Raw genomic sequence first — 922,746 nt, forward strand, 5'->3', positions numbered from 1 at the left:
GAAGCCGAGGCCTTTTCCCAGAACGCGCCGCAGTTCATCTCCGTCAAGCCACTCGGCAGCGAGCCCGTGCGCAATCAGCTTATCCATCAGCAGCGAAGCGATGGTTGACTTCCCGGAACCGGACAAGCCTGTGAGCCAAATCGTCATGCTGCTGCCCGCAATAATCTCCGCATCCGCACGATCCGCTTTAGTCCCGTCATCCATCAGACTCTCCGCATCCGCACGATCCGCTTTAGTCCCTTCATCCGCCAGACTCTCCGCATCCGCACAATCCGCTTTAGTCCCATGATCCGCCACACTCCCCGCATCCGCGCGAGCCACCTCGGTTCCATCGCAACCTGTGCTCATCGCGTCACCCCCTGTACTTGTACTCCATAAGGTATCCGCTCCAGCAGGCCCGGGCCGTAAATCTGCTCCAGCTGCAGTTCGGGCATATGGATATATCCGATATAGCAGTCACAGACCTTCATGCGGCAGCTTCGCTCGGCAGCGAGGCCTTCAAGACCGTCACGGTAAAGATTGCCGATGACACCTCTGTCTTTGTAGCAGCGTTTTACTGTACCTGCCCCCTGCACGTAGAATACATTTTGGCCGGCGTTGCAGCGTTTGCCCAGGCTGTCATAGTCGGCGGCGTTGATATGAAAATGCGGATCTATTTTGCGCAAAAATGCCAGATCCTCCGGTGTATAATAATCCGGTTTATCCTTGTAGGCATTTACCCACAAATAGACCTCATCAGGCAGGGAGGCCCGCAGCGAAGCGATGGCCGGAAAAGCACTGCGAACCCCCACGCTGCCCACACTAAGCGGAATGCCCTGCCGGTAGACACTCATGCACTGGTCCAGAAATTTCTCCTCACTGACCTGCCCCGGGTGATAAGTAGCCCAGAAGGCGGCGGTGGCAGGATTCAGCTCCCGCAAAAAAGCAAGGCTGGCCGACAGGTTGGTCTGAATAGCCACTTTGTCTACATGGGGGAGATGGGAGAGGGTGATCAGCGCTTCCTTATACCAGCGGTGAATCAGCCCTTCGCCGTAGGGATTGAAGAAAACCGACAGCCGGTGGCCCGCTGCACCCTGCTCCGCAGCCCACCGGACAAAGGTTTCGACGCCTTCGCGGTCCTTGACCAGTGTCACCGCGCTGTCTCTGGTTTTGCCAAAAGGACAGTAAGGACAATCATAGTTGCAGGAGGTCAGGGAACCCCGGTAGTAGAGGACGGCCTTCATGGCAGAATAAATCCTTCCATGCGCTCCCTGATGTCGCCCGAGATGAACCAGTCTCCGATGGAGTCCGAGTAGCCCAACCCCTCAGAGGTTAAGCGCAGGACTTCATCCTGATCCTCGCCCAAGCCGCCAGGGCCCTCATAATAAATCTCACCGAGGCCGCTCTCAAGCAGCAGTGTAAGCTCGGGATAATCATCCCACAGCGAAGCAGAGAAGCGCCCGCTGTAGTCGGCCAGCCTCAGTCCCTCGCTGTGCAGGATTGCCTTCAGGATGAACCTGCGTTTCTGCTCCGCAAGGCTCAGCACAATGCCGTAATCGGCGGTGTCATAACGCTCCGCTGACACATAATCGGCAATGATGCTCTCCGTTGCCTTGCGGCTGACCCCGTACCGGGAGGCGTAATGCACCTCCCGGGTATAAGAGCGGGCTCCGCAGCCGAGGCCGACCATCCCTTCCTCCTGGCAGCTGTAGCCGAGGATGTCTTTGCCGGTACCGGCGTCCTCCTTGGCGAAACGGCGCATCGAATATTGCCGGTAGCCGTGCTCTGCGAGATCCCGGCAGGCGGCAGTATAGCATTCGTGCCGCAAATCCTGCTGGTACAGCAGATCCCCAGGCTTCACAATCGTATGCTCGCGGGTGTAGAGCGGATAAATAAAGATCTCCTGGGGATCATGCAGCAGTGCCTGCTTAAGCGAGTACAGCCAGGAATCGACGGTCTGGCCCGGTAATCCGTAGATCAGGTCCAGATTCAGGATAGGGAACTGGTACTGTGCCAGCAGCTCCAGTGCCTGGTATACAACCTCTGGATTTTGCGGACGGTAGATCGCGGCCGACTCGGCTGCCACAAAGCTCTGAATGCCCATGCTGACCCGGTCGACAGTGTTCTCTTTGAGGATGGACAGCTTCTCCTCTGTAATCGTCTCCGGCGAGGTTTCTACCGAAATCGATGCGCGCGAAGTGTCCAGCCCCATAATTTCCCGGGCAATCCGGAACAGCCGGCTTAGCTGCGGTGCAGCGAGCAGGGTCGGTGTACCGCCGCCGACTGCAAAGCGGGCAAAAGGCTTATGGCCGGTAAAAGCCGACCACTGCCGGGCCTGCCGCTCCAGTGCATCGACATAACGTTCATGAACATCTGCGCGTTTGTCCGGCAGCGTGAACAGGTTGCAGAAGCCGCAGCGCGCGCCGCAGAACGGAATATGCATATAGAGAAAAAAGGTCTCCGCAGGCTCATCCAGCCACAGCCGTTCTAATGACACCGGCGGCTGGAATTCACGGTAAGCCGTTTTATGCGGATAAGAATAGAGATAATTGCGGTAAGGCTGAGCGGTAATCTGCTCTTTCCACTGCCTGACCTCCTCCGAAGAAAGAGTCGGTCTTACGTCGTTGTTGGTAGATTGCTGCTGGAAGTTGCCGATAGACGTCATACGTTTCTCCTTTCATCCGGATGAATTAGATATGCCAAGCTAAGCTACAGTATAAATTCCCGGTAAGGGACATTCCATACCGTCTCATGCGCCAGGCGGTGTCCCTCATAGCCGTCTTCCCCGTAGGCGGTACCATGGTCCGAAAAAGCCAGACAAAAGACCGGATTCCCCCGCTCCCGGAAACGTGCGAACAGCCGTCCCAGCTCACCGTCGGCATAACGCAGCGCAGCCCGCTGGCTGTCCACGGAATCCTTGCGGGCACCGGGCAGGAACATATGGTTAGGCCCATGAATAGCCGACACATTCAGAAACAGAAACAGCCGCTGATCGAGCGGCGTATTGCCCAGCACCTTCAAGGCATGATTGACCTGATGCTCCGTGGAGCGCGGATTGGTGACGCCAAAGGTCATCCGCCAGTAGCTTTGCTGGAAATAGCCAGGGAGGATCCGTGCAAGCGGAACCTTTTTGGTGAAAAAAATAACGCCGCCGATGCACACCGTACGGTATCCCTCGCCGGCAAGCCCGGAGACAAGGTCCGGCGTGTCGAACAGCCAGGTATGCGGATGTGTCTTCATGCCGGTGTTTTTGGAATGAAACAGACGCACATGTGAAGCTTTGTCCGTATTGGCCGGAGTCGGCAGGAATCCGCCGAAGAAGGCATGGTGTGCGGCGTAGGTGAAGCTGCCGGGGGTATGCCTTTTCTCCCAGGAGCCGGTTCCGCACAGATTGGGGCAGTTGGCTTCCTCCAGAACAGCGGCATCATAGCGCAGCGTATCCAGTGTAATCATCAGAATATCGTGGGTACCGACAATCGTATTCATATCTGTCATAAGCGTGATCAGTGACCTTTCATAAAATTCAGCTGCTTCATTTCCCATTCATAGGTACCGCAGCCTTCATATTCAACACCGTACAGCAGGTCGCCAAAAGGATTCACGTCAGCCACATAGGTGCGACGTGAATTACCTGAGGAGATTAGAACATCAATTCCGGCGACGTCCGAACGGGGAAAAGCGGCGAGTGCCTGCACGGCAGTATGCTGCACCCTTTCCTGTTCTTCAGCGGTGAGTCCGGCCTCGACCGGAGACATCCGCCTGCTGCGCAGATGCAGGTTCGTAATGGGCGTCCTGCTCACCCGGGCAACCGAATGGCAGGCTTCGTCCCCGACAACCAGCTGGCGGATGTCGAATGAGACTCCGGCCGCCCCGGCCTTGGGAATCCACTGCTCGGCATAAGCACCATGGCTGTAGAGCCAGTCGATGATTTCGGACAAGACTGAGGAGTCATTATAGCGGCGCAGCTTCCCTGAATTATAGTATATGGGCGGACGGGTGATGAACTGCTCGGTCCCGATGGTGGTGACGGCCAGTTCGGCACCCGTGGCCGGATGGATCTGATAGGCGATCACGCCGGAAGCGGCAGAGCCGCAAGCCAGCTTGATGAATACCCGGTGCATCCGCTCCTTAAGCATCATCTCCCGGAGGGATTCATAATTCTCCGGCGGATGACTGCAGCCAAGCGGCCGGGGAACAGGAACACCGGCCGCTGCCAGAATCTGCTGCGTCCGGCGTTTGTCGGTCATCGCGGCAATATCGCCGGGATGGTTCTGCCACCGGGAAGCCGGCAGCAGCTCACCAGCCTCCCGCTGAACTCTGGCCAGCAGCCGGCAGTAGCCGCGGAACCACTGGGACGGATGGTGCAGCACACCGGGCATATCCTTCAGCCGCCCGGCCGCTTGGACACTCAGCCGGTAGGGATCGCGCTGTTGCCCGTACGGGTGAAGCGAGTCATCCTGCTCCCCGGCATCCGGTGCCCCCAGGGCAATAAGCGCCTGCTCCATGTCGAAGCTGCCGCCGGGTGATTCCAGCCGCAGGAGCGGCGGAGCAGCTGCGGAATGATCTTGGAGTTCGGCCAGCCGGCCAGCCGGCAGCTGCCGCTCCAGCAGTCCGGCAAGCGTTGCTCCCCGCAGCAGGTCCATGTACGGTATAAGCAGGGCGGGCGGCATCCCCAGCCGGCTCCGCGCCTGCTGGATACCGCCCGAACGCTTGTCGCCGGGACTGCAGAGCAGAATCAGGGGCCGGGCTCCCTGAATCATTCGGTGATGGAAGGATAACGCCAGTCTTCGTCGTCATCGCTTTGCTGCTGGTCGCTGACATCAACCGGCAGGCCGCTGGCCTTCCAGCGGGAGATCATGGTATCCGACATATAGTGATAGCTCAGATTCAGCGCCTGCAGGCCTTTGATCCGCTCACTGGCCAGCAGCGCTTCCGCACCCTCGTCACTGAGCGTTCCAAGCGAAAGATCCAGCGTATGCAGCTGGTCGAGAATCGGCGCATCAGCAAGTGCTTTTGCAATCTCATCCTGAATCTCGCTGTTTTTCAGGCCCAGATAGGTCAGCTTCGGGAACTTCTCCGGCTGGATCAGCGGCAGCAGATCTTCAAGGCTTCCGTCAAACCCATAGTTATCGACACCCAGGTACAGCTCCAGCTTGCGCAGATTCGGCAAATGTCCTGCCGCGATCTCTGACAGTACTTTTTTGCTGAGCCCGCCCGTGATGATAATCAGTTCCTCCAGCTTGTCATGCTGCAGGTTGCTGAGGCTGAGGTCTGTGCCGCCTTGAATGGTTAGTGACTGCAGTTCAGGATAAGCAGCGAGCAGAGGGGAGAGGTCAGATTGCGTAATCCAGGAAATCTCACATTCCTCATAGCCCATTTCCCCGATAAACAGCTTGCGCAGAGCCGGAAAGCTTCCGCTGTGCTTCACAAGAGCTTCCACAACTTCCTCCGAGCTGTTCTCGTAGGCCTGTCCCCAATCGCCAATGATGAGGCTGTTCAGCTGCGCAGCTTCCGGGCTTGCGCTGAGGCGTTCAATCTCCGTATCCATCCGCTGTCCGTCTTCATATTCATCGTATCCGATAGCAAGCTTTACTTCCGTCATCAGTATTCCCTCCCGGAAAATTATGGCTTCAATGTCACCCTAACATCTGCGGCGGTGGGAGTCAAATGGCTGTAAAAAATGATGGCGGAAGCGGAATTGAAGCCTGTTATACATATCAGCTGCCGAACTGAAGTGTGCGTCCGGTTTCCACCAGTGTTTTGATGTTGCTTAGAATATGCCACCAGGCGCTGTTGCTTGGGCCATGGGAGGGATCGTCCGGGTGCCATTCATCGTGAATCAGTGTCAGCCTGGTGCATCCGCCTTCCTGCTTCAGCAGCCAGGAGATGCGGGATTCATAATCGGCGCCGTCCTTGAGATAGGAGGGACCCACCCTGTGCGTGAAGCGGAGCGTCTGTCCGGGGATGTACTCCAGCAGTGTGCCGTGCACATGAATGGTCTCCTCGCCGTCCGCTCCCGGACCCGCGTATTCCAGCCGTTCCCCCACAATGAAACTGGAACGGATTACGCTGCCATAATAGATCTGCCTGACTTTGTCAGGGGAGACCAGAGCATCCCATACCTGCTCCGGTGTACCGCCAATGTAAAATTCATATTTCAGCTCATTCATCAATATCTCCTCCTGTCCTTGGTACGTTCACTATACAAAAAAATCACTGACAGCTGCGGTCAGTGATTTACATGAATTTTAAATTTCAGCCTGTTACCGGGATGTTTCATCTCTATAGTAACCGGCAAGCTCGGCAGCTATAGCCGAGAGCTTCTGCCGCAAGCTGGCCGGCTCCACAATGGTTAAGGCTTTGCCGTAAGGGAGCAGGAAATACGGCGCGAAGCTGTACAGAGAGGCTTCGTCCAGCAGGAAGAGGGCCTGCCCCGGTGCACGCTCCTTCAAGGTATGCCCGAAGAGCCAGTGGCTGCACAGGTCATTTAAGACGGCCTCAGCGGATTGAATCACTACAGTGACCAGCTGTTTATCCTGACCCTGGCCGGGCAGCAGGCTGCCCAGCAGAAATTCCCGTGCAGAGAATCCGGCCGGACGAATGAAGCGGGACTCTGTCCGCTCCACGCCGGCGATCCGGTCTACCCGGAAGCTGCGGATTTCACCTCGCTGGTGGCAGAAGCCGGTCATGTACCACTGGCCTTTCCACAGCACCAGACCGTAAGGATCAATGGAACGCCGGGAAGGCACTCCGCCATTTCCCTTGCGGTATTCCATCCGCAGGGTAAGGCTGTCCGCCGTACATGCTTCAAGTTCAGCGAGGATCTCCGTTACTGGTGCGGCAGGTGAATGCAGCATCTCCATGCCGCTCTCATGCCGCTCCATCCGGGCGAGCTGCGAATCATTGCTGTAGCGTTTGAGCTTGGCAATGGCCCTCTCCAGCGCCTGCTCATAGGGATATCCGCTGCCTTTGGCGAAGGCGGCAGCCTGCACAAGCGCCCGCTGTTCACCGGCATCGAAGAACAGGGGGGCCTCGGTATAGTGCTCCGGCAGCTGAAAGCCTCCGCCCGGACCCGAATCGGCATAGACGGGTACTCCGCTTGCGCAGAGTGCATCGATATAGCGGTAGATGGAGCGGACGCTCAGCTCCAGCTCCTCCGCCAGCTCTGCAGCCGTGCGTTTCCGCTGTGTCAGCATCCGCAGAATGGATAACATATGGTCAGCTTTGGACATATATGCGGTATCCTCCGTTTCTTTTGGTCATGCTGCACCGGCAGGAATTACCGGGTTTGAACTACCAGAGCGTTGCTGATGAGCCGGCCGGGGGTGGTCAGATATTTGCCGTTGTAATACAGGCCGCTGGAGGCCCCGCCATCCAGGTTCATTGCCTGATAGGCTCCGGCCTGCTTCATGATTTCGGCCAGCTGGCGGATGGTTGCCCCGCCAGAGGTCAGCAGAATCAGTTTATGGTCGCGTGTAATCCCGAGTGCGCTGCGGGCCCCGCCGCCAGTCTGAATCTTTGGATCCTTGAAGCCCTCAGCGGTCACATTCAGTGCTACAGCGCCATTCACCAGCAGCCGGGGGCCGGCCTGAAGCGCTCCTTCAACAGTGCCTGCCTTAAAGCGGGCCATGAACTCATTTCCCGGAATCAGCTCTGTTAACAGATTGCGGTCATAGGCGAATACGGTCCGCCGGTCTCCCGGACTGTTCTTGAGCATGGTTCCGCCGCTGACCAGATATCCGTAGGGGGCTTTGTATGCTCCGTCGGTATAGGCATCGAAAAAGGTTCCGTTGATCGCAACGGCTGCATTGCTGCGTTTGGCGATGCTGCCGAGCGCTTCTGTCTTCCCGGCCTGGTTACCGGCCAGAACGACGTCCAGCTTGACCGAGGGATGGAGGAGCGACACGGTTACGGTCTGCACTTTGAACGATTTGGAGCCGACCTTGTAGGTGCGCGAAGCGCTGGATACAGCTGGCCCCCCGGAGCCTGGGAGCACACCGCTGAGTACAGGGAGAGTGATAGAGTCTTCACCGGCAGTAAGTGTAATTGAACCGGCAGTCTTGTTCCACTGGATGGATACGCCAAGGGTTGAACTGATCAGGGACAGCGGGACATACATAATTCCGCCTGCAGTGAACGGCCGCCCGTCTAAAGTGCGGGATTTGCCGTTCACGGCTGCGGACGCCTGTCCGGCAGTCAGCAGAATGGAGGAGCTTCCCTTTGTAATTTCAATAGATCCGGATGATTTGAGGACGGAAGTCATCCCGGAGAAATCATTTAATGCGCGCAGCGGAATGAAGGACCGGTTATCCTTATCCACATAAACGGCGAGTTTGGGCGCTGCCAAGGCAGCTGCCGTGGTGGACACGGCTGGCAGAACACAGAACGGCAGCAGGACTGCAAGAAGGACGGCTAACAGTTTTTTCAGCATGTTACAATAAATCTCCTTTGGTTCATGGCAATTTTGATTCTCATTTAGGGGATGAAGAATATGGAACGGGCCCCAGAAAGAAGAACCGGGTCTTATTATCATATAACAGCGCAATTTTCGTCAATCGCTTAATCCGGCCCCGGCACCGGGCAGCAGCTTAGATGCTTTTGGGCATGCAAGCCCCTGGCCATTCGATTATAATAAAATTATGGATTTCAATATGACAAAGGCGGTACTACAATGACGGTTATAGGCTTGATTCGGCACGGCAGCACAGCATGGAATAAGGAAGGCCGGATTCAGGGCCATACGGATAATCCGCTGGATGAGGAAGGGCTGCTCCAGGCAGCGGCAATTGCGGAGCGGCTTAGCGGAGAAGAATGGGATTATATTTATTCCAGTGACCTGCTGCGGGCAAGGCAGACGGCGGAAGTGATAGCTGCAAAGCTGGGAATTCCGGTGGCCGGGCTCCTTCAGGGAATCCGGGAGATGGACGGGGGACAACTTGAAGGTACGACAGAACAGGAACGGGTGGCCCGGTGGGGCAAAGACTGGAGAAGCATGGAGCTGGGACTGGAGAGCAGCGAGTCCGGGAAGCTGCGGGGAGCACGGACGATCGAAGAGATTGCTCTTCGTCATCCCGGGAAGCGGGTCCTGATCGTCAGTCACGGGGCGATTCTGCGGAGCAGCCTGTCGGGACTGGTTCCGGGGCTGGATGTAAGCCAGCTGCTCAAGAACACCTCCATCACCCGGATTGTTAAAGACAAGGATACTTGGACCTGTGAACTGTACAATTGTGTACAGCATATGGACAGCTGAACCAGGCCCGCCGTATGGCGGGTTTTTTAATTCGTACAAGTGTCTGATTCCACCCTTCAGGCCTGTAACCCAAAAGATTCCATCGCGGAAAGCACACTCTCAACCGATAATGAAGATATAGCCTGATTTGCGTTTCTGGCATCTGGCAATGCCAGTTGTTCAGATTATGTTTAGGATTAACCTGTAAGCTGTGCCTTGGACGCATGAGTCTTATTTTTTTCCACTTAAAAGGGAGTGTGCAGCATGGAGGAATCACGGAATTATATATTGGCTGTGTGCTCTTTTGCAGTAGCAGCATTAACTGTCTATGGCATTCTCCGGTTGACCCGTTATTTTGCCGGCAAAGATCAAAAAGCCCGTGCGGTTTGTACGAGCCTCGTTATATTGATGGCCAGCGGCGGAATGTATGGAATGCATCTGTTCGGCAAGAGCTCATTATCCGGACTGCGGCAGGCCGGGGGAAGTCTCTTTATCTCTCTGGCTCTGTATGCGCTGACTTTACTTGCGCTGCTGTATCTGTTCACCTGGGGCCGGCAGATCCTGGCGGAAAGAGAACAGCTGAAGGAGCTGGCTTACAGAGACAGCCTGACCGGCTTGCTGAACAAGAACGGCTTGGACCACTTTTGGCAGCATTGCAAACCTAATGAGCAGGTCGCGCTGTTCTATCTCGATCTTAACCGCTTCAAGTCGATTAATGACAATCTGGGTCATCATACAGGTGATTTGCTGCTCCAGGCTGTCGGCGGCCGCCTGAGGCAGTTCTCCTGCAAGGGCAAGCGCCATATCTTCCGCATCGGCGGCGATGAGTTTGTAATGATCGCCAAACGCTGCAGCAGTAAAGAGGCTGAAAAGCTTGCCCTGCAGATTCTGGAGAATACTACCCGGAACTACAGTCTGGACCGGCATGAGTTGTTTGTATCGGCCAGTATCGGCATTACGACCAGCCAAGGCAGACTCGATCCGGCCCGCCTGCTGAAGGAGGCTGACTCAGCCATGTACAGTGCCAAGCAGCTGGGCAGCGGGCGCTACGCTGTCTACAAGCAGGGTAACACTGTGAATTCTGTAAAATGGGTCGGAAGTTCAAGAACCAATTAGGGTGCGGGCCGCATGGCCTGCACCCTAATTTCCGTTATCCCTTTTTAGCGGCAAGCAGCCCGGCCAGCACGTCGGGATGGTCCGTTATAATTCCCGACACCTGCATATCGATCAGGGCCTGCATCTGTGCCGGATCATTGACGGTCCAAGGATGATAAGCGATGCCGTTCTGCGCTGCTTCGCTGACGAACCCGGGACGCACTGTAGGAAGGTAAGCATGCAGCGCGTCGGCCGTCAGGCTTTTGGCATAATCCCACGGGCGGTACAGGCCATCCCCATACAGGATTCCTGTGCGGATTTCCGGTGCCAGCGTTTTGCAGTGGGCAAGCGAGTAATGGTTGAAGCTTGACAGGATTACACGGTCACTCATGCCGTATTTACGCACGGCTGCAATAACCTTTTCCTCCATGCCAGGGTACATAAAGACACCGTTCTTCAGTTCGATATTAAGCACGGTATCGCGGTCTTTTAACAGATCGAGCAATTCCTCCAGCGTCGGGAAGGGCTCAACTTTGAATTCCGGGCCAAACCAGGAGCCGGCATCAAGCTGCCGTACCTCAGCAAGCGTCTGATCCTTAAGATATCCTTTACCGTTGGAAGTCCGGTCGACTTTCTCATCATGGATGAGTACCAGTCCTCCGTCACGGGTCATTTGTACATCCGTTTCAATGCCTGTTGCGCCCAGCTCAAGACTTTTGCGGAATGCTGCCATCGTATTCTCCGGGCAGACTGCAGATGCGCCGCGGTGTGCAAAGTTAATAATGCTGTTCATGTAAGTAAATCCCTCCGCTTTGTTATTTGCTTACGCCTGCCGGAACAGGCTGTCTAGTTCATATTCCACATCCATCCTGGAAACCCTGTCCAGCCGATAGTCTTCTCCAAAATTTCATCATCCGGAGTTAACCAATAGGGAGATATCGGGGAAGCCCGACGCTGACCTCCCCAATAGGCTTAAGCAGAGACAATTCCGCGTATAGCTTCATGTACCTGCCGGGCTGCAAGGTATGCCCGGGAATAATCCTCATCCGATTTTTTGGCCGGCTGGCGGCCGGGCAAGAACGGGATGGCCAGAACCGGCGTATCGGTGCTGCTGAGGTATATTTTGAGCGTAAGTTCATTAATTTCCTCCTCTGCTTCACGGCTTCCGTCCGGCCTGTCCCAAAGCTCCTCCCGCAGCCTGACAGGCCCGCGTTTGACCGGACTGCTGGTAATGAGACTTGTTTTGCCGACCTTGCTCAGTGTGAGAGCGTTCTCAATAATTTCGGCGCCCAGGATCGAATCAAAAGTGTACAGCTTAGCCGCCCCTTGCTGTTCTTTGTCCGGATGATACATGCCGATAGCCAGCTGTTTGCCTGTGTCATCCAGAGCGATAATATGGGAATTGTCAGGGGTAATGAACTGTTTGGAAAATGCAACGTCCAAGGCTGCCAAGGTGCAGGACAGCTGTTTCAAACCCGACGGGGGACAGGACAGCCTGAACCGCAGCACAACCGCTGCCAGCAGCAGGGCAACCCCCAGTGCCGCGAACAGATACACGAGTATAAGCATGATACCATCTCCTTAAAGTTTTTGTGAGCTTAAACATCAAAGAATTACATCGGACAAAAACTCGCTTCGGAAGCATAAGCTTAGTTTTTGTGAGCTTAACCTTCATGAATTGCATCGGACAAAAACTCGCTCCGGAAGCATAGGCTTAAGCTTCTATTCATAGATATGCCTGGCAGGCGTGATTCAATGCATAGCCGCTTGGCGTGGGGAACGTATATGATTTGTCTATTCCGGAAGGTAGGAACAAACAGAGAATACGGGAGGACACAGGGATGATTATTGATACGCTTGCCCATATGCTGGAGAACGAAGCTGCTTACGGGGCGGAAATTCAGAAGGGGCTGCAGTTTCTGCGGGATACGGATTTTTCCAAGCAGGCTGCAGGCCGACATGATGTGAACGAAGATATGTTCTATTTTATCAACGAATATGAAACAAAGGATGCAGGCGGCTGCTTCTGGGAAGCGCACCGAGTGAATCTTGACCTGCATTATATTCTTGAAGGCACAGAACGGATCGGTTACGCCGCCATTGAGCAGCTTACAGTGAGGGATGAATACAGTGCGGAGAAGGACGCGGTATTCTTTACCGGGCCGGTGGAGTCAGCAGTGACTGCAGGTCCGGGGGCACTTGTTGTCTGTTATCCGCAGGATGGTCATATGACAGGGATTGAAGCTGGTAGCAGACAGGCAGTGCGCAAGGTTGTGCTGAAAATCAGAATTGCCGGTTAAGCTCCACGATAGCCCAAACGACAGACCGCAGCTGTTTAACCAGCGTTGATAAACAATATGCCCAATTAAAAAGGAGCCCCGGGGGCTCCTTGCTTCATTTATTCAGCGGGAAGGCAAAGATCTAACCGTTTGTCTTTCTACAATGGAATGAGGAACAGTCATGCTGCTTACGTCCTCCTCGGTTTCAATCATCGTGATCAGCTTCCCGGATGCAATCATGCCGATATCATGCAGCGGCTGGCGTACTGTTGTGAGCGGAGGGTTGACCATTTGGGCGAGCTGAAGATCGTCATAGCCCATAATCGAAAAATCTTCCGGCACATTCAGGCCGTGCTTGGCTGCGACGGACAGCGCACCGATAGCCATTTCATCACTGGCGGCAAATACGGCGGTAGCACCTGTTGTCCGGAGCAGAAGCTCCTCCATAGCCGTGCATCCGCTGCTGAACGAAAAGTCGCCATATACAATATTACCGTTGTCAAAGGAAATTCCATGGTCTTCCAAAGCCTTCCGGTAACCCGCAATTCTGGGCGTGCCGGCGTTGGGGTCACCTTCAGTTCCGCTGATCATGGCAATGTTCCGGTGCCCCTTGGCAATCAAATAGCTGATGGCGTCATAGACAGCCTGATAATCATCGACCTTCACATAAGGCACCTTGGCAAAATCCGTCTTCGAGGAGACAAGCACCACCGGGATCCCCATGCTCTCCAGCACTTCATAATATTCCTTCTTGAGTACTTCACTGGAAAAAATAATCCCGTCAACCTGCTTCTCACGGAGCAGCTGCAGATACTTCAGGGTGCGGCTCCCTTTCTTGTCGGTGTTGCAGACGACTACACTGTAGTTGCGGTCATGGGCAAATTCATCTATTCCCTGCAGCAGCGCAGAGGAGAAGGAACTGGACACATCGGGGAACAAGACGCCGATGGTCTGTGTGCGTTTATTGATCAGACCGCGGGCAATTGCATTTGGCTGATAACCAAGCTCTTTGATACTCTGATTGACTTTTTGTCTGGTTTTATCCGAGTACCCGCCGAGATTGTTGAGCACCCGGGAGACAGTGGCAATGGACACATTGGCTTTCTGGGCGACATCCTTAATCGTAGGATTCATGGATCAATTCCTTAATTTGACTCGGGGCTGCACGTTTACTGATCCCCTTTAAGCCAAAATAATTGATGTTTCGTAAACGCTTACTTGAAAATATAAATGTAACATATAATTTTGTCAACGTCAAAACTCCGGGGAGAATTTTTTACCTGAAAAAATCAGTAACCAGTATTAGAGAGGCTTCAGTTATGCATCAGCTTCCAGCCGTCCAGCAGGGCTCTGTGCCCAAATTAATCCCTTCATTGACAAACAAAAATGCAGGCTCTACAGTTGGAGTAAACGTTTACTTTTTAGGAGCTGCGCTATGAGCATATATCTGGAAATTCCTGATGTGGACAAGCATTTTCCCTTCCGCAGTCTGATCTGCGGCGGTGATGAGCTGTGTTATCCGCACTGGCATAAAGAAATAGAGATCATCTATGTAACCAAAGGAAGCCTGAACCTGGGGATTAATGATACACCCATCCGCATGGAGCAGGGGGAGGTTCAATTCATCAGCGGCGGTGATGTGCACTATTTCCTGGCTTCTCCCGAGAGCGAACGGGTTGTGATCCAGTTTGACCTCAGCCTGTTTCAGGAGCTGGCTGCACTTAGCGGAAATGAATCCCCGCTGCGCGATATTTTTACGGGAATGGAGCATTCCAGCTCAAGCTGGCCGGAGGAGGCTGCTTCCAAGGTCATCGGGCTGATTGAGAGTATTTATGAGGAGGATACGCAGCGGCGCGAAGGGTATGCCTATTTGATCAAAGCACGGCTGCTTGAGCTGCTGACCGTTATTATGCGTGAAGTGCCCAGGAATAGCTCAGGGAAGCAGCCCAAGTTCTCGGAGGATACGCTGCTGCAGTCCCGTGAAACGCTGGAGCGGCTGGAACGCATTTTTATGTATGTCGAGCAGCATTACCGGGAGGCAATTACGCTTGGCGAGGTTGCGCGTTACATGGGCTTCAGCCCGCATTATTTCGCCAAGCTGTTCAAGAAGAATACGGGCATGACCTTTGTGGCTTTTCTTAATGAGTACCGGCTGAACAAAGCAAAATGGATTCTGCTGAATGAGGACCTGCCGATGTCTGAGGTGGCTGAAGCGGCCGGGTTTGGGAGCGTGAAGACCTTTCATCATTTTTTTAAAGAAGCGACAGGGATATCCCCGCTCAAATACCACAAGACAATATTCGGGAATAATAGGACAAGAATGAAGGAAGAAAGCCCTTCACCGGATTTGTATGATAAAGATACATCAGCTGCGCATTAACGGAGGGGCTTACGGGGAAGCTTTTGAGAATTCCGGCTCACTCTACATTTCTGCTTTATTAGCCGATATAGATAGCAGCGGGAGTTTTTCCGTGTGGAGTGGACTGTTAATGATCTGCTAAAAAAACGGAAGCTTCGCTGCCGAAGCGTCCGGAGCGTTATATATAAGATTAGGAGCGTGCCCAAATTGATCAGAGTAACTGTATGGAATGAATACCGTCATGAGCTTAAGGAAGAAAGAATCCGCCAGGTGTACCCGCAAGGCATTCACGGCCAATTGGCCTCATTCCTGGAGGAAGCGGGGTTTGACACTGCAACGGCAACACTGGACGAGCCGGAGCACGGCTTGACGGAAGAAGTGCTGGAGAACACGGATGTGCTGGTATGGTGGGGCCATATCGCCCATCAGGAAGTAAGCGATGAGGTCGTGAACCGCGTATATAACCGTGTGCTGAAGGGAATGGGGCTGCTTGTCCTGCATTCCGGGCATATGTCCAAAATCTTCATGAAGCTGATGGGCACCAGCTGCGACCTGAAATGGCGTGAAGCGGAAGAGAAGGAGCGCCTCTGGGTCATGGACCCGAGCCATCCGATTGCCGAGGGCATCGGCGAATATATCGATCTGGAGCAGGAAGAAATGTATGGGGCACACTTTGATGTGCCGGCACCGGAGAGCCTTGTATTTGTGGGCTGGTTCGAAGGCGGCAACGTTTTCCCGAGCGGATCGACCTACCGCCGGGGCAGCGGCAAAATCTTTTATTTTCAGCCAGGACATGAATCTTACCCGACCTACTACAACAAGGATATTCAAAAGGTTATCATTAACGGCGTGAACTGGTGCGCTCCGACCAAACGGGATTACCCTGTATACGGTCATTCAGCAGCATTGGAGCCGATCAGACAGAAGGTTGGCGTCTAGATCAGGCCCGGCACGACAAAAGCCTCAGTCTCTACACAGTGGAGCTTGAGGCTCAGGCTGTCGAGAAAGTCTCGGCAGCCTTTTTTATGTAACTTTGATTTCACACGGCACCGCGTTAAGAATTGCCGGCTCCAACTCACCAACTCACGCGCACCAGAACCTATTATGATTTGGAAGTGCTAAAATGCTAATGCTAACGGACCCCAGATCCGTTATTTTGAGCTAGAGATGTATTTTGGTATCCTAACGGTCCCCAGATCCGTTATTTCATCCGAAAGGGCTTAATTTGCCCATCATTTAGCAAAATAGAGGAACTACGGTCCGTTAGGGATGGAATCGGGGCGATTTTCGGTAAATAACGGACGCAGTGTCCGTTAGCGTGCGAAAGAATACGAGGCCTCTAACGGATGCAGCGTCCGCAGACATGGAAACATTGCAAAGAAACCCAGTACCATTAAAAGACCCGGGTTTCTCAACACTCTGAGCCTCAGCCTCTAACATAATAGGGACTGAGGCTTTTTTTGCCTTACAAGTCTTCCGACGGCTGGAAATGTTTATAATAAATCACTGTGGCATCCATATTGCCATTGGCGGAGAGGCAGAATCCGGGAATTTTGCCCGCCTCAATATATCCCCGTGACTGGTAAAGCAGGTTGGATGGATCACCTTCACGGGTATCCAAGACAATCAGCGTTCTGCTAAGCTCGGCTGCCGCCTTTTCTGCGGTTTCGATAAGCAGTCCCGCGATACCTTTGCGGCGGTGCTGCGGATGAACCATCAGCTTGGCAAGCTCTGCGCGGTGCGGCGCGTTCGGTTTGAGCACCAGATGCAGCTGTACCGTACCTGCGAGAGTCTCTCCGGCAAAAGCCCCCCAAAGCAGAACTCCCGGGCCGTGAACTCCTTGCCAGTAAGCCGATGCGTCATCCGCGGCAAGCGGGGGAAGGAAACCGATGGAGGCACCGTCCTGCACAACATCGATCAGCAGTGTACTCAGCTCATGCGCTACAGCAGGCTGAAGGGATTCCAGTAATTGAACAGTAATAACTTCGTTCATGCGGATGAGGCCTCCTTTAAAGAAAGATAATTAATAATTTTAAGTATTATACTTGAGTTTGAAAGGTGTGCAAACTAAATTCGCTGCCTTACGCAAATCCTGATGTGCCTCCACTAAGGCGAACGAGCCAAATGTATGCGAAAAACCGGGTACAATGTGGTGCTAACGGTACGAACGAGCCGAATATACGCGAAAAACCGGGTACAATGTGCCGCTGACAGGACGAACGAGTTGAATATACGTGAAAAACCGGATACAATGTGCTGCTGTGGAGGTATAAGCTGCCGGTCTAATACTGCCGCATCTGGTGGATAAAGAAACTTCGCCCGCTGGCAACAGGGGCATCTAGCGTTAAATTTCCTGCCCATCCAGCACCCTGGGCAGCAGGGTCAGCAGCCGCTCGCGGGTCAAGGCATCGCTAAGGTTCCACTTGCTGCCCTCCAGCAGATAGGCATGTCCTTGGCGGACGGCCGGAAGGCGCTGCCACAGCGGGCTCCGGATCAGCCGCTCCATGGCTGCCCGTGAATCTTCCCGCTCCGGGATGAGCATGAAGATGCGGTCTCCTGCGTAAGCCTCCAGCCGCAGCGGGTCTACCTCGCCGAAACCGAGCCCGGCGTCCAGCATATCTCTGATCTCAGCAGTAGGCTGCAAGCCGCCGGAGGCATACAGTGCCGCCGACAATCCGGACATTCCCATGGCATACAGATGTTCACCATGGTCGAAGAACAGTGCGGAGGCAGTCTCGCCGGACTGCAGAGTACCCTCATCATAAAGCTGCTGCCACATGGCCGCGTTCTTAGCCGCGTAGGCGGCAAGCCAGGCTTCAGCTTCCCGCTCTTTGCCCAGCCAGCTCCCCAGCGTGCGCATACGGCTGTCCAGCGGAGCGAAGGAATCAAAGGTGACGGTAGGCGCGATTTCTGCAACCCGTTGATACTTCTGTTCGTCTGCACTCGCCAGGATAATAAGATCGGGATGCAGGGAGGCCGTAAGCCGGGGCTCCAGCGGAAACCCGACGTTGGCCAGTTTGCGGAGCCGGTGCTTGTAGACGCTGTTGCGCGTAAACTCCTCATCTCCTCCGACCGGCTTCACGCCGAGCGCCAGCAGATCGCCCATCGTCTCCCCGTGATAGACGATGCGTCTGGGCCGCTCGGGAATGTCCACCGTATGTCCGGTCCAATCCTTGACCGTGAGCTTTCCGCGCTGCATTTGCGCATAGTGGCCGGGCGTGACTCCGGTCTTCTGGCGGAATCTGCGGCTGAAGTAATACTCGTCAGAGAAGCCGGACAGCCGGGCAATTTCCCGCAGCGGTTCCGCCGACTCCAGGAGGTACTGCTTCGAAATGCTGATCCGCAGCTCGGTCAGATAATCAAGCGGCTTCCTGCCGGTAAGCTTTTGAAAGAGCGGCGTATACTGCCAGAGCGAGATTCCGGCCAGCTCAGCCAGCTGCTTCACAGTAATGCTCTCCATGTAATGCTCCTGCATGAACTTGATCGTACCTTCTACAGATTGTGCAGGACTCGGCGCATCACTTGAGGGATAATTATGCTCGAACAGCAGAAGCAGAAGCTCCTGGAACTTCAGCTGCTGCCTGTACAGCTGCACATCGCTGCTGCTGCCGCTGCTGTCCGGAAGCTCTTCCGCCAGACGGATGACGCGGGTGAACGGATGAACGATGAATTCACGCCTGCCCGGCAGAAGCTCCTGCACATACGGGACAAGCTGGCCGGCATCATGATAGGCAGTGAAGATAATCTTGTAATAATACAGCGTCATTTCAGGATGATCGGTACTATAGGAAGTTCCCGGAGGCAGGAGATAGCATTTGTCCGCAGCCAGTGGAACAGAATCTTCATCAATATGCAGCTGACCGCTGCCGCCGGTAAAAATAAGCAGGGTCTGTCCGTGTGTCATCTGCGGCATGGAGCAAGAACCGGCAGGCTGGATCATCAGCCCGGCACTCTCCAGCCGGAACAGCAGGGAGCGGAGAGGAACAGGCGGCAAGGTTGTTGGTAACAATTGCAAACCTCCCTTGAAGAGTGAGAATGATTATCAATAAGAGAATTGTATATAAAATAAAGAAGCTTATCAACAGGCGTTGATAAGCTTCTTTGCGTCCAGCAGAGCCAATGTCCCGTTTGAAACTGACATCAATAGCCGGAGAGCATTAATTATTGTGCATTCATCAGCCGCGGAAGCTCCTGCAGCAGCCATTCCCTGGTCGTAGCATCAGAGGATGTCTTCATAATGTCCTGCGTGTAGACATAACCGTTTTTGACTGCAGGCAGGCTCTTCCAGATTTCGCTCTGCAGCATGGATTCTGTGGATTGCTTGGCTTCATCGGCTACCGGAGTCAGAACAAATATCCGGTCACCCGCGTACTGCTCAAGGACTTCCAGCGAAATTTCCTCAAAGCCTGTGCCTTCGTCCAGCAGCTTTTGCACAGGAGGTGTTGCCTTAAAGCCGTTCTCGCCGTACAGCACCTGTGAAAGTCCGGTTGCCGCCATAATGAACAGCCGGTCTCCAGGATAGTAAGTGAAGACAGAAGCGGTCTCGCCCGGCTTCATTCCTGCAGCTTTCAGCTGCTCCCACATGGCCGCTTCATCTGCTTTATACCGTGCCAGCCAGGCTGCGGCTTCTTCCGTTTTGCCCAGTATTCCGCCGATTTCCGTCATCCGCTCCTCCAGCGGGGCAAAAGTGTTAAAAATCACTGTAGGCGCGATTTTGGATAAAGCCTCGAAATCGGACTCCTCTGTTCCGGCATAGATAATGAGATCAGGCTGAAGCTCAAGCGTTTTTTCAAGATTAATAGGAAAACCTACATCTTCAACCCCCTGCAGCTGCTCCTCAAAAACCTGGCCTTCACCCATAGACAAAGGATATCCGGCTGCCTTGACTCCCAGTGCCACCAGATCCCCGTAGGTTTCCCCGGAATACACAATACGCTGAGGATGGACCGGAATCTCTACAGTGTGGCCTTTGTAATCTGTGTAAGAGCGTGCAGCGGATTCAGCCTCAGCCTCTGCGCCATTGTCTGTGCCTTCCGTAGAAGGCGCCGCACCCGCCGCTGTATTGCCCCCGGCATTAACCGCCCCCGCATTGCCTGCAGCTGGCTCCTCTGTATTACCGCATGCGAGCAGCAGCACACTCATCAAAAAGAGTATACCCAGCATCGAAAAAGCTTGTCTTGCCTTGTTCATATAACGTGCCTCCCCAATATAACGATTACCTTCGTTGATAATCATTCTCATTTAATTGGAATCTATCATAATTCATCGCTCATTGATACTCAATGGACAAAACTTAAGACAAGAATTGTTTTTGTGCAAAAGCGGCGTTCGGCATGAACAGGAATTTATTTGCGGAAAAATGATAATAACATATTGATAATAACAAGGAAAAGTGATAAGGTGTTGTTAATAACAAAATGTTAATATCAAAAAAATAAAACAACGGGAGGTTTTGTCCATGTTCGGTTTCAGATTCGTGAAGTTCCAGCCCAGTGATTATGTCCTCAAAGTGAGAAACGGCAAGGTTGTCCGTGAAGGTGTCGGCCTTTCTTTCTACTATTACGCGCCTACTACTTCGGTAATTGTTGTTCCGGTATCCTCGATTGATGTTCCTTTCATGTTCGAGGAGATCACGAATGATTATCAGACGGTAACGGTGCAGGGCCAGCTGACCTACAGGATCGTCGATTACCGCAAAACGACGCAAATCCTCAACTACACCTACAATTTGAAAAAGAATACCTATCTTTCCGACGATCCGGGCAAGCTGGCCCAGCGGGTCATTAATATTGCAAAGGTGCTGACCAAAAAACAGCTGGAGCAGCTGCCGCTCCGCGAAGCCATCCAGTCGAGTGAACGTCTGGCCAAGGTTATTACCCAGGAAATCGGCAGAGCGGAGGAGATTGAGAAGCTTGGGATCGAGCTGATGGGCTTGTCAATTCTGGCTATCGTTCCGAATAAGGAAACGCTGCGCGCTCTGGAAGCACAGGCCAGGGAAGAGATTCTCCGCAGCGCCGACGATGCGCTCTATGCGCGCCGGAATGCATCCATCGAGCAGGAGCGCCGAGTGAAAGAGAATGAGCTGAGTACGGAAATCGCTGTGGAGACGAAAAAGAAGCAGATCCGCGAGACCCAGCTCGATGCCGAACGGTCAGTGAAGCAGAGGCAGAATGCTATGAAGGAGGAGCAGCTCACCTTCGATACGGCGCTTGAGGAGAAGAAGCAGGAGCTCATTGAGCTGACAGTGGCGAACCAGAAAGCCGAAGCCGATGCCAAAGCCTACGAGCTGTCGGCAGTCATGAATTCGCTGCAGGGGGTCTCGCCGAATGTGCTGCAGGCACTGACGAATGTCGGCATGAAGCCGGATAAGCTGATTGCGATTGCCTTTCAGGAGCTGGCGGAGAATGCCGGGAAGATTGGCCAGCTGAATATTACACCGGACCTGCTGCAGGGGATTATGAATGGTGCACAGGGAAGTAGCACCGGAGCAGCGAGAGGAGCAGGAGGACGATGAGCAGCCGGATATCGGAGAATAAAATTGTGCTGATCAAGCGCAAGACCCGGCTTGAAGAGCTGGTCGTCCGCTACAATACGATCCAGCAGGCACAGTTCTATATTGAGCGGCTGGGTGCCGATTTCAGCGATTATGTCAGCGAGGATTACACTTACCGCAAAGCCGTGGAGACAGCGGTGATCGAGCTGGGGGCACTGGGCAGGGTGCAGCTGCTGGAACGCCAGCATGTGCCGAATTTCATCTTTGGGGATGAGGATACAGTAGTCGTGCTGGGGCAGGACGGTCTTGTGGCCAACACGCTCAAGTATTTGCGGGAGCAGCCGCTGATCGGGGTCAATCCGGATCCGCAGCGCTGGGACGGGGTGCTGCTGCCGTTCACTGTCCGTGATCTGCGCCAGCTTCTGCCTGAGGTGTTCCGCGGACAGCGTAAGGTACGCGAGGTGACGCTGGCCAAGGCAGAGCTGAACGACGGACAGAGCCTGTACGGCGTCAACGATCTGTTCATCGGCCGCAGAACCCATGTATCCGCACGTTACCAGCTGGAGCTTGCCGGAGTCAGCGAACAGCAGTCTTCGAGCGGGATTATTATTTCCACCGGAATGGGTTCTACGGGCTGGTTCAAAAGCGTCCTCGCCGGAGCAGCGGGTATTGTCCGCAGTGCGGCCGGTATGCAGGGGGCCGGCACAGAGGCGGATTCCCGCGGCCTTGCTGAAGGGGGAATGAACACGCCGCTCGCCTGGGATCACCCGGAGCTGTATTTCACGGTGAGGGAGCCTTTTCCAAGCCGCACAACTTCCGCAGGGGTGGTGTTTGGCCGGATCAGCGGAAGCCATCCGCTGCAGATTACCTCGCAGATGCCGGAGGACGGGGTTATTTTCAGCGACGGTGTTGAAAGTGATTTTCTGGAGTTCAACTCCGGTGTCAAGGCAACGATCGGCCTTGCGGAACGGAAGGGAAGGCTGGTTGAATAAGTGATGAAGACTGAAAAACTGCAAAAAGACTGTTACCGGGCAGAAATGAAAAATCACATTTCTGCGGTAACAGCCTTATTTTTACTCTGCTGGAGAAAGCCTGTTATTGAAAGCTGCGGCCCTGGTTCACTGGGGAACCAAACGCAGAGCCGGTAGAGGAACCAAAGGATTGGCCTGCCGGGAAGGTTCTGTTTATGGATGGTGTGTTGAAGGAAGTGTTGAAGGACGGGTTAAAGGCAGGGTTGAAGCTTTGCGCTCCGGTATTGTAGCCAGCCGTCACCGAGCTTTGCTCAATTTGTCTCAGAGACTGGGTAACCTGCTGCAGCTGCTGAATAGCAGTGTGATGTCCTTGCAGGGCACTTTGAATGATTTGAGTGGCTTTATGTTCACGCTGCGCCAGCTCTTCCAGTCTGACAGCATTTTGCTGCTCCTGCTGAAGCATTTGCTGATAAGCCTGGCTTGCCTGCTGGGTTTGGTTTACCAGCTGTTGGATGATCTGCTCACATTGGTTGATCTGACTGGAGATGTTAGAGTTCAAAGGGTTGTGCCTCCTTGGCAGGTTTATTTTGTAATCCGAAGTTTATTATCTCTGGTGCCCGTGCGGAATATTCATTAATACTGTCCCGGGCGGAGTATTTTCCTGCATGTTACAAGGGCTGAAATATGATGGACCAGCCCTATAGAATAGGTACAGGCTGCCCTGCAACTAATGCCGCTGAACTACGTCTATGTAGAAAAGAAGTTCCAGAATCACCCATAACCTGGAGGTGGGGCAACATGAATCTGCATGAGACGAATGGCCTGGTCAAGGCCTGGATGCCGCGGGGCATCAAGCTGGTACTTGTGTTTCTGGTTATGTTCACGGCCTGTTATGCAGGGAATGCGTCGGCAGCAGGATCAGCTTCTGCGGATCTGATTGTCGTGAACAAAAAGAGCAACAAGCTCGGCTATTTCACTAACGGCAAGCTGGAAAAGATATTTCCGGTGGCCACCGGCAAGACCCGGAGTCTGACGCCTGAAGGTACCTTCAAAATCGTAGTCAAGATCAAAAACAGACCGTACTACAAAGAGAAAATACCCGGCGGCGATCCTGCCAATCCGCTCGGTGACCGGTGGCTGGGACTTGAGGTGAACGGCACCATGGGGACCACCTACGCCATTCACGGCAATAATAATGAATCTTCTATCGGCAAATATGTCAGCGCAGGCTGCATCCGGATGCACAATGATGATATTCATTGGTTATATCCGCGGATCGCCAAGAATACCAAAGTCGTTATTACGTCCTCCAATTTGGATATGGAGAGCATTGCAGGCAAAGCCGGGTATAAACTCGGTAAAACCATGTTCGCCGGAACCTTTATTATTGACGGCAATCCGGTGAAGCTTAAGGACTCCCTGCTGCTGGAGAACTCGCGTGTGTTCATTCCGCTGCGGGAATCGGTGGCTGTCCTTGGAGGAACCCTGAAGCAGGAACCCGGTACCGGAGCGCTGATCATCACCATCGGAAATCATTCGGTCACCCATAAGCCGCAGACGGATCAGGCTGCAGTTAACGGGAAAAGTGTTACCATACCGGCTTCGCGGAATGTTGACAACAAGCTGATGATTCCGCTGTCCAGCCTGCCGGGATTGTTCGGGCTTCAATTCACTTATGATGCGCAGACTAAAACGGTGACATTCTTATAAAATCTGAAGGCCTGCTTCAAATTTTAAGCTGTATTGGCCGCCACGCAGGAATCATTATAATTATTCTTTACCTTGTTTGCAGGCTGGTATTTATTTATACTGTAAGCATCAATCAAAACGGACAATTACGGAGGGCGCCCGACCAATGAATAACTAACACGTTTCCTGATGAAGACCAATGAACTTGTGATGTGCATGTGTGCACAGTCCACGGGACACCCGCCCAGGGTGTACGGTCAGGGATACGTGTGTTTGTCGGGACCCTTATGAGCAATACAAGAGCAGTTTTGTACGGGCGGCTTGACTTAGCGTGTATTTGATTATATGCTGCGCTGCCCGGAGGCTGGTTTGTTATTGTCTCAGGTCCTCATACGTTACCTGTAAACCGCAGCCCGCTGGCTGCGGTTTTTCTGATGGGTTTGTGCATCGCCCAAGGAAACGGAGGAATCAATATGACCCTTATTAAAGTGAAAGATATAAAAAAAGAATGGAACGGCACCCCTTTGTTTGAAGGCGTGTCCTTTGAAATCGCTGCAGGAGAACGGCTGCTGTTATTCGGGCGCAATGGAATCGGCAAAACAACGCTGCTGCAGGGACTGCTTGGCCGGCTGGCCTTTGAAGAAGGCAGTGTCAGCAGCACCCAGCCGCCGGAAGAGTGGGGGGTGCTGGATCAGCAGCTGAACATTCCGCCGGAAGTCACCGTGCTTAAGTTCGTCTATTCCGGCTTGGCAGAAGTGGCCGAGCTGGGGCACCGAATGGAGCAGCTGGCGCACATATTGGAGGAGAGTGACGGTGCTGATGCAGCTGCAGTTGCTGAATACGGGGAAGTCTATGAGCACTATCTGCAGCTGGACGGTTACAGCTGGGAAGCCAGAGTTGAGAAAAGCCTGCGTCAGCTGAAGCTTGGGCCTGAGCTGTGGAATCAGCCATACCGCCTGCTGAGCGGCGGACAGAAGACAAGAGTACAGCTCGCGGCGCTGCTTGCCCGGCAGCCCAAGCTGCTTCTGCTGGATGAACCGACGAACCATTTGGATGAAGTAACGATGGAGTGGCTGGAAGAATGGGTGCGGAGTTACCCCGGTACCGTGTTCTACGTCTCGCATGACCGCACCTTTATTGACCGTACGGCAACTGCGGTGCTGGAGCTGGGCCCGGCGGGCTGCCGCCGTTATCCCGGAGCGTATACGCAGTACAGGGAGCAGAAGGAAGTGGAGGCGCGGACATTGGAGGGGCAATACCGGAAACAGGAGCTGGAGAAAGAAAAGCTGCTGGAGAGCATCCGGAGGTATGCCGAATGGTTCCGGCAGGCGCACCGTGCAGCGGGGCAGAATGATTTCCGGCGCTCCCAGGCGAAGAAGAATGTGTCCCGCCTCCACGCCAAGGAATCCGCGCTCGCCCGCATGGAGCAGAACCGTGTAGAGCGGCCGAAGAACGCGCCGAAGCTGAATATGAAGCTGGATAGCGGAGCTTTTGAAGGCGATGCCCTGCTGAAGCTGGAGGATGTCACCCTGGCCTACGGCGGCGGTCCGGCGCTGCTGGAACATTTCAATCTTTCTTTACGGCGGGGAGACCGGCTTGCTGTTCTGGGGCCGAACGGTGCGGGGAAATCGTCACTGCTGAAGCTGATTGCAGGAATCACGAAGCCTGCCGGAGGAGAAATACGTGTTCATCCGTGTACCCGGATCGGATATTTCGCACAGGAGCTGGACCATCTGAATCCGGAATTGACCATCCTGGACAGCCTGCTTGAGCTGCCGGGAATGACGCAGAGTGAGGCACGCACGATTCTGGGGTGCTTTTTATTTTCACGGGAGGATGTATTCAAGATGATCGGTGATCTCAGCCTGGGCGAGAAATGCCGGGTGGCTTTTCTGAAATTGTATTTTGGTAAAAGCAATCTTCTGGTCCTTGATGAACCGACCAACTATCTGGATATTGATACGCGTGAACGGGTGGAAGAAGCACTCGCGGCTTATCCCGGCGGGCTGGTCATTGTCTCGCATGACCGGTATCTGCATGCCAAGGTGGCGAACCGTCTGGTCCGTCTGGATCACGGGTGCAAGCCGCAATTCTTTCCGGGAACCTATGAGGAGTACACTTCCAAACAGCGGGACCGGGTGCTTACACCTGAAGAACAAGCCCGGGAAGGAGAGCTCCAGCTGCTGAGCATGCGCCTCGCTGATCTTATGCGCAGCAGGCTTGCTGAGACCGAAGAAGAAAACCGGGAGCTGATGCGGGAAATCGTACGTTTGCGGGATGAATTCAAGTGACGGAGGCCTCTTTTTACTTTATAATTTAAAGTATTAATTATAAAGTAAGTTTCGGGGAGCTGTTTATGAGCAGAGAAGCAATAACGCTAAATTCATTGACCAGCGTCACAGACGGTGGACATATCCTGTATTTGTTCGAGGATATCAACCGTTATGTTGATAATGCTCTATCCTATATTACTGCGGGGCTTGATCAAGGCCATCATATACTGCTGATTGAGCGGGAAGATGTGTATCATGAGATCTTGAACAAGCTCAGCGGCAGCGTTCCTTCGGGCCAGCTTCCATCTCTTCATTATGCAAATAACATAGAGTACTATGGCTCCCGTGGCGACTTCGACTTCCAGCACATTCTTAGCCACTTTGAAGAGATTATGGGGGAAGTTCAGGCACAGAATTTGCCTATCCGCACCTGGGCCAACGTAATGACCTGGGGCGACCATAACGAAAGACATATACATGGCAATCTGAAGGCGTACGAGCGGCAGACCACCTGTGTTGTCCGGGACTTCGGAATGGTTTCTGTCTGCGCCTATAATGCGGCAGAGATCTCTTCGTCCTTACAGAATGAATTGATGAAAGAACATGAATATGTCATGACGGACATGGAGTTTTTTCAATCACCTCTCTACCGGTACCACAACAAGGAAGAAATTATTTTTCCGTCTTTATCAGTGCAAAGACAGCTGCTTAACGAACAGAAGCATCTTTTGATTGAGAAGGAAGCCGTGGAGATGGCCAACCAGGCCAAAAATGAATTCATCGCGACAATGAATCATGAGATTAGAACACCGATGAACGGTGTGCTGGCCATGGCCGATCTGTTGGCTGCAACCGGGCTTGATCACAAGCAGAAGCAGTATGTCACCACCATTCAAAAAAGCGGAAAGTCACTGTTGCGGATCGTGAACGATATTTTGGATTACAGTAAGCTGGAATCAGGTTTCGGATTGTTGAATGAAGCCTTTAATGTCCGGGATTCCATAGATGAGACGCTGGATCTCCTGAATACATCTATAAGTAACAAAAGGCTTATGGTAAACGTCTCGGTGGAGAGCGAGGTTCCGCAGATTATAGTGGGTGATGACGGGCGGTTGAGGCAGGTGCTGCTTAATCTGCTGGGGAACGCGGTCAAGTTCACGGAGGAAGGCAGTATTTCCATTGCAGTGCAGCTACTTTCATCCGATCCTGCTACAGCCCGGCTTCAATTCACTATAGAGGATACCGGTATTGGAATCCCTGCGGAGAAGCGCAAGCAGCTGTTTCTGCCTTTCTACCGGGTCGATAACGGCATAACCAGGCGGACAGAAGGTACCGGTCTGGGGCTGGCGATCAGCAAGCGGATCATCGGGTTGATGAACGGGGAAATTAATGTGGAAGATGCGGACAAGTGTTCAGCAGGTACGGTCATCCGGTTCACAGCCACCTTCGATAATTATTAACTAAAAAGCGGCAGTCCGGACGTTGTAATATAGTCCGCGGCTGCCGCTTTTTTATAGATGCTTCCAGCACAGCGGAATTTTTATTTTCTGCAAATAAATAAGACATAAGATGACATATTTAAGATTTATAATAGGGGTAACTTATTGAAGGGAGCAAAATCATGATACGAAAAATTATTTTGGACTTGGCCGTTACGCTGGATGGTTTTATTGAAGGGAAAAACGGGGAAATTGACTGGTGCATCATGGATCCTGAGATGGAATTCGATGCATTTTTGAACCAAATCGATACTATTTTGTATGGAAGAAAAAGCTATGATCTATGGAGTCAATACGCTCAGGAAACTGAACATACCGAGGCTGATAAAGAACTTTGGGAATCGGTTCACAGCAAAGAAAAATACGTGTTTTCAAGGACGCAAAAAGGGACGGATGATAACGTAATTTTCTTGAACGGCAGTATACTGGAAGAAGTAAACCAGTTAAAGAGTAAACCCGGCAAAGACATGTGGCTGTATGGCGGAGCGAATCTTACGACAACCTTTGTTAATCTGGGACTGGTCGATGAGTTCAGATTGTCTGTTCATCCGGTAATTTTGGGAGAAGGCAAACCGCTGTTTATTGATATTACACAGAGAGTGAACTTAAAGCTGGTCCGTGCCAAAACATACTCTTCCGGCGTTGTACAGCTGATCTACCATTTGAATGGGGAGAGTCCAAGAGGGGATATTTGAATAGCAGATAGAGGATAGCGGTAAACGTGCATTATGGACCAGGCTGGCACGGTGGAGCATATTCCTGTATTTTCCCCCGGGGACTTCATTAATAATATAAAGGGCTGATATAATCTATCCATGGATTTACAATGTGGAAAAGAGGATCAGCAATGCATCTGGAATTAGACGCAAGTCAATATAAAGTCATCTGCGGCGGAGTCACGCTTGAGCTGCTGCCCAAGGAATTTGCCCTCCTTCAGTTTCTGTATCTCAACAGGGGGCGCACATTCAGCCGGGAGCAGCTCCTTGATAAAGTGTGGCCCATGGAATACCCGGTAGAACGCACAGTGGACGACCATATTTACCGGCTGCGCAAAAAGCTGCGCGGCATCGGCGGACTGAGTATCACAACCGTCCGCGGCTTTGGCTATAGTCTGAGCCTGACAGGTCCAGCTGCAGGGCTGGCGGTGACTCCGGCGGCGAAGGACCCTGAACTGCGGGAGACAATGAATGACGTGTTCTCCAAGTTCCATGTCTACGGGCAGGGCAGATCTATGGTCACCCTGGCGAGCCAGCAGGATATTCTCGGCTACGGGATGGACCCGCTGTACTCCATGGTGGTTCATTTTGTCCAGGGGGATTTGGAGTGGCTGATCCATACGGAAGAGCTTCCGCTCCAGGACCGGCTGTTTTATCTGCTCGTGTTCTATATTTTTACCGGCGATCCCAGGGAGAGGCTGAGCTTTTGCGAGCAGGTCATCGAGCGGCAGGTGATGCATCCGGAACACCAGCTGGAGGTGGAAATCCTCACTATGCTGGATTTGTTCACGATGGCAGGAGAGCCTGAAAGGGCACTGGAACGTCTGACAAAGTCTCATCAAGTCATTGCAGAACTCGGCTATGATAACTTTATTCCGGTCACGCTGATTACGGAGCTGTTTACACATCTGGTTGCGGGTACCGGAAATGAGGAGCTTGCGCGGATGGATCAAGCGGTCGGGGAGGTTTTGCAGCAAAAACCCTTCTTGCGGGAAATCGGCAGCTACAAAATTGTACAAGGGCTTTGGCATGTACGGAACTCGCAGTGGCGCCAGGCGGAAACGCTGCTGGATGAAGGCCTTCAGGTGCTGGAGATGTCCGGGTTCGTTCCATTGCAGCTTTACGGGCTGTACCGGATTACTCACTTTTTCCGGATGTTCCCGGCTACCGCAGCCATGCAGCGTAAGTACGGGAGCAGATTCAGGGCTGCGCTGGAGGATTCCGGGCTGATCCGGCTGGAGCAGCCTTTGGAGGAACTTTTGCAGAAGCTGCTGCAGCCCCTCTGATAATTCTCTGACAATTCTCCTTTACAGTAAGGTCATACAAGAATTGATTCTTAATGTGACCTGGAGGAATGTCAGATGGAAGCAACATCCAAGCAGAGCACAAGCCTGCTGCATAACAAAACATACATGCGCGTGTACAGCGCCTACGCCACAGCAACCTTTGGCGACTGGTTCGATACGCTGGCCATCCAGGTGATGGTGGGCTACCGCTGGCAGGCCGGACCTTTGGCGCTGGCGCTGATTCCGGTCGCCATTGCGCTGCCGAGCATTCTGCTCGGCTCCGTAGCAGGCGTAGCCGCTGACCGGCTCAACAAGCTGAAGCTGATGCGAATCTGCGATCTGCTGACTGCGGTTCTGACCGTCCTGGTGTTATTCGCGCCAAGCATGGTATGGCTGCTGCCTGTTCTCGCACTGCGTTCCGCTATTTCAACAGTGAATGTGCCTGCGCAGCAGTCCCTGACCCGCAGCATTGTCAGAGAGGACCAGCTGCTGCAGGCTTCTTCGCTTAACGGAATCGTGAACCAGGGCTCCAAAATTGCCGGCCCGCTGCTGGGCGGAGTCGCTCTGTCGCTGCTTACCCCGCAGTGGTGCATTTTATTGAATGCGGTGCTGCGTGTGGGCTCCTATCTGCTGCTGCTCTCCGTAAAAAACATCCACACAGAGGAACAGCCTCTGCTGCCGGAGACTCCTTCCGAAAAGATTCCGCTCCGCATGCTGTGGAAAGAAGGCTGGAGCTTCATGCTCCGCAGCCGGGTGCTGCTGAATACGATGCTGTTCGGGTTTGCCGGATCGCTCGTCATCCAGGTCATCGATTTTCAGTTTACGAGCCTGTTCCGTGCCTATTCACCGACCAATGAGTCACTGCTGGGCTGGATGATTGCCGCATCCGGAGCGGGTGCCGTGCTGGTCATTCTTCTTCTGAGTAAAATAGGGCAGAAGCTGGCGTACGGCTGGCGGATTGGCGGGGGGTATACTCTGATCGGCCTTTCCGTGGCCGGCCTTGGGCTGCTTCAGCCCGGTTCCCCCGAGCTCTGGGTGCTGCTGCTCGGATTCCTGCTGGGGACCGGGAACGGGATGGTGATTGTAGCTTTTAACTACTGCCTGCAAAAAGAAACCCCTCCGCATATGACCGGCCGCATCTTCGGGATCCAGAATACCGTGCTCAGCGCGGTGATGATCGCTGCCCCGCTGCTTGGCGGGCTGCTGGTTGAGCTTGCCGGAGCGGGGCGTATCTTCATCAATTTTGGTATCCTGCAGATGATTCTTGGCCTGGCTGGCCTGCTGTTCGGGCGGCTGCTCTGGCCGGTACAGCCTGCTGCAGCAGAGGATGCCGCTGTGCACCCGGCTCAGGGCAGGGCGGAGCAGCAGGGTTAAGCTGTAATTGTAATGGGGTGAGCCTCTGTGCGGTTTGGTAATTGTAATTGTATCTGCCTGCAGAGGCTGCCACCGCGGAATAAGTGTATTTCCTGCAGTTAAATGACTGCGAAAAACCAGGTTTTGGAGTTTAACTGCATTCTGTACAACTAAAAACGGCGTAATTTCCCCTTATGCGGAAAGTGAGCAGTTTTAACTGCAGAGAATGCAATTAAAGTTCGTTCTGCGCACAAATAAATCATTTTAGTTGTATGAAATACATTTAAAGCAGAGGTGCCGGCCTTTGTTATGGCGGAGGGATATCATTCCGGCTACACTGGTGCGAATGATTGGAGGGAATGCAGATGACAACTTACATTTACATGGTGCGGCACAGCGAGTCGGACAAGTCGGATGGGACAGAATGGCAGCGCGGATTGACGCCCCGGGGGAAGCAGGATGCGCACAAAGTGGCTGAGCGGCTGCGGAATGAAGGCATTACTGCGCTGTATAGCAGCCCTTATGCACGTGCGGTCGATACCATCAGCGTATTGGCAGCAGAGCTGGGCCGGGAAATACATACCCTGGAGGATCTTAAGGAGCGGGACTGGCACGGCTCTGACCGGCAGCTGACAGACGAGGAGGTTGATTTGTACCTGGAGCGGATGTTTGCGGAGCCGGATTTTGCCCTCCCTGGAGGTGAATCCAATGCAGCCTGCCAGGCAAGGGCGGTGGCGGCGCTGAAGAATATTCTGCATAACCATCAGGGGGAGCGGATTGTAATCGGCACGCACGGTATGGTGATGGCGCTGATGATGGGCTATTACGCCGATGAATACGGGCCGGAATTTCTGGACAGTCTCACCAAACCGGATATTTACAAAATGCAATTTGAAGGCGGGACGCTGGCTGGCGTGGAGAGGCTGACGGTATGAGTGGACCTGGAGTGGACCTGCCCTGCTATAATCCGTAAAAACACAGTGTATTTGCCGTCAGCAAATCCGCCGCCTGAGCGGGGGAATAACCGTGCAGCGAGCCCCACACAGCGGCCACCTCATGAATCATAGCCGGATGCGTGGATTTTCCGGTGAAAGGACCTTCGAACGGCCAGGGCCCGTCCGTTTCGGCCATGACCAGCTGCGGCGGATACATGCGCGCCAGCTCCTGGATCTCCGGCTCGTAGACAATATCCGGAGTGAAGGAGATATAATAGCCGCGTTCAATCATGAGCTCTACAGCTTTCCGGGGACCCTTGAACCAGTGAAAATGCGCCTTGGTTATGCCATGCTTCTCCAGCAGGGCACAGGCTGTCAGCGCATCTTCATAGACGGCATGCAGTACAGCCGGCTTGTTCAGCCGGGCTGCAGCCTCAAGCAGGATATCAAGCAGCCGGATGTAAGGCTCCATGTCAAAGTCTTCACCCCGGGCCAGGGCTTCAGCCCTGCTGTAATACGGCAGGCCGACCTCGCCTACAGCAACCATCTCTTCACCATGCTGATTTATCCACTCCAGCAGCGCAGCAAGCTCAGTTCCGGACGGCAGCGGCTGCTCGGGATGAAAGCCGTAGGCCGGCTTCACAAGCTGCGGATGCAGCGCGGCGATTTGCCGAGTACGCCGGCAGGATTCCAGGTTCATCGAGACGGCAATGAGCTTATCGATTCCTTGACCCGGCAGCACCTGCAGCATGGAATCCAGTGCTTCAGGAGATTGTCCCTCAAGATATTGTTCCAGATGAATATGGGCATCAATCATCGGTTAGATAGACTCCTTTTTTTGGAGAGGAGGTTCCTGCTGCTCCACAAATTCCATCAGGGTATCATGGGCCTCAAAGGTAATGGTATCCAGTACCATTCCGCCTTTCCCCGCTTTATAATCCAGCATCAGAGTTCCCATACTCTCCAGCATCCCCACGGTGACATTGGTTTCGGCCTTCAGCCTGCCGTTCTCCACCCGGTAATAAGTCACTGCACCAATTCCGGCCTTGTCTCCGAAATACTTCAGTCCGCCATCTTCTGCACGGTCCGGCAGCCTCATGGTTACCTTCGACGGTGAAGAGCCAGCGAGTTCAAGCTTCAGCAGCACATCCTTCCGGTCCAGGGAGATGACAGAGGATACGGCAGCCGCCGCTGCTTCTTCTGCAGGAGGAACGTCAAGCTCCTTCCATTGCTCAGGTTTAACCACATGAACCTCCTGGGCCATCATTCCGGTTCCATGCCCCATATAGAGAACGACCGTTGCTTCCGGTTTACCGTCACTGTCTATGTCAGCGTAATATAACTCTGGAGGACGCGTAGTATCCCGGGGAGCTTTCCAGTCGAAGCTGTGCTTCTTGCCGTTCACTTCAAGAATAAAACCCTTATAGGTATCCCCGTCTTTGAGCGCAGCATACAGTTTGACACTGCTGTTGGTTGAAGCTACGGCCAGCGGCTCTTCGGGAACCCGTACGGACGTGCTGAGACTGCCGGACACAACGGTTACTCTGCGGCCGGACGCGTCGAGCTCAACTTCGGCTCCGGTAAGAAGGGGGAGCGTGTCTGCGGGAACATAGTTATGTCCTGCCTTAAGGAGAACAGGAGCCTCCAGCTTCTCTTCGTAACCGCCTTCGGTCTGTGTATACTGGATCTGCATGGAAGAACTGCCGGGCGAAAGAGTAGTGACGGAGTAGCTGGTTGTGATCATCAGCTTTTTGCGGAGATTGTCCCATTTCAGTTCAGCAGGATAATATTCAAGCAGAGTTCTGGCAGGCACATACAAAATCCCTGCAGATTCAAAAGGCTCAAGATTGGCGAGGGCAGGCTGTCCGTCCACAATAAGTGAGAGCTTGGGTGCTGCATGTGCAGTATTGCTATATGTAGCCGCCAGACCGCCGAGAAGAGCGAGGGCGACCGAGGAAGCGGCAATTATTTTTTTCATAGGATAACCTCCGGAGTCTAATAATTCCAAAACCTATTCTATTATAGAATAAAATAGCCGTGTCCGGGTCACGATCTGTTAACAAAGCTGCAACAAGCCTGTTACGATTGCAAAAAAAGAATAAAACAATGACCCGCCGGAGAAGAACTATTGAAAGTTCCTTCCAGCGGGTCAGATGGGAGTACAGGCAGATTTTCATTTAGACAGTACGTTTCATAGCAGATGCGGGCATTACAGGGCGTACGGCCGCTGCAGTATCTTTTTTGTGGAACAGTCTGCGCAGGTAAGGCATAACCCAATAATCGAATCCGATCTTGCCGGCATTAGCTGCCGATACAATGATGATCACTTCCATGAGCAGCAGCTGCACATTGGTGCTGACTGTACCCGAGAGCAGGTAAGCGGCATTCATCACGAGGCCCATCAGCGCTGCAAAAGTAGTGAAGGTACCGAGAATCAGGCCCAGTCCGACGAGAACCTCACCCACCGGAACAAGGAAATTAAAGAAGTTCACACCGGGAAGTGCCGCATGCTCGAGGAAGCTGCCCCACCAGGCCTGCACGGTCGCGCCTTCTCCGGCACTTTTGGCGATGGCCCCTTGGAGGAAACCCGAGGCATCGAATCCGCCGGTCAGCTTGTGCCATCCGGCTTCAAGCCACTGGTAACCAACATATATACGCACTAGCGTAAGCAACAGCATAGCCACTTTATTATTACGGAACCAATGATTAAACATATTCTCCACTCCTGATTTTGTATTTTAGGCATTTGCACCGGATGTATTTCCATCGTTCCGGTTAACTTATACAGGCCTAAGATTTATTTTTTGTAAGTGTTAGTGGATGATCATCTCTTGTCTTTATATTAAGTGATTTTTTTCACAATAGGTGTGATAAAAGTCACAAATTCAAAAATAATTTTTATATCAAACTAAATTTTTAAATATTATTCATGGTCATGTGCCTGGAACTGGTATTGTGCTCTTAATTTTGGGATCAGATAGAGGGTTGACAGGAATTTTGTGTAAATCTAACATTGAACTATGAATGAAAATAATATATTAGCGGCAATCAGCCGCATTCACCGGCATGGTAACCGATTTATTGAACGTGAACTCAAAAAACATAATCTGCAGGGCATTGCCCCTTCCCATGGTGATATTCTGTACCAGCTGTTTGCCCGGGAGAATATGACGATGAATCAGCTGTCTGCTGCGATTGATAAAGACAAGTCTACGATTACGGCTCTGGTGGATAAACTGGTGCGATTGGAGTATGTAAAAAGGGAGCAGGATGAGAAAGACGGCCGGATTTTCCGGCTGTCGCTTACAGAGAAGGGCAGGGAGCTTCAGCCTGTTTTTGAAGACGTGTCGGAAGCGCTGCTGGAAGCCGTCTATGAGCGGTTTGATCCGGAAGAGAAGCAGCAGCTGATTCATTTGCTCGGCAAAATTAATCTGTGAAGCGCGGCAGTGTGGCGCGGAGGCGGTACAGGGGAGAACTGTACCGCCAGGCTGTCGAGAAAGTGCCGAAAGCCTTCTTAAGGTGGCGTTAATCATTGCCGGCTCAACCCCATCCCTTACCCGCACCAGAACCTATTAATTCCTTGGAAATGCTGAAATGCTAATGCTAACGGACCCCAGATCCGTTATTTTGCGCTAGAGGTGTGTTTTGAAATCCTAACAGACCCTGGATCCGTTATTTCATCCGAAAGGGCTTCATTTACCTATCATTTAGCAGCATAAAGGAACGACGGTCCGTTAGCGATAGAAACGGAGCGATATTAGGCAAATAACGGACGCTGGGTCCGTTAGCGTGCGAAAAAGGATGAGGCAGCTGGGTCCGTTAGCGTGCGAAAGAGGATGAGGCAGTTAACGGATGCCGCATCCGCAGACATGGAAATACGGCAAAGAAACCCAAGACCATTAAAAGAGCTGGGTTTCTCACCACACTGGCGGGTCAGGAGAGACCTGTACCGCTTTGTTTTTTTAGAGGAGTCTTATTACCAAGCGGGTTATAAAAAACGAAAGATTTTTACCAATAACCTTGCAGTTTCATGGTTTTTTATTCATAATGCAATGCCGCTGACATCCTATAATTTGACATATCCCTCTAGAATGTCTAAGGGAGGTAATGTCATGAAGGAGCTTACGGCCATTCACCGGCAGATCGAACGTGAACGGGCCAAACTAAATCAAATGGAGCAGCAGTACGGGTTAAATCATGCAAGCGTAATCAGACAATCCGTGAAGCTGGATGAGCTGATTAATACATATAACAGGCTGGACATGAGCACCAAGGACCGCCAGTAGCGCCTTATCAGATGACTTTGAGAAATGCATAAATACATAAGCGTATATTCTATCTTTCCTCATACAAACCTCACATAGCCCCGCACAGTTTCTGCATTATTTTTTCGCCTGAGCACGTACCTGACATGGGCAGCGGCTCAGGCCTTCCTCTTTTCACAAGCACAATTTACACCTGCCCGGATGCTGATCCTCCCCCCTATTTCATCGACTTTTTCGCGATTTTCACCCCTCCCTGTAATGAAACCGACGAAACAGCGTATTAGCTGTAGTAACTAACTTACTTGGCCAAGTAAAGAGTGTGGAAAGGAGAACTGAAAGGTGCAGGAGCGCGCATGGATACAACCTTTGTTACTGGAGAGCGAACAGGATTTTGCAGATACAGACGAACTGTTCACAACGGTATTTGATACTTACTATAAAAGGATTTTTAACTATATTGCCTACCGGGTCAGCTGCCGCTATATGGCGGAGGATTTGACGAGTCTGGTGTTTGAAAAGACATTGTCCAGGCTGCCGGGCTATTCCCGGAAAAAGGCGCCGTTTGAGGTGTGGCTGTTCGCCATCGCGAGGAATGTAGTGAATGATTATTACAGAAGCCTGAAGCGTCAGAAGTTTTTCTCGCTGGAGTCTATCCGGGAGCTGGTCTCAGGCAAAAAGGCTCCTGAAGAGCAGCTGCTGGAGGAAGAGCGGAGCGGGAGGCTGAAGCATGCACTGGACACACTTGGTGTGAAGGAGCGGAATATCGTAGCGCTTAAATTCGGAGCCGGTCTGAAAAACAAAGAGATTGCCCTGGTCACAGGGATGTCCGAGAGCAATGTGGGCGTCACCCTCTACCGCAGCATGAAAAAATTAAAATCTGAAATCGGGAGTGTGGATGAACTGTGAATCCTAAAGAGAAAAATACAATACAAAACTTCGCACATGATATCGACAACAGCCGCTACACAGACGTTACCGGAAACAGGAAGAAGTCTCCGGAGTACGAGGAGCTGCTGAAGCTGGGACAAGCACTGGCGGAGCATGATTTCAGCCGGGATTCCAGCCGCTCCACCGTGTTGGTTAAGGCTCGAAACGGCTTTTCGCGTGATCACGCTAACCGGGGAATGCAACTGACCCGGAGATTGAAACGACCGGCCATGATCCTGGCTTCGCTGCTGATTGCAGGCATAGTCAGTGCCGGCTTCGTTAAGCCGTCCTTTGCCCAGGAGATGCTGCAGAAGATTAATCTCGGCCATATTATCGCCAGTGTAATGGATTACACCCGTAATGCTCCGGAGTTTCCGGAGGAGCTGAGGGGGAAGATTTTTGACCGGTACGGCAACCCGGTGGAATCCTACCTGACTCCGGCCGGTGCGCTCTTCACAGCTTCAGGTGAACCGATCGCAAATATAACATGGGACAACCAAATTATTACCAAGAAGGAACAGGAGGCGCTGGACAAGGAGCTGGAAGCAAAAAAGTTCAATGTAAAGTCCCTTGCAGAGATGAAGCAGTATGCATTATTTGATGTGAAGCTTCCCCAGTACCTGCCGGAAGGCTTCGTCTTTGACCGTGGAGAGTTCTATAAGGGCGAAGAGGGTGTGAACGGAAACTATCTCAATTTGTACTTCAGCAGTGAGAAAAAGGGCAAGAGAATTAGCATATTCCTGGCTTACGCCAATGAGGACAATGCCTATGAGATGTCGACCAGCGGGAAAATGGAGCAGGTGAAGGTGAACGGCACCGATGCGGTGATGATGAATGAGCGGAGCTTGGATTGGGAAGCAGACGGCGTCCTCTACGGGCTTAGCACCCGCGGATTGGACCGTGACGAGGTTCTACGGATTGCTGAGTCAATCCGCTGAGCAGAGAATATCTAACCGCCGATAGTATAGCGGAGGATGAGCCCGGGGAATCCCGGGCTTTTTGACGTAAGCATGAGTCTCATCAGGAACTTATAAACCGCAGGCAGCGCTGCAGGCAGCGTCTGGTGTATTTAAAGGACAGGAATAGAATGAATGCAAGCATCATGCCTGCCGGAAGGCTGGCAATACGCGGCAGCGGATAGCCCGGTGAGATGTTCATGGCAATGCCGTTCCAGCCGAAAGTTCCGAGCACAGCCGCAATCAGGGAAATACAGGCACAAACGATACTGCCCGCCGTCCACACGCTTAGAATAGGGATACCGAAGAGGAGGATCAAGCCTTTGCCGATGAATTTTAGCACAGCTGTACCCATATGGCTCTGGCTGTTCATAGCGCTGGTCCTTCCGGCTCTAACGTGAAAATTGCCGCTCCAACTTTGGCGTTACCGTCCACCTTCAGGCTGGCGCTGTAACGGATCTCCTGAATCTCACAGCCGGGTCCGATCACGATGTCCTTCCCGCTGACCAGCCGGGCTGCCGTGTGCTCCAGATCAACCATGTCTCCATGAATATAGCGGCAGTTTAATTTCCGCAGAGGCCCCATCAGGGCATTAAATATCCGGGAAGCGCGCTTTACGGTAAGGGTTCCATTGGACTGCAGCTGATCTGCTGTGCAGGAGGAACTCAGACGGATTTCGAGCGATTCGGCTGAGAAAAGACTGTGTACCCGTACGGCACCCTCCGCGAAAAAGGTCAGGGTATGAATAGCTTCTGCAGCGGACAAATATCCGGCGGACTTGATGTGCTCTGCCTGAAGGCTGCGGACGCGCAGGCTTCCCAGATTCTCGGTTCTTGCGGCAGTGCAGCGGCCTGCGATACGGCATTCGCCCGACACCTTGAGCTCAGCAGCCGTTACATTTCCCCGGGCATTCAAATGGCCTATAACATGTACAGCAGAAGCAGTGATGTCATCCCGGCGGAGCAGTGAGCCTCTTACTTTGAGCGGAGGCTGTTCTGCGGTCAGCTTAGAGACAGGGAAAGGTTTATTCATAAGCACGCACCTTCATTTGATTATTTTTGTTATTAAAATATATATTTATAATAATATATGTTGGTTGAAATAAAAAGCTGCTGCACAAAAAAACACCGCCCCGTTTCCGGGACAGTGCAGATGAATGTGTTATTCGGTTAGATCGTCCATCATTGTATGTATCTGCTGCAGCGTTGCGGCGATGGACTCCAGCTCTGCGGCTTCAAAACCGCTGAAGAGCTGCAGAATCCGCTGATCACCTTCACTGGTGAGCTTTATCCGGACGACTCTGCGGTCTTCCTTGTTGCGGACCCGTTCAATAAGGCCGGCGTTCTCCAGCTTATCACACATCGAAGACGCGGCTCCGGGTGTAATGATGAACCGTTCCGAGATATCTGTAATCTTCAGGGTTCCGGTAAGCCGCAGCTGGAACAGCAGCATAATCTGGTTATTGCTCAGCGACTCCTTTTTGGTGATCCGCTCCATAAAAGCCTGGGATTTCTGCTGAACACCTGCCATTGTGTCCATCACTCTATCAATAGCCTGGGACTTCTTGTCATCTATGCTCATAGGTTGGCTCCAATTTGTTATAGTTTCTAAAATATATAGAAGCTATAACTTTCTTGTCAAGCGCAGTCCGTGAGTTTCCATATTGTCCTCATCAGCGGAGACCGATATCGTGGAAGCGGTTGGCGATAGGTTCGCGCAGCAGCCCGCGGATGGCCCGGACCGCAGCAGTCTCCGCTTCCCCGGCAGCCCGGAATAATCCGGTTAAATCGTCCACAGGCGTGGAAGGGAGCGGATTTTGCATGAATTTAGTTTCCAGTATCTTTTCATATATTAAAGAGAGGCGGCTGTACTGTGCGGCAACCTCCTGTAAGGAGGGCCAGTAAGACACGGCGTGCTGCGTATAGGCTGCGGCATCCTTTTTGGCAGAAGCATAGACCAGGAAGGTTTCATAAGCTCCATCAGCATGAAAGCGGCCGGATTGCAGTGCCTCCAGTATAGCGTCATAAGCAGCGAGCCCGCAGGCATAATCCTCTTCGGGAAGCATAACATCGGGAGTTTCTGCCCTAAAGACAGCCTGTATGCAGGATTCTTTGATGATCTGCAGGAGATCTGTCTCTATCTGTGTTTCGTAGATCTGGTAGTAGGCGTAAGGCGAGACGTTCAGGCCGAACCCGGCAAAAGGCAGCTCCTGCGCAGATTCCGTAAGGCCGTCCAAATAGTAAAACACCTGACTTTGTTCGTTATATCCGTTCACGATGACAAAACCGTCTTTCCAGACGACGGCTCCTGTTCCGCTGTCAATGGCACGTTTAATATCCAGCACAGCCTGCTCCTGGTACAGGGGAAAGGTCGGGGTGAAATGAAAGCCGCCCCACTGTGAAGTAGTAATGCCGATGAGATCGCAGGCGACAAAATGTTCAGCCATCCAGTTATAGGCTGTGGCCGAGTCCGGATGAAGCTCTCTGTGAACAGAGAACCGGAAGCAGGCGCCTGTCATGCCGGCCAGCATATATTTTGGCAGCGTAAACCAGCCTTTGCTTTCCAGAACGCCATAAAGCGCATCGGTAAACGAGCGGGATTCCCGGCGCAACCGGAGCGGATGAAGCAACGTTTTATTCATGAATGAATTCCTGCTTTCTGCATGTCGTGACTCAGCCTTCTGCCGTAAGCTATCTTGCTGTATGTGCTCCCCATCTGGGTACGAGGGTGCGTTTGCGGTCAGGGTAACGTTCGGAGATCAGGCGGCATAAAGCCATTGCCCGTTCTTCCAAAGCCTGCGCCTGAACCAGCGCGGTACATAAGGAAGTAAGCTTGGACTCCTCAGGCTGTCTGTTTCCATAAAGAGATGGGAGCACAGCCGTTATTTCTCCGCTCATTCGATCCGAAAGCTCCTGATACAGCTGCTGGACTTCAGCCAGTCCGGGGAGCAGCGTCTTTACCTCCTGCAGGTAATCACTGATCTCCCTGCGCGAATGCATGTAAGTATCCAAAGAATAGCCGGCGCCCCAAGGCTCATACTCTCTTTTGACCAGAGCATCATGTAAATAACGGTAGGCAAGCCGGCCGGAGGCGATGTCCTTGTCGGGGAGTGTTTTATAAGGAGTGTTCCAGTCCTGCAGCGCCAGCCTCAGCGATTCCAGTACGGCATCTGCCGGAGGAATATTCACCTGCTTCCCGAAGATCCGGCAGTACCAGTAGGGGGTAATGTTCATTCCGAAATTGTCATACAGGAGCATTTGAGGCGCATGGTTGCGGCCGTCCTGCATATAAAAGACCTCGGCTTCATCATCATAGCCGTAAATAACGCCAAACTCGGGAATCCAGTAAATCACGCCAAGACCGGAATCTATGCTCTGCTTCGTCCAGAGAATGGCATCCTGCTGATAGCTTCCGGAGGAAGCGTGTCTTGAGCGGCCGCCGTCGTATACGGTATGGATGCCCAGATTATCTATCGCGGGTGAATGCTCCGTCCCCCATTGGCCGTAGGCTGTGACAGAGAAAGGGAGGAGTCTGCGGTGCACCGAAAATTTGAAGGCCATGCCGCTGAGACCTGAGAGCATAAATTTCGGGCCCTCAAAACGGTCAGCCGCAGTCAGTATGGCATAAGCGGCATCCGTGAACGATTTGGATTCCCGGGTCATCCGGATGTGGTTAAGAATCATAGTGGCTCAGCCTCCGGGTTCAGCAAATGCAGCAGAGCGCTGCACTTATCTGTGATTTTCTGTTTCAGCCATGCCGGGCCCAGAAGCTCCAGCCACTCTGCTGTAAGCAGATGCCGGACAAACTGTTCTTGATCATAAAACTCCGCTTCATAAATATCCCCAGTGGTGTGACGGACCGGAAATCCGTACCAGTGCGTTGTCTCCGGAGAAATACCGAGGCGTAGTTGGGCGTGAAAAGGCTTCAGCCTGCGTTCAGTCCCCTGCCTTTGCGCGCGCCTGTCATCGTCTGCAAAATGCTGTGTTGTCAGCTGCAAATCGAGGATCGAGGACAGGCGGAAGTATTCGGGATGGTTGCGGCCGGTTACCCTTGCAATAACATGGTCATCCTCATAATGATTTTCCAGTTTAAGCGGGCAAATCTCCAGTTCACCTTCTCTGCCGTCATAGGTGATTTTGACAATGAACCGGTGTTTCACGGCATATTGAAGCAGTTCAAAATACTGCAGTACTTGCGCATTTACCGCGAATATCGGCAGCCTGGCTTCCTCCGCCGGCTCCTCCTGATCGGTAATCCGGTTCAGCAGATTCCCGATCCGCCTCACTTCAGGAGCATTCTCGTAATTATAATGGCTGTAGCGGTAGGCCAGATATTGCAGAATCCGTTTCTCCTGATCCGTCAGATACAGGTAAGGAAGCGTGAAGCTGTCATCTTCATAGCAGTATCCGCGCTGCCTGGCCACATATTGCAGCGGGGCGCGCAGTGACGATGCCATATATTCGATATCCCGCTGCGCCTGGCGTTTGGAGATTTCGAACTGCTCGGCGAGACGGCTGCTGTTCGGGTACCGCCCCGCCCTGACCTGCTGGTCGAACCATTGTATACGGTGCGTATGACTCAAGGATAATGCTCCTTTGCATGATGGGTACGGAATCAGAACCGATGTTTCTTATAGTATAGGCAGGCTGCCGGAATGTAACAAGGATGGAGGTCTCACTCTACGGACATCCATCCCTGTTATGTTGGGCTATGCTTAGCTTAGGCTGTACCTGATGATTAGTCTGATATCGCGTCTACTTTAATCTGCGGCGCTTTGCTGCACCGTTTGCATACCTTTATTCCGGTACCATCGCTTTTTACTTTTGGATAGAGCAGCTTGATGCGTGTGCTTTGACAGATCGGGCATGTCCCGCGGCCCCGGGATTGCAGGCTCCAGAGGACGCGTCCGCGTTTTGTTTTGGGCATTAGTGTGAACCTCGTTTCAGTGATTTGAGTGTTACTCCTGGAGTATAAAGCCCGTGGTACGACATAAAATGTCGCTCTGAAATTAAAAGGTGAAAATTGGGGGGGGATTTTGCGGACGGGAGAAATATTGACTATGGTATAATGTGGAAATGTTGAAATTAAAAGCTGTGTAGTTAAAATGTAAAGTGAAGAAGATGTAAGGTAATGGCTGGAAAGTTAGTAGCTGTGAAGTTAAGGCTGTATGGCTCAAGCTGTGAAGTAGAAGATGTGAAGTTAAGGCTGTGAAGTTAAGGCTGTGAAGTAAAAGCTGTGAAGCTCAAGCTGTGAAGTTAAAGCTGTAAAGTTAAAAGCTGTAAAGCTCAAAACTAAATAGGAAGTTTTAATTTACAAAGTTGAAATCTAAAAAAACTAAAAATCAATTTTAAAGATCTAAAGATCAAATCTAAAGATTAAGTCTAAAGATTAAGTCTAAAGATCAAATCTAAAAGAGTTCAAAATAAGTTATGCCGCAATTCAAATGGATCTGCTGTGGGAGGGGAAAGCTATTTATACCATTTTGGAGAGCCTGCCGGCCAGACGTACCGGACTTTAATAGAGGTTGGGCTGGAGGTCTGCGATACATTTATTCTGGTGAAACGTGATCAGATGGAACTGGGGTCCGAGGGTCTTGAACTTCTGGAACGTCTGCAGCCTTATCGCTTGGAAACTAAAAAGGAAGATCATTGGCCGGGACAAATGTTATTGGGACACTACGCTGATGTCCATTTTTTCCGATGCTCACCGGAAGTTGCTGATATCCTTCTGGAATATACCGACAGGCTATACGGCTGGGTACAGCCGAGATTGCCGGATGATCTCTGTTTTTTGAGAGAGGGGAAACCTTGGCTCATCAATACCGCACATGAGCATTCAAGCGGCCTAGATACAGAGGCCGAGGAAGAACTGACCCGTCTGGAAAAGAGCGGCCTGCTGATCCGCGATCTGTCCCAGTTCAACTGGTCTTGGTCGGCGCATACATAGACCGGAAGGTAAGCTGGTGTTGAGCGCAGGCCCGGAGAGTAGATTAACGGGAAAAGTCCCGTTGATTGCGCAGGTTTCTGGCCGATGGGGACGATTAACGGGAAAAGTCCCGTAGATTGCGAAGATTTCGGACCGATGGGGGAGATTAACGGGAAAAGTCCCGTTGATTATGCACATTCCGGCCTGAGGGGATAGATTAACGGGAAAAGTCCCGTTGATTTCACACAGCCGCTCCTTAATTCTGCCTCAATTGGCTGAATGGCGGAAATGAAGAGCAGAAATACCCTTGATTCCGCCTCAATTGGCTGAAGGGCAGAAATGAAGGGCACAAATACCTTGATCCCACCGTAATCAGCTGAACGGTGGAAATGAAGAGTACAAGTACCCCTGATTACGCCCCGAACGGCTAAACCTCCGAAATGAAAGGTAGAAATACCTTTGATTCCGCCATAAATGGCTAAATCGCTGAAATGAAGAGCACAAATACCCTTGATTCCCCTGATTAAGCAAGCTGACCGATATTTCTTAGCCCCACCAACCCACCAACCCCACCATTCTTTAGCACACCCCAGCCCCTGCGATAAACCTTCCAGCTTGTCATGCCCGTCTGCATAATGCGGCCAAGTCCCACATAGACATGTACTAATCAACGCATTCAAAACAGGTTAAGGGGATGATGTCATGCGCCGGTTAACATGGGTACTCGCGGTCATTATGAGCGTGGCCCTGGTGCTCGCGGGTTGCGGTAAGAAGGATGCCACTTCCGTGGTGAGGGATTTAAATGATGTGTCTGACAAGCTGGAGAGCAAGCAGGGGGCCTATCAGGGATCGGGCACGATGACCCTGTATACCGGTGAGCAGCCGCAGGATTACAAGGTGGAGGTCTGGTACAAGAATCCTTCCTACTACCGGATCAGCCTGTCCAATGTTCAAAAGGATGTAACGCAAATCGTGCTGCGCAACGATGAGGGCGTATTCGTGCTGACCCCAAGCCTTGGCAAAAGCTTCCGTTTCCAAAGCGACTGGCCGGACAATCAGGGTCAGGTGTATTTGTACCAGACGCTGGTCCGCGGGATTGTCTCCGACAACAACCGCCAGTTCACGGAAGAAGGGAACAATTATGTATTTGAGGTAGCGGCGAACTACCAGAGCAGCGCACTGGTACGCCAAAAGATATGGCTGGACAAAAAAACCTATGAACCCAAACAGGTTCAGGTTTCCGATTCCGAGGCCAAGGTAGTGGTCGATGTCAAGTTTGACAGCTTCAAGTTCGATCCGCAATTCACGAAGGAATCTTTTGATATGCAAAAGAATATGACCTCCGGAGCCCCTTCCGAAAGCACGATAGCCGAGGTCGATGAGAACGGCAACCCGGTAACGGCAGCGGAGAACGGTGAAGAGGCCGAGCAGCCGGTTGCAGCAGAGCTTGGCAGCTTCGGTATTATTGAACCGGGTTACATCCCGGCCGGTGTGGAATTCAAAGACAGCCATCAGATTGAGAACAGCAAGGACCATGCCGTGCTCATCCGTTACGATGGCGTGTATCAATACACGATTATGGAAGCCCGTCCGCTGGACCGAGCCGTATCGCTCGTACCGCAGACTGTGGTGGATCTCGGGTTCACAATCGGGGCCCTGAGCGGGGATGAACAGCAGACATTAACCTGGATGAGCGACGGTGTAGAGTTCCGGATTACAAGTTCGAATCTTCCGGTGAGCGAAATGATGCAAATTGCCGCTTCTATGGAGGCACAATCGGGTAAGTAATATCCGTAGCGGATACTGTGTATGTGGGAAGTATTTCCTCTACAGCTGTATCCGCTTTTTGTTAATTTCTTCCGCAAGCGATTTCCTTTGAAGATTCGGCCTTAAGATCGCTGCACTTACATTGACAGCCGCCTTCCATTAGCATTACCATTGGCAGTAAGACTTCAAGTCCTATGCGGTTTCCGCCGGGACGTTTTACTACAATGTAAGAAGGTGACTTTGAAGTGCAAGCAAGCTATCGACCTACAGTAGCCGAAATAAATCTGGATGATTTGCGTGCCAATTATGAGGCTTTTCGTGCGGTTCTGCCCGCAGAAACCAAATTTATGGGATGCGTCAAAGGAAATGCGTACGGCCATGGAGCAGTGGAAGTGACACGGGAGCTCGAACGGCTGGGAGCGGATTATGTTAGCGTTGCCTTTTTGGATGAGGCATTGGAGCTGCGTCAGGCGGGAATACTACTTCCTATCCTGGTGCTTGGCTACACCTCTCCTGAAGGAATAGCCGTTGCCTGGAAGAACAATATAACCGTGACGCTTTTCACACCGGAAGTACTGGAGGCGATAAGAGAGCTTCCCATAGATCCGGAGCACCGGCTGAAGGTGCATATCAAGATTGACAGCGGGATGGGACGGCTGGGACTTTTGCCGGCTGACGCGCCCGATTTCATCGCTGAAGTGCATTCTGTAGCGCAAGCGGAGCTGGAGGGTATGTTTACCCATTTTGCCAAAGCAGACGAAGCAGACAAAAACTATACACTGGTGCAGTACCGGCGGTTTATGAGCGTGGCGGAAACGCTTCGGGACAGAGACATTACCATCCCGATCATACATACGGGCAATAGCGCTACGGCCATTGATACACCTCTTCTATCCAGTAACATGGTGCGTGTAGGCATAAGCCTGTACGGATTCTACCCCTCAACCGAGGTGAACCGTACACTGGTGGCTTTACACCCGGTAATGACGCTGAAGACGCAGGCTGTTTATGTCAAAACCCTGCCGCCCGATTGGGGCATCAGCTACGGCACCCGTTACTTCACAGACAGCAAAGAGCGGATTGCGACGCTGCCTGTGGGGTACGCAGACGGATATTCCCGCATGCTGACAGGCAAAGCGGAGGTGCTAATACGCGGACGCCGCGTTCCGATCGTCGGAACCATCTGCATGGACCAGTGTATGGTAACGCTCAAATCTTTCGCTGAAGAAGCGGAACAAATCAAAGCTGGCGAAGAGGTTGTTCTCATCGGCCGACAGGCTGGCGTGACCATCACGGCAGATGAACTGGCTCTCCATCTTGGAACGATTCACTACGAGGTAATCTGTATGCTGGCCCACCGGGTACCCCGGGTATATATACGCGAAGGTACCCCTCCTAACCTGGTGAACCCCCTGCTGCAGACCTGATGTTCTGACCTTTAGATATACAGGAGTTACGTACAAGGAAGCAATTTGTAGAGACAGGTGTGACTTATGCTCTATACGAACCGCCATTTCTAGTTTATAATGGGATGCAGCATACTTGATATACTGGCGGCATATATTCCTTGTATAAAATTCCTTGTATATTGTAACACTGGAACACAAGGGCAGAAGGTTTGTGGGGGTGGAAGAGAAGTTGGCCAATTTGCAGAACACCAAAAGAATAATGATCAGTTTGCCCGATCATCTCTTGCAGGAAGTAGATGGAATCGCTCAATTGGAGAACTCCAACCGGAGTGAATTGATTAGGCAGGCCATGAAGCTGTATTTAAGCGAACGGAGGAAACGTATGATCCGGGAGTCGATGCAGCGGGGATACATGGAGATGGCCAAAATCAATTTGACCATGGCATGCGAGGCTTTTCTCGCTGAGGAAGATGCAGACAGTACTCTTGGCCGCTTAGTAAGCGGGGTGTAGATATTGATTGTTAAACGCGGCGACGTTTTTTTTGCCGACCTTTCACCTGTGGTAGGTTCAGAGCAAGGCGGGGTAAGGCCGGTACTGGTCATACAGAACGACATCGGCAATCGCTTCAGCCCGACGGTTATTGTGGCAGCCATTACTGCCCAGATCCAGAAGGCCAAATTGCCGACGCATGTGGAGATTGATGCGGCATCCCACGGCTTTGACCGGGATTCAGTCATTCTCCTGGAGCAGGTTCGGACAATTGACAAACAACGCTTAACCGATAAGATCACCCATCTTGACGATGATACAATGAAAAAGGTGGATGAATCGCTGCAAATCAGTCTCGGCCTGATTGATTTTTAAGGATGGCCGGATGCAAATTATCAAATGTATGTGTAGTGGAAGACACACCGGGACAAATCCCGGTGTGTCTTTTTGGATTTTGCCCTCAGCTCTTCACTTCAATATATAATCATGTTACAATTGGACCGGTTGGTCGGTCTAAAGGGGGTATTCGTAATTAAAGGACGTTCGGACGGAGAAGAAACGAAAAAGCGGATTGTACAAAAGGCGGTCCAGCTGTTTGTGCAGAAGGGCTATGGAGCCGTAACGATGAATGAAGTCTGTGCAGCTGCAAATGTCAGCAAAGGCAGTCTGTATCATCATTTTCCGAGCAAGGATGAGCTGTTTCTGCATGTGGCTGAACAGGATACGGAGCAGTGGCTGGCCGAATGGGACAGCAAGAAGAGCGGAATTAACGGCACAGAAGCACGGCTGTATGCGCTTGGCGAGCATTATGCGAATGACTTCCAAAACCCGCTGATCCGGGCGATTGAGGACTATGCCAGAATCCGGAGCCACTCCGATGAGATTAATCAGCGCCTGTCGCAAATTTATGAATCCGCCTCAAGAGCCTGCCGCGAGCTGCTGCAGGAAGGGATGGATTCGGGATTTCTCGTTCAGGGTGATCTGGAGAAGTACGTAGTTATTGTAAGCGGGCTGCTGGAGGGAATCTGCAGAGTCAGCGAGATTACTGCCCTTGCCAAAGCGCCTGAGGATATCATGAAGTATTACCGGGAAGCTATACATCTCCTGCTGCAGGGAATGCGTACCCGATCGGGCGGCTGATAAGCGGCTCTATCGAATAAGAAGGTTGCCAAAGAGGAAAGTTTAAAATTTGCAGCACAGGGCTGCAAAGCTTTTTTTGCCGCTAATTAGACCGGATGGTCGGTCTTTAAAGCTGATGTATGCTGATGCCGCAGGTGCGGATACTGAATTTCAAGCGGATGTGAACACCGGCACAGACAGCCGGGTACAGAAATATGGAGGGAAACACAATGACGTTACTGTTAAGAAACCGGGGCGCGATGCTGCTCTTAATGATGAATATTTTTCTGGCGTTTACAGGGATCGGCCTCGTGGTCCCGATTATGCCTACTTATATGAATGAGCTGCATATCGGCGGCAGTGTGGTCGGATTGCTGGTAGCCGCCTTTTCGTTGACACAGCTGCTGGTCTCACCGTTTGCCGGAAGATTATCTGACAAGATGGGCCGTAAAAAAATTATTGTCGGCGGTCTGATTGTTTTCGCGTTCTCGGAGCTGCTGTTCGGCCTGGCGAGCGCACCCTGGGTGCTGTTCGTATCCAGAATGCTCGGCGGTGTCGGTGCAGCCATGATCATGCCTGCAGTTATGGCTTATGTGGCAGACACCACATCCTCGGAGGAACGGGCCAAAGGCATGGGATTTATTAATGCGGCGATTACTACCGGCTTTATTATCGGTCCGGGGATCGGCGGCTATCTGGCCGAGCTTGGCATCCGGGTTCCATTCTTCGTCGCTGCGGGTGCCGCCGCGATCGTTGCTGTCATTACACTAATCGTCCTGCCGGAATCGCGTTCAGCGGAGCTTCGTGAGGAAGCGAAAACCATGAAAGGGAATAAAGATAGTCTCATTCTCCAGCTCGGACGCTCATACCGCGAGCCTTACTTTTTCGGACTTATTATTGTATTCGTGCTGTCCTTCGGGCTGGCGAACTATGAAACGGTATTCGGATTGTTTGTGGATCACAAGTTCGGGTTCACACCGAAGGATATTGCCTTTGTTCTGACCTTCGGCTCCATCGCCGGGGCTGTCATTCAGGTGACGGCATTCAGCTGGATTTTGAACCGTTTTGGCGAAAACCGGGTGATCTCGGTGACCCTGCTCAGTTCGGGTGTATTCATTCTGCTGACGCTCTTGGTACATGGATACTGGGCGATCGTTACGGTGACGTTCATCGTGTTCCTTTCCATGGACATTCTGCGTCCTGCAGTCGGCACACAGCTCTCCCGGCTGGCGGACGAATCGCAGCAGGGATTTGTGATGGGAATGAACTCGGCCTATACGAGCCTTGGCAACATCGCCGGTCCGATCGTGGCCGGATTCCTGTTCGACCTCGACATTAATCTGCCGTATGGAGCCGCGTCGCTTGTGCTGGTGCTGTGCTTCGTGCTCTCGCTGAGCTTCGGCAAGCGGATGAAGCGCGGTCTTGGCGCTCAGTAATATTTTTGGCTTATGACGTATATTGATGATAGCAGCGGTGCTCTCTGTGGGAGGCCGCTGTTTTTTTGCTTCAATCCGCTAAACTTTGGAAGAAGGACAGATTGTGATACTATTTGAGGTATGGTCTTCAGAAAATGAGCAGAACGTGTACGGAAAGAGGGATATCCATTGTCAGCAGAACATATAAATGCCGGTACGATACCGGAAGAGGAAGCAAAGCGTAAGGAACAGGAAACAATCAATGCAGCGATTGCCAAAGAGCTGGGCATCAGCCTGAAGCAGGTGCGGACGACTGTCGGCCTGCTGGATGAGGGGAACACGATTCCTTTTATTGCCCGGTACCGCAAGGAAATGACCGGGGAGCTTGATGAGAATGCACTGCGTGATATTGAGGAGCGGCTGGGTTATCTTCGTAATCTGGGCGACCGCAAGAAAGATGTCATCCGCAGCATTGAAGAGCAGGGCAAGCTGACTCCGGAGCTGCAGGAGCAGATTCTGAAGGCTGTGAAGCTGCAGGAAGTGGAGGACTTGTACCGTCCGTTCCGGCAAAAGCGCAAGACGCGGGCAAGTGCCGCCAAGGAGAAAGGGCTGGAGCCGCTCGCTGAATGGGTGCTGGAGCAGCGCCGCCAGGGCGCTCCGCTTGAGGAAGCCGCCAAATATATCGATGCCGAAAAAGGCGTGGAAAGTGCCGAGCAGGCGCTGCAGGGTGCAATGGACATTATCGCCGAGAATATCGCCGACGACCCTGCGATCCGCTCCTGGGTCCGCCAGTATACTGCAAGCCAGGGGATATTGGTCTCTGAGGCCAAGGATGCGGAGCAGGAGAGCGTGTACGAGAATTACTACAGCTACCGCGAGCCGGTTCACAAAATGCCGCCGCACCGGATTCTCGCGATCAACCGCGGGGAGCGGGAGAATGTACTGAAAGTCGGGATCGAGGTGGTTACCGACAAGATCCATGCTTTTATTGCCCGGAAGCTGATCAAAGGGCCGTCCCCGGTCAAGGAGCTGCTGGAAGCGGTGACCGAGGATGCCTACAAGCGGCTGATTGCTCCGTCCGTGGAGCGCGAGGTGCGCGGGGAAATGACGGAGAAGGGGGAGACCCAGGCGATTTCCATTTTCTCGGGAAATCTGCGCAGCCTGCTGCTGCAGCCGCCGGTTAAGGGCCGTAACGTGCTCGGCGTAGACCCGGCCTACCGCACCGGCTGCAAGCTGGCCGTAGTGGATGATACCGGCAAGCTGCTGGAGGTAGCGGTCACTTACCCGACGCCGCCGAACAACAAGAAGAAGGAGGCGGCGGTGAAGTTCAAGGAGCTGATTGCCAAATACGGCATCAAGCTCATCGTAATCGGCAACGGCACCGGCTCACGGGAGACGGAGCAGTTCACCGCCGAGGTCATCGCCGAGATCGGTGATCCGGAGCTGGCGTACCTGATTGTCAATGAAGCAGGAGCCAGCGTCTATTCCGCCTCCAAGCTGGCGCAGGAGGAGTTCCCGGACCTTGATGTGGCCGAGCGCAGCGCCGCATCGATTGCCCGCCGCGTGCAGGACCCGCTGGCGGAGCTGGTGAAGATCGACCCGAAGGCGATCGGTGTCGGGCAGTATCAGCACGATGTCTCGCAGAAGCATCTGGAGGAGAGCCTCAAGGCCGTCGTGGAATCGGCCGTTAACCATGTCGGCGTCGACGTGAACACGGCGTCACCGTCGCTGCTCTCGTATGTCGCGGGCGTCAACGCGACGATCGCGAAGAACATCGTGAAGTTCCGCGAGGAGAACGGCAAGTTCACGACCCGCAAGGCACTGCAGAAGGTGCCGCGCCTCGGCGCGAAGTCCTATGAGCAGTGCATCGGCTTCATGCGTATTCCCGGAGGGGAGAATACGCTTGACCGGACGCCGATCCATCCGGAGTCCTATCCGGTCGTCGACCGCCTGTTCCGTGAGCTGGGCCTGGATGTGGCCAAGCTCGGCAGCAAGGAGGTCGCAGCACAGCTCGCTGCGCAGGATGCGGAAGAGCTGGCCGTGAAGCTGAATGTCGGCGTGCCTACGCTGCGCGACATTCTGGAGAGCCTGCAGCGCCCGGGCCGCGATCCGCGCGAGGAGCTGCCGCTGCCGATCTTCCGCACCGATGTGCTGAAGATCGAGGACCTGGTTCCCGGCATGGAGATGCAGGGAACCGTCCGCAACGTCATCGACTTCGGCGCCTTCGTCGATATCGGCATCAAGAATGACGGGCTGGTGCATATCTCCCAGCTCAGCGGCAGCTTCGTGAAGCATCCGATGGACGTCGTCTCCGTCGGTGACAACGTCACGGTCTGGGTCATGGGTGTTGATCTCAAGAAGGGCCGGGTCAGCCTGACCATGCGCCCGCCGCGCAGTGATGCGGGAAGCGCGAAGTAAGGAAAGGGTATAGTCCAAAGGGCAAGCTCGTAAGGTATACGCTCCTAAGCGCCTGAACAGCTGAAGTTCTAAGCGCCAAAACGCCGAAATGCCGAACGCTGAAACACCGAACGCCAAAACGCCGAAAGCTGAAACGCCGAACGCCTCATGGTAAACTGTCCTGTAACCTGTAATCAGAGCGTTGGCCTGAAGCAGCCATCCAGCCTAACGGACCGAGGTTCCCTTATTTTCGCCAAAAGTAAGCTTTTCAGCAGCTAACGGACACCAGATCCCTTATTCAGGGGAATTCCCTCTGAAAAAGCCTGTCTGAGAGGAAATAACGCCCCTACGGTCCGTTAGCCTGGTGAACTGTGTAAAATAGGCAAAATAACGCCCCTACGGTCCGTTAGCCTGGTGAACTGTGTAAAATAGGCAAAATAACGCCCCTACGGTCCGTTAGCCTGGTGAACTGTGCAAAATAGGCAAAATAACGCCTCTACGGTCCGTTAGCCCGGCGAAAGGTGCATATTGGGGAATACAAAATAACGCCCCTACGGTCCGTTAGCCCGGCGAAAGGTGCATAATGGGGAATACAATATAACGCCCCTACGGTCCGTTAGCGGTGGCAGACGGATTGTGTGGCAGCATAGCTGTTCTGTTCCCGGCGTATATCACGTCGGGCATCAGGTTTCGCCCCAGTCACATGGTTTTAACGTTCTGCCGTACAAAGTACAGCTGCTTTAGTGCTTCGTCCTTTACGCAGATATCGGCTGCGTCATGTGAAATAGAGCATGCACCAAAACGCAGGCTGGTTTAATCCGGTTACGCAGGTGTATACGCAGTGACAGCTTATGCGTTATAGCATCAATGGTTTGTAAATAGGGCTGTGCCATTCCTTAAACCAAAAGGATGGCACAGCTTTTTTGCATGAAAAAAAGCTGCTTAAACGATTATAATCTCTTATAAGTTCCGCGGGTGCTGCCCATGCTGTAAGGGAATCAGCCGTTTTTGCATGCCCGACCAGCCGCAAGTTTTGTTGGTCAACTGCACAATGCATTTCGTCCGTTCATCAATATTTTTACGGGCGCTTACAGTTTATACTGAAAGCGTGTTCAACAAAGCAAACAAACATTAGTAAGTAGGGGGCATACAAAATGGAAGGGTTAACAATTGGCTGGTATGGTGCCTTGGCTGGTCTGGCAATTGCCATTATTCTGATACTAAGAAAGCTCAATCCGGTATATGCACTGTTCTTGGGAGCGATCGCCGGATCGCTGATCGGGGGAGCTAATCTTGAGCAGACTGTAAGCGTTCTCGTTGGCGGTACACAAAGTGTAATCGGAACCGTTCTGCGTGTACTTGCCGCAGGTGTGCTGGCCGGGGTAATGATGGAGTCGGGTGCGGCTGAAACCATTGCCCAGGCTATCGTCAAAAAATTCGGCGGCAGCAAAGCCATCCTCGCACTGGCGCTGGCCACGATGATCATTACTACAGTGGGTGTATTTATCCCGGTAGCGGTACTGATTGTGGCTCCAATTGCTTTGTCGGTAGGTAACAAGATGGGTATTTCAAAGGTAGCGCTGCTGCTGGCACTGTCCGGCGGTGGTAAAGCGGGTAACATTATTTCTCCCAATCCCAATACGATTGCGGCGGCCCGCGGTTTTGATCTCGACCTCAGCAATGTCATGCTCGCAGGATTAATTCCGGCAATATGCGGTCTGATTGTAACAGTCATTGTTGCTTCTCTGCTGAAGAAAAAAGGCGTGATGGTCACGGATGAAGAGGCTGCGAACGGTGATGTGGATACATCCAAATATCCGCCGCTCGGCAAAGCCATTGTTGCACCGCTTGTGGCGATTATTCTGCTGATGATCAATCCGATCGGCTCGCTGTCAGGCATTGAAGCGCTGTCGAATTTCAAAGTGGATGCGCTTTACATCCTGCCAATCGCCGGGATTATCGGAATGCTGGCCATGGGTCAGGGGAACAAAATTCTGCAGTACACTTCCTCCGGTCTGAATAAAATGACAGCAACCGTACTGATTCTGATCGGTGCAGGCGGTATTGCCGGTCTGATCTCCGCATCGGATCTGTCCACACAGGTTGTTCAATTGATCGAAACCGCAGGCATTTCAGGTACCTTCCTGGCACCGATTTCCGGTATTCTGATGGCTGCGGCGACAGCTTCAACTTCGACAGGTGTAATTCTGGCTACAGGTTCATTTGGACAAGCCATTCTCGATATGGGTACAGCTCCGCTGGCGGCAGCCGTTATGGTGCACACCGGGGCGACGGTCATCGACTCGCTTCCGCAGGGGAACTACTTCCATGTAACAGCGGACAGTATGAAAATGACAATCAAACAGCGGATGGGGCTGGTGCCTTATGAAGCGATTGTCGGCGGAACGATGACGATTGTGGCTACGCTGATTTACGGATTTTTGTTCTAAAATCTAACATGGGGTGAGGAAATGAGTCAGAAAACCTTTGTATTGGCACCGGATTCTTTTAAAGAGAGCATGACGGCTAAGGAAGTTTGTATTGCAATGGAGCAGGGGCTGCGGAAAGTCTATCCGGATGCTGAATATATACACGTTCCGATGGCGGACGGGGGAGAAGGCACGGTGCAGTCGCTGGTCGATGCATCCGGCGGACAAATCTATACCAAACAAGTCATGGGACCGCTTGGACAGCCTGTTACAGCACAATACGGAATTCTCGGCGACGGCGTTACAGCAGCGATTGAGATGGCTTCGGCGAGCGGCATACAGCTGGTGGACAAGGCGGACCGGAACCCGCTGATTACGACCACCTACGGAACAGGTGAGCTGATTAAGGAGTGTCTGGACCGCGGCATCCGCAGCATCATTATCGGGATCGGCGGCAGTGCAACCAATGACGGAGGCACCGGAATGGCTGAAGCGCTGGGCGCTAAATTCCTGGATGAAGCAGGGGAACAGCTCCCGAGAGGGGGAGGCAGTCTGGACAGGCTGGCCCGCATTGATATCTCCGCCCTGGATGAGCGGCTGCAGCAGGTGCAGCTGATTGTCGCCTGTGATGTTACGAACCCGCTGTGCGGCGAACGGGGTGCATCTGTAGTATTCGGTCCGCAAAAAGGCGCGACTCCGGAACGGGTTAAGCAGCTTGACGCGAACCTTGCCCATTATGCGGATATCGTACAGCAGCAGCTTGGCAAGGACGTCCGTGATCTGCCGGGTGCCGGAGCAGCCGGGGGACTGGGCGCAGGGCTGATGATCTTTACTCAGGCTGCGCTGCAGCGGGGTATCGAGATCGTGATCGAGTACACCGGACTTACAGCTAAGATTAAGGATGCCGACATGGTGTTCACCGGTGAGGGAGGCATTGATTTCCAGACCAAATTTGGTAAAACACCATACGGAGTAGCTCGCACCGCCAAAGCAAGCGGCAAAAAGGTCATTGCCCTGGCCGGTTATATCGGCGAAGGCATTGATACACTGTATGCGGAAGGGATCGATGCCGTCTTCGGTATCGTACCGGGTTCTGCTGAGCTGGACAAGCTGTTGAAAGAAGGCCCTGCGAATGTGGAGCGGACCTGTGAAAATATCGCGAGAGTATTAAAGCTGAGCGAATAAGTAAGCGTACGAACGGGTATAGGATGCGCAAAAAAAGGAAGGCTGTCCCCAAGCAGATTTATGAACTGCACCCCGTCAAGTAGACAGCGTAAATAATAAAAGAGTTTTAAGCGGCCTTGGTCCTGAATTCTATAGGACTGAGGCCGTTTAGTTTTGCCTGTAACCGTTCATTATTGTAAAAGTGAATGTAGTTCTCGACATCCTTTTGGAGGTCTTCAAAAGTCCGGTAGGTATGTAGGTAGTACTTCTCACATTTTAGAGTCCCCCAGAAAGATTCCATCGGTCCATTATCAATACAGCAGCCTACACGGGACATACTTTGCTTCATTTCAGCTTTATCTACCATTTCCTTGAACTTCAAGGAAGTATACTGAAACCCGCGGTCGCTATGGAGCAGGGGATGACTTTGGGGGGCAGCTTGTACCGCTAGCTCAAACGTCTCAAAGACCAGTGCGTTGTTATTAGAATGCCCTAGCACATAAGAAATAATGGACTTGTCGTGCAGGTCTAATATAGCGCTCAAATAAGCCTTCTTTCCGCTCCCATATTTGAATTCGGTGACATCTGTGACCCATTTTTGGTTCGGCGCTTCAGCATGGAACTCACGGTTCAGCAAATTCTCTGCAACCTGCTGAGGGGTAGAACCCGCGTACGTCTTTCGCTTTCTGCGAATGACCGACTGAATGCCCTGGAGCTTCATGAGACGGTATACTCGTTTCGCATTAATCGGTTGGTTCATCTGCCTTCGTAAATGAAGTGCCAGTCGGCGGTATCCATAGATCCGTTCTACTTGTTCATACAAGAGAAGCATCTCCTGCATTAGCTTCTCATTGTCTCTCTCTTGGCGACTCGGTGTGCGGCTTAGCCACTTGTAATAACTTGACCGTGCAATGCCTGCAAGCTCGCACAGTAGCTGAATGGAGCCGTATCCCTCTTGTTGAACGGCCTGAACAGCCAGATAGATGTTCTCTTGCCGAACGGAACTTAAAGTCGCCTCCTTTCGATTTCGTCTAACTTTTTTAACAAAGCGTTCTCCGCACGGAGCCGCTCATTCTCGTACTCCAGCTTCTTCATGGCAAGCTTGTAGCGATCCGCCTCCGTTAGCTCTTCCGGCGCCTTGGTGCGTCCTCTACCATCCCTTAAAGCGTCATCTCCGCCGCTCTGGTACTTCTTCACCCAACTGTAGACTTGCGGGTAAGACACCTTAAATTGACTTGCCGTCTTTGTGTAATCGAGTTGATGTGCAAGGCAGTACTGCACAATGTCGATCCGCTCCTGCCATGTCGTCAAACGCCCCTTGGTCATCGCTTTCGTTCCTCCCGAATTTGCGGTTAAGCTTTTGCTATGACCATTATACTTCTTAATCCAGTTCGCGAGTTGGGTTTGACTTGCAATTTGATATTTGTAAATGACTTGGGTTTGAGACAAGCCTCCTTCGAGAACATCCTTCACGGCCTTTCGTTTAAGTTCTGCGGAATAGGTCCGGTTATGGGTACGGGTTTCCAACCCTGGGTAGCCGTACGCCTTGTACCGCCGTCTCCATTCTTGGATGGAACTCTTCGACACACCAAACTTACCGACTGCCGCATTTAATCCGATAACTCCCTCTTTAATTTCCTGAAGAATCGCTAATTTCTCAGCTGCTGCAATGTTTTTTCGCTCCATAAAAATGCTCCCCATACAGTAACAGGTTTTTATTATTTCACCTGTCTACTATATGGGGAGCATATCATTTATCTGCGGGAGGGGCAGCCTTTTTTCGTATATCTTACTTATACAACGCCAGCAGACTGTAGGTAAGCTCGTAGAGCTCCAGCAGATTCCGCGGATCTTTGCCGGTGAGGGTATGGATTCTTTTGAGCCGGTACTGGAGTGTATTGCGGTGAATGTTCAGGGCATCCGAGGTATGCGAGACGCTGCAGTTATGGTTAATGAACACTCTGAGCGTCTCCAGCAGATCGGCGGTATCCTCCAGCTTCACGGCAGCATTCTGGTCCTTGGTCAGATCCGCCTGGCTCAGTTTTACGAGAAATTCGTTCTCTGCAAAATAAATGGTCTGCACCGGCGGCCTCAGCGCCAGCAGAATCCCCATGGCGGATTTGGCCTGACGGTAGCTTTCCGCAATGCTTGCCTCATGTTTGCCTGCGGCGACCCGTACATCCGGCTGGTGCTGCAGAATCTGCTGGATGAGCGGCCCGCAGTCGTCCGGATTTTGCACAACCAGGAGCCACGTGTTATCCTCCAGCCGGAAGGAGGGGTACTGCAGCAGAATTTTGGCCTGAGCCTCTGCCGGTGTGAAATTCCTGAGGTACAGAATGGTTGTCTTCAGAGCCAGGTCAATGTGATAAGCGGCTGCTTCCTTCTTCAGCTTCTGCGTATAGGCCCCGTGATGATCCAGCAGCATTTCCAGGAACGCCTTTTTGCGGTTCACTTCACTTGCGATATCCTCCAGAGTATTCCTCTGTTCAATGAGCAGGGAGACAGTCGTTCTTACAATATTGCAAAAAGGGCGCACTTCATCCGGATTACCGGAAATTCCGATGACGCCCACACGGGTATCGCCTATGACAATCGGTTCGTTGGTGCCTTTCTTTTCATAACGCCCGTCCTTCCAGACCTCAACCATTTTACCGATGGACAGCGCCTTGACCGCCCCCTGGTGTATGGTGCCGACCCGCTCTTTGGTCCCGCTGCCTATAATGATGCCTTTTTCATTCATAATATTGATATTGTACGGAATATCCATCATCATTTTATCTACAATTTCCTGTGCCTGTCTTTCGGAAAGCTGAAACAACGCTGATAATCCTCCTTTTCCAAGCCGGTAGTGCCGCAGCAACAACATTTGGAGTTCTCCTGTGCATTTGAACAAATTATAATGGAAATTTAATTAAAATAAAATGTCACCTTTTTCGGTTTAGTTACGTCTAACAATTACCGGAAATATACCAAGGAGGGATTCTATGTACACTGTAAAAGGATTTATACATTTGGCACTGGCCGCTGCAATACTGCTGCTCCCGGCCTGCAGTTCAGCACAGGATGCAGCACCTGATGCTACAGCGGCACCTGCCGGAGCCACAGATATGCCGCAAACCGCTCCGCCAGCAAGCCCGGAAGTTAGCGCTCCCCGGGAGAGCCAGCCGCCGGCAGCCGCTGAACCCACTGCACAGGCTGAGCCGGATGCACCTGAAGAGCCCGTCGAAGGGCAGCCGCCAACAGCGCTGGAATCTGCATCGACCGTGCTGAACGCACTGGCGAACAGCAATATGGACACACTGTCGTCCTGGGTCCATCCGGACAAGGGCGTACGTTTTTCACCGTATGCCTATGTTGATCCGCAAAAGGATCTCGTATTCACCAGGGAGGAGATCCAGGGATTGATGAAGGACAATACGAAGCGGGTATGGCGGGAGTATGCCGGCTCGGGTGATCTGATTGAGCTGACCTTTGCGGAATATTTCAAAAAGTTTGTCTATGACGCCGACTTTGCAGGCCAGGCTGAGGTTGCTCTTAACAAAGGGCTGGGACAGGGGACGACCGTGAACAATATTAATGAAGTGTATCCTGTGGAGACCCATGACTTCGTAGAGTATCATATTGCCGGGATTGATCCGGCAGTGGAGGGCATGGACTGGCGCAGCCTGCGGCTTGTATTCGAGAAAATCGGCCAGGATCACGCCCTTGTAGGCATTGTTCACGATCAGTGGACGCCATAACGGACGTAAAGAAACGAAGGGAAGACAGAAGCCCCGATGTTCCGAGGAGCTTTTGTCTTTCTTTATTATTTTAGAAGGAAAATTATGTATGTTTGTTGAATATAGATCATGTATACATTTGTGTACAAAATATTTATTAGGAGGTGTACCATGGAGGACTTTCGCAAAAAGAACTTCCGGGGTGCAAAAATTGAAGACATGATTCTGGAGCTGGAGAAGCTAAGCTCATTATGTGAAGAAAAAGCAAACAGTAGTGACCAGTTGGAACGGCAGCGTTTCTATGAAGGTATGGCTACCGCCTATACAACGATTACAGTAAAGCTGAAAGGCGATTTTGATTATATCGAGCCGAAGGTCATAGATGAGCTTTACAGCTCTGTAGAAAAGGTTTCCCCGGATCATGCAAGCTCAGCACAGCATCTTGAATCCTGTTCATTTTGCCGCAAAAGTAAAGAAGAAGTTGGAGCATTAGCTATGGGACCAGGAGTATCTATATGCAGCGAATGCTTGGAGTTTGGTGCAGAGGTCATTAAAGTACATTCCACTATATAGATTAACAACAAGACCGCCCCCCAATGATAAAGGTGCGGTCTTGTTTGTGGTTCATCCGGTTTTTGTGTCCGGCTGATTATTGAAGCTTAATGGAAGCATTTGAAGAAGCAGCTTCAGTCAAAGACTGCGCGGTTGCAGTATATCCGTCAGGCAGATAGGTCACTGCGGTAGCGTCAGAAATGACCTGCGGATACATCATGCCCGGATCAGGTTTTGTTACACTGAAGTAGATAACTGCCGTTTTGTCCTTGCCGAATTCAATCCGGTCGATAGACAGGCCATAACCCGGGTTAGGCAGGTTGCTGACAGTCAGCGTAGCTTTGTTAACGCCGTCTGCAGCTTTTTCCAGCTTCACGGCAGCTTCATAATGATAGCCTGTCTCAGTGTTGTTATTGTCGTCTTCTGGGGTAATCACCCTCTTGGCAAAATCAGCTGCATCATAGATCCATACGGCGGCTTCAGCACGGGTAACCGCTTCTGTCGGGCGGAATTTTCCGTCCTTTTCCAGCGTTACAATCCGGGTGTTGAACAGGATCTGCAGGCTGTTCATTTCGTCATTGGACATTTTGTCGCCGTCCGTAACGTTAGCATACATCAGGGTTACCGGGAAATTCCCCTTGCTCTGAAGGGCCTGGGTCAGCAGATGTGCGAACTGGGCACGGGTCATCGTTCCGTTCGGATCAACGGTTTTGTCCAGGGACAGGCCGCTTTCTTTTGCAGTCACAAACGCTTTGGCATACCAGGCATTATCTTTCACTTTGTCAAAATAATCACTCGCCTTGCCGCCGGAGCCTTCCGGGGAAAGCTTCAGCCCGCTGACGATAAACTGGACGCCCTGGGCAAAGGTTACCTTGGATTTCGGTGCGAATTTGTCGCTGGTTACTCCATTTACGATACCGTCTTTATGAAGCGAGTTGATCTTCGATTCTGCTGCATGGCCTTTCATATCCGAGAATGCAGAAGCCGATACTCCAAAAGACAGGCTTGCCGCCAGAATGCCGCACGCTAGGGTCATTTTTTTCGCGCTCATCTGGATGGTTAGTTTCTTCTTCATTGTGCCTCACCTCTTGTACTCTTAGATGGAGCTAAGCGGCAAAATGTTGCAGGCATCTCCAAAATAAAATGATATTGCTCACTTTATCCGCGGAGCAGCGATTCAGCGCCGTCTACAAAAATCTCTGTGCCCGTCACATGGAAGGACTCGTCAGAGGCGAGGAACAGCACCAGATTGGCTACCTGCTCCGGCTTGCCCGGCGCTCTCTCCAGCGGATGGCTGACCTCCGGAAGCTCCACGGGAATTCTTATTTCCTCAACTTCTTCACTCTCAAATGTATTATTGCCAATATTCGTATCAATAGCACCCGGACATACAGCATTTACACGGATGGCATACCGGGCCAGTTCCAGTGCAGCCATTTTCATAAAAGCGACCTGCCCTGCTTTGGAAGAGGAATAAGCCGCTGCGCCAAAGTTGGCGAATGTCCGGTTGCCGTTGATGGAGCTGGTGATGATGATGCTGCCGCCCTGTTCCTTCATAAAAGGAATACTGTATTTGACCGTTGCGAACGTGCTGCGCAGATTGGTGTCCAGCGTCTGGTCCCAGTCCTCAATTTCCAGCGTCTCAATGGGAGCGATCGCCCCGTTAATTCCGGCATTGGCAAAAATAACATCGATCCGTCCAGCCTCATTACCGACCTGCGCGATGGCTTGTTCCACCTGCTCCGCACGGGAGACGTCACACTCAATAACGGCAGCTGCTCCGCCGATCGATTCAATTTCCTGCTTGGTCTGGGCTGCTTCCTCCGGTGTGCGGTCGATCAGATATACCTTGGCCCCATGCTGGGCAAAACGGATGGCTGTCGCCTTGCCGATCCCCGAAGCTCCTCCGGTTACTACTGCAATTTTGTCTTTCAAACGCTGTTCTGCCATGATGAATTCCTCCTTGGGATTAGAGTTCTCTTTTCTGGCTGCTGTGTCAGTAACTACATACCCGCTGGGTCAGGGGTGAACCATAAGGCGCTGTAGCTTTCTCCAATTGAACAAAAGCGCTGTTTCGCAGTAAACTTAGGGATGATAGCGCTATGATCATACATTCAGCCCATGACAGGAGAACAACCATGATACAGCAGGAGATGCAGCGGATTAATGTCGGGATTTTTGCCCACGTAGATGCCGGAAAGACGACTACGACGGAGCATATATTATATGAGAGCGGACGTATCCGCGAAGTTGGCAGTGTGGACAGCGGGACGGCTGTGACGGATTCCATGGAGGTGGAGCGGCAGCGGGGAATATCGGTCCGGGCAGCCTTGGCTTCTTTTGCCTGGAAAGGCGTGCAGATCAATCTGGTGGATACGCCGGGCCACGTCGATTTTCTGTCCGAGGTGGAGCGTTCGCTGCGCGTGATGGACTGCGCGGTGCTGATCCTGTCCGCCGTTGAAGGCGTGCAGGCACAGAGCGAGATGATCTGGAATGCGCTGCGCAAGCTGGGTATTCCGACGATTGTTTTTGTGAACAAAATGGACCGCGTCGGAGCGGACCCGGAAGCCGTGCTGGCCCAGGCGCGCACTTATCTGTCCGGGGACATTATTCCGGTGCAGCAGCCGTTGGGCAGGGAGCAGGACTATACCGGTGCTGCAGATTTGTGGAGCGAGGAAGCGGCGCCGGAAGCACGGACAGAGCTGCTGGAGGCGCTGGCCGAGAGGGATGAGGAGCTGCTGGATGTATACATGTCAGGCCGTCCGCCGGAACCTGCGGTATGGAAACCATATCTGAAGGAGCGGTCAGCCCGCGGGCAAATGTTCCCGATGGTCTACGGCGCAGCTGCCAGGGGTCTTGGGATCACGGAGCTGCTGGACGCCATGACCGACTACTTCCCCCGGGCCGGAGGAGATGCGGAGCAGCCGGTCTCAGGCATTGTCTACAACATTCAGCGTGACAAAAATATGGGCCGCATGGCCTTTGTCCGCCTCTACGAAGGGAGAATCCGCAACCGTGATACAGTAACGAACTACTCCCAGGATGTGCAGGTCAAAGTGACGCAGATCCGTAAAGTGGAAGGCGGACGTACGGAGGATGTCGGCGAGCTTACTGCCGGAGATATCGCTGTCGTGTATGGCCTGTCCGGCGTGCGGATCGGCGATGTGCTGGGCCGGCCCGATGCCGTGCCGCAGGAAGCGAAGCTGGCCGTGCCGCTGCTGACCGTGCGCGTGTTCTGGGATGCGGACACCGACGACCACCAGGTGATCGGTGCGCTGCAGGAGCTGGCGGACGAAGATCCGCAGCTGGGGGCGGAGTGGCTGCCGGAGGAGCGCGAGCTGCACATCAAGGTGATGGGCCCGATCCAGCTGGAGGTGCTGGACAGCGTGCTGCAGAGCCGCTACGGCCTGAAGGTTACCTTCGGCCAGCCGTCGGTGATCTATAAGGAAACGCCGCGCACTGCGGGCGAAGGCTACATCGCCTACCTGATGCCGAAGCCGTGCTGGGCGATTCTGCGGTTCAGGATTGAACCGGGGCCGCCGGACAGCGGCCTGGTCTATGAATCGGTCGTGCGCAGCTCCGATCTGCTGCCGCAGTACCAGAACGAGACGGCCCGCCGCGTACCGGAAGCGCTGCAGCAGGGACTTTACGGCTGGGAGGTCACCGACCTGAAGGTGACTTTGGTGGAGGGGAACCATCATGTGTGGCATACCCATCCGCTGGATTTTGCCGTCGCTACGCCGATGGGCATCATGGACGGGCTGAGCCGGACCGGCACCAAGCTGCTGGAGCCGGTCCTGGCTGTGCGCATCGTCGTGCCCGAGGAGAACGGCGGCCGCGTGATGAACGACCTCGTGCAGATGCGCGGCAGCTTCGAGCCGCCGGCGCTGCAGGGCGGGCGGATGATCATCGAGGGAAGGCTGCCGCTGGCTACCTCACTCGATTATCCGGTGACGCTGAGCTCCTATACGAAGGGGCGGAGCACGTTCACTTCCTTTTTTGCCGGCTACGAGGAATGCCCGCCGGACGTTACCGCCGAGCGCACGCGCCGGGGCGTGAACCCGCTGGATCAGGCGAAGTATATTTTGAGTGTGCGGAAGGCTTTGCAGGGGTGAGCGTGATGGGCGCAGTGCTGAGCGTGAAGGGGCACGGTGCCGAGCGTGAAGGGGCACGGTGCTGAGCGTGAAGGGGCACCGTACTGAGCATGAAGAGGCACGGTGCTGAGCGTGAAGGGGCACCGTACTGAGCATGAAGGGGCGCCGTGCTGAGCGTGAAGGGGCGCCGTGCTGAGCGTGAAGGGGCACCGTACTGAGCATGAAGGGGCACGGTGCCGAGCGTTTAGTTGTATTTTGTGCATTTATATCGCCGGAAAATAGCATGTTCTTTGAGTTAGTTGTAGTTCATACACTTATAATCAGCGGAAATCCGGGATTCACACAAATGATGCCTTTTTAAATGTACAGAATGCAATTAAGCTGCTGCCGGCGCCAAATTAGCGGAGTTTAGCTGTAGAAAGTGCAGTTAGCGCCAGGGGACAAACTAAGGATCAAAACTCCCAGCCACTTCCAGACGCTTCCAGCGCCAAAGATTTCTCTAACCAATGAGGAGATTGAAGCAGAGCTGGAGAACGAAATAGGGCTGAAGCCGGACGGGGGAGCAAGTTAAAGTAGGGGGAGACGCACAATAGGCTCACATGGTCATTACTATCACACCGGATGAGGAGGCAGCACAGTGGGAACAATCCTGTATTTGATCCGTCATGCGGAATCTGTATATGTAGAGGGGAAAGAGCGGTCGCGGGGATTGTCCCGGCAGGGGCAGAATGACGCGCTTAGGATTAAACACGTCATGCAGGATGCTCCAATCGACATTTTTGTTTCCAGCCCTTATGAAAGGGCTACCGCAACGATCAAGCCTCTGGCTGATGAAAGGCATAAGGAAATTGTAACGATAGAGGATTTAAGAGAAAGAGCAATTGGAGATATTAAAGATATAAGCTTCCGGGAAGCCAAGCAGCGGGTATATGAGGACTTTCATTTTGCTTTTGCAGACGGGGAATCAAGTGCTGAGGCGCAGGACAGAGGTATCCAGGAACTTTTGGGGCTGCTGCAAGAACATGAAGGAAAGTCCCTCGCGATTGGTACGCATGGCGACATTATGACGCTGCTCATGAATTACTTTGATCCGCAGTATGATTTTGTGTTCTGGCAGTCCACATCAATGCCCGATATTTATAGACTGGAGTTTGATGGCGGGCGGTTATGTTCAGTGACGAGGTTGTGGGACACGGATAGATAAAGGAGGAGAACGTATTTTGGCAGCAATGAATCCTGAACCGGTTGTGAGGGCAGAGATGCTGATCCGCAAGCCGGTTGAAGAGGTGTTTGAAGCTTTTATTGACCCGGCCATTACTACGAAATTCTGGTTCACGAAGAGCAGCGGAAAACTGGCAGCGGGGAAGCACGTCCGGTGGGAGTGGGAAATGTATGGGGCTGCTGATAATATTTTTGTAGAACAAATAGAACCAAATAAGCGAATTGTCATCCTATCCTCGGACGGCACAAAAGTTGAGTGGATGTTTACGTCACGGAGTGCCGCTGAAACCTTTGTTACGATTACTAACTCGGGATTCACAGGCAGTAATGATGACATTGTCAATCTGGCGATCGATTCCATGGGGGGATATACCATGGTGTTGTGCGGATTAAAGGCGCTGCTTGAGCATAACATCATGCTTAATCTGGTAGCTGACAAGGCTCCCGATGCGCATGTCAGCTGATACGCAGACTAATCCGCAAATATTCAGCAGAAAGTGGAACACAGGGACTTTATCCCCCGCCATTCCCCTCACGCAAACTATACCACTCATTCGCTTCCTGCAGCACTTCAGTTCCGCCGGCCGCCATGAACTCCTTGACGAAATCACCGAATGCCTCTAACGGCTGATCGCCAGTAATGAAGGCGATATAGGCTTTATTCCTCAGCTTTATCAGCTCTGGCCCCTTCTGGATCAAGGAGGGCGTCGCCACTTCCATCGCGTTGTAGATCCCGTATTGATCAAGACCCAGAGTCGAAGCCCATTGTTCTCTCCGTTCTGTGGGCATCAGCGGCACAGTCATACCCAGGCCGGCCCCGATCTTGTTCTGGTAGCTGAAGATTTTGTCGTAGGGGGGCAGAACAATGACATCCTCCTTAGAGGCTTCCGCCCAGGTCCAGTGCGTACCCTGTATCCCGTATTTCACTGCAGCAGCTTCATCCGGGTCGGGATTTGCGCTGACGTAGTCGAGGATCTGAAGAATTGCGGCAAGCTTTCCCGGTTCTTTGGCGGCATCTGCCCCGATGGCCGTGAAGCTCATGAGCATGTCGTAGGCTTTGGACCCCCGCTTGCCCTCCGGCCCGGTAAAAGGGGGACCGAACACAATACGGGCCTCGGGGTTTTTGGCGTTTAATTCCTTCATGTTAAAGGTAGCCTCTACTGGAGACTCTGTGCTGTTCATATGCTCATCCCAATTCCAGGTCAGGTAGTCGCCGTCCTGAATCCAGTGATAATAATTGCCCATGGAGGTCATGCCGATCCTCCCGCTGATAAAAGCATGGGAGAGATGCTTGTAGCCGCCCTTATTCTCCCCGGTAATGAATTCCGGATCAATGACTCCGTCACGGTACCATTTACGGAGATATTGTAGGGCCTCCTTCAATTCCGGCTCTAATGCGCCGATCACCAGCTTCTGCTCTTTCACCCCGAAGTAAAGCTGGTCCGCAAAAACAACCTGCCCGAATGCCCCGAAAAGTACATTCATCCCTTCTCTGGATAAGCCATAGGTATCCTTGATACCGTTGCCGTCCGGGTCATCATTGGTGAAGGCATAGATCACCTTTTCAAAGTCAGCCAGTGTCTCAGGCACAGCCAGTCCAAGCTTGTCCAGCCAGTCCTGTCTATAGACTACAGGAATGCGGTAAATGTTCGTAGGATTGACGACAGGAATGCCGTAATATTTTCCGCCGATTTTGCCGTAATCCTGATAAGCAGGGGCGTGCTCTCTGATAGCTTTCATAATATTAGGCGCGTATTCGTTCAGCAGCTCTTCAGGAATTTCGGCCAGCAGGCCCTGCTGCTGATATTTCAGCAGATCCTGTGTCTGCCTGATTCTGAAGAGGTCAGGGACAGCGCCCTGTGCCAGCTTCATGTCCAGCAGCGACTCGTATTTATTGTTCGCCAGATTCCATACATCCAGGTCTACGTTGAACTTCTCCTCCACGTACCGCACCATCTCTGCATTCTCCGCCACAGGCAGATTCTGATGCATTGTCCAGGAAATCTGGTACCGGGGTGTCCCGGAAGCCGGTTCCTCCGGCGCATTTTCTGCAGCAGACCGGCTGCCGGACTTAAGCTCACAGCCGCTGATCAGGAGTGACAGCAGCACTGTAGACAGCACCGCTGCAGACAGCGGGAAGGTGCGTAATCTGTTCATTTTCATACCGGAACCATCCTTAATTATGATAGGGCACTTTCCTGCCTGCCGAAGCCGCTATACCTGCTTAATCATACTCCGCAAGTAATTCCCCGGTGTGCACCCGTACATTTCCTTGAATTTTTTAATGAAATAAGCCGCAGTCCCGTACCCGACCATCCCGGCAATTTGTTCGACCGTCATGTTGTTGTTCTCAATCAGTACTTTGGCCTGTTCCATCCGCCGGCAGGTGACATAATCGGTGTAGGTGACTCCCAGCTCCTCCTTGAAAAGCTTGCTTAAATACTTGGGACTGATAAATACCTGTGAAGAAACCGCTTCCAGAGACAAATCACCGGACAGATGATTTTCTATATATTGTTTGGCCAGCTCAATCGTCGAGAGGGCTCTTTCGCTGTTGCGCTTCTCCGTCTCTGTAATAAAACAGGTTACCGATTCCACCAGCCAGTCCCGGAAAGCGCCGATATTGCAGATCTCAAGATACTGGTGATACAGATCGAGATGCCCTTTGGCAGGAGGCTTATAACGTACATTTTTTAAATAATCCGAGTAGACAAATACGGTGTTCGCCAGAATGAAATGGCAGTAATCCGCAGGGTATTTACCCTCCCGCATGGCAGCTGCCAACTGCTCGACAGCCGTAACCGTCTCCTGGAGCTGACGGGCATGCAGCTTGTCCTTGAACTTTGTAAGCAGGGACTGCGGCAGCTCCTCAAGGCTGTTCTCACGTTCCAGCAGACTGCGGTCGTTCAGAACCGGACATTCCGGCAGGAAATAAGCATATTTCATTAAAGCTTCGGCCTCTGTATAACTAACGCGGAGCTCAGTCATCTCCTGCACCCGGGAACCCCATGAGAGCTGGATATCCAGCTGGAACTGCTGCCTGCCCTCCGATAAGATCAGAGCGGACAGCTCTTCCAAAAGCCCGCCGATATCGTTATTAGTGCATAAAATGACCACGATCTTCTTGTCCGGCAGCTCTTCGGCAATCAGGCGGCTGTCCGGCAGGCGGACTGTTTCCAGCTGATGAATCATCCGGTGCATGACTTCCTGCATATGGCTTGAGCTTAGTCCGGCAAAGGCTTCCCCCGTGTTCAGCAGAAGGCAGCTGTAAGAATTGTAAGTTTGGGAGAACCCTATAAACCGCAGCTCTTCAGCTAATTCTTCACGGGTATAGCGGCTCTGGAGCAGGTTAAGGACAAGATTGCGCTTAATCACCGGGCTGTTGGCCTGAAGTGTCTCTTCCAGATTGATGACTTTATCATTCAGCCTGATGAAGGCGGTATCAATCAGCCGGTATTCGTTAGCTGCCGGGTCAAGGGTGTGTCCGGTGAGATCCCTGATTTTCCCGGCCAGCCGTTTGATCGGCTTGTAGCTGGCTTTTGCCCATATGCCTGATAACACAAGACCGAGCAGGACCGCAAAAAGGCAGATCCCGAGGATCAGCTTCTGTACCACAACCGATTGTTCGTAGAAAAAGCTGGCGGGCATTGCGCTGTAGATTTTCCAGCCGGTGGACGGAAGGGTATGGTAGGACACTACATAAGAGGTGTAGCCCATCTTCTCGTTAAAGCTCCCGGACGAAGTATCCGAACCCAGCACTTCAGTGATGCTGGATGCATATAAATCCGGCATTCTGAAGTTTCCGCCTTCCGGGCCTTTGATCAAATTGCCTGAAGGATCCAGAATAAATGTGCTCCCGGATTGTGTCGGCAGCATATTTTCAATAACCCCGCGAATCGCGCTTTCCTTTACATCTATTGCAACGATCAGATCACTGTCTTGTCCGGCAGACTGAAAAGGATAGCTGTGTGCATAAGTAATCAGTGCATTGGCATTTCCGCCCGGTACACTGGAGTAGATATCTTCAGGAATGACCCGGGTTTTGGTCCAAAGGTAGTTCAGCTGATTGCTGCGCATTCCGTCCATCCAGTCTGCAAAGTAGCCCGCTTGTTCCCCTTGATCAGCCTTGAACCTCAGCCCGTAGAGTGATGACAGCATAATGTTGTGCCCGGGTGCATACAGGTGTACAGCCTGTACAAGGTCCGAGTGGCTGGCAGCCTCCGATTTCAGCGCCTCCTGAAGCTCCATCATGCTGGCGGTATTGGAAAGCAGAGAGGGGTCGGCAAATAAACGGAGATTCCCGTTTTTGTCGAGCGAAAGGTCCAGATAGATCTGCTGAACGCTCTGAAGGATGGAAGTTTCAATTGTACGTGCGGTATTCTCAAGAATCAGCTGATTTTTATTCCGGAGCTCTTCCTTGTAATGCTCCGAGAAATAGATATAGAACACAGAGCAGACCATGAGAATAATGACGAGTACTATGGATACATATGAAATGGCCAGGCTGGCAAATGCTGAGTTCCATTTTTTCAAGGCATACTCTCCTCCCCCGCCGCGATTATACAGCATACACTGACACTTTAATTCATTAAGTATGTTAAGTGAATGTTAAATTACGAATTTGTTTAAAAATGATCCGAAATTACTACAAAGGAGAAATTGTCTTATTGAAGAAAAACGCGGCGTGATGCTACATTGAGACCGAATCGAAACCAAATTTATCATGATGGGAGCATTGACGTTGAAAACAAAATCCGCGAAAAAATGGTTATCTGCAGCTGCAGGGATAGTGCTTGTCTCGAATACGGTTGTTCTGTATCCTGCAACGGCAGCACCGTCTGCACCGCCATCTGTAACAGGAACTGAGCTGCCGGAAGCTCCGGCATGGGGGCATTTTGTTGATACTTACAAGAATAACAGCTCCGTGAACAGTGCCGTCTATTCCAATCCGACCATCGGCATCTTGTCCGGCTTTCTGGAGCTGTGGAAGCCCGGCTCTTCCTGGGATAACGGAACCAAGCTGAACAGCAGTGTGCTGGATTACAACATTCAATATGTAGTGGACCTGGCCAAAACCCGGACACCGGAAGATGAGATCATGGCCTATTATGTTGACCGGAGAAACCAGTCTTACGGGGCTACGGAAGGTCTTGGCTCACTGGCGGATGTGTACCGCTCCCTGTCAGGAACCTACACAACGATTAACAGCATTCCTGAGGATGCCACCTCTGTGAAATACAATGACGGTAATGGTGAAAATAAAGCCGGTGACTCGAACTCCGAGCTCGGCAGCATGGTGGATCTGATCGGAAAGCTGCGCGGCAACTATGCCTCCACTACACCCGCCAAGAACTTCTACAGCTATATGCGCCCCTTCCGCTGGGCAGATCCTTCGGTTATAGTCCCTACGCTCCGGCCTGCAATGAGCACCACTCCGGCTACGGACGGCGGATTCCCGAGCGGTCATACCAATGCTTCATATCTGGCCTCACTGGCCTTGGCCTATGCTGTACCGGAACGCTTCCAGGAGCAGCTGACCCGGGCTTCAGAGATGGGGAACAGCCGGATTGTAGCCGGGATGCATTCCCCTTTTGATGTCATGGGCGGGCGTGTTATGGCGACAGCCCTGGCGGCGGCAGCTCTGGCTGACCCGGATAATGCCGGGCTTAAGCAGGCGGCTTATGACGAAGCGCATGAGATTCTGTTGAAGCAGACCGGTACAGCAGAAGACCGTTTCGGCGATTACCAGAAAAATAAAGCGGAATATATGGAACGGCTCACCTACGGCTTTCCGCAGATTCATTCCACAACCAAGCCTATGATTGTTCCTAAAGGCGCTGAGGTGTTGCTGGAAACCCGCCTGCCTTATTTGAGCGGAGAAGAGCGCCGCGCGGTGCTGGCTACTACAGGCCTGCCTTCCGGCTATCCGGTGCTGGATGATCCGGAAGGCTGGGGACGCCTGAATCTGTTTGCCGCTGCTGACGGCTATGGAGCATTTAACAGCGATGTGACAGTGACGATGGATGCCGCGAAAGGCGGTTTCCACGCAGCGGACCGCTGGCGCAATGACATCTCCGGCACAGGCAAGTTGACCAAAGAGGGAAGCGGTACCCTGAGCCTGACGGGAAACAATACGTACACTGGCGGCACGCTGGTTAACAGAGGTACCCTCGAAGCTGTTTCAGCTGGAGCCTTCGGCACCGGGGATGTCGCGGTTACAAACGGCGCTGTCACTGAGAATGTATACGGAAAAGTGACGATTGGCGGAAAGCTGACTGCAGCTGCTGATAGTATTCTTGAGCTTAATCTGACAGGTGCGGATGATATCCTTGAAGTTAAAGGTGCTGTAAATGCGGGCGGCAAGCTGCAGGTGAACTTCACCAATAATTATGTACCCGGCAGCGGCGTAATAACACTTATTACCCATGGCGATAATCAGCGGAGCGGTGAATTCACTTCCGTCGAGGTTGAGGGGCTGCCAGGCAACTATAATGCCCAGGTCATCTATCAGGGCAATCAGATTGCCCTTGCAATTAGTGATACAGCAAATAGCGGTAATAACGGGAACGGCGGTAGTAATCCAGGCAGCACCCCTGGTTCTGCAGGCGGAACAACAGCGGGCAGCACGGCTCCAGTGACTCCGGAAGCTACAGCAGCGCCGACTCCGGCTCCTCAAGCTCCGGCAGCATCAATCAGTCCGTTCAAATCCGGCGTAGTCAGCCGGGAAACCGTTCTGAAGGCGGTCAGTGATTCTATCGCAGCTACTCAGAGCGAGAACAGAACGTTCAATGATACAGCAAGCCATTGGGGGGCAAGTGCGATCACAGCAGCAGTGAAGCTGCGCATTGTCGACGGTTATGGGGATGGTTCCTTCCGTCCCAACGCACCGGTAACCAGAGCTGAATTTGCGGCCATGATTGCCCGGGCCTTTGGACTCGGCTCAAGCACTGCTCCGGTTACGTTCCAGGATACCGTATCTACCTGGGCGGCTGGTTACATCGGCACGCTCGCAGAAAAGGGGATTGTAACCGGATATGAGGACGGCAGCTTCAAACCGGATGCAAGAATCACCCGTGCCGAGATGGTGACTATCATCTCGCGTGTGCTGGATCTCCAGGTGCTTGCGGCCGGTACACAGGCTGATTTTGCCGATGTAAGAAATGATCACTGGGCTGCGGATGTAATCCGCCAGGCATCGTCGGCTAATCTGGTTCAAGGGATATCATCCTCTGCATTTGCTCCTGCGAGTCATACTACCCGCGCCGAAGCCGTGACCATCATTATCCGTGCTTTGGCGAGCGACAGCTCGGTCAAGGCATTGATTGAAGGACTGTAACATTCAATAAAAAAGGCGAAAGATCCGTAATTCTGCGGATTTTTCGCCTTTTATTCTATTCACTGTACGGTTTCCCGCCCTTCCTCCGCGCCCGGAACCGGCGCACCTTCATCAGGTTGCCGCACAGCTTGTCGTCGCAATAGCGCTTGGAGCGGTTGCGGGTATCGTCGTAATAGACCCAGAGACAGTCCGGGTTGTCGCAGATCCGGAAGCGCGAGTGTTCCTTCTCCAGCAGCGCAGCGGCATAAGAGGCTGCGATTTCGGCCATTACCTGCGCCCATCCGGCGCCAAGCGGCTGCAGGACAAGCTCTGCTTCCCCGCCGGCCTTCCATGTGACCTGTCTTAAGGCAGGCCCTTTTTGCATATATCTGTTCAGCTGCAGCAGCAGCGGTTGCTCCGGTTCATGTCCTTGCACCAGCAGCTGCACAGAGTCCCAGAGCAAGCTGCGGAGCTGCTGCAGCTGCCCAAGCTCCTCCGGACTTGGCGGCGTATCCGCCTGCAGGGCATGCTGGTCCAGCCACTTGGCCAGCCATTCCGCATCCTCAAGCCTGTCCTTGTCCTTGCTCCGGTCGCCAGTCCGCCAATCCCGCCAGTAGCTGTTAATGAAATCTTCCCACAACACGGTCCATCCATCCTTTCGGGCATACACCTTCTCCTTGATTGTAACAGTTAAAAAATAGTTACGCTAGTTACTTGCTGATCACTTTCAAATATGCTACATTTTTATTGTAACTATTATTACGGAATTTAACTCGTTACGAGGAGGCAGGGAAATGCAGAATAAGATCAGCGAGGTATTGCTCGAGAATTGGGATTATGCTATGGATGTGGAGGACTGGTCTCCGCCGCTGGGTGCGGCACTGGAGGGAGTAGACAGTGCGCAGGCGGTCTGGAGACCGGAAGGGGCAGCCGGCAATTCGATTTGGGAGACAGTGAACCACCTGACCTACTACAAGGAACGTCTGCTGCGCAAGCTTAAGGGCCTGCCGAAGCTGCCGGATCTGGAGAACAATGACGCTACGTTTACGGTAACGGAGAGCGGGGAGGAAGCCTGGGCGGCGGCGATAGCCAAGCTGAAATCGGTCCATGCCTCCCTGCGGGAAGTGATTGAAGCGCTTGAGGAAGGTGCCTACGACTGGGGCGGCTCCGGACATGCTCCGGGCGAAGAAGTGATGAGCCTGATCCTGCATGATGCCTACCACACCGGACAGATCGTACTGATCCGTAAGCTGCAGGGCTCGTGGCCGTCGAACCGGAGTTTTAACTAGGGGCTGCCAAGCTTTAACCGGGCCCTCATTTTTCACGGACAAAAGTTAATTTATGACTATTGCACAAGCCGTACTATCACTGCCCTTGTTCGCCGGGGGAGGAGGGAGTGCGGCTGTATGCTGTTTCAACAGGGAAAAGCGGGGGTTATTGAATGCTATACTACTTAAGCGTTGAGAGGAGAGATTGACAATGGAACCGAACTACAAGGACAGAAGTGTTGAAGTGGAACGCACGGAGGTGCATAAGAAATCGGATTCCAGCCTTGTCGCATCAACCTTTATCAAATACGCGGCGTATATCATTATTATCTTCGGAATTCTCTTTTTCCTGGTGAGATATGTCTTCCCGATGTTCTAAAACAAGGCGGCATTAAAATACCTGCACACAGCACAAAAGCCACGCTGTCCTTTCTAGGGCAATGTGGCTTTTGCATGTTATACATATGTTTCTTCCTATACTTCTCTGTGGAGAAAATCACGGGATTCGGCGGAATTGCGGTAAAAAAACCAGCATTCGTTCAGGAGCTTGATCTGACGGCGGTCTTTTTTGTAATAAGCCTTCATGAGCTGATTGCAGAGCCACTGCGGCAAGGGTACCCCTCCTCTGGCATGCTTCCTATGTACCCACAGCATATGGGCAAAAGCGCTCAAAGGTGCCGGAACAATACACAATCTAACCTGAAATAACGGTGTCCGAATGGAGGACATTGTTATGGAAGCCTCGAATTTGGCGAAGTCAAATTGAGGGCCTTCTTGCAATTCCATCGTCTCAAGTTCCGCGAAAGGAGCGGCATGAATGTCTAAAGCCGTTATCCCTTAATCCCCAAATCTTCCTCTATAAAAAGCTTACCGTACGTTCTCTTCTTCCTCTTCGTACCATTGCTCCAGCTGGGCCTGCAGTGCGCGGATTTCCGTCAGAAGCGAGATCAGCGGATAGTTCTGCTCCTGGATGGAAGCAAAGGCGCTTTCCAGCCGGTTAATGTAGCCAAGCCCCGATTCCAGGACATGCTCCTCGCGGAGCAGCTCCAGGGAATCACATTCCGCAATGGCGAGCGGCAGATCCGGTACATTCTCGGCAGTCAGCTTGTCAATCTCCTTGTTAAGGCGAAGATTGAGCGCACTCAGCTGGTACGCATACTCCTCCGGCATTTCCACAAACTGCAGCTTCTGGTTTTGCTGCAAAATCACATACCGCATGGTCGGCATAAGTCAGTTCCCCCTCCGTACTTGTCTTCCTTCTTGACAGTGTAGCCTATGCGCAAGTTACAATTCAAGTAGAGATCTTTTTTCTATAGAAAGGAATTGGGTAGAACATCATGACCAGTATGGGCAACGAAGAGCTGCAGGCATGGATTGAACAGGTGTCACTGGAGAGCTTTGGCGTGCCGTTCCGGCATAAGGCCAGCTTTAACAGCCGGCTTACGACGACGGGCGGACGTTACTTTGTTAAAAGCCATAATATAGAGATCAACCCGCAGCAGCTGGCGATGTTCGGGCGGGAGGAGACCGAGAAGATCATTAAGCATGAGCTGTGCCACTACCATCTGCATCTCGCCAAGCGGGGGTATATGCACCGTGATGCTGACTTCAAGCAGCTGCTGGCCCAGGTGGGCGGAAGCCGGTTCTGCCAGACGCTGCCCGGAGCCAAGGCACGCAGAACACTGCCGTACCGTTATAAGCTGGTATGTAAGGACTGCGGGATGGAGTATCCGCGCAAACGCAGACCCGATCCTTCGCGTTACCGCTGCGGCAGATGCTCCGGCAAGCTGAAGCTGGCTGCTTTTGAAGAGGGGAAGGGTACTGCCGAGTGAGGCTTATTTAATCACCAGACCGAGCATTCCCACAAAAGTAGCAGCCTGTCCGGCAGAAATCATGCAGCCCGGGAGGTCCTGAATATCCACCTTTAAGCTGCTGAATTCACAGTCGCTGAGGTCGATGCCATTCAGCTTGCAGCCTTCCAGCATTGCCCCGTCGATATTGCACGCTGAGAACAACACCCCGTCCAGGCTGGCCTGATAATAGTCGGAGCTGGCAAGCAAGCTGTGCTTAAAAGCCACCTGCTTAAGATTTCCGAACCGGAAGCTGGCGAGCTCCCCGACACAATCTGTGATCCGCACATTTTTAAACCGTCCCCGTGTGAAATCCGTCCCGATCAGCTTGCAGTGCCTGAACTCCGTCCGGTGAATGAAGGCCTCACTGAAATCCATATTCGAGAGATCGCAGTTTTCAAAAATCACATCCGTAAGCTCAATGGCACGCAGGCTGGATTCGGTAAACGTAACATTTTTAAACATAACCTTCTCAAACGATACTCTTTCAGCCTCCTGGTATTCGATCAGACAGTCGCTGATGAGGCAGCTGCTGATTTCATCCTTGGACGCCAGGGAACCGATCTGCAGGGCGGCAAGCGGAGTCAGCTCGTTCATTTTGGGCGGGTCTATTTTATTCTTCATCTAATACCTCCGGAGCGGAAATGATCAGTCCTGGACCTTTTGGATTTTCGCCGGGTTATTGATTTTGTATGCTACAGGGTGCTTGGTCAGCTTCTTTTTAATGATTTTGGCCTCAAAAGTCAGCCGGTCGCCCACCTCAAGCTCCTGTTTTTTTAGCGTTGCACTGTAGCTGGACCAGACCTCACCTACGGTGATTTCGGGATCGGCGTCCGTAATTGCTGCGGCTTCATACACCACAATCTCATCATCGTTATCCGAAAAATGGTTGGGTACCGTGGTAAATTCTTTTACTGTAGCGGTCATTTTGACTTTGCCTTCCGGCAGCTCGAATTTCGGGGTTTTGGCTTTGGTTGCTTTCGGCTTCGCCGGCTCCTTGACGCTGACTTCCTGTACAGGGCTCTCAATATCCTGCGCAGCTTCCGGGGCGGCAGACTCCTGTGCTTCCTGCGGATCTTCGGCTGCTTCTTTTACAGTATCATCTTCCGGGACCTCTGTCCCTTGAGCAGCGGTATTCTTCACAGCGTAACCGGAAGCCTGCATTTCCTTCAAATAAGAAGGGTGGATGCAGTGCTTCTGGCCGTTATCCAGCCCGATCACTGCCGTCATATCATCGGCGTATCCCAGAATGCTGCAGGGGATGTTCATGCCGTTGCCTTTATAATAAAAGGTCTTGCTCCGGGTAGCCTTCTCTGACAGCAGGCCCCACTCCTTGCAGCGCTCGATCATCTCATCCTCACTGTCGAAGGCCGTATAATACTGTGGTTCAATGGCAAAAGGGTATTCCACTTCGGTTCCGCCTCTCTTGTTCATCTTAAGTTACGCAGTATCAACAGTTTAGCATAAAAGCTTTTATTTCTTTATCCTGCCCGCTACTTCAGCTGTCCCAATCCCAGGTTCACCCGGTAATTACCGAATTTCAGCAGCTCATCGAGAAAAGCGTTCAGCTCTTCCTGGTCCGCAGCCCTGACGCGCATCCAGTAACAGCCTTCTCCGCTAACCCGGTGCAGCTCGGCTACACTGTTATGGTGCAGTGCGAACTTTTGGAACAGGGCATGGGCGCTTCCGGAACTCAAAAACACAGTGATAAAGGCATGGATGCTCTGCCCGATTTTGAGCGGATTCCAGCGGATCGTGTAGCCTTCGATAATTTCCAGCTCCCGCATTCTGCGGATCCTTGCACCGACTGCCTGTCCGGTCATATGTACATGTTCGCCAATTTCCTTATGGCTTAACGTAGAGTCTTCTATAAGATACTGGAGGATGCGGTAATCCGTATCGTCAATGAAGGGGGTCGTCATCATCGTTCATTCCTTTCCGGGTGAAAACAGAACCGTCACATCTCTTTCACGGCACAATGTATCCTGCGCGCAGTTCTCTCTATAATGAATTGTAGCAGAAGACAGCTTAAAGGAAGAGGTGTTCATGATGAAAATACAATTGATCCGCAACGCGTCCCTGTGGCTGGAATACGGCGGTGTGACATTTCTGATCGATCCGATGTTCAGCGGACAGGGAGTGAATCCGCCGATTGTAAATACGGCTAACGGGCGGAGGAATCCGCTGGTTCCCCTGCCGGAACCGGCCGGCCGGTGGCTGGCGCCGGATGCTGTGGTGTTGACACATCTGCATCAGGATCACTGGGACCAGGCTGCCGCTGAGCTGCTGCCGCAGGATCTCCCCTTACTATGCCAGGAAGGGGATCAAAATCATATTGCGGGCCAAGGATTTCAGAATATTACTGAAGTTAAGGATGGCGCGGCATTAACGTTCCGGGGCGTAACCCTGACGCGGACCGGCGGCCGGCACGGGTCTGGAGAAATCGGGGAGCTGATGGGCAAAGTGTCCGGTTTTGTGTTCCGTGCCGAAGGCGAGCCGGTATTGTATTTGGCCGGGGACACCATCTGGTGCGGGGAGGTCCGAGAGGCCTTGGATGAGCATCAGCCGGACATTGTTATTGTAAATGCCGGGGGGGCGGAGTTCCTGACCGGGGGTCCTATTACCATGAACGAGCAGGATGTTGTTGATGTTTGCCGTTATGCCCCTGAGGCTTCCGTCATCGCCGTACACATGGAGGCCATTAACCATTGTCTGGTCACACGTGGGCAGCTTAAAGCCCGGCTGGAGCGGGAAGGGCTGGGTAGCCGCGTGGCCCTGCCGCTGGACGGGGAATGGCTGGAATTACTGTAAACACACATTGAGGAATGCCGGTTCCGGCTGCCGGATGTAACCGATCACAAAAATATATTCCGGCAGCTTGACGGAACTCTAAATTCATGATAAATTATTTCTTGTTCACGTCAATGTTCCCTGATAGCTCAGTTGGTAGAGCACTCGACTGTTAATCGAGTTGTCACAGGTTCGAGTCCTGTTCGGGGAGCCATTTTCTTGGAGAGATACCCAAGTGGCTATAAGGGGACCCTCTGCTAAGGGGTTAGACTGCGTAAGCGGTGCGAGGGTTCGAATCCCTCTCTCTCCGTTTGAAATTACTTCGTTGATTGGGATGAGAACCCTAAGTGGTTCGTTGGAGCATAAGCTTCGGTAGCGATACATCGCAATCTCTCGCATAGCGAGAGTATCCCTCTCTCTCCGTTCCGAATAAAGTTTAGAATGCGAAGAGCTCCTTTCGGGGCTCTTTTTTTATGTGTTTAGCCAGTGGGGTACGTGAAAAGATGGCAGACGACAACGATAGTCCCAATCGCGCGGAGTAGTGGGCAAATCGCTCAGGTGCGCCTTAAGAGGGCGACGTCCAAATGAAGGGGGGGGGCACCTGCCCCGGAAACTACTGTAAACGCAGTAGTTCTCTCCTCAGAGGTGGTCTGATGTACTCGGTTTTTCGAGTACAATAGGCGCGTTTGCCCGCGCGGAGGCTCAATGTACTCGGTTTTTCGAGTACAAAGGGCCCGTTTGCCTGCGCGGAGTCTCAATGTACTCGGTTTTTCGAGTACAAAGGGCCCGTTTTCCGTCACTCGACAGGCAGTCTGCCGATGCACCCCGTTAAGACTTTAATAAATTGAAGGGATGATGCTGTAAAGAGACAAATGTTATATTAATTACGCGAAAATAAAGTATTGTATTAGAAAAGGAAAGAAATTCAAAAACATCTGATCTCGCAAAACCTCCGGTTTCCTCCGTTTATCTTCGAATTCATCCAATAAAACCTTAAACACTATCACATACATATCATATCACGTAACATTACCTAACCCATAATTTCGAAAATTATATTAAAACCCCTAAATCTTAGTGACGGAAATAAGGCCCTGTGTTAATATAAATAACATCTTAAGGGTAAAACCAGAATGTAAGGCAGAGAAAGGGGACTTTAAAATTTTATGGAAAAAAGGGGATGGCGATGGAGTACTTCATTCAGCAGTTAATTAACGGAATTTCCGTAGGCAGCATTTATGCTCTGATCGCCCTTGGTTACACCATGGTTTATGGAATTATCAAGCTGATCAATTTTGCGCATGGCGATGTGTTCATGGTCGGATCATTCATCGGGCTGTACAGCGCCAGATACTTGGCGAATGCAGGATTGCCGCCGGTTGTCGTGCTGCTGTTGTCGCTGGTGATTTCCATGACGGTCAGTGCGCTGCTTGGCATCTCGATTGAACGACTGGCTTACAAGCCGCTGCGCAAAGCATCACGTATCGCCGTATTGATTACTGCAATAGGGGTATCTTTTCTGCTGGAATACACAGGCGTGGCCATTGTCGGACCACAGGCCAAAGGTTTTCCGGAGATTCTTAATAAGCAGCAGTACAACTTGTTCGGAACTTCGATTCAGGTCGATTCCAATCAGATTATGATTCTGGGTACCACTGTAGTTCTGATGATTATTCTGCAGTACATAGTCCACCGCACCAAGATCGGTAAAGCGATGCGCGCCGTATCCTATGATATGGAAGCAGCGCGTCTGATGGGAGTTAACGTGGACCGCACCATCTCGGCGACATTTGCCATCGGTTCTGCGCTGGCAGCAGCGGCAGGTGTGATTTTCGGGATGACCTACAATTCTGTAGATCCGATGATGGGCGTGCTTCCAGGACTCAAAGCCTTCGTGGCGGCGGTGCTTGGCGGAATCGGAAGTATCCCGGGGGCGCTGGTCGGCGGATTGCTGCTCGGTACGGTGGAAACTGAAGTTTCCTCACTCGGCTATTCTTCATGGCGTGACGGAGTGGCTTTTGCCGTGCTGATCCTGATTCTTATCTTCAAACCATCCGGACTGTTCGGTAAAAATGTCCGCGAGAAAGTGTAGGTGGGGGCAGCTATGAAGAAGCTGAACAAGTCGTTTTGGATCGGCATTGTACTTGCTCTGGTGTTGTACGGCATTATTCAAGTTCTTCTAACAACGGGAATCTTTGATGATGTTATGCAGTCTACCCTGTTTTTGATTTGTATCAATATTATGCTGGCGGTCTCACTGAATCTGATTAACGGGATCACCGGGCAATTCTCGATCGGGCATGCCGGATTTATGTCTGTAGGCGCTTATGTCTCGGCCATTCTGACCTTGAATTTTGATGTTCCGTTCATTCTGGCGCTGATCATTGCGGGGGTTGTGGCTGCGTGCTTCGGGATTTTGATCGGGATTCCGACGCTGAGGCTGAATGGTGACTATCTGGCGATTGCTACACTCGGCTTCGGTGAAATTATCCGTATCGTCATGCTGAATACAGAGTATGTCGGCGGCGCTTCCGGGCTGAGCGGCATTCCTAACAAAACAACCTGGACGATCGTGTTCCTGTTTACGCTGGTGACGATTGTGGTCATTACGAACTTTATCCGCTCGACGCATGGCCGGGCCTGCATTGCCATCCGTGAGAACGAGATTGCAGCAGAAGCCATGGGGATCAACACCACTCTGTACAAAGTTATTGCCTTTTCACTCGGGGCTTTGTTTGCCGGCATGGCCGGGGGATTGTCTGCCCACACCTTCTATGTCATTAATCCCGGCAGCTTTAACTTCCTGAAGTCCTTCGAAATTCTGGTTATGGTGGTCCTCGGGGGATTGGGAAGTACTGCGGGTGCTGTAGTGGGAGCTATCGTCCTGACGGTATTGTTTACTGTGCTGCAGGATTACCCTGAAATGCGGATGATTCTATACTCTGTAATCCTCATTTTGATGATGATTTTCCGTCCGAAGGGACTGCTCGGAACCGGGATCTCATTCAAGAAATTTGCCAAAAAGGGGGCGCAATCCGATGGCAGCATCAGCAAAGGCAGTGCTTCTTGATGTCAAGCAGGCCAGCCGGTCCTTTGGCGGACTCAAGGCGCTTAGTGAAGTATCTCTGCATATTGACAAAGGCGAGCTCATTGGCCTGATCGGACCGAACGGTGCCGGCAAAACTACTTTGTTCAACCTGCTGACCGGTGTGTATCCTCCTTCAAGCGGGACCATCATGCTGAACAATCAGTCCGTTGGTGGACTTAAGCCCTTCCGGATTAACCGGATGGGGGCGGCGCGGACGTTCCAGAATATCCGGCTGTTCACAGCCATGAGCGTGCTGGATAACGTCAAAATTGCCTATCACCAGCATGCTAAGCATTCGATACTTTCATCCATGGTCCGGCTCCCGAAGCATTTCAGCGGGGAGGACGAAATCACCTCCAAGGCGATGGATATTCTCAAAATCTTTAATTTGGCTGACCAGGCAGATGAGCTGGCCGGCAACATGAGCTACGGCAACCAGCGGCGTCTGGAGATTGCCCGGGCGCTTGCGGCAGGACCCAAGCTGCTGCTGCTGGATGAACCGGCGGCGGGGATGAATCCGAATGAAACGCGTGATCTGATGAATCTCATATCCTGGATCCGCCAGGAGTTTGATCTGACTATTCTGCTTATCGAGCATGACATGTCACTTGTTATGGGGGTATGCGACCGGATTTATGTTCTGGACCGCGGGATGCTGATCGCTGACGGCACGCCTGTTGAAATACGGAATAACCCCAAGGTCATCGAAGCATATCTGGGACAGGAGGCGTAGCGCCTATGCTATCAGTAGAAGGAATTAACGTATATTACGGGGCGATCCACGCCCTGAAGGATTTGAGCATTCATGTCAATGAAGGCGAAATCGTTACTCTGATCGGAGCGAACGGCGCCGGCAAGTCAACGCTGCTCAAGACATTATCGGGGCTGCTCAAGCCGAAGACGGGTGCTATTCAATTTTTGGGCAAACCGATTACGAATCAAAGCGTGCAGGCGATTGTAAAAGAGGGCCTTATTCATTGTCCCGAAGGCCGGCGCGTGTTCGCCAATATGTCGGTAGAGGAGAACCTTGAGCTGGGGGCGTATCTGCAGAATTCCGGCAGTCTCGCTGCTGATTTTGAGAAGATCTACACTACCTTCCCGCGTCTCTTGGAACGGAAAAAACAGCTGGCCGGAACCTTGTCCGGCGGTGAACAGCAGATGCTGGCCATGGGCCGGGCCATGATGGGCCACCCTAAGCTGCTGCTGCTGGATGAGCCGTCCATGGGCCTTGCGCCGCTGCTGGTACAGGATATTTTCCGGATCATCCAGGAGGTTAATGCTGCCGGAACAACGGTGCTGCTTGTCGAGCAGAATGCCCATCAGGCACTGAAGATTGCCCACCGTGCCTATGTGCTGGAGACAGGCAGAGTGGTTCTTGAAGGAGACGCCCAGGAGCTGGCTGACTCTGAAGATATCAAGGTCGCTTACCTAGGCGGTCATTAAACAGGTCTTTTTAGCGCCACTTACATTGCGGCATCACTGAAATACCATATAAACATATTATTTTTAGGAGGCTGGAAGAGGATGAAGAAAATCGGGGCCATTATTTTGACTACGGTGCTTGCTGCGTCAATGCTGGCAGGCTGTGGTAACAACACAGAGAGCAACACTGCTGCGAGCGGCGGCAACGCTGCCGGAGACACCATCAAGATTGGTGCAAATCTTGAGCTTACAGGCGGTCAGGCATCTTTCGGCGACTCCGCGCTTAAGGGAGCTCAACTTGCAGTCAAAGAAATCAATGATGCAGGCGGTTTGCTGGGCGGCAAGAAGCTGGAGCTGATTGAAGCGGACAATGCTTCCAAATCTGAAGAAGCGACCCGTGCAGCCCAAAAGCTGATCACAACCAACAAGGTTGTGGCGATCATCGGTTCTACTACATCCACGAATACGCTCGGTATTGTACCGGTTGCGCAGGAAAAGGGGATTCCGCTGATCAGCTCCTCGGCAACCAACCCTAAAGTGACCGTTGACGAGCGTTCAGGCGAATTAAATGAATGGGTATTCCGCGCTTCCTTTATCGATCCTTTCCAAGGCGAGGTAATGGCCAATTTTGCCAAAGATACGCTGGGTGCCAAGACCGCAGTAATCTATACCGATACGTCCAGTGACTACTCCAAAGGCCTGCAAACCTTTTTCAAAGAAACCTTCACCAAGAACGGCGGAACCATCCTGAGCGAAGAGTCTTATCAGCAAAAGGATTCCGACTTCAAAGCCGTATTGACACGGATCAAGGAAGCTAATCCTGATGTCATCTACCTGCCTGGTTATTATGAAGAGGTAGGTAAAATTCTGAAGCAAGCCAGGGAAATGGGCATTACGGTTCCATTTATGGGCGGCGACGGCTGGGATTCCCCGCAGCTGGCTGAAATTGCCGGCGCTGCAGCGCTCGACAATACGTACATGTCCAACCACTATTCACCTGAAGACAGCGCGCCTGAAGTGAAGACCTTTGTAGATGCGTTCAAAGCTGCCAACGGAGACGTTGTACCGGACGGTATGGCTGCACTCGGTTATGATGCCGTGAAGCTGCTGGCAGATGCCATCACACGTGCGGATTCCACAGAGCCGGCCAAATTGAAGGATGCACTGGCTTCCACGAAGGACCTGCAGCTTGCTACAGGTAAAATTACGATGAATGAAACGCATGACCCTGTAAAATCAGCGGCTGTGCTGAAATTCGTAGACGGCAAACAAGCCTTCGAAACAAAAGTTAATCCATAAGCGAAGTTTTGGCATACTATAATGCGTGGCAAGATGTAAGGACCGCGATCATGAATTGTTTATAAAAGGGGGCTTCTATGCTCCCTTTGTTCCTTGACTGTGACAAGAAAGGCTCCCTGCGGGCCTTTCTTTTGTCATATCACTCACTAATTTGAGGAGGGAGAGCCAAATGATTATCGGCATACCTAAAGAAATCAAAAACAACGAGAACCGGGTGGCGGTCACACCTGCTGGGGTTGAAGTATTTTGCAGAGCAGGGCATACAGTAGTGATAGAGCAGTCTGCCGGTGCAGGCAGCGGTTTTGGTGACGGCGAGTACCTGGACAGGGGTGCACAAATTGCGGATACGGCAGCTGATGTATGGGAAAAGGCAGAAATGATTATGAAGGTGAAAGAGCCGCTGCCGGAAGAATACGGTTATTTTCGCAAAGGGCTTATTCTGTTCACATATCTGCACCTCGCCCCTGAAGCTGCATTAACAAAGGCGCTTGCAGATACCGGGGTTATTGCGGTCGGCTATGAAACGATCCAACTTGAGGACGGCTCGCTGCCGCTGCTGATTCCAATGAGTGAGGTCGCAGGCCGTATGGCTGTGCAGATCGGTGCCGGTCTGCTGGAGAAGTCCCGCGGCGGCAAAGGTGTTCTGCTTGGCGGTGTTCCGGGAGTACAGCCGGGTGAGGTGGTTATTGTGGGCGGCGGCATCGTCGGCATGAACGCGGCAAAAATTGCCCTGGGGATGGGGGCCAGAGTGACTGTTCTGGATTTGAATGCGAACCGGCTTCGTGAGCTGGATGATTTGTTCGGCGGACGCCTGGTCACCATCATGTCGGATACTTATCAGATCGAACAAGCGGTTCGCAAAGCGGATCTGCTGATCGGAGCGGTGCTCATCCCGGGTGCCCGTGCGCCGAAGCTGGTGAAGGAGTATATGGTGCAGCAGATGGCTGAAGGCTCTGTTATTGTGGACGTGGCCATTGATCAGGGCGGTTCTATCGAGACGATTGACCGGATTACTACACATGAGAATCCGGCCTATGTGAAGCATGGTGTCGTCCATTATGCGGTCGCCAATATGCCCGGTGCTGTTCCCCGCACATCAACACTTGCGCTTACCAATGTGACAATGCCTTATGCGCTGTTAATGGCGAACCGGGGGATTCACGAAGCGGCGTTAAATAATGCGGCTCTGGCCAAGGGAGTGAATGTGGCTGGCGGCTATGTGACGAATAAGGCGGTGGCACAAAGTCTCGGGTACGAGGCTGCTGACGCTCTTCAGAGCTTGAAAGCCTATGAAGGATAGAAGGATTTCCGGTACGGATTTTATCCTCAGCTGGAGGGCGGAAGGGTAGCGGGGGACGGCTTATTTGTTGGTATGCCGCTCCCCGGAATATTTTTTTGAAAAATGCTTGTCAAATATTCCGAGGCTATGATATACTCATTTTTGTTGTGACAAAGAAATAAATTAACAGCATGGCCCGTTGGTCAAGGGGTTAAGACACCTCCCTTTCACGGAGGTAACAGGGGTTCGAATCCCCTACGGGTCATATATGCGGTAGTGGTGGAATGGCAGACACGCTATCTTGAGGGGGTAGTGGGTGTATACCCGTGGAGGTTCGAGTCCTCTCTACCGCATACTAACTACAGAGCGGCAAATCCTTGAATGACTAAGGATTTGCCGCTCTTTTTATTTTTTTTAAGTACCTGCTGCTGGCTCCAGCCCGATTTTTCATTGAAATTCTGACAATAATAACGCTTCTTTGGTATAATTTCTCTTAAGGTTATAAGGTGCTTTTAATAAGAATAGTACATCGACGAGGGATGATCATGTATAAATTATTAATTGTTGATGATGAGCTGCTTATGAGAGTTGGAATTCGTTCTATGATTGATTGGGAAGAACATGGATTCCGGGTTGTCGGAGAAGCCGGGAATGGAAAGGAAGGCCTGGAATTAGCGCTGGCAACCTCACCTGACCTAATTATTACTGACATCAAGATGCCGGTGATGGATGGACTGCAATTGATCCGCGAAATTTCCGGGGAATTAAAGGCCTGCAAATATGTTATTCTAAGCAATTTCGATGAACTGAATTATGTGAAAGAAGCACTGAAGTTAGGCGCGACAGATTACCTGATTAAGAGCGAGATTGCACCCGGATCCTTAATAGAATTGCTTACGGCTATTCGAAGCAAGCTGCAGGCTGAGTTCAGCAGCCAGGGCAATATTCAACGCATGCCATACAATGTCACAAGGAGTCTGGGCCATCTCAAGGAGGATCTTTTCAAGGACCTTATTAATGGATTTATAAGTGAACAGGATGCGGATACAAGAGCGAATGAGCTGGATATAAAGGTTAAATCAGACCATCTGGCTGTCCTCATATTCAAAGTGAACGATTTCGATGTAGTCAAAAAGAAGTATATAGAAAAGGATGAGAAGCTGCTCAGGTTTTCCATTCTGAATATTGTAGAAGAAGTTGTCCCTTCCAAATGGAGCAGAGAAATTATTATTGGGAATTCATCGGAATATTTGGTCTTTGTGAATACTTTAGCCGGCAGCAGTTCTCAGCGCAGCGAGATTGAAAAGCTGTGCAGGAAGATTATTGCCTCCATAAAAGATTTTATGAACCTCGATTTAAGCGCCGGCGTCAGCACTGTTGTTCCAGGCTTCAAATATATAAAAGCAGCGTACGAGGAAGCTGAACTTGCCTTAAGTAACCGGTTCTTCGACAGCACCCGTAATATTTTGTTTTATGAGGATATGGCTAAACTGCCTCTTCGTGCAGCGATTACACCATTGCTCAGCGCGGAGGAAGAACATGATTTTGTAACCGTCTGGGAAAGTAAGGATGAGGCCAAGGCTGCGGAATTGTTAGCCGGAATCCGTACTGAACTAGCTGCACTGCAGGCGGATGAGTCCAGTATTCGTGAGAAGTATATATTGCTTATGGAAAAATTGCACTCCCATTTTCCTGCGGCTGCCAAACGGCAGCGCCCTTCTCATGTGGAAAGGTCACCTTATGAAACTATATTAAAAGGCGAGAACTGGGAGGGGATACATCAGAGTGTGCTGGATTATATTTGTTATTGTTTTGAAGTTGAATCCAGCATTATACGTGAGCGTTCGTATACAGAAATGGCGGTTGAGATCATAAACAAATATTATGGTGAGGATATTTCTTTACAAAGCGTGGCGGGTCAAATCAATGTTAATCCTTCGTATCTGAGCCGTATATTCAAACAGGAGCGGGGAGAGAATTTCATTTCTTATTTAACCCGCGTCCGGATTGAAAGAGCAAAGGCTTACTTACGCGGAGGCAAGCTGAAAGTTTATGAAATCGCTGACAAGGTTGGTTATCACAATCACACCTATTTTAGTAAAATATTCAAGAAAATTGTAGGGATGTCTCCTGAGGAGTATAGGGAATAAAAGTTCTGCTATTATGTATACCGGAGAGGTGCACCATGCGGGGAAGGCATCCTGTTCGTATAAAGACGAAAATTATGGTTATTTGCCTGACGGTAATTATCCTTCCTGTATTTGTGATGACCATAAATTCCTACCGGTCTTCTGAAGAATTGCTGGAGCATAACTACAGGGGGCTCATGAAGGATTTAGCCAAGCAAACCAATATACGCATTGACGAGTTTTTGAAAGAAATTGAGAAGATCTCTTTATTGGCCAGTAACGGGCTCAGCAGTACTTTATCCGCCACCTTGGAGGGCAGTTATCCTATTCAGGATTATCTGCGGATTGGAGGGGTGCAAAACGAGAATGCTGCCTACAATAATCTAATGAACTACATCATGATGAAAGACCGTGTCTTCTCCATATACCTGTATAACTTGAACGGCGGCGCCGACCTGTTTGTCAGTCCCAATCAACCGATCAACTACGAATATAAAGCCGCGAATGAGCTGTGGTTCAAAAAATTCATGCATACAAAGGATAGAACCATTACATTAACAACCCGTATTGATGAGCAGCTAAAAAATAAAATACTCGCTGTCTCACACGCAAGAAAAATATACGATGTGACAACCGGACGGCTCCTGGGCGTAATTGTTGTCAGCATTGATATCAAGTTTATTGAGATTGTAAACAGCAACCTGCAGGAGGCGCTCCGCTCCAGGTTTATGATTGTCGACGCTGAGGATAAAATTGTCTATAACGTGGATGACCGTTTGATCGGCACATTGTTCAGAGATAATGTCCGTCCGGATGAAACTAAGAACATTGTGGTCACTAACCCGTTAAGCCAGCAGGAATGGACCACCTATTTGTATATGCCGATGGATCAATTGACTGACGAGGGCGAGCTGTTGGGCCGTAATCTGATTACGCTGGCCCTTGTGATGTCCCTTTTTGCGATTATTATCTCGATCTTTCTGTCCAATGTAATTACCCGCCCCATCAAGAAGCTGATGAATAATATCAGATTGGTCGAAAAAGGGCTATTCGAAAAGGTGCAGCCTGTTGGCTCGAAAGATGAATTCGGGCACTTGTCTAACCGGTTCATTAAGATGTCCTATGAATTAAAGCAGCTTATTGAGCGGATGCAGAAGGAGGAGAGCGAGAAGGCGGCTGCAGAGATAAGGGCACTGCATTCCCAGATCAATCCTCATTTTTTGTATAATACATTAGGTTCTGTGAAGTGGATGGCTTCTATGCAAAAAGCGGACAAAATTGTGGACATGACCGAAGCGCTAATTTCGATGCTCCGTTATGCCTCAAGATTTGACGGGACCCTGGTGACGATCCGTGAAGAATTGGACAACATCGTCAATTACGTTACCATTCAGAACGTCAGATACTATAATTCTATTCAGACCCGGTATGATATTGAGGCCGCATTGCTGGATAACCGCATACCTAAAATGATATTGCAGCCCATTATCGAAAATGCGATTTTTCATGGCTTTGCGGAGCTTGAAGAAGAGGGGATAATTACAATCCGGATTCAATCCAAAGGCAGTGATATTGTTATTGAAATCTGTGATAACGGCATTGGCATGGATGAAGAAGCCATCCGGGTTATGACCGGGAATTGGGCGGATTCCGAAGGCGGGACCAAAGGGATCGGGCTGCAGAATGTCCAGCGGCGGATCCAACTTCATTTCGGCCCTTCCTATGGAATCAGGGTGGACAGCAGTGCAGGTGAAGGCACCACATTTACTATTTTGTTACCGGGTATTGTTGAGAATATAAAATAACTAGAGGAGCAGTTCTCCCATAGACGGAGAACTGCTCCTCTAATGTTAGAGCCGTAGAAAATGATGCTTCGATAGTCATCCGGGCGCTTACCCTTTGACACTGCCAAGTACCAGGCCTTTAGTAAAATACTTTTGCAGGAACGGATATACCAGCAAAATAGGAATGGCACCCAAAAACATCTGTGCAGCCCGTCCGGTTCTTGCGTTCATCATAGACAACAACTGGGTATAGTCGGTTCCCGATTTAAGCATGATCTGTTCAAAGCTCTGCAGTAATGTTTGCAGATAGCTTTGAAGCGGATAGTTGGCAGGATTATTCATATAAATGATTCCGTCGAACCATGAGTTCCAGTGACCGACGATACTGAACAAGCCTACAGTTGCAAGGGCCGGCTTCAAGAGGGGGAGAAGGATCCGGGTCAGAATTTGCACGGGCCCTGCTCCGTCAATAATTGCAGATTCTTCGATTTCCTCCGGTAAACCGCGGATGAAATTCATAAGAATAATCATGCTGAATACAGGAAGTGCGCCAGGCAGAATCAGTGACCAGATCGAGTTAATCAGCCCTGTCTTTACCACTACAAGATAAGTCGGAATTAATCCGCCGTTAAACAGGATCGTCACGATAAAGAAACCCATGTAGAGATTGCGGCCCATCAGCTTTTGCCTGGACTTGGAAAGCGGGTAGGCGGTAAGCACCATTAGAATAAGATTGATAAGGGTACCTATAATGACCCGTTTCAGCGACACCCACAGAGAGGTAAAGAAAGCGCCTCCGGTCAATGCAAATTCATAGGCTTTGGTTGTGAAGTCCACGGGCCAGAATGCCACGTTGCCGGCCGAGACGGCAGCGCTGCTGCTGAAAGATACGGCTAACAAATTGATAAAAGGCAGAATGCAAAGTAATGAAGTTATGATTAAAATCGTGTAATTCAGGATATGGAACAGGCGTCTTCCCAGGCTTTTGTCTTGGATCATAAGGGGCCTCCTTAAAAAATGCGGTAGTTGGCTACTTTGTAGGCCAGAATATAGGACACTCCCACGAGAATACACGATATTACTGACTTGAACAGGCCTACGGCTGCGCTGATGGAATACTGTGCCTGTTGAATTCCAAGACGGTAGACATAGGTATCAATGATATCTCCGGTCTGATAGACGACTGGTGAATACAGGTTGAAGATTTGGTCGAATCCTGCATTGAGCACACTGCCAAGCGATAAAACAGACATCAGGACAATGGTTGGCATAAGCAGCGGCAAGGTGATATAGAGCGTCTGTTTCCATCTTTTGGCCCCATCAATGACCGCGGCTTCATACAGACCCGGGTCGATGCTGGTTAAAGCAGCGAGGTATACGACTGTACCGAAGCCGAAGCCCTTCCAGATATCACTGACAATCATAGTCCATGGAAAAATAGAAGGGCTGCCCAGGAAGGCGACAGGCTTTAATCCAAAGATGCTTAAGAAGTTATTGATAATGCCGTCTGCACTAAGGATATCCAGCAGAATGCCCGCCATGATTACCCATGACAGGAAGTTCGGGATGTAGACAAGGGTCTGAAAGGTACGTTTAATACCGCTTCTGGCAACCTCATTCAGCATCAGGGCGAACATTACCGGTATGATGATACCGCCAATGATTTTAAAAGCAGACATGTAAAGAGTATTCCAGATGGTCCGTACAAAGTTAGGCTGATTAAAGACATGATGGAAATTGTCCCAGCCTACCCAGGGTGAATTGAAGCCCAGGCCGGGATTATATTTCTGGAATGCTATAACGAGTCCATAGAAGGGAACATAGCTAAAGATGAAGACCAGCACAAGGCTTGGAATCAGCATTAAATGGTACGGGCTTTGCTGTTTTAATTTCTTTATCATTTACAGCTCCTCCATTTCAGTGTTAAGTTAGGCGCATCAAGCACAGGGGCGAGATGACTCGTCCCCTGTGTACTGGAGAAATTTATTTCCCGTATGCTGCGTTAACTGCCTCAGTGGCTGCATCTCCACCCGCTGTCCGCCAGTTCTGGACAATGGTATCGAAGTAGTCGATGCTCTCGGAGCCCATTATAATTTTGGTGAATCCTTCGGTTAAAATGTCATCCAGAGTGGTTCCATAGCTTGCGAGGGCTTCCGGACTGGCTCCCCATAGCGCTGTCTTGATGTAATTTCCGCTATCAAGTATCTTTTTGGCCTGGCTGTAGGCGGCCTTTGGAGCGCCCTGCTGCAGATAGTCACCTACTGCACCTGGTGTGGCGTTGGTTATGAATTCGACACTGTTATTATATTTCTGCCACATCCCCGAGGTCGTTAAACCGCTGGTGTCTTTAGACTCCAGGGCGGCCGATACAGCCTCGAACTGCTCGTAATCCGAGTTTGGGTTAAGGACGCGGAAGGCGCCTACCACGTGTGCCACATCGTTATCCAGCAGGGCAGACAGGGTTTCGTTGGATTCCTTGCCAACGCCTTCGTCAACAATATAGGCATAGTCGTTAAGGAGTTTAATGGCAGCCTCCGGATGCTTAAATCCTTTTTTGATCACAATGTAGTTGCCGTTGGCGAAGAAAACAGATTGTTTCGCTTCCTTGCCATCAGTTGTCGGGATCAGATAAGGATAAAAAATAGCTTCCTTGCCCAGATTGGATATGGTATCTACACCGGGATTATATCCCCACCATTGATAGTAAGGCTGAATTCCCACCTTGCCTGCAACAATATCAGCATTCATGGCACTGAAATCTTTAATTGCGAATTCCGGATCTAGAATCCCTGCTTTGTACCATTCTGCCCATTCCGTAAGCGCAGCCTTCATTTCCGGCTGAGTGGAGCCGTACACAATCTTGCCGTCCGCATCTTCAATCCACATATCCGGATGAGCGTTCCATGCAACTGCGAGCAAGTTAAGGTAATCCAGAGTCTGATCGACAGCTATGCCGTAACCGCCGTGTTTTTCCATGAATTTAAGGGCTGTGTCTTTGATATCTGCAACGGATACAGGGTCTTTGATTCCAAGTTCTTCTTTCCAATCATTACGGATCCATACAAAATCCGGCTGGTCGATTAATCCCCAGTGCAGCTGCGGAATACCATAGAGCTTCCCGTCTTTTTTGCCCGACTCATAGCTGTCAGCATCGGCCTCCATATAACCCTTAAGGCGTTCTGATGCATAACCGTCAAATACCTCTGTAAGATCCATAATCATATCGGCTTCCATCAGCTGCTGCAGTTGGGAAGCATTTACCCTGAATACATCGGGAAGATCATTTGAAGAAATAGCCAGATTAAGCTTGGTGTCATATTCATCACTGACCCAGTCTGTGACAACATCAATGTTATATTTTTCTTTATAGCGTTTGATCCAGACATTGTTAGTGATGTCATCACCCGGCGGATATTTTGCGGAGGAGTATTCGGAAGTTACGGTGTGAATCGTTACGGGTTCTTTAAATGCACTGAACGCCGGATCAGAAGGATCGACTTCATTAGCACTTGTCCCGTTACCGCCGGGAAGCTCACCCGCTGAGGCGTTGCCTTCATTGCTGTTACCGCTGCATGCTGCCAGCAGTAAGATCATGCATAGTGTAAGCATTACATTCACAGTTTTTTTGAACATGCTTCTACCCCCGTTAATCTCATAGTTATGGGACCGCTTGCATAACTAATTCTAATCGAGAGGGAAGCGGAGTGTAATAAATAATATTTACAGGATTGCGCTACTTTTTTGACTTGCTAAAATAGAATAGGATACAGTTGCACTTATTTTACTTTATTCTTTTCATTTCTTGTTTTTTAAATCACCTGTTCAGAGCACCGGCGTATTTGGGATATAATTGACGGATACATTCGGGACAAATATCATGAGTGAACTGCAGAGAAAGCTGCTGCTTCAAAAAGCGTTCAATCGTAATCCATTCCTCCTTGCTGTTACGGATGGATTTGCAGGAAGCGCAGATCGGTACAAGGGGCTCGGATTTATGGCGTAAGCGCAGAGCACGGCTGCCGTGAATGGAGTGAAGCTGATGATGATTAAGTACCGGTCCTGCATGCTGCAGGCACAGAACGGTTAGCCGTTCCGCAGCGGAATCTCCGGTGATTAAAGGGAAGGACTCCGCACGGAACATCCTTGGGATTTTACCGGGGGGCTGCAGTATGATTTCCAGGCTAACGGTCAGGCGTTCACCCTGAAGTATTTCCTGTAAAGCGTCACCCAGCGTAATTAACTGCACAGGGTTAACTGCAAGATCTTCAAACAGACTTAGATAATGATTGCCGGTCCGGTCAAGGGCGGAATACAGCTCACAACACCGGCAGCATTCCTTCCAGCTGTCGCTGACGAACAGGATGGAGCCGCAGCTGTCAATAACCAGCGCATTGTGCGGCAGCGCATTTAGAGCGTGAACAAGGGAAGAAGATATGCTTAACGGCAAAAGTTATCGCTCCTCAGATGATGCAGAATAATTGCTAGGACGGGGGCAGGTTCAGCAACTCCGCAATCTGGCGGCGGTACCGTTCTGCCCTGCGGGTGCCATGAATCAGATTGGACAGGCGATAAGGCGGGATTCCGTGTAATTCGCAGAACTTTTTCTGGTCCAGCTGCATTTCCGTCAGACGCTGTTTGATTGCCCAGCCATAGGGTGTAACAGGACGTTTACTGTTCATCAGGCTTCACCTCTTATCGACCATCCAGCCGTTATGATATAATGGACAGGAATAATAATAGTTAATTATATACTTTTTTACGTCATTTTACAATAAAAAATACGTTTTTAAGTCATATCAATGAATGTGGAAGGCGGTTGTCACATGCAGTCCATTTATGAGCGGATTGAATATATGATCAAACAAAAGGGGATAACCAAAAAATCCTTTTGCGAGCAGCTGAATATCAGCACAGGCAACATGGGGGACTGGAAGCGGGGCAAATCGACTCCGGGGACGCATAAGCTGATTGAGATCGGCGCTTTTTTTCATGTCAGTCTGGATTGGCTGATTCTGGGCAAAACGGCTGCCGAAACGGTGCGTGAAAACGGGGAAGGGTATTCGTCTGCCCAAATACGGCAACTGAATTGCCAAATTGGAGAACTGGAGCCGCAGGAGAAGGCATTCATTGAAGAGTATATGGAATTCCTGCAGTACCGTAAGCAGAAAAATAAGGACGAAAATTCCTGAGTACATACCTTTACTTTTAGGAGCAATACGTTTATAATATTGAATGTTGACCTCAGACGTTGTTGTAATGGTTAACACACCGCGCGGTAGTGGTGGAATGGCAGACACGCTATCTTGAGGGGGTAGTGGGTGTATACCCGTGGAGGTTCGAGTCCTCTCTACCGCATACTAAGAAACCTGAAGTTCCTTAACGGAATTTCAGGTTTTTTTGTTTTGTATATTGTCCGCTAAATTAATATGGATATCAAAAAAAGACACTCTTCGCACTTGGCATCAGGCCGGGAGTGAAGAGTATCTTTTTGAACGTAATAGCAGAAATAGATTTAGTCCAGAAGCTTGCTGATATCGGCCTCAATCTGATCCGGTGTAGTCTGCGGAGCGAACCGCTTGAGCACACGGCCTTCCTGGTCAACCAGGAATTTGGTGAAATTCCATTTGACACTCTTTGAACCGAGTACGCCCGGAGCTTCCTTGGATAAATATTTGAAGAGGGGATGGGCTTCGTCACCCTTAACGTCAACTTTTTCATACATCGGAAAGGTTACCCCGTAGTTAATCTCGCAAAACTCTGCTATATCATCGCTGTCACCCGGCTCCTGTCCGGCAAACTGGTTGCTCGGAAAGCCCAGCACCTCAAAGCCGCGGTCTTTGAATTTATCGTACACTTCCTGGAGACCCTTTAATTGAGGGGTGAACCCACATTTGCTGGCTGTATTCACGACGAGCAGCACTTTGCCTTTGTACTTGGACAGCGACTCCTCATTACCCCGCAGGGTGGTGGCTTCAAAATCATAAACGCTCATGAATCATGCCTCCCGGTCCTTTGATTTATAACAATTTAATTGTACACCATTTATAGCAGGATGCAAACGTCAAGGATGTGACAGCTGCCTGTCTGTTCGTTTCAAAAAATATGAATGGTTTAAAGTTAGGGTGTGAAGGTATAACTTAAATTTGAAAAAGGAGAGGATTAGGATGAAAGCATTGTATACAGCATCAGCGACGGTTCACGGCGGACGGGAAGGCTCGGTGGAATCCTCGGATGGAGTTCTGAAGCATGACCTGAAAATGCCGAAGGAGCTTGGCGGTCCGGGAGGACAGGGTACAAATCCTGAGCAGCTGTTCGCAGCAGGATATGGAGCCTGCTATGAAAGTGCCCTGGCGAATATTGCCCGCAAAGAAGGCGTAAAGCTGCAGGATGTGGAGGTAGTCTCCAACGTATCCATCGGAAAAGATGACAGCGACGGCGGCTTCAGACTGGCGGTGCGGCTCGATGTGAAGCTGCCGGGCATTGAACGCGCGCAGGCTCAGGAGCTGGCTGAAAAAGCGCATGCTTTTTGCCCATACTCCAAGGCGACCCGCGGCAATATTGATGTAGAGTTAAATGTCATATAATAGCGTTATAAATGCCTGATTGCGGGAATAATGGCTAAATAGAGACAGGAACACCAGGATGGGCAATAAATAGCGGCCGGGAGCGTGCGCGTTGGTTGACATCACCCCCAAAATTCTTTAATATGTCTAAGTATCTGTTAAAGTCGCGTGTGCTCTAAACTTTCCAAAAATTTAAATAATGGGTGATGAAGATGTCTTATAGACCGAAAATTACGAGTGTGACCAAAGCCAGCAGCAACGATAAAGACGGATTGTACGAATTCATTATTAAGACTGCTGACGGAACGCAGTGCCGCGCGTTCTACAATCGGTTTCCGGAATGGAAAATGACAAACATCAGCCGACTGCTTAAGGCGCCGTGTCCGGTTTGCCGCAAGGATTTCATCTGCAAATGTATGGAAAACTTCACTGCCGAGTTCGAAGATCAGATGATCGGCGACCAGTGGATCGATAAGGCGATTGCTGAATAACTTCATGAACGGACGATAATGCGCGGGAGCAATCCCGCGTTTTTGCTATATTTACGGGAATAATATGTTATGGATGGAAAATAGAAAGGGGAAGAGCGGATGGAGGACCAGAAGCTGCATACAAAAGAACATTCAGTAGTGCTGATCGATGGTGTCTGTCATCTGTGCCAGGGGCTTGTCCGGTTTATTATTCCGCGTGATCCAAAAGCCAGATTAAGGTTTGCACCCCTGCAAAGCGAAACCGGGCTCCGGCTGCAGCAGTCATACGGGCTTGATTCCGGGCAGCTTAGCACAGTGGTGCTGCTGGAGAACGGTACTGTCTATACGGAGTCAGCTGCAGTACTACGGATTGCCCGCCGACTGCGTTTTCCCTGGCCGCTCGCATATCTGTTTATTCTTGTACCGGGGCCGCTTAGAGATGCCGTATACCGTTATGTAGCGAAGAACCGGTACCGCTGGTTCGGGCGGGATGAACAGTGCCTAATGCCGACACCGGATATCCGGCGCAGATTTCTGTAGGGTGCGTGCGCAGCAGATGCCTTTGAACACAAAAGCAGCGGGAGTGGTTGGCTCCCGCTGCTTTTTTTTGCCGGAAACAGTGGTTAAGAAACGGGCTTACTGCTTCAATGTTTCAGTGCCCAGATTATAGGTCTGCACAAGCTTCCACTTGCCGTCTGCTGATTTCTTAACGGTAGAAACGGTATAGGAACGGGTATCCTGAAACTGCGGGCCTTGTAGTTTCTTGGTGGTTTGCACCGCATAGATAGCGGCTTCAGTGCCTGTGTAATCAATGATTCTGGAAGATTCAATGGCAGCCTCCAAATCATAGACACGGAAAACCTGGGCGAGAATCTGTCTGGTCTGCTCCAGTGCAGGCGAGGACTCATCAATGGTGCTTATGGCTCCTTCCAGATCTTCTTGGTTAGAGTAATCGATATTGGCCTGGAGAACTGCTTTGATGGCATCTTCATCCGCTTGTGGAACGGATTCTGCTGCGGTCATCTCTTCCTCCGGCAGGTAATATTGAATGGCCTGTACTTGAAGGCTGCTGATTGTCCAATCTGCGCTGGTGCTGCTTCTGGTCAGCGAATAGATGTATTCCGCTTTGCTGTCCGGCATGAAGGAACCGCTGATGATGTCCGTAGTTTCGATCGTGCGTACGGTGGCTTCCTTATCTGTCGCATCAAGGACATCCAGCTGAAGAATGGATGTGGCCGTATCGTATTTCTTCGCCTGTTCTTTCAGTGACGGCTCAATCTGTATAAGCGGCGACCGCGGATCGATCAGGCTCATGAAGCCTTCTGTATCCTCGCCATTGGAGTAATCAATATATTTCTCAAACAGTGCATTGATGCCTTCCATATCTACAGTTTGTTTTTGAACACTTGTGATTTGGACTGTCTTTGCTTTGGCATCCCAGCTGACAGCATTGCCTGTCGCTTCACTCACAAAACGCAGCGGAACATAAGTAACATTGCTGATCATCTTAGGAGCGGCAGCCAGCTGCTTCACCGTTCCATTAATAGTCGCTTTTTTGCTGCCGATCTGGAGCTTGATTGTGAGACCTTCTTTGGCGGCTGTGATGGAACTTGTCTTCGCGTCCCAAGTCAGATCCAGGCCAAGCTTCTCAAAAACAGGCCGCATAGGAACGAGGATGGAATTGTTCTCCTGCAGTGGAGCGCTGTTCGTCAGGTTGAGCTTCTGCTGGTCGATGAATACCGTAACAGGCTGCTCTGCAGCGGCAGCCGTCAGGCTGATGGTACCGGACAAAGCAAGGACGGCTAAGAAACCGGGAATGACTTTCATGGCGGATTATCTCCTTTAGTATATGTACTTGGTCGCATCGGCAGATGGACTTAACCATTATAAAAGCTAAGGAAGGATCGGGAAATATCCTGTATGGGATATGTAAATGCGTTGTTTACGTAATAAATATCAGGGTGAGTGATAAATTAGTTATTGATACGGGCACTTATATATGCTACTATAGCTGTAAATTATAGGAATTGTGACGGAAGCACCGTTCATTGACCGTATTTCACGGTTTTTGACGGTGCTTTTTTGCTGTCTGCAGTTCTGAATATGAAGCTGAAGGGAGTGGATGGTATGGCGGCAAGGATCGTGCTTGCAGTGCGGGAGAGTCAATATATAGGACCCTTACTGCATTACGTGCATCACAGCAATTATGGGGCACTGCTGCGGGTGACGGCTTTTAGCCGGCTGGATACGTTCATGGAATTTATGAAAGGCGAAGAAGTGCCGGATGCGGTTGTAGGCGATCCCGCTTTCATAGAGGCATGGCTGCTGGAAGGGAAGAATGCAGCTCCGTGGGCGCTCCTGAATGAAGACGGGAAATATTCAGGCAGAATTACCGGCAGCCTGGCCGGAGGTACAGTGATTGACAAATATCAGGCGCTGCCGTCACTTCTGGAGTCGATCCTTCAGCTGTGTGATGTGAAACGGAGTAAGACCTCTATCGCAGCCAAGGAAGCGACGCTACTGCTGGGAGTGGTCTCTGCGAACGGCAGCAGCGGTAAAACAACAGTCGCGCTTAATCTGGCTAAACAGCTGGGGGGCATGGGTTTATCTGTGTTTTATCTCAACCTGGAAAGTGTGGACAGCAGCGGGCTGTACCTGAGGCTGCCGTCCGGTGGTGCCCATGGACTGGAGCGCTTGCTGTACGAACTCAAAGCTCAAAGGGAGGAGGAGGGGAAAGACAATGCGCAGAAGCTGCAGCCGGGGAGGTATTGTGTCCGGAACGACAGTGTTCGCAGCGATGTATTCAGGCCGGTAGAGAACCTGAAGGAAATGCTGCAGATGACCCAGCAGGATGCAGCGGATTTGCTGGAGCTGCTGGGCAATGATGAACGCTATGATGCTGTCATCGTGGATACAGGCAGTCTTGAAGAAGAGCGGGCAAAGGCCGTGCTGCAGCACTGCGGCATGGTGTTATGGGTGCTGAGAAATGATGAGACAAGCATGGTTAAGACATCCAGGTGGCTTGAATACTTTGGCAGTCCGCATTCCGGGCTTCAGGAGGATATAGGGGGCAAGAGCCGGTTTGTGCTTAATTTTGCAGAGGAGCCGGCTATGAATCATAAGCCTGTTCCCCAAGGAATACGCCTGGATGGAATGCTTCCTTTTATCCCTTCCTGGGGACTCCACCATGGGGAGCTTTGCCTGAACTCACCGCAATTTCTGGAAGGTATACAGCAGCTCTGCAGGGGAATTATTGAGCCGGCCCTGCCGCGGGTATTTACCGGCAGCCTGTATGAATGAGGAGATGTTCAGGAAGCTGCGCAGTGAGATCCGGGCCGGACTGGATGTAACTTCCGCAGTCGGGAACCGGGAGCTTGCTTCCTATATTGAACGCGTGATTCTGGAAATGGACAGTCTGCGGTATTTGACGGCCCAGGAGAAGCACGCACTGATCAAAAAGCTGTTCGATTCCTTCCGGGGGCTGGACGTGCTGCAGCCGCTGGTGGATAACCCGAACATCACAGAGATTATGATCAACAGCCATGAGGAGATTTTTGTGGAAGAAGACGGGGCGATCCGCCGTCTTCCGCTGGCCTTTGAGTCCCGAAGCAGGCTGGAGGATATCATTCAGACGGTGGTGTCCGGGGTGAACCGGGTGGTGAATGATTCCACGCCGATTGTGGATGCGCGGCTCAGGGACGGCTCACGTGTCAATATTGTGCTCCCGCCGGTTGCGCTTAAGGGACCGGCGATGACAATCCGCAAATTTCCGGAGACGCCGATGACCATGAGCGAGCTGGTGAGGCGGGAGGCTATAAGCGGGGAGGCGGCTGAGCTGCTGAAGATTCTGGTGGCCGCCAAGTATAACATTTTTATCAGCGGAGGTACCGGTTCAGGCAAGACTACCTTCCTCAATGCCCTGTCGCAGTTTATTCCGCCGCAGGAACGGGTGATTACAGTAGAGGATTCAGCGGAGCTGCAGATCGTCACCGTGCCGAATCTGGTCTCGCTGGAGACCAGAAATGCGAACACGGAAGGCCGGGGCGAGATCAGCATCCGTGATCTGATCCGGTCATCGCTGCGGATGCGCCCGAACCGGATTGTGGTCGGTGAGGTCCGGGGAGCGGAATGTCTGGACATGCTCCAGGCGATGAATACAGGCCATGACGGTTCGCTTAGTTCAGGCCATTCAAACAGCGCACAGGATATGCTCAGCCGCCTGGAGACGATGGTGCTCAGCGCAGCCGAGCTGCCGGTAGCAGTGGTCCGCCAGCAGATCGGCTCAGCGATAGACATCTTCGTGCATTTGTCCCGGCTGAGGGACCGTTCACGCCGGGTGATGGAGATCAGCGAGGTTGCCGGGCTGCGGGACGGGGAGGTTGTACTGAATCCTTTATATGAGTTCCGGGAAACGGGAGAGTACGAAGGAAAGGTGCAGGGGGGACTTGTTCCGTGCGGAAATCCTCTGCTGCACAGCGGGAAGCTGAAGATGGCCGGATTAACGGACTATCCGCTGGCCTGCTACAGCGGCAGACCCGGGCAGAAGGAGGCGGTGTTCTGATTCAGCTGTTGAAGAAAGCCGGGATGCGAAAGAAGTTACCGGCAGACAAAAGACGGTCAGAAGGAGAGGCGGGATATTCAGGCCAGGCACAGCTGCCGGACTATACGGTGTACTTACTGGCGCCACTATCCAAAATGCTGGCCAGGCTGGCAGGCGGGGCAGTACTGCTGGGAATCGGATATCTTTTTTATCATAATCTGCTGCTGTCCCTGCTGCTTGTACCAGGGGGAGCTTATGCCCCGCGGCTGCTTCGTGACTATCTGCTGCAGCGCCGCCGCTCTGCGCTCAACCTTCAGTTCAAGCAGACCTTGTTCTCCCTGTCTTCCTCGCTGTCCGCCGGAAGATCAGTGGAGAATGCGTTCCGCGAGGCAGTAGAGGATCTGCGGATGCTCGACCCGGAGGGCGGGAGCGATATGATCTTTGAGCTGAATATCATCTGTGCGCGCATGGAATACGGCCAGCCGGTGGAGGAAGCGCTGCATGATTTCAGCAGGCGGGCAGGCATGGAGGATGTGGAGCGGTTCGCGGATGTGTTCTCGGTCTGCAAACGGACAGGGGGTGACCTTGTAGAAGTGGTGCGGCGCACCTCTGCTGTTATTGGCGAGAAGCTAGACATCCAGCAGGATATTGCCGTCAGCATCGCCCAGAAGAAATTTGAGGCCAAGGCGTTGCTTGTGTCCCCGCTGGGAATGGTGCTGTTCATGAGTCTGGCGGCAGGGGACTACATGGCGCCAATGTATACCGGCGCTGGAATGGTAATTTCCACTCTGGCACTGGCGGGATTGTTTCTCTGTTATCTCTGGACTGTGAAGATTATGGACATTCCGCTGTAAAGGAGGTGAGAAGGTGCGGTGGTTATGCATATCCGTGCTCGTGGCATGTACATCCTGCTGGGTGCTGCTATATTTCAAAAGCGGCAGCCGTTATGCAGGTCTGCGGCGGCTGCCAATGGAAGGGCTGCGGCTGCGCAGACTTGGTGAACCCTTCTTACTGGCCATCGAGAAAGGGAAGCTCAGCGTTTATATCCCCGCCGTCATGTTCAGGATTCAGCGGTCGCTGCAGCACAGGTACGGGATGCGGCATAGTGCAGAACGGACGCTGCTGTTCATAGGGGAGCTGTTCAGCTACAGCTGGCTGTCCGCAGCCGGCGGAAGCGTGCTGACACTGCTCAGCGGGGAGAGGGCCGGTGTTTTCCTGGGCGGATTTATGGCTGCGGTGCTTCCGGTTGCGCTCGTGAGAGACCTGCATCAAAAAGTGAAGCTGCGGGAGCAGAGCATTCTGCTGGAGCTCCCGGAGCTGCTGAACAGCATTGTCCTGCTCGTAGGCGCCGGTGAGAATGTGCAGCGGGCGATTATCCGCTGTATTGACAGCCGCAAGGGAGATTTCAGCCATCCGCTGTACAAAGAGCTGTCCCTGATGACGGGGGAATGGGACAGCGGTTACTCATTCCAGCAGGCATTCGAGAATTTCAGCAAGCGCTGTGCAGTGCAGGAGGTGTCGCTGTTTACGACTACGGTGCTGCTTAATTACCGCAGGGGAGGAAATGATTTTGTCTTGTCGCTGCGGGATCTTTCGCGGATGCTCTGGGAGAAGCGGAAGGCGATCAGCCGTACACGCGGAGAGCAGGCTTCATCCAAATTAGTGTTTCCGATGGTGGTAATCTTTTTAATTGTAATCGTTCTGGTTGGGTCACCGGCGTTGATGATGCTGAAAATGTAGGAGGAGGAAGAACATGATAACAGTGCTGACTGAAGGCGCAAAGAGCTTGTGGAAGGAAGAAGAGGGCCTGGGTACGCTGGAGATGATCATGATTATTGCGGTGCTGATTGCTGTGGTGCTGCTGTTTAAAGACAAGATTCAGGATGTGGTTGAAGCGCTGATCAAAACAGCCGGTGAAAAAAGCCAGGAAGTATTTGAGTGATAAGACTCGGGGACGACGAAGGCAGCTTTACTGTAGAAGCATCCATGCTGCTGCCCGTCATTGTGGGGATTACGATGCTACTGCTCTTTTTCTGCCTCTACAGTTATCAGAAGTCCATGCTGCTGCAGATCGCTTCAGTATCAACGGAGCGGGCCGCGTTCAACTGGGACAACAGCCGTAAATCAGCAGATGGTTCCTTTGCTGCAGGTGAATATGACTCACTGTATTGGCGGATCGGGGAGGACAACCTGCTGTCTTCCTTATTTGGGGGAGGCACAGGGGCCGGTGCCGTCACATTAGAACTTCCTGGGGAAGCTAAAGCCGGGGGAGCACTGCCTGTAATAAAGCTGCAGCAGTCTGCCGCGGTTGTTCCGGCTAACCTGACGGGGGAGATGCAGTATGCTTATGCACTTGCCGGACGGAAAGTAAGCGCCGAACTTAAGCATGTTCTCAATCTTCCGGTGCTGGATGGTCTGTTGGAGGATGGGGCCGATCCGAAAGTCACAGCCCGCTCTGTGGTGACTGAACCAGCCGAGTTCATAAGAACGGTGGACCTGATGCGTTATTACGGAGCCAAGTTCAAGGAAGCCGGGAACAGCAAATCCGGTACAGCCATGGATAAGCAAGACGCGTCCGCCATGATGTCTAAGCTGCGTTGAATCCTATGAAGATACGGTTAAGTCCGGGGAAGGGAGGTGCATATGAGGAAGAGTAGGGCTGGCGTTAATTCCTATAGATGGAAGCTGCAGATACTGAGGCGGAACGCTGGAACGGAAGGATCCGTCTCCATATTTCTGATTATGGTCCTGGCATTTGTATTTCTGTTTACCTCCGTACTGATTGATTATGCGCGGATTGCTGCAGCAAATGTGCAGGAGGAACGTCTGGCAAGAGCCGCAGTCCGCTCGGTAATGTCTTCTTATGATGTAGAGCTGCGCGAGAATTACGGTCTGTTCGCTTTTGGAGGTAAAGACGGCACCCAGCTGTTGTCGGTAGTGCTGAACGATAATTTCTATGAGAGCGGGCGGGGGGATGCCTTCAATCTATTACCGCTAAAGCTGGATTCCTCTGCCTTGAACCTCAGCAGGCCGCTTGGGAGTTACGAGGTTTTCCGCAGGGGGATTATGGAGGAGATGAAGTATAAGGCGCCTATTGATTTTGCGCTGGAGCTGGCCGGCAAGTTTAAGCCGTTGTCTGCGGCAATGGGGGAAGCCTCACGTTCGACCAAAGTGCTGGGCAAGCTGCAGCCCTTGTATGACGAACGGGAAGCAGCGCTTGATCAGATGATGCAGAAGCGGAAGGAAGCGGCGGAGAGCGGCAGGGAACTGCAGAAGCTGATTATGAATCCTCCGGGAAATTTAATAGCTTCAACTGCGCTGGGCGGCATTTCCTCTGCTGCTGATATTGCAGCAATGTACAGCGACTATGTCGGGAAATATTATGCCGATCTGTACCGGGACAAGAAGAAGGAATATGCAAGATATACTACTGAAATCAACCGTTATCTCAATCAGACGGGAGAACTGATTCCCAAGATTCCCAGGGCATTGTCTGAATTCCTTGCGAAGCATGCGAAGCTTATGGCGGAAGCCGGATCAGCGCTGCGGAAGGCAGCAGAACTGAATGAGCAGATGGGAACCATTCTGGAGCAGTCCCGGAGTAGCGGGGCTGAGAATGCACAGTATGCGGCCCAAGATTGGGATATCCCGGGAAGCGGTGGAGAGCTTAGTGCAGAGGCGCTTAGAAGGCTGCGTGAACAGGAAGAAGCCTTGATTATTGGAGCAGCGGAATTCAGTACCATGGAGAGTAATATTTCTGCACAGGAGTTATCTTTCCGCTCAGTGGAGCCTGCAGTGTCGGGATTGCCGGGCGTGCTGAATCAGGCGGGAGGACTGAATGCAGATACAACCCTTCTGAACACCTCGGTTCTGACAGCTTCACAGGCGGTAAACGGCTATCTGCTTAATTACGGGAATGGCGGCGGCATGACTTCTGCCCAGACCGCGCAGATTGAAAATCACCGTACTTCGGATGCAGAGCGCAAGGGGATGGAACAGCAGGCCAAAACCAGGCTGGGGGATGCCATGAGGCTGCTGGACCAGCTTCGTACACTGGGGAACAGCGCCTCCGCGGCCACGGAACGCTATGGGCTGCTCCGCCAATACAGCAGTGAAATCAGCAGCTTCAATAACGGAATGGATGACGGGATGCCTGTTAATGGAGGGAGTACAACAGATCCCTATAGTGCCGGAAGCTTATCGATGGATAAGGTCGATGGATTATACAGGGCAATCGGCAGCATTCTGGAGGGAGCGAGGGACAGGCTGTATCAGACCGAATATTCGGCACAATATTTTCCGCATTTTGAGGTTTCGCAGCTGACTCCGCTGGTAACCGGCCCGGTTAGTGATTATGCCGAAGCTCTTGCAGCCTCGCTTGATCCGCATGCCCAGGAGCTCGAATATGTCCTGTACGGTTTTCATAACTCTGGAGGAAATTTGGCTGCGGCATATGGCGAGATCTTTGCGCTGAGGCTGGCTGTCCGCACCATGGAGGGGCTGACCGAGAGCGCCCGCTACAGCAATCCGCTGGCGGTTCTGGCAGCTGCACTGCTGTACGGTGTCCGGAATGCTGTTCAGGATATGCTGCAACTATGTAAAACAGGAGAGATTCCGCTATCCAAATATCTGGATGTGAATTTGAGCTACCGTGATTATCTGCGGCTCTTCATGCTGCTGCATGGAGCAGGGGAGGGGCAGCTGTCCCGCATGCTAGCCTTGATCCGGCTCAACACAGGAATTAATCCGCTGGAGAAGTATACCTATGCCTCATCCGAAATCCGGATGGGCTTGCGGCTCTGGTTTCTGCCGGGAGTAGTCAAGCTGCTGGATTATACTGCCGGTCTCCCCGGCGATGTACAGGATAAGGTGTATTACAGAACGGTGAAAGCAGATTATTCCTATTAGCGGAGGTGGGAGATGAAGCGCTGTGCTGACATGCCAAGAGGCCATAGGGAAGAAGGCAGCATGGTTGTAGAGGCGGCTATGGTTCTCCCGGTGTATCTGCTGTTTGTCCTGTTTCTGATCTTTATGGTCCAGATGACCTTGTACTCAACAGCCTTGCAGAGCACCGCTTCTGACACGGTAAAGGTCATCTCGGCCCATATGTATCCTGCGGCTTTGGCTGCACAGCAGTGGGGTGGGGGCAGTATGGCGGAGGCGCCACCAGGCGGTAATGGGGCCGGGACCGGAACGGCTAAGGAGGGCGGGGCTAATCATAGCCCGGATACGCCTTCAGGGATCTGGACTATTCCGAGGCTGTCGCTGGAGGAGTGGAGCACCAGCTATGTGAAGGATCTTCCGGAGCCTGTCGGGGAATGGGTCAAAGCAGCGGAGCAGAAGGGAGAAGGGCCGCTGCAAAAGCTTCAGGCCGGGACATCAGAGGCTGTGCTGGATCTTGCCCTTAAACCTCTTATGAGGCCTTACCTGTCCTCAGACTGGCTTGATTTTGAGCGTATCCATGTCTCCAATGTGACAATACCTGAAATGAAGAAAGGGACCAGGCCGTATTTTGGAATCGTAGTCAGCTACGAGCTGCCGATGAAGGTTCCCTTTCTGAATCAGGCTATTGTACTGGAGGCTGCTGCAGTAGAACGGTTATGGATTGGGGATACCGGTGAAGAAGGGAAGGATAACGCTGATGGAGGTGAGGCGGAACAGAGCTCTATCATCATCCTGGAAAAGCCTGATCCCGGGGTGGCCAACCGGCAGGGAAAGGTAAGGATCAAGGTTCCGCCGAATGCATCTGCGAATCTGGCGGTCTTCTACAAAACAGGACAGAGTACAGCTAAATACTTGGGCTGGAAGCAGGCGGATGGCAGCGGTTATATTGAGTGGGAATGGAAGATCGGCGTAAATACCACGCCCGGATCATGGCCTCTGGTTATTCAGCTTGCGGATGGAACTACGCTGGAAGCTACGTTTACGGTAGTAAAACGATGATGAGGAAGAGGCGGTACGTATGGCGGATTGGGCCTTTTGGGGATGTTCGCTATTCCTGTTGATGGCTTTGATTACAGATACCCGGCGGATGAAGATACCGAACATGATCACACTTCCGGCACTGGTTTCAGGAATACTTGTACAGATAATGATCAAGGGGCTGGACGGGCTGATATTTGCTGCCTGCGGAGCAGGGACGGGCTTCATATTATTGTTGATTATGTATGTGATAGGAGCAGTCGGCGCGGGAGATGTTAAGCTGTTCGCCGGAATCGGAGCCTGGATGGGGTTCATATTCACTTTGCAGGCCATTATGTATTCTATACTGTTCGGTGCAGTGATCGGTTGGATCATTGTGCTTGGCAAAGGGGAAGCCGGAAACAGACTGCGAAGTATCGCCGGCAGGACCGGAGGATTTCTGCTGCTCCGCAAGTTCAGTCTGCAGAAGGGGAATAGCGGGACCGGCCTCCTTAGGTTTCCTTTTATGCTGGCTGTTGTGCCCGGATTTATCTGTACATATTTATATTTGTAGATGGGGAGGGAAGCAATGGTGTTCGGACTGAGCCGTGATTTTATCCAGCAGGACGGCATTTCCATGCTGCTGGGCAAACCGGATGGCCTGCCGGCAGAGGAGCTTAATATGGTGCAGGCCCGCATGCTGATGAACAGCGGCATTCCGTATCATGTACGGCTGCTGCTCAGGGAAATAGATCTGGATGTGACGCTGGAGTATGCTGTGTCCCGCCGCAGGATGCTCAGCCATCTTCTGAAAAGTGAAAGGCTGACGATGAATGATTTCTTCGGCCTGCTGCTGCAGATTGTTCAGGGGATGGAAGAAGGCAGGCTGTATATGCTGCGTCCGGAGCGGTATGCGCTGCATGAGGATTATATTTTTGTTGAAGGGCCGCTCAGCAGCTGCAAGGTGTATCTGACCTACATTCCGCTGGATTCCGTACCGTCTGAATCAGCAGCCGGGGCAAACATGCGGTTTCTGATTATGGTGCTTATGGCCTCGGTAACAGAGCTTTCCGGCAACGGGATACAGCGGCTGCTGCAATACTGCGGTAAGGAGGATTTTACTCCGGGAGGATTAAAGGAGCTGCTCTCTGAACTGTTGACCGGAGGAGACGGCATCAGAAGAAGTATGGGATCCGGCGATTCCCGCATGGCTGCACCGTTGATTCAAGCAGCACCTCCGGGCACGGGGACAACAGTGCAAGACCAGGACAGCCCAAGGCTGGTACCGGGACCGCAGGCTCCGCCCCGGGAGCCGCTGCACCGGGAAATCCTCCAGAATGAAATCCCGTGGACAAGGTCCTACCCGAAGCTGAGGCTAAGGGATGAAGAAGCCCAAAAGGAGCAGAGCAGCACGGCTGATGCAGATGAAGCTGATTCACCGTCTTCTGCCTATCGAACTTATGTAATGCTGGGAGGTGTTCTGGCAGATGCCTTGCTCTGGAAGTTTCTTTATCTGGATCGTCCGACAACGTTATGGCTGGCAGTCTGTGCGGCAGTGACCTTGATACTGGCAGTGCTGTGCTTGCTGATCTGGACCGGAAAAATAACTACCGGAAGGGATGGTGAGGAGGAAGAGGCGGATATGGAGGCGGCTATACAGGAGAAGAGAGTAAAACCGCGCCGTGAGCTGGAATGGGACTTTGGAAAACATGCAATCCAACCGGTCCGGCCGTCTGCAGCGCAAAAAACAGATCAAGTTCCGTCAGCGCCTGCAGTACCGGGGTTCAGCAATAACCGGGAGCAGCGCTTTCCGGGAGAGAATGGACAAGAGCTGCGTCATACTAACCAGCCGCTGGCTGATGCGGCAACAACGCTGCTCCCCCGCGAGGATACATCCGGAATAGAACGGGACGGCCGGCAGGCAGCACGAACAGCGCCGTATCTTGAAAGATGCCAGGATGACGGAAGCGGTGCAGCTGAGAAAATAGAACTGAACCGTCCCAGCTTCATTATCGGCCGCTCCCCGGAGGTTGCCCAGTATGTAGAGCCGTCTGAAGGAGCATCCAGAGTACATGCGGAAATTTCCAAAAGCCATGTCGGTTATATTCTGAAAGATCTGGATTCGAGAAACGGTACCCTGTATGAGGGGGAAGCGATGGTTCCCTACAAGGAATATCCGCTTACTGAAGGGGCTGTATTCACGATTGTAAAAGGGTGTTATACCTTCCGCTCCGCCTGAAGGAGAACGAATGACGGATTGATACAGGCCGCCTGCTCACTCTGATTTCAGCTGTTCCAGAGCAGGCTGCAAAGTCGGGTAAGTGAAGGTAAAGCCTTCATTTACTGCTTTGGACGGAAGGACACGCTGGCCCTGCAGCAAAATCTCGGACAGCTCTCCTACTGCCGCTTTCAGCAGAACTCCCGGAAGCGGGAACCAGTGCGGCCGATGGTATACTTTGCCGATCATCCTGCCGAACTGTTCATTGGTAACGGGATTTGGAGCTGTTGCATTGACCGGGCCTTCGACAGCCGGATTCTGCACACAGAAATCAATCAGCCGGACAATGTCGGACAGGTGAATCCATGACAGCCACTGCTTGCCGCTCCCGATTTTGCCGCCGACTCCGAGGGAATATGGCAGCTTCATCTTAGGAAAAGCACCGCTGTCATTTCCCAGAACCACGCCGGTACGCAGCTTGACCAGTCTTACATTGCGGTATGACTCATCAGCAGTCGATTCCCATACTTTAACCACTTCTGACGGGAAATCAACGACCCTGGCAGGTGAGGCTTCGTCAAAGGTATCCTTCAACGAAGTGCCGTAAATCGCAACAGCGGAGGCCTGAATGATCACAGCAGGCTTATGGTGCAGGTCATCTGCCAGCTTAGCGGCAGCAGCGACGGTTTGGAGCCGGGATTCCATAATTGCCTTCTTGCCTGCGGAAGTCCAGCGCTGGCTCAGCGAGGCTCCGGCGAGGTTGACCAGTGCATCCGCACCTTCAGCTGCTGCGGGATTGGCAGCCAGATTGTCCCAGGTAAAGTAAGAGAGTCCGGGATGATCCTGCTTGTCTTCGGGAATTTTGCGGCCGACGACGATGATCTGGTGGCCGGCAGCCAGCCAGTATTCTGTAAGCTCACGGCCGATAAAGCCGCTGCCGCCGCAGATAATATATTTCATAAAGCCACTCCTGTCGGTTCAGGCGATTATTTGATTAAATGACGATATGGTGAGTAGTCGATGCCGTTTTTCTCCAGAAAAGAAACAAGAAACCGGTTATCGCGGCGCGGGGTTGCTACAATATAGCCCTCGATGCAGTGCTCGCGTGTCACCGCTGATGCGTTGCTTTCCACGGCGATTTTGCCGATCTCGGCCGCAATGGAATGCTTGGCAATATCACGAAAAGGGCCGGGGACAGGCTGTACAAGCTGGTCCAGAAAAGCTTTGGATTCATCAGTCCATAAGGGCCGGCTGCGTTCCACCCAGTAGTTTTGCCAATCCAGCTTGGATTTCCCGTCAGCCTTGGGCAGAACCTTGAGGAACTTGCGGAACATAAAAAAGCCGCCGATGCACATGCAGCCAAGCAGCAAAAAAGTCCAGAATGCGATGGTGTTCATGAACCAGCTGCTAGGTCCTGCCGATAACAGGCTAAACTCTGATCTAAAAAACATGCATTACACCGCCTTTGACAATGATGATTGTCACATACTTTCTGTTCATCTAAAGTATATCCGATTTGCAGCCTTTTGCGAAGCCGGAGGGTATATCCTCGGCTTGCCTAGATTTATTTTCCCGATCACGGTAGAATAGTGGTTAATTCGTGAATGAAAAGAGGGAAAAGCATGCTGAAAATAGGTTCACATGTGTCTTGCGCGGACAAGGGTCTTCTAAGCGCGGCCAATGAAGCAAATGAGTATGGTTCCAGCTCATTTATGATATATACAGGAGCACCTCAGAATACACGCCGCAAGCCGATTGAATCGATGTTCCCCGAAGAAGGGAAACTGGCGATGAAGACGAACGGAGTGGAGGAAATTGTTGTACATGCTCCGTACATTATCAATCTGGGTTCTTATAAGGACAACACTTATCAATTGGCGGTTGATTTTCTCCAGGAGGAAATCCGCCGTACCCACGCGCTGGGAGTTAAGCATATTGTGCTTCATCCGGGTGCATATACAGATAAGGATGCGGAATACGGTATCCAGCGGATTGCCGACGGATTAAATGAAGTGCTTGGCGGCACAAATGAGACGGAGGTACACATCGCACTGGAAACTATGGCCGGCAAAGGTACCGAAATCGGCCGCAGCTTTGAGGAGATTGCTTCGATCATTGATAAGGTTGTACATAATGAGCGCTTATCCATTTGTCTGGATACCTGCCACATTCATGATGCCGGATATGATATCGTTGGCGATCTGGACGGCGTGCTGCGCAAGTTCGATGAGGTCATCGGCCTGAAGCGTCTGGGTGTTATACACATCAATGACAGCAAAAACCCGCGCGGCGCAGGCAAAGACCGTCATACTCCCATCGGGACTGGCTGGATCGGGTTCGATACAATCAACAAAGTGGTCCATCATGAGCTGCTTGCAGACCTGCCGTTTATTCTGGAGACACCTTGGATCGGCAAGGATGCAAAGAAGGTGCGCCCGATGTATGAAGTGGAGATCGCACTGCTGCGCGGTAATGTAGCTGAACGGTTCGGTGCAGAATTCCTTAATGATGTAGAGGAGCTTCATACCTTCTTTGCCAAGCAGGATATCGCAGATTCCCGCAAGTATGTTCTTGATGTATGGGAGCTGCTGAAGAATGATGCCAAAGCCAAAAAAGCAGACCCGCGTGAACCGATGGAACGTCTCTACGACAGTGTTCTTGAAGCCAATTTGTTCCCGCAGCTTAGCGAAGAAGCCGTAAATCAGCGTCTGATCGCCATGCTGGCAGGCAAAGAGGCACTCGTTAAAGCCTAGGCTACACTACAGATTGCGCAAGCAGATGAGAGGATGGACGAAGGAAAATGGAAGTACATGTGAAAAGAGATCATTCATCAGGCGGTCAATACCCGAACCGGGCACGGATGCTCATTTCTTGTCCGGATGGACCGGGCATTGTCGCAGCTGTTTCAGATTTTCTGTATCAGCACGGCGCCAACATTGTGCAATCGGATCAATATACAATGGACCCCGAGGGCGGCATGTTTTTTATGAGAGTGGAGTTTGACCTGCCGAAGCTGGATGAGCGGCTGGAGGAGGTTCGCACTGTTTTCGGCGGAGTAGCCGAGCGGTTTAAGATGGACTGGCAAATCTTCAATGTGAGCCATAAGAAGAGACTGGCGATATTTGTTTCCAAGGAGGACCATTGCCTTGTCGAGCTGCTCTGGCAGTGGCAGGCGGGCGATCTGGATGCGGATATTGCGCTCGTAGTCAGCAACCATACGGATATGCAGGCCTATGTCGAGTCCTTCGGCATTCCGTTCCATCATATTCCGGTCACTGCCGATACCAAGCCGGAAGCCGAAAAACGCCAGCTTGAAGTCATCGGTGACGATATCGATGTCATTATTCTGGCGCGGTACATGCAGATTATCTCACCGTCGTTCATTGAGCACTACCGTCACCGGATTATCAACATTCACCACTCATTCCTTCCAGCCTTTGTCGGCGGTAAGCCTTATGCCCAGGCCTATCAGCGCGGGGTGAAGATTATCGGCGCAACTGCCCATTATGTTACTGAAGAGCTGGATGGAGGCCCTATTATTGAGCAGGACGTGCAGCGGGTCAGCCACAGCGATGATGTGAACGAACTGAAGCGCATCGGACGTACCATTGAGCGGGTTGTACTCGCCCGTGCAGTGAAATGGCATATCGAGGACAGAATTCTCGTACACCATAACAAAACAGTAGTTTTTAATTAATATCCTTCCTGTGGAGGCCGGCAGCTTTTTCCCTTTAATGGAGCATGCCTGCCGGTTTCTGCCGGAAACCTTCTTCCGCCGGGAGTCCCGTTCCCGCAGTAACCTCAAGATGTATCCCTCACTTTCCAATTCCATATTTTTGTTTAATCAGGTGAAAAAGCATTTTACCAGCATTTTGGCTACGTCTGCCAAAGTGCATTTTGTCATGCGCAAAACACCTTATTTAAAGGAGGTAAAAAGCTTGGCTTCACAAAGGGGAAATCTGCTTAAGCGCAATTATATCTTCGCTTTTCTTATTTTGCTAACCGGCTTCGGCGGACTGCTGGGCTATGATCTGTATTTCAAACCGTATGTCCTGTCACAGACTGTGGTCAAAATCAAAGCAGCTGACGGAAGCTTTCTGCCCAAAAATTATGAACTTAAGCCGGGTGACCTTTATCTGGATTCGGTTCAGACAAAGGATGTGCCCTCAGGCGTAATTACAGCCATAAGCCAGGTCGAGCGCAAAATTACGAATGTTAATCTGATGGACGGCAGTATTTTGACAGAATCGCTGGTGGATGTCAGTGACCTGGAGCCTCAGCAGGATGAGGGGATTTTTCCGATACCCAAAGAAGCAATCTACGCTATTAACGGTTCACTCCGCAGCCGGGATAAGGTGGATATTTATCTGGTGGAAGGTGAAGAGCAGAATGACGGCAGAACAAGCGGCAAATTTGCAGCTGAACCTGGCGTTGATGGCAGTGGTGCCGGTGCAACTGTTTCTTCTCCGGCAGACACTGCGCCTGATGAAATCCAGCCAGCCGGGCCTGCCCGCAAAGTATTTCTGACCGGCGTTACCGTAAATTATGTGCGGACAGAAGACAACAATGATGTGCTGGATTCCGAGCATGGCAATACCAATAACCGGTTCACTTCCACAGGCAAGGTTGCGGCTCCTGAACTGAAGCTGAAGAAAAGCGAAGGAGAGCTGCTGGGCGAGGTTCTGGAGCAGGGCAAAAAGCTGTGGATCGTACGGGTGGAATAGAGAGGAGGGATAACGCCAATGAAGATTTTCAGCCTTGGAATGGACCAACTGACAATCAATGAGATTAAGCTGGCCGGATATACAGTGGTTACACAGAATGTTTTGCCGGAACCCGGGCATGCCGATGGCCATATACTGATGGTTACGAGCGAGCAGGTACCTGTTATCACCCTGAACGAGCTCAGGCACACGTACCCGGACTCCATAATCCTGTATATCTATCTGCAAAAAGGAGTGCGCGGCTATCAGGCTGTACATATGCTGTGTGAGAACCTGGGAATATATTTTATCCCGCCCCGTTCAACGTCTTCGGCAATCATAGAGAAACTGCGCTATGTTCTGGAGGAAGAATATGAGGAGCGCAGCAATGTCGTCGGCTTTTTCGGCTCAGGCCCGGGCATCGGCTGCACCAGTGTAGCCAAGCTGTTCGCACGGAGAATCGCGGCTGCAGGACTGCGGGTGATCGTTCTGGGACTGGATTTGTATGATCCCGGCTGCGACCGCAAAACAACCGTAAGTCTGGACACGCTGCGGCCGCGCTTAACCGGAAAAATGCTTCATCCCGGGGATTTCGCAAGCTTTCTCCAGCAGGAAGGTTACTTCTATCTGCCGGGAAATTACGATTACCTGAGTGTTCAGGATTATCAGGAGGAGGAAATCGAATATCTGCTTGCCGAGGCCGGGAAAAATAGCGATGTCGTTATTGCGGATTTCGGTTCGATCCCGGAGAGTGCCGCCTGGTATGTGGGGATGCAAAAGTCAGCCCTCCGCATGATCGTGACTCATCCAAGGCATGAATACCGGCTTCAGGCGCTGCTGGAGCTTGCCGGTCATATGGATCTGCATCCTCCGGACTTTCAGTGGATCATTAACCGCAGCAATGCGGAGGAAATGACTTCTCCCAAAAATCTGGCGCTGCGCTTCGGAAGCGAGATTCTGCTGGAGCTCCCTTACTATCAGCCTTTTCAGGAGAGCCTGCCGCTCGGCAAAAAGGAACTGCACAGTGTAGATGACAAGGTTCACGCACTATTGGTGTCACTCGGTATCGTACAGGAAATCCGCAAGAGGGGGATCTTTCAATGACGCTGATCGATTGCCGCCGGCCTTTTTCGCTCAAAGAGAGTATCCTGCGCACCAGCAAGCCGGGAAAGGAAGATTTCTATGCCTTTTTGCAAAAAATGAAAAGCGATATGAATGCCGGACTGGAGCGTGAAGAAGAAAGCTACTTCGGGCTGAATGCCAAAGCATTGGTTGGCGATCCGCAGGCAGTAAGCTTTTTTATGAACGAAATCGAGAAATATTTGCGCAAAACACCCTTCACCGGCAAGGTGCCGGAGGCCTACCGGACAGCTGCAGAGGCCCTTTTTCACGAATGGAAAGGATTTGGACCGGCTTACCGCTGGTTCACCGACCGTGCGTACAGCGAGTCTACGGGGCTGCAAATGATCGGCAAACAGATTTTTTATAACCACCGCGGCAAATTTGTCGCCTATCCTTATGAGATGCCCTCGCTGGACCGGGTCGAGCAGCTGAAACGCTCCCTCCTCAAAAGCGATCCCAACAAAAAGCTGAACAAGGACAATCCTTCCGTAGAGTTCAAAATGGATGATCCGCTGTGGCCCGGCCGCTTTATCCGGCTTGCAATCTGGGTGTCGCCGCGGGTGTGGGACGGCTTTACCACGATATCCATGCGGCGGCAGGTGGTGGAGTTTCTGGATCTGGAGGATCAGGCCGGTACGGAGTGTATCCCTGCTGAAGCGATTGAGCTGATCCGCGCCCTCGCAGGCACGTTCCGCAATACGATCATTGCCGGGGCAGTGGGCTCTGGCAAAACCACCTTTGCCAACACGATTGTAGGCGAGCAGCTGCTTGGTTCGTCCTCCTGCATGGGTGTAGTGATGATTGAGAAGCATCCGGAGTCGATTTTGCCGTACCAGATCAAGGGGCACAGGATCATACCGATTCAGGCCGCGAATGAAGAGCTGATGGAGGTAGGCGTGGAATCGCTGCGTCATGACCCGAACATTCTCTACATGACAGAGATGAGATACAACGAATGGGAATTTTATCTCTGGAGCGGAGAGAAGGGCTATGACGGGATTACCGGCACCTTTCACACTGTTGATTCAGAGGATATTCCATACCAGGGCGCTTTTGCGGTATCTACCCGGATCGGCGGCAGTCTTAAAGGGCATCTAATCTCTGCGCTGAAGTCATGCGAGCTGGTATTTATTCTGGAAAGTGTGGCTGACGGCAAAAAACGGCTGGCACGGATTTCCGAGGTTTTTTATGAAGAAAGCAGCAATTCGGTATTCGCCAATGATCTGATGCGCTGGGAGAATGAACAGTCTTCGTGGAGTTATAACGACAAGCTGACACCGGCACTGATGACAAAAATGCGCAAGAAAAATGCCCCGGCGGCGCGTACCCTCCTGCAGGAGCTCGGTCATCTGGCTGCACTGAAACCGATGGCAGAGCCGCTGAAGGAAAGCCTGAAGTCGAAAATTGTACTGAACGAATGAGGAGGCGGGAGGTTTGGAGCTAGTCTTTTATATCATCCGCCTTGGCCTTCATTTATTGGTTGTGCTGGGACTCTGGCTGATGACAAAACCGCTGATCGAGACGCATCTCCGGCATTTGGGGCAAAAGATTGATTTTCGGATGAAGCTCAGAAAAAGTATTGTCGGCCAGCGGGTCAGTAGGATCCAAAAAAAGATGTGGCTGTACCGGCATCTGGATGACCTGCTTTATTTTGCACAACGGAACTATGAGCCCGGAATCAGTGTCATGCGCTTTGCAATGCGATCAGGATTTCTGTTGCTGGCAGTATTCCTCTCCAGTCTGCTGACACTGAAAGAGCTGCCGGGGCAGCTGAGCTTTGAAAATCCTTTTCTGGAGGGGATCAGCTTTAGCGGGCGGGAGAATGTAGAGGGGGCCTGGCGGCTTCCGCTGTTTCTGGCGGTGATCGCGGCAAGCATTCCTTATCTGCGGATGAGATACGTCTACGCACAGCGCAAGGTACGCGGGAGCTATGACCTGCTTGATGTAATCAAAATCGCGGCCAAATTCACACATCTGTCGGTGGATGCTGTTTTGTCCAGAACGACAGACTTCCTGACAGAAGATAATGTGCTGAAAGCTCCCCTCAGACTGCTCGGCGCGGCGTTTGCCAATTACAGCAATGAAATGGAACTGAATGAGGAGGCGGAAAGATTTACGGCGGCGATCGGAACTACCTTTGCGGTGGAATTTGTAGCGGATTTGCTGTACTGCGAGAAGGAAGGCACCAGATATCTCAAAAGCTCTCTGCTGACACTGAACCGCTCCATGGAGCAGCAGCGCGAGACGATTATGACGGTAAAAGCGGGCAGCAGGGATGCGATCAGCCTTGGCCTGTATGGGAATTTAGTCGTATTAGTCTCCTCTGTCGGGACATTTATGTTCATGCTGAAGCCGGATGTCTATTTTAAACTGCAGTTTGAGACCCCTGTCGGATTGGCTTTTTTCATGGTAATTATATTCGGGCTATTTGTTTCTTTTATAATCAGTACGATTCTGGCCAGGCCCAAACTGGACTACCACTAAGGTGATGACTATGGAGAGAGTATTGCTGCTGATTGCAGTAGCTGGAGTTGTGTATCTTTCGTTATTGGTTTTTGTGAGCACCAGCAGCAGGCAGGAACGTTATTTCGCCAGGCTCGGGGTAAAATGGCGTCAGCTCGGCGAGCGTGTCCAGAATGAGCGGCTGCAGCAGCTTTTAAATCAAAGCGGTCTTTCGGTAGCAGCAGGCAAAATCACCTTGTTCCGCTACTCGGCTGCAGGGATTTATCTGGCGGTTCAGGTCACCGGTAATTTTATCCGGGCGGCACCTTTTTCCATTTTTGATCTCCTGATTACCGTGCTGATTCTCTTGCTGACAAGCCCGCAGCGTTATCTTCCCTTTGGCTGGCTGCTGGCCTGGCTGCATCAAAAGACGCTGATCCAAAAAGACGGCGAGCTGATCTCCTTTATCCGTCTCTATGAGAATAACCGGCTGCGTAAGCGGGGATATGTTCAATTCGGTGCCTTTTGTGCCGGGACAGCCAGCCATTTTCAGTATATCCGTCAGGATCTGTATGAGCTGTCCGAGCGGGCTGTTGATGAGGGGACGGAGCGGGCGATTGAATGGTTTTGCGGTAAGTTTCCGGCGGGACATGCTTTTATTAACGACATCCGTTCAATTCTGCTGGCAACCGAAGGGATGGATGATGATACCGAAGCGGCGAATTATTTGCGTGAGCAGGGGAAGATCATCACCAAGATATCCAGCGATCAATATTTAAAAAAATGGTCCTTCATCGGTGACATATCGACCATTATCAACGTCATTCCGTCCATCGCAACCTTCCTGATGATTGTCTCGCTGGCAATGCAGTACATCATGCTGATCAAAGGGAACTTTAACGGGGTGGGGATGTTTCAGTGAAACTTTTTATATATTCAAACATCCATTAAAAATATAGAATTAAAAGGGAGATATTGACAATGAAAAAAGACGCTATTTCTACAGGCCTGTTTATCGCTATCGGCTTTCTCTGTGTAGCTATTGTAATTGCTATTCTCGTTCCTGTCGTCCGTGATGTAATCAACGATGCAGATGATAACAGACCTCTGATCCCCAGTGTAAGTGAGGCACGGTTATTAGCACCGGTGGATGTTGAGGGCGTTCATGCTCCTTTTAACTCTTTGGTGTAAGCCGGTATGAAAAAAGACTCCATCTCAGTCGCCATGTTTCTGGCCATCGGCTTTGTCATTGCCGGGATATTTATCGCCTCAGCAACGGACATGATCGGCAGCAGCCAGGATGACATCATCACACATACCAAGCAAGTTGAGCAGTACTAAAAGGGGGCGGCGGCCATGAAGGAAACCGTCCTCCGGGCATTATTTATGTGGCTTGTCCTGTTCATTCTCCTGCAGCCTATTTTTACTTACATAGATTATTTACTGGACTTGCAGGTCAAAGCCAACACGTCATATATCACGCAAAAAGCGGCAACAGAGGGGATGGTTACGGCATCCATGAGGGATGAGGTCGTTGCAAATTTGCAGGCTGTCGGGTTTCCCGAAGCTTCCATTCAAATTACAAGCAGTACGTCAGCAATAGTGGAGCGTAAAGAGCGGCTTGATGTGTATATCACCGCGCCGAGACTTAACCTGTTCCCGTACAACTTTTCCGGCATGTCTGGGCCTGCGCATTATTACGGACACGGCTCCATTATGAGCGAATATCTCGACTGACTGAGGGATGAAGCAAATCTATGGATTATATTATTAAGCTGGCTTTTGTGCTGCTGATCTTTATATATTCCTGGTTTTTTCAGATCCAGAATCAGGAATGGGATGTGCAGCGCAGCATGCTGAAGGATGCCAATAACCTGGCGGTCCATGACGCCTCGCAGGAGCTTAACGAAACCGCACGGGCTGAGGGACGTCTGGTTATTGATCCCGTTGAAGCTTATGCCGCTTTCCGGCAGTCGCTTCAGCATAATCTGGGACTGGATGACAGCCTCTCCCCTCTTGCGGGGAGCAGGCTCCAGGCACAGGTGAGGATTGTTAAATTCGATATTGTCGATGAGTCCGAGGGGGTTTCTTTTCCACTTTTGTATGAAGACAGCACTTATGGCATCACCAAATACATACAGGGTCCATCCGTGATCGCCGTCATTGAGACGCAGCACCCGCTGCTCATCTCCAGAACTAAAGTGCAGGAAGCCATCCGGGTGCCGGCCGTCCAGGAGTATAAGATGAACAATTAATTTTTTTATAAAGGGAGAGCTGCAGATGATGAAGAGAATGGGAAAGACAGTACTAGCGACTGCGATGTTGTTCGGGGGAGTGTTGGGGCAGGTAGGGGCAGCGGAAAATGGGAGTCCGGCAGCGAATAAGCCCGCAGCTACAGCAAAGCCTTCAGCTACAGCAAAGCCTACGGCGGCGCCTGTGATGACGGATAATTTGGCAAAGTACGGACTGAAGAAGGAAATAGATCTGCCTGTGACGTTAACCTCGGAGGGATTCAGTTATACGCTTCATAAAATTATGATTTATGATTTTAAGTCAGCGGAGGTAAAGAAGCTGCAGGGGTTGTATGGGTTTCAGGATTCTACTGGAATTATTGATAGACCAAAGTATTTTATATGGACGAAAGTAACTTTGGAGAATAAAACTAAGAAAACTATGCATGGAGGTGGTGGTGATCTTCAAGGTCTTGTACGGTTAAATTTTAAAATAGGGCAAATTTTAGATGCAATGTGGCCGGAAAAGCTAGCCTCAAAAACTAACAGTAAAGAAGCCCTTTGGACCTATACACTTAAACCAGGCGAAAAATTAACATCTTATGTTGCATACGCTTATGATAGTGAATTTGATTATTTTGTTGCCCGTATGTTTTACGGGAAAGACTTCGTTGAAAAGTACGTGGTTTCTGAATGAATAAAATAATCACCTGTATAATCATAATTACGTTGGTTGCTGCCTCTTTATTTGGAGATAAAGAAGCAGTAGCCGCAGAAGTTAAGACGGCTACTATTTCCATACCTGCAAATACAGGATTGATTGGAGATGATAATGCCGCCAAATCATACAGCCTAGATCTACCAAATGGAGTAGATGCTGCTTCAATCAACACAGGGAGTTTCAAATATAGCGGAAATAATCAAGTGAATGGCAGTATTAAACTTGAAAATGGAAAAATAAATATAAAACTTAACGGCATTACAAATACTAAATTAATATCTAATGTTAAAGGGTTTCAAGCATCATACGAATCATATTTCTATACTAATCCTAGTAACTCTATTTGGAGATATTCTGATGGAAGGCGTTGGCAGATTAATGAGTATGATGAAGCAATAAATGGGAGTAAAACATATGATAAGCCTGCGGAGGATGATTATACACCTTCAGCATATCCACCCAGAACCGTTGTGTCAGCTGGGCCTCCTCAAGATACGTCTTATCTTAAATGGTACGATGGATCACAAAATAATGTTATAGATTCAAAATATATTAACACAAGCACTATTATCCCGCATTTTTATTCAAACAAGTCTTCAACTTATATTAAGGAATTTCCTAAATTTAAAAATGGCAGAATAATTGTAAATTATGCTATTCCTTTTTATGTGAACTCAAATGGAGAAACAGTGAAGCAGCCTTATACAAACCAAGCTGCGGACGCATCACACCCTCTTATAGGACATGCCGAAGGAAGAAAATATGAGGTCATAGCTTATTACTACTACACAGCCGATGCCAAAGTCCCAACCTACAGCTACAGCGGCAGCGTATCCTTTAGCTACACGCCAGTAACCGAACCTACCCTGGACGGCAGCGTGAGCATCCTCAAGCCTTCCCCGAATCCCGCCAAGTTTGAGGGGAAGGACACTCCTGTAAGCCTGAAGGTGAAAGGTGAACTTCTGGCTTACAATAATTCCTCTAACATCGAAGAATGGGTGTTTTATGCGAAGGAGACCGGAGCGGGTGACGCGAAGCAAAAGAAGGATTACAGCAAGGTGCTCACCAGCTCGCAAACCTTTGATAACTTTGTCATTCCTGCAAGTAAGGGCAAGAATGTGGAACAAGAGTACACGCTTACCGTCACGGTGCGGTTTGCAAAACCGGTGGTCACCGGAAATGGTTCAGTTTCCTCCTTGTCCAAGACGATGAAAGCGACTGTTGGAGTTTCGGATAATCCTGTTCCGACTGCGCCGCCGGCAGCTAGTAATAAGCCGCCCGTTGCTATCCTTGATGTTTCGGAGGAAGTAAAGGCTGGGGAGGAATTTTTGGTGTACGGTAAGGGATCTTACGATCCGGACGGAAAGATTGTGGATTATCAGTATAGTACACCCGGAGCGATGGAGCCGGTTAGTGGAGAGTTCGGTTTTACATGGTATCCGCTCAGTGCACTGGGGCAGCATTCAGTGAGGCTGACGGTAACGGACAATGGCGGATTGAGCGGATCAACCAGTGCTAAAGTAAATGTTATCCAGCCGACCCCTGTTGCCGCTATTTCCGTAAAAGGTACCAAAAAGCAAAACCGGAAGGTTACTCTGCTTAGCAGCAGCCGGAGTCCGGAGCATTATCCGATTGATGAGACGAAGACGCAGTGGACGATTTCTCCGGTCTCCGGCGGAACAGCCGCAGATATTAAATATCTGGGATCACTCTCTGGAATGAACTCCAAAGATGTGCTGTTCAAGAAACCGGGGACCTACAAGGCTACCCTCACTGTAACCAACACTGCCGGCTTTAGTGACTCCGCGAGTACAACCTTTGAGATTGTGCCGGATGAAGCGCCGGTTGTATATATTTCTGTGCCCAATAAGATCTACCGCGATCCCGGTCAAGGAAATATGGCCAGTGCTGCGCTGACAGATATGTCATTTTCCCCGGATTATGACTTCCTGGACCGGCGTATCTGGGAATACCGGTATGACTCCAATAACGACGGTAATTTCACCGGCGAAGCCTGGGTGATTTTCAGCAATGAGAACAAAAGCGCATTTAATCTGCAGCTGGGAAAAGTCGGGAGGTATGAAATCAGACTTACTGTGATCGAAGAGTTTGATCAGCCGACAATACCGGAACTGGTGACTGAAGCCGACCGGAAATCGGCCGATTCGTACAGCAGTCAACCAGAGCAGCCACTAAATGAACGTGTGATTGAAGTGTATAACCGTGCGCCGGAAGTAGACTGGTCATGGTAGAAGAGGGGAAGGTAACCTGCATGAAAAGCGGGATGAAGCGGTTCATTGTAATAGTTCTTATCACTGCACTCCTTCCCTGGCTGCCTTGGGTGGGATCCGAGACGGAACGTGCGGCGGCGGCGGGAGAACTTCTGGAGTTTAACGATGTTCATATTCCGGCAGTCCAGTTAAATGCAACACGGCCCCGGTCATACGAAGGCGACGTTAACTGGTATGAGGGGTCGATGAAAATCGATTTGCCTGCAGTAGACCTGACAGGTATGACTTACAATAAGGTGACCGGGGAACTGCATATTAACATGAGCAATCTTTATACCCCAACTTCATGGATCGCCATGCGGGAGCCCCTGCCTTTTTATCCTAAGAGCCCAGACAGGGGCTCCAGGTGGACACATGGCTATATTACCGGATATGCCGGAAAGCTTGTGATTACCTTTACGGATGGGACTCAAGAACAAATAGGAAGTGTGGGAGGCGGATCGTTCATCGACAGTGGAAACAATCCTACCTATTTTGATTCCACACGGTTTGCTCCCACAGTTTTTATTCCAAAACGGGTATATTTCGCTCCCCCACACGATGATCAGTATTACACTGACTATGTGTATCTAACGCCTGCTTTTTCGACATATTTGACTGTAGGTAAGACACCTAAATCCATTCAATTTTTACAGTCATTTTCGGACGAATATTGGACAGGAGATGTATGGCAGAACTCAGGCTCTTACCAATGGCACCATGCATACACCGTTAATGATGAGCGGGTATGGCCCTTATCTACGAATAAGAAGCCCAATCTTACCCTGACCTCGCATGCCGGACAAAATATAATTAATGATGCAGGCTTGAGTACTTTTAACGTGGAAGGGTACGTACAGGATCCGGATAACGATACAGTGGATGTCATTGCTGAAATCCCGAATGTATTTTACAAAAAAATTACTTTGGCTAATACGGGTTCGCCCAAAAATTTCTCAATTCCCATTGATGTCTTGTCAGAAGGAATACCGCCAGGACAATATACGGTTACCGTTAAGGTTGTTGATCCATTTAGTATGAAGGCAGAGGCAACCACATCCTTTTCCGTGACGAACCGGCTGAGGAATAAGGCCTTTTTCTTAATTAATACACCGATAGATATTGGCACATCCTATGCCGATTATGAAAATGATCCGAAGTCTGCGGACCGCTACCGTTACGATCAAGATCCGGGCATCTTCGATAATGTCATGGGGCTGATTCCCGATTCCGGGCTGTGGCGCAGCAGCAAGTATACATCCTTTCCGTACTCCGGAGCTTATACAGCTGTCCATCAGGCGAGGGATAATCCGGATTACGATGACCGGTTCGATCATTACCGCCTGTGGAGCCGGGATAACCTGTCCAGTATGACTTTTATGGTCCACCGGAAGCCGGTTGCTCTCTTTACAGCCAAACTGGTTAATGACAGACTGCAGCTTACGGACAGCTCCTATGATCTGGATCATGCGTCCAGCCCCACAAAGGGGCTGGTAACCTGGCAGTGGCAGTACCGTATAAGCGGGGCAGAAACATGGATTGAAGGGCAACCCCCTGCGCAGCTGCCTACGAATGACGCGTATGAAATCCGCCTGCGGGTAAGAGACATGGATGGTCCGTCCGGATTAGGAGTATGGTCTGATTGGCTTCAGCAAACAGTAGGCAGTCCAAGCAATCTTCCGCCGGTTGCCTTGTTTACGGTGGATCACAACACTGTATCGTATCGTAAATCGACCGTTATCACGGACAGATCATACGATCCGGATAATGATCCGCTTGATATCTACAGCTGGGCTGTCATAAAAGACGGCTGGAATACCGTTTGGTCCAGCTATGGAGGTGCAGCCGTACCGCCTAATATTGCCGCCTTTGGGGTGGGCAGCTACCAAATCAACCTGCAGGTTCATGATAACCGGGGCTTGTGGTCGGGTATCTACACGCAATATGTGCAGGTTATGAACCAGCCTCCGGTTGCGAATTTTACAATGCCGAATGAGGTGTACCGTGACACCCTTGTAACGATGAACAATATGACTCCTGATCCGGATGAAGACGGGGATAATCTGACATACTCCTGGAACAGCCGGCTGAATACAGGGCCCTACTACTGGACAGGCGGTAACCGGAACCAGACTGTAAAAATCAAAGATTTGCTGGCACAAAGCGGAATAACGGATAAAGCGGCTATATCGGATGGCTGGGAAATGCGCCTGACCGCGTCTGACGGGAAGCTCAGTTCAAATGCAACACAGATGTTCTCTGTCAAAAACCATATCCCGGCAGCTGCCATATCCGGTGATGCTGCAGCCTATCAATATGATACCAGGACCTTCAGGTCTGCAGATTATGATGAGGATACATCCGATCAATCCAGCCTGAAGTATTACTGGAGAGTAACGGATAGCCGCAGTGGGATCTCTTTGTACCAGACCAAGGACGTGGATATCACTTTTGAAGAATCCGGTGTCTATACGCTGGAACATTGGGCAGTGGATCAAATCGGAGATAAATCGAACATTGCGGCGTTAAAAGTGAACGTTACCCAAAATCTCGCACCATCTATAACACTGACCTCTCCCAAGGGGACAGCAGCAGCGCCTGCGGTCATTGATGCAGAACAGCAGGGAGATCCGCTTATACAGTGGACCTACAATGATCCCGAGAAAGATCCGCAGGAAAAATACCGTTTAGAGTTTTATGACAAGGACGGCCTGTTGGCGAAAGCAGTAGAAAATACCGATCCAGACGGATTGCTCCGGCAGTATCAGCTCCCTAATTTTACGTTTGAACGGTTCAAGTATTATACGGTTTACGGCCGGGCCTATTCCAAACTGTCCTGGTCGGAAATCTCGAATGAGCGGACGTTCATCATCGACAATCCGCCGCAGCCGGGATTTAGCTTAGTGACAGACACGGGCCGCAATGCTGCCCAGGTGCCGGTTTACCGTACAGATACTCTGAACATCAAAGGAACGGGGACGGACGAGGATATCGTGAACGGAGACTCCATTACCTACAAGTACTATCTGAAGCCGGCAGGTGGTACAGAAGGGTTGGCCAGCTCGCAGAGTGACTTCACCAAGCAATTCAGCACCAACGGAATCTTTACACTGCGGCAGGTAGTGACAGACTCGCTTGGCCTGTCCCGGGAGCTCACACGCACGATTACCGTTGCCAACCGTATTCCGGCAGTTAACGTTACCTATCCAGCCAGCAGCAGCTCCGCCAGCCCAACGGTGGTCAGCACACTTACGCCTGTGATGAAGTGGGATTATCAGGATGAGGACGGGGATTTGCAGCAGCGGTTCAAGGTGAGAATCATTAACCTGGTGACAGGAGCGGTTACGGTTCAATCCGGAGAACAGTTATCCGGCGCCAGCCAGTGGCAGGTACCTGCTAATACTTTAGCCGAAAACGAGAAATATGCAGTTGAGGTGGAAGCCTACGACGGCTACAGCTGGAGCAGCGTCTCTCCGCGCAAATATTTCATGGTCAATCTGCTCAGTGTCAAAGGCGGAGTGCAGCATACCGTCGAATGGAATAAAAACCGGCAGGCCTATAATCTCGCCAAAAGCGGAAATGCAGAGAGTCCCCGGGGAATTCATGTGTTCTGGGCGGGGGAGAAGTTTGTGCTGCAGGCGGATGCCACAGGGCTGCCGGATACCATTGAAGTGACGATGGGCGGAGGATACAAGACTGAACTTAGTCCAACCGACAGCAATAGAACCTTATGGACAGGGGAGCTGTACGATCCTGCTTTTGAGAAGCTGCCGGATGGTCCGGTTACCTTTACATTTACAGCGAGGAATGCGTACAACACGAAGACAGATAACGTTACGGTATCCATTATGGGGGATTGGAGCGAATATTATCAGCATCACCGGATAAAATAAAAAGCTGCAGCTGCTGAAATGAAGCGGTACGGAGTAATAGGGTAGGGCAAATTCATAAAAGGTATGCTTAGGCTAACCGAACGGGCTGAGGGCGGATCGTTAGACGATTCCCTCGGTCCGTTCTTCGGTTACTCTCATGATTCGCGCAGCCAGCGCTGCAGTGGTTCCGGACGATCCTTTATGTATGACAGAAGCTGCGTAGGCCGGTCTTTGCACTCTTTGCAAATAATAGGACAGCTTGCCGCTAAAAATTTTATGGGCACACAGTGATGCTGCGAAATCTTCCGGCGTAACGAAGCAGGAGGGCTTAGCCACTGGCCGTAATGCGGTCTCTTCAAATAAGGAAGCTACAAAATGGGAGCAGAAGTAAGCATCCGCCCGGTCGAATTTGACATTCAGCAGCACTCCGATCAGGCCGAGCAGATGATATTTGTAGCGGTCCTGATGCTGCATCATGCTCATCACGTGGTTGTGCATCGTCTCATATTCTTCATCAGTTACTCTGAGCTGATAGATGGCACAGTCCGCATTGTTATAAAAAGGATGGATGAAGTTCTCGCGGATCAGTCCGGCATTAAAAGGATTGTGCACATTTTTACGCCCAAAGCTGTAGACTTCCTGAAGCTCACTGTCAAAGGCAATCGAAGCATGATTCAGCTCAGCTTTTGTGAACCACTTGATTAATCCGCTAAAGGCGGTACCCGTTCCGGTCAGCACAATAAAAATATCTCTTTTTGAAGTCATGTTCTGAATCCCTTCTTTGTTAATATTCGGTGACAATGCCGAATGAAGTACCTCCATCTTACTGTATAATCCAGCTTTGTAAAACAAACTTTAGTCTTAAACCCGACCTGGACTAAAGGCTAAGTCGGAGCAGGCAGCCTGCCTCCATAAGATAGCATGTTTACGCCAAAGCTTCTTCTAAAAAGAATTGGTAAAGCTTCTGCATTAGTGTTACAATAATAGTCAAAATGACATTCTTGATTTCAGAGGAGGATTAATTTTAATGACTGAGCAGGAAAAAGCACAAGCGATCCACAAAGATGAGAATTCCACGGTGGACAACCTGGCGATTACTACGATCCGTACACTGGCTATCGATGCGATTGAAAAAGCAAATTCCGGACACCCTGGTATGCCGATGGGTTCAGCTCCAATGGGCTATCAATTGTTCGCCAAAACAATGAATCATAACCCGGATCACCCGACTTGGGTCAACCGTGACCGTTTTGTGCTGTCTGCAGGACATGGTTCCATGCTGCTGTACAGCTTGCTGCACCTTAGCGGATATGATCTGCCAATGGAAGAATTGAAGCAGTTCCGTCAATGGGGAAGCCTGACTCCGGGTCACCCTGAGTTCGGACACACTGCCGGTGTTGATGCGACTACCGGTCCGCTTGGACAAGGTATCGGTATGGCTGTAGGTATGGCCATGGCTGAAGCCCAGCTGGCAGCAACCTACAATAAAGAAGGACATAATGTCATTGACCACTATACGTATGCTATTTGCGGCGACGGCGATCTGATGGAAGGTATTTCTTCGGAATCCGCTTCCCTGGCCGGACACCTCAAGCTAGGCAAATTGATTGTAATGTACGATTCCAACGATATCTCTCTCGACGGCAAGCTGAACCTTGCTTTCTCCGAGAATGTTGCACAGCGTTTTGAAGCTTACGGCTGGCAGGTACTGCGCGTTGAGGACGGTAATGATCTTCCGGCTCTGGGCCAGGCGATTGCAGATGCACAAGCTGACAGCAGCAAGCCTACCCTGATCGAAGTGAAAACTGTCATCGGATACGGCAGCCCGAACAAACAAGGTAAAGGCGGCCACGGCGGTACTCACGGTTCCCCGCTGGGTGCTGACGAAGCGAAGCTGACCAAGGACTTCTACAAATGGGTATACGAAGAAGACTTCTATGTACCTGATGAAGTGCGTGCACGTTTTGCAGAAGTGAAGGAAAAAGGTATTGCCGCCAACAAAGCATGGGACGAGAAATTTGCAGCTTACAAACAGGCTTATCCTGAGCTTGCAGCACAGTTCGAAACAGCAATCAGCGGCGAGCTTCCAGAGGGCTGGGATGCACAGCTTCCGTTCTTTACAGCTGAAGACAAAGCCGTATCGACCCGCGTGGCTTCCGGTAATGCGCTGAACGGTCTTGCAGCAGGCATTCCGCAGCTCGTAGGCGGTTCTGCTGACCTTGAGAGCTCTACAATGACTCACCTGAAAGGCTTGACCCAATTCACCTCCGAATCCTACGACGGCCGCAACATCTACTTCGGCGTACGTGAATTCGGTATGGCTGCAGCCATGAACGGTATCGCCCTGCACAGCGGTCTAAAAGTATTCGGCGGAACCTTCTTCGTATTCACCGACTACCTGCGTCCGGCTGTACGTCTGGCTTCGATCATGAAGCTGCCTGTAACTTATGTGCTGACTCATGACAGTATTGCTGTCGGTGAAGACGGTCCTACGCATGAGCCGATTGAACAACTGGCTTCCCTGCGCATTATTCCAGGTCTTACTGTGATTCGTCCGGCTGATGCCAACGAAACTTCCGCTGCCTGGGCTTACGCTGTAGAGAACACTTCCAATCCGGTGGCACTGGTGCTTACCCGCCAAAACCTGCCGATTCTTGCAGGCACTGTAGACGGCGTGCGCGAGAACATCAAACGCGGCGGTTATGTTGTATCCGACGCCAAGAACGGCACACCACAAGCACAAATCATTGCTACAGGTTCCGAAGTACAGCTGGCAGTAAAAGCTCAAGCGGCGCTGCTTGAAGAGGGCATCGATGTGCGTGTCATCAGCCTGCCGAGCTGGGATCTGTTCGAGAAACAGGATAAGGCTTACCGCGATTCCGTTATCCTGCCTGAAGTCAAAGCCCGTCTGGCTGTGGAAATGGCCCAAACCTTCGGTTGGGAACGTTACACAGGCGATCAAGGCGATATTCTCGGCATTACGACCTTCGGCGCTTCCGCACCTGGGGATATCGTAATGAAAGAATACGGCTTTACTGTAGAAAATGTAGTCAGCCGCGTTAAAGCGCTGCTATAATACAGTAGTAGTTAAAGACAAGGGGGAGAATAAGCACATGAGTCAGTTCACCAACGCGACAATTCAAAAGGCAGCCAATATTTATTACGACGGTAAAGTTACCAGCCGTACAGTTAATTTGCAGGACGGAACCAAGGTGACGCTCGGCATCATGCTGCCCGGCAAATATGAATTTGGTACAGATGGACCGGAAACTATGGAAATTCTGTCCGGCGATCTGAAGGTACTGCTTCCCGGCACAGACATTTGGAAAGAAATCAAAGGCGCCGAAACGTTCCACGTTCCCGGCAACTCCAAGTTTGCTCTGGAAGTATTCGCATTAACTGATTACTGCTGTTCTTACCCGGTTTTGTAATGCAGAAATAGAAAGATAAAATGCCCCGGACGGCTTCGACTGCCCGGGGCGTTTTTTTTGAGCTCAACAGCTTATTATTGACGGTAGAGCGACATTCTCATATACTTCCAACTAGTTACTAGAGAAGATAGAATTCTCAACTAGAATAAGCGGGAGGCAGGAGAATGGGACGATCATGGATTTACAAAAAAGTACATAAGATTCTGCTGAGTTTGCTGAGCGGTGTGCTGCTGGCAGTTCTGCTTACATCGGCAGGAACTGCTCAGGCAGCAGCCAACATTGTGAATCCTGGCCAGGTATATTCCTATACCATTATGCAGAGAGATATTGAAAGGCTAGTGAAAGAATACCCGGACCTTGTGTCTATGGAATCACTGGGGCAGAGCCCCTATGGCCGGCAGCTGTGGGCAGTAAAGCTGGGGAGAGGAGAATCCGTGCTGTTTCTTAACGGTTCCCATCATGCCAGAGAGTGGATGACGAGCACCGTGCTGATGAAAATGATTGATACATACGCCCAGGCCTACACGGGCAATACAACAATTGCCGGTTATAATGTACGCCAGCTTCTGGATGAAGTCAGCATCTGGCTGGTTCCGATGGTTAATCCCGACGGGGTGACTTTATCCCAGCAGGGCACGGCAGGACTAACGGCAGAACTGGCCCGGACGCTGCGCCGTTATAATGGCAACAGTACGAATTTTACCCGCTGGAAGGCTAATATGCAGGGCATTGACCTTAACCGGCAGTATCCGGCAAAGTGGGACACGATTAAAAATGCGGGCGCCTATCCCTGGTATCAAAACTATAAAGGCCAGAGACCCGCACAAGCGCCGGAAGTGCAGCTCATGATGGATTTTACACGCAAAGTAGATCCTGAGGTGACGTTATCCTATCATAGCTCCGGTGAAATTATCTTCTGGCATTTTAATACACTCCGCACGAACCTGTCCCGTGATCAGGCGATGGCCCGCGAGCTTAGCCGTCTTACCGGATATTCGCTTGTGGCCCCGGAGAAAAATCCTTCGGGAGGCGGGTACAAGGACTGGTTCATTCAGGAGTTCGGACGTCCCGGGTTTACGGTTGAAATCGCTCCCTATGCAGGAGAAAGCAATGTGCCGCTAAAGCAGTTCGGGCGGGTCTGGAATGATAACAAAAATGTCGGGCTCTATTCAGCCGCACAGTCTTATTCGCTATGGCTGGCAAAGCAGCAGGTCCAGTATCTCCAGCAGTCTATGGATTTGTTAGCCGGCACAGAACTGTATGCCAAAATCGGAAGCACAAACGGCGGTGTTCCTGCAGGGCCGCAAAGCCTTCAGGTTATTGCCAGGAAGGGTGACTGGTATCAGGTGCAGGCGGACGAAGGCCTGGGCTGGATACACCCGTCACCGGGGAAGCTGGCGGCAGTTGAAGGAATTACAGCATCTGCCGAATTAAAAGAAAAAGTACCGGTATTTAAATATCCTGATGCGTTCGCCCCCAAAGTAACTTTCCTGGAACCGCAAACGGTGCAGGTAACAGGCCGGTGGGGGAACTGGCTGCTGGCCTCTACCGGAAGCGGAAGCTGGTGGATCGACGGAAGAACGGCAGAGCTCAAATGGCCTGTAGAAGAAGCTCAGGAACCTGCGGTAAATGAAGCGGAGGGTTCTCTGCTTCCGGAGGCAGAGAGTGTGGTTATGCCATAATCTGTTTGCTTTCATTCAGGGAAAATAAGCTCGTATTCATAAAAGGCATCACCGCTGGCAGAGTCAGTAATCTCACGGGTCTGTACAAACCCGAGTTTCTTGTAAAAGTATTGATTTCTGGCTGCCCAGGAGGGGGTGTCCAGCCCCCACTTCCTTGCGGTAGGGTAGCCCGTGAACAGAAAGCGGAAGACTTCCTGGCCATACCCGCGGTTCTGAAAAAGCGGATCAATAAATATCCGGCCAACATAACCTTCTCTCTTGTCGGCGGACAGAAAGACAATCACACCCCCGATAAGGATGCCGTCAGCCATTAGCTTATAATAATGGCTTTTTTGCATCATCTCAGTCTGCCAGTCAATGGAATCATAACCCGGAGGGCCATTTTCTGCCTTGTTTTGCAATTGCCGTGCATCCTCGTCGAATGTTTTTTTCTTGGTTCGGATACGTAGTCCTGCTTTGGCAAAATCGATTCGGGCAATCAAAGGGTAGCTTATAAAAAAAGGCGCAGCTGAAGGTTCAGCTGCGCCTGCCATCAATAATGAATTTGTCCTGTCTAATCCTGCTTGGAATGCTCCCCGATCTTCCGCCCGATCCATTCTTCATACGATTTGATGACTGCCGACAGATCCTCTTCGCCGTAGCCCTTGTTAAAGCCTGCCTGGAACATGCTCTTGGCTGCCCCAAGCATAGGAGAAGGGACGCCGGTTGCATCGCTGAGCGAGGAGGCCAGCTTGAGATCCTTCAGCATCAGCGCCAGGGAGAACTGGTTGCTGAAATCATTATCGATAATCTTTTGTCCCTTAAGCTCGGCTTGCTTGCTGCCTGCCGATCCGTTCTTCACCAGCTCCAGGAATTTGTCTGCGGGAACCCCTGACTTCACGGCGATGGAGAAGCCTTCCGCGAGTGCCACATTATGAATGCCGACCATGGCGTTGTGGGCAAGCTTGGCTACGGCACCGCTGCCGTTATCGCCCATATGCAGCAGGAGTCTGCCCATGGAGTCAAAAATATCACGGTGCTGCTCAATAACCTCTGCGCTGCCGCCGACCATAAATACCAGCGTGCCTTCGATAGCTGCAGGCTTGCTGCCTGTTACCGGCGCATCCAGGAAGCTTCCGCCCCGTTCTTCCACAGCTGCGGCGATTTCCTTCGCAAGGCCGGGAGAAATGGTGCTTGAATCCACAACGGTTGTTCCCGGTTTGAGCACGGCCAGAATTCCGGAGCCGCCGTAGAATACCTCACGGATGGAATCGTCGTTGCTGATCATGGTAATAATAACATCCTTGCCTTCAGCCGCCGCCTGCACAGTGTCAGCGGTCTTTGCGCCTTCCTGCTTAAGCGGTTCGGCCTTAGCCGCCGTGCGGTTGTATACCGTAACCTCAAAGCCGCTGCGCAGCAGGTTGGACGCCATTGGCGCTCCCATCGTACCCAGTCCGATAAAGCCGATTTGTTTCATTTCTTTTCCACCTTTGCCCTAGAGATCATAGTACTGAAGCTGACTTTGTCTACATTCTATCAGAAGGTTCCGGCAGGTTCCACAGAACAGTATTTCATTTTCGCAGGGTAAACGCTTCCATGAAACTTCCGAAAACAGGGTCCCCCAGGCCGGGATGTGCCCTAAGACCTTGCCAGTCAAGGAAAATTAAAGTATCCTATTATAAAGTTGTAACAAACGGTGTCAAATCTAAAGAGATACTCAGGAGGTAACCATTACCGATGTCCAAGAAGATTAATTTTGACTACAGCAAAGCTCTGTCGTTCTTCAGCCAGCATGAAATTGACTACTTTGCCGCTCCGATCAAACTGGCCCATGAGCAGCTGCACAACAAGACTGGAGCAGGATCCGACTATCTTGGCTGGATTGATCTCCCTACATCCTATGACAAGGAAGAGTTCGCCCGCATTCAGGAAGCTGCCAAGAAGATCCAGAATGATTCCGATGTGCTGATCGTTATCGGTATCGGCGGTTCTTATCTGGGAGCGCGCGCAGCGATTGAAGCTCTTACGCATTCCTTCTACAATAACCTGCCTAAGGATCAGCGCAAGACTCCGGAAGTTTATTTCGCAGGGAACAACATCAGCTCTACATACATCACGCATCTTCTGGATCTCGTGGAAGGCAAAGACTTCTCCGTGAACGTCATTTCCAAATCCGGAACAACTACTGAGCCGGCAATTGCTTTCCGTATCTTCCGCGCTGCACTGGAGAAGAAATACGGCAAGGAAGAAGCACGCAAGCGGATTTACGCTACAACCGACAAAGAAAAAGGCGCCCTCAAGAAGCTGGCTACGGAAGAAGGTTATGAATCCTTCATCATTCCGGATGATGTCGGCGGACGTTACTCCGTGCTGACACCTGTAGGCCTTCTGCCGATCGCTGTTGCCGGAATCAACATTGAAGAAATGATGCAGGGTGCGGCAGCTGCAGCCGACGAGTTCAACAATCCGGATGTAGCGACCAACCAAAGCTATCAATATGCCGCAGTGCGCAATGCATTGTACCGCAAAGGCAAGACTACGGAAATCCTCGTGAACTATGAGCCTTCCCTGCACTTTGTATCCGAATGGTGGAAACAGCTGTACGGCGAAAGTGAAGGCAAGGATTTCAAAGGAATCTATCCTTCCTCCGTTGATTTCTCGACAGACCTGCACTCCATGGGACAATTCATCCAGGAGGGTAACCGTAACATTTTTGAAACGGTCATCCAGGTTGAAGAGGTACGGCACCACATTACACTGGAGAGCGATGCGGACGATCTGGACGGCTTGAACTTCCTTGCTGGCCAAACTGTTGACTTTGTGAACAAAAAGGCTTTCCAGGGTACGCTGCTGGCACACACGGACGGCCAAGTACCGAACCTGGTAGTTACCATTCCGGATCAGACGCCATATACCTTCGGTTATCTGGTGTACTTCTTTGAAAAAGCCTGCGGTATCAGCGGATACCTGCTGGGCGTTAACCCGTTCGACCAGCCGGGCGTAGAAGCATACAAGAAGAACATGTTCGCGCTGCTGGGCAAACCGGGCTACGAGAAAGAAAAAGCCGAACTGGAATCCAGACTTACAGAATAGGCAGCTTTTTTAACCGCCGCAGATCATTCATAATCATCGAAGCAACCAGGGAGCAGTCCATAGGTATCAATTACCGGGGCTGCTCCTACTATATATCAAGTAATCATACGTAGATTAAGGACTGGAATAATCATGCTGGAACAATATCGGACGGTGCGCGCTTCCGGTTCACAGGAAGTCGTCATCCGCAAATCACGCTTTATCGGTCATGTGATGCCGGTGGAGAATGAAGAGGAAGCCATACAATTTATCGAGAGCATCAAGAAGCAGCATTGGAATGCCACCCATAACTGCTCTGCTTATACAATTGGCGAGAGAGACGAGATTCAGAGGCAGTCGGATGACGGAGAACCGAGTGGAACGGCAGGTAAACCAATTTTGGAGGTAATCCGCAACCAACAGGTTAAAAATGTCGCAATTGTTGTTACCCGTTATTTCGGAGGCATTATGCTGGGGGCAGGCGGGCTGATCCGGGCTTATACAGATGGCGCAGTATTAGCACTGGAAGCCGGAGAAGTGATCACCCGTGTGCTGAGAAGGGAAGTATTCGTAGAAATCGAATATACCTGGCTGGGCAAGGTGGAGAATGAGCTTAGGAACAGAGGCTTCAAGACAGGTGAAACTTCGTTCACAGATAAGGTCACACTGACATGTCTTCCCCGAAATGATGAAGGCGACGCATTTATGGCATGGATAACGGATCTTACCGAGGGCCAGGCCTCGGTGACAGAAGGGCGGCGGCTTTACTACAACGAAGGGGAATAGATATGGCAAGAAGAGCAGTGGAGCGGGAGTTGTCGAGGGAAAGAATATTGGAGGCGGCCAGGCATCTGTTTATAACCAAGGGGTACCGGGCCATCTCAATGCGCAGTATCGGCCAGCATCTGGGTTACAGCCACGGCTCCCTCTATTATCATTTTAAAGAAAAAGCAGAGTTATTCTATGCCATTGTGGTGGAAGATTTCAACCATGTGGCGACGCTGCTGAACCAGGTAATGAATAACCCGCCTGAACAGGGAATGACCCGTGTAGAACAGCTTGTGATGGAATTTATCCGTTTTGGACTGGATCATCCGTACCAGTACGAGATCATGTTCATGATCCGCGATGAAGAGCTGCTGGCTTATTGCAGAGCGGAACAGGGACGATGTTTTGAGTTATTCGCAAGTATAGTCCGCCGCCACATGAAGGAAGAAGGTTACGTGTCAGAGGATTGGCAGAGCGTGCCGCTGACTCTTTTCTTATCCGCACACGGATTTATTTCTTATTATATTCAGGACAAGGTCTCATTCGATGATGTGAAGCAGGCTGCGTTAACACATATCAAAGTATTAAGCCGCAGTTTATAATCTGCTGTTTTTTTAACACCTCACACTTTAGAGCGTTGCATTGGTATAACTTTGCATGGTGAAAGTGTTATAGGAGCTATCTATTCTTCAGGAGGCGGCTGCGCTGTGAATTGGCGGAGCCGCCATTATGCTGGACAACTGACAATCCCTTATCCCTCGACAATTTTCAGATAACACTGGCGCCGCCGCGGTCCGTCAAATTCGCAGAAATAAATACCCTGCCAGCGCCCGAGCAGCAGTTCCCCTCCGTTAATGATAATGCTCTGTGAAGGGCCTGCGGTAATGGACTTCAGATGGGAGGCAGTGTTGCCTTCGCCGTGGCGGTATTTCGGATGTTCCCAAGGGTATACCTCATCCAGCCGCATGAGCACATCATGTTTGACGTCCGGGTCGGCATTTTCGTTAATGGCAATTCCTGCGGTAGTATGCGGACAGTAGACAACCAGAATACCATTTTGTACACCGCTTTTTTTGACAAAAGATACAACCTCACGAGTAATATCCCGCAGTTCGTCCCGTTTGCTGGTGCTGATCTCCATCGTATGAAGCATTGTCAGATCCCCTTTCTGTGGTCAAACGCAATAATAATATATTTTACCCAAAAAGTCTGTGAAAGTAATTGACGGCCCCAAAGGCATTTGATAAAGTAGTGATAATATTAAACCAAGTATATTAATAGGAATAATTACAACCGTAAAGGCAAGTAAACCGACCGGTAAGCCGGAGGTGGGAGGGCATAAACATTTGAATTCGCTGCTTAGACACAAGGGCTGGACCTGGGGATTCCGCACAACGATACTGCTTTATTTTGTGGTGCTGATCGTTCTCCCGATACTGGGCGTTTATTACAATTCATTTTCATTAGGCTTCGGCAATTTTGCCGAGAGCATCAGCGATCCGATTGCCTGGAAGTCGGTGCTGCTGACCCTTAAACTGGCTGTTATAGCGACTGTAATTAATGTGCTGCTCGGCACAATGATTGCCTGGGTGCTTATAAGATACCAGTTTCCCGGCAAGGCCGTACTGAACAGTCTGGTAGATCTGCCCTTTGCACTGCCGACGGCGGTCGGAGGCCTGATGATTCTGCTGCTGCTCGGTCCGGGAAGCCTGATTGGCGGAATGGCGGAGAAGCTGGGGTTTGAAATTGTGTTTCATCAGCCGGCTATTGTTATTGCTATGGTGTTCGTTACGTTTCCTTTTGTAATCCGTGCGGTGCAGCCGCTGCTGGAAGAGCTGGATCCTTCCGAAGAAGAAGCGGCGTATACGATGGGAGCGAAGCGGAGCACGGTATTCCGGCAGGTTATTCTGCCCTCTATGGCTCCGGGAATGATCAGCGGCGGTATGCTGGCCTTTTCGCGGGCGCTGGCCGAATTTGGGGCGGTAGTGCTGGTAGCAGGCAATATTCCGGGACGTACGCTTGTCTCTTCGGTGTTTATTTTTGGAGAGGTGGAAAGTGACAATCCGGTGGGGGCTGCGGCGGTCTCCATCATTCTGCTGACCTTGTCCTTTGTAATTCTATGGCTGATTAATATGCTGCAGATGCGGGGGAGAAGAGCATGAGAAGATTATGGATTGTCCTCACCTACCTTGTATTCTTTCTGCTGATTGCTGCCCCTCTGGGGAGAATGACGATTGGTGCCTTCAGTGAAGGCTTAGGCGGCTTCTGGGCTGCCCTGTCAAGGCCTGAGGCGCTTCATGCGCTGATGATGACCGGTTTTGTGGTAGTGGTAGTTACGCTGCTGAACACGCTGTTCGGCATTATGATGGCCCTGTACCTTGTCCGTGCGGACTGGCTCAGCAAGCGGGTCAGAGGGTTTTTGAACAGTATTGTCGATTTGCCTTACGCTGTATCGCCGGTTATCGGCGGTCTGATGATTGTCCTGCTGCTGGGTCCGGATAGTGCAGCCGGCGCGCTTTTTGAACAAATCGGAGTGAAGATTGTGTATGCTTTTCCGGGAATGGTGATTGCTACGCTCTTCGTTACGTTCCCACTAATGGTGCGTGAGGTCATGCCGGTGCTTCAGGAGATCGGTTCACAGCAGGAAGAGGCGGCTTCTACGCTTGGAGCCTATGGCTGGACAACGTTCTGGAAGGTCACCTGGCCTTCAATCCGCTGGGCTGTAATCTATGGCGTTATCCTGACGGTAGCCCGCTCGCTGGGTGAATTCGGGGCTGTGCTGGTCGTTTCCGGCAATATTATGAACAAGACTCAGACGGCAACCACGCTGGTCTACCAGGATGTCGAGAATTTCAATGTAACGGCTGCGGGCGGGATCGCTCTGGTGCTTGCCGCATTCTCCGCAGGTCTGCTGCTGCTTATGGAATGGAGTAAGAGGAGAAAGGAAGTGCATTAATATGCATGTGGAAGTGCGGGGCCTGGATAAGCATTTTGGAGATTTTCATGCGGTTAAGGACGTCAACTTCGGTATTACCAAAGGCCATCTGATCGGACTGCTCGGTCCAAGCGGCGGCGGCAAAACCTCGATTCTGCGGATGCTGGCGGGTCTGGAGAACCCGGACAGCGGGGAGATTATTTTTCACGGCAAAACCGTAAATAATCTTCCGCCGCAGGAGCGCGAGATCGGGTTCGTGTTCCAGAACTATGCCCTGTTCAAGCATATGACTGTGTATGACAACATTGCCTTTGGTCTTAAGGTGAAAAAAGCGAACAAAAACGTGATCCGTGACCGTGTTATGGAACTGGTGGAGCTGACCGGCCTGAAAGGCTTCGAGAAACGTTATCCGCACCAGCTCTCCGGCGGGCAGCGGCAGCGGGTGGCTTTTGCCCGGGCGCTTGCGCCTGAGCCGCAATTGCTGCTGCTGGATGAACCGTTTGCCGCAATTGATGCCAAGATCCGTCAGGAGCTGCGCTCCTGGCTGCGCGAGCTGATCGAACGTGTGGGGATCACCTCCATTTTTGTTACGCATGACCAGGATGAAGCGATTGAAGTGGCGGATGAGATTATGATCATTAACCAGGGGCGTCTGGAGCAGAAAGGGACACCTTGGGATATTTATAAAGAGCCTAAGACACCGTTTGTAGCAACTTTTATTGGAGAATCAACGCTGATCGAAAGTGCTTCGGAGCTGAAGGGGTTCAAGAATGCAGGCGGAGGCAAGCCGACCAAAGCGCTGATCCGTCCGGAGTATATCGAGGTAGGCCACCGGCATGAATTCAAAATGGCTTCCGCAACGGAGCAAGGCATCGTAAAGCATCTGCATTTCCGCGGCAGCGAATGGCTGGTTGAGGTGGAAGTGAACGGACACAAGCTGGTCACCTACCGCTCACTGGAGAAGGAGACGCTGCAGCCTGGCCAGGAGATTGCGGTGCTGGTCCACCGTGCGTATCTGTTCAATGACGAGCGGAGCTGGATACAGGAGAACGGACTGAAGGAAGATCCGATGCCTGTATTTATTTAATAAAAGGAGTGTCGCCGGTATGATGCTTTTCAAAAGGAGCAGACAACTGCACGGATGGCTGGCTGCCGTAATGCTGGCAATACTACTTACACTCACCGGCTGCAGCAGCGGACAGGAAGATGCAGCAGAGGATGCTGGCGCTAAGCCACAAGGGGACCTTACACTGGTCGTAGGCGCCTACAGTGTGGTGAAGGATGCGATGGGTGAGATCCTGCCGCTGTTCGCGGAGAAATGGGAAGCGGAGACGGGGCAGCATATCGTATTCCAGGAGTCCTATGAAGCTTCGGGAACACAGGCCCGGGCGATTGTCGGCGGGTTCGAGGCGGATGTGACGCTGCTGGCACTGGAAGGGGATATCGATAAGCTGGTGAAGGCCGGCCTTGTAGAGAAAAACTGGAAGGAACGCGGCGAGAACGGAATGGTTACCCGCTCGGTTGTGGCACTCGGTACACGGGAGGGCAACCCGAAGGGGATAGAGAGCTTCGCCGATCTGGCCAAACCGGGTGTGAAAGTGCTGTATCCCAACCCAAAGACCTCCGGGGGAGCACAGTGGGACATCAACGCGATCTATGGGGCCGGTCTGAAGCAGTCAGAGAAGCAGACGGGAAGTAAGGATCCTGCTGCTGCCAAAGCCTTTTTGGAGAGCGTACACGCCAACATCGAGTCTCTGGACAAAAGCGGACGTGCTTCCATGGCTGCCTTTGAATACGGGGTGGGTGATGTGATCGTCACTTATGAGAATGAGCTGCTGGCGCGGATTGCCCAGGGGGTAAAATATGAAGTCGTAATCCCCGACGATACGATTCTGATCGAGAATCCCGCCGCCGTGCTGGACAAATATGTGGATGAGCGCGGTACCCGCCAGGCGGCGGAAGCGCTGGTTGATTATCTGGCCACTCCGGAAGCCCAGGAGGTCTTCGCCAAATACGGCTTCCGTCCGGTGAACGAGCAGGTGTACGCGAAGAATGCGGACCGTTACCCGGTACCGGCCGGACTGTTCGACATTCAGTATCTGGGCGGCTGGGATGAAGTGCGGGCGACGCTGTACTCCAAGCGGGGAGTATGGTATCAGGTGCTTGCGGGAATCTGAGGCTGGCGCTGGGCTGGATTTGGACCTGGGGCTGAACTCGAAGCAGAACCTATGCCTGAACCTGGAGCTGAGGATGAACCTGAACTGGAAGCACGCTGAGGCCGAAGCTGAAGCTGAAGCCTTAACCTGGAGCTGGGGCTGAACCTGAATTGGGAGCAGAAACGCTCTAACCACCGTCCGCAGGATAAGTAACTGGACATAGAAGACCATTTCTCCGTATGGAGGGATGGTCTTCTTTTTTTCGGGGGCGGGCACTGATATGAATCAGGACCACCCTCTGGGCGAGTGGTTTGCTTATGGGGGAGAACTCCTGTTGAACGGGGGGCATAATTTTGCTCTAGTTGCGGCTCAATAGATCCTCGTACTCCCGTACAACCCGCTTGTCCATAGCCGGGTCATGAGCAAATGTACACGAAAAACCGAGTACATTGGGCCACTGCGAGGGGAAAACAGCTCATTGTACACGAAAAACCGAGTACATTGGGCCACTGCGAGGGGAATGCAGCTCATTGTACACGAAAAACCGAGTACATTGGGCCACTGCGAAGGGAAAGCAGCTCATTGTACGCGAAAAACCGAGTACATTGGGCCACTGCGAGGGGAAAGCAGATCATTGTACGCGAAAAACCGAGTACATTGGGCCACTGCGAAGGGAAAGCAGCCCATTGTACGCGAAAAACCGAGTACATTGGGCCACTGCGAAGGAAAAGCAGATCATTGTACGCGAAAAACCGAGTACATTGGGCCACTGCGAAGGGAAAACAGCTCATTGTACACGAAAAACCGAGTACATTGGGCCACTGTGAAGGAAAAGCAGCTCATTGTACACGAAAAACCGAGTACATTAGGCCACTGCGAAGGAAAAGCAGCTCATTGTACGCGAAAAACCGAGTACATCTGGATATGCCAAGGTAATTAAATTACTGGGCTTACAGTATTTTTGAGGAGTTTGTCGTTTATATCAAGGATCATCTTATAATTGAATGACTGGCACATAAATAAATAACTCCCGGAATGTATTCTATTGTGCTGCAGCTGGCAAATTTATTGGCCCGGCTTGTATAATTGAGAAATATTCATTCACCCAGAACAAAAGAGACGGATTCCCGGCTGACCTTCTTCAAGGCAGAACAGGGAACGAAAAGGAGAGTAATCATGGATACATTGGTGTTCTTAGGTACAGGCGACGCGATGGGCGTTCCGAGAGTGTACTGTTCTTGCGATACCTGCATGGAGGCGAGAGAGGGCGGAGTCAATGCCCGTTTCCGCTCATCCGTGCTTATAGATAACGGCAGCGGTTTTTTGGCGATCGATTGCGGTCCGGACTGGCGGCGGCAGATGGAGATGCTCGGACACCGCGGGATGCAGAGGCTGCTCGTGACACATGCCCATTTTGACCATATCGGAGGGCTGCCGGAGTGGGCGGATGCCTGCCGCTGGATGGGGCACAAAGGGGAGCTGTACACACCTGCCGAGGTCATCCCAATCATACTTAGGCAGTACCCTTGGCTGGGAAGCCATATTAATATGATTCCCTGTGATGACGGGATGGAGCTGGACGGCTGGCGTATCGATACCTGGAAAGTGAACCATGGCAAGAACGGATACTCCTATGCATTCCGCTTTGAAAAAGCAGGCTTCAAATGGGTCTACTGTCCGGATTCGATCTCGCTTACGCCTGCAGAAACCAATCCGATGCATGGAGCCGATCTGCTGGTGCTGGGAACCAGTTTTTATTATGAGGCGGCAGAGCTGTCCACCCGTTCGGTGTACGATATGACGGAAGCCGCAGAGCTGCTGGAGACTGTGAAGCCGCACCGTGCGGTATACACGCATATGTCCCATGATGTGGATCTGAGAAAAGACTACATTTTGCCGGAGCGTGTTACGCTGGCCGTTACAGGGATGAGGGTACCGCTGGTTAAAGAGTAAGCATCATTGGAATGAAAAGCCCTGGGGTGGACACTGCCGCAGACGCTACTGTGGGTACGGATGCAGAGCTGCTGCAAATGCCACTGCAGACGCTGCCCAGACGATGCAACAGATGATGCCGCCGACAATTACCGCTGACGCTGCTGCAGATGATGCCGCAAACTTGTGTAGACGATGTTGAGATGTTGCCGCAAACGCCCCCCAGACGCCCCGCAAACGCCGCCGCAGAATCTAACGGACCGTACGGGCGTTATTTTCAATAAAAGGGGCATTTCCCGGGGCTAACGGACCGGCCTTCCCTTATTCCCTCAGCAGCAGGGCTTTCCCGGACGAAATCCTACGAATAAGGGATCTGTTGTCCGTTAGCCGATGAAACTGTTGGTTTTGGCAGAAATAAGGGATCGTCGGTCCGTTAGAAGAGGTATACCTGCTCCGGGCCAATGCTCCCTCTGAACACATAGTCCAAAAGGAGGCTATCCACCCTATGAGTAAAACCGTTCATCCGATCATGCTCGATTTTCCTGAAAGTCTGGAAACCGGACGTCTGCTGATGCGTGCGGCGTTGTGGGGAGACGGGGCTGCAATGAATGAAGCAATCGCCGAAAGTCTTAGTGAACTGCAGCCGTGGATGATTTTTGCGCAAAAGATGCCGGCACCCGAGGAATCCGAGCAATTTGTAAGGGAAGCACGGCTGAATTACCTCAAACGTTCCTCCCTGCATATGAACATTTATGATAAAGCAAGCGGGAGGTTCATCGGCTGCAGCGGCTTACATCATGTGGATTGGGACAGCCGCAATTTTGAGATCGGATACTGGATCAGAAGTTCTTGCACAGGCAAAGGTTATATGACCGAGGCGGTTAACGGGATTACCGATTTCGCAATTCATGAGCTTAAGGCGAACCGGATCGAGATCCGCTGCAGCACCCGCAATACCCGAAGCGCCGCAGTTGCCGAGCGTGCAGGGTTCATACTGGACGGCGTACTGCGCAGAGGTATGAAAGGCTTCGACGGGGAAATGCATGACTGCAGGGTGTATGCGAAGGTGCGCGGGGCAGAATTTTAGGAGCAGGGGGAGCAAGATCATTTAATCCGGTTGGTTGAAAATGAACAGAAATGAAATGATCAACTATGTCAGATGCTCCATTAAAAGTCCTGCATGCTAAAGGAAGGCAGCCCATCCCAACGTGATCGGCTGCCTTTGTTCAAGGGGGAAGAATATGAAAAGTGTTCTTTTAAGAAGCGTAATGGTTGCGGTATTAGTATCCTTAGCAGGTTGTCAGCAAAATACAACGCAATCAGAAAAGCGAATTTTCAAAGCAGAAACGGAAGGTTTTGCAGAGCCGGAATCATCGGATTGGGTCAAATATATAACACCCCTGAGAGAGTACATGTATTATAGAACACAAGCGGTGGTTAACAAGGATACAACTATTTTGTGGGGGAGATACCCGGATCTGAAAGATAATATTAACCTTAAACAAGGAGTCAATGCCGAGGGGAACGAGGTTGAATCCTTAAATCAGAGTTTTGACTTAATAGATGCCAATTATAATATTGAAAGCTACGAACGAATTAAAGTAAAAAGGATAAACGATAGTGAAGCTGCAGTTCTTATGCATGGAAGTATAATTTATTTGGGCAATGACTTTGATGAGACCGGAGGGGAATATGTAATAGAAGTCTTCCTGGAACACCGGGACAACCATTGGACGGTCGTAAAAACAGACGAATACACTTTACCGGAATACAAAGAATGGATGAATGGCCAGGAATAGATGTATTCAATGAACTAAAAGAATACTGGAACTTTAATTAACAAAAAAGAGCAAAGGAGGGAACCACTGCATGGCAACCGTATTCGATGCCCATCTGCATATCATTGACCCGCGGTTTCCATTAATAGAGAACCAGGGGTTTTTGCCTGAGCCGTTTACCTGTGAAGATTATTTAGATAGAGTCCAGCCGTTAAAAGTTACAGGAGGCGCCGTTGTATCAGGATCATTTCAAGGTTACGATCAGACCTACTTAACCGATTCCCTGCAAAAGCTCGGCGGGAATTTTGTCGGGGTCACCCAATTGCCTCATGATACATCAGATGAAGAGATTTTAAGGCTGCATGACTGCGGCGTGAAAGCTATCCGCTTTAATGTCCGGCGGGGAGGCTCGGAAGACATCTCACGGTTGGACTACTTCGCCAGGAGAGTTCATGAGCTGGCAGGATGGCATGCGGAATTATATATCGACTCTGCAGCTTTGCCCGAAATTGCCGACACATTAGTTAACCTTCCTGCTGTATCAATAGATCATTTGGGACTATCCCAAGAGGGGCTCCCTAAACTTCTGTCTCTAGTCGATAAAGGAGTGAGAGTCAAAGCAACCGGATTTGGCAGGGTAGAGCTTGATCCGGCACAGGCTATCCGTTCCATTTATTCGGTGAATCCGGATGCCCTGATGTTTGGGACGGACCTGCCGTCAACGAGAGCAAAGAGACCTTACGATCATTCCGATCTAGAGCTGATTTACAATACGCTTGAGGAGGATCAGGCGGAGAAGGTTGTATATAAGAATGCAATGAAATGGTATTTGAATATGTAAAAAAGGTGCCCGTCTCCCGGTTCAGCGAACCGGATGACAGGCACCTTCTTTCTCTTCACACTTAAGCTTAGACAGTCTTAAGGATGAACTTATCGATGACATGCTTCACGCCGTCTTCATTGTTGCTGAGGGTGATGAAATCAGCAATTTCTTTCAGTGCCGGAATGGCATTGGCCATAGCTACACCAAGACCTGCAGCTTCAAGCATTTCATGGTCATTCCAGGAATCGCCTACGGCAATGGTCTCGGACAGCTCACAGCCGAAGTGCTTCGCAAGGAACTCAAGGGCCAGGCCTTTGGTGCCTTCATGATGCATAATTTCCAGGAAATAAGGCTTGGACTTCGTAATGTGGACCGAATCGCCGAGCAGCTCGCGCAGAATAGGAGCCAGCTCATCCAGGAAATCAGGGTCGTCAACGATGAGCATTTTTGGTGTTTTTTGCGGAACCAGCTTCTCCCAGTCGGGTTCAACGAAATACTGCGTTTTGTTCAGGGCGGAGTAGTCGATCAGCTTCTGGTTTTCTTCACGGGCATACAGCTTGTCGTCGATGTAAGTCTGCAGGTGCAGGTTATGCTCGACACAATAACTGAACAGTTTGCGTACCGCGTCCTGCGGTACATAACGCTCATAGAGCACCTTTTCATCGAGCAGATTCTTAACCAGTGCGCCCTGATAAGTGATGATCGGCACGTTCAATCCGGTCTGGCGGGCAATGGCCTGTGCAGAAGCATAGGCGCGGCCGGTTGCGAGGGTTACAACTACGCCTGCGGCAACAGCCTGCTCCAGCGCGGATTGGGTGGCAGGGGTAACTTCCTTGTCATCATTAATGAGGGTGTCGTCGATATCGATGGCGATCAATTTGTACATGTGTTTCTCTCCTTTTTTGGAAGCATACGTTTTTTCTCTAATTAATCTTTGCCGCAAAAAAAATCCCTACCCGGAAGGCTTCGGGGCAGGCTGGGGACTCAGCTCGGCGATCAGCATGGCCGCTAAGATACAGATACAGCCCAGTGCTGCGGACAGGCCGAGTGTTTCACCGCCGAAGATGAGGCCGGTAAAGGCGGCGAATACAGGCTCCATCGCATAAATAATAGCTACCCGTGACGGTGTGGTGTACTTCTGGCAGGCTGTCTGGATCCAGAATGCGAAAGCGCTGGTCGGGCCGATGGAGACAAGCAGCGCCCACAGGACATCCGGCTCGGCAATTAATTCCCCGCTGCGGGACAGCGGACCCGGTCCGTCAATCAGCAGTGAGGCTGCAATGCTCAGCAGCCCGACAAAAGCGAGCTGAAGCGTAACCAGCGGCAGCGCCGGATAACGCGGGGCATACACGCCTGTGTAGGCAACCTGCAGCGCAAAAGCAGCGGCACAGAGCAGCACCAGGCCATCGCCGGTATTCAAGGACAGACCCGGACCCGTGAACGTCAGCAGGTACAGTCCTGCTACCGCGATAGCTGCACTGATCCAGGTGTAGCGCGAAATGGCATGCTTCAGCAGCACCAGTGACAGAAACGGGACAATAACCACGGACAGGCCGGTAATAAACCCTGTATTGGAAGTGGTCGTGTACAGCAGGCCCATTGTCTGGAGGGCATAGCCCATAAACAGAAAAAGGCCCAGCAGCAGAGAGTGCAGGAGCATTCTCCAGCTTAATTTTTTCCATTCATGGCGGTAAAAAAGGGCGGTAATCAGCGCCAGCAGCACTGCGGCACCGGTAAAGCGGATGCTGTTAAAGGCGAGTGGCGGAAGTACCCTGACTGCATGCTGCACAATCAGAAAGGTACAGCCCCACATCATCGCTACCAGGAGCAGACTGAGATCGGCGATTCGGGAGCGATTCACAGGGGTCATCCTTTCAGAAAATAAAGAAAACGTTCAAGTTGTCCAAATTGTATCCTAAAACAGGGGGCACGACAAGCTGTTACGAGGCAAAACCCCGGCAATAAAGCGAAAAAAAGCCCAAAACCGGCACCAAATACTGGACAAAAAAGGCTGCTCTTGGTATACTTCGGGAACCGCACACTTGTTCCTATTTTGACAGCTGAGAAAGGGGCGGCTTTACCATGATGGGCAAATCCCATTTTGTGATCAGTACCGGGGTTACCCTATCGGCCATGAGCCTGCTGGGCTACGAGATTACGATCCCGGCTATAGCTGTAGCCGCGGTCAGTTCTCTGCTGCCCGACATTGATGAGCCGAATTCGCTGCTGGTGCGCACAGCCCTGCCCGAATCGCTGCTGCGCCTGCTGCAGGTGGCTCTAATCGGCGCAGGTATTTATCTGTATTTCGCCGGAATCGCAGAACCGCCATGGAACATCGCCCTGGCACTGCTGGTCGGCAGCGTGTCTTTCCTGCCGGGAAGAAGGCTGCGGCATCTCTTCATGCTGCTGATTGCCCTGGCCTTGTTCGCCTTCGCAGAGGCGTACGATCCCTGGAACTACATTGCGGCCTGCATGCTGGTTGTAGCCAGCGTAGTCCCGCACCGCGGGCTGACGCACACGCTGTACGCGGTGGCGGGATGGGGAGCGCTGCTCTACTTTGTCTCCCTGGAGATGGAGAGCGGCGACAGCCTGTGGATTGCCGGCGGCGTATCCTATGCGCTGCATCTGCTGGCTGATTCGCTGACCCAGCGCGGAATTACACCGCTGCCGCCGCTGCCGTTCAAGATCCGGATGAAGCTGATGAGCACCGGCTCCAAGAAGGGCAGCGCCGTGGAGAATGTATTCATGCTGCTGACGCTGGCACTGGTTGTATACGTATTTATTCTTCGTCCTCAGACCATGTAACATGGGCAGCAAAAGAGCCTCACTACCGTTTGCGCAGGCTGCGCGAACGTATAGTGAGGCTCTTTTTAACAGAAGGCTGCTGTAAATCTACTCTTCCAGGAAGATCAGACCGATAAAGTCCTCCGGCTCAATCCGTCCGAAGTAATGACCAAGATCCAGCTCCGCCAGCGCCTGACGGACCTCTACCATCTCGTAACGTTTACCTCGCAGCGCATTCTCGACATCGGCCACATCGCCTACACCGAAGAAATCGCCGTAGATTTTGATATCCTTAATGTAGGAATCCTCAATATCCATGCGGATATCGACCAGACCGGCCGGGAATTTGCGGGTGTGCTTCACATTGCTCTTCGGAGACAGGCCATAGTTCCAGTCCCAGTTCTGATAATGCTCCTTGGAGATTGCATTGATCCGCACCCAGTCGTCCATGGTCAGCTTATATTGGGGAACCTCGGAAGGCTCCATCCCGAAGATGGAACGCAGCAGTCCGTCGCGGAACTCTTCAATCGTCATGTCGGTACCCAGCAGGTCTTTGATATTGGCGACGCGGCTGCGGACGGATTTGGTGCTCTTGGATTTAAATTTCTCCGGATTCACGTTCAGGGAAGCCTGCACATCGTCGAGGTTCAGGTCGAACATCAGGGTGCCGTGGCTGAACATGCGTCCGCGTGTGGAGAACTGGGCGTTTCCGGAGATTTTTTGCTCACCGACCTGCAGATCATTCCGTCCGCTAAGCTCGGCGTTCACACCCATGCTCCGCAAATAGTCGATAACCGGCTGGGTAAATTTGAGGAAGTTATGGAACGACTGGCCGTCATCCTTGGTGATGAAGCTGAAGTTAAGATTGCCGAGATCGTGATAGACGGCACCCCCGCCGGACAAGCGGCGCACCACCTGAATGTTGTTGTCTTTTACATACTCCTGGTTGATCTCTTCAATTGTATTCTGGTGCTTGCCGATGATAATGGACGGGCTGTTGATATAAAAGAGCAGGTAGCTCTCGTCCATGGGCAGGTTTTTGAGCGCAAATTCCTCAATGGCCAGATTGACCGAGGCATCTGTAATCCCTGTGTTATCGATAAACAGCATACTGAATTCCTCCGCTTAAGCATGATTAAGTACTGAATATATTTTAAACTAAAAGCTTACTTTTCACAAAATAGAAAGCTTCATAGCCGCACGCGGCGGATGGAGGGTTATGCAGACGTTGACCCGTTCAGGCAAAAGGGCAATAATGGGGGAACCACAGCCGGCCGAAAATGGCGGGGTTGTGGTTCTTTTGTTACGGTCAAGATTATGCCATGATAGCTATGGGGGCGAACGAAACCATGTTCAAGGATTTCAGACTCATTGCCGGACGTCCGGTATATATACAGGTCAAAGATTATATGAAGCATCTAATCATCAAAGGCGCCCTCCAGGGCGGCCAGAAGCTGCCGTCTACCCGGGAGCTCAGCACGCTGCTTGCAGTCAGCCGCAATTCGGTCATTGCCGCTTACGCGGGTCTGGAGGATGACGGCTTTGCTTATACGGTCCAGGGACAGGGCAGTTATGTGTCATCTGCAGCCGTATCAGACAGCGCGGAGGCTTCCGCCTGGACTGTTGACTGGAAAGAGCGTTTGAACCCCCGGGCGCTGCTGGCCGAAGAGCTGGATATCATGAAACGCGGAATCCGCGCGGAGAAGGGTACAATTTCTTTTACCAGCATTGCACCTGATGAAAGCCTGTTTGACCTCGATAATGTAAAAAGAGCTTTTCTGGAACGCATGTCCGTCGAAGGCAATGTTCTGCTGAACTACGGCTATGCCAAAGGGTATAAGCCTTTAATAGACTATTTGAAGCAATATATGGAGCACAAGGGCGTTAACCTGCGGGGCAAGGATATGCTGATCACCAATGGTTTTACCGAAGGCTTCGATCTCGTCCTGTCAGCGCTGGGCCAGAAGCATGGATCTATACTCTGCGAGAACCCGACCCATCACACGGCAATCAAAAATATGCGGCTGAACGGTTTTGACATCACGGGTGTGGCCATGGAGCGTGACGGCATTCATCTCGGAGAACTGAAGCGGGCGCTTGAGGAGCAGGAATACGACTGTGCCTACTTCGTCCCTTCCTATCACAATCCTACCGGTATCGTCATGTCCCCTGAGAAAAGGCAGGGCGTAATGAAGCTGATGGCCGACTATAAGGTGCCGGTGATTGAGGACGGTTTTAACGAGGAGCTGCGGTATTCGGGGTCACATGTAGCTCCGCTGACCGCGGCGGCGGGCGGCGGCAACAGTGTCGTGTATCTCGGGAGCTTTTCCAAAGTGCTGTTTCCGGGGCTGCGGGTCGGCTGGGTGCTGGGAGATGAGGAGCTGATCTATTACCTGGAAAGTGTCAAAAGAGCACGCAGCATTCACACCTCGACTCTGGACCAGTCCATTCTGTATCAATATCTGCTGGGCGGCAATCTGGAGAAATATTTGAAACGGGCCAGAACAGAGTACAAACGCAAATACGAGCTGACTCTTACATGCTGCAGGGAATACCTTCCGTACACCTCGTTGTCAGGGGATGGGGGGCTGCATCTGTTTGTAACCTTTGAAGAGAGCTTCAGCACAAGAGAGCTGCTGGCAGCCTGCCGGGAGCAGGGGGTTATTTTTACAGCGGGAGACATCTTCCATACGGACGGAACAGGGCAAAACACGCTGCGGCTGGGATTCTCCAGGGTAGCTGACGGCGATATACTCAAGGGCATTGAAATCATCGGCAGGGCAGCACGGCAACTAATGGGATAGGGGAGCATGGATATGATAAAAGTGGGCGTAATTATGGGCGGGGTATCCTCCGAATCCGAGGTTTCCATGAACACCGGCAGAGAGATGCTGAAGCATCTGGACCGGAGCAAATATGAGGCAGTTCCGGTTGTTATCACTGAACGGGGACAGTTAATTGACGGGGTTAAGGGGATAGATTTTGCGCTGCTGGCGCTTCATGGGACTTATGGAGAGGACGGAACAGTGCAGGGGACACTGGAGACACTGGGTATTCCTTATTCCGGAAGCGGCGTACTGTCGAGCAGCCTGTGCATGGATAAAAATCTGTCCAAAACCATTCTCCGCAGCAAAGGTGTGCTAACTCCCGATTGGCTGTGCTGGGACAGCATGGAAGAGGTTGTGCCGGAAGCTGTGGAGCGTCTCGGTTACCCGGTCATGGTTAAGCCGAATTCCGGCGGGTCCAGCATCGGCATGACCAAAGTGAACCATTCAGGGGAGCTGCTGGCTGCGGTGGAGAAAGCTTTTGCCGCTGACCGCTCGATTCTGGTCGAGGCCTTCACGGAAGGACAGGAGATTACATGCGCTATTCTCGGCGGAGAAATGCTGCCTGTGATCGGCATTCAATCGCTTGGAGCGGACTGGTTCGACTACAGCGCCAAGTATGAGCAGGGCGGTGCTGATGAGCGTGTGATCCAATTGTCACTGGGGACCCATGAACGGGTGCGTACGGCGGCTATTTCTTGTTATAAGGCGCTGAAATGCTCGGTCTATGCCCGGGTGGATATGCTGCTGGCCAAAGGCGTTCCTTATGTGCTGGAGGTGAACACGCTGCCGGGGATGACCGAAACCAGCCTGCTGCCCAAAAGCGCACTGGCCGCCGGCTGCACTTTCAGCGGACTGCTGGATGCTATAATATCCAAATCCATGGAGGAATGGCGGGTAAAGCAGGGACAGACGGAGGTGGAGAGCCATGCTTAACCGGAACCGGGTCCTGGACCCGCAGGAGTGGATTGCAGAGCGTGTGCGGGAGATTGCGCCTTCGGGCATCCGCGCTTTTTTTGACCTCGCTGCCGGTAACAACGAAATTATATCACTTGGCGTCGGAGAACCGGATTTCGCTACGCCTGAGCATGTAAGGGCAGCCTGTATCCGTGCGCTGGAACGGGGAGAAACGACGTACACTCCAAACGCCGGACTGCCTGAGCTCAGGGAGGAGATATCCCTTTATTTGCGGAATGGCTTTGGACTGGAGTATCATCCTGCGGATGAAGTGATTGTAACTGTAGGCAGCAGTGAAGCGCTGGATCTGGCCCTTCGCGCTTTTACCGCACCGGGCGATGAAATCATCATTCCTTCGCCGAGCTACATCGCCTATTCGCCGATTGCCCATTTGAACGGAGGTTCACTGGTTGAGGTCGAAACGCGGGCGGACCAGGGCTTCAAGCTGACGGCTGAAGCGCTGGAAAAGGTGATTACACCGCGCTCCAAGCTGCTGATGCTTAATTTCCCGAGCAATCCCACCGGGGCGGTAATGTCTTATGAAGACTGGCTGCCGGTCGCAGAGCTTGTGAAGCGGCATAATCTGCTCGTGCTCTCGGATGAAATCTATGCCGAGCTGACCTATGACAGCAGGCATGCCAGCATTGCCGCGCTTCCCGGCATGAAGGAGCGGACCATTGTCATCAGCGGCTTCTCCAAAGCCTTTGCCATGACCGGCTGGCGGGTCGGTTATGCCTGCGGCAGCAGCGGGCTGCTGGCGGCCATGCTGAAGATTCACCAGTACACTGCAATGTGCGCACCGGTGCTGGGGCAGATTGCCGCCATTGAGTCCCTCCGCAGCGGGCTTCACGATAAGGACAGGATGAAGGAGTGCTTCAGACGGCGCAGAACCCTGTTTGTGGAGGGACTTAGAACAATCGGGCTGGACTGCCATGAGCCGCAGGGGGCTTTTTATGCCTTCCCGTCGATTGCCCGGACGGGGCTGAAGTCCGAGGAATTCGCCCTGCGGCTGCTGAAGGAAGCAGGCGTTGCCGCCGTTCCCGGGCAAGTGTTCGGAACCGGCGGGGAGGGGCATATCCGCTGTTCCTATGCAACATCGGAGGCCAGGCTGAACGAAGCGCTGGAGCGGATGGAAGGGTTCATGAGGAAGGAGAGAGCCTTGGGAAAGAAGCAGAGATATGCAGTGAAGTAACCTATGCAGTGAAGTAAATATCCGGCCGGGAGAGTGTAGCGGCTGGATTCCCATTCACGCAGCAATGCCCCTTCTTCATTCCCATGAAAAAGGGGCTTTTTGCTGTGAGCTTAAGATTATTCTTGTATAATGATTGCAGAGCTGAAGCCCAAATGATTAATGGAGACAGGCTCAGGTGTTAACTGTATTTCGTGCAGCTATAATAAACTATTTTTGTACCTCAGGAGCTTTAATTGTATTCTCTGCAGTTAAAAATCGCCATATTCCATATAAGAAGGATTCTGGCCGTTTTTAGTTGTACAGATTACATTTAAACTTCCGAATCGTCTCTTTTGTAGTCTTTTAACTGCAGGAAATACAACTAACTGTTATGCATACCACTGGTTTCAATAGATGGATGGAGCGAACCTTCAGTAATGTTCGCTTTTGGGAATAAGGGGTGATAACTAATGACAATGGCAATTCTGCTGTTTATCGTGGCCGGTCTCGCCGAGATCGGCGGCGGATATCTGGTCTGGCTCTGGCTGCGGGAATCGCGGCCGCTCTGGTACGGCCTGATCGGGTCGCTGATCCTGATTTCGTATGGCATCATTCCTACTCTGCAAAAGTTTCCTTCCTTCGGCCGGGTATACGCTGCCTATGGCGGTGTGTTCATCGTGCTGGCTGTACTGTGGGGCTGGCTGGTGGACAAAAAAACACCGGATCTGTATGACTGGATCGGGGCAGGCATCTGTATCATCGGCGTGTCGGTCATTCTATGGGCACCCAGGCACTAGCCAAAGTACATAATTTGCAGAGAACATCAAAAAGGCAGCTCCGGGCCGGTAAGACCCTGGAACTGCCTTTTGTGTCTGAGCGTTAAATTTTGAACTGTCGCACTGCTTCCTGCAGCTTGACCGCCTGCTCATGAAGGTGCTGGGCCGTCACAGCATGGCCTTCAAGCTCTTCCTGCTGGCGTGAAGAGTTCCCGGCAAGCGTATCAGCACTGGCCCGGGACATCGCCGTAATCTGCGAGGTCTCTTCCACCGAGGCGCTGACTTCCTCCGTTCCGGCCGAAATTTGCTGGGTGGCAGCGGATACGGACTGGACACTCTGGTTAATGCTCTGAATCAGAATCAGCAGCTGATTGAAGGCATTGCCGGCTTCGGCAACCTTGCCTACGCCAGAGGCAACCTCCTGGTTAACAAGATTCATCTCGGCTACGGAGTGGTTCATATCCTCCTGCAGGCTCAGCAGGAATTCACGGATCTGTTCGTTGGATTCCTTGGACTGCTCGGACAGCTTGCGGACTTCTCCGGCCACCACGGCAAACCCGCGGCCGTGTTCCCCGGCACGTGCAGCTTCTATGGACGCATTCAGCGAGAGCATTTGAATTTGCTTCGTAATTTCGGTGATTCCCTGAACCACCCCGCCGATCATCTGCGAGCGTTCATTCATCAGCCGGAACTGCTCCAGCGACTTCACCGACGCCTGTTCAACCTGGCGCATCTGCTGTACAGCAGTCTGGGCAATCTCATTGCCGCCTATAGCTTCCGCAGAGGCTTCACTGATCTGTTCGGTGACTTCACCGGCCGCGGAGGCGATGTGCTGGATGCCGATATTAATCTCATCCATGGCTCTGGAGTTCTCCATCGTGACGCTGGCAATGGTTGTGCTGCCTTTGCTGATTTCGTTAACGGACACGGCAGAGCGGGCGGCCATGTCATTAAGCACTTCCAAGCGTGTCTTCATATCGTTGGCGTCCTGTACTACATTGCTGGAAGTATCCAGGACCTGGCCGATCATGTCCTTGAGCTTATGGCTCATGCTTCTGAAGCTTTCGGACAGCTGGCTGACTTCATCATTGCCCTTAATCACAAGCTCCTGGGTGAAGTCGCCGCCGGCCATTTTGTTGCTGTAGGCTGCGAGCCGGGAGAGCGGGCGGGTGATTCTTTTGCTCATGAAGTATGCAGCAGTAACCCCTAGGATAAGAGCCAGCAGGGTAATCCATACACTGGTCCAGATCACACTGTTGATTTTTTCATCTACGAAGGCTACATCCGAGCTGACACCGATCACCATCGTGCTTCCGGGAACGCCTTTATACGCTGTTTTATGTATACCGTGACTGTCACTATAGATTTCACTAAGACCCGTTTTACCTTTGGAGGCCTGCTCCATAGCCGGTGTTACTGCAATGTTCTCATCCGCCTGCAGTGTTGAAGCTTTGTCCGCGGTGATAACCGTGGCTTTTCCTTCCTTCAGATTAGCGAGAAAAATGGTCTCGACCCCATGCTGCTTTACTTTTTCCTGTAAATAAAACTGTACGTTTGTTGTCGCCTGTGCACCTTTATTGAGCGCCTGCTGGGCGTGGGTGGAATTCAGGCCTTTGTATACATCCTCGGATGCAACGCCCAGCAGCTTGTCGATTTGCGGAAGTACATAGCTGTTGATCGTATTCATGGATATAAAATAAAAGCTGATACTTAAGACTAACGACGTTAGCAATAGAACGACAAACAACAACATAGTGAACTTACGGCTGATGGAATTCTTAAAGCGTAACATATCATTCTCTCCTTTTTCTGATAGATACATCTGTTTTCTTATGTTCTGCAAGCAGGCCTTGGAAGGTAATATATTCCATATGTATAGGTCATATATCATGCCTGGAAGGTTATTGATAACTATTCTATAGAATTAACCCCTGGTTGAATAGTGAAAAGTTTGGATTTAGGCTTATATTTTCTGAAAAATCTGAATAATTATCGAATCATTTATGAATTTTCCGAAAAACAGTGAATTTAGTCCTACTTTTGCGAAAATAAGTTTTCATAGCATGTTAGCTTACAATGTGATAGAGTAGTAATGTTTTGTTCAAAGCAAAACACCGCGGTTCGTAACCATCCCGCGTAAACAAAACTAGGAGGAAATACAGAAGTCATGTTTAATTTGTTGTGGAGTATTTTGTTCGTTATTGTGAACTTTGCTTTTTTTCTGCTCTGTTTCCGTCTGTTCGGTAAAAAGGGCTTGTACGCCTGGGTCGGCATCGCCACGGTGATCGCCAACATCCAGGTGGCCAAAACGATTGCCATGCCGTTCGATATTGTGATGACGCTGGGCAATACGATGTATGTCACTTTGTATCTGACCAGTGATTTGCTGAATGAGAAATACGGCCGGAGGGAAGCGAGAAATGCGGTATGGTTCGGGTTCTTCACTTTGCTGATGACAACCGTGCTGATGCAGATGGTGCTCGTATTCAAGCCGGAGGGAGACCCAGTCTTCCAGACTTCTCTGGAAACGATCTTTGGTCTGATGCCGCGTCTTGCGCTGGGCAGTCTTGCCGCTTATTTTGTCAGCCAGTTCCTTGATGTCCATCTCTATGCCTGGATCCGCAAGTTCTACGGCTCATCGCGCCAATTGTGGATTCGTTCGAACGGAAGTACGATGATCAGTTCTTTTGTAGATACGCTGATTTTTTGTACGATTGCTTTTGCCGGCAGATTCGAGTTCGAGATTTGGGTAGAAATACTGCTGACTACGTATGTCGCAAAATTCCTGCTGACAGGCGCAGGTACGCCGGTTCTGTATCTTGCCCGTTCCTTCAAGTTCGCCGAAGATGAGCAGCCGGTCCGCAAGGATTGAGAATAAGGTTGTATATAGAAAAGCAGCAGATCCAACCGGTAGCGGTGTGATCTGCTGCTTTTTTGTGTGAGTGGGCTTGCACCGCTCGGGTATAGCAGGCATCCCTTACAAATGAAGTATGGTCAGCTCTTTCGGGAAAGAGGTTAAGGTCTGCGGACCCTCCGGAGTGACGAGCACATCATCTTCGATCCGTACGCCGGCCAGATTCGGAACATAGATGCCCGGCTCAACCGTAAATACGTTCCCGTTCTCAATAATATCCTCATTCAGGCCATGAAGGGAAGGATATTCATGGGTGTCCATTCCCAGGCCGTGGCCTACACGGTGCATGAAATACTCACCGTATCCGGCAGCTTCGATGACTTCGCGGGCTGCGCGGTCAACGGAGCCGAATGTAGCGCCCGCTCTGGAAGCGGCGAGGCCGGCTGCATTGGCGGCCAGCACAGTGTTGTAGATTTCGGTCAGCTTGCTGTCAGCTTCTTCAACAGCAAAGGTGCGGGTAATATCCGATGCATAACCAGCGGCATACACGCCGAGGTCGAACATCAGGAAATCACCCGGCTGGATGACCCTGCTGCCCGGTACGCCGTGCGGGAGCGCCGTGTTCGGGCCGGAGAGCACCATAGTGTCGAAGGAGGGGCCGGAGGCGCCTACCTTTTTCATCAGATACTCCAGCTCGGCAACCAGCTCGATCTCGGTCACCCCTGCCTTAACATGCTTAAGCCCCTGGCGGAGAACCTCCTCCACCAGCTCGGCCGCATGCTTCATCCGGCTGACTTCCTCCGGTGTCTTGATGGCGCGCATGGACCGCAGCATAGGGCCGATGTCGCTGAAGCTTGCGGCATTCACAGCTTCGGAGAGCCTCTCGAAGCGGCTTACAGTGAAGTGCTCCTTTTCAATGCCGACTTTATCCGGGCGTGTCCCGCCAAACCGGGACTTCAGCAGCTCGTACGGATTATCCGTATCGCTATGCGTCAGAATGGTTGTGACCTTAGATGCGGCATGCGCGGCTTCGGCATCCAGTGCCGGAACGATCAGAACGGGCTCCTCCCCGCGGATCAGCAGCAGGCCGAGAAACCGCTCATGCGGATTGCTGGCAAAGCCGGTCAGATAGTAGACATGCTTGGGATCGGTGACGAGCAGCGCCTGGAGTCCGGCGCCGGACATTTGCTGCTCCAGGCTGTTCAGAGCATGATTCATTAGTAATTGTTCCCCTTTCGTCTTCACGCTGGAAAAAAGCAATATTCTAATTATAGATCATAACCCTGCGGGGCGCACGCCAAGGCTTAATATCGCATAACAAGGGTTTAACCTGTGGGACCAGCGGGTAATAGTTGCCAAATTATAAGCAGCCGGGTAACTTGCTCCATTTAGTATACGCAACCCATAGTTTGTCTAATGGCCCGAGGTAGTATATGCAACTATAGTTAGGGTTAACGGATCGAGGTTGGATATGCAATTAGTTAGGGTTAACGGATCGAGGTTGGATATGCAATTATAGTTAGGGTTAACGGATCGAGGTTGGATATGCAATTATAGTTAGGGTTAACGGACACAAGTTGAAAGACCTGACCCGTATTTTGGCTAACGGACCGAGGATCCCTTATTTATCCATATAACGGGAAACGGCAGGGCTAACGGACCCCAGGGGCCTTATTTGCTGACATTAGCCCCAAATCTGCTGTAAGTATAGGCAATAAGGGAACTAGGGTCCGTTAGCCCGCCAAAAATGCTGAATATCCAAAAATAACGGAACTACGGTCCGTTAGAGTTATGGGCAAGCGGCGAACGTATCGCCGTCCTGAAGTATTCCCGACAAGATCATGTATTATCTGCTCCAAAACCCAGTGAAGAAGGTGATAACTATGATCCGTGATAGAAAATATACCCGTTCAGCACTATTCCGCTGGACCTCCCTGATCCTGCTGGCCGGAGCATTAACCGCCTGCTCTGAGACAGGCGGGGTGGATGGTCAGCTGGAAAGCGAAGGGCCGCGGTTGGGAGCAGAAACACCTGCTGGCAGCAGGCCGTCTGCTGTACCGGCTCCTGCAGAGAACAGCATGAATATGAATACAGAGCAGCCGGCTGAAGAAGCTGAAGCGCCGCCTTCATCAGAGCAGGCAAAATCCGCGGAGTCCTTTCCCTACACAGCCGAGACGCTGGTGAGCGGGCTGAATGTTCCGTGGGAGATAGCTTTTGCGCCGGATGGGCGGATATTTATTACCGAACGGCCCGGAACGCTGCGCGTCATTGAGAACGGCAAGCTGAGAGAAGCGCCGCTGCTGGAGCTGTATGCACCGTTTGTCAGCACGGGCGAGGGCGGACTGCTCGGGTTAGCGCTGGATCCGGCGTTTGCCGATAACGGATATGCCTATGTCTATCACTCTTACCGCGAGGGGGACGGTATACAAAACCGGGTGCTGCGGATCATTATAGACAGCAGTGCGGCGGAAATCGACAAGGTGCTGCTGGACGGCATACCGGGGGACACCAACCATAACGGAGGACGGATCAAATTCGGTCCGGACGGATATCTGTATGTTACAACCGGGGAACGTTATGAGCCGGAGCTGGCGCAGGATAAGGAGAGCCTAGGCGGTAAAATATTGCGGATTGCCCCGGACGGCTCCATCCCGGAGGATAACCCGTGGCCGGATTCACCTGTGTACAGCTGGGGTCACCGCAATGCGCAGGGACTCTCCTGGCAGCCTGGTACAGGCGTGCTGTACAGTTCTGAGCATGGCCAGTCCAGCCATGACGAGATCAACATTATTGAGCCCGGAGCCAATTACGGCTGGCCGCTCATTGAAGGCGGTCAAGCCGGCGAGGAAGGCGGCATCAGCCTGAAGAGCCCGCTGCTGCACAGCGGAGACGAGACCTGGGCGCCGTCAGGAACGGCCTTCATTACGCAGGGTCCCTGGAAAGGTGAACTGCTGGTTGCCAGTCTGGCAGGAGAGCAGCTGCTGTGGGTCTCACCTTCCGGCAGCAATGGTGAACCTGCTGCTACCGCCTTATTCGAAGAGGAATGGGGCAGGCTGCGCAATGTTGCCGAAGGACCGGACGGCACCCTGTATGTACTGACGAACAACCGGGATGGCCGGGGTGATCCGGGGGAAGGGGATGACCGGCTGATTGCACTGAGGCCGGATTGAAAATAACAGCCCAGAAACGGACGAAAGGCTGTTCCGCGAGTAGACACATTCTACAAGCGGAACAGCCTTATTGGTCTTTACAGCGCAGCTTCAAGAACGGAATTACAGCGATCCCGCCAGTTCGTCAATAAGCGCCTGCGGGCTGCCTTCGTACAGTCCGCCGTGATAACAGAGGACGGTCTGAATCTGCCGGCCTTCAAGCTTGCGCAGACTGCGGAGTGCCAGCGGCATATCGGGTGTCGCTGATTCCGCAGGTCCGGCGAGCTGGCCGTCTACTACACGCAGTTCGTCAGCAGCGAGCAGCAGCTTTTGCTCCGGCACGTAGAGACAGATGTGCCCCGGAGTATGGCCGGGCGTGTGGATGATCTCGATTCCGCCGCCCCAGGGGAGCTGCTCTCTATCCTGCAGCTCCGTCATGTCCAGCTCTTTCAGCTCATCCAGAAACCGGCTGAACTGTTCCTGAAAGGCTTCCGGCATTTGCGATACCCGCTGCGGGTTCATCTTGATCATCGGTGCGCTTGCAGTGCCAGCCGGCAGATCCTCCGGGTGGACAAACAGCCGGACACCGGGCAGCTCACGGGCCAGTACGGCCAGATTACCGATATGATCGATATCCTGATGGGTGATGATAATCCGTTTGATATCAGAGAGCTGCTCGCCTGCATCACGGATTGCCTGGACGAGAGCTTCGTACTGTCCGAACATGCCGGTGTCGATCAGAGTCAGACCATCCGCATCCTTAAGCAGCACCGGGAAAATCTCAGTCGGGCCGAATACCGGGGAGAGCATAGGTACGGTCAGAACGATAACTTTTGGTGACTTATTCAGCATTTATTTCCGGGAATCTCCTCCCGGTTCACCTCCTGCTTTTCTTAACTCCTGATATGATGTAACATAATTCTAAAACATCTGTCTAAAAATGGCCAGGCCAGGGCTTAGGCCGGCAGATCCGTGCAGGAAAGGGGATTCGCCATGAAAGGGAAGACCGTGCTTGTCACCGGAGGCAACTCCGGAATGGGACTGGCGACGACGATTGAAATGGCCCGCAGAGGGGCACAGGTCATCATGGCCTGCCGCAGCCGGCAGCGCGGGGAAGAAGCGCTCGCTGAAGCTAAGCGGCAAAGCGGGTCTCCTGATATTGCGCTGATGCTCTGCGATCTGGCTTCCTTTGACAGCATCCGCAGCTTTGCGGAGGAATTTAGCTCTAAGTATCCTGTGCTCGATGTGCTGATTAATAACGCCGGCGTTGTCACGATCCGCAGGGAGCTTACCTCTGACGGATACGAGATGGATTTCGGCGTAAATCATCTGGGACATTTTCTGCTCAGCAATCTGCTGCTGGATTCCTTGAAATCAGCTGAACAGGGACGGATTGTAGTGGTTGCTTCCGGTGCCTACAAGATCGGAAAGCTGCATCTGGATGACCATACGCTGTCCCGGGGCTTCAATCCGGCCAAGGCTTATGCCCGGTCCAAGCTGGCCAATATCCTGTTCACCAGGGAGCTGGCCGCCCGGCTGCAGCATACCGCAGTCACAGTGAATGCTGTTCATCCGGGGGCGGTGGGGACAAGCATTGGCGTCAACCGGGAGACAGGCTTTGGCCGTCCGCTGCTGAAGCTGCTGTCGTATTTCTTCCTCACGCCTGAACAGGGTGCGGATACGGCCATCTACCTGGCAACTGCTCCTGAGCTGTGCGGTGTGACAGGCCAATATTATTACCGCCGTGCCATCCAGGAGCTGTCGCCAAGAGCTGCGGACAGTGCAGCAGCTGCGCGCCTGTGGGAATGGAGCCTGGAGCAGACAGGGCTTAAATAAAGAGGTACAGCTGCATGGCAACAATATTAGGAGGAATGGAAAGCATGGCTTGGCAAAATTACAGCATTGAAGATGCATCGATTGAGGATTTGGGAGCTATTGTAGATATTTATAACTCGACGGTAGCCGGGCGGGTCGTTACGGCCGACCTGGAGCCGGTGACCGTGGAGGACCGGCTGAAATGGTTCCATGAGCATAACAGCCATCATCGCCCGCTGTGGGTACTGAGACAGGACGGGGAGATTGCTGCCTGGTTCAGCTTCCAGTCCTTCTATGGCCGTCCGGCCTATAACGGCACTGCCGAGATCAGCGTATATGTAAACGAGAAATTCCGCGGTACGGGTGCCGGAAGCCTCCTGCTGACCAAAGCGCTGGAGGAATGTCCGCGCCTTGGCCTCCAGAACCTGGTCGGCTTTGTATTCGGCCATAACGGCCCAAGCCTTGCCCTGCTGCGCAAATTTGGCTTTGAGCAGTGGGGGCTGCTGCCCGGTGTTGCCGAGCTGGACGGCATTCTGCGGGATCTGGTCATTATCGGCCGCAAGCTGTAAACTGTAAATTGTAAGTTGTAAATTGCAGGGTAAGCTGGAGGTATACCGGCAGGGGCTACTGCGAAGGAGATTGTTCGCTTTGGCAGCTGTCCGCACTGATCCATGCTTCCGACCACTGCTCCAGATCGCGGATGACCGGTTCCAGGGCACGGCCTTTATCTGTCAGGGAATATTGTATTCTTACAGGTGTCTCGGGAAATACCTCGCGCAGGACAATGCCTTCCTGTTCCAGCTCCTTGAGCCGTTCCGACAGGAGCCTGCCGCTGACCGGCAGTGACGCTTCAATCGTGCTGAAGCGCTGGGGGCCCTGGAGCAGCTGGAAGATGATTAAGCCCGTCCAGCGTCTGCCGATAATATCCATGCTTTTTTGTAACCGTGGACACAAATCTGTAGATTTCATAAGGCTCACCTCTTACTGTACATTATAAACGTAAAGCACCATAGCTAAAACAAATTTGAACGACAGGCAATACCTGAAAGGATGATTTTGATGGCCAAGAAAAAGAAAGTAACCCATTCCCCGCGGCCTGCCGCGGGCGATGCGCCTGCTACACTGAAGGATCTGCTGAGCAGTGATGTCCTGGATAAGCTGAAGGCACAGTCCGATGCGCTTAAGGCAGAGGAAAATGACAAGAAAGAGGCGGCCCGCAAAGCGGCGGAGGATCAGCGCAAGGCCGAGCAGAAACGGCTGGAGAACGATTTCGCCCACCTGCTGGAGAACAGCAATCAGGACTGGCACAAATTCAAATAAACCGATGGTATACAGGAAGAGGGCGCCAAGTGTGGTGCCCTTTTTATAATGTCTTCCAATATTAGGGTTGACAATGTGCAGCTGAGGCCTTTATTATTGGGTTTATCATTTAGAGAAGGGAGGCCGATGGGTCATGATTGGAACTATGTTACTTGGAATGTCGTCCTGTCATATTACAACCGCATATGTACGATCTGATCTCATCGCCTTCGTCCGGAAGACATGATGGGCTGCGGTTCATTTGTCACATGTATCTGCATGGGCGTGCTTTGAATTGCTCATGTCCTTTATAATCACTACCAGCATACCGGGAGCCGCAGATCAGAACGCTGATCTGCGGCTCTTTTTGCGTACCCGATAACGATAACGAACATTACTAATGCAACCCGAGAGGAATTGAAAATAATTTATGAATACCAATCAAATGCACAGCGGAACAGATATTTATCTCCCCCGCTACAAACATGAGGTGGCCCTTCCAGGCGGTGACCTGAACGTCTATGCCAGCGAGCAATTATTCGGCTCACTGGATTATAAAGTCCTGGAGATGGCGAACAACAACCTGCAAATTCCGAATATTGAATATATGAGCTATACGCCGGACGTGCATGTAGGCGTCGGAACCTGCATCGGCACAACGGCGGTGTGGGATGCTGCAGACGGTTATGTGTCCCCTTCGATTGTAGGCAGCGACATCGGCTGCGGCATGCGCGTGCATCTTACCAGCCTGCACAAAGACGATCTGCGCGAGGTGAAGCTGCGCCGGAAGCTGGTCCGCGCGATTGAAAAATACCTGCCGATGGAGGCCCAGCAGCGCGGCCATTACAGTGACATCCGGCTGGAGCACATTGTCCGCAAGGGGCTGAACGGGCTGCCGAACAAATATGTGCCGGACAGCTACACGCCGAAGAAATCAAGCAGCCTGTCACATGTGGAGATCAGCAGACTTGCATTTGATGAAGAGATTCTGAACGAGCTTCCCGATATGGCCTGGCACCGGGGACACCGCCAGCTTGGTACGCTCGGCGGCGGCAACCACTTTGTGGAGATTCAGTCCATCGAAATTGCCGAAGAGCAGCGGGAAACGGCTGAAGCCTGGGGCCTTAAAGACGGGCAGATTGCCGTGATGATCCATTCCGGCTCCCGGGCCTGGGGAGGGCTGATTAACCAGTTCTGCTCCCCGGCCTTCGCCAAGGCCATGGGCCAGCTCGGGCTCGGCAGTGCCGATCCGCGCCTGATCTTTGCCCCGCTGGCTCATCCGGCGGCACAGCGGTATGTTAATCTGATGTATTCTGCCCTGAATTACGCTGTCGTGAACCGGCATCTGATCGCATACGGTGTACGGGAAGGCTTCCGCGATGTGTTTGGCCCGAAATGCGAAATGAACACATTGTACGATCTTATGCATAACTATGCCTGGAAAGAGGACACCGCCTCCGGAACCAAGTTTGTCCACCGCAAAGGGGCAACACGCGCCCTGCCGGCAGGACATCCGGACAATCCCAAGCCTTATGCGGCAACCGGACATCCGGCGCTGATTCCCGGTTCGATGGGGACCTCCTCCTATATCATGGTCGGGCAGCCCGCCGGGGAAGAGAACTACTATTCAATCTGCCACGGCGCAGGACGCATCCGTTCCCGCACTGCAACCAAACGTCTGGTGTCCGTGAAGGAATTCTCCCGTTCCCTTAAGGTCGGTGAGGAGGATGAGATTGTCGTGAACCAGCATTCCCTGGAATCTATCCTTGACGAATCTCCCCAGGCTTATAAGAATGTAGATGAGATCATAGAAAGCGTTACGGGTGCAGGCCTGGCGGCCGTTGTCGCCAAGTGCAGACCGCTCGCCGCGATAAAGGGGACGAAATAATGGAGCAGGAGTGCAGAAACCAGGCTGTAATCTATCAGTACAATGAAAGCACTAACGGATTGATCAAAGGCTATGATGCCTATGCCCGGCTCGTTGACGGCATCCTTGATGCCCTGTATAGGCGTTATGGCGTCCGCTACGAGCTGTATGCCAGCGATGACCCGAACAGCGAATACTGGAAGCTGCTCCAGACCGATGTGCAGTCCGGCAGCCCTGAGGTAGAGCATGTAGCGCGGATTTTTGACCGGCTGGAGGACCGGACCTTCATTTACGATGATGAGAAGGAGCAGCCCGAGTACAATATCCATTTATCCATCCGGAATAACGTCCTGGCATATCCGGCTATGGGGGTGGCGTTCGCACGGGTGCCGGTGTTCCAGGAGAACGGGATCAACTTTCAGGATTTTGTTTTTGCCGCCTCTGATGAGCAGCTGCAGCAGTTTCTTGGCAATGTGCGCAAGCGGGAGCGCCAGCAGAATATCGACAAGGTTACCGTATTTACGGACCGCCGCAACGGGATCCACCGCGAAGATGAGCCGATTACCCGCTCCATTAGCCGGGAAGAGGTGGTGCTGGATGCTGTAATCAAAAAGGAGATCTACCGCTCGCTGGACCAGTTTTTTGACGCGGACCGCAGCTTTTATATTAAATACGAGATCCCCTACAAACGGGGCATTCTGCTCTACGGCCACCCGGGCAACGGTAAAACCACGCTCGTCAAATCGATTGCCGGCAGTGTGCCGGGACCTGTGATCTACTGGCAGATTACCGAGTATACAAGCAGCGAGTCCGTTAATGAGGTGTTCGAGGCCGCTTCCCGGCTGGCGCCGATGGTGCTGGTGATTGAGGATATCGATTCCATGCCGCAGGAGGTCAGATCCTTTTTCCTCAATACGCTTGACGGGGCAACCTCCAAGGAAGGGATTTTTCTGATCGGTACAACCAATTATCCGGATAAAATAGATCCCGGTCTCATGAACCGTGCCGGGCGCTTCGACCGTGCCTATGAGATTAAGATGCCAAACGAGGAGCTGCGGCTGGAGTATTTGCGGCTGCGCGGCTTCTCGGCCTTCGCAGGTGAGGAAGGCGTGGCGACCGCTGCGCGCCTGACAGCGGATTTCTCGCTGACCCAGCTCGGCGAGCTGTATGTCAGTGCGGCGCTGGAGTGGCATGAGAACGGCAGAGCCGATGTAGAAGCGCTTGTCCGCGGCATGCGCGGTGAGCTGGACAAAGGGCGCAAACGGGAATGGATGAAGGACAGCTCTTCTACAATCGGGTTTTATTAGGACGCCCGTTATAAGCTTACAGCCATGTCAGCTGCTGGACATTCAGCGGATGGCATGGCTGTTTTATTTTACATAAACTTTAGAAAATTCTGTAACCTTCCGGCAGCTGCTGCGTGGTTAGAGTAAGGGGGGAGGGAATGAAGCCGAATTCGCTGGATGATCATTACCAGAGCTATGTTCACGACATTTACCGTTATTTATATGCCCTCAGCCGCGATCATCATCTTGCCGAAGACCTGATGCAGGAGACCTTCTACCGTGCATATCTGTACCTTGAGGATTGCCGGGAAGACAGGATCAAGCCCTGGCTGTTCCGGGTTGCCTATAACGCTTTTATTGATTACACACGGAAGGCAAGCCGCAGCATTACTACAGAAGCGGGGTTCTTCAATACCCTGCCCCACCCGGAGACGACTGAATCTGTATATATGAGACGGGAACGGATGGAGGCGCTGGCTGCATCTGTCGGTGAGCTGCCGGAGGCCCAGCGGCATGCGCTGCTGCTGCATGATTTTCACGGGATGTCTTATAAGGACGCAGCGGCAATTATGGACGTGAGCCTGCCAAAATATAAAATACTGGTCTTCCGGGCGAGACAGCGGCTGCGGGAAGAGGAGCGGAGGAGGAATGGGCATGAGTGAGGAATTTAAGGAAAAGCTGCGCAAATACGGACAGGGTAGCCTGCCGGAGGATGAGCGGGAAGAAGTCGAACAGGAGCTGGAGAAGCTGGAGGCTTACCAGCTTTACTTAGACGAGCTTGTAGAGCAGGAGGATCAGCAGACTTCACAGCGTATTGCTGAAAAACCGGCTCTGATGGAGAAGAAGGAAAAACGGATTATCCGCCGGGGCAAATGGAAAGCCCGCTTTTCGAATACAATGACAGTGCTGTCAGCCTTTCTGGCTCTTACAGTTATTAGTTCAATCATCACAGCCGTTTACTACTCGACCGGAGACCGGGGGTCACGATATGGGGAGGTTCTGTCTTCGGCCATTGCCGTGTCCCGTCCTAACACAATTGTACATCTGAACTCCGATGCCAAGATCTTCTTCAAAAATGAGTATTCCGGCAGGCTCTTGAAGCAGGTCGGCAGTGAAGAAGTGGATGCGGGCAGCTACTCCACCGAGCTTCTGTTCGGGCTTGGAGGTGTAGGCCATTATAATTGGACGGATGAGCGGACCTCCATGCAGCAATATTTTTTCTATCCGCAGGACGGACAGTCCCCAGGCGTGGATGACAGCCAGGAATGGAAACGGCTGGATAAGCTCCCGGAAGGCACAGTGGCTGAAGCTTTTTTATCCCTGGACCGGCTGTATGGTACAGATGAACTCCTGAAAAAGCTGGAGCCGCTGAATCTGCTGCCCGTGTGGTTTGCTGTGGATGACGGAGAGCACACCAATGAGTTTACAGTAACTTCTCCGCTGGGTTTTCCATACCGGACGATCTGGCTTGCGGAGGAGATGACGGTTCAGCAGGTTTCTACCGAAAAAACCGGCTGGTTCAGCAGCGTTACTTCAAAATCTTCGATCTCTCCTTCGGTTGAAGAATACGGCAGCGGCAAAGTGCGGGAGGAGAATTTCCTCCGGAAGCTGAGGTTGATGCAGGAGTATAAGATGATTTCTTCAAATGCGGCCCCTTTTATAAAAGTGGATCAATCGTTAGATTACGTGGAGGAGCATGGTATTCAACTGTACGGAGCTGTTATTACGGGACCGGTTAAGGAGCTGCTGAAGCTGAAGGAAACGCCATGGATCAGCAATATCCGAATCGGGGAAGTGCGGCTGTGGAATTGGAGAGGGTAAATCTTTTCAGGCCAAAAAAGACCGCTATCCCTTACCGGATAACGGTCTTAATATTAGTTGCGGATCAGATAATCAAATGCGCCCAGGGCCGCAGTGGCACCCGATCCCATGGAAATGATAATTTGCTTGTACGGGCTGTTCGTGCAGTCACCTGCAGCGAACACTCCAGGAAGGTTTGTAGCACCGTGTTTGTCGACAACAATCTCACCCATGCGGGTGCGTTCAACCGTGTCGCCTAACCAGTCAGTGTTCGGCACAAGTCCGATTTGGACAAATACGCCTTCCAGTTCAACATGCTGAACGGTTCCTGTATCGCGTTCAATGTAGGAGATACCGTTGACTTTGTCCGTACCGGTGATTTCCTTGGTTTGAACATTCTTGTGAACAGTTACGTTAGGCAGGCTGTACAGGCGTTTTTGCAGCACGGCATCAGCCTTCAGCTCCGGCATGAATTCAAGCACGGTAACATGCTTTACAATACCAGCAAGATCAATCGCCGCTTCAATACCGGAATTACCGCCACCGATAACAGCTACATGCTTGCCTGCAAATAAAGGACCATCGCAATGAGGGCAGTAAGCTACACCTTTGTTCTTGAACTCGGCTTCGCCGGGAACACCCACATTACGCCAGCGGGCACCTGTGGAGAGGATCACCGTCTTGCTCTTCAGCACAGCACCGTTCTCCAGTTCCACTTCAATGAGGTCTTTCTTCTGCAGCTGCTTGGCAACCTGCAGTTTCATGACATCAATGCCGTATTCTTTGACATGCTCTTCCAGGCTGGCTACGAGCTTAGGACCTTCAGTATATTTCACGCTGATAAAGTTCTCAATACCAACGGTATCCATAACCTGGCCGCCGAAACGTTCAGCAACGATCCCTGTGCGGATGCCTTTGCGTGCCGCATAAATCGCTGCACTGGCACCAGCCGGGCCGCCTCCGACAACAAGCACATCATAAGGCTCCTTGTCGGCAAAAGCAGAAGCATCCGGAGCCGGACCGAGCTTGGAGAGAATTTCTTCAAGGGACATACGGCCGCTGCCAAAGGATTCACCGTTCAGGAACACCGTAGGCACAGCCATGATATTCTTGCTTTCGACTTCTTCCTTGAAAGCTGCACCGTCAATCATGGTATGGGTGATACCAGGATTAAGGATACTCATCAGATTCAGCGCCTGCACAACGTCAGGACAGTTGTGGCAGCTCAGACTGATATAAGAATCAAAGTGATATTCACCGCTGATGCTCTTGATCTGGTCAATGACATCCTGCTCCACCTTCGGTGCTCTTCCGCTGACCTGCAGCAGAACGAGCACGAGGGAAGTGAATTCGTGGCCCAGAGGAATGCCGGCAAAAGTTACTCCGGTATCCTCGTTCACACGGTTCACGCTGAAGCTTGGCGTTTTGGGCAGCTGTGTTTTTTCAACTTTAATTCTGGAGGACATAGTAGCCAATTCATCCACCAAGGACAGCATATCGGCAGATACCTCATCTGTCCCCGCGCTGACTTTAAGCAGCACGTCACCTTCCATAAGCTGAAGGTATTGGTTTAATTGTGATTTTATATCTGCATCCAGTATCATCGTCGGTTAACCTCTTAGATCTTTCCTACAAGATCAAGGCTTGGCTTAAGTGTTTCGGAACCTTCCTGCCATTTAGCCGGGCAAACTTCACCTGGGTTGTTGCGCACATATTGTGCCGCTTTGATCTTGTTAACGAGTGTGCTTGCATCACGGCCGATACCGCCGGCATTGATTTCAACAGTCTGGATCACGCCGTCCGGATCGATGATGAATGTACCGCGGTCTGCAAGACCGTCTTCTTCAATCAGTACATCGAAGTTACGGGAGATTGTGTGGGAAGGATCGCCGATCATGATGTAAGTAATTTTGCCGATAGCTTCCGAGCTGTCATGCCATGCTTTATGTGTAAAGTGGGTATCTGTGGAAACAGAATACACCTCAACTCCGAGTCCTTTAAGAGTCTCGTATTGGTTCTGAAGATCTTCAAGCTCTGTAGGGCAAACGAATGTGAAGTCTGCAGGATAGAAACATACTACGCTCCACTTTCCTTTGAAATCAGCTTCAGATACATCGATGAACTTACCATTTTGATATGCGGATGCTTTGAACGGCAGTACTTCTTTTCCAATTAGAGACATAATTATTTCCTCCTAGAATGTGGTTTTGTAATTGTAATAGAATTATATAATATTGCCTTGCGACAATTAATTATAATAATTCTAATTAGATATTGATTATTATTATCAGCTACTTTTGGGCTTTTGTCAAGAAGAGTCCACCCCTGAAAGTGTTAAGACTTTATGACATTGTCAGTCCCGGTTATCGTTTACTGATTGCCCTAAAAATATTCTATATGATCGGCCTGCCAGAGTCCAATTCAGCCATTAGAAATCAGGGGACGAAAGAGGACGCTTACTTGCTTCCGCCCCTTCTAAAATCGTACAATTAGCTGAAAATTACTAATGTCCATAGCTGCTTGTGTTCTTTCTCAAATAGATTAACCAGAATAGGAGCTGAAGCTTTATGAAGATCGGCGTAGTATCAGATACACATATGTCCGGCAGTGCCAAATCCCTGCCAAAGGCGCTTGTTGAGGAATTCCGGAACGTAGACCTGATTCTGCATCTGGGCGACTGGGTTGCCATGGAGATTTGTGAAATGCTGTCACAGCTGGCCCCTGTAGAGGGAATTGCCGGAAATAATGACGGGGCCGAAATCATCCGGCGCTTCGGTGAGCGCAAGCTGCTCACACTGGAGGGAGTGCGCATCGGGATGATCCATGGGCATGCCCCGTATTCGCGCAAAGGAACGGACGGCAACGCACTGCTCGCTTTTGAGGGCGAGGAAGTGGACTGCATCCTGTTCGGCCATTCGCATCAGCCGCTGATGCGCAGGGAGAACGGCATCCTGCTGTTCAATCCCGGCTCGCCCACCGACAAGCGGCGGGAGAAGCAGTATTCCTTCGGGCTGCTGGAGATCGAGGACGGAAAGGTCAGCGGCCGGCATGTCTTTTACGATTCCAAGGAGTAAGCAGATCTCCGCGAATGTATGTACAAATTATGGGTGATTCTCTCCATGGTCAGGAAGCGGCTGTTGATCTAGACTAATGGTAATATAGCCGAGGCTGAAAGGCGGAGAAGAAATGTCATACTATCGTTTGGAACGGGCAACGCTTCAGGATCTAGAGCTGATTGCCCCTTTATTTGATGAATACCGGGTGTTTTACGGTCAAGAGCCGGATTTGGAGGCTGCAGATCAGTTTTTGCGGGACCGGCTTGCTTCAGGAGAGTCTGCTGTGTTTATGGCGGTGACGGGCGAAGGAGAAGGAAGGCGTGCCGGAGGTTTTGCCCAGCTGTACCCGTCCTTCTCCTCGGTAACGGTTCAGCGGCTCTGGATATTGAATGATCTTTATGTATGCTCCGGAGAACGCCGGCAGGGATTGGGCAGATTGCTGCTGGAAGGTGCCGGGGAATTTGCAAGGTTCACCGGGGCCAAAGGAGTGACGCTGACTACAGCGGCCGGCAATACGGAAGCACAGCGCCTGTATGAATCGCAAGGATACGTCCGTGACGATACCTTTTATACGTATGATTTATTTTTTGGACAGTAAGCAGAGTTAGGAGTGTTGAAGTGGATACAAGCGGTAAGCTGGCGATATTTTTTGATCTGGATGATACGTTATACGATCACCTGGTGCCTTTCCGGGAAGCGGTGCACGAAGTGCTGGCGCTGGACGGGAGTACGCTGAATTATGCGGATTTATTCTATACGGTCAGGCATCACAGCGATTTGCTGTGGCCGAAATATTTGAACGGGGAGCTTGAGCTGGAGGAGACACGGGTGCTGCGGCTGGAGCGGGCTTTTGCCGAATATGGAATTCCCCTCAGCCGTGAGCAGGCCTCCCGGGTGCAGGCTGCCTATATTGGAAGGCAGTATACAATAGAAATGATTGAGGGTGTAGAGGAGCAGCTCCGGCGTTTTATCTCGCTTGGCCACAAGGTCGGCATCATTACCAACGGGCCAAAGGACCATCAGATGAACAAGCTGCGCGGGCTCGGCATTGACAAGCTGATTCCCGGGGAGATGATTTTTATCTCTGATGCGGTCGGTTTGGCGAAGCCGGATCCGGCTATTTTTGCCCATGTCAACAAGGTGACAGGCACGTTGCCGGAGCATTCGCTCTATATCGGCGATACCTGGGATAATGATGTGGTTGGTGCTCTTTCAGCAGGATGGAAGGTATGCTGGTATAATCCCCGCGGCAGAGAGCCGGGGAAGGATCATGTTCCGGACTATACTTTTGCAAATTACAAGGAATTCAGCGGGCTTCCTCTTATTTAGGAAGGTATTATCATAGTATAAAATAAAAGCGGCGGAGCTCAGGCCCTGCCGCTTTTATGTGTAACAACAGACTATTCAGCAAAGGAATAGGTAGGGTCAGTCAGCTGAAGTCTCTCTTTAATGCCGGAGGTGGCATGGATTTTGTTGTCATCGGTGATGAAGAAGGCTTCCACCTGCTCAGGCAGGGACTCCAGATACTTCATGCCTTCCTCAACTCCCATCAGGAAGACGCCTGTGGAGAGCGCATCCGCATCTGTAGCGTTCGGGCTCATGATCGTAAGGCTCTTCAGCCCGTTCTGGGAAGGAAAGCCGGTACGCGGATCAAGAATATGGTGGTACCGGACGCCATCCTGCATGAAGTAACGTTCATACACGCCGGAAGCATCAATGACTTCATCCGTAATCTTGATCGTACCGAGCTGGGTGCCCCGGTTCTTGTCAGGGTCCTGCAGGCCGATGTTCCAGGGGGATCCGTTCGGTTTATTGCCGAGCGCTATGATGCTGCTGCCGCCGAGGTTAATCATTGCGCTGTCCAGGCCCTGCTCCTTCAGGTAATCGGCAATCCGGTCAGCAGCGTAGCCTTTGCCGATCCCGCCCATGTCGAGTATCATGCCTTCTTTGGCCAGCTTTACGGACTTGGCGGCATCGTCAATAATGATATCCTTATAATTCGTCAGGCTCTTGGCTGCGTCGATGGCTCCCTGATCCGGAACCTGCTCACCGCCATTGCCAATGTTCCACAGATCGACCAGCGGTCCGATCGTCGGTTCATACAGCCCGTTCATATCCTCCGCATATTTGATCGACAGCTTGATGATATCAAGCGTTTCGTCCGAGACAACCACAGCCTCTTTGCCGGCTGCCTGGTTCACTGCGTAAATCTCGCCGTTTTCTTTGGTGCGGCTGAATTGAACGTCCATACGTTCCAGCATAGCCTGAATGTCATCCATATTCTTTTGCTCGGCGTTGTTGCCGAATACCTTGATAGTGACGACCGTATCATAAATGTAGAAGGTCTGTTCCAGGGATTTCGTTCCGTCTGTCTCCGATACTTTTGCTCCGCCGGGAGTCTCAGTGGTTGTGGTGCCTGCTTCTCCGCTGCCGCTGCTGGTCAGCTTCCAGACGCCGGCGACTGCCAGAGCAATTACGATGATAACAGCGGCCAGAATGAGCAGCATTTTTTTGTTTTTGAACATGTTCCACCATCCATAAAGTAGTTTCTTGTAATCACATACTCCCTATCATACCCCAGATAGAATGGCAATGGATACTAATTGTTATACGATTTGGTTACACCTCAGCACAAAAACCCCAGACCCGCTGTGGGCGGAGTCTGAGGTCATTGGATATATGTTTTTCTGCTGTGTGCCTGCTCTATTCCGGAACGCCTTGAGTCATTCCGTGAACATAGGTCTGCCAAGGCGTATCGAGGGCTCCTTGTCCCGGGTTATAAGTGAAAGAATATTCCACTGTATCTCCCTGCTGCAGGTTATTGACGGCATACGTGAAATTGCCGCTTCCCGAAGGAGTCATAGCGACGTTAAGCTGACCGCCGCCATTGATCTTGTAGTGCAGATCAGCGAAGGTTGCTCCGTTAACGTAGAACAGCAGATTGTTGCCGGTTTTCTTCAGGCCGCGCACGTTATCCCCGATGACTACGGTGACAGGCGGAGGCTGGATGACTGTAATTGTGCTGACGGCTGTCTTGCCGCCGTCAGCCGTCGTTGCCGTCACAGTAACTGTTCCCGTTGACAGGCCGGTTACACTGCCGTTAGAGCTGACAGAAGCAACACCGGAGTTGGACACGGACCAGCTGACCTGCTTGTTGGTGGCATTGGCGGGCGCTACGCTGGCGGTTAACTGAATGCTTTTGCCCACCTCGACCTGGGAAGCGGATGGAGAGACGGTGACGCTGCTAACCGCAACGTTTCCCGGATTGCCGGGATTTTCGCCGCCGCCGCTGCCCTCCTTATACACACGCACATAATCCACCTGCATAGTAGCCGGAATGTCGGAAGGGGCCGGGGTGAGGCCGCCGTCGAAATGGCCGCCGACAGCAAGGTTCATAATCAGGTAGAACGGCTGGTCAAACGGAGCATTCGGATTGTTAGGCGCGGCCACGGAATACCATTGCTCACGGCTGACTTTAAAGAAAAATTTGCCGTCAACATACCATTTGATATTGTCATCTTCCCAGATCATGGAGTACACGTGGTAATCGTTCGCGAATGTCTGGCCTTGCGGGAAGTGATACTCGCCGGCGATGTAGCGGTTCACCGGCCATTGGCCGCCGAAGTGGACGGCGCCGCTGGTTGTGCCGGGGAGCCGGCCTTTGGCCTCCATAATGTCGATTTCACCGGATGCGGCCCATGCGCCATAGACGGAATCTTCCGGCAGCATCCACAGGGCCGGCCAGATGCCGTTACCTGTAGGCAGCTTGGCGCGGATGTCCACCCGTCCATATTGGAGAGACATGTGATCCTTGGTATTGATTTTGCCGGAGGAATACTCTGCGTACCGGTTCGGGTCCTGCGGGAACGAGCGGTGATCGTTCAAAGCCCGGATGTTCAGCTTCCCGTCGGTTACAAATACATTCTGCGTGCTGTTCGTATAATGCTGCAGCTCCGCATTGCCCCAGCCCCAGCTGTTCGGGTCATTGCTGATATAATAGCCGGTTTCATAATTCCATTTGCTTGTATCAAGCGCGGTGCCGCTGAATTCATCCTGCCAGATGAGATTCATGCCTGAGATAGCTGGGTCAGCAGGTGTTCCAATTGTAATATCCTCCTGGTCGGATTCATCAGGACGCGGGGCATTAGGATTGCCGATAAAGGTGTAATTAACATAATTGCTGCCGACATTTCCGCCTGCCTGCCCGTTCAGCGGGTAGCCGATGCGGATTTCCATATTCTCCTGGATCGGCTGGAACCACAGTCCGTAGATGTAATCGGACCAGTAGCCCCACTGGTTGGCCGCGGACATATTGTTATAGCCGTTGCCGGAGTAGAGGAAGCCGCTCTGGGCGGAATTGCTCAGATCCACCCACTGGCCGTTCTTTTTAATCTGATACACAAACTTGCCAAGTTCGCTGCCGATCGCTGCGCTTCCGTCAATCTTGGGCAGCGGGAAGCCGATTGCGCCGCTGTTGTCCGCGGTGTAGGTGGTGTTGCTGTCATAAGCTGAGAGGACATATGAATTCCGCACAGGCTGATTAAAAGTGATGGTATAGATCAGGCTGGCGGAGGAGGTTTTGGATTCCAGCTTCACGTTGATGGACTCAGTAACGGTAAACCAGTAACCTCCGCCGCCTTCCGTGAACTGGCCGAAATTGCTGTCGTAGATCCAGCCGCTGGCCGCATTGTTGTCGATGTCGATCCATTGGCTGCTGTTGACCGGTTTGACGTAGACTTTCAAATCATGGGCCACAGCATCATAAATCAGGGCCGGATCGTTGTTGAAAATGGGGTAAGTAAAGCCTGCGCCGCCGGTAAAACCGGCTGTAAGCTGCGGCCCTTGCGTGGGTGTCATGGAGGTGATGGAGGCTGTGTTGACGTTCTGGAACACGAGGCTGTAATCCAGTGTTACACCGCTGTTCGCTTTGGAGTAGAGCCGGATGTCAGTGGTAGCGGAGAGCGTGAACCAGTAGCCGTTCGCACCGCCGTCACTCCAATGTCCCCAGTTCTGGTTATAGACATAGCCGCCGGCACTGTCAATGTCTACCCAGTTGCCATTCTTCTTCACCTGGACGCCGACGTCACCGGAAACATCATTCCAAGACGCGGCTCCCCCGTTAAAAACAGGCATAACAAAACCGTAGCTTGCCTGCCCCACCCCGGATTTGGTGATCACCGGACCGTCAGCTGCCGAGAAATAAGCCATTGAAGTAACGGTGGTACCTGCCGCCTGAGCCGTGGATGCAGGCAGCAGGCCGATCCCGGCCAGCAGCGCTACCGCGAGAAACAGACTCCATACCTTACGCCCAAATTCCATCTCCGCTTTGTGAAATCGCTTCATACTTGCCCTCCTTATAAAATAGTGTGGCACATAAGAAACCGCTTACAATGAAGTACAACTCTATTCTAGCGAATGGAAGAAAAGGGTGAAAGGTACAGTATTTTGTATAATGGTTCAATATTTTGGTTTTCATTTCAAATGGGATGCATGATTGCGGGATTCACCCTCCCGGACCTCTTTGTGGCGCATCATCTGCCTGTATTCTGTAGGCTGCATGCCCATAACTTCGCGGAAAGCGCGCGTGAAGCTTTTGTAGCTTTCATATCCGACCATGGCGGTTACTTCGACTACTTTGTATTCGGTGTCGGCCAGCAGCCGCCGGGCTTTGTCCAGCCGTACATCGCGCAGGTACTCGGCAAAGCCTTTGCCGACATTTTTTTTGAACAGGTTAGAGAAATACGCATAGTTCAGCGATACATGGTTGGAGACCATGGCGAGATCGAGCGGCTTATGGTAATTTTCGTGAATGTAACGAATGGCTTCGTTCAGGTCCTGCGAATTACGGTAGCTGCATTTGAACTCGTAGTAGAACTGGTTCAGACGCAGCAGCTGATGCTGCAGAGCCTGGATATAGTCGCGTATGCCCGGATAATCAAACAAATTGCGCAGTGATTCAATATCCAGCGCCTCTTCGCCCATGTAGGGGGAGATCACACGCTCGTATTCTTCCAGCATCTGCACTATGGCGCCGCACAGCCGCTCGGTATAACGGATAGAGTAACGCTGCAGAACGTCCTTATGAAAAAGCTCAGAAATGCCCTCTATGATTATGCCGCTGTTGCTGGTCCCGATCTGCCGGAACAATGCGTACAGCTCCTCATGGGGAAGCTGCCACTGCTGCTCCAGCCCTTCGATATGCATCGGCAGAACACAGCGGATGTCCGGAAAAAGATAGCTGCTCTTGTACAGCTCCTGTGCCTCCATATAGGCGTGGGGCAGTGCTTTCAGCCCCTGCTGCGGACCGGTCAGGACGGCTGTGGCAGGAATTTGCCCGGCCTTGAGCGCAGCGGGCAAAGCCTCCGGATCAGCGCCGGCCGGAACGGCGAGAATCAGGTGGGGACGGGACTGGAGGCGGAGACATTCCTGTCTGCCGAATATCCGGTAAGCGATGGATTCCATCGTGTGGGCGCTGCTGGCGCCGGGCAGGTTAATCCGCCGTTCCTCGCGCAGCAGGCACAGCCGGTAGCTGCTCCACAGCTCTGTGTTCCGGTGCTCGGTTTCGCCGAGCCATACCTCATCACCGGCAGCACCCTGCATATACATGGACAGCTCCTTGCGGTCCGTCTCTCTGGCGAGCAGGGATAACTGCTCAATATTGTGCGACAGCGCCTGCCGCGTCCTGATTTCCTGCCAGACATGCTCAACCGAGGTCTGCAGATCCTCACGCTTTACGGGCTTGAGCAAGTAGCCTTTGGCTCCCAGCTCAATGGCCTTCTGGGCATAAGCGAAATCCCCATATCCGCTTATAATGAGGTAATCCACAGTGAGCTGCTCTTCCCGGGTCCGGGCCATCAGGGTCAGGCCGTCCATATCCGGCATCCGGATATCAGTTATGACAAGCTGGATGCTGTGTTCGCGCAGCAGCTGCAGAGCCTCCACGCCGTTAGCCGCGGAATAAATATGCTCCGGCTGGAGCGGAAATTGGCGCAGCATGGCCTGCAGGCCGTCGCGGATGTTCTTTTGGTCGTCTACGATCAGCAGGCTGATCATGACTTACCACCCCCCAAGATTGTTTTGTTCCCATGGCAAATGTATGGTTACACAGGTAAAAGCGCCCTGTACGCTGTGAATGGTAAGCCCGCTGCCCAATCCGTAATGGAGCCGGAGCCGCTTATGGACATTTTCCAGGCCAAGCCCGTTCCTGCCCGCAGTAATCATCTTGTCGGATTCATCCGCCAGCGCCTCCTGCAGGCTGTGCAATACCGCGGGTTCAATGCCGGCTCCATCATCGCGGATGGTAATCATCAGGCTGCCGTGCTCAACCGCCACCGAAATTTGAATATGGACACTGCCGCCTGGAGGGGCCCCGTGATGTACGGCATTCTCCACAACCGGCTGCATGCACATTTTGGGAATGGGATAACGCAGAACCTCCGGCGGAAGATCCGCCGTAAGTTCACAGTCTGTGCCTTCCATAAAGTTAATGAACCCGATATAGCTCCGGATGTTATCCAGCTCCTCGCCGAGATCAACGGTATCGCTGCGCCACTGCATGCTGTACCGCAGCAGCGATCCGAGTGACACCAGTGCACCGGCAATGGCCGGCTGCTGCTGAACCTCCGCGCGCATCCGGATGGACTCCAGAGCGTTGTACAGAAAGTGGGAATTGATCTGTGAATGCAGGGAGTGCAGCTGCGCGTTTTTGGCAATGAGCTGCTTATCCACGACCTGGGTCATCAGGCGCTGGATTTCATCGAGCATATTATTGTAGCTGACGGCTACATAGTCAATTTCATCGCCGGGTTCATTTTCGCCGAGGCCCGTATCAATTTTCGCGTCCAGTTGTCCTCTGCGCACCTTGCGCATGGAGACCAGCACCATCTCCAGACGGCGGAAGATCCGCCGGGTCATATGCGACATGAGCAGCAGCATCATCAGCAGGACGCAGGAGGTAACGGTGATAACAATCAGGTACCAGCTGCGCGGCCCCTTCATCAGATCCTGGCGGGAGGTAATATCTACGATATAGGCATCCAGCGGAGCGATATAACGGTACAATGCGTAGTAGGTCTGATCGCCGGCCTCGATTTTGACGGGACTGTTCGGATGCAGTACCTCTAGCCGGCTGTGAACGCGGCTCAGGATCGTATCCAGCCCGTCCCCGGCATTCACGGCAAAGCCATGTGCGGCATTGTATACACTGCGGGAAGGATCGGTTCCGTCCATCACGACCGAGAAGAAGTCCTGCTCATGATCCTCCAGCAGATTGCTGAAAAAGACGCTGTGCCGCGCCCGGATCTCCATAATGGTCGGAAGCTTCTGCTGCTGCCCCTGAAGCCGGACCAGCCGGTAATAGGACAAAGTCTGCTCACCATCCTGAAGAGCAAATAACGAAAAGGCGGCGCCGCCTTCGTCACGCAGTGCCCTCCAGTAATCCTGCGGCCAAAACCGGCTGTAATGGTAGATCTCCGGCCAGATTTCATGCAGATTGGGATTATCGACATAAAAGCTCAGCTCGCTGATCATTTCATGGCTTTCTATAATGTTATGCATCTGCTCATACTGGTTCTGCCTGAATTTGACGAGCCGCAGGCCGTCTGACACCATATTGGAGTGGATAAAATCCACGAAGGCCTTCTGGGTCAAAGCTGTAGAGGAAGCGTTCTCAAGAATGTTCATCCGGCTGCGCAGCTGCTCGTCAAGGCGCGAGACATGGCTGCCGGCAGCGGCCATGGCATCCTTGTACAGCTGGGCTTCCTGCGTTCGGATGAAGAGGAAGGATACGACAATGGCAGGGATGGCGATCATCAGGCTGAAGGCCAGAAACAGCTTTTGCGATATACGCGAATTGCGGTAAACCTTCCGTATCCTGGTCAGCACATAGTTCATTACGCTACCCTCCCCACCCTGTAATATACCATATATTTCAAACCGGCAGGCAGGTAATCAGGCGGCAGGCCCGATCTGCTGAAATCTCTGCAAAAGCAGGGAATACCGGCCGCCGTCAAGGCAGCCGGCAATGGTTGTGCCAGTAGCGTGGTTACTCCGCCATTTTTGCTTTCCGCACATCCAGCTCAGCCTGTCGGAATTCCATCACCTGCTGGAAGCCGTAGCTGTCGCGGCGGTCGAGGAAGCTCTCAAAGATTTTGTCAAAGGCGGCTTCGTCCTTGGCCGTAACCAGCTCCGGCAGCACTTCTTCCCAGTTCTGCGAGATCCGCGCCCACGCCACAGCCGCCTCGGAATCGCCGAGCGGGTCCAGACCCTTGTAAATCCCGCTGTCAATATCCGCTTGAGCATTAGCGAAATCTTCCATTTGTTTGATAACCGGCGCTTTCTCCGGTCTCCACTGGTTGACGATAACCGGGTTGCGCATCATCCAGTACGTATCCAGGATGCCGTATTCCTTCTCCAGTCTCTCAATATCGGTACCCAGCATATCTGCGAATTCAGCCTTCAGCTGAGGCTTGCCGTCTGCCATCTCCCAGGTTTCGCCTTCCTTGCCGAGGAACAGATCGCGCTGTCCTTCTTCGCTGGCGAGGTAGGTCAGGAAGCGGATGGCCCGTTCCGGATTTTTGGTTGATTTGCTGATCATCGTTACCATCCAGCCGTCCATGTTGCCGGGGAACAGCTTCGCGCTGTCGCCTTTGCTGTTCTGGGGTCCGTCAACGGCGATATAGTAGGAATCAGGGTTGGCGCCAGATGCCAGCATCGGATTCACGGCCGTCATGCCGGTCCATTCGCGGACCATCATGAAATACCGGGCGTTATTGGTTTTCTCCTCCACCTGAGTATCGGAATCCACCAGGAAGTCGACATTAATCAGGCCGCGCTCATAAGCGGTGCGGAAGGTTTTGAGCCAGGTGAGATAATCCGGATCGGTCACGCGGTCATATACCTTGCCGTCTTTCTCATGCGGTACAGCCAGCAGGTTCTGCAGGTATTCAGTCATCCCGTACGGTACATTGCCCTGGGCGAAGAAGGGACTGATAGGCTGGCCTTTGTATTCAGGATATTTATCCTTCAGCAGCTGCAGGGCCCCGAGGAAGCCCTCCGGAGTGCTGAGATCCGGGCTGCCCATTTCCTCATACAGGTCCTTGCGGACAAGGAAAGTCTGGTTAGCCGCCGTCATCCCAGTCTCATGCATCAGGTTCGGGCTGTAGGAATCGTTCGGAACACCATAGGTATTGCCGTTCTCCTGCCGGTACCATTTGAGCGTGCCGTCGCCCGCCACTTTATAGAAGTAAGGATCATACTGGTCGGCCAGTTCGTTCAAGGCATAGACATGGTCGCCTTCCCACAGCTTTTTGACAGCGGTTTCCCACGAGCCCATCGTAATAAGGTCCGGCAGCTGGCCGGAGGTCATCATCAGCGTAATATGCTCGTTCGCCTCACCGGACGGAACCTCGAGCTTGACGTTCACGCCTGTTTTCTCCGTAATATACTTGGAATTGAGGCTTTCACCCCAGGAGTGGGCATACCAGTTGGCCCCGACGAACCAGGTCAGATCAACCGGGCTCGTATCCAGCGCCCATGCCGGCTCTTCAGGATTGAGTGCGGCTTCCTTCGGCGGCTCTTGAGCAGCCTCTGTCGGCTGTGCGCTCGGCGGGCTTGCGTTATTCCCCGGATTACCGTTACCGCTGCATGCGGCCAGGGCCACTGACAGAACCAGGAGCAGCAGAAGGGTCATGCTTTTTTTGACAGGTTGACGTTTCATGACTTGATCATCCTTTCTTGTGTGCTTGCAAATGAAATTGCTCTCAACCCTTAATGGCACCGATCATGACGCCCTTGACCAGATAACGCTGGATAAAAGGATACACCACCAGAATCGGCAGTGTCGCCACCATCATGGAGGCGAACTTGATCGAATTGCCGGGAAGCCTTGCGCCAAACTGCGCCATCGCCTGCTGCTGCATGAAGGACATGGAGTTTTCCGCGATAATTTTGTACAGCATGGTCTGCAGGGGCAGAATGTCCTGGGAGCGGATATAAATGACGCCCTGGTAATAATCGTTCCAGTGATACACGGCTGAAAACAGCGAAATCGTAGCTATAACAGCCATACTGTTAGGCAGTACAATCCGGAACAGCACCCCGTAATCCGATGCGCCGTCGACCTTGGCCGATTCCTCCAGACTGTCGGGGATGGTGCGGAAGAAGCTCATGAAGATCACCATATTAAAAAAGCTGTACATGCCGGGAATGACGAATACCCAAAAGTTATCATACAGCCCCAGCTTGGTCATCAGAATAAATGTCGGGATCAGCCCGCCTGAGAAGAGCATTGTGATCAGGGCTATTTTCATATATACCTTGCGTCCGATCAGTGTGGTTTTGCTGAGGCCGTAAGCGACTATAGCGGTAAACAGCACATGCGCCGCTGAACCGATCACCGTCCGCAGGGTGGTAATGTAGAACCCGTTCATCAGTGATTTGTCGTTAAAAACAACGCTGTAGCTGTCCATAGACATCTGCTGCGGAAACCAGTTTACCGTGCCCAGTACCGCCTGCTCCGGCGCGTTCAGCGAGTTGATCAGCACAAACCAGATCGGGTACAGCGTGATGAAGCATACCGCCAGCATCAGCAGAGTATTGCAGACCTCGAACACTCCAATGCCCCGCAGCCTTCGTCGTTGTTCCATCCGTTTCCTCCTCCTTTAAAAGATGCTGTCGCCGGTCAGTTTTTTGGATGTGTAGTTTGCCATGAGCAGCAGCCCCAGCGCTACAATCGAGCGGGCGAACAGGACCGCCGTTGAGAAGGAATGCCGTCCGGACACAAGCCCCATGTTGTAAATGTACAAATCGAGGCTTTCCGCCATCTTCATGTTCATGTTGTTTTTCAGCATAAAGATCTGCTCAAAGTTACTGCCCAGCATGCCGCTGACCGCAAGAATAAACAGGATGGCAATCGTGGGCCGGATACTCTGCACGGTAATATGCCACATGCGCTGCCAGCGCCCGGCTCCGTCCAGTTCTGCCGCTTCATACAGCCCCGGGTCAATGCCGGAAATCGCCGCGATATAGATGATGGCGCTCCAGCCTGTTTCCTTCAGCGTATCGGTAAAATAGGTGATCCACCAAAAGTATTTGGGGTCGCTGATAAACAGAATTTCCCGGTCCTGCAGCCCCAAAGTCATCATCAGCTGGTTGATTACACCGCCTTCGCCGAGCCAGTTAAGCGCAATCCCGCCAAAAATCGTCCAGGCGATAAAATGCGGCAGATAGGAGATCGTCTGAACCGTACGCTTGAAGCGGAGGCTGCGGATTTCATTAAGCAGCAGGGCGAACAGAATTGGAATGGGAAAGCCCAGCAGCAGCTTGATACTGCTCATCCCGAGTGTATTGCGGATGGAACGCCAGAACCGGTCGTCTGTAACAAAATCCTGAAAGTGCTTCAGACCGACGAACGGTGACTGCAGCACGGGCTTGGCGATACTGTAGTCCATAAAGCCGATAATGAGCCACAGCATCGGGAGATAACAAAAGATACACATCCAGATGATGCCGGGGATGACCATGCTCTGCAGCTGCCACTGCCTGAGAAGCGCTTTCATTTGTTCCGTTCTGAATTGGAACATGTGTGTTGCCCCCTTTCCATTTCATCGTAAGAAAAAAGGCTTCGGAAAAAAAGAGGCATGATTTTTGACGCTATCCCATTTTTTTGGATTCATTTGACCATGGGCTGAAAAGCATTATGCTGTGATTAAATGGAAAGGAGTGTGTCAGGGATGAGCAAGCTTGTATGGGAGCAGGATTTCGTGAACGGCGGGGGAGATCTGGGACTCTGGAATATCCGCAAAGGCAATGATCTGCTTGATCATAATGGCCGGCCCGTATATCCCGGCTGGGGGAACGGGGAGCAGCAGTTCTATACGGATAAGGAACATAACCTGTATTTCGACGGTCACGGCTTAAATCTGCGCGCCTGCCGTGAAACCGTGGTGCAGGACGGGCGGAGCTTTGCTTACACTTCGGCCCGCCTCGACACCAGGAATCATTTCTCGTTCTGCTACGGAAGGCTTGAGGTGCGTGCCAAACTCCCTGCAGGGCAGGGCCTGTGGCCCGCCGTCTGGCTGATGCCGCAGGATCAGGCCTACGGGCCTTGGCCGGCCTCGGGGGAGATCGACATGCTGGAAGCCAAAGGCCGGCTGCCCCGCAGAATCGCCGGAACACTGCACTACGGCAAGGATTTTGACAGCAAGGTAGTGGAAGAATTCACCCATGAGCTTGAGGAAGGAACCATTAACGAATTCCGTGAGTATGCCCTGGAATGGGAGCCGGGCTCTATCCGCTGGCTGGTAGACGGATACTGCTTCGCCGAACGCCGGCTGGAGAAGGGCGTCATGCCCTTTGACCAGCCCTTTTATGTGATCCTCAATCTTGCCGTCGGAGGATGGTATGACCATACGGAAATCGATGATTCTGCGCTGCCCGGAGTCATGACGGTATCGGATATCCGGCTGTACCGGTGAAGAAGTCAGTCAGCCGCCGGTAGGGCCGGAGGTGCCTGCCGATGCCGCGGACTGAAAGGACCGTAGGCCGAGCAGGCCGACAATCAGCGCCAGCAGGGTTAGGCCTGCCGCGAGCAGATACAGATTGACGATGCCGATTTGTTCAGCAAGTCCGGCCATGACCAGCAGTGAGATGCAGAACACGAGATGGAGCAGGGAGGCCTGGGCGGACAGCACCTTGGGCAGCATATCTTTGGTTACGCTGCGCTGAATCAGGGTGCGCCGGTTAATGATCGACAGCTCGGCGAACGGCCCCATCAGCAGCACAAGGATGAGTGCCAGGAAGGGCTGGGTGTTAAGCGCGTAAAGGGCGGTCAGAATGCCGTAACCGGCCATCCCGGTCAGCATGGCCGCCAGGTAGCGGCTTCCGATGGTCCGTACCAGGGCGAGCACCAGCAGTCCGCCGCTGACCGTCCCGGCAAAGTAAGCGGCATTAATAAAGCCCCACCATTCCTCGCCCTGTCCAAGCGCAGCCTGGACAAAGGCGAGTGTGAAAGCGCCGACCCATACCGACCCGCCGAGCATGTCGATCATGTCCATGAACGTAAGCAGCCGCAGGCGCGGCATCCGCCAGATCATCGTCCAGCCTTCGGTCAGGGTGTGCCAATTGGAAGGTGCCGGATTTGCCTGTTCTTGCGGCTGTGCTTCTGTCTGCTGCCGGAGGGCATGATCCTCCGGATCTGCCGGTTCCCTGACGCCCAGCGTAAAAGCCGCGGCCAGCCCGTAAATGACGGCTGTCAGCAGCAGGGTGGGACCCGCGCCCATTACAGCGACAACCATACCGCTCAGTCCCCAGCCCGCAAACTGGACGACCTGATCGCTGACGCTGATCAGGCCGTTGGCCTTGAGCAGACCCTGCTCCTGCGTGACAAGCCGCGGAATGAGCGCATTGCGCGCAGGAACCGTCCATCCGTCGAGAAAGGACATGATGAACACGAGCGTAAAAACAATAACAAGCGAAGCATCGCTTCCGTTAAGCTGGAGGTATATTGCAAGAGCTGTAAACAGCAGGAACTGGCCCGTCTGCGACAAGAGCAGCAGGAAAGTCAGCTTATAGCGGTTGATCAGCAGCGGGGCGATCAGGCCGCTCAGCATCTGCGCGCCGCTGCGCATCAGCGGCATCAGCGCTGCCGATACAAGCGAATCGGTCCGGTCCAGCACCAGCACCGTAAGGGCCATTATATAGAGGACATCCGCTGCATTCGCCGCAGTCTGGGTGGTCCACAGATAGTAGAAGGGCCGGGTTAATATTGAGGATTTCATAGGTGTTGTAATCTCCGTTTCCTGGGGCGTAAGGCGAAATATGTACATCCAATAAGAATAAGGGATGTTGGCAGGTTTTACAATTGGCGGATTCCTTATCCCTAATAGTCTATGAAAACGCATCTAATTTTCCGGGTAGCCGCCGGAGGGAAACTTAGATAGAATGACGGCAGAGGGAACCGAATAAGGAGGCTTATCATGTCTGAAACAAGCAACTATCCATTCCGCAATACTTCTCTTCCGCTGGAAGAACGGGTGAACGATCTGGTCTCCCGCTTCACACTGGAGGAAAAGGTAGGACTAATGATCCAATACCAGACGGCAGTAGACCGCCTTGGTGTGAAAGCGTATAAACATGGTACAGAAGCTGCACACGGGATGGCCTGGCTGGGTGAAGCTACGGGATATCCGCAGCCGATCGGTCTGGGATGCACCTGGGATACCGAACTTTTGCGGCGAATTGGTAGCGCTATCGGAGACGAAGCGAGAGGATTCTATAAACGCAATCCGGAGATTAATGGACTGACTTTGTGGGCGCCAACCGTCGATATGGAGCGCGATCCGCGCTGGGGACGGACCGAGGAAGCCTACGGTGAAGACCCTGTTCTTGCCGGCAAACTGGCGGCATCGTTAGTTCAGGGTATCCAGGGTGACCATCCGAAGTATTTGAAAGCGGTTGCCACGCTGAAGCATTTTATTGCAAACAATAATGAGGTCGGCCGCGGCGATCAGTCGGTCAGCATTGACCCGCGCAATATGCGCGAATACTACCTGAAGGCCTTTGAAATTCCGTTCAAAGAAGGCGGCGCCCAGTCCATGATGACGGCATACAATGCCGTTAACGGCGTGCCGGCCAACCTGATGCCGGAAGTCAATGAGATCGTCAAGCAGGAGTGGGGAATGGACGGCTTTGTGGTCAGCGATGCTTTTGACGTATCGGGTACGGTACGCGATCACGGCTATCTGGAGACACACAAGGAAGCTGTTGCCCGCTCGGTAAAAGAAGGCGGTATCGACAGCATTACAGACGACGGGGAGCTGATCAAACAGGCGCTGCGCGAAGCGCTTGACGAAGGGCTGCTGGCAGAAAGTGACCTGGATGCCGCGCTGCAGAATACATTCCGCGTACGCTTCCGTCTCGGCGAATTCGATCCGGAGGAAGATAACCCTTATGCGGCTATCGACGAGTCGGCGATCCTGGCTCCTGAGCATACCAAGCTTGCGCGTGAAGCGGCAGGCAAGTCGGTCGTGCTCTTGAAGAACAAAGGCGGCATGCTGCCGCTGCAGGCAGAGAAGCTGAACAAGGTAGCGGTAATCGGGCCGCTTGGCGGCACCGTGTACCGTGACTGGTACAGCGGTTCCATGCCGTATACAATCTCACCGCTGCAGGGAATTCAGGAAAAGCTGGAGCAGCACGGCGGACAAGCAACCTTCACCGGCGGTACAGACCGCATCAAGCTGAAGGCGAAGCGCAGCGGACGTTACGTACAGGTGCAAGAGGGCGAAGACGCTGCTCTTGCGGCAACCGGCGAAGCTGCAGATCAGGCAGCAGTATTTGAAGTGACCGATTGGGGCTGGGACAGCCATACCCTGATCTCGGAGCAGAACGGCCGTTACCTGACGACAGATGACCGGATTGTGAAGGCATCTGCCGATCAGATCTGGGAATGGTTCACGAAGGAAGTATTCCTTGTGCGTCCTGCGGAAGAAGGAACAGGTAATGTATCGTTCTCAACCTGGAACGACATCCCGGTAACGGTGAAGGCTGAAACCGGCGAACTGCTGGTCGGCAGCGGAAGTGCAGCAGAAACCGCCAACGAGATCAATGTGGCCGGTGCTGCATCTGTAGAAAGCGGCGAAGAAGAGAAGATTACCGCCGATGTCTTTGAAGTAGAGACCGTAACGGACAAATTCCAGGCTGCGAAGGAAGCGGCCGGAGCTGCGGAGCTGGCCGTTGTATTTGTCGGCAACCATCCGCTGATTAACGGCAAGGAGACGGTTGACCGTCCGGACATCACACTGCCGGAATCACAGGAGCAGCTGATCAAGGAAGTGCTGTCTGTGAACCCGAACACGATCGTAGTCGTGGTCGGCAGCTACCCTTATGCCTTGAACTGGGCAGAAGAAAATGTGCCGGCTATCGTATACACTACGCATGTCGGACAGGAGCTTGGACACGCAGTAGCGGATGTTCTTTTCGGCGATGTGAATCCGGCAGGACGCCTCAATATGACCTGGTATAAATCCGTTGACCAGCTGCCTGAATTTATGGATTATGACGTCATTAAGGGCGGCAGAACGTACCGTTATTTCGAAGGCGAAGCGCTGTATCCGTTCGGGCACGGCTTGTCTTACAGCACGTTCCGTTATGACGGGCTGAGCATGAACCGCGGGCAGGTTGTGGCCGGTGAGGACCGTGAAATCAGTCTGACGGTTACCGTGACCAATACCGGTGAGCTTGCCGGTGAAGAAGTGGTGCAGCTGTACGGGCATGCGGAGCAGTCCCGTGTGAAACGGCCGCTGAAGCAGCTGCTGGCTTTCCGGCGGGTACTGCTGCAGCCGGGCGAAACAGCCGAGGTAAGCTTTACGCTGCCGCTGTCCGAGCTGGCAATCTGGGATGTGACGCGTGAGCGCTTCTGCATCGAGAACGGCACGTTTACTTTTATGGCCGGTCCTTCATCGGCCAGCCTGCCGGTGAGCGCAGGGCTTGAGGTGCAGGGCGAAACGATCCCGCCGCGCGACCTCGCGCAGCCTGTCAAGGCGATGAACTATGACGCTTATGAAGGCGTGCTGATCGGCGAATGCCATGAAGGCGGCAGTGCCGTCCAGGTGAAGGAGCAGAGCGGCTGGATCGCCTTTGCAGACTGCGATTTCGGCGCAGGGGCAGGCACGGTGAAGCTCCGTGCAGCCAGCACTGCAGCGGCATCGGCTGAAATCCGGCTGCAAAGCCCGGACGGTCCGGTAGCGGGCAGCCTTGAGCTTGCAGCAGGCGGCGCACAGGAATGGCGCGATTATACCGCTACACTTAGCGGCGTCAGCGGACGCCAGGATGTGTACATCGTCCTGAACGGCCCGGCATCGCTGAGCACGGTTCAATTTGGATAAACAAAGAGCATGAAGAACCAGGTCCGGCCTCCTTTTAGGAGGTGCGGGCCTGGCTTTTTTTTGTGTGATGTGCGTTGCAGATATGTGAGGCATGAAGCAGACGTTCCATAATCTGTGAAATAAGATGTATAAGAAAAGAGCACTACTGTAGATTAAATAGGGGGCATGAGAAGGCAGCAGGCCCCTTGACTGCGCCCTTAGGGAACGCATTAAGATGCATTTAGAGGTGAGAACAGTGGGGTACACAATCGGACAGTTTGCCGGATTGCATCAAGTATCCAAAAAAACACTAAGATACTACAAGGACATCGGACTTTTGGAGCCGGCGGGTATTGACCCTGATAATGGTTATGCCTTCTATGAAGAAGTACAGCGTGAACGCATGGAGCAGATTCAGTACCTCCGGAGACTCCGCTTTTCGCTTGAGGAAATCCGTATGCTTCTGGACGTACAGCCTGAGTTGTGGAACGGTCCCGTTCAAGCACGTCTGGCAGTGATTCGATCGGAAGGATACCTCCTGTCCGTCATCGAGCAGGAGCTTCTGGCGCTCCAAAAAAGAATCTGCAGCGGAAATAATCTTTTTAAACCGGCAGGAATTTTGACAGAATATACCGTGGACACTTTTGAAATCAGCAACCCGCTCTACGTTGTCGGCTGTGCTGCTCGCGTACCCTACAACCGGTACGAGGAGAAGCAGCGAATCATCGGGCAGGTGATCAGCCGTTTTTTCGGCAACGATGAGCCCGAAAGAATTCCCTATCAAGCAGTGCCTGCCAAGTATTTTGGAATGGTATGTGAATGCGAAAAGGAAATGAGCGAGGGCACCTACCTGATGGGAATGCTGGTTACCAGCCTGAATGAAATTCCTGAAGGCCTGCGCAGCTTCACTCTTCCGGCCGGAAGGTATGCGCGGGTTGCCTTCCGGGCGAATGACCGGGAGACACTCACCAACTCAGCATTGGAGGGGGCGTATGACCATCTATACAACAAATGGCTGCCGGAATCGGAATATACCATTTCAGATATGCTGGCAGCAGAGATTTATGCAGATGAGCGTATGGAAGTTCCGGTTCATCCTGAAATGGAGCTTTGGCAGCTGGTAATGCGCAAATGAGAGGATGGTCTTTATGATTTCAGATCAATACTATTTCAAAAGTGAACGCCTGCTGTACCGCCCCTTTCAGATGGAAGATCTGCAAACGTATGTAGACATGTGCAATGAAGAATCACGCAGGCGATGGTTTTATTTTCAGGAGCCCGACTGTTTACTGACAGATTTTTGGGCAAAAGAATTTGAAAATAATATAGCAAACTGGTCAAAAAAGGTGGATCTGCTGCATTCCTGTGCAGGCTATGACTTGGCTGTTGTCCTTAAAGAGACAGGGGATTTGATTGGAAATGTGGGATTAACCAAATTTCATGGACCGGCGGATGAACTGAAGGATATAGAAATCGGGTATCAAATCGGAGAAGCTTATCAAGGTAAAGGATACGGGACTGAGGCAGCGAAAGCTGCGGTCAAATGGGGTTTTACAGAATTGCGCAAGATTGGGGCTGAACTCAAAATTGTAGGGAAAGCGGAGCATGACAACTGGCCCTCACGCCGGGTGCTTGAAAAAGCCGGGTTTATTTTTGTTACGGCTGAACAGTATGTGAGCATCTATGAAATCATAAAATCATGAAGATAGGATAGCCTGCCTGAAATCTGGGAGGCTATCTTCCTGCTTTGGCTATAACTAATATCTATAACCCGCTATATCTCATTGGTAGAACGTGATAACAGGCCCTGTATGTTATATTATTTTTAAATATATGACACGAGGAGAACACCTACCTATGAGCACTCACACAGAACCCAAGCAACGGACCGTTACCCCATTCCGCTACGATATTGTCGGCAGCTTTCTTCGCCCGCAGGCGCTTAAGGATGCCAGACTGAAATTCAAGAACGGTGAGCTTTCTGCGGAGCAGCTGAAGGAAGCTGAGAACGCTGAGATCATTAAGCTTGTGCAAAAACAAAAAGAAGTAGGCCTTCAAGCGGTAACTGACGGTGAATTCCGCCGTTCCTGGTGGCATCTGGACTTCTTCTGGGGTTTTGACGGTATTGAGCAGACAATTATCGATCAGGGCTACCAGTTCAACGGTGCGCAGTCAAGACCGGAAACGGCCCGTCTGAGCGGCAAAGTAAGCTACAGCGGTCATCCTTTTGTTGCGCACTATACTTTCCTGAAAGGAATTGCCGGCGATGACGTGGTTGCCCGTCAATCCGTTCCTGCGGCTGCACAGCTGCTGTTCGAGCTCGACCGGTCCGAAAATAAAGAAAGCACAAACGCGATCTATCCAAACCGGGATGAGCTGCTGGCGGATGTTGCCAAGGCATACAAGGCTGCTGTTCTTGATCTGTATGAAGCAGGCTGCCGCAGCATCCAGTTCGATGATTGCACATGGGGCGCACTTTGTGACGAACAGTTCATTGCCATTATGGAGCAGGTTGGTGTGAACGTAGCCGACTATGCGAACGAGCTGGCAAAATTGAACGCTGAGGTTGTCTCCGGCCTGCCGGAGGATCTCGTGGTAACGACACATGTATGCCGCGGCAACTATGTATCGACTTATGCCGGTGTAGGCGGAGGCTATGAGCCTGTTGTGCAGACACTTCTCGGCATTGATAACTACTCCGGCTACTACCTGGAGTTCGATACCGAACGGGCCGGCGATTTTAAGCCGCTCCGTTTCCTGAAGGACAATCAGCAGGTGGTGCTTGGCCTGTTCTCCTCCAAGTTCGGTGAGCTGGAGAACAAGGAAGATATTCTGAAGCGGATCGAAGAAGCGAAGCAATACGTCGATCTGGACCGGATCTGCCTGAGCCCGCAATGCGGCTTTGCATCCACTGAAGAGGGCAACCACCTGACCGAAGAGCAGCAGTGGAACAAGCTGGCTTATATTAAGGAAATTGCTGAAGAGCTCTGGAAGTAACAGAGTAATTGTAAAAGCCGTACGGATGATTATCCGTACGGCTTTTGGTTTCTGTACTATTGTGGATTTCATCCGCCGGAAAATTCACTCTTGATCCGGCTGACGCTTGGCCGATGCTTGTTTCTATTGCCGGCACACTTTCTGCCAAGCTCAACAAAGCTCTAACGGACCGTAGTTCCGCTAAATGCGCCATACAGCGCCTTTTGCCATGCTAACGGACCGTAGTTCCGTTATTACCTTACATCGGTGGCTAAATCGGCCAAATGACATCAAATAACGCCACCTGGGTCCGTTAGCGCGCCAAAGCACACTATTCCGTGCAAATAACGGAACCTCGGTCCGTTAGGGTGGGAAGCTTGTCATGACCGGGCATCATGAAACAGATGTCATTCGGGGCAGTACGATACAATAGTGCCGTTAGGTTCTAACGGACCGTAGTTCCGCTAAATGCGCCATACAGCGCCTTTTGCCAGGCTAACGGACCGTAGTTCCGTTATTAACTTACATCGGTGGCTAAATCGGCCAAATGACCGCAAATAACGCCTCCTGGGTCCGTTAGCACGCCAAAACACACTATTCCGTGCAAATAACGGAACCTCGGTCCGTTAGGGTGGGGAGCTTGAATATAATCGAGTAGCATGTTACGTATGTCATCAGGATCGGCAGCGTATATGTAAAGAGTACCATGCCCGACCGCTACACGCTATTAACCATATGGCCGGTGGTTTGCTAACGGACCGTAGTTCCGCTAAATGCGCCATACAGCGCCTTTTGCCAGGCTAACGGACCGTAGTTCCGTTATTACCTTACATCGGTGGCTAAATCGGCCAAATGACCACAAATAACGCCTCCTGGGTCCGTTAGCACGTCAAAACACATTATTCCGCACCAATAACGGAACCTCGGTCCGTTAGGTTGGGGAGCTTGTCATGACCGAACAGGAGGTTACGTGTGCCATCAGCATAAGTGGGACAATAGCGTCCGTTAGCGGCCAAACAGGTTGCTTTCAGCAGCAATAACGCCTCCCTCAGTCCATTACATTTTCGCTAGATTTGGATCACCCAACAGTGGCCCACAGGTTACATAAAACTCCGCATATTATCTGCAGATTAGTCCCGACTTAACGAAAATTAGCCCTTTTACTCCAACTCCCGGACCGTCTCCCCTTCAACCAGAACAGGCTGGTAGTAGGTGGTATCCTTCAGATCCTTTTTCCCCTGCAGCTTCTTGATAATCCAGTCTGCGGCGTCGCGGCCCATTTGCTCCTGTGGGTGGGTTAGTGTGGTCAGCTTGATGTTCGCATTTTTGGCGATATAGGAGTTGTCCTGTCCGATAATGGACAGATCGTCCGGTACGGAGAGCTCCAGCTGTCTGCACACATTTACGGCTTCAAGCCCGACTTCATCGTTATAGCAGACAATGGCGGTGAGCGTGTCCCGGTTGTCGGTCAGATATTTTTTCAGGCTGATGGACAGGTCCTGCTTCGTCTCGGTATCAAAAGACAGCACCTGCTCCGGATGGAACCGCAGTTTGGCTTCCCCCAGTGCTTTGATGTAGCCCTTCATGCGGTATTTGCCCTGCAGATCATCCATTTTGGCGATAATTCCGATTTCGGTATGACCTTTAGAAATTAACTCCCGGGTCGCCAGATAGCTGGACTGGACATCATCGAGACAGAAGAAGGGGACCTCCAGCTCTTCATAATAAGCATTGATCATTGTAAAAGGAACATCCTGCTCCTTGAACGACAGGTAATAAGCAATGTTGGCGTTGTAGAGGTTGCTTTTGGTCGGCTCCACAATCAGACCGTCCACGCCGTAGGAGAGCATCATCTCCAGAGCCTTCTTTTCCTGGGCCACATCATTGTTGGTACTGGCGAGTAATAAGGAATAATTGTCCTCATTCAGCCGGCTTTCGATCCCGCGGATAATGGAGGGGAAAATGTAATCTGAGATGTACGTTGTGATCACGCCGATCGTCCGGTTGTTGCTGTTCCCGCCCGCTTTGGCGCGGTATTGGTTGCTTACGTAGGTGCCTGAGCCTTTTTCGCTTCGGAGAAAGCCCTCGTTGGACAGCTCCAAAATCGCTTTGCGGACGGTCTGCCGGCTAACCTTATATTTGTCCTGCAGTGCCAATTCCGTAGGGATTTGTTCGCCCACGCTGTAAGCCCCCGACAGAATGCCGCTTTTGAGATCCTCGAGGATAACCTGGTATTTGGGTTTCATCTATATTCACTTCTTTCGTAGTTGTCCTGATACTAACCTGCTGAAAAACAAAAGTTGTATGTACAAATTCCATATGAGTATGAACCCTATTATTATCCATCGCTCCGCAGATTACAAGGGAGGTGCAAATTTTCTTTACCCTATGCTTGTAAATACATTTATGTATTTGTATTGACAAATGTACGAACAAAAAATATACTAGGGCTGTTAATAAGGGAAAGCGCCTTCTTATATAATTTTATGTGAAAACAGTTGCCACAGAGGGGAGTAACGTGAGCATGGATCAGAACATCAAGCAGGCGATTACCAAGGGAGAAACTGCACTTGGGATCGAATTTGGATCCACACGTATCAAAGCGGTGCTGATCGACCGCCGTTTCGAAACTATTGCATCCGGAAGCTATGAATGGGAGAATCTGCTGGCAGACGGATACTGGACGTACAACCTGACGGATATTATCACGGGTCTGCAGACGGCCTACAGTGAGCTTAAGCTGGAAGTTGAACAGAAATACGGAGTGAAGCTGCAGACGGTCGGATCTATCGGATTTTCAGCAATGATGCACGGATATATGGCGTTTGACAGTGCGGGAGAGCTGCTGGTTCCTTTCCGGACCTGGCGCAATGCTACAACCGGTGCTGCGGCCAAAGCCTTGACGGACTTATTTCAATTTAATATCCCCGAACGCTGGAGCATCGCCCATCTGTATCAGGCCATTCTTAACGAAGAGCAGCATGTGCCTCAGGTTGATTATGTTACGACCCTTGCCGGATATATCCACTGGCTGCTGACCGGCAGCAAGGCGCTGGGAATCGGAGACGCTTCGGGCATGTTCCCGATTGATGAAGCCGCGCAGGATTACAATGCTTCGATGATACAGCAGTTTGATGAACTCGTTGCAGCCAAAGGTTATCCCTGGAAGCTGAACGATATTCTGCCGAAGGTCTGCAACGCAGGCGAACATGCCGGGGCATTGACCGCAGCAGGCGCCGCGATTCTCGACCCGTCGGGAGATTTGCAGGCAGGCATTCCGCTGTGTCCTCCTGAAGGAGACGCCGGAACCGGGATGGTTGCCACCAACAGTGTGCGTAAACGGACGGGGAACATTTCTGTGGGTACCTCGGTATTTGCCATGATCGTTCTGGAAAAAGACCTCTCCACCGTCTACCCGGAAATCGATATGGTGACTACGCCTGACGGCAGCCCGGTCGGAATGGTCCATGCCAACAACTGCTCAAGCGACATTAACGCCTGGCTGAGCTTGTTCCGTGAGTTCTATGAAGCCATGGGACAGAAGGCGGATGCCGGCCAATTGTTCAGTGTCATGTTCAACAAAGCACTGGAAGCTGACCCTGATGGCGGAGGATTGCTCAGTTACGGATATTTTTCGGGCGAAAATATTACCGGAATCGAGAAGGGGCGGCCGCTGTTCGTCCGTTCGCCGGAGAGCCGGTTCAATCTGGCTAACTTTATGCGGACCCATCTGTTTACCGCTTTTGCAGCATTAAGAGTGGGCATGGATATTTTGACGCAAAAAGAAAATGTGAATATCGACAGCATCCTGGCTCACGGCGGTCTGTTCAAGACTCCGGTTGTCGGCCAAAAAATGGTTGCCGCTGCCCTTAACGTGCCGGTTTCTGTAATGTCGACTGCCGGAGAAGGCGGGGCATGGGGGATGGCGCTTCTGGCTGCCTACCTGACAGACAAAGAGGAGCAGGAGCAACTGGATGACTACCTTGCGAACAAGGTGTTCAAGAATGCTGAAGGACAAGAGATCAAACCGGATGCTTCCGATGTTCAAGGCTTCGGGCTGTTCATGGAACGGTATATGAAGGGGCTGGCCATCGAGCAGGCTGCAGTAGATCATCTGGTAGAGAACTGGAGGGAATAGCATGTTAGAAAGACTGAAAGAAGAGGTCTATGAGGCCAATCTGGACCTGCCGAAGCATGGGCTTGTGAAATATACCTGGGGCAATGTCAGCGCGGTGGACCGCGAGAGCGGCCTGTTCGTCATCAAACCGAGCGGAGTCAGCTATGACAAAATGAAGCCGGGCGACATGGTCGTAGTCGATTTTGACGGCAATGTGGTAGAGGGCGAGCTCAGACCTTCCTCGGATACACCGACTCACGCGGTGCTGTATAAGCATTACACGCAAATCGGCGGCATCGTGCATACGCACTCGACCTGGGCGACCATTTGGGCGCAGGCCGGACTTGATGTGCCTGTTATGGGGACTACGCATGCTGATACGTTCTATGGTTCTGTACCGTGTGCCCGGTTCCTGACCCAGGGAGAGATTGACCGCGGCTATGAGGCGGAGACGGGACGGGTGATTATTGAGACTTTTGAACAGCGCGGGCTGGATGTGATGGCCGTACCCGGTGTTCTGCTAAAAGGTCATGCGCCGTTTACTTGGGGAAAAGATGCCCATTCCGCAGTTATGAACGCCGTTGTGCTGGAGGAAGTCTCCAAGATGAATCTGTTCGCGCGCGAGCTGAATCATTTTGCCGAAGAGCTGCCGCAGCGGATTCTGGATAAGCACTATCTGCGCAAGCACGGGAAAGATGCATATTACGGGCAAAAATAATTTGGTTGTATGACTTGAATACTGAGTACACAGAGACGAAAGCAATGGAGGGGAAGTTTGGAACTGTAGGAGCGGTAGCGTCCGGCTGAAAGCTTTCCGCAGGAAAGCTCGCTTCGAAAGCATATGCTGGTTGGATTTCTACCGCAATCAGCGAATAGAATCAGGAAATCCAAACATAACAGCGGCCGGAAGTCCAAACATTCCACGCAATTGCGTTTTTCGCCAGGAGGGTATTATCTGAATTCAAGTCTATACAACTTACCAAACCAAAGAAAAGAGGATGAACATCATGTCAACAGCAATTGCCAAGGAATTCTGGTTCGTCGTAGGTTCGCAGCATCTTTACGGGGAAGAGGCGCTGGGGGAAGTTAAAGCCCATGCCCAGGAAATGACCGATGCCCTCAACAAAAGCGGCGTGCTGCCTTATCCGCTAGTATTGCAGGATTTGGCTGTCAGTGCGGACAAAATCACTTCGATTATGAAAGAAGTCAACTACCGTGATGAGGTCGCCGGCGTAATCACCTGGATGCATACCTTCTCCCCGGCCAAAATGTGGATCCGCGGCACCAAGCTGCTGCAGAAGCCTCTGCTGCATCTGGCGACCCAATACAATGAGAGCATTCCTTGGGCAACGATTGACATGGACTTCATGAACCTGAATCAGGCTGCCCATGGCGACCGTGAATATGGTTTCATCAATGCCCGTCTCAAAAAGCAAAATAAAGTCGTTGTCGGCTACTGGGAGCGCCCTGAAGTACAGAAGCAAATTGCTGAGTGGATGGACGTAGCGGTTGCTTATAACGAAAGCTTCAATATCAAAGTTGCCCGCTTTGGCGATAACATGCGGAACGTCGGCGTTACAGAAGGCGATAAGGTCGAAGCCCAAATTCAATTCGGCTGGACCGTTGATTACTTCGGTATCGGCGACCTTGTGGAAGTTGTGAATGCAGTTACAGCAGAAGAGATTGATGCGCTGTTTGCGGAATACGCCGAGCTTTATGACTTCGATTACGGTAATTACAGCAAGGAAGATTGGGAAGCCAGCGTCAAAGTACAGGCCAGCTATGAAATTGCCCTGAAACGTTTCCTGGATAACGGTGGCTACAATGCCTTCACTTCCAACTTCGAAGATCTGCACGGCATGAAGCAGCTTCCGGGTCTTGCGGTACAGCGTCTGATGGCACAAGGCTACGGCTTTGCCGGCGAAGGGGACTGGAAGACTGCAGCACTCGACCGCCTGCTGAAAGTAATGAGCCACAACCAGAACACCGGATTTATGGAAGATTACACCTACGAGATGGCTGCCGGCCAGGAAGCTATTCTCCAGTCGCATATGCTTGAGGTAGATCCGAGTCTGGCAGGCAATAAACCAAAGGTTCTAGTATCCCCGCTCGGCATTGGCGACCGCGAAGATCCGGCCCGTCTCGTATTCGACGGCAAAGCAGGAGAAGGTGTGGTTGTATCGATGGCCGACTTCGGCACCCACTACAAGCTGCTGATCAATGAAGTGGAAGCCTTCGAACCGGAGGTAGCCGCTCCTAATCTGCCGGTAGCCCGCGTATTGTGGAAAGTGAAGCCTAACTTCCAGGATGGGGTTAAGGCCTGGATTGAGAACGGCGGAGGCCACCATACCGTAGTTTCCTTGAACCTGACGACAGACCAGATTGTAGCTTACGCAAAACTGGTAAATCTGGAGTATGTAATCATTAAGTAGTTATTTGAGTATTTATCGGGTAAGCAATTATTAGTATATTTAAAGAGCGAGCAGGCAATTGGCTGTTCGCTCTTTTTGTGCTGATTGGGAGCTGTTGCAGCGTTTGAATGGTGCTGTAAGTGCTGATTTGGCAATGTTTCTGTCACCTTAGTTGGATTTCCTCCAGCTAATCTTATACATTCTCGCCATTTATGAGCTTTAGTTGGAAATGCTCCAGTTATTCGGGCGGATAATGGCCTTTGGAGCCAGATCCAGCCTATTTAAGTGGAGTTTTTCCCATTAGTGTAGTGAAAGAAGTATATTTGGGGGGATTAGATGGAGAATTTCCACTTAGGATGCTCTGAACACCCGCCTGTAACTAACAAACTTAGCAAACATAACGCGGCTAACCCAATGATCGCACTTTGTACAACAGTTTGCTTCATCATCGGAGAAAAATCTCTTTCTAATGTACTTCGTGCAGCAGAATTCGCTCTTATGGAGTAAAAAAGCATCCGCTGCCGGACGCTTAATCTAGAGCGTCCAGTCAGCGGATGCCGACAAAAGATAGGATAGTTTCTTTACATTACTTCTGGCTCGCCAGCAGGAAGTTGTAGAGCAGGACTGCAGCCTCGGCGCGGTCTGCCTGTGTCTTCGGCCCGTAGCTTCCGTTCACGGCTGTGTCCAGGATTCCCGCCTGCTTCAGTGCTTCCACAGGCTGCTGTGCATAGGCGGCGATGTCATCCTGGTCCGCGAAGGAGGAGACAGCTGCTGCATTTTGCTGCAGTGTATAGCCGCTGGCGGTGATGGCACGGTGAAGAAGAACGGCCATATCCTGGCGGGTCAGAAGATCATGGGTGCCGAAGGTGACACTGTTCCGGCCCTGTACAATGCCGAGCTTCTCGGCTGACGCCACGGCGCTGTAATACCAGGAGCCTTTCTTGACGTCAGTAAATCTGCTTACTGCATCAGGATCGGCAAGATCCAGGAATTTCACCAGCATTTGTGTAAATTCGGCTCTGGTTAATTTCCCGTCCGGATCATATTGTCCGGCACCTTTGCCGACAACAACACCCCGGGCGGCAATGGCACGGATGGCGTCACCTTTTGCCGCCGGCAGAGCTTGAATATCAATGAAGTTCACGCTTGCATGAACCACAGCATATTTGCTGAAATGCTCCGGCTGGAACACCAGCTGTCCTGCCTGTGCATCATACAAGCCGTTCATGGCAATTTCCAGTCCGTTGTCCACATTGTAGGCTACAACCTGGCTGGCTTGTTCGCCGGCTTGCAGCTTGTACGGGAGCTTCACCGTCACCGGCAGTCCTGACCATCTTACAGCAGCGTTGTCTACTGTCAGATTCAGATCATAGACAGGAGTGCTTCCCAGCACGGCACGGATTCCGGCGGACAGCCCTTCAGCGGTAGTAACGGCCACACCGACAGACAGCTTCTGCGCGCCTTTGCCGAACAGCTCCTTCAGCAGCGACTGATCCAGTTCAACCGTGGTGCCAAGCACCTCCAGCGACACGGACTGGACAGCTGCGGCATCCAAAGTCCGGATCCAGTCCCCGGACAGCTCTACAGCAACGTTTTGGCGGCCGGCCGGTACATCGACCGGAATGGTGATTTTACCGTCCGACACCTTGCTGGCAGCCGCATTTAGAGCTTCCTGCGTCAGAGGAACTGTTACTGCAGCCGCATTGGAACCGGAAATGACTCCGGCAGTGCCTGTCCCGGAACCTGGCAGCGAAGAACCGGGCTGCGTTCCGGGATTTGTACCAGGATTAGTTCCCGGATTCGTGCCAGGGTCTGTTCCAGGATCCGGCGTATCTCCGCCGTCACGCACTTCAACCGGATACTTCGCTGCAATTCTGCCATCAATGGACTGTACGCTGATCTCGGTCTGGCCTGCTTTTACCGCCGTTACATCGAATTCAGTCCTTCCGGTTTCCGCAGAGTAAGTGACATTGCTGACGGTAGCAATGCTTTCGTCAGCAGAAGCAACCTGGAGTTTTTTGAAGGATGCGTTATCCGGTTTAACCACTGCAGTTACCTTGTCCGTCTGGCCAACCGACAGCTTTCCATCAGTGCTGCCTGACAGCTGAATGCTTTCGGAGAAGGTTTGATGCTGCACATTGGACAGCAAAGCCGTCAAATAAGTCAGCGGCGAATTGTAATTCAGCGCCTGCTCATTGCTCTCCCAGTCTACGGTAGCCTGGTTGTAGGCTTTGGCAGAGAAGTTGAACTTGCCGTTATTGTTCGGGCCTCCAGGCATATAACCGTTAGGCATCTCTGTAATAAAGTCTCGCATGTAAATCTCATGGTGGGTAATGCGCACGCGGTTTTCGCCATGTCCCGTAATAAAGCTCAGCTGCATCGGGTTAATGCCGAGCAGGTAGTTCAGGTTGCCGCTTGCCACCTGGATGCTGCGTTCGTCATATTCGCCGATAATACGGCTGCCGATATCGAGACTGACCGGTACACTCGCCACGTTGGAATTGGCGCCCCAGTAGAATCCTTTGTCAGTAGAGTTGCGCCATACCGCCCCCTCAGTGGCTGTTTCAATGACTTTGTTTTGCCATTCCTTATATTTAGGCACAAACCATGCCTTAACCTCTTCACTCGGAGCAGCGCTGCTCAGATAGTGATAGAAGGCGATCAGCTCCATACTTCCGATCCCGTGGGAGAAATCAGCCGTTTCGAATTTGGATTCAAAGGACTCGTAATTCGCTGTTACAAAATCATTATACTGTGCCCCGCCTGTAGCTCTGTACAAGGCTGCCGCCGCATAGAAACGGTCATTCAGATCCTCGTTGTCATTGTAAGGGCCGTCCGGCTGGGCGATGAATTCAGGATGTGCCGCCAGATAGTCCCAGCCTCTGACTGCAGAAGCAAGCAGGGTATCCGCATAATCCGCCAGTCCAGGCACATCTTTGAATACATTATAGGCATGTGCCAGTGCACCGACCGTGGTAGCGGTTTGTGAAGTCGGAATCACGCTTGTCTCTCCCGTGCCGTCCATGATGAAGCGTTTAGGCTGAGGCTCGCGGATGACGTAGGCGTAGAATCCGCCAGTCGCCTCGTCCTGCATCTTCAGGAAGAAATCGGTTTCAACCTTGATTTCGTCGATCAGATCGGGAATGCCGTTGCCGCTCTCCGGAATATTCAGCTGACCGTCGGAGAACTCTTGCGGGAAAGTCTCATAAGCCCAGAGCAAATCCGATACGGCCGTTGCCGCAGCGGTTACATATTTACCGGTATCTCCGGCATCCCACCAGCCGCCGGAAACATCCTTCGTCCGCGCGGGATCAGACTGGAAAGGGAGATCGGCGTCAATTTTATGAAGCCCTGTACGGGCAAATTCTCCGGCGTGCTCAGGGAGCAGATCGTCGTTGGCTCTCTGATAATAGAAGAACCTTTGAACGTCTGTCAGCAGGCTGTCATAGACATCCGCTCCGATTTCAAACGGCACGGAAGGCTCATCTACTCCGTCAACAGTAATATAATATTCACCGTTTTCGTTCAGTGCGGAGAAGTCGGCCTTCAGCACCTTTTCGCCGGACAGCTCATCATAAGCGGCCACAAGCGAGAGCGTGCCGGAATAAGCGATACTGCCATCCGAAGTACGCTTAACCTGGAAAGGAGTGCCGGCAACAGCGGACAGCTCGTTGTAATAACCGCTCACATGGGCATATTTCTCGCCGTAGTTCAGATATCCGACCTGATTGACTTTGACCGGAGCGTAGCTTCTTTCCGTATCCGGCGAGGTGACTTTGATGTTGCTGATCCAGAACGTGATAGGCGTATCGTTACCGGAAATTTTCAGTAATTGTATTTTACTTTCATCAAACAGCGGGTCACTGGCGAAAATATCCTTTAGTGGAATCGATACATGCTGCCACTCGGTCGTTACTTCCGTGTAAGCGCCAACATTAACTTGTGCATCAATATTGGTTTCTTCCGGAACATCTTTGTCTGTGAAAAAGCCGCCGTTACCGTCGGGTCTTTCATGAACAACGTCGCGGAATCCGATTTGAAAATTCTCTCCGCCCTGTGCACCGAGTACGTCAAATTCCAGCGTTCCGCCTTCATAGGCACTGAAATCAAAAGACTGCCAGCCATTGACAACCAGTTGATCCGCCCACCAGCCGCTGGTGGTTATTTTGCGGGCCTGCTTCTCCTGATACACTTCCTCAGTCACTGTTGTGCCGAAACCCCAGCCGTTATCCTTGATTTCGATATCCCGGAGCTTGTTCCAGTGTTCCCCTCCCGGAGGAAGGTAATTGACTTCAGAAATCTGTTCGGCCGAAGCCAGTGATGCCGGTACTGCCATCGAAAAAGCGGTTGCAAAACTTAAAAGAACTACAGATGCTTTTTTGGTACGAGTAATTTTCTTTGTCCGCAAAATTGTAACCCCTTTCATCGTTTTGTATAATGCTACCAAGTTCATTCTGGAAAAAATACATCCAAAATTAGCTATCTTTTCATATGATTTTTTTACCTTTTGACCGGAATGAAATGGAAAGAGACTTTTTTCACAGATAGATACTCACACCGCAGGTAATATGTTAGAATATCTGAACAGCATTACAGCTTCACTAATTACATAATTCACAGGCTATGATTGCTATGGATCACACTATAGCAGGAGCAGCTTCTGGAGAGACTGCGGATTTTTCGCGGCGCCGAAGGGTTCACAATCTCAGGCAAAAGGACAGAAGAGTACAGAATAAAGATTTGTCATGCTGATCACAGTCAGCGGGGCAGGTTTATTATTTTGTATTCTTTGGTACCGGGAGATTGGATGATATCCAATCTCTTTTTTTTATGTTTTTTAGGCAGTGTACTTATTAAGGGGGAACTTAAGCATGGCACAGACAGAGTTAAAAAGAGAGCTGGCTAACCGGCATGTCCAGCTGATTGCAATCGGCGGCACCATCGGTACGGGATTATTCCTGGGATCGGGAAAAGCGATTCAGCAGGCCGGACCCTCCATCATGTTCACGTATCTGATCGTGGGGATCGCCGTATTTTTTGTAATGAGGGCACTGGGTGAGCTTCTGCTCTCCAAAGCGGGCTATCAGTCCTTTACGGATATCGCCGAGGATTATCTCGGTCCCCGGGCTGCGTTCATTACCGGCTGGACGTACTGGTTCTGCTGGATTATGACGGCGATGGCCGATGTGATTGCGGTTGGCGTGTATGTGCAGTACTGGTTTGATATTCCGCATTGGGTACCGGCCGTGATCTGCCTGATTATTTTACTCGGGCTTAATCTACTGACCGTCAAAAATTTCGGGGAGCTTGAATTCTGGTTTGCGCTGATCAAGGTGGTCACGATTCTTGCGCTGATCGGCATAGGGGTTGTTTTGCTGATTATAGGGTTCAAGACAGATGCAGGCTCGGTGACGGTCCGCAATTTATGGGAGCATGGAGGGATTTTCCCGAACGGTGTGACAGGCTTTTTATTTTCCTTCCAGATGGTCGTATTCGCTTATGTCGGGGTGGAGTTAGTTGGGGTATCGGCAGCTGAAACTGCAGACCCGGAGAAAAATATCCCTTCGGCGATCAACAAAATTCCGTTGCGGATTCTGTTCTTCTACGTCGGCGCGCTGTTCGTCCTGCTGTGCATTAATCCGTGGACCCAGCTCAGTCCGGCCGAAAGCCCGTTTGTACGGACCTTCAGTCTGGTAGGGATTCCGCTTGCTGCGGGGATTATTAACTTTGTCGTCTTGACCTCGGCGGCTTCGGCCTGCAACAGCGGAATGTTCTCGACGAGCCGGATACTGTATAATCTGAGCCGGAAGGATCAGGCGTCTGCACATTTTGCCAAGCTGAATAAAAACCATGTACCCGGCAACTCGCTGTTCATCTCTACGCTGGTTATTTCCGCCGGTGCGCTTTTGAGCAAGCTTATTCCGGAGCAGGCTTTTGGCATCGTAACCACCATCAGTGCAATTTGCTTCATATGGGTGTGGGGCGTCGTCCTCGTGTGCCATATCAAATATAAGAAAACCCGCCCGGATTTGCAGGCCAAATCCAAGTTCAAGGCACCTTTTACACCTGCAGTAAATTATATCGTACTTGCACTGTTCGCAGCGATTCTCGTAATTATGCTGATTGCTGAAGATACGCGTCCGGCGTTGTTGTTTACCCCGTTATGGTTTATCCTTTTATTTGTCCTGTATCCTCTGAATAAAAAGAAAAAGGACAGCGACAATAAAATTAACCATACCGAATCTTCCTTCCGTTAGGGACAGGACAACAAGCAGCAGGAGGGACAGTAGAATGGCTAAAACAATCGTAGAGAAGTTAAACCTGCATAAATTCAATAAGGCTGCTGTATTGTACACGCCCGAGGGTGAGGATAGTTTAGCGGAATTGACGGACTATGACACCGGGTTAACGGATGGTCCTTATGATCTCATTTTTGCGTATGTGCTTACTATGGAATCGCTCCAGGAGCTTGTGCAGACAGTGATTGAGCAGGGCTATCTTAATAAGGGAGGCTATTTGTACGCGGCTTATCCCAAAAAGGGCAACAAGGTGTATCCCGGCTATATTCACAGGGACAGCCTGTTTGCCGGAGTAGGAGCAGGTGAGGACGGCTATATCGGAACAAGCAGCCTGAAGTTTGCCCGGATGGTCGGCCTGAACGATGTGTTTACCGTTGTCGGATTCAAAGAGGAAGCCCGGAAGAACACTGCTGCATCATCCAGGCCAAGCCAGCGTGTAGATGATTATACGGCGAAGATCCCTGATGTAGAAAATGATCTGCAGGACAGCCCGGAGGCACTGGCCCTGTACCAGTCGCTTACTCCCGGCTATAAGAAGGACTGGGCCCGTTACGTGTACAGCGCCGTGCAGGAGGAAACCAGGGAGAAGCGGCGGGCAGAGATGAAGAGCATTCTGGGTCAAGGCTACAAAACCATGAATATCTATAGAAGAGAAAATCCTTAAGGTCCGGGAGAATCCTCCGCTGGGAAGGAGCAGCGGGCCGCTGTCACAAGTGCCCGCTGCAGTCTCCGGCAGCAGGAATGCTCAAGGTAACCTTTGCACCGCCTGAGGGTCCCGCATTCTCCAAGGTCAGCGTTCCGCCATGGTGCTGTGCAGCGGATTCGGCAATATACAGGCCCATTCCGTGATGGCTGCCGGAGCTCCGGCTCTGGTCACCCATGTAGAACTGGACTGCAGCTTCTTTCAGCTCGGCAGGAGAGAAGCCGCGGCCCGTATCCGTAACTGTGAAATGAACATAGTCTGCATCCCTCCGTATAAGTAAGGTTACGCTTCCCTGCGGGGGCGTATGCTCTACACCATTTGCCAATATATTTATAATTCCCCGCTGCAGCAGCTCCTTGTCCATCCGTATCCATTCCGGAATATCTTCATCTCCGCGGACCCCGGTACTCAGCTCTTTGCCGGTGGAAAGCGCCCTCAGCTGATGCTCCAATTCTCCTGCGAAATTTTTAAGGTTAACCGGCGATTGCTGCCGCACTGCGGATGACTGCAGGCTGGACAGATCAATAACCTCCTGTACGAAGGCTTCGATATCCTCTGCGCTTTTGAGAATGAACCCGTTATACTCCCGCTGGGTCTCATCCTGGCTTGTCTCCTGCAGCAGCTCTGCATTCCCTCTGATGATCGTAAGCGGAGTTTTGATATCATGGGCCAATGCAGAAATCTGCTCTCTGCGGGAGCGTTCCAGCTCCCACTGCTGCTTCAGCGAAGTCTGCAGGGCATCCTTCATCTGTTCCAGCGAGGCCAGCACATCATCGATCTCCCGGATACCGCTTGGTTCAACGGTGAACTCGAGATTTTCCCGCCGGATATTCCCGGTAGCCTCCTGGAGACCGGCCAGTTTCCCGGTGAGTTTACGGCCGAACCGGGCAGCAAGCAGCGCTGCCTGAAGCAGAATGCCAATAATGAAGAGCAGCACGCCCAGCAGCTGCGGATTCGGCAGAATGCTGCGCAGCAGGGGGGAGGCATATTGCGGCGTTAAGGTATACCGGAAGATCCAGAGCTCCTCTCCGTGCTGAGCGGCGGTATAGAAGTCAGAGTCCCGGTTCTTTCCCTGCGCTATAAGCTCCCGGGCATGAAGGGCCTCGGCCGTGGACAGATTGCCGTAGAGCAGTCTGCCGTCCTGGCTGAACACGGCATTATCCGGCAGTTTTGGAATGCTGTCCGGTGTAATTGGGCTGCCGGAGGCAAGTTTGTCCTTAAAGGCTTCAATCTCATTCTCCGCATAGTTGGCAGGCAGTACAATATTGGCCGAAAAAGCCAGCGTAAACAAACCCAGGAATGCTACCACCAGCACAATCGTACCCATGCTCAGGAACAGGAGATATTGCAGGAAAAAGGTGCGCAGACGTACAGTTTTGCTTTGTTTTACAGCTTCCACTTGTATCCAATCCCCCAGATCGTCTCAATAGCTTCTATGTCCCATTTGTTCAGCTTGGCGCGGATGTTTTTGATATGCTCTGTAATAGCGCTGGCGTCACTGTCCCCCTCCAGTCCAAAGACCCTTTCATAAATCTGCTCCTTGGAAAACACCTGCCCCCGGCTGCGCGCCAGAAACTCACAAATTTCATATTCGCTTTTGGTCAGCGGTATTTTGTTGTCATGGACATGGAGCTCTTTGCCCGAAAGGTTGAAGACCACATTGTCCAGGTACAGGACATTCCGCCGTTCCCTTGCTTCACGTCTGAGATGGGCGCCGATCCGGGCCCGCAGGGCACCGATGCCGAACGGCTTTAGAATATAATCGTCTGCGCCCAGTCCCAGGCCGTACATAAGATCGCTCTCCAGCGTTTTGGCCGTCAAAAAAAGAATCGGGCAATCCACCGAAGCGCGGATCTCCCGGCACAGTGTAAAGCCGTCGATGACCGGCATCATGACATCGAGCAGAATAAGGTCATAGCTGCCTAGATCCATCTGCTGTACTTTGGCTGAATCCGCCAGCGTTGTCACCAGATGCCGGTCTGTGCTGAGCGCATTCCGGATCAGCGACAGAATCGCGGGTTCATCGTCGACCACCAGTATTTTTGCCATATGCATTCCCTCTATTATAAGTAGTCTTTCTAATTATCGGCAGATCCGCCTTCCCAGCGCAGAAACCAGAAGCAGGAGAGGACCGCAGCCAGAAGCGTTCCTGCTGCACAAGCTGCAATTCCTGCATCCAGTCCTGATACTGAAGAGGATAGTGTAACACCTGAAGTATAAACAGACCAGAGTGAAGAAAAACGGGCCCCCCAGGCAAAAGGCACGAACGGCCAGATTCCATCGCCCAGTCCGGTAAGCAGCAGAGCTGCAACAAGGCTCCCCACGATCCCTGTCCCGATGGAGAGTCCCTTTCCATAACGCAGGCTGAGAAAACTGTGCAGCAAATAGAGAAATATACTGCTTCCGGACAAAATCAGCGCACTGTTCCCATAGAACAGCAGACCGGGGCCGTCCTGGCGCAGCACTTGATGAAAGCCCGCTCCAAACAGGAGGCAGGCCAGCAGGAGGCTGCCAAGGCCGAACAGCAGCAGGAGCAGCAGCTTGCTTATATAAACGGCAAGTTTGCGGCCGGGCAGCGCCAGCATTCCCTGGAACCTCCCGGCTGATGCCTCCTGCTCAGCAGCCATAGCGCAGGCCAGTCCAATCAGTGTAGGGAGAGCGCAGGCCAGCACCTGTAAAAAGGCAAGAATCTTGCTGCTGGAACTCCATGGGGAGTAGGAATAATACGCCAGGAATAATCCCGCTGCAGTGAGCGGGGCCAGCAGGTGGATCAGCAGAAACGGAGTGCGCCTGGTCTTAAGCAGGTCAGCGCTTAGAAGCTTCGTTATAGAGGCCATGTTACTTCGCCTCCTGCCTGCGGAACTTGTGCGCCGTAAGGAAGAACAGCAATCCGAACCATGCCAGGGAAACCAGGACATCCGCAAGAATGTTCCCCGTATCCCGCAGCGGACTGTCCGCCGGTACGGGCAGTCCGTTCGGCAGGATGAAGAGCACCGGGCACATCAGCCGGAACGTAAGGGTATAAGGCATGAAATCCCACAGTCCGCCAATATCGAAGGTAACGACACCCAGAACATTGCCGAACATATTAAGCAGTACAGCAGCGAAAAGTCCGAAGCGTGAAGCCAGGAACAGGCATAACGGAATCTGCCACAGAAACGTGATGAAGATCAGGAGGCTGCCGGCCATACTGTTCTGAAGCGGAATGGTGCCGCCGAACAGCATCCCTCCGGCGGTAATGCCCAGGAAGAATACCGATAGGATGCATAGGAGCCATCCGGCGCACGCGGCGGTTTTGCCGGCCCAGATCATCCGCAGATCCACCGGCAGCGCCAGTATTCCGCGGTACTTCATCCGGGCATCCTTTTGTACAGCCAGGGAACAGGCCAGCGTCAGCGCCCCGGGGAGCAGCATGGTATACCACCAGTTATAAGCCCCGCTCTGAAAAAAACGTCCGCCCATAAGAAAGGCGCAGAGAAGCAGGGTGAACACCGGTGCAAGCCAAAGCATAACAGGAATGAACGTACGCCTCCAGGTTAAACGTTCAGCCCTTATGTAGTTAAGCATGCCCGTCACCCGCCCTCCGGTTCCCGGCAGCGACCTGCATGAACAATGCCTCAAGTTCTTCGCCGTGCGGAACTTCTCCCTGATAGCCCAAAGCCCCGCCGGCAATAATGCCGATCTGGTCCACTACCTGCTCGACTTCAGAGAGAATGTGACTCGACAGAATTACAGTAATGCCCTGCCGGGGGAACGAACGGATCAGCTCCCGCAGCTCCTGAATGCCAATGGGGTCGAGCCCGTTAGTCGGTTCGTCCAGAATCAGCAGCTTCGGATGGTTCAGCAGTGCAATGGCAATGCCCAGCCGCTGCTTCATGCCCATGGAGAACTGTCCGGCGCGTTTTTTGCCGGTATGCGCCAGATCAACGATAGCGAGCGTTTCATCGATCCGTGACTCCGGCAATCCGAGCGCCAGGGTACGCACCTTGAGATTCTCTCTGGCTGTCAGATTCTCATACAGCGGCGGCGACTCAATGAGGGTGCCAATTCCGCCCAGGTCCTTCCGGGTCCAGGCATGGCCGTCAAAGAGGATGCTCCCGGAGCCGGGGCGCAGCATGCCGCAGACCATTTTAAGGGTTGTTGATTTGCCTGCGCCGTTCGGGCCGAGCAGGCCGTACACCGAGTTCCGGGGAACGGCTAGCGATACCTTGTCCACGGCCGGCTGTTGTTTGAAGCTTTTACAGAGGTCTTTCGTTTCCAAAATTAAATCCTGCATATTTTATCATCCTTTCCTATCCACATTCATAGTGTAAGGAACGATTCTAAGGATTTTATAAGGAAAGCTCAGGCTGCGGCAAAATAGGCCCGGGGACATTTTCAGCTATGCGGACATGTTACTATAATAACAGGCTATTAGCCGTCAAAGTCGCACAAATACAGGGGGCAACGCAAGGTTGCGCCTTGATGCACCTACAATTAGCTTTACTGCAGCCGCATATTCCGTTAATACTGTAATCGTCAGAAAGGCGTTGAGACACATGATTTTTAGTGAACGGCTGAAAAAGGAAAGAGAGAAGAAAGGCTGGTCCCAGGCGGAGCTCGCGGAAAAAATTCACGTCAGCCGGCAGTCTGTCTCCAAATGGGAGACCGGCAAAAACTATCCGAGTATCGAGGTCATCATTGATCTGAGCGACCTATTCGGGGTGACGATCGACGAACTGCTGAGGAGTGATGCAGAGTTGAAGGAGAAGGTTATACAGGACAGCAGGCAGCTGGCACATCCAAAATGGAAGATGCTGTTTGACAGTGTGTTTTTATTAGGCGTTTTTTTGCTGGTCATCAAGATTGTGATCATCGCTCTGAATTATTTTGCCGGGACAAATATTCTCATACTCGAAGGACTGCCGAAGGCGGTGGCCAACTTTCTGCCGCTCGTTCTGATGGTAGTGGGCGGAGTGGGGAGTGACCAGCTGAAGGATAAGTATGTGACCTCGTAGCTCTAATTTTTCAATGATTGACACCGGCCTGCACCTATGATAATTTCGGAGTAAGAAAACAAAGGCAATGTAACCTTAGGGTTCAACCTCGCTGAAAAGTGGGTTGGGCCCTTTTTGCATTTTCCCATTCAAAAGGAGGATTCTTGATGTTGAGAACAGAATTGCTGCTGCAGCGGCTGAAGGAAATTGGCGGGTCGCTTGAGCGCAAAGGCGGAGCCCTGTTATTGTTAGGCGTGGGTTCGGTAGGCGTTGAGCTTAACCGTATGGATGAGTATTCGGATTTGGATTTTTTTGTGATCGTGAAGCCCGGACTCAAAGACAGATACATTGACCGCCTGGATTGGCTCGAAGATGTTCACCCTTTGGCTTATGCGTTTAAAAATTCAGATGTTGGCTGCAAGATTTTGTTCGGGGACGGGGTTTACGGGGAATATGCGGTGTTTGAGGAAAAAGAACTGGCGGATGCTTCGTACACTGAAGGCCGGGTGGTCTGGAAGGATCCTTTGTATAAACATCCGGGAATTGAGAAACCGGCCAAGCCGGTTCAGAGCAAGAGAAATGACTCCCTCGATTATCCCCTGAATGAGGCTTTGACTAATTTGTATGTGGGGCTAGGCAGATATGCCCGGGGAGAATGTCTGTCTGCGGCACGGTTCGTTCAAAGCTATGCGGTGGACAGTATTCTGTCTGTGCTGCACCTGCTGGAGCCGGAGGTGGATTATTATCCTGACCCTTTTGGCAATGAGAGACGGCTGGAGAAGAGATTCCCGTATTTTGCCGAGAAAATAGGACAGATGATCCAGGGCTACGACCGGGTGCCGGAATCCGCACTCTGCATATTGAACTTCCTGGAAGGAGTGTATCCCGTCAATCCTGTGTTAAGCGAGGAAATACGGCGTTTGGCTAAGGAGATTAGGAGCGGACAGTATATGTAGAGAGCAATTATACGTACTGGTATTGCCCGGAAAATTTCGATGAAATTACTGATTTTACTAAAGAAAACTGGTTAAACTACAGATGTGCCGTCATGAAAAGAGTAGGTGATAAGGTGGAGATACGCTTTAAACTGGAAACCTTCGAGCATTATGAATATGACGGAAGGGAAACCAGGGCATTAATCATTGAAGAGACAGAGGATGAGGATTACATCCGCAATATAGTACCCGTCATCCAAGAGGTTATCCGGCAGCACAGTATCGGACTCACCAATTCTTAAAAAATATAGCAGGCAGAGCGGCAGTCCAGGGCAATTTCTCCCCTCCCCGGCTGCCGCTTTTATATTAGACTGGTGCGCACACGGACTTCATGTAGAGGATGTAACCCATACTTGGAGGCTAACGGACCGAGGTTCCCTTATTTGCAAAATAACCGGGGATCGGCCAGGCTAACGGACACCAGGGGCGTTATTCCCTCGGATTGTCCCCAAATCTGCTGCAAATAGTAAAAATAACGCCCCTACGGTCCGTTAGCCTGCCGAAAAAGCTAAATATCGGGAAATAACGGATGTACGGTCCGTTAGCGTCACAGGTGGGAGCAGGCTGGCTACGGGAAAAATGGTTTGTACACACATCCAGACGAGTGAATTAAATGAAATTTAAATTAAAGCATTGTTTTCTTCCTCAGAACATGTTAAATTGTTAATTGACTGATTGACCAAAAATAAAATTTAGTCATTCATCCACCGATCCGGAGATTATAAAGGAAGGGAGTCTTGACATGGCTATCGACCGTAAAGCGCTGATTCTGCAGGCGGCAACGAAGTCTTTTGTGCAGTTCGGCTATAAAGCGACAACGATGGAGCAGGTATCCAAAATTGCGAATGTCGGAAAAGGGACGATTTATACCTTTTTTAAAACCAAAGATGAGCTGTTCGCAGAAATTCTGGACAAGGCCTCCCAGGAGCTGATTTCGGTAATGAACCGGGTGGCAGCGGAAAATAACAAGTTTATTGACAAGCTGTTCAATTTGCTCGATTCGATCTTAGAATTCCGTTCCGATCATGAATTATTCGTCAAGCTGGCGCAGGAGGTACGCGATATCGGTACGGTTCAGGCGATGGAAGGTGTGAAGCAGATGGAGGCTTATGCACTGGATTTTCTGAGACAGCAGATTGATCTGGCCATCGAACAGAAAGAAGTGAAGTCTTGTGATTCCAGCGTAGCGGCATTTATGATCCTCAGGCTGTATCTGGCGCTCACCACAGAATGGAACAGGGCGCATGAACCGCTGAATGAGACGCTCATTAAGGAGCATATGATGCTGTTCATCTCTAACGGGATTTTGAAGTAGCAGTGATAGTCCTCGCCTACAGGGAAGGGGCTATTTTTTTCGGACGAAATGATGTTTGTTGAAAGTTTTCATTACATTTACAAGGGAAGATTGGAGGAATAGCTGTGAAAGCTTTACATGTGTTTTGGAAGGATCTGCAGATCCTGGTGAAGAAGCCGATGCTTCTGCTCACTTTACTTGGCGTGGCAATACTGCCGACGCTCTACAGCAGCTTTCTGGTGGAGGGGTCCTGGGATCCTTACGGCAATACCTCGAAGCTTCCGGTCGCAGTAGTCAACCTGGATACAGGGGCGCAGTATGAGGGCAAGTCCATGGAGGTCGGTAAAGATTTTGTGGATGAGCTGAAAACGAACAGTGATTTTAACTGGAAATTTGTTGATGCAGCCGAGGCCGAAGACGGCATGGCGCACAACCGCTATTATATGACCATTACGATTCCGGCTGATTTCTCAGCCAATGCTACGACTTTGACGCAGGAGCATCCGGTGCAGTCGGAGATTGTGTTTGAACCGAACAGCGATTACAACTTTGTCGCCGGCCAGATCGGCAGCAGCGCGATGAAGGAGCTGAAATCCAAGCTCTCTGCACAGATTACGGAAGCTTATACCCGCAGTATGTACGAACAGGTAGATACGATTTCTGCCGGACTGGGTGACGCAGGCAGCGGGGCAAGTGAGCTGCAGGAAGGTGCGGGGAAATTAACGGACGGCTTGTCGACGCTGAAGACTAATCTTAGCAAGCTGGCCAGCGGAACGACTGAGCTGAAAAGCGGCTTGAAGCTGGTGTTTGATGGAGCGCACAGTCTGAGTGACGGTACAGGAACCCTTACACAGGGGACAGCAGACCTGGCCAGCGGCCTCGGCGAACTGAATAAGGCGGAACAGCAGCTGCAGCAAGGTGCGAAGAAGTCGCAGAGCGGCGCCGTCCAATTGCAGCAGGGGCTGGAATCCTCTGCTGCAGGCAGCAGCGAGCTTAAGGACGGCTTGACCGCTTCCGAAGCGGCGAGCAGCCAGCTGGCAGCCGGAGCGGAGCAAGTGGCAGGCGGGCTGGAACAGCTGCTTGCCGCATCCCCTGAGCTGCAGGAGAATGAGCAGCTCAAGCAGCTGCTTGCCGCAAGCAAGCAGGTGGCGGAAGGCAGCAAGCAGCTGCACACCGGCCAGGAGCAGCTGCTTGCAGGCAGCACCAAGCTCGCAGACGGCGAGCAGCAGCTGTATCAGGGCGCTTCGCAGCTGGCAGACGGCGGATCACAGCTTACCGCAGGGCTGAGCACCTTCGGCGAGAAGCTGAATGAAGCAACGGCAGGCAGCAGCAAGCTGGCCACAGGCGCAGCAGCCTTGAACAAAGGCGCTGCCCAGCTGGAGCAGGGCCTGACCAAGCTGGCCGGCGGTGTAGACGGCTTGTCGGACGGCGCCGGCCAGCTGACAAGCGGAGCCGTCCAGCTGAAGGATGGCGCCGGCAAGCTTGCCGACGGCAGCAGTGAACTGGCTCAGAAATTGAACGATGCCGCAGCCGAAACCTCGGATGTGAATTCCAGTGACGATACCGTAACGATGTTCGCGGAACCGGTGAAGCTGGTAGAGAAGACGGATTACAAGCTGGATCATTACGGTCTCGGGATTGCACCTTATTTCCTGTCACTGGCTTTGTTTATGGGCGCGCTGGTGTTCACCACAGTCTTTTCCTTACGCGAATCGAATGTGCCCGGAGCAACGCCAATGGGTAAATTCGCCAGCCGTACGCTGATTTTTGTGCTGGTCAGTGTGATCCAGTCCCTTCTGGCTGACGTGGTGTTATTGAATGTATTGAAGCTTGAGGTGCACAGCGTACCGCTGTTTTATCTCTTCACCCTTATTGTCAGCTTCACCTTTACAATGATTGTCCAGGCACTGGTTACCTGGTTCGATAATCCGGGGCGCTTCCTGGCGATCGTGCTGATGATCTTCCAGTTAACCTCAAGTGCGGGAACCTTCCCGCTGGAGCTGCTGCCGCAGTGGATGCAGAAGATCAATCCTTGGCTTCCGATGACCCACGGCATTGTCGGCTACAAAGCGATTATCGCCAGCGGCGATTATACAGTACTGAGAGAACAGATGGTCTATCTGCTAAGCTATGCCGTCGTCTTCCTCTTCCTGACCTTCCTGTACTTCCTGCGCCAGCAAATGAGACGCAAGGATGTACCCGCAGCCGGACAACCGGCGTAACCGGCATGGCAAAAACTCCCGCCTCCCTATAAGGGTCAGGCGGGAGTTTTTTTGTTTGCAGCTGAGGGGAGGGGATTACGGGGAGTTAGTCCAGCATAAATTCCCTATATTTGTTCTTGCGTGGATTCAGTACAAAGAGAATACCGCTTGCGTAGCCTGAGACGGCATTGAAATTCCGCTTAAGCGTAGCTTTGACTGCCAGATAGGACAATGTCCACAGCAGGGCGGCATAATTTGTCACCGGGGCTTTACGCAGATTTAGCAGATAATAATGGTTAACTGCGGTGGCCCTGGCGACCCGGCCCGCCTTATCACGGGAGCTCGGGGATTCGTGATGGGTAATTTTCAGATCGGGGTTGATTACGAGCTTGCCATATTTGCTGGCGAGATGGCACATATAAATATCATCAGCTACGGCATAACTTGTCATCCACGGATAAGGCTTCATATCCTTCAAAGACGTCCGCCGGAACGACATATTGCAGCCATGGAAAAAATCTGTCTCAAAGGTGTCCTGCGTCTTCTCCCAGAGCATGAGAGAGCCTGCCAGTGTACTGGCCGACAGTCTGCCGGGCGAGGAGGACATCTGGCAGGTGAGCATACCGAGCAGTTTGCCGGATCTGCTGCTGGAGAGGCCTTTGGCAATGCCGCCTACGCCGACAATCGTGGGGTCTGATTCGTATGTATCCAGCATCCGGCGGATGTACAGCGGATCATCCAGCTCCGCGTCGTCATCAAAGCTCAGCAGGATTTCTCCGTCGATCAGTCCGAGCGCTTCGTAACGGGAGAGCCATACGCCCGGCTGCTTCTTGCGGTAATAACGCAGCTCCGCATTAGGCATCTGTGCAAGCACTTTGCGGAAATAGTCGAGAGTGGCCTCATCAATATCGCCATCATCGACAATCAGCAGCTCAATCGAGACGTCTTCCAGCTCTGTCTGCCTGCCGATGGATTCGATACACAAGGTGAGGTCTTTGATCCTGTTGCGTGTAGGGATGACTATAGATACATCATGCATGCGCTGGCTCCTTTCGGGACGCCTAAACCGTCCGCTAGCATTTATACAAGCTTCCGAAAAGCACGTGTTGCTCTAATTTTACCCTGCCACCCGGAATGTCGTATATACCACTTTCGTTTACTTTTATAGCGCAGCTTGTCATTTTAAGTTTTTAACTATATAATTGTAAGTGACGTATGAATAGTTAATGTCCTGGTCTATACAGGATATAACTTTAGGAGGAATTTAATGTGAGAATTGATATATGGTCTGATTACGCCTGCCCGTTCTGTTATATCGGCAAAAGACGGCTTGAGCATGCGCTGAGCCAATTCGAGGCCCGTGATCAGGTAGAGGTGGTCTTCCGCAGCTTCCAGCTGGATCCGAACGCCCGTGTGGATTTGACGAGAGATATTCATGATCAGCTGGCGGTCAAATACGGCATGACCCGTGAGAAAGCCAAGGAAATGAACAACCAGCTGGCTGAACAGGCCAGAGGCGTCGGCCTTGAGTTTAATTTTGATACGGTGGTGCATACGAATACGTTTGACAGCCACCGCCTGAGCCATTTCGCTGCATCCAAAGGAAAAGCCAAAGAGATGACCGAACGCCTGCTGCAGGCCTATTTCACTGATACGGTGAACATTGGTGACCGCGAAGTACTTGCCGGGCTCGCCGCAGAGGTAGGATTGGACGCGGCCGAAACAGCAGCCGTACTAGACAGCGATGCTTATGGTGACGAAGTGAACAACGACATCGCCGCAGCGCAGCAGCTGAACATCACCGGCGTGCCGTTCTTTGTGTTCAACAACAAATATGCGGTGTCCGGCGCACAGCCGGGTCCGGTATTTACCGAGGTGCTGGATACCGTGTGGGCTGAAGAGCAGAACACGCCTGCGCTGCAGGTCATCGGCAAACCACAGTCCCAGGCGCCTGATGCCGAAGGCTGCGACGACGGTTCCTGCAATATTTAATTTGTGTCCCCGGCCCTGTTGATTTTCTGTGATGATATGGAAAATGGCCTCAGGGAGTGTGTACAGCTCAAGCTAAGTGGAAATTCTCCATCTATCTCACTGATAAACGCCGGTTTCCCGATACTTGTTGGAAAAACTCCACTTAAATGTACCGGACAAGCCTCTAAAATCCTCTATCCGCCGTATTAGCTGGAGAATTTCCAACTAAAGGTCATAAATGACCAAAAAGTACCGAATTTGATGGAGGAAATCCAACTAAACTCTGCAGCGAGCACTCGAACTGGAGCAGACTGATTCTGGCGGATTACCAGACTGTAGAAAACTCTAAAAAGTACCCATACCACAAGCTCCATGTACAGCAAAAACCCTCCCTTTGAGCAATCAAAAGGGAGGGTTTTTGCTATATCTATCTGAAAGAAGTCACCAGCCCGGACAGCAGCGTCCGCACATCGTACTGGTACTGCTTGATCGGCTCTACCGGACGGTTGATGCCAAGCAGGGTATAGACGGCGATTCTGGCCGCTCTGACCGAATATTCCTCGGTGAAGACGACGTCGTCAGGAATTTCGCAGAACTGGCTGATGAACGCGAGGTTCGTGGAGCCTTCCGGTACAACCTTCGGCCGGTCGCTGCTGAGCCGCGGCATGAACTGGGAGGTGATGTACGGCATCATGCAGGGGATACAGTTGGCCGTAGCCATGATCTCCTCCTTATGCGCTTCAAAATGCAGATGGCCGATCAGCTCCTCCATAATTTCCTCACCGGTACAGTCGCACATTCTTTTGTGGACATAATTCCCAATCTTGTCCGGATACAGGCCATAACCCCAGAACACCTTGACATGCTCAGGCTGACCCCGGAAATGCGGCTGGAATGCCAGGACTACAGACATGAACCAGCTGGAATCCTTGAAGGTGACCAGTGCGCCGGTACCGGCCCGGTTGCGGGTGAATTTCTCCATCAGATCAAAGAAGACGGAATCCTTGAACGTAACGGTGAACGACTCCCATTTGGATTCATCTACGTAGTCGGCAAAAGGAGACGGATTGCCGAGTCCCGGCTTTTTGGCCGCAATGTTCTCCCACAGCTTCCACGAGCTGCCTTTGCCGTTCAGACGCGGGGCTGAGGTCATCGAGCCGAGGCTTGAGCCTTCGGTCATCGAGCCGTTTGTGACAATGACGAGATCGCCCTCTTTTACCTCGATAACATCTTCAATACCCTGGCGCGATACATTCATCCCGGTCACGGTAATGCCGTCGCCTTCTGCAAACTGCAGATCCGTTACCGTACATTTCAGGGAGAAGTCTACACCAAAAGGGGCCAAATACTGCTGCAGCGGCAAAATAATCGAGTCATACTGGTTGTAAGGCGTCCGCGTCACCCCTTCAAGGGTCTGAATACGCGGGAACTCATGCATGAAGCGCAGCATATACCGTTTGAATTCCACCGCACTGTGCCAGGGTTGGAAGGCGAATGTTGTGGCCCACATATACCAGAAATTTGTGGTGAAAAAATGCGGTCCGAACCAGTCGTTAATCCGCGCTTTGCCCATCGCCTCTTCCGGTGTGATCAGCAGCTTGCCCAGCGCCAGCCGGTCCCCCATATCAAAGCCCATCGACAGCACATCCTCAACCTCACCTTTACTGTTCACCAGTCTGGCATTGGAGTGGGTAGGGTTGGCGTCGTCAAATTCGGTGATTTCCTCGCGGACCGATTTACCCGGATGGTCGATCGAAGGAATGGTGCTGAGCAGCTCCCACAAGTTCTCATACGCTTCATCGTTCAGCATCCGTCCGCCGCGGATCACATATCCGTGCTCTTCGCTGCCTGCGCCGTCATTGCTGCCGCCGAGAATGTGCATTTCTTCAATAATATGAATGTTCTTGCCCGGAAAATCACAATCCCTGACCAGATAAGCCGCACCCGCAAGGGATGCAATTCCCCCGCCCACAAAATACACCTGCCGGTTACCATACTCTTTTTTCACTGAGCTCGCCTCCATAGGGTTCCTGATTGCTGGTACTGACCCTAAATGTAAACCAAGGCTTCTGCTGCAGGTATCATCAAAAGTGCCGGAGTGTACGGATTCTGGTCACTTGGTGCAAAGTGTATAGATTTATGACAAAAAAAGCCGCACCCCTAACGGAGCGACGGCTTCTGATCGTATTTCTGCAGCGCCTTGAGAAAATTGCCCTCAATCAGCACACTGAGCTGCTCAATCATATACTTGGGCTGGTCCTTCATGCCGTCACGCATCCACTGGATAATGAGGCCGGTGAAGGCGAGGGTGTAGAAGTTGGCAATGAAGCTTTTGTCTTCTGAAGAGACCTCGAGTCCCTCTGCCAGCTCATGGATGACGCCCATAACCAGGTCATGGGTCACCTCGTACAGATAGGCATCCAGATGGGTCCGGCCCAGCGAGTCCAGCGTGTTGTAGCAGAAGGCCCTGTTATTTTCGATATAGCAAAAGATTCTGTAAAAGCCGTCCGTCCAGGTACTGTAGCTGCGGTATCCCGCAAGGCTCTCGACAGCCTCTGTCTTATAAATCCAGCCCAGCAGGTCAAAAATATCCTGAAAATGATAATAAAAGGTCTGGCGGTTCACCCCGCAATGGCTGACCAGATGCCTGACAGAGATTTTATTCAGCGGGGTATGCTCCATCAGCTGCTTGAGCGAATGGGCGAGCGCTTTTTTGGTGAGGAGGGCAGTGGACATGGGATGATCACCTCATCTAAGGAATAGCCTTAGTTTTTCCGCAAATGCAGGACCAGCAGCAGGACACCTTCGACGACCAGACCGAGGGCGAATCCGCCCAGCAGCATCATGGCAAAAGACAAAAAGCCCGCAAGATCCTCCCACCCGGACATATCTTTATATGCAGAGCTGTAGAGCAGAGCCAGGCCAACCATTATCCCCAGCGTTGTAAACCACCAGATCAGCCGGGCACCCAGCCAGCCCAAAAGATGCAGGATACCGGACACGGCAAAGGCAAGAATGGCAAACCGCAGCGCAATCAGCGTATCAAAATTCTCATCCAGTAAAAAAATACGGTGCATAATCAGCAGCAGCCACAGGATAAAGCCGTAAGCGGCCATCCAGTAAAGCCAGCGGGTGCTTTTGGCAGGCGGCAAAAAGTTCATGGTCCGGTTCACTCCAATCAGCGGTTAGATTTTTTCCAGTTCCTCCGCGCTTTGCAGCAGAAACTTCAGCAGATCCGGGAGGTCTTCCATTTGCTCTTCATTGATCTGTCTGTTGAACTGCAGTTCAATAATGTTACTGTACACGCTGTCTTCAGCGCCGTAGATAAAGCTTAAGGTCTGGACTGGCGTCAGGTCGGACCCCCAAATGGCAGACAGAACATTCTTCACAGCCTTACACTGCTCTGAGGGTTCGGTGATATCCAGATAGAAACGCAGCAGCAGACTGCAGCCCGGGTTACTGCCCGGTGTTTCCAGGATTTCGTCACCGAGATCCTTCACCGAGGAGCGCAGCACAAGCTCAGAGGTGACTTTTGCCGCACCGTACAGCTGAAACGAAAGGCCGAATTCACGGGACATCAGCGCCAGATCCAGCCTGTCGTACCGGTCGGTAACGGTGAGCAGGCCATCCAGGTTATCATAGTCGTAAATCTGGTTCTCGAGCGAAACTTTAATATTCTCAAAAACAGTAGGGTGGAACAAATCGGCACCTTCTCGCAGATTCTTATATTTTTTCTACATTGTATCATGATCAGCGTGTGATCTCATGTTCTCATGTATATGCAAAAAGGGCCGCTCATACAGCAGACAGGCTGTAGGGCGACCCTTGGAGCTGCAGCAAAGGCTGCGGCGAGTGGATTAGTTGGCCGGGGCAGGTGCAGTGTATTTCAGGAATGTCTTCGGCACCGGACTCTCAAAGGTCAGCAGCTCCCCGCTGGTTGGATGCACAAAGGAAAGCAGCCGTGCATGCAGTCCCAGCCGGCCCACGGCCTTCGTCTCCGCACCGTATTTCTTGTCCCCGGCGATGGGGTGGCCGATATCTGCCATATGCACGCGGATCTGGTTTTTGCGTCCGGTCTCCAGCTTCACCTCAAGCAGGGAGAAATGGCGGTTTGCCTGAATCAGCTTATAGTGGGTCACGGCATGCAGCCCGTCGCCTTCATGGTGGCTGGAGTACATCTTCAGCGTAGAGGTTTCCTTCAGCCAGGAGCTGATGGTGCCTTCCGGTTTTTTGACTGCGCCTTCCACAAGGGCTACGTAAGAGCGCTCCTTGACGGTATCCTTCCACGAATTCTGCAGCGCCTGCTGGATCCGTTCGCTTTTGGCAAACATCATCACACCGGAGGTATCGCGGTCCAGCCGGTGTACCACATATACGCGGTTACGCGGATTGGCTAGACGGACATGCTCCATGAGCTGGCGGTAAGCCGTCAGCTCATTGTCTTCTCCGGTAGCGATGGACAGCAGTCCCGCATCCTTCTGAATAACAATGATATCATCGTCTTCATGGACGATCGTGAGTCCGGTCAGTTCTTTGGCCGGTGCCGGCTTTTCCTGATCAATGGCTACAACCTGTCCCGGCTGGAGCGGGAAATTATGCTTGGTGACAGATTGGCCGTTCACCGAGACTTGTCCGCGGGAGAGCAGCGATTTGACTGCATTGCGTCCACGGTTCGTAATATGCTCCAGCAGGAAGGGCAGAAGCTCTGCCGGTTCTTTTACCGTATAGGTTTTAACAGGTGCCGGTGTCTTCATGGATGCTCCCGGTTTACCGTTTGCTGTATGGGTATGGTTTCTTGAACTCCGCTGATGCTGGGATTTGGGGCCTTGTCCCGGTTTGGCACCGCGCCCCGCAGCTGCTTTCGGATTTCTTCTGGTATTCATGCGGCATTCTCCGTCCTCTTAATAGGATACTCCTCAATATACCACGGGCAGTAAAGAAACGCTACGGATGGGACTTATACATACAGCAGCACTCCAATAATCAGCTGTTTTTATGTAATTTTCGTGAAAAAGACCTGCCGGCTTTCGGATTCCCGAGGTTGCCCAATGCCCCGTTGCCCGGTAAACTAAAGAGAGAAAGTTCTAAGGAGTTATGAATGTTATGAGTATGCAAGCACCTACTATGGAACAGGCGCAGGCTGAACTGCAAAAATATTATGGTTATCCCGATTTCAGGGAGGGCCAAAAGAAGATTGTCCGGAATCTGCTGGAAGGTCAGGATACGCTGGGCATCCTGCCTACCGGAGGCGGAAAGTCGATCTGTTATCAGGTGCCGGCGCTGCTGATGCCCGGACTGACCCTGGTCATTTCACCGCTGATCTCATTAATGAAGGATCAGGTGGATGCACTGACAACCGCAGGCATTCCGGCTGCCTATATCAACAGCACCTTAAGCGGCAAGGAAGTCAACGAACGGATCCGCGCCGCCCGCCGCGGGGAGCTGAAGCTGCTGTATGTCGCACCGGAGCGCCTGGAGCTGGACTGGTTCCGTCTGGAGATGGCCGGGCTGTCCATTTCCTGCGTAGCTGTGGATGAGGCGCACTGTGTATCACAATGGGGACATGATTTCCGGACCAGCTACCTTGCGGTTGCCCCTTTTGTGGCCGAGCTGCCGCAGCGGCCGATTCTGGCGGCATTTACGGCAACGGCGACGCCGGAGGTTATGGAGGATATGGTCCGGCTGCTGAGGCTGCGCGAGCCGGGCGTTTTTATGACCGGCCTTGGACGGGACAACCTGGCGATGTCGGTGCTGCGCGGGGAGAACAAACGCGAATTCGTGCTGGATTACACTGCTTCGCATTCCCATCAGCCGGGCATCGTGTATGCGGCTACCCGTAAGGATGTCGATGATCTGTACCAGAGACTGCAGGCTACAGGAATTGCCGCCGGGCGTTACCATGCCGGGATGAATGATCAGGAGCGTGCAGAAAGCCAGGAGGGCTTCCTATATGACGACATCCGGGTAATGGTGGCAACGAATGCCTTCGGGATGGGAATCGACAAATCTAATGTACGCTACGTAATCCATTACAATATGCCGAAGAATATGGAGGCGTATGTTCAGGAAGCAGGACGTGCCGGACGGGACGGTGAGCCAAGCGAGTGTATCCTGCTGTTCAGCGCGCAGGATATCATGACCCAGAAGTTCCTGATCGAGCAGAATCCCCAGGACCCGGAACGCAAAGCGAATGAATACCGCAAGCTGCAGCAGATGATCGACTACTGCTACACCACCCGCTGCCTGCGCAGCGCGCAGCTGGATTATTTCGGGGAAGCGCATGAGGACAAGCTCTGCGGCATCTGCAGCTCCTGCACGGATGAGCGCGAGCTGGTTGACATGACGGTGGACGCGCAGAAGATCTTCTCCTGCATTCACCGGATGCGTGAGCGTTTCGGTGTGGCGCTGGTCGCCTCCGTGCTCAAGGGCTCGCGCAACCAGAAGGTGCTGCAGTACGGCTTTGAGCAGCTGCCGACCCATGGCGCGATGTCCGGCAGGACGGAGAAGGAGATTACCGAGAGCATCAATGTGCTGATCTCGGAAGGGTATCTGGCTTTGTCTGAAGGCCAGTATCCGGTAGTGCGGCTGCAGCCGCTGGCAGCCGAGGTGCTGCGCGGACAGCGCGAGGTGCATCAGCGCGTGGCCCGGCCGCTGCGCACGAGCGGGGCCTCCGGCTCGCGTGACCGCAGACGCGGATACGACACTTCGCCGTCAGCTGTCAACGAGACGGTCTTCGAGCAGCTGCGCCTGATCCGCCGCGAGCTGGCGGGGCGTGAGCATGTGCCGTCCTATATTATTTTTAATGATGCGACCCTGCGTGAGATGAGCGTGGTTTGCCCGCAGACGGAAGCGGAAATGCTGAGGGTGAAGGGTGTCGGGGAAGTGAAATACCGGAAGTACGGCAGGCCCTTCCTGGAGTTTTTTCAAAATGAAATGTAAAGAAGGTTATAAGGCATGAGAATCGTCCTGGCTACATTAAACGCCAAGTATATCCACACATCGCTGGCTATCCGCCTGCTGAAGGCTTACAGCGAGCATGAGTTCAAGGATATCCTTCTGGCGGAGTACACTATCAAAGATCCCGTGATGAATATCGTGTCAGATCTGTTCCAGAAGAAGCCGGATGTAATCGGATTCTCCTGTTATATATGGAATATAGAGGAAACCATCAAGGTCATTGGCATCCTCAAGCAGGTAATGCCGGAGGTTACCATCGTGCTTGGCGGGCCGGAGGTTTCTTATGAGCCGCTCTATTGGATGAAGCGGGAGGCAGGCATTGATTTTATTGTCAACGGCGACGGGGAGGAGACTTTCCACCATCTGCTGCAGGAACTGCGGGATGACCGCAAGTTCCACTTTGTCTACGGTGCCGCTTACCGCAAGGGCGAGGAGCTGATCGTCAATCCGCCGCGTCCCAAAAGCGACCTCAACACGCTGCCCACACCGCACCGGTTCGCCGAAGACTTGCCGGATCTCAGCAAGCGGATTGTTTATTTTGAGACAAGCCGGGGCTGTCCGTTCAACTGCCAGTTCTGCCTGTCCAGCATCGAGGTGGGCGTGAGGTATTACGATATTGAGCGGGTGAAGTCCGATCTGCTCTATTTGATTAATAACGGGGCCAAGGTAATCAAATTCCTCGACCGGACCTTTAATATCAACCGTAATTACGCGATGGAGATGTTCCAGTTTCTGATCGACAACCATCAGGGCTGTGTCTTCCAGTTCGAAATTACGGCGGATATCATGCGGCCTGAGGTGCTTGATTTTCTGGCAGAGAATGCCCCTCCGGGTATCTTCCGGTTCGAGATCGGAGTCCAGTCAACCAATGACGAGACGAATGAGCTGGTCAAGCGCCGCCAGAATTTCAAGAAGCTGTCCCGTACAGTGATGAAAATCAAAGCGAGCGGCAATATCGATCAGCATCTGGATCTTATAGCCGGCCTGCCGCAGGAGGATTATGCCACCTTCCGCAAAACGTTCAACGACGTCTTTGTTATGGAGCCGGAGGAGCTGCAGCTCGGATTCCTCAAAATGCTGCGCGGTACCGGACTGCGTGCCCAGGCGGCCAAATATGACTATACTTACATGGAGCATGCGCCTTATGAAATACTGAGCAGCCATGTCATGCCGTTCCCGGATATTATCCGGCTGAAGCGGCTGGAGGATGTGCTGGAGAAGTACTGGAACAGCCACCGGCTGGATCATTCGGTCAAATACCTGATCCGGCATGTGTTCGAGTCGCCGTTTGACTTCTTCCAGGAGTTCGGCGATTACTGGGAGGCGCGGGGCTGGCAGAAGATCGGCCATCAGCTGGAGGATCTCTTTATCCGGCTGCAGTCCTTCCTGGTGGACCGGGGAACGCACTCCATGGACATCATTACCGGACTGATGAAGCTCGACTACTTCCTTGGACATAAGTACAAGCCGCGCAAAATCTGGTGGGACTCTGTACTCGATAAGAGCGACTGGTCCATATACTTCAAGGAAATCGCCGCCCATCCGGAACGTATTACCGGAAATGCTGGGCAGGCCGCGTTCAGCGAGCGTGAGCTGCAAAAGTTAACCGTGCTGGAAGTGCTGCCGTTCCGGCTTGAGCCGGTGCTGGAGTCGGTCAGCGGACTGCGTGCTGAAGCGGCAGCAATGATTGAGCCGGGGGCAGCAACTGCTGGAACCGGGGCTGCGCAGGACGCCGGGTTGAATGAGGCGGAAGCGGGTGCGGCGGATGCCGGATTGAATGCGGCCGGAGCAGCTGCAGTTGCAGAAGCCGGGGTGGCGGATGCCGCCGGACTGCCGGCAGAAGGCAGCCATCAGGCAGGCCTGACTGCTGCTGCAGAAGCGGCAGCCGTTGCCGTGGCACCGGCCGGAACGGAAGGAAGCACACTGCTGATCGTAATGTACCAGCAGGATGACAGCCAGCGGGCGCAGTATTATACTTTGCCGCTATAGGCACGGATTATTGGGGACTGCATGCAGTCCTGTTGATAGCGGGGATGCAGGGCATTGTTTCACGGAGCGTGTACAAGTTAGGCTTAGCAGGTAAGGAGTAAGGAGTAAGGAGTAAGTAGTAAGTAGTAAGCAGGTAAGCAGGTAAGCGGATAAGCAGTAAGCAGGGTAAGTGGTAAGTGGAATTTCTCCATCTAATTCTCCGGTTAATGCCAATATTTCAATCCTAGTTGGAAAAACTCCACTTAAATGTACCGGATGAGTCTCCAAAGGCATATTTCCCCTGAAATAGCTGGAGAAATTCCAACTAAAGCTCATAAATGAGGTAAAAGGACAGAATTAGGTGGAGGAAATCCAATTAAGCTCAGCAGCACACCCGTCTCGCTGAAGCAGATTTCGCATAATCCTTGAAATTCCAGAGACAGATGTAGTTAATCAACAGACTGGACTACGCACAGCTTATATAAAGGCACTGTTTCACGGAGCGTGTACAAGTCAGGCTTAGCAGGTAAGCAGTAAGCAGTAAGCAGTAAGCAGTAAGCAGAAAGCATTAAGCAGTAAGCAGAAAGCATTAAGCAGTAAGCAGTAAGTGGATAGGCGGATAAGCAGGTAAGCAGGCTAAATGGTAAGTGGAATTTCTCCATCTAATTCTCCGGTTAATGCCAATATTTCAATCCTAGTTGGAAAAACTCCACTTAAATGTACCGGATGAGTCTCCAAAGGCATATTTCCCCTGAAATAGCTGGAGAAATTCCAACTAAAGCTCATAAATGAGGTAAAAGGACAGAATTAGGTGGAGGAAATCCAATTAAGCTCAGCAGCACGCCCGTCTCGATGAAGCAGATTTCGTAAAATCCTTGCAATTCCAGAGACAGATGTAGTTAATCAACAGACCTGGACTGCGCACAGCTTATCTAAAACAAGCTCTCTTGTTATTCAACAAGGGAGCTTGTTTTTATTAGTGCAAAAGTGCAGTCTTACAGTCCGGCAGCAATTTACACATGCTTCCGGGCAAACCAATAAGGCCTTCCGGACAGTCAGCGTATGACTGTCCGGAAGGCCTTCTAATATAAGCTTTAATTTGCCGCAGGCTGCACAAAAAGGGATTCTGCAGGGAGGTGGCGTACCAGCCAATCCAGTATATCGGCTGTGACCTCGCTGCGGTTGACCTCGTTAAGCATCTCATGTCTGCCGTCCGGGTACAGTTTGCATTCCACGTCCGTTAATCCGCGTTCCCTGTACATCTGTGCCAGCCGCAATACCCCTTGGCCGTTCATGCCTACAGGATCTTTGGCGCCTGAGAACAGGTATACCGGCTTATCCCTGCATAAGGTAAGCAGGGTCTCCTGGCAGTGCAGCTCCCGCAGCAGATGGAAAAAATCGCGGAAGAACCGGGTAGTGCAGATTGCGCCGCAGTATGGGTCCGCAATAAAACGGTCCACTTCCTCCGGGTCGCTGCTCAGCCAGTCAAAGGCTGTCCGTATCGGCGAGAAGGCACGGTTATAAGGACCAAATACAATACCGTTAAGCAGCACGCTCCGGTGGCGCTCGCCCTGTATTCTAAGCTGCATGGCAGCCAGCGATTCCCCGAATCCCACCAGCGGACGGGGGCCGTTGGTACCGCTGAGAATGAAACCGGCGTAGACCTCATGCCCGTCCTCGCACATCAGCTTCTGGGCCAGAAACGAGCCCATGCTGTGGGCAAGCAGGAAGATCGGCACGCCCTCATGCCGGGAACGGGCAATTCCGGCAAGCTGCAGCATATCCCGGCGCATCCAGTAGAAGCCGTCTTCGCCGGCATCGCCGAGCAGGTTCACCTTGCCTGCGGTTTTGCCGTGGCCGCGGTGGTCATTGGCATACACTGCATAACCCGCTCTGGTCAGGTCTTCGGCAAAACGCGTATAACGCGCAGCTGTTTCGCACATGCCGTGAGCAATCTGCACAATCCCCCGGACCGGAGCTTCTATATCCGGCAGCCACTCATACACATGGATACTGACACCGAGCGGATCGGTCATCCTAAAGCTGTTCTCCTTCATCGCCCGTCCTCCCGAAAGCTTGATTTAGATTCTTTATGATATTACTTTTTGGAGGTTTTGATACAGTACTGAATTAAGGCAAATAAGAACGGAGCACGGTGGAGTGCCCTTCAATGGCGTATTCTCCAAGGCTGGAAGGAAGCAGGTAGCATTCACCTGCGGCATAAGGCTGGGAACCGCCTTCCCAAGTGAGATGTCCGCTGCCTTCGCAGACCACGAGAATCGTGAAGCTGTCCGGAGTTGTGGAGAGCTTCCATTCACCGTTCACAACGCCTTTTTCCACGATAAAATACGGGGAGGAGGCGATTTGCAGCCATTGTCCCGGAACCGCGCCGTCTGTTTTCATGGAAGTGGCTCCCGCGCCTTCATAGGCGGTAACATTCAAGGAGTCCTCGATATGCAGCTCGCGGGGTTTGCCGTCCAGGCCGGGACGGTCATAGTCATAAATACGGTATGTAGTATCTGAATTCTGCTGGATTTCCGCAACCACAACGCCTGCACAAAGTGCATGGACGGTACCTGCAGGGATGTAGAAGGAATCGCCGGCAGATACGGTTACTTCCTGCATGCTGTCCATTACCGTACCGTTCTCCAGCGCTTCGCGCAGGCTCTCGCGGGTTACGCCGTCCTTCAGGCCGTAGATGATTTTGGCGCCTGGTTTGGCATCCAGCACGTACCACATTTCTGTTTTGCCCAGCTCGCCCTCCGGAAGCCCTTCATAATCGTCGGTCGGATGCACCTGAACGGACAGATTGTCATTGCAGTCCAGCAGCTTGATCAGGAGCGGGAATCTTCCGCCTGCTTCGGAAATTCCTTTACTGCCGAACCACTCAAGGCCGAACTGCTCGCGGATCTGATCCAGGCCTTGTCCGGCCAGTTCGCCGTTCACTACGGAGGAGGTGCCGTTCGGATGATCGGCAATCATCCAGCCTTCTCCGATATGGCCCTCAGGCAGATCCAGGCCGAATTTCTCCAGTGCGCGGCCGCCCCATACACGTTCTTTAAACTCCGGTTGAAATTTCAAAGGATATGGCTTAGTCATCATTGCTACTTCCTTCCCGATTATAAAGTATGGTCCTTCCAGCTTACCCGCCGTTTGGCGCGGCGTCTTTTTTCTTCTCGACAGCAATCACATACGGGGCTGAGGCCCGCTGCAGCTGGCGGTACACAATGCTTTGGGCATCCTGCTGGGCAAGCCCTGCCGCCCAAGATTCCACGGCGGCAGCTTCGCGGTCGCCGCCGTCGTGGCCCGGGTACAGCACCGCCGTGACGATGCCGCCAGGGCGGAGCAGGGTTAACGCTGCCGCAAGCGCGGCAAGCGTGCTCTCCGGCTCGGTGATGATGGTCTTGTCGGCATCGCCTGATGGCAGATAGCCGAGATTGAACATCACCGCCGAGACCGTTCCGCGCCAACCGGGCGGAACGGCTTCCGCCATTGCAGCGTGGCTCCGCTGCAGCAGCGTCACGGGAGACAGCGCCGCCGGCGCTTCCTCCCGGGCCAGCCGCAGGCGCTCTTCCGCAAGCTCCAGCGCCGCAGGCTGAATGTCAAAGCCGTACACCCCGCCTCGCGGCCCCGCCGCCTTGGCGAGGAACAGCGTATCGGCACCGGTTCCCACGGTGGCGTCGATTGCCAGGCCTCCGGCGCTCAGCCGCTCGGCCGTCAATTTATGGGCAAAGCTGAGGACGGACATGAAGCCCATCAGCCTTTCCTCCAGTATTTACCCTGCCAGGTGTCGCGTGCAACGAGCTCATCGTCAATCGCGTTCAGCACTTCCCATTTCTTGAGGCTCCACATCGGCCCGATGAGGAGATCACGGGGCGCGTCGCCGGTAAGGCGGTGGACAATCATTTCCGGCGGCAGAATTTCCAGTGAATCGGCAATCAGCTTGACGTATTCATCCTGCTCCAGAAAACGCAGCAGACCGGCTTCATACTGCTTGACCATCGGCGTTTTGCGCATGAGGTGCAGAAGGTGGATCTTGATGCCCTGCACATCCATTTTGGATACGGCCGAGACGGTTTCCAGCATCATCTCATGTGTCTCCTGCGGAAGCCCGTGAATGATATGGGTGCAGACGCGGATACCGTGGCGGCGCAGCTTCTCGACGGCTTCGATATAGCACTCTGTGTCATGCGCCCGGTTAATCAGCCTGGAAGTGGACTCATGGATTGTCTGCAGCCCCATCTCTACCCACAGGTAGGTGCGCTGGTTAAGCTCTGCAAGATATTCGACCACATCATCCGGCAGGCAGTCGGGGCGGGTGGCAATGGATAAGCCGACAACCCCCGGCTGCTGAAGGATCACTTCATAATATTCTCTAAGCTCCTCAACTGGGGCATAGGTATTGGTGTAAGCCTGGAAGTAGCCGATGTACTTGGCGTTCGGCCATTTCTTGTGCTGTCTGTCGCGTATGTTGTTGAATTGTGTGACGAGGTCGTCGCGGCGGCTTCCGGCGAAATCGCCGGAGCCTCTGGCGCTGCAGAAGGTGCAGCCTCCCTTGGCAATAGAACCGTCCCGGTTCGGACAGGTAAATCCGGCATCGAGCATGACCTTGAACACCTTGGTGTCCATTTGCTCGCGCATTTCGTAATTCCAGGTATGAAAACGTTTATCCCCCCACAGCTGTGGAGGACTGGTGTGTAACAGACTCATCTGGTGCAGCTCCTTTACGGTGAATATACGCCTAAGCGGTATTTCAGCCTTATATTAATCGAAGTAACGGTTACCTCAGGCAGAGTGAGGGTGAGCCGCTCTGTTTGGCGGGTTAAATTTATAAATTTTCCCTGAAACATCCTCTTGTACAGTTAATCCTCCGGAAGCTCCGGGTAAAAATGTATTGACGGATTTAACCGAACCCATCCATTGTACCAAAAAACAACGTTCAACGTAACAGGTGCACCCGTTAAAACCTTTTAAAAATAGGCCGCGGGAAGGGGGTTTTGACTTGAAAATACTTACACATTATGTTATATTTAAATTGTGAAAAATCAATAAATCAACCCTATTCTTAACCACATTGAATTCATACTATTGTGTCGCCAAGTCCATACTAAACCCAAGAGGTGATGACAATGAATTCTCAGACATTATATGCAGAAGGAAAAGGTTCTATCGAAGTTCAGCTGACTCCTGATGAGGCACTTGCACTGACAGGCGTAGAGTTTAACGGCAACCATAAGATCAAGACAGAAGCGCAGCGCAAGATCCGCAATGCGTTCGAGAAAAAATTTGATTTTAATGCAGCAGAGCGGTAAACTATGAACTGTTGAACAAGTGGACCCCAATTCCAAATACAACATAAAGGGAATTCTCCGGCGGCGGTGAACTGCTGCAGGGGGATTCCCTTTTCCTATTATTTACCATCCCTACTCAGAAAAGTACGGTTATTATCGCGAAATCCCTTTACATTTAGGGATAAGTTCGGCACAATATTTCAGTAACAGTTACGTATAAGAGACAAGCGGAGGATAACCTATGCGTTTACGCGGAAGAAAAGGAATACGGGAAAGCCTGGAGGAGCAAACCGACATGGTGATCCTCGACCCACGCAGCCTCAAGGGGCGGTGGTCGGAAGTGTTCGGCAATGACCATCCGATTCATGTGGAATTCGGAATGGGCAAAGGACAGTTCATCAGCCAAATGAGCTTCAAATATCCTGATATTAATTTTATCGGTGTTGATATGTACGATGAATTGATCCGCCGTGCAGCAGAGAAGGCGAGAGCAGTCTGGGAGCCGGCGGGGCATGACACGCCGCCTAACCTCAGAGTTGCGCTGGCGAATATTAACTATGCGGAGGAAGTGTTTGCACCGGGCGAACTGGAGCGCATTTATCTGAACTTCAGCGATCCCTGGCCCAAAGCTAAGCATGCGCGCCGCCGTCTGACCCATCCGCGTTTTCTGGACAAGTACCGCGGATTGCTCAGCCCGCTTGGGGAGATTCATCTGAAGACCGATTCACGGAGCCTGTTTGAATTTTCGCTCAATGCCTTCGCCGATTACGGCCTGCAGATGAAGAACATCTCGCTGGATCTGCATCCGGACGGCGTGGTTAACGAAGAGCATGTCATGACAGAGTATGAGACGAAGTTCTTCGGGCGCGGCGTTAATATCCAGCGCTGCGAGGTTATTGTCGGTGAAGAGGCTCTGGCACAATACCAGGCTTCCCGCATGGACAAGTACCGGATGTAATGAGGTAAATGCAGCAACAGTCATTATGACAAAAAAAGCAGTGCGGGGTTTCCCTGCACTGCTTTTTTGACGTGTGCGCCCGGCATGGGCGATAACTTGGTGGTGAAAGTCCACTACAGGCTTGGCAGTAGGAACTGTTAGCCAAAGGCAAGGGTGTCCGCTGCGAGGCGGAATCTGAAGGAAGCCGGAGGCAAACCCTCGGTCTGACGAACAGAAATCACATACAAGGCATACTGGGGCGGACGAGCTTGCACGCCAAAGCAAAGTCCAATACTGCCCGAATCCCAGCATGTAAATGTGACAGATAGATGAGGGGAAGGTTATCGCTCTTACCCGGGGAGGTCTCACAGACGTCCGGTAGGAAAAAAAATCCGAAAGACGGAGTAAAGCTTGCTGTGAGAAGTCAGCAGAGGCCATAGTACCGGGAAGTTTTTTTTTCGGGAAGGGCCGAACAATCGTAAGTCTCGAGTACAGACTGGAAGGAGAGTCGGCACGATGAAAGCAGAATACCGAAAGGGCTACCGGCAAAGGGATAGCGTGGAACGCGAAGAGTATGCGGGAGCGCGGAGTGCTGGCATTCGGGAACGTAGAGAAAGAGGCGGTGCAACGGACTTGCTTGAGCAGATTCTGGACAGAGACAATCTGAACAAAGCCTACAAGCAGGTCAAACGCAACCATGGAGCGCCTGGAATCGACGGAATGACCGTCGAAGAGGCGCTGCCCTGGCTGCAGGAACATAAGGACGAGCTTTTGCAAAGCATTCAGGAAGGCCGATACAAGCCTAGCCCGGTACGGCGCAAAGAAATTCCCAAACCAGATGGAAGCGGAGTGCGAAAGCTTGGCATCCCTACGGTCATTGACCGGGTGATTCAACAAGCGATCTCCCAGCAGCTACAGCCCTTGTTTGAACTGCTCTTCGCAGACGGAAGCTACGGCTACCGCAGATGACATTGTAGTGCTAGCCAAAAGCAAACGGGCGGCCATACGGCTTCTGGAATCCTGCCGGAAATACCTGGAGAACAAACTAAGACTCCAGATGAACACGCAGAAGAGTAAGGTCGTGAGCGTAGTAGCCCGGAAGCATTTCAAGTTTCTTGGTTTTGCCCTGGGTAAGAACGGAAATGGAGTACATATCCGCGCCCATGGTCAATCCCTCGCCAAAGCGAAGAAGAAGCTGAAAGAATTAACGAGCCGCAGTCAGGGCAGGAATGTTCGTCAAGTGATGGAGAAAGTGAAAATCTACATTCGCGGCTGGTTGGGCTACTTCTACGTAGCCGATATAAAGCGAATCTTGCAAAGCTGGAACGAATGGCTGCGTAGAAGGCTGCGAATGTATATCTGGAAACAGTGGAAGGAGCCGAAAACAAAGGTACAGAACCTACGGAAACTAGGAATACCGGAGTGGCAGGCCTACCAATGGGGGAACTCCCGCCTGGGTTACTGGCGAGTAGCCGGAAGCCCGGTGCTGTCCCGTTCGATAACAAATAAAAAGCTCGTACAGGCAGGGTATTATGACTTCCCCGCACAGTACGAGCATTTACGTAAATTGCACTTATGCGGTTGAACCGCCGTATACCGAACGGTACGTACGGTGGTGTGAGAGGTCGGCTACTCAGTTAATGGGTAGTCTCCTACTCGATTATTTGGGCTCCTGCTTCTGCAGGAGAATTCTGTTCACGCTGTTCTGTGAATAGTCATTCCAGCATATCAATAATGCTCTGGGCGCTCTGCAGCGGATGATACCGGGCAATTTCCTCCAGATGGCGCTTGCGCTTGGCCTGCATGTCCCCGTAGTTGTGCAGCAGCCGGTTCATCCATTTGTCGACGACTTCCAGCGAGGAGATAAGCTCTCCCAGTCCTGCGGCTGTAAAATACCGGCAGTTTTCCTCCTCCTGCCCGGGCAGAGGATGGTGAAAGAGCATCGGAATGCCTTTGGCCAGTCCTTCGCTGCAGGTCATGCCGCCGGGCTTCGTAACAAGCAGATCGGAAATCTCCATCAGCCTGTCAATCTCACGGGTGAAGCCGATCAGCGAAATGTGCGGATGGCTGTAGCGGGGGTCCTCCTGCATCTCGCGGAGCAGCCGGTCATTTTTGCCGAGGCAGAATACGATCTGCACCTGCTCCCGCCAGCCGGCCAGTGCTTCGTTAATGACTTCATCATTCATCATGCCCCAGCCCCCGCCCATCACAAGGACCGTAGGGAGATCCTTGAGGCTGAACTGCTCCAGAATCTCTTCCTTGCCGGGATGCTCCCAGAAGTTCGGGTGGACCGGCATCCCTGTAACCTTTATTTTGGCTGCAGCGACGCTCCGGCGGCGCAGCTTTGCGGCGACCTCCTGTGTGGATACCAGATAACGGTCCACCTGGGGGCTGATCCAGGTGGCATGGGCGTCATAGTCGGTAATTACAGTCACAAGCGGTGCTTTGAAGGAGGTGTCCAGCCTTTTCAGGCGGGATACCACCGCGCTTGGTATAAAGTGGGTGCAAACGATGATATCCGGCCGCAGCTGCCTCACAATATTTTGCGTCCGTGTATAAAATAAGCGGTGCAGGGCAAGTGTGGTAAGACGGTTAAAAGATTTCTGGTGACGGTACACATAGCCCATAATCCGGGGCTGGGTCGTTACCGTTTTGCGGTAAGCCGATACAATGATAGGGGCCATCTTGGGATTCAAAAAGTTTCCGAGCTCCAGCACCTTGGTCTGTACCCGGGGCGACAGCCTGCGCAAGCTGCTGGACAGCGCGTAAGCTGCCTGCGTATGCCCTGCGCCAAACCCTTCTGACAGCAGCAATATTCTCTTTTTGCGCAATGTTTGATTCACCTGTTCCCGAATGTTTTGGCCGCACGGGCCTCTAAGGCAGGCATCATGCCCATAAGCCGACTGTGCCTAATGCAACACCGGTGCCGATTAAAGCGCCTGCGATGACATCTGACGGATAATGCAGCCCGAGATAGATCCGGGAGAAGCCGACGATGCAGGCCAGCGGCAGCAGAATAACGGTCAGGGCAGGATAAGCCACCATATAAGGAACCGTAGAGGCGAAAATAGCAGTGGTATGGCCCGAAGGAAAAGAGTGATCCTTGAGCGGATTGTGAAACGTGTTCGTTCCCGGCAGTGCCAGATAAGGCCTCATGCGCGGGTACAGCCTTTTGGCTATGGCTACAGGCACATGGCTGACGGCCAGGGCGATCATCGCCTGCAGGCCTGTTGTCTTCAAAGGCTGGGGCGCAAAAGCCCAGATCAGCACGTTGATACTGATGGCAGCTGTAGCTCCGCCCAGATGGGTGAAGTAGAACAGCCAGAAGTTCAAAAACCGGTTATGCAGCCGTCCGTTAATTAACTGAAAAAGGCGCCGCTCCCAGAGAAGCAGTTTCATGATTATATGTCGCATATCTTCTCCCTCCGTTAGTCCGGCTGAGGATAATAATTGTTGCTTCAGCAGTTCCGGTATATGCCCATAAGCTGTCTTTATCATACGTTTTTAAGGCCGTCCATTTCAAGGAAAAGCTCGGCTGAATGCCGGAAACACCATTTTTGACTTAACATGCCCTTACACCTTACAATGATTCAAGCAGGCGGAACACGTTTAAAAGGTAACAGAGAAATGAAGGAATCGCAAAGCCGGTTACCATCGTACAATATCTTTTAAACGGGATATATATAAATTGAAGCCTGCAACTAAAAGGGGAAACTCTTGGGTCTATGGTAAGGCATGCAACAAAAGGGTCGCAAGGCACGTTTGTAGCCACAGAGAGAGAAAAGCAGAATACCAAGAGTGGAAAAGGGGGCATCAAAAGGTCATGACAGACGCACTGTTTGTTACGCTCCAAGTGATCTTGGCGGCAATCGCAGTCTACCAGTTCGCATTTTCGCTGTTCGGACTGCGGAGGAAAAAGAAAAAAGCTCAGTTTGCACCGGAAAAGTCATTTGCAGTACTTGTCGCCGCGCATAATGAGGAAGAAGTTGTCGGCGCATTAATGGAGAACCTGAAAAAGCTTAATTATCCCCGGGAACTGTACGATGTATTTGTCATTTGTGATAACTGCACGGACAGGACGGCTGAGATCGTACGCGAGCACGGAATGAATGCATGTGTGCGCACCAATGCCAATCTGCGGGGGAAAGGCTATGCAATTGAATGGATGCTGAAGGAACTGTGGGCGATGCCGCGGCAGTATGATGCGGTTGTTATGTTCGATGCCGACAACCTGGCGCATACCGAATTCCTGATGGAGATGAACAATGATCTCTGCTCAGGCGGACGGGTCATCCAAGGGTATATTGATACCAAAAATCCGGAGGATTCCTGGATTACCGCCGCTTACGGCGTATCGTACTGGTACATCAACCGCCTGTGGCAGCTGTCCCGTCATAACCTGAATATGGCGAACTTCCTTGGCGGAACCGGAATGTGCTTTGAGACCAACCTGCTTAAAGAGATGGGCTGGGGAGCTACAAGCCTTGTTGAGGATTTGGAGTTCACCATGCGCAGCGCCTCCAAGGGCGTATATCCGAGATTCAACTATGATGCCAAAGTGTATGATGAGAAGCCGCTGACCTTCAAGGCTTCTTCCAGACAGCGACTGCGCTGGATGCAGGGGCACTTTACAGTAGCCCGCCGTTATTTCTTCCCTCTGCTGTGGCAGGGGATCAAAGAACGCAGCCTGACCAAGTTTGATCTGGCGCTTTACGGTGCGAATGTATATATTGTACTGCTGACGTTCCTGATGACCGCAGTGATGTTTATAGACAACACGGTGTTTGACGGACCGCATATTGCCAACATCTACGGATACCTTCCAATGTGGCTCAGCTTCTTTGCAGTGGGGGCCAATGTCCTGACCTTCCTGCTGTCTATGGCGCTGGAGAAGGTGAAGTTCAAGAAGGTATATCTGTACCTGCTGGTCTTCCCGATCTATCTGCTGTCCTGGTATCCCATTACGTTCTATGCGTTCTTCACACAGAACAACAAGCAGTGGAGCCATACCAAGCATACGCGTGTCGTAAGGCTGGAAGAAGTGCAGAGCAAACAGGTATAATCTGATCCGGTGATACTTTTGAAAAATATACGCTGAATGTATTGACACTCCTTGCGGAGTAGTGTATATTATTCAAGTATGCAAAACATAGGGATTGCAAGCAGAAGCACCGGCTTCTCACCTGACTGGCATTCGGCCAGCTGGTTTTGATCTCAATGCTTTATGAATGTATTTGTTCATGAACGTTGATCAAACACGGGGTGTCGGGAGTTTAACCGGCACCCCTTTTTTATGGAGAACCGTAATAAATCGCTTAACAAGATCCGGAGGTGGAGAGTTATCAGTAAGGAACATATGATCAATGATGAAATTCGGGCTAAAGAGGTCCGTTTGGTTGGAGCGGAAGGCGAACAAATCGGAATTAAGCCGATCCGCGAGGCGTTGCAGATGGCGATTGATCTGAATTTGGATTTAGTCAACGTAGCTCCGCAGGCGAAACCGCCGGTATGCCGCATCATGGATTACGGCAAGTTCCGTTATGAAATGCAGAAGAAAGAGAAGGAAGCGCGCAAGAACCAGAAGATCGTTGATCTTAAGGAAGTCTGGTTCCGTGCCAACATTGAAGAACATGATTACCAGACCAAGTTCCGCAATGTTGTCAAATTCCTGGGCGAAGGCGATAAAGTGAAGTGCTCGGTCCGTTTCCGCGGACGTGAGATTACCCACGCTAATATCGGCCAGAAAATCCTGGAACGCGTGAAGAACGAAGTGGCTGATATATCTGTTGTTGAGCGCCAGCCTAAGCTGGAAGGCCGCAGCATGATTATGATTTTGGCTCCTAAAGCCCAATAAATTTGGAGTCACTTGCTCAGCAATTTGGCGCCGCATAATATTCAAGGAGGAAACACCATGCCTAAAATGAAAACACACAGCAGCCTGAAAGGCCGCTTTAAGATCACTGGATCCGGTAAAGTTCTGCGTTACAAAGCCCACAAGAACCACTTGCTGTCCCACAAGTCCAAACGCGCTAAGCGCGTACTGAACGGCAATCCGGTTATGGCTGCCGGTGACGTAAGACGTTTGAAACAAGGACTTGCTAACTTGAAATAGTTTGATTACACATTTTTGGGAGGTTTATTAATATGGCAAGAGTTAAAGGCGGCTTTGTAGTACGTCGCAGACATAAAAAAGTATTGAAACTGGCAAGAGGTTACTTCGGTTCCAAGCACCGCATTTTCAAAACAGCTAAAGAGCAAGTGATGAAATCGATGGTTTACGCATACCGTGACCGTCGTCAGACTAAACGTAACTTCCGCAGACTGTGGATCGTTCGTATCAATGCTGCAGCTCGCTTGAATGGCCTGTCCTACAGCAAACTTGTACACGGCCTGAAACTGGCTGGCGTAGAAGTGAACCGCAAAATGCTGGCTGACCTGGCAGTAAATGATCTTAACGCATTCAACTCCCTGGCTGTTGTAGCCAAAGAGAAGATCAACGCGTAAGAACGGTAATAAACCGAAAAGCACCGCCTGCGGATTTCCGCGTGACGGTGCTTTTTTGCGCGCTGCACTGTAGAAGGACTGCTGCCGGACTGTTGCGGCTGTTTTATTCCCAGTACTTGGTGGTACTCAATTGGGAGGCGAGCTTTTTGCTGCTTGCCCGGCGGATTTTGCGGAGCTCGGAGCGTTCTTCGGCAGAAGCGCTGATCAGCTTCTCTTCGTCCGTTTCAGGGATGATCGCCGGAACGGGAGCCGGAGTGCCGTTATCCTCGACCGCGACAAAGGTCAGAAATGAAGTGGCGGCAACCGCGCGCTCACCTGTGTAGAGATTTTCGGAAATGACCTTGACGAACACTTCAATACTTGTGCGGCCGGTCCAGGACACGAAGGACTCGAAGCAGACGGAGTCTGTAGGCCGGATCGGCAGCAGAAAGTCCACGGAATCCGTTGAGGCGGTAACTACATTTTTGCGGCAGTGGCGCATGGCGGAGATGGAGGCGACCTCATCGATGGTGCTCATCAGCTTGCCGCCGAATAAAGTTTTGTGGTTGTTGACGTCATTGGGAAAGACGCGTCCGGTTTTGAATACCCGTGATTCACGGCTGTATTTGAAGGCGAGTGCGCCCTGCGGCTGGTTTTGTTCATCCATGGTTTTCAAGACTCCCTTTTCATGCAATATATAAGCATACATGATAATAGAAAATGAAACTCTGTGCAATAATAGTAGTGCTTCGACACGGAGCAGCGGAGATATTTCGAGTTTTTCTAACGCGCACCGGACATCGACGTGACAAGTCATGTCAGAGAAAGCGTTTTCTTGTAGAAAAATGCAAATAATTATTGACCTGAGGTCATTTATAGACTGGATTTTAAGGGTTTTAACAGGTATAATTTGATCTAATGGTATGTCCAAGCAGAAGACAGAAGACATCCAATTTTTAAGGGGGATCACACTCGATGAAAAAGGTTTTGAAATCTTCACTCGTTATGTTGACGGCTTGCACAGTAATTCTGGCAGGATGCGGAAACAACAACAGCGCGAACTCAGGAAATGCGGCTAACGGAGAAGCTAACACCAATGCTGGAACGGCAACTAATGCACCGGCAGAAGCTCCTAAATCCGATCTGAAATTCGGCCTTGTTACAGACGTCGGCGGTGTTAACGATAAATCGTTTAACCAATCCGCTTGGGAAGCTCTTGAAGCTCTGAACAAAGAATCCGGAGTTGAAATTAAATACCTGCAAAGTAATTCCAGTGCTGACTACGAGCCGAACCTTAACCAGTTTGTTAAAGGCGGTTATGCTCTGACTTGGGGTATCGGTTTTGACCTTGGAGATGCTTTGCTGAAGGTTGCGAACGAAAATCCGGATGCCAACCTGGCAATCATCGACAGCGTAGTGGACGCTCCTAACGTTGAGTCCGTTACTTTTGCTGAGAACGAAGGATCCTTCCTGGTGGGTGTAGTTGCAGGTATGACTACCAAAACTGACAAAGTTGCGTTCATCGGCGGTATGGAAAGCCCTGTTATCAAACGTTTCGAAGTGGGCTTCAAAGCCGGCGTAGAAGCGGTTAACCCTGATGCAACAGTAACAATCACTTATGCCGGTGCCTATGACAAGCCTGATACCGGTAAATCCCTTGCTGCTACACTGTACAACGACGGCAACGACATCATCTTCCCGGCTGCAGGCGCAACTGGTAACGGTGTATTTAACGAAGCTAAATCCCGCAACGATGCAGGCGGCGACAAAGTATGGGTTATCGGCGTAGACAAAGACCAATCCCTGGAATTTGGCGATGATGTAACCCTGACTTCCATGATCAAACGCGTTGACGAAGCGGTTAAGAGAGTTTCCCAGCAAGTGGTTGACGGAACTTTCGCAGGCGGTACTACAACTGTACTGACGCTGAAAGACAACGGTGTAGGCCTTCCTGAGACATCCAAGGCTAACGTTTCCGAAGAGATCCTGGCTAAAGTTGAAGAGTACAAGCAACAAATCATCGACGGAACGATCACTGTTCCAAGCGAGTAATACTTGTCTGAATTCTTCATGCGCTACCATATATAACTAAGGAAACAAGGCCGGTTCTCAAGCTGGCCTTGTTCCCTGTCAACACAACGGTTTATGTCAGACACAGGCCAGCCGCCCCTCCGGGGCGGTTAACCTTGTCTCTAAAGTAATTATATATTCTGTGATGAGGGTGATTCCATGAGTGCTGCGGCTCCTGTCGTAGAGTTGAAGCAAATCACAAAACGCTTTCCCGGTATTATCGCGAACGACTCCATTAGTCTGACGCTGAACAAAGGGGAGATTCATGCACTGCTTGGTGAGAACGGGGCAGGCAAATCAACCTTGATGAATATCGTATTCGGACTATACCAGCCCGATGAAGGCAGCATCGAAATCGACGGGAAACCGGTTATTATCGATAGCCCTAATAAAGCTATTGAGCTTGGTATTGGTATGGTTCACCAGCATTTCAAGCTCGTAGATCCTTTTACGGTAACCGAGAATATTGTTCTTGGGATGGAGCCTAAGAAGGGACTTAAAATCGACTATAAATCTGCAGCGGAAGAGGTTCGTAAGCTATCAGAGCAGTATGGCCTTCAAGTGGATCCGAATGCCAGGATTCATGATATTTCGGTCGGCATGCAGCAACGGGTAGAAATTATGAAAACCCTGTACCGCGGGGCGGATATTCTTATATTCGACGAGCCTACCGCTGTATTAACGCCGCAGGAAATTACTGAATTGATGGCGATTATGAAGCGGCTCGTTGCCGAAGGCAAGTCCATTATTTTGATCACGCACAAACTTAAAGAAATCATGCATATCTCTGACCGTGTAACCATTATCCGCCGGGGAAAGGTCATCGATACGGTTAATACTTCCGAGACGAACCCGAATGAGCTGGCCGAGAAGATGGTTGGACGCGGAGTTACCTTCAAGGTGGACAAGCAGGCTCCGCATGTCGGATCAAGCGTGCTCAAACTGACCAATGTCAGCAGCAAGAGCAAGGATGGTGTGCCTGTCCTGAACGGTCTCAGCTTTGATGTGAAGGCTGGCGAAATTCTCGGAATCGCAGGCGTTGACGGCAATGGACAAAGTGAGCTGATTCAGGCGATTACAGGCCTGCGCAAGATTGATTCAGGCTCCATTACCGTGTCGGGCAAGGAAATTGCCAACCTTTCTCCGCGCAAAATTTCCGAGATGAATGTGTCCCATATTCCGGAGGACCGCCACAAACACGGGCTGGTGCTGGATTTCAGCGTGAGCGAGAATATGGTGCTCGAAACCTACTATAAGAGCCCTTATAATCAAAATGGGTTTCTGAAGATGGATGTCATCGACCGTCATGCCGAGGATTTGATCAAGCAGTTTGATGTACGTACACCTTCGATTGAGACCAAAGCCCGCTCCTTATCAGGGGGGAATCAGCAAAAAGCGATTATTGCGCGGGAAATAGACAAAAATCCGACATTGCTTATTGCCGCACAGCCTACACGCGGTCTTGATGTCGGTGCCATTGAATTTGTACAAAAGCAGCTGATTGCCCAGCGTGACCAAGGGAAAGCCGTATTGCTGATTTCCTTTGAGCTGGATGAAATCATGAATGTATCCGACAGAATTGCTGTTATTTATGAAGGTCAAATTGTCGGTGAAGTGTTCCCGCAGGATACAAATGACCAGGAATTGGGTCTGATGATGGCGGGCAGCCTGAAGCGGGGAGGAAATGCAGGTGCATAGATTGAAAAAAATCTTCGCAACAGACAGCTACATTGTACCTCTGGTTGCGATTGTAATGGGCTTCCTGGTCGGAGCCGTTGTCATGCTGATTGGCGGATACGACCCGATAGCTGCATACTCCGCGCTGTTCAAGCGTGTATTCGGGAGTCCATATGACTTCGGTGAAGCTGTCCGTGAAATGACGCCGCTGATGTTCACTGGTCTTGCTGTAGCCTTTGCTTTCCGCTCAGGGATGTTTAACATCGGTGCGGACGGCCAGGTGCTGATCGGCATGACTGCTGCCACATTGGTCGGTATCAAGCTGTCCGGGCTTCCGGCATTCCTGCTGGTTCCGCTTGCGGTGATCGCTGCAGGGCTGGCCGGGGGGATGTGGGCCGGTATTGCCGGTTACCTCAAGGCTAAGCGCGGAATCAATGAAGTTATTACTACGATCATGCTGAACTGGATTGCGCTCTATCTGTCGAATTATATTATCAGAAACTTCCTGCTCCTCCAAGGGCAGAACCGTTCGCAGGACATACCGGCTTCGCTGTCCATGCCTTTCCTGAATGATATTTTCGATAATGCCCGTATACACTGGGGGACGGCGATTGCGCTTTGTGCAGCACTGTTCTTCTATGTCTACCTGTGGAAAACCAAACAGGGGTACGAGATGCGTGCTGTCGGCCTGAATCCGAATGCCGCTGAATATGCCGGGATGAATGTCGGCCGTAATGTTGTCAAAGCCATGTTCATCAGTGGTGCTTTTGCCGGTCTGGCAGGAGCAGGCGAAGTGCTGGGCGTATTCCACTACCAGTCTATATTTGCCGCATCACCTGGTTACGGCTTTAACGGTATTGCCGTAGCTTTGCTTGGTCTGACTCATCCGCTGGGGGTTATCCTGGCAGCCATTCTGTATGGTATGCTGACTTACGGTGCTGCAGGTATGAGCTTTGGCGCAGACGTTCCGCCGGAGCTGATCCGGATCGTAATCGGTTCAATTATATTCTTTATTGCGGCACAAGGAATTGTCCGCTGGGTGCTTAAACCGTTCTACCTTAAGCGCAAGAAAGAGAAGGTGTTATAGATGGATCTGCAGACGTTAGGACAGTTGCTCAATACAACGCTTGTTTTTTCCACGGCGCTCATTTTCGCTGCACTTGGCGGCATCTTCTCTGAACGCTCCGGCGTTGTCAACATCGGTCTTGAAGGTTTGATGATGTTTGGTGCTTTTGCTGCTGCAGTGGGCGGTTATTATGCCCAGGATGCAGGAATGGGTGCGTGGGCTCCCTGGGTGGGTGTACTCTGTGCCATGGCTGTCGGAGTGATCGGCTCACTGATTCATGCCGTCGCCTCGATTACCTTCAAAGCGGATCAGACCATCAGCGGTACGGTCATCAACTTCCTGGCGGCAGGAAGCACGCTGTATATGGTTAAGCTGTTTTTTGAAGGGGCAGGCGAGACTCCGCTGATTGAGGGGTTCAGAAAGGTATCCATTCCGTGGCTTTCTGACATTCCGGTTATCGGCAACGGGATTTTTAATTCCTATCCGACTACTTACCTGGCGATTATTCTCGTCATTGTTATTTATTTTGTGCTTTTCAAGACACCGTTCGGTCTCCGTTTGCGTGCTGTCGGAGAACATCCGAGTGCTGCGGACACCTTGGGTGTCAACGTCAAACGGATGAGATACATCGGCGTTATGCTGAGCGGTCTGCTGGCGGGTATCGGCGGAGCGACCATCACTTTGACAACAACAGGTACTTTTGCCCACAATACGATTTCCGGCCAAGGGTTTATTGCGATTGCCGCAATGATCTTCGGGAAGTGGAATCCGGTGGGCGCCTTCGGAGCAGCTGTATTCTTCGGGTTCTCCCAGGCAATCCGCAACTATGTGCAGCTGTTTGAATGGTCGAGAAGTATTCCGCAGGAATTTATCTTCATGATTCCTTACGTCCTCACCATCATCGTTTTGGTCAGTGCTGTCGGCCGGTCTTCGGCTCCAAAAGCATTGGGGGAACCGTACGACCCCAGCAAGCGCTAAAGCATACAGATTGTACTATACACGTAATCCAAAGACGCATTTCCGGCAAGTCCGGAGATGCGTTTTTTTTTTGCTGCATTAACCCGGAGGCAGTCCTGGTGAGGGCATGTGTACAGGCGAGTAGAGGGAGTGATGAATACACTGTCTTGAAACTTGAGCGAATGACTTTAGGAGGGATATTATGACACAGCCGGTAACGAAGAAGCAGGTCATGAAGCTGGTGGGCAAAAATATTGTGGCAGTGAAGAAGGACGGTACCAAGGTAACAGGCAAGCTGATCCGCATCTCCGGAAATCAGCTGATTATGCAGCGGGTCAATGGTAAAAAAGTGCAAACTAAAGCTTTAATTCCGCTGGTGCTGTTTGACCTTTTGGCAGTGGGTACGGCTCCTTATGCCTATGGTCCGAAATACGGTCCCGGATATGGTGGATATGGCGGCCCTGTATCTCCTTACGGCTACGGATACGGTCCTTATGGTCCTGGCGGTTACGGGGGCAAGCCATATCCTCCCATCGGCTTTTTTTAAGCCCGGAAATGGATTGGGTCCTTATTTGAACTGTTTCTCGAATTCATAACAATAGTTTTGCGGCTGATACCGGGTTACGCTGTAACCTAATTTTTGATAAAAAGAAATGCCGGCCGTATTCCCTGCGTCCACGGATACCTTAGCCCTTTGGCATCCGCGTGATAATGCAAACCGCTCCGCACGGTCCATCAGCATGTTGCCCCAGTGCCTGCGGCGTGCTGCAGGGGCTACGGCCAGCATGTCAATGTAGAGCAAATCACCATGCAGCATAAAGTGGACAAACCCCAGCGGATCGCTCTCATAGTCTGGACAGGCTACCAGGGTTACCCCCTGCCCCAAGCGGCGCGGCAGGTCTTTTCTGACCTGGTTAATTACAGGCTGCGGAAGATGTGATAATGGTACAAGCTGTTTTTCAATTAAATCCAGAATGACGCTGTCGTCCTGCTTGGGTCTGCGATAACGTATCATGGAGCGCCCCCCCTTTCCACATATTGTCGTACATCATATGCCTTCCGGGGTGTGGGCGTTACGGAAAGAACATGACAACAATTTGTGTCAATTCTGAAAATATGGGTATTGACTATCCGTGTGAGGAATCATATAATGTGTCTAAACATTTTATCGAACATACATGCATCGGCAATGATGAGGACGAAGTTTTAAGGGCTCTTTTGCTCAGAGAGTGAGAGGATATGCTGCAACCTCCACCGAAATCCCTTATATACGAGCTCACCTCGGAGCTGTTTCCCTGAAAGGTCCACCGGCAGAAGTGGTGGAATTATTAGGGGGAATCGTATAGTCCGCGTTACGGACTTCAGGTACAGAGATTAGGGCCCTGCCTACATCGATGGATCTTTGTTACCTGATAAGGCGTTGCATCGCGAGATGTAATGCAAACATGGGTGGTACCACGGAAGATCAACCTTTCGTCCCTCACGCGCTTTTATTTGGCGCGTGGGAGGCGGAAGGTTTTTTTGTTGACACAGAAGTTCTGGATCCATTATCCAGACTGGTGAACAATTCTTCCGGTTGAGTTAACCGGCCCTTATTGCCAATAACCAAGACGGTCTGTCATTTGCATAAGCGTGTTAAATATCGAGGGGAGGAATACTGATGAGTGCGCAATTACCGGAAGTGCGGTCTACAGAGCAGTTACGTGAGAAATGGAAGAATCCGGAGGTCATCACTGGTTCCGAAATCCTGCTGCGCAGTCTGGTTCTGGAGGATGTAGACACTGTCTTCGGATACCCCGGCGGAGCCGTACTGTACATCTATGATGCGCTTCACGGATTTGAGGATTTCAAGCATATTCTTACGCGTCATGAACAAGGCGCCATTCACGCCGCTGACGGTTATGCCAGAGCAAGCGGCAAACCCGGTGTATGTATCGCTACCTCGGGACCGGGAGCAACCAATCTCGTAACCGGCATAGCGACAGCCTTTATGGATTCAGTGCCGCTCGTGGTAATCACCGGTAATGTATTCTCCAGCCTGATCGGCACAGATGCTTTTCAGGAAGCGGACATTACGGGCATCACGATGCCGATTACGAAGCACAGTTACCTGGTACGCGATGTAGAAGACCTTCCGCGGATTATTCATGAAGCGTTCCATATTGCGAACACTGGCCGCAAAGGTCCGGTACTGATTGACATCCCTAAGGATGTATCGGCAGCGAAGACCCTGTTCACGCCGGTGCAGCAGCAGGGAGTGAACCTCCGCGGTTACAACCCGCGCACTGTACCGAACAAGCTTCAGCTGGATAAGCTGGTGCGCGCCATATCTGCCGCAGAACGTCCGATTATTATTGCAGGCGGCGGCGTGATCTACTCCGGTGCACATGAAGCGATGTACGAATTCGCGAAGAAGACAGAAATTCCGATTACGACTACACTGCTTGGACTCGGCGGTTTCCCGAGCGGAGATGACCTGTGGATGGGCATGCCGGGTATGCATGGTACCTACACTGCGAATAATGCGATTCAGCAATGTGACCTGCTCATTAATATCGGTGCCCGGTTTGATGACCGTGTAACAGGCAAGCTGGACGGCTTCGCACCAAAGGCCAAGATTGTGCATATCGACATTGATCCGGCGGAAATCGGCAAGAATGTAACCCCTGATATTCCAATCGTCGGCGATGTGAAGACAGTGCTGGAAATGCTGATTCCTGATGTAAGCCGTGCAGCTAATGCGGATGCATGGAGAACGCAGATTGCCCAGTGGAAGCTGGATAAGCCGCTTCGCTACAACGATTCGGATACAGAGCTCAAGCCGCAGTGGGTCATCGAAATGATCAATGAAACCACTAAGGGTGAGGCTATCGTTACTACAGACGTAGGACAGCACCAGATGTGGGCTGCACAGTATTACAAATTCAATCATCCGCGCTCATGGATTACTTCCGGCGGTCTGGGGACGATGGGCTTCGGATTCCCGTCAGCCATCGGTGCGCAAATGGCGCAGCCGGAACGGCTGGTAGTATCGATCAATGGCGACGGCGGAATGCAGATGTGTTCGCAGGAGCTGGCCATCTGTGCCATCAATAATATACCGGTCAAAATCGTAGTCATTAACAATCAGGTCCTTGGAATGGTCCGGCAGTGGCAGAATCTCATTTATGAGAAACGCTACAGCTATACCGACCTCGCCGGCAGCCCGGATTTTGTAAAGCTGGCTGAAGCTTACGGTGTAAAGGGACTGCGGGCAACGAACAAGGAAGAGGCTGGCGCAGTGTGGAAGGAAGCTCTGGAAACGCCTGGACCCGTTCTGGTAGAATTCGTTGTTCCAAAAGACGAAAATGTCTACCCGATGGTAACTCAAGGGTCAACCATCGATCAAATGCTGATGGGGGATGAATGACAGTGATGAAACATACGCTTGCTGTACTTGTAAATGACCAGCCGGGTGTGCTGCAGCGGGTATCAGGTTTGTTTGGCCGCCGGGGCTTTAATATTGAGAGTATCACCGTCGGCCAGTCCGAAGAGGTGGGCTTGTCACGGATGGTCATCGTAACCCTTGGAGACCAGCATACCCTTGAACAGATTGAGAAACAGCTTTATAAGCTGATCGATGTGATCAAGGTTGTCGATCTGGGCTCCAAACCGATGGTTGCCCGTGAGCTTGCGCTGATTAAAGTCAAGGCGGAGCCGTCCGAACGTCCCGAAATTATGGGCGTAGTCGAAACCTTCCGTGCTTCCGTTGTCGATATCGGCACGAACAGCCTCTTGGTACAGGTAGTGGGAGACACGCAGAAGATTGACGCGATGATCGAACTGCTGAAGCCATACGGTATCAAAGAGCTGTCCCGCACGGGAGTAACGGCGATGATCCGCGGCAATGCCTGATAAGTATAATTTACGGCTTTAACGGATTACTGCTTGTTTGCATTAATTTGATAATAACACGATGAATTCCCTGCTAAAGAGCGGGGACTTGAAGAGAAGCCGACAGCAGGCTGCTCTGCTCAGGCTCTCTTGAAGTACCCGCTCTTTACGATGGGTCCCAAATTAAAGGAGGATATTGACAATGGCAGTGACAACGTACTATGAACAGGATGCAGAACTGAGTGTATTAAAAGGGAAGACAATTGCGGTAATCGGGTACGGCAGCCAAGGGCATGCCCAGGCTCAGAACCTGCGTGACAGCGGTCTTCAGGTTGTCATCGGCCTGCGCGAAGGCAAATCCTTCGAAACCGCCAAAAATGACGGCTTTGAAGTATTGTCGGTAGCAGAAGCAGTATCCCGTGCAGATGTAGTGCAAATTCTTATGCCGGACGAAACACAGGCTTCCGTATATAAAAATGATATCGAACCGAACCTCAAAAACGGTGCGGCTCTGATGTTCTCCCACGGCTTCAACGTACATTTCGGACAAATCGTTGCTCCTAAGGATGCGGATGTACTCCTGGTAGCTCCTAAATCCCCGGGCCACATGGTCCGCCGTACTTATGTTGAAGGCTTCGGTGTTCCAGGCCTGATCGCTATCGAGCAGGATGCAACCGGAAACGCTAAGGCAATCGGACTTGCTTATGCCAAAGGTATCGGCTGTACCCGTGCCGGAGTCATCGAAACCTCCTTCCGTGAAGAGACCGAAACCGATCTGTTCGGTGAGCAGGCTGTACTGTGCGGCGGTGTATCCGCACTGATCAAAGCAGGCTTCGAAACACTGACCGAAGCCGGATATGCTCCTGAAATGGCATACTTCGAATGTCTGCATGAGCTGAAGCTGATCGTTGACCTCGTGTATGAAGGCGGACTTGCTACTATGCGCGACTCCATCTCCAACACTGCTGAATACGGCGACTATGTAACCGGACCGCGTATCGTTACAGACGAAACCAAAAAAGCAATGAAAGCCGTGCTGACGGATATTCAACAAGGTAAATTTGCCCGCGACTTTATCCTTGAGAACCAGTCCGGCCGTGCATTCCTGACCGCTACCCGGCGTAATGAGGCCGCTCATCCGGTTGAAGTAGTAGGCAGCCAATTGCGTGAAATGATGCACTGGATTAAGAAATAGGATCATATACTTAAAATTATACCCACTATAGTATACCCTCAGATGCGGCCGTGATTTTGCGGGCCGCATTTGAGGGTTTAAGCACAATGATCAGGAGGTGCTCAGCATGCGGAAAATTTATGTGTTCGACACGACACTGCGTGACGGGGAGCAGTCGCCGGGTGTGAACCTCAACACAAGAGAAAAAGTGGAAATCGCCCACCAGCTCGAAAAGCTGGGCATTGACCGGATGGAAGCGGGATTTCCCGCCGCTTCACCGGGAGATCTGGCCTCGGTAAATGCGGTGGCAAGAGCGGTGAAGAACGTTACCCTGATCGGGCTCTCGAGATCCAGAGAGAGTGATATTGATGCGGTCAAAGAAGCGCTTAAGGGTGCACAGGATCCATGCATTCATCTGTTCCTGGCTACATCACCTATACACCGGCAGCATAAGCTGCGCATGGATAAAGCTCAGGTACTGGAAACTGCGCAGTCCGCTATCCGCTATGCGAAGAAGTACTTCCCCAAGCTGGAGTTTTCTCTGGAGGATGCGGGCCGTACCGAGCGCGATTTCATGGCTGAAATGGTAGCGATGGCGATTCGCGAAGGTGCAAATGTGGTGAACATACCCGATACGGTCGGCTATTTGAATCCTTCCGAATACGGGGCCATCTTCAAATTCCTGAAGGAAAATGTGCCGGATATCGAACGTGTTCAGCTCAGCGCCCATTGTCATAATGACCTGGGAATGGCTACGGCTAACACACTGGCGGCCATCCAAAACGGTGCGGATCAGATCGAAGGTACGATTAATGGTATCGGCGAACGCGCGGGGAATACAGCGATTGAAGAGGTTGCGCTGGCACTGGAGACACGGAGTGAATTTTTTAATGCCAAAACTTCACTGGTGCTGTCCGAAATCTCCCGTACCAGCCGGCTGGTCAGCAAGCTTACCGGTATGGTTGTTCCCGGCAACAAAGCGATTGTCGGCGCTAACGCCTTTGCTCATGAATCGGGAATTCACCAGGACGGCATGCTGAAGGAGAAGACGACCTACGAGATCATGACGCCAGAGACTATCGGTCTTAAGGAGAGCAAGCTGGTGCTCGGCAAACACTCCGGGCGCCATGCCTTCCGTGATAAGCTGAGTGATTTGGGCTATGAGGTTTCCGAAGAAGAGCTGAACGCGGCTTTTGGCAGATTCAAAGAGCTGGCGGATAAAAAGAAGGAAGTATCGGACGAAGACATTCTGGCACTGCTGGATGAAAGACTTCTCGATACACCGGAAGTTTACAGCCTGCAGACGATCTATGTTACTTACGGTAATGAGGCTACACCAACAGCGAAGGTTATTCTTGACGGCCAGGATCCGGAGCCGATTGTAGCTGTGGCTGAGGGCAACGGTTCTGTCGATGCGATTTACAACGCGATTGATCAGGCTACCGGAGAGGAAGTAACGCTCGGAGACTATTCGATCAAGGCAGTCAGCCGGGGCAAGGATGCCCAAGGTGAGGTCCACGTGGTCCTGTCACAGGGTGAAGTTGCGGCACAAGGGCGCGGACTCAGCACCGATATCCTGGAAGCCAGTGCACGGGCTTATCTGGATGCGCTGAACAAGCTGATCGAGAAGCGCAAAACGTATACCAAGCGTGATCATGCGCAGCTGTAGCACCTATTCATAAACCTATACTTAGTTTGAAGAGAGCCATCTGGTTAAGCAGGTATTCCTGATAACCGGATGGCTTTTTTTACATGTTCAGACGGCTGTTCAGAAATTGTTCATATGGGGGGATTACAGTTGCGGTACGGAATCATTCATTAGAGAAAGAGAGGTTAGTAAACTTATGAAGAGAAAGGCTTTAGGTGCATGGATGACCCTGGTGCTGCTGCTGACACAGTTTGCCAACGGGTTCGGCTTTGCTTCACAGGCCCATGCGGAAGGGACGGCTATTCAGGAAAATATCGTCACAAGTGTAACCATGGCAGTATACGAGAACGGCACGCAGGTCACGGATAGTGTGTATAAGCTTGACTCTGAAGTTCAAGTAAGCCTGAGTTTCAAGCTTCCTGAGCTTCCTGATCAGGGCGGGCAAAAGTACCGCGGAGGGGATACCTTTACATATGCGCTTCCTCAGCAGCTGGCCATCGATCAAACCTATTCCGGAAATCTGGTCTACGACGGTGTGGATTCGGGAAGCATCGGGACCTTCAAGGTAAGCACCGACAATAAAGTCGTGCTCACGTTTTCCAGCGAAATCGAAGGTTTATTCGATGTAGGCGGTACTTTTAATGTGAAATCGAAGCTGAGCTCCACCAGAATGACCGGCACTACCACACAGGAGCTTTACTTTCCGGTAGCGGGCAATGACTCCAATACGATTGTTATACAGGTCCATCCCAAGGGCGGAACCAGTCTGAAGAAGGAAGGGGCACCCCAGCCGCAAAAATATAATCCGTCGGGTATCGGCTGGACGCTGGATGTGAATACCTCACTGGACAACATCAAGGGTGCGGTGATTACGGATAACATTCCGGCAGGACTGGAACTGGATCCAGGTTCAATTGAGGTTTATCAGCTTGAAGTAGATATTCAGGGAAATGTGTCCGAGAAAACGAAGCTGGGTTCCGGTCAATATGATACGTCAGACAGCAGCGGAAGACTGCTGAACCTGAAGTTCGGAAGTTCCATCAACGAGGCTTACCGGATTAAATTTTCCACCAAAATTACGGATGCCTCTGTATCCCGGTTCACTAATACGGCTTCACTTACGGGAGAGGGAGTGTCCCGTGAGGCCTCCAAGGCTGTAGACATTGTACGCGGAAAGCCTTTGGAGAAAATTGCAGGCAGCTTTGATGCTGCGACGGAAACGATTCCTTGGGAAATCAGATTTAACTATAACGAACAGACGATTGCCTCAGAGGATGCTGTCCTGCTGGATTATTTTAATAAGTCACAGGTACTGGTGGAGGAGTCTGTGATTGTATACAAAATCAAGCTGGATCAGGACGGGAAGGCAAGCGAAGACGGTACTCTGGCTAAGGGAGCAGACTATACGGTTGTGCCGCTGACTGACAAGGCTGACAAGAACGGCTTTAAGCTGCAATTTAACCATACCATTCATTCACCGTATAAAATTGTCTACAAAACAAAGGTGGCAGACCGTGTATATAAACAGGAAACCATTAAAAATGTGGTTACCTATGTCACTTATTCGGATGATGCTTCCCGCGAGCTGAACCAGCGGATCGTGGAGAAGAAGGCTGGAGATATTGACTACCTGAACAAGACTGTAAAATGGACCATCAGCGTGAACAAAGATGCTAAAGAGATGAAGGAGCTAATCCTGACCGATACGTTTGACCATGCAGGATTAAAGCTAATCGGGCTGCCGGTTATTACTTCTACTCCAAGCATAGATAGTGCAGATTATACGATTACCCCGAATGGAAGCACTTATGGCAAAAATGACGGTTTCACGGTCAAATTTACTAAGCCGGTCAGCCAGCCGTTCACAGTAACTTACACTACTAATTTTGACTATTATAAATTGCAGAATGCATCTAACTTCAAGAATACAGCACTGCTTAACTGGAAAGATTCCAGCGGAAAAGCGCATGAAATCAGCGGCTCTGCCACCTTTAATCCGCGTAATGAAGTGAAAAACAACGGTTTGAAGACAGGCACCTATGATGCTGTGACAAAACAAATTACCTGGGCTGTGGGGGCGAACTACAACAAACGGATTTTGGCGCCGGGTGCTACACTTGTGGATACCCTTCCTGCCGGCCAGGAAATTGGCAGTGTAACAGCAGCAGTCTATCAGCTTCAGTATGAGGCAAACGGCGATCCCAAGCAGGGGGTGCAAATAGACGCGTCCAAGTACAAAGTAACGGTAACGGACAAAAAGCAGCTGGAAGTGAAATTCATTGACCAGGTTGATTATGCCTTCTATGTTGTGTTCACCACGGAGTTTACAGGCGGGGACATCAATCAGGCAAGTGTTACCAATACAGCGGTGTTGAATGACAAGGACGGCAAGCCGGTATCGGAACCTTTGACAGGAACAGTAACCATACCAAGAGGCGGCGAATATGTCACCAAAGGTGTGAAGCAGGATAAGGATGACCAGACGCTTCTGAACTGGAGTGCAGTAATCAATGCCAACCAGTCTAATGTTAAAAATGTAAAAATCACAGACACTCCGAGTGCGAATCAGGTGCTGCTGCCATCCAGCTTCCAGCTTTTCAAGACGGCGGTGGCCTCAAATGGTACAGTAACCAAAACTGCAGATAAGCTGATCCTGGACACGGACTACACGCTGGCCTTCAAGACGGGGGCTGACAGCAAGGAAAGCTTTGAACTGACCTTCTTGAACCCGATTGATGAGCCCTATATCCTGGAATATCAGGCTGTTGTGACAGATGTCGGCAATGTGCAGCTGACCAATGCCATCTCGTTCAGCGGAGACAGTGTGCAGAAGATTGAGAAGCCTTATTCCACCAAAAACGATGTCTTCATCGTGGAAACCTCGGGGACGGGAAGCGGTGTTAAAGGGTCGCTGGAAGTAACCAAAACCAACGAAGCCGGGACCGAACAATTGCCTGGCGCCGAATTTGCGCTGTTCCGGATTGTCGGCACGCAGCAGACTGACAAAAAAGTGGAAACCGCCGATCAGAACGGCAAATTAAAGTTCACGAATCTGAAGGCCGGCAAGTATGTATTAAAGGAAACCAAGGCTCCTGCCGGGTATGCCCTGGACGGGAAAGAGCATAAAGTGACAATCAATTCTTCAACACCGGTAGAAATAACAATTAAGAATGATTTTCACGGTTCCCTCAAGCTGATCAAAACAGCTTTGGGTGATGCAGGCCATAAGCTTGAAGGAGCAGAGTTCGAGCTCTATGACGCAAAAGGGGTTAAGGTGAATTCCGGAGTGACCGATGCAAACGGTGAGCTGAAGTTCACCAAGTTAAAGGGTGGAACCTATACACTGAAAGAAAAGACCGCTCCTGAAGGTTACATCCTGGATACCCAGTCCGTCCCTGTAATCATCGATCCCTCACAGGAGAAAGTAGTAACTGTTGCCAATGCTCCAGTGCCTGTAGAGGTTCTGGGTTCGCTTAGAGTAACTAAAGTAGCACAGGAGAATCCGGACAAGAAGCTGGAAGGCGCAGAGTTTGGATTGTATGATTCCGGCAGTAAACTGGTTAAAAGCGGTAAAACGGATGTTAACGGGCTACTTGAATTCAATGGACTGAAGCTGGGGGCTTACGTGCTGAAGGAAATTAAGGCTCCGGCAGGGTATGTCCTGGACACTACAGAACATCCTGTAACGATTGGTTCAGCAGCTCAGACGGTGCTGGCGCCTATTACAAACCAAAAGACGCCAACGCCGACACCAGTGCCGACAGCGACGCCAACACCGACACCAGTGCCGACAGCAACGCCAACGCCGACACCAGTGCCGACAGCAACGCCAACGCCGACACCAGTGCCGACAGCGACACCAGTGCCGACAGCGACGCCAACGCCGACACCAGTGCCGACAGCAACGCCAACGCCTGCGCCGACAACAGATCCAACATCTGTGCCGACAACGGAGCCGGGAGGAACAGTGACACCGTCACCAACTCCTGGAACACCGGGAGTTATTGTTACAGAAGCGCCAGCAACGCCATCTGCTTCTCCAGCAGCTTCTGCAACGCCTTCACCAGTACCGGCAGTAACGCCAACAGTAACGCCGGCAGTAACGCCGTCAGTAACACCGGGGCAGCCTGCGGCAAGCAGTACTCCGCCGGCTCCGCAAGCCACAGAGGCAACTACCATTGTTGATATGCCGGTGGAAGGTGAAATTCCTTTAGGCGGTATTCCATCGGTAGGTGATGAGCCCAAGAATGGCACAGTTACGGTTACGCCGGACGGAAAATGGATATATACACCGGATCCCGGATATAAAGGCAAAGATAAGTTCACGATCATTGTTACCGATGAGGACGGCAATGAAGAAGAACTCATCATTGAGATCGGTGTCGACGATGTGCCGCTGGGTACAGTTACCGATTCTAATGATCCGGGGGGCAGACCCGGTAAGCCTGCCCAGCTCCCGCAGACCGGAGAGAACAGCCCGCTTCCGCTCTATATGACAGGCGGAATATTAATTGTACTGGGCGCGGTATTAGCCAGAAGATTCAAGACACATACTAAATAAGCCAGCTCAGCCTTGCCTACAGTAAGGCCGCAGGAACACAGCAAAACACCCGGCAGCGGTTTTCAGCTCCGGGTGTTTTGCTGTTCTCATTTATCGGCAGCAGCTGTATGTAAAAGACTCCGGCATGGGAAGGTTACACGCTGAGATTTTGATGTTTCCATTCATTGTACCAGTTAATGATATGGGGGGGCGGCTCAATGCCCAGTTCCCTGACCAGCATGCCGTAGAGGGTATTGTACTGCTCCTCCACGGCTGTCCGCTCACCCATGCTGTCATAAATTTTCATAAGGCCCAAATGAGCCTGTTCGAAATATGGCTGAAGCTGGACAATACGCTGGTAGGTGGTGACAGCTTCCGGAATTCTGCCGGTCCCGATATAGAATTCAGCCATTAAGGCGGCGTGGTGCAGCCAGATGGTCCGCAGGCGCTGACGCTCACCTTCCGCCCATATATAGGTATAATCGCCCAGATAATCACCGGAATAGAGATCGAACAGGCGCTGATGTTCCATATAATTCTTATCGCTAATTGCAGGAAGGGACTGGATGCCGTTTTCCCATTCTGCAATGTCGATCTGCAGGCCTCCCGTTTCCAGTATGTAGCCTTCGCTGGCACTGTTAATTTGCAGCGGGATTCCAGCCTGCTTCAGGCACTGCCGTACCTGATAGATCGTGGTGTACATCAGAGTAGAGGCTTTCTTGTAATTAAATTCAGGCCAAAGCCATTCAATCAGATAATCCTTACTGGTGTAACGGTCACGGTTATGCACCAGATAAGCGAACAGTTCCTGGGCCTTTAATGTCCGCCAGCGGATATTCTGCAGCGGCTGGCCCCCGCGCTCAAATCTGATGGACTGCAGGCAGCGGAGCATTAATTGTCCGCCAGGCTTCTCCTGCGGGGCCTGTGCTTTAGCGAATTCCAGACGCTGAACTGTCTTCTGCAGACGGCCAGGATGTATCGGCTTTAGTACATAATCAAGTGCATTCAGCTCAAAAGCATCGACTGCATAGTCATTATAGGCGGTTACGAACACGATGCTTGCCCCGGGACAGAGATTCTGCATCTGCTCAGCCACCTGCATGCCGTTCATTTCCGGCATCTCAATATCAAGAAAAATTACATCAGGGTCCAGACCGGGTGCAGCCTGAAGAGCTTCTGCGGAATCTGTGAAGGTCCCGGCAACCTTGACGGTTTTAAGTTCTTCCAGCATCAGCTGCAGCTTCATAAGCGCCAGCCGTTCATCGTCCACCAGCAGGGCTTGAATCATAACTTAGCTCACCACTTTTCAAGTTTTCTTTGGTTCGAAGGGAATCAGAAATTGGACGGAAGTCCCCTCGTGAACAGTACTTTGGATCGTCAGGCCGCTGCCGTACAGACGCATAAGCCGTTTGTGGGTGTTCAGAATCCCGATCCCCCGCTCCGGGTCCGGAGATCCGGCAAGCAGTTCCGGCAAAAGCTCTCCGCTTATCCCTTTTCCGTTATCAGAAATGATAATTTGAGTTCCCTCTTTCTGCTGCCTGACGGAGATTTCAACATGGCCGCCTTTGGCCCGGTTCATAATGCCGTGGCGGACCGCATTCTCCACGAGCGGCTGAATGGTCAGCGGAGGAAGCATCACATGACCAACGTGTTCCAGCGACCAGATGATTTCAAGACGCTCTTCGAAGCGCTCTTTTTCAATATACAGATACGCCCTGACCAGCTCCAGTTCACGTTCAAGGGGCACCAGAGGCTCGGCATTTAGAAAGTTGAAGCTTAACCGCAGGTAGGAGCTGAAGGCATCAATCAGGCCGCTCATTCTTGCGGTATCAAAAGAGGCCAGGGCAGAGATGGAGTTCAACGTATTGAACAAGAAATGCGGCTGGATCTGTGCCTGCAGATAAGCGGCCTCCAGGCGGAGCTGCCGGGTGACGGATTGCTTCATGTCTGTTAAAGAGCGCGCCCGCATCCGCAATTCCATAGCGTTCACCGGCTTAGTCACATAGTCATTGGCTTCTGAGAGAAAGCCGGCATAAATATCATCCGGCTGGTTACGGGCTGTGAGAAGCAGCACCGGGAGCTCTGTGACCGTGAACCGTTCGCGGATCCGCCGGGTAAGCTCATAGCCCGACATAACCGGCATCATAACATCCGAAATAACCAGATCCCAAGAGTCCGCATCCAGAAGCTGCAGCGCTTCATATCCGCCGGACACCGCTGTAATCTCGAAGTGATCTGCGGATAGAAGGCTGTGCAGCACTTTCAGGTTCACAGGATCATCATCCACGGCGAGAACTTTGGGCTTCAATGAGGAAGCCGGTTGGAATGCAGATTCATCCCGGTTCCGCTCATAGGAGTCCAAAGCCGGAACCGGAACCGCGGAAGCCTGGGTTACAGATTCTTCAGCCGCAGCTGTCTGTCCCTTAGCCAGCTGCAGCGTAAAGGTGAATATGGAACCTTGGCCCGGACTGGAAGACACGCTTAAGCTTCCGCCGTGCAGGTGTACGAGCCCTTTGCTGATACTGAGGCCGAGGCCGATGCCCCCTCCCATGGCAGTCATGCCGGAATCGCCCTGCTCATAAGGCTCAAACACCCGGATCTGTGTTTCTTTGTCCATACCGATTCCGGTATCCATAATATGTATCCGGGCAGTCTGCCGCTGAACCTCTGCATATACACTGACAGTACCCTTTTCTGTATATTTAACGGCATTCTGCAGCAGATTGAACAGAATTTGAATCACTCTTTGTTCATCACCGGTTACCTCAGGAAAGTTATCCGGTATATCCATCCTGAGCTCAATATCTTTGCCGCCAGTCATAAAGCGCAGCATATCCAGTACTCCGGAAGCCAGGGATTGTATACGCAGACTGGTCATTTTCAATTGGATATTGCTCTCACGCAGCTGTGATAAATCCAGCAGATCATTCAGCAGCAGGGACATCCGGCGTCCTACAGTGATGAGCAGCCGCAGGTCCTCGGCATTTTTGGCCTGTAAATTGTCTTTTTCGCTGGTTAGTACAGCTTCTGCAATATTCATAATGCCGTGCAGCGGATTCTTAAGCTCATGTGAGGTGTTGGCCAGAAAATCATCCTTTTGTTTAATACTGCGCTGGAGACTTTCAGCCAGCCGGGCCGTCTGCTCTGCATTCCAGAAATAACGCCTGAACCAGTAAGTGGCAAAGCCCAAAAAAGCTATGATCAGATCTAAAGGATAGAAGCTGAATCCTGCAGTGCTGTTATTTTTGATGACTCCCCAGGAGATGCTGCTGAAAATACTGGTGATTGCCAGGAGCAAAAAGATGGTGCCGTCCTCATAGCTCATAAAGGATTTATAGATGATAACGAAGATACCGAGAGCTACTGCGATCAGCAGAATACCGTACAGATGGCTCAGTAGTGCAAAGACGGCGCTGCTGCTGGGGACTGCAAGCAGTGAACCGGCGAATATTGCAGACATCAAGTTGAGAATCCGCAGCCATTTGAAGCGTACCCGCGGGTAAAGCAGGGATCTGGCAAGATGCAGCATGAAGAAAAAGGTGCCGATATAAGCCAGACGCAGGAGTTTTAGCGACCAGCCGTTGTCGAGCGGCAGCCAGACCATCAGCAGTCTGTCGTCATCCGATAAAATGCTGAGTATAGCACAGAGCACCATCAGAGTGAAATACAGCAGTGCCTTTTGCCGCGGGCTGATCAGGTACAAAATGATGGCATATGCAGCGTGGAGCACCAGCACAATGCAGACTATAAGCTGCATCCCGGTGGAGAAGAGGCGCTCCTTATGTATCGCCTGCGCGCTTCCGAACAAAACCGGTCTTAGAATGCCTCCCGAGCCGGTGTCAAAATCGGCAATCAGAAGAACAAGCTCGGCCTCCCCTTTATCTGCGGTGAAGGATACCGAATAAGGCACAGCCCTCGCTGTGTAGCCTTGCGGCGTTTCGGCAGGGTTCCCCGAACGGCCCTTTTCCAGGCCGTTAACATACAGGATGGAGGAAGAATTGATCCTGGGCATGATGATGCCGAAGGACTCATTCGGCTGGTCTGTCAGAATCCGCAGACGGTAGGTAGCATAGCTGTAAGATTTGCTGTCTTGCTGCTGTGCTTCGTTCCAGCTGCCCGGCACGTTGATATAGCTGCCGTTTGCTGCCGGAGAGAGATCGTCAAGGGAAGAACCGTCTGGAGCAAGCAGAGTACCGGGATGAAATTCCCATTGACCCTTTAAGGTGTAGATTCTATTCTCTGAGAACGGGCTGCCGCGTAAATCCAATACGCCTTGCGAGGCTTGAAGCGGAATCGGGAGCGGATGGATGTGGAACCACAGCATACGGAGACCTGTTAGGCCTACTAGAAAGAGTATGATTAATCCAATAAGTTTTTTTTTAGTCATAATGATCAATTAGTTCGACAGCGACTGATGGTTTACCTCCAAAACTGGAGTATTCTTATGGTTAGACTGCATAAAAGCGATATAAAATCAGGAAATCAAAAATAATTAAAAATGTTTGCAGGGGATGCCGGACTGCCGGCGTCTAACCTTATGAAGTGAAGGAGGGGAGTACAGTTTGGAAGAGACGGAATGGATTTCTGCCGTGCTGAGCGGTCAGCACCAGGCTTTCGGGCATCTGGTTGACCGGTATCAGGGCATGGTGTACAGAGTATGCATCAAAATTACGGGAGAAGCCGAGTCGGCCAAGGATATGACCCAGGAAGTCTTTATCAAAGCTTACAAGGCACTCCCCTCCTTCAGAGGGCAATCCTCATTCTCCACCTGGCTCTACCGTATTGCTTACAGGACATGTCTGGACTGGAAACGGGCGAACGACAGGGAATGGCGGCACCGCAGTACAGCGGACTACACGGAGAATGATCTGGTAACCACGCTTACCCCGGAGCAGGAAGCGCTGCGTAAGGAAGCGACACAGGAGTTGGGCGATAATCTGAACAGTCTCACGGAACCGTACCGGTCGGTCGTGCAGCTGTATTATTTTCAGCGCCAGTCCTACCAGGAAATTGCCGAACAAAAAGGAATATCAGTCAAGACAGTCGAATCGCAGCTCTACAGAGCCAGACAGATGATGCGCAAAAGCGGGGAGGAATGGCGATGAACTGTGCAACAGTAAAGGAATGGATGCCGCATTATATTGATGGACTGCTGTCTCCTGACATGGAGTTTAATATCCGTCTGCACATCGAAGCTTGTCCTGATTGCGCATTATGGCTGGAAGAAGCGAGAGAGCTCGCACAGCTGTGGAATGACATGGAGAGTGGACAAGAACCTATAGAGATGTGCGAAATACCGGATATTTCCGTACATGTGATGTCTCAAATTGAACAGCTCGAAGCCGGGCGCAGAGAGCGGGCCGTTCCGGAGACAGCGGCAAGACGCCGCACCGCTCCGCGAACTTCTTGGATGCATTACGGCCTTGCGGTTTGCCTGACTTTCATCCTGCTGCAGCTGGGGGTCTTTGAGAATCTGGCCTACGGCATCAGCGAAATCAACGGACAGATGTCGACCTCCGTCTCCGGATGGTTTGGTCCGCAGGGGGAGCAATAAATAGAAGTCAATTTTAAAGGAGGGTATTTGATGATTAAGAAGAAACGCTGGCTTACTTTTTTCCTGGCGATGGTTCCGGGGCTTGGACATTTATATTTGGGATTCAAAAAACTGGGGTTACAGTATATGATTGGAGCATCAGTGTTCATTATATTGATTCCTTCCATGGCCAACGTCTTCTCGTTCGCATTGGCAGCACTCTGGTTCTATCAATTATTCGATGCACTGCAAAAGGCGGCGTGGATGAAGATGGCTTTTGCGGAGCATGAGCGGATGATGTACCATCCTGACAGCTTTGGAGCACCTTGGACGATGGGGCTGCCGCCGGCGCCGGAGTATATGCAGGAGGATATCAACCCGGTCTGGATAGGAATCGGCAGTGTTGCAGTAGGCTTCATGCTGCTCTTGATCACTGTATTTCCGGGACTCTGGCGTCTGCTCACCGATATGAATATCGGGGCGATTCTGCTGGCGCTAGGACTGATCGGATACGGCTTCAGAATGCTGAAGAACAATTCAAAAGTATAGCGGAATGGGGAAGTGAATGATGGGGAGATGGAAGATCGGCAGCTTTACTGCAGCGATAGGCTGCATCGTACTCGGGGTAGTTATAGTCCTGGCCCAGTATGATGTCGTTACTTATGATGCTCTGGGCTATGTTTGGCCTGCGCTGCTCATTTTGTTCGGTCTCGAAATGCTGCTCAGGCTGTTCATCAAGTCGGAAGTCAAAAGCCGTGTCAGCGGCTGGGCAATTGTGCTGATTATCGTGCTGGTTGCTGCCAGCGGAGCCCAGACGGTAGTTTCGGGGGGAGCGCTCGGCAGTATTTTCGGCAAGACACATCTTGTTCCGGTTGAAGCTGCTGTGGAAGTAAAGCCGGAGATCAAGAATGTCAAGGTGTCTTTGCCTAACGGAAAAATCAGAGTTGAAGGAACCGAAGGTGCTGTGCTTGAATATCAGGGGGAGCTGGAGCTTCCCGGCAGCACGGAGAGCGATGCAGTACAGGCGCTGGAACAAAAGTGGAAGGTGTCGGCAGATGGCGATACGCTGCTGCTTGAGCTGAACGGCGAGTCCCAATGGTGGGAGAATATTCACATTGGGATCAATATGAAAGATCCGTATTTAAACCTTAGCATCCCGCGCAATCTGGCAGTAGAAATTGACACGGGGAACGGTTCGGTGGAAGCCTCTTCCCTGGATGCAGGGATTGAGATTGATACAAGCAACGGTACGATGGATATCCATGATATTGCCGGCGGTGTAGATGCGCATACCAGCAACGGTACACTGGCTGTACGGAATGTGCAGGGGGAAGTAGAGCTGGTCAGCTCTAACGGTGCTATGACACTGGAGAATATCGACGGACCGCTGGAGGCCAAGAGCAGCAACGGCAAAATTACAGTGAACTCGCCGGTTACAGGTGAATGGGATGTTAAATCCAGTAATGGCAAGATTACGGTCAGCCTGCCGGCAGCGACAGATGCCACAATCACTGCCGAGACCAGCAACGGCTCGCTGAAGGGCAATGTAGCCTGGAACCGTGACGGCGATAACGACGGAACCGCGGTGCTCGGCAGCGGAACTCATGATGTATCTTTATCTACCAGCAATGGTGCTGTAACAGTGGATACAGCCGAATAAGGAAAGGAGCTGTCCCCGGCAGTGCTTCAGCCGGGTGAACAGCTCCTTTTGTTGTATAGTGAACTTTAGCCGGGTCTCCAGAGCTTACCAGGCGTAAGCTTTAGGTGCAGCACCGCCGGGGCCGGGAAAGATTTCATCCAGACGGGCCAGCACCGACTCGTCCAGAACTACGTCAAGGCAGCGCAGCGCGCTTTCGAACTGCTCCAGTGTACGCGGCCCGATAATCGGCGCAGTGACAGCCGGATTCGCAATCAGCCAGGCAAGAGCGATATTATCCTGCGGCTCACCGAGCTCACGGCTTAGATCAGCAAAGGCCTCAAGCTGGCTCTTGTACTGCTCAACACGCTCAGCGTTGCCGCCGCTGCGGCTGCCTTCGATTTTTTTAAGCGCATTGCGGCCAAGCAGTCCGCCGTCGAGCGGGCTCCAGGGAATGACGCCGAGGCCGAGATTCTGCGAAGCAGGAAGCACTTCCAGCTCCGGCAGCCGGCAGGTCAGGCTGTATTTATGCTGCTCGGATACAAGACCCAGGAATCCGCGGGCTTTCGCTTCCTGCTGGGCCACGGCAATATCCCAGCCGGCGAAGTTGCTGGAGCCGACATAACCGATCTTGCCCTGATTCACAGCAAGCTCGAATGCGCCCCACAGCTCGTCCCAGGATACGCTGCGGTCAATATGGTGCATCTGGTACAGCTCGATGTGATCCGTTTGCAGGCGCTGCAGCGAGCCTTCAAGATGGCGGCGGATAATGTAGGAGGAGAGACCGCCTTCATCATTGGGACCATCGAGTTTATCGCTCATGGCGCCGTAGACTTTGGTCGCAAGCACGACCTTTTCCCGGCGGCCCCCGCCCTGCTTGAACCAGCGGCCGATAATTGTCTCCGTCAGCCCTGAGTTTTCGCCCCACCCGTAAACGTTAGCGGTGTCAAAAAAATTAACTCCGGCATCCAGGGCCGCATCCATAATGCGGAAGGCCTCTTTTTCATCGGTAATCGGTCCAAAATTCATCGTTCCCAGACACAGCCGGCTCACCTTAAGTCCGGACTTTCCAAGCTTCGTGTATTGCACTTTACACTCACTCCTTCTCTGGATTCAAGTAGCGGATAAATAATACGATTACATGTTAATTGTAAACAACTGAATAATGAAGAGCAAATGACGGCACTGATGCCGGTATTCTGCTTATAGGCTCTATCTATGAACGTAATAGAATCTATATCTTTGTCCTTTGCACCCCGGTATGATACAACAATATACAGAAGAACTATGTCTGCGAGCAGCAGAACTATCTAAGGAGTGACTGGAATGAGCGAGGTTAAGAAGATTGCAGTAATCGCCGGAGACGGAATCGGACCTGAAGTTGTAGCAGAAGCGGAAAAAGTACTGAGAAAAGCGGAAGAGCTGTTCGGATACACTTTTGAAACAGAACATGCACTGTTCGGCGGAATCGCAATCGACGAGCGCGGTACACCGCTGCCTGAGGATACGCTGGAGATCTGCCGCAGTGCGGATGCGGTTCTGCTGGGAGCCGTCGGCGGTCCGAAGTGGGACAACAACCCGAAGGAGCTGAGACCGGAGACAGGGCTGCTGGGGATCCGCAAAGCACTGGGGCTGTTCTCCAATCTGCGTCCGGCTGTAGTGTTTGACTGCCTGAAGGATGCCTCCACGCTGAAACCGGAAGTGCTGGAAGGCACTGACCTTATGGTAGTACGGGAATTGACAGGCGGTATTTATTTCGGAGACAAGCTGCGCCGCCAAGGTGAGCAGGGAGAAGAAGCAGTCGACACCTGCGTATACAATGTAACTGAAGTTGAGCGTATTGTACGCCAGGCTTTTGAAATTGCCGGCAAACGCCGCAACAAGCTGGCCAGCGTTGACAAAGCCAATGTTCTGGAAACTTCCCGCCTGTGGCGTGAGGTAGTGAACAGAATTGCTCCGGAATATCCGCAGGTAGAGCTGGAGCATGTGCTGGTCGATAACTGCGCCATGCAGCTGCTGCGCCGTCCTTCCAGCTTTGATGTTATTGTTACCGAGAACATGTTCGGTGATATCCTGAGTGATGAAGCGGCTATGCTGACTGGCTCCATCGGGATGCTGGCATCCGCTTCGCTTGGCGAAGGCAGCTACGGCCTGTACGAGCCGGTGCACGGTTCTGCACCTGATATTGCCGGACAGGGCCTGGCCAATCCTATTGCTACGATCCTCTCCCTTGCGCTGATGTTCCGCATGACCTTCGGATACGAGGATGCTGCAGCTGCAATTGAGGCTGCTGTGGCTGAAGTACTGGATGCCGGTCACCGCACCAGCGATATTGCTGTTGATAAGAGCAAAGCGATCAGCACGACTGAAATGGGCGATCTGATTGTAGCAGCGATCCGCAAAGCGTAATTTGTACGACAACCGTCCTCCTTTGACGCAATATTGACTTTGATTTTGTACGATGATACCATTTGGTCTATAGCAGCAAGAAAGTAACCAAGCCATCCTATTATGTACAGGCATATTGCGGCGGTTTCCGGCTGAAGTTGTTATGAAAGCTGTTTTTCGTACATATTCAAAGGAGGATTTAAGCAATGGCAGAACGCCTGGTAGGTAAACAAGCTCCTGATTTTATTATGGAAACAGTGTCCGGCGACGGCAAGGAATTCGGCAGGGCAAGCCTGACGGATTACCGCGGTAAATGGCTTGTATTATTCTTTTATCCGCTTGATTTCACATTTGTATGCCCTACGGAAATTACGGCTTTGAGCGAGGCTGCGGCTGATTTTGCGGCACTCGACACTGAAATACTCGGGGTGAGCGTGGATTCAGTCCACAGCCACAAGGCATGGATTAATACACCGCGGGATATGAACGGTCTTGGCCGGATCAACTTTCCTTTAGCTTCGGATATCACCAAGAAAGCGGCTGGTGATTACGGCGTGCTGATTGAAGAAGAGGGCGTAGCGCTGCGCGGGTTGTTCATTATCGATCCCGACGGCGAATTGAAGTATGAAGTTGTCAATCATAACGATGTAGGCCGCAGCGTAGAAGAAACGCTTCGTGTGCTGCAAGCCCTGCAATCGGGCGGACTGTGCGCAATGAACTGGAAACCGGGTGACAAGAACCTGTAAGCCCCTGTCCATCACAGAGCACAATGATCTTTGATATATCTATGAGGGCCTCCTTGCGGGTGGATTTTCCGGCAAGGGGGTTTTTTGCTCCAAGCTGCCCATTCGCTGAAGAAATGCCGTTTGAAAATGGGCGCTGAGGTTAATATATAGCCTGTAGGAGAGGAATCTATTACAGCATGCCGTAATAGAATAATACACAACTAACGTAAATTACCAAGGAGGGTGAACAAGAATGAGCTTTTGCTGTGGAGCGAGTATGGTTGGAACCAAGGGAACCCTAAAGCATTATCGCACGCAAGTCCATAATGTTCCCCTGCTTTTTTGTCCGGTATGCCACCGGGTAGAGGTCCATTACAAGGTTGAAAACGAATATGAGATCCTCGCGGAATATGCTCACGGCGACGGGGTGGCCGATGTGGATTTTCAGGACTATGTGATGGAAGACGAGGAAGCGATTTTTGAGAATGTCATTAACATGGAGAGTGAAGACCCTCTCGCCATTGTCCGCAGCCAGATCGACATGGCCCTTGACCTGCTGGCCATAGCCAAGCAGATTGAGGATACGAAATGGGAACGGGAGCTGAAGAAGCGCCTGGCTGTGATGAGCCAGCGCCGCCACCGTTTGCAGCAGAAAGCCTAGCGGCATCTTAGATCAGCAGAGCTGTCCATAGTTCCCGGAACACTGCCCAAGGAGCCCCCGCAATTGCGGGGGCTCCTTTTTCGGGTCCCGACACAAGAGAGCACAGGATTACACTTGACAACAAAAATTACTGTGTCTTAAGAATCATTTTAATAATTTTTTTGCCATTCGACAGATTCTCTGATTGCGTTGTCTTCTTCGCTTGGATATGATTGGAATATAGTTGAAACGGTTGGATAATATAATACGATTTCCGAATGTTCTGGCGGCTTCGTCATATACTCAAATACATAGTAAATTGATGTCGCTTATGCTCTTCGTCAAAAGCAGTAAAAGGGGGAACTTCGTATCGTGATAAGCCAATATCAGGAAAGCCTGCTGTTGCCGGCAAGAACGTTTCAATCCGCCTCCATGGACACAACATATGAGGATGTACTGGAACATATTGACAGCGGTATATTGCTTTTTGATGAAGAGGGAGTTCTTACTTTTGTAAATAAGCAGATGTATGGCATGCTGGAACTTGGCCGCCATTCTCTGCTGGGATGCACGGTGGCTCACTTGCTGTCACATATTCAGCTTAACCGATTCAAGCGGAAGCAGGTGCTGCGCAGCTACCGTGAGTTGGTCCAGAAGGGAAAGTCCAGCTATGAATTTGTAGATGAATACGGCCGGTATTGGCGTGTTTCCTTAAGCTGCGGGGAGCAGATGAAGGGAAACTATCTGGTTACTCTCAAAGAGATCTCCGATTATAAGCTGATTGAGCAGACGGCTTATCAGAATGACAGTCTGGCCATGCTCGGCAAGCTGTCCGCTTCCATCGCTCACGAGATTCGTAATCCGCTCACTGCAATCCGCGGTTTTATCCAGCTGCTGAATCCCCATCTGCATCAGCTCGGCAAGGAAGAGTACGGCAAGATTATACTGGCTGAAATAGACCGTGCCAATGACATTATTCATGAATTTCTGACTTCCTCCAAACCTTCGGTTCCCCAGGTCGGCATGATTCCGGTTTCGGCTCTGCTTAAGGAAGTTGTCCTGCTTACAGAGAGCGAGGCCCTGATGAAGGGCTGCCAAATTAATCTTCATCCGCTTCAAGGGGATATGATTATTTCAGGCGACATCAAGCAGATGAAACAGGTCGTCCTGAATATGATAAGAAATGCGATGGAAGCGATTACAGAGAGGTCCGACGATTTGACCGGCCGAATTGAGGTGGGGGCGCGCAGGGAAGGCGCAGAGGTCCGCATCTTTATATCTGACAACGGCAAAGGAATGGATATTTGCACACTGGACAGGTTGTTCAATCCCTTCTTTACCACCAAGGAGAACGGCACAGGTCTTGGACTCTCTGTCAGCGACCGGATCATCAAGAATCATGGCGGCTGCATCTCGGTCAGCAGCAGAGTAAATGAGGGGACACGCTTTGTCATCTCCCTGCCGCTGATCCAGTAGCTGCGCAAGAATTCGAAATGTTCAATCATTATGGTATATAATCAAGAATACAAAGAGGCTGATTCCTGCAGGGCACCTATCTTGTGCAGGGAATCAGCCTTATCTGTGTTGTTATACAGAAAAGCCGGAGGTGCATGGAGTGAATATAGAGTGGAGCAGCGGCAGCCCGGCTGCCGGTTTGACAGGCGATGCCTTATGTATTATTGTTTCCGAAAAAGAATTGGAGGACGGCAGTCTCCCGGATAGCTTGAAGAAGCAGATAGAGCCCCTGAAGCATAGCGGGCTTTTTGCAGGCAAGCTGAATCAGATATATACACTGCCTGGCGGGAGCCTGTCCCGGATTCCGGTATGGATTGTTGCCGGAAGCGGCAGCGGTGCTGTGGGCAGTGAAGAGCTTAGAGTACTTGCAGCTCAAGTGGCCCGGACTGCACTGCGGCTGAAAGCCGCCAGGCTGGTGCTGCAGGTGCCGGATCAATTACTGGCCGCAGATGAAGGGACGGCTGCCCAGGCGCTCGCAGAAGGGCTGGTGCTGGGCGCTTACCGCCGCAAGCAGTATAAGCTGGAGCAGCCTTCTTCTCCAGAGATGGCTTCGGTTGTGTTCCTCACGGAGACCCAGGCTGAAGCTGCAGTGGAGACGGCCTGGTCCCGGGGGATCAAGCGGGGCATTGCCTTTGGTGAGGCCACGAACCTGGCGCGGGAATTAACCAATCTGCCCGGCAATCTGCTTACTCCCTCTGAGCTGGCCAAAGCGGCCATAGAGGTTGCTGAACGTCACGGGATGCCTGCCGAAGTACTGGACGAACGTGAGATTGAGCTCAAGGGAATGGGCGGCCTGCTGGCGGTCGGCAAGGGCAGCATCCATCCGCCGCGGATGATCGTTATCCGCTATCAGGGAGCCCAGGAATGGGAGAAGGTTACCGGGATTATCGGTAAAGGGATTACTTTTGACACCGGCGGCATTTCTCTCAAACGAGCGCCCGGCATGGAGGACATGATCAGTGATATGGGCGGTGCGGCGGCTGTGCTCGGCGTTATGGAGGCGCTGGGCAGATTGCGTCCGGAGATTAATGTGGTGATGGTGATCCCTTCAGCAGAGAATATGCCCTCAGCGAATGCTTTCAAGCCGGGTGATGTTGTTACTTCACTGAGCGGCCGAACGATTGAAATACTGAATACAGATGCTGAAGGAAGAGTTGTTCTTGGAGATGCGCTCACCTATGCCGGAGAATGGGGGGCAGAGCGGCTGATTGATGTAGCTACGCTTACAGGTGCTGTAGTGTCCATTCTGGGGGATGCGGCAACGGGGGCGGTAACAAATGACGAGCCGTTCATGCAGGAGCTTATGGCGGCTTCTGAATTGTCAGGTGAGAAAATTTGGCAGCTTCCGGTTTTCCCTGAATACCGCGAGATGCTGAAAAGCGAGGTTGCTGATATCCGCAATGCAGCGGGAAGATTTGCCGGGGCTACAACCGCCGGATTATTTATCGGTGAGTTCGCCGAAGGCAGGCCTTGGATTCATCTGGACATTGCCGGAACGGCGTTTCTTTCCAAGGAGCGCGGTGTGAACCCGCGGGGAGCATCCGGTGTCATGGTCCGCACATTGCTTGAATATTTGCTGCGTATTCCTGATCATAAATGAGCACAAACCAAAAAAAGTAAGTCCCCGTTACCGGGAACTTACTTTTTTTGTTGCTATTTCATTTGGTAACCTATCCAGGGTACGGTCTAGTACGTTCCGCCGGATTTTTTGGACTTCGTGAAGGACTGGATGCCATTCATGAGCTTGTCACGCGTATTTTTGTTTTTCAGTAAATAGGCTGCTCCCAGTGCTACCGTCGTAAATAACGTTTTTTTAGTATTCATTGTTATTCCTCCTTGGGTATTTTGTCTGGCTGCAGTTGCTTATAACAAACATACCCGGTTGTCAAGAGTTCTAAACCAAAAATTTATGAGTTGCTTTGCCCAAAATATGGTTAAACCTTGCTGTCCGCGGATCCTCTGCATGAGGAAAACGGAGAATCCATCGACGCAGCAGCACAGGTTTTGCTTTTGTCACAGCCTGCACAGGCGCCCTCCTTGCCCTTCTGGACATGACGGTAAATCATCCAGCCGGAATACCCGAACACTGCCGAGACAATCAGAATATTTATGATCATTTCCGGGCCTCGCTTTCTTGTGAAAGTTAAAAATCGGGGAATACAGTAGTACTACGACCACCCAAGCAGACGTCCGCCCTGAAAAATAACCAGTGAGACGATGTAAGCCAGCGCCAGGGAATATCCCATGGAGAAGAAGGTCCATTTCCAGGAATCTGTTTCCTTCCGGATTACGCCCACGGTAGCCAGACATGGGATATACAGCAGGATAAAAGCCATGAAGCTGATTGAGCTGAGCGGCGTAAAAACTTGTGAAATTTGGCTCTCCAGTCCGGCGGCATCCGGGGCATGATAAATGATGTTCATGGTTGATACAACGACCTCCTTGGCTAGGAAGCCCGGAACCAGCGTCGAGCCGGCCTGCCAGGTTCCAAAGCCGAGCGGGGCCAGAAGGGGGGCGATCAGCCCGCCAAATTTGGCGAGGAAGCTGTGGTCCATCTCTACATTTAATCCCGAGGGGCCGGCGTAAGACATCAGCCAGATGATGACAGAACCGGCAAGAATAATAGTTCCTGCCTTGCGCAGGAAGCCTTTGCCTTTCTCCCAGGTACTGCGTCCAAGGGTCTTGAACTGCGGCATCCGGTAAGGCGGAAGCTCAATAATAAAGACTGAGGAATCGTTCTTGAACAGATATCTGGAGAACAATTTACACAGAATAAGTGCGAACACGACCCCCATAACATACATCGCCAGCACTGCTGCGGCCTGCCGGGCCGGAAAGAACACGGCCGCAAACAGCAGATATACCGGCAGACGTGCGGAACAGGACATCAGCGGCATCAAGAGCGTCGTCAGCATCCGGTCTTTGGGCTGTTCGATGCTGCGGGCAGCCATAATTGCCGGAACATTACAGCCAAAGCCTATAATAAATGGAATAAACGCTTTGCCGTTCAATCCCATGCGCTCCATGGTGCTGTCCATCAGCAGGCAGACACGCGCCATATAACCGGAATCCTCCAGAAAGGAAATCATCAGGAATAAAATAAAGATCTGGGGTACGAAAACCAGGACGCCGCCCACACCGCCGATAATCCCGTCTATAATCAGGGCGTGAGTGAAACCGGAGGCCCCGATACTCTGCAGCAGCGAGTTCGCGCCTTCGCTGACCGGCCCTGAAATCCAGCCGTCAAGAATATCCGATAAAGGTCCGCCTATCCAGTCAAAAGTTGTTTTGAACATGGCGTACATAAAGACAATAAAGAGAGGCAGTCCCAAAAATCTGTGGGTCAAAATGGAATCGAGCCGTTCCGTCAGATTATGCGGCTTCTGCGCGGTGGTATCCATGGCAGCCTGGCATAAGCTGCGGATGTAATCCATCCGTACCGAACGAATCCATTGCGGAAGGGTAAGGGCAAGCTTTGTGAGCTGCAGCTCACGTTGACAGTCTTCACATATGGCCATCAGGCTGCTGGTATCCATCATCTTCTTCAGGAGTTCGAGAATAACCGGGTTCTGCTCCATCAATTGCAGGGCTACCCAGCGGCGGTTGGGCAATCCGGAGATTTGCTGCAGCTCCTTCTCTATAGAGGCTATGGCTGCTTCAGCCCGGACACCGTAGTCCAGTTTAAAGCTCACCGCCGGGATTGCCGACGATTTCTCCAGCATGCTGAGGACCTGTCCGCTGCCTTTGCCGGTTCGCGCGATCAGCGGCAGTACTGGAACACCAAGACGCGACTGCAGGATTTCGGGATTTACCTGTATGCCGCGCGCTTTGGCGACGTCGATCATATTGAGTCCGAGCACCGCAGGTTTGCCGTATTCCAGCAATTGCAGGGTCAGCAGCAGATTCCGCTCCAGCTGGGAAGCATCGACAATGTTGATCAGAGCTTCGGGTGATTCTTCAATCAGGTATTGGGCGGCAACTCTTTCGTCACGGGAGAGGGGATGAAGGGAGTAGATGCCGGGCAGATCGATCAGCTTGCCTGCACCATTCTTGAGGCTGCCGACTTTTTTCTCCACCGTTACGCCAGCCCAGTTGCCGACATATTCATAAGACGAGGTAAGTGTATTGAAAAGAGAGGTTTTACCGGTATTGGGATTACCCAGGAGGGCTATGGAGCTCATGATACCTTCACCTCGATCCGGGAAGCTTCCTTCCGCCGGATGGCGAACAGCTGGCCGTTGCATTCCAGGGTTACAGGCCCCCAGAAAGGTCCCTTTCCCTTCAATGTGATGATCACACCTTCAGACACCCCGAGATCCGCAAGACGGCGCTGCAGTATGGGGTTCATGCCTTCAATTTTATCAATGGAACCCGTTGAGCCAGGCTGTAGGCGCAGTAAGGAGCAGGATGCAGAAGCCATTATTTATCCCTCCAAAAGAGACTGATAATCAATCTCACTGATTTTCTTGTAATGTAGCATTTCTGTAAAAAATTAACCGTGATCTATATCATTGTCCCTGGGTTGCGAAACAGTTATGGAAGATATCTGAAATTATCTTTACAACATATTCTTCACTAAAGTATGATTGTACGATAGTGATCGCATAGTAGGTCCATACTGGTGGTTATAATGAAGGAAATGCTGAAGGGAGAGCATATTGTGAAGAGTAATCAGAGTAAAATTGTGGATTGCACCATCCGTGACGGAGGACTGGTGAACAACTGGGATTTCAGTGTTGAATTTGTCCAGAATTTATATGCCGGACTGAATGAAGCCGGTGTTGATTATATGGAAATCGGATATAAGAATTCTCCCAAGCTCCTTAAAGGAGCAGAAGGCGCAGGTCCTTGGCGCTTCCTGGATGATGATTTCCTGCGCAAGGTGATCCCGCAGAAGGGAAATACCAAGCTCTCGGCCCTGGTGGATATCGGCCGCGTGGATGTGAATGATATTCTGCCGCGCAGCGAAAGCATGCTCGACCTGATCCGCGTAGCCTGCTACAGCAAAGATGTGGACAAGGCTCTTGAACTGGTGCAGACTTTCCATGACCTGGGCTATGAGACTACCATCAATATTATGGCCTTGTCGAATGTAATGGAGAATGAGCTGCTTGAAGCTTTTGAACAAATCCGGGAAAGCGTTGTTGATGTGGTATATATCGTTGACTCGTACGGCAGCCTGGATCATAACGACATTCATTACCTGGTGGAGAAATTCAAAACTCATCTGCCAAACAAACGCCTGGGTGTACATACCCACAATAATCTTCAGCTGGCATTCTCCAACACGCTTGTGGCCTCCGAAAAAGGAGTAGAGCTGCTCGATGCCTCCTGTTACGGAATGGGACGGGCGGCAGGCAACTGTCCAACCGAGCTGCTGGTGACCCATTTGAAGAATACCAAATATAATCTGCGTCCGGTTCTTGATATTGTTGAGCGTCTGATGATTCCCCTGCGTGAAAAGGAAGAGTGGGGTTACATCATTCCGTACATGATTACCGGAACCCTTGATGAGCATCCCCGTTCGGCAATGGCCCTGCGTTCTTCAGAAGACAAAGACAAGGCAGTTGATTTCTACGATAAGCTTACTACACCTGAAGTTACTTTCGGAGATAAATAGCCTGCTCCAAGCAGAAGCACTGACCTCTAACCACGGGGGAAGTGCTTTTTTTTCTGCTTTAGGGGATGCTGCCTGGTAAAGATACAGGATTATAAGCGAGCAATGTAACTTTACAGAGCTGTCAGACCGATATTTATACATAGGACCTAATAGATGCTTTTATTTAATCATAGATAACATTTTCAGACGCGAGGGAATTATGAGACAAGAAGAAAGAAAGACCATACATGCGGCAGTATGGGGAGCCGCGCTGTTCCTTCTGATCCAGCTTTTCCGGACACCGCTTGGTCATATTGAAGACAGGAATGTATTATCCGCGCTTTATCTTATTATCGGCTGCTGCAACATTGCTTTCGGTTTCGCTATTTTCGCCCAGGGCTGGCTGTTTTTCTCCGATAAATTGTCCAAGGCCAGGCTGTATACCTCAGCGGTGTTTTTGGGTGTTTGCATCTTTGACTTTCTGCACACGATAAGCTTTGCGGGTATCCCGGTGATATCTGCCCATATCAATTCCGAACAATCCTTGTGGATGCTTACCATCTCGCGCCTTGCCAGTGCATTTGGCATTCTGTATATCTTCAGCAGAGAGGACCGGCCGGTATCTGTCAAAAGCAAGAAGAAAGTGTTTGGGGTCTCTCTTTTATTAATTGCGTTATGCCTGGAAATATTAATCTTCAGCCACTTCCTTGTTCCTGCACAGCCGGGGGATGCCTGGCCGGGTGCAGTGAAGCATCTGGTCGATATGGCAGTGCTGTTTATGTATCTCCTTGCTGTCGGGATCATCGTCTATCCCGGTAAAGTAGAGAAATCAGCCTCGCTGCTGATTATTATCCGTGCCCTCATTTTTTTCGCCCTGGGCCAGCTGTTTTTTATGAACCTGTTCAGCGTCGGAGAGATGGATTATCTCTTTGGAATGCTCAGCAGCGCACTGGCCTATTACCTCTTGCTTACGGGGATTTACCGTTTGACCATCGAAGAGCCTTTCCATGAGAACCAGCAGGCGGAAGCGCGGATTAATTATTTGGCATACAACGATGAATTAACCGGACTTCCGAACAGACGCCGGCTGATGCAGCGCATGGCAGAAGTCATTGCTGCAGGTGAGAAGGACAAAAGCCGGGGCTTTTCGGCACTGGTAATTATGAATATCAATCATTTTAAGAATATTAATGATTCCCTTGGCCACTATGCAGGTGATATGCTGCTGCAGCTGGTTTCACAGCGGATTAATGATGAGGTAAAGCCAGGCGAAGAGCTGTACAGCATGGGCGCCGATGAGTTTGCCTTTCTGATGACAGACCGGACAGGAGTGGAGGGCTGCCTGGTTCGCGCCTCTGAGCTGCTCAAGCTGTTCGAAACACCGGTAATTCTGGAATCGGGAGAATACCATATCTCCCTCAGCATGGGGATGAGCATCCACCCCGGAGACGGGGATACCGCAGAGCAGCTGATCCAGAATGCCGATACAGCCGTTCATAATGCAAAGGATCACAATGTTGAGATCCGCCGCTACATACCGGCTATGCAAATGAAGGCCAAAGAAAGGCTGAAGCTCGAGAATGATCTGCGCAGAGCACTTGAACGCGAAGAACTCTACCTTGTGTATCAGCCGCAGGTGAAGCTGGAGACGGAAGAGATTGTCGGAATGGAGGCACTGCTGCGCTGGAATCATCCCAAACGGGGGCTGGTCTCTCCGGAGGATTTCATTCCTATTGCTGAAGAGAGCGGACTGATTGTACCGATCGGCGAATGGGTGTTAAGAACGGCATGTCTTCAGAACAAGGATTGGCAAAAGGCCGGTTACCAGCCGATTTGCGTCTCCATCAACTTGTCCATGCGGCAGTTCCTGCAGCCGAACCTGGCCGGGAAGATCGGCACCATTCTTGCCGAAATCGGGCTGGACCCTTGTTATGTCGATCTGGAAATCACGGAGAGCATGACACTGGATCAGGAGACTACCTTCGATCAGCTGAACCGCTTGAAACGCCTGGGCGTATGTATCAGCATTGATGATTTCGGGACAGGCTACAGTTCGCTGCATTATTTGAAGCATATGCCGATTGACCGGCTGAAGATCGACCGTTCCTTTGTCTCTGAAGTCATGGAAGACAGCAACAACGCGGCAATCGTCTCCACAATCACCTCCATGGCTCATCACCTGAAGCTTAAGGTAACTGCAGAAGGGGTCGAGAACAAGGAGCAGCTGCAGTTCCTGCGCCAGCAGCATTGCCATGAGGCTCAAGGGTACCTGTTCAGCAAGCCGATCAGTGCGCCGGAATTTGAGCGTGTTTTTCTTAAGCCGATGGTTGGACTCACCTCTTAAGCGGGTTTCAGGAAATAGGCTTGCAATTTGTCCGCTCAAATGATACAATACTTTTTGTATTCACACACGTTGCATTTTATGATGCATCCATATTGCGGGTGTAGTTCAATGGTAGAACTTCAGCCTTCCAAGCTGATAGCGTGGGTTCGATTCCCATCACCCGCTCCATACTTAAACTTCGAAATCCTTGTGCTGCAAGGGTTTTTTTATTGCGTTTGAACACTATGTGCATCTGTTTCTGCTCTTTAAAGGATCGTAGGGGCGTTATTCTTGCTCTTAACAGCCTTCTATCTGGCTAACGGACCGTAGTTCTCTTATTTCCTCATAACAGTTATTTTCAGCGTGAATTTCCCTGAATAACGGAACGTGTTTCTGCTAGCTGCACATAATACAAGTTTTAGGCTAAAAGAATACACGATGCTGACAGCCGGCCTGTCTTGCCGCATTCCCCGCAAAAAAGCCAGCTCCCGGAATACCCGGGACCTGGCTTTTTAAGTCTGCCGCTGCTTATTTTACACCGTCTTCAGGAACTCAACGATCGTAAGCAGGCCTTTATCAAAGTTCTCGAGATTGAAATGCTCGTCCGGCGCATGCAGGTTCTCGTCATCGAGACCGAAGCCCATCAGGACCACCGGTGCCTCAAGAATGCGGGAGAAGCTCTCCATGATCGGAATCGACCCGCCGTCTTTGGTGAAGAGGGCACGGGTGCCGTAGACTTTGCCGTAAGCGTCAGCTGCGGTCTGCAGGATCGGGTGGGACGGATCGATGTTGAACGCCCGGGCTTTTTCCATCTGCTTCACATGGACCTTCGCTCCGCTCTGGATATTGGCCTTCAGGTGAGCTTCCACGGCATCCAGAATGTGCTGCGGATCCTGGTCGCCGACAAGGCGGCAGGTGATCTTCGCTTGTGCTTCCTTCGGGATAACGGTCTTGCTGCCTTCGCCCTGGAATCCGCCGTAGACACCGTTAAGCTCAAGCGTCGGACGTGCACCGACACGCTCCACAAAGGTATAGCCTTCTTCGCCGTACAGCGCTTCAAGCCCCAGGCCTTCCCTGATCTTGTCTTCATTGACACCCTGCTTGGCGAATTCCTCGCGCAGCAGAGGGGACAGCTCAGGTACACCCTGGTAGAAGCCTTCCACCGCAATACGGCCTTTGTCGTCATGAAGCGAGCTGAGCAGGGAGACAAGCGCATGCAGTGCATTGGGTACTCCGCCGCCGTACGAACCGGAGTGCAGATCCGTCTGGGCGGTGTTCACGGTAACTTCCATGGAGCAGAGTCCGCGGAGTCCCGTGCAGATTGCCGGACGGCCGCGTTCCAGAAGGGAGGTGTCGGAGACAAGTACGGCGTCTGCGGCCAGCTTGTCTTTGCTGGCTTCGAGGAATGCCGGCAGATTAACGCTGCCGATTTCTTCTTCACCTTCAATGCACAGCTTGATGTTGACCGGCAGGGTGCCTTCCTGCTTGATAATCGCTTCAATGGCTTTGATATGCATGAAGACCTGGCCCTTATCGTCGGTCGCTCCGCGCGCATACAGCTTGCCGTCACGGATTTCCGGCTCGAACGGCGGGGTGGTCCATAAATTCAGCGGATCTACCGGCTGCACATCATAGTGCCCGTATACAAGGATCGTCGGCTTGCCTGGTGCGTGAAGATAATCTGCGTATATGACAGGATGGCCGGCGGTCGGGTAGATTTCAATGTTCTCCAGCCCGGCGCGTTTCAGCGTGTCCATCAGCCAGTGCGCGGCAGCATTGACATCCTCTTTGTGCGCGGACAGGGCGGAAATGCTGGGGATGGCCAGCCATTCTTTGAGTTCGGCGAGCTGAGCTTCACGCTCAGTCTTAAAATAAGCTTCGTAAGACATAGTAAATATGTACCTCCTTGGAGTTTCACTGCACAGCAACGGATGTTAGCCTGCAGGCTGGGTCTGAGAATGACGGAGCAGCAGCACCATCTTATCCTGGCAGGGTAATGCATTCATTATACTGGAGAACACCCCGGGGATCAAAAGCGGATGCTATATCCTTCCGGAAGGCGTAAGAGTGAAAAGCACCATTCCGGTTATTGCTTACGCTTGGCAGCCATGATAGACTTATTGGGTTTAACGGCATGGATGCGCTGTTGACAGCACGTTAAGCCGGTTAACAATTGAATCATCAGTACCGCCGAGGCGGAGCGATTGGAGCGAATAAGAGTGTCAACGAACAGAGATTCAAGTAAAAATGCAGAAACAGTTCTTCCTAATGAAGAGAACCCTGCTTATATCTATACTTATGCCTGCTCGGACGATGAAGCATCCCTGTGCGCCATGGAGCTGCGCTGCCTGTTCAGCCGGGAGATTCCGCCGGTTAATTTTGGCAGTAACGTTGCCGTGGAGGCCAGCCGCAGCCCTTTTATCAAAGAGCGGATTGATGTTATGTACAGCGGAGACAGCCTGGAGGAAATTTATAAGCAGACAGAACAGGTGGAGCTTGGGGGCAGGACGTTCAAGGTCATTTTTGTGAAAATGAATGATTTGGCCCCTGAGAATAAAATAGAGTATGATGAACGCAGAAACATTGAGCGGGAAATCGGCCTGCGCATTGAGGGAGAAGCGGATGTGAATCATCCGGAGCTGGTCTACGGGATTGTAACGATGGGCGGCCGCTGGTACTTCGGAACTTACCACAAGAACAAGGCAACCTGGTTCCGGCAGATGAAAAAACCGCGCAGCTACTCCATTGCACTCAGCACACGCGTGGCCCGGGCGGCAGTCAATATGGCTGTACCTGATCCGCATGGCGTCAGAGCCATTGATCCCTGCTGCGGCATCGGCACCGTAATGGTTGAAGCACTGTCCATGGGCATCAATATTGTCGGGCGCGACATCAATCCATTTATTGCTGCGGGGGCGCGGACCAACATTGCCCATTTCGGCTTTGAGAGCGAGGTCACACTCGGGGATATTGCGGACATTGAAGAGCACTATGATGCGGCAGTCGTGGACATGCCCTACAATCTGTACTCCAGCATCACGCCGGAAGAGCAGTTTGCCATTCTTGTAAATGCGCGCAGGATTGCTGACCGGGTGGTTATAGTCGCCATTGAAGCGATGGATGAGATGATCCATGCTGCCGGTTTCGAAATTGTGGACCGCTGTGTGGCCAAAAAAGGCGCATTCTCCCGTCATTTGATGCTGTGCCTGTAAACCCGTGAAGATGTGGAAACTCTAGAGGAGGCGGTTAGCTGTGGAAGCAAAGTGGTTAACATGGGCCAAAGAGATTCAGGCCATTGCCCAGACGGGCCTTACATACGCCAAGGATGTATACGACATTGAACGTTATGAAGCACTGCGCAATCTCAGTGTGGATATGATGGAGAATCATACGTTTGAGAGCAGGGAACGGATCGCGCTGTCTTTTGCCAGTGATGAGGGATACTGCACGCCAAAAGTTGATATACGCGGAGTTGTGTTTCAGGACGGGAAGATTCTGCTGGTCCGTGAAAAGCTGGACGGCTGCTGGGCGCTGCCGGGAGGCTGGGGAGATATCGGCCTGTCCCCGAAAGAGGTGGCAGTCAAGGAAATCGCCGAAGAATCCGGCTTTCAGACGGAAGCGGTCCGCCTGCTGGCCGTACTGGATAAGAAATTTCACAATCATCCGCCGGAGCCTTACCATGTATACAAAATGTTTATCCAGTGCCGGATTACCGGCGGTGAAGCAATGGATGGCCTGGAGACGAGTGAGGTAGCCTTTTTTGCCGAGGATGAACTGCCTGAATTGTCACAGGAACGGAATACAGAAGCGCAGATCCGTACCATGTTCAATTTTCTCAAAAATCCGGAAAATCCGGTTATATTGGACTAATGAATTGCATATACTGTATAACGAATATTTAAATAAGTTTTAAATGAGTAAAAAACTGGTTAATTATAATTATGAAAGCCTTTGCAAGGGTAAACCGCTAAGCCTTTGTATCTAAAAAATTTTAAAAAACGCAGCTTTTTGGGTCAAGCGGTCTACATTTTTTCCTCTACTGTGTCGATAAGAAATCTAGGAGGGGATCGCATGGAACAAGAAGAATTAAGACTTCCGCTGAAACAAGAGAATGTAACGCGTCCTGCAGAAGGCAATATTGCCAATGGGCTGGTATGGGGCGTTCTGATCAGCATTCCTTTGTGGATCTCGGTGTTTGGCTGGATCATGGGCATTTGGCGCTAAGCTTAATCCGGGAGAGCTGCAACTTACACTAATGACTACTATACAATGAAGGCTGTCTCTTCGTAATGAAGAAACAGCCTTTTTGAATTGTTATAACGGTTGGTTACTGACGCTCATTAATATGCACAACCCGGAAGGTCTCGCACACCACTTTCATTGCAGGGTCGAAGGGCCTTCCCAAGCTTTCACATTCCCTTTTAAAATACACTTCATGCTCATGGCGCCACGATTCCAGGGAACGGTCATCCTCACCTTCGGAATAGGCAAATTCTGCAGTCACCTCATCAAAAGGCACAATCTCAACGTTTACCGTCTCCATGATCGCCCGAGGCTCGCCTTGTCCGTCCAGCAGAACGCAATGTCCTCCTTCAAAAGGCAGCCGCTGCCCGCGTACTTCATACAGCGCATAATTTGAAGCGGTGCCTGTTTTGATTCCTTTCAGTACCAGCTCAAGCAGTTCATCCGCCAGCCGGGGATTATCGCCGAACGCCCAGGCGCTGTCGTATAAATCCGCCGCACCGGGATGCTCCTCCACATAAGCCTTCCAATATTCTGTAACCGCCGCGCTCTCTGTCATTTCATTCACCAGTGCCTCTCTTATGGATTAAAGTTCTACTCTTAGCAGGATTGTTTATTCATTCTCAGCATCGCTCATCCAGCCAGCATACAATTCATCCAGCTTCTCCTGTGCCGCATTCCGTGAGAGCTGAAGCTCGGCGAGCTTTGCTGCATCACTGGCGATGGCGGGGTCCAGCATTTCGGCATCAATTCCGCTTAACTGTGTTTCAGCCGCTGCGATTTCCTGCTCCCAGGCGACCGCTTTGGTGTACGGCTTACGGGAGGAGGAGCTCCGCCTGGAATCACTCTCCTGCTGCTTGTTGGAGGATGAAGCGGAATGAACTGCAAATGCTGTATGGGCTGCAGCCTTAAGTGAAGCTTCCGGCTGAGCCGGTGCTGTGATCCGTATGCCGCTGCTACCGGCAGGTGTCCCTGCAGCTGTTTTTTCTGCCTGTTTTTCCTTGTAATATTCGTAGTTTCCGGAAAAAGCCGAGAACTGCCCGCCCTCGATCGCCCACACCTTGCCGAAGCAGCGGTTGATGAAATAACGGTCATGGGATACCGCCAGCACCGTGCCGGGGAATTCCTCCAACGCTTCTTCCAGTGCTTCGCGGGAATCGATATCCAGGTGGTTCGTCGGTTCATCGAGAATGAGCAGGTTCGGACGGCGGTGCATCAGCACCGCAAAGCGCAGCCGTGTCCATTCTCCGCCGGACAGGTTAGCGATCGTTTTGAACACATCGCTGCCATAGAACAGGAAGCGGGCCAGCTGTCCGCGGGCTTCGCCTTCTTCCATGCCGGCCTCTTCGCGGAAATAGCGCAGCACTGACAGCTTCCCGTCTTCCGGCACGGCTTCCTGCGCCAGATAACCGACGGCTGCCCTTGATCCGAGGGTAATGCTGCCGCTGTCCGGTGTCTCCTGGCCGAGGATCATCCGCAGCAGCGTGCTTTTGCCGGCTCCGTTGCCGCCGATCAGGGCGGTTGTTTCGCCGTACCGCAGAATATCACTCGCTTCACTGAACAATGTACGTCCGCTGTAAGACTTGCTGATCCGGTCCAGAATCACGGCCTGATTGCCGGTCCGGTCCTCCTGCTGCAGCTGAAGGTCCATTGCTTTACGCTCCAGAATGGGGCGTTTGATCTTCACCATACGGTCCAGCGCTTTCTGCATCGAAGCGGCCCGGCGGTGGAAGGACGGGTTAGGCGGATTGGAGCGGTTGCCCCACTCGATCAGCCGTTTGATGCTTTCCTGCATCTGTTTGATTTTTTTCTGCTGCTCCTGGTAGTCGGCAAATTGTTGAAGCAGCCTGGCTTCCTTCTCGGCCTGGTATCCGCTGTAGTTGGTATGGTACGTAAAGGCTTCTCCGTCCTCAATTTCAACGACCTTTTTCACCACCGCATCCAGGAAATAGCGATCATGGGAAATCGCCAGCACCGTGCCGTCATAGGACTGGAGGAACTGCTCCAGCCATTCGATGGCTTCCATATCGAGATGGTTGGTCGGCTCATCGAGCAGCAGGATATCAGGGCGGCAGAGCAGCAGCCCTGCCAGGCCGACCTTGGTTTTCTCACCGCCGGAGAGCGAAGCAAACTGCCGGTCATACTGCGCCGGAGGGATGCCCAGCCCGGAAGCTACACGCTGGATAGTGGCTTCAATCTCGTAGCCGCCGGCAGCTTCAAATTTATCCTGCAGGCTTCCGTATTCCTGCAGCAGCCTGTTCCAGGCCTGTTCGCTGGAGGCTGCATTCAGGCCGGCCATTTCCTGCTCCAGCTCACGCAGGCGTGCCTGCCACTGCAGAGGCTCCGCGAAGCTGCGCTGGAGTACGGAATAGACCGTTTCCTCGGCATCAGCCTCCTGGATCTGGGAGAGCACCCCGGCGGTGCTGCCGCGGCGGATCGAGATTTGTCCCTGATCGGGACGTTCCTGGCCGCTCAGCAGGGTGAACAGGGTGGTTTTGCCGCAGCCGTTGCGGCCGATCAGGCCGATTTTTTCGCCCTGGCGGATATCAAAGGTAATGTCGCTCAGCACAAGCTGGGCACCGTGGTATTTCTGGACATTTTGGCATGAGATAATCATAGGTATTCTCCTTTATAAGAATGCCCTGCCGCCGGTTTCAGGCCGTATCGTATACCTGTTAATGAATACAAAAAAACCGCAGGGAAATATCCCCGCGGCCTGATGATTCTAAGAGTTTTACGTCCGTTGAAGTGTAGGCAGGAAAGGCATTTCACAATTGTGTAGTGTTATTAAGTTCTTGTAAATGGACAGACTTCTCCCGTTGTCGGCAAATACATGAACGATGCCAGACATGATATTAATCAGCCGGCTGTTAACACTGTTGGTCACATTGTGATCCATTCCTATACACCTCCTTCACACAAATTTACAAACAGTTTAACTAATTTCCGCCAAATAAGCAATAGGCAAAATGGCGGGCAGACGCCAGCATAAATCCGTATTCTCCCAATAGGATGTTATATGGCGTGGGTCGCTGTGCCAAATGGACGAAGGAAAAGAGGGGTAACAGTGGCGATTTTTAACGGATTGCTCGGCAATGCCACCCAGGTGGATCTTGCAGAGGTGCAGCGGGAATATGCGCGGATTCTGGCTTCAGGCGAGAAGATTGAACGGGCCTACAGGCTGATCAGGGATATGTTCATTTTTACTGACAAGCGGCTGGTTCTGGTCGATAAGCAGGGTGTAACAGGCAAAAAAACACAATACCATTCGATTCCGTACAAAAGCATTTCGCATTACTCCGTGGAGACGGCGGGACATTTTGACCTGGATGCCGAGCTGTGCCTGTATGTGTCCGGAAGCAGCCTGCCGCTCAAAAAGACCTTTAATAAATCGGTAAATATCTATGAGGTGCAGAGCGTGCTGTCACAGTACATATTGAAGTAGCGCTCATCCGGGTCGTCAGCAGGCTAGAGCGTATAAGGAAGCAGAAATCCCCCGTAAGCAAAAGCGGCCAGAATGACCAGTGCAGGATGCAGCTTCAGCCATTTCATTGCTCCGAAGGCTGCCGCGGCAATAAACAGTGTCTGCCAGATTCCGATTGACTCCGCCGGAGTCATAGCCATCCTGACCGTGAGTGCAGCCATCATAATGGCGATTACCGGCTGGACCAGCAGGGTCATCCCTTTGACGACAGGAGACTGCCTGTATTTCTGCATGACATTCAGCAGGATGATCAGCGCAGCGGCAGAGGGCAGGACAGTAGCGGTCAGAGCGGCGGCAAAGCCGGCCCAGCCGTAGACATCGTAGCCGACATAAGCGGCGATTTTGGTCGCAATCGGTCCGGGCAGGGCATTGCCGAGCGCCAGCATGTTGGAAAACTCCTCGTCATTCAGCCAGCCGTAATGGGGGACGATCTCTTCGTACATGAGCGGGATCGAGGAAGGGCCGCCGCCGTAACCGAGCAGGTTAGCCATGAAAAAGCCAAAAATCAGCTGCAGCCATTCCATCAGGCAGTCCCCCCTTTATTTTTCTTCGCAAGTATCCGGTAATGTACCGTCCCGTATCCCAGAAACAGCACAATTACAACCGCAGGATGCAGGTGAAGCACCTCAAGCAGCACCAGTGCCAGCAGCAGAAAGGCTGTCCCGGCCAGCTTTCCCAGCCCTTTAAAAGCTTTTTGCGCGAATTCATAACCCATCATCCCCAGCATGACCGCAATCACAGGGGAGACAGCGAATATCATTCCCGCCACGGCCTTGGACCCGCTCAAATAATCTACTGCCGACAGCAGCAGGATCATGGCCATGCAGCTTGGCAGGATATGGGCGAGTATGGACAGGATGGCGCCTTTTACTCCTTTAAGCCTGTAGCCGAGGTAAGCGGCCATTTTGGTGGCGATCGGTCCCGGCAGGGCATTGGCGATGGCAAGCGTCTCCGCAAACTCATCATCGGTCAGCCAGGCATAACGGGTCACCGCATCATGGCGGATCAGCGGAATGACAGAGGGACCTCCGCCGTAGCCGAGAATCCCCGATCTGCCCATGGCTGCTGCTATTTGTATGTATGGATTATCCGTGTTTCGCACCGCGACCCCTCCAGTTGTTTTAGAGCTCATTTTATACAATTCGTATGAACGCAACTATGGGATTGACCTGCTGCTGTCCGAAATTTGTGCACCGCTCACAAAAAACAGTGCCGTTCATTTTCGTTTCTGCCGAACCGGTTGACACCGGTTTTTGCTGTGCTGTTAAATGACACTAACTTGCAGCAGGGAATGGAGGCGTAGGGTGTGACAAAGGGAGCGGTGATGGGTGCGGAAGCAAGAGCGCCGGGCAGTGAATCGATGGCAAGGTCATGACAAAGGGAACGGTGATCGGCACAGGATGAGTGGTGGTCAGCGGTGAAAGGAGGCGCGGGTGATGGGTGCGTAAACAAGAGCGCTGGGCAGTGAATCGATGGCAAGGTAATGACAAAGGGAACGGTGATCGGCACAGGATGAGTGGTGGTCAGCAGTGAAAGGAGGCGCGGGTGATGGGTGCGCAAACAAGAGCGCTGGGCAGTGAATCGATGGCAAGGTAATGACAAAGGGAACGTGATCAGCACAGGATGAGTGGTGGTCAGCAGTGAAAGGAGGCGCGGATATGAGAAGAGGACCGGTGATGGGTGCGGAAACAATGGTGGTGAGCCCGCACTATCTGGCGTCGGCTGCCGGGGCGCGCATCCTGGAGCGCGGGGGAATGCCTTTGACGCGGCAGTCGCGGTCAGCGCAGCGCTTGCTGTGGTGTATCCGCACATGACAGGACTGGGCGGCGATGCCTTTTGGCTGGCCTACAGCCCGGGCGAAGGGCGCGTTAGGGCCTACAACGGCAGCGGACGGTCCGGCTACGCCGTCCGCCGGGACTGCTATGCCGGGGAAAGTGCCATTCCCCGGCGGGGGATCCGCAGCGCCATTACGGTGCCCGGAATGGCGGACAGCTGGGCGGCCGTGCTGCAGGGCAGAGGCCGCCTGTCTCTGGCGGAGGTGCTGGAGCCGGCCATCGGCTACGCATCCGCGGGGTTTCCGCTGTCGCCGGACCAGCACGGCAACAGCATCCTGGCGGGAGCCGCGCTGACGCAGGAAGCGGCGGCGATTTACCTGCCGGGCGACGCGGTTCCCGCGGCCGGGGGCAGGTTTGTGCAGCGGCAGCTGGCGGCCACGCTGCGGACGCTGGCTGCAGGAGGCCGGGAGGCCTTTTACAAAGGCGGAATCGCGAAAGAGATCAGCCGCTATATGCAGGCCTCCGGCGGGTACCTCACCCTGGATGATTTTGCGGATCATCAGGGGGAATGGGTAGATCCGGTTTCGACGGAATACCATGGTCATACGGTCTACCAGGCACCTCCCAACTCGCAGGGATTCACGGCGCTGATGGTGCTGAACATGCTGGAGCACTATGATTTTGGCCTAATCGAACATGGCTCCTACGAGTATTATCATCTGCTGGCAGAAGCGCTGAAGCTAAGTTTCCGTGACCGAGATGCTTTCCTCACCGATCCAACCTTCAGTCCTGTTCCGCTGGAACGGCTGCTGGACAGGGGGTATGCGGCTGAGCTGGCATCTTCGATTTCATTCCAAAAGGCGGTAGTGCTGGATAGCGAGCCAGTAGGAAGAGACACCGCTTATGCGGCGGTGGTAGACGGTGAAGGGAATGCTGTGTCCTTCATTCAGAGTCTGTATTTTGAATTCGGATCGGGCGCAGTGGCCGGAGATACCGGAATATTGCTGCAAAACAGAGGGTCGTTTTTCTCCCTCGACCCCCGGCATGTCAATACGCTGGAGCCCCATAAGCGAACATTCCATACCCTTATGCCGGCGATGGTCTGCAGGGACGGCAAGCCTGTCTATCTCTATGGCACTCAGGGTGGAGAGGGGCAGCCGCAGACGCAAAGTCTGCTGCTTACCAGGATGCTGCATTACGGAATGAATCCGCAGGCTGCAGTGGATGCACCGCGGTTTGTTTGGGGCAGAACCTGGGGAGAACCAACCCGGGAGCTGAAGGTCGAGAAGCGTGTGGCACAGCCAGTGCTCGATCAATTGGCGGAAGCCGGACATCTGGTACGTCCGGTGGAAGACTATGACGGCATTATGGGGCATGCCCACGCCATCGCGATCGATGACAACGGCTACCGCAGCGGGGGCACGGATCCGCGCTGTGACGGTGCCGCCATCGGCTGGTAAGCAGATAAGATGAAATCTAATACAGCTTCCTGGAGTAACCGGGAGAAGGAGGGAAGAGATGGTTCTCAATAATTCATTCGGCGCCTTTATTGCTCCCGAGCTTACAGTGCCCTTCTGTGTAGAGGGTGTTTTATCCGGCAGGAGCTTTGCGGTCAAGGATGTGTTCGCAGTAGCCGGGCACCGCTCTTCCGCTGGCAACCCGGACTGGCTAAGCAGCCATGAGCCGTCAGCGGAACATTCGGCAGCGGTGCACAGGCTCCTTCACGCCGGGGCTGACCTGCGCGGAGCCGCACATACGGACGAGCTCATGTATAGCTTGGGCGGGGAAAATTACCATTACGGCACACCGGTTAACCCGCGTGCTGCGGGCAGGATTCCCGGTGGCTCTTCCAGCGGTTCAGCCGTGGCGGTAGCCTCTGGCAGTGTGGATTTTGCCCTCGGCACGGATACTGGTGGTTCAGTCCGTGTTCCTTCAGCCTACTGCGGGATATACGGGTTTCGTCCGACGCATGGGGCCGTGGATATGAGCGGGGTTATTCCGCTCGCCCTGAGTTTTGATACAGTCGGCTGGATGGCTGACAGTGCAGAGCTGCTGCTGCGGGTTGGGGAAGTTCTGCTTAAGGGAGCTTTCGGCCGTAATTCTGTTGCGGTACCTGTCCAACCGACTAATTTAGCAGCTAATTATAGCGCCGTTCAAACGTCTCTTACGGGAACTGAAAAAGATACCTCCCGAATGATAAGCCAAGGTGAAATCCGGCAGAAGCGGGCGGGATGGGGCTCAGCCCAAGGCATCGCACATCAAAATAACGGGATGGCGAGGCTTTTTACCGCAACTGATTGCTGGACTTTGGCCGGACCGGAAAGTGCGGCATACTTGAAAGGAGGCCTGTCACGGCTGCAGGCGGGTGCAGAGAGGATTGTGGAGACCGTGATCTCAGCGGAAGGCTTGAAAAGCTGGATGGATGCTTTCCGGGAGCTTCAGGGCGCAGAAATCTGGGCGACGCACGGTGCCTGGATTGAGAATCGGCAGCCGGTCTTCGGGCCTGACATTGCTGCCCGTTTTGCCTGGGCGGCGGGTCTGGCGGGCGGGGATCACAGGCACGCGCAGTCTCTGCGTGAGGAAGTGGCGGCGAGACTCACGCATCTGCTAGGCGAAGACGGCTGCCTGGTCATCCCTACTGTTCCGGGCCCTGCGCCGCTGCGCGGCGGCGACCTCAAGCAGCTGGAGCTGAACCGCAGCGGGGCAATGATGCTCAGCTGCATTGCCGGACTGGCCGGATTGCCGCAGGTAACGCTGCCTGTAACAGGCCCCGGCGGCCTGCCTTTGGGCCTATCCGTAATCGGCGGGCATGGGCAGGATCACCGGCTGCTCTCCTGGGTAAGCCACATTTGGCAACCGGCATCCGGCTGACAGACTCTTGGCTCTGCTCTGCAGTACCAGTGGAGTTCGGAAGTTTTATACAGGTTTAGAAAGCTAGGGCTGTTTTGAGTGTGTGGAGGAGTGCAGCCGCTGCCGGACTCGCTGAAATGAACGGTAAAAGTCTCGTTGAATTCGGCGAAACCGGGTGGCGGGCTGAAATGAACGGTAAAAGTCCCGTTGAATTCGCCGAAACCGGGTGGCGGACTGAAATGAACGGTAAAAGTCCCGTTGAACTCGGCGAAACCGGGTGGCGGGCCGGAATGAACGGTAAAAGTCCCGTTGAATTCGGCGAAACCGGGTGGCGGGCTGAAATGAACGGTAAAAGTCCCGTTGAATCCGGCGAAACCGGGTGGCGGGCCGGAATGAACGGTAAAAGTTCTTTGGCTATATTGAGCTTAAGTTAGTTTGTGGTTAGTTAGAACAGCGCCCCTGTAGAGGAAATCCGTACCTGGTAATGAGGTCGAAGTGGTTGTGGCGAATAATTTCAAATGTGGATAAAAACGCGGCACTTCCAAACTCCCAATGATCCCAACAGTTGCACGCGAAGGCCGGAATTAAAGGTATAAGTACCTCTGATTTCAGCGATTTGCCTGCGAAGGCCGGAATCAAAGGTATAAGTACCTCTGATTTCAGCGATTTGCCTGCGAAGGCCGGAATCAAAGGTATAAGTACCTCTGATTCCGGCGATTTACCTGCGAAAGCCGAAATCAAAGGTATAAGTACCTCTGATTCCGGCGATTTGCCTGTGAAGGCCGAAATCAAAGGTATACGTACCTCTGATTCCAGCGATTTGCCTACGAAGGCCGGAATCAAAGGTATAAGTACCTCTGATTCCAACGATTTGCCTGCGAAAGCCAAAATCAAAGGTATAAGTACCTCTGATTCCAGCGATTTGCCTGCGAAGGCCGAAATCAAAGGTATAAGTACCTCTGATTCCGGCGATTTGCCTGCGAAGGCCGGAATCAAAGGTATAAGTACCTCTGATTCCAGGGATTTGCCTACGAAGGCCGGTATCAAAGGTATAAGTACCTCTGATTTCAGCGATTTGCCTGCGAAAGCCGAAATCAAGGGTATAAGTACCTCTGATTCCAGCGATTTACGCGCATAAGCTGGAATCAAAGGTATAAGTACCTCTGATTCCAGCGATTTGCCTGCGAAGGCCGAAATCAAAGGTATAAGTACCTCTGATTCCAGCGATTTACGCGCATAAGCCGAAATCATAGGTACAAGTACCTTTGATTCTTGTAACTCCTAAGCGGTCCTCAAGCGGTATCAAGAATCCACTCTATCCGCCTTCCGGGAGTCGCTCGTGGATACAGGCATCCGCTCCAGCGGCCCGGCCCCCCAACTCTCAATCCCCTCTCCCCAAAGCTAAAAAGCTACTGCCCCATAAACCACTCAAAGCCCTCAAAAGCTCAAAAGCTCAAAAGCTCAAAAGCTCAAAAGCTCAAAAGCTCAAAAGCCCTCAAAGCCCTCAAAAGCCCTCAAAAGCCTTCAAAAGGCACCCAAAAGGTACTCGAAAACTCAAAAAACACTCAAAAAACACTCAAAAAACACTCCCGCTAACCACCCATCCAGCCGTATTGCTAAAAATCATCGCAAGAAAGCTGCACAAATCAGAAGTAATGCTCCACAAACACTATGTAGGTATTATGTCAATAAAAATAACACAAACAAAGAATATTTTTACTTTTCTCTTTTCATAACCGTTCATTTTATCTATAATGTTACATAAAGTAACATATGAAGCGAATAAGTGGTAAGCGAATTTAAAGGAGGAGGGGTGGCATGCATCTTACCGTGGAAGAAGCGTTGTCCATTTATCCTTTATCTGAAGCCCGGCTTATCGCCGGCTCCAGGGGGAAGAACCGGATTGTCAAGTCGATTAATGTGATGGATGCGCCTGATATCTCCGACTGGATCAAAGAAGGGGAGATGCTGCTCACGACAGCCTATTTGATCAAGGACAACCTTGAGGATGCCTCGGCCCTGCTGCAGACGCTCCACCGGCGGGGTTCTGCCGGACTCGGGATCAAGCTGGGAAGGTTCTGGGATGCTGTTCCGGAACAGCTGGTTGCTGAAGCGGAGCTGCTGGATTTTCCGTTAATCGAGCTGCCGTTCCAGTTTACCTTCTCTGATCAGATGAATGGCTTGTTCCGTGCAGAGCTTTCGCGCAGCACTAGCGTGCTGCAGGGCATCATGGAGAAGCAGCGCAAGCTGATGCGCTATGCGCTCCGTTCCGGGCACAGCCGTCCGCTGTTCGAGTCCGTGTCTGAGGTGATCGGATACCCTCTTGCAGTAGTCAGCAGCCGCGGCGAGACTGTCTACAATAATTCCGGATATACCAGTGCAGAGCTGATTGAAGGGTGGCCTTGGCAGAACCGCAATCAGCGCCTTCGCATCGGCGGCAAAAGTGGACTGCGCATACCGCTGCTGCAGGGATCCAAGTGCTCAGGCTATCTTTTATACTGTTGTATCGATCCGCTGCTGCTGCCCGTGGAAGAGAGTTTATTTGTACAGGGAGCGGAGCTGATCTCTTATCATATCCATGCCGGGCTGGAAGATTATTTCGAGCATGAGGGGCACCGGGAGTTCAGCGGGCTGATCCGCCGCTGCCTGGGCGGAGGGCTGTCCTGCAGTGAGCTGGCGCAGGCGGCAGAGAGGCTGGAGCTCCCGCTGCTGCAGGCGCCGTTCCAGCTGCTGCTGACAGATACAGTCGGTGCCGGGGAAGCCCGGCAGGGAGAGCTGCTGCGTCTCAAAGAAGAGCTGATCGGGCATCCGCTGCTGGACGGGCTGAATGCCGTGCATGTCCTGATGGATGAAGGTCTGCTGTCGCTTTATCCCGCAGGTCCGCACACCCCGGAACAGTTCCGGGCTCTGATAAACGATTGTTTTCAAAAGCTCAAGTTTGATAAAGGGTATTTTCCAAGAGCGGCCATCAGCTGTACGAAGGTGAAACCTGAAGGGCTGAAAGAGGCTTTTGCCGAGGTCAAGGAATGCATGGGAATGATGCAGCAGTGGGGTGCACACGGAAATGTGGTGCATTACCGCCAGCTTGAGCTCAATCTTCTGCTGGGGCAGATTCCGGCGGAGATGATGGAGAAGTACTGTAACGGCAGCCTGCGGGGGCTGCTGAGCCGGGAACCGGAGTATGTCAAGGAAATGCTGCACACGCTGGAGGTCTATCTCGATAATGACGGGCATGTGAACGAAACGGCCAAAAAACTGTTCATTCACCGCAATACTGCGACTTACCGGATTGAGAAGCTGAGTGAACTGCTGGATATCGACTTCAAAAAAATCAATGATTTGATGAGGCTGAAGCTGGTGTTTACTTTCCGGAAAATGCTGGAGCGCGAATAGAGTTTAACCTGCGGAAGAGGAGGGGGCTTCATGAGTATCCATGAGATTGTACAGCACATTTACAGACACGATGCTCCCGCCGTACTTGCGACTCTGATTGAAGTGGAGGGACATTCTTACCGTAAACCCGGAGCAGCCATGCTGTTCCATGAAGGCGGGACGATCGGCAGCCTTAGCCCGGGTTGTCTGGAAAGCGATTTGGAGCTGCGGACAGAAGCTGTATGGGAAAAGGGGATTCCCGAACGTGTTGAATATAACATGCTGTCACCGGATGATTTCTCCTGGGGGGAGGCTGTCGGCTGCGGCGGCAGGATCACCGTGGTGCTTGAACCGGTGCGTGGAGAACTGCGCCGTGTAGTTATAGAGAGTTACAGACGAATGGAGTCGGGAGAAAATCTCATGCTGCTGCGTGAACCGGCCGCTCCCGGATACCGCTACAGTATGCAGGTTTACACAGGTAAGCATCAGCCTCCGGTCCGCCAAAAGAATACGGGGCCGCAGCAGTTGAGCTTATGCCCTGTACCTGCCTCTGCACCGGTTCTCACATTTGCAGAGTCCCCGGTTCCCTTTTATACACTGCTCCAGCCGAAGCCGCGGCTGGTGATCTTCGGCGGCGGCCAGGACTCCCTGCCGGTCGCTGATCTGGCAGGGAGGAGCGGCTTCCGGATCGCTGTCGCCGACTGGCGGGAAGGCAGCCTCCGGCATGCCTTTCCGGGTGCGGAGCGTGTGATTTGTCCGCCGGATGAAGCCGTGTCCCGTCTTAGAATCGGTCCGCAGGACTATGTACTGATCTGCAGTCATCAGACCGGGAGGGACCGGAGATTTCTGGAGTGCCTGCTTCCTGCGGCTCCGCGTTACATCGGTATCCTCGGGTCCAGGGCGCGGGTAGGCCTTTTGCTGGATGGTATTGAACCCCCTGCCTCAATGCATGCCCCGGTAGGCCTGGCCATAGGTGCCGAAGGCCCGGAAGAGATTGCCGTCAGTATTGTCGCAGAGATGATCCAAATCAGAAGGGCGGCCATGCGTATGCTGCCAAAAGGAGTGGAGAGCGATGAAAGTAGCCGGTATTTATCTGGCGGCAGGCCAGAGCAGACGGATGGGAGCTTCCAAAATGTCACTGAAGCTGTCGCAGGAGGTTACCCTGGGGAGCGCCGCGCTCAGTGAGCTGGACCGCTGCGGCCTTTCGCCGCTGGTGGTTGTCGTCCGCGCCGATGATAATCTGGAATGGCTGCCGCCTGCTGCAGAGCAGGGTGACAGGCGGACAGAGACCTGTCTGACCGCACATCTGGGCCTGTCCTTTTCCCTGCGCTGCGGGTTAAATGCCATTATGCCCGGACAGCCGGATGCCGCTGTTGTGGCACTGGCGGATCAGCCGTTTATTACTGCGGCTCTTGTGAACCGGCTGATTGAGACATTTGAGCGTAATCCGGAGCTGGATTATGTGGCCAGCGCGAATGATGGGCTGGCGATGCCGCCGGCGCTTTTTTCCAGAAGGATGTTTACAGTGCTTCAAGGTCTGGATGGTGATAAGGGGGCTGCAGCCATTCTGCGTTCACCGGATTACAAAGGGGAGATTCTGCAGGCAGAGTCCTCCCGTTACTTCATGGATGCTGACACACAGGCTGAGTTCGGAGAGATCCGTAAAGAATGGAGCATGCGGGGCAACAGCTGATATTATTTAAATTTTTTAAGGATCAACGTCATGTAATATCACATATTTTAGAGAGAATCCTCCTCCCACCGTGCGCTAAGCACAAAAACAGCTCTGTATCTTATCAAAAGGCACAAACGTATGTTAACTAAATTTACGTCATGACCCCGGCTAAGTATAGTAGAGATACATTGATGGCTGTAGCCATTATGAGAGATTTCCTGGAGGAGGAGAAATATGAAAAAAAGGGGTCAGGGATTTACTTTCAGTCTGATGTTAGTGCTTATGCTCGCGGTCGTGCTGGCAGGCTGCGGCAGCAGCAACAATGCTGCTTCCGGGACAAATGCACGTAACAGCGGAGCGGAGGCGACGGCAGCAGCCAATGCGGGGACAGAGAGCGGAGCCGCAGAAACAGCAGAGCCTGCTGCAGAGAAGCCGACGGTTGCATTTGTGTACATCGGGCCTCCGGGTGACGGGGGATATACTTATCAGCATGATCAAGGCCGTCTTTATATGGAGAAAGAACTCGGCATTAAAGCGGATTTCGTAGAAAATGTTCCGGAAAGCGCCGATGCTGAACGCGTCATTACAGAACTTGCACAGAACCATGACATCGTATTTACTACAAGCTTCGGATATATGGATTTCACGCTGAATGTTGCGGGCAAATTCCCCAATGTGAAATTCCTCCACGCCTCCGGTTACAAGACTGCTGAGAACATGGGGACTTATTTCGGCAAAAACTATCAGGCCAGCTATCTGTCCGGTATTGCGGCAGGTAAAATGACGAAGAAAAATCATCTGGGGTATGTAGGGGCCTTCCCGATCAGTGAAGTCATCTATAACCTGAATGCTTTTACTCTGGGAGCGCAAAGCGTCAACCCGGATATTAAAGTAGATGTTGTCTGGGCGAATACCTGGTATGATCCGGCCACTGAACGCCAGGCGGCAATCAGCCTGCTGGATAAGGGGGCCGATGTGCTGCTGGCTTATCAGGATTCACCGGCTACACTGACAGCAGCAGCAGAGCGCGGTGCTTTTGCAGGGGGAAATAACTCCGATATGAGCAAGTTCGCACCGGACAATTACCTGACCAACCCTGTATGGAACTGGGGCCCTTATTACGTGAAGGCTGTTCAATCAGTTATGGACGGCACGTGGAAGAGCGAGCAGTACTCCGGGGATATGGCTGACGGCATGGTGGAGCTTGCGCCATTCGGCAGTAAAGTTCCGGATGAGGTAAAACAGCTGGTTGAAGAGGCCAAAGCGAAAATCATCAGCGGCGAGCTTGAGGTGTTCACAGGTCCGATCGCAGATAACCAGGGCAGCGAGAAAGTGGCGGAAGGCCAGACGCTGACCCTTGAGGAAATCCTGTCGATGGATTGGCTTGCCGAAGGGGTAGTGGGCACAATCCCGCAATAAACGGTGTGATTTCAATTGCATACGCAAGGCCTTTATGGGTGGGGCGGGTTCCGGCGAAGCGGAACCTTCCCCACCCGTACTACAACTATAAGGAAAGGAGCGGCTCGCAATGCAGCATCATTCGGTTGAAATGCGCGGGATTGTGAAGAGGTTCGGTACGGTGACGGCGAGTGACCAGGTTGATTTTTCGGCAAATGCGGGTGAAATCCATGCGCTGCTGGGCGAAAACGGGGCAGGGAAGAGCACAGTCATGAGCATGCTGTCAGGCGTGTACAGGGCGGATGAAGGAGAAATCCTGATTCACGGGCAGCCGGTCAAAATCCGCTCGCCCAAAGATGCGGCACTCCTGGGCGTAGGCATGGTGTTTCAGAACTTCAGGCTGGTGCAGAGCCTCACGGCAGCGGAGAATATCGTGCTTGGCGAAAAGTCGTCTTTCTGGCGGGGAAGCAGGTGGATGAAAAACAAGCATGAAGAGATTGCAGAGCTTGCAGAGCGCTTCGGGCTGACCTTTGCGGTGGACCGTCCGATCTGGCAGCTGTCCGTCGGAGAGCAGCAGCGTGTCGAAATCGTCAAGACGCTGTACCGCGGCGCTGACATCATCATTCTTGATGAGCCGACTTCTGTGCTTACACCGGGTGAAGCAGAGCAGCTGTTCCAGACGCTGAAGGTCATGAAGCAGGCGGGCAAGACGGTCATTATGACCACGCACAAAATGAAAGAAGTAATGGCTTCTTCCGACCGCATTTCTGTCATGCGCAAGGGGAGGATGATTGCAACGCTTGCCACAGCGGAAACGGATGAAATGGAGCTGGCCCGCCTGATGGTGGGCAAAGAGGTGGCGATTACCCGCCAGGAGCGGGATGCTGTGCAGGGTAAACCGCTGCTGATTGTCAGCGATTTGGATGTCACGGCAGACCACGGACGCAAGGCGCTGGACCGGTTATCCCTGAAGGTGCATGAAGGGGAGATTGTCGGTGTCGCAGGGGTTGCCGGCAATGGCCAGAAGGAGCTGGCGGAAGTGCTGACAGGGCTGCGTGCCTGGAAAAGCGGCGAGATTATTTTTGACGGCACTCCGGTTAAAACAGCATCGGTACGGGGAGCCATTGATTCGGGCATCTCCCATGTACCGGAGAACCGGATGAAGAGCGGCCTGGCCGGCCGGCTCGGTTCGGTGGATAATCTGCTGTTCAAATCGTACCGGAGCAGCGAGCATTCCAATTTAGGTATTCTGAAGGCGGCAAAAAACCGGTCCTGGTCACAGGAGCTTGTCCGGCGCTTTAATGTCAAAACGCCCGAGCTGGATACTCCGGTGCAGCAGCTGTCAGGCGGGAACCAGCAGAAGCTGCTGTTCGCCCGTGAAGTCAGCCAGAAGCCGAAGCTGATGGTTGCAGTGCATCCGACGCAGGGCCTTGATGTCGGTGCGGCGGCGGGGGTTCATGAATTGCTGATGGAGCTGCGCGCCTCAGGCAGCGGTGTGCTGCTGATCTCGGAGGATCTGGATGAGCTGCTGCAGTTGTCCGACCGGATTCTGGTCATATATAACGGCTCGATTATTGGAGAAAGCGACCATGAACATGCGGACAGGGAGAGCATCGGTCTTAGGATGGCCGGGGTCAGGGAAAGAGAGGGAAATGCGGTATGAATATGAAAAACGGAAGCCAGGCCGCAGTGCTAGAACCCTCCCCGGTAAAATCCGGCAAAAGATTCTCCATGCGTCTCGAATACGATGCAAGCCGCACCCGCTCCCCGTGGTGGTCGCCGTTCCTGTCCGTCGTTCTTGCCCTGCTGCTGTGCGCGGTATTTATAGCTGCCAACGGCATGAGTCCGGTTACGGTATATGAAAAAATGTTCCGCGGGGCCTTCGGCACCTCCTATGGTATTACTGAAACCATGGTCAAAGCGATTCCTTTGCTGCTCTGCGGACTGGGAATTGCTGTAGCCTACCGGATTTCTGTCTGGAATATCGGAGCAGAAGGCCAGTTGACGGTCGGGGCGATGGCTGCTACGGCAGTTACGATTTATTTTCCCGGTCTGCCGGCGTTCTGGTCCATCTCACTGATGCTGCTGTTCGGAACTGCCGCCGGAGCGTTGTGGGGACTGATGACTGCGATTCCGCGGACACACTTTGGAGTCAATGAACTGATTACTTCCCTGATGCTGAACTATGTGGCACTGCTGGCGCTCGATTATGTAGTGTTCGGCCCCTGGAAAGACCCGGCCGGGTTTAACTTTCCCGGTTCACCGATGTTCACGGCTGCCCAGTCGCTGCCGGTGCTGGGGTCCACGAGGCTGCATATCGGACTTATTTTTGGTCTTATTGCCGTAGTGATCTATTATCTGATGATCAAATTTACCCGCTGGGGTTATGAGCTGCGCCTGATCGGCGCCAATCCTACAGCCGCCCGTTACGCGGGCATCCCTATTAAACGCCATATCATTATCGTGATGCTGATCAGCGGCGGCCTGGCAGGCATTGCCGGTATGGCCGAGGTATCGGGGGTTACGCACAAGCTGATGCAGGGAATCTCGCCGGGGTACGGGTATACGGCCATCATTGTCGCCTGGCTCGCCAAACTGAATCCGCTGGGCCTTATCGTCACCTCCGTCCTGTTCGGCGGCCTGATTGTCGGCGGCTACAGTGTGCAGACGATCGGACTGCCTTCGTCCATCTCGGAGATGCTGCAGGGTTCGATCCTGTTCTTCCTGATTGCCGGCGATATGATTCACCGTTTCCGCATCCGGCGGAGCGTATAGCAGCTTCTTGTTATAAGAAGGGAGTAAACTCATGGATTTCACTACACAGTTATTAATCGCTGCCATATCTGCCGGAACACCGCTGCTGCTCGCTACCCTGGGAGGCATTCTGACGGAACGTGCGGGAATAATCCAGCTGGGCGCGGAGGGGCTGATGCTGATGGGGGCGGTCACAACCTGTATCGTCTACATCCGCAGCGGCAATCTGATGCTGGCCCTGCTCGCTGCTGTGGCTGTCACTGCTGTGCTCGGCATGGTGCATTCCTTCCTCTGCGTGACGCTTAGGGCGAACCAGACGATGTCCGGTCTGGCGATGACGCTGTTCGGCAGCGGACTCAGCGCCTATCTCGGCAAATCCATCAGCGGACTGCCGCTGCCGGGATTTCTGCCGAGGCTGGATCTTGGATTGATCAAGTCCATCCCGGTGATAGGTGATATCTTCGGCAGGCTTGATGTTCTGACCTGGTTCAGCCTGCTGCTGGTTCTTGCGCTGCATCTGCTGATTCATTACACCTCCTGGGGGCTGCATCTGCGGGCGGTGGGCGACAGCCCGGCTACTGCAGATGTAATGGGGATCCGCGTACAGCTGATCCGTTACAGCTACATTACCGCCGGGGCCATGCTGATCGGCCTTGCCGGCGCCGATATGGTCCTGGCCTATGCGCCGACCTGGAATGAAGGGCTGACTGCCGGCCGCGGCTGGATTGCTGTGGGACTTGTCATTTTTGCCAGATGGAATCCGCTTCGCGCCCTCTTTTGCGCTTATTTCTTCGGTGCGCTTGATTCGCTCGGATTCCGCATTCAGCTGCTCGGCAGCAGTATACCGTCATATTTCCTGAAGATGATCCCTTACATTGTCACGATCCTGGTGCTCATGTACCTGGGTTACCGCAACCGCAACAAGCCGTCAGGCACGCCGGAATCACTGGGCACACCTTATATCCGGGAGCAGAGATTCTGATAAGGCTGGCAGAATAAATTACAGGCAGACTGATGCCGGTCCTGAAGGGGGCGAAGACATGGAGTCACTGCAGATTAATAAGCTGTCTGCGCCGCGGGTGCACCGTCCCCGCAGCCTGCAGGAGGCCTGGGAGTTGAAAAGCGAACTAGGAGACAAGGCTGTGTATGTATCCGGCGGTACGCTGCTGAGGACACAGTGGGAAGCGGGGACTGTGCCTTTTCCCCGGCAGATGATTGACCTGCGGAATATAAGGGGCATGGATGAGCTGGCAGCGGCAGCGGATTACCTGACGCTGGGGTCGCTTGTTACTCTGGCGGTATGCCGCAGGAGCGGGCAATTGCTGGAGACTGCCCCGGCTGTGCAGGAAGCCGCACGCAATATTGCTGCACCGTCCGTGCGTAATCTGGCCACACTGGGCGGAAATATCGCTTCCGGCTATGGAGATATTCTGCCTGCACTGCTGGTCCATGATGCTGAAATCGCCGTATTTAACGGCAGGTTTCTTGCAGTGCAGTTAGTGGAGCATTGGCTGGGCAGCCGCTGGAGCGCAGTGGAGCCGTCCGCCGATATTCTGGCCGGCGTCCGTCTCCCGGCAGCTGCCGGAGGGCAGGATGGCGGTGGACCCGGCAGAATCAGTGTCTTCCGCAAGGCGGGACGGCGTGAAGCCTTCACCGCTTCGCTTGTTACCGTTGCGCTTGCGGCAACGGTGGATGACGCCAGCCGGAGCCTGCGCGATGTGCGCATTGCGGCCGGCGGAGGTTCGGGAAGGCCTCAGCGCCTGAAGGAAGCTGAAAGGCTGCTGGAAGGCGCGGTCTGTGAAGACAGACTGCTGGCCGGATTGTATCAGGCCGTGGAGGAAGGCTTCTCAACCTACAATGATCCCTTTGCAACAGTGGCGTATAAGAAGAAAACGGCAGGCAATCTCATAGTCTCCGAGCTGTGGAAGGCGTTGAACACGTAACAAACATCCATTTAACTATAACAAATTGTGTTGACGGGGGTGGAGGACAATGCTGCTGAACAAGGAATCCAGCGGGAGCCGCTGGCGCACAAGGCCGGACGGTCAGGGGAAAGTATCCGGCAAGCTGCAGTATCTAACCGACATGAGCGCTGAGGGGATGCTGACCGGACGCGTGCTGCGCAGTCATCAGGCCCATGCCCGCATCCTGTCCATCCGCACGGGAAAAGCGCAGGAGGTCCCCGGGGTGCATGCGGTTATTACGCATGAGGATGTTCCCGGCCTGAACGGCTTCGGCATTGCCCTGCCGCATCAGCCGGTCTTTTGCAGCGACCGTGTCCGCTACACCGGTGATGCCATTGCTGCGGTTGCGGCAGACAGCGATGAGATCGCCGAATATGCCTTATCGCTGATCGAAGTTGATTATGAGCTGCTGCCGCTGCTGGAGGATGCAGAAGAGGCCATGCAGCCCGAAGCCATCCTGCTGCATGAAGAAGGCAATGTGCTGCATCGCACGGAATACCGCAAGGGCGATCCGGAAGCGGCTTTTGCGGGCTGTGCATATGTCGTGGAGGAGACCTACTGGACACCGCGTCAAATGCATACGTATATGGAGACCGAAGGAGGGCTCTTTATCCCGGAATCTAACGGGCGGCTCACCGTATACTCGGCAACCCAGCACGGTCTGATGGACCGCAAGCAGCTGTCGCGTATTCTGGCCATTCCCGAGGCTGATATCCGGGTCATCTCCAGTCCCATTGGCGGCTCCTTCGGCGGCAAGGATGAGCTGAATGTCCAGCCGTACGGAGCACTGCTGGCACTGCGGACCCGGCGTCCGGTACGGCTGCACAATTCACGTGCCGAATCTGTCCGCGCCGGCCTGAAGCGGCATCCGATGAAGATCTCCATGAAGACCGGCTGCAACAGTGAAGGAATTATTACCGCCCACAAGGTTCGGATCATTTCCGATACCGGAGCATATGCGACACTGGGCGCAGAGGTACTGAATTTTGCCACAGAGCATGTAGTGGGGCCCTATCAGATCGGGCATGTGGAGGTCGAGGGGTTTGCTGTGTATACCAACAACGGCGTATCCGGTGAATTCCGCGGGTTTGGCGGCAATCAGGCGATTTTTGCCCTGGAGGGCCAGGTTGACCGGCTGGCAGAGCAGCTGCAGCTGGATCCCTGGGAGCTGCGCCGCCGCAATATGCGGCGTTACGGCGATCCGGGGCCGCTGGGGCAGGAAATTGCCCAGACCCACGGTGCCATGCAGGTGTGGGAAGCGCTGGCTGCCTCGCCGCTGATGAAGGAAGCCGCAGGCCTTAGGGCTGATGCGGGAGAAGAGACTGCTGGGGCAGAGGCTTGCGGTGTTCCTGCCGCAAAGCCGGCTGAACCCTGGATCGTCACCGGCACCGGTGCGGCCATGGCTATGCATGGCGCAGGCCTCGGGTACGGAATACCCGATCCGGCCGGCGGGCGGCTGGTGCTGGCGCTGGACGGCAGGATCGAAGCTGTTTTCGGCTACGAAGAATTCGGGCAGGGCCTGATCGCCACGCTGGAGCAGATGCTGATTGAGCAGTTCGGGTTTGCCGCTTCTGATCTGCGGATAATTATCGGCGATACGGATGTGGTGCCTGACAGCGGATCGAGTACGGCCTCACGTTCCACGAGCATGATGTGGATGGCGCTCCGGCGGCTGCATCCCGGGTTCACGGCGCAGCTGCTGGAGGCTGCAGCTGCAGCTTCAGGCATACCGGCGGAGGGGCTAAAGCTTGGACCCGGGGGCATCTGGCCGGAAGAGGGTGGGATGCTGCTGTCCTATAAGGAGCTGGCACAAGGAATGGCTGAGCCGATGGTCTGCGAGACCGTCTTTAATTATCCGACCACTTCGCTGGAGAGAGTCGGGGCGCACTTCCTGTATACCTACTCTGCGATTGCCGTCAAAGTGGAAATCAATCTGCTGACCGGGCGGGTCCGGGTAACCGACCAGTATCATGCGGTAGCAGCCGGACCTGTCGCCAATCCTCAAGGGTATCTGGGACAGATCGAGGGCGGCAGCAGCATGGCTGTCGGTTTTACGCTATCTGAAGATGCAGTAATGGCAGGCGGCAGTTATGTTACGAAGAATATGGATACCTATCTGGTACCTACGATTGCTGATATGAACGGCAGCATCCAGGTGCAGGCTATCGAAGATTTGCCGGATCATGATACGTTCGGCCCCCGCGGCATCGGGGAGGTCGGATCGGTTAATCTGGCCCCTGCCGTCGCATCCGCCGTATTCCAGGCGGTACGAAAGCGGGTCAACCGGCTGCCGATTGAACCCGAATGGCTGCAGGATACACCTTTTATTCCGCAAAAGGCGGTGAAGACCTATGTCAGATAACTATGAGCCTGGCATGAACGATACATTAACGGAAACAGCAGCAGCGGTTGATACCGGGACTGCGTTCCGGCTGAACTGCACGGTTAACGGCCGTCCGGTATCGGCCGAAGTTGCACCGGCACGCCGCCTGCTGAACATCTTGCGGGAGGACCTGGAGCTGACCGGAACGAAGCGTTCCTGCGAGATCGGCCGCTGCGGCGCCTGCATGGTGCTGATTGACGGCAAGCCGGTCAATTCCTGTCTGACGATGGCGTACCAATGCAGCGATGCGCAGATTACAACAATAGAAGGCCTGAGTGAAGCAGGACTGCATCCGGTGCAGCAGGCTTTTCTGGAAGAAGGCGGGTTTCAGTGCGGTTACTGTACACCGGGAATGGTGATTTCGGTTGTCGGACTGCTGGATGAGAATCCGCGGCCCTCTCAGGAGGATATAGAAGAAGCTCTATCAGGCAATATCTGCCGCTGTACCGGCTACGGCGGGATTCTGCGGGCAGTGAACAAAGCAATAGAAGGCGGGGTGCAGGGATGACAGGGCAGAAAGAGCTTTTAACGCTGGATGAGATTAACCGGATGAATAAGACGGAGTTTGTTGCTGCACTGGGCGGTATCTTTGAACACTCCCCCTGGGTTGCCGAGGGAGCCTACGGGCAGATTCCCTTTCATTCTGTGGAACAGCTTCACGGGGCGATGCTTGAAACCGCCAGAGAGGCTGGAGAGGAGCAGATTGCCGGGCTGCTGAGAGCCCACCCTGATCTGGCGACAAGGCTTAAAGTAACTCCGCTGTCGGCGGCAGAGCAGCAGGGAGCGGGCCTGGACCGGCTGACCCCCGAGGAATTCCGGCAGTTGACGGATTTGAATGCAGCGTACACGGAGAAATTCCGGTTTCCGTTCATTCTGGCTGTACGCGGCAAAAACAAGGATGACATTATCGCGGCGATCACGGAACGGGTTCAGCGTCCGCATCAAGAGGAATGGGAGCAGGCGCTTGCTGAAATCGGCAAAATCACCTTCTTCCGGCTGAACGATCTGGTTACCGGACCGCGGGAGGCTTCTGTATGAGCGGCCGGGTGACCACTCATGTGCTGGATCTGTCGCAGGGCACACCCGCTGCCGGAATTGCGCTCCAGCTGTGGAGGCTCGAGGATTCAGGCGGCAGGCAGCTGCTGCGGGAGGCCTTAACGAACAGCGACGGACGGCTGGATGCCCCGCTGCTGGAAGGTACGGAGCTTGATCCAGGCTGCTATGAGCTGCTATTTATGGCCGGGCAATATTTCCGTAAGGGCAGTTCAGGGTATAGCGGAAACGGAGAAACGGCAGGCGGCCACGACAGCTTTTTTCTCGAAGAAATACCGGTCCGGTTCAACATAGCTGATTCTTCAGTCCACTATCATGTTCCGCTGCTGGTTGCGCCTGGGGGATACAGTACGTACCGGGGAAGCTGATGGACGGCCGGGCCGGATGAGACAGGATAACAGATAAGAATGACGGGATTTGATTTGCTGGGATGAGATGACCGGAGGTGAGGGCTTCATGAAAGAGTCCTATGAGCTTGTGATCAGGAATGGCGATGTAGTGCTGCCCGGTGAAGTGCTTAAGCTGGATATCGGGATAAAGGGCGGGAAGATTGCCGCCCTGGGTGAAGATCTATCTGTCAGCGGGGATACCAGGGTCATTGATGCACAAGGTCAATATGTGCTTCCCGGCATGGTCGATATGCATGTACACTTTAATGAACCTGCACTGGGCCACTGGGAAGGGTTCCGCAGCGGTTCGGCTGCACTTGCGGCAGGCGGCTGCACCTGCTACGCCGATATGCCGCTGAACGGCAATCCGCCTACCGTCAACAAGGCTGCGCTGCAGCTCAAGGCGGAGGCCGCTGCCGGAAATTCTGCGGTTGATTATGTGCTGTGGGGCGGGCTTGTTCCCGGCAATCTGGAGGATCTGGAGGAGCTGGCAGCCGCCGGAGTTACCGGCTTCAAGGCTTTTATCTCCAACCCCGGAGGCGAAGGGGAAGGCCGGTTCCGGGAAGTGGACGATGACACGCTGTATCAGGGCATGAAGAGAATCGCCGCCCTGGGCGGGATTCTGGCCCTGCATGCGGAGAGTGAGGAAATGACATCAGCGCTCGCCGCTGATGCTGTGCGCAGCGGGAAGACCGGGGCGCACGACTTCGCCGCCAGCCGGCCGCCCGAGGCCGAATTGGAAGCTGTAGCCCGGGCGCTGCTGTACAGTGAGCGGACCGGCTGCCGGCTGCATTTTGTCCATATCAGTACTGCGGCGGCAATCGAGATGATTCACGCAGCGAGGCTGCGCGGTCTGGATGTGACTGCAGAGACGTGTCCGCATTATCTGGTGCTGGAGGAGAAGGACATGGAGGCACTCGGGCCGGTGGCCAAATGCGCACCTCCGCTGCGCAGCAGCGAAGAACGGGAGAAGCTGTGGAAGGTCCTGGCTGAAGGCAAAATTGACCTTATTGCGTCCGATCATTCCCCTTGTCCCACGGAGCTGAAGACTGCGACGGGCCTGACGTTTTTTGAAGCCTGGGGCGGAATTTCCGGAGCCCAGAGCAGTCTGGAGCTGATGTTCCATGAAGGTGTACAGGTGCGCGGATTGCCGGTTACACAGATTTCGGCGCTGCTGTCGGAGCGGCCTGCACGCCGTTTCGGGCTGGAGCAGCGCAAGGGCTCCATCAGGCAGGGGCTGGATGCCGATCTGGTGCTGCTTGATCCCCAGGCTTCCTACACGCTTGCGGCAGAAGATTTGTTCTACCGTCATCAGCACAGCCCTTATACAGGTATGAACTTATCCTGTAAGGTCACTGCAACAATCTGCCGCGGCACGGTTGTGTACACCGCCGAAGCCGGTGTGATTGCCGCAGGCGGCGGGGAATGGCTGCGCAGTTCCGAAGGGCAGCCGGTCTTATGAATGCGCGGAGTGCAGAAGCGCCGGCACCCGGGATGATGGAACTACTGGAGGCGCTGTCGGCATTCAGCGCTCCCGGACCGGGAATTACCCGGCTGCTGTATACGCCGGAGTGGTGCTCCGCGCAGCATTTCCTCCGCCAAAGGATGGCGGAAGCGGGGCTGGAAGTCACAACAGACCGGGTGGGCAACGTTTTTGGAAGGCTTAGCGGTTCTGACCCGGAAGGCAAAGTGATTCTGACCGGTTCGCATATCGATACGGTGCGCAGCGGCGGCAAATATGACGGGGCTTACGGAGTGGCGGCTGCCGTGACGGCACTGAAGGTTCTGCGTGAGCGTTACGGCCAGCCCCTGCGGAGCCTTGCGGCTGTATCCTTCTGCGAGGAAGAGGGCAGCCGTTTCCCGCTGACCTTCTGGGGCTCGGGCCATGTTACCGGTCTCTATGACGGCAGTGAGGCGCAGGCTTGTGCCGATACCGATGGAGTAACCATACAAACGGCAATGGCGGCATGCGGGCTGGGCGGCGGGCCTGATGTAAGCACTGCTCTCCGGGAGGACATCGGAGGTTATGTGGAGCTGCATATTGAACAGGGGATTGTCCTGGAGCAGTCCGGACAGCAGATCGGGGTTGTGCAGGCTATAGCGGGTCAGAGACGCATGACCGTGAAGGTCGGCGGCACTGCCAATCATGCCGGGACAACGCCGATGCCGCTGCGCCGGGACGCGCTTGCCGGTGCCGCAGAAATGCTGGTTGAACTGGAGCGCTCGGCTGTCCTTGCAGGAGATCCGCTTGTAGCTACATCGGGCAGGCTGGAGACCTTCCCCGGAACGCCGAATGTCATTCCGGGCGAAGTCCGCTTTACGCTGGATATCCGCCACAGTGAGGCGGAAACGCTGGACAGCTTTTGCGCCGGAGTATGCAGGGCATTTAAAAGTATCGCTGATAAGCGCGGACTGGCACTTGAAATGGCGACTTCGTTATCGACTGCTCCCGCACCGATGGATCTGGAAATGTGCAGGACGCTGGAGCACATCTGCCGGAAGCAAGGCCGGAGTTACCGCACGATGATCAGCGGTGCGGGCCATGATGCCCAGCTGTTCGTGCCCCGCTGCCCGACTGCGATGATATTTGTGCCCAGCCGGGCCGGAATCAGCCATTCCCCGGAGGAGTTCAGCTCTCCGGAAGAGCTGGCGGCCGGGCTGGAAGTGTTAATAGCTATGTTATATGAAATGGCCTATAAAGAGAGCTGAACAAGCCTGAGGGAGAGATCATCATGAAGCGGTACGAAGATTTGGCGCCGTCCTTGCGGTGTATTATGACCCCGGGACCGGTGGAGGTCGATCCGCGAGTGCTGCGGGCGATGTCGTTTCCGGTGCTGGGCCAGTTCGATCCTGAATTCACCGATATTATGAATGAAACAATGGAGATGCTGCGCCAGCTGTTCAATACACGGAACAAGTGGGCTTACCCCGTCAACGGCACCTCCCGCTCCGGAATTGAAGCGGTTATGGTCAGCCTGATTGCTCCGGGGGACCGGGTGCTGATTCCGGTATTTGGCCGTTTCGGCCACCTGCTGCATGAGATTGCCGAACGCTGCGGAGCAGAGGTGTTCACGGTCGAGACTTCCTGGGGCAGTGTTTTCGCTCCGCAGGAAGTAATATCTGCTATCGAAAAATTCAAACCTGATGTAGTGGCTGTCGTACACGGTGAAACCTCGACCGGACGTGTTCAGCCGCTTGCAGAGATCGGGCAGGCCTGCCGCAGGCATGACGCCCTGCTGATTGTCGATGCCGTGGCAACGATCGGCGGTGTGCCGGTCGAGACGGATGCCTGGATGCTGGATGCCGTGGTCGGCGGTACCCAAAAATGCCTGTCCGTCCCCTCCGGTATGGCACCGGTCACGTATAATGATCGCGCCGAAGCGAAGCTGCTGAAACGCAAGCAGATCGAACGCGGATTGCGGGCGGCAGATGTCCGGAGGAGTGAACTGCCTGTTGTGCGCAGCAACTATCTCGATCTTGGCATGCTGCAGGACTACTGGGGTCCGCAGCGGCTCAATCACCATACCGAGATGACCTCCATGCTGTATGCGCTGCGGGAAGGGCTGCGGCTGGTGCTGGAGGAGGGGCTTGAGGCCCGCCATGCCAGACATATTCTCCATGAGCAGGCGCTGGTAGCGGGACTGGCAGCAATGGGGCTGCAGCTGTATGGAGATCCGGATTGCAAATTGACTGTAGTCACTTGTGTGATCATCCCTGAAGGAGTGGACGGGGAATCGGTGCAGAGCATGCTGCTCGGCCGCTTCGGGATTGAAATCGCCAGCTCCTTTGGGCCGCTCAAGGGACAGATCTGGCGCATCGGCACAATGGGATTCAGCTGCCGCGGGAATAATGTGCTACGCCTGCTCGGTGCACTGGAGGCTGTGCTTTTGCGGCATGGTTATGATCTTCCCTGCGGGCTTGGCGTACAGGCGGCACTTGACGTATATGAGGCAAAAGTAAGATAATCGGTGGAATACGTCAGCCGGTACATCTGCTGATAAGTTGTCCGGAGCAGCCGGACGGCATTGCATTACCTGCGAAACGGCTATCGTCCTGTAAGGGCGGTGAGGCCGTTTTTCTTGAATCCAGAAGCAGGATCTCGGAGGGGGAGTGGAAGTCATGACTTTTAAAAGAAAACCATTGGCGGATTGTGTGCCCGAGCTTGTTGCTACCGCACGGGGGGATCGGCCGGCATCGCTTGTGATCACAGGGGGAAAGCTGGTCAACGTTATTTCGGGCGAAATTCTGGAGGGGATGTCAGTCGCCGTGCAGGGCGGGCGTATCGCCTATGTCGGCAAAGATGTCTCCCATACCATTGGCGAGAGCACACAAATTGTTGATGCGGCAGGCAGATACATCGCTCCGGGATTGCTTGACGGGCACTGCCATATTGAGAGCACACAGCTCACTGTGACTGAATTTGCCCGTGCGGTGCTGCCGCTGGGAACAACCGGCGGCTTCTTCGATGCGCATGAAATCGCCAATGTATTCGGGCTGAAGGGCATCCGGCTGATGCTGGATGAGATGCGCGGCACGCCACTAGCTGCTTATATGCAGGTGGCTTCCTGTGTTCCGTCGGCAGGGCCGGAGTTCGAGACAACCGGCGCTTCCATCGGTCCTGAGGAAGTCGCAGAGGCTTATACGTGGGGAGAAGACGTTATTGCTCTTGGAGAAGTGATGAACTTTCCCGGAGTGGTCTACGGCGACGACAAAATGCTTGGAGAAATCCAGGCCACACTGCGTGCAGGCAGACATGTAGATGGTCATTTCACCTGGCCGGCCAGTGACTGGAGGCTTCCCGTCTATGCGGCCGCAGGCGTTACCGGGGACCACGAATGTGTAACCGCCGAGGATGTCATTGAACGCGTCCGTCTGGGCATGTATGCCAAAATGCGCCGCGGCTCCGCCTGGCATGATGTCGCCAAGACCATCACGGCGCATACAGAGCACGGGCTGGATACGCGGCGGATGATGCTGGTGACCGATGACCGCAGCTCGGAATCGCTGCGCGATGAAGGGCATATGGACTTTGTGGTCCGCCATGCGATCTCCCAGGGCGTGAAGCCGGTTACGGCCTTCCAGATGGCGACGATCAACACCGCCGAGCGCTTCGGGGTTGCCCGTGATATCGGTGCCATTATTCCCGGCTCGTGTGCCGATATCATTTTGCTGGACGGAAATCTGGCAGATGTAAATGTGGTGATGACCATTGCCGCAGGTGTGGTGGTAGCCGAGAACGGGATCATGACCGCAGAGCTTCCGGCTTATAAATATCCCGATGAAGTGCTCGCTTCTGTACACTTGCCGCAGATGCCGGTTGCGGAAGACTTTGTAATCCATGCTCCGGTCCAGTCAGGCAGCCTTTCTACCCGGGTGATTAAGGTGATCGAGAACCATGTGGAGACGGCGGAGCTGATTCTGCAGCTTCCTGTGGCTGACGGCAGGCTGCAGGTCGGGAACGGCCTCTGCAAAATTGCCGTATTGGAACGCCATAAGGGAACGGGCAATAAATCGGTAGGTGTGGTTGAAGGGATCGGCTTTCATGAGCCGGCTGCCATAGCGATGACTGTTGCCCATGACAGCCACAATGTGCTGATCATCGGCAACGACGACGAGCTTATGGCCAAAGCGGCCACTGCAGTAGCCGAGGCGCAAGGCGGAGTCGCCGTAATCACCGCTGACAGCAGGGTGCTGTTCCCGCTTGCGATTGCCGGCCTGATGTCTGCTGAGCCTTTTGAAATAGCTGCCGCCCAGTCTGCTGCCATCAGCAAGGCGCTGTATGATGCAGGCTGCACGCTGAATTACGCATTTATGACGCTGTCCCTGCTCGCGCTCGCGGTGATCCCGACGCTGCGGATTTCCGATAAAGGGCTGGTGCGGATTTCTCCGGAAGAGGGGATTCAGCTTGTTCCGCTGTTTTGCTAGATTAAGGTTGTTTGAATAGACAATTATTCCTATAACAGGGTGTATCTCAACGATTTGGTTGAGTGCATCCTGTTTTTGTTGTGTAAAAGAGATATATTTAACCAATTCATCACATTTTGAATCAAAATCTAATAAAATTTTAATGAAAAACGTTAACAAATGACTCATAATAGTCGATAATAATTTTAAATTAGTTCATTCCACTGGCAAGCCGACAATTAGCTGACAAGTAAACGGAAGACCAAATATGAGGAACGGGGTGTAAGTGATGATCAGATTAGACACGAAGGACATCGTGAATATCACCAAAAAACAAATTGCCGCTATTTTTAAAATGGAGCCGGTCGAGCTGAGATTTGTTAACGATTTTCAGGGTGAGCAGTATCTCCTGACAAATGACAAGCTGCATCTCAGCAACAAGCAGTACTGGGCAAAGGTAATGGATTGTGTCTTTGACAATCATGTCAGACCGGTCCTGATGTGCGAGGTGCTCTACTTCCTGCGCAATGAATTTTTGGAGAGCGACATTAAGCTGTGCTTCTCTTATGATTTTGCAGAAGGAGCTAACGGAGCCGCTACGGCAACCGCTGAAGTCAGCTTCAATGATTCCCCGGACCTTGCGCCTGAAGAAATTGAAGAGCTGATTGATTTTGCATTGGCCCTGCAGGACAAGCAATGGTTCGAGGAACTGACCTCCAAATACAAACAATTGACCGCGTAAATTTCAGATACAGTAACAGCAACCGTAGGAATGTAATAAGCCGCTCTGTCCGCAGAATAATCTGTGTGCAGGCGGCTTTTTTGGTTTAGTTAACCCAGCCTGCCGCATGTTTGCACACGGTCTGTGCGAGGAACTCTATCCATTGTTCACCGTCGTTTAAGCAGGGGATAGCGGTGAATTGCTCCGGCTGCCCTCCGCCGGCTGCGAATTGCTCCCGGCCCTCCACGGCCAGCTCATGCAGTGTCTCCAGGCAGTCTGTTACAAGTCCCGGTGAAAAAATTGCCGGCCTGCAGATCCCGCGTCCGCTGAGCTCCTGCAGCACTTCAGCCGTGGAAGGGCCAAGCCATTCCTCACGGCCAAAGCGGGACTGGAAGGAAGTCTGCCAGCTTCCTGATTCCCAGTTCATGGCTTCCGCGAGCAGGCGTGCCGTCTCCTTGCACTGTCCGGGATAGGGGTCGCCGGTCGCAGCATATCTGCTGGGGATTCCGTGAAAGGTCAGTAGGAAGTAATCCGGACTTGAACCGGTAAGCGCCAGCTGATCCAGCAGATGCTGCTTCATGGCGGCGATATACCCCGGTTCGTTATAGTAGGCATCTATAAAACGCAGTGCAGGAACATGCCGTTTGGATACCGGTCCGTTAGCACTGCGCCGTCCAAGCGCGGCAAAGCTTGCAGCATCATAGACAGAAGCGGTTGTAGTCGAAGAGTATTGCGGAAACAGCGGAAGAATGATGATTCTGCTGGCTCCCGAGGCTTCCAGCCTGGCCACCGCCTGTTCCATACCCGGTTCACTGTAGGCCAGGCCAAGCTCTACCTGAAAACGGCTGCCGAGCTGCTGCTGCAGACTTTTACGCTGGGCAAGGGAATGAACCAGCAGCGGAGAACCTTCCTTCAGCCATATTTCGGAGTAGAGCCTGGCCGAACGGCCGGGGCGCACACGCAGAATAATTCCTCTCAGCAGCGGCTGCCACAGCAGTGGCGGGTAATCGATGATCCGGCGGTCTGAGAGGAATTTTTTGAGATAAGGACGTACTGCCTTGGGACTGGGAGCTTCAGGTGTTCCGATTTGTGCAAGAATAACTCCGATAGGGGGCTGACTCATCGTAAGGAAAGCTCCTTTACATAACATGACATCGCTCTAAAATATCATATGATCCGCAGAAAACGCAGTGTGTGACATCACACTTTTGTCTTAACAGGCAGTATACGGGAGGATTTGAAAGGAAAAATAAATGTGTTTTTAGCGTTATTTGGTAATAGTGATTTTTTTAATACGGTGTGTGATTTTGTATACAGAGAAGACAAGCTTCAGTTTGATACCATCAATCCAGAAATTGCCGCCGGGCAGTTTTTATAGAATTATGTGAATTTATTCACCCTTTATGTGAAATGTTTCACCTTATTCATCTACATAATGAACAGACATCCGGGATAGGCCTGCAGATACGGGAAAGGGGGGATGGCCTCTTATGAAGAGCCGCGGTGCTCTTTGTAAGAAGGGAGAAGTAACGGCCAAGGGAAAGACCGTTGTGAAGAGCTACATACTACTGGGGATATGGTAAAGGAGAATACGCATTGAAAAAACTAATTTCTTTGACTGTCAGCGCAGCAATATTGCTTGCACCTTTTGCTTACAGCATTAATGCACCGGCTTTGAATCTGCAGGTGGATGCCGTGTCAGCAGCTTCGGAAGAAACACCGGCAGCTACGGCTAAGCCTGCTGCCAAACCTAAAGCTACGCCAAAAGCGACAGCTAAACCAAAGGCAACAGCTAAACCAAAGGCAACACCAAAGCCCAAAGCGACACCAAAGCCGACAGCCAAACCTGCTGCTACCCCAAAGGCAACAGCGAAGCCGGCAGCAACGCCAAAAGCGACAGTGAAGCCTGCAGCAACAGCGAAGCCTGCAGCAACGGCTAAGCCGGCAACAGCAGCACCAGCTGCAACGGCGAAACCTGCAGCTACAGCTGAGCCCGTTGCAACTGCGGAGCCTGTAACGGTTGAACAGAACGTGTATCAAGACGGAGTATACTCAGCTTACGGTGACGCTTATTCCAAAGGTACCGAAGGCGCTAAAATAACGATCGAGGACGGAAAAATCACGGATATCGAGCTGATGAGAACCAGTCCGAAGCTGATCGACCGCAATGCCCGCGAGAATTACAGCGGCGTGTGGGATGCTTACAGACTGATGAAAGACAGACTCCTGGGCAAAACGAGAGACGGTGCAGCCGCAGTAGATGCCGTATCCGGTGCCACCCGTACCAGCAACGGCTGGAAGCTGTCGGTTGACAGAGCGTTTGAAAGAGCGCTGACTGAGAAGCCGGAAGACGCCACTTACTTTGAAGGCGATCACATGGGGATTGATCCGGAAGGCAAATATGCCGTATTCGCAAGCTATGATGCCAATGAGCTTACAGCTGTAAAGCTGTATCCGCTGACGGCTAACGGCGATATTGTCGATGAGAAGGCTTTTACACCTGAACAGGCGGCAGCTGTAGCAGCCATTACTCCTGCACTGCTGGCTGATGGTTCTAATGCTAAGCCTGTAGCCGGTTACGAAGCAGACACCAAATATGCTGTGAACGCATTCTGGGATGCCGAGCAGAACGCGACTATCGATAATGCTCCTACTTACATCGACGGGTACTATTCTTCCTACGGCACTGCAAGAAGTGTAGGCGTAGAGAAGGCCGATATCCTTATCCGCAACGGCAAGCTGGTAGATGTGAAGCTGTACAGACTGGGCAACAACCTGCTGGACAGAGGTGCTACAGCTTATGCCGACGTAGTCAAAGCCAACGCTCCGATGACAGCGAAGTTCCTGGCTAACGGTTCTTATTTTGCTGACTATGATGATAAAGTAGACGGTATTTCCGGTGCTACCGAAAGCAGCCACGGCTGGAATCAGGCGGTGGAAAGAGCATTCGAGAAAGCGCTGGTAGAACCGGCTGAAGGACAATACTTTGACGGCAAATTCGCCGGTGTAGATAACCAGTCCAAGGTAATGCTGCTGGTTGATGTTGAAGCAGATGAAGTAACAGGGATCAAGCTCAGCCTGTTCGGAACAGACGGCAAGCTGATTGCTGATGACAAACGGACAGCCGACCAAAAGGCGCTGGCTGAACAGCTGACAGCCGGTCTGCTTGATCAGGGTGTGGAGCTGGCTGACATTGCCGGCCAGGAAGCCCTGTCGGCAGCTGCGAGAGCGGCACTGGAAGACGCTTTGACCAATGCTTCCAAAGTACAAGGGGAGTATAAAGACGGAACTTTCACCGCTTTCGGTGATGCTTATGATAAAGGTACGAACAGAGCGGACGTTACGCTGCGTAACGGCAAGATTGTGAATATTGCCCTGTTCCGCGTGGGGATGAATCTTGTAGATCTTGGTAAAGCCGCTTATGCGGAGGTTCAAAAAGCGATTCCGCAGCTGACTGCGGACTTCATGGCTGCCGGCACAAGAGAAGCTGCACAGGAAGTGGATGCGGTGTCCGGTGCAACAAGCAGCAGTGTCGCGTTGAAAGCGGCTGTGGACAGAGCTTACGGCAAAGCCGAGGTTGCAGAGGGCAACAAAGCCGCCTTCTTCGACGGAATTTTCATCGGTGCCAGCGCTGACAAATCTGTCAATGTAATGGTCACAGTCAAGAACCACATTCCGGTAAAAATGATCGTGTATTATCTCGACACAGCCGGCAAAGTAAAAGCAAACACTAAGCTGACTCCGGCCGAGCTTGCTGTGAAAAGTGAGATTGAAACAACTTCATCCGGCTATGGCCTGCACAAGTACGGTTACCGCGCTGCGGCATTCGGAAGCAATGATGAAGAAAAGGCGCTCTCCGCCAAAGTTGTGGAAGCTATCAAATCTGCTTTGGAAGCAGCAGGTCAATAATATCTTTGTAAGTAACAAAGAGGTTGTCCCCAGCCATGCCAATGGTGAGGGATGACCTCTTTTTATGCCCGGGACATAATATTGAATCGCAATCGTATAGTAATTTAGAGGGATTTCGGAGGTGAATGTCTAAAGTTTAATATATACAGCAGGTGAATGCCTGCTAGTAATGGGAGGCTCCAACATGACACTTATTAAACAGCTATCTCCGCAGGATGAGTTTACCGGGTTCTATCTCTTACGCGAACTTGCGGTTAAACAGACTAACGGTACTCCTCCAAAGGATTATTTTGATATTGTACTCGGCGACTCAAGCGGCCAAATTTCGGCCAAGTATTGGGACGTCAGCGTGACGGATAAAGAAACCTTTTTCCCCATGGCATTGGTAAAAGTGCGCGGGATGGCTCACACCTACCGTGAGAAGCTTCAAGTGAAAGTCACCAAAATCAGACTGGCGAATGAGGCGGACGGCGTGTCCTTGACTGATTTCATCCGTTCTGCGCCCATCCGGCCGGTGGATCTTGTCTATACAATCAAAAATGCTATGGCGAGCATTGCAGATCCGGAAATCTCCACGATCGTCTCTTTCTGCGTCGGCAAAGTGGAGGAGAAGCTGTCCCATTATCCGGCGGCCAAAACCCATCATCATGCTTATTTTGCCGGACTTGCCTATCATATGGTGCGGATGCTGGAAATCGGTGAGTTTCTCTGCAGGCAGCGTCCGTTCCTGAATCCCGATCTTATGAAAGCCGGCATTATTCTGCATGATATTGCGAAGCCGGAGGAGATGATTTCACAGTTCGGGATCGTGTCGGATTACAGCATTAAGGGCAAGCTGATCGGCCATATTTCAATGGCATCGAATTGGATTACAGAGGCAGCCATCCGCTCCGGAATTGATCTCGAATCCGAGAAAGTGCTCGCGCTGCAGCATCTTGTATTGTCACATCACAATCTTGGGGAGTGGGGCAGCCCTGTCCAGCCGCAGACGGCGGAAGCTGTGGCTCTGCATCATATAGACACGATGGACGCCAAGCTGCAAATGGTTGAGGATGCGCTGGATACAACGCCGGAGACTGAGGAATGGACGCCGTTCATCCGGGGGCTGGAGAATAAGGCGGTGTACCGGACGAAGCTGTAGGGTAAAATAAATAAGCAGGTCTTCCCGTAACGGATGAAGACCTGCTTTTTGTTGTGGTGGTTAAGCTCGCGTGCGGTGGATTGAATTTGCCTGGATGCGGCGAATCATTCAAATCAACGGTATTTATACCTTTGATTCTGCCAAAATGCGGCAAATGAGCGAAATCAACGGTATTTATACCCTTGAATTCGCCCAAATACAGCGAACCGCCCAAATCAACGGTATTTATACCCTTGAATTCGCCCAAATGCGGCAAACCATCCAAATCAACGGTATTTATACCTTTGATTCTGCCCAAATGCGGCAAACCATCCAAATCAACGGTATTTATACCTTTGATTCTGCTCAAATGTGGCAAACCACCCAAATCAACGGTACTTATACCTTTGATTTCGCTCAAATGCGGCAAACCGTCCAAATCAACGGTATTTATACCTTTGATTTCGCTCAAATGCGGCAAACCATCCAAATCTGGACGTCCGTCAAGAAAGTAGACATGACTTAATAAGAATTAAGCTGTCTCTTGCTTAAATTTCGCTGCAAATTGAACCGGTGAAAGATAGCCCAGCGCACCATGGATTCGTTTGCGGTTATAAAAAAACTCGATGTACTGGTAGATCGCTTCATAGGCTTGTTTCTTTGTTTTGAATCGGGTGCAGTACACAAACTCTTTCTTAAGTAAGCTGTGGAAAGATTCAATGCAGGCATTGTCGTAACAGTTGCCTTTACGGCTCATACTGGCCTTCATCTGGTACTTTTTAAACGCTCACGGTAATCCTTAGAGGCATATTGTGAGCCGCGATCTGAATGGTGGGTAAGGCCTTTCTTTGGGCGTTTTTGCTTGTGAGCGTCGTCCAGGGCGTCTAGCACAAGGTCAGTAGTCATCCGGTCGCCCAGCCGCCAGCCTACGATTTCCCGGGTGCATAGGTCCAGCACACTGGCCAGGTACATCCGTCCTTCAAGGCAAGGGATGTAGGTGATGTCCGCAACCCAAATCTTATTGGGTTTTTCCGTTTTAAATTGCTGATTCAGCAGGTTCGGTGCAATCGGTAAATCGTGATTGGAGTCGGTCGTATTCACACGAAACTTCTTGGCAACACAGGAGCGCAGGCCCAGTTCTCTCATGTATTTTCCAACGGTGCGTTCGCTGACCCTATGCCCTTCACGCTGCAGGAGAATGGTGATTTTCGGGCTTCCATAGCGGCCATGGGTATCGTGAAAATGATAAGTAATCCGCTGACATAACAACACTTTTCGGTTGGCTTGCGGACCTGGCTTGGCCGTTCTCCATTTGTAATAACCGCTCCGTGACACTTGAAGTACGCCGCACATCCTCTCCACACAGAACCGGGAGCGATGATCCTCGATGAACTGGAATCTCAGTTCTTTGGGTTGCTGAAGATGTGCATAGCTTTTTTTAAGATTTCCATCTCTTCTGCCATTCTAGCAATGGTTTGATCTTTCTCCTCCAGTTGCCGTTTGAGCTCATTCGTTTGCTCAGGGCTGGACACGGGCTCATTCTGGAACTGCCGATATTTCCCTAACCATTGATGTATGGTTTTTGCAGGAATATCTAGCTCCTGGGCTAATTCCACCACCGTCTTGGTCTGCTCCTGGATATACTTTACCGTCTGTCGTTTAAATTCTTCGTTGTAGCTTCTTCGTGTTCCACTCATGTGGACACCTCCTCGTTAATTGTATTTTCTCTCATTCTCTTAACGAGTGTCCACTACCTTATACTAACAGCATCAACGGTATTTATACCTTTGATTCTGGATAAATGCGGCAAACCATCCAAATCAACGGTATTTATACCTTTGATTCTGTCCAAATGCGGCAAACCATCCAAATCAACGGTATTTATACCTTTGATTCTGCCCAAATGCGGCCAGATACCGCAACCAATCACCAGCTCTAACTCTGGCTAATTCAGAAATACTGCCCCATACTCCCCCCGGGTGCTGCAGAAGTCCGTTTCTTCGCGGGCTTCTTTGCCGCCTTTTTGGGCTGGGCTTTGAAAGGAGTGTAGCCGCCGGCATACAGCGTTCCGGCTGTGTAACCCTGGCTTCCGGCCAGCAGGAGAGGGTCATGATGCTGCTCCTTTTCCATGAGCTTCAGCAGAATACCGGCAGATGCCCTGGCATCGTCAAGCGCATCGTGATGCTTCAGGGTGATGCCGAAGTGCTGCGAGACTACGTTCAGTTTATGGGAGGGCAGGTCCTGGAGTATCTTTTTGCTCAGCAGGTAACTGCACATATATTGAAAAGCGGGATAGCTGTTCCCGGATGCATCCAGACAGTAACGCAGCACGCTCATATCGAAGGCAGCATTATGTGCAACGACGATCTCGTCCTGCAGCAGCGGCACCAGCGTTGGCCACAATTCGCCGAATGTAGGCTGGCCCTGAACCATCGACGGGGTGATCCCGTGAATGGCGATATTCATGCCGTCAAAACGCTGCCGCGGATCAATCAGCCACACATGCTCGGCGGTGATCACTCCGTCTCTTATTTGTACAAGACCGAGAGAGCAGGCGCTGGAGCGGCTGGAGTTGGCTGTCTCAAAGTCTATTGCCGTAAAATTCATTGTAAAGCCCCTTATCTATCAAGTATCTCTTTCATCTTATAGGAGTCTAGCGGCAATTACAATCGAACCATTTTACAAAGTCTTGTTAATATGTTATTTCTTAATCTGTGAAGAGCCAGAACTAGACTGTGAAAATAAGGAGATGAATCTGTGCAGCTGCTTAAGGGTCAGAAAGTGGATATTACGAAGGGGAATAACATCAGTGACATCACGTTTTCCTTCGGCTGGACAACAACAAATGCCCAAATGGGAATAGATGCTGCTGCTTTTCTATTGTCGGAGCGGGGCATTTGTGAGCGGGACGAGGACTTTATTTTTTACGGCAACCCGGTATCACAGGACGGAGCTGTCACACATGCAGCCGCAGCACAGGGAGATAAGGAGAGTCTCACGGTATTCCTGTCCCGTCTTCCGCAGCAGATTGCCCGGATTGCCCTGACACTGACGATTTATGAAGGGGAGCAGCTGAATCACCGCATGAAGGATGTAAGCGGCCCCTATGTAAGGCTTCAAAACCGGCAGGGCGGCGAAGAGCTGTACCGCTTCGATTATGGTTCTGATTTAACAGAGGAGACAGCAATAGTAGTCGGGGAATTGTACCGTCATAACGGGGAATGGAAATTCAGCGCAGTAGGCAGCGGCTTTAACGGCGGACTGGCGGCACTGTGCGTGCATTACGGGCTGGAAGTGGAAGGGACAGGCTCTGCCGAGGTCGCTGCGGCTGCAGAAGCTGCTGTGCCGGCGGAACCGCAGCAAGCTGCGGCAACAGATCTGCCAGCCGTGCCGCCTGTTGAGGCAGAACCTGCGAAGAATGTTCTATCCTCGATTGATCTGCGCAAAAGAATAGTCCAGTTCACCCTCGAAAAGAAGCAATTGACCGGTGTGAGGGCCAGAGTCGGGATTGTGCTGGATATCAGCGGCTCGATGAGAAACTTGTATGCTGCCGGTGTCGTGCAGGAAGTTGTGGAGCGGATTCTGGCCGTGGCCGCCAAGTTTGACGATAACGGCTCACTGGATGTATGGGTGTATGATAATGAATTCAGCCGGCTCCCTTCGGTTACGGAACGTGATTTTGGGCAGTATGTCAAAACGCAAATTTTAAATAACCGCAGCATTCATAAATTTGGCCGGAATAATGAACCTCCTGTAATGGAGGATGTAATCCGCAAATATACCAAGGAAGATCAGGAAGATACTCCTGTATTTATTATCTTTATTAATGACGGCGGCGTGCTGAAATTAACCCGAAAAGTGATTATGAAAGCCGCTGTTCAGCCGATCTTCTGGCAGTTCGTCGGGATTGGATATTCGGATTTTGAAGTACTTGAAGGGCTGGACAACATGAGCGGGAGGATCGTGGATAATGCGGACTTTGTACATCTGGACCGGATCGAGCAGGTGAGCGACGAGGAGCTGTATGACAAGCTGCTGAATGAGTTCCCGCACTGGCTGAAGGCCGCCAAGGAGAAGGGGATTATCCGTGCATAAAAAAGACTACCGCTCCCTTACCGGTGCGGTAGTCTTTTCAGTATACAAGCTTATTTCTTTGAATCGCTGTCCTTCCGGCTGCGGAGCCGCTCCAGCTCGGCCTCTACCGCGCTGTTGAACACCGGGTCGGCTGCTGCCCCGGAATAATGGGCGGATTGCTCAGCCTGTGCTTCAAGCTCATTGATCTTGTCTTCCATCCGTTCGAACCCGCGGGCTGCCGCGCCGGCGTTGATCACCTGTCCAGGGTAGCCGGTATAAGCAGTTGGATTGTTCTGTGCAGCACGTCTGGTTACTTCTGCCGCTTTGCGGGCACGCTCGGTCAGTTCAGCTCTCTTAGCTTTCAGGCGTGTGTGCTCTTCTTTGGCGTTTTCCAGACTGACTTCCAGTGCAGCCAGGGCATTGCGGGTTTCTTCCAGACGTGCTGTACTTTCCTGTTCGCTCTCGGCATAACGCAATTTGGTGAGCAGTGCAGTTCTTGCAGCCGCCTCATTTCCCTCGGCCATGGCCTTGACTGCATCAGCTTCGCTGCGCTCCGCCAGAACTTTGTATTCCGCAATGCGGCGCTCCAGTACACTTACTGTGGCTTTAAGTTCGCGCTGTTTGCTTTCGGCGCTGCCGATTTTATCATCCAGGTCCCGCAAATATTGTCCGGTCAACAGTACCGGGTCTTCCAGTTTGTTCAAACCTTCGTGGAGTGCTGCCTTAGTAAGGGTCGTAATTCTTTGGAATATGCTGTTCATGTTCATTTCTCCTTTGATTGTAATTTAGGGATTCAGTATTAGTAATAGTCGTAGTGATCGTTGAAGCTGCTAAAAGTCTCTTTCGGAACCAGAATGCTGGCTACGATGTAGATTAGGGCAACAGTACCAAAGCTGAAGAATGCGGCCACAACAGCGATCAGCCGGATCAGCGTCGTATCAACATTCAAGTACTGGGCCAAACCTCCGCACAAGCCGGTAACCTTTTTGTCTCTTTCGGAACGGAATAGTTTTTTCATAATTATAAATCTTCCTCTCTTGTAATGGGTAAGCCCGAAGGCTGTTCGTCTTAGCCGTTATTTATGTCTTAATTGTAAAGGGATATGGGGCATGGCAAAACGGCCTGAGGACTGTTTTTGAATCCAGACCTAAGGCGGGGACGGTTCCCGCAGGAAGACGGGGGAATGTGCAGCTCTCTTTTAACATAAGGCAGCAGTTCATTGAATCCCGGCTTAACACTGGCGCACTATACTGTATCTATCTATTTCCTCCAATAGCCTGCAAGATTGATGAACATCCGGAGTATACAATGAAGATAAGGGAGGACCTTTCGTGGGAATTCATAAATATTTTCGCTCATTAAATGAACTGGAGCGGATTATCCGCTGCCCGGGTAAATTCAAATTCGAGGAGCACAGCGTCGCGGCCCATTCCTGGAAGGTTGTACAATATGCCAAGACGCTGGCCGATATCGAGGAAAAGCATGGTGCGGTGATCGACTGGAAGAAGCTGTACGAGATTACGAGCAGCCATGATTACGGGGAGATTTTTATCGGAGACATTAAAACCCCGGTGAAGCATTCCTCGCTGCAGCTGCGCTCGCTGATTCAGCAGGTTGAGGAGGGAATGGTCCACAACTTCATCGAAGAGCATATCCCGGAGGAGTTCAAGGCGATTTTCTTCCAGCAGCTGCGTGAAGGCAAAGATGAGTCGGTGGAGGGCCTGATCCTGGAGGTTGCCGACAAAATGGACCAGGTGTATGAGGCTTTTGCTGAAATGCAAAGGGGAAACACGGAGAAGGAATTTGTGGTCATGTACCGCAATGCGCTGATCAAGATCAAGAACATTGACCTGAAGTGTGTGGACTATTTCCTGGCAGAGATTCTGCCGGACATGGTAAATGAGGAGACTTTGTCTCCGGTGGATATCAGAAGGATTACGGAAGAGGCACTGGCTCTGTAGTGAGCGGGTGCTCTTTTTTTTGTGGGGGGAATTAACGTTGATTCTGTCATATAGAAAATGATGTATAATTCACTTGGGAGATGATCAGCAATTATGTACAATAAAAGTGCTTTTGCAAATTCTATAGACCCATATCTCAGCTACACCCAAATGCCCTGGGGCAGGTTGTTTTATGGAACAGCTTGGCATCAAATTGATCAGTTTCTGACCGGCGGGAAGCAAAAAATACTGGATATCGGCTGCGGCTTTGGCATCTCAAGCAATGAATATAATAGAAAAGGACATGACGTTACCGGCGTTGAACCGGCACAGGAAATGCTGGACATTGCGGTAAAAGACGGGCAGAGCGTGCGCTACATCAATGATACTTTGAGCAGGCTGCTGGTGGTCTGGGGATGTACGGCTGGATCTTTTGCCACAACATTCTGGAGTACAGTGAAGATCCGGTAACCTTTCTTAATCTTCTGGCAGGCTGTCAGCAAGAAGGCGGCTATCTCTCATTGATTGCACATAATCCGGCAGCGAAAGTGATGAAAAAGGCCATCCTCGGCAAAGACCCTGAAAGTGCGCTTGCCAGCCTCGGCAGCAGCAGGGATTACAGCTCGGTTATTGGAACGGATATTATCATCTACACGTATGAGCAGCTAACAGGATGGCTTCATCAGGCAGGCTATGAAATGGCCGGGTATTACGGGATACATAATGTCTACGGTTATATAACGGACAATGAACTCAAGCAGTCGGAAGAATGGCACCATAAAGCGGCGGCAATGGAGCTTGCGCTTGGCAGTGTCAGCCCGTACAGAGACATAGCCCAATTCACACATATTATAGCTAAAAAAGTACAAGACAGGGCGGAGGCGTAACAGGTGGGTAAAGGAAGTATCATTCTGCTGAACGGAGTTTCAAGCTCCGGCAAAAGCACGCTGGCCAAGGCGCTGATTAAAAGGCTGCCGGATTATTTTCACTACAGTATCGATGATTTTGACCTGGTGATCGAGCGGATGGAAGACCGGGATCACGGCCGGTTAATTCCTGTGCCGACAGAGTATTTTTATCACCGGACGATTGCCATGTTTGCGGACAAGGGTGTTAACCTGATTGCGGATCATGTCATCCATGACCCTTTCACCAGAACAGACTGGTTAGAGAGCCTTGCCGGATACGATGTGCTGCGGGTGGGCGTCCATTGTCCGCCGGAGGAGCTTGAACGCAGGGAGCGCGAACGGGGAGACCGGAGAATCGGGCAGGCGCTGGAGCAGCTGGATTTTGTACATAAGGACGAAGTGTATGATTTAGAGGTGGACACCTGTGTAAATAGTCTGGAGGAATGTGTAAACAAAATCCTGGGAAGGGTTTCATAACACGGGGGATACATTTTGAAGCGAAATTGAGTGAGCGGGGATTCGAAAAAAACTGTCTCACAGGCGCTTAACACCTGCGGGACAGTCCCTCATGGTAAGCTTATGTATTGGCAAAATGAAACCTGCGGCAATACTCTTCCAATTTGGCAAAGGATAAAGAATAGAAAGTCAGGTGCTGATCGCCGCTGACGCCGGTACTCTTGACGGAGCAGGGCCAGGCTGCAAACCGTGCACATAATTTCTCCAGCTGCTGCTGGCTTGCGGGTACCCAGAACTGCACCCTGCTTACCCCGGGATTGCCTGCCTTCATTTCAGCGAGAAGACCATTGAGCATGCGCATGAACAGCGGTGTGCTGCGGTATTCTTCCTGTATGTAAGCTATCTCTACGTGACAAACATGCCTGTCCTCGTAATCATGGGCTCCGGTACCGTAGACAAATCCGGCTGCACCGACGATACCATAAGGCTCGTCCTCGAACATCAGAAGCGCTCTGCCCATGGTGATCGGACTGCTGAAGAAGCTCAGCTTGGCTGCAAAAGAATAAGGCAGATTCAAGCTTGCATGATGCGTAATCAAATACTGGATGTAGGCTGTAGTATCCATCTCCAGATTACAGGGGCGGATAAAAAACGGCATTATTTAACCAGTACTCTGAGCGAATCATTAACTCTGACAATTTTTCCGAAGCCGCTGCCTTTTTTGATTTCTTTTACACTTGGTGGAATGGGTACCATGTCTGTGTCCTCCTTTTTCCATTAATTTCTTCGTTATTTCAAATTTAATCTATCAAATTTTTGAAGTCTTGTCCATAAGGAATCCAGGTCCGAGCAAAATATAATTTCCTCCCCAATCTCGCCTTGTCTGGTATAGCTCGAAGTGTTAAATTTGGCATACAAATTGCAGACATACACATTATCAGCGAAGGCGGCCATACGGATCTCCTGAACTTCCGGATGTGCTGCGCGAATGGCCTCAACCAGATACTTCAGCCCCTTCAAAAAGAGCCTCGTCCCGCGGACCGCCTGGTCAAACACGGTAAAATCAACAAGCACGGTCCCTTTATCCAAAAAGTTATGCTCGGGAGTTCCGTGATAATAGGCGCCTGCTGCCAGCACATCACCCTCGTCATTGGTAATCTGAAGCAGATGACCCTCCGTAATATAGTTGTATAGAAGCGTCACCATATCCATGGTCATATAGGAAAGATGCAGATCATGTCTGCGTTCAATCAGGAAAGAACTAACCTTCGCATAATCCTCGTCGGTGGTGCAGCGCGCACAGGTGGTGGTCATGACCGTATCCCCTTTATATTCATATTTAGTTTATGTTTGTTGACCAAATGTCTGCCCAAGCGAAATCCATGCTGCTTCTCCCATAAACCGCTGTATATCCCATCCAGGCGCAGCAGCTCGGCATGTGTTCCCGACTCGGCGATCCGTCCTTCATGGAACACATAAATCCTGTCTGCATTCACGGTGGAGGCGAGCCGGTGAGTAACCGAGATAATCGTCATCTGTCCGCGCAGACCCAGCAGCAGCCGGCTGATGTCTGCTTCGGTAGCGGCATCCAGCGCAGAAGTGATTTCATCCAGCAGCAGCACCTGCGGACTTCTCAGTAAAGCTCTTGCCAGCGCCAGCCGCTGGCGCTGGCCGCCGGACAGGGGGCCGCCTTCACCGGGCAGCAGGGTGTCGTACCCTTCGGGCAAAGCCATGATCGTCTCATGAATCCGGGCAGCACGGGCGGCCTCATGCATGATTTCCTCGGATACGGCGCTGTGGTCCAGCAGCAGATTCTCGCGGATGCTGGCCTGGAAGAGGAATGTATCCTGGGTTACGAGTGTCAATTCCTTACGCAGTGAAGCTTCGCTGACTTCACGAAGATCTGTTCCGCCAATCCGGACTGTGCCTGTCTGCGGATCATGGAAGCGGGCCAGCAGCCGAAGCGCCGTGGTCTTGCCTGAGCCGCTTAGTCCTACCAGGGCGACGTAGCTGCCGGAAGGAACGGACAGGCTGACTTCCTGCAATATCGCCGGGCCTTCCCCATATCCAAACGTTACCCCGTCCATCTCCACCGTCAACCCTGCAGAAGGCAACACAACCGGGCGAACGGCCTCCGGCACCTCCGGCTTGAGATTCATAATATCTCTGATCCGGGTGAAGCTGACCGTAGAATCAATCAGGTTAGGAATCAGAAATGATAGATTATTTGCGGCTTGGCCTACACTCATAAACAGGGTAAAGAAGGCCATGAAACCCCCGATGGTCATGTCGCCCCGGAAGATGAAATATCCCCCTAAGCTGATCATGATACCGTTCAGCAGAAGCAAGGATGCCTGCGGCAGCCGCTCCATAAGCGAATTTATTCTATGTAATCCCGTTCCGGTCCGGAACAGTTCACCGATATACAGGTCTGCTCTTGTGCCTATCCTGTCCTGCTGGTGGAGACTGCGGATCGTCCGCTGGCCCCTGACCGCTTCATCTATGATATTGGAGAAGCGTTCCTGTGCTTCCTTATAGCTCCGGTTGGCCTTTTCGGCTTGTCCCAGCAGCAGTCTGGGTGCAATGAACATGAGCGATGCTCCGGCCAATACGGCAAGTGTAAGCTTCCATTCAATAGAGAAAAGAAGCACGAGGCCTAGAAGCGTGCTGCCGGTTTCGCGCAGCAGCAGAGGACAGGAGACACGGATCACCTGTTCCATCGACGACATGTCCCCGATAAAACGGCTGATTAAATCACCAGTACGGTAGCGCTCATAGAAGGGGGAGGATTGCCGCTGCAGCTGACCGAATAATTCAGCCCGCATCTGCCGGATCACACCGCCCGCCAGTCTGCTGAGTGAATAATCCCCGGCCTGAGCCGCCGCAAGATTCAGCAGGCCGCCTGCAAGCAGGACCATAAGGATCACAATGAAGGACTGCAAATCTTTCGGGACAAAGGCGTCATCCACAAGGTACTGCAAGCTCAGCGGAGCAGCCGCTGCATAAATAATTTCGATAACACTGCTGATCAGAAATACGGCAAATAACAGACGATGCCCGGCAAATCCCCGGATAATCGTCTTGACAAAAATGAGCATCTAACCCCTCCCATGCCCAATATCGTACAGGATATCCCGGGGACTGTAAACGGTCGGGAGGCATTGTTCACAAAGAGAGTTATCCGGGATATAACTGGTTAACCCAAACCGCAATATTCACAAGAAAAAGCCCAATATAAACAAAGTTCTTTGCAGAACTCTGTCCTATAATGAACTTGCTGTTATACATATCACCTATATAAAGGAGTTTGTATTCCATGAAAGACTATAAGGCGCCGGATCGTACGCTGAAGCTGTTCAGCAGCGGTCAAACGGTATTCATTTATGCGGCAGAGAACGAGAACAATGCGGTACAGATTGCAGCGGATAACTTGGTGCGGGATATTGGGCGGGTAAGCGGGGGGAAGGCTGTTCTTTCGCAGGAGCTGGAGAAATGCAGTGTCGTTATCGGAACGTTAGGGACAGATGCACAGCTTGCGGTGACGTTAAAAGATAAAAAAGTATCCTTAGAGAAGCTTAAGCTGGAGGACGGTACTTGCCGCTGGGAAGCCTATCTTCAGGAAGTGGCAGACGGCGTGCTGTATATTATCGGGACCGACAGACGTGGTACGGTCTACGGAATTTATGACCTCTGTGAGGAGATGGGGATATCGCCTTGGCATTTCTGGGGGGATGTGCCTGTCAAAGCCAAAAGCGTGGTTGAGCTTGCCCTTCCTTACAGCAAGGCGGACTGGCCGTCTGTGAAGTACCGGGGGATTTTTATTAATGATGAAGAAGAGCTGCACGACTGGGCGAAGCTCCATACGCCGGATGACACCATCGGACCCGATACCTACAAGCATATATTTGAGCTGCTGCTGCGCCTGAAAGCGAATTATATTTGGCCGGCGATGCATGTGAACTATTTTAACGGAAATCCGGAAAACGGGGCGCTGGCCGAGCAGATGGGGATCGTCGTCGGAACCTCGCACTGTGATATGCTGCTGCGCAGCAACCAGAATGAATGGGAGCCGTGGATTAGGAGCAAGGGGTACACGGATGCCGTCTATGACTATTCCATTGAGGGCAGAAACCGCGAGATTCTGCAGGAATATTGGCGGGAAAGCGTGGAGCTGAACCGGAATTACGAAGTCAGCTTTACAATGGGCATGCGCGGTATCCACGATTCCGGGTTCCATACCCGCTCGATAGATGAAGACGCTTCCTTGAACGAGGAAGAGAAGATGCAGGCCAAAGTCCGTCTCCTTGGTCAGGTCATCAAAGATCAGAGACAGATCCTGATAGAGGTGCTGGGCGAAGAAAAGGGGCGTGAGGCTCTACAAACCTTTGTGCCTTACAAAGAGGTGCTGACACTGTACGACCGCGGGCTTGAGCTGCCGGATGATCTGACGCTGATCTGGGCGAATGACAATTTTGGCCATGTGCGGCGTTATCCTACTCAAGCTGAGCGCGCGCGCAGCGGGGGGAACGGACTGTATTATCATGCTTCTTACTGGGCGCATCCCGGTACGGCGATGAGTTATCTTTTTATTAATTCCACGCCGCTCGCCCACATGGGCAATGAACTGAAGAAGTCCTATGAATCCGGTATTCAAAAAACATGGGTGCTGAATATAGGCGGACTGAAGCCTGTGGAGCAGGATATGGAGTATTTCCTCCGCTATGGCTGGGAAGCCGGCAAGGAAACAGGCTGGACCAAGAATACACTTGCGTTCAATGAGCATTGGATCAACTCCAACTTCTCCGGCAGCCATGGAGCGGAAGCCGCGCAGCTGTATGAGATTTTTGCCCAGGTGACCAATGTACGCAAAATCGAGCATATGAACTCCAAAGTGTTCCCGCAAAATGTATACGGAGATGAGGCCGGGCGCAGACTGATGCTGCTCGAGGATATTTTCCGGCGCGGTAATGCCATTCTGAAAAGTCTGCCGGCAGAAGAGCAGGCCGCATTCTTCCAGCTGTTCCTGATGAAGATCCACGCGTCCTACTACACTAATCATGAGTACTATTATGCTGACCGCAGTGTGCTGTCCTATGAACGCGGCAATATGCAGGCGGCCGACAGCTATGTGGAATATGCCAAAGCCATGCTGGACAACAAGCGGAGCATGCTGCATTTCTACAACAAGAAGATGAGCGGGGGAAAATGGGACGGAATTCTCACACCCGAGAGCTTTCCGCCGCCGCCGACAGCGATGTATCCGGTCAGAATGCCTGCGCTGAGCATTGCCGGGAGCGGCATTAAGGTGAGTCTTTGGAATGAGGGGGAAACACTTAGCTTTCCGGCGTATGGTCAAAGCCAAAAGTGGCTCGAAATCGGCAATCAGGGGGCTGGCAGTGTTCCGGTTACTCTAGAGATCGGGGAGGGGTCAGAGTGGCTGAACCTGTCGGAAACAGAAGTGACTGTGCAGACGGAAAAAAGAATTCTGGTCACCGTAACCGCTCCTCTGGCGCATGCGGGCAGTCAGGGACTGATTACTGTCCATAACCGGTTAGACGGAAGCAAGACTCCGGTAAAAGTGCAGGTGGAGGCAGCCGGACCGCTTCCGGAAGGCTTTATTGGTTATGTCGAAGGTGACGGGTATGTGTCCATGCCTGCTGCCGGAGATGATGGAAGCTTCCGCAGCGTGAACAGGGATGCGTCTTCCGGCAGTGCCGGGTGGATCACGGTTCCGGGAATCGGAAGGCATGAAGGGCCGGCCGTTATGGCCTGGAATCCGGAGCTGCGTCCGCTGGGCGGGGAGCTTATGGATCATCCATGTCTGGAGTACAGCTTTTATGTACACGGGGACGGGACGCCTTTGCTGGAGATCTACCGGTTCCTTACGCTGAACTCTACGGGCAGAATCCGTTTTGGAATAGGTGTCGACAGTGAAGAACCGGTGATGGTGGAGTCCGTTACCCGGGATGAGCTGCTGGGGAACTGGCAGGAAGCGGTGTTCAACAACGGGGAAAAAATGACGCTTGCGCTCCCGTTCCTGTCCGCAGGCAGCCATATCCTGAAGCTGTACATGGTCGATCAATATGTGACTATCAGCAAGCTGGTGCTGTATACGAAGGAGCGGAAGGGTTCCAATCTGGGGCCTGTGACCAGCTGGCATACGGATACTCCGGCTGCTGAATACGGGTTGGAGAGTCCGTCTGCCGATTGGGAGGCTATTGAAGAGCTGAGCAAGGCATTTTATCTGACGGCAGCTGAAGAGGTTCCGCCGCTTAATCTGCTGTATACGGGCAAAGCATTTTTTGAGAGCCGGAATAATGTATTTCTGAAATGCCATCAATTGCCGCAGGAGACCCTGGGGGAAAAACGGTATGCGGGCTTGTATGATAATGTCAGCGGCGTGAAGGACCTGCTGGGTGAATTTGGTTCCGGTGTGTTCAAGGAAGTGGGCGGCGTGGTGGCCATCGAGGCTGAATATGCGCTGGAGAATTCGGAGAATGCATACCTTACGCCAAGCACAGATGGTTCCGGATTGTCATGGAGCCATTTAGAGGCGGAGACGAACGGCAGAACCGGTCTGGCTATGCATGTTGAGGGGCGGGGGCTTTTGTGGCAGGAACCGGAGGCAGCACCCGGAATGCATTATCGGATGAATATTCAGACTCCGGGCAAGTATCTGGTCTGGATGCTGATCAGGCATTACACCAATAAATCCGACTCCTGCAACCTGGCGGTGGACGGCAAGGTGATCCCGCTGTCCGAACAGTTCGGACGGGGGGAGCTGCATACCTACAACACTTCCTACGTGTATTACTGGAGTGTTATCGCTGAGATTGAACTGTCTGCGGGTGAGCATACGTTCTCCATCCTGGCCAGAAAGTCCGAGTTCAGAGTGGACCGGATTTATCTGACCACCGGTGATGAGCTTCCGCCTGTGGATGCAGCGTGGAAGGATTCGGCCAGGGGCGGGGAGTAGGGAACTAATTTTAAAAATCATAGGCCGTTAGGCAAGATAAATTTAACTAGAATTATTCTTTAACTGATCGTTTTCCAAACGAAGGAAAAAACGATCAATAATGGTCTGACTATCGAGTACAATGTTTTGAATAAACGCAGCAACTTTCTTGTGGATCTCTGAGACGTTATGGAAAAACACGTTGTCTTAATAACATCCGAATTCAACCATGAAGGGACTAAGCGAACTCGCGCTTAATATATTCGCCAATGAGATAGAGCGCTCAGCTATATTTACTTTCAAAGCCTACTTCGTGTGGAACCGAGGATACGATCGTCGCTTGTAGTTTGTACTCTTTATCCGTAGCAGGTGATCCAGCAAAGAGATCCGGTATCATTGGCTAAAGCCAGAGGAGTAAAGACAGCTGATGTTTTATGGGAAGCGCGAAAGAAAAGTTCAGAGTTAATCGTAGTAAGAGCGCATATGCAGGAATATATCAATACATCAATGTATAAATGCAGAGTGTTGAGATAATTGAATCGTTCACTGCCTTAGTTGAACCTTACTCTATAGATGAGATGTTTTGTGAATTCACCGGATCGATGCATTTGTCTGCAAACAGTGCTTACGATTTAGATGAAACAAATACAGACCAAAATTTATAGTGAAACAGGCATCTATGCTCGTGCTGGAATTGGAGAGAGTACAAAAATAATACATCGTCAAAAAACGTAATTGCTTACATAAACATCGTTAATGGACGATGTATTTTATTTGAAAACAGAAAATAGAATTTACTTAGCAAAATTAATGTTTATGGTTGCATCATTTGCTGTTTTATCCCACGTAACACTTGCACCCAATGCCTCAGAAATAAATCGTAAATTCACATAGAATATATTGCTTGTCGGTTCAAGTGATGGTGCTTGGTTAAGAACCACCTTCTCCCCGTTTAAAAATGCATCATAAGAATTATTGGTTAAGACTATAAGTTTGTTATCTTTTGAAGCCGTCACTGTTTTTGTACTGTTATCCCATTCAATTGCCATACCATACTTTTCAAATATTGGACGCATGGGGACAAGCGTAGTTCCAAGATAAGTGACATTCGCATAAATATCTAACTTTTCTCCATTGATGTAAATGTTCGGATTGCTTCGTGAAGCAAAGACGCTTGTCCCCCCCATCATTAATGTTATAACAGTAGCGAACGCAAATGCTTTACTTAAAGCCTTCATATGCTTCCTCCTAAAAATTGAGTGGACAATAGATGTTTAGATCTATTGTCCACTATTTTAATTGTATATGTCACTATTTACAACAATTGTAATTACATTATTTCCACTTACAGTCACATTTGAATGATCGTTTAGTGGTCCCGATAAGACGCTGCTAGAAATAGGTGTTCCATCTACTTTAATATTTGAAAATGTCGTTTTGTTCTTTCCTGTGTCATTTAATGACCAAACTGTTGACAGCAGTTTCCATCTACTTATTGAAGCGATATTCCAGCTTGCATTTGATTCCATTATCGTAATATTCGGTGTGTCTTTAAGTGTATAGCCACCAAGTGTCGGGCAAATCGATGTCCCGTCAATTTTAATTCTTACTTTTCCGTTGTAATTGTACCAAAAATACATTAAAGGAGCTGTACCAGGCTTGTATCCATTTTTAGATTGCACTTCTTTATAATTTGGATCAAATGTCGCACTTTGATATTGATCCCAACCAGTATTTGTCTCGCTAACGTATGGTCTATTCTTTTTCTTAAGAATAATTACTGGCTTCCACCCGTAAGATGTAGAACTCGGGCCTAAATTATTATATAGTTCTACTCCCATGTCCGCTGCCCAAGAACCAATACCATCAGCAACAGTAGTGGTATATTCAAATCCGCCATAATTGAAAGCAATGTGGTTCGGTCTGTCCAGACTCACTATACTACTGTCTGCTAACGGTAGTTGCATAAGTGCCATAAGATAGCTACCAGTAGCATTAACATTCATTCGGCCACCTACACCATCTCCAATAAAGCCTGCCCTAAGTGCAACATCGCCACTTTTGGCTTGATCAAACTCTTCAACATTACTAGTCAGAAAACTTTCTACATTGCTATCTTTTTTATCGACCACCAAAAGTTGGGGTTCAGCACTTGCGGATTCTTCATAAAAATAAGTGTAGTTTTCATCAAAAGTAATGTAATCATAAGTAGTTGGGTCAGAACTTTTTGCAAATGCTGTATTGCTTATGGCTTTACTATTTCTTTCTTCTCTAACAGCGTTTTGTGCAATTTGCAGTATTGTCGATAGTTGATTGTCTGCAACTTTTTGAGTCTCTTGATGCACTACCTTGATTTCTTCTAACTCAAGGTTTGAAAGTGTTAGTTCACCTTCTTCAGCATTTACAGATAAAGGGGATAAAGCAAAGCTTGAAACGAGAAACAGTGATAATATTTTTTTACTGTAATTCATATAATTACCTCCTTGTTGGAAAAAAGTAATTATATGGTTAATATAGAGAAGAAAATAGTATTTTTGTTATTGTTAGTATTTGTTAATATGACTATAATATTTCGTTTCTATCGATACTATTTAAATCTTGAAATATTATATAACAACTGCTACGCAGTTTATAAGTAGATTCTTTAGACGAACAAACGGAGAAGTCAATACTACATATCTTTGACAGATTACATCAACAAGGAATGACACTAATTATTGTTACTCATGACAATGCCTTCTCAAGTCATTGTCAACATGTGTACGAACTGACTTATAAAGCTCTACATTATAAAAACTAAAAGAATAAGTGTTACTTCATCCAAAATAAAATTTATATACCATATTTGATGTATTACTTTGGGCAGCGATTCTTCAAATGAGAAACGCTGCTTTTTTGCTGTTAATGCTTAGCCGCCTCCTTCAGCTTCATATCCCTGAATTTCTTGGGCGTAAAGCCCGTAACTTTACGGAATTCCGTGATGAAGTTGGTATAGTTCTGGAATCCGGACTGGAAGCAGGCTTCGGTGACGTTTTTGCCTTCGGCCAGCAGGATGCGGGAGAGGGAGATGCGTTTCAGCAGAATGTAGCGGAAGATCGTCGTGCCGGTCTCTGCTTTGAAAATATGACAGAGATGGTATTTGTTCAGGGCCAATGCAGCCGCAATCTGGTCGAGGGTCAGCGCTTCGAGAATATGCTCATCCACATAAGTGATAATCTCCCTGACGTTAGGCGGATAATGGGCGGCGGCGCTGTCCCTCAGGTCCTCCTGCTGGAACAGAGTGTTCACCATCACGAGAATCTGCAGCAGACGGGAGTGGATCAGCAGATCATTGCCGAACCCGCCGGAATCGCGCGCCTCATGCATCTCCTTTACCAGCCTCGTGAACAGCATGACCTGCTCCGGTTCCAGCCGGATGGCATTTCTCGTCCCGATCTCCCGTCTGACAAAGCAGGTGGTCAAATCGGTCTGTTCCGTTGAATACTGGTGGAGAAAGGTGGGAGGGATGTGGATATATATTCTTTTATAATATTCGTTCGTTAAAAGTACGGCCTTGTGCATCTCGAGATCATTGCAGATCATCAAGGTGCCGGGCTGGATCGGGTAACAGGAGTCGTGCACGTAAAAGTTAAGGTCACCTTCCAGCAAAAGATACAGCTCATAATGCTCATGAATATGAAAATCGCGGTTAAAGGGCTTCCGGGTAACCAGTGTTTCAAAATCCAATTCGCCTGAGACCAAAATGTCCATATCAAAGTACCCCTGTTATAAAATATCGATGCGGCTATACATACAACCATAATAACTTTTGGCGGCCTAATTATCAAAAAAAGCCTTTCCCCGCAACCGGTACGGCGCTGAGAAAGGCTTCAAGGTCACACAAGGTGCAGAGCAGTCTGCAGATGCAGACCTGAATCAGGCTTCCGCTACCGGGAACTGGAAATACTCCTTGGCATTGCGGTAGCAGATGTCCTGAACGATGCCTCCCAGGAACTCAAGGTCCCCCGGAGCTTCGCCGCTCACCACCCAGCCTCCGATCAGATTGCAGAGAATCCGGCGGAAATACTCATGGCGCGTATAGGACAGGAAGGATCTGGAGTCGGTCAGCATACCCACAAAGCAGCTCAGCAGTCCCAGGTTCGACAAGGAGGTCATTTGCTTGATCATGCCGTCCTTCTGGTCGTTGTACCACCATCCGGAGCCGAACTGGATTTTTCCTTTAATTCCGCTTCCCTGAAAAGAGCCGGCCATCGCCGCCAGCACATCATTATGTCCTGCGTTCAGATTGTACAGAATCGTTCTAGGAAGCTCATTCGTCCGGTCCAGCCCGTCCAGCAATTTGTACAGGCTATCAGCGAAGCTGCCGTCTCCGATCGTGTCAAAGCCCGTATCCGGACCCAGCGCGCTGAACATGCGCGTATTGGGATTGCGGATTGCTCCAATATGCAGCTGCATAGCCCAGCCGTGGGCGGCATATTTGCGGCCCATGGCCAGGAATAACGCAGTAGTGTACTGGTCGCTTTCCAGCCGGGTTAAGGCTTCGCCCTTCAGGCGTTTGCTGAAGATGGTCTCCAGGACGGACGCCGTTGCTTCCGCAAAGGGAAGATGCGAGAACGCATGGTCAGAGATTTTGCAGCCATGGGCGTCAAAGTATTCAATCCGTTCCAGCAAAGCACGTTCCATAGCGGCATAAGAAGTGATCTCATAGCCAACCGCCTGCTCCAGGCTGTGGACATAATCCGCGAAGGTGTCCAGATCGATCTGCAGGGCTTTGTCCGGCCGGAAGGTCGGTGTGACCCCGGTTTTGAACGCCTGCTGTCCGGCAATCTGCCCATGATAGCGGAGGTCGTCGATGGGATCATCGGTCGTGCAGATCCACTGCACATTGGAGCGGGTAATCAGCCCCTGGGCTGAGAAGCTGTCCGTGGCAATAAGTGCATTACAATGATCGTAAATGCGCTGCCAGTTCTGCGGGGTAAGCGGCTCCTCTACGCCGAAGTAGGCCTTCAGCTCCAGTGCAGACCAATGGTACAGCGGATTGCCGACCGTAAAGGGCAGCACCCCGCTCCACTTGGCAAACTTTTCGGCATCAGATGCATCGCCGGTAATATATTTTTCTTCCACACCGAACGTTCTGAGCGCGCGTCATTTATAATGATCTCCGCCCAGCCAGACCTCTGTAATACTGCCAAAGCGTTTGTTCTCTGCAATGGCTTTCGGGTCCAGATGGCAATGGTAGTCGATAATGGGGAGGTGTTTGGCATACTCATGGTACAGTATCCGGGCTTCCTCAGACTGCAGCAGAAAATCCTCTTGAATGAGTCCCTTCATCTCTCATGCTCCCTTACCTTTTATTTCAGATACTTCTCCAGTGTGCTTCTTACCGCTCCGGGACCGGCCAGCATTTCCAGGAACATGCCTTCGATCTTGCCGCCGAGGCCGATCCCGTACAAATGAACACCAAAAAGCTGCTCATCCTCCAGAATCGCCCGGATGTTCGCGCTCTTGTCCCCGAGAGACACGCCCTGCAAATGACCCTGCAGCGATTCCAGCAGCGGATCTGGACTGAGTGTAAAAGCTTCGCCTTCGTCATTTACGCCAAGCAGGTAGCGGCACCAGGTGGCGATAGCCAGCGGAACCGCGGTCAGTGAAGCCGGATCAAGGTCTTCTCTGCGGACATAGGATTTGATGGTTTCGCCGAAGCGGATGCCTACCTTTTGGGAGGTATCTGTAGCAATGCGCTGCGGGGTATCCGGAATAAACGGGTTGGCAAAACGCTCGGTCAGTACTTCATCGAGGAACTGCTTCGGACTTAAGATGCCCGGGTCCACGACAACCGGCAGACCTTCCCTGTAACCGATAATTTCAACGAATTTGCGCAGTGTATCATCCTTCATCTCATCGGCAATCAGAGTGTAACCGAGCAGGCATCCCGATACGGCAAGGGCTGTATGTAATGGATTCAGACAGGTGGTCACCTTCATGGTTTCCACCTTATTTACCGTATCACGGTCGGTAAAAATAATACCCGCTTCCTCAAGGGCCGGGCGGCCGTTCGTGAACTTGTCTTCAATGACCAGGTATTCGCTGATCTCTGCGTTGACGAAAGGCGCAGTATATGTGTTCTTGGAGGTCACGATAATGTCCATTTCACCGATACCCTGTTCCAGCAGCGCAGCCTGAACCGTCTCTGACGGGCGGGGTGTAATTTTGTCGATCATGGACAGAGGGAAGGTGATCAGCTGCTCATTCTCCAGATAGCTGACAAAGCCGTCTTCCACCAGTCCTTTGGCTGCCCATTCCTTGGCGATGGTGACCATGCCGTTCTTCAGCTTATCGCCGTTGTGGGAGCAGTTGTCCATGCTGACAAAGGTCATCGGATAGGCCCCCTTCAGATACCTCTTGTATGCAAGAGAAGAGACAATGCTCATGGCATGCAACGGCTGTTCCGGACCGCCTTCAATGTCCTTCTTAACAATGCCCAGATATTGCCCGTCAGGGCCTGTCAGCGAGTACCCTTTCTCTGTGATCGTAAAGCTGGCCATCTGCAGACTGGGATTTTCGAAGATCTCTTTCAGCCGGCGGTCATCTTCTTCACGGTTCTTATCCGCTGCAATGCCTTCGGTGATGCTGCTGATGATTTTCTTCTGGAAACCGCCCTTCGCGTTCATCAGCACGAGCAGGGTCAGGTTGTCATAAGGTTTATAGACCTTATCGATCATCTCAAAATCAAAGGTCTCTGCAGCGATGATGCCGGTATCCGCCCTGCCGTTATCCAGCAGCTTCTGGTGGGCATTCGCAACGAATCCGCGGAAAATATTGCCTGCGCCGAAATGTATCCATTCCGGGCGCAGCTCAGTATTCTTGGCTACCTGTTCAAGATTGAATTGCGGAAGCTCAACTCCCGCGGCAGTCCAGGCTTCTTGTTCTTCCCGGATGCTGTCTCTGGTGAGGCGCAGCATTTATTGGGCCTCCTTAACATTCTCCAGACTGTCCCAGACGCCGAGCAGATACATGATGCCCATCGCTCTGTCGTACAGGCCATACCCCGGACGGCAGTTCTTTTCTTCGCCCCACAGATGGCGGCCGTGGTCCGGACGGACGTAACCGGTATAACCGCTCTCATGATAGGCTTTGACCACTTCAGGCACATCGACGCTGCCGTCGCGGCCGCGGTGGGATACCTCAATAAAGTCCCCGTTATCGAATACCTTCACATTGCGGATATGGGCAAAATAAATGCGGTCATGGAACTCGCGGATCATGGCCGGCAGATCGTTCTGCGGGTTGGTACCGAGCGAGCCGGTACAGAAGGTCAGGCCGTTATACGGGCTTGGAACCATATCCAGGAACCGGCGGATAGTGTCGCGGCTGCGGATAATGCGCGGCAGGCCAAAGATCGGCCAGGCCGGATCGTCAGGGTGGATGGCCATTTTGATGTCCATCTCTTCACATACCGGAATAATCCGCTCCAGGAAGTACTTGAGGTTGTCGAACAGGATATCTTCAGTCACACCCGCATAAGCGGCGAACAGCTCATCAAGCCTGGCCAGACGCTCCGGCTCCCAGCCCGGCATGGTGAACTCTCCGGCGCCTTTCAGAATCCGGTCGACCATTTCGCGCGGGTTATCGGTAATGGCAGCCTTTTCATAAAAGAGTGCGTTCGATCCGTCCGGCAGCTCCTTGTACAGCTCAGTGCGCGTCCAGTCAAAGACAGGCATGAAATTATAGCAGATCACCTTAACGCCGACCTTGGCCAGCTTGCGGATCGTATCTATATAAATATCGATATATTTATCACGGGACGGCAGGCCGATTTTGATATCATCATGAACGTTGACGCTTTCAACTACAGCAGTGCTGAACCCCTTGCTGGTGATCTGATCCGCCACTTCCTGGATCCGTTCCATTTCCCACACTTCTCCGGCCACCTTCTCGTGCAGGGACCAGACAATACCCATTACGCCCGGAATTTGCCGGACATGGTCAAGTGTAATATTGTCGTTGCCTTCGCCATACCATCTCCACGTCATGTTCATTGATAAAAGACCTCCTGTGAGCTTCGATTGAGTAATCTTGTATACAAGATTTTCTTGATCATAAAATAAGCATGGTGCTTTGTCAACATAATTAAATCAAGGCACTCAGCGGGGGGACGGCGCATATATTCTGTTTTTTTATGGATAATTTTATTTGTGATAAATTTTATGTATACTAGTTGTATCTGTTATTAATTGTGGAAAGCAGGAGAAGCAATGTCGATCAAAGCTGAAATTCTGAGTACGCTAAAACATGAGATCCTCACCCTGAACCTGAAGCCCGGCACCATCCTGAGTGAGACTTCACTTTCCGAGCAGTATCAGATTTCCCGGACACCGCTGCGCGATGTGCTCAAACAGCTTGCGCTGGAATCCTATACCGACATTTATCCGAAAAAAGGGAACATTGTCTCTTTTATCGATCTGGAGTCTGTTGAACAAATAACGTATCTGCGCAGCACACTGGAGAAGGAGATCCTCAAGGATTTGTCTGCCACCCTTACGTTGACCGGAGTGCATGAGCTTAGGGATATTCTGGAGAAGCAGAAGGAAACCATTGCGGGGGAGAGTGATATGGACGCTTTTCTCGCGTTGGACGACTCTTTCCACCGGGCCTTGTACAGGCTTGCCGGACGCGAATTTTTATGGAATCTGATCCAGCAGTCGAATGTGCACTATCTCAGGTACCGCCGGCTGCACATGCTGGAGAAGCAAAAGCTTGAGGGAATCTGGAAGGAGCACCAATCCATACTGGAGCTGCTGGTACACAAGGATACGGAGCGGATCGGCCCCCTGATTCATCATCATCTCCGTGAGGATATCCATTCGCTGGATTTTCAGCACAATTACTCGGAGTATCTTAAAAGATAGGCCGGCATACGATGCATACTGCAGGTTTTTACACAGAGCAGCTGCTCTTCCGTCAAGCGGAGGGCGGCTGCTTTTTTGTGGAGCGCGTATGGATGAAGCTGAGTGGAATTTCTCCCTCTAATTCTCTGAAAAATACTGGTATTACAATACTTGTTGGAAAAACTCCGCTTATATGAATTAAATGACTCCCTTACTGCTTTTATCCGCCTGATTAGCTGGAGAAATTCCGACTAATGCTCATAAATGGTGAAAAAGGAGAGAAGTAGGTGGAGGAAATCCCGCTAAGCTCTACAAGCGCTCTCACTAAGATTGCACAATGTGTAATCAACTGCGGAGTTGACACAGGTACAAGCGACAGCTATATTATTTTAATAGTAATTATTACGATTAAACTTCGGGAAGCGAACAAAGGAGCTTGTACCTATGAATAAAAATCACACCAGCCAGCGTCTGCCGCGCGCCAAAGGGATCGATATGGGGACTTACTATACGTCCAAGGAATGCGCCCGCAAAGTAAAACATCTCGTCCTGCCGGACAAAAACCGTAAAATTGTAGAGGAGTTTATCACGATCCTCGGGATGCGGGACGAGTTCGAAGCGCATGGAGTGCCGATTCCCAACAAGGTGGTCATGTACGGCCCGCCGGGGACGGGGAAGACACTGACGGCATTTCACATGGCCCGGATGCTGGACCTGCCGCTTATCCTGGTCCGTCTGGATGCGGTTATTCACAGCCATTTGGGGGAGACGGGAAGCAATATCCGCAAAATTTTTGAGTATGCCAAAGCTGTGCCCTGTGTGCTGTTCCTGGATGAGTTCGATGCCATTGCCAGAACCCGGGAGAGCAGCGACGAGGTCAAGGAGATTGCCAGGGCGGTGAACAGCCTGCTGCAGTGTCTTGATGATTTCGGGGACAGCAGCATTTTTGTCGCGGCGACCAATCTGGAGAATGAGCTGGACCGGGCGATCTGGAGAAGATTTGATACGAAAATGACCTACTCGCTTCCTGACGAAGCCAGCAGACGGCATTATATCGAACTGTTGATCGGCGGATTTGCTGAGGAAAAAGGACTGTCCGAAGAAGCCTGCGGGCGGCTGGCCGGCTGCAGCTTTGCCGACATCGAACAAATTATTCTCAAGGCGAAACGAAAGGCGATCATTGAGCGCTGTCCGCTTAAGCATGAGCATATTGCGCTGTCGTATGAAGAATATCATCCCTCTGCCGTGTTATGATGCTACCGCCCCAGGCGCTGAAGCTCCCTCCCCGTACACCGGCGGACCTCTGAAACGCGTTTCTGATGCAGCTCTAAGCCAAATTTAATGTTATGACTTCTGAGGCTCTGTACCCAGAAGAGACCATCCCGTAATTTGCAGTCTGTTAAGATCTTGGCCAAGCCCTTGGCTAAGGTCTTTTTGGCATGATTAACCATGCCGGTGAGTGGGCTCAGAAGGCGACTTTGGTCCTGAAAATATGGGGGGATATCCAGAAAATATGTTGAAAATTGTGGAAAAATCTTTATTAAAATAATTCTAAAGTATCATGATTCGTTCACATTATTACGGTTTAATATACAGATATGAAAATTATAAACTTCCAGTATTTCTCAGGATGTACGGCCTAATTGTCCGTCTCCGGCTGGATACATAAGCAATAGAAGCGGACTCTCCCGCCACTATCTGTACCTGATACCTAAGGAGGACCCCGTGAGACTATTATTAATCGCAGGCGGATACGGAACCGTCGCACGCCAGTACATAGACAGCATGACCGAAGTGATAAATGATACGGAGCTTACGCTTGAAGAGGCCGTCCGGTATATCGCGGATACGGCTCCGGAGCCGGACAGCATCGTGATTACAGATGAAGCATTAAGCCTGCATCCAGACAGGGACAGACGTAATCTGGAAGCCCTGCTGAATAGTCCTTCTGCCCCCCAGAAGGTTCCGGTAATTCTGATTACCACGGACAGCTGGAAAAGCAAAGAATGGGAGAGTGTAAGTTCCAGGCACCCCCGTTTTGAAATGATGTTCAGTGAATACATAAGAGTAACACCAGAGCTGTTCGTGCAGTCTATCAGCCGGGCGAGAGCTGCTCCCGGTCTCCATACCCAGAAAAGCACACGTGCGGCTGATGGCGGGCCGCAGGCTGAACGGGATAAGGGAAGCAGACGGGACATTGAACCTGCACGCAAATCGTTTCTTGACCGTTTCCGCCCCAAGCCCAAAGAGCGGACTGAAGCGGAACCGACAGACGCCCTGACACGGGAGCTGGAACGGATCAGCCGGGGGATCAGCAGGGTTGTAGCGGTGACGGGGCACAGGGGCAGCGGGGTGACAAGCACCGCCGTCAATCTGGCCAGTGAAGCAGGACGCAGGGGCCTAAGCGCGCTGATTGTCGATCTGGATATTGATTACCGGAGCACGAATATGTATTTTGGCGGATTCCATGAACGGACCAAACGGGATGAAGAGATCAATGCTTCCCTGATCCGCACGCTGGCGCGTCCCCAGGACTATGCGGCTACGGCTTATCCGATCCGGGATAACGTCTGGCTGACAGGACTCGGATATGATTTTGACGACCCGAGGCTGATCGGGCAGTTTGTAACGGAAGCGCGGCTGACAGGACTATTGTCCCTGCTCCGGAACCGGTTCAACCTGATCGTGCTTGATCTTCCGCTGGATCTCCTGCGGGAGTACCAGGAAATTATGATACATATCGACAGCTTTGGGCTTTGCGTACCCAATGACCTGTATTCCGTATTAAGCACACTTAGGAATGTGGAGAACAGTCTGCCCAAGGAGCAGGCGGTCTACCTCAATGCAAAATCCAAGCTTGTAGTCACCAAATATAATGACAGATCCCGGTTCCAGGGAGAGAATTTCACACCGGAAGCCGTCAGCCGCGTGCTGACCTCGGGACTTATGGAAGGCTTCACCTATGAAATGAAAGTGGCGGGACATGTTCCTTACAGCAGCGACTTCGACTCGCAGATTGAGTCTGACGTGCCGCTTGTACACAGCAGTACCCACTACGAACGCGCATACGGAAACATACTTCTCAGATTACTGGAGGGAACGGGATAAATGGATTTGAGCAGTCTTAAAAATGCGGCTCCGAACAGACAGCTGTTCAAGCGGGGGGCGGCTCTGCTCTTCAGCATCCTCATTATTGTGGCTTCATATCTCTTCATCACCAAGGCAAGCCAGGATGCGAACGATGTCGTGGAAGTGCTGCGGGTCAAGCCTAATGAAGGCATTCCCGCCTTTGTCGCGGTCAATGACAAGCTGATTGAGAGATACGACATCATTAAGAAGGAATACACCGAGGATATGGTGCTTGCAGAGGATATGGAAGAGGTGGAAGGAAAGCTGACTGCCAACTTCCTGAGAAAGAACAGCGTGCTGTTCAAGGATCAGCTGATTGATGAGAAGCCGCAGAAGAACGAGTGGCTGTATCAGGTGGAAGAGAAGAATGAAGTGCTGACCCTGCCTTACAATTTCCTTGAGGTTGGTGGCGATATCCTGATGCCTGGGGACAGAGTCCGCATCCGGGTGACTTATGAGGTGGATCAGGCAGTCACAAACGGCGGTAATCCGAATGCGGTGTATTCGCAGTCGCCGAACAAGGTCAAGAAGACGGAAATTCTGTTTGACAGCATCATTGTCAAAGACATGCTGAATGCAAACAGCCATTCCATTTACGAAGTATATAAAGAGGTCCAGAAGCTGGAGGAGAATAAGAAGCAGGAAGTGATGAAGAGCAAGGACTTCCTGAAGAATATTCAGCCGCGGGCGCTGCTGCTGGAGGGAACTACGGAGCAGATCAATAATTTTGCCAGATTCAAGGGCCTCGACGGCAACTCATTCCTGATTACGATTCTAAGCCGGAAGGACAGCAATGTGATTGTAGACCAGCTGCCCACCTTGGAGAAAGAGGTGGAATCATGGATCGGAAGCGACGAATAGGCCTGGACAGCATTTTTCAAAAGATATCATCCAAGGATCTGGTCGGTGCAGAGCTTCAGGATACCAGTCTGATCTACAGTGTAGTCGGCTTTATTCCGGCGACTGATTTTACCGATAACGCGCTGCTGATCAGCAATCTGGCCTACCTGATTTCACAAAAGGGCCTCAATACATGCGTGGTCGATCTGAAGGTGTTCTACCCCAGCCTGTATCAGCATTTCGATGCAGCTCCGCCCAAAAAAGGCAGCGGCCTGATCAAAGTGCTGAAGAGCGACAAGGTGGATTTCCGGGAAGAGCTTACCAAGACGAAATACGAGCGGCTGTATCTGCTGTCTCCAAGCCCCCAGGATTTGATGGAGGAATATTTCGACTTCGAGTTCAGCCATCTGGAGCGCGTCATTGATACATTGAAGAATATGTTCGATATCGTGCTGATTGATATCCCGAACAACCCGCCGCTGGAGTTCTGCCTGGGAGCGATGAAATACTGCCATATCGGGTATTTCACAGCTGCCGAACGGATGGAAGCCGCCGTCAACATGGTGAAGCTGCTCGATTTTGCCCAGTCTGTCGGGATCAGCACCGCCAAATTTATGAGCGTTATTATGATGAACCTGCAGAATATCGAATTTGATTACAAGGTCATGCGAGAGACGGGCTTCCATATTGCCGCCGCCCTGCCGCTTGTAAAAGATGCCGTGACCTGCGCCCATGAAGGCAAGCTGTATATCAAGGACAGCCCGATCGTAAACAAATACTTCAAGAAGGATATTCAGAAACTGGCCGACCGCTTGGCGGACCAATAAAGGGAGAGAGAGCCTTGCTGACACGCGGAAAAATCAGCGACATGCAGCAAAAGGTGCTGCATCAGGTCCACCACCCCAAAGAAAACCTGGAGGAGCTGGCCAGCAAATATACGACCATCAGCTTCGAGGAAGCCCTTGAGCTGTGCCAAAAATATATCACCAAAATTACAACCCATGCCTACCGGCGCGAGACCGACCCGGCCCGCAAACGGGAGATGACCAAGGCGTACATTAATGAATTTGTGGATTCACAGATGCCTTCGGTTGAAGGCTATCATGATCTGCCGCAGCTGAAGAGCGCGTTGATCAATGAAATTACACATTACGGCCCGATCACCGAGGCGATGGAAAATCCGCTCATTGATGAAATCCGCGCCAACGGCCCCGATCAGATTTTCGTCGAAAGCGGAGGGAAATCGATTCCGTGGGATCAGCATTTTACCGACCGTGAGCATATGGAGCGGATCATCGCCAAGCTGATCGGTGTCTCCAAAATGCGGCTGATTCCGAAGATTCCGATGGTTAACGCCAGAACGATTGAAGGCTACCGCGTAAATGCGACGCATGCGGAGATATCGCCCTACGGGCAGCCGGCTTTTGTCATCCGCAAATTCAGCAAAAAAAGCATCAACCCCAAGATGCTCGTCGAGAACGAATCGTTCTCCTCCAACATGTACAAGCTGCTGTCGCTCATTCCCAAATCCGATCTGTCGTGGATTACGGTAGGGCCGACCGGGAGCGGGAAGACAACGCTGAACGAGATTCTGGTCAAGGAAATTAATCCGATGCAGCGCATCATCACGATTGAGAATCCTTCAGAGATGAGGCTGATCCAGCGGGAACAAGGCAGTGAACACGGGCGTGTGCTGAACGATGTGCTGCAGTATGAGTCGGTGCCGGAGGATGACGATGCAAGTCCCGCAACGATGGAGAATCTGCTCATCAATGCGATGCGTCAGTCCCCGCATTGGATCGGTCCGGGGGAGCTGAGAACACCGGGTGAATTCGCAACAGCACTGCGGGCGGCCCAGACCGGGCATTACTTTTTCTCGACACTGCACGCTGAGGGGGATAAAGAGGCGATTTACCGTTTCCTGACCGCTTACCTTATGGCCTCCAATGAACCGGCCGAGCTTGCGCTCCGCAACATCTGCAGTGCCGTGAAGTTTGTTATTTTCCAGGAAAAGCTTGCTGACGGCACCCGTAAAGTGACTTCAATCTCGGAAATTCTCGGCTCGGACGGCCTGAATCCATTGATCAACCAGATTTACCGTTACGAATACGACGATGTCATTGAAGAATGGGATGGAACCCGGAAGATCATCCGGATCGCCGGGCGTCACCGCCGGGTCGGTAAGCTGTCCGAAAAGGTGCAGCAGCAGATGATCAAGGCCGGAATCAAGCGCAGCCGCTTCGAGCTGTTTACGCAGGACCCTGCCGGTGATGAGACGGAGGTGTACCAGTTCCATGAATACGCCTTTAGTCACTAGCCTCATGCTTGGCCTGGCCGGATTTATCCTGTTCAATGCCATCTTCGGGGTCAAATTCTTTCAGGGGCTTGGCGGCTATCTGCTGGAGCAGGTGGACATCCTCGCGGAGCATCTGGGCCGTTATAATACCAAACGTTATGTCGACCGCGTGAAGCGGGAGCGTATTGTAAGGCGCAAGGAAAATGTGTATGCCAAATACAACCGGATGGTTGAAGGGCTGATTCTTGATTTCAACATGCCGTTCACCCTGGAGAGTTTTACCTCGATGCTGTGCATCTGTTTTGCCATCGTGGCGCTGCTGGTCATTCTGTTCATGAAAAGCGTGACGCTGTCGGTGCTGATCACCATCTCGATTTTTATCGGCCTGCTGACTTTTTTCGTAATGCAGTCCAGAGCCATCCAGGCTGAACGGCTGGAAAACATTATGGATGCCGAGGATGTGATCTGTCCGCTGGCCCGTGAAGGTGTGCTGGTGGCCATCAAGAAGGTGATGGACAACGATGAATATATCAACCCGGCCCTGCGGCCATACTTCCAGCAATTCATCGATAACTGTGAGAATAACGGCTATTCCTTCAAGCAGGCGATCCAGCTGCTGAACCGGCAGCTCGGACCCAAGTTCGACAGTTTCGCCAAAAAAGCGATTATTTTCGAATATAACGAGCGCAAAGGGATGGCGGACATTTTTCTTGATATTGTCGATGAGAATGCGGTGCTGCGGGAGATCAACCTGAAGAAGGAAACGATTTTCCGCAAGATGAACCGGAACTTCCTCATGAAGACGGCTGTCATTGTCCTGTTCTTCCTGTACGCCCTGACGGTCGAGGACTTCCGCATGTTCATGCTCTATACCGATGCCGGCAAAATGATCAACACAGTCATGATCAGTGTCGTCTGCCTGAGCTTCGCCAGAAGCCAGGTGCTTCAGGGCAATATGGGCGGCGGAGGCGATAAGAAATGATTCTGCTTGCCAAGCTGGCCACGATGCTGTCCATTCTGTACCTGGTCAAAACGTTGCTATATCCAATGATGCGGTCTGTCAGCCGGAATCAGAAAAAGCGGGCCCGCCAGTACGTCAAGCAGCGGAAGAACGAGAAGTTCAAGCAGAAGCTGAGGCGCTACAAGCTGCGGCTTGCGCAAAGGTACGGCGGGGCACTGCTCAGCAGCACGGAGAAACTGAGATTCAAAAAGATGATCAGCCGGCTGGATCTCGGCAAAAGTCCCGAGGAAATCCGGATCGAGCAGATTCTGTATCTGCTGGGCGCAGTCCTGTTTACACTGCTGATGATAAAGGTCAATACGATCATCGGTTATCTGTCTGCAGTCCTGATCATTCTCGGCTGGCTGTATCCGGTCTCGGAGCTGGAGAAATTGATCGAACGCAAGAACAAGAATATCGCGCTTGATTTTCCGTCATTCTACAGCATGGTGTATTACCAGTACATCAAATCGGTTAACATCCATCTGGCTGATGTGCTGAGGGACTATATTCCGAATGCCAACCCCGATATCGGTGAGGAATTGGGTGTCATGCTCGACAACACGGAATACGGTGAGGAGTTTGCGCTGAAGCAGCTGAAGAAGCGAGTGCCGCTGCATTATGTCATCAAGTTCTGCGACATTATGGAGACGCGCCTGAAGGGGTACGACAACATTTCCCAGATGGCATACCTCAAGAATGAGCTGGACAGCTTCCGCGTGCGGGCACTGGAGGAAGAGCTGGAGAAGAGGGAGCGCAGCGGTGCCCGGATTCAGCTGGCGCTGATCGTGGTGCTGGCGGCATATATCCTGATTTATTATCTGTTTACAATTCTGGATTCGATCAAAATGTTTCAATAGTGGCTCAGTGGTGGCTCATTTGCGGAGGAGGAGAAAAGGAATGAAGGGATGGTTGAAGATGAATAACGGATTGGAAAAAGATGAAGCAGCAGGTGCGAAGCTTTCGGCAGCAGGACGTCTGCGCCGGATGCTGGCTGATGAGCGCGGTGCGGTAGGGGTGAAGGAGATCGCCATTACGGTGGCTGCCATTGTCATTATAGGCGCGGTGGTTTCACTGGTAACCGGCTCTTTGCTGGGGGACTGGATTGATGAGATATGGACCCTGTTTATGAATCAGATTGAAAAAATGACGTCCTGACCGGGAGGTTAATGTATGCGCGGTGTTGCGAAGGCGGTGCTCGGCGTTATTTTATCATCGGTCGCGATTCTGCTGCTGCTGAATTTAGCCTTTTTCTTCCCGTGGTATTTGACGCTGATCACCGAAACGTATAACGTCTCCCAGATTGTAGCGGGGGACAATTATATGAAGGAAACCTATTACGAAGATGCACTGGAGCGGCTGCAGGAGCGTCCGATTTTCCGGGATAAAGAGGACAAGATTGAAATCCTGGTTACGAATGCGGACGGCCGCAGCGCCATCGGTGACGATGATGAGACCATCTACTATGACAGTGCTGAAATTGACAAGCCTTACCTGCAAAGAGGGGAAGAGCTCGAAGTGGAGATCAGGGCAGTGTACCCTTTTACCGTTACGTTATGGGGGGAGAAGCTGGAACGCGAGCTGCCTGTTTCGTTCAGCATGTCGACTACAGGCCTGAAGCATTACAAGGACCTGGACTACTACACCGACTGACAGGAAGGGATTCTTTTGTGAGAAATATAGCACTTGCCATTCTGGCCGTTGTCATGGCTTCCATTGTCATTCAACCGCTTGTGGAGCTGGCCAATCTGTTCAGGGAGAAGGTAACTGTGAGTTCAGCGGTATCCAATGCCCTGCGCGCTGCCAGGGACCGGAGTCTGGAATATGAGCTGCTCCGGGGCCTGGACGCGAGGGTGGACGCAGAGGTCTTTAAGGACTATTTTGCCGATGCGTTCGAGGATACGCTGAATCTTACCCAATCGGGTAATTCCGGTGATACCGTAACGTTCAGCTCCAATGACGGGAAATTCAATGATTTTACGGTGAGCTTCGGGTTTGCGGAGAATACGGATCTGAACGGGCGGGTGGTCACACAGGTGGATGTTGAGGCAAGAGCGGATTACAAATTCAAGACGAAGGCCCTGCAGCTGGCAGAGCAAGCGGGAAGCTCCGGGGAGGTTGAACTCATCAGCGGGCGGACTTATGTGCTCTCTGTCAGAAACTAAAGAGAAGGGAGGGGCTTAAGTGGAGTATATAATGGTTACTTTGCAGACCGAAGGCGGCCGTCAGGCTGATCTGAAGATTCCGGCATTTGTCCCGGTAAGCGATCTGCTGGATATGCTGGCCGAAGCGCTTCATCTGGACAAGGGGCCGGAGACCCGCCTGCAGGCTGAGCCTCTCGGCAGAATTCTGCAGAGCGCCAAAACACTGGAAGAGCAAGGGGTGTGCCACGGCGCACTGCTGACAGTCATTTAAGAAGGAAAAGGAGTGATACCATGAACGGAAATCTGCAAAGCGGAGGCCTGATCCACCGGAACGGGGATTCGCTGCTCGTCACCGACATCAAGGGATACTCCGGCACTTATCTCATACATAACGATACCAGCTTCGACATCTTTACAGACAGCCTGATGTGGTTCATGAACACCGGGGAACAGGGGATTCTGTACAGCGACCAGCGCAGGGGCAACCGGCTGTTCCTGTCCGCGCCGGCCCTGCGGGAAGACAAGCTGGTGCTTGACAAGCCTTGCGGACAGCCGGTTCTCCGCGGAGAGAGGGTCTATTATATGGACGAACAGGACGGCAGCCTGCATTGCTGCACTGCTGAAGGCCGGCATGACCGCCGGCTGACTGAAGAGAAGGTGGCCGGCTTTCTCCTGCTGGAGGACGAAACCGTAATATACGCCTGCAGCCAGGGTATCCGGATGACCGGAGCGAACGGGCGGAAGGCGGAGACCCTTACCCCAGGATCTGCAGGAAGGATGATCCGGATAGGCGGCCGGCTGGCTTACGCCGACCGCAGCAGGGATCTGGAGCTTACGCTGCTTGATCTTGGCAGCGGGGAATCGTCTGTTGTGGAAGGCATCGCAGCGTCTTCGGTCAATACGGACGGACGTTATCTGTACTGCGCCAACCGGCGCAACGGCAGCAGCCTGTACCGCGTCGATCCCCGGACGGGGAGCAGTATCCGCATCAGCGGAGAGAGCGCCGATTATCTGCACGTACTGGACGGCGAAATCTACTTCAGCCACAGCCGGGAATGGTACCGGCTGCCGCTGGCGGGCGGCGAAGCGGAGAAGCTTCCGCTGCCGGGAGGAATGAACAATGAACACTGAATTCAGCAGGCAGCCGAGGTTCCTGCCGGATATTCCGCGCGGTGAGGTAGAAGTGCCGAATCCGCCGATGCTTCAGGAGAAACCTGAAATTTCCTGGTATGGTATTCTGCTCCCGCCGATTGTCATGCTGGTCATTACCGTCCTGATCGCCATGACCTCCCAGTCGCTTTTCCTGCTGATCTCGGTGGCAACAACCGTGATGACGCTGATCGGATCACTGGGCGGAGCCGTGACGCAGATCCGCAAGTATAAGCTGAAGAAGCGGGAGCGTGAGAGTAAATATCTCCAGTTCATCGCAGATACACGCAGTGAGCTGTCGGTAGCGAGAGAGCAGCAGACGGCCGCGATGAACGAGATGTTCCCCGAGCCGGAGCAATGTGTCCGCAGGATCATGGAAACAGACAACCGGCTGTGGGAGAAGACACCGGTCCATAACGATTTTCTGACGGTACGACTCGGTCTCGGCAGTGCTCCGCTGGCGATGGAGATCCGGTACACGAAGCAGGCCATCGTCATGGAAAGCGATCCGCTGCTGATGGAACCGCAGCGGCTGGCGATGGACTACACCAAGGTGTCAGGTGTGCCGATCACCGTCAATCTGCTGGAGCAGGAAATTGTCGGTCTTGCCGGAGATGCTGCAAAGACCGCAGAGATGCTGAAATCGATGCTGCTTCAGGTCGTAACCCATCAGGGCTACGATGATGTCCGCATCGTGGTTCTGACGGATGATGCCGGATTTGAACGCTGGAGCTGGCTGAAGTTCCTCCCGCATCTGTGGGATGACAGCATGAACGTCCGTTTCCTGCTGTGCGGCAGAGCACTGGCCCATCAGGTGCTCTCCGAGATGAACAGCGTGTTCAAGGACCGGGAAATGCGCACGACAGGCGGTGGTGCGCTGCCGCATTATCTGTTCGTGGTTGAGGACGCCTCTCTGCTGGAGAATGAGCTGATCAGCAAGTATCTGTATAACGGCAATGCCAAGCTGGGCGTATCCGCGGTGTTTGTCGCTCCCAATGCCGCCTATCTGCCGATGAACTGCAAAACGGTTATTTCCCTCCAGGGCAATAACGGAGAGACGGCTAACCGGACTACCGGAGAGAAAACGGCATTCACACCGGACCGGGCAGATCTCAAAGATTTGGAGCTCGCCGCCAGAAAGCTGGCTCCGCTGCGCATCAAGCAGGGGAATGGCGGCTTCGCGCTTCCAACTTCCATCTCCTTGATGGAGATGCTGGAAGCAGAGAAGGTTACCGATACGGATGTGCTGCTGAACTGGACCCGGAACAAGACGTATATGGGCATGAGCGTACCGATTGGTTCACGTGCAGGCGGGGAACCGCTGTATCTCGATATGCACGAGACCGGGTACGGTCCCCACGGACTGGTAGCCGGAACGACGGGATCAGGTAAAAGTGAGCTGCTGCAGAGCATCATCGTCTCCCAGGCTGTACACTACCATCCGCATGATATCGCTTTTGTGCTGATTGATTACAAGGGGGGCGGCATGGCGGATGCCTTCAAGGGAATGCCCCATCTGGTCGGAACCATCACGAACCTGGACGGCAATCAGACCACCCGGGCACTGCTCTCGATCAAAAGTGAGCTGATGCGCAGACAGCGTGTCTTCTCGGAGCACGGTGTTAACAGCATCGATAAATATCAGAAGCTGTATTACAGCCGGCCGGACCGTCAGGGCATGCCGGCCATTCCCCACCTGATCATGATTGCCGATGAATTCGCCGAGCTGAAGCAGGATCAGCCGGACTTCATGAAGGAGCTGGTCAGTACAGCACGGGTCGGACGGAGTCTTGGCGTCCATCTGATCCTGGCCACCCAGAAGCCGGCCGGGGTCGTGGACGACCAGATCTGGAGTAACTCCAAATTCAAAATCTGCCTCAAGGTGCAGGATGAAGCAGACAGCCGGGATGTCATCAAACGCCCGGATGCGGCGATGATCAAGGAGCCGGGGCGTGCGTATATCCAGGTGGGGAACGACGAGATCTTTGAGCTGTTCCAGTCCGCCTTCTCGGGAGCAGATTACGATCCCAAAGGCGAGCTGCAGAAGCTGGAGAACCAGACAAAGCGTATTTACAAATTGTCTGTTACCGGGCGGAGCGAGCAGATTTACCCGCAAGAGGAAGAGAAGATTGCCCGTCATGAGATGCCTTCCCAGCTGCAGGCGATGGTGGAGCATATTACCCTGACTGCGGAGCGCTTCGGCATTGAACCGGTCAAAGGACCGTGGCTTCCGCCGCTTCCCGAAACCGTATATCTGGAGGATATCTTTACCGGCGGTTACAGTGAAGGCATTTGGCCGAAGCGTGAAGCGCTGCTCAGCATCCCCGCGGGTCTGCTGGATGATCCCAGAGGACAGAAGCAGGAGGCGCTGGAGTTTGATTTTGCCGGAGAAGGCAATCTGTTCATCTACGGCGCTCCGGGCACAGGCAAAACCGTCCTGCTGCGGACGATATGTCTCTCATCTGCGCTGCTGTACTCCCCGGAGGATGTTCATATTTACATCATGGATTTTGGCGGCAGCTCACTGAAGTCGCTGGAACGCCTGCCGCATGTCGGCGGTGTCATGACGCTTGAGCAGGAAGAGAAGATCGACCAGTTCATGCGGTTCGTGTTCCGGATCATGGAGGAGCGCAGAGAGCTGTTCGAGGAGGCAGGCAGCGAAGGCTTCGCAGACTACCGCAAGAGCGGACGGCAGCTGCCTGCGGTTCTGCTGATGATCGACAATTACTTCGCGCTGTCGGAGACCTATGAAGACATTGACACCCAGATGGTTGTACTGGCCCGTGAAGGATTCAAATACGGCATTTATCTCATAGCAACGGCGACGAACAGTGCGCTGGTCCGTTATAAATTCTCGGTCAATTTCAAAATGGCTGCCAGCCTGCAAATGACCGAGAAAAGCGAATACGACGGAATTGTCGGCCGGACCGAAGGGCTGGAGCCGGGGAAAGCGGCCGGCCGGGGACTGGTGCGCGGCAAGCCTCCGCTGGAGTTTCAGACTGCGCTGCCTGAGTACAGGGAGCTGCGCAGCGAAGCGATTATCGAGCGGCTGAGTCAGAGCGGCGGAGCCCGGGCGGTGCCGATTCCGGTTATGCCGGCGGCAATCGATCTGGCCGCCCTGGCTGAGGAAGAAGGCAGATTGGCCATTGGGCTTTCCAGCAACGATCTGCAGCCTGTCTTTATCGACCTGCAGTCGACTCCGGTCCTTATGGTTGCCGGAGATGCGATGTCCGGCAAGAGTACGCTGCTGGTCTCCTGGATTACGCTGCTTGGTGAGAGGCAGAAGGATCTTGAAGTGTATGCGCTGGATTCTTCGGGGATGGGCCTTTATGAACTGATGAACCGGCCTTATGTGAAGGATCTGTCCGGCGTGGAGGACATGTTCGAGTTCGTGGAAGAGTTCAAGGAGAAGCTGGAAGCGCGGCGCTCCGAGCTGCTGGCCTGCCGGATGTCCGGAGGCGATCCGGCGCGGCTGGCTGCCGGCTGGAACCCTATCGTGTTCGTCATCGACAAGGTGAGCGAATTCACCGGAAATGATATGTTCGCACTGCATGAGCTGCTTGAACGGATCATCCGGCAGGAGCGGAACCTCAAGATTTCGGTCATCGCCGCAGATAATACGGCTGATCTGGCTTCCAATTGGGACAGCCTCGGCAAGGTTATCCGTGAGGAGCAGACCGGGATTCTTCTGGGACGGATCAAGGAACAGAATCTGTATTCGGTATCCTATCCTTACGGTTCACAGGAACGGAACATGCAGCAGGGAGACGGTTACCTGATTCTTAAGAACAAATACACCGGACTGCGCTGTGCCGTTCTGAAGAAATCAGCTGCAAGCCCGCAGCTCGTAAGTTAAATTCTGTAGCAGAGGTGAGAGCATGTCGACCAGCCCATCCGAAATCAGAAGAGACGCCGCACGCATCAACGGTCTGACCGGAGATGTGCAGCGGATTTCAAGAGAAGTGCAGGTCCAGTACCATCTGGCCGGTGAATACTGGTCAGGCACGGCATCCAAATCGCTGCAGAGCCAGTACCAGACACTGGACAGCGAGATGAAAGCACTGCTGCGCAGTCTGAAGCAGCTGGAGAGCGGCGTACAGCGGGTCGCTTCCGAGGTGCAGCGGGCTGAGCAGGAACGCGCCGAAAAGCGGCGGCAGGCAGAGAGGCTTGCTGCCGAGAAAGAGCGTGAACGCAGGGAAAGGGAAAGGCAGCAGCAGGAACGGGCAAGAAACAGCCGTTAACAGTTCTTCATCCCGGGTTACCCTGAATATGTCATGCACTTGAAGGGAGGTGAATAAAATGGCAGGTAACAATTTAACTTTTAGTCCGGATCAGGCCCTGAGCGTTGCTAAGTCGATCAACAGTAAAGCCAACAACGCCCAGACCCTGATCAATCAGCTGCAAAAGGAAATTCATTCCGTAAGCGGCTGGTGGCAAGGTGAGTCCCAGACCGCCTTTGTGCAACAGTTCGACGGACTTATGCCTAGCTTCAAAGAGATGGTAACTTGTGTAGAGAATATCAGCAAGAACCTTACTCAAATCGCTAACATCAAACAGCAGGCTGAGCAGGAGATGGCCAGCAAGCTGCGCGGAAGATAATAGACATCTCTGTCAGGCATGGCAAGCAGGCCGGATGCTCCGGTCTTGCTGCCCTGCCATGCTTTATATTAACAGGATTCTGTACATAGGATCTGGAGGGAACGAAACGTGAAGTTGACCGATAAGGAATATCTGGTACTGGCCTCGCTCGCGGATACTGATCAAGGTGTCGTGCAGACAGGCTCAACGATCCGCGGAATGCTCCAGGATTGCAGCGGCGCAGGAGAGCCTCATAGCTTAACACAGGAAATACCGGCAGACAGCCTGCTGCTTGAGCTGAAGCTTGCAGCCCGCTGGATTGCGCCGGATGCGGCAGGCTATGCCTTTACTAACGAAAATGATGATAGATGGATTATCTTTGCATATAAACCGGATGCTCTGCAGGAGCATCTGAAGACGCTGCTCTCCGGAGAGAACCCGCTGATGAAGCAGGCAGCCCAGTTTTTGCGCGCGAATCATGGCAGCAGAGACTGCTTCGTCACCGGCTTTGGCCTGGGCGGCGCTCTGGCGCTGTATGCAGCGGGATTTGCCGAAGACATTCAGGGCGTGGTCTTTGACGCACCGGGCATCGGGCAATTACCGGAGGCGCAGGGCTCCGGCCAGTCAAGGATTACCAACATCCTTGCATATAATAGTCTGATTTCAACGCTCGGCAGCCATAGCGAAAAGCTGCAGTTTGCCGGTCCTGCGGGCGGTGACACCGCTGTAGAGCTGCTCAGTCAGGCCGACCGGCATAGATATGTAACCGGCGCCGGCGGAAGTATTGTTACAGGTGAACCTGGCGAAGCCTTCGGACTTCTTTCGAAGCTTAGCATTCTGTTCGAAGAGGGCGGCAGAATTGATGAGGTTGCAGCGGTCTTTCTCCGGGCAGCCGGTCTGGAGGACAGCGGAGCTAGCGAGCTGATCCATGCGGTGCTGCCGCTGAGTGAACGGATCGAGCCAAGCGGCATCCGGGATGCACTGGCGGAAATTACCGCACAGTATGACCGTCATGCGGGGACGGTCTGGCGGAAATGGAAGACGGAGATGACCGGACAAGCGCGAAAGCTGGGGCAGGAAGAACTTTCGGCAGTGTTCGCGGAGAAGAGCGAAGCCGCGATGCTGAGTGCGTCCGCACTGCTCGAAGAGCTGTACCGCATCACGGAAGCTTTCCTGTGTGTGCTGATCCTGTACGGGCCGGAGGAAAGCCGGCTGGCGGATCAGCTGGACGAACTGCTGGACAGCCTTACCGGACCAATGACCGACCGTCTGGAACAGCTGTCCCGGCAAATGGCCTCTGAGCTGGACGGTCTGATGGAGCTGTCGCTAAGCACAGCATTTGTGTGGCCGGAAATGCATTTCGATATTAAAGACTAGGGTCTGTGAAGGCTAATTTGGACATGACGTTAGGAGAGTGGGCGTGCTTGAACAATTTGATGAGAAAGGCGGTGCTGATTCCTATGGCGTTTTTAACACTGCTCAGCCTGTTTGGCTGCGGTAAACCGCGGGATGAACGGGCGGCAGATGAGATTTTGAAATCCATGCAGGCGAAATATGGCGAGGAATTTGTACTTAACGGGATTGGCGGCAGCTGGGGGACGATGAACAATAATACGCTGAAGGCAATTGTGCACCCCAAGGATGATCCGACACTGAAAGTGCCGGTGGAGATTATGAAGGATTTCAGCAAAATATACGACAAGTATCTGAACCAGCGTGTTGCCCGTAACGAGGAGCCGAAAATTCAGGAGCTTGCGAGAGCCTACTGGCCGGACGCAGAGGTTGTGATTGCAAATGATACAAGACTGACTTATCCCGAAGATAATGATACATCAATGTCATACACGGAGTTTCTGAAACGTTATCCGATGAACACCCAACTGATTTCTATCTACTTAAAGGGTGATGACTATATCGACGGAGAAGGCACTATGGACCAGCAGGGAGAAGCCGGCAAATATCTGGAGTTTGGACAGAAGCTGGCTGACCAGCAGTATGTCAGCAGCATGGTGACATGGACGTATCTTACCAATGACGCTTACGGACGTCTGGACCTTGCCAAAGCGTCGGATGACTCTGTTGATAAATATTTCAGCGATGAGGAGGAGGAACAGGGCAAACTGAATATTTTGACGATGGCCGGATTCTCGTTGAGCTTGGAAGGGAAGATTGAGGAGTCCCGCAGCGAGATCGAAGAAAGTTTTGATAACTGGAAGGAAAAAAGGCTGGAAAGCCTGGAGCAAAGAGGTGAGTCCTGATGGGAGATAACCAGCTCACCGAAGTTGAACTTAAAAAAATTTCACAGCTGGTGTATCTTGACATTGTTGACAGCGAGGGCGTCAATACGAAGATCCAGCAGATTTACATGCGTCAGGGCAAAAAAATCACCGTCGAGCAGGTCATTGATTATTACACGACAGGTGAAGGTCTCAAAGAACTGGAGGCACGGTATCCAAACACGCTGAACGGCAGCAAAGAATCCGAACAGTGGGTTGATATGCTTAAATCGATGGATACCGCCAAGTATCAGGATTGGGAAATCTCGAATGTCGTATCTAAGAACAAGCAGAATGAGTCAGGGTTCGTAGCCTTTACCGTAGATACGAAAAATGGGGCAAAAGTTGCGGCGTTCCGCGGCAGTGAGCCCATTGATGATCCCTATTTCCGGAATGACTGGAAAAATAACGGCACGACGGCCTATGAACTTGAATCGGTCCAGCAGCAGGATGCAAGGGAATACATGAGGCGCTTCGGGCAAGGGAGTAACGATGACTTGTATCTTACCGGCCATTCTCTCGGCGGAAATCTGACGCTTTATTCTTCTTTTGTACTTACCGATGAGCAGCGGAGCAGGCTTGTCAGCGCAAGCACCTTCAACGCGCCTGGCTTCAACAAAGCCTTGCTGGATAAATATCAGAGCCAGATTGACGAGATGAACGAGAAGGGGCAGATCAGGGAATTCCGCAACAAGCATGATCTGGTCCCGGCACTCTTCACGAATCCTTCTGATGGAATTTATATTGACACTAAATCTGAAGAGGTAACGGGGTTCTCCCATCATTCCCTGTTCTCATTTGTTCAGGATGACGAGTCCACCTTTCACCGGTCGGAATCCCAGATGCGGGCCGTCATTCCGAACATTGTGCATCATGTTACGGTCGGCCTGGAGGTAGTGCCGAACTTCCTCAAAGAAGCGCTGGTCCGGGAGGTGTTCAAAATCTGGGACGGCGACATTGAGATTCAGCATATTCTTTTTGCCGCTGCGGCGGTGGCTGCCATCTTCATAGCCGGTCCGATTACGATACTTGTTGGCGCATTAAAAGTAGTTGTGGCGCTGTACGTTATCGGGTTCATCATTGATAAGGTAATCCCATGGATCAAGGAAGGCATTGCCAACATTGCGGAGATGGTGGAGACGTTCTTTGACGAAGCTGTCGAGTACATTACCAATCTCGTATTCCAGGCTGTGGATGCCGCCAAGCTGATCGGGAGCAAGGTCGCGCAGTTTACGCAGCAGGTGAAAAGTGCTGTAACGCAGTTCTTCAAGGATCTGAAGGACGGCTTCAACCGCTTTGTAGCAGATACGATCAAATTCGTAGAAGCCCAGAAGGAACGTTTCATCAAAATGAAGGACCAGGCAGTCAAAAAGCTGGGCGATATTTTTAACTCCGTCAAGTCAGCAATCACCCGCAAAAAGGATGAAATTGTATCCGGTGTCCGTTCGTTTAAGGACAAGCTGATCGGTGAGATCAAGTCAAAGATCAAGACGGTGGCCAAATTTGCGGTCTCGGCCGCAAGCGCGGCACGAACCGCTCAAATTAAGGCCAGTCTAAGCCGGATTGAAGCGCTGCACCGCACCCTGAAACAGAAGGAAGAGCAAATCTCGGAAGCGGTATCCCGTATTCTGAATGTCGCATCCGATGTCTACTCCAGCGTATCCGGCGCGTATCCGGAAAGCTATGTGCGCTCTCAGCTGAGAGAGCTGCAGAGGGTCTGCGATGAAGTCAGAGCCAAAGAGCGCCGTGTGTCGGAGACGCTGAAGCAGCAGTCGGAGGCGGTGAAGTATTCCGTGAATACGTACCGCAGCACCGAGGCCAGACTGGCCGCGATGGCCCGCAGTTAATCTATTTATCTTGTATCCAAATTAAAGGAGGCCCAATATTATGAAACGTTTATCCAGCCTGTTTGCTGTTTTTTTGATTATTGCCCTGTTTTCTTCCTCATTCCAGGCGACGGCCGCCAGCCTGCCGCTTAGAGTCGTGGTAGATGGACAAAAGGTTAATTTTCCTGACGCCCAGCCTTATATTGATGCCCAGCAGCGTGTCCAGCTCCCGGTACGTTTTGTTACAGAAGCACTGGGAGCAAAGGTACTTTGGGACGGTCCCGCTAAAAAGGCAACGATTATCCTGAACGGCAAGACGATGGTCGTCTTTATCGGCAAAACCAGCTACACCGTGGACGGAAAAACGAAGCAGATGGATACCGCTGCAGTCTTCAAGCAGTCCAGAACTTTTGTGCCGCTGCGTTTTCTATACGAAGGTCTGGGTCTCAATGTCAATTGGGATGATTCCGTAAAAACGGTTTACATCACGACCGGAGGAAGCGGATCAGCGCCTGCTGCGCCATCCACAGGGGCACAGACGGCTGACGTCCACGGCTTCAAGGTGAATTATGCGAAGAAGGGGCCGAGCCTGGACCCTGTATACATCACTAAGTCCGGGATGACCGTCTACGAGAATGAAGACTGGGTGTCCGGACAGTATCTTTTCCAGCTAACGATTGTGTTCGGTGACACCGGTTCTGACCCTGTACAGGGTGCAAAGGATGCGGAAAGCATTTTGCGTCAGAAAGTTGAAGGCAGTGTAGTCGATGCCGTGATGAATTATGCCCGGACCAAAACGAAACGAAGCGATATTCTGCCTGATAAAACATTCACTGCCGAGAAATACACGATTGTCGTCGGTTCCCAGGAATATGACGATGTAGCGATTAACATTGCGCCAAGATAAAACACATGGATAAGGGGAATGAGGACGATCGTGAAAAGCAAGCTGATTAAAGGTACCCTACGGTTCGTACTACCGTTGGCGGCAGCAGGGATGCTGCTGTCCGATCTGTTCGTTCCGGTAAATGCGGTCACGGCCGGCACCCCGGATGATTTTCCGCAGACGCCGGCGGAAGCACGGATATACATTAATAGAGATATGAAAGAATTTTACGGAAAGTTTGACTACTACCCGCCGGCTACTTCCAAGGGGAATCTCCGGGAGGATCTGCTCCAGAAGTCCATAGACTCCAAGGATTACACCTTTGACATGGTGTACGGATCGAGCCACGGAGAGCGGCTGATTCACAAAAATAACATGTACCCGTTCTCGGGATATAATCTGAGAGGGGATTCTGTATCGGCCAAAGGGGTCCCATGGTATGCGGGCTGGAGCGGCAGCAAGATTCAGGATTTCGATATGGTAAAATCGCCATGGGAGGATCCGCGGACCGGGGTCAAAAACAATCTGTTCAACCGGTATTCCGATCCCTCGAACAAGTACCTCGCAAGCTCAAACGGCAACTTCGAGCAGGCGATCCTGACGGGGCTTAACCTGGAATACGGCGGCAAGAAATACAGCCAGTTCATGTACAATAATATGAATGCCGGATACAAAGACCGTGTTGTATATGATTTCAACGCCACCCCTTCCAAGGGCGGAAAATGGGTGGATTATGTCCAGATCATCCAGCCGCCAACCTTCCTGTCCTGGGGCTCGGGCCGGATCTATATCGATCATCCTGACGGAAACCTGACCTACCTCGGGATACCGATTGCCCCGTTCGTCCTGCAGGCGGACGATCTGTCCGCTGTCTTTGAGAACTTCCCTTCCGGAGCGGTAGCCGGGGATTCTGTAACCGTCGGCGTCCGGATTAACTCTACATTCGACGGTGACCGGACAACAGACTTTAACTGGGAGATCAAAGACGGCAGCGGCAAATCCGTACAGGCCAACTTTAAAGGGCATGAACCTAAACGCTCAGGTCCGATTACGGTTCCGGGCAACAGCGAACGCATGCTGTACGCCTCCTTCATCATGCCGGAAACCAGCGTCAGCGTGAAGCTGCAGGTGAACTACGGCAAGTCACCGGAAGAAGTGATCTATACCAACAATACAGCCAGTTCTACGCTGAAGCTCGTGCAGCCTCTGCCTGCGGCCAAGCGGAAATTCGAATTGGATTATAATGTACTGTCGAGAACGATTTCCTTCCCTCTGGCAAATGGACAGGCAATCAATGCTGTATTGAGTCTTCCGGGAAGTTCACGTTGGAATAGAAATGCCACGGGTGCACTGAATGTTATTAACGGTACTCCCGGTCTGCTCCGGAATTTCCAGGTGAATAATAATCCGGCAGTGAACGATGCCGCAACCACCGTTACCCGCAAACCGGTTATCGCTGCAAAGCTGCAGCGGACAGATTTCGGGGACAATCCGCTGGGCGGAGCTTGGCTCAACCCGGGCAATGCCTACACGCCGCTCTCGAAGACAGGAACTGTCAGCTTTAACGGAGAGGTGAACAGGAGCTATATCCGCACGTATGAGACCTGCAAAACGGTGACCGGTGCGGACGGTAAAACTGAAAGAGAATGCGAGACCCGTGAAGAGCAGGGCAGCACCACCGCTCCGTTCAGTCCGGGGCAGGATTCCATAACTGCTAACGTTAAGGTTTACAACGGGCGTAAAGATGTCCCTGCTCAGGAATACTCGGATAAAATTGAAAATAATGCCGCTAATTCCTTGAGCAAGAGACTGCTCTGGACCACGGAGCCCTACAAAATCAACACCATCCGCTGGATGGCGTATGCGGATGAGGCGGGCAAACTTAGTAACTGGACCCCTGTAAACGGCCAGTATGAGCGGACCTTTACACAGCAGGGTATCGGCAATCTGGCCTGGGAGACCGGACAGACGATGGCGAATGCCTACAGCCAGGGCAGGGAAGCGGCCAGAAGAATGACCAACAACAAAGCGGACTATGACAGGGCTGTATTCGCTACGGACCGCGAGCTTCAGCAGTTCGATTATCCAGTCAAGTCGGGGTATTACTTCAACCCTGCAGGCGTATATAACTTTACACTGGAAACGGTCACGTACAAGCCTACGGGTGATGATACAAAGGATCATAAAGATCTGGTGAATGCCGTCATCGACTCGTTCCGTTATGAAAGTGACCTGATCTATATCAACAACAATAAGGTCTCGGTTAATCTCCTGAACGAGCCGCTTGCACGGACGGGTAATACCATTATCCGCAAGCCAGCCGCTTTGAGTGTAAAGAATGCCAAAGGCGTCAATGCGCTTCCGCTCCTCTCGGTGGAGGACCGGTCTACAGACAGCTCCCGCTATTCCAAGGACGTGGAGGAAATCTACCACTCCCAGGATCAGAATAATCCGGACGCGACGCATATCTTCTGGAAAAATATCCTGGAAGGATATTCACAGTCCAGTACCAAGGGAAGCAGCGATGTGTTCAAGTACCGGGAGTTCGTTAAAGACGGTCAGCGTATGTATAAAATTACGGAGAAAACCACTGTCAGCATCGCTGTGAACCCGGGAAACACCCCGATTTACACAGATGCCCGCATGCCTGACGGCAATTATTATGTGAAAGCCTGGATCGCGGATGTTGAGCTGTCTTCCAGCACAAATGCCTACCGTACACTTGGCAAGCTGGTAGGAGTCAAGCCGCTGGATGAAATCCGGGTAAGTGTCAAAGGCTCCATGTATGACGATTTGAATAACTAATTATACTGTTTCATTTTGAAGACAGCCTGTAAAAGCGGACTCCCGTTGATGCAGGCTGTCTTTAGTGTATCAATGTCCAGATCATGCTAATCAGGTGACTTGAAAGTCAAGGTTTGCTGCAGCCGTTACCGCTACAATAGAGTCCATGGAAGCAAAACGATTATGGACAGGAGTGCACCCTTGATGCAGTATACCAATCCCGTAATACCCGGTTTTCATCCGGACCCCAGCATCTGCCGGGTAGGTGACGACTATTATCTTGTGACAAGTACTTTTGAATATTTCCCGGGAGTCCCCGTATTTCACAGTAAGGACCTCGTCCATTGGCAGCAGATCGGCCATTGCCTGACAACGCCTGAACAGCTGCCGCTGGGCAACGCCTGGAGCTCGGGCGGCATTTTTGCACCGACTATCCGTTATCATGACGGCTGGTTCTATATGGTCACTACGAATGTAAGCGGTAACGGCAACTTTTATGTGAAAACACAGCATCCGGAAGGGCCGTGGTCGGACCCTATTTTCGTTAAGCAGGATGGCATTGACCCCTCCCTGTTATTTGATGATGACGGCCGCGTATACTTTCAGTCTTCACGTACCGGAGAGGAAGGACACTGCATCTACCAGTGCGAAATTGATATCGAAACCGGGGAGATGCTGACAGAGAGCAGATACATCTGGAGAGGAACAGGAGGCGCACATCCGGAAGCCCCGCATTTGTACAAGATTAACGGACACTATTATCTGATGATTGCCGAAGGCGGAACGGAATACGGGCATATGGAGACCATCGCCCGGAGCAGCCAGCCCTACGGCCCGTACGAATCATGTCCGCATAATCCTATTCTCACCAACCGCAGCATGGACAGCAGCATCCAGGCCACAGGACATGCCGATCTGATTGAAGCCCATGACGGCAGCTGGTGGGCGGTATTCTTGGGCATAAGGCCTGTCGCTTATCCAAAGGGCCATCATCTGGGGCGTGAGGTCTACCTGGCGCCTGTGACCTGGACAGCAGACGGCTGGCCGGTGATTGGAAATGACACGCATATTGAACCGCTCATGGAGGCGCCGCAGCTGCCGCAGGTCACCTGGCCGGAGCGTCACGTCAGGGATGATTTCGATGAGCCCCGTCTTGGCCTGGACTGGACCTTTCTAAGAAACCCGGCGGAAGGCAGCTGGTCACTGCTGGAGCGCCCGGGGAATCTGGTGCTGCATGGACATGAGGCTGCGCTTAGTAACGAGAAGACCGCTCCTGCGTTTGTGGGCCGCCGGCTCAGCCATTTTGCCTGCCGGATAGAGACGGAGATCGACTATGAACCGCTGAACAGCGGCGATGAAGCAGGGCTGACCGTCTATATGAATGAGCGGCATCATTATGATTTGGGGCTGACAACCCTTGAAGGACGAAGAGTAGCCGTGTTCCGCAAAACAGTCGGTTCGCTCAGCGTGGAGCATACTGCAGAATGTCCCGAAGGACCTGTGGTGCTGAAAATCCAGGCATTTCCGAAGAAATTTACAGCCTCCATTCACACGGCACAGTCTGGTGAAATAGAGCTGGGGTGGGGCGAAACGCATCTGCTGAGTACCGAGGTCGCAGGCGGTTTTACGGGAGTATTCGCTGCCATGTATGCCGTCTCGGAAACGGGGCAGGGCGCTCCGGCAGCCTTTGACTGGTTTGATTATGAACCTGCGGAGTAAGTTCAGGGAATAGAAGGAAGAGGGAGCAGCCGGCCGCTTGGGCCGGCTGCTTTTTTTATGGTTGAATGCGTGAAACCCGCGAAATAAAAAACCACCCCACGCCTTTCCCTCCGGAGTGGCTCAATGTACTCGGTTTTTCGAGTACAATGGACGCCTTCCCCATCGGAGTGGCTCAATGTACTCGGTTTTTCGAGTACAATGGACGCCTTCCCCTCCGGAGTGGCTCAATGTACTCGGTTTTTCGAGTACATGGACGCCTTCCCCTCCGGAGTGGCTCAATGTACTCGGTTTTTTGAGTACAATGGACGCCTTCCCCTTCGGAGTGGCTCGATGTACTCGGTTTTTCGAGTACAATGGACGCCTTCCCCTCCGGAGTGGCTCAATGTACTCGGTTTTTCGAGTACAATGGACGCCTTCCCCTTCGGAGTGGCTCAATGGGTAAGCCTGATTTTGTAGCCAGTGTATCAACCTATTTCTGATTCCGGAAAGCCTTTGGCGACAGGCCGTAGGTTTTTTTGAATTGGCGGGTAAGGTAGTTGCTGTCATTGAATCCGCACATGTAGGAGATTTCCGTTATCGAATGCCTGGTCTCCTTGAGCAGTGTGCAGGCCTGTTCCAGTCGGAGGCGCTGAATATAGGTCATCGGGGTGGTCTGATAATAGGCCCGGAAGATCCGGTTCAAATGCCTGACCGAAATATCCGATTTGGCTGCAATTTCCTCCAGCGTAATCTGCTCGCGGTAATGATCCTCGATGTAGGAGATGGCGTTCGCCAGGTGCATAAGGCTGTTATCGACGCCTTTTTCCTGATCCTCATAGTGCCTGGACAGATACACCACCAGCTCCATGAACCTGGAAGCGAGCAAGGTCTGATAGCCCTGCAGTTTCCCCTCATACTCCTTGATCATCGAGGCAACTACTGAAGCGACATGCTCCAGGCTGGCGATCGGCAGGTTCAGCTTGGCTTTATAAGTCGTAATACTCCGGTAAAAAGGTTCCAGCACAAACAGCGCCTGATACCCGTTCAAGCTTCTCAGGTCCGGTCCGGCCAGCTTCAGCATATCGGCTTTGTACATAATATTGCAGATTTTGAAATCGTACGGGGCTTTATAGGCATGCGGCGTACCGCCGTTGATGACAAACACATTGCCTTTTTTGATAAAAGACTCCTCGTTGTTGACCAGATGCGTGGCATGCCCGTTCAGCACAATGACCAGCTCGGAGAAATCCGCATGCATATGGAGGTCCATATCTTCATCATGGCCGCCGTACTGGATAAAGAAAGGGAACGCTTCATCGGTCGTAAACCACCTCAAGTACATGTTGCTCAAGAAATTCCCTCCTAAAGATCCGGATGATGTCTATATAATGCTATTTTATGACTTGAAAATCAAGGAATAGCGCCAGGCGTAAGGGTAAAATGTGGTTGTAACCGCATTCAACAAAGATTGTCTGTCAGACCAGATCTTAAGGGGGACTAACCAAATGAAGGACAAACTACCAAAAAAAATGGGAGTGGCGCTGCTGGCAGGCTTACTGCTTGTGTCGGCAGGCTGCAGCAACTCAGGTGATAGCTCGTCGGCTAATAGTAACAGTACGGAAGGAAACAGCGGAAGCGATACAGAACCGATAACCTTTACGTTTTTTGGGGCGGATGCGAGTCCGAACTGGAACAAAATGCAGGATGATGTGGGGAAAGAAATCACGGCCAGAACCGGGGTTACGTTAAATGCAGAATTTGATGTCGGCGGAGGTGGCGGGCAGGAGAAAATTGCAATGATGGCGGCCAGCGGAGATTATCCTGATATCATTTTCGCCAAGGGAGAGATCGGCAAACTGGTGGACGCGGAAGCGCTCATTGACCTGACTGACCTGATTGATAAGCACGCGCCTAACATCAAAAAAGTAATGGGCGACAATATGAACCGGATGAAGTACAGTCTGGATAACCAGGCGATTTACTCCATTCCGACCAATGTGGGCGTGGATGAACAGAAATTTGACGCGACCAACGGGTTTCAAATTCAGCACCGCGTATTGAAAGAGCTGGGGTACCCGGAAGTAAGAACGGTCAAGGATTTTGAAAATGTGCTCAAAGAGTATTATGCCAAGAATCCGACGACAGACGGCCAGCCGACAATCCCGTTTACCGTAAACGCTGACGGCTGGAAGAGCATGATCACAGTAACCAACCAGGGAGACATCACTACAGGCGGGGCCAATGACGGCGAGTACTATGTGGACCCTGAAACGTATGAAACCAAGCTTCACTACAAGAAGCCTGAAGAGAAGGAGTATTTCCGCTGGCTGAACCATATGTACAATGAAGGTCTGCTCGACAAGGATGCTTTTGTGCAAAAGGACGACCAGTACAAAGCCAAAATCTCCAGCGGACGCGTACTTGGACTCACTTCGGTAGAATGGGAGTACCAGGATGCGGAGAATGCCCTGAAGACTGCCGGCAAAGACGAATATACGTATGCCCACTTCCCGGTTACACTGTCTGAAGAGTATAAGGATCATGCCATGCAGGCTGTCGGAGTAGACGGGTACGGCATCAGCATCAGCACTTCCTGCAAAGATCCGGTCCGCGCAATCAAATTCCTGGACTGGATGTCCTCGGAAGAAGGCCAGGTGCTGAGAAACTGGGGCATTGAAGGCAAACAATACAATGTGGAAAATGGCAAGCGCGTCATCCCTGCTGAAATTCTCGATCAAAAGGTCAATGATAACGCGAACTTTACCAAGCAGACCGGGATTGGCTTATACTCCATTCTGGGCGTCCGCTATGGTGACGGTGTGAAGGATTCCACGGACAATTACTATACAACAAACTTCCCGGAACAGATCCTCGCCGAATACTCGGAAGCAGAGAAGGAATCCTTGGCTGCGTACAACGCAAAAACCTGGAAGGACCTGTTCCCGCAGGAAGATGAGTTCCCGGTAAAAGAGTGGGGCGCGCTGTACAACATGCCAGTTCCTACGGACGGAAGCTACCAGGTTATTTATCAAAAAACACAGGATATCATCCAGAAACGGATTCCTGAAGCCATTCTCACCAGCAAAGATAACTTCGATAAGGTCTATGACGACTTTATTGCGGAGCTGAACAAGGCCGGCGCTGAGGAGATGGAAGCAGAATATACCGAGCTGGTTAAAGCCAGAGTCGCGCTGTTTACCGGCAAGGATGTTCAATAGCAAATAATATAGGCCGTGATTCTCCAGCTGGAGAGCCGCGGCTTTTTGTTTGTACATGAAGCTATTGCTGAAGCATTACCCCTTCGGAATACTCCGGTAACGGGAGGGGGAGAAGCCGGACATTTTTTTGAACAGTCTGGAAAAATAATAGGGATCGCTGATCCCGACGGCGGAGCTGACTTCCTTGATGCTAAGCTCGGTGAGGTCCAGCAGCTGGCCGGCACGCTGGATCTTCAGCCGCAGAAAATACTCAATGGGAGGAACTCCTGTTTCCAGATTGAACAAGTGGATCAGATGCTGCCGGGACAGCCCGACATGCCTGGCAAGCTCCGTAAGCCGGATGGATTCGCCCATGTGCTGGTTCATGTATTGGATAGCCTGCTCCAGATAGTTCTCCCTTTTTTTCTCCTGGGCGGACTTATTGCTGTTGATTCCGATGCCGGAGAGCAGCTGTCTTGCGGTCTGGGCCACGTGAACATGGGTGGTCAGCGCATAGGTACGCTCGGCAAGCAGCTCGTAGGCGGGGTGAAACCATTCGATGAACCGGGCGATGCCGCTGGGAGAGAGCGCAAGCGGGGCTGACGAGAGGCCGAACATGCTGACAAGCCGTGCCGCGTGCTCTCCTTTGAAATGAAACCAGTAAATGCTCCAGGGATTGTCCGCCATGGCACCGTACCGGTGGCTTATCTCCGGAGGAATTACAATCATATCCCCTTCACGGAGCACCATCCGTTCCCCCTGATTAAGCTCTACATAGCCCTCTCCAGTCTCGCAAAAAATTAGAATATGCCCGGGGCTCCCCTCCGAGCGTTCCCGGAAGTGATATTCCGCCTTCGGGAAATAGCCGATATCCGTAATGTACAAAGAAGAAGTTAGTCCTTCCTGCTCCAGCTCCTTTACCCAGTAATCCGGAAGTACGTACAGCTTCTCTTTGGTGAAGCCTTCAGGTTTCCTTATATTCCCGCCTATCATTGCAGAGCCTCCTCATGATGCATTCAGAATATTAATATAATCCATCACTTCCCGCATTTCGTCAATTGGAACCGCCTCCGCCGGAAGTTAAAGTATAACTATCAAGGCAAGGGAGGCTATGGATAAGATGAATCCACACACATTAAATCAACAGCCGGGAGATCAGGCTGCGGCAGCCGGCAAAGTGCAGGTATGGGAGACGAGCGTGCTGATTCCCACGTATGAGGCGGGGGCACCGGACCCCAATCCGATGTTTTTAGAAAAAAGAGTCTATCAGGGAAGCACCGGCCGGGTCTACCCCCATCCCGTTATTGAGTCCATCTCGGATGTAAAGGCCGATAAAAATTATAAGCTTGTCATTCTGGAAAATGATTATGTACGGATCGAAATCATGCCGGAAATCGGCGGAAGAATCTACCGGGCGCTGGACAAAACGAACAACTACGATTTTGTCTACTATAACCGGGTTATCAAGCCGGCGCTGGTGGGTCTGGCAGGACCGTGGATTTCCGGCGGGATTGAGTTCAACTGGCCGCAGCATCACCGTCCCAACACCTTTGGACCGGTCGAATACCGGTATGAACAGTCTGAGGATGGAAGTGCTACGGTGTGGGTCAGCGAAATTGACCGGATGTACGGCACCAAGGTGACCGCAGGCTTCAAATTGTATCCCGGCAAAGCCTATCTGGAGATTAACGCCCAACTGTATAACCGGACAGCGGAGCCGCAGACATTCCTGTGGTGGGCGAATCCTGCGGTAGCCGTCAATGACCATACGCAATCCGTATTTCCTCCTGATGTAACGGCTGTGTTCGACCATGGCAAACGTGATGTATCACGGTTTCCTATCGCTACCGGAACGTATTACAAACAGGATTATTCGGAAGGCGTAGATATTTCCCGCTACAAGAACATCCCGGTTCCAACCTCTTATATGGCTTACAAATCAGACTATAATTTCGTCGGCGGGTACGACCACAGCGTTCAGGCGGGACTGCTGCATGTAGCCAATCACCATATCTCGCCGGGCAAAAAGCAGTGGACCTGGGGGAACGGGGAGTTCGGACAGGCCTGGGACCGGCAGTTAACGGATGAAGACGGCCCGTATATTGAGCTGATGACCGGTGTGTACACCGACAATCAGCCTGACTTCACCTGGCTGCAGCCTTACGAGGAGAAGACGTTTACGCAATATTTCATGCCTTATAAGAACATCGGTGTGGTCAAAAATGCTTCCATCGAAGCTGCCGTTAACCTCGAGGTGGATGCCGGAGCACATGAAGCTGTCATTCAGGTGTACGCCACGTCGCTGCTGGAGCAGGCTACGGTGGAGCTGAAGGGAGCAGGCCGTACCTATGTGTCCAAAATAGTGCAGTTATCCCCTGTCGACGCATTCAAAGCCGTGGTTTCGCTGGATGCAGGCGAGCAGGAGCATGATCTGAAGCTGACCGTCCGCGCTGCAGACGGCAGGCTGCTGGTTGCCTATCAGCCGAAACGCCCGGAAATAGAACAGATTCCGGATGCAGCCGAGCCGCTCGCGGAGCCGCAAGAGCTGCGTTCGACGGAGGAGCTGTATCTGGCGGGTCTGCATCTGGAGCAGTACCGGCATGCCACCTTTGCCCCGGAGGATTATTATCTGGAAGGGCTGCGCCGGGACCGGGGCGATATCCGTCTCAACGTGGCTTATGGAACGCTGCTGCTGCGCCGGGGCTTGTACAAGGAGAGCGAACTCTATTTCCGCGCTGCCATTAAACGTCTGACCTGGAGAAACCCGAATCCGTATGACAGTGAAGCTTATTACCAGCTGGGGGTGGCGCTGCTGGGACAGCACCGACTGGAAGAAGCTTTTACGGCTTTTCACAAAGCGGTATGGTCTGCTGAATGGCAGGATGCGGGTTACTTCTCGCTTGCGCAAATTTCCAGCCGTAAGGGGGAGTATGCGGAAGCATTGGATTTGGCGGAACGCTCAATCGTACGCAATTCGCGCAATTATAAGGCCCGCAACTTGAAAACGGCAATGCTGCGTAAGCTCGGCCAATATGATCAGGCACTGGCGTTTGCGAAAGAGACAGCGGGACTTGATGTTGCGGACTTCGGCGCTTATAACGAGCAGGCACTGGTGCTTGCCGCAATGGGTCAGGCAGCTGCTGTGGAAGGAATTCTCGCAGAGCTCAATCTGCTGATGCGCGGGGATGCGCACAATTATCTGAATCTGATCGCGGATTACATGGCCTGCGGACTGCTGGATGAGGCGATAGAGATTGGCTTAAAGGCTGTTCCGGCCGGAGGCTCCGCGTATCCGATGCTGCATTATGCCCTGGGTGAGCTGTATGCACGTACCGGCCAGGCTGAACGGGCTGATGAACAGCGCCGTGCCGGACAGTCTGCTGATCCAACCTATTGCTTCCCCAATACGCTGTTTGAGCTGGAGCTGCTGGAAGCTGCGGTTCAGGCGAGACCGGAAGATGACAAAGCACATTACTATCTTGGCAATTTCTATTATGATAAAAAACGTCCGGAGGACGCGGTCGCCAGCTGGGAACGTTCACGTGAGCTAAAGGACGATTTTGCGACGGTTCACCGCAACCTCGGGCTTGCTTATTTTAATAAACAGAATGACCCGCAGGCGGCAATGGCTTCATTGGAGAAGGCTTATGCCTGCTCACCGGAGGATGTCCGTATTCTGTTTGAACTGGATCAGCTCCGCAAAAGACAAGCCTGGTCCTCCCAGGAACGCCTCGATATTCTGGAAGACAAGCGCAGCCAGGTTGAGCAGCGGGATGATCTTTTTGTGGAATATGTTACGCTGCTGAACAATCTGGGACGCTATGAGGAAGCTCTTGAAGCCTTAAGCTCGCGCAATTTCCATCCTTGGGAAGGCGGGGAAGGCAAAGTCACCGGACAATACAAATTCTCCCACACCGAGCTGGGCAAGCAGCATCTTGCTGCCGGACGCTACGGGGAAGCTGTGGATCACTTCCGGCAGGCGCTCGTCTACCCGCTGAATCTGGGTGAAGGCAAGCTGGAAGGCGCCCAGGAAAATAATATCTACTATTATATGGGCGAAGCGTATGAAGGACTTAAGCAGGAGCAGGAGGCTGCAGAATGCTACAAGGCTGCTTCCCAGGGTCTGACCGAACCGACAAGCGCGATGTACTATAATGACCAGCCGCCGGAAATGATTTTCTACCAGGGCCTGGCCTGGCTCAAGCTGCAGGATAAAAGGCAAGCCGGACGCCGGTTCAACAAACTGATTGATTATGCGGAAAAGCATATTTTTGATGAGATTAAGCTGGATTACTTTGCCGTGTCGCTTCCGGACTTCCTCGTATTTGAAGATGATCTGAACCGCCGGAATGTGATTCACTGCCGGTATATGCGCGGACTGGGGCTGCTTGGACTGGGCCGTACCGGGGAAGCGGCTGCAGAGCTGGAAATCGCGCTGAAGATGGAGCCGAACCATCAGGGGGCGATGATTCACCGCCGGATGTGCGGAACAGATGTGAAGTAATGGTGTGCAGAATTTACAACCTACAGACGGAAGGATGCGGATCATTTGAGTATAGAAGAAGGACGTTATACTGCAAAATTGGAGGCGGGCTGGAATTTCCAGCCCGATCCTGACAACCTGGGCGAACAGGAGGAGTGGCAGACCGGAGGATTGCCGTCTCCGGTAACGGTTACCGTTCCCCATACCTGGAATGTGCAGGAGGGACTAGAGGAATACCGCGGGGCAGGCTGGTATGAACAGCTGCTGGATATACCGCAGGAGTGGGTAGGCTCACGGTTCAAGCTTGCTTTTGAAGGTGTCTACCGGGATACGGATATCTGGGTAAATGGTGTCAAGGCCGGCAGCCACTACAATTCGGGCTATACTCCGTTTGAAGTGGATATCACTCCGCATATTCAGCTGGCTGCCGTTAACCGGCTGGTGATCCGGGCAGATAACAGCTACAGTGATACGGCGCTGCCTGTAGCGAACAGCTTTGACTGGGCAGATGACGGGGGACTGATCCGGCCGGTAACGCTTGTTGTTACGGGAAGCACAGCTGTAGAATATATCAGGGTGGAGCCCAAGGTCACCTTCGCTGAAGATGGAGGGCAAGCAGGCGGTAAGCTTTCAGCACACATCAAGCTTTGTGTACCGGCGGCCGGTCCTGTCAATGCAGGCATTGCTGTGTACCGTAATGATGCCCTGGTCTGGCAGGGAACTGAAGAAATACCGGGCGGTGCCTTATCCTGGAGTTTTGCAGAAATCGGGCTGCCTGAGGTCGATTTATGGCATTTTGACCATCCGCATTTATATAAGCTTGAGGTTGTGCTGCGTTCGGGGGACCGGGTTCAGGACCGGGTAATCCGCTCTTTCGGCTTCCGAGAGATTACAGTGAAGGGCCATGAGCTGTGGCTGAACCGGGAACCGGTCCGGCTGATGGGCGTGGAGTGGATGCCTGGCTCTCATCCGGAGGTAGGGATGGCGGAGCGGCTGGAGGATCTGACAACGATGCTGGTCAGGCTCAAGGAAGCCAACTGCGTGTTCACCCGCTTCCACTGGCAGCAGGGCAATGAGCTGTTGGACTGGTGTGATGCGAACGGCCTCCTGGTACAGGAGGAAATCCCGCATTGGCAGCAGCCGGCGGAGCCGGGGAAGGACACTTTCCTGCAGGCTATGACTCAGGCAAAGGAAATGATTCAGGACCATTCCCATCATCCGTGTATTTTTGCCTGGGGCATGGGCAATGAGCTGGACGGGCAATCCCCGGTAACCATGCAGTATATGAACGAGTTGAAGGAAGAGATTCTGCAGCTTGATCCCTCACGGCTTGTGAACTATGTAAGTAATACGCTGCAGCTTCAGCCTGCAACCGATGCTACAGGTGCCGGGGACCTGCTGATGTGGAATGACTACATCGGTACATGGCACGGTGATCTTGATGAGGAAGAGGTTATCGGGCAGATTATCGCCGACCATCCGGGCAAGCCGCTCGTTGTCGCTGAATACGGACTTTGTGAACCTGCTTTTGAAGGCGGAGACGCCAGAAGAATAGAGATTCTCAGAGAGAAAACTGAAATTTACCGCCGTTATCCGCAATTTGCAGCTTTGATCCACTTCAGCCTGAATGATTACCGCACGCAGATGGGAGAAGAAGGAGCCGGAAGGCTGAAACAGAGAGTTCATGGCTCCCTGGATATTTACAACCAGGCGAAGCCATCCTATGCCGCACTGCGTGAAATCTCCTCGCCGCTCCTGCTGGCAGAAGCACCGGTATGGACGGACGGCAGGCTGGAGGTCACGCTGAAATGCCGGGACGATATCCCGAGCTACACGGTAAAAGGGTACACGCTCTCCGTTGCTTTGGCAGACGGTGCTGTAATCAATCAGGAGATTCCGGACCTTGCTCCGGGAGCTGTGCGGACGGTGGCTGTTGAGCTGCCGGCGGGTGGTGCTGAAGGTGTTAGTGGTGTTGTAGCTGGTGGTGTTGGCGCTGGTGTTGGTGCTGCTGGTGCTGGTGTTGGTGCTGGTGGTGCTGGTGGTGCTGGTGCTGGTGCTGGTGCTGGTGCTGGTGCTGGTGCTGGTGGTGTTGGTGTTGGTGGTGTTGGTGGTGTTGTTGGTGGTGCTGTTGGTGCTGGTGCTGGTGGTGCTAGTGGTGCTGGTGCTGATGGTGATGGTGCTGGTGGTGGTGGTGCTAGTGGTGCTGGTGCTGATGGTGATGGTGCTGGTGGTGGTGGTGCTAGTGGTGCTAGTGGTGCTGGTGCTGGCGCTGCTGTTGGTGCTGATAATGCTGGTACTCCTGTTACTGTCAACCGTACTCCTGTACTGTCCATCAGCCGGCCTACCGGATTTAGTGTGCTGGAGTTGGAGCTGGGCTAGAGGTTTGTGACGATGATTATATTGCGATAGAGTAACTGTTGATTGCAGCAGGATGTGACACATCGTAGTTTATATTTAGTTTGCAGGCACATGAGTAAGGTTAACTTGCTCATGTGTCTTTTCATTTTTAACTAACTAAGATTGGTTGTGGGAGCGTGCGTGTACAGTATGAGATTTGTAGCAAGGGGGCGGCGGGGGATGAGAAGAGGTAGTATGGCGCTATAAGCGTTGTGGAATGGGCAGTGAGCGGGATTAACGGGAAAAGTCCCGTTGAATTCGAGAAAACCAGACGTGGTGGGGAGATCAACGGGAAAAGTCCCGTTGAATTAGAGAAAATCAGACGTGATGGGGAGATCAACGGGAAAAATCCCGTTGAATTCGAGAAAACCAGACGTGGTGGAGAGATCAACGGGAAAAATCCCGTTGAATTCATGAAAATCAGACGTGAAAGGGAGATTAACGGGAAAAGTCCCGTTGAATTCGAGAAAATCAGACGTGATGGGGAGATCAACGGGAAAAGTCCCGTTGAATTCGAGAAAATCAGACGTGATGGGGAGATCAACGGGAAAAGTCCCGTTGAATTCGAGAAAACCAGACGTGGTGGGGAGATCAACGGGAAAAGTCCCGTTGAATTCATTAGGATGGGCCGCAACAGCGAAATCAGAGGCAGAAATACCTCTGATTCCGGGAAAACCGGCCGCGACGGCAGAATCAGAGGCAGAAATACCTCTGATTCCGGGAAAACCGGCCGCAACAGCGAAATCAGAGGCAGAAATACCTCTGATTCCGGAAAAACCGGCCGCGACGGCAGAATCAGAGGCAGAAGTACCTCTGATTCCGGGAAAACCGGCCGCAGCAGCGAAATCAGAGGCAGAAGTACCTCTGATTCCGAGAAAACCGGCCGCAGCAGCGAAATCAGAGGCAGAAATACCTCTGATTCCGTGGAAACCGGCTGCCCCGAAAATAGGCGGCCACAAAGATTGTGATTAAAGCAATCACATATGGAATGGCTGCTGCCCCCGGTTGGGGTCATTCCAGGATGAAGCTTTCTGTGCACAATAAGCGGTCAAAGTAACCTTGAATCTGTGCCGCCTAAATCTCATCCTCCAGTACAACAGTGCGCCCCGATGCGGCCGCTTCGTCGATGGCAAACGCCAGCCTGACATTCGTTAAGGCATCTGCCAAAGAATAAGTTGAAATTCCCGTACGGAGAAAAGCGGACATGTTCAGCAGGGCTTGTCCCATCCCGATCTCTTCATCTGACAAAGGGGCAGAAGGAAACGGATTACGGAAAAGACACTCCTCTCCGGCACGTAACTCATGCAAGGAGAGGCTGTCCAGGCTGCCTTCTTGCCCGCCTTGAATCCGCCTAATATCCAAGTATTCCGTCTCAGCTGTTCCCAAGCGGCGGGTAATCTCATGATCACGGATCTCTCCGTGTGAGCCTCGGATCAGCACACGGTTACTGCGCAGCGGCGAGAAGTATTGGGAGCGGGTAAAGTCCAGTACGGCGCTTTGCCCGGACGGAAATACCATAATTGCGATGTCCTGCTGCTCTGTCTTCAAGACATCCCCGGCTTCCCGGCCTCTATAGGGAAAGTCCATGATGGGCAGCTCTACCCGGCGGGCGGTAATTTCACAGGCAGTTCCAGACACCGACAGCCATTTGCGGATCAGGCTGATTCCGTGATAGCCATGGGCAACAGAGACTTGAACATGTCCCACCTGACCAAGCTTCCCGGTCTGAAGATAAGCGCTTCTTGCCTGATGATGGGGCAGCAGCGGGTACTGCTCCGCGATCTGGATCAGGTGAGCACCCGCGATACTGGAGCGGAGCGATTCATATTCAGCAGGGCTTGCGGCGGCAGGCGTTTCGGCCAGCACAGGGATTTGCAGAGCTGCCAGCTCTGCCAGCAGAGGCGCAGCGGCAGCTTTGGACACTGCCAGGACCACAAAATCACTGTCAGCCGCAAGGCGTTCTGCCGAACTGTATACAGTCAGATTCCATTTGCGGATTACATCCTCGTATTTCGCACGGTTGCGGATCAAAGCTCCGCTCACCTGAAACTGCTGCGGAACCAGCTGGGCCAGCTTCAGATACATTTCCGCACGCCAGCCGCTGCCGATAATTCCAAAACGAACAGGTCTGTTCATCATGACAACTCCCCCGAATAATGGATTGGTATAGTTATTTAATATGACTATTGTATATGAAAATATTGTATCAGAAAGAAAGAGATCAATTATTGCCCGGAAAATAAAGGTTAACTACACATACCTCATATGATTTTGCCGCGGGTTGTGCTACGCTTAGGACTGCTGCTGATATTAATATTAATGTGAAATCTTAGCTGGAGTTGTTTTGACGTAAAGGTTAATAATGTCAAGCCACTGTGTTTTGTGTTATCATTACAACAAGTCCATATACCTACACAACATGTGCAATATGTTACTCTACAGAAATTAAGTGTTAATTAGCAGAGAAGCCCGTTGCATGCGGGGCTTCTCTGTTTATGTTGTTAGCGTTTACATAGTTAATAGGGGGACATGCAATGAAGAAAATACCGATGATGCTGCAGCTGGCGCTGATTCTATTCTGTATTATGGCTATTCCGACAGCCATTCTGACATGGTACAGCGGGGAACAGATTATAGAGAATTCAGAGTCAGCCATCGGGGAATCTGCGCTTGCCGGGCTGAATGCCAACCGCAAGCTCAATGAGAACGCACTTGCCAATCTGGCACAGGACACGTCGCGTCTGGCTGCCACCAATGCTTTTGAACCGATCCGCAGCCTGGAGACATATGACGAAGTGAATGCTAACTATAACAATGTCAGCCGGGCCAAGTCCGTGATGAATGAACTGATAAACCTGAACCGCCGTGTGGACGGTGTGTATTCCTCATACTTTTATCTGAGTGATTCAGATTATGTAATCTCTACTGACAGCGCTACCACAAAGCTGGAACGGTATGAACCGATCGGGTGGGCAACGAAGGCGCTGGAGAACCAGCGGGGAATCAGCGGTGTATGGGTACCCCGCAAGCTGGACTCGGGTGTTAACGTCATATCTTATGTCTACCCGCTCAACCGTCTGTCCTCCACTACGAGCGGAATTATCGTCGTCAATATGGAGGAGAGCCAGATCGGCAAATATCTGCATACGACAGAGTCCACCGGCACGAACTCCCTGCTTCTGGATTCGGGCGGCAAAGTGATTTCGTACAGTGACAAGTCACTGCTGCTCACCGACGGCTTTGAGCTGCCGTTCCTCCGGGAAATACTGAATCAGGAGGCAAGTGAAGGTTATACATTCCGTGAGCTGGACGGCGATCGCATGGTGTATGCCTGGAGCCGCTCGGCGTTATCGGGATGGTGGAATGTGAGCTGGAGCTCAATGGATGAGCTGATGACCAAATCACGGGAAATGCAGGGGAATATTATTTTGCTGACCGGGGCTATTATTGTACTTGGAACGGTACTGGCTGTGATTCTGGCAACCTGGCTGTCAAGACCGCTCAGACAATTAGTCCGGACCATACGTTCGAAGAACGATCTCGGTGTAGTGGGCAGGAATGAGCTTGCTTTTCTCGATATGGCGTTCAAACGGATGCAGGAGGAAGAGGAAGGGCTGTTCCGGCTGCTGCAGGAGCGCGAGGAGGACACCCGGAGCTTTGCTGTCCACCGGCTGCTGCGCGGAGAGATTCCGCCGCGGATTCATGAGGTTTTTCCGGAAGCCTGCTACAGGGTTGCTGTGGTTTCCATCGACAGGTACCGGGTGTATGTCGGGAACACCAATGTGGAGACACGCAGCTACCACCGGTACCTGCTGAATACAAAGTATGAAAGTCTGTTTCCGGAGGGGATAGAAGCTCACTCTGTCTATCATAACGACGGCTGTATAGTCATCGTGATGAATTTTGCGCCAGGTGAGGACGAGCGGAACTGTGAACGGATCCATCTGGCGCTGGAGAACATCCGTGACGAGTCGTTTGAACTGCTTACGCATTCGGTTACGATCGGAGTAAGTGAGGTGGCGGATGCGCCGGAGCTTGTAGCAGAGCGGCTGTTCGAAGCGATGGAATTAATTAAGCAGCGGATGATCAAGGGTGCCGGAAGCATTATGTACTGGCAGGAGGAAGAGGAGCAGAACCGCAAATATATCGATTCCGAAAACAGCGAGCGGCGGATTCTCAATTTCCTGGATGCCGGCGATCTGGACGGTATTTATAAGGAGCTGCAGAACATCCGCTGTCAGATCCGCGCAGAAGAGAATATATCCTACGACAATATTATGTTCATCTATCACCAGCTGATGGGGGCGACGATCAAGCATCTGCGTGAGAATCACATCAGCACCGGAAGAATGATTATGGGCAAGGGGGACATCTACAGCGTGCTGGCGGCGATGGATACCCTGGATGAGCTGGAGGAGTATCTGCATGAAATGTACCGGGAAATTGTCCAGAACCTTGAACGCAGCACGAGTGAAACCAATCACGGGGAACGGGTCATTCAATATCTCAAAGATAATTACCGTGAAGAAATTGTATTAAAAGATATGAGCACCGAATTCGGCATCAGCTACTCTTATATGCGCAAGATCGTATACGAGCTGACCGGAAAAAGTATGATCGATTATCTGAATCAGCTGCGGATCGACAAAGCCAAGGAGCTGCTGCTGGATACCGATCTGACGATCAAGCAGATTGCCGAAGAGGTCGGCTACTACAATGTACAGAGCTTCAACCGGTTTTTCCGCAAATATGAGGGGATGCCCCCAAGCAGTTATAAAACGGCCAAGAGCAAGAGCTCCTAGGAGACGGCTCATGGCCGTTTTTCTGCAGTATATAGTGTTAATGAAAACGTTTTAGACTATTAAAAATGATCATCACCCTGCCTGAAAGCCCTTTAAAACCGCGATTCTGTCAGTTTTGATGGAGAGCAGCATTACTCATGGTTTTCAAAACAGGCCAATGGCGATAGCATAGAAATCGAGCCGGTGATGAGTGCCGGCAAAGAGATAAATTGCTGCAGGAGGTGAGATTATGAAAGTTGCAAACGCTTCAAAAACAAATCAAAATGCTCTGCTGAGAAGAAATGAGGGGCTCGCGTACTATTTAAAGCGGGACTGGCAGCTGTACCTGCTGGTACTGATTCCGCTGGCTTTTGTAATCGTATTCAAATACTTCCCGATGGCCGGTCTTGTAATCGCTTTTAAAGATTATAAGATAGCAAGAGGCTTCTGGGGCAGTGAATGGGTCGGTTTTGAAATCTTCCAGGAGATCTTCTCCAAGCCTGAATTCGGACGGGCTGTCCGCAACACGCTGCTGCTCAACATTCTTGATCTCATATTCAGCTTCACGATGCCGATCGTGCTGGCGCTGATGCTGAATGAAGTCAAAAGTGTAAGGTTCAAACGTGTTAACCAGACCCTGCTGTATCTGCCGCACTTTCTGTCCTGGGTTATTATCGGGGCCATTGCGTATCAGCTGCTTAGCGAAGGCGGGGGTGTCGTCAACAATTTAATTGAACTGATGGGCGGTAACCGGATCCCGTTCCTGCAGGAGGACACGAACTGGCTGATCAGTTATCTGGCGATTGGTGTCTGGCAGAGTATGGGCTGGGGAACGATCATTTACCTGGCGGCCATCAGCGGCATTAACCCGGAAATGTATGAAGCGGCAACGGTGGATGGGGCCGGACGCTGGAGAAAAGTGTGGAATATTACACTTCCATCAATCCGTGCAACCATTGTTACCTTGCTGATCATGAATCTGGGTAAAGTCATGGACGGCTCGTTCGAGCGGATCTGGTCCCTGCAAAATAAAGCGACTACAGAGTTCACAACAACTATACCGGTTCTGGTGTACCGTTGGGGGATTGAATCCGGTAACTTCAGCCGGGCGACAGCGGTGGGTCTGTTCCAGTCCGTTATCGGTATCATTCTGGTCATAACGGCTGACCGCATTGCCAAGAAACTCGGCGAAGACGGAATACTCTAGAAAGGAGAGAACCCAATGAGCGCATCAACCAACACTGCCGCACCAGGTAAAGGGCGTATAGATATCTGGGATTTGCTGATCAAAATTGCCCTGATTATAGCTTCACTAGTATGTTTATTGCCGTTCCTCCATGTGGTGTCCAAATCCCTGAGCTCTGACTCCTTTGTCATAGCCAATAAGGTCTTTCTCTGGCCGCAGGGCTTTACCATTGAAGCGTACAAGAAGATTTTTGCGGATGCCAGCATCCTCCGTTCCCTGTACATCTCAGTCATTGTAACTGTATTGTTCACGATTCTGGGAATGATTCTGACCATCTGTGCCGCTTATCCGCTGTCCAGAGCCCAGTTCAAGGGCCGCAGAGTCATCACCTTCATCTTCCTGTTCACCATGTACTTTAGCGGAGGGATTATCCCGGATTACATGAACATTAACAATCTGGGATTGATGGATACCATCTGGTCGCTGATTCTGCCGCTCTCCTTCAGTGCCTTCAACCTGCTGATTATGAAGACTTCTCTGACGAGCAGCATTCCGGTCAGCCTGGAAGAATCCGCACGGATTGACGGCGCCGGGCACTTCCGGATTCTCTGGAGTATCGTCATTCCGCTGTCTAAACCGATTATCGCTACTTTGTCACTCTTCTATGCGGTTGGACGCTGGAACGCTTACCAGGATGCCCTGTTCTACATCAAACATGAAACGGAACTGCGGCCATTGCAGCTGAAACTGTACTATCTGGTTATTCAGGCCAGTGAAAGCTTCCAGCTGGAAGCGACCACGGTGCAGTTAAGTAACCCTGAAGTGCTTAAAGCATCTGTAGTTGTATTTGCAACCCTGCCTATTCTCTGCGTGTATCCATTTGTTCAGAAATTCTTTGTCCAAGGCGTTATGCTGGGGGCCGTTAAAGAATAGCCGCAGGTTACGCAGCAGCAGCAATGCAGTCCAAAAAAAATCAAATTGGGGGATTTATGATGAACAAAAAAGGTTTTGTATCCTTAATGATGGCATCTGCCATGACGGCCGGCCTGCTGGCCGGATGTTCCGGAAATAATAATGAGAGTGCCGGAAGTAACACGGCGCCAGCCAATAACCTGGCTGAAGGCGAATTTGCAGATTATTCACAAGGGTTCAAGGAAAGAGTTACGATTGATATTCCGGTCTATGAACGCGCTTTCGAGGGCTGGAATGTAACGGACAACTACTATACGCGCTGGGTTCAGTCGGAGTTCGGTGACAAGTACAATATCGAAGTCAACTATGTGCCGATTACCCGCAGCAGTGAAGTAACGGATTATGAGCAGCTGCTGGCGTCGCACAAGGCACCGGATATTATTTTCCACTATGACATGCCTCAAGCGCTTACGTATTACGGTGAAGATGTGATGCAGCCGCTTAACTATGAAGAAATAGAAAATTATGCCCCAACTTACTGGGGAAATATGGGTGAAACCATCCAGCAGTATGGTACAGTGGACGACCAGAACATTTTCTTCTTTGCCGCACGTCCTGAAGCGGATAACTTCGTCAACATCATCCGTAAGGACTGGGTGGAGAAGGTTGGCATGAAGGTAGAAGATCTGACTTCTCTGGAGAAATATAATGAGATGCTGGTGAAATGGAAGGAAGCAGGCCTCGGGGTAACCGGCGGCAATCTGCTTGCGAACAACTTCAACTTCAACTACGCCTTCCGTGAATGGCCGGTTGACGAGAACTACCGTGCCCTGTATTCTGATCTCAGCGTGGCTGACCTGCCGTCCGCAGATACAGAACGCTTCCTGCGCAATCTGAACTATCAGTACAATAACGGTCTCGTAGACAAAGAGTTCTATCTGCGCACAGATGAAAACAAAATCAAATCCGAGTTCGTAGCCGGAAAGACTGGTAACTTCGGATTCTATATGACCAACAATACGGACGTCTTTGCCGCTACACTGGCTAACAATCCGGATGCTGAGTTTGCAGTAATGCCTCCATATGCCCTCGTTCCGGAAGGGAACAAGCCGCAGCAGCGTGCTTACTGGCCGTTCGGCTTCATCATGGGAATTAACTATGAAACTACGGATCAAGAGCGCGCTGCAGTATGGATGTACCTGGAGTGGCTGAGCCAGCCGGAGAACCTGTTCAAGTTCCAGAACGGTGTTGAAGGCGAAAACTACACGCTGGATGCAGACGGTATTGCTGTGAAGAACGCGGATTACACTGGCGAAGCTGTTCTGGCACAAAACAACAATAAAGACTACTGGGCCCTCGTAACTGAAATTGCCCAATATCCGGATGCTGAAACCACGCTGAAAGCGAACAAACGCAACTGGTCACCGGCAGGATATGAGGATCTTGTAGATCAGATGATACAGTATTACAACGAAACTGCAGAATTCCGTACGCCGGACGCCATGTTCACTGTCGTGCTGGAGAAGGTCAACGAGTACAAGACAGATTTGAACTCCCTGTTCCAGGAACTGTATGTGAAGACTGTATTGGCACCGGAAGCTGAATTTGACGCAACTTATGCAGAAGCGAAGGAAACTTACCTGAACGCAGGATACCAGGAAATCCTCGACGAGAAGCAGGCAGCCATCGACGCAGGCAGCTTCCGTTAATCCGAAACAGCACTTAGCATAACTGAATAACTGTATGAATGAACTATCCCCGGGGGGGCTGTTCCACAGAAGTAGTGGAAGCCTGCCGGGGATTTGTGCTGTATATGTTATATAATCATATTATATGGAAGGAAGTGATCTTATCGTTATTGTTCTGGCGGTACTTGCCGCTGCACTTATTGTCCAAACCGTCTATTTGCTGAACTATAAGAGCCAGATTAAGCATATCAGCAGTCAGTTATCTTTTATAATGAAGCATAATTCTTTAAAGTTCATCGAAACCCAGCTGAAGCCGAAGGAAATCGACAGTCTGATCCATGAGTGCAATGAACTGTTAAACCGCCAGCGGGCAGTGGATCAGCAGTTCATCCGCAAAAATGAAGAGATCAACGCTACCATTACCAGCCTCTCTCATGACATCAGGACGCCCCTTACCTCTCTGGACGGGTATCTGCAATTGGCGCTGCGCGCAGAGATTCTGCAGGATAAGAACCAGTATGTAACACTGGCCAAGTCGAGAATACAGCAGATTATCAAGCTGGTGGACGGGCTGTTCTTGTACACTAAGCTGCAGAACCCCGGGTTTGTCCTGGAGCTGAAGTCTCTTGATGTTATGGAGGTACTGAAGCAGAACCTGTTCCGCTTCATTGATGATTTTTCCCGTACCGGGTATGAACCTGAGCTGTGGCTTCCGGAGTCATCCGTTCCGGTTGAAGGCGATATCCATGCTGTAGAACGGGTGTTTACCAATATTATCGGCAACTATTTCAGACATGGGGAAGGGCCGTTAACCGTTGCTCATGAAGAGAGCCAGGATACTTTTTGTATACGCTTCACCAATCCGCTCAAAGCAGGCAGCAGGGTAGATATCGAACAGGTCTTTACCCGTTTTTATAAAGAAGATCCGGCACGTACAGCACATTCTTCCGGACTTGGGCTCTCGATTGTAAAAGCGCTGATGGACAAGATGAACGGGCATACAGAGGCGGAGTGTACAGGTGGTACTTTTAGTGTCAGTACAGTCTTCAGGAAAAGGGTGAAGGAGGATGCGAATGTCCGGTTACACGAACGGCAGGAGAATTCTGATCGTTGAGGATGATGAACATATTAACGGGATTATCCGTGACGGGCTTACATCCGCAGGATTTCTGTGCACACAGGCTTATTCGGGCAGTGAGGGGAGATTGAGCCTGGGCGAGCAGGAGCATCACCTTGTAGTACTGGATCTGATGCTGCCGGGGTTATCCGGTGAACAATTTATGCACTATCTGAGGAAAGAGCTGATGTCCCGGATTCCGGTCATTATCCTTTCGGCCAAGGACGGACTGGACGATAAGCTGAACCTGTTCACATTGGGAGCAGACGATTATGTGACGAAGCCTTTTGAGCTGGAGGAGCTGATCGCCCGCATTCATGTCCATATTCAGAGAAATGCAGGTTACGAGCCGCCCAAGACCTTCAGGCATAAAAATCTGCTGCTCGACAGCACTGACTACAGCGTCAAAGTTCACGAAACAGCGCTTAATCTGACCCGGCAGGAATACAGAATCGTTGAGCTGCTGCTGAAGAACCCGGCCCGGGTGTTCACCAAGCAGGACCTCTATGAGCTGGCATGGGAGGAGCCGTATATGGGTGAGGACAAAACAATTACAGTGCACATCAGCAATATCCGCAGCAAAATCAAACTGTACGACTGCGAATCCTACATAGATACGATCTGGGGCATCGGCTTCAGGCTGAGCAAATGAACCCTTTGACATTTCTTAACCTTTTGTTGGCGATATTTTAGTGTTCATCCTGTTAACTTAGGTGTAAGGAGGTGCAGGGTATGACAGATTGTATAATTGAACTTAACGGGCTTACCAAGAGGTATAAGTCAAAAGCTGCTGTACTGAACGCTGATCTCAAAATATACAGGGGCGAAATCGTCGGCATCATCGGGAAAAACGGGGCGGGTAAGTCGACGCTGCTCAAAATGATCGGCGGGCTCATCTTTCCGACATCGGGGGAGCTGCATTTTTTTAACCGGGCTGCCGCCGGGGACCAGTCTTTTTTTGAACGGATGGGTGTGCTGATTGAGAATGCCGGACTGTACCCCAATTACTCAGGTTATGAGAATTTGCATTTGCTTTCCATGGCTTATGGACTTAAAAACAAGAACACCAGGATCAATGAACTGCTGCAGCTGGTTGGACTGGACAGTACCAATACGGCTAAGGTGAAAGGCTACTCCATGGGGATGAAGCAGCGGCTGGGGATCGCGGCGGCCCTGCTCGGAAGTCCCGATGTCCTGATCCTGGATGAACCGATTAACGGTCTCGATCCGCAGGGAATCGTAGAGATCAGAGGGCTGATTCTGGAGCTGAACAGAGCCGGCTTAACGATCATCATTTCCAGCCATATTCTTGAGGAATTATCCAAAATTGCCACCAAGTACGCGATCATCCATCAGGGTGAAATTGTCGAGGTCATCTCCAGGGAAGACCTGCAGCTGAGGTGTGAGGAACGTATTGAAATCGGGGTGGTTGCCAGGGAGGCCATTCCGGTACTGGAGCGGGAACTGGAGATTATGAAGTATAAGGTGGCTGACAGTCAGACACTGTACGTCTATGATACTCATGTGCAAATCCGGCAGATTACGAAGGCGCTGATAGAACATGGAGTGATGGTCGATCACATTGCCAAGCACAAGCAGAGCCTGGAGCAATATTTTCTGGAACGGACGGAAAGCGCGGGTGAACGCCATGATTAATATTTGGAAAATGGACTTTTACCGCTTCCGGCGCAATAAAATCATGTATTTACTGCTGCTGGTGTTCTGTGCGTTTCAACTCTTCGGCATTTTTATGATGAGCCAGTATCCGTCAACAAGCGGTGTGCCGCTCAGCAGCATGAATGAAAGTGAATTTATCCAATATACGATCTCTCAGCCGCCCTCCTGGATGCTGATCTACATTGCAGTCTTCAGCATTTACTTCTATATGAGTGAATATAACGCCGGCTTCCATAAAAATTATATCTCGATGAGACGGGCAAGAATCTACTCCGTCTTATCCAAAGTACTGATCCTCGCAGTGTTTGTGGCGCTGCTGTTCCTCACAATGCTGATTACCGACTGGATCGGAAGAGGACTGTTTTTTGATAATACGGGTATCGGTGACCTTACGTATTTCCTGAAGCTGCTGATTGGCCAATTTCTGCTGCACTGGGCGTTCTCGATTCTTATACTCTGCATCACAATGATCGTGAAGAACATTCTCGTCAGTCTCACTGCCGGATTTATTCTGGCGCTAAATGTAATTGGAATGCTGCTGGCCATGCTGGAAACGCTGGTTGACGGCGTTCATCTGAGCCAGTATCTGCTTGTTAACACGATCGTGCGGGTTAAAGATTTCAATGATACCGGGGATATACTGCATACGGCCTGTGTAGCGGGTGCGGTTATATTAATCTTCGGTTATGCTGCCGTGCGTTATAAGGTGAAGGAGGATTTGAATTAGGGGTACCCGGCTGCACAGCCCGTACCTATTTCCCCCGTACAGGCACTTCTGGGCATTAACCCACATACAATAAAAGGACCATGAACCCGTAGTTATCAACTACAGATCGGTTTCATTGTACATGTGCGGGAGGTGTCGCCAAGTTGCCTGGAATAATTAGCACCATAGCACTGCTGATCAAAGAACTGACGCTGCTGGTATCGTACGTAAGAAACAACGCTTTTCCCCAGCCACTATCAGAGCAGGATGAAAGCAAATACTTAGGGATGATGGCCGAGGGGGACGCTAAGGCACGAAATTTGCTCATTGAGCATAATCTGCGGCTTGTTGCCCATATAGTCAAAAAATTCGACAACACCGGCGAAGACATGGAGGATTTGATCTCCATCGGCACGATTGGATTGATCAAGGCGATTGAAAGTTACCGCCCGAACAAGGGCACGAAGCTCGCCACTTTCGCAGCCAGATGTATAGAGAATGAGATATTGATGCACCTCCGCTCGCTGAAAAAAACCCGTAAAGACGTATCTCTCCACGATCCGATTGGGACAGACAAGGAAGGTAATGAAATCACGCTGATTGACATCCTCGGGTCGGAGACGGACGATGTGATTAAAGAAGTGGATCTGAAGATTGAGAAGAGCAAGATTTACCGGAATCTTGATATATTGGATGACCGGGAGAAGGAAGTTGTGGTCGGGCGATTTGGGCTCGATACAGGCGGGGAAGAGCGGACACAGCGGGAGATTGCGAAGGAGCTGGGGATTTCGCGGAGTTATGTTTCAAGGATAGAGAAGAGGGCGCTGATGAAGCTTTATCATGAGTTTTATAAGGCGAAGCGGTGAGAGGATTGGGTCTGTCTTTTGACAGACTCTTTTTTTTGTCGAAATTTGGACAAGTAGTTCAAAAGAATTATGTAAAAAGTAGGATTCCCATGTAAAACATTTGAAATTCGATGTTATAATTTGGATGACTATAATACTGTTATTACATTATCTGGAGGGTTAAAGGTGGTTCGGAGTTTTGGAAGTACAGTTAATAAAATGATTAAAGAAACTATAAAAGCAGCGTGCAGCCGAAAGATTGACAAATGCTGCTATTCGAGAGCAGGAAAGACATTTAAGACTGCAGCGGCAATATGAGCGTGCCATGAAATAGTCTGACATGAACAAAAAGCGCTATACATAGAAGGACGTAAATAAAGAATAAATGATTATAATGCAGAGGTTCTTTAACTGCTAAATGAATTTAAATTCATTATAGGTGAAACGTTCCTTATATCATTATACAAAAATGGTCAAATGTTTCTATTTTATAGAAATTTAGATTAAGCTATTTCTTGAGAATCCTTTACCAGTTAGAGAAAGTCTTTTGCAAGAGTTGATATGGAAGCATCTTTGTCTAAGATCTATTGGCGAAATACACAATATATTTAATAAAAAGGAGAACTAATAACATGAGTGCGAATCCATTATCGAAAAATGAAAAATTAACATTATGGGTATCTTTAATTGCTTTATTTTTTTCAGTTGCTTCTGGTCTATTCTCCACTTATTATACAATTCGAAAAGATCATAAGGATGATTTAGAGGTTGTTGACATTGTATTCACTGAATCATCTAATGATAAAACTGTACTTTATAAGGATTTGAACATTGGAAAAGTAGGATCAGCACTGATCCCTTTAAATTATAATATTTTAGTTTCTAATAACTCAAAAAGAACAGTTTCAATTATTGATCACAAACTAACTCAGACAATTAACGGAAAGATGTTTTACTACAGCAATATTGTAAATAAAGTGACCATAAATAACAAAGATATTGATTACCCAGTAGCAATAGAAGCAGGAGAAAGTATAAAACTTGTTTTTAGTATTAATATTTTATTGAAGCCAGTTGTAGATGATCTTATTCAGAAAAAATATAAATATGATACAAAAATTCCATTCAGTGATCTTCATAGATATTTACTCAGCAATGGATATGATCTTTATGGGAATAAGTTGAAAGCAATTTTTTTTGAAGACAATACTTATATGACCGAAACCGAAGATTATAAAACGCCTACTTATAAAATTACATTTACTACTTCGACAGGAAGCAAATTTACTCAAAGTATCAGCGAAAAAGATCTGCCTGAAAATTTTTAGGCGTGCATTAGGCTGACTTTTTATCTACAAGATCCGTAGAAAGTCTAGGTTCAGTATATAGATTCTGTTGAAGCTGGGAGCGGTTGTATATATCTTACATTTATCTTATGTTTCAAAATAGGTGTAATACGTTTTTAAGAAAAATATTAAAATGTTGGTAGTATTTTGGTTTGAAATGATGAAAAATGGAATTAACAAATAAGGAAGAGGTGCAGTTTATGGAAAAATTAGATCTTACTTATTACTCAGCTAGCTTTCCATCTACTCCTGAGAATGAAATATTCCGAGAGAATATTGTAAGGTATATTGCGGATAGTTTCTCACCAAGTAAGAGAGTTATCCTAGTTGAGGATGGCCAATTTACAGGTAAAACAACTCTCCTTTCCCAATTTACGCGTACATTTTCTGAACGTAGCATATCGTTTTTTATTGGAGAGGACTACTGGACTTCAAACTTACACCGCTTTTTGAGTGATATGTGCGAGCAACTTAAACACATCTGTACTGATGCTAAAACTCGAAAAGCGCTTAATGAATTAGACGTCTCAATAAAAAATGAAAATGAATTAATTCATTTGTTTAGTCATTTAAATTCTCTGCTGCTTCGGCAAGTTAAGTCGGGAACTGGTCCTTATTACTTTGTAATTGACGGATTAGATAGAATTACCGAAGAGTCATCTGATAATCTTCTTAAATACATACCAACTGGAGCTCCTGAGGGGATTTTCATTTTACTAAGTTCCCGGAAAGGGAAAAAATATAATTACTCGCAACATTCCATGACTATCCCTAAGTTTTCTTTGTTAGAAACTGAAAGATATCTTAGTGATTGTTTAGATGAAAAACAAATAAAAGATATCTTTAAAAAGTCTGAAGGTTCACCTGGGTATTTACAGGAATTAAGAAGGCAAATAATAACAGGTAAAGATTTAGGGGAACTACTTAACAATCCACCACAAGAAATAGTACATCTTTTGGACAAGCAATGGTTAGAATTTGATCAAACAAATAATACTTTAGTTAAGATGGTAGCCTTCCTTGTTTTCTCTCCTTCTGAACTTAGTATTGGTAGTCTTGGTCGACTAATGGATAAAGATGATGAGGAAGTGTTAATGCTTATTGGAAATATCCCTTTTTTGAAGTTTGATCGTGAAAAGAATAAAGTCGAGGTTTTGTATGCATATAAAGCATTCCTTATGAATAAACTAGTAGATAAAAAGCCCTTAGTGGATCAACAATTAATTAGCTTTTTTGAAAATAATCCTACTGAGGAAAATTTGTTTGTATTTTTACCACAGCTTTATCAACAAAACGGGAAGTTCAGTGCCTTAAGTCAGCTTATTAATGAGGAATCACTCGTGCGGATGTTAGGTACGCATGGGCAAGTTTCTATAGTTAGAAGAAATTTGAAACTTCTAGCTGAAATGTCTTACAACGAGAAGGAGTGGCAAAAGTTAGCGTGGGCTACATTGATGCAATCAGTTTTCACAAAAATTGTAACTTCTCCTCCTGCAATAGAAGAAGAGATTAATGCAATGTTAGCATTAGGGTTACATGAGTCTGCAATTCCATTGGCTTTAAATTGTATCCTCCCGGAAGATCGCTTAAAACTTCTATCAAACATTTGTAATCACCTAAAGGAAAGGGGGGAGAATATTTCAGGAAATCTACTAAGAATTTTAGAGGATTCTGTGTATCTTATTGATAATACTATCGAACTGACAGAGCATATAATCGATAAATTACTTGATATTTCCGCCGAGATATTCCCTTTTCACCCCAATTTAGCGCTCAAACTTGTAAAAAGAATTGCTGAAGAAAAAGGTGAAGATCATAAAGATAAGTTAATGGACATTCTCATCATGCGACTTTTAATGAAGCTGGAAGCTGATTCAAGTTCAATTGAGGAAATACAAAATCAGTTAGGACAAGAATCTCTTAACGAGTTTACTAGAGCGGCATCTAGTGCAATTGCATCAAATAGTGTTGATTCAATAATTGAAACTGTGAACAGCATATCTGATATCTCAGCAAAGTTGTTTCTACTCCAAACATGGTGCAATACAAATAGAGAAGACCCCTCTTGTATTGAAGTGGTTAGTTTCGCCATGGACATAATGACAGAGAGTAACAGTTACTCTCCAACATTAGTGCATCTAAGAGAATTTGCTGCTCCACTATTAAACTCAGAGGATCTGACAAAAACTGCTGGGTTGGTTCACAAAATTGATCTCTTAAAAGAGACAATTATTAAAAATCCGCTTGAAGAATATGCTCGTCTTGAAGTAACTCTTGGTGAGATTGAAACTCGTTGGTCAAGTGATGAAGCTACAAAGAGACTTTATACACTTATTTTCTTCCTTGAAGATATTGAGGAGCTCGATTCTAGATGCCAGGTTTTAATTCGTATACTATTGGCATTAGGGAAAATCCTACCGAATGATAAACAACTTGAAGCTGAATTGAAAGAAAATTTCAAATTCGATTTCTTAAAGTTGTTGAGCTCATCTGCTAACCATTATCTGATCTCAAAAAGAATAGTTCCAGTCTTGACAGAATACGATCATTTTCTCGCAGAAGAATTTGTTGAACATATTAACACGTCAAGAAGACGTGATATAGCATATTCTATATTGGCTCGTGTCTACGTAAGTACAAAGGAGACAGACGCTGATATCGATTTTGTTAAAAGAATCGTATCTAAAATATCTTATAGCCATTTTCAAGACTGGGTTTTCGTTAAAATTCTTGGAGATATTTCTAAAAATACTTCGGTGATAAATCAAAAAGCAAAATATGAGCTAAAACAAAGAGCGTACAAAATTAAAGGATCAATTGGAAAATCATATGCATTATCATACTTATTGGAGTTGTTTAAAGAACAAGATTTAAAGCTTTTAGAGGCGATTGTAGTAAATCTTAAAGAAACACTGAATAAAATTGATTCTATTGAACAAAAAATGCAAACTGGTTACCGAATTACTAGAATAATTGCTCGTCACGATACAAAGTTAGCTACCGATGTATTTACACTAACTAATGGAAATAAAACTAACCAAGCATTTGTCGACAAAAGAATAAATGAATTATATGTAGAGACATGTAATCTTTTAATTAATACTGTTCCAGAGATAACAAAAAGTTCTAACTACTTGGAAAAAGTGTATGCTATACAAAAAATGATTCAAAAAGTACCATCAATATATACTCAGATAACATTATTTAATTCTTTGGCAATTAAATGTTTTAATTCTGGAAAAATCAATATATTGAGTGAAATTGCAAAGATTGGGCTGAAGTTAATTGAAAATTCCCCAGATGAAGAGACCTATAATAATTGCCTTTCTGAATTTTCTACAACTTTATTTTTTTACGAACGTGAAATTTTGTTTGAAAGAATTGAATCGTTGCCAGAAGAATTAAGAAACGAGGCCTTTTACAAGATTATAAAAGTAATTTTTTCTAAGCGTCTTCCAGATGAATCTATTGATTTAAAATCTCTTTATGCAAAAATAGACTATAAGGAAGCGATTCAAGTATGTGATTTGTTAGAAAAAATCAGCGAAGATGCGACTATTGCTAGCGTAATATCATGTCTTTGTAATTTGATTACTGAACCATACGGTATCAATAAATTGAGAGGTACATTTTCAAGCGAAAAACAATTATTGAATATTGCTGAAAGATTATCAAGGATAATTCAAGAAAAATTGCCTGAATCAAATAACATACAACATGAAGGGTATAAGCTTTTAGCATTAGCCCAGTTAACTAAGTTGAAACATGCATGTGTTCATACTCGAGCAAATTCTAAATGGGAAAAAATTGTTCCTAGTATGGAAAGTATCAGGAGTAAGGCTCTTTCTATCGAAAACGAGGCTGATCGTCCTTACGTGCTCGGATTTCTTGCAAGTACGTACTTTAAAGTTAACCGAGACTATGCTTCAATTTTTTCTCATGATGCAGAGCAATCGTTAAATGATATTTCAAACTACGTAGATAGGATTGAAAGATATGAATCCGTTGCTGAGACGCTTCACGAAATTGATCATAGTGCTGCGGCAAGAGATCTTCTGGAAAAAGCAATGGATTTTGCTAGAAATTATTCTTATGAAGAAAGGGACCAAATGTTGGGCAGAATCATTGAAGTGGCACATAATGTAGAACCTAACCTGGCTACTAACCTTGCAAGCAAAGTTGATAACCCATTTGAGTTAACCCAACTCAATGAAAACATTAAAGTATTAACGTTACATTCAAGCCCACAAAAAATATCAAATTTAAAACATGATGAAATCAAGGATGTACTTGAGAACGTATTCCATAGGTTATTAAGATCAATAAGGTCAGGTAAAGGTACCACACAATCCAGTGAGGTGGTAGGCTCTTATGTTCTTAAATCATTAGGACAGGACTATGAAACGGTAAAATTAGCAACAGAATGGTATGTTGAGAATACTATCGCTTCAATAAATAGCCACGCAAAGTTTTCCAGGCTGGATGATCTCTTTAACGGGTTGATGCAAATGTTGCATTTAATAAATACACTTGGTGATTTTCTAATTACAAATGAAGCAGCAATCTCAAGTAATGATGCAATCTCAATCTATAAAATCTTGAGCCCAGTTGATACACATACCTTTCATGTTGATGAGCAAGATAGGGCTTTAGGTTTTATTAATGAATGGATTGCTGAAAATGCTAAAGATCAATTGAAAATCTTTGACCCTTATTTTACTGAAGAGTATATTTATTTGCTTAAGAGTGTTCCTTCGAGTTGCAGAGTTCAGATATTAACCTCAACCAAAACAGCTGACATTGAAATGATTGATTATGAGGATCTTTACAAAAGAGGGTGGTCAAGGGTTTGTGATCACCGGCCACCTGAAACCCACTTTTACATTTATTATACAAACAGTGGCAAAACACCATTACATGACCGATTTATCTTAACAGAAAATGGCGGGTTATCACTCGGTACATCATTGAATGGTTTTGGGAGTAAAACGTCAACGATACAAATCATTGATGTCGAGAGAAAACAAAAAATTGAATATGAGATTATTTTTCCGCTTGTTACAATGCCTCCACAAATGTATGAGAATCAGCGATTGAATCAAAAAATATTCACACTAAAGATTTAAAAATTCAATTTTTGGAGAAACTCAGTATTGTTTATTTAATAAGACAACAACACGTAATACCGAAGTAAGTAAGTTAATGGAGAAATAATTGAAGGAAATAGAAATATATCTAATTTCCCGAGCTTGAACTGAATCAGAATGTCTAGGCAAGCTCTTATTTTTATCAGACAGTTATAATTTCCGCGAGAACCCAATATGACATCGTATCGTGTCCATAATCTCAAAAAGTTCGACAATACAGGGGAAGACATGGAGGACCTGATCTCCATCGGCACCATTGGACTGATTAAGGCAATTGAGAGCTACCGTCCGAATAAGGGAACGAAACTCGCAACGTTCGCGGCCCGATGTATTGAAAACGAAATCCTGATGCATCTTCGCTCGCTGAAAAAGACCCGTAAAGACGTATCTCTCCACGATCCGATCGGGACAGACAAGGAAGGTAATGAAATTACGCTGATTGATATCCTCGGTTCCGAAACGGACGATGTGATTAAAGAAGTGGATCTGAAGATTGAGAAGAGCAAGATATACCGCAATCTTGATATATTGGATGACCGGGAGAAGGAAGTTGTGGTCGGGCGGTTTGGGCTCGATACAGGAGGGGAAGAGCGGACGCAGCGGGAGATTGCGAAGGAGCTGGGGATCTCGCGGAGTTATGTATCAAGGATAGAGAAGAGGGCGCTGATGAAGCTTTATCATGAGTTTTATAAGGTCAAGCGGTGAGGTAGGACATTTGCCTGTAGGAATGAGACATTAAAGGTCTCAGTCTTACAGGTTATTTATTTTAGAAAACTCAATGATTAGATGCTATACACCTGGCTTTAAGCTGATATAAATTGTGCTTTGCTGTGGTATACTCGAACTATAAGCGGAAATGAGGTGTTTCTATATTGATGAATATTACGCAGGACCTTGCCAAATTGATCCGGCTAACAGGCGACCGTGCCAAATTGGATGCTAAAGCAAATGGAACATATATAGTATATAAGACAAATGAGGGGCAGATTGTTAGAGAATATAGTACGGGTAAAATCGAGAAAATGAATGAACGGGATTTCATCCATGAATGAGACAAAGGCAACGATGTTTGTATTTGCAGAATAAAACACAACAGTAAACCAACTCAATCGGGAACGATAGAAATTGGTTTATTTTTTTGACATCGCATCATGTCCACAACCTCAAAAAATCGACAACACCGGTCAAGCGGTGAGTTGAAAATAATTTAATAGTTTGCTTCAACATATTGATACAAACGAGCAGCTTATCTCCGGATAAGTTGCTTTTTGGCATATGTTCGTTTCTTACTTAAAAAAATTGTTAGTTAAAGTGTCCTTGGGGATTTTACTTTTTTTATTAATAAGTCTAACTTTTTCCTTGCGTATCCGTGAAAAATAAACCTATATTTAACAGTTATATCACACCTATAATGGAAGAAAACACTAGTTTTGTCTAACATGTTTAGTGAAGGTAATTATTTGTTTATTAATATCAGGATTTGAAGAAAGGAGGGATAATTTAGCTTTTTTTGTATTAGTAACACCAAAAACAAAATATTACATATTAGGAGGAATGTTCGGTATGCAGCAAAAGAAGCCCCTTTCTTTTTTGCTAGCATTAATTTTGTTGATCCAGCTTTTTTCCGGATCTGTCTTTGCATCTGACAATCGCTCGTTTGAATCCTATCCATCCTTAGCCAACAATGATCTGCAGGAGAGATCTAGTAACGAAGCCGGCAGCTCCTCTTTGTCCCCTGATACTTCATCAGCAGATTCTAATCCAGAGTCGATAAACACAAATGACCCAGCTTCAGTTTCCGAATCGGTCTATTACAAAACACCGGTTCCCGGTAAACCATCACCCTCGCTTGAATTAATTGAAAAACGTACCTCTAACACTAAAACCTATCAGCTCTCCGAAGACACCTATGAGACCCTCATCAGCACCGAAGCTCTCCACTATCAGGATCGCAGCGGAGAATGGCAGGATATTTCCCTTCTACTTACCGATGAGGCAGATATCGTTGATCTGCTGGAAGAGCCATTATCCAAAGACACACTTCCTGAGCTCCAACTGCAGGCAGGAGATTCTGCAGCTAGAATGCAACTGAATACAAGCATTGCCAAACTGCCTGAAGATGCCTACCGGGCCTTACAGGTTCCCTTTGACATTAAAATCAATAAACAATTTACAAAAGGGTACTCCGTAGGCAAGGGGGAGGATCGTCTATCCTTTGTACCGATAAGTGCTAATGCATCCAAAGCCGAAGCATTGACGAGTGAAGATGGAAGCTCTGTCATCCGCTACGTATCTGCTTGGGAGTCTACTTATGTCGACCTGCAGTTGATTCCAGACGGCATTAAAGAGACGATCGTCCTGACTTCTCCGTCGGCGCCTTCCTCTTTTAGCTATGAGGTTACCTCAGGTCTTGGACAAGATCTGGTGCTTGGTGACCTTCAAATTGAGCCGGCATGGCTAATCGATGAAGCAGGGACCTACCGTGATGTTCCGCAGACCGTTCGGACAGAAGGCGGTAAAACCTATCTGGATCTTACTCCAGACCTTGCCGGTTTGACTTACCCGGTTCGTATCGACCCGACCGTTGTACTGCGTTCTACCAATAATCAGACCAAAGACACGACGATTAATGCCCATGAACCGGACCGGAACTATGGTGATGCTGCCCGGCTGTATACCGGCAAGGATACAAACGGCAACCAATTCCGCACTCTGCTTCAATTTGATCTGAGCCAGATTCCGGAGGGGGAATACCGCGTTATTGATGCCTATCTCACCATGAATCAAACCGCAGAGAATCAATATGATTCCAACACGGAAGTCAATCTGCAGCGTATTACGAGTCCATGGGAAGAAACCTCAGTGACCTGGAACTCGCAGCCTGGTTATTCGGCAAATGTAGAAGGAGAGCCGTATGCCCATTCACTCGTCGTTGGAGAAGGAGCTCAAGTTTTTTACATTAAGGAGCTTGCGGAAGAATGGCTCAATGGCCTTTATCCGAACTATGGTTTGGAACTCCATGCAGATCAAATTGCTGCGCCGAATGTAAAAAAATATGTGTCTTCCGATACGAGTGCTCAGTCGCTGCACCCTGCATTAACCCTGAAATATACGCTGCCCAATCAGACCTGGAGCGGCACGACATCCAGCGCAGATTCACTGACTTCCTTTAATCAGAAAAAGATTGATTATACCTCTGACGGATACAAGTGGATGCTGGTTCGTGACGGCGGAGACTTCCGTCTGGATGGGATGAAGCCGGAGGAAAATACCTGGTTCCATACGAATGCCCAAGAGTTGAATGCAGCAAACGGTTCCATGATGATTGACCAGGATGATTACCTGCACTTGGCTTATAAATCGGCAGATGGAGCAATTGAATATGTTCGTGGTACCTATAATGCCGTTACCCACCGCTGGAATCTTGGAACACCCGTTGTCGTGGACGTGGATTCTTCCGTAAATTATCCGGACCTCGTCGCACATCGCTCTGTTACAGGCGGTGGATGGAACGTTCATATTGTGAGTTCCAAGCACAACACTTCAACAAATGGTGCGCTGTATCACCGGATCGATATTTCATCTGCCGGAGCCTTGGGGACGCCTAGTGCAGCGACTGTGCTGGATAGCGGTATGCTCGGAGTGCCGACATGGCCTTCTATTGACTTCCAGCATACTCCTGCCTCTGTAAGCAACGGTAAAGCTGTCAAGGACGGAGCACCGCATTTATATGTTGCTTGGAATACAGGCGCAGCAGGTGACGGACTTGGCATCCGCTATAAACAGGCTTCTTACAGCGGTGGAAGCTGGAGCTGGCATGCCGAGCAGGCAGTGGATGAAAACCAATATACGCTCACAGAAAAAGACTGGTTCCTTAGCGTATACGATGGCAGCCGTTCTGTAGTGTTTGGGGCGCTCCGCAATATCGCGGACCACCAGAATCTGCTTGGTTACACCATGCAGGCTTCCACAAGAGTCATTAATTTCTTTGAAGGCGGAAGACAGGTCATTTATGGATCCGGAAGCTATGATGCTCAGGGGAATTTGTACTTTACCGGCCGTGCGGGAAGTAACGGAGATTTTGTTTTTCATAAATGGAACCGTGCGTCTGGATCGTTATCTTTGCCTGAATTTGCCGTGCCGCGTAGCGGAACAGCATTTGCGACGATGAAGCGCGGAGACAGCTATGGCAAGATCGAGCTCGCTACCACCAATCAGTCTGGTGAAGACCCGAATCTGTACGATATTGAACATAAAATTAGCCTGGATACCATTGAACGGCAATTTACTCAGTATTCGTATGATACCGCCTCCAGACTTAAATATATTTTGCTCCACAGCGGGGATGGCATTGATTTTACTTATGATGCCGCTGGTAATCTAATCAAACGTCGATTGGATGAGCAGCCCGACACTAACGGAACGAATCTGTTAATCAACGGTGGATTCGAGATTACAGAACAGACCCCAGGGACATCACCGGAGGAAACTGATCCGAACTACGGATGGAAGACGTATGCTGAGCCAGCAAGTAGTGCGGACTTCCAGCATGTAGACTCACCTGTGAGCCGGGGGAATAAAGCTTATAAACTGCAGATCAGTCAGCTGCCGGAATACAAGAGTGATTTTGTGTATCAAACAATCGGTGTTAACGATAATCAGCCGTTCCGCTTGAGTGGAAAAATTTTTAAAGAGGCACTACACCAAGCTTCAGCAGTGCTGGCGGTCGAATTTTTAACAGAAGACCTCGCGATACTTGGCAGCTACGAACAGGAGTCGGCAGGTACATCTTCTTCCTATGAAACATTGCAGAAACAGGGGCGGATTCCTAAAGGTACTGTATACGCTAAAGTGTATGTGAAGGTTAAAGCGCTTGGAGCAAATGCTTCCGGTACCATTTATGCAGATCAGATCAAACTGGAGTATGTAGATGGTAATCTGCTGAACAATCCTGGTTTAGAACGGACGAAAGATAATACTATTGTAGAATGGGGATCATCGATCGGAAGAGGAATTACGGCAACGATTACAGCTGATTCAGATGCTTATGAAGGCAGCAAAGCACTGAAAATAGCCGCTACCGGCATTCCGACTGCAGCGTATGCGTATATCAACCAAACAAAAGGTATCGGAGCAGGAGAAGCCTATTCCTTAAGTGCAGCCTTTAAGGCTACAGAACTGACCAATGCTAGAGGCGTAATGGTTGTTCAAATTATGGATCAAAATGGCGGCCAGCTGGAATGGAAAGAAGTCACGGGAGATACAGTAGGTGACTACCAAACGATAACCCTAAATGGAACTGCTCCAGCAGGAGCGGTTGAATATTTATTTTGGAATTAAAGGTGCCGGAGGCGGGGGTCAAGGGACTGTATTCTGGGATCAAACTCGTCTTGAAATCAAACAGCCTTAAATTAATTCATTCGATAAGCGGGGGGAAGCTCGTTGAGTATTTTTAACCTAAAACATTCACGAATTAAGCAAGTTCTGACTGTTGCACTCTCCATCTCATTGCTGGTGCCTTCGGTTTCACCTACATCTCCTAAGAAGGTCTTTGCAGACACCGCCAATAACTCGGCAGTCTTGACCAATGTAGACACCACAAAGGCATTATATGACTTATATGCCAACACACCACAGAACGGTATTACCGGAGGAGAAGAGATTTCCAGTTTGACTGGGGCGTTGACCCTTACAGCAACAGATCTTGTTTTTCCGGGCAGAAATGGACTGGATGTGTCGCTTACCCGGATATACAGTACACGGGACAGCAACCTAACGAACCCAAAAGCCGTCACCACAAATACAGCTAATCCTTATCTCTATACCAATGATTCGACTTCAGACAAGTATACCCACAATGAGAAGCGCTACAACCTGGGGGCAGGCTGGTCGTTTGCCTTCCCCTCAGTCGAACTGCGTGGAAGCGAACCCTTCCTGCATTTTGCGGATGGCAGTGTATATCGTATTACCGGTACCGGTACAACGCGGACGATCGAAGGTTATCCACTTCAAGATTTGAGCTTTGTCACCACCTCCGACACGATTGGAAATACATCAGCAACGTATAAGTTAGTGGATACGCTAAATACGGCAACGTATTTTGATTCTACCGGTAAATGGATTGGTACCCGTGATGCCTATAATAATGAAATTACGGTTGCCTACGCCTCTAAACCCATATTTGGTGGGACTAGCGCTTCCGTGATTACTACGATTACAAGTACCGGGAACCGGGTAATCAGCTTTGACTACTCCGATGCCAATACGGTTGCGGTTACGTATCCTATCGACGGTACGAAAACCGGTAAATTGGTCTATAAAAAATCAGCTATTTCAGGTCAGACCAATGAAATGCAGCTATCTTCCGTCGATTCCTTTATCTACATGGACAGCGCGAACAGTGCCAACAATCAAAAGCTGACCACTTCCTACACGTATAGTACAAAAAACGCAGCTTTTGATTATGAAACGGCGGATACAACGAAACCTAACGGCGCCATTTCCTATCAGCTCCTGACCAAGGTGACGTATCCTACCGGGGCTTCAAGCAACTATTCGCATGAAACGACTCCTCAGAAGAAGTTTCTTGGACTAAAAGGCTATCTGGAATTCTTCCGGGTCTCTGAACGATATGATGCTTTAAAGTCAATCTCGGGTACCGCTCAAAAATCTAATTATACGAAGTATACGTATGATGCCGGAAAGAACTATTCGGGATACGGAACCACCGGAGAGAGTAATCCGGATAACTTGTCTGCGGGTTTCAGTGTAACGAACAGCATGCGTACGTTTACCGACCCTGATACGGCTGCGCCTTCTCAGGATCGTCTGGTGGAGAAGCTGACCTATAACAATAAGCAGCTGCTCACTACTTATACAGCGGAAAAGGAAGGCGAATATAAAGAAACGACCACTTACGCCTACGATCCGCAGCGGGAGCTGCCGACCGCGATCCGCCAAAGCTTTTACAGCATTGATGGATCCGAACAATCTTCGTATACAGAGGATCTGTACACCTACGACGCGTACGGCAATGTACTCACATATACGGATCCTAAAAATTACCGTTCGACCTACACGTACCATGGCACATACCGCAGTATTCCGGTTACCCAGGAAACAACATTTGGTTTAGAAAGCGGTAGTCCGGTTACCGAAAAAATCATTCAGACTGTATCTCCGTCCAAACCTGAAGTCAGCAAGGCTGAGCAGAAATATAAGCTGAAGCCGACCGATACTGCAGAACAGACCGATACAACCGAATATACGTATGATACTTACGGAAATGTTCAAACCGTGAAACTGCAGCTCGAGAATGGTAAGAGCCAGCTGACTACGTACACCTACGATAGTAACAGCCTGTTTCCGGTCAGTGTAAAGCAGAATGTAACCAAAAATGGTACAACCCGGACCCTGGAAGAGAAGTATGAATATACCTCTGGAACGGGATGGGAAAAGGGATATCTCGATCCGAACGCGGTTAAAGCCGGCACTACAGCAGCAGCTAGCCGGAAATACGAAACAGAATATGATTTGATTGGCCGCGTCACCAAAATCAAATCTTCCATGGCCACTGGTGAGACTGCAAAGCCGGAACGCACCTTTAGCTATACGTATGATACGGCAGCTCAGACCTACACCGTTCAAGGTGTCGATGAAGAAGGCAACAAAACGATTAGCCTATATGATGGTCTTGGCCGGATTCGTGAGGTAAAAGCACCGGCAGCCAACACGGTAATGGATAGCAGCACAGCCTCCCACTCGCCAGTAACAAAGCAGTCGTATACGTATAATGGGCTGAGCGAAGTCATAAATGTGAGGGATGCTCTAAACCGGGTAACCACATACGAATACGATAACGTTGGACGTATAAAAACGAGCCGGTCACCTATGAATGTCGAGTATGGCGCTTCGTATAATGATATGCTGCGGACGGTTACCACAACGACACCGATTACTTTGACAGGCAGTGCCAAGTTTGAGTCCACCAGTGATGAGCTTGGGCGGATGGTGAGCACGAAGCAGCTGAACAGCGACCCGACCAAAAGTGATATTCTTTCCCGTTCAATGGCTTATGAAGTGGGGCAAGATCCGTTTAAAGCTCAAACCACGGACGGAAAAGGAAACTTGACCACGTTCCAGGGGAACGGCCTGGGTCTGGTGAGCGATCTGACACAAACCATTAATGGATTGGAACAGACCACCTCATACGGGTACAACAAGCTTCGGCAGCTAACCAGTAAGTCCATTGGAGGACAGATTCAGACCTCCTACGATTATGATGAGCTAGGTCAGCGCATCTCTAAAACAGATGCAGTAGAAGGGACCGAAACTTATGGTTATGATGATAATGGCAACCTGACCGAAGGAACGGACCGCCTGGGTAACCCTGCACTGCATGCTTATGATGAGCGTAATCAGTTGGTGTCGTGGAATTATGGCGATGCTGGAAGTGCGGTGACGGCAAGCTTTACGTATTATAAAAATGGTCTGCGTAAATCAATGACCGATGAGACCGGAACCACCCAATACCAGTACAATCGGGATTCGACGCTTCGTAAAGTGACGTATCCGGATGGCAAAACGGTCAGCTACGAATATCACGAGACCGGCACACGCAAAAGTATGACCGATCCATTCGGCGCGATTACCCTGTACAAATATGACGACGATGATCGTTTAACCAAAGTCTCTCTGAAGGAAAACAGCAGCGCAGCTGAAGCAACTCAAGCAGAGTACAGCTACCTGGCTGGAGGACTGCTTGATAAAATCACCTATGGGAACGGGCTCATCACACAGTATCTTTATGAGGATGGCTTTGGTCGACTAACCGGACTCAAGCACTTGAAGGGCTCAACGGTACTCAACGAGTACAGCTACACCTACGACAATAATGGAAATATCACACAGCGCTCCTCTGGTGGCAAGACAGTAACCTTCGGTTATGACGAACTGGATCGGATTATATCAAGTACAGAGGCCAATGAACAATACAGCTATGATCAAAAAGGAAACCGATTAACGCTGCTATCCTCAGCACCGGATATCAGTACCGATACCGTCGAATATACGTACGATAAGGCAAATCAATTAAAGAAAGTCGTTCGCAACAATAAGGTAACAAATTACAAGTATGACGGGGACGGACTGCTGCGCCAAAAGGATAATATCCGCCTGTATTATGACGGGGAGAATATTATCGCGGAAGGTGAAGTATCCGGAAGTGCGGTGAATTTTAAGGCCCGCTATGTTCGGGGTTATCAGCTGATTGATATGAAGAACAAGTGGGGAACCGTAGGGTATTATCTACTGAACGGACACGGCGATGTCGTGAACCTGTACAGACAAGATCAGACGCTGCTGAACACGTACGATTATGATATCTGGGGTAATCCCACGGTCACTGAAGAAGCGGACCAGTATCCTAACCCTTTCCGGTATTCGGGAGAGTATTGGGACGATAACACCGACTTGCAAAATTTACGTGCACGGTGGTACGATCCAAGTATCGGACGGTTTATTACCGAAGATACATGGGAAGGACGGATCAACCATCCGGATAGTCAGAACCCGTATATCTATGTTGTTAATAACCCGCTAATCTATGTGGATCCAAGCGGCAACTGGTGTGAGGCCACAGTCAACGGTAAATTTTACTCCCACTCAGGTACTTGCAGCAATCCGGACAATGAAATTCCAGATTACCAGCATCATGCGCGGCAAGCAGTCCGTGACTTTGGGGACTATATGCCGGGAGTTAGCCAGCTGGTTAACGGATACGAGGCATTATCTGGTGAAAATTTGGACGGTGAAAAGCTGTCTAACGAAGAGCGGGCTGAATCTGCTACATCGGTTGCACTAAGCGGGGCGGGGAAAGCTGCTTCTGGTGTGTTAAAAATCACAAGCAAAAACGCTGCTACTGCTGCTCATAGTGCTTCTCAGTATGACAAATTGAATACACACTACAAGCAAGCGGAGAAATACGGAAAATCTACTGTAAAAGAGCTGCAGAATGGGCGAACAAGATACTATGGAGAAGTAACACCTGCTTCAAAGCAGGGAGAAATGGCAGGACGAAGAGTAGTGAGGGAATGGGATCCTGCAACAGGAAATAAACGAACATGGCATGAAACTGTTGACCACTCCGGTAATATTAGACAAGTAAGGCCGGATACAAAGGTAACGAATGGACAGAAGGTCCACTACCGATTTGATAGTAATGGTAACTATATAGGGAATTGGTGATTTTATGGAACAACCTACTATTCAATTAATACTAAATAAATTTGAACAAGTGCTGAATTGTCAATTGAAGAGAGAGGAAGTAGCTGATTGGGCATCTCAATTTGTATTTAATGATGACTTTGAATTCCGCGATGAAAGATTATGGGATTTACTAACTATAGCTTCTGGTATAGATTTAAAAGATTCACCTGATGAATATCTCCATGAAGAAGAAGATATAAGAAACTGGATAAAAAAATTTCAACATAACTAATTCACTAACCTTGAAGGGCTGATGCCTTTCAAGGTTTTATCATTTTGTAGATAATAACCACATAGGCTTTGATTTTTGAAGATGCCACATAGTAATCATTCAAACAAATGTAATAGGTGGATTGAAAAAACTTATTCTTCGGGAATTTAGAGAATGAGGAGATTTAACGGACCTCTAGGAGCAGATATTGGACAAGACAACCTTAACAAAGCTTACAAGAAGGACCTTTCAAGCTAGTAGAGTACACGTACGATAAGGCAAATCAATTAAAGAAAGTCGTTCGCAAAGGTAAGGAAAAAAATTACAAGTATGACGGGGACGGACTGCTGCGCCAAAAGGATAATATCCGCCTGTATTATGACGGGGAGAATATTATCGCGGAAGGTGAAGTATCCGGAAGTGCGGTGAATTTTAAGGCCCGCTATGTTCGGGGTTATCAGCTGATTGATATGAAGAACAAGTGGGGAACCGTAGGGTATTATCTACTGAACGGACACGGCGATGTCGTGAACCTGTACAGACAAGATCAGACGCTGCTGAACACGTACGATTATGATATCTGGGGTAATCCCACGGTCACCGAAGAAGCGGATCAGTATCCTAACCCTTTCCGCTATTCAGGAGAGTATTGGGACGATAACACCGACTTGCAAAATTTACGTGCACGGTGGTACGATCCAAGTATCGGACGGTTTATCACCGAAGATACATGGGAAGGACGGATCAACCATCCGGATAGTCAGAACCCGTATATCTATGTTATTAATAACCCGCTAATTTACGTGGATCCAAGCGGCAACTGGTGTGAGGCTACAGTCAACGGTAAGTTTTACTCTCACTCAGGTACATGTAGCAATCCAGACAATGAGATTCCAGATTACCAGCATCATGCGCGGCAAGCAGTTCGTGACATTGGGGACTATATGCCGGGAGTTAGCCAGCTGGTTAATGGATACAAGGCATTATCCGGTGAAAATCTGGATGGTGAAAAGCTGTCTAACGAAGAGCGGACTGAATCTGCTACATCGGTAGCATTAAGCGGAGCGGGGAAAGCTGGTTCTGGATTTTTGAAGTTTGTTAAGGGGACGGGTACAGCTACTGGCAGATCAAAAAATAAACTTAAACCTGATCCTGAAGCTACAGGAGACCATTCTGTACCCAATAGAGACCCGAAAACCGGGGAAGTAAAAAATCATGAAACATTTAAGCAGCAAACCAATCCGAAAAATCCCAATCCATGGGAAACTGAAAAACGTTATGATGGTACTGGTGATGGTCATTTTAATAAAGCTACAAAACAAGATGTTCCAAATCCACATGTACACGACCCTTCTACTCCAGGTGGGGTTAGACCACCTGAGCCTTGGGAGATACCGTAAAGAGGTGTAGGAATGAATATTTTGAAATGGTTGGAAAATTGGTACTTGGAAAATTGTGATGGAGATTGGGAGCATAGCAAGAGTGTTAGCATTGTGACACTTGATAATCCTGGTTGGGCTGTTGATATTTTTTTAGAGGGAACATGGTTAGAGGATAAGGATTTTCAAATCCTAGATATTGAACGTACTAATGCTGATTGGATTTATTGCAGTGTTAGCGATAATATCTTTAAAGGAAGAGGTGGAAGTAACAACTTGGAGGAATTACTGATTATTTTCCAGGAGTGGTGTACAAAGTATAAAATATAATGTCTATTTTGATTTAATTCAAAGGATAATCTGTTTGTTTGAACGAACCTTGATTGGCTCAATGCCTTCAAGGTTTTCTTTTGTGGGGCTACCCAGTGCCGAATGAACCCATCATTCAACCAATAACACATATCAGTAAGTTTTACTCCCACTCGGGTACATGCAGCAATCCGGACAATGAAATTCCCGATTACCAGCATCATTCGCGGCAAGCAGTCCGTGACTTTGGGGACTATATGCCTGGAGTTAGCCAGCTGGTTAATGGATGCGAGGCATTATCCGGTGAAAATCTGGATGGAGAAAAGCTGTCTAACGAAGAGCGGACTGAATCTGCTACATCGGTAGCATTAAGCGGAGCGGGGAAAGCTGCTTCTGGTGTTATGAAGTTTGCTAAGGGCTCTTAGAAACTTGGTATGGAAGTTACAGAAGAGCATATTAAAGAAGCGATGAAGAACGCTCCCTTACAAACTCAACAAAGGGCAGTATCACTGCCTGCGATAAATCGTTATACCCAACGTTTATCAGATGGGGAGGCTCCGCCTCCAATCAAAGTTGATAATAACATTATTGTGGATGGTAATCATCGTTATATTTCAGGTAGAGTATCCGGAGTGGATATACCTACTACTCCTTACCCAGGTGGTAAACCAGACAGTGTTGTTAAGTGAGGAAATGTAAAAATTGACCCATTTGATTGGGGGAACAATTAATAAAGAGGTGAAACAACATTATTATAATAAATCGAATTGCACAAGAACCAATACTTCTTCATATTGATTCACTTGAAAAATCAAAACTAGACAAGTTGAATTTGCATCGAGCAATTTTGAATCGAGAAAATTTATGTGACTCCAGTCTGGTAGAAACAAATTTACGTGGCGCCGAGATTAATGAGGCGAATTTAATAGGAACGAACTTATCAGGCACATTATTAATGGTAGCGTTGCTTAAAAACTCTAATTTAGAGTCTTCAAATCTAACTGAAGCAAAACTTTCGGGGGCTGATTTTAGCAATGCTAACTTGAGTAAGGCTGTTCTAGTTGGAGCTGATGTGTGGAATGCTAACTTTAAAAATGCAAATTTAATGGGAGCTAATATGTTGTGTGAAAGGATACAAGATATTATGATCGAAGGTGCTTTATTTGACGAAAATACGATCTGGCCGCCATTGTTCAACCCGTTGGAGTATGGAGCTATCAAGATTTGAATCTCCAATGGTTTAATTAACGTTGTTCATTTGTCCGTAGATATAAAGATGCTAATTTGTTGGAAATGGTTAAGATGGAAACCCAATGTTGCAGATAGAGGCTGAGAGGCTTCATATGTAGGAGGAAGGTTTCACCATGGTAACAATGATGCAATAATGTATTATTCATTAATGTAGAATTGAACATTCAACTGCTTGAACCTTGAGGGCAATACTTCAGGGTTCTTTTCTTTGATTGGGAAGGTCAAAATGCTCAAAGTCTTTGGAAACCGGGAAAATTTTGAACAGACATCAGAGACCACAACCTTGGAAAGAATAGGAGATGACTATTTGTATTTATCAGAGTTTGATTTAGATTTACCGTATGTTGCCGATTCTGAAAAGATTAATTCGATAATGAACGAAAAGAACTGTGATTATCATGAAGCGACTAAATTTGACTATGAGTTGAATTGGAGGGAGAAACGACGTTCTTTTCGAATGGAAACGCGTTGTGTAACTGCAATGTTTGAGCGTTTATTGGGAAAGGTTCTTGGCGTCTTCCTTGTTAATCGAAGTGTAAGTGCGCTCTCCGTTATCTTTAACCTTGAGCTGCATCCGTGTTCATGTAGTTGATTACCCACATATGTCCGTCTAAATCCTCGAAGGCCCAATGATACATGAATCCGTAATCCTCAGGTTCTTCGTACGATTTCCCGCCCAAGGAGACGGCAGTATTCACGATTTCATCCACCTTTTCTCGGCTCTCGAAGGCCAATGCGATCGTCATTTGAGCATATTTTTGCGTATCAACGTTCTCCTTCTGCGTGAGCGACTTTAAAAGTTCTTTGGTGAACAGCATGACCTGCAGGCTATCCCCGATCACGATGGCTGCCGACTCCTCATTCTGGGGGAATTGCGGATTAAGCCCGAATCCGAGACCGGTGAAGAACACTTTCGATTGTTCTACGTTGTTTACAGGCAGGTTAATGCTCGTGAATGTGGACGTTAATGCCATTTTTAAACACCTCACCGTCAAATTGGTTTGTTGTTTTTGATTGTAATTCCCTGACGACAACAAATGGAACAAGCAGATGCAAACCCAGTATATCAACGAACTTCTCAACATACCAGAGTTACATAGCTGCCGGATTTGTCTGTCGGTGCAGCGTGTAATCGCAAAGTACCGATGGGACGCAAACCATACGCCATCGTTCAGTCTTCAAACATTAATTCATATTTCACCTCTGAATGAATTTCCAGTAAAAAAAGCCATCCCTTTTGCGATGGCCCAGAGTGTTGAGAAAACCGGCTCTTTTTATGGTCTTGGGTTTCTTTTCAATGTTTCTATGTCTGCGGACGCTGCATCTGTTACATGTGTCGTCCTCATCGCACGCTAACGGACTCTGCGTCCGTTATCTGCCGAATATCTACCCGTTTCCATCGCTAACGGACCGTAATTCCTTTATTCTGCTAAATGATGGGGATATGAAGTCCTATCGGGTGAATTAACGGATCTAGGGTCCGTTAGGATTCCAAAATATACCTCTAGCGTAAAATAACGGAACTGGAGTCCGTTAGTCTTAGCATTTCCAAGTAATTCATAGATTCTGGTGAGCGTGAGTTGATGGGTTGGAGCCGGCAATCGTTAACGCAGTGTCGCATGAAATCAAAATAACATAAAGAAGGCTGTCGAGAAAGTCTCGACAGCCTGAGCATCCCTTCCGGGATGGCCCTTCCTGTAACATTCTTTTAATTCGCAGTCTCCAGTAATCTGGCAACAATGGTTGCAAATTCTGCTCTGGTAATATCTTTTTCAGGCTTAAATGTGCTGTCTTCGTATCCTGTAATAATATTATTGGATGCGAGGGCATCAATAGAGTCATAATACCATGCATTTCTATTAACATCTGTGAATGATGTGTTTCCGTTACCTGTCAGCTTAAAGGCTCTGGTGATCAGTGCCGCTAATTCACTGCGGCTGATCTTCTCATTGGGGCGGAAGCTTCCATCGCTGTATCCGTTCATGAGGCCTGATCCGGCAGCTGCACCGATAAACTTATTCGCCCAGTGAGTTGAAGCTACATCTGTAAAGTTACTATCTTGTCCTTCAAGACCCAGGTGTGTTGCAATGACCTTAATGGCTTCAGCGCGGGTCAAACCTGAATTCGGACGGAAGGTCCCGTCGGAATAACCTGTTAGTAATCCCTCGGCAATAAGCACATCAATGCTTGCTTTCGCCCAGTGATTTAGGGTGTCTGTAAAACTGGCGACTTCCGGCTTAGGTGTTGGTGATGTTGTTTCTGCTGGTGCCGGTGTTGCTGCAGGAGCCGGTGTTGGTGTAGGTGTTGCTGCTGCCGGAGGTGTCACTGCACCTCCTCCAGTATCCGGATTGGTTGGTCCACTACCTGTGTCTGGATCAGGATTAGTAGGATTAGTAGGATTAGTAGGACTAGTAACGTATTGAAGTGCCGGTGCAAATGCTGTAAGCAGTCTGGCTTGACTTTGCTGCTCAAGCGCATAACCCATACCTAAAATTTCCGCATCATCCCATGCTCTGCCCACAAGCTGCATAGAGACAGAATAGCCGCTGTCGTTCGTTCCCACAGGAACTACTACCGTTGGGAGACCAACATTGGACGTTAATACGCCCGTGCCACGGTCGGAACTTAATTGGGAGGCTGCTGCGTCGTTGTTATATACGTCGCTGATAAAACCTGCATATACAACAGCATCAACGCCATTTTCGTCCATCCAGCCTTTAATAATTTCCTTATAGTCTGTTCTATACTTGATGTAATCTTGTACAGCCTGTTCTGTCATACGCGTTGGCTGACTATATCCTCTTTGATTATAGATAAGCACCTTATCTGAAGCCAGTACACTTGCCCCATCAAGGTAAGGGAAGTCTTTATGAAGCTCAATGTAGCGCGCCCAGCCTTCGGTAGATCCATTAATGCCTGAAGGACGGCTGGGAGCTGACGGTAATGCTGACATCTCCACCATAGTCGCACCCGCTGCCTGAAGCTCTGAGAATTTATCCATTACTGCTTGTCCGGTATCATCATCAGCAAAACTAGAGACAAAGGATGCAGGAATATATCCGATTTTCTTTCCTTGTAATGCATTGGCATCCAGAGATTCCTTCCAGTCAGCCGGACGTTTATGGTCTGCATCTGCGGTCACTGTGAAAATATCCTGCGGATCCGTGCCCGTTGTAGCATTCAGCATAATGGCCAGGTCAGTTACCGTTTTCGCAATGGGGCCGGCATAATCCTGTCCCCAAGTGAGCGGCAGTACACCTGTAGTGCTTGCCATGCCGTCTGTGCCGCGGAAGCTTTTTAAGCTGGCGCCTGTCGTAGGTGCATAGAGAGAGACCCCTGTTTGCGAGCCCATTGCTGCTGCTGCAAAATCAGCGGCAACAGATACTGCCGATCCGCCGCTTGAGCCAAAAGATGTTTTGGATGGATATAGTGCATTCCATGTCTGCATCCAGCCGCTCTCACTAAAGCTTCCGCTGTTCGCGAACTCGGAAGTATTTACTTTACCAATAATTACAGCTCCGGCTTCCCGCAGCTTATTCACCTGGAATGCGTCGGTCTCAGGCTGCCAGCCTTCAAGGGCTTTGGTGCCGCCTGTAGTCGGCATATCCTTTGTATCATAGATATCTTTTATCGCAACTGGAATACCGAGCAGATCGCCTGTTGCACCTTGTGCACGGGCATCGTCCGCAGCTTTTGCTTGGGCCAGCGCAGTTTCGGATACATGCAGGAAGGCATGGAATCCAAATTGGCCTTCATCGTATACCTCGATTCTATCTAAATAGGCTTGAGTAATTTGTACAGAAGTAGTTTTACCGCTAATCATATCCTGCTGCATGTCTGCAATGGATTTATTCGTAACATCGTACGGGGATGAAGTTACGAATGCTTTGGCTGCAGGTGCATCCGGAATAACCAGAGTATCTCCAGTATCTAGACCCTCTATGGCAGATATATCCCAGTTACTGATAGAACGGATTTGTGCGTTTGTTAATCCACTTACATCCAGCTGACTATTCAGCCCATTCAGCATAGTAACCAGATTGTTCAGCCCATCTTCACCAGCTTCTCCAACTTGTACATAATGTACCAGGGATTTTGATTCACCCGGCTCCATATTTAATGTGTTAATGAACCCGTAGAAATTCGCCTCATTTCCGGTCCTGGCTAATGGTGTGGTGAATGGATTCTGCTGCTGGTTGCCAAGCCCGGTTAATCCATTATTAAAGGGTTTCGGAGAGCCGACTGCAACACCCAGCGGCTTATTGTTTCTGGCAGTGCTGTCTACAACAATCCAGGAATCATCGGTAGTCACCTCTAAATCCTCCGAGTAGGTTGCCTTGACTACTGAAGCATTCGCCGCTGTACCATATCCTAAAGAGCCGCCGAAAGATACATCTACCTTTACAGCCATATCATTTTTGTTAGTAAAAGTATCAAAGAATCTCGTGCGGTTATGAACAGTATCCACATACACCTCGCGGGTTACCGTTACATTTCCCAGATTTACAGACTGAGCCGAAGTAAACTTATTAACACCATCGTATTGCAAGTTGAACCCGCGCATCATCTGGCCATTCATCAGTGAGGCTGAAGGGGAGGATACTTTGACAAAAATATTACCGAAGCCCTGGACTTGCGTAGTGCCCACTGTACGTAAGCTTCCTGTATCTAAGCTGGGCGCAAAAACATCGTGTATTTCCCATACGGTGCCGCTTTCGGAAGTCACCCGGGTTAAAGCATCCGCGGTTTGAAAAGGAATGACTCCTGAGGCCATAACAGATAACGCAATCGAAGTGGCTATCACTTGCTTTTTACTCTTACGTAGACGTTTGAACTTACTCATGTCAGCAATCTCCTTTTCCTATATGTATGTTATTTAGTATGTTAGGAAATATAACACTAGTAATCTATTCAGTCAATGAATAATATAAAATTAATATATTTCAGGCTTTTAAAAAGAAAGAAACACTCTATTTATTATAATTTATAGTATATATATAAATATAAATTATTTTTATTTACATTCAATGTTAGATGTTTTGGGGGGTGGAGGGGTGGATTATAGTAGTCTCCCAAATCAAGGGCAGACAGGGCTAGAGATGGGGATGGGCATTCTCCTGGACAACCGGCAAAAATCATGGGAAGATAACAAGGTTCTCATTGCCAAGGGGTACAACATGGCGGACTATAGTAATAACTTGCCTAACGGACCTGATACGATTTATCAAATCGGTTCGCTCACTAAAGCGTTTACTGCTGCAGCTATTTTACAGCTTGGGGAGAGCGGGAAGCTGAGTATTGACGACCCCGTAGTGACATATATTAAGGATTATCCTAATCCTAAAGTTACACTCTATCACTTGTTAACCCACACGTCCGGGATCCCCAATTACACTAATTTTCCGGGTTTTCAAAATTCAATAAACATAAAAACAAGTGTTGACGAGCTAATTGCCAAATTCAAAGATAAGCCTGCCTGATCTCCATCGGCACGATGCAGATAAAAGAGGGATAAAGTATTACTTAAATGAATTACCTGAATGGACGCAAGAAATCAATCGGAAACTACAAATTAAATATAAAACACATAAATAAACCAATTCGAATCGGAATCGATCGTAATTGGTTTATTTTTGATATGGGTAACTCAGTGCATGTAACGCGTTTATTGCTGCTCGGCAAATCTCCACCAGGCAAATGTTCCGGCTATTCCGGCTATCCCCGTATACGCAAGAATGATTATACTGCTCAGCGTTAAAGAACCGGTGCTTTGAAATATCGACGGGATGGTCCAGGGGAAATAGGATGCAAATCCAAAGGAGCCGAGCACATTGGAAAGAATGACGATGATCAGGATGAGCCCCAGGGGGGCCAGGTAGCCCTTGGTCACATTAGCCAAAAGAATGCTTGGTGCGGTCACAAAAATATACAATAGCGAGGTAATTAGGAACTTAAAGAACAAGCTCCAAATGAAAGCAGCGGACCCGCCTTCTACGCCCAAGATGGCTCCTGCGGCAAAACCTACGGCAAACATATAAATGGAAAGTAACAGGCACCATGCTAAAATGACAAGGAATTTGGACAGTACAATTTTCGATCTGGAAACAGGCTTTGCAAGCAAATCTTTAATTGTCTTATCCGAAAACTCCCGTCCAAATACCCATGCCGCAACAAAGGTGTATCCGATAAGTCCCAGCGGGGCAAGCGTATCCAGCAATCCGTTTAAATACATTTCCCAGTTGACACCGCCGGCATCACTGGATAATACATTTCCGACGCCCATCATAATGGGCCCGAAACCTAAAACTAGAAACATGATCCAGAACACATTGGAGCGGATAATCTTGCGAATCTCACAATGTAACACAGATAGAATATTCATTATATAATCCCCCTGTTGACCCCGATGGTGCGGAGAAAATATCCTTCCAAATCCTCCGTAATCACCCGAAGTGATGTTGGCGGCTGATTGGATTGAACCAGCAGTTCGGCCAGCCGTTCAGGATGATCCGCTGCGTGCTCGTCCGTTAGTTTGATATAGCCGTCCAGGGTCTCCTCAAATGCATAGCCATGCTCTTCAAGCACCTTCTTTAAGGTATATTTATCGCGGCCGTTCACCACTAAGTTTTTCTGTAACGATTGCTCCAGCTTGTCCATTGCGACTTCTTTAACAAGATGGCCGCCATGAATAATCCCAATACGTGTGGACACTTTCGAAAGCTCCTCTAACAGATGGCTGGAGATAAAAACAGTTACACCGAAATTATTTGCCAGGTTATATAACATATTCCGTATCTCCGCCACGCCTGCGGGATCAAGGCCATTGATCGGCTCATCCAAGATTAGAATTTCCGGATTATGAATCATCGCTTTCGCAAGCCCCAGGCGCTGCTTGTTTCCCAAAGAGAGATGTTTTGCTTTTTTCTTTTTGTGCGGCTCAAGCCCCAGCTTATAGATCACCTGATGTACGGCGTCTTTATCAGGCACCCCTTGCATGCGCCGTGCGATGTCAAGATTCTCAGTTACGGTCAGATCAGGATAAAAAGTAGCCTCCTCCAAATATCCGACGTTGCTCCATAATTTATGGTTTCCGGCATCGACCTGTTCACCTAACATATAGAGTTTGCCGGAGGTAGGCTTAAGCATCGCCAGGAGCATTTTGATGGTCGTTGTCTTCCCGGCGCCATTCAGTCCCAAAAACCCGAATATCTCTCCTCGGCTGACCTCCAGTGAAAGATTGTTTAATATGGTATAGTCACCAAACCTTTTGTGCACTCCGTCAATTTGTATAGCGGGCGTGCTGCCGATTCTTTTCTTTGATAAAATTTGCATAGCTTTTAACTCCTCCATAAAGAGAGAGCTTATTCAGGGTTCTAGGTGTGACACTCCTGAACAAGCTCATTCAGAAATCTTTCAATGAATCTACCGGATGATGTCCGGGCAATCCCTAATCCCTAAGCGGGGCGGGGTGCGGCTGGACCAAGCCCGATTGAACATAGCCAATTCAGCGCTACCTCATGCAGCACGTTGATGTTATCTATCTGACAGTGTTCTAATCCGCCAAGCCGTCTGTCTTCTATCGCGTAGAATGTCTTGTTTTTCGAACCGGCCTGCTCGTAATTCTTCAAGGCTTGTGTCAGCGGATTGGGCTGAACCAATATCTCTTCCGCACCGTGCATTACAAGTAAAGGACATTCAATCTGGTGGAGTACGCCCTCAAGATCATAGGCAAAACGCGGATTCCCCGCAAAATCCTCCAGGCTTTCTGCCCCCAGAATTCTCATACCGTGTGCGGCCAGACTTGGCGGCATCCATGTAAGCATGGCTTCCCAGTCGAAGGCATGCGTACCGCCGTCGGAGATGACGGCAGCCATCCTGTGATCGAACGAAGCGAATCGCAGTGAGTCGTAAGCCGCAAAACTCTCTCCGTGCACGATGATCTTATCAGGATCGACTTCCGGCCGTGTTAGCAGAAAGTCGATGGCCCGGGAATGAAAAGCCTCGCTGTCCGCCCGTCTCCCCTTACCCTTTTCGTACATCGAGAGACCGGTGCCGGGCTGGTCATAGACCAGAAAATTATATCCGCACGAAATGAAGGCAGGACCCAGCCAGAAATAATTCTCAATGGACCACTCGTCACCACCGTTAAGAGCAAATACGGTCGGCTTTGGACCTTTGATCCAGGAAGGGGAGAAGAAGTATCCCTCCAGCTTGACATCCTCGTAATCGACCTCAATCTTCTCCGGCCGGACATCGAAGTACTTTCCGGCGGCTTCGAAGAGTTCATTCACCTTTTTGAAGATCCGGATTTTCTCGGTGTCATCATCCATCACCGCATACTCTGCGATTCTGTAGTAATTGCAGGCACGAATGTAGCAGTTCCGTGCGGTATACCAGTTTCCAACCGCTTCGGCCTCCTTGCCGTGTCTTTCCAATGCCTGAGCGGTGATGAGCCATTCCCTGTGCCATGTAGCCTTGTCATCGGGGTCAATTTTTTTGCAGGCCTCGTAGATTTCGGTGACGTCCGTAGCACCGAGGCTGGCCATACCCAAAGCTTTGGTAACCTGGTATGACATCATGTAGTTATTGGGCCAACGGCTGAACTCAATGGACATTTCAACATCCTCCTTGTCAAGTTCCAGTGATTGTAGTTTCCTGCTACAAGTTATTTTTACATCCAAAGATAAAGCTTCTTTAAAAGAAAAATAAATGTTTATAAAGAGAATATAAAAAACTGTAAACTGCCAAGCATAAACGGCTTCGCCGTCCTTTATAAGGACGGTATCGTTTCAGCGAGAAATATAAGGCTGATTTGTGGCGTGAAACATATAAATCCTTATATTTTAAAAAACATAAAAAGGCTGCTACCTGGGTTCACACCCGGCAGCAGCCTTCAGCCTTGTTGTTGAAGAAGGAGTGAAAAAATAGTTCAGCGATGTACCGCCAGGGGAAGGCTGAATCGGATCCCCAAACCGCCATATTCGGAGGGGTAGGCAACAATTTCGCCCCCGTGATGTTCAATAATGGATTTACAGCTTGCAAGCCCCAGCCCCAGCCCGCCCTTTTGGATTTGCCGCGATTTATCCACCGTGAAAAATTTGAGGAACAGAGAAGAAAGATCCTTATCCGGTACTCCAATTCCATTATCCTCGATTTGGAAATAGGCATAATGTTCCCGCAGATATCCGGTCATATATATTTTCAGCTTATCCTTCCCTCCGTATCTGACAGCATTGCTGAAGAGGTTGCCGAACACCCGGCGGATCATCGGTTCATTGACCATCAGCAATATATTGTCCGTGAATGAATGGCGGCAAGTCAGTTCGTTGTCAAGTCCCGCCAGTTCGTACTCATATTCAAAAGCAATGTTTTCAAATAATTCTGATGCTTTAACAGGTTTAGCTACCATGGATTCAAGCTCCAGTTTTTCTTTGGTGAAGCTGGAGAAATCATTGATAAGTTCGACCATATATTCTGACTTCTTTTGAATCAATTCATAATATTCCTGTTTTTCAGTTTCGGGTAAGTCCTTGTGTGTAGCCAGCAGTTCAGTGAAACCGTTAATCGATGTCAGGGGTGTTTTTAAATCGTGTGCGATAGCCGCAATCATATCGGTCTGCTCTCTGTGGGCAAGTTGAAGCCTGTGCTCCATCTTGTTGAAGTGCTTATAAAGTTCTCCGATCTCATCATTACTCCGCAAAGCCAGCGGAGGCATGGGACGGACAACATTTACTTCTCCCAGCCGGGTATTCAGACGCCGAATGGGCTTCTCTATGCAAAAATAAATATAGATAATCAGAATCATAAATATAAATAAAGCAATGGCAAATATGGGCAGGAGCAATGCTATATATCGTGAGTCCAACAATGTACTTTGTATAGGGGAATATACTGCAAAGACAAACTTCAGGTACAGTCCAATGGAAAACATAAGAATTATAAGCATCAGCAGGAATAAGAGGGGAAGTTTTATTTTCAGTTTCATACTATTGCTCTCTTTCCGTATATTTATAGCCTATGCCCCAAATGGTTTTAATAAAGTTATGTTCTGGACCCAGTTTCTTGCGGATATTTTTGATATGCACCGTTACGGTATTTATTTCTCCGTATTCGTCTCCCCAGACGTTTTCGTAGATCTGCTCTCGGGTCAATACCTGATTGGGGTGGCGCATAAGTATGGACAAAATTTGAAATTCTTTCGTTGATAAATCGAGCTTCCGGCTGTGCAGAAAGGCTTCAAATGTTTTATCGTTCAAAAGGAGTGGAACATCCGCCTTGTCGTTACTGGGATTAAGTTCATCCCATTCTTTAAACAGCCTGTCCACTTTTCTGAAGTGGGCCTTTATCCTGGAGGCAAGCTCCTGAATACTGAAAGGTTTGGTCATGTAATCGTCTGCCCCTATTTCGAGACCGACGATTTTATCAATATCCTTATCACGAGCGCTTAGAAACAGAATCGGAACATTGTAAGATTGCCGGATTCTTCTGCAGACATCATGTCCATCCATATCAGGCATCACTATATCCAGAACGATGAAATCAATTTGATTATCTTCCACTGCAGATAAAGCTTCTTTTCCGGAACATGCCGAAATGACTGCAAATTGCTCGTATCTTAGAGTTTTTGTGATGAGTTTAACGATTTCTTCATCGTCGTCTACAACTAATATCGTTTTTGGCATCTTTATACCACCCAACCTCTTTAAATGAACTGCATTTATACAGGCAGATCTGATATAAATCATAATTCCTGAATCTTGCTGATGCAATCTTCCACTTCATTAATAGCGTCAAGGTAAGCAAGTCCATGTGAACAACTTATACTCGTTTTTCATATAAAACGTTTAAATGGGAAGAGGCAGAACAGGAAAGGGAGATTGTCATCGCTGAGGAAAGATCCTAAAATTAGTAAAGAACGGGTAACAAAATCAAAATTAGCGGGTTGCAAATGTAAAGAGGATTCAATGATAATAATGTATCAATCTTTTCTTACATACGGGGGATGAGTATGAATATGCTAAGCAAGCCCATAAAAAAGCTGGTCCTGGCTTTCGCAGTCTGTTTAGTATTTTTCGTTATAATCTGGAGTCTTGTGATGGACAGGCGGACTTCTCCCGGGGATTTATCTGTTACTCAGAAGAACGAACCGGCCTTCAGCAGTTACTCCCCGCCTGTAGAGCTTTCCATGGTGAGAGAATTTAGTGATGATGACGATCTGTTCGATTTCTTACCCGGGGAAACGCTGGAGGACAACCGCTGGACCCGGCTGTATGAAGAGGAGCTGGGCATCAAGATTACCTACGACTGGATTGCTGACGGTGAGGTCTATTATAAAAAATTTGGAATGGCGCTGGCTTCGGGACGTATTCCGGACGTGGTGAAGGTGAATGCGCAGCAGCTAAGACAGCTCAGCAATGCCGGTCTGATTCAGGATTTGAGTGAAGTCTATGAGCAGAATGCCTCTTCGTTTACAAGAGAGACGCTTGGGGAAGAGGGATCAGGTCCTTTTGAGGCGGCGACCATCGACGGCAAGCTGATGGGGATTCCGCAGACGGCTTCATCCATCGAGGGCGCCCAATATTTGTGGATCCGCACCGATTGGCTGGAACGGCTGGGTCTTGAGCCGCCGAGTACGATGGATGAACTGCTTCAATTATCGAAAGCGTTTACAGAGGGTGATCCTGACGGTAACGGGATGGACGATACATATGGACTGGCTGCTACCAGTTATTTGTGGGACCCGGTGGCCGGCCTTGCAAACTTTATGGCGGGCTACGGGGCGTACCCCAGCCTTTGGCTGAAAGATCCGGGCGGCCGGCTGGTGTATGGGGGCGTACAGCCGCAGGTCAAAACAGCACTTGCCTCACTTCAAAAGTTGTATGCCGGCGGTCAAATGGACCCTGAGTTTTCACTTCAGGATGGAGCCAAGGTCAAAAAGATCGTAGGTGCCGGAAAAATTGGTATTGTGTATGGAGAGCAGTGGGCTTCATTCTGGCTTCAATTAAGCCGGGAGCAGAATCCGCAGGCGCAGTGGCGTGCTTATCCCATCGTATCGGCTGCCGGAAGCAAAGCGAAGGTTCCTCTTCCTTTTGCGACTAACCAATTCTTTGCTGTGAAAAAGGAATATGAGCATCCGGAAGCACTGGTCAAAATGTTCAACCTGTATCTGAAAACAAACTGGGGCGAGGCAGCCGATTATAAAACATACTACAGCAATCCGTATGCGGTTTGGGGATTATCCCCCGTAACGCCTGCTCCCGGCCGCAAAAATCTCAATGCCTTTTACCAGCTGGAGCATGGCCGCCGGACGGGTGATTATTCGGGACTGTCGGATGAAGCGGAGTCCATAAAACGGATGATCGATATTTACCAGCGCGGAGGCGAGGATAAAGAAAGCGGCTGGGGATGGGAAAGGATTTATGGTCAGGAGGGTGTGTTTTCGGTGCTTGATCAATATATCCAAAACGATCAGCTGCTGTATGAGAGCTTTGTCGGCAGTCCGACGGAAACGATGCTTGAGAAGAACAGCCTTCTGATCAATATGCAGCTGGATACGTACATGGACATTATTTTAGGAAGCCCTCTGGATGAATTTGACCGGTTTACAGAGGAGTGGGAGCGGTTCGGAGGTACTGCATTGACCACAGAGGTCAACCGCTGGTATGAAGGACAATCCAGAAAGTCTGAGTGATATAACTTACAACATCGGAGGCTTGTACTATTGAATGCACCTATCCGTTCCTTCCGGACGACAATTTTGGCCAGAATGGTCATGATGTATCTGATCATTATTTTACCGGTGCTGCTTCTGGGCGTCTATTTATATAACTGGAGCTACAATAACGCCAGCCGTGATTTATCTACGGCGACTATGGCCCAGCTGACGGATTATCTGGGTGATTTGACCCGTGAGCTGGATTGGATCGAGATGCAGCAGTTCGACATTCTTGAGGATAACCACCTGAACCGTCTTGCGGTTACCTGGGATATGATGAGCAGCGTGGAGAGACGCACAAGCCTAAACGAATTATTTCAGCGTTTGGCCACTATTAAGACAAGCAGTGATTATATCAAGGATATCCGGATTCATGTCCGCAAGATCGATAAAACGCTGTCTGTCCAAAGTGCGATTCAGAGTTTTGACACACGAAGCTATACCTTTTTCCGTTCCATTCCCCACAAGTCGGATAAAAAGCTGATCAGCTATAATGGTCTTCTTCATATGATTGCTATTAAACAAAGCGGAGTAAAGGGCGATGAGCCGCTGTTTATCGTACAGGTTGAGCTGGATAACCGGAAGCTGCGAAGCTCACTGGGCCAGGTTAACCTCTATCCGGAGAGCCGTTCCTTTCTGCTTGCGGAGGCTTCAACGTTCGCGCTGGGAAATGATGAGGAGACGGATGACATTCTTAAGAACAATATGACTGCGCTGCGGAAGGTTCAGGGAAGGTGGGCGCGCTTCAAGGTGGATGGCCGGGAATATCATATTGACAAGGCGTTCTCGGAACCGCTTGATCTGTCAGTGGCTAACTTTCTGCCTATGGAGGAAGTACGGCGGCCGCTGGCCAAATTCAAAATGTGGGCATGGCTGTTTGCCCTGGCTTCCCTGTGCGCCGTTTCCTTCTACGCATTTATGACATACAGAATGGTGCACAGGCCCCTGCTCCAGCTGGTTAAGGGTTTCCGGCGTATGGAGGACGGGACGCTTGATATCCAAATCGAACACAAGCATTCTGACGAATTCGGGTATTTGTACCAGCGCTTCAACCAAATGATAGCCAAGCTGCAAATATTGATTGATCAGGATTTCAAACAAAAGCTGATGATGCAGAAGGCAGAGCTTAAACAGCTGCAGTCGCAGATCAATCCTCATTTTTTGTACAACAGCTTTTTTATCCTGAATTCCCTGTCCAAAACGGGGGATGTGGAACGCATTGGGCAATTTACAGGTATGCTTGGTGAATATTTCCGCTTTATTACCCGCAACGGGGAGGACTACGTGAAGCTGTCTGAGGAAATCCGGCATTCCCGGATGTATACCGAAATCCAGAAGCTTCGCTTTTCCAGGCGTATTCAAGTCCAGTTTGACGAGATGCCGGAAGAGATGGGGGAGATCCGTGTTCCCAGGCTGATTACCCAGCCGCTGATTGAGAACGCCTATGAACACAGTCTTGAAAAAATGCCTGAGGAGGGCATGCTGCGGGTATCCTTTGAATCCTCTTCCAGTGAGGCCCGCATTATTATAGAAGATAACGGTAACGACCTGGACGATGCAGGGATAAAACTGCTTCAGGAAAAACTGCTGTACCCGCTGAAATTCCCGGAGATGACAGGGATGATGAATATTCACCGCAGAATCAGCCTTATTCATGGAGAAGGCAGCGGACTGGAGATTTCACGAAGCGGGCTGGGGGGACTTAAAGTGATCATACGGATTTGCATAAAGGGGGAAGAGGACGATGTATAGACTGCTCGTGGTGGATGACGAAGAGATTATTACAGACACCCTGCATGAAGTACTGACTCAATTTATGCCGGAGAAGCTGGATGTCTGCAAGGCGTATTCTTCCAGGGAAGCCTTGGTCTGGATGGAACGGACACGGATTGATATGGTGTTGACCGATATCCGGATGCCCGGCATGAGCGGCCTGGAGCTGTCGGAGAACATCAGGAACCTCTGGCCGAGGTGCAAAATTATTTTTTTGACCGGGTACAGCGAATTTGACTATGCCTATCAAGCCATTCAGATGACCGGAATGCGTTATGTCCTCAAAACAGAAGGATACGACAAAGTGGTGTCGACCGTTGAGGAGACGCTGCGGGAGATTGAGCAGAGCAGGAGAGTGGAAGCGCTTATCGCCCAGTCCACTGAACATATGCTTGCCTTGGAGTTAACGGCTCAGGGAGGATATTTCAGGCATCTTCTTCAGGACAGCCGGATGTTTGGAAAAGATACCGGGATGCTGGAGCAGGACTTCAGTGTTCTGAATATCGGGCTTGATCCCCGTGCGCCTGTGACCCTGATTCTGGGCCGTCCAGAGTATCAAGGGGAAGCAAGCTATACCGAATCGAGCCGAAAACTCACAACGGCCCGCCTGATCTGGGATTCTTATCTGGCAGGGAAAACACAGCATGTTGGAATAGAGGATAAATACGGGGGCCTGCTGTGGTTCCTTCAGCCGGCTTCAGCTGAATTGAAGGATTCAGAGCACCAGCTGAAGCGTTATCTGGAAGGGACACTGGAGCTTATCCAGGAAGCCTGCCTGGAGGAGCTTCAGCTGCCGCTCGCTTTTACTGCCGGTGTTCCCTGCTCCTGGGATGCTGTATCCGCACAATACGAACGGCTTCGTCAAGTGCAGCAGATCAGAGCCGTAAGCGGGTCTTCTGTCGTCTGGAGCGGACAGTCCGGGACAGGGGAGACGAGGGAGGAACTGCGGATCAGCTCCCGTACAGACATTATAGCTGCCCATCTAGAAGCAGGCCGCAAGGAGAAATTACATGAATCTTTGAATGATACCATTTGTTATATTCTGCAGGGTCATTGGGATGTCAACCAGGTGACGGAAGCTTATTATACGCTGGCACTTGTATTTCTGTCCTGTATCAACCGCTGGGGCTTACAGAAAGAACAATTAGGGGACTATAGCAAATTAATGAGGTTGGATGAGCATGCTTCCATTGCAGCTTCCTTTCAGTACTTGTCGGGTGCTGCCGCTGCTATCCTCGACGCCAGACAGTCTGATGAGCATAATCAGGCTTCAAATGCCATTGAACGGATCTGCCATTATATCGACAATAACCTTGGCGAGGACCTGTCTCTTGTCCGTCTGGCTGAACTGAATCACTTTAATCCGACCTATCTGTCCCGTTTTTTCAAGCAGGAACAAGGCATTAACCTGTCTGATTACATTGACGAGTGCCGGGTGCGCCGCGCAATGGAGATGCTAAAAGCGGAGGGGGTCAAAATCAGGGAAGTAGCGGCGGCGGTCGGTTATGAAGCAGCCCACTCCTTTACCCGTTTCTTCAAGAAAGTAACAGGCATGACACCTCAGGAGTACCGTGACACGTTCACGAATTATTAATCACAGAATCCGGCAGCGGCGACATGACTTAAAGGTCATGAATCGCCGCTGTTTCATGTGTGTATCTATGCAGTTATCAATGTCTGCTTGCGGTATTCATTGGCGCTTGTTCCGGTGTACTCCTTGAACTTCTTGTAGAACCAGTCGGTTTCCGAGTATCCGACTTCCCTGGAGATTTCATAGATCCGCATTTCAGTGTTTTCCAGCAAATGTTTGGCCTTCTCCATACGCTGCTGGAGGAGGTATTCATTGAAGGAGATCTGCTCTTCACTTTTGAATTTTTGCCCCAGATAGGCACAGTTGAAGTGCAGGGCTTCAGAGATCTTTTTCAGCGAGATATTCTGGTGCAGCTCCTCCTGGACATATTTTTTAACCATATCAATAATAGAGTTTTGACAATGGGGCTGCGGAGCCTTTACGGCGTCTTTGAGCGGTGCATCAAGATTACGCCTGAGCTTAGAGAGACTGTCCAGCAGTTCGGATGACTGTACAGGATCCGCTAAGTAATCGTTTACCTGATAGTGCAGAGCCTGACGGGCCAGATTGAAATCCTGTCCTCCGCCAATCAAAATGATCGGGATGCGGCTTTTTTGGCGAATAAGTCCGCATAACTGCAGACCGAAGGATTGTAAGCGCTTTATATTTACTAAAACAAGAATATGGGCAGGATTGTCAACATGGTACAGTGCGTCAGTAATATTATCCGCAGTAGTGTGAATGCAAAAACCGGCCTGATTCCAGTCCAGCATATGCAGCAAGGCTTCCGATGAATCTGAATTAGGATCCACAAGCAGTATCTTATACAAGATGCTTTCCCCGCTTTCATCAAAAAATAGTCATCCGCAGTGACTGATGTTCATAAATCCTGACTACGCTCTTATTATGGTTCAACCTGAAGGGGAGTGACAATGTGCAACTTTTTATTAACCGTGCATTTGTTTACCTGTTCAACAAAGTGCATTTTTACGCGGCAATGATCTATAAATGAACAGGTTCACCCCTGAAAATCAGCAGGTTGTCGATCAATTTTGTAAGCGCTACACTTTTGATTGTTACCCAATCACAGAAGGGGAGGTCCCAAAAATGTTATACAAAAAGCTCTGTACAACGCTTCTCAGTTTGACAATGGTATTCACGCTTGCGGCCTGCAGCAGCGGTAATTCGGGAAGCGGCGGTAATGCCCAGGGCAACACTGCCACTCCGGCGCCGGCTGAAGCAGCAGAAAACAGCGGCAACGGAAACAACGGGAACACAGCTGGGAACAATGCCGCTGCGGAGGAGGATGTTGAAGCTACGCCTGAGATGGATTTTGATATGGGAGGCAGGACCATCAAGATTGTAGCCTGGTGGGATATGACGATCCCGGAGGATAATCCGGATAATATCCAGAGAAAAAAGAATCTGGATGAACTGATGAAAAAGCATAACTTCAAGGTTGAATATGTGAATATTGATTTCGGTGAGTACCAGGCGAAGGTAACTGCTTCCCTGCTGGCCGGGGAACCGATCGGAGATATTGTCCGTCTCGGGAAATCCTACATGATCCCGGCGCTCGTTAAACAGGATTTGCTCTGGCCGGTCGATGAATATACGAAGAATGCCCGGGTGTTCAATCAGAAAACGACTAATGAATACATGCAGTATAACGGCAGGGGCTATGCTTTCACCGAGAACCAGGCTAATCTGGTTCAGGGCATTTTCTACAACAAAACGCTGATGAACAAGCTGGGAATGAAACCGCTCCAGGAGTATGTCGATGAAGATACCTGGAACTGGGATACATTCATTCAGGTAGCCAAGGATGCCAACAAGGATACGAACAATGACGGCAAGCTGGATACTTGGGGACTCGCTAACAACGGTCTGATGGACCAGGCGCTTTATTCGAACGAAGCCACACTGACAAGCGGCGACAAGCAGACACTGGATGATCCGAAAACGCTTGAATCCTTTGGCCTGGTATCCCGCCTGGCTACAGAGAAGGTGTCCCGTCCGACTGAAGGCGGAGACTGGACCGAGCCTGCCCAATTCTTCCGCCAAGGCAACACATTGATGTATGCCGGTGCGCTGTATGAATTGAACGGCTTCAAGACCGATATGCAGGATTATGAGCTCAGCTTCGTTCCGTTCCCGAAAGGTCCGAGTGCAACTACCTATCACTCTGCCGAAGCGCTCTATCAGGCACTGACGATTCCGAAGGCCGTGGAGAATCCGGAACAGCTGATGTACATCTGGGAGAAGATTAATGATATCGACTCCATCTATGATTATCCTGACCAGGGTTCGTATGAGTCCGTCTTCACCACCGAGGAAGATATTGAAAACGCCAAAATGGTCGCTCCGAACATGGTGGTTCTTGACCATAATACGTTCCCGAATCTGCCGTACTACGACATTATCGGTGAACTGACCTCAGGCAATTCGGTATCGACTGTTGTCGAGAAATATAAGGCGAAGGTGCAGGCAGCCATTGACGAAGTTTATAAAAAATAACCGTTAACCATGATGTCCCCATGTAGAAGAAGCATTCTATAATGGGGACTCATTATTAAACTGCAATCTCTGGTGCTGGAGGGGAGAAGCGTTGAACATCAGAAAGAGGAAGTATGGCATAGGCATTGTTGTTGTAATCATTGCCTGCGTTCTTATTGCGGTCGCCGCCAGTGCGGGTGATGCCCCGCAGAAGCGGATCTACGCAATGAACGACTTTGTCCCGGTTACGGATAATACCGCCGGGGACGGCTATGGGGAATACAGGCAGGCCCATTCAGCGAGCGGGCGGCCGGACAAAATTATACGTATTGAAGGCGAACGTTATAGCCGTCTAGACGGTGAAGACTTTGAGGTCGTCAGCGGCTATGAGGGGCTTGAAGGACAGGCGGTAATTACACCGGACACGGGCAGCATCACTTGGAAGGCCGAGATTGCGGAAGCGGGGCTGTACAATGCACGGATTCACTACTTCCCGGTCGAAGGCAAGAGCTCTTCGATTGAAAGATCGCTGGCAATTAACGGGAAGATTCCCTTTGCGGAATCCGGGAATTTGATTCTTTACCGCTTATGGGGAAGCCGTGAGGCTGAAGTAGGGCGGGATGACCGCGGGAATGATCTGCGTCCTTCTCAGATTGAGAAGCCGCAGTGGCAGCTGTCCCCCTTCACTGATAGCGACGGTTATTATGAGGAGCCTTATCAGTTTTATTTCGGGCAAGGTGAACAAGAGATCACGCTCGCCGCGGTCAGAGAGCCGCTGGCCATTGATTATATTGAGCTGTATCAGGATGGGGGCGTCAAGCCTTATGCTGAGCTGGCAGGCACGTATGAGTCCCTTGGACTCAAACCGGCGGAAGGCCATTATGTAGTCGTTCAGGCAGAAGACGCTGCGCTGAAATCTTCCCCGACCTTGTACCCGCTTTCTGACAGGTCCAGTCCGTCAGTTGAGCCTTACGACGTCTCCAAAATCCGTATTAATACGATTGGCGGACTGAACTGGAAGCTTCCGGGGCAGTGGATCGAATGGGAAATTGATGTACCGGAAGAGGGATTGTACCAGATTGCGCTCAAAGTCAAGCAGGATCAGCTGCGGGGCGTGTTTGCTACAAGGAGCCTGACGATTGACGGTGTAATTCCGTTTGAGGAAATGAAGCGGATCCAGTTTGCCTTTAATATGGACTGGAAAATGGATGTGCTGGGCGGAGAGGAGCCTTATCTGTTCCATCTGACCGAGGGCAAGCACAAGCTCCGCATGACGGTGACGCTGGGTGATCTGGCCCCGCTTCTGCAGACGATCGAGTCCAGCGTGCTTCAATTGAATGAAATGTACCGGAAAATCATGATCATCACGTCGAATACACCGGATGCGTACCGCGATTATCAGCTGGTAAAGCGGATACCGGACATGGTTGAGGTGTTCAAGACCCAGGCCGAAACTATTCGCAGTGTCGCTGAGTACTTGGAGAAATCTACCGGAGAACGGAGCGACAAGGTAGCTGTGCTGTATACGCTGGTCCATCAGCTGGAGGAAATGATCAAGGACCCGGAGACAGTTCCGCGGCGTCTGACCTCCTTCAAGACGAATGTAGGCGGACTCGGAACCTGGATTCTTACGGTCCGCGAGCAGCCGCTTACGCTGGATTATCTGGTAGTGTCTTCACCGGGCCATACGCTGCCCAAGGCGCAATCGCCGGCCCTGGCCAAAATCAAGCATGAGGTCGGTGCCTTGTTCTCCTCCTATACAGAGGACTATGACAGCATCGGCAACACCACGGAGAATCAGAAATCCGTAACCGTCTGGATTACGACCGGACGGGATCAGGCCCAGGTACTCAAAAGTATGATTGACGAAACTTTTACGCCGGATACGGATATATCCGTCCATCTCCGGCTCGTGCCCGCGAACATTCTGCTGCCTGCGACCCTGTCCGGTGAAGGACCGGATGTCGCGATGCAGATTGGCGAGGATATTCCCGTCAATTACGCGATGCGTGACTCTGCCGCCGATCTGACCCAATTCTCAGATTTCGGGGAGATTTCTTCCAGATTCAGGGACAGTGCGCTGGAACCTTATAAATACAATGGCGGTATATATGCGCTGCCGGAGCAGCAGACGTTCCCGATGCTGTTCTACCGCAAGGATATATTGCAGGAGCTTGGCCTGACGCCTCCGGAGACCTGGCAGGATGTCTATAACATGATTTCGGTGCTGCAGAAGCACAACATGGAATTCTATCTTCCTATCGAGAATCCGACGAACAATGCGACGATTGTGCCGAATGCGACCTTCTCCATGCTGCTCTATCAGCATGACGGATCGTTCTACCGTGAAGAAGGCCAGAAGAGCGGACTGGATTCTGATATTTCCATGGAAGCGTTCAAGAAGTGGACGCAATTCTACACGAATTACAAATTCCCGCTTCAGGCGGACTTTCCGAACCGGTTCCGGACCGGCGAAATGCCGATTGGGATCGCAGATTATACCATTTACAACAATCTGAAGGTTATGGCACCGGAAATCAAGGGACTGTGGGATTTCACTCTGGTTCCGGGGACGGAGCTTCCGGACCATTCGGTCAATCATAAGGTAGCCAGCCATACGACCGGCGTTCTGATGCTGGAGAACGCGGATGACAAGGATTCCGCCTGGGAATTCATGAAGTGGTGGACGGACAGCAGCACCCAGATTATGTACGGCCGCCAGATGGAGGGCCTGCTCGGTGAATCGGCCAGATATCCGACGGCCAATATCGAAGCCCTGGAGCAGCTGCCATGGCCAGTCAAGGATTATAACAATCTGGAGAGCCAGTGGCAATGGGTTGAAGGCATTCCCCAGATTCCGGGCGGTTACTTCACAGGCCGGCATCTTGATAACGCTTTCCGCAAGGTGGTCAACGGCAATGAGAATCCCCGGGAAGCCCTGTCGGATTATATTCTGTATATCAATGATGAAATAGCGATCAAGCGCAAAGAGTTCAATTTGCCGTATTCGTTTGGGGGGTAGGAAGATGCAAGTGGAAGCCGCCGATCGGTCAGTACCGGTTCACAGCCCTGCAGCGAAGGAACCGGTATGGGCCCGAAACTGGAGGGAAATCAAGAAGAGCAAGCACCATTATATCCTGATGGCTCCGTACATGATCCTTTTTTTCATGTTCACCGTCATTCCGGTAGTCTTTTCCATGATACTTAGCTTCTTCTACTTTAACATGCTGGAGTTTCCGAGATTTGTCGGTCTGCAGAATTATTCCAGGCTGCTGCTCGGTGACGATGTATTTATGATTGCACTTAAGAATACGCTGATGTTCGCGGTAATTACCGGTCCGGTCAGCTATATCGCCTGTTTTCTGTTTGCCTGGATCATCAATGAACTGTCACCCAAAATACGCGCATTTATGACGCTGGTATTCTACGCGCCGTCCATTGCCGGAAATGTGTATTTCATTTGGCTGATCTTCTTCTCCGGTGATGCCTACGGCTATCTGAACGGTTTCCTGATGAAAACAGGATTCATTCTTGAACCGGTTCAGTGGCTGACCAATGAACAATACATTCTGACCATCATCATTATTGTACAGCTCTGGCTGAGTCTCGGCACCAGCTTTCTGGCCTTTATCGCGGGACTGCAGACGGTCGACCACACCCTGATCGAAGCCGGATCCATTGACGGTATAAAAAACCGCTGGCAGGAGCTGTGGTTCATCACGCTTCCTTCCATGCGGCCGCAGCTGATGTTCGGCGCTGTCATGCAGATTACGAGCTCTTTTGCCGTGGCTGATGTTGCCATTGCACTTGCAGGGTTTCCGAGTGTCAACTATGCGGCCCATACGATTGTGACCCATTTGATGGACTACGGTACGATCCGCTTTGAGATGGGTTATGCTTCGGCTATCGCGACGGTACTCTTTGGTCTGATGCTTGGGGCAAACCTGCTTATACAGAAACTGCTCAGAAAGGTGGGGGAGTGAATTGAGCGTCAAAACGATACGGTTATTCTCCGGAACGAAGAAGCTCAACCGTTCATTTACCGTCAGCTTTCTGCTCTTCCTGCTGCTGGCTGCCTTTGGCTGCTTCATGGCACTGCCCTTGATCTATGCCGTCAATAATGCGTTTAAGCCGCTGGATGAGCTGTTTATCTTCCCGCCGCGTTTTCTCGTTAACAATCCGACGATGGATAACTTTTTTGACCTGTTCTCGTTGATGGGGAATTCCTGGGTTCCACTGTCCAGGTACATCATGAATACGCTGATCATTACGGTCGTGGGTACCGCCGGACATATTCTGCTCGCTTCGGCGGCCGCCTACCCGCTGGCCAAATACCGGTTCCCGGGCTCCAGGGTGCTGTTCACCATCGTGGTCCTGTCGCTGATGTTCTCCGCCCAGGTCACCGCGATTCCGAACTATATGGTGATGTCCTGGCTTGGATGGATCAACACCCATGCTTCAATCATTGTACCGTCCCTCTCGTTCTCGCTTGGACTATTTCTGATGAAGCAGTTCATGGAACAGATTCCGGATGCCCTGCTGGAGGCTGCCAAGATCGACGGAGCCAGCGAATACCGCATCTTCTGGACCATTGTGATGCCGAATGTAAAGCCGGCCTGGCTGACGCTGATGATCCTGCAGTTTCCGATGCTGTGGGGAAGCGACGGGGGCAACTTTATTTACAGTGAGAATCTCAAGACACTTCACTATGCGCTTGGCCAGATTGTGCAAGGCGGAATAGCCAGAGCCGGTGTCGGGGCGGCTGTGGCGCTGCTGCTCATGGTGGTTCCCATTACGCTCTTCATAATCTCCCAGAGCAGCGTCATTCAGACGATGGCGACGTCCGGGATGAAGGAGTAGAAAGGATGCGTACGCGATGAAGAATGTTGCTAACCGGGCAAGGGCGTACATCCTGGTGGCTGTGTGTGTGCTGCTCGGCGTTATGTCGGGAGCAGCACCCGCTATGGCTGACGGGAGCAGCTCTTCCTATAACTACTCTTACTGGGGGGAGCCGGTAGCTTCGCCGGCAGCCTACCAGGCAACGGAACTGTGGACCGGAGACAGCCTCGGCACGGGACCTTTGAAGGATCCCTCCGATATGCATGTGACCCCGGACGGAGATATTTATGTGCTGGACACCGGTAATAACCGGATAGTGATACTGGATAGCCAGTTCAAGCTGAACCGGATCATTGATTCCTTCAAGCAGGACGGGGCGGTACAGACCTTCCAGAATCCGCTTGGACTGTTCGTCACAGAGAATAAGGATTTATATATTGCCGATACCGGAAACAGGCGGGTGGTGCAGCTTGATTCCGGCGACAAGGTTGTGAAGGTGATTGACAGTCCGCAGTCTGAGCAGCTGCCGGAGAATTTCACTTTTCAGCCTGTCAGGCTTGTTGTGGATAAAGCGCAGCGCCTGTATGTCATGGCTACCGGTGTCTATGACGGATTCATGGAGTTTAATTCCGGGGGGGACTTCACCTCCTTTATTGGCGCTAACAAAGTCACGATTGATCCGGTCGAATATTTCTGGAAACGTATATCCACGCAAGCGCAGCGGAGCCAGATGGTCATGTACACACCGACCGAGTTCACCAATCTGGACATCAATGAAGAAGGCTTTATTTATGCGACCAACGGTCAGCGCAATAATAATGTGAAGAAGCTTAATGCGCAGGGCAGCGATATTCTGCGGCGGCTGGGCTACTGGGAACCGGAAGGGGACATCTACGCCACGGTTACAACCGGCTATACCCGATTAGCCGACATTGATATCGGCGACAGCGAAATGTACTCGATTCTGGATGCCAACCACGGCCGGGTGTTCACTTACAACGGCGACGGCTATCTTTTGTATGTATTCGGCGGTATGGGCAACCAGCTGGGCTACTTTAATACTCCTGCGGCCCTGGAGCGGATCGGCGATGATTTTATCGTGCTGGATAAGGCGCTTGGCGAGATCACCGTATTCCGGAGTACGGAGTACGGACGGACGCTGAATCAGGCGGTCCGCAGCTACTACAACGGTGACGAGGAGCAGGCGCTGCAGCTGTTCCGGCAGACGATCAACATGAACGCCAATCTGGATTTTGCTTATTCCGGTATCGGCAAGGCCATTCTGCGTCAGGGCGATTACGCTGAAGCGATGAAATATTTTAAACAGAGCATGGATAAGACCAATTATTCGAAGGCCTATTTGCTGCACCGCAAACAGGTGCTGCGTGCCCATTTTACAGAAATTGTGGCTGCTGTCTTCCTCCTTGTCCTTGCCGTCTTTGCCTGGATTAAGTTTAGAAAAATGAAGGTGAGAAAGAAGGTGGTCCCGCGTGAACAAAGAGCTGGTTAAATACCCTTTTGGGCTGATGGCGCACCCCTTTAACGGGTTCTGGGACCTGAAATACGACCGCAGCCGCAGAACGAATCTTGTAATCTCTTTTATCATCCTTGGCTTGATGGTACTGACCAATGTGCTGAGTACCCAATACAGCGGTTTCCTCGTGTCGATGTACAATCCAAATTACATGAACAGTCTTCTGGAAGTGCTGTATGTACTTATCCCGGTATTGTTCTGGACCGTGGCGAATTGGTCGATTACGACTTTGATGGACGGGGAAGGCAAATTTGTTGAAATATTTACGTCCACCTGCTTTGCGATGCTTCCGCTGGTAATCATCAATCTTCCGTGGATTTGGCTCAGCAATTATATCTCTCTTCAGGAGGCCTCTTTCTATTATTTCTCGGGAAGCCTGGCCACCATCTGGTTTTTATTTCTGCTGTTTGTCGGAAATATGACGGTGCAGCAGTTCACGCCGGGCAAGACCATAGTGACCATCCTGTTGACGGTTGCGGCTATGGCGTTTATGGCCTTTCTGTGTCTGCTGTTCTTCAGCCTGGTGCAGCAAATTATCAATTTCTTCATGACCATATATCAAGAGCTCGTTCTGAGAAGCTAGGAAAGGAGGCATATCCATGTGTAAGGCGAGAAAAGCTCTGCTCCTTAGTCTGGTGATGCTGGGCAGTCTGCTTGCCGGCTGTTCCGGTCCGGGCCAGGAGGTGAAGACAGCCAGCAGTCCGGCTGCAGCCGTATTTGAACAGAGCAGGCCTTTGAATGCTGCATTCTCGGATTCCCGTTTGGCAGGGATGAAGGGGGTGGCAGAGAACGGACAAATGCGTTTGTTCATTAATGAAGAAACAGGCGAAATTGCCGTGCTTCATACCGAAAGCAACCAGCTCTGGTTCAGTAACCCGCCGGAGCGGGATCAGGATACCCTGGCGGCAGGAGTCAACAAAGGCCTGCTGTCTTCCCAGCTCCAGCTGGATTTCTACAACAGCTTTGGTCAGATGAACTCCATCAATACGTTTACGGACAGCATCGCGTACAAGCAAATCAGCTCAGAGACCATCCCGGACGGAGTGCGTGTGTCCTATCAATTCGGAACGGTTCAGGCCTCCGCAGAAGATCTTCCCGCCATGCTGAGCCAGGAACGCTATGAGGAATTGACGGGGAAAATGGATAAGACAGGTAAACGTGCGGTCGCTATTGCTTATAAGGAGGAAACGGAGAAATCAGCCTATGTCCGCAATGACAGCGCGCTGCAGGGGCTGCAGCTGGAACGGGCACTGAAGGCTTTTGAAGCGATCGGGTACACGGAAGAGGATTTGCAGAAGGATGCAGCCGAATTCAATCTGGAGGAGGCCGGGGAGGAGCCGCGTATCTTTCAGGCAGCTATCGAATATACGCTGGATGGAGACAGCCTGATCGCCAGGGTTCCAGTAGAAAGAATTTATTATCCGGCTGAATATCCTGTGAATTCGGTCTCCCTGCTAAGCTTCTTCGGAGCCGCGGGCCAGGAAGAGAAAGGCTCCATCCTGGTACCGGACGGCTCCGGCGCCCTGATTCATTTCAACAATGGTAAAACGAGATATTCTGCTTACCAGCAGACTGTATACGGCACGGATCAAACGATGGATACGGCTGATGTGGTCTCAAGGGAAGAAGCAGTCCGCCTGCCGGTCTTTGGCATGCTCAAGGAACAAAAAGCGTTCCTGGGCATTATTGAAGAGGGCGCCCCGGTTGCGACAATCAATGCAGATGTAGCAGGCAGATTGAACAGCTATAACTATGCGTATCCGAGCTTTTATGTGGTGAACAAGGGCAGTGTAACGCTGGATGCTAACGGTCAGCAGCGTTCACTGCCAAGATTTCAGGAGAATCCGATGAAATCGGACTTTCAGGTGAGGTATGTCTTTCTCTCAGGAGAAAACGCTACCTACCAGGGCATGGCCAAATACTACCAGCAATATCTGCTCGGCAAAGACGGACTTCCGCAGCCGGCTGCAGAGACGGATGATCTGCCGTTCTATCTCCAGCTTGACGGCAGCATCACGAAGAAGAAGCATGTTATCGGCATTCCGTACAATGCGCTTGAGCCGCTGACCACCTTCGGCCAGGCGCAGATGATTCTCGATAAGGTTCAGGCCCAGGGGATCCATAATATCAAGCTGAAATACACAGGCTGGTTCAACGGGGGGATGAATCATGGAGTTCCGGACCGTATCCGCGTTGATGGCGCTGTGGGAGGCAAGAAAGGCCTGAAGGAGCTCGCCCAGTATACCGGACGGCAGGGCATCTCGCTGTTTCCGGATATGTCCATCCTCACAGCTCTGTCCGACGATGGTTTCAGTGTGACGAAGGATGCGGCGCGTACACTCCGGGACATCCCGGCGACGCTCTATCCAGTCAACCCGGTAATCAACCGGCGGGACAGGGACAGGACTCCCACTTATGTTGTGGCTCCCCGTCTGGTAGGAGGAGTTGTGGAAGAGATGCTTGAAGGGTTCGGAAAGTTAAATACCGGAGGCATTTCCCTGCGTGATCTGGCAGACAGGCTGAACAGCGATTACCGCAAGCATGAGCAGATGGACCGTACGGAATCGCAGGAAATCTCGGTCAAGGCATTAGCCGGTATTGCCGGAAAGGGCTTGGAGGTTATGGCCAGCGGCGGTAACGATTACGCGCTTCCTTATGTTACGGATCTGACCGAAGCTCCGCTGTCCAGCAGCGGGTTCAAGATTGAGGATGAATCCATTCCCTTCTATCCGATGGTTGTGCATGGCCATATCAGCTATACGGGTAAACCGTATAATCTGTCCACTTATACGAATCCCAAGCAGTATATCCTGAAATGTCTGGAATACGGATCGGGTGTTTTCTTCGAGTGGATTGCGCAGCCCAACTATAAGGTTAAGGATACGGAATATACCGACCTGTATGCAGTGAACTACGAGCTGTGGATGAACGAAGCCGCGGAGATTTACGGCGAGGTGAACTCGGTGCTGCGTAATGTACAGGGCCAAAGCATCGCTTCCCATGAGAAATTGGGCGAAGGTGTCTTCAAAACGATCTACGGGAATGGAGTTTATGTCATTGTGAATTATAACGGTACGCAGGTCACCGCTGAGGGCAAAGTCATCGAAGCGGAAAGCTACACGACAGGAGGAGGACACACATGAAACTGACGGCCCCGCTCCGTTCGTCCCGGAGAACGTATTCGCAGCGTAAGGCAGTGTACGGCTTCCTCTATGTGCTGCCCTGGCTGCTGGGATTCCTGTTCTTCTTCCTCGTGCCGCTGATTGCGTCCTTCCGCTTCAGTCTGAGCAATATTGAAGCCAATGCGAACGGAATTATTGTTAACTATGCCGGCTTCAAAAATTATGTAGAAGCTCTGACCGTCAACACCAGCTTTAACCGGACGCTGACAGAATCCATTGTAACCATGGTTGTTAACGTTCCGCTGATCGTCATCTTCAGCTTGTTCCTTGCCGTGCTGCTTAACCAGAAGTTTCTGGGGAGAACGGCGGCAAGGGCCGTGTTCTTCCTGCCGGTTATTCTTGCCTCCGGTGTAATCATGAATCTGGAGAGCACCAGTCTGGTGCAGGCGGTGAATGACAGCAACGCCGGCGGCAAGGCTGTCAGCGGATTAGGCAGCTTCGAGCTGGCCCGGATGATGATACAAGCCGGCATAAGCGAGACTATTGTTGATTACCTGACCGGAGCGGTTGACCGTATCTATCAGATTGTCAGCCAGTCGGGCGTTCAGCTGTTAATCTTCCTTGCCGGGATACAGACTATCCCGCCGCAATTGTACGAAGCCTCCAAGATGGAGGGGGCAACGGGATACGAAGCGTTCTGGAAAATCACCTTTCCTATGGTCAGCCCGCTTATTCTGGTCAATGTCGTATACACCATTATCGATTCTTTCTCTACGAACGACATGACCGATCTGATCCGCTCAACCGGGTTTGAAGCATTCAATTTCGGACTGAGCTCGGCCATGGCCTGGATTTACTTTTTAGCCGTATCCCTGATTCTTTTAATAAGCACGTACCTGATTTCAAAGAAAGTATTCTACCAAAACTAGAAGAGGGTGAAAGTATTGCAGGCTTCAAAGTTTCTTGCGATAGAGTGGTGGAAACGATGGCTGTGGTCGTTCGTCCGGATGGTTTTGGTTGCTGGACTCGCTTTTGTAATTCTGTTTCCCATTTTGCAGAAGATCTCTACTTCCATCAAGGATAAAACGGATTTATATTCGCCGATTGTAATATGGGTCCCGGAGCACTTTTCGCTAGACAACTTCAGACAGGTCATTACCATCATGGACTACTGGCCGACACTCGGGAACACGTTCCTGCTGTCAGCCCTGACCACAATTCTGACTGCCATTTCCTGTGCGCTGGCCGGATATGGATTTTCCAGACTCAAATTTAAGGGAAGCAATCTGCTGTTCATGGGCGTGATGCTGACGATTCTGGTCCCGCCGACCACCATCCTCATTCCGGTCTATCTGAACTTGAAGGATTTCACACTGATGGGGCTGATCCCGCTGCTTACCGGAGGCAAGTCCCTGAACCTGCTGAACACCTACTGGCCGTTCATTCTGACTTCGCTGACGGCTAACTCGATGAAGGCCGGTCTGTACATCTTTATATTCCGGCAGTTTTTCCGGGGCATACCGATGGAGGTGGAAGAGGCAGCTTATATCGACGGAGCGGGGATCGGCAAAACCTTTTTACGGATTATTCTGCCCAATACAATTCCGGCGATCATGACGGTTCTGCTCTTCTCCTTCGTGTGGCAATGGAACGACAGCTTTTATACGACGACTTATTTGACGACCAGCAAGGTCATGTCGATTCAACTTGCTTCCCTGCCTTACAATCTGGGGATTATGCTCTCGGACGGCGCGAATTCAAAAGTGGACCCGTTCTATCAAAGCATGGTGCAGGATACGGGGATTCTGCTGGCCATTCTGCCGCTCATTATCATTTATATCTTTGTACAGCGGTATTTTGTCGAGAGTATCGAACGTACCGGGATTGTAGGTTAGCATGATGCAGACAAACTTCAAACTTCCGGAGCCCTTCCGGAGGCAGGTCAGGGAGCCGCTGCTGCTTGAGTGCACAGCAGATCTGGATCCGGAGGGTTGCTTTGGTGAACAATGGATCGCTGTTTCCGGTGAAAAGCTGATCGTATGGCATACGGATGAGGCGCCAAGGATACATCTGCCTCTTGCTGAAATCACAGATGCACGGGCGGTTTCTGCAGTAGGCGGAGGAGCACTGCATATTGACACAGACTTTGGACCGGTTGTTGCGGTCCGTTATACCGCGGCATTGACCCCGCTGTTTGATTATGCCGCTAAATTGATCAAAGCCGCAGCGCAGGGCGAAGAACTGCCCGTTCTCTCCGAACGGGATCTTCCCCGGAGCTGCCCGCACTGCGGAAATCCGCTCGATGAAGGCATGCAGATCTGCGCCCAGTGCATGAACAAGGGCAAGCTGGTGATCCGGATGCTAGGCTATGCGAAGCCCTATAAGCTTCAAATGATGGTTGCCGGAGTGCTGCTTATCCTGACAACACTGGTGGAGCTGATTCCTCCTTATTTGACGAAGATCATGATCGACGATGTGCTGGGGGCTGCCGGGAAGGGCACCAGGCTGCTCGCTGTAATCGGCGGACTGGGGCTGACTATCCTCGTAATGGCGGCAATGCAGGCTGTCCGGGGGTTGATCGGCATCTGGGTAGGCTCCAAGCTGATGGGTGATTTCCGCAAGGATATTTTCAGTGCGCTTATGAAGCTGTCACTTGCTTTCTTTGACCGGAGGCAGACGACCCAGTTCATCGGCCGGGTGAATAATGATGCGGAAGCGATGCGGCAGTTTCTGACTGACGGCGTCATTTATGTGATCGGGCAGCTGCTGCGCTTTGTGGCCGTGCTGCTCATTTTATTCAGTCTTGACTGGAAGCTGACGTTGTTTGCATTGATTCCTGTTCCGTTCATGGTCCTGCTGTCCATGAAGATCTGGCCCAAAATCGGACGGCTCGCTTATCAGCAGTGGAGATCCATTTTGCGGCTGAACATGCTGGTCGGCGACTCCCTTCAAGGCATCCGTGTCGTTAAGGCGTTTGGCCGTGAGCGGACCGAAATGTCCCGCTATGAGCGGACCAATACGGAAGTGGTGCACAACAATCTGAGGATGGAGGGGATGTGGCAGTTCATATTCCCCATATTCAGCCTGGTGACCGGAGCGGGAACACTCCTCATCTGGTATCATGGCGGAAACAAAGTTCTGGAAGGGACACTGCAATTAGGAACACTGATGGCACTGCTGTCCTATCTGGGCATGCTGTTCGGTCCTCTGGGATGGATTCAGCAGATGATCAATTGGACCAGTACGGCCATGGCAGCCGCCTACCGGGTATTTGAGGTGCTGGATACTGTGCCTGAAGTCATGGACGTTCACGATCCCGTACCGATTGGTACGATCAAAGGGGATGTGGCGTTTACCAAAGTAACCTACGGCTATGAGAAGCATAACCCCGTACTGAAGGAAATCGATCTGCAGGTAAAAAGCGGTGAAATGATTGGTCTTGTAGGTCATTCCGGAGCGGGGAAATCCACCTTTATTAACCTCCTGTGCCGGTTCTACGATACGGACGAAGGCTCCATTTCTATTGACGGCATTCCGATCCGCAGTATCAGCCAGACCGATCTGCGCAAGCAAATCGGCGTTGTGCTGCAGGAGACCTTTCTCTTCGAAGGCTCCATCGCCGAGAACATTGCTTATGCCAAGCCGGAAGCTACACCGGAAGACATTATGCGGGCGGCCAAAATTGCCAATGCGCATGATTTCATAGTCCGTATGCCTGACGGCTATGACACACAGGTTGGCGAGCGTGGACACAAGCTGTCCGGGGGAGAAAAGCAGCGGGTCGCCATTGCCCGGGCGGTCATTCATGATCCGCGCATCCTCATTCTGGATGAAGCAACGGCTTCAGTCGATACCGAAACCGAGCGTCAGATTCAAGAGGCGATTGCCCGCCTGGTTCAGGGAAGAACGACGTTTGCCATTGCCCACCGCTTGTCGACGCTCCGTAATGCCGACCGGCTGGTCGTGCTGGACAAAGGGCGCATCACTGAGGTAGGCACACATGAAGAGCTGTTGAATATTCCCGGAGGAATCTACCGTAAACTGGTTGATGCGCAGCAGGAGCTGTCCAAAATCAAGGGGGTGGAGGTCTGATGAAGGATCCTTATGAAATCCGTATCCTTCCCCCCGCAGCTGTAAGCCTGGAGCGTGGAGCGGGCGGCGTGCTTGGAGGAAGAATCGAAAGTGTCCATTATGAAGAGCTGACGGTTTACCGGACTTTTCCGTTCCGGTTTGACGAAGAGTACATCTCTGTCCGCAATGCCAAGGGAGAAGAGCTTGGCATTATCCGGGAGCTGGCCGGGTTAGATCAGGACAGCAGGGAGGAGCTGCGGAGGGAGCTGCAATTCCGCTACTTTTTGCCGCGGGTGAGCCGGATTGTCAGTATCAGGTTAAAATCGGATCTCTGGCTGTGGGAACTTCAGACCCATTTGGGTCCAACCCGGCTGGCGATGAGGAATCTCCAGGATTATGTACAGCTGCAAAGCGGGGGGCGCGTCATTTTGTCAGATATCAGCGGCAAGCGCTGCCAAATCACCGACTGGCGGAGTCTGGACGGCCACAGCCGCAAATTGCTGGAAGATACGTTATGAATGGCTGTACCTTTCTCACTTGCAGGTGCTAATTCTATAAATTATAGGGTGAGATCTAAAGCTTGTTAGGTTGTACGATCAATCAGGGTCCGTTACAGTTTAGAAGAGAAGTCTGCTTCGCGGAAAGAATCGATGATGAAAGGGGTTAACAAGCTATGAACCATCTTCAGAGCAACGAACTACCTAAATTATACGAGGCATTTCAGTCTGATTTCCGGATCGGTGCAGCTGTGAATCCGCATACCCTGACGGTACAGCGGGAGCTTTTAGTCCGGCACTTCAACAGTGTCACCGCTGAAAATGAGATGAAGTTCGAACGGCTGCATCCTGATGAAAACCAATATACCTTTACGGAAGCCGACCGCTTAATGGCGTTTGCCGAAGACAACGGCATTGCAGTCAGAGGCCATACGCTTGTCTGGCATAACCAGACTCCAGCCTGGGTGTTCGGGAATGCGGACCGTGAAACGCTGCTGGGGCGGATGAATTCGCATATTGATACCGTAGTATCCCGCTATAAAGGCCGTATCTACGCATGGGATGTCGTCAACGAAGCGATCTCCGACCAAAAGGGCGAATGGCTGCGCCCCTCCAAATGGCTCGATATCGCCGGAGAGGATTTTATTTTGAAAGCGTTTGAATATGCGCATGCCGCCGATCCGGATGCCCAGCTTTTTTACAATGATTATAACGAATCCGATCCGGAGAAAAGGGAGAAGATTTACCGTCTCGTGCAGTCGCTCCAGGAGCAGGGCGCGCCGATTCACGGCATCGGGCTGCAAGCTCACTGGAATCTGGTGCATCCTCCGCTGGATGACATTCGTGCGGCAATTGAACGGTATGCAAGTCTCGGCATGAAGCTGCATATTACGGAGCTGGATCTCTCTGTATTCCAGTTCGAGGACCGCCGGACCGGTCTGACGGCTCCCGAGGAAGGAATGCTGGAGCAGCAGGCCGAGCGCTACCGGCAAATTTTCAGGCTGTTTAAGGAATACAAGCAGCACATTGACTGCGTCACGTTCTGGGGGGCAGCGGATGACTATACATGGCTTGACAACTTCCCGGTACGCGGACGGAAAAACTGGCCGTTCCTTTTTAATGACAAACATGAGCCCAAGCAGGCATACTGGGACATTCTTGAATTGGCGGGAGAATAACATGAATACGATTACCATTCATAATCCGGTCATTTGGGGTGATGTTCCCGATCCAAGCGTCATCCGGGTGGGCGATAGCTATTACATGATCAGTACAAGCATGCACTCGATGCCCGGGTGTCCGGTCATGAAATCGAAAAACCTGATGAACTGGGAAATGGTGAGCTATGTGTTTGACAGCTTCGAAGACAACGATGCCCATAAGCTGCTGAACGGCAAGGCTATTTACAGTAGCGGATCGTGGGCGACCAGCCTGCGTTATCACGAAGGCGTTTATTATGTCTGCTTCTCCAGCAATGACATGCAGCAGTTTTATGTATACCAGACGGGGGATATCGAGAACGGCCCCTGGGAGCGGTTTGTGATTCCGGGCCTGCACCATGATCCCAGCCTGCTTTTTGATGAAGGGCGGGTGTTCGTCATTCACGGCAACGGCAGCATCCGGATTACTGAACTGACGGCGGATGCCCGCGCCCATAAAGAGGGAGGCCTTGATGAGCTGCTCTTTGAGACGGAAACCGAGGGTATCGGCCTGCGCTGTGAGGGCTGTCATGCTTACCGGATGAACGGCTATTATTATCTGTTCTTTATAGAATGGCCGAGTAGCGGCAACCGGCGGCGCAGGCAAATTGTCTACCGCTCGGCTGAACTGCTGGGTCCCTACGAGCGGCGGATTGTGCTGGACGACGATATGGGGTATCAGAATAATGGCATTGCTCAGGGCGGTATTGTCGATTCAGCGGCTGGAGACTGGTTCGCTGTGCTGTTCCAGGACCATGGCGCTGTCGGCCGGATTCCGTGTATCGTTCCGGTGCACTGGGAGGAGGAATGGCCGGTATTCGGTGTGGATGGCAAGGTTCCGGAACAATTTGAGGCGGCTCTGCCGGCGGAAGATGTCCAGCCGCTGGTAATCAGCGACGGCTTTGAATATGACGGAAACAGGCTGGCTTTGAACTGGCAGTGGAATCATGTGCCGGACCCTGACCTTTGGTCTGTCACCGAACAGCCGGGAAGGCTGCGCCTGCGGACAGGAGCCCTGTCGCAGAGTGTGGAGTATGCCCGCAATACGCTGACACAGCGCACGGAAGGACCCTCATGCAGCGCTTCGGTGCTGCTGGACCTGTCGGGGCTCCGTCCGGGCGACCGTTCGGGTATGGTTGCCCTGCAGCATCATTTTGGCGCAGTCGGTATCTGGATGGATGATAGCGGAGCGCGCTTCGTGGTCATGAGCGTGAACGGAGAAGGCGGTCAGGAGATGCCTGTTGAACGTACGCCTTATGAGCACAGCATAATTCACCTGAAGATGGAGTTTGATTTTGCCGGGAGCCGTGACATCGCGGGCTTTCTCTATTCCGCTGACGGGGAGAACTGGCATACCATCGGCCGTCCGCTGCAGATGAAATATACACTCGATCATTTCATGGGCTACCGGATCGGCCTGTATTGCTATGCCACCATCAAAAATGGCGGATATGCTGACTTTGACGATTTTCGCTACAGCAAGACCTTTTAAGACCTTTTAAGGATATTCAGCTTTGACCAGGACGTCTGTTATTCATAGTTCACTTGCGCTGCAAGGCTGGTAAAAAGGCGATTCTTCCGGTAGCGGAGAATCGCTTTTTTTGAACAAAAAGCTATAACTCCTCAGGTCATTTCAGGACCATCAACAGGTTGTGGCCTTCCGGGCATGAAGGTAAAGTTATTCCTGTGTCCAAAGGATTTCCCGGAAGAAGCTGCACATGTGAATGCGGTTACAAAATGATGAAGGAAAGGCGGTGGCGCCTGTGCTGACGGAGAAGCAGCCGGAAGACAGTGAAATCATATTGCAGGCATCCGGGATCAAGCGTGTATTTGGCAGGGGAGGAACCGCGGTGACAGCCTTGTCGGATATCCATCTGTCCGTTCCCCGGGGGGCTGTTGTCGCGCTGAAAGGAAGGTCGGGCTCGGGGAAAACCACACTGCTTAATATTCTCAGTACACTGGACGATCCGACGGAGGGCTCGGTGCACTTCGAAGGAAAAGAGATCACCGGATTATCCGCCAGAGCGCGCAACGAGCTGAGGCGCAGGGATATCGGGCTGGTTTTTCAGGCCTACGGACTGGTTCCCCTGATGACCGCGCTTGAGAACGTCGAGTTTGGCTTACGGATTGCCGGCTCCTCCAAGGCCGGCCGTGAAGAGGCGGAATGGGCGCTGGAACGGGTGGGAATGAAGGAGCGGATGAAGCACCGTCCGCCGGAATTGTCGGGAGGAGAGCAGCAGCGGGTTGCCGTTGCAAGGGCCATCGTGCACAAGCCCAAGCTGCTGATTGCAGACGAGCCGACCGCCGAGCTTGACAGCCGTATGGGGCTGCAGGTCATCAGGCTGTTCAGGGAGCTGGTCAACGGCTCCGGAATGACCATTCTGCTGACTACACACGATCCGGACATTATGGAGCTGGTAGACCATGTCATTGCATTGGAGGATGGAAAAATTGTCTCACAAACAATTAAGGGTTCTCCCGTTACGTAGGATACGGCTGCGTATTGCCGGAACTTCTCTGCTGCTGCTGCTGGCTTTGTCCGGGCTTGCAGGCTGTTCACTGCTTCCCGCTGAACAGGAGCTGCAGCCGCCGCTCGTGCAGCCGGTGCAGCAGGAGTATGACATGGAAGAGGTGGTTACCGGGGATATCCAGACCTTCCTGAAGGGAACAGCCACCTTTGCTTCCGGTCATGTGGAGGCTTTATCGTTCAAGGAGTCGGGAGGTGTTCTTAAGGGAATCCCCGTAGAACTGGGCCAGAGCGTGAAGGCAGGCGAGCTTCTGGCCGAACTGGAGACAGGGGATCTTGAACTGCAGATTTCTCTGCAGCGGCTCAATGTGGAACGCGCGCAGCTGCTGTATAAGCAGGCCAAGGCGTCAGGGGCAGCTGCGACTGATCTGCGCCTGCGGCAAATTGATTATGAGCGGGAGACGATTTCACTCGGCCATATGGAGAACAAGCTGGCCAAAGCGCGCTTATATTCGCCGATTGACGGCACTGTAACGTACATTCAGACGTTGAACACCGGCGACTATATCAATGCCTACCAGTCTGTCGTAACCGTCTCCGATCCTTCCAGTCTTCAGCTCACCTATGTGGCAGGCGATGCGGGCGATTTGCTGCCGGTGGAGACCGGCATGCCGGTAAGCCTGAAATACAAAGGCAAGGACTACAGCGGCAAAGTTCTGCAATCGCCTGCAAGCGCTCCGGCGACGGGGAATCAGGAGACAGTCGACCGCAATGCGGTGACGCTGATCGTCGATATGGATAACAAACCGGGAGATATCCAGGTGGGAGACGTCGCCGAGCTGACCATTGAACTTCAGAAGCGGGAAAACGTTCTGATCCTTCCGCGCGCGGCAATCCGCGCCTATATGGGCCGTTACTATGTACAGGTGCTCGACGGAGAACGGCGCAAGGAGCTGGACATAGAGGTGGGGCTTATGACTCCGACAGAGGCTGAAATCGCGAAGGGACTCCAGAAGGGCCAGAAAGTCATTTTGAACAATTAAGGAATGGCTGCCGGCTTCTTTATCCAAAGGTGCAAAAATTGAGGTGAATGCATGGCTTTATGGACAATAATTCTCCGCAAAATGGCGGCAAACAAGTGGCTGCAGTTAAATCTGCTGTTGGGGCTGACGGTCTGTGTGGCACTGTTCAGCTCCATGCCGTTATATTCGGGCGCCATTCTGCAGCGGACGCTGCAGAAGGAGCTTCAGCAGTTGCAGGGGCAAAAAAACGTATATCCGGGATTCATCCGGATCGCCACGTCCAATTCTGCGGAAACAATGGATGAAAAAACAGCCGAAGCCATTAAAAAGGCCGATCAGTTCGTGCAATCCATACCGGGCCGGGCAGGGCTGCCGGCGCTGTCCTTTTACCAGCAGCGGTTCACCCAGAAGTTCAAGGTGTACGGCTCTGATGCTTCCGAAATGGAGCAAAGGACCCAAAAGTCTGCCGGAGCGGTAAAAGCCTTGTCAGATATGGAGCAGCGGGTGCGCTTGCTGGCAGGCCGTATGCCGGTGGACCGCACAGATGGGGTCATGGAGGCTCTGGTGACGGACAGCTTCCTTCTGAAGGTCAAACGCGACCTCGGCCAGGAACTTACTGCCGAAGTATCAGAGCAGACCAGGCTCCGCATTATTCCAGTAGGCATTATGGCAGCCGATCCGGCAGCCGATCCCTACCTGTCTTATACAGCCGAAACCGACAGTGACGGGTTTATCATTCCTTTCGGGCAGTTTGAACGGGAATTTACCGCCGGCGGCAAAGCCAGAGTGTCGGATCTGGAATGGAGGTATGCTTTGGATTACAGGGCGCTCAAGGTTGAACAGATAGATCAGTTTGTGCAGGCGGATAAAGATATCCGCCGGTATTTCAAAGGCCGGATCGGCGCGGCCGAGATCAATGTTCCGGCGAACGAAACGATCCTGTCGTACCAGGGAAAAGCAGAGAAGCTGGATGTAATGCTTCTTTCACTTTACTCCCCGGTCATGATCATGCTTGCGTTCTATCTGTACATGACTGCCAATCTCATTATCGAACGGCAAAAAAATGATATTGCGGTACTCCGCAGCCGCGGGGCAAGCCGGTGGCAGATTATGACGGCTTATCTGCTGGAGAATCTGCTTCTGGGCTTCTTTGCGTTAACAGCCGGACCATTTATCGGTGTTCAATTCACCAAGGCACTGGGTGCGGCGAACGGGTTTCTGGAATTTGTGAACCGGTCTCCTCTGGAGGTCGCATTGTCCGGTGAAGCCTACCGGATTGCAGCAGCTGCGGTGGGTGCCGCTATTCTGCTCATTCTGATCCCCGCCTTTCTTGCAACACGTATCAGCATCGTCAGCCAGAAACGCGAGTCCGCGCGGCTGGGCAAACTGACATTCTGGCACAAGACCGGTCTGGATATCATATTAATCGGCATTGCTGTATATCTGCTGCGGGGGTTCAATAACCGGCAGGAGGATCTGCGTAAGCTGGCGCTGGATTCAAGCGCATTTCAGGTTGATCCGCTTCTGTTTCTCATGCCGGCTTTGTTTACGCTGGGCGCCGGGCTGCTGGTGCTTCGTCTCTATCCGTGGTTTATCCGGTTAGTCTTCTGGCTGGGCCGCCGCTTCTGGTCACCGGCGCTGTATCATACGCTGATTCAGATCAGCCGGTCGTCCGGACAATATTTGACGCTGATGCTGTTCCTGATCATGACAGTCGCCACCGGCCTGTTCAGTGCAGGGGCGGCCCGTACAATCAATGACAATATGGAGAGCCAGATCCGTTATTCTGCAGGCGCCGATTTTACACTGCAGACGCGCTGGGAAAGCGATGCGCCGGTTGCAGTCTCTGAAGCTTCTGCTGCCCGGGAGGCGGCAGCCCCCGGGGATAGCGGCAGTACAAAGAAGCGCGTGCAATATACGGAGCCGCCCTTCCCGCCTTACCGGGAACTGGCGGGTGTAGAAGCGGCTGCTAAGGTCTTCCGCAAAGAGAACGCCCGGTTTACCGCAGGCCAGAAGGGTGTGTCAGGAAAAACGGCATTGTACGGGATCGATACCCTGGATTTCGGCCGGACTGCCTGGATGAAGCCGGGACTCCTCGACTATCACATCAACAGCTATCTGAACCTGATGGCATCGGATTCCAATGCCGTGCTGGTCTCCCGTTCCCTCGCTGAAGCTGCCAAGATAAAGCCTGGTGACAGTGTCTCTGTATCATGGGACGGCCTGGATCAGGTGCCGTTTACCGTCTATGGCATTATCGACTATTGGCCGGGATGGAGTCCGCTGCCCGCCGGTGGAGAAGCCGGGGCTGACCCGGATGCAGGCCAGCCGAAGCTGATTGTCGGTCATCTAAGCTCTATCCAGAACCGGCTAGCCGTAGAGCCTTACGAGACCTGGCTGAAGCTGGACAGTCCCGAGGCGGGCAAAGGGGTGTATCAGGAGCTGACGGCAATGAAGCTGCCTGTCACCCGTTACCGCGACGCTACACAGGAGCTGGTGTTGTCGCAGAATGATTCGTTCCGCCTCGCCATCAACGGGATTATGACGCTCGGCTTTGTCATTTCCATTATGATCAGCTTCTTCGGATTTTTAGTGTTCTGGATTTTGACCTTGTCCGGAAGAACACTGCAGTACGGAGTGCTGCGGGCGATGGGCATCTCCTTTCCGCAGCTCATTGGCATGCTGATCAGCGAACAGCTCTTAACCTCCGGGGCTGCTGTACTCATCGGCGCCGGCATCGGCAGTATGAGCAGCAGGCTGTTTGTGCCCCTGTTCCAGATGTCGTTTGCCGCCAGCGAACAAATGCCGCCGTTTGAACTGGTAAGCCGTCTCAGCGACTACCTCCAGCTGTATGGCATTCTCGGGACGATGCTGATAGCCTGCATGCTGATTCTCGGCCATCGGCTGTCAAAAATCCGGATTGCCCAAGCGCTGAAGCTCGGGGAGGAATAATGATGATTCATTGTGAAGGACTGGTCAAAATTTATAAATCCTCGGATCTAGAGGTCGTTGCCCTGCAGGGATTGGACCTTCAGGTGAAGGCTGGAGAACTGATGGCGATTATCGGCAATTCCGGGAGCGGAAAGTCGACACTGCTCAACATGCTGGGCGGACTCGATAAGCCTTCGGCAGGAAAACTGCTGGTTGACGGGAAGGATCTGCTTGGATTCTCGGAGAAGGATCTTGTCCGGTACAAACGGGAGACCGTCGGGTTTGTCTGGCAGAATAATGCGCGCAATCTGCTTCCCTTTTTGACGGCCATTGAGAATGTGGAGCTGCCGATTCTGCTGCGCGGCAAGCGGCGGCGGGCGAAGGCCGAAGCTTTGCTTGAAGCAGTCGGGCTGAAAGACCGCATGAAGAATTCGCTCAGCCAGCTTTCCGGAGGTGAGCAGCAGCGGGTCGCCATTGCCATTGCTCTTGCCAATGATCCGCGGCTGCTGCTGGCCGACGAGCCTACCGGCTCGCTGGATACCCGAACCTCCGAGCAGGTTCTGGATTTATTCCGGTCCCTGAACCAATCCATGGGAATTACTGTTGTCATAGTAACCCATGATCCGCTGCTGGCCCGCAAGGTGAACCGGGTGGTGCAGATCCGTGACGGCATGACCTCCGCCGAGATGATCCGGCGCATCTCTTATGCTGAGGAACTGGCGAGGATGGAAGCGGAGGGGCTGCTTCAGGAGCAGGAGAGTCATATTGAATATGCTGTTGTCGACAAAGCCGGACGGCTGCAGATTCCTGCGGAATTGCTGGAAGCTGAGGGATTCAAAGGAAGCAACAAGGTGCGTGTGGAGCTGGAGAACGGGCGGATTGTCCTCTTGCCGCCGCAAAGGAAGGGTTGAGAGGTTTACTTTAATTAATGGAGGATTGGGGACGTGATCATACAAAAGAAGCCTCGAACACCAATTATTCTTGGCGCATTCACGCTCTTGTTAATCATAGCGGGGGTTACTGCGGTACTCGCTGCCGGAAAGACAAAGGAAAGCCGGAATCCTCCGGAAGCGGCTTCACCCCCGGGCATTACCGCGCAAGAAGCTGCAAGCAGCCAGGCGGTCCGCGATTTTGAAGACGGAACATTGCAGGGCTGGCATCCGCGGGGCGGAGGCGAGAAGCTGACAGTTACCGCTGAAGCCGCACATGAGAGCAGATACGGTCTGCATGTTGCCGGAAGGACGTCAGGCCGGGACGGTCCGCAGCTGGATATTACTCCGCTGCTCAAGAAGGGAGAGCTCTATACGCTGACCGCCTGGGTCAAGCTGCCTGCCGGAACCCCGGAAGCGCCGGTTGCCATCACGGTCCAGCGGACGACGAACGGCAGCGAAAGCTCCGAGTTCATTACTTCCGGAACGGTCAATGACAGCGGGTGGACCATGCTTTCAGGAAGATACGAAGCACTGCATTCGTTTGAGCAGCTGAAGCTCACGCTTACGTCCGGCAGCAATCCTGCACTGGAGTTCTATGCCGATGATATAACGGTCGGACAAAAGCCGGCTGCGGAATTAAAGGCTGAGCCACAGCCTGGACCCGCTTCGGTGCAGCAGAATATTCCGGCGCTCAAGGAACTCTTTGCCGGTGATTTCAAGCTGGGTACCTCCCTGCTGGCCGAAGAAATTCTGAACCCGGACGGTCCGGATGCAGGGCTGCTTAAGAAGCATTTCAACAGCTTGACCCCCGGCAATGAGCTGAAATGGGATGCAACCGAACCCCTGGAGAACAGCTTTAACTTCTCCCGGGCAGACCGGATTGCCGATTTTGCCGCCGATAACGGAATTGCCTTGCGGGGACACACGCTGGTATGGCATAGTCAGACCCCTGACTGGGTATTCCATGACGAACAAGGTAACCTCGTCGGCAAAGAAGTGCTGTTTGCACGGATGAAAAATCATATCGATACCGTCGTCGGCCGGTATAAAGGCAAAATTTATGCCTGGGACGTCGTTAATGAAGTGATTGAGCCGGGTGATAACCAGCCCGGCGGGCTCCGCAACAGCCTGTGGTATCAGATTGCCGGAGAAGAGTATATCGAAAAGGCGTTCGAATATGCTCATGCCGCTGATCCGGACGCCAAGCTGTACATCAACGACTACAACACGCATATTCCCGATAAACGTCAATATCTGGTTGAACTGATTCAGCGGCTGAAGGCCAAAGGGGTGCCTGTAGAGGGCATCGGCCACCAGAACCATATCAGCCTTACTTATCCGTCTGCCGCAGAACTTGACTCTATGATTACTGCCTTCGGGGATCTGGGCATTGAGCAGCAGATCACAGAGATGGATATGAGTGTCTATTCGAACGATTCACAGAGCTACGAAAGCTTCTCCGAGGAAATGCAAATTGCACAGGCGCACAGGTACCGGGAAATCTTTGATGTCTTTATGAAGCACAGGGAAAAGTTAACCGCAGTTATTTTCTGGGGCAAAGACGACAGGAACACCTGGCTCCGCTCTTTTCCGGTAAAACGAAACAACTGGCCGCTGCTCTTTGATGAACAGCTGCAGGCCAAATATGCATACTGGGCCCTGGTTGACCCGGACAAAGTCCCGGGAGCGGATTACGGCCCGATCCATACCACTCATGATACTCAAGGAGGAACATTTATGAACACTTTGAACAAAGAAGAGAACGGGATCATTAAGGCCATCGGCAAAGAGCCCGGCAAAGGCAACCCGCTCGTCTCTTATAAATTTGGAGCCGACCCGTATGCGCTGGTGTATAAGGACAGGGTCTACTTGTATATGACCAATGACGTTCTGGAGTATGACGATGCAGGGCAGGTTAAGGATAACACCTACGGCAACATCAACAAGATCACGGTAATATCGTCAGATGACCTATTGAATTGGACCGATCATGGCGAAATTGCCGCTGCCCGCTCTGAAGGCGCAGCCAAGTGGGCCACCCAATCCTGGGCTCCGGCAGCCGCCCATAAGGTGATTGACGGCAAAGACAAGTTTTTTCTGTACTTTGCCAATAATGCCAGCGGGATCGGCGTGCTGACCAGCGACAGCCCGGAAGGGCCGTGGGTGGACCCGCTGGGTGAAGCACTGATCCTGCGCTCGGTGCCGGGCGTTGAAGATGTGACCTGGCTGTTTGATCCGGCGGTACTGGTGGACGATGACGGCAGGGCGTATATTTACTTCGGCGGCGGCGTTCCGGAAGGCAAGCCGGAGTGGCCGAATACCGCCCGGGTAATGGAACTGGGCCCGGATATGATCAGCGTAGTGGGCGAAGCCAAGCCTATTCCGGCTCCCTTTATGTTTGAAGACGCGGGCATCAATAAATATGGCGGCCGGTATTATTTTACGTACTGCTCCAATTTCTTCAGCGGTGAACGTCCGGAAGGCAGCCCGCCTGCCGGTGAAATTGCCTATATGACCAGTGACCATCCGATGGGGCCCTGGACATACCGCGGCACCATTCTCAAGAATCCCGGCCATTTCTTTGGCGTCGGCGGCAACAATCATCATTCGATGTTTGCGTTCCATGACAAATGGTACATCGCCTATCATGCCCAGACCTTGTCCAAAGAGCTGGGGGTTCCCAAAGGCTACCGCTCCACTCATTTGAACGAAGTGCTATTCAGTGATGCGGACGGCACTATCCAAGAGATAGAGGCCAACTATGAAGGCGTAGGCGCAATTCAATCCTTTAATCCGTATAAGTCTGTACCGGCGGCAACATCTGCCTGGAGTGCAGGTATAGCGGTAGAGCCCCCGGCATTGTCCAGCGGTGAAGCAGTGAATGAACGTGTGGTAACCGCATTGACAGACGGAAGCTGGGCCGCAATAGCCGGTGTCGATTTCGGGCACCCGGGCGCCTCGGAGGTCAGGGTGTCCGTCGCCGGCGGTGATCAGCCGTCCATCATTGAACTGCGGCTGGACCAGCCGGACGGGGAACTCATCGGCACAGTGAATGTAGCTGCCGGATCAGGAGAGAAGGCAGCCGAATTGTCGGCGAAGGTCTCAGGAGCGGAGGGGACACACGATTTGTATTTGGTATTCCGCGGAGAAGGCGGGAAGCAGCTGCTGCAGTTATACCGGTGGCAATTTTCTAAATAACGAGTTTGAAATGCGCAAGACCCCGGGAAGGAACCCGGGGTCTTGCGCATTTTCAATCCTTGAAAGGCAGGATTACGATTGTTTCATATGCGGTTTCTTTTGCGTCAACCTTGAGGTAACCCCCGTATTTACCCGCGATTTTCTGGATGTTGGTCAATCCGAAACCATGGAATTCAGGATTTTTATTGAAAAACTTATAGGTATGGCTAACAGACGACTGGCGCGAATTGAGCACCTGGATGAACAGGCTGGAGCGGTCTGTAGCTGCAAATATTTTGATGAACGGATTGTGGCTCGAAGGCACTTCCTGGACGGCCTCAAGGGCATTATCTATGATATTGCCTATGACGATGCATAAATCGTAGACATCAATATTGATGTCTGCATTCACGACTCTGATATCATGCTCAAAAATAATCCCGTTATCGGAAGCTGTATGCATCGCATGGCTCACTAAAGCATCAATAACCAGATTCCCTGTAGCTACCATGGGATAGGACCCGTTCATCTCGTTAAGCGTCTGGCGGACATGCCGGTCGGCTTCATCCAGCTTGTCAACATGAATACAGTGCTGAATATAACGTAAATGCTTGTTGGTATCATGAATAATTTGTTTGATCCGTTTGAAGGAATGGGAAGTCTGCTCATACCGGTTCTCCTGATAGTACATTTGCTTTTGTAAAAGCCGGTTCTCTTCGGTTAAACGGAATTTTTCTATCATGCGCTCGAGCAGAAAAAATATAAGAATATTGATCCCTAAAATACCTGTAACAGAGAGGATGTAGAACAGATTTTTATCACAATAAAAAAATAGGGTGTGCAAGACTAACAGGCTGATTAAAATCACCGCAATAAGAATCAGATAGTAGGGCTTTCCGATATCATAGTTATTTTCGCGTTTGACGGCTTTAAGAATCAGGATAAATAACAGCATAATAAAAATGGAAATGAACGAAATGAACAGCCGGTTTTCCCATTGGGAGAGCTCATTTGTTCCTTGCATCGTTCTGAAGAAGGAGATCGAATAATAAGAGACAGATTCGGCAATAAATCCCAGGATAAGATAAAGGACCGAGAAAAATAACCGGATCCTGAAACTGGCAATAAACAAAAATGAAATCAATAGTGTGAAAATAACAGAGATTCCGCCGGTAATGATTGCCGGAAAAAAGGATATGGTGGAGATAAAAGAAATACAACCGGACAATACATAGATGAACAGCTTATTACTTCCGGAATTCCGTGCCGGTAAAAAAAATACAGAGAAGTAACGGTGCGTCAGCATCAATTGAAGAAGCGTTATTCCGACCAGTGCTGCACTGTGCAAGTTGACTTTCCTCTTTCTTTAAACTGGGCAATCACATGGCGCGCATATGCGTCTTTAATATTCTTGGATTGTGTGCGGCCTATAGGAAATTGCTCATGATTAGTCATGATGACAGTATCTGCACTAAATCTGAATACATGCTCCAGATTGATGATTACCGAGCGGTAGATCTGCATAAAAGGATGCCCTAAACGGTTCAGGTAATCGGCCAGTGTTCCCGAGCAGATATACTGTTCCTTGGTTGTTATCACCTTTATTCTGTTCTGGCTTAACGCATGCTTGATTTTTACAACGGAAATGACATCTGAGGTGCGGATCACGATCTGCTCCTGGTCAATTTTTAGAACTACATAAGACTGTGCTGACGTTTCGATATAATGAAAAACCTTCATTAATATATTCTCAAATTGCGGATAGGCCAAGGGTTTGATCATATAATGGAAGGTCTGCACGTCAAAGCTTTCAATCATGTACTCCGGATAGCTGCTCATAAAAATAATTTGCAGTTCACGGTCAGGCAGAGCACGGATTCTCTGTGCAGTCTCAATGCCGTTGATTCCATTCATTTCAATATCCAGCAGCAGGACATGGAAAACGTGGGCGCCTTCCTGCTCATAAAATGCCATTAAATCTTCCCCGGAGGAAAAATACCTGATATCAAACACGAAATTGGTATGGATGGACAAATCCGAGAAGTATTGTCGTAACTGCTGGTGAATCTCTAAGTCGTTATCGCAGACTGCCAGGCGAAACACAGTGCATTACTCCCCTCTCTCAAACCTCTGTTATTCGTAATTATAATATATATTCTTTAAATATATTAGCGGTAAAAGATAAAATTGAGATAAAAATCCTGTTTTTCACATAAAATACACACCCCCAAAAAGCACTAATCATTAGATAAACCTCACATAAACCTCACAAAAACCGTTGTTCAGCACTGAAATCCTGCATTTGGCATTAAAAGCAATCCATAGTAGATAATTCGTCCTATAATAAGGAACGAGGAGGGCGAGATGATAGAACAATGGATCAATAAATTGGCCTTACAGGCTGAGGCAAGCGGGGATGTTGACCCTAAAGATTTGCCAATATTCCGCTACGGACTGCAAATGATGGTTGAAATCGGCATTATTTTTATGACTATGTTACTTGTATCCCTGGCATTCGACAAAATAATAGAAACAGCAGTCTGGTTATTCACGATTATTATTTTTAGAAGCATCGGCGAAGGATATCATGCTAAAACATTCAAAAGCTGTTATTTCATATCAGTCAGCATTTATCTGTTAACCATTGCTTCACTGGAGCTTATTCCTTCTGTATGGTTCGCGCAGATTACGCTGGGCTGTCTCGTTCTGGTCATTATATTGTTTGCAATCACCAGTTCCCTGACCCTTAAGCATCAAAGCAAAGAAACCATAGATAACAGAATCTTTCACAAGACCAGGATTTTGCTCAGCTTTTGTTTTTACTTCTTTGTAATATACCGGTTAAGCCAAGATACTGTCAGTGCCAGTGTGCTCGCAGCCATGCTTGGATTCCTCGTTACCCAGCTGTCCCATTTCATAAAAATTAAGGAGTGGAAGAAATGAAAACAACAAAATTTTCTATGAAGGCTCTAAGCAAAGTTGCAGGATTATTCGCATTAACAGGTGCTAATCTCTTATGCTGGTGGATTGCCCATGAACCCGAGATGCCGGAAGAAGTGAAAAAAATGCGGAAGATTTAAAATACGCTTCAAAGCTGCTGCAGAAAAGAGGAGCGCATGATCAAGCTGGCTGACACTTCAACCAACTACATATACACCACCCGTATTCCAATTGATTTAGATAAAGAAATATTCCTTAAGCTTACCAAGTCTGTAAGTCAATATAAAAGAAAGCGTATCTTCTCTTATCTGAAGTATGATGATGCATTACGATCGCTGTTCGGCGAGCTGCTGGTGCGTTACATGCTGGCTGCAGAACATTCAGAAGATCCCAGGAAGTTCATCATTAGCGTCGGGCCCTACGGCAAGCCCTACATCAGGAACTGGAACGGTTCACTGCACTTTAATCTGGCCCACTCCGGGAACTGGGTAGCCAGCGCGGCTTCCTATAGGCCGATCGGTATTGATATTGAACAGGTTTCTGACATTGAAATGGATGTAGCGGAGCATTACTTCAGCCCTGAAGAGAACAGCGTACTCGCTTTGCTGTCAGGGAAATCCAGACAAAAGCATTTTTTTCTGTTATGGACAGCAAAAGAAAGCTACATCAAAGCTGACGGACGGGGCCTTGCTATTCCTTTATCGTCGTTTACAGTGTCCCTTTCGTCGCAGTCGGTCTTTTTTAATCAGGAGCCTGCAGAACGGCGCTTTCTAAAACATTATTATCCCGATACTGACTATGTGCTGGCGGTTTGTGCGGAATCTTCTGCCTTTCCTAATACCATCAAGTTTGTTGATTTCACTACGATCATGCATATGTTTCTGGGAGATTAGATTAGAAGGGGAGGAGCGGCAATGCCGGAGAGTACAGGCATCAAATTATTCACTTTGCCTTGTGCAGGCAGTTCTGCTGCAATGTTGTACCGTTCATGGATGGGGGCAATCGATTCGGTGGAGGTTATTCCGCTGGAGCTTCCCGGGAGGGGCAGGAGATTTAATGAGGACCTGTTATCCAGTATCCCGCAAATGGTGGACGATCTTGAAAGACAAATACAAGCATATTTGCGGCCAGGGGAGGAATATGTGCTGTTTGGCCACAGCATGGGGAGTCTGCTGGCTTATGAGCTTGGGCTTAGGCTGTCAGTTCAGCAGCTGTACAGGCTGTCCCATGTTTTTGTGTCCGCAATGAATCCGCCGCATATACGCAGAGCGGAACCTCTGCACCTGAAATCTGAAGATGAATTGATAGAAGAAATTATGGTGATGGGCGGGACTCCGGAAAGCTTTTTTACGGAAAATGAAACCCGCTCTTTATTTCTTCCTATTTTTTATGCCGATTTTCATGCTGTCGAAACATACACAGTGAACTTTCCGGTCCGTAAGCTGCCTTGCAGCATTACGGTGCTGACAGGACAGCAAGATGTATTGACATCTTCGGACATGAAGGAATGGGAGAGATATACAGAAGTATTGATGAGCTGTGTTTTCTTTCAGGGAGGGCATTTTTATCTGACGGATGAAGAACAGGCTGTTCACCGGCTGATTACAGATACTCTGAGCAGGGACAGACAATTAACCAATTCCGACATGACCTATTAAGGGGGATCCGGACGAAGATGGAAACGTCCAGAATGTCAACATTAACCGAAGTACTGTCATCATTCACAGCAGAAGATCCAGCAGGCATTACCTTTATCGACGGCGATCAAAAAGAAGAGACGATGACCTATGCAGAATTGTACTCCAAGGCTGGAAATGTCCTTGCCCGTCTGCAGGGAATCGGGATGAAGCCAAGGGATGAACTGGTCATTCAGCTCCGCGACAACCGCAGTATCCTGATCGTGTTCTGGGCTTGTCTGCTGGGGCGTATGATTCCGGTGCCGCTGAGTGTAGGCGATAATGACGAGCATAAGCTTAAACTGTTTAAAGTATGGGGCATCCTGAACCGTCCCTTCCTGGCTGCGGACAGCGGTGTCCTGGACAAGCTGATGGCTTTTGGCGAAAAAAGGCAGGAAGAGAATACCGCAGACGAAATGGCGGGAAGGGTGCTGCTGTCTGAAGAGCTCCTGAACGAAGAGGTGCTGCAGGGAAGGATTGAAGCCGCAACACCGGACGACATTGCTTTTATCCAGTTTTCTTCCGGTTCTACAGGCGAGCCTAAGGGTGTGGTGCTTACCCATGAGAATGTAATGACCAATGTGCGAGCTATTGCCAGCGGCGGTAAGTGGGAGACTGAGGAAAGAATTTTGTGCTGGATGCCGCTGACCCATGATATGGGGCTGATCGGGTGCCACCTGTCCCCTCTGGTCAAACGGATGCACCAGTTCCATATGCCTACGGCCCTGTTTATCCGCAGACCTTCCTTATGGATGAAAAAAGCCTCTCAGCATAAGGTTGCAATACTGCAGTCGCCCAATTTTGGATATAAGTTTTTTCTGAATTACTTTAAGCCGGCTATGGCGGAGGATTGGGACCTGTCAACGGTACGGCAGATGATGAACGGTGCAGAGCCTATTTCTTATTCCGTATGCGAGATGTTTCTGGATGCGGTGGAACCCTACGGGTTCAGGCGCACTGCCATGTTTCCGGTATACGGACTCGCCGAGGCGACTGTGGGAGTCAGTTTTTCGGAGCCTGGAGAGAGCATCGTTCCGCTGTATTTTAACCGGAGCCGTCTGAATATCGGGGAGCCTGTAGAAGAGCTGGAGCAGGGTCATGCTGACGGAATCTGTTTTGTGGACGTCGGACATCCCATCGATGATTGCCTTCTGCGTATTTGTGATGATCTGGATGCCGAGGTTCAGGAAGGTGTAATCGGGCATATCCAGATCAGCGGTAAAAATGTCATGTCCGGCTACTATAATAATCCCCAGGCGACCCAGCGTGCCAAAACAGCAGACGGATGGATCAAAACAGGGGATCTGGGGCTCATCTATCACGGCAAGCTGATTGTAACAGGAAGAAGCAAGGATATTATTTTCAGCAATGGACTTAACTATTACCCTCATGATATTGAACGGGTTGCCGAGGAAGTTGACGGGATCGAGATGGGCAAAGTAGCTGCATGCAGTGCGTATAACAACGATAAAAAGCGTGAAGAGCTGCTGCTGTTCGTCTTGTTCAAGAGAAAAAATGAAGAATTCACTGAAGTTGCCCGTTCAGCCCGGCTGCACATTCTGGAACAGATGAATCTGACTGTTGACGAAGTGATTCCGGTGCGCAGTCTTCCCAAGACGACCAGCGGCAAAATTCAAAGATACAAGCTGGGGCAATCTTACAGCTCAGGAGAATTTGATGCCATCAAAGCGGAACTGGAAACGGCAGGCAGTCTGGAAGCCATGGCAGGTCTCCCTGGAGAATACAACGTAACGGAACAGATGCTGCTGACGATTTGCCGGGAAGTGCTCCAGCATGACAACATTGGCGTGGATGATCTCTTTTTCGAGGCAGGTATTGATTCCCTGAAGATCAAACAGTTCGTTGCAAAAGCCGAAGATTTTGTTCCGGGCGGTCTTCATGCGACAGATTTATTCACCTATCCTTCGGTCTCTCAGCTCGCCAGAGCCATAGACAGCATGCGGTTTGCCGAATTCTCTGCGCTTGTCATGCCTCAGTCCTGGCTCGCGGATGCCGGCGCGTACCAGTTTGAGAGAGAAGCCGTCCAGTTCACAATAGAGGGAAATTCCCTGCTGAAGCTTTCGGAGTATTCCATACGGAACCGCATAGAAGCTTCATCGGTCATTATGGCCGGGCTTGCTTTTCTGTTATCGAAAGTAACAGGTTCACAGGAGATTGTAATACCGGCAATGCTTCATTCGGAGGACTATATTGAGAATGTCCGGATCCGCCCTGCAGAAGCGGAAAGCCTGGAAGCCCTCTACCGTATGATTCAGGAGAAAACCTCACGTAAATCAGAAGTGCCTGTACAGGCACTGGAGCATATCTCTTCCCATGGACATCCCGGTAAGGCCGTTCCCGTTGTATGCAGAGCAGAATATGCGGCACGTAACGCCAGATATCTGGAACGGCAGGATTTGCTGTTTATCCTGAATGAGAAAATGACGGGGATCACTGTGAACTGCCAATTTAACCGGATAAAGCTAAGAAGCGATAAAATACGCGAATTGGCCCACAATTTTAACAAGTGGATCAGCTTGGCCGTTATAGAGCAATCTTCTGTGAACGGGGCTGTTGTCCAATGAACACCTTCGCCTGTTTATTTCCCGGGCAGGGATCGCAGTACAGCGGAATGGGGCAGCATTGCTATGAACGCTATGCTTCGGTCCGCAGGCTTTATCAATTGGCCGATGAAATATTAGGCTTCAAGCTTGCACAGCTGTGCTTTAAGGGAGAGATCGTGGAGCTGACCCGCACCTCCAATACACAGCCGGCTCTGCTCATAACCAGCCTGGCGATGTTTACAGTGTTCATAGAAGAGCATAACCGGCTTCCTGACTATGCTGCAGGGCACAGTCTCGGCGAGTTCTCGGCATTGACTGCTGCAGGCGTTCTTACGCTGGAAGATGCCCTGCGGCTGGTCCGCAGAAGAGGTCTGATTATGGAAGAAGGAACGACAGCCCCGGGAGCGATGTACGCGGTCAGCGGAATGACAAGAGCGCAGATCGAGCGTTTGCTCGCTGAGCTGCCAGGGAGCTCCGGAGTGAAGGGAGTGGATATTTCCAATGATAATTCCCCGGAGCAGGTTGTCTTGTCAGGCTATGCTGATGCGGCAGCAGAGGCGGCCGCCCTGCTTGAAGATGCCGGAGCCAGGACAGTCATGCTAAATGTAAGTGCACCGTTTCACAGCCGGATTATGGAGAATGCAGCTGCACAGTTCATAGAAGAAGCGCGGCAATATACGTATAACCGGCCAGCTTTTCCTGTGATAAGTAATGTAACGGCAATGCCTTATGCAGAAGGGGACGATGTTGCGGAGCTGCTGGCTTTACAAATGGCCAGACCGGTCCGCTGGCGGGAATCCATGCAGTATCTGCACAGTAAAGGTGTACAGGGAATGGTTGAGATGGGTCCGAAGATGGTATTAACCGGACTTGCCCTGAAAAATAATCCATCTGTTCATGCGTTTGCGCTGGACCGGGAGGCAGACCGTCAAGGCTTCAGCGATTGGCTGGGACAGCCGGACAAACCTGGTATGGCGAATGCCTGGGTTGCCGGTTTTGTGACATGCTGTCTGACGGAAGCGGTCTGTACGCAAAATCATAACCGCAACGAGGAGGAATACCGGACTGGTGTTCTTGCCCCATATCATCAGCTGATGGAAATCGTGAACTCGTATGACCAGGGAAAAGCTTCAGGTGACCCTGCTGATGCCTCTGAAGCGCTCCGGCTGTTAAAACAGATTCTACATGCCAAAAAAGTCCCGGAATACGAGCAGTCCATCAGTATCTGTGCCGTATTGGAGACCTCCCAAAAAGAAGTTCCCATATAAATGACGGTTCATATCCTTGGCAGTTTAACTCATTTTAATAGATTTAGAGGGATGTGGAGAAATGGACGACTTGTTCTCAAATTTTATATACGAGGAACTGGGAGACAACGCGGATTATACAGCGGGGGATCGGCCGGAGATCAGCAAACGGGACATTGCTATTATCGGGATGGCGGTCAAGCTTCCGGGAGCCGAAAATCTGGACGCGTTCTGGCAGCTGTGTGCGGAAGGACGGGACTGCATCGGAGCCTTTCCGGAATCGCGGAAAAAAGATACTGACGCCTATCTTGATTATATGGGCATTTCACCGCACCCGTATCTGGACGGAGCTTATCTGGATAATATATCGGGCTTTGATTACTCCTTTTTCAACCTTTCGCCCAAAGAAGCCAGCCTGATGAATCCCTGCCAGCGGCTGTTTCTCGAAAAATCATGGGAAGCAATTGAGAATGCCGGGTACGGCGGAGACCGGATATCCGGCTCCCGGACAGGAGTATATGTCGGGTACATTGGCGACATGGAGGGTTACCGGTACAGATCCATGGTCCAGGATGCGGAGAAGGGCCTGAATCCGATTGCTGTTCCCGGAAATCTGGCTTCTATTATTCCCGGCCGGATCTCTTATCTTCTGGACTTGCGCGGCCCGAGTATGCTGGTGGATACTGCCTGCTCCTCCTCGCTGGTGGCCGTTCATCTGGCCTGTGAAAGCATCCGCAGCGGGAAGTGCGATATGGCGCTGGCCGGAGGGATCAAATTGTACATTTTACCGTTAAATGAAGGGGTACGCATCGGAATAGAATCTTCGGATGGCCGCACCCGTTCATTTGACGACCAGTCGGACGGTACAGGGATTGGCGAAGGGGCGGGCGTAGTTCTTCTGAAGCCGCTGTACCGCGCACTTGAGGACGGGGACAACATTCATGCCGTTATCAAGGGAAGTGCCGTCAATCAGGACGGAAAATCCGCCGGCATTACTGCACCGAGAACGACAGCGCAAACAGAGCTGCTCATTGATGCATGGATGGATGCGGGGATCGATCCGGGCCGCATCGCTTATCTGGAGGCCCATGGAACAGGGACCCGGCTCGGAGATCCGGTTGAAATTGAGGGTATTACTCAAGCGTTCAACAAGTATACGCAGCGTAAGCAATTCTGTGCAATCGGCTCTGTGAAGTCCAATCTGGGACATCTGTATGAAGCGGCAGGAATCATCGGATTGATTAAATCTGCTCTTGCCATGAAACATCGTCAGCTGCCCCCCAGTATTCATTTCACCCGCCCTAACCGTGAAATCCGTTTTGAACAGTCACCGGTATTTCTGAACAACAGGCTGCGGGAATGGCCTGATGAGCACTATCCGCGGTTGTCCGGAGTCAGTTCTTTCGGATTCAACGGTACAAATTGCCATGTAGTGCTTGAAGAAGCACCGGCAGCCCAACCCGGGGAGCCTTCAAACGATGCACTGAATCTGCTGGCCCTTTCTGCCAAAAGCATGTCTTCGCTCAGAAGGCTGGCTGGACGTTACCTTTCTTTCCTGGCCACACATCCTATGGCAGATCTGCGGGATCTCTGTTACACGGCCAATACAGGACGCGGGCACTATGCCTGCCGGCTGATTTTGATGGCCGAAAGCCTTCCGGAAGTATCTGACAAGCTGGAGAAACTGACACACAGCAGCGATTGGAGCGGACTGGGCCCAGGCATCTTTTTCAGCGGACAGGATAATGACAACCCGGATAACAGCACAAGTCCGGGGCAGGACCTGTACTCCAAAAAGCTGCAGCACATTTGTGAATCCTATATCCGGGGCATCGAGGTTAATTGGGATCTGCTCTACCGCCAGGAGTCAAGAAAAAGAGTGGAGCTGCCCGCCTATCCGTTTGATCCCCGGACTTGCTGGCCGGAGTTTACAGGAAGTAACCTAGAAGGCCGTTCTCTTGGGCAGGGGACTGACGGGCGGCAGATCGTGTTAACCGGCAGGCCGGAAGGGGAGACGTATTCCCGGATGGAAGAGACAGTCGGAAAAATCTGGGGAGAGACGCTCGGATATAAGGAATTAAATATTCACCACAGCCTGTTTTCTCTAGGGGCGGATTCAATTGCTATTCTCCGGCTGGCCAACCGGATGAGTGAGGAGCTGCGCATAGAGCTGCCCTTCGCGCAGTTGATTGCCAATCCTACCATCGCACATTGTTCGGCACAGATGGAGGCCTTTCCTCCTCCGGGGAATGGATTGATAAACGGTGAACCAAGCGGGTTTGCCTCCATTCCTCATGTGGAAGACAAAGCCTGGTATGCGGCTTCGGCGGCTCAGGAGCGGATGTACGCCCTTAGTCAGCTTGTAGAGGGGAGCACGGTGTATCATGTGACAGGCGCGGTAGATTTTTCAGTAAGCCTGGACATGGACAAGCTGAACGCTGTCTTCCGGGAACTGATTGAACGGCATGAAATTCTCAGAACTTCTTTCCGGGTGGTTCACGGAAAGCCGGTTCAATATGTCCACGAGCCTGGCACCCTGGCCTTTGCACTGGAAGAGTATCCAGTCATTCAGGAACATGAAATAACGGCGGTCGCTGAACGATTTGTAAGACCTTTTGAACTGGGGAAGGCGCCGCTGTTCAGGGTGGCGGCTGTACATTTTCCGGAGGACCGTACCGTGCTGATCGTAGACATGCACCATATTATTACGGATGGCACCTCAATGGAGACCCTGACCAGGGAAATCGGCCTGCTCTATGCGGGGAACAGGCTGAAACCCCTGAAGCATCAGTATAAGGATTACTCCAGCTGGCAGCAGAACAACAGGAACACTGCCGGTTACAGGGGGCAAGAGAAGTATTGGCTGCAGGAGTTCGCTGAAATGCCGCAGGTACTGGAGCTCAATCCGGATGTCAAAAGGCCGGCTGTCCAAAGCTTTCAGGGAGCGGAAATTACCTTCACTTTTGACCGGGAGCTTACGGAACAGATCAAGAATCTGGCCCGCCGCCTGGATTGCACAGTGTTCATGATTTTACTGGCTACGCTTAATGTTCTGCTCGCTAAGCAAAGCGGTCAGAGCGAAATCGTTATCGGATGTCCCGTCTCCGGCCGTGAGCATCCGGATCTGGCGGGAATGCTCGGTCTGATGGTTAACACCATTGCCATCAAGAACATCATCGGAAGGGACGACAGCTTTGCCAGCCTGGCCGAAAAAACACGCATCAAAACACTGCAGGCCTACAGCAATCAGGCGTATCAGTTCGATGATCTGGTCGACAAGGTCATGGTACATAGAAATCCGGGTGCGTCCCCGGTTTTCACAGTTATGTTCGTGCTGCAAAACATGCCTGTCATTCAGCTAGGGAATGTTCAGTCCCGGCCGTTCAAGCTGAACAAAACCTCAGAAATGTTCGATCTGTCCTTTGTTGCGGCAGAAGCCGATAATGAAATCTGCTTCAGTCTGACCTATGCAACCAGTTTGTTCACCCGGCCGGCAATCGGTAAGATGGCGGACAGATACCGGAAGATGGTGGAGCAGATGATAGCTGGACCGGAGATTCTTTTGGAGCATATTGAGTTTATGTCGGCCGAAGAGGCAGACCGCTATAACCGGAATTCCGCCGGCGCTGATGTGATTGAGGCCGATTTTGCATTCTAAGAGGTGAAATTCGGAGGGGTGACAAGCATGAGTACCAGCTTAATCAAGGTTTCAGAAGCCTATTGGGTAGACACCGTACAGGCTAAATACGAACGGCTGCAGCTGGGAATTCCCGCTGCAGGCACTGCAGCTTCCCCCGGGCACTGGGGGTTTGAACTGGACCCGGAGCTGCACCAGCAGTTGTACCGGTTAAGCGGGGGCAATGATTTCATGATTTATATTGTGCTCCTGACAGTATACAAGATCGTTCTGGAACGAATCTGCGGAACAAGCGAATTTGCGGTCGGAGTTCCGCCTTACTTCAAGGACAGCAGTGAACACCATGCCAATCCCTACCTGCTGAGCCTGAATGATCAGGACCATAACCGTTTACCGGTCAAACAGGCACTTTCCGCACAGCGCGCAAGCCTGAATGAGCTCTACCGGCATCAATTTTATCCTGGAGACCGGCTATATGGAATTCACGGTGTACCGAACAGGGTCAATGCCTTTATCGGCATGCGCAATATACATCAAACTCATGTGCTTCAGGGGCTGTTACAGCTTCAATATAATGAGCTGATGCTGATTGCGGAACAACAGGAAGACAGAATTACAGTGGAATTCTACAGCCGTTCGCCTATGCCGGCAGAAGAATGCAGCCTGTGGTCCGGCAGTTTCCGTAACGTTCTGGCTGCCCTGCTGTCTGATCTGGAGCAGCCGGTTGAAAACCTGGAGCTGGTGGATGAACAGCAGAAGCAGCAGCTTTTGAAGGATTTTAACGGGAACGGAGTTCAGTATCCGGTGGACAGGGCTGTACATCAGATGTTTGAGGAACAGGTGAATGAAAGGCCGGATCAGCTGGCAATATGGAGCGAAGCTGCAGCGGTAACGTACCGGGAACTGAACAGACGGGCCAACAGACTGGCCTGGCTGCTCCGGCGCGAGGGGATAGTACCTGAAGCCCCGGTTGCTGTAGTAAGCAGCAGTTCGGCAGACATGATCGCCGGCATACTTGCGGTCCTGAAGGCGGGAGCAACTTACATCCCAATAGATCCTGAATATCCGTCCGAGCGGATCGCTTATATTATACGGGACAGCGGAGCCGGAATAGCGCTCGTGGATGAGCAGGGTGCAGACCTGGTCAAGGCACTGCCGGTTGCTGCACTCAGTCTGGATGCATACGTAACGCCTGGTATCCCGGAAGAAAATCTTAATCTGGATGTTCCTTCAGAACGGCTTGCTTACATTATTTATACCTCAGGCACGACGGGCAATCCAAAGGGGGTCGCTGTTGAGCACCGTTCATTGGTTCATTTATGCTGCTGGCATAACGCATACTACCATGTCGATTCCACTGATTTAGCTGCCAAGTATGCAGGAACCGGGTTCGATGCCAGCGTGTGGGAGATTTTCCCTGTCCTGCTTGCGGGGGCTACCCTGCATATTGTTCCGGCTGAATTGCGGCTGGATGCAAAAAAGCTGAACGAACATTATGAGAGCTGCGGGATTACTATAGGTTTTCTGCCCACAAGTATTTTTGAACGGTTCATTCAATATGAAAACCGGTCGCTGAAGCGCCTGCTGACAGGAGCGGAGAAGCTCAAAGTCGTACGTGAGCAGACTTATGAGCTTTATAACAACTATGGTCCCACGGAATATACGGTTGTGACAACCAGCTTCAGGATCGACAGGGAGTACGCCAATATTCCGATTGGCAAACCGGTGGGCAATACCCGGGTCTATATCCTGAATCAGGGCAACCGTCTTCAGCCTGTCGGTGTTGCCGGAGAGCTGTGTATATCGGGGGACGGCCTGGCGCGGGGTTACCTTCATAATGAGGAGCTGACGAACGCCAAGTTTACAGAGAATCCGTATGCGCCGGGTGAACGGATGTACCGGACAGGGGATTTGGCCCGCTGGCGGCCGGACGGAAATATTGAATATCTGGGCCGTATAGACCAGCAGGTGAAGATCCGGGGGTTCCGGGTCGAGCTTGGCGAGATCGAAAGCCGGATGCTGGGAATCGGCGGTATACGTGAAGCTGCAGTAAAGGATTGGGACCGGGACGGCACGACGATGCTGTGCGGTTACTACGTGTCTGATACAGAAAGGAGTCCAGCAAGCTTGCGCGAGGCGCTGCAGCGGACACTGCCGGATTATATGGTTCCAGCCTGCTTTATACGGCTCGGGGAGCTGAAGGTTACGGCCAACGGCAAAATTGACCGCAGGGCGCTGCCTGAGCCGGAAGGCGATGTTCTGACAGGGACAAGCTACACTGCACCGCGCTGCGAAACAGAACGGATAATGGCCGGGATCTGGGCAGAGGTGCTCGGCATGAGCGGGGAGCCGGGAATCCACGATGACTTTTTCGGTCTGGGCGGACATTCACTGAAGGTTACGGCACTGATTACGCGGATTCACGAGCGGCTGGATGCGGTGGTAAGCGTAAAGGATGTGTTCACTGCACCAACAATAGCCCAGCTTTCGGAGCTGGTCAGACAATCGGAGCCGGGAACGTACGGGGAGATCCGTAAGTTAGAGGAGCAGGAGTTCTACGAGGCCTCCTCGGCCCAGAAGCGGATGTTCGTTCTGCACCAGCTGAACCCTGACAGTCTGGCTTACCATGTGCCGGGTGCATTCCTGATCCGGGGCAGACTGGACGAAGCCCGGTTAAGCCGTGCGCTGCTTCAGCTGATCCGCAGGCATGAGGCGCTGAGAACCCGGTTTGCAGAGGTTGGGGGAAGGGTTGTCCAGAAGATTGTCCCTATGGAAGAAGTCAGCTTTACTGCAGAGCGCTTTGCTGCAGCCAGCAGCAATGAAGCGCAGGCATGGATGGCTGATTACCTCCAGCCTTTTGAGCTGCACAGCGGCCTTCCCATCCGGGCAGCCGTGATCACGCTGGAACAGGACAAAAACATTTTGCTGCTGGATATTCACCATATTGCTGTGGATGGAGCATCGGCAGGGATCCTTATCCGGGAGTTAAGTGAATTATATTCCGGCCGGGTGTTCCCGCCGCTGAAGGTGCAGTACAAAGACTACTCTCAGTGGCAATTGAATCGCCATAATGCAGCTGCGGAGAAACAGGAAGAATACTGGCTTTCCGAACTGCAGGGTGAACTGCCGCTGCTGAATATGCCTGCTGATTTTCCTAGGCCGAGGGAAAAGGATTTCCGGGGCGGGCTGGTTACTACGACTTTGGATGCCGAGCAGACGGCAAAAATGAAGCGGGTCTGCCGCGAGACGGGAAGCACATTGTTCATGTTCCTGCTGTCGGCCATCAATATTGTGCTCCACAAGTCAAGCGGCCAGGAGGACATTATTGTGGGAACTCCGGCTGCAGGCAGAAATCATCGGGATACGGAATCTTTGATTGGTGTATTCGTCAATACGCTGCCTATCCGTTCTCATGTCAACGGTTCGCTGACCTTTGAGCAGTTGCTTGGAGCTGTCAGACGTAAATCCCTTGAAGCGCTGGAGAACCAGGATTATCCATTCGAGAATCTGGTGGAAAAGCTGCAAACCGGCCGGGATTTGGGCAGAAATCCGCTGTTTGATGTCATGTTTGTCCTGCAGGAAAATGAAGCAGGGCAATGGAAAGCCCAGGACCTGATCATTCAGCCGTTCGACTGGCCGCTGCATACCGAGAAATTTGATCTTACCTGGGAAGCGGCAGAAACAGGGAGCGGACTGGAAATCAGGCTCAGCTACGCGGCAAGCCTCTTTGAAGCAAGCAGTGCTAAGACCCTTTTAGACCGGCTGGCCAGGGTGATTAATGCCGTTACTTCCAATAGAGACGTTCCAGTCGGTCAGATCGAGATAATGGGCGAGGAAGAAAAGAAGCGGATTCTGTACGAATTTAACCCTACACCTGCAGTCGGACTCCGGAAGCAGACGCTGATGGATCTATTTCAGACACAGGCCAAACGTACTCCCGGACGCACGGCCCTTGTATATAATGAACGGATAATGACCTATGGGGAGCTGGACCGCAGAGCGAATGCCCTGGCAAGAACACTGAGATCCAAAGCGGTCCTGCCGGACGATCTGGTAGCTGTCAGAATGAACCGTTCCCCGGAGCTGATCATTGCTTTGTTCGCTATCTGGAAGGCCGGCGCAGCCTATCTTCCCGTTGACCCGGCATTTCCGGAGGAGAGAACCCGTTATATTCTGCAAAACAGCGGAACCCGGTTAATCCTTACGGATGATCCGGTTCCCTGGGAGAATGTTGAAGCTGTACAGGTGCGCGACCGGGAACCGGAGAGCAAGGATACAGAGCCGCTGGAAGCAATGGCCGGCCCGGACAATCTGGCCTATGTTATCTATACATCAGGAACAACAGGCAACCCTAAAGGGGTAGCAGTGCAGCATAAAGGAATTATGAACACGCTGCTCGATCTCCAGTCAAGCTATCCGCTGAATGCTGAAGGGAAGTATCTTTTGAAGACGAACTATACCTTCGATGTTTCAGTGTGCGAATTATTCGGCTGGTTCTTTGAGGGAGGACAGTTGGTCATTTTACCGCAGGGTGCTGAAAGGGAGCCGGATATCATCCTTGCAGCCATTGCGCAGCACAAAATTACGCATATTAACTTCACTTCTTCCATGTTCAATATGCTGCTCTCAGGCATGGATAAAGCTTCGGCGGAAGCCCTCGGCAGCCTGCAATATATTCTTACGGCAGGAGAAGCATTGACCTTTGAACATCACGAGATCACACAATTTCTTTTGCAACGCTGTGCCATAGAAAATTTATACGGACCGACGGAAGCCTCCATTTATGCTACCGGTTATTCTGTCAAGCCCGGGGATATCGGCAGCCGGATTCCCATCGGAAGACCGCTCGCCAATACCAGGATGTACATTGTCGACGGCAGCGGCATGCTGACTCCTGTTGGCGTGGAAGGGGAGCTCTGCATTGCCGGTGCCGGACTGGCACTGGGCTATTACCGCAATGAAGAGCTGACGGCCCAGAAGTTCACCGCCGATCCTTTTGCCGACGGAGAACGCATGTACCGGACTGGCGATGTGGCACGGTGGTTGCCGGACGGGAACATTGAATACCTGGGAAGAATCGACCATCAGGTCAAAATAAGAGGCTACCGGATTGAACTTGGAGATGTCGAGAATACGCTGATGAAGCTGGAAGGCATTCAAAAAGTGCTTGTCGTGGACAAGGAGCTGGCCGGAGGCCGTGGACTGGTAGCGTACTATGTCTCATCTGCCGCCTATACAGTCGCGGAGCTGCGGAGCGAGCTGGGCAGAAGACTTCCGGAATATATGATCCCTGCTTATTTTATTGCCCTGGAACAGTTCCCGCTGAACTCCAGCGGAAAAATTGACCGCAAGGCGCTGCCGGAAGTAACCGGAGATATGGAGAGCGGCGAAGGATACGAAGCACCGGAGAGCAGGGAAGAAGTGCTTCTGGTCCGGATCTGGAGCACTGTGCTGGGCATCAAAAAGATCGGAGTCCTCGATGATTTCTTCAATCTGGGAGGGGATTCAATCAAGGCCATGCAGGTGGTCTCCAAGATCAGGGAGCACGGCTATTATGCGGAAGTGAAGGATGTTTTCCGTTCGCTGACCATCCGGGAGCTGGGATGTTCAATGAAACAGGCAGTTCCTGAAAACCTCGGGAAGACGGGGCAAGATCCGGAGACAGGCGAAGCAGAGCTGACGCCGATCCAGCGCTGGTTCTTCAGCTCACAGTTTACCGGACAGCATCACTGGAACCAGGCGGTTATGCTGCACCGGCCCGAAGGTTTTGCAGCTTCAGTCCTGGACAGAGCGCTGTGCCAGCTGGTCCGGCATCATGACTCACTACGACTGTCCTTCAAGCAAACGGAAGGAGGCGGGATTATCCAGCAGTACCGGGAGGCGGACGGTGACCTGTTCGAGCTGAGGGAATTTGATCTGCGCGGCCTGCTTCCTGAAGCGATTAATGAATTCGTGAGAAAGGCTGCGGATAACATCCAGAGCAGTATGGATCTGGAACGGGGACCGCTATTCAAGCTGGGGCTGTTCCGCAGTGATGACGGGGATCATTTATTGATGGCTGTTCATCATCTGGCAATAGACGGAGTATCCTGGCGGATTCTGTTTGAGGACTTGGCAGAGGCTTACAGGCAGGCGGAGAAGGGGGCGGGTATCAAGCTTCCCCTCAAGACATTATCCTACCGGCAGTGGTCCTCCATGCTGACGGAGTATGCCGGCAGCAGTCTTATTGATAAGGAAATCCCCTATTGGCAGAATGTTGAGAACAGTAAAGTCTGTGACCTGCCGAAAGATTATGCTTCCGGTACTGTATTTACACGACAGTCTGCGCGGAAGGTCGCCGGCTGGCTGAGCGAAGCGGAGACGGATGCTCTTTTGAAACAGGCAAACGCCGCATACCGTACCGAGATCAATGATCTGCTGCTAACTGCACTTGTAAAATCAATTGCCAGGTTCTCAGGTGACGAGGCGGTACTGATCCATCTGGAAGGCCACGGGCGGGAAGAAATTGCAGAGGGGTTGGATATCACCCGCACGGTAGGCTGGTTTACCTCCATGTTCCCGGTGGTGTTTCATTATGATTCCGGTGCAGGCTGGCCTGAATGGATCAGCTATATCAAAGACCATCTCCGGCAAATCCCCGGCAAGGGTACCGGTTACGGGATGCTGAAATACCTGCGCCGCTGGAAGCCGGGGGAAGAGATGGATTTCCGGCTGCGCCCGGAGATTGGCTTCAACTATCTGGGGCAATTTGATGCGGATCTGGACACCGGAGTATTTAAATTATCGCCTTTTGACCCTGGAGAGGCAATGGGGCCGGATAGTGAGCTGCAGCATGCGCTTGAGTTCACTGGCCTGATTAGAGATAAACGTCTGTGCATGGAGCTAACCTACAGTGCCCGACAGTACAGTGAATCTTCAGCTGCTGGTCTGCTCACAGACTATATGGAACAGCTGAAGCTGGCCATCGCCCATTGTACGGAGGTCAAGTCACCGGTGCGGACGATCTCGGACCTGACCCGTGAACAGATCACTGCTGAACAGGTACGTGCTTTGCCCCATGCGGATGAAGTCCAATACATCTACCCGCTGGCACCTGCGCAAAAGGGAATTCTTTTCCATTCGCTTATGAACGGTTTATCCGACGATTATTATGAACTCTTCCGGATCGAAATGACCGGGAGACTGGATCGGAAACGGCTGGAGTATGCACTGCAGGAGGTAATCAGCCGCCATGAGATGCTGAGAGCCAATATCGATATTCAGAGCTTCCAAGATCCGATGCTCCTGGTATACAAGCATAAAAAGACCGAAATCGTCTATCTGGATGCCAGGAATTGTGCTGACAGTACCGCATGCATCCAGGAGCAAATGGGCACGGACCGTAACCGGGGCTTCCGGCTGGACAAGGATATGCTGATCCGCCTGAATATAGTACAAACGGCAGATGAGCAGTATACGCTAATTTTCAGCTATCACCACATCATTATGGATGGCTGGAGCATGGGGATTGTCCTGAAGGACCTGTTCCAATTATATAACCGCAGCCCGGAAGGTCTGGCGATTGAAGGTCATCCATCCTCTATACTATCTGACTATACCGAATGGATGAAGCGGAGGAATGATTCAGCAGCCGAGGCTTACTGGAAAGAATATCTGGCAGGCTTCAGAGAGCCTTCCATGCTGCCGTCACGACAGTCTTCAAATCACGGGACGCAGGCTGTGCATACCCTTTCCATAGCCCATGACAAGATCGAAAAGCTGGAACGGATGGCGGTTAGCAGCAAAGTAACCTTAAATACTATCATTCAGGCGGTCTGGTCTTTGCAACTGCAGTACTATAGTGGACAATCCGAGTCAGTGTTTGGTTACGTAGTATCGGGAAGAAATCCTCAAATCAGGGGGATAGAACAGGCGGTCGGGTTGTTCATCAATACGCTGCCGCTCCGTGTCTCCAGTCAGGGAGTCTGCACATTTGAGGAATTCATCCGGCAGATTCACGGCAATACACTGGAGAGCAGAAATCACGATTCTTATTCCCTGGCTGATATTCAGGCTCGGAGTGAACCGAGGGAGAAGCTTTTCAACCATATCATGGTGTTTGAGAACTTCCCGATCGCCGCGGAACAGATCAATGCTGATATAAAAGAGTCGGGACTGTCGGTTCAATCCTTTGAAGCCGTAGAGCAGACGCATTATCCCCTGGCGATTATTGTCAGCCGGAATGAAGGGCTGCTGTTCAGATTTATGTTCAATTCCCCGGATATCTCAGACTATGATGCCGAAAGGATCGTGCAGCATTTCACGGAGGCTCTGGAGAAATTGGCAAGCAGAGGGCAGGAGGCGTGTGATCTCGCTCTTTTCAGTGATCAGGAGAATCAAATGAATTCCGGATTTCAAGTGAAATTTAATTTCTAACGGATGGCTGGGTGATAAGGATGAACAGGGTATGTGAGTGCAGAAATGAATGGTCGGGCGGAACACAGGCAATAACCATCCCGGAGCATCAAAAGCAAAAACCTGCTTGCAGCAGCAGGATTGTTAAACAGGATACCTTCCAAAAGCTGAATTATCTGGGCAACAGCGACACTTTGGCTATATTCATGATACTGCTGGCCAACCTTCAGGTTTGTCTTTCCAAGGCGGCCCATCAGGAGCAGGTCATCATTGATATCCCACTGCTGCCGCTCCGGGAAGGAAGCCATGCTGCAAGCCCTGTGCTTGCCTTTCAGCACGAAGTTGCTGAAGGTACTGTGTTCAAGGAGCTGCTGATTCAGACCAGCCGGAAGCTGCAGGAATGTTACTCACAGATGGGGGAAGGCTTGAGGCATGCGCGGAAGATTGAAGAACCCGCTTCGTTCCGGTTGATGATGCCTGAGCTCCACGGCCGGAATGAATGCCTGGAATTATGTGAAGCTCATGGATTTGCCGGAATAAATCTGTCGCTTTCCGCCTCTGAAGGCCATCTGGCTATAGAAGCTTACTATAATCCTTCCTTGTATGAAGAAAAGGCGGTCCTCAGAGTTACCGCACTGTTTGAGACCATCCTTGAACAGGTGCTTAATAATACGCTGGCTCCGCTGGACGGGCTCCATATGCTTGATGAGCACCAGGCGGCTGAGCTGATGGACCAGTTAACCGGACCCCGTAGGGCCTATCCCCGTGAGAAGAACATCTGTACATTATTTGAAGAACAAGCGGTGCTTACACCTGACCAGCCGGCGGTGATCTTCGGCGAACAACGCTTAACGTACAGCGAGCTTAACAACAAAGCGAACACGCTGGGAAAACTGCTGCAGGATAAAGGGGTAGGTCAGGATACCGTTGTCGGACTCCTGATGGACCGTTCTGTGGAAATGGTGGTAGGGATGCTGGGCATTCTAAAAGCTGGCGGCGCTTATATGCCTTTTGATCCGGAGTATCCGGATGAACGTATCGCTTATATGGCCGCTGACAGCGGAACTCCGCTTATTGTTACCCGACGGGGAATGCGGAAGCCTGGCAAGCTTGACGCCGAATGGCTGGAAATTGACTGCGGGTCCCTGGAGGAATCAGATGATGATCCGGTTCTGTACCATCCGGACAGTCTGCTCTACGTTATTTACACCTCCGGAACTACAGGCAATCCCAAAGGGGTCATGTTTACGAACCGCGGCCTGGTCAACCTGATTTCCTATCAGAACAGTGTACTGGGCATTCCGCTGGACACCAGAGTTCTCCAGTTTGCCACCATTGCCTTTGATGTCGCTTCACAGGAAATATGGTCGACTCTGCTTGCAGGCGGAGAACTTCATCTGATTCCGGACGCTACACGCAAAAACCTGCATACACTGCTGCCGTTTATGGAGAACTCGGGGATAAAAACGGTTTTCCTCCCGACCTCATTCTTCAAGCTGCTTGCCGCCGAGCATGAGTACCTGTCCAGGCTGGCCCGCTGTGTTAATGATATTGTCGTCGCCGGCGAGCAATTGACGCTGGACCCAGCCATGCTGAAGATGCTGGGCAGAGAAGGCACACGCCTGCACAACCATTACGGACCTACTGAAACCCACGTGGTTACAGCAATAACGTTACAGGAGGATTGCGGCGCAGTTCCGCCGATAGGATTTCCTATAGCCAACGCCGATATCCGCATCCTGGATGATCATAATCATGCCGTTCCGGTAGGCGCAGTAGGCGAGATATGTATCGGCGGGGATTGCCTGGCGAGAGGATACCTGAATAATCCGGAGCTGACCGGCGCCAAGTTTATCAGTCATCCGTTTATCGATGGCCAAAAAATGTACCGGACCGGAGACTTGGGCCGCTGGCTTCCCGATGGTTCCATTGAATGTCTGGGGCGCATAGATCATCAGGTGAAAATCAGAGGATTCCGTGTCGAGCCCGGTGAGGTTGAAGCCCGTCTCCAGCAAATGCAGGAGCTCCAAAGTGCAGTGGTGTTAAAAAAAGAAAGCGGCGGCCAGGTCTACCTCTGCGCATACGTTGTGCCGGCTGCCGAGCTGTCGGTCGCAGAGCTCCGGGCGAAGCTGTTAAAGAGCCTGCCTGAATATATGATTCCGTCTTATTTTGTCCCTCTGGAGCGGATGCCGCTGACAACGAACGGTAAGGTCGACCGCCGGGCGCTGCCGGAACCCGATTTGAATAGAACGGCGGGGACTGCACATGTGGAGCCCCGCAGTGAAATGGAAGCGCTGCTGGCAGAGATCTGGTGCGGAGTGCTGAACTGCAGGAGCATCGGGGTTTATGATGACTTTTTCGAACAGGGCGGTCACTCGCTTAAGGCAATTACTCTGGTTACACGCATACGCCAGCGGCTGCAGGCTGAGGTATCTGTCGCAGAAATATTTGCTTGCCGGACGATTGCGAAACTTGCCGGATTGCTATCCTCCACTCATGTCAGAGCTGAGAATGAGGCGATTCCGCAAGTGCCCGATAGTGAATACTATGAAGTCTCTTCTGCACAAAAAAGAATGTACATGCTGCAGCAAATGGATCAGGGGGCAGCCTATCACATTCCGGGTGCCATTGAGATTACAGGTAATTTGGACATCGGCCGGCTCGAAGCCGCCATCCGCCAATTAATCGGGCGGCATGAGCCTCTCCGGACCGTATTTCATTCCGCCGGCGGGAAGATTGTTCAGCGTATATTACCGATGAATGAAGTTCGCTTTTCTCTGGAGCTGTGCGCTGCAGAATCTGAAGAAGAAGCCAGAGTACAGCTGGACTGCTTTATCCGTCCTTTTGACCTGCATGCTGATCTTCCGCTCAGGGCGATATTGAGCCGGCTTGATGCAGAGCGGCATCTGCTGCTTCTGGACCTGCATCATATTATTGCCGATGGTGTAACAGCAGTAATATTAAGTAAAGAGCTGGCTGCCTTCTATGCCGGAGAGCAGCCGGAACCGCTGAGTATCCAGTATAAGGACTATGCCGCATGGCAGACGGGAAGACAAAACACTGGGCTGCTCGGACAACAGAAGGACTATTGGCTTAACAGGCTGTCCGGTGAACTGCCTGTACTGGAGCTGCCCTGCGATTATCCGCGCCCGGCGGAGAAGGATTATCTGGGAGATCAGCTTGTAATGGAATGGGATAAGGAGACGGCTAAGCAGTTATCAGGTATGGCCATGGAGAACGGAAGTACGATGTATATGGTGCTGCTGGCCTGTCTCAATATTCTATTGACACGGTGGAGCGGCCAGGAAGAGCTCATTATAGGAACTCCGATTGCGGGAAGAAATCATCCGGAACTTGAACCGCTGGCCGGAATATTTGTTAATACGCTTGCCATCCGCAGTACGGTGGATCATCATTCCACGTTCAGACAGCATCTGGAACAGGTGAAAGAAACAGTTCTGGAGGCATTCCAAAATCAGGAGTATCCGTTCGAAAGCCTGACCGAGAGCTTGAAGGTTGTCAGAAGCCTGAACCGCAATCCGCTGTTTGATATTATGCTCACCATGGAGAATACGGACTTCAGCAAATACAGCTGTGACGGGACTGATTTTCAGCTGTATGACATGCCTTACCGCAAAGAAAAGTTTGATATGACCTGGAGCGCCTCAGAACAGGATGACAGGCTGCGGTTAACCATCAGTTATGCCACCGCTCTCTTTGACCGGAACACCATTGAGCGGATGGGCGTCTGCTTCAGCCGTATCCTTGGAGAGGTGGTCCGGAATGCCGATATCCCGGTCGGGGAAATTGAGCTCATCTCTGAAACAGACAGGGAGATGGTGCTTGAGCTGTTCAACCCCGGACCTCTCGACTATCCGAAGGATCAGACCATCAGTGACCTGATTGAGCTGCAGACGGCTTATACACCGGACAACACGGCAATATCCGATAATGGAAGCCGCTGGACTTACCGGCAGCTGAATGCACGGGCGAACGCTCTGGCCAGGACGCTGCAGCGGTGCGGGGTCCGGGAGGAGTCGTTTGTTGCCATTCTCAGCGGAAGCTCAGCCGAGATGATCGTAGCCATCCTTGCAGTGCTGAAAGCGGGAGGTACTTATATCCCTATTGATCCGCAATATCCCGATGAACGGATAGGTTATATCCTGCTGGAAAGCGGAGCAGGCCTGCTCCTGACGGATGAGAAAAACTCGGAGCGGATGAAGGGGCAAGCTCTCCGGACCATAGGCTTGCATGATCCGGCTGCTTATGACAGTGAAGACGGAAACTTGAATCTGCGGATTCCGCAGAAACAACTGGCGTATGTCATCTATACATCGGGGACTACAGGCAATCCGAAAGGCGTTGCGATTGAGCATGGTTCGCTTGTGAATTTCTGCTGCTGGCACAACCGGCATTTCGGTGTGGATGGCTCGGATATTTTCGCCAAATATGCAGGAGTGGGCTTTGATGCAAGCGCCTGGGAGATTTTCCCCTGTCTCCTTGCCGGAGCTGCTTTGCAGATCGTTCCTGAAGATTTGCGTCCGGATGCCGAGAAACTGAATGCCTTTTATGATCAGCACGGCATTACGATCGGGTTCCTGCCAATCAGTATGTTTGAACGTTTCATTCAATATGAGAACCGTTCGCTAAGACGCCTGCTGACCGGGGCGGAGAAGCTCAAATTTGTACGTGAGCAGACCTATGAGCTTCATAACAACTACGGTCCTACGGAATGTACGATTCTGACCACGAGCTTTAAGATCGACGGGGAGTACCCTAATATTCCGATTGGCAAGCCGGTGGGCAATACCCGGGTGTATATCCTGAATCAGAGCAACCGTCTTCAGCCTGTCGGGGTCGGGGGAGAGCTGTGCGTCTCCGGTGACGGTCTGGCCCGGGAGTATCTTCATAATGACGAATTAACGAATGCCAAGTTCACAGAGAATCCCTACGAGCCGGGCGGACGGATGTACCGGACAGGTGATTTGGCCCGCTGGCGGCCGGACGGGAATATCGAGTTCCTGGGCCGCATAGACCAGCAGGTGAAGATCCGGGGCTTCCGGGTGGAGCTTGAAGAGATTGAAAGCCGGATGCTGGGAATCCCCGGTATACGGGAAGCGGCAGTGAAGGATTGGGAGCGGGACGGCAGCAGGATGCTGTGCGGCTACTACGTGTCTGATACAGAAATTGCGGCAGCCAGCCTGCGTGAGGCACTTCAGCGGACACTGCCGGATTATATGGTTCCGGCCTGCTACATGCGGCTCGGGGAGCTGAAGGTTACAGCTAACGGCAAAATGGACCGTAAAGCGCTGCCGGAGCCGGAAGGCGATATCCGTACAGGCAGAAGCTATACCGCTCCGCGCAGCAGAACAGAGCAGAGACTGGCCGGGATCTGGGCAGAAGTGCTCGGTATGCGCGGAAATCCGGGAATCCACGATGACTTCTTCGAGCTGGGCGGACATTCATTGAAGGTAACAGCACTAATAACCCGGATTCACGAACAGCTGGGTGCCGTGGTGGGTGTAAAAGATGTGTTCACTGCACCGACAATTGCACAGCTGTCTGAGCGGATCAGCCTGGCGGAGGCCGGAGATTACGGTGAGATCAGCAGGGTGGAGGAACAGCAATTCTATGAAGCTTCCTCGGCCCAGAAGCGGATGTTCGTACTGCAGCAGCTGGATCCGGGGAGCACTGCTTACAACATTCCGTGGGTCATATCTATCGATGGCAGTCTGAACCTTCCCCGTATGGAAGCAGCCTTGCTGAAGCTGATTGAAAGACATGAAGCGCTGCGGACCCTATACGACATGGATCAGGAGCGTGTGATCCAGCGGGTTCTGCCTCCGGTGCAGCTGAATTTCCGGCTTGAATTGTTCACAGCCGCCAGCGGGCAGGAGATGGAGACGATTGCCGGGCAGTTTGTCCGCCCCTTTGATATCCGGCGTTCCATTCCCGTCCGTGCCGGGGTGATCAGCCTTTCGGAGAGCCGGCATATCTGGCTGCTGGATCTTCATCACATCGCTGCCGATGGCACCACCATGGGGATTTTGATGCGGGAGTTCAGCGCTCTGTACTCAGGAAAGGAGCTTGCTCCTCTGAAGCTGCAGTATAAAGATTATTCTTCCTGGCAGCTGAAAGGGCAGGACAGCGTGGAAATGAAGAAGCATGAGGAGTATTGGCTGCAGGAATTCAGCGGCGAGATTCCTGTATTGCAGCTTCCGCTGGATTATCCGCGGCCGCAGCACAAGGATTTCCGCGGGCGGCATGTCCGCACAGTGCTTGGGGCAGAAAGGGTAGTGCAGTTAAATCAGCTGGCCCGGGAGAATGACAGCACCCTGTTTATGGTACTTATGGCCGGAGTCAAGATCATGCTGTCCAAGTATACGGGACAGGAAGACATTATTGTCGGCAGCCCGATTGCCGGGAGGACGCATAAAGATCTGGAGCCGGTCGCGGGTATGTTCGTTAACACCCTGTCGTTTCGCAGCAGGGTCAGCGGCAGTCTCAGCTTCAAACAATACTTGGAGGTAATCCGGACCAAGGCTCTGGATGCTTATGAGCATCAGGACTACCCGTTTGAAGACATCGTGGAGAAGCTTGGCGTAACAAGAAGCCTCAACCGGAATCCGCTGTTCGATGTCATGTTCGTGCTGCAGAATACAGCCTTTGAAGAGCTGCAGACAGACGGGCTGGCTTTCCGGCAGCTCGTTCCGGACGCCAATGTGGAGAAGTTCGACCTGACTATTAACACTGCCCTTCAGGATGAACAGCTTGTGCTCGACATCAGCTATGCGGAAAGCTTGTTCGACCATAGGACAATTGAACGGATGGCCGGGCATCTGGAGTATATCCTTCAGCAGATTACAGAACGCCCGGATGCACGGATGGATGAACTGCAGCTGATCACTGAAGCCGAGATTGCTGCAAATCTTGAGGGTTATAACGAGACTGCTTGTTCATATCCAACGGACAGAACCCTTCATCAGAGCTTTGAGGAGCAGGTGCACCGCACTCCGGACCGGATAGCGGTGGTGGCCGGAGGGGATAGGCTCACTTACCGGGAGCTGAACCGAAGGGCAAATATTATTGCTGCTGAACTTGTACGCAAAGGAGTTGCCTGCGGAGATATGGTGGCTGTCAGGATAGGGCGGTCAGCCGATCTTGTGGCAGGGATCCTTGCAGTCTTGAAGTCCGGAGCCGGTTATATCCCGGTTGAAACTGAATATCCGGCAGAGCGCCTGAATTATATTCTTGGCAACAGCAGATGTCCGCTGCTGTTAACGGATGGGACGGACGATCTGGAGCTGATTCACAATACGGAAGTTATGCATTTATCAGATGTACAGACAGGAACGGATAACGCTGAGGTGAATCTTCCTGATCCCGCCGTCCTCCCTTCTGATGTGGCCTACATTATATATACTTCGGGTTCAACGGGTGTGCCAAAGGGAGTCGTAATCAGCCATCAGGCCGCCTTAAATACCTGCCTTGATATCAATGCCAAATTTGCAGTGGACGCTGCAGACAGCATTCTGTCAGTGGCCTCCATCGGTTTTGATTTATCGGTATACGATCTTTTCGGGGCTTTGATTTCCGGAGCCCAAGTGGTGATCGCCCGTGATCCTAAAAACATTCAAGAGATTGCGGAGCTGCTGGCCAAAGAGCAGATTACGATATGGAATTCGGCGCCGCCGTTTATGGAGATGGTACTGGGAAGCCTGCCGGTCACCCAGAATTATCCGTCGTTGCGGATCGTTATGCTCAGCGGGGACTGGATTTCGCTGAATTTGCCGGCACGGATTAAAGAATACTTTCCGGAATCACGCCTGATCAGTCTCGGCGGGGCAACGGAAGGCTCCATCTGGTCCATTTACTATCCGGTCGGTGAAGTAAAAGCCGCATGGAAATCCATTCCGTATGGTTACCCGCTCGGCAACCAGCAAATGTTCATTATGAATGAACAGCTGCATCTCCAGCCGGCAGGTATTACAGGAGAAATCGTGATCTGCGGCATGGGGGTAGCCGAAGGTTATGCTAATGATCCGGAACGGACAGCCGCAAGTTTTGTTGTGCATCCCCGGTTCGGCAGGCTGTATCGTACAGGCGACCTGGGTGTTCTCAGAAATGAAGGATACATCGAGTTTCTCGGCAGAAAAGATCACCAGGTTAAAATCAGGGGCTACCGTGTGGAATTGGGCGAAATAGAAAGTGTAATGCGGGGAATGGAAGGCATTCAGGAAGTCATCGTTATGGACAAAAGCCTGGAGGGTGTCAAAGTGTTATGCGCCTATTATCTTTCGGATACTGCCTATCCGGCAGCGGTATTCAGGGAGAAAATGAAGGCAAGCCTTCCGGAATATATGGTTCCTTCTTATTTTATCCGGCTGGATACGCTCCCGCTCACTGATAACGGCAAGCTTGACCGGAAGGCACTGCCTGAGCCGGACGGTCAGCCGGTGCTTGATCATCCGTACGTTTCCCCGCGTAATGAGCTGGAAAGTCAGCTTGTGTCCATTTGGACAGAGGTGCTGGGCGCTGAGAGGGTAGGCATTTATGATAACTTTTTCGATCTGGGAGGGCACTCCCTAAAGGCAACTTCCCTGATTGCCAGAATCAGACAGCACTGCGGGGTAGACGTTCCCCTGAGAGAGCTTTTTGCAGCCGGGACCGTCGAAAGACTGGCTGAATATATGATGAAGCAGGAGCATCACGGATACGAAGAGATTGTCAAAGCGGAGACGAGAGACGGCTATGAAGCATCCTCCGCCCAGAAGAGGATTTATTGGCAGCAGCAGATGATGGGGGCGGGTCTTGCCTACCATATTCCGGGTGCGTTTGAGATGAAGGGCGGATTGGATGTCTGCAAGGCGGAGCAGAGTCTTAAGTCCCTGATTGAAAGACATGAAGCGCTCAGAACTGTGTTCAGGATCAAAGAGGGAGAGGTGCTTCAAATCATCCTTCCAGCGGATGAAGCTCAGTTCCGGCTTGAATATACTGAAGCGCAGGACGAAAGCGAAGCTGCGGCATGGATGGACAATTTTATCCGGCCGTTTGATCTGGATAGGGAAATCTTAATACGGGCTGCAGTCATCCGTCTGGAGGAGAAACGGCATTATCTGCTGCTGGATCTGCATCATCTCATCGCTGACGGGGCTTCGGTTGCCAATTTAATCAGTGAGTTCTGCATGCTTTATTCAGGAGCTGCTGCCGGACCTCCAAGGCTCCAGTACAAGGATTACTCCGAGTGGCAGCGCAAACGGCGGATGAGCAAGGAAATGGAGGCACATCAAGCCTACTGGCTGTCGGAATTCAGCGGCCAGGTCCCGGTATTGCATCTCCCTGCAGACCATCCGCGTCCCCAAGAAAAGGACGGCTTCGGCCAGCATGTAAGTCTGGCTCTGAATCCCCCGGATGCGCAGGGACTGCGGCTCCTCGCAGCCCGTAACGGCTGTACTCTGTATATGGTGCTTCTTGCCGGTATTCAAGCACTGCTCTGGCAATACAGCGGGCAGGAGGAAATTATCGTGGGAAGTCCGGTTTCCGGAAGATCACACCGCAGTACTGAAGAGATAATCGGTGTCTTCATTAATACAATCGCTATAAAAGGCAGATTGGACGGTCAGCAATCCTTTACGCAGCATCTGACCTCCCTCCGGACCAAAACGCTGAATGCTTTTGAGCATCAGGATTTTCCTTTTGAAAAGGTGGTTGAGCTGGTGAATCCCGTTACACAGCCCGGCCGGAATCCTTTATTTGATGTAATGTTCATTCTGCAGAATAAGGAAAAGGCCGATTTCACAATCGACGGGCTGAATGTTAGACGGATTCCAATACCGTTTGCCACAGAAAAAATGGACATGACCTTTACAGCGGAAGACAACGGGGAGACGCTTGAACTGGATCTGAATTATGCTTCAAGCCTTTATGAGCGCCGCACTATGGAGACCATGCTTCATCATTTATCCGTCATTTTAACGCAAGCGGTGGAGGCGCCGGACATTCTGCTGGACGATCTGCTGCCGCCTGAATTGGGAATAAAAGGTTCGATTATAGAATTTAAAGAAGAATTCCATTTTTAGGCGGAGTACAGGCTGCATGCCGAATAAACCACTTCGGCATGCATATCTTTCAAGGAGGGATTTACTTGAGTATTCACTTTGAAGGCGGCGGGGCAGATCTTTCACTCAGGGCAGACCGGGAGTATTGGACCAGTAAGATACATGAGGAAATGAGCAGCAGCACCCCTTTATTTTTCAGAAAGCTGGACCCTGACAATGCCGTTAAAGAAGCGGATGCATGCCGGAACCGCCTGATGTTCACCTGGTCTGAAGCCACATCGGATCGCGTGATGAAGCTCTGCGGCAGCTCGCTGCCCAACACCTTTGCCTTTTTCTATTCGGTTGTCTCCATGCTGCTGTTCAAATACTCGAATGATCCGTTAGTTACGGTGGAGGCACCTGTCCTTGCTGCCGGTGGCCTCAAGCCTTCGGCCGTTGGCAAACTCCCGCTCATTCTGCGCACCTCCGGACAGTACTCCTTCAAAGACTGGCTGAATAAAGCGCAGAAGGTTATTAAGGAAGCTTATCAGCACTCTGCACTGCCGCTTCATTACATATATAGTCTCGCGGGTTCCGTCGATCCGGAGTTTTCGCTCCGCAACATGCTGCTGATGGTTGAAGGAATGCATGATATTACAGATCTTCAGCATTATGAGAATGAGATCATTCTGATCCTGCACACAGGAAAAGGGAGCATCGGGCTGGAGGTCTTATATGACCCCGCCTGTTTTTCCGGGTCGCACATTCAAGGCTGCTGCATGCAGCTTGAACAGCTGATACAGGATGCGCTCTCCCGGCCTGAGACGGATGTCTCTGAGCTATCTATACTGCCGGAAGCAGAGCGGCGCAAGCTCATTAAGGAATTCAACGGGACCGGCTGCAGCATTGACCGGCCTATGACGATACATGAATGCTTTGAGGAGCAGGCGGTGCGGACACCAGATCAGATTGCCCTGATCTTTGGGGATGAACGGCTGACTTATCAGGAAGTTAATGAACGCTCCGGCAGGCTGGCCAAGTGGCTCCGGATGAAGGGGGTCGGGCCGGATACCGTTGTGGGACTGCTGGCCGAGCGTTCGGCGGAAATGATCATCGGACTGCTGGCCATTCTGAAAGCGGGGGGAGCTTATCTGCCCATTGATCCGGACTATCCTGCGGAGCGGATCCGGTACATGCTTGAGCACAGCCGGACACAGCTGCTGCTGACGCACCGGGCCGGAGATTTCACTACTGGCCATCCTTGTGAACAGCTCCGGATCACCGACCTGCTTGAACTCCCGGAGAGCGGCGGGTATGAAGCTGCATCTGCAGAAGGAGGCCATCTTGCTTACGTTATCTATACCTCCGGGTCTACCGGTCAACCCAAAGGGGTCATGATCGAGCACAGGCAGGTTGTTAATTTTGCTGCCGGCATGGCGTCGCGGCTTGAGCTGGAGCGGTACTCCTCATTTCTATGTGTAACCACAGTCTCTTTCGATATCTTTGTGCTGGAGGCGATCGTTCCGCTGCTGTATGGAATGCAGGTCGTGCTTTCGGTCAAGGGAGAGGATATCGACGGCCGGAAACTGGCGCAGACGATGACAGCGAACAGCGTGGATATTATGCAGACGACGCCGTCCCGTCTTCAGCTTCTTTTGAATGATGAAGCTTTTCGTACGGCTGCACGGCAGCTGAAGGTCATTTTATGCGGCGGGGAAGCATTGCCTGTGCAGATCGTCAGCAGACTCGCCGGGTTCCGGCAAATCCGGTTGTTCAATATGTACGGTCCGACAGAAACCACTGTATGGTCATTGGTTGCGGAAGTCGATATAAACGGTCCCATCCGGATCGGGCGGCCCATTCAGAATACTGAGGTCTTTATTTTGGATGAAAATGGGGCTCTGCTGCCGATTGGTGCAGTGGGCGAGCTGTGCATTGGCGGTCAGGGGTTAGCCAGAGGCTATCTGTTCAATGAGCCGGAAACCGGAAGCCGGTTTGTGCCCAGCCCCTTTGGGGAACGTGAAAAATTATACAAAACAGGAGATATGGCCCGCTGGCACCATGACGGTACCCTTGAATTCTGCGGCAGAAAAGATAACCAGCTGAAAATCAGGGGATACCGGATCGAGCCGGGTGAAATCGAAGAACGTCTGCTTAAACTTGCCGGAATCACCGAGGTCAAGGTGGTGGATAAGGATGTTGCAGGCAACAAATTTTTGTGTGCATATTACGTGGCAGACCGCTCCTATACGCCGCAGACGCTGCGAAATGAAATGAAGAGCGTGTTGCCGGATTATATGGTTCCGGCCCATTTCATCCGGCTGGATTGTATGCCTTACACAGACAACGGCAAAACGAACCTGCGTATTCTGAAAGAACTGCCGTTCGAAGAACGCAGGGAGTGGGAGGCGCCGGACGGTGCGGATGAGGCGTTCCTGCTGGATGAGCTGAGAAACGCCCTGAATTTGTCCGAAATCGGGGTCACCGACCCGATCTTTGAGTTCGGAGCCAATTCGCTTAATATTATGCGGTTCGTCCAGCGGATCCAGAGCAGCTACGAGATTCAATATGAAGACATCGTCCAGTCACCAACCATACGGGAAATTGCTGCGAAAGCCGTTCCCCGGAAGAGAGGCATTGCAGAAGTAATGGCGTCTTATAACCGTACCGGTCCGGAGCAGATACCTGAGGAAATTCATTCCGGACTTTCCCGGTACCGGGCGGATTATCTTGAGACCTACAAAGATATTTCTGCAGTAGACATTACCGGGCACAACAATATTTTGCTTACCGGTTCGACCGGCTATCTGGGCATCCATCTGCTGAGGGGACTTTTAGACGGTACTTCCTCAACCCTTACGCTGATTATCAGAGGGGCAGATGTCCTGGAGGCTGAGAATAGATTAAGCCGCTGTTATTTCTATTACTTTAGAAAGCCGCTGGAGCCCTTGTTCAGCCGTCTTAAGATCATCGCCGGGGACCTTACGGAGGACAATTTTGGAATGGAGCGGGAGGCTTACCGGCAGTTGGCTGAGAGTATCTCTTGTGTCATTAATTCGGCAGCGGATGTAAGTCACTACGGCCTGTACGAAACCTTCCGCAAAGCGAATGTTCAATCTGTAGCCCATCTTATTGAGTTCTGTTTGTCGGGCAGCAAAAAGGATTTGTACCATATCTCCACAACAAGTGTCGGCAACGGCTATCTGGAGGATAAGCAATATCAGCTGGTTACCGAAGAACAGGCATGTATAGGGCAGCAGGCCGAAAATTATTACGTCGCTTCCAAAGCGGAAGCGGAAAAACTGGTGTTACAGGCACGCGGACAGGGCATCAACACAACAATTTTCCGGGTAGGGAATCTGGTGTTCCAGTCTGCAACGGGAAGATGCCAGGAGAATGTAACCTCCAACGCGTTTTATCAAAGATTGCGGTCTTTTCTGGAGCTGGGCAGAATGCCTGACATTCGGGGGATGGACATGGAGCTATCCTATGTCGACAAGGTTAGTGAAGCGATTATGCGGCTGCTGTTCAGGCCAGCCCTGCACAACGAGATTTTTCACATCTGTAATCCGCACCTGCTGCCTTACAGCCAGTTTGCCGGGCTTGCCGCTGAAAACGGGTATGAGCTGCAAATGCTTGAGCCGGCAAAGTTTGCTGATTTTCTTGTAAACCATTATGAGGAAGCCAGATACCGCGAAGCCGTTGATGTGCTGCTGGTACATTTCAATCTGCTGGCCAGGCAGAAGAGCACACAGGTGGTTCTGTCATCAGAAAAGACGGTCTACATCCTCGAACGGCTGGGATTCTTGTGGGAGCCGGCCAATCCGGAGCATATCCGGTTAATGCTTGAATTTGGCAGCGGGATCGGGTTCTTTCGTTCACCGGAGCTGATCAGCGGATAAGCCGGCATGGCGGGAAAATTGAAGGAGGATGGCATGATTGATGTATTGCTGAAGGTGTTGAATCTCCAGGCCGCATCCGCGAAAAACAAGCCGGACAGGGTAATCCGCGAGCTGGCCCTGCAGCCGGGGGAATCTGTTGCGGACATCGGTGCAGGGGGAGGATATTATGCGCTCCGGTTCGCCAGGGAAGTAGGACATACCGGTGCAGTAACCGCCGTTGATATTGAGCAGGAGTATCTGGAATTTATAGCCAAATCCGCACGCAAGCGGGGGCTGCGTAATCTCGGTACACAGCTTGCCCGGGGCGGAGGCCTGGAGCTTCCGGACCAGTCCTTCAACTTGATCTTTCTGAGAAATGTGTTTCATGATTTCAGAGACCCGCAGCGTTATTTTTCAAAGCTCAAGAAATCCCTGAAGCCTGGAGGCAGAGTTGCAGTCATTGATTTCAAGTATAAGCCGTTTACTAAAGAAGGCATGTTCGGGCATTACTCGGACGAAACCAGAATTGTACATGTGATGAAGTCATGCGGTTTTACGCACAGCAGAACATTTGATTTTTTGCCCAGCCAATCTTTCAATATCTTTTTGAATGATTCACAACAAAAACCGGGGGGAACAAATGATGTTTACTAAAATCAGCAATTTTATTACAAAAAGCAGGTGGCTCATCCTGGTGTTCTGGATAGGCATAGCAGTCGTAATGAGCAGTATCTCCCCTAATCTGTCCGAGGAAGCGACAAAGAGCCAGCAGACGGCCAACAGCCAGTCAAATGAAGAGGCGCAGAAGGCAGCCCGCCTGATGTCCGGGGAATTTCCCGAATATAACCAGAACGTTACCAATTCTGTAACCATCGCCCTTCACAGAGAAGGGGGACTGCAGGAAGAGGACAAGAAGTATGCCCGGGAGCTGGAGCAATATTTAAACAGCAAGCGTGAAGAGCTCAAGCTTACGGCCGTTTCTTCGCCCTTCACGAATGAAGCCTTGTCCTTAACCCAGGTAAGTAAAGATCAGGAAGCTGCCGTCATCCAGCTAAATATTGATATAACCGATGCCAAGCAAGACAATGCCAAGTGGCTTGAGGAAAGCAATGAAATCATGCCAAAACTGAGAGATTATCTCTCGGCTGACAGCGGACAGCGGGGTTCGGCACCGGCAGTGCCCGGGGAGCTGGATGTTCATCTGACCAACGGAAATGCCATGCTTCAGGAGATTATGGCGACACAGTCCAAAAGCCTGGCGCTGATGCTCATGCTGACACTTGTGCTGGTGCTGGTCGTCCTCCTTATCATTTACCGCTCTCCGGTTGCGGCGCTGCTGCCGATTCTCGGTGTAGTGTTTGCACTAATTATTTCCCAGAGCCTTATTGCTTTTGCCGCCAAAGCGGGCCTGACCGTTACACCCAGCATACTGGAATTTTTGATCGTCATTCTGTTCGGCGCCGGCACAGATTATTGCATGCTGATTGTCTCCCGGTTCAAAGAGGGGCTCTTAAAGGGAATGGATGCCAAAGAGGCGCTCCGAATCGCGATCCCGACCGCAGGAGAGGCCATTATATCCAGCGGCTTTGCTGTAATTGTTGCCTTTGCCATCATGGGATTTGCCAACAGCTTTGCTTTCAAGGCTCTCGGGCCCGGTGTGGCGATTGCCGTATTCGTCGAACTGCTTGTGGTAATGACCCTGATTCCCGCTATTCTCTCGCTGCTTGGTGAAAAAGTATTCTGGCCTTTCCTGCCTTCGAAGAAGCTTGCCAAGCAGCATCAGACAGGGGTCAGCCGTTCGAAAGAAGGGATATGGGACCGGATTTCCGGGTCTGTCGTCAAGAAGCCGAACAGATATATTGCTGTAATTCTGATTATCATGCTTCCGTTCATCCTGCTGCTGACCCGTTTTGAGTATGATAACGACGAGCTGGCTGCCCAGCTGCCGCATAATACGGAGTCCTACCGCGGGATTCAAATCATCGCTGACCATTTCGGCAAAGGTGAAGGACAGCAGAATGCTGCCACTGTCATCCTTAAATCAGATCAGGATCTCTGGAGCGCCGGCAATCTCTCGCTCATTGAAGACCTGGCCGGCAATCTTTCCGGGGCTGAAGGAGTCAAGCAGGTCATTACTGCCACACGTCCGACCGGAGAGGTTTTGACACCTGCCCTGATTGGCAGCCTGTCCGGACAACCAGCAGAAGGACAGGGGGGAGATACGGCCCAGGCAGACGGCAAAGAGAGTATTTTCAAACTCCAGACGGATTTCCTTGCCCAGGCCCCGGCCATTAAGGATTTTATGAAAGGCTATATTTCCTCCGGCGGCAACAGCATTATTCTGAATGTTGTTCTCGAGGAAGGACCGTATACAAGCGGATCGATGGATGCTATTTCCGAAATCCGCAGCATTCTCGGAAGCTCGCTGGAGAGTACCGGATTAAGCGGTGCGACCGCATATGTCGGGGGGCCGACCGCGACCATCAAGGATTTTCTGGATACGCAGCGAAGTGATTTTACCTTCATCATTCTGATTATCGTCGGAGCTATCTATGTCATTCTGGCCGTCCTGCTGCGGAGCCTCATAGCCCCGCTTTATATGATCGCTACCATTATTTTAAGCTTTGCCACATCGATCGGAATTGCCTATGCAACTTTCCGCTATTTGTTTGGCTATGACGGCCTGGTGTCGACCGTTCCGATCTACGGGTTCGTCATACTGGTTGCACTGGGAGTGGATTATAACATCTTCCTGATGTCAAAAATCAAAGAGGAGCATCAAAACGGTAAAACCACCGTTGAAGCCATCCGCAGCGGCCTGTCCACCACAGGCGTTATCATTACTTCCTGCGGAATTATCATGGCCGGAACCTTTGCCGCGTTCCTCATCTCTCCTATGCGCGCCTTTTTGGAATTGGGGTTTGCCATTGTGGTCGGACTGCTGCTCGACACCTTTGTCATACGTACCCTGCTGGTTCCGGCTATCGCGGTGAAGTTTGGTGAAATGAACTGGTGGCCCAGAAAAACAGCGAAAGTGATTGCGCAGCCAAAGCCCAAAGCCAAGCATGTCCAATGAGGAGGAAGTACAATGAATGCTTCTGTTCTGAAGAACAAAAATTTTCTGTTTCTTATTCTGGCCAAACTCATCTCCAGCATCGGAACCTTTGTTCAGAGCACTGCCTTTGCCCTGTACGTCATTGACCAGACGCATTCCAGCCTGCTTTTTGCTTCTGTACTTATGGCTACGCTGATTCCAAGAGGACTCCTGAGCCCGGTATGCGGCGTCATCATTGACTGGATGAACAGAAAGAGACTGCTCATTACGCTGGATATTATTAGCGGCGCCATTCTGGTCGCTGTGGTGGTGATTCTGAACGGCGGGGATATCGGGCTGCCGCTTATTTATTGTATTGCAGTACTGCTCGGGATTGTCTCCGCTTTTGATGAGCCGATTGTAATGACCGTTATTCCTTCCATTGTGGATAAAGAAGGGCTGGAATCCGCCAATGCCCTGAACATGGTTACCTTGTCGCTTGGGAATATCCTGGGTCCAATTCTCGGCGTTCTGCTCTATGGCATGTTTGGCATTCATGTGATCCTGCTGGTGAACGGGGCGAGCTTTCTGCTCGCCGCTCTGCTGCAAAGCTTCATGAATATCCCTGTGGAGAATACATCCGATGAGAAACGGTCATTCGGCAAGTTCCGCAGCGATTTTGTGGAGGGACTGCGGTATTTATGGGGCAACAGCCGCATGAAAACGATCATTATCTGTATTATCATCCAAAATTGTTTTTTCAACGGCGCGACCCAGGTCGGGATTCCGTTTGTGGCCAGAGAGCAGCTTAAAGTATCCAACGCACAGTTTTCTCTTATCGAGATTTGCGTTATTGTCGGCGTGGTTCTGGGCATTGCCTTTTCGGGTGTCATTAAAAAGAACAAGACAACAGACCAATTGTTCGTGAGGATGCTGAGCTATATTGGAGTCGCCTTCCTGTGCATCGGACTGGTCGTCTTCGGCTGGATTTCCAGCAGCCAAATCAACTTTTATCTGATTCTTTGCTTCTACCTGATCTTGGGGATTACCTCCATTAACGTATCGGTCTCCTTTCAGGCGGAGCTGCAGCGGGAAGTGGATAATAAGCTGCTGGGGAGAATCTCTTCTGTCGTATTGGCACTGATTATGGCTTCTGTACCTGTCGGTCAGGGACTCTACGGCTGGATGTTTGAAACCTTCCCTTCCGAGGTTCCTTTCCTGATATCCGCTTTTGTCATTCTGCTTATTGCGGCATCCTATCGTACCCGTGTCAAGAAGGGCACAACCATTCAAAGGGGGACTATTCATGAAACTTCACTTTAAGGAGTCCGGCAATCGACATGCGGAGACGGTTGTTTTTATTCACGCCTGTGCGGTAGGCAGCTGGACATGGTATGCCCAGCTGGATGCGTTCAAGGATTATCACTGCATCACGGTGGATCTGCCCGAGCACGGAAGGGATCACCATGATCAGAAGTTTACCATCGCGGCAGCCGCCGAAGGAGTTGCAGAGATCATCAGGCTTCATGCAAACGGAGGCAAGGCCTGTCTGATTGGGCATGAGGTCGGGTCCAAAATCGCCCTGGAAGTGATGAAAAGAAATGAAAAGCTGGTCAGCCGGGCAGTCATCTCCAGTGTAGTGCTGCGCAATGGTGCGGAAGCCAAGATGCACAAAGTTCTGCCCCGCAGTGTGATCGTTGGGGTGTTTCTGCTCAAAAAGCTGGCACTTAAAACTAAAGGCTTCCAGCGGATCTCGGCCAGGGCTTACGGGGTAATGGAACCGGAGTATGCGGAGGTTTTCGTGGAAGAGGCCAAGAATCACTCCGCGGACTGGCTGGTCCGCATTATACAGGAAGGTTATCTGACACCAGTGAATTTGAACGGACTGGAGAAGAACCAGACGCCGACGTTAATTCTGGTAGGGGAGAAGGAACCTGAACAAATCCGGGGTTCGGCCGATGACCTCTACCAGCTGCTGCCTAACCGGGTGAAGACGGTCATTAAAGATGGCCTGCATTCCCACCCGAGACTGCAGCGCGCCCAGTTTAACCAGGCTGTACTGGAGTGGCTGCATGCTGAACAACGTGATCATACATTGAGAATCATTTAGGACAGAATGCAGCCCCGGTTTCCCGCTGCATGGCAAAGCGCAGGCAGCAGGCAAGACCCCCCGTCCCTTGGAGCGGGGGTTTATTGTATTTTAACCGAACGATCCAAACCATCAGACCTCTTTAACGAGGGGCAGCAAAAGTTCGGGGAACCGCCGAAAAAATACGTACAGTAAGTCCGCCTGTGAACCCTTCCAGCGCAGCAGTCAAATCTTCGTGATTCAGAAAAGCAAGCGCCTTACTGTCCGTATCTACAGCAGGCTTCCATTCCCCGTTAACATTCTGGTTGACGATATGTATCCGGCACGCCTCACCCGAATAATCCGTACCTTCCAAGGTGTAAGCTGCCCTGATATTGACTAGCTGATTATCTGTATGATCCTGCACATCTTCTGCGCCGGGTACAATATGGCCCTTAAAAAAGGGGCTGTCGCTGGTCCCCGTGAAAAAAATGGCCGTCTGCCTGTGCGGACCTTCCTCTTTCCGGATCTCCTGTCCTGTTATTTGGACATCTATAGTTAAAATTTCCATTTCCTTTTTGCCAAGCAAAAACTGCTGTATCGATACCATGGCACTTTCTCTCTGTTTACCGGAAAAGGAATGACCCATTTCCTGAACCAGCAGAAGCTGGCATTGACCTGGTGCGTAGGATTCGTGAGCTTTAACAGAATACCTGTAATCTACGACCTGATCATCTGTGCCGTGTATCAGCAGCACGGGGCCTGTGTAGGGAGTGATCTCTTCAAACGGGTTCATGCCAACAACAGTCTCATGGAACCTTTTGCCGATCTGCATGTGTCCGCAGTCGATGACCGCCGGGACGTTATTAACGTCATATGAGGAGCCGCCCAATGCACCCTTGCGGGCATCATCCGGGATGCAGAGCGCGGGGTAGAGGAGAATTAATGCTTCAACTTCACTTGGGCGCTGTGCTGCAGTCAAGGCCGCAACAAATCCGCCTTGGCTGAAGCCCATCAGCGTCACTTGGTCTGCATCAACGTTAGATGAAGTTTTAACATAATCCATGACAGCCTTTAAATCCCCGCATTCCGATTGCACCGTCATAGCAGTTGTGGCCCCGTCACTTTTACCTTCCCCATGTGCACTTCCGCCGCAGAAATCAAAACAATACGCCGCATAACCCCAGGAGGCAAAGAGCCGGCAATCTGCAAAAACGTCCTTGGAATTCCCGCCAAATCCATGGCTGACAATGATGGCCGGAAGGCGATCGCCTTCCGGTACAAACGCTGTCCCGTGAATCGTCAGCCCGTCTCTTTTACAGCTGAAATCACGTTCAATAATGTTTGTATGCACGTAATCACAGTCCTTTCAATTTTATTAATGCGCTTTCATTATAGCGTAATCAGCGGTATAACAAAAAATATTCATATCGCCAACACCAGCTTATTCATGTATTATCGTTTCTGTCAGAACAGACATCCATCCTATTATTCTCAGCATAGAGAGGAAGATCACAATGTTCCGGACACTGAATCTCCGGCAATCTCCGTTTTTAACCTGGCAGTCCATACGTGTGAAGATGATGCTTGGTTTATTCCTGACCGTTATTCCGCTCATTGCGTTCCTGATCTATTCCAATGTGTATGCCATACATACGGTGCGGACCCAGGTGGCGGAATCGAGCAAGGATCTGCTGTCGTTATACCGGAGCCAGGTGGATGCCCGGCTGCAGGAGGCGGATAACTATCTGAACGGCTTGATGCTTGAGCCGGAGCTTTCGGATTTTGACTTTTACACCGAACCGGATGAGCGCCTCTTCGTAAAACAGCGGATCAATAACAATCTGTCCAATTCGATTTTACGCTACTCGGTACTGGACGGGCTATTTGTGTATCTGCCTTCGGACGATGCGTTTTTGTACTCCTTCCAGACGAGATCCACTTACTCCGACAGGGTATACCTGAAAGACTACATTGTCAGTGATGTAAGCAAAAGCGAAAGCCTGCAGCGTCGGCATATGAAGAGCTGGTATGTTCAGCGGAGCGGCGATCAGACTTACCTGATGCGCTTCTTTGTGATGCCCAATAGCGCTGTGGCAGGCGCATGGATCAATATGAATTCCTTTAAAACTCCGCTGGAGCTTTTGGGGATCGGTGAGAAAGGGGCGGCGCTCCTTGTAGATGACCGGGGGAATGCGCTGGTTAATCAGAGTTTTATCCGCGACACAGGCGTTCAGATCAAGCTGGATGAAGCATCCTACTATCTGACAGGGGAGCAGGACCGCTATCTGACAGTCGGCGAACGTTCCCGCGAAGGGGAGTTCAGCCTGTATGCTTTTATTCCGGAGGAAAAAATACTGCAGCAGCTGCCGACGCTCCGGGCCATCTCCTTTATCCTTCCTTTTGCCTCCATTCTCATTCTGCTGCTGGGCCTGGTGCTCCTGCGCAAAACGCTGCTGATTCCTCTGAACCGTCTGTTAAAGGCAATGAACCGGATTCAGCAGGGGAATCTGGATACGCAGATCAAGCAGTTTCCAACCTCCATTGAGTTCCGGACGGTCAACGACACGTTCAACACTATGATGGACCAGATCAAACATTTGCGGATTAACGTCTATGAAGAGCAGCTGAACAAGCAGAAGGCCGAGCTTCAGCATCTGCAGCTGCAGATTAAGCCCCATTTTTATATCAACACATTGAATCTGCTGCATACACTCGCCAAGACTAAGGAATTGAAGCTGCTGGAAGAGCTGTCGCTGTATCTGATCCGTTATTTCCGCTACATGTTCCAGAGTAATTTAAGCTTTGTCACCCTGAGAGATGAGCTTCAGCATGTCCGGAACTATTTACGGATTCAGGAGCTTCGTTTTCCCGGCCAGCTGATCCACGAGATCAAGGCCCCTGACTTTTTGCTGAATACGCCGGTACCTCCGCTCGTCATTCAGACTTTTGTGGAAAATGCAGTCAAACACGCCATTACGCTGGATGATCCGGTGTACCTGTACATTGATCTGGAAATGAAGGAAGAGCCGCAGACGGGAATCCTGATTCAAATAAGGGATACCGGTCCGGGATTTCCGGACAATATTCTGTCGCTGATTGAAGCGGAGGAACGGATTGTCGATGAGGAAGGCGAGCATATCGGCATCCGGAATCTCAGACAAAGGCTGCGCCTCCTGTACCATGGGCGGGGTGAAGTTACGCTGCGTAACGCTGAACCGCATGGAGCCGAAATCGAAATCACACTGCCGTTTGAACCGGAGAACCGGACAAATTACACCCCGGGAGGGACTGCTTCATGTTAACAATGCTGATAGTAGACGACGAGAAGCTGTTTGCGGATTCGCTGAGAAAAGAAGTGGAATGGGCCTCCCTGGGAATCAGCTCTGTCCATACAGCCTACAACTCCCGTCAGGCCAAAGATATTTATGAACGCGAGCAGGTTGATTTTATGCTGTGCGACATCGAAATGCCGCAGGGGAGCGGGCTTGAGCTGCTGGCCTGGGTCAGGGAGCATTATCCGCGCACCGAATCCGTATTCATGACCTGCCATGCCGATTTCAGGTATGCACAGCGGGCGGTGCAGCTTGGGAGCTTTGATTATTTATTGAAACCGGTTGCTGCAGAAGAGCTGTGTCAGGTTGTCGGCAGAGTCGTGGAAAAGATTAAGAAAGACAAGGAAACGAAGCAGTACAGCCGGTTCGGCGAGTTCTGGGCGCGGCACCAGCCGCTCTTGGCTGAACGCTTCTGGCTGGATATTATCAATCATATGATCCCGTCCCATCCGGAGCTGATCCGCAAAGAGGCAGAGGAACGCAATATTCCGTTTGATACCGGGATGAAGCTTCTGCCTGTACTCATCTCTATCCAGCGCTACACCAAGTCCTTCAAGCCGCGTGACGAAAAAATTATTGAATATGCGCTGATCAACTCCGGGGCAGAGCTGCTGGGCATTCAGGGCAGCGGCCTGTTATTCGGGCTGCCGGAGCGTAAACTGCTGGCACTGATACCGGCGGAGCAGGATGCGCCCGAAATCCAGGAGGGGCTGCTGGAACGCGGGCAGGCCTTTATTGACACGGCAAGCTCCTATTTTTATTGCGATACGGCGGTATATATCGGTAACGAGGTGCTCAGCCATGAATTGACGGATATGGTCAGCCGGCTGGCCGAGTGGGATAAAAACAATGTAGCCCACAGCAATAAAGTGCTGCTGTGGAGGAATAAGCCATACGGCCAGCAGGCGGTTGCCCTGCCGGACATGAATATCTGGTCTGTTCTGCTGAAGGAGGGACAGGGGGATCAGGTAGCCGCTGAGGCAGAGATGTTCCTCCGCAGTCTAAGCGATTCGGAAACGCTGGATGCCGACAGCTTATACCGTTTTCATCATAACTTTTTGCAGATGGTCTATTATGTGCTGAAGCTGAACGGGATTGAAGCGCAGCTTCTGTTCGATGATGCCACCTCTTCCGCGCTGTTCCGGCGCGCCGTCCGTTCCTTGACGGATATGATCGACTGGATGAAGCATACCCTCTCGAAAGCGATGGATTATGCAGGAACGGTCCAAGAGTCCCAGCCGATTCTAAAAGATGCGGAGAACTTCATCCTCCAGGCGCTGGAAACCGGGGACTTGACCCGCGAGGCTGTAGCCCACCACGTCTTTCTGAACCCGGATTATCTGGACAGGCTGTTCAAGAAGGAGACCGGACATTCCATTACCGAATTCATCGTATCCCGGCGCATGCTGCTGGCCCAGGATTTGCTTGCGAAGACGGATCTGCCGGTCGGAACGATTGCTTCCCGGACGGGCTACACCAATCTGGCCCATTTTTCCCGCAGATTCAAGCAGGTGGTCGGGATGAATCCGAAGGACTACCGGAGTAACCATAAACAGTAGACGGGGAAAGGTCGATATTATGCAACTGTGAGGTCGAAATCAGAGTAGTGAGGGAATACCTCCCGCTGTAACATTATAAACAGATTCGATACCAATTCGATTCCAAACAAAGCGATACAGGGGGATGAAGAATGAAAAGAAAGCTTAGCTGGTTGAGTCTCTTGATGATACTCATGCTTGCAGTAACGGCCTGTTCAGGAAACTCCGGCGGAAATAGTGCTTCCGGGGGGAATACAGAGTCCGGCAGCGCAAACTCATCAGGCAGTCAGGAAGAGCCTTATGAAGTTGTATACGCTTATCCTGCTTTTTCTAATGTACCTGCAGACATCCAAGAGGTGCAGGAAGCCATCAACAAGATTTCAGTGGACAAAATCAATGTTAAAGTCAAGCTGCTGCCGATCAGCAACAGCGCTTTTACGAATCAGATTAACCTGATGTTATCAAGCGGAGAAAAGCTGGACATGTTCGCCATGCTCAGCAGCTACAGCAATCAGGTAGCCAAAGGCGCATTGTATCCGATTGGTGACATCATGGAGGAGAATGCGCAGGGAACCATCGATGCGCTTGGCATTGACTACTATAACGCAACCAAGGTGGGCGGTGTCAGCTACGGCGTGCCGAGCCTCCGCGACCTGGCCCAGGATTTTGGTATCGTGGTCCGCAAGGATGTAGTGGACAAATATAATATCAACCTGGATGAGGTCAAAACCTTTGATGACTTTGAACTGATCTTCAAAGCGGTTAAAGAGAATGAGCCGGGAATGGCCGGCGCTACCAACCTGACCAACGGTTCGATTCTCAGTACTTACGGCATCCAGGATCCGCTCGGAAATAATCTGGGTGTTCTGCTGAACCACGGCCTTGACGATCTGAAGGTGGTCAACCTGTTCGCTTCCGAAGAGTACAAACAGATTGTAACCAAGATCCGCGAATGGTATCTGGCTGGCTATCTGGTGAAAGACGCTGCAACCAGCCCGGAATTAAATAATGTGATGGTGAAATCCGGTAAGGCGGCAAGCTGGTTATCCGCCATGAAACCGGGATTTGAGACACAGGAAAGCCGCAACGTAGGGGTGGAAATGACTGCGGCCCGCACCCAGACGCCAGTGGCCATGACGGACACGGTTACGAACGTTGCCATTGGTGTTGCCGCCACTTCGGAACAGCCGGAAAAGGCGCTGCAGTTCCTGAACCTGATGTATACCGACAAGGACATCGTAAATTTGATTGACTGGGGCATTGAAGGCAAGCACTACGTGAAGGTGGAAGGATCGGATAGTGTTATCAAATATCCGGATGGTGTTACAGGCGACAATGTCGGATACAAGAGTGACGGCTGGATGCACGGCAATCAGTTCCTCTCCTACGTCTTCGAGGGGGATGACCCTGACGTGTATGTGAAGATGAACGAGTTCAACCAGTCCGCCTCCAAATCCAAGGCGCTCGGTTTTACCTTTAACGGCGACTCTGTAAAGGCAGAAATTGCCGCCTGCAATGCGGTGCTTGACCAATACCGCAGAGCGATTGAGAGCGGTGTGCTTGAACTGGATAAAGCGCTTCCGGAATTCCTGAAGAAGCTCGATGACGCGGGCATCAATACGATTATCACAGAAAAGCAGAAACAGCTGGATGAATGGGCTGCCGGCAATGCAGCGAAATAAGGGGTTCTTGCGGTCCAATCAGCGGAATGCTGGTTGGATCGTATTTTTAACAAAGCCATTTTGCCAAGGGAAAGGAAGTGCAGTTCTATGAAGCAGCTGAGCTTCAGCCAAAGAAACAAAAAGTTTAAATATGCCCCCCTGTACTTGCTGATGATTCCGGGACTTGCCTACCTGCTGATCAATAACTATCTGCCGATGCTGGGGATATTCATAGCTTTCAAAAATATTAACTTCACCAAAGGCATCTTCGGCAGCGAATGGATCGGCTTTCAGAATTTCAAATATCTGTTCCAGACCAGTGACGCCTACATCATTACCCGGAATACGATTTTATACAATGCGGTGTTCATCGTGCTGGGGACGATTTTTGCCATTGCTTTTGCCATTCTGCTCAATGAAATCAAGAAAAAGGTCTGGTCCCGTTTTTATCAGAGTGTAATTGTACTGCCGCATCTGATCTCCTTCGTCGTTGTCGGTTATTTGGCTTACGCCGGACTCAGCCTGGAGACGGGATTCATGAACAAGACGGTTCTGCCTATTCTCGGGCTTGATCCGGTTTCCTGGTATACCGAGTCCAAGTATTGGCCGTTTATTCTGACGGTTATTCATCTCTGGAAGTCGATCGGCTTTAACTGCATTATTTTTCTTGCTTCCATTATAAGCATCGATACCGAATATTATGAAGCTGCTACGCTGGACGGAGCTTCCAAATGGGCACAAATCCGCTCCATTACGCTTCCGCTGATTACGCCGGTCATCGTCATGCTGACGCTCCTGGGTATCGGGCGGATCTTCTATTCCGATTTCGGCTTGTTCTATCAGGTCCCGATGAATGCCGGCGTCATTTCGGATACGACCAACGTTATTGATACCTATGTCTATAAAGGATTAATGGTATCCGGGGACATGGGCATGGCATCGGCTGCCGGTGTATATCAATCCATCGTCGGATTCATTCTCGTGCTCGGGGCCAATCTGGTCGTACGCAAGGTAAGCAAAGAGAATGCTTTATTCTAAAAGAAACGGGGTGACCTGATTGTGTTGAATGAAAGTAAAGCCATGCGGTGGATCTCCAATATGGTGCTGGGGCTGTTCTCCGCGGCCTGCCTCATCCCTTTTGCCCTGCTTATTATTGCATCGTTCAGCAGCGAAGAGAGCATTGTCCGGCAGGGGTACACATTTTTTCCGGAGGAGTTCAGCTTAAAGGCCTATGAGTATCTCTGGCAGCATCAGCTGGAGCTGGGCCGGGCCTACGGAATTACTATACTGATTACGGTAATCGGGACTGCCGTAAGCCTGGCGATCACCTCAATGCTGGCTTATCCGCTGTCCCGCAGAGATATGCCGCTGAACAGAGTCTGGACGTTTATCGTCTTTTTTACCATGCTCTTTAACGGCGGCCTCGTTCCGACTTATCTGGTGTATACGCAAATATTTGATATCAAAAATACGCTTTTCGGATTGCTGCTGCCCGGCCTGCTCATGAACGGGTTCAATATCCTGCTGGTACGTACATTCTTCCTTACCTCTATTCCGCCGGCTTTAATTGATGCAGCGAGTATAGACGGAGCGGGGGAGATCAAAATCTTTTACCGGATTATCCTGCCTTTGTCCATGCCGATTATGGCGACAATCGGACTGTTTCAGGCCATCGCTTACTGGAATGACTGGTTCAACGGCCTGATCTATATTACCGATACCAGGATGTTCGGCATCCAGACGATTCTCACCAAGATGGTGATGGACATCCAGTTCCTGACTAGCAACAGCAACGCCGCAGGCGTGAACGCCGGAGCGGCAATAGCGGAGCTGCCGAGCACTTCCGTCCGGATGGCCATTGCAGCAATCGGCGTTCTGCCTATTCTGATCGCCTATCCTTTTTTCCAGAAGTACTTTGTAAAAGGCATCACCATTGGCGCTGTAAAATAAAAAGCGGTAAGGAGCATGGACAATGAAATTCAACAATCCGGTTGTCAGCGGAGCTTATCCGGACCCGAGCATTTGCCGGGTGGATGACGACTATTATCTCGTTCACAGCTCGTTTGGCTATTTTCCGGGGCTGCCCATCTTTCACAGCCGGGATCTGGTGAACTGGAAGCAGATCGGCTACGGATTAACGAGAGAAAGTCAGGTTCCCTTATTCAGCAGCGGCGGAGGCAGTGAACCTTTATTCAGCTTCATGGGCATTTATGCTCCGACAATCCGCTATTTTAATGGAAGGTTTTATATTGTGACCACCAATACGGCTCACGGGCGCAATTTCATTATCCAGGCGGAAAAGCCGGAAGGACCCTGGTCAGAGCCGCTGTATCTGGACCAATGGGGAGGAATCGATCCGTCGCTTTTCTTTGACGAAGACGGCAAAGTATATATTACAGGCACGGGAGGTCACCAAGATGCCGTGCCGGGTATTTACCAGGCGGAAATCAATCTGACTACCGGAGAAATTCTGACCGAACGCAGGCTGATCTGGGAAGGAACAGGCGGCAGCTTTCCGGAAGGACCGCATCTGTACCATATTCATAACCGCTATTATCTCGTCATTGCGGAAGGCGGGACTGAATATGGGCATATGATAACGGCGGCCAGAAGCGACAGACCTTACGGGCCTTTTGAAGCGTGTCCCCATAACCCTGTTCTGTCTCATAGAAGCACCGGTCATCCGGTGCAGGCAACAGGCCATCCGGATTTTGTAGAGGCGCATGACGGCAGCTGGTGGACCGTACTGCTCGGTATCCGGCCTGTCGGGTATCCTTTCCACCATCACTTGGGCAGAGAAACTTATCTGGCTCCGGTAACCTGGACGGCGGAGGGCTGGCCGCTGATTGGAAATGACGGCAGGGTGAATCTGGAGATGGAGGGACCGGGATTTTTCAAAGGCTATGACCTCTCGTTATCGCGCTTTGGCCGGGATGACTTCGACAGCAGCGTGCCGGGCCTCCAGTGGAACTTTTATAAGAACCCGCGTGAACAGAGCTGGTCGCTTGCTGAACGGCCTGGCTGCCTAACACTGTACGGAACAGAGTATACGCTGGACGATTCGCAGCAGCTCGCGTTTGCCGGCCGCAGGCAGCAGGATTTCGATTGTTCTGTCTCGGCATTAATGATATTTGCTCCTGAACATGAGGGTGAAGAAGCCGGATTAACTGTTTATATGAATGAGAAGTCTCATTATGAAATTGGAGTGAGAAAACATAACGGCCTTAGGAGGCTCTTCCTGCGCCGGCGTATTGGTTCCCTGTGGAAAGTGGAATGGGAGGAGGAGCTGGAGGCAAGTGAAGTGGTTTTGAATATCCGGGCCGATTCATTATGTTACAGCTTCAGTTACGCCTTGCCCGGACAGGAGCAGATCCGCATCGGCAGAGGCGAATGCTCTTACCTGGCTACTGAGGTTGCCGGCGGATTTACCGGCGTATACTTCGCCATGTATGCAACGGGAAACGGCAGGCCCAGCCAGTCTCCGGCCCATTTTGATTATTTTGAATACCAGGGTAATTAATCTGAGAAGAGAGCTTCTTATCATAGAACACTTCAAAAGCAGCTTGCCAACAGGGAAGCTGCTTTTTGTGCGATAATTCGTACGCTTAAAATGATGATGAGGAGATTTGCTCTCGGTGATTCAGATGCGGAACCGGCATTTCTTGGTTTTATTACTTTAAGATAAGTTTTTTTCTAACAAGATCAGCACTTGTTCTTCCATCACACGAGGAGGATAGGGCATTCCATTCGTAAACCACCATTCTACTAACCCTACGTATGCAGGTGCAAAAAAATGTACCAAAACTTCCTCGTTTAATCCGCTTTCTTTCCCCTCAATCATATCCCACCCATCGCGGATGTCCTTTATAACAAACTCTAGGAATTGATTACGAAAATATGGAGCTCCTTTACTGGCCAACATAGCCGAAAAGAATGCATATTTGCTTTCAAAGTATTCAAACCAGGTTAAATGAACTTTGGCCGTATCAGATTCAGCGTAGCAAATGTCCCAAAGCTCCTTTAAATGTTCTCCAATGAGCTTATCCAATAAGTCGTATTTATCCTTGTAATGATGATAAATCGTTTTTCGGTCAACGTTTGCCCGGTCAGATATTTCCTGCATCGTAATATGATCAAATTCTTTTTCAAGCATCAATTCAATGACGGCTTTTTTAATCGCTTCTTGTGACTTTAATATTCGACGATCCACTTTAGACATATGAAATCCACCAGCTTTCGCATAGATAATCCCCAATATCATGATTTCTGTTACATATTCCACGAATGATCCCCATCTGGTTATTGCGGTAATACTGTATCTCATATAATAATACACATGTGAGGATTATTCCATCCGGGTGGAACAATTATTTTATTCTAATGAACAGTTTATTCGACTGAATTAGGAGTAGTCGGTATCCTCCCGTTACTTGCTGACTATTGTCATATTTCAGTGGCTAAAGCGGGACAGCTATCATTCCCTCAAACCAATTTCTAATAACTTTGGAGGTTCATATGCAAAAAGTAATCTTAAACAACGGTGTAGAAATGCCGATCCTAGGCTTTGGCGTTTTTCAAATTGAAGATCCCGGGCAATGCGAACAGGCTGTCTACAATGCCATTATGGCAGGCTACCGCTTGATTGATACCGCGGCTACTTATTTAAATGAAGAAGCGGTGGGAAACGCCATTAAACGAAGCGGTGTCCCAAGAGAAGAACTATTCATTACGACAAAACTTTGGGTGCAGGATGCTGGATATGAGAATACTAAGATAGCATTCGCAAAATCTCTGGAAAAACTGCAATTGGATTATTTAGATTTATATTTAATCCATCAGCCATTTGGTGATGTGTACGGTTCTTGGCGTGCTATGGAGGAGTTGTACCGTGAGGGTAAGATCAGAGCAATCGGTGTTAGCAACTTCTATCCCGACAGGATGGTGGACTTAATTCTTCATAACGAAGTTGCTCCCGCAGTAAACCAGGTCGAAACTCATCCATTCCATCAGCAAACCGGGAGCCAAAAAGTCATGAAAGCGTACAACGTTCAGATTGAGTCATGGGGACCTTTTGCGGAAGGAAAAAACAATCTGTTCCAAAACAAAATTTTGGTATCCATAGCTGAAAGGCACAATAAATCAGTCGCTCAGGTGGTTTTACGCTGGTTTATACAAAGAGGGATTGTTGTAATTCCAAAATCTGTTCGTAAGGAAAGAATGATCGAAAACTTTAATATCTTCGACTTTGAATTAAGCAAAGAAGATATGGATCAGATTGCTGCGTTAGATACAGGCAAGAGTTTGTTCTTTTCTCATACCGACCCTGAAATCGTTAAATGGATGGGGAATTATAAGATTGGTGATGGAATCTAGAACAGGTTTGGGAGGGTTCAACAGGTTAAATACAGAAAATCAATAAAAATTTAAAGGAGAGACTTATATGGAATATGTAACCTTAAATAATGGAGTGGAAATGCCAATTATCGGTTTTGGCGTGTATCAAATCACGGACATGGCAGAATGTGAACGAATCGTCGGAGAGGCAATTACAGCAGGTTATCGTTCTTTTGATACTTCAGCTGCTTACTTTAATGAAGAAGCTGTTGGACGAGCTATCGCTAAAAGTGATGTGCCTCGTGAAGAGTTTTTTATCACCACAAAATTATGGATTCAAGATGCAAGCTACGAAGCTGCGAAGGGTGCTTACCAAGCTTCTTTGGATAGATTGGGTTTGGACTTTTTAGACCTTTACTTAATTCACCAACCCTTTGGTGACTATTATGGTGCATGGCGTGCTATGGAAGAATTATATGAAGACAAAAAAGTTCGCGCGATTGGCGTCAGTAACTTTGACGATGCTCGCTTAGCTGACTTGATTATCCATAATAAAGTCGCTCCGGTTTTGAATCAAGTGGAAACTCACCCATTCTTTCAACAAAAAACTGCCATTGAAACCATGAAAAAATACGGTGTTCAAATTGAATCATGGGGGCCATTCGCCCAAGGCGGTAATAATATTTTCTTGAATCCGGCATTATTAGAAATTGCAGAAGCTCATGGAAAATCAGTAGGTCAAGTTGTATTACGCTGGCATATTCAACGAGGGGTCGTGGTGATTCCGAAATCAACGAATCCAAATCGTATGAAACAAAACCTCGATGTTTTTGATTTTGAATTAACAAAAGAGGATATGGGGAAAATTGCTGAGTTAGATTTAGGACACAGTGAATTAATCGACTATTTACAAGCTGCATCAGCAGAAATGCTAAACAGCTTAAAAGTACATGAATAAGCGAACACTAAAAGCTGAGAATTTTCTCAGCTTTTTTGCTGCAATTGGGCGCTTTTCTTGCTATGAAATTTGAATATAAGGGATTGCCAGGGGGAAACAAAGTGCCATTTTGCATGCTTTTGAAGAAATAGGCCGCAGTCAGACCGCGTATAACGTATACAAACAGTTCGGAAATCAGAGGAATACCCTATCCGCCTTTAAGCATGCCGAAGAACAGCGGGGAATATTAGCCGATCTGGGAGTCTCCAAAGAGTGGTATGCCGGCAGCGCAGATCTATCCAGGCACTATCACAGGCAGATAGAATTGTACTTAATTTAGATGATTTCACTCCAGAAAAAATAACTGAGATCACCGACGGGATTCTAAGGAAAGCTAACCCGAACGGAGATTTAAAGAACTTGCAAGAATTATTAATTATAGTTAACGGAAAAATCACAAGGATATATGGGGGATAGATAGCATGGATTTGCAATTATTTATACAATCTGATGTGAGTAACAAATCATTGGCAGAAGCTATTGAAAACATAATAATCAGCATTCTGGATGAAAAGGTGTCGGTTCATAATGATGAAGAAGAATCCGTTATCGGAACTGATTATTTCTCATTAGCTCTTGAACTTGAGGATATTTCAGACATAGAATTTGTTAGAACCCATTATGACATAGATGTTAACCGCTGCATTAGGGTCCAGCTGTTTGGTAACACCTTTTATCAAGGACTGGAGTCTTTGTTTGCATTCATGGGGAAAATTATAAAACAATGTGCCGGGAATCTGTTGTTATTAGAAAATGGTTCCGATCAGCTGCTCAGGAAAGAAAATGGTCAGTTAATTGTTAATCATGATCTGGACCAATATCAGAAAAAGTATTTAACCTCAAGTCTGCTTGGTTTACTTGATCATTCTTATGCAGAAGGGGAATTGAAAAAATAGGGGGTTACCAGGTTCTTGTCCAAAAAAACGGATGAGAACCTGGTTTGTTTTTAATAATCTAATTACTTATTTTGAAATATCAATAAATCCTTCGCCGAACACATCGCGCACATCATGAATGGTGACAAAAGCGTTTTTGTCCGCAGCCCGGACGATCTTCTTGAGCATGGACACTTCCTGCTTGCTGATGACGATGTAGAGGACTTCTTTTTCATGACCGGTATAATAGCCGTATCCCCGCAGCACCGTTACCCCGCGGTCCATAATCTCCGTGACCTGTTCAGCAATGCGGTCGTAGTTCGCCGAGATGATGGTCACCGCTTTTTTAGGATTAACCCCCTCGATAATGAACTCCATGGCTTTTGTACCGATATAGAGGATGACGAATGTAAACATCATTTTTTCAACCCCGATCACGAAGACGGACAGGGCGGCAACGATGAGATCGAAGAACAGCAGGGCGTAGCTTATATTCCAGTCCCAGTATTTATTGGCAAGACGGGCCAGAATGGTTGTACCGGCAGTGGTGCCCCCGACCCGGATAATTAATCCGATCCCTACTCCGGCAAAAAGACCTGCGAAGATAGCGTTAATCACAGGTTCATCCGAGGCAATCCGCCAATGTTCAGTCAAGTGCAGGAACAGGGAGTTGAAGGCAACAGTGATGATCGTATAGACGGTCGTTTTTTTGTCCAGCAGCTTGAAGCCGATGATCAGCAAAATACCGTTCAGAACCATGCCGACCAGCGCCGGTGACCATTTCAGCAAATAATACAGAATAATCGATACCCCGGTTACCCCGCCTTCACCAAAATCATTGGGAATCACAAATAAATTGACGGCAAGCGCAAAAATAAATGCCCCTACGAGCAGCATGCCCATATCGTATAGTCTTTTTTTCATCCTAATCCTCCGTAATTTGAATTCACTCACACAAAAAAAAGCGACTAAAGGGAAAAATCATCCTTTAATCGCTTTGTGGCAAACGTTAGATTGCACAGCTCTTTTGATATAGGTATCATAACAAGCCTTGCAGGGGATGTAAATCTTTTTAAACAGGAAATCCGCGCACCCATGTAGAATGAAAACGGTAGATCCAAATGGCAAGGATATGTCCCGGATAAAATGGAGGCTATTATGTTTCAAGTAACGGAAGCGACAGGGTGCCCTTTTGGCAAAGAATATTTATTGAAGGAAGAGCGCAAGTTCGATATCCGCGATTATGGGGCGGGTGTGGGGAATTCTCCTGCAGAGAATACAAAGGCTATTAATGACGCCATTAAGGCGGCAGCTGCAGAAGCCGGAACGGTGGTTATCCCTGAAGGGAATTACAGAGTCTATACAATTCGTCTGCTAAGCGGCGTTAATTTGTATTTGTCCGCAGGCAGTGTACTGTCCGCAGCCCGAACAGATATCCGCCAATCCTATGTGCAGCAGACCGGAGAAGGCGGTAACTACGAAGAGCCTGAGGTGAATTTATATGCCGGACTGCAGGATCACGGGCACACTTATTTTGCGAACAGCCTGATTTATGGTGCGGATATCCGGGATGTGATGATTTACGGGCCCGGGCTGCTGGACGGAAGCTCTATGGATGATCAGGGGGAACTGGAGCAGGTTCTGCTCGGAGGGGACCCGGAGGAGCCGGTCCGCCGGAATGAGCCGGGTCACCGGGGAGAATGGTTTGGCAATAAGGCGGTTGCGCTGGTGCGGTGCGAGAATGTGGCGTTGTGCGGTTTTTCAATTCTGGCCGGCGGCCATTTTGCCATCATCACGACCTGTGTGAAGAACTTGTATGTGGAACGTATCCTGGTCGATACGAACCGCGATGCATTGGATGTGGACTGCTGCGAGAATGTGACGATTGTTCATTCCACCTTTAATTCATTGACCGATGATGCCATTGTGTTAAAAGCCTCCTACGGCGGCGGAATATTCATGCCCCTGCGCAATGTGCTGATTGAGGACTGCCTGGTATGCGGCTACGACGTAGGCTCCGTATTTGCGAAAACGTATACAACAGACAAGCTGATCGCCACCGACCGCTGCGGCCCGACGGCCCGTGTCAAGCTGGGTACGGAATCTACCTGCGGGTATGATTGTGTTACAGTCCGCCGGGTGGAGTTCAAAAGGTCCAGAGGGTTTGCCCTTGAGGCGGTGGACGGGGCGGATTTGAGCAATATTATTTTTGAAGATTCTACAATGGAAGACGTAAGCAGTTCTCCAATCTTCATCAAGGCGGGCGACCGTGGGCGCTTCCCTGTGACAGGGAACAGTACGGAGGAAGAGCTGTTTGCGGCCGGAGATGGTGCGCCAAATGTAAGGCTCGATCAGCCTCACTGGATGCTGCCGGCCAAGGAGCCTTATCAGGTATATCCGGCCCGGCGTTATCTGCCGTCTTATAACAGAACCCGCAAAGTTTCTGCGGACGGTTCGGCCCAGTTTTACATTGTCGATCCCGAGCAGCCCTGCAGATTGAATCCGGCGAACTATCATGCAGAAGACGGGAAATGGTTTGCGGTCAGGTACGATGAGCTCCAGCGGAAATATGTACCCGACTACGGAAAAGAGTTACAGGGAAGTGAGCTTCCCCTGTACGCCAATGCGAACGGGAGCGCTCAGATCGCCAGTGTCCGTGATATTGTGATCCGGAACATTACAGCCAGAAATGTGGATCCCCGCTATCCCGTTGAGCTAATGGGACTGACAGGCAGCCGGATCCGGAATATATCCATCAGCAATGTTACCATAGAGTACCGCGGCGGTCTGAGCCTGGAGCATGCGGTGGAGCAGCGGCAGCTGAATACCAGCTGGGAATATACCCAGTATGGCCGGGCGAAACGCAGCGTGCAGCCGCTGCCGTGGCTTGTGAATACATTTTTTCTGAAAAATGAAGGGCTGCTCCCCCGCGCCGAATGGGATCCTCAGGCAGGGACGTGGAAGGATGCGCCGTTCAACGTACCCGAGCTGCCGGAGGTGTATCCTGAGCCCAGCAACTGGGGCATTCTGCCGGCTTACGGCCTGTATGCAAGACATGTGGATAACCTGCATCTGGACGGAATTGAGCTGCGTTATCTCACCGAGGATACCCGGTATCCCATTGTGCTCGACGATATTGTACACGGCTCTCTCCGCAATATCCGTGCTGACCATGCACAAGGGGTGGAGGAAGTCGTCATAGTACGCAACCTGTTCAAACGTCCGGCAGGCCTGGAATATGTTCCGGGTTATCCTTATCATCCGACAGGTGTTGAAGATGTGGCAATAGATGGGACGCTGTCTGTCAAAGTTGCAGAAGTTGCAGCGCCTGCCCCGGGTACTCCGAAAGACACTTTGTACAGCCATGAGACTGCAGCGATTCCCGGTAACGGATACCATTATCCGGTCCGGACCGCAGACTATCCTGTGCCGCAGACGGTATTCCGGCCGTTCTTCGCCTCCGTTCCGGAGCAGAACGTCAAGGCGGGTGAGACCCTTTCCTTTGGTGTGCTGGCCAGACAACCTGCTTTTGAAGCTTCCGCCCGGGAGACGGACGGCAGAATTTATAATGAAACGGTGTCAGATAAAGATCCGTCTGTACGCGGAATTGCAGAGCCTATGACTTTAACGGCAGGTAAGCTGCCTGAGGGAGCGGTTTTCGAAGCTTCCGCTTTTGTTCCGGGCCGGGCCTGTATGTTCAGCTGGACTCCTCCTGCCGGTGCGGTCCGCGAGGAGCCTTATATCATAGAATTTATTGCTGATGACGGAATCCTCCCGGTCACCCTGGAAGTCAGCATCAAGGTGTCAGAATGAAACGTATGGAGAGCTACAGGAGTATGACAGATCCCAAGCGGCTGATTGTAATGGTCATCGGCAATATATTTTTAGGAATGGGCATCAGTATTTTCAAGCTGTCCGGTATGGGCAATGACCCCTTCAGCGGCATGGTCATGGCGCTTGCAGACCTTAGCGGCATCACTTATGCGATTTTTTTGATTTTACTGAACCTCGTATTGTTTGTCATTGAATTTGTTACGGGACCGAGATTTATAGGACCCGGTACTTTCGTTAATGCCATTCTTCTGGGTTACATCGTTACATTCTTTCATAATACCTGGCTGGAGCTGCTGGGAGAACCGCAGCTGTTCTGGCAGCAGGTTGTTACCGTGGCGGTTGGCGTCGTAGTGTGCAGCTTCGGGGTATCGATGTATCAGTCATCGGATGTGGGCGTAGCGCCGTATGACAGCCTGTCTCTGATTATGAAAAACAGGCTCCCGAACATCTCTTATTTCTGGCACCGGATGTTTACGGATGCGCTTTGCGCATTAATCTGCTTCCTGGCAGGGGGAATTATAGGGCTTGGTACGCTGGTGTCCGCTTTCGGCCTGGGACCGATCATTCATTTTTTCAACGTGAATTTTACGAATAAGCTTCTGGCCCCAAAGGCGGCAAACGGGAGGACGACACGGTTCCGTTAATTTAGTACGGATAAGAGCCGGAATTGGCCGTGTACGGGCTGAAAGTCGAAATCAAAGGTAAAAGTACCTCTGAATTGGCCGTGTACGGGCTGAAAGTCGAAATCAAAGGTAAAAGTACCTCTGAATTGGCCGTGTACGGGCTGAAAGTCGAAATCAAAGGTAAAAGAACCTCTGAATTGGCCGTGTACGGGCTAAAAGTCGAAATCAAAGGTAAAAGTACCTTTGAATTGGCCGTGTACGGGCTGAAAGTCGAAATCAAAGGTAAAAGTACCTTTGATTCTTTCCTGCATGAGGCAAGCCGTGCCCTACTACAAGCCTATAGTGTCTAAATTTATGAGCCGGGCCGGCAAGCAGGGCACATAGCAGATGCTTTTCCTTTCCAATGGGGGAAGCCAAACCACAAGGTACCAAGGACGCAGCCATACAGCTGTGCACCAGGTGCCTTGTTTTATTTTTGCATTATTTCCCTTTTTAAGAGCTGGAGATTCATTTTGTGCTATTGATTAATCATATTTTCCTAACCGGGGACTGCGAAACTCCTCTACAATGAAAATAATATGTTATCAGGAGGTATACGAAGCGTGAATACTGGAACGGTCAGAAGCAAAAGCTTGTTTGATAAAGAATGGGGCTTTTACAAAGGAGATATCCGGATCCCCTATGCAGTGAAAGCTGGAATGACAGGCGGTATTACCGATATAAGCACTCATAAGGAAGGGGAGTGGCTGGATATCGCGTTCAATGATAAAGGGATGGGGGAGCAGCAGCTGGAATGGTCCTCTGTCAGCCTGCCGCATGACTGGTGTGTGGAGCAGCAGTATGTTCAGGATGAACATCTGGGTGCCAGAGATGGCAGCCATGGTTATTTACCAGGCGGGACAGGCTTTTACCGGAAGGTGTTTGAACTGCCGTCAGAAGCAGCCGGAAGCAAATGGCTCATCCGTTTTGACGGAGTTTCCGGCACCAGCACGGTATGGGTTAACGGGCATCTGATCGGCTCTCATCACGGGGGATATATCGGATTCAGCTATGATCTGTCGGATGTGCTCCGCTACGGGGATGAAGGCAGGAATGTCATTGTCGTCAAGGTGGATGCAACGGAATGTGAAGGCTGGTGGTATGAGGGCTGCGGTATTTACCGGCATGTCTGGCTGGAAAATATGGATCTCCTGCATGTAGCGGAATATGGCACTTACGTAACGACACCTGAAGTTGCCAAAGAGCAGGCTACAGTTAACATCCGTACCCGTGTCCGCAATAATTATACGGAGGGGCGTCAGATATCTCTGCAGACGGTGATTTATGACGGTTCCGGAGTTCAGGTCGGCAGCCAGTCAGCGGATCTCTATGCAGATTGGTATACGGAAACAGAGCTGGAGCAGAGCTTCAAGGTGCAGCAGCCTATGCTATGGGGGCCTGATTCCCCTTATTTATACAAGGCGGAATCGGTCATCGTGTATAATGGTCAAGAGCTGGACCGGTATGAGACGGTGTTCGGCATCCGCAGCATCATTTTCGATGCGGAGCAGGGGTTCTTCCTGAACGGTGAGCCGCTGCTGATCAAAGGAACCTGTAATCATCAGGATTTTGCCGGTGTTGGCGTGGCGCTTCCTGATAGCCTTATTGAATATAAGCTCAAACTGCTGCAGGAGATGGGCTCCAATGCCTACCGCAGCGCACATCATCCGCCTACCCCCGAACTGCTGGATATCTGCGACCGGATCGGAATGCTGGTCATGGATGAGAACCGTAAGCTGGACAGCAGTCCGAATGGCTTAAGCCAGCTGGAGCGGCTGCTCTACCGTGACCGCAACCATCCGTGCGTAATCATCTGGAGCCTTGAGAATGAAGAGGTTCTGGAAGGCACCGTGACAGGCGCCCGGATTCTGAAGACGCTGGCGGATACGGCGCGCCGTATCGATCCGACACGCCCAACCTGCGCTGCAATGAACCACGGCTGGAATGAGAACGGATATAATGATGCGGTTGAGATCACCGGCTATAATTACGGGCACCGCGATCATCTGGATATCCGCGATCATGAGCAGTATCCCGGACGTCTGATGATCGGCAGCGAATGTGCAAGTTATACAGCGACCAGGGGAATTTATGAAGATGACCCGGCCAGAGGCTACTGCTCCGAATATGGTACGAATATTCCATCATGGGGCTGTACTCCGCAGCAGGCCTGGAAAGACCTGGTGAATAACCGCTTCCTGACGGGTGTCTTCATGTGGACAGGATTTGATTACCGCGGAGAACCGACTCCGTATCTGTGGCCGTGTATAAATTCTCATTTCGGTCTGATGGATACTTGCGGATTCCCGAAAGACAGCTATTATTATATGCAGGCCGTGTGGAAGGAAGAGCCGATGGTTCATGTGCTGCCGCACTGGAATTGGCCGGGTTCAGAGGGTAAACTTGTTGAGGTGCGTGTATTCTCCAATACCGATACGGTGGAGCTGTATCTGAACGGCCGGAGTCTGGGGGAACAGCAGGTTGACAGAACGGGATATTTGTCCTGGAATGTCACCTACGAGCCCGGAGAACTGCAGGCTGTCGGAAAGCGCGGCGGCCAGCCAATCGCCCGCAAGTCTGTAATTACAGCGGGACAGCCGTATCAGATCGTCCTTTTCCCTGACCGGCTGAAGGCCAGGGCGGATGGAGCGGATACCATTCCGGTACGTGTTGCTGTCCAGGACAAGGAAGGGAATATCGTACCGGCTGCCGATAACGACATCCGCTTTGAGGTTTCCGGAGCAGGTTCCTTATTGGGTGTAGGAAACGGCAACCCAAGCAGCCATGAGCCGGACAAGTCTTCACGGCGGCGTGCATTTAACGGCTGGTGCCTGGCTTTGGTTCAGGCCTCCTGCAATTCCGGTTCCATTAAAGTGCGTGCTGTATCGGACGGGCTTGCTTCTGCGGAGCTGATTTTGCAGGCAGCAGACGGAGAGTTAATGCACAATTAACGAATTTATATAGAGGATGGCTTTAGACAATGCCCAGGCTTAAGAAATATGTACCTTTCACTTACAAAATGATGGTTCCATACCTGCTTCTGGTCTTGCTGACAGATGTGTTCATTGGTTATATCTCTTATTCGATGCTGACAGATTCGAGGACAGAGATGGCAGAGTCCACGATCCGGACAGGGATGGAGCAGGCCAGGGACAACATCCGGTATCAGATGGATGAAATCCAGCGGATGTCCGATAATTTGTTCGGAAGCCAGCATTTCCAGCGGGCCATTGAGCTGAAAGGGACGCCGTTTGAGAATTACCTGACGATGATTGATGATATTCTTCCCCAGCTCACTGCACCGCTGCAGCTGTTCGGGAATAAGATCCGCTTCATGCTGTTTACTCCGAACAATATTCACAATGTGGTCTCCGGAGATAATCTGGATGAGCCGATCGTGGACAGCGACTATTACATTCTTCCTCTTGAGGAGATAACCGGTACGGAGTGGTTTCAGTCTCTCAAGGACTCCAAACGGGATAACATATGGCTGCAGATTGATACGGACCAGAAACTCGGCAATATCTCTCATGCCCGGAGGCTGATCAGCTTCAGTGATAACAAAACGCTGGCCGGTTTCATCCGCATTACCGTTCCGCTTGAGGATTTGTTCGGCGGATTTGATACCTTCCCTGTAGAGGAAGGAATTACGGTGCGTTTGATTGACCGGACAACCGGCGACGTTATGTTTCAGCGCGGGACAGCCGAATATGACGCTGAGCGTGAGGATTTTCTGAACCTGCATGAACAGATTCCGGGCAGCGAGTTATTCATTGAAACACTGGTTCCGGAAAAATACCTGACCCAGGATGCAGGCAGACTGCGCAAGGTGATTATAGCAGCCTGTACGCTAAGTTTTCTGGTCATGACCATGATCGGATTTGTAGTGGCGCGTATTTCCGGGCGTAAGATGAGCCGCATTGTCGGTCTGATGCGCTCCTTCCAGGAAGGGAATTTCCAGAAACGGATCCGCTTCTCAGGCAATGATGAATTTGTACAGATTGCCGATTCCTTTAACGATATGGCCGCCAATATTCAGGGGCTGATAGACAGAGTCTATGTGCAGGAGATTCAGAAAAAGCAGGCTGAACTAGAAGCCCTGCAGGCCCAGATTAATCCGCACTTCCTGTACAATACCCTATCGTCGATAAGCAGTCTGGCGAATCTGGGGGAAATCGACAAGGTTACGGAGATGGTAGAGGGATTGTCGCATTTCTACCGGCTGACGCTGAACCAGGGCAATGTGTACATTGAGCTGGAGAAGGAAATGGAGCAGGTAAAGACCTATCTTGAAATCCAGCGGGTCAAATATGCGGATGCCTTCACTTTGTATGTCGATGTTGAAGAGGACATTATGCATATGCAGGTCATTAAGCTGGTGCTGCAGCCTTTTGTGGAAAATGTATTCAAGCATGCCTGGTTCGGAAAATCGATTTCGATCCGCCTGACCGGCCGGAGAGTCGGCGATAATATTGAGCTGAAGGTGATTGACAACGGCCTGGGCATGCGTCCCGAAGATATCCGTAAAATGATGGAAGGTCCCAATCATTCAGGCGGTTACGGGGTGAAAAATGTCAATGAACGGATTAAGCTCAGGTACGGAGACAACTATGGTGTGACCATTGCAAGCATTTACGGGGCCGGAACAACCGTTCAGCTCCTGCTTCCCGCCGGGCATACGGTGAATACAGGAACTGAGAGCAGTCCCGGTGATGAATGACGTGGTTGCACAACAGGCACAGGAGGAATTTATGGTGAGGACTATCAATGTATTGCTGGTTGACGATGAGGCTGTGGATCTGGAGTGGATGCGGCGCAGAGTGTTGTCCAGCGGACTTGATATTGCAGTAGTTGGCACAGCCAATAACGGTTTCGATGCGCTTGAACTTGTAGAGCGCGAACGTATAGACATTATTCTGTCGGATATACGGATGCCGATTATGACCGGTACGGAGTTTGCCCGCAGGGCGAAAAAGATCAATCCCAAAATCAAAATTGTATTCATCAGCGGCCACGAGGATTTCAGCTATGCCAAGGAAGCCATTCAGATCAGTGCCTCCGGTTATTTGCTGAAGCCTGTGAAGGATAAGGACCTGTATGAGATGCTGCAGACTTTATGCTCAGCCATAGAACAGGAGCGGGAACGGAACCGTTCCCTGGATGAGGCCATGTCGCTTTTTAACAAAGAGCTGATTTTACGCTGGTTCGAAGAGAACTCCCCTGAACCTGCCGCGCCCCAATTGATGAATGCCCTGAGTCCATTGTTAATAAAAGGGGCAACGGCAGCCATTATTGAAATAGATGATCTGGAATGGAAAATGCAGGATTTGCCCGAAGATGATGCACGCCTGCTGATCCGGCAGGCCGTCCAATTCGTTAAATCCCTGCTCGAAGAGACCAAAATCGGAACGATGATTACCGCTTCCCATCACCGGTTTATCTTTTTATGCAGCCGTCCCCAGGAAGAATTCCTGCAAGTCATGGAGGGGGTTATCCAGAGGGCTGCAGAGTCTTCTCTTTGCACAGTCACCATTGGCGCCGGCCATTATGCCCGGACAGAAGGGGAACTGCATGCCTCCTATAAGCAGGCACAGGCTGCACTCAGTGCAAAATGGCTGCTGGGTAAAAACAGGCTGATCCGTGATAACATGGAGCCTTTGCCGCCAGGCACACAGGGAACCGGCATCGACCAGACGCTGGAGCAGCTGCTTGAAGCCATTATCCAGTATGATCTCGTGGCCATCGATGACCATCTGCTCCAGCTGATGCGGAATACCGGCAAAAAAGATGTCTATGACCTGATTATCCGTATCACCTCCAAACTGCATGCCGATCTGCAGCAGCAGCATGAGAATCTGTATGAACTGCTTCAGTGGGAAACCCATCAGCCGGAGATTCTGTTCCAGTTCGAGACGATACATGACATTTTGTCCTGGATGAGACGGAGATTCTTTGAACTGTCGGAGCTGTTATATGTAAAACGGCAGCGGCAGAAGCGCAAGCTGATTGATGAGATCACCAACTATGTAGAAGAGAATCTGGAGTCGAAGATTACTTTAAAAGAAGCGGCCGTCCACTTTAACTTCACTCCGAATTACTTGGGTTACCTGTTTAAGGAAGGTTACGGCATCCCTTTTAATGACTATGTGAAGGAACGCAAGATGAACCGGGTATTCGAGCTGCTGCAGGACCCGACGCTGATGATCTATGAAATTGCGGAGCGGATGGGCTATAAGAATCTCATCTATTTTAACAGGCAGTTCAAGCAGATTACCGGCATGACCCCGGGAGAGTACCGCAAAAAGCATAAAATATAGCGATATAAAATGAACTTGAAAATATCCTATAAGGAAATAGGGCGGAGGAGAAGTTTGGAACTGTAGGAGCGATAGCGTCCGCCTTTGTCTGCGGATTTCAACCGCGTAGAGCGGTATAAATCAAAGAAATCTGCAGACAACAGCGGCTGGAAGTCCAAACATTCTCTGGAGTCACGACCATTCAAAATAGAAAAAATAGAATTAGAGCGCTGCCCAGGCTAACAGACCTGAAGGCAGCGTTTTTTATTTTGTATACATTTTTAACGATTATCGTTGGAAAAGTATTAGTATTTGTTGGCGCGCTCAATCCACAAGAGAGAATTGCTTTTTTATAATAAATACATAGAGATATTGAGTAGTGGGAAGGGGATTGGAGATGAAAGTGAAAGAATATGGATTCTGGCATAAAGTGAAAAAGAATAGAACCTTGCTGCTTATGCTGACTCCGGCAGTTTTGTTCTTCCTGTTGTTCGCCTATGTGCCTATGGCCGGGATCGTACTTGCATTCAAGCAGTACAACTATAGCGGGGGGATCTTTAACAGTCCGTGGAACGGGCTGGATAACTTCCGGTTTTTCTTCGGTTCAGGCGACGCCTGGCGGGTAACCCGGAATACAGCGCTGTATAATATAGCCTTTATTGTCGTTAATAATGTGCTGCAGATCTTTGCGGGCATTCTACTCTTTGAGGTTGCGGGAAAATGGTTCCGGAAGATTACGCAGACGATTCTGTTCCTGCCGTACTTCATTTCCTGGGTAGTCGTTGGAGCGATCGCGTACAACCTGTTTAACTTTGATGTCGGTACCCTGAACGTATTGCTGAAGGGACTGGGAATGCAGCCGATTGATATTTACAATACCGCATCCTACTGGCCGGTTATTCTCGTAGTGGTATCCGCCTGGAAAGCACTGGGTTATGGTACGATCATGTATCTTGCGGCAATTACCAGTATCGATACGGAGATGTATGAAGCAGCGCAGATTGACGGCGCAAACATCTTCCAGCGCATTATGAAAATTACCGTTCCGAATCTGATTCCTACCGTAATTATTCTGGTCCTGCTGGCTATAGGCAATATCTTCCGCGGAGACTTCGGCATGTTCTATAACATGGTCGGCAACAACGGCCTGCTGTTCTCTTCTACGGATGTTATCGATACCTTCGTCTTCCGCTCCCTGACCACTTCCAATGAGATCGGAATGTCTGCGGCAGCCGGATTCTATCAGTCACTGCTGGGCTTTGCAACCATTATGCTTGCCAACTATGCCGTGCGCAAATACGATAAAGACCGTGCTCTATTCTAAACAAAGGAGGCAGCTTAATGAGTTCTGCTACTGTTAACGGTGACGTTAAAAAGGTGCGCAAGCGTGCCAATATCGACCAAATCATCCTGTCTCTTATAGGATATGTTACACTTACAATTCTTGCAGTGTTTTGTATCGTGCCTTTTCTGCTTGTTATATCTGCTTCACTGAGTGAAGAGAGCTCGATCATCCAGAACGGCTTCCAGATCATTCCGTCTACCTTCTCCACAGAAGCTTACAGGCTGCTGTTCGAGTTTCCGGCTGATATGCTCCGGGCGTATGGCGTAACGATTACCGTTACTGTAATTGGTACTGCAGTCGGATTATTTCTGACTTCCATGACAGCCTATGTGCTGTCCCGGAGAGATTTTGAATGGCGCAGCGGCTTTTCGTTCTTCTTCTTCTTTACTACCCTGTTCAGCGGCGGACTTGTGCCTTCATACCTGCTTATCATTAACTTTCTGCACCTTAAGGACACACTGTTAGTGCTGATCCTGCCGATGCTGATGAATGTATTCTATATCATCGTTATGAAGTCTTTCATGAGCAGCATCCCGGATGCCATCACGGAATCCGCAAAGATTGACGGAGCAGGCGATTTCCGGATCTTCCTGCAGCTGATCATTCCTTTGTCCAAGCCTGCACTCGCTACTATCGGCCTGTTCATTGCCCTGGCTTACTGGAATGACTGGTATAACGCGCTGCTCTACATTTCCAAATCCGAACTCATGCCGCTGCAGTATTATCTGTACAAGATGCTGGGCAATATGGATGGAATGCGTAAAGCAATGATGGCTTCAGGAGCCGTTGTGAACACGGATTTGCCGACTGAGAGCCTCAAGATGGCGATGACCATTGTCGCAACAGGCCCGATCCTGCTGGCTTATCCGTTCATTCAGAAATATTTTGTACAAGGTCTCACTATCGGTGCTGTCAAAGGATAATCCCGGTTTATCCGGTTATCAATATATCACTTTTATTAACTACTTCATTAGGGGGAAATACCTGTCATGATGAACAAGAAAAAGAAACTCACTGTCACACTGGCAACAATGATGACGTTCGGGACCATCCTTAGTGCATGCGGAGGCGGCAATAATGCCGCCAACACTGCCGGGGAAGCAGCAAACAGCGGGGCGAATGCAGCAAATTCGGCGGCCAATTCCGGCGCCCCTGATACGTCCAAAGAGGTTAAGCTCAAAATGATTCTGGTCGGCGGTGAGCCCGGCGACTACGATCAGGTCTTTGGAGAGCTGAACACAAAGCTGAAAGAGAAGATCAACGCAACAGTTGAAACCGAATTCCTGGACTGGTCGGACTGGACCCAGAAGTATCCGCTTAAATTTGCCGCCAATGAGGATTTCGACCTTGTGTATACGGCTAACTGGGCTTTCTATAACGACCAGGCGCTTAAAGGCGGATTTATGGAACTGACAGAAGACATGCTCTCCAAGTATATGCCGCAAACCTGGGCATCCATGCCGAAAGTAAACTGGGAGCAGGCCAAAGTTGACGGCAAGATCTATATGGTTCCGAACAACAATGTTGAAGTTACAGATAAAGTCGTATTGTACCGTGAAGATCTGCGCAAAAAATACAATCTTCCGGAAATCAACAGTCCTGAAACCTACGCCGATTATTTGAAAACGGTTGCTAAAGAAGAACAGGGCGTAACGGCATTCGGGGCAAAACCTGCGGATGGCTGGAAGTTCCATGAGCTGGACCAGACTTTACTGGAGCAGAACAACGATTTCAATCTGGTAGATGCCAACCTGCTGCCGCTGGCTTACAAGCTGGATGATGCTACAGGCCAAATCTTTAACATCTATGACACACCGGAATTTACTGAACTGCTTAAGTACTACAAAGATCTGGCCGACAACGGCGCATGGTCGAAGAACGTAGTCAGCAACAAAAATGATGTGTGGCAGGATATCAAAGCAGGCAAGACTTCCTCGTATGCACATAACCTGGGAACCGTTGCGGCGAACCTGACCGAAATGCGCCGGGATAAACCCGAAGTGGAGCTGGGAATTGCTGATCTGACACCGGACAATAAGAAAATTGCTGCGATCGCCACACAGAACGGGATGTCCATCCATGCAACCTCGGAGAATCCGGAACGTGCCCTGATGCTGATCGACCTGCTGCAAAATGACAAGGAGATCCACGACCTCACCATGTACGGAATTTCCGGAACCCATTACATTCCGGAAGGCGATGACAAGTTCAGTGCAGGACCGGCAGCTGCCAACTACACAGGCTTCTCGAACTGGGGCTGGAATTCCCCGCTGAACCGTCAAGACGCAGCTTATCCTAAGGAAGCTGACGACATGTTCAATGTATGGCAGGAAAATGTCTACCACTTCCCGCTTGAAACCTTTGTATTTGATACAGCAAAAGTGAAAAATGAAGTAGCGAATATCGGTAACGTTATGCTGCGTTATGCCATTCCGCTGGAATACGGCTTGATCGATGACCTTGAAAAAGGCCAGGCAGATCTGATCAAACAGCTGAAATCAGCCGGCATTGACAAGGTACAGGCAGAAATGCAAGCTCAGGTTGACGCTTTCCTGGCTGCTCAAAAACAATAGACCAGCGCTTCAGGGCTGCGCCAAAGTACGGCTTTGGCGCAGCCTTTTATATAAAGACAGGTTAGTGCTGCAGATCCAATACTACACAACACAATATCCCGGGAGGTTGTAATGTGAAAAACAGAAAAAGAATTCTGGCCTTCATTCTCTTCATTGCAATGGTTCTGTCTACAGTATCTACCGGAGCACCTGCACAAGCAGCGCCATCCAATGCTCCAGGAACATTTTCCAAAGGCGCAGATATCAGCTGGCTGCCGCAATTAGAGGCGCTCGGATATAAATTTTATAATGATAACAAGGAAGAAGAAGATCTTCTGCAAATCCTGAAAGATCATGGAATCGATTCCATCCGGATCAGAGCATGGGTTAATCCTTCGGACCATCCTTCCAACGGCCACAACAGCACAGAAGAGGTAGTTGCATTGGCCTCGCGTGTAAGCGCTCTCGGGTTTCGGGTGATGATCGATTTCCACTACAGCGACAGCTGGGCTGACCCCGGCAAACAGGTTACGCCTGCAGCATGGGCTGGTGCGGATCTGGAGCAGTTAAAGGTGCATGTGTCGGAATATACAACCGATGTTATGAAAGCGCTAAAAGAAGCGGACGTGACCCCGGAGTGGGTCCAAATCGGCAATGAAATCAACAATGGCATGCTGCATCCGCTGGGAAGCTACAGCAATATTACGAACCTCGTGCAGCTGCTTCAGGCCGGTTCAAGTGCCGCCAAATCTGTTTTTCCGGATATCAAGGTGATTATTCACAGAGCAAACGGTGCAGAAGAGGGTGTGGATTCCTTCTATGCCGGTCTCGTAGAAGCAGGCTTGAAAGACAGTGACTACGATATCATAGGGTTGTCTTACTATCCTGACGCTATCTATACCTCCTCCATTGACGAACTCAGCGCGAATATGAATAAGCTTGAACAAAATTACGGCAAGGAAGTTATGATTGTTGAAGTGGGCGGCAACGTGTCTGAAGATGTGGACAGTGTCCATAACATGCTTGTAGCTGTCCAGAATAAACTGCATGCCGTTCCAAATAACAGAGGCACCGGTATATTCTACTGGGAACCGACGGGGATTATGTTTGACTATCCGTTATCCGCATGGAACAAGGACGGTTCGCCAACCATTGCGATGGATGCCTTTATTGACGGCGCTGCCGAAATCAACCGTTATCCGGTGCAATCGGTAACACTTGACCAGCCTGAGGCTGCTGTTGAAGTGGGCGGAAACAGCAAATTGACGGCAATCATCACGCCTGAGAATGCAACCTTCAAAGGTGTGAAATTTACAAGCTCCAACCCTGACGTTGTGAAAGTGGATCTTTACAACGGGACGATTTCCGGGCTGTCGCTTGGAACGGCTACCGTAACAGCGGTTACTTATGACGGCGGATTTACAGCAACCAGCGAAGTTACTGTTATTCCCAGCACAAGCCTGATCCAGAATCCCGGTTTTGAGGATGGGCTTAACTCCTGGTCTCTTACAGGGGATGAAGATGTGGTGACGATCGAAGATGATGTGTATACAGGTTCGTCGGCATTGCACTACTACAGCCCGGCACCTGCCGAATTCACGGTTTCGCAGACACTTACGGGACTGGACAACGGAACCTACACCTTATCCGCCTGGGTTTCCGGCGGCGGCGGTGAAGAGGTATCCGAGATCTTTGCGGGTGATGCAGCGCAGAGCTTTACCAATACCGGCTGGAGAGAATGGACGAATCCTGCGATAGAAGAGATTGAAGTCACAGACGGGACATTAACCGTAGGGGCCCGCTATAAGCTGTCCGACGGGGAATGGGGAAATCTTGACCACTTTGAGCTGAAAAAGAAAGATAATACCCACTATGTGCCTGTAATTAATCCAAGCTTTGAAATTGTTAAGGAAGACGGGACTCCTGAAGGCTGGACCCTTCCGGATGCCACGCCGTTAACAGAAGGCACCGGCCATACCGGAGCGAAGTCGCTTGGATTCTGGAAAGAAACCGCCTTTACGTTTGAAGCTTTTCAGGAGCTTACCGGTTTGACGAATGGAACCTACACACTATCCGCCTGGTCACAGGGCGCCGGAAATGAATTGAGAAATGAGCTGTATGCGGTTACCGGCGATCAGGCGCCTTTAACAGCCAGCTTTGCGAATAAGGGCTGGAACAAGTGGAACCAGGCCGTTATTGAAAATATTAAGGTGACTGACGGAACACTGAAAATCGGGGTTTCACTGGATGCCAACGCCGATAACTGGGGTTCTTATGACGATTTCGTTCTGATCAGAACGAGCGAAGACCCAGTGACAGAGGTTCCTCCAACCGGCGAAGAACCTGAGACACCGGCTCCTCCGACTGGCGAAGAGCCAGAAACACCGGCTCCTCCAACGGGTGGAGAGCCAGAGAATCCTGCACCTCCAGCCAGTGGTGGAGATACAGGGACGGTGGCCCCTCCAGCTGCCGGAAGCACCGGTAATTCAACTTCCGGAAGCGTCACAGCGGGAAGCAGTACCCCAGCTGCAGAGCCTGCCGGTTCCATGAATGACGGTACGATGGTTTACAGCCTTCTGGTCAAAACGGCAGCAGATACGGCGACCGGTCTGCCGGCTGCCAAACTGGATGCCGGCGTGATCAACGCCTTGATTCAAAAAGTAAAAGAATCTGAAGCCGCCGGACAAAAAGCGGCTGTTGAAATCAAGCTGGAAGCTGCAGCAGATGTACAGTCTGTCCAGCTGTCCGTTCCGAAGGACGCACTTAAACTGCTGACAGATACCACAAAAGCGGATCTGAAGGTGGACGCGGGCATTGCGGCAATTACTTTTGACCACAAATCAACATCAGTAATAGGCAGTGCGTCAGCAGACAGCATTATAAGTATTACCAAGCTTGCTGCATCCGGTTTTCCGGAGAATATCCGGAACATCATTGGTGACAGAGCTGTATATGACTTCTCTGTACAAGCGGGTGACGCTGAAATTACAGCGTTCAACGGCGGTAAAGTAGAAATCAGCATACCTTATGCTCCCCGGACAGGTGAACAGACAAACGCTATTGTCGGCTACCACATTGACAACGCAGGCATCCTTAAGCCTGTCAGAGGAGGCTATGATGCATCTGCAGGAGAGGTCAACCTTCAGACCACCCATTTATCCCATTATGCGGTCGGGTATAATGCAGTGGAATTCAAGGATGTAAGCTCCGGTCACTGGTATAACGATGCAGTTAGTTATATGGCGGCAAGAGGAATGGTGAACGGCACAGGCGGCAGCTTATTTGCCCCCGGGAACAAGGTCACCCGTGCAGATTTCCTCATGATGATTATGAATGCCTATGGAATTGCAGCAGACCCTTCAGCAACTGTTAATTTCGCGGATGCAGGCAACAAGTATTATTCCGGCTATCTGGCTGCTGCGCGGAATTTAGGATTGGTTTCCGGGATGGGAGATAATCAGTTTAAGCCGGAAGCTGCCATCAGCCGGCAGGACATGTCCGTTATTTTCTACAACATTCTGAAGCATCTGGGCGAGCTGCCAAGCGGCAATAACGGCATAAGCTATGACGGCTTTGCCGATACAGCGGCTGTATCCGGCTATGCTGTGGATGCCATGAAGGCGCTGGTGGAAGCCGGATTCATTGCAGGAGATCACAATAAGCTGGCTCCAGGGGATGTTGCAACCCGGGCGCAAGCCGCACAGCTTCTATACAACGCTATTCAATAATCTTGAAGTCAGAGCCCAGCGCCGGAGGATATCCGGTGCTGGGCTTAACCCGGTTGAAGAGGGCCAAAGCCTGAATAGAGAAGGAGATTATTGACTTTCATTCGACATATCATGCATTGTAGTATTGAATCCTGCCGGAATGGTCTGGCAGGAAAGAGCTGTATGAGCCGGAGGATGAACAATGAATAACAACAGGCGGCGGCCGTTCGGGGGTACCTTCAACTTCAGCACCAAGCTGATTATTGCCTTATCGGCTGCCAATATTCTGATTTCCAGCATTACAGGCATCATTACGTACCGCATCCATCTGTCTCTGTTCAATGATGAGGTCAGCCGCCAATATTATATGACTACAGAGCAGATTCTTGCCCAATTGGACTCCAGAGTCAACGATATGTACCGGGTCACCGATTACATCACCTTGAATCCGTCCGTCAGCCAGGCGGTTATGGAGCAGAGCGAGAGGTCCGATTCCTATGAGCGGATGAAGCTTGAACAGATGTTGGATAAGGAGATTTATCAGGTCCGTCTGGATGCGCCGGAAATTATGGGGATACGCATTTATGATTTAAAGGGCAATATTCTCAACCTGGGGTCTTTTTCAGGCCGGTTCAACAATTTCACCAGTTCTTTTCTGGAGGACATGCTGGCGAGACTGGAACCGACCGGCGGGGAGTATGTATGGAGCCGGACTGTTGAAAGCGATTTCCTTCAGGGGACCACCACCAATGTGCTGTTAGCCGGCAGGCTTATGCGGACCATTGAACTGGAAACCTACGGAGTGATGCTGATTTTATTCAACAATTCGCTGTTTGAATCGCATATGAAGGATCTGCGCATTCATGAGAATACCGAAGCTTATTTATTTGATGGAGAAGACCGGCTTGTCTATTCGCTGAATGGCTCGAATGATCCCCAGGCGCCTCTTCTTGCTGATATGCCGCCGGCAGGAAGTATTGTGCGCAAAGAGCACGGCGTGTCCTACATGTATACGAGACAGGAGTCAGAAAAAGTAGGCTTTACGCTGGTGAGCAGAGTATCGATGGAACAAATTCAAAGTGAAAGCAGAGTGATCCTGCAGGTGGCCGTTGCATCGGCACTGGCGAGTCTTGTCAGCCTCAGTATCATAATTACAGTGATCAGCCGGATGCTTCTGCGGCCGTTAGGCAGCCTTGTCCGGGGAATGAGGCATGTGCGTGAAGGCAAATTTGACACCCGGGTTGTCATCAGGAGCAGGGACGAGCTTGGTTTTCTCGGTGAGAGCTTTAACAATATGACCGCACATATCGAAAATTTGATCTATGAAATGTATGAACGCAAAATCAATGAAAAAGAAGCGGAGCTGAAGGCCATCCAGGCCCAGCTTAATCCTCATTTTCTGTATAACACACTCGGTATGTTCTTCTGGAAGTTCTATATGCTTGGGGATGAACGGTCGGCCCGTCTGATCAACAGCCTGTCGGAAATGCTGCAGTATACGCTGGAGCCTGTCGGGCAAATGACTACATTACGGGATGAGATCAAGCAGATGAACAACTATCTGGAGATCCAGAAGGAGCGTTACCCGGATTCGCTTACCGCTGAAATTGCCATTCCGGAAGAAATCATGGATTGCCGCGTATTCAGGCTGCTAATTCAGCCGATTGTGGAAAATGCCTTCATTCATGCCTTTCATAATAAAAAGACAGACCGCCGCCTGCGGATTACCGGCTCTGTTCAGCCCGAAGGAGACGGTGCTGATCACGTACTGGTCCTGGAGATCAGCGATAACGGCTGCGGAATGACGCAGGAGAAGATTGACCGGATTCTGAATCCGTCACCGGAGCCTGTACCCGATAAACGGAACCGTATAGGAACCGAAAGCGTCATCCGGCGGATTGAGCTGGCTTATGGCGCCCCGTATGGAGTCGAAATACAGTCGGTACCCGGCGAAGGAACAATGGTGCGTATGAAACTGCCGTACCGGCTGCTTGGAGGTGAAGAGGCTTGATCGGTAAACTGCTTGTTGTAGACGATGAAATCTGGTTCCGTGAGGGCCTGGTGCAGTTAATCACCAGCAACCAGCTGGGGTGGGAAGTAGTCGGCGAAGCTTCTGACGGGGAGGAGGCGATGCAGGCGGTAGCGCTGTACAAGCCGGACCTCGTCATCACAGATATCAATATGCCGGTAATGGACGGGCTGCAGTTCATGGAATGGCTGTCCCGCTGCCATCCGGATATCAAAGTCATTATTCTGACGGGATACCGTGACTTTGAATATGCACAGCGCGCGCTGCGGTATGGGGCGGTAGAGTTTTTGCTCAAGCCCTTCTCGCTGGATGAGGCTTACCGCGTCTTCCGCACAGCCTATGAGGAGCTGAGGCTGAAGCAGCTGGAGCTGCGGGTCGCCATCCAGGAGCAGCAGACCGGGCTGTTCCGGGCTGCACTGTTCGGGCTGCCCTGTGAGCGTACACTCAGAGAGCGCTGGGAAGAGCATTGGCGGGAAGCTGACTTCTGTATTCTCGAGGTTCAAAGCTATGAGCTGCCGGGCAAAAGGTATTCTTCAGGCGATATTGATCTGCTTCATTATGCGGTAACGAATATTATACAGGAGCTGCTGCAGAGACATGCTGTAGAAGGCCTTTATGTTCCCTTGCGCAAGGAGGCTTTTGCTTTTCTGTTAAAGCCCGGCTGCGAAGGGGAGAAGTACGGCACAGCTGTGCAGGAGGCTCTGCAGCGCTTCATGGATCTGACAACCAGCTGGCTCAAGGTGGGGGTGGTCAGACAGTTTGCCGATCTGGCGGACCAATACGGGATGCTGTCCGCACAAGGCAGCGGCAGGGTGGAGGACCTGGCAGCAGTGGACGGGTTTGCCCTGCTGAAGGAGGAGCTGCTGTCTCTGCTTGTCACCAGTGATCTGCCTGCGGCAGAGCGCAGGCTGGAGGATTATGTGAACCAGGCAGCCCTCGCCGGACTGCAGGTCTGCAAGACCAGAGTCTATACGCTGATTACTGTTTTTTCAAGTATTCTGCATACGGACTTCAAGCATCTCCAGGCGGCCGCGGCTGACGAGGAGCTGAACCCCGCCCGTATTCTCCAGTTTCAATCGGTGGAGAAGCTGGTATCCTGGGCCAAGGAGAAATGCACAGAGTTTATAGATATTTTTGATGACTGGCTGAACAGGCAGCAGGATAATACCGTGCTTCAGGCCAAACAGTACATTAGCAGTCATTACCGGGAAGACTGTTCACTGCAGACCGTCGCTGCGCATGTGCATGTTACGCCGAATTATCTCAGCAACCTGTTCAAGAAAGAGACCGGAGTAGGCCTTACCCATTACGTCGCCCAGCTGCGGATCGAGGAAGCCAAGACCCTGCTGCAGCGCAGCCGTCTGCGGATGACGGAGATTGCCGAGCGGGTCGGATTTGATAATTCCAGCTATTTTACAGTGGTATTCAAGCAGATGACCGGAGAATCGCCGCGTGAGTTCCGGAAGCGGACCGAGTAGTCTCCGTACTATCCCATAACGTTATCCTGCAGCCACCCGGCCTTATATGGCGGGTGGCTGCTTTGTGTAGAAATTCAAAAAAACATCGTAGGATTTTAAATGTTCCTGCTGCGCGCGGCCGTTACAATCAATGTATAACCACTAAACAAAGAGCAGCACGATGGGAGAGGAGTACGTGATGGAAATTATGAATGCAGCCCCGGCTGCAGACGCGGCCGGTCCTGAAGCAAAGGGAAGATTCAGCGGACCGAAATGGAAACGCTTCAAAACAAATTTGCCCCTGCTGCTGATGTTCACACCGGTCATTTTGTTTTATCTGATCTTCCGGTATGCACCGATTGGCGGGCTGGTCATTGCCTTTAAGGATTACAATTTTTATGACGGGGTGTTCAACAGCCCCTGGGTCGGTTTTCATTACTTTGAAGTGCTGTTCCAGGATCCCCGGACCCTGGAAATTATCCGCAACACCCTGGTGCTAAGCCTGCTGAGTCTCGCTGTCGGTTTTCCGATTCCGATTATTCTGGCCATCATGCTCAATGAAGTGCGCAGCATGGCCTTCAAACGGACTGTCCAGACCATTGTGTATATGCCTCACTTCTTGTCATGGGTTATCATTGCCATGCTGGTAAGCACAGCGTTTGCCATGGAGAACGGGCTGGTTAACCGGGTTGTCGAACAAATCACCGGTAATACTTATCCGTTTATGTACGAGAAGTTCTCCTGGGTCTCCATCTTTATCGGCTCAGGAATCTGGAAAGACATGGGCTTCAATGCCATTATCTTTCTGGCTGCCCTCTCCGCCATTGATCCCAGCCTGTATGAGGCCGCGGCCATGGATGGAGGCGGGAAAATGCGGCAGATCTGGCACATTACCCTTCCCGGTATCCGTCCCACCATTATCCTGCTGCTGATTTTATCGATGGGCCGCGTAATGGAGGTAGGCTTTGATCAGGTATTCATGCTCCAGAATGCGAACGTGAACCAGATTGCCGATGTCATCAGCACCTACATTTACCGGATCGGTCTGCAGGGTGCACAGTTCAGTCTGACGACAGCAATGGGATTGTTCGAATCATTAGTGGCGTTTATCCTGGTGTTCACGGCCAATACGATCGCCCGCAAATTTGACCAAGGTCTATGGTAAGGAGGAAGCCCGATGCGGGACAGCAGAAGTGAGAAGCTTTTCTATTTGCTGAACTATGTATTATTGACCATTATAGCCCTAAGCTGCATCCTTCCGCTGCTGAATGTAATAGCTTTATCGCTGAGCGGAGCGGATGCGGTGGCAAGCGGGAGAGTAACGCTATGGCCGGTGGAGACCAGCCTGGCATCTTTTAAAAGCCTGTTTACGGGCACTCCGATCATGCGTTCCTTCTGGAACAGTGTGCAGATTACTTTGATCGGGACGGGGCTGAGCATGCTGGTTACCATCATGGCTGCTTATCCGCTCTCGAGAAGACAGTTTTACAGCCGCCGCTTTTTTACACTGGCCATGGTATTCACGATGATCTTTAACGGCGGGCTTATTCCCAGCTACCTGGTGGTGCAGAATCTCGGCCTGGTGAACAGCTATGCGGCATTGTGGCTGCCGGGCCTGGTCAGTACCTATAATATGCTGCTGATGCGTTCCGCTTTTGAACAGCTGCCCGGCGAGGTGGACGAAGCGGCCAAAATTGACGGCTGCGGGGAAACGGGCATTCTGCTGCGGATTGTGCTGCCGCTGTCGAAGCCGATGCTGGCTACACTGGCGCTCTTTTACGGAGTCGGTTACTGGAATGCCTTCATGAGCGTCATGATCTATATCAACGATACCGCCAAGTACAACATGACCGTGCTGGTGCAGAATATGATCAAGTCCACCAGTATGATCCAGGATTTCGCCGATCCGACCATGCTGGCCACGATGACACCGGAAGGGATACGTTCCGCCGCCGTCATTGTCATGATTGTCCCGATCCTGGCGGTATATCCGCTGCTGCAAAAGTATTTCGTAAAGGGTGTTATGCTAGGCTCTATTAAAGGTTAACGGGCCGAACGTTCTCCATATTTATAATACAAGAAAGCGGGGTTTCATCATGAGTTTATTCAATAAACTGCCTAAGTTAATGTTAATTGCTGGTTTAGGAAGCGGCTTGCTGGCGGGATGTTCGAACGACAAGGAGCCGGCTGCAGGAAGCTCAGGCAATACAGGAGAGAAGGAACGGGGAAGCATTTCCTCCACCATCTATGACCGGGGATCGGTTCCGAACGGGATGGGGACGATCGAAGACAATATGTGGACCAAATGGATCAATGAAAACGGCCCGGCCAATCTGAAATTTGTCGCTATTCCGCGCTGGGAATCACAGTCCAAATTGAATGTCCTCCTGGCTTCGGGCAGCGCGCCGGACCTGATCTTTGAATTCGGCACCAGCATCCGCAACCAGATGTTTGACCAGAAACAGCTCATGCCGCTGGATGATCTTATCGAGCAGCATAGTGTAGAGTATAAGGCACTGCTCGGGAAGTATCCCCAGCTTAAGCAGGCAGGCATCAAATCGGACGGCAAGCTGTACGAATTTGGCCGCATGAATGAGGTGTATCCGCTTGTGAGCGTATTCATCCGGGAGGATTGGCTGGATAAGCTGGGACTTCAGGTTCCGACAAATGAGGAGGAATTTCTGGCTGTCGCCAAGGCCTTCACAGAGCAGGATCCGGACGGCAACGGGGTAGATGATACTTACGGAATCGGCGGTTTTGAGTTCGGGGATAATGCCGGCTTGTTCAGATACATTTTTAATGCCAACTGGGTCAATCTCGGGGAGAACGGTGAAATTGAGGTCGGTCCGGAACGACTGCAGAAAGAAGCGGAGTTTAAACGCGCACTCTATGAAGCAGGGGTTGTGGACAAGGACTTCCTGAGCGATAAAGACGGGTCCAAATCGAAGCAGGACTTCCTGAACGGTAAAATCGGGATCTATGCTTTTATGACCAATGATTACATGGGCTTTGCTTCCCGCGAACTGGATACGCTGATGACCAATGTGCCGGATGCCAAGCTGAAAATTATGCCGCTTCCCAAGACTTCCGCAGGACAATTCACTACGGTCTGGAACAATCCCGTGCAAATGACCGCAGTCGTAAATGCCCGGGCCAAAAACCCGGAAGCCATCATGGAATATATTGATTTCCTTGTGAAACCGGAGACCGGGCGCACCTTCCGCTACGGTATCGAAGGCGAGCACTATAAACTGGAAGCAGACGGTAAACCGGTCATTCTTGATCAGGAGAAATACAAAAATGAAGTAAGCTGGGCCAGCGATTTCGGGATGGTATACAGCCGCCTGGAGGAAGGGAAGTACGGATACGCCGAAACCCAGTTCGATGAAGCGATTCCTGCCCAGAAGGAAGCTTTGCGGCTGTTCCGGGAAGCGATGGAGACGTATATGACCGACCTGCCGGTGGGCGAAGGGTTGACCCACTCCGAGCATATGCCGCAGCTGCCGAAGGAGCTGCAGGTGAAATTCAGCAATGTAACAGCTGCTGTGCATGATATCTACACAAGAGCCATTATCAGCGGCAGCAAATATACCATTGAACAAGCGGCGGATGACGCGCAGAAGCAATGGGAAACCGGCGGCAGTGCGGAAATTGTAGACTGGTATAAACAGTGGTGGGACAAGGAAAAGGACAATGTCCTGATCTGGAGCGACTTCTACGAAATCTATGAGCAGCAGCAGGAAGCTTTTAAAGCTGAATAATTGAAGTAATGGAGTGACCGTCACGGGATAGCTGTGGCGGTTATTCCCTTTTTGTGCGTCTATATGCGCGGAACAAAAAAACCACCCGCTATGCGGGTGGGGAACAGGGGGACTGGGGGGAAACAATAGATCCATCCCTCAGAAATTTTTTACGCAGTAGCCCAATGTACTCGGTTTTTCGAGTATAATAGGCTACTTTCTCTTTGCGATGGTCCAATGTACTCGGTTTTTCGAGTATATTGGGCTGCTTTTGTTTCGCAGTGACCCAATGTACTCGGTTTTTCGAGTATAATGGGCTACTTTTGTTTCGCGGTGACCCAATGTACTCGGTTTTTCGAGTATAATGGGCTACTTTTGTTTCGCAGTGACCCAATGTACTCGGTTTTTCGAGTATAATGGGCTACTTTCTTTTTGCGGTGGTCCAATGTACTCGGTTTTTCGAGTATAATGGGCTGCTTTTGTTTCGCAGTGACCCAATGTACTCGGTTTTTCGAGTATAATGGGCTACTTTTGTTTCGCGGTGACCCAATGTACTCGGTTTTTCGAGTATAATGGGCTACTTTTGTTTCGCAGTGACCCAATGTACTCGGTTTTTCGAGTATATTGTGCTACTTTCCCTTCGCGGTGCCCCAATGTACTCGGTTTTTCGAGTATAATGGGGTACTTTTGTTTCGCGGCGGTCCAATGGACTCGGTTTTTCGAGTATATTGGGCTGCTTTCTCTTTGCGGTGGTCCAATGTACTCGGTTTTTCGAGTATAATAGGCTACTTTCCCTTTGCGGTGGTCCAATGTACTCGGTTTTTCGCATACAATAGGCTGCTTAAGCCGGGCTGGCCTTTTCAGGTGCAGATCGGCAGCAGGAGGGTGTTCTACAGGAACAAACTCCCCGTTAGTCGGGTGATTCTGGTTACGTCTGCTTCTGCTGCCCGCTTTTCCGGTAATCACTCGGACTGGTCCCCATAATTTTGCGGAATCCCTGGCGAAAATGTGTAGGATCACGGTATCCGGTGCTTTTGGCGATCATTTCGATTTGTCGTCGTTCAGCAGCAGCCGGCAGGCCAGTTCGGTCCGTTTGTGCTGCAGATAGCCGGAAAAGCCTATGCCGGTCAACTGCTGAAACCGCCGGATGCAATGTCTGCGGCTTAAGCCGGCTTCCACCGCGAGCTGTATCAGGGTTAAGGGGCAGGATAGAGAGCATGCTTGTCTCACTCATATCCCAGTCCTTTCTCTTCAAACTCCCGGTACAGCTGCTCGAAGAAATCCCTGAACCGCATCGCTTTGTCCGAAAAGGGATTATACCTGCCCGGTTTTCCGTTAAAAACCGATCATAAATCACTGCTGCTATAAGCAGACAACCAATTTTTAAGTGTGCCAATAAACTCCGGAAGAACGCACAGGTTGTAAACGATAAGGCCGGGAAAGGGCAAATCAGCGTAGAGGTTGATCTTTCAAATATCCGGGTTGAGAATACCGTGGCTCCGGTCTGCTTGCCTTCGCCAGCAGCGAGCTGCTTAATGCAATCAAGGTAATATTTATCAATTTGGCGGGGACCGCTACGAGTCATGATTGAAGCAGGGAGGAGCAGTTCCATCAGTTATACGGCCATTAGTTGATTATAAATAACAAATAGTTCATTACGTGTACACAACAAAAAATGAACCTGCTCCGATCCCAGCGGTCGGAACAGGTTCATTTTTGTATCCGCTTAGCGGCCTTTGGTATCCTTATTCTCGTCATGATCCGGCGCAATGCCCGGAGCGGTGACTTCCGGTTTATCTCCCGCCATAGCGCCGACGATTTCCTCCAGCTTGCCTGTTGCCCCTTTATCGCCGGGCAGGCTTGTATCAGGTTCAGGTATCCGGTGAGCACCCGGGCTGCGCCCGTCAAGCGGAGCTTCCTTGTTGTCCTTCATCGTAACAGTCTCCTTTCTGTGTACAGCATCAGAGTTAGAGTGCGTCAAAAACGCCGTTATATGTAACGATAACCGAAGGCGGGCTTCCTGAACCATATAGGCCGTTATTGCCATCAGGCGGGAGGCTTTTGGGCAATCAGTTTTGTCATGGCATGCTGATGGGGGATACCTGTTGATTTGCAGCTGAAAATAACCTCCGGACTGTCGGTGATCACCCAGTCATGATAATGCGTGAGCAGTTCGCCTGAATACCACTTATAAGCATTGGGCTCTTTTTCAGGCGGCGGTGCAATAAAAGGTTTATGTACAAACACATTAAAGACATGCAACCCGTGCTCATTTGTATGCTGTTTATAGTTCTCAAAAATTTCTGTGCGGAATTCCGGCTTGATGTAGTTGAGAACACCGCTCGAGAAGATAATGTCATAATGAGTGTCCAGCCGGTAATCTAATATGTCCGCTTTGAAAACATTGAGGCGCACACCGGCTTGCTCAGCCAGTCTCCTGGTCTTCTCAATCCCGGCGTCCGTTACATCAAATGCGCTGACCTCGTATCCGTTCCGGGCAAAAAACACGGCGTCTTTCCCCTCACCGCAGCCGATATCGAGCAATCTCAAATGTCTTGCAGGGGGCATAAGCTGCAGCACCTGGTAGCAAACTTTATTGGGCTCAGTTCCCCAGTAATAATCTTTAGTTTTATAGGTTTCCTCATAAATGGTGATTGGCTTATCCTGCGATATATACCCAAGCAGCTTATCAATACTTACTCCCAGAATTCTGGACAGCTCCGGCAGCAGCGAAATATCCGGCATGGATTGGGCATTTTCCCACTTGGATACGGCTTGAAATGATAACCCCAGCTTCTGGGCAAGCTCTTCCTGGGTAAGTCCTTTCAGTTTACGGTATATGCTTATATTTCTGGCCAATTGTTCCCTCATGATTAAGAACCACGCTCCTTTACGTAGCCTCATTCTATTGGAATGATCTGGAATGGACAATAACTTCTTATTTGAGTTTTTGGAATATTCAACCGGCAGTTGAATGGAGCAAAGTAAGCATCATAATATGACCTGTGACGTCCAAGCGGGGTTTCCATTTGCCAAAATTGTGATAAATAATATAGACTTATTCCTGTCGACTCTTGAGTGATGGAGATAAACTAATATCGAAACGGGGAAGCTGGATGAATGTAAAAAGACAACACAAATCAAATAAGCTAAGAATCTTCTCAAAAGCATTATTGATTACCATAGGGGCATTTATAGCTGCGTATGGCCTGGAGGCTGTATTAATTCCCAACAACGTTTCGGACGGCGGCGTGACAGGTCTAAGTATCGTCGGTTCAGAGCTGTTTGGATTACCGTTAGGTCTGCTGATTGGTGTAATCAACATTCCGTTTGTGTGGCTGGGGTATAAGCAGATCGGTAAAAGCTTTGCGCTTTATTCCATTCTCGGCATCGCCTCCCTGGCGGTCGGTACGGTTCTGATGCATCATGTGCCCACGATTATTGAAGGGGATACCTTGCTCGTTACGGTCGTCGGCGGGATTATCATCGGTTTTGGTATGGGTCTGGCCCTGCGTAACGGCGGAGCGCTGGACGGGATCGATATGCTGGCAGTGCTGCTGTCACGAAAATTGCCTTTTGGGACAAGTGACCTGATTCTGTTTCTGAATTCATTTGTCTTCATTATTGTATCCACCGTATTTGGCTTACAAGGAGCTATCCTGTCGGCACTCGCTTATTTCATTGCTTCGAAAGTCATACATATTGTGGAGGAAGGCCTCAGCGGCTCCAAGACCTTCAAGATTATCACCAACCAGCCTGAAATTATGGTAGAAACGATCCGGGACCGGTTAGGCCGCGGTTCTACGTATACCGATGCTTACGGAGGATACTCCAATGAGCAGTACAAGGAAATCACCTGTGTAATCAACCGTCTGGAAGACAGTAAGATCAAGGAAATCATCCACGAAATTGACCCGAACGCTTTTGTTGTAGTGTATGATGTAGCCGAGGTTAAGGGCGGAAACTTTAAGAAGAAAAATATACATTAATGACATCTGAAGTCATGCGAACGCAACGGTTCGTATGACTTTTTTCTTATCGGCAAAAGCTGTGTAAAGCGTCAAATTATTTACCTGTTTATTGAAGGAAATTGTATAGACTTGGATATTTGTTTATTATATGATTCTCTTGGATCGATGGACCTATTAATGTAAGACTATCTAGTCTGTCGCAATCACAGGGGGGGACGTATGGGGAAGAAGATTTGGAGTTTTGTACTATGGATAATAGTCCTGGTAAATCTGATTTTTGGGAGCCAAGGGGTAGCCTTTGCAGCTTCAGCACAGACAACTGGCAATATGAGCGATGTTCATAGCAGTTGGGCCAGCAGCCAGATTTCGAAATGGCTGGATAGAGGTCTGATCTCGGGATATGCCGATCATACCTTCAAACCGGATGCACAAATTTCAAGGGCTGAGTTTGCTTCGATTGTCAATAAAGTATTTGGTTTTAAGGATCAGGCACAGACCGGCTTTAGAGATGTGAGTCCGGATAAATGGTATTATTCCGCAATCGGACAAGCGAAGTCAGCCGGGTATATTTCCGGATTTGAGGATAATACATTCCGGCCCGAGGCAGCTGTAAGCAGGCAGGAAGCAGCCAAGATGCTGTACATGCTCCTGCAGCTCAACGGTTCTGCCAATGATTCCGCAATCCAGAAATTTAAAGATTATAGCGCAGTGCCGGCGTGGAGCAAAATGTACTTCAATGAAATCGTCAATCAAGGATACATAAATGGTTACCCGGATCAGACATTAAGACCCCTCCAGAAGATTACGAGAGCGGAAGCTGTTGTAATTCTAGATAAAGTTATGGGTACTCTTGTGATGGACAAGGGGATCTTTGAAGGGGGCGGCCTGACAGCGATACCGGGAAATGTAACGGTTAACACTCCGGATGTCACTTTGAAGAACATCACCATTAACGGGGATTTATTATTAACAGCAGGTATTGGGTCAGGTGAGATCACTCTCGATCAAGTGACAGTGACGGGAAGAACGCTTGTAGCAGGCGGCGGGGAGAATAGTGTTCATCTGCTGAACTCCCGGTTAAATGAAGTGCTTGTTAATAAGCAGCCCGGGAGAGTCCGTATAGCAGCTGAAGGCAGCACGCAGATTCATAGAACCATTGTAAAAACAGGAGTTAAGCTGGAGGCAGCCAATAAAGAGGCGGGGTTTGACTCTATTGAGCTTGCACTTACTAATGCAGATGAACCGGTTGATCTGAGCGGTACCTTTAACAATATAACGCTTAAGAACAAAGCAACCGTTCATGTTCTTGGGAAGTCGGAGATTGGTGCGCTGGAGGTATCCGCAGAGGCAGGGGCCAGCACCATAAATGTAGCAGATGGCAGTGTACTGAAACAATTAACTTTGAATGCGGCTGCCGAAGTTAAAGGCAAAGGCACCGTTTCAAAGGCAATCATTAATACAGGCGGTTCAAAATTCGAACAAGAAATTAAAGATTATGCTTTAGCCAAAGGTGTATCAGTAGTTGTAAACGGCAAAGTACTTACTGGTGAACAGGAAACGACAAAGCAGCTTGACCCGAATATACTGCTGCCAGGCGCTCCTGCCGGAGGCGGAAGCGGCGGAGGCGGCGGAGGTGGAGGCGGAGGTTCAAACCCGGGTCCCGTTCCCCAGCCTGAAACGTCGGAGCTTCCGGATGTTCAAGGAGTATTCATGGTCGAAGATCAGCTGTACGCCCGGTTTGATGAACCTGGCAATTACAGCGGTGTGCAGTGGAATTTGATCAATCCGGACACTGAAACAGAATACGAGACAGCATATCAGAATGCAGAGGGGCCTGTTGGAGTTTATGCTGTAAAAGGAGGCGCTCTTCCTCCGGCTGAGTATATTGCCGTCATCTCGAATGCAGCATACTATGACTTTTTGCCGGCTCTATTGCTCAGCAATTCGGTGATCAACGGTACCTATTATCCTGCTGTTTATTACACAGGCGTGCTTGATATCTCCCTCCAAATGAATCAGAACGGGATCCTCGTGAACCCGGACCTGGCTACTGCTGCGGGCACTCCTTTGGCAGACGGTGATCTGATTTCTGTATTCTACGGGGATTACCTTGCTCTGAAGGCAAAGTGGAATGGTTCAGGCAAGAAGTGGGTTTACCAGGGGCTTGTGAATATTTTACCGGCTCCGGAGAATGTTTCAGCAACACCTGCCTCCAAGTCGGATATTAACCTTAAGTGGGATGCGGTGCCTGGGGCGGAGTACTATAATATCTTTACAAGCAGCACAGTGGAAGGGATTTACAGCCCTATTAAAGATAGCTCAGGAACCAATATTAAAGTAACAGGAACCTCCTATACAGATGGTGGGCAAGCGCCGAATACAACTGTTTATTATAAAGTGACAGCGGCAGCTAACAGTACCGGATCAGCGCTCAGTAAACAGGTATCAGCTACTACATTTGCCAATGAGCATATGCAGTTGGATTTGGATGTTACAGACAGCGTGCAAGATCCAAGCAAACCTGTTATCTATGCAACAGACAAACAAAATAAAAAGCTCGCTGCGATTAACTACGAGACCCGGGAGACAGCTTATGTTTCGTTTGATCTGCCGCCGGAAAGTCTAACGTATGCCGATGGCAAGCTGTATGTATCGCTCCTGAAAGCGGAGCATTCGCCTTATATTTTTGATGAACAGCAAAAAGGCGCTGTCGCAGTTGTAGATGCTGCAACGCTTACTATTGATCATATTTATGATATCGATCAGGATCCTTACAGTATCGCAGCAGACCGCCAGGGCTATGTGTATATTTCATCCGGTTCGGGTCAATGGACAAAGATCCGGTCTTATTCCAGAGAGACGTTTGCACCTGCCGGATCTTACACAATCGGCCATGCCACTCATATTCTGATGCATCCGGCAATGGATAAGCTGTATACCGTTAATACATTGTCAATTCCTAGGGATATTGCGACTTTTGCTATTGAAAACGGGCAGTTTACAAGCAACTACGATTCCCCTTATCACGGGGATTACCCGCTGGCGACCAATATTCATTTATCGCCTGACGGGAAGTATCTTTTCAATGGCGCAGGAACTGTATTTGAAACCACGGGCGACAGATTTGATGATATGAGCTTCGTGTATGAAATGGATGAAAGCTATGTTGCTATGACGTTTGATTTGCAGCATGGCAGGTTCTTCACGCTTAACGGGAAATCCGTCAGCTCTTATGACTACAGTAATTTCAGTAAAGTTGGAACCATGACGGTAGATGGAATCGGCCGACAGATTTACAATGGAACCAGCCAGCTGCTAGCATTGACCCGCATAGGGGATAGCACGGTTCTGGAATTTGTGGATAAGCCGCTTGCAGAGGAAGTGCCGCCGGTGGACGGCCCGGGAATCTACTTGGGCGGAACGGTTGTAGATGCTGTATATGACTCTGCCAACAACAAGGTGTATGCTGTGGATCAGGCGTTCAAAAACTTAGTGGTAGTTGATACGGCAAGCCAGTCTGTTACTCAAAAAATCACCCTGCCGTATAAACCGGCCGGATTAACGTTATCAGAAGACGGAAGCAAGCTGTATATTGTTAATAAGGATGCCAGCTATCTTGTTACAGAGGTAAGCTTGAGTGATTATCAGATTACACGGAATATGACGTATGCTAATTGGGCAGATTCCCGTGACTTTTCTGACCGCCATATTTACAGCAAGTCAGGCCGTCTGTACGTTGTATTGGGTGACAGTTCTCCAACGCTGCTGGTTTTTGATGAAGCGACCTTCCAGCCAAGCTCCGGCAACAGGGAAATCAGCGGCATAGGAGAGATGGTATTCACCGGTGACAGCAGCAGCTTCTATTACTGGAGTCAATCCGGATGGGACGCCGGTTATGCCGGTTCAGATGTCTACAACTACTCCATCCATGAGGATGGAAGCTTAACACAATCTGATATGTCCAACCTGGGTTATCCGGAGTTTGACAGAGATCCGCTGGATACACCGGCTTTATTGGCGGAAAGTCTGGGGATGATTATCGTGAAGAACAAAGCATTCAACAAAGGTAACCTGCAGGAAATCATCGGGACGTTCCCGGAACCGATCTATGCAGTGAATGTAATGAACAATACGGCCTTGGGCAAAAAAGGGATATATGACCTTAAGACCTTCCAGAAGATCGGGACCGTCGATTTAAGAGGTGCGAAGCATATTTTCTACGACGATAGAGGAACTCTTTATTATGTCCTGGACAACGCTTTATTCATCAATTAAAGCAGTATAACCAAAAGCACCCCCCGCATGCCATTGGCATCAGGAGGTGCTTTTTATAGTCTTTTACAGATAACATAATAAAGACTGCTCGATCCAATACATAAATTGTGTGGACGGATTCTGCTCCTCGTAGGCTTTCATTCTCAGATACATACCGATTCCATCCGAAACATCATGCCATAAGTCGGTAAATACAAAATCATAATTACCAGCAGGCATCCGCTCCTGCGCATATTCAAAGGCATCTGCTTTGATGACCGTTATTTTGTGGCCGTGTGCGAACTGCGGCATTATATGTTTGCTGAACAGCTGTATAACATCCTCGTTGCTTTCAACAATGGTAACCTCGGCAACCTCAGCCTTTTCAGAGACCATATAAGCGTAATAGCCAAGCCCCAGCCCATAAACGAGCACCTTACCGGATGCTTTGGCAACAGCTTCTTTCATCGTTTCGACTTCATTCGGTGTGATGGTCATCCAGATTCTGCCGTTCTCCAAAACCGCCGGAAACCGGAACTCTGTCTCAAAAAAGCCGATCTGCGGGATGTGTCTTCCTTCTGGCGTGGTGATCATGTCATTACAGACAAAGGCTTCGTAAGGCTTGTAGCTTTCATATTTCAGTTCACTGCTGCCGGCTTTGATCTCCGGGATTTTAATGTTTGTATAATACGGGTTGCTGTAATATTTGTTCACGTCCAGCATATGCAGCATTTGTTGAAAATAGTTGGCGTAAAGCTCTGCATCTGCAGGGTTATCCGTAATGTCCAGTCCCAGTGCCGCCGCAAAAGTTACACTAAAAGCATACTCGGGTGTCACACCATACCTGACGATTTCCTCAATATCTTCTCTGCTTATGAAGTCAGGTGCATGATTCAAATAATGGCTTAATAAAGCGAGTATCTTGCTGTCTTCTTCGTATATCTTGTCTTGCTGCTGTTCCATAGTTTCACCTTTTTATCTATATAATTTTGCTGCGCTTATGAATTGCTTCCGTGCCGGCGTCCAGTGCAGCCCTGTAATACCGGCATTTATGCTCAATCACTTCCATCGTCCGCTGCAATTCCTCCATCTGTGCCTCCACAGACGCCTTCCGCTCCAGGAACATGTCATATCTCTGCTGCAGTGTGGAGTCCCCCTCGGAGCACCATTCAATGAAATGTTTGATTTCCTTGATCGGCATCCCGGATTGTTTCAGACATTCAATGATTTTCAGGGAGTCAAGATCGGATTGTTTGAATACCCGCTTTCCGCCGGGAGTTCTTTCTATATAAGGCAGCAGCCCTTCCTTATCGTAGTAACGCAATGTATGGGGTGTCACGTTAAACAGCTTTGCCGCTTCATTTATGGAATAGGTTGTCATTAACTTCTCCTCCGCCGCTCTTTCCTGTCAGGTTATTTTCAACTTCATTCTACATGGCGTTAGTTTTGTACCAGCCAGCACTTGACTTAGAGTTAACTTTAAGTAATAACATAGGTTTTGTAAAGCCGGTCATTTAACTATTCATTACAATTCAGGAGGTATACATCTATGATTCAAGTTCAAGCACGCGCCACATTCAGTCAGGAAGGTCCGTTCAAACTGACAACGATCGAACGCCGCGATCTCCAGCCGCATGATGTGCTGATTGAAATTAAATTCGCCGGGATCTGCCACTCTGATATTCATACTGCACACGGGGAGTGGGGACCTGTCCAATATCCGCTTGTTCCCGGACATGAGATTGCCGGATTTGTCAGCCAGGTAGGTTCAGAGGTTACCAAATATGCCGTTGGCGACCGGGTAGGGGTGGGCTGCATGGTCGACTCCTGCCGCGAATGCGACAGCTGCCGTAAGGGAGAGGAGCAGTACTGCCATAAAGGGAATACCGGAACCTACGGTTCGATCGACAGATACGGCCACTTTACCCAAGGCGGATATTCCACTCATATCGTCGTAACCGAAGATTTCGTAGTCCGGATTCCTGACAGTATTCCGCTGGACAAGGCTGCACCGCTGCTGTGTGCCGGAATTACAACGTACTCGCCGCTGAACCATTGGGGAGCAGGTCCTGGTAAAAAAGTAGCCGTAGTAGGGCTTGGCGGACTTGGGCACATGGCTGTAAAAATTGCTCATGCGATGGGAGCAGAGGTTACTGTACTATCCCAGACCCTGAAGAAGAAAGAGGATGGACTTCAGCTTGGTGCGGATGCCTATTATGCTACAAGCGATCCGGAAACCTTTAAGCAGCTTGCGGGTTCCTTCGATCTTATCGTAAACACGGTAAGCGCACAGATTGATATCAATGCCTATCTCTCACTCCTCGCGCTTGACGGAACATTGGTCAACGTCGGTGCACCTGCTGATCCGCTGGCGGTGAATGTATTCTCGCTGCTCGGCCAGCGCCGCTCGTTTGCCGGCTCGATGATCGGCGGCATCCGCGAAACGCAGGAAATGCTCGATTTCTGCGCGGAACACAATATCGCTTCTGAAATTGAAGTCATTTCTGCCAATCAGATTGATGAAGCCTGGGAGCGGGTGCTCGCCTCAGACGTCCGTTACCGGTTCGTCATTGATATCAGTACGATGGAGCAGGAGTAACCGTTTTCTTTTCCTGGTATAGCGCACTAAATTATCTATAGTTTCTTATCATATGTTATAATGGACTTCTTACTGCAAATTAAGAAGAATAGAGGTCGCCAGAGGATGAAATGTAAAATTAACCGTAATGCAGCTAAAGTTCTAAAAGATATGCTGAACACTCCGGAAGCGGAAGGCAAGAAAATCCGCGTAATCATTACCCAGAACCACGGAAACCACGGTCATTATGATGTGACTCTGGATACGCCGACAGAACATGATGAAATTGTCGCTACAGACAAGGACATCGAGGTACTGCTCGATACACGCGAGCCGCTGCTGGACGGCGTATGGATTCAGTATTTCTACGTGCCTCAGGAAGGCTTCTTCATCACGAATCCTTCTACCGGATTTCTTGAGAAGTAAGCAGCTGCATAATATGTAAAAGAGTTCAGCCTGTAATGGGCTGGACTCTTTTTTTTGTAATCCGAAAAGCCGGAGTCATCGCCAATTGCTCTCTATTTCCGGTATAGCGCTTTCAAATTCTTTAATAACCTACATATGAAGCTTAAAAAACTGCATTTATTACCCGGTGCAGGTATTGATAAGCTTAGTTGGGAGACGGCCTCTCGTAATGATTGCAATGCTTCTTAATCAATGTATGTACTGAAGGCGTTAGCTTAGGAGGAGAGCGGGCGTGAAAAAGCAGCTGAGGCGTAATTTATCGTTACTGTTATGTATGTGTATGGCATTATCATCTCTTTTTACGGGATCAGCAAGGAAGGCAAGTGCGGCGGCGGAGGAGATTTTTCCGGCTGCAGAGGATGTCTTTGTATCCAACTTCAGCGGGCAGGGAAACAGCCTGGGAACGAGTCTGAATATAGCCAAGCTGATCTTTGGCAAATCGCGGCACGCATATCTGAAGTTTGATTTATCTTCAATTGATACCAGCAAATATGATATTGAAGAGATGAGCATGACGCTCAGCTTCAGGAAATCCCATTCGCCTAACGAGCTCATATTTACGGAATCTGAATCTGTCCTGCGGGATACCGGCGCCGAATGGACGGTAACCAATGTTACTTACAATAACCGCCCTCTTGAAATGCCCGGTTCCCCGGTCGTAACCCGGCAAGTGCTCTCCGGCGGCGAAGAGAATCTTAACGTTGACCTTTCCCCGATTTTCCGCAATGCACTCCGTAATGGGAGGAAAACGGTGACTCTTCACCTTACGACAGCGAAAGTGGAAGACAGCACGGTAAGCGCCAGCGAATTATATTCCTCCAGAAATACTTCCGGCCACCGGGGCCCATCCTTGACGGTTACACTCGGAGATCCGGCTGTCAACGACGGAGCAGACAGAACTTTGCTTCATGCGCTGATCGCCAAGGCCAACCAATTATTTGAAACCGATTACACGGAAGGAAGCTGGGCAGTGCTTCTATCAGCACTCCGGACTGCCAAGGAATTGAGTATGAATCCGGCAGCACAGTCTGAGATTGATCAAGCCGCCTTAACACTGCAGACTGCAATGAACAGCCTTGCGGAGGCGGAGCTCCCGTCCAGAATTGCCGGTCCTGACATGGGTAACTATTATAACAACAGCAGCACCGCTGCCCTGATTATGAAAATGAAAAACGGATCGGGCCAATATGTTAAGGTGGACCCGGTTACTGAAAAGCTGTCGCTTACGGCAAGCGCTGCCGAGGCATCTGCGTTCGCACTGTATGTGCTGGATTATTTTGCAGCTGCAGGTCATCAAGAACCGGAGGCGGGAGCGACCAGAACGGCTTATTCTATTAAATCGCTGGATAATAATAAATATCTGACGATTCAGAATTATTTTACGGCAGAAGAATTTCTGGCCAATACGCACCGCTATTTCAATATCTTAAACGGTGCACCAAGTGGCACCAGCACGGAGAGAACTTTCGAGATCAAGGCATCGGCGGAGGTCCCCGGCTGGAACGAGCGGTTCTATGTCGACCATTATTTGAATTCAGGATACTATCAGATCTGGTCACACTTATCCACGATGAGAGATGACAGCAACTTTAGCCGATATCATGTGAGGATGACCGGCGACTCGATGCAGAGCAGCGGAATCGCTTCGGAGAACAGCGCATACAAATTTTATTTCGAAGCCATCACAGGCAGGGATGAGCTGGAAATCAGCCAGGAGATTTCGGGAGATGATGCAAGGCTGTTCTGGAAAGCCGTGAACGGGGATACCAATCCGGCAAATTACAAGGTCAACGGCACGGCAGCTCAGGCAGTCTATTCCGAAGGCATGATGCAGCTGTTCATTCCCGGTTTAAAGTCCGGAATCCATAAATATACGCTGGAATATAACGGCGGCGGTTACCATACTTCGGCGGAGGTGAAGGTCCGGATCTTTAACCATCCCGGAATTTTGCTGACGATGGATGACCTGGAGAGAATGAAGAGCCGGGTGCAGGCCAAGCAGGAGCCTTGGTATTCAGATTACATGCGGATGCTTAACACCGTTTCCTATAATGTAGCTGATTCTGACTACCAGAACACCGTATTCCCAAATGTCGGTCGCGGCGGAGCCCCCTCGGATTCAGGCAATATCGGCTATTTTGAAAAAGGGGGCAATGCCGCCTAATTTCATGCTCTGCAGTGGGTGATTACCAGGGATAATCAATACGCTGCAAAGTCTGCAGGCATTCTTGCGGAATGGGCAAAGACACTCAAAGTGATAGACGGCCGGGACAGAATCCTGGGAGCGGGCATTAACGCGTATAAATATGCCAGTGCGGCAGAGATTCTCCGTTATTATGGCGGCGGCTACAGCGGCTACAGTGAGGCGGACTTCACAGCATTACAGGATATGATGCTTAATGTGGTATACCCGGTGATTCAGGATGCCGCCGTGCCAATGCTCGCAAACGGTAACTGGGACGCTGCTGCCATGATATTTATAACAGCAGTCAGTTCTATGATGTGTCCTCCGAGCATTGGGCAGCAAAAGATATTGCCTTTACGTCATCACGCAGGTTGCTCGAGGGGACAGGCGAAGGTATGTTCAACCCCGGGGCATCCATGACGCGGGCGATGTTCACCCGGATACTTGCCAACCTGGAGGGGATAGATCACACCAGCGATAAGAAGTCACTGTATTCGGACGTGCCGGATGGACAGTGGTATACCGCAGCGGTGAATTGGGCAGGCGCTAGCGGAATTATTAACGGAACGGGGCAGGGAAGGTTCGCTCCGGATGAGCGGATTACGCGTGAGCAAATGGCGGTTATGCTGTACAATTACGCGGTAAGCAAAGGCTATAAGCTGCCGGGAATAACAGTTGTCTCTTTTGCCGATAACGGAGATATCAGTCCATGGGCCAGAGAAGCTGCAGCAAGAATAACGGCGGCAGGCACTCTGACCGGCAAGCCGGGCGGCTATTTTGATCCGCGAAGTTACGCCACCCGCGCAGAGGCTGCGGCATTGTTCGCAAGATTCATCCGCGCGGCAAGTTCAAGCTAATATAATGGATCAGCCATAATCAATTTAATTGATTATGGCCTGAGACTTGGAATCTTGTTAAGGATGGTTCAGGCTGTCGGGAAATGTATCGACAGCCTTATTTTTGTGATTTAGTTTTCATATGGCACTGTGCTAACTATTGCCGACTTCAGCCTATCGCCTCACGCACACCACTTGGTATTACTGATGCTAACGGACGTCAGATCCGTTATTTTGCACTGGAGGTGTGTTTTGAAATCCTAACGGACCCTAGGTCCGTTATTTTATCCGAATGGGCATCATTTCTCCAACATTTGGCTGAATAAGGGAACTACGGTCTGTTAGCGGGGGAAGCGGGGCGATTTCCGGCAAATAACGGATGCTGAGTCCGTTAGGGAGAGGATGGAAAGGGGGATATAATTAAAAGGAAAATCTGCAGGCGGGCAGCGGCCGGAAGTCCAAACATTCTCTGCAGCCACGACAATTTCAATAGAAAATTATTAGTTCAATCTATATAGGACCTCTCAATTGACAGCCCCCCAACCTGTACCTATAATGTAATTCATGATATGAAAGCTGTTTCATTCAAGGACAGATGAATCGGTACATCAGATGGAACCCCTTTAACCAAGCGGGGTTTCATTTTGTTTTTTAACGCATTTTCAATCCAAAGGAGAAGCCATGGACACATTATGCAGAATACTGGTGGTGGATGATGAAATGCTGGTGCGGCAGGGCATTATCCATCTGCTGGACTGGGAAGGGGAAGGCTTTCATATTGCCGGTGAGGCAACGAACGGCCGGGAAGCTTTTGAACTGATTGAGTCACAGCGGCCCCATATCATTCTTACGGATATTGTCATGCCCGTAATGGACGGGGAGGAGCTCATCCGGCTTGTAAAGAGCATGTATCCGGAGATTGAAGTCATCGTGCTCAGCAGCTTCAGTGAATTTGAATATGTGCGGGCGACCTTCCAGAGCGGAGTGGCCGATTATATCCTGAAGCCGAGGCTTGAGGCGGCGTCGCTGCTGTCAGTGCTGAAAAAGACGGCGCAGCGGATTCCCGGGCTGCAGCATTTTGACTGGAGAAGCGGCAAGCGGCAGTCTGCGGATTATATCCTGGATAAGCTGATCTCCGGTTATCCGGTAGAATACGACAAGGCCGTGCTGGAGGAACTGTTTCCGTTCCCGGGCTTCGCCCTGCTGGTTGCCGAGACAGGTGAAGATCCGGGGGGCATCAGCCGCAAAGAAGAGTGGCTGGAGAACAGCATCCACTCCCTGATGCAGAGCAGCGGCAGCCGGTTCGCCATTCGCCTGCTCTCACCGTTGGACGGGCATGTCCGGCTGCTGTTCAATCTCGCGGAAGACGGGCGGGAGGCATTGATTTCGCTGGCAGACCAGGTATTCTCAGCCGGAATCCGGGCCCATATGTTCCAGAGCCTTGCGCTCAGCAGGAACTTCACGGATCTGAGTGACCTGCATACCGTCTATTCCGAGGATCTGATGAGACTGCTGGACCGCCGGTTTTTCCTGCCGGAGCGCTGTCTGCTGGCGGATAGCGGTGAAGATGGGCGGCCCGGGCCGGCTTTTGACCAGGAGGCTTTCGGGGCGGAGCTGAACCGGCAGGAATTTGATCTCGCTTTTGGCCGCTTAAGCGCTTATGTCGCATCCATGTCCGGCCGCCGGGATACCGGAGTATCCGGGTTCAAATCGTTCCTGTGCCACAGCATGTTCCAGATCATCGGCATGCTGCTGCATTACCATTATGAAGCCCGTTCCCTGGATGACAGCAAGTATGAATACTTCCGTTCCATTCATGAGGCCCGCCATATCGGCGAGACGGAGGCGCGGCTTGAGCAGTTTTTACAGGATGCTACGGAATGTGTCATGAAGAACCGGGGAGGCACGCCTGCCCTAACCAAAATCCTGCAGTATATCGACGAGCATTATTCCCGCCAGCTGACGCTGACCGAGGTCGCCAAGGAGTTTCATTTTAATCCGTCCTATCTGTCCAACTATTTTGCCCTGCATAACAAAGAGGGCTTTAACGAATATTTAAACCGGGTACGGATCAACAAGGCCTGTCTGCTGCTAAAAGAAAACCCGGGTCTGTCGATTTCCGAGATCGGCAGCCAGGTCGGATACTCGGACCACAGCTATTTCACCAGAGTGTTCCGCAAGCTGATGGCAATCTCGCCCAGCCAGTACCGGAAAGGATAATTCAGCGGGAAGGGGTCCGAAATGGGACTGATGGAGAAATGGCTTGGAAAGCTTAGAGACCAGAGCCTGTTCAGCAAAATTTTTGTAGTCATGGTGATCAGCATTGTGCTCGTGACCGTTCTGATTACCGGGGTAACCGTTCAGCTGTCACAGCAGCTGTTCGTACAGACCTTCAGCATCACCAACTCCAAGATTATTGACCAGATCAAGAGCGGATTGGATAATTCACATTACACAGCCGTCAATACCGCAATTAATGTCGGGCAGAGCGGGGTGATCCGCAGCTTTATGACGGAGAAGGACGGCAGCTCTCTGGCCAATTTCAAGCGGTATTACAGCATGCGTGACCAGATGGACCGCATTCAATCCGGTATCGGTGCGGCTAATGTCGGCCTGTCCATACTGGGGGGGAACGGAAGAAGCTATACCAGTGATGTGACCTACTGGTCCGGTTCCTCCGAGCAGCTGAAGAACAATCCGATTACAGCGGCTGCCCAGGAACAGGGAGGCAGGCTTTTTTACAGCTTTATGGATGCAGGCCCTTTGAATTCCGGGAACCGTTATCTGGTTGCGGCCAAGGCGCTGACTGCTCCGGGGCTGGCTGAGCCGTACGGTACGCTGTACATGTTCACGCGCGAAAGTGATTTCCGCAAGAACTATACCAGCTTTACCAGCCGGGGCAACGATGTCATGTTTCTGGATACGGCCGGACGGATCGTGTCGAGCAACCGGACAGAGCAGACCGGAAGTCTCTCTCCTGACCTGCTGGCAAGCGCGAAACATATCGCCCTGGGCAATCTCGCCAGTGAAGAGCTGACCATTGCCGGACGGGATGTCATTGTGCTGGCTGATTATCTGCCTTCATACAACTTTTATATCGTGAACCTGATTGACAAGGACAGGACGATCGGCACACTGCTGGATAAAAAGGCGCTTGTCCTCATCGGCGCCGCGATCGCTGCAGTAGCGGTACTGGTGGTCTATTTTCTGACGAAACGGCTGACGAAATCGCTGCGCACACTGGTCAAAAAAATGTCCAATGTGACCAAAAAGAACTTCCATAACTATATGTCAGTCACCGGTACCTATGAGACAAGGCAGCTGAGCACGGCATACAATTACATGTTAAAAGAGCTGAATGACTATGTCGCCCAGCTGGTAGAGACGCAGAAGGAGCAGCGCAACGCTGAACTGGCTGCGCTGCAGCAGCAGATCAACCCGCACTTTTTGTACAATACACTGGCATCGGTTAATATTCTGGTGCAGCGGGGCAGCAAAGAGCAGGCAACAGAGACCATTCATGCGCTTATCTCCCTGCTGCAGAACACCATCAGCAATGTGAAAGAGACGATTACGGTGGAAGAGGAACTGGTTAACCTGAAGCATTACATATTTATCAATCAGGTCAGGAACGGCAACCGTGTTAAGGTGGAGACCTTTGTATCACCGGACTGCATGAAGGACAAAGTGCCGAAGCTGATCCTTCAGCCCTTTATCGAGAATGCCTTCTTCCACGCCTTTAATATCAAAACCTCAGGCTACATCTATGTCACCATCATGAAGGACAGGGATACGCTGCACTGCGAGGTGGTGGATACGGGGGATGGTATGGACCTGGACAGCAAGCAAGACATCCCCGATTCCACAAGCAGCAGACAGCTGTTCAGCGGGATCGGAATCCGCAATGTCCATGACCGGCTGATGCTACTGTACGGCGAGCCGTACGGGGTGTCCATCTCCAGTACACCGGGGCAGGGCACGAAGGTTTCTATTAAAATTCCTTGCTGAATATGCATTGAACTGCTGCTTTTGCAGCATAATATACGAGCTACGCCGCAAGCCGGCGCCGCCCAGCGGTGCCGGCTTCTTGCATCTTTAGCGGGTGCGGCTAACCTAAAAAAAGTCCAAAAGGAGAAAATAAATGCTAATTTAGAGTCAGTGGAAGCGGATACACTAGACAATAATATCACTATTTTAACTAAAATCATTTCTAACGAGATCGGCGGCCGGGATGATATTCTTTACAAGAAAGCACTTTCAAATATGCGTTAGGGGGATATACAACACATGAAGAAAAAAGCTACTGCACTTCTGCTCGCCGGATTTTTGATGCTGACAGCATGCTCCAGCAATGCCAATACGAATAACCAGGCGGATACCGGAAGCGAAGGAAATGCAGCCGGATCCCAGAAAATCACAGTTTGGGCTTGGGACAAAAACTTTAATATCGCAGCAATGAACCTCGCTAAGGACGCTTACGTGGCAGACCATCCGGATGCCCAAATCGAAGTTGTTGAATATGCACAGGATGACATCATCCAAAAGATGAATACAGGGCTTAACTCGGGAACAGCTTCGGGCCTGCCGAACATTGTGCTGATCGAAGATTACCGTGCCCAAAGCTTCCTGCAAACGTATCCGGATTCTTTCCAGGAGCTGGGAGATGCGATCAACGCGTCTGACTTTGCGGACTATAAGCTTGGACCCACCAGCTTTGACGGCAAGCAGTATGGCGTACCGTTCGACTCCGGTGTAGTAGGCCTGTATGTGCGTACAGATTATCTGCAGGAAGCCGGCTACACGGTTGACGATCTGCAGGACATCGACTGGCAGCAGTACATTGAGATCGGCAAAGCTGTCAAAGCCAAAACCGGCAAAGACATGCTGACCCAGGATCCTAACGATCTGGGGCTGATCCGGATGATGATCCAATCCGCAGGCTCCTGGTATCTGAAGGAAGACGGCACGACACCTGACTTGAAGGATAACGCAGTACTGAAGGAAGCGTTCGAAAGCTACAAAGAGCTGATGAATGCCAACATTGTTAAAATCAACTCCGACTGGAGCTCGTTCCTTGCAGGCTTCAACAGCGGCGACGTAGCCTCGATCCCTACAGGGAACTGGATCACACCTTCGGTAAAATCGGCTGCTGACCAGTCCGGCAAATGGGCGGTTGTACCGTTCCCGAAACTCAAAAATGCGGCAAACTCTGTACATGCCTCGAACCTCGGCGGCAGCTCCTGGTATGTGCTGAACAACGAAGGCAAAGAAGCAGCTGTTGAGTTCCTTGGCGCCACACTCGGCTCCGATGTGGATCTGTACCAGAAGCTTGTAACGGATGTAGGGGTTATTGGTACCTACAAACCGGCTGCTGAAGGCGAAGCTTACGGCGCTGCTGATGAATTCTTCGGCGGGCAAAAGGTTATCGCTGACTTTGCAAAATGGACAGCTGAAATTCCTAACGTAAACTACGGTCTGCACACTTACGCCATTGAGGACATTCTGAAAGTGGAAATGCAGAACTACCTGAACGGTACAGCAGTGGACAAAGCGCTCAGTGATGCACAGTCCCAGGCCGAGTCCCAAATCCAGTAAAAGCGTTTGTAACAACTGTTGACCGCTGTCCCCCTCCTTCCGGCCATTTGCGGTATGGCGGGGGCGGCGGCTTCTCCTTTTAACCGATTCACGCCTGTATAGAGAAAGGAATGAGAGCTGTGAACCATACAATGCGTAACCGCGCCAAGCTTACCGGCTGGCTGTTTATTGCCGCGGCCGTACTCATGATTTGTTTGTTTTATTTCTATCCGATGATTCAGGCTCTGCTGCTTTCATTCAAGACAGGCGCAGGGGCCAACCTTCAGTTTGACGGATTGAGCAACTATAAACGGCTGTTCAGCGATAAAACCTTTTTTACCGCCGTCAAGAACACCTTCCTGTTCCTGATTGTGCAGGTGCCGGTCATGATTGTCCTGGCGATGATTATTTCCGTGCTTTTGAATGACAGCAAGCTGCGCTTCAAAGGTTTTTTCCGTACTGCAATCTTTTTGCCCTGCGTAACCTCACTTGTAGCCTACTCGGTTGTTTTCAAATATTTGTTCGGCAATGACGGACTGGTCAATCTGGCTTTAATGAACATGCACATCCTGTCTGAACCGATCCAGTGGATTTCCCATCCCGTCTGGGCAAAGGTTACGATTATTATCGCCATTACCTGGCGCTGGACAGGATACAATATGATTTTCTTCCTCTCCTCACTGCAAAACATCGACAATTCGATTTATGAAGCTGCGAAGATCGACGGTGCATCGGGACCTAGACAATTTTTCTCGATTACTGTACCGCTGCTCAAGCCGATCATTCTGTTTACGTCGATTACTTCGACGATTGGAACCCTGCAGCTGTTCGATGAAATTATGAATATAACCAAGGGAGGTCCCGGTAACGCGACGCTCTCCATTTCACAATATATTTACAATCTTTCGTTCAAGTACACACCTGACTTCGGTTATGCGGCAACAGTGTCCTATTCCATCGTAGTCATGATTATTATTCTGTCTTTCCTTCAAATCAAATTGGCAGGTGATGATAAATAATGAAAACATTCCGCCGTTCCTTTATCTACATCTTCCTATCCGTTGTTGCGTTAATTTCGATCTTTCCGTTCATCTGGATGATTATCAGTGCTACGAACCTTTCCGTAGACGTTACCCAGGGAAGAATGCTTCCCGGTACCCATCTGTTCGATAACATCAGAAAATTGACGGAACAAATCAATCTGGTGCAGGCCCTCTGGAACACGCTGAAAATTGCTTTGACGACAACAGTGCTGGCTCTGGTGATTGCTTCACTCGCCGGTTACGGATTCGAAATTTACCGCAGTAAAGCGAAGGATATTGTCTTCAATCTGCTGCTGCTGTCGATGATGATTCCTTTTGCCGCGCTGATGGTTCCGCTTTACCAGATGTTCTCGAAGCTGTCGGCTACAGCCCCGCTTATTGGGGTTAACACGATGGCTGCGGTCATTCTGCCGACCTTTACAACGGCGTTTCTGATTTTCTTCTTCCGTCAGAGCTCCAAGATGTTCCCGAAAGAGCTGCTGGAAGCCGGACGGATGGACGGATTGTCAGAGCTGGGATTGTTTTTCCGGATTTATATGCCGACGATGAAAACAACCTATTCCGCTGCCGCTATTATTACCTTCATGTCCAGCTGGAATAACTACCTCTGGCCGCTGATTGTACTGCAGACCCCGGAGAAACGGACGATTCCTTTGCTGATCTCGAACCTTGGCTCCAGTTACACCCCGGATTTCGGTGTTATTATGGCTGCGGTTGTTATTTCCACACTGCCTACGGCGCTCGTCTTCTTCCTGATGCAGAAGCAGTTTGTCGCCGGTATGGTGGGTTCGGTAAAATAATATGGATTAAAAAAGATGAACTTAAGAGTGAAGGAAACGACATTCTTAAGTTCGTTGTCTAAGGAGGAAATCAAATTGGCAGTTAACCCAAACTTGAGCTGGCTGGAAGACCCGAAAACCTTCAAGGTGAACCGGCTTGAGGCCCATTCAGACCACCGCTATTATACGAATATGGCTGAAGCAGAGGCCGGAGCGCCGATGGATCTGCGCTTCAGCCTGAACGGAAGCTGGAAATTCAACTATGCACCGAATCCGGCAAGCCGTGTGGAAGCTTTTTATAAGGAAGAGTTCAGTTGCACCGGCTGGGACAATATTCAGGTTCCCGGACATATCCAGCTGCAGGGCTACGGCCGGCCGCAGTATGTCAATACGATGTATCCGTGGGACGGGCTTATTGATCTCCGTCCGCCGCATATCTCCCCGGAGCATAATCCGGTCGGCAGCTATGTGAAGGAATTCCGCCTGCCGGAGAATATGGAGAACGGCCCGCTGTTCATCTCCTTCCAAGGGGTGGAATCAGCGTTCTATGTATGGCTTAACGGTGAATTTGTCGGGTATGCCGAGGACAGCTTCACGCCTTCGGAATTTGATCTGACCCCGTTCATGAGAGCAGGCCGCAACAAGCTGGCCGTCGAGGTCTATCAGCGCAGTACCGGCGGCTGGCTGGAGGATCAGGATTTCTGGCGGTTCTCGGGTATTTTCCGCGAGGTGTATCTGTACACTGTTCCGAAATACCATATCCGTGATCTTGAGGTGCGGTCGGAGCTGGATGACACCTATACGCAAGGTACCTTGACGGCGGTTATGCAGCTGCTGGAGACACCGGCCGAAGCCGTCCGTGCGAAGCTCGAGCTGAAGGATAAAGATGGAGAAGTTCAGCTAAGTGCGGAAGGGACGTTTAGCGGCAGGGAGCTGACTTTGTCTGCGGCGGCTGCGGATGTCCATACATGGAGTGCTGAAGACCCGTACCTGTACACACTTTGTATCTCTCTTCTGGATGAGCAGGGACATACTGTTGAAGCTGTTGTGCAGAAGACAGGCTTCCGCCGGTTCGAACTGAAGAACAAGCTGATGTGCATCAACGGCAAGCGGATTGTGTTCAAAGGCGTCAACCGGCATGAATTCAACTGCCGGACTGGCCGGAATATCACCCGCGAGGATATGCTGTGGGATATCCGTACCCTGAAGAGAAGTAATATTAATGCAGTGCGGACTTCCCATTATCCTAACCAGACGTTATGGTATGAGCTGTGCGATGAATACGGCATTTATGTTATCGATGAGATGAACCTGGAAACCCATGGCTCCTGGCAGAAGATGGGGGCGGTGGAGCCTTCGTGGAATATTCCGGGCAATGATCCGGACTGGCGCGATATCGTTCTGGACCGTGCCGTCTCTATGGTGGAGCGGGATAAGAATCATCCATCCATTCTGATCTGGTCCTGCGGTAACGAGTCGTATGCAGGGCAGGTCATTCTCGATGCGGCGAACTGGTTCCGCAGCCGGGACAACAGCCGTCTCGTTCACTACGAAGGCGTGTTCTATGACCGTAACTACAATGATACAAGCGATATGGAGAGCCGGATGTATGCCAAGCCGGCGGATATCGAGGAGTATCTGAACAGCAATCCGGACAAACCGTATCTCAGCTGTGAATACATGCATGCGATGGGCAACTCAGTCGGCGGCATGCACAAGTACACGGAGCTAGAGAATAAGTATCCGATGTACCAGGGCGGCTTCATCTGGGATTATATCGATCAGTCGATCCTGAAGAAGGACCGGTACGGAAATGAGTATTTTGCTTACGGCGGCGACTTCGGGGACCGTCCGACAGATTACAGCTTCTGCGGCAACGGCATCGTGTTCGCCGACCGGCAGTGGACGCCCAAGATGCAGGAGGTCAAGTTCCTGTACCAGAATTACAAGCTGGAGCCAAGCCGGACCGGCATCCGCCTGATTAATGAAAGTTTGTTCGCGGGAACAGAGCATCTGATCCTCGAATACCGCCTGTACTGTGAAGGCGAACTGCTAGGCAGCTGGACAGCAGATGTCAGCGCCGCGCCGCAAAGTGAAATTCTGGTGCCGGTTGAGCTGCCGCACACGGAAGAGACACCGGGCGAATACAGCATCCAGGCTTCCCTACTGCTGAAGGAAGACGAGCTGTGGGCTGAGGCCGGATATGAAATCGCCTTTGGTGAACATGTATTCGTAGTAGAGGCTAATACTGATGTGGAGCCGGCTGCCGGCGGGCTTAAGGTAGTCGAGGGAGATGTACAGATCGGCGTGATCGGAGAAGGCTTTACGGTGCTGTTCTCCAAGCAGGTCGGATCGCTTGTGTCCCTGAACTATCACGGCCATGAGATGATTGAGACGCCTCCGGCTCCGCTGTTCTGGCGGGCGGCCACTGACAATGACAAAGGCACCCAGCTCGGGTATCACGGCGGCTGTTGGTATGCGGCAAGCCTGGCGCGCAAATGCGTAGAGGTCAGCCTTGATAAGCAGGAAGGTGCAGTAACAGTAAGCTTCGACTACCGGTTCAGCATTCATGAAGGGCTGGCGGTCCGGACTGCATATACCGTCTACGGAGACGGTAAGGTTAAGGTTCATAACCGCTATACCGGTGCTGCCGGACTTCCGGATGTGCCGATTGTAGCTATGTCCTTCAAGATGTCGGCTGATTACGGCCAGTCTGAATGGTATGCGAAGGGGCCTGAAGAGAATTACACCGACCGTGCCTTTGGCGCCAGACTCGGAGTATTCAGCCGCAAGGTGCAGGAGCTGCCGGCCCGTTACCTGGTACCGCAGGAATCAGGCAACCGCACCGGCGTACGCAGCGTGAAGATTACGGATAATGCCGGTATCGGCCTGCAGATCTCCGCTCCGGCAAGCGCACCCGTGGAGTGTAACTTGTCTCCTTATACTGCATTCGAGCTGGAGCATGCCGCTCATCCGTTTGAACTTCCGCCGGTTCACTACACCGTAGTAACGGTAGCCGGACGGCAAATGGGCGTTGGCGGAGACGACAGCTGGGGCGCACCGGTCCACAATGAATACAGAATCCCTGCCGATCAGACACTGGAGTATGAGTTCTACCTTTCCCGTGTGGGAACGGGAGAGTAAAGACAATGAGCCGGCCCGATCTGATGAAAATCAGATCCGGGCCGGTTTTGATGTTGTGTGTGAGGCTAGGATGCACACTAGACTGGGGATAAGTGGAGTTGCCGCCGGTTGGCTGGCACGGAATGAACGGGAAAAATCCCGTTGATTTCGCGGAAATTAGGCGGATGGCCGGAATGAACGGGAAAAATCCCGTTGAATTCACGGAGATCAGGCGGATGGCCAAAATGAACGGGAAAAATCCCGTTGAATTCGTGGAAAGTAGCTGGATGGCCGGAATGAATGCTGTAATGTTGCTACAACTACTGTGGTGGTCAACGAGCCTATTGTATGCGAAAAACCGAGTACAATTGGGTACGTCCAGGGGCAACGGGCCAATTGTATGCGAAAAACCGAGTACAATGTGCTACGTCCAGGGGCAAGGGGCCAATTGTATACGAAAAACCAAGTATAATTGGCTACGTCCAGGGCAACGGGCCAATTGTATGCGAAAAACCGAGTACAATCGGCTACGTCCAGGGGCAACGGGCCAATTGTATGCGAAAACCAAACACAAAAAAACAAAGCTGCAGCCCCGCCACCCGGGGAATTGCAGCTTTGTTTTTTATTTTCTCATGAATACTCTTATATTCCTAATTCACCGTTTCTCCAACCTTCTTGGACGTGAATGCTCTGCGGAGCAGCTTGGCAATTTCCATCAGAATAACGGCACCGAGTGCCAGGCCGGCTGCAGTCAGCCATTGTGACATTCCGAACGAATCCGGAATCGAGAAGATGTCTCTGATTCCCGGCAGAACGGCAATGCCATAGAAGGCGAAGCAGACAAGCACGGCTCCAATAACATATTTGTTGCTGAAAAAGCCGGCTTCAACCGAGGTCTGGCTGTTCGAGCGGGCGGCAAAGGTCTGCAGCGTACGCGACAGAATGAGCGTTGTGAACGCCATTGCTACGCCCATTTCATCCGAATGCTGAAGGCCGAGGTACAGGGAGATGATAACGGCTGCACCGATCAGCACACCGCGTGTAATAATCGCCTGCATCATGCCTCCGGCAAAAATACCTTCCTTCAGCTCCCGCGGTTTTCTGCTCATTACATTCGGTTCGGGCTTCTCCATACCGAGCGCAATCGCAGGCAAGGAGTCATTCGCCAGGTTGATGAACAGCAGCTGAATGGCTGTGAATGGATTGATCCAGTCAAAAACAAGAGCAAAGAGGATGGCGATAATCGCCCCCAGGTTCCCTGAGAACAAGTAAGCAATCGCCTTTTTGATGTTGTCGAACACCGTCCGGCCCACAGATACAGCATTGACAATAGAGACAAAGTTATCATCGGTCAAAATCATCGCAGCCGCATCCTTGGCTACATCGGTACCGCTGCCCATGGCCACTCCGATATCGGCCTGCTTCAGGGCAGGGGCGTCATTGACACCGTCACCGGTCATGGCGGTGATTTTACCTTTACGCTGCCATGCGCGGACAATTCTGATTTTGTTCTCCGGGGAGACCCGGGCGTACACGCCGATTTGCTCCAGCTTCTGATCCAGTTCCTGGTCGGACATGGCATCAAGCTCCTGGCCGGTTACGGCAATTTCCTTGTCGGTCATCAGGCCGATATCCCGTCCGATAGCTTGTGCCGTAGTCTTGTGGTCTCCGGTGATCATGATGGTCCGGATACCGGCTTTTTTGGATTCGGCAATCGCGCCGTAGACAGCATCCCGCGGCGGATCAATCATCGCAGTTAAGCCTACAAGGACCAGATTCTTTTCATCCTCCAGCCGGATTTCTGTGACTGTATTTGGCACATATTTGTAGGCATAAGCCAGAACGCGCAGCGCTCTTTTGGAGAAATCCTCATTGGCCTTCACGAAACGCTCCAGAATCTCCGGAGTCATCGGAACTTCCTGCTCGCCGATCAGCACATGTGTACACAGCGCGAAGAGTACATCCGGACCGCCTTTGGTGATCATTGCTTTTTTGCCGCCAAAGGTGTGCAGGGTAGTCATCAGCTTGCGGTCTGAGTCAAAAGGCAGCTCAGCCTCGCGGGGGAAGTTGTCGCGTATTTCCCGGTAATCCTTATTCACGCTGTTGCTGAAGGAAATAAGGGCTACTTCTGTCGGATCACCCAGCTCCTTGCCGTCCTCGTTAATATGGGAGTCGTTACAGAGTACGGCAATATGCAGCAGGCGCCGGGCTTCTTCCGACCATTCCTCCGGCTCCTGCTTGAACTGATCCTGCGGGCCTTCCGGTAAAAAGTAATCCACAACCGTCATTTTATTCTGGGTCAGGGTACCGGTTTTGTCCGTACAGATTACACTTGTTGACCCGAGGGCCTCGACGGCCGGAAGCTTGCGGATAATCGCATGCTGCTTAGCCATCTTGTTGGTTCCTACAGACAATACAATCGTGACGATGGAGGACAGGGCCTCGGGAATTGCAGCCACCGCTACAGCGACTGCGAACATCAGCGCATTGAAGATGGCTTCCGTAGTATCGACCGTATCATCCGACAGCCACACGCGGCCTGCCTGAATGGCAAAGATCACAACGGACAGCAGCAGAATGGCTATCCCGAGCTGCTTGCTGAAGGTTTCGAGCTTGCGCTGCAGCGGCGTCTGCTTGGCTTCGGCGCTCTCGAGGAGCTCGGCTATTTTTCCGATTTCGGTAGTCAGCGCGGTTCCCGTTACCACAAAGGTTCCGCGGCCGTATACCACAAGCGATCCGCTAAAAGCCATATTCCGGCGGTCACCGAGCGGCGCTTCATTAGGAATGGTATCCGCATGCTTCTCGACAGCCTCGGATTCCCCTGTCAGCATACCTTCATTAATTTTGAGGCTCCCGGATTCAATGACACGGCCGTCGGCGGGCACATAATCACCGGCCTCCAGCATGACGATATCACCGCGGACCAGCTCCCTGGCAGGGACTTTTTTCAGCGCCCCGTCACGCAGCACTTTGGCCTCGGGGGCCGACATTTGCTGCAGGGCAGCAAGTGAACTTTCCGCTTTACGGGTCTGGACGACGCTGATGACTGCATTGAGGATGAGCACAAGGAAAATAATCAGCGACTCCATAACATGTCCCATGAAAATCTGGACAATGGCTGCTATAAGCAGCACCACTACCATAGGATCCTTGAAATTTTCAAGGAAAAGCTTCCAGATGGGATCCCGGTTCTTTCCTTTTAATTCATTGTAACCGTCCCGTTCCAGCCGCCGTTGAACTTCTGCAGACGTAAGGCCGCTAGCTGTACTCTCCAGTTCCTGCAAACTCTCTGATACACCATTACGGTAATACTCCACTAATGATAGCTCCTCTCCGCTGTGCTTTGTCTTTTTTTGGGGGTCTCATAAGCTTCGATTTACTGCACTAATACCCGATAAATGCATGGTTTACGCAAGCTGATGGCCCAGTTCATCAAATCGTTATGCTTTTCAACCTTTCTTACAACTTACGGTTTCAAGCCAGGGCAGGTTTCAATTGAAAATATAGTTAATACATTTGTTAATGTTGTGTTTGATGATAACAGCGGGTTTTATTCTGCAAAGCAGGTTTTTCCGCAATATAGCATTGACTGACTCTGTGTCCTCTGACTATAATGTTTTTGTAAATATAAATATATTAACAGTAATATTAACTAAACAACATATCCCGCAAGGAGGGCTTAGCTTGTCCCATTCTCAACCAACTTACTCCGGTTATCTTTTGGTTCATTTTATCGGTGAACAACCTGACGGTGAGCAGGTCTATTTCTCCTACAGTGAAGACGGCCTGCACTATAAGGATTTGAACGCGGGTCTGCCTGTTTTGCGCTCAGAGCTTGGGGAAAAGGGAGCCAGAGATCCGTTCATCGTCCGCTCCCCTAAGGAAGGCAAGTTCTACCTGATCGCCACGGATTTGCGCATTGCCAGCGGCAAGGGCTGGGCGGCGGCGGTCGAGGCCGGAAGCCGTGATATTATCGTCTGGGAATCCGCTGATCTGGTGAACTGGTCCGGGCCATGGGCGGTTACAGTAGGCGTGGAAGGTGCCGGATGCGTCTGGGCTCCAGAAGCTATCTATGATGAGGCTGCGGATGAATTCCTGGTGTTCTGGGCTTCCGCTACACAGGAGCCGCATGAAAGTGAACGGAAGCATAAAATCTACAGTGCACGCACGAGGGATTTCCGGGAATTCACAGCAGCGGAGAAGTATATCGAGCGGGACAACCATATTATTGATACAACGATTATTGCCGATGGCGGCTATTACTACCGTTACTCCAAGGATGAGACGACCAAGAATATCCGGGTGGAAAAGGGATCATCGCTGGATAAAGCTGCGTTCAGCTTTGTGGATGCACCGGTGCTGGAGGGCCTTATGGGGGTGGAAGGACCGGAGATTTTTAAGCTGAATGACCGCGAAGAGTGGTGCCTGATTGTAGATCGCTATGCGGAAGGGAAGGGGTATCTCCCTCTGCTGACCACTGATCTTGCGGGCGGAGACTTCCGCGTGCTTGGTGATGATGAGTTTGATCTGGGAAGGAACAGGAAACGCCATGGCGGCGTTCTGCCGGTTACTTTTGAGGAGTCGGCCCGGCTGCTGGCAGCCTTCGGAGACGGGCATCAGGTGCTGCCCGGACAGTTCGCTGATCCGGATCTGGCCAAATTCGATGGGCGTTATTATCTCTACCCTACGACAGACGGCTTTACAGGCTGGTCCGGAACACAGTTTCATGTCTTCTCGTCGGAAGATATGAAGCTGTGGCAGGATGAGGGTGTCATTCTTGATCTGGCCACAGAGGATGTGCCGTGGGCTGTCGGCAGTGCCTGGGCGCCATGCATCGCCAGCAAGGACGGCCGCTACTACTATTATTTCTGCGGCAAAAAGCCTGACGGTGAAAGTGCCATCGGCGTGGCGGTTGCTGATGCTCCTGCAGGCCCGTTCCGCGCACAGCCGGAGCCGCTCATTACAATGGAACAAATCAAGCGCCTGGGGCTGGTCATGGGACAAGCCATTGACCCTTCCATCTACATAGAGGATGACGGTACAGCTTACATGCTGTTCGGGAACAGCCACGGGGCCATCGTACAGCTCGGCAGTGATATGGTATCCGTTGTAGAGGACACAATGAAGAACCTTGACGGATTGTACGACTTCCGGGAAGCCGTTACCGTGCTCAAACGGGACGGGCTCTACCACTTCACCTGGTCCTGTGATGACACGGGGAGTGAAGATTACCATGTAAACTACGGGACGTCAGAGCAGCTGTACGGTCCGGTAAACTATCATTATACGGTTCTTGGCAAAAATAAGGACAAGGACATGCTCGGCACCGCCCATCATTCTATCCTGCGTGACCCGGATACCGGGCAATACTGGATTGCTTATCACCGCTTTGTAACACCGTTAACCCGGTTTAACGATTACAAAGGAATTCACCGCGAGACCTGCATTGATCCGCTTCAGTTCGGCGAGGACGGGCTGATGCTGCCGGTGAAGCTCTGAACCTGCGTTTTCAATAGGGGGTTGAAGCGGATAACTGCATTTCATGCAACTAAAAGTAAGGATTAAGGCAGAGTTTTTGTTATAGTTGCACCTCGTACACTTAAAAATGGCCTTTATCCCCCCAGAGAGAAGATTTGCTTAGAATAGTTGTATGAAGTGCAGCTATAGGCTGAATGTGTTCCTTAAAGGGAATTTTAGCTGCACATAATACATTTAGAGCACTGACCATAAGAAACTATCATTTCTAACGAAGCAATTAGTCAGGAGGTTTGAACTCATATGAACGAAACGATTACCAATCCTGTAGTCCTCCAGCGGGCAGATCCGCACATTTACCGGCACAGTGACGGTTATTACTACTTTACGGCCTCGGTTCCCGAGTATGACCGGATTGAGCTCCGCAGAGCAGAGACCATCGGCGGGCTGGCCGCCAGCGAGCCTGTTGTGATCTGGAAGAAGCACCTGAAGGGAATTATGAGCGGCTATGTATGGGCACCGGAAATTCACTATATCGCCGGCAGATGGTATGTGTATTTCTCGGCAGGCAGTGACGATGAGCCTTTTGCACAGCGCCTGTATGTGCTGGAGAACGAATCAGCGAATCCGCTGGAAGGAAACTGGGAAGAGAAGGGCAGGATTTACACGGCCTGGGATACCTTCTCGCTGGACGCTACCACCTTCGAACATAACGGAGTGCAGTATCTCGTGTGGGCGCAGACAGATCCGTCGATTCAGGGGAATTCAAGCCTGTTTATCTCGAAGATGGCCAATCCGTGGACACTGGAGGGCGGGCAGACCGTACTGACCCGGCCGGAATACGACTGGGAAATCATCGGATACCGCGTGAACGAAGGGGCTGCGGTGCTGAAAAAGAACGGCAGCATTTTCTTGACGTACTCCGCCAGTGCCACCAATCACCATTACTGCATGGGAATGCTGACAGCGCGGGAGGACAGCGACTTACTGGATGCAGCTTCCTGGACCAAGTCTCCGGTTCCTGTCTTTACGTCAAGTGAAGAGAACGGCCAGTATGGTCCGGGACATAACAGCTTTACGGTATCCGCAGACGGACAGCAGCACCTGCTTGTCTATCACGCCAGAAACTACAAGGAGATCACTGGAGATCCCTTGTTTGATCCGAACCGCCATACCCGTGTCCAGCCAGTGGAGTGGGATGAAGTCGGACGGCTGGTCTTAGGCGTGCCGGTTCCGGATGGACAGGATGTAAGTATTTAAAAAGATGCAGGAAGACCCGTCACATGACGGGTCTCAGAGTGTTGAGAAACCCAGCTCTTGTAGTGGTCTTGGGTTTCTTTGCTGTGTTTCCATGTGTACGGACGTTGCATCTGTTAGATGCCTCGGCCTCTTTCGCAACGCTAACGGACACTGGGTCCGTTATTTGCCGGAAATAGCTCCGTTTCCATCGCTAAACGGACCGTGGTTCCTTTATTCTGCTAAATGAGGGGTGATTTAAGCTCTTTCGGATGAAATAACGGAACTAGGGTCCGTTAGGATGCCAAAACACACCTCTAGCGCAAAATAACGGATCTAGGGTCAGTTAGCATTAGCGTTTCCAAGTCATTAATATGTTCTGGTGTACGTTGTAAATTAAAGAAGCGGCAGCCTGCATGGCAAATGCAAGCTAAATGCCGCTTCTTTTTTTGCAGAATTCGCAAAATAATTGAACAAATCGAAAGATATTATAATAGTAAAAAAATTTAAATATCTGTTATCATTTAAAAGTGGAACAAAAACCTTATTTTTACTATCTATATATGAAAGCGTTTAAATTATGTGTACCGGTAAAAAGTGAGCCGGCAGAAATAAGGGGGAGCAGCATGAACAAATACGGTTATAAAAAGACCATATTCAACCACCTCGTTTTATCCTATACCATTCTTTCTGTTGTGCTGATCGGTACGATGGGCGGCTATTGGTACACCCAGGCTAACCGGATGATGGATCAGGAGATTGCCAAGGACAACGTTACCCGTCTGAATGCGGTCCAGTCTTTTATCGAGCAGACACTGCTGAAGAAATATGAAGATAATCTGCAGAATAAGGCCTTGTCGATCAATTTTATCCAGAGCAACGGGAACCTGAGTGTCCTGCTGTACGGAGGCTGGAAAGGAAATCTGAGCAGGGCTGCTGCTTTCAATGATGATCTAGAGTTTTTTAAAGTTGAAAATGCAGGGGTTACCAATGTGTCAGTCTATTTCCCAGGTAATGATTATGTGGTGGATGCCGACCAGTTTTATATGAACACTGCACATTCACTGGAGTCGGATTTTTATTACGAAATCAGCAGGATGCCCTTGAAGAAATGGATGTCCCGGACCAACGCGAACGGTGAGCAGGTCATCAGCTACATTATTAAGCTTCCCTATCAGATTCCGAGCGTGAAGGCAGCAGGCTATTTTATCGTTGATGTGGGTGTGAATTATCTGCAGACCGTTGTGGCTCCCATGCTCAGTTCCCGGGATGACAAGCTTCTGGTACTGGACGGGGAGGGGCAGGCGCTATTTGCTATAGGCAGCGGAAGCAGCAGGATTGATCAGGTACTGCAGGAAGTCCTTGGTTCAGATTCTTTTCAGGAAAGAAGGATGAAGGAGGACGGAGTACCGGGAGTCGTATCCCGGCTTCCGGCTGCTCATTCGGCGCATGAATGGACTTATGCCATGTACCGGCCGACCCATACGCTTGAACTTTTTACCGAGCATTTGAAAACAGGGCTTTATACCGCTTCTGCCATCATTATTTTATTCGGTCTGATCATCTCTTTCCTCTTCTCGAAGCAGCTTTATGTTCCAATCAAACAGCTGATGGCCAAAATTGGGAGCTTCCAGCCGGCGCAGCTTCATGTATCCCGTGAAAATGAGTATGTCATTATCGGCGATACCTTCTCCTTAATGAATGACAAAATTGTTGATCTCAAATGCCAGGCAAGAAAAAATGAACTGGTTAATCTGCTGCTGGGGGTCAGCCAAAGTGAAGAGCATCAGGAAATGCTCAAGCTGCCTGATACAGCCTTCTGTGCCGTATACCTTCAATTAAACGAGGGAGAGACGGAGGGGCTTAGAGCAAGGTACGAGCTGCATAATACCCTCCCGGGGGAGTTCGTTTCTTTGAATGCCAAGGAGGCAGTTATTCTATATTATATCGGAAGAGATGAAGGGCATGACCCGTCCTTTCTGGTCAAAGAACTGCAGGGGCTGCAGCGGATATCAGGCGAAGGCGTGAAATTTCAGTCGGCAGTCGGCAGGACGGTACAGACCAGCGAAGAGATTCAGGAGTCTTACCAAAGTGCGCAGCAGGCCGGCCGTTATCATTTTATGTATGGCAGACATGCGGTGATTGCCTATGAAACCATTCAGTCACTGAATGCGGAGCCGATCTTTTTTAATTTTGAGCATTACCGCAATGCGCTGAAAGCCGGCGATCTGAAGGGCGTAGATGATTTTCTGGATACCTTCGTAACCGCCCTGCATAAGGAGGGCATACAGATTGATGCGGCCGAGCTGGCAGTGCTGCAGCTGATCGCCCAGCTGTACCAGTGTGTGATTGAGCTGAAGCTCCAGCATCTGCTGCCGCACTCCGATCTGTTTGATGAGCTGAAAAAAGAGACGCTTCACGAAACGATGGAGAGCATCCGGAAGCTGTCCTCAGAAATTACCGAGCGGATGAATGCCGAAGGCAACCATGCCCATGCCGAGGTGATCCGCACTTTAAAAGCCTTTATAACGGATCACCTGCATGAGGACCTGTCCCTGCAGATTTTGTCCAAGGAAGTCTCGCTGGCGCCTGCTTATATCTCTACAATATTTAGTGAGGTTACCAAAAGCTCATTCACCGAATATGTTACCAGGCTGCGTCTGGAAAAGGCTGCCGAGCTGCTGATTGCCGATCCGCGGCTGTCCATAGCGGCGATTGCCGAGCAGGTCGGCTACCGGAACCCGCAGTATTTTCATAGTAAATTCAAAGCGCGGTTCGGTGTCACACCCGTCCAATACCGCAAATCGCATAAGGATCATTCAGACTGGATTACTTTAGAGAACTAATGGCTTACATACTGGATCTGGCCCCGCTGTTCATACGGCACGGGCTTTTTTTATGGCTGAAAAGTGGATAACAACTGAAATAATTGGACTTTTAAAGAAGCGAAAACGAAAGAAAGTATAACAATTTGAATGAAGTTGAACTGGAAAAAGCGTTTCCATAAACCTACACTTACATTTGTGAGCGGCACTGAAAAAATTCATGTATTTGTTTACGCGGAAAGGAGCAACTGTGATGGCCTCAACAACGGTAGTCACACCGGATGGCAAACTCCACCAGACTGAGAAAAAATCATCCAAGCTGGCGGCATTATGGAGGGAATACAAAAAGTGCAGGTATTTGTTTCTGCTGCTTGCACCGGTACTGATCTGGTACGCCGTATTTGCCTATTCGCCCTTGTACGGAATACAGCTGGCATTTAAGGATTTCCGGATTATGGACGGCATCTGGGGAAGTCCCTGGGTGGGACTCAAGCATTTTAAGTTTCTGTTTCTGCAATCGCCCGACTTCTTCAAAATCCTGGGCAATACAGTAATCATCAGCATGTACCACATTGTGTTCGGTTTTCCCGCTCCCATTATACTTGCGCTTCTCATTAATGAAATCCGGTCGTCCAAGTTTAAAAAGGTAGCGCAATCGCTGACGTATTTGCCCCATTTTTTCTCCTGGGTCATTCTGGGCGGGATTCTGATCACGCTGCTTTCCCCGTCTACCGGGGTGGTGAACTACCTGATTACTTTGGTGGGACTGGAGCCGGTCTATTTTCTCGGAGATCCGAATTATTTCAGATTCACACTGGTAACCTCGGCAATCTGGAAAGAGGTGGGCTGGGGGACGATCATCTATCTGGCTGCTCTGACTAGTGTATCCCCTGATTTATATGAAGCTGCAGTTATGGACGGGGCCAACCGGTGGAAGCAGACGCTGAAAATCACCCTGCCGTCCATACTGCCGGTTATCGTGCTCATGCTGATTTTGCGTATGGGGGGAATCCTGGACGCGGGCTTTGACCAGATTCTGAACCTGTACTCACCGGCCACCTATGAAGTGGCGGATATTCTGGACACCTATGTCTACCGGGTAGGCTTGCAGAACTTCCAGTTCAGTTTGACTACCGCCGTAGGGCTGTTTAAGAATGTGGTCGCTTTTGTACTGGTGCTGTTCACCAATTATATTTCGAAGAAGCTGGGACAGGACGGATTATTCTGATTTGGAAAGGAGCAGTAAGCTGTGAAATTAGGCAAAGGGGATATGATTTTTCAGATTTTTCTGATTACCTTTATGGTGATTCTGTGCATTATCATGCTGTATCCGTTCGTTCATATGTTATCGGTCTCCTTCAGCACACCTGCCGAGTCCTTAAGATTAGGAATTCATTTGTATCCGAAGGAGTTTTCCCTGTATGCCTGGGAGCGGGTGCTCGGAAAAGACGATATCTGGACCGGCTTCGGCAATACCGTCTTCAGAACCGTTGTCGGTACGGTATGCTCTGTTGTATTTATGTCGATGGGGGCCTATCCGCTTTCGAGAAAATATCTGCCGCACCGCAATGTGTTTACGCTGCTGATCGTGTTCACGATGTTTTTCGGGGGCGGGCTCATTCCCACCTATTTTTTGATCAAAAATCTCGGGCTGCTGGATACGCGGGCGGTATATATTTTGCCGGGACTGGTCAGCACCTTCTCCATGCTCATTCTGCGTAATTTCTTTCAGGCGATCCCGGATGAGCTGGAGGACTCGGCCAAAATTGACGGAGCGAATGACCTGCGTATTCTGTTCCAGATTGTGATGCCGCTGTCGCTCCCGGTTCTGGCTACGCTGTCTTTGTGGTCAGCGGTGGGGCACTGGAATGCCTGGTTTGACGCCGTCTTGTATATCCAGGACCCTGACAAGCAAGTCCTGACCACCTTTTTGCGCAGAGTTGTCATTACAGGTGAAGACCTATCCATGTATGCTTCCAATACGACCAACACCGCTCTCGGGTATCAGGAGCCGATTAAGGCAGCTACGCTGATGTTCACGGCTTTGCCGATCATCGTTCTCTATCCGTTCCTGCAAAAGTATTTTGTGAAAGGCACGATGGTAGGATCGCTTAAGGGTTAACAGGGTTTATGCAATCTGCTATCCAGGCAGTATTGTTTAAATATCAAGCACCAGAGGCATAAAAAGGGAGGATATCAGACAAATGAACAAAAAGTCATGGTTAACCGGGATGGCCGCATTGCTGCTGGGCACATCTCTGATTGGAAGCGGATGCAGTAACAACGGGAACAATGCTTCCCCGTCCAGTGCGCCGGCCGAGCCGGAAGCAGAAGCGCCGATTGAAATCATATGGGCCAACAACTGGAATGCTCCGGAAGGCGACGACAGCTATGTGCAGCAATTTCTGGAGCAGAAATTCAATGTCAAAATCAGTAATGTCAAATTTGAAACGGGAACCTGGAAAGAACAGCTCGGGGTTATGCTTGCTTCCGGCAACATTCCCGATGTGCTGGCGGTCGATGGAACAGTGGGGGATATGGTGCAGTGGGCGGATCAGGGTGTAATTGCCAGCATACCGGTAGAGGAGATCAAACAATATATGCCCGCCTATGTGGCGGATGTCGAAAGCATTGATCCCAATGCCTGGGACGCGGGCAGCTATAACGGCAAGAACTGGGGAGTTCCCAAGGTCTGGTCCAATGGAAGCACAGGCTTTATGCCCGCCTACAACGGACAATGGCTGAAAGCAATCGGGTATAACGGGGCTCCTAAAGATCTGAACGAGCTTGAGGATGTATTAACCAAGTTTACCACCGGCGATCCGGACGGCAACGGCAAAAAGGACACCTTCGGCATGACGGGCCGCGGCAAGGATGCCCAGACACAGATGTTTAACTCCGTTTTCGCCGCCTTCGGGGTGAATCCGTTCCAGTTCAAGCTGGGCAAGGACGGCAAAGTGGAATACGGCGCGATTACGGAAGAGGCGAGACAAGGACTGAAGCTTCTCAGCAAATGGTTCGAAGCCGGAATTATCGATCCCGAGTTCGTCACCGATGACAACGGCTCCATACAGAACAAGTTCATCAGCCTGCGGACAGGGATGTTCGATACCGGCATGTGGCATCATCTGTATAAAGACGGATATTTCGGCCAGGTATCCGCCGACAAGGGAATTGAACTGGTGCCGGGGACTCCGCTCACCGGGCCGGACGGCAAAAAATATGCCCTGTCTAACGGCGCATTGCAGCCGCCTATCTTTTTCGGAGCCCAGCTGGAGAAGGATGATCAGAAAAGACAAAAGATACTGGAAATTCTCGAATATGTCGCAACAGACAAGGAGGGTTATCTGACCACAGTGTTCGGCAAGGAGGGGGTAACCTATAATCTGGACGGCGATCTGGCGGTTATGGTTGAGGAACCTGAGGAGACCCTGGCTGCTTTGGGTGTAGGCTTCTATAACCCGCTTGGCGGCAAGGTGGAAGCTATGACAAAGTATCATTTTTCAGCCGAAAAAATCGCTTTCCGTGACCAATATACCAAAATTGAGGGCCTGACTGTGCTTACAGATCTGATGCAATCGACGGTAATGACCACCAAAGCACAGTATGAGACCATCCTGAACACGCTTCAGACCCAATATTATATCAAGGCCATCACCGGAGAAGCTGACACGGATAAGGCTTTTGATGACTTTAAAGCCCAGTGGCTGAAATCCGGCGGACAAGCGGAGCTTGATGAAGCCCAGAAGATTTATGAAGAACGCAGCAAGTAACAAGCAGTCATGAATTTGCAAACCGGCTGTGGGGACATGGAGACATGCCCGAACACAGCCGGTTTCCTTATGGCGGGAGGAGCGGGGAGATGTGTTAACCGAAAACTGGATTCAGTTGTACCCGGCACCGGAAGGGGCCGTACACAACTCCGATTTCTCAGTCCGGGTCCGAATTCCCGGAGGGAAATGGAAGTCCTTGTTCAGCTACAACGTAAAGGTGGATATGCACAATGTACGCAATGCATCCATGGTCATGTTCGACTGCTCCGGGACGGTTGAAATCGAAGTGGAGCATGCACAGGAGGTCATCCGCGAAGCTGTAATCCGTCCGCAATCAGCAGGTTTGTCCGGCACAATTAACGGGCGCCGCCTTTCGTTTGCGATAGACGGGCCAAGACTGCTGTCGGTTGAGATCAATGGCGACCGGTTTCATAATCTGCATATTTTTGCAAATCCGCCGGAGGATCCGCTGCCTGAAGCCGGCAGAGGTGAGGTCATCCTTCTGGAGCCGGGATTACATCACACCGCAGACATTCAGAAGCAGCTGGAACACAGCCCAAATACGGCTGTCAGGAAGAGCATTATCTTTGGGCCCGGTATTCACCAGCTGGATGAGCCGCTGCTTCAGCTCCCATCTTGCACTTCAGTATTCATCCCGGGAGGCGCTGTAGTGTATGGGGGATTGGTATGCAGCGGGGTGCACGATGTGACGGTGACAGGCAGAGGCATATTATATATGTCCGATTTTGCGAAGACAACCTATTACCGGGGATTTGAGATCAAGTATTCCCGTAATATCCGCGTCGACGGGATCACTGTAATCGATCCCCCGCACTATACGGTGCTTCTCGGACAGTCGGAGCAGATCCGCATCAGCAATCTGAAATCATTCAGCACACGCGGATGGTGCGACGGAATCGATATGATGGCCTGCCGGGATGTCACGGTAGAAGGTGGCTTTCTCCGTACATCGGATGACTGCATTGCCGTGTACGCATCGCGTGGGGAATTTCAGGGGGACACCCGGGATGTAAAGGTCAGCAGCTGCGTCCTGTGGGCGGATGTTGCCCATCCGGTGAATATCGGCACACACGGAAATCATGAAGGAGAAGGCGATGTAATCGGGAATATCAGCTTTTCGGATATCGACATTCTGGAGCACCATGAACCGCAGCCTGACTACTGGGGGTGTCTGGCGATTAACGGCGGCGATAACAATACCATCCGTAATGTAAGCTTTGAAGATATCCGGATCGAATCGTTTGAGCTCGGTGAATTGTTCAATCTCCGGGTCCTGCAGAATGAGAAATATAATCCGGCTCCGGGGAAGAGAATCGAAGGGGTCCGCTTTAAGAACATCCGCTTTGAAGGAACCTGCCTGAATCCTTCGCATATTGAAGGCTATGATGAGACGAGAGCGGTGGAGGATGTTACATTCGAGAATGTAACGGTTAACGGCAGTCCGTTTCAACTTAAGGAGCCTTACATCATTATTGGCGATCATGCCCGCAGGATCAGAGTTCTTTGATCCATGCCGGAACAGCCCGGTCTTCATGAAGACCGGGCTGTTCCGTATACGCAGTTATATTCCTTAAGGAGCAGCTTCGGTATAGGTTACATCTGCATTGAACGTGGTACCGGATGCCGCCTGCGCATACAGCAGGTAATTGGAGTGGCGCAAATACCGGGTCTGATCAGCCCACATCTGATAAGAAGACAGCTGCGGATCAGCCAGGCCGGCTGTGCGACGGAAGGTGGCATCACTGTTGAAGCCTGCCGTGTTGTCCTTCAGGTCCAGCCATACTTCCCCGTTTGAACGGACCCGCAGATAGCGGTCCGGATAATTGACAGACTGAAACGACAAGCCGCCGGCATCAGCCAGACCGGGGACCATTCTGAATTGGGCATCCTGAACGGGGGAGATCATCCCGGCATCGAGCCGGGCGCGATAGCTGCTGTGCCGGATGTAACGGTCCGGAAAGTTAAAAGATTGCAGACGCACATTCACGGATACCGGTTCCAGCCGCCACTGCTGGTGATTGCCAAGCGTGTATCTCCATTGATCGATTAGGGCTCCCTCTGCGGCGGATGCGCTGATGACATCGGCCGGCTTGTTGGAATGAACAGGAGTAATCCGGTAATACCCCCTGCCGGCAGGAATAAAGGCGAATTTCTGATGGTCTTTGCCGTTGGCTGTGTACAGCTGGAATTTGGCGCCATGCTCCAGAGAACCGCTGGCTACTTCCAGTGACAGCCCGCTCTGCATATTGGTTATGCTGTACTGGCCGCCGCCGAGATGGGTTACATTCCACTGCTGGCTGACAGCTCCCGTATAGGTTGATTTCCGAACCGGTGAGTTGTTTGCCGTACCGTTTGCTTCCATAGCTTTACCGTCAAGACGTACGCTGAACCGGTAAATACCATCCGGGACATTACCGTCCGGAAGAGCAGCTGACCCGCCGGAGCCGGCTGGCCGGGTGTAGAGCAGTGTTCCAAAGCCGAGCTGGTCAAAGGTCGAGGGATACTGCGGATTGGCCCCGCCTTCCGGTCTGGAGAGTGCAGCGCGGGCAGCGATATTCGGTACTGGCAGCCCCTGTCTGTTGGCATAATGGTTATAGATCATCTCCCAGACGGGACGGTACTCATTGCGGCTGGCACTGCTCACAGCAGTATGGGTCTGGACTGCACCATTTGTGCCGGTGCCCCATTCATAAGCTGCAAACGGCACGTTACCGCCATTATTGTATTTGGCCACATATTCGGCAGCTCGCAGGAAGCGGTTATTCGCCCATCCATATAAATCATCTCCCTGATGCCAGGCCATTTCGGCGATGGTGGCCATTAAACCGACGCCAAGCTGGGTGTGCGCCTGGTCGCGTCCCGCTTCCTGCCACTGGGCTAAACCGTCCGGATGCAGAAACGGAATCGCGTTATAGATGGAGCCGTTACCGGCACCGTTCTTGTAATACTCTATGCCGGTCTCGTAGATATCCCGGCGGTCGCAGAAGATTCCAATGGCGACAGCCGCGGCCATATTGGCCAGGTCCCAGTTGGCCCAGTAGTTCTGGATATAGGCGTCATTATGATCCTGCCCGTATTCATTGCCGATCAGGAAGCGTTCGTTAAGAGGCTTGTAAAAGACATTGATCAGCATCTCCTGCATTTGCGTTACATTAAAGCCAGGGTAATCCCGCATGAGTTCTGCCGCATTGGCCAGCTCGTAACCATACAGGCCGGAAGCCAGGTAACGGTCGGCATTGCCGGAGACTGCAGTAAGCGTGGACGACCAGGCATTTAGAATATCCCGGGCAGTGTCACCATTAGCCGTACTGCCGCTGATTTTCCACCGCAGGGCATTCTGGTAAGCACGGGCAACATCGTTGTACAGCAGCGCTACGTTATCCCCGGTGCCGCCGCGGATAATAGTAGAGGTGGCCCGCGGAGTCCAGCCGGCTTGGGAGAGCGGACTGGCTATCAGCTGGTTCCAGCCGTCCAGATAAGGCTGGGTACCGGCATTCACCATTTGTTTCATGCGGTCGAAGTCTGCCTGCGAATGCAGCAGGCCGGGATGGGAGAAAGGGGCGGCAGAAGCCGCTTCCGCTTTCGTTACGGCAGGAAGTCCGCTTATGCCGGCCACCAGCGCCAGGATAATCATGATTAATGATAATTTTTTCATTCCTTCAGCTCCTTCTTCGTAAGTGGCAGCCGCTTGGCTGCCTGTAAGCATTACTAGCGCACAGCAGCAATACGTTTTGCTAATCACCTCCAACATTTTTGAAATCGCTTCCGGAAAAACTGTAGCGTATTTATGACAAGGATTAAATTCCAATTATTTTCGAAAAGATGCAATTATTACTTGTACTGGACAACGTCCTTCCATTCGAATGATTTTGCAAAAAAGTCAAAGATATTGCAATAGATAATGCAAAGGGATTTTGCTATGATGGGCCGTGTTTCAGCGGGGAAAATCCATTCATGAATAAGGAGGTTGGAAATGAGTATCCGGAAGTCTCTGTTATCGAAAGCGTGTGCAGTTATGCTCTCAGTCGTACTGTTAGCTGTAACCTTGCTCGGGGAGGCGGTCTTGCCTGAGGCACAGGCGGACGGCAGCGTTCCTGAACCCGCCGGTCTTGTTGTTATGGAAGAAAGGATCAGCAACGGGTTTACACACCCCGGGGTGGGCTTGACCAAGCCGATACTGGAAAATATGCGTGAGCAGGTGCTTGCCCACAAGGAGCCTTGGTATTCGTATTATACGGCTATGACGAAGTCCGCTTATGCTTCCACTGCCTTTGCTTCCAGCAATCAGACCGATACGTCCGACCCTACGAAACCGCGCAGTCTGGACTTCAACAGCCAAAGCTATAATTCCAGGTTTATAGCCGATAGTTTGAGAGCGCATACACAGGCGCTGATGTATTATATCACCGGGGATGAAGTGTATCGTTCTAATGCGATGCGCCTGATCCGGATCTGGTCGCGTCTTGATCCTGCACAGTACGCCTATTTCACCGATGCGCATATCCATACCGGGATTCCGCTGCACCGGATGGTTACGGCTGCGGAGATCCTGCGGTACAGCCATTCCGAGGGTCTTGATCCCGCTCTCCTGTGGACGGATAAGGATACGGCTGATTTTACGGAAAATTTGATTAATCCGGTTATCGATACCTTCCAGCATTCCAACGGATACTTTATGAACCAGCATCTGTATCCGCTGCTCGGGGCGATGTCAGGCTATATTTTTACAGAGAATAAGGAACGTTACAAAGAAGGCGTTGAATGGTTTACCGTCAATGCGAGTGCAGCCGACCAAGGCCAGAACGGTTCGATTAAACAGCTGTTCCGGCTCGTGACGGAGGATGCTGTGAACGGGGAGAAGCTGGACACGCCTAGGGTACAGCATGTGGAAATGGGCCGGGACCAGGCCCACGGTGCAGGCGATCTCACCAATGTGGAAATTCTGGGCCGGCTTCTGGATGCACAGGGCACAAAGGTGAACCCGGAGGAGGGAACGTTGTCCACTGCAGAAAATGCGGTAACTGCTTACGAATTTCTGGGCAACCGGATCTTGGAGGCAGCCGATTATTTTGCCCGATATATGCTGGGCTATGATACGCCATGGACTCCCGTTGTGGCGCGCTATGATGCAGAAGGGAATCCTGTCATTTATAAAGTGCTCTCCGGTGCATACCGGGGACGAATCGGCGGCAATGTATACGGCCAGTATTATTATTATAAATACAACATGGGGCTTGATATCGAAAAAGAAGCACCGTATTACGCGGAAATGTTCGACAGGCGCACACCGTATTATTGGGAATCTCCGGATGGAGGGGCTGATTACTGGCTCTACATTCCGAAGGAAGCTGAGGGTGAAGGATCTTCCACACTGCCAAAGGTTTCGCCCAGCGCAGACTGGACGGAAATTGAGCAACGGGCCACCAGTCTGGACGGGCGGGCTGAGGTTCTGCAGGAAGGGGACACCTCGTTTGTGCAGATCAAAGCTGCAGAAGCAGGCAGCCGGATTTCCGTAGTCGCTTCCGGCACCAGCTTGAAAACAGCTGCGCTCAGAATCCGGACGGAGGGTACGGCGAAGCTTGAGCTTAACGGATGGTCCGATGCAGAAATTGTGCTGCCTGATACTAAGGGCCAGTGGAAGTATGTAACCTTTACAATGAACCAATACCGCGGTTTGGGGGATCTGATCTATTTCAAGGTCAGCGGGGACGGAACTCTGGTTGATATCGATCATCTGCTGCTCGCCCCGGCGGCCCGGTTAACCCCGCCTGTCTTCACATCCGGAGCGGACAACCTCAAGCTTTTCGCCTATACCGGTTCTGAAGCCACCCTGCACGCTGACTTTTCGGCACAGGATGCTGAGGCGAACGATCATGTAACTTATCAGATTGACCGTAAGCCGGACGGAGCTGTTTTTAATGAAAGCACCGGGTCTTTCTCCTGGAAACCAGAACAGCCAGGCGTGTATTCCATGGTTGTAAGCGCGGCGGATGAAGCCTCCGTGACGGCAAAGGCCGTAACTATAACTGTGGGTTCGAACCGTCAGGAAGCGGTTGCGGCGGCCATTGCCCCGTATATTCCTGGAACAGGCTACATCTCTTCAACCCTGGAAGAATACGAGACGGTGCTCGGTGAAGTGACAGACGCGCTGCCGTCCGCTTCAGATGAGATGTTTTACGGGAAGCTGGCTGAATTGAACGATGCCGCTCAAGGCCTCCAGGAGCTTACGCCTTTAATGGAGGACGGAAGCATGCGGTATTTTGACATTGTGGCGTCTTCCACCTTTGGCATACAAATCGGCAATCTGGTTGATAACGCGCCGGACAGCTTTGCCGGCTATTATCTGGCGGACAATCTCAGTTATATTTTGGATTTTGGAGTCAGTTTCAAAGTATCTGCTGCTGCCGTTGATCTTCAGGTCAGAACGGGATTCCCTGAACGGATTGGCGGAGCTGCGGTCTACGGGTCCGATGACAAGGAGAACTGGACCCGGCTGACGCCGGGACTCACAACTGCAGTTGATGAGCTGCAGACTTTGGAAGTCGCTGCTGAGCACCAGGGGAAGCAGTTCAGGTTCCTGAAGCTGCAGATGATTGAGCCGTCCAGCACGATGTTTGAGTTGTCCGAGCTGCGTATTTACGGCCTGCGCCACGAATCCCATCACAAGCTGCAATCGGTATCCCTGAGCTCACCCCAGAGCATACAGAACAGGGTGAACGCCGGCAACAGGGTGGACCTCGCCTTTCAGTCAACCGAGCAGATTGGAGAAGTGGAGGCTGTTATTCAAGGGAGGAAGGCTTCGCTTCACACTACAGACAATATCAACTGGACGGCCTCAGTGCTAATGGAGGATGCTATGCCGACAGGCAGGATTAAATTTCGGGTCAGCTATGCGACCGCCGAAGGGGTGCCGGCTGCTCCGGCCATGTTCACAACGGATAATTCGCTGCTCTACTATGTCAATAAATCCAAATTTATAGACACCGCCAAGCTGGCCCAGGTAACAGCCTCCAGCGCTCAATACGGCAGCGGCGGCCTGTCTGCAGATAAGGTCGGCTACCTGCTGTTCGATGGCAGCGCTGAAACCTTCGGCGACCTGGCTAACGGCAGCGGAGCCTACTATACAATAGACTTCGGACCGGATGCGTCAGTGCGCCTCAGCGATGTCATTCTGCTGCCCAGAACCGGCTATGCGGGGCGGTTGAACGGCTTGGTTGTTCAAGGCTCCGGCGATCAGCTGAACTGGAGGGATCTGACTCCCCCTGTGTCGGGGGCGGCTGATTATACCTGGACCTTTATCAGCGAAGAACAGATCAAGGACAGCAGTGCTTACAGATATTTGAGAATTTACAACCCTGCTGCCTGGAGCGGAAATGCAGCTGAAGTGGAGATCTACGGCGAATATAATATTCCGGCGGCAGCTTTGCAATCAAAGGTGAAAGAGCCTGAAGGTTACACCCGGCTCAGCTACTATCATTACAGGGGGGAGACGGAGCGGATTCTGCAGGCCGCCGGCGCGCAGGGCGCTGATATGCTGGCTCTGCTGAATGAGCTGTTTCAGGCCGAGCAGCTGCTGGTTCCGGTCACAGAGCTGCCTTCCCGGAAAATAGCAGTTACCGAATCCATGGTTAAGGCCTCCCATATTTCCTGGGACGGAAAATGGAGTGAAGCTGCCAACGGCTGGAAGGCCTTTGACGGTGATACAGCTACTTACACGGATACCAAATCCAATCCGGGCTGGATCCGCGTGGATCTGGGAGCCGGTGGTGAACAGGCGCTGGCCAGCTTCAAATTTCACCCGAGAGCGACGCAGGCTCATACGGGCCGGGTGAATGGAGCCATTCTGCAAGGCTCTGCTGACGGAGAAGCGTATACAGATTTATATACCATAAGCGGAGTGAGCGCTGCGCAGTGGTACACCGTACCCGTAACTGGCGAACAGGCTTACCGTTATCTGCGTTATTACTCACCCGGCGGAAATGCCAACGTGGCGGAGCTGGAGTTCTTCCGGAAGACCGCCGACAAAACGTTGCTGGTGTATTTACTGGAGCGGGTATCAGAAATTGACCCTGATGCTTACACCAGTGAAAGTACCGTTACCCTTCTTCAGGCAATGGACCAGGCGAAGGAAGTGCTTGGCTCCGCTGACGGCACGCAGCAGGCTGTTGATACAGCCGCTGACAGTCTGCTTGCAGCTGTGGATCAGCTGGAGGTTAAAGCGGTTATCATTAGTCTGAATAAGGCAGAAATAATCACAGAGGCCGGAACACCGCCGCAGCTGCCATCCGTAGTGGAGGCCGTATACAGTGACCAGACAGTTAAGTCCCTGCCCGTTGTCTGGAAGGATATTGATGATACCCATTACAGCATCCCCGGCAGCTTCACTGTGACTGGCGCAGTATATGAGACGGCTTTGCCCGCTGTCGCCCATGTCACCGTGATTGACGAAGGTGCGCCGGCACCGCCGGGCCGGCTGCAGGCGGATGCCATTACCTCAAGCTCTCTGCAGCTGGGGTGGAGAGCTTCAACGGATAATGTACGGGTAGCAGGCTACGATGTACTGATGAACGGGGATGTTCATGGAACGGTAACTGGCAGTACCTATGTGTATGATTTTACCCGTCTGGAACCGGATACCTCCTATACCTTCCGGGTAATCGCCTTTGATGAATCAGGCAACCGGACGCCGAGCGAGGAGTATACGGTCAAGACCTTAAAAGAAGAACAACTGCCGCCGGTAAAGCCACCTGCCCAGCCAACCGGCGGGATTACAGCAGGAGGGGATGTGTCCCCTTCCACGGCTGAAAAGAACGGAATAAGCATCAACGGCAGTATCATTAAGGTGGTGCCTGCACCGGATCAGGATGCAGTGCAGATTTTGCTGAGCGGTGAGACGCTTAACGAAGCCATTGAACGTGCCGTACAGAATCAGGAGGAAAAGCTGGTGATTCAGATACTGAAGGATGCCGGACTTACCTCGGTTATGCTGGAGCTTCCAGGCAGCGCCTGGCTGAAGGCGGAGCAGGCGGGGATCAGGCTGCTGTCCATAGAATCCGGAATGGCATCTTTGACTTTTCCCCTGAATGCGGCCGGCAGCCTGAAGGATACCGACAAGCTGATGGTGAAGATCACAAAGGAGGGTCTTCCGGGAATACCGGCATCCCTGTCCATTCTGCTTAAGGATAAGCCAGTATACGAGTTCGGATTATCCGTTAACGGACAATCCGTAAACAGCTTTGCCAACAACAGGATTGTGCATGTAGAGATTCCGTATTTGCTGCAGGCTGGGGAATCGGAGTATGAGCTGGTCAGTGCATCTCTTAAGGATGACGGAAGTCTGGAAGTGATCCGGAATTCCAGATATAACAGCACAGCAGGCATATTTGCCTTCGGCGCGAGGAACTTCAGCAGGTATGCAGTCATATCTAATCCTTCTGTCTATACGGACATGGATAATTATCCATGGGCTAAGGATAGTGTTGCAGCCTTGTCGGCCCGCAGGATTGTGGAGGGGACCGGGAACAATGCTTATGCACCGGGGCGTGCGGTATCCCGGGCTGAGTTCCTGAAAATGATGATGGAAGCTCTGGAACTGGTGCAGAGCGGTAGAATGTCTTCCTTCAGTGATGTGAAAGAGGGACAGTGGTATACCGGCGCAGTAGCATCGGCTGAAGCTCTGGGCATTATAACCGGATACGCAGACGGAACGTTTGGCGGCAGCCGCAGCATTACCCGGGAGGAAATGGCGGTCATGGCCCTCCGCATGCTGAAAGCAGCGGGAATGGGGCTGAAGAAGGAAAACAGCGCGGTTCAGTTCAGGGATACAATGCAGATCTCCGGCTACGCCCTGGAGGCTGTTCATACCCTGGCTGAAGCCGGATACATCAAAGGCAGGGAGTCAGACCATTTTGCTCCCAAGTCCCAGGTGACACGGGCAGAAGCAGCAGTTGTTGCAGCCAGAATTATGGGATTCATCTGATAAACATAACCGAAGCAGCAGGAAAGGAAAGAACCATGAATCGTATACAATTTTATCCGGCTCCCCCGCACATTCCATTAAAGGAGGATTATGAGGTCCGGATCAGGCCTGCCGGAGGAACCTGGCATGTCCTTCCGGTCTTTGAGGTCAATGTGGATATGCATCAGGTAAGACAGGCTTCGATGGCCTGTTTCGATATGGAAGGTGAGGTGGAAGTGGAAATTTCCTGCCTGTATAGCGTGATCGGGAGCTGTGAGATCCGTCCGCGTTCCGCCGGGATAAGTCCTGCCGCCGGTCAGAATACCCTCACCTTTATGCTGGATAAGCCTTGTAAGCTATCTGTGGAAATCAACGGGGACCGCTTCCGGAATCTGCATTTGTTTGCGTCTCCCTTTGAGGAGCATCCTCCCACACCTGATGATCCGGACGTTATGCTGGTAAAGCGCGGTATTCACCGGACAGATGATTTATTGAAGCAATTGTCAGAGCCGCTGGACGGGACGGGGCAACTGCCGGCTGTGATTTATTTTGCGGAAGGCACTCATTTTATAGAGGAAACGGTGCTTACTCTGCCTTCCGGCATCACGGCATATCTGGCGGGCGGAGCGGCGCTAATAGGCTCACTGGTCTGCGATAAGGTGCAGGATGTTGTGATCCGCGGGCGCGGGATGATTTACCTGGCGATGTTCCACCGGTATACTGCTTTCCGCGGAATCAGGATTACCTTCTCGGAGCGTATCCGGATCGAAGGCATCATGGTGATTGATCCTCCGCATTACAGCGTTTTTCTGGGACAGTCACAGAAGGTTGAAATTGAAAATTTCAAATCCTTCAGTTCACGCGGCTGGTCTGACGGCATTGATATGATGTCCTGCAGACAGATTCATCTCCGGGATCTGTTTATGCGGAACTCTGATGACTGCATTGCGGTCTATGGTTCGCGCTGGAATTATTACGGCGATACCCAAGACGTGACAGTCCGGGATTCCGTGCTATGGGCGGATGTGGCGCATGCCGTGATGATCGGGATTCATGGGGATCACGGGAGAGGCGGGGATATTGTCGAGGATTTAAGGTTCGAAAATATCGACATCCTTGAACATCATGAGCCCCAGCCCAACTATTGGGGAGCGGTGGCGATTAATGCCGGGGATGGTAATACCGTGAAAAATGTTGTGTTCAGCCAGATCCAGGTTGATGACTTTGAGCTGGGACAGCTGTTTGATATCCGTGTGGTCCACAATAAAGATTATAATCCCCTCCCCGGAAACCGGATTGAGAACGTGAGGTTTGAACAGATCGAGTACAACGGTGTGAATGCCAATCCTTCGAGAATCCACGGGTATGACCGGGAGAGAGCAGTGGAGGGGATTACCTTCAAGCATATGTATATCAATGGCAGACTGCTCACCTCCATTGAGGACAGCGGTTTTGAGGTCAATGCTTTTGCTAAAGGGATCAAGTTTATGGAATAAAATAATTACAGAAAAAGCCCCCGGCCCAATGGCCGGGGGCTTCCTTGTACATGTTTACCGCAAAGAACTATTGCAGATTGATGATATTGCTGATAATTACAGCAGCTTGCGCGCGGTTAGCGATCCCTTTTGGTGCGAAGGTGTCGGCTGTCATGCCTTTTACAATGCCTTCCTGGGTAAGCAGCGCTACCGCGTCTTTACCATAGGAAGCAATGCTTGTTTTGTCTTTGAAGCCGGCAAGTGCAGCATCGGCATCAGTAACCGATTTGCCCTTGAACTTGGTCAGAGCATTGGCTGCGATGATGGCCATCTCTTCACGGGTGATCGAGCGGTTAGGCTCGAATTTGCCGCCCCCAACACCGTTAACCAGGCCGTTCTCGACGCCGGCTGCAACATAGCTGTAAGACCAGTGCGCAGCAGGAACGTCGCTGAAGTTAGCCGAAGCATTCGCAAACGGCAGTTCAAACGCACGGACGATCATAGTAATGAACTCGGCGCGGGTTACTTCCTTGAGCGGTGCAAAGGAATTGCCGCCAACGCCGTTAATGATACCTTTAGCGGTCAGTTCTTGAATAGCATCAGCTGCCCAAGCTACTCTTCCAAGATCCGTAAAGTTCACAGCCGGAGCAGGAGCCGTTGTTGGAGCCGGTGTTGCGGTTGGAGCAGGAGTAGCTGTTGGAGCCGGTGTTGCAGTTGGAGATGCGATTGGAGTGCTTCCGCCGGTACCACCTGAAGGTGATGTCGGATATGGTTCAAGCACGCCGTTATCCATTCCGTCTGCTGCTGTAGCAGCTGGGGCAGATGCATAAATCGCATTCGCCAGCAGTCTGAACTGATTCTGCGGATGATATTTGTTGAGCAGATCATTTGCGAACAAGGTTACATGGAGATTATCTGTCTGATAATCAAGTGCCAGGACATGGCCCTTGGCTGCATCGCTGTTCGGCCACCAGCCGGCTTTGAAAAAGTCATCGCCTGTACCGTATTTTGCCAGCACCTCAGCGCCTGCAGGAACACCTGTAATATAAGCAGCAGATACAGTATAAAGATATTCATTCTCTGCATAAGGAGCGGTAATTACATTGTCTTGAGAAACCGTTGCTTTGAACAAGCCTTCATGTGCCGTGGCATTGCCATCCTTGTTCACCGGGTTGGAATACTCCAGACCTGGCAGGATATTCAGTCTCTTGACACTGTTCAGAATTGTACGGCCATACCCGATGAACGGTTTGCCGCTGGCAATCAGGTTGGTGCCAGAATTGACCAGCACGTCTGCCGCCGCTGTATCAGAAGTTACTTTGAATCCAAGATCAGCCAGAATGAATGAAGGTGCTCCGCCAATGGATACATTTGCTGGCTTCAGCAGTTTACCTGTTTTATCGGCTGTGTCATAGAACGGTACGATGTCCAGCAGATACTTGGAAGCAACAGTTCTCAGATTGGATCTGGAAACCAGGAAGCTGCCCTTTTCATAGCCCGGTCCATCATTTGCAAGCAGGGTAACTGCTTTTTTGCTGGCTAGCAGCTCGTTAACTGCTTTGATCGCATCGTTATTACTGTTGCGGATCACATAGTTCTGCGAGAAAGCAGCCTGATCCAGATTCGTTGACGGAATGACTATGCTGCTTACCTGCCGTGTACTATTGGAGAATACTTCTTCGTTATTCTTAGTGCGGATGATATACCGGTCAAATCCGCGCATGTCGGCAAAATTCTGTACTGTATCAGAATACATTGCATCGAAATCGGATACATCCAGTCCATTATACAGAACTAGGTTGGCAAAACCGCGTTTAGCCTGTTTCATATTCACTACATAGGTCCCGGATGGATAAGTGACTCCATCTACAGTTACATCAGCAGTTGTCTGCTCGACCTTCACTCCGTTGCGGAGCAGGTATTGCACCATTTTGTAGGTCTCCAGTTCATTCTTTTGCAGACTTTTAGCTACTGGAAGCACATAATAATCTGGAAAGAAGTTTGCTGTTTCTTTCTCACGTTGACGTCCAATGGAATCGTATTGGGCATTAACCAGGAATTCATCAACTGTTCGATGATCTTCATTGTTAATTCCGCGTTTGAAAATTTCCAGTTGGTTCAGGAACAGCTTTTCTTTGTTGTCCTGGACATATTTGGTTGCAGCCAGTGTTGCATAATAGAATGCATCCAGCGAATCTTCATTCAGCTCAGGTACTTCAATGGTGTGTCCCAGGGCGCCCTGGTGCATTGCATAGACTGCAGTGTAAGCTGGGGAAGCATCATCCCAGCCGGTAGCATTGCCGTAAGGATCATCATAATTAGGGTCTTTTGCCAATTTTTCAGCTTCCAGATAAGGAATGTGGTACTCGGTATATTTGGTGTTAGCGATACCGGCATTACCCATAGCTTTAGCCTGGTCTATCATATTTTGAATAACGAGATCATATTCGATGTTCGGGTCATGCGGCGGTGTACAAGGCTCAATCAGGAAGCCCTTCACGAAACCGTGCATATCCAGGAAGCTCAGCGGAGTCCACTTGGCGATTTGGGCTGTAGTAGCAATTGTCTCAGGCTGTGTCTGATAAGAGTTATCACGGTTCGGGTCAAGCAGTGTAGAAGTTGCACGTGTATTGAGTGCCCGGCCATCCGGATTCTCCACATAATTCAGCAGGAAAATCACATTGTCCAGCGCCTTGTCGATATCCAGTGTAACCGGAACAACTTGGCCGTTCTTATCTGTCGTATCGTAGCTGACGATTTTCTCGGTCATCAAGGTTTCCAGGAAATTGATAATAACGTCTACACCGTTGGCCTCATCCGCATGGATGTTGTTCAGCCAGATCGGCACTTTATAATCCTGGAGCTGGCCGCTGGTGATCATTTCCTGAAGTTTCGCAGGATCATTGTTCATGAGCGGCAGCGTTTGATTCAAATATTGGTCTACGGACGCTTTGTCCTTGGCGACGATGGAGAAGTGGATCGCCCGTCCCTGTGTGGACGTTCCAATCTGCTGGTATTCCACATAACGGCCATATTCGTTTTTGGCAGTGATTTTGTCAATCGCCGGTTTGATCTCATCATATGTATGATAGCTATCATACGGAGCCAGCTTGATTTGCTGCTTTACCAGTTGATCACCGTTAGGAGCACTGGCTGTCAGGTTGTATATCCCTGCAAGCTTCACATACTCTGCGCGGACGCCGCTTACGGACAAGTTGCCGCCAAAAGGCATATCGAAGTATACTTCAGCAGTCACCGTAGAAGCAGAGACAGGCTTGTAGCTTACTTTTACAAAAGGATCACCCGTATAAGCTCTGACTTTAGAATCGTTGTCCCATTTCTTCCACTCCGCCAGCGGCTTCATTTCTTCCGCAGTGCGGCCGAAATTCCACGTAAGCTGATCTGCTGTCACACCCTCAGGAAGGGTCAGTGGAATAGATTTTGTAGTGATCTCGGTCATCGAGACCTGGTAGACTTCTTCCGTTACTGCAGGTGCTGCTGCCTGCACGGCCTCCGTAGCAGATCCGGACGAAGCACCGGATTCAATAGCCTGTGGTGCGGTTTGAACCTGAGGCTGTGCCTCAGCGACAACTTCACCGGCATAGGCTGCCGGAAGAACGCCGGATAACGTCAATGTTAACGCGATTAATAAGGATAATAGTTTCTTAGACATCATTTGCCTCCCAGTATCTCTCTAATTGTATGTGTGGCGGTACAAAGGACTGCTTCTGTTCTTGCAGGTTTATGCATCCCTCCTGGTAGATTCGCACGATAATGGTGCCATGACTGTGTCATAATCACATTACGTGTAACGAATTAATATACAATAAACACTTTTATTATGCATTTGAGATAATATAATATAACATTTTATTTAAAAGTGGAAGCTTTTTAATAGATTAGTTCTAAAAATAAATTTCCCTGCTGCTAACTTCCGTGCTTCTCTCCTCCGCTGGGCCCAAAAAATATGAAAGAACAGGTAGGCCGATATCCTCATTGCAATTTCTTTTGCTTCCCGGAACATTACTATAGGTTTATTTTCTGGAAAAAAAATAAAGAAATGCCACCGGTCTGCCGTAATAGAGCTTAGAATACTCTCTGCCGGACAAAGGCTGATCCTGGATCGGCGGGTCTGTGTTTTCAGGAGAGGACAATGGAGGTGGTTTCAATGTCGCTCGCAGAATATGATTTTTTTATTGGAAGAAGGCTGGAGAGAAATATATACGGCAATAACGGGATCCTGTTGATCTCGAAGGACACGGTTCTGCTCCAGAGCCACATCGACAAGCTGGCGAATTTTAAGATCAGGATTGGAAGTATAGAGGCCGCTGTCGCAGATTCTCCGGAGGGGTATCCGGAAGCTGAAGCCATGGACCTGAGAGCAGTACTCCGTCCCTCAAGCATTGAATCCCGGAAAAAGGTAAAGCGGGCTGAAATGCATCTGCATGAAATCGACAGGCTGGTCCGCAGCAATGACATTGTGCCGATTGATGACGTAGAAGAAAAAATCCTTCCTTTTATAAAGGAAACTGCCAAAAAATATAATTTATTTCAAGTCTTCGCTGACCTTAAGGAACAGGGAGATTTCCGTTATAAACAGAGTATCGGTGTAGCCGTTATTGCCACGGCCCTTGGCAGGCGGCTCAATCTCGATGATGAGGAGATGGGCCTCCTGGCGACGGCTGCGTGTGTCTATGATATTGGCTCCGTGAAGCTTCCGTCTTCCCTGATGGACAAACAGGGCCGGTTTGATAAGCATGAGTATGAAATCATGAAGCAGCATACCGTTCTGGGCTATGATCTGCTGATGAATTCCGGGGTTGATCCCCGGGTCGCCTTAGTTGCCCTGCAGCATCATGAGAGGGAAGACGGCAGCGGGTATCCGTACGGAATCAAAGGGGACCAAATGGACCGGCTGAGCAAAATTGTCACTTTGGCAGACATTTATATGGCCATGATCTCTGACCGGCCGCACAGGCCTGCGCTTTCTTTTTTTGAAGTGATTAATGAAATTCATCAAGGGATTATACATAACCGTTTTGACTCATACATTGGTATGACGTTTCTGGATTCCCTGCTGGCAAGCCAGGTAGGCTGCGAGGTGCATTTGTCAGACGGGCGGACAGGCAGGATTCTGCTGACGAATGTCAACTACCCCACAAGGCCGCTCATCGCTGTAGACCAGAAGGAATTCATTGATTTAAGCAAAATCAGTGATCTTCATATTGTGGATGTTATGGGATAAGCAGATAACCGGACGCAAACAAAGCGGAAGCCGTGTGGAACGGCTTCCGCTTTGTCTGTTGTGCCTGCTCAAAATTACTGATACTGACAGCTGAAATTCGTGAATTCTGCTGCAGAGCCTTCGCCGGAGGCATACAAGCCGATCAGGACACCGGTGAATCCGCCCGCTACCTCTGACGAGAGATATCTGCTTTGCGCAGATCCGAGCAATGTTTCGCCTTCCTCTGTCTGCACATAGAAGTGATAGTGGGTAGGCGTAGATTTGATGACCAATACAGCATGGTTGCCGGAACGCGACTCTACGGAGTTTTCGACAGATTTAATGTCTCCGATGTTCAACCGCTCGATGACCTCATATCCCTCTGCGCGGCTGCGCAGGGCGAGATCATAGTGATGATTCTCATCCATGTAGATGGTGATGCCGGCTTCGCCGCCGGTTAAGTTTACCTCGCAGGAGATGACGGCATCAAAATCCCTCTGGCGGATGCCGATAAACGTCGGTGATCTTGGAACATCCAGCGTGATTTCAGTCCCTTTGAGTGTGGCTTTACCGGATTCCAGCTGATAATTTTCTCTGGACGGATGACGCAGATAACACCAGTCGAGATTCCAGTCGGTGTTCCCGAAGGTATACAGCTTTTTCTCCTGCTGGACGACGGTGTCCGGGATGCGGTCTGTCTCAAAGCTCATAAGCGTCGTGCCGTTATGCCCTGCGGTAAACCAGCCGTCCCCGCCAAAAGTCACCGGAGCCAGGAAAACCTCGCGTCCCAGATGGTGATACGTAAGCCATTGTCCGGTCTGCCGGAAGCCGAGGTGCAGAATCCACCAGTTTCCGTCGCCGTCTTGAACGAGATCGCCATGGCCGACACCCTGCAGCTCGTAACCGCCCAAATTACGGTTGGTCAGAACTGGATTGTGCGGATAAGCCTCGAACGGGCCGGAAGGGGAGTCTCCCCGGGCATAAGTGATCATATGGCCGTATTCGGTTCCGCCTTCTGCTGCCATCAGGTAATAACGGCCTTTGATTTTATACAGGTGAGGGCTTTCCAGATAACGGCCGCCGGTTCCCTTCCAGATCGAGCGGCTTGGCGTCAGCTTGCGGCCGGTCTCGATGTCGATCTCGCACTGGATCACACCGCCGACTCCAAAATCATCCGTTCCGTTGCTCATGAAAATCGTTTTTCCGTCTTCAAAATACAAGTCCGGATCGATTCCGCCCTGATCGACAAAGATCGGTTCAGACCATTCGCCGTAAATATCATCTGTCCAGACATAAAAATTCTGGTGTGTAGTATCATTCGTGGTCACCATGTAGAACCGGCCGTTATTGTGGCGCAGGGTAGGTGCGAACACACCTCCGGAGCTGCTCACGGTTTCCAGTTGAATTTGGCTTGGGCGGGTAAGGCTGTGGCTGATCTGGGTCCAGTTAATCAGATCCTTGCTCTCAAAAATCGGCACCCCGGGGAAAAACTGAAAGGAGCTGCACACCAGATAATACGTATCCCCGACTTTACACACACTCGGATCCGGATAAAAACCCTTGACGACCGGATTATTGAATTTCATTTTCTCCACCTCGATTATAAATTCACATATATAAGAATCCATGTAGCCTAACCTCTAACAAAATTAAACATCAATGAGAATATACTTTCAATAGTATTGGGGTTGAAGCTTTAGGCTATTTTTATTAAATTAATATATATATGAATTCATGAGGAACGGGCAGGTGACGGTGAGGATGATAAAAGCAAACGGGAATCGGGAATTTATGGCGCTGTATGAAGCGCTGGCAAGCGAAGTCAGATGGAAAATTATGAACCTGATTGCCGGCAATGAAATGAATGTAAAGGATATTGCGGATCGGCTTGAGCTCAGCCCTTCTATCGTCACTATGCATATCAAAAAGCTGGAGCAAGCCGGATTAACCGGGAGCCGCCGGGTCCGTTTGGGCGGGGGAACACATAAAATGTGCTTTCTCAAGCAGAAGAATATCGAGATCGAGCTGCCATCCGCCAGCCGGACAACGAGAATCAGGGAGCAGACCATTTCGGTCGGCCACTACACCGCTTTTGAAGTTCATCCCACCTGCGGACTTGGTACAAGGGAAAAGGAAATCGGAGTCTGGGATGATCCGCGCTACTTTCTGGATCCCGAGCGGGTCCACGCCGCCATTTTGTGGTTCGGGAGAGGATACGTTGAGTACAAAACCCCTAATTATCTGCTCCCTGACCAAGTCCCCGAGGCTGTTGAGATTTCGGTAGAGCTTGCCTCGGAAGCGCCGGGGCTGGGCGACGACTGGCCGTCAGACATCCAGTTTACGTTCAACGGTGTTCAGCTGGGAACCTGGACAAGCCCGGCGGATTTCGGAAGGGCAGCAAGGGGAATCTATACGCCAGAGTGGTGGCACCGGAATGTGAATCAGTATGGTCTGCTGAAAACCATCCGCATCGACAGTAAAGGTACGTTTATAGACGGGGAGCGGATGTCGGGAGTTACCGTTCATGATGTCAAGCTGCGGGAACAATTCTGGACACTGCGGTTCGCGGTAGATGAGAATTCCGTTAACGTAGGCGGATTAACGCTTTACGGGGCAGGATTCGGCAATCATGACCAGGATATAGTAATCCGTGTGCATCTCGGCAATGCATAATCATAGCTTGCCGGAAATTTGCTGCATGGACAAAGGCGGCTCATCTGCGGATACGCTGCTTTTTTGTTGTGCGGCGGCGTCCGGAACGATTAAAATAGAAAGAGAATAAGTACAGTTGCCCCTAACAGAACGGAGTGATTACATGACCGGGCGTCTGCCGTGCAGGACTTCAGGCTGCCAAGCCACTATTCTGCCTGCCACTGCTGCCAAAACCGGCGGAATCTGCATGCCTTGCCACCAAAGGAAGCTGGCGCTGGAGGAACAGCGGTATATTGAACAGAACCGTAAAGAGGTGGATTTATATGCAGGGATAAGTGATCCCGTGCAGATTCTGATCATCATGCATCAGCCGCGTAAATACAATCCGCTTGAACAGATACTGCCTTACCGTCAAACCGCCCGGGAGCTGTATCATCAGCTGACAGACCGTCAGCAGGAGCAAATGGAGAACTATGCCCTCACCCTGGTGGAAGAAGCGGATTTTGACCGGGCGGAGACCATTCTGCTGTCGCTTGCCTGTTATACAGATGCGCCTGTAGAACGGGGCCTCAAGGCTTTCTTCCGTGCCGGAATATATTATCCCGGTATTCTGTACAGGCAGGCGGGTCCGGTGATCCGCGACCGGCTGATTCAGCTAATAGAGCATGATGCCGGCAACCGGAATCATCTGCTGCTGGCCCTGGCCTGGATTGGTGATGAAGAGGTGGTCAAGCTGTTCAAAAGCTGGCGGCAGCAGCCGCCGGATTGGGCGGACGGAATGTATCAGCCTCCGGAGAACTATGCCCGTGAAGCAGGCTGGGAGCTTGATGCTGCGGGCGGGAAGAAACTGCTGTTTCATCCGGAAAGCTATTCTTTTATAGCGGACAGGGAGCATACTGGTGAACCGGAAGTGCATCCCGCTGTATCCGTCCTTCACAGCAGCAATGAAGTCTGCCCGTGGTGCAGCGGCCGGCTGACCGTGCTGCTGGATTACAATCTTCAGGATCCGCTGCTGCAATTTATGAAGCTGTCCGGCCGGAGGCTGAGAATTGCAGCCTGTATGCAGTGTAACTGCTACGGCACGGTGTATATGAAGGTGGATCTGGACGGCGGGTATGTATGGAGTGAATATAATACCGTTCCGGATTATCTGCCCCATTATGAAGAGGGAGAAGGCCGGGAACAATTAGAGTGGAATACCCTGACATTATCGGACCGGCCGACGGGTACTTATGAAAATTCCCACTGGACACTGGAGACCCCTGCGTCTCAGATCGGCGGACACCCGGCCTGGATTCAGGATGCGGATTATCCGGAGTGTCCCTGCTGCCTGGAGACAATGAAATTCATTGCCCAGATCGATATGGAGCAGGCTGACGACAGTGAAGGGATTTACTATGCTTTTTTATGCGGGACATGCCTGATTGCAGCGGTGAATTACCAGCAGACGTAAAGGGATTCTATATATTTATAGAAGCAAAGGAAGTGTGAATGATGAATGCAGAAACGGTTATGCAGGAGCTTGAAGGCCTCAGCAAAGAACGCACCAAGAAAATGTACTGTTCAAACGGTGCACACGAACCACTTTTCGGAGTGGCCACCGGAGCCATGAAACCGATCTTCCGGAAAACGAAAATCAACCAGCCGCTGGCAGAAGAACTCTACGCGACCGGGAATTATGATGCCATGTATTTTGCCGGAATTATTGCCGATCCCAATGCCATGACTGAGGCGGATTATGAACGGTGGATGGACGGGGCTTATTTCTATATGCTGTCCGATTATGTAGTGGCTGTTACCCTTGCGGAAGCGGATATTGCCCAGCAGGTTGCCGACAAATGGATTGCGAGCGGAGAAGAGCTGCGGATGTCGGCAGGCTGGAGCTGTTACTGCTGGCTGCTCGGCAGCCGTAAGGATCAGGAGTTCTCCGGGGACAAATTAGCCGGGATGCTGGAACTGGTGCGGAACACTATTCATGATGCGCCGGAACGCGCCCGATATTCGATGAACAATTTCCTGTACACCGTTGCGGTTTCCTACGTGCCGCTGCATGACAAAGCGTGCGAGACTGCGGAGGCTGTAGGTCCGGTAGAAGTAGACAAGGATAAGCCCAAAAGCAAGCAAATTCATGCCTATGCGAATATTCAAAAGGCAATCGAAAAAGGGCAAATCGGTTTCAAGCGCAAGCATGTGAGATGCTGATGCGGGGATTTGGAAATAGTAAATGCCGCCTTTGGCATTTTTGATGCGTTTTACGGTAAGGGGTGCTTCAAGCGGCTGTTGTGCGGCTGCCGGAGCATCCCTTTTTTGATGATTCATCTTCTATAGCCCTGCTGTGATTAGCCGTGATATTTGAAAATGGACTTAGGAAACGTGTGCAGATTAGGCTAAGCGGAATTTCTCCATCTAATCCTCCGATTACTACCGGTATAACCATTCTTATTGGAAAAACTCCACTTCATTGTACTGGATGAGTCTCTAAAGACCTTTATGCGCCCGAATAGCAGGAGAATTTCCTACTAAAGCTCATAAATGATGTAAAAGGACCGGATTAGCCGGAGGATTTCCACCTAATGCCCAAGCACGCTGCCTCTCATTAGAACCATAGCCAGCTGCAGTTCATAAAGTATACAAAAGGCAAATTATGGGTAATGAAAAAGTGAGGGTACATTGATACTGGGAGGCGATCATCATGAAAACATTCGGAAGAGGCATGTTATATTCAATTATTGCGATAGTGATCCTGCTCGCTATTTCATTTGTTATAGGTGAGACTATAACGTTGCCTTGGTATGTATTTATTCCGCTGGTGGTGTTAGTGTGGGGCCTGGCTTTTTACCAATCGAGTAAAGAACGGGAGCAGGGACGGTAACGATTAAATAGAAATAAGTTAATCACGAAATACACGACAAGGGGCTGATGACAAGGTCAGCTCCTTGTTTTGCTGTAATAAATACTTCTGAACTGGTTGGGACTCAGCTGTTCATGCTTTTTAAAGACCGTGCTGAAATAGTTGGGATCTTCAAATCCGGACAACAGCGCCACTTCCTTAATCGGCATGAGGGGGTTATGCAGCAGCAGCTCCTTGCTCTTCTTGATCCGGACGGAGTGGATGTATTGAAAGATCCGGATATTCGTTGTCTTTTTAAAAACCGTACATAAATGCTGCGGCGTAATTCCGGCTACTTCGGCCATTTCATCCAGAGTCAGCGGCTTGTCTGCATTCTGGTCGATATAATCGAACAAGGGCTGAAGCCTCAGGTTGAGATTGGAAGCACTGCTGTGCGGATGGATAGAGGCATACTGGACCATATCAATCAGCAGCGAATACACCAGACTGGACCATTCCAGGCTTTTCAGGGCGTAACGGGACTGGCCGATGTCCATGATGCTCTGGATTTTTGCCGTGAAAAGCTCCGGTCTCGATACATACAAAGCGCCTGAAGCTGTAATTCCGGCCGTCCGGTTCAGGAAGCTGTCCACCTGATGCCCGTCAAAGACAAGCCAATTCACGATCCAGGAGGGGCTGACCGCGTAATACTCATGGGGAGCTCCTTTGTGGAGAAGCATGGCAGCACCTTCCTTGACCCGGCAGGATTTCCCTCCGGTGATTAACTCTCCTTCGCCTTCCACGCATTGAATCCATTGATACAGATATCCTTCGGGCCGGACGATATGCTCCTGGTTCCAGTGAAGTCCCGCATCCACAACATAATAGGGGAGCTCCTTGTCCGATTCTGTGATGAGAGGCAGCAGCCGTTTATACATAAAATCACCTTAATATTTTAATGTGTATATTAATATCCTTAGATTGTTCACAGCAGATATGGAATTTACAATATAAATATAACAAAGTCCATAACCCGCTTACAAACGAAAAAAAGGATGGTACATGACCATGAGCCGACTTGAGACGAAGTTAATGAATGGCTGGGAATTCACCCTGCAGCAGCCTGAAGACCCGAATTTCGAACCCGTTACACTCCCGCATGACTGGGCCATTACCGCCCCGGTATCAAAAAACATGAAGCAGGCCATGGCCCAAGGGTTCAGGGACCGCTGGGGGATTGGCTGGTACAGAAGTCATCTGGAAATGAAGCAGATCAGGGAAGGTTATGTGTACAAGCTGCAATTCGGCGGAATCTATGAAAATAGTACAATCTGGGTCAACGGCAAAGAAGCCGGCGGGCAGAAATACGGTTATACGAGCTTTGAGCTGGACATAACGGACTTCCTTCAGGAAGGCGATAATCTCATTCTGGTTAAGGTGGACAACACTGCTGTACCGGCGGACCGGTGGTATTCGGGGGCAGGAATCTACCGGGAAGTGAAGCTGCTGGAGCTGAATCAGAACCATCTTGAGCCGGCCAATATTCAGGTAACAACGGAAATCATCGAGGGTACGGGTGCGGGTATTGTTACCGTTAAGACCGGTGTAACTTCTCTGGTCCGGGCAGTGCTCTCCGATAGAGAGGCGTATGTAACAGGAGAATCGGATATGGGAATGATCCGGCTGGAGATTCCGCGAGCCAGGCTGTGGAGTCCGGATGAACCGGATCTATACCGCCTGGAGCTGTCGCTTGTTGTGAAAGGTCAGGTAACGGACCAATACAGCCTCAATGTAGGCATCCGGGATATCCGGATGATTCCGGACAAAGGAATGTATATCAACGGCAAATTGACCAAGGTAAAGGGACTCTGTGTGCATCAGGATGCAGGCTGTCTGGGAACGGCGGTCACTACGGAAATTTGGAAAGACAGGCTAATCGCGTTCAAAAAAATAGGGTGCAACGCCATCCGTACCGCACATCATATTTTTGCGGAAGAAATTCTTGATCTGTGCGATGAGCTGGGGCTGCTGGTGTATGAAGAGCCTTTTGACAAGTGGACGGGAGGGGCATACGGAAGATACTTCGGGACCGAGTGGCGGCGTGACCTGGAAGGTATGGTGAAGCGGGACCGGAACCATCCTTGTATTTTCATGTGGGGCGTCGGCAATGAGGTGGAGCATCAGGGACAGGCATCTATGCTGAACATTCTGAAGATGCTTAAGGAGCATTTGCTGACCCTTGATGATACCCGGCCGGTGTCGTACGCGATGAATCCGCATTTTAAATACGAGAGCAATGTCGATCTGTCTACTATAGAAGATATCCAGCAGTTTGTGTATGAAGCGGATGACACGGAAATCTACGATGTGGCCGAAAGAGTGGAGCGGATCCGCCGGATCGGAGAGATCGTTGATGTGATTTGCTGTAACTATCAGGAGCAGTGGTACCCTGAGATTCATAAAGCGGTTCCGGATAAGCTGATTCTGGGGACTGAAACGTATCAATTTTTCCGCGGACATTCCTTTCAGATGCAAAACTTCAGTGAAGAGGTGCCCTGGATGGATGTGGAGAAGCAAGATTATGTGATCGGCGGCATGCTGTGGACCGGTATTGATTACCTGGGCGAATCTATGGGTTATCCGGCCAAGGGCTGGGCAGGTTCCCTGTTCTGGACGAATCATGAGCGCAAACCGCTGTCCTATCTGTACGAGAGCTACTGGTCGGAAAAACCGATGGTCTATTTGTCTGTAATGGATTATTCGCTTCAGGATGAAGGTGTAAAAGAGCATTGGGATACGCCAAGGTATGCTGCCCACTGGAACTTTCCGCAGTTCAATAAAACGGTCATTCCGTACATGATTGCCACCAACTGCGAAGAGGTCACGCTGGATCTGAACGGCAAAACTTTCAATGTAAATAAGCCGTCTGCCTATCCTAACCGGATGATTACCGGCTATCTGCCTTATCAGCCAGGTACAATTACAGTAAAAGGGTACATAGGCGGCGAAGAGGTAAGCCAGTATCTTCTGCAGACAGCGGGCCCGGCAGTCAGGCTTGGCTTTGAGCAGGAAGAGATGAAGCTGAGAGCGGACAGTGTGGTTCAGAAGCTTTTTACCGTTCGGGCAAAAGATGCTGAAGGCGTGCCTGTATTCCGTGACAGTTCAAAAGTGAGTTTTGAGGTGGAAGGACCTGCGGAGATTATTGCTGTAGACAACGGCGACCTCAGCTCAAGCGAAGCTTATGACCGCAGCTGGATGCATATGTATCATGGACGTGTCAGTACGGTGATCCGGCTAACCGGTGACAAAGGACGCGTGGTGCTGTCGGCTTATGCTGAAGGCATGTATCCGGCCAAGCTTGTAATTACAGTGGTCTAGGGTAGTCCGGTTAAGACAGAAAGGGGGCTGCGGACCCGCGGTCTTCTTTCTTTAATAAGGCAGCTGGAAGCTGGCAAAAATTAAGTGTTGAATCATACGGTTTATAAGAGGTATACTATGAATCCGGTCGCGGGTGATAAACAACTTTGCTGGCTGGTTAAAATAAAGGTTGCATGTTATGTTGAATGTGTGGTATATTCTTATTCCGGTCGTTTTTATGATTGTCTTGATTGGCCGGTTGAAGAGAAGCTTAAATGATTCTGAAAAATAAAGCTTGCATTAATCTTCGAAAGATGATATATTATAAAAGTTGCTGCTGACGAGGTGATCGACAGTGACGATGAGCTTGATCTTTGAAAACTGAACAACGAGTGAGTACCTGGAAATCACTTCGGTGAATTCCAAAAATTAATGATTTTCACAGCGTCTCGTACGCTTTGGAAATTCATCCTGAGAATGCAAATTCTCGTCAGATGTTTCAAAATGAGCTATCGCTCTTTCTATACTGTATCCTCTTCATCCGCTCAGCTGAGCTGGACCGAAGAGGATACAGGCGACGCTTGCTTCGCAAGCGTCCTAATTGGAGAGTTTGATCCTGGCTCAGGACGAACGCTGGCGGCGTGCCTAATACATGCAAGTCGAGCGGAGCTAACGGTTTCCCTTGGGAAACCGTTGCTTAGCGGCGGACGGGTGAGTAACACGTAGGCAACCTGCCCCATAGCCTGGGATAACTACCGGAAACGGTAGCTAATACCGGATAATTTCTTTTTTCTCCTGAAAGAAGAATGAAAGACGGAGCAATCTGTCACTATGGGATGGGCCTGCGGCGCATTAGCTAGTTGGTGAGGTAACGGCTCACCAAGGCGACGATGCGTAGCCGACCTGAGAGGGTGAACGGCCACACTGGGACTGAGACACGGCCCAGACTCCTACGGGAGGCAGCAGTAGGGAATCTTCCGCAATGGGCGAAAGCCTGACGGAGCAACGCCGCGTGAGTGATGAAGGTTTTCGGATCGTAAAGCTCTGTTGCCAGGGAAGAACGTCCGGTAGAGTAACTGCTGCCGGAGTGACGGTACCTGAGAAGAAAGCCCCGGCTAACTACGTGCCAGCAGCCGCGGTAATACGTAGGGGGCAAGCGTTGTCCGGAATTATTGGGCGTAAAGCGCGCGCAGGCGGCGATTTAAGTCTGGTGTTTAAACCTTGGGCTCAACCTGGGGTCGCACTGGAAACTGGATCGCTTGAGTACAGAAGAGGAAAGTGGAATTCCACGTGTAGCGGTGAAATGCGTAGAGATGTGGAGGAACACCAGTGGCGAAGGCGACTTTCTGGGCTGTAACTGACGCTGAGGCGCGAAAGCGTGGGGAGCAAACAGGATTAGATACCCTGGTAGTCCACGCCGTAAACGATGAGTGCTAGGTGTTAGGGGTTTCGATACCCTTGGTGCCGAAGTTAACACAGTAAGCACTCCGCCTGGGGAGTACGGTCGCAAGACTGAAACTCAAAGGAATTGACGGGGACCCGCACAAGCAGTGGAGTATGTGGTTTAATTCGAAGCAACGCGAAGAACCTTACCAGGTCTTGACATCCCTCTGAATCCTCTAGAGATAGAGGCGGCCTTCGGGACAGAGGAGACAGGTGGTGCATGGTTGTCGTCAGCTCGTGTCGTGAGATGTTGGGTTAAGTCCCGCAACGAGCGCAACCCTTGACTTTAGTTGCCAGCAGGTCGAGCTGGGCACTCTAGAGTGACTGCCGGTGACAAACCGGAGGAAGGTGGGGATGACGTCAAATCATCATGCCCCTTATGACCTGGGCTACACACGTACTACAATGGCCGGTACAACGGGAAGCGAAGCCGCGAGGTGGAGCCAATCCCAGCAAAGCCGGTCTCAGTTCGGATTGCAGGCTGCAACTCGCCTGCATGAAGTCGGAATTGCTAGTAATCGCGGATCAGCATGCCGCGGTGAATACGTTCCCGGGTCTTGTACACACCGCCCGTCACACCACGAGAGTTTACAACACCCGAAGTCGGTGGGGTAACCCGCAAGGGAGCCAGCCGCCGAAGGTGGGGTAGATGATTGGGGTGAAGTCGTAACAAGGTAGCCGTATCGGAAGGTGCGGCTGGATCACCTCCTTTCTATGGAGAATCGTCTTCTGCAATGAAGACATTCAAATCTTAAATCTAACCGGTCGGTTAGTTGCTCACTCGTTGCTCAGTTTTGAGAGTTTAAGCTCTCAAAATTCTGTAACTTCTATCGACACAGCTGTGATCGACCAGAACTTACAGAAACTTGATCCTTGAAAACTGGATACCGAAACGAATTTGCGTTTTAGAACATTCCTTTAAGCTGAACTTGTGTAAACAAGTGAAGATTTAATAGCGATGCTGAAAGCGAAGGTTTTCGATTGTGAAGCGACTTTTGGCTTTGAATATTCTAGCGTACGGAGTGATCCGGACGGGCTATTCAAAACAAGATGAGCAAACAAGCGAAACACCGTAGCGTTGGTTAAGCTAATAAGAGCACACGGAGGATGCCTAGGCGCCAGGAGCTGACGAAGGACGTGGCGAACAACGAAACTGCCTCGGGGAGCTGTAAGCAAGCTTTGATCCGGGGGTGTCCGAATGGGGAAACCCGGCTGTGGTAATTCGCAGTCACTCACATCTGAATACATAGGATGTGCAGAGGCAGACCAGGGGAACTGAAACATCTAAGTACCCTGAGGAAGAGAAAACAATAGTGATTCCGTCAGTAGCGGCGAGCGAACGCGGAACAGCCTAAACCAGGGGGCTTGCCTCCTGGGGTTGTGGGACGTCTCACATGGAGTTACAAAAGGTTAGGTTAGGCGAAGAGGTCTGGAAAGGCCCGCGATAGAGGTAAAAGCCCTGTAGCCAAAAGTTTAACCCCTCCGAGACGGATCCCGAGTAGTGCGGGGCACGTGAAACCCCGTATGAATCCAGCAGGACCATCTGCTAAGGCTAAATACTACCTGGCGACCGATAGTGAATCAGTACCGTGAGGGAAAGGTGAAAAGCACCCCGGAAGGGGAGTGAAATAGAACCTGAAACCGTGTGCTTACAAGAAGTCAGAGCCCGTTTTATGGGTGATGGCGTGCCTTTTGTAGAATGAACCGGCGAGTTACGTTTAACATGCAAGGTTAAGGTGAGAAGCCGGAGCCGCAGCGAAAGCGAGTCTGAATAGGGCGACTAAGTATGTGGACGTAGACCCGAAACCGTGTGATCTACCCCTGTCCAGGGTGAAGGTGCGGTAACACGCACTGGAGGCCCGAACCCACGTACGTTGAAAAGTGCGGGGATGAGGTGGGGGTAGCGGAGAAATTCCAATCGAACTCGGAGATAGCTGGTTCTCCCCGAAATAGCTTTAGGGCTAGCCTCGGTGAATGGAGTGGTGGAGGTAGAGCACTGATTGGGTGCGGGGCCCGCAAGGGTTACCAAGCTCAGTCAAACTCCGAATGCCATTTACTTCTTGCCGGGAGTCAGACAGTGAGTGCTAAGATCCATTGTCAAAAGGGAAACAGCCCAGACCATCAGCTAAGGTCCCCAAGTGTGTGTTAAGTGGGAAAGGATGTGGAGTTGCACAGACAACCAGGATGTTGGCTTAGAAGCAGCCACCATTGAAAGAGTGCGTAATAGCTCACTGGTCGAGTGACTCTGCGCCGAAAATGTAACGGGGCTAAACACACCACCGAAGCTATGGCTTGATGCGTATGCATCAGGGGTAGGGGAGCGTTGTGTATACGTTGAAGGTGTACCGTAAGGAGCGCTGGAGAGTACACAAGTGAGAATGCCGGTATGAGTAACGAAAAGATCAGTGAGAATCTGATCCGCCGAAAGCCCAAGGTTTCCTGAGGAAGGCTCGTCCGCTCAGGGTAAGTCGGGACCTAAGGCGAGGCCGACAGGCGTAGTCGAAGGACAACAGTTTGAAATTACTGTACCACCGTAATCCGCTATGAGCGATGGGGTGACGCAGGAGGGTAGTGACGCGGACTGATGGATGTCCGTCTAAGCAGTGAGGCTGGTGTGCAGGCAAATCCGCACACCGTAAGGCTGGGCTGTGATGGGGAGCGAAAATTACAGTAGCGAAGGTCATGATCTCACACTGCCAAGAAAAGCCTCTAGTCAGGAGAAGGTGCCCGTACCGCAAACCGACACAGGTAGGCGAGAAGAGAATTCTAAGGCGCGCGGAAGAACTCTCGTTAAGGAACTCGGCAAAATGACCCCGTAACTTCGGGAGAAGGGGTGCCTCGGTAGGGTGAATAGCCCGAGGGGGCCGCAGTGAAAAGGCCCAAGCGACTGTTTAGCAAAAACACAGGTCTGTGCGAAGCCGCAAGGCGAAGTATACGGGCTGACGCCTGCCCGGTGCTGGAAGGTTAAGGGGAGTGGTTAGGGGTAACCCGAAGCTATGAACCGAAGCCCCAGTAAACGGCGGCCGTAACTATAACGGTCCTAAGGTAGCGAAATTCCTTGTCAGGTAAATTCTGACCCGCACGAATGGCGTAACGACTTGGGCGCTGTCTCAACGAGAGATCCGGTGAAATTTTAATACCTGTGAAGATGCAGGTTACCCGCGACAAGACGGAAAGACCCCATGGAGCTTTACTGCAGCTTGATATTGAATTTGGGTACGATCTGTACAGGATAGGTGGGAGCCGTAGAAGCAGGAGCGCAAGCTTCTGTGGAGGCGCCGTTGGGATACCACCCTGATCGTATCTAGGTTCTAACCTGGTACCCTAAGCGGGTACAGGGACCGTGTCAGGCGGGCAGTTTGACTGGGGCGGTCGCCTCCTAAAGAGTAACGGAGGCGTTCAAAGGTTCCCTCAGAATGGTTGGAAATCATTCGAAGAGTGCAAAGGCATAAGGGAGCTTGACTGCGAGACCTACAAGTCGAGCAGGGACGAAAGTCGGACTTAGTGATCCGGTGGTACCGCATGGAAGGGCCATCGCTCAACGGATAAAAGCTACCCTGGGGATAACAGGCTTATCTCCCCCAAGAGTCCACATCGACGGGGAGGTTTGGCACCTCGATGTCGGCTCATCGCATCCTGGGGCTGAAGTAGGTCCCAAGGGTTGGGCTGTTCGCCCATTAAAGCGGTACGCGAGCTGGGTTCAGAACGTCGTGAGACAGTTCGGTCCCTATCTGTCGTGGGCGCAGGAAATTTGAGAGGAGCTGTCCTTAGTACGAGAGGACCGGGATGGACGTACCGCTGGTGCACCAGTTGTTCCGCCAGGAGCATGGCTGGGTAGCTACGTACGGACGGGATAAGCGCTGAAAGCATCTAAGCGTGAAGCCCCCCTCAAGATGAGATTTCCCAACTAGTAAGACCCCTTGAAGACGACGAGGTAGATAGGTTGGAGGTGGAAGTGCAGCAATGCATGGAGCTGACCAATACTAATCGGTCGAGGGCTTATCCAAAAAACTAACACACAAATTCGTTTCGGATTCAGTTTTCAGGAATCAAGTTCCTGAAGCATTTGCACCGCAGATGCGCGTTTGGTGGCGATAGCGGAGGGGTTCCACGCGTACCCATCCCGAACACGACCGTTAAGCCCTCCAGCGCCGATGGTACTTGGACCGAAGGGTCCTGGGAGAGTAGGACGCCGCCAAGCACACAAAGCCACTGCTGAGTAATCAGCAGTGGCTTTTTTGTTGTGTGTAGAAGCTAGCCATAAAGTATAACGTGCTAAAGCGGGGGCAATGAGCAGATGTATGCAAAACTCGAACATAATATGCTACCGGAAGTGGCAAAGAGCAAATGTATGCGAAAAATCGAATACAATGTGCTATGGAGACGGAGGCGTTAAACAAGCCTAATGTTTGTAAAAGGCAGCACTGAGAGCAAACGTTTCTACATTAGCGCAAACTCCTGTCCAGCCGGCTGTTAACTATCAAAACTCCTATATTAATCAATCGAAGTGGATTTTCTCCCTCTAATTACCAATCAAATCACAATATTCTAAGGTTAGTAGGAAAAACTCCAATTAATTATGCCGGATACGGCATCAGAGGCAGATATATGCTGAATTAGATGGAACATTTCCAGCTAACTGTCTTAAATGATCGGAAATACAGATATTAGCTGGAGAAATTCCAACTAACCTGCGATGTACTCAACTCAAAGCACAAAAAAAGCATCCCCTTAGGAGATGCTTTTTTTGATAGCAATGTACGAGAAGTTACGGGCGAAAAACCAAACCAATACCGTTATACTTTGAATTTATTGATCTGCTCCTGCAATTCTTCTGCCATCCTGGAGAGAGCACCTGCTGACGATGCAATCTCTTCCATGGAAGCCAGCTGCTCCTCAGTTGCAGCAGATACATTGTGTACGCCTCCGGATGCTTCTTCAGCAATGGTGGAGATTTCCTCCACATAATGGACCACTTCATCCGTGCTGGCAGACATTTGTTCCGACCCGGCAGATACTTCCTGAATTTCGCCAGCGACCTTATTTACGGCATCTGAGATTTGTTCAAACGCCTGCCCTGCAGCAGTAACCATCTCAATGCCGGCTTCGGTTTCACTGCTGTTCACTTTTACAGCCTGTACCGCATGATCGGTGTCATTCTGAATCAGCTGCACGAGTTCTGTAATTTTCTGTGCAGATTCTGCGGATACCTCCGCCAGTTTACGTACTTCTCCGGCAACAACCGCGAAACCCCGGCCGTGCTCACCCGCACGTGCAGCTTCGATTGCCGCATTTAAGGCAAGCAGATTGGTCTGGCGGGCGATATTATTAATAACTTCGGTAATACTGCCAATCTCTGCAGAACGTTCTCCCAGCCCCGTAACCAGCTCTGTCAGGGAAGCTATGGACGTACGGACTGAGCTCATTTGTTCCACGGCCTGACGGATAATCTGATTCCCTTCAGCCGATTGATTCGCGGCATCTACAGCAGATACTGATACACTTTGGGCGAGCTGTGCGATTTGCTCAGATCCCAAGGCCATTTCGTTCATGGCCTGTGAGGAACGCTTCACAATGTTCACTTGCTCCGTTGTACCTACAGCGAGCTGCTCTACGGTTTCAGAGATTTGCTCGGAGGCTCTCGTATTCTGCTCTGCACTTGCGAGCAGTTCTTCCGAAGAGGCGGCTACATGTTCGGAAGTCATGGACACAGACTGGATCATCGCACGCAGGTTACCTGTCATCGTATTAAAGGAAGCAGCCAGTGTGCCGAGTTCATCTTTGTTTTTTAGCGTAATGCTTTCCCCGGCCAGATCACCGTTCGCAATAAGTACCGCTGCAGCATTCATCTTCTTAATAGGTCTTGAGATCATACTTGAAATAAAGAAGGCAATGAATAAGGCGATCAGGAAGGCGATAATCGTTACCGCCAAAATGATAATAAATGCGTGGTTTGCTTCTGACAAGGAATCCTGTGTCACCTGCCCCGATAATTCATTGCTCATCGTAATCAGCTGGGCGATAGTATCGTTTGCTGTAAACCATAGCGGATAAGCCTCTGTATGGAGCTTGCTGGCTTCCTCAAAATTATTATCCTGGCCCTGTTGGATAAACGCAGGCATTTTTGCTAAATACGCCTCATAGTTGGTGCCGAAAGTATTGTACAATACCATGGCTTCGGGACTATCCTCAATCAGCGGAATCAGTTTTTTGCGTTCATCCTCAATTTTGACCTGGAGCTGCAGCAATGCATCATACATCTTCGCCGTCTCATTCTCATCTGCCTCAACAATAATGGCAAGGGACAGACGTTCCACATCCGAGATATCCCCGTTCATCATTCCAAGCAGACTGACGCTCGGCATCCATTTATGATCGATAGATTCAGAAGTATCAGCCATTTCATGAATCTGGGTTAAAGCATAAGTACTTACAAAGGCCAGCAGTGCAGCCACTAACAAAAAACCGGTCAATAATTTCATGCGAATCGTCAGCTTCAATTTTTCTAAAATGTTATTCCATTTGTTTTTCAAAATCTTCTCTCCTCAGCTTGGTGAATAAATGTATGTATGTAATGTATATCGACATTTTTATAACTGAATTGTAGATAAGAAAATTTTATCTTCTTAAATTTAACTGAAGAGCGGCGCAAAAGGCCGGCAGCTAATCAGAAGATAGTCCATCAACTCAAGTGTTTTGTCAATTTGCGGATACTTCTGTCCAAGGTAAAGTAAGGAGGAGAATCAGCACGTAAATGAGTGAAGGAGAACCTGATGAAGAACTACCGGATTGAAGTAAGCGGCGATACCAAATCTATTTTTGCAGAGCATGGCAGGTGCGGGAATCGTACAAGCGGACGAAGCTGCAGCATTATTTGTTCACCGGGTTCAGGAGCAGTTCGCGCTGACCAAAACAATTCTTCCGTATAGCTGCGGGATATGAATGTCAGCATTGCTCTTCCCGGTGAGACGATCACCATCCCGGCTGAAGGAGCGTCATGAAGAACTGCTGCCGGACAAGGGGATGCACCTCTATGTGTCGCCGATCCGCAAAGGCACTGTCGTTAACAGCAATACCACAATGGCAGGGTGGAACGAGACGTCCGCCGAACAGATTGCAGATATTACTTCCGTCCGCGCAGTTCCGGTATATGAAATCGTGATCAGGGCGGATTAGAACCAGCTGTGTTCAAGGGTATATTTTTCAAAAAATCACACTGATCAAAAAGCGACTTGTCTGCGGATAAGTTGCTTTTTGCCGTTCCCGTGGGCGACAGGTTTCAGTGATTAAAAAATTGGGTATATAAGCTATATTTTCGAATTATAAACGAGAGCAAGAGTAGAGTCGGAAAGTGAGGCGCGTCATGGATTTTCCAGTCAATATCCTGCTCGTAGACGATCACCCGGAGAACCTGATGGCCATAGAGGCAATCCTCAGCGGAGAACCTTACCGGCTGGTCCGGGCGTATTCCGGGATTGAGGCTTTGCGCTGCTTATTGGAAGAAGAGTTTGCCGTCATTGTTATGGCGGTGCAAATGCCCGGAATGGACGGGCTGGAGACAGCGAGAATTATCCGGACCCGGGAGAAGTCCAAATATGTGCCCATCATCTTTGTGACATCCGCCAGCGATACGATGGAGCAGATCTTTTCCGGCTATTCCGTCGGTGCGATGGATTATATGACAAAGCCGTTCGTCCCGCCTATTTTTAAATCCAAAATCGAGGGATATGTCAGTCTGTATGAAGCCAATAATATCCTTCAGATCCAAAGCGAAATGCTGAAGAAGCAGACGAGGCAGCTGGAAAAAACAAATCAGGCGCTCAGCCGGGCCAAAGAAGCAGCGGAGGTTGCCTCGCGTGTAAAATCGGAATTCCTGGCCATGATGAGCCACGAAATCCGGACTCCCCTGAATGGGATCATAGGGATGTCCGACCTGCTCCTGACCTCCGGTTTGCCTGATGAATACGCTGACATGGCAGAGATCATTCACACAAGCGGCAATGCCCTGCTCTCTATCATCAACCATATTCTGGACTTTTCCAAGATCGAATCCGGAAAAATGGAACTCGAGGAGGTGCCGTTCTCGCTCCAGCAATGCCTGGCCGAAACCGTCAATTTGTTTACAGCCAGAATCAGGGGACAGAACCTGGAAATAGCGGTACTTATGGATCCTTCGCTGCCGCCTTATTTACTGGGGGATGTGAACCGTCTGGGCCAGGTACTGAATAATCTGGTGGGCAATGCGGTAAAGTTCACACATGAGGGCAGTGTATACATAATGGTTAACAAGCTGGCGGAGACAGCGAATACGCTGACGCTTGAATTTACGGTTAAAGATACCGGCATCGGAATCCCTCCGGACAAAATACCGGAGCTGTTCCAGCCCTTCTCCCAGCTGGATGCTTCAACCACACGCAAGTTCGGGGGAACGGGCCTCGGATTATCGATCAGCAAATCCCTGGTTGAACTGATGGGCGGAACGATCCGGGCAGAGCCTTCGGAAGAACCCGGCGCAACGTTCATTTTTACAATTGAAGCCAAGCTGTTCCAGGGTCAGGACTCCTTCGTCCGGAATGATCAGGAGCCGCCGGAAACGGAGAGCAGGAGCGGAAGCTACGGGGCAGTCCCGATGCGGATGCTGGTTGCAGAAGAGGACAGCGTGAGCCGGAAGCTGATGAAGCAGCTGCTGGAAACATTGGGCACGGCTGCCGATCTGGCGGAGAATTGTGCAGAGCTGATGGCAGCCGTAGAGGTTGATGCTTACGATATGCTTTTTCTTGATCTCCGTATTCCCCTCCGTGAGGGCTGGGAGATTGTCCGGAAGATCAGAAAGAAGCACAGGAACAAGCATCCTGTGATCATCGGGATGACGCCGAATGTATCCCGGGAAATGATGCAGCAGTGCTTGTCCTCAGGCATGGATGATTTTATCGTAAAGCCGGTCCGGAGGGAAGACATCATACAGGTCATACAAAAATATGCGATGGAACAGGGGCAAAGGTAAGTTATGAGCGATCAAAACAATATCAGCGAAATAAACGGGGATCAAATCAATGTCGGTGAACTGCTCAACGCCTTAATGTCGATGAAGAAAGGGAATTTTTCTTACAGAATGCCCTATGACCGCACAGGGATAGCCGGCAAAGTAGCGGATACCTTTAATGAAATTATGGATATTCAGGAAAGCCTGGTGTCTGAGGTCGAGACGGTAGCCAGGGTTGTCGGAAAAGAAGGCAATCTTTCCAGAAGATTTACACATAAAAACCTGGGCGGGGCATGGGAGACCATCACCGATTCGCTCAACGGACTGGTTATCGACCTCATCCAGCCGACCAGTGAAATGGTTAGGGTAATTAACGCCGTAGCCAAAGGGGATCTGTCCCAGAAGGTCGAGCTGGAGATCGAAGGACGGCCGCTGACAGGCGAATTCCAGAGAACGGCAAGCAACATTAACATGATGGTGAACCAGCTCAGCACTTTTGCCTCAGAGGTTACGCGGGTGGCGCGTGAGGTAGGTACGGAAGGGATACTTGGCGGCCAGGCGGATGTCAAAGGCGTATCGGGAACCTGGAAGGATCTTACGGACAGCGTGAATTATATGGCGACCAATCTCACGGATCAGGTACGCAATATCGCAGCGGTAACCACTGCTGTTGCCAAAGGCGATTTGTCGAAGCAAATCACGGTAAATGCACGGGGGGAGATCCTTGAACTCAAGAATACGATCAACACGATGGTAGATCAGCTCTCCATGTTCTCCTCTGAAGTTACCCGGGTAGCGCGTGAGGTTGGTACGGAGGGCAAGCTGGGCGGCCAGGCGGAGGTTAAGGATGTATCCGGTACTTGGCGGGATTTAACCGAAAGTGTAAATTACATGGCGTCCAACCTGACCAATCAGGTACGAAATATCGCCGTTGTTACAACTGCAGTGGCCAACGGCGACCTGTCGAAGAAGATTACAGCTGATGTGCAGGGCGAAATTCTCGAACTTAAGAACACCATCAATACCATGGTGGATCAGTTGTCGACCTTTGCTTCCGAGGTAACCCGGATGGCCCGCGAGGTAGGGACAGAAGGCATACTCGGCGGCCAGGCCGATGTCAAAGGGGTATCGGGAACCTGGCGCGATTTGACCGAAAGCGTAAATTATATGGCGTCCAACTTAACCAACCAGGTGCGCAACATCGCTGAAGTCACCACTGCGGTTGCCAAGGGAGACCTGTCCAAGACCATTACTGTCGATGCAAAGGGCGAGATCCTGCAGCTGAAAAGCACCATTAACATCATGGTGGATCAGCTCAGCAACTTCGCTTCTGAGGTTACGCGGGTGGCGCGTGAGGTATCCACAGAAGGGATTCTTGGCGGTCAGGCGGATGTTAAAGGGGTGTCCGGCACCTGGAAGGATCTTACGGACAGCGTTAACTTTATGGCCGGTACACTTACCGATCAGGTGCGCAATATCGCCGAGGTCACGACTGCGGTTGCCAAAGGCGACTTGTCCAAACAGATCACGGTGAATGCGAAGGGCGAAATCCTGGAGCTTAAGAATACTATTAACACGATGGTCGACCAGCTCTCCACCTTCGCGTCCGAGGTTACGCGGGTGGCGCGCGAGGTTGGAACCGAAGGGATGCTCGGCGGACAGGCTCAAGTTAAAGGCGTTGCAGGCACCTGGCGTGATTTGACAGAGAGCGTGAATTATATGGCTTCGAATCTCACCAACCAGGTGCGCAACATCGCAGTCGTGACTACCGCAGTCGCTAACGGCGATCTGTCCAAAAAAATTACGGCGGATGTACAAGGCGAAATCCTGGAGCTCAAAAATACTATTAATACGATGGTGGACCAGCTGTCCATGTTCTCTTCCGAGGTTACGCGGGTGGCGCGCGAGGTAGGGACGGACGGGAAGCTGGGCGGACAGGCCCAGGTACGCGGAGTCGGGGGTACCTGGAAGGATTTGACCGAAAGCGTTAATAATATGGCCCGCAATCTGACCGACCAGGTCCGCAACATTGCCGATGTTACAACAGCGGTAGCCAAAGGGGATCTGTCCAAGAAAATCACCGTTGACGTCAAAGGCGAAATTCTTGAACTGAAGAATACCATCAACACGATGGTCGACCAGCTGTCCACCTTCGCTTCTGAAGTAACACGCGTAGCGCGTGAGGTCGGCACAGACGGTAAGCTCGGCGCGCAGGCGGAAGTGAAGGATGTCTCCGGGACGTGGAAGGATTTAACGGATACCGTAAATTACATGGCCAGCAATCTGACCATCCAAATGCGCAATATTGCCGGGGTTACAACAGCGGTAGCGAACGGGGACCTGTCCAAGAAAATTACTGTAGACGTTAAAGGCGAATTGCTTGAGCTGAAAAATACGATCAACACGATGGTGGATCAGCTCAATTCGTTTGCTTCTGAGGTTACACGTGTGGCGCGTGAAGTCGGCACAGACGGCAAGCTGGGCGGACAAGCCCAGGTACGCGGAGTCGGAGGAATATGGAAGGACCTGACGGACAACGTTAACATCATGGCGACCAATCTGACGGATCAGGTACGCGGAATCGCCAAAGTCGTGACCGCGGTAGCGAACGGTAATCTGAAGCAGAAATTAACGGTGGAGGCCAAGGGTGAAATCGCCGAGCTGACGGACACCATCAACAATATGATCGAGACGCTGGCCACCTTCGCCGATCAGGTCACCACGGTGGCCCGTGAGGTAGGGGCTGAAGGAAAACTGGGCGGGCAGGCGAATGTGCCTGGTGCAGCGGGAACCTGGCGCGATCTTACCGACAATGTTAACTACATGGCGAGTACGCTGACGACACAGGTGCGTGCCATCACGAACGTGGCAACAGCGGTGACCAATGGTGATTTGTCACGGGCGATTGATGTTTCCGCCTCCGGGGAAGTCGCGACACTGAAAGACAACATCAATGAAATGATCCGGAACCTGAAGGAAACGACGCGCATCAATACGGAGCAGGACTGGCTCAAGACCAATCTGGCCAAATTCTCGCGGATGCTTCAGGGACAAAGAGATTTGTATGCGGTCAGCCGCATGATTCTGTCCGAGCTGGCTCCGCTTGTGTCCATGCAGCATGGCGTCTTCTATATTAATGAACCGGTCAACGGTGAACCGGTGCTGAAGCTGTTTGCCAGCTATGCGTACCAGAACCGCAAGCATCTGGCGAACGAATTCCGGGCCGGGCAGGGGCTGGTGGGCCAGTGTCTGATCGAGAAACAGCGGATTCTGCTTACCAACGTACCGGGTGATTATGTTGTCATCTCCTCTGCTTTGGGAGAAGCTACACCGCTTAACATCATTTTGCTGCCGATCATTTTCGAGGATCAGGTGCTGGCGATTCTGGAACTGGCGACCTTCCGGCCATACAGTGACATTGACATCGCCTTCCTGGATCAGCTTACGGAATCGATCGGGATTGTAATTAACACCATGCAGGCCAACCAGCGGACAGAAGAGCTGCTGATCCAGTCGCAGTCGCTCACCGAAGAGCTGCAGAAGCAGCAGATGGAGCTGCGGAATACGAATGATGAGCTTGAGGATAAAGCCAAGCTGCTTGTGCTGCAGAAGGCGGAAGTGGAGAGCAAGAACCATGAGGTGGAAGTGGCCAAGCAGTACCTGGAGGAGAAAGCGGAACAGCTTGCCCTCACCTCCAAGTACAAATCTGAATTTCTGGCCAATATGTCGCATGAGCTCCGCACTCCGCTGAACTCGCTGCTGCTTCTGGCAGAACAGCTTGCCGAGAATCCGGATGACAATCTTCACGAGATGCAGGTGAAGTTTGCGAAGACCATTCAGGAGTCGGGACTCGAGCTGCTCAACCTTATTAACGACATTCTGGATCTGTCCAAAATCGAATCCGGTACCATTTCCCCGGATTACAATGAAGTATCCCTGAAGGAACTGACTGGCGGGCTTGACCGTACCTTCCGCCACATGGTGGATGCCAAAAAGCTGGATTACCGCATCCAGGTTGATCCCGGTGTTCCGGATAAGATCATAACGGACTTCAAACGGCTGCAGCAAATATTGAAAAACCTGCTGTCCAACGCCTTCAAGTTTACTGAACAAGGACAGATTATGCTCCAAATCCGGAAGGCGGGCGAGGGCTGGCATCCGGAAAATGAATCGCTGAACCGTGCCAAAACGGTCATTTGCTTCTCAGTCAGCGACACAGGCATCGGCATCCCTAATGAAAAACAGCAGATCATCTTCGAAGCCTTCCAGCAGGCGGACGGCAGCACGAACCGGGAATATGGCGGAACAGGCCTGGGGCTTGCCATATCCCGCGAGATTGCCGAGATGCTGGGCGGAGAAATTACCCTGTACAGTGAAGTGAACAAGGGCAGCGTATTTAATCTGTACCTTCCGACTGAAGCAGAATTCACTGAGAACGAGACGAGAAGTCTGCATGTTCCGGAGGTTATCGATATCACCCCGCCCAAGCGCAGAAGTATTCTGACCAAGCCGGCGGAAACAACCATGATTGACGACCGGGATAACATTAATCCGGGTGACCGCGTATTTCTGATTATTGAGGATGACCAGAAATTTAATGAGATTATCATGGATCTTCTTCATAAAAAAGGGATCAAAGCCGTTATTACACCTACCGGTTGGGACGTTCTGGAACTCGTTCATAAATACAAGCCGATTGCCATTACGCTGGATCTGCATCTTGGGGAGGATACCGACGGCTGGCTGGTACTGGGGCAGCTGAAGAATGATATTCATGTCCGGCATATTCCGGTCTGTGTCATGACTGTCGACGAGGATGAGGTGCTCCTGCTGCAAAAAGGGGTGTACGACTATTTCCGCAAACCGGTGACGAATGAAGAGCTGGAGAATGCGCTGGACCGCCTGAACCAGTTTGCGGACAAGAAGACCCGGAGTCTGCTGGTAGCCATTCCAGATGAGACAGAACGCAAACAGATTACCGGCCTGCTAAGCAGCCAGGATATCAAAATAACGGCCGTGGATACGGGGCGCAAAGCGCTGAACCAGATCAGCAGCAAAGATTTTGATTGTGTAATATTGGACAACAGTCTGCCGGATATGAATCTCTTCCGGTTCGTCCGGGACATGCACAAGAAAGCCGGCAATAAAAGGGTTCCGGTTGTAGTCCGCTTAAGCAGCAAACTGACGCCTTCAGAGGCGGAAGAGTGGGATGAACTGGCCAAAATGGCGGTGCTGAAAGAGGTCAAGTCCAATCTGCAGGTGGTGGATGAAACGACGCTCTTCCTGCATTTCGAGGCGGAGAATCTGCCGTCCGATTCCAGGGACAAGCTGGTCAAATTATATAATTCGGACGAAATGATCGAGTACAAAAAAGTGCTCGTTGTAGATGATGATATCCGGAACATTTTTGCGCTCACGTCGATTTTGGAGCGGCACCATATGAAGGTGATCCCCGCGGAGAACGGCCAGGATGCAATTGACCTTCTGGAACAGACAGCGGATATTGAGATCGTCCTCATGGATATCATGATGCCGGGAATGGACGGTTATGAAACGACCCGTGCGATCCGCCGGAAGCCTGAATTCAGTGACCTGCCTATTATTGCCCTGACGGCAAAGGCTATGAAAGGCGACCGGGAGCTGTGCCTTGAGGCAGGCTGCTCGGATTACATTACCAAACCGGTCAACAGCCTGCAGCTGTTATCCATGATGAGAACCTGGCTGGACAAATAAGCTGTGTACAGAGCAGCCCTTAATATGGGCAGGAAAATAAACAAGCGGCTCATCCATTGGATGGGCCGCTGTTTGCGTCAATAGACCGCTTTTTCATCACTGCAGTCCCGTATAATAAGCGTAAATCTGCTCCACCGGCTTAAAATACAGATAGCCGTCCTCCCAGGGCTGAAAATGCAGGTCCATTCTGGAGTCACTCCAAGGCACTGGGGTCCCTTTGCTGGACAGGCGTCCGGGAACTACCGGCTCCTCGGTGACGCCCGGAAATTCCTGATAGCCGAACAGCAGATTCTCATGCATGGCGATAATGTCGTATTTGCCTCCATGGAAGGCCCGTTCTTCCTGCAGCTGGTAATGATAGTAGATATAACTGGCTGCCATCTCCCGTTTCAGGAAGGCCACACGCCCGCCGCGCCGTTCCACAGGGTCTTTACGCAGCCAGTGTTCCACATTGGCCGGCTCATTGAAATGAAAGACGTCGATCATCGAAATCCATTTTCTCGCCGCTTGCTCACCCGGCCAGTCTATGAGATAAGGGGCGGCAGCGCCGGCCACGGCTTCAGGCTCAAGCTCCCTGTCCACACATTCATAATATAAAAAGACATTATCCCGCCAGGAAAAAGCGGCAGCCGTCATCAATGCGCCTTCCTTGACCAGCTGCTGTGCTGTCCTGTCTTCCTTCAAGACCTGAAGACCGGCCCCGTCCTGCCCTGTTTTCCAGATCCCCCGGTAAATCCTGCGTGTAATCATAACTCTGTCCTGATCTCCCCTCTTCATCCAACGGATGTGACCCTATCCAATATCCCTTCACTTTATAGTAGCATATTTAATGGTTTCTCCGATCATGAATTGATCCGCAGAGCTGGCACCGGCAGGCAAGTTTTAATCATAATAAATCGCGTCATACGGAAATTCAAGCTTCTTCAGCCGGTACTCCTTCGGGGTCATGGACATATATTCACGGAACACCTTGCCGAAGTAGCTGGGGCTGTCAAAGCCGCATTGCCTGCCGATTTCCTGGATGGAAAGATCGGTGGTGCGCAGCAGCGACACAGCAACTTCCACCCGCCGTTCCCGCAGATAAGCCAGGGGGGAGGTCTGCTCGGACCTCTGGAAAAGCCGGCACAGATGATGTTTGTTCACCCCGCAGTGTCCGGCAATCATATCGAGAGTGAGCGGATCCGCGTAATGCTCCTTCAGGTACTTTTTGGCCCTGAGGATAATGGAGCTGGTAGCCGCACTGATGTCTTTGGTGATCTCCCGGCTCGTCCGGACCAGGGACAGCATCCAGCTGTAGACCTGGGCGGACAGCAGATATTTGTCGGTTACTTTCTCTTCGGCAATGGTTCTCAGCAGCTCCCGCAAGCCGGTAATCACCGGAGAATCCGCTTCTCTATGAATGACATGGCCTTCCTGTGCAATGATCATCTCCCAGATCCGGTTTGCTTCATCCCCTCTTAAATTAAGCCAGAGAATTTCCCAGGGCTGATTCTGATCAGTGTAGTAATAGCGGTGATTGCTTGGAACCCGGACCAGAAATCCGGAACCTTTGGTCAACGGAATCAGCTGCTGGTCCACCTCAATCCAGCCTTGTCCGCTGAGCGTATACTGAAAAATGACATGCCCGGCGTCCGGCCGTTCATTGCCGCCGAAGCTGTAATCGGAGGTTCTGATCTTCTGCCATCCGATCGAGCTTAACATCAAGATTGATGTATCGTCATTATGAAAAGCATATGATGAAGAGTCAGCCATTGTATATTCTCCTTATAGTGAAAGTCAATTTTGTTATATTATAAGGCACAACTTTTAGATTGTCCCCCCTTCGCTCCACAGGTAAGATCGGATTAGATAAAGGAGTGATGCATGATGTTAAATGACGAGCAGCTTATCAGGCTGCTTCCGGGTGAGTACTGGTGGGGCGGACGTACCGCTGACGGTGGAAGCATGCCTTACGGAGCGGAATTATTCCGGGTGGACCTGGATGAGAATCATAACGGAAACCAGGCCAGTCCGTTCCTGCTCTCAAGTAAAGGAAGATATGTCTGGAGTGAAGAGCCTTTTGAATTTCGGTTTGAGGGCGGTAATCTGACAGTGACAGGAAAGGGGGCACTGGTTCTCGAAGAAGGGCATGCTACGTTAAAAGAAGCATACCTGCATGCCTCGCGGACCTTTTTCCCGCCGGCTCCCGGTATTCCGGAGGAGCTGCTGTTCACTGCTCCGCAGTATAATCTGTGGATTGAACTGCTCTATGAACCGACCCAGGAGAAGGTGCTGCAGTATGCCCGCAAGGTCCTGGAGCAGGGAATGCCTCCGGGCGTCATCATGATTGATGATAACTGGCATGAGCCTTACGGTACATGGACCTTTCATTCCGGCAGGTTCCCTGATCCGGGCCGGATGGTTCAGGAGCTTCATGCCATGGGCTTTAAGGTGATGCTGTGGTTATGCCCGTTCATCAGTCCGGATTCGCTTACGTTCCGCCAGCTTGAACCTGCAGGGATTTTGCTGAAGGACCGTGAGGGCAAGACTGCCCTGCGCAAATGGTGGAACGGCTACAGCGCTGTACTGGATTGCACCCATCCCGGAGCGGTCAAGTGGATTCATGACCGGCTGGATGCACTGCAGAACGAATACGGAATTGACGGCTTCAAGCTGGATGCCGGCGATGCCGAGTTCTATGAGGCCGATGATCAGGCCTTTGTACCGTCTACCCGCAGCGGACACAGTGAAGCCTGGGCCAGAGTCGGCCTGAATTACAGGCTGAATGAATACCGGGCCTGCTGGAAGCTGGCCGGACAGCCGCTCGTGCAGCGGCTGAAGGATAAGCGGCATCAGTGGAAGGAGGACGGGCTGGGGGCCCTGATCCCTGACGGGCTGGCCCAAGGCCTGCTGGGTTATGCCTACACCTGTCCGGACATGATTGGCGGAGGGGAATACGGCAGCATGACATCAGCCCGGATGGATCCGGAATTATTCGTACGGTCTGCCCAGTGCTCCGCACTGTTCCCGATGATGCAGTTCTCGGCAGCCCCGTGGCGGCTGCTGGATGACACGCACCTTGGCTACTGCGTTGAGGCTGCCCGGCTGCATACACAGTTCGGCAGCGAAATTCTGGAGCTGGCCCGGCATGCCTCTGTCACCGGTGAACCGGTCATGCGTCACATGGCCTATGAGTTCCCGGGCCAGGGCCTGGAGACGGTTAAGGACCAGTTCATGCTGGGCAGCGCCATCCTGGTTGCTCCGGTGGTCGAGAAGGGCGGAAGATCGCGCCGCGTTATTTTCCCTGAAGGAAGCTGGACCGGAGATGACGGGAGCCTGGTGGAAGGCCCGGCAGTGCTTGAAATTGAAGTGCCGCTCAGCCGGCTGCCGTATTACCGGAAGGGCTGAAGCTGCCAGAGTTCGTGTAAAAACAGGATAAGTCAGGTCAGGGAGATAGAATTACGCCGATTCCGGTTAATAAAAGGTATGCGTTTGGATAACCTATTTCTAACACGGAAGAAACGAGGCGATAAGCATGTCAACTTTGAACAACAGCCACCAGGAGGCTGTCGAGACGGTCCGCAAGCTGATCAAGGGTATTGATACGGCGATGTTCACCACGATTTCACCGGAAGGACTGGTGTCCCGCCCGATGAAGACGCAGGAGGTAGAATTTGACGGGGACCTGTGGTTTCTGACGAAGAAGGATACCAGCAAGTTTGATGAGATCCTGCACGATCCGCGGGTGAACGTCGTGTATGCCGATAAATCGTATGTCTCCATCCGCGGAGTGGCGAGAATCGTTGAGGATGCAGCGAAGAAGAAGGAATACTGGAATGCGGGATATGAAGCTTTTCTGAAGACCAGCTATGACGATCCTGAAGTCATCCTGATTCAGGTTCATGCCGAAGCTGCGGAATACTGGAAGAGCGGCAACCTGGCCGAGAAGGCAACCTATATGTTCAAACGGATTACCAATCAGGATACCGAACAGTCGAATCTCAACCAGACGGTAGAATTAGAATAGAGTAATTAAAGGGCCGTCCCCAAGCTGAAGTTCAGCCGGGGACGGCCCTAATCTCTATATTTTGAACTGGTTCATGATCTTCTGGAGCTCGTCGGCAAGACTGGCTAATGCCTGGGCCGAGGAGGCAATCTCCTGCATGGATGCCAGCTGCTCTTCAGTTGCCGCAGAAATATTCTGGGAGATGGACGCAGAATCTCTGGCTACATCTCTTACCTGACCAATGGACGTATTTACATTGGCTGCACCGCCGGCGAGCTTGCCCAGTGCTTCGGAGATGTCTTCAATCTGGGCAACGAAGCGGCTTACCGCCTGGTCGATCTTCTGGAATGAGCTTCCGGCATGGTTCACTACGGTCAGACCGGCCTGCACTTCCTGTGCAGCCTTGTCCATGGTGTGCAAAGTTAATGCCGTATCCTGCTGGATCAGATGAATGAGCTCGGTCACCTGCCCGGTCGACCTGTTGGACTGCTCAGCCAATTTTCTGACTTCACCGGCGACTACGGCAAAGCCCCGGCCGTGTTCCCCGGCTCTGGCTGCTTCAATGGAGGCATTCAGCGCGAGCAGATTAGTCTGGGCGGAAATGCCCGAGATGACATTTAAGATCTGCTCAATTTCACTGGAACGCTCGTTCAGACTGTTCACCGCTTCGAACAGTCCGCTCACATTTGTGGAGATCGAATTCATTTGCAAGGTAACTTCTGAGATTGCATGATTTCCTTCCACAGACATCTGCGAAGCATGCAGTGCATCCTGCTTCATCTGTTCGGTATTTTCGGCAATTGTCCGGGTATAGCCGGCCATATCCGAAATGGCTGCCGAGCTGTCTTCAACGATATCCACCTGTTTCTCGGTGCCAGTTGCCAGCTCCTGCACCGTCTCCGCAATATGTCCGCTTGCGTGGCTGTTCTGTTCTGCGCTTGCACTCAGCTCTTCAGAGGTCGAGGCCACAAAATGTGAGGATTCCTGGACGGTACCGAAGATAGACTGCAGCTTTCCGGTCATCTTATTGAAGGAGGCTGTCAGCTCACCGATTTCATCTTTTGATACATAGTTGCCCTTGACCGTAAAGTCGCCGTTTTCGGCTTCGGCCAGAAGACGTCTGACTTCTTTCACCGGTCTGACAATCATCCGCGAGATCAGGACACCAAGCAGAACAAGAATCAGCAGGGCAGCCAGACAAACAGCGGAGGCAATGAGCAAGATCCGCTTGACGCTGTTCTGGTTCTCAGTGTTTATAGCATCAGCGCCATCCAGCTTTGAACGCTGCAGTTCTTTTAACGTATCGTTGACCAGCTTGCGCTTGGCCTCCACATCCTGTGTGTAGAGGGCGTAGGCCTCAGCATTTCTATTTTGCACAGCCAAGTCCAGGACTTGATCTCTGGAGGCTTTCAAAGACTCGGCATGCTCGTGATACCGGGCGATTAACTGCCGTTCTTCCTCTCTGAGATGGGTGGCTTCAATCTCCTTGATCATCCCGTCAATTTCTTCCCAGGCGGAAGTGATTTCCCCAGTCAGCTCCTCTGTACGGGCGGCATCTGTAGTGGTAATCACTTCAAGCGTGTAGGCATCGCTCGCTCTGACATTGACCCGGATTTGCATGATCGTATTGAGCGGGATCAAATTTTCATCATGCATAACCGTGGATTCATCCGCCGTTTTATTGGTGTATACCAGTCCCAGAGCCCCAATCGCAAACAGGGCAGCTGCGCTTACTATAATCAGAATGGCAAGCTTTTTGGCAATGCTGAGGTTTCTTAACAGTTTCATCCGGTTGTCCCCTTTATTTCTCTGTAATTTTTACTAATTTTTATATCGTCAGACATGAGCGGTTAGTTAAGGGGAATACAGAGGGAAAAAACGGGATTTATTTGCTGGGAGATGGAAAAGAAAAAGCAGCAGCCTCCCGGTCAGGGGAGAACTGCTGCTCAGAGTGTTGAGAAACCCGGCTCTTTTAAGGGTCTTGGGTTTCTTTGCTGTGTTTCCATGTCTGCGGACGCTGCATCCGTTAGATGCCTCGTCCTCTTTCGCACCCTAACGGACACTGCATCCATATTTGCCTCGTCCTCTTTCGCACGCTAACGGTCACTGCGTCCGTTATTTGCCGAAAATCGCTCCGTTTCCATCGCTAGCGGATCGTGGTTCCTTTATTCTGCTAAATAGTGGATACATTAAGCCCTTGCGGATGAAATAACGGATCTAGGGTCCGTTAGGATTCCAAAACGCATCTCTAGCGCAAAATAACGGATCTGGAGTCCGTTAGCATTAGCATTCGCCAAGTCATTAATAGGTTCTGGGGCGCGTGAGGTGATGGGTGGAGCCGGTAATTGTTAACATGGTGTCGCATGAAATCAAATCACCTACATAGGGTTGTCGAGACTTTCTCAACGGACAAAGCAGCAGCCTCCCGGTCAGGGGAGAGCTGCTGCTCAGTGCTTGCTATGGGAAATCAGGAGCTGTTTCCAGTGCAGAACATTCTGCCGGGGAACAGCTCTTTTTGCTGCGTTTACGGGAATTAACGCTGTACGGCTTTCAGACGATAGGTGCAGCTGACGAAATCGCCGCGCAGGTCAGAGACCACAAGTCCGATACGCATCAGGCGGTCGCCGCCGTAAGGCGTGCCGTCAAAGGCTGTCTGGAACGGAGCGGAGCTGTCTGCTGAGGATGTATCCGTTCCTCCGTGGCTGTCCGTGCTATCGGCTGCTCCGGTTTCAATCACGTAATCCAGCTCTGGATTCAGTCCCTTGAGCGTAAGCCGTGAGATCGGCGCGTTAGGTGTGGCGAGTACGCGGAAATAAGCGACAAAAGCTTCCGTTTTGTCTTCACTGACGAACATCCAGGCGGTGTCCCCGCTGCCTTCAAAAGGACTGAGCAGACGGTACATATCGCCCTGCTGCACCAGTGTGCGGATTTCCTTGTACTGGGCAATCTGTTTGGCAGCCAGGTTTTTCTCAGCCTCGGTGAAGGTTCTGAGATCCAGTTCATAGCCGAAGTTGCCGCTCATGGCCACATCGCCGCGGATGGCCAGCGAAGTGGTCCGTTCCACCTGATGGTTCGGCACTGCCGATACGTGTGCACCCATGCTGCTCGCCGGGTATACGATGCTAGTACCGTATTGAATGGACAGACGTTCGATAGCGTCGGTATCATCGCTGGTCCAGGTCTGCGGCATGTAGAACAGCATACCCGGATCGAAACGGCCGCCGCCGCCGGAGCAGCTCTCGAACAGGATGTCAGGGAACTGCGAAGTCAGGCGTTCCATCAGATTATACAGGCCGAGCATATAACGGTGGGCCGTTTCCTGCTGGCGCTCAGGGCCTGCTGCGGCGGAGGCGATCTCCGTCATGTTGCGGTTCATGTCCCACTTGACATAAGTGATAGGTGCGCTGGCGAACACAGCGCTCAAAGTCTCATACAGATAGTCGCAGACTTCCGGGCGGGAAAGGTCGAGAATCAGCTGGTTGCGCGCCTCGGTACGGCGGCGCCCTTCAGCGTGCAGGCACCAGTCCGGATGCTTGCGGTACAGATCGCTGTCGGGAGAGACCATCTCCGGCTCAACCCACAGGCCAAACTGGAGGCCTTCATTGTTTACACGGTTAGCGAGATCAGCTAAGCCGCCAGGCAGCTTGCGGCGGTCTTCGAACCAGTCGCCGAGTGAGCTGTTGTCCTTGTCGCGCTTGCCGAACCAGCCGTCATCAAGGACGAACAGCTCGATGCCGAGCGGGCCGGCTTCTTTGGCGATTGCGGCGATTTTGTCGGCGTCAAAGTCAAAATAAGTCGCTTCCCAGTTATTAACGAGAATCGGACGGGCTTTATCACGGTGGACACCGCGGCACAGACGGGTCCGGTACAGGCGGTGATAGGTGCGGGACATGCCGCCGAGTCCTTCACCGGAGTAGACCAGCACAGCTTCCGGAGTCTGGAAGGATTGGCCCGGCTCCAGCAGCCAAGAGAAGTCGAACGGGTTGATCCCGATCGTTACGCGGGTCTGGCCGAACTGTTCAACCTCAGCCGCTGCAGCAAAGCTGCCGCTGTATACTAGGCTGAAGCCGTATACATCGCCGTGGTCTTCATCCGCACCGGGGCGCAGCAGCGCGAGGAACGGATTGGCCTGGTGGCTGCTTGAGCCGCGGCGGCTTTCCAGCGACAGTGCTGCACCTGGAACCAAAGGCCGGCGCTGCATATGGCGCTCTCTTACCCAAGCTCCGCTCAGATGCAGCGTATCATAATCAGAGTCGGCAAAATCAACCGACGCGCTCAGCGCCTGCTCAAGCCGCAGCGGTGCTGTGCCGTTATGTTCGAACCGTACAGAACGGGCGATCGCGCTGTGGCCTGCGAACACGGTATACAGAAGCCTAACGGTAAGGCCGGCATAGTCATCCCTCAGGATAAGCTCCAGTGTCTTCGCCTCGTCCTCAGTCTCTGCATAAACTGCCGGAAGTCCTTCCAGCGCAGGCTTGCCCGGAATAATGGTGTAGCCTGTGTACTTCAGCTCAGTAATCCGGCTGCCGTCAGCAAGTTTGGCCTGGTAAGCAGGCCGGCGGAAATCGCCGCTGCCGTACTGCGGATATTCCTGGGGCAGGGCGTCCGGGGAAAAGACAGGCTTCTCCGGCCGCGGGGTCGGGGAGAAGGAAGAGCGTTCACGCAGCACCAGCGCATCAGCCAGGCTGCTGTCATGGCGGAGCTGTGCACCCCAGTATACATGGGAAGGATAGCCTTCGGTTAATTGGATAATATAGCTGGTATCTTTGGATTGAAGATGGAACAGGCCAAGACTGTCGTCTACAAAAATATTCATATCAGTAACGCTCCTTTTAGTGTAATGAGGTTCACTAGAATTCAGGGGTCCAGGGCTGTGTGACATCGCTGATGGGTTAATCAGCAGCACCGCCGCAGCTGTCCCGGACAATCAGCTTCGTGCCGATGATCGTATGCGACGGCGCTTCACGCCCTTCAAACCGTTCGGCCAGAAGCTGGACGGCAGCTTTGCCCATCTGTTCCGGGTAAGCGCGTACAGTGGTCAGCGGAGGCTGGACATAAGCGGCCATCTCAATATCATCGAAGCCGACAACCGCCATCTCCTCCGGTACCTGTACGCCGTGATCATGCAGGGCACGCAGGGCGCCGACCGCCAGCGGATCACTGGCTGCAAAGCAGGCCGTCGGCCGTTTGCCGCCTGCCAGCAGCTCATCCATCATCCGGTAGCCGTCAGCACTGCTCCAGCTGCCCGTGCGGATCAGCCCGGCATCATAACACCCTTTCTCCGTCAGAATCCGCTTAAAATGATGTGCGCGCCGCTCGCCTTCCCCCCCGCCGCCGATAAAGGCAATGTCACGGTGGCCAAGTGCTAGCAGATGCCCGAGTGCCTGGTTGACCGCCTGGCGGAAGTGGGTACGTACCGAGTCATAATCAGGGCGTTCCAGGTACTGGTCGACAAGCACAATTGTATTCGGATCGGAATGAAGCCCTTCCAGATCCTGAAGGTCAAAGCCGCCTACGACGATAAGGCCATCGCCGGGCCGCAGGGCCGGATGAGAGGTGCGCCCGCGCAGCGTCTGGCCGAGCACAATGCCCAGCTCTTCACAGCGAAGCTCTACCCCCCGGCGGATCGATCCGTAATAGGGATCGTCCCGTTCCTCTTCAGGCGAACACCAGAGCAGGAGCGAGACGGTTTTGCCGCCCAGCTTCGTATCCCGCTTCATCTGCTTGAGCCGGGCCGGCTTGTAGCCAAGCTGTCCGGCGACGGCAAAAATACGGGTCCGTGTATCGTCACTGACAGACAGGGAAAGGTCATTATTGAGCACTCTTGATACAGTAGCGGCAGATACGCCAGCCTCGCGGGCGATGTCTTTAATCGTTGCCAAGCTGCTCACGCCTTTTTTAGTTAATAAATTTACTAAATCACAGCTACAATATTATCACCGGGCTTTCATTCTTTCAAGTGTACTTTTTTTGGCCCCTGAGCGCGGCTGCTGCAGCTTCTTCTAAATCGGGAAGGATTGTGTTACCATGTTGAATACTCATTGTCCTGACGGAGGTAACCCGCTTGAAAATTATTGTATACATCCGGAAATGGTTCGGCCGGCTCCGGTTCAAAAGCAAGGTCATTGCCATATTTCTTCCCCTGCTGATTTTTTCTCTGCTTATTCTGGGCGCATTGTCCAGCCATTTATTCAGCCGTTCGCTGATTGACCGGACTACACGCAATGTTGCCGATGAATCCCAGCTTATTCTTTCCCGAACGGATTATATTCTCCGCAGTGCAGAAACGGCGGCCAATATTATGGTCACCAACATTAACCGTCTGTACGAAACTTATCCGGCTGTCCAGACCGCAGCGGTTACGCTGGAGCAGATACGTTTTTCCAATCTGATGCAGAGCCGGCTCTCCACCGATCTGTCCATCTTCAGGGAAGTGGATGCGGCGGTGTTCGTCGGTAACGACGGTACTGTGTATCCTTCCTACACATCGGGCCGGGATGAGGGAGGCATTGCTGCCAGCGGCATGCTGGAGCAGGTGAAGGAGGCTGACAGCTATGGAACGTCACACTGGTTCGATATGCAGCAGCGGGATTACATGACGCCTGACCCGGCATCTCCTGTACTTACCCTGGGGAAAATAGTCATCAATATTGATACCGGCGAGACGCTCGGCACACTGTTCCTGATTATAAAAGAGGAGCAGCTGTCCGCATTCTTACAGTCCAGCGATCCGGCAGCACCCAAGAGTTACTATTTCATGGATAAACAGCTGCGCATCGTGGCTGCGGCAGACAAAAACAGCCTGCTGACACAGATAGAGCCCTCAATGGCAGCAGAGATCGGAAAGAATCACGCGTCAACACGTGCCGCCAGCTTCTCTTATAGAGAGGACGGCAATCTGGTAACGGTCAGCCATTACGGCCGGATGGACTGGGAGCTGATCAATGTGGTTTCCCTCCAGCTGCTGACGGCCGATGTCCGGCAGAATGTGAGGCTGACGGCGCTGGTAGGAGCGCTGTGCCTGATTTTTTCCCTGTTCGGTGCCAGCCTCCTGTCCCGGATGGTGGCAGGTCCCCTGGAACGGCTGACCAGAGCGATGCGCCAGGTCGTCAGCGGAGATCTGGAACCGGTGGTGGAAGCGAAGACCGAAGACGAAATCGGGACGATCGCGGAAGCGTTCAACTTTATGGTCGGACGTGTACGGGAGCTGCTTCATAAAGTGACACAGGAACAGAACCGCAAACGGGAGTACGAGCTTGCACTGATCAGCGCGCAGATCAAGCCGCATTTTTTATATAACACGCTGGATACGATCTATGTACTGAATGAGCTTGACCGCAACGAAGAGGCGCGGGACACGACCAAGGCGCTGGCGGATTTTTACCGGATGGTGCTGAACAAAGGAAGAGAGCTTATCATTCTGGAAAAGGAAGCGGAGATCACCGACGATTATCTGGCCATCATGCAGATCCGTTATCCGGATGTATTCCGCTACGAGATTGATATTCCGGCTGAGCTGTCAGGAACGCCGGTTCCGAAGCTGTCGCTGCAGCCGCTGGTCGAGAACGCTATTTATCACGGACTTAAGAAAAAGGGCAGCAAAGGCTTCATCCGTATCCAGGCGTTTGCTGTGGACGGTAAGGTATTCGTACAGGTGATTGACAATGGTGTCGGCATGGAGGAGGAGCGGATCGAATCCATTATGTCGGGCTATTCGCCGGAGGAGGAAACACGCTCTATCGGTACATACAGTGTGCAGCAGCGGCTGAGCCTGTATTTTGGAGAGGAATATGGCCTGACTGTGCAGAGCGCGCTGGGTGAGGGGACTACGGTGGAGCTGTCGCTGCCTATGCTTGGAAATGAAAAGAGGGATGAACAGGATGTACAAGGTGATGATCGTTGATGATGAGCCGCTGTTCCGTGATTTTTTGCGGCTGAAAATGGACTGGAAGCGGCACGGCTTCGAGGTATGCTGCGAAGCGAGAAACGGACAGGAGGCGCTGCTTGAGGCGGAGAAGCATCAGCCGCATCTGGCGCTGGTTGATATTAACATGCCGTTTATGAACGGCATTGAGCTTGCGGTCAAGCTGAAGGACCGTTTTAAACGGATGGTCATTGTATTTATTTCAGGACACAATGAATTTGAATATTTGCAGAAGGCTGTGCGGACAGGGGTGCAGGATTATCTGCTCAAGCCGTTTAACGAAGCGGAGATGCTGGAAATGCTCGCCCGGATCGCACCCAAGCTGCCGCAATTATCCCGTGAGCAGGAAGCCGGACCGGAAGCAGAAGCTGAGAGCGGCGGGCGAGAAGGTGTGCCGTCCGGACAGGAAGCGCCGGAAATCAGCGCCGCCCGCGACGCGATTGTGCTTGGCCTGCGCATGAAAGATGCCGAGGTTCTGGAGGAGGTCCGCAAGGCGGTCCGCCAGCTTCGCGCCTGCAGGTGGGGAGATGAATATGCGGATGCGATGATGATGGGGCTGGTCTCGCTTGTATTGACCTTTGCAGGAGAGCGGGGCTTCTCCTACAACCGGGTATGGGACAGCGAGGCGGACAAATCGCCATTTGAGAGGCTGAAAGCCTGCGGCTCCTGGGACGAAGCGGAGGAGTGGCTGATTGCGTTGTACCGCAGAGTGATTCAGCTGACGGAAGATGTGAAGCCTACGAAGGCCTCCCAATTGTTCGCATCGGCGATCAGCTACATCGAGCAGCACTACGCTGACGCAGATCTTTCAGCCGAGCAGGTCGCCGGCGGCGTCTATGTAGACCCCAGTTACCTGCGCCGGGTATTCCGCAAGGAGTCGGGCTATTCCATTGTCGACCATATCACACACATCCGCATGAAAAAGGCACGCACCCTCCTGCTGGAAGGCAACCGCAAACTTGCCGACATCTCCGAGAGCGTCGGATACGCCGACCCCAACTATTTCAGCAAAAGCTTCAAAAAACGCTTCGGTGTCACCCCGACCGAGTATGAGAAGCTGGTTAAAAAGTGAATTTGTTGGCTGGGGGCGGGGAGAGAAGGTAGTGGAGTGAAGGCAAAGTGGCTAGTGGGAAGAGTAGAGTGGTTGAGTAAATAGTGAAGTGGCTGGTGGGAAGAGAAGAATAATTGAGTAAAGGTGAAATGGCTGGTGGGAAGGGAAGAGTAGTTGAGTAAAGTGTGGATTGGCTAGTGGGAAGAGTAGAGTGGTGAGTAAATAGTGAAGTGGCTGGTGGGAAGAGAAGAGTAGTTGAGTAAAGGTGAAATGGCTGGTGGGAAGGGAAGAGTAGTTGAGTAAAGTGTGGATTGGCTGGTGGGAAGGGGAGAGTAATTGAGTAAAGAGTGACGTGGCTGGTGGGAAGAGTAGAGTGGTTGAGTATAGAATGAAGTGGCTGGTGGGAAGAGAAGGTAGTAGAGTAAAGATTGAGGTGACTGGTGGGAAGGGAAGAGTAGTTGAGTAAAGTGTGACGTGGCTGGTGGGAAGGGGAGAGTAATTGAGTAAGGTGTGAAGTGGATGGTGGGAAGGGAAGAGTAATTGAGTAAAGTGTGAAGTGGCTGGTGGGAAGGGAAGAGTAGTTGAGTAAAGTGTGAAGTGGATGGTGGGAAGGGAAGAGTAGTTGAGTAAAGTGTGAAGTGGCTGGTGGGAAGGGAAGAGTAGTTGAGTAAAGTGTGAAGTGGATGGTGGGAAGGGAAGAGTAGTTGAGTAAAGTGTGAAGTGGCTGGCAGGTTGAGCTATAGTGGACAATGGTGTTCTTGTATACGAAGGATGGTTAGCGTTAGCGTCGGTGTCAGGATGAAAGGTATAAATACCTTTGAATTCACAGGAAATGGCCCATTTGGCGGAATGAAGGGTAAAAATACCTTTGAATCCTATGGAGACGGCCAATGTGGCAGAATGAAGGGTATAGATACCTTTGTTTCCGCAGAAATTTTCCAATGCGGCAAAATAAAAGGTATAAATACCTTCGAAATCCGCCGACCCGCCCGGTGGCCCCAAATCAGCGGGAAAAATCCCGCTGAATTCGCCAAACCCGTCCGGCGGAGCCAAATCAGCGGGAAAAATCCCGCTGAATCCGCCAAACCCGTCCGGCGGAGCCAAATCAACGGGAAAAATCCCGCTGAATTCGCCGAACCCGTCCGGCGGCCCCAAATCAGCGGGAAAACTCCCGCTGAATTCGCCGAACCCGTCCGGCGGCCCCAAATCAACGGGAAAACTCCCGCTGAATTCGCCGAACCCGTCCGGCGGCCCCAAATCAACGGGAAAACTCCCGCTGAATTCGCCGAACCCGTCCGGCGGCCCCAAATCAGCGGGAAAACTCCCGCTGAATTCGCCGAACCCGCCCGGCGGCCCCAAATCAACGGGAAAAATCCCGTTGATATCGCCGAACCCGCCCGGCGGTCCCAAATCAGCGGGAAAACTCCCGCTGAATTCGCCGAATCCGTCTGGCGGCCCCAAATCAACGGGAAAACTCCCGTTGATATCGCCGAACCCGCCCGGCGGCCCCGCACAATCCATACAATCACCCCTAAGGGTGATTTTTTTGTCCCGTTTTTTACGGGTAATGCCCGTTTTATGCCTTAAGATTACCCGCAGTCTGAGGCTATAATGTGAATGTAGCAAGGACATCATAGCTAAAAGACATAAACTTCCATAGGGGGATACAACAATGAAAACTGAGCACAAACGTTTAAGTGCACTCATGATAACGCTTTCCATGACACTGGTCCTGTCTGCCTGCGGCAGCAACGCGGCCTCCGAAGAGACACCGGCTGCCAATACCGCAGCTGAAGGCGGCGCGGTCAAGCTGAAGGTTTACGCGCAGCATTTTGACGAAGATACAAAAGGTCCCTTCGACTATGCCGTAGCAGAGCTGAAAAAGGAAATGCCGGAGGTCGAGATTGAGCTTGATCCTGCGGTACAGGATGGCAACCAGAAACTCAAAACTTATGCCGCTACAGGAAATATGCCGGATATTTACTTCACGGACTGGGCGACACTGCAGACTTTTGCCAAATCAAAAAATGTAGAGGTTCTGGACGATTATGAAGCTACTGCGGAATATAAGGCGAATCTCAACCCTGGAGTAGAATCGCGTCTCGTTGCTCCGGACGGACATGTCTATGCTTATCCCGATACAGGCATTGAGTTCCAGCTGATCTATTACAACAAGACGATTTTTGATGAAGTTGGCATTGCCACACCGATCAAAACCATTGATGAACTGGCAGCTGCAGCCGGCAAATTGAAGGAAGCGGGCTATGTGCCGATGTCGATCTTTGCAAAAGAAAAATGGATCACCGCCGCGTTCTATAACGGTCTGGTAACCCGTGAAGAGGCTGCAGGCTTTGGCGCTTTGGAGCAGCAGGGGCTGACAGAGCTGCCGCAGGCATTCGTAACTGCCGCAGAGCAGATGGAGAAGCTTCAGCAAGCCGGACTGTTTGACGCCAACGCGACGAACACGAACTATGACCAGGCTTCCTCGCAGTTCTATCAGGGCAAATCGGCCATGTTCGTGAACGGCCAATGGGAAATCTACAGCTCTGCTGAAAAGCTGGGCGACCAGGTAGACTGGATGTACTGGCCTGCCAAGGATGAAGCCACCTATGAAGCGTCCAAATATTACATTGACGGTGCCGGTTCTCCTCAGGGTTATGCCGTATCCCCGGCCAGCAAGAACAAGGAAACTGCAGTAGAGGTAGCGGCATTCCTTGCGGCAAAATCAGCCGAATACAAATATACGCAGCTGGGCAGCCCGATTGTTTCGCCAAAAACAGACAAGCCGATCGCTTCCGATGTCCCGGTAATGATGCAGCGTATTGCGGACGAGCTTCTGCCGAATGCGAAAGAATACGCGAAGCTGCTGAGCAACACTCAAATTCAGAATGCCATCAATGACAACACCCAAAACATACTGGTAGACGGTTTTACTACAGAAGACTTTGTGGCTAACCTGAACCGTACACTTGGCAAGGAAAATAAGTAAACCTGTAACTGTCCTGACCTCGTGGCTCCCGCCCCGGGGTCCGGCTGTTGCGGACATAAGGAGGGAAAGAACCGCATGAATAAATACCTGGGAAATAAGTCAGCGCTGGCGCTGTTCCTGCTCCCTGCCCTGTTGTTGTACAGTGTGATCCTGATTTATCCGGTGCTGCAGACCGTGGTGCGCAGCTTTTATGACTGGGACGGGCTGAGCACAGCAACCTTTATCGGTCTGGACAACTTCCGGGAGCTGTTCTCCGATCCGCTGCTCTCCACTTCGTTTAAGAACGGGGCAATATTCGCTCTCGTGCTGGCTGTATTCCAGATCGGTCTGGGTACCATCCTGGCGCTGGTCTGCGCCAATCCGAAAACCCGCGGACGCAAGCTGCTGAAAACAGCTTATTTTATCCCGGTTGTACTCTCGGTTACCGTTGTCTGCCAGCTGTGGATCGCCATGTACGACCCGACAAACGGATTAATTAACAAGCTGTTCGATGTGCTGGGTATTCCCTATCAGCAGAACTGGCTGAGCTCGCCGACACAGTCGATTATCGCGATCGCTTTTGTTAACGCCTGGCAGTTCATGGGCTATCAGTTCTCTCTGCTGTATGCGGGAGTCAAGGCAGTGCCCGAGGATTACTTTGAAGCTGCGACTATTGACGGCTGCGGCAAATGGCGCGCACACTGGCATGTCACACTGCCGCTGATGCGGGAAACGTTCAAATTCTGTTTTACCATCGCCATCACTTCAGGTATTGGTGCATTTGTACAAATGCTGATCATGACCAACGGCGGACCGGGCACGACCAACTACACTATGACCTTCATGATTTACCGGTATGCCTTTATGGAGAGCAATTACGGATATGCCTGTGCAGTATCGGTTCTGCTCGTCTTGATCTCGCTTGTAGCGACCGTTGTCATCAATAAGGTATTTGACCGCGGACAGCACGCCTAATGGAAAGGAGAACAACATGAACACCAAAGCATTCCGGTCCTTCGGCAGTTTTCTGCTGCAAATTCCGCTGTGGCTGTATTTTATCGTATCAATTTATCCGCTTTTCTGGATGATTTCCTATTCCCTGAAAAATAATGACGAAATCTTTGTCACCAACCCGTTCGGCCTGCCGACACACTTCCGTTTTGAGAATTATGTCAATGCCTGGACACAGTTTAATATTCCAAAATACTTTATGAACAGCTTCATTGTATCTATTATTTCCACGCTGTTCATCCTGCTGCTGGCGCTTATGTTCGCTTTTGCCGTAGCCCGGATGCAGTGGAAATTCCGCTCGGCGGTCAGAACGTATATGATTGTCGGCATGTTCATGCCGCTGCAGGTTATCATGATTCCGCTGGCCATTCTGGTGCGCGATTTTCATCTGACCAACACTTATGGGGCACTCATCATTCCCTACATAGCTATCGGACTTCCGTTCTCGACAATGGTGTTCTATGGCTTCCTGGTGAGTATTCCCCGGGAAATCGAAGAGGCGGCCTGCATAGACGGGGCCAGCATCTACCGGTTGTTCGCACAGGTGATCCTGCCGCTGGCGCTCCCGGCGATCGCAACTATCGCTATCTTCCAATTCCTTAACAACTGGAACGAGTTCACCCTGGCGTACATTCTGATCTCAGACGAGAATATGAAAACACTGCCGCTGGGACTGCTCTTCTTCCAGGGTTCTTACAGTACGGACTGGGGAGCGATGGGGGCAGTAATGACAATTGCGTCCATTCCAATGGTGCTTGTCTATCTGCTGCTCAGTGAACAAGTAGAACGTGCAATGACTGTGGGTTCTGCGGTAAAAGGTTAAGGTACGCAGCTGAGCACACATTGTGCCGGCACACCTAAAGCCCGGACTTTCGAGATGATTCATCTTGAAGTCCGGGCTTTTTTTACACACACTTCCTGAATTATAATGTGGACAGGATTCCTTATGCCGGAAACCTGGTACGCCATATATAATAGAAGCAATTTTTTCGGGCGTCATTTGCGCTGCCGATACAACGTTTCATTACAGGCCAAGCCAGAGGCATAGGGAGCTGAAATTGAAAAATCACTGTACAGAGGGGAAGATGTGAATGAACCAGGAAGTCACCGGTTTTATTGCAGCATTGCAGGAGCCATGGCAAGCAGAAATCTCCGCCAGTCTTCGTGAGGTGGTACACCAGGCCATACCGGCTGTGCAGGAACGGATTCAATATAAAAAGCCCCATTTTTTAAAAAACGGGAAGTATGCCGCAGTCATTTCGGTATCCAAAGACGCAGTAAGCTTTACGATCTTTAATGCTGCCGCGTTAGAGCTTCCTGAAGATTTGTTCAGCGGTCCGCCCGAAAGAAAAACACAGAAGCTGCGTAAAGGGGATACCGTTCATGCAGAACAGCTGACGGCCTGGGTCAGTGAGGCTTCAGCCTCACTGTAGCCGGTAATATTTTCAGGGAGGAGCAGATTCATTAACCAGCTGATATCGTTAGAGGATATTGGCTGTTTTTTTGTTTTAATAATGAGTTCATTGATCCGCAGCAATCTCCCGGGTTCCGAGGTGTTGCACAGGCCGGTTGTCATGCGGGAAAATGTCTCCGAACGCGCTAATCTGTGCTTCTGACCACTGCACCGGATTTTCCAGAACGATCCATTGGACCCCTTCGGTGCACGGAGGCGTGGTAAGTGAGCCCTGGTAGCGGAAGGAATGAAGATCTGCCGGAAGCAGCTTGTTTATATCGAAGGTACCCTCGACAGCAGTCTCCTGTTCGCTCTCTTTCGAAGGCAGCACGGACCACAGCTTGTTCAGTTCGCTATTGTCTGCGCCTTTGGTGATGAGAACCCCCACTACAGCAAGCACCCCGTCGTCACTTTTGTGGACCAGATGAAGCTCCATGGCAGCATGCTTGCCGTCCACCTCATGCTCACTGGGCAGGTGAAAATGGAACTGCTGCAGCACATAAGCCGTGCCTTCCAGTATGATTGTGTTGTCCTGATTCTGAAGGTTTACCTGGATGGTATGCCCGTTGTTCAAAATGGATACCGGGGACGGCGAATACTTCACCTGTACCGGGGAGAGCGCCTCGTCTTCCTTCACTTGGGTCTGAACAATATTGACCGGAGACTGCGAGGTACCCGTACTGCATGCCGTGAACAGCTCATCCAGCTCAGCCCAGTGTTCCGGGGAAGTATCGCCTTCATAGGACCAATGGGCCTGATGTGCGCTAACCGGTGCTGCGGGTGCTTTGACTGCTTCGTCGGCATTGTTGTTCTGTGCATTATTCCCGCACCCGGCCATTACAGTAAGAGCGAGCAGGGGGACCAGGATCCGGCTTGCTTGTTTGCTGCTGGTCATACATCATCCTTCTTTCAATTATATAGTGGGACTTCAATATGTATATTGTAAATATTGGAACATAATACCACAAGTGAAAATAGACACAAACTTCCGGGTGGTGCTTTCTGTGCATTTTTTCAGACAGGACAGGCAAGTTTTGCGGGTGAACCTTCCGAGCATGGGTTGGCGTGTCCAAGAGGCAGCAGCCTGCTGCGGTTCCTGTAAAGGTGAGGGATAAGGTACTGACGGTGCGTAGATCTGACTATACTTACATGGGTTCAGCCTCCCTCTGGAGGCTTTTTTGGCACATCAGACAGCATTACATAATGACAACCGCAGGGCCTGAAATGAACAGTCATATGCCGCAAAGCCCACAGCCGCAAGGGTTTCTTACTGGTACTAAGATGACTATAGACGGCAATTGAACAGCTGCACTATATTGGTGGCAGAGCAAGCAGCTGCTGCCTGATGTAATGCAAAGAGCAACCGCAACGATGCCGGGTGTGAAATGAATACGCTTACTGTTTTGAAATGATGAGGTACGATCCCAATCCAAGGAGGCTGTATCTAATGACATCTATTGTAAAATCCAGATCTGCGCTGGTGTGGTTTCTATGCTCGGCCCTGCTTCTTTCATTAGGAATAGGCGGGGGCGGCGTAAAAGCCGAGGGAGCGGTGGCCAAAGCAGGATTCCATCCCGTGAAGGCCAAAAAAATGGTCAAGCTGATGGGCAGGGGAACCAACCTCGGCAATACGTTTGAAGGAAACTGGAACAGCCAGAGCTTCGGGGATGTGAAGGCGGCGGTTGACGCTTTTATCGCGGCGGGTTATACCAACATCCGGATTCCGGTGAACTGGGGCGGGCGGGGCAGCAAGTATCCGTCAACGGCCGATGAGAGCGGTAATTTCTCTGCCAGCGATCCGAATGTCGCTACAGTGAAGCAGCTGGTGGATTATGTGCTGAAGGATGTGAACGCAGAGCGTAAAAAAGATGGCCAAAAGCCGGTGATCCTCATCCTCAACACGCATCATGAAGAGTGGGCTATGAACGCTGTGCAGGGTGAGCCTGCTTTTGAGACTAACATGCAGCGGCTGGAGACGATCTGGACCGGGATTGCCGATCTGTTCAAGGATGCGCCGGAGACGCTGGTGTTCGAGCTGTTCAATGAACCGCATCTGAGCATGAATACCGGAGCCGCAGCCAAAGCAAGTGTGATCGAACTCAACAAACGTGCATATGCGGCAATCCGCAGCTTCACCGTGGACGGCAGGCAGCCGCATGCGTACCGCAATCTGATTTTTGGCGGATACAACTATAACAGCGGCTGGGGATTGTATGATACGTACCGTAATCCGCTGGACCTGCCGGGTGAGGGAGAAGACCGGTATGTAATCGGTACCTATCATTCTTATTTTCAAAATCTGGCGGATCACCTGAAGCGTGTGGATGATGTGAAGCGGGAATTTGCAGATGTGCACGGCATTCCGGTCTATCTCGGCGAGTTCGGATATGAACACCGGGGAGTGATTACAGATACGCTTTTGGATGCTTACTCGCAGATTGCTAATAAAGCCGTTGCAGAAGGATTCGCTTTCTCGGTATGGGATGACAACGGCTGGTATCAGATCTATAACCGCTCGACCGGGCAATTCAATGCGCTCAAGGACCAGGTGCTGCAACCGGGCAGCTGATCTCCCTGCGGCGCTGGAAATGGGGAAGGAACATGGGAAATCCAATCGCGGCTGTGAAGCCGGCAATGACAAATGTGTACCGCAGGCAGAAGCTGAGACGGATGGTCCGCAATAAATGGCTGTATATCATGCTGCTGCCCGGGCTCCTGTATTTTATCATCTTCAAGTATGTACCGATGTACGGTCTGCTGCTGGCATTTAAGAACTATCAGCCTTTTCTGGGTTTTGTGGACAGTGAATGGGTGGGGCTAAAGCATTTCAACCGCTTTTTCGGCGATCCGCTGTTCTGGAAGCTGCTGAGGAATACGTTCATCCTGGCCGCTTACAATATTTTATTCTTTTTTCCGCTGCCGATTATTCTTGCCTTAATGCTTAATGAACTGCGGTCGCAGGCGTACAAAAAGTGGATTCAGACGATGGTCTACATCCCCCATTTTATGTCCTGGGTCGTTATCGTCTCGATTGCTTACCTGTTTTTTACGACCGAGGGCGGTCTGGTGAATGAAGCGATTGCGTCCATGGGCGGCGAAAAAGTCCAGTTCCTGCTCAGTCCCGGCTGGTTCCGGACGTTCATTACCGGCGAAGTGATGTGGAAGGAAACGGGCTGGGGAACGATCATCTTCCTGGCGGCGCTGGCCGGAGTGGATACCCAGCTCTATGAGGCTGCCAAAATAGACGGGGCAGGGCGCATGCGCCAGCTGTGGCATATTACGCTTCCGGCGATCCGGTCCACCATTGTAATTCTGCTGATCCTGCGGCTGGGCAATTTCCTCGATACAGGGTTTGAACAAATCTTCCTGATGCTGAATTCACTCAACCGGGAGGTCGGTGAAGTCTTCGATACCTATGTCTATACGACCGGGATATCCCAGGGTGAATACAGCTACAGTACGGCGGTCGGATTGTTCAAGTCCGTTGTGGGGCTGGTGCTCGTCTTCGGCTCCAACTTCCTGGCCAAGCGGTTCGGTGAGGAAGGCATTCTCTAAGGAAACCAGCGAAAGGAGGCAGAATTGTGGTAAAAGAAACATCATGGGGCAGCCGTTTGTTTGATACTTTTAACGTTATAATCCTGGCGGTTATTGCTCTGATTACGGTTATTCCGTTCATTTATGTGGTTGCCGGCTCATTTGCTACCCAGCGGGAGCTGCTGGAAAAAGGGTTCATTCTCTTCCCGACTGAATTTTCACTGGAAGCGTACAAATATATCTTTTCGACCAGCACACTGATGCGCAGCCTCGGGGTTACCATCTTCATCACTGTTGCCGGTACCCTGATCAATATTACACTAACCTGCCTGATGGCTTATCCGCTATCCCGCCGGGATATGGATTTCCGCTCGCCGATCCAGCTTCTGATCATTTTCACCATGCTGTTCAGCGGCGGGATGATCCCTACGTTCCTGGTGGTCAAAGAGCTGGGGATGCTCGATACGTACTGGTCGCTGCTGCTGCCGGGCGCCATCAGTGCCTTTAACCTGATTATTATCCGCAGCTTCTTTCAGCAGCTTCCGCCGGATCTGGAGGAGTCGGCCAAAATCGACGGCGCCAGCGACCCCGGCATCCTGATGCGGATCGTCATTCCTTTGTCCCTGCCGGCACTGGCTACATTTTCGCTATTCTACGCTGTCGGTCATTGGAACACCTATTTCAGCTCTATTTTGTACATTAATGACTCGACCAAGTGGCCGATTCAGGTGCTGCTGCGGCAGATCGTCATGCTGTCCCAGGGCGGCAGCCTCGGGGATACGTCCTCTCTTGAGAGTAACTTCATTCCGCCTGACCAGGCTGTCAAAATGGCGGTCATCGTCATCTCCACCGTCCCGATCCTGATCGTGTATCCGTTCCTGCAGAAGCATTTTGCCAAGGGGGCGCTGCTCGGGTCGGTTAAGGGGTGAGGGGGCGGTAACAGACAGTCTCTGAAACACCGGAAGTTTGCTGCAGCATTACCGCGATTAGAGACTAACTGTATTTCATGCAACTAAAACCAGTTATTATTAAGCCGGGAGGGTTTTAACTGCAGTTTGTGCAGTTAAAAATCCCTGTAACCCGGAAAAGAAGACTTTCCTTGGTTTTTAGATGTACAAAATGCACTTAAACGCCATAGTCCGCTATCATACCGCCTTTTAACTGCAGGAAATGCATGTAAACGATGTTTACTCGCAGGCGGGATGCGCTTTAGCAGATTGATACCGTTAGAGTGCCGATTCCGAGCTCCGAGCTCCGAGTGGATCATCTCAGGTGCCAAGTAACATAGTTAGTTGGAAAATCTCCAGCTAAATTCATCATTTACGGGTTTTTAGCAGCCTTAAGTGGAAATCCTCCATTTAATTCGCTCCATACCTAGCATTTTTGCTGAAATCCAGAAATGTAAGCGGATCAATTCCAACTAATCTCTATACGCAGCTGTTTGTGAGAAGATTAAGTGGAGGATTTCCAACTAGATGGATCGCAGACACTTGCTCGCAGTTGGAAAGTGGCGGGGAGGAAGTTTGGAACTGTAGGAGCGTTAGTCCTGCGGCTGTGGAACAATCCCGCCAGAGCATCGGCTCCGAACTCCGAGTGGATCATCTTAGGTGCCAAGTAACATAGTTAGTTGGAAAATCTCCAGCTAAATTCATCATTTACAGGTTTTTAGCAGCCTTAAGTGGAAATCCTCCATCTAATTCGCTCCATACGTAGCATTTTTGCTGAAATCCAGAAATGTAAGCGGATTAATTCGAACTAATCTCTATACGCAGCTGTTTGTGAGAAAATTAAGTGGAGGATTTCCAACTAGATGGATCGCAGACACTTGATCGCAGTTGGAAAGTGGCGGGGAGGAAGTTTGGAACTGTAGGAGCGTAGTCCTGCGGCAGTGGAATAATCCCGTTAGAGTGCAGGTTCAGAGATCAGGAGCGGATCATCTCAGGTGCCAAGTAACATAGTTAGTTGGAAAATCTCCAGCTAAATTCATCATTTACGGATTTTTAGCAGCCTTAAGTGGAAATCCTCCAGCTAATTCGGACTATACTTGGATTCCGAGCGCCGTATGTTTGCTGATAAACTTGAGATCCTCGCAGCCACAACCAAGCCATTATCAACAATAAAGAGTGCGACTTATACCACCTCAACCAAAGAAAGGATAACCAACCATGACAACAACCAAAGGGGCATTACGCTGGAAAAGACTGGCGATGACTACATTCTCGGCGGCGCTGGTGCTGGGAGCATTGTCCGCATGCGGCGGGAACGGAAATACAGAAGAGAGCGCTCAAGGAGCGGAGGGCAATGCGCAAGCCGCGGGACGCTACAAAATGTCGATGATGCTGACCAGCTACAATCCGGAGCCGATGGACCCGGAAGGCGAGCTCTACAAGCAGCTGGAGGAACGGACGAATACGGATCTCAGCATCACTTGGGTACCTTCGACAACTTATTCGGATAAGCTGAGCGCCACAGTCGCTTCGGGCGAGCTGCCGAGTGCGGTGCTTGTGCTGGACCAGAAGCTGCCTTACATCGTCAATTCAGCACGTTCCGGAATGTTCTGGGAGCTTGGCCCGTATCTGAAGGATTATCCTAACCTCAGCCGGATGAACGAAGTGGCCCTGAATGCCATCTCTATCGACGGAAAAGTATACGGCATCTACCGCGCAAGAGATCTCGCCCGTGACGGTCTGATGCTGCGCAAAGACTGGCTGGATAATCTGGGGCTGCAGGAGCCGAAGACAGTAGACGATTTCTACGAAGTGCTGAAGGCATTTGTGAATAATGACCCTGACAAGAACGGCAAAGCGGACACGATCGGTCTCGCCGAGCAGCAGGTGGCGTCGGGCTGGCGGGCGATGCTGACCTGGATGGGCGGTCCGGCGGACTGGGAGATCAAGGACGGTAAAGCAAGTCCGGCTCACATGTCTCCTGCCTTTTTGGAAACGATGAAGTTCTACAAAAAGCTCTATGACGAGAAGCTGATTAACCTGGATTTCGCTGTTGTCAAAGACGGCAAGCAGATGATCAATGCAGGCAAAGCCGGCGCCTGGGTCGCCAATCTGAACGATGCGAACGGAATTGAAGAAAGCGTCCAGAAGGTTACGCCAACCGGGGCGATTACCATGGTTAACGCGCTGGAAGGCCCGGCAGGACTCCGCAGTCCCGGGGGATCGGGCTCCTACGGTCTGTTCATGATTCCGAAAACTTCGGTCAAGACGGAAGAGGATCTCAAGGCTGTACTGAACTTTTTTGACAAAGTATCTGACGAGGATATGCAGAACATGCTGGTCAACGGGCTCGAAGGGCGCCAGTTCACGCTGAACAACGGGGAATACGTCAAAACTACGGATCCGAAAATGCTGGCCGAATACGGTATGGGTGATTCCTCCCAGCTGGCTGTGCTAAGAGACAAGGTCGTAACTTACGGCAAACCGCTGGTGCATATGCGTGACGAGATGTGGAAAAAGAATGCCGAAATCGCCGTGGTCAATCCGATCCAGCCGTTTATCTCGGATACGTACAGCGAACGGGGTTCGGAGCTCAGCAAAATTATTGACGATGCCCGGGTCCGGTTCATCATGGGCGATCTGGATGAGAACGGCTGGAACGAGGCAGTGGCCAAATGGCAGCAGGACGGCGGCGCGAAGGTCATTGAAGAGTACACCGAGGCGTACAACAAAGCGAATGCGCAATAGCCTTTTCAAGCTGTCCGAAAGGCCCAATGAAAATCCCCATATGCTAAAATAAAAAGCAACATACGATTGCGGGGGTAGTGAGAACATGCGGATATCAAGCTATTTACTGAAATTGATGGTTTTTACTTTAGTGATCGGTGCTTTTCCCGTGCTGATCTTAGGGTGGTATTCCTATCACTACTCCTCCCAATCGGTGCTGCAGCAGGTCGAGGAACGCAATTCCCAGGTCCTGCGGCAGAGCCAGCTGCGGGTGGAACAGACGCTCAGGATGATCGATTTCTCCACAACACAGCTGCTGGGGCTGCCGACGGTAACCAAAGCGATTGCGGCGAACCTGGATATAGACGATATGGAAATTATTCATGAATTGTATAAGCATCTCTCCTCGATCCAGACGTTCGAGCTGGGGATTAAGGATGTATACCTGTACAGCCTGGAGCAGGACTGGCTGATTACCAACTCGGGCCTTAACGCCTACAGCCAGCCTGGTCTGAAGGAAAAGCTGGCCGCGTTCTCCGGCATGGCTAACGGCTCCATGTGGATCAGCGGCAATTCGGCCAGTATCCAGGGGGCGGAAGGTATGGTGGAACTGAATCATGCCGTCATTAATCTGAAAAAATGGCCGATCAACTCCAGCAATCCGCGGGGCATGATCGCGGTGGTGATGTCCGCCCAGCAGCTGAGCGATCTGATTGACAGCGACCCGAGCATGGGCAATGTGTTCATTTTGGACGAAGACGGACGGGTGATCACCCATTCAGACGCTTCGCTGCTGGGGGTAGACCTGTCGGATGAGTCTTACATTCAGGCGGTCAGGGAGCGGGAGGACCCTGTAGGTGTTTTTAACGGGACAGCCGGTGAGAATAAAGCCTCTATTTCCTTCCGGAAGTCCGCTTATAACGGCTGGACCTATGTTTCGGTTGTGCCGACCCAGTCGGTTACCCGGCAGGCCACAGCCATTGGAAGAACATCGATTCTGATCAGCCTGGGTGTCCTTGCCGCAACGGTGCTTACGGCACTGATCGGATCGCGCCGGATGTACAGTCCGGTAAGGCATATTTACCGTTCTTTACTGGCCGACAAAGATCCGAAACCGCAGCGGGATGAGTTCATCGCCATCTCCGACCGGATTCAGGGCATCCTCTCCGATCAGTCCAAGCTGAAGTTTGAGCTGGCCGGACAGCAGCAGCAGCTGGCTGAGTTTCTGTTCCGCAAAATGCTGCTGGGTGAAGCGAGGTCCCAGGGCATTCAGGAGCGGCTGGTGGATTACGGTTACGGATATACCAGCCAGTGGACGGCGATGCGGGTGCTGCTGCTCCAGATAGACCGCCTTGACAGCGGCCGTTTTACCGAGAAGGACCGGGATCTGCTGCTGTTCGCCATCAGTAATATCGCGCAGGAGGTCGTTCCGGAAGGCGAGCGGCTGCCGCCGATCGTCATCCGTGAATCCGTCGTTATTCTGATCGGGACGAGGACGGAATCGGAGGAGGCTTTTAAGGAATCTGTATATGCCAAAGCTACCGAAGTTCAGGCTTCTGTGAAGCGTTATCTGCAGCTGCAGACCAGCATCGGCATCAGCCGCTCTTTTGCAGGATGGCCTGCGGTGGGGCGGGGATATGAAGAAGGCGAGAATGCGCTGAAGTACCGGGCGAGACTCGGTGAAGAGGTTATTTTGTTCATTGAGGATGTGCAGCCTGTCGAGCGGAAGGAAATTGTGTTTCCGAAGAAGCTGGAAGAGGAGCTGTCCGAAGCGATCAAATCACATGACCGGCAGCGCGCCGCAGACACCTTGTCCTTAATGATGAATACGCTCGCAAGTGAGGATTACGACCATCAGGAGTATCAGATGTCACTGGTGCGTCTGCTGATGGATCTCATCCGGCTGCTGCAGGATTCAGGTATTTCCCATCATCAGCTTAAGGAGGGCGGCGATTCCCTGTTTGAGGAGCTGCTGGGGATGCACAGTCCGAGAGACATTGAGGAATGGTTCAGCAGTACGCTCGTCCTTCCGGCTATCGGGCTGCTGGAGGAGCGGCAGAAGCATCAGTTCACCAGCATTTCGGAAGAGGTGAAGCAGCTGATCGCGGAAGCGTTCGACACCGATCTTACGCTGGAAAAATGCTCAGCCAGGCTGAATTATCATCCGCAATATATCAGCCGGGTGTTCCGCCAGGAGACCGGGATCAGCTTCACGGACTACCTGGCACAATACCGGCTGACGGTTGCCAAGCGGTGGCTGAAGGAAACGGATCTGACGATTACCGAGATCGCTATGAAGCTAAAATATAATAATCCGGCGAATTTTATCCGTTATTTTCGCAAGATGGAAGGGATTACGCCTGGGCAATACCGCAATAATCTGACGGATTAGCAAGGGCTCCGCCGGGGCCTTCAGCGAACAGGAAAGGTGTGCAGCAGTTTGAACAGAAGCGAACCCTACGGGTATTTTAGGAACCAGGGAAAAGAGTATGTCATAAAGACGCCCCGGACGCCGGCAAGATGGTTCAACTATTTGTTTAACGACTCCTATTATATGGAGGTTTCCCAGACCGGCCAGGGGGACAGCATTGCATTTCAGCCCCGGCACCGTACGTTTACACGGGGCTTCCGGTTTTTTTATGTGAAGGATCAGGTGACAGGGCAGGCCTGGTCACCGCTGTATCAGCCGCTAAAGAATGAACCGGATGAGTACAGGTGCATCCACAGCCTGGGATATACCGAAATCCGCTCCAGGCATCAGGAGATTGAGACATCTGTACATGTGTTTGTACCTTTGCGGGGCCAGCAGGAGATATGGACAGTTACGCTTAAAAATACCGGTGAACAGCCGAGAGATCTATCCCTGTTCACAGTGTTTTCCCTGGAAAACGGGGGCGTAATGGGCAGCAGATGTCAATATGATCAAGAATCGCAGATTCTCTCCTCTTTCTCGTTTCCCTATCATGTGACCTATGAGCAAAAGGCAGGCTGTGACGACCATACGAACATTGTTTATGTCTACGCGGACCGTCAGGCGGATTCCTTTGACTGCAGCCAGCGCGCTTTCTTTGGCGGGGATGATATCTTTGAGCTGCCGGAGGCAGTGAAGAACGGTATGTGCTCGGGACGGCGGGCGGAGGCGGAGCATCCGGTGGGAGCATTGCAGCATGGAATAAAGCTTCAGCCGGGCGAAAAAAATGTGATCCGCTTCGTTGTGGGCTGTGCCCATTCTCAGGAAGAGATTGCGGCCAGCCGGGCTGAACTATGGGCTGCGGGTGCCGGGGCTCTGCTGCGGGAGGTCGAAGAACACTGGGAACGGACCGGCAGCATGTTCCAGGTTGAAACCCCGGATGAGCATGTAAATGCCTTTATGAATATTTGGCTTAAAAAACAGATTGTTATGCAGACCCGCACCAACCGCATGACCAATTATTGTCCTGTGCGCAACCAGCTGCAGGATGCTTTGGGCTACGCGCTGGTCGATCCGGCAGGAGCGGCAGAATATATGATTTCTGTACTTCAGGGTCAGGAGACCAGCGGGTTTATCCAGCAGTGGATCATGACCGACGGATCACCTCCCAAAAATCTGTGCCTGCTGAAGCATACGGACGGCCCGGTCTGGCTGATGATCTGCATGACGGCGCTGCTGAATCAATGCGGGGACCCGGAGCTTCTGCACCGCCAGGCCGGCTTCAAAGATTCTAATAAGACCGCTTCCATCTATGAGCATCTGCTGCTTGCTGCGGAGTATATGGCTGATGCAACAGGAGCACACGGGCTTTGCCTGATGGGCGACGGCGACTGGAATGACCCGATCAATGGTCCGGGACGGCTGGGCCGCGGTGAGTCCGTCTGGAATACGATGGCGCTCGTCTATGGGATTCAGGCGCTGCTTCCGTTCTGTGAGCAGCTTGGAGATGCAGAACGTTCGGAGCGGCTCCGGTCCATAGCAGCCAGGCTGACGGAAGCAGTAAACGATACGTGCTGGGACGGCGGATGGTATGTGGCCGGGTTCGACGATCACGGCGAGCCGTTCGGAACGGCCCGGGATGAGGAAGGCCGGCTGTTCCTGAACACCCAGACCTGGGCGGTGATGAGCGGCATTGCCCGCGGAGAACGGCTGGAGAAATGTCTTGCAGCGATCGATAGTCTGGATACACCTTTTGGACCCCGGCTGCTGGACCCCCCGTTCAGCGGCTGGAACCCCAAGTGGGGACGGATCAGCCTCAAGCTGGCGGGCACGACTGAGAATGGCTCTGTCTACTGTCATGCCTCGATGTTCAAGGCGTTTGCGGACTGCATCGCCGGACGCGGGACACAAGCCTGGGAGACAATCAGCCGGACACTGCCGACGAACAGCGATAATCCGCCGGAGAAGAACGGACAGGTGCCGGTCTTTGTGCCTAACTATTATTTTGGCCTGGCCGGTTCGCCAAGCTTCGGCAGATCCAGCCATCATGTCCCTACAGGCACAGTGGGCTGGATGCTCTGGACCACGCTGGAATATGCGCTCGGCATCAGAGCAACGGCAGCCGGGCTGGTGATTGATCCCTGCATTCCGGCGGAGTGGTCCGGGTACCGGGTGGAGCGCAGGTTCCGCAGTGCAAGCTACCGGATTGAAGTGGTTAATCCGGACCGGGTCAGCCGCGGCCAAATAACAGTTCTTGTAGACGGAGAAGTCTGGAGCGGCGCGATCCTGCCTTATAAAGACGGCAGAGCGTATGAGGTCAGCGTCCGGCTGGAGGCGAGAGAATAACCGGCAGCTGTGTAAACTCAGGCTTGCTGCCCGCAGCCGCCTAAGACCAGGGACTTCAGGACTTTACAGCAGCTTCGTGATATAGAATAGATTGGAGTGTATAACCATGCTGTTCCCAAAGGATACAATGACGCGCGAATTGAAGGATTTATCAGGCATATGGCGGTTTAAGCCTGACCCGGCCAATAAAGGCAGGGAGGAGGAGTGGTTCAAAGCGCCGCTTCCGGACACCATCCCCATGCCGGTACCTGCGAGCTACAACGACATCACCCAGGATGCGGCACTGCGCGACCATATCGGGGATGTCTGGTATGAACAGATCTTCATCGTTCCCCGTTCCTGGTCCGGCAGCCGGATCATGCTCTGGGTAGGCAGTGCCTGCCATCATGCGGTAGTTTGGGTCAACGGTGTGGAAGCGGCCAAGCATAAAGGAGGATTTCTCCCTTTTGAGGCTGATATCTCGGATGCCGTGATGTACGGGGCGGAGAACCGCGTAACCATCGTCGTCAACAATGTCCTCGACTGGCAGACGCTGCCGCCCGGACGGATCAAAACCTTTGATGACGAGAAGCATCCGGAAGGGTACCGTGTTCAGGAATATTTTCACGATTTCTTTAACTATGCCGGGCTGCACCGGCCGGTAAAGCTGTACCGGACCTCAGCGCTGTATATTAAGGATATTACAATAACGGCAGATGTGCAGGACGGGACCGGGATTGTCCATTACGAAGTAGAAGGGTCGCTGCCCGAAGCAGAGGTGAGGGTCCGGCTGCTGGATGAGGATGGGCTGGAGGTCGCCGCAGGCAAAGGCATTTCAGGCGAACTGCACGTGGAGAAGGCCCGGTTATGGAGGCCGCTGCAGGCGTACCTGTATACTTTTCATGCCGAGCTTATGGGTCCTGACGGAATAGCTGCCGATCATTATCAGCTGCAGACCGGGATACGGACGGTCAAAGTGGAAGGAACAAGGTTCCTGATCAACGGTGAACCCTTCTATTTCAAAGGCTTCGGCAAACATGAGGACAGTGATATCCGGGGCAAGGGGCTGGATCAGGCTGTCAATGTGAAGGATATGAACCTGCTCCGCTGGATGAATGCCAACTCCTTCCGTACTTCCCATTATCCGTACGCTGAAGAGCTGCTGGATCTCGCGGACCGGGAAGGGATCGTTGTGATTGGTGAGGTTCCGGCGGTGGGATTCACTTTTTTTAACTATAACGAGAAGGTGTATACGCCGGACAAGGCTAATGATGAGACACTGGCGCACCATCTGGAGGTATTAACGGATCTCATTGCACGGGACAAAAACCATCCTTCTGTTGTGATGTGGAGCTTAGCTAATGAAGCGGCCAACTTCCAGGAGGAAGCGGTGCCTTATTTCCGCCGGCTGGCAGATACCGCACGCAGGCTCGATCCGCACCGGCCGATTACGATTGTCCAATGGCCGCTGCCGGATAAATGCAAGGTGTCACAGTTTTTTGATGTCATCTGCGTGAACCGCTACTATTCATGGTACCAGGACCCGGGAGCGCTGGAGCTGGTGGAGCAGCAGGTGGAATGGGAGCTGAAAGGCTGGTTCCGGCGCTTCGGCAAGCCTGTAATTATGAGCGAATACGGGGCGGATGCCATCGCCGGATTTCACCAGGACCCGCCGGTGATGTTCACCGAAGAGTATCAGCGGGAGCTGCTGATCCGCTATCATCATGTGTTCGACAGGCTCGATTTTGTGATCGGGGAGCATGTATGGGCATTTGCCGATTTTGCCACCAAGCAGGGAATCACCCGGGTAGGCGGCAACAGGAAAGGCGTATTCACCCGCCAGAGACAGCCCAAAGCCGCAGCCCATATGCTGCGCAGCCGCTGGGGGGAAATGGGGGATTACCCGGAGAAATCAGCCGGTGAACCGAAAGAGGAATAAAACAAAGCCGCGCAGGGATGCGCGGCTTTGGATTGTGGTGTTATTACTGCACACTCAAATTATCCCAGTTGGTCTGGAACTGCTCCAGCATGCCTTCTTTGGTCAGCTTGCCGCCGAGGTACCCCTGGATGCTGCTGGATAATTCCTGGGGCATGCCGTTAGGCAGGCGGGACCAGTTCCAGGTCAGCGCCTGATCCTTATCGGTATACTCCAGCACCTCTGCACCCAGTGAACCGAGGTCTTCCACAGTTCCCTCAATGCTGTCCAGCGCCGGGATGAACTGGAACTCCTTGGTAATATAGGTTTTGCCGGTCTCCGAGGTGACAAGCCAGTCGAGGAACACTTTGGCTTCTTCCTTGACCGGAGAATTTTTGTTAATTACCCAGTTGCTCGGCACGCCTACATACAGCTTGTCATTATCCTCCGGCGTATCGTCGATAGGCATCGGCAGAATACCGAGGTTCAGATCCGGATCGATGCCGTCGATCTGCCCCTGGGTCCAGTTCCCCTGCTGCATCATGGCCGCTTCCCCGCTGGCAACCATCGTGACCTGGGTGTTGTAGTCGGTGGAGAGCGGGTTTTTGTTGCCGTACTCTACCGTCAGATCCAGCAGATCAATCCACCGGGAAAAAATCGGGTCCCCGGCAAAAGTTTTACTTCCGTCCGTCAGCCCGGCAATAAAAGCTTCAGGATCTGGCTGCTGGGCGAAGGGCACGTTCACATTGTGGTTGCCGAGGACGAACCATTCCTGATATCCGTTGGCAAAAGGTGTAATGCCCGCAGCCTGCAGCTTCTCTGCGGCCTCGCGCAGAGCTGTAAGCGTCACCGGCTTCTCCGTAATTCCCGCCTGCTGGAACAGGTCTTTATTATAGATAAAGCCGTAGCCCTCCAGATTCATCGGCATGCCGTAGAGCTTGCCGTCAACAGTCATCTGCTCGGCAGCGAGCGGCTTCACATCCTTGGCCCAGGCTTCGCCGCTCAGATCCTCCAGGTACTCCAGCCACATGTCGCGCTCATTGTTGCCGCCGATGGTAAAGATGTCCGGCTCGTCCCCGGACGAGAACTTGGCCCGCAGGGATGCGCCATAGTCACTCCCGCCTCCGACACTCTGGATCTCCAGCTTAATGTCCGGATGCTCTTTCTCAAACTCGGTTTTGAGCGAAGCCAGCGCTTCGGAGATTTCAACCTTGAACTGGTAGATATGCACCGTTTTGATTCCATCCGCATTGTCACTGCCGCGACCGCAGCCTGCCAGCAGACCGCCGAGCAGCAGGGAGCCTGCGAGGAGAATTCCGTATTTTTTTATCATATTCATCATCCTCTCAGCCTGAAAAGTACGTGTATACTCAGCCCTTCACAGAACCCTGGGCAATGCCTTCGATAATATACTTCTGCATCAGCAGGAAAAAGATAACCACAGGCGTAATCCCCAGCACGAGACCCGGCAGCGCCAGATCCCACTGCTTGGTGTATTGCCCGAAGAAGCTGTAGGTCGCGATTGGAATCGTACGCAGCTCCGGACTTTGCAGAATAAGGGAAGGCATCAGATAGTCATTCCAGATCCACAGCGTATTCAGAATAATGACCGTAACGATGATCGGCTGCATCAGCGGGAGCACAATCCGGAAAAACGTACCGTAAGGGCTGCTTCCGTCCACCCGCGAGGCTTCCTCAATATCAATCGGAACTGATTTTACAAAGCCGTGGAAGAGAAACACCGTCATTGGAGCACCGAACCCCAGGTAAGCAAGGATCAGGCCGGCAGTCGTGTCCATTACGCCCAGGCCGCTGACAATCTGTACAAGGGGAATCATGATCGCCTGAAAAGGAATGACCATAGCCGCTACAAGTGCGATATAGAGGATACGGTTGTACAGGCTGTTATTGCGGACCATTTTGTAGGCAGACATGGAGCAGAGGAAAGCCAGCAGAATGTTACTGACCACCGTGACAATAAAAGAGTTCAGAAAAGCATGCGGGAAATTGGTCGCTTTCCAGGCCTCGGCATAGTTGCTCCACTGGAACGCAGTGGGCAGTGCAGCGGAATCCGAGAGGATTTCACTGTAGCTTTTAACCGAGTTGACCAGCAGAAAATAAAACGGAACCAGAAACACCAGCGCCAGCAAAATAAACAGCAGTTCGGTCAGCAGCAGGGATACGTTGTATTTTTTGGCGGTAGTCTCCATTACAGCTCCACCTCTCTTTTCTTGGTTGCTCTAACCTGGAGCAGGGAAATGATGGCCACAATGACGAAGAAGACCATCGCTTTGGCTGACCCCATGCCGAACCGGCTGATCGTGTACGCTTCATTGTAGATGTTGAGCGCAACCGATTCTGTAGCCTTGAAAGGTCCGCCTTTGGTAAGCGACAGATTCAGATCGAACAGCTTGAAGGACCAGGAGATCGACAGGAACAGACAGACGGTTACAGCCGGCATTACCAGCGGAATCGTTACATGGCGCAGCGTCTGCATCCGTCCGGCACCGTCCACTCTGGAAGCTTCATGCAGGCTTTGCGGCACGTTGTTAATTGCGGAAATGTAGATGACCATGAGATACCCAGCATTTTGCCAGACAAAAACAATCACGATTGCCCAGAACGCCGTCCCCTCCGTACCGAGCCATGGCAGATTGAAGAAGGACCAGCCGGTGGCTTGTCCGATCGAGGCAAATCCCCTGACAAAAATAAACTGCCAGATAAACCCGAGCAGCAGCCCGCCGATGACATGGGGGACAAAATAAACCGTTCTCAGTACATTGCGCGTGAACAGCTTACGGGTCAGCACATAAGCGAGTGCGAAGCCGAGCAGATTGGTCAGCACAAGACCGAAGAAAGTGAACTTGGCCGTGAACCAGAACGAATTCAGAAAGGAAGGGTCCTTGGTGAAAATATGTAGATAGTTCCGCAGCCCGGTCCACTCGACATGACGCGAGATCCCGTTCCAGCTGGTAAACGAATAATACAGCCCCAGGAAGAACGGAATCAGGACAATAACAAAGAAAAACAGTGACGTCGGCCCGACAAAAATGAACTGCTGCATCAGGCGTGATCTTTTACTACGCTCCATCATTCCTCACCCCTTCGTGTAAAGTAAAACATTTCATTAAATAACCGGAAGGCGGAATATCCGAATCACATATACTAGGATTTACCAAACGGTGGGGGCTAACAGGGACTACATTTAGTGTGGAAAAACAGTTTTTGTGCTCATGTTCGTACCGTCACTGTATTCCGCTGTTGGACGTTTCTGCTGAGTCCTATGTACTTCTTATGAGCAACCTTGCTGACACCTCTATTGAACAGTTTTACCGCCCCAACCAAACTAATCCGCGCAAAATACAAGTTATAAACAAACCGTCCTAACCATGCTAACCAAGGCAGCCACGCAAACTACGGTAACTAACCCAAACACGCAACCACGGCAAGCACGCAACCACGCCAACCATCCAACTACGCTAACCACTGGACTAACTAATCTTTATAAAACCCTTCTATTACGCACTTACTTACTAATTTATACCGATTCACAAAAATATAGGTGCCAAGGCTGACACTATGTCATTGACGGCGGAAAATTCTGAGCGTTATAATTTGGGAAAACGGACGAAGAACGTCCCGTACTCCATGGCAGTTTGGAGTGCGGGATTTTTTTGTGCCAAGAGGAGGTAAGGGATGGGATTTGCAGAGGAGCACCGCAGGTGGCTTGATTACCACAAGAAGCGCAGGAGCGGGGAACGGTTGGACCGGCTGGAGCGCGGGCACGGGCATGGGGAGCAGATGTTTGTGGAAAGGGTATGGTGGCCGGTTTTCGGGAATTTGGATGATTTGCATCCGGAGTATGAGGTGGCGGACTTTCGCGGGCGGCCGTATTTCGTGGATTTTGTCTGGAACCCAGGCCAAGTCAAGTTTGCTATCGAGGTAAAAGGGTACGGACCCCACGTGCAGAATATGGACAGGACCCGCTACCGGCACGAGCTCAACAGAGAAACTTATCTGCAAATTTCTGGATTTAGAGTTGTAGCAGTCCCATATGATGACCTGGAGTCGACACCGGAGCTGACGATTTCACTGTTTAAAGCTTTGCTGGTTCCGGGTTTGCTGCAGAGCGGGGATGGAGAAGATAAGCAGTATACGAGACTGGAAAAGGATATATTACGCATGGCGGTACGCCGGAAAGGGTTCATTCGGCCTGTTGATCTGGTACATGGGCTGAACGTTAACCCGCGTACCATTAGAAAATCCATGATTAAGTTATGTGAAAAGGGAAAATTTCGCCCTGTAGCAGCCGGGAAGGACAGTAATAGAGTATGCCGCTATGAATATATTCATTCTTTTGCGGATCATGAGATATGGTAGTTGGTTAGGGAATCAACATAGCTGCGTGGGAGGTAGAAATACCCTTGATTTAGCGGTAAGCGGACAAACGTGCGAAATGAGAGGTAGAAATACCTTTGATTCGGCGGTAATCGGGCAAACATGCAAAATGAGAGGTAGAAATACCCTTGATTCGGCGGTAAGCGGGCAAACGTGCGAAATGAGAGGTAGAAGTACCTTTGATTCGGCGGTAAGCGGGCAAACGTGCAAAATGAGAGGTAGAAATACCCTTGATTCGGCGGTAATCGGGCAAACGTGCGAAATGAGAGGTAGAAGTACCCTTGATTCGGCGGTAAGCGGGCAAACGTGCAAAATGAGAGGTAGAAATACCCTTGATTCGGCGGTAAGCGGGCAAACGTGTGAAATGAGAGGTAGAAATACCTCTGAATCTGCGGTAAACGGGCAAATATGTGAAATGAGAGGTAGAAGTACCCTTGATTCGGCGTAAACGGGCTGATGTACGAAATGAGAGGTAGAAGTACCCTTGATACCTTCTCCAGGGCGGGGCCATAGTTGTCAGCGCGCTCAACTTCGAACCAATCAGCCCCACAAACTTGACAGCCCTTTCATAAACTCGGTATGGTAGACGGGTCACAGTATTTATGCACAAGGAGGCCGAGGCGCATGTCAGGATTGCTTGGTAATCATTTTATTACACAGATTGGGATTTTGGTGAATGATGTGGAGAAGGTCAGCGCGGCGTATGCGGAGTTTTTTGGGATCGCAAAGCCGGAGATTGGCATTACAGATGTCCGTGAGGTTGCCCAGACCGAGTATAACGGGGAGCCGACGGAGGCTCGTGCGAAGCTGGCCTTTTTTGATATGGGTTCCCTGCAGCTGGAGCTGATTGAGCCGGATCACCATCCCAGCACATGGCGCAATTATTTGAATGAGCATGGAGAGGGACCTCATCATATCGCTTTTGTCATCGAAGGGATGAAGGAAAAGATGTTGCTTCTGGAAGGCAAAGGGTTCCCGCTGCAGCAAAAAGGGGAGTATACCGGCGGACGTTATGCGTACATGGATACCTTCAAAGAGCTGAAGGTGCTCGTAGAGCTGCTGGAGAACGACAAACAATAAATAGAACACCGGCATCAAAAAGCCACCACCAGGCACCAAACCCGGCGCACCAACCAGCCATTTTCATAAAATTTGTGCATTTCTGCCGGAGCTGCTTGGGTGTATCAAGAGAAACTTGATAATCTCCCGCAAATCTCTCGAAACTATAAAATACAAAACTCATAAAATACAATTATATAGTCACTTACTGGAGGAATTGCTAATATGAATATCCTGATTACCGGTGCCGGGCGCGGGCTGGGGCTTGAGCTTACTGCCGAGGCGCTGGAGCGCGGGCACAGTGTTATTGCAGGTGTCCGTCATCCTGAGAAGAGCCAAACGGAGCTGTCCAAGCTGGCTGAAGAACATGGAGATAGGCTCACTATCGCTAAGCTGGAAGTAACAGACGAAGAAGGCATTGCAGCGCTGGCTGGCGAGCTGAAGGAACAGGGACGGACGCTTGGTGCAATCATCAACAATGCAGCCATCTTGACCGCCCGCAATACGCCGATTGAAGCGCTGGATCTGAACGATATGCTGACAACCATGGACATCAATTTGTACGGGCCGATGCGTGTAGTTAAACACTTTCTGCCGCTTCTTACGGAGCCGGAGCCCAGCATCATCAACATTTCCTCAGAGGCGGGCAGCATCACAAATGCCTATCCCGGGGATTATCCGTACTCCATTTCCAAAACAGCAATGAATATGTTCTCGCAGCAGCTCCACGTGTATCTCAAGGACCGCGGCGTACACGTCCTCAGCGTACATCCCGGCTGGATGCATACCGATATGGGCGGCGAACAGGCCCCTACCGATCCGCGCACCAGTGCCAAAGGCATTATCGATCTGATTCAGCAGCGTGCTATACCGGAGGATCGCTTCATGTTCGTGGACTATACCGGCAAGGATATGAAGATTTAGAAATCATAGATCAGCAGTTTCATAGTTAATATAAGCAGTTTCACGTAAAAAGCCACCGATCGGGTACGTAATTACTTGAGCGTTGGCTTTTTAAGTCTTTGCAGCTGCGGGAAAACGCAGCAAAGCAGAACTATTTTTGTTAAATAATGTATAATTTTTCAGGATTTTTATTCTAAAAGGGCCGTTACATCTAAAACCGGCAGGTACAAAAGAAATGTAGGCCGCTATCTCATATAACATCTGATAACAACGGATTTTAGAAACAATTAACCAGATATAAAGATACTTCGTCCAAGTGTAATCTGCCTCCCAAAAGATACAAAGCAGCAGATTGCCGTCTGCGCAGCTGTTTTTTTATACAAAGCGGCTCCAGCCCTTGATTATGACGCTGTTTAACACGCGAGGCGCCAGGGTAAGTTCGAATCAGACCCTACAATAGATGTAACATCCTATCAGGAAGAAAGGTGACAACATGCGAGGGGAATTGCTGATTATCGGCGGTAAGGAAGACAAGCAGGGAGACAAGGAAATTCTCCGTCATTTTAACGGCATGGCTGGCGGGAAGGGGGCTGTCATAGGCATTTTAACGACAGCAACGAAGCTTCCGCAGGAGGTGGGCGATGAGTATGCCGGTATTTTCCGGGGACTCGGAGCAAAAGCAGTCGAGCTGTTCCATCTGGATACACGGGAATCGGCCGAGCAGCCGGAAATCCTGGAGCGCCTGAAGCACTGTACCGGCGTATTCATTACAGGAGGAGACCAGGTCAGGCTGACCAGTATTCTGGGAGGGACTGCTTTTTATGATGAGCTGCGCAAAAGATGGCAGGACGAAGGACTCCCGCTGGGCGGAACCAGCGCTGGCGCAGCCGTAATGAGCTGCCATATGATCATGTCCGCTGTGGAGACGGAGGAAGAGTATATTGTTGAGATGGGAGCGGGCTTCTGCTTTGTGGACGATGTGATCATCGACCAGCATTTTTCGCAGCGGGCCCGTTTTAATCGTCTGATGACCGCAATTGCGCATAACCCGCAGATCATGGGAGTTGGAATAGATGAGAATACCGCAATCTGGGTGAGGGATAACGGAGACAGATTCAGTGTGCTTGGCGAACATTCCGTAACTGTATTTGACGGCAAAAAGCTGGAATATACCGATACCGCCGGACAGGGAAGCCATACGAACATTACAGTCTCCGGCATCCGTATGCACTCGCTGGCGTCTGGCTATCATTTTGATTTGAAGCACAGGGAATTGATTATGAGCGAGATACCAGGAGGAGAACATCATGAAGGTCAATAAGATAAAATTCTTAAGCGGACCTAATCTGTACAGCTTCAAGCCGACCTTGTGGATCGAGCTGGATATAGAAGAACTGGAAGACAAACCGTCTAATGAGCTGCCCGGATTTACCGAACGGCTGCTGAAGGCGATCCCCAGTCTGCAAACGCATACATGCTCGCGCGGTTATCCGGGCGGGTTCGTGGAGCGGCTCCAAGAAGGCACGTGGATGGGGCATATTCTGGAGCATATGGCACTGGAAATTCAGCATCTGGCCGGTATCCCTGTAAAACGAGGGAAGACGATTACCGGAGAGCAGCCGGGGATTTATTATGTTACTTTTGACTATAAAGAGCCGGAGTCCGGCCGTTATGCTTTTGAAGCTGCACTAGATATCGCGGAGGGCCTTTTGTCCGGCCGGACAGTGGACGCAGCACCTTATATTGAAAAAACATCCGGGCTGTACTATGCGAACAAGCTTGGTCCAAGCACGGAGGCAATCTATGAGGCGGCGCTGGCGAGAAAGATTCCGGCCGAACGAATCGGTCCGGACAGCACGCTGCGGCTTGGCACGGGAAGCAAGCAGAAGAGTGTCCAGGCCACGATCAGCAGCCAGACCTCCTACCTGGCAGTGGAGCTCAGCTGCGATAAAGAGATGACCAAGCTGCTGCTGGAACAGGCCGGCCTGCCAGTTCCGGAAGGGCTGGTTATTGATAACCGGGATGCCCTGCTGGAAGCAGCGGAAGAGCTGGGTTACCCGCTTGTGCTGAAGCCGCTGAACGGGCGCCAGGGCCAGGCGGTACTGACGAATCTCCAGACCAGCGGGCAATTGGAGAAGGCTTATGCTTTTGCCCGCAAGGAATTTTCCGAGTATGACATGTATATTGTGGAACGGTTTTTCCCCGGACGGGATTACCGTTTCACCGTAGTGGGAGGCAAGCTTGCTGCAGCAAGCCTGCGCCAGCCTCCATATGTGACAGGAGACGGCCGATCCACGATCGGTGAGCTGATTGCCCTGGAGAACCGAACCCCTTTGCGGGGAAAAGGACACGAGAAGCCAATGACGGAAATTCCGCCTGAGCAGGCTGAATGTTACCTCGGCAAAATGGGCCTGGCGCTGGCTGACATTCCGGCAGCCGGGCTTCGCATCCAGGTGATCGGGAACGCCAATCTGTCTACCGGCGGGTCCTCTGAGGATGTGACGGCTAAAGTTCACCCTTCCTATGCAGAGCTTGCCGTACGCGCAGCCGGGGCCATCGGGCTGGATATCGCCGGCGTCGACATTATCAGTGACAACATTGCGGAGCCTTACCGCACAGGCCACGGATGTATTCTGGAGGTCAATGCAGCGCCTGGAATCCGGATGCACCAGCATCCATCTCAAGGGGAGCCAAGAGATGTCGGCGGCGCTATTGTTGATTATCTGTTTGCTGACCGCTCGCAGGCAGCTGTTCCGCTGGCAGCCGTGACCGGAACGAACGGCAAGACTACGACGGTGCGCCTTCTGGCGCATCTGCTGCAGCAGCAGGACAGACGCGTCGGCATGACCTGCTCCGACGGCATTTGGATCGGCGGAACCTGTGTGGAGCAAGGAGACTGCAGCGGACCAAAAAGCGCCCGCAAAGTGCTCGCCCGCCAGGATGTAGATGCTGCTGTGCTGGAAACGGCCCGGGGCGGAATTATGCGCGAGGGACTTGCGTTCCGCTGGTGCAATGTCGGTGTGGTCACCAATGTATCGGAGGACCATCTGGGCCAGGACGGCCTGAATACGCTGGAGGATTTGCCAAGGTTAAACGGACGGTGCCCGAGACCGTTCTGCCCGGCGGTGCATGCATCCTGAATGCAGACGATGAGGGCTGTGTCGCCATGGCCGGCTATACGGAAGGCCGTCTTGTGTTTTTCTCGCTGTCTGCAGACAATCTGATTGTACAGGAAGCTGTCCGGCAGGGGGATGAGGCCTGGTATCTGGACGGGGAATGGATTATGTATGCTTCTGATAAAAGCGCCGTAAAATTCCTCAAAGCGGCTGATATTCCGGTTACGATCAGCGGGCTAGCCCGCCATAACATTGCGAACACGCTGGCAGCACTTGCCGCAGGCCGGTCGATGGGTCTTGGTCTGGACGAGCTGCGTGAGCGGGTAATGACCTTTCTGCCATCGCCGGAACAGAGCCGGGGCCGGTTCAACCGCTTTGAGCTGGGCGGCCGTCTGCTCATTGCAGATTACGGGCATAATCCTGCCGGTCTGCGGGCTGTCTATGAGGCGGTTAACGCCATGCCGAAGAACCGGCTGATTACCGTAGCCTCCGCGCCGGGAGACCGGACCGACCGGGCAATCCGGGAGCTGGGTCAGGTCATCGGGGAACATACCGATCTGTTCATCATCAAGGAGGACGAAGACCGCAGGGGAAGAGGCGTGCTGGAGGCTGCAGGCCTTCTCCGGGAAGGCGCGCTGTCCGCAGGACTGCCTGCTGATAGGCTAATCACTGTGCTGGATGAGTCCGAGTCCTTCCTGGAGGGCTGGAAACATTCCGCTCCAGGCGACATCCTGCTGATGTTCTATGACAGCTATGACCATGTAGAGCAGGCCATTGAGGAGATCGGGGCCTTGCTGGAACAGGAGCAACTGGCGGGAGAAAGAACAGGAGCCGCTCAAGCAGCTGAACGCCTGGCGGAGAGCCTGGGGTCCGGGAGAGAATTGGTGCAGCCGGTTCCCGTACCGCTTGCCCCGCCGTTGATGGAAGCTGCTGCGGGTTCTCCGGCGTCCGTTTCTCATCCGTTTTTGGCCCGCAGAAGCGGAGGCGAAGGGATATGAGCGGCCTGTTGGTTGAGGCTGTCCGCGGGGGAAGGGCGGAATCCGTTCACCGCGGTTCCATCGCGGTAGTAGATGCCTCCGGGCGCCTGCTGTATAAGGCCGGTCATCCGGACGATTCCTTTTATGCCCGGTCCTGCCTGAAGCCTGTTCAGGCGTTGCCCGTTATTTTGTCAGGAACGGCTGACACGCTAGGGCTTACCGGCAGGGAGGTGGCCGTCTGTTGTGCTTCGCATAACGGAGAACCGTTCCATACGGAAGCTGTGAAATCGATGCTCGCCAAAGGCGGTCTTACCCCGGAGCAGCTGGGCTGCGGAGCTCATCCGCCTTACCGGGAGGAAACGTATGAGAAGCTGATGCGGAAGGGGCAGAAGCCCGCCCCTATCCACAACAACTGTTCGGGCAAACATGCCGGCCTTTTGCTTGCCGCCAGCCGGGCGGGGCTGGATCTTGCCTCCTATCTGGAGAGGGACCATCCGCTCCAGCGGGAGATTGCGGGTTATTTATCCGCCATGGCAGGAACCAGGCAAGAAGACATTCCATGGGGAGTGGACGGCTGCGGGCTGCCGACCTACAGCCTTCCGCTGCGCCAGCTGGCCCTGGTATTCGCCCGGATTGCCGATCCTTCCAGGCTTGAACCCCGATTGGCCGGGGCCATTCTCCGGCTGGCGGATGCCATGGTCGAGCATCCGGAAATGGTTGGCGGGACGGATGAATTCGATACCGTACTGATGCAGACGGCCGGAGGCAGTATAATCGGCAAGGCAGGAGCCGAAGGGATGTACGGGATCGCGCTGCGCAATGAAGGGATCGGAATTGCTATTAAGGTCGATGACGGCAACCGCCGGGCGGCTTATCCTGCTGCAGTCGAGGTCATCCGGCAGCTTGGTGCGCTGCCTGCGGACCGGCTGGAAGCGCTGGAACGGTTCCGGAAGCCGGCCATCCATAATAACAAAGGGGATGTAGTCGGAGAAATCAGACCGGTATTCAAGCTGAGTCCGGGACAGGCGTAAGTAAGCGGTAACGGTAAAAGAAAGCTTTTGCCGGACTTGCCTTGTTAGGATAGCATGGCTCTGAATCATAACAGCCCTTCACGATTTGTGAAGGGCTGTTTATTTTGCCGCAGCTTAGTGAAAGGGATCCACCGGAAGCTCCTCTGATTAAGGATGAGCTTCTGTTACAGAAAGCTCTTCCGCAGAGGACCTGCGGGACAGCACCAGCAGCACCAGGGAAATGACTATGAGCAGCAGACAGCCCCAGAAAGCATGCCGGTAACCGAGCAGATCTGCAGCTGCACCTCCGGCAAGACTTCCGAACAGCCTTCCCAGCGTAGTAGCGTTGGTATAAAGAGTGGAGGCATATCCCGGCAGGTCAGGCAGCAAATCCTGAATATAGCTGATCCCGATTGCCGAGATCACCGCGATGAAGAAGGCCATCAGCACTTGTCCGGCGATAATATGCCACAGTTCAGTTGAGGCAAGCACCAGTATATAATAGGCCAAGCCTGCAATAATTCCCCAGATCATCAGCGTACGGGTGGAATATTTGGCGGCGAGGATGCCAAGCGCCAGCATGAAGGGAATCTCCAGCAGAGCGCAGATACTCGATACCGAAGCTACATTCTGCATATTACCGCCAAGCGTGTTGATGATGAACAGCGAAGAGTTCAGGTTGTTGAGCCAGTGGCCCGTAAATAGCAGCATCACCACCAGGAACGGTATAAGCACTCTGGGATTCTGGTGAAGCTTGATCTGCAGTACGGCCTTGGCTCTAGCGGCTCCCGAAGCTGCAGGACGTTTCAGGAAGAACAGCACCAGCAGGGCATTCGCCAGAAATAGAAGAGAGGTTCCTGTAAAAATCCCCTGAAATCCGTAACGGCCAAGAAGAAAGGAGCCGACCAGCGGACCGGTAATGAACCCCAGGGAGAACATCGACCGGAGGCTGGAATTGGCAAAAGCGTGATCGGCCGAGCGGCTGGCATTAACTGCTTCGCGTGCACTTGCGAATAACTGCGGCATGGCCGAAGCACCGATTGCAGTGAACACGGTCATGTACACCAGAAGCGGATAGTAATCATGGATGAACAAGTATCCGGAAAAAGCCAGCGTGTTGAACAGCATAGCCGTAATCATAAGTTTTTTGCGGTTCATGCCGTTATCGGAACGTTTGGCAATCACAGAGCTGAGCCAGACGCCGCTGATTAAAGTCACTGCGGTAAAAATCCCGAAGGCCGCTGCTGATACGCCCAGTTCCGTGGTGAAGTAAACGGCCAGAAAAGGGGCGCTGATGGAGACGGCTATCCCCTGTAGCATCATGCAGATCATAAATAATAAGTAGCCGGGAATGAGAAAAAGCTGGCGTATGCGTGTCATCATTTGTGTAGAGTATCTCCTTCAAAATCCTTACGGCGTTCTCTTTGGTTGGATTAGAGTATATTTACTGCTTATGTTACGGATTCAATCTCCGCCACCGCCGCCACCATCTCCACCGCCACCGCCATCTCCGCCGTGACTGCCGCCATCCCAGCCGCCGTGATGACTGCCCCAGCTGCTGCCGCCCGAGCTGTGGCCATGGTGTCCATGATTTCCGCTGTTTCCGTCATTGCCATTATGGGAGTGGCGTGTGTGGTTATCATCCGGAAAAAGAGTGCTGCCCGCCCCGGTATAAAAGAAGCTGTCAGCCGAATCATCTCTGTTCTTCAGGCGTTTGTTATCTCCATAGCTGCTGTTTCTGTTATTACGCACAGCCGCGTTCACTACGATAAAGACAATCACACCAATAAAAACAATGCCGATACCCAATAGTCACCGCTCCTTTTAGCATAAATTGATTAAGAACTGGAAATGTCAGGTTTTCCTGTTAAGATTGTACCATAAGATGGCAAGAGCGAAAGTGATTTTACTGTTCATCAGGTAGAAGCAGAAATTCGCCGGGTTGTTAAAGAATTAGACACTTATGCGATGATTCGCCTCAAGCATTGTGGTAAGTATAGTAAGTATACAATTCATTCGTTAAGGGGACTTCCGTTATGAACAGTAATGTACAGAGCCGGATTACACTGCCTGATGGTGCCTCTGTGCCCAGAATCGGGCAGGGAACCTGGAATATGGGCGAGGAGCCGTCCCGCCGTGCTGAAGAAATCGCCTCCTTGAGACTGGGAGTGGAGCTTGGCATGAATTTGATTGATACCGCTGAAATGTACGGTGACGGACGCTCGGAGGAACTGGTTGGTGAAGCGGTTAAGGGGATCCGTGATGATGTGTTTCTGGTTTCCAAGGTATATCCGCACAATGCCGGCATGGAGCGTCTGGCCCGCAGCTGCGAAGCGAGTCTGAAACGCCTTGGAACGGATCATCTGGATCTGTATCTTCTGCACTGGAGAGGCAGTATTCCGCTTGAGGAGACAGTGGAAGAGATGGAAAAGCTGGTGGCTGCAGGTAAAATCAGCCGCTGGGGTGTATCCAATCTGGATACGGACGAGATGAAGAGCTTGCTGCGCATTCCGGGCGGTAATCACTGTGCTGTCAACCAGGTGCTGTATCACCTGGGGTCGAGGGGCATTGAACATGACCTGCTCCCCTGGCAGCAGAGCCGCAAAATTCCTGTGATGGCCTATTCTCCGCTTGCCCAGGCCGGCACGCTGAGAAAAGGGCTGACGGAGAACGCAGAGCTGAAGGAGATCGCCTCGAATCATGGTGTGACTCCGCTGCAGATTATGCTCGCCTGGAGTATCCATAAAGACCAGGTCATCGCCATTCCCAAGGCCGGCACCCGTGAGCATGTTACCGCTAATGCGGAGGCCGGAAGGATCAAGCTTAGCGCAGACGATTTATGGAGGCTGGACGAGGCTTTTCCGCAGCCAGGATGGAGAGTTCCGCTGGATATGATTTAACCCGGCTGTAATATTGACTGTCCGTTTTGACGGACGGTCTTTTTTTTGCACATTTATAATGTTTGGAGAATTGAAAACGGTTTAATTATACTCAGAGACAGCGTAATCCGGCGCCGGAAATGCTGATAGTAAGGGAGTAGAAAAATGAATTATGTACAACCTATACGGGAGTCCTGAAGTCATAGCGTACTTCCTTTTTTTGCTGTCTATAATCTTTTGATGTCTGCGGAAGCCCTGTGGCAGCAGCTCTTAAATGTTGTCAACAACCTTCATGACGAAACCGTGTTTTCAATGTAATGACAAAGAAAGCGCTTTGAATTAATCTATGTTCACAGGGGATAACCTTTAAGGACGATTTAGAAGTTTTAATTGAAGGCATCCCATTCAATTCATATAAGGGGGCATATTAAATGGCCACATCGACAACACCGGCAACACAAACTTCATCCGGTTCGGCAAGGGTGAAAGTACAACAATTCGGCCGCTTGCTCAGCGGTATGGTTATGCCGAACATCGGCGCCTTTATCGCCTGGGGATTAATTACGGCTTTGTTTATTCCGACAGGATGGATTCCAAATGAGAGTTTGGCTGCGCTTGTAGATCCAATGATCAAATACCTGCTTCCATTGCTGATCGGTTATACCGGCGGACAGATGGTGCACGGCAAACGCGGCGGTGTTATCGGGGCAGTCGTTACGATGGGTGTTATCGTCGGTTCTTCGATTCCGATGTTCCTTGGAGCGATGCTCGTCGGTCCGCTGGCCGGATGGATTTTAAAGCAATTTGACAAAGCGGTTGACGGGAAAATTAAGGCCGGATTTGAAATGCTGGTCAATAACTTCTCGCTGGGTATTATTGGCGGCGGCTTAGCTATTGCGGCATTGAAAGGTATTGGACCGCTAATTGAAGGATTAACAAATATCCTTTCTAATGGTGTGGAATTCCTGGTTAACAACCATCTGTTACCACTTGTTAACATCATTATCGAACCGGCAAAAATCTTGTTCTTGAACAACGCCATTAACCATGGGATATTAACTCCTATCGCTACAGAAGAATCACTAAGATTAGGCAAATCAATTCTTTACATGCTGGAATCCAATCCTGGACCTGGACTTGGCATCCTGCTTGCTTACTGGCTGGTTGGAAAAGGATCTGCCAAAGCTTCCGCTCCCGGCGCAGTAGTTATTCATTTTCTAGGTGGTATTCATGAGATTTATTTCCCTTATATCCTTATGAATCCGCGTCTGATTCTGGCCGTTATCGCCGGCGGGGTCTCCGGAACATTTACATTCCAAATGTTGGGTGCGGGTCTTACAGCTTCTCCGTCCCCAGGCAGTATCTTTGCTTACTTCGCAATGACGCCAAAAGGCGGATATTTCCCGATGATTGCCGGTGTAGTCGTTGCTACGATTGTATCATTCCTGATCGCATCCCTTCTGCTTAAGACTGTCAAGAAGACTGATGAAGAGGATAATGACCTGGAAGCGGCAGCAGCAAAAATGAAAGACATGAAAGCTGCCGGTACTGCGGCATCCCCGGTTGTTGCAACTGCTGCAACTGGTAATGTAGCTGCCAATGTCCGCAACAAAGCGGATGTACACAAGATTGTATTCGCTTGTGATGCCGGAATGGGCTCCAGTGCAATGGGTGCTTCGGTATTGAGAAAGAAACTGCAGGGTGCAGGCGTGAACCTTACGGTTGTCAATTCAGCTGTCAGTGAAATTCCTGCGGATGCAGATATCGTCATTACCCAGAAGACACTGACAGACCGGGCGATCGCAAGCAATCCGAATGCAGAGCATATTTCGATCGATAACTTCCTTAAGAGCCCGAAATATGATGAGCTCGTGGAACGTTTGAAGTAAGGGAATAATGTTTAGAAAAGACGTATAACGCTAAATAAGGAGACGCTGGCCCCCCAAGCCAGCGTTTGTCTCCATTTTAGGGCGGAGGCTACGGTTATGAGGAAAGTTACCGCCAGACAGCGCCAGATTATCTGGCTGCTTCTCGGCGTAAATGAAGAAATCACAGCCGCCGAAATCGCCGAAGGAATCGGTGTAAGTGTAAGAACCGTTCACCGCGAGATGGAAGACATCGAACAGACGCTGGCAGGCTTCGGGCTGGATCTGATCCGCAAGACGGGAAAAGGGATCCAGATCAGCGGGCCAGAGGCAGGGCTTGCGGAACTCCGGTTATTTTTGCGGGAGGAAAAGCCTGCAGAGTATTCCAGTGAGGACCGTAAGGTCTATGAGCTCTGCGTGCTGCTGGAAGCCGAGGAGCCGGTAAAGCTGTTTACTCTGGCCCACTGGCTTAAGGTTACAGTAGCTTCCGTCAGTTATGATCTGGATGAATTGGAGCCCTGGGTCCGCAAGTTTAATCTGCAGCTGGTCCGAAGGCGGGGTTACGGTGTAGAGATTACGGGCAGTGAGATTGATAAACGTAGGGCAATAGGCCGGCTGGCCGCGGAGCATCTGGATCTGTCCGATCTGGTGGGATACTCCCCCCAGACATCGAACAGCCCGGTGTTCAGGATTCTCCTTGCTGCGGTAGGCAAAGATAATCTTATGGATGTAGAAAATACGCTGTGGGACATGGAATGGAACTGGACCGCGGAGCTCCCTGAGATCGTCTATATGGAAATGCTGCTTGGCCTGGCCGTAACCACCCGGCGGATTGAGATTGGTCGCGCAATCGACGTCAGCGGTGATGCGGGATATCCTATGCTATCTGACAACCGCAATATTGCCGGAGCAGAAGCCTTTGTCCGGCGCCTTGCCGCTGCAATCGGACAGGAAGTTCCCCGGGCGGAGGTTCTGTATATAGCCGGCCTGTTTGACCGCGTGCAGGAGTCCTTTTCCTCAGCAGGGGTTGCCTATGGTGATGTTGAACTGATGGAGATTGTGTACAGATTAACTGAAGGAGTCGTTAAGCGTACAGGGATTCCTTTCCACGGCGACCGTTCCCTGCGCGAAGGGCTGCTTATGCATATGGACCCAGCGTTCAAGCGGCTGCGTGAAGGCACCCGTATCCGCAACCCGCTGCTTGGTCCGATCCGCAAGGATTATGAGTACTTGTTTCAAATTGTCAGAAGCTCGGTGGCGGAGCTTGCGCTGGATCTGGAAATTCCCGATGAAGAAATCGGCTTTCTGGTCATGCATTTCGGCGCATCCGTCGAACGGCTGAACCAGCTCAATCACGGTGTGCGGGCGATTCTGGTCTGCGCCAGCGGTCTCAGCTCCTCCCGCCTGCTTGCTACAAGACTGGCCAAGGAAATGCCGCAGATCGAAATTCTCGGCAATGTTTCCTGGTATGAAGCTGCTCGCATGCCTCAGGAAGACTATGATCTGATCATTTCTACAATTGATCTACCGCTGGATAAAGACCGCTATATCAAGATCAGTCCCCTGCTTACAGGGGAAGAGATAGAGAAGCTGCTTGGTTATATTCAAACTCTTACACACCGTGAGCGTGATACCGTGCCCGGCGAGCCGCGAAAAGTTGCCAGGGACGAGAATGCGCTGGACCGCTTGAAAAGCTACAAAGGCACTTTGGATGAGAGTGTCAGCCTGCTGGAGCGTTTCCGCTTTTATCCGCTGGATAATGAAGGGGTTTCGCTTACGGACACGATCTCGGCCATGCTTGATTTCCTCAAGGGCAGCGGAGTTGTCGGAGATGCCGGCATTCTCCAGGAACGTCTCATGGAACGTGAAAGAATGGCCAGTCAGGTGATTCCTGATACCGGTCTGGCCCTCTTTCATACGCGGAGCAGCCAAATCCATATGTCTTCTTTGACACTTTACCGTCTGCAGCAGCCGGTGGTGCTGGAAGGGGAGACAGAGGTCAGGGTCATCCTGCTGATGCTTGCACCGCGGAAGCTGTCCAGGGAGAGCCTGGAGGTGCTTAGCGAGATCAGTGCCATGCTGCTGGATTCCGAGCTGGTCAGACTCCTTGAGGAGCGGACAGAGTCCGAAATCAGGGGATACTTATCGTCAGAGCTGCTTCATTTCTTCGAAAATAAAATGTGAAAGCGAGAGAAACCATATGAGTATACTATCCGAAAATAAAGTGATTATGAACGGTACCGCCAAAGATAAATACGAGGCTATTGCTATGGCCGGCAAGCTGCTGGTGGAAGCAGGACATGTAACTGAAGAGTATGTGCCAAAAATGCTGGAGCGTGAAGAAGTTGTATCGACATACATGGGCGGAGGCCTGGCTATTCCCCATGGTACCAAAGATGCAAGACCTTTCATCAAATCTACTGGCCTTTCCATCATCCGTTTTCCTGAAGGCGTGGATTTTGGTGGGGATGAGCCGGCTTTTGTTGTAATCGGGATTGCTGCAGCAGGCGACAACCACATGGAAGTGCTGACCAATGTAGCGATGATCTTTACCGAAGATGACGCGATTGAGCGGGTGATGAACGCGCCTACCCCAGCGGATGTAATTGCCATCTTTGAAGGGGGCATGGAATAATGAAGGCTGTTCATTTCGGTGCAGGTAATATCGGGAGAGGGTTCATCGGCCTGCTCCTGTCCCAGGCAGGGTATGAGGTATGTTTTGTCGATGTGAACGAAGCCTTTGTGGCACAGCTTAAGGAACGCGGGGAATACCCGGTGACACTGGCCAGTGAAGGCCGGGAAACCGTAATTGTAAAGAATGTGACTGCACTCAGCAGTGTTACTCATGCCGAAGAGGTGGCAGCGGCGATTGCTGAAGCAGATCTCATGACAACAGCGGTGGGCGTTACCATTCTGAAGCATATTGCCGGCACTGTGGCTGAAGGGATCAAGAGACGGGTGGCCGTCTCTGATGCGCCGCTGCATGTGATTGCCTGCGAAAATGCCATCGGCGGCAGCGCCCAGCTCAAGGAGCTGGTATATGAGAAGCTGGATGAGGCTTCCCGTATCAAAGCAGATGCATCCGTAGCGTTCCCAAATGCGGCTGTGGACCGGATTGTTCCGCTGCAGCAGCATGAGGATATACTCAAAGTCGTAGTAGAACCGTTCTATGAATGGGTTGTGGATTCCTCCCAGATGATTCCGGGATATACACCGGTAGAAGGCGTGCATTACGTAGAGAACCTGGAGCCTTATATCGAGCGCAAACTGTTCACTGTAAATACAGGGCATTGTTCTGCGGCTTACCTCGGCTATTTGCGCGGTTACGAGACGATCCAGCAGGCGATGGCTGATGAAAGCCTGACTGCCCGGGTACGCGAAGTACTGGAGGAGACCGGCGCTGTTCTTACGCAAAAGCATGGATTTGATGAGGCAGAGCATGGGAAGTACATCGACAAAATCCTTGAGCGTTTCCGTAATCCTGCACTGACCGATGAAGTGTCCCGTGTAGGACGTTCGCCAATCCGCAAGCTGTCTCCTAACGACCGGCTTGTATCGCCGGCGCTGCAGGCGTACGACAGGGGACTTGGATACAAGGCTCTGACACGTTCTATGGCGGGGGCACTGCTGTTCAAGGCTGCAGATGACCCGGAGGCGGTGGAGCTCCAAGCAGCGATCGCCGAGCTTGGAGTGGAAGCAGCGCTAACCAAGTACACGGGTCTGGATGCAGACCATGCCGTACATCAGTCTGTAATGGCGGAATACGCAGCGCTGAAATAGAGATCTGAGGCCGGTGCTGTTACCGGAACAAATAAGGAGCAAGGCCTTTTACGCTTACGCGGAAAGGCCTTGCTCCTATTTATTTATGCCTATGTATGAAGAATTCCCTGCACAGCGCCCCAATGTACTCGTTTTTTCGAGTACAGTGGGCTCGATTACCCTCGCAGCAGCCTAATGTACTCGTTTTTTCGAGTACAATGGGCTCGTTTGCCCTTGCAGCGGCCCAATGTACTCGATTTTTCGAGTATAACCGGCTCGTTTGCCCTCGCAGCGTCTCAATGTACTCGATTTTTCGAGTATAATCGGCTCGTTTGCCCTCGCAGCGTCTCAATGTACTCGATTTTTCGAGTATAATGGGATCGTTTGCCCTTGCAGCGGCCCAATGTACTCGATTTTTCGAGTATAACCGGCTCGTTTGCCCTCGTAGCGTCTCAATGTACTCGGTTTTTCGAGTATAATCGGCTCGTTTGCCCTCGCAGCGTCTCAATGTACTCGGTTTTTCGAGTATAATCAGTTACTATTCGATGTAGTTTGGCAGCAGTGGGGTGTACGGTTCGGCCGCTTTCGTACGCTAACGGACCCAGCGTCCGTTATTTGCCGAAAATCGCACTGTTTCGATCGCTAACGGACCGTCGTTCCTTTATTCTGCCACATGGTGGGTAAATGACGCCCTTTCGAATGAAATAACGGATCTAGGGTCCGTTAGAATTCCAAAACACACCTCTTGCGCAAAATAACGGAACTAGGGTCCGTTAGCATTAGCATTTCCGAATTTACAGGGATGGGTTTGAGCCGGCAATCCAAAACGCGTTGTCGTATGAAATCAAAATCACATAAACAAGGTTGCTGAGACTTTATCAACGAGATAAAGGCGCCTGACGGCGCCTTTCATGATTAGCTGTTCTCAATAATGGTCTGAAGTGTAGTACGGTCCAGCCCTTCGACAAGCTTGATCAGCAGCTCCTTGGCTGCATCGTAGTCATCGCTGTGAATGACCGATGAAGCGGTGTGGATGTAGCGTGAGCAGATACCGATGACGGCTGAAGGCACGCCGATTCCGCTCGTATGAACCGCTCCGGCATCCGTTCCGCCCTGGGACACGAAATACTGGTATTTGATCCGGTGGGTATCCGCCGTATCCTGCACGTATTCGATCAGCCCGCGGTGAGTGATCATGGTCGGATCATAGATACGCAGCAGCGCGCCTTTGCCCAGCTGGCCGAAGGCCTGGCGGTCACCGGTCATATCCGCCGCAGCGCTGGCATCCAGACCGAAGAAGATGTCCGGGTTCAGCAGGTTTGCCGCTGTGCGGGCGCCGCGCAGGCCCACTTCCTCCTGGACAGTTGCGCCGGCAAATACGGTGTTCGGCAGCTTTTTGCCGTGCAGTGCCTTGACCAGCTCAATAGCCAGGCCCACGCCGTAGCGGTTATCCCAGGCTTTGGCCAGGATTTTCTTGGGATTGGCGAGCGGGGTGAACGGGCAGATCGGCAGGATCTGCTGCCCGGGGGCCACGCCGAAGCTTTGCGCCTCTTCCCGGCTGTCTGCACCGATATCTATGTACATCTTGCTGATCTCTCCGGTTTTGCCCCGTTCCTCATTGCTCAGCAGATGAATCGGTGTGCTGCCTACAACCCCTTTCAGTGTACCCTTGGGCGTGATAATCTGCAGCCGCTGCGAAGCGACAGCAGAGGCCAGCCAGCCGCCAAGCGGCTGAAAACGGATCATTCCGTTGTCCGTAATCCCGGTAACCATAAAGCCTACTTCGTCAAAATGCCCGGCCACCATAATTTTGGGGCCGTTTTCTTCGCCGCGCAGGACGCCGAACAGGCTTCCGAGGCGGTCCTGCACGAACTCTTCCGTATAAGGTGTCATAGCATCCTTGACGTATGCGCGCAGTTCACGCTCAAAGCCCGGGGCTGCAGGGAATTCAGTCAGTGTTTTGAACAGGTCGATTGTTTCTTGATTCATTAATAACTCACTCCTTTACTTCTATCTAGTATGAACATTGTTGCTCCAATTGTCCATGTCTGCAGGGTAGATGAACACCGGCGGGCTTCCGGACGAATATTATGAAGCAGCGGCTCTGCAGACAGGGGCCGGGAAAGGAAGCGAAGGATGATGAAGGGAGCACGAAGCGTGCCCGGTGCAGGGGCGCGGCGCTTTTCCGGGAAGGTACAGACTTACAGCAGATACCGGAGTTACCGGGTATCGCGGGGACCTTTAAATGAAACCATGCTGATTCTGGTTCTGTTTTTGCTGCTGGTTGTGGTACTGCTGTATTTTTCCTGAGCTGGGGAGTCATAACGAAGCCGCTTCAAGCGAACAATAAGGAAAAACTTCTAAGTGAAGAAAAGTCCGAGGGGAAATGCCCGTTTCCCGGGTATTCTCTTCGCATATTCCAGGAGGTGTCCTTATTGCCGGCAAAAACCAAACAATCCGGTGTCAAGCTGCGGCTTGACACCATGACTCCGCAGGATTACGAGAAATTGTCCAAGCCGTTCGTGCCTTCGCGCCCGGTATTCAAGAACTGTATCCGGGCTTTCCTGTCAGGCGGTCTCATCTGTGTCATCGGACAGGGCATCCAGGAGGCCTTCATGGCCATATTTGATATGAGCGCCCGTGAAGCCGCAAGCCCTACAGTTGCTGTACTGATTCTGATTTCAGTGATTCTGACCAGCTTCGGGGTTTATGACAAGCTGGCCCAGTGGTGCGGAGCCGGAACAGCGGTTCCCGTTACGGGGTTTGCCAACAGCATGTGCTCCGCCGCGCTTGAACACCGGGCCGAAGGACTTGTGCTCGGAGTCGGTGCCAATATGTTCAAGCTGGCCGGGTCCGTGATCGTATTCGGTGTTGTCGCTGCTTTTGTAGTCGGCGTAGTATATGCCATTATGGGCTGGGGAGGTTCGCATTAGACGATGAAACAGCTCGGCAGCCAGACCTGGCAATTCACCAGCCGTCCCGTCATCCTGGGTTCTTCCGCGGTCGTAGGGCCGGAGGAGGGAGAAGGCCCTTTGGCTTCAGATTTTGATTTTATTTATGATTCGCTTGAGATGGGTGAAAAAACCTGGGAAAAAGCAGAGCGAGCCTTGTTCGAGAAGTCTGCCAAGCTCGCTCTTATGAATGCAGGAATAGAAGAAAGCCAACTGGAGTTTTTTGTCGGCGGCGATTTGATGAACCAGATCATCAGCAGCTCTTTTGCGGCAAGAAAGCTGGGTGTCCCTTACCTCGGTGTATTCGGCGCCTGCTCCACCTCAATGGAGAGTCTGGCCATCGCTTCGATGATTATCGATTCAGGAGGAGCCAGCTATGCCCTGGCAGGGACCTCCAGCCACAACTGTACTGTGGAGAAGCAGTTCCGTTTTCCGACCGAATACGGCTCGCAGAAGCCTCCGTATGCCCAATATACGGTCACAGGCTCAGGCTGCGCGATTGTCGGCCGTAATGACGGCACGGCAAAAGGGCCTCATGTAGCCATGGCAACGATCGGCCGCATCATGGATTTAGGCCTGACCGATCCGTTCAACATGGGGGCAGCTATGGCCCCGGCTGCCGCGGACACCCTTACTGCACATTTCCGGGACACCGGGCTGTCGCCGGGGCATTACGATTTAATAGTGACAGGTGACCTAGCCTCTGTGGGGCTGCCGATTACCAAAGATCTGCTGGCTAAGGAAGGCATACCCATGGAACAGACGACCTTCAATGACTGCGGCCTGATGATCTACGACCGGGACAAGCAGAAGTATGTCATTGCCGGGGGGAGCGGCTGCGGATGCTCGGCAACAGTCACCTATGGCCATATTTTGAAACGATTGAAAAAAGGCGAGCTGAAACGCGTGCTTATTGTGGCTACGGGGGCGCTGCTCTCACCGCTGTCTTACCAGCAGGGCGAATCCATTCCGTGTATAGCGCATGCGGTGGTTCTGGAGAGCGGAGGTGAAGGACAATGATCTATTTATGGGCTTTTTTGGTCGGGGGAGCGATCTGCGTGATCGGGCAGCTGATGTTCGATGTGCTGAAGCTGACACCGGCGCACACGATGAGTACTCTTGTAGTGGCAGGAGCCGCAGCGGATGCTTTCGGGCTGTATGACCCGCTGGTAAAATTCGCGGGAGCCGGGGCAAGCGTGCCGATTACCAGCTTTGGCAACTCCCTGGTACACGGAGCGCTTACCGAGCTGGAGCGGGATGGATGGATCGGCGTGGTCACCGGGATTTTTGATGTGACAAGTGCCGGGATCTCTGCGGCCATTGTATTTTCCTTTTTGGCGGCGCTTGTCGTACGTCCTAAAGGGTAAGCCTTTGAGGAGTGACATAAGACTCACAAGGGACCGCTTCGGCGGTCTTTTTTCTATGTGCACAAGTGAAAATTTCTCTAAAAAATATAGGAGGTTTTGTCGATATTAACTTAGGAATATTATACATGGTCATGGGGGAAGTGCGGCGTGCAAAATCAGCGGATGGTTGACCTGATCTGGTCAAGAAACAAAATTATTATTATCGTGTTTTGGATTATAAGCGTGCTGGGACTGGTTCTGGCATTTAAGATCCCGGAATTATGGCTGAGCAGCGGGCTTGTTGTTCCGTTGACGGCAGTTTTAACGTTCTGCAATATAAAGCGAAAGGGAATTCTCGTGCTGCCCTGGGTCTTTACATTTATTCTTACAGCGGTAGGCATCTATTTAACGTGGGGCGAGCTGGACGGCATGGTGGTGCTGCTGCTCTGTTCCATTCTGCTGTTTTATCCGAATTACAAGTATTATGCCGTTGCTGCGGGGATCGGTGCCGGCTCCATTCTGTTCCAGCTTTTAAATGGAGTGGCGATTACCAGCATGGATGACAAGATTGTGGCCTATATTGACCAGTTGGGAATCTTTCTGCTGACAGCTGCAGTTTTGCTGTTTGTAGCTATTTTGAACCAGAAACTGCATCTTCACAGCGAGGAGCAGCGGCAGCAGGTTGAGGCTTCCGGGGAGCAGGTCCAATTTATGCTGGACAGTGTCAAGACGGCAGTAGACGGGCTGTATGACTTTACAGGCAACCTGAAAGTGGAAGTGGAGATGACCGGCGCAATTACGAACGAGGTGGCAATCAGCTTCCAGGAGGTCTCCAAAGGGATCGCTTACCAGGCCGGCAGCATCGCCGAGATTACGGAATCCATTGCTGTATCAGACCAGCATATCCGCGATGTGGCCGGGTACTCGCAGGAAATGAAGCAGCTCTCTGCGGAAACGGCGGGTGTAAGTGAACAGGGAAGCGAGAATATTTCCATGCTGACCGGGCAGATTTCGGAGCTGCAGGAGATGATGGATATTACCTCCAGGCAGATGCAGGAATTTTCCCAGAGAAGTCTGGATATCCATGAGATGCTGGACGGAATTACGCAAATTTCGAGACAGACGAATCTGCTTGCACTGAATGCATCCATTGAAGCGGCGCGGGCCGGAGAACACGGCAGAGGCTTTGCGGTTGTAGCGGGTGAAGTGCGCAAGCTTGCCGAGAGCTCCGCGCAGACCGTGGAGTCCATCAGCGAAGTCATGGGAAGCCTGCAGCGGCAGACAGAGGCGCTGATTGAGCAGTTCGAGCAGAACCGCGAGGTGCTGCAGTCGAGCAGCGAATCTGTACAGAGCACCGAAAAGGTGTTCCAGTCTATTCAGGACAATGCACACAAGGTTCTGGCCCAGGCAGGAGACGTGGAACAAAGCTCGGCCGGTATGAAGCAGTTCTCCGAAAAGGTTGTGCACGAGATGACGGAATTCTCCAGTGTTACAGAGCAGTCAAGTGCGGCTACGGAGGAAATTCTGGCCGGGGTCGAGGAGCAGCGTCTGATTACCCAGAACATGGTGGAGAGCTTCATCAAGCTGGAAAGCCTGATTGTGAGCCTGAATGAACTGGTGGCGGACAAGAACCAAACGTAGTTAACAGCACTTCAGCTGAGCCGGGGATTCCGGTTCAGCTTTTTTAAATTTTGCCTCTGTAATTTAACTGGCTGCAATAATGTACTTTGGGTCCCATAATCATGTAAAATGTAATTATTACTGCTTATTCTGACATAGGAGGTTTACTATATATGCCCGTACGTCAAGAATCCATGCACATTATAAACGCTGTTCGCACTAATCTGGAATCCTGTATTCTCGGTAAAACATTCGAGATCGAGCTGCTCCTTACGGCACTGCTTGCCGGAGGCCATGTTCTGATCGAGGATGTGCCGGGAACAGGCAAAACCCAGTTAATACGGGCGCTGTCAAGGTCGATGTCCGGAGATTACCGCCGGATCCAGTGTAATCCTGATATTCTGCCCAGTGATATTACAGGGGTCTCCGTGTACCATCCCCGTGATGAGATGTTTCATTTCCGCCCCGGTCCGGTAATGACGAATATTCTGCTAGCCGACGAGATTAACCGGGCGACAACCAAGACCCAGTCTGCGCTGCTGGAAGTGATGGAGGAGCGGAATGTAACGGTGGACGGCGAGACTTATCCGCTGCCGCATCCCTTCATGCTCTGTGCTACCCAGAATCCGATTGATTTTGAAGGAACCTATACCCTGCCTGAAGCCCAGCTGGACCGGTTCATGCTGCGGATCAGTCTTGGCTACCCCGATGCAAGCACAGAGAAGAGCCTGCTGATGAGCCACCAGGAAGGCCAGCCGGTGGACAAGCTTGTTCCGGTAACCAGCATGGAGCAGATTGCCGCCATCCAGGAGGAGATCCGCGACATTTACATCAGTGATCCCGTACTCGACTATTTGTTGAACATTGTCCGCCAGACCAGAGAACATCCGCTGGTGCTGCTCGGGGCAAGCCCGCGGGCTTCGCTGTCCTTCATGATGGCCTGCAAGGCCTATGCCTTCCTTCAGGATCGTGATTATGTGCTGCCTGATGATGTGAAGACACTCACCCCTTACGTCCTGGGTCACCGGATTCTGCTGCGTCCGGAGTCACGCCTGGATAATGTGAATGTGGAAACCATGCTCCATAAGCTGCTGCAGGGCATTAATGTGCCTGTTACGATGAGGAAGTAGCGATGAGAAGCTATTTATCCGGAGTGGCAGCTGTCCTTCAGCCCGGCAAAATGGCCGGAATACTCGCCATCTGGGGGATTACGCTGCTCTATGTGCTGTTTCAGGGCGGCAAAACCTCATTTATGCTGTTTATAATGGTTTCGGTACTGGTGGTTTATTTGGTTATCGGCGGTGTTAGCGGGGTCCGGCGGGCGAAAGGGAGCCGAAGCCTGTATTCCGAGCAGGAGAAGCCTGATCTGCTCTATGCCGGCGGATATCTCCGTGTGAAGCTGAACGTCAAGATTCCCGGTTTTTTGCCTTTGCCATATGTGGTGGTCAGAGAGATTCTGAAGCGCCATAACGGGGAATCCTGGGTATTTGAAGAAAGCCTGGTTCCCAGCCTGAGAGGGGATGGGGAGCTTACGTTCCAGACACCGATGCTGGAGCGGGGCAGCTATACATTTGAGAAGACGGATATCCTCAGCGAGGATATTTTTGGACTGGTGGAGCACAAGGGGACTTTTATGGCTGAAGGGCAGTTCCGCGTACTGCCGCGTGCAGTATTCATACCGCGCTGGCAGCTGTATGAGCGCAAATCACGGCTGGCCGGTCCGCAGGCGTCCCTGCTGCATTCCCGGCGGGAGACCACGCAGATCAACGGTGTCCGTGATTACGTCTACGGCGACCGGCTGACGAGAATCCACTGGAATGCCACAGCCAAGACAGGGAGCTGGAAGTCCAAGGAGTTTGAGCATGAGTCCGTTCCCAAAACCATGCTTGTCCTGGACGGCAGCGCGCAGGCCTATGCCAGTTCGAACCAGTTCGAGCTGGCGGTATCCACCGCAGCTTCCCTGCTCGGGTTCGGCATTCGAGAACGAATCGGTATAGGGCTGTGCTCCCTGGACAGGGACACCAGGATATTTGTCCCTGCAGAAGGAACAGCTGAACGGCAGATGATGATCCAATCTTTGATTGATATCAACGCCGAGGGCACAGGGTCTCTTGTATCGAAGTTGGATAAAAGTCACCGCATGTTCCCGAAGGGAGCCTACGTAGTGCTGATCAGCCCGCAAATCGGCCAGCCTGTCCTTGATGTTATGCGCTGGGCCGAGAGCCGGGGGATGACCGCCTCCCATATCCATGTGCTGAATCCTGCAGCCAATAACCGCGGCGGAGACTGGATGAACGTTCTCAGATCCCGTGGAACAGCCGGCTATAGTGTACGCTCACTGCAGGACCTGCCGGCAGTGCTGGGAGGTGAACAGCCGTCATGAGACATTGGTGGAACGGAATAAAGTCCTCCTGGCATTCCTCCTTCAGTCTGCTATGGCTGATGGTGATTGCCCTGCAGTGGCTCTCTTTTACAGAGCCCCAGTGGCTGAAGGAGACGACCGCTTCCGTATTGCTTACACTAACCGCAGTAGCTGTTATTGAAATCCTTTTTCCTGTCAAAGTAATATACCGCCTGCTTCTTGAAGCTGTGGCGACGCTGTATATCGTATACAGGGTACTTTTATACTATGGAACATATACGCCCAATCCCTGGCTGGTTACGGTGAGTGACCGGCTGACGGATATCGCTGCACAGAGTGTTCCGTACCTGTGGTTTGCCCTGGCTGCCTGGATACTGCTCCTGCTGTCCTCCTGGTGGGTCTCCTCGAAGGCAAGGATTCTGCTGTTTATAGCGACAAATATCGTCGCCTTTGCAGCGCTTGATTCCTTCACTTCTGCTGAATTGTGGCAGGAGGTAGCCTGGACGGTATTTGCCGGTATGGGCTGGCTGGTAACCCAGCATCTGCGGAACTTCCAGCTGCATTATCCCCGGGGATGGAATTATCTGCTGCAATATCCTTTTAAGATCGCCATTAATATTGCCATCATTTTCTCTATCGTTATCATTACGGGTGTGAATATGCCGGACGTGCGTCCTACTCTGACAGACCCTTATACGGCCTGGAGAGAGTGGAACGGCGGAGGGCTGTCATCAGGCTCCGGAAGTACAGCCGGAACCTCCCAGACCGGAGAAGGCACAGGAGCTACCGGACAGACAAGCTCCGGATACAGCATGAACGATAACAATCTGGGCGGTGGCTTTAACTTCGACTATTCGCCCGTGATGACGGTTGCCTCGGATTTGCGGACCTACATGCGCGGAGAGACGCGCAGCGTATATTCCGGCACCGGCTGGAGCGATGATAACCGGAGACAGCGCGGCTCCTACACGGAGGCTGAGGTGGGAACAGCGCTGGACCGAACACCCGCACCGGGCGTAGTGACCCGGACCCTGCAGCAGACGGTAAGAATGCTGGACAACAACAGGCTGCCGGTGCTGTTCGGCGCATACTCCATTGCGCAGGTTGATTCTGTCAACGGGGAAGACGCCAGCGGCGGATTGTTCTGGCGGGAGCGGGACAGTGAACTGCTGTGGGACTTGGAGGGAGATAACAGAGCTTATCCGCAGACGTATGAGATTACTTCTGAGGTTCCCGTTATTTCCGTGCAGGAGCTGAGCGGGCAGACTTATGAACAGCTGTATGGAGGACAGGATAATGCGCAATTCCTCCAGCTGCCGGACGATTTTCCCCAGCGGGTCCGGGATCTGGCAGAACAGGTGACCGCAGGCGCACAGACGCCATACGACAAAATTACGCTGCTGCAGCAGCATCTGCAGCAAAGCTACCCGTACTCCAACCAGCCGGATATCTCGCGCGGCAGAAGCGCTGATTTTGTGGAGAGCTTCCTGTTCGAGATTATGGAAGGCTACTGTGATTATTATTCAACAGCGCTCGTAACCATGGCCCGTTCCCTTGATATCCCGGCACGCTGGGTAAAAGGATATGCGCCTGGCGAACAGGCGGTGCTGCCGGATAATCTGGTCCAGCAGGGATTTACGAATAACAATTACACAATCACGAATGCTGACGCGCATTCCTGGGCGGAGATTTATTTCGGTGAATACGGCTGGATTCCAGTAGAAGCCACACCCGGTTTCAGTGCTCCTCTTCTGACACAAAGTGAAGAGCCTGCAGTTGAAGAAGAGCCGGTAGTGGAAGAGGAAGAAACCGAGCCTGAACAAGTGCCTGCACAGCAGGATGGGACAGGCGGAAGCGATCTTAATCTGGGAGTATGGGCAGTTGCTGCAGCGTCGGCTGTGCTGCTGCTGTGGAGCGGATATCTGCTCTGGCATCACCGCTTCAGTCTGCGTTTCCTGTTTCAGCGCCTGCGCAATGGCCAGCCGCTGACGCCTGTACAAAAAATCGAAGCTGAAACTGCACGCTGGGTAAGGTATGCGCGCAGAAAGGGCATGCTGAAGGAAGAGCATGAAACGCTGCGCGAATCAGTGAACCGCTGGAGTGCGGAGCGCCCGGCGTCTGCAGGCATTTTTGCTTCGCTGCTGTCCATGTTCGAGCAGGCCAAATACAGCCCTGAGGTTATTGAAGACAAAGACTGGCGCAGCGTGTATACTGAAGCTTTGCGGCTTCGCAAAAGCTTGAGGTCGGACAAGTAAAAATATGATATAGTTTTTCGTATGAAATCGAGGTGAACGTATTGTTTGAAAGGTTAGTTCCGAAACTCCGTGTAAATACGGTATTTGATATTGATCTTGAAGACCTGTACCGCAGAGGCTACCGGGGCATCATTACGGATCTGGATAACACGCTGGTCGGCGCCAAAGCGCCGCTGGCCACACCGGAGCTGCTCTTGTGGTTTACGAAGGTGAAGGAGCTTGGCTTCAAGCTCGTCATCGTTTCGAATAACAATATGGACCGGGTGTCACGCTTTGCAACGCCGCTAAATATCGAGTTTGTGCACCAGGCCCGCAAACCGGTCAATACACCGTTCCTGAAGGCGATGAAGCTGATGGAGCTTAAGCCGGAACAGACGATTGTAGTCGGCGATCAGATGCTTACAGATGTACTGGGCGGCAACCGTCTCGGTCTGTACACGGTATTGGTGCTGCCGATCTCTGTGAAGGATGAAGGCATTGGAACAAGAATTAACCGCCGGGTAGAGCAGATTGCACTGACACGGCTGCGCAAGCAAGGCTTGTGGCACGAGGAGGATAAATTGTAATGAGTCAAGAGAATGAAATGCAGCGCCCTGTGAAATGCAGCGGCTGCGGCATTAAGCTGCAGACCGGGAGCAAGGAGCATCCGGGGTATATTCCGGAAGTTGCCTTCGAACGGGAGCCGGTCATTTGCCAGCGCTGTTTCCGTATCAAAAACTATAATGAAGCTTCTTCCGTATCCGTTGACCAGGATGAATTTCTGCATCTGCTCAGCGGCATAGGCGAGAAGAATGCGCTTGTTATTCATATTGTCGACCTGTTTGACTTTGAAGGCAGCCTGATTTCCGGACTGCAGCGCTTTGTCGGCAATAACCCGGTTATTCTTGCGGTGAACAAAGTGGATTTGCTGCCCAAAGTGACGAACTGGAACAAGCTGCGCAACTGGATGCAGCAGCGCTGCAAGGAACATGGGCTGCGGACGGCGGAAATCGTGCTCTGCAGTGCCAAGCGCAACCAGGGCTTTGACCGCCTGCTGGAATCGGTGAACGAGCTGCGCGGACAACGTGATGTATATGTGGTAGGAGCGACCAATGTAGGGAAGTCTACACTGATCAACCGGCTGATCTCCGATTACAGCGACCTTACACAGGAGCTGACAACCTCGCGTTATCCGGGCACTACGCTGGACACCGTCAAAATTCCTCTGGATGACGGACACTATATTATCGATACGCCGGGAATCGTGTATCCTTGGCGTTACAGCGAACTGGTGGAGCGCAAGGATCTCGGAGCGGTCATGCCTGAGAATCCGCTGAAGCCGGCAGTTTACCAGCTTAATGAGGGACAATCCCTGTTCTTCGGAGGTCTGGGACGGTTTGACTTTGTTCAGGGTGCCCGCCAGTCCTTCACCTGCTATATCAGCGGGACGCTGAAGATTCACCGTACGAAGCTGGAACGTGCAGATTCCCTCTATCAGGATCACCGCGGAGTGATGTTATCACCGCCGGGAATCGATGATGTGGACAAGCTGCCGCAGTGGCAGCGCCATGAGTTCCGTATCGGCCGCAACAGCCAGACGGACCTGTTCATGTCCGGTCTGGGCTGGATCAAGGTGAATGGAACAGAAGGTGCAGTTGTAGCGGTTCATGTGCCGCGCGGCGTTAAGGTGCTTACACGCCCTTCACTGATCTGACGGGGAAGGAGGATCACTTGTGACAGATACGAACAGGAACATGGATCTGCTGCTGGGCGTTATGGGTGATCCCATCGTCCAGTCGAAATCTCCCGTCATGCACGGGGCAGCGCTCAGGGCGCTGGGTATACAGGGTGCTTATGTGCCCCTGCATATCCGCGGCGGACAGCTTGGCGAAGCGATGCAGGCTGTACGCACGCTGGGATTCCGCGGAGTCAATGTTACAATACCGCATAAGGTTGCTGTAATGGAGTATCTCGACAAGCTGGACGAAAGTGCTGTAGCTGTCGGGGCGGTCAATACGGTTGTCAATGATAACGGGGTATTGACCGGATATAATACGGACGGCATCGGTTATGTCCGTTCGCTGAAGGCGGAGGCTGTCGGGGATCTGTCCGGCACCCGCATTCTGGTGCTTGGCGCCGGCGGAGCAGCCCGGGGGATTGTCAGCGCGCTGCTGCTGGAGAAGCCGGAAGCGGTGGTTATCGCCAACCGCACGGCGGACAAGGCAGGGGAGCTTGCCGGGCTGTACAGCAGCAAAGGAAATGTCACCGGAACGGGTATGGCGGACATTTCCGGTATTATCCGTTCCATGGACATTGTAATCAATACTACTTCAGTAGGAATGTTCCCCTATCCGGACGAGATGCCTATGGACCCGGACCTGCTGCATGAGGGAATGGTCGTCAGTGATCTGATCTATAATCCGCTGGAGACCCGGCTGCTGACGGAGGGCCGGAAGCGCGGGTGCATCATTCATGGAGGGCTGGGGATGTTCGTCTACCAGGGTGCTTATGCGCTTGAATATTGGACAGGACAGACAGCGCCTACGGAAGTGATGAGACAGACGATTATCGATTGCCTCGGCGGCAGCGCCGGTTAAATGGATTCAGAATTTTAGGGTAATAATATATGTTAATTAAGGGGTTTGTGTATTTATGTTAACTGGTAAACAAAAACGTTATCTCCGCTCTTTGGCGCATCATCTCGATCCTGTATTTCAGGTCGGCAAAGGCGGCGTCAACGATCATCTGATCCGTCACATTGAAGAAGCCATCGAAAAACGCGAGCTGATGAAGATCAGCGTGCTGAATAATAATGCGGATGATCCGAAGGAAATCGGTGCTGCTGTAGCAGAACAATCCGGTTCCGAGCTGGTACAGGTTATCGGCAAAACAATTATTCTGTACAAGGAATCACGCGATAACAAAACCATCGAGCTTCCGCGTTAATCTTGATTACCGTAATAAGAGGAGGTAGACCTCTTGAAAGTCGGAATAATGGGCGGAACCTTTGATCCTCCTCATATAGGCCATATGCTGGCGGCGGAATCCGCAAGGGATGCCTATCATCTGGAGCAGGTCTGGTTTATGCCGTCGCATATCCCCCCGCACAAGCATGAGGCGGGTGCACCGGGGGAGGACAGGCTGGAAATGGTACGGCGTGCAATTGAAGGCCATGAGTCCTTCGGTATACTGGACCGGGAAGTCAAGAGGGGCGGGGTATCCTATACCATCGAGACGGTCCGCAGCCTGCAGCAGGAATTTCCGCAGCATGAGTTCTTTTTTATCATCGGCTCGGATATGGTTCAGTATCTGCCGAAATGGCGGGAAATTGAAGAGCTTGTCCGCCGCCTGACCTTTATCGGGGTAGGACGTCCGGGCACGCCGCTTGATTTGGCAGCGCTGCCCGGTTACGTTGCGGACAAGGTGCTGCTCGCGGACATGCCGATGGTGGATATCTCTTCTACCATGCTGAGAGCACGCGCTGCCGCAGGCAGGAGCATCCGTTACATGGTCCCTGAAGCTGTATTTCATTACGTTCAAAGGAGTGGATTGTATGGCATACAACCGCGAAGCGCTGATTGAAGCCGTCTCCGCTCAAATGCCGGACAAGCGCTGGCAGCATACGCTCGGCGTAATGCAGTCTTCCGTGAAGCTGGCCGGGCGTTACGGAGCAGATCCGGACCGGGCGGAGACAGCAGCGATCCTGCATGATGTGGCCAAATACTGGCCTGTAGAGCGGATGAAGGAAATCATTGAGCGAAACGGGCTTTCACAGGAGCTGCTGAATTATGACAAGCAGCTCTGGCATGCCGAGGTCGGCGCATTTGTCGCCGCGCAGGAATACGGAATTACAGATGAAGAGGTGCTTGGAGCCATCCGGTATCACACCTCGGGGCGTGAAGGAATGACCCTGCTGGAGAAGATCGTCTGCCTGGCAGATTACATTGAGCCCGGACGGGATTTCCCGGGTGTGGATGAGATCCGCAGATTGTCTGAGGTGAGTCTGGAAGAAGGCCTGATTGCCGGACTGGATTCCACGATCAGCCTGCTGCTGCAGAAGCGGCGGATTGTTTTCCCGCTGACCGTATTGGCCCGTAATGATCTAGTAAGAAAATTGGAGGATAAACTATGAGTGTACAATCAGGCAAGCTGCTTGAACTGGCCCTTAAGGCCGTAAATGATAAAAAAGCGATGAACGTTGTGGCGCTGGATCTGCGCAATGTGTCACCGATCAGTGACTATTTCGTAATCTGTCACGGTAACTCGGACACACAGGTGCAGGCGATCATCACTGAAGTCCGCAAGGTGGTCCATGAAGCCGGCGGAGTTATCCGCGGGATTGAAGGAATGGATGCTGCCCGCTGGGTGCTGATGGACCTGGGGGATGTTATTGTCCATGTGTTCCACCGCGACGAACGCGAATACTACAACATTGAACGTCTTTGGTCTGACGCCAAGGTCGTGGAGACGGTATGAGCCTGATTGCGGGAACTACGGTAACACTGGAAGTCATGCGGGAGGTGTCCCCTTACGGGTATTTTCTGAGCGCAGGTGACGAAGATGTCATGCTGCATTATACCGAGCTGGTGGGCAGCAAGCCCAAGATCGGCGACAAGGTGGAAGTATTCATCTTTTTTGACACGGAAGACCGGCTTGCGGCAACGATGAAGAAGCCTTTACTGACGCTTGGTGAAATGGCGCTGCTGGAAGTGGCGGATATCCATCCGCGGCTTGGCTGCTTCCTGGAGATGGGACTGGGCCGCCAGCTGCTGCTGCCGATCCGCGAGCTGCCGGAGCTGATCGAGCTTCGTCCGCAGATCGGCGACAAGGTGTTCGCCATTATGGAGCATGACAAGCAGGGACGTCTGCGTGCCAAGCTGGCCGGAGAGCAGGAGCTTGCTCCGCTGGCTCTTCCTGCACCGTCCTCCTGGATGGGGAAGGAAGTTACTGCCCGGGTATACAAGCCGCTGCAGATGGGCACCTTTGTGCTTGTGGATGCCGGTGTACTGGGATTCGGGATCATCGGTATGGTCCATTCTTCCGAACGCAGCCGCCTGCTGCGGCTTGGCGAGCAGTTCGAAGCGCGTGTCTCCCATATCCGTGAAGACGGACGGGTCAACCTGTCCATGAGCCAGCGCAAGGAAATCGGCCGGGATGTCGATTCCGCTGCCCTGCTGGAATTTCTGAATTCACGTCCGGGCGGTTCCATGCCATATTCGGATGCGACGCCTCCGGATATCATCAAGCAGCGGTTCGGAATCAGCAAGTCGGCGTTCAAACGCGCCCTCGGCAAGCTGATGAAGGAAGGCCTTGTGACGCAGAAGGAGAACTGGACCTATCTTGCCCGCCAGGAAGAGGATACAGCTTCAGGGAACCAGGACCAGGGAGATTCCAAGCAATAATATAGAAAGCGGTGTACGCAATTGTCTTCCTATGGGAAATTTGCATATGTATACGATGAGCTGATGGCGGATATGCCGTACAGAGACTGGCTGGAGTTTGCAGAGACGGCCTGGGCCAAATACGGCAAGCCGCGCAATGTGGCCGAGCTGGGCTGCGGAACAGGCAGCATTACCATCCCGCTTGCGGCATCGGGTTATCATATGACCGGGATTGATCTGTCCTCGGACATGCTGTCCGTCGCACAGAAGAAGATGGAGGAGCATCCGCAGGGAAGGCGTTTTATGCGGGAAGGCAGTATCCGTTGGGTCAGACAGAATATGAAGGAATGGGAGCTGCCGGAGCCGGTGGACGCTGTGATTTCCTTCTGTGACTGCCTGAACTACGTGACGGAGGAAGAGGATATCCAGGCTGTTTTTGCCCGTACCTACGACGGTCTGATTCCCGGCGGAACCTTCCTGTTCGACGTGCATCATCCGAATACACTGATCCGTTATGAGGAAGAGCAGCCGTTTGTACTGGACGAGCCGTCTGTGTCTTATATCTGGACCTGTGAGCTGGATGTGCCGCGCCGTGAGATTGAGCATCATCTGTCCATATTTGCCCGTGAAGAGGGGCAGAACGGCCTGTACCGCCGGTTCGAGGAGACGCATATTCAGCGGGCTTATGATCCGGAGTGGCTGAAGACGGAGCTTCTGAAGGCCGGATTCAGCGGTGTGCAGGTTTTTGCTGACTTTGAGTGGCTGGAGGCCGATGACAGTGCTGCACGGCTGTTCTATATCGCTGTAAAATAATCGTTCAAGTGCAGAGGTTCTTGCCTGTAACAGGTAAGGGCCTTTTTTTGCTGTGCCCGGCAGCCGCAAGAAACCGGCCTGTACAGCTTGTACAGGCCGGCGCTTCATCTTCCAACCTTTTTTACCGGTGCTCAAACAAGTCGATGGCGCCCAGTACAATATGCGCCAGTCCAAAGCCAAGTACGCCGGTTGCTGCCAGCTTGTACTTGCTTCCCAGAAAAGCTGCTCCGGAAGCGGAGACTACGGTACCAAGAACGGTGGGGATCAGACCTTCACGCATATGAAACACTCCTTCTCGGTGGTATGGGAGACATTCATTAGTGTGAGTTAAGCGGGATTAAATTATGTATGGGTCTGCAGAACAGAAATATGGTTTAGGAAAGTGTGAACAAAAGGACTGGAAATAAATAAAAATCTAGCACTTTTTTACAGAGTTATTAAAAACAGAGGAGATTCAGTAAATTAACATTCCTTTGTTTTAGATTAAATTAAAGCGTTCTCGGCAAGGGATTCAACGACTATATGTTTTTATTCCGTAAGGTTTCTATTTGCTTCCAGAGGCGAATACATTATAACTAGCCTAAAACAATTAAGGGATTTGTAAAGAGGAGGGGGAAGGGCTTTCTGACAGGGGTTAAATTGGATGCGTTTACATCGGTAATCATTTTTTCACCTTACAGGGGGGGCAAGTATGAAGAATAAGTGGTTCCTTTCGTTAATGGTCATTTCACTGGTTGTGTTCCTGGCCGGCTGCGGCAGCAAGTCCTCAGAGTCATCCGGCGAATCCTCGGTTCTGAACGGGGGTGCCGGCGAGAGTGCAACGGAGCTGTCCTACTGGACCTTTGTCGAGCTGCATGGCCAGCATTTTGAGAAAATGCTTGAAAAATGGAATGCGGCCAATCCCGACCGGCAGATCAAGCTGAATGTCACGGTGATGCCTTATGATGATATGCACAATAAGCTGTCGATCGCCGTGCAGACAGGGGTAGGCGCTCCGGATATCTCTGATATCGAGCTGGGTAAATTCCCGGACTTTCTGGCCGGCACACCGCAGCTGGAACCGCTGAATGATGTGGCGGAGCCTTTTAAAGACACTGTGGTGCAGTCCCAGCTTGACCTCTACAGCAAAGAAGGCAATATCTATGGCTTATCCACGCATGTCGGAGCGACAGTCGCTTTTTATAATACGGAAATTCTTGAGGAAGCCGGTGTGGATTACAAGAGTATTGTGACGTGGGAGGACTTCAAGCAGGCGGGAATCAAGGTATATGAAAAAACAGGAAAATACATGGGCACCGCCGACACCAGTGCGTCCTGGCAGGCTTCGCTGCTGCTGGCGCAGCAGGAGTCCGATTTTACCGATGCTGACGGAAAACCTCAGGTGAATACGCCCGAAATGGCCAGAGCGATGACGATGCTGAAGGATCTTCAGGACAATAACGTAATTGCAACGATTGCCGGCGGACAGCCGGATACGGAGGAAGCATACGGTGAGTTTAACTCCGGAAATTATGTGACCGCCTTTATGCCGCTGTGGCAGATGTCGAGATACACCAACTATATGAAAGACTTAAGCGGCAAAATCGCCATCGCTCCGCTTCCGGTTCTGGAAAAGGGGATGCACAGATCCTACGGCGGCGGCGGTACCGGAACGGTTGTGACCAAAACAGCCAAGGATGTGCAGCTGGCTAAGGATTTTATCGCCTACGCCAAGCTGTCCCTCGACGCAAACATTGAAATCTGGAATACCCTCGGCTTTGACCCGATCAACATGAGCGTCTGGGATATGAAAGAGGTCACGCATAATCCGGATAACCAGTTCGTGAAGTATTTTGTCAACAACCCGTTCGATGTGCTCAACGAAATCAAGGAAGAGATCAACCTGATCCGGTCCACCTCCGCTTCGCCGACGATCAACAATGTACTGTGCACCGTGACGTTTAATGAGATTTTTGAGGACGGAAAGGATGTACAGCAGGCTCTGGATGATGCCCAGGCACAGATCGAGCAGGAGCTGAAATAAGAACGGAAGGTTATTTTGCGGAGCTGCCCTTACTAAGGGCGGCTCTCTTCCCAAAGGAGTAGAAGCAATGATCAAAAAGGTTCTCTATTCGCAAAAGGTCGCTCCTTACGTCTTTGTGCTGCCCTTTGTGCTTGTATTCGTCATTTTTTGGGTGTATCCGCTGCTCAGTTCATTCGGCATGAGTTTTCAAAAGGTAACATTGGGCCAGGAAGCGCAGTGGATCGGCGCGGATAACTATACGAAGCTGATGGGCGATACGATTTTCTTTAAAGCGGTGCGCAACAGTGCGGCCTATATGATTCTGACCCTGGCGATTCTGATACCGTTCCCGATGCTGTTCGCCGTCCTGCTCAATAACAAAGCCGTCTGGGGACGCGAATTTTTCAAATCCTCGTTCTTTTTCCCGGCACTGACTTCGGTGGTTGTGGCAGGAACGATTTTCAGGCTGATGTTCGGGGAAATGGAGGGCTCGCTGATCAACAGTGTGCTGGGGCTGTTCGGCATCGAACCGGTGAAATTTTTGAAGGGACAGGTTACCGGGTATATTGCTCTTGTCGCCCTGGCTTCCTGGAGATGGATGGGTGTGAATATGCTCTACTTTATGTCAGGACTTAAAAATATCCCCGATGATTATTACGAAGCGGCCTCCATTGACGGGGCATCCGCTTTTCAGCGTTTTACGAAAATTACGATACCGTTACTCAAGCCTACGACAATCTATGTATTAACGATCAGTATCTACGCCGGCCTGGCCATGTTTATCGAGAGCATGATGCTGTGGAACGGCAATAATTCCCCGAAAAATATCGGGCTGACGATCGTCGGCTATCTATACCGGCAGGGGATTGAGAAAAACAACCTCGGCTACGCGGCGGCTGTCGGTATTGTGCTGCTGCTGATCACGATGATTATTAACCTGACACAGCTGGCCATAAGCGGCATGTTCAAGAAGGAGGATTAAGAGATGAAGCAGGGTACGGTTCAAAAAATCACTCTTTTTGCGCTGTTCACAGTACTGTGCATTCTTATTCTTGTTCCCTTCTATGCGGTGACGATCGCTTCGTTCAAGCCGGGTGAGGATCTGATCCGTTACGGCCTGAATTTGCGGTTTGACCTGTCGGTAATGAGCCTTGATAACTTTGTCTTTTTGTTCAGCGGCGATCATGCTTATTTTACCTGGTTCTTCAACTCGCTGCTGCTGACGGTCGTTCAGGTTACATTAACGCTGCTGGTCAGTGCGACGGTTGCTTACGGCTTCTCGGCCTATGAATTTAGAGGAAAAAACTTTCTGTTCATTTGCGTCCTGCTCATTATGATGGTGCCGTTCGAGATTCTGCTGCTGCCGCTGTATACGCTGACCTTTGATCTGGGGCTGATGAACAGCTATTCGGCGATTATTCTGCCGGGGGTGGCGAGTGCGGCGACGATTTTCTTTTTCAGGCAGTATTTGCGGGGCATTCCGAAGGAAATGATCGCCGCCGGACGGGTGGACGGAGCTCATGAATATGCGATCTACGTGCGCCTTATTCTGCCGGTGATGAAGCCGTCTTTTGCCGCGATGGCCATCCTGAACGGGATGAACAGCTGGAACAATTTCCTGTGGCCGTTTATGGTGCTCAGTAACGAGAACAAGTACACGCTGCCGATCGGACTGAAAACACTGCTTACCCCGTACGGGAATAACTATGATTTGCTGATTGTCGGCTCTTTTTTCTCGATACTGCCGATTCTGGCTTTGTTTCTGGGCTTTCAAAAGTATTTCATCGACGGGATGACGGCAGGTGCGGTAAAAGGGTGAGGCGCGGAAGGAGAGTCATACTGCGCGTGTCGTGAACATGTGAAAAGAAAAGGCAGGACCCCGTCCGGAGTCTTGCCTTAGGTTTACTTAAGAAAAGGGGAGTTTATTCCGCACCCGCAGGCGCGGGGGCCGGAGCCGGAGCCTGGCAGCTTCCCGTATCTTTCACTTCATGCACATTGTAGAGGATACGGGCCAGTAAGTCCTGGCTGTAGTTGCCGAAATGCTTGCCGTAGATCGTCATTCCGCGCTTGTTAACCGGCTTATCGGTGACGGCAATGCGGAAGGTCAGCTCACTCCGGTAATCCAGTTTGATATCATCCAGCGTGATGTCCGAAATCCGGCAGCCGTCGATAAAGCTTCCTTCGTTGTTGATCCGGATCAGCTTGAGCATCCCGTATTGGTTGAGATGGGGAGGCCACCAGTCGGGATTGAAGGTGCCGCGCTGATCCCCGAAATCGCCGGGGCTGGTCCAACAGCCGATTTCTATGCCATTCAGATAAAAGTACAGGTCTGAAGGATAGTTGTCGCTGAACCCCGGTGCTTCGGAGCCAAGCTCCATGGAGAACTGAATCTCCCGGAAGGACTGGTTCGCCTTCAGATAATTCGGAATACGGTACTCCAGAAAGCCTTCGGACATCCAGATGATTTCGGAATCAATCCGCTGCGGATCTGCAAAGTACCGCGGTTCATCGAAGTCGCCGATAATACTGTCCTTGGTAGCCAGCCCACAGGTGGGAACAGCCTGATAATTACTGTAGTGTCCTACTTGAATCTCGACTTCATATAGGTTGTTGACATCCTTGCTGCGCAGGTCAACCATCAGCTTATCCTTGTTGAGGTAGCAGATTTTCTGAATCCCGTGTTTGCCTACAGATGTATTAATTTCAATGAGACCGCTTTCTTCCAGCTTTTTAATATGCATGGTAATGGCACCGTTGCTCAGATTGAGCTTTTTGGCAATTTCATTAAGGTTCAGCGCCTGATTGGTGGCCAGAAGCTCCAGAATCTGAATCCGGATTTCAGAACTGAGCGCTTTGAAAATATCAATACCGCTCATAAGATCTTTAATATAAATCATACAGTACCTTCTTCCGCAGACGTTATAGAACTAACTGTTTTAAGAAATTATAAACTTATTGATTTGGAAAGAAAAGCTCCTCTCTTTAATATAAGGATAGTTTTGAGATAACGCTGTTACAATCTCGATCAGGGTGTGAAAATTCCGCGAGCAGCAAGGATTAAACTGCAGCTAATCGAGTGAGAAGTGGAATCTGGTCAAGAATTATTTTACTTTAATAATATATAAAAAGATTTATATTTTTATGATTACAAAAAGGAAAAAATATGCTACTTTATTGTTGCGGGCGAACCAAGTTTAATCATATCTAAATTATTTAGGATGTATCTAAATGTTTAAGACGGCGACAAATACCTGCTGAACAAAGGAGCTACCTTTATGAGTACAAACCGGCAATACAGCAATCCGCTTGTAGAGCAGCGTGCAGATCCATGGGTGTATAAGCATACTGACGGCTATTATTATTTTACCGCCTCCGTCCCGGAATACGACCGGATTGAGGTGCGCAGATCGCAGACTCTGAAAGGATTAAGGGATTCAGTCCCTGTGGTAGCCTGGCGTAAATATGAAAACGGTCCGCTGAGCGCGAACATCTGGGCACCGGAGATCCATTACATCCAGGGGAAATGGTATATTTACTTCGCAGCTGCCCATACATCCGAGACGAAGGAAGGTCTGTTCGACCACCGTATGTATGTGCTGGAGAATGAAGCGGATAATCCGCTCGAAGGAACATGGGTGGAGAAGGGCCAGGTGATGACAGCCTGGGAGTCCTTCGCCCTTGACGCGACCACCTTTCAGCATAAAGGCACTTTGTATTATGTATGGGCGCAAAAGGATCCGGAGATTTCCGGCAACTCCAACCTGTACATCTCCGAAATGAGCAGCCCCTGGACGCTGACCGGGCCGCAGACCATGATTGCCTCACCGCAGCATCCATGGGAGATTATCGGGTTCAGCGTAAATGAGGGGCCAGCCGTGCTGAAGCGTAACGGGCGGATCTTCATCAGCTTCTCGGCCAGTGCGACTGACTTTAACTACTGCATGGGACTGCTTGCTGCGGACGAGAACAGCAATCTGCTCCATGCGGATTCATGGACCAAGCTGCCGGAGCCCGTGTTTAGGACGAGTGAGGAGAACGGTCAATACGGCCCCGGTCACAACAGCTTCACGGTTAACGAGGACGGCGAGGATGTCCTGATCTACCATGCGCGCAATTACAAAGAAATCAGCGGCGACCCGCTGTATGACCCGAACCGCCACACCCGCGCCCAGGTATTCCGCTGGAATGAGGATGGCACACCGGATTTCGGGGTGCCGGTGAGGGACGGGGCTAAGGAATAAAGAGCCAGCGGCAGCCCTGGACGGGGAGGTCCTTGGCTGCCGCTGGTTTGTGAGATAAATGAAGTGCTGCTCAAACGTGCTGGTGGAACATACTGCTCAAATGTGCTTCTCAAAAACATACTGTCGGACGAACGCCCAAACGTGCTGCTCAAAACATACTGTCGGACGAACGCCCAAACGTGCTGCTCAAAACATACTAGCTGAACATACCACTCAAACGTGCTGCTCAAGCATCCGCCCAAACTAACTAATTGGATTTTCTCCACTTAATTCTATTATTTTTCACCATTTTAGAGAATTAGTTGGAATAACTCCATTTAATCTTTAGTATATTCCACTTTGTCGGCGAGATCGGCGGATTTAAGTGGAGTTTTTCCCATTAGCCTTAAAGAATCGCAAATTCATCCAGGATTAAGTGGAGAATTTCCCGTTAGCTCGGTGGTTCGGCAATATTACAATGATCGGACTACTTCTAATTCCCTGCTTGTGCTGCAGAAGACCTGGAGGAAGTACGCGTCTGCGATTTAAATGCATTATTTACACTTATAACGAACGATTTTAAGGGCGAGAGTGCTTTAGCTGCATTCTGTGCACTTAAAACTCACTATATTCTATAAAAAGAGACTTTCCACCAGTTTTAACTGTACAAAATACACTTATACGTTCAAAACCGTTTTTTCATAGTCTTTTAACTGCAGGAAATGCACTTAAACGCCACACGCTGCTCATTTCACCCTAGTTACCTTTAGCAGACAACAGGCTGCTGGTAGTTTGACCAACGTCTACTTAATCCTCACCTTTAAAATGAAAATGTTCATGATGAATCCCGTCCATCCCCACCAATCCCCCACACAACCTCAACCATTCAATACCCGCCTTTTCTCTGCAAAAACCCCGCCATCCCGCACCCTGACAACCTTTCCCGGATACCGTGCCAGCTTCTCCTCGAAGCTGTCTCTGTTTTGTTCAAAATCCCGGGTCCACTTGTACATCATCCGCAGCATGTTCAGGTCAGGGGTATAGCCGCACTTTTCTATGCCGAGCCTCTGCCTGATGAACCGGGTTGCAATTCTGATTCTGCGTTTCCACAAAGGCGTATCCAGAAATATGATGGTGTCTGCCATATCATATAGACATTGATAGGAATCCCTGTCGGTTCCTTCAAATATCCATGAGCCTGTCTGGTCAATCTTCATGATTACCTCAACCTGCTCAGCGGCTGTACGTTTGTACCTGCGGGTCCGGGTCTTGCGGTGGACGATCGAATCAAGCTCGTACCAGGGGACATGTAACTGTTGCGACAAAGTTCTGGCGAGGGTCGTCTTTCCGCTGGCTACAATTCCAATAATAAAAATCTTATTCATGTGGCCGCAACTCCATTTCACAGTGATTCATGAATAATTTCCCTCCGGTTACGAAAAATAGGTAAAAAGGAGGGTGAGCTTCATGTGTCAACGTTTTTCGATGGCTGCCGAGCTGCCGGAGGTCCGGGAGCATTTTCAGATCGACCGTGTCATGTACTATTATAAAAACCGCTATAACATCAGCCCAACCCAGCATACTCCCGTGGTGCTGCAGCAGGATGGTGTACGGATTCTGGATGAGTTCCGCTGGGGGTTCATTCCGTATTGGGGAAAGGATGCGATTAACGCCGACCTTCGAAATGTTCATCAGAATTCAACCTACCGCAAAATGGTCGACAAGCAGCGGTGCGTGATCCCGTGCAACGGTTTTTACTATTGGAAAAAAGAAGGCAAGAAGGAGTATCCGGTACGTGTGGTCATGAAAAATGGCAGCATGTTCGGCGTGGCCGGCCTGTACGAAATCTGGCGGGATACGCGCGGAGAGCCGCTCCGGACCTGTACCCTGGTGATGACGGAAGCCAATCCGCTGATCGGACAGTTTGAGAGCCGGATGCCGGCGATTCTGTCCCCGGAGAACATGGCCCGGTGGCTCGACGAGAGCACGAATGATCTGGATGCCCTTGACCCGATTTTGCGTCCCCATGTAACAGAAGAAATGCATGCCTATGCGGTAACACCACTCATCGACAACGATGCTCATGACACCGATGAATGTATCCGGGAGATGGATTTGAAGCAGGCATTGGTGAAGCGCTGATTGTCCAACCAGCAAACCGGATATTGCGTCAGTCTAAGGCTAACCACCTTCAGATTGGCGCTTTTTTTATGGAAACCAAACCTCTTATTTATACACGTATCTGGAATACAGCCCCCAATAAGCATAATCGTAAGTGTCTGGATGGTGTATCAGATGTTTGGACCGCTTGATCCAGGCATGCAGCATCTCCGACTGTGCTTTATATTCTGCATTGTCCAATAATTCAGATAATTGATCGACATCTTCCTTGATTCCCGACCTGACAATATCCCCTGTAAAAACATAAAGGCTGCCCAGGAAAAATGAGGTTTTCTTGCACCGCTCATCATCAATAAATCCGCAGATCACCGGTATATTATCAAAACTGTTAACAGCCAGCTCCCAATCCTGATCGGGAATTCCTTCATCACTGTATGCCCATGCTTTTATCTCATCAGGAGTAGGGTTCCAGGCGTGCTGCGCATCTTTAAACATAGGTCCGCCCCCTTAATCCAAAAAAAACAAATGATTATTTTTTTATACCATGATAGCATTCGAAATGACTAAAATATACAAAAATTAGAAAGGAAGATGAAATTATGAATATCAAAATCGAAACGCTTCCCAAAACCCGCATCGCCTATGTACGTCAGACGGGTCCATATGGCCCTGGTAACATTCAAGCTATGAACAAGTTAAAGCAATGGGCGGGGGAGAGACAGCTGCTCACTGAATCAGCCATTCTGTTCGGGATTCCGCAGGACCACCCGGAGATGACTCCGCCTGAACAGTGCCGGTACGATGCTTGTATTGTCATTCCTGACGATTATGGAGTAGATTCTTCGATCCCGGAAAGTGAGTTTTCAGGCGGAGAGTATTTGGTCTGCAAAATCAGACATACAGCAGAAGATGTGCAGAAGGCGTGGGCTGAGATGATTCCGGCGGTTCAAAGCCGCGGCTACCGAATCGCCAATAAGCCGATTATTGAGCGTTACACGGGTGAGATGATCCTGAGCGAAATGTGCGAACTTTGCGTGCCAGTAGAGCCCGTGGAACGTTCCGATTATCACTCGTAAAACAGCAGCCGCTTGGCATAGGCATTGCGGAAATCGGTTGGCGTCAGGCCGACGATCTTTTTGAAGGATTTCATGAAGTTATGGCAGTCCTTATACCCGAGCTGGAGCGAGACCTCGCTGACATTCTGGTTGGTGTCGGAGAGAAGGAATTTCGCAAGTTCCATTTTCTGCTGCAAAATATACTGCTTCAGCGATATGCCGGATATAGTGGTGAAGAGATGGGAGAGGTATTTTTCGTTGTAGCCGAAATATGCGGCGATCTGTGACACCTTGATGTGCTCGCTCCGGCTCCATTTGATGTAGTCTACAATGTCGTTATACAGCTGCTCCTGCTTTGTTTTTTTGGCGGGATTGGATTCGGTGTGAAAGATCTGGTTGTACAGCTCGCAGAGAATGACTGTGGACATATAGTTGTTCAGCGTTCTCTGGTTGTAGCCCCGCACCGAATCCTGAAGCTGCTTCATCATGACAATGATTTTCTCAAGACTTTTCAGCGTGCCGAACTGGGGAAGCAGCAGCTTGTTGTCTTCCTTCTTCGGCGTGAAGGCGGACAGGTCAGTAACCTTGATTCCGTCCGGAGATTTAAAGTGCAGCCAATAAAAACTGCATTCCGAAGATTTATAGCCGAACTGCTTCGTATAGGGAGGAAGAATCAGGTATTCGCCTTTGGAGACGACGAAATGCTGTTTATCACCCGCGAGATAAAGCACGCCTTCAGTCATGACAATAAGCTCATAATCCTGCAGTATTCTGCTCAAGTGAATCCAGTCTGCAGACGGGGCGACGAACTTGCCCGTAATCTCCAAATCGACCGGCATATTTACGTTCAGCTCAAAAGCAACCATCACCATGCCCCCTTTTTTCTGACATTAGTACACTTCCGGACATTCTTATTATTGAGGAAAGAAGCCCTGAAGTAAAGCGCTTACGCCCCGGATATGACGAACAAGATGCGGTTGTATGCATAAAATGAACCTGATAACGAAAAGCGCCGGTAATGTTCCCTTTAAAGCGGTAGATATCGGCGCTCTTTTTATATGCAGTATTTTGCTGCAGACTAAGCTTTCACTACAATTACGTTGTATTCACGCACCGCGGAATGATTTTCCGCTTTGACGGTAAGGGTCAGCGTGATGGAATCGTCCTCCAAAGTAACTTTACGCGGTAAGGTATCCTCGATCAACACCCCGTTTACATATACCAGTGCATTTTTGTGCCCGGGGACGGTGTTCATCATGACAGTGCCTGTATCCCGGGGAACAGTGAGTGTATAAGCATTAACCTCGCTGCGGAAAGGCTCAGACCAGGTACCTTTGTCAAAAGTCAGCTCCTGCAATGCTGTATTACCGTCATAGCCAGTCATCATACGCAGCAGATCAAAAATCCCGTTGTCCCGTCCCGGAATAACGAATTTAACCTCGACCTCGGATTTGTCTCCGATACGTGCTGCGGGGATCAGATAGCTCTTATTGTAAAAGCTGCGCGGCTTATCTGTATGCAGTGTTTCACTGGCCAGCAGCTCCCCGTCAATATAAATGGCTATTTCTTTGCCGTTATTGCCGGAGAAATAAGTGACGGACAGGTAATTATCGGTGTGAGGCGCGGCCTTAAGCCTATAGCTGAACCAGCCGCTGTCCGCGGCCTTCCGGAAATTGTATCCGTCCCAGGTAGCCACCGATGTATTCTCCCCTTGGATCCCATGCTCCAGCTCGTACTGGTCATTGCCGACAGGCAGACTGTCAATAGTGGCATCCTGAATCCTTTGCCGGAGCTTGGCCTGCATAATATGATCCTGCAGTTCCGCCGAATCTGCTTCAACCAGCCGCCAGTAGATACCGTAACGTTCGCTGTGCTGTTTGTAATGGGGTGTGAACACGAGGCGGTGGTCTTCATCTGTACCACGCAGCTTAAAAGCAAGCTCTCCATCAAGCTGTACATAATGGTCCGTGAAGTCCGCAAGCCACGATTCCGGGCTTCCGCCGGCAATGGTAATAAAGTCCTTGACCAGCATGCTGCGGGTCGGCACGCTGACCGAGACACCGGTCGCCGATTCGCGCAGATCTTCGGCCCCCAGGGCGGCGCTTAGTACAACCGGACCGTATTTAAAAGCTGCGACATGGGGGGCATCGGGCAGAGTAAAGTAAGCCAGTGTCATCGGAAGACGGAGCTGAATGCTGTCGCCGTCAGCCCACTGCCGTTCCAATACGGCGTAACCTCCTTCAATGGCCGCGCCGATCTTCACTCCGTTGAGCGTGATCTCAGGCAATCCGGCCATCCAGTCCGGCATACGCAGCCTGATTGCGAGCGGCTGCTCTTGGGCTGCAAGACACTGGACGGTGAAATGAACAGTGTCTTTATACGGAAGGCTGGCGCTTTGCGTAAGCCTTATGCCATGCTCCGCGGCTTCAAGTGTGGTACTCAGATATTGGTTGACATAAATACTGGATGAATCCTGGAAATAAATGCTGTCATTCAGCTTGGTGAAGCTTTCCATTCCTGTTCCGGTACAGCACCAGAAATGCTCAAAGGGAGAGCTGTACACTTTGAAATACCCGGTAGCCATAGGCTGGAAGTACATGGTCATGCCTGTGTGCGGATGCTGCGAAGAGACAATGGCATTCATAAAAGTATTTTCATAGAAATCCGCATATTTGACATCACCGGTGATCTTGAACAGCTCGCGGGTAAGCTTCAGCATATTGTAGCTGTTGCAGGTCTCCGCCGTAAAATTGGAACGTTCCCGGTCCAGCATATCAGGATCTCCGAAATGCTCCCATTCACTGTTGCCGCCCGTGATGTAGCTGTGATGCCGGACGACCATTTCCCAGAAGCTCTCGGCAGCCTCCAGATACCACCGTTCCCGTTCGCCAAGTGCCAGATAACGGTTCAGAGCGCCGAGGAATTTCGGAATCGTCGTATTGGCATGCTTGCCTTTTAGAATATCCCGGCCTTCGCGGACCGGGGTGAACAGGCTCAGCTCATCGAACTGGTGAGCGGCAGCCAGATGGTGCTCATCGCCGGTAATTTTATACAGCTCATAGAGGCAGTCGTTCATCCCGCCGTATTCCACAGACAGGACGGTCTGCTGCATTTCAGCCGACCAGGCTGAGGCTCTGACGTAGACCCATTCCCCCAGCCTGGCCACGATTTGGTAGGCCGTATCACTTCCGGTGGCGGAGTACGCGGCAGTCAGTCCCGCGATAATCTTATGCATCGTATACCAGGGAACCCAGGCGGGCTGCCTGTTCTCCACATGATCAAAAAGCTGCTCGGGAAAAGCCGAGAGGTATCCGCTTTCAAGTTGGCAAAGCTGCAGCTCGGAGAGAAGATAATTCAGTCTTGAGGCAATTTCGTCATCTTTGGTACTAAGGTAAGCCTGCGACAGTGCGGACAGATAATGCCCTAGGATATGGCCCCTGATTTCGGTATTTTCCCAGCCGGGATATTTGCCGCTTTTGGGTTCAAGACCTTTATTCTCCCGGAAGCCTGCCAGAAGGCGGTCAAGATCATAGCTTTTGAGATACTGGATCTCTTTGGCGAATGCGTTCGTGAAATAAGGATCGGAAATAAGGACCTGATCCATCCGGAAATCCCTGATTGCTTGATTGTCAGCTGCTGTGTGTGAAGTAGTTCCAACAGGCATATTTATCACCAGTCCTATGCTATTTTTAGATATCATGCTGGATGCATGTTACTAAAATAAGCTTATAGGCATAGCATTTTCGGGTAAATAGTGCAACGTTCGAATATGTGTGAAAAGGTTAGATTTAACTAGACATCCCATACAAAATAAAAAGAAGCCGACCATTTTGTGGGCCGGCCTCTAATTAATCTATTGCGCGGTCAAAATTTGCGGGCCTTCAGCCGTGATGGCAATGGTATGCTCATATTGGGCCGCGAGCTTGCCGTCCATCGTCCGTGCAGTCCAGCCGTCCGGATCAATGGTCATGTGGTAAGTACCTTCAGTGATCATGGGCTCAATCGTGAACACCATGCCTTCTTTGATGCGGAGGCCTTTTCCGGGTTTGCCGACATGCATATAGGTCGGCTCCTCATGCAGGTCACGGCCAATGCCATGGGCAAGAAGCTCACGTACGACACCGAAGCCGTGTGATTCCGCATGCCGCTGAATGGCGCTCGTCACGTCGCCGAGCCGGTTGCCCGGCTGCGCCTGCGCGATGCCAAGGTCAAGACATTCCTTCGTGACGCGCATCAGCTTTTCGGCCGCCGGGGAAATCTGTCCGACGGCATAACTCCAGGCCGAATCGCCAAGCCAGCCGTCCAGCTCAGCGACCGTATCGATCGTCACGATATCGCCTTCCTCAAGCGGCTTATTGCCGGGAAAGCCATGGGCGATTACATCATTGGGAGAGGCGCAGGTCGCGTATTTATAGCCCCTATAACCTTTCTGGTAAGGCTTTGCGCCGTGCTTCAGCATAATGTCCTCAAAGATATGGTCAATCTCGTTGGTGGTAATGCCCGGTTTGATCAGCGGGGCGATGGTCCGGTGGCATTCAGCCACAACCTGGCATGCTTTGCGGATCGCCTCAATTTCATGCTTGCTTTTTAAAATCACCATGTTTTTGTCAGGACTCCTTTGTAATAGCTTGCATAGCGAGCCGGGCAATCCGCTCGGCGTCGAGGTCGGAATTGCCCGCATAGTAGTGCATTCCACAGCAGCCGACCAGCACGGCAAGCATATGATTGATGCTGTCGTTCCCGCACTGGACGATGGATTGGAGCGGATCGTACAGCCGTTCCATAAATTCTCTTTTGGCGTGGTTACGTTCCTTTTCAGGCAAGCCGGCAAAATGCTCTGCCGCCATTTTGTAGACGAGATATGCGCGGGGGTCTGACTGCCACAGCCGGAGCAGTGTTTTACAATACCTCAATAACTGCTCCTCATCCGGGGCGCTACCGCTGTGGTTTGCCCAATCTGCGGTAACCTGCTCACATCGCTCAAAGCCGCTCCAGAGCACAGCTTCTATCAGTAAATGCCGGTTGGGGTAGTAATGGTACACTGTTCCGTAACCGAGGCCGGCTTCACGGGCGACATCACGAATATCAAAGCTGCCGCCCGTACGGAAGTAGGAGCGTGCCGCGACGTCCAGGATTTGTTCCCTGCGCTGCATCCGTATGCGTTCATTTTGTTCTTTGGTACGGGGGCACATAGCCGTAGAAGCCTCCTTTTTGATAGACCTGCATATTTGTCGATATAAAAATAGTAACGCATGAGGCGGAAAAAAGCAAAACCAAAAAAGACTGCACCACCCGGAAAGGGCGGTACAGTCTTATATAGGTTAACGTAATGTTATGGCGTATACTGCTGTACGATTGAAGTGATCACGCCGTCCTGGATGGTAAGATGATAAGGGGACTGGCTGAGATCGAAGACATCGGTTTTGGCGAACTCCTCTTTGAACTGCTCCAGCGAAATGGCTTCATTCCAGTGGATGTCGAGATCCTCGATGTTGCCGGTGTGGTCAAAAATCTGCATCAGCACTGACGCGCTGTCTGACACCGGATATGTGCTCAAAAGGTCGCTGTCATTTACAATATAGTAACCGTCTGGTGTGCCGCCAAGCTCTGCAGCCCCTTCCGGGTCCCGCTCGGCAAAGATGCGGTCGGCGTCAGCCCCTTCATACCATTCAATCTCGTCGGCAGTGAGGACAGTCCGCCCGTCTTCAGCCTGAACAGTATGGATATATGCAGACAGATGCCGGATTTGCTCGCCACTTTGCGCTTTGGCAGTAGTCCCTGCTGTGCTTGCCGTAGTGACGAGGGAAAGAAACAGCAGGACCAGCACTGGCAGTGTGTACTTGGAGTTTTTCTTTAACAATTCGGTTTCCCCCTTGGCCTAATAAATGAACATTACTTGCTTATATAACTCTTTACCCTCCGCTCTGGTTCTCAAACGCGGTTTGTACCTCTATAAACGTTGTTTTTGATAAAATGTTGCAATTATTTTTGCCGCTCCTGCAAAATGGAGCAGGCATTCGGCTGACCGCAGCAGATCAGGGGAATTTATCCTATGCAGCATCAGCGTCATTTGTCAAATCATTTTGAACACGTCAACGTGTATTGACCTATATAATGTTTGCTCCTATTATATAGGAATATCTGGGGTTTTGTTCAAATTTATGGTCTTGAAGGGCGGAATAAGCTTGAAACCTAAGACTACCATTCAAGCGGAGCTGGAGGCTTTTCTTAAAAGGAATGGCAAAACAATCAATCAATTTGCAGGGATATCCGGCGTCAATTCCGGAACGCTCAGCAGCATTATAAATGGAAACCGGCCGATTGCCATGCAGCAGCTGGACCGGATTACGGCCGGAATGGGCCTTGAGGAAGGATCATTCTATGAGCTGTACATAGATGAATGTATGGTGAATTCCACACCTGACTGGCGCCGTCTCGGGCCATTTCTGCACCGCTGTGCCGAGCTGGACAAGCTGGAATGCATCCGCCCGGTGATTCTGGGCCTGATGGATAATGTCTCCTACGCCCAGGCGCTGTTTGATACAGCAGAGCATTTTTTTGGGCAGGGGAGGCTGCAGGCGGCAGCGCTGCTCTATGAGGGTGTCGCCGAGAGCGAAAAGTACCAGCATTCCGAGCGGCTGGCGCTCTGCCAGTACCGGATGTTTACCATTGCGCTTGGTGAGGACCAGGATAGTAACCTGAGGGCGGCGACACATTTCGAATATTTTGTGGAACGTCTGGATGAGACGGATCAGCTGGACGCGCTGCATGCATTGGCCAAGGTTTATGCATCCCTGCACCGCTGGAGCAAAGTGGAGATGCTGGCTGAAGAGATGGGACGCAAGGCTTCCATCCAGTATCAGAACCGGAATCAGGCCCGCCGTAAGCCTCTTAAGGAGCCGCAAGAACCGCTGTTTTTCTATATTCTCTACGCTGATCTGCTCCGTGCGGCCGTCTGTCATGTACAAGGGGATTACGGACAGGCTATACGGTATGCTGCCAGATATTCCGAAACGGACTGGATCCGTGAGGATTCGGAGACTGCGCAGCAGATGAAGCAGCAGTTCCGGGAATGGGCGGCTGCAAATACATATCTGCATCGCCTGATGGCTGGCCAGGCGGAGGTTCTGCCGGAATTTGCAGAATACATTGCCGGCAGGGCGGATGAAATCCTTCCGGGCCTGATTCTGATCCTTCAGGCGGCCAACCGCTATAACTTTAACGCTGATGAAATTATCAGCCGGTTTCAGAACGCTCCGGATGTGGAAGAGCAGGCCAAGGACGGCATACTGAATTTATATGTGGCCGGAGGCAGGCACAACCTGCTTCTGTGTGAGCTGGCCGCCTATTATTTGAATAGCGGCAGGCCTGACCAGGGGATAGCTTATACTCTAAGAGCGCTGGAATCTTCTGTTGAAGCGGGCAGCGGGAGCAGCATCCTGCGCTGTGTAGGATGGTTTGAAGAATTCCGGCATCTTGCCGGGGCAGCGGAGCAGGAGACCTACAAGAACCTGCTTGCCAGGTTCAAAGAGGCCAAGTAACCTTACAAGTTTTCTTACAAAATTAAAGGACCGTCACATCCGCGATTATTACTACGGATAGGACGGTCCTTCTGCAAAGTCAGCGCTGCCGGCTTATCTCGCCGGTGCGAAATCCGCCACCGGCCGGAGGATCTCTTCGATGGCTTCAAGTGTGGACGGCGAAAGCACGGCATCGACTGCCTTGGCGTTCTCGGCTACCTGCTCGGGCTTGGTCGCCCCGATCAGCGCTGAGCTTACATTCGGCTGGCGGAGCACCCAGGCCAGCGCCAGCTGCGACAGCTTCAAGCCGAGGCTGCCGGCCAGCCCGTTCAGCTGCGCGACAACATCCAGCACATCATCGCGCAGATAGCTGCGGATGACGCCGTTGACGGAATCGTCCGCACCGCGGGTGCCGGCCGGAGGCTGCTGGCCCGGCTTGTACTTGCCGGTCAGGATGCCCTGGGCCAGCGGCGAGAAGACGACCTGTCCCAAGCCTTCCTGGCGGGACACCTCAAGCACCTCCTGTTCGATATAGCGCTCGAACATGTTGTAGATTGGCTGGTTGGACGCCAGCGGACGCAGATTCAGCCTGCGGCTGATCCCGCCGGCATTGGCGATTTGCGCGGCACTCCATTCGCTGACGGCAGCGTAGAGGATTTTACCCTGGGAAGTGAGGTCATCCAGTGCACGCAGCGTTTCTTCAACAGGGGTCTCTGTATCGAACCGGTGGCAGAAGTATACGTCAATGTAATCCGTACCCAGCCGGCGGAGGCTGGCTTCGCACTGCTCCATGATGTGCTTGCGGGAGAGCCCGCGGTCATTTACGCCGTCGCCCATCGGGAAGAAGACCTTGGTGCTGAGCACATAATCAGACCGGTTATAGCTGCTGAGTGCGGCGCCGAGCGCCTTTTCGCCTTCTCCCCGGTTGTAGGCATTGGCGGTGTCAAAGAAATTGATACCGCATTCAAAAGCTGCCGCCACACAGGCCTCTGCCGCCTTCTGTTCTGCCGCTGTACCATAAGTGAGCCAGCTGCCCAGGCCGATCTCGCTGACCTTCAGTCCTGTATTTCCAAGCCGTCTGTATTTCATTCGCATCCATTCCCTTCCGCTGACAATAATAGTAGACGTGAAAGATTCAAGTTAATACTATCATATCTTTATAGTTTTTCTAGGAAAACTCTTGATATAATGGGAGGAATTCAAAATACTTTACATAACAACCGGAGGGTGAGTGTGCATGACGATTTCTTTTAAACAAGAAAATAAAGTATTTCTGTTCCAGGGGGATTCCATCACCGACGGCAACCGCGGGCGCGATGCAGATCCCAACCACATCCACGGACACAGCTACGCCTACATTATCGCTGCCAAGCTGGGCAATGAGCTGGCCGGGCAGCGGCCGGTGTTCTACAACCGCGGAATCAGCGGCAACCGGATTTCCGATCTGTATGCCCGCTGGAACGAGGATGCCATCGATCTTAATCCGGATGTGCTCAGCATCCTGATCGGGGTCAATGATCTGTGGCGGACGATGAAAGGTGAGCCGGATGCAGCATTACCAGGAGGTGGTGCGCAGGCTGGCAGAGCAGTTCGGAGCTGTACATGTTCCGCTGCAGGGCCTGCTGGATGATGCTGTGCAGAGAGCCGACGCTGCTTACTGGCTGTGGGACGGTGTCCATCCGACAACGGCCGGCCATGATCTCATTGCCCGGCAATGGCTGAGTGTGGCGGGAGAGAGCGGTATTTTGAACGACTAAAAGAAGCTGAAGTGAATTGTCAGCAGTTCTCTGGAACAGGGGGACTGCTCTTTTTTTCGCGTACAGAAAAAGAATTATGCTGTTGACATCAGCCGGGAATCAGCCGTATGGTACAGGGGATAAGGCATGCGAGGAAGGGGCGGCAGCCATGAGGATGTTAAAAATATGGGGAAGCCTGATCCGGGTGAAGCTGAGCGGCCTGTTTTACCGGCTGTCGGTCAAGCAGCGGATTCTCTTCTCTTTTATAGTGTTGATAACGCTGTCAATCAGTGCGATGGGTGTGCTGACCTACCGGATTGCCGGGAAGGAGATTCAGGACAATGCTTTTGAAGCGAGCAGGGAGACTGTGGACAAGACGCTGCAGCTGCTGGATTACCGGCTGAATGATGTGGCGATGTCGGTCCAGTCCCTGATGCTGAGCGATGCTTACAGAAAAATGATGCTGGATGTCCAGGCCCATGATGTGTCGAACTATTATGTGCGCCTCTCGGAGCTGCAGTATGTGCTGTCCCAGACCGCTTTTAATGAGCCGATGATCGAGAATGTGCTGATTGCCACACCGATCGGCGATTTTTATTCAACGACCCAGATCCGTACGCAGGATCATTCATTCTACGGCTCGGAGCTGTATGACAACAGCAGGCTGAGTCCGGGCGGCTACTGGGCCAAGGGCCATTACGACAGGCTGTTTACCGGCAATCAGCGGGTCATCTCCTTCGTCGTGCGGGGGATCTACGATAATACACCGATTACCAACGTGTTCATTGTGGTGAATATCCGGGAGAACAGGCTGGCTTCCCTGCTGGGCCAGAATGCTCCGCAGAGTGAACGGCAATATCTGCTTTTGAATACCGAGGGGGAAGAGGTTGTACAGAGCGGGTGGGACCCGGAGCATACCCCCGAGTTTCTGCAGGACAGCTCGAGAGGGAGCGAAGGCCATTTCTTTTATCCCTTTGAAGGGGAGGAGTATCTGATTAACTACAAGCAGTCCGGTGCTGCACCGAACTGGATACTGGCCGGCATGCAGTCCAAGGAGCAGCTGCTGGGCCAGCTTATGGGCGTACAGCGGACGATTATCCTTGTGATCCTGGTCTTTCTGGTAACCACCTGGTTCTTCTCGAACCAGCTGACGGCTGCGCTCCTGAGACCGCTGTTCAAGCTGAGCAGGCTGATGCGGCGGGTGGAGGAGAACCAGCTCAGCGTGTCTTTTGAGAGCAAATATAACGATGAAATCGCCCAGGTCGGCTTTCAGTTTAACCGGATGATGGAAGAGATTAAAACCCTGATCCGGGATGTGCGCATGAACGAGGAAGGCAAACGGCAGGCCGAGATCCGGGCGCTGACCGCGCAGATGGAGCCGCATTTTCTCTACAACACGCTCAATACGATCTACTGCAAATCGGTAATGGGGGAAAATGAGGATGTCAATGAAATGATTCTCTCCCTGTCGCAGATGTTCCAGCTGGGGCTGAGCGGCGGCAGGGATCTGATCCCGCTTGCCGATGAGCTATCCCATGTCCGGCAGTACTGTGCGATTCAACAGAAATGCTATGAGGATCTGTTCCGCTACCAGGTGATCATTGAGGAAGAGGAGCTGCTGGCTTGTACAGTGCCCAAAATTCTGCTCCAGCCGATTGTTGAGAACAGCATCCAGCACGGCTTTGCCGACCGCAGAATCGGCGGGGAGATCACATTGAAGATTACGCTGGAGCAGTCCATGCTGCATATAGTGGTTGAGGATAACGGTCAAGGCATGGATGTATCCAAGGTGGAGCAGGGCATGCTGAGGCGTGAGCTGTCCAAAAAAGGCTACGCGCTGGTCAATATCAGACACCGGCTCCGGCTCTATTACGGTGAAAAAGCGCGGATGGAATTGTCCGGTGCGGCGGGCAGCGGTTCCCGCACGGACTTATGGATACCGCTCAGTCCGCTTATGGAAGGAGAAGAAGCTTATGGAATACCGGCAGGCTAACCCTGTTACCCTCTGCATTATCGATGATATCAAAAGTGTGGTCGAGATGATTGCCCGCAAGCCGCAGTGGCAGGAGCACGGCATTGAGGTGGCCGGCACGGCGCTGGACGGCGAGGAAGGCCTGGAGATGGTCCGCAGGCTGAAGCCGGATGTCGTGCTTACCGATATCCGGATGCCGCGGATGGACGGACTGGAGATGACGCGGGCGATTCTGGAATCCAATCCGGAGTGCAGGATTATCATTCTGAGCGCATACTCGGAGTTTGCTTATGCCCAGCAGGCCATCCGGCTTGGAGCAATGGATTTTGTCAAAAAGCCCTTTTCGCTGGAGGAGATCGTGAATGTAGTGCTGAAGGCCAGAGACCTCTGCCTGCAGGAGAGGGAGGAGCAGGAGAAGCTTAAGGCCATGGAGCTCAAAATCAAGGCAAGCCTGCCGATTCTCCGCCAGGAATATTTGACCTTTCTGATGCAGCACCAGACCACGGAAAGCAGTGCCAGAGCGCGCTGGCAGTACCTCGGCATCCCGCTGGAGCCGGAGAACTTTGTGGTGTTCATTGCGGAGATTGACCAGTTTGCCGGGAAGTACGGGGCACAGCCCGTCCAGGAAATTGAGCTGATCCGCTTTACACTGCAGAATATACTGGAGGAGACCGTTTCGGCCTGGACCCGTGGCGTGATTTTCCGGGAAGCGACGAACCGTTATGTTTGCATTATGAACACGGATAATTATGAGCTTGCCGAACAGATTACAGAGGCCTGCTGCGCCAATGTCAGCCGGTATTCCCGGTATACGGTTTCGGTCGGGGTGGGACTCTGCGTCCCGGCGATTCATGAGCTGGCGGATTCGTACACCCAGGCGCTCCGCGCTCTGGCTTATCACTTCTACACGGACGGCAACGCAGTCTACAGCTATGCCCGCATCGCCCATAAACAGCGGGCCGGAGGCAGCTTTACGATTACTGCCGAACAGGAATTTCTGTTTGCGCTGCGTTCTGGCAACAGGGATAAATGCAGGCAGGTGCTGGACCGGATTTTTGGCGAGCTGCTGGCGCTGGACCCGCTGCCTGCCCCCCAGTACGTGGAGAACATCGGCTACGAGCTGTCGTTCAAAATCTGCCGGGTGATGCTGGAGCTGTTCCCGTATGACAAGGTGCAGGCTCTGGAGCAGCGTGTGCATCAGCTGAAGAACAGGCCCAATCCTTCGCTTCAGGATATCCGCCTGCTGCTGGAGGGCTTGTGCGGGGAGAGCTGCCGCTGGATTGAAGAGGACCGCTCGGCCGAATCCTCCCGGATTATTCATCAGGCCAAAGCTTATATTTGTGCCAATCTGCACACCAGCCTGACCCTGGAGCAGGTAGCGAGACAGGTCAACCTCAGTCAAGGTTATTTCTCCAACCTGTTCAAGAAGGTGCTGGGCATCTCCTTCCAGCATTTTGTCATGCATGAGAAGATGGAGAAAGCGAAAGTCATGCTGATCGAAGGCATGCAGGTGCAGGAGATCGCCATGGAGCTCGGCTATGAGCACCGGCGCTATTTCAGCGAGGTGTTCAAGAAGTACACGGACATGACCCCCTCGGAGTTCAAAATCTCCTATCTGGGCAAGGCATAATACAGCTTGTTTCATACTTTTGCACCTGCCAAAGGGATGGACACTCCGCAGCAGTACGGGGTTCATCCCTTTTTGATATGAGTTCCGCAGAAATCTGCCCTTAATGTGGGGTTACCCGCATTATCCGGCTGCAGGGGCTGCTCTATAATCAAGGTGTAGGGCAACACAGCAACGCATTTAGAAGGGGGACAACAGAAATGAAGAAACAACTGCTTCTGGCTTCACTCAGCACGGTGCTGGCCTTCGGCCTGGCTGCGTGCGGCAACTCCAATACCGAAAGCGGTAACGAAGGAAATGCGGCGGCGCCGTCAGGGGAGAAAACCAAAATCAGCTACTGGACAGGTGACCGGCATGATGCGGAATTTGTGAAGGAGAAGGTAGCGGAATTTAATGAAACGAACACCGACAACATCGAGGTGGAGCTGATCGTCAAAGGCGATGATTTTGATACCGCACTGGACCTGTCTTTCCAGACGGCCGACTCGCCGGATGTGATCCGGGTGAAGGAGAATACGATCGGCACTTTTTATAAAAAAGAATACCTGGCTCCGATTGACGAGTACCTGACCGATGAATTGAAGGCCAAGTTCCCGCAGATGAAGGATCTGAATACCTTTGACGGCAAACAGTACAGCCTGCCGAACTACGGCACGACCATGCGCCTGGTATACAACAGGGATCTGTTCGCCAAAGCGGGGATCGCGAGTCCGCCAACTACACTGCAGGAGCTGGTGGATACCGCCAAAAAGCTGACCGAAGCCGGAAAAGCGGACGGTGCCTACGGCTTTGCGCAGAACTTTAAAAATCCGCCAAGTGCGCTTGGGCGTTCAGCCCGGGTCATTGCGGAAATGAGCGGCTTCGGCGGCTTCGGTTATGATTTCAAAACGGCACGCTACGACTTCAGCGGCTTCAAGCCGATTATCGAAGCGTTCAAGCAGATCAAGGACGACGGCAGCATGCTGCCGGGGGTGGAGTCGCTGGATATCGATCCGCTGCGGGCCCAGTTTGCCGAAGGCAAGATCGGGATGTACCTCAGCTTCTCCTCGGAACCGGGTGTCTACAGCACACAGTTCCCGGCCAAAATTGACTGGGCAGCGGCTCCCGCACCGAGCATTGACGGCAATGTGAAAGGGGCTTCCGGGTTCCTCGGCGGCCAATGGCTTGCCCTCAGCTCCAAATCCGAGCATAAAGATGCGGCATGGAAGTTCATGGAGTATATGTACAGCGATAGCATTCTGACATCGTACCAGGAGAACGGCTACGGCATCTCCATGGTGCCGGCCATCAGTGCGGCGGCAAAAACACCGGAGGTGAACGGGATCGAAGGCTTCCTGCCGAACCAGTATGACGGCGTATGGCCTGTGTATCCTACAGTGGCACCGGAAGGGATGAAGTCGGATGATGCCTTCTTCAAATATATGCTGAACGGCGGGGATCTGGATGCGGTAATCGCAGATCTGAACAAACGCTACAACGCAGCGCTGGATGATGCGGTCAAGAATGACGGCCTGAAGGCGGAGCCTGATCCGGGCTTTGATCCGGCGGCACTTGCCGGCAAGTTCGCCAAATAAAAGTTGTATAGAGAGAGCCTAAGGAGGGGAGGGACACTCCCTTCCTTATGGATTTGGAGCAAGACAGGAAAGGAGCCTGGAAGATCCTATGAACAAAACCAAGAATGCCGCCTTTGCCTACAGCTTTTTGCTGCCCAGTGCGGTTCTTACGCTGGTCCTGGGCATCTACCCGATAGCCTGGGCATTCCGCTATATGTTCTACAACTACAAGGGCTATGGTACAGCCCGGTTCATCGGCTTGGATAATTTTACACGGATAATGCAGGACACCCAGTTTTGGGACTCGGTCCTCAACACCTTTGTATATGCCGGGGGCAAGCTGCTGCTCTCCATCCCGCTGTCCCTGCTGCTGGCGGCGATTCTGAACCGCAGGCTCAGGGGGAGACATCTGCTGCGGGCTGTTTTCTTTATGCCTACGGTCATCAGTACGGCTGTTATGGCAGTTGTCTTTTTTACCATCTTCAATTCGTATAACGGGATTCTGAACCAGTTCCTGATCAAATTTAATATTACATCCGCCGGAATCGACTGGCTGGGAGCAAAGCATGCAATGCTTACGGTTATTCTTGTCGCGGTATGGGGCGCGGTAGGCAATTACATGCTGCTGTTCCTGGCCGGACTCCAGAACATTCCCGAGGATGTCTATGAGAGCTCTGCGCTGGACGGGGCTGATAAGATCCAGCAGTTCCGCTACATTACACTCCCGATGCTGGGGCCGGTGCTGCAAATGGTCATTATGCTGGCGATTATCAATGCCCTGAAGGGCTATGAGAGTATCATGGTGCTTACGGAGGGCGGACCGGCGGGCAAAACGGAGGTCATGTTCCTGTACCTCTATAAGCTGTTCTTCCCTGTCGGCGGTAGCGGAGCGGCAACCCAGGTGCAGGAGTTTGGATACGGCAGTGCCGTAGCCTTCGTATCTGCTGTCATCGTAGGCATGATTTCATTGATATATTTCTATGCCTCCAGACGAATGAACCGGATGGACTAGGAGGAGATGCAAGATGAGAATAAAAGCTGTAACGGGCAGGACGATACTATGGATTTTTTTACTGGTGCTTGCCTTTGTTACCCTGATTCCTGTAGTCATTACGCTGCTGGGCTCTTTCAAAACAAATATGGAGCTGACAACAGGCGCAACCTTCCTGCCGGAGCGCTGGCAGATTTCCAATTACGCTGAAGCTTGGGAGCAGGCCAATTTTTCCACCTATACGTTAAACAGTCTGATCGTGTCCCTGTCGACGGTGGTTGGCACCCTGCTGGTGTCTTCAATGGCCGCATATGTGGTGGACCGGATGGATTTTACCGGCAAAAAATTATATATCGGTCTGCAGTCCTTTACCATGTTCGTCGCTGTCGGGGCGGTGGTGCTGCGGCCGCAGTTCGATCTGATGGTCAAGCTGCATCTGCACAGCTCCCTGTGGGGGGTCATTCTGATTCTGATCTCCGCGCATGCCGCGATCTTTTTTATCCTGCTGAGCTTTATGAAAGGCATCCCGAGGGAGCTGGATGAGGCGGCAAGGATCGACGGAAGCTCGCTGGGCCGGACCTTCTGGACGATTATTCTTCCGCTGCTCGGACCGGGACTCGGCGTTGGCGCATTGTTCACCTTCCGCGGGGCGTGGAATGAATATCTGCTGCCGCTCGTGTTCACGATGACGAAGCCGGAGCTGCAGACGCTGACCGTCGGCCTGGCGAATCTTAAATATGGCATTTCCGCCGCCTCGCAGACCCACTATATGATGGCCGGAGCCTGTCTGTCCATTCTGCCTATACTCGTGGCCTATGTGTTCGCCAACAAGTCTTTTATGCAGATGACAGCCGGATCATTAAAGGGATAAACCAATAAACTGCATATAACAACGGTAATTAGAAAGTGAATAATCCAAAGCAGCAAACAGGAGGTTTACAAACTATGACAGTCCAAGTACCCGCTATTCTGACCTCAAGTCCCCTGATCCGCCGTTATGCGGGCAATCCGGTGCTCGACGCCGCGCGCGTACCTTACCCTACGGCGCTTGTGTTCAACGCAGGCGTAACCAAATTCAAGGGCAAATATGTGATGGTCTTCCGCAACGATTACGGCTCGCTCTCTGAACAGACGATTGAACCGCATCATACAACCGATCTTGGCATTGCCTTCAGCGATGACGGCCTGCACTGGGAGGCCAGCCCCCGGAAATGCTTCAAGCTGCATGATGAAGAGATTATCCGGGCCTATGACCCCCGGCTGACGGTAATCGGCGGACGCTGCTACATGTGCTTTGCGGTGGATACGAAGCACGGCATCCGGGGCGGGATTGCGGTGACGGATGATTTTGAAGAATTTGAGATTCTGAGCCTGTCGACGCCGGACCTGCGCAATATGGTGCTGTTCCCGGAGAAGATCGGAGGCCATTACGTCCGCCTGGAGCGCCCGTTCACCGTATACAGCCGGGGCGGTCAGGACCGGTTCGATACCTGGATTTCCGAGTCCCCGGATCTGAAGTATTGGGGCGGATCTGAACTGCTGTTCGGGGTGGAGCATGTGCCGTTCGCCAATGACAAGGTCGGCCCGGCAGCGCCGCCGGTGAAGACGGACAAGGGCTGGCTGACCACCTTCCACGCGGTGGATATCGACCCTTCCCGCGGGAAGCACGGCTGGGAGCCAACCTGGAAGAAACGTTACACCGCGGGCATCATGCTGCTGGATCTGGACAACCCGAAGAAGATTATCGGCATGTCCAGGCAGCCGCTCTTAGCGCCGGAAGCAGAGTATGAGATTGCTGGCGGCTTCCGCAACAATGTTATTTTTCCGGGCGGGATGATTCTGGAGGACAGCGGCGAGGTCAAAATCTATTACGGTGCTGCGGATACCGTTGAGTGTCTGGCTACCGCGCATGTGGATGACCTGATCTCCCTCTGCCTGAAAGGCTGACGGCTGATGAAAACCACAACGAATGTATGGAGCCGCCTTGCAGATCCGCCTGTAGATTACCGTCCCGTCCCGCTCTGGTCCTGGAATGACCGGCTGGAGAGGGAGGAGCTGGAGCGGCAGATCGAAGAGATGCATAAGGCGGGAATCGGCGGCTTCTTCATGCATGCCAGGGGCGGGCTGCGGACAACGTACATGGGGGAAGAATGGATGGAGGCCATCCGGATCTCGATTGAACACAGCCGCAGGCTGGGGATGAACGCCTGGTTCTATGACGAGAACGGCTGGCCGAGCGGCTTTGCCGACGGCAGGGTTCCGGCCAAAGGGCTTGCTTTTCAGCAGAAGCGGCTGGCTTATGAGCAGGCTCCTTTTCAGAGCGCTCTGGAACAGGGCCGTGTTCTTGGTTATTACTCGGTCCTGGAGAACGGGAAGGGCTGGCGTCTGCTGCCTCCGGGCGAAGAAGCGGCCGCAGACCTGAGAGTGTATTACGAGGTCAATCCTTATTATACTGACACGCTCAGCACAGCAGCGGTGCAGGCGTTTATTGCCGCCGCCTACGAGAGCTACTGGGATCAATTCGGTGAACAATACGGCGCAGAGCTGCACGGGGTATTCACGGATGAGCCGCAGTTCGCGCGCGGCGGACTGCCGTGGTCCTTCGAGCTTGAAGAGGTATTTACTTCACGCAAAGGATATAACGTGCTGGAGATGCTTCCCTCGCTGTTCTTCGAAACCGGGGGCTGCCGTAAAGCTCGGTATGATTACTGGGAGACGGTAACCTTCATGTTCACACAGGCATATGCCAGGCAGATCGGCGAATGGTGTGCAGGCAGGGGCTGGTCAGCCACCGGACATGTGGTCGATGAGCAGGAGCTGATGCATCAGGTGACATCTGTCGGCGACCCGATGGCCTTCTATGAACATCTGCAGATTCCCGGCTGTGACTGGCTGGGCCGGTTCACGGGCAGCGATCCCCTGGTTCCGAAGCAGGTGGGCTCCGTGGCCAGACAGCTCGGCAAGAAGCAGGCCATTACCGAGAGCTTCGGCTGCTCCGGCTGGAATGTCAGCTTTGCCGATTTGCGGCGAATCGGCGAATGGCAGTTCGTGCACGGTATCAATCTTCTGTGCCCGCATTTGCAGGGCTATACCCTGAGAGGCCTGCGCAAGCGGGATTATCCGCCGTCCCTGTTCTACCAGCAGCCCTGGTGGGCGGACTATAAAGGCTTCAATGATTATTTCGCCAGACTGTCTATGCTGCTGGCAGAGGCTGAAGCAGTGGCGGAAGTGCTGCTGATTCATCCGGTACGGACCGCCTGGACCCTGCAGCGCGGAGAAGATTCCTCGGCCATTGTCCCGTATCACGAGGCTTTTGCCCAGCTCTCGAAATGGCTCTGCCAGAGCCTGATTGAGCATGATTACGGAAGTGAGAGCATTATTGCCGGACACGGCCGGGTCAGCGGAGACCGGTTCCGGATCGGTGAAGCCAGCTACCGGGTGGTCATTGTTCCGCCGTGCCTTACGCTGGACCGGCATACAGTGCAGCTGCTGGGTGAATTTGCTGCCGGAGGCGGTACGCTGATTGCCTGTGAACCTTATCCGGTGCTTGCGGGCGGTGAAGAGGATGCCGGACTGGCTGGACTCATGCAGGCCGCCATTCATCCGCAGTGGAGCCGGGAAGCCATAGGGCAGGCGGTATCGGCAGTGGCCGCACCGTTCCTCCGCATCTCGGATGCAGAGGGTATGCCGTTGGCAGCCGACACGCTGAATGTGCGGACCATGGAGCTTGACGGCTCGTTCCTCTATTACGTGGTGAATTCCGGCACGGAAGCTTATCCGCTGCTGCAGCTCGAGTTGTGCAGGCAGGGAGAGGTGTCTCTGATTGACCTGGAAACGGGGAACATCTCCCCGGTAGGACAAGAGGCGCTGTTGGACGGTGTCCTGCTGCAGCTGCCGCTGTATCCCGGGCAGTCCTTAATGTTAAAGCTTGATCCGTTCACAGCTGCTGCTGCGGAGGATGGTTTTACGGCTTCAACGGCAGAGCCTCAGATGCCAGGGGAGCAGGGAGATATGCGGAGCGGGATTCAAGACATGGAAGTGCTGTCCTATAAGAAGCTTGGCTCTACGTGGGAAATCACCCGTATGGACCTTAACAGCTTGACACTGGATCATGCCCGCCTGCGGGTAGAGGGCGGGGAATGGTCACAGCTGCAGCCGGTAATCTTCATGCAGGAGCAGCTGCTGGCTTATGGCCGGCCCGTGGCGGCGGAGCTGGAATTTGAATTCGCGGTCTCCTTTGACATCTCCCGGCAGCGTGAGCTGTATCTGGTCCTGGAGCAGCCGGAGTGGCTGGAGATCAGGCTGAACGGTGAGCCGGTATCCCCGGAGACCTGCGGGTGGTGGCTGGATTCTTCGCTGCAAAAAATCGACATCCGGGGCAAGGCCGTGTCAGGCCGGAATACGATTATGCTCAAGTATGATTTTCGCCCTTCCGCAGAGCTGTACAGCAAGCTGGAACGGGCCAAAGCCTTCGAAGCGGAGGGCAACAAGCTGACGATGGAGCAGGAGATCGAGAGCATCTATCTGCTCGGTTCCTTTGGCGTGCAGTCGCTGGATAAGTTCGAAGCAGCCGAACGCCGGTCGCTCTGGACCACCGGGCCTTTTACCCTGACAGAAGTACCGGAATCGGTGCAGACCGGCGATCTTGCGGCACAGGGATTTCCTTTTTTCGCCGGAAGCATTCATCTGCGCCAGACGGTGGATATCCCTGCTGATTATATGAATGACGCAGCCTGGACCTTCCAGGCACCGCCGGATGCCATCGTCAGCAAGCTGCTCATCAACGGCAATCTGGTAAGGACTTTCTTGTGGGAGCCTTATGCGGCCGACATTGCACCCTATCTCAGAACCGGCAGCAATATCATCGGGCTGATTCTGACAGGCAGCTGCCGCAACCTGCTGGGACCGCACCATCATATTAAAGGTGAAGTGTACAAAATCGGCCCCGACAGTTTCAAAGACAAGCCGGGCTGGACCGATAAGGATCTGCCGCCGGACACACATGTCTACCAGGAACGCTACTCTTTCGTCCGCTTCGGGCTGGCCTCTGATCCGCTGATTGTCAGGGGGCAATAATATTTTGCAGAGTTCATGTCAGCGGTTCTGCTTGCGGTACTGCAGGGGGGACCGTTTGACGATGCTTTTAAATACACGGCCGAAATGGGCCAGGCTGTCAAACCCGGTATCCTCGGCAATCTGCGAAACCTTGGCATTACTGTCACGCAGCCGGCGCTGGGCTTCCTGGACACGGATCGTATTGAGATATTCGATAATGGTGAAGCCGGTGGTCTGCTTGAACAGGCGGCAGAGATAGGTGCTGCTGATATAAAAGGTCTCCGACAGCTCGTCCAGCGTCAGCTTCCCGGCGTAATGCTCCTGCAGATAGCAGATGATCTCATACGCTTTGCGCTGCTTCTCATCGTTCACCGGGGCAATGGCTTCAGGCGAGCTCTCATGGATCCGGTTCATCTCGATCAGCAGCTGGACCAGCAGTGTCTGCAAAAAGGCATGCCGGTGGGAACGCCGCTCTTCATTTTCCTCCAGCATGGCGAACAGAAGATTCTCCAGCCTGCCCTGTTCATGCGCACCGGGACGCAGCAGCAGGCATTGTTCACTGAAGAACGGGAAGGCAAGCCCCTGGCTGTCCAGCACCCTCTGCAGAAACTCCTGCGGGAAATTAATCAGAATCCGCTCGTGGCGGGCTGTTCCTTTGGCGGTTGTCCGATGCAGCTCATTGCGGTTTATGAAAATCAGGTCGCCTTTGCGTAGGGCATACATCCGGTTGTTGATGTAATAGTTGCGTTCTCCTGCCAGCAGATAATACAGTTCATAGCTTTCATGAAAATGGTCGGTATCCATGCTGAAGGTGCCGGCCCTTTTGACCTGTTCGATCATAAATACCGGCGCAAGCGGCTCAAGCATGCCATCACTCCTTACATTCTACCAGTTAGGATAAAATACGCATAGTATGGTCTATATTTGCTAATTTTCGCAGAGATTTAGATATATTTTATACCCTATACTATAGTCAGAAAGCGTATCCAAATCAATATAAATGGAGTGATCACTAGTGGGAAGCAAAAAATATGCCTTTGTCGGCACCGGCGGCCGCGCTGAATTTTTCTATGGAGAAATTACGACGAATTACCGGAACACCTCCGAGATTGTAGGCTTGTGTGATGTTAACGGGGCGAGAATGGAATACGTCAATTCATTGCTGACAGACAAATACGGCTATCATGCCGTACCAGCGTATAAAGCGCATGAGTTTGACCGCATGATTGCCGAGACGAAGCCGGATACTGTCATCGTAACGAGCATTGACCGTACCCACCACAAATATATTGTCCGTGCCATGGAGCTCGGCTGTGATGTTATTTCCGAGAAGCCGATGACTACAGATGTGGAAAAATGCCAGGAGATTCTGGACGCTATCGAACGCACAGGCAAAAAGCTGCGGGTTACCTTCAACTACCGCTATGCACCGCACAACACCAAAATCCGCGAGCTGCTGATGGACGGGGCGATCGGTGAAGTGCTGTCGGTCAACTTTGAATGGCTGCTGAATACACAGCACGGGGCAGACTATTTCCGCAGATGGCACCGTGACAAGCGCAACAGCGGGGGGCTGCTGGTCCACAAATCGACGCATCATTTCGACCTGATGAATTTCTGGCTCGGTTCACAGCCGGATACGGTGTTTGCGATGGGGGATCTGCGTTTTTACGGCCGGGAAAATGCCGAAAACCGCGGCGTGACTGAATTCTACCAGCGTGTGCATGGCAGTGCGGCAGCGGAGCATGATCCGTTTGCCCTGCATTTGAAGGACAATGAGCAGCTGAAGAAGATGTATCTGGACACAGAGCATGAGGACGGATATCTGCGCGACCAGAGCGTGTTCGGGGACAATATCAGCATTGAGGACACGATGGGCGTAATGGTGAAATATAAGAACAAGGCGATTATGAACTACTCGCTGAATGCCTATCTGCCGTGGGAGGGCTTCAATATTGTGTTCAACGGCACCAAAGGGCGGATGGAAGTGAAGGTTGTGGAGCAGTCCTATGTGAATGCCGGCGGCGGCAAGGACCAGGAGGGTGCGGTGAAAAACAAGCAGATTACAGTGTTCCCGCAGTTTGCTGCCCCGTACGAGGTAGAGATTGAGGAGGGCGTGGGCGGTCACGGCGGCGGTGATCCGGTAATGCTGCGCGATATTTTCGAGCGTCCGGCCGATGACCGTTTCCGCCGGGCAGCCTCCCATATTGACGGAGCCCTGTCGATCCTGACCGGCATTGCCGCCAACCGATCGATCGCCACCGGCCTGCCGGTGAAGGTGGATGAGCTGCTGAAGCTGTAGCAGATGTTGGAGTAAATAATTATTATTATTTTTGTGCCTGGACGGCGTCTGCCGTCCGGGTTTTTTGCTGTGCTGCGGGGGAGGGAAGGGAACGAGCTGTGTTATGTGGGTTAAATTGTGCTGAGCGGATTGGAGTTAGAAGGTGCGCTGTACCGTATTGCATGGTGCTGGACTGCATTGCATCACGCTGAACTGTATTGCATGGTACTGGATTGCATTGCATGGTGCTGGACTGCATTGCATGGTGCTGGACTGCATTGCATGGTGCTGGACTGTGTTGCATTGTGCTGGACTGTATTGCATAGCATCGCGTTGAACTGCATAGCATCGCGCTGAACTGTATTGCATAGCATCGCGTTGAACTGTAAAGGAACCATTACGAGTCAGAGCCGGTGGCTTCCATACTGCAACAGGAGGGCCACGCAGAAAAGTCTGCTGCCAGTCATGCTGCGCAAGAGCTTAAGTGGATTTTCTCCATCTAATTCCAACGTTTTTCAGGAATTACGACGATTAGTGGGAAATACTCCAACTAATACTGCCGATTGGGACCTTTAAGAACAAAATTTGCATATTTAAGTGGAGTTTTTCCCACTAGTATCCTCGATTCAGGATTTAATGGAGAATTAAGTGGAGAAATTCCCGGTTGGATAAGGACCGGTCACCGCAAACAATAGGCCCATACGTTGTCCCGGTCCATGACACAGACGAAGGTGCCACTGTACTGGTAAAGGAACGGAATGTACACGAAAAAGCGAGTCCAATGCGCCCCTGCGAGGGTAAAACAGCCAAATGTACGCGAAAAAGCGAGTCCAATGCGCCATTCGAGGACGACACACCCAAATGTACACGAAAAAGCGAGTCCAATGCGCCCCTGCGAGGGCGACACACCCAAATGTACACGAAAAAGCGAGTCTAATGCGCCCCTGCGAGGGCGACACACCCAAATGTACACGAAAAAGTGAGTACAATGCGCTCCTGCGAGGGCGACACACCCAAATGTACACGAAAAAGTGAGTCCAATGCGCCCCTGCGAAGTGCAACGAGCACAGGGAGGTTATTCTACGGCGGGCATACGGTAAATCCACTTTCATTGAAAACGCTTATTGTCGGACCCGGGCTCACGGTGACATAATCAGAGCATAGATGAATCTACGTAAAGGCGTGAAGGCAATGAGATATTTCCGCAGGCAATCATTCAAGAATAAATTGAGAACTGCTTTTATGTCCGTTATTCTGCTTTCCGTGCTGATGACAGGGGGGATGTCTTACTTCATTTCGGCCGCCATATTGGAGAAAAATGCGCTGAAGCTCACCCAGGATACGGTTGTCAAATCGGCGCAGATTGTGGATGAGAAGCTGAACAAGCTGATGCTCATCATGATGACATTCATGATCAGCCAGCCGTTTCATGACATGCTGAAGGATGCCGCTGCCGGGGATACAAGCCGGTACTATACACATCTGAATGATCTTGATAACGTTTTCTCGCAGGCGCGGATTGCCGAACCGCTGATTCATTCCATCTACGTATCCACACCCGTTGGCGAATTCTATCCTTCCTCTATGAACCGCAACCGGATGAATGCTTTTGAGGACACCTTTTTGTATGACCGCGTTCAGCAGGAGCAGAAGAACCTGTGGATTGAGGGGCATGAGGATATGCTGTTCTCCGGAAAGGACAGGGTCCTCTCCCTTATTCTGAAGCCGATTTTTGATACACCGGTCAGCGGAGTCTATATCGTTGTCAATATCCGCGAGGACGGCTTCCGCAAGCTGGTCCGGGGAGACGGCGGGGAAGGGGCAGCCAGTTTCCTGCTGAATGCAGAGGGGGGGGCCGTATATTCGGTAAAAGAGCCGCTGATCACCCAGGCGGTGGACAGCGGTGTACTCGGCGGCATGATCAGCGGCAGCCCGGAAGGCAATCAGTCTTTCGCACTGGGCGGGAAAGCTTATTTGCTTAACTATGCCCATCTTGGCATCACAGACTGGACGATGACAACCATCCAGTCCCAGGCCGGTGTGCTGAAGGACATGATCTATGTGAAATGGATGATTGCCGCCTTCGCTCTGGTGGCCTTTCTGGTAACATCCCTGGTCTCCGGCGCGTTCACGCGTTACCTGCTGATGCCCTTGCAGGGACTGATGAAGGTGATGAAGCGCGTCGAGAGCAACGATCTTACCGCCCGCTTTGAAAGCGGAAGCGGAGATGAGCTGGCCCAGGTAGGCTTCCGGTTTAACCGGATGCTGGAGCAGATTGTGGTGCTGATCCAGGAGGTTACCCGGGCGGAGACGAACAAGCGGGCGGCGGAGATCAAGGCGCTGTCGGCGCAGATGGACCCCCACTTTCTGTATAACACGCTGAACACCATCTACTGGAAGCTTAATATGAAGCAGGTTGAACCGTCGCAGAAGATGGTCATGTCGCTGTCCCGGCTGTTTCAGCTGGGACTGAACAAAGGGCAGGAGATCACAACCTTGTCCAAGGAACTGGAGCATGTCCGCCAGTATCTGGAGCTTCAGACCAGCTGTTACGAAGGGTTGTTCACGTATGAAATTCAAGTCAGGGCACCGGAGCTGGGCAGCCTGCCGGTTCCGCGGATTGTGCTGCAGCCGCTGGTGGAGAACAGTATTCTGCACGGCTTCCGCGATATGGAGAGCGGTGGAGTTATCTTTATTGAAATAGAAGAGGACGGGGATCGCTGGAAGCTCACCGTCAGCGACAACGGCTGCGGTATGGAGGAAGATCAGGTGCGGTCATTATTCTGGCAGGAATCGGAGAAGGGGTATGCGGTATCCAATCTGATCAAGCGGCTTCAGCTGTACTACGGGGACAGCGCTTCATTTAAAGTGGACAGTGTCCCGGAATCCGGAACCTCAGTTATGATTTTTTTGCCCAAAAAGGGGGAGCAGCATGAATAATTCCGATACAGTCAGCCTGTGTATTATAGACGATATCAAAAGCGTGGTAGACGGACTCACAGCAATCAACTGGGAGGCACACGGCATCCGCATTGCCGGTACTGCGGGCAACGGGGAAGATGGGCTGCAGCTGTTTATAGACAAACGTCCGGAGCTTGTTCTTACCGATATCCGTATGCCGCGGATGGACGGACTGGCCGTGCTTCGTGCGGTTCAGGAGCATAACGCCGGCTGCAGGGTCATTCTGATCAGCGGTTATGCTGATTTTGAATATGCCCAGCAGGCTGTACAGCACGGTGCCTTTGATTTTGTCGTTAAGCCGTTTTCGGAAGAAGACATCCTGGCAGCGGTGCTGCGGGCGAAAGCCGCAATTCTGGAGGAGAGGCTGGAGCTGATGGGCCGCAGGGAGATGGAGAACAGGCTGCGGGAGAGTATGCCGCTGCTGCGGCAGGAGTATTTTGCACTGCTGGTCAGCCACCGGACTCCTTGGGAACAGGCTTCGGAGCGCTGGAAGTTCTTGAATATTGACCTTCATCCGCAGGGCTTTGTAGTCATGCTGATTGAAATCGACCGTTTTCAGGAACAGGTTGCAGAGCAGTCGATCCATGAAATCGAGCTGATCCGGTTCTCCCTGCTTAATATTACCAAGGAGACCCTGGCTGCGGCAGCCCCGAGCATTGTTTTCCGCGCCAGGCATGACCGTTATCTGGCCGTGATGAATGATAACGGAAGCATGAATCCTGTGGATATCGCCGAGCAGTGCTGCCGCAATATCGAGCGGTACACCAAATTTACTGTTTCTATCGGCGTCGGAGGAAGAGTAACCCAGACGAGCGAGCTGCCGGATTCTTACCGGCAGGCGAACCGCGCACTGGCTTATCATCTGTTCACGGAGGGCAATGCGGCGATCATGTATGACGATATTCCCCAGACAGGAAGCCAGGAGCCGCTGGCGCTGGAATACAAGGATGAGCTGCTGCTGGCCCTGCGTTCCGGCAATGCAGCCCGGACAGCGGATATTCTGGCGGCCATCTCGGCTACGCTGCAGAGCCTGATCTCCAGGCAGACACCCGACTATCTGCTCAGCCTGTATGATGAGCTTGCGGCTTCGGCAATCCGCACCTTTTATGAGCTGGTACCTTATGCCGACATCCAGCCGCTCATTCAAAGATTCAAGTCCGTGCAGGGAACTGCCGGACTGCCGCTGGCTTCCCTGCAGCGGCAGCTGATGGCCCTGTGTGTGGAGGGAACGGAGCTGGTGCGGCTGAACAGCCTCTCAGAAGGGCAAAAGATCATCTATCAATCGCTCGATTACATCAAAAGCCGTCTCTCCGAGGATATCTCCGTAGGCGAGTGCGCCGCCCATGTTCACCTTAGCACAAGCTATTTCTCCAGCCTGTTCAAGAAGGTGACCGGAATGACCGTGACACAGTATACGACTGCCGAAAGAATCCAGAAAGCCAAGCTGCTGCTTGTAGAAGGGATGCCGGTACAAGAGGTTGCGGCGGCTGTCGGGTATGAAGAACGCAGGTATTTCAGTGAAATGTTCAAGAAGATTACCGGACAGACGCCGTCGGAATTCAGGGCAAGCTATCATCCTGACCATGGGGTAAATCTATGATGAACTCCGGTCCGTACCGCTCCTGCGTCATTTATGCCAATTATGCTGCACACACCAAACCGCATGCTGTTCAGTATAAAGACGGCCTGTCCTTTTATCTGTTCCGGCTTCAGGCGGAAGGGACCTGCAGGGCGCTGGTTGAGGGGAAATATGAGACAATCATCCCCGGTGACCTGCTTATTTATTCCCCTGACCAGCCGTACGAACTCCAGGTCCAGCCCCGGAGCACTACAGTACAGGGGAGTGTGGAGCCTGTCTCGGATTATTTCCTGGCCGGTAATGGAGAATGGCTTGATGAATGGTGGAAAGGCAAGGGTCTGCCGGCCAAAACGAATATCGGCTATGACGATACGGTCCTGACTTTATGGAAGCAGATCATCAGCGGCAAGAAGAAAGTGATGGAGAATCAGGAGGAAATCATGGACTATCTGCTGAGAACGCTGTGCCTGACACTGGAGCAGGTGATCCGGGCCAAAAGGACCAGGGGAGCAGATACCGCGTACAAGCTTAAGCAGTTCGTGGACAATCATGCCCATGAGCCTCTTAGCCTGGAGAAAATTTCGGCATCTGCCGGATTAAGCATCTCCCGCTGCTCCTATCTGTTCAAATCCGCTTTTGGCCGGTCGCTGTTCGCCTACTGTATTGATGTCAGGCTGAAGCTTGCCCAGCAGCAGGTCCTCTACAGCCTGCTTCCGCTGGAGCAGGTTGCCGAACAAACGGGCTTCCAGAGCTATGCCCATTTCTGCCGGGTGTTCAAGCAACGCTTTGAACATCCTCCGGGTGAATACCGGCGCAAATTCGGCTTCCGCTTTCATACGGATTGATACAGGAAATCAGATTTCTGTATACAAAACCTGATGTGCCTGGCCAAGCAGGGTACGCAGCTGTTCATATTTAACATTTTGAACAATGCCGTCCGACTCAAGCGCAAGTATGGCGGCCGCCGCAGCCGATTGTCCAAGGATCATGAATACAGGCTCCATCCGGATGGAGCCGTAGGCTGCATGAGTAGCAGAAACGCATACCGGCACAATCAGATTGGTACACTCCGTCCGTTTGGGTACAATTGCCTTGTAGCTGATGGGGTAGGGCGCGGCGAGTCTGACATAAAATCCGCCTTCAGTGCTTACATGCCCGTCTTCGTTAACATAGTATTGGGTATGATGAGAGTCCATGGCAAAGGAGCCCATGCCGATAGAATCCGGCACCGGGTTATCCAGCCTGACATCATGTTCTGTTACCACATAGTCACCGATCATTCTGCGGGATTCTCTAATGTAGAGCTGGGGAGTCCAGTGGCCGGTTTCGGTAAACTCGTCCAGCGGCAGGCCCCACGGCTTGTAGACTGAGCGGATGTCCTCCGGCACCCGGGGATGGTTCTGGATGGTCCAGACGTAGCCCTGCTGGTAGATGCGGTGGGCTTTCCAGATCTGTTCTCTGGCAGAATAATCCGCTTCCGCATAGCCGTGGTTCATTCCGTTGTAATCTGTAGAAATGCCGCTGTTGTTGTTGGAATCCGTCTTGTCAGAAGTCACCATGTTCAATTTGAAAAAACGTGTACGCTGGCCCTGCTCGATGGCCCGGAACAATATTTCATAATCAGCTTCGTTATACCCCTCCGGCTTCTCAATCTCCATGCGGTTGTCGGGATTGTCCGTCAGACACATGCGGAAATTATAGGCTTGGAGCTTGCTGTCGCCATCGCCCGTGTTACCGCCCCGGTCCGGGTTGACACGCTGGAGCAGGCCGCTCGAAGGCACCCCTTTAATGACATAAGGGTCAATCCCGCCGGGCAGCTCATTAAGCTCGGTGCCCGGGTGAATACCGTTTAATGTCTCTCCATACTGTGAGTTCGGTTCCCGGCCGACAAAATAGGATACGCCGGACTTCCCCATCAGATCTCCTTCATAAGTAGCGTCAATAAACACTTTACCGCTGTAAATGCTCCCGGATTCCATGACAATGGAGATGATCCTTGTTCCCTGCCTGATAACCCCGTGCTTTAAATCCAGCCTTTCTCCATAAATGACTTCAAGGTTGTATTCGCATACCCAGTCCTGCAGAACTTCAAGGGCTACTTTGGGTTCAAACAGCCAGCGGGCTCCGTCTTGGCCATATTTCCGGGCGATCCGCCGGTAAAACTCCAGGGATAAGCCACCGACAGCCTCTTTCATTCCCACATCCGTATCTCCAAGCCCCCCGCTGGTCAAGCCGCCGATCCGCCGGCCCTGCTCGATGACTACTGCGCTTTTGCCCATCTTTTTGGCTTGAACCGCCGCAGTAATTCCTGCTGCCGTTCCCCCGTAAATTACGATATCGTACTGTTTCTCCTGATCCATTGTATTTCTCCTCCCTTGCAATGTTGCTTGCAGACATTATTATAAAGCGCTTGCCGGTCCGGCGAGAATGATGGATCTTCCTTTTATAGTTGATGGATCTTACTGTTTTCATGAAATGCGGATTTTTGCCGGAAAAGGCTTTGGTACTAAGGGTTTGCTTATGATAAGGTGATTCTGAAAAACGCCAGACGATTGTAATTTGCGAATCCAAAAGGAGGAACTATGAAGCCCGAATTCCGCTATTTTGAAAAGCCGGCTCTTGAACCTGTCCCAGGCTGCAGCTGGGCGGATAAGATGGTCCTGAACCCCGCTATTATCAAAGATCCTGATTCCGGTGAAATCCATATGCTGTTCAGGGCTACAGGGCCGTGGCCGCAAAAAAGAAGAGCAGGGTGTCACGAGCCTTATCCGATTTTTCTGGGTTATGCCAAAAGCTGTGATGGGGGAGCAACATGGGATGCAGACTTTTCAAAGCCGGCTCTCGCCCCTGCCTTGGGGTATGAAGAGCACGAACTGTATGTCACGGATATTAACGGAAATGAAGTACGTAATTATGCCAACGGCTGTGTTGAAGACCCGCGCATCTTTTATATTGAGGGGGAATTATATGTGACGGTGGCCTGCCGCGCGTTCCCTCCCGGCCCTTATTGGCTTGGAAGCCAGGAGCCCCCGGTGCAGACACGTTTCGAATATGTTCCCGGCTGGATATTTGAAGGGGATGCTTCCGATCACTTTATTGCAGCCGCCCGCTCCAATGCTACAGTCACCGTTCTCTACAAGCTGGATTTAGAGGAATTGAAGCAAAAAAACTATGAAAGCGCATTTAAATATGTTGGCCCGCTTACCGAAGGACATGTCAGTGACAATCGGGATGTGTTTTTGTTCCCGGCGAAAATGAGGATTGCCGGTAAAATGCAGTACTTAATGCTGCACAGGCCGATGAATGTCCTGCCCTTTGAAGGAGGAGCGGAGATTAACAAGCCTTCCATATTTTTAGCGGCAGCGGAATCAATTGAGGATTTTGCATCTCCCAGGGCGGTCCACAGGCTTCTGGCTTATCCGGTTTTTGACTGGGAGGAGAACCGGGTCGGTGCAAGCTGGCCGCCTGTATCCCTAGGGAATAAGGAATGGCTGGTATCCTATCACGCCAAGAAGAACGTACAGTTTGGATACACACAATCCTTTATGATCATCAAGGAACAGGAGAACAATTTTCCGGTGGTGATTCACCGTTGCTCCGAGCGTCTGATGTATGCAGAGCGGGAGTGGGAGCTGCCGCAGGATTATCCTACACCGTGCCTGTTTACTACCGGCGGGATTGTCATGGGTGAAGATTTAATCATGTCCTATGGTGCTGCAGACCAGAAGGTAGGAATTGCCCGGGTCAACTTTGAAGAGCTGCTGGCTTATATCCGTCAATTTGATGAGTCCGGGAACCTGACCGGACAATAACCAGCCGGCCAATCATGATTGCTGCTAACCTGGACCGGACGGCAGAGGAGTGTAAGCTCCCTTGCCGTCCGGTCCGGGTTTTGATTTGTCAGACCATAGAATTCTGTCCCTGAAGAGTGGGTCTGCCGCACTCCTTTTTCAGGGGCAGACACCTATAATAATAGATGAGCTCACAATACAAATGTTAAACAAAGGGGTAGAACGTATGCAGAAAAAATGGTTGGGTCTCAGCTTAAGCCTCATGCTGGCCGCCGGTATCGCCGGGTGTGGCGGCAGCAACAATGGCAGCAGCAGTGCGGCGACTGAAGCACCGGGCGGCAGCACGGCAGCTCCATCTGCTGATACGGGCGGCAATACGCCAAAGGGCGAGCCTGTACAGCTTAAATACTGGACAGACGACCGTCATGACCAGGAGTATATCAAAGAATTAATTAACAATTTCAACGAGACCAACGGCGAGAATATCCAGGTGGAACTGACAGTCATGTCTGAAAATTATGCACAGAGCGTCGACATTGCCTTTTCAAGCAACCAGGCACCGGACCTGCTGCGGCTGAAGAGCGGCAACATATCCGAGTTTGTCAAAAAAGGGTATCTGGCGCCAATTGACGATTATCTTACCGATGACATGAAGACGAAGTTCGGCAGCCTGGAGCTCGACAATGTCAACCGTTTTGACGGTAAGCTGTACTCTCTGGCTAACACCGGCCTAACCCTGCGCCTCGTTTACAACAAAGATCTTTTTGCCAAAGCAGGCATCCAGAATCCTCCGGCCTCGCTGCAGGAAATGGTCGACAGCGCCCGGAAAATTACCGAGGCCGGCAAGTCCGAGGGCGTCTACGGCTTTGCACTGAACTTTAAAAGCCCGAAGTCTGCATTCGACCGTTCCATCCGGGAAATCCTTTCCCTGAGCGGTTATCAGGGGCTGGGCTTTGATCTGAAAACAGGCAAGTTCGATTTCGCACCTTATTCACAGGTTATCGAATATTTCAAGCAGATGCATGAAGATGGCAGTATTCTTCCTGGCGCAGCCACGCTGGATATCGATCCGCTGCGGGCCCAATTCGCCGCCGGCAAGATCGGAATGTATCTGTCCTTCTCGACCGAGCCCGGGGTCTACAAAGACCAGTTCCCGACGGAAATCAACTGGGCCGGTTCCCTGGCGCCGACACTGGACGGCCAGATCAAAGGAACCTCCGAGATCGTCTCCGCCGGTACATGGCTGGGCATCAGTGCGAAATCGGCTAATCAGGAAGCCGCCTGGAAGTTCATGCAGTACATGTACGGCGACGACATTCTAAAGACTTATCATGAGAAAGGCTTCGGCATTGCAGTCGTTCCAGGCATCGTGGAGCAGGCGCAAAACCCTGACATCGCCGGAATGGAAGGTTTCCTTGTCGGAGAGCATGACTCGCTCTGGCCTGCTACACCGGCTGTAACACCGGAAGGTGCGACCTATGCGGATGCTTTCTTCAAATATATGCTATCGGGCGGCGATGCCAAGGCTATCACAGAAGATCTGAACATAAGATACAACGCAGCCCTGGACAAAGCGGTTGAGAAGGGCGAAGTGACTGTAACGCCGGACCCTGATTTTGATCCAAGTAAGCCGCAGGGAGAATAAGAGGCAAGGATGGGGCTTTGGCTGATCTCTCCGGCGAAAGCCCCTTTTCTTTTCCTGAAGGAGGAACACTGACTATGAATATCAAGCGGAAAAGATTCGGGGAAAATTCCCTGTTTCTGCTGCCGAGTATCGTTCTTACACTGGCGCTGGGCATTTATCCTTTGCTCTGGATGCTGCGCTACATGTTCTATGATTACGCCGGGTACGGTGAAGCCCTGTTTATTGGTCTGGATAATTTCCGCAGACTGGCCCGTGACAGCATGTTCTGGGAATCCGTAGGCAATACCTTCATCTATGCCGGAGGCAAGCTTCTGCTCACTCTGCCGATCTCCCTGCTGCTGGCAGTGATTCTGAATGGCAGACTGCGGGGGAGCAACCTGCTGCGGGGCATCTATTTTATGCCGACGGTAATCAGTACTGCGGTCATCTCTGTGGTTTTTTATAACATCTTCAATTCTTATAACGGGATGGTTAATACACTTTTGCTGAAGCTGCACCTCATCTCACAGCCGGTTGACTGGCTGGGTCCCAAGTATGCCATGCTGACGGTTATCCTTGTGGCGGTGTGGGGCGCGGTCGGCAATTATATGCTGCTGTTTCTCGCCGGTCTGCAGAGCATTCCCCAGGATTTGTACGAGAGCGCAGCCATAGACGGCGCTAACGCCGGCAAACGCTTCTGGCACATCACGCTTCCGATGCTTGCTCCGGTGGCCCAGATGGTCATCATGCTGGCAATTATCGCTTCCCTGAAGGGCTATGAGAGCATCATGGTCATTACGGAAGGGGGTCCCATCGGCAAAACAGAGGTTATGTACCTCTATTTATATAAGCTGCTCTTCCCGGTATCCACCGGTTCCCCGGTAACCCAGCAGCTCGGCTACGGCAGTGCGGTAGGCTTTGCAACAGCCCTTATTGTCGGAGGAATCACGGGACTGTATTTCTTCCTGAGCCGCAAAATGAACAAGGTTTATTAGGAGGCGTGGCAAGATGAACGAACATGTATTATCCAACCAGCCGGCGGGGCAGAGGGGGCTTTCCAAGGGAGAATCTGCAGGCAATGCCGGCAAAATATTGTCCCGGACAGTAATGTGGCTGTTTTTGCTGGTGACAGCGCTGCTGACCTTGTTCCCGCTGGTGATGACCGTGTCCGGCTCCTTCAAGACCGGCGCTGAAATGATGACCGGCGGAAGCCTGCTGCCGGCCAAGCTGCAATTCGCCAACTATGCGGAGGCTTGGAAACAGGCCAATTTTGCCCGCTATACCTGGAACAGTGCCTTTGTCAGTATCATGGTGACCGCGGGCACACTGCTGGTGGCGTCGATGGCGGCTTATGTGGCCGACCGGCGCGATTTTCCCGGCAAATCCCTGTATGTAACAGTTCAGGCATCCATGATGTTCATCTCGGTCGGCGCGATCGTGCTGCGTCCGCAGTTTGACCTGATGGTCGCCCTGCATCTGAATACCACGCTGTGGGGAGTCATTCTGATTCTGATCAGTGCCCATTCCAGCACTTTTTTTATGCTGCAGGGATTCTTCAAGGCGATTCCCAGAGAGCTGGATGAAGCGGCCATGGTGGACGGCTCCGGATTTATCCGTACCTTCTTCCGCATCATCCTGCCGCTGCTGACACCGGGGCTTGGCGTAGCCGGGCTGTTCGCCTTCCGCCATTCCTGGAATGAATACATTCTGCCGCTCGTCTTTACGATGACCAGTCCGAAGCTGCAGACGCTGACTGTCGGACTCGCGAATCTGCGCTACGGCTCCTCGGCGGCGATGCAGATCCATCTGATGATGGCGGGGGCCTGCCTGTCCATCCTGCCGATGCTGCTGGCTTATATTTTGGCCAACAAGACCTTTATTCAGGTTACAGCCGGTTCGGTCAAAGGATAATCCAATATTTCATTTCTCAAAGGAGCATTCGATACATGAAACAATTTACGGTAGGTCCTTTATCTTCAAGCCGGATTATGACCCGTTATCCGCACAATCCGGTTCTTGCGCCCGGCGATGTCCCTTACGGACCAGCCATGGTATTCAATGCGGGGGTGGCCAAATTCAGAGGAAAGTATGTCATGGTCTTCCGCAATGATTACGGTGATGAAGCCGGGCAGATCGTGGCCCCTCACCATACCACCAATCTCGGGCTGGCCTTCAGCGATGACGGCATCAAGTGGGAGGTGCAGCCGGAGCCCTGCTGGTCCTGGAACGACGAGGAGGTTGTCCGGGTATATGATCCGCGCCTGACGGTAATTGGTGACCGCTGCTATATGTGTTTTGCCGTCGATACGAAACATGGCCTGCGCGGCGGTATCGCCGTTACGGAGGATTTCCGGTCCTTCGAAGTGCTGAGCCTGTCACTGCCTGATAACCGCAACATGGTGCTGTTCCCTGAGAAGATCGGGGGCAAGTATGTACGCCTTGAGCGGCCGTTACCGGTATACAGCCGCGGCGGCATCGACCGCTTCGATATGTGGATGAGCGATTCCCCGGACCTGAAGTACTGGGGGAACGCAAGGCTGCTGCTGGCTGTTGAGGATGTCGCCTTTGCCAATGACAAGGTGGGTCCGGGAGCGCCGCCGGTCAAGACGGACCGGGGCTGGCTGACCACATTCCACGCGGTGGACATTGACCACAGCCGGGGCAAGAACGGCTGGGAAGACAGCTGGAAGAAACGTTATACGGCAGGTATTATGCTGCTGGATCCGGAGGACCCGGGCAGGATTATCGGCCGTGCGCCGATGCCGCTGCTTGCGCCTGAGGCTCCTTATGAGACAAGCGGCGGCTTCCGCAATGATGTGATTTTTCCCGGCGGTATGATCCTGGAGGATTCCGGTGAGGTCAAAATTTATTACGGTGCCGCTGACACGGTGGAATGTCTCGCTACTGCCCATGTGGATGATCTGCTGCGTCTATGTCTGGAAGGCAAATCATCATAAATTGCAAATGACAAGTTTAGCATACAGAACAGGAGGATCATGAGATGAATTACGGTTATCTGACACTGCCGTCCGCCAGTATCCCGGTATCGCGCGAGGTGGATGTGCTGGTCATTGGCGGCGGTGCAGCAGGTATTGCTGCGGCAGTTGCCGCTGCCGGGGGCGGCGCGAGCACGATGATTGTGGAGCAGAGAGGTTTTCTCGGGGGTATGGGGACCGTTGCGCTCGTTCCCGCTTTCTGTCCTTTTACTGATAAGGAAAAGCCGGTTATCCGGGGTCTGGGCCTTACGCTGATAGAACGGATGAAGCAGGCATGCAATCCGGATTACCGTAAGGAATACGGGGACCAGCTGGACTGGGTTCCGATTGATCCGGAGGTGCTGAAGCGGGTCTATGACGATGCCGTTCTGGAAAGCGGGGTTACACCGCTCTTTCATACCTTTGTGTACGATGTGGTACTGTCGGACGACCGCAGCTCGGTCGAAGGCGTAATCATTGTCAACAAAACAGGCCGTTCCTTCATCCGCTGCCGCTATATCATAGACTGCACCGGCGACGGGGATATTGCCGCTTTGTCCGGTGTTCCCTTCCAGAAAGGCGGGGCGGAAGGCGAGCTTCAGCCTGGCAGCATGTGTTATCTGCTGGCCAATGTGGACCGGCAGAAATTTAACAGGTTCCTGGAAGAGACGGGGGATACCGGCCAGCTGCACCAGACGGTTGCCCGGGCCATGGACGCAGGCGCGCTGCCGGAAGGCCGCAGATCAATCTCCGGCCTGGCCTGGGTAAGCGACTACCTGGTTGGCGTCAACTTCGGTCATGTGTTCGGGGTGGACGGAACCAGCGCCGAGGCATTAACACGCGGCGCCATTGAAGGCCGCCGGACGGCGGGGCGGCAGCTGCAGTTCTTCCGCAGCTATGTGCCGGGGTTTGAGGAGGCCCACATGGTGGCAAGCGGTGAGCAGCTGGGTATCCGCGAAACGCGCCGCATCCAGGGTGATTATATACTGACAGCAGACGACTTTATTGCCGCACGTTCGTTCCCGGATGATATTGCCCGCAATGCGTATTACATCGATATCCATCTCGCGGACAGCAAAAGCCAGATGACCTTCAACCATCTGCCGCCGGGGGTATCCCACGGGGTGCCTTACCGGATTATGCTCCCTGTCGGCATAGACAACCTCTGGGTGGCCGGGCGGTCCGCATCCTCAGACCGGGCCGTCCAGGGTTCTCTGCGTGTTATGCCGAACTGCTTCTCCATGGGGCAGGCTGCCGGAACGGCAGCAGCACTGGCGCTGAAGGAAGGAACGGGATCACGCGGGATTTCCGTTGCTGAGCTCCAGCGGCTTTTGCTGGAACAGGATGTGTGGCTAGGTGAGCATTTTGTGCCGGCTGTGGAGGATAGCGGGGCAAAGGAAGAAGTACCGGAATGAGACCGCTTGATTTAACGGATGAATGGTTCCACGGCGCCGTTTCGCTGGAGCACAGGAAAGAGGGGATCAAGCCCTGGCGTATTCCGTTTGCGGATTATGATCTGTTTCCTCCCGGGGGGATCGGGGGCAAGGCGGAGATTTGCTCGGGGGTACGGTTAGGATTTTTTACTGATTCTGCGGAACTGTTCATTTCATTCGCACCGCTGGCGGAAGCTGCGGTTATGGACTCTATGGTGGACGGAGTGCTGTTCCAGAGCCTCAGACTGCCTGCGGGAGAGACAAGGGCTGATTTCAGGGAACTTCCCGCTGGCGTTAAAGAGCTGGAGATCTATCTGCCGCAAAATACCGGAGTCACTGTAACGGGACTGTTGGTAAATGCTGAAGCGTTTTGTGATCCCTTGCCGGATGCCCGTCCGAAATGGGTCACCTATGGCAGCTCTATCACCCAGTGCGTGGCGGCCGCAAGTCCGTCCCGCACATGGCCGGCCATTGCAGCCGCAGCCTGCGGGTTCAATCTGACCAATCTCGGCTTTTCCGGAAACTGCCATATGGAGCCGATGATCGGGCGGATGATCCGCGGCCTGTCTGCAGACTTCATCTCCATCTGTGCGGGCGTGAATATCTACGGCGCAGCCACGGTAAGCCCGAGAATGTTCAGTCCGCTCCTGATCGGCCTGCTGGAGACTATCCGGGAGGGACACCCGCAGACGCCGCTGCTCGTGATTTCACCAATCTATGGCACAATCCGCGAAACAGAGGAGAATCCCCTTGGCTTTACGCTGCCGCTTATGCGGAGCGGAATCCGTGAGACTGTGGAGCTGCTGCGCAGGAGGGGAGACCGCCATTTATATTATGTAGATGGACTGGACTGGCTGGGGCAGGAGGATGAGGCTCTGCTGACAGACGGACTTCACCCGGGGGCCGAAGGCTATGAGGTAATGGGACGCAGGTTCCCGGAACTGCTTCAGGCTGCAGCCGCTCCATTATAAGAACGAATAGCCATTATCAATTTAAAAAAGGTGCTCCGTCAGCTTGGGAATGAGCTGCAGCCTCGAATAGGGCTGCAGCTCAAAGCCTGCTGTTGAAGCACTTTTTTGCATGTACAGATTAACCTGATATTAGGAGCCGGCAGCCTGGCTACAGCAGAGCCTTAAAAGAGTGGCGGATCACGTCACCCCGGCTGATAATGCCCACCAGTACACGGTTCCGCTCCACGGGGACCTTTTTGATCTGCTTTTTGCCGAGAATGGCAGCGATGCGTTCAATATCTTCATCCCAGGGTACCGTAACCACTTTTCTTTTGGCGATATTCATTACGTTGAGGTTCAGGAGCTTGCGGGTTCTGTCCTCGAACTCATCTTCGTCGCCTTTGATCACATTAACCTGAAAAAAAGAATCGACGATGATATCATCATGTCTGCCGATATAACGCATGATATCCCCGTCACTTAAGTAAGCAACAATCTCGTTCCGGTCATTGATCACAGGCATGCCGCTGATCCGGTGCTCGATGCATTTTTCGATAAAGGTCTGCACGGTGTCATATTCCTTAACCTTATATACCTGTCTGATCATAATCTCGTGAGCTTTCATAAGTTTCCCCCAATAGAAGTTCGCTGGCTTTCCCCTTAACAACTTGTATAATGAAAGTATATGCTTGTATTATACAATTGGATATAATGATGTCAATGCCCATGCGCACAGCGGCAAGTAATATCCGGCATCCCCCGGATTGAGAGAGAGGTAACGAACATCATGAACAAACCCCCGATCGAAATTATAGAATTGGAGATGGCACTGCTCAGCCGCCGCCTGACTTCCATGAGCACCTACAAAAAAATCGGCACACTCGACCATTCCGCCTACCTGCTGCTGAATCAGATTGCTTCGCATGGTTCTGCGGGAGTGAAGGCGCTGTCCGACGAATTTCGTCTCGATATTTCCACCGTCAGCAGACAGGCGGCGGCACTGGAGCAGAAGGGCTATGTCTCCCGGGTTCCCGACCCCAATGACGGCAGGGCCTATACACTGCAAATCTCCAGGCTCGGCCTGGAGACGCTGAACGAGAATGTGAGGCTCCGCAAAGAGCAGCTGGGCAAGGTGCTGGAGGACTGGAGCGGAGAAGAGCGGGAACGTTTCGGGCAGCTGCTGCAGAAGCTCAATGAATCGATTTCTGATAAATTGTGAGCTAACCGTGTTCGTAATTCCAGTGAATACAGCGGACTGCGCCAGTTTCTGGTCGCAAAGATTGGCGGATAGCGCAGGATGATCAGCAGACCTGCATGAACCATTTGACAACAAAATTGGTCTTGGGCTATACTTTCTGTAATCTTATAGTTAGTATACGTTGAAGGAGCGCAGTAGCAGCTTAGTCCCTGTTACAGAAAGCCGGGGGGTGATGGAACCCGGTACATACGAGGGCTGCGAATTACACTTTGGAGTATCTTGGGTAATGCCAAGCGGAGCTAAGCGAACGATAACTCGCTAAGAGTGGTACGGATAGGTCTTTTTATGCTGTCCGTGCAATCCGGGTGGTAACACGGTTAATTCAATCGTCCCTGTGTCTGAATAGACAAGGGGCGATTTTTTGTTGTGTAACCGGCGTTTATCCCTGCTATGGTGCCAATCCTGAGACGTATCTCTAAACCATTCGAAAACTAAAAAAGGGGCTGTACATGTTGAACATTATCGATGAACTGGAGTGGCGCGACGCCATTAACCAGCAGACAGATGCGGAAGGACTGCGGGAATTAACGAATAGTAAGGCGGTTTCGCTGTATTGCGGCGTAGATCCGACCGGGGACAGCATGCATATCGGTCATTTGATTCCTTTTATGATGCTTAGACGCTTCCAATTAGCCGGACACCGTCCGGTGATTCTGATCGGCGGAGCTACCGGAACGATCGGCGATCCAAGCGGACGCCAGAGCGAGCGTTCCCTGCAGACGCTGGAGCAGGTGCAGGAGAATGTTGAAGCGCTGACTGCCCAGATGAAGAAGCTTTTCATTACCGAAGGCGATAACCAGGTACGGCTTGTGAACAACTATGACTGGACGAAGGACATCAATGTTATTGAGTTCCTGCGCGATTTCGGCAAAAACTTCAGCATCAACACGATGCTGGCCAAAGACGTTGTATCCAGCCGGCTGGACAGCGGAATTTCGTTCACCGAGTTCTCCTACCAGATCCTGCAGTCGATCGATTACCTGCATTTGTTCAAGCACGAGGATGTGCAGCTGCAGATCGGCGGTTCCGACCAGTGGGGCAATATTACAAGCGGCCTCGACCTGATCCGTAAAAAAGAAGGCGCTGAAGCCAAAGCCTTCGGCCTCACCATCCCGCTGATGCTTAAAGCAGACGGCACCAAGTTCGGTAAAACTGCAGGCGGCGCGGTATGGCTCGATCCGAAGAAAACCACACCGTACGAGTTCTACCAGTTCTGGGCGAATACCGATGACCGCGACGTGGTGAAATACCTCAAGTACTTCACGTTCCTGAGCAAAGAGGAAATTGAAGCCCTGGAAGAAAAGGTCCGGACTGAGCCGCACAAACGTGAAGCGCAAAAAGCGCTGGCTGAAGAAATGACCCGCTTCGTGCACAGTGAGGAGCTGCTGGAGCAGGCGAAACGCATTACCGCCGCACTGTTCAGCGGGGATATCCGTTCTCTGACTGCCGATGAAATTGAGGAAGGCTTCAAAGAAATGCCAACCTACACGGCAGCTAAAGAATCAAAAAATATCGTGGATTGGCTGGTCGATCTCGGCGTGGAGCCGTCCAAACGCCAGGCGCGTGAAGACATTACCAAAGGTGCAATCTCCATCAACGGCGAGCGTGTCAGTGAGCTGGATGTTGAAATTACTGCCGAGCACGCGATTGGCGGCAAGTTCATCATCATCCGCAAAGGCAAGAAGAACTACAGCCTGGTGAAGCTGGTATAGGCAGCCTGCTGCTGGCCTCTGGCCCATATTGAAACGGATGTAAAAGAAAGGCCATCCCGGCTTAGTTATGATATGCTCCCCATATAGTAGACAGGTGAAATAATAAAAACCTGTTACTGTATGGGGAGCATTTTTATGGAGCGAAAAAACATTGCAGCAGCTGAGAAATTAGCGATTCTTCAGGAAATTAAAGAGGGAGTTATCGGATTAAATGCGGCAGTCGGTAAGTTTGGTGTGTCGAAGAGTTCCATCCAAGAATGGAGACGGCGGTACAAGGCGTACGGCTACCCAGGGTTGGAAACCCGTACCCATAACCGGACCTATTCCGCAGAACTTAAACGAAAGGCCGTGAAGGATGTTCTCGAAGGAGGCTTGTCTCAAACCCAAGTCATTTACAAATATCAAATTGCAAGTCAAACCCAACTCGCGAACTGGATTAAGAAGTATAATGGTCATAGCAAAAGCTTAACCGCAAATTCGGGAGGAACGAAAGCGATGACCAAGGGGCGTTTGACGACATGGCAGGAGCGGATCGACATTGTGCAGTACTGCCTTGCACATCAACTCGATTACACAAAGACGGCAAGTCAATTTAAGGTGTCTTACCCGCAAGTCTACAGTTGGGTGAAGAAGTACCAGAGCGGCGGAGATGACGCTTTAAGGGATGGTAGAGGACGCACCAAGGCGCCGGAAGAGCTAACGGAGGCGGATCGCTACAAGCTTGCCATGAAGAAGCTGGAGTACGAGAATGAGCGGCTCCGTGCGGAGAACGCTTTGTTAAAAAAGTTAGACGAAATCGAAAGGAGGCGACTTTAAGTTCCGTTCGGCAAGAGAACATCTATCTGGCTGTTCAGGCCGTTCAACAAGAGGGATACGGCTCCATTCAGCTACTGTGCGAGCTTGCAGGCATTGCACGGTCAAGTTATTACAAGTGGCTAAGCCGCACACCGAGTCGCCAAGAGAGAGACAATGAGAAGCTAATGCAGGAGATGCTTCTCTTGTATGAACAAGTAGAACGGATCTATGGATACCGCCGACTGGCACTTCATTTACGAAGGCAGATGAACCAACCGATTAATGCGAAACGAGTATACCGTCTCATGAAGCTCCAGGGCATTCAGTCGGTCATTCGCAGAAAGCGAAAGACGTACGCGGGTTCTACCCCTCAGCAGGTTGCAGAGAATTTGCTGAACCGTGAGTTCCATGCTGAAGCGCCGAACCAAAAATGGGTCACAGATGTCACCGAATTCAAATATGGGAGCGGAAAGAAGGCTTATTTGAGCGCTATATTAGACCTGCACGACAAGTCCATTATTTCTTATGTGCTAGGGCATTCTAATAACAACGCACTGGTCTTTGAGACGTTTGAGCTAGCGGTACAAGCTGCCCCCCAAAGTCATCCCCTGCTCCATAGCGACCGCGGGTTTCAGTATACTTCCTTGAAGTTCAAGGAAATGGTAGATAAAGCTGAAATGAAGCAAAGTATGTCCCGTGTAGGCTGCTGTATTGATAATGGACCGATGGAATCTTTCTGGGGGACTCTAAAATGTGAGAAGTACTACCTACATACCTACCGGACTTTTGAAGACCTCCAAAAGGATGTCGAGAACTACATTCACTTTTACAATAATGAACGGTTACAGGCAAAACTAAACGGCCTCAGTCCTATAGAATTCAGGACCAAGGCCGCTTAAAACTCTTTTATTATTTACGCTGTCTACTTGACGGGGTGCAGTTCATTATGAACTGGCGGGATGGCCTTTTTGGTCAGGTCGAGGAGGAAGATGGCGGTTGGTGAACCACGAGAAATGAGCGGGAAAAGTCCCGCTGAATCGGACTGTGGCGGGCAAAAGGGCGGAATGAGCGGGAAAAGTCCCGTTGAATTGGAGTGTGGCGGGCAAAACGGTGGGATGAGCGGGAAAAGTCCCGATGAATTGGAGTGTGGCGGGCAAAACGGAGGAATGAGCGGGAAAAGTCCCGTTGAATCGAACTGTGGCGGGCAAAAGGGTGGGATTAGCGGGAAAAGTCCCGTTGAATTGGAGTGTGGCGGGCCAAAGGGTGGGATTAGCGGGAAAAGTCCCGTTGATTTGGAGTGTGGCGGGCAAAAGGGTGGAATGAGCGGGAAAAGTCCTCTTGATTCTGTCGCATATGGCTGAGCTCACGAATCAAAGGTAGAAGTACCCTTGATTTTTCAAATTCGCGCCAAACGGTCGAAATCAAAGGCACAAAAACCCTTGATTTCCCGTATCCCGGCCAAACGGCCGGAATCAAAGGCAGAAATACCCTTGATTTCGCGAATCTCGGCCAAACGCACGAAATCAAAAGCACAAATACCCTTGATTTCCCGAATCCCGGCCAAACGGCCGGAATCAAAGGCACAAAAACCCTTGATTTCCCGTATCCGGGCCAAACGGCCGGAATCAAAAGCACAAATACCCTTGATTTCCCGAATCCGGGCCAAACGGCCGGAATCAAAGGCACAAAAACCCTTGATTCCCCGTATCCGGGCCAAACGGTCGAAATCAAAGGCACAAAAACCCTTGATTTCCCGAATCCGGGCCAAACGGTCGAAATCAAAGGCACAAATACCCTTGGTTTCGCGAATCCCGGCCAAACGGCCGGAATCAAAGGCACAAATACCCTTAATTTCGCGTATCCCGGCCAAACGGCCGGAATCAAAAGCACAAATACCCTTGGTTTCGCGAATCTATGCCAGACAGCCGGAATCAAAGGCACAAATACCCTTGATTGTCCGGTTTTATCCCACCGACGCCCGCCCAAGTCCAGACAGCCCTGAGCCATAGAGCAGCTGCACCCGCGCTAATCAACAAAAAGAGGCGCAACTTCATCCATTATGTAGAAGTTGCGCCCTTTTACCGTTACAGAATTAATGTTACTCAGAGAAACGTTACAGCATGTAGTGACGGTGATCAAGTATGTTACTTTACTGCGGTGCGCACCTAAGCTGCTAAGTACTCTTAGAAATGTTACTCTATTTTAAGTGTACTAAATAAATGTTACTCTTCACTAACTGTGCTAGCCAAATGTTACTTTGCCAGACTAGGTTTACTGTGTATTAATCCATTGCCTAGTATTTACATTATTCCATTTGCCTAATATGAGCTTTATTCCACCGCCGCCGAAACTTCCTCAACCATGGCCTCCACAGACAGCAGGCCGCCGCCGGACAGGTACCAGTAGCTCGGATCGAGGTAGACAATTTTGCCGTTCTTGTATGCATTCGTGCCTTTGACCAGATCATTTTCGATCAGTTCCTTGGAAGCCGGCTCTCCGGTGCTTACGGCAGCGCCGCGGTCAATGACGAACAGATAATCCGGGTTCTTCTCGGCTACATACTCGAAGGATACGCTTTGGCCGTGAGTAGTGGCTTCAATATTCTCATCAGCCTGCTTGAAGCCGAAGACATCATGGATAATGCCGAAGCGGGAGCCGGAGCCGTAAGCGCTGATGTTGCCGTCGTTGGCCAGAATGATCAGCGCATTTTTGCCTTCAGCGGTTACCTTATCGTTCAGCGTTTGAATGGAAGCAGACACGTTGTCGAGTTCAGTGGTCACTTCCGTTTCCTTGCCAAAAATGTCACCCAGAATCTTTGCGTTCTCCTGATAGGATTCCATATAGCGCTCCGTATCTACACCCATGAATACGGTAGGTCCGATCTTGGACAATTCTTCATAATAATCAGACTGTCTGCCGGAAATAAGGATCAGATCCGGCTGCAGCTCGCTGATCTGCTCCAGATCCGGCTCCTTCAGACCGCCGACGTTGGCATAATCGGCACTTTCATATTTGCTAAGGTATGGCGGAATATTGGCCTGCGGAACACCGGCTACCGCTACACCGAGCTTATCCAGGGAATCCAGTACGCCGAAGTCGAAGACCACGACCGTTTGCGGGTTTTTCTTGACTGTGGTTTCCCCGAGCTCATGCTTGATCGTCAATTCCGCCGCTTCAGCAGGAGCTTCGGCAGCCTCACTAGCCTCTGCAGCTTCCGGAGAAGCCGCAGCCGCTTCAACCACTGCTTCTGCACTGTTGTTGCCGGTAGCACCGTTTGAATTTGTACCGCATGCAGCCAGGAGTATACTCATCATCAGGATTAGCGCTAATCCGAAAAATCTGTTTTTCATTGGAACCCCCACCTTTATATTTAGAGATAAGTTAATAAGCGCCGGCGAAATAAACGCCGATTTTGTTGCCTCCGATAACTTCAACAGGAATTTCCATATCGTAGATGTCACGCAGGACATCCTGGTTGATCATTTCCGCTGCGCTGCCTTCCCTCACCACCTTCCCGTGCTTTAGCGCAACAATGCGGTCAGAGTAGCAGGAAGCGAAATTGATGTCATGCAGCACAATAATTACAGTTTTGCCAAGTTCATCGGCCAGTCTCCGCAGCACCTTCATAATCTGCACGGAATGCTTCATATCCAGATTGTTCAGCGGCTCGTCCAGCAGGACATAATCCGTATTCTGCGCGACCGTCATGGCGATGAAAGCACGCTGGCACTGGCCGCCGCTGAGCTGGTCGAGGTATTTATCCTGCAGCTCGTCCAGCTCCAGATAGAAAATGGCTTTGTCGATCTCCTCCCGGTCAGAGGCCGTAAGCCGCCCTTTGGAGTAGGGATACCGGCCGAAGCTGACCAGCTCCCGGACCGTCAGCCGTACGCCAATGGCGTTGGACTGCTTCAGAATCGAGATTTTGGTCGCCAGCTCCCCGCTGTTCCATGCCCCGACCTCGCGCCCGTCAATCAGCACCTCTCCGGCATCTTTGGCGTTCAAGCGGCTGATCACTGACAGCAGCGTGCTTTTTCCTGCTCCGTTCGGGCCGATGAAGCTGGTAACCTGGCCCTTGCGGATGGTGAGCGATATGCCCTCAATCACAGGCTTGCCGCCGTAGCTTTTGGATACATTTTTTACTTCAATCATAGTTTGTTCTCCCTTAACAACAGGTACAGGAAATAGCTTCCTCCGGCAAAATTGACAATGACGCTGATCGTGGTCGAAAAGGTAAAGACACGTTCCACAAGCAGCTGGCCGCCGATTAATGCAGCGATGCTGATGAGAATGGATGAGGTAAGCAGGGACCGGTGACGGTAGGTTACCATCAGCTGATAAGCCACGTTGACGACCAGCAGGCCAAGGAACGTAATCGGTCCGACGAGTGCGGTCGACAGGGAGACGAGCACGGCGGCAACGGCCAGCAGTCTTTTGATAATAGCGTCATAGGCTACACCGAGATTAACCGCATGATCCCGCCCGAGGGACAGCACGTCCAGAATCCCCAGGAACCGCAGCCCGTACAGCAGCACTGCAATCATTACGCCAAAAGCAAGCGGCAGCAGGTCTATGTTGACGTTGTTGAAGCTGGCGAACATTTTGCCCTGCAGAATCAGGAATTCACTCGGATCAATCAGCACCTGCATAAAAGTCGACAGGCTTCCGAACAGCGTGCCCAGCACCAGCCCGACCAGCAGAAGAAAGTAGAGATGCCGCCCCTCGCGTTTGAACATCAGCCGGTACAGCAGTGCCACGAACACCAGCATACAGGCTGTAGAGAGCAGAAAGTTCAGTTCTGCATTTCTCACGAGTACACTCGTAGAGCCGAAAACGAACATAATGAACGTCTGGAACAGCAGATACAATGAATCCAGACCGATAATGCTCGGTGTCAGAATCCGATTGTTCGTTACTGTCTGGAAGACAAGTGTGGAATAAGCAATGGCCGCGCCCGTAATGGCAATAGCAGCAACTTTGTACAGACGGCGGGGGAACACATAGTCCCACTCCCCGATCAGGCCGGTGAACAGGAACAGCGCGATCAGCGCAAGACATAAGAGGGACAGCAGGCTGATTTTGACCGTATTATTCATAGACCTTTCTCCTCAAAAGCAGATACAGAAAGATACCGCTGCCGATGACGCCGACGGTCAGGCCGATCGGTATTTCATAGGGATAAATGACGACCCGCCCGAGAATATCGCAGGCCAGGATGAAGACGGCACCCAGCAGTGCGGTGTGGCTCAGGCTCTTCTTCAGATGGTCGCCGCGGACCAGTGTGACCAGATTCGGAATAATGAGTCCGAGAAAAGGAATCGTTCCGACCGTAATAATAACGACTACGGACACCAGTGAGACGATGATCAGCCCGATGTTGACTACCTGCCTGTAATTCAGTCCCAGGCCGACGGCGAATTCCTCGCCCATACCGGAAATCGTGAATTTATCAGCATATATGTATGCAACTATAACAAGCGGAATACTGAGGTATAACAGCTCATAACGCCCTGTCATGACAAGGGAGAAGTTCCCCTGCAGCCAGGAGGAAATATTCTGGATCAGATCATGCTTGTAGGCAAAAAAGGTAGTCACCGAGCTGATAATATTCCCGAACATCAGGCCCACCAAAGGGATGAAAATCGCATCCTTCAGCTTGATCCGGTCAAGCAGCTTCATGAACAGGAAGGTGCCGGCAAGCGCGAATACGAAGGCAATCAGCATTTTCTGCATCGGAGCGGCATTACCGAACATCAGCATGGAGACAAGAATGCCGAGTCTTGCCGAATCATCGGTCCCGCCTGTGGTCGGCGACACGAATTTGTTGCGGCTGAGCTGCTGCATCATAAGGCCCACGATGCTCATGCTAACACCCGCGATAATCAGGCTGATCAAGCGGGGCAGACGGCTGATCAGCAGCACCTGCCGCTGGCTCTCGTCAAGGGAGAACAGGTCCAGCGGACTAAGATCCCGGGCTCCAATGAACAGAGAGACTGCAGAGAGCAGGAGCAGCACAGCCGCCAGAACTCTTTTGCGGAACAGGCTGGAAACGGGGGTCACCTCGCTCTCATTTCTCATTGATAATCATTATCACAACTTCTATTGTTACTATAGCGGAATTTGTTTTCCTATGGGGCTGGACATTACTTCAAAAGGAATGGATTTTTCAGCGGATGACCATACGGCTGCGGATATGCCACACGGCTTGCTCTACAAGACTCTCATAGCAGGCAGGGTTATAATTGAGTACACCGGCGTAAGGGATGAACAAGCAGCGTTTTTTGTACCCCGCAGGGCCCAGCCGCCGCCAGTTCTGCTCCAGTCTGGCCAGCTCCAGCTGCTCCAGTCCGGAGGGGACCATAATCATAAGGTTACCGCAGTCCATCTCTGCAATTTCCTGCAGCGAATACAGTCCTGCCAGATCCAGCGTATCCAGGATATCCGGACGGGACAGTCCCAGTTCCCCGTAAAATAAATCATTCATTTTGCGGCTGTTCCTGCCGAAAACGGCGAAATCCTGCTGCCTGGCGACGGCAATAAGAACAGGCTCGTCGCCCCAATATTTAAGGAGCTGTGTCCGCGCATTGCTGATCTTCATATGATACTGCGCAAGCCAGCGCCCGGCGACAGGTGTCAATTCGAGCAGTGCGGCGATATCCATGAACCGCTGCTTCCAGGGATAGCCTTTCCAGGTGATAACAGTAGTCGGGGCGATGTCTTCCAGTGCAGCCTGTAAATCCGCACTGACCGGAGGGCTGAGAATCAGGTCGGGAGAGGCTTGTCTTAGACGGCGGAGAACCTCTTCCGGCTGTCCGAGATCATAACGGTCGAACAATAAGCGGGGTGTAATTCCGAGCGGCTCCAGGTCACCGAGAAAGACAGGCGTCAGGCTTACGACTTTGCGTCTGGCTGCAGCAAGGTAATCACTTGGACTAAGGCCGAGCTGCTTCTTGAACAATCTGCTGAAATAATGCTCATCGGGATAGCCGACAGCATGTGCAGTTTCAGCAACGGAGGAAGAGCCGCCGGCAAGCAGCCCCATGGCGGCATGCAGTCTTACGGATGTGGCATACTGCAGCGGACTGATTCCGGTGTGCAGGCGGAAAGCACGGTAGAACCGGCTGGAGCTGACGCCGGAGGCGCGGGCAAGCTCTTCAATATCCACCGTTTCATGGTAACGCTTCTGGATGTACTCGCGGGCATGCTCCACATAGTTATGCAAGTCGGCCTCTGCGGCCTTCGGCTTGCTGGTGGATTGTATGAAGCCGGATACCATCATATATAGATGGGACTGGAGCCGGCAGTAATGGGCATAGTCATCTGCCGCACTTTCCCGCATGAAATCCTCTATCCATTGTCTCACCTGCGGCATACGGAACGAGCGGATCACCTCATGCGACAAATATTCACGGTCCAGTCCGCGAAGCATATCCATTGCCTCGTCCGAGCCCTGGACAGCGAACCGGACAAGCAGAAACTTAGCCGGCTGGTCCGTTTCGCTCTGCAGCATGCAGGAGCAGCCGGCGGGCACCAGCATAAATTCACCGCCGGAAATGTAATCACTGCGCTGTGAATGAGGAGACTGCAGCGTCACCTTCAGGCGGTGCTGGATAACGAATACAAAAGCCGCTTCATCCTGCGGAGCAGACCATTCACGTGGACTGCCTTCTTCGACCTGCAGGATAGCGGCACCGGTATATGTGAAAAAAAGCTGTCTGATTGCTTCAGCCAAAGAAGACACGTTCGGTAAATCCCCTTTCTATGCTGCTTAATCCTCCAGGAGTGAGAGTTCTTCTTCCAGTGCGGCAAGCCTCTTCCGGAGGTCTGCGGCCAGCGCTTCGTCCTGTTCCTGTACGGCTGCTGCCAATTCTTCTGTGACAATGCCGATCTGGTGTTCCAGATAGGTGTAATCAGATGAAGATCCTATACGCGCTGAGCGCTGTGAATAAGTCATGGTTCACACTTCCTTTATGTGAGTTTTGTCATTTTCGGCTATGGCCGGTGTATGTTCATGATACAGGCTTTCCCGGACGCGCTCAAGTGTGGTCACCGGCTGCAGGCGGAGGCGTATGGACCGCCGCCCGGGGGGAGCGATGGCGTATAAGCTTGAGCAGGAGCAGCAGAATAACCAAAACCGGAATGCCGTATAAAATGGTGTATTCCATGTAGTGACTGTTCCAGATCAGCAGCTTCACATTATTCAGAGAGTGGACGCCGACTACAAAAAAGAGATTGCGGGTCAACCAATAGAGTAAACAGAAAATGATCCCCATGTATACAAGCTGGAAAAAATCAATAACATATTCCATCCCTGTGTATCCGTTAAAAATACGGTTGGGGATATGGGTGAGTGCAAAGATGACCTGCGAACTCAGCAGGGCCGCACACAGGCGCAGGGAAGAGGACCTCACTCTTTTAAATAACAGAAACAGCTGAACGAACAAAAATCCCCGGAACACAATTTCCTCCACCAGTGAATTGCCAAAAAGCTGCCCGAACAAGCTGCCAAAGATGGTATTCGGTTCATACGTTATTAATTCATTGAAGCGGATATAGCTTCCAAAGCCGGCAAAGAAATTGAGCAGCCCATCAGCAATATGTAAGGCAAACCAGAACAGCAGAAAACCGGTTAACCCGGGTAATAACTTCTCCTTTCTTAAGCCCATATCCCTCCATGGAACCTTGGCAATAATGAGCAGAAAAAGGATGACATCCATAAACAGGATGATCAGAGATCCGCTTAACGTTCCGTCAACCCAGCCGTTGGTGAGTTTAGCTAGCGGGTAATAGTATCCCTCTGTGAAATAAACAAGGTTTACGAACATAATGCAGAGAATGTAAAGCAGAACTACACCGGCGATCACCCAAACGGGTACTTTTTTTGCCTGGAAAATTGACGAATCATCCTTTGTCATATGCAGCATCGTGAATGAAACCCTCCTAAATAGTTGTAATTCCATAAATTAACTATTTATAAATATATCGACCTTATCCAGAATTGACCGTTAGAAACATCATAGGTACTGAGGATGGATGAATATATCGTGCGCCGCCTGGTTAAATTAGGTTACAGCAGTGACCGCAGGGCATAAGCGGAAGCAAATAAGCAGCCTGAAAGCAGCAGCGGGAAATATTTTTCGACAAAGGTTGACACCGTTTTCAGCTTATGTTAAATTGTTTCCGAGGCTTGTTACCGGTAATGCGGGCAAAACCACAGTGGAAATGATTCTGTCATGTCCATTGTTGTTTTGCCCTTTTTTGATTCCTCAAAAGCAGGTGGGTTTACAGTGATCATCAAGCAAATCTTCAACAACAATATCGTCAGCACACTCGATGAGAAGAACCAGGAACTGCTGATCCTCGGCCGGGGTATAGGTTTCCAGTTCCGTGCGGGTGATGTGATTGACGAACAGCGGATTGAAAAGGTCTTCCGTCTGCAGGATTCCTCCATTTACGAGCGCTTTAAGGCGATTGTCACGGAAATGCCGGTTGAAATTTTGCAGGTGACGGATGATATCGTCAGTCTCGCGCGCATGCAGCTGAATAAGGTGATCAGCGACGGGATTTATGTCTCGCTCTCGGACCATATTCATTTTGCCGTGCAGCGGATGGAGCGGGACCAGATTGTCCGTAATCCGCTGTCCTGGGAAGTGCAGCACTTTTATAAGGCAGAGTATGATGTGGCCAAAGAAGCGCTGACCATTCTGAAAGAACGGCTCGGCATAGATTTTCCCAAGGATGAGATCTGCAATATTGCCTTACATTTCATTAATGCCGAAGTCAATGATTCCATGAACGATGTGACGCATCTGATGCAGCTGCTGCAGGAGATTATGAACATCATCAAATATCATTTTCACGTGGATCTGGATGAGGACAGTGTGAATTACTTCAGATTCATTACGCATCTCAAATATTTCTGCCAGCGGGTCATCACCCATTCCAGTCATGACGACGCGGAGGAGTATTTGTATGAGGTGGTCAGGAAGAATTATCCCGAGACCTTCAAATGTATCCGCAAGATTGAAACGTTCATTCTGAAAAATTACGATTATGCCATGACGCATTCCGAGCAGCTCTATCTGACGCTGCATCTGGAACGGCTGATGAAAACCAAATAACAAGGGGCTTGTTACTGTTCAATCAGGCAAAACCCGGATGAAGCACGGCACGCTTTTACGCGATAGCCCTGTGTTCATTCGGGTTTTTTTAATGCCAAAATTAGGAGGATACACGATGAAACATCAGGTAACGGCACAACAAATCGTCAAGTCTGTAGGCGGAGTGTCCAACGTAAATTCGGTTTATCACTGTGTCACGCGGCTGCGCTTCGAACTTAAAGACGACAGCAAGGCCGACCAGGCTGCGCTGAAAAAACTGGACATGGTCATGGGCACCAACATCTCGGGAGAACAGTTCCAGGTCATTATCGGGAACGACGTTCCCAAAGTCTATGATGAGGTCGTCAAGGCATTCCCGGCGCTCAAGCAAAATGCAGAAGGAAGCAAAAAAGAAGGCGAAAAGAAACAGAATGTGATTCTGAAAATTTTTGAAACTATCGCAGGTGTGTTCGCGCCGATGCTGCCGGCCATTACCGCTGCGGGTATTCTCAAAGGGCTGCTGGCCCTGTTCGTTACTTTGGAATGGATGTCCGCAGGAACGGATACGTACCGGATTCTCTCCGCCATCGGCGACGGCGTGTTCTACTTCCTGCCGATCCTGATCGCGTTCAGCGCAGCCCGGAAATTCGGCAGTAACCCGTTTATTGCGGCCGGAGTCAGTGCAGCGCTGATGTACCCTGATATGGGGGCGCTGCTATCCAGCGGTGAGCCGGTATCTTTTCTAAGCATACCTGTTACCGCCGTCTCCTACGCTTCATCTGTAATTCCTATTCTGCTGGCCGTATGGCTGCTCTCCTATGTGGAAAAAACGGTAGACCGCTTTGTCATCCCGTCTCTTAAGCTGCTGCTGGTTCCGCTGATCTCCCTGTTGATCATGGTGCCTGTAACGCTGATCGCAATCGGGCCGCTCGGCACCTTTATCGGTGACGGCTTGTCCGGCGGCATCAACTGGCTGCTTAATGAAGGCGGACTGATCTCCGGGATTATTCTCGGCGGAACGATGGCTCTGATCACGATGACCGGGATGCACTATGCCCTGGTTCCGGTAATTATCAGCAATCTGGCTACCCTCGGCTTCGATAAGTTCCTGCCGCTGACGTACATTTCCAATATGGGCCAGGCCGGCGCAACGATGGGCGTATTCCTGCGGGCAAAGGATAAAAAGCTGAAGTCTGTTGCCTTGTCCACCAGTGTTACTGCCCTGATGGGGGTCACCGAGCCTGCGATGTACGGTGTGAACATGAAATACAAAAAGCCGTTCATCGCGGCTATGATCGGCAGCGCGGCCGGGGGCGGATTCGCTTTGGCCTTTGGAGTCAAAGCTTATGCCTTGGCCGGTAACGGCGGGATTCCGGGTCTGCCGGGTCTTGTTGGACAGACCTTCTGGTATGCGCTCGGCGGGATGGGCATTGCCTTTGTATTGTCCGCTGTGGTCACTGTTCTGCTCGGCTTTAAGGAAGAAAGTGACGATGCCGGACAAATTAGCGCCAGCACCGCACCGCCGGCAGCACCGGCTGCCCGGGCAGCTTCAGCAGTGACAGCTCCAGCTCCGGTAGAGATAACAGATGAGCCTGCTTCCGCTACTGCAGATGATACGGCCTATGCACCTATGACTGGCAAAGCGATTCCGCTGCAGGAAGTTAACGACCCTACCTTTGGCGATGAGCTGATGGGTAAAGGGATTGCTTTCGTGCCTACGGTTGGTGAACTGGTATCGCCGATCAGCGGCACGGTGATGAACGTGTTCAAAACAAAGCATGCTCTGGTTATCCGCAGCGCCGCCGGCATGGAGCTGCTGATTCACGTCGGCATCAATACGGTGAAGCTGCGCGGGCAATTTTTTGAAGCGCATGTGCAGACCGGTGATGCCATTCAGGCCGGTGACAAGCTGCTGACCTTTGATCTGGAACAGATTGCCCGGAACTACGACATTACAACGGCGATGGTTGTTACCAATACCGCAGACTACAAGCAGGTTCTGCCGGTCAAGCTGGGAGCGGTCGGATTCGGTGAGCCGGTGCTGAAGGCGGAGCTGTAGAGTGAAGTTTAAGACAAGCTGAATAGAGGCAGGAGTAACGGAGGGGAAGTTTGGAACGGAAGGAAGGGCGACAGCGTTCGCCTTTGTCTCCGGATGTTATCCGCCAGCAGAGGCACGATCAAAACATCTGGAGACAACAGCGACTGGAAGTCCAGACATTCCCCGCAGTTACGGTCATAGCCCACAGACAGCATTTTATTTTAACACTACTAAGGAGCTGAGCACATTGAGCATACAACAAGGTTTTCCGGAAGGTTTCCTGTGGGGCGGGGCAATTGCCGCCAACCAGGCTGAAGGGGCTTTTGACGCAGACGGAAAAGGGCTGTCCACGGCGGACATGGTGCCTTATTTTAAGAAAAAAGACTACACCAATCTGAAAGAGCTGATGCATGTCACGAGCGAATCCATCCAGCGGGCGATGCAGCATCCAACGGCTGAGGGGTATCCGAAGCGTTACGGCATTGATTTTTACCACCGTTATAAAGAAGATATTGCGCTGTTCGGCGAGCTGGGCTTCAAGGTGTTCCGGATGTCGATCAACTGGCCGCGGATTTTCCCGAACGGGGATGATGCCGAGCCGAATGAAAAAGGGCTGCAGTTCTACGACGACATGTTCGATGAAATGCTTAAGCACGGGATTGAGCCGCTCGTAACGCTGTCACACTATGAAATGCCGATGTCGCTGGTCCTGAAATACGGCGGCTGGAGAAACCGCAAGATTATCGCGTTCTATGAGAAGTATGCGGAAACCGTGATGACCCGGTATAAGGACAAGGTAAAATACTGGCTTACTTTTAATGAGATCAACACTACAGTCATTGAACCGTTCACCGGCGGCGGCGTAGTAGAAGATACCGTGGATAATATCCGTGAGGCGTCCTATCAGGCGCTGCATCACCAGTTTGTGGCCAGCAGTCTGGCTACGAAGAAAGCCCGGGAGATTAATCCTGATTTTAAAATCGGCTGCATGCTGGCGCGGATGATCCATTACCCGGCGACCAGCAGCCCGGAAGATGTGCTTCAGGCACAAGTGGACAACCAGCTCAACCTGCTGCATACGGATGTACAGGCGCGGGGCAGTTACCCTCCGTTTGTGAAGCGGTATTTTGCCGAAAATAACATTAACCTCGCGGTCGAGCCCGGGGATGAGCAGCTGCTGCGTGAGCACACGGTGGACTTTATCTCTTTCAGCTACTACACCTCGCTTATCTCGACAGTCGATCCGGAGAAATACGGCGTTACCGGCGGCAACCTGTTCAGTACGGTCAAAAATCCGAACCTCCAGGTTACCGAGTGGGGCTGGCAGCTGGATCCGATCGGTCTGCGCATTGTGCTCAAGGAGCTCTATGACCGTTATCAGCTTCCGCTGTTCGTCGTGGAAAATGGCCTCGGGGCCAAAGATAAGGTAGAAGAAGACGGGTCGATTAACGACGATTACCGGATTGACTATCTGCGCAAGCACATCACCCAAGTGAAGGAAGCTGTAATGGATGGCGTTGAAGTGATGGGCTATACCAGCTGGGGTGCGATTGATATCATCAGCGCGTCTACCTCGGAAATGTCCAAGCGCTATGGTGTGATCTATGTCGATCAGGATGATGAAGGAAACGGTACGCTGAACCGGTTCAAGAAGAAGAGCTTCTACTGGTATCAAAAGGCGATCGCCAGTAACGGTGCGGATCTGGACTAAAGCTTGTGGAAAACTCCTGCGGGTCCACTGCTATTCGTCTGCCTCACAGCGCAGCGTGATAATCCGGGTCTTACTGATCATTTCCCGGGAAACAGGGGGGCCGGCTTCATATAGGTGTAGTTTGTACACTTAAAAAGGGTATGTTTCCGCACCAGCGGCGTATAGCTGTATTTCATACATTTAAATCTGCCGGTTTCGGCTGGAACACGCCTTTTGCCGGATTTTAACTGCACAGAATACAACTAAAGGGGATATTCGCCGGAAAACCGGCGGTTTAAATGTATAAAGTGCAATTATAGCCTGCGGGTGAGTGGTGTGAGGCACTAAGTTAAGAGCTAACCCGTCAAGTGCAGCATGATTTTTTAAAAAAGCAGTATGCAGCGGACAGAACGTCCGGGTGCATACTGCTTTTTTGGTTTTCGTCTTAAATTACAGTGCAATAAGCCTGTATTCGTAAGGCCCGACAGCCAGCGGACCGGCTGGCACAGCCCCGCCGCCCAGCGCATCCCGCCCGCCGCCGGGCAGGGTAACGCTCCCGCCGAGCCCGTCCATGTTGACGATAGTCCACATGTCCCCGGCGGGGCCGCGCCTTGGGCACACGACGGTGCCTGCGGTAACGTCGCTGTGCAGGGTTACCCCGGCCCGGCCGGCGTAATGCCCGATCAGCGCCCGCAGCAGCCGGTCGCCCGCTTCCCCGGCGGGCAGCGATCCGAGCATGACAATGGCCCCGCGGCCATAGGGCTGCTCGGTCAGGAAAGCCAGGCCCGGCGTCCGCCCTCCGGTGACCGTACCGGCCACGGAAGCTCCGCCGGGCAGCGGCTCAAACACCGCGCTCCATAAGGACAGCGGCGCGGAAATGCCAAAGGCCTCCCCAATGCTGCCGGTCCCCTCCATCGGGTAGACGTATTTGGTGTGCACACCTGCACACTTCTCCAGCTCTCCCAGAGCAGCACCCGTATGCAGGGTGTGCTCCGCCGTGCGGCCGCCGGTCAACGGGCCTGCGATCCAGATGCCGCCCGCTTCCGCGAAAGCGAGCGCCTTCTGCAGATACTCGGGAGACAGATAATGCACGAAAGGGGTGAACAGCAGCCTGTAGCCGCTGAGGTCGCCGCCCTCAGGCACAAGATCACGGTGAATGCCCATGTCCAGAATCCGTTTGTAGAAATCGCCCAGCAGGGAACGGTAGTTCAGCCCCCGGTGCGGCTCTGTCGCAAGATAAGCCTTGGTCCGGTCCGAATAGGTGATGGCGACCTCGGCCTGCACCGGACGGGTAGCCAGCATATGCGGTTCAATGGCCAGCCGTGCCGCCGAAGCTTTCTGGACATTATCATAGCCCAGCGCCGGCTCACCCCAGGCGCTGATGACCGAGCTGTGCATCTGCTCGCTGCCGGAACGCTGCTGCCGCCACAGCCAGTAGCAGAAGCTGCCTGCTCCCAGCGCATAGGCGGACACTGCTTCGGCTGTGAGATAGCCGTCCGGATGCGGCTGGCCGTAGCTTGTCAGCGAACCGGCGTAGGACGGGCTGGTTTCAAGCAGCCAGAAATCCCGGCCCGGCTTGATATTGCGCCAGAGATCGCAGTTCAGCAGATAAGCATGCCTGTTGGCCTGGGAGGCGTAGGTGTCATAGGAAGCGAAATCCAGCTCCCGGAACAGCTGCTCATTATCCAGATGAAACGCGACACTGCTGTTGTGGGTAATCGGAGCATCTGAATAACGGCGCAGAATGGCGGCCTGCTCAGCAGCAAACCCGGCGATCTGCTCCATCTGGAACAGACGGTACATAGTTACAAGCGATGAGTTGTGCAAAAAGGGTGTAGCCACCGGCTGAGGCACCTGGTCAAAACGCTGGTAGGTATGGCTCCAGACGCCGGTTCCCCACGCTTCATTCAGCTGCCCTATGCTTCCGTAACGCTGCTCCAGCCATTCATGCCATAGCATTTTGCAGGTGCCGCACATGCATTCGGCCACATGCGCCTTAAATTCATTGTCGAGCTGCCAGGCAGCAAGGCCCGGCAGCCGGCCCAGCTCCCTGCCCAGATGCTCTGCAATAACGGCAGCCCGCTGACGGAAGTAAGGGTTATTCGTACAGATATGCTGCCTGGACCCGTGGCTCATCACCGATCCGTCCGCCTTGATGAACAGACGCTCCGGATGCCCGTCTGTCAGCCAGACCGGCGGAGTGGCGGTCGGTGTACACATGACCGTGTCGATCCCGTGGGCATGCAGGAGCTGGATATGTTCGGCGAACGGACGGACGTCGATTTCACCTTCCGAAGGCTCCATCCCGGACCAGATGAACTCTCCTATGCGGACAAGATTGATGCCGGTGTCCTTCATGAGCTGAAGATCACGCAGGCGTTCGGCCTCTCCCCACAGCTCTGGATACCACGCGGCGCCGTAGTACAGTTTGTGCTCCACTTGCTTTACCTCCCGGAACTCTAGATGAGGGAATTTAATCTCTAGGCATCATAGTTGCTGCGCTTTTGGCAGGCAATAGTAAAGTTTTGCCGGCTTTGCACTTTGTTGACCAGGGAAGTACAGGGCCTATAACTGCGATTCCAGCAGGCTATCCAAAAAGTCTGATTGCCGGAAAATGGCCCTGGAGCCATAATGGGAACCGCAGCCCCAGAGATTAGACAAGGCTGCATATCCAATCGGAGGTGAGTGTAATGAAACAAGGAGCGGCGATAGGAACGGCGGAGATTCATACTGCCGGCGTGTACCCCAGCAAGCGGGAGCTGATCTTCAAACGCCTGAGGCGGGATAAATGGCTATACATCCTGCTGACCCCGGGACTCCTGTATTTTCTGCTGTTTAAATATGTGCCAATGTGGGGGATCCTGCTCGCGTTCAAGGATTTCCAGCCTTTCCTGGGCTTCATGAAAAGCGAATGGGTGGGACTGGAGCATTTCCGTACCTTTTTCCAGAATCCTGACTTTTTCATGCTGCTGCGCAACACACTTGTATTGTCCCTGCTTAATCTGGTGTTCTTTTTCCCGGCACCGATTATACTGGCGCTGCTATTAAATGAGATAAGGTTGTCTTTCTACAAACGTACGATTCAGACGCTCATTTATGTGCCCCATTTTATATCCATGGTTATCGTCGCCAGTATCTCCTATGTCTTTCTGACTACTCAGGGCGGAGCGGTCAATGAATTTCTGTATACGGTTACAGGCAGCAAAATCGATTTCCTCGCCGACCCCGACTGGTTCCGGCCGCTGATCATTCTGCAGACGATCTGGAAGGAATGCGGCTGGGGAACAATTATCTTCCTTGCGGCGCTTGCAGGTGTTGATGTGGAGCAATATGAGGCTGCGGTAATGGACGGGGCCAGCCGCTGGCGGCAGATCTGGCATATTACACTGCCCGCGATCCGCAGCACGATTGTTATTCTGCTGATTCTGCGGATGGGTACAATTCTGGATAACGGGTTCGAGCAGATTTATCTGATGATGAATGCGCTCAACCGCGAAGTGGCTGAAGTGTTCGATACCTATGTGTATGCGCTGGGGATTACCCAGGGGGCATTCAGCTACAGTACGGCTGTCGGACTGTTCAAATCGGTCATCGGGGTTGTACTGGTGCTCGGCACCAACTGGCTCGCCAAGAAATTCGGCGAATCGGGACTTTACTAAGAGGGAGGCTGCGCGTGTGGTTAAGAAGCAATATCGCAGTACTGGAGAGGTTGCCTTTGACATCTTCAATTATATTATCCTGGGAATTATCGGAATCGTCGCCATCCTGCCGTTCCTGTTCGTAGTCGCCGGTTCGTTCGCAACTGAGGCGGAAATTACAAAGCGTGCTGTCTTCCTGATTCCGACCACCATTTCGTTTGATGCTTATAAATTCATCTTTTCTACGGATACGATTGTACGGAGCATCGGGGTGTCGTTATATGTAACGGTCATCGGGACGATTGTCAATCTGTTCTTTACGGTAACCATGGCCTATCCGATGGCCAAACGGTATCTGATGGGCCGCAATACGATCCTTAATCTGGTTATCTTCACCATGCTGTTCGGCGGAGGGATGATTCCCACTTATCTGGTAATCCGTGATCTGCAGCTTCTGGATACCCTTAACGCACTCATTCTGCCGGGGGCTATCAGCGCCTTTAACCTGATTATCGTCAAAAACTTCTTCCAGGAGCTTCCGGTTGAAATGGAGGAGGCGGCGCGGATCGACGGCTGCAGCGAGCTGGGTCTGCTGTGGAAAATTGTCCTGCCGCTCTCGAAGCCGGTTCTCGCGACCTTTACCCTCTTTTATGCGGTGGGACACTGGAACAACTTCTTCTCGGCGCTGCTGTACATCAATGATCCGTCCAAATGGCCGCTGCAGGTCATGCTGCGCCAGATCGTTATGCTGTCCCAGGCGGCAGCCGGCGATCTCAGCAGCATGGACCCGAATTTCGTACAGCCGCCTGAGCAGTCGATCAAAATGGCTGTAATCGTGGTCGGCACACTTCCGATTATGTGTGTCTATCCGTTTCTGCAAAAACATTTCGCAAAAGGGGTGATGCTCGGTTCAGTTAAAGGTTAATCTGTTATGCTAACATATAAAGGGAGGCCAATGATGAAAAATCAACGTTCAGCAGGAAAGAGTTCCATTAAATTGAAAAAGCGGTTGTTTACGTTACTGTCAACTATTATGATTGTAAGTGTGATGTCCGGCTGCGGAAGCAACGGAGGGACGAATAATGCAGCGGGAACAAACGGTGCTGCAGACAGTGAAGGAACGGCCAAGCCTGAGGCTGCGGCGGGAACGGAAGCGGCTGAGCCGCTGGACCTGACGCTGATGCTGCCGATTTTTAAAACCAATTATCCCAAGGATGACAGCCCGGTTGCGGCTAAGCTTGAGGAGCTGACGAATACCGATATTCATTTTGAATGGGTGCCGAACGCTTCCTACACCGATAAATTTAACATTACGCTGGCTTCAGGCAAGCTGCCCGATATTATTTATGTAGGGGATGTCAAGGCGTCCAGTTTTGTTAATGCCGCGAGGTCGGGAGCTTTCTGGGAGGTGGGTCCTTACCTGAAGGATTTTCCTAATCTGAGCAAAGCAAACCCGGTCATTCTGAACAACTCGGCCATTGACGGCAAGAACTACGGGATTTACAGAGGGCGGGCGCTGGGCCGTAACGGCGTAGTATTCCGTAAAGACTGGCTGGAGAAGCTGGGCCTTGAAACTCCGCAGACCGTGGATGATTTTTATAATATGCTAAAAGCGTTCAAGGAGCAGGACCCTGACGGTAACGGCAAGGATGACACCTATGGCATGGTCATGGTAAAGTGGACCGGCGGCTGGGCCAGCGGCTTCGACACGATCAAGCTGTGGTACGGATCTCCGAACAGATGGGGCATACAGGATGGAAAGCTTGTTCCTGAGCATGAATATCCCGAGTACTTGGAAGCGCTTAAGTTTATGAAAAAGCTGTACGACGAGCAGCTGATCAACTCCGACTTCGCGGTAATGGACAGCTCCAAATGGAATGATCCGGTCGTCAACAACCAGGCAGGCGTCATTGTCGATGTAGTGGACACCGCAGCACGGATTGACGACAAGATTCATGCTGCACTCCAGAAAGAAGGCACAGATGAGCCTGACCGCCACTACATGGATGTTATAGGCGGGGTTACAGGTACGGACGGACAGCTGCATACACTCCCGACTTCCGGCTTCTCCGGCATGCTGGCGATTCCGAAATCTTCGGTCAAAACCGAAGAAGAGCTGAAGCGTGTGCTGGCCTTCCTGGACAAAGTGAATGACGGGGATCTGCAGACGCTGCTGGGATACGGAATTGAGGGCGTCCATTACAATCTGGTGGATGGTTATGTAGAGCGTTCAAGTGACACCGTCCTGCTGGAATCGGAAGTGGAAGGGCTCAATCAGATGATTCCTTATATTCCTGATGAGAATGCGAAGGATGCGAAGCAGATTAAGCAGACTCCGCTGCGGGATAAGCAGACGGAAGTACAGGAAGCCAATGTAGCAACGATAGTGGTTAATCCTGCTGAAGCCCTGATCTCGACCGTATACACGCAAAAAGGCTCGCAGCTTGATAACGTTATCAATGATGCGCGGATCAAGTTTATTGTCGGACAAATTGATGAGGCCGGCCTGAAAGCAGCCTTTGATGTATGGCGGAAGACAGGCGGAGACGAGCTGGTAACTGAAATGAACGAATTGTACGCAAAATCGGGTCAATAGCGGCCGGCCTCCGCTCCATATATCGGCCGGAATAGCCCCATTAACGCCGCAAGGCTGCAATGCTAAACTATGAATTCGGCTGGTGAATGCATATGGAGAATGGAACGGCAGGAAAAAGAAAGAGACTGCTCCGGGGATGGAGAGGGCGCAAGGGACGGTATTACCGCAATAATCTGATTATTATGCTGATTGTCTCGTCCATTCCCGGACTGATTATAGGATTGCTTGTGTACTGGATGGCTGGCGGAAGCCTGGAGGAGGAGCTGCTCGAGATGCATAACCGGCAGATTGAGCAGCGTGCCGCCAACATTGATGACCAGCTGACCAATCTGGAGCTGATGCTGGCGCACTGGGCGTTTGATCCCAAGTTTGACTACAGCCTGAAGGGTATGGATTTTACATTAAATCACGAGCGGGCATGGGATATCACCAAGACACTGGTGGTCATGCAGGGCTCCAACTCCATGGCCCGGCAGGTGGAGCTGTATCTGGCAGGGGAGCAGCCGGTGCTGTTCGGCACGGAGTATGGCACTTTAACTCCCGGCGCAGCTGAAGTGTACGATAAGCTGATGGATACAGACCAGAGCACCTACTGGACCGAGATGTCTTTTGACTCCGCCAAGGTGCAGCCCAAAGAGCTGGCGCTTGTGCATCATATTCCCGGCGGCAGCCTTGAGCCGTTCGGGGTATTGCTGCTGCGGATGGACACCCAGAAGGTTTCGGATATGCTGCGGACCATGACCCCGTACAACAGCGGGGAAGTCTACATGATACAGAAATCAGGCGGACTGTTTATCTCCGGAAGCGGCGGTGACGGTGACGCTGCGCCTTTTGTTGCCGCACTGCAGAAGGCGATCGGGACGAGGGGCAGCGGAGACGGCACATCTTTCCTGTATGACTGGGACGGGATTACCTATGCGGTTACATACGGTGATTTCTCGCGGATTGCAAGTGAATGGATGTACGTATCAGCCTCCCCTATTTCCAGTATCACCTCCCCGGTAGTAGAGCTTTCCAGAGTGATCATTACGGTCAGTCTGAGTGCTCTGCTGCTCGCAGCCGTTCTGTCCTGGATCGCTTCACGCAAAATCTATTCGCCGGTCCGCCGCCTGTTCCAGACCCTGCTCCCCGAGCATACCGTCTGTGAAGGCCGTGAGGATGAGGTGACGCTGATTGAGCGGCACTGGCAGAACCTGCACGGCCAGCAAAATGCGCTCCAGTACACGCTTTCGCAGCAGCTTCCGCATGTGCAGCGGAGCTTCCTCAATCAGCTGTTCCAGGGTTATCTGTATGCGTATTCAGAACGTGATCTGCAGAACCGGATGAAGCAGTACAAGTGGGAAGTGGAGGACTGTGTCTTTGTGGTGCTCTATATCCAGCTTACGGGGATATCCAGCCTGGACGGCAAATTCCGCAGCGGTGACGAAAGTCTGGTGTCCTTTGCAGCCGTGAATATTATCGGTGAACTGGCTGCCGAACATTTCAGGCAGGCAGAGACGGTGAACCTGCACAATCTTACGGCGGGAATTCTGCTGATCGAACAGGGGGCAGGACCGGAGCCGGAGAGAGTACGGGCTTTCGGCGAAGAGCTGGCCGCCACGATCAACCGGATGCTCAAGCTGCAGGCTACTGTGGCTTACAGCGCACCGATGGATCACATCTCCGGCATCCCGCGGTCCTTTGAAGCCGTAAAGCAGGCGGTCAGCCACCGCCGGTACGGTGACGGGAACCAGGTAGTCAGCCTGGAGCAGCTGGAGCGCGATGGACAGGGACAGCAGGTGTCCCAGTATTCATTCCTGCTGGAACGCGGGCTGATTCAAGCGCTGCGCACCGGGGACGCGGAAGAAGCGGACCGGCTGCTGGAGGAATTCCTGGATACGCTGTCGGGGGATGGTGCCAAGGTCATCGACGTGCAGCAGGGGATGCTGCATCTGCTCGGTGCGGTACAGCATGCGGTGCTCGAAGCAGGTATAGCGCCGAACCAGCTGTTCCGGGGCAAAAATCTGTATGCCGGCCTGTCGCAGATTCATGAGCCGGCGATGATTCTGTCCTGGTTCCGCGGAAATGTTACGGGACCGTTCCTGAAGGAGCTGTCAGAACGTTCGGATGCCGGGATCCGCCGGACAATTGACCGGGCGATGATGTATATCCAGGAGCACTATATGGACAATATTTCGCTGGACAGCTGTGCGGAGTATACGGGGACCAGTCCTTTTCTGCTCAGCAAGTCTTTTAAAAGGGTAACCGGCCATAATTTTATCGATTATTTAACCGATCTGCGGATTGAAAAAGCGAAAGAGCTGCTGCGTGATACGGATCTCAAGATGAACGATGTGGCGCAGCAGGTCGGCTATCAGCAGAGTTATTTTAACCGGATATTTAAAAAACAGGAGGACATCACTCCTACACGCTACCGTGAACTGAGCCGTCATGGAGGAGAGAAGGATGCCGGAACCCGCCAGGAGCTGTAACGCTGAATGTGATTAGCGGATCCGCAGGCATCTTTCTCAGGCTCAGTTCATGTACCGGGGTGATGCCATAGAAGGAGATGACGGCTGTGTCTTCGGTCTTGCCGATTCAATTGCACTGGATGAAGGAGCCTGCAGCGGCTGCAGGGGTTACATGGGGGGTGCCCTGGTCCCGCGGAGAGCTGAGCCGAGGGGAGTTATCTGCACTGTATCTCCGCGGAACGGCTGACGGTTCCCGTCTGCCGCTTCAGAGCCGTCCGGCCGCGTATTGGCCGGACGGCAGCATCAAGTGGTCCTTTCATTCCGCAGTCTGCCCGGAAGGCAGCGCGGAAGGCTACATGCTGGAACAGTCAGCGGAGGCGGAAGCTGTACAGCCAGGCATGCGTGTATCCGTTCAGGAAACAGAGGAAGCCTATGTTGTGGATACCGGTACCATCGTGTGTACTGTGATAAAGCGTGGAGCAGGAATGATCTCCCGGATCATCCGCCGGGTGCCGGCGGATGCCGGGGGAGCAAATGATAATCACGGACATTCCGGAGTAGAGAAAGCTGTCTTTGTTGAAGGGACTGCTTCTGCCGGGGAGACGCCGCCGGTTGAGCTGCTGGTATGCAGCGGAAGCGAGCTGGTCTGCCTGCGCGAACACAGGGACCATCTCAGCGGCAGGCTTACACTTACGCAGGAACGGTTTGCCGGCGTAACAAGGAAGGCTGCAGTAGAAGAGGCCGGGCCGCTGCGCGCTGTAATTACTCTGGAAGGCCGGCACCGCAGCAGCAGCGGAGCCAGAGAATGGATTCCTTTCACGGTGAGGCTGTATTTCTATGCGGGGCTGGAATCCATCCGGCTGGTGCATACCTTCCATTATGACGGCAATCCGCATGAGGATTTTATCAAGGGGCTGGGCATCCGGTTCAAAGTGCCCTTACGCGGTCCTCTGTACAACCGCCATGTCCGGCTGGCAGGCAGTGAAGGCATGTTCAGCGAGTCACCCAAAACGCTTCACACCCGCAGAACCAAGGGCAAGTACGCGGACATGTTCGCTGCGCAGCTGGAAGGACAGCGTCTTGCATTTGATGCGGAAGCAGATGCTTATTTCACAGGACTGCTGCAGGATTCAGCGGTCTGGGACAGCTTCCGGCTGCTGCAGGATTCCTCCGAGCATTACACTGTTCATAAACGGACAGGGCCGGCCTGTTCCTGGGTCAAGGGGGCAGAAGGCAGGAGAGCCGGTGGACTTGGCTATTTAGGATCAGAGGGCGGCGGTCTGGCCGCCGGGGTGAAGAATTTCTGGCGCAAGTTTCCCTCAGGGCTTGAGCTGGCCGGTGCCGCCGGTGATGAAGGAGCGCTTACCGTCTGGTTCTGGTCGCCGGAAGCGCCGGCGATGGACCTGCGCCACTATGACACGAAGACCCATGTGGAATCCTCGTATGAAGGCGCGGAGGAGCTGCGTGCTACGCCGTACGGCATCGCGAACACCAGTGAGCTGACCCTGTGGTGCATGGCAGAGACGCCGGATTCCGCAGCGCTTCTGCGGATGCAGGCATATGCCGATGAACCGCCGCTGCTGATCTGCGGACCGGAATATTACCACCGCAGCCGGGCCTTCGGACTGTGGAGCCTGCCGGACCGGAGCACACCGGCCAAAGCTTACCTGGAAGAGCGTCTGGACGGTATTATCGCTTTTTACCAGGCCGAGATAGAGCAGCGTAAATGGTACGGCCTCTGGGATTACGGCGATTTCATGCACAGCTATGATCCGGTCCGCCATGTCTGGAATTATGACCTGGGCGGCTGCGCCTGGCAGAATGCCGAGCTTGTGCCGAACATGTGGCTGTGGGTGAGTTTTTTGCGGAGCGGGCGTGCCGATATTTTCCGGATGGCGGAAGCAATGACCCGTCACACCAGCGAGGTGGACGTCTATCATTTCGGGGAATATGCAGGCCTCGGCTCACGGCATAATGTTGTGCACTGGGGCTGCGGCTGCAAGGAAGCGCGGATCGCGATGGCCGGACTGCACCGCTACTATTATTATCTGACCGGCGACGAGCGGACCGGGGACATCATGGACAGCGTGAAGGATGCCGATTATTCGACGGTAACGCTGGACCCGATGCGGGCTTATTTTCCAAAGGATGAATTTCCGACGCATGCACGTGTGGGGCCCGACTGGGCGGCGTTCAGCTCCAACTGGATGACCCGCTGGGAACGTTATGAGGATACCTTTTACCGTGACAAAATCCTGACGGGAATCGGCTGCATCAAGAATGCCAATCTGCGGCTGATCTCTGGTCCTACCTACGGCTATGATCCGAAGACGGGCATCTTAAGTCCGATGGGCGACGATAACTGGGGCCGGCATCTGGCGATCTGCATGGGCGGGCCGCAGGCGTGGTTCGAGCTGGCGATGATGCTGGAGGACCCGGAGTGGGAGGATATGCTCGCTGAATTCGGCGTGTTCTACAACCTGCCTGAAGAAGAGAAGAACGCAGTTGCCGGAGGTGCAATTACAGGGAAGCTGCGGTTTGAGCATCCGGTGCTCAGTGTGGCTATCGCTGCTTACGGCGCCTGGTACAAGGATGACCGGGCCACTGCCGACCGCTGCTGGAACATCCTGCTTAACAATCCTTTCGGTCTCGTTAATCTGCAGGAGCAACAGACACGGGTCACTTATATGGAAGAGCTGGATGAAATCGGCTGGATGAATACAAATGAAGCCTCCCAGTGGTCGCTCAATACAATCATTGCGCTGGAGCTGATTGCGGAGGCACTTCCGGAGCGGGATTCCGGGGGAGCGGAGAGGGGAACAGCGGTTGAGTAAGATGTGCAGCATGCGGATGCGCGTGAGACAACTGTTAGATAAGAGTTTAGCAGGCAGCTGCGATGGAAACAGAGGTTAGATGGAAATGCAGCAGATGTCAGGGGGAACAGCGGTTACATGAGAGTACAGCAGGCATCTGAGAAAGAAACTGCGGCTGGATGTGAGTATATCAGACGTCTGGGAAGGGGAAGTGGAGCATGGCATTACGGCAGGATATGGTAAGGGTCCCGGAGCACTGGCGGGAGATCTACCATAATTCTCTGGCGGGTCCGGAACAGATGGACGGTTTCCGGATGGAAGGCGACGGAATAACGTCCTTTCCGATGGGCCGTTTACGGCTGGAAAGCACGCGCAGTGCGGAAGAAGGGCAGAAAGCGAACATTGTGCTCTGGTGTCCTGAGGACTTCCCGGCCGACCATGCAGTGTCCTGGAAGTTCCGGCCGCTGCGGGAGCCGGGGCTGGCCATATTGTTCTTGGCTGCTGCCGGATGGGAAGGCAAGGATTTGTTTGACCCGTCCCTTCCGGCCCGGACCGGAGAGTATGACCAGTACCATCATGGGGCTATGAATGCTTTTCATATTTCGTATTTCCGGCGGATGTGGCAGGAGGAACGGTCTTTTCATACTTGTAATCTGCGCAAAAGCTACGGCTTCCATCTGGTTGCCCAAGGGGCTGATCCGCTGCCGGATGTGGCAGATATGTCCGAGGAATATCAGATGCTGGTCGTGAAGCAGGGGGCTGAGGTCACCTTTGCTGTCAATGGACTGCCGCTGCTGCATTGGAGTGATGACGGCTCGTCCTTTGGCCCGGTGCTCGGGGGCGGAAAGGTCGGCTTCCGGCAGATGGCCCCGCTGATTGCAGAGTACAGTGATCTGACCGTGTACGCACCTTGAGTAATGATGTTAAACCTGCGCAGTTCTTGGTTCTGGCGTGAAAGACGTTAATTTGCAGCATGAGTGCATTTTGTGCAGCAGAATGCTTAAGAATCGGAGCAGTTTATTGAACTTAAGTATTCCGTGCAGCAGAATGGGGCGTTATGAGCCAAAACAGCTAAATTACAAAATTCTAATGTGCTAACTGCAACAGATCCTGATTTTCACTCGGTTCAGGGGACATTTGCTGTATAAAATGCAGCCTTGCTAATTCGCTGTGTTATGGAAAATGAGCCTAGTTACCGTGTACGGAACTTGGGTAGAGTGCGGATCTTGGGTAAATGCGGATCTTAGGGAGCACGTACGGATGTTGGGGTAGTGTGTACGGATCTTAGGAAGCGCGTGCGGATCTTGGGTAAATGCGGATCTTAGGGAGCACGTACGGATGTTGGGGTAGCATGTACGGATCTTAGGAAGCGCGTACTGTTTAATCTAAGCGGAATTTCTCCAGCTAATTCTCCGACTAATAGCGATTTTGCAAAACTTATTGGAAAAACTCCACTTAAATGTATTGGGTTAGTCTTTAAAGGGTGTTATCTGCCCGAATAGCAGGAGAATTTCCAACTAAAGCTCGTAAATGATGAAAAAGGATCGGATTAGGTGGAGGAATTCCAACTAAGCATTAAAGCATACCTACTGATGCGACTCGCGACACTCCTATAAGCACAGAATCAAAGAAAGTCGGACAGACATTGCAGCTCAGCACTCAAAACACCTTAATAAATCCTTTTCTGGTGAATCAACAGAACTGTATGAAGTGCAATGGGCTTAACATTTAACTTTTAAAGGAGGCATAACAGCAATGGCTGCAGTTTACTACTGCTACCCGCAAGGCCGGCATAAGGCGCTGACCATGAGCTATGACGACGGCAGACGGGCGGATGAGCGGCTGGTCGGCCTTTTTAACAAATACGGCATTAAGGGCACCTTTCATTTGAATTCGGGGCTGCTGGGAGAAGGAGACCGCATTACGGCAGAGGAAGTTCCTGTCCTGTACCGCGGGCATGAAGTCAGTGCGCACACCCGGCGGCATCCGACAATGGCCCGCTGTCCGCAGGAGTATATTGTCGAGGAGATTATGGAAGACCGCAAAACGCTGGAAGGGCTGATCCGCCAGCCGGTCCGCGGGATGTCTTATCCGAACGGGTCTTATACCCGGGAAATCAAAAGTCTGCTGCCGCATCTCGGGATTGAATATGCCCGGACGGTACAGAGCACCGGCGGCTTTGGCCTGCCGGAGGACTGGCTGGAGTGGCCGGCGACCTGCCACCATAACCGGGGTTTGCTTGAGCATACGGAGAATTTCCTCGGGCTGCACAAACGGCAGTATCTATATTTGATGTATGTATGGGGCCACAGCTATGAGTTTGATAACGATAATAACTGGGAACTGATAGAGCAGTTCTGTGAGAAGGCAGGCGGTAAGGAAGACATCTGGTACGCCACCAACCTGGAGCTGGTTCATTATATGAAGGCCTGCCGGGGGCTGATTTTTTCGGCGAGCCGGGATTTTGTCTTTAATCCGGGAGCTGCTGCAGTCTGGATTGAAGTGGACGGAACAGTAGTAGAGGTGCCTGGAGGCCAGACTGTGGACTTGGTCTGACGACAGGAGAGAGCGGCTGCCGAAGCGAAGGCGCCGGATAGTAGACAAGGAGGAATTACGGTGTCAAATAATAGTCAAAGTCTGCACCGGCTGGCAGAGATAGATATCTCGGCCGCCGGTCCGAGATGCAAAATGCTGATAGGCGATCTGGACGGTGACGGCAGGGCCGAGCTGCTGCTGGTCCAGCCGGATAACCGCCAGGATGTACGGTATATTCCGCATCAAGTGCAATGCCTGACCGCTTTTAATCTGGAGGGGGAGCTGCTGTGGCAGACCGGCAAGCCGGATGCCGGTGCGGGCAGCCAGGGCTCTGATTATCCGGCCCAGATTTTTGATATTGACGGTGACGGTGCACTTGAGGTGCTTTGTGTGATGGATGACAAGCTGCAGATTCTGGAGGGGGCGACGGGTAAAGTTAAATCCGTACATGAGCTGCCGGCCAAAGAGGCTCATGACTGCATCATTATTGCCAACTTGTCCGGCAGCGGCCGCCCTGGCGACATTATCCTTAAGGACCGCTACCACAAGCTGTGGGCACTAGACCGTAACTTCCAGCTGTTGTGGACACATGAGGGAAATGTCGGACATTTTCCATGGGTGTACGATCTAGACGGGGACGGGCGAGATGAGGTCATGGCCGGTTATGATCTGCTGGATGCAGACGGCAAGCTGCTGTGGAGCTGTCATGACCTTGAGGATCACGCCGATTGCCTCTGGGTTGGGGATGTGAACGGAGACGGGGTACCGGAACTGGTAATCGGCGGAAGCGTAACGGTCATGTATGACCGCAATGGACAAGAGCTGTGGCGGTATGAAGGCTCTGTAGAATCGCAGCATCTGGCGCTCGGGCGTTTCCGTGAAGACCTGCCCGGTCTGCAGATTGCGGGCCTCGACCGTCTGGTCCGCGAGGATGACGGCAAGGGCCTCAAAGGCAAGGATGCCATGTTCCTGCTCGACCAGAACGGCCAGGAGCTGTGGAAGGAAGAACGCACAACAGACGGCTGGCTGACGATTGTTGAAGCTGTAAGCCGCTTCTGGAAGGGGGGACCGGACTACATTCTGGCTTACCGCCGGGGTGAAACTGTCCTTCCCGGACTATATGACGGCTATATGAACCTGGTTGCCCAGTTCGAAGAACAAGGTTACGCCGTGCACGGGGATCTGCTGGGTACCGGTACGGAACAGGTCATTATTTATACTGATGAGCTGGCGGCAGTCTATGCCGGGGAAAAGCTCCCGCTTACAGCTGCACATCCGGGGCAGCCGCTGCCGCAGCCTAAGCGGCTGTACAGCTCTACCCTGTACCCCGGCGGAGAGGTAACGGTATAAGAGCGGCAGAAGGTTAATAGGTGCTGCGATGCTGCCGGCTTTTTGCTCGTTTTAAGAGGCAGCAAGATGCAATATGAGGATTAATTGTCTGTAACAGGCCGCCTTCTAGCAGGTTTATCTGCTGAGAGGCGGTTTTTTGTAACTATACTAATCAAGCGCATAAATACCTTTGAATCCGCATATTTGCGCCAGACGGCCCGAATCAAACGCATAAATACCATTGAATCCGCACATTTGCGTCAGACGGCCCGAATCAAGCGCATAAATACCTTTGAATCCGCACATCTGCGCCAGACGGCCCGAATCAAGCGCATAAATACCCTTGAATCCGCCCATTCGCACCAGACAGCTCAAATCAAAGGCAAAAATGCCCTTGGCTCGCACATTGTCTCCAAACGCTCCCGCCCCACTCTAACCCAGCCTCCCAACCGTTTTACGGATGAACTCAATAAAACTGCGGATATGCGCGGCATAAATCGGCTCGTCCCGGTAGGCAAGGCAGATATACCGCCGGTTGGCGTAGCCTTCACCGGGAAGCGGCCGCCGGATCAGCTCACCGGCAGCCGTTTCCTTAAGCACACTGCGGAGCGGGAGTACGCCGATGCCTGTATTGAATTTCAGCGTCTCTTTAATCGTCTCAATGGCACCGAGCTCCATGACTGACTGAAATGCAAGTCCTATAAAGGCCGCCCATTCCTCGGCCAGCTGCCGGGAGGTGGAGCCTTGTTCATGCAGTAAAAAGGTCTCGCTCTGCAAAGCGTCAACGGTCAAATGCCGGACAGCGCCCAGCGGATGGCCGGGCTTCATGACAAGCTGCAGCTCATCCTCAATCAGCGGTACGATCTGCAGGCCTTTCTCCGGTTCATCCGGGAGAGAGACAACGGCCACATCGATTTCATGGTGCCTTAGCAGGGAAAGGATGGTTTCGGCTTTTTTTACCGTTAACACCAGATTCGTGTCTTCATGCTTTGCCCTGTAATCGGCCAGGTACGGAGGCAGGAAGTAGGTGGCCGGTGTGTAGCTTGCACCAAGCTTCAACCGGCTGCGGCCCTGGCCTGCTCTGGCTTTCATCCGTTCAGCGGCTTCTTCCATAAGCGCGGCCACCCGGCGGGCATAGGGCAGCAGCTCCTCAGCGGCCTCTGTACGGATCAGCTTTCTCGACTGCTTGCGGAACAGCGGCGTGCCCAGACTCTCCTCCAGCTTCCGCAGATGAAAACTTACGGTGGGCTGGGTAAGCTCCAGACTGTCGGCGGCCTCCTGCAGGGTCTCCCTGCGCATTACCTCCAAAAATACTTTTAGCTGCTGCATATTCACCTTCATCACTCCCTTGTGCTTAAAATATAGAACTTATCTATTAAACATTCAATATACATAGACATATTTAATTAAAACAAGCTTTCTGCTTAACGTTGCTTTTACATTAACTTGTTAAAGTTTGAAGTAACGCGAAGGCGAAACTTATTTTCAAGGGGGATTCATTAATCGTGAAACATAATTGGCTTAAAACGGCGGGAATTACAGCGGGTGTAGTATCCATGTTGGCAGTGACAGCCTGCGGGGGCAATAACCAGAACAGTCCGGCCGCTGCTGCCGCAAATGACAACAGCCAGGCCGCTGAAGCAGCCGGCGGCGGGACCCTTACGGTGTATTTGAATGATTTTGATGCGGTGATTGGCGAAATGTTCGAAAAAGAGACCGGCATCAAGCTCAACATCGTCTCCGGTAACGGCGCAGAAATTATGTCCCGCATTGAAGCCGAGCAGGGGAACCCGCAGTGGGATGTCGTGTGGATTGATGCAATGCCTTCCATTTACGGGCTGGATGCCAAGGGTCAGCTGCTGACCGGCTGGACGCCGGAGAATGTATCCGGACTGAAAGACAACTATGAATCGCTGATTCCCGAAGACGGCTCCTATTATCCGACCGGGGCACATGCAGCAGGAATCATCGTCTACAATAAAAATAAAATTACCGGAGACAATATCCCGGCTTCCTGGGAGGATCTGAGCCGTACCGCCTACAACGGCAAGCTGGGAATGGCTGATCCGGCCATTGCCGCTCCGGCGTACCCGTTTGTTTCGGACTTTTTTGAAGGTAAAGGGATCGATGGCGGAAAGGAATATTTCGGTACTTTAATGGAGCAGGGGCTGAAGGTGTATCCGAAAAATCCTCAGGTGGTACAAGCACTGACTTCCGGCGAGATTGACATTGCCGCTCTGCAGGAATCGAATGCCTATTCGATGGTTTCCGCCGGCGAGCCGGTTGAACTGGTATGGCCTGAAGAAGGCGCTCCGGCATCTGTGCGTGTAGCGGCTATCCAGAAGGATACCGATAAGGCTGAGGCGGCAAAACAGTTCGTCAGCTTTCTGCTGGAGCCAAAAGTGCAGCAGGAGCTGGTGGACAGCGGTGATGAAAGCTACTTTGAACCCTCCGCAGAAGGCGTAAATCCCAAGACTGACCGGGCTGCAGAAGCTAAGCTGAACTTTACGGAAGCCGCGTGGGCAAGCGAGCATGAAGCTGAAATCAAGCAGTGGTTCGCAGACCAGGCTGTGCAGTAATCCGGCATGCTGAAAGCTCTGAATGTCAACCGGCTGGGCTGGACGGTCAGCATCCTGCTAGCCATTCTTGTTCTTTTTCCTCTGGCAGCGGTCATCATCCAGGTGCTGCTGCCGGGGGTGTTCTTCGGCAATTTGAACTTTGGGGATTTGTCGCTGCTGCTGGATGTGTTCCGGCGGCCACTGTGGCGGAAATCGCTGGAAAATTCACTGCTGCTGGGCATGGGTACAGCCTTCTTCGGCACGGCGCTGGGCACCATGCTGGCTGTCGTCCGTTCCCGCTGGAAGTTCGCCGGCGCTACGGCGCTGGATGCAGCAGCCTGGGTCCTGTTCATTATGCCCTCGTTCATTCTGGCCCAGGGCTGGATCATGTTCTCGGCCGGAAACGGGCTGGCGGCTTCCCTGTTCGGCTGGCACTGGGTAAGCTCTGCCGTGTTCTCTCCTGCGGGACTGATTGCGGTGATGACCTTCAGCAAATTTCCGCTGGCTTATCTTGCGGTCCGGGCAGCGATGGAGTGGAAGATGGATATGCTGTCTCAGGCAGCCCGGCTGTGCGGAGCCCGTCCATGGCGGGTATGGAGCACGATTGAGATGCCGCTACTGCTGCCTTCCATCTGTTCGGGAGCGCTGCTGGTCTTCATGGATACGATAGGCGATTTTGGCCTGCCGTCAGCGATTGCGGTGGTGTACCGTTTTCCGACACTGCCGTATTCCATCTATTCAGCCATCTATACGTCACCGATCCGGTTTGACATGGCCGGGGTGCTGTCGCTGTATCTGGTGCTGATCATCGCGCTGGCCATAGCTGCCCAGTTCTATATTTTGCGCAGATCACGTTATGATATTTTGTCTGGCCGGGCCGTCAGAATGGTTCCCGAATCAGCCGGACGCTACAACTGGACACTTAACGGCGCGGTAGTTCTGCTGCTTATCATAGTCATCGGAATTCCGATTGGCTCAAGTATAGTGATGTCCTTCCTGCAGGTACAGTCAGACGGCTTCGTAATGAGCAATCTGACGCTGCAGCATTATGCCCGGCTGTTCCGGCAAGGCGCAGATCTGTTTCCGGGTATGGGAAGGTCGCTGGCGATTGCAGCAGCCGCAGCCGTATTAGGGCTTATTATCGGGCTGGGCGCCGCTTTTGTGCTGTCATATTCCCGGTTCAGATTTAAAAAGGTGATTGAAGCCGCGACCCTCATCTCCTTTGCGGTTCCTGGAGTGGTGCTGGGCATCGGGTATATTTTTGTCTGGAACCAGAAATGGCTGGAGGATATCGGGCTGAGGCTGTACGGCAAGCCGGCTATTCTCGTGCTGGCGGCTATCGCCGGTGCAATTCCGGTCATTACACGGGTTATCACGGGTTCCATGGCCAAGGTTCCGGAGCATCTGCTTGATGCGGCACAAATGCAGGGGGCATCCCTGGTCAGCCGGGTCAGACGGATTCTCATTCCGCTGATTAAGGGAGCGCTTGTATCCGGCGCACTGGCAGCCTTTGGCTCCTGTGTGTTTGACCTGGCGGTTAACTCGATTTTGTTCCCGCCCAACTTTGTAACCTTGCCGATTGTCATTGATGATGCGTTCGAAGACATGCAGTTTGGCTACGCTTCAGCCGCAACGGTTACCGGGGGCGGAATCATTGTACTGATTCTGATCGTAATTGAATCGTTTTTTAAGAGGAAAGGGGCTACAGCATGAGACAGGCACAGAACGTCCGCAGTACGGGCAGCCCGCTGCTGGAAGTCAGAAATCTGCAGAAAAGCTACGGCGATTACCAGGCCTTGAACGGCCTCAATCTTACTCTGCAGGAAGGCGAAATCATCAGCGTGCTGGGCCCTTCCGGCTGCGGAAAGTCCACACTGCTGCAGCTCGTGGCCGGATTAAGCCGGCCGGATAGCGGAGAAATTCTGCTGAACGGGGAGACCATTGCTTCATCAAAAAAAATGCTGGCTCCCGAAAAGCGGGGCTTCAACATGGTATTCCAGGATTATGCGCTGTGGCCGCATATGAATGTGTTCGATAACGTAGCCTACGGCCTCAAGGAAAAGCGCCTGCCCGCAACTCTGATCAAAGAGAAGGTGGAGAATGCTCTAGCCCTGCTTCATCTGGAGGGTTACGGGAAGCGGCTGCCGCCCCAGCTGTCCGGGGGACAGCAGCAGCGCGTGGCGATTGCCCGCGCACTTGTGACCGAACCGCGGCTGATGCTGCTGGATGAGCCGCTGTCCAATCTGGATATGCGCCTTAGAATAGAGATGCGGACGGAAATGTCCGTGCTGTTCCGCAGGCTGAAGATGAGCGTCTTCCATGTCACCCATGACCCGGAAGAGGCGTTTGCAATGGCAGACAGGCTGCTCCTGATGCGCAGCGGGGCAATTGACCAGTTCGATACGCCGATGGCATGCTATCACCGTCCTGCAAGCATTCAGGCGGCCTCCCTGCTCGGGGCCATCAATGTTCTCCAGGGTGATTTTGCCGGAACAGCAGAAGCTCCTGTGGTACATACTTCAACCGGACTGCTGAAGGGGACACTATGCGGAGCTTCAGGGAAGCTGACGGCCGGTAGCCGTGCTGAAGTGCGTTTCCGCCCGGAAGCGCTGGCGCTGCTGGACGAAGGCTCAGCTATGCCTGCTGACGCAAGTATTCTGAATGCCAGCGTCATCCACTGCACCTTTGAAGGAACGAAGTGGCGGATTCTGGCGGAAGCCGGCCCGAACGAGCCGCTGTTCCTGTTCAACGAGGAACCGCTGGAGCCAGGCAGCCCTATCCGGATGAAGCTGCCCCGTCATTCCGCTTATATGTATGAAGTCTAAACCACGCAATGATTTTACCTTGAAAGGCCGTTGATATTTTGCATCATACATTAGACAACACTCACCGGCTGCTGGTCATTTCCGACATTCACGGACATGCCGGAGGACTGCAGCTGCTGCTTGATGCTGCCGAATATAATCCCCGGACTGACCGCCTGGTTCTGGCGGGGGATTACATAGATGAAGACCGGCAAAGCTTTGAAACGCTGCATATGATCCGTAAGTTGACGGATGAAGGGGCAGTCGCCCTGCCCGGCAATATGGAGACCCGGTGGCTGAGCCATTCCGGTGAAGTAACCAGCAGGTGTGCAAGCCTGCGCAGCTGGCTGGAAGGTCTGCCTCCTTACTTTGAAGCAGACGGATATCTGTTTGTGCATGCCGGATTCCGCCCGGGTGTGCCGCTGACAGAACAGACGCTGCCGGACATGACAGAAATCCGCCAGGATTTCTGGGAAGCGGAGCTGCCAGCTTTTGCAGAGAAGGGCATTGTGTTCGGGCATACTCCGACATTCAAGATGGGGGGGACAGCAGGCGAAATCTGGAGAAGGCCGGGAAAAATCGGCATTGATACCGGAGCGAAGCACGGCTGCAGGCTGACGCTGCTTGATGTCCATAACCGGGTAGCCTATTCCTGCTCCACAGCATCCGGCAGGGGAAGCTATACAGACTTCCGTGCCGATCTGCTGGTGGAATGCTGAGTGAAAGAAGAGGGAGGTTTCACACGCCTGAAATTACAGGCGAATGTGAAGCCTCCTTTTTTGCTATCCCCGGATGTGGAGTCTCCGCATACAGAGCCTATAGAACCTGCTGCTCCCGCTGGCCTATATGTCATGCCTTGTTATGAGCTGCTGCAGCCATTTTTTATTGACAGGGATAGGGGATTGATCCATAATACAATCCATACTAAACAGATATGATTTATTGGGAGGAGAGGGTCAGAGATGTCACAATTTAAAGCATCCTTTAAGAAGTCCTTGGGGACAGGGTTATTAGCAGTTCTATTATTGGTGGTTATTGCCGGATGCTCCGGGGCCAATAATGAACCTGCTCCAACTGAAGGAGCTCAGGCAAACGCGGGTCAAACCGCAAATGAGAGCGCCAATACGGGCGGGCCTGCGGCGGCAGGAGGAACTTTCACCTACGGACGGCCAGCAGCCGTAACCTCGTTTGATCTGCATAATCAGATTACATCCAACAATGCTTTTGCGATTGATAAAGTATTCGAATCCCTGGTCGCTTTTGACAGCAAGGGGGAAATCGTAGACTGGCTTGCTGCCTCGCATACGATTAGCGAAGACGGATTGACCTATACCTTTGTATTGCGTGACGGCCTGAAATTCTCTGACGGTACTGATGTGACTGCGGAGGATGCGGTATTCTCGCTTGAGCGGCATTTGAAGGTCGGCGGCCCGCTGGCTATAGCAGCCAAGGTGGATTCCGTAACCGCACAGGATAACAAAACACTGGTAATTACGCTCCAGGAGCCGTATACACCGTTTATCTCGGAGCTGTCCAACTTCTCAAACGGCATTATTCCGGACAATTTTGGCGGTGCAACTGAAGAGGAGTTTTTCAAAAAACCGGTAGGTACCGGCCCCTTTGTTATTGAAGCATGGGATCCGGCGGGTGACGTGACGTTCGTGAAGAACACCAGCTACTGGCAGGAAGGCAAACCGTCCATTGACAAGCTTGTATATAAGCTGATTGAAGACGACAGCCAGGCGATCAACCAGCTGAAGGCGGGCGAAGTCCATGCTGTTGAAGCGCTGGCGCTGCAAAATGCCGAAGAGCTGAAGAATGGCGCGGATACAGCAGTAGTAACCAATGGAAGCTGGGTAACAGAGCAGTTGTTCTTCAATACGCTTGATGAGCATTTCAAGGATGTGCATGTCCGCCGGGCTCTGGCTTTGGCGCTTGACCGTGAAGGATTAACCAAGGCGCTGACCTTCGGCTATGCCCAGACTGCGAATTCTTTGCTGCCGACAACGATTCCTTATAATGCAAATGATACGATTAAGGCACTGGACTTTGATGTGGAAGCGGCCAAAGCAGAGCTGGCTAAATCCGCTTTCCCTGACGGCTTCTCAACCAAACTGCTCGTCGCATCCGGCAACAGCACAAGAGCCCAGGAAGCGCAGATCATCCAGGCAGCGGGCCAGTCCATCGGCATCAACATTGAGATTGAATCGATCGAGCTGGCTACTTTCCGCGAACGGTTCTTTGCCTATGATTTTGCAGCGATGCTGAACAGCGGCCAGGCCGATTCTCCGGAAGCGAACTCGATTCTTGCCTTCCAGACCGATCCTGAAGGCTTCAGCAAATCCTACTGGACTCATTATACCAATGATGAAGTTACCAAGCTTCTGTATGAAGGACAAAAAACACCGGACGGTGATGCCCGTGCCGGAATCTATACCAAGCTGCTGCAGACACTTGCTGATGAAGTGCCGTACATTCCGCTCTACTACCCGGATATTCTGATCGGTGCCCGCGCCTCAGTTGAAAATCTTGTCGTTCTTCCTAACGGCAGCGTCCGCTTCGAAGATGTACGTATCGGGCAATGATGAAGCCGGGCAGGGCAGTAAACAGAGCAGCAGGAAAACACACCTCTTACAAATGGCTGCTGGCAGCTCTGATCAGAGCTGCCGCAGTTATTCTCTGTGTGTCGACGGCCGTCTTTTTTTTGATCCGCATTGTGCCGGGAGATCCTGCGAAGATGATTCTGGGAGAGTACAGCACGCCTGAGGCGATCGCAAGTATGCACCATACGCTAGGACTGGATCTCCCGGTATGGGAGCAATTTATCCGGTTCATCCAGACACTGTTCACATCCGGAGATACAGGCAATTCCATCGTTTCGGGAACCTCCACAAGAGTGCTGATTGCCGAGCGTGCACCTGTAACGATGCTGCTGATTGCCATGGCCTGTGTAATGGCTGTAGTCATTGCCCTTCTGCTGGCTGTCATTGCGGCTACACACAAGGATAAGCTGCCGGATCATTTAATCCGGATTTTCCCTACAATTACTCTGGGTATGCCAATCTTCTGGGTTGGCATCCTTTTCATTCTGCTGTTCAGCGTCCGTCTTCACTGGTTTCCCGTCGGGGGCGTAAAAGAAGGGTGGACGGGGACCCTGCACAGTCTGGCGCTTCCCGCGGTTACTGTTGCTTTTTCACAGATTCCTACCCTTGTCCGTTCATTAAGAGCCCAGATGCTGGAGGTGCTGGAATCCGATTTCGTAATCACCCTGAAGGCTGCGGGAATACCGGCCAGGGTCATCCTGTTTAAGCATGTGCTGCGTAACTCGGCGCTTCCGACCCTTATGCTGCTGGGCGTCAACGTTTCTTATCTGATCGGCGGTACCCTTGTGGTTGAACAGGTGTTTGGCATCAAGGGGATCGGCAGCCTGCTGTTTACTTCAATTTCGAATAGGGATTTTCCGGTCATCCAGGGAATTGCACTGTACTGTGCGGTTTCGGTTGTACTAATCAGTCTTCTGATTGAGATTATTTCCTGGTGGCTGGATCCCAGAACGAAGGGGAAACCATGAAACATACATCTATAACTCCAGCGTTGCCGGAAGTAAGGAAGCGGGCAGGTGTACTCCGCAGGATAATGTCTACGCCTTCCCTTTTGACAGGAATCCTCATGTTTGCAGTGCTTATTCTTTTGGCTGTATTTATCCCTTTTATTAGTCCCTATGATCCCACTGAGCAAAATCTGAGTGCATTTCTGCAGCCTCCGTCAGCCGAACACTGGCTGGGCACAGACCAGCTGGGGCGCGATTTGTTCACGAGACTGATCTATGCGGCCCGGACCGATCTGAGCATCATGGTTCTGGCTGAAATTATCCCCTTTTGTACAGGTGTATTTCTGGGCATGCTGGCCGGTTATTACGGAAAATGGATCGACACCGTCATCACGCTGATCACGGATACGTTTATTGCCTTTCCATTTTATCTGATCGTAATTATCGTTGCCTTTGCCAGCGGAGCAGGCGAGCGGGGGATCTACATCACGTTTATCCTCGTAGGCTGGATTGTATTTGCCCGTGTAGTCAGAGGGCTTAGCGCATCTTTCCGCGAACAGGAATGGGTGGCGTCCGCGCGTACTTTAGGGCTGCCCGGAGTCAGAATTATTCTCCGGCATCTTCTGCCGAATGTGCTGCCCCAGGCGGTTGTTGTCCTTATGACGGATATGGTCGGACTGCTTGTAGCCATTGTTACGCTCGGTTACCTCGGCATCGGCATTGCACCGCCAACCCCGGACTGGGGGACGATGATTGCGGATGGACAATCCTTTATCACGACAGCCTGGTGGCTTTCGGCAGTTCCGGGATTCGCTGTAGTATATACAGGAATAGCGCTGTCTCTTGTGGGTGACGGTCTGGCAGATCTTTGGAGGAAAAAATAATGTCAACAAGTCCGGTTTTGGAAATAGAGGCGTTGTCGGTGGCTGCGAGGTCAAAGGAAACGCTAGTGAACAATGTCAGCTTCTCGCTTAACCGTGGAGAGAGCCTGGGTCTGGTCGGCGAATCGGGCTCCGGCAAATCCCTGACGCTGCGTGCCGTTCTGGGCCTGCTTCCAAGCGGTGTTGAGCAAACTGGAGGCATGATTAAGAGTGAGGTGAGCAGCGCGATGGTCTTTCAAGATCCCAGAGGTGCGCTGGACCCGCTCTGCCCGGTAGTCAAACAGGTTGCTGAAGTCGTATATTACAGACAGAAATTAAGCAGAAAAGCTTCACGTACGGCCGCGCTGGAACTGCTGGAGCTGCTGGGTCTTCCCGGCACATTGAAAAAAGAGGACAGGTATCCCAGCCAGCTGTCAGGCGGCCAGTGCCAGAGAATTGTAATCGCCATGGCACTGGCATGCAAGCCGGGGATTCTGCTGTGTGATGAGCCGACCACGGCACTGGACGTTACCGTACAGCGGCAGATTATCGAAACGATTACCCGGCTGCAGCAGGAACTGGGTTTTGCCATGGTTTTTGTCACGCATAATCTGGCGGTTGCCGCAGCCCTTTGCTCCAGACTGGCTGTGATGAAAAAAGGGGAAATCGTTGAGGCTGGCGATACGCTTTCCCTGCTGCACAACCCGCAAAATCCTTACACCCGGATGCTGATCAATTCGGTGCTTCCTTTGCCGGAACTCGAAGGGAGCGAACTTTCATGAAATTAGCCCTGCAGGTCAAAAATGTACAAGTCCATTATGGCGGTTTTACCGCGCTGGACGGAATCGATCTGAAAGTGCCAAAACATACAACGCTCGGCCTTGTCGGAGAGTCAGGATCAGGAAAATCTACATTGGCGCGTGTCATTGCCGGACTGATTGTACCTGATGAAGGGCAAATCCTGCTCGGCACGCAGGAACTCAGGAAGAAGAGGAGCCGTGAGCAGCGGAAAAGCATCCAGATGATCTTCCAAAATCCGGACTCCTCGCTGAACCCCAAGCATACCATCGGGCAGATTCTTTCCGAAGCGCTGTTGTTTCATCACATTGTGAAACGTCCGGAGGTCAGGCAGAGAAGCAAAGAGCTTCTGGCACGGGTGCATCTGGAAGAAGAGGCCCTGAACAAATACCCCCATGAATTCTCCGGCGGCCAGCGCCAGCGGATCGCGATCGCCCGCGCATTAAGTGTAGAACCGGATGTGCTGATTGCGGATGAACCGACGAGTGCGCTCGATGTTTCCGTACAGCGGAGTGTGCTTGAACTGTTCAGCTCACTCAAAGCCGAGCTTAATCTTACTATGCTGTTCATCTCCCATGATCTGGGAGTTATCCATGCCGTCAGCGATACGGTTGCAGTCATGCGGCAGGGACAGCTTGTTGAAGTGAGTCCCAGGGACCGGTTCTTTGCCCGGCCTGAAACGGCCTACAGCCGTGAGCTGCTGACTGCAGTACCAAAAATGCCGAAATCCGGCACATCAGGAGGTTTCAATGAACCGAGAACATAAAGGATTTATACCGCTGGCCCCTTCCGAGTTTGATACTTTAACACGCCAGCTCTCAAGGCTGTTATCCACCAAGTATCCTCCGGTCATCATACCGGGGGAGGCGATCCTGGGTATTGAGGCGATGGCTGCCGGGATCTCTGCGCCGGGCCGTACCTTTTTAAATATTGTGACCGGCCCGTACGGAAGTTTATTTGGCCAATGGCTTGAACGCGGCGGGGCGGCGGTGGTTGAAGTCAAAGTCCCTTTTGATCAAGTAGTGCCTGTGGAAGAAGTCGCAGCGGCCATTGAGCGGTATAAGCCGGATGCCCTTTCCTTTGTACAGGCTGAAGTGGTTACCGGCGGCTCCAATCCGGCCGGAGAAATACTGCAGATTGCGCGGGAGCATCATCTCATTACGGTAATGGACTCTGTTTCAGCAGTCGGGGGGGAAGCGCTGCCGGTTGATGAATGGGAAGTGGATTTTGCCGCAATCGGTGCGCAAAAAGCGCTGGCCGGACCTAACGGCGTCAGTGCCGTAAGCATCTCCCCGCGCGGCTGGGAATTCCTTGAACAGAATAAACTTGCACCGCGCAATTCCATTCTGTCCCTGCTGGATTTAAAGCCGCGGGCGGACGGGGCAGCTCCGGTACGGGTTCCGCCCAATATTCCGGTTCTGGAGGCGAGAGCGCTGATCACGGCTTTGGCAGAAATTGAGGAAGAGGGCCTGGAACAGGTAATCAGGCGGCATGAGCGTGCTGCAGCCTCTGCCGTGGCCGGCGTCAAAGCGCTGGGTCTTGACCCTTGGCAGAAGGACAGCAGGCACTATTCCACACTGACAACAACGGTGAGAATTTCGGGACAGCAGAGCCTGCTTATTAAGAAGCCTGCCGGAATCGTAGCTCCCGGAGACGGAGAGTTATACGGGCAGCTTCTGCGGATTAACCATTTTGGTGTCAACGCCAGCCGGCATAGCGTGGAAGAGGCTGTCACGACGCTGGCCCGGTTACTGAACCAGGATGCCAGTCCTGCAATCAAGGCCATCGGGCTCGTCTGGGGGGGAAAAGTATAATGATCATCCAACATCCCGGGACGCATGTCCTGAACGCTGTTCATATCGCGGGAGTAGAAGGGAAATCTTTTGATATAGTCATCAAAAACGGCCGGTTTTCATCGGTTGCCGAAGCGGACCCGGATCATGAACAGCCTGCGGATCAGAGCCGTAAGTTATGGATCAGCCCGGGGATCATTGATCTGCATACGCATCTGGCCTGGACGGACTTCGACCATGCGGACCAGTTGAAACGGAGTGCCGGGGAGCAGGAAGTGATGCAGGCACAGGCCTTTGAAGCGACGCTCCGGACCGGTGTAACAACAGCGCGTGACGCAGGCGGAATTCTGCCAAGCACTGTGCGGCACCTTGTTCAGCAATACGGGCAGCCGCTGAGAGTGCAGACCAGCAGTGAGATGCTGGGAGCAGCTGATGCACTGGGCATTAAGCATTTGGAAAAGCGGCTGGCGGAGATTTTTGCTACCGGGGCAGGATGGATCAAAATTATGGCCACAGGAGGACTTGGAGCGCCTGCTGAAAAAGTGCTGGACCCTGTTTTTTCGGAGGAAGAATTTGCGTTCATTGTCCGTCACGCCCATGCTCATCACAAAAAGGTCCTGGTTCATACGTGGGGCGGAGTGACCATAGACTGGTCCATCAAGGCAGGTGTGGAATCCATAGAACATGGCATGTTTCTGACGGGTGACCAGGCAGGCAGACTTGCCGAATCCGGAACAGCGCTGGTGCCGACCACCTCCATTTACCGTATTGCCGCAGATCCAAAAGGAGTCTTGGCGCTCAACGCGGTCATTTGCGACCGTGCTGCCCGTGCTGCCGAAGCTCACTCCAAGGCAGTTGAATATGCCAAAAGAGCGGGGGTACGCTTCGGGTTCGGCACGGATTATGCAACACCCGCTCTTCACGGATACAATCTGCAGGAGCTCGATACTCTGATGGATTACGGCCTGACCCGTGCTGAAGCCTGGGACTCTGCCACAAGCAGGGCTGCAGAGATCCTCGGAAGCGGACATGAACTGGGGCGGATTGCCGGAGGATACATTGCCGATGCGGTTATTTGGGGAGCTGATCCTTATCTGGCGCGTAATGCGGACGAACTGCGGAAGAGCATCGTTACTGTTTTTACCGGGGCGGATGAGGCGGAATTGAATCAGATTTAGCTGCGTCTTAAGTTAACCGGAATGCATCTTTTATAAAAGTGGTAATAGCCCGTAGGCAGAGGCCTGCGGGCTATTTTTTGTGACCGCAAAAAATGGTAACTACCGGAAAATTACCGGTTTTGTAACGCCTCAGTACAGACTTCAAGCTATATTTGTAGTAAACTGGACTGATGTATAGTGTACTCAACATTAATTCTACAGAAAAGAATGTGATATGGTTATGCAGCTTGGGGCTCGTCTTCCGCACAAAAAATGGCTGGAGAAACACCTCTCCGGAGAGGGAATGGACTATCGGCAGATTATAGCGCTGTTTATTCCGATCCTCATTGACCAGGCATTCATCATCGGGCTGAATCTGGTAAATACGGCGATGATCAGCTCATCCGGAATGGCAGCGGTCAGTGCGGTGAATATGGTGGATTCACTGAATATTTTTCTGATTAACGTATTTGTCGCGATTGCGACCGGGGGTACGGTTGTAGTGGCGCAGTACAAAGGCAGCGGGAACGACAAAATGGTATCCCAGGCTACGGCAGGCTCGGTCACCTCGGTGTCGCTGATAGCAGTGGGGATCGGTCTGCTGCTCATGGCCTTCCACACGCCTGTATTGAACCTTCTGTTCGGGTCAGCTTCGGCTGATGTACTCGATAATGCCCGGATTTATATGATCGGCAGCAGCATCTCTTATCTGGGGATTGCCGTAGTCCAGGCTGTGTGCGGTGCGCTGCGGGGAGTCGGCAGAACGCGGGCGTCGCTGATGCTGTCCCTTATCATGAACCTTCTGTACGTTCTCCTGAATGTAGTCTTCATTAACCTGCTGGACATGGGTGTACTGGGGATGACGCTGGCAGTCAATATCGCGCGGTATGTTGGTCTGGCGTGTGCCCTGGTGTATTTGTTCAAAATAGATACTGTACTGCGCGTGCGGTTCCGCGACCTGTTCCATATTCCGCTGGCCATGCTGCGCAAAATCATGTTCATCGGCGTGCCGTTCGCGGCAGAGCAGATGTTCTTTAACGGCGGCAAGCTGCTGACCCAGATCTTCATTGTCAGTCTCGGAACCTATGCCATTGCAACCAATGCCATCGCCGGCTCACTGGCCATGGTGTTTCAGATTCCGGCCAGTGCGCTGTCGCTGACGATTGTGACCGTGGTCGGGCAATGTATCGGGCGGGGCAGCGTTGCGGATGCCAGAAAGTTCATCAAGTCCTTTCTCTGGATCGGGTCGGGATCTTTATTATTAATCGCACTGATCCTGATGCCGCTGTTCCATCCGCTGGTGTCGATTTTTTCGCCGCCTCCGGAGATTATTGACGATTTGTTCATCGTCCTGCTGGTGAATGCCATTGCCCAGGTTCCACTGTGGGCGGTCAGCTTCATTCTGCCGTCCGCGCTGCGGGCAGCAGGGGATTCACGCTTCACCTCAATCACTTCCATGCTGACGATGTGGCTGTTCCGGGTCGTATTCGGCTATATTCTCGGCATAACCCTCGGTTTTGGTGTACTGGGTGTCTGGCTGGCGATGAACAGCGAGTGGGCTGTACGCGGGGCTGTGTTCCTGTGGCGTTTCCGGGGCAAAAAGTGGTTTGCGCATAAGCTGATTTAAGGCTGTGTAAAGCACCGGAGTGTGCAAATGAATAACACCTATTAAGCAGCGTTTCTCCAATTTTTGGGGGAGCGCTGTTTTGTTGTTCCTGTTCACCTATTGCCGGTTTCCCACATATTTTGAATAAACCACTGGAAGGGGGGAGCATTCAATGTATCTGCTCTGGGTAATCATTGTCGGGGGACTTATCGGCTGGCTGAGCGGCAGTCTGATTGGCCGTGATGTTCCGGGAGGCGTGCTGGGAAATGTGATTGCCGGGTTCATCGGTTCCTGGCTGGGCACTGAGCTGCTGGGGCCAAGAGGGCCTGTAGTCGGCGGCTTCCATATCATTCCGGCCATTATCGGGTCTATCGTTGCTTTGCTGATTTTCTTTGCCCTGGCCCGCGGCGGTGCTTTCCGGCGGCGTTAATCCTTCCGCTGGCTTTAGCTGCATAGTCTATAAAGAGCCCCTCTTGTGCGGAGGGGCTCTGCGGTGTTGTTTTTAAGCATTATCTGGACGTGCAAAGATACACCCGATCGATTATCAGCTAAATGTAAAAAAAATTATGCGGGAGCAATACCGGTTATCTTACAGCAAGATAATTCTAATATGTAGTAGTATTTTTTTGCAGCCAAAGAATATATCATACAACTATAAACTGTTTGGAGGTCATTATGGAACTTTGGGATGTACTGGATGGGTATGGGAATAAAACGGGTAGAACAGTCGAACGGGGAAAGCCGATGAAACAAGATGAATATCATCTTGTAGTACACGTGTGGATTCAAAATAGCGATGGAGAGTTTCTTATTACTAAACGCACGCCTAACAAGACATTCCCCAATATGTGGGAGACAACAGGTGGGTCAGCTATCACTGGAGATAATAGTATACAGGCAGCATTAAGGGAAGTGAAAGAGGAGACAGGAATTGATTTAACACCAGCAAACGGATATTGCCTTTTCAGGTTCAAAAGACAACATTATAAATTCCCGGATTTCGTTGATGTGTGGTTGTTCAAAGAGGATATAGACATAAACAAAGTTGTTTATCAGCCTGATGAAGTCTGCGGAGCAAAATGGGCAACTCCAACTCAAATCAGAACAATGATAAGTTCCGGCGAATTTGTTGATTTTACGTACATAGAAGAAATATTTAATCAGAAGTAACCGTTATTGCAACCCGAAAGCGACAGTCGTAGACAATCAGAGTGTTGAGAAACCCAACTCTTTAATGGTCTTGGGTTTCTTTGCTGCGTTTCCATATCTGCGGACGCTGCAGCTGTTAACTATCTCATCCTCTTTCGCACGCTAACGGACACTGCGTCCGTTATTTGCCGAAAATCGCTCCGTTTCCACCGCTAACGGACTGTGGTTCCTCTATTCTGCTAAATGATGGGTAAATGAAGCCCTTTCGGATGAAATAACGGAACCAGGGTCCGTTAAAATCCCAAAACACACCTCCAGCGCAAAATAACGGACCTGATGTCCGTTAGCCTTAGCCTTTCCAAGTCATTAATAGGTACAGGTGCGCGTGAGGGGATGGGTTGGAGCCGGCAATCGTTAATGCGGTGCTGTGTGAAACAAAGTTACATAAAGAAGGCTGCCGAGACTTTCTCGAGGAATAAGGAGGCCCTCCCTCTCTTATTTCCCCTCTGCCTGAAAGGATATATAAAAAGCACGATATAATCTTTAATTTGAGGTAAGACGCCTTTTTTTGATTATGCTACGATTTTGGTTGAGAAAGGAGGGAGCTTTGCTATTTTTGAAAGCGCTTAAACCGCAGGGACTATTTCATATTCGGAGGGGTGCAATACATGAAGATAAGGATCAGACAGGTTATATCGGTTATTTTGGCAGCAGCGCTGCTTGTTCCGTTAGGCTGGCTTGCCCCGGCTGCTTCAGCTGCACAGGAGAATGCAGACACTGTGTATCATGAGAGCTTTGCGGGAGGTGCCGGAAAAGCGGCCCAATCGGGAAGTGCCACCCTGACGGCGGTAACCGGCAAAACTTTTGAGGGCAACGCGGACGGAGCGGCATTATACGTAAGCAGCAGAAGCAATAACTGGGATGCGGCTGATTTTAAGTTCAGTGAGATCGGGCTTGAAAACGGCAGCACGTACACCGTGACTGCGGTGGTCTATGTAGATGACGACGTCATTGTGCCGGACGGTGCAAAAGCAGCGCTCCAGACTGTGAACAGCTACGGAAACTATGCGGAAGCCTCGTATACAGCCGGGACTGCCGTCACACTGACCAAAGAATTCACCGTAGATACCAGCAAAGATCAGGCTCTGCGCATCAACTCCAATGAGGCCGGCAAGGCGGTTCCCTTTTACATCGGAGACATCCGGATTACCGGAAAAGCACCGTCAGGCGGAGGAGAAGAGCCCCCAAGAGCACCGGCGCTGCCGTTCACGGCCATTACCTTTGAAAACGGGACTGCAGGCGGTTTTGAAGGCAGAAGCGGAAACGAGACACTTACAGTTACTGATGAAGAAAATCATACAGAAGGCGGTTCTTATGCTTTAAAAGTAGAGGGCAGATCCTCCACATGGCACGGTCCTTCCTTACGGATAGAAAAGTACGTGGATCAGGGCAGCGAATATACAATTTCGGCCTGGGTCAAGCTGATTGATCCCGCAAGCTCACAGCTTCAGCTGTCCACACAGGTGGGCAATGATAGCAGTGCCAACTATGTAGCCCTTTCCCCGAAGACCATCAGCACTGCCGACGGCTGGGTGAAGTTCGAGGGAAGCTACCGGTACAACAGCGTCGGCGGCGAATACTTAACGATTTATGTCGAAAGCTCCAATAACGCCGCAGCTTCTTTTTATATTGATGATATCAATTTTGAAAAAACAGGCACTGGCCCTATAGCGATTCAAAAGGATCTCCTTCCCGTTAAAACAGCTTATCAGAATGATTTTCTGATCGGCAACGCGATTACAGCGGAGGATCTGGAGGGGGCACGCCTGGAGCTGCTGACTATGCACCACAATACGGCTACGGCAGGCAATGCCATGAAGCCCGATGCGCTGCAGAATACGAAGGGCAATTTCACTTTTACTGCGGCGGATAACATGATTGATAAAGTGCTGGCCGAAGGGATGCAGATGCACGGCCATGTGCTGGTGTGGCATCAGCAGTCGCCGTTGTGGATGAATACAGGAAAGGATGCAGAAGGCAACAGCGTTCCTTTGAGCCGGGACGAGGCGCTTGTCAATTTGAAGACGCATATCCAAACGGTCATGGAGCATTTTGGGGACAAGGTAATCAGCTGGGATGTGGTCAATGAAGCGATGAGCGACAACCCCGGCAATCCGGCAGACTGGGAAACCTCGCTGCGTCAATCCCCATGGAAAACCGCTATCGGAGCGGACTATGTGGAGCAGGCTTTTCTGGCGGCAAGAGAGGTGCTGGATCAGCATCCGGAATGGGATATCAAGCTGTATTACAATGATTATAATGAAGACAACCAGAATAAAGCCCAAGCCATTTACAATATGGTTAAGGCTATTAACGACAAATACGCGCTGACCCATCCCGGTAAGCTCCTCATCGACGGTATCGGGATGCAGGGGCATTACAGCATTAACACGAATCCCGAGAATGTGCGGCTGTCCCTGGAAAAATTCATCTCCCTGGGGGTGGAAGTGAGCATCACCGAGCTGGATATTCAGGCTGGCAGCAACAATCAGCTGTCCGACAAGCTGGCGGCTGCCCAGGGCTATCTGTATGCCCAGCTGATGGATCTTTTCCATAAGCACGCTGCAGATATTGAACGGGTCACCTTCTGGGGCCTGGATGACAATACAAGCTGGAGAGCATCCAGCAATCCGCTGCTGTTCGATAAGAACCTGCAGGCCAAACCGGCTTACTACGGCGTAATCGATCCTGTAAAATATATCGCCGAACATACGCCGGATTCGGCGGATGCGAATGTATCCACGGCGGTCTACAGTACACCGGTAGTGGACGGTACGGCGGATGGCCTCTGGAGCCAGGCGCCGGAGCTGGCCGTTAACCGCTACCAGCTGGCCTGGCAGGGCGCTACCGGAACCGCCAGAGCGCTTTGGGATGAACAGAATCTGTACGTACTGATCCAGGTCAGCGATGCGCAGCTGGATAAGACGAGTGCCAATGTGTGGGAGCAGGATTCCGTTGAATTTTTCCTGGATCAGAACAACGGGAAAACTTCCTTCTACCAGGAGGATGACGGACAATTCAGAGTCAATTTTGACAACGAAGCATCCTTTAATCCTGAGCGGATTGCAGCAGGCTTCGAATCAGCAACCCGTGTGTCCGGAACCAACTACACCGTTGAAGTCAAGATTCCGCTGAACAGCATGACCCCGGCCAATGAGCAGAAGCTGGGCTTCGATGTGCAGATTAATGATGCCAAGGACGGTGCGCGTCAGAGCGTTGCAGCTTGGAATGACACCACAGGGAACGGCTATCAGGATACCTCGGTATATGGGGTGCTTACCCTGAAGGGCAAACCGGGGAATCCGGAAACACCGACAACACCGGAAACGCCGACAACACCGGAAAATCCGACGGAATCGCCGGCGCCAACTCCGGCGCCGACGGCAACACCAGGACCGGCGGCGGTTCCCGGAGGTACGAATAGCGGCAGCAGTACACCGGCTCCGGTGAGCGGAACCGTGCAGAGCAAGGAGGGTCAGGTGACAATCCGACCGGCAGTGAACACTGCGAACGGTGAGGCGAAAGCGGCAGTTACGGCCGCCGATCTTAAAAAGGCATTGGAACAGGCCGCTCCGGCAGCCGGCGGACGCAAAACGATCGCCATCGAAGTGCCGCAACAAGACAGCGTAACTTCGTATGAAGTGCAGCTGCCTTCGCAAAGCCTGAAAGGGCAGGAGAATTTCCTGCTGCTGGTCAAAACAGGGGCGGCCACCCTTGAGGTGCCAAGCAATCTCCTTCTTGGTGCCGGTGTAAGTACAGAAACGGTGTCTATCCGTCTGGATCAGCTTGCAGACGGTTCTCCGGACGCCGCGTCCCCGGCCAAAACCGGGCGGAGTCCGGTCATCGGCTTTAGCGTGCTTGCCGGAGGGCAGGTCATAGCCTGGAACAACCGGGATGCAAGCGTGAAAATAGCTGTTCCATACACGCCGGCAGCGTCACAGCTTGGCAATACAGGAGCACTTGTGGCTGGGCAGGTGGACAGCAAAGGCAGCCTTACAGTGATCCCGAACAGCCGGTATGACGCGGTAAGCGGTGCGATTGTATTCCAGACTGCAGAGCCGGGGACTTATGCAGTAGCATATAAGCCGGTGAACTTTGCAGATTTGGGAGAGCTGACCTGGGCGCAGGACGCAGTTGCCGCGTTGGCAGCACGCGACATCGTCAAGGGAATCTCAGAGAACAGCTTCTCTCCAACAGCACCGGTTAAGAGAGCGGATTTCATTACGCTGCTTGTAAGAGCACTGGAGCTGAAGGGAAGCGGTCCGGCTGCTTCCGGCTTTACCGATGTTCCGCAGGACGCGTATTACCGGAATGAGCTGGCTGCTGCGCAGCAGCTCGGCATCATCAACGGCTATGGGGATCATACCGTCCGTCCGGACAGCCCGATCTCCCGGCAGGAGATGATGGTCATTGCGGCGCGTGCGCTGGCGGCGGCAGGCAAACATCCGGACGGCAGCGGAAGTCTGGCTGCATTTTCAGACGCAGCCGAAGTAGCGGAATACGCAGCGGACAGCGTGTCCCTGCTGGTAGAGTCCGGGATCGTTGCCGGCAAGAACGGCAGGCTGGCCCCGGACGATACACTTACACGTGCCGAAGCGGCGGTGATTGTGTACCGGATTTGGGGATTGCAGTAGGACAGAGGGCAATTGCTTCTTGCTAGGAAGTGAAGCGTATTTTAGTTTAGGCCAACAGCCAGCGCCGGTTTCGGCGGCTGGCTGTTGATTTTTGCAGATGGGAATAGAGTTAACGTAAGCAAGCGCAATGTACACGAAAAACCGAGTACAATATGCTGCTGCGGGGGTCAGTTGGCTAAATGTACACGAAAAACTGAGTACATTGTGCTGCTGCGGGGGTCAGTGGACCAAATGTACATGAAAAACCGAGTATAATATGCTGCTGCGAGAATCAGTGGGCCAAATGTACATGAAAAACCGAGTACAATATGATGCTGCGGGGGTCAGTGGACCAAATGTACATGAAAAACCGAGTACAATATGCTGCTGCGGGGGGCAGTGGGCCAAATGTACATGAAAAACCGAGTACAATATGCTGCTGCGGGGGGCAGTTGGCCAAATGTACATGAAAAATCGAGTATAATGTGCTGCTGCGAGGGCCAGTGGGCTAAATGTACATGAAAAATCGAGTATAATGTGCTGCTGCGGGGGTCAGTGGGCCAAATGTACATGAAAAACCGAGTACAATATGCTGCTGCGAGGGTATGCACTAGATTACCTGGCCGCCCATCCTTTTAACTGTTAACCTATTGGTACTGCAGGAGCGTTAGCGTCCGCCTGAAAGCTTTACGCAGGAAAGTTCGCTTCGGAAGCATAGGCAGGCACCGGATTTCTCCTGCGAGAAGCGGTATAAATCAAGAAAATTTTACGACAACATCGGCCAGAAGTCCAAATGTTCTCTAAAGTCACCCCAAGGATCCAAAGCGATAAAAAAGGTCAAATGGAGGTACCTATGAACACAGTGCTGAACGCAGGTTTTCTGTACGCAGGAGCCGATGAAGAAACGGATGTCCTATTGATCGGTTTTGCTGATGATGAGTTTGATCCGCAAGAGTATATTTTGCTGCAAAAAACGCTGGATCCGGGCGAAGAAGACGCAGAGTCAGGTTTTGATAAGATACATATCAGTTATAATAATGAGGCGCAGTCTATGTATGGCGGAATTTTAAAATTATATTTTTCAGCCAGTGTTACAGAGATCACTCTGACTGAAGAGGCGGCAGGCCAATTGAATTGTACCCGTAAAATTGTTATTAAGTATGATCAGGAGGATGCGGATCTTCCAGTGTTCCATAAGTACCTGCTGCAGATGTTTGCCGATGATGAGGAGGTATTGTCATTAGATTTGTAAGGTGTTTTTACGCCCCGGATTGACATAAATTCTCCCACTGGCTATACTTGAAATGTTAAAAAGCAAATCGGACAAAACATTGATGAAATGAAGTACGCCGGAGCATGGCTCCCTCAGAGAACGGGTTCCTTTACGATTGATTCGTAATGGCTGCGAGAACCCGGAAGACAGACCGGCGGAAAGCTGATTTCGGAGTGCGGGGAAATCCCGCCGGGGGCGCCCGTTAACAGCCGCGACAAGGCGATCGCCAGAAGGTGTCTGTAAGTACATGGACATGGCGATAACCAGGGTGGTACCGCGATAATCATCGTCCCTGAATTTATTCAGGGGCGTTTTTGTGCTTCCGTGCAGAAATGCCGGGGCGAATAACAATCAGACAGGGGCTGTATTTGATGAAAGCAAGTGAAATCCGTTCCAAATGGCTGCAGTTTTTTGAGAGCAAAGGCCACAAAATCGAACCCAGCGCATCGCTCGTTCCGCACAACGATCCGTCCCTTTTGTGGATCAATGCGGGGATGGCGCCGCTGAAGCCTTATTTTGACGGCCGTGAGGTTCCTGAGAATCCGCGCCTGGCGAACTCGCAGAAATGTATCCGCACCAACGATATCGAGAATGTGGGCAAAACCCGCCGCCACCATACGTTTTTTGAGATGCTGGGGAACTTCTCCATCGGCGACTATTTCAAGGAAGAAGCAATTACGTGGGCTTGGGAGTTCCTGACGGGCAAGGAGTGGATCGGCTTTGACGGCGACCGTATTTCCGTAACCGTATATGCCGAGGACGAAGAGGCTTTCAAGCTGTGGAATGAAAAAGTAGGCCTGCCTGCAGAACGCATCATCAAGCTGGGCGACGAGAACTTCTGGGATATCGGCGAAGGCCCTTGCGGACCCTGCTCCGAAATCTTTTATGACCGCGGTGAAGCTTACGGCAGTGACATGAGTGATCCTGAAATGTATCCGGGCGGCGAAAATGAGCGCTGGCTGGAAGTATGGAACCTCGTGTTCTCGCAATTTAACCATAACAAGGACGGCAGTTACACACCGCTTCCTAATAAGAACATCGATACCGGTGCCGGTCTGGAGCGCCTGACTTCCATTCTCCAGGATGTGGATTCCAACTTCGATACCGACCTGTTCCAGCCGGTGATCCAGAAGACTGCCGGCCTTGCCGGAGTGAAATACAAAGAGAACCTGGAGCAGGATATTGCGCTGAAGGTTATCGCTGACCACGTCCGTACAGTTACGTTCGCTGTGGGTGACGGCGTGCTTCCTTCCAATGAAGGCCGCGGCTATATTATCCGCCGTCTGCTCCGCCGTGCTGTCCGTTACGGCAAGACACTGGGTCTGGACCGCCCGTTCCTGCATGAGCTGACCGAAACCGTCGGCGAAGTGATGGGCGTCTACTATCCGTCCGTTGTGGAAAACCGCGAATATATCGCCAAAATCATCCGTACGGAAGAGGAACGCTTCCATGAGACCTTGTCCGACGGCCTGGCTATTCTTGGTGAAATTTCCGCAAAAGCCAAAGCTGACGGTGTAACTGTCATCGGCGGTGCTGACGCATTCAAACTCTATGATACGTACGGCTTCCCGTTTGACCTTACCGAAGATTTCGCTTCCGAGCAGGGTCTTACAGTAGACCGCGAAGGTTTTGACGCTTCCATGCAGGAGCAGCGCGACCGCGCCAGAGCGGCCCGCCAGGATAACGCCAGTATGAAAATCCAGGGCGGCGCACTTGCTGAACTGACGGTTAAAAGTGAATTTGTTGGATATAATGACTCCGTAACAGAGTCGAAAGTTGTGGCTATTGTTGTTGACGGTGAACTGGTGGATGTTGCAGGCGAAGGTGCAGAGTGCCAGGTCGTGCTCGAAACGACTCCGTTCTATGCCGAAAGCGGCGGTCAAGTAAGTGACACGGGTCTGCTGACAGGCGGTTCCGTTACGGCAAAAGTAACAGGACTCTTCAAGGCTCCGCACGGGCAGCATGTCCATCTGGTAACTGTAGAAGCCGGTGAGCTGAAAGTGGGCGAAAGTGTCCGCGCGGAAGTGAACCGCGAGCAGCGTGAAGATATCGTGAAGAACCACACGGCGACTCACCTGCTGCACAAAGCGCTGAAGGAAGTGCTGGGCGGCCATGTTAACCAGGCAGGGTCGCTGGTGGAAGGCGCACGCCTGCGTTTTGACTTCTCGCATTTCGGCGCAATTACGCCGGAAGAGCTGACGGAGATCGAGCATCGCGTTAATGCCCAAATCTGGCGCGGACTGGATGTCGTGATCGAGAACAAGCCGATTGATGAAGCTAAAGCGATGGGCGCCATGGCTCTCTTCGGAGAAAAATACGGCAACATCGTACGCGTCGTACAGGTTGGCGACTACAGCCTTGAGCTGTGCGGCGGATGCCACGTCGCAAATACTGCGCAAATCGGGATCTTCAAGCTTGTCAGCGAGAGCGGCATCGGCTCCGGTGTGCGCCGGATTGAAGCGGTAACCGGACGTTTCGCTTACCAGTTCACCGAAAGCCAGCTGGATCTTCTGAAGCAGTCCGCAGGCCTGCTGAAATCCTCGCTGAATGATGTGCCGAAGCGCATTGAGGCACTGCATGCCCAGGTTCGCGAGCTGTCCCGTGAGAACGAGTCGCTGCAATCGAAGCTGAGCGCTACCTTTGCCGCTGAGCTGACAGGCAGTGTCAAAACTGTAGGGAACGGTACTCAGCTTCTGGCAGTTGCTGTTCAAGCCGGCAGCATGGACGCCCTGCGTTCGACTGCTGATGAGCTGAAGACCAAGCTGCCTGAAGCCATCCTGGTGCTTGGAGCAACGATGGACGATAAAGTGAACTTTGTAGTGTCTGTGCCTCAGGAGCTGGTGAAGCAGGGATTCCATGCCGGCAAGCTGGTCAAAGAAGTTGCCGCAGTATGCGGCGGCGGCGGCGGCGGACGTCCGGACATGGCCCAGGCAGGCGGCAAGGATGCCTCCAAGCTTGAAGCAGCACTGGCCAAAGCTGAAGAGCTTGTCGCTGCACAAGCCTAATTACAGGCTGTGATAGAGCGATAAAGAGAACGGGATCTAAGGGACGCAGCAGCCGGGAGTCTTTCCGGGCCGCTGTTCATGAAATGAAGCAGCGGTACTGAGGGCATCATATCAGTGCCGCTGCTTTATTCAGAATATGAGCTTGTCCCCCTTTTTTTGCGGATATTCGTCCTTTCCGGCGCTCTGCAATAGCTTAATAATCCAAAAATATCTATATATTTGTAGACAAAATGCCAAAAAAAGCGTTATTACAGAAGCAGGATTTCCTCGTTAGGGCATGAATATGTTATGATGAAGGCAGCAAGTAAGCTGTACTGCAGCAACTTTGCGAAGCCGCCCATCCGGGGTGATTTTGCAGAAGGAAGGTGTCACAAATGGACTCCATGGACAAAACGGTCAAATTCAATGTGAAGGGCGACGAAAAGGAAGCTTCTCCCCAGGAAATACTGCTCGCCGTATACGACGCGCTGGTGGAGAAAGAGTATCATCCGATCAATCAGATCGTGGGATACCTTCTTTCAGGAGATCCGGCCTACATTCCGCGCCATAACAATGCGAGAAGTTTGGTCCGGAGGAAAGAACGTGATGAGCTGATTGAAGAACTGGTCCGTTTTTACCTGGCCAATCACCGGGTGAATCAGCCAAAATGAAGAAGCTGGGACTGGATTATGGTGACCGCAGAATCGGAGTAGCTGCAAGCGACATTTTCGGTTGGACAGCCCAGGGCCTGGAGACGATTGAACGCCGTGGCAACGGCAAGGAGATTGAACGTATCCGGGAGCTGGTCAAAGAGCACGAGATTGGGGAAATTGTGGTCGGGCTGCCGAAGAATATGAATGGCTCTGTAGGACCCCGGGGTGAAATTTGTATGGAATTCGCCGAACAGCTGCGGGAAGAACTCGAATTACCCGTACACCTTTGGGATGAGCGTCTGACGACGGTATCTGCTGAGCGGGTGCTGATTGAAGGGGACGTCAGCCGGAAGAAACGCAAAGGGATTGTGGACAAAATGGCCGCAGCCCTGATTTTGCAAAATTTTTTGGATGCTAACAGTAAAAGGTGAGGGGTGCGCTGATATGACAAACGAACAAATTGGCCAAGAAGAAGAACCGGAAATTATCTATATTCCCGACGAGGAAGGTAATGAAGAGGAATTTGAGGTCATTATGAAATTTGAAGTCGACGGCTCAGATGCAAAGTACATGATGGTAGTGCCGCTTGATTCCGAGGACGAGGAAAGCGATGAGGTATATGCGTTCCGTTACGAGGAAGACGGGGATGATCTGCAGCTCTTCATGATCGAGAATGACGAAGAGTGGGCGATTGTGGAAGAAACCTTCAATACTTTGGTAGATGAGCTGGACGGAGGAGCCGAGAATGACTGATTTTTCCGCCGACCAAGCGGTATGGACATCCAAGCTCAAAGAAGTATACGGAGAAACAGTTGAACTGGAAGACGAGCAGGGCAAATCTTCCGTTTACGATATTATCGCCGAGTTTGAAGTCGGTGACCGCGCTTATGCGGTGCTGGCCGGTTCCGGAAGAGATGCGGAGCAGGAGATACTGCGCATTGTAGTATCGCCTGACGGTCTCCCGGAGCTGGAGAGTATCGTTGACGATGAAGAGTGGGAGGATGTCTCCGAGCTGTATGATGAGCTGACATTTCCTGCAGACGACACGGAGTAAGCTTCTTGCAGGCAAGTAACTTTACGATGGGCACAAAGAGGGCGGAGCTTTCCGCGCTCTTTTTGCTTGGAATACAGAATGACTTCAAGTCTTTCAGTTTTTTTTATAAATATAGGTTGAATTTAAGACAATACAATTTTATACTTTATAGTCGGAAAGTGAGGAGTCTCATTTGAAAGCCGCAGTCCGCGTTCTGCTCACCGTAATCCTTGTGCTGGCACTGGCAGGAGGGGGAGGAGCATGGTACATCTGGAATGGAATGCAGCCGGTAGAGCCTGCAGGGCCAGCCGTAACGTTTACAATAGAGAAAGGGATGGGCAGTGCTGATATTGCTGATCTCCTCGAAGAGCACGGAATTATACGTAATTCCTTATTGTTTAAAGGGTATCTGAAATGGGTCAATGAAGGTTCAAGCTTCAAGGCAGGAACGTACACAGCCAGTCCGGGCGACACCTATGACAACCTGATCAGCAGACTGAATGCAGGTGATGTTGTCAAGGAAGAGACGGTTGTATTCACCATACCTGAAGGATTTACAGTAAAGCAGATCGCTGACAAGCTGGCCGAAGCCTGGAATCAGGAAGCAGACGTGTTCCTTGAGATTATGAATTCAGGAGCAGGTCTGGAGCATGTTGCAGAGCTTGACATTCCGGACAATGAGGAGCTGCGCCACCGTCTGGAGGGATATCTCTTCCCTGAGACCTACGAACTCCTTAAGGACAGTACTCCGCAGGAGATTATTGAAGCGATGCTGGAGCAGCTTGTGAAGCAGCTTGACAGTATACCGGATTGGCGCGCAAAGCTGACGGAACGCGGCATGACACTGCATGAGCTGCTGACGGTTGCTTCGCTGGTGGAGCGGGAGGTTGTGGTGGATGAAGAGCGGCCGCTGGTGGCTGGTGTGATCTACAACCGGCTGGACAAGGAGCAGAAGCTTGAGATTGATGCGACCGTTCAATACCTGCTGGACAAGCAGAAGGAAAGGCTGCTCTACAAGGACCTGGAGGTGGACAGCCCGTTCAATACCTACAGAAACGCAGGACTTCCACCTGGCCCGATCAGCAGCCCGGGGCTTGCTTCCATCCAGGCGGCGCTTACCCCCGAGTCATCAGATTATTATTTCTATGTGACCAAGAAAGACGGCACACAGGGCCATCTGTTCGGTAAAACCTATGAGGAACATTTAGCCAATATCAAAAAAAGTGAACAAAACCAGTAGGAAACCTGTACAATAAGAAATGATGCAATTTAAAATGTTCTAATTTTCAGGGCATATTCCGATAGATAAGCTAAAGAGTTTAGACCATAGAGATTATTATTGGAGCTGGGCTTGACCATATTAGGAGGGTGCAAGATGAAACACAAACCGGAGCTGCTCGCTACAGCGGCCTCACTGGAAGAAGCGCGTGTACTGCTGGATGCAGGGGCTGACGCCCTGCTGATCGGGGATGACCGGTTCGGCATGCGTCTGGCCGGACATTTCTCGCTGGAGGATACTGCGGCTGTAGTGGAGCTTGCCCACAGCAAGGGGCGGAAGGTATATGCGGGGCTTGGCGGACTGATGTCCAACCGGCTTCTGGATGAACTTCCGGCTTATGTGAAAGCAATTGGTGAAATTGGTGTGGACGGCATCGAGTTTGGTGACCCTGCAGTGTTGGCGGCAGTAAAGACAGAAGCGCCGGGCATGAAGCTGCACTGGAATGCTGAAATGACCTCAACGAACTATGCCACATCGAATTACTGGGGACGAAAAGGTGCATCGCGGGTCGTGCTGGCCCGTGAGCTGAATATGGATGAAATCACCGAGATGGTACCGCTGCTTGAGATTGAAGCACAGGTTCAGGTTCACGGGATGACGAATATTTACCACTCCAAGCGCAAGCTGGTAGCAAGCTATATGTCCCATCAGGGCCGTCCTACAGAAGGCGGAAGCCTTGGCAAAGAGCGCGGATTGTTCCTGATTGAAGCGGAGCGCCGCGAAGAAAAATTCCCGATCTATGAAGATGTGAACGGCACGCATATCATGAGCTCTGATGATATCTGCATCCTTGAGGACCTGCATATCCTGATGGCTGCCGGAGTCCACAGCTTCAAGATTGAAGGGCTGCTGAAACCAGTTGCCTATAACGCTGCCGTAGTCAAAACTTACCGCCAAGCGATTGACCTGTATGCTGCTGACCCTGCCGGCTATGCTTTCCGCGAGGAATGGATGGACGGAATCCGGGCACTGCAGGACCCTGAGCGTGACCTGTCGTTCGGCTTCTTCTACAAAGAACAGGTATATTAAAATATAATAAAAAAAGCAGATGACTCAGCTTTTTAAATAGATGGAATAAACAATATTCAGGTGCAGCAGTGGAGGGGAAGTTTGGAACTGTAGGAGCGAACGCGTCCGCCTTTATGTTTGGATTTCTACCGCGGCCAGCGGTTTGAATCAGGAAATCCAAACATAACAGCGGCCGGAAGTCCAAACATTCCCCGCAGCTGTGTTCAACACCGGGATGTAAGGTTTAAGCTGATTTTTAACTGCTGAGGAATATGGAGGGGAGAACACAAATGGAAACCATGACAAAGCCCCAGTTCAAAGGCAAACGTTACCGTCTGGACAAACCGGAGCTCCTGGCTCCGGCGGGCAACCTGGAAAAATTGAAATTCGCCGTACACTATGGTGCGGATGCAGTATATATCGGAGGACAAAAATACGGCCTGCGCTCCAATGCGGATAACTTCAGCTTTGAAGAGATGCGCGAGGGCGTGGAATTTGCCAAGAAATACGGCGCGAAAGTATTCGTTGCCACCAACATTTATGCCCATAATGAAGATGTCGCCGGTATCGAAGAATATCTGCGCAGCTTATATGAAGCCGGAATTGCCGCAATTATTGTGGCAGATCCCGCTATCGTGGATACCGCCCGCCGTCTGGTGCCGGGTCTTGAAGTGCATCTCAGCACCCAGCAGTCGACCCTGAACTGGCAGGCCGTATCCTTCTGGAAGGAAGAAGGGCTGCCGCGTGTCGTTCTCGGCCGCGAGACCAGCCTGGAAGAGATTGCCGAGATCAAGCAGCATGTCGATATTGAGATTGAAAGCTTTATCCACGGGGCGATGTGCTCTTCCTACTCCGGACGCTGCGTATTGTCGAACCATTTCACAGACCGCGACTCCAACCGCGGGGGCTGCTGCCAGTCCTGCCGCTGGAAATATGATTTGTTCGAGGATGCCCGTCCGGAAGGAACTTGGGTGTCCGAAGAGGATCAGGCCGAGGCTATGGCTTCACCGAAGCATCTTCAGCCTGGAGTAACCCAGCTTCCGCTGCACCTGCCGGAGGATAACCAATTCTCGATGGGCTCCAAGGATTTGTGCATGCTGGAGAGCATTCCGGATCTGATCGAAGCAGGAATTGACAGCTTCAAGATCGAAGGACGGATGAAGTCGATCCACTATGTGGCGACCGTAGTTAATGCTTACCGCAAGGCTATCGATGCTTATATGGCTGATCCGGAAGGTTATGTGCTGAAGCCGGAATGGCTGGAGGAGCTGCAGAAGGCGGCGAACCGTCCGCTGAATACCGGATTCTTCTATGACACGCCAGACCATGAGGATCATATTTATGAGCCGGAAGAGAAGGCGGCACCTTATGATTTTGCCGGATTGGTGCTGGAATACGATGCGGAGACAGGCACGGCTCTCGTTCAGCAGCGCAACCATTTCAAACCGGGACAGGAAGTGGAATTCTTCGGGCCGGACAATACATTCTTCAAGCAGACGGTAGGGGAGATTTGGGATGAAGAAGGCAATCCGCTGGATGCCGCCCGCCATCCGCTGCAGCGTATCCGTATGAAGGTAGACCACCCGGTTGCCTATTTCGATATGATGCGGAAGAAAAAATAATATTATAAGAATGAACAGGACGCTCTGATACTGGAGGGCGTCCTTTTTTGTGTATTGTGGCAAGAAAATGGCGGTTTGTAAAATGAACATTAAATTTCTCACATAATTTCTCAAAAAAACTAAGAAAAAAGACCCAGATGACCGATATATAACCTAGTGAACGCTTACATACGTTTTTCAATTTAACCGGTAGGTGATTACATGGGGACTCCAGAACAGGAGAACAGAGGGGAAAAGCAGAAGAGGAGAAGGATGCGAGTGGGACAGAACAGTAAAAAACCATCGAGTGTACAGAAAGAGAAAGCAGAGACCAACCGTACAGAAGAGTCAAAGTCAGCAGGTAAAGGTAAGCTCAAGGTATCAAACCAATCATCCGCATTGACCTTTAAGGGAGTGATGAATGGATCGGTACGTCAGCTGAAGAGAGTCAATCCGATCAAATCGGTTGGCGTAAAGCTGTTTCTAATTTTCTTGTCTTCCATTGTTGTTGTTGTACTGTTCCTTGGACTTTTGTCCTACAACAAGGCCAAGAATACAATCAAGGATAATGTCTCAGAGGCCAACCGGCAGACCATTATCCAGACGGCAGACAAGCTGGACATTACCCTGAATCAATACGAGAACCAGGCGCTTCAGCTGTATTTCGATGCACAAATGCAAACCAGTCTGACGTCATTATCAACAGCAGAGTCCAATTATGATAAATTTGTCGCCACTGATGCGATCAGCAAAAAGCTGTCCAGCCAGACGACTACAGATTCCAACATTGTGGCGATCTCGCTGATTCCGGAATCTGCGGAGTCCAGTGTAATTTCAAGCGGGAACTCCGGACTTACAATGGACGGGATAAGAGATCAGGATTGGTACAAGGCCGTAGTGGCAAGTACCAAGGAGTATAAATATCACTACAGTCCGGAGGATACAAAACCTGCCCAGAACTATTGGTTCTCGACATCGGTCGAAGGTGACGGCGGAAAGAACATTGCCATGGTAAGGTCCCTTAAAAGCATGGGCTCCAATGCAGGATATGTAATCATGCTGGAACTGAAAAACACTCTGCTGGAGGATGCATTCAAGAGTGTCTCTCTGGGAGAAGGCTCGAGAATTCAGCTTGTAGACCCGACGGGGATTGTAGTGGCATCGTCCCACCCGGAGGACGACGGCAAAGCATCCGAGCTTGGCTTTATCAAGGAGAGCAAGGACAATAACAAGAATGAGGAAGCCAAGGATGCGAACGGCAAGGATGTGCTTGCCGTATACCATCCGCTTGTCAAAGCAGACTGGAAGCTGACCGGAGTTGTGCCTACCGGTGAACTCGTGAAGGCGGCAGAGCCGATCCTGGTTACAACGTATATTGCAGCGTTCGCCGCAGCCCTGCTTGCAGTCGCTCTGGGCTTCTGGATGGTGCGGATGATTGCCCAGCCGCTGGCCCGTCTGAAGGATCTGATGGTTGAAGGCGCAAAGGGAGACCTGAGTGTACGGACAGAATACGCCTCATCTGATGAAATCGGCCAGCTGTCCGCTTCTTTCAACACTATGATGGAGCGGATTACTGAACTGGTCGCGCAGACAACGGATACTGCCCGTGAAGTGCTGGATACTGCCGGAGAGCTTGGCGAGGCATCCCGCAAGACAGCTGTATCAGCGAAGGAAATCGCGGCGGCTACAGAAGAAATTGCCGGAGGAGCAGGCAGTCTGGCACTTGAAGCGGAACGCGGCAATGAGCTGACTGATCTGATTGGCACACAGATGCAGAGTGTGATTGCAGCTAATGCCGAAATGGACGAAGCAGCACGCGGCGTCGGGGAGGCCAGCGGCCATGGAGCGAAGCAGCTGGAAGACCTGCTGCAGCAGACAGGCCGTACCGGAGAGATGACCACAGCGCTTGTAGACCGTGTGAACAACCTGAAGGATACGGTATATTCAGTGATCAAGGTGCTGGATGTCATGAAGAATATTACACAGCAGACGAACATTCTGTCCCTGAATGCGACGATCGAAGCGGCCAGAGCAGGTGAAGCAGGGCGCGGCTTCATGGTTGTTGCTGACGAAGTCCGCCAGCTGGCGGATCAATCGAAGCAGTCCATTGCCCTGGTTGCCGGAATTACCGATAAAATTATCACTGAAATGAATGAAACGGTAGCTGTACTGTCTGAAGTGGCACCGCTCTTTAAGCAGCAGATGAACTCCGTGAAGAGTACCAGTGATATCTTCGTATCGGTTCAGGCGCAGATGGAAGAGTTCATTAAGAGTCTGGAATCGGTGACGGGAGCTATTGGCAGCCTCAACCATTCACAAGGGGTATTGTCAGACGCCATGAGCAATGTAAGTGCAGTGGCCCAGCAGTCCTCTGCTACTTCTGAAGAGGTTGCTTCACTCAGCAGCGAACAGCAGAATGTCAGCGATCAGCTCGTTGCCTTGTCCGGCAAGCTGGAAAGTGTATCCACACAGCTGAAAGACAAACTGTCTTTGTTTACTATTAAATAAAACTTATTCTGTTTTCGAGTCTGCGGATTTGGGTCAAGGCCGCTTCTTCCTGTGGGAGAAGCGGCCTCTTATTGTATTAGGGCAAGGACCAGGATGCATTGAAACCAATCTTCAGCAGCAGTCCTAACTTTGTGCGGTTATTTCTTGTTAAACCGCACACTAACAAGTATAATTATTTTGTTAGGTAAAATGTTATAATAAGTTAGGTAAACCCGCTGAAGGAGAAGGCCGGATGAAAGATACAAGCAAGACCAGCTGGTGGTCATTTATTGAGGATATGGCAATGGAACGCAAGCTGCTCCTCGTTTTTCTGATCATTATTACACTGCCGCTTTCTTTTATCAGCGTAATCAGCTATAAGAGCTACTCGGAGTCGATCAAGGATAACACCATTGCATATTCAGAGAAGATGATCGAACAAATGATGGACGGAATTGATGATTACATAGAGGATATGAAACGGATTTCATCTATGCCCGCTTATGTAAACGATATCAAACAAAATCTGATCCGTTCTAACCGTTATTATGAGCAGAAGCAGATGATGAGGGGATCAGCAAAAAGTGAAGTGCTTGCACCGGGGGACTTTGATCTGCTGCTGTCCATCCAGCGCGGTATTGAAGGAAACATATCCTTCATTAACAACATTAAACGGGGGGCCAACTCTGTCTATATTTTTGACGGCTACGGCAACGGGTACTATTCCACAAAGGACGGCGGTGTCCGGCTTGATCTGGAACAGAGCTATAAGTACTGGAGTGAGCGGTCTAAGGACACCAGCGGGGAAGCACTGCTCATTGGCACCCAGGCGTATACGAGCAATCTGCAGAGCACCCGGTACGCGTTCACCGTTGTACGCAGAATCGTCGACAGCCAGTGGAAGCCGATCGGACTGATTGCGGTGGAGGCTAATATCAGCAATATGGAGAATCAGGTTAACGAACTGGATAAAGTTACCCGCGGCAAATCCCTGATTGTGGATGAGAACGGTAAGGTTGTGTATGACAGCGGCCAGAAGCTGCTGACAACGGACATCTCCAACACAAATCTGTACCGCATGGCTAAAGATAGTGCAGGAAGCTTTTATGATACAGTGTCCGGGAAAGAGCGGCTGAATATTTATTCAAGCTCCTCCAAAACCAGCTGGAAGGTTATTATCTCGATTCCGGTTGATGAGCTGACCCGCGACGTGAAGATGACCCGCAATGCAACCATTGCCGCTACACTGATCATTATTGTGCTGGCGCTGATCATTTCCATTATTTTATCCTTTGCTTTAACCAAACCGCTCACCCAAATGATCCAGCTCATGAAAAAAGTCCAAAACGGTGATCTGGATGTTCAATTCCGGGTTAAACGGCGGGATGAGATCGGTCTCCTGGGCCACCAGTTTAACCGGATGCTCGCCCGTATCAGGCAGCTGATCCAGGACATCTACCGGATTGAGGAGCAGAAGAAGGAAGCGGAGCTGCAGGCGCTGCAGAGCCAGATCAACCCGCATTTTATTTATAACACATTAGAATCGATCCGTATGACCGCCGAGCTTAACGATGATGTTGAGGCTGCAGACATGATCTCAATTCTTGGCAAGCTGCTCCGCTACAGTACCGGTGAATTATCCGGCAGAACGACGATGAAGCAGGAGCTGCTGTATGTGCGGAATTATGTTGAACTGCTGGGCCACCGCTATCCGGGACGTTTTCAGCTGGAGATTGATGTTCCGGAGAAGCTGGATAATTACGCTATCATTAAGCTTGTTTTTCAGCCTATTATTGAGAACGCAGCGTATCACGGTCTGGATGACAGCAAACCGCAGATGCAGCTCCGTATCAGATGCGAGATTACTGAGCATAAGCTTCTGTTTCACATCAGCGATGACGGCTGCGGGATGGACCGGGCCACTCTCGACAAGCTGAATGACAGCCTGAAGTATGAGCTTCCGCCGAAGAAAAGCATCAATGGAGGAATCGGCATGAAAAATGTACATCAGCGTGTACAGCTTCATTATGGCCCTGCCTATGGCATTGAGGTATTCAGCGAACCCGGAGAGGGTACGGATGTCATATTGTCCCTGCCGCTGCCGGGTAGGCAAGACGGGTAACGACTGCTTACATGAGAGGAGGTAATTAGCTTGAATCGAACGAAGTTCAAATGGTCCATGCGGACGATGATGGTGCTTCTCGTGCTGCTGTCGGCTGGATGTGACAAACTGGGCAGCATGGGAGATCAACCAGCACCGGGTACGGGGGAAGGGAATACAGCCAGCCTGTCCGGCACCATTGTTATGATGACGAACAGGGTCGATCTGATTGAGAACGGGACGATGCAGGGGTATGCGGACCAGTTCAAAAAGAAGTTTCCGGAAGCGGATGTAGAATTCGAAGGCTTAACGAATTACGCAACAGATATACTGGTTCGTCTCTCTACTCAGGATGCCGGGGATATCCTGCTGCTGCCGGTCAACTTGCCTGCCGATGAGCTCGGGAATTTCTTTGAGCCGCTGAGTGAGTCCATGTCTGCTGGCGAACGGTTCACCACCTTTGCGACATATGGGGGGAAAAGATACGGTTTATCCACCGGTACTACCACAAGCGGGATCGTGTACAATAAAAAAGCGTTCAGACAAGCCGGAATCACGGATATTCCGCAGACACTTGATGAGTTTTATGCAGTGTGTGCCAAGCTTAAGGCAGCGGGAATCATACCGCTTTACATGAATTACGGTGCCGCTTGGCCGCTGCGGGAATGGGGCGACGGCATGGTCAACTATATGACCGGCAATCCCGGCTACACGAATAATATGATGAATGTGGACAACCCCTGGCAGATTGACAATGAATGGGGCAAAGCGCTGGGGATTGCCAGGGAGCTTATTAACAGAGGATATGTGGAAGAACAGCTATTCTCCAATAACTGGGAAATATCCAAAACCAAGCTGGCTACTGGTGAAGCGGGAATGTACCTGCAGGGGAACTGGACGATCCGTCAGGTGCTCGATGCAGGGGCTGCGCCGGAGGATATCGGGTTCTTCCCGTTTCCTTATGATAACGGCAGCATGCATTATGCCGCACTGAATCCGGACTGGTTCATTGGCGTCAGTAAGTTTAGCAAGAATAAGGAGCTGTCCATGGCCTGGGTGGAGTTTTTGATTAAAGAAACTTCTTATACGTCAGACTGGGGATTTCTGCCGGCAGACGGCTCGCAGGAGACCTCGATGCCGCAGTACAAGGAATTCCTCTCTTACCAGCCCAAGTTAGTGGAGGCCACTGTGCAAAAGGATGATTTTGTCGATATAGCCAACCGTGCAAAAATGTCCTTCTGGTCCGGGGAGTATATTCAGGAGCTGCTTGCTGCGCCGGATTTACAGCAGTCTTTTGACGAACTAAATGCAATATGGAAGGAAGCGCGGGCAAGCCGGCAGGCATCTTCCCAACCCTGAAGGGCAGCGGGTATTCCGGAAAAATATGAATTGGAGGGTTTACATATGGCCAAAAAGGTTACCATGCAGAAAATTGCCGATCATCTCGGCGTATCCAAGTTCGTCGTCTCCAAATCGCTCTCGGGCAAAGGCGGCGTAAATGAGACAACCAGGGAGAGAGTCATTCAGGCTGCCTCCCAGCTGGGCTATTTTACACAAAAGAATGCCTATATGCAGAACATCAAACGACCAGTGCAAACTGCGGGCGGCGACCGGAACAAACAATCCGTCCTGGTGCTGATGCCGAATATCCGCTCGCAAACGCAGGACTCCCTGTATTGGGGCAAAATTGTTGACGGTATCTCGCTTGCCCTGGATCAGGAAGATCTGGGGATGGTTATTGTCTCCGAGCACCGCGCAGATAATTTTGTGAATATCCTCAATCCGAACGGACTGCTGGGCCTGATCGGTGTCGGCCAGATTTCAACGTCGCTGCTGCTGGAGGTCCACCGGATCGGCCTGCCGATGGTGCTCATCGATCATGAAGATCCGCTTATTCCAAGCGACACGGTGTTTGCCAACAATATCGATTCCATGGGCAGGCTGTGTAACCATTTGATGGGAGTGGGGCATAAGCAGATCCATTTTGTCGGTAATATCCGCTACTCCCGCAGCTTCCGGGACCGCTGGCTTGGCTTTCGCAGCGCACTGGAGGAGAACGGGGTAATGCCTCCGGCAGGGGACGATGAGATGCTGCAGCTGGAGGAGATAGATGATAATGCTATGAAGGAAGAATTCGCAGCCTGGGCGGCCAAACGCAAAAAAGCGAAGTCCCTGCCGACAGCGGTCGTTTGTGCCAATGACAGAATCGCGCTGGCGGTCAGCGAGGGATTGAAGGAAGTAGGCTGCTTCATACCCGGTGACATTTCAGTTACGGGCTTTGACAATATTGAAGATGCCGCCAGAGCCGTTACGCCGCTGACTACGGTACATGTGCCCAAGGAGGCAATGGGCCGCGCGGCAGTAGAGAAGCTGCTGAGCCGTCTTCATAATCCGTCTGTACCGCTGGAGAAGATTCTGATTGCCGCAGACATTGTGCACAGGGATTCGGTATCCGGGCCGCATAACTGATATTTTGAACAAGGGTGCGGGACAGCAACTGGCACAGAACGTAGGAATTTAGAAGCTGCTGAATGAGAAGAGAAGTTAAAAGCTATGCATATAAATGTATTTTCTACAGTTATTTCGGACTCTAAAGGCCAAAATTTAGATATAGATGTACTTTGTACATTAAAAATCCTGATTTGGTTGTAGTTTGACCCCTTTGTAATTTAATAAGTGTACAAAGTGCAAGTAAACCGTGAAAGACAAGGAAATGTCAGATTATAGTTGTACCAAGTGCAGCTAACAGCTAACCGTCCCTATAACCAAGGTAGAAGGTAGTAAATGCCAAGTAAAAAGGCGGCCGCCGGCAGTTAACCTGCCGGGGCCGCCTTTTGGCGTACACGTATATAGTGGATTAGAGTTGTAAATTACGGTCAATGAGGGCGATCCGCTGCTGAACACAGGCATAGGAGCGGAGCGGGTCCTCAGGTGTGTTCATTACATAATCAAGCATTTGGTCAACAGTGGTGGTAGCCACATGAATACGGGTATCGGAAGAGGCGTAATAGATATAGATATCTCCGTTGTCACGGGCGATTACACCGTTGCAGAATACTACGTTTGATACATCGCCGACGCGTTCTTCGCCGTCCGGGGCAATGAAATGTCCGCCAGGAGCATGGGTCACCTTGTTCGGCTCGTCAAGATCGGACAAGAAGGCATAGAGCACATAACGCAGGCCGGCAGCGGTATTGCGTACACCGTGGGCAATGTGCAGCCAGCCGCGCGGTGTCTTGATTGGGGCCGGACCCTGGCCGTTCTTCACTTCTTTGATGGTATGGTAGTAGCGCTGATCCATAATGGTCTCACTTGTAATTACGGCGTTCTCAATCGTATCGGACAGCCCCCAGCCGATGCCTCCGCCGGAGCCGGCATCGATGAAGCCGTCCTGCGGACGGGTATAGAAGGCATACTTGCCGTCCACGAATTCTGGATGCAGCACGACATTGCGCTGCTGTGCAGATCCGGTCTTGAGGTCAGCCAGACGTTCCCAGGTTTTGAGGTCCTTGGTGCGGGTGATTCCGCACTGGGCCACAGCACTGGAGAGATCGCCGTGCGGAGCGTCGGGGTCTTTGCGCTCGGTACAGAACAGGCCGTAAATCCAGCCGTCAGCATGTTTGACCAGGCGCATATCATAGACGTTAATGTCCGGATCTTCGGTTTCGGGAAGCACGACGGGATGATCCCAGAACCGGAAGCCGTCCACACCGCTGTCACTTTCGGCTACAGCGAAGAAGGATTTACGGTCGTTTCCTTCAACGCGGGCAACAATATAGAATTTGCCGTCCAGCTCAATGGCACCCGGATTGAAAATGCCGTTCACGCCGATCCGTTCTGCGAAGTAAGGGTTGGTATCGGGATTAAAGTCATACCGCCAGATCAGCGGTGCATGCTCTGCGGTCAGCAGCGGGTATTGATAACGGTCAAAAATACCGTTCCCGTAGGGAACCTTTTCATTCTTGCGGGCAATAAGCGCCTCATAGCGTTCGGTTAACTGTGCCTTGCGTTCTTCAAATACTGCTGTCATCAGATCGTCTCCTTTATAGCTGATTTTAGCCGCCCGATCATTTCAAAGCAGGCTCTGCCGTTATGGTAAGGACATTTCCAGGCGCTGACCTTAGGTGCATGTGCCAGCGGCTGAAGGTTCTCGTCCACGGCCCAATACCATTCCCCAAGCTGGTGATCGACCATATATTTGTCGATGAAATTCCAGGATGCCGCGGAAGCGTCCAGGAAACGGCGGTCATCTGTCAGCTGATAGGCATTATAGAAGCCGACCATGGCCTCCGCCTGCGGCCACCAGTCTTTATCCTTGGAGACCAGGCTGCCGCCTTCTGCCTCGTTCCAGATTCCGCCGTCAGTATCAATGCCCTCGTTCAGAGCGGCTTCCGCCATGGATACAGCTACCTTGCGCACACGCTCCAGCAGCTCCTCGTCGCCAAGCACTTCAGCCGCTTCAACCAGCAGCCAGCTGCCTTCGATATCATGGCCGTAGGAGATAATTTCCGACTTCACATTCCACTCTTCGTCCATGAACAAGAGGAAGTGCTCCCCTTTGTCATCAATGATGTGGTCAATCATCGTGTCGATCAGCTCGGCCAGCTTGACGCGCAGCTCTTCCGTCTGCCAGACCCGGTATAAGCCGGTATAGCCTTCGAGCACATGAAGATGTGTGTTCATCGATTTCTTCTCGTTCATGTCCTTGGCGCTAAGCGACAATTCATCGGTCATTTCCCACTCACGGGAAAGAGCTTCAATGTAGCCTTTATTTACAGGATCATAACCGTATTTCTCCAAGGCGCGGAACACGGCTATTGCCTGCTCCAGGGCTTCTGCGTTTCCGGTAGCATGGTGGAATTCGGCGAGGGCGTAGATGGCAAAGGCTTGGCCATACACCTGCTTCTTCAGCTGGGAAGGCGCGCCTTTCGCGTCGACCATCCAGTATAATCCGCCGTATTCCTTGTCCAGGAAATGCTCCAGCAGATAGCTGTAGGCACGTTCAGCGATGGTGAGGTACTCAGCTTTGCCGTAGATGCGGTAAGCGCTCGCAAATGTCCACAGAATCCGTGCGTTCAGCACAAGGCTTTTCTCGGCACCGGCAATCACATTCAGCTGATTGTCGATTTCACCTACGAACCCGCCGTTCTCTTCATCCAGGGTATTCTTCATCCAGAAGCCGAGGATGTTGTGCTGAAGTTCATTCTCCAGTGCGTCAAGCCATGCTCCAGTTGATGTTGTCATAGTGCAGAACCACTCCTAAACATTTATTTTGGAAGTAAAATAATCCTTAATAATTGCTGCTGACGATTTACCGTACATGCAGTAATCATCATTCCCAGCGGCCTCTTCCAGCGGGTACAGAACAGCCGGCCAATCCCAGAGCATAAAGCCTTGAACCCACGGCCTGCCTTCACAGCTTCCGAACATGGCCCGGTAGAACCGGCTTTGCTCCTCCTCGTCGGGCACTCCCTGCAGAGTCCAGTCGTTGGGGATCGCGGCGCTGCCGGTTCGGCTGGGACATCCTGCTTCCATGAAGAAAAACGGCTTATCATACGCCTTCACGACTGCCTCGATCCGGTCAAGCTGATTCTCCCAATCCTTCTCGGGATAATAGCCGCTGGAAGAAATCACATCAAGCGCATCCCACCAGGTTACATTATCCTCCTGATATTTGTCGCAATTATAGGTAATCACACCGGTGTACACCTTGCGGACTTCAGAGATCAAGGTTCTCCATTCGTTCTCGCGTCTGTCTGACTGCACCAGCTCACAGCCGATACAGAACATTTCGCAGCCGCTCTCCTCGGCGATGGCAGCATAATGCAGAATAAAGTCAGTATAAGACCGGAACCACTCACTCCACTTAGGCTCACAGGGAACATCTTTGTCAAAAAAGTTAATATGGGCACGCCAGGTGCCGTCCGCGCAATTGACGATCGGTTTCAGACAGACCTTAAGCCCGAGCTTCTTGGCCTTGCGGATGGCCCACAGTACTTCTTCATCAGTGACAGTCGGCTCTTTCCAATAGGGGATTTGTGTGGATTGCGGCGTGGCTTGAAGCGCACTGAAGGCAATGGCAGTCCAGTTCGCACCGGTTGTTGATTCCATGAGCTCCATGGATTGCTCCGCAGCTTCGTTTGCCCATGTTCCGCGCCTGCCCATAAAACCCCAGGTAACGCCTCCGACATATTCATTCAGCAGTGACATTTGGAAACCTCGCTTTGTCGATAGTATTAGGTAAAAGGCTTCACAACTCCGGTTATTTTGTTATGATATTGTTATTATAAAATTGTTAGTTAATAATAACAACGCTTCAATTTAGTTATATACTTTTTTGTGTATGATTTCAAGGGGAAATATCGAAAGTAAATACAAGACTATAAAAGATCAATGCAGCACATTTGCTTATCCTCAAATGAAGCCTATAATTGAATTGACAGCGCAATCATGCGGGATGGAATTAACAACTGGGGGCGGTTCTAGGTGATCAAGGTAATGATTGCAGATGATGAGGAGGTTATCCGCCGCGGGCTGGAAAAGATTGCTTCCAGAATGGATCTGGATGTGGAAGTGATCGGATCGCACGGAAACGGCCAGGAGGCCTGGGCGCATCTGTCAACCTTAAAACCGGCAGATATTGACCTTCTGATTACAGATATTAAAATGCCGCGAATGGATGGCTTCAAGCTGATAGAAGAGGCCAGGAGATATATGAAGGATCTGTCTATAGCCGTGCTTAGCGGCTTCAGTGAATTTGAATATGCCCGGCGGGCCATACGGCATGGCGTGCTGGATTATCTGCTCAAGCCGATTGAGAAGGCTCAATTATATGAACTGCTGAAAAGAGTAGAAGAGGGCAAAACGCTGAGAAGAGATGATCCTCTTCCGGAGAATAGTCCGGTACAAAACGCCGAAGGCGGAGAACATTATGTGGTCGAACAAACCAAGAGCATATTGGAAAAGGAGTACAGCCATAATTTTGAGCTTGAACGGCTGGCAGAGAAGGTGGGCATGAATGCAAGCTACATCAGCCGTCTGTTCAAGTATAAGACCGGACAGACGATAACGGACTATCTGATCGGAATCCGGATCGCCAAGGCCAAAGCGCTGCTGGCGGAGCAGCCTGATCTCAAAAATTACGAAATTGCCGAAATGGTCGGCTACAGTGATCCCGTGTATTTCAACAAGCTGTTCAAGAAAATGTGCGGCATGACTCCCAAGGATTATAAGTACGGCTGCAGGACGCCCAAGGTGGAGCGTTAGGAATGTGATGTCCCGGAGATCTATTTAATAGGAAGGCTTTTTTTCAGAGGAGGGCTGTACGCGCCCTCTTTTTTGCTGTCTTGAATAATAAAATTATCCATTTTAAATAATATAATAAAAACAAAAATAACAAATAGAAGACCAGAAAAAACAATTCAAACCATCGTTTTAGAGTTGAAATCGATCTATAATAGATTTGTAAGCGATACCATCAAACTTTTCAAGAGGTTTTAAATAAAAACTCTCACTGAAGTTGCTTGAGGAAGGTTTTTAGTTGATGGATATTGTTAGTGTTTTGTTATATTGATATGAGGATGAAGAGAGGGGTCAAAAAGCAATGAAGAAAAACAAAGTGATGGCTGGAATTATGGGGCTTACGCTGATGGCGGGCTTGTTTACAGGCTGTTCGTCCAACAACAATGCCGGCAATGAAGCCGCAGGGAATACCGGAAATACAGGGAATGCCGCTGAGGCTACGGCCGCTCCTGAAGGTGATGCTGCCAAGGAGCTCAAAGGCGAGATCACGGTAATTACCCAAAGAACGGATATTGTTGATACCGTATTCAAAGACTACGCAGCCAAATTCAATGAAAAATACCCGGATGTAAAAGTGAATTTTGAAGCGCTGTCCACGTACGAAGACCAGATCAAAATCCGTATGAGTACAAGTGACTACGGTGATGTCCTGCTGCTGCCTACAAGTGTGGCCATTAAGGACCTGCCGGATTTCTTTGAGCCGCTGGGCAAAATGGCCGACCTGGAGCAGCAGTATACCGGTCTAGAGGAACGCAGTGTGGATGGTATTTCTTACGGTATCCCGATTACCGTCAATTTCTCAGGCATCATCTATAACAAGCAGGTCTTCAAGGATGCAGGCATCACTGAGGTGCCTAGAACCATAGACCAATTCATGACCGCTCTGCAAAATATCAAAGACAAGACGGATGCCGTTCCGCTGTATACCAACTATGCAGCAGGCTGGACGCTGACCCAATGGGAATCTGCACTGGCTACCGTAGCCGGCAACCGTGATTATGTCAACATTACTCAAGTCGCTTCTGACGATAATTTCGTGCAGGGACAACCTCACTATGATCTGTACAAAGTGATGTACGATGCGGCGAAGAACGGTCTGATTGAAGAAGATCCTACAACCACCGACTGGGAATCCTCCAAGGCTGATCTGGCCAACGGCAAAATCGGGACTATGGTGCTCGGCTCCTGGGCTATCGGTCAAATCAAAGGCGTGGCTACCAACCCTGATGATGTAGGCTTCATGCCGTTCCCTACCAATGCCGAGAAAGTACTTGTACCGCTGGCTGACGACTATAACCTGGGAATCAGTATCCACAGCCGGAACAAAGAAGCAGCAAGAGCCTGGGTGGACTGGTTCATCAACGAATCGGGTTATCCGACCACTGAAGGCGGCGGTATGAGCCCGGTTAAAGGCGCTGAGCTGCCGGAAATCCTGAAGCAGTTTGAAGGTACGGAAGTAACCTTTGATACCTTAACTCCTGCAAAAGCCGGCGAAGAAGGCTGGGTAGACGCGATCGATAAAGAGGCGGAAATCGGTCTCTGGCAGCCTGACTTCAAGAAAGTGATTATTGAAGCGGCCATCGGCAACAGAAGAGAATCCTATGACAATATTATGAAAGACCTGAACGACAAATGGAAAGCAGCAAGAGCGAAGATTACAGCTGCACAATAAGCTTTTTTCGCAGGGTGAGGAGATAACTTAAAGAACGGGGAGATGCCGGTGACGGCATTTTCCCCTTCACTTTGCGGTTAGAAATGGATGGGAGTTATAAGCATTTGTTCTTAGGAGGTGTGGAGAGTGCCCAAATTATCCAACATGAGCTATAAAAATCAACGGATTCTGATCATCTTTTTATTTTCACTGGTCCCTGTAGCACTGCTGCTGACCTTCTCGTATTTACCCGTATTCAAAATGTTCCAGTACAGCTTCACCAGCTGGGACGGCTTCAGCAAAAAGATGGAGTATGTCGGCTTCGAGAATTACAAGACGATCTTCACCAGACCCGAATATTTTGCCGTATTCAAAGTCAGTCTCTATTACTTTTTCGCAACCTTCGTGCAGATGGGGCTGGCGCTGTATTTTGCCACGATTCTGAGCTTTAACGTCCGCCTTAAGAACTGGTTCAAGGGGATCCTCTTTTTCCCGACACTCTTGAATGGTGTGGCCATCGGCTTTATCTTCCTGTTCTTCTTCAAGCCTGAAGGGACACTCAACACGATTCTTGATCTGCTCGGGCTGGGAGCCTGGCAGCAGAAGTGGCTGCTGAATCCGAATCTGATCAATATTTCCCTTGCTTTTGCTTCGGTATGGAGATACATGGGGATGAATTTCATCATCTTCCTCGGAGCGATTTCCTCCATCGGCAGCGATATATACGAAGCATCGGAAATTGACGGCGCCAACCGCTGGCACCAGTTCAGACATATTATTATCCCGAGCATCAAGCGTATCCTGCAGCTCAATCTGATCCTTGCCGTAAGCGGTGCGATCGGTGTATTCGAAATTCCGTATGTCATGACCGGCGGCTCCAATGGCAGTGGTACATTCGTTATCCAGACCGTCGATGTGGCCTTCAAATACAGCAAGCTTGGCCTCGCCTCGGCAATGGCCGTAGTGCTACTGGGAATTGTTGTTCTGGTTACCATTCTGCAGCGTGTTCTGATTAAGGAGGAGAAGTAAGAACTATGCATACCTTTAAATATTCCGCAGCTTCTTTCTTCAAATACCTTACGCTTGTGCTGGGTGCGCTGATGGCCCTGATTCCTATTGCCGTTGTTTTTCTGGCTTCACTGAAAACCAATGCAGAGTATGCCTCCACAGGTCCGCTGACCCTTCCGGAGAACTGGCTCAATTTCTCGAACTATACCAAAGCCTTTGTTGACGGGAAAATGCTGCTCGGTTTCATGAACACGATCATTATTGTCTTAATCTCTATTGCCGGCGCTACGCTTACCGGTTCTATGATGGCTTATATCCTGGCCCGCTTTAAATTTAAAGGCAGCAAGCTGCTTATGGGGGCTTTTCTGCTGGCGACACTGATTCCGGGCGTAACCACTCAGGTTGCGACCTTTCAGATCATCAATTCCCTGGAACTGTTCAACACGCGCTGGGCGCCGATTCTTATGTACCTTGGCACTGATATTATTGCCGTGTATATCTTTATGCAGTTTCTTGACTCGATTTCCGAGTCGCTGGATGAATCGGCGATGCTGGACGGTGCTTCATACTGGACGATTTACTGGAGAATCATTCTGCCCCTTCTTAGCCCGGCAATTGTAACGGTCATTATCGTTAAGGGTGTCAATATCTATAACGACTTTTATACTCCGTTCCTGTATATGCCGAAGAGTGACCTGCAGGTCGTGTCGACCGCATTGTTCAAATTTAAAGGGCCGTACGGTTCGCAGTGGGAAGTTATCTGTGCGGCGATCATGATTGCGATTATACCTACCCTGATTGCTTTCGTCTCTCTGCAAAAATATATCTATAACGGGTTTGCACAAGGTTCTGTCAAATAAACCGATAAAGGAGTTTGAACGATGAAAGATGTAAAAATCATTGGAAACAGCCTGCCGAACATGCCTTGGCAGGAGAAGCCTGAGGGACATGAAAATCCGCTCTGGAGACATAACGACAACCCGGTCATTAAGCGGAACCCGGCCAAAGGCGTAGCCCGCATCTTCAACAGTGCGGTAGCCGCCTATGAAGGCAGCTTTCTCGGCGTATTCCGCGTAGAGGACAACACTACCCGCCCCCATCTGCGGATGGGCTACAGTGCGGACGGCCTGGACTGGAAAATCGACGATGAGCCAATCAAGTTTGTCGATGAGCAGGGTAATCCGTATGCACCGCGTTATGCCTATGATCCGCGTCTCGTAAAAGTTGAGGATACCTACTATATTATCTGGTGTACCGATTTCTACGGCGCGGCCATCGGCGTTGCCAAAACCCGGGATTTCAAAACGTTCATCAGCCTGGAAAATCCGTTCCTGCCGTTTAACCGCAACGGCGTACTGTTCCCCAAGAAGATCAACGGCAACTTCGTGATGCTGTCCCGTCCGAGCGACAGCGGCCATACGCCTTTTGGCGATGTATTCCTGAGTGAAAGCCCTGACTTCGTATACTGGGGCAAACACCGTCATGTGATGACCAAAGGCGGCCAAGGCTGGTGGCAGAGCACCAAAATCGGCGGCGGCCCTGCGCCGATTGAAACGACTGAAGGCTGGCTGATGTTCTATCACGGCGTAACCCAAACCTGCAATGGTCTTGTGTACAGCATGGGCGGGGTTATTCTGGACCGCGATGAGCCGTCCAAGGTGAAATACCGTTCCAAAAACTTTGTGCTTACACCGGAAGAATGGTACGAGGAAAGAGGATTCGTGAACAACGTTATTTTCCCATGCGCGACTCTGCATGATGCCGATACCGGCCGCATCGCTATCTACTATGGCGCAGCCGATACCTATGTAGGCGTTGCTTATACCAACGTGCAGGATATCGTCAACTACGTAATCGATACCCATGAGGAAGTGGGCGACGACGCCGGACTGGGCAAGATTTAGCCTGGCAGAGTCAGCGGCCGTAAGCATCATAGATTGAAAGAACCGGATGGCTGTGAGAGGGAGCGGCTGGAACGGAAATCTGCTGTGATTCATAGGGCAGTTTTCGCTTCCGGCCGCTCAAAACTCTGCTCCGGGGCGGTGATCTGGAATGGAGTTGGAATTCCTCCACTCCGAACAAGCGAAGTGGAATTTCACCATCTAATCTTCCGATTTATACCAGAATTACAATGCTTGTTGGAAAAACTCCACTTAAAAGTGCTGGATGAGCCGCTAAAGCTCTTTATCCGCCCGAATAGCTGGAGAATTTCCAACTATTGCTCATAAATGAGGAGTAAGGCTTGGTTTAGCTGGAGGATTTCCAATTAAATTGATCCAAACAGGCCGCGTGAAACCTCTGTTCATGCTGCTGCACCTCCAGTGAGGAGGAATAACAAGAGAAGAATGTTGGAATTACATCTGTTCCTCACACCACCCTTTCCCATTTTAGGAGGATAAACCATGAATGAACGATCCCTATCCCAATTGAAGGCCTATCAAGGCAGCAGTCCTAAACCCGTTGATTTCGATTCCTATTGGGAACGTGCGCTGCATGAGCTCGACAACCAGCCGCTCGATTATGAGCTGGTACCGGCCGAATTCCAGAGTGAGCTGGCAGAGTGCTTTCATCTTTATTTTACCGGCGTAGGCGGCGCAAGAGTTCACTGCAAATATGTAAGACCCAAAGCAGCATCAACGGGAAAAGGCCGTGGCGTAGTCATGTTCCACGGATACTCCTGCGACAGCGGTGACTGGCTGGAGAAAGTAGCTTATGCCGCTCACGGAATCAGCGTGCTGGCTATGGATTGCCGCGGGCAAGGCGGATTATCAGAGGATAACTTGACTGTGCAGGGAACTACAATCCGCGGCCACATTATCCGCGGGATTGACGACCCGAATCCGGATCAGCTGTATTACCGCAATGTTTTTCTGGATACCGCCCAAACGGCGCGTATTCTAATGGGGATGCCGGAGGTAGACCCGGCACGTGTCGGAGCCTTTGGACTCTCCCAGGGCGGAGGGCTTACGGTAGCCTGCGCAGCCCTGGAGCCGCGCATCGCCGCAGCTGTGCCGGTCTATCCTTTTCTCTCGGATTACAAGCGGGCCTGGGAGACAAATATTACAACCTCTGCCTATGAAGAGATCAATTATTATTTCCGCTTTTTTGATCCGCATCATCTGCGTGAGGATGAAATTTTCAACCGCTTGGGTTACATTGATATTCAGAATCTGGCAGGCCGGATCCAGGCCAGAGTATTGTGGGTAACCGGCTTGGTGGACAGCATTTGTCCGCCTTCGACGCAATTTGCTGCATACAACAAAATCACAGCATCCAAAGACCTTATGGTATATCATGAATACGGTCATGAATATCTGCCGTATCTGGCTGATCGTACGCTGCAGACATTCCTGACCCTGTAGCGGGAGCATCCCGTACAGGAATTCAGCGGATCTGGCGGTGGTTTTTTGAGCAAGCAGGCAGCACACAAAGAAGGTTTAATCAACCGGCTGCACCCCTCCAAGTCGCTAGGGGTGCGGCTTTTTCTCGTGTTTTTCATCACCACGATGGGAATCGTTCTGTCTCTGGGGTACATCTCGTATTCCGTGGCGAGACATACAATCGAGAGCAATGCTTTATCTTCCAATGAACAGACGGTGCAGCAGACAGCTGAAAAGCTGGACGTTGTATTGCTGCGCTTCGAGGACCGGCTGGAGCAGCTTTTACACAACAAGGATGTTCAGCATGCGGTGGATATAGGGACGTCACCGGGTGACGGCAGTGTGGAACGCCGGAATCATTCTGTCCGGATTGCGGAAGAGCTGGAGCATTGGCTCGGTACTGCAGACGGCGTACAAGCGGTGTATCTGGCACCAGTAAATGCAGCTCTTCCTGTCTCGGTCTCCGGTACACCGGACAGTGCTTTTATGGAGGGGATCAGGGAAGCTTCCTGGTACAGGCAGCTGCAGGAGCAGCCCCAAAGCCACTGGATTACGCAGTCATTAAAGGATGGGGAGACCGCCGGTATATTCCATTTGGCCAAATCTGTTGCGGACGGTTCCGGAAATACAAACTATATCGCCATTTGTGATATTGAATCCTCCGCGCTGGAAGCGGAGCTGGGTAAGGTGAATCTTGGACCGGGCTCCTATATTCAGCTGCTGACTTCCAATGACGAAATGATTGCTTCTTCCCAGGATGAACAGACAGACACCTATCTGCGGCTGGGAGGAACCCTGTTCAAAGGAGTAAGCCAGGTCTCAGGCTCACTGCCGACCATGAATGAGCAGGGGGAATCGATCCTCGCAGTTTACGGTACGCTGGCAAGCTCAGGCTGGAGACTGCTGGGGGTAGTGCCGGCAGCGAATCTGACGCAAGATGCAGGACGTATTCTCGATACTACTTATATAGCGGTTGCTGCAGCAGCGGGTGTTGCCGTTCTGATCGGCTTGTGGATGGTGAGAATGGTATCCAAACCGCTGTTACGCCTGAAAAATCTAATGTTCCAGGGAGCGGAAGGTGATCTTCGTGTACGCACGGATAAGGGAAGACGTGATGAGATCGGCCAGCTGTCCGGTTCTTTCAATATAATGATGGAGCGGATTCGTGAGCTGGTAGTACATACTAACGACACTGCCCGCGATGTGCTGGAAGCTGCAGATGCCCTGAGCGGTGTATCACTCAAAACCGCTGCCGCAGCCAAAGATATTGCCTCGGCCACGGAAGAGATAGCCGGCGGCGCGGGCGGCCTTGCACTAGAGGCAGACCGCGGCAATGAGATGACGGCGCTGATTGCAGGCAGAATGAATGCGGTCTTTACTGCAGCTAAAGAGATGGGCAGTTCAGCGCATACAGTGGATCAGTCCAGCCAGGAAGGGGTTGCCAAGCTGAGAGCGCTGCTGGACAGGACGCAGACGACAGGGGAAATGACGGAGCACCTGGTGCTTAAGGTCAATGAGCTGAAAGAAACGGCATCCACAGTAAACGATGTACTGGGCGTCATGCAGGGAATTGCCCAGCAGACCAACATATTATCCCTGAATGCTTCTATTGAAGCTGCCCGGGCGGGAGAAGCAGGTAAAGGCTTTAAGGTAGTAGCTGACGAAATCCGCCAACTGGCCGGCCAATCCAGACGTTCCATAGCTATGGTGGCCGAGATTACCGGTAGAATTATGGGCGATATGCATGAAACCGAAGCCGCGCTCTCGGATGTTACTCCACTGTTCGGCGAGCAGACAGCTGCGGTTCGGGACACCAGTGAAATCTTCACAGCGGTACAGGAAGAAATGAGCCAGTTCATTCTTCGTCTTGATTCCGTGGAACAATCTATCGGCGGACTGAATCAGTCCCAAAGTGTGCTGTCCCAAACCATTGGCAATGTCAGCGCGTTTGCCGAAGAATCCTCGGCGGCCTCAGAAGAGGTAGCTTCACTCAGCAGTGAGCAGCAAAATGTAAGTGATTATCTGGTGGAGCTGTCCGGCAGGCTGGAGAAGGCATCTTTATTGCTCAAAGAAAGACTTTCTAAATTTAGCGTGTAGTCTTAGTGGCATCAGGCGGGTTAAATCGTTTTTACCGTTCTTTCCTTGTGAAAGGACGGTTTTTTTGTAGTTTAGTAGTTTTGGTCCTTGTTGGAGGCGGGGAGGAGGTGGAGGCTAATATGGGGAATGCTGGTGGACGGAATGAACGGGAAAAGTCCCGTTGAATTGGCTGGAATCGAGCTGGTGAGGTAAATGAACGGGAAAAGTCCCGTTGAATTGGCTGGAATGAAGCTGGTAGAGCAAATGAACGGGAAAATTCCCGTTGAATTGGCTGAAATCAGGCTGGTGAAGTAAATGAACGGGAAAAGTCCCGTTGAATTGACTGGAATCAGGCTGGTAGAGTAAATGAACGGGAAAGTTCCGTTGAAATCACTGGAGTCAGGCTGGTAGAGCAAATGAACGGGAAAAGTTCCGTTGAAATCACTGGAGTCAGGCTGGTGGGCGCATATCAACTGGCGAGATAAAAAGAAAGGCACAAATACCTCAGAATTCGGCGTGAACAGTAGAATGGTCGAAAGGAGATGCACAAATACCTCAGAAGTCAGCGTAAACAGTAAGTTGGTTGAAAGGAAAGGCACAAATACCTCAGAATTCGGTGTGAACAGTAAAATGGTCGAAAAGAGATGCACAAATACCTCAGAAGTCGGCGTGAACAGTAAAATGGTTGAAAGGAAATGCACAAATACCTCAGAATTCGGCGTGAACAGTAAAATGGTTGAAATGAAAGGCACAAATGCCTAAGACTCAGACTGAGGATACGCCCAGAACCAGAAATGATACACGTAAATAAAATAATATTACTCTCCGTTACACGTACATGCTTGATTCTTTTTGTGTCGGCGGATTTAATTACTATTTCAACTCATAAGGCTTGAATAAAAAATAGCCCGCTCTTTTCAAATGTTCCTTAAGTCTAACTTAAGTTCTGTACCCCCAATATTTTGCGGAAATAAATTCTCAGTCTGGGCATAATAGATGCCATCACTGCCGGTAAGCTTTAACAGGCGGAAGCATCTCAGGAGGTATGGAATTGCATAAGGCTATACATAGACGCATAATGTGGGTTCTGCTGGTTTTATCAGCTCTGGTTGTTCTGTTAATGGTAAGGTTGGCCTGGGTGCAGCTGGTGCTGAAGAACCGGCATGTGCCGGGAAGAGAATACACATTGGCGCAGATGGCTGAAGTCCAGAGTGAACGTGAAACTGTGCTGGACAGCGGGCGGGGACGACTGTATGACCGTTCAGGGAAGCCGCTTGCCGGGGAGACGATCCGGGTTGCTGTGTTTTTTCCGGAGGAGCAGAGCGCCCGTTATTCCCCGGGCAATGATAGCATACAGCGGATGCGCCGGCTTGCTTCTGTGCTGGAGGTTACATACGGGGAGCTGCAGAGCAGAATCTCCGGTATAAAAGAGCCGCTGGTCTGGCCCGCTGATCCAGGCAGCAAACGCCCTTTAGCACTGACTCCGGATCAGGCAGCAGCAGTGGAACAGCTTGGACTTGAAGAGGTGCGTGTGCTCCCTTTTACCCGCAGGCATAATGAGAAATTATCCGGAAGCCAATGGATGGGATACCTCTCTGAAGCTTCAAAGGAAAAGGCTAAACAGTCATCTACAGGACTGAGGGTTCCGCTTACGGGAACAGACGGACTGGAGAAGACGCTCGAACCCCTGATTGAGGGAGTGGGCCATACAGAGGCTTACGTTCAGGTGGATGCGCGCGGCAACAAGCTTCCCGGCAGTAAAATTCATGTGAAAGCACCGGGCAATCCTTATTATCCGCTGTCCGTATATACAACCATTAATAAAAAGCTTCAGGAAGGAATTGAGGACCTGGTCAGCGGGGAAGACCTGAAAGAAGGCGCGGTCGTCGTGCTGGACACGGCTACAGGTGATATTGAAGCGATGGTATCGTTCCCTTTCTACAATCCCGAGCAGATTTCGCCTGAAGAAGGCGAATGGAATAACAGGGCGCTGCAGGCGGCTGTTCCGGGGTCCATTTTTAAAATCGTGACTGCAGCTGCTGCGCTTGAAGCCGGGGTAACTTCGCCGGACGAGAAATTTTACTGCTCCGGTCATTACGGGAAATATGGCCTGACCTGCCTAAACGGCAAAGGACACGGTTCCCTCACGCTGGCGCAAGGGTTCGCCGTGTCCTGTAATACCGTTTTTGCCACGCTGGCTGAGCGGCTCAGCGGGGCACAGCTCCAGACCACGGCGCTCGCGCTCGGTCTGGGAAGAGATATTGGCTGGCAGGCCAAAAACACGCTTGGCCTGCCGGTCCTCCGGCCGCTTGCCGGGGAGCAGCCGGGGACGATTTTCACCACCCTGCTGCCGGATGACGGCGGGGCAAGGGTGCAGGCAGCCATTGGCCAGCGGGATGTGAGAGTCACGCCGCTGCAGGCGGCCAATCTCATTGTGACGCTGCTGCATGGCGGTGAGGTCAGGGCGCCGCGCATTCTGCAGCGGATCGCCTTCCGGAACGGGCAGACACTGCAGGAGCTGCCCGCTCATCTGGCCCCGGCCAAAGCCGGCCGGGTCTCATCCGCCACCTCCAAGCTGCTGCAGTCATGGATGCGCAAGGTGGTGACGGAAGGAACGGGCAGCCGTCTTCAAGGCACCCGCTGGCCGGTGGCCGGAAAGTCCGGGACAGCCCAGACGTTTGTGAAGGGTGTGCCCCGCAACAACCAATGGTTCATCGGTTACGGTCCGGCAGACCATCCGCGTTATGCAGTGGCTGTTGCAGTCGAGAATGTGGCCCCCGGCAGCCTCCACGCCGCCACGAAGCTGTTCGGTCAGGTGTTTGATCTGCTGTCCGCATCCTCCGGAGAATGAGCAGCGGCGCTGTCACCCGGAACGGAACCGCCCGCCGTAGAAGGCTCGGCAGCAGCTGCGAACGGAGACACAATGAACTCCTCCTGCGGGAGGTAAATCCAGCGCTGGAGGTATCCCTGCTGAATCAGCTCTTTAATCAGGATGAGCAGAATCGGGGACAGAATTAGCCCGGCGACGCCAAAGGCGGACATCGACAGAATAACAAACGAGAGCATCAAAAAGGCGGAAGATACGCCGATCGAATTGCCGGTAATCTTCGGCTCCAGCAGCTGTCTTACGAGAAGGACCACAACCAGCAGGACCAGCAGGCCTACTGCGAGCGAAACGTTGCCGACGATGAACAGATACACGATCCAGGGAATAAGGATAGTTGAGACGCCGAGCAGCGGCAGCACGTCAAAGACAGCGCAGACCAGCGCCATGGTAATCTCATTTCCCGTCTGGAGAATGAACAATCCGACGAGCACAATGCCAAAGGTAATGCTGATCAGGATCAGCTGCGCTTTTAGATAAGAACCGATGGCTTTGAAGACATTCCCCTGCACAAAAGCGTAAGCGGTCTTGAACGTCTTGGGCATCTTGTCGTGGGCAATCTTCCGCCAGTCCTTAATCTCCATACTGAGGAAAAAGGCGAGAATAATCGCAATGCCGAAATTCCCCATAAAAGAAGAGAAAGAGCCGAGTACACCGATCATATACTTAAAGAAGGTAACCAGCCACGCGGAGAGAACATTGGTGGCACTGGTGAAATAACCGTTGATTTTGTCGGTAAGATCAGCCGGCAGGGAATCAATTTGCTGCTGCAGGTATGTAGTGGCTTCCGTAAAATGATATTGGACGATCTCCGTATAACGGGGCAGATTGTGCTGGAACTGAATCGCCTGCGTTGCGATCAGCAGTCCGGCACCGAACAGGACGCCCAGGAGAATGACGAGGAACAGCAGCACTGAAATGGCGGAAGCGAACGGTTTGCCCATCCCCTTACGGTTGAGGAAACGCGCCAGTGGCTCAATCAGCATGAATACAAAAAAGGACAGAAATACAGGTGCGGCCAGTTGATACAGCTTGCTGAAAGCGAGCATCACAAGATACACCGTCAGCACAACCAGCCCGATGTCAAAGAAGGTGCGCCAATATTTTTTGTACAGCGGCAGCATAGGGTTAACGACTCCTTTTTCAGATGACTTTTTAGAAAAAATGACATTCAGCCTTCAATTCATTGTACACGATTTTAATAAAAAAGCGTCTTTTTCTTTGGCAGCTGTGTTAAAATAGGGGGTAATGTTTTTTCGCGGGATTGTGCCCGCCAAAAAACCGCAAGGCACACTTACTCTACTTGGCCGTATCACAGTATCTGCTTGCATACTTATAACGAGCCAAAGTCAACTCTGGAAAAGCGGGGAAATTACATGCAGACTTTGCTGCTCTGGTTATTTTATATTTCAACCTTTTATGCATTTATTCCTGGAATGATCAGCCGGATCTTTGGTTACCGTGTATTCCGCAAAGGTATCGGGCGGACCGAATTTGCCCTGACCTTTGACGACGGGCCTGATCCTCAATATACACCGCTTCTGCTCGATTTGCTCAAGCGTTACGATGCCAAGGCAACATTCTTTGTGGTCGGCTCCCACGCCGAGCAGAATCCGGAGATTATCAGAAGGATGCATGCCGAAGGGCATCTCATCGGTATTCATAATTATGTGCACAAAACGAACTGGCTGATGCGTCCCGCAACCGTCAAAAGGCAAATTAAGCGTACGGATGATATTATTTACAGTATTACCGGGGAACGGAGCACGTATTACCGTCCGCCGTGGGGGATCGTGAATCTGTTCGACTTTTCCAAACGCCGGCAGGTGCAGATTGTTCTGTGGTCCGCCATGTTCGGTGACTGGAAGGCAAAGCTTGGAGCAGACCGGCTGACCGAGAAAATGCTCTCCAAGCTGAACCCGGGTGAAGTTATGCTGCTGCATGACTGCGGCACGACACTTGGCGCTGACCCTCACGCGCCGAAGCATATGCTGGTGGCTCTGGAACGGATGCTGCGTGAAGCACAGAACCGCGGGCTGAGCAGTATCCGGATTGATGAGATGATCAAGAAGGTGCAGAGTTCGCCCATTCAGCAGCTTTCTTTTGCCAAAAGGCTGGTCGTAGGCCTGTGGCTGGCCTGGGAGCAGGTGTTCCAGTTCATCTTCAGTCTTAAGACGATTTCGCCGGCCGACCCGTTCCTGCATTACCGGCTGCGCAAGTATCAGGGTGAACCGGTGATGATGGATAACGGCGAGCTGCTGAACAAAGGCGACAAAGTTATAGAGCTGCATATCGACAACAGGCAGCTGTTCGAGCTGGGTGTGCATTCCCGGTCATCCGCGCAGCTGGCCATCCGGATGATCCGCCGGATGGAGAAGGATCTGCCTGTGCTTGCGGGGCGGATTGCCGGTGATTTGGACCTGGCAGAAGCCAAGGCGCTTTACGGTGTCAGCATGATTAACCGGGGGCCGGAGAAGTTCGGGTTCATGGTGCTGGATCTGCCGGATGGGCTGTTCGCCCGTTCCACCAAGTTTTACTTGAGCATCCTGCTGAGTGTCATTCATCCCGCCGGCGGAGCAAGGTTGAAGGAGCGCAGCGAGGTGCTCGTGCCGAAGATGATGCTGATGCCGGTCTCCCAGCTCCTGGACCAGATGAACCAGCAGCGGCCGCAGAAGCAGGTTAAGGTGCGTGAGCTGAAGCGTGAAGAAGAGCGGCCTCTGGAAGCAGAGCTTCCGGGAGCGACAGCTGTACATTAGGCACAGCGCCCGGCTATAATCACTAAATTTCATGAATATAAATGCGAAAAGACAGAGGCAGCTTCAACAAGCCTCTGTCTTTTTTGTCGTACACCTCTGGAGCTTCGTATTCTTTCACACTGTGGGTCCAAGGCTTTGTCATGTGCAAGTTTGCGTCGCATCCCGCGCTTAAGCTCGCCTACAGCGGAAACGATCCCAATGTACTCGAAAAACCGAGTACAATGTGCCACTGCGAGGAGAAAGCAGCCCAATATACTTGAAAAACCGAGTACAATGTGCCACTGCGAGGGGAAAACAGCCCAATGTACTCGAAAAACCGAGTACAATGTACCACTGCGAGGGCAAAGCAGCCCAATGTACTCGAAAAACCGAGTACAATGCGCCACTGCGAGGGCAAAGCAGCCCAATGTACTCGAAAAACCGAGTACAATGTGCCACTGCGAGGAGAACACAGCCCAATGTACTCGAAAAACCGAGTACATTTGACCCACTGCGAAGGCGAGCGTGTCACGCTCTCCAATGGCCATAGCCAAAAAAATAGCCCCTGAGGCATGAATACCCCCGGGGCTGTCAGCAAAATTAGATTTTGAGCACGCCGCCATTGCTGGCGTTCGTTACAAGCTTGGAATAACGGGCAAGGTAGCCTGTCTTCACCTTCGGCTCGAAGCCTTTCCAGCCGTTGCGGCGGACAGCGAGCACCTCTTCTTCGACAAGCAGCTCGATCTTGCGGTTGTTGAGATCCAGCTCGATGATATCGCCGTCTTCAACAAAAGCGATCGGGCCGCCTTCAGCTGCTTCCGGTGAGATATGGCCGATGCTGATGCCGCGGGAAGCGCCGGAGAAACGTCCGTCAGTGATCAGGCCGACCTTGGCACCAAGGCCCATGCCGACGATCTGGGAGGTTGGGGCGAGCATTTCCGGCATACCCGGTCCGCCTTTAGGTCCTTCGTAGCGGATAACGACTACATGTCCTTCCTTGACCTTGCCGTTCGCGATCCCTTCCAGAGCCTGCTCCTGTGAATCAAAGCAGATCGCTGGACCTTTATGGTAGCCGCCTACAGAAGCGTCAACTGCTCCGACCTTGATGATCGAGCCTTCCGGAGCCAGGTTTCCGTAGAGTACGGCCAGGCCGCCTTTTTCGGAATAAGGATTGTCCAGCGTATGGATAACAGAGGTATCCAGAATCTCATGGCCGCGTACATTCTCGGCCAGCGTCTTGCCGGTTACCGTGATGCAGTCGCCGTAAATCGCACCCGGCTTCTTCAGCAGCTCATTCAGCACAGCGCTCACGCCGCCGGCCCGGTCCACATCCTCGATGAAGATATCGGAGGCAGGGGCAAGCTTGGACAGGTAAGGCACGCGGTTAGCCACTTCATTGATGCGCTCCAGCGGATAGTCGACGCCCGCTTCCTGTGCCAGTGCCAGTGTGTGCAGCACAGTGTTGGTGGAGCCGCCCATGGCCATATCCAGAGCAAAGGCATTATCCAGCGATTCTTTGGTTACGATATCGCGCGGTTTCAGATCAAGCTTGATCAGCTCCATCAATTGGGTAGCGGATTTGCGTACGAAATCGCGGCGTTCTTCCGCAACTGCCAGAATGGTTCCATTCCCCGGAAGAGCCAGGCCGAGAGCTTCAGCCAGACAGTTCATAGAGTTAGCGGTGAACATACCGGAGCAGGAGCCGCAGGTAGGACAGCCGTATTGTTCCAGTTCCAGGAGCTCTTCATCATTGATCTTGCCGACCTGATGGGCGCCAACGCCTTCAAATACGGAAGTCAGGGAGAGCTTTTTGCCTTTGCTGTCTACGCCGGCCTTCATCGGTCCGCCGCTGACGAATACTGTCGGGATGTTGACGCGCAGCGCGCCCATCATCATGCCCGGAGTGATTTTGTCACAGTTGGGAATGCACACCATGCCGTCGAACCAGTGCGCGGAAACGACAGTTTCCAGTGAGTCGGCAATAATCTCGCGGCTTGGCAGGGAGTAACGCATGCCGATATGGCCCATGGCAATACCGTCGTCTACACCGATCGTATTGAATTCAAAAGGAACGCCGCCGGCTTCGCGGATCGCTTCCTTGACGATTTTGCCGAATTCCTGAAGATGCACATGACCTGGTACAATATCGATATAAGAGTTACATACCGCGATGAACGGTTTGCCGAAATCCTCTTCCTTAACGCCGGCGGCACGCAGGAGACTGCGGTGCGGAGCCCGGTCAAAACCTTTTTTAATCATGTCTGAACGCATTTTCTTGGCTGCCATAATAACATTTCCCCCCTGAAAGTTGTTGGCATGCACTTGACGGGGATGCTTCGTACACACCCGCCTGGAGCACAGCCCAGTGATCAACGAATATAGTGTCGCATTAACGCACTGCAATCCCAAACAACACGTGTCTGCGGTTTATAGAAGGAACGGGGTCCAGCTTCCTGCAAGAAGAAGGGCGAAGCCGTTTCTATAAAAACAATGTCTTATTACTTCTATGAAAATACCTGCTTGATCCAAGCGGCCAGTCATTGTTATTAGAGAGTCTATCACAAAAGGCCTGTTTTTTCTACCGGACAATGTGAAGTTTGTCGGCTTCTGCTATGGGGCTGCCTGCCCGTAATTCCTTAGACAGCAAGGAAAGTGCTTTATCTGGAAAGTGCCCGGATGCAGAACCTTAGTCCTATATTTCGTGACGGCACCCCGAATTCCCGTTTATTCCTGCACTCCCGCAGCGTTCCTGCGGTAATCGGAAGGGGAGACACCGGTCTCCTTCTTGAAGATCCGGTTGAAGGACCGGTAATTCTCGAAGCCGATAGATTCCGAGATTTCAAAGGTTTTGAGGTCGGTCGTCAAGAGCAGCAGCGTAGCCTTCTCAATCCGCAAGCGGGTCAGATATTGGACAAAGCTTTCACCCGCCGCTTTCTTGAACATCGCACTGAAATAAGGAACGCTGTAATTAATGGAAGCAGCCAGCTCCTCCAGCTTGTACGGATAGCTGAGATCCTCACGCATCGTCTGGATAATCCGCGAGATGGAAGCATCAATCCGCTTGCCGCCTTCCTGCAGCAGCTGAAGCTTGTGGAAGTAGGAGCAGGTCTTCTCGTGCACGGCACTGAATGTCTGGCACAGCTCCAGCTGTTTCCGCAAAGCGGCTTCCAGCTCCGCACCGCCTGAGGTGCCGATAGCGGCATGGCTCATATCCAGGAATACTCTTAAATACAGCGATTTGATCCGTTCCGGGTCCCAATGCTGCTCGGCAGCCTGGCGAAGCAGCAAGCTGCGTTCCTGCTCCAGCGCCGATGTGTTCAAATGCGGCTCCAGAAGCGCCTTTTTCAACACCTTGTACCAGAATTGGTTGAGCGGCTCCGGAATCGGCCCGAAGCAGAGGCCCTCTTCCAATTCCTCAATGGCGAGGCTTTCGCCTCCGCGGTAAAAGAATGGATATGGCGCAGAAGCCAGGTGCTTCAGCGCTTCCGGCCAAGACTGAAGTCCGCGCCCGAAAAGGCACTGCAGGCCGAAGCAGTTCATTTTGAGGTTGGCGGTAATAGACTGGAGCACCTGCTCCAGGAACCCTGGGCGCTCCGGCAACGCATCGGTATAGACGGCCAGAAACCGCCCTTTGTCCAGGGCAATCACTTTGTGCGGACCGATGCTGCCCAGTATCTCTTTCAGCACGTTAACCCCGGCGAACTGCCAGAGCTTCAGCTCCTCGAGCTGGTCGACAGGGAAGCGCAGGGAGCAGCGGTCCAGCTCCAGCAGCAGCGCGTGAAACCGGCTGCCGCTCAGCGGAAGCTGCGCTTCCTCCAGCCTGCGCAGCCATTTGGATTCTGCAGCAGGACTACGGAGCATGTCCAGGAACAGGCTCTGTTCAATTTCGATTTCACTGAGCCGGACCTGCTGCTCCAGCTGGAGCTGCTTCTCACGCGACTCGCCCAGCGAATCGGCCTGGAAGGCCAATTGCTCCATAGTGCGGGCAAGCAGGCCGGGATCGGAGAGGCAGTCGTCCTTGATCAGATAAGAGGAGGCTTTCAGATGTATAGCCTGCTGGGCATAATGAAAGTCCTGGTGACAGGTAAGGATAATCACCTGCGGCGGGCGTTCCCCGCTGTTCTCAATCTCGCGCAGCATCTCCAGCCCGTTCATCCCCGGCATCGTAATATCCGTGACAATCAGCTCGGGTTTATGCTCCAGGAACAGCTTCAGCCCGTCCATGCCGTCCTCCGCTTCACCGATCAGGGTGAACAGGTCACTTCGTTCTTCGATAAATTGGCGGAATACGGTTCTTGCCGGAATCTCGTCTTCCACCAGCAGCACATTATATTGAGTCATGAGGTTCCTCCTTCATCTGAACGGTCTCTGCCGGCAGCAGGATCCGGATGGTCAGTCCTTCCCCGGCGGGGCTGTGGAGCAGAATCCGTGTTCCTGCCCCGAACAGCAGCCTCATCCGCATCCAGACATTCTGCAGGCCGATATTCTCACCGGTTTCCTCCCGGAGCAGCTGCATTTGCAGCTGCTTCAGCCCCGCTTCCTCCATTCCGGCGCCATCATCGCTGACTTCCAGAATGATCTGATGTTCAGTGGCGTCGGAGAATACACGCACCTTGATATGCCCTTCCGGCAGTTTGCGCGGCAGTATGCCGTGGAACACGGAATTTTCGATCAGCGGCTGCAGCCCGAGCTTCGGAATCTGCATATTCTGCAGCGGCTCTTCGATGTCGGCCTGCAGATGGATTTGGCATTTATACCGCATATTGAGCAGACCCACATAATCGGTGAGGTACTCCAGCTCCTGGCGGAGCTGCACCGTCTGCTCGAAATTCTCCATGGAATAGCGCAGCAGCGCGACCAGCCGGCCCATCAGCGAGTTGATCTTGTCGTAATCCTTCATCATGGCGAACATGCGGATCGTATTGAGTGTATTGTACATAAAATGCGGGTTGATCTGGGACTGCAGGGCCCGGATTTCCAGCTTGCGCTTCAGATCCTCCGACTCATGCAGATCAGCCAGCAGGTCCTGAATACGCACAGCCATCGTATTGAGCATCCGGCCGAGATCGCCGATTTCATTATTGGCAAACCGGGTGACGCGGGCGTCGAAGTTCCCTTTCTTAAGCGCATCGACCTGCCGTTTCACCGCCTGCAGCGGCCGGTACAGCTGGTAGCCGAAGCCGACGATGGACGCAGCGCCGAGAACGAGCAGAATGGCAAGGAAGTACGTCACCGTTTTCCGGATGATGTCCGTACTGGCGGTTAATTCCTGCGACGGAATCTCCGAAACCACGATCCACTTATCATAGGTGGAGGTTTGCTTGACAGACACAATGGAGGAGCCTGCCGCGAACTGGTCCGGACGGTTCAGCTTCCTCCAATGCTGCAGAAGGTCCTGCACCCGCCGGGCATCTTCCTGCTCTTCCAGCCTGCTGGTCGTGGCAATGGTCATCCCGTCCTCGGTCAATAAGGAAATGGAGCCTTTGCTGCCGAGCTGGATATTTTCAATCTGCCGCTGGTATTGATCATTGTTCATTGAGATCAGCAGCACGCCTTTCAGGTCCTCATACAGGTAAAAGGGCACGCGTGAGATATAATAAGTCGAAGTATCAAGGATCTCCAGCTCCGGCAGCGTATGTTTGTCCAGAAAAAGGCTGGCCTCGCCGGAGTTCAGATATTGTTCGATCAGCGGCCGGTACGGTGAATCTTCCAGCATGGCCGGCGCTTCCGTCGAAGACAGGATTTCGCCGGTAACGGCCGAATACACCTGGAGTCCCTCCACGTTCCCGATAATGGCCGAAGCCGTGCTGAGTACGGAGATCAGGTCTCTTTTGCGGACAACCTCCTCAAAATATTGGGCTGAAGGTGAGACCAAAGCTCCCTGGATGGAAGAGATGCGTGAGTATTGTTCGCTGAGTTCACGCAGCCGTGTCATCGTCAATTCAATCCGGTCCACCACCTGGTTGACCAGCTGGGCATTGAGACGGTTCACCTGCTTCTCAACTGTATTGCTGGATACGCTTACAGAAATGAAGGACAATGCAATTAAGGGAATAACAGAGACGGCGAGCATGACCAGGATCATCTTGAAATAGAAGCTCCTGCGCAGGAAACTGAAGAAAGGCGAGTTCATGGCGGATCACATCCGTTACTGGGATTAGACTGCGAATGGCTCTTGGGCTATCCTGTGCTAATTATAGTACAACGCCGGATGCGGAGGAACACCGTTTACGGCAAATCTTAAAAACGGTGACACATTGGCGCGAATCCGGCATGTTCAGCGGCCGCCCGGCCTTCTATAATCCAAAGTGTAGCAATGATGTAAACGCAATCATATAAACGAATGGGGGATAACAATGAATTCCAGAAGAAAGCTCGTACCACTAATGGCCACGGCGGCGTTGACAGTATCGCTGCTTGCGGGATGCTCCGGGGATAACAATAATGCGGCCCCTGCCGGCTCGGCTTCACCGGCAGGGAACTCCGGCAAGGCAGCGGGCAGCGGGCCGGCCAGCATCAAGGCGATGACGATTCTCTTCGGCAATCCGCCGGCAGCGGAGAACAACAAAGCGCTGGAGGATCTCGAGAAACGCGGGAATGTTGACCTGGATGTCACGTTCGTGCCCTCCGAAGCTTATACCGACAAGCTCTCGGTCGCGGTCTCCGCAGGCAATTCCTATGACATGCTGCTGATGGACGGCGGGAAGGACGACCGGTTCAGCAATCTGGTAAGGATGGGCGCTTTCCATGACCTGACGCCTTACCTTGAGAAGACGCAAAATATCAGCCAGATCGAAGATACGGTCTGGAACGGCATCAAGGTCGACGGTAAGGTGTACGGCATTCCGCGGCCCCGCGGTCTATACGGCGGCGGCGAAGCGAGCATTCTGATCCGTAAGGACTGGCTCGACAAATATAATCTGGAAGTGCCGAAAACAGTGGATGAGCTGACCCATGCCCTTGAAGTATTCAAAGAAAAGGACCCGGCCGGCGGCGGGAAAACCATTCCGTTCACCATCTTCGCCGTTGACGGCATCAGCAGTCCAGGGCCGTTCTCGGGCGTGCTGCCGATTCAGTTCGCTTTCGGAATTCCGAATGTCTGGGAGCTGGAGGACGGCAAGGCCGTCCGGGATTTCCAGACTCCGGAGTACAAAGCCTTTCTGGAATGGCTCAGAGATGCCTGGAGCAAAGGTCTGATCGACAAGGACGCTCCGGTGCTTAAAAACCAGGGGCAGGCGCGGAGCAAGTTCCAGTCCGGTACGGCGGGCGCTTTTGTCGGAAATGTCAGCGATTTGGTGGAGAGCAGCGTAGAGAAGCTGCAGCAGACCGACCCTAACGCTGAAATTGCCATTATCGACAGCCTGGAAGGTACGGACGGGCAAAAGGGCGTTGCGGTACTTGGCGGATACTACGGTCTCTGGGCAATTCCAAGCTCCGTTCCGGAGGAAAAGGTGCAGCAAATTATCGATTTCCTTGATTTTACCGCTTCTGAAGAGAATGTAGCTTTCTCCAAAGCTGGTGTTACCGGCATCCATTCCAGCGACTTCAAAGATGGCGTTGCCGTCCAGACCGAAGAACAGAAACAGCAATATGATCTGGACAAACCGAGCCAATTTGTGCTGGAGAACAGAGTAGACCCTTACATTTATGCAAACTCCAAAGTACCGGAAATCCTGGAAGTTCAGAAAGCTTCGCTGGACATCATCAGCAAGATCGGTGTTGAGAATCCGTTCCTTAGCTACAATTCAGAGACCGCCAGCAAAAATCCGGACAGCTACAAGAAAATGAGTGCCGTTATGACCAAATTTGTCCTGGGCGAAGGGACATGGGATGACGTGCAGAAAGAAATCGATGCCTGGACTAACGGAACCGGAGTACAGATTGCACAAGAGCTGCTGGACCAGTACAACGCAGAGCATCAGTAAGCAGCCCTGGAATAGAAACAGCAATAAACCACATGTAAATACACACAAAGGCGGAAGAAGGGGTTCCCTTCTTTCGCCCCATGGATAAGGAGGGCTAGACTATGCAGAGAAGCTTGCGACCGAAACGGTTCCAGCAGCTGTGGCCATTTTATGTACTGGCTGCGCCGGGAATACTTTATTTTGTTATTTTCCATTACATTCCGATGTCGGGCCTCGTGCTGGCATTCAAGGAGTACAGCCCGTTTAAAGGCATTATGAACAGTCCCTGGGTGGGGCTGGATAATTTCAGACAGTTTTTCGGAACATCCGATTTCTATATTTTGCTGAAAAATACGCTGCTGATCAGCCTTCTGAATCTGGTGATTTATTTTCCCTTCACCATCTTCCTGTCGCTGCTGCTGAATGAGCTACGGCTCAAAATCTTCAAGCGTGTCTCACAGACGATCGTATATCTGCCCCATTTCTTGTCCTGGGTAGTCATTTACGGAATCACGATTTCCTTCTTCGGACCTTCGGGAGTGATTAATCACTATCTGGAGGCATGGTTCGGCGGCGGCGCGAATTTCCTCGTCAGCAATGAGTGGTTCCGTCCGCTCATTATTTTCCAGTCCATCTGGAAGGATGCAGGATGGGGAACGATTATCTTCCTGGCGGCGCTGGCCGGTATTAACCCTGAGCAGTATGAGGCGGCTAAGGTCGATGGTGCAAACCGGCTGCAAAATATTTGGCATATTACGCTTCCGGGAATCAAAAGTACGATCGTCATTTTGCTGCTGCTCCGTCTCGGTTCCTCCATGGACTCCAACTTTATGCAGATCTTCCTGATGACCAACAGCCTCAACCTGGATGTCTCCAATGTGTTCGATCTGTTCGTCTACCATATCGGTCTGGAGCAGTTCAACTACAGCTTCGCGATAACCGTAGGCATGTTCAAATCCGTGGCCAGTCTGATTCTTGTGCTTGCAGCCAATTATGCGGCCAAGGCACTGGGTGAAGAAGGCATATTCTAGAACCGAAAACAGGAGTGGAGACCTATGAAACTGCGTGTAACATGGTTTGACAGCGTGATTGTAGTGATCATTTGCTTGATCAGTCTGCTGGTGATTTTACCCTTTCTCTATATTATCGCCGTATCTTTCAGCCCGCCGGGCGATTCGCTCGCCGGTAATTTCTTCATCTGGCCCAAGCATTGGACGCTTGATGCCTACTCTTATCTGCTGAACGCGGATACCTTCCTGACTTCGGTGCGCAATTCCGTGCTCATTACAGTGATGGGAACCTGTCTTAGTCTGTTTGTGTCGATTACCCTGGCTTATGCCTTGTCCAAAAAGTACCTGCCGGGCCGCCGGGCGATACTGCTGTTTATTTTCTTCACGATGATTTTCCACGGCGGAATGATTCCGAGCTATCTTGTCGTTAAAAATCTGGGTCTGATTGATTCCTACTGGGCAGTGGTGCTGCCGGCAGCTTCCAGTGCGTTCAATATCATGGTCATCCGCTCCTTCTTTCAGAGTCTTCCCGAAAGCCTGGATGAAGCGGCCCGGATTGACGGGGCGGGGGAATTCCGGATTCTTTATTCGGTCGTGCTGCCTCTCTCCAAACCGATTATCGCCACCTTTACGCTATTCTTTATGGTACAGTTCTGGAACGAGTTTTTCTCCGCCGTCATCTACCTGAACGATACGTCCCGCTGGCCGATTCAGCCGCTGCTGCGGCAGATGGTGGCGATCAGCGCATCCAATATCTCGGCTGAAGCTGCGGTGGATGCGCAAATGGCCGCCAATCTGGGACCGAATGTGCAGAATGCGGCAATTCTGCTCGCCATGCTGCCAATCGTCATCGTGTATCCTTTCCTGCAGAAGTATTTTGCCAAAGGAGCCATGCTGGGCTCCATTAAAGAATAGAAGCGGAGCCTGTCCCGCGAAAATGAAAAGGTGATGATTACAGTGACGATCGGTTATAAGGATTTGCGCCATAATCCGAAGTACACAGTGAACCAGATGTCAGATGGTGAGTTCTTAAGCACAGTGCTTGACCTGAGCCGCCCGGAGCTTGCCGGGGTAAACGCTGAGCTGCAGGCCGGAAATGTGGAGAAGGCAAGAGATGCTTATCTGGAGGTGATTGCCTCAGGCAATGTACGGAGATATTACTTTGATGTACAGGATGTTCCCCGCCTTAGGGCATATGCGCTTGACAGCTACAGCGGAGAGGGGGAAGCCCAAGAGGATATTGCCGAGGCAGACCGGATTGCGGCCGGTGACATTCCGCTGTTCAAGGGCAGAAGAGTTGTCTTCCCGGACGGAAAATATGACTGGAACAGCTGGCTGTATGACAGCTCGCAGTATCAGCTGCATCTGACCCGCTTCGTATACGTCAAGCGGCTCGCCAGGGCCTATGTCCTGACCGGAGACGAGAAGTACGCCAAGTGCTTCAATGACATGATGGATCATTTCATCAGCGACAACCCCGTGCCGGCGGACGGCACCTTCCGGGCGGAGCATTCGACCTGGGACCCGCTCTCCGCCGGGGTGCGCATGTTCATGCTGCCGGAAGCCTTCATTACGTTCTTCAGCTCCGCATCCTTTAAGCCGGAGGTAAAGCTGAAGCTGATCAAATCGTTCCACCAGCACGGGCATTATGTCCGCAAATACCATGCCAATCACGGGAACCATGTCTGCATGCAGCTGCGCGGGCTGATCCAGACCGCACTTCTGCTGCCGGAACTGAAAGACTCCGCTGCATGGCTGGAATACGGACTGCGCGAAATGCCGGACTATATCCGGCAGAACGTCTATCCGGACGGCGTGCAGTTCGAAGGCAGCCCGAACTACCATCTGGTCGTCATGCGCGACCTGTATGAGCTCGTGGCGCTCTTCCAAAGACTCGGGATGGACGCGGGAGAATACGACCGGATTCTGGAGGACATGTTCAACGTCACAATGCATCTGCTGTCCCCTGACGGGCAGCTCGTTAAATTCGGCGATACGGATGTGCAGGTGGCCAGCGAGCTGCGTAATATTATGAGTCTCGGGGCTTACCTGTACCAGCGGAGCGATTTCAAGGCGCTTGGGCATGAGCGCCTGCCCTTCTCGCTGCTCTGGAGAGTGGGGGCGGAGGCGGCGGAGAATTATGGGCGTCTGCAGGCGGAGGAACCCCGGACGACAGCGGCCTGTTTCCCGGTTGGCGGATATATTACCTTCCGGCAGGGCTGGGGCCGGGACGATATGTATATGGCGATGCGGGCAGGCGTCGGCGTCGGCGGACACGCCCACTCGGATGCGCTAAGCCTGGTGCTCTATGCCGGCGGACGGGAGCTGCTGGCGGACAGCGGCATGGGCCTGTTCGAATGGAACAAGGAACGGAAATATGCGGTATCCACCCGGGCCCACAACACGGTGGTTGTTGACGGCCAGGACCAGCATGTCCGCAGCCTGCACTGGAGTACCCCGGCCACCGCAGCCTGCAGAATCTGGGACTTTGAGTCGAACGACACTTACGGCTACACCTTTGCAAGCCATTACGGTTATTCACGCTATGAAGATCCGGTAATCCATTCCCGCAAGGTGCTGTTTGTCAGGAACCGCTATTGGCTGATTGTGGATCTGTTCGAAGCACGGGAGCAGCACCTGTATGAGCAATACTTTCACCTGCCGTGCGGTGCTGCAGTGTACGACTGCCGCAGCAGGGAAACGGCGACACAGCTGGAGGACGCCAATCTGCTGCTGGTGCATCCTTCAAGCGGGCATGTCCGGGACCAGCTGAGCCTGGAAGCGGGCCTGCTTTTCAAGCAAGGCTTCTATTACGATAATCCGGTAGTGAAGCGTTCGCTGACGCTGACCGGCAGGGCGGTTATTGAGACGCTGGCTGTACCGTACGGTACGGTGAAGCCGCAGGTGGTCATTGAACGCCTGCCTGTACGGATGAACGGGACGCAGCTCCCGGCAGCAGAGGCCACCGCTATGCGTATTGAAGTTGACGGCAGCGCCGATGAAATTTGCCTGTACCATAACAGCTTTAACGTGGCGGGTTACCTGGATCATACAGGCAATGTGATTACCGAAGAACTTCTGCCCCGGAAGCAGAACATTGGCGGGCTGGAGTTTGCCGGAGAGATTTACAGCAGCGATGTGATTGTGAAGAAGAGTGCAGAAGCGGAGCAATAAATTAGAAGCTCAACCTGATATGAATGGATTTGTTTAATATACGGATCAAATATAGGATGAGCAGATAAAGTAAACCTGCAGGAAATTAAATAGGCCGTTGTTCAGATACGAATATCGTATTCCGGACAACGGCCTTTATCTATGGAAGTCAGGGTGTACGGCGCAGGGCGGCACGCTGCAGGGTGATCATCCAGCTGACAGACGGCTCAACCACGGGGTGGAATAGACGTTTGACGGCAGGCTGGGCCAGCAGAATCGTCATAAGGACAGCGGCGAGGAGCAGGACTGCTGCACCGGCGGCGCTGCCGATATAAGCATACACACCGGAGACGGCAGCCAGACGGACAACAAGGCCATGCAGCAGGAAGACGTACAATGTCCGGCGGCCCCAATCGGTCATGCGGCTCAGTCCGTAAGGCACGAGGCCGAGGAAGGCCATTGAAGCAGCAGCCTGCAGGACATACAGTGCCAGCCGGTATATGCCGGCATACCATTCATGAACTCCGAGCTGCATATAAGTCATGCTGCCATAGAGCCATCCATGCGGAATGCCGGACCCCAGCGTACCCAGCACAACCAGCAGCAGCAGGGATCCGGCAGCGGCGGCAGTTTTGAAATGCTTTTGATACAGTCTGGCAAAAGCCGCGAAGTTAAAATGATAACCAATGACGAAGAAAGGCAGATATACAAAGGTGCGGCTGATGCTGAACCAGATGCCGTCAAGCTGCAGATAGCCTACAGCAACACCGGCAGCGGCGGCAAACACGATCTGTGCAGTCCTGCTCCATTTGCCCATGCCGAGCATCAGGAGACGCCAGCAGGCGTGGCTGGCCAGGAACCAGAGCAGCAGATAAGGGGCGAAGAAGGAATGGTGTATGTTATCTACATGAAAGAGGGAGGCGTCCAGTGCCGAATATAGGGATTGAAAGATCAGGTACTGCAGTCCGATCTGCAGCAGCACCTTGCGGCCTGCGCTTCCGTTCAGGCTTTTTTTGGCGAAATATCCTGTGACGAGCACAAACAGCGGCATATGAAAGCTGAATATCCACAGATACAGGCTGTGCAGCCCGCCCATCCGGCCAACCAGAGGTTCAATCGCATTGCCGACAAATACCGTAACGATAAGCATTAAGCGCAGATTGAGAAAAAAAGTCTCTCCGCGCGACTCAAGCGGGTGTTCCTCTGCCATAACCTGACCTCCATGATATGCGATCTGCAAATTACTTTAATTTTAAAATACATGATTTCCGGGGAAAGAATTGTGAATTAACTCACAATGGTAAGCGTTATCAGCGCCCATATTTGTGGCGATGTGTTGAAGGTTGTTTGATTACTTTGATTCCTCTATAATTTTCAGTATGCAGTACTCGGGAGTGAATCCTATTGGCCAACAGTAAAAATAAACGCCGCATCATTACCGGTTTGATCCTGGTTTTGATAGCGGCGGGAGTGTTTCTATGGAGATATCTAACCCCCTATACGCCGGAAGAAAGCGCCGAAACGGCGCTTGTTACAAGCGGAGGCGTCACCGTGGAGCAGAACGATAACTGGATCTCGTTTGAGCCCTCCGTCACGTTGGGGACGTCAGTGATTTTTTATCCCGGCGGTCTTGTAAAAGCGGAAGCTTATGCGCCGCTGGCGAAGCGTGTGGCGGAAGCCGGGCACCCGTTCTACATAGCGAGAATGCCGCTGAATCTCGCAGTCATCAAGGGGGATGCAGCGGATGACATTATCCGGGTGCACCCGCAGCAATCCTTTGTGCTGGGCGGTCATTCGCTTGGCGGAGTAATGGCGTCCCGCTATGCTTCAGAGCATCCCGACCAGCTGGAGGGCGTTTATTTTCTGGCCTCCTACCCGGATGAGAAGGGAAGCCTGAAGGATACAACCTTGTCAGTGCTGTCCCTGCTGGGCACCGAGGATAAGGTCGTCGACAGGGACAAATACAACGAAGGCCGTTCCTTTTTGCCGGGAAATACGGTGTATTTTTCAATTTTAGGCGGCAATCATGCCCAGTTCGGCAGCTACGGGCCGCAGAAAGGCGACGGGGAGGCAGCGATTACAGAAGAAGAGCAGCAGACCCGTACTGTACGCGCCTTGCTGGATTGGCTCGGCAATCTCCGCTAGCGCACGATTGACGAAAGGAGGCATTCCGTGCCGGTATTACATGTGAATGAATGGTCGGTCCCCTGCCAAGGCATTCTGTTCGACAAGGATGGAACACTGCTTGATCTGATTTCGACCTGGGGAATCTGGGCTGAGCTTATCCTGCGCGGACTGGAAACGGAGCTTGCGTTGACCGGAGCCGCACCGGCTGTACCTTTGGCCAAGGTAATGGGAACAAAGCATAACCCTGACGGCAAATTAATCAGCTATGACCCTTCCGGACCGCTGGCGATGGCTACTGCTGAGGAGACCTACGGAATTCTTGCCTGGCAGCTGTATGCGGCCGGCGTACCCTGGAACGAGGCGCTGCCCAAGGTGCAGCATATCTCCAGGGAAGCGATGAATGAGCTGCGCAGCCGCCGTCAGGCGGTTCCGCTGCCGGGGCTGCTGCCTTTTCTCCGGCAGTGTGCCGCAGCAGGCCTGAAGCTGGGGGTGGTTACCTCTGACGGGGCAAAGACCACCGCTGAGCATCTGGACTGGATGGGCATCGGGAGCTTCTTCCAGACGGTAGTGACCCGGGACAGGGTTACTGCCGGGAAGCCGGCGCCGGAAATGGCCGAAACGGCATGCCGTGAGCTGGATCTTGCGCCCGGGAACACCATTATCATCGGTGACAGCAATGCGGATATGCAGCTTGGCAAGGGAGCGGGACTGGGCCTGTCAGTCGGGATCTCCCCGGGCGGAGACAGAGAACATCTGCTGGATGCGGACACCATTGTTTCCGGTTACGATCAGCTTGTCATTACCTGCTGACAGCTGCCACTTCAGAAAGGATGCGTGTACAATATGGATCAATTGCAGACATTGGCTTCTTGGATCAAGGACAGCGGCAATATCGTATTTTTCGGCGGCGCCGGAACCTCTACAGAGAGCGGGATTCCGGATTTCCGTTCCGCTGCCGGTCTCTACCAGTCCCAGCACAATTCCCCCTACCCGCCGGAAGTCATGCTGAGCCGCAGCTTTTTTATGTCCTCGCCGGACATTTTTTTTGATTTTTACCGCTCCAAAATGATTCATCCGCAGGCACAGCCGAACGGCGCACACAAGCTGCTGGCGGAGCTGGAGGGGCAGGGCAGACTCAAAGCGGTCATTACGCAAAATATAGACGGCCTGCATCAGCTTGCCGGCAGCCGGGTTGTCCTGGAGCTGCACGGCTCGATTCACCGCAACCACTGCATGGGCTGCAGCCGTTTTTACAGCCTGGAACAGGTGGTGAATTCTGCTGAGCGTGTTCCCCTGTGCCCTGAATGCGGCGGTATCATCAAACCTGATGTCGTGCTTTATGAGGAGGAGCTTGATCATGATGTGCTGATCGGCGCGGTGGCTGCCCTTGCTGCTGCAGATCTTCTCATTATCGGCGGCACTTCGCTGACCGTTCAGCCTGCAGCAAGTCTTGTTACCTACTTCAAAGGGCGCCGTACAGTATTGCTGAACGGTGACCCGACCCCGTATGATCACAGAGCTGATCTGATCATTACCGAACGGATCGGAGAGGTCATGGGGAGGGTCCAGGAGCTGCTCTAGGAAATGTTGCGCACAAGACATGCTGCAAGATTACAAAGCTTCTCAGTTGTTTAAAATAGGGTAATATGACAACAGAGGATATGAGAGGCAGGGATTAGCGATGGTGTATGTGGCTAGCGACGAACGGTATGAAGTGATGCGTTACAACCGCTCCGGCAGGTCGGGCCTGAAGCTTCCGGCGATATCGCTGGGGCTGTGGCATAACTTTGGCGGAATCGATACCTATGAGAACGGCCGGGAGATGATTACCCGTTCGTTTGATCTCGGAATTACCCATTTTGATCTGGCAAACAATTACGGGCCGCCCGGAGGTTCAGCAGAAGAACTGTTCGGCAAAGTGCTGGCCAGTGACCTGTCCCCCTACCGTGATGAGATGGTGATATCCACAAAAGCGGGATATTATATGTGGCCCGGCCCCTATGGTGACTGGGGATCGCGCAAATATATGCTGGCCAGCCTGGATCAGAGCCTGAAGCGGCTCGGCCTCGATTATGTCGATATTTTTTACTCTCACCGTCCGGACCCGGAGACGCCGCTGGAAGAGACGATGGGCGCGCTGGATTATGCCGTGCGCTCAGGCAAAGCGCTGTATATCGGATTGTCCAATTACACGGCAGAGCAGACGGCAGAAGCGATCAAAATTCTTAAGGAGCTCGGCACACCGCTTCTGATTCATCAGCCCCGCTACTCCATGCTGGACCGCTGGATTGAGAACGGGCTGCAGGATGTGCTTGAAGAACACGGGGTTGGCAGCATTGCGTTTACCCCGCTGGCCCAGGGTCTATTGACCAATAAATATTTGAACGGCATTCCGGAAAATTCGCGGGCGGCAGGTCCGTCTACAGCCTTGAATGAGAGCGGGATTACCCCGGATGTGCAGCGCAAAATCCGCGCGCTTAACCAGCTTGCGGTCTCAAGGGGGCTTAGTCTGGCACAATTTGCCCTTCTCTGGACGCTCCGCGGCGGCAGGGTGACTTCGGCGCTGATCGGTGCGAGCCGGGTAAGCCAGATCGAAGAGAATATCGCAGCATTATCGCACGGGGATTTCACGCAGGAAGAGCTGGACCGGATTGAAACGATACTCAAAACGGAGCATGAAGCCTGATGATGTAAAACAATCGAATGAACATGAAGACAGCCCGCCTCCACGTAATGGGAGCGGGCTGTCTCTATATCTCAAGCCTTGTCGCTATGCCTGCCGGTTGCCTGGCGGTAGGCCGTCGGAGACTGGGCACAGAAGCGTTTGAACTGGCGGGAGAAGTACAAGGCGTCGGTCAGCCCTACGGATGCGGCGACCTGCTCCACAGACAGCTCCGGGCGTTCGCGCAATAGCTGGCGGGATTTCTCGATCCGCAGCTTCAGCAGGTAAGTGACGGGCGAAAGGCCGGTTTCCTGCTTGAAAATCCGTGACAGGTAAGCGCGGTTATATCCAAGGCTGCCGGACATTTGTTCAATAGAGACCGGATGGGCATACTGTGAAGCCATATAGTTAATCATCTGCTTCACGGTGCGTTTCACCTGTGATTCCGCTCCGGTCAGCCGGGAGGAGGAGTTCAGCTGCTCAGCCGCCTCCCCGACGATAAGATACAGGTATCCCAGTGAAGTGAGGTGTGCACTTTCTTTGTTGCCGTAGAAAGCCTGAATCATCCCGGCTAGGGCGGCGGGAAGAACGGTACTGTATTCAGCAGTGGACAGGACGGGCTGATGCGGAGTGAACCCGGCCTGAAGCACAAGGCTGTCAGCATCCGCTCCGGTAAAGGCGGCCCAGCGGTAGCGCCAGGGCTGCTCCTGGTCGGAGATATAACTGACGAGCTGTCCCGGATGAATCAGGAAGCAGTCGCCCCGGCCCAGCTCATAAGTGCGGTTTTCCGTACGGAAGATGCCTTTGCCCGATTCAATGAAGTGGAGCAGGTAATAATCATATATTTTGGGGCCGGCCTGATGCAGCGGCAGGGTCTGGCTCTCGCCGGAGAACAGCACATGCAGCGGCTGCCCCTCATAATAAACAGGATTTGATCCAACATTATAGGTATGGTCCAAGCGGGAATCTCCTCTCAGCGTTGAAGCTCTGCATATTACAATTATATGATGTATCCCACGGGAAGTCACATTTATCCATACATTACACACATGATTGCATTATCAGGGCAAGTCTGATTTTATTATAATGTAACCATAAACGAAGCAATACAGGATTCCTGAAATGAAGCGAACAATTGTGAGAGGATGGAGTGGCATTAATGAGCATACAAGAACTTAACAGCAAATTTATCGAGAAATTCGGGGAGAGCACGGAGGAGGCGCGGGTATTCTACGCACCGGGACGTGTGAATCTGATCGGCGAGCATCTGGATTATAACGGCGGTTATGTGTTCCCTGCAGCACTGGATTTCGGAACTACCCTGATTGTGCGGCCCCGCACTGACGGCAAGGTACAGTTCGCCTCCACGAACTTCCCTTATGAAGCCTCTATTGATTACAGCGAAATCGGCAAAGCCAAAACCGGGGAATGGGTTGACTACCCTGTCGGTGTTATGGTGGAGCTGGCGAAGAAGGGCCACCCGCTTTCCGGCGGCTACGATCTGCTGTTCCACGGTGATATTCCGAACGGCTCCGGGCTTTCGTCTTCTGCCTCCATTGAAGTAGTGACCGGATATGCCTTCCTGTCGCTGCTCGGCGGAGATACGGATACCGTTGAAATTGCTCTCTTGTCCCAGCGTGCGGAGAACCAGTACGTAGGCGTTAACTCCGGGATTATGGACCAGTTCGCTGTAGCCAACGGTAAGAAGGATCATGCCATCCTGCTGATGTGCGATACACTGGAATACAGCCTGGTTCCATTCGCAACCGGCGCCTACAAGCTGGTTATCGGCAACACCAATAAGAAGAGAGGCCTTGTAGACTCCAAGTACAACGAGCGCCGCAGCCAATGTGACGAAGCACTGGCCATTCTGAAGCAGGAGGTTCCGTCCCTGTCTTACCTGGCAGAGATGAAGCCGGAAGAGTTCGAAATCCATAAGGACAAAATCACAGACGAAACGGTAAGACGCCGGGCACGCCACGTAGTGGAAGAGAACCAGCGCGTGCTGGATTCCGTTGAGGTGCTGAAGAACAATGATCTGAAGCAGTTCGGCCTGTTCATGAATGACTCCCACGTGTCTCTGCGCGATCTGTACGAAGTAAGCTGCGAAGAGCTGGATGTGATGGTGGAAGAAGCACAGCGTATTCCGGGGACCCTCGGCTCCCGTATGACCGGTGCAGGGTTCGGCGGATGTACTGTATCGCTCGTGCATGAAGATGATGTGGAACGCTTTATCCGTGAAGTAGGCGAGGCTTATACAGCAAGAACCGGACTGACCGGCGAATTCTATGTGTGCGGCATCGGCAACGGTGTTGAAGAACTGAAAGGAGTGAAGTAAGATGGCGATTCTGGTAACGGGTGGAGCAGGGTATATCGGTTCCCATACAGTAGCTGAGCTGCTGGACCGGGGCGAAGAGGTTGTAGTCATCGACAATCTGCTGACAGGACACCGCGAGGCGCTTCTTGGCGGCAAGCTGTACGAAGGGGATCTGCGCGACAAGGCCCTGCTGGCCAAGCTGTTCTCCGAGAACAAGATTGAAGCGGTTATCCATTTCGCAGCCAGCTCCCTGGTTGGCGAGAGCATGAAGGACCCGGTGAAATATTACGACAACAACGTATACGGAACCCAGTGTCTGCTGGAAGCGATGCAGCATGCCGGCGTGGACAAAATCGTCTTCTCATCCACAGCCGCAACCTACGGCGAACCGGAAAAGGTGCCGATTGAGGAAAGCGACCGCACAGAGCCGGCGAACGTATACGGCGAAACCAAGCTGACCATGGAACGCATGATGGCCTGGTTTGACAAAGTGCTTGGCATCAAATATGTGGCGCTGCGCTACTTCAATGCCGCAGGTGCCCATGCCAGCGGCAAGATCGGCGAAGACCACCGCCCGGAAAGCCATCTGATTCCGCTCGTACTGCAGACTGCACTGAAGCAGCGTGAGAGCATTGCTGTCTTCGGCGATGATTACCCGACAGAAGACGGAACCTGTGTCCGCGACTATATCCATGTCAGCGATCTGGCTGATGCCCATGTCCGTGCGGTTACTTACCTGCGGGGCGGCAACTCCAGCAACGTATTCAACCTGGGCAACGGCCTTGGCTTCTCGGTGAAGCAGGTTATTGAAACTTCCAAAAAAGTGACCGGACTGGAAATCCCGGTTGTCATCCAGGAGCGCCGCGCCGGCGATCCTGCGGTACTGGTGGCTTCCTCCGACAAAGCGCGCTCAGTGCTGGGATGGAACCCGCAGCATGCCGAGCTGGAAGGCATCATCCAGAGCGCATGGAACTGGCACTCCGCCAACCCGCAAGGATACGGAGAATAAGTATTCCCGCGTGCCGGAACGTCCAGTTCCGGCACGTATCATTGAGCATTTGCTACACCATGAGAAGGAGAATTCAAATGGCTAATGACAACATTGCCTCAGCCTCCGGGCAAAAGGCGCAATATGCGATTGAGCAGCTGGTGCTGTTCGCGCTGCACCAGGAGCTGATTCAGCCTGCGGATGTGGATTACAGCCGCAATGAGCTGCTGGACCAGTTCGGCTTCAGCGAGCCGTATGCTGCGGAATTCAGCGAAGCACCCCTTACGAGCCCGCAGGCACCGCTCGATGTGCTGATTGATTACGGCTTTGAGATCGGGCTGATCCCGGAGAATACCGACACGTACCGCGATTTGCTGGACGCCAAAATTATGGGGCTTCTGATGGCACGCCCCTCCGAGGTCAATGCTGAGTTCAGCCGGCTTGCGGCTGAGCAGGGTATTCAGGCGGCTACCGACCGCTTTTATAAATTAAGCATTGATTCCAATTATATCCGGATGGACCGTGTGTCCAAGAACGTCTACTGGCTGCAGGATTCCCCTTACGGTGACATCGAGATGACGATCAATTTGTCCAAGCCGGAGAAAAGTCCAAAGGAAATTGCCATGGCCCGTCTGCTTCCGCCGCCGGTCTATCCCAAATGCCAGCTGTGCCGGGAAAATGTCGGCTATGCCGGAAGAGTGAATCACCCGCCGCGCCAGAACCTGCGGATCATCCCGATGGAGCTGAACCAGGAAAAGTGGTTTTTCCAATACTCTCCATACGTATACTACAATGAGCACTGCATCGTATTCCATCACGATCATGTGCCAATGAAGCTCACTAAGGATACGCTGAAGCGTCTCCTCGGCTTCGTGGAATCCTTCCCGCATTATTTCATCGGCTCGAATGCCGATCTGCCGATTGTCGGCGGGTCTATCCTGACTCACGATCATTTTCAAGGCGGACGGCACACGTTCCCGATCCAGAAGGCTCCCAAAGAGGATACCTTCACACATCCGTCCTATCCGGGAGTCAGCATCAGCATCGTTAAATGGCCGATGTCCGTGCTGCGTATGCACGGTACAGATCCGGCGGTGCTGCTGGAATGCGGCAATGACATCTACGAGAGCTGGAAGGTATACAGCGATCCGGAAGCGGAGGTGCTTGCATTTACGGAGACAGACGGAGAAATGACTCCGCATAACACGGTTACGCCTATCGTACGGCGGGCCGAAGACGGCGGATTTGAGATGGATCTGGTGCTGCGCAACAACCGGACCAGCGAGGAGTATCCGGAAGGAATCTTCCACCCGCACCGCGAGATGCACCATATCAAGAAGGAGAACATCGGCCTGATTGAGGTAATGGGTCTGGCGATCCTGCCGGGACGCCTGAAGGAAGAGCTGGACGCCGTAGCCGGCGTGCTGGCCGGAGATACGGCGCTGCTTGAAGCTGTGAAGAGCGACACCGGCCATGCGCTGGCGCTGCACGCTTCCTGGATTCAGGAGCTGGCAGAACGCTTCGGCACTGCACACACCCGTGAGGAAGCGGTGAAGCTGGTCCAGAATGAGGTCGGCATTAAATTTACACATATTCTGGAGCATGCCGGCGTCTACAAACGGACACCGGAGGGACAGGCAGCTTTCCGCCGCTTTGTGAACAGCTTCGGTGCAGTTTAGAATAATATTACTAAAGTCCCGGGCCGGAAGGTCCGGGCTGTTTTAATGATAACAGCTTCAGGTGAGCCAGGCGATTTGAATGACGTCCGCCGGAGGTTTATAATATACAATTGCACCACATTCCTGATCTGACGGAGGCTTACACATATGCGCAAATTTGAATTTTACAACCCGACAAAGCTGATTTTTGGACAAGGAACCCTGCAGGCGCTGCGGACAGAAGTGCCGAAATACGGGAAGAATGTATTGCTGATGTATGGCGGCGGCAGCATCAAACGCAGCGGCCTCTATGATAATGTGCTTGCTGAACTCAAGGAGGCCGGTGCTGTTGTGACCGAACTGGCCGGAGTAGAGCCTAACCCGCGGTTGTCCACCGTACATAAAGGTGTGGCATTGTGCCGCGAGCATAACATTGAACTGATTCTCGCCGTCGGCGGCGGCAGCGTGCTGGACTGCGCCAAGGCTGTGGCGGTTGGGGCAAAATATGATGGCGATATGTGGGACTTTGTAGAACGCAAGGCTGCTCCACAAGCTGCACTGCCGCTGGGTACTGTACTGACAATGGCAGCCACAGGTTCGGAAATGAACAGCGGCTCTGTAATTTCCAATGAAGTGACCAAGGAAAAAATGGGCTGGGGCAGCGTGCATTCCTTCCCTGCATTCTCTATTCTGGATCCTGAAAATACATTCACCCTGCCGCGCGACCAGACTGTCTATGGCATGGTTGACATCATGTCCCACGTGCTGGAGCATTACTTCCATACGGAGGGCAATACGCCGGTACAGGACGGCTTCTGTGAGACGCTGCTGCGTACGGTGATTGAGACTGCACCGAAGCTGATAGAAGACCTGAACAATTACGAGCTGCGCGAGACGATCATGTACTGCGGCACAATGGCCTTGAACGGGATGGTAAGCATGGGCTTTGCCGGAGACTGGGCTACCCACAATATCGAGCATGCCGTTTCCGCGGTTTACGATATTCCGCATGGCGGCGGTCTGGCGATTCTGTTCCCGCACTGGATGAGATATAACCTCAGCACCAATCCGGCCCGTTTCCGCCAGCTTGCTGTAAATGTATTCGGTATTGATGCGGCAGGTAAAACGGACGAGGAAGCTGGTCTTGAGGGTATTGAAGCGCTGCGCAGCTTCTGGGATTCCATCGGTGCACCGAAAACACTCGGCGATTACGACATCGACGGCAGCGAAATCGGCAGCATGGCTGATAAAGCGGTCCGTTTTGGACCGTTCGGCAACTTCCGCAAGCTGGACCGCGAGGATGTAGTGGAGATTTATACAAAAGCGCTGTAAGAACGGTGTGACTGTTCTGGCGCTATATGATCTGTAAGGGCAGCCGCTCCGGTTATGGGGCGGCTGTTTTTCGTTTTTTGGAAAAGGAAATTTGATTGTGCTGGATGTAGGGAGGGGGAGGGATGTCTGGGCTGAAATGAACGGGAAAAGTCCCGTTGAATGCGCCGGAATGAGGCGATTGGGTGGAATGAACGGGAAAAGTCCCGTTGAATGTGCCGGAATGAGGCGACTGGGCGAAATGAACGGGAAAATTCCCGTTGAATGTGCCGGAATGAGGCGATTGGGCGAAATGAACGGGAAAAGTCCCGTTGGATGTGCTGGAATGAGGCGACTGGGCGAAATGAACGGGAAAAGTCCCGTTGGATGTGCCGGAATGAGGCGACTGGGCGAAATGAACGGGAAAAGTCCCGTTGGATGTGCCGGAATGAAGCGACTGGGTGAAATAAACGGGAAAAGTCCCGTTGGATGTGCCGGAATGAGGCGACTGGGCGAAATGAACGGGAAAAGTCCCGTTGAATGTGCCGGAATGAGGAGACTGGGCGAAATGAACGGGAAAAGTCCCGTTGGATGCGCCGGAATGAGGTGACTGGGCGGAACCTCCGGCACAGCGGCGGAATGAAAGGCATAAATACCTCCGAATACGCAGAAATCCCGTACAATGGCGCGATGAAAGGCATAAATACCTCCGAATGCACAGAAATCCCCTACAACAGTTAAATGAGAGGTATTAATACCCCCGTCTGCCCCGCGGAAGGCTGCAATCACCCGGCAGCTTAGTGCAAAAAAGAAGCACAATTTAAATATCACCAGACAAATCTACAGCACCCCTTCGGCATCCGCCGGCAATGTCCGGACATGCTGCAGATAAGCCGTCATGTTCACGTCCTCTTGCACAGGGTAGGTGAATGACAAATGCCCGGCGGCCTCAGCCGCAAGCGTACGGAACAGCTCAGTGGCGGTAAATACAGCCTCCCAAAAGTTATCATAGCTGCCGTCCGAATAAGTCTGTTCATACATTTTCCAGTAGGCAGGAGGCAGAAGTCTCTTGAAATACTTGCCCATTTTCCCGGCAGATACCCCGAAATCATTCTGCGTGCCGATCCACCAGCAGACCATCTCATCCAGCATGTCCCTCACATAATGATCGAACATCCTCTTAGCATACGGCAGCTCATCGCGCCATATTCCCTTGGCCACATTTTGCAGACACCACCAGAATTCGTTGCAGCAGCCCCTGAATCGGGCTTCAGAAGGGCGGGTTACCCGGTAACCGGCATCCGTCGGCGGCTCAATGGGAGGCAGGCAGCGGTCCTTATCCAGCAGCGGTACAGTAAGTTTGTCTCCAAGATACTCCTCCATCATCACTTCCTGCGTAACCAGGCTGAGATCGATCCTATTACCGTCCGCAAACAGCATCAGGTAAGCATAACGCCGGGAGAGGTCAGGGGCAGCACCGGGAAACCAGTCGTTTTTATCCGGCTCCTGCAGGATCAGCAGCTCTCCGAACCTGTCAATCCATGTCTTATCTTGAAGAAAAGACTCCGTTTCGGTCACCACATATACGATATCGTAATCCTGAAAAATGTCTTTTGGCGCATTGGGATTGGTTCTTGAACCGTTCATGTAAACCGCGCGAATCCGTTCATCGTCCCGGGCCGTTCCGGCAATCAGATCAAACATTTCTTTTTCGCTTCGCAAGCTAAATTTCACCTCTTCATAAATGGGAGTCAGCCGTATTTCTGGACTCTTTTCAGCTTACCATACAGGTCAGCAGCTGGAAATGAAGGGAGGCTCTTCCGGCACATTAATGAGATAAAAATCCAAGTTTGTGAAACCAAGGACATTAGTTTTACGTTATTATTAGTATGACAGTCCGGAAACCGAGACGGGAGGAGTGTAATATGCAGACGCTTTATTTGGGCTGCTTGGCGCTTGGCGTCATCTTTGCGGTAGTCAGCGTGATTGTGGGAGACATAATCGGTAACGCGCTGGACGGTGTTTTTGATGCTTTGTCCTTTGATTTTGTGAACCCTGCTGTTCTGGCAGGCGGAATTACAGTATTTGGCGGAGCGGGTGTTCTGCTGACACGCTACAGCGGGCTGGAAGACGGAGCTATTCTTGCCTTATCCCTGCTGATAGCGGCATTTTTAGCGGTGCTGCTGTATCTTGTGGTGGTGAAGCCCATGGAAAAAAGCGAAATGTCGACAGGCTTCTCCATGCTTGATCTGCCCGGCAGGATCGGTGAGGTTACCGTTCCGGTCCCGGCAGCAGGCTACGGTGAAATTATGGTGAAGTTCGGCGCCGGCAACAGTCTGCACACCGCTGCGAGCTTTGAACGGCTGGCACTGCCGGCAGGCAGCAAAGTGGTAGTAGTAGAGGTTAAGGAAGGCGTGGCACTGGTATCTGAATTTGAAGAGCGAAAAGGAGCGGATGTGTAAATGCTGGATACGATTCCTGATTATTTGTTAATTCCCGCAATAGTTATTGCAGTACTGGTGGTGCTCGGACTTGCTTTCTGGGCGCGCTACAAGACAGTCGGACCGGACGAAGGGATGATCGTAACGGGTTCCTTCCTGGGCAATAATCATATCTCCGACGACGGCTCAGGCCGCAAAATCAAGATCGTCCGCGGGGGCGGGGCCTTTATTCTTCCGGTATTCCAGAAGGCCGAGTTCATGTCACTGCTGTCCCACAAACTGGACGTGACAACGCCGGAAGTATATACCGAGCAGGGTGTGCCGGTTATCGCAGACGGTGTAGCCATCATCAAAGTCGGCAGCTCCACGGAAGATGTGGCGACAGCTGCGGAGCAGTTCATGGGCAAACCGATTGAATCCCTGAAGGCAGAGGCCCAGGAAGTGCTTGAGGGTCACCTGCGGGCCATTCTAGGTTCGATGACTGTTGAAGAGGTGTACCGTAACCGTGACCGTTTTGCCCAGGAGGTTCAGGGCGTGGCAGCGCGTGATCTGAAGAAAATGGGTCTGCAGATCGTCTCCTTCACGATCAAGGATGTCCGCGACAAGCACGGATACCTGGATGCGCTCGGGAAGCCGCGTATCGCTGCTGTGAAGCGGGACGCGGAAATTGCCGAGGCGGAAGCGCTGCGGGATGCGCGGATTCAGAAGGCGAATGCCGAGGAGCAGGGGCAGAAGGCTGAATTGCTGCGCGATACGAATATCGCCGAAGCTTCCAAGGACAATCAGCTGAAGGTTGCAGCGTTCAAACGCGATCAGGACACAGCCAAAGCGGAAGCGGACCAGGCCTACCACATTCAGGAGGCACGCGCCAAGCAGACGGTGGTAGAAGAACAGATGAAGGTTGAGCTCGTGCGCAAGGAACGCGAAATCGACATTCAGGCCAAAGAAATTCAGGTCCGCGAGAAGCAATATGATGCCGAAGTGAAAAAGAAAGCGGAAGCGGACCGCTACGCAGTAGAGCAGGCGGCGGAAGCCGACAAGGCCAAACGGATGCGCGAGGCCGATGCCCTGCAGTACAGCATTGAGAAGCAGGCGCAGGCAACCTCTGAGCAGAAGCGCCTTGAAGGTCAGGCGATCGCGGATGCCGAGCTGGCCAAAGGTAAAGCGGAGGCCGAAGTTATCCGGCTGCGCGGTCTGGCCGAGGCGGAGGCCAAAGAGAAGCTGGCAGAAGCCTTCCAGAAGTTCGGCGAAGCGGCTGTTCTCGACATTATCGTCAAGATGCTGCCTGAACTGGCCGGCAAGATTGCCGAGCCGCTGGCTTCCATCGACAAGCTTACAGTCGTGGACACCGGCAACGGCGAAGGCGCGGCGAGGGTCAGCAACTATGTGACCCAGCTCATGTCTACAGCTCCGGAAATGCTGAAGAGCGTGTCAGGGATTGATGTGGAGGCCCTGATTAAGGGGCTGACCAAAACAGGATCACAGGGTGGCAGCAAGCCTGTGCAGGCTCCGGCCGTTGTACCGGCTGCACCGGCACCGGTAATTCCGGCTGACAAACCACACGAATAAAGAACAGAACACAAGGTATGGCGGGCGTGCGGCAGGCAGCCTGTCATACCTTGAATTTTATACATACGGGGGGCTTTGCATGCAGCTTCAGCTGGATAATATCCGCAAAAGTTTTGGAGACAAGCAGGTTCTGAAGGGAATTGACTTTACTTTTGAAAAAGGCAAGATATACGGCCTGCTGGGCCGCAACGGCGCCGGCAAAACCTCACTGTTCAACTGTTTGAGCGGTGAAATTCCGATGGACAGCGGCGGGGCATTTTTGCGCAAGGGGGGTGTGAGCTTTCCGCTCAGTGATGAGGAGATCGGCTATGTGTTCTCACTGCCGATTCTTCCGGAATTTTTGACTGGATATGAGTTCGTGAAGTTCTATATGGACATCAACCGTGACAAGATCGAGCCGGGCCGGACGATTGAAGATTATTTTGAAATCATCCGTTTTGAGGAGGAGGACCGCCACCGGCTGATCAAAGGCTATTCCCACGGGATGAAGAACAAAATCCAGATGCTCTGCTTCATCATTACCCGGCCCCCGCTGATTCTGCTGGATGAGCCGCTGACTTCCTTCGATGTCGTGGTCGCGCTGGAGATCAAGAAGCTGCTGCGCAAGATGAAAGAGGACCATATAATTATTTTCTCGACCCATATCCTGCAGCTGGCCGCTGATTTATGCGATGAACTGGTGGTGCTGAGTAACGGATATCTCCAGGAAATTCCCAAAGACACGCTGCACAGTCCGCAATTTGAAGAGCAGATTATAGCTTTGCTGAAGGATGGAAGCAGTGATGATTAATACGCTGAAGACGATTATGGGGATCAGAAGCGCCTCAGGTGCCAACCGGCTGCTCTATTATCTCAAAGGGTTTCCGGTGATTGGCAAGCGGATCAAAGATGAAGTGTACTCCTGGGAAAATCTTAAAAAGGCGCTTGCTCTGATTGTAACGGTACTGAAGGTGCTGTGGGGATTTCTGAACAAATTCGCCTACCTTGGACTCGTAATCTATTGGCCTCTTATGCTGTTAAGCAGCGGTCTGACACCTTCCGCGCTGTATCAGCAGTATCTTCATGTGCTGGTTGTCATCAGCTTTCTGGTTGCGCCCGTTTCCAGTGCAGTAATTATGGAGCCGAAGCGGGACAAATACATCTGTGTGAAGCTGATGCGGCTGCCTGCAGCCTCCTACATGCGTTCGACGATGGCACAGCGTGGCCTGACTTTTTTGCTCTATTTTATACCGGCTGCAACTGTATTTGCGCATTTGCTGGACGCCCCGGTATGGCAGGGACTGGTGCTTGCACTGCTGCTGGCTGCCTGGCGCATGGGCGCCGAGGCGGTGCATTTATGGATTTTTGACAAATACGGCATTGTACTGGTCAAAAAAACGGCTGTGGTATGGACTGTAATGCTCGCCGGTTACGCGCTCGCATACGGCCCGCCGGCTGCAGGAGTCTCTTACCGGATTTCTGATGTCTTGTTCAGCCTGCCGGTGATCGCAGCGGTTCTGCTGATTGGAGCAGCCGGTTCGCTCTATATCGCCCGTTATCCCGGATACCGCAGGGCTGTTGATGCCGTGACCAAAATGGATGATCCGCTGCTGGATCTGGGCCGGATGATGCAGGAAGCAAGAGTGAAGGAGGTCGAAACGAAGGAGCAGGATTTCTCGAAGGCGCAGCTGAGTCCCGGCAATTTTCAGGATAAAAGCGGGTATGCCTACCTCAACGCGATCTTCTTCTCCCGGCACCGGCGTTTTCTGATCCAGCCGATTCAGCGGCGGCTCTTCATTATTGGCGGTCTGTTTGCTGCAGGCCTTGCAGTTATGATGATCTCTCCGGCTGTATTTGCGCGGCTGGCACAATTTTTGATCAGCGGCTTGCCGTTTTTTATCATTATCATGAACTTCTGCTCCATCGGGGAGAGGGTATGCAAGGCGATGTTCTATAACTGTGACCTCAGTCTGCTGCGCTACGGATTCTACCGTGAACGTCCGGCTGTAATCAGCAATTTCCGGATTCGTCTGCTCAGAATAAGCGGATTGAACCTAATTCCGGCTGCAGCGATATGCCTTGCTGTTAATCTTTTGATCCTGCTCTCGGGTGAGGTTTGGAGTGCGGGCGAAGCTGCAGTGTTCAGTGTTACGGTTCTGGGGCTTTCGCTGTTCTTTTCCGTGCATCATTTGTTCATGTATTATATTTTCCAGCCTTACACCACAGAGCTGAATGTGAAGAACCCGTTCTTCAGCATTGTCAACAGCCTTGTACTGGCCGTAGGTGTAATCTGTGCTAATCTGCAAAGCGTTCCGGCTTATTTTGCGGGCGCGGTACTGTTATCTACAATCGTATATATCCTGGCCGCCCTGGTACTTGTTTTCAGGTATTCCAGCAAAACTTTCCGGGTAAAATAACCGGCTTCCTCTTTCTAAATGTGAATTCTTGATGTTATGATGATACCTGAGTATAATCTACACATGCTGCTTGGTCATACGGCTGCTGCGGCGCCAAAAGGTATTCAGAATTCAAAGAGGTGTAAGTAGTGAGCAGCATAACAGTGGCCAAGGTACTCAATAACAATGTCATCATAGCCGAGCATCCCCAGTATTCAGAGGTAGTGGTGATCGGCAAGGGTATAGGCTTTAACCGCAAAACACGTGACCGCATCAACCTGTCTGCCGTAGAGAAGATGTTCATTCTCCGCAGCCAGGAAGAGCAGGAGCAGTATAAGCAGCTCGTTCCCCAGGTGGATGAGAAGCTGATCGAGGTCGTACAGGAGATTGTCCTGCATATTATGCAGAGCAGCCGCCAGCCTCTTAATGAGCATATCCATATTGCACTGACTGACCATATTTCCTTTGCGATCCGCAGACATGAGCAGAATATTGCTATACATAATCCGTTTCTGTACGAAACCAGGGAGATCTATCCCGAGGAATACAGGCTGGCGGAATATGCAGTTGAACGGATCAATGAAGTGATGAAGGTAACACTGCCCGCAGATGAGATCGGTTTTGTCGCCCTGCATATTGTAAGCGCACTGAGCAACCGGCATATCTCTGAAGTGAAGGAGCATTCCGTGCTGATCGGGGACCTGGTAAATCTGGTTGAGGACAATCTGGAATACCGTGTACCGCGTGATTCACTGGACTATTCACGTCTGGTTACCCACCTGCGGTTTGTACTGGAAAGGCTGCGGCGCGGGGAGAGCGTACGGGAGACCTCTTCGCTGGACGGGCTGATGAAACGCGAATATCCGGAGATGTACATGCTGGCCTGGAAGCTTACCAAGGTCATTGAACAGCGGACGCGTATCCCCGTGTATCCGGCAGAAGTCAGCTATCTGACGATTCATTTGCAGCGTATCGCCCAGAAGAAAGAGGATGAGGCGGATATGGAGCAGAGCGGGCTGCAATAACGGCAATTATTTTAAGATAAACAATGCATGAACCGGCTTCAGCAAAATTGAGGCTTGCAACAGCTGATCATAGGTGCTACAATGGTCCCTGTTATCCAATAAAACAGAATACCTACGTGTAACTGATACGATCAGGCATGAGTGATTTACAGTATTTTGGTTGTTAATCCCCTTCTTGGGGCAATCTAACTTTAGTGTTAGAGCGACAACTGTATGCTGTGTTGCTCATGCCTTTTTTGGCGTTCTGTTTAGAATGAATTAAATTTAAGGAAGTGACCTCAATGTTCAAAAAGCTGTTTGGCGTTTTACAGAGGGTCGGTAAGGCGCTTATGCTTCCTGTAGCCATTCTGCCTGCAGCAGGTCTGCTGCTCGGAATAGGCAACATGCTGGTAAACCCTGATTTTCTCCAATATGTGCCGGCACTGGAAAACAGTGTAGTTCAGGCCATTGCCAACGTATTGATGAACTCGGGACAAATTGTCTTTGACAACCTGGCGCTGCTCTTCGCCGTCGGGGTTGCAATCGGACTTGCCGGGGGCGACGGGGTCGCCGGCCTGGCTGCGATTATCGGTTTCCTCGTAATGAACGTTACGATGGGGACAGTGCTCGGTATCAATGATTATGTGCTGAGCCAGCAGGATTTTGCCTATTCAAGTGTACTAGGCATTCCTACACTCCAAACCGGGGTCTTCGGCGGTATATTGGTGGGGATATTAGCCTCATCCATGTACAAACGTTTCTTCCGGATCGAGCTGCCGTCCTATCTGGGATTCTTCGCGGGTAAACGGTTTGTGCCGATCATGACTGCGGTCACTTCCCTGATCCTCGGTCTTGTGCTGACGATTGTCTGGCCGCCGATCCAGCACGGGCTCAACTATGTATCACAAAGTATGATCAACACCAACCTGACGCTCTCTGCGTTCATCTTCGGGACCATTGAGCGTTCGCTGATCCCGTTCGGCCTGCACCACATTTTCTACTCGCCGTTCTGGTATGAATTCGGCAGCTACATCAACAATGCCGGCGAACTGATCCGCGGAGACCAGCGGATCTTCATGTCACAGCTTCGTGACGGCGTAGCGTTCACTGCCGGTACTTTCACTACCGGTAAGTATCCGTTCATGATGTTCGGTCTTCCGGCTGCAGCGCTTGCGATTTACCATGAAGCAAGACCTGAGAACAAAAAGATTGTCGGCAGTCTGATGGTTTCGGCTGCATTGACCTCTTTCCTGACAGGGATCACTGAACCGCTGGAGTTCTCGTTCCTGTTCGTTGCTCCGCTGCTGTTCGCAGTGCATGCTGTATTTGCCGGCCTGTCGTTTATGACAATGCAAATCCTTAATGTCAAAATCGGCATGACCTTCTCCGGCGGCTTCATCGACTATGTGCTGTTCGGCATTATCCCGAACCGTACGTCATGGTGGCTCGTAATCCCTGTCGGACTTGTTATCGCAGTGATTTACTACTTCGGGTTCCGTTTTGTAATCCGGAAGTTCAATCTGCGGACACCTGGACGGGAAGAGCCGTCAGATGAAGCGGACGCAGCCGATGCAACTGCTGTTTCCACCAGCGGTGACGACCTGCCGCGCAACATTCTGGCCGCACTGGGCGGCAACAGCAATATCGTCCATCTGGACGCTTGTATTACCCGCCTTCGTGTTGAGGTTAAAGATAAAGCAGGCGTTGACAAGAACCGTCTGAAGAAGCTTGGTGCGTCAGGAGTCCTTGAAGTTGGTAATAACGTACAGGCGATCTTTGGCACACGCTCCGATACAATCAAGTCCCAAATCCAGGATGTAATGAGCGGCAGAACACCGGCAGCAGCACCTGCAGCCGCTGCACCGCAGCCTGAACTGGAGCAGAAAGCCGGTGAAGAAGGCACCGCAATTATTCCGGAGGACATCGTATCTCCTGTTAACGGTGAACTGCTGGATATCACGCAGGTTCCTGATGCCGTGTTCTCACAGAAAATGACAGGCGACGGCTTTGCCTTCCTGTCTGAAGACGGAAAGATTGCTTCACCGGTATACGGTAAAGTATTCAACGTCTTCCCGAGCAAGCATGCCATCGGCATTATGTCTGACGGCGGCAAGGAAGTCCTTGTGCATATAGGTGTAAATACCGTCAAACTCAAAGGCCAGGGCTTCACGGTCCTCGTTGAAGAGGGAGATCTGGTAGCTGCCGGACAACCGATTATGGAAGTCGATCTGGAGTATGTGAAAGCAAATGCGCCTTCCGTTATATCTCCGGTCATCTTCTCCAATCTGCCTGAAGGTGCTGCAGTTACACTGAAAAAGCCGGGCAAAGTGGCTATCGGAGACAAGGACATTATCAGCATCGGGTGAAACGTGCAATGGCGCAGCGCTTGTTTTATAATCTAAGACAGCGCGGCCTTCACATAAAACTTATACTAAATTACAGAAAGCGAGATGGATTAATATGCAAAAAACTTTCAGAATTATTGACGAAGACGGAATTCACGCACGTCCAGCTACAGCTCTGGTAAATACAGCAACAAAGTTCCAAGGTACCGAGGCATTTGCTGAAGCCAAAGGCAAAAAGGTAACTTTGAAATCCATCCTGGGCGTATTGTCCCTCGGTCTGGAAGCCGGCGACACGCTTACCCTGATTACTGAAGGCGGCGAAGAAGCGGACGCTCTGAACGCACTGCAAGACGTGATGATCAAAGAAGGGCTGGGAGAGCTTCATGAGTAAAATTTCAGGAATCGCGGCTTCAGCAGGAATTGCGGTAGCCCGTGCATTTATCCTGGAACATCCGGATTACACCATCACCAAATCGGCTGTCAGCGACGTTGAAGCTGAAGTTGCCAAGCTGGAGAGCGCCCTGGAGAAATCCAGAGGCGAGCTCCGCAGCATTAAAGAGCGTACACTGGCTGAACTGGGAGAGAAGAAAGCGGAGATTTTTGAATCCCACCTTTTGATTCTTGATGATCCCGAGCTGATCAGTCCGGTGATGGATAAAATCCGTGAGGAATCCGTAAATGCCGACTACGCACTGAATGAAGTGGCAGGCCAGTTCATTGAGATGTTCGAAAATATGAAAAGCGCGTACCTGCAGGAACGTGCAGCTGATATGCGCGACGTTACCAAACGCGTGCTGAACCACCTGCTGGGTATTACGTATGTAAGCCCTGCAGAGATCAGTGAAGAGGTTATCGTCATTGCCCAGGACCTGACACCTTCCGATACGGCTCAGCTTAACCGCAAATACGTTAAGGGCTTTACAACCAACATCGGAGGACGCACCTCCCACTCAGCCATTATGGCCCGTTCCTTGGAAATCCCGGCGGTTGTCGGTACCAAAAACGTGCTGTCACTGGTCAAAGCAGGAGACCTTGTGATCGTTGACGGTCTGAGCGGCGATGTACTGATCAATCCTTCTGAGGCTGAAGTTGCTGAATACACGCAGAAGCAGGAAGCGTATAACCTGCAAATTGCCGAGTGGAAAAAGCTCCGTGACGAAGCTACCGTATCGGCTGACGGCAAGCATGTTGAACTTGCGGCCAATATCGGTACACCTAACGATGTGAACGGCGTAATCGAGAATGGCGGAGAAGGCGTGGGCTTGTACCGTACAGAGTTCCTGTACATGGGCCGCGACAAGCTGCCTTCCGAAGAAGTGCAGTACAACGCTTACCGCACTGTACTTGAGAACATGAAGGGCAAACCGGTTGTTGTACGTACACTCGATATCGGCGGAGACAAAGAGCTGCCGTATCTGGACCTTCCGAAGGAAATGAATCCGTTCCTCGGCTTCCGTGCGATCCGCCTTTGTCTGGACCGCCAGGATATTTTCCGCACCCAGCTCCGCGCCCTGCTGAGAGCAAGTGCCCATGGCGATCTGCGGATCATGTTCCCGATGATTGCTACACTTGGCGAGTTCCGTGCTGCACGCGACCTGCTGCTTGAAGAAAAAGCCAAGCTGCGTGAAGAAGGCAAGGAAGTTTCGGATAACATCCAGCTGGGCATTATGGTAGAGATTCCGTCTACTGCCGTGCTGGCTGACCAATTTGCCAAGGAAGTTGACTTCTTCAGTATCGGTACCAATGATCTTATTCAATATACAATGGCTGCCGACCGTATGAATGAACAGGTGTCTTACCTGTATCAGCCGTATAACCCGGCCATTCTGCGTTTGGTCAAAATCGTTATCGATGCAGCCCATGCTGAGGGCAAATGGACGGGAATGTGCGGCGAAATGGCAGGGGATTCCACAGCCATTCCGCTTCTGCTCGGACTTGGGCTTGACGAGTTCAGCATGAGTGCCACCTCGATTCTGCCGGCAAGAAGCCAGATCTCCAAGCTGTCTGCTGCAGAGATGAAGGAAATGGCTGCCAATGCACTTCAGCTGGGTACAGCCGAAGAAGTTGCCGCACTTGTGCAAAGCACTGTAAAGTAATTTGATTCAGGGATTTATCCGTTAAGGCAAGTTCACTTTTCCAACTACGATATTGCCGGCTTCCTTCGGGAGGCCGGCTTTTTTTTGTTTGGGTGAAATACCCCTGCCCAAAAGCCGATATATAGTATAGAGATGAAGAATCTGTTCTCTGACCCAGACCTGTGAACATAGTGTTACATATAATATTATGTATCAAAAGATAGACAGGACTCTATACAAATTGCTTGCAAAGCGGTGCAAGTATCAAAATACCAGGTTGTGGAAAGCATGGGATGTAAGGATGACTACATCTGTTGTCTGCAGAATGCCGCAGAAAACAATGGGATGGTGAGCAATGATGAACAGTAATTATTTAAATACAGAGACCCTGATAGAAACCTATGAAGGTAAAGATCTTGGCATCACATATAACAAGACCGGCAGTATTTTTAAAGTCTGGGTGCCGACAGCCTTTGCTGTATCTCTGGTGCTTTATGAGACCGGTGGCAATGAGGAAGCAGAATCAGCTCCAGGGTACCGTGACAGCGGCAGGATCGTACCCATGCAGCGTGAGGAAGGCGGCGTATGGAAGGCTGGTTATACCGGTGACCTGAAGGGGAAGTTTTATATGTACCGTGCTGTATTTCCCGACGGCTCCATCCGGGAGGCCGCAGACCCTTATGCCAGAGCGGTATCGGCAAATGGTGTGCGTTCAGCGATTATTGATCTGCGTGATACCGATCCTGATTCCTGGGAAGAGGATGTTTCTCCCCGTCTGCAGCACCCGGCGGATGCGGTCATCTATGAGCTGCATATGCGTGATTTTTCAATAGATGAAAGTTCCGGAATGCAGCACAAAGGCAAATTCAAGGCTTTTACAGAAACAGGGTTACGGGATGAAGCAGGCAATGCCCTCGGGATTGATCATCTGGCGGAGCTGGGGGTTACCCATGTGCATCTGCTGCCCGTATTTGATTTCCAGACGGTAGATGAATTGAAAGCTGTGCAGGGTGAAGCCGGAACTGAAGCTGCTGCAGAATACAACTGGGGATATGATCCCCAGCATTATAATGTTCCTGAAGGCTCGTACAGCACGGACCCGTCTGACCCGGCAACACGAATCCGCGAAATGAAAGAAATGGTTCAGGCACTCCACAGACACGGGATATCCGTGATCATGGACGTTGTCTACAACCACACCTACTCCGTCGAAAAAGGGCCGTTTGAACCGCTCGTGCCGGGTTATTTTTACCGCCAGGATTATGCCGGAAGACTGTCCAACGGCTCTGGGGTAGGCAATGAGATTGCCACAGAGCGGCCTATGGTGCGCAAATATATTAAGGAATCCCTGGCTTACTGGGCATCCGAATATCATATCGACGGCTTCCGCTTTGATCTTATGGGGCTGATGGACAGCATAACGATCCGTGAGATTACCGAGGAGCTGCGGCTTAACATTAATCCCGATCTGCTGATCTACGGGGAGCCCTGGACCGGCGGAGACTCGCCGCTGGCCGCCAAAACCCTGAAGGGTGTGCAGCGGGGCAAAGGCTACGCCGTATTTAATGATAACTTCCGCTCGAATATCAAGGGCGACAGTGACGGCTGGGGCAAAGGCTTCGCAACCGGTGAATACGGCAGGGAGGGCGCAATTGCATCCGGTATCAAGGGCGCGATTCATGAGTTCACCGATTCGCCGGCTGAGACGGTTAACTATGTAACCGCTCACGATAACCTGAATTTGTGGGATAAGATTCTGGCTTCGCAAGGACTCAGGCAGGCGGCGGGCTTTCCTGAACTGGAGGATGGGAGGCTGAAAAGCGGCGGGGATGTGAGGGCTGCTGTAAGCAGTGCCAATCCTTATTTCGGAGTGGATGACCAGAATGTCCTCGGCAACGAAACGGTGCGCCGCTCTCTGCTGGCCAACGGGATAGTGCTCACCTCACAGGGAATTCCTTTTCTGCACGCCGGAGATGAGCTGCTGCGCAGCAAATACGGGGATCACAACAGCTACCGCAGCTGTGATGCCGTGAATGCCATCCGCTGGGACAACAAGCGGAGATTTAAGCCTGTTTTTCAATATTATAAAGGTCTGATTCAGCTGCGGCGCGAGCATCCGGCCTTCCGGCTTCACGGGCGCCAGGAGATTGAGCGTTCCCTTGAGTTTCTCCGCTGTGACAGCGGTGTGGTGGCTTACCACCTTAAGGATCATGCGGGAGGCGATGTCTGGCGCAATGTTGTAGTTATTTTTAACAGTAACCAGGATGCGGCAGTACAGCAGCTTCCTGATTCCGGCCGCTGCTGGAATATCGTCGTGGATCATACCCGGGCCGGGACAGAGGCTTTCCGCCTTGCGGACGGGAATGAAGTGCGGCTCGAGGGCCTTTCCATGATGGTGCTGCATGACGGGTACGGCGAGCCAGCGCCGCGGGCCAAAATCGTTGAATTCCATTATGACCGTGAAGACGGAGACTACCGGGGCTGGAATCTCTGGGTGTGGGATACCGGCATTCAGGACGGGCAAGTTGATTTCCGGTATATGCAGAATGGTCATGCTGTCGCACGTGTTGAAGTGTCAAGCGGGACAGAGGCTATAGGCTACATCCTGCGGCTTAATGACTGGGAAAAGAGGGATGGGAGCGGGGACCGGTATGTCGACTGCTCAGACAGCGGTGAGCTGATCAAGGTGCTGGTGAGTCACCGCAGACATGAAACTGGCGGCGACGCGGGCAGCACATTAGAACTTAGCAGCTAAAAGACTATAGATGAAGATAGAAAAGGGCGATCTGTACCTCCGCTTTCCTGCGGATAGCGTACAGACCGCCCTTTTTGAGGTTGGTGGATAGGCTTTCATTTTGTCGACTGATCGCTGTATTGTTCATCCATCTGCTCATTGTAAAGACTGTATTCATTGCCGCCGTTGTTCTTGGCGCGGTACATGGCAAGATCTGCAGCCCGCAGCAGTTCATTAATGGTGGTGCCGTGCTGCGGATAGAGCGCAACGCCGATACTGGCAGAGGTATGGAAGCTTTCGCCTTTGTTGACGGACCAGGATTTGTCGAACAGCTTCAGGAGACGTTCCAGCATTTCATCAAGCATGTCACGGCTGGTGAACCGGTGCAGCACCACCGCAAATTCATCCCCGCCGATGCGGAAGGCCTGACCTGAGCCTTTGACGGTCTGCTGAAGCTCACGGGAGAGCAGCTGCAGAAATTCATCGCCGGCTAAATGGCCCAGCGTGTCATTCAGCTGCTTGAACCTGTCGCAGTCGAGCAGCGCCAGTGCGATTTCCTGCCGGTGCTCCTCGGGCTGGGTGATCAGGTTCTCCATGTACATTTTGAAATGGGCCCGGTTGGGAATGGAGGTCAGGTGATCGTAGAAAGCCAGCTTGTGCAGCCGTTCCTCATGCTGCTTGCGCTGGGTAATTTCGCGTGAGATGAGCATGAATTGTGCCGGATAAGACCGGTTGCTGCTGATAGGCGTAACCTTTGTCTCCAGCCAGACCCAATGCCCTTGGGCTGCACGCATGCGCAGCTCGGTAATCTTGGGGACGCCCTGCACGACACTTTTCAGCTTGGCCCAGGAAATTTCGGCCTCGCGGATATAGTTGGATAGGGGAGCGCCTTTCTCCGGAACATAACCAAGCACCGCAGAATGTGAAGGTGATGCGTATTGAATGAGACCATTCGGATCCGTCAGGATAATGAAGTCCGACATTGTCTCGCCGATCAGCTGATACAACGACTTTTCCTCAAGCATTTCATTCTGCTGGGCAATCAGTCTCCGGCTCAGGTATACGATGACCATGATTAACAGGAAGACTAGGAGGGAGTAGACTGCGAACAATGCGCTTTTTTTCTCCCGGAATTCAAGATCGATCTGCCTGGCGTAGCTGCCGATCATATTCTCGGACTGATCCAGATAGCTGCGGACCTCATTCAAACGCTCATTGACCAGCAGGGCTGAGTATTGAGCCGGGTTCCAGCTGCTCTGCACCCGCCGGGAGATCATATCCCGTCCCGTGCTTTTCCACTGTTCAAAAGAAGCCTCGAATGCCGCTAGTTCCTCCTGCAGTCCGTTTAACACCCGCTCACTCGTTGTATTGCTCTGTCCCGGGCTATCCAGAATGCTGATATTGTACCTTGCCGTGCTGATACGCTGCTTCACCTGTGTATTATTGTCTTCGAACTCCTGGGACAGCCGGCTGACCTGCCCGTTCGGCAGATTCTGATTCATAGCCGTATGAAGTGCAACCGCAGCCTGCTGCAGATCCCGGTCAGCGTTCAGGATCAGTTCGGAATTCTGGTATATGTCATTATACAGAGAATCAGACAGCCGACTGATGGTCTGGTTCAGCCAGATCAGGGAAGCGATACTGAGCCCCACTAGAGTTACGGAGATGGCGGCAAAAATCAGGATTAATCTGCATGTGTTTTTGTGTGCTGGTAGTGCCACTGACATCCTCTCCCCGCATAAAACTTTGCGATATAACATTTCATTGCTGTGTGACTTGCTACATGCGGAACTGATCCGGCTGCAGGTACTGTCTGCAGGGACAACGAAGAGAGTTCGGATAAATGGTCATAGGAAAGCAAAGCTTCCGTCAGATCAAGGATTCTTCTCATCAATGTATGTTGGCCGTCCCGGTGGAAAAATAAACAAATTTAACTATTATGTATGCCCTACAAATTTAATCATATTCCGGCTCGTAAATCCTATTACCCATCTTTACTGCAAACGATACTCTCTTTTTAGGTAAAGTATGTGTAAAATATTTTTCCAATTTACCCCAGGGTGACAGTTTATCCTAAGATCTTCCCTTTTTTTGAGAATGATTTTGCGCCAGCCGCTGTCCGGCTTGTCAAACCGTCAGTTTTTTCATATAATAAACAGACATATCTTTTGAACAAGATCAAGCAAGATATTGAAGTGAAATGCCGTGATGGAGATAAGTACGCAGTGCCTGGCTTACAGGGAGGAGACGCCGTAGATTGAGAGCGTTTCTAGGCAACAGAGCTGCTGAAGTTCACTCCGGAGCAGTTCCCTGAACCTTTCCTCAAGTGATGCTGAAGGATTCAGTAGGGGGTACCGGCCGCAGACCGTTATTTCTGTTAAAGTGAGACAGCGCTTTTCCGTTTCTCAAGGGAGTGATCCTTTGAAGGCCGGTCAGGATGTCCTGTCTAACAAGGGTGGTACCACGGTCTTTTCGTCCCTTACCGGGAGGAAAGGCCTTTTTTTGTTGAACAATACGATGATTGAAGGGGGCAGTACACGGCCATGAAAGAAAAGCTGGAAGCATTGAAGGTCGAGGCATTGGCTAAGCTGCAGGAGGTCACTGACCCGCAGGTTCTGAATGATCTGCGCGTAAAATACCTGGGTAAAAAAGGCGAGCTGACAGAAGTTTTGCGTGGAATGGGAGGACTCAGCGCGGAGGAGCGTCCGGTGATCGGGCAGGTAGCCAATCTGGTGCGCAGTGCCATTGAGGAGGTTATCACCTCCAAGCAGGAGGCTTTCCAGCAGCAGGAAACGCTGAACCGCCTGCAGGCCGAGAAAGTGGATGTCACACTGCCGGGCCGCCGGCTCCCGCAGGGCGGTATCCATCCGCTCAACCGGGTAGTTCAGGAAATTGAAGATATCTTCATCGGAATGGGCTACCGTGTGTCCGAAGGCCCAGAGGTGGAGACGGATTATTATAACTTTGAAGCGCTCAATCTGCCGAAGAACCATCCGGCCCGCGATATGCAGGATTCCTTCTATTTAACCGAAGACCTGCTGATGCGTACCCAGACCTCTCCGGTGCAGATCCGCACCATGCAGGCCATGAACGGGGAGACTCCGGTCAAAATCATCTGTCCGGGCAAAGTGTTCCGCCGCGACGACGACGATGCGACCCACTCCTTCCAGTTCCATCAGATTGAGGGGCTCGTTATCGGCAGCAATATCCGGATGAGCGACCTCAAAGGCACGCTGAACCAGTTCGTAAAAGAAATGTTCGGACCAAGCACGGGCATCCGTCTCCGTCCAAGCTTCTTTCCGTTCACAGAGCCGAGCGTTGAGGTTGACGTAAGCTGCTTCAAATGCGGCGGTGACGGCTGCCGGCTGTGCAAGCAGAGCGGATGGCTGGAGATTCTCGGCGCCGGTATGGTGCACCCGAACGTGCTCAGAATGGGCGGATATGATCCGGAGAAATACAGCGGCTTTGCGTTCGGTATGGGTGTGGAACGGATCGCGATGCTGAAGTACGGTATCGACGACATCCGCTACTTCTACACGAATGATATGGGTTTTGTAAAGCAGTTCAAGGGGATTTAGATTTTTGGCGGGCTTTGCGGGCCGGACGGAATGAAAGTATTCAACTCTTTTGGTTTGCGGTTTCGTAAGACTAGATAATATTAAAGAAGGAACGGAGAGAAATTTGGAACTGTAGAAGCGTCAGCGTTCGCCTTTATCCTCGGATTTCTACCGCGGACAGCGGTTCAAATCAGGAAATCTGAGGATAACAGCGATCGGAAGTCCAAACATTTCTTGCAGTGGTCTCTTTTAATAGGATCTTGGAAGAGATAAGCGTAAAACAAAATCTTGTAAGCTTTCCTCAGACAGCAAGCAAAACCGGCAGGTAGATAAATACATCTGAAACAAAAGGAAGTGAGCGGACATGAAAGTATCAACCGGATGGCTTACGGATTACATCTCCCTGGAGGGGGTAACCGCTGAAGAGCTGGCAGACAAAATCACTGCCGCCGGCATCGAGATTGACGGTGTCGAGCGCCGCAACAAAGGACTGTCGGGCATTGTTACCGGATATGTAAAATCAAAGGAAAAACACCCTGACGCCGACAAGCTGAACGTATGTATCGTCGACGCAGGACAAGGCGAAGATCTGCAGATCGTCTGCGGAGCGAAAAATGTTGATGCAGGCCAGAAGGTTCCTGTAGCTCTAGTCGGCGCCAAGCTGCCGGGTCTGGACATCAAAAAAGCCAAGCTGCGCGGCGTAGTTTCCCAAGGCATGATCTGCTCTGCCAAGGAGCTGGGCCTCAATGACAAGCTGCTGCCGAAAGAACAGCAGGAGGGCATTCTTGTCCTGCCTGAGAATACAGAAGTGGGCCAGGATATTCTGACTGTGCTGGGCCTGAGCGATGAGGTCCTTGAATTTGATCTGACTCCGAACCGTTCCGACTGCCTCAGCATGATCGGTGCTGCTTACGAGGTAAGCGCGATTCTCGGGCGTGAGCTTCAGCTGCCGGACCCGGCTTCCGAGCTTGTGGAAGCAGGCGGGCCTGCTGCGGATTCCGTATCCGTGAAAATCGAGGATGAAGCTTACTGCTCCCATTACGCAGTGCGTTATATTACCGGTGTTAAGCCTGCTCCGTCCCCGCTGTGGATTCAGAACCGCCTGATGGCAGCAGGTGTGCGCCCGATCAATAATATCGTGGATATTACCAACTACGTGATGCTCGAATACGGTCAGCCGCTGCATGCGTTTGACGGTGATAAAGTGGAAGGCGGCGTGCTGGGTGTACGTTTTGCGCGAGAAGGCGAGATCCTGACTACGCTGGACGGGCAGGAACGCAAGCTGGAGCCGCAAATGCTGGTTATTGCCGATGAGGCTAAGGCTGTAGCGCTTGCCGGAGTGATGGGCGGCCTGGATACCGAGGTTACCGGTGAAACTGTGAATCTGATTCTGGAATCCGCCAAATTCGACGGCGGAACCGTCCGTAAAACCTCGCGCCAGCTCGGTCTGCGCTCCGAAGCGTCCCTGCGCTTCGAGAAGGAAGTGGATCCGAATGCAGTCATTCCTGCGCTCAACCGTGCAGCAGTGCTGATTGCACGTTATGCCGGAGGCACTGTGCATGGCGGTATCGTGCAGGCCGGAAATGATGCTGTTCAGGAGAAGGTTCTGACCCTGTCACTGGAAAAGCTGAATAACTACCTGGGCACAGAGCTTTCGCTGCTGGAAGTGAAGACCCTGTTCAGCCGTCTTCATTTCAAATGCGGGGATGCCGGCCAGGGAATGGTTGAGGTACAGGTGCCTACGAGACGCGGTGATATCAGCTATGATGTCGATCTTATTGAAGAAATCGCCCGTTTGCACGGTTATGACAACATCCCGACTACACTGATTGAAGGGGTTACGACACCGGGTGCGCTTACGAGACAGCAATTCCTGCGCCGGGAGCTGCGGAACCTGCTGTCCCGCGGCGGATATCAGGAGGTTATGGGTTATTCCTTCATTCAGCCGGAGCAAAGCAGACTGTTCCCGGCATTTGCCGGAGGCAGCCATGCCGTGAAGCTCGCTATGCCGATGAGCGAAGACCGCAGTGTGCTGCGCACCAGTCTTTTGCCTCAGCTGCTGGAGATTGCCCTGTATAATACGAACCGCAGACAGAGTGATCTGGCGTTGTTCGAAATCGGCAATGTGTTCTTCACGGAGGAAGAACAGCTGACCCGTCAGCCGCGTGAGCTGCCGGTCCTGGGACTGCTGCTGAGCGGAAGCCAGGCAGAAAAGCAGTGGAATGTGCCGGCCCAGCCGGTGGATTTCTTCGACCTGAAGGGTGCGCTTGAAACTGTATTTGCCCATCTGGGGCTTACGGAGCGGGTAACCTATGAAGGCGATGCCCCGGCCGATTATCATCCGGGCCGTTCCGCTTCTGTGTATCTCGGTACAGAGGCCGGCCGCGTAAAGATCGGAACCATTGGACAGATTCATCCGGAGCTTCAGCGCAAGCTTGATCTGGAGGATACCTATGTTGCTGAGCTTCTGCTGCAGCCGCTCTATGATTCTGCACGCAAAAACCTTCAGTACAGTGAGCTTCAGCGCTTCCCGGGTATGGAACGTGATATCGCCGTTGTGGTGGATCATTCTGTCCCTGCAGGACACCTGCTGAACACGATCCGTGAGAATGGCGGGCCTCTGCTGCAAAATGTACAGGTGTTTGATGTGTACACCGGCGGCAAGATGGAAAGCGGCAAGAAGAGCGTCGCGATCTCCCTGCTGTACCGTCATGTGGAGCGCACTTTGACCGATGAGGAAGTAAGCGGAGCGCATGAAAAAGTGGTTGCTGCCCTGCAGCAAACTTTTGGCGCAGAATTGAGAAAATAGCAGGAATTGTGCAAAGCCGCAGCGAATCCAATTAAGACCCGAGATTCGCGCGGCTTTTTCTTGTCAGATCAAGCGTGCGGGTACCGGTGAAAACATCCTTCTTCATCATTTCCATCCGCAGGATTACCGCAAATGAGCGGTTGGGATGTCTGCTGGATGAAGCTGTATTTTTGCCAAATGTTAATGAATAACGATACAATAGAAACAGGACTAGCTTAGAATCTGCACACATTCAAAGGAGGGCACAACTGTGGCTATGGACCGGACTCGTGTCGCCGTGGAAATATATGGAACTTCCTACAAGCTTGTCGGAAGCAGCAGCGAATATATGAAACAGGTTGCCCGTTATGTGGACGAGCACATGCGGGCTATATCCAAATCACATTCAAGACTGGATACACCGCGGATTGCGGTGCTTGCAGCCGTACATATGGCTGAGCAGGCCATTCAGGTTCAGGATTTCAAGAATGAGCTGAATATGCTGACAGGAGAGCGTACGGAGCTGCGAGCCGAAGTATCACGTCTCCAGGAAGCACAGAAGGAGCGGCAGGAAGAATTCGAACGCCTGGAGGCTGCGGCCAAGGAAGAAGCGGCAAGACTGGTAGCAGCTGCCGAGGAAGAACGCAAGCGTCATCTGGAGCGGCAGGAGCACGAGCGTAAGGTTCATGCAGAGCAGCTGCAGGAAGCGGAAAGGGCAGCCGCAGCAGGACGCGAGCTTCTCGCGGAGGATCTCAAGGCCAGGGAAGCGGAGCTTAAGAGCCTGAGGGAAACTTATGAGCAGGAGCAGTCCGCAGCCCGCGAGAATCACCGCCAGGAGCTGGAGCGGCTCGAGGCTATCCGGCTGCAGGAGCTTGCGGATCTTAGAGCGGCTCATGTTCAGGAACTGGACGAACTGCGTGAAACGCTGACCAGGGAGAAATCAGAAACGCTGGCCCAGCTGGAGCAGGAGCTCACGCAGACCCGGGAGACGCTGGGGACAGAGATTGTGGAGATCCGCTCTGCGCTCAGCAAGGAGCTGGCTGATACCAAAACTGCGCTTGAGGGTGAGTTAACCAAAGAACGGGAAGCTCTGCAGAAGGAGCAGGCCAAGAATAAGGAGCTGCGCCAGGCACAAGGCACCCAGGAGCATAGACACAAGGGGCAGATTGCCGAGATGGAGAAGCAGCTCGGTGAGCTGCGCGGCGGAACCGGGCAGCTTCAATCCCAGCTGCGCTCTGCTGAAGCCGGGCTGAAGAGTGAACGCGAAGCCCGCCAGAATCTTTTGTCGCAATATGAAGCGGTTCTGCTCCGTGAAGAGACGCTCAGCGAAGAGCTGCGCGCTTCTTCCGAGAAGGAAGCCCTGCTGAATGATGAGCTTGCGGGGCTGCGTGAACGCCAGGAGCAGGCACAGAATGAAGCAGCTGCTCTTCGCAGCCAGCTGCAGGAAAGAGAAGAACGTCTGGCATCACTGCAGGGGGAGCTTGCTTCCTCCATAGAGCTGGGAGAGCTGCTGAACGCAGAACTTGAAGAGCTGCGTGAACGCCAGGAGCAGGCACAGAATGAAGCAGCTGGTCTTCGCAGCCAGCTGCAGGAAAGAGAAGAACGTCTGGCCTCCGTACAATCGGAACTTACTTCTTCCGCAGAGCTTGGAGAGCTGCTGAACGCCGAGCTCGAAGAGCTGCGTGAACACCAGGAGCAGACGCAGAACGAAGCTGCTGCTTTGCGCAGCCAGCTGCAGGAAAGAGAAGAACGTCTGGCCTCCGTACAATCGGAACTTACTTCTTCCGCAGAGCTGGGAGAGCTGCTGAACGCAGAACTGGAAGAGCTGCGAGAACGCCAGGAGCAGGCACAGAACGAAGCAGCTGCTCTTCGCAGCCAGCTGCAGGAAAGAGAAGAACGTCTGGCCTCCGTACAATCGGAACTTACTTCTTCCGCAGAGTTGGGAGAACTGCTTAACGCTGAGCTTGAAGAGCTGCGGGAGCGCCAGGAGCAGACGCAGAATGAAGCAGCTGGTCTTCGCAGCCGGCTGCAGGAAAGAGAAGAACGCCTGGCCTCCGTGCAGACAGAGCTTGCTTCTTCCACAGAGCTGGGAGAGCTGCTGAACGCCGAGCTTGAAGAGCTGCGTGAACACCAGGAGCAGACGCAGAACGAAGCCGCTGCTTTGCGCAGCCAGCTGCAGGAAAAAGAAGAGCGCCTGGCCTCCGTGCAGACAGAGCTTGCTTCTTCCACAGAATTAGGAGAGCTGCTGAACGCCGAGCTCGAAGAGCTGCGTGAACGCCAGGAGCAGGTACAGAATGAAGCTGCCGTTCTGCGCAGCCAGCTGCAGGAAAGAGAAGAACGCCTGGCCTCCGTGCAGACAGAGCTTACATCTTCCACAGAACTGGGAGAGCTGCTGAATGAAGAACTTGAAGAACTGCGCGGACGCTACGAGCAGTCGCAGGAAGAGGTCTCTGCGCTCCGTCAGGGACTGGAGGGAGCCAGAGCCAGTCTGAGCCTGACTCAGGGAGAGCTTACCCGCGCTGCCGGAGAAGCAGATCACTGGAAACAGCTTGCCGGCAAGCATATGGAAGATATCGGCGAGCTGGAGATGGGACTGCTGGAGGCTGAAGAGAAATCATCTCTGCTGCAGCGGGAAATTGAGACTCTCCATGGACAGGCGGATGGACTGGTACAGAAGCTGGACCAAGAAGCCCGGCTGCGGACCGAAGCGGAACGCGAGAGCTCACAGCTTCGTGACGATGCTGCAGAAGCCCGCAGAGAGCTCTCGGCACTGCGCGGACGTTATGAGGAAATGATTGCGGAGTATGACGACATCCTGCAGGAAGGCGACCGGCTGAGGGAAAGATGCCAGCTGCTGGAGGCGGAAGGCGAGGAAGCTGCCCGCCGTCTGGAAGAGCAGTATGAAGCCAGCCGTGAAGCTGCCGCTGCGGCTGCAGAACATCAGGAGGCGCTGCGCGAGACGAGGGAATACGAAGCTTCCTGGAAGCAGAAGTTCGAAGAGCTGCAGCAGCGCCAGCAGGCGTGGACCGAGACGGAGGCTTCCCTCCGCGAGGAGATTGAGATTTGGCAGCAGGAGGCTGCAGCAGCGGAGGTCCAGGCTGAATCCATGAACAAAGCGCGTGGCGAAGTGCTGGACCAGCTTAATCAAATCGGAGAGAACTATGAGCTGACCCAAGGACAGCTGCGTCTTCTGCAGGCTCAATTTGAAATGCGTGAGGGTGAGCTGGATAAGCTGACCCAGGAGCACCGCAGCCTTCAGGCGGAATATGCCAAGCTCCAGACGGAATATAATGAATGGATTCAACTGATCGAACAGGACAGTTGAATGGCGGATGCAACACACAAAAGGATGCTGGCCCTCTAAGGGCGGCATCCTTTTGTGCATCCACTAAAATAATAATTGCAACCGTTTACACTGCGCGGTAGGATGTTCACAGGGGTGAATAGGGATGGATAAAAAATGGCTTGGCGCCGTGGTGGGATTATTCCTGCTGCTGGCCTACCTGTTTATTAATTTTGCAAATCATTCTGCGCGGATGGGCAATATCGTTAAGGAACTGCGGGGCCACCCCGTTGGCGGGAGTACCGGCTATCACATTGTGCTGATCGAACAGGAACGGTACCACCCCTATTGGGAAAAGATTGAGAAAGGCGCACGGGAAGCTGCGGAGAAATACGGAATTGAAATTGAATTTACCGGCCCGGTCCGCAATAACATGGAGGAGCAGATCAGCCTGCTGGAAAAAGCGGTTGCCGCTCAGGCAGATGCCATTATTGTACAGGGACTGAACGATGAAAAGTTCACGCCGGTCATTGATAAGGCTGTGGACCGCGGGATACCGGTTGTCACTATTGATACCGATGCTCCGGACAGCAAACGGCTCGCCTATGTGGGGACCGACAATGTGGCAGCAGGCGAAACACTGGGGCGCATGGTTGTGAAGACAACGGGCGGCAAAGGGAAAATCGGGGTCATTATCGGCAGCGATCAGGCCAAAAACCAGTTGCAGCGCCTGCATGGCTTAAGCAGTATCATAAAGGGCCACAAGGGACTTGAAATCGTGGATGTCCGCAGCTCCAACATATCCCATATGGAGGCCATCCAGCAGGCAGCAGACATGCTGCGGCAGCATCCCGATATCGATGTGATGGTCGGCACCAGCTCCACGGATGCGCTCGGTGTCATTCAGGCCTCCAAGAGCCTGAAGCGCACGGGGATGACCATTATAAGCTTTGATAATCTGGCGGAGACGCTGAATGCGATAAAGAAAGGGGACTTGAAGGCTACGCTGGCACAGCAGCCTTATCTTATGGGGAATACGGCTGTGCGGCTGCTCCATGAGCATTTTCAGGGACAGACAGTGCGGTCTGAATATTTTACAGAAGTTAAAGTACTGGATAAAAATAACGTGCAGGAGGGGGAGAGCCTGTGAGCATCCGCAAAAAGCTGCTGATCTGCATTCCTCTGCTTGTGCTGCTGATGAGCTCGGTATCCTTTTTCCTGTTCCAGAGCGGGAAGAATATCCAGGAAAGCTACCATCTCATGATGAACCGGATGCTGCTGTACAAGGAAGTGTCCTACGAGGTTGGAGAGAATATGCGCTCGATGAACCGTTTCATTATGCAGGTGAGTCCGGACAGCTATCCGGAGGTGGACAAACATTTAAGCGCCGTGAAGGAGCTGCGCCACAAGCTGGACGGAATCGAGACGATCGGGGGAAGTGATCTCGCACTGATGAATTACCGCCATATCATCGATACGTTTCTGGAGCAGGCCGGACAGATGATCGCGGAAATTGATGATCAGGACTCCAATACCCTTGCCGGTGCTTATATTGAGGCGGAGCGGACGGAGCGGTTCATCCGTGAGGAAGCACAGGAGCTGGTCGATCTGGAGCTGGAGCAGTATAAGCCGATCTATGAAGAGATCATGTCCACGACGGAGACACTGAATGACCTGGGGATTCTGCTGGTAATTACGGCAGCGGTACTCAGTATATCCATGGCGATCTGGCTGTCCGGCAGTATAACGGGACCGATCCGCCGCCTGGTGGCAACCGCCAAGCAAATCTCCAAGGGCCGGATGGATACCAAGGCGCCGGAGAGCATCAACAACGATGAGATCAGCATTTTGTGCCGGGCTTTTAACGGGATGATTGACAATATCCAGGAGCTGATGAAGGAGAATATCAAGAGTGTGGAAAAGGACCGGCTGGTCAAAGAGCTGGAGCTGAAAATGCTGCAGAGCCAGATCAATCCCCATTTTCTGTTCAATACGCTCAACTCCATCGCCAAGCTGGCTTACCTGGAAGGTGCGGCCAAAACCAGCGACCTTACCGTTTCCGTGTCGAGACTGCTGCGCTATAACCTGCAAAAGCTGGATCAGGCCGTACTGCTGCGGGAGGAAGTGGAGCATGTGACGGAGTATATCAATATACAAAAAGCGCGTTTCCGGGACCGTATCACCTTTGTCATGGACATTGATGAAGAGGCTCTCGGGGGGATGATCCCCTGTCTGACCCTGCAGCCGATTTTTGAAAATGCGTTTATACACGGGCTGGAGCAGATGGAGGAAGGAGCCGTGCTGTCGCTGTCCATCAGATATGAAGGAGGGCTTGTGGAAATTGGCATCCGCGACAACGGCGCAGGCATGAACAGGGATACGGTGGCCAGACTGATGGGTTCTATCCGGGAAGATGCTCCCCGGCTCAGCGGGAACGGGAAATCCACCGGGCTTGGGACACACAATGTGTTTAAGCGGCTGCAGCTGTTTTTTAACGGGGAACAGCATATTGAGATTGAGAGCAGCGAGGGGCAGGGGACGGCTGTACGGTTCCGTCTTCCCTTCCGTACATCCGCCTAGAACAGAGGAATGAAGAGAGGGGTTATACCGATGTACAGCTTACTGATTGCCGATGATGAAGCGCTGGAGCGGGAAGGGCTGGAGCTGATGATCAGGCATGTATTTCCGGATACGTTCAGGTTTCTGCACGCGGAGAATGGGCGGAAGGCGATTCAGCTTGCTGAAGAGCATATGCCGGATATTGTGTTCATGGATATCAAGATGCCGGGCATTCAAGGTCTTGAAGCAGTCCGGCAGATTGTCGCCAAGAACCAGTCTGTCAAAATTGTGATGATCACCGCCCATGATTATTTCTCCTATGCCAAAGAAGGGCTGCTGCTCGGAGTGCGGGATTACCTGCTGAAGCCCGCCCGGCGTGATGAAGTCTGTGAGCTGCTGAAGCAGATCATGGCTGAGATTGAAGCGGAGAAACGCAGCAGAAATGAGCAGCTGGAGCTGCAGGAGAAGCTGGCTCACCTGATCCCGCTGGCTGAAAATGAACTGACATTGATGCTGATGCTGGAGCATGTGCAGGAAATCGAGCTTGAACAGCTGGCCTCTCTGCTGAAGCTGGACTGGAACAAAGGCTATGCGGTCGTATTGTCGTTTCCCCGGCAGTCAAAGGATGAATGGGCGGATTTCCAGCTGGCCAAACGGGAGATTTACGAAGCGGTCAGACAGTTAGTGAGGCCCGCACTCGGCTGTCTGGCCAGCCCCTTGATCGGCCACCAGATGACATTGTTTGTCCCCCTGCCCCGGGAACGCTCAGGCTACTTTCAGCGCGTGATTTCCATGGATTGGGGAGAGCGCCTGCGCAGCATGGTTCAGGAGCGTTTTCATCTGCCGCTTAATGTGGCCATCGGCTCCATCCGGGAAGGCTGGGACGGACTCAGCCGTTCCTACCGTGAAGCGCTCCGTGTGTGCTCCGGCGTAAGTGATTCTTCCGCGGTGCGGCATTATGAAGATATTATACAGAGCTCAGGCCAGAGCGTGGTCTCTCTAGATGAAGAGAAGAGGCTGCTGGATGCCCTGCTGCAGCAGGACAGAGAGGAGGCAGCCGGACGTTTCGGTGCGCTCTATGCTTATTTTGAACAGAGCGGGGAGCGGCCTTTTACGTCTTTGCGCGGTGAAATCATCGGTCTGCTGCTGTATCTGGCCCGGGGGGTTCATTCCGCGGCAGGAGCGGAAATCATCGCCGACCTGAACGCTGTAGAGGACCCCGTATCGCTAAAGCACAGGGCGGAGTACTGGCTGGAGATGCTGCAGGGCGGACTGATTGAGGAACGGGAGCATAAAAGCTCGCATGTGCACCAGCGGGCGCTGCTGTACATCGGCCAAAACTACAAAGAGGATATATCCATGGAGCAGACGGCTGAGTATGTGAACTTAAGTCCGCATTACTTCAGCAAATTGTTCCGGCTGCATGCAGGGGAAACCTTTATCGACTATGTTACCCGGCTGCGGATCAATGAGGCCAAACGCCTGATTGCCGGGGAGCAGCTCAGCCTCAAGGGAATATGTTATGAGGTCGGCTATAAAGACCCCAATTATTTCAGCAGGGTGTTCAAAAAGTCCGTCGGCATTACCCCAAGTGAATACCGGCAGCAGATGGAAAAGCAAAGTCCTTGTTGACCCGACAAGGACTTTTTTGTGCTGTACCCCCGTTTTTTCCTATGAAAAACACCGTGAAGGATTACATTACAGCCGAGCACAACGGAGTGCAGGCAGAAGGTAAAAAAGTGAAGGTAACAGCGGGACCGGAAACGGGAATTCCATGCTACTATTTCCTTGTAAGCGCGAACAAATTATATCCGATGAAGAAAAGGGGCGAAGAACAAGTGAAAACATACGGAAGAGCCATTGCTGCAGGCATGACCGCTTTATTGCTGACGGCTTCCCTGGCCGGCTGCGGAATAGTCTCGAACGGGGAGAACAAACAGGCAGGGAACACAGGTGCTGAAAAAAGCGGGGACGGTATTGTCATTGGCATGTCGATGGATACGCTGAAGGAGGAGCGCTGGCAGAAGGACCGGGATATTTTTACCGCCAAAGTGGAAGAGCTCGGGGGCGAAGTGAAGGTGCTGGCCGCTAACGGCGATGATGCCACCCAGTTAAGCCAGGCTGAACAGCTGATTTCGCAGGGAGTGGATGTGCTCGTCGTCATTGCCCACAACGCTGAAGCTACGGCCCCGATTGTTGAAAAAGCCCATAAGGAGGGCATTAAGGTCATTGCCTATGACCGTCTGATCAACAATGCCGAGGTGGACTACTATATATCGTTCGATAATGTGCGTGTCGGAGAATTCCAGGCCCAGGCTGTTATCGATCAGGCGCCTAAAGGCAATATCGTCTATATCGGCGGTGCGGACACGGACAATAATGCCCATATGTTCAAAGAAGGAGCCATGAATATCCTGAAGCCGCTGGAGGAAAAAGGGGATATCAAAATTGTCTACGACCAGTTTTCGAAAGACTGGAAGCCGGAAGAGGCGCTGAAGAATATGGAGAATGCACTGACCGCCAATAATAACGATGTTCAAGGCGTAGTCGCTGCTAATGACGGCACGGCCGGCGGTTCCATCCAGGCACTGACTGCCCAGGGCATGGCGGGCAAAATTCCGGTATCCGGACAGGATGCAGACCTTGCAGCGGTACAGCGTATCGCCGAGGGCACACAGCTGATGACGGTTTATAAGCCGATTAATGCCATTGCCACCAAGGCCGCCGAAATGGCTATGGCTGCAGCGAAAGATGAAAAAATCACTACTGAAAAGTCAGTTAACAACGGAAAAATTGACGTTCCTTCCGTGCTGCTGGATCCCATCGCGGTCAATAAGGACAATCTGGATGTCCTGATCAAAGACGGCTTCCACAAGCTGGAGGATGTCTACAAAAACGTGCCAAAGGACCAGTGGCCGCAGCAATAAGATGGAACTTCTTGCCGGGCGGTGCGGAGCTTCATGCTCCGCATCACGGCTTGAGGCATGAGGAAGGAGCGACAGTGCATGTACGTGCTTGAAATGGCGGAGATCAGCAAGGCGTTTCCCGGCGTCAAAGCGCTGGACCAGGTGAACTTCAAGGTGAAGCAGGGGGAGATTCACGCGCTCTGCGGGGAGAACGGTGCCGGGAAATCTACACTGATGAAGGTGCTCAGCGGTTTATATCCTGCAGGGACCTATGGCGGAGAAATCATTATTGGCGGCGAGAAAAAAGAGTTTCATAACATCACGGATGCGGAAAAGGCCGGCATTGCCATTATTCATCAGGAGCTGGCGCTCGTTAAAGAAATGACGATAGGCGAGAATATTTTTCTTGGAGCTGAACCGGTCAGGCGGGGGGCGATCCAGTGGGATGAGCTGTACCACCAGGCTGCACAGTGGCTGAAGAAGGTGGGGCTGCATCTTTCACCGGATACGAAAACCGGCAATCTGGGTATCGGCCAGCAGCAGCTCGTGGAGATCGCCAAAGCGCTCTCGAAGCATACCAAGATACTGATTCTTGATGAGCCAACGGCCGCTTTGACCGAAAGCGAGGTATCCATCCTGATGGGGATTTTGAACCAGCTGCGGAGCGAAGGGGTGTCTTGCGTTTATATTTCCCATAAAATGCCCGAAGTGTTCGCGCTTGCTGATTCCATTACGGTGCTGCGGGACGGCCGGACAGTCGCTACACTGGACCGCAGGGAAACCGATGATGACAGGGTTGTCTCCCTGATGGTTGGACGGGAGCTTACGGAGCGTTATCCGCGGGTGGAGCATCATCCCGGAGAGGTCGTGCTGGAGGTCAGCAATTATAATGTGTGGCATCCTGAAAAAAGGCAGCAGAAGGTATTGAAGGACATTCATTTTACACTCCGCAAAGGTGAAATTCTCGGCATTGCCGGTCTCATGGGGGCAGGACGCACAGAGCTGGTCAGCAGCCTGTTCGGCGCTTATGGAGGCAAGGCGGAAGGCAGTGTTCAGATTGAAGGAAAAACCGTGAAGATCGCTTCAGTCTCTGATGCCATTAAGGCAGGATTAGCCCTGGTCAGCGAAGACCGCAAACGTCAGGGTCTGGTTATGGGAATGGATGTGAAAAGAAACACTACGCTGGCTGCACTGGGCAAAGTCTCCCGCATGGGCGTCATTAACGAAAATGAGGAAATTAAGTACTCCAGCCGGTATGCGCAGGATCTGAGAACGAAAACAGCTTCGCTGGAAACACCTGTCGGCACACTGTCCGGGGGAAACCAGCAGAAGGTCGTTATAGGTAAATGGCTGATGACCAATCCCACCATATTAATTATGGATGAGCCAACCCGGGGCATTGACGTCGGGGCAAAATATGAAATCTATAATTTGATGAATCAGCTGGTGGAGCAGGGTGTGGCGATCATTATGATCTCCTCGGAGCTGCCGGAGGTGCTGGGGATGAGCGACAGAATTCTGGTTATGAGTGAAGGGCAGCTTGTCCGGGAGTTTGACTATCGCGAAGCGACGCAGGAGAATATCATGCTGGCCGCTACAGGAGGTAAATGAAGATGCAGCTGCAAACAGAGTTACAGGAAAAAGGTTCGGGTTCTGCCGCAGGGAAATCACGCTGGAGCAGTGTGTTCGGCAAAATGGATATGCGTGCCTATACGATGGTGGGCGCATTGATTCTGATCTGGGTGCTGTTCGGGATTCTGAACCCTACCTTTTTGACTTCACGGAATTTATCCAATCTGTTCACACAGATGTCAGTGACCTCAATCCTGGCAATCGGTATGGTGCTTGTAATCGTGGCAGGGCATATTGACCTGTCCGTCGGTTCCATCGTCGGATTGACCGGCGGAATCGCGGCCATTCTCAGCAACTGGCTGGAGCTGCCGGCCATTGTGGTGATTCTTGGCACACTGGCTGCCGGTGCTGTACTCGGCCTGTTTCAGGGCTGGCTGGTCGCTTACAAAATGATTCCCGCGTTCATAGTTACCTTGGGGGGAATGATGGTATTCCGGGGTGTGCTGATGGGTGTCACCGAATCGATGACCATACCGGTATCCGATCCGGTGCTGGCGCTGCTCGGAAATGCCTATTTTGCCCCCGTCTTCGGCATCGGCCTGGGGATCATAGGAGTGGCTTTTTTATTCTGGAGTGCATTCCACAAGCGCCGGTCCCGCAAAAAATACGGCTTTGAGATTGCCCCCCTGGGATTCGATATCGCAAAGATTGCCGGGCTTTCCTTACTGGTGACCGTTTTTATAACGGTAATGAACAATTATAAAGGCATTCCGTTTCCGATTATTTTTGTCATTGTGCTGGCTGCTGTTTTTTATTTTATCTCCACCAAAACAACGTTCGGCCGCCATATTTATGCAATCGGCGGAAATATAGAAGCTGCTCGGCTCTCCGGTATCAACATCAAACGGAAAACGATGCTGATCTTTGTGCTCAGCGGGCTGCTCGGCTCTATTGCCGCCATTGTGCTGACCTCCCGGCTGGCTTCGGCTACCATTACCGCCGGGAACATGGCGGAGATGGATGCCATTGCCGCCTGTGTAATCGGAGGCACTTCGCTGATGGGCGGAGCCGGAACAGTAATCGGGGCCCTTATCGGGGCGCTGGTCATGACCTCGCTCGACAACGGGATGTCACTTATGGGGCTGGAGTCCTTCTGGCAGTATGTGGTCAAAGGCTCGATTCTGGTCATCGCGGTGTGGCTGGATATCTCCAACCGCAGCAAAGGAATAAAGTAGAAGCAGCGAAAAGCAAAGAGCAGCAGCCGGCGGGGAAAACCCTGCCGGCTGCTGCTGCTTGGATAAGCTATTCCACAATAATCTTGGCGCTCATTGCGCTGTGACCGGACCCGCACATGATGGCACAGGTCATTTCAAAGGTTCCGGCTTCCCCGGGGACGACGACCTGGGAGGAGGTTTTAGCGTCCAGCCGCAGCTTCAGCTCAGGAACCAGAATGCCATGGTTACCGCTTTCATTTTCAAAGATGATTTTAACCGGAACACCCTTCTTGAGATGGTATTCTTCCTGGTCAAAGCTGTAGTTCGTTGCTTTAATGACAATTTCCTCTTCGGCTGTGATCTCCGGGCTTGCCGCCCCGTTACCTGCGGATGTGTCATTGTTGCCGCAGGCAGCCAGAATCAGGATGAAAGCAGCGGATATCAGAACTGCAAACCTACGAATCATCTTTATCCTCCTCAGCGGGTTAATAGACTCTAAGCGTACAATAACACAGCTTCCTTACAGGCGGAAGCCCCCTGAAGCAGCAGCAAGAGCCGGCGGCAGAATCCCTGGCGGAACTTGCCCGAAAAACAAATATATGATGCAAAAATAATTCAAATTTATTATAATGGAGGCTATTATATCAACGCTTAGAAGTAGGGGATTTACATTATTTTAGCTGATGGTACAGGAAATGTGCAGTATTGGCACCGCAGAATATTAAGCGGGTATTGGGTTCTGGTGACGTGCATGCTGATCTCTCAGCTGATATTTATGTTATCCGCCCACATGCCTGAAGTGAAGACGGTGCTTCTCCCGAGCAAAGGGCATTTATTCATAGCCTGCAACATAATGATCGTTATTGTAATGATGCTTGCAGAAATGTGGCTGCGGACAGCGGCCCAGTATCACAAGCAGGCTGTGGTGATCTGCGGATTCGCCGTATCTTATTTGATGTATTTTGTGCTTGAGCCGTTTGTTGACGGTGCACAAATGGCGCTGATGCTGCCGATTATGATTGCACTGATTTATTTTGACCGGAGGCTGCTCCTCATTCTGGGGCTGTTCAGCTTTTTGTTCTATGCAGGCGTATATTTTGGACTGGAGCGTCCGCTGCTGGACAAACCGCTGCTGGAATTTCTGATGGTGGAATGCGTGTTTATTGTATTTGTAGTGTCTGCCCTGGCGGTAATTACCCGGGCGCATGAAATCCGTGACCATCTGGAGCAGGTAACCAAGTCAGAGCAGGGGCTGATGGTGGAGCGGGCCATCTCGGATAAGCTGCTCAAGATCGATGCGTTAACCGGACTCTATAATCATAAAACGTTCCATGAGTATCTGGACTCCCTGCTGGAGCAGTGTGAGAGCAACGGCCTGAGCCTGCAGCTGGCGTTGTTTGATATCGATAATTTCAAGCATGTAAATGATACATATGGTCACTGGGTAGGCGATCTGGTCCTGAAGGAGGTCGCGGCCAAGGTCGGCAGCATGATTGGACTGAATGATTTTGGTGCCAGGTATGGCGGTGAGGAATTTGCGGTTATATTTACGGACAAAAGCTATGAGGAAGCCTATGCTGCTGCCGAAAAGCTCCGGATCGTCATTGAACAGATGAAGCATCCCTACGCCGGAAGCAGGCCGATTACGGTCAGCATCGGATTATGCAATTACCGCTCGGGATATGGCAAGGAGCTCCTGTTCCGGAATACAGATGAAGCGCTGTATGAAGCAAAGCGTACCGGCAAAAATAAGGTGGTTACCGCAGGGCATAACCTTAATAACGGTACCGCCGTGTCGTCTGCTTGAGTAAAAATAGCGAACCCCCTGCTTCCTTACCGGGAGACAGGGGGTTTTTTTTGCCTGTGCAAAAAACAGCTCTATTTTCCAGCGTCGAACGGTGTGGATACCGGCAGAAACAAGTCTATAATCCCGATGACCAGAGCTGCCAGAAGCGCTCCGAGGATGGATACATCGACGCCGCTGACGACAAACTGTGCGATCCAGATCACCAGTGCGCTGACGATGAACCCGACAATTCCGCGGCCGAACGGGGTCGCTTTTTTGCCGAAGATGCCCTCAATGATCCAGCCGAGCAGAGCGATGACCAGTGCCAGAAGAAGCGCACTTCCGAATCCGCCGATCGTAAACTGCGGAACAATCCAGCCGACCACGAGCAGAACAATCGCTGCGACCAGGAAACGGACCACATGACCCAAAAATTTCACAGAATTAGCCTCCTTTAGCCTTCGGTTAAGGATTTGTGCAGTTATTATTGTGGCCCCGGCTCCCGTTTCTATCCCCAAATAGCGAAAATGGACTGAATTAGGTATAATGTAAACATCTATGAAGGGAGCTGTGACAGTAATTGGACGACAAAATTTTGCATACGCTTGAATATCGCAAGATTTTAAATAAATTAATACAGTACACACAGACACCGATGGGACGCCTCAGAGCAGAAGAGCTGAGACCTTCCGGTGATTTTGAAGGGGTTAAGCTGCTGCTGCAGGCTACCGATGAGGCGGTTAATGTGGACCGGCTCAAAGGCATCCCTTCCTTTGGCGGTGTAAGCGATATTCGGCCGGCGCTGAAGCGCGCTTCAATCGGCGGCATGCTCGGAACGCATGAGCTGCTCTCCGTGGGCAATACCATCGGCGGAGCGCGCAGGGTCAAACGGTTCCTTGCAGCAATGCATGAAGATGAGAAGATTAACACCCTATTCGCACTAAGCGATCTCCTCTCGGAGCAAAAGCATGTCGAAGATGCTATCCGCGCATGCATCGATGAGGAAGCGAATGTACTTGATTCAGCCAGCCCCGAGCTGGCTAATATCCGCCGCGAGCTGCGCGGAGGGGAGACGAGAATCCGTGAGAAGCTGGATTCGATGATCCGCTCCTCGTCCGTAGCCAAGATGCTGCAGGACCAGCTTGTGACGATCCGCGGAGACCGGTTTGTTATTCCGGTTAAGGCAGAATACCGTTCCCATTTTGGCGGGATTGTGCATGACCAGTCCGGATCCGGCGCAACCCTGTTCATTGAGCCGGAATCGATCGTGGCCATGAACAACAAGCTGCGGGAGACCCGGCTGCGGGAAGAGCGCGAGATTGAGATTATTCTACACAGGCTGACTGCGCAGGTGGGCGACATTGCCGAGGAGATGGCTTATGATGTCGATATTCTGGGCCAGCTTGATTTCATCTTTGCCAAAGCCCGTCTTGCCCGCGAGATGAAGGCGACGCAGCCGCGGATGAATGACCGCGGTTATCTCAAGCTGCGCAAGGGACGCCATCCGCTGATTCCCGGGGAAGTTGTGGTTCCTCTCGATGTAGAGCTCGGCAATCAGTACAGCTCAATCATCGTAACCGGTCCGAATACCGGCGGTAAGACCGTTACTCTCAAGACCATCGGCTTGCTGAGCCTGATGTCGATGTCCGGCTTGTTCATTCCCGCGGAAGAAGGCAGCCAGATGTGTGTATTTGATGCGATCTATGCTGATATCGGTGATGAACAGAGTATTGAGCAAAGCCTCAGTACCTTTTCCAGCCACATGACCAATATTATTTCCATTCTGAAGCGGATGACTCCCAAGAGCCTTATCCTTCTGGATGAAGTGGGCGCTGGAACCGATCCGGCCGAAGGCTCGGCGCTGGCGATTGCCATCCTGGAGGATATTCACCGGACAGAATGCCGGATGGTGGCTACGACGCATTACAGCGAGCTGAAGGCCTACGCCTATGAGCGCAAAGGTGTGATTAATGCCAGCATGGAATTTGACGTGCAGAGCCTCAGTCCTACCTACAGGCTGCTGGTAGGGGTGCCGGGACGAAGCAACGCCTTTGCGATTGCCGAGCGTCTCGGTCTGCCGAACAGCATCCTTGAGCATGCCCGGGGTGAGGTGAAGGAAGAGGATCTCCGCGTGGAGCATATGATCGCTTCCCTTGAGGAGAACCGGCTTACTGCCGAGAATGAACGTGAGAAGGCAGAGGTTATCCGGCGCGAAGCGGAAGAATTCCGCAGACGACAGCAGCTGGAGCTGGAAAAGCTGGAGAGCCAGCGGGACAAACGGCTGGAGAAGGCAGAGAAGGATGCCAGCGCGATCCTGGAGAAGGCGCGTCAGGAAGCTGCGGAAATTATCAGCGATCTGCGCCGTCTGGCCATGGAGGAAGGGGCTTCTGTCAAGGAGCATAAGCTGATCGAAGCCCGCCGGCGTCTGGATGAAGCGGAGCCTGCTCCGCGCAAGAAGACGGTATCGCGCAGCAGCTCCAAGGCACCGCGGCAGATTCAGCCGGGTGATGAAGTGAAGCTGCCAAGCGTGAACCAAAAAGGGACTGTGGTAGAGCTCAGCGGAACGAAGGAAGCCTTGGTACAGTTCGGTATAATGAAGATGAAGGTTAATCTTAGTGATCTCGAGTTCCTGTCTTCCGCCCCCGATGTCCCTGCGCCGGCTCTCCGCCGGGCTACGACCGTCAAACGTACACGGGATGAGAATGTCCGCAGTGAACTGGACCTCCGGGGTGCCAATCTGGAAGAGGCCATCATGGAGACGGACCGTTTTATTGACGAGGCTTTTCTGGGGAATCTCGGTCAAATCTCAATTATTCACGGTAAAGGAACCGGTGTCCTGAGAACCGGCATCCAGGAATATTTGCGTAAGCACAGGCATGTGAAGAGCTACCGGCTTGGCAATTACAACGAAGGCGGCGCGGGTGTAACCGTAGCTGAACTGCAATAGCGGCAGGAGTCCGGTGGAAAGAGGGGAAATATGCAGGAAAATATTGATCTTTTGCTGGCCCATCCGCTAGGGTCTCTGCTCGGCTACTTCGCTGTGGCTATTCTGGGACTGGTAGTGTTTCTGTCCTTTTTTGAAATGGTAACCAAATATAACTGCTGGGACGAAATCCGCAAGGGAAATCTGGCGGTTGCAATGGCGACCGGAGGCAAAATTTTCGGAATCTGCAACATTCTGCGCTTCAGCATGGAATCGGGCGCTTCGATCTATGAGACGATGAAATGGTCAGTAGTGGGGTTCATCCTGCTGCTGATCGCGTATTTTCTGTTTGAATTTATGACTCCGGTCTTTTCGATTGATGAAGAGATTGCCGCAGATAACCGGGCAGTTGGTTTGACTGCCATGCTAATCTCGGTATCGTTATCTTATGTGATCGGTGCCGCTATATTTTAACTGGGGGAGTAGGATACGATGAAGCTTCTGATCCGGATTCTGTTTTTGTCCGCCCTGGCTTTTATAGCGGCCGGTATCATTTATTTGGCAGTGAATTAATTTAAATGCGAGGCAAGAAGGAGATATGAATAATGGAAACAACAGTATGCCCATGGTGCCATACCGAAATCGTGTGGGACGAGGAGTTTGGGCCTGAAGAGACCTGTCCGCACTGTAATAATGAGCTTAGCGGTTACCGTACGGTGACGCTCGGCGTAGATGATCTGGAAGATGAGGAGCTGGAGCCTGAGGAAGAGCCGGAAGCCGGAGAAGTCACCAATGAAGATCTGTGGGACGACGGGGATAAAGACGGCGTAGTGCCGATTTATAACACGCTCTCCCAGTTCGGTGATGATTATGACCTGAAGCGCTATGAGTCAAGTGTCGCCGCTATTCTCGCCGGCCAGCTTGAAGCTCCGGAATGCCCGCAGTGCCATGAGCTGCTTGTGTTCTCCGGCACCCAGCCGGTACCCGCGCTTGAGCCTGCTGCTCCGGAAGCGCTTGGCGGACCTGTCCTTAAAGCACCTTTTTCGCTTAACCTTTATGTATGTCCTTCGTGTTTCCATGTACAGCACAGCCTGGCCCAGGAAGACCGCATCCAGTTCGTCAGCAACCTGAGCAAAGGCGGCAAGTAACCGAGCAAAGGCGGCAAGTAACCGTGCAATGAATCACTCTCCCTCCTTGCGGACAAGCTAAATATTGAATGTCCAGACTGCAGGGGGGAACAGCATTGAAAAAGGAATTGCAGAAGCAGGCAGCACTGCTGCTTACAGTTAATGGATTGTATCTGCTGGCCAGCGTGCTGGCAGGTACTTTTTTGAACGTGTACTTATGGAAAAACCGCCAGAATTTTGCCATGATCGGCTGGTTTACTGTGGCTCAGCAGCTGGCTGTCGGCCTCAGCTTTTGGCTGGGCGGCAAATGGGTAAAGGAGCATAATAAGATGAATGCCCTGCGGGCGGGAATTGCCGTCTCGGGCTTTTTTTATTTGCTGGTGCTGCTGATTGGCGGAGACGCGATCCATTACATATGGCCGCTTGGGCTGATTTTGGGGATATCCACCGGATTGTTCTGGCTCGCCTACAACATTGTTTATTTTGAAATTTCCGATGCGGGCAGCCGGGATTTTTTTAACGGGTGGATGGGGCTGCTGGGCTCCTTTACTGGTATTATCGGTCCCTGGATTTCCGGCTGGCTGATTTCCTGGCTTCACGGGGAGCGGGGCTACAGAGTGGTGTTCATCGTCTCGCTCTGCATTTACGGGGCTGCGGCGGTGCTCAGCTTTTTTCTCAAAAAACGTAAAAACGGGAGCGCCTATTTATGGCTCGAGCCGTGGCGCGAACTGCGCCGGTCAGGGAGCGGATGGAGGCCGGTCGCTGCGGCGCTGCTGTTCCAGGGTATACGTGAAGGTGTATTTTCCTTTCTGATCGGACTGCTGGTATACATAGCTGCGAAAGAAGAGAGCAAGCTGGGGCAATATACGCTGATTACGTCCGGTGTGTCTCTCGCCAGCTACTGGGCAGCCGGCAAATGGTTCAAACCCCGCCACCGCCCGCTTGGAATGCTGGCAGGGGGGCTGCTGCTGGCCGCTGTGGTCACACCGCTGCTCTGGAAAGTAAGCTACGGCACGCTGATGATTATGGGGATCGGGACTTCCCTGTTCATTCCCTTGTATATGCTGCCGATGGTCTCCACGAGCTTTGACCTCATCGGTGTGTCTGAGGAGAGCGCCGGTAAACGGGTGGAGCTTGTTGTTCTGCGCGAGCTGAGTCTTATGAGCGGCAGGCTGGCAGGGCTGCTGGTGTTCATTGCCGTTCTGTCGGTGAGCCAGTCCCCTCGCGTCATTACGGTGCTGCTGCTTGTGCTTGGTACTGCGCCGCTGGGCAGCTGGCTTATTCTGCGCAAGGGAATGAAGGGGGCAGGCGCCCCGCTTTCCCGCGGGGGAGTGGACAGGACCTGAAGGTTTATGCGGCTGCTGGCTGCCGGCTGCCGGCTTTCGTGTTGAGAGCCTGGAGCAGCCGCGGACGGCCGTGAACGGGCCGGAAGCCGGAATCAAAGGTGAAAATACCTTTGAATTGGCCGTGAACGGCCCGGAAGCTGGAATCAAAGGTAAAAGTACCTTTGAATTGGCCGTGAACGGTCCGGGAGCCGGAATCAAAGGTAAAAGTACCTTTGATTTGGCCTTGGCCGGGCCGGGAGCTGAAATCAAAGGTAAAAGTACCTTTGAATTGGCCTTGGCCGGGCCGGAAGCCGGAATCAAAGGTAAAAGTACCTTTGAATTGGCCGTGAACGGCCCGGAAGCTGGAATCAAAGGTAAAAGTACCTTTGAATTGGCCTTGGCCGGGCCGGAAGCCGGAATCAAAGGTAAAAGTACCTTTGAATTGGCCTTGGCCGGGCCGGGAGCCGGAATCAAAGGTAAAAATACCTTTGAATTGGCCTTGGCCGGTCCGAAAGTCGAAATCAAAGGTAAAAGTACCTTTGAATTGGCCCTGGCCGGGCCGGAAGCTAGAATCAAAGGTAAAAGTACCTTTGAATTGGCCTTGAACGGTCCGGGAGCCGGAATCAAAGGTAAAAGTACCTTTGACTCCGTCCCTGCACGAGTCACGCTCGTGCGAATAACACCTATAGTGTTAAAGTGCGTAAGTCAGGCCAGCTAACAGCGGGCATTGATACGTTTGTCGTTACTTCGAATGAGCCGCACTAAAGAAGCGCAGAAGACCCCGGGGGCTACTGCGCTTCTTTAGGCTTGCTTTTTGACTTACACTATCCCATTAACCTGCTGCCTCATTAAGCGTGACCCTGACCTTGCGGATCCGCCGCTGGCCTACCTCCTGCACCGCGAAGGTATATCTGCCATAGACAAATTCAGGTTTCTCCTGGGCGGTGGGAATCCGGCCGAGCTGGCCGATCACAAATCCGCTGATCGTATCGTATTCCTCCACGGGCAGCTGGGCCGCAAGCACCTGCTGTACCTCACGGAGATTCATAGTGCCGGTGAACAGGTAGGTCTGGTCATCCAGCCGTGTATATTCTTCATCCTGTTCATCGTATTCGTCATAAATATTGCCGACAATCTCTTCAAGCAGGTCCTCCATGGTCACGATCCCTGCCGTTCCGCCATATTCATCAACAACGACGGCGAAATGCACACGGTTCTGCTGAAGCTCCTCAAAAAGCTCATGCGTCTTTTTCGACGCAGGAACAAAATACGGGCTGCGGGCCAATTCTCTTACATTCCATGCCCCTCCGCTGCCCCCGTTCACAAACCGGATCAAATCCTTGGTGTGCAGAATGCCTACAATATTATCCATATGGTTCTCATACACCGGGAAGCGGCTGTAGCCTTCCTTTTCTGCGGCCCGGATCACTTTTTCAGCCGTATCCAGCACCGAAACCGCCACAATGTCGGTGCGGTGGGTCATAATATCAGACACCTGTTTGTTATCGAAGTCAAAAATATTGTTAATCATCAGCTTTTCGGCGGCCTGAATGGTCCCCATCTGGGTCCCGCTGTCGAGCATCATCCGGATTTCTTCTTCGGACACTTCTTCGTCGTTCTCATTCGGGTCCACTCCGAACAGCCGTACTAAAAGGTTGGTGGACGAGGTTAATAATTTCACAAATGGTGCCGCAACCTTTGACAGCAGATTGAGCGGTGATGCCACGAACATGGCGATCGCATCGGCTTTTTTCATGGCTACACGTTTGGGGACGAGTTCTCCCAGGACAAGGGTAACATAGGACAAAATCAAGGTAATGACTACCAATGAGATGGTGTTAAGAATGTTGACCGCGACCGGAACACCAAGCGATACTAGCAGGGCGGACAGATCACCGGCAAAATTCTCGGCTGCAAAGGCGCTGGCCATAAATCCCGCAAGGGTAATCCCGATCTGGATCGTTGCCAGAAAGCGGCTGGGCTCTTCAAGCAAACCCTGGAGCAGCTTGGCTTTTGGATTTCCTTCCTGGGCCATCAGTCGGATCTTATTGTCGTTCAGTGAGATCAGGGCCATTTCTGAAGCTGCAAAAAATGCATTCACTAATATTAACAATAAAACAACGGCTAATTCAATCAAATTGCAAGCACCTCCCGGTAATGTGGATGACAGCCTGACGGGTGTTATTCCATAGTATATAGTTACCCTGAAATTCAATTTAACTTTACCTTAACCTGTGAAAATAATCCTAATCCCGCACCAACCCTGCTCAGATCATGCAGTGCAGAAAGGGATGCCCAAGCCGCTAAGGCCTGAAGCATCCCTTCAATATTTCCTGTCCCTGAAGCGGCAGCTATGCCTCAACCGCCTGTGTCGGCACCTGCTTGGCACTCCGTGTCAGGGAGAACAGCTCCAGTTCAGGCCGCAGTTTACCCATAAGGGAGTCGGTGACCAGCTCAGCTGCGATCATACTGTATACCGTCCCGTTGCCGCCGTAGCCTTCAATGAAAAAGCAGTTCGGGTAATCGGGATGAGGTCCTATAAAGGGCAGTCCGTCCCGTGTTGTACCAAAGACTGCGCCCCAGGCATACTCCGCTTCCACCCCTTTAAGCTCCGGAAATAAAGCTTCGAGTTCCTCCAGCAGCCGCTGGCTCCGGGATAACACTCGGACCTCACGGCGCTGCGGATCCGTCAGCGGCTCATCTTTTCCACCGATAACAATCCGCTTGTCATGCGTAGTCCGCAGATATAAGTATGGCCGGGCAGTCTCCCAGATCAGGCTTTGTTCATGCCACTTGGGCATTTTCTTCAGGGGCCGGGTCATAATGGCATATGTATTAATCAGGTCAGCTCCCCGGTCCTTCTTCATCTCCTGGGTCTCATAGCCCATAGAGAAAATAACCTTTTTGGCAAATATACGTCCGCCTTCTGTATAGCAGATTACACCTTCATCTTCAAATTTAAAATGTACGGCTTTCGTGTGTTCATATACCCGTACGCCGACGGCATGTGCTTTATGAATCAGGCTGTGTACAGTCCGGAACGGGTTGGTTTCAGCATCTTCCCTGGAATAAATGGCCCCCGGTTTGGTAAAAGCATAATTAGCGCCGATCTTGTCTGCTTCCCAAAATTCTGAATCAAAACCGTGGGCAATTAAGGTGTGATGTTCTTTCCGTAAAGCAGGTACGTCCTCGGGACGGCTTGCATACAGGAGACTGGGCCGGGTCACAATGTGCGGATTAATATCCAGCTTGTCCTGCAGTTTGAGAATGTTACGGACAGCCCTCTGGCACATTCTGTAGAACAGTACTCCGTTTTGTTCACCATACGTATGGATACAGGAGGTAAGTGATTTATCGTTAGCCGTTTGCAGCAGACCGGTATTGGCATGGGAGCTTCCCCCGCCAACCGTTCTTTTATCAATCATTACGGTGTCCAATCCGCTGAGTGACAGCTTGTAAGCGGTCATGGCTCCGCCCATTCCGGCGCCGACGATCAGACATTCACACGATATATCCTCCTGCAGCACAGGGTAAGCCGGGATCTCCGGCAAGGTTGATTCCCAGGGCAGACGCCCGCTGTTTAAATCCATTGTGATCTCCCCTTAATGAGATTCCGGTAAGGTAGTATTGACTGTAATAATGACTCTCATGCGCGTTTGAAATCCAAGGTTGTAGGAATGCTTTCGTTTGTATTTGCACATAAAAGGCCAGGCTCCGCGGCATAATAAGACTGCTTGAACATCTAAAAGGAGGGACATTAAGAACATGCAATCCATACAAATGCAGCCGCTCACCGGCAAAGAGCTCCAATATATCGCTGATTCCATCTCCAATGAGGATTTGCTGATCAAGCAGCTGGCCGCAACCGCAGGATCTGCCCAGAGCCAGGCTGTTCAGCAGATCTGCATCCAGCAGATCCATAGCCATACTCATCATATGAGCGCATTAATCCAGCTGCTGCAGCAGCATCAGTCTTACGCTCCGACACAGCCGCAATAATAATATAACCAGCTGACTTTCGGAGATTTTCAGGAAGCCCGGCTTACAAAACTTTTAGGAGGTAATATAAGTGTACGCACAAAACGGATCAACCTTTATGGCAGATGAGGATATGCTGAAAACGGTGCTGACGGATCTAAGGCGGACAGTGCGTGAATATACAACTGCCGCCACTGAGTCAAATTGTCCGGTTGTACGCGCTACGTTTAATGAACTGACTATGGATACGCTGCGCCTTCAGGGGGAGCTGTATGGCCATATGAAACAGCTGAACATGTACTCTGCGCCAGGCAAGGCTCTCCGCCAGGATGTGGATAAGCAGATCCAGTCCGCACAGCAGGCAGAGCAAAAATGCCAGCAATTCGTACAGCAAAAAACAGGCGGTGCTGCTGCATATGCAAAAACCGGAAATGTTCCGCTGCATCAGCCGAATGTGCATAGTTCTTACTATATGTAACCCGGCTGCGTCTTAAATGAAGCACAGGGAGCATTTGGGTGGTTCAGTTTGATAATAAATGCATAGATATGGTCCGTTTCGGCTGCGCGAGCCCGCTGGAACGGGCTTTTTTGCTGTCATATGGAGTGTGAAAGCAGGCTTGCGGGAAATGGCATTCCTTTCAGGCCTCCGCTTTCCGGGGTGTTATTTTGTTTGCAGAGATGCTATTTTCATGTCATATTAGTATTAAACTCTTTTCACGGGTGATTACTGCTCCTAGGCAGGATCTGATGTGAACTATCCGGAGGGAAGGCATGAAGGAAATGAACGAATTGAAGAGGAAAGTGCTGGAACTGCTCAAGGAGGACGCGCGAAGCTCAACGGCGCTGATGGCCACTATGCTTGGGGCGGAAGAAGATGATATCAAAGCGGTAATCGAGCAAATGGAGAAGGATCATGTCATCGTAAAATATGCTACAGTCGTGAACTGGGACAAAGTGGATGACGAACGGGTCACCGCACTGATCGAGGTGCAGATTACGCCGGAGCGCGGACGCGGTTTTGAAGGCATAGCCGAGCGGATTTACCTGTATCCGCAGGTGAAGTCAGTCTACCTGATGTCAGGGGCCTATGATCTCCTTGTAGAGGTGGAAGGGCGCAATTTGCGTGAGGTCGCCAACTTTGTTTCCGAGAAGCTGTCGCCGATCGATTCCGTGCTTTCAACCAAAACCAATTTTACGCTTAAAAAATACAAACAGGACGGTATCATCTTTGAAGACCATGAAGAGGACAACCGTCTGATGATATCTCCGTAAAGGAAGTAATCATATGATCACGAACAAACACACACATAACGGGGATACAAGCAAGTCCATGAATTCATATCTGGCTCCGCTGGTGCAGCAGATTCAGCCTTCGGGGATCCGCAAGTTTTTTGATCTGGCTGCAGGCAGCAAGGATGTTATTTCGCTCGGGGTCGGCGAGCCGGACTTCAAGACACCATGGCACGTAAGAGAAGCCTGCGTGTATTCGCTGGAAAGAGGTTTTACAGGCTACACTTCGAACGCAGGGATGCCTGAGCTTCGGGAAGGCATCGCGGGCTATCTGCAAAGCCGGTTCGCGATCGAGTACAATCCTGCGAATCAGATTATCGCTACAGTGGGCGGCAGTGAGGCCATTGACCTTGCGCTTCGTGCATTAATCAGTCCCGGGGACGAGATTCTGATCCCGGAGCCGTGTTATATTTCATATTCGCCGATTACGGCCATTGGCGGGGGGATTCCGGTCGGTATTGAGACCTTCGGTGAGAACAATTTTAAGCTGACTGCCGAAGGGCTTGAAGCCAAAATTACACCGCGTTCCAAAATTCTGATTCTGTGCTATCCGAGCAATCCTACAGGTGCGATCATGAGCCGTGAGGACTGGGAGCCGATCGCCAAAGTGGTCGAGAAGCATGATCTCATCGTGATTTCCGATGAAATTTATGCCGAGCTGACCTATGGCAGCAATCATGTAAGCTTTGCATCCCTGCCCGGCATGATTGACCGGACCATTCTGGTCAGCGGCTTCTCCAAGGCGTTCGCCATGACAGGCTGGCGTATGGGCTATGCCTGCGGTCATCCGGATCTGATCTCGGCCATGCTGAAGATTCACCAGTACACTGTAATGTGTGCGCCTTCCATGGGCCAGGTGGCTGCTCTTGAGGCCTTGACCAACGGGATGGAAGAGAAGGACCGGATGACGGATTCCTATAACCAGCGCCGGCGCCTGATCGTCAAGGGACTGCGCGATGCAGGGCTTGACTGCCATGAACCGCAGGGTGCATTTTATGCATTTCCAAGCATCCGCCGTACAGGACTGACTTCTGACGAATTCGCCCAGCGGCTTCTGCTGGAGCATAAGGTTGCTGCCGTTCCGGGCAGTGTTTTCGGCTTGGGCGGAGAAGGCTATCTGCGCTGCTCGTATGCTACATCGGTAGCCCAGATTAATGAGGCGATTGAACGGATCGGGGCATTTGTCTCCCAGCTTGAACGTGAACGGTCTTAATTAGCTGTTAGAATAAAGAAGCAGTACTATAGCATATTATCCCGAATTATGGTATTATTTAACTCTAAGAACAAGAAAAACCTGTGATATCATCCTTGGACTTTTTATATCTGTAATCCGGTGTATACTACTTTACACTTGTGAGAAAATCAGGGTATCAATTTCTTTGGAGTTACAGTAATGCATTAAGACGTAAGGAGGGATGATTGTGCCCGGTATCGACTACTTCTTGCCTTCCTATGGGTGTGAATCTTATCCCGGAAGCGGGAACCAGCCTTTTAAGAGTGATGCTTCAATACGCAATATCTCTCTGGAAGATGAAATTGTGATCCTCCGCAGCCGGATGGAGCAAATGTTCCTGCAGGAGAATTCCTTCACCGCAGCTAACGTGATCGAAATCAGCAGTCTGCTTGATTTGAAGATCAATGAGTATATGAAGAAAAGCTCCCGCAAAGGATAATTTGCGGAAGCTTTATTGGAAAGGGCCTTAGGGCCCTTTTTTTGTGCGCAGGACGGCCCTTATCCGGCTGGACAAATATTATAAGGCGATAGAGATTGCAGCAACAAAGAGTAAAAAGACCACCGCATAATTTAAACGCCGCCTGGCCCAGCTGCTGGCAGTAACCGGACTGCTGCCCGTAAGGCTGCTGAAATCCACAATAGGATGCGGAGCGGCTTCGCTCAGTCTTTCTATATTTTGTTCGCTGTGTTTGAAGAGCAGGGAATGCAGCAGTGTGGCATCTTTGTAATAACCCGAAATGGTCAATACGGGCTGGTCCGGACTGTGTACAAGAAAAGCCCCGTTTATTTTTTCTGCATAAATCTGATTCACATCAAGCTCAAGGGTTCTAAGGATATTACGGTAGCGCATTTTGTCCTGATCCAGCTCCACGAAGGAATTGGTGACCAGAGCCGTATAGTAGAGGCTGACTGCTCCCAAAAGGCCCCCGACCGTCCACAGCATGATTGAAGAAAACCCGCTGCGGGAGTATCCCAGCATAATGAAGAATATGGACGTAGCTACTGTAATAACAGCAATAAAGTAATGCCACCTGGAAATACGGAACACAAGCGGATACAGCGGATCATCTGAACCGTCGGCTCCGTTAGCCGGATTCCCGGACTTTGTCATCGTAATTCCTCCTTGTGAACAGTTATATAGATTATTACCCAAATACCCATGATCTTCATTTGCCTTCCCGATATCGTAGCGATTAAACTATAATTATGGGATAGAGAGTGTTAGGGGGGAACAGCAGATGGCGATCTATACGCGTACAGGGGATACAGGAGAGACCTCGGTGATCGGAGGCCGGGTAGGCAAGGATGATGTCCGCGTCGAGGCTTACGGTACCATTGATGAGCTGAACAGCTATGTGGGACAGGCCCGCAGCCTCATGGAAGACGGGCGGTTCGCGGATGTGCGGGAGCAGCTGCTGGAGATTCAGCATGAGCTGTTTGACTGCGGTACCGATCTGGCTTTTGTGAAGCTGAGCGAGAGTAAATATCATGTAAAAAGCGAAATGGCCCAGCGTCTCGAAGGCTGGATTGACCAACTGCAGGCCGAAAACCCGCCGCTTGAGCGGTTCATTCTGCCGGGCGGCAGCCAGCTGGCCTCGGTGCTGCATATCTGCCGTACAGTATGCCGCAGAGCGGAACGGCGTGCCGTCACTTTGGGGCGGAGTGCGGATATTAATCCGGAGGCTGTGATTTATCTCAACCGGCTGTCCGACTATTTCTTTGCGCTGGCCCGCACAGCAAATACCCGGCTGGGCATTGCGGATATAGAATATGTGCGGGGCACAAAGGTGTTCAGAGACTGATATGACAAGCTACTATTCACCTATAACCTATCATGTGCCGCCGTCAGAAGACGGATGGGTGCTGAAGACCATCCTGCAGAAGCGGATGGATGTATCGCGCAAGCTGCTGTCCCGTCTCAAGCTGACCGAGCAGGGCATTATGCTGAACGGCGAACGGGTCTATATCAGTGTCCGGGTCAATGCCGGTGATACTGTGGAGATCCGCATGGAGCAGGAGACGTCGGAGGATATTCTGCCGCAGGATATCCCTTTTGATATCCTCTATGAGGATGAGCATCTGCTTGTCGTAAATAAAGCTGCGGGAATGATTGTGCATCCGACCCACGGGCATTATACGGAGACACTGGCGAACGGTGTTGTTCATTACTGGGCGGTCAGGGGAGAACAGTTCCGCTTCCGTCCTGTGCACCGGCTGGATCAGGAGACTTCAGGGGTTCTGGTTATCGCCAAGAACCCCTACAGCCATCAGCATATTTCGGAGCAGATGATTGCGGGAACCGTGGACAAGCGCTACGCTGCGTTTGTGCATGGCGTGCCTGCTGAGCCGAAGGGCGATATCGACGGCCCGATTGACCGCGACCCGGCAGAGCCGCACCGGCGGATTGTGACGCCGGACGGTTATCCCTCCCTGACCCGTTACGAGGTCAAGGAGGTATTCCCGGGCCGTGCAGCAGCCCGGGTGGAGCTGAAGCTGGAGAGCGGACGCACGCACCAGATCCGGGTGCATATGGGTTCGATCGGCTGCACGCTGATCGGCGACGGGATGTACCGCCATCCGCTGTACAGCAAAGCGGGGCAGTGCCTTGAAGCTGGCGGGGAGCTGCCGCCTGCGGAGCGGGAGGCACTTGCGCGCGTAGCAGAGCTTGATGCCGCCATTCCGCGCCAGGCGCTGCATGCCGTGCGTCTGTCCTTCAGGCATCCTATAGGCCTTAAAGAGCTCGTCTTTGAGGCCCCGCTGCCGCCGGACATGGCGCTGCTTGAAGAAAAGCTGCGGCGGGGAGCGGGAGCATAGTGAATAACCCGGCCGCAAGCAGATTTAATTTAAACCGGAGGAGCCAGTTATGAGTCAACTGAAAGTATACCAGTATCCGAAATGCGGCACCTGCCGCAGTGCAGTCAAATGGCTGAAGGAGCATGGACATGAGCTTACACTTCAGCATATTGCCGAGCAGCCGCCCACAGTAGAGGAGCTGCGTGAGCTGCTGGCGAACAGCGGTTTTGAACTGAAGAAGTTTTTTAATACAAGCGGTGAAGTCTATAAAGCACTGGGACTGAAGGACAAGCTGTCCGGCCTCAGCGACCAGGAGCAGCTGGAGCTGCTGGCCGGTAACGGCATGCTGATCAAACGCCCGATCGTGACTGACGGGAAGAAGGTTACCATAGGCTTCAAGGAAGAGCAGTACGGCGAAGCCTGGGGCAATGCCTGACAATATCGAATATAAGGAGAGGTTACACATGAGTTCAGAAACAAAGAGCCGGGTAATGATCGTCGATGGAATGGCTCTGCTGTTCCGGGCCTTTTATGCGACCTCTTATGGAGGATATATCCGCAAGACGAAGGCCGGGCTGCCGACCAATGCGGTGTACGGATTTTTGCAGTATTTTTTTGACGCGGTCAGCACATTTGAGCCTTCCCATGTGGTCTGCTGCTGGGATATGGGCAAAGGGACGTTCCGTACCGAGAAGTATGACGGCTACAAATCGAACCGGATTGAGGCGCCGCTGGAGCTGATTCCGCAGTTTGATCTGGTCAAAGAAGTTGTGGCTGAGCTGGGCGTCCCGAACATCGGGCTGGCAGGCTATGAGGCGGATGATTGCATCGGCACACTTGCGGCCTGCTACGGCGGAGAGTCCGAGGTCTATATTCTCACCGGTGATCATGATATGCTGCAGCTGGTCACGGATAACGTTAAGGTCGTCATTATGAAAAAAGGCCGCTCGAACTACAAAGTCTACGATCCGGCGGAGCTGCTTGAGGAAAAAGGGCTTACTCCTTCCCAGGTCATCGACCTCAAAGGATTTATGGGCGACACGAGCGACAATTATCCCGGCGTTAAGGGGATCGGAGAGAAAACAGCGTTGAAGCTGGTGACCGAATACGGCAACGTGGAAGGCGTTATTGAGAATCTGCACCTGCTGCCCAAGGGCGTAAGGGCCAAGATTGAAGCGGATCTTGATATGCTGCATCTGTCGCGTGAGCTGGCGGAAATCCGCTGCGACGTGCCGGTGGTCTGCACCCTGACGGAATGCCTGTGGGAGCTGCAGCGCGAGAATGCGGTACGCAAGTTCCAGGAGCTGGAGTTCGGCAGCCTGATCCATCTGGTCGGCCCGGTGGAGGACAAACGCGGTATTGTGCAGATTGAGCTGGGGGATTTGGGTTAAACGCATAGATACAAAAAAAGAGCGCTTTTGGACCGTTATCGGTCTAAAGGCGCTTTTTTGTACGTAGCAGATACTTTGGTTAGTCTCCGCTCAAGATTTTAAATAATAATTCCTTCGCAGTGATCGACCTCATGCTGGATGATCTGTGCAGTAAAGCCGGTAAAGACCTGCTTCTGCTGCTTGAAATTGCGGTCCAGGAACTCGATTTCGATCGACTGGTAACGTGCAGTATGCCTTACGCCTTCCAGTGAGAGGCAGCCTTCCTCTGTTTCATAAGGGCCGGTACGTTTGGTGATAACCGGATTGATCATGCCTATGTTAACAGGTCCGATGCTGAAGGCAATGATTCGTTTATTGACACCGATCATATTAGCCGCCATACCGACACAACGGTCCGCATTTGCCCGCAGCGTGTCCAGAAGGTCATCTAACACCTGGAGGTCTTCCCGGGTTGCCGGAGCGGATTTTTGGCTCAAAATGCTCATGTCTTTACAAATAGGTCTAATCATATGATTCTCCATGTCTGCTGTATTTGTTGTTAACTGCCACTGCTATAATATCATCCTGGTGTTCAACAGGACAATAAGCGGCTCCTCCAGAACATAAATAAGATGCGGATACCCACATTCCCAGGCCGGTGTAAGAGCTGCCAACCGTGCTTAATATAAAGATTGACGGGAGAAAGTTACAGTGTTTATAATGTTAATATGTAAGTTTAATAATTAATATTTATATTAACTAATGAGAGGTGGCTTTTTAAATGGCTCAGCGTGCAGTACTGAACGCAGACATCCACAAAGGCACTATTAACCGCAATATTTATGGACATTTTTCCGAGCATCTGGGACGCTGTATTTACGAAGGAATCTGGGTAGGCGAGGATTCACCGATTCCGAATACCAAGGGGATCCGCAACGATGTTGTGGAAGCGCTTAAAGAAATCAAGATACCGGTGCTTCGCTGGCCCGGCGGCTGTTTTGCCGATGAATATCACTGGAAGGACGGAATTGGTGCCCGCGAGGAACGCAAACGCATGATCAATACGCACTGGGGCGGTGCGGTAGAGAACAACCATTTTGGAACCCATGAGTTTATGGAGCTGTGCGCTATGCTGGAGTGCGAGCCTTACATCAACGGCAATGTGGGCAGCGGTACCGTACAGGAAATGTCGGAATGGGTGGAATACCTCACCTTTAACGGCGTATCTCCAATGGCAGAACTGCGGAAGGAGAACGGCCGGGAAGAGGCCTGGGCGGTAAAGTATTTTGGCGTGGGCAACGAGAACTGGGGCTGCGGCGGAAATATGCGTCCGGAATATTATGCGGATCTGTACCGCCGTTATCAGACTTATGTGCGCAATTACGGAGACAACCGGATTCACCGGATTGCCTGCGGGCCGAATGTTGATGACTACCATTGGATGGAAGTGCTGATGCGCGAAGCGGCGCGGTTCATGGATTCCATTACGCTGCATTATTACACGCTTCCAAGAGACAGCTGGGAGAACAAGGGGGCAGCTACAGGTTTTGAGACGGCCGAGTGGTTCTCTACGCTGGAGAAGGCACTGCGCATGGATGAACTGGTTACCCGCCACAGCGTCATTATGGATAAATATGATCCTGAGAAGCGGGTCGGCCTGATCGTTGATGAGTGGGGCACCTGGTATGATGTGGAGCCGGGCACCAATCCGGGCTTCCTGTATCAGCAGAACACGATCCGTGACGCGCTGGTTGCGGGGCTGACCCTGAACATTTTCCACAAGCACAGTGACCGTGTACGCATGGCCAATATCGCCCAGACGATTAACGTCCTGCAGGCAGTCATTCTTACCGAAGGGGAAAAGATGCTGCTGACGCCTACATATCATGTTTTCAACATGTATAAGGTGCATCAGGACGCCGAGCTTCTGGAGCTGTCCCTTACGTCCGGTTCCTACAGTTATGATGGCCGCGAAATCCCTGAGGTTTCGGCATCTGCTTCCGTGAATGCAGAAGGCGTCATCCATGTCAGCCTGTGCAACCTGAACCACGCTGCAGCAGCGGTGCTTCCGCTGGAGCTGCGCGGACTAGCCGGACAGCAGGCAGAGATTACAGGTACTACACTTGCCGGAGCAAGCATCGACGCCCACAACACCTTCAGCCAGCCTGAAGCAGTGGTTCCGCAGCCGTTTACTGCCTTTAAGCTGGAGGGAGACACCCTAAATGTGGAGCTGCCTCCGATGTCTGTAACCGTGCTGGAAATTACGCCTAAGGTCTAAGGCAGCGGTCTTATATGAGTATTACATCAACCTGCAAGGGATGCCGGGATGACTACAAGGTAACTGATGCACAGATCAGCCGGATCCTGGCCTCGCCGATGTTCAACCCCGGCAACACAGCGCCGGATGATGTATACGCTGCGCGCCTTGCACTGTGCGCCTCCTGCCCCAAGCTGCAGGATGGCGTGACCTGCATCGCCTGCGGCTGCATTATACCGGTTGTGGCGAAGCTCAAAGAACGGGGCTGCCCGCTGCCGGGGGGCGGATTATGGCAGCCGGTGGCTGAATAAAGAAAATAAGCATAACGAGAACAGCGGCAGTCACGGGAGAGATGTACCTCTTCCGGTGACTGCCGCTGTTTTGCCGTATGTTTATCTGTGCTGACGCTGGGCAATAGGGTTCGAACAACAAACTAATTTCAATTTGAGCAGGTGCACACTTCTAACGGACCCAGGATCCCCTATTTGCGCCAAATGTTCCACTTTAAAAAGCTAACGGACCTCAGATCTCTTATTTCCGCAATTTCACCCGAAAAGTGGCTGCCGGGGAGGAAATAAGGGACTTACGGTCCGTTAGCTTAGAAAAAGCCGCATAAATCACGGAATAGCGGATCTACTGTCCGTTAGCGTTACTAAGCAACCAAAGTGAAGCAGTAGCGCTATGCTGCAGCGGTAACCGGCCGCACCAGCATTATCATCACCCATGGCGCCGTCTCACCTCCGGCCGCACCAGCGCTATCATCACCGATCAAGCCGTCGTCACCATCACCTGCCACGCTTAATCCTGCTGCCTCGCTTACCCGTTCAGCGCCTTAGGGCGCTTCCGTAGGGTTGGCGGCGTCACTGTAAAATAGCTCGAATACAAGATCGTCGTTGTAATTGCCGAAGCCTTTGCCGAACAGCGTGAGCCCGCCGATATGCTCGGCGTCTTCTTCTACGGACAGACGGAAGGTCCACTGCTTGTCACGGATACCGACCTGCGTAAGCGTAACATCGGAGAGCTTGAGACCGTCCATGAACGTTCCCTTAGGCGTAACCCGCAGCTGCTTGAGCAGGCCGTACTGGTTAGTGTGCGCAGGCCACCAGCCGGGAGTGAATTTCCCGCGGCTGTCACCGTAATCCCCCGGACTGGTCCAGTAGCCGAGTTTTCTGCCGTTCAGCGTGAAGGTAATATCAGAGGGCCAGTTGTTATTGGTAGACGGTGCTTCGGAAGCAATTTCCATCGTGATGACCAGTTCCTCCGGCTGCTGGCTGGACAACAGAAAGTTGGGGATTTTGTACTCGACATAACCCTTGCCGAACCACAAAATGCCGGCTTTCATCCGCTCCTGGTCCCAGAAATAGCGCGGATCGTCAAAGCTGCCGATAATTTGTTCGGTGGTGGACAGCCCGCAGGTCGGTTCGATCTGAAAATCGGAATAATGGCCCACGGGAATTTCCTTGCGGTGGCCTTTGCGCTCCGTACTGGCATGAACCGGAAAAATAATTTCGGCTCCGTCTGTGGCCAGGGAGCAGATTTTTTGCAGACCGCTCCGGCCCGGGGCCATATGTGTGGTGATCAGTCCGGCCGCTTCCAGCTTCCGTACATGCATGGTCATGATTGCACTGCTCAGCTTAACCGCTCCTGCGAGCTCCTTAACGTTCATGGGCTGGTCAGCCAGCAGCCGCAGCATTTGCAGCCGTACAGCACTAGACAGCGCTTCGTATACAGGCAGAGATTCTTCAGTCAGGTCAAGTTTCATAATGGGCCTCCGGTTCATCTTTATATAGTTAATGATTATATTACTTGAATGACATTTTTACAAGTCAAATCAAGCGGTTGCAGGATCTTTTGAAGAGCAGCAGTGTTCTAAAACGATATATGTCAACCGCTTGTCATACCAGCTAACCCCACGTATAATGAGGAAAGAGAACGCTTTATTTACGGAATGATATCTTAAGTCAGCCAGCCGCCGGCTGGATAAACAGAGTGAAGGGAGACTGCTGCTGTGACATTGCTTGGAGCTATTGAAGCTGGGGGAACTAAATTTGTATGCGGAATCGGGAATGAGGAGGGTACGATTATTGACCGGGTAAGCTTCCCGACAACGACGCCTCAGGAGACTATGGGTCTGGTGCTGGATTATTTCTCGGATAAAAAGGTGGAGGCGATCGGGATCGGTTCATTTGGACCTATCGATCCGGTTATCGGCAGCCCGACTTACGGTTACATAACTACTACACCCAAGCCTCATTGGGGACAATTTAATCTGGTAGGTGCCGTGAAGGAACAATTCGGGGTGCCGATCGGTTTTGATACGGATGTTAACGGCGCGGCACTTGGCGAATATACCTGGGGCGCGGCGCAGGGACTGGACAGCTGCCTGTATATTACCGTCGGCACAGGCATCGGAGCGGGGGCGGTTGTCGGCGGCGAGCTGATTCACGGCCTGTCCCATCCTGAAATGGGACATATCCTGGTGCCGCGTCATCCGGAGGACAGCTTTGCCGGATTCTGCCCGTATCATGGGGACTGCCTGGAAGGCCTCGCAGCAGGTCCTGCAATCGGGCAGCGCTGGGGCAAGCCGGCAGGCGAGCTGCCTGCCGACCATCCTGCCTGGGCGATGGAGGCGCACTATCTGGCACATGCGCTGATGAATTATGTGCTGATCCTGTCGCCGCAGAAGATCGTAATGGGCGGCGGAGTAATGAAGCAGAGCCAGCTGTTCCCGCTGATCCAAGCCAAGCTGCAGGAGCTGCTGGGCGGTTATGTCCAGCATCCTGCGCTTAATGACGGGATCAGCAATTACGTGGTTCCGCCGCTGCTGGGAGACAATGCCGGATTGGCCGGTGCAGTCGGTCTGGCTAAGCTGGCACTGGAAAGAGCGTAGGACAAGTGAATCGCCAGGTTCATGTGCGTGCATCAAAAAGAGATTGACTGTTACGCAATATATGGTATTGTAGGAATTAACAGTATAGCATTATCAGAGGAAGCACCTCTTTCGCGTTTGACGTGAGAGAGGTGCTTTTTGTGCGTTCAGGGGTCTGTAATACAGCGGTACAACCAGCGCAGAAACTTCTGCCGCCGTTAGAATCATGCTTGCTGTAAGCCGAGGAAGGTAGGGATTTGTATGCAAATTGTATTTATGAACCGCTTGTCCAGAATTTCAGGTGCCGATCAGGAGAAGTTTGCCCAGCTGTGGATTGGCGAGGATGAAGGAGTCTGGCGTTTGGGCTGGCGCAATTTTTCCGGGGACCAGGATTCAGATGACAGCATCTGGTATGAAGGCGGCTCGTGGAATGAAATGCTGTGTGTTTACAGGCATGAGCTGGCAGTGAAGATGGGAGAGGGCTACCGTCCGCTGATCGACGGCGTGTTTCATGAGGAGGAGGGTCCGGCGGGGCGCAGCCAGGATCATCTTAAGCTGCAGTTTTACAGCGAACTGCACAGCAATGAAGCCGTCTATGAGGAGCTGTGTGCCTGGCGCAGAGGCAAAGCCTCAAGTGAACGCAGGGCGCCATACATACTCGCCAGCAACCGGCTGCTGCGGATGTTAAGCAGCTTTCTCCCGCATACGCCGGAAGAGCTGCTGCAGATCCCCGGTGTTGGCGAAGGCAAGGCTGCGCAGTTTGGAGCGGAATGGCTGGACATTACAGCGGCTGCCGGGCGCGAGCATCAATTCCCGCTGAATTGGGTTCCGGAGAACATTGACGAAGAAGGCTTTACCTCCTGGCTCTACAAACAAAAGGAGATCAAATATAAGAAGCAGCTGGAACGCCTGCGCCTGCGCCGGATTTTGCTCCAGGGCATCGAAAGCGGACAAGGGATCGAGGAGCTGAAAGCCGCAAGCGGTGTGAGCCGGCGGGAAGTGCTGGAGGCTGTAGAAGAGCTGGAGAAGGACGGCTATTCCGTGGAAAGGCTGATTGAGCATGAACTTAAGGAGGTCCCTGCCAGTGAGCAGAGCTCTGTGATGACAGCTTATCAGCTGCTGGGGGATACGTATCTGAAGCCGGTGCTGCATAAAGCTTACGGGGAGGATTTCACGCCTGCTGAAGGGGTGGATCTGTACTATGAACGCCTGCGGCTGATCCGCATCCGATTCCGCAGGGAGCAGGAGGTCAAGGCAAACTTGGCGATAAGCTAGAACAGCACTCTTTTATATACCTGCTCCATTGAAGTAAAGCGCACCAGCTGCTGCAAAATAAAAGGCGAAGGCTGCCGTACCAACGGTACCGGTTACCTTCGCCTCAGCGTATTCGTACGTTACTGCTCATAGCCAATCCTTTTTACGGAAAATATACAGCATGCCGCAGCCGAGTGTCACCATCACGGCAATGACCCCGTAGTATCCGTACTGGGAATGCGTCTCGGGAATATTGTCAAAGTTCATACCATAAATCCCGGTGATTACGGTCAATGGCATGAATATCGTTGTAATTGCGGTAAACACTCTCATGATTTCATTGGCACGGTTCGCGATACTGGATTGATAAGCTTCACGCAAGTTGCCCATGAGATCGCGGTAGGTTTCGAAGGTTTCAGAAATTTTGACCGCATTTTCATAAATGTCGCTAAAATATTTCTGCAGCTGGTCGTCGATCAGGCGGAGGTCTTTTTTGTTTAGGGTGTTGATAACCTCTTTTTGCGGTCCCAGCATTTTCTTGAGCCACAAAATTTCACTCCGGAGACCGATGATTTCGCTAAGATGAGATTTCTTGGTGTGCATCAGAATATCTTCTTCCAGCTTTTCGATCCGGACCTCAATCCGGTCGCCTACGGAGAAGTAATTGTCTACAACAAGGTCGATGAGATGGTACAGGAACCGGTCGGGTTCACTGACCTCCTGTTCCCACAGAATGGGCTTGAGGACCCGCAGCTCGTGGATCTTTTGCTTCGTCACCGTAATAATGAAATGTCTGCCCAGAAATACGTTAAGCGCACGCAGGAAAATCTCCTCGTCATCAAAACGGATACTGTTAACTACAATAAAATAATGGCTCTCATAAATTTCAATCTTCGGGCGCTGTTCCTCATCGCTGAGGCAATCCTCAACGGCGAGATCATGCAGGCCGTAAAGCGGCTGCAGCAGTTCCAAATCCTCTACATCGGCATCAATCCAGTAGAAGCCCTCTGCAGGGGCAGTCAATGTTGCTTCAATATTATCTACAGGCGTAAATACACCTGCGTTAACCAGCCGGATTTTCATCTGATTCACTCCTTCTGTCCCCGGTCTTATCCGGGGTTATGCTAATTTTCAGCACAGAGAAACAATCAGCTTGGCCGGTGGTACAATCAATCAATAAAGGCCAAATGACGGTCCGAGGGCATGAAGAAGAAATGCACCCGCCGCCGGCAAGCTGATGTTAATCCTGTGTGGTTGCTCACTCTGCACGCTTAAATGCGCACCCGGGTCGCCTTCCATTCTTCTCTCACCTCTTCTTTTCGTCATATAGGGTATGAAACACTTGTCTAGTATAACGCCGGGGTATGCCTCTTTCAAGCTAAATTCTTTTCAATTTGAGGCTACTTTAGCATTGTATGACTTGACGAAAAGGAGGTTCATGATTTAAAGTGAATTTTAAGAAAAACATCTGCAGATGTTTGTGATGAATCTAATTGAATACAGCTAAATCTTATCAAGAGCAGGTGGAGGGACTAGCCCAATGAAACCCGGCAACCGGCGTGTATACGCACGGTGCTAATTCTTGCGGAAGCTATGCACGGGAAGGAATCCGGGCAGAAGCTCTCTGGCAGATGAGAGAGGCGCATATGACACCAGCTATATGACCTTTCTCGACCGAGAAGGGTCTTTTTTGATGTATTTTTAGTAATAACCCGTTTGGGCACATTTCAAAATAGGAGTGGATACAGCAATGCCGATTAAAATTCCCGACAGTCTGCCGGCCAAAGAGGTTTTGTCCGGAGAAAATATATTTGTAATGGATGAAAGCCAGGCTTTCCATCAGGATATCCGCCCTCTGCGGATTGCAATACTGAATTTGATGCCGACAAAAGAAACGACCGAGACGCAGCTGCTGCGCCTGATCGGGAATTCTCCGCTGCAGGTGGATGTTACGCTGCTTCATCCCAGCTCCCATACCTCCAAGAACACTTCGCCGGAGCATCTGAAGAGCTTTTACAAAACCTTCGATGAAATCAGCCACCGCCGTCTGGACGGCCTGATTGTCACCGGCGCTCCCGTAGAGCAGCTGGAGTTCGAGGATGTGAACTACTGGGAAGAGCTGAAGGTTATTTTTGAATGGAGCAAACACCATGTAACTTCGACCATGCATATCTGTTGGGCGGCCCAGGCGGGACTTTATCATCATTTTGGTGTGCGCAAGGTGAGTCTGCCGGAGAAATGCTTCGGTGTCTTCCCTCACACGGTCAACCAGGATAACGTTAAGCTGCTGCGCGGCTTTGATGAAGTGTTCCATGTTCCGCATTCCCGTCATACCGACGTTTCACGCGAAGATATTGAAGCCTGTCCGGACCTGCAGATTCTGGCTGAATCCGAAGAAGCGGGAGTGTACCTCGTTTCCGCTTATGACGGGAAGCAGATTTTTGTTACCGGACATTCCGAATATGATCCGTTCTCGCTGAAATGGGAGTATGACCGTGATGTGGCCAAGGGGATGGACATTGCGCTGCCGAAGCATTACTATCCAAAGGATGATCCGCAGCGTACACCGCCTGCAGTCTGGCGCGCCCATGCGAACCTGTTGTTCGCTAACTGGCTCAATTACTATGTCTATCAGGAGACGCCCTACGATATCGGACCGGTCATTTAAGGATCTGCCCCGGTATGCATTTCAATAAAGCGCCGATTTCTATATTTTTATAATCTATATATAGAAGCAACAGTTATACTTCACACCACTTTAGGAGGCTTATCATGGACGAGAAACTGAGGATTGAAAGCAGACTTGCGCAAATTGGCTCACAGGAAGATCCCGCAACAGGGGCAATCAATTACCCGATTTATAACGCAACGGCATTCCGCCACCCGCGGCTTGGACAAAGTACGGGTTTTGACTACATCCGGACCAAAAATCCGACACGCTCTGTCCTTGAAGAGGCTGCGGCTGAGCTGGAAGCCGGCGATGCGGGATTTGCCTGCAGCTCCGGGATGGCCGCACTGACTACAGTTTTCGCCCTGTTCGGGCAAGGTGACCACCTTGTGGTATCTCTTGATTTGTACGGCGGAACTTACCGTCTGCTTGAGCGGATTCTGTCCAGATACGGCATCAGCGCCTCCTATGTGGATACGAATGATCTGGACGGGCTGGAGGCAGCCCGCCGTCCGGAGACCAAGGCAGTATTTATTGAAACGCCGACCAATCCGCTGATGATGATTACGGATATTGCGGCAGTGTGTACATGGGCAGGCCGCCACGGGCTGCTCACGATCGTTGACAATACGCTGCTCACCCCGTTCTTCCAGCGTCCGCTGGAGCTCGGTGCAGATATCGTTGTCCACAGTGCCACCAAATATCTTGGCGGACACAATGATGTGCTGGCAGGCCTGATTGTTACCAAAGGCGCGGAGCTGTCTGCGGAAATGGCAATTCTGCATAACTCGATGGGTGCGGTGCTTGCGCCGAATGACAGCTATCAGCTGATGAAGGGCATGAAGACACTGGCACTGCGTATGGAGCGGCATGAGAGCAATGCACTGGCCATTGCCCGTCATCTGCTGGAGCACCAGGCGATTGCGGAAGTGTTCCATCCGGGCCTGCCGGACCATCCGGGTTACGAGATCCAGAACCGCCAGTCTTCTGGCAACACCGGAATCTTCTCGTTCAAGGTAAAAGACGCCAGATACGTGGAGCCGCTGCTCCGCCATATCCGTCTGATTGCCTTCGCCGAAAGCCTCGGCGGTGTCGAATCACTGATGACCTACCCGGCTGTACAGACCCATGCCGACATTCCGGCAGAAATCCGCGATGCGGTCGGGGTGGATGACCGGCTGCTGCGTTTCTCCGTCGGCATTGAGCATGTGAATGATCTGATTGCCGATCTGGACCAGGCGCTGGAGGCAGCGCGAAGTGAGCTGGAGGAAGGCAGGACTGTATAAGCGAGCCGCAATATCAGCAAGCAATAAGGCAGACAAACAGCAGCGCCACCTTTGGCGCTGCTGTTTTTTACATTTTAAAAAGGATAACGAAGTAAAGGTTTCTCAAGCCGCTCTGATTATGATACGATGAAGGAACGGGTTTAGTGATTTTTTATACAATTTTAATATTTCCATATACTGTATGGGCTTAAAGGGAGGCTGCAAACGATGAGTGCAGTAGATCTTATTTTGGATAAAGCTTTAAAGGGCGAACGTCTTGGGCTGGAGGACACGATCACGTTGTTTGAGAGCAACGAAATTGAAAAGATGGGTGCTGCCGCAGATATTATCATGAAACGCTGGCATCCCGATCCGGTAACTACATTTGTAATCGGCCGCAATATTAACTATACCAATGTATGCGATGTGTACTGCCGCTTCTGCGCGTTCTACCGCAGACCAGGCTCAGAGGAAGGCTATGTGCTTCCGGATGAAACCATTTATCAAAAAATAGCCGAGACAATTGCCGTAAACGGAACAGAGATCCTGATGCAGGGCGGAACGAATCCGAACCTGCCGTTCAGCTATTATACGGATTTGCTGCGCGGCATCAAACAGCGGTTCCCTGAGATTACAATGCACTCCTTCTCTCCGGCGGAGATTATGAAGATGAAGGAAGTCTCCGGCCTGCCCCTTGAGCAGGTAGTGCGCGAGATTCATGCTGCAGGCCTGGATTCCCTGCCCGGCGGCGGCGCCGAAATCCTGGATGACCGCACCCGCCGCAAGATCAGCCGGCTCAAAGGCTCCTGGACCGACTGGATGGAGGTTATGCAGACAGCACATAAAGTAGGTATGAACACAACAGCTACGATGGTTATCGGCCTTGGCGAGAGCATGGAGGAGCGGGCCCTGCATTTGCTGCGGGTACGTGAAGCACAGGATCAGTGCATCGCCAATAAATATGATTCCGAAGGTTTCCTGGCGTTCATCTCCTGGACCTTCCAGCCCGACAACACCAACCTCAAGCTGGACAGACAGACACCGGAAGAATACCTCAAGACAGTAGCGATCAGCCGTCTGGTGCTGGACAATATCAAGAACTTCCAGTCTTCCTGGGTGACTATGGGCCCTGAGGTAGGCAAGCTGTCCCTGCAGTACGGCTGCAACGACTTCGGCAGCACGATGATTGAAGAAAACGTGGTATCATCAGCCGGGGCGACGTACAAGGTTAACATTGAGTCGATCACCCAGCTGATCCGTGAAGCCGGCAAAATTCCGGCACAGCGCAATACCCGTTATGATATTCTGCGGACGTTTGAAGATGCGAGTGTGAAGATTGACAACGATTTTGTAATGCAGAACTAGTCAGTTGTTTTTACCAAAAATAATGTGAAGTTACATAGCGCCTGTACGTAAAGCTTCTTAACCGGATGCTTCGCGGCAGGCGCTATTTTTGTAAATAAATGGTTTTTTATTGAGGCAGTATGACTAAAATTGCGCTGAAAAAGTGTTGCTTCACACAAAATATGACTCTATGTAAAGCTGGTAGCAGCGATTTGCTAGATTCATATGTCGGGTTATGTTACACTCTTAATCGGTTGCTACAAAGAGAAACTGGGAGGATAAAGAAAATATGGGTAACGTAAAGCGCAAGAAGCCTTTTGCAGCAGTGCTTGCAACTTCCGTGCTGACAGCACAGGTGTTTGGCGGAGCGTTTGCAGGTACGGTCCTGGGAGCTGGCACAGCAGAAGCTGCCGGTGCACCTGCCGGTGCAGATTCCAAGGTTACAGTTGATCTTCGTGTCATGAGTACTACGGATGTGCACACGAATGTGTACGGCTGGGATTATTTCAAGAATGCAGCATCTGCGTCAGTGGGCCTGAGCCGCACGGCTACATTGGTCAAAACAGCCAGATCACAAAATCCGAACAACCTGCTGCTCGATAACGGCGATTTGATTCAGGGAACCCCGCTGGGTACATACTTGGCGAACAAGTCCGACATGATGTCTAACGGCAACCGTATTCACCCGCTTATCGCGGCTATGAATGCCATGGGTTATGATGCAGCCACCTTCGGTAATCACGAATTTAACTACGGGCTTGACTATCTGGACCGTACGATCAACGGAAGTAAAGAACATAAAGAGAGCACAGATGCTGATTTCGATTACGTAGGTGCGAATATTTATAATGTTTCTGACGGTAAAAACACTTTTGAACCTTACGAAATTATCAATAAAGAAGTTACCGGCTCCGACGGTGAGACCTATACTATCAAAGTGGGTCTGCTCGGTCTCGTCACTCCGCAAATTATGGAATGGGACAAGGTGAACCTGGAGGGTAAGGTCAGAACTGAAGATATTACTGAAACTGCAGAAAAATTTGTTCCTCTGATGGAAGCCGAGGGTGCTGATGTGATCATCGCAATGGCGCACACCGGTTTTGATGCGACAGCGGTCAAAGGGTCAGGGGCAGAAAATGATATCAATAACCTGAGCAAGGTAGAGGGCATCGATGCAATTACATTCTCCCATACGCACAAGGTGTTCCCTGCCAAGGATAATGCTGCACTCGATACGATCTTTAAGGATCCTGCGACCAAGCTGCCTTACAACACCGCTGAGGCTAAAGTCGACAACGTAAAGGGCCAGATTAACGGCACCCCGGCAGTTCAAGCGGGATACGGCGGCGGAAACCTGGGGCTGATTGATCTGAAAATCGTTCCTGACGGTAACGGCGGCTGGGAAGTGGATAAAGCCAACTCCATCTCTGCCAACCGTTCCATTGCGGGCGTAGCAGGGGATCAGGAGATTGAAGCGCTGGCCGGACCGGATCATCAGGCTACTATTGAGTATGTGAATCAGCCTCTGGGTGTAACCACTGCGCCAATGAACAGCTTCTTCGCTCTGGTGCAGGATGATCCTACGGTACAGATCGTAACCGCTGCCCAGCAGCAGTTTGTGTCCAGACTGATTCAATCAGATGCCGCACTGGCTCCTTACAAAGGCCTGCCGGTTCTCAGTGTGGGTGCGCCATTCAAGGCGGGCCGCAACGGTCCTGAGGAGTATACCGAAATTAAGCAGGGCAATCTGACAATCGCCAGCGCAAGTGACCTCTACCTGTACGACAATACGCTGAAAGCGATTGTGGTTAAGGGCTCTACGGTAAAAGAATGGATTGAGATGAGCGCAGGGATGTTCAACCGGATCGATCCGGAGGTTCCTGCAGCGCAGCCGCTGCTTAACCCGGCTTTCTCCGTGTTCAATTTCGATATCATTGACGGTGTGGAATACAAAATTGATGTGACCAAAAATGCGAAATACAAGCCGGATGGAACCATGAACGACGCTTCCTCCAGCCGTGTTACCGGGATTACCTACAACGGAAGTCCGCTTGATCTGAACCAGGACTTTGTCGTAGTTACGAACAACTACCGCGCCAGCGGCGGCGGTAACTTCCCGGGTGTCAAGGGTGCCCAGATGATTATTGACTCCCAGATGGAGAACCGCCAGGTGCTGATGGATTACATCAGCGAAGCGGGAACAGTAGATCCTTCTGCTGACAACAACTGGTCGATTGCTCCGGTCAGGGGGAATGTGAATGTAACATTTACTTCTTCGCCTAAAGCAGCGGATGTGCTGCCGGCTCATATTACGGATACCAAGGCCAAGGATATCAACGGATTCCAGATTTACAGTCTGAACCTGAATCCCCCTGCCGATCCTCCGTCTTCCGGCGGAAATCCGGCGCCTGCAGCAACACCGGTGCCGACAGCAAGTCCTGTACCAACCGCTACACCGGCTCCAACCGCTACACCTGCACCAACGGCGACACCGGCTCCAAGTGCAGCACCTGTATTTGCAGACCTGTCTAAAGTTGCATGGGCCCAGGATGCTATTCATGCCCTGGCTGCCCAAGGGATTGTGAACGGTCTTGACGACAACAGCTTTGCACCGGTTAAGAGTGTAACCCGCGCAGAATTTGTTACCATGCTCGTCCGTGCGCTGAAGCTTAACGATTCCGCTTCAACCACGGCGTTTGGCGATGTGAAACAAGGCGTATGGTACTCCGGTCCAATCGCAGCCGCGGTTAATGCCGGACTGGTACAGGGCACCGGGAACGGTAAATTTGAGCCAGGCCGTGAAATTACCCGCGAAGAAATGGCAATCATGATTGTAAATGCATATGGAGACCAGCTGCCTTCTGTTGATAAGACAGCTGCGCTGCAGAATTTTGCCGACCGGTCTGAAATTGCTTCATATGCCCAGGATGCTATTGCCCGGCTGACTGAGACTGGCATTGTTAACGGTGTCGGGGGCGGCAAGTTTGCTCCGAAAGACATTGCAAACCGTGCCCAGGCAGCGGTAATCATCTACCGTGTGCTGGAGAATACTGCTTCCTGATATCTTTTTCAGCTGCATCATAGAGAAAGGCCCATGCTGCCAACCGCATGGGCCTTCTTTGTGTTCCGGACTATAGTGCAGGCTACTTAACGGCGGCTTCCCATTTGCAGCGGACCGGGGAAACAATAGCGTTCTCCTTCTTGAGTTCCGTGAAGGCTTTATCGACCGCTTTACGTTCCAGACCGGAGAGCTTTTCGACTTCACCTGCGCTGAGCGGACTTGCTGAAGCTTTGATAATCTCTAATACCTGATCTTTAACACTCATTGTTTCACTTCCCTTTATCGTATTGGGACTGCTTAATCCTTTAATCAGTTTAGTAGTATAAGAGATTGCCGGGGGAAATGCAGTGATATTTGTGGATTTACAGGAGTATCCAAAAGTGATATCATAATCATATCAATAAAATATCAAATGCGATTCTGGAAAAATTCATTTTGGGGGTGCTTTTATGAAGGAAAAGGTGTTGCGTCCGGTCAGCGGTTTTTGGGTGATTGCACTGATTTTGGTTTGTCTGGGGGGAGGAATTTACGGGGCGGTTCAGGAATATGTGGCTGTACCCCTGATTCTGTTCGCGGTGGCTGCAATTCTGTGCACATGTATTACGGTTGTGCAGCCTAACAAGTCGGTTGTGGTCACATTTTTCGGCCAGTATGTCGGTACGATTGTGAACAGCGGGCTGTGGGCGGTCATTCCGTTCAGTATCCGCAAGACGGTGTCGTTACGTGTCCGCAACTTTAACAGTGTCAAGCTGAAGGTCAATGATGTGGAAGGGAATCCGATTGAGATCGCTGCAGTTATTGTGTTTAAGGTGATCAATTCCGCCAAGGCGCTGTTTGATGTCGACAAATATATGGCCTTTGTGGAGATCCAGAGTGAAACGGCGCTGCGCCATGTCGCGAGCAAATATCCGTATGACAATTTTAAGGAGTCCGGCATGTCGCTGCGGGCCAATGCAGATGAAATTGCCAAAGAGCTGACGATTGAGCTTCAGGAACGACTGGCAATCTCCGGCGTAGAAGTTATGGAAGCGCGGCTTACACACCTCGCTTATTCAACCGAGATTGCCAGCACGATGCTGCAGCGTCAGCAGGCATCCGCCATTTTGTCCGCGCGTCAGATTATTGTGGAAGGTGCTGTAGGCATGGTGGATATGGCTATCCGCCAGCTCAGGGAGAGCGGTGTAGTGGAGCTTGACGAAGAACGGAAGGCGGCAATGATCAACAATCTGATGGTGGCCATAGTGTCGGAACGCGGAGCGAGTCCGGTTATTAACACCGGCTCGTTATACTAAAGGGGCGATTTCATATGGCGGCCAAAAAAAGCTTTCCGCTGCGGATCGATCCAGACCTGCACGAAGCGCTGGAACGCTGGGCGGCAGAGGAGTTCCGCAGTGTCAACGGACATATCGAGTACTTGCTGCGGGAATCTTTAAAGCGCGCAGGCCGCCTGCCTGACAAAAAACGCCGGGAAGAGTAAGTTCACCGGGAGCGGATGCCCGGTTCCGGGTTAAGGCAGGCTTGACGTAGATTAAGGACAGGATTTATAATTACTCATAATTCACGTTAAAAGCTTTGACAAAGACATGGATCATGTCAGGACCGCTTCAGAGAGAGGGAACATGGCTGCAATTTCCTCCGGTATCCGGCTTCCGATCTACCCCTTTATAGCTGCGGTTATGAACTTCCGTAAGACTGGCCTTAAGTGTCCAGGCATACCGGAACTGTAAGAACCGCCGGTTCATGGCCGTTACACTCATGCTGATGAAGGATTATATCTCTGCTTGGCCGTTTATTGACAGCGGTGCAATCCGGGAGCAATCGAATTTGGGTGGAACCACGGGTGCAATCACTCGTCCCTATGCGGGACGGGTGTTTTTTGTGTGTACGTGGAGGATTCCGTTCCGTGATTCGGAGGCCGCAGGCCTATATCTAACTCGAAAATTTTAGGAGGAACAACAATGTCAGTAAGTATCAAGCTACCGGACGGATCGGTCCGGGAATACGCGGACGGCAGCAGCATCGATGAAGTGGCAGCTTCTATCAGCAGCGGATTGCGCAAGAATGCGGCTGCGGGCAAACTGAACGGAATCGTGGTGGATTTGTCCACACCGCTGCAGGAAGGCGCTTTGGTGGAAATTGTGACCCTTGACTCGCCGGAAGGGCTTGAAGTTATGCGCCACAGTACTGCCCACCTGATGGCCCAGGCCGTAAAACGTTTGTATGGTGCCAAAGAGGTCAAGCTGGGTGTCGGGCCGGTCATCGAAGACGGCTTTTACTATGACATGGATCTGGAACATCCGCTGAATCCCGAGGATCTGCTGAAGATTGAAAAGGAAATGGAGCGCATTGTATCCGAGAACCTGCCGATTGTGCGTAAAGAGGTCAGCCGCAAGGAAGCGCTTGAGATTTTTGGTGAGCTGGGCGACCCTTACAAGCTAGAACTGATTGAGGCGCTGCCTGAAGAGAGCGTGATTACCATCTATGAGCAGGGCGAGTTCTTTGACCTTTGCCGCGGTCCGCACGTACCTTCCACAGCGAAGATCAAAATATTCAAGCTGATGAACGTGGCAGGCGCTTACTGGCGCGGAGACAGCAAGAACAAAATGCTGCAGCGCGTATACGGTACTGCCTGGATCAAGAAGGCGCAGCTGGATGAGCATCTGCGTCTGTTGGAAGAGGCCAAGAAGCGTGACCACCGTAAGCTGGGCAAAGAGCTGGAAATCTTCACCTTTAACCAGCTGGTAGGACAAGGCCTGCCGATCTGGCTGCCCAAAGGTGCGAAGCTGCGCAGCATTCTGGAACGTTATATTGTGGATCTCGAAGCCAGCCTTGGCTACCAGCATGTATACACTCCGGTGCTTGGTAACGTAGAGCTGTACAAAACCTCGGGACACTGGGAGCACTATCAGGAGGATATGTTCCCGAAAATGACAATCGACACTGAAGAGTTCGTGCTCCGCCCGATGAACTGTCCGCATCACATGATGATTTATAAGAGCTCCATGCACAGCTACCGTGATCTGCCGATCCGGATTGCCGAGCTGGGCACCATGCACCGCTATGAAATGTCCGGAGCGTTGACCGGTCTGCACCGTGTACGTTCCATGACACTGAATGACTCTCATATTTTCTGCCGTCTGGATCAGATCAAGAGCGAATTCAAACGCGTGCTGGAATTGATTAAGCAGGTGTACAGCGATTTCGGTATTCACGATTACCGCTTCCGCCTGTCTTACCGTGATCCTAATGACACCGAGAAATACTTCCAGAATGATGAAATGTGGGAGACTGCTCAGCGGATGCTGCGTGAAGTAGCGGAAGAGGCGGGTCTGCCGTTCTTTGAAGCGGAAGGCGAAGCTGCGTTCTACGGACCTAAGCTGGATGTGCAGATCCGTACGGCACTGGGCAAGGAAGAAACTCTGTCCACAGTACAGATCGACTTCCTGCTGCCGGAGCGTTTCGAGCTGGAATATGTCGGCGATGACGGCCAAAAGCACCGTCCGGTTGTATTGCACCGCGGTATTCTCGGAACCATGGAGCGTTTCGTAGCGTTCCTGCTGGAGAACTTTGCTGGCTCCCTGCCGCTGTGGCTGTCCCCTCAGCAGGTAAAAATCATTCCTGTATCGTCGGCCTTCGACGATTATGCGAAGGAAGTGGAATCCAGGCTGCTGCGGAGCGGTGTCCGTGCCGAGGTTGACCTGCGCAATGAGAAAATGGGCTACAAGATCCGTGAAGCACAGCTGGAGAAGCTTCCTTATATGTTCGTGGTCGGTGAGAACGAGATGAACGCCGGCTCTGTATCCATCCGCAAACGCGGCGAGGGCGATATTGGAGTCAAACCGCTGGAGGAAGCTATCGCACTGCTCAGCCAAGAGATTGCTGAACGCACAATCTAGTTGATAAAGCGCCCCAGGGCGGTAAAATTCTGTTAACTTTAACCTCTGTCATATGCCTCATGAAGCTGTTCCCTCAGCTTTATGTATAAAATTTTGTGAAACGGGAAACCTTCGCTAATAGGGGGAGGTTTAACTAATGAACAAAATGGGCTTATGCCAGAGGTTTTGGTGTTTAATTGTAACGGTTGTACTGATTCTGTCTGCGGCCGGTATTTATCCGGATTTTGCAAGCAGGTCTGTGCAGGCTCTCGGAACGGGAAATGCGGAGAATACGAAAAATTTAAATATTGTGAATGATGAAATACGTACGACCGGCCGGGCCATGCTGTATTCCCAGGAGCGCTACTCTACAGGGGCATCCTCACGGCAGGGCGGTACGTCCAGAGCGAGCGTTCCTGCTGCTGCGCAGCAGCCTCAGCCGTCTGCCTCACCGCAGGCACGGAACAATTCCGGCACTGCCAAGCAGCCTGCCACTTTACCGGTAGCCGCGCCAGCTCCGGAGCAGATCATCACTACGCTTAAAGTTACAGCAACCGGTTATACAGCCGGAATTGAATCTACAGGCAAGACCCCGAAGCATCCGCAGTACGGAATCACGTATTCAGGCGTCAAAGTGCGCAGGGATAAAAATTCCGTATCCACGATCGCGGCAGATCCAAAGGTGCTTCCGCTGGGCAGCATCCTGTATGTCCCAGGTTACGGTTACGCAATAGTTGCAGATACCGGATCGGCCATCAAGGGGCGGAAGATCGATCTGTATTTTGCCACCACCAAGCAGGTTTATAAGGAATGGGGCAAAAAAACAGTCGAAGTCCAGCTTATCAAAAGAGGCAGCGGCAAATGCACGGAGAGCATGCTGAAGAATCTCGGCAAAGCGATTCAGACCTATAAATCAGTTCCGCAGGATTTGCTGGAGGAGATTGTTTAGCTTGCGCGGTTCAGCCGGAGTCAAGAAATTATTTTCACATAGGCATGCATAATACGGTCCTTCGCTTCCCATAATACGTTAGGGGCAAGTCACTTGTCTCTTACGAAAAGAAACGGGAGGTGAAATTCAATGCCAAAGAGCCAAAAGCCAAAGGTGCAAGAAAATTACCAGACTCCGAACGAAAAATACGATGCTGAGTTTGCTGTTGAGAACAACGGCCTGACTAAGCAAAGCAATACAATTGCCAAGCCGGTGCAAAAACCGCAACAATAATGCTGCAGGTGCCGCAGGCATTTCTATGAAGCTTTACAGAGACTGTCCTTCGGGGCAGTCTTTTTTTATGGCTCCGGATATCCGGCATTTAAATTAACTATATATTCCTGCACCTCAGTCCGGAGACCGAGGCCTGTTTCCTTCCCGCGCCGCTGTTTTGAAATCCCCCTTTCCTGTAGACTAAGGACATAGGAATGAACATAGCGGAAATTACATCAATTTAAAGGGGAAATGAAGGATGAAAAGAAGGTTCACCAGCCAGGTCCTCGGCGGTCTGATCCTGATCGGACTGGGTGCCCTGTTTCTGATGAGACAGCTGGGATATACCGATTTCAGCATCGGCTCGCTGATCTCTGATTATTGGCCGGTTGTGCTCATTTACATGGGAGTGCAGAATCTGCTGACTACCAATGAAAAGGGTTCAGGCGGTTCATCGGTTTTCTGGGGCTTATTCTATCTGGCTCTTGGCGCTTACTTTCTGGGACGCAACCTGGACTGGTTCGATGTTTCGGCCGGAGACTTCTTCAAGCTGCTTATACCGGTCATGCTGATCGGCGGAGGGTTGTATGTAATCTTCAAGCCGCGTGACCACACGCCGCCCGTGCCTCCGGTACCGCCTGCGCCGCCTGAACCGCCGGGATTTTATCCGCCGAAATCAGGTCAGAGCGATGTGGAGCCGCCGGGACCGCTGGAGTCTACACTCGATGAACAGTTTGAACAGAAATTCGGCAAGCCGGCCGGTCAGCGTGACTGGAACGATTACCTGAATAAAGATCAATCTGATGAAGAAGAAGAACCGGCTGAAGAATCACGCCGGCATGATCACCGTGAGCGTCACGAACGCCGGAAGCAGGAGCGTTATGCCCGCAGACACGGCGAGTGGCATCAGGAATTTCACGATTCAGCAGATCATAAGGATACGACTAACCGTACCGCTTTTATTGGTGATGTCCACATGGGCCGGGAGCATTTCCAGCTTAAAAACACGAATATCTCCCAAGTCATCGGCGACACTGTGCTGGACTTGACGAACGCGCAGATTCCTTACGGTGAGACCAAAATCAACATCTCTGCGTTTGTCGGCGATATTAAGGTGTACATTCCTGAGGATATGGACCTGGGGGTCCGTGTGAACAGCAGCTCCTTTATCGGGGATATGCAGGTACTGGAACAGACGCGCAGCGGGTTCATGAGCAGCGTGGAATGCAAGACCCCTTACTATAAGGAAGCCGGCAAAAAAATCCGGATTAACGTCAGCGCCTTTATCGGTGACATCAAAGTTAAATCGGTGGGCTAGGGATGGGGACGATCTTCAGCAATACCAAATGGATGCTGCTGCTGTATTTTCTGCTAAGCGGAGGTGTGGCAGCAGGGTTGATGTATGCCGGTACATGTCTTGGCTATATCGAGGTGGTGGATTACCGCATGTGGGTGTATCTCTGCCTCGGGATCGTACTGTTCACAGTGATTATCGGCTATATCGCCGGCCAGCGTATTCAGCGCCGGATTGATCTTCTGGATCTGAATATGCTGCAGGTTGCCAAGGGCAATCTGTCTGTACGCATGCCGGAGACCGATGACCAGTCTTTTGCACGGGTGTACCATGAATTCAACATGATGATGGAAGCCGTCGAGAACAAAATGCAATTGCTTCAGCGGATGGGGGAGCAGGAGGTTATCGCCAAAGAAAAAGCAGCGGAGAGCGGAGTACTGGAAGAGCGGAGGCGGATGGCCCGGGATCTGCATGATACGGTGAGCCAGCAGCTTTTTGCGATTCATATGTCCGCTTCTTCACTGCCTAAGGTGCTGGAACGCAATGCGGAGCAGGGCCATGCGGTGATGGAGCAGTTGATCACCATGTCCCAGATGGCACAGAAGCAGATGAGGGCGCTGATCGCCCAGCTGCGTCCGGTAGAGCTTGAGGGACGCAATCTGTTCGAGGCGCTGGAAAAATGGTTTCCGGATTACTGCCGCCAGAACGGGCTTAAAGGCGTAAAGGAGCTTGAGCTGCAGGGCGAGCTGTCGGAGGCTATCGAGCATCAGCTGTTCCTGATCATTCAGGAAGCGATGGCCAATATCGTCAAACACGCAGGCGCGCGGGTGGTCAGCCTGTCGCTGCGCGAGGTGCCGAGACAGGTTGTGCTGAGCATCAGCGATGACGGCCAGGGGTTCGAGCATGTGCAGCATAAGCAGGGCTCTTACGGTCTTACGACGATGCGTGAACGCGCGGAAAAGCTTGGCGGACAAGTGGAAATTATCAGCCGCAGAGGAGCGGGTACAACGATCCGCGTACATATACCAAAGTTTGTTCAGGGCAATCAGGAACAGGAGGAATAGAAGATGAGTGTCATAAAGGTGCTGCTGGTGGACGATCATGATATGGTCCGGATGGGGCTCAAAACTTATCTTATGCTGGACCCCAGCTTTGAGGTTATAGGGGAAGCCGCCAACGGGCAGGAAGCACTGGCGATGCTGCGCGAAGGAGGGCAGGAGGGATTGCCTGATCTGGTGCTGATGGACCTGATGATGCCGGTAATGAACGGTGCAGAGACCACCAGGGCAGTGCTTGCTGAATTTCCCGGCCTCAAAATCGTCATCCTCACCAGCTTCCTGGAGGATGATCTTGTCGTAGATGCGATTGAAGCCGGAGCAGTCAGCTATGTGCTCAAAACCGTGTCGGCCGAGGAGTTAATCTACGCACTGCAGGGTGCGTTCCGCGGAATGCCGGTAATGACCGGAGATGTCTCGCAGGCACTGACCCGGGGGATCCGGCAGCGGACGGTCCAGGGGGATTCTTCCGGTCTCACCGAACGTGAGAAAGAAGTGCTTCTGCTTATAGCTGAAGGGAAAACCAACAAAGACATCGGCGAGGAGCTGCATATCAGCATTAAGACCGTAAAGACCCATGTCAGCAATCTGCTGATGAAATGCGAGCTGGATGACCGCACGCAGCTGGCCATCTATGCGCACCGCAAAGGCTGGGCCCAAGGTTAAGCCCCAGTCCTGAGTATCTGATATTGCTCTTATATTCTGCCCGGCGCGAAGCTTCGCGTACGGGCTTATTTCTGTTGTCCCAAGGCCTGATCGTACAGCGCTTTCCGTACCGTTTATCTTTTATCTCAGTTTAAATTGTTTTTAATGTAGACTTAAGGTTTAAAGTACAAAATAAGAACAAGAAGTACGACAATACTCCTTGTCAGACTGACAAGGCAACAGGAGGAACGAAAACCATGGACGACAACAACAAAAACAACTTCAATCGCGATAATGGGCCAGCTCGGGATCGGGAATGGGATAGCAACAATAACACTGACAGCAGTAATGAGTACAACAGAAGCAGCGACTACAGCAATAATAATTCTGATGAACAGGGAGCTTCAACCTATTATTCTTATGGACCGTTTAAATCTATGAATAAGGACGAGATGAATACGGAGGGGACTCCAGGCTACAACCGGATGGAGGGAGAGCGGGTAGAAATCACTGCACCGCAGCCGGTTAAGCCGCTTCCCTACAGCTCCTCCCCGCGCACAGGCGGTTATGACGGCAACGGCGGACGGGGCGGCGGCAGCGGTTCAGACGGCGGCAACGGCTGGCAGTATAACCGCAAGCCCAAAAAACCGGTAAAAGCCGTATTGGTCTCTTTTCTGGCAGGGATGGTTGTCCTCTCAGGCTCCATGTTCATGGCAGACCGCGGCAACTGGTTCACTGGCGGCCAAGCGACCATCGCCGCAGTAACGAGCCCGGCAGCCAAGACAGCGAACGGCAGTGCGACAATCACGCCTTCAACCACAACGACAGCCCTTGTGACCGGATCAGGTGATGTATCCAGTGTTGTAGACGGTGTTGGACCGGCTGTTGTCAAAATTGAAACGCTGGTGAACGCAAGCTCAGGACGCAGTTCGTCCCGCTCAAATCTGAGTGATCCGTTCTCGCAATTTTTCTTCGGTGACCAGTTCGGGGGCAGCGGATCTTCCGGGTCAGGGCAGGATTCCCAGTCCGGTTCAGATTCGAATTCCACGCAGCTGATCCCTGCGGGAATCGGAACAGGCTTTATCTATGAATCTTCGGGTTATATTCTGACCAACCAGCACGTTATTGACGGTGCGGATGTGATCCAGGTAACCGTTGACGGTACAACCAAGCCTTATGAAGCAAAGCTGCTCGGCTCCAGCAAGGATCTGGATCTGGCTGTGCTCAAGATTGAAGGAACAGACTTCCCGACAGTAGCGCTGGGCGATTCCGACAGCATCAAGGTCGGTTCAGAAGTCGTAGCTATCGGCAACCCGCAGGGCTTTGACCATACGGTTACTGCAGGGGTACTGAGTGCGAAGGGCCGCAGCATTGATATCAATGAGGAAGACGGCAGCGGTACCCGCAACTATAAGAACCTGCTGCAGACTGACGCATCGATCAATCCCGGTAACTCTGGCGGACCGCTGCTCAACATGAACGGCCAGGTTATCGGAATGAACGTAGCCGTGAGTGCTGACGCCCAGGGTATCGGCTTTGCCATTGCGGTAAATACGATCAAAGAGGTCGTTGATAAGCTGGAAGCCAACCAGGAAATTCCGAAAGAGCCGGTTCCGTTTATCGGCGCATCGCTGATGACCATTACAGATGAAGTAGCCAGACAAATGGGTACTGACCTTACTGAAGGCTCTGTAGTAGCTGAGATTGTCTTCAAATCGCCTGCCTACACAGCAGACCTGCGTCCTTACGATATTATCACGGGCGTGAACGGTACGAACTATGCAACCAGCCAGGATCTGATTACCTATATCCAAACTCTGAAGGTTGGCGACCAGGTAACACTGAATGTTGTCCGTGACGGTAAAAAGCTGGAGCTACCGGTGACCATCGGCAACAAAAATGACTTTGATACCACACAAACTCAAGAACAGTAATCTCACACCGGACGGTAAAAGCACAAACGGAAGGGGCAACCCTTCCGTTTGTGCTGCTGCCGGAGGTTAATTTGAGCAGCATGTTCGTGCTACAATACAGATATATACGACTTGAACAATGGGGGCTGCTACATGCGACCGAATATCCTGATTATTGATGACGATGAAAAAATTATTTCCATGCTGCGCCGCGGTCTTGCTTTTGAAGGCTATGATGTAAAAACTGCAGTCAACGGAGCGGACGGCCTGCGGGCTATTCTGACCAGTGATCCCGATGTGGTAATTCTTGATGTGATGATGCCGCAGGTGGACGGTTTTGAAGTGTGCCGGCGTCTGCGGGAGGGTGGGAGCAACGTTCCCGTGCTGATGCTGACGGCCAAAGATGAAATTGAGCACCGGGTCAAAGGGCTTGATCTGGGGGCTGACGATTATCTTGTGAAGCCTTTTGCCCTGGAGGAGCTGCTGGCCCGGGTTCGCGCGCTGCTCCGCCGCAAAAGCGAGCAGGGCGGAGGCTCTGAGCAGGCCGTGACTTATGAGGATCTGACGCTTGACGTGGATTCCCGTGAAGTAACCCGCGGCGGCAAACGCCTGGAGCTCACAGCGAAGGAGTTCGAGCTGCTGCATCTGTTCATGCAGAACCCGAAGCGCGTGTTATCCCGCGATCTCATTATGGATAAAATTTGGGGGTATGATTACAGCGGCGAATCCAATGTACTGGAAGTGTATATTGCCATGCTGCGCCAGAAGACGGAAGAGCATGGCGGCAAACGGTTGATTCAGACCATCCGGGGAGCCGGTTATATTTTAAGAGGTGACAATTAATATGTCTATTAAATTGCGGCTGACAGCCTGGTATTCAGGGATTTTGGCCGTTATGCTGCTGGCTTTATCAGCCGCAATTTACGGTTTTGTCTATTATAATACGTATGGTGATTTGAAGGACCGGCTAATCAAGCAGGCATCGCAGGTGGAACCCAAAGCAGGGTTGAACTATGACGGCACATGGCAGCAGATCCTCCGGGGGCCTGCAGGCCAAAGCTTATTTGCCCAATTGTACATTTACGACCTCCAACAAATGATCCCCAGCCCGAATATGACAGAGATTCAGCTGGAGTTTAAGGTTCCGGCGAAGGATGTCGTCAAAAATCAGCAGGGATTTCTTCAGGCGTCTTATAACGGAAATCCCTTTCTGATCTATCAGCAGGCAGTGGATGTGACGACCCTTAACGGAAACTTGCCGGCTGTGCTTCAGGTAGCAGTGTATACTGGGGAGCAGGTTACGATGCTGAACCGGCTGCAGAACATCCTGCTGGTAGGCTCTTTTGCGACGCTGATCGCTGCCTTCACCTTCGGCCTGTTCCTGGCCCGCAAGTCAATGAGTCCCATCGGCATGGTTATTGAGGCGGCAAACGGCATCCAGACCGGTAATGACCTCAGCTCCCGGATCGAGTACAACGGTCCGCCGGATGAGATCGGCCGGCTCATTGAAACCGTCAACAATATGCTTGGCCGGATGGAGGGGGCTTATAGAGAGCTTGAAGAATCCTATGCCACCCAGCGCCGCTTTGTGTCCGACGCCTCTCACGAGCTGCGTACACCGCTTACGACGATCCGCGGCAACATCGATCTGCTGCAGAAAATCTGGGAAATGGAGCCGGGGGAAAGCCGGATGACGGAGGCGGAGATCCGCCAGCTGTCGGTAGAGTCGGTGAAGGATATTGCCGATGAATCCAAGCGGATGAGCCGGCTTGTCGGCGATATGCTCTCACTCGCCCGTGCGGACACCGGGCGGACCTTTGACAAGGAGCCTGTAGCACTGGAGCCGATGATGACCGAGGTAGCCCGCCGGGCCTCTTTCCTGCCGCGCCAGGCGGAATGGTCTGTCGGGAATATGGGGCATTTGAACGGCAAGTATGTTGTCGGTAACAAGGATTATCTGCAGCAGATGCTGTTCATCTTTATTGATAATGCCTTTAAGTACACCCCTTCCGGTGTAGTTACGCTGGATAGCGTCTTTTATCAGAACCAGGTGGGCATACGGATTACGGATACCGGGATCGGGATGGACAAGGACGAGGTGCCGCATATCTTCGAACGCTTCTACCGGGCGGATGAGTCACGGGGAATTACGGAAGGAATCGGGCTGGGTCTGTCCATCGCCAAATGGATTATTGATGAACACGGCGGCTCTGTAGAGGTGGTTACCCGCCAGGGGGAAGGGACGACTTTTGTCATCTGGCTGCCGCTTCTCTTTGCTCCGCCGCTGGAATAGGGTATAATTAGACGGGTCCTATAACAGCCGTCATTGACAGCAGAAAGCCGGTGAAATACATGGAAGTCATCAAAATTTCTCCCCGGGGTTATTGCTACGGTGTCGTCGATGCCATGGTAATGGCGCGGCAGGCCGCGCAAAATCTTGACCTGCCCCGGCCGATTTATATACTTGGCATGATTGTGCACAACAGCCATGTCACGAATTCTTTTGAGGACGATGGAATTATAACGCTCGACGGGCATAACCGCCTGGATATTCTGGACAAAGTGGACAGCGGTACCGTTATTTTTACTGCACACGGTGTATCGCCAGAGGTGCGCAGACTGGCCCGTGCCAAAGGGCTGACCACTGTTGATGCCACCTGTCCGGATGTAACCAAAACCCATGACCTGATCAAAGAGAAGGTCGAAGAAGGCTACGAGATCATTTATATCGGGAAGAAGGGGCATCCGGAGCCGGAAGGTGCTGTCGGTATCGCGCCTGAACATGTCCATCTGATCGAGAAGGAAGAAGATATTGCAGGGTTGTCCATTCCCTCCTCGCGTATTGTCATTACAAATCAGACGACGATGAGCCAGTGGGATATCAAGCATATCATGAAGAAGCTGCTGGAATCCTTCCCGGGCGCCGAAGTCCACAATGAGATCTGTATGGCTACCCAGGTGCGCCAGGAAGCTGTGGCAGAACAGGCCGGGCAGTGTGACCTGGTCATTGTTGTCGGCGACCCGAGAAGCAACAACTCCAACCGCCTGGCCCAGGTTTCCGAGGAGATTGCCGGAGTGCCTGCCCACCGGATATCCGATGTGTCCGAGCTGAATATTGAGTGGCTCAAGGGGGTTGCCAAGGTCGGCGTCACCTCAGGTGCTTCAACGCCTACTCCGATCACCAAGGAAGTCATCAATTACCTCGAGCAGTATGATCCTGCACTGCCGGAGACATGGGAAATCAAACGTACAGTGAATATGTCAAAGCTGCTGCCTCCGGTCAAGAGCAAGACTGCCAGCACAACTTAATCAGTATAAAGTAATGAACTTATAGATAATTATGAAGAGCACAAAAACCCGTGAATTGGGATTTTTGTGCTCTTTTTTTTTTGGGATATTTATGGCGAAAAGCGGAATCAAGTTGACGGTAAGCCAAATATGATGTAAAATCGCTTTAGTGCTTAAAAGCGTACACGCGTCGTAGTGTGATAGTGTTTATTGCCTATATGAAATTGTTGAATAATAACAGCCAAAAGGGGAGTTCTAATATGATCGTTATTACATCCAATCAAACACCGCAGGATCAGGTCAATGATATCATTGCCGTCATCGAAAAAGAAGGGCTGCAGGTCCATCTGTCACGCGGAGCGGACCACACGGTTATCGGTCTGATCGGCGGCGTAACACCTAAGCTTGCCGAGCATCTGCGCCAGATGAAGGGCGTAGAGAATGTCGTGAAAATTTCCAAGTCCTACAAGCTGGCCAGCCGTGACTTCCATCCTGAAGATACGATTATCGATATCAAAGGCGTGAAGATCGGCGGAGAAAATCTGGTTATCATGGGCGGTCCATGCGCTGTTGAATCCCCTGAACAGATTGATGAAATTGCCCGTCTTGTCAAGGCTTCCGGCGGCCAGGTGCTGCGCGGGGGAGCGTTCAAGCCGCGCACCGGTCCTTACAGCTTCCAGGGTGTAGGTGTGGAAGGCCTCACCATGATGGCTGAAGCCGGCAAACGCCACGGCCTGCTGACCATTACTGAAGTGATGACGCCGGAGTATGTGGATATTTGCGCCGAGCATGCGGACATTCTGCAGGTCGGTACCCGGAACATGCAGAACTTTGACCTGCTGCGCAAGCTGGGCACCTGCGGACGTCCGGTGCTGCTCAAACGCGGCTTCAGCGCGACCTACGATGAGCTTCTGAATGCGGCGGAGTACATCCTTGCCGGCGGCAACCGTGACGTCATGCTCTGTGAGCGCGGAATCCGAACATTCGAGACTTACACCCGGAATACACTGGATCTGTCAGCTATCCCGGTTCTGCAGAACCTGAGTCATCTTCCTGTGATTTCCGATCCGAGCCATGGCACCGGGCGGCGTGAGCTGGTTGCGCCGATGGCCAAAGCTTCCGTAGCAGCTGGTGCAAACGGGCTGATTATTGAAATGCATACAGATCCCGACAACTCCATGACCGGTGACGGGGTGCAGTCCCTGTTCCCCGAGCAGTTCGACAGCCTGCTGAGAGACCTGGAAAAGCTTGCCCCGCTTGTGGGACGCAAGTTCTCGGAAGCTCTTGAGCCAGCGGCTCTGGTCTAATGCAAGACAGCTGTTAAAGTACGCGGCAGTCCTCTTTTCCCGCTTACGGGCGAGGCAAGGGGGCTGTTTTTGTATACTGTAAAATGAATGTAACGGCACGGCTTGTTCCAACTGTATTTTTCACTAAAGCGTCAGAATATCTTACATTGTCTTCAAAAATACCTGACATAAGCATTGACGATGTTAGGTATGAGATTTATAATGACGACAGCAAAAAAAATATAAACAAGAACATTTGATACGGTGAGAGGCCTAATGTTCGGAACTTGGGGAGGAAATATCATGTCGGTTGAAAAAGTGTTGCAGACGATTAAGGAGAACAACATCGAGTGGGTGGATTTTCGGTTTGTAGATTTGGGTGGACGTGCTCACCACATCTCGCTGCCAGCATCCGCAGTTGAAGAAGAAACATTTGTAAATGGTGTTGCCTTTGACGGTTCTTCCATTAAAGGTTTCCGTGGTATTGAAGAATCAGACATGGTTATGATGCCTGATCCAAGCACTACATACATTGATCCTTTTACAGCTCATCCGACGCTTAACATTATGTGCGATATTTTCACACCTGATGGCGAACGTTATGAACGCGACCCTCGCGGTATCGCTGTTAAAGCCGAAGAATTCCTGCAGTCAAGCGGTGTGGGTACAGCAGCATTCTTCGCACCTGAGTCCGAGTTCTTCATCTTCGACGATGTGCGTTACGAAAGCGGCATGAACAGCTCTTCGTTCTCCGTTGATTCCGAAGAAGCAGCCTGGAACACAAACCGCAAGGAAGAAGGCGGCAACCTTGGTTTCAAAATCGGCGTTAAAGGCGGATATGTTCCGGTAGCGCCAGTGGATTCCCAACAGGACATCCGCAGTGAAATGTGCCGTCTGCTTACCGAAGCAGGACTTGAAATCGAACGTCACCACCATGAAGTGGCGACTGCGGGACAAGCGGAAATCAACTTCCGTTTTGACACGCTGAAGAAAACAGCTGACAATCTCCTTACTTACAAATATATCGTGCAAAACACTGCACGCCAGTACGGCAAAGTTGCAACATTCATGCCAAAACCGCTGTTCGGTGATAACGGAAGCGGCATGCACGTTCACCAGTCGATCTTTAACGATGGAACTCCATTGTTCTACGAAAAAGGCGCTTATGCCAACCTGAGTGAAATGGCACTGAACTACATCGGCGGTATCCTGTACCACGCTCCGGCACTGATCGCGCTGACTAACCCGAGCACCAACTCGTTCAAACGTCTGGTTCCTGGTTATGAAGCACCGGTTAACCTGGTATACTCCAAAGGTAACCGTTCCGCTGCAGTCCGTATCCCGGTAGCAGCTGTAACACCTAAGGGCTGTCGTATCGAATTCCGTACACCGGACTCCACTGCTAACCCTTACCTGGCATTCTCCGCAATGCTGATGGCAGGTCTGGACGGAATCAAGAAGAAGATCAACCCTGAAGAAATGGGTTACGGTCCGCTGGACAAGAACATCTACGAATTGTCCGATGCGGACAAAGAGAAGATCCGCAGCGTTCCAGGCAGCCTGAACGAAGCGCTTGACGCTCTGGAAGCTGACTACGAATTCCTTACAGAAGGCGGCGTATTCACCAAAGACTTCATCGATAACTACATCGCTCTGAAACGTTCCGAAGCTCAAGAGGTTGCGATCCGTGTTCATCCGCACGAATACGCGCTGTACTTCGATGTATAGAATCAAATAATAACAACAAAAAGAAGCCCCCGGAGCCCGGGGGCTTCTTTTTGTTGTTATCGGCTGTTATACAATCTGTTATTTACTGCGTTTACGAAACGTTTTCGCAGATTCTAGGAGTGATAGAGCTATAAATTGTAAAAAGCAATAGGAAATCTGCTATAGGCTGCTTTTCAATTACTATTTAATAGAGTAATACATTGACTTATGTGCATGAGACCATACGGAGTTTGTGTGCTAGTTAAGGAAATCGAAAGTGGTTTCGGTGAGGTTAACCGCCATAATAATAAAATACTTTACAAGCGGATTACCTAATGCAATAATCATTTACGAAACCGGTTTCTGTAAGCGTATATCATTTGATATTTAGTCACCAATAAGGAAAGGATGTAAGACAATGAAGCCAACAACGAATGCAGGCTGGGAGTTTACGGGGAAAAACGGGGATTTCCGACTTGAACAGCCAGAACGGAACAGCTTTTTGTATTTTCCTTTAGTCAACGAAGGAGGCATGATGTCTTCTGTGACTCCGGACCTGCACGGACAGGTCACCTCAGGCCACAACACCTTTTTGACCCCGCCGGTATCTGTAGAGGATCTTCATCAGTCACGCGCCTCCCGGAACTTCTGGGTCTATGTGGAAGGGAAGGGCGCATGGTCTGCTGCAGGGAACTCTGCCAGGCAAAAGGCGCAGGTATACGGGGATTCAGACAGCCGGTCAGTACTGGAAGCCGGCTTCTTATGGCACCGGGTAACCCGCAGCGATGAGGATATGGGAATTAAGGCTGAGATCACAAGCTTTGTGCCATGCGGCAGCGACAAAATTGAATTAATGAAGATTGTCCTCACCAATATCAGTGACGGGGAGATATTCCTGACGCCGACTGCCGCAGTACCGGTATATGCACGTTCTGCCGATGATCTGCGGGACCACCGTCATGTGACTTCTTTACTAAACCGGGTGTATACTTCGTCCTATGGCATTGAAGTTCAGCCGGTGCTTTCCTTTGATGAACGCGGACACAGAGTGAACAGGATTTCCTATGGCGTGTTCGGGAGCGAAGGAGATGGGACGCAGCCGGCCGGCTTCTTTCCGGTACAGGAAGAGTTCACCGGAGAAGGCGGAGGGCTGGACTGGCCCGAAGCGGTAGTACGCAATCTTCCTCCTCAGACTGGGGGAGATACCGTTCTTGAAGGCTATGAGGCGGTTGGCGGGATCCGTTTTGCAGGGGCGGCCCTGCAGCCGGGAGTTAGCCGTTCTTATATAGTTGTGCTCGCCATTGACAATGACCGGATGGATGTCCCGGGTGTGATGGCGAAGTACGGCTCCGCTGCAGCATTTGATGCTTTACTCGAAGAGAACAAGGCGTTTTGGGCGGATAAAGTGAGCAGCGTCGAATTTCATACCGGCGATTCCAAAGGAGATCAGTGGATGAAATGGGTGACGCTGCAGCCGGTGCTCCGGCGCCTGTACGGAAATTCCTTTCTGCCCTATCACGATTATGGAAGAGGAGGGCGCGGCTGGCGTGACCTGTGGCAGGACTGTCTGGCACTCCTCATCATGGAACCGGGAGAGGTGCGGAGCCTGCTGCTGAACAATTATGCGGGTGTGCGCATCGACGGAAGCAATGCGACAATTATCGGCCAGCAGCCCGGTGAATTCATTGCTGACCGGAACAATATTCCCAGGGTATGGATGGATCACGGTGCATGGCCGTTTCTGACCACGCTGCTCTACCTGAATCAGAGCGGGGATCTGGATTTCCTGCTGGAGGAGCAGGTTTATTTCCGCGATTCCTTCATGAACCGCTGCCGCAAACGGGATGCCTCCTGGAACACGGAGACCGGCAGCCGCCTGCTTACAACGGATGGAGAAGTATATAAGGGCACTATTCTGGAGCATATCCTGCTGCAAAATCTGATTCCGTTCTTTAATGTAGGTGAGCATAACAACATGCTGCTGGAGGGGGCGGACTGGAATGACGGTCTGGATATGGCAGCCCGGCGGGGAGAAAGTGTGGCCTTCACTGCATTCTACGGCAGCAACCTCCTGGAGCTCGCTTCGCTGCTGCGTACACTCAAAGAGCGTACCGGCTGCCAGCAGCTTATGCTTGCGGAAGAAATGGCGCTGCTCCTGGATTCCCTTCAGCAGCCGGTCGATTATACCTCTGTATCCGCGAAGCGGCAGCAGCTGGAGCTTTTTTATGAGGCGGCGCCGAATGTGGTGAGCGGAAAGCGGCTGGCGTTTGATCCGGACAAAGTAGCAGAAGACCTGGCGGGCAAAGCGGAATGGATCTTCAGCCATTTGCGCAGCAGGGAATGGATACAAAGCAGGCACGGGGACGGCTGGTTCAATGGTTACTATAATAATGACGGAGAACGGGTTGAAGGGGAATATGGGGATCATATACGCATGACGCTGACAGGCCAGGTATTCCCGCTGCTCGGCCACGCAGCCTCACCGGAGCAAATCCCCGGGATCATCTCTGCAGTGGACCGCTATCTGCTGGACGAAAAGATCGGTTACCGGCTGAACACCAATTTCGGGGGCATTCAGCAGAATCTGGGCCGTGCTTTCGGCTTTGCCTTCGGACACAAGGAAAACGGGGCCATGTTCAGCCATATGACTGTCATGTACGGGAATGCGCTCTATAAACGGGGATATGTGCGCGAAGGCTACAGGGTGCTGGATTCCCTTTACAGACTCAGTACCGATTTTGAGGCCAGCCGGATGTATCCGGGAATCCCCGAGTATATTAACGAAAAAGGGAGGGGGATGTATACTTATTTAACAGGTTCGGCAAGCTGGCTGCTGCTGACGATGGTGACGGAGGTGTTCGGGGTACAGGGACGGCTTGGTGATCTGCTGCTGCAGCCGAAGCTGGTGAAGGAGCAGTTCGATGCAGAAGGCAGAGCTGCTATCCAAACCCTCTTTGCCGGCCGTCAGCTTGCAGTCGCCTATACGGCTGCAGGAAGCAGAGAGCACGGAGAGTACCAAATACACTCTGTAATGCTTAACGGCGCTGAGGTGACGCTTCAGCGCGTCTCAGAGGGTGTCCTGATACCGCGGAGTGTACTCACTTCACTGCCGGGGGGAGAACTTCACCGTCTGGAGGTCCAGCTGTCTTAGGTCTGCTTCAGTGGATGGAATTACCGTTATATCAGAAGTGAAAGGAAGATGGCAGCATGAGTTATAAATTATCTAACGGAATTCTTACCGTTGAAATCGCCGGAACGGGAGACTATGGCGGCACAAGATTTGATTGGACCGGATTTATTACGCAGGTTACGCTGGAAAAGGGGAGACACAGCTTTTGTGTACCGGAGAGCCTGGTCCCCGGCCACGGCAGCGGGGGGACCGGACTTTGTAACGAATTCGGCATTTCCCGGGCAATCGGCTATGAGGAGGCCATGCCGGGTGAATGGTTTCCGAAGCCGGGTGTCGGACTGCTGCAGAAGACAGGACCGGAACCCTACTCTTTTAACGGGGAATATCCGCTAATTCCATTTCAGATCAGTGAAGAGGCGACCGGTCAATCCCTGACGTATATAGTCCAGCCTATGGAATGCCGCGGATACAGCATGCAGCTGACCAAAACGATCGCTCTGCATGACAACCGGCTGGATATTTCCTATGTGCTGGAGAACAAGGGAACCAAGCCGCTGCA

At 51.6% G+C, this 922,746-nt stretch carries 719 protein-coding genes, 6 tRNA genes, 3 rRNA genes, 3 pseudogenes, 3 riboswitches and 1 other annotated feature (2 of these 735 only partly in view); of the genes and pseudogenes, 525 read left to right on the top strand and 206 right to left on the bottom strand.

The window, feature by feature from the left end; genetic code table 11:
• The 9 genes from cysC to C2I18_RS17420 all read right to left on the bottom strand — a co-directional run.
• Positions 1 to 348: the beginning of an adenylyl-sulfate kinase gene (gene cysC / locus C2I18_RS17380; RefSeq protein WP_249897015.1), read on the bottom strand. Its footprint begins 372 nt before the window's first position; the window shows 348 of its 720 coding nt (coding positions 1-348); it begins with the start codon at positions 346 to 348; the stop codon falls past the left edge of the window.
• Positions 345 to 1,223 carry an STM4011 family radical SAM protein gene (locus C2I18_RS17385; RefSeq protein WP_249897016.1) on the bottom strand — a complete coding sequence of 293 codons (879 nt, stop codon included), beginning with the start codon at positions 1,221 to 1,223 and terminating at the stop codon, positions 345 to 347. The genes cysC and C2I18_RS17385 overlap by 4 nt, the downstream gene beginning before the upstream one ends.
• The gene (locus C2I18_RS17390) at positions 1,220 to 2,644 is read right to left on the bottom strand and encodes an STM4012 family radical SAM protein (RefSeq protein ID WP_249897017.1); all 1,425 of its coding nucleotides are present in this window, start codon (positions 2,642 to 2,644) and stop codon (positions 1,220 to 1,222) included. The genes C2I18_RS17385 and C2I18_RS17390 overlap by 4 nt, the downstream gene beginning before the upstream one ends.
• A gap of 44 nt (positions 2,645 to 2,688) precedes the next feature.
• Complete coding sequence (locus tag C2I18_RS17395) at positions 2,689 to 3,474, bottom strand: STM4013/SEN3800 family hydrolase (protein ID WP_249897018.1); 786 nt, start codon at positions 3,472 to 3,474, stop codon at positions 2,689 to 2,691.
• An 8-nt stretch (positions 3,475 to 3,482) separates the two neighbouring features.
• Complete coding sequence (locus tag C2I18_RS17400) at positions 3,483 to 4,739, bottom strand: STM4014 family protein (RefSeq protein WP_249897019.1); 1,257 nt, start codon at positions 4,737 to 4,739, stop codon at positions 3,483 to 3,485.
• Entirely contained in the window at positions 4,736 to 5,581 is an 846-nt protein-coding gene (locus tag C2I18_RS17405) for an STM4015 family protein (protein ID WP_249897020.1), read from the bottom strand. The genes C2I18_RS17400 and C2I18_RS17405 overlap by 4 nt, the downstream gene beginning before the upstream one ends.
• Before the next feature lie 115 nt (positions 5,582 to 5,696).
• Positions 5,697 to 6,149 (bottom strand): SRPBCC domain-containing protein, encoded by a 453-nt coding sequence (locus tag C2I18_RS17410; RefSeq protein ID WP_249897021.1) that lies wholly within the window; start codon positions 6,147 to 6,149, stop codon positions 5,697 to 5,699.
• 93 nt (positions 6,150 to 6,242) lie between these two features.
• Positions 6,243 to 7,211, bottom strand: a complete 969-nt coding sequence (locus C2I18_RS17415) for a helix-turn-helix transcriptional regulator (RefSeq protein ID WP_249897022.1) — start codon at positions 7,209 to 7,211, stop codon at positions 6,243 to 6,245.
• Positions 7,212 to 7,258: 47 nt separating this feature from the next.
• A complete protein-coding gene (locus C2I18_RS17420) occupies positions 7,259 to 8,407 on the bottom strand; it encodes a phosphodiester glycosidase family protein (RefSeq protein ID WP_249902151.1) in 1,149 nt (382 codons plus the stop codon).
• Positions 8,408 to 8,650: 243 nt separating this feature from the next.
• On the opposite strand from C2I18_RS17420, the gene C2I18_RS17425 reads away from it, so the two are divergent.
• Positions 8,651 to 9,229, top strand: a complete 579-nt coding sequence (locus C2I18_RS17425) for a histidine phosphatase family protein (RefSeq protein WP_249897023.1) — start codon at positions 8,651 to 8,653, stop codon at positions 9,227 to 9,229.
• 243 nt (positions 9,230 to 9,472) lie between these two features.
• Entirely contained in the window at positions 9,473 to 10,324 is an 852-nt protein-coding gene (locus C2I18_RS17430; protein ID WP_249897024.1) for a GGDEF domain-containing protein, read from the top strand.
• Positions 10,325 to 10,358: 34 nt separating this feature from the next.
• On the opposite strand, the gene C2I18_RS17435 is transcribed toward C2I18_RS17430, so the two are convergent.
• Both C2I18_RS17435 and C2I18_RS17440 read right to left on the bottom strand, forming a co-directional pair.
• Complete coding sequence (locus tag C2I18_RS17435) at positions 10,359 to 11,096, bottom strand: glycerophosphodiester phosphodiesterase (RefSeq protein WP_249897025.1); 738 nt, start codon at positions 11,094 to 11,096, stop codon at positions 10,359 to 10,361.
• Between the two features lie 179 nt (positions 11,097 to 11,275).
• Complete coding sequence (locus C2I18_RS17440) at positions 11,276 to 11,872, bottom strand: hypothetical protein (protein WP_249897026.1); 597 nt, start codon at positions 11,870 to 11,872, stop codon at positions 11,276 to 11,278.
• A 272-nt stretch (positions 11,873 to 12,144) separates the two neighbouring features.
• Between C2I18_RS17440 and C2I18_RS17445 the strand changes: the two genes are divergently transcribed.
• Positions 12,145 to 12,603 carry a NanQ anomerase/TabA/YiaL family protein gene (locus C2I18_RS17445; protein ID WP_249897027.1) on the top strand — a complete coding sequence of 153 codons (459 nt, stop codon included), beginning with the start codon at positions 12,145 to 12,147 and terminating at the stop codon, positions 12,601 to 12,603.
• Between the two features lie 102 nt (positions 12,604 to 12,705).
• On the opposite strand, the gene C2I18_RS17450 is transcribed toward C2I18_RS17445, so the two are convergent.
• Entirely contained in the window at positions 12,706 to 13,716 is a 1,011-nt protein-coding gene (locus C2I18_RS17450) for a LacI family DNA-binding transcriptional regulator (protein WP_249897028.1), read from the bottom strand.
• Between the two features lie 62 nt (positions 13,717 to 13,778).
• Between C2I18_RS17450 and C2I18_RS17455 the strand changes: the two genes are divergently transcribed.
• The 3 genes from C2I18_RS17455 to C2I18_RS17465 all read left to right on the top strand — a co-directional run bounded on the left by C2I18_RS17455 (position 13,779) and on the right by C2I18_RS17465 (position 15,880).
• On the top strand, positions 13,779 to 14,021 hold the full coding sequence (locus C2I18_RS17455) for a hypothetical protein (RefSeq protein WP_249897029.1): 243 nt from the start codon (positions 13,779 to 13,781) through the stop codon (positions 14,019 to 14,021).
• Positions 14,018 to 14,962 carry an AraC family transcriptional regulator gene (locus C2I18_RS17460; RefSeq protein WP_249897030.1) on the top strand — a complete coding sequence of 315 codons (945 nt, stop codon included), beginning with the start codon at positions 14,018 to 14,020 and terminating at the stop codon, positions 14,960 to 14,962. Before C2I18_RS17455 ends, C2I18_RS17460 begins: the two co-directional genes overlap by 4 nt.
• Before the next feature lie 186 nt (positions 14,963 to 15,148).
• The gene (locus C2I18_RS17465) at positions 15,149 to 15,880 is read left to right on the top strand and encodes a ThuA domain-containing protein (protein ID WP_249897031.1); all 732 of its coding nucleotides are present in this window, start codon (positions 15,149 to 15,151) and stop codon (positions 15,878 to 15,880) included.
• A 526-nt stretch (positions 15,881 to 16,406) separates the two neighbouring features.
• Here the strand turns inward: C2I18_RS17465 and C2I18_RS17470 are convergent.
• The 3 genes from C2I18_RS17470 to C2I18_RS17480 all read right to left on the bottom strand — a co-directional run bounded on the left by C2I18_RS17470 (position 16,407) and on the right by C2I18_RS17480 (position 20,131).
• Positions 16,407 to 16,934, bottom strand: a complete 528-nt coding sequence (locus C2I18_RS17470) for a GNAT family N-acetyltransferase (RefSeq protein WP_249897032.1) — start codon at positions 16,932 to 16,934, stop codon at positions 16,407 to 16,409.
• 351 nt (positions 16,935 to 17,285) lie between these two features.
• A complete protein-coding gene (locus C2I18_RS17475; protein WP_249897033.1) occupies positions 17,286 to 18,950 on the bottom strand; it encodes an ABC transporter substrate-binding protein in 1,665 nt (554 codons plus the stop codon).
• A 152-nt stretch (positions 18,951 to 19,102) separates the two neighbouring features.
• Positions 19,103 to 20,131 carry an ABC transporter substrate-binding protein gene (locus tag C2I18_RS17480; protein ID WP_249897034.1) on the bottom strand — a complete coding sequence of 343 codons (1,029 nt, stop codon included), beginning with the start codon at positions 20,129 to 20,131 and terminating at the stop codon, positions 19,103 to 19,105.
• Between the two features lie 268 nt (positions 20,132 to 20,399).
• Here C2I18_RS17480 and C2I18_RS17485 point away from each other — a divergent pair, with 268 nt between their 5' ends.
• On the top strand, positions 20,400 to 21,455 hold the full coding sequence (locus C2I18_RS17485; RefSeq protein WP_249897035.1) for an SPFH domain-containing protein: 1,056 nt from the start codon (positions 20,400 to 20,402) through the stop codon (positions 21,453 to 21,455).
• A complete protein-coding gene (locus tag C2I18_RS17490; RefSeq protein ID WP_249897036.1) occupies positions 21,452 to 22,426 on the top strand; it encodes a diacylglycerol kinase catalytic domain-containing protein in 975 nt (324 codons plus the stop codon). The genes C2I18_RS17485 and C2I18_RS17490 overlap by 4 nt, the downstream gene beginning before the upstream one ends.
• A 103-nt stretch (positions 22,427 to 22,529) precedes the next feature.
• On the opposite strand, the gene C2I18_RS17495 is transcribed toward C2I18_RS17490, so the two are convergent.
• Entirely contained in the window at positions 22,530 to 22,964 is a 435-nt protein-coding gene (locus C2I18_RS17495) for a hypothetical protein (RefSeq protein WP_249897037.1), read from the bottom strand.
• A 239-nt stretch (positions 22,965 to 23,203) separates the two neighbouring features.
• On the opposite strand from C2I18_RS17495, the gene C2I18_RS29650 reads away from it, so the two are divergent.
• The 7 genes from C2I18_RS29650 to C2I18_RS17535 all read left to right on the top strand — a co-directional run bounded on the left by C2I18_RS29650 (position 23,204) and on the right by C2I18_RS17535 (position 32,156).
• Positions 23,204 to 24,115, top strand: coding sequence for a L,D-transpeptidase family protein (locus tag C2I18_RS29650; protein WP_275100929.1), 912 nt, complete (start codon positions 23,204 to 23,206; stop codon positions 24,113 to 24,115).
• 467 nt (positions 24,116 to 24,582) lie between these two features.
• The gene (gene abc-f / locus C2I18_RS17510) at positions 24,583 to 26,385 is read left to right on the top strand and encodes a ribosomal protection-like ABC-F family protein (RefSeq protein WP_249897038.1); all 1,803 of its coding nucleotides are present in this window, start codon (positions 24,583 to 24,585) and stop codon (positions 26,383 to 26,385) included.
• Between the two features lie 95 nt (positions 26,386 to 26,480).
• Complete coding sequence (locus tag C2I18_RS17515; RefSeq protein WP_249897039.1) at positions 26,481 to 27,827, top strand: MEDS domain-containing protein; 1,347 nt, start codon at positions 26,481 to 26,483, stop codon at positions 27,825 to 27,827.
• Positions 27,828 to 27,988: 161 nt separating this feature from the next.
• Complete coding sequence (locus C2I18_RS17520; RefSeq protein ID WP_249897040.1) at positions 27,989 to 28,561, top strand: dihydrofolate reductase family protein; 573 nt, start codon at positions 27,989 to 27,991, stop codon at positions 28,559 to 28,561.
• A 152-nt stretch (positions 28,562 to 28,713) separates the two neighbouring features.
• Complete coding sequence (locus C2I18_RS17525) at positions 28,714 to 29,868, top strand: winged helix-turn-helix domain-containing protein (protein WP_249897041.1); 1,155 nt, start codon at positions 28,714 to 28,716, stop codon at positions 29,866 to 29,868.
• Between the two features lie 75 nt (positions 29,869 to 29,943).
• The gene (locus C2I18_RS17530) at positions 29,944 to 31,242 is read left to right on the top strand and encodes an MFS transporter (RefSeq protein WP_249897042.1); all 1,299 of its coding nucleotides are present in this window, start codon (positions 29,944 to 29,946) and stop codon (positions 31,240 to 31,242) included.
• Between the two features lie 344 nt (positions 31,243 to 31,586).
• A complete protein-coding gene (locus tag C2I18_RS17535) occupies positions 31,587 to 32,156 on the top strand; it encodes a histidine phosphatase family protein (protein WP_249897043.1) in 570 nt (189 codons plus the stop codon).
• Positions 32,157 to 32,181: 25 nt separating this feature from the next.
• Here C2I18_RS17535 and C2I18_RS17540 read toward each other — a convergent pair whose 3' ends face one another.
• The 3 genes from C2I18_RS17540 to C2I18_RS17550 all read right to left on the bottom strand — a co-directional run bounded on the left by C2I18_RS17540 (position 32,182) and on the right by C2I18_RS17550 (position 34,870).
• Positions 32,182 to 32,973 carry a TatD family hydrolase gene (locus tag C2I18_RS17540; RefSeq protein ID WP_249897044.1) on the bottom strand — a complete coding sequence of 264 codons (792 nt, stop codon included), beginning with the start codon at positions 32,971 to 32,973 and terminating at the stop codon, positions 32,182 to 32,184.
• 3 nt (positions 32,974 to 32,976) lie between these two features.
• On the bottom strand, positions 32,977 to 34,134 hold the full coding sequence (locus C2I18_RS17545; RefSeq protein WP_249897045.1) for a stalk domain-containing protein: 1,158 nt from the start codon (positions 34,132 to 34,134) through the stop codon (positions 32,977 to 32,979).
• Positions 34,135 to 34,333: 199 nt separating this feature from the next.
• Entirely contained in the window at positions 34,334 to 34,870 is a 537-nt protein-coding gene (locus tag C2I18_RS17550; RefSeq protein WP_249897046.1) for a DoxX family protein, read from the bottom strand.
• A 306-nt stretch (positions 34,871 to 35,176) separates the two neighbouring features.
• Between C2I18_RS17550 and C2I18_RS17555 the strand changes: the two genes are divergently transcribed.
• The 4 genes from C2I18_RS17555 to C2I18_RS17570 all read left to right on the top strand — a co-directional run bounded on the left by C2I18_RS17555 (position 35,177) and on the right by C2I18_RS17570 (position 38,286).
• Entirely contained in the window at positions 35,177 to 35,593 is a 417-nt protein-coding gene (locus C2I18_RS17555; RefSeq protein ID WP_249897047.1) for a MarR family winged helix-turn-helix transcriptional regulator, read from the top strand.
• Between the two features lie 675 nt (positions 35,594 to 36,268).
• On the top strand, positions 36,269 to 36,442 hold the full coding sequence (locus C2I18_RS17560) for an aspartyl-phosphate phosphatase Spo0E family protein (RefSeq protein WP_249897048.1): 174 nt from the start codon (positions 36,269 to 36,271) through the stop codon (positions 36,440 to 36,442).
• Between the two features lie 318 nt (positions 36,443 to 36,760).
• Positions 36,761 to 37,327, top strand: coding sequence for a sigma-70 family RNA polymerase sigma factor (locus tag C2I18_RS17565; RefSeq protein ID WP_249897049.1), 567 nt, complete (start codon positions 36,761 to 36,763; stop codon positions 37,325 to 37,327).
• Positions 37,324 to 38,286 carry a DUF4367 domain-containing protein gene (locus C2I18_RS17570; protein ID WP_249897050.1) on the top strand — a complete coding sequence of 321 codons (963 nt, stop codon included), beginning with the start codon at positions 37,324 to 37,326 and terminating at the stop codon, positions 38,284 to 38,286. Before C2I18_RS17565 ends, C2I18_RS17570 begins: the two co-directional genes overlap by 4 nt.
• 82 nt (positions 38,287 to 38,368) lie before the next feature.
• Here C2I18_RS17570 and C2I18_RS17575 read toward each other — a convergent pair whose 3' ends face one another.
• From C2I18_RS17575 to C2I18_RS17600, 6 genes are all read right to left on the bottom strand, one after another.
• Positions 38,369 to 38,677 (bottom strand): hypothetical protein, encoded by a 309-nt coding sequence (locus C2I18_RS17575; RefSeq protein WP_249897051.1) that lies wholly within the window; start codon positions 38,675 to 38,677, stop codon positions 38,369 to 38,371.
• The gene (locus C2I18_RS17580) at positions 38,674 to 39,336 is read right to left on the bottom strand and encodes a hypothetical protein (protein WP_249897052.1); all 663 of its coding nucleotides are present in this window, start codon (positions 39,334 to 39,336) and stop codon (positions 38,674 to 38,676) included. Before C2I18_RS17580 ends, C2I18_RS17575 begins: the two co-directional genes overlap by 4 nt.
• 129 nt (positions 39,337 to 39,465) lie before the next feature.
• Positions 39,466 to 39,885 carry a MarR family winged helix-turn-helix transcriptional regulator gene (locus C2I18_RS17585; RefSeq protein WP_249897053.1) on the bottom strand — a complete coding sequence of 140 codons (420 nt, stop codon included), beginning with the start codon at positions 39,883 to 39,885 and terminating at the stop codon, positions 39,466 to 39,468.
• A gap of 91 nt (positions 39,886 to 39,976) precedes the next feature.
• The gene (locus C2I18_RS17590; protein WP_249897054.1) at positions 39,977 to 40,945 is read right to left on the bottom strand and encodes a hypothetical protein; all 969 of its coding nucleotides are present in this window, start codon (positions 40,943 to 40,945) and stop codon (positions 39,977 to 39,979) included.
• 49 nt (positions 40,946 to 40,994) lie between these two features.
• Complete coding sequence (locus tag C2I18_RS17595; protein WP_249897055.1) at positions 40,995 to 41,987, bottom strand: hypothetical protein; 993 nt, start codon at positions 41,985 to 41,987, stop codon at positions 40,995 to 40,997.
• Positions 41,984 to 42,886 (bottom strand): helix-turn-helix transcriptional regulator, encoded by a 903-nt coding sequence (locus C2I18_RS17600; RefSeq protein WP_249897056.1) that lies wholly within the window; start codon positions 42,884 to 42,886, stop codon positions 41,984 to 41,986. The genes C2I18_RS17595 and C2I18_RS17600 overlap by 4 nt, the downstream gene beginning before the upstream one ends.
• Before the next feature lie 974 nt (positions 42,887 to 43,860).
• Between C2I18_RS17600 and C2I18_RS17610 the strand changes: the two genes are divergently transcribed.
• Entirely contained in the window at positions 43,861 to 44,250 is a 390-nt protein-coding gene (locus C2I18_RS17610; protein WP_249897058.1) for a hypothetical protein, read from the top strand.
• A gap of 167 nt (positions 44,251 to 44,417) precedes the next feature.
• On the opposite strand, the gene C2I18_RS17615 is transcribed toward C2I18_RS17610, so the two are convergent.
• A complete protein-coding gene (locus tag C2I18_RS17615) occupies positions 44,418 to 44,909 on the bottom strand; it encodes a hypothetical protein (protein ID WP_249897059.1) in 492 nt (163 codons plus the stop codon).
• Between the two features lie 22 nt (positions 44,910 to 44,931).
• On the opposite strand from C2I18_RS17615, the gene C2I18_RS17620 reads away from it, so the two are divergent.
• The 9 genes from C2I18_RS17620 to C2I18_RS17660 all read left to right on the top strand — a co-directional run bounded on the left by C2I18_RS17620 (position 44,932) and on the right by C2I18_RS17660 (position 56,440).
• The gene (locus C2I18_RS17620) at positions 44,932 to 46,017 is read left to right on the top strand and encodes an outer membrane lipoprotein-sorting protein (RefSeq protein ID WP_249897060.1); all 1,086 of its coding nucleotides are present in this window, start codon (positions 44,932 to 44,934) and stop codon (positions 46,015 to 46,017) included.
• Positions 46,018 to 46,241: 224 nt separating this feature from the next.
• A complete protein-coding gene (gene alr, locus C2I18_RS17625) occupies positions 46,242 to 47,423 on the top strand; it encodes an alanine racemase (RefSeq protein WP_249897061.1) in 1,182 nt (393 codons plus the stop codon).
• 211 nt (positions 47,424 to 47,634) lie between these two features.
• Entirely contained in the window at positions 47,635 to 47,916 is a 282-nt protein-coding gene (locus C2I18_RS17630; RefSeq protein WP_275100992.1) for a CopG family ribbon-helix-helix protein, read from the top strand.
• 3 nt (positions 47,917 to 47,919) lie between these two features.
• A complete protein-coding gene (locus tag C2I18_RS17635) occupies positions 47,920 to 48,270 on the top strand; it encodes a type II toxin-antitoxin system PemK/MazF family toxin (RefSeq protein ID WP_249897062.1) in 351 nt (116 codons plus the stop codon).
• Between the two features lie 111 nt (positions 48,271 to 48,381).
• Complete coding sequence (locus C2I18_RS17640; RefSeq protein WP_249897063.1) at positions 48,382 to 49,035, top strand: TetR/AcrR family transcriptional regulator; 654 nt, start codon at positions 48,382 to 48,384, stop codon at positions 49,033 to 49,035.
• 209 nt (positions 49,036 to 49,244) lie between these two features.
• Positions 49,245 to 50,450: an MFS transporter gene (locus C2I18_RS17645; RefSeq protein ID WP_249897064.1), complete on the top strand. Its 1,206-nt coding sequence runs from the start codon at positions 49,245 to 49,247 to the stop codon at positions 50,448 to 50,450.
• A 198-nt stretch (positions 50,451 to 50,648) separates the two neighbouring features.
• Positions 50,649 to 52,847: a Tex family protein gene (locus C2I18_RS17650; protein ID WP_249902154.1), complete on the top strand. Its 2,199-nt coding sequence runs from the start codon at positions 50,649 to 50,651 to the stop codon at positions 52,845 to 52,847.
• A 1,133-nt stretch (positions 52,848 to 53,980) separates the two neighbouring features.
• The gene (locus C2I18_RS17655) at positions 53,981 to 55,276 is read left to right on the top strand and encodes a GntP family permease (protein WP_249897065.1); all 1,296 of its coding nucleotides are present in this window, start codon (positions 53,981 to 53,983) and stop codon (positions 55,274 to 55,276) included.
• A 21-nt stretch (positions 55,277 to 55,297) separates the two neighbouring features.
• Positions 55,298 to 56,440, top strand: a complete 1,143-nt coding sequence (locus C2I18_RS17660; RefSeq protein WP_249897066.1) for a glycerate kinase family protein — start codon at positions 55,298 to 55,300, stop codon at positions 56,438 to 56,440.
• Between the two features lie 106 nt (positions 56,441 to 56,546).
• On the opposite strand, the gene C2I18_RS29845 is transcribed toward C2I18_RS17660, so the two are convergent.
• Together C2I18_RS29845 and C2I18_RS17675 are read right to left on the bottom strand one after the other, a co-directional pair.
• Positions 56,547 to 58,105 (bottom strand): IS3 family transposase gene (locus tag C2I18_RS29845; protein ID WP_481857813.1). Its coding sequence is split into 2 segments (ribosomal slippage): positions 56,547 to 57,472 and positions 57,472 to 58,105, totalling 1,560 coding nucleotides; the frame shifts between segments, so codons are not numbered across the junction.
• Positions 58,106 to 58,208: 103 nt separating this feature from the next.
• Complete coding sequence (locus C2I18_RS17675) at positions 58,209 to 59,237, bottom strand: CdaR family transcriptional regulator (protein WP_249897068.1); 1,029 nt, start codon at positions 59,235 to 59,237, stop codon at positions 58,209 to 58,211.
• Positions 59,238 to 59,403: 166 nt separating this feature from the next.
• Here C2I18_RS17675 and C2I18_RS17680 point away from each other — a divergent pair, with 166 nt between their 5' ends.
• The gene (locus C2I18_RS17680) at positions 59,404 to 60,159 is read left to right on the top strand and encodes a hypothetical protein (RefSeq protein WP_249897069.1); all 756 of its coding nucleotides are present in this window, start codon (positions 59,404 to 59,406) and stop codon (positions 60,157 to 60,159) included.
• A 150-nt stretch (positions 60,160 to 60,309) separates the two neighbouring features.
• Positions 60,310 to 60,711, top strand: a complete 402-nt coding sequence (locus C2I18_RS17685; RefSeq protein WP_249897070.1) for a ClpX C4-type zinc finger protein — start codon at positions 60,310 to 60,312, stop codon at positions 60,709 to 60,711.
• Positions 60,712 to 60,787: 76 nt separating this feature from the next.
• On the opposite strand, the gene C2I18_RS17690 is transcribed toward C2I18_RS17685, so the two are convergent.
• Together C2I18_RS17690 and C2I18_RS17695 are read right to left on the bottom strand one after the other, a co-directional pair.
• Complete coding sequence (locus tag C2I18_RS17690) at positions 60,788 to 61,765, bottom strand: S-layer homology domain-containing protein (protein WP_249897071.1); 978 nt, start codon at positions 61,763 to 61,765, stop codon at positions 60,788 to 60,790.
• An 83-nt stretch (positions 61,766 to 61,848) separates the two neighbouring features.
• Complete coding sequence (locus C2I18_RS17695) at positions 61,849 to 62,640, bottom strand: SDR family oxidoreductase (RefSeq protein WP_249897072.1); 792 nt, start codon at positions 62,638 to 62,640, stop codon at positions 61,849 to 61,851.
• A 152-nt stretch (positions 62,641 to 62,792) separates the two neighbouring features.
• On the opposite strand from C2I18_RS17695, the gene C2I18_RS17700 reads away from it, so the two are divergent.
• The 3 genes from C2I18_RS17700 to C2I18_RS17710 all read left to right on the top strand — a co-directional run bounded on the left by C2I18_RS17700 (position 62,793) and on the right by C2I18_RS17710 (position 66,469).
• Positions 62,793 to 64,805, top strand: a complete 2,013-nt coding sequence (locus C2I18_RS17700; RefSeq protein WP_342760305.1) for a GTP-binding protein — start codon at positions 62,793 to 62,795, stop codon at positions 64,803 to 64,805.
• Between the two features lie 616 nt (positions 64,806 to 65,421).
• Positions 65,422 to 65,988 carry a histidine phosphatase family protein gene (locus C2I18_RS17705; protein ID WP_249897073.1) on the top strand — a complete coding sequence of 189 codons (567 nt, stop codon included), beginning with the start codon at positions 65,422 to 65,424 and terminating at the stop codon, positions 65,986 to 65,988.
• Positions 65,989 to 66,013: 25 nt separating this feature from the next.
• Positions 66,014 to 66,469, top strand: coding sequence for an SRPBCC family protein (locus C2I18_RS17710; protein WP_249902157.1), 456 nt, complete (start codon positions 66,014 to 66,016; stop codon positions 66,467 to 66,469).
• A gap of 49 nt (positions 66,470 to 66,518) precedes the next feature.
• On the opposite strand, the gene C2I18_RS17715 is transcribed toward C2I18_RS17710, so the two are convergent.
• Positions 66,519 to 68,168, bottom strand: a complete 1,650-nt coding sequence (locus C2I18_RS17715) for an extracellular solute-binding protein (protein WP_249897074.1) — start codon at positions 68,166 to 68,168, stop codon at positions 66,519 to 66,521.
• 51 nt (positions 68,169 to 68,219) lie between these two features.
• Entirely contained in the window at positions 68,220 to 70,538 is a 2,319-nt protein-coding gene (locus C2I18_RS17720) for an AraC family transcriptional regulator (RefSeq protein WP_249897075.1), read from the bottom strand.
• Between the two features lie 193 nt (positions 70,539 to 70,731).
• Here C2I18_RS17720 and C2I18_RS17725 point away from each other — a divergent pair, with 193 nt between their 5' ends.
• Positions 70,732 to 73,341, top strand: a complete 2,610-nt coding sequence (locus tag C2I18_RS17725) for an S-layer homology domain-containing protein (protein ID WP_249902158.1) — start codon at positions 70,732 to 70,734, stop codon at positions 73,339 to 73,341.
• Positions 73,342 to 73,396: 55 nt separating this feature from the next.
• Here the strand turns inward: C2I18_RS17725 and C2I18_RS17730 are convergent, their stop codons facing one another.
• Positions 73,397 to 73,963 carry a CGNR zinc finger domain-containing protein gene (locus tag C2I18_RS17730; protein ID WP_249897076.1) on the bottom strand — a complete coding sequence of 189 codons (567 nt, stop codon included), beginning with the start codon at positions 73,961 to 73,963 and terminating at the stop codon, positions 73,397 to 73,399.
• A gap of 151 nt (positions 73,964 to 74,114) precedes the next feature.
• Here C2I18_RS17730 and C2I18_RS17735 point away from each other — a divergent pair, with 151 nt between their 5' ends.
• Together C2I18_RS17735 and C2I18_RS17740 are read left to right on the top strand one after the other, a co-directional pair.
• A complete protein-coding gene (locus C2I18_RS17735) occupies positions 74,115 to 74,609 on the top strand; it encodes a DinB family protein (RefSeq protein WP_249897077.1) in 495 nt (164 codons plus the stop codon).
• A 190-nt stretch (positions 74,610 to 74,799) separates the two neighbouring features.
• Positions 74,800 to 74,967: a hypothetical protein gene (locus tag C2I18_RS17740; RefSeq protein WP_249897078.1), complete on the top strand. Its 168-nt coding sequence runs from the start codon at positions 74,800 to 74,802 to the stop codon at positions 74,965 to 74,967.
• Positions 74,968 to 75,062: 95 nt separating this feature from the next.
• On the opposite strand, the gene cmpA is transcribed toward C2I18_RS17740, so the two are convergent.
• Both cmpA and C2I18_RS17750 read right to left on the bottom strand, forming a co-directional pair.
• Entirely contained in the window at positions 75,063 to 75,200 is a 138-nt protein-coding gene (cmpA, locus tag C2I18_RS17745) for a cortex morphogenetic protein CmpA (protein ID WP_249897079.1), read from the bottom strand.
• 255 nt (positions 75,201 to 75,455) lie between these two features.
• Positions 75,456 to 75,815 carry a hydrolase/acyltransferase gene (locus C2I18_RS17750; RefSeq protein WP_249897080.1) on the bottom strand — a complete coding sequence of 120 codons (360 nt, stop codon included), beginning with the start codon at positions 75,813 to 75,815 and terminating at the stop codon, positions 75,456 to 75,458.
• A 119-nt stretch (positions 75,816 to 75,934) separates the two neighbouring features.
• Between C2I18_RS17750 and C2I18_RS17755 the strand changes: the two genes are divergently transcribed.
• Positions 75,935 to 76,420 carry a SprT family protein gene (locus tag C2I18_RS17755; protein ID WP_249902159.1) on the top strand — a complete coding sequence of 162 codons (486 nt, stop codon included), beginning with the start codon at positions 75,935 to 75,937 and terminating at the stop codon, positions 76,418 to 76,420.
• Between the two features lie 3 nt (positions 76,421 to 76,423).
• Here the strand turns inward: C2I18_RS17755 and C2I18_RS17760 are convergent, their stop codons facing one another.
• The 3 genes from C2I18_RS17760 to C2I18_RS17770 are packed head-to-tail and all read right to left on the bottom strand — an operon-like array spanning position 76,424 to position 78,363.
• Positions 76,424 to 77,062 (bottom strand): pentapeptide repeat-containing protein, encoded by a 639-nt coding sequence (locus tag C2I18_RS17760; RefSeq protein WP_249897081.1) that lies wholly within the window; start codon positions 77,060 to 77,062, stop codon positions 76,424 to 76,426.
• 24 nt (positions 77,063 to 77,086) lie between these two features.
• Positions 77,087 to 77,872, bottom strand: a complete 786-nt coding sequence (locus C2I18_RS17765; RefSeq protein ID WP_249897082.1) for a hypothetical protein — start codon at positions 77,870 to 77,872, stop codon at positions 77,087 to 77,089.
• A 59-nt stretch (positions 77,873 to 77,931) separates the two neighbouring features.
• Positions 77,932 to 78,363, bottom strand: a complete 432-nt coding sequence (locus C2I18_RS17770) for an Lrp/AsnC family transcriptional regulator (protein WP_249897083.1) — start codon at positions 78,361 to 78,363, stop codon at positions 77,932 to 77,934.
• A 124-nt stretch (positions 78,364 to 78,487) separates the two neighbouring features.
• On the opposite strand from C2I18_RS17770, the gene C2I18_RS17775 reads away from it, so the two are divergent.
• From C2I18_RS17775 to C2I18_RS17835, 13 genes are all read left to right on the top strand, one after another.
• Positions 78,488 to 79,249, top strand: coding sequence for an MBL fold metallo-hydrolase (locus C2I18_RS17775; RefSeq protein ID WP_249902160.1), 762 nt, complete (start codon positions 78,488 to 78,490; stop codon positions 79,247 to 79,249).
• A 117-nt stretch (positions 79,250 to 79,366) separates the two neighbouring features.
• Positions 79,367 to 79,442 (top strand) — tRNA-Asn (locus C2I18_RS17780).
• 7 nt (positions 79,443 to 79,449) lie between these two features.
• A tRNA-Ser gene (locus tag C2I18_RS17785) sits at positions 79,450 to 79,538 on the top strand.
• 876 nt (positions 79,539 to 80,414) lie between these two features.
• On the top strand, positions 80,415 to 81,320 hold the full coding sequence (locus tag C2I18_RS17790; RefSeq protein WP_249897084.1) for a branched-chain amino acid ABC transporter permease: 906 nt from the start codon (positions 80,415 to 80,417) through the stop codon (positions 81,318 to 81,320).
• Between the two features lie 12 nt (positions 81,321 to 81,332).
• Positions 81,333 to 82,298, top strand: a complete 966-nt coding sequence (locus tag C2I18_RS17795) for a branched-chain amino acid ABC transporter permease (protein ID WP_249897085.1) — start codon at positions 81,333 to 81,335, stop codon at positions 82,296 to 82,298.
• Positions 82,267 to 83,049, top strand: a complete 783-nt coding sequence (locus C2I18_RS17800; RefSeq protein WP_249897086.1) for an ABC transporter ATP-binding protein — start codon at positions 82,267 to 82,269, stop codon at positions 83,047 to 83,049. Before C2I18_RS17795 ends, C2I18_RS17800 begins: the two co-directional genes overlap by 32 nt.
• Positions 83,050 to 83,054: 5 nt before the next feature.
• Positions 83,055 to 83,759 (top strand): ABC transporter ATP-binding protein, encoded by a 705-nt coding sequence (locus tag C2I18_RS17805; protein WP_249897087.1) that lies wholly within the window; start codon positions 83,055 to 83,057, stop codon positions 83,757 to 83,759.
• Between the two features lie 81 nt (positions 83,760 to 83,840).
• Entirely contained in the window at positions 83,841 to 85,037 is a 1,197-nt protein-coding gene (locus C2I18_RS17810) for an ABC transporter substrate-binding protein (protein WP_249897088.1), read from the top strand.
• A gap of 169 nt (positions 85,038 to 85,206) precedes the next feature.
• On the top strand, positions 85,207 to 86,337 hold the full coding sequence (gene ald / locus C2I18_RS17815) for an alanine dehydrogenase (RefSeq protein WP_249897089.1): 1,131 nt from the start codon (positions 85,207 to 85,209) through the stop codon (positions 86,335 to 86,337).
• Positions 86,338 to 86,509: 172 nt separating this feature from the next.
• Positions 86,510 to 86,581, top strand: a tRNA-Glu gene (locus C2I18_RS17820).
• 5 nt (positions 86,582 to 86,586) lie between these two features.
• Positions 86,587 to 86,669, top strand: a tRNA-Leu gene (locus C2I18_RS17825).
• A gap of 153 nt (positions 86,670 to 86,822) precedes the next feature.
• A complete protein-coding gene (locus C2I18_RS17830) occupies positions 86,823 to 88,466 on the top strand; it encodes a response regulator transcription factor (protein WP_249897090.1) in 1,644 nt (547 codons plus the stop codon).
• Positions 88,467 to 88,582: 116 nt separating this feature from the next.
• Positions 88,583 to 90,250, top strand: a complete 1,668-nt coding sequence (locus C2I18_RS17835; protein ID WP_249897091.1) for a cache domain-containing sensor histidine kinase — start codon at positions 88,583 to 88,585, stop codon at positions 90,248 to 90,250.
• 87 nt (positions 90,251 to 90,337) lie between these two features.
• Here the strand turns inward: C2I18_RS17835 and C2I18_RS17840 are convergent, their stop codons facing one another.
• The 5 genes from C2I18_RS17840 to C2I18_RS17860 all read right to left on the bottom strand — a co-directional run bounded on the left by C2I18_RS17840 (position 90,338) and on the right by C2I18_RS17860 (position 94,908).
• Positions 90,338 to 91,228: a carbohydrate ABC transporter permease gene (locus C2I18_RS17840; protein ID WP_249897092.1), complete on the bottom strand. Its 891-nt coding sequence runs from the start codon at positions 91,226 to 91,228 to the stop codon at positions 90,338 to 90,340.
• An 11-nt stretch (positions 91,229 to 91,239) separates the two neighbouring features.
• Positions 91,240 to 92,130, bottom strand: coding sequence for an ABC transporter permease (locus C2I18_RS17845; protein ID WP_249897093.1), 891 nt, complete (start codon positions 92,128 to 92,130; stop codon positions 91,240 to 91,242).
• 82 nt (positions 92,131 to 92,212) lie between these two features.
• Positions 92,213 to 93,862 (bottom strand): type 2 periplasmic-binding domain-containing protein, encoded by a 1,650-nt coding sequence (locus C2I18_RS17850; RefSeq protein ID WP_249897094.1) that lies wholly within the window; start codon positions 93,860 to 93,862, stop codon positions 92,213 to 92,215.
• A gap of 181 nt (positions 93,863 to 94,043) precedes the next feature.
• On the bottom strand, positions 94,044 to 94,676 hold the full coding sequence (locus C2I18_RS17855) for a hypothetical protein (RefSeq protein WP_249897095.1): 633 nt from the start codon (positions 94,674 to 94,676) through the stop codon (positions 94,044 to 94,046).
• Between the two features lie 34 nt (positions 94,677 to 94,710).
• Positions 94,711 to 94,908 carry an XRE family transcriptional regulator gene (locus C2I18_RS17860; protein WP_249897096.1) on the bottom strand — a complete coding sequence of 66 codons (198 nt, stop codon included), beginning with the start codon at positions 94,906 to 94,908 and terminating at the stop codon, positions 94,711 to 94,713.
• Between the two features lie 144 nt (positions 94,909 to 95,052).
• Here C2I18_RS17860 and C2I18_RS17865 point away from each other — a divergent pair, with 144 nt between their 5' ends.
• Positions 95,053 to 95,418, top strand: coding sequence for a helix-turn-helix domain-containing protein (locus C2I18_RS17865; protein WP_249897097.1), 366 nt, complete (start codon positions 95,053 to 95,055; stop codon positions 95,416 to 95,418).
• An 83-nt stretch (positions 95,419 to 95,501) separates the two neighbouring features.
• A tRNA-Leu gene (locus C2I18_RS17870) sits at positions 95,502 to 95,584 on the top strand.
• A 157-nt stretch (positions 95,585 to 95,741) separates the two neighbouring features.
• Here the strand turns inward: C2I18_RS17870 and C2I18_RS17875 are convergent.
• The gene (locus tag C2I18_RS17875; RefSeq protein WP_249897098.1) at positions 95,742 to 96,221 is read right to left on the bottom strand and encodes a glutathione peroxidase; all 480 of its coding nucleotides are present in this window, start codon (positions 96,219 to 96,221) and stop codon (positions 95,742 to 95,744) included.
• A gap of 172 nt (positions 96,222 to 96,393) precedes the next feature.
• Here C2I18_RS17875 and C2I18_RS17880 point away from each other — a divergent pair, with 172 nt between their 5' ends.
• The 3 genes from C2I18_RS17880 (at position 96,394) to C2I18_RS17890 (ending at position 97,802) form a co-directional block, all read left to right on the top strand.
• Positions 96,394 to 96,813, top strand: a complete 420-nt coding sequence (locus C2I18_RS17880) for an organic hydroperoxide resistance protein (protein WP_249897099.1) — start codon at positions 96,394 to 96,396, stop codon at positions 96,811 to 96,813.
• Positions 96,814 to 97,004: 191 nt separating this feature from the next.
• On the top strand, positions 97,005 to 97,283 hold the full coding sequence (locus C2I18_RS17885) for a hypothetical protein (RefSeq protein WP_249897100.1): 279 nt from the start codon (positions 97,005 to 97,007) through the stop codon (positions 97,281 to 97,283).
• 99 nt (positions 97,284 to 97,382) lie between these two features.
• Entirely contained in the window at positions 97,383 to 97,802 is a 420-nt protein-coding gene (locus C2I18_RS17890; protein WP_249897101.1) for a thiol-disulfide oxidoreductase DCC family protein, read from the top strand.
• A 96-nt stretch (positions 97,803 to 97,898) separates the two neighbouring features.
• Here the strand turns inward: C2I18_RS17890 and C2I18_RS17895 are convergent, their stop codons facing one another.
• On the bottom strand, positions 97,899 to 99,089 hold the full coding sequence (locus C2I18_RS17895) for a copper amine oxidase N-terminal domain-containing protein (RefSeq protein ID WP_249897102.1): 1,191 nt from the start codon (positions 99,087 to 99,089) through the stop codon (positions 97,899 to 97,901).
• A 276-nt stretch (positions 99,090 to 99,365) separates the two neighbouring features.
• Here C2I18_RS17895 and C2I18_RS17900 point away from each other — a divergent pair, with 276 nt between their 5' ends.
• The 10 genes from C2I18_RS17900 to C2I18_RS17945 all read left to right on the top strand — a co-directional run bounded on the left by C2I18_RS17900 (position 99,366) and on the right by C2I18_RS17945 (position 109,942).
• Positions 99,366 to 100,562 carry a P-loop NTPase family protein gene (locus tag C2I18_RS17900; RefSeq protein WP_249897103.1) on the top strand — a complete coding sequence of 399 codons (1,197 nt, stop codon included), beginning with the start codon at positions 99,366 to 99,368 and terminating at the stop codon, positions 100,560 to 100,562.
• Complete coding sequence (locus C2I18_RS17905; RefSeq protein WP_249897104.1) at positions 100,555 to 101,823, top strand: TadA family conjugal transfer-associated ATPase; 1,269 nt, start codon at positions 100,555 to 100,557, stop codon at positions 101,821 to 101,823. Before C2I18_RS17900 ends, C2I18_RS17905 begins: the two co-directional genes overlap by 8 nt.
• Positions 101,824 to 101,846: 23 nt before the next feature.
• Positions 101,847 to 102,656 (top strand): type II secretion system F family protein, encoded by an 810-nt coding sequence (locus C2I18_RS17910; protein ID WP_249897105.1) that lies wholly within the window; start codon positions 101,847 to 101,849, stop codon positions 102,654 to 102,656.
• A 40-nt stretch (positions 102,657 to 102,696) separates the two neighbouring features.
• Complete coding sequence (locus C2I18_RS17915; RefSeq protein WP_249897106.1) at positions 102,697 to 103,542, top strand: type II secretion system F family protein; 846 nt, start codon at positions 102,697 to 102,699, stop codon at positions 103,540 to 103,542.
• A 13-nt stretch (positions 103,543 to 103,555) separates the two neighbouring features.
• On the top strand, positions 103,556 to 103,744 hold the full coding sequence (locus C2I18_RS17920) for a Flp1 family type IVb pilin (protein ID WP_249897107.1): 189 nt from the start codon (positions 103,556 to 103,558) through the stop codon (positions 103,742 to 103,744).
• The gene (locus C2I18_RS17925) at positions 103,741 to 104,403 is read left to right on the top strand and encodes a TadE/TadG family type IV pilus assembly protein (RefSeq protein WP_249897108.1); all 663 of its coding nucleotides are present in this window, start codon (positions 103,741 to 103,743) and stop codon (positions 104,401 to 104,403) included. Before C2I18_RS17920 ends, C2I18_RS17925 begins: the two co-directional genes overlap by 4 nt.
• Positions 104,404 to 104,445: 42 nt before the next feature.
• Complete coding sequence (locus C2I18_RS17930; protein ID WP_249897109.1) at positions 104,446 to 106,710, top strand: hypothetical protein; 2,265 nt, start codon at positions 104,446 to 104,448, stop codon at positions 106,708 to 106,710.
• A gap of 12 nt (positions 106,711 to 106,722) precedes the next feature.
• Complete coding sequence (locus tag C2I18_RS17935; protein WP_249897110.1) at positions 106,723 to 107,745, top strand: TadE/TadG family type IV pilus assembly protein; 1,023 nt, start codon at positions 106,723 to 106,725, stop codon at positions 107,743 to 107,745.
• A gap of 61 nt (positions 107,746 to 107,806) precedes the next feature.
• On the top strand, positions 107,807 to 108,277 hold the full coding sequence (locus tag C2I18_RS17940) for an A24 family peptidase (protein WP_249897111.1): 471 nt from the start codon (positions 107,807 to 107,809) through the stop codon (positions 108,275 to 108,277).
• 15 nt (positions 108,278 to 108,292) lie between these two features.
• Positions 108,293 to 109,942: a DUF6382 and FHA domain-containing protein gene (locus C2I18_RS17945; RefSeq protein WP_249897112.1), complete on the top strand. Its 1,650-nt coding sequence runs from the start codon at positions 108,293 to 108,295 to the stop codon at positions 109,940 to 109,942.
• Between the two features lie 36 nt (positions 109,943 to 109,978).
• On the opposite strand, the gene C2I18_RS17950 is transcribed toward C2I18_RS17945, so the two are convergent.
• Positions 109,979 to 110,881 (bottom strand): TIGR01777 family oxidoreductase, encoded by a 903-nt coding sequence (locus C2I18_RS17950; RefSeq protein WP_249897113.1) that lies wholly within the window; start codon positions 110,879 to 110,881, stop codon positions 109,979 to 109,981.
• A 26-nt stretch (positions 110,882 to 110,907) separates the two neighbouring features.
• The gene (locus tag C2I18_RS17955; protein ID WP_249897114.1) at positions 110,908 to 111,372 is read right to left on the bottom strand and encodes a DUF2621 domain-containing protein; all 465 of its coding nucleotides are present in this window, start codon (positions 111,370 to 111,372) and stop codon (positions 110,908 to 110,910) included.
• A gap of 171 nt (positions 111,373 to 111,543) precedes the next feature.
• Between C2I18_RS17955 and C2I18_RS17960 the strand changes: the two genes are divergently transcribed.
• The 14 genes from C2I18_RS17960 to C2I18_RS18025 all read left to right on the top strand — a co-directional run bounded on the left by C2I18_RS17960 (position 111,544) and on the right by C2I18_RS18025 (position 127,303).
• Positions 111,544 to 112,674, top strand: a complete 1,131-nt coding sequence (locus C2I18_RS17960) for a deoxyribonuclease IV (protein ID WP_249897115.1) — start codon at positions 111,544 to 111,546, stop codon at positions 112,672 to 112,674.
• Positions 112,675 to 112,721: 47 nt separating this feature from the next.
• Entirely contained in the window at positions 112,722 to 113,618 is an 897-nt protein-coding gene (purU, locus tag C2I18_RS17965) for a formyltetrahydrofolate deformylase (protein ID WP_249897116.1), read from the top strand.
• 241 nt (positions 113,619 to 113,859) lie between these two features.
• Positions 113,860 to 114,645, top strand: a complete 786-nt coding sequence (locus tag C2I18_RS17970) for a hypothetical protein (RefSeq protein WP_249897117.1) — start codon at positions 113,860 to 113,862, stop codon at positions 114,643 to 114,645.
• Between the two features lie 18 nt (positions 114,646 to 114,663).
• The gene (locus tag C2I18_RS17975; RefSeq protein ID WP_249897118.1) at positions 114,664 to 115,728 is read left to right on the top strand and encodes a CpaE/TadZ family protein; all 1,065 of its coding nucleotides are present in this window, start codon (positions 114,664 to 114,666) and stop codon (positions 115,726 to 115,728) included.
• The gene (locus tag C2I18_RS17980; protein WP_249897119.1) at positions 115,725 to 117,167 is read left to right on the top strand and encodes a P-loop NTPase family protein; all 1,443 of its coding nucleotides are present in this window, start codon (positions 115,725 to 115,727) and stop codon (positions 117,165 to 117,167) included. Before C2I18_RS17975 ends, C2I18_RS17980 begins: the two co-directional genes overlap by 4 nt.
• 13 nt (positions 117,168 to 117,180) lie before the next feature.
• Entirely contained in the window at positions 117,181 to 118,230 is a 1,050-nt protein-coding gene (locus tag C2I18_RS17985) for a hypothetical protein (RefSeq protein ID WP_249897120.1), read from the top strand.
• Between the two features lie 10 nt (positions 118,231 to 118,240).
• Positions 118,241 to 119,110 carry a hypothetical protein gene (locus C2I18_RS17990; RefSeq protein ID WP_249897121.1) on the top strand — a complete coding sequence of 290 codons (870 nt, stop codon included), beginning with the start codon at positions 118,241 to 118,243 and terminating at the stop codon, positions 119,108 to 119,110.
• A gap of 59 nt (positions 119,111 to 119,169) precedes the next feature.
• Complete coding sequence (locus C2I18_RS17995) at positions 119,170 to 119,379, top strand: hypothetical protein (protein WP_249897122.1); 210 nt, start codon at positions 119,170 to 119,172, stop codon at positions 119,377 to 119,379.
• A gap of 6 nt (positions 119,380 to 119,385) precedes the next feature.
• Positions 119,386 to 119,529, top strand: coding sequence for a hypothetical protein (locus C2I18_RS18000; RefSeq protein WP_249897123.1), 144 nt, complete (start codon positions 119,386 to 119,388; stop codon positions 119,527 to 119,529).
• Positions 119,530 to 119,544: 15 nt separating this feature from the next.
• A complete protein-coding gene (locus tag C2I18_RS18005) occupies positions 119,545 to 119,925 on the top strand; it encodes a hypothetical protein (protein ID WP_249897124.1) in 381 nt (126 codons plus the stop codon).
• Between the two features lie 20 nt (positions 119,926 to 119,945).
• A complete protein-coding gene (locus tag C2I18_RS18010) occupies positions 119,946 to 120,443 on the top strand; it encodes a hypothetical protein (protein ID WP_249897125.1) in 498 nt (165 codons plus the stop codon).
• Between the two features lie 25 nt (positions 120,444 to 120,468).
• Entirely contained in the window at positions 120,469 to 121,116 is a 648-nt protein-coding gene (locus C2I18_RS18015; protein WP_249897126.1) for a hypothetical protein, read from the top strand.
• Positions 121,113 to 123,392, top strand: a complete 2,280-nt coding sequence (locus tag C2I18_RS18020) for a hypothetical protein (protein WP_249897127.1) — start codon at positions 121,113 to 121,115, stop codon at positions 123,390 to 123,392. Before C2I18_RS18015 ends, C2I18_RS18020 begins: the two co-directional genes overlap by 4 nt.
• A gap of 32 nt (positions 123,393 to 123,424) precedes the next feature.
• On the top strand, positions 123,425 to 127,303 hold the full coding sequence (locus C2I18_RS18025; RefSeq protein WP_249897128.1) for a hypothetical protein: 3,879 nt from the start codon (positions 123,425 to 123,427) through the stop codon (positions 127,301 to 127,303).
• A gap of 99 nt (positions 127,304 to 127,402) precedes the next feature.
• Here C2I18_RS18025 and C2I18_RS18030 read toward each other — a convergent pair whose 3' ends face one another.
• Positions 127,403 to 128,047 carry a hypothetical protein gene (locus tag C2I18_RS18030; protein ID WP_249897129.1) on the bottom strand — a complete coding sequence of 215 codons (645 nt, stop codon included), beginning with the start codon at positions 128,045 to 128,047 and terminating at the stop codon, positions 127,403 to 127,405.
• Positions 128,048 to 128,309: 262 nt separating this feature from the next.
• On the opposite strand from C2I18_RS18030, the gene tkt reads away from it, so the two are divergent.
• From tkt to C2I18_RS18045, 3 genes are all read left to right on the top strand, one after another.
• Positions 128,310 to 130,358: a transketolase gene (gene tkt / locus C2I18_RS18035; protein WP_249897130.1), complete on the top strand. Its 2,049-nt coding sequence runs from the start codon at positions 128,310 to 128,312 to the stop codon at positions 130,356 to 130,358.
• Positions 130,359 to 130,395: 37 nt separating this feature from the next.
• Complete coding sequence (gene ppnP, locus C2I18_RS18040; RefSeq protein WP_249897131.1) at positions 130,396 to 130,713, top strand: pyrimidine/purine nucleoside phosphorylase; 318 nt, start codon at positions 130,396 to 130,398, stop codon at positions 130,711 to 130,713.
• Positions 130,714 to 130,877: 164 nt separating this feature from the next.
• On the top strand, positions 130,878 to 132,395 hold the full coding sequence (locus C2I18_RS18045; protein ID WP_249897132.1) for a M14 family metallopeptidase: 1,518 nt from the start codon (positions 130,878 to 130,880) through the stop codon (positions 132,393 to 132,395).
• A gap of 11 nt (positions 132,396 to 132,406) precedes the next feature.
• Here the strand turns inward: C2I18_RS18045 and C2I18_RS18050 are convergent, their stop codons facing one another.
• Both C2I18_RS18050 and C2I18_RS18055 read right to left on the bottom strand, forming a co-directional pair.
• Complete coding sequence (locus tag C2I18_RS18050; protein ID WP_249897133.1) at positions 132,407 to 132,796, bottom strand: GNAT family N-acetyltransferase; 390 nt, start codon at positions 132,794 to 132,796, stop codon at positions 132,407 to 132,409.
• 152 nt (positions 132,797 to 132,948) lie between these two features.
• Positions 132,949 to 133,851 (bottom strand): NAD(P)-dependent oxidoreductase, encoded by a 903-nt coding sequence (locus C2I18_RS18055; RefSeq protein WP_249897134.1) that lies wholly within the window; start codon positions 133,849 to 133,851, stop codon positions 132,949 to 132,951.
• Between the two features lie 260 nt (positions 133,852 to 134,111).
• On the opposite strand from C2I18_RS18055, the gene C2I18_RS18060 reads away from it, so the two are divergent.
• The 3 genes from C2I18_RS18060 to C2I18_RS18070 all read left to right on the top strand — a co-directional run bounded on the left by C2I18_RS18060 (position 134,112) and on the right by C2I18_RS18070 (position 136,816).
• The gene (locus C2I18_RS18060; RefSeq protein WP_249897135.1) at positions 134,112 to 135,467 is read left to right on the top strand and encodes a glucose-6-phosphate isomerase; all 1,356 of its coding nucleotides are present in this window, start codon (positions 134,112 to 134,114) and stop codon (positions 135,465 to 135,467) included.
• A 132-nt stretch (positions 135,468 to 135,599) separates the two neighbouring features.
• Positions 135,600 to 136,232, top strand: a complete 633-nt coding sequence (locus tag C2I18_RS18065; protein ID WP_249897136.1) for a YigZ family protein — start codon at positions 135,600 to 135,602, stop codon at positions 136,230 to 136,232.
• Positions 136,233 to 136,234: 2 nt separating this feature from the next.
• Complete coding sequence (locus C2I18_RS18070) at positions 136,235 to 136,816, top strand: TetR/AcrR family transcriptional regulator (RefSeq protein WP_249897137.1); 582 nt, start codon at positions 136,235 to 136,237, stop codon at positions 136,814 to 136,816.
• A gap of 149 nt (positions 136,817 to 136,965) precedes the next feature.
• On the opposite strand, the gene C2I18_RS18075 is transcribed toward C2I18_RS18070, so the two are convergent.
• Positions 136,966 to 137,367, bottom strand: a complete 402-nt coding sequence (locus C2I18_RS18075) for a secondary thiamine-phosphate synthase enzyme YjbQ (protein ID WP_249897138.1) — start codon at positions 137,365 to 137,367, stop codon at positions 136,966 to 136,968.
• A 193-nt stretch (positions 137,368 to 137,560) separates the two neighbouring features.
• Here C2I18_RS18075 and cysT point away from each other — a divergent pair, with 193 nt between their 5' ends.
• The 9 genes from cysT (at position 137,561) to C2I18_RS18120 (ending at position 145,856) form a co-directional block, all read left to right on the top strand.
• Positions 137,561 to 138,376 (top strand): sulfate ABC transporter permease subunit CysT, encoded by an 816-nt coding sequence (gene cysT / locus C2I18_RS18080; RefSeq protein ID WP_249897139.1) that lies wholly within the window; start codon positions 137,561 to 137,563, stop codon positions 138,374 to 138,376.
• Positions 138,373 to 139,170: a sulfate ABC transporter permease subunit gene (locus C2I18_RS18085; protein ID WP_249897140.1), complete on the top strand. Its 798-nt coding sequence runs from the start codon at positions 138,373 to 138,375 to the stop codon at positions 139,168 to 139,170. The genes cysT and C2I18_RS18085 overlap by 4 nt, the downstream gene beginning before the upstream one ends.
• 1 nt (position 139,171) lies before the next feature.
• Positions 139,172 to 140,236, top strand: a complete 1,065-nt coding sequence (locus C2I18_RS18090) for a sulfate/molybdate ABC transporter ATP-binding protein (protein WP_249897141.1) — start codon at positions 139,172 to 139,174, stop codon at positions 140,234 to 140,236.
• 19 nt (positions 140,237 to 140,255) lie between these two features.
• Positions 140,256 to 141,326, top strand: coding sequence for a sulfate ABC transporter substrate-binding protein (locus C2I18_RS18095; RefSeq protein WP_249897142.1), 1,071 nt, complete (start codon positions 140,256 to 140,258; stop codon positions 141,324 to 141,326).
• Entirely contained in the window at positions 141,313 to 141,468 is a 156-nt protein-coding gene (locus C2I18_RS18100) for a hypothetical protein (RefSeq protein ID WP_249897143.1), read from the top strand. Before C2I18_RS18095 ends, C2I18_RS18100 begins: the two co-directional genes overlap by 14 nt.
• A gap of 1,013 nt (positions 141,469 to 142,481) precedes the next feature.
• Positions 142,482 to 143,258, top strand: a complete 777-nt coding sequence (locus C2I18_RS18105; RefSeq protein ID WP_249897144.1) for an MBL fold metallo-hydrolase — start codon at positions 142,482 to 142,484, stop codon at positions 143,256 to 143,258.
• A gap of 484 nt (positions 143,259 to 143,742) precedes the next feature.
• The gene (locus tag C2I18_RS18110; RefSeq protein WP_249897145.1) at positions 143,743 to 144,324 is read left to right on the top strand and encodes a GNAT family N-acetyltransferase; all 582 of its coding nucleotides are present in this window, start codon (positions 143,743 to 143,745) and stop codon (positions 144,322 to 144,324) included.
• A gap of 154 nt (positions 144,325 to 144,478) precedes the next feature.
• Positions 144,479 to 145,036, top strand: coding sequence for a hypothetical protein (locus C2I18_RS18115; protein WP_249897146.1), 558 nt, complete (start codon positions 144,479 to 144,481; stop codon positions 145,034 to 145,036).
• 70 nt (positions 145,037 to 145,106) lie between these two features.
• Positions 145,107 to 145,856 (top strand): amidohydrolase family protein, encoded by a 750-nt coding sequence (locus C2I18_RS18120; RefSeq protein ID WP_249897147.1) that lies wholly within the window; start codon positions 145,107 to 145,109, stop codon positions 145,854 to 145,856.
• A gap of 67 nt (positions 145,857 to 145,923) precedes the next feature.
• Here C2I18_RS18120 and C2I18_RS18125 read toward each other — a convergent pair whose 3' ends face one another.
• Both C2I18_RS18125 and C2I18_RS18130 read right to left on the bottom strand, forming a co-directional pair.
• Positions 145,924 to 146,724, bottom strand: a complete 801-nt coding sequence (locus tag C2I18_RS18125; protein WP_249897148.1) for a Cof-type HAD-IIB family hydrolase — start codon at positions 146,722 to 146,724, stop codon at positions 145,924 to 145,926.
• A gap of 66 nt (positions 146,725 to 146,790) precedes the next feature.
• On the bottom strand, positions 146,791 to 147,699 hold the full coding sequence (locus C2I18_RS18130; protein ID WP_249897149.1) for a DMT family transporter: 909 nt from the start codon (positions 147,697 to 147,699) through the stop codon (positions 146,791 to 146,793).
• A 221-nt stretch (positions 147,700 to 147,920) separates the two neighbouring features.
• Between C2I18_RS18130 and C2I18_RS18135 the strand changes: the two genes are divergently transcribed.
• Positions 147,921 to 148,643, top strand: a complete 723-nt coding sequence (locus C2I18_RS18135; protein WP_249897150.1) for a metal-dependent hydrolase — start codon at positions 147,921 to 147,923, stop codon at positions 148,641 to 148,643.
• Between the two features lie 87 nt (positions 148,644 to 148,730).
• On the opposite strand, the gene lplA is transcribed toward C2I18_RS18135, so the two are convergent.
• Positions 148,731 to 149,732, bottom strand: coding sequence for a lipoate--protein ligase (lplA, locus tag C2I18_RS18140; protein ID WP_249897151.1), 1,002 nt, complete (start codon positions 149,730 to 149,732; stop codon positions 148,731 to 148,733).
• Between the two features lie 239 nt (positions 149,733 to 149,971).
• Here lplA and C2I18_RS18145 point away from each other — a divergent pair, with 239 nt between their 5' ends.
• From C2I18_RS18145 to C2I18_RS18160, 4 genes are all read left to right on the top strand, one after another.
• A complete protein-coding gene (locus tag C2I18_RS18145) occupies positions 149,972 to 151,426 on the top strand; it encodes an aminotransferase-like domain-containing protein (RefSeq protein WP_249902161.1) in 1,455 nt (484 codons plus the stop codon).
• 12 nt (positions 151,427 to 151,438) lie between these two features.
• The gene (locus C2I18_RS18150) at positions 151,439 to 152,383 is read left to right on the top strand and encodes a D-alanine--D-alanine ligase (RefSeq protein WP_275100930.1); all 945 of its coding nucleotides are present in this window, start codon (positions 151,439 to 151,441) and stop codon (positions 152,381 to 152,383) included.
• Positions 152,376 to 153,596, top strand: a complete 1,221-nt coding sequence (locus C2I18_RS18155) for an aminotransferase class I/II-fold pyridoxal phosphate-dependent enzyme (protein ID WP_249897152.1) — start codon at positions 152,376 to 152,378, stop codon at positions 153,594 to 153,596. The genes C2I18_RS18150 and C2I18_RS18155 overlap by 8 nt, the downstream gene beginning before the upstream one ends.
• A 449-nt stretch (positions 153,597 to 154,045) precedes the next feature.
• Positions 154,046 to 154,372: a YnfA family protein gene (locus tag C2I18_RS18160; protein ID WP_249897153.1), complete on the top strand. Its 327-nt coding sequence runs from the start codon at positions 154,046 to 154,048 to the stop codon at positions 154,370 to 154,372.
• Positions 154,373 to 154,454: 82 nt separating this feature from the next.
• On the opposite strand, the gene C2I18_RS18165 is transcribed toward C2I18_RS18160, so the two are convergent.
• Entirely contained in the window at positions 154,455 to 156,038 is a 1,584-nt protein-coding gene (locus C2I18_RS18165; protein WP_249897154.1) for a methyl-accepting chemotaxis protein, read from the bottom strand.
• A 423-nt stretch (positions 156,039 to 156,461) separates the two neighbouring features.
• Positions 156,462 to 156,507, top strand: a riboswitch (PreQ1 riboswitch).
• 11 nt (positions 156,508 to 156,518) lie between these two features.
• Here C2I18_RS18165 and C2I18_RS18170 point away from each other — a divergent pair.
• Complete coding sequence (locus tag C2I18_RS18170; RefSeq protein WP_249897155.1) at positions 156,519 to 157,223, top strand: queuosine precursor transporter; 705 nt, start codon at positions 156,519 to 156,521, stop codon at positions 157,221 to 157,223.
• A 105-nt stretch (positions 157,224 to 157,328) separates the two neighbouring features.
• On the opposite strand, the gene C2I18_RS18175 is transcribed toward C2I18_RS18170, so the two are convergent.
• Entirely contained in the window at positions 157,329 to 158,423 is a 1,095-nt protein-coding gene (locus C2I18_RS18175; protein ID WP_249897156.1) for a M24 family metallopeptidase, read from the bottom strand.
• Positions 158,424 to 159,088: 665 nt separating this feature from the next.
• On the opposite strand from C2I18_RS18175, the gene C2I18_RS18180 reads away from it, so the two are divergent.
• Positions 159,089 to 160,375 carry a PQQ-dependent sugar dehydrogenase gene (locus C2I18_RS18180; protein ID WP_249897157.1) on the top strand — a complete coding sequence of 429 codons (1,287 nt, stop codon included), beginning with the start codon at positions 159,089 to 159,091 and terminating at the stop codon, positions 160,373 to 160,375.
• A 102-nt stretch (positions 160,376 to 160,477) separates the two neighbouring features.
• On the opposite strand, the gene C2I18_RS18185 is transcribed toward C2I18_RS18180, so the two are convergent.
• Positions 160,478 to 161,206 carry an MBL fold metallo-hydrolase gene (locus C2I18_RS18185; RefSeq protein ID WP_249897158.1) on the bottom strand — a complete coding sequence of 243 codons (729 nt, stop codon included), beginning with the start codon at positions 161,204 to 161,206 and terminating at the stop codon, positions 160,478 to 160,480.
• A 141-nt stretch (positions 161,207 to 161,347) separates the two neighbouring features.
• Between C2I18_RS18185 and C2I18_RS18190 the strand changes: the two genes are divergently transcribed.
• Both C2I18_RS18190 and C2I18_RS18195 read left to right on the top strand, forming a co-directional pair.
• Positions 161,348 to 162,190: an SDR family oxidoreductase gene (locus C2I18_RS18190; protein WP_249897159.1), complete on the top strand. Its 843-nt coding sequence runs from the start codon at positions 161,348 to 161,350 to the stop codon at positions 162,188 to 162,190.
• Positions 162,191 to 162,234: 44 nt separating this feature from the next.
• Complete coding sequence (locus tag C2I18_RS18195; RefSeq protein ID WP_249897160.1) at positions 162,235 to 162,738, top strand: GNAT family N-acetyltransferase; 504 nt, start codon at positions 162,235 to 162,237, stop codon at positions 162,736 to 162,738.
• A gap of 55 nt (positions 162,739 to 162,793) precedes the next feature.
• On the opposite strand, the gene C2I18_RS18200 is transcribed toward C2I18_RS18195, so the two are convergent.
• Positions 162,794 to 163,138, bottom strand: a complete 345-nt coding sequence (locus tag C2I18_RS18200) for a winged helix-turn-helix transcriptional regulator (RefSeq protein ID WP_249897161.1) — start codon at positions 163,136 to 163,138, stop codon at positions 162,794 to 162,796.
• A gap of 90 nt (positions 163,139 to 163,228) precedes the next feature.
• Between C2I18_RS18200 and C2I18_RS18205 the strand changes: the two genes are divergently transcribed.
• From C2I18_RS18205 to C2I18_RS18225, 5 genes are all read left to right on the top strand, one after another.
• A complete protein-coding gene (locus C2I18_RS18205) occupies positions 163,229 to 163,489 on the top strand; it encodes a YqkE family protein (protein WP_249897162.1) in 261 nt (86 codons plus the stop codon).
• A 409-nt stretch (positions 163,490 to 163,898) separates the two neighbouring features.
• Positions 163,899 to 165,356, top strand: coding sequence for an RtcB family protein (locus C2I18_RS18210; protein WP_249897163.1), 1,458 nt, complete (start codon positions 163,899 to 163,901; stop codon positions 165,354 to 165,356).
• Positions 165,356 to 166,642 (top strand): AAA family ATPase, encoded by a 1,287-nt coding sequence (locus tag C2I18_RS18215; protein ID WP_249897164.1) that lies wholly within the window; start codon positions 165,356 to 165,358, stop codon positions 166,640 to 166,642. Before C2I18_RS18210 ends, C2I18_RS18215 begins: the two co-directional genes overlap by 1 nt.
• Positions 166,643 to 166,779: 137 nt before the next feature.
• Positions 166,780 to 167,283 carry a sigma-70 family RNA polymerase sigma factor gene (locus C2I18_RS18220; RefSeq protein WP_249897165.1) on the top strand — a complete coding sequence of 168 codons (504 nt, stop codon included), beginning with the start codon at positions 166,780 to 166,782 and terminating at the stop codon, positions 167,281 to 167,283.
• Positions 167,276 to 168,442, top strand: coding sequence for an anti-sigma factor (locus C2I18_RS18225; protein WP_249897166.1), 1,167 nt, complete (start codon positions 167,276 to 167,278; stop codon positions 168,440 to 168,442). The genes C2I18_RS18220 and C2I18_RS18225 overlap by 8 nt, the downstream gene beginning before the upstream one ends.
• A gap of 53 nt (positions 168,443 to 168,495) precedes the next feature.
• Here the strand turns inward: C2I18_RS18225 and ahpF are convergent, their stop codons facing one another.
• Entirely contained in the window at positions 168,496 to 170,025 is a 1,530-nt protein-coding gene (ahpF, locus tag C2I18_RS18230) for an alkyl hydroperoxide reductase subunit F (RefSeq protein ID WP_249897167.1), read from the bottom strand.
• Between the two features lie 14 nt (positions 170,026 to 170,039).
• Complete coding sequence (gene ahpC, locus C2I18_RS18235; protein ID WP_249897168.1) at positions 170,040 to 170,603, bottom strand: alkyl hydroperoxide reductase subunit C; 564 nt, start codon at positions 170,601 to 170,603, stop codon at positions 170,040 to 170,042.
• 385 nt (positions 170,604 to 170,988) lie between these two features.
• On the opposite strand from ahpC, the gene C2I18_RS18240 reads away from it, so the two are divergent.
• From C2I18_RS18240 to C2I18_RS18250, 3 genes are all read left to right on the top strand, one after another.
• Positions 170,989 to 171,495, top strand: coding sequence for a metallophosphoesterase family protein (locus C2I18_RS18240; protein ID WP_249897169.1), 507 nt, complete (start codon positions 170,989 to 170,991; stop codon positions 171,493 to 171,495).
• A gap of 112 nt (positions 171,496 to 171,607) precedes the next feature.
• A complete protein-coding gene (locus C2I18_RS18245; RefSeq protein WP_249897170.1) occupies positions 171,608 to 172,075 on the top strand; it encodes a GNAT family N-acetyltransferase in 468 nt (155 codons plus the stop codon).
• Positions 172,076 to 172,095: 20 nt separating this feature from the next.
• Positions 172,096 to 172,806: an HAD family hydrolase gene (locus tag C2I18_RS18250; RefSeq protein WP_249897171.1), complete on the top strand. Its 711-nt coding sequence runs from the start codon at positions 172,096 to 172,098 to the stop codon at positions 172,804 to 172,806.
• A gap of 71 nt (positions 172,807 to 172,877) precedes the next feature.
• On the opposite strand, the gene C2I18_RS18255 is transcribed toward C2I18_RS18250, so the two are convergent.
• From C2I18_RS18255 to C2I18_RS18285, 7 genes are all read right to left on the bottom strand, one after another.
• A complete protein-coding gene (locus C2I18_RS18255; RefSeq protein WP_249897172.1) occupies positions 172,878 to 174,002 on the bottom strand; it encodes an FAD:protein FMN transferase in 1,125 nt (374 codons plus the stop codon).
• Positions 174,003 to 174,180: 178 nt separating this feature from the next.
• On the bottom strand, positions 174,181 to 176,820 hold the full coding sequence (locus tag C2I18_RS18260) for a family 16 glycosylhydrolase (protein ID WP_249897173.1): 2,640 nt from the start codon (positions 176,818 to 176,820) through the stop codon (positions 174,181 to 174,183).
• 129 nt (positions 176,821 to 176,949) lie between these two features.
• A complete protein-coding gene (locus C2I18_RS18265; RefSeq protein WP_249897174.1) occupies positions 176,950 to 178,530 on the bottom strand; it encodes a response regulator in 1,581 nt (526 codons plus the stop codon).
• 3 nt (positions 178,531 to 178,533) lie between these two features.
• Positions 178,534 to 180,369, bottom strand: a complete 1,836-nt coding sequence (locus C2I18_RS18270; RefSeq protein WP_249897175.1) for a sensor histidine kinase — start codon at positions 180,367 to 180,369, stop codon at positions 178,534 to 178,536.
• 151 nt (positions 180,370 to 180,520) lie between these two features.
• On the bottom strand, positions 180,521 to 182,194 hold the full coding sequence (locus tag C2I18_RS18275; protein WP_249897176.1) for an extracellular solute-binding protein: 1,674 nt from the start codon (positions 182,192 to 182,194) through the stop codon (positions 180,521 to 180,523).
• Between the two features lie 43 nt (positions 182,195 to 182,237).
• A complete protein-coding gene (locus C2I18_RS18280) occupies positions 182,238 to 183,122 on the bottom strand; it encodes a carbohydrate ABC transporter permease (RefSeq protein WP_249897177.1) in 885 nt (294 codons plus the stop codon).
• A 15-nt stretch (positions 183,123 to 183,137) separates the two neighbouring features.
• A complete protein-coding gene (locus C2I18_RS18285) occupies positions 183,138 to 184,058 on the bottom strand; it encodes an ABC transporter permease (protein WP_249897178.1) in 921 nt (306 codons plus the stop codon).
• A gap of 150 nt (positions 184,059 to 184,208) precedes the next feature.
• Here C2I18_RS18285 and C2I18_RS18290 point away from each other — a divergent pair, with 150 nt between their 5' ends.
• Positions 184,209 to 184,952, top strand: a complete 744-nt coding sequence (locus C2I18_RS18290; RefSeq protein WP_249897179.1) for a glycoside hydrolase family 16 protein — start codon at positions 184,209 to 184,211, stop codon at positions 184,950 to 184,952.
• 9 nt (positions 184,953 to 184,961) lie between these two features.
• Here the strand turns inward: C2I18_RS18290 and C2I18_RS18295 are convergent, their stop codons facing one another.
• A complete protein-coding gene (locus tag C2I18_RS18295; protein WP_249897180.1) occupies positions 184,962 to 186,254 on the bottom strand; it encodes an MFS transporter in 1,293 nt (430 codons plus the stop codon).
• Between the two features lie 198 nt (positions 186,255 to 186,452).
• On the opposite strand from C2I18_RS18295, the gene C2I18_RS18300 reads away from it, so the two are divergent.
• From C2I18_RS18300 to C2I18_RS18315, 4 genes are all read left to right on the top strand, one after another.
• Positions 186,453 to 189,359, top strand: a complete 2,907-nt coding sequence (locus tag C2I18_RS18300; protein WP_249897181.1) for a glycoside hydrolase family 3 protein — start codon at positions 186,453 to 186,455, stop codon at positions 189,357 to 189,359.
• A gap of 235 nt (positions 189,360 to 189,594) precedes the next feature.
• Complete coding sequence (locus tag C2I18_RS18305; protein WP_249897182.1) at positions 189,595 to 190,473, top strand: effector binding domain-containing protein; 879 nt, start codon at positions 189,595 to 189,597, stop codon at positions 190,471 to 190,473.
• 13 nt (positions 190,474 to 190,486) lie between these two features.
• Positions 190,487 to 191,041 carry a GNAT family N-acetyltransferase gene (locus C2I18_RS18310; protein WP_249897183.1) on the top strand — a complete coding sequence of 185 codons (555 nt, stop codon included), beginning with the start codon at positions 190,487 to 190,489 and terminating at the stop codon, positions 191,039 to 191,041.
• A gap of 154 nt (positions 191,042 to 191,195) precedes the next feature.
• Positions 191,196 to 192,335: a 5-methyltetrahydropteroyltriglutamate--homocysteine S-methyltransferase gene (locus tag C2I18_RS18315; RefSeq protein WP_249897184.1), complete on the top strand. Its 1,140-nt coding sequence runs from the start codon at positions 191,196 to 191,198 to the stop codon at positions 192,333 to 192,335.
• A gap of 1,139 nt (positions 192,336 to 193,474) precedes the next feature.
• On the opposite strand, the gene C2I18_RS18320 is transcribed toward C2I18_RS18315, so the two are convergent.
• On the bottom strand, positions 193,475 to 194,560 hold the full coding sequence (locus tag C2I18_RS18320; protein WP_249897185.1) for a GntR family transcriptional regulator: 1,086 nt from the start codon (positions 194,558 to 194,560) through the stop codon (positions 193,475 to 193,477).
• Positions 194,561 to 194,838: 278 nt separating this feature from the next.
• Between C2I18_RS18320 and C2I18_RS18325 the strand changes: the two genes are divergently transcribed.
• From C2I18_RS18325 to araA, 3 genes are all read left to right on the top strand, one after another.
• The gene (locus C2I18_RS18325; protein ID WP_249897186.1) at positions 194,839 to 196,452 is read left to right on the top strand and encodes a xylulokinase; all 1,614 of its coding nucleotides are present in this window, start codon (positions 194,839 to 194,841) and stop codon (positions 196,450 to 196,452) included.
• A 1-nt stretch (position 196,453) separates the two neighbouring features.
• Entirely contained in the window at positions 196,454 to 197,149 is a 696-nt protein-coding gene (locus C2I18_RS18330; RefSeq protein ID WP_249897187.1) for an L-ribulose-5-phosphate 4-epimerase, read from the top strand.
• A gap of 289 nt (positions 197,150 to 197,438) precedes the next feature.
• A complete protein-coding gene (gene araA / locus C2I18_RS18335) occupies positions 197,439 to 198,863 on the top strand; it encodes an L-arabinose isomerase (RefSeq protein ID WP_249897188.1) in 1,425 nt (474 codons plus the stop codon).
• 565 nt (positions 198,864 to 199,428) lie between these two features.
• Here the strand turns inward: araA and C2I18_RS18340 are convergent.
• A complete protein-coding gene (locus C2I18_RS18340; RefSeq protein ID WP_249897189.1) occupies positions 199,429 to 203,178 on the bottom strand; it encodes a glycoside hydrolase family 9 protein in 3,750 nt (1,249 codons plus the stop codon).
• A 314-nt stretch (positions 203,179 to 203,492) separates the two neighbouring features.
• A riboswitch (glycine riboswitch) is annotated at positions 203,493 to 203,573 on the top strand.
• Between the two features lie 140 nt (positions 203,574 to 203,713).
• Between C2I18_RS18340 and C2I18_RS18345 the strand changes: the two genes are divergently transcribed.
• The gene (locus tag C2I18_RS18345) at positions 203,714 to 205,099 is read left to right on the top strand and encodes an amino acid permease (protein ID WP_249897190.1); all 1,386 of its coding nucleotides are present in this window, start codon (positions 203,714 to 203,716) and stop codon (positions 205,097 to 205,099) included.
• A gap of 34 nt (positions 205,100 to 205,133) precedes the next feature.
• On the top strand, positions 205,134 to 205,805 hold the full coding sequence (locus C2I18_RS18350) for a YdeI/OmpD-associated family protein (protein WP_249897191.1): 672 nt from the start codon (positions 205,134 to 205,136) through the stop codon (positions 205,803 to 205,805).
• 43 nt (positions 205,806 to 205,848) lie between these two features.
• Here C2I18_RS18350 and C2I18_RS18355 read toward each other — a convergent pair whose 3' ends face one another.
• Genes C2I18_RS18355 through C2I18_RS18375 form a run of 5 tightly spaced genes read right to left on the bottom strand, consistent with a single transcriptional unit; the run spans position 205,849 to position 210,120 of the window.
• Positions 205,849 to 207,243, bottom strand: a complete 1,395-nt coding sequence (locus tag C2I18_RS18355) for a HAMP domain-containing sensor histidine kinase (RefSeq protein ID WP_249897192.1) — start codon at positions 207,241 to 207,243, stop codon at positions 205,849 to 205,851.
• On the bottom strand, positions 207,231 to 207,893 hold the full coding sequence (locus C2I18_RS18360; protein WP_249897193.1) for a response regulator transcription factor: 663 nt from the start codon (positions 207,891 to 207,893) through the stop codon (positions 207,231 to 207,233). The genes C2I18_RS18355 and C2I18_RS18360 overlap by 13 nt, the downstream gene beginning before the upstream one ends.
• Positions 207,894 to 207,922: 29 nt before the next feature.
• On the bottom strand, positions 207,923 to 208,681 hold the full coding sequence (locus C2I18_RS18365; RefSeq protein WP_249897194.1) for a lantibiotic immunity ABC transporter MutG family permease subunit: 759 nt from the start codon (positions 208,679 to 208,681) through the stop codon (positions 207,923 to 207,925).
• Position 208,682: 1 nt separating this feature from the next.
• Positions 208,683 to 209,354: a lantibiotic immunity ABC transporter MutE/EpiE family permease subunit gene (locus tag C2I18_RS18370; RefSeq protein ID WP_249897195.1), complete on the bottom strand. Its 672-nt coding sequence runs from the start codon at positions 209,352 to 209,354 to the stop codon at positions 208,683 to 208,685.
• Positions 209,355 to 209,403: 49 nt separating this feature from the next.
• On the bottom strand, positions 209,404 to 210,120 hold the full coding sequence (locus C2I18_RS18375) for a lantibiotic protection ABC transporter ATP-binding protein (protein WP_249897196.1): 717 nt from the start codon (positions 210,118 to 210,120) through the stop codon (positions 209,404 to 209,406).
• 262 nt (positions 210,121 to 210,382) lie between these two features.
• Here C2I18_RS18375 and C2I18_RS18380 point away from each other — a divergent pair, with 262 nt between their 5' ends.
• From C2I18_RS18380 to C2I18_RS18400, 5 genes are all read left to right on the top strand, one after another.
• On the top strand, positions 210,383 to 210,841 hold the full coding sequence (locus C2I18_RS18380) for a helix-turn-helix domain-containing protein (protein ID WP_249897197.1): 459 nt from the start codon (positions 210,383 to 210,385) through the stop codon (positions 210,839 to 210,841).
• 146 nt (positions 210,842 to 210,987) lie between these two features.
• On the top strand, positions 210,988 to 211,776 hold the full coding sequence (locus C2I18_RS18385) for a hypothetical protein (protein WP_249897198.1): 789 nt from the start codon (positions 210,988 to 210,990) through the stop codon (positions 211,774 to 211,776).
• 92 nt (positions 211,777 to 211,868) lie between these two features.
• On the top strand, positions 211,869 to 212,057 hold the full coding sequence (locus C2I18_RS18390; RefSeq protein WP_249897199.1) for a hypothetical protein: 189 nt from the start codon (positions 211,869 to 211,871) through the stop codon (positions 212,055 to 212,057).
• Positions 212,058 to 212,557: 500 nt separating this feature from the next.
• Positions 212,558 to 213,130: a TetR/AcrR family transcriptional regulator gene (locus tag C2I18_RS18395; protein ID WP_249897200.1), complete on the top strand. Its 573-nt coding sequence runs from the start codon at positions 212,558 to 212,560 to the stop codon at positions 213,128 to 213,130.
• Positions 213,131 to 213,234: 104 nt separating this feature from the next.
• A complete protein-coding gene (locus C2I18_RS18400; RefSeq protein WP_249897201.1) occupies positions 213,235 to 215,331 on the top strand; it encodes a YhgE/Pip domain-containing protein in 2,097 nt (698 codons plus the stop codon).
• 85 nt (positions 215,332 to 215,416) lie between these two features.
• On the opposite strand, the gene C2I18_RS18405 is transcribed toward C2I18_RS18400, so the two are convergent.
• Positions 215,417 to 216,349, bottom strand: coding sequence for a glycosyltransferase family 2 protein (locus C2I18_RS18405; RefSeq protein WP_249897202.1), 933 nt, complete (start codon positions 216,347 to 216,349; stop codon positions 215,417 to 215,419).
• A gap of 230 nt (positions 216,350 to 216,579) precedes the next feature.
• On the opposite strand from C2I18_RS18405, the gene C2I18_RS18410 reads away from it, so the two are divergent.
• Positions 216,580 to 217,302, top strand: coding sequence for a DsbA family oxidoreductase (locus C2I18_RS18410; RefSeq protein WP_249897203.1), 723 nt, complete (start codon positions 216,580 to 216,582; stop codon positions 217,300 to 217,302).
• 406 nt (positions 217,303 to 217,708) lie between these two features.
• Here C2I18_RS18410 and C2I18_RS18415 read toward each other — a convergent pair whose 3' ends face one another.
• From C2I18_RS18415 to C2I18_RS18435, 5 genes are all read right to left on the bottom strand, one after another.
• Entirely contained in the window at positions 217,709 to 219,304 is a 1,596-nt protein-coding gene (locus tag C2I18_RS18415; protein WP_481857814.1) for an oleate hydratase, read from the bottom strand.
• A 137-nt stretch (positions 219,305 to 219,441) separates the two neighbouring features.
• The gene (dhaS, locus tag C2I18_RS18420) at positions 219,442 to 220,017 is read right to left on the bottom strand and encodes a dihydroxyacetone kinase transcriptional activator DhaS (RefSeq protein ID WP_249897205.1); all 576 of its coding nucleotides are present in this window, start codon (positions 220,015 to 220,017) and stop codon (positions 219,442 to 219,444) included.
• 29 nt (positions 220,018 to 220,046) lie between these two features.
• Positions 220,047 to 220,442, bottom strand: coding sequence for a hypothetical protein (locus C2I18_RS18425; protein ID WP_249897206.1), 396 nt, complete (start codon positions 220,440 to 220,442; stop codon positions 220,047 to 220,049).
• A 24-nt stretch (positions 220,443 to 220,466) separates the two neighbouring features.
• Positions 220,467 to 220,982, bottom strand: a complete 516-nt coding sequence (locus C2I18_RS18430; protein WP_249897207.1) for a hypothetical protein — start codon at positions 220,980 to 220,982, stop codon at positions 220,467 to 220,469.
• Between the two features lie 156 nt (positions 220,983 to 221,138).
• Positions 221,139 to 222,164 carry an RluA family pseudouridine synthase gene (locus C2I18_RS18435; RefSeq protein WP_481857815.1) on the bottom strand — a complete coding sequence of 342 codons (1,026 nt, stop codon included), beginning with the start codon at positions 222,162 to 222,164 and terminating at the stop codon, positions 221,139 to 221,141.
• A gap of 220 nt (positions 222,165 to 222,384) precedes the next feature.
• On the opposite strand from C2I18_RS18435, the gene recQ reads away from it, so the two are divergent.
• Both recQ and C2I18_RS18445 read left to right on the top strand, forming a co-directional pair.
• Complete coding sequence (gene recQ, locus C2I18_RS18440) at positions 222,385 to 224,220, top strand: DNA helicase RecQ (protein ID WP_249897208.1); 1,836 nt, start codon at positions 222,385 to 222,387, stop codon at positions 224,218 to 224,220.
• Between the two features lie 15 nt (positions 224,221 to 224,235).
• Positions 224,236 to 226,227 (top strand): B12-binding domain-containing radical SAM protein, encoded by a 1,992-nt coding sequence (locus C2I18_RS18445; protein ID WP_249897209.1) that lies wholly within the window; start codon positions 224,236 to 224,238, stop codon positions 226,225 to 226,227.
• Positions 226,228 to 227,300: 1,073 nt separating this feature from the next.
• Here C2I18_RS18445 and C2I18_RS18450 read toward each other — a convergent pair.
• From C2I18_RS18450 to mnmL, 4 genes are all read right to left on the bottom strand, one after another.
• Positions 227,301 to 228,263 carry an alpha/beta fold hydrolase gene (locus C2I18_RS18450; RefSeq protein WP_249897210.1) on the bottom strand — a complete coding sequence of 321 codons (963 nt, stop codon included), beginning with the start codon at positions 228,261 to 228,263 and terminating at the stop codon, positions 227,301 to 227,303.
• A gap of 73 nt (positions 228,264 to 228,336) precedes the next feature.
• The gene (locus C2I18_RS18455; protein ID WP_249902164.1) at positions 228,337 to 229,305 is read right to left on the bottom strand and encodes a type I phosphomannose isomerase catalytic subunit; all 969 of its coding nucleotides are present in this window, start codon (positions 229,303 to 229,305) and stop codon (positions 228,337 to 228,339) included.
• Between the two features lie 43 nt (positions 229,306 to 229,348).
• Entirely contained in the window at positions 229,349 to 229,963 is a 615-nt protein-coding gene (gene mnmM, locus C2I18_RS18460; protein ID WP_249897211.1) for a tRNA 5-(aminomethyl)-2-thiouridylate-methyltransferase MnmM, read from the bottom strand.
• Positions 229,963 to 230,916, bottom strand: a complete 954-nt coding sequence (gene mnmL / locus C2I18_RS18465; protein ID WP_249897212.1) for a tRNA modification radical SAM protein MnmL/YtqA — start codon at positions 230,914 to 230,916, stop codon at positions 229,963 to 229,965. The genes mnmM and mnmL overlap by 1 nt, the downstream gene beginning before the upstream one ends.
• 419 nt (positions 230,917 to 231,335) lie before the next feature.
• Here mnmL and C2I18_RS18470 point away from each other — a divergent pair, with 419 nt between their 5' ends.
• The 4 genes from C2I18_RS18470 to C2I18_RS18485 all read left to right on the top strand — a co-directional run bounded on the left by C2I18_RS18470 (position 231,336) and on the right by C2I18_RS18485 (position 234,019).
• Positions 231,336 to 231,518 carry a hypothetical protein gene (locus C2I18_RS18470; protein ID WP_249897213.1) on the top strand — a complete coding sequence of 61 codons (183 nt, stop codon included), beginning with the start codon at positions 231,336 to 231,338 and terminating at the stop codon, positions 231,516 to 231,518.
• Between the two features lie 220 nt (positions 231,519 to 231,738).
• Positions 231,739 to 232,455, top strand: a complete 717-nt coding sequence (gene trmB, locus C2I18_RS18475) for a tRNA (guanosine(46)-N7)-methyltransferase TrmB (RefSeq protein WP_249897214.1) — start codon at positions 231,739 to 231,741, stop codon at positions 232,453 to 232,455.
• A gap of 495 nt (positions 232,456 to 232,950) precedes the next feature.
• Complete coding sequence (locus C2I18_RS18480) at positions 232,951 to 233,403, top strand: reverse transcriptase family protein (RefSeq protein WP_249897215.1); 453 nt, start codon at positions 232,951 to 232,953, stop codon at positions 233,401 to 233,403.
• Between the two features lie 88 nt (positions 233,404 to 233,491).
• The gene (locus tag C2I18_RS18485; protein ID WP_249897216.1) at positions 233,492 to 234,019 is read left to right on the top strand and encodes a group II intron maturase-specific domain-containing protein; all 528 of its coding nucleotides are present in this window, start codon (positions 233,492 to 233,494) and stop codon (positions 234,017 to 234,019) included.
• Between the two features lie 130 nt (positions 234,020 to 234,149).
• Here C2I18_RS18485 and C2I18_RS18490 read toward each other — a convergent pair whose 3' ends face one another.
• Positions 234,150 to 235,265: an MGDG synthase family glycosyltransferase gene (locus C2I18_RS18490; protein WP_249897217.1), complete on the bottom strand. Its 1,116-nt coding sequence runs from the start codon at positions 235,263 to 235,265 to the stop codon at positions 234,150 to 234,152.
• A 55-nt stretch (positions 235,266 to 235,320) separates the two neighbouring features.
• The gene (locus C2I18_RS18495) at positions 235,321 to 235,848 is read right to left on the bottom strand and encodes a phosphatase PAP2 family protein (RefSeq protein WP_249897218.1); all 528 of its coding nucleotides are present in this window, start codon (positions 235,846 to 235,848) and stop codon (positions 235,321 to 235,323) included.
• Between the two features lie 409 nt (positions 235,849 to 236,257).
• Here C2I18_RS18495 and C2I18_RS18500 point away from each other — a divergent pair, with 409 nt between their 5' ends.
• The 4 genes from C2I18_RS18500 (at position 236,258) to rplT (ending at position 238,938) form a co-directional block, all read left to right on the top strand.
• On the top strand, positions 236,258 to 237,496 hold the full coding sequence (locus C2I18_RS18500; protein ID WP_249897219.1) for a glycosyltransferase family 2 protein: 1,239 nt from the start codon (positions 236,258 to 236,260) through the stop codon (positions 237,494 to 237,496).
• 294 nt (positions 237,497 to 237,790) lie between these two features.
• Complete coding sequence (gene infC, locus C2I18_RS18505) at positions 237,791 to 238,288, top strand: translation initiation factor IF-3 (RefSeq protein ID WP_249897220.1); 498 nt, start codon at positions 237,791 to 237,793, stop codon at positions 238,286 to 238,288.
• 57 nt (positions 238,289 to 238,345) lie between these two features.
• A complete protein-coding gene (gene rpmI / locus C2I18_RS18510) occupies positions 238,346 to 238,546 on the top strand; it encodes a 50S ribosomal protein L35 (RefSeq protein ID WP_062320217.1) in 201 nt (66 codons plus the stop codon).
• Positions 238,547 to 238,578: 32 nt separating this feature from the next.
• The gene (gene rplT, locus C2I18_RS18515; protein WP_249897221.1) at positions 238,579 to 238,938 is read left to right on the top strand and encodes a 50S ribosomal protein L20; all 360 of its coding nucleotides are present in this window, start codon (positions 238,579 to 238,581) and stop codon (positions 238,936 to 238,938) included.
• A gap of 103 nt (positions 238,939 to 239,041) precedes the next feature.
• Here rplT and C2I18_RS18520 read toward each other — a convergent pair whose 3' ends face one another.
• Entirely contained in the window at positions 239,042 to 239,584 is a 543-nt protein-coding gene (locus C2I18_RS18520) for an acyl-CoA thioesterase (RefSeq protein ID WP_249897222.1), read from the bottom strand.
• A 308-nt stretch (positions 239,585 to 239,892) separates the two neighbouring features.
• On the opposite strand from C2I18_RS18520, the gene C2I18_RS18525 reads away from it, so the two are divergent.
• From C2I18_RS18525 to C2I18_RS18545, 5 genes are all read left to right on the top strand, one after another.
• A complete protein-coding gene (locus C2I18_RS18525; RefSeq protein ID WP_249897223.1) occupies positions 239,893 to 240,969 on the top strand; it encodes a BMP family lipoprotein in 1,077 nt (358 codons plus the stop codon).
• Positions 240,970 to 241,146: 177 nt separating this feature from the next.
• Entirely contained in the window at positions 241,147 to 242,685 is a 1,539-nt protein-coding gene (locus C2I18_RS18530; RefSeq protein ID WP_249897224.1) for an ABC transporter ATP-binding protein, read from the top strand.
• Positions 242,678 to 243,751, top strand: coding sequence for an ABC transporter permease (locus C2I18_RS18535; RefSeq protein ID WP_249897225.1), 1,074 nt, complete (start codon positions 242,678 to 242,680; stop codon positions 243,749 to 243,751). Before C2I18_RS18530 ends, C2I18_RS18535 begins: the two co-directional genes overlap by 8 nt.
• Complete coding sequence (locus C2I18_RS18540; RefSeq protein ID WP_249897226.1) at positions 243,752 to 244,708, top strand: ABC transporter permease; 957 nt, start codon at positions 243,752 to 243,754, stop codon at positions 244,706 to 244,708.
• A gap of 181 nt (positions 244,709 to 244,889) precedes the next feature.
• Positions 244,890 to 245,234, top strand: coding sequence for a hypothetical protein (locus C2I18_RS18545; protein ID WP_249897227.1), 345 nt, complete (start codon positions 244,890 to 244,892; stop codon positions 245,232 to 245,234).
• Positions 245,235 to 245,255: 21 nt separating this feature from the next.
• Here the strand turns inward: C2I18_RS18545 and C2I18_RS18550 are convergent, their stop codons facing one another.
• Positions 245,256 to 245,702, bottom strand: coding sequence for a GNAT family N-acetyltransferase (locus tag C2I18_RS18550; RefSeq protein WP_249897228.1), 447 nt, complete (start codon positions 245,700 to 245,702; stop codon positions 245,256 to 245,258).
• Between the two features lie 645 nt (positions 245,703 to 246,347).
• Here C2I18_RS18550 and ilvB point away from each other — a divergent pair.
• The 5 genes from ilvB (at position 246,348) to C2I18_RS18575 (ending at position 255,943) form a co-directional block, all read left to right on the top strand.
• Complete coding sequence (gene ilvB / locus C2I18_RS18555; protein ID WP_249897229.1) at positions 246,348 to 248,096, top strand: biosynthetic-type acetolactate synthase large subunit; 1,749 nt, start codon at positions 246,348 to 246,350, stop codon at positions 248,094 to 248,096.
• Positions 248,093 to 248,581 carry an acetolactate synthase small subunit gene (gene ilvN / locus C2I18_RS18560; RefSeq protein WP_249897230.1) on the top strand — a complete coding sequence of 163 codons (489 nt, stop codon included), beginning with the start codon at positions 248,093 to 248,095 and terminating at the stop codon, positions 248,579 to 248,581. Before ilvB ends, ilvN begins: the two co-directional genes overlap by 4 nt.
• A 181-nt stretch (positions 248,582 to 248,762) precedes the next feature.
• Complete coding sequence (gene ilvC, locus C2I18_RS18565; protein WP_249897231.1) at positions 248,763 to 249,755, top strand: ketol-acid reductoisomerase; 993 nt, start codon at positions 248,763 to 248,765, stop codon at positions 249,753 to 249,755.
• Positions 249,756 to 249,861: 106 nt separating this feature from the next.
• Positions 249,862 to 251,403: a 2-isopropylmalate synthase gene (locus C2I18_RS18570; protein ID WP_249897232.1), complete on the top strand. Its 1,542-nt coding sequence runs from the start codon at positions 249,862 to 249,864 to the stop codon at positions 251,401 to 251,403.
• A gap of 175 nt (positions 251,404 to 251,578) precedes the next feature.
• On the top strand, positions 251,579 to 255,943 hold the full coding sequence (locus tag C2I18_RS18575; protein ID WP_249897233.1) for a collagen binding domain-containing protein: 4,365 nt from the start codon (positions 251,579 to 251,581) through the stop codon (positions 255,941 to 255,943).
• A gap of 133 nt (positions 255,944 to 256,076) precedes the next feature.
• Here C2I18_RS18575 and C2I18_RS18580 read toward each other — a convergent pair whose 3' ends face one another.
• Both C2I18_RS18580 and C2I18_RS18585 read right to left on the bottom strand, forming a co-directional pair.
• Positions 256,077 to 257,210, bottom strand: coding sequence for a response regulator (locus C2I18_RS18580; RefSeq protein WP_249897234.1), 1,134 nt, complete (start codon positions 257,208 to 257,210; stop codon positions 256,077 to 256,079).
• 18 nt (positions 257,211 to 257,228) lie between these two features.
• Complete coding sequence (locus tag C2I18_RS18585) at positions 257,229 to 260,309, bottom strand: hybrid sensor histidine kinase/response regulator (protein WP_249897235.1); 3,081 nt, start codon at positions 260,307 to 260,309, stop codon at positions 257,229 to 257,231.
• A 175-nt stretch (positions 260,310 to 260,484) separates the two neighbouring features.
• Between C2I18_RS18585 and C2I18_RS18590 the strand changes: the two genes are divergently transcribed.
• From C2I18_RS18590 to C2I18_RS18605, 4 genes are read left to right on the top strand one after another with little or no spacing between them, the layout of a single operon-like run.
• Positions 260,485 to 261,027 carry an RNA polymerase sigma factor gene (locus C2I18_RS18590; protein ID WP_249897236.1) on the top strand — a complete coding sequence of 181 codons (543 nt, stop codon included), beginning with the start codon at positions 260,485 to 260,487 and terminating at the stop codon, positions 261,025 to 261,027.
• Positions 261,024 to 261,476 carry an anti-sigma factor family protein gene (locus tag C2I18_RS18595; RefSeq protein WP_249897237.1) on the top strand — a complete coding sequence of 151 codons (453 nt, stop codon included), beginning with the start codon at positions 261,024 to 261,026 and terminating at the stop codon, positions 261,474 to 261,476. Before C2I18_RS18590 ends, C2I18_RS18595 begins: the two co-directional genes overlap by 4 nt.
• A gap of 30 nt (positions 261,477 to 261,506) precedes the next feature.
• On the top strand, positions 261,507 to 262,004 hold the full coding sequence (locus C2I18_RS18600; RefSeq protein ID WP_249897238.1) for a hypothetical protein: 498 nt from the start codon (positions 261,507 to 261,509) through the stop codon (positions 262,002 to 262,004).
• A 16-nt stretch (positions 262,005 to 262,020) separates the two neighbouring features.
• Positions 262,021 to 263,115, top strand: a complete 1,095-nt coding sequence (locus tag C2I18_RS18605) for a DUF4097 family beta strand repeat-containing protein (protein WP_249897239.1) — start codon at positions 262,021 to 262,023, stop codon at positions 263,113 to 263,115.
• Positions 263,116 to 263,199: 84 nt separating this feature from the next.
• On the opposite strand, the gene C2I18_RS18610 is transcribed toward C2I18_RS18605, so the two are convergent.
• Positions 263,200 to 264,180: an aldo/keto reductase gene (locus tag C2I18_RS18610; RefSeq protein WP_249897240.1), complete on the bottom strand. Its 981-nt coding sequence runs from the start codon at positions 264,178 to 264,180 to the stop codon at positions 263,200 to 263,202.
• A gap of 237 nt (positions 264,181 to 264,417) precedes the next feature.
• Here C2I18_RS18610 and leuB point away from each other — a divergent pair, with 237 nt between their 5' ends.
• From leuB to C2I18_RS18635, 5 genes are all read left to right on the top strand, one after another.
• Complete coding sequence (gene leuB / locus C2I18_RS18615) at positions 264,418 to 265,500, top strand: 3-isopropylmalate dehydrogenase (RefSeq protein ID WP_249897241.1); 1,083 nt, start codon at positions 264,418 to 264,420, stop codon at positions 265,498 to 265,500.
• 185 nt (positions 265,501 to 265,685) lie between these two features.
• Positions 265,686 to 266,225 (top strand): peroxiredoxin, encoded by a 540-nt coding sequence (locus tag C2I18_RS18620; protein ID WP_249897242.1) that lies wholly within the window; start codon positions 265,686 to 265,688, stop codon positions 266,223 to 266,225.
• 232 nt (positions 266,226 to 266,457) lie between these two features.
• Positions 266,458 to 266,865, top strand: coding sequence for a hypothetical protein (locus C2I18_RS18625; protein ID WP_249897243.1), 408 nt, complete (start codon positions 266,458 to 266,460; stop codon positions 266,863 to 266,865).
• Positions 266,866 to 267,216: 351 nt separating this feature from the next.
• The gene (locus C2I18_RS18630; protein WP_249897244.1) at positions 267,217 to 268,320 is read left to right on the top strand and encodes an ATP-binding protein; all 1,104 of its coding nucleotides are present in this window, start codon (positions 267,217 to 267,219) and stop codon (positions 268,318 to 268,320) included.
• 139 nt (positions 268,321 to 268,459) lie between these two features.
• Positions 268,460 to 269,959 carry a leucyl aminopeptidase gene (locus C2I18_RS18635; RefSeq protein ID WP_249897245.1) on the top strand — a complete coding sequence of 500 codons (1,500 nt, stop codon included), beginning with the start codon at positions 268,460 to 268,462 and terminating at the stop codon, positions 269,957 to 269,959.
• A gap of 86 nt (positions 269,960 to 270,045) precedes the next feature.
• Here the strand turns inward: C2I18_RS18635 and C2I18_RS18640 are convergent, their stop codons facing one another.
• From C2I18_RS18640 to C2I18_RS18655, 4 genes are all read right to left on the bottom strand, one after another.
• Positions 270,046 to 270,183 (bottom strand): hypothetical protein, encoded by a 138-nt coding sequence (locus C2I18_RS18640; protein WP_249897246.1) that lies wholly within the window; start codon positions 270,181 to 270,183, stop codon positions 270,046 to 270,048.
• Positions 270,184 to 270,293: 110 nt separating this feature from the next.
• Complete coding sequence (locus C2I18_RS18645) at positions 270,294 to 270,476, bottom strand: FeoB-associated Cys-rich membrane protein (RefSeq protein WP_249897247.1); 183 nt, start codon at positions 270,474 to 270,476, stop codon at positions 270,294 to 270,296.
• 51 nt (positions 270,477 to 270,527) lie between these two features.
• On the bottom strand, positions 270,528 to 272,540 hold the full coding sequence (gene feoB, locus C2I18_RS18650) for a ferrous iron transport protein B (protein ID WP_249897248.1): 2,013 nt from the start codon (positions 272,538 to 272,540) through the stop codon (positions 270,528 to 270,530).
• The gene (locus C2I18_RS18655) at positions 272,537 to 272,779 is read right to left on the bottom strand and encodes a FeoA family protein (protein ID WP_249897249.1); all 243 of its coding nucleotides are present in this window, start codon (positions 272,777 to 272,779) and stop codon (positions 272,537 to 272,539) included. Before C2I18_RS18655 ends, feoB begins: the two co-directional genes overlap by 4 nt.
• Before the next feature lie 210 nt (positions 272,780 to 272,989).
• Here C2I18_RS18655 and C2I18_RS18660 point away from each other — a divergent pair, with 210 nt between their 5' ends.
• The 3 genes from C2I18_RS18660 to C2I18_RS18670 all read left to right on the top strand — a co-directional run bounded on the left by C2I18_RS18660 (position 272,990) and on the right by C2I18_RS18670 (position 276,470).
• Positions 272,990 to 273,979 (top strand): aldolase catalytic domain-containing protein, encoded by a 990-nt coding sequence (locus C2I18_RS18660; protein ID WP_249897250.1) that lies wholly within the window; start codon positions 272,990 to 272,992, stop codon positions 273,977 to 273,979.
• Positions 273,980 to 274,178: 199 nt separating this feature from the next.
• Positions 274,179 to 276,302: a bifunctional diguanylate cyclase/phosphodiesterase gene (locus C2I18_RS18665; protein ID WP_249897251.1), complete on the top strand. Its 2,124-nt coding sequence runs from the start codon at positions 274,179 to 274,181 to the stop codon at positions 276,300 to 276,302.
• A 94-nt stretch (positions 276,303 to 276,396) separates the two neighbouring features.
• Positions 276,397 to 276,470, top strand: a tRNA-Gly gene (locus C2I18_RS18670).
• A gap of 344 nt (positions 276,471 to 276,814) precedes the next feature.
• On the opposite strand, the gene C2I18_RS18675 is transcribed toward C2I18_RS18670, so the two are convergent.
• Positions 276,815 to 278,170 (bottom strand): dipeptidase, encoded by a 1,356-nt coding sequence (locus C2I18_RS18675; RefSeq protein WP_249897252.1) that lies wholly within the window; start codon positions 278,168 to 278,170, stop codon positions 276,815 to 276,817.
• Positions 278,171 to 278,500: 330 nt separating this feature from the next.
• Between C2I18_RS18675 and C2I18_RS18680 the strand changes: the two genes are divergently transcribed.
• From C2I18_RS18680 to C2I18_RS18690, 3 genes are all read left to right on the top strand, one after another.
• On the top strand, positions 278,501 to 279,493 hold the full coding sequence (locus C2I18_RS18680) for a TRM11 family methyltransferase (protein WP_249897253.1): 993 nt from the start codon (positions 278,501 to 278,503) through the stop codon (positions 279,491 to 279,493).
• Between the two features lie 40 nt (positions 279,494 to 279,533).
• Positions 279,534 to 280,151: an NUDIX hydrolase gene (locus tag C2I18_RS18685; protein WP_249897254.1), complete on the top strand. Its 618-nt coding sequence runs from the start codon at positions 279,534 to 279,536 to the stop codon at positions 280,149 to 280,151.
• Between the two features lie 201 nt (positions 280,152 to 280,352).
• Positions 280,353 to 280,505: a hypothetical protein gene (locus tag C2I18_RS18690; protein ID WP_249897255.1), complete on the top strand. Its 153-nt coding sequence runs from the start codon at positions 280,353 to 280,355 to the stop codon at positions 280,503 to 280,505.
• Between the two features lie 103 nt (positions 280,506 to 280,608).
• Here the strand turns inward: C2I18_RS18690 and C2I18_RS18695 are convergent, their stop codons facing one another.
• The 3 genes from C2I18_RS18695 to C2I18_RS29740 form a co-directional block, all read right to left on the bottom strand.
• Positions 280,609 to 281,082, bottom strand: a complete 474-nt coding sequence (locus C2I18_RS18695; protein ID WP_249902165.1) for an ASCH domain-containing protein — start codon at positions 281,080 to 281,082, stop codon at positions 280,609 to 280,611.
• Between the two features lie 54 nt (positions 281,083 to 281,136).
• On the bottom strand, positions 281,137 to 283,140 hold the full coding sequence (gene abc-f / locus C2I18_RS18700) for a ribosomal protection-like ABC-F family protein (RefSeq protein ID WP_249897256.1): 2,004 nt from the start codon (positions 283,138 to 283,140) through the stop codon (positions 281,137 to 281,139).
• A gap of 117 nt (positions 283,141 to 283,257) precedes the next feature.
• Positions 283,258 to 283,422 carry an RAxF-45 family protein gene (locus C2I18_RS29740; protein WP_342760306.1) on the bottom strand — a complete coding sequence of 55 codons (165 nt, stop codon included), beginning with the start codon at positions 283,420 to 283,422 and terminating at the stop codon, positions 283,258 to 283,260.
• Between the two features lie 168 nt (positions 283,423 to 283,590).
• Between C2I18_RS29740 and C2I18_RS18705 the strand changes: the two genes are divergently transcribed.
• Positions 283,591 to 283,968 (top strand): PH domain-containing protein, encoded by a 378-nt coding sequence (locus tag C2I18_RS18705; protein ID WP_249897257.1) that lies wholly within the window; start codon positions 283,591 to 283,593, stop codon positions 283,966 to 283,968.
• A gap of 23 nt (positions 283,969 to 283,991) precedes the next feature.
• Here the strand turns inward: C2I18_RS18705 and chrA are convergent, their stop codons facing one another.
• Both chrA and chrB read right to left on the bottom strand, forming a co-directional pair.
• A complete protein-coding gene (gene chrA, locus C2I18_RS18710) occupies positions 283,992 to 284,531 on the bottom strand; it encodes a chromate efflux transporter ChrA (protein ID WP_249897258.1) in 540 nt (179 codons plus the stop codon).
• The gene (gene chrB, locus C2I18_RS18715; RefSeq protein ID WP_481857816.1) at positions 284,531 to 285,109 is read right to left on the bottom strand and encodes a chromate efflux transporter ChrB; all 579 of its coding nucleotides are present in this window, start codon (positions 285,107 to 285,109) and stop codon (positions 284,531 to 284,533) included. Before chrB ends, chrA begins: the two co-directional genes overlap by 1 nt.
• Before the next feature lie 556 nt (positions 285,110 to 285,665).
• Between chrB and ggt the strand changes: the two are divergent.
• From ggt to C2I18_RS18730, 3 genes and pseudogenes are all read left to right on the top strand, one after another.
• A pseudogene (ggt, locus tag C2I18_RS18720) lies at positions 285,666 to 287,242 on the top strand (gamma-glutamyltransferase).
• 58 nt (positions 287,243 to 287,300) lie between these two features.
• Positions 287,301 to 288,653, top strand: a complete 1,353-nt coding sequence (locus C2I18_RS18725; protein WP_249897259.1) for an amidase family protein — start codon at positions 287,301 to 287,303, stop codon at positions 288,651 to 288,653.
• Positions 288,654 to 288,769: 116 nt separating this feature from the next.
• Positions 288,770 to 289,066: a hypothetical protein gene (locus tag C2I18_RS18730; RefSeq protein WP_249897260.1), complete on the top strand. Its 297-nt coding sequence runs from the start codon at positions 288,770 to 288,772 to the stop codon at positions 289,064 to 289,066.
• A gap of 7 nt (positions 289,067 to 289,073) precedes the next feature.
• On the opposite strand, the gene C2I18_RS18735 is transcribed toward C2I18_RS18730, so the two are convergent.
• Positions 289,074 to 289,883, bottom strand: a complete 810-nt coding sequence (locus C2I18_RS18735) for a hypothetical protein (protein ID WP_249897261.1) — start codon at positions 289,881 to 289,883, stop codon at positions 289,074 to 289,076.
• Between the two features lie 14 nt (positions 289,884 to 289,897).
• On the opposite strand from C2I18_RS18735, the gene C2I18_RS18740 reads away from it, so the two are divergent.
• The 18 genes from C2I18_RS18740 to C2I18_RS18825 all read left to right on the top strand — a co-directional run bounded on the left by C2I18_RS18740 (position 289,898) and on the right by C2I18_RS18825 (position 310,266).
• Complete coding sequence (locus tag C2I18_RS18740; RefSeq protein ID WP_249897262.1) at positions 289,898 to 290,368, top strand: hypothetical protein; 471 nt, start codon at positions 289,898 to 289,900, stop codon at positions 290,366 to 290,368.
• 82 nt (positions 290,369 to 290,450) lie between these two features.
• Positions 290,451 to 292,025, top strand: coding sequence for a PucR family transcriptional regulator (locus C2I18_RS18745; RefSeq protein WP_249897263.1), 1,575 nt, complete (start codon positions 290,451 to 290,453; stop codon positions 292,023 to 292,025).
• Positions 292,026 to 292,055: 30 nt separating this feature from the next.
• Entirely contained in the window at positions 292,056 to 293,189 is a 1,134-nt protein-coding gene (locus C2I18_RS18750; protein ID WP_249897264.1) for an XdhC family protein, read from the top strand.
• On the top strand, positions 293,137 to 293,697 hold the full coding sequence (locus C2I18_RS18755) for an NTP transferase domain-containing protein (protein WP_249897265.1): 561 nt from the start codon (positions 293,137 to 293,139) through the stop codon (positions 293,695 to 293,697). The genes C2I18_RS18750 and C2I18_RS18755 overlap by 53 nt, the downstream gene beginning before the upstream one ends.
• A gap of 216 nt (positions 293,698 to 293,913) precedes the next feature.
• The gene (locus C2I18_RS18760) at positions 293,914 to 295,098 is read left to right on the top strand and encodes a BMP family ABC transporter substrate-binding protein (protein WP_249897266.1); all 1,185 of its coding nucleotides are present in this window, start codon (positions 293,914 to 293,916) and stop codon (positions 295,096 to 295,098) included.
• A 109-nt stretch (positions 295,099 to 295,207) separates the two neighbouring features.
• Positions 295,208 to 296,740, top strand: coding sequence for an ABC transporter ATP-binding protein (locus tag C2I18_RS18765; RefSeq protein ID WP_249897267.1), 1,533 nt, complete (start codon positions 295,208 to 295,210; stop codon positions 296,738 to 296,740).
• A 2-nt stretch (positions 296,741 to 296,742) separates the two neighbouring features.
• Entirely contained in the window at positions 296,743 to 297,852 is a 1,110-nt protein-coding gene (locus tag C2I18_RS18770) for an ABC transporter permease (RefSeq protein ID WP_481857948.1), read from the top strand.
• Positions 297,853 to 297,883: 31 nt separating this feature from the next.
• The gene (locus C2I18_RS18775; RefSeq protein ID WP_249897269.1) at positions 297,884 to 298,813 is read left to right on the top strand and encodes an ABC transporter permease; all 930 of its coding nucleotides are present in this window, start codon (positions 297,884 to 297,886) and stop codon (positions 298,811 to 298,813) included.
• Between the two features lie 58 nt (positions 298,814 to 298,871).
• Positions 298,872 to 299,774, top strand: a complete 903-nt coding sequence (locus C2I18_RS18780; protein WP_249897270.1) for an FAD binding domain-containing protein — start codon at positions 298,872 to 298,874, stop codon at positions 299,772 to 299,774.
• Between the two features lie 49 nt (positions 299,775 to 299,823).
• Entirely contained in the window at positions 299,824 to 302,157 is a 2,334-nt protein-coding gene (pucD, locus tag C2I18_RS18785) for a xanthine dehydrogenase subunit D (protein WP_249897271.1), read from the top strand.
• On the top strand, positions 302,147 to 302,686 hold the full coding sequence (locus C2I18_RS18790; RefSeq protein WP_249897272.1) for a (2Fe-2S)-binding protein: 540 nt from the start codon (positions 302,147 to 302,149) through the stop codon (positions 302,684 to 302,686). The genes pucD and C2I18_RS18790 overlap by 11 nt, the downstream gene beginning before the upstream one ends.
• Positions 302,683 to 303,216, top strand: a complete 534-nt coding sequence (gene uraD, locus C2I18_RS18795; RefSeq protein WP_249897273.1) for a 2-oxo-4-hydroxy-4-carboxy-5-ureidoimidazoline decarboxylase — start codon at positions 302,683 to 302,685, stop codon at positions 303,214 to 303,216. Before C2I18_RS18790 ends, uraD begins: the two co-directional genes overlap by 4 nt.
• Positions 303,213 to 303,599: a hydroxyisourate hydrolase gene (uraH, locus tag C2I18_RS18800; RefSeq protein ID WP_249897274.1), complete on the top strand. Its 387-nt coding sequence runs from the start codon at positions 303,213 to 303,215 to the stop codon at positions 303,597 to 303,599. The genes uraD and uraH overlap by 4 nt, the downstream gene beginning before the upstream one ends.
• A gap of 88 nt (positions 303,600 to 303,687) precedes the next feature.
• Positions 303,688 to 305,082, top strand: coding sequence for an allantoinase (locus C2I18_RS18805; protein ID WP_249897275.1), 1,395 nt, complete (start codon positions 303,688 to 303,690; stop codon positions 305,080 to 305,082).
• On the top strand, positions 305,079 to 306,329 hold the full coding sequence (locus tag C2I18_RS18810) for a M20 family metallo-hydrolase (protein WP_249897276.1): 1,251 nt from the start codon (positions 305,079 to 305,081) through the stop codon (positions 306,327 to 306,329). The genes C2I18_RS18805 and C2I18_RS18810 overlap by 4 nt, the downstream gene beginning before the upstream one ends.
• A 23-nt stretch (positions 306,330 to 306,352) precedes the next feature.
• On the top strand, positions 306,353 to 307,585 hold the full coding sequence (locus C2I18_RS18815; protein ID WP_249897277.1) for a pyridoxal-phosphate-dependent aminotransferase family protein: 1,233 nt from the start codon (positions 306,353 to 306,355) through the stop codon (positions 307,583 to 307,585).
• Positions 307,586 to 307,739: 154 nt separating this feature from the next.
• Entirely contained in the window at positions 307,740 to 309,545 is a 1,806-nt protein-coding gene (locus tag C2I18_RS18820) for an adenine deaminase (RefSeq protein WP_481857817.1), read from the top strand.
• Positions 309,546 to 309,813: 268 nt separating this feature from the next.
• The gene (locus C2I18_RS18825) at positions 309,814 to 310,266 is read left to right on the top strand and encodes an IDEAL domain-containing protein (RefSeq protein ID WP_249897279.1); all 453 of its coding nucleotides are present in this window, start codon (positions 309,814 to 309,816) and stop codon (positions 310,264 to 310,266) included.
• An 85-nt stretch (positions 310,267 to 310,351) separates the two neighbouring features.
• On the opposite strand, the gene hemH is transcribed toward C2I18_RS18825, so the two are convergent.
• Complete coding sequence (hemH, locus tag C2I18_RS18830) at positions 310,352 to 311,368, bottom strand: ferrochelatase (RefSeq protein WP_249897280.1); 1,017 nt, start codon at positions 311,366 to 311,368, stop codon at positions 310,352 to 310,354.
• Between the two features lie 473 nt (positions 311,369 to 311,841).
• On the opposite strand from hemH, the gene C2I18_RS18835 reads away from it, so the two are divergent.
• From C2I18_RS18835 to C2I18_RS18845, 3 genes are all read left to right on the top strand, one after another.
• On the top strand, positions 311,842 to 314,154 hold the full coding sequence (locus C2I18_RS18835; RefSeq protein ID WP_249897281.1) for an FMN-binding protein: 2,313 nt from the start codon (positions 311,842 to 311,844) through the stop codon (positions 314,152 to 314,154).
• 184 nt (positions 314,155 to 314,338) lie between these two features.
• Positions 314,339 to 315,295 (top strand): 3'-5' exoribonuclease YhaM family protein, encoded by a 957-nt coding sequence (locus tag C2I18_RS18840; RefSeq protein WP_249897282.1) that lies wholly within the window; start codon positions 314,339 to 314,341, stop codon positions 315,293 to 315,295.
• Between the two features lie 70 nt (positions 315,296 to 315,365).
• Positions 315,366 to 315,800, top strand: a complete 435-nt coding sequence (locus C2I18_RS18845; RefSeq protein ID WP_249897283.1) for a hypothetical protein — start codon at positions 315,366 to 315,368, stop codon at positions 315,798 to 315,800.
• A gap of 6 nt (positions 315,801 to 315,806) precedes the next feature.
• On the opposite strand, the gene C2I18_RS18850 is transcribed toward C2I18_RS18845, so the two are convergent.
• The 5 genes from C2I18_RS18850 to C2I18_RS18870 are packed head-to-tail and all read right to left on the bottom strand — an operon-like array spanning position 315,807 to position 317,881.
• Positions 315,807 to 316,043 (bottom strand): IS3 family transposase, encoded by a 237-nt coding sequence (locus C2I18_RS18850; RefSeq protein WP_249897284.1) that lies wholly within the window; start codon positions 316,041 to 316,043, stop codon positions 315,807 to 315,809.
• On the bottom strand, positions 316,040 to 316,678 hold the full coding sequence (locus tag C2I18_RS18855) for an IS3 family transposase (protein WP_342760358.1): 639 nt from the start codon (positions 316,676 to 316,678) through the stop codon (positions 316,040 to 316,042). The genes C2I18_RS18850 and C2I18_RS18855 overlap by 4 nt, the downstream gene beginning before the upstream one ends.
• Positions 316,675 to 316,971, bottom strand: coding sequence for a transposase (locus tag C2I18_RS18860; protein WP_249897285.1), 297 nt, complete (start codon positions 316,969 to 316,971; stop codon positions 316,675 to 316,677). Before C2I18_RS18860 ends, C2I18_RS18855 begins: the two co-directional genes overlap by 4 nt.
• 53 nt (positions 316,972 to 317,024) lie before the next feature.
• Positions 317,025 to 317,177 carry a hypothetical protein gene (locus tag C2I18_RS18865; RefSeq protein ID WP_249897286.1) on the bottom strand — a complete coding sequence of 51 codons (153 nt, stop codon included), beginning with the start codon at positions 317,175 to 317,177 and terminating at the stop codon, positions 317,025 to 317,027.
• A 47-nt stretch (positions 317,178 to 317,224) separates the two neighbouring features.
• Entirely contained in the window at positions 317,225 to 317,881 is a 657-nt protein-coding gene (locus tag C2I18_RS18870) for a 3'-5' exonuclease (protein WP_249897287.1), read from the bottom strand.
• A gap of 150 nt (positions 317,882 to 318,031) precedes the next feature.
• On the opposite strand from C2I18_RS18870, the gene C2I18_RS29745 reads away from it, so the two are divergent.
• Complete coding sequence (locus tag C2I18_RS29745) at positions 318,032 to 319,369, top strand: VWA domain-containing protein (RefSeq protein WP_342760307.1); 1,338 nt, start codon at positions 318,032 to 318,034, stop codon at positions 319,367 to 319,369.
• A gap of 50 nt (positions 319,370 to 319,419) precedes the next feature.
• Here the strand turns inward: C2I18_RS29745 and C2I18_RS18885 are convergent, their stop codons facing one another.
• Complete coding sequence (locus C2I18_RS18885; protein WP_249897288.1) at positions 319,420 to 320,109, bottom strand: PspA/IM30 family protein; 690 nt, start codon at positions 320,107 to 320,109, stop codon at positions 319,420 to 319,422.
• A 38-nt stretch (positions 320,110 to 320,147) separates the two neighbouring features.
• Positions 320,148 to 320,366 carry a PspC domain-containing protein gene (locus tag C2I18_RS18890; RefSeq protein WP_249897289.1) on the bottom strand — a complete coding sequence of 73 codons (219 nt, stop codon included), beginning with the start codon at positions 320,364 to 320,366 and terminating at the stop codon, positions 320,148 to 320,150.
• Positions 320,367 to 320,679: 313 nt separating this feature from the next.
• Here C2I18_RS18890 and C2I18_RS18895 point away from each other — a divergent pair, with 313 nt between their 5' ends.
• The 4 genes from C2I18_RS18895 (at position 320,680) to C2I18_RS18910 (ending at position 322,673) form a co-directional block, all read left to right on the top strand.
• Positions 320,680 to 321,309, top strand: a complete 630-nt coding sequence (locus C2I18_RS18895) for a YfbR-like 5'-deoxynucleotidase (RefSeq protein ID WP_249897290.1) — start codon at positions 320,680 to 320,682, stop codon at positions 321,307 to 321,309.
• 93 nt (positions 321,310 to 321,402) lie between these two features.
• A complete protein-coding gene (locus C2I18_RS18900) occupies positions 321,403 to 321,759 on the top strand; it encodes a class I SAM-dependent methyltransferase (RefSeq protein WP_249897291.1) in 357 nt (118 codons plus the stop codon).
• Positions 321,705 to 322,175 (top strand): class I SAM-dependent methyltransferase, encoded by a 471-nt coding sequence (locus tag C2I18_RS18905; RefSeq protein WP_249897292.1) that lies wholly within the window; start codon positions 321,705 to 321,707, stop codon positions 322,173 to 322,175. The genes C2I18_RS18900 and C2I18_RS18905 overlap by 55 nt, the downstream gene beginning before the upstream one ends.
• A 3-nt stretch (positions 322,176 to 322,178) precedes the next feature.
• Positions 322,179 to 322,673 carry a phosphotransferase-like protein gene (locus C2I18_RS18910; protein ID WP_249897293.1) on the top strand — a complete coding sequence of 165 codons (495 nt, stop codon included), beginning with the start codon at positions 322,179 to 322,181 and terminating at the stop codon, positions 322,671 to 322,673.
• A 100-nt stretch (positions 322,674 to 322,773) separates the two neighbouring features.
• Here the strand turns inward: C2I18_RS18910 and C2I18_RS18915 are convergent, their stop codons facing one another.
• The 3 genes from C2I18_RS18915 to C2I18_RS18925 form a co-directional block, all read right to left on the bottom strand.
• Complete coding sequence (locus C2I18_RS18915) at positions 322,774 to 323,310, bottom strand: hypothetical protein (protein WP_249897294.1); 537 nt, start codon at positions 323,308 to 323,310, stop codon at positions 322,774 to 322,776.
• 131 nt (positions 323,311 to 323,441) lie between these two features.
• Complete coding sequence (locus C2I18_RS18920; protein ID WP_249897295.1) at positions 323,442 to 323,966, bottom strand: hypothetical protein; 525 nt, start codon at positions 323,964 to 323,966, stop codon at positions 323,442 to 323,444.
• On the bottom strand, positions 323,963 to 325,750 hold the full coding sequence (locus tag C2I18_RS18925; RefSeq protein ID WP_249897296.1) for an ABC transporter ATP-binding protein: 1,788 nt from the start codon (positions 325,748 to 325,750) through the stop codon (positions 323,963 to 323,965). The genes C2I18_RS18920 and C2I18_RS18925 overlap by 4 nt, the downstream gene beginning before the upstream one ends.
• 218 nt (positions 325,751 to 325,968) lie before the next feature.
• On the opposite strand from C2I18_RS18925, the gene C2I18_RS18930 reads away from it, so the two are divergent.
• Positions 325,969 to 329,628 carry a glycosyl hydrolase 115 family protein gene (locus C2I18_RS18930; RefSeq protein WP_249897297.1) on the top strand — a complete coding sequence of 1,220 codons (3,660 nt, stop codon included), beginning with the start codon at positions 325,969 to 325,971 and terminating at the stop codon, positions 329,626 to 329,628.
• Positions 329,629 to 330,401: 773 nt separating this feature from the next.
• Here C2I18_RS18930 and C2I18_RS18935 read toward each other — a convergent pair.
• From C2I18_RS18935 to uxuA, 6 genes and pseudogenes are all read right to left on the bottom strand, one after another.
• Positions 330,402 to 330,845, bottom strand: coding sequence for a stalk domain-containing protein (locus C2I18_RS18935; RefSeq protein ID WP_249897298.1), 444 nt, complete (start codon positions 330,843 to 330,845; stop codon positions 330,402 to 330,404).
• Positions 330,846 to 330,902: 57 nt separating this feature from the next.
• Positions 330,903 to 332,078, bottom strand: coding sequence for a YrpD family protein (locus tag C2I18_RS18940; RefSeq protein ID WP_249897299.1), 1,176 nt, complete (start codon positions 332,076 to 332,078; stop codon positions 330,903 to 330,905).
• Positions 332,079 to 332,508: 430 nt separating this feature from the next.
• Positions 332,509 to 333,357: an AraC family transcriptional regulator gene (locus C2I18_RS18945; RefSeq protein WP_249897300.1), complete on the bottom strand. Its 849-nt coding sequence runs from the start codon at positions 333,355 to 333,357 to the stop codon at positions 332,509 to 332,511.
• Between the two features lie 165 nt (positions 333,358 to 333,522).
• Positions 333,523 to 334,938: pseudogene (uxaC, locus tag C2I18_RS18950) on the bottom strand (glucuronate isomerase).
• Positions 334,939 to 334,958: 20 nt separating this feature from the next.
• Positions 334,959 to 336,569: a mannitol dehydrogenase family protein gene (locus C2I18_RS18955; protein WP_249897301.1), complete on the bottom strand. Its 1,611-nt coding sequence runs from the start codon at positions 336,567 to 336,569 to the stop codon at positions 334,959 to 334,961.
• The gene (gene uxuA / locus C2I18_RS18960; protein ID WP_249897302.1) at positions 336,570 to 337,646 is read right to left on the bottom strand and encodes a mannonate dehydratase; all 1,077 of its coding nucleotides are present in this window, start codon (positions 337,644 to 337,646) and stop codon (positions 336,570 to 336,572) included.
• A 216-nt stretch (positions 337,647 to 337,862) separates the two neighbouring features.
• Between uxuA and C2I18_RS18965 the strand changes: the two genes are divergently transcribed.
• The 22 genes from C2I18_RS18965 (at position 337,863) to C2I18_RS19070 (ending at position 363,122) form a co-directional block, all read left to right on the top strand.
• The gene (locus C2I18_RS18965; protein ID WP_249897303.1) at positions 337,863 to 338,516 is read left to right on the top strand and encodes a GntR family transcriptional regulator; all 654 of its coding nucleotides are present in this window, start codon (positions 337,863 to 337,865) and stop codon (positions 338,514 to 338,516) included.
• Between the two features lie 423 nt (positions 338,517 to 338,939).
• Positions 338,940 to 339,749 carry an AAA family ATPase gene (locus C2I18_RS18970; RefSeq protein WP_249897304.1) on the top strand — a complete coding sequence of 270 codons (810 nt, stop codon included), beginning with the start codon at positions 338,940 to 338,942 and terminating at the stop codon, positions 339,747 to 339,749.
• 471 nt (positions 339,750 to 340,220) lie between these two features.
• Positions 340,221 to 341,603, top strand: coding sequence for a CpaE/TadZ family protein (locus C2I18_RS18975; RefSeq protein ID WP_249897305.1), 1,383 nt, complete (start codon positions 340,221 to 340,223; stop codon positions 341,601 to 341,603).
• Entirely contained in the window at positions 341,604 to 342,485 is an 882-nt protein-coding gene (locus C2I18_RS18980) for a CpaB family protein (protein ID WP_249897306.1), read from the top strand. It begins immediately after the preceding gene.
• Entirely contained in the window at positions 342,464 to 343,291 is an 828-nt protein-coding gene (locus C2I18_RS18985) for a CpaE/TadZ family protein (protein WP_249897307.1), read from the top strand. The genes C2I18_RS18980 and C2I18_RS18985 overlap by 22 nt, the downstream gene beginning before the upstream one ends.
• Before the next feature lie 14 nt (positions 343,292 to 343,305).
• Entirely contained in the window at positions 343,306 to 344,781 is a 1,476-nt protein-coding gene (locus C2I18_RS18990) for a TadA family conjugal transfer-associated ATPase (protein ID WP_249897308.1), read from the top strand.
• Positions 344,759 to 345,742, top strand: coding sequence for a 6TM ABC transporter family protein (locus C2I18_RS18995; protein ID WP_249897309.1), 984 nt, complete (start codon positions 344,759 to 344,761; stop codon positions 345,740 to 345,742). Before C2I18_RS18990 ends, C2I18_RS18995 begins: the two co-directional genes overlap by 23 nt.
• A complete protein-coding gene (locus C2I18_RS19000) occupies positions 345,739 to 346,620 on the top strand; it encodes a hypothetical protein (protein ID WP_249897310.1) in 882 nt (293 codons plus the stop codon). The genes C2I18_RS18995 and C2I18_RS19000 overlap by 4 nt, the downstream gene beginning before the upstream one ends.
• 40 nt (positions 346,621 to 346,660) lie before the next feature.
• Positions 346,661 to 346,918, top strand: coding sequence for a hypothetical protein (locus C2I18_RS19005; protein ID WP_249897311.1), 258 nt, complete (start codon positions 346,661 to 346,663; stop codon positions 346,916 to 346,918).
• Positions 346,919 to 346,933: 15 nt separating this feature from the next.
• Entirely contained in the window at positions 346,934 to 347,413 is a 480-nt protein-coding gene (locus tag C2I18_RS19010) for a hypothetical protein (protein ID WP_249897312.1), read from the top strand.
• Between the two features lie 17 nt (positions 347,414 to 347,430).
• Positions 347,431 to 347,925, top strand: a complete 495-nt coding sequence (locus tag C2I18_RS19015; RefSeq protein ID WP_249897313.1) for a hypothetical protein — start codon at positions 347,431 to 347,433, stop codon at positions 347,923 to 347,925.
• Positions 347,926 to 347,944: 19 nt separating this feature from the next.
• A complete protein-coding gene (locus tag C2I18_RS19020) occupies positions 347,945 to 348,175 on the top strand; it encodes an EsaB/YukD family protein (RefSeq protein WP_249897314.1) in 231 nt (76 codons plus the stop codon).
• Positions 348,176 to 348,195: 20 nt separating this feature from the next.
• Positions 348,196 to 349,035: a DUF5050 domain-containing protein gene (locus C2I18_RS19025; protein ID WP_249897315.1), complete on the top strand. Its 840-nt coding sequence runs from the start codon at positions 348,196 to 348,198 to the stop codon at positions 349,033 to 349,035.
• Entirely contained in the window at positions 349,025 to 352,909 is a 3,885-nt protein-coding gene (gene essC / locus C2I18_RS19030) for a type VII secretion protein EssC (RefSeq protein WP_249897316.1), read from the top strand. The genes C2I18_RS19025 and essC overlap by 11 nt, the downstream gene beginning before the upstream one ends.
• Before the next feature lie 22 nt (positions 352,910 to 352,931).
• The gene (locus tag C2I18_RS19035) at positions 352,932 to 353,294 is read left to right on the top strand and encodes a WXG100 family type VII secretion target (protein WP_249897317.1); all 363 of its coding nucleotides are present in this window, start codon (positions 352,932 to 352,934) and stop codon (positions 353,292 to 353,294) included.
• Between the two features lie 58 nt (positions 353,295 to 353,352).
• Positions 353,353 to 353,652, top strand: coding sequence for a WXG100 family type VII secretion target (locus C2I18_RS19040; protein WP_249897318.1), 300 nt, complete (start codon positions 353,353 to 353,355; stop codon positions 353,650 to 353,652).
• 108 nt (positions 353,653 to 353,760) lie between these two features.
• Positions 353,761 to 355,008, top strand: a complete 1,248-nt coding sequence (locus tag C2I18_RS19045; RefSeq protein ID WP_249897319.1) for a DUF2974 domain-containing protein — start codon at positions 353,761 to 353,763, stop codon at positions 355,006 to 355,008.
• Positions 355,009 to 355,055: 47 nt separating this feature from the next.
• Positions 355,056 to 355,889, top strand: coding sequence for a hypothetical protein (locus C2I18_RS19050; RefSeq protein ID WP_249897320.1), 834 nt, complete (start codon positions 355,056 to 355,058; stop codon positions 355,887 to 355,889).
• A complete protein-coding gene (locus C2I18_RS19055; RefSeq protein ID WP_249897321.1) occupies positions 355,889 to 357,754 on the top strand; it encodes an Mbeg1-like protein in 1,866 nt (621 codons plus the stop codon). Before C2I18_RS19050 ends, C2I18_RS19055 begins: the two co-directional genes overlap by 1 nt.
• Positions 357,755 to 357,794: 40 nt before the next feature.
• Complete coding sequence (locus C2I18_RS19060) at positions 357,795 to 358,640, top strand: copper amine oxidase N-terminal domain-containing protein (RefSeq protein WP_249897322.1); 846 nt, start codon at positions 357,795 to 357,797, stop codon at positions 358,638 to 358,640.
• A gap of 30 nt (positions 358,641 to 358,670) precedes the next feature.
• Complete coding sequence (locus C2I18_RS19065) at positions 358,671 to 361,424, top strand: hypothetical protein (RefSeq protein ID WP_249897323.1); 2,754 nt, start codon at positions 358,671 to 358,673, stop codon at positions 361,422 to 361,424.
• Between the two features lie 183 nt (positions 361,425 to 361,607).
• Positions 361,608 to 363,122, top strand: coding sequence for a glycoside hydrolase family 43 protein (locus tag C2I18_RS19070; protein ID WP_249897324.1), 1,515 nt, complete (start codon positions 361,608 to 361,610; stop codon positions 363,120 to 363,122).
• Positions 363,123 to 363,591: 469 nt separating this feature from the next.
• On the opposite strand, the gene C2I18_RS19075 is transcribed toward C2I18_RS19070, so the two are convergent.
• The gene (locus tag C2I18_RS19075; protein WP_249897325.1) at positions 363,592 to 364,452 is read right to left on the bottom strand and encodes a helix-turn-helix domain-containing protein; all 861 of its coding nucleotides are present in this window, start codon (positions 364,450 to 364,452) and stop codon (positions 363,592 to 363,594) included.
• A 154-nt stretch (positions 364,453 to 364,606) separates the two neighbouring features.
• Between C2I18_RS19075 and C2I18_RS19080 the strand changes: the two genes are divergently transcribed.
• The gene (locus C2I18_RS19080) at positions 364,607 to 366,319 is read left to right on the top strand and encodes an ABC transporter substrate-binding protein (RefSeq protein ID WP_249897326.1); all 1,713 of its coding nucleotides are present in this window, start codon (positions 364,607 to 364,609) and stop codon (positions 366,317 to 366,319) included.
• Between the two features lie 75 nt (positions 366,320 to 366,394).
• Here the strand turns inward: C2I18_RS19080 and C2I18_RS19085 are convergent, their stop codons facing one another.
• Positions 366,395 to 367,291 carry an AraC family transcriptional regulator gene (locus tag C2I18_RS19085; protein WP_249897327.1) on the bottom strand — a complete coding sequence of 299 codons (897 nt, stop codon included), beginning with the start codon at positions 367,289 to 367,291 and terminating at the stop codon, positions 366,395 to 366,397.
• Positions 367,292 to 367,418: 127 nt separating this feature from the next.
• Between C2I18_RS19085 and C2I18_RS19090 the strand changes: the two genes are divergently transcribed.
• The 3 genes from C2I18_RS19090 to C2I18_RS19100 all read left to right on the top strand — a co-directional run bounded on the left by C2I18_RS19090 (position 367,419) and on the right by C2I18_RS19100 (position 374,146).
• Entirely contained in the window at positions 367,419 to 370,802 is a 3,384-nt protein-coding gene (locus C2I18_RS19090) for a tetratricopeptide repeat protein (RefSeq protein WP_249897328.1), read from the top strand.
• Between the two features lie 45 nt (positions 370,803 to 370,847).
• Positions 370,848 to 373,160: a glycoside hydrolase family 2 protein gene (locus C2I18_RS29655; RefSeq protein WP_275100931.1), complete on the top strand. Its 2,313-nt coding sequence runs from the start codon at positions 370,848 to 370,850 to the stop codon at positions 373,158 to 373,160.
• A gap of 230 nt (positions 373,161 to 373,390) precedes the next feature.
• Entirely contained in the window at positions 373,391 to 374,146 is a 756-nt protein-coding gene (locus tag C2I18_RS19100; RefSeq protein WP_249897329.1) for a hypothetical protein, read from the top strand.
• 106 nt (positions 374,147 to 374,252) lie between these two features.
• Here the strand turns inward: C2I18_RS19100 and C2I18_RS19105 are convergent, their stop codons facing one another.
• Entirely contained in the window at positions 374,253 to 375,317 is a 1,065-nt protein-coding gene (locus C2I18_RS19105; protein ID WP_249897330.1) for a Gfo/Idh/MocA family oxidoreductase, read from the bottom strand.
• Between the two features lie 395 nt (positions 375,318 to 375,712).
• Here C2I18_RS19105 and C2I18_RS19110 point away from each other — a divergent pair, with 395 nt between their 5' ends.
• From C2I18_RS19110 to C2I18_RS19205, 20 genes are all read left to right on the top strand, one after another.
• Complete coding sequence (locus tag C2I18_RS19110) at positions 375,713 to 377,980, top strand: AraC family transcriptional regulator (protein ID WP_249897331.1); 2,268 nt, start codon at positions 375,713 to 375,715, stop codon at positions 377,978 to 377,980.
• Positions 377,981 to 378,209: 229 nt separating this feature from the next.
• Complete coding sequence (locus C2I18_RS19115) at positions 378,210 to 379,166, top strand: ABC transporter permease (protein WP_249897332.1); 957 nt, start codon at positions 378,210 to 378,212, stop codon at positions 379,164 to 379,166.
• 15 nt (positions 379,167 to 379,181) lie between these two features.
• Positions 379,182 to 380,078 carry a carbohydrate ABC transporter permease gene (locus C2I18_RS19120; RefSeq protein ID WP_249897333.1) on the top strand — a complete coding sequence of 299 codons (897 nt, stop codon included), beginning with the start codon at positions 379,182 to 379,184 and terminating at the stop codon, positions 380,076 to 380,078.
• A 56-nt stretch (positions 380,079 to 380,134) separates the two neighbouring features.
• A complete protein-coding gene (locus C2I18_RS19125; RefSeq protein WP_342760308.1) occupies positions 380,135 to 381,766 on the top strand; it encodes a type 2 periplasmic-binding domain-containing protein in 1,632 nt (543 codons plus the stop codon).
• 124 nt (positions 381,767 to 381,890) lie between these two features.
• Complete coding sequence (locus tag C2I18_RS19130) at positions 381,891 to 382,859, top strand: sensor histidine kinase (RefSeq protein ID WP_249897334.1); 969 nt, start codon at positions 381,891 to 381,893, stop codon at positions 382,857 to 382,859.
• Positions 382,819 to 383,514, top strand: a complete 696-nt coding sequence (locus tag C2I18_RS19135) for a response regulator transcription factor (protein ID WP_249897335.1) — start codon at positions 382,819 to 382,821, stop codon at positions 383,512 to 383,514. The genes C2I18_RS19130 and C2I18_RS19135 overlap by 41 nt, the downstream gene beginning before the upstream one ends.
• Before the next feature lie 80 nt (positions 383,515 to 383,594).
• Entirely contained in the window at positions 383,595 to 384,518 is a 924-nt protein-coding gene (locus C2I18_RS19140) for an ABC transporter ATP-binding protein (RefSeq protein ID WP_249897336.1), read from the top strand.
• Positions 384,511 to 385,266 carry an ABC transporter permease gene (locus C2I18_RS19145; protein ID WP_249897337.1) on the top strand — a complete coding sequence of 252 codons (756 nt, stop codon included), beginning with the start codon at positions 384,511 to 384,513 and terminating at the stop codon, positions 385,264 to 385,266. The genes C2I18_RS19140 and C2I18_RS19145 overlap by 8 nt, the downstream gene beginning before the upstream one ends.
• A 143-nt stretch (positions 385,267 to 385,409) precedes the next feature.
• Positions 385,410 to 386,111, top strand: a complete 702-nt coding sequence (sigK, locus tag C2I18_RS19150) for an RNA polymerase sporulation sigma factor SigK (RefSeq protein ID WP_221800242.1) — start codon at positions 385,410 to 385,412, stop codon at positions 386,109 to 386,111.
• A gap of 611 nt (positions 386,112 to 386,722) precedes the next feature.
• Complete coding sequence (locus tag C2I18_RS19155) at positions 386,723 to 387,418, top strand: hypothetical protein (protein ID WP_249897338.1); 696 nt, start codon at positions 386,723 to 386,725, stop codon at positions 387,416 to 387,418.
• 218 nt (positions 387,419 to 387,636) lie between these two features.
• Positions 387,637 to 392,562, top strand: coding sequence for a P-loop domain-containing protein (locus tag C2I18_RS19160; protein ID WP_249897339.1), 4,926 nt, complete (start codon positions 387,637 to 387,639; stop codon positions 392,560 to 392,562).
• Positions 392,563 to 392,757: 195 nt separating this feature from the next.
• Complete coding sequence (gene sigK / locus C2I18_RS19165) at positions 392,758 to 393,288, top strand: RNA polymerase sporulation sigma factor SigK (protein ID WP_249897340.1); 531 nt, start codon at positions 392,758 to 392,760, stop codon at positions 393,286 to 393,288.
• 167 nt (positions 393,289 to 393,455) lie between these two features.
• A complete protein-coding gene (locus C2I18_RS19170) occupies positions 393,456 to 393,635 on the top strand; it encodes a hypothetical protein (RefSeq protein ID WP_249902321.1) in 180 nt (59 codons plus the stop codon).
• Between the two features lie 394 nt (positions 393,636 to 394,029).
• A complete protein-coding gene (locus tag C2I18_RS19175) occupies positions 394,030 to 397,923 on the top strand; it encodes a DNRLRE domain-containing protein (RefSeq protein ID WP_249897341.1) in 3,894 nt (1,297 codons plus the stop codon).
• A gap of 102 nt (positions 397,924 to 398,025) precedes the next feature.
• Positions 398,026 to 402,828, top strand: coding sequence for an RHS repeat-associated core domain-containing protein (locus C2I18_RS19180; protein ID WP_249897342.1), 4,803 nt, complete (start codon positions 398,026 to 398,028; stop codon positions 402,826 to 402,828).
• Positions 402,829 to 402,832: 4 nt separating this feature from the next.
• A complete protein-coding gene (locus C2I18_RS19185) occupies positions 402,833 to 403,081 on the top strand; it encodes a DNA-binding protein (RefSeq protein ID WP_249897343.1) in 249 nt (82 codons plus the stop codon).
• Positions 403,082 to 403,485: 404 nt separating this feature from the next.
• Positions 403,486 to 404,460, top strand: coding sequence for an RHS repeat-associated core domain-containing protein (locus C2I18_RS19190; protein WP_249897344.1), 975 nt, complete (start codon positions 403,486 to 403,488; stop codon positions 404,458 to 404,460).
• A 12-nt stretch (positions 404,461 to 404,472) separates the two neighbouring features.
• On the top strand, positions 404,473 to 404,769 hold the full coding sequence (locus C2I18_RS19195) for an immunity 53 family protein (protein WP_249897345.1): 297 nt from the start codon (positions 404,473 to 404,475) through the stop codon (positions 404,767 to 404,769).
• 413 nt (positions 404,770 to 405,182) lie between these two features.
• Entirely contained in the window at positions 405,183 to 405,437 is a 255-nt protein-coding gene (locus C2I18_RS19200; protein WP_249897346.1) for a hypothetical protein, read from the top strand.
• 158 nt (positions 405,438 to 405,595) lie between these two features.
• Positions 405,596 to 405,976, top strand: coding sequence for a pentapeptide repeat-containing protein (locus C2I18_RS19205; RefSeq protein ID WP_249897347.1), 381 nt, complete (start codon positions 405,596 to 405,598; stop codon positions 405,974 to 405,976).
• Positions 405,977 to 406,556: 580 nt separating this feature from the next.
• Here C2I18_RS19205 and C2I18_RS19210 read toward each other — a convergent pair.
• Positions 406,557 to 406,973, bottom strand: coding sequence for a VOC family protein (locus tag C2I18_RS19210; protein WP_249897348.1), 417 nt, complete (start codon positions 406,971 to 406,973; stop codon positions 406,557 to 406,559).
• 734 nt (positions 406,974 to 407,707) lie between these two features.
• Positions 407,708 to 410,842, bottom strand: a complete 3,135-nt coding sequence (locus tag C2I18_RS19215; protein WP_249897349.1) for an amidase family protein — start codon at positions 410,840 to 410,842, stop codon at positions 407,708 to 407,710.
• Between the two features lie 211 nt (positions 410,843 to 411,053).
• On the opposite strand from C2I18_RS19215, the gene C2I18_RS19220 reads away from it, so the two are divergent.
• Positions 411,054 to 411,479: a serine hydrolase domain-containing protein gene (locus C2I18_RS19220; RefSeq protein ID WP_249897350.1), complete on the top strand. Its 426-nt coding sequence runs from the start codon at positions 411,054 to 411,056 to the stop codon at positions 411,477 to 411,479.
• Positions 411,480 to 411,664: 185 nt separating this feature from the next.
• Here C2I18_RS19220 and C2I18_RS19225 read toward each other — a convergent pair whose 3' ends face one another.
• The 5 genes from C2I18_RS19225 to C2I18_RS19245 all read right to left on the bottom strand — a co-directional run bounded on the left by C2I18_RS19225 (position 411,665) and on the right by C2I18_RS19245 (position 416,681).
• A complete protein-coding gene (locus C2I18_RS19225) occupies positions 411,665 to 412,381 on the bottom strand; it encodes an ABC transporter permease (RefSeq protein WP_249897351.1) in 717 nt (238 codons plus the stop codon).
• Positions 412,381 to 413,331 carry an ABC transporter ATP-binding protein gene (locus C2I18_RS19230; protein ID WP_249897352.1) on the bottom strand — a complete coding sequence of 317 codons (951 nt, stop codon included), beginning with the start codon at positions 413,329 to 413,331 and terminating at the stop codon, positions 412,381 to 412,383. Before C2I18_RS19230 ends, C2I18_RS19225 begins: the two co-directional genes overlap by 1 nt.
• A gap of 122 nt (positions 413,332 to 413,453) precedes the next feature.
• Positions 413,454 to 414,614, bottom strand: coding sequence for an alpha/beta hydrolase family protein (locus C2I18_RS19235; RefSeq protein ID WP_249897353.1), 1,161 nt, complete (start codon positions 414,612 to 414,614; stop codon positions 413,454 to 413,456).
• A 314-nt stretch (positions 414,615 to 414,928) separates the two neighbouring features.
• Entirely contained in the window at positions 414,929 to 415,984 is a 1,056-nt protein-coding gene (locus C2I18_RS19240) for a HAMP domain-containing sensor histidine kinase (RefSeq protein WP_249897354.1), read from the bottom strand.
• Between the two features lies 1 nt (position 415,985).
• Positions 415,986 to 416,681 carry a response regulator transcription factor gene (locus C2I18_RS19245; protein ID WP_249897355.1) on the bottom strand — a complete coding sequence of 232 codons (696 nt, stop codon included), beginning with the start codon at positions 416,679 to 416,681 and terminating at the stop codon, positions 415,986 to 415,988.
• Between the two features lie 413 nt (positions 416,682 to 417,094).
• Between C2I18_RS19245 and C2I18_RS19250 the strand changes: the two genes are divergently transcribed.
• The 3 genes from C2I18_RS19250 to C2I18_RS19260 are packed head-to-tail and all read left to right on the top strand — an operon-like array spanning position 417,095 to position 422,081.
• Positions 417,095 to 418,690, top strand: a complete 1,596-nt coding sequence (locus C2I18_RS19250; RefSeq protein WP_249897356.1) for an extracellular solute-binding protein — start codon at positions 417,095 to 417,097, stop codon at positions 418,688 to 418,690.
• Between the two features lie 30 nt (positions 418,691 to 418,720).
• Complete coding sequence (locus C2I18_RS19255; protein WP_342760309.1) at positions 418,721 to 420,466, top strand: sensor histidine kinase; 1,746 nt, start codon at positions 418,721 to 418,723, stop codon at positions 420,464 to 420,466.
• Positions 420,459 to 422,081, top strand: coding sequence for a response regulator transcription factor (locus C2I18_RS19260; protein WP_249897357.1), 1,623 nt, complete (start codon positions 420,459 to 420,461; stop codon positions 422,079 to 422,081). Before C2I18_RS19255 ends, C2I18_RS19260 begins: the two co-directional genes overlap by 8 nt.
• 65 nt (positions 422,082 to 422,146) lie before the next feature.
• Here C2I18_RS19260 and C2I18_RS19265 read toward each other — a convergent pair whose 3' ends face one another.
• Positions 422,147 to 422,869, bottom strand: coding sequence for a helix-turn-helix transcriptional regulator (locus C2I18_RS19265; RefSeq protein ID WP_249897358.1), 723 nt, complete (start codon positions 422,867 to 422,869; stop codon positions 422,147 to 422,149).
• 295 nt (positions 422,870 to 423,164) lie between these two features.
• Between C2I18_RS19265 and C2I18_RS19270 the strand changes: the two genes are divergently transcribed.
• The 18 genes from C2I18_RS19270 to C2I18_RS19355 all read left to right on the top strand — a co-directional run bounded on the left by C2I18_RS19270 (position 423,165) and on the right by C2I18_RS19355 (position 450,365).
• Positions 423,165 to 424,574: an ABC transporter substrate-binding protein gene (locus C2I18_RS19270; protein WP_249897359.1), complete on the top strand. Its 1,410-nt coding sequence runs from the start codon at positions 423,165 to 423,167 to the stop codon at positions 424,572 to 424,574.
• A gap of 91 nt (positions 424,575 to 424,665) precedes the next feature.
• Positions 424,666 to 427,575, top strand: coding sequence for an extracellular solute-binding protein (locus C2I18_RS19275; RefSeq protein ID WP_249897360.1), 2,910 nt, complete (start codon positions 424,666 to 424,668; stop codon positions 427,573 to 427,575).
• A gap of 4 nt (positions 427,576 to 427,579) precedes the next feature.
• Positions 427,580 to 428,536 carry a carbohydrate ABC transporter permease gene (locus tag C2I18_RS19280; RefSeq protein WP_249897361.1) on the top strand — a complete coding sequence of 319 codons (957 nt, stop codon included), beginning with the start codon at positions 427,580 to 427,582 and terminating at the stop codon, positions 428,534 to 428,536.
• A 1-nt stretch (position 428,537) separates the two neighbouring features.
• Positions 428,538 to 429,413: a carbohydrate ABC transporter permease gene (locus C2I18_RS19285; protein ID WP_249897362.1), complete on the top strand. Its 876-nt coding sequence runs from the start codon at positions 428,538 to 428,540 to the stop codon at positions 429,411 to 429,413.
• Positions 429,414 to 429,429: 16 nt separating this feature from the next.
• Positions 429,430 to 430,902 carry a hypothetical protein gene (locus tag C2I18_RS19290; protein WP_249897363.1) on the top strand — a complete coding sequence of 491 codons (1,473 nt, stop codon included), beginning with the start codon at positions 429,430 to 429,432 and terminating at the stop codon, positions 430,900 to 430,902.
• Positions 430,883 to 431,509: a YIP1 family protein gene (locus C2I18_RS19295; RefSeq protein WP_249897364.1), complete on the top strand. Its 627-nt coding sequence runs from the start codon at positions 430,883 to 430,885 to the stop codon at positions 431,507 to 431,509. Before C2I18_RS19290 ends, C2I18_RS19295 begins: the two co-directional genes overlap by 20 nt.
• Before the next feature lie 16 nt (positions 431,510 to 431,525).
• Positions 431,526 to 434,069 carry a DUF5696 domain-containing protein gene (locus C2I18_RS19300; RefSeq protein ID WP_249897365.1) on the top strand — a complete coding sequence of 848 codons (2,544 nt, stop codon included), beginning with the start codon at positions 431,526 to 431,528 and terminating at the stop codon, positions 434,067 to 434,069.
• Positions 434,066 to 434,977 (top strand): carbohydrate ABC transporter permease, encoded by a 912-nt coding sequence (locus C2I18_RS19305; RefSeq protein ID WP_249897366.1) that lies wholly within the window; start codon positions 434,066 to 434,068, stop codon positions 434,975 to 434,977. The genes C2I18_RS19300 and C2I18_RS19305 overlap by 4 nt, the downstream gene beginning before the upstream one ends.
• 78 nt (positions 434,978 to 435,055) lie before the next feature.
• Complete coding sequence (locus C2I18_RS19310) at positions 435,056 to 435,943, top strand: carbohydrate ABC transporter permease (RefSeq protein WP_481857949.1); 888 nt, start codon at positions 435,056 to 435,058, stop codon at positions 435,941 to 435,943.
• A 1-nt stretch (position 435,944) separates the two neighbouring features.
• Positions 435,945 to 438,140, top strand: a complete 2,196-nt coding sequence (locus tag C2I18_RS19315; RefSeq protein ID WP_249897367.1) for an ABC transporter transmembrane domain-containing protein — start codon at positions 435,945 to 435,947, stop codon at positions 438,138 to 438,140.
• Complete coding sequence (locus tag C2I18_RS19320) at positions 438,140 to 438,637, top strand: DUF1854 domain-containing protein (protein ID WP_249897368.1); 498 nt, start codon at positions 438,140 to 438,142, stop codon at positions 438,635 to 438,637. The genes C2I18_RS19315 and C2I18_RS19320 overlap by 1 nt, the downstream gene beginning before the upstream one ends.
• Before the next feature lie 155 nt (positions 438,638 to 438,792).
• Positions 438,793 to 439,794: an endo-1,4-beta-xylanase gene (locus C2I18_RS19325; protein ID WP_249897369.1), complete on the top strand. Its 1,002-nt coding sequence runs from the start codon at positions 438,793 to 438,795 to the stop codon at positions 439,792 to 439,794.
• A 1-nt stretch (position 439,795) separates the two neighbouring features.
• A complete protein-coding gene (locus C2I18_RS19330) occupies positions 439,796 to 441,307 on the top strand; it encodes a glycoside hydrolase family 43 protein (protein WP_249897370.1) in 1,512 nt (503 codons plus the stop codon).
• 232 nt (positions 441,308 to 441,539) lie between these two features.
• Entirely contained in the window at positions 441,540 to 442,304 is a 765-nt protein-coding gene (locus tag C2I18_RS19335; protein ID WP_249897371.1) for an ABC transporter ATP-binding protein, read from the top strand.
• Entirely contained in the window at positions 442,258 to 443,325 is a 1,068-nt protein-coding gene (locus C2I18_RS19340; RefSeq protein ID WP_249897372.1) for an efflux RND transporter periplasmic adaptor subunit, read from the top strand. The genes C2I18_RS19335 and C2I18_RS19340 overlap by 47 nt, the downstream gene beginning before the upstream one ends.
• Positions 443,326 to 443,376: 51 nt before the next feature.
• The gene (locus tag C2I18_RS19345; RefSeq protein WP_249897373.1) at positions 443,377 to 446,256 is read left to right on the top strand and encodes an ABC transporter permease; all 2,880 of its coding nucleotides are present in this window, start codon (positions 443,377 to 443,379) and stop codon (positions 446,254 to 446,256) included.
• 2 nt (positions 446,257 to 446,258) lie between these two features.
• Positions 446,259 to 447,146: an ATP-binding cassette domain-containing protein gene (locus C2I18_RS19350; protein ID WP_249902172.1), complete on the top strand. Its 888-nt coding sequence runs from the start codon at positions 446,259 to 446,261 to the stop codon at positions 447,144 to 447,146.
• 33 nt (positions 447,147 to 447,179) lie between these two features.
• Entirely contained in the window at positions 447,180 to 450,365 is a 3,186-nt protein-coding gene (locus tag C2I18_RS19355; RefSeq protein ID WP_249897374.1) for an endo-1,4-beta-xylanase, read from the top strand.
• Positions 450,366 to 450,417: 52 nt separating this feature from the next.
• On the opposite strand, the gene C2I18_RS19360 is transcribed toward C2I18_RS19355, so the two are convergent.
• Positions 450,418 to 451,692: a sensor histidine kinase gene (locus tag C2I18_RS19360; RefSeq protein ID WP_249897375.1), complete on the bottom strand. Its 1,275-nt coding sequence runs from the start codon at positions 451,690 to 451,692 to the stop codon at positions 450,418 to 450,420.
• On the bottom strand, positions 451,665 to 452,447 hold the full coding sequence (locus C2I18_RS19365; protein ID WP_249897376.1) for a LytR/AlgR family response regulator transcription factor: 783 nt from the start codon (positions 452,445 to 452,447) through the stop codon (positions 451,665 to 451,667). Before C2I18_RS19365 ends, C2I18_RS19360 begins: the two co-directional genes overlap by 28 nt.
• A 261-nt stretch (positions 452,448 to 452,708) precedes the next feature.
• On the opposite strand from C2I18_RS19365, the gene C2I18_RS19370 reads away from it, so the two are divergent.
• From C2I18_RS19370 to C2I18_RS19435, 14 genes are all read left to right on the top strand, one after another.
• The gene (locus C2I18_RS19370) at positions 452,709 to 453,287 is read left to right on the top strand and encodes an accessory gene regulator B family protein (protein ID WP_249897377.1); all 579 of its coding nucleotides are present in this window, start codon (positions 452,709 to 452,711) and stop codon (positions 453,285 to 453,287) included.
• On the top strand, positions 453,284 to 453,424 hold the full coding sequence (locus C2I18_RS19375) for a cyclic lactone autoinducer peptide (protein ID WP_249897378.1): 141 nt from the start codon (positions 453,284 to 453,286) through the stop codon (positions 453,422 to 453,424). Before C2I18_RS19370 ends, C2I18_RS19375 begins: the two co-directional genes overlap by 4 nt.
• Before the next feature lie 36 nt (positions 453,425 to 453,460).
• Positions 453,461 to 454,177: a 4'-phosphopantetheinyl transferase family protein gene (locus C2I18_RS19380; protein ID WP_249897379.1), complete on the top strand. Its 717-nt coding sequence runs from the start codon at positions 453,461 to 453,463 to the stop codon at positions 454,175 to 454,177.
• 21 nt (positions 454,178 to 454,198) lie between these two features.
• Positions 454,199 to 454,942 carry a thioesterase II family protein gene (locus C2I18_RS19385; protein ID WP_249897380.1) on the top strand — a complete coding sequence of 248 codons (744 nt, stop codon included), beginning with the start codon at positions 454,199 to 454,201 and terminating at the stop codon, positions 454,940 to 454,942.
• Positions 454,943 to 454,974: 32 nt separating this feature from the next.
• Positions 454,975 to 457,545: a non-ribosomal peptide synthetase gene (locus C2I18_RS19390; protein ID WP_249897381.1), complete on the top strand. Its 2,571-nt coding sequence runs from the start codon at positions 454,975 to 454,977 to the stop codon at positions 457,543 to 457,545.
• Positions 457,542 to 458,792 (top strand): ACP S-malonyltransferase, encoded by a 1,251-nt coding sequence (fabD, locus tag C2I18_RS19395; protein WP_249897382.1) that lies wholly within the window; start codon positions 457,542 to 457,544, stop codon positions 458,790 to 458,792. Before C2I18_RS19390 ends, fabD begins: the two co-directional genes overlap by 4 nt.
• 61 nt (positions 458,793 to 458,853) lie before the next feature.
• Complete coding sequence (locus tag C2I18_RS19400) at positions 458,854 to 462,429, top strand: condensation domain-containing protein (RefSeq protein ID WP_249897383.1); 3,576 nt, start codon at positions 458,854 to 458,856, stop codon at positions 462,427 to 462,429.
• A 27-nt stretch (positions 462,430 to 462,456) separates the two neighbouring features.
• Complete coding sequence (locus C2I18_RS19405; protein ID WP_249897384.1) at positions 462,457 to 470,823, top strand: non-ribosomal peptide synthetase; 8,367 nt, start codon at positions 462,457 to 462,459, stop codon at positions 470,821 to 470,823.
• 20 nt (positions 470,824 to 470,843) lie between these two features.
• A complete protein-coding gene (locus tag C2I18_RS19410; RefSeq protein ID WP_249897385.1) occupies positions 470,844 to 480,881 on the top strand; it encodes a non-ribosomal peptide synthetase in 10,038 nt (3,345 codons plus the stop codon).
• A 65-nt stretch (positions 480,882 to 480,946) separates the two neighbouring features.
• Entirely contained in the window at positions 480,947 to 484,741 is a 3,795-nt protein-coding gene (locus C2I18_RS19415; RefSeq protein ID WP_249897386.1) for a non-ribosomal peptide synthetase family protein, read from the top strand.
• A gap of 33 nt (positions 484,742 to 484,774) precedes the next feature.
• A complete protein-coding gene (locus tag C2I18_RS19420) occupies positions 484,775 to 485,374 on the top strand; it encodes a class I SAM-dependent methyltransferase (protein ID WP_249897387.1) in 600 nt (199 codons plus the stop codon).
• Positions 485,361 to 487,796: an MMPL family transporter gene (locus C2I18_RS19425; RefSeq protein WP_249897388.1), complete on the top strand. Its 2,436-nt coding sequence runs from the start codon at positions 485,361 to 485,363 to the stop codon at positions 487,794 to 487,796. The genes C2I18_RS19420 and C2I18_RS19425 overlap by 14 nt, the downstream gene beginning before the upstream one ends.
• Positions 487,797 to 487,808: 12 nt before the next feature.
• Positions 487,809 to 489,077: an MFS transporter gene (locus tag C2I18_RS19430; RefSeq protein WP_249897389.1), complete on the top strand. Its 1,269-nt coding sequence runs from the start codon at positions 487,809 to 487,811 to the stop codon at positions 489,075 to 489,077.
• Positions 489,061 to 489,864 (top strand): alpha/beta fold hydrolase, encoded by an 804-nt coding sequence (locus C2I18_RS19435; RefSeq protein ID WP_249897390.1) that lies wholly within the window; start codon positions 489,061 to 489,063, stop codon positions 489,862 to 489,864. Before C2I18_RS19430 ends, C2I18_RS19435 begins: the two co-directional genes overlap by 17 nt.
• Positions 489,865 to 489,985: 121 nt before the next feature.
• On the opposite strand, the gene C2I18_RS19440 is transcribed toward C2I18_RS19435, so the two are convergent.
• Positions 489,986 to 491,176 (bottom strand): alpha/beta hydrolase family protein, encoded by a 1,191-nt coding sequence (locus C2I18_RS19440; protein WP_249897391.1) that lies wholly within the window; start codon positions 491,174 to 491,176, stop codon positions 489,986 to 489,988.
• Between the two features lie 163 nt (positions 491,177 to 491,339).
• On the opposite strand from C2I18_RS19440, the gene C2I18_RS19445 reads away from it, so the two are divergent.
• From C2I18_RS19445 to C2I18_RS19470, 6 genes are all read left to right on the top strand, one after another.
• Positions 491,340 to 493,127 carry a sensor histidine kinase gene (locus tag C2I18_RS19445; protein ID WP_249897392.1) on the top strand — a complete coding sequence of 596 codons (1,788 nt, stop codon included), beginning with the start codon at positions 491,340 to 491,342 and terminating at the stop codon, positions 493,125 to 493,127.
• Complete coding sequence (locus tag C2I18_RS19450; RefSeq protein WP_249897393.1) at positions 493,121 to 494,716, top strand: response regulator transcription factor; 1,596 nt, start codon at positions 493,121 to 493,123, stop codon at positions 494,714 to 494,716. The genes C2I18_RS19445 and C2I18_RS19450 overlap by 7 nt, the downstream gene beginning before the upstream one ends.
• 131 nt (positions 494,717 to 494,847) lie before the next feature.
• The gene (locus C2I18_RS19455; protein WP_249897394.1) at positions 494,848 to 496,377 is read left to right on the top strand and encodes an ABC transporter substrate-binding protein; all 1,530 of its coding nucleotides are present in this window, start codon (positions 494,848 to 494,850) and stop codon (positions 496,375 to 496,377) included.
• An 87-nt stretch (positions 496,378 to 496,464) separates the two neighbouring features.
• The gene (locus C2I18_RS19460; RefSeq protein ID WP_249897395.1) at positions 496,465 to 497,394 is read left to right on the top strand and encodes an ABC transporter permease; all 930 of its coding nucleotides are present in this window, start codon (positions 496,465 to 496,467) and stop codon (positions 497,392 to 497,394) included.
• Between the two features lie 21 nt (positions 497,395 to 497,415).
• Complete coding sequence (locus tag C2I18_RS19465; protein WP_249897396.1) at positions 497,416 to 498,306, top strand: carbohydrate ABC transporter permease; 891 nt, start codon at positions 497,416 to 497,418, stop codon at positions 498,304 to 498,306.
• 22 nt (positions 498,307 to 498,328) lie between these two features.
• Entirely contained in the window at positions 498,329 to 499,876 is a 1,548-nt protein-coding gene (locus C2I18_RS19470; RefSeq protein WP_249897397.1) for a glycoside hydrolase family 43 protein, read from the top strand.
• 156 nt (positions 499,877 to 500,032) lie between these two features.
• On the opposite strand, the gene C2I18_RS19475 is transcribed toward C2I18_RS19470, so the two are convergent.
• A complete protein-coding gene (locus C2I18_RS19475; RefSeq protein ID WP_249902173.1) occupies positions 500,033 to 500,575 on the bottom strand; it encodes a TetR/AcrR family transcriptional regulator in 543 nt (180 codons plus the stop codon).
• A gap of 296 nt (positions 500,576 to 500,871) precedes the next feature.
• On the opposite strand from C2I18_RS19475, the gene C2I18_RS19480 reads away from it, so the two are divergent.
• The 3 genes from C2I18_RS19480 (at position 500,872) to C2I18_RS19495 (ending at position 503,583) form a co-directional block, all read left to right on the top strand.
• Complete coding sequence (locus C2I18_RS19480; protein WP_275100932.1) at positions 500,872 to 501,729, top strand: aldo/keto reductase; 858 nt, start codon at positions 500,872 to 500,874, stop codon at positions 501,727 to 501,729.
• 67 nt (positions 501,730 to 501,796) lie between these two features.
• Positions 501,797 to 502,648 (top strand): aldo/keto reductase, encoded by an 852-nt coding sequence (locus C2I18_RS19485; RefSeq protein ID WP_249897399.1) that lies wholly within the window; start codon positions 501,797 to 501,799, stop codon positions 502,646 to 502,648.
• Positions 502,649 to 503,109: 461 nt separating this feature from the next.
• Entirely contained in the window at positions 503,110 to 503,583 is a 474-nt protein-coding gene (locus C2I18_RS19495; RefSeq protein ID WP_249897401.1) for a hypothetical protein, read from the top strand.
• A gap of 66 nt (positions 503,584 to 503,649) precedes the next feature.
• Here the strand turns inward: C2I18_RS19495 and C2I18_RS19500 are convergent, their stop codons facing one another.
• Positions 503,650 to 504,486 carry a YitT family protein gene (locus tag C2I18_RS19500; protein WP_249897402.1) on the bottom strand — a complete coding sequence of 279 codons (837 nt, stop codon included), beginning with the start codon at positions 504,484 to 504,486 and terminating at the stop codon, positions 503,650 to 503,652.
• Positions 504,487 to 504,720: 234 nt separating this feature from the next.
• Here C2I18_RS19500 and C2I18_RS19505 point away from each other — a divergent pair, with 234 nt between their 5' ends.
• The 15 genes from C2I18_RS19505 (at position 504,721) to C2I18_RS19575 (ending at position 529,205) form a co-directional block, all read left to right on the top strand.
• Positions 504,721 to 507,375: a glycoside hydrolase family 28 protein gene (locus tag C2I18_RS19505; protein WP_249897403.1), complete on the top strand. Its 2,655-nt coding sequence runs from the start codon at positions 504,721 to 504,723 to the stop codon at positions 507,373 to 507,375.
• 23 nt (positions 507,376 to 507,398) lie between these two features.
• On the top strand, positions 507,399 to 508,040 hold the full coding sequence (locus tag C2I18_RS19510; RefSeq protein WP_249897404.1) for a YczE/YyaS/YitT family protein: 642 nt from the start codon (positions 507,399 to 507,401) through the stop codon (positions 508,038 to 508,040).
• 29 nt (positions 508,041 to 508,069) lie between these two features.
• A complete protein-coding gene (locus C2I18_RS19515; RefSeq protein ID WP_249897405.1) occupies positions 508,070 to 508,369 on the top strand; it encodes a hypothetical protein in 300 nt (99 codons plus the stop codon).
• A 252-nt stretch (positions 508,370 to 508,621) separates the two neighbouring features.
• Complete coding sequence (gene galA, locus C2I18_RS19520) at positions 508,622 to 511,009, top strand: beta-galactosidase GalA (protein WP_249897406.1); 2,388 nt, start codon at positions 508,622 to 508,624, stop codon at positions 511,007 to 511,009.
• A 29-nt stretch (positions 511,010 to 511,038) separates the two neighbouring features.
• Positions 511,039 to 512,778, top strand: coding sequence for a sensor histidine kinase (locus C2I18_RS19525; protein ID WP_249897407.1), 1,740 nt, complete (start codon positions 511,039 to 511,041; stop codon positions 512,776 to 512,778).
• A gap of 31 nt (positions 512,779 to 512,809) precedes the next feature.
• Positions 512,810 to 514,375, top strand: coding sequence for a response regulator (locus C2I18_RS19530; RefSeq protein WP_249897408.1), 1,566 nt, complete (start codon positions 512,810 to 512,812; stop codon positions 514,373 to 514,375).
• Positions 514,376 to 514,751: 376 nt separating this feature from the next.
• Complete coding sequence (locus C2I18_RS19535) at positions 514,752 to 515,678, top strand: ABC transporter permease (RefSeq protein WP_249897409.1); 927 nt, start codon at positions 514,752 to 514,754, stop codon at positions 515,676 to 515,678.
• Positions 515,679 to 515,695: 17 nt separating this feature from the next.
• Positions 515,696 to 516,622, top strand: a complete 927-nt coding sequence (locus C2I18_RS19540; RefSeq protein ID WP_249897410.1) for a carbohydrate ABC transporter permease — start codon at positions 515,696 to 515,698, stop codon at positions 516,620 to 516,622.
• 66 nt (positions 516,623 to 516,688) lie between these two features.
• Positions 516,689 to 518,272 carry a DUF3502 domain-containing protein gene (locus tag C2I18_RS19545; protein WP_249897411.1) on the top strand — a complete coding sequence of 528 codons (1,584 nt, stop codon included), beginning with the start codon at positions 516,689 to 516,691 and terminating at the stop codon, positions 518,270 to 518,272.
• Between the two features lie 113 nt (positions 518,273 to 518,385).
• Complete coding sequence (locus tag C2I18_RS19550) at positions 518,386 to 521,979, top strand: glycosyl hydrolase 53 family protein (protein ID WP_249897412.1); 3,594 nt, start codon at positions 518,386 to 518,388, stop codon at positions 521,977 to 521,979.
• 181 nt (positions 521,980 to 522,160) lie between these two features.
• Complete coding sequence (locus tag C2I18_RS19555; protein WP_249897413.1) at positions 522,161 to 523,969, top strand: cache domain-containing sensor histidine kinase; 1,809 nt, start codon at positions 522,161 to 522,163, stop codon at positions 523,967 to 523,969.
• Positions 523,966 to 525,465 (top strand): response regulator transcription factor, encoded by a 1,500-nt coding sequence (locus C2I18_RS19560; RefSeq protein ID WP_249897414.1) that lies wholly within the window; start codon positions 523,966 to 523,968, stop codon positions 525,463 to 525,465. The genes C2I18_RS19555 and C2I18_RS19560 overlap by 4 nt, the downstream gene beginning before the upstream one ends.
• 187 nt (positions 525,466 to 525,652) lie before the next feature.
• Positions 525,653 to 526,609: an ABC transporter permease gene (locus C2I18_RS19565; protein ID WP_249902174.1), complete on the top strand. Its 957-nt coding sequence runs from the start codon at positions 525,653 to 525,655 to the stop codon at positions 526,607 to 526,609.
• 12 nt (positions 526,610 to 526,621) lie between these two features.
• Positions 526,622 to 527,491: a carbohydrate ABC transporter permease gene (locus tag C2I18_RS19570; protein WP_249897415.1), complete on the top strand. Its 870-nt coding sequence runs from the start codon at positions 526,622 to 526,624 to the stop codon at positions 527,489 to 527,491.
• A gap of 49 nt (positions 527,492 to 527,540) precedes the next feature.
• On the top strand, positions 527,541 to 529,205 hold the full coding sequence (locus C2I18_RS19575; RefSeq protein WP_249897416.1) for an extracellular solute-binding protein: 1,665 nt from the start codon (positions 527,541 to 527,543) through the stop codon (positions 529,203 to 529,205).
• Between the two features lie 907 nt (positions 529,206 to 530,112).
• Here the strand turns inward: C2I18_RS19575 and C2I18_RS19580 are convergent.
• From C2I18_RS19580 to C2I18_RS19595, 4 genes are all read right to left on the bottom strand, one after another.
• Positions 530,113 to 530,229, bottom strand: a complete 117-nt coding sequence (locus C2I18_RS19580; protein WP_249897417.1) for an AraC family transcriptional regulator — start codon at positions 530,227 to 530,229, stop codon at positions 530,113 to 530,115.
• On the bottom strand, positions 530,226 to 530,414 hold the full coding sequence (locus C2I18_RS19585; protein ID WP_249897418.1) for a helix-turn-helix domain-containing protein: 189 nt from the start codon (positions 530,412 to 530,414) through the stop codon (positions 530,226 to 530,228). Before C2I18_RS19585 ends, C2I18_RS19580 begins: the two co-directional genes overlap by 4 nt.
• Before the next feature lie 496 nt (positions 530,415 to 530,910).
• A complete protein-coding gene (locus tag C2I18_RS19590; protein WP_249897419.1) occupies positions 530,911 to 531,117 on the bottom strand; it encodes a hypothetical protein in 207 nt (68 codons plus the stop codon).
• A 113-nt stretch (positions 531,118 to 531,230) separates the two neighbouring features.
• Complete coding sequence (locus C2I18_RS19595; RefSeq protein ID WP_249897420.1) at positions 531,231 to 532,055, bottom strand: helix-turn-helix domain-containing protein; 825 nt, start codon at positions 532,053 to 532,055, stop codon at positions 531,231 to 531,233.
• Between the two features lie 245 nt (positions 532,056 to 532,300).
• Here C2I18_RS19595 and C2I18_RS19600 point away from each other — a divergent pair, with 245 nt between their 5' ends.
• Both C2I18_RS19600 and C2I18_RS19605 read left to right on the top strand, forming a co-directional pair.
• Positions 532,301 to 533,173, top strand: coding sequence for a YitT family protein (locus C2I18_RS19600; RefSeq protein ID WP_249897421.1), 873 nt, complete (start codon positions 532,301 to 532,303; stop codon positions 533,171 to 533,173).
• 309 nt (positions 533,174 to 533,482) lie between these two features.
• The gene (locus tag C2I18_RS19605; protein WP_249897422.1) at positions 533,483 to 537,430 is read left to right on the top strand and encodes an S-layer homology domain-containing protein; all 3,948 of its coding nucleotides are present in this window, start codon (positions 533,483 to 533,485) and stop codon (positions 537,428 to 537,430) included.
• A 63-nt stretch (positions 537,431 to 537,493) separates the two neighbouring features.
• Here C2I18_RS19605 and C2I18_RS19610 read toward each other — a convergent pair whose 3' ends face one another.
• Together C2I18_RS19610 and C2I18_RS19615 are read right to left on the bottom strand one after the other, a co-directional pair.
• Positions 537,494 to 538,372: a spermine/spermidine synthase domain-containing protein gene (locus tag C2I18_RS19610; RefSeq protein ID WP_249897423.1), complete on the bottom strand. Its 879-nt coding sequence runs from the start codon at positions 538,370 to 538,372 to the stop codon at positions 537,494 to 537,496.
• 16 nt (positions 538,373 to 538,388) lie between these two features.
• Positions 538,389 to 538,790 carry a MerR family transcriptional regulator gene (locus C2I18_RS19615; protein WP_249897424.1) on the bottom strand — a complete coding sequence of 134 codons (402 nt, stop codon included), beginning with the start codon at positions 538,788 to 538,790 and terminating at the stop codon, positions 538,389 to 538,391.
• 168 nt (positions 538,791 to 538,958) lie between these two features.
• Here C2I18_RS19615 and C2I18_RS19620 point away from each other — a divergent pair, with 168 nt between their 5' ends.
• The 11 genes from C2I18_RS19620 to lacZ all read left to right on the top strand — a co-directional run bounded on the left by C2I18_RS19620 (position 538,959) and on the right by lacZ (position 554,013).
• Positions 538,959 to 540,008, top strand: a complete 1,050-nt coding sequence (locus tag C2I18_RS19620) for an NAD(P)-dependent alcohol dehydrogenase (protein WP_249897425.1) — start codon at positions 538,959 to 538,961, stop codon at positions 540,006 to 540,008.
• A gap of 105 nt (positions 540,009 to 540,113) precedes the next feature.
• Positions 540,114 to 540,413, top strand: coding sequence for an iron-sulfur cluster assembly accessory protein (locus C2I18_RS19625; protein WP_249897426.1), 300 nt, complete (start codon positions 540,114 to 540,116; stop codon positions 540,411 to 540,413).
• Positions 540,414 to 540,732: 319 nt separating this feature from the next.
• The gene (locus C2I18_RS19630) at positions 540,733 to 542,616 is read left to right on the top strand and encodes a DNRLRE domain-containing protein (protein ID WP_249897427.1); all 1,884 of its coding nucleotides are present in this window, start codon (positions 540,733 to 540,735) and stop codon (positions 542,614 to 542,616) included.
• 18 nt (positions 542,617 to 542,634) lie between these two features.
• On the top strand, positions 542,635 to 543,057 hold the full coding sequence (locus C2I18_RS19635; RefSeq protein ID WP_249897428.1) for a hypothetical protein: 423 nt from the start codon (positions 542,635 to 542,637) through the stop codon (positions 543,055 to 543,057).
• Complete coding sequence (locus C2I18_RS19640; protein WP_481857818.1) at positions 542,955 to 543,494, top strand: S-layer homology domain-containing protein; 540 nt, start codon at positions 542,955 to 542,957, stop codon at positions 543,492 to 543,494. The genes C2I18_RS19635 and C2I18_RS19640 overlap by 103 nt, the downstream gene beginning before the upstream one ends.
• A gap of 660 nt (positions 543,495 to 544,154) precedes the next feature.
• Positions 544,155 to 545,693 carry a response regulator transcription factor gene (locus tag C2I18_RS19645; protein ID WP_249897430.1) on the top strand — a complete coding sequence of 513 codons (1,539 nt, stop codon included), beginning with the start codon at positions 544,155 to 544,157 and terminating at the stop codon, positions 545,691 to 545,693.
• Positions 545,694 to 545,723: 30 nt separating this feature from the next.
• A complete protein-coding gene (locus tag C2I18_RS19650; protein ID WP_249902175.1) occupies positions 545,724 to 547,481 on the top strand; it encodes a sensor histidine kinase in 1,758 nt (585 codons plus the stop codon).
• A 279-nt stretch (positions 547,482 to 547,760) separates the two neighbouring features.
• A complete protein-coding gene (locus C2I18_RS19655; RefSeq protein ID WP_249897431.1) occupies positions 547,761 to 549,068 on the top strand; it encodes an ABC transporter substrate-binding protein in 1,308 nt (435 codons plus the stop codon).
• 110 nt (positions 549,069 to 549,178) lie between these two features.
• Positions 549,179 to 550,066, top strand: coding sequence for a carbohydrate ABC transporter permease (locus C2I18_RS19660; RefSeq protein WP_249897432.1), 888 nt, complete (start codon positions 549,179 to 549,181; stop codon positions 550,064 to 550,066).
• On the top strand, positions 550,066 to 550,890 hold the full coding sequence (locus C2I18_RS19665; protein WP_249897433.1) for a carbohydrate ABC transporter permease: 825 nt from the start codon (positions 550,066 to 550,068) through the stop codon (positions 550,888 to 550,890). Before C2I18_RS19660 ends, C2I18_RS19665 begins: the two co-directional genes overlap by 1 nt.
• 15 nt (positions 550,891 to 550,905) lie before the next feature.
• A complete protein-coding gene (gene lacZ, locus C2I18_RS19670) occupies positions 550,906 to 554,013 on the top strand; it encodes a beta-galactosidase, LacZ type (protein WP_481857819.1) in 3,108 nt (1,035 codons plus the stop codon).
• 629 nt (positions 554,014 to 554,642) lie between these two features.
• On the opposite strand, the gene C2I18_RS19675 is transcribed toward lacZ, so the two are convergent.
• On the bottom strand, positions 554,643 to 557,309 hold the full coding sequence (locus tag C2I18_RS19675) for a cation-translocating P-type ATPase (protein ID WP_249897435.1): 2,667 nt from the start codon (positions 557,307 to 557,309) through the stop codon (positions 554,643 to 554,645).
• A 367-nt stretch (positions 557,310 to 557,676) separates the two neighbouring features.
• On the opposite strand from C2I18_RS19675, the gene C2I18_RS19680 reads away from it, so the two are divergent.
• The 7 genes from C2I18_RS19680 to C2I18_RS19710 all read left to right on the top strand — a co-directional run bounded on the left by C2I18_RS19680 (position 557,677) and on the right by C2I18_RS19710 (position 568,829).
• Complete coding sequence (locus C2I18_RS19680; protein WP_249897436.1) at positions 557,677 to 559,491, top strand: glycoside hydrolase family 43 protein; 1,815 nt, start codon at positions 557,677 to 557,679, stop codon at positions 559,489 to 559,491.
• Positions 559,492 to 559,770: 279 nt separating this feature from the next.
• Entirely contained in the window at positions 559,771 to 560,727 is a 957-nt protein-coding gene (locus C2I18_RS19685) for a glycoside hydrolase family 43 protein (RefSeq protein WP_249897437.1), read from the top strand.
• Positions 560,728 to 561,329: 602 nt separating this feature from the next.
• Positions 561,330 to 563,549 (top strand): helix-turn-helix domain-containing protein, encoded by a 2,220-nt coding sequence (locus C2I18_RS19690; protein ID WP_249897438.1) that lies wholly within the window; start codon positions 561,330 to 561,332, stop codon positions 563,547 to 563,549.
• Between the two features lie 232 nt (positions 563,550 to 563,781).
• Positions 563,782 to 564,756 carry an ABC transporter permease gene (locus tag C2I18_RS19695; protein WP_249897439.1) on the top strand — a complete coding sequence of 325 codons (975 nt, stop codon included), beginning with the start codon at positions 563,782 to 563,784 and terminating at the stop codon, positions 564,754 to 564,756.
• Positions 564,757 to 564,777: 21 nt separating this feature from the next.
• A complete protein-coding gene (locus tag C2I18_RS19700; RefSeq protein ID WP_249897440.1) occupies positions 564,778 to 565,650 on the top strand; it encodes a carbohydrate ABC transporter permease in 873 nt (290 codons plus the stop codon).
• Positions 565,651 to 565,732: 82 nt separating this feature from the next.
• Positions 565,733 to 567,301, top strand: a complete 1,569-nt coding sequence (locus C2I18_RS19705) for an extracellular solute-binding protein (protein ID WP_249897441.1) — start codon at positions 565,733 to 565,735, stop codon at positions 567,299 to 567,301.
• 28 nt (positions 567,302 to 567,329) lie between these two features.
• The gene (locus tag C2I18_RS19710) at positions 567,330 to 568,829 is read left to right on the top strand and encodes a glycosyl hydrolase family 28 protein (RefSeq protein ID WP_249897442.1); all 1,500 of its coding nucleotides are present in this window, start codon (positions 567,330 to 567,332) and stop codon (positions 568,827 to 568,829) included.
• Positions 568,830 to 568,892: 63 nt separating this feature from the next.
• Here the strand turns inward: C2I18_RS19710 and C2I18_RS19715 are convergent, their stop codons facing one another.
• On the bottom strand, positions 568,893 to 570,977 hold the full coding sequence (locus tag C2I18_RS19715) for an RICIN domain-containing protein (RefSeq protein WP_249897443.1): 2,085 nt from the start codon (positions 570,975 to 570,977) through the stop codon (positions 568,893 to 568,895).
• A gap of 318 nt (positions 570,978 to 571,295) precedes the next feature.
• Here C2I18_RS19715 and C2I18_RS19720 point away from each other — a divergent pair, with 318 nt between their 5' ends.
• Both C2I18_RS19720 and C2I18_RS19725 read left to right on the top strand, forming a co-directional pair.
• The gene (locus tag C2I18_RS19720; RefSeq protein WP_249897444.1) at positions 571,296 to 577,301 is read left to right on the top strand and encodes an S-layer homology domain-containing protein; all 6,006 of its coding nucleotides are present in this window, start codon (positions 571,296 to 571,298) and stop codon (positions 577,299 to 577,301) included.
• Positions 577,302 to 577,336: 35 nt separating this feature from the next.
• On the top strand, positions 577,337 to 578,776 hold the full coding sequence (locus C2I18_RS19725; RefSeq protein WP_249897445.1) for a glycosyl hydrolase family 28 protein: 1,440 nt from the start codon (positions 577,337 to 577,339) through the stop codon (positions 578,774 to 578,776).
• 67 nt (positions 578,777 to 578,843) lie between these two features.
• Here the strand turns inward: C2I18_RS19725 and C2I18_RS19730 are convergent, their stop codons facing one another.
• Entirely contained in the window at positions 578,844 to 582,428 is a 3,585-nt protein-coding gene (locus C2I18_RS19730) for a M14 family metallopeptidase (protein WP_249897446.1), read from the bottom strand.
• 495 nt (positions 582,429 to 582,923) lie between these two features.
• On the opposite strand from C2I18_RS19730, the gene C2I18_RS19735 reads away from it, so the two are divergent.
• Positions 582,924 to 584,000, top strand: a complete 1,077-nt coding sequence (locus C2I18_RS19735; protein ID WP_249897447.1) for an HD-GYP domain-containing protein — start codon at positions 582,924 to 582,926, stop codon at positions 583,998 to 584,000.
• 74 nt (positions 584,001 to 584,074) lie between these two features.
• Here the strand turns inward: C2I18_RS19735 and C2I18_RS19740 are convergent, their stop codons facing one another.
• Positions 584,075 to 585,565 (bottom strand): glycoside hydrolase family 43 protein, encoded by a 1,491-nt coding sequence (locus tag C2I18_RS19740; protein WP_249897448.1) that lies wholly within the window; start codon positions 585,563 to 585,565, stop codon positions 584,075 to 584,077.
• Positions 585,566 to 585,740: 175 nt separating this feature from the next.
• Here C2I18_RS19740 and C2I18_RS19745 point away from each other — a divergent pair, with 175 nt between their 5' ends.
• From C2I18_RS19745 to C2I18_RS19760, 4 genes are all read left to right on the top strand, one after another.
• Positions 585,741 to 586,652, top strand: coding sequence for an ArsR/SmtB family transcription factor (locus C2I18_RS19745; protein WP_249897449.1), 912 nt, complete (start codon positions 585,741 to 585,743; stop codon positions 586,650 to 586,652).
• 142 nt (positions 586,653 to 586,794) lie between these two features.
• Positions 586,795 to 588,084, top strand: coding sequence for a DUF1963 domain-containing protein (locus C2I18_RS19750; protein WP_249897450.1), 1,290 nt, complete (start codon positions 586,795 to 586,797; stop codon positions 588,082 to 588,084).
• A 41-nt stretch (positions 588,085 to 588,125) separates the two neighbouring features.
• A complete protein-coding gene (locus tag C2I18_RS19755) occupies positions 588,126 to 588,833 on the top strand; it encodes a DNA alkylation repair protein (protein ID WP_249902176.1) in 708 nt (235 codons plus the stop codon).
• A gap of 490 nt (positions 588,834 to 589,323) precedes the next feature.
• Positions 589,324 to 589,503, top strand: coding sequence for a DUF5325 family protein (locus C2I18_RS19760; protein ID WP_249897451.1), 180 nt, complete (start codon positions 589,324 to 589,326; stop codon positions 589,501 to 589,503).
• A 56-nt stretch (positions 589,504 to 589,559) separates the two neighbouring features.
• Here the strand turns inward: C2I18_RS19760 and C2I18_RS19765 are convergent, their stop codons facing one another.
• Positions 589,560 to 590,399 (bottom strand): AraC family transcriptional regulator, encoded by an 840-nt coding sequence (locus tag C2I18_RS19765; RefSeq protein ID WP_249897452.1) that lies wholly within the window; start codon positions 590,397 to 590,399, stop codon positions 589,560 to 589,562.
• Positions 590,400 to 590,529: 130 nt separating this feature from the next.
• Here C2I18_RS19765 and C2I18_RS19770 point away from each other — a divergent pair, with 130 nt between their 5' ends.
• From C2I18_RS19770 to rrf, 4 genes are all read left to right on the top strand, one after another.
• Positions 590,530 to 592,839 (top strand): glycoside hydrolase family 2 TIM barrel-domain containing protein, encoded by a 2,310-nt coding sequence (locus tag C2I18_RS19770; RefSeq protein ID WP_249897453.1) that lies wholly within the window; start codon positions 590,530 to 590,532, stop codon positions 592,837 to 592,839.
• 577 nt (positions 592,840 to 593,416) lie between these two features.
• Positions 593,417 to 594,973 (top strand): 16S ribosomal RNA (locus C2I18_RS19775).
• Positions 594,974 to 595,341: 368 nt separating this feature from the next.
• Positions 595,342 to 598,268 (top strand): 23S ribosomal RNA (locus tag C2I18_RS19780).
• A 77-nt stretch (positions 598,269 to 598,345) separates the two neighbouring features.
• Positions 598,346 to 598,462: ribosomal RNA gene (gene rrf, locus C2I18_RS19785) — 5S ribosomal RNA — on the top strand.
• Together the 16S, 23S and 5S rRNA genes form the textbook arrangement of a ribosomal RNA operon.
• Positions 598,463 to 599,057: 595 nt before the next feature.
• Here rrf and C2I18_RS19790 read toward each other — a convergent pair.
• Positions 599,058 to 600,761, bottom strand: a complete 1,704-nt coding sequence (locus C2I18_RS19790) for a methyl-accepting chemotaxis protein (RefSeq protein ID WP_249902177.1) — start codon at positions 600,759 to 600,761, stop codon at positions 599,058 to 599,060.
• A gap of 463 nt (positions 600,762 to 601,224) precedes the next feature.
• Between C2I18_RS19790 and C2I18_RS19795 the strand changes: the two genes are divergently transcribed.
• From C2I18_RS19795 to C2I18_RS19805, 3 genes are all read left to right on the top strand, one after another.
• Entirely contained in the window at positions 601,225 to 601,437 is a 213-nt protein-coding gene (locus tag C2I18_RS19795; protein WP_249897454.1) for a hypothetical protein, read from the top strand.
• Positions 601,438 to 601,624: 187 nt separating this feature from the next.
• Positions 601,625 to 603,265, top strand: a complete 1,641-nt coding sequence (locus C2I18_RS19800) for a response regulator (protein WP_249897455.1) — start codon at positions 601,625 to 601,627, stop codon at positions 603,263 to 603,265.
• A gap of 3 nt (positions 603,266 to 603,268) precedes the next feature.
• Entirely contained in the window at positions 603,269 to 608,977 is a 5,709-nt protein-coding gene (locus tag C2I18_RS19805; RefSeq protein ID WP_249897456.1) for a HAMP domain-containing protein, read from the top strand.
• Between the two features lie 96 nt (positions 608,978 to 609,073).
• Here C2I18_RS19805 and C2I18_RS19810 read toward each other — a convergent pair whose 3' ends face one another.
• The gene (locus tag C2I18_RS19810) at positions 609,074 to 609,727 is read right to left on the bottom strand and encodes a hypothetical protein (protein ID WP_249897457.1); all 654 of its coding nucleotides are present in this window, start codon (positions 609,725 to 609,727) and stop codon (positions 609,074 to 609,076) included.
• A gap of 132 nt (positions 609,728 to 609,859) precedes the next feature.
• Positions 609,860 to 610,729, bottom strand: coding sequence for a helix-turn-helix transcriptional regulator (locus tag C2I18_RS19815; protein ID WP_249897458.1), 870 nt, complete (start codon positions 610,727 to 610,729; stop codon positions 609,860 to 609,862).
• Positions 610,730 to 610,840: 111 nt separating this feature from the next.
• Here C2I18_RS19815 and C2I18_RS19820 point away from each other — a divergent pair, with 111 nt between their 5' ends.
• Both C2I18_RS19820 and C2I18_RS19825 read left to right on the top strand, forming a co-directional pair.
• Entirely contained in the window at positions 610,841 to 612,364 is a 1,524-nt protein-coding gene (locus tag C2I18_RS19820) for a glycoside hydrolase family 31 protein (protein ID WP_249897459.1), read from the top strand.
• A gap of 127 nt (positions 612,365 to 612,491) precedes the next feature.
• Positions 612,492 to 612,983: a pyridoxamine 5'-phosphate oxidase family protein gene (locus tag C2I18_RS19825; protein WP_249897460.1), complete on the top strand. Its 492-nt coding sequence runs from the start codon at positions 612,492 to 612,494 to the stop codon at positions 612,981 to 612,983.
• A gap of 54 nt (positions 612,984 to 613,037) precedes the next feature.
• Here C2I18_RS19825 and C2I18_RS19830 read toward each other — a convergent pair whose 3' ends face one another.
• From C2I18_RS19830 to C2I18_RS19840, 3 genes are all read right to left on the bottom strand, one after another.
• Positions 613,038 to 614,750 (bottom strand): methyl-accepting chemotaxis protein, encoded by a 1,713-nt coding sequence (locus C2I18_RS19830; RefSeq protein ID WP_249897461.1) that lies wholly within the window; start codon positions 614,748 to 614,750, stop codon positions 613,038 to 613,040.
• A gap of 745 nt (positions 614,751 to 615,495) precedes the next feature.
• The gene (locus tag C2I18_RS19835) at positions 615,496 to 617,778 is read right to left on the bottom strand and encodes an alpha-galactosidase (protein WP_249897462.1); all 2,283 of its coding nucleotides are present in this window, start codon (positions 617,776 to 617,778) and stop codon (positions 615,496 to 615,498) included.
• Between the two features lie 76 nt (positions 617,779 to 617,854).
• Entirely contained in the window at positions 617,855 to 618,844 is a 990-nt protein-coding gene (locus tag C2I18_RS19840) for a LacI family DNA-binding transcriptional regulator (RefSeq protein WP_249897463.1), read from the bottom strand.
• Between the two features lie 182 nt (positions 618,845 to 619,026).
• Between C2I18_RS19840 and C2I18_RS19845 the strand changes: the two genes are divergently transcribed.
• Together C2I18_RS19845 and C2I18_RS19850 are read left to right on the top strand one after the other, a co-directional pair.
• Positions 619,027 to 620,865, top strand: coding sequence for a cache domain-containing sensor histidine kinase (locus C2I18_RS19845; protein WP_249897464.1), 1,839 nt, complete (start codon positions 619,027 to 619,029; stop codon positions 620,863 to 620,865).
• A complete protein-coding gene (locus tag C2I18_RS19850; protein WP_249897465.1) occupies positions 620,843 to 621,958 on the top strand; it encodes a response regulator transcription factor in 1,116 nt (371 codons plus the stop codon). The genes C2I18_RS19845 and C2I18_RS19850 overlap by 23 nt, the downstream gene beginning before the upstream one ends.
• A 51-nt stretch (positions 621,959 to 622,009) precedes the next feature.
• Here C2I18_RS19850 and C2I18_RS19855 read toward each other — a convergent pair whose 3' ends face one another.
• On the bottom strand, positions 622,010 to 623,644 hold the full coding sequence (locus tag C2I18_RS19855) for a hypothetical protein (protein ID WP_249897466.1): 1,635 nt from the start codon (positions 623,642 to 623,644) through the stop codon (positions 622,010 to 622,012).
• Between C2I18_RS19855 and C2I18_RS19860 the strand changes: the two genes are divergently transcribed.
• The 4 genes from C2I18_RS19860 (at position 623,610) to C2I18_RS19875 (ending at position 627,349) form a co-directional block, all read left to right on the top strand.
• Positions 623,610 to 624,926: an ABC transporter substrate-binding protein gene (locus tag C2I18_RS19860; protein WP_249897467.1), complete on the top strand. Its 1,317-nt coding sequence runs from the start codon at positions 623,610 to 623,612 to the stop codon at positions 624,924 to 624,926. The genes C2I18_RS19855 and C2I18_RS19860 overlap by 35 nt on opposite strands.
• Positions 624,927 to 625,001: 75 nt before the next feature.
• On the top strand, positions 625,002 to 625,880 hold the full coding sequence (locus C2I18_RS19865; protein ID WP_249897468.1) for a carbohydrate ABC transporter permease: 879 nt from the start codon (positions 625,002 to 625,004) through the stop codon (positions 625,878 to 625,880).
• Between the two features lie 16 nt (positions 625,881 to 625,896).
• A complete protein-coding gene (locus tag C2I18_RS19870; RefSeq protein WP_249897469.1) occupies positions 625,897 to 626,739 on the top strand; it encodes a carbohydrate ABC transporter permease in 843 nt (280 codons plus the stop codon).
• Between the two features lie 268 nt (positions 626,740 to 627,007).
• Positions 627,008 to 627,349 carry a DUF1801 domain-containing protein gene (locus C2I18_RS19875; protein WP_249897470.1) on the top strand — a complete coding sequence of 114 codons (342 nt, stop codon included), beginning with the start codon at positions 627,008 to 627,010 and terminating at the stop codon, positions 627,347 to 627,349.
• Positions 627,350 to 627,436: 87 nt separating this feature from the next.
• Here C2I18_RS19875 and C2I18_RS19880 read toward each other — a convergent pair whose 3' ends face one another.
• Entirely contained in the window at positions 627,437 to 628,264 is an 828-nt protein-coding gene (locus C2I18_RS19880) for a carbonic anhydrase (RefSeq protein WP_249897471.1), read from the bottom strand.
• A gap of 552 nt (positions 628,265 to 628,816) precedes the next feature.
• On the opposite strand from C2I18_RS19880, the gene C2I18_RS19885 reads away from it, so the two are divergent.
• The 7 genes from C2I18_RS19885 to uidA all read left to right on the top strand — a co-directional run bounded on the left by C2I18_RS19885 (position 628,817) and on the right by uidA (position 641,251).
• Positions 628,817 to 629,938, top strand: a complete 1,122-nt coding sequence (locus C2I18_RS19885) for a glycoside hydrolase family 5 protein (RefSeq protein WP_249897472.1) — start codon at positions 628,817 to 628,819, stop codon at positions 629,936 to 629,938.
• A gap of 65 nt (positions 629,939 to 630,003) precedes the next feature.
• Positions 630,004 to 630,924 (top strand): ABC transporter permease, encoded by a 921-nt coding sequence (locus C2I18_RS19890; protein WP_481857950.1) that lies wholly within the window; start codon positions 630,004 to 630,006, stop codon positions 630,922 to 630,924.
• Positions 630,925 to 630,950: 26 nt separating this feature from the next.
• Positions 630,951 to 631,832 (top strand): carbohydrate ABC transporter permease, encoded by an 882-nt coding sequence (locus tag C2I18_RS19895; RefSeq protein ID WP_249897474.1) that lies wholly within the window; start codon positions 630,951 to 630,953, stop codon positions 631,830 to 631,832.
• A gap of 1,236 nt (positions 631,833 to 633,068) precedes the next feature.
• Positions 633,069 to 634,598, top strand: coding sequence for an extracellular solute-binding protein (locus C2I18_RS19900; RefSeq protein ID WP_249897475.1), 1,530 nt, complete (start codon positions 633,069 to 633,071; stop codon positions 634,596 to 634,598).
• A gap of 115 nt (positions 634,599 to 634,713) precedes the next feature.
• Positions 634,714 to 636,969 carry an AraC family transcriptional regulator gene (locus C2I18_RS19905; protein WP_249897476.1) on the top strand — a complete coding sequence of 752 codons (2,256 nt, stop codon included), beginning with the start codon at positions 634,714 to 634,716 and terminating at the stop codon, positions 636,967 to 636,969.
• Between the two features lie 48 nt (positions 636,970 to 637,017).
• Positions 637,018 to 639,333, top strand: coding sequence for a 3-O-beta-D-glucopyranosyl-beta-D-glucuronide phosphorylase (locus C2I18_RS19910; protein ID WP_249897477.1), 2,316 nt, complete (start codon positions 637,018 to 637,020; stop codon positions 639,331 to 639,333).
• Between the two features lie 106 nt (positions 639,334 to 639,439).
• Entirely contained in the window at positions 639,440 to 641,251 is a 1,812-nt protein-coding gene (gene uidA / locus C2I18_RS19915) for a beta-glucuronidase (protein WP_249897478.1), read from the top strand.
• Between the two features lie 43 nt (positions 641,252 to 641,294).
• Here the strand turns inward: uidA and C2I18_RS19920 are convergent, their stop codons facing one another.
• Genes C2I18_RS19920 through C2I18_RS19930 form a run of 3 tightly spaced genes read right to left on the bottom strand, consistent with a single transcriptional unit; the run spans position 641,295 to position 644,318 of the window.
• The gene (locus C2I18_RS19920; RefSeq protein ID WP_249897479.1) at positions 641,295 to 642,560 is read right to left on the bottom strand and encodes an ABC transporter substrate-binding protein; all 1,266 of its coding nucleotides are present in this window, start codon (positions 642,558 to 642,560) and stop codon (positions 641,295 to 641,297) included.
• A gap of 37 nt (positions 642,561 to 642,597) precedes the next feature.
• The gene (locus tag C2I18_RS19925; RefSeq protein ID WP_249897480.1) at positions 642,598 to 643,437 is read right to left on the bottom strand and encodes a carbohydrate ABC transporter permease; all 840 of its coding nucleotides are present in this window, start codon (positions 643,435 to 643,437) and stop codon (positions 642,598 to 642,600) included.
• Complete coding sequence (locus C2I18_RS19930) at positions 643,437 to 644,318, bottom strand: carbohydrate ABC transporter permease (RefSeq protein WP_249902178.1); 882 nt, start codon at positions 644,316 to 644,318, stop codon at positions 643,437 to 643,439. The genes C2I18_RS19925 and C2I18_RS19930 overlap by 1 nt, the downstream gene beginning before the upstream one ends.
• Positions 644,319 to 644,923: 605 nt before the next feature.
• Here C2I18_RS19930 and C2I18_RS19935 point away from each other — a divergent pair.
• The 7 genes from C2I18_RS19935 (at position 644,924) to C2I18_RS19965 (ending at position 652,711) form a co-directional block, all read left to right on the top strand.
• Positions 644,924 to 645,607: a DeoR/GlpR family DNA-binding transcription regulator gene (locus C2I18_RS19935; protein WP_249897481.1), complete on the top strand. Its 684-nt coding sequence runs from the start codon at positions 644,924 to 644,926 to the stop codon at positions 645,605 to 645,607.
• Between the two features lie 642 nt (positions 645,608 to 646,249).
• Positions 646,250 to 646,705 (top strand): VOC family protein, encoded by a 456-nt coding sequence (locus tag C2I18_RS19940; RefSeq protein WP_249897482.1) that lies wholly within the window; start codon positions 646,250 to 646,252, stop codon positions 646,703 to 646,705.
• 204 nt (positions 646,706 to 646,909) lie between these two features.
• Positions 646,910 to 647,608 carry an SDR family oxidoreductase gene (locus C2I18_RS19945; RefSeq protein ID WP_249897483.1) on the top strand — a complete coding sequence of 233 codons (699 nt, stop codon included), beginning with the start codon at positions 646,910 to 646,912 and terminating at the stop codon, positions 647,606 to 647,608.
• A 472-nt stretch (positions 647,609 to 648,080) separates the two neighbouring features.
• Positions 648,081 to 648,908: a cyanophycinase gene (locus C2I18_RS19950; RefSeq protein WP_249897484.1), complete on the top strand. Its 828-nt coding sequence runs from the start codon at positions 648,081 to 648,083 to the stop codon at positions 648,906 to 648,908.
• Positions 648,895 to 650,727, top strand: coding sequence for a cyanophycin synthetase family protein (locus tag C2I18_RS19955; protein ID WP_249897485.1), 1,833 nt, complete (start codon positions 648,895 to 648,897; stop codon positions 650,725 to 650,727). The genes C2I18_RS19950 and C2I18_RS19955 overlap by 14 nt, the downstream gene beginning before the upstream one ends.
• Positions 650,688 to 651,701, top strand: a complete 1,014-nt coding sequence (locus C2I18_RS19960) for a glutamate ligase domain-containing protein (RefSeq protein WP_249897486.1) — start codon at positions 650,688 to 650,690, stop codon at positions 651,699 to 651,701. The genes C2I18_RS19955 and C2I18_RS19960 overlap by 40 nt, the downstream gene beginning before the upstream one ends.
• Positions 651,698 to 652,711, top strand: coding sequence for an asparaginase (locus C2I18_RS19965; RefSeq protein ID WP_249897487.1), 1,014 nt, complete (start codon positions 651,698 to 651,700; stop codon positions 652,709 to 652,711). Before C2I18_RS19960 ends, C2I18_RS19965 begins: the two co-directional genes overlap by 4 nt.
• 147 nt (positions 652,712 to 652,858) lie before the next feature.
• Here the strand turns inward: C2I18_RS19965 and C2I18_RS19970 are convergent, their stop codons facing one another.
• Together C2I18_RS19970 and C2I18_RS19975 are read right to left on the bottom strand one after the other, a co-directional pair.
• On the bottom strand, positions 652,859 to 654,073 hold the full coding sequence (locus tag C2I18_RS19970; RefSeq protein ID WP_249897488.1) for a sugar efflux transporter: 1,215 nt from the start codon (positions 654,071 to 654,073) through the stop codon (positions 652,859 to 652,861).
• 81 nt (positions 654,074 to 654,154) lie between these two features.
• Positions 654,155 to 654,499 (bottom strand): hypothetical protein, encoded by a 345-nt coding sequence (locus C2I18_RS19975; protein ID WP_249897489.1) that lies wholly within the window; start codon positions 654,497 to 654,499, stop codon positions 654,155 to 654,157.
• Positions 654,500 to 654,726: 227 nt separating this feature from the next.
• Between C2I18_RS19975 and C2I18_RS19980 the strand changes: the two genes are divergently transcribed.
• The 5 genes from C2I18_RS19980 (at position 654,727) to C2I18_RS20000 (ending at position 661,214) form a co-directional block, all read left to right on the top strand.
• The gene (locus C2I18_RS19980) at positions 654,727 to 655,590 is read left to right on the top strand and encodes an aldo/keto reductase (protein ID WP_249897490.1); all 864 of its coding nucleotides are present in this window, start codon (positions 654,727 to 654,729) and stop codon (positions 655,588 to 655,590) included.
• Positions 655,591 to 656,000: 410 nt separating this feature from the next.
• A complete protein-coding gene (locus tag C2I18_RS19985; protein ID WP_249897491.1) occupies positions 656,001 to 657,458 on the top strand; it encodes a PTS mannitol transporter subunit IIBC in 1,458 nt (485 codons plus the stop codon).
• 96 nt (positions 657,459 to 657,554) lie between these two features.
• Complete coding sequence (locus tag C2I18_RS19990; RefSeq protein ID WP_249897492.1) at positions 657,555 to 659,618, top strand: BglG family transcription antiterminator; 2,064 nt, start codon at positions 657,555 to 657,557, stop codon at positions 659,616 to 659,618.
• 16 nt (positions 659,619 to 659,634) lie between these two features.
• Positions 659,635 to 660,069: a PTS mannitol transporter subunit IIA gene (locus C2I18_RS19995; RefSeq protein ID WP_249897493.1), complete on the top strand. Its 435-nt coding sequence runs from the start codon at positions 659,635 to 659,637 to the stop codon at positions 660,067 to 660,069.
• Positions 660,069 to 661,214, top strand: coding sequence for a mannitol-1-phosphate 5-dehydrogenase (locus C2I18_RS20000; RefSeq protein ID WP_249897494.1), 1,146 nt, complete (start codon positions 660,069 to 660,071; stop codon positions 661,212 to 661,214). Before C2I18_RS19995 ends, C2I18_RS20000 begins: the two co-directional genes overlap by 1 nt.
• An 894-nt stretch (positions 661,215 to 662,108) precedes the next feature.
• On the opposite strand, the gene C2I18_RS20005 is transcribed toward C2I18_RS20000, so the two are convergent.
• Positions 662,109 to 663,182, bottom strand: coding sequence for a M42 family metallopeptidase (locus C2I18_RS20005; RefSeq protein ID WP_249897495.1), 1,074 nt, complete (start codon positions 663,180 to 663,182; stop codon positions 662,109 to 662,111).
• A 147-nt stretch (positions 663,183 to 663,329) separates the two neighbouring features.
• Between C2I18_RS20005 and C2I18_RS20010 the strand changes: the two genes are divergently transcribed.
• From C2I18_RS20010 to C2I18_RS20090, 17 genes are all read left to right on the top strand, one after another.
• Positions 663,330 to 663,503, top strand: coding sequence for a hypothetical protein (locus C2I18_RS20010; protein ID WP_249897496.1), 174 nt, complete (start codon positions 663,330 to 663,332; stop codon positions 663,501 to 663,503).
• Positions 663,504 to 663,676: 173 nt separating this feature from the next.
• Complete coding sequence (gene spoVAC / locus C2I18_RS20015) at positions 663,677 to 664,126, top strand: stage V sporulation protein AC (protein WP_249902179.1); 450 nt, start codon at positions 663,677 to 663,679, stop codon at positions 664,124 to 664,126.
• Between the two features lie 3 nt (positions 664,127 to 664,129).
• Positions 664,130 to 665,164 carry a stage V sporulation protein AD gene (gene spoVAD, locus C2I18_RS20020; protein WP_249897497.1) on the top strand — a complete coding sequence of 345 codons (1,035 nt, stop codon included), beginning with the start codon at positions 664,130 to 664,132 and terminating at the stop codon, positions 665,162 to 665,164.
• Positions 665,161 to 665,511: a stage V sporulation protein AE gene (gene spoVAE, locus C2I18_RS20025; protein ID WP_249897498.1), complete on the top strand. Its 351-nt coding sequence runs from the start codon at positions 665,161 to 665,163 to the stop codon at positions 665,509 to 665,511. Before spoVAD ends, spoVAE begins: the two co-directional genes overlap by 4 nt.
• Positions 665,512 to 665,658: 147 nt before the next feature.
• Positions 665,659 to 667,131: a methyl-accepting chemotaxis protein gene (locus C2I18_RS20030; RefSeq protein ID WP_249897499.1), complete on the top strand. Its 1,473-nt coding sequence runs from the start codon at positions 665,659 to 665,661 to the stop codon at positions 667,129 to 667,131.
• Between the two features lie 152 nt (positions 667,132 to 667,283).
• Positions 667,284 to 668,240 (top strand): AAA family ATPase, encoded by a 957-nt coding sequence (locus tag C2I18_RS20035; protein WP_249897500.1) that lies wholly within the window; start codon positions 667,284 to 667,286, stop codon positions 668,238 to 668,240.
• Positions 668,241 to 668,242: 2 nt separating this feature from the next.
• Positions 668,243 to 669,493, top strand: coding sequence for a DUF58 domain-containing protein (locus C2I18_RS20040; RefSeq protein WP_249897501.1), 1,251 nt, complete (start codon positions 668,243 to 668,245; stop codon positions 669,491 to 669,493).
• Positions 669,490 to 671,727 carry a DUF4129 domain-containing transglutaminase family protein gene (locus C2I18_RS20045; protein WP_249897502.1) on the top strand — a complete coding sequence of 746 codons (2,238 nt, stop codon included), beginning with the start codon at positions 669,490 to 669,492 and terminating at the stop codon, positions 671,725 to 671,727. Before C2I18_RS20040 ends, C2I18_RS20045 begins: the two co-directional genes overlap by 4 nt.
• A 41-nt stretch (positions 671,728 to 671,768) precedes the next feature.
• Positions 671,769 to 672,293: a YqeG family HAD IIIA-type phosphatase gene (locus tag C2I18_RS20050; protein WP_249897503.1), complete on the top strand. Its 525-nt coding sequence runs from the start codon at positions 671,769 to 671,771 to the stop codon at positions 672,291 to 672,293.
• On the top strand, positions 672,293 to 673,420 hold the full coding sequence (gene yqeH, locus C2I18_RS20055) for a ribosome biogenesis GTPase YqeH (RefSeq protein WP_249897504.1): 1,128 nt from the start codon (positions 672,293 to 672,295) through the stop codon (positions 673,418 to 673,420). The genes C2I18_RS20050 and yqeH overlap by 1 nt, the downstream gene beginning before the upstream one ends.
• A gap of 19 nt (positions 673,421 to 673,439) precedes the next feature.
• Positions 673,440 to 674,303: a shikimate dehydrogenase gene (gene aroE / locus C2I18_RS20060; RefSeq protein ID WP_481857821.1), complete on the top strand. Its 864-nt coding sequence runs from the start codon at positions 673,440 to 673,442 to the stop codon at positions 674,301 to 674,303.
• A gap of 55 nt (positions 674,304 to 674,358) precedes the next feature.
• Complete coding sequence (gene yhbY, locus C2I18_RS20065; RefSeq protein WP_249897505.1) at positions 674,359 to 674,652, top strand: ribosome assembly RNA-binding protein YhbY; 294 nt, start codon at positions 674,359 to 674,361, stop codon at positions 674,650 to 674,652.
• 33 nt (positions 674,653 to 674,685) lie between these two features.
• A complete protein-coding gene (locus C2I18_RS20070; protein WP_249897506.1) occupies positions 674,686 to 675,288 on the top strand; it encodes a nicotinate-nucleotide adenylyltransferase in 603 nt (200 codons plus the stop codon).
• Complete coding sequence (gene yqeK, locus C2I18_RS20075) at positions 675,260 to 675,838, top strand: bis(5'-nucleosyl)-tetraphosphatase (symmetrical) YqeK (RefSeq protein WP_249897507.1); 579 nt, start codon at positions 675,260 to 675,262, stop codon at positions 675,836 to 675,838. The genes C2I18_RS20070 and yqeK overlap by 29 nt, the downstream gene beginning before the upstream one ends.
• Positions 675,835 to 676,182 (top strand): ribosome silencing factor, encoded by a 348-nt coding sequence (gene rsfS, locus C2I18_RS20080; RefSeq protein ID WP_249897508.1) that lies wholly within the window; start codon positions 675,835 to 675,837, stop codon positions 676,180 to 676,182. The genes yqeK and rsfS overlap by 4 nt, the downstream gene beginning before the upstream one ends.
• On the top strand, positions 676,179 to 677,108 hold the full coding sequence (locus tag C2I18_RS20085; protein ID WP_249897509.1) for a CvfB family protein: 930 nt from the start codon (positions 676,179 to 676,181) through the stop codon (positions 677,106 to 677,108). Before rsfS ends, C2I18_RS20085 begins: the two co-directional genes overlap by 4 nt.
• Positions 677,109 to 677,129: 21 nt before the next feature.
• The gene (locus C2I18_RS20090; RefSeq protein WP_249897510.1) at positions 677,130 to 677,900 is read left to right on the top strand and encodes a class I SAM-dependent DNA methyltransferase; all 771 of its coding nucleotides are present in this window, start codon (positions 677,130 to 677,132) and stop codon (positions 677,898 to 677,900) included.
• Positions 677,901 to 678,021: 121 nt separating this feature from the next.
• Here the strand turns inward: C2I18_RS20090 and C2I18_RS20095 are convergent, their stop codons facing one another.
• Positions 678,022 to 678,180 carry a hypothetical protein gene (locus C2I18_RS20095; protein ID WP_039871250.1) on the bottom strand — a complete coding sequence of 53 codons (159 nt, stop codon included), beginning with the start codon at positions 678,178 to 678,180 and terminating at the stop codon, positions 678,022 to 678,024.
• A gap of 411 nt (positions 678,181 to 678,591) precedes the next feature.
• Between C2I18_RS20095 and C2I18_RS20100 the strand changes: the two genes are divergently transcribed.
• The 3 genes from C2I18_RS20100 (at position 678,592) to C2I18_RS20110 (ending at position 681,721) form a co-directional block, all read left to right on the top strand.
• A complete protein-coding gene (locus tag C2I18_RS20100) occupies positions 678,592 to 679,923 on the top strand; it encodes an ABC transporter substrate-binding protein (protein ID WP_249897511.1) in 1,332 nt (443 codons plus the stop codon).
• Positions 679,924 to 679,990: 67 nt separating this feature from the next.
• Positions 679,991 to 680,884 carry a carbohydrate ABC transporter permease gene (locus C2I18_RS20105; RefSeq protein WP_249897512.1) on the top strand — a complete coding sequence of 298 codons (894 nt, stop codon included), beginning with the start codon at positions 679,991 to 679,993 and terminating at the stop codon, positions 680,882 to 680,884.
• A 3-nt stretch (positions 680,885 to 680,887) separates the two neighbouring features.
• Positions 680,888 to 681,721 (top strand): carbohydrate ABC transporter permease, encoded by an 834-nt coding sequence (locus C2I18_RS20110; RefSeq protein WP_249897513.1) that lies wholly within the window; start codon positions 680,888 to 680,890, stop codon positions 681,719 to 681,721.
• Positions 681,722 to 681,824: 103 nt separating this feature from the next.
• Here the strand turns inward: C2I18_RS20110 and C2I18_RS20115 are convergent, their stop codons facing one another.
• On the bottom strand, positions 681,825 to 682,799 hold the full coding sequence (locus C2I18_RS20115; RefSeq protein WP_249897514.1) for an ArsR/SmtB family transcription factor: 975 nt from the start codon (positions 682,797 to 682,799) through the stop codon (positions 681,825 to 681,827).
• Positions 682,800 to 683,177: 378 nt separating this feature from the next.
• Between C2I18_RS20115 and C2I18_RS20120 the strand changes: the two genes are divergently transcribed.
• On the top strand, positions 683,178 to 684,143 hold the full coding sequence (locus tag C2I18_RS20120; protein WP_249897515.1) for a glycoside hydrolase family 43 protein: 966 nt from the start codon (positions 683,178 to 683,180) through the stop codon (positions 684,141 to 684,143).
• Between the two features lie 857 nt (positions 684,144 to 685,000).
• Here the strand turns inward: C2I18_RS20120 and C2I18_RS20125 are convergent.
• Entirely contained in the window at positions 685,001 to 685,507 is a 507-nt protein-coding gene (locus tag C2I18_RS20125; protein ID WP_249897516.1) for a P-loop NTPase family protein, read from the bottom strand.
• Positions 685,508 to 685,589: 82 nt separating this feature from the next.
• On the opposite strand from C2I18_RS20125, the gene C2I18_RS20130 reads away from it, so the two are divergent.
• Positions 685,590 to 686,264 carry an SOS response-associated peptidase gene (locus tag C2I18_RS20130; protein WP_249897517.1) on the top strand — a complete coding sequence of 225 codons (675 nt, stop codon included), beginning with the start codon at positions 685,590 to 685,592 and terminating at the stop codon, positions 686,262 to 686,264.
• An 84-nt stretch (positions 686,265 to 686,348) separates the two neighbouring features.
• Here the strand turns inward: C2I18_RS20130 and C2I18_RS20135 are convergent, their stop codons facing one another.
• A complete protein-coding gene (locus tag C2I18_RS20135) occupies positions 686,349 to 686,738 on the bottom strand; it encodes a hypothetical protein (RefSeq protein WP_249897518.1) in 390 nt (129 codons plus the stop codon).
• 104 nt (positions 686,739 to 686,842) lie between these two features.
• On the opposite strand from C2I18_RS20135, the gene C2I18_RS20140 reads away from it, so the two are divergent.
• Positions 686,843 to 687,319 carry an AraC family transcriptional regulator gene (locus C2I18_RS20140; RefSeq protein WP_249897519.1) on the top strand — a complete coding sequence of 159 codons (477 nt, stop codon included), beginning with the start codon at positions 686,843 to 686,845 and terminating at the stop codon, positions 687,317 to 687,319.
• Here the strand turns inward: C2I18_RS20140 and C2I18_RS20145 are convergent.
• From C2I18_RS20145 to C2I18_RS20165, 5 genes are all read right to left on the bottom strand, one after another.
• Entirely contained in the window at positions 687,310 to 688,164 is an 855-nt protein-coding gene (locus tag C2I18_RS20145; RefSeq protein ID WP_249897520.1) for an AraC family transcriptional regulator, read from the bottom strand. The genes C2I18_RS20140 and C2I18_RS20145 overlap by 10 nt on opposite strands.
• A 212-nt stretch (positions 688,165 to 688,376) precedes the next feature.
• Complete coding sequence (locus tag C2I18_RS20150) at positions 688,377 to 690,902, bottom strand: beta-L-arabinofuranosidase domain-containing protein (protein ID WP_249897521.1); 2,526 nt, start codon at positions 690,900 to 690,902, stop codon at positions 688,377 to 688,379.
• A 249-nt stretch (positions 690,903 to 691,151) separates the two neighbouring features.
• Positions 691,152 to 691,898: a type I methionyl aminopeptidase gene (gene map / locus C2I18_RS20155; protein WP_249897522.1), complete on the bottom strand. Its 747-nt coding sequence runs from the start codon at positions 691,896 to 691,898 to the stop codon at positions 691,152 to 691,154.
• 7 nt (positions 691,899 to 691,905) lie between these two features.
• Complete coding sequence (locus C2I18_RS20160) at positions 691,906 to 692,490, bottom strand: TetR/AcrR family transcriptional regulator (protein WP_249897523.1); 585 nt, start codon at positions 692,488 to 692,490, stop codon at positions 691,906 to 691,908.
• A gap of 140 nt (positions 692,491 to 692,630) precedes the next feature.
• Positions 692,631 to 693,158, bottom strand: a complete 528-nt coding sequence (locus C2I18_RS20165) for a hypothetical protein (RefSeq protein WP_249897524.1) — start codon at positions 693,156 to 693,158, stop codon at positions 692,631 to 692,633.
• A gap of 325 nt (positions 693,159 to 693,483) precedes the next feature.
• Here C2I18_RS20165 and C2I18_RS20170 point away from each other — a divergent pair, with 325 nt between their 5' ends.
• On the top strand, positions 693,484 to 694,839 hold the full coding sequence (locus tag C2I18_RS20170; RefSeq protein ID WP_249897525.1) for a helix-turn-helix domain-containing protein: 1,356 nt from the start codon (positions 693,484 to 693,486) through the stop codon (positions 694,837 to 694,839).
• Positions 694,840 to 694,932: 93 nt separating this feature from the next.
• Here the strand turns inward: C2I18_RS20170 and C2I18_RS20175 are convergent, their stop codons facing one another.
• Positions 694,933 to 695,907: an aldo/keto reductase family protein gene (locus C2I18_RS20175; protein WP_249897526.1), complete on the bottom strand. Its 975-nt coding sequence runs from the start codon at positions 695,905 to 695,907 to the stop codon at positions 694,933 to 694,935.
• Between the two features lie 148 nt (positions 695,908 to 696,055).
• Here C2I18_RS20175 and C2I18_RS20180 point away from each other — a divergent pair.
• The 8 genes and pseudogenes from C2I18_RS20180 (at position 696,056) to C2I18_RS20215 (ending at position 707,773) form a co-directional block, all read left to right on the top strand.
• Positions 696,056 to 696,575, top strand: a pseudogene (locus C2I18_RS20180) (SGNH/GDSL hydrolase family protein).
• 76 nt (positions 696,576 to 696,651) lie between these two features.
• Positions 696,652 to 698,547 carry a sensor histidine kinase gene (locus C2I18_RS20185; RefSeq protein ID WP_249897527.1) on the top strand — a complete coding sequence of 632 codons (1,896 nt, stop codon included), beginning with the start codon at positions 696,652 to 696,654 and terminating at the stop codon, positions 698,545 to 698,547.
• On the top strand, positions 698,528 to 700,156 hold the full coding sequence (locus C2I18_RS20190) for a response regulator (protein ID WP_249897528.1): 1,629 nt from the start codon (positions 698,528 to 698,530) through the stop codon (positions 700,154 to 700,156). The genes C2I18_RS20185 and C2I18_RS20190 overlap by 20 nt, the downstream gene beginning before the upstream one ends.
• 197 nt (positions 700,157 to 700,353) lie before the next feature.
• Complete coding sequence (locus tag C2I18_RS20195; protein ID WP_249897529.1) at positions 700,354 to 701,727, top strand: ABC transporter substrate-binding protein; 1,374 nt, start codon at positions 700,354 to 700,356, stop codon at positions 701,725 to 701,727.
• 88 nt (positions 701,728 to 701,815) lie between these two features.
• Positions 701,816 to 702,718 carry a carbohydrate ABC transporter permease gene (locus C2I18_RS20200; RefSeq protein ID WP_249897530.1) on the top strand — a complete coding sequence of 301 codons (903 nt, stop codon included), beginning with the start codon at positions 701,816 to 701,818 and terminating at the stop codon, positions 702,716 to 702,718.
• Between the two features lie 13 nt (positions 702,719 to 702,731).
• Complete coding sequence (locus C2I18_RS20205; protein WP_249897531.1) at positions 702,732 to 703,568, top strand: carbohydrate ABC transporter permease; 837 nt, start codon at positions 702,732 to 702,734, stop codon at positions 703,566 to 703,568.
• 74 nt (positions 703,569 to 703,642) lie between these two features.
• A complete protein-coding gene (locus C2I18_RS20210; protein ID WP_249897532.1) occupies positions 703,643 to 704,644 on the top strand; it encodes a glycoside hydrolase family 130 protein in 1,002 nt (333 codons plus the stop codon).
• Between the two features lie 6 nt (positions 704,645 to 704,650).
• The gene (locus C2I18_RS20215; RefSeq protein WP_249897533.1) at positions 704,651 to 707,773 is read left to right on the top strand and encodes a glycosyl hydrolase; all 3,123 of its coding nucleotides are present in this window, start codon (positions 704,651 to 704,653) and stop codon (positions 707,771 to 707,773) included.
• Positions 707,774 to 707,791: 18 nt separating this feature from the next.
• On the opposite strand, the gene C2I18_RS20220 is transcribed toward C2I18_RS20215, so the two are convergent.
• Positions 707,792 to 708,619: a helix-turn-helix transcriptional regulator gene (locus tag C2I18_RS20220; RefSeq protein ID WP_249897534.1), complete on the bottom strand. Its 828-nt coding sequence runs from the start codon at positions 708,617 to 708,619 to the stop codon at positions 707,792 to 707,794.
• Between the two features lie 148 nt (positions 708,620 to 708,767).
• Between C2I18_RS20220 and C2I18_RS20225 the strand changes: the two genes are divergently transcribed.
• From C2I18_RS20225 to C2I18_RS20240, 4 genes are all read left to right on the top strand, one after another.
• Positions 708,768 to 710,054 carry a Gfo/Idh/MocA family protein gene (locus tag C2I18_RS20225; protein WP_249897535.1) on the top strand — a complete coding sequence of 429 codons (1,287 nt, stop codon included), beginning with the start codon at positions 708,768 to 708,770 and terminating at the stop codon, positions 710,052 to 710,054.
• A gap of 1,206 nt (positions 710,055 to 711,260) precedes the next feature.
• Positions 711,261 to 712,973, top strand: a complete 1,713-nt coding sequence (locus tag C2I18_RS20230; protein ID WP_249897536.1) for a cache domain-containing sensor histidine kinase — start codon at positions 711,261 to 711,263, stop codon at positions 712,971 to 712,973.
• Positions 712,966 to 714,594, top strand: coding sequence for a response regulator transcription factor (locus C2I18_RS20235; protein ID WP_249897537.1), 1,629 nt, complete (start codon positions 712,966 to 712,968; stop codon positions 714,592 to 714,594). Before C2I18_RS20230 ends, C2I18_RS20235 begins: the two co-directional genes overlap by 8 nt.
• On the top strand, positions 714,591 to 715,418 hold the full coding sequence (locus C2I18_RS20240) for a helix-turn-helix domain-containing protein (protein ID WP_249897538.1): 828 nt from the start codon (positions 714,591 to 714,593) through the stop codon (positions 715,416 to 715,418). Before C2I18_RS20235 ends, C2I18_RS20240 begins: the two co-directional genes overlap by 4 nt.
• Before the next feature lie 9 nt (positions 715,419 to 715,427).
• Here the strand turns inward: C2I18_RS20240 and C2I18_RS20245 are convergent, their stop codons facing one another.
• Complete coding sequence (locus C2I18_RS20245; RefSeq protein WP_249897539.1) at positions 715,428 to 716,933, bottom strand: FAD-dependent oxidoreductase; 1,506 nt, start codon at positions 716,931 to 716,933, stop codon at positions 715,428 to 715,430.
• Positions 716,934 to 717,155: 222 nt separating this feature from the next.
• Here C2I18_RS20245 and C2I18_RS20250 point away from each other — a divergent pair, with 222 nt between their 5' ends.
• The 7 genes from C2I18_RS20250 (at position 717,156) to C2I18_RS20280 (ending at position 725,367) form a co-directional block, all read left to right on the top strand.
• A complete protein-coding gene (locus tag C2I18_RS20250; protein ID WP_249897540.1) occupies positions 717,156 to 718,385 on the top strand; it encodes a glycoside hydrolase family 130 protein in 1,230 nt (409 codons plus the stop codon).
• Positions 718,386 to 718,590: 205 nt separating this feature from the next.
• A complete protein-coding gene (locus tag C2I18_RS20255) occupies positions 718,591 to 720,009 on the top strand; it encodes an ABC transporter substrate-binding protein (RefSeq protein WP_249897541.1) in 1,419 nt (472 codons plus the stop codon).
• A 74-nt stretch (positions 720,010 to 720,083) separates the two neighbouring features.
• Entirely contained in the window at positions 720,084 to 720,983 is a 900-nt protein-coding gene (locus C2I18_RS20260; protein WP_249897542.1) for a carbohydrate ABC transporter permease, read from the top strand.
• Positions 720,984 to 720,996: 13 nt separating this feature from the next.
• Entirely contained in the window at positions 720,997 to 721,899 is a 903-nt protein-coding gene (locus C2I18_RS20265; RefSeq protein ID WP_481857822.1) for a carbohydrate ABC transporter permease, read from the top strand.
• Between the two features lie 35 nt (positions 721,900 to 721,934).
• Entirely contained in the window at positions 721,935 to 722,945 is a 1,011-nt protein-coding gene (locus tag C2I18_RS20270) for a glycoside hydrolase family 130 protein (RefSeq protein ID WP_249897543.1), read from the top strand.
• Positions 722,946 to 722,989: 44 nt separating this feature from the next.
• The gene (locus C2I18_RS20275) at positions 722,990 to 724,378 is read left to right on the top strand and encodes an FAD-dependent oxidoreductase (RefSeq protein ID WP_249897544.1); all 1,389 of its coding nucleotides are present in this window, start codon (positions 722,990 to 722,992) and stop codon (positions 724,376 to 724,378) included.
• A complete protein-coding gene (locus C2I18_RS20280) occupies positions 724,375 to 725,367 on the top strand; it encodes an SGNH/GDSL hydrolase family protein (RefSeq protein WP_249897545.1) in 993 nt (330 codons plus the stop codon). The genes C2I18_RS20275 and C2I18_RS20280 overlap by 4 nt, the downstream gene beginning before the upstream one ends.
• 148 nt (positions 725,368 to 725,515) lie before the next feature.
• Here C2I18_RS20280 and C2I18_RS20285 read toward each other — a convergent pair whose 3' ends face one another.
• On the bottom strand, positions 725,516 to 725,971 hold the full coding sequence (locus C2I18_RS20285) for a CBS domain-containing protein (RefSeq protein ID WP_249897546.1): 456 nt from the start codon (positions 725,969 to 725,971) through the stop codon (positions 725,516 to 725,518).
• A 162-nt stretch (positions 725,972 to 726,133) separates the two neighbouring features.
• On the opposite strand from C2I18_RS20285, the gene C2I18_RS20290 reads away from it, so the two are divergent.
• From C2I18_RS20290 to C2I18_RS29850, 3 genes are all read left to right on the top strand, one after another.
• Positions 726,134 to 726,565, top strand: coding sequence for a MarR family winged helix-turn-helix transcriptional regulator (locus C2I18_RS20290; RefSeq protein ID WP_249897547.1), 432 nt, complete (start codon positions 726,134 to 726,136; stop codon positions 726,563 to 726,565).
• A gap of 151 nt (positions 726,566 to 726,716) precedes the next feature.
• Positions 726,717 to 726,941: a binding site (T-box leader), on the top strand.
• 115 nt (positions 726,942 to 727,056) lie between these two features.
• Entirely contained in the window at positions 727,057 to 728,316 is a 1,260-nt protein-coding gene (tyrS, locus tag C2I18_RS20295; RefSeq protein WP_249902182.1) for a tyrosine--tRNA ligase, read from the top strand.
• A gap of 135 nt (positions 728,317 to 728,451) precedes the next feature.
• A protein-coding gene (locus tag C2I18_RS29850; protein WP_481857813.1) for an IS3 family transposase occupies positions 728,452 to 730,010 on the top strand; the annotation gives its coding sequence in 2 pieces (ribosomal slippage) (positions 728,452 to 729,085 and positions 729,085 to 730,010; 1,560 coding nt in all).
• 497 nt (positions 730,011 to 730,507) lie between these two features.
• Here the strand turns inward: C2I18_RS29850 and C2I18_RS20310 are convergent.
• The 8 genes from C2I18_RS20310 to C2I18_RS20345 form a co-directional block, all read right to left on the bottom strand.
• Positions 730,508 to 730,981, bottom strand: a complete 474-nt coding sequence (locus C2I18_RS20310; protein WP_249897548.1) for a hypothetical protein — start codon at positions 730,979 to 730,981, stop codon at positions 730,508 to 730,510.
• A 460-nt stretch (positions 730,982 to 731,441) separates the two neighbouring features.
• Positions 731,442 to 732,461, bottom strand: coding sequence for a siderophore ABC transporter substrate-binding protein (locus C2I18_RS20315; protein WP_249897549.1), 1,020 nt, complete (start codon positions 732,459 to 732,461; stop codon positions 731,442 to 731,444).
• 31 nt (positions 732,462 to 732,492) lie between these two features.
• Positions 732,493 to 733,260, bottom strand: coding sequence for an iron ABC transporter ATP-binding protein (locus C2I18_RS20320; RefSeq protein WP_249897550.1), 768 nt, complete (start codon positions 733,258 to 733,260; stop codon positions 732,493 to 732,495).
• Entirely contained in the window at positions 733,257 to 734,204 is a 948-nt protein-coding gene (locus C2I18_RS20325; protein WP_249897551.1) for an iron chelate uptake ABC transporter family permease subunit, read from the bottom strand. Before C2I18_RS20325 ends, C2I18_RS20320 begins: the two co-directional genes overlap by 4 nt.
• Positions 734,197 to 735,186, bottom strand: a complete 990-nt coding sequence (locus C2I18_RS20330; RefSeq protein WP_249897552.1) for an ABC transporter permease — start codon at positions 735,184 to 735,186, stop codon at positions 734,197 to 734,199. Before C2I18_RS20330 ends, C2I18_RS20325 begins: the two co-directional genes overlap by 8 nt.
• 88 nt (positions 735,187 to 735,274) lie before the next feature.
• On the bottom strand, positions 735,275 to 736,849 hold the full coding sequence (locus C2I18_RS20335) for a helix-turn-helix domain-containing protein (RefSeq protein ID WP_249897553.1): 1,575 nt from the start codon (positions 736,847 to 736,849) through the stop codon (positions 735,275 to 735,277).
• A 27-nt stretch (positions 736,850 to 736,876) separates the two neighbouring features.
• Positions 736,877 to 737,062 carry a hypothetical protein gene (locus C2I18_RS20340; protein WP_249897554.1) on the bottom strand — a complete coding sequence of 62 codons (186 nt, stop codon included), beginning with the start codon at positions 737,060 to 737,062 and terminating at the stop codon, positions 736,877 to 736,879.
• An 82-nt stretch (positions 737,063 to 737,144) separates the two neighbouring features.
• On the bottom strand, positions 737,145 to 738,032 hold the full coding sequence (locus tag C2I18_RS20345; protein ID WP_249897555.1) for a CPBP family intramembrane glutamic endopeptidase: 888 nt from the start codon (positions 738,030 to 738,032) through the stop codon (positions 737,145 to 737,147).
• A gap of 363 nt (positions 738,033 to 738,395) precedes the next feature.
• Here C2I18_RS20345 and licT point away from each other — a divergent pair, with 363 nt between their 5' ends.
• From licT to C2I18_RS20360, 3 genes are all read left to right on the top strand, one after another.
• Complete coding sequence (gene licT / locus C2I18_RS20350; RefSeq protein WP_249897556.1) at positions 738,396 to 739,229, top strand: BglG family transcription antiterminator LicT; 834 nt, start codon at positions 738,396 to 738,398, stop codon at positions 739,227 to 739,229.
• 115 nt (positions 739,230 to 739,344) lie between these two features.
• On the top strand, positions 739,345 to 741,267 hold the full coding sequence (locus C2I18_RS20355) for a beta-glucoside-specific PTS transporter subunit IIABC (protein ID WP_249897557.1): 1,923 nt from the start codon (positions 739,345 to 739,347) through the stop codon (positions 741,265 to 741,267).
• A 226-nt stretch (positions 741,268 to 741,493) separates the two neighbouring features.
• Positions 741,494 to 742,957, top strand: coding sequence for a glycoside hydrolase family 1 protein (locus C2I18_RS20360; RefSeq protein ID WP_249897558.1), 1,464 nt, complete (start codon positions 741,494 to 741,496; stop codon positions 742,955 to 742,957).
• A gap of 429 nt (positions 742,958 to 743,386) precedes the next feature.
• On the opposite strand, the gene C2I18_RS20365 is transcribed toward C2I18_RS20360, so the two are convergent.
• Positions 743,387 to 745,375, bottom strand: coding sequence for a beta-galactosidase (locus C2I18_RS20365; RefSeq protein ID WP_249897559.1), 1,989 nt, complete (start codon positions 745,373 to 745,375; stop codon positions 743,387 to 743,389).
• A 251-nt stretch (positions 745,376 to 745,626) separates the two neighbouring features.
• Here C2I18_RS20365 and C2I18_RS20370 point away from each other — a divergent pair, with 251 nt between their 5' ends.
• From C2I18_RS20370 to C2I18_RS20405, 8 genes are all read left to right on the top strand, one after another.
• The gene (locus C2I18_RS20370; protein ID WP_249897560.1) at positions 745,627 to 746,595 is read left to right on the top strand and encodes an ABC transporter permease; all 969 of its coding nucleotides are present in this window, start codon (positions 745,627 to 745,629) and stop codon (positions 746,593 to 746,595) included.
• A 16-nt stretch (positions 746,596 to 746,611) separates the two neighbouring features.
• Positions 746,612 to 747,499, top strand: coding sequence for a carbohydrate ABC transporter permease (locus tag C2I18_RS20375; RefSeq protein ID WP_249897561.1), 888 nt, complete (start codon positions 746,612 to 746,614; stop codon positions 747,497 to 747,499).
• A gap of 33 nt (positions 747,500 to 747,532) precedes the next feature.
• On the top strand, positions 747,533 to 749,170 hold the full coding sequence (locus tag C2I18_RS20380) for an extracellular solute-binding protein (RefSeq protein WP_249902183.1): 1,638 nt from the start codon (positions 747,533 to 747,535) through the stop codon (positions 749,168 to 749,170).
• 92 nt (positions 749,171 to 749,262) lie between these two features.
• Complete coding sequence (locus C2I18_RS20385; RefSeq protein WP_249897562.1) at positions 749,263 to 751,641, top strand: AraC family transcriptional regulator; 2,379 nt, start codon at positions 749,263 to 749,265, stop codon at positions 751,639 to 751,641.
• A gap of 77 nt (positions 751,642 to 751,718) precedes the next feature.
• Positions 751,719 to 754,454: an exo-rhamnogalacturonan lyase family protein gene (locus C2I18_RS20390; protein WP_481857823.1), complete on the top strand. Its 2,736-nt coding sequence runs from the start codon at positions 751,719 to 751,721 to the stop codon at positions 754,452 to 754,454.
• Positions 754,455 to 754,651: 197 nt separating this feature from the next.
• Positions 754,652 to 755,347 carry a DUF1961 family protein gene (locus C2I18_RS20395; protein WP_249897563.1) on the top strand — a complete coding sequence of 232 codons (696 nt, stop codon included), beginning with the start codon at positions 754,652 to 754,654 and terminating at the stop codon, positions 755,345 to 755,347.
• Positions 755,348 to 756,188: 841 nt separating this feature from the next.
• Positions 756,189 to 756,989 carry a polysaccharide deacetylase family protein gene (locus tag C2I18_RS20400; protein WP_249897564.1) on the top strand — a complete coding sequence of 267 codons (801 nt, stop codon included), beginning with the start codon at positions 756,189 to 756,191 and terminating at the stop codon, positions 756,987 to 756,989.
• A 132-nt stretch (positions 756,990 to 757,121) separates the two neighbouring features.
• Positions 757,122 to 758,318 (top strand): hypothetical protein, encoded by a 1,197-nt coding sequence (locus C2I18_RS20405; protein ID WP_249902185.1) that lies wholly within the window; start codon positions 757,122 to 757,124, stop codon positions 758,316 to 758,318.
• 147 nt (positions 758,319 to 758,465) lie between these two features.
• Here the strand turns inward: C2I18_RS20405 and C2I18_RS20410 are convergent, their stop codons facing one another.
• Entirely contained in the window at positions 758,466 to 758,702 is a 237-nt protein-coding gene (locus C2I18_RS20410) for a hypothetical protein (RefSeq protein WP_249897565.1), read from the bottom strand.
• Between the two features lie 27 nt (positions 758,703 to 758,729).
• On the bottom strand, positions 758,730 to 759,626 hold the full coding sequence (locus tag C2I18_RS20415) for a LysR family transcriptional regulator (protein WP_249902186.1): 897 nt from the start codon (positions 759,624 to 759,626) through the stop codon (positions 758,730 to 758,732).
• A 176-nt stretch (positions 759,627 to 759,802) separates the two neighbouring features.
• Here C2I18_RS20415 and C2I18_RS20420 point away from each other — a divergent pair, with 176 nt between their 5' ends.
• The 28 genes from C2I18_RS20420 (at position 759,803) to C2I18_RS20555 (ending at position 796,133) form a co-directional block, all read left to right on the top strand.
• Positions 759,803 to 760,876 (top strand): extracellular solute-binding protein, encoded by a 1,074-nt coding sequence (locus C2I18_RS20420; RefSeq protein ID WP_249897566.1) that lies wholly within the window; start codon positions 759,803 to 759,805, stop codon positions 760,874 to 760,876.
• 6 nt (positions 760,877 to 760,882) lie between these two features.
• Positions 760,883 to 762,568 carry an ABC transporter permease gene (locus tag C2I18_RS20425; RefSeq protein ID WP_249897567.1) on the top strand — a complete coding sequence of 562 codons (1,686 nt, stop codon included), beginning with the start codon at positions 760,883 to 760,885 and terminating at the stop codon, positions 762,566 to 762,568.
• Positions 762,565 to 763,680 carry an ABC transporter ATP-binding protein gene (locus tag C2I18_RS20430; RefSeq protein ID WP_249897568.1) on the top strand — a complete coding sequence of 372 codons (1,116 nt, stop codon included), beginning with the start codon at positions 762,565 to 762,567 and terminating at the stop codon, positions 763,678 to 763,680. The genes C2I18_RS20425 and C2I18_RS20430 overlap by 4 nt, the downstream gene beginning before the upstream one ends.
• A 38-nt stretch (positions 763,681 to 763,718) precedes the next feature.
• Entirely contained in the window at positions 763,719 to 764,378 is a 660-nt protein-coding gene (locus tag C2I18_RS20435; protein WP_249897569.1) for a metallophosphoesterase, read from the top strand.
• Between the two features lie 243 nt (positions 764,379 to 764,621).
• Positions 764,622 to 766,244 (top strand): ABC transporter substrate-binding protein, encoded by a 1,623-nt coding sequence (locus C2I18_RS20440; RefSeq protein WP_249897570.1) that lies wholly within the window; start codon positions 764,622 to 764,624, stop codon positions 766,242 to 766,244.
• On the top strand, positions 766,241 to 767,230 hold the full coding sequence (locus tag C2I18_RS20445) for an ABC transporter permease (RefSeq protein ID WP_249897571.1): 990 nt from the start codon (positions 766,241 to 766,243) through the stop codon (positions 767,228 to 767,230). The genes C2I18_RS20440 and C2I18_RS20445 overlap by 4 nt, the downstream gene beginning before the upstream one ends.
• Positions 767,231 to 767,295: 65 nt before the next feature.
• Complete coding sequence (locus C2I18_RS20450) at positions 767,296 to 768,093, top strand: ABC transporter permease (protein ID WP_249897572.1); 798 nt, start codon at positions 767,296 to 767,298, stop codon at positions 768,091 to 768,093.
• Positions 768,093 to 768,851: an ABC transporter ATP-binding protein gene (locus C2I18_RS20455; protein WP_249897573.1), complete on the top strand. Its 759-nt coding sequence runs from the start codon at positions 768,093 to 768,095 to the stop codon at positions 768,849 to 768,851. The genes C2I18_RS20450 and C2I18_RS20455 overlap by 1 nt, the downstream gene beginning before the upstream one ends.
• Complete coding sequence (locus C2I18_RS20460; protein ID WP_249897574.1) at positions 768,848 to 769,633, top strand: ABC transporter ATP-binding protein; 786 nt, start codon at positions 768,848 to 768,850, stop codon at positions 769,631 to 769,633. The genes C2I18_RS20455 and C2I18_RS20460 overlap by 4 nt, the downstream gene beginning before the upstream one ends.
• Positions 769,617 to 770,681: a pyridoxal-phosphate-dependent aminotransferase family protein gene (locus tag C2I18_RS20465; RefSeq protein ID WP_249897575.1), complete on the top strand. Its 1,065-nt coding sequence runs from the start codon at positions 769,617 to 769,619 to the stop codon at positions 770,679 to 770,681. Before C2I18_RS20460 ends, C2I18_RS20465 begins: the two co-directional genes overlap by 17 nt.
• Positions 770,681 to 771,838, top strand: coding sequence for an amidohydrolase family protein (locus tag C2I18_RS20470; RefSeq protein WP_249897576.1), 1,158 nt, complete (start codon positions 770,681 to 770,683; stop codon positions 771,836 to 771,838). The genes C2I18_RS20465 and C2I18_RS20470 overlap by 1 nt, the downstream gene beginning before the upstream one ends.
• Before the next feature lie 220 nt (positions 771,839 to 772,058).
• Positions 772,059 to 773,444 carry an MATE family efflux transporter gene (locus C2I18_RS20475; RefSeq protein WP_481857824.1) on the top strand — a complete coding sequence of 462 codons (1,386 nt, stop codon included), beginning with the start codon at positions 772,059 to 772,061 and terminating at the stop codon, positions 773,442 to 773,444.
• Positions 773,445 to 773,595: 151 nt separating this feature from the next.
• Positions 773,596 to 773,853: a GlsB/YeaQ/YmgE family stress response membrane protein gene (locus tag C2I18_RS20480; RefSeq protein ID WP_249897578.1), complete on the top strand. Its 258-nt coding sequence runs from the start codon at positions 773,596 to 773,598 to the stop codon at positions 773,851 to 773,853.
• A gap of 245 nt (positions 773,854 to 774,098) precedes the next feature.
• Entirely contained in the window at positions 774,099 to 774,593 is a 495-nt protein-coding gene (locus C2I18_RS20485; RefSeq protein ID WP_249897579.1) for an NUDIX hydrolase, read from the top strand.
• Between the two features lie 647 nt (positions 774,594 to 775,240).
• Positions 775,241 to 779,266, top strand: a complete 4,026-nt coding sequence (locus C2I18_RS20490) for an endo-1,4-beta-xylanase (protein ID WP_249897580.1) — start codon at positions 775,241 to 775,243, stop codon at positions 779,264 to 779,266.
• Positions 779,267 to 780,098: 832 nt separating this feature from the next.
• Positions 780,099 to 780,497 (top strand): Imm10 family immunity protein, encoded by a 399-nt coding sequence (locus tag C2I18_RS20495; protein ID WP_249897581.1) that lies wholly within the window; start codon positions 780,099 to 780,101, stop codon positions 780,495 to 780,497.
• A gap of 392 nt (positions 780,498 to 780,889) precedes the next feature.
• The gene (gene alaS, locus C2I18_RS20500; protein WP_249897582.1) at positions 780,890 to 783,523 is read left to right on the top strand and encodes an alanine--tRNA ligase; all 2,634 of its coding nucleotides are present in this window, start codon (positions 780,890 to 780,892) and stop codon (positions 783,521 to 783,523) included.
• A 374-nt stretch (positions 783,524 to 783,897) separates the two neighbouring features.
• Positions 783,898 to 784,173: an IreB family regulatory phosphoprotein gene (locus tag C2I18_RS20505; protein WP_249897583.1), complete on the top strand. Its 276-nt coding sequence runs from the start codon at positions 783,898 to 783,900 to the stop codon at positions 784,171 to 784,173.
• Entirely contained in the window at positions 784,170 to 784,586 is a 417-nt protein-coding gene (ruvX, locus tag C2I18_RS20510) for a Holliday junction resolvase RuvX (protein ID WP_249897584.1), read from the top strand. The genes C2I18_RS20505 and ruvX overlap by 4 nt, the downstream gene beginning before the upstream one ends.
• 13 nt (positions 784,587 to 784,599) lie before the next feature.
• Complete coding sequence (locus tag C2I18_RS20515) at positions 784,600 to 784,908, top strand: DUF1292 domain-containing protein (RefSeq protein ID WP_038588104.1); 309 nt, start codon at positions 784,600 to 784,602, stop codon at positions 784,906 to 784,908.
• Entirely contained in the window at positions 784,901 to 785,209 is a 309-nt protein-coding gene (locus tag C2I18_RS20520) for a DUF1292 domain-containing protein (RefSeq protein ID WP_249897585.1), read from the top strand. Before C2I18_RS20515 ends, C2I18_RS20520 begins: the two co-directional genes overlap by 8 nt.
• A 172-nt stretch (positions 785,210 to 785,381) precedes the next feature.
• The gene (gene mltG / locus C2I18_RS20525) at positions 785,382 to 786,428 is read left to right on the top strand and encodes an endolytic transglycosylase MltG (RefSeq protein WP_249897586.1); all 1,047 of its coding nucleotides are present in this window, start codon (positions 785,382 to 785,384) and stop codon (positions 786,426 to 786,428) included.
• 135 nt (positions 786,429 to 786,563) lie between these two features.
• Positions 786,564 to 787,496, top strand: coding sequence for a peptidase U32 family protein (locus C2I18_RS20530; RefSeq protein ID WP_249897587.1), 933 nt, complete (start codon positions 786,564 to 786,566; stop codon positions 787,494 to 787,496).
• A 269-nt stretch (positions 787,497 to 787,765) separates the two neighbouring features.
• Entirely contained in the window at positions 787,766 to 789,097 is a 1,332-nt protein-coding gene (locus C2I18_RS20535; RefSeq protein WP_249897588.1) for a peptidase U32 family protein, read from the top strand.
• 252 nt (positions 789,098 to 789,349) lie between these two features.
• Positions 789,350 to 791,584 (top strand): methyl-accepting chemotaxis protein, encoded by a 2,235-nt coding sequence (locus C2I18_RS20540; protein WP_249897589.1) that lies wholly within the window; start codon positions 789,350 to 789,352, stop codon positions 791,582 to 791,584.
• 232 nt (positions 791,585 to 791,816) lie between these two features.
• Positions 791,817 to 793,685 (top strand): cache domain-containing sensor histidine kinase, encoded by a 1,869-nt coding sequence (locus C2I18_RS20545; protein ID WP_249897590.1) that lies wholly within the window; start codon positions 791,817 to 791,819, stop codon positions 793,683 to 793,685.
• A 30-nt stretch (positions 793,686 to 793,715) separates the two neighbouring features.
• Positions 793,716 to 795,023: an ABC transporter substrate-binding protein gene (locus tag C2I18_RS20550; protein ID WP_249897591.1), complete on the top strand. Its 1,308-nt coding sequence runs from the start codon at positions 793,716 to 793,718 to the stop codon at positions 795,021 to 795,023.
• A 45-nt stretch (positions 795,024 to 795,068) separates the two neighbouring features.
• Complete coding sequence (locus C2I18_RS20555; RefSeq protein WP_249897592.1) at positions 795,069 to 796,133, top strand: LacI family DNA-binding transcriptional regulator; 1,065 nt, start codon at positions 795,069 to 795,071, stop codon at positions 796,131 to 796,133.
• A 388-nt stretch (positions 796,134 to 796,521) separates the two neighbouring features.
• On the opposite strand, the gene C2I18_RS20560 is transcribed toward C2I18_RS20555, so the two are convergent.
• Genes C2I18_RS20560 through C2I18_RS20570 form a run of 3 tightly spaced genes read right to left on the bottom strand, consistent with a single transcriptional unit; the run spans position 796,522 to position 799,874 of the window.
• Positions 796,522 to 797,694, bottom strand: a complete 1,173-nt coding sequence (locus C2I18_RS20560) for a glycoside hydrolase family 130 protein (protein ID WP_249897593.1) — start codon at positions 797,692 to 797,694, stop codon at positions 796,522 to 796,524.
• Entirely contained in the window at positions 797,694 to 798,908 is a 1,215-nt protein-coding gene (locus C2I18_RS20565) for an AGE family epimerase/isomerase (RefSeq protein ID WP_249897594.1), read from the bottom strand. Before C2I18_RS20565 ends, C2I18_RS20560 begins: the two co-directional genes overlap by 1 nt.
• A 15-nt stretch (positions 798,909 to 798,923) precedes the next feature.
• Positions 798,924 to 799,874, bottom strand: a complete 951-nt coding sequence (locus C2I18_RS20570; RefSeq protein ID WP_249897595.1) for a glycoside hydrolase family 113 — start codon at positions 799,872 to 799,874, stop codon at positions 798,924 to 798,926.
• Positions 799,875 to 800,150: 276 nt separating this feature from the next.
• Here C2I18_RS20570 and C2I18_RS20575 point away from each other — a divergent pair, with 276 nt between their 5' ends.
• The 7 genes from C2I18_RS20575 (at position 800,151) to C2I18_RS20605 (ending at position 809,102) form a co-directional block, all read left to right on the top strand.
• Positions 800,151 to 800,930, top strand: a complete 780-nt coding sequence (locus C2I18_RS20575) for a response regulator transcription factor (RefSeq protein WP_249897596.1) — start codon at positions 800,151 to 800,153, stop codon at positions 800,928 to 800,930.
• A 337-nt stretch (positions 800,931 to 801,267) separates the two neighbouring features.
• Complete coding sequence (locus C2I18_RS20580) at positions 801,268 to 802,638, top strand: ABC transporter substrate-binding protein (protein WP_249897597.1); 1,371 nt, start codon at positions 801,268 to 801,270, stop codon at positions 802,636 to 802,638.
• Positions 802,639 to 802,764: 126 nt separating this feature from the next.
• Entirely contained in the window at positions 802,765 to 803,646 is an 882-nt protein-coding gene (locus C2I18_RS20585) for a carbohydrate ABC transporter permease (protein WP_249897598.1), read from the top strand.
• Positions 803,647 to 803,651: 5 nt separating this feature from the next.
• Complete coding sequence (locus C2I18_RS20590; protein WP_249897599.1) at positions 803,652 to 804,485, top strand: carbohydrate ABC transporter permease; 834 nt, start codon at positions 803,652 to 803,654, stop codon at positions 804,483 to 804,485.
• 21 nt (positions 804,486 to 804,506) lie between these two features.
• The gene (locus C2I18_RS20595) at positions 804,507 to 805,529 is read left to right on the top strand and encodes a glycoside hydrolase family 130 protein (protein ID WP_249897600.1); all 1,023 of its coding nucleotides are present in this window, start codon (positions 804,507 to 804,509) and stop codon (positions 805,527 to 805,529) included.
• Between the two features lie 498 nt (positions 805,530 to 806,027).
• Complete coding sequence (locus tag C2I18_RS20600; protein ID WP_249897601.1) at positions 806,028 to 806,987, top strand: acetylxylan esterase; 960 nt, start codon at positions 806,028 to 806,030, stop codon at positions 806,985 to 806,987.
• 45 nt (positions 806,988 to 807,032) lie between these two features.
• Positions 807,033 to 809,102: a methyl-accepting chemotaxis protein gene (locus C2I18_RS20605; protein WP_249897602.1), complete on the top strand. Its 2,070-nt coding sequence runs from the start codon at positions 807,033 to 807,035 to the stop codon at positions 809,100 to 809,102.
• A gap of 71 nt (positions 809,103 to 809,173) precedes the next feature.
• On the opposite strand, the gene C2I18_RS20610 is transcribed toward C2I18_RS20605, so the two are convergent.
• Positions 809,174 to 809,833, bottom strand: a complete 660-nt coding sequence (locus tag C2I18_RS20610) for a hypothetical protein (RefSeq protein ID WP_249897603.1) — start codon at positions 809,831 to 809,833, stop codon at positions 809,174 to 809,176.
• A gap of 299 nt (positions 809,834 to 810,132) precedes the next feature.
• Between C2I18_RS20610 and C2I18_RS20615 the strand changes: the two genes are divergently transcribed.
• Positions 810,133 to 811,932, top strand: a complete 1,800-nt coding sequence (locus C2I18_RS20615; RefSeq protein WP_249897604.1) for a peptidoglycan D,D-transpeptidase FtsI family protein — start codon at positions 810,133 to 810,135, stop codon at positions 811,930 to 811,932.
• Here C2I18_RS20615 and C2I18_RS20620 read toward each other — a convergent pair.
• Positions 811,893 to 813,089, bottom strand: a complete 1,197-nt coding sequence (locus C2I18_RS20620) for an AI-2E family transporter (protein WP_249897605.1) — start codon at positions 813,087 to 813,089, stop codon at positions 811,893 to 811,895. The genes C2I18_RS20615 and C2I18_RS20620 overlap by 40 nt on opposite strands.
• A gap of 252 nt (positions 813,090 to 813,341) precedes the next feature.
• Here C2I18_RS20620 and C2I18_RS20625 point away from each other — a divergent pair, with 252 nt between their 5' ends.
• Positions 813,342 to 814,721: a polysaccharide deacetylase family protein gene (locus tag C2I18_RS20625; RefSeq protein ID WP_249897606.1), complete on the top strand. Its 1,380-nt coding sequence runs from the start codon at positions 813,342 to 813,344 to the stop codon at positions 814,719 to 814,721.
• Between the two features lie 579 nt (positions 814,722 to 815,300).
• Here C2I18_RS20625 and ilvD read toward each other — a convergent pair.
• From ilvD to C2I18_RS20640, 3 genes are all read right to left on the bottom strand, one after another.
• Complete coding sequence (gene ilvD / locus C2I18_RS20630) at positions 815,301 to 816,986, bottom strand: dihydroxy-acid dehydratase (protein WP_249897607.1); 1,686 nt, start codon at positions 816,984 to 816,986, stop codon at positions 815,301 to 815,303.
• Between the two features lie 438 nt (positions 816,987 to 817,424).
• Positions 817,425 to 819,041 carry a response regulator gene (locus C2I18_RS20635; protein WP_249897608.1) on the bottom strand — a complete coding sequence of 539 codons (1,617 nt, stop codon included), beginning with the start codon at positions 819,039 to 819,041 and terminating at the stop codon, positions 817,425 to 817,427.
• The gene (locus C2I18_RS20640) at positions 819,028 to 820,833 is read right to left on the bottom strand and encodes a cache domain-containing sensor histidine kinase (RefSeq protein ID WP_249897609.1); all 1,806 of its coding nucleotides are present in this window, start codon (positions 820,831 to 820,833) and stop codon (positions 819,028 to 819,030) included. Before C2I18_RS20640 ends, C2I18_RS20635 begins: the two co-directional genes overlap by 14 nt.
• Positions 820,834 to 821,056: 223 nt before the next feature.
• Here C2I18_RS20640 and C2I18_RS20645 point away from each other — a divergent pair, with 223 nt between their 5' ends.
• The 4 genes from C2I18_RS20645 to C2I18_RS20660 all read left to right on the top strand — a co-directional run bounded on the left by C2I18_RS20645 (position 821,057) and on the right by C2I18_RS20660 (position 826,788).
• Complete coding sequence (locus C2I18_RS20645; RefSeq protein WP_249897610.1) at positions 821,057 to 822,625, top strand: extracellular solute-binding protein; 1,569 nt, start codon at positions 821,057 to 821,059, stop codon at positions 822,623 to 822,625.
• Between the two features lie 101 nt (positions 822,626 to 822,726).
• Positions 822,727 to 823,635 (top strand): ABC transporter permease, encoded by a 909-nt coding sequence (locus C2I18_RS20650; protein ID WP_249897611.1) that lies wholly within the window; start codon positions 822,727 to 822,729, stop codon positions 823,633 to 823,635.
• 24 nt (positions 823,636 to 823,659) lie between these two features.
• Entirely contained in the window at positions 823,660 to 824,529 is an 870-nt protein-coding gene (locus C2I18_RS20655) for a carbohydrate ABC transporter permease (RefSeq protein ID WP_249897612.1), read from the top strand.
• A gap of 33 nt (positions 824,530 to 824,562) precedes the next feature.
• Positions 824,563 to 826,788, top strand: a complete 2,226-nt coding sequence (locus C2I18_RS20660; RefSeq protein WP_249902187.1) for an alginate lyase family protein — start codon at positions 824,563 to 824,565, stop codon at positions 826,786 to 826,788.
• 148 nt (positions 826,789 to 826,936) lie between these two features.
• Here the strand turns inward: C2I18_RS20660 and C2I18_RS20665 are convergent, their stop codons facing one another.
• Entirely contained in the window at positions 826,937 to 827,977 is a 1,041-nt protein-coding gene (locus tag C2I18_RS20665) for an acyltransferase family protein (RefSeq protein ID WP_249897613.1), read from the bottom strand.
• A 194-nt stretch (positions 827,978 to 828,171) separates the two neighbouring features.
• Between C2I18_RS20665 and C2I18_RS20670 the strand changes: the two genes are divergently transcribed.
• The 4 genes from C2I18_RS20670 (at position 828,172) to mgrA (ending at position 831,580) form a co-directional block, all read left to right on the top strand.
• Positions 828,172 to 828,912 (top strand): alpha/beta hydrolase, encoded by a 741-nt coding sequence (locus C2I18_RS20670; protein WP_249897614.1) that lies wholly within the window; start codon positions 828,172 to 828,174, stop codon positions 828,910 to 828,912.
• A 27-nt stretch (positions 828,913 to 828,939) separates the two neighbouring features.
• Positions 828,940 to 829,704 carry an HAD family hydrolase gene (locus C2I18_RS20675; protein WP_249897615.1) on the top strand — a complete coding sequence of 255 codons (765 nt, stop codon included), beginning with the start codon at positions 828,940 to 828,942 and terminating at the stop codon, positions 829,702 to 829,704.
• Between the two features lie 33 nt (positions 829,705 to 829,737).
• Entirely contained in the window at positions 829,738 to 830,475 is a 738-nt protein-coding gene (locus tag C2I18_RS20680; protein ID WP_249897616.1) for an NAD-dependent protein deacylase, read from the top strand.
• Positions 830,476 to 830,575: 100 nt separating this feature from the next.
• A complete protein-coding gene (gene mgrA, locus C2I18_RS20685; protein ID WP_249897617.1) occupies positions 830,576 to 831,580 on the top strand; it encodes an L-glyceraldehyde 3-phosphate reductase in 1,005 nt (334 codons plus the stop codon).
• A gap of 71 nt (positions 831,581 to 831,651) precedes the next feature.
• Here mgrA and C2I18_RS20690 read toward each other — a convergent pair whose 3' ends face one another.
• The gene (locus tag C2I18_RS20690) at positions 831,652 to 832,515 is read right to left on the bottom strand and encodes an AraC family transcriptional regulator (RefSeq protein WP_249897618.1); all 864 of its coding nucleotides are present in this window, start codon (positions 832,513 to 832,515) and stop codon (positions 831,652 to 831,654) included.
• A gap of 200 nt (positions 832,516 to 832,715) precedes the next feature.
• On the opposite strand from C2I18_RS20690, the gene C2I18_RS20695 reads away from it, so the two are divergent.
• The 5 genes from C2I18_RS20695 to C2I18_RS20715 all read left to right on the top strand — a co-directional run bounded on the left by C2I18_RS20695 (position 832,716) and on the right by C2I18_RS20715 (position 838,437).
• Positions 832,716 to 833,894, top strand: coding sequence for a galactokinase (locus C2I18_RS20695; RefSeq protein ID WP_249897619.1), 1,179 nt, complete (start codon positions 832,716 to 832,718; stop codon positions 833,892 to 833,894).
• A gap of 1 nt (position 833,895) precedes the next feature.
• Positions 833,896 to 834,882 (top strand): UDP-glucose 4-epimerase GalE, encoded by a 987-nt coding sequence (galE, locus tag C2I18_RS20700; RefSeq protein WP_249897620.1) that lies wholly within the window; start codon positions 833,896 to 833,898, stop codon positions 834,880 to 834,882.
• A gap of 77 nt (positions 834,883 to 834,959) precedes the next feature.
• Positions 834,960 to 836,540, top strand: a complete 1,581-nt coding sequence (locus C2I18_RS20705; protein WP_249897621.1) for a UDP-glucose--hexose-1-phosphate uridylyltransferase — start codon at positions 834,960 to 834,962, stop codon at positions 836,538 to 836,540.
• 147 nt (positions 836,541 to 836,687) lie between these two features.
• Entirely contained in the window at positions 836,688 to 837,851 is a 1,164-nt protein-coding gene (locus tag C2I18_RS20710; RefSeq protein ID WP_249897622.1) for an iron-containing alcohol dehydrogenase, read from the top strand.
• Positions 837,852 to 837,987: 136 nt separating this feature from the next.
• Positions 837,988 to 838,437 (top strand): hypothetical protein, encoded by a 450-nt coding sequence (locus C2I18_RS20715; protein WP_249897623.1) that lies wholly within the window; start codon positions 837,988 to 837,990, stop codon positions 838,435 to 838,437.
• Between the two features lie 230 nt (positions 838,438 to 838,667).
• Here the strand turns inward: C2I18_RS20715 and C2I18_RS20720 are convergent, their stop codons facing one another.
• On the bottom strand, positions 838,668 to 839,549 hold the full coding sequence (locus C2I18_RS20720) for an aminoglycoside 6-adenylyltransferase (RefSeq protein ID WP_249897624.1): 882 nt from the start codon (positions 839,547 to 839,549) through the stop codon (positions 838,668 to 838,670).
• 203 nt (positions 839,550 to 839,752) lie between these two features.
• Here C2I18_RS20720 and C2I18_RS20725 point away from each other — a divergent pair, with 203 nt between their 5' ends.
• The 9 genes from C2I18_RS20725 (at position 839,753) to pulA (ending at position 852,391) form a co-directional block, all read left to right on the top strand.
• On the top strand, positions 839,753 to 840,289 hold the full coding sequence (locus tag C2I18_RS20725; protein WP_249897625.1) for an NfeD family membrane protein: 537 nt from the start codon (positions 839,753 to 839,755) through the stop codon (positions 840,287 to 840,289).
• On the top strand, positions 840,290 to 841,837 hold the full coding sequence (locus tag C2I18_RS20730) for a flotillin lipid rafts scaffold protein FloT (RefSeq protein WP_249897626.1): 1,548 nt from the start codon (positions 840,290 to 840,292) through the stop codon (positions 841,835 to 841,837).
• A 79-nt stretch (positions 841,838 to 841,916) separates the two neighbouring features.
• Positions 841,917 to 842,627, top strand: coding sequence for an ABC transporter ATP-binding protein (locus C2I18_RS20735; RefSeq protein ID WP_249897627.1), 711 nt, complete (start codon positions 841,917 to 841,919; stop codon positions 842,625 to 842,627).
• Entirely contained in the window at positions 842,620 to 844,233 is a 1,614-nt protein-coding gene (locus tag C2I18_RS20740) for a hypothetical protein (protein ID WP_249897628.1), read from the top strand. Before C2I18_RS20735 ends, C2I18_RS20740 begins: the two co-directional genes overlap by 8 nt.
• Before the next feature lie 128 nt (positions 844,234 to 844,361).
• Positions 844,362 to 845,237 carry a glucose PTS transporter transcription antiterminator GlcT gene (gene glcT, locus C2I18_RS20745; protein WP_249897629.1) on the top strand — a complete coding sequence of 292 codons (876 nt, stop codon included), beginning with the start codon at positions 844,362 to 844,364 and terminating at the stop codon, positions 845,235 to 845,237.
• 281 nt (positions 845,238 to 845,518) lie between these two features.
• Positions 845,519 to 847,582, top strand: a complete 2,064-nt coding sequence (ptsG, locus tag C2I18_RS20750) for a glucose-specific PTS transporter subunit IIBC (RefSeq protein ID WP_249897630.1) — start codon at positions 845,519 to 845,521, stop codon at positions 847,580 to 847,582.
• A 94-nt stretch (positions 847,583 to 847,676) separates the two neighbouring features.
• A complete protein-coding gene (locus tag C2I18_RS20755; RefSeq protein WP_249897631.1) occupies positions 847,677 to 847,952 on the top strand; it encodes an HPr family phosphocarrier protein in 276 nt (91 codons plus the stop codon).
• Entirely contained in the window at positions 847,945 to 849,657 is a 1,713-nt protein-coding gene (ptsP, locus tag C2I18_RS20760; protein WP_249897632.1) for a phosphoenolpyruvate--protein phosphotransferase, read from the top strand. The genes C2I18_RS20755 and ptsP overlap by 8 nt, the downstream gene beginning before the upstream one ends.
• Positions 849,658 to 849,991: 334 nt before the next feature.
• Complete coding sequence (pulA, locus tag C2I18_RS20765) at positions 849,992 to 852,391, top strand: type I pullulanase (protein ID WP_342760310.1); 2,400 nt, start codon at positions 849,992 to 849,994, stop codon at positions 852,389 to 852,391.
• Positions 852,392 to 852,486: 95 nt separating this feature from the next.
• On the opposite strand, the gene C2I18_RS20770 is transcribed toward pulA, so the two are convergent.
• Positions 852,487 to 854,091 carry a sensor domain-containing diguanylate cyclase gene (locus C2I18_RS20770; RefSeq protein WP_249897633.1) on the bottom strand — a complete coding sequence of 535 codons (1,605 nt, stop codon included), beginning with the start codon at positions 854,089 to 854,091 and terminating at the stop codon, positions 852,487 to 852,489.
• An 822-nt stretch (positions 854,092 to 854,913) separates the two neighbouring features.
• Here C2I18_RS20770 and pheS point away from each other — a divergent pair.
• The 9 genes from pheS (at position 854,914) to C2I18_RS20815 (ending at position 870,270) form a co-directional block, all read left to right on the top strand.
• Positions 854,914 to 855,948: a phenylalanine--tRNA ligase subunit alpha gene (gene pheS / locus C2I18_RS20775; protein ID WP_249897634.1), complete on the top strand. Its 1,035-nt coding sequence runs from the start codon at positions 854,914 to 854,916 to the stop codon at positions 855,946 to 855,948.
• A 343-nt stretch (positions 855,949 to 856,291) separates the two neighbouring features.
• Positions 856,292 to 858,736 carry a phenylalanine--tRNA ligase subunit beta gene (gene pheT, locus C2I18_RS20780; protein WP_249897635.1) on the top strand — a complete coding sequence of 815 codons (2,445 nt, stop codon included), beginning with the start codon at positions 856,292 to 856,294 and terminating at the stop codon, positions 858,734 to 858,736.
• Positions 858,737 to 858,992: 256 nt separating this feature from the next.
• Positions 858,993 to 862,040 (top strand): cell division protein ZapA, encoded by a 3,048-nt coding sequence (gene zapA / locus C2I18_RS20785; RefSeq protein WP_342760359.1) that lies wholly within the window; start codon positions 858,993 to 858,995, stop codon positions 862,038 to 862,040.
• Positions 862,041 to 862,164: 124 nt separating this feature from the next.
• On the top strand, positions 862,165 to 863,148 hold the full coding sequence (locus tag C2I18_RS20790; RefSeq protein WP_249897637.1) for a sugar-binding protein: 984 nt from the start codon (positions 862,165 to 862,167) through the stop codon (positions 863,146 to 863,148).
• Positions 863,145 to 864,578, top strand: a complete 1,434-nt coding sequence (locus C2I18_RS20795; RefSeq protein WP_249897638.1) for a sensor histidine kinase — start codon at positions 863,145 to 863,147, stop codon at positions 864,576 to 864,578. Before C2I18_RS20790 ends, C2I18_RS20795 begins: the two co-directional genes overlap by 4 nt.
• A 30-nt stretch (positions 864,579 to 864,608) precedes the next feature.
• Complete coding sequence (locus C2I18_RS20800) at positions 864,609 to 866,189, top strand: response regulator (RefSeq protein WP_249897639.1); 1,581 nt, start codon at positions 864,609 to 864,611, stop codon at positions 866,187 to 866,189.
• Between the two features lie 239 nt (positions 866,190 to 866,428).
• On the top strand, positions 866,429 to 867,484 hold the full coding sequence (xylF, locus tag C2I18_RS20805; protein ID WP_249902189.1) for a D-xylose ABC transporter substrate-binding protein: 1,056 nt from the start codon (positions 866,429 to 866,431) through the stop codon (positions 867,482 to 867,484).
• Positions 867,485 to 867,562: 78 nt separating this feature from the next.
• A complete protein-coding gene (locus tag C2I18_RS20810; protein WP_249897640.1) occupies positions 867,563 to 869,074 on the top strand; it encodes a xylose ABC transporter ATP-binding protein in 1,512 nt (503 codons plus the stop codon).
• A 2-nt stretch (positions 869,075 to 869,076) separates the two neighbouring features.
• A complete protein-coding gene (locus C2I18_RS20815; RefSeq protein WP_481857825.1) occupies positions 869,077 to 870,270 on the top strand; it encodes a sugar ABC transporter permease in 1,194 nt (397 codons plus the stop codon).
• A gap of 67 nt (positions 870,271 to 870,337) precedes the next feature.
• Here C2I18_RS20815 and C2I18_RS20820 read toward each other — a convergent pair whose 3' ends face one another.
• Positions 870,338 to 870,715 carry a cupredoxin domain-containing protein gene (locus C2I18_RS20820; RefSeq protein WP_249897642.1) on the bottom strand — a complete coding sequence of 126 codons (378 nt, stop codon included), beginning with the start codon at positions 870,713 to 870,715 and terminating at the stop codon, positions 870,338 to 870,340.
• 324 nt (positions 870,716 to 871,039) lie between these two features.
• Here C2I18_RS20820 and C2I18_RS20825 point away from each other — a divergent pair, with 324 nt between their 5' ends.
• Positions 871,040 to 872,056, top strand: coding sequence for a GGDEF domain-containing protein (locus tag C2I18_RS20825; protein WP_249897643.1), 1,017 nt, complete (start codon positions 871,040 to 871,042; stop codon positions 872,054 to 872,056).
• Positions 872,057 to 872,127: 71 nt separating this feature from the next.
• On the opposite strand, the gene C2I18_RS20830 is transcribed toward C2I18_RS20825, so the two are convergent.
• Positions 872,128 to 872,475: a phage holin family protein gene (locus C2I18_RS20830; protein WP_249897644.1), complete on the bottom strand. Its 348-nt coding sequence runs from the start codon at positions 872,473 to 872,475 to the stop codon at positions 872,128 to 872,130.
• A 140-nt stretch (positions 872,476 to 872,615) separates the two neighbouring features.
• Here C2I18_RS20830 and C2I18_RS20835 point away from each other — a divergent pair, with 140 nt between their 5' ends.
• From C2I18_RS20835 to C2I18_RS20855, 5 genes are all read left to right on the top strand, one after another.
• Positions 872,616 to 874,982, top strand: a complete 2,367-nt coding sequence (locus tag C2I18_RS20835; RefSeq protein WP_249897645.1) for an endonuclease MutS2 — start codon at positions 872,616 to 872,618, stop codon at positions 874,980 to 874,982.
• Positions 874,983 to 875,012: 30 nt separating this feature from the next.
• On the top strand, positions 875,013 to 875,432 hold the full coding sequence (locus tag C2I18_RS20840; protein ID WP_249897646.1) for a DUF350 domain-containing protein: 420 nt from the start codon (positions 875,013 to 875,015) through the stop codon (positions 875,430 to 875,432).
• 131 nt (positions 875,433 to 875,563) lie between these two features.
• Positions 875,564 to 876,106, top strand: a complete 543-nt coding sequence (locus C2I18_RS20845) for a hypothetical protein (RefSeq protein ID WP_249897647.1) — start codon at positions 875,564 to 875,566, stop codon at positions 876,104 to 876,106.
• 95 nt (positions 876,107 to 876,201) lie between these two features.
• A complete protein-coding gene (locus C2I18_RS20850) occupies positions 876,202 to 877,431 on the top strand; it encodes an MFS transporter (RefSeq protein ID WP_249897648.1) in 1,230 nt (409 codons plus the stop codon).
• A 70-nt stretch (positions 877,432 to 877,501) separates the two neighbouring features.
• Positions 877,502 to 878,128: a hypothetical protein gene (locus C2I18_RS20855; protein WP_249897649.1), complete on the top strand. Its 627-nt coding sequence runs from the start codon at positions 877,502 to 877,504 to the stop codon at positions 878,126 to 878,128.
• A gap of 114 nt (positions 878,129 to 878,242) precedes the next feature.
• Here the strand turns inward: C2I18_RS20855 and C2I18_RS20860 are convergent, their stop codons facing one another.
• Positions 878,243 to 879,523: a hemolysin family protein gene (locus C2I18_RS20860; RefSeq protein WP_249897650.1), complete on the bottom strand. Its 1,281-nt coding sequence runs from the start codon at positions 879,521 to 879,523 to the stop codon at positions 878,243 to 878,245.
• Positions 879,524 to 879,761: 238 nt separating this feature from the next.
• The gene (locus C2I18_RS20865) at positions 879,762 to 881,000 is read right to left on the bottom strand and encodes an NAD(P)/FAD-dependent oxidoreductase (RefSeq protein ID WP_249897651.1); all 1,239 of its coding nucleotides are present in this window, start codon (positions 880,998 to 881,000) and stop codon (positions 879,762 to 879,764) included.
• Positions 881,001 to 881,175: 175 nt separating this feature from the next.
• On the opposite strand from C2I18_RS20865, the gene C2I18_RS20870 reads away from it, so the two are divergent.
• The 5 genes from C2I18_RS20870 to C2I18_RS20890 all read left to right on the top strand — a co-directional run bounded on the left by C2I18_RS20870 (position 881,176) and on the right by C2I18_RS20890 (position 884,351).
• Positions 881,176 to 881,409: a hypothetical protein gene (locus C2I18_RS20870; protein ID WP_249897652.1), complete on the top strand. Its 234-nt coding sequence runs from the start codon at positions 881,176 to 881,178 to the stop codon at positions 881,407 to 881,409.
• 70 nt (positions 881,410 to 881,479) lie between these two features.
• Positions 881,480 to 881,866 (top strand): spore coat protein, encoded by a 387-nt coding sequence (locus C2I18_RS20875; RefSeq protein ID WP_249897653.1) that lies wholly within the window; start codon positions 881,480 to 881,482, stop codon positions 881,864 to 881,866.
• Positions 881,867 to 882,159: 293 nt separating this feature from the next.
• Positions 882,160 to 882,660, top strand: a complete 501-nt coding sequence (locus tag C2I18_RS20880) for an Lrp/AsnC family transcriptional regulator (protein WP_249897654.1) — start codon at positions 882,160 to 882,162, stop codon at positions 882,658 to 882,660.
• A gap of 13 nt (positions 882,661 to 882,673) precedes the next feature.
• A complete protein-coding gene (locus C2I18_RS20885; protein WP_275100935.1) occupies positions 882,674 to 883,891 on the top strand; it encodes an aminotransferase class I/II-fold pyridoxal phosphate-dependent enzyme in 1,218 nt (405 codons plus the stop codon).
• A gap of 217 nt (positions 883,892 to 884,108) precedes the next feature.
• Positions 884,109 to 884,351, top strand: coding sequence for an aspartyl-phosphate phosphatase Spo0E family protein (locus C2I18_RS20890; protein ID WP_481857951.1), 243 nt, complete (start codon positions 884,109 to 884,111; stop codon positions 884,349 to 884,351).
• 78 nt (positions 884,352 to 884,429) lie between these two features.
• Here the strand turns inward: C2I18_RS20890 and C2I18_RS20895 are convergent, their stop codons facing one another.
• Entirely contained in the window at positions 884,430 to 885,023 is a 594-nt protein-coding gene (locus C2I18_RS20895) for a hypothetical protein (RefSeq protein WP_249897655.1), read from the bottom strand.
• A 127-nt stretch (positions 885,024 to 885,150) separates the two neighbouring features.
• Here C2I18_RS20895 and C2I18_RS20900 point away from each other — a divergent pair, with 127 nt between their 5' ends.
• Genes C2I18_RS20900 through C2I18_RS20915 form a run of 4 tightly spaced genes read left to right on the top strand, consistent with a single transcriptional unit; the run spans position 885,151 to position 888,096 of the window.
• Positions 885,151 to 885,714 carry a cob(I)yrinic acid a,c-diamide adenosyltransferase gene (locus C2I18_RS20900; protein WP_249897656.1) on the top strand — a complete coding sequence of 188 codons (564 nt, stop codon included), beginning with the start codon at positions 885,151 to 885,153 and terminating at the stop codon, positions 885,712 to 885,714.
• Between the two features lies 1 nt (position 885,715).
• Positions 885,716 to 886,726: an RluA family pseudouridine synthase gene (locus C2I18_RS20905; protein ID WP_249897657.1), complete on the top strand. Its 1,011-nt coding sequence runs from the start codon at positions 885,716 to 885,718 to the stop codon at positions 886,724 to 886,726.
• Positions 886,727 to 886,775: 49 nt separating this feature from the next.
• A complete protein-coding gene (locus C2I18_RS20910) occupies positions 886,776 to 887,141 on the top strand; it encodes an arsenate reductase family protein (RefSeq protein ID WP_249897658.1) in 366 nt (121 codons plus the stop codon).
• A 28-nt stretch (positions 887,142 to 887,169) separates the two neighbouring features.
• A complete protein-coding gene (locus C2I18_RS20915) occupies positions 887,170 to 888,096 on the top strand; it encodes a 5'-3' exonuclease (protein WP_249897659.1) in 927 nt (308 codons plus the stop codon).
• A 98-nt stretch (positions 888,097 to 888,194) separates the two neighbouring features.
• Here the strand turns inward: C2I18_RS20915 and C2I18_RS20920 are convergent, their stop codons facing one another.
• Positions 888,195 to 888,581 carry a peptide deformylase gene (locus C2I18_RS20920; protein ID WP_249897660.1) on the bottom strand — a complete coding sequence of 129 codons (387 nt, stop codon included), beginning with the start codon at positions 888,579 to 888,581 and terminating at the stop codon, positions 888,195 to 888,197.
• 275 nt (positions 888,582 to 888,856) lie between these two features.
• Between C2I18_RS20920 and C2I18_RS20925 the strand changes: the two genes are divergently transcribed.
• Positions 888,857 to 890,353: an alpha-N-arabinofuranosidase gene (locus C2I18_RS20925; protein WP_249897661.1), complete on the top strand. Its 1,497-nt coding sequence runs from the start codon at positions 888,857 to 888,859 to the stop codon at positions 890,351 to 890,353.
• A 14-nt stretch (positions 890,354 to 890,367) separates the two neighbouring features.
• On the top strand, positions 890,368 to 890,643 hold the full coding sequence (locus C2I18_RS20930) for a DUF6171 family protein (protein ID WP_249897662.1): 276 nt from the start codon (positions 890,368 to 890,370) through the stop codon (positions 890,641 to 890,643).
• Positions 890,644 to 891,164: 521 nt separating this feature from the next.
• On the opposite strand, the gene C2I18_RS20935 is transcribed toward C2I18_RS20930, so the two are convergent.
• Positions 891,165 to 892,094 (bottom strand): ArsR/SmtB family transcription factor, encoded by a 930-nt coding sequence (locus tag C2I18_RS20935; RefSeq protein WP_249897663.1) that lies wholly within the window; start codon positions 892,092 to 892,094, stop codon positions 891,165 to 891,167.
• Positions 892,095 to 892,340: 246 nt separating this feature from the next.
• Between C2I18_RS20935 and C2I18_RS20940 the strand changes: the two genes are divergently transcribed.
• Positions 892,341 to 893,222, top strand: a complete 882-nt coding sequence (locus C2I18_RS20940) for an ROK family protein (RefSeq protein WP_275100936.1) — start codon at positions 892,341 to 892,343, stop codon at positions 893,220 to 893,222.
• Between the two features lie 240 nt (positions 893,223 to 893,462).
• Positions 893,463 to 894,476 (top strand): HRDC domain-containing protein, encoded by a 1,014-nt coding sequence (locus C2I18_RS20945; RefSeq protein WP_249897664.1) that lies wholly within the window; start codon positions 893,463 to 893,465, stop codon positions 894,474 to 894,476.
• 126 nt (positions 894,477 to 894,602) lie between these two features.
• On the opposite strand, the gene corA is transcribed toward C2I18_RS20945, so the two are convergent.
• Complete coding sequence (gene corA / locus C2I18_RS20950) at positions 894,603 to 895,538, bottom strand: magnesium/cobalt transporter CorA (protein ID WP_249897665.1); 936 nt, start codon at positions 895,536 to 895,538, stop codon at positions 894,603 to 894,605.
• Positions 895,539 to 895,962: 424 nt separating this feature from the next.
• Positions 895,963 to 896,093: riboswitch (SAM riboswitch) on the top strand.
• Between the two features lie 112 nt (positions 896,094 to 896,205).
• Between corA and metA the strand changes: the two genes are divergently transcribed.
• From metA to C2I18_RS20970, 4 genes are all read left to right on the top strand, one after another.
• Positions 896,206 to 897,123: a homoserine O-acetyltransferase MetA gene (gene metA / locus C2I18_RS20955; protein ID WP_249897666.1), complete on the top strand. Its 918-nt coding sequence runs from the start codon at positions 896,206 to 896,208 to the stop codon at positions 897,121 to 897,123.
• A 104-nt stretch (positions 897,124 to 897,227) separates the two neighbouring features.
• A complete protein-coding gene (locus tag C2I18_RS20960; RefSeq protein WP_249897667.1) occupies positions 897,228 to 898,409 on the top strand; it encodes an aminotransferase class I/II-fold pyridoxal phosphate-dependent enzyme in 1,182 nt (393 codons plus the stop codon).
• Between the two features lie 207 nt (positions 898,410 to 898,616).
• Entirely contained in the window at positions 898,617 to 899,753 is a 1,137-nt protein-coding gene (mqnC, locus tag C2I18_RS20965; RefSeq protein ID WP_249897668.1) for a cyclic dehypoxanthinyl futalosine synthase, read from the top strand.
• A 268-nt stretch (positions 899,754 to 900,021) separates the two neighbouring features.
• Positions 900,022 to 902,793, top strand: coding sequence for a bifunctional 2',3'-cyclic-nucleotide 2'-phosphodiesterase/3'-nucleotidase (locus C2I18_RS20970; RefSeq protein WP_249897669.1), 2,772 nt, complete (start codon positions 900,022 to 900,024; stop codon positions 902,791 to 902,793).
• Between the two features lie 82 nt (positions 902,794 to 902,875).
• Here the strand turns inward: C2I18_RS20970 and C2I18_RS20975 are convergent, their stop codons facing one another.
• Complete coding sequence (locus C2I18_RS20975; protein WP_249897670.1) at positions 902,876 to 903,058, bottom strand: transcriptional regulator; 183 nt, start codon at positions 903,056 to 903,058, stop codon at positions 902,876 to 902,878.
• A 184-nt stretch (positions 903,059 to 903,242) separates the two neighbouring features.
• On the opposite strand from C2I18_RS20975, the gene C2I18_RS20980 reads away from it, so the two are divergent.
• From C2I18_RS20980 to C2I18_RS21055, 16 genes are all read left to right on the top strand, one after another.
• Positions 903,243 to 904,085 (top strand): SPFH domain-containing protein, encoded by an 843-nt coding sequence (locus C2I18_RS20980; RefSeq protein WP_249897671.1) that lies wholly within the window; start codon positions 903,243 to 903,245, stop codon positions 904,083 to 904,085.
• Positions 904,086 to 904,099: 14 nt separating this feature from the next.
• On the top strand, positions 904,100 to 904,270 hold the full coding sequence (locus tag C2I18_RS20985; RefSeq protein WP_249897672.1) for a type II toxin-antitoxin system antitoxin: 171 nt from the start codon (positions 904,100 to 904,102) through the stop codon (positions 904,268 to 904,270).
• A 481-nt stretch (positions 904,271 to 904,751) separates the two neighbouring features.
• Positions 904,752 to 906,689 (top strand): threonine--tRNA ligase, encoded by a 1,938-nt coding sequence (thrS, locus tag C2I18_RS20990; RefSeq protein ID WP_249897673.1) that lies wholly within the window; start codon positions 904,752 to 904,754, stop codon positions 906,687 to 906,689.
• 136 nt (positions 906,690 to 906,825) lie between these two features.
• Positions 906,826 to 907,617, top strand: coding sequence for a 3D domain-containing protein (locus tag C2I18_RS20995; protein WP_249897674.1), 792 nt, complete (start codon positions 906,826 to 906,828; stop codon positions 907,615 to 907,617).
• 129 nt (positions 907,618 to 907,746) lie between these two features.
• Positions 907,747 to 907,890 (top strand): hypothetical protein, encoded by a 144-nt coding sequence (locus C2I18_RS21000; RefSeq protein ID WP_249897675.1) that lies wholly within the window; start codon positions 907,747 to 907,749, stop codon positions 907,888 to 907,890.
• A gap of 238 nt (positions 907,891 to 908,128) precedes the next feature.
• Positions 908,129 to 909,187: a cell wall-active antibiotics response protein LiaF gene (gene liaF, locus C2I18_RS21005; RefSeq protein ID WP_249897676.1), complete on the top strand. Its 1,059-nt coding sequence runs from the start codon at positions 908,129 to 908,131 to the stop codon at positions 909,185 to 909,187.
• A gap of 2 nt (positions 909,188 to 909,189) precedes the next feature.
• A complete protein-coding gene (locus C2I18_RS21010; RefSeq protein WP_249897677.1) occupies positions 909,190 to 910,227 on the top strand; it encodes a sensor histidine kinase in 1,038 nt (345 codons plus the stop codon).
• Between the two features lie 3 nt (positions 910,228 to 910,230).
• Positions 910,231 to 910,884, top strand: coding sequence for a response regulator (locus tag C2I18_RS21015; protein ID WP_249897678.1), 654 nt, complete (start codon positions 910,231 to 910,233; stop codon positions 910,882 to 910,884).
• A 236-nt stretch (positions 910,885 to 911,120) separates the two neighbouring features.
• The gene (locus C2I18_RS21020) at positions 911,121 to 912,797 is read left to right on the top strand and encodes a S1C family serine protease (protein ID WP_249897679.1); all 1,677 of its coding nucleotides are present in this window, start codon (positions 911,121 to 911,123) and stop codon (positions 912,795 to 912,797) included.
• Between the two features lie 132 nt (positions 912,798 to 912,929).
• On the top strand, positions 912,930 to 913,619 hold the full coding sequence (locus tag C2I18_RS21025) for a response regulator transcription factor (protein WP_249897680.1): 690 nt from the start codon (positions 912,930 to 912,932) through the stop codon (positions 913,617 to 913,619).
• Between the two features lies 1 nt (position 913,620).
• A complete protein-coding gene (locus C2I18_RS21030) occupies positions 913,621 to 915,069 on the top strand; it encodes a sensor histidine kinase (RefSeq protein WP_249897681.1) in 1,449 nt (482 codons plus the stop codon).
• 59 nt (positions 915,070 to 915,128) lie between these two features.
• On the top strand, positions 915,129 to 916,085 hold the full coding sequence (locus C2I18_RS21035; RefSeq protein ID WP_249897682.1) for a 4-hydroxy-3-methylbut-2-enyl diphosphate reductase: 957 nt from the start codon (positions 915,129 to 915,131) through the stop codon (positions 916,083 to 916,085).
• Between the two features lie 239 nt (positions 916,086 to 916,324).
• Entirely contained in the window at positions 916,325 to 917,371 is a 1,047-nt protein-coding gene (aroF, locus tag C2I18_RS21040) for a 3-deoxy-7-phosphoheptulonate synthase (RefSeq protein WP_249897683.1), read from the top strand.
• A 282-nt stretch (positions 917,372 to 917,653) separates the two neighbouring features.
• Positions 917,654 to 919,078: a type I glutamate--ammonia ligase gene (gene glnA, locus C2I18_RS21045; RefSeq protein ID WP_249897684.1), complete on the top strand. Its 1,425-nt coding sequence runs from the start codon at positions 917,654 to 917,656 to the stop codon at positions 919,076 to 919,078.
• 397 nt (positions 919,079 to 919,475) lie between these two features.
• Positions 919,476 to 922,208 (top strand): GH36-type glycosyl hydrolase domain-containing protein, encoded by a 2,733-nt coding sequence (locus tag C2I18_RS21050; protein ID WP_249897685.1) that lies wholly within the window; start codon positions 919,476 to 919,478, stop codon positions 922,206 to 922,208.
• A 56-nt stretch (positions 922,209 to 922,264) separates the two neighbouring features.
• Positions 922,265 to 922,746, top strand: the 5' portion of a protein-coding gene (locus C2I18_RS21055; protein WP_249897686.1) for a hypothetical protein. 406 nt of this gene lie beyond the right edge of the window; 482 of the gene's 888 nt are visible here — the first part of the coding sequence; the start codon lies at positions 922,265 to 922,267; its stop codon lies beyond the right edge, outside the window.

It is taken from the genome of Paenibacillus sp. PK3_47, from assembly GCF_023520895.1.
Lineage (GTDB): Bacteria > Bacillota > Bacilli > Paenibacillales > Paenibacillaceae > Paenibacillus_AQ.

Excerpts from the sequence above, each read along its gene's own strand:
- C2I18_RS20880 (WP_249897654.1), top strand. The coding sequence starts at position 882,160 with ATGAAGGAAATGAACGAATTGAAGAGGAAAGTGCTGGAACTGCTCAAG.
- C2I18_RS17990 (WP_249897121.1), top strand. The coding sequence starts at position 118,241 with ATGGAGAGAGTATTGCTGCTGATTGCAGTAGCTGGAGTTGTGTATCTT.
- uidA (WP_249897478.1), top strand. The coding sequence starts at position 639,440 with ATGCTGTTCCCAAAGGATACAATGACGCGCGAATTGAAGGATTTATCA.
- C2I18_RS19000 (WP_249897310.1), top strand. The coding sequence starts at position 345,739 with ATGATTCTGCTTGCCAAGCTGGCCACGATGCTGTCCATTCTGTACCTG.
- C2I18_RS17930 (WP_249897109.1), top strand. The coding sequence starts at position 104,446 with ATGAGGAAGAGTAGGGCTGGCGTTAATTCCTATAGATGGAAGCTGCAG.
- C2I18_RS19715 (WP_249897443.1), bottom strand. The coding sequence starts at position 570,977 with ATGAAAAAATTATCATTAATCATGATTATCCTGGCGCTGGTGGCCGGC.
- C2I18_RS19885 (WP_249897472.1), top strand. The coding sequence starts at position 628,817 with ATGACATCTATTGTAAAATCCAGATCTGCGCTGGTGTGGTTTCTATGC.
- C2I18_RS18145 (WP_249902161.1), top strand. The coding sequence starts at position 149,972 with ATGTTCAAGGATTTCAGACTCATTGCCGGACGTCCGGTATATATACAG.
- C2I18_RS20925 (WP_249897661.1), top strand. The coding sequence starts at position 888,857 with ATGGCTCAGCGTGCAGTACTGAACGCAGACATCCACAAAGGCACTATT.
- C2I18_RS20370 (WP_249897560.1), top strand. The coding sequence starts at position 745,627 with ATGAAACAAGGAGCGGCGATAGGAACGGCGGAGATTCATACTGCCGGC.
- C2I18_RS18075 (WP_249897138.1), bottom strand. The coding sequence starts at position 137,367 with ATGCTTCATACGATGGAGATCAGCACCAGCAAACGGGACGAACTGCGG.
- C2I18_RS18180 (WP_249897157.1), top strand. The coding sequence starts at position 159,089 with ATGATCCGTGATAGAAAATATACCCGTTCAGCACTATTCCGCTGGACC.
- C2I18_RS19325 (WP_249897369.1), top strand. The coding sequence starts at position 438,793 with ATGAACCATCTTCAGAGCAACGAACTACCTAAATTATACGAGGCATTT.
- C2I18_RS18000 (WP_249897123.1), top strand. The coding sequence starts at position 119,386 with ATGAAAAAAGACTCCATCTCAGTCGCCATGTTTCTGGCCATCGGCTTT.
- C2I18_RS18165 (WP_249897154.1), bottom strand. The coding sequence starts at position 156,038 with ATGAATACGATCAACAGCTATGTACTTCCGCAAATCGACAAGCTGCTG.
- C2I18_RS20475 (WP_481857824.1), top strand. The coding sequence starts at position 772,059 with ATGCAGCTTGGGGCTCGTCTTCCGCACAAAAAATGGCTGGAGAAACAC.
- C2I18_RS20085 (WP_249897509.1), top strand. The coding sequence starts at position 676,179 with ATGAGCCTGATTGCGGGAACTACGGTAACACTGGAAGTCATGCGGGAG.
- C2I18_RS20100 (WP_249897511.1), top strand. The coding sequence starts at position 678,592 with ATGAAGAATAAGTGGTTCCTTTCGTTAATGGTCATTTCACTGGTTGTG.
- C2I18_RS19650 (WP_249902175.1), top strand. The coding sequence starts at position 545,724 with ATGGAGAAATGGCTTGGAAAGCTTAGAGACCAGAGCCTGTTCAGCAAA.
- C2I18_RS19765 (WP_249897452.1), bottom strand. The coding sequence starts at position 590,399 with ATGTATAAACGGCTGCTGCCTCTCATCACAGAATCGGACAAGGAGCTC.
- C2I18_RS18495 (WP_249897218.1), bottom strand. The coding sequence starts at position 235,848 with ATGCGACATATAATCATGAAACTGCTTCTCTGGGAGCGGCGCCTTTTT.
- C2I18_RS20325 (WP_249897551.1), bottom strand. The coding sequence starts at position 734,204 with ATGAATAATACGGTCAAAATCAGCCTGCTGTCCCTCTTATGTCTTGCG.
- C2I18_RS19070 (WP_249897324.1), top strand. The coding sequence starts at position 361,608 with ATGCAGTATACCAATCCCGTAATACCCGGTTTTCATCCGGACCCCAGC.
- zapA (WP_342760359.1), top strand. The coding sequence starts at position 858,993 with ATGGACCGGACTCGTGTCGCCGTGGAAATATATGGAACTTCCTACAAG.
- C2I18_RS17430 (WP_249897024.1), top strand. The coding sequence starts at position 9,473 with ATGGAGGAATCACGGAATTATATATTGGCTGTGTGCTCTTTTGCAGTA.
- C2I18_RS20710 (WP_249897622.1), top strand. The coding sequence starts at position 836,688 with ATGCGCAAATTTGAATTTTACAACCCGACAAAGCTGATTTTTGGACAA.
- C2I18_RS17470 (WP_249897032.1), bottom strand. The coding sequence starts at position 16,934 with ATGAACGAAGTTATTACTGTTCAATTACTGGAATCCCTTCAGCCTGCT.
- C2I18_RS17640 (WP_249897063.1), top strand. The coding sequence starts at position 48,382 with ATGTTACAATTGGACCGGTTGGTCGGTCTAAAGGGGGTATTCGTAATT.
- C2I18_RS20205 (WP_249897531.1), top strand. The coding sequence starts at position 702,732 with ATGAGAATAAAAGCTGTAACGGGCAGGACGATACTATGGATTTTTTTA.
- C2I18_RS19125 (WP_342760308.1), top strand. The coding sequence starts at position 380,135 with ATGATGAACAAAAAAGGTTTTGTATCCTTAATGATGGCATCTGCCATG.
- C2I18_RS17885 (WP_249897100.1), top strand. The coding sequence starts at position 97,005 with ATGTCTTATAGACCGAAAATTACGAGTGTGACCAAAGCCAGCAGCAAC.
- C2I18_RS17660 (WP_249897066.1), top strand. The coding sequence starts at position 55,298 with ATGAGTCAGAAAACCTTTGTATTGGCACCGGATTCTTTTAAAGAGAGC.
- C2I18_RS20715 (WP_249897623.1), top strand. The coding sequence starts at position 837,988 with ATGAACGGGAAAAGTCCCGTTGAATGCGCCGGAATGAGGCGATTGGGT.
- lacZ (WP_481857819.1), top strand. The coding sequence starts at position 550,906 with ATGAACTTAAGAGTGAAGGAAACGACATTCTTAAGTTCGTTGTCTAAG.
- essC (WP_249897316.1), top strand. The coding sequence starts at position 349,025 with ATGAACACTGAATTCAGCAGGCAGCCGAGGTTCCTGCCGGATATTCCG.
- C2I18_RS20120 (WP_249897515.1), top strand. The coding sequence starts at position 683,178 with ATGAGTACAAACCGGCAATACAGCAATCCGCTTGTAGAGCAGCGTGCA.
- C2I18_RS18380 (WP_249897197.1), top strand. The coding sequence starts at position 210,383 with ATGATTTTTAGTGAACGGCTGAAAAAGGAAAGAGAGAAGAAAGGCTGG.
- C2I18_RS19110 (WP_249897331.1), top strand. The coding sequence starts at position 375,713 with ATGAAGAAAATACCGATGATGCTGCAGCTGGCGCTGATTCTATTCTGT.
- C2I18_RS20705 (WP_249897621.1), top strand. The coding sequence starts at position 834,960 with ATGGCTAATGACAACATTGCCTCAGCCTCCGGGCAAAAGGCGCAATAT.
- C2I18_RS19495 (WP_249897401.1), top strand. The coding sequence starts at position 503,110 with ATGGATTTGCAATTATTTATACAATCTGATGTGAGTAACAAATCATTG.
- C2I18_RS18115 (WP_249897146.1), top strand. The coding sequence starts at position 144,479 with ATGAAAAGTGTTCTTTTAAGAAGCGTAATGGTTGCGGTATTAGTATCC.
- C2I18_RS18735 (WP_249897261.1), bottom strand. The coding sequence starts at position 289,883 with ATGATTTCGGCTTATGCGCGTAAATCGCTGGAATCAGAGGTACTTATA.
- C2I18_RS18665 (WP_249897251.1), top strand. The coding sequence starts at position 274,179 with ATGAGACAAGAAGAAAGAAAGACCATACATGCGGCAGTATGGGGAGCC.
- trmB (WP_249897214.1), top strand. The coding sequence starts at position 231,739 with ATGCGTTTACGCGGAAGAAAAGGAATACGGGAAAGCCTGGAGGAGCAA.
- C2I18_RS20645 (WP_249897610.1), top strand. The coding sequence starts at position 821,057 with ATGAATTCCAGAAGAAAGCTCGTACCACTAATGGCCACGGCGGCGTTG.
- C2I18_RS20985 (WP_249897672.1), top strand. The coding sequence starts at position 904,100 with ATGGCGGCCAAAAAAAGCTTTCCGCTGCGGATCGATCCAGACCTGCAC.
- C2I18_RS17975 (WP_249897118.1), top strand. The coding sequence starts at position 114,664 with ATGAAGATTTTCAGCCTTGGAATGGACCAACTGACAATCAATGAGATT.
- pheS (WP_249897634.1), top strand. The coding sequence starts at position 854,914 with ATGAAAGAAAAGCTGGAAGCATTGAAGGTCGAGGCATTGGCTAAGCTG.
- C2I18_RS18455 (WP_249902164.1), bottom strand. The coding sequence starts at position 229,305 with ATGACTAAGCCATATCCTTTGAAATTTCAACCGGAGTTTAAAGAACGT.
- C2I18_RS20595 (WP_249897600.1), top strand. The coding sequence starts at position 804,507 with ATGAAAGATGTAAAAATCATTGGAAACAGCCTGCCGAACATGCCTTGG.
- C2I18_RS19705 (WP_249897441.1), top strand. The coding sequence starts at position 565,733 with ATGAACAAAAAGTCATGGTTAACCGGGATGGCCGCATTGCTGCTGGGC.
- C2I18_RS18900 (WP_249897291.1), top strand. The coding sequence starts at position 321,403 with ATGTACAATAAAAGTGCTTTTGCAAATTCTATAGACCCATATCTCAGC.
- spoVAE (WP_249897498.1), top strand. The coding sequence starts at position 665,161 with ATGATCTATTTATGGGCTTTTTTGGTCGGGGGAGCGATCTGCGTGATC.
- C2I18_RS20465 (WP_249897575.1), top strand. The coding sequence starts at position 769,617 with ATGAACCGAGAACATAAAGGATTTATACCGCTGGCCCCTTCCGAGTTT.
- C2I18_RS18850 (WP_249897284.1), bottom strand. The coding sequence starts at position 316,043 with ATGAAGGCCAGTATGAGCCGTAAAGGCAACTGTTACGACAATGCCTGC.
- C2I18_RS20345 (WP_249897555.1), bottom strand. The coding sequence starts at position 738,032 with ATGCTGCATATGACAAAGGATGATTCGTCAATTTTCCAGGCAAAAAAA.
- rsfS (WP_249897508.1), top strand. The coding sequence starts at position 675,835 with ATGAGTGTACAATCAGGCAAGCTGCTTGAACTGGCCCTTAAGGCCGTA.
- C2I18_RS20495 (WP_249897581.1), top strand. The coding sequence starts at position 780,099 with ATGAACACAGTGCTGAACGCAGGTTTTCTGTACGCAGGAGCCGATGAA.
- C2I18_RS18525 (WP_249897223.1), top strand. The coding sequence starts at position 239,893 with ATGAAAAAGGTTTTGAAATCTTCACTCGTTATGTTGACGGCTTGCACA.
- C2I18_RS20490 (WP_249897580.1), top strand. The coding sequence starts at position 775,241 with ATGAAGATAAGGATCAGACAGGTTATATCGGTTATTTTGGCAGCAGCG.
- C2I18_RS20885 (WP_275100935.1), top strand. The coding sequence starts at position 882,674 with ATGATCACGAACAAACACACACATAACGGGGATACAAGCAAGTCCATG.
- C2I18_RS19580 (WP_249897417.1), bottom strand. The coding sequence starts at position 530,229 with ATGATCGCCAAAAGCACCGGATACCGTGATCCTACACATTTTCGCCAG.
- C2I18_RS20930 (WP_249897662.1), top strand. The coding sequence starts at position 890,368 with ATGAGTATTACATCAACCTGCAAGGGATGCCGGGATGACTACAAGGTA.
- C2I18_RS20040 (WP_249897501.1), top strand. The coding sequence starts at position 668,243 with ATGAGAAGCTATTTATCCGGAGTGGCAGCTGTCCTTCAGCCCGGCAAA.
- C2I18_RS18175 (WP_249897156.1), bottom strand. The coding sequence starts at position 158,423 with ATGAATCATGCTCTGAACAGCCTGGAGCAGCAAATGTCCGGCGCCGGA.
- C2I18_RS18125 (WP_249897148.1), bottom strand. The coding sequence starts at position 146,724 with ATGTACAAATTGATCGCCATCGATATCGACGACACCCTCATTAATGAT.
- C2I18_RS19145 (WP_249897337.1), top strand. The coding sequence starts at position 384,511 with ATGATTAATATTTGGAAAATGGACTTTTACCGCTTCCGGCGCAATAAA.
- C2I18_RS18870 (WP_249897287.1), bottom strand. The coding sequence starts at position 317,881 with ATGAATTTTACGGCAATAGACTTTGAGACAGCCAACTCCAGCCGCTCC.
- C2I18_RS20455 (WP_249897573.1), top strand. The coding sequence starts at position 768,093 with ATGTCAACAAGTCCGGTTTTGGAAATAGAGGCGTTGTCGGTGGCTGCG.
- C2I18_RS17765 (WP_249897082.1), bottom strand. The coding sequence starts at position 77,872 with ATGAACAAGAGAGGCGGAACCGAAGTGGAATACCCTTTTGCCATTGAA.
- C2I18_RS20735 (WP_249897627.1), top strand. The coding sequence starts at position 841,917 with ATGCAGCTTCAGCTGGATAATATCCGCAAAAGTTTTGGAGACAAGCAG.
- map (WP_249897522.1), bottom strand. The coding sequence starts at position 691,898 with ATGGTGATTTTAAAAAGCAAGCATGAAATTGAGGCGATCCGCAAAGCA.
- C2I18_RS19530 (WP_249897408.1), top strand. The coding sequence starts at position 512,810 with ATGGTGAGGACTATCAATGTATTGCTGGTTGACGATGAGGCTGTGGAT.
- spoVAD (WP_249897497.1), top strand. The coding sequence starts at position 664,130 with ATGAAACAGCTCGGCAGCCAGACCTGGCAATTCACCAGCCGTCCCGTC.
- C2I18_RS19245 (WP_249897355.1), bottom strand. The coding sequence starts at position 416,681 with ATGCCAAAAACGATATTAGTTGTAGACGACGATGAAGAAATCGTTAAA.
- C2I18_RS20730 (WP_249897626.1), top strand. The coding sequence starts at position 840,290 with ATGCTGGATACGATTCCTGATTATTTGTTAATTCCCGCAATAGTTATT.
- C2I18_RS19830 (WP_249897461.1), bottom strand. The coding sequence starts at position 614,750 with ATGAAACTGTTAAGAAACCTCAGCATTGCCAAAAAGCTTGCCATTCTG.
- C2I18_RS19695 (WP_249897439.1), top strand. The coding sequence starts at position 563,782 with ATGGCCTCAACAACGGTAGTCACACCGGATGGCAAACTCCACCAGACT.
- C2I18_RS19430 (WP_249897389.1), top strand. The coding sequence starts at position 487,809 with ATGAATGCTTCTGTTCTGAAGAACAAAAATTTTCTGTTTCTTATTCTG.
- C2I18_RS20865 (WP_249897651.1), bottom strand. The coding sequence starts at position 881,000 with ATGGATTTAAACAGCGGGCGTCTGCCCTGGGAATCAACCTTGCCGGAG.
- C2I18_RS19450 (WP_249897393.1), top strand. The coding sequence starts at position 493,121 with ATGTTAACAATGCTGATAGTAGACGACGAGAAGCTGTTTGCGGATTCG.
- C2I18_RS18395 (WP_249897200.1), top strand. The coding sequence starts at position 212,558 with ATGGCTATCGACCGTAAAGCGCTGATTCTGCAGGCGGCAACGAAGTCT.
- uraH (WP_249897274.1), top strand. The coding sequence starts at position 303,213 with ATGAGCGGCCGGGTGACCACTCATGTGCTGGATCTGTCGCAGGGCACA.
- C2I18_RS18320 (WP_249897185.1), bottom strand. The coding sequence starts at position 194,560 with ATGAAACCCAAATACCAGGTTATCCTCGAGGATCTCAAAAGCGGCATT.
- C2I18_RS20995 (WP_249897674.1), top strand. The coding sequence starts at position 906,826 with ATGAACAAAATGGGCTTATGCCAGAGGTTTTGGTGTTTAATTGTAACG.
- C2I18_RS18725 (WP_249897259.1), top strand. The coding sequence starts at position 287,301 with ATGGTTCTCAATAATTCATTCGGCGCCTTTATTGCTCCCGAGCTTACA.
- C2I18_RS20385 (WP_249897562.1), top strand. The coding sequence starts at position 749,263 with ATGGAGAATGGAACGGCAGGAAAAAGAAAGAGACTGCTCCGGGGATGG.
- C2I18_RS20105 (WP_249897512.1), top strand. The coding sequence starts at position 679,991 with ATGATCAAAAAGGTTCTCTATTCGCAAAAGGTCGCTCCTTACGTCTTT.
- C2I18_RS19660 (WP_249897432.1), top strand. The coding sequence starts at position 549,179 with ATGAGAGCTGTGAACCATACAATGCGTAACCGCGCCAAGCTTACCGGC.
- C2I18_RS20330 (WP_249897552.1), bottom strand. The coding sequence starts at position 735,186 with ATGAGAAATGAGAGCGAGGTGACCCCCGTTTCCAGCCTGTTCCGCAAA.
- C2I18_RS18030 (WP_249897129.1), bottom strand. The coding sequence starts at position 128,047 with ATGACTTCAAAAAGAGATATTTTTATTGTGCTGACCGGAACGGGTACC.
- C2I18_RS19545 (WP_249897411.1), top strand. The coding sequence starts at position 516,689 with ATGATGAACAAGAAAAAGAAACTCACTGTCACACTGGCAACAATGATG.
- C2I18_RS20905 (WP_249897657.1), top strand. The coding sequence starts at position 885,716 with ATGACAAGCTACTATTCACCTATAACCTATCATGTGCCGCCGTCAGAA.
- metA (WP_249897666.1), top strand. The coding sequence starts at position 896,206 with ATGCCGATTAAAATTCCCGACAGTCTGCCGGCCAAAGAGGTTTTGTCC.
- C2I18_RS20505 (WP_249897583.1), top strand. The coding sequence starts at position 783,898 with ATGGACTCCATGGACAAAACGGTCAAATTCAATGTGAAGGGCGACGAA.
- C2I18_RS19950 (WP_249897484.1), top strand. The coding sequence starts at position 648,081 with ATGCGAGGGGAATTGCTGATTATCGGCGGTAAGGAAGACAAGCAGGGA.
- C2I18_RS20450 (WP_249897572.1), top strand. The coding sequence starts at position 767,296 with ATGTCTACGCCTTCCCTTTTGACAGGAATCCTCATGTTTGCAGTGCTT.
- C2I18_RS17865 (WP_249897097.1), top strand. The coding sequence starts at position 95,053 with ATGCAGTCCATTTATGAGCGGATTGAATATATGATCAAACAAAAGGGG.
- pulA (WP_342760310.1), top strand. The coding sequence starts at position 849,992 with ATGATGAACAGTAATTATTTAAATACAGAGACCCTGATAGAAACCTAT.
- C2I18_RS20975 (WP_249897670.1), bottom strand. The coding sequence starts at position 903,058 with ATGAGTGTTAAAGATCAGGTATTAGAGATTATCAAAGCTTCAGCAAGT.
- C2I18_RS20145 (WP_249897520.1), bottom strand. The coding sequence starts at position 688,164 with ATGGTTGCTTTTGAGCTGAACGTAAATATGCCGGTCGATTTGGAGATT.
- C2I18_RS17550 (WP_249897046.1), bottom strand. The coding sequence starts at position 34,870 with ATGTTTAATCATTGGTTCCGTAATAATAAAGTGGCTATGCTGTTGCTT.
- C2I18_RS17960 (WP_249897115.1), top strand. The coding sequence starts at position 111,544 with ATGCTGAAAATAGGTTCACATGTGTCTTGCGCGGACAAGGGTCTTCTA.
- uraD (WP_249897273.1), top strand. The coding sequence starts at position 302,683 with ATGACAGGGCAGAAAGAGCTTTTAACGCTGGATGAGATTAACCGGATG.
- ruvX (WP_249897584.1), top strand. The coding sequence starts at position 784,170 with ATGAAGAAGCTGGGACTGGATTATGGTGACCGCAGAATCGGAGTAGCT.
- C2I18_RS19815 (WP_249897458.1), bottom strand. The coding sequence starts at position 610,729 with ATGGCTGACTCTTCATCATATGCTTTTCATAATGACGATACATCAATC.
- C2I18_RS20590 (WP_249897599.1), top strand. The coding sequence starts at position 803,652 with ATGCATACCTTTAAATATTCCGCAGCTTCTTTCTTCAAATACCTTACG.
- C2I18_RS19760 (WP_249897451.1), top strand. The coding sequence starts at position 589,324 with ATGAAAACATTCGGAAGAGGCATGTTATATTCAATTATTGCGATAGTG.
- C2I18_RS17390 (WP_249897017.1), bottom strand. The coding sequence starts at position 2,644 with ATGACGTCTATCGGCAACTTCCAGCAGCAATCTACCAACAACGACGTA.
- C2I18_RS19970 (WP_249897488.1), bottom strand. The coding sequence starts at position 654,073 with ATGATGACACGCATACGCCAGCTTTTTCTCATTCCCGGCTACTTATTA.
- C2I18_RS19130 (WP_249897334.1), top strand. The coding sequence starts at position 381,891 with ATGGAAGGAAGTGATCTTATCGTTATTGTTCTGGCGGTACTTGCCGCT.
- C2I18_RS18500 (WP_249897219.1), top strand. The coding sequence starts at position 236,258 with ATGACAGACGCACTGTTTGTTACGCTCCAAGTGATCTTGGCGGCAATC.
- C2I18_RS19935 (WP_249897481.1), top strand. The coding sequence starts at position 644,924 with ATGGGATTTGCAGAGGAGCACCGCAGGTGGCTTGATTACCACAAGAAG.
- C2I18_RS17540 (WP_249897044.1), bottom strand. The coding sequence starts at position 32,973 with ATGATTGATGCCCATATTCATCTGGAACAATATCTTGAGGGACAATCT.
- C2I18_RS19300 (WP_249897365.1), top strand. The coding sequence starts at position 431,526 with ATGTGTAAGGCGAGAAAAGCTCTGCTCCTTAGTCTGGTGATGCTGGGC.
- C2I18_RS18550 (WP_249897228.1), bottom strand. The coding sequence starts at position 245,702 with ATGATACGTTATCGCAGACCCAAGCAGGACGACAGCGTCATTCTGGAT.
- C2I18_RS18160 (WP_249897153.1), top strand. The coding sequence starts at position 154,046 with ATGACAATGGCAATTCTGCTGTTTATCGTGGCCGGTCTCGCCGAGATC.
- C2I18_RS20815 (WP_481857825.1), top strand. The coding sequence starts at position 869,077 with ATGCAGCTGCAAACAGAGTTACAGGAAAAAGGTTCGGGTTCTGCCGCA.
- C2I18_RS19605 (WP_249897422.1), top strand. The coding sequence starts at position 533,483 with ATGAGCGATGTTCATAGCAGTTGGGCCAGCAGCCAGATTTCGAAATGG.
- C2I18_RS17645 (WP_249897064.1), top strand. The coding sequence starts at position 49,245 with ATGACGTTACTGTTAAGAAACCGGGGCGCGATGCTGCTCTTAATGATG.
- C2I18_RS17895 (WP_249897102.1), bottom strand. The coding sequence starts at position 99,089 with ATGAAAGTCATTCCCGGTTTCTTAGCCGTCCTTGCTTTGTCCGGTACC.
- C2I18_RS18275 (WP_249897176.1), bottom strand. The coding sequence starts at position 182,194 with ATGAAACGTCAACCTGTCAAAAAAAGCATGACCCTTCTGCTGCTCCTG.
- C2I18_RS17755 (WP_249902159.1), top strand. The coding sequence starts at position 75,935 with ATGGGCAACGAAGAGCTGCAGGCATGGATTGAACAGGTGTCACTGGAG.
- C2I18_RS19690 (WP_249897438.1), top strand. The coding sequence starts at position 561,330 with ATGAACAAATACGGTTATAAAAAGACCATATTCAACCACCTCGTTTTA.
- C2I18_RS19340 (WP_249897372.1), top strand. The coding sequence starts at position 442,258 with ATGGAAAAATTGTCTCACAAACAATTAAGGGTTCTCCCGTTACGTAGG.
- C2I18_RS19620 (WP_249897425.1), top strand. The coding sequence starts at position 538,959 with ATGATTCAAGTTCAAGCACGCGCCACATTCAGTCAGGAAGGTCCGTTC.
- C2I18_RS18375 (WP_249897196.1), bottom strand. The coding sequence starts at position 210,120 with ATGCAGGATTTAATTTTGGAAACGAAAGACCTCTGTAAAAGCTTCAAA.
- C2I18_RS17770 (WP_249897083.1), bottom strand. The coding sequence starts at position 78,363 with ATGATGACGACCCCCTTCATTGACGATACGGATTACCGCATCCTCCAG.
- C2I18_RS18940 (WP_249897299.1), bottom strand. The coding sequence starts at position 332,078 with ATGAATTACAGTAAAAAAATATTATCACTGTTTCTCGTTTCAAGCTTT.
- mnmM (WP_249897211.1), bottom strand. The coding sequence starts at position 229,963 with ATGGGCTTCATGTCCGTCCTCAGCTTTGCCCATAAATTGACGGCCGAG.
- C2I18_RS20355 (WP_249897557.1), top strand. The coding sequence starts at position 739,345 with ATGAAACATCAGGTAACGGCACAACAAATCGTCAAGTCTGTAGGCGGA.
- C2I18_RS17690 (WP_249897071.1), bottom strand. The coding sequence starts at position 61,765 with ATGAAGAAGAAACTAACCATCCAGATGAGCGCGAAAAAAATGACCCTA.
- C2I18_RS20580 (WP_249897597.1), top strand. The coding sequence starts at position 801,268 with ATGAAGAAAAACAAAGTGATGGCTGGAATTATGGGGCTTACGCTGATG.
- C2I18_RS19310 (WP_481857949.1), top strand. The coding sequence starts at position 435,056 with ATGGTTTTGGTTGCTGGACTCGCTTTTGTAATTCTGTTTCCCATTTTG.
- C2I18_RS20725 (WP_249897625.1), top strand. The coding sequence starts at position 839,753 with ATGCAGACGCTTTATTTGGGCTGCTTGGCGCTTGGCGTCATCTTTGCG.
- C2I18_RS18585 (WP_249897235.1), bottom strand. The coding sequence starts at position 260,309 with ATGACTAAAAAAAAACTTATTGGATTAATCATACTCTTTCTAGTAGGC.
- C2I18_RS18840 (WP_249897282.1), top strand. The coding sequence starts at position 314,339 with ATGACACTTATTAAACAGCTATCTCCGCAGGATGAGTTTACCGGGTTC.
- C2I18_RS17920 (WP_249897107.1), top strand. The coding sequence starts at position 103,556 with ATGATAACAGTGCTGACTGAAGGCGCAAAGAGCTTGTGGAAGGAAGAA.
- C2I18_RS17950 (WP_249897113.1), bottom strand. The coding sequence starts at position 110,881 with ATGAAATATATTATCTGCGGCGGCAGCGGCTTTATCGGCCGTGAGCTT.
- C2I18_RS20820 (WP_249897642.1), bottom strand. The coding sequence starts at position 870,715 with ATGATTCGTAGGTTTGCAGTTCTGATATCCGCTGCTTTCATCCTGATT.
- C2I18_RS18390 (WP_249897199.1), top strand. The coding sequence starts at position 211,869 with ATGAAAAGAGTAGGTGATAAGGTGGAGATACGCTTTAAACTGGAAACC.
- C2I18_RS19405 (WP_249897384.1), top strand. The coding sequence starts at position 462,457 with ATGAGTACCAGCTTAATCAAGGTTTCAGAAGCCTATTGGGTAGACACC.
- C2I18_RS20265 (WP_481857822.1), top strand. The coding sequence starts at position 720,997 with ATGAACGAACATGTATTATCCAACCAGCCGGCGGGGCAGAGGGGGCTT.
- C2I18_RS18200 (WP_249897161.1), bottom strand. The coding sequence starts at position 163,138 with ATGAAATCTACAGATTTGTGTCCACGGTTACAAAAAAGCATGGATATT.
- C2I18_RS20195 (WP_249897529.1), top strand. The coding sequence starts at position 700,354 with ATGAAGAAACAACTGCTTCTGGCTTCACTCAGCACGGTGCTGGCCTTC.
- C2I18_RS17890 (WP_249897101.1), top strand. The coding sequence starts at position 97,383 with ATGGAGGACCAGAAGCTGCATACAAAAGAACATTCAGTAGTGCTGATC.
- C2I18_RS18810 (WP_249897276.1), top strand. The coding sequence starts at position 305,079 with ATGAATGCGCGGAGTGCAGAAGCGCCGGCACCCGGGATGATGGAACTA.
- C2I18_RS20625 (WP_249897606.1), top strand. The coding sequence starts at position 813,342 with ATGCAGACTTTGCTGCTCTGGTTATTTTATATTTCAACCTTTTATGCA.
- C2I18_RS19890 (WP_481857950.1), top strand. The coding sequence starts at position 630,004 with ATGACAAATGTGTACCGCAGGCAGAAGCTGAGACGGATGGTCCGCAAT.
- C2I18_RS20695 (WP_249897619.1), top strand. The coding sequence starts at position 832,716 with ATGAGCATACAAGAACTTAACAGCAAATTTATCGAGAAATTCGGGGAG.
- C2I18_RS17395 (WP_249897018.1), bottom strand. The coding sequence starts at position 3,474 with ATGACAGATATGAATACGATTGTCGGTACCCACGATATTCTGATGATT.
- C2I18_RS18155 (WP_249897152.1), top strand. The coding sequence starts at position 152,376 with ATGCTTAACCGGAACCGGGTCCTGGACCCGCAGGAGTGGATTGCAGAG.
- C2I18_RS19230 (WP_249897352.1), bottom strand. The coding sequence starts at position 413,331 with ATGCAAATTTTATCAAAGAAAAGAATCGGCAGCACGCCCGCTATACAA.
- C2I18_RS19260 (WP_249897357.1), top strand. The coding sequence starts at position 420,459 with ATGTATAGACTGCTCGTGGTGGATGACGAAGAGATTATTACAGACACC.
- C2I18_RS19955 (WP_249897485.1), top strand. The coding sequence starts at position 648,895 with ATGAAGGTCAATAAGATAAAATTCTTAAGCGGACCTAATCTGTACAGC.
- ahpC (WP_249897168.1), bottom strand. The coding sequence starts at position 170,603 with ATGTCTCTAATTGGAAAAGAAGTACTGCCGTTCAAAGCATCCGCATAT.
- C2I18_RS18045 (WP_249897132.1), top strand. The coding sequence starts at position 130,878 with ATGGGACGATCATGGATTTACAAAAAAGTACATAAGATTCTGCTGAGT.
- C2I18_RS19115 (WP_249897332.1), top strand. The coding sequence starts at position 378,210 with ATGAAAGTTGCAAACGCTTCAAAAACAAATCAAAATGCTCTGCTGAGA.
- uxuA (WP_249897302.1), bottom strand. The coding sequence starts at position 337,646 with ATGAACATGACGTGGAGATGGTATGGCGAAGGCAACGACAATATTACA.
- pucD (WP_249897271.1), top strand. The coding sequence starts at position 299,824 with ATGCTGCTGAACAAGGAATCCAGCGGGAGCCGCTGGCGCACAAGGCCG.
- C2I18_RS19600 (WP_249897421.1), top strand. The coding sequence starts at position 532,301 with ATGAATGTAAAAAGACAACACAAATCAAATAAGCTAAGAATCTTCTCA.
- C2I18_RS18995 (WP_249897309.1), top strand. The coding sequence starts at position 344,759 with ATGAATACGCCTTTAGTCACTAGCCTCATGCTTGGCCTGGCCGGATTT.
- C2I18_RS19025 (WP_249897315.1), top strand. The coding sequence starts at position 348,196 with ATGAACGGAAATCTGCAAAGCGGAGGCCTGATCCACCGGAACGGGGAT.
- C2I18_RS19985 (WP_249897491.1), top strand. The coding sequence starts at position 656,001 with ATGGCCACATCGACAACACCGGCAACACAAACTTCATCCGGTTCGGCA.
- C2I18_RS19770 (WP_249897453.1), top strand. The coding sequence starts at position 590,530 with ATGAGCCGACTTGAGACGAAGTTAATGAATGGCTGGGAATTCACCCTG.
- C2I18_RS19155 (WP_249897338.1), top strand. The coding sequence starts at position 386,723 with ATGAGTGCGAATCCATTATCGAAAAATGAAAAATTAACATTATGGGTA.
- C2I18_RS20485 (WP_249897579.1), top strand. The coding sequence starts at position 774,099 with ATGGAACTTTGGGATGTACTGGATGGGTATGGGAATAAAACGGGTAGA.
- C2I18_RS20390 (WP_481857823.1), top strand. The coding sequence starts at position 751,719 with ATGACGGCTGTGTCTTCGGTCTTGCCGATTCAATTGCACTGGATGAAG.
- C2I18_RS20010 (WP_249897496.1), top strand. The coding sequence starts at position 663,330 with ATGATGAAGGGAGCACGAAGCGTGCCCGGTGCAGGGGCGCGGCGCTTT.
- recQ (WP_249897208.1), top strand. The coding sequence starts at position 222,385 with ATGAGTATGCAAGCACCTACTATGGAACAGGCGCAGGCTGAACTGCAA.
- C2I18_RS17835 (WP_249897091.1), top strand. The coding sequence starts at position 88,583 with ATGACCATAAATTCCTACCGGTCTTCTGAAGAATTGCTGGAGCATAAC.
- C2I18_RS18185 (WP_249897158.1), bottom strand. The coding sequence starts at position 161,206 with ATGCTGAATAAGTCACCAAAAGTTATCGTTCTGACCGTACCTATGCTC.
- ppnP (WP_249897131.1), top strand. The coding sequence starts at position 130,396 with ATGAGTCAGTTCACCAACGCGACAATTCAAAAGGCAGCCAATATTTAT.
- ptsG (WP_249897630.1), top strand. The coding sequence starts at position 845,519 with ATGTTCAAAAAGCTGTTTGGCGTTTTACAGAGGGTCGGTAAGGCGCTT.
- C2I18_RS19390 (WP_249897381.1), top strand. The coding sequence starts at position 454,975 with ATGTCAACATTAACCGAAGTACTGTCATCATTCACAGCAGAAGATCCA.
- C2I18_RS18985 (WP_249897307.1), top strand. The coding sequence starts at position 342,464 with ATGGATCGGAAGCGACGAATAGGCCTGGACAGCATTTTTCAAAAGATA.
- C2I18_RS19090 (WP_249897328.1), top strand. The coding sequence starts at position 367,419 with ATGAATCCACACACATTAAATCAACAGCCGGGAGATCAGGCTGCGGCA.
- C2I18_RS19865 (WP_249897468.1), top strand. The coding sequence starts at position 625,002 with ATGAATAAATACCTGGGAAATAAGTCAGCGCTGGCGCTGTTCCTGCTC.
- infC (WP_249897220.1), top strand. The coding sequence starts at position 237,791 with ATGATCAATGATGAAATTCGGGCTAAAGAGGTCCGTTTGGTTGGAGCG.
- C2I18_RS18150 (WP_275100930.1), top strand. The coding sequence starts at position 151,439 with ATGATAAAAGTGGGCGTAATTATGGGCGGGGTATCCTCCGAATCCGAG.
- C2I18_RS19590 (WP_249897419.1), bottom strand. The coding sequence starts at position 531,117 with ATGAAGGACAACAAGGAAGCTCCGCTTGACGGGCGCAGCCCGGGTGCT.
- C2I18_RS18010 (WP_249897125.1), top strand. The coding sequence starts at position 119,946 with ATGGATTATATTATTAAGCTGGCTTTTGTGCTGCTGATCTTTATATAT.
- C2I18_RS19820 (WP_249897459.1), top strand. The coding sequence starts at position 610,841 with ATGATGTTAAATGACGAGCAGCTTATCAGGCTGCTTCCGGGTGAGTAC.
- C2I18_RS18120 (WP_249897147.1), top strand. The coding sequence starts at position 145,107 with ATGGCAACCGTATTCGATGCCCATCTGCATATCATTGACCCGCGGTTT.
- C2I18_RS18300 (WP_249897181.1), top strand. The coding sequence starts at position 186,453 with ATGTCTGAAACAAGCAACTATCCATTCCGCAATACTTCTCTTCCGCTG.
- C2I18_RS17995 (WP_249897122.1), top strand. The coding sequence starts at position 119,170 with ATGAAAAAAGACGCTATTTCTACAGGCCTGTTTATCGCTATCGGCTTT.
- ptsP (WP_249897632.1), top strand. The coding sequence starts at position 847,945 with ATGAGTAAAATTTCAGGAATCGCGGCTTCAGCAGGAATTGCGGTAGCC.
- C2I18_RS17535 (WP_249897043.1), top strand. The coding sequence starts at position 31,587 with ATGACAACTTACATTTACATGGTGCGGCACAGCGAGTCGGACAAGTCG.
- C2I18_RS17440 (WP_249897026.1), bottom strand. The coding sequence starts at position 11,872 with ATGCTTATACTCGTGTATCTGTTCGCGGCACTGGGGGTTGCCCTGCTG.
- C2I18_RS21000 (WP_249897675.1), top strand. The coding sequence starts at position 907,747 with ATGCCAAAGAGCCAAAAGCCAAAGGTGCAAGAAAATTACCAGACTCCG.
- C2I18_RS18750 (WP_249897264.1), top strand. The coding sequence starts at position 292,056 with ATGAGTATCCATGAGATTGTACAGCACATTTACAGACACGATGCTCCC.
- C2I18_RS19630 (WP_249897427.1), top strand. The coding sequence starts at position 540,733 with ATGGCATTATCATCTCTTTTTACGGGATCAGCAAGGAAGGCAAGTGCG.
- C2I18_RS17405 (WP_249897020.1), bottom strand. The coding sequence starts at position 5,581 with ATGACGGAAGTAAAGCTTGCTATCGGATACGATGAATATGAAGACGGA.
- C2I18_RS18655 (WP_249897249.1), bottom strand. The coding sequence starts at position 272,779 with ATGGCTTCTGCATCCTGCTCCTTACTGCGCCTACAGCCTGGCTCAACG.
- C2I18_RS18770 (WP_481857948.1), top strand. The coding sequence starts at position 296,743 with ATGAAAAACGGAAGCCAGGCCGCAGTGCTAGAACCCTCCCCGGTAAAA.
- C2I18_RS18520 (WP_249897222.1), bottom strand. The coding sequence starts at position 239,584 with ATGGATGAACAAAACCAGCCGCAGGGCGCACTCGCCTTCAAATACAGC.
- galE (WP_249897620.1), top strand. The coding sequence starts at position 833,896 with ATGGCGATTCTGGTAACGGGTGGAGCAGGGTATATCGGTTCCCATACA.
- C2I18_RS19925 (WP_249897480.1), bottom strand. The coding sequence starts at position 643,437 with ATGGAGACTACCGCCAAAAAATACAACGTATCCCTGCTGCTGACCGAA.
- C2I18_RS19195 (WP_249897345.1), top strand. The coding sequence starts at position 404,473 with ATGAATATTTTGAAATGGTTGGAAAATTGGTACTTGGAAAATTGTGAT.
- C2I18_RS19445 (WP_249897392.1), top strand. The coding sequence starts at position 491,340 with ATGTTCCGGACACTGAATCTCCGGCAATCTCCGTTTTTAACCTGGCAG.
- C2I18_RS17935 (WP_249897110.1), top strand. The coding sequence starts at position 106,723 with ATGAAGCGCTGTGCTGACATGCCAAGAGGCCATAGGGAAGAAGGCAGC.
- C2I18_RS20980 (WP_249897671.1), top strand. The coding sequence starts at position 903,243 with ATGAAGGAAAAGGTGTTGCGTCCGGTCAGCGGTTTTTGGGTGATTGCA.
- C2I18_RS18755 (WP_249897265.1), top strand. The coding sequence starts at position 293,137 with ATGTCACTGAAGCTGTCGCAGGAGGTTACCCTGGGGAGCGCCGCGCTC.
- C2I18_RS19850 (WP_249897465.1), top strand. The coding sequence starts at position 620,843 with ATGTACAAGGTGATGATCGTTGATGATGAGCCGCTGTTCCGTGATTTT.
- C2I18_RS19455 (WP_249897394.1), top strand. The coding sequence starts at position 494,848 with ATGAAAAGAAAGCTTAGCTGGTTGAGTCTCTTGATGATACTCATGCTT.
- C2I18_RS19880 (WP_249897471.1), bottom strand. The coding sequence starts at position 628,264 with ATGACCAGCAGCAAACAAGCAAGCCGGATCCTGGTCCCCCTGCTCGCT.
- C2I18_RS19855 (WP_249897466.1), bottom strand. The coding sequence starts at position 623,644 with ATGAGTGCACTTAAACGTTTGTGCTCAGTTTTCATTGTTGTATCCCCC.
- ahpF (WP_249897167.1), bottom strand. The coding sequence starts at position 170,025 with ATGATACTGGATGCAGATATAAAATCACAATTAAACCAATACCTTCAG.
- C2I18_RS18930 (WP_249897297.1), top strand. The coding sequence starts at position 325,969 with ATGAAAGACTATAAGGCGCCGGATCGTACGCTGAAGCTGTTCAGCAGC.
- leuB (WP_249897241.1), top strand. The coding sequence starts at position 264,418 with ATGAGCGAGGTTAAGAAGATTGCAGTAATCGCCGGAGACGGAATCGGA.
- C2I18_RS19035 (WP_249897317.1), top strand. The coding sequence starts at position 352,932 with ATGTCGACCAGCCCATCCGAAATCAGAAGAGACGCCGCACGCATCAAC.
- C2I18_RS18005 (WP_249897124.1), top strand. The coding sequence starts at position 119,545 with ATGAAGGAAACCGTCCTCCGGGCATTATTTATGTGGCTTGTCCTGTTC.
- C2I18_RS18645 (WP_249897247.1), bottom strand. The coding sequence starts at position 270,476 with ATGATCATAAATATTCTGATTGTCTCGGCAGTGTTCGGGTATTCCGGC.
- C2I18_RS20175 (WP_249897526.1), bottom strand. The coding sequence starts at position 695,907 with ATGAAATACAGACGGCTTGGAAATACAGGACTGAAGGTCAGCGAGATC.
- C2I18_RS20530 (WP_249897587.1), top strand. The coding sequence starts at position 786,564 with ATGAAACACAAACCGGAGCTGCTCGCTACAGCGGCCTCACTGGAAGAA.
- C2I18_RS19280 (WP_249897361.1), top strand. The coding sequence starts at position 427,580 with ATGCAAGTGGAAGCCGCCGATCGGTCAGTACCGGTTCACAGCCCTGCA.
- C2I18_RS18295 (WP_249897180.1), bottom strand. The coding sequence starts at position 186,254 with ATGAAATCCTCAATATTAACCCGGCCCTTCTACTATCTGTGGACCACC.
- C2I18_RS19235 (WP_249897353.1), bottom strand. The coding sequence starts at position 414,614 with ATGTCCATTGAGTTCAGCCGTTGGCCCAATAACTACATGATGTCATAC.
- C2I18_RS19965 (WP_249897487.1), top strand. The coding sequence starts at position 651,698 with ATGAGCGGCCTGTTGGTTGAGGCTGTCCGCGGGGGAAGGGCGGAATCC.
- C2I18_RS19315 (WP_249897367.1), top strand. The coding sequence starts at position 435,945 with ATGATGCAGACAAACTTCAAACTTCCGGAGCCCTTCCGGAGGCAGGTC.
- C2I18_RS19335 (WP_249897371.1), top strand. The coding sequence starts at position 441,540 with ATGCGGTTACAAAATGATGAAGGAAAGGCGGTGGCGCCTGTGCTGACG.
- lplA (WP_249897151.1), bottom strand. The coding sequence starts at position 149,732 with ATGCTGTTTATCGATAACACAGGGATTACAGATGCCTCGGTCAATCTG.
- C2I18_RS19375 (WP_249897378.1), top strand. The coding sequence starts at position 453,284 with ATGAAAACAACAAAATTTTCTATGAAGGCTCTAAGCAAAGTTGCAGGA.
- C2I18_RS20640 (WP_249897609.1), bottom strand. The coding sequence starts at position 820,833 with ATGAACTCGCCTTTCTTCAGTTTCCTGCGCAGGAGCTTCTATTTCAAG.
- C2I18_RS17740 (WP_249897078.1), top strand. The coding sequence starts at position 74,800 with ATGGAACCGAACTACAAGGACAGAAGTGTTGAAGTGGAACGCACGGAG.
- C2I18_RS18225 (WP_249897166.1), top strand. The coding sequence starts at position 167,276 with ATGAGTGAGGAATTTAAGGAAAAGCTGCGCAAATACGGACAGGGTAGC.
- C2I18_RS20790 (WP_249897637.1), top strand. The coding sequence starts at position 862,165 with ATGGATAAAAAATGGCTTGGCGCCGTGGTGGGATTATTCCTGCTGCTG.
- C2I18_RS18105 (WP_249897144.1), top strand. The coding sequence starts at position 142,482 with ATGGATACATTGGTGTTCTTAGGTACAGGCGACGCGATGGGCGTTCCG.
- C2I18_RS19010 (WP_249897312.1), top strand. The coding sequence starts at position 346,934 with ATGCGCGGTGTTGCGAAGGCGGTGCTCGGCGTTATTTTATCATCGGTC.
- C2I18_RS17775 (WP_249902160.1), top strand. The coding sequence starts at position 78,488 with ATGAAAATACAATTGATCCGCAACGCGTCCCTGTGGCTGGAATACGGC.
- C2I18_RS18955 (WP_249897301.1), bottom strand. The coding sequence starts at position 336,569 with ATGCTGCGCCTCACCAGAGACAGCATCCGGGAAGAACAAGAAGCCTGG.
- C2I18_RS18965 (WP_249897303.1), top strand. The coding sequence starts at position 337,863 with ATGTCGATCAAAGCTGAAATTCTGAGTACGCTAAAACATGAGATCCTC.
- C2I18_RS20190 (WP_249897528.1), top strand. The coding sequence starts at position 698,528 with ATGGAATACCGGCAGGCTAACCCTGTTACCCTCTGCATTATCGATGAT.
- C2I18_RS20210 (WP_249897532.1), top strand. The coding sequence starts at position 703,643 with ATGACAGTCCAAGTACCCGCTATTCTGACCTCAAGTCCCCTGATCCGC.
- C2I18_RS19755 (WP_249902176.1), top strand. The coding sequence starts at position 588,126 with ATGAATGCAGAAACGGTTATGCAGGAGCTTGAAGGCCTCAGCAAAGAA.
- C2I18_RS21050 (WP_249897685.1), top strand. The coding sequence starts at position 919,476 with ATGAAGCCAACAACGAATGCAGGCTGGGAGTTTACGGGGAAAAACGGG.
- mqnC (WP_249897668.1), top strand. The coding sequence starts at position 898,617 with ATGAGTGCAGTAGATCTTATTTTGGATAAAGCTTTAAAGGGCGAACGT.
- C2I18_RS19215 (WP_249897349.1), bottom strand. The coding sequence starts at position 410,842 with ATGAGTAAGTTCAAACGTCTACGTAAGAGTAAAAAGCAAGTGATAGCC.
- C2I18_RS19575 (WP_249897416.1), top strand. The coding sequence starts at position 527,541 with ATGAGTTTATTCAATAAACTGCCTAAGTTAATGTTAATTGCTGGTTTA.
- C2I18_RS17750 (WP_249897080.1), bottom strand. The coding sequence starts at position 75,815 with ATGCCGACCATGCGGTATGTGATTTTGCAGCAAAACCAGAAGCTGCAG.
- C2I18_RS18405 (WP_249897202.1), bottom strand. The coding sequence starts at position 216,349 with ATGCATGATGTATCTATAGTCATCCCTACACGCAACAGGATCAAAGAC.
- C2I18_RS18065 (WP_249897136.1), top strand. The coding sequence starts at position 135,600 with ATGCTGGAACAATATCGGACGGTGCGCGCTTCCGGTTCACAGGAAGTC.
- C2I18_RS18600 (WP_249897238.1), top strand. The coding sequence starts at position 261,507 with ATGATTAAGAAGAAACGCTGGCTTACTTTTTTCCTGGCGATGGTTCCG.
- C2I18_RS19930 (WP_249902178.1), bottom strand. The coding sequence starts at position 644,318 with ATGGAGCGTAGTAAAAGATCACGCCTGATGCAGCAGTTCATTTTTGTC.
- C2I18_RS19810 (WP_249897457.1), bottom strand. The coding sequence starts at position 609,727 with ATGATTACACGCAGGATTTACCGGGGGATCTGGAAAACAGGGCAGGAC.
- C2I18_RS20250 (WP_249897540.1), top strand. The coding sequence starts at position 717,156 with ATGAAGCCCGAATTCCGCTATTTTGAAAAGCCGGCTCTTGAACCTGTC.
- C2I18_RS17760 (WP_249897081.1), bottom strand. The coding sequence starts at position 77,062 with ATGAAGAATAAAATAGACCCGCCCAAAATGAACGAGCTGACTCCGCTT.
- C2I18_RS18820 (WP_481857817.1), top strand. The coding sequence starts at position 307,740 with ATGACTTTTAAAAGAAAACCATTGGCGGATTGTGTGCCCGAGCTTGTT.
- C2I18_RS19745 (WP_249897449.1), top strand. The coding sequence starts at position 585,741 with ATGATAAAAGCAAACGGGAATCGGGAATTTATGGCGCTGTATGAAGCG.
- C2I18_RS18290 (WP_249897179.1), top strand. The coding sequence starts at position 184,209 with ATGAGCAAGCTTGTATGGGAGCAGGATTTCGTGAACGGCGGGGGAGAT.
- C2I18_RS17840 (WP_249897092.1), bottom strand. The coding sequence starts at position 91,228 with ATGATCCAAGACAAAAGCCTGGGAAGACGCCTGTTCCATATCCTGAAT.
- C2I18_RS18640 (WP_249897246.1), bottom strand. The coding sequence starts at position 270,183 with ATGAATACTAAAAAAACGTTATTTACGACGGTAGCACTGGGAGCAGCC.
- C2I18_RS17805 (WP_249897087.1), top strand. The coding sequence starts at position 83,055 with ATGCTATCAGTAGAAGGAATTAACGTATATTACGGGGCGATCCACGCC.
- C2I18_RS18110 (WP_249897145.1), top strand. The coding sequence starts at position 143,743 with ATGAGTAAAACCGTTCATCCGATCATGCTCGATTTTCCTGAAAGTCTG.
- spoVAC (WP_249902179.1), top strand. The coding sequence starts at position 663,677 with ATGACTCCGCAGGATTACGAGAAATTGTCCAAGCCGTTCGTGCCTTCG.
- C2I18_RS18090 (WP_249897141.1), top strand. The coding sequence starts at position 139,172 with ATGCATGTGGAAGTGCGGGGCCTGGATAAGCATTTTGGAGATTTTCAT.
- C2I18_RS18095 (WP_249897142.1), top strand. The coding sequence starts at position 140,256 with ATGATGCTTTTCAAAAGGAGCAGACAACTGCACGGATGGCTGGCTGCC.
- C2I18_RS19610 (WP_249897423.1), bottom strand. The coding sequence starts at position 538,372 with ATGGAACAGCAGCAAGACAAGATATACGAAGAAGACAGCAAGATACTC.
- C2I18_RS19320 (WP_249897368.1), top strand. The coding sequence starts at position 438,140 with ATGAAGGATCCTTATGAAATCCGTATCCTTCCCCCCGCAGCTGTAAGC.
- C2I18_RS19345 (WP_249897373.1), top strand. The coding sequence starts at position 443,377 with ATGGCTTTATGGACAATAATTCTCCGCAAAATGGCGGCAAACAAGTGG.
- C2I18_RS17585 (WP_249897053.1), bottom strand. The coding sequence starts at position 39,885 with ATGAGCATAGATGACAAGAAGTCCCAGGCTATTGATAGAGTGATGGAC.
- C2I18_RS19570 (WP_249897415.1), top strand. The coding sequence starts at position 526,622 with ATGCGGGACAGCAGAAGTGAGAAGCTTTTCTATTTGCTGAACTATGTA.
- C2I18_RS19540 (WP_249897410.1), top strand. The coding sequence starts at position 515,696 with ATGAGTTCTGCTACTGTTAACGGTGACGTTAAAAAGGTGCGCAAGCGT.
- C2I18_RS17735 (WP_249897077.1), top strand. The coding sequence starts at position 74,115 with ATGCAGAATAAGATCAGCGAGGTATTGCTCGAGAATTGGGATTATGCT.
- C2I18_RS19120 (WP_249897333.1), top strand. The coding sequence starts at position 379,182 with ATGAGCGCATCAACCAACACTGCCGCACCAGGTAAAGGGCGTATAGAT.
- C2I18_RS19825 (WP_249897460.1), top strand. The coding sequence starts at position 612,492 with ATGTCAACTTTGAACAACAGCCACCAGGAGGCTGTCGAGACGGTCCGC.
- C2I18_RS20810 (WP_249897640.1), top strand. The coding sequence starts at position 867,563 with ATGTACGTGCTTGAAATGGCGGAGATCAGCAAGGCGTTTCCCGGCGTC.
- C2I18_RS17595 (WP_249897055.1), bottom strand. The coding sequence starts at position 41,987 with ATGATTCTTAACCACATCCGGATGACCCGGGAATCCAAATCGTTCACG.
- C2I18_RS18435 (WP_481857815.1), bottom strand. The coding sequence starts at position 222,164 with ATGAATACCAGAAGAAATCCGAAAGCAGCTGCGGGGCGCGGTGCCAAA.
- C2I18_RS20660 (WP_249902187.1), top strand. The coding sequence starts at position 824,563 with ATGATTACAGTGACGATCGGTTATAAGGATTTGCGCCATAATCCGAAG.
- C2I18_RS20235 (WP_249897537.1), top strand. The coding sequence starts at position 712,966 with ATGAATAATTCCGATACAGTCAGCCTGTGTATTATAGACGATATCAAA.
- C2I18_RS17905 (WP_249897104.1), top strand. The coding sequence starts at position 100,555 with ATGAATGAGGAGATGTTCAGGAAGCTGCGCAGTGAGATCCGGGCCGGA.
- C2I18_RS18480 (WP_249897215.1), top strand. The coding sequence starts at position 232,951 with ATGAAAGCAGAATACCGAAAGGGCTACCGGCAAAGGGATAGCGTGGAA.
- C2I18_RS18415 (WP_481857814.1), bottom strand. The coding sequence starts at position 219,304 with ATGGAGGCGAGCTCAGTGAAAAAAGAGTATGGTAACCGGCAGGTGTAT.
- C2I18_RS17545 (WP_249897045.1), bottom strand. The coding sequence starts at position 34,134 with ATGAAAAAAATAATTGCCGCTTCCTCGGTCGCCCTCGCTCTTCTCGGC.
- C2I18_RS20240 (WP_249897538.1), top strand. The coding sequence starts at position 714,591 with ATGATGAACTCCGGTCCGTACCGCTCCTGCGTCATTTATGCCAATTAT.
- C2I18_RS17955 (WP_249897114.1), bottom strand. The coding sequence starts at position 111,372 with ATGTTTTTTAGATCAGAGTTTAGCCTGTTATCGGCAGGACCTAGCAGC.
- C2I18_RS18595 (WP_249897237.1), top strand. The coding sequence starts at position 261,024 with ATGAACTGTGCAACAGTAAAGGAATGGATGCCGCATTATATTGATGGA.
- C2I18_RS20395 (WP_249897563.1), top strand. The coding sequence starts at position 754,652 with ATGGCATTACGGCAGGATATGGTAAGGGTCCCGGAGCACTGGCGGGAG.
- C2I18_RS18370 (WP_249897195.1), bottom strand. The coding sequence starts at position 209,354 with ATGCTTTGGCTTGCACCGGTGTTCACCCTGCTTCTCTGCGCCTTTCTT.
- C2I18_RS19510 (WP_249897404.1), top strand. The coding sequence starts at position 507,399 with ATGACAGATCCCAAGCGGCTGATTGTAATGGTCATCGGCAATATATTT.
- C2I18_RS20840 (WP_249897646.1), top strand. The coding sequence starts at position 875,013 with ATGCAGGAAAATATTGATCTTTTGCTGGCCCATCCGCTAGGGTCTCTG.
- C2I18_RS20665 (WP_249897613.1), bottom strand. The coding sequence starts at position 827,977 with ATGGCAGAGGAACACCCGCTTGAGTCGCGCGGAGAGACTTTTTTTCTC.
- C2I18_RS20470 (WP_249897576.1), top strand. The coding sequence starts at position 770,681 with ATGATCATCCAACATCCCGGGACGCATGTCCTGAACGCTGTTCATATC.
- C2I18_RS18815 (WP_249897277.1), top strand. The coding sequence starts at position 306,353 with ATGAAGCGGTACGAAGATTTGGCGCCGTCCTTGCGGTGTATTATGACC.
- C2I18_RS18255 (WP_249897172.1), bottom strand. The coding sequence starts at position 174,002 with ATGTTCAAAAACAAAAAAATGCTGCTCATTCTGGCCGCTGTTATCATC.
- C2I18_RS19860 (WP_249897467.1), top strand. The coding sequence starts at position 623,610 with ATGAAAACTGAGCACAAACGTTTAAGTGCACTCATGATAACGCTTTCC.
- C2I18_RS18190 (WP_249897159.1), top strand. The coding sequence starts at position 161,348 with ATGAAAGGGAAGACCGTGCTTGTCACCGGAGGCAACTCCGGAATGGGA.
- C2I18_RS20115 (WP_249897514.1), bottom strand. The coding sequence starts at position 682,799 with ATGATTTATATTAAAGATCTTATGAGCGGTATTGATATTTTCAAAGCG.
- hemH (WP_249897280.1), bottom strand. The coding sequence starts at position 311,368 with ATGAGTCAGCCCCCTATCGGAGTTATTCTTGCACAAATCGGAACACCT.
- C2I18_RS18980 (WP_249897306.1), top strand. The coding sequence starts at position 341,604 with ATGGATTTGAGCAGTCTTAAAAATGCGGCTCCGAACAGACAGCTGTTC.
- C2I18_RS19870 (WP_249897469.1), top strand. The coding sequence starts at position 625,897 with ATGAACACCAAAGCATTCCGGTCCTTCGGCAGTTTTCTGCTGCAAATT.
- C2I18_RS20600 (WP_249897601.1), top strand. The coding sequence starts at position 806,028 with ATGAATGAACGATCCCTATCCCAATTGAAGGCCTATCAAGGCAGCAGT.
- C2I18_RS20655 (WP_249897612.1), top strand. The coding sequence starts at position 823,660 with ATGAAACTGCGTGTAACATGGTTTGACAGCGTGATTGTAGTGATCATT.
- C2I18_RS17685 (WP_249897070.1), top strand. The coding sequence starts at position 60,310 with ATGGAGGACTTTCGCAAAAAGAACTTCCGGGGTGCAAAAATTGAAGAC.
- C2I18_RS17845 (WP_249897093.1), bottom strand. The coding sequence starts at position 92,130 with ATGATAAAGAAATTAAAACAGCAAAGCCCGTACCATTTAATGCTGATT.
- C2I18_RS18345 (WP_249897190.1), top strand. The coding sequence starts at position 203,714 with ATGGCACAGACAGAGTTAAAAAGAGAGCTGGCTAACCGGCATGTCCAG.
- C2I18_RS19460 (WP_249897395.1), top strand. The coding sequence starts at position 496,465 with ATGAAGCAGCTGAGCTTCAGCCAAAGAAACAAAAAGTTTAAATATGCC.
- C2I18_RS17700 (WP_342760305.1), top strand. The coding sequence starts at position 62,793 with ATGATCATACATTCAGCCCATGACAGGAGAACAACCATGATACAGCAG.
- C2I18_RS20565 (WP_249897594.1), bottom strand. The coding sequence starts at position 798,908 with ATGACAACATCAACTGGAGCATGGCTTGACGCACTGGAGAATGAACTT.
- C2I18_RS18060 (WP_249897135.1), top strand. The coding sequence starts at position 134,112 with ATGTCCAAGAAGATTAATTTTGACTACAGCAAAGCTCTGTCGTTCTTC.
- C2I18_RS19920 (WP_249897479.1), bottom strand. The coding sequence starts at position 642,560 with ATGATAAAAAAATACGGAATTCTCCTCGCAGGCTCCCTGCTGCTCGGC.
- C2I18_RS20000 (WP_249897494.1), top strand. The coding sequence starts at position 660,069 with ATGAAGGCTGTTCATTTCGGTGCAGGTAATATCGGGAGAGGGTTCATC.
- C2I18_RS20255 (WP_249897541.1), top strand. The coding sequence starts at position 718,591 with ATGCAGAAAAAATGGTTGGGTCTCAGCTTAAGCCTCATGCTGGCCGCC.
- C2I18_RS17560 (WP_249897048.1), top strand. The coding sequence starts at position 36,269 with ATGAAGGAGCTTACGGCCATTCACCGGCAGATCGAACGTGAACGGGCC.
- fabD (WP_249897382.1), top strand. The coding sequence starts at position 457,542 with ATGAACACCTTCGCCTGTTTATTTCCCGGGCAGGGATCGCAGTACAGC.
- C2I18_RS19565 (WP_249902174.1), top strand. The coding sequence starts at position 525,653 with ATGAATGCAGCCCCGGCTGCAGACGCGGCCGGTCCTGAAGCAAAGGGA.
- C2I18_RS18905 (WP_249897292.1), top strand. The coding sequence starts at position 321,705 with ATGTACGGCTGGATCTTTTGCCACAACATTCTGGAGTACAGTGAAGAT.
- C2I18_RS19685 (WP_249897437.1), top strand. The coding sequence starts at position 559,771 with ATGAACGAAACGATTACCAATCCTGTAGTCCTCCAGCGGGCAGATCCG.
- C2I18_RS20290 (WP_249897547.1), top strand. The coding sequence starts at position 726,134 with ATGAACAAACCCCCGATCGAAATTATAGAATTGGAGATGGCACTGCTC.
- C2I18_RS17490 (WP_249897036.1), top strand. The coding sequence starts at position 21,452 with ATGAGCAGCCGGATATCGGAGAATAAAATTGTGCTGATCAAGCGCAAG.
- C2I18_RS20970 (WP_249897669.1), top strand. The coding sequence starts at position 900,022 with ATGGGTAACGTAAAGCGCAAGAAGCCTTTTGCAGCAGTGCTTGCAACT.
- C2I18_RS20920 (WP_249897660.1), bottom strand. The coding sequence starts at position 888,581 with ATGAGCATTTTGAGCCAAAAATCCGCTCCGGCAACCCGGGAAGACCTC.
- C2I18_RS18915 (WP_249897294.1), bottom strand. The coding sequence starts at position 323,310 with ATGCCGTTTTTTATCCGCCCCTGTAATCTGGAGATGGATACTACAGCC.
- C2I18_RS20440 (WP_249897570.1), top strand. The coding sequence starts at position 764,622 with ATGTCACAATTTAAAGCATCCTTTAAGAAGTCCTTGGGGACAGGGTTA.
- mnmL (WP_249897212.1), bottom strand. The coding sequence starts at position 230,916 with ATGAGTCTGTTACACACCAGTCCTCCACAGCTGTGGGGGGATAAACGT.
- C2I18_RS20895 (WP_249897655.1), bottom strand. The coding sequence starts at position 885,023 with ATGACAAAGTCCGGGAATCCGGCTAACGGAGCCGACGGTTCAGATGAT.
- C2I18_RS20005 (WP_249897495.1), bottom strand. The coding sequence starts at position 663,182 with ATGAATCAAGAAACAATCGACCTGTTCAAAACACTGACTGAATTCCCT.
- C2I18_RS17910 (WP_249897105.1), top strand. The coding sequence starts at position 101,847 with ATGCGAAAGAAGTTACCGGCAGACAAAAGACGGTCAGAAGGAGAGGCG.
- C2I18_RS18085 (WP_249897140.1), top strand. The coding sequence starts at position 138,373 with ATGAGAAGATTATGGATTGTCCTCACCTACCTTGTATTCTTTCTGCTG.
- C2I18_RS18925 (WP_249897296.1), bottom strand. The coding sequence starts at position 325,750 with ATGCTCATTTTTGTCAAGACGATTATCCGGGGATTTGCCGGGCATCGT.
- C2I18_RS18660 (WP_249897250.1), top strand. The coding sequence starts at position 272,990 with ATGAAGGAAATGCTGAAGGGAGAGCATATTGTGAAGAGTAATCAGAGT.
- C2I18_RS20570 (WP_249897595.1), bottom strand. The coding sequence starts at position 799,874 with ATGTCACTGCTGAATGAATATGTCGGAGGCGTTACCTGGGGTTTTATG.
- C2I18_RS17810 (WP_249897088.1), top strand. The coding sequence starts at position 83,841 with ATGAAGAAAATCGGGGCCATTATTTTGACTACGGTGCTTGCTGCGTCA.
- C2I18_RS19945 (WP_249897483.1), top strand. The coding sequence starts at position 646,910 with ATGAATATCCTGATTACCGGTGCCGGGCGCGGGCTGGGGCTTGAGCTT.
- C2I18_RS17725 (WP_249902158.1), top strand. The coding sequence starts at position 70,732 with ATGGGAGCATTGACGTTGAAAACAAAATCCGCGAAAAAATGGTTATCT.
- C2I18_RS18580 (WP_249897234.1), bottom strand. The coding sequence starts at position 257,210 with ATGATTCAAGCCCTGCTGGTGGACGATGAACGGCTGGCGCTTATGAAG.
- C2I18_RS19990 (WP_249897492.1), top strand. The coding sequence starts at position 657,555 with ATGAGGAAAGTTACCGCCAGACAGCGCCAGATTATCTGGCTGCTTCTC.
- C2I18_RS17940 (WP_249897111.1), top strand. The coding sequence starts at position 107,807 with ATGGCTTTGATTACAGATACCCGGCGGATGAAGATACCGAACATGATC.
- chrA (WP_249897258.1), bottom strand. The coding sequence starts at position 284,531 with ATGGAATGGCTGCAGCTGATTTTTGGCTTTTTCATGGCTAACCTGCTC.
- C2I18_RS19725 (WP_249897445.1), top strand. The coding sequence starts at position 577,337 with ATGAATCGTATACAATTTTATCCGGCTCCCCCGCACATTCCATTAAAG.
- C2I18_RS17655 (WP_249897065.1), top strand. The coding sequence starts at position 53,981 with ATGGAAGGGTTAACAATTGGCTGGTATGGTGCCTTGGCTGGTCTGGCA.
- pheT (WP_249897635.1), top strand. The coding sequence starts at position 856,292 with ATGAAAGTATCAACCGGATGGCTTACGGATTACATCTCCCTGGAGGGG.
- C2I18_RS19875 (WP_249897470.1), top strand. The coding sequence starts at position 627,008 with ATGAACCAGGAAGTCACCGGTTTTATTGCAGCATTGCAGGAGCCATGG.
- C2I18_RS18385 (WP_249897198.1), top strand. The coding sequence starts at position 210,988 with ATGTTGAGAACAGAATTGCTGCTGCAGCGGCTGAAGGAAATTGGCGGG.
- C2I18_RS19370 (WP_249897377.1), top strand. The coding sequence starts at position 452,709 with ATGATAGAACAATGGATCAATAAATTGGCCTTACAGGCTGAGGCAAGC.
- C2I18_RS20960 (WP_249897667.1), top strand. The coding sequence starts at position 897,228 with ATGGACGAGAAACTGAGGATTGAAAGCAGACTTGCGCAAATTGGCTCA.
- C2I18_RS20270 (WP_249897543.1), top strand. The coding sequence starts at position 721,935 with ATGAAACAATTTACGGTAGGTCCTTTATCTTCAAGCCGGATTATGACC.
- C2I18_RS20460 (WP_249897574.1), top strand. The coding sequence starts at position 768,848 with ATGAAATTAGCCCTGCAGGTCAAAAATGTACAAGTCCATTATGGCGGT.
- C2I18_RS18920 (WP_249897295.1), bottom strand. The coding sequence starts at position 323,966 with ATGACCACCACCTGTGCGCGCTGCACCACCGACGAGGATTATGCGAAG.
- C2I18_RS20110 (WP_249897513.1), top strand. The coding sequence starts at position 680,888 with ATGAAGCAGGGTACGGTTCAAAAAATCACTCTTTTTGCGCTGTTCACA.
- mgrA (WP_249897617.1), top strand. The coding sequence starts at position 830,576 with ATGGTGTATGTGGCTAGCGACGAACGGTATGAAGTGATGCGTTACAAC.
- C2I18_RS17385 (WP_249897016.1), bottom strand. The coding sequence starts at position 1,223 with ATGAAGGCCGTCCTCTACTACCGGGGTTCCCTGACCTCCTGCAACTAT.
- tkt (WP_249897130.1), top strand. The coding sequence starts at position 128,310 with ATGACTGAGCAGGAAAAAGCACAAGCGATCCACAAAGATGAGAATTCC.
- C2I18_RS18240 (WP_249897169.1), top strand. The coding sequence starts at position 170,989 with ATGAAGATCGGCGTAGTATCAGATACACATATGTCCGGCAGTGCCAAA.
- C2I18_RS18945 (WP_249897300.1), bottom strand. The coding sequence starts at position 333,357 with ATGGACATTTTGGTCTCAGGCGAATTGGATTTTGAAACACTGGTTACC.
- C2I18_RS18780 (WP_249897270.1), top strand. The coding sequence starts at position 298,872 with ATGGAGTCACTGCAGATTAATAAGCTGTCTGCGCCGCGGGTGCACCGT.
- C2I18_RS19805 (WP_249897456.1), top strand. The coding sequence starts at position 603,269 with ATGAGCGATCAAAACAATATCAGCGAAATAAACGGGGATCAAATCAAT.
- feoB (WP_249897248.1), bottom strand. The coding sequence starts at position 272,540 with ATGAGCTCCATAGCCCTCCTGGGTAATCCCAATACCGGTAAAACCTCT.
- C2I18_RS19060 (WP_249897322.1), top strand. The coding sequence starts at position 357,795 with ATGAAACGTTTATCCAGCCTGTTTGCTGTTTTTTTGATTATTGCCCTG.
- C2I18_RS20035 (WP_249897500.1), top strand. The coding sequence starts at position 667,284 with ATGCCCGTACGTCAAGAATCCATGCACATTATAAACGCTGTTCGCACT.
- C2I18_RS19730 (WP_249897446.1), bottom strand. The coding sequence starts at position 582,428 with ATGTCTAAGAAACTATTATCCTTATTAATCGCGTTAACATTGACGTTA.
- C2I18_RS18285 (WP_249897178.1), bottom strand. The coding sequence starts at position 184,058 with ATGTTCCAATTCAGAACGGAACAAATGAAAGCGCTTCTCAGGCAGTGG.
- C2I18_RS18605 (WP_249897239.1), top strand. The coding sequence starts at position 262,021 with ATGATGGGGAGATGGAAGATCGGCAGCTTTACTGCAGCGATAGGCTGC.
- C2I18_RS20125 (WP_249897516.1), bottom strand. The coding sequence starts at position 685,507 with ATGAATAAGATTTTTATTATTGGAATTGTAGCCAGCGGAAAGACGACC.
- C2I18_RS20415 (WP_249902186.1), bottom strand. The coding sequence starts at position 759,626 with ATGCAGCAGCTAAAAGTATTTTTGGAGGTAATGCGCAGGGAGACCCTG.
- C2I18_RS19835 (WP_249897462.1), bottom strand. The coding sequence starts at position 617,778 with ATGAATATTTTTGTAGACGACAGTCTTGGCCTGTTCCATCTTCAATCC.
- corA (WP_249897665.1), bottom strand. The coding sequence starts at position 895,538 with ATGAAAATCCGGCTGGTTAACGCAGGTGTATTTACGCCTGTAGATAAT.
- C2I18_RS18545 (WP_249897227.1), top strand. The coding sequence starts at position 244,890 with ATGACACAGCCGGTAACGAAGAAGCAGGTCATGAAGCTGGTGGGCAAA.
- C2I18_RS19350 (WP_249902172.1), top strand. The coding sequence starts at position 446,259 with ATGATTCATTGTGAAGGACTGGTCAAAATTTATAAATCCTCGGATCTA.
- thrS (WP_249897673.1), top strand. The coding sequence starts at position 904,752 with ATGTCAGTAAGTATCAAGCTACCGGACGGATCGGTCCGGGAATACGCG.
- C2I18_RS19900 (WP_249897475.1), top strand. The coding sequence starts at position 633,069 with ATGACAACAACCAAAGGGGCATTACGCTGGAAAAGACTGGCGATGACT.
- C2I18_RS18325 (WP_249897186.1), top strand. The coding sequence starts at position 194,839 with ATGGATCAGAACATCAAGCAGGCGATTACCAAGGGAGAAACTGCACTT.
- C2I18_RS20315 (WP_249897549.1), bottom strand. The coding sequence starts at position 732,461 with ATGAAAAACAGATTTTTCGGATTAGCGCTAATCCTGATGATGAGTATA.
- C2I18_RS20185 (WP_249897527.1), top strand. The coding sequence starts at position 696,652 with ATGCTGTTGACATCAGCCGGGAATCAGCCGTATGGTACAGGGGATAAG.
- ald (WP_249897089.1), top strand. The coding sequence starts at position 85,207 with ATGATTATCGGCATACCTAAAGAAATCAAAAACAACGAGAACCGGGTG.
- C2I18_RS20445 (WP_249897571.1), top strand. The coding sequence starts at position 766,241 with ATGATGAAGCCGGGCAGGGCAGTAAACAGAGCAGCAGGAAAACACACC.
- C2I18_RS20515 (WP_038588104.1), top strand. The coding sequence starts at position 784,600 with ATGACAAACGAACAAATTGGCCAAGAAGAAGAACCGGAAATTATCTAT.
- C2I18_RS20620 (WP_249897605.1), bottom strand. The coding sequence starts at position 813,089 with ATGCTGCCGCTGTACAAAAAATATTGGCGCACCTTCTTTGACATCGGG.
- C2I18_RS19720 (WP_249897444.1), top strand. The coding sequence starts at position 571,296 with ATGAGTATCCGGAAGTCTCTGTTATCGAAAGCGTGTGCAGTTATGCTC.
- C2I18_RS18350 (WP_249897191.1), top strand. The coding sequence starts at position 205,134 with ATGGCTAAAACAATCGTAGAGAAGTTAAACCTGCATAAATTCAATAAG.
- C2I18_RS19470 (WP_249897397.1), top strand. The coding sequence starts at position 498,329 with ATGAAATTCAACAATCCGGTTGTCAGCGGAGCTTATCCGGACCCGAGC.
- C2I18_RS19940 (WP_249897482.1), top strand. The coding sequence starts at position 646,250 with ATGTCAGGATTGCTTGGTAATCATTTTATTACACAGATTGGGATTTTG.
- C2I18_RS18195 (WP_249897160.1), top strand. The coding sequence starts at position 162,235 with ATGGCTTGGCAAAATTACAGCATTGAAGATGCATCGATTGAGGATTTG.
- C2I18_RS17445 (WP_249897027.1), top strand. The coding sequence starts at position 12,145 with ATGATTATTGATACGCTTGCCCATATGCTGGAGAACGAAGCTGCTTAC.
- C2I18_RS19665 (WP_249897433.1), top strand. The coding sequence starts at position 550,066 with ATGAAAACATTCCGCCGTTCCTTTATCTACATCTTCCTATCCGTTGTT.
- C2I18_RS20900 (WP_249897656.1), top strand. The coding sequence starts at position 885,151 with ATGGCGATCTATACGCGTACAGGGGATACAGGAGAGACCTCGGTGATC.
- C2I18_RS17980 (WP_249897119.1), top strand. The coding sequence starts at position 115,725 with ATGACGCTGATCGATTGCCGCCGGCCTTTTTCGCTCAAAGAGAGTATC.
- C2I18_RS20215 (WP_249897533.1), top strand. The coding sequence starts at position 704,651 with ATGAAAACCACAACGAATGTATGGAGCCGCCTTGCAGATCCGCCTGTA.
- C2I18_RS19505 (WP_249897403.1), top strand. The coding sequence starts at position 504,721 with ATGTTTCAAGTAACGGAAGCGACAGGGTGCCCTTTTGGCAAAGAATAT.
- C2I18_RS17800 (WP_249897086.1), top strand. The coding sequence starts at position 82,267 with ATGGCAGCATCAGCAAAGGCAGTGCTTCTTGATGTCAAGCAGGCCAGC.
- C2I18_RS17880 (WP_249897099.1), top strand. The coding sequence starts at position 96,394 with ATGAAAGCATTGTATACAGCATCAGCGACGGTTCACGGCGGACGGGAA.
- C2I18_RS20845 (WP_249897647.1), top strand. The coding sequence starts at position 875,564 with ATGGAAACAACAGTATGCCCATGGTGCCATACCGAAATCGTGTGGGAC.
- C2I18_RS17860 (WP_249897096.1), bottom strand. The coding sequence starts at position 94,908 with ATGAACAGTAAACGTCCTGTTACACCCTATGGCTGGGCAATCAAACAG.
- C2I18_RS17460 (WP_249897030.1), top strand. The coding sequence starts at position 14,018 with ATGAGCATATATCTGGAAATTCCTGATGTGGACAAGCATTTTCCCTTC.
- C2I18_RS20545 (WP_249897590.1), top strand. The coding sequence starts at position 791,817 with ATGAAAGATACAAGCAAGACCAGCTGGTGGTCATTTATTGAGGATATG.
- C2I18_RS19615 (WP_249897424.1), bottom strand. The coding sequence starts at position 538,790 with ATGACAACCTATTCCATAAATGAAGCGGCAAAGCTGTTTAACGTGACA.
- C2I18_RS18885 (WP_249897288.1), bottom strand. The coding sequence starts at position 320,109 with ATGAACAGCATATTCCAAAGAATTACGACCCTTACTAAGGCAGCACTC.
- C2I18_RS18765 (WP_249897267.1), top strand. The coding sequence starts at position 295,208 with ATGCAGCATCATTCGGTTGAAATGCGCGGGATTGTGAAGAGGTTCGGT.
- C2I18_RS20945 (WP_249897664.1), top strand. The coding sequence starts at position 893,463 with ATGCAAATTGTATTTATGAACCGCTTGTCCAGAATTTCAGGTGCCGAT.
- C2I18_RS20480 (WP_249897578.1), top strand. The coding sequence starts at position 773,596 with ATGTATCTGCTCTGGGTAATCATTGTCGGGGGACTTATCGGCTGGCTG.
- C2I18_RS19040 (WP_249897318.1), top strand. The coding sequence starts at position 353,353 with ATGGCAGGTAACAATTTAACTTTTAGTCCGGATCAGGCCCTGAGCGTT.
- C2I18_RS20535 (WP_249897588.1), top strand. The coding sequence starts at position 787,766 with ATGGAAACCATGACAAAGCCCCAGTTCAAAGGCAAACGTTACCGTCTG.
- C2I18_RS18675 (WP_249897252.1), bottom strand. The coding sequence starts at position 278,170 with ATGTCTTACGAAGCTTATTTTAAGACTGAGCGTGAAGCTCAGCTCGCC.
- C2I18_RS19480 (WP_275100932.1), top strand. The coding sequence starts at position 500,872 with ATGCAAAAAGTAATCTTAAACAACGGTGTAGAAATGCCGATCCTAGGC.
- C2I18_RS18070 (WP_249897137.1), top strand. The coding sequence starts at position 136,235 with ATGGCAAGAAGAGCAGTGGAGCGGGAGTTGTCGAGGGAAAGAATATTG.
- ilvD (WP_249897607.1), bottom strand. The coding sequence starts at position 816,986 with ATGGCAGCCAAGAAAATGCGTTCAGACATGATTAAAAAAGGTTTTGAC.
- C2I18_RS20275 (WP_249897544.1), top strand. The coding sequence starts at position 722,990 with ATGAATTACGGTTATCTGACACTGCCGTCCGCCAGTATCCCGGTATCG.
- C2I18_RS17520 (WP_249897040.1), top strand. The coding sequence starts at position 27,989 with ATGATACGAAAAATTATTTTGGACTTGGCCGTTACGCTGGATGGTTTT.
- C2I18_RS18365 (WP_249897194.1), bottom strand. The coding sequence starts at position 208,681 with ATGGCCTCTATAACGAAGCTTCTAAGCGCTGACCTGCTTAAGACCAGG.
- C2I18_RS17850 (WP_249897094.1), bottom strand. The coding sequence starts at position 93,862 with ATGTTCAAAAAAACTGTGAATGTAATGCTTACACTATGCATGATCTTA.
- C2I18_RS29740 (WP_342760306.1), bottom strand. The coding sequence starts at position 283,422 with ATGGATCACAATGTGACCAACAGTGTTAACAGCCGGCTGATTAATATC.
- C2I18_RS19555 (WP_249897413.1), top strand. The coding sequence starts at position 522,161 with ATGAATAACAACAGGCGGCGGCCGTTCGGGGGTACCTTCAACTTCAGC.
- C2I18_RS19105 (WP_249897330.1), bottom strand. The coding sequence starts at position 375,317 with ATGATGAACAGACCTGTTCGTTTTGGAATTATCGGCAGCGGCTGGCGT.
- C2I18_RS20245 (WP_249897539.1), bottom strand. The coding sequence starts at position 716,933 with ATGGATCAGGAGAAACAGTACGATATCGTAATTTACGGGGGAACGGCA.
- C2I18_RS18805 (WP_249897275.1), top strand. The coding sequence starts at position 303,688 with ATGAAAGAGTCCTATGAGCTTGTGATCAGGAATGGCGATGTAGTGCTG.
- C2I18_RS20910 (WP_249897658.1), top strand. The coding sequence starts at position 886,776 with ATGAGTCAACTGAAAGTATACCAGTATCCGAAATGCGGCACCTGCCGC.
- C2I18_RS20220 (WP_249897534.1), bottom strand. The coding sequence starts at position 708,619 with ATGCTTGAGCCGCTTGCGCCGGTATTTATGATCGAACAGGTCAAAAGG.
- C2I18_RS20935 (WP_249897663.1), bottom strand. The coding sequence starts at position 892,094 with ATGAAACTTGACCTGACTGAAGAATCTCTGCCTGTATACGAAGCGCTG.
- C2I18_RS18215 (WP_249897164.1), top strand. The coding sequence starts at position 165,356 with ATGGAGCAGGAGTGCAGAAACCAGGCTGTAATCTATCAGTACAATGAA.
- C2I18_RS19290 (WP_249897363.1), top strand. The coding sequence starts at position 429,430 with ATGAAGAATGTTGCTAACCGGGCAAGGGCGTACATCCTGGTGGCTGTG.
- C2I18_RS20800 (WP_249897639.1), top strand. The coding sequence starts at position 864,609 with ATGTACAGCTTACTGATTGCCGATGATGAAGCGCTGGAGCGGGAAGGG.
- C2I18_RS18860 (WP_249897285.1), bottom strand. The coding sequence starts at position 316,971 with ATGAGTGGAACACGAAGAAGCTACAACGAAGAATTTAAACGACAGACG.
- C2I18_RS19980 (WP_249897490.1), top strand. The coding sequence starts at position 654,727 with ATGAACAGTAATGTACAGAGCCGGATTACACTGCCTGATGGTGCCTCT.
- C2I18_RS19380 (WP_249897379.1), top strand. The coding sequence starts at position 453,461 with ATGATCAAGCTGGCTGACACTTCAACCAACTACATATACACCACCCGT.
- C2I18_RS20425 (WP_249897567.1), top strand. The coding sequence starts at position 760,883 with ATGCTGAAAGCTCTGAATGTCAACCGGCTGGGCTGGACGGTCAGCATC.
- C2I18_RS19750 (WP_249897450.1), top strand. The coding sequence starts at position 586,795 with ATGACCGGGCGTCTGCCGTGCAGGACTTCAGGCTGCCAAGCCACTATT.
- C2I18_RS18485 (WP_249897216.1), top strand. The coding sequence starts at position 233,492 with ATGAACACGCAGAAGAGTAAGGTCGTGAGCGTAGTAGCCCGGAAGCAT.
- C2I18_RS20160 (WP_249897523.1), bottom strand. The coding sequence starts at position 692,490 with ATGTGCCCCCGTACCAAAGAACAAAATGAACGCATACGGATGCAGCGC.
- C2I18_RS19085 (WP_249897327.1), bottom strand. The coding sequence starts at position 367,291 with ATGATAGGCGGGAATATAAGGAAACCTGAAGGCTTCACCAAAGAGAAG.
- C2I18_RS19210 (WP_249897348.1), bottom strand. The coding sequence starts at position 406,973 with ATGGCATTAACGTCCACATTCACGAGCATTAACCTGCCTGTAAACAAC.
- purU (WP_249897116.1), top strand. The coding sequence starts at position 112,722 with ATGGAAGTACATGTGAAAAGAGATCATTCATCAGGCGGTCAATACCCG.
- C2I18_RS20540 (WP_249897589.1), top strand. The coding sequence starts at position 789,350 with ATGCGAGTGGGACAGAACAGTAAAAAACCATCGAGTGTACAGAAAGAG.
- C2I18_RS19385 (WP_249897380.1), top strand. The coding sequence starts at position 454,199 with ATGCCGGAGAGTACAGGCATCAAATTATTCACTTTGCCTTGTGCAGGC.
- C2I18_RS19330 (WP_249897370.1), top strand. The coding sequence starts at position 439,796 with ATGAATACGATTACCATTCATAATCCGGTCATTTGGGGTGATGTTCCC.
- C2I18_RS18260 (WP_249897173.1), bottom strand. The coding sequence starts at position 176,820 with ATGAAGCGATTTCACAAAGCGGAGATGGAATTTGGGCGTAAGGTATGG.
- C2I18_RS18020 (WP_249897127.1), top strand. The coding sequence starts at position 121,113 with ATGAATAAAATAATCACCTGTATAATCATAATTACGTTGGTTGCTGCC.
- C2I18_RS18575 (WP_249897233.1), top strand. The coding sequence starts at position 251,579 with ATGAAGAGAAAGGCTTTAGGTGCATGGATGACCCTGGTGCTGCTGCTG.
- C2I18_RS17900 (WP_249897103.1), top strand. The coding sequence starts at position 99,366 with ATGAAGCTGAAGGGAGTGGATGGTATGGCGGCAAGGATCGTGCTTGCA.
- C2I18_RS20520 (WP_249897585.1), top strand. The coding sequence starts at position 784,901 with ATGACTGATTTTTCCGCCGACCAAGCGGTATGGACATCCAAGCTCAAA.
- C2I18_RS20260 (WP_249897542.1), top strand. The coding sequence starts at position 720,084 with ATGAATATCAAGCGGAAAAGATTCGGGGAAAATTCCCTGTTTCTGCTG.
- C2I18_RS20140 (WP_249897519.1), top strand. The coding sequence starts at position 686,843 with ATGAATATCAAAATCGAAACGCTTCCCAAAACCCGCATCGCCTATGTA.
- C2I18_RS17400 (WP_249897019.1), bottom strand. The coding sequence starts at position 4,739 with ATGATTCAGGGAGCCCGGCCCCTGATTCTGCTCTGCAGTCCCGGCGAC.
- sigK (WP_249897340.1), top strand. The coding sequence starts at position 392,758 with ATGACATCGTATCGTGTCCATAATCTCAAAAAGTTCGACAATACAGGG.
- C2I18_RS19525 (WP_249897407.1), top strand. The coding sequence starts at position 511,039 with ATGCCCAGGCTTAAGAAATATGTACCTTTCACTTACAAAATGATGGTT.
- C2I18_RS19905 (WP_249897476.1), top strand. The coding sequence starts at position 634,714 with ATGGTTTTTACTTTAGTGATCGGTGCTTTTCCCGTGCTGATCTTAGGG.
- C2I18_RS18745 (WP_249897263.1), top strand. The coding sequence starts at position 290,451 with ATGCATCTTACCGTGGAAGAAGCGTTGTCCATTTATCCTTTATCTGAA.
- C2I18_RS18280 (WP_249897177.1), bottom strand. The coding sequence starts at position 183,122 with ATGGAACAACGACGAAGGCTGCGGGGCATTGGAGTGTTCGAGGTCTGC.
- C2I18_RS19645 (WP_249897430.1), top strand. The coding sequence starts at position 544,155 with ATGGACACATTATGCAGAATACTGGTGGTGGATGATGAAATGCTGGTG.
- C2I18_RS18265 (WP_249897174.1), bottom strand. The coding sequence starts at position 178,530 with ATGATCAGCCTGCTGATCGTAGACGACCAAAAGAACATCCGCGACGGC.
- C2I18_RS17435 (WP_249897025.1), bottom strand. The coding sequence starts at position 11,096 with ATGAACAGCATTATTAACTTTGCACACCGCGGCGCATCTGCAGTCTGC.
- C2I18_RS19410 (WP_249897385.1), top strand. The coding sequence starts at position 470,844 with ATGAACAGGGTATGTGAGTGCAGAAATGAATGGTCGGGCGGAACACAG.
- C2I18_RS19655 (WP_249897431.1), top strand. The coding sequence starts at position 547,761 with ATGAAGAAAAAAGCTACTGCACTTCTGCTCGCCGGATTTTTGATGCTG.
- C2I18_RS19055 (WP_249897321.1), top strand. The coding sequence starts at position 355,889 with ATGGGAGATAACCAGCTCACCGAAGTTGAACTTAAAAAAATTTCACAG.
- C2I18_RS20650 (WP_249897611.1), top strand. The coding sequence starts at position 822,727 with ATGCAGAGAAGCTTGCGACCGAAACGGTTCCAGCAGCTGTGGCCATTT.
- C2I18_RS18450 (WP_249897210.1), bottom strand. The coding sequence starts at position 228,263 with ATGAAGGAGAACAGCTTTAGGATGACCGATCCGCTCGGTGTCAGTATC.
- abc-f (WP_249897256.1), bottom strand. The coding sequence starts at position 283,140 with ATGATTATCTCATGCCAAAATGTCCAGAAATACCACGGTGCCCAGCTT.
- C2I18_RS18625 (WP_249897243.1), top strand. The coding sequence starts at position 266,458 with ATGAGCTTTTGCTGTGGAGCGAGTATGGTTGGAACCAAGGGAACCCTA.
- C2I18_RS19185 (WP_249897343.1), top strand. The coding sequence starts at position 402,833 with ATGGAACAACCTACTATTCAATTAATACTAAATAAATTTGAACAAGTG.
- C2I18_RS18970 (WP_249897304.1), top strand. The coding sequence starts at position 338,940 with ATGAATAAAAATCACACCAGCCAGCGTCTGCCGCGCGCCAAAGGGATC.
- C2I18_RS18540 (WP_249897226.1), top strand. The coding sequence starts at position 243,752 with ATGGATCTGCAGACGTTAGGACAGTTGCTCAATACAACGCTTGTTTTT.
- C2I18_RS17620 (WP_249897060.1), top strand. The coding sequence starts at position 44,932 with ATGCGCCGGTTAACATGGGTACTCGCGGTCATTATGAGCGTGGCCCTG.
- ilvC (WP_249897231.1), top strand. The coding sequence starts at position 248,763 with ATGGCAGTGACAACGTACTATGAACAGGATGCAGAACTGAGTGTATTA.
- rplT (WP_249897221.1), top strand. The coding sequence starts at position 238,579 with ATGGCAAGAGTTAAAGGCGGCTTTGTAGTACGTCGCAGACATAAAAAA.
- C2I18_RS20130 (WP_249897517.1), top strand. The coding sequence starts at position 685,590 with ATGTGTCAACGTTTTTCGATGGCTGCCGAGCTGCCGGAGGTCCGGGAG.
- C2I18_RS21020 (WP_249897679.1), top strand. The coding sequence starts at position 911,121 with ATGGACGACAACAACAAAAACAACTTCAATCGCGATAATGGGCCAGCT.
- C2I18_RS18315 (WP_249897184.1), top strand. The coding sequence starts at position 191,196 with ATGAGCACTCACACAGAACCCAAGCAACGGACCGTTACCCCATTCCGC.
- C2I18_RS19500 (WP_249897402.1), bottom strand. The coding sequence starts at position 504,486 with ATGAAAAAAAGACTATACGATATGGGCATGCTGCTCGTAGGGGCATTT.
- C2I18_RS18055 (WP_249897134.1), bottom strand. The coding sequence starts at position 133,851 with ATGAAACAAATCGGCTTTATCGGACTGGGTACGATGGGAGCGCCAATG.
- aroF (WP_249897683.1), top strand. The coding sequence starts at position 916,325 with ATGATCGTTATTACATCCAATCAAACACCGCAGGATCAGGTCAATGAT.
- C2I18_RS18015 (WP_249897126.1), top strand. The coding sequence starts at position 120,469 with ATGATGAAGAGAATGGGAAAGACAGTACTAGCGACTGCGATGTTGTTC.
- C2I18_RS19400 (WP_249897383.1), top strand. The coding sequence starts at position 458,854 with ATGGACGACTTGTTCTCAAATTTTATATACGAGGAACTGGGAGACAAC.
- C2I18_RS17525 (WP_249897041.1), top strand. The coding sequence starts at position 28,714 with ATGCATCTGGAATTAGACGCAAGTCAATATAAAGTCATCTGCGGCGGA.
- C2I18_RS18690 (WP_249897255.1), top strand. The coding sequence starts at position 280,353 with ATGGAACAAGAAGAATTAAGACTTCCGCTGAAACAAGAGAATGTAACG.
- C2I18_RS20740 (WP_249897628.1), top strand. The coding sequence starts at position 842,620 with ATGATTAATACGCTGAAGACGATTATGGGGATCAGAAGCGCCTCAGGT.
- yqeK (WP_249897507.1), top strand. The coding sequence starts at position 675,260 with ATGGCATACAACCGCGAAGCGCTGATTGAAGCCGTCTCCGCTCAAATG.
- C2I18_RS19625 (WP_249897426.1), top strand. The coding sequence starts at position 540,114 with ATGAAATGTAAAATTAACCGTAATGCAGCTAAAGTTCTAAAAGATATG.
- C2I18_RS20870 (WP_249897652.1), top strand. The coding sequence starts at position 881,176 with ATGCAATCCATACAAATGCAGCCGCTCACCGGCAAAGAGCTCCAATAT.
- C2I18_RS17530 (WP_249897042.1), top strand. The coding sequence starts at position 29,944 with ATGGAAGCAACATCCAAGCAGAGCACAAGCCTGCTGCATAACAAAACA.
- rpmI (WP_062320217.1), top strand. The coding sequence starts at position 238,346 with ATGCCTAAAATGAAAACACACAGCAGCCTGAAAGGCCGCTTTAAGATC.
- C2I18_RS19005 (WP_249897311.1), top strand. The coding sequence starts at position 346,661 with ATGAAGGGATGGTTGAAGATGAATAACGGATTGGAAAAAGATGAAGCA.
- C2I18_RS20200 (WP_249897530.1), top strand. The coding sequence starts at position 701,816 with ATGAACAAAACCAAGAATGCCGCCTTTGCCTACAGCTTTTTGCTGCCC.
- alaS (WP_249897582.1), top strand. The coding sequence starts at position 780,890 with ATGAAAGCAAGTGAAATCCGTTCCAAATGGCTGCAGTTTTTTGAGAGC.
- C2I18_RS18205 (WP_249897162.1), top strand. The coding sequence starts at position 163,229 with ATGGCCAAGAAAAAGAAAGTAACCCATTCCCCGCGGCCTGCCGCGGGC.
- C2I18_RS18775 (WP_249897269.1), top strand. The coding sequence starts at position 297,884 with ATGGATTTCACTACACAGTTATTAATCGCTGCCATATCTGCCGGAACA.
- C2I18_RS20560 (WP_249897593.1), bottom strand. The coding sequence starts at position 797,694 with ATGACAGCAGTATTTGAAGAACGCAAGGCACAGTTAACCGAACGCTAT.
- C2I18_RS18530 (WP_249897224.1), top strand. The coding sequence starts at position 241,147 with ATGAGTGCTGCGGCTCCTGTCGTAGAGTTGAAGCAAATCACAAAACGC.
- C2I18_RS17710 (WP_249902157.1), top strand. The coding sequence starts at position 66,014 with ATGAATCCTGAACCGGTTGTGAGGGCAGAGATGCTGATCCGCAAGCCG.
- C2I18_RS19160 (WP_249897339.1), top strand. The coding sequence starts at position 387,637 with ATGGAAAAATTAGATCTTACTTATTACTCAGCTAGCTTTCCATCTACT.
- C2I18_RS17715 (WP_249897074.1), bottom strand. The coding sequence starts at position 68,168 with ATGAAAATGAACAGATTACGCACCTTCCCGCTGTCTGCAGCGGTGCTG.
- C2I18_RS17555 (WP_249897047.1), top strand. The coding sequence starts at position 35,177 with ATGAATGAAAATAATATATTAGCGGCAATCAGCCGCATTCACCGGCAT.
- araA (WP_249897188.1), top strand. The coding sequence starts at position 197,439 with ATGTCAACAGCAATTGCCAAGGAATTCTGGTTCGTCGTAGGTTCGCAG.
- C2I18_RS19740 (WP_249897448.1), bottom strand. The coding sequence starts at position 585,565 with ATGAAATTCAATAATCCGGTCGTCAAGGGTTTTTATCCGGATCCGAGT.
- C2I18_RS20555 (WP_249897592.1), top strand. The coding sequence starts at position 795,069 with ATGGCCAAAAAGGTTACCATGCAGAAAATTGCCGATCATCTCGGCGTA.
- dhaS (WP_249897205.1), bottom strand. The coding sequence starts at position 220,017 with ATGTCCACTGCCCTCCTCACCAAAAAAGCGCTCGCCCATTCGCTCAAG.
- C2I18_RS20430 (WP_249897568.1), top strand. The coding sequence starts at position 762,565 with ATGAGACAGGCACAGAACGTCCGCAGTACGGGCAGCCCGCTGCTGGAA.
- C2I18_RS18620 (WP_249897242.1), top strand. The coding sequence starts at position 265,686 with ATGGCAGAACGCCTGGTAGGTAAACAAGCTCCTGATTTTATTATGGAA.
- C2I18_RS20095 (WP_039871250.1), bottom strand. The coding sequence starts at position 678,180 with ATGCGTGAAGGTCTGATCCCCACCGTTCTTGGTACCGTAGTCTCCGCT.
- C2I18_RS20340 (WP_249897554.1), bottom strand. The coding sequence starts at position 737,062 with ATGACTTATTCACAGCGCTCAGCGCGTATAGGATCTTCATCTGATTAC.
- C2I18_RS19485 (WP_249897399.1), top strand. The coding sequence starts at position 501,797 with ATGGAATATGTAACCTTAAATAATGGAGTGGAAATGCCAATTATCGGT.
- C2I18_RS19995 (WP_249897493.1), top strand. The coding sequence starts at position 659,635 with ATGAGTATACTATCCGAAAATAAAGTGATTATGAACGGTACCGCCAAA.
- C2I18_RS19420 (WP_249897387.1), top strand. The coding sequence starts at position 484,775 with ATGATTGATGTATTGCTGAAGGTGTTGAATCTCCAGGCCGCATCCGCG.
- C2I18_RS17450 (WP_249897028.1), bottom strand. The coding sequence starts at position 13,716 with ATGAATCCTACGATTAAGGATGTCGCCCAGAAAGCCAATGTGTCCATT.
- C2I18_RS20150 (WP_249897521.1), bottom strand. The coding sequence starts at position 690,902 with ATGGATCAGGTCCTTATTTCCGATCCTTATTTCACGAACGCATTCGCC.
- C2I18_RS21010 (WP_249897677.1), top strand. The coding sequence starts at position 909,190 with ATGGGGACGATCTTCAGCAATACCAAATGGATGCTGCTGCTGTATTTT.
- C2I18_RS18220 (WP_249897165.1), top strand. The coding sequence starts at position 166,780 with ATGAAGCCGAATTCGCTGGATGATCATTACCAGAGCTATGTTCACGAC.
- C2I18_RS17795 (WP_249897085.1), top strand. The coding sequence starts at position 81,333 with ATGAAGAAGCTGAACAAGTCGTTTTGGATCGGCATTGTACTTGCTCTG.
- C2I18_RS29650 (WP_275100929.1), top strand. The coding sequence starts at position 23,204 with ATGAATCTGCATGAGACGAATGGCCTGGTCAAGGCCTGGATGCCGCGG.
- C2I18_RS19735 (WP_249897447.1), top strand. The coding sequence starts at position 582,924 with ATGTCGCTCGCAGAATATGATTTTTTTATTGGAAGAAGGCTGGAGAGA.
- C2I18_RS19800 (WP_249897455.1), top strand. The coding sequence starts at position 601,625 with ATGGATTTTCCAGTCAATATCCTGCTCGTAGACGATCACCCGGAGAAC.
- C2I18_RS20045 (WP_249897502.1), top strand. The coding sequence starts at position 669,490 with ATGAGACATTGGTGGAACGGAATAAAGTCCTCCTGGCATTCCTCCTTC.
- C2I18_RS18210 (WP_249897163.1), top strand. The coding sequence starts at position 163,899 with ATGAATACCAATCAAATGCACAGCGGAACAGATATTTATCTCCCCCGC.
- xylF (WP_249902189.1), top strand. The coding sequence starts at position 866,429 with ATGACCGCTTTATTGCTGACGGCTTCCCTGGCCGGCTGCGGAATAGTC.
- C2I18_RS18360 (WP_249897193.1), bottom strand. The coding sequence starts at position 207,893 with ATGGCAAAAATACTGGTGGTCGACGATGAACCCGCGATTCTGTCGCTG.
- C2I18_RS17575 (WP_249897051.1), bottom strand. The coding sequence starts at position 38,677 with ATGAACAGCCAGAGCCATATGGGTACAGCTGTGCTAAAATTCATCGGC.
- C2I18_RS19475 (WP_249902173.1), bottom strand. The coding sequence starts at position 500,575 with ATGTCTAAAGTGGATCGTCGAATATTAAAGTCACAAGAAGCGATTAAA.
- C2I18_RS20680 (WP_249897616.1), top strand. The coding sequence starts at position 829,738 with ATGGATCAATTGCAGACATTGGCTTCTTGGATCAAGGACAGCGGCAAT.
- C2I18_RS18330 (WP_249897187.1), top strand. The coding sequence starts at position 196,454 with ATGTTAGAAAGACTGAAAGAAGAGGTCTATGAGGCCAATCTGGACCTG.
- glnA (WP_249897684.1), top strand. The coding sequence starts at position 917,654 with ATGTCGGTTGAAAAAGTGTTGCAGACGATTAAGGAGAACAACATCGAG.
- C2I18_RS18890 (WP_249897289.1), bottom strand. The coding sequence starts at position 320,366 with ATGAAAAAACTATTCCGTTCCGAAAGAGACAAAAAGGTTACCGGCTTG.
- C2I18_RS17480 (WP_249897034.1), bottom strand. The coding sequence starts at position 20,131 with ATGAACAAGGCAAGACAAGCTTTTTCGATGCTGGGTATACTCTTTTTG.
- C2I18_RS19140 (WP_249897336.1), top strand. The coding sequence starts at position 383,595 with ATGACAGATTGTATAATTGAACTTAACGGGCTTACCAAGAGGTATAAG.
- C2I18_RS20380 (WP_249902183.1), top strand. The coding sequence starts at position 747,533 with ATGAAAAATCAACGTTCAGCAGGAAAGAGTTCCATTAAATTGAAAAAG.
- C2I18_RS20635 (WP_249897608.1), bottom strand. The coding sequence starts at position 819,041 with ATGACTCAATATAATGTGCTGCTGGTGGAAGACGAGATTCCGGCAAGA.
- C2I18_RS17875 (WP_249897098.1), bottom strand. The coding sequence starts at position 96,221 with ATGAGCGTTTATGATTTTGAAGCCACCACCCTGCGGGGTAATGAGGAG.
- C2I18_RS18270 (WP_249897175.1), bottom strand. The coding sequence starts at position 180,369 with ATGAACTATGTGCTGACCAGGATACGGAAGGTTTACCGCAATTCGCGT.
- C2I18_RS18825 (WP_249897279.1), top strand. The coding sequence starts at position 309,814 with ATGATCAGATTAGACACGAAGGACATCGTGAATATCACCAAAAAACAA.
- C2I18_RS18570 (WP_249897232.1), top strand. The coding sequence starts at position 249,862 with ATGCGGAAAATTTATGTGTTCGACACGACACTGCGTGACGGGGAGCAG.
- C2I18_RS20400 (WP_249897564.1), top strand. The coding sequence starts at position 756,189 with ATGGCTGCAGTTTACTACTGCTACCCGCAAGGCCGGCATAAGGCGCTG.
- C2I18_RS18025 (WP_249897128.1), top strand. The coding sequence starts at position 123,425 with ATGAAGCGGTTCATTGTAATAGTTCTTATCACTGCACTCCTTCCCTGG.
- C2I18_RS21025 (WP_249897680.1), top strand. The coding sequence starts at position 912,930 with ATGCGACCGAATATCCTGATTATTGATGACGATGAAAAAATTATTTCC.
- C2I18_RS18135 (WP_249897150.1), top strand. The coding sequence starts at position 147,921 with ATGATGGGCAAATCCCATTTTGTGATCAGTACCGGGGTTACCCTATCG.
- C2I18_RS19305 (WP_249897366.1), top strand. The coding sequence starts at position 434,066 with ATGAAACTGACGGCCCCGCTCCGTTCGTCCCGGAGAACGTATTCGCAG.
- C2I18_RS19595 (WP_249897420.1), bottom strand. The coding sequence starts at position 532,055 with ATGAGGGAACAATTGGCCAGAAATATAAGCATATACCGTAAACTGAAA.
- C2I18_RS19200 (WP_249897346.1), top strand. The coding sequence starts at position 405,183 with ATGGAAGTTACAGAAGAGCATATTAAAGAAGCGATGAAGAACGCTCCC.
- C2I18_RS18445 (WP_249897209.1), top strand. The coding sequence starts at position 224,236 with ATGAGAATCGTCCTGGCTACATTAAACGCCAAGTATATCCACACATCG.
- C2I18_RS17485 (WP_249897035.1), top strand. The coding sequence starts at position 20,400 with ATGTTCGGTTTCAGATTCGTGAAGTTCCAGCCCAGTGATTATGTCCTC.
- yhbY (WP_249897505.1), top strand. The coding sequence starts at position 674,359 with ATGTTAACTGGTAAACAAAAACGTTATCTCCGCTCTTTGGCGCATCAT.
- C2I18_RS20825 (WP_249897643.1), top strand. The coding sequence starts at position 871,040 with ATGCCTGAAGTGAAGACGGTGCTTCTCCCGAGCAAAGGGCATTTATTC.
- C2I18_RS19080 (WP_249897326.1), top strand. The coding sequence starts at position 364,607 with ATGAAGGACAAACTACCAAAAAAAATGGGAGTGGCGCTGCTGGCAGGC.
- C2I18_RS19425 (WP_249897388.1), top strand. The coding sequence starts at position 485,361 with ATGATGTTTACTAAAATCAGCAATTTTATTACAAAAAGCAGGTGGCTC.
- C2I18_RS19225 (WP_249897351.1), bottom strand. The coding sequence starts at position 412,381 with ATGAATATTCTATCTGTGTTACATTGTGAGATTCGCAAGATTATCCGC.
- C2I18_RS20405 (WP_249902185.1), top strand. The coding sequence starts at position 757,122 with ATGCTGATAGGCGATCTGGACGGTGACGGCAGGGCCGAGCTGCTGCTG.
- C2I18_RS21035 (WP_249897682.1), top strand. The coding sequence starts at position 915,129 with ATGGAAGTCATCAAAATTTCTCCCCGGGGTTATTGCTACGGTGTCGTC.
- C2I18_RS17680 (WP_249897069.1), top strand. The coding sequence starts at position 59,404 with ATGTACACTGTAAAAGGATTTATACATTTGGCACTGGCCGCTGCAATA.
- C2I18_RS17425 (WP_249897023.1), top strand. The coding sequence starts at position 8,651 with ATGACGGTTATAGGCTTGATTCGGCACGGCAGCACAGCATGGAATAAG.
- C2I18_RS17580 (WP_249897052.1), bottom strand. The coding sequence starts at position 39,336 with ATGAATAAACCTTTCCCTGTCTCTAAGCTGACCGCAGAACAGCCTCCG.
- C2I18_RS17945 (WP_249897112.1), top strand. The coding sequence starts at position 108,293 with ATGGTGTTCGGACTGAGCCGTGATTTTATCCAGCAGGACGGCATTTCC.
- C2I18_RS19250 (WP_249897356.1), top strand. The coding sequence starts at position 417,095 with ATGGACAGGCGGACTTCTCCCGGGGATTTATCTGTTACTCAGAAGAAC.
- ilvB (WP_249897229.1), top strand. The coding sequence starts at position 246,348 with ATGAGTGCGCAATTACCGGAAGTGCGGTCTACAGAGCAGTTACGTGAG.
- C2I18_RS21030 (WP_249897681.1), top strand. The coding sequence starts at position 913,621 with ATGTCTATTAAATTGCGGCTGACAGCCTGGTATTCAGGGATTTTGGCC.
- C2I18_RS18310 (WP_249897183.1), top strand. The coding sequence starts at position 190,487 with ATGATTTCAGATCAATACTATTTCAAAAGTGAACGCCTGCTGTACCGC.
- C2I18_RS17590 (WP_249897054.1), bottom strand. The coding sequence starts at position 40,945 with ATGAATAAAACGTTGCTTCATCCGCTCCGGTTGCGCCGGGAATCCCGC.
- C2I18_RS19240 (WP_249897354.1), bottom strand. The coding sequence starts at position 415,984 with ATGAAACTGAAAATAAAACTTCCCCTCTTATTCCTGCTGATGCTTATA.
- C2I18_RS18935 (WP_249897298.1), bottom strand. The coding sequence starts at position 330,845 with ATGAAGGCTTTAAGTAAAGCATTTGCGTTCGCTACTGTTATAACATTA.
- C2I18_RS18760 (WP_249897266.1), top strand. The coding sequence starts at position 293,914 with ATGAAAAAAAGGGGTCAGGGATTTACTTTCAGTCTGATGTTAGTGCTT.
- C2I18_RS21015 (WP_249897678.1), top strand. The coding sequence starts at position 910,231 with ATGAGTGTCATAAAGGTGCTGCTGGTGGACGATCATGATATGGTCCGG.
- liaF (WP_249897676.1), top strand. The coding sequence starts at position 908,129 with ATGAAAAGAAGGTTCACCAGCCAGGTCCTCGGCGGTCTGATCCTGATC.
- C2I18_RS19435 (WP_249897390.1), top strand. The coding sequence starts at position 489,061 with ATGAAACTTCACTTTAAGGAGTCCGGCAATCGACATGCGGAGACGGTT.
- C2I18_RS19270 (WP_249897359.1), top strand. The coding sequence starts at position 423,165 with ATGTTATACAAAAAGCTCTGTACAACGCTTCTCAGTTTGACAATGGTA.
- C2I18_RS18170 (WP_249897155.1), top strand. The coding sequence starts at position 156,519 with ATGTTTAATTTGTTGTGGAGTATTTTGTTCGTTATTGTGAACTTTGCT.
- C2I18_RS20285 (WP_249897546.1), bottom strand. The coding sequence starts at position 725,971 with ATGAAAGCTCACGAGATTATGATCAGACAGGTATATAAGGTTAAGGAA.
- C2I18_RS17410 (WP_249897021.1), bottom strand. The coding sequence starts at position 6,149 with ATGAATGAGCTGAAATATGAATTTTACATTGGCGGTACACCGGAGCAG.
- C2I18_RS17790 (WP_249897084.1), top strand. The coding sequence starts at position 80,415 with ATGGAGTACTTCATTCAGCAGTTAATTAACGGAATTTCCGTAGGCAGC.
- C2I18_RS18695 (WP_249902165.1), bottom strand. The coding sequence starts at position 281,082 with ATGACAGAGAGCGCGGCGGTTACAGAATATTGGAAGGCTTATGTGGAG.
- C2I18_RS19535 (WP_249897409.1), top strand. The coding sequence starts at position 514,752 with ATGAAAGTGAAAGAATATGGATTCTGGCATAAAGTGAAAAAGAATAGA.
- C2I18_RS20135 (WP_249897518.1), bottom strand. The coding sequence starts at position 686,738 with ATGTTTAAAGATGCGCAGCACGCCTGGAACCCTACTCCTGATGAGATA.
- C2I18_RS18425 (WP_249897206.1), bottom strand. The coding sequence starts at position 220,442 with ATGAACTTTTTGCCGCCTGCCAAAAGCACCCGCTGGCTTTACTGGATG.
- C2I18_RS20280 (WP_249897545.1), top strand. The coding sequence starts at position 724,375 with ATGAGACCGCTTGATTTAACGGATGAATGGTTCCACGGCGCCGTTTCG.
- C2I18_RS19135 (WP_249897335.1), top strand. The coding sequence starts at position 382,819 with ATGTCCGGTTACACGAACGGCAGGAGAATTCTGATCGTTGAGGATGAT.
- C2I18_RS20915 (WP_249897659.1), top strand. The coding sequence starts at position 887,170 with ATGAGTTCAGAAACAAAGAGCCGGGTAATGATCGTCGATGGAATGGCT.
- C2I18_RS18340 (WP_249897189.1), bottom strand. The coding sequence starts at position 203,178 with ATGGCAGTACCGGCATCACTGGCTTCGGCCGAACAGATTTCTGAAGTC.
- C2I18_RS18790 (WP_249897272.1), top strand. The coding sequence starts at position 302,147 with ATGTCAGATAACTATGAGCCTGGCATGAACGATACATTAACGGAAACA.
- yqeH (WP_249897504.1), top strand. The coding sequence starts at position 672,293 with ATGAGTCAAGAGAATGAAATGCAGCGCCCTGTGAAATGCAGCGGCTGC.
- ilvN (WP_249897230.1), top strand. The coding sequence starts at position 248,093 with ATGACAGTGATGAAACATACGCTTGCTGTACTTGTAAATGACCAGCCG.
- C2I18_RS17695 (WP_249897072.1), bottom strand. The coding sequence starts at position 62,640 with ATGGCAGAACAGCGTTTGAAAGACAAAATTGCAGTAGTAACCGGAGGA.
- C2I18_RS20320 (WP_249897550.1), bottom strand. The coding sequence starts at position 733,260 with ATGATTGAAGTAAAAAATGTATCCAAAAGCTACGGCGGCAAGCCTGTG.
- C2I18_RS18470 (WP_249897213.1), top strand. The coding sequence starts at position 231,336 with ATGAATTCTCAGACATTATATGCAGAAGGAAAAGGTTCTATCGAAGTT.
- C2I18_RS18245 (WP_249897170.1), top strand. The coding sequence starts at position 171,608 with ATGTCATACTATCGTTTGGAACGGGCAACGCTTCAGGATCTAGAGCTG.
- C2I18_RS17415 (WP_249897022.1), bottom strand. The coding sequence starts at position 7,211 with ATGTCCAAAGCTGACCATATGTTATCCATTCTGCGGATGCTGACACAG.
- C2I18_RS20755 (WP_249897631.1), top strand. The coding sequence starts at position 847,677 with ATGCAAAAAACTTTCAGAATTATTGACGAAGACGGAATTCACGCACGT.
- C2I18_RS18730 (WP_249897260.1), top strand. The coding sequence starts at position 288,770 with ATGAACGGTAAAAGTCTCGTTGAATTCGGCGAAACCGGGTGGCGGGCT.